This is a genomic window from Chryseobacterium sp. Tr-659 (genome assembly GCF_011752975.1).
Lineage (GTDB): Bacteria > Bacteroidota > Bacteroidia > Flavobacteriales > Weeksellaceae > Chryseobacterium.
In genome coordinates, this window is record NZ_VWWP01000001.1 from 230,686 (window position 1) to 957,175 (window position 726,490).

Annotated in this window: 636 protein-coding genes, 5 tRNA genes, 1 other RNA gene, 3 pseudogenes and 2 riboswitches (1 of these 647 cut by a window edge); of the genes and pseudogenes, 364 read left to right on the forward strand and 281 right to left on the reverse strand. The window is 36.2% G+C overall.

The features are described 5' to 3' along the window. From F3J23_RS01015 to ccoN, 3 genes are all read right to left on the reverse strand, one after another. Positions 1-381 carry the beginning of a translocation/assembly module TamB gene (locus F3J23_RS01015; protein ID WP_185156418.1) on the reverse strand. It extends 4,641 nt beyond the left edge of the window, so the window shows 381 of its 5,022 coding nt (coding positions 1-381); its start codon is at positions 379-381; its stop codon lies off the left edge, out of view. A 291-nt stretch (positions 382-672) separates the two neighbouring features. Beyond that, positions 673-1,560 carry a cbb3-type cytochrome c oxidase N-terminal domain-containing protein gene (locus F3J23_RS01020; RefSeq protein WP_167022755.1) on the reverse strand — a complete coding sequence of 296 codons (888 nt, stop codon included), beginning with the start codon at positions 1,558-1,560 and terminating at the stop codon, positions 673-675. A 19-nt stretch (positions 1,561-1,579) separates the two neighbouring features. Beyond that, complete coding sequence (ccoN, locus tag F3J23_RS01025) at positions 1,580-3,859, reverse strand: cytochrome-c oxidase, cbb3-type subunit I (protein WP_167022757.1); 2,280 nt, start codon at positions 3,857-3,859, stop codon at positions 1,580-1,582. Between the two features lie 184 nt (positions 3,860-4,043). On the opposite strand from ccoN, the gene F3J23_RS01030 reads away from it, so the two are divergent. The 16 genes from F3J23_RS01030 to F3J23_RS01105 all read left to right on the forward strand — a co-directional run bounded on the left by F3J23_RS01030 (position 4,044) and on the right by F3J23_RS01105 (position 28,094). Continuing rightward, positions 4,044-4,337 carry a helix-turn-helix domain-containing protein gene (locus tag F3J23_RS01030; RefSeq protein WP_167022761.1) on the forward strand — a complete coding sequence of 98 codons (294 nt, stop codon included), beginning with the start codon at positions 4,044-4,046 and terminating at the stop codon, positions 4,335-4,337. 1,092 nt (positions 4,338-5,429) lie between these two features. Then, on the forward strand, positions 5,430-6,260 hold the full coding sequence (locus F3J23_RS01035) for an ATP-binding protein (RefSeq protein WP_167022764.1): 831 nt from the start codon (positions 5,430-5,432) through the stop codon (positions 6,258-6,260). A 567-nt stretch (positions 6,261-6,827) separates the two neighbouring features. Continuing rightward, positions 6,828-9,716, forward strand: coding sequence for a sensor histidine kinase (locus F3J23_RS01040; RefSeq protein ID WP_167022767.1), 2,889 nt, complete (start codon positions 6,828-6,830; stop codon positions 9,714-9,716). Further along, positions 9,713-10,327 (forward strand): response regulator transcription factor, encoded by a 615-nt coding sequence (locus F3J23_RS01045; RefSeq protein ID WP_167022770.1) that lies wholly within the window; start codon positions 9,713-9,715, stop codon positions 10,325-10,327. Before F3J23_RS01040 ends, F3J23_RS01045 begins: the two co-directional genes overlap by 4 nt. A 170-nt stretch (positions 10,328-10,497) precedes the next feature. After that, entirely contained in the window at positions 10,498-11,442 is a 945-nt protein-coding gene (locus F3J23_RS01050; RefSeq protein ID WP_167022773.1) for a hypothetical protein, read from the forward strand. An 85-nt stretch (positions 11,443-11,527) separates the two neighbouring features. Then, positions 11,528-12,352: a hypothetical protein gene (locus tag F3J23_RS01055; RefSeq protein ID WP_167022776.1), complete on the forward strand. Its 825-nt coding sequence runs from the start codon at positions 11,528-11,530 to the stop codon at positions 12,350-12,352. A 151-nt stretch (positions 12,353-12,503) separates the two neighbouring features. Beyond that, positions 12,504-13,922: an amino acid permease gene (locus F3J23_RS01060; RefSeq protein ID WP_167022780.1), complete on the forward strand. Its 1,419-nt coding sequence runs from the start codon at positions 12,504-12,506 to the stop codon at positions 13,920-13,922. 160 nt (positions 13,923-14,082) lie between these two features. Beyond that, complete coding sequence (locus F3J23_RS01065; RefSeq protein WP_167022783.1) at positions 14,083-14,883, forward strand: GyrI-like domain-containing protein; 801 nt, start codon at positions 14,083-14,085, stop codon at positions 14,881-14,883. 102 nt (positions 14,884-14,985) lie between these two features. After that, on the forward strand, positions 14,986-15,597 hold the full coding sequence (locus F3J23_RS01070) for a hypothetical protein (protein ID WP_167022786.1): 612 nt from the start codon (positions 14,986-14,988) through the stop codon (positions 15,595-15,597). Positions 15,598-15,602: 5 nt separating this feature from the next. After that, positions 15,603-16,700, forward strand: coding sequence for an agmatine/peptidylarginine deiminase (locus F3J23_RS01075; protein ID WP_167022789.1), 1,098 nt, complete (start codon positions 15,603-15,605; stop codon positions 16,698-16,700). Positions 16,701-16,933: 233 nt separating this feature from the next. Further along, positions 16,934-17,566, forward strand: coding sequence for an HdeD family acid-resistance protein (locus F3J23_RS01080; protein ID WP_167022792.1), 633 nt, complete (start codon positions 16,934-16,936; stop codon positions 17,564-17,566). Positions 17,567-17,737: 171 nt separating this feature from the next. Further along, positions 17,738-19,345 (forward strand): T9SS type A sorting domain-containing protein, encoded by a 1,608-nt coding sequence (locus tag F3J23_RS01085; RefSeq protein ID WP_167022795.1) that lies wholly within the window; start codon positions 17,738-17,740, stop codon positions 19,343-19,345. A gap of 3 nt (positions 19,346-19,348) precedes the next feature. Beyond that, a complete protein-coding gene (locus F3J23_RS01090) occupies positions 19,349-22,936 on the forward strand; it encodes a hypothetical protein (protein WP_167022797.1) in 3,588 nt (1,195 codons plus the stop codon). A gap of 5 nt (positions 22,937-22,941) precedes the next feature. Then, on the forward strand, positions 22,942-26,517 hold the full coding sequence (locus F3J23_RS01095; RefSeq protein WP_167022800.1) for a DUF6443 domain-containing protein: 3,576 nt from the start codon (positions 22,942-22,944) through the stop codon (positions 26,515-26,517). Next, positions 26,514-27,044 carry a hypothetical protein gene (locus F3J23_RS01100; RefSeq protein WP_167022803.1) on the forward strand — a complete coding sequence of 177 codons (531 nt, stop codon included), beginning with the start codon at positions 26,514-26,516 and terminating at the stop codon, positions 27,042-27,044. The genes F3J23_RS01095 and F3J23_RS01100 overlap by 4 nt, the downstream gene beginning before the upstream one ends. 291 nt (positions 27,045-27,335) lie before the next feature. Next, positions 27,336-28,094: a GEVED domain-containing protein gene (locus F3J23_RS01105; RefSeq protein WP_167022806.1), complete on the forward strand. Its 759-nt coding sequence runs from the start codon at positions 27,336-27,338 to the stop codon at positions 28,092-28,094. A 92-nt stretch (positions 28,095-28,186) separates the two neighbouring features. Here F3J23_RS01105 and F3J23_RS01110 read toward each other — a convergent pair whose 3' ends face one another. Together F3J23_RS01110 and F3J23_RS01115 are read right to left on the reverse strand one after the other, a co-directional pair. Beyond that, positions 28,187-29,590: a hypothetical protein gene (locus F3J23_RS01110; RefSeq protein ID WP_167022809.1), complete on the reverse strand. Its 1,404-nt coding sequence runs from the start codon at positions 29,588-29,590 to the stop codon at positions 28,187-28,189. A gap of 182 nt (positions 29,591-29,772) precedes the next feature. Then, positions 29,773-29,843: transfer RNA gene (locus F3J23_RS01115), tRNA-Gln, on the reverse strand. 100 nt (positions 29,844-29,943) lie between these two features. Here F3J23_RS01115 and F3J23_RS01120 point away from each other — a divergent pair. The 5 genes from F3J23_RS01120 to F3J23_RS01140 all read left to right on the forward strand — a co-directional run bounded on the left by F3J23_RS01120 (position 29,944) and on the right by F3J23_RS01140 (position 34,041). Continuing rightward, positions 29,944-30,978: an AMP-binding protein gene (locus F3J23_RS01120; RefSeq protein ID WP_167022812.1), complete on the forward strand. Its 1,035-nt coding sequence runs from the start codon at positions 29,944-29,946 to the stop codon at positions 30,976-30,978. Between the two features lie 28 nt (positions 30,979-31,006). Beyond that, positions 31,007-31,399 carry an alternative ribosome rescue aminoacyl-tRNA hydrolase ArfB gene (gene arfB, locus F3J23_RS01125; RefSeq protein ID WP_167022815.1) on the forward strand — a complete coding sequence of 131 codons (393 nt, stop codon included), beginning with the start codon at positions 31,007-31,009 and terminating at the stop codon, positions 31,397-31,399. 47 nt (positions 31,400-31,446) lie between these two features. After that, complete coding sequence (locus F3J23_RS01130; RefSeq protein ID WP_167022818.1) at positions 31,447-32,091, forward strand: porin family protein; 645 nt, start codon at positions 31,447-31,449, stop codon at positions 32,089-32,091. A 293-nt stretch (positions 32,092-32,384) separates the two neighbouring features. Next, the gene (locus F3J23_RS01135; protein WP_167022821.1) at positions 32,385-32,765 is read left to right on the forward strand and encodes a GreA/GreB family elongation factor; all 381 of its coding nucleotides are present in this window, start codon (positions 32,385-32,387) and stop codon (positions 32,763-32,765) included. Between the two features lie 301 nt (positions 32,766-33,066). Then, entirely contained in the window at positions 33,067-34,041 is a 975-nt protein-coding gene (locus F3J23_RS01140; protein WP_040997240.1) for a deoxyhypusine synthase family protein, read from the forward strand. Between the two features lie 314 nt (positions 34,042-34,355). On the opposite strand, the gene F3J23_RS01145 is transcribed toward F3J23_RS01140, so the two are convergent. Beyond that, the gene (locus F3J23_RS01145; protein ID WP_167022824.1) at positions 34,356-34,502 is read right to left on the reverse strand and encodes a hypothetical protein; all 147 of its coding nucleotides are present in this window, start codon (positions 34,500-34,502) and stop codon (positions 34,356-34,358) included. An 86-nt stretch (positions 34,503-34,588) separates the two neighbouring features. Between F3J23_RS01145 and F3J23_RS01150 the strand changes: the two genes are divergently transcribed. Next, complete coding sequence (locus tag F3J23_RS01150) at positions 34,589-34,885, forward strand: MGMT family protein (protein ID WP_167022827.1); 297 nt, start codon at positions 34,589-34,591, stop codon at positions 34,883-34,885. A 186-nt stretch (positions 34,886-35,071) separates the two neighbouring features. Here the strand turns inward: F3J23_RS01150 and F3J23_RS01155 are convergent, their stop codons facing one another. Next, complete coding sequence (locus tag F3J23_RS01155; protein ID WP_167022830.1) at positions 35,072-35,464, reverse strand: helix-turn-helix domain-containing protein; 393 nt, start codon at positions 35,462-35,464, stop codon at positions 35,072-35,074. Positions 35,465-35,819: 355 nt separating this feature from the next. Continuing rightward, positions 35,820-37,712 (reverse strand): molecular chaperone HtpG, encoded by a 1,893-nt coding sequence (gene htpG / locus F3J23_RS01160; protein WP_167024545.1) that lies wholly within the window; start codon positions 37,710-37,712, stop codon positions 35,820-35,822. 153 nt (positions 37,713-37,865) lie between these two features. Between htpG and F3J23_RS01165 the strand changes: the two genes are divergently transcribed. Further along, complete coding sequence (locus tag F3J23_RS01165; protein ID WP_167022833.1) at positions 37,866-40,763, forward strand: prolyl oligopeptidase family serine peptidase; 2,898 nt, start codon at positions 37,866-37,868, stop codon at positions 40,761-40,763. A 132-nt stretch (positions 40,764-40,895) separates the two neighbouring features. Then, positions 40,896-42,347, forward strand: a complete 1,452-nt coding sequence (locus F3J23_RS01170; protein ID WP_167022836.1) for a hypothetical protein — start codon at positions 40,896-40,898, stop codon at positions 42,345-42,347. Between the two features lie 115 nt (positions 42,348-42,462). On the opposite strand, the gene recA is transcribed toward F3J23_RS01170, so the two are convergent. Then, the gene (gene recA / locus F3J23_RS01175) at positions 42,463-43,464 is read right to left on the reverse strand and encodes a recombinase RecA (RefSeq protein WP_167022839.1); all 1,002 of its coding nucleotides are present in this window, start codon (positions 43,462-43,464) and stop codon (positions 42,463-42,465) included. 341 nt (positions 43,465-43,805) lie between these two features. Between recA and F3J23_RS01180 the strand changes: the two genes are divergently transcribed. Continuing rightward, on the forward strand, positions 43,806-45,017 hold the full coding sequence (locus tag F3J23_RS01180) for a hypothetical protein (protein WP_167022842.1): 1,212 nt from the start codon (positions 43,806-43,808) through the stop codon (positions 45,015-45,017). Positions 45,018-45,100: 83 nt separating this feature from the next. On the opposite strand, the gene F3J23_RS01185 is transcribed toward F3J23_RS01180, so the two are convergent. The 4 genes from F3J23_RS01185 to F3J23_RS01200 form a co-directional block, all read right to left on the reverse strand. Continuing rightward, complete coding sequence (locus tag F3J23_RS01185; protein WP_167022845.1) at positions 45,101-46,285, reverse strand: oxygenase MpaB family protein; 1,185 nt, start codon at positions 46,283-46,285, stop codon at positions 45,101-45,103. Between the two features lie 270 nt (positions 46,286-46,555). After that, on the reverse strand, positions 46,556-47,560 hold the full coding sequence (gap, locus tag F3J23_RS01190) for a type I glyceraldehyde-3-phosphate dehydrogenase (RefSeq protein WP_167022848.1): 1,005 nt from the start codon (positions 47,558-47,560) through the stop codon (positions 46,556-46,558). A gap of 32 nt (positions 47,561-47,592) precedes the next feature. Then, complete coding sequence (gene pfkA / locus F3J23_RS01195; RefSeq protein ID WP_167022852.1) at positions 47,593-48,579, reverse strand: 6-phosphofructokinase; 987 nt, start codon at positions 48,577-48,579, stop codon at positions 47,593-47,595. Positions 48,580-48,662: 83 nt separating this feature from the next. After that, positions 48,663-49,541, reverse strand: a complete 879-nt coding sequence (locus F3J23_RS01200) for a DUF4846 domain-containing protein (RefSeq protein ID WP_167022855.1) — start codon at positions 49,539-49,541, stop codon at positions 48,663-48,665. A gap of 225 nt (positions 49,542-49,766) precedes the next feature. Here F3J23_RS01200 and F3J23_RS01205 point away from each other — a divergent pair, with 225 nt between their 5' ends. Beyond that, positions 49,767-51,002, forward strand: coding sequence for a T9SS type A sorting domain-containing protein (locus F3J23_RS01205; RefSeq protein WP_167022858.1), 1,236 nt, complete (start codon positions 49,767-49,769; stop codon positions 51,000-51,002). Positions 51,003-51,739: 737 nt separating this feature from the next. On the opposite strand, the gene F3J23_RS01210 is transcribed toward F3J23_RS01205, so the two are convergent. Next, a complete protein-coding gene (locus tag F3J23_RS01210) occupies positions 51,740-52,501 on the reverse strand; it encodes a TIGR03915 family putative DNA repair protein (protein WP_194303824.1) in 762 nt (253 codons plus the stop codon). Between the two features lie 80 nt (positions 52,502-52,581). Further along, on the reverse strand, positions 52,582-53,841 hold the full coding sequence (locus tag F3J23_RS01215) for a putative DNA modification/repair radical SAM protein (RefSeq protein ID WP_167022861.1): 1,260 nt from the start codon (positions 53,839-53,841) through the stop codon (positions 52,582-52,584). 156 nt (positions 53,842-53,997) lie between these two features. Between F3J23_RS01215 and F3J23_RS01220 the strand changes: the two genes are divergently transcribed. From F3J23_RS01220 to F3J23_RS01235, 4 genes are all read left to right on the forward strand, one after another. Then, positions 53,998-55,326: a hydroxymethylglutaryl-CoA reductase, degradative gene (locus F3J23_RS01220; protein ID WP_167022864.1), complete on the forward strand. Its 1,329-nt coding sequence runs from the start codon at positions 53,998-54,000 to the stop codon at positions 55,324-55,326. Between the two features lie 166 nt (positions 55,327-55,492). After that, positions 55,493-56,581, forward strand: a complete 1,089-nt coding sequence (locus F3J23_RS01225; RefSeq protein ID WP_167022867.1) for a hypothetical protein — start codon at positions 55,493-55,495, stop codon at positions 56,579-56,581. Between the two features lies 1 nt (position 56,582). Continuing rightward, a complete protein-coding gene (locus F3J23_RS01230) occupies positions 56,583-56,969 on the forward strand; it encodes a DUF423 domain-containing protein (protein WP_167022870.1) in 387 nt (128 codons plus the stop codon). A 265-nt stretch (positions 56,970-57,234) separates the two neighbouring features. Then, complete coding sequence (locus F3J23_RS01235) at positions 57,235-58,512, forward strand: chloride channel protein (RefSeq protein ID WP_167022873.1); 1,278 nt, start codon at positions 57,235-57,237, stop codon at positions 58,510-58,512. Positions 58,513-58,607: 95 nt separating this feature from the next. On the opposite strand, the gene F3J23_RS01240 is transcribed toward F3J23_RS01235, so the two are convergent. The 3 genes from F3J23_RS01240 to F3J23_RS01250 are packed head-to-tail and all read right to left on the reverse strand — an operon-like array spanning position 58,608 to position 62,983. Then, entirely contained in the window at positions 58,608-60,029 is a 1,422-nt protein-coding gene (locus F3J23_RS01240) for a TolC family protein (protein WP_167022876.1), read from the reverse strand. Continuing rightward, a complete protein-coding gene (locus F3J23_RS01245; protein ID WP_167022879.1) occupies positions 59,995-61,308 on the reverse strand; it encodes an HlyD family secretion protein in 1,314 nt (437 codons plus the stop codon). The genes F3J23_RS01240 and F3J23_RS01245 overlap by 35 nt, the downstream gene beginning before the upstream one ends. Positions 61,309-61,312: 4 nt before the next feature. Then, on the reverse strand, positions 61,313-62,983 hold the full coding sequence (locus tag F3J23_RS01250) for a peptidase domain-containing ABC transporter (protein ID WP_167022882.1): 1,671 nt from the start codon (positions 62,981-62,983) through the stop codon (positions 61,313-61,315). Between the two features lie 445 nt (positions 62,984-63,428). On the opposite strand from F3J23_RS01250, the gene sucC reads away from it, so the two are divergent. Together sucC and F3J23_RS01260 are read left to right on the forward strand one after the other, a co-directional pair. Beyond that, positions 63,429-64,619: an ADP-forming succinate--CoA ligase subunit beta gene (gene sucC, locus F3J23_RS01255; protein WP_167022884.1), complete on the forward strand. Its 1,191-nt coding sequence runs from the start codon at positions 63,429-63,431 to the stop codon at positions 64,617-64,619. 213 nt (positions 64,620-64,832) lie between these two features. Continuing rightward, positions 64,833-65,327: a hypothetical protein gene (locus tag F3J23_RS01260; RefSeq protein WP_167022887.1), complete on the forward strand. Its 495-nt coding sequence runs from the start codon at positions 64,833-64,835 to the stop codon at positions 65,325-65,327. A gap of 169 nt (positions 65,328-65,496) precedes the next feature. Here F3J23_RS01260 and F3J23_RS01265 read toward each other — a convergent pair whose 3' ends face one another. Next, positions 65,497-66,381: a mechanosensitive ion channel family protein gene (locus tag F3J23_RS01265; protein WP_167022890.1), complete on the reverse strand. Its 885-nt coding sequence runs from the start codon at positions 66,379-66,381 to the stop codon at positions 65,497-65,499. A 96-nt stretch (positions 66,382-66,477) separates the two neighbouring features. On the opposite strand from F3J23_RS01265, the gene F3J23_RS01270 reads away from it, so the two are divergent. Continuing rightward, the gene (locus tag F3J23_RS01270; RefSeq protein WP_167022893.1) at positions 66,478-67,113 is read left to right on the forward strand and encodes a peroxiredoxin; all 636 of its coding nucleotides are present in this window, start codon (positions 66,478-66,480) and stop codon (positions 67,111-67,113) included. Positions 67,114-67,222: 109 nt separating this feature from the next. On the opposite strand, the gene F3J23_RS01275 is transcribed toward F3J23_RS01270, so the two are convergent. After that, the gene (locus tag F3J23_RS01275) at positions 67,223-67,816 is read right to left on the reverse strand and encodes a porin family protein (protein ID WP_167022896.1); all 594 of its coding nucleotides are present in this window, start codon (positions 67,814-67,816) and stop codon (positions 67,223-67,225) included. Positions 67,817-68,096: 280 nt separating this feature from the next. Continuing rightward, positions 68,097-68,612, reverse strand: a complete 516-nt coding sequence (locus tag F3J23_RS01280; protein ID WP_167022899.1) for a hypothetical protein — start codon at positions 68,610-68,612, stop codon at positions 68,097-68,099. Positions 68,613-69,048: 436 nt separating this feature from the next. Between F3J23_RS01280 and F3J23_RS01285 the strand changes: the two genes are divergently transcribed. Further along, entirely contained in the window at positions 69,049-70,104 is a 1,056-nt protein-coding gene (locus F3J23_RS01285; protein WP_167022902.1) for a Gfo/Idh/MocA family oxidoreductase, read from the forward strand. 116 nt (positions 70,105-70,220) lie between these two features. Here F3J23_RS01285 and F3J23_RS01290 read toward each other — a convergent pair whose 3' ends face one another. Then, positions 70,221-72,116, reverse strand: a complete 1,896-nt coding sequence (locus tag F3J23_RS01290; protein ID WP_167022905.1) for an ABC-F family ATP-binding cassette domain-containing protein — start codon at positions 72,114-72,116, stop codon at positions 70,221-70,223. Between the two features lie 205 nt (positions 72,117-72,321). Between F3J23_RS01290 and F3J23_RS01295 the strand changes: the two genes are divergently transcribed. Both F3J23_RS01295 and F3J23_RS01300 read left to right on the forward strand, forming a co-directional pair. Further along, positions 72,322-72,834, forward strand: coding sequence for a 5' nucleotidase, NT5C type (locus tag F3J23_RS01295; RefSeq protein WP_167022908.1), 513 nt, complete (start codon positions 72,322-72,324; stop codon positions 72,832-72,834). 133 nt (positions 72,835-72,967) lie between these two features. Beyond that, complete coding sequence (locus F3J23_RS01300) at positions 72,968-74,623, forward strand: alpha/beta fold hydrolase (RefSeq protein WP_167022911.1); 1,656 nt, start codon at positions 72,968-72,970, stop codon at positions 74,621-74,623. Positions 74,624-74,710: 87 nt separating this feature from the next. On the opposite strand, the gene F3J23_RS01305 is transcribed toward F3J23_RS01300, so the two are convergent. Continuing rightward, positions 74,711-75,574 (reverse strand): glycoside hydrolase family 25 protein, encoded by an 864-nt coding sequence (locus tag F3J23_RS01305; protein WP_185156419.1) that lies wholly within the window; start codon positions 75,572-75,574, stop codon positions 74,711-74,713. Between the two features lie 66 nt (positions 75,575-75,640). Between F3J23_RS01305 and F3J23_RS01310 the strand changes: the two genes are divergently transcribed. The 5 genes from F3J23_RS01310 to deoC all read left to right on the forward strand — a co-directional run bounded on the left by F3J23_RS01310 (position 75,641) and on the right by deoC (position 80,138). Then, positions 75,641-76,903: an NAD(P)/FAD-dependent oxidoreductase gene (locus F3J23_RS01310; protein WP_167022914.1), complete on the forward strand. Its 1,263-nt coding sequence runs from the start codon at positions 75,641-75,643 to the stop codon at positions 76,901-76,903. Beyond that, positions 76,900-77,571: a tRNA (guanosine(37)-N1)-methyltransferase TrmD gene (trmD, locus tag F3J23_RS01315; RefSeq protein ID WP_167022917.1), complete on the forward strand. Its 672-nt coding sequence runs from the start codon at positions 76,900-76,902 to the stop codon at positions 77,569-77,571. Before F3J23_RS01310 ends, trmD begins: the two co-directional genes overlap by 4 nt. 382 nt (positions 77,572-77,953) lie before the next feature. Further along, complete coding sequence (locus F3J23_RS01320; protein WP_167022920.1) at positions 77,954-78,889, forward strand: endonuclease/exonuclease/phosphatase family protein; 936 nt, start codon at positions 77,954-77,956, stop codon at positions 78,887-78,889. Between the two features lie 28 nt (positions 78,890-78,917). Next, positions 78,918-79,388, forward strand: coding sequence for an Lrp/AsnC ligand binding domain-containing protein (locus F3J23_RS01325; RefSeq protein WP_002976659.1), 471 nt, complete (start codon positions 78,918-78,920; stop codon positions 79,386-79,388). Between the two features lie 3 nt (positions 79,389-79,391). Continuing rightward, entirely contained in the window at positions 79,392-80,138 is a 747-nt protein-coding gene (gene deoC, locus F3J23_RS01330; RefSeq protein WP_167024553.1) for a deoxyribose-phosphate aldolase, read from the forward strand. 54 nt (positions 80,139-80,192) lie between these two features. On the opposite strand, the gene dusB is transcribed toward deoC, so the two are convergent. After that, positions 80,193-81,188, reverse strand: coding sequence for a tRNA dihydrouridine synthase DusB (gene dusB / locus F3J23_RS01335; protein WP_167022923.1), 996 nt, complete (start codon positions 81,186-81,188; stop codon positions 80,193-80,195). Between the two features lie 198 nt (positions 81,189-81,386). Between dusB and F3J23_RS01340 the strand changes: the two genes are divergently transcribed. Further along, complete coding sequence (locus tag F3J23_RS01340; protein ID WP_167022926.1) at positions 81,387-83,357, forward strand: T9SS type A sorting domain-containing protein; 1,971 nt, start codon at positions 81,387-81,389, stop codon at positions 83,355-83,357. A gap of 75 nt (positions 83,358-83,432) precedes the next feature. Here F3J23_RS01340 and F3J23_RS01345 read toward each other — a convergent pair whose 3' ends face one another. Continuing rightward, entirely contained in the window at positions 83,433-86,633 is a 3,201-nt protein-coding gene (locus F3J23_RS01345) for a hypothetical protein (RefSeq protein WP_228455244.1), read from the reverse strand. A gap of 179 nt (positions 86,634-86,812) precedes the next feature. Here F3J23_RS01345 and F3J23_RS01350 point away from each other — a divergent pair, with 179 nt between their 5' ends. From F3J23_RS01350 to F3J23_RS01360, 3 genes are all read left to right on the forward strand, one after another. Next, the gene (locus F3J23_RS01350) at positions 86,813-87,580 is read left to right on the forward strand and encodes a T9SS type A sorting domain-containing protein (RefSeq protein ID WP_167022928.1); all 768 of its coding nucleotides are present in this window, start codon (positions 86,813-86,815) and stop codon (positions 87,578-87,580) included. Positions 87,581-87,673: 93 nt separating this feature from the next. After that, a complete protein-coding gene (locus F3J23_RS01355; protein WP_167022935.1) occupies positions 87,674-88,465 on the forward strand; it encodes a T9SS type A sorting domain-containing protein in 792 nt (263 codons plus the stop codon). Between the two features lie 127 nt (positions 88,466-88,592). Continuing rightward, positions 88,593-89,402, forward strand: a complete 810-nt coding sequence (locus F3J23_RS01360) for a T9SS type A sorting domain-containing protein (RefSeq protein ID WP_167022939.1) — start codon at positions 88,593-88,595, stop codon at positions 89,400-89,402. Between the two features lie 129 nt (positions 89,403-89,531). Here the strand turns inward: F3J23_RS01360 and F3J23_RS01365 are convergent, their stop codons facing one another. From F3J23_RS01365 to F3J23_RS01400, 8 genes are all read right to left on the reverse strand, one after another. Continuing rightward, entirely contained in the window at positions 89,532-92,354 is a 2,823-nt protein-coding gene (locus F3J23_RS01365) for an aminopeptidase (protein ID WP_228455245.1), read from the reverse strand. 54 nt (positions 92,355-92,408) lie between these two features. Beyond that, positions 92,409-93,788, reverse strand: a complete 1,380-nt coding sequence (gene pyrF / locus F3J23_RS01370) for an orotidine-5'-phosphate decarboxylase (RefSeq protein WP_167022942.1) — start codon at positions 93,786-93,788, stop codon at positions 92,409-92,411. A 123-nt stretch (positions 93,789-93,911) separates the two neighbouring features. Beyond that, on the reverse strand, positions 93,912-94,253 hold the full coding sequence (locus tag F3J23_RS01375) for a YkvA family protein (RefSeq protein WP_167022945.1): 342 nt from the start codon (positions 94,251-94,253) through the stop codon (positions 93,912-93,914). An 83-nt stretch (positions 94,254-94,336) separates the two neighbouring features. Further along, entirely contained in the window at positions 94,337-94,876 is a 540-nt protein-coding gene (locus tag F3J23_RS01380) for a TlpA family protein disulfide reductase (RefSeq protein WP_167022948.1), read from the reverse strand. A 7-nt stretch (positions 94,877-94,883) separates the two neighbouring features. Then, complete coding sequence (locus tag F3J23_RS01385; protein ID WP_167022951.1) at positions 94,884-95,447, reverse strand: thioredoxin family protein; 564 nt, start codon at positions 95,445-95,447, stop codon at positions 94,884-94,886. Positions 95,448-95,464: 17 nt separating this feature from the next. After that, positions 95,465-96,535 (reverse strand): chorismate synthase, encoded by a 1,071-nt coding sequence (gene aroC, locus F3J23_RS01390; protein ID WP_167022954.1) that lies wholly within the window; start codon positions 96,533-96,535, stop codon positions 95,465-95,467. Between the two features lie 50 nt (positions 96,536-96,585). Continuing rightward, positions 96,586-98,220, reverse strand: coding sequence for an LIC_10190 family membrane protein (locus F3J23_RS01395; protein WP_167022957.1), 1,635 nt, complete (start codon positions 98,218-98,220; stop codon positions 96,586-96,588). 52 nt (positions 98,221-98,272) lie between these two features. Then, positions 98,273-98,815, reverse strand: coding sequence for a YMGG-like glycine zipper-containing protein (locus F3J23_RS01400; protein ID WP_167022960.1), 543 nt, complete (start codon positions 98,813-98,815; stop codon positions 98,273-98,275). 351 nt (positions 98,816-99,166) lie between these two features. Here F3J23_RS01400 and F3J23_RS01405 point away from each other — a divergent pair, with 351 nt between their 5' ends. Then, positions 99,167-99,607: a hypothetical protein gene (locus F3J23_RS01405; RefSeq protein ID WP_167022963.1), complete on the forward strand. Its 441-nt coding sequence runs from the start codon at positions 99,167-99,169 to the stop codon at positions 99,605-99,607. Positions 99,608-99,887: 280 nt separating this feature from the next. On the opposite strand, the gene F3J23_RS01410 is transcribed toward F3J23_RS01405, so the two are convergent. The 7 genes from F3J23_RS01410 to thrA form a co-directional block, all read right to left on the reverse strand. Further along, positions 99,888-100,724, reverse strand: coding sequence for a glycosyltransferase family 2 protein (locus tag F3J23_RS01410; RefSeq protein ID WP_317167679.1), 837 nt, complete (start codon positions 100,722-100,724; stop codon positions 99,888-99,890). Positions 100,725-101,717: 993 nt separating this feature from the next. Then, positions 101,718-101,788: transfer RNA gene (locus F3J23_RS01415), tRNA-Cys, on the reverse strand. 225 nt (positions 101,789-102,013) lie between these two features. Then, entirely contained in the window at positions 102,014-103,378 is a 1,365-nt protein-coding gene (locus tag F3J23_RS01420) for a DUF4403 family protein (protein ID WP_167022966.1), read from the reverse strand. A 36-nt stretch (positions 103,379-103,414) separates the two neighbouring features. Next, entirely contained in the window at positions 103,415-103,783 is a 369-nt protein-coding gene (gene folB, locus F3J23_RS01425; protein ID WP_167022969.1) for a dihydroneopterin aldolase, read from the reverse strand. Between the two features lie 4 nt (positions 103,784-103,787). Continuing rightward, a complete protein-coding gene (gene thrC, locus F3J23_RS01430; protein WP_167022972.1) occupies positions 103,788-105,092 on the reverse strand; it encodes a threonine synthase in 1,305 nt (434 codons plus the stop codon). 26 nt (positions 105,093-105,118) lie between these two features. Next, positions 105,119-106,045 (reverse strand): homoserine kinase, encoded by a 927-nt coding sequence (locus F3J23_RS01435; RefSeq protein WP_167022975.1) that lies wholly within the window; start codon positions 106,043-106,045, stop codon positions 105,119-105,121. A gap of 11 nt (positions 106,046-106,056) precedes the next feature. Beyond that, on the reverse strand, positions 106,057-108,501 hold the full coding sequence (thrA, locus tag F3J23_RS01440; protein ID WP_167022978.1) for a bifunctional aspartate kinase/homoserine dehydrogenase I: 2,445 nt from the start codon (positions 108,499-108,501) through the stop codon (positions 106,057-106,059). 319 nt (positions 108,502-108,820) lie between these two features. Here thrA and F3J23_RS01445 point away from each other — a divergent pair, with 319 nt between their 5' ends. From F3J23_RS01445 to F3J23_RS21785, 4 genes are read left to right on the forward strand one after another with little or no spacing between them, the layout of a single operon-like run. After that, positions 108,821-109,048 (forward strand): hypothetical protein, encoded by a 228-nt coding sequence (locus F3J23_RS01445; protein ID WP_167022981.1) that lies wholly within the window; start codon positions 108,821-108,823, stop codon positions 109,046-109,048. A gap of 59 nt (positions 109,049-109,107) precedes the next feature. Next, positions 109,108-109,284 (forward strand): bacteriocin-like protein, encoded by a 177-nt coding sequence (locus F3J23_RS01450; protein ID WP_167022984.1) that lies wholly within the window; start codon positions 109,108-109,110, stop codon positions 109,282-109,284. 41 nt (positions 109,285-109,325) lie between these two features. Beyond that, entirely contained in the window at positions 109,326-109,529 is a 204-nt protein-coding gene (locus F3J23_RS01455; protein WP_167022987.1) for a bacteriocin-like protein, read from the forward strand. Between the two features lie 33 nt (positions 109,530-109,562). After that, the gene (locus F3J23_RS21785) at positions 109,563-109,772 is read left to right on the forward strand and encodes a bacteriocin-like protein (RefSeq protein ID WP_410497397.1); all 210 of its coding nucleotides are present in this window, start codon (positions 109,563-109,565) and stop codon (positions 109,770-109,772) included. Positions 109,773-109,812: 40 nt separating this feature from the next. Here F3J23_RS21785 and nadA read toward each other — a convergent pair whose 3' ends face one another. The 3 genes from nadA to F3J23_RS01470 form a co-directional block, all read right to left on the reverse strand. After that, the gene (nadA, locus tag F3J23_RS01460) at positions 109,813-110,832 is read right to left on the reverse strand and encodes a quinolinate synthase NadA (RefSeq protein WP_167022991.1); all 1,020 of its coding nucleotides are present in this window, start codon (positions 110,830-110,832) and stop codon (positions 109,813-109,815) included. 104 nt (positions 110,833-110,936) lie between these two features. Further along, positions 110,937-111,500 (reverse strand): guanylate kinase, encoded by a 564-nt coding sequence (gene gmk, locus F3J23_RS01465; protein WP_167022994.1) that lies wholly within the window; start codon positions 111,498-111,500, stop codon positions 110,937-110,939. 77 nt (positions 111,501-111,577) lie between these two features. Continuing rightward, positions 111,578-112,435, reverse strand: coding sequence for a YicC family protein (locus F3J23_RS01470; RefSeq protein ID WP_167022997.1), 858 nt, complete (start codon positions 112,433-112,435; stop codon positions 111,578-111,580). A gap of 43 nt (positions 112,436-112,478) precedes the next feature. Here F3J23_RS01470 and miaA point away from each other — a divergent pair, with 43 nt between their 5' ends. Further along, positions 112,479-113,393: a tRNA (adenosine(37)-N6)-dimethylallyltransferase MiaA gene (miaA, locus tag F3J23_RS01475; protein WP_167023018.1), complete on the forward strand. Its 915-nt coding sequence runs from the start codon at positions 112,479-112,481 to the stop codon at positions 113,391-113,393. Positions 113,394-113,639: 246 nt separating this feature from the next. On the opposite strand, the gene F3J23_RS01480 is transcribed toward miaA, so the two are convergent. From F3J23_RS01480 to F3J23_RS01495, 4 genes are all read right to left on the reverse strand, one after another. Next, positions 113,640-115,052: an efflux transporter outer membrane subunit gene (locus F3J23_RS01480; protein WP_167023021.1), complete on the reverse strand. Its 1,413-nt coding sequence runs from the start codon at positions 115,050-115,052 to the stop codon at positions 113,640-113,642. A gap of 120 nt (positions 115,053-115,172) precedes the next feature. After that, positions 115,173-118,355: an efflux RND transporter permease subunit gene (locus F3J23_RS01485; protein WP_167023024.1), complete on the reverse strand. Its 3,183-nt coding sequence runs from the start codon at positions 118,353-118,355 to the stop codon at positions 115,173-115,175. 115 nt (positions 118,356-118,470) lie between these two features. Then, a complete protein-coding gene (locus F3J23_RS01490) occupies positions 118,471-119,631 on the reverse strand; it encodes an efflux RND transporter periplasmic adaptor subunit (RefSeq protein WP_167023027.1) in 1,161 nt (386 codons plus the stop codon). Positions 119,632-119,999: 368 nt separating this feature from the next. Beyond that, the gene (locus F3J23_RS01495) at positions 120,000-120,596 is read right to left on the reverse strand and encodes a TetR/AcrR family transcriptional regulator (RefSeq protein WP_167023030.1); all 597 of its coding nucleotides are present in this window, start codon (positions 120,594-120,596) and stop codon (positions 120,000-120,002) included. Positions 120,597-120,909: 313 nt separating this feature from the next. On the opposite strand from F3J23_RS01495, the gene F3J23_RS01500 reads away from it, so the two are divergent. Further along, positions 120,910-121,464 (forward strand): thioredoxin family protein, encoded by a 555-nt coding sequence (locus F3J23_RS01500; protein ID WP_167023033.1) that lies wholly within the window; start codon positions 120,910-120,912, stop codon positions 121,462-121,464. Positions 121,465-121,769: 305 nt separating this feature from the next. Here the strand turns inward: F3J23_RS01500 and F3J23_RS01505 are convergent, their stop codons facing one another. Further along, positions 121,770-122,675: an AraC family transcriptional regulator gene (locus F3J23_RS01505; RefSeq protein ID WP_167023036.1), complete on the reverse strand. Its 906-nt coding sequence runs from the start codon at positions 122,673-122,675 to the stop codon at positions 121,770-121,772. 123 nt (positions 122,676-122,798) lie between these two features. Between F3J23_RS01505 and F3J23_RS01510 the strand changes: the two genes are divergently transcribed. Genes F3J23_RS01510 through F3J23_RS01520 form a run of 3 tightly spaced genes read left to right on the forward strand, consistent with a single transcriptional unit; the run spans position 122,799 to position 127,964 of the window. Further along, a complete protein-coding gene (locus F3J23_RS01510) occupies positions 122,799-124,028 on the forward strand; it encodes an MFS transporter (RefSeq protein ID WP_167023039.1) in 1,230 nt (409 codons plus the stop codon). Between the two features lie 2 nt (positions 124,029-124,030). Continuing rightward, positions 124,031-125,512, forward strand: coding sequence for a trehalase family glycosidase (locus F3J23_RS01515; protein WP_167023042.1), 1,482 nt, complete (start codon positions 124,031-124,033; stop codon positions 125,510-125,512). Between the two features lie 22 nt (positions 125,513-125,534). Then, the gene (locus F3J23_RS01520; RefSeq protein ID WP_167023045.1) at positions 125,535-127,964 is read left to right on the forward strand and encodes a TonB-dependent receptor; all 2,430 of its coding nucleotides are present in this window, start codon (positions 125,535-125,537) and stop codon (positions 127,962-127,964) included. A gap of 278 nt (positions 127,965-128,242) precedes the next feature. On the opposite strand, the gene F3J23_RS01525 is transcribed toward F3J23_RS01520, so the two are convergent. Continuing rightward, entirely contained in the window at positions 128,243-128,881 is a 639-nt protein-coding gene (locus F3J23_RS01525) for an MBL fold metallo-hydrolase (protein ID WP_167023048.1), read from the reverse strand. Between the two features lie 70 nt (positions 128,882-128,951). Here F3J23_RS01525 and F3J23_RS01530 point away from each other — a divergent pair, with 70 nt between their 5' ends. Together F3J23_RS01530 and F3J23_RS01535 are read left to right on the forward strand one after the other, a co-directional pair. Next, the gene (locus F3J23_RS01530; protein WP_167023052.1) at positions 128,952-130,172 is read left to right on the forward strand and encodes a type IX secretion system plug protein domain-containing protein; all 1,221 of its coding nucleotides are present in this window, start codon (positions 128,952-128,954) and stop codon (positions 130,170-130,172) included. 344 nt (positions 130,173-130,516) lie between these two features. Continuing rightward, positions 130,517-132,469 (forward strand): M4 family metallopeptidase, encoded by a 1,953-nt coding sequence (locus tag F3J23_RS01535; protein WP_167023055.1) that lies wholly within the window; start codon positions 130,517-130,519, stop codon positions 132,467-132,469. A 77-nt stretch (positions 132,470-132,546) separates the two neighbouring features. Here F3J23_RS01535 and hemH read toward each other — a convergent pair whose 3' ends face one another. From hemH to F3J23_RS01550, 3 genes are read right to left on the reverse strand one after another with little or no spacing between them, the layout of a single operon-like run. Next, positions 132,547-133,581: a ferrochelatase gene (hemH, locus tag F3J23_RS01540; protein ID WP_167023058.1), complete on the reverse strand. Its 1,035-nt coding sequence runs from the start codon at positions 133,579-133,581 to the stop codon at positions 132,547-132,549. 14 nt (positions 133,582-133,595) lie between these two features. Then, positions 133,596-134,123, reverse strand: coding sequence for an NADPH-dependent FMN reductase (locus tag F3J23_RS01545; RefSeq protein WP_167023061.1), 528 nt, complete (start codon positions 134,121-134,123; stop codon positions 133,596-133,598). Positions 134,124-134,135: 12 nt separating this feature from the next. Then, positions 134,136-135,014 (reverse strand): NifU family protein, encoded by an 879-nt coding sequence (locus F3J23_RS01550; protein ID WP_167023064.1) that lies wholly within the window; start codon positions 135,012-135,014, stop codon positions 134,136-134,138. 167 nt (positions 135,015-135,181) lie between these two features. Between F3J23_RS01550 and F3J23_RS01555 the strand changes: the two genes are divergently transcribed. Then, the gene (locus F3J23_RS01555) at positions 135,182-135,718 is read left to right on the forward strand and encodes a gamma carbonic anhydrase family protein (protein WP_167023067.1); all 537 of its coding nucleotides are present in this window, start codon (positions 135,182-135,184) and stop codon (positions 135,716-135,718) included. Between the two features lie 83 nt (positions 135,719-135,801). Here F3J23_RS01555 and F3J23_RS01560 read toward each other — a convergent pair whose 3' ends face one another. Then, the gene (locus F3J23_RS01560) at positions 135,802-136,254 is read right to left on the reverse strand and encodes a hypothetical protein (protein ID WP_167023070.1); all 453 of its coding nucleotides are present in this window, start codon (positions 136,252-136,254) and stop codon (positions 135,802-135,804) included. Between the two features lie 83 nt (positions 136,255-136,337). Here F3J23_RS01560 and F3J23_RS01565 point away from each other — a divergent pair, with 83 nt between their 5' ends. Then, positions 136,338-138,464, forward strand: a complete 2,127-nt coding sequence (locus F3J23_RS01565) for a helix-turn-helix domain-containing protein (RefSeq protein WP_167023073.1) — start codon at positions 136,338-136,340, stop codon at positions 138,462-138,464. Positions 138,465-138,494: 30 nt separating this feature from the next. On the opposite strand, the gene F3J23_RS01570 is transcribed toward F3J23_RS01565, so the two are convergent. Both F3J23_RS01570 and F3J23_RS01575 read right to left on the reverse strand, forming a co-directional pair. After that, entirely contained in the window at positions 138,495-139,328 is an 834-nt protein-coding gene (locus tag F3J23_RS01570) for a M12 family metallopeptidase (protein ID WP_167023076.1), read from the reverse strand. A gap of 254 nt (positions 139,329-139,582) precedes the next feature. Next, positions 139,583-140,320: a hypothetical protein gene (locus tag F3J23_RS01575; protein ID WP_167023079.1), complete on the reverse strand. Its 738-nt coding sequence runs from the start codon at positions 140,318-140,320 to the stop codon at positions 139,583-139,585. Between the two features lie 291 nt (positions 140,321-140,611). Here F3J23_RS01575 and F3J23_RS01580 point away from each other — a divergent pair, with 291 nt between their 5' ends. Together F3J23_RS01580 and ribB are read left to right on the forward strand one after the other, a co-directional pair. After that, complete coding sequence (locus F3J23_RS01580) at positions 140,612-141,616, forward strand: LLM class flavin-dependent oxidoreductase (RefSeq protein ID WP_167023082.1); 1,005 nt, start codon at positions 140,612-140,614, stop codon at positions 141,614-141,616. Between the two features lie 67 nt (positions 141,617-141,683). Next, the gene (gene ribB, locus F3J23_RS01585; protein ID WP_167023085.1) at positions 141,684-142,805 is read left to right on the forward strand and encodes a 3,4-dihydroxy-2-butanone-4-phosphate synthase; all 1,122 of its coding nucleotides are present in this window, start codon (positions 141,684-141,686) and stop codon (positions 142,803-142,805) included. Positions 142,806-142,900: 95 nt separating this feature from the next. Here ribB and fmt read toward each other — a convergent pair whose 3' ends face one another. The 6 genes from fmt to folK form a co-directional block, all read right to left on the reverse strand. After that, positions 142,901-143,851, reverse strand: a complete 951-nt coding sequence (fmt, locus tag F3J23_RS01590) for a methionyl-tRNA formyltransferase (RefSeq protein ID WP_167023089.1) — start codon at positions 143,849-143,851, stop codon at positions 142,901-142,903. 116 nt (positions 143,852-143,967) lie between these two features. Next, entirely contained in the window at positions 143,968-145,875 is a 1,908-nt protein-coding gene (locus tag F3J23_RS01595) for an ATP-dependent DNA helicase RecQ (protein ID WP_167023092.1), read from the reverse strand. Positions 145,876-145,952: 77 nt separating this feature from the next. Further along, positions 145,953-147,389, reverse strand: a complete 1,437-nt coding sequence (locus F3J23_RS01600; protein WP_167023095.1) for an OmpA family protein — start codon at positions 147,387-147,389, stop codon at positions 145,953-145,955. 211 nt (positions 147,390-147,600) lie between these two features. Next, the gene (locus F3J23_RS01605) at positions 147,601-149,127 is read right to left on the reverse strand and encodes an OmpA family protein (RefSeq protein WP_167023098.1); all 1,527 of its coding nucleotides are present in this window, start codon (positions 149,125-149,127) and stop codon (positions 147,601-147,603) included. 51 nt (positions 149,128-149,178) lie between these two features. Further along, positions 149,179-150,294, reverse strand: coding sequence for an OmpA family protein (locus F3J23_RS01610; RefSeq protein ID WP_167023101.1), 1,116 nt, complete (start codon positions 150,292-150,294; stop codon positions 149,179-149,181). Between the two features lie 17 nt (positions 150,295-150,311). Next, positions 150,312-150,728: a 2-amino-4-hydroxy-6-hydroxymethyldihydropteridine diphosphokinase gene (gene folK, locus F3J23_RS01615; protein ID WP_167023104.1), complete on the reverse strand. Its 417-nt coding sequence runs from the start codon at positions 150,726-150,728 to the stop codon at positions 150,312-150,314. A gap of 20 nt (positions 150,729-150,748) precedes the next feature. On the opposite strand from folK, the gene sppA reads away from it, so the two are divergent. Continuing rightward, entirely contained in the window at positions 150,749-152,506 is a 1,758-nt protein-coding gene (gene sppA, locus F3J23_RS01620; RefSeq protein ID WP_167023107.1) for a signal peptide peptidase SppA, read from the forward strand. A 74-nt stretch (positions 152,507-152,580) separates the two neighbouring features. Here sppA and F3J23_RS01625 read toward each other — a convergent pair whose 3' ends face one another. From F3J23_RS01625 to rpmB, 7 genes are all read right to left on the reverse strand, one after another. After that, positions 152,581-152,841, reverse strand: a complete 261-nt coding sequence (locus tag F3J23_RS01625) for a GlsB/YeaQ/YmgE family stress response membrane protein (RefSeq protein ID WP_167023110.1) — start codon at positions 152,839-152,841, stop codon at positions 152,581-152,583. Between the two features lie 73 nt (positions 152,842-152,914). Then, a complete protein-coding gene (gene ftsY / locus F3J23_RS01630) occupies positions 152,915-153,868 on the reverse strand; it encodes a signal recognition particle-docking protein FtsY (protein ID WP_167023113.1) in 954 nt (317 codons plus the stop codon). Positions 153,869-153,883: 15 nt separating this feature from the next. Continuing rightward, complete coding sequence (locus F3J23_RS01635; RefSeq protein WP_167023116.1) at positions 153,884-154,351, reverse strand: RidA family protein; 468 nt, start codon at positions 154,349-154,351, stop codon at positions 153,884-153,886. 150 nt (positions 154,352-154,501) lie between these two features. Beyond that, entirely contained in the window at positions 154,502-155,464 is a 963-nt protein-coding gene (locus F3J23_RS01640; RefSeq protein ID WP_167023119.1) for an MBL fold metallo-hydrolase, read from the reverse strand. An 82-nt stretch (positions 155,465-155,546) separates the two neighbouring features. After that, positions 155,547-155,699: a DUF4295 domain-containing protein gene (locus F3J23_RS01645; RefSeq protein ID WP_002976755.1), complete on the reverse strand. Its 153-nt coding sequence runs from the start codon at positions 155,697-155,699 to the stop codon at positions 155,547-155,549. Between the two features lie 19 nt (positions 155,700-155,718). Then, positions 155,719-155,901, reverse strand: a complete 183-nt coding sequence (rpmG, locus tag F3J23_RS01650) for a 50S ribosomal protein L33 (protein WP_027373683.1) — start codon at positions 155,899-155,901, stop codon at positions 155,719-155,721. A 6-nt stretch (positions 155,902-155,907) separates the two neighbouring features. Then, positions 155,908-156,150 carry a 50S ribosomal protein L28 gene (gene rpmB / locus F3J23_RS01655; protein WP_002976757.1) on the reverse strand — a complete coding sequence of 81 codons (243 nt, stop codon included), beginning with the start codon at positions 156,148-156,150 and terminating at the stop codon, positions 155,908-155,910. Between the two features lie 243 nt (positions 156,151-156,393). Between rpmB and F3J23_RS01660 the strand changes: the two genes are divergently transcribed. Continuing rightward, positions 156,394-158,106, forward strand: a complete 1,713-nt coding sequence (locus F3J23_RS01660; RefSeq protein ID WP_228455246.1) for a T9SS type A sorting domain-containing protein — start codon at positions 156,394-156,396, stop codon at positions 158,104-158,106. A gap of 181 nt (positions 158,107-158,287) precedes the next feature. Here the strand turns inward: F3J23_RS01660 and lnt are convergent, their stop codons facing one another. After that, complete coding sequence (gene lnt / locus F3J23_RS01665) at positions 158,288-159,922, reverse strand: apolipoprotein N-acyltransferase (RefSeq protein WP_167023122.1); 1,635 nt, start codon at positions 159,920-159,922, stop codon at positions 158,288-158,290. 55 nt (positions 159,923-159,977) lie between these two features. On the opposite strand from lnt, the gene F3J23_RS01670 reads away from it, so the two are divergent. Continuing rightward, positions 159,978-160,391 carry a VanZ family protein gene (locus F3J23_RS01670; RefSeq protein WP_167023125.1) on the forward strand — a complete coding sequence of 138 codons (414 nt, stop codon included), beginning with the start codon at positions 159,978-159,980 and terminating at the stop codon, positions 160,389-160,391. Here F3J23_RS01670 and proC read toward each other — a convergent pair. The 5 genes from proC to F3J23_RS01695 all read right to left on the reverse strand — a co-directional run bounded on the left by proC (position 160,381) and on the right by F3J23_RS01695 (position 164,490). Further along, positions 160,381-161,184: a pyrroline-5-carboxylate reductase gene (proC, locus tag F3J23_RS01675; protein ID WP_167023128.1), complete on the reverse strand. Its 804-nt coding sequence runs from the start codon at positions 161,182-161,184 to the stop codon at positions 160,381-160,383. The genes F3J23_RS01670 and proC overlap by 11 nt on opposite strands. Before the next feature lie 165 nt (positions 161,185-161,349). After that, positions 161,350-161,757 carry a hypothetical protein gene (locus F3J23_RS01680; protein WP_167023131.1) on the reverse strand — a complete coding sequence of 136 codons (408 nt, stop codon included), beginning with the start codon at positions 161,755-161,757 and terminating at the stop codon, positions 161,350-161,352. Between the two features lie 13 nt (positions 161,758-161,770). Further along, complete coding sequence (murB, locus tag F3J23_RS01685) at positions 161,771-162,784, reverse strand: UDP-N-acetylmuramate dehydrogenase (protein WP_167023134.1); 1,014 nt, start codon at positions 162,782-162,784, stop codon at positions 161,771-161,773. A gap of 3 nt (positions 162,785-162,787) precedes the next feature. Further along, positions 162,788-163,273: a hypothetical protein gene (locus F3J23_RS01690; protein ID WP_167023137.1), complete on the reverse strand. Its 486-nt coding sequence runs from the start codon at positions 163,271-163,273 to the stop codon at positions 162,788-162,790. 11 nt (positions 163,274-163,284) lie between these two features. Next, positions 163,285-164,490: a pyridoxal phosphate-dependent aminotransferase gene (locus F3J23_RS01695; protein WP_167023140.1), complete on the reverse strand. Its 1,206-nt coding sequence runs from the start codon at positions 164,488-164,490 to the stop codon at positions 163,285-163,287. Positions 164,491-164,713: 223 nt separating this feature from the next. Between F3J23_RS01695 and F3J23_RS01700 the strand changes: the two genes are divergently transcribed. The 4 genes from F3J23_RS01700 (at position 164,714) to F3J23_RS01715 (ending at position 170,430) form a co-directional block, all read left to right on the forward strand. Further along, the gene (locus tag F3J23_RS01700) at positions 164,714-167,188 is read left to right on the forward strand and encodes a GEVED domain-containing protein (protein ID WP_167023143.1); all 2,475 of its coding nucleotides are present in this window, start codon (positions 164,714-164,716) and stop codon (positions 167,186-167,188) included. A gap of 145 nt (positions 167,189-167,333) precedes the next feature. Then, positions 167,334-168,518 (forward strand): hypothetical protein, encoded by a 1,185-nt coding sequence (locus F3J23_RS01705; RefSeq protein WP_167023146.1) that lies wholly within the window; start codon positions 167,334-167,336, stop codon positions 168,516-168,518. A 10-nt stretch (positions 168,519-168,528) separates the two neighbouring features. Further along, positions 168,529-169,950 carry a hypothetical protein gene (locus F3J23_RS01710; RefSeq protein WP_167023149.1) on the forward strand — a complete coding sequence of 474 codons (1,422 nt, stop codon included), beginning with the start codon at positions 168,529-168,531 and terminating at the stop codon, positions 169,948-169,950. A gap of 24 nt (positions 169,951-169,974) precedes the next feature. Next, the gene (locus tag F3J23_RS01715; RefSeq protein WP_167023152.1) at positions 169,975-170,430 is read left to right on the forward strand and encodes a DUF1801 domain-containing protein; all 456 of its coding nucleotides are present in this window, start codon (positions 169,975-169,977) and stop codon (positions 170,428-170,430) included. 201 nt (positions 170,431-170,631) lie between these two features. On the opposite strand, the gene F3J23_RS01720 is transcribed toward F3J23_RS01715, so the two are convergent. The 5 genes from F3J23_RS01720 to F3J23_RS01740 form a co-directional block, all read right to left on the reverse strand. Further along, positions 170,632-171,915 (reverse strand): TolC family protein, encoded by a 1,284-nt coding sequence (locus F3J23_RS01720; RefSeq protein ID WP_167023155.1) that lies wholly within the window; start codon positions 171,913-171,915, stop codon positions 170,632-170,634. Continuing rightward, positions 171,890-175,000, reverse strand: coding sequence for an efflux RND transporter permease subunit (locus F3J23_RS01725; protein WP_167023158.1), 3,111 nt, complete (start codon positions 174,998-175,000; stop codon positions 171,890-171,892). Before F3J23_RS01725 ends, F3J23_RS01720 begins: the two co-directional genes overlap by 26 nt. An 89-nt stretch (positions 175,001-175,089) precedes the next feature. Further along, complete coding sequence (locus F3J23_RS01730; protein WP_167023160.1) at positions 175,090-176,193, reverse strand: efflux RND transporter periplasmic adaptor subunit; 1,104 nt, start codon at positions 176,191-176,193, stop codon at positions 175,090-175,092. Positions 176,194-176,385: 192 nt separating this feature from the next. Beyond that, positions 176,386-179,058: a magnesium-translocating P-type ATPase gene (gene mgtA / locus F3J23_RS01735; protein ID WP_167023163.1), complete on the reverse strand. Its 2,673-nt coding sequence runs from the start codon at positions 179,056-179,058 to the stop codon at positions 176,386-176,388. Between the two features lie 23 nt (positions 179,059-179,081). Then, entirely contained in the window at positions 179,082-179,780 is a 699-nt protein-coding gene (locus F3J23_RS01740) for an MgtC/SapB family protein (protein WP_167023165.1), read from the reverse strand. 380 nt (positions 179,781-180,160) lie between these two features. On the opposite strand from F3J23_RS01740, the gene F3J23_RS01745 reads away from it, so the two are divergent. Continuing rightward, positions 180,161-181,009 carry an EamA family transporter gene (locus F3J23_RS01745; protein WP_167023168.1) on the forward strand — a complete coding sequence of 283 codons (849 nt, stop codon included), beginning with the start codon at positions 180,161-180,163 and terminating at the stop codon, positions 181,007-181,009. 159 nt (positions 181,010-181,168) lie between these two features. On the opposite strand, the gene F3J23_RS01750 is transcribed toward F3J23_RS01745, so the two are convergent. Continuing rightward, on the reverse strand, positions 181,169-182,539 hold the full coding sequence (locus F3J23_RS01750) for an ATP-binding protein (RefSeq protein WP_167023171.1): 1,371 nt from the start codon (positions 182,537-182,539) through the stop codon (positions 181,169-181,171). A gap of 27 nt (positions 182,540-182,566) precedes the next feature. After that, positions 182,567-183,271: a response regulator transcription factor gene (locus F3J23_RS01755; RefSeq protein ID WP_167023174.1), complete on the reverse strand. Its 705-nt coding sequence runs from the start codon at positions 183,269-183,271 to the stop codon at positions 182,567-182,569. A 99-nt stretch (positions 183,272-183,370) separates the two neighbouring features. On the opposite strand from F3J23_RS01755, the gene F3J23_RS01760 reads away from it, so the two are divergent. Then, a complete protein-coding gene (locus F3J23_RS01760) occupies positions 183,371-184,030 on the forward strand; it encodes a YiiX/YebB-like N1pC/P60 family cysteine hydrolase (RefSeq protein WP_167023177.1) in 660 nt (219 codons plus the stop codon). Positions 184,031-184,191: 161 nt separating this feature from the next. Next, positions 184,192-184,503: an NIL domain-containing protein gene (locus F3J23_RS01765; RefSeq protein ID WP_167023180.1), complete on the forward strand. Its 312-nt coding sequence runs from the start codon at positions 184,192-184,194 to the stop codon at positions 184,501-184,503. 229 nt (positions 184,504-184,732) lie between these two features. On the opposite strand, the gene murA is transcribed toward F3J23_RS01765, so the two are convergent. Beyond that, on the reverse strand, positions 184,733-186,040 hold the full coding sequence (murA, locus tag F3J23_RS01770) for a UDP-N-acetylglucosamine 1-carboxyvinyltransferase (protein WP_167023183.1): 1,308 nt from the start codon (positions 186,038-186,040) through the stop codon (positions 184,733-184,735). Then, positions 186,040-186,705, reverse strand: a complete 666-nt coding sequence (locus tag F3J23_RS01775) for a DUF4290 domain-containing protein (protein WP_167023185.1) — start codon at positions 186,703-186,705, stop codon at positions 186,040-186,042. The genes murA and F3J23_RS01775 overlap by 1 nt, the downstream gene beginning before the upstream one ends. Before the next feature lie 187 nt (positions 186,706-186,892). Between F3J23_RS01775 and F3J23_RS01780 the strand changes: the two genes are divergently transcribed. Beyond that, positions 186,893-188,326, forward strand: a complete 1,434-nt coding sequence (locus F3J23_RS01780; protein WP_167023188.1) for an alpha-amylase — start codon at positions 186,893-186,895, stop codon at positions 188,324-188,326. A gap of 167 nt (positions 188,327-188,493) precedes the next feature. Here the strand turns inward: F3J23_RS01780 and F3J23_RS01785 are convergent, their stop codons facing one another. Continuing rightward, entirely contained in the window at positions 188,494-188,904 is a 411-nt protein-coding gene (locus F3J23_RS01785; RefSeq protein ID WP_167023190.1) for a thiol-disulfide oxidoreductase DCC family protein, read from the reverse strand. Between the two features lie 4 nt (positions 188,905-188,908). Further along, positions 188,909-189,376, reverse strand: a complete 468-nt coding sequence (locus tag F3J23_RS01790; RefSeq protein WP_167023193.1) for a heme-binding domain-containing protein — start codon at positions 189,374-189,376, stop codon at positions 188,909-188,911. A gap of 457 nt (positions 189,377-189,833) precedes the next feature. Here F3J23_RS01790 and katG point away from each other — a divergent pair, with 457 nt between their 5' ends. Continuing rightward, the gene (gene katG / locus F3J23_RS01795; RefSeq protein ID WP_167023195.1) at positions 189,834-192,113 is read left to right on the forward strand and encodes a catalase/peroxidase HPI; all 2,280 of its coding nucleotides are present in this window, start codon (positions 189,834-189,836) and stop codon (positions 192,111-192,113) included. Positions 192,114-192,230: 117 nt separating this feature from the next. Here the strand turns inward: katG and F3J23_RS01800 are convergent. Next, positions 192,231-192,304, reverse strand: a tRNA-Gln gene (locus F3J23_RS01800). Positions 192,305-192,669: 365 nt separating this feature from the next. Here F3J23_RS01800 and der point away from each other — a divergent pair. After that, positions 192,670-193,980: a ribosome biogenesis GTPase Der gene (gene der / locus F3J23_RS01805; RefSeq protein WP_167023198.1), complete on the forward strand. Its 1,311-nt coding sequence runs from the start codon at positions 192,670-192,672 to the stop codon at positions 193,978-193,980. A 110-nt stretch (positions 193,981-194,090) separates the two neighbouring features. Here the strand turns inward: der and F3J23_RS01810 are convergent, their stop codons facing one another. Together F3J23_RS01810 and F3J23_RS01815 are read right to left on the reverse strand one after the other, a co-directional pair. Beyond that, positions 194,091-194,573: a GNAT family N-acetyltransferase gene (locus F3J23_RS01810; RefSeq protein WP_167023201.1), complete on the reverse strand. Its 483-nt coding sequence runs from the start codon at positions 194,571-194,573 to the stop codon at positions 194,091-194,093. A gap of 18 nt (positions 194,574-194,591) precedes the next feature. Then, positions 194,592-198,512 carry a Pls/PosA family non-ribosomal peptide synthetase gene (locus F3J23_RS01815; protein ID WP_167023203.1) on the reverse strand — a complete coding sequence of 1,307 codons (3,921 nt, stop codon included), beginning with the start codon at positions 198,510-198,512 and terminating at the stop codon, positions 194,592-194,594. A 146-nt stretch (positions 198,513-198,658) separates the two neighbouring features. Here F3J23_RS01815 and upp point away from each other — a divergent pair, with 146 nt between their 5' ends. Further along, on the forward strand, positions 198,659-199,309 hold the full coding sequence (upp, locus tag F3J23_RS01820) for a uracil phosphoribosyltransferase (RefSeq protein ID WP_167023206.1): 651 nt from the start codon (positions 198,659-198,661) through the stop codon (positions 199,307-199,309). 1 nt (position 199,310) lies between these two features. On the opposite strand, the gene F3J23_RS01825 is transcribed toward upp, so the two are convergent. Further along, positions 199,311-199,997: an alpha/beta fold hydrolase gene (locus F3J23_RS01825; protein ID WP_167023209.1), complete on the reverse strand. Its 687-nt coding sequence runs from the start codon at positions 199,995-199,997 to the stop codon at positions 199,311-199,313. Between the two features lie 320 nt (positions 199,998-200,317). Here F3J23_RS01825 and F3J23_RS01830 point away from each other — a divergent pair, with 320 nt between their 5' ends. After that, the gene (locus F3J23_RS01830) at positions 200,318-201,751 is read left to right on the forward strand and encodes a cytochrome P460 family protein (protein ID WP_167023212.1); all 1,434 of its coding nucleotides are present in this window, start codon (positions 200,318-200,320) and stop codon (positions 201,749-201,751) included. Between the two features lie 52 nt (positions 201,752-201,803). Here the strand turns inward: F3J23_RS01830 and F3J23_RS01835 are convergent, their stop codons facing one another. Then, the gene (locus F3J23_RS01835) at positions 201,804-202,457 is read right to left on the reverse strand and encodes a ComF family protein (RefSeq protein ID WP_167023215.1); all 654 of its coding nucleotides are present in this window, start codon (positions 202,455-202,457) and stop codon (positions 201,804-201,806) included. 62 nt (positions 202,458-202,519) lie between these two features. Continuing rightward, positions 202,520-203,998: a helix-turn-helix domain-containing protein gene (locus F3J23_RS01840; RefSeq protein ID WP_167023218.1), complete on the reverse strand. Its 1,479-nt coding sequence runs from the start codon at positions 203,996-203,998 to the stop codon at positions 202,520-202,522. A 126-nt stretch (positions 203,999-204,124) separates the two neighbouring features. On the opposite strand from F3J23_RS01840, the gene aceB reads away from it, so the two are divergent. The 9 genes from aceB to F3J23_RS01885 all read left to right on the forward strand — a co-directional run bounded on the left by aceB (position 204,125) and on the right by F3J23_RS01885 (position 213,210). Next, a complete protein-coding gene (aceB, locus tag F3J23_RS01845; protein WP_167023221.1) occupies positions 204,125-205,699 on the forward strand; it encodes a malate synthase A in 1,575 nt (524 codons plus the stop codon). A gap of 79 nt (positions 205,700-205,778) precedes the next feature. Then, positions 205,779-207,062: an isocitrate lyase gene (aceA, locus tag F3J23_RS01850; protein ID WP_410497407.1), complete on the forward strand. Its 1,284-nt coding sequence runs from the start codon at positions 205,779-205,781 to the stop codon at positions 207,060-207,062. A gap of 183 nt (positions 207,063-207,245) precedes the next feature. Beyond that, positions 207,246-207,818: an OmpH family outer membrane protein gene (locus F3J23_RS01855; protein ID WP_167023227.1), complete on the forward strand. Its 573-nt coding sequence runs from the start codon at positions 207,246-207,248 to the stop codon at positions 207,816-207,818. 131 nt (positions 207,819-207,949) lie between these two features. After that, positions 207,950-208,336 carry an acyl-CoA thioesterase gene (locus F3J23_RS01860; protein WP_167023230.1) on the forward strand — a complete coding sequence of 129 codons (387 nt, stop codon included), beginning with the start codon at positions 207,950-207,952 and terminating at the stop codon, positions 208,334-208,336. Between the two features lie 243 nt (positions 208,337-208,579). Then, positions 208,580-210,019, forward strand: coding sequence for a serine hydrolase (locus F3J23_RS01865; RefSeq protein ID WP_167023233.1), 1,440 nt, complete (start codon positions 208,580-208,582; stop codon positions 210,017-210,019). A gap of 74 nt (positions 210,020-210,093) precedes the next feature. Next, positions 210,094-210,540 (forward strand): 6-pyruvoyl trahydropterin synthase family protein, encoded by a 447-nt coding sequence (locus tag F3J23_RS01870; RefSeq protein WP_047097353.1) that lies wholly within the window; start codon positions 210,094-210,096, stop codon positions 210,538-210,540. A gap of 24 nt (positions 210,541-210,564) precedes the next feature. Further along, positions 210,565-211,335 carry a UDP-2,3-diacylglucosamine diphosphatase gene (locus tag F3J23_RS01875; RefSeq protein ID WP_167023236.1) on the forward strand — a complete coding sequence of 257 codons (771 nt, stop codon included), beginning with the start codon at positions 210,565-210,567 and terminating at the stop codon, positions 211,333-211,335. A gap of 186 nt (positions 211,336-211,521) precedes the next feature. After that, positions 211,522-212,517 carry an acyl transferase gene (locus F3J23_RS01880; RefSeq protein WP_185156421.1) on the forward strand — a complete coding sequence of 332 codons (996 nt, stop codon included), beginning with the start codon at positions 211,522-211,524 and terminating at the stop codon, positions 212,515-212,517. Between the two features lie 147 nt (positions 212,518-212,664). Beyond that, positions 212,665-213,210: a hypothetical protein gene (locus tag F3J23_RS01885; RefSeq protein ID WP_167023239.1), complete on the forward strand. Its 546-nt coding sequence runs from the start codon at positions 212,665-212,667 to the stop codon at positions 213,208-213,210. Between the two features lie 99 nt (positions 213,211-213,309). Here the strand turns inward: F3J23_RS01885 and aqpZ are convergent, their stop codons facing one another. Continuing rightward, positions 213,310-214,026, reverse strand: a complete 717-nt coding sequence (gene aqpZ / locus F3J23_RS01890; protein ID WP_167024570.1) for an aquaporin Z — start codon at positions 214,024-214,026, stop codon at positions 213,310-213,312. Positions 214,027-214,246: 220 nt separating this feature from the next. Between aqpZ and F3J23_RS01895 the strand changes: the two genes are divergently transcribed. From F3J23_RS01895 to F3J23_RS01960, 14 genes are all read left to right on the forward strand, one after another. Next, a complete protein-coding gene (locus F3J23_RS01895) occupies positions 214,247-214,867 on the forward strand; it encodes a DUF5715 family protein (protein WP_167023242.1) in 621 nt (206 codons plus the stop codon). Between the two features lie 64 nt (positions 214,868-214,931). Next, positions 214,932-215,708, forward strand: coding sequence for a hypothetical protein (locus F3J23_RS01900; protein WP_228455247.1), 777 nt, complete (start codon positions 214,932-214,934; stop codon positions 215,706-215,708). 18 nt (positions 215,709-215,726) lie between these two features. Then, positions 215,727-216,350, forward strand: coding sequence for a hypothetical protein (locus F3J23_RS01905; RefSeq protein ID WP_167023248.1), 624 nt, complete (start codon positions 215,727-215,729; stop codon positions 216,348-216,350). 149 nt (positions 216,351-216,499) lie between these two features. Next, the gene (locus F3J23_RS01910) at positions 216,500-217,132 is read left to right on the forward strand and encodes a sensor histidine kinase (protein WP_317167681.1); all 633 of its coding nucleotides are present in this window, start codon (positions 216,500-216,502) and stop codon (positions 217,130-217,132) included. Further along, positions 217,101-217,778, forward strand: coding sequence for a response regulator transcription factor (locus F3J23_RS01915; protein ID WP_167023249.1), 678 nt, complete (start codon positions 217,101-217,103; stop codon positions 217,776-217,778). The genes F3J23_RS01910 and F3J23_RS01915 overlap by 32 nt, the downstream gene beginning before the upstream one ends. A gap of 146 nt (positions 217,779-217,924) precedes the next feature. Next, positions 217,925-219,277, forward strand: a complete 1,353-nt coding sequence (locus F3J23_RS01920) for a T6SS phospholipase effector Tle1-like catalytic domain-containing protein (protein ID WP_167023252.1) — start codon at positions 217,925-217,927, stop codon at positions 219,275-219,277. Positions 219,278-219,466: 189 nt separating this feature from the next. After that, entirely contained in the window at positions 219,467-221,395 is a 1,929-nt protein-coding gene (locus F3J23_RS01925) for an ABC-F family ATP-binding cassette domain-containing protein (protein ID WP_167023255.1), read from the forward strand. A 144-nt stretch (positions 221,396-221,539) separates the two neighbouring features. Continuing rightward, a complete protein-coding gene (locus F3J23_RS01930; RefSeq protein ID WP_167023258.1) occupies positions 221,540-221,896 on the forward strand; it encodes a hypothetical protein in 357 nt (118 codons plus the stop codon). Between the two features lie 238 nt (positions 221,897-222,134). Then, on the forward strand, positions 222,135-224,528 hold the full coding sequence (locus tag F3J23_RS01935; protein ID WP_167023261.1) for a TonB-dependent receptor: 2,394 nt from the start codon (positions 222,135-222,137) through the stop codon (positions 224,526-224,528). A 19-nt stretch (positions 224,529-224,547) separates the two neighbouring features. Next, positions 224,548-225,129 (forward strand): hypothetical protein, encoded by a 582-nt coding sequence (locus tag F3J23_RS01940; protein ID WP_167023264.1) that lies wholly within the window; start codon positions 224,548-224,550, stop codon positions 225,127-225,129. A gap of 141 nt (positions 225,130-225,270) precedes the next feature. After that, positions 225,271-226,605, forward strand: a complete 1,335-nt coding sequence (locus tag F3J23_RS01945) for a trigger factor (protein ID WP_167023267.1) — start codon at positions 225,271-225,273, stop codon at positions 226,603-226,605. A gap of 250 nt (positions 226,606-226,855) precedes the next feature. Then, positions 226,856-227,542 carry a hypothetical protein gene (locus F3J23_RS01950; RefSeq protein ID WP_167023270.1) on the forward strand — a complete coding sequence of 229 codons (687 nt, stop codon included), beginning with the start codon at positions 226,856-226,858 and terminating at the stop codon, positions 227,540-227,542. Between the two features lie 155 nt (positions 227,543-227,697). Continuing rightward, complete coding sequence (locus F3J23_RS01955; protein ID WP_167023273.1) at positions 227,698-230,556, forward strand: M16 family metallopeptidase; 2,859 nt, start codon at positions 227,698-227,700, stop codon at positions 230,554-230,556. 124 nt (positions 230,557-230,680) lie between these two features. Continuing rightward, a complete protein-coding gene (locus F3J23_RS01960) occupies positions 230,681-233,497 on the forward strand; it encodes a M16 family metallopeptidase (RefSeq protein WP_228455248.1) in 2,817 nt (938 codons plus the stop codon). Between the two features lie 111 nt (positions 233,498-233,608). Here F3J23_RS01960 and F3J23_RS01965 read toward each other — a convergent pair whose 3' ends face one another. From F3J23_RS01965 to F3J23_RS01975, 3 genes are all read right to left on the reverse strand, one after another. Next, on the reverse strand, positions 233,609-235,717 hold the full coding sequence (locus F3J23_RS01965) for a S8 family peptidase (RefSeq protein ID WP_167023276.1): 2,109 nt from the start codon (positions 235,715-235,717) through the stop codon (positions 233,609-233,611). A 267-nt stretch (positions 235,718-235,984) separates the two neighbouring features. After that, positions 235,985-236,569, reverse strand: coding sequence for a DUF3109 family protein (locus F3J23_RS01970; protein WP_167023279.1), 585 nt, complete (start codon positions 236,567-236,569; stop codon positions 235,985-235,987). Between the two features lie 6 nt (positions 236,570-236,575). After that, the gene (locus F3J23_RS01975) at positions 236,576-237,481 is read right to left on the reverse strand and encodes a DUF6427 family protein (RefSeq protein WP_167023282.1); all 906 of its coding nucleotides are present in this window, start codon (positions 237,479-237,481) and stop codon (positions 236,576-236,578) included. Between the two features lie 42 nt (positions 237,482-237,523). Here F3J23_RS01975 and F3J23_RS01980 point away from each other — a divergent pair, with 42 nt between their 5' ends. Next, on the forward strand, positions 237,524-237,757 hold the full coding sequence (locus F3J23_RS01980) for a DUF6341 family protein (RefSeq protein WP_167023285.1): 234 nt from the start codon (positions 237,524-237,526) through the stop codon (positions 237,755-237,757). An 84-nt stretch (positions 237,758-237,841) separates the two neighbouring features. Here the strand turns inward: F3J23_RS01980 and F3J23_RS01985 are convergent, their stop codons facing one another. The 5 genes from F3J23_RS01985 to F3J23_RS02005 form a co-directional block, all read right to left on the reverse strand. Continuing rightward, on the reverse strand, positions 237,842-238,279 hold the full coding sequence (locus F3J23_RS01985) for a universal stress protein (protein ID WP_167023288.1): 438 nt from the start codon (positions 238,277-238,279) through the stop codon (positions 237,842-237,844). Between the two features lie 59 nt (positions 238,280-238,338). After that, positions 238,339-238,944: a fumarylacetoacetate hydrolase family protein gene (locus F3J23_RS01990; RefSeq protein ID WP_167023291.1), complete on the reverse strand. Its 606-nt coding sequence runs from the start codon at positions 238,942-238,944 to the stop codon at positions 238,339-238,341. Positions 238,945-239,042: 98 nt separating this feature from the next. Beyond that, on the reverse strand, positions 239,043-239,441 hold the full coding sequence (locus tag F3J23_RS01995) for a DUF2007 domain-containing protein (RefSeq protein ID WP_167023294.1): 399 nt from the start codon (positions 239,439-239,441) through the stop codon (positions 239,043-239,045). A 2-nt stretch (positions 239,442-239,443) separates the two neighbouring features. Continuing rightward, a complete protein-coding gene (locus tag F3J23_RS02000) occupies positions 239,444-240,208 on the reverse strand; it encodes a 3'-5' exonuclease (protein ID WP_167023297.1) in 765 nt (254 codons plus the stop codon). Positions 240,209-240,250: 42 nt separating this feature from the next. Continuing rightward, on the reverse strand, positions 240,251-240,964 hold the full coding sequence (locus F3J23_RS02005) for a CDP-alcohol phosphatidyltransferase family protein (protein ID WP_167023300.1): 714 nt from the start codon (positions 240,962-240,964) through the stop codon (positions 240,251-240,253). A gap of 89 nt (positions 240,965-241,053) precedes the next feature. Between F3J23_RS02005 and F3J23_RS02010 the strand changes: the two genes are divergently transcribed. The 10 genes from F3J23_RS02010 (at position 241,054) to F3J23_RS02055 (ending at position 252,573) form a co-directional block, all read left to right on the forward strand. Next, positions 241,054-242,982, forward strand: a complete 1,929-nt coding sequence (locus F3J23_RS02010; RefSeq protein WP_167023303.1) for an LTA synthase family protein — start codon at positions 241,054-241,056, stop codon at positions 242,980-242,982. A 233-nt stretch (positions 242,983-243,215) separates the two neighbouring features. Continuing rightward, positions 243,216-243,635, forward strand: a complete 420-nt coding sequence (locus tag F3J23_RS02015) for a DUF2147 domain-containing protein (RefSeq protein ID WP_167023306.1) — start codon at positions 243,216-243,218, stop codon at positions 243,633-243,635. Between the two features lie 292 nt (positions 243,636-243,927). Further along, the gene (locus F3J23_RS02020) at positions 243,928-244,908 is read left to right on the forward strand and encodes a pyruvate dehydrogenase complex E1 component subunit beta (RefSeq protein WP_153395173.1); all 981 of its coding nucleotides are present in this window, start codon (positions 243,928-243,930) and stop codon (positions 244,906-244,908) included. Positions 244,909-245,022: 114 nt separating this feature from the next. After that, the gene (locus F3J23_RS02025; RefSeq protein WP_167023309.1) at positions 245,023-247,017 is read left to right on the forward strand and encodes a KUP/HAK/KT family potassium transporter; all 1,995 of its coding nucleotides are present in this window, start codon (positions 245,023-245,025) and stop codon (positions 247,015-247,017) included. A gap of 66 nt (positions 247,018-247,083) precedes the next feature. Then, on the forward strand, positions 247,084-247,557 hold the full coding sequence (locus tag F3J23_RS02030) for a Fur family transcriptional regulator (RefSeq protein WP_027374694.1): 474 nt from the start codon (positions 247,084-247,086) through the stop codon (positions 247,555-247,557). Positions 247,558-247,560: 3 nt separating this feature from the next. Continuing rightward, positions 247,561-249,300, forward strand: coding sequence for an OstA-like protein (locus F3J23_RS02035; RefSeq protein WP_167023312.1), 1,740 nt, complete (start codon positions 247,561-247,563; stop codon positions 249,298-249,300). Between the two features lie 9 nt (positions 249,301-249,309). Beyond that, positions 249,310-249,900: a hypothetical protein gene (locus tag F3J23_RS02040; RefSeq protein ID WP_167023315.1), complete on the forward strand. Its 591-nt coding sequence runs from the start codon at positions 249,310-249,312 to the stop codon at positions 249,898-249,900. 27 nt (positions 249,901-249,927) lie between these two features. Further along, entirely contained in the window at positions 249,928-251,103 is a 1,176-nt protein-coding gene (locus F3J23_RS02045; RefSeq protein ID WP_167023318.1) for an aspartate aminotransferase family protein, read from the forward strand. 189 nt (positions 251,104-251,292) lie between these two features. Then, entirely contained in the window at positions 251,293-251,679 is a 387-nt protein-coding gene (locus tag F3J23_RS02050; RefSeq protein WP_167023321.1) for an START-like domain-containing protein, read from the forward strand. A gap of 78 nt (positions 251,680-251,757) precedes the next feature. Continuing rightward, the gene (locus F3J23_RS02055) at positions 251,758-252,573 is read left to right on the forward strand and encodes an aminotransferase class IV (RefSeq protein WP_167023324.1); all 816 of its coding nucleotides are present in this window, start codon (positions 251,758-251,760) and stop codon (positions 252,571-252,573) included. An 84-nt stretch (positions 252,574-252,657) separates the two neighbouring features. Here the strand turns inward: F3J23_RS02055 and F3J23_RS02060 are convergent, their stop codons facing one another. Both F3J23_RS02060 and F3J23_RS02065 read right to left on the reverse strand, forming a co-directional pair. Continuing rightward, positions 252,658-253,242: an N-acetylmuramoyl-L-alanine amidase gene (locus tag F3J23_RS02060; protein WP_167023327.1), complete on the reverse strand. Its 585-nt coding sequence runs from the start codon at positions 253,240-253,242 to the stop codon at positions 252,658-252,660. A 103-nt stretch (positions 253,243-253,345) separates the two neighbouring features. Beyond that, the gene (locus F3J23_RS02065; protein ID WP_167023330.1) at positions 253,346-253,894 is read right to left on the reverse strand and encodes a YqgE/AlgH family protein; all 549 of its coding nucleotides are present in this window, start codon (positions 253,892-253,894) and stop codon (positions 253,346-253,348) included. Between the two features lie 24 nt (positions 253,895-253,918). Here F3J23_RS02065 and pdxH point away from each other — a divergent pair, with 24 nt between their 5' ends. Then, on the forward strand, positions 253,919-254,560 hold the full coding sequence (gene pdxH / locus F3J23_RS02070; protein WP_167023334.1) for a pyridoxamine 5'-phosphate oxidase: 642 nt from the start codon (positions 253,919-253,921) through the stop codon (positions 254,558-254,560). Positions 254,561-254,761: 201 nt separating this feature from the next. Here the strand turns inward: pdxH and F3J23_RS02075 are convergent, their stop codons facing one another. Further along, on the reverse strand, positions 254,762-255,052 hold the full coding sequence (locus tag F3J23_RS02075; RefSeq protein WP_167023337.1) for an HU family DNA-binding protein: 291 nt from the start codon (positions 255,050-255,052) through the stop codon (positions 254,762-254,764). Between the two features lie 399 nt (positions 255,053-255,451). Between F3J23_RS02075 and panD the strand changes: the two genes are divergently transcribed. From panD to F3J23_RS02115, 8 genes are all read left to right on the forward strand, one after another. Next, on the forward strand, positions 255,452-255,802 hold the full coding sequence (gene panD, locus F3J23_RS02080; RefSeq protein ID WP_167023340.1) for an aspartate 1-decarboxylase: 351 nt from the start codon (positions 255,452-255,454) through the stop codon (positions 255,800-255,802). A gap of 3 nt (positions 255,803-255,805) precedes the next feature. After that, positions 255,806-256,834: a lysylphosphatidylglycerol synthase transmembrane domain-containing protein gene (locus F3J23_RS02085; protein WP_167023342.1), complete on the forward strand. Its 1,029-nt coding sequence runs from the start codon at positions 255,806-255,808 to the stop codon at positions 256,832-256,834. Between the two features lie 479 nt (positions 256,835-257,313). Beyond that, the gene (locus F3J23_RS02090; RefSeq protein WP_167023345.1) at positions 257,314-257,889 is read left to right on the forward strand and encodes a TerD family protein; all 576 of its coding nucleotides are present in this window, start codon (positions 257,314-257,316) and stop codon (positions 257,887-257,889) included. Between the two features lie 27 nt (positions 257,890-257,916). Then, the gene (locus tag F3J23_RS02095; RefSeq protein WP_167023348.1) at positions 257,917-258,594 is read left to right on the forward strand and encodes a TerD family protein; all 678 of its coding nucleotides are present in this window, start codon (positions 257,917-257,919) and stop codon (positions 258,592-258,594) included. 87 nt (positions 258,595-258,681) lie between these two features. Beyond that, positions 258,682-259,320, forward strand: coding sequence for a vWA domain-containing protein (locus F3J23_RS02100; RefSeq protein WP_167023351.1), 639 nt, complete (start codon positions 258,682-258,684; stop codon positions 259,318-259,320). Positions 259,321-259,338: 18 nt separating this feature from the next. Further along, positions 259,339-260,382 (forward strand): TerY-C metal binding domain-containing protein, encoded by a 1,044-nt coding sequence (locus F3J23_RS02105; protein ID WP_167023354.1) that lies wholly within the window; start codon positions 259,339-259,341, stop codon positions 260,380-260,382. A gap of 50 nt (positions 260,383-260,432) precedes the next feature. After that, positions 260,433-261,659, forward strand: coding sequence for a PP2C family serine/threonine-protein phosphatase (locus F3J23_RS02110; RefSeq protein ID WP_167023359.1), 1,227 nt, complete (start codon positions 260,433-260,435; stop codon positions 261,657-261,659). 4 nt (positions 261,660-261,663) lie between these two features. Beyond that, on the forward strand, positions 261,664-263,175 hold the full coding sequence (locus F3J23_RS02115) for a helix-hairpin-helix domain-containing protein (protein WP_167023362.1): 1,512 nt from the start codon (positions 261,664-261,666) through the stop codon (positions 263,173-263,175). A gap of 456 nt (positions 263,176-263,631) precedes the next feature. Here the strand turns inward: F3J23_RS02115 and F3J23_RS02120 are convergent, their stop codons facing one another. From F3J23_RS02120 to F3J23_RS02140, 5 genes are all read right to left on the reverse strand, one after another. Continuing rightward, positions 263,632-264,063 (reverse strand): GNAT family N-acetyltransferase, encoded by a 432-nt coding sequence (locus tag F3J23_RS02120; protein ID WP_167023365.1) that lies wholly within the window; start codon positions 264,061-264,063, stop codon positions 263,632-263,634. Between the two features lie 5 nt (positions 264,064-264,068). Then, entirely contained in the window at positions 264,069-264,590 is a 522-nt protein-coding gene (locus tag F3J23_RS02125) for a 3'-5' exoribonuclease domain-containing protein (protein WP_167023368.1), read from the reverse strand. 134 nt (positions 264,591-264,724) lie between these two features. Beyond that, positions 264,725-265,924 (reverse strand): tyrosine--tRNA ligase, encoded by a 1,200-nt coding sequence (gene tyrS, locus F3J23_RS02130; protein WP_167023370.1) that lies wholly within the window; start codon positions 265,922-265,924, stop codon positions 264,725-264,727. Positions 265,925-266,303: 379 nt separating this feature from the next. Beyond that, positions 266,304-266,801, reverse strand: coding sequence for a GNAT family N-acetyltransferase (locus tag F3J23_RS02135; protein WP_167023374.1), 498 nt, complete (start codon positions 266,799-266,801; stop codon positions 266,304-266,306). Next, positions 266,779-267,402 (reverse strand): TetR/AcrR family transcriptional regulator, encoded by a 624-nt coding sequence (locus tag F3J23_RS02140; RefSeq protein WP_167023377.1) that lies wholly within the window; start codon positions 267,400-267,402, stop codon positions 266,779-266,781. The genes F3J23_RS02135 and F3J23_RS02140 overlap by 23 nt, the downstream gene beginning before the upstream one ends. A 95-nt stretch (positions 267,403-267,497) precedes the next feature. Between F3J23_RS02140 and F3J23_RS21700 the strand changes: the two genes are divergently transcribed. Next, the gene (locus tag F3J23_RS21700) at positions 267,498-267,632 is read left to right on the forward strand and encodes a hypothetical protein (RefSeq protein ID WP_262888143.1); all 135 of its coding nucleotides are present in this window, start codon (positions 267,498-267,500) and stop codon (positions 267,630-267,632) included. Further along, entirely contained in the window at positions 267,632-268,006 is a 375-nt protein-coding gene (locus tag F3J23_RS02145; protein WP_167023380.1) for a hypothetical protein, read from the forward strand. Before F3J23_RS21700 ends, F3J23_RS02145 begins: the two co-directional genes overlap by 1 nt. A gap of 65 nt (positions 268,007-268,071) precedes the next feature. Here F3J23_RS02145 and F3J23_RS02150 read toward each other — a convergent pair whose 3' ends face one another. Then, positions 268,072-270,444, reverse strand: coding sequence for an outer membrane beta-barrel family protein (locus F3J23_RS02150; RefSeq protein ID WP_167023383.1), 2,373 nt, complete (start codon positions 270,442-270,444; stop codon positions 268,072-268,074). Between the two features lie 132 nt (positions 270,445-270,576). Between F3J23_RS02150 and F3J23_RS02155 the strand changes: the two genes are divergently transcribed. Then, complete coding sequence (locus tag F3J23_RS02155; protein ID WP_167023386.1) at positions 270,577-271,149, forward strand: Crp/Fnr family transcriptional regulator; 573 nt, start codon at positions 270,577-270,579, stop codon at positions 271,147-271,149. A gap of 59 nt (positions 271,150-271,208) precedes the next feature. Beyond that, positions 271,209-272,222, forward strand: coding sequence for an NAD-dependent epimerase/dehydratase family protein (locus F3J23_RS02160; protein WP_167023389.1), 1,014 nt, complete (start codon positions 271,209-271,211; stop codon positions 272,220-272,222). An 18-nt stretch (positions 272,223-272,240) separates the two neighbouring features. Here the strand turns inward: F3J23_RS02160 and F3J23_RS02165 are convergent, their stop codons facing one another. Next, entirely contained in the window at positions 272,241-272,864 is a 624-nt protein-coding gene (locus F3J23_RS02165; RefSeq protein WP_167023392.1) for a hypothetical protein, read from the reverse strand. Positions 272,865-273,029: 165 nt separating this feature from the next. Beyond that, positions 273,030-273,410: a VOC family protein gene (locus F3J23_RS02170; RefSeq protein ID WP_167023395.1), complete on the reverse strand. Its 381-nt coding sequence runs from the start codon at positions 273,408-273,410 to the stop codon at positions 273,030-273,032. A 195-nt stretch (positions 273,411-273,605) separates the two neighbouring features. Between F3J23_RS02170 and F3J23_RS02175 the strand changes: the two genes are divergently transcribed. Beyond that, positions 273,606-274,169, forward strand: a complete 564-nt coding sequence (locus tag F3J23_RS02175; RefSeq protein ID WP_167023398.1) for a TetR/AcrR family transcriptional regulator — start codon at positions 273,606-273,608, stop codon at positions 274,167-274,169. 39 nt (positions 274,170-274,208) lie between these two features. Then, the gene (locus tag F3J23_RS02180) at positions 274,209-275,621 is read left to right on the forward strand and encodes an MFS transporter (RefSeq protein WP_167023402.1); all 1,413 of its coding nucleotides are present in this window, start codon (positions 274,209-274,211) and stop codon (positions 275,619-275,621) included. A 3-nt stretch (positions 275,622-275,624) separates the two neighbouring features. Here the strand turns inward: F3J23_RS02180 and F3J23_RS02185 are convergent, their stop codons facing one another. The 7 genes from F3J23_RS02185 to F3J23_RS02215 form a co-directional block, all read right to left on the reverse strand. Further along, complete coding sequence (locus F3J23_RS02185; protein WP_167023405.1) at positions 275,625-276,728, reverse strand: serine hydrolase domain-containing protein; 1,104 nt, start codon at positions 276,726-276,728, stop codon at positions 275,625-275,627. A gap of 115 nt (positions 276,729-276,843) precedes the next feature. After that, complete coding sequence (locus F3J23_RS02190; protein WP_167023408.1) at positions 276,844-277,692, reverse strand: class I SAM-dependent methyltransferase; 849 nt, start codon at positions 277,690-277,692, stop codon at positions 276,844-276,846. A 5-nt stretch (positions 277,693-277,697) separates the two neighbouring features. Beyond that, on the reverse strand, positions 277,698-278,429 hold the full coding sequence (locus tag F3J23_RS02195; protein WP_167023411.1) for a class I SAM-dependent methyltransferase: 732 nt from the start codon (positions 278,427-278,429) through the stop codon (positions 277,698-277,700). Positions 278,430-278,433: 4 nt separating this feature from the next. Then, positions 278,434-278,838 carry a hypothetical protein gene (locus F3J23_RS02200; protein WP_167023414.1) on the reverse strand — a complete coding sequence of 135 codons (405 nt, stop codon included), beginning with the start codon at positions 278,836-278,838 and terminating at the stop codon, positions 278,434-278,436. 163 nt (positions 278,839-279,001) lie between these two features. Continuing rightward, entirely contained in the window at positions 279,002-279,202 is a 201-nt protein-coding gene (locus F3J23_RS02205) for a YqaE/Pmp3 family membrane protein (protein WP_167023418.1), read from the reverse strand. A gap of 121 nt (positions 279,203-279,323) precedes the next feature. Further along, complete coding sequence (locus F3J23_RS02210) at positions 279,324-279,743, reverse strand: hypothetical protein (protein WP_167023421.1); 420 nt, start codon at positions 279,741-279,743, stop codon at positions 279,324-279,326. A 13-nt stretch (positions 279,744-279,756) separates the two neighbouring features. Continuing rightward, positions 279,757-281,793, reverse strand: a complete 2,037-nt coding sequence (locus tag F3J23_RS02215; RefSeq protein WP_167023424.1) for a M3 family metallopeptidase — start codon at positions 281,791-281,793, stop codon at positions 279,757-279,759. Between the two features lie 213 nt (positions 281,794-282,006). Between F3J23_RS02215 and F3J23_RS02220 the strand changes: the two genes are divergently transcribed. The 6 genes from F3J23_RS02220 to rimM all read left to right on the forward strand — a co-directional run bounded on the left by F3J23_RS02220 (position 282,007) and on the right by rimM (position 285,824). After that, positions 282,007-282,537: an SRPBCC family protein gene (locus tag F3J23_RS02220; RefSeq protein ID WP_167023427.1), complete on the forward strand. Its 531-nt coding sequence runs from the start codon at positions 282,007-282,009 to the stop codon at positions 282,535-282,537. A gap of 206 nt (positions 282,538-282,743) precedes the next feature. Continuing rightward, on the forward strand, positions 282,744-283,193 hold the full coding sequence (locus tag F3J23_RS02225) for a hypothetical protein (RefSeq protein ID WP_167023431.1): 450 nt from the start codon (positions 282,744-282,746) through the stop codon (positions 283,191-283,193). A 133-nt stretch (positions 283,194-283,326) separates the two neighbouring features. Next, complete coding sequence (locus F3J23_RS02230) at positions 283,327-283,962, forward strand: DoxX family membrane protein (protein WP_167023434.1); 636 nt, start codon at positions 283,327-283,329, stop codon at positions 283,960-283,962. 46 nt (positions 283,963-284,008) lie between these two features. Then, entirely contained in the window at positions 284,009-284,518 is a 510-nt protein-coding gene (locus F3J23_RS02235) for a nitroreductase (protein ID WP_167023437.1), read from the forward strand. Between the two features lie 185 nt (positions 284,519-284,703). Further along, positions 284,704-285,267: a 30S ribosomal protein S16 gene (locus F3J23_RS02240; protein ID WP_167023440.1), complete on the forward strand. Its 564-nt coding sequence runs from the start codon at positions 284,704-284,706 to the stop codon at positions 285,265-285,267. A gap of 14 nt (positions 285,268-285,281) precedes the next feature. Beyond that, positions 285,282-285,824, forward strand: coding sequence for a ribosome maturation factor RimM (gene rimM / locus F3J23_RS02245; protein ID WP_167023443.1), 543 nt, complete (start codon positions 285,282-285,284; stop codon positions 285,822-285,824). Between the two features lie 65 nt (positions 285,825-285,889). Here the strand turns inward: rimM and F3J23_RS02250 are convergent, their stop codons facing one another. The 3 genes from F3J23_RS02250 to F3J23_RS02260 form a co-directional block, all read right to left on the reverse strand. After that, a complete protein-coding gene (locus F3J23_RS02250; RefSeq protein WP_167023445.1) occupies positions 285,890-287,536 on the reverse strand; it encodes a serine hydrolase domain-containing protein in 1,647 nt (548 codons plus the stop codon). A gap of 95 nt (positions 287,537-287,631) precedes the next feature. Then, positions 287,632-288,435 carry a helix-turn-helix transcriptional regulator gene (locus F3J23_RS02255; protein WP_167023448.1) on the reverse strand — a complete coding sequence of 268 codons (804 nt, stop codon included), beginning with the start codon at positions 288,433-288,435 and terminating at the stop codon, positions 287,632-287,634. Beyond that, a complete protein-coding gene (locus tag F3J23_RS02260; protein ID WP_167023451.1) occupies positions 288,432-289,361 on the reverse strand; it encodes a helix-turn-helix domain-containing protein in 930 nt (309 codons plus the stop codon). The genes F3J23_RS02255 and F3J23_RS02260 overlap by 4 nt, the downstream gene beginning before the upstream one ends. Before the next feature lie 317 nt (positions 289,362-289,678). On the opposite strand from F3J23_RS02260, the gene F3J23_RS02265 reads away from it, so the two are divergent. The 5 genes from F3J23_RS02265 to rpoN all read left to right on the forward strand — a co-directional run bounded on the left by F3J23_RS02265 (position 289,679) and on the right by rpoN (position 296,686). Continuing rightward, positions 289,679-290,326 carry an LA_2272 family surface repeat-containing protein gene (locus tag F3J23_RS02265; RefSeq protein WP_167023454.1) on the forward strand — a complete coding sequence of 216 codons (648 nt, stop codon included), beginning with the start codon at positions 289,679-289,681 and terminating at the stop codon, positions 290,324-290,326. A gap of 36 nt (positions 290,327-290,362) precedes the next feature. Then, on the forward strand, positions 290,363-291,001 hold the full coding sequence (locus F3J23_RS02270; RefSeq protein WP_167023457.1) for a hypothetical protein: 639 nt from the start codon (positions 290,363-290,365) through the stop codon (positions 290,999-291,001). A gap of 153 nt (positions 291,002-291,154) precedes the next feature. After that, complete coding sequence (locus F3J23_RS02275; protein WP_167023460.1) at positions 291,155-292,882, forward strand: helix-turn-helix domain-containing protein; 1,728 nt, start codon at positions 291,155-291,157, stop codon at positions 292,880-292,882. Between the two features lie 731 nt (positions 292,883-293,613). After that, on the forward strand, positions 293,614-295,062 hold the full coding sequence (gene asnS, locus F3J23_RS02280; protein ID WP_167023463.1) for an asparagine--tRNA ligase: 1,449 nt from the start codon (positions 293,614-293,616) through the stop codon (positions 295,060-295,062). Between the two features lie 160 nt (positions 295,063-295,222). Then, complete coding sequence (gene rpoN / locus F3J23_RS02285; protein ID WP_167023466.1) at positions 295,223-296,686, forward strand: RNA polymerase factor sigma-54; 1,464 nt, start codon at positions 295,223-295,225, stop codon at positions 296,684-296,686. A 142-nt stretch (positions 296,687-296,828) separates the two neighbouring features. Here the strand turns inward: rpoN and F3J23_RS02290 are convergent, their stop codons facing one another. From F3J23_RS02290 to F3J23_RS02300, 3 genes are read right to left on the reverse strand one after another with little or no spacing between them, the layout of a single operon-like run. Then, positions 296,829-298,454: an AMP-binding protein gene (locus F3J23_RS02290; RefSeq protein WP_167023469.1), complete on the reverse strand. Its 1,626-nt coding sequence runs from the start codon at positions 298,452-298,454 to the stop codon at positions 296,829-296,831. A 58-nt stretch (positions 298,455-298,512) separates the two neighbouring features. Next, positions 298,513-299,187: a beta-carotene 15,15'-monooxygenase gene (locus F3J23_RS02295; protein ID WP_167023472.1), complete on the reverse strand. Its 675-nt coding sequence runs from the start codon at positions 299,185-299,187 to the stop codon at positions 298,513-298,515. Beyond that, the gene (locus F3J23_RS02300) at positions 299,180-299,671 is read right to left on the reverse strand and encodes an RNA polymerase sigma factor (RefSeq protein WP_002976998.1); all 492 of its coding nucleotides are present in this window, start codon (positions 299,669-299,671) and stop codon (positions 299,180-299,182) included. Before F3J23_RS02300 ends, F3J23_RS02295 begins: the two co-directional genes overlap by 8 nt. A 187-nt stretch (positions 299,672-299,858) precedes the next feature. Here F3J23_RS02300 and rnpB point away from each other — a divergent pair. Next, positions 299,859-300,182, forward strand: an RNA gene (gene rnpB, locus F3J23_RS02305) — RNase P RNA component class A. Positions 300,183-300,234: 52 nt separating this feature from the next. Here rnpB and F3J23_RS02310 read toward each other — a convergent pair. Together F3J23_RS02310 and F3J23_RS02315 are read right to left on the reverse strand one after the other, a co-directional pair. After that, positions 300,235-301,104, reverse strand: coding sequence for a polyphosphate kinase 2 family protein (locus tag F3J23_RS02310; protein ID WP_167023475.1), 870 nt, complete (start codon positions 301,102-301,104; stop codon positions 300,235-300,237). Between the two features lie 164 nt (positions 301,105-301,268). Then, positions 301,269-301,733, reverse strand: coding sequence for a DUF1573 domain-containing protein (locus F3J23_RS02315; RefSeq protein ID WP_167023478.1), 465 nt, complete (start codon positions 301,731-301,733; stop codon positions 301,269-301,271). A gap of 128 nt (positions 301,734-301,861) precedes the next feature. Between F3J23_RS02315 and F3J23_RS02320 the strand changes: the two genes are divergently transcribed. From F3J23_RS02320 to F3J23_RS02345, 6 genes are all read left to right on the forward strand, one after another. Next, on the forward strand, positions 301,862-304,477 hold the full coding sequence (locus tag F3J23_RS02320) for a valine--tRNA ligase (RefSeq protein WP_167023481.1): 2,616 nt from the start codon (positions 301,862-301,864) through the stop codon (positions 304,475-304,477). Between the two features lie 86 nt (positions 304,478-304,563). Beyond that, the gene (locus F3J23_RS02325; RefSeq protein ID WP_167023484.1) at positions 304,564-305,199 is read left to right on the forward strand and encodes a DUF4241 domain-containing protein; all 636 of its coding nucleotides are present in this window, start codon (positions 304,564-304,566) and stop codon (positions 305,197-305,199) included. Positions 305,200-305,262: 63 nt separating this feature from the next. After that, on the forward strand, positions 305,263-306,153 hold the full coding sequence (locus F3J23_RS02330) for a ribokinase (RefSeq protein WP_167023487.1): 891 nt from the start codon (positions 305,263-305,265) through the stop codon (positions 306,151-306,153). Positions 306,154-306,243: 90 nt separating this feature from the next. Next, complete coding sequence (locus F3J23_RS02335) at positions 306,244-307,089, forward strand: serine aminopeptidase domain-containing protein (RefSeq protein WP_167023490.1); 846 nt, start codon at positions 306,244-306,246, stop codon at positions 307,087-307,089. Beyond that, a complete protein-coding gene (locus F3J23_RS02340; RefSeq protein WP_167023493.1) occupies positions 307,086-307,730 on the forward strand; it encodes an HD domain-containing protein in 645 nt (214 codons plus the stop codon). The genes F3J23_RS02335 and F3J23_RS02340 overlap by 4 nt, the downstream gene beginning before the upstream one ends. A 38-nt stretch (positions 307,731-307,768) precedes the next feature. Next, positions 307,769-308,368 carry a hypothetical protein gene (locus F3J23_RS02345; protein WP_167023496.1) on the forward strand — a complete coding sequence of 200 codons (600 nt, stop codon included), beginning with the start codon at positions 307,769-307,771 and terminating at the stop codon, positions 308,366-308,368. 40 nt (positions 308,369-308,408) lie between these two features. Here the strand turns inward: F3J23_RS02345 and F3J23_RS02350 are convergent, their stop codons facing one another. Continuing rightward, positions 308,409-308,639 (reverse strand): hypothetical protein, encoded by a 231-nt coding sequence (locus tag F3J23_RS02350; RefSeq protein WP_167023499.1) that lies wholly within the window; start codon positions 308,637-308,639, stop codon positions 308,409-308,411. A gap of 180 nt (positions 308,640-308,819) precedes the next feature. After that, positions 308,820-309,710, reverse strand: coding sequence for a DUF72 domain-containing protein (locus F3J23_RS02355; RefSeq protein WP_167023502.1), 891 nt, complete (start codon positions 309,708-309,710; stop codon positions 308,820-308,822). Positions 309,711-310,052: 342 nt separating this feature from the next. Between F3J23_RS02355 and F3J23_RS02360 the strand changes: the two genes are divergently transcribed. Then, positions 310,053-313,238 (forward strand): TonB-dependent receptor, encoded by a 3,186-nt coding sequence (locus tag F3J23_RS02360; RefSeq protein ID WP_167023505.1) that lies wholly within the window; start codon positions 310,053-310,055, stop codon positions 313,236-313,238. A 255-nt stretch (positions 313,239-313,493) separates the two neighbouring features. Here F3J23_RS02360 and F3J23_RS02365 read toward each other — a convergent pair whose 3' ends face one another. From F3J23_RS02365 to F3J23_RS02375, 3 genes are all read right to left on the reverse strand, one after another. Beyond that, the gene (locus tag F3J23_RS02365) at positions 313,494-315,152 is read right to left on the reverse strand and encodes a ribonucleoside-diphosphate reductase subunit alpha (RefSeq protein WP_167023508.1); all 1,659 of its coding nucleotides are present in this window, start codon (positions 315,150-315,152) and stop codon (positions 313,494-313,496) included. Between the two features lie 58 nt (positions 315,153-315,210). Beyond that, on the reverse strand, positions 315,211-315,498 hold the full coding sequence (locus tag F3J23_RS02370) for a hypothetical protein (RefSeq protein ID WP_167023511.1): 288 nt from the start codon (positions 315,496-315,498) through the stop codon (positions 315,211-315,213). A 177-nt stretch (positions 315,499-315,675) separates the two neighbouring features. After that, positions 315,676-316,650: a ribonucleotide-diphosphate reductase subunit beta gene (locus F3J23_RS02375; RefSeq protein WP_041461620.1), complete on the reverse strand. Its 975-nt coding sequence runs from the start codon at positions 316,648-316,650 to the stop codon at positions 315,676-315,678. 424 nt (positions 316,651-317,074) lie between these two features. On the opposite strand from F3J23_RS02375, the gene F3J23_RS02380 reads away from it, so the two are divergent. The 37 genes from F3J23_RS02380 to F3J23_RS02560 all read left to right on the forward strand — a co-directional run bounded on the left by F3J23_RS02380 (position 317,075) and on the right by F3J23_RS02560 (position 356,736). Continuing rightward, the gene (locus F3J23_RS02380) at positions 317,075-317,764 is read left to right on the forward strand and encodes an ABC transporter ATP-binding protein (RefSeq protein WP_167023514.1); all 690 of its coding nucleotides are present in this window, start codon (positions 317,075-317,077) and stop codon (positions 317,762-317,764) included. An 89-nt stretch (positions 317,765-317,853) separates the two neighbouring features. Further along, the gene (locus tag F3J23_RS02385; protein WP_167023518.1) at positions 317,854-319,083 is read left to right on the forward strand and encodes an ABC transporter permease; all 1,230 of its coding nucleotides are present in this window, start codon (positions 317,854-317,856) and stop codon (positions 319,081-319,083) included. Positions 319,084-319,215: 132 nt separating this feature from the next. Continuing rightward, complete coding sequence (locus tag F3J23_RS02390; protein ID WP_167023521.1) at positions 319,216-320,487, forward strand: ABC transporter permease; 1,272 nt, start codon at positions 319,216-319,218, stop codon at positions 320,485-320,487. Positions 320,488-320,604: 117 nt separating this feature from the next. Continuing rightward, positions 320,605-321,816: an efflux RND transporter periplasmic adaptor subunit gene (locus tag F3J23_RS02395; RefSeq protein ID WP_185156422.1), complete on the forward strand. Its 1,212-nt coding sequence runs from the start codon at positions 320,605-320,607 to the stop codon at positions 321,814-321,816. Between the two features lie 152 nt (positions 321,817-321,968). Next, positions 321,969-322,544 carry a hypothetical protein gene (locus tag F3J23_RS02400; RefSeq protein WP_167023524.1) on the forward strand — a complete coding sequence of 192 codons (576 nt, stop codon included), beginning with the start codon at positions 321,969-321,971 and terminating at the stop codon, positions 322,542-322,544. Between the two features lie 50 nt (positions 322,545-322,594). Further along, positions 322,595-324,121: a glycosyltransferase family 39 protein gene (locus F3J23_RS02405; protein WP_167023527.1), complete on the forward strand. Its 1,527-nt coding sequence runs from the start codon at positions 322,595-322,597 to the stop codon at positions 324,119-324,121. Between the two features lie 131 nt (positions 324,122-324,252). Further along, positions 324,253-325,155 carry an NAD(P)/FAD-dependent oxidoreductase gene (locus F3J23_RS02410; protein ID WP_167023530.1) on the forward strand — a complete coding sequence of 301 codons (903 nt, stop codon included), beginning with the start codon at positions 324,253-324,255 and terminating at the stop codon, positions 325,153-325,155. A 152-nt stretch (positions 325,156-325,307) separates the two neighbouring features. Further along, entirely contained in the window at positions 325,308-326,573 is a 1,266-nt protein-coding gene (gene glyA, locus F3J23_RS02415) for a serine hydroxymethyltransferase (RefSeq protein WP_167023533.1), read from the forward strand. A 66-nt stretch (positions 326,574-326,639) separates the two neighbouring features. Further along, positions 326,640-327,098, forward strand: coding sequence for a regulatory protein RecX (locus F3J23_RS02420; RefSeq protein WP_167023536.1), 459 nt, complete (start codon positions 326,640-326,642; stop codon positions 327,096-327,098). 354 nt (positions 327,099-327,452) lie between these two features. Beyond that, positions 327,453-329,381 carry a polysaccharide biosynthesis protein gene (locus F3J23_RS02425; RefSeq protein WP_167023539.1) on the forward strand — a complete coding sequence of 643 codons (1,929 nt, stop codon included), beginning with the start codon at positions 327,453-327,455 and terminating at the stop codon, positions 329,379-329,381. Positions 329,382-329,420: 39 nt separating this feature from the next. After that, entirely contained in the window at positions 329,421-330,242 is an 822-nt protein-coding gene (locus tag F3J23_RS02430; protein ID WP_167023542.1) for a polysaccharide biosynthesis/export family protein, read from the forward strand. 7 nt (positions 330,243-330,249) lie between these two features. After that, positions 330,250-332,649, forward strand: a complete 2,400-nt coding sequence (locus F3J23_RS02435; RefSeq protein WP_167023545.1) for a GumC family protein — start codon at positions 330,250-330,252, stop codon at positions 332,647-332,649. A 2-nt stretch (positions 332,650-332,651) separates the two neighbouring features. Continuing rightward, positions 332,652-333,944: a nucleotide sugar dehydrogenase gene (locus tag F3J23_RS02440; protein WP_167023548.1), complete on the forward strand. Its 1,293-nt coding sequence runs from the start codon at positions 332,652-332,654 to the stop codon at positions 333,942-333,944. Between the two features lie 6 nt (positions 333,945-333,950). Beyond that, the gene (lhgO, locus tag F3J23_RS02445; RefSeq protein WP_167023551.1) at positions 333,951-335,141 is read left to right on the forward strand and encodes an L-2-hydroxyglutarate oxidase; all 1,191 of its coding nucleotides are present in this window, start codon (positions 333,951-333,953) and stop codon (positions 335,139-335,141) included. 39 nt (positions 335,142-335,180) lie between these two features. Beyond that, the gene (locus tag F3J23_RS02450; RefSeq protein WP_167023554.1) at positions 335,181-336,308 is read left to right on the forward strand and encodes a DegT/DnrJ/EryC1/StrS family aminotransferase; all 1,128 of its coding nucleotides are present in this window, start codon (positions 335,181-335,183) and stop codon (positions 336,306-336,308) included. 14 nt (positions 336,309-336,322) lie between these two features. Next, positions 336,323-336,895 (forward strand): acyltransferase, encoded by a 573-nt coding sequence (locus F3J23_RS02455; protein WP_167023557.1) that lies wholly within the window; start codon positions 336,323-336,325, stop codon positions 336,893-336,895. An 11-nt stretch (positions 336,896-336,906) separates the two neighbouring features. Next, complete coding sequence (locus tag F3J23_RS02460) at positions 336,907-337,920, forward strand: Gfo/Idh/MocA family protein (protein ID WP_167023559.1); 1,014 nt, start codon at positions 336,907-336,909, stop codon at positions 337,918-337,920. A gap of 2 nt (positions 337,921-337,922) precedes the next feature. After that, on the forward strand, positions 337,923-339,029 hold the full coding sequence (locus F3J23_RS02465; protein WP_167023562.1) for a DegT/DnrJ/EryC1/StrS family aminotransferase: 1,107 nt from the start codon (positions 337,923-337,925) through the stop codon (positions 339,027-339,029). A 24-nt stretch (positions 339,030-339,053) separates the two neighbouring features. After that, complete coding sequence (locus F3J23_RS02470; RefSeq protein ID WP_167023565.1) at positions 339,054-340,010, forward strand: NAD-dependent epimerase/dehydratase family protein; 957 nt, start codon at positions 339,054-339,056, stop codon at positions 340,008-340,010. Further along, positions 340,000-340,641 carry a DapH/DapD/GlmU-related protein gene (locus F3J23_RS02475; protein ID WP_167023570.1) on the forward strand — a complete coding sequence of 214 codons (642 nt, stop codon included), beginning with the start codon at positions 340,000-340,002 and terminating at the stop codon, positions 340,639-340,641. Before F3J23_RS02470 ends, F3J23_RS02475 begins: the two co-directional genes overlap by 11 nt. A gap of 11 nt (positions 340,642-340,652) precedes the next feature. Next, positions 340,653-341,897, forward strand: a complete 1,245-nt coding sequence (locus F3J23_RS02480) for a hypothetical protein (RefSeq protein ID WP_167023573.1) — start codon at positions 340,653-340,655, stop codon at positions 341,895-341,897. After that, a complete protein-coding gene (locus F3J23_RS02485; protein ID WP_167023576.1) occupies positions 341,890-343,005 on the forward strand; it encodes a glycosyltransferase in 1,116 nt (371 codons plus the stop codon). The genes F3J23_RS02480 and F3J23_RS02485 overlap by 8 nt, the downstream gene beginning before the upstream one ends. Positions 343,006-343,009: 4 nt before the next feature. After that, the gene (locus F3J23_RS02490) at positions 343,010-343,858 is read left to right on the forward strand and encodes a glycosyltransferase family 2 protein (protein WP_167023579.1); all 849 of its coding nucleotides are present in this window, start codon (positions 343,010-343,012) and stop codon (positions 343,856-343,858) included. After that, the gene (locus tag F3J23_RS02495; RefSeq protein ID WP_167023582.1) at positions 343,851-344,939 is read left to right on the forward strand and encodes an EpsG family protein; all 1,089 of its coding nucleotides are present in this window, start codon (positions 343,851-343,853) and stop codon (positions 344,937-344,939) included. The genes F3J23_RS02490 and F3J23_RS02495 overlap by 8 nt, the downstream gene beginning before the upstream one ends. A gap of 9 nt (positions 344,940-344,948) precedes the next feature. After that, entirely contained in the window at positions 344,949-345,992 is a 1,044-nt protein-coding gene (locus F3J23_RS02500; protein ID WP_167023585.1) for a right-handed parallel beta-helix repeat-containing protein, read from the forward strand. A gap of 70 nt (positions 345,993-346,062) precedes the next feature. Then, positions 346,063-347,211: a glycosyltransferase family 4 protein gene (locus F3J23_RS02505; RefSeq protein WP_167023588.1), complete on the forward strand. Its 1,149-nt coding sequence runs from the start codon at positions 346,063-346,065 to the stop codon at positions 347,209-347,211. Positions 347,212-347,274: 63 nt separating this feature from the next. Beyond that, positions 347,275-347,859: a sugar transferase gene (locus tag F3J23_RS02510; protein ID WP_167023591.1), complete on the forward strand. Its 585-nt coding sequence runs from the start codon at positions 347,275-347,277 to the stop codon at positions 347,857-347,859. Further along, complete coding sequence (locus F3J23_RS02515; protein WP_167023593.1) at positions 347,852-348,811, forward strand: methionyl-tRNA formyltransferase; 960 nt, start codon at positions 347,852-347,854, stop codon at positions 348,809-348,811. Before F3J23_RS02510 ends, F3J23_RS02515 begins: the two co-directional genes overlap by 8 nt. Continuing rightward, positions 348,808-349,482, forward strand: coding sequence for a PIG-L deacetylase family protein (locus F3J23_RS02520; RefSeq protein WP_167023596.1), 675 nt, complete (start codon positions 348,808-348,810; stop codon positions 349,480-349,482). Before F3J23_RS02515 ends, F3J23_RS02520 begins: the two co-directional genes overlap by 4 nt. A gap of 79 nt (positions 349,483-349,561) precedes the next feature. Beyond that, positions 349,562-350,203, forward strand: coding sequence for an acetyltransferase (locus F3J23_RS02525; protein WP_167023600.1), 642 nt, complete (start codon positions 349,562-349,564; stop codon positions 350,201-350,203). Position 350,204: 1 nt separating this feature from the next. Then, positions 350,205-351,341 carry a DegT/DnrJ/EryC1/StrS family aminotransferase gene (locus F3J23_RS02530; RefSeq protein WP_167023603.1) on the forward strand — a complete coding sequence of 379 codons (1,137 nt, stop codon included), beginning with the start codon at positions 350,205-350,207 and terminating at the stop codon, positions 351,339-351,341. A gap of 14 nt (positions 351,342-351,355) precedes the next feature. Next, entirely contained in the window at positions 351,356-351,925 is a 570-nt protein-coding gene (locus F3J23_RS02535; protein ID WP_167023606.1) for a sugar transferase, read from the forward strand. A 14-nt stretch (positions 351,926-351,939) separates the two neighbouring features. Continuing rightward, the gene (gene rfbC, locus F3J23_RS02540) at positions 351,940-352,485 is read left to right on the forward strand and encodes a dTDP-4-dehydrorhamnose 3,5-epimerase (protein WP_167023609.1); all 546 of its coding nucleotides are present in this window, start codon (positions 351,940-351,942) and stop codon (positions 352,483-352,485) included. Positions 352,486-352,580: 95 nt separating this feature from the next. Further along, positions 352,581-353,882, forward strand: a complete 1,302-nt coding sequence (rimO, locus tag F3J23_RS02545; protein ID WP_167023612.1) for a 30S ribosomal protein S12 methylthiotransferase RimO — start codon at positions 352,581-352,583, stop codon at positions 353,880-353,882. Positions 353,883-354,257: 375 nt separating this feature from the next. After that, positions 354,258-354,884, forward strand: coding sequence for a hypothetical protein (locus tag F3J23_RS02550; protein ID WP_167023615.1), 627 nt, complete (start codon positions 354,258-354,260; stop codon positions 354,882-354,884). A 14-nt stretch (positions 354,885-354,898) separates the two neighbouring features. Then, positions 354,899-355,621, forward strand: a complete 723-nt coding sequence (locus F3J23_RS02555; protein WP_167023618.1) for a hypothetical protein — start codon at positions 354,899-354,901, stop codon at positions 355,619-355,621. Between the two features lie 743 nt (positions 355,622-356,364). Further along, positions 356,365-356,736, forward strand: a complete 372-nt coding sequence (locus F3J23_RS02560; protein WP_105701019.1) for a septal ring lytic transglycosylase RlpA family protein — start codon at positions 356,365-356,367, stop codon at positions 356,734-356,736. Positions 356,737-356,806: 70 nt separating this feature from the next. Here F3J23_RS02560 and F3J23_RS02565 read toward each other — a convergent pair whose 3' ends face one another. The 4 genes from F3J23_RS02565 to F3J23_RS02580 all read right to left on the reverse strand — a co-directional run bounded on the left by F3J23_RS02565 (position 356,807) and on the right by F3J23_RS02580 (position 361,279). Continuing rightward, positions 356,807-357,571, reverse strand: coding sequence for an exodeoxyribonuclease III (locus F3J23_RS02565; RefSeq protein WP_167023621.1), 765 nt, complete (start codon positions 357,569-357,571; stop codon positions 356,807-356,809). Further along, positions 357,568-357,861 (reverse strand): YciI family protein, encoded by a 294-nt coding sequence (locus F3J23_RS02570; protein WP_167023624.1) that lies wholly within the window; start codon positions 357,859-357,861, stop codon positions 357,568-357,570. The genes F3J23_RS02565 and F3J23_RS02570 overlap by 4 nt, the downstream gene beginning before the upstream one ends. A 100-nt stretch (positions 357,862-357,961) precedes the next feature. Continuing rightward, entirely contained in the window at positions 357,962-359,506 is a 1,545-nt protein-coding gene (locus F3J23_RS02575; RefSeq protein WP_167023626.1) for a bifunctional response regulator/alkaline phosphatase family protein, read from the reverse strand. Between the two features lie 132 nt (positions 359,507-359,638). Beyond that, positions 359,639-361,279, reverse strand: coding sequence for a S41 family peptidase (locus tag F3J23_RS02580; protein WP_167023629.1), 1,641 nt, complete (start codon positions 361,277-361,279; stop codon positions 359,639-359,641). 196 nt (positions 361,280-361,475) lie between these two features. Between F3J23_RS02580 and F3J23_RS02585 the strand changes: the two genes are divergently transcribed. From F3J23_RS02585 to F3J23_RS02625, 9 genes are all read left to right on the forward strand, one after another. Further along, positions 361,476-362,702 (forward strand): HD domain-containing protein, encoded by a 1,227-nt coding sequence (locus F3J23_RS02585; RefSeq protein ID WP_167023632.1) that lies wholly within the window; start codon positions 361,476-361,478, stop codon positions 362,700-362,702. A gap of 71 nt (positions 362,703-362,773) precedes the next feature. Then, complete coding sequence (gene lpxD / locus F3J23_RS02590; RefSeq protein WP_167023635.1) at positions 362,774-363,805, forward strand: UDP-3-O-(3-hydroxymyristoyl)glucosamine N-acyltransferase; 1,032 nt, start codon at positions 362,774-362,776, stop codon at positions 363,803-363,805. Further along, positions 363,798-365,195 carry a bifunctional UDP-3-O-[3-hydroxymyristoyl] N-acetylglucosamine deacetylase/3-hydroxyacyl-ACP dehydratase gene (locus F3J23_RS02595; RefSeq protein ID WP_047378743.1) on the forward strand — a complete coding sequence of 466 codons (1,398 nt, stop codon included), beginning with the start codon at positions 363,798-363,800 and terminating at the stop codon, positions 365,193-365,195. Before lpxD ends, F3J23_RS02595 begins: the two co-directional genes overlap by 8 nt. Continuing rightward, on the forward strand, positions 365,196-365,990 hold the full coding sequence (gene lpxA / locus F3J23_RS02600; protein ID WP_047434491.1) for an acyl-ACP--UDP-N-acetylglucosamine O-acyltransferase: 795 nt from the start codon (positions 365,196-365,198) through the stop codon (positions 365,988-365,990). A gap of 23 nt (positions 365,991-366,013) precedes the next feature. Continuing rightward, positions 366,014-366,400, forward strand: a complete 387-nt coding sequence (locus F3J23_RS02605; protein WP_167023638.1) for a hypothetical protein — start codon at positions 366,014-366,016, stop codon at positions 366,398-366,400. A 16-nt stretch (positions 366,401-366,416) separates the two neighbouring features. Beyond that, a complete protein-coding gene (gene efp / locus F3J23_RS02610) occupies positions 366,417-366,983 on the forward strand; it encodes an elongation factor P (protein WP_076596574.1) in 567 nt (188 codons plus the stop codon). 67 nt (positions 366,984-367,050) lie between these two features. Continuing rightward, positions 367,051-367,953: an LpxD N-terminal domain-containing protein gene (locus tag F3J23_RS02615; RefSeq protein WP_167023641.1), complete on the forward strand. Its 903-nt coding sequence runs from the start codon at positions 367,051-367,053 to the stop codon at positions 367,951-367,953. Positions 367,954-368,043: 90 nt separating this feature from the next. Further along, entirely contained in the window at positions 368,044-368,916 is an 873-nt protein-coding gene (gene sucD, locus F3J23_RS02620; RefSeq protein WP_034735515.1) for a succinate--CoA ligase subunit alpha, read from the forward strand. A gap of 17 nt (positions 368,917-368,933) precedes the next feature. Then, entirely contained in the window at positions 368,934-369,605 is a 672-nt protein-coding gene (locus F3J23_RS02625; protein ID WP_167023644.1) for a porin family protein, read from the forward strand. A 254-nt stretch (positions 369,606-369,859) separates the two neighbouring features. Here F3J23_RS02625 and F3J23_RS02630 read toward each other — a convergent pair whose 3' ends face one another. The 3 genes from F3J23_RS02630 to F3J23_RS02640 all read right to left on the reverse strand — a co-directional run bounded on the left by F3J23_RS02630 (position 369,860) and on the right by F3J23_RS02640 (position 372,544). Further along, positions 369,860-371,170 carry an ABC transporter permease gene (locus F3J23_RS02630; RefSeq protein WP_167023647.1) on the reverse strand — a complete coding sequence of 437 codons (1,311 nt, stop codon included), beginning with the start codon at positions 371,168-371,170 and terminating at the stop codon, positions 369,860-369,862. Positions 371,171-371,175: 5 nt separating this feature from the next. Continuing rightward, the gene (locus F3J23_RS02635) at positions 371,176-372,087 is read right to left on the reverse strand and encodes an ABC transporter ATP-binding protein (protein WP_167023650.1); all 912 of its coding nucleotides are present in this window, start codon (positions 372,085-372,087) and stop codon (positions 371,176-371,178) included. Positions 372,088-372,193: 106 nt separating this feature from the next. Further along, a complete protein-coding gene (locus F3J23_RS02640; protein WP_167023653.1) occupies positions 372,194-372,544 on the reverse strand; it encodes a T9SS type A sorting domain-containing protein in 351 nt (116 codons plus the stop codon). A 118-nt stretch (positions 372,545-372,662) separates the two neighbouring features. Between F3J23_RS02640 and hemB the strand changes: the two genes are divergently transcribed. Together hemB and F3J23_RS02650 are read left to right on the forward strand one after the other, a co-directional pair. Then, positions 372,663-373,652: a porphobilinogen synthase gene (gene hemB / locus F3J23_RS02645; protein WP_167023656.1), complete on the forward strand. Its 990-nt coding sequence runs from the start codon at positions 372,663-372,665 to the stop codon at positions 373,650-373,652. A gap of 143 nt (positions 373,653-373,795) precedes the next feature. After that, a complete protein-coding gene (locus F3J23_RS02650; protein ID WP_167023659.1) occupies positions 373,796-373,939 on the forward strand; it encodes a bacteriocin-like protein in 144 nt (47 codons plus the stop codon). 74 nt (positions 373,940-374,013) lie between these two features. Here the strand turns inward: F3J23_RS02650 and F3J23_RS02655 are convergent, their stop codons facing one another. Continuing rightward, a complete protein-coding gene (locus F3J23_RS02655; protein ID WP_167023662.1) occupies positions 374,014-374,307 on the reverse strand; it encodes a TM2 domain-containing protein in 294 nt (97 codons plus the stop codon). A 184-nt stretch (positions 374,308-374,491) separates the two neighbouring features. Between F3J23_RS02655 and lptB the strand changes: the two are divergent. From lptB to F3J23_RS02680, 5 genes and pseudogenes are all read left to right on the forward strand, one after another. Then, positions 374,492-375,217: pseudogene (gene lptB / locus F3J23_RS02660) on the forward strand (LPS export ABC transporter ATP-binding protein); the annotation flags it as partial. Positions 375,218-375,719: 502 nt separating this feature from the next. Then, on the forward strand, positions 375,720-376,799 hold the full coding sequence (locus F3J23_RS02665; RefSeq protein WP_167023668.1) for a hypothetical protein: 1,080 nt from the start codon (positions 375,720-375,722) through the stop codon (positions 376,797-376,799). Between the two features lie 185 nt (positions 376,800-376,984). Further along, positions 376,985-378,712: an ABC transporter ATP-binding protein gene (locus F3J23_RS02670; RefSeq protein WP_167024582.1), complete on the forward strand. Its 1,728-nt coding sequence runs from the start codon at positions 376,985-376,987 to the stop codon at positions 378,710-378,712. Between the two features lie 34 nt (positions 378,713-378,746). Further along, entirely contained in the window at positions 378,747-379,700 is a 954-nt protein-coding gene (locus F3J23_RS02675) for a helix-turn-helix transcriptional regulator (RefSeq protein WP_167023671.1), read from the forward strand. A gap of 217 nt (positions 379,701-379,917) precedes the next feature. Then, positions 379,918-381,240, forward strand: coding sequence for an alpha/beta hydrolase family protein (locus tag F3J23_RS02680; protein WP_167023674.1), 1,323 nt, complete (start codon positions 379,918-379,920; stop codon positions 381,238-381,240). A 383-nt stretch (positions 381,241-381,623) separates the two neighbouring features. Here the strand turns inward: F3J23_RS02680 and F3J23_RS02685 are convergent, their stop codons facing one another. Beyond that, entirely contained in the window at positions 381,624-382,115 is a 492-nt protein-coding gene (locus F3J23_RS02685) for a DinB family protein (protein ID WP_167023676.1), read from the reverse strand. A 175-nt stretch (positions 382,116-382,290) separates the two neighbouring features. On the opposite strand from F3J23_RS02685, the gene F3J23_RS02690 reads away from it, so the two are divergent. The 6 genes from F3J23_RS02690 to F3J23_RS02715 all read left to right on the forward strand — a co-directional run bounded on the left by F3J23_RS02690 (position 382,291) and on the right by F3J23_RS02715 (position 389,475). Then, positions 382,291-382,875, forward strand: coding sequence for a hypothetical protein (locus F3J23_RS02690; protein WP_167023679.1), 585 nt, complete (start codon positions 382,291-382,293; stop codon positions 382,873-382,875). A 298-nt stretch (positions 382,876-383,173) separates the two neighbouring features. Next, a complete protein-coding gene (locus F3J23_RS02695) occupies positions 383,174-385,594 on the forward strand; it encodes a TonB-dependent receptor plug domain-containing protein (RefSeq protein ID WP_167023682.1) in 2,421 nt (806 codons plus the stop codon). A gap of 195 nt (positions 385,595-385,789) precedes the next feature. Next, the gene (locus tag F3J23_RS02700) at positions 385,790-386,359 is read left to right on the forward strand and encodes a cob(I)yrinic acid a,c-diamide adenosyltransferase (RefSeq protein WP_167023685.1); all 570 of its coding nucleotides are present in this window, start codon (positions 385,790-385,792) and stop codon (positions 386,357-386,359) included. Further along, positions 386,349-386,996 (forward strand): thiamine diphosphokinase, encoded by a 648-nt coding sequence (locus F3J23_RS02705; RefSeq protein ID WP_167023688.1) that lies wholly within the window; start codon positions 386,349-386,351, stop codon positions 386,994-386,996. Before F3J23_RS02700 ends, F3J23_RS02705 begins: the two co-directional genes overlap by 11 nt. A gap of 88 nt (positions 386,997-387,084) precedes the next feature. Further along, the gene (locus F3J23_RS02710; RefSeq protein ID WP_167023691.1) at positions 387,085-387,960 is read left to right on the forward strand and encodes a tyrosine-protein phosphatase; all 876 of its coding nucleotides are present in this window, start codon (positions 387,085-387,087) and stop codon (positions 387,958-387,960) included. Positions 387,961-388,080: 120 nt separating this feature from the next. Next, positions 388,081-389,475: an arginine decarboxylase gene (locus F3J23_RS02715; RefSeq protein WP_167023694.1), complete on the forward strand. Its 1,395-nt coding sequence runs from the start codon at positions 388,081-388,083 to the stop codon at positions 389,473-389,475. A gap of 108 nt (positions 389,476-389,583) precedes the next feature. On the opposite strand, the gene F3J23_RS02720 is transcribed toward F3J23_RS02715, so the two are convergent. Then, on the reverse strand, positions 389,584-390,243 hold the full coding sequence (locus F3J23_RS02720; protein WP_167023697.1) for an HAD family hydrolase: 660 nt from the start codon (positions 390,241-390,243) through the stop codon (positions 389,584-389,586). A 186-nt stretch (positions 390,244-390,429) separates the two neighbouring features. On the opposite strand from F3J23_RS02720, the gene speB reads away from it, so the two are divergent. The 3 genes from speB to F3J23_RS02735 all read left to right on the forward strand — a co-directional run bounded on the left by speB (position 390,430) and on the right by F3J23_RS02735 (position 393,168). After that, positions 390,430-391,287: an agmatinase gene (speB, locus tag F3J23_RS02725; RefSeq protein ID WP_167023700.1), complete on the forward strand. Its 858-nt coding sequence runs from the start codon at positions 390,430-390,432 to the stop codon at positions 391,285-391,287. A 70-nt stretch (positions 391,288-391,357) separates the two neighbouring features. After that, positions 391,358-392,200 carry a bifunctional helix-turn-helix domain-containing protein/methylated-DNA--[protein]-cysteine S-methyltransferase gene (locus F3J23_RS02730; RefSeq protein WP_167023703.1) on the forward strand — a complete coding sequence of 281 codons (843 nt, stop codon included), beginning with the start codon at positions 391,358-391,360 and terminating at the stop codon, positions 392,198-392,200. A gap of 359 nt (positions 392,201-392,559) precedes the next feature. Further along, complete coding sequence (locus F3J23_RS02735; protein WP_167024585.1) at positions 392,560-393,168, forward strand: alpha-ketoglutarate-dependent dioxygenase AlkB family protein; 609 nt, start codon at positions 392,560-392,562, stop codon at positions 393,166-393,168. A gap of 183 nt (positions 393,169-393,351) precedes the next feature. Here F3J23_RS02735 and F3J23_RS02740 read toward each other — a convergent pair whose 3' ends face one another. The 4 genes from F3J23_RS02740 to F3J23_RS02755 form a co-directional block, all read right to left on the reverse strand. After that, positions 393,352-395,211: a CocE/NonD family hydrolase gene (locus F3J23_RS02740; protein ID WP_167023706.1), complete on the reverse strand. Its 1,860-nt coding sequence runs from the start codon at positions 395,209-395,211 to the stop codon at positions 393,352-393,354. Between the two features lie 195 nt (positions 395,212-395,406). Beyond that, positions 395,407-398,172, reverse strand: a complete 2,766-nt coding sequence (locus F3J23_RS02745) for an outer membrane beta-barrel protein (RefSeq protein ID WP_167023709.1) — start codon at positions 398,170-398,172, stop codon at positions 395,407-395,409. Between the two features lie 96 nt (positions 398,173-398,268). Continuing rightward, the gene (locus F3J23_RS02750) at positions 398,269-398,688 is read right to left on the reverse strand and encodes an SH3 domain-containing protein (protein ID WP_167023712.1); all 420 of its coding nucleotides are present in this window, start codon (positions 398,686-398,688) and stop codon (positions 398,269-398,271) included. Between the two features lie 6 nt (positions 398,689-398,694). Beyond that, positions 398,695-399,186, reverse strand: a complete 492-nt coding sequence (locus tag F3J23_RS02755) for a BON domain-containing protein (protein WP_167023715.1) — start codon at positions 399,184-399,186, stop codon at positions 398,695-398,697. A gap of 219 nt (positions 399,187-399,405) precedes the next feature. Here F3J23_RS02755 and F3J23_RS02760 point away from each other — a divergent pair, with 219 nt between their 5' ends. Both F3J23_RS02760 and F3J23_RS02765 read left to right on the forward strand, forming a co-directional pair. After that, the gene (locus F3J23_RS02760; RefSeq protein ID WP_167023718.1) at positions 399,406-400,656 is read left to right on the forward strand and encodes a dicarboxylate/amino acid:cation symporter; all 1,251 of its coding nucleotides are present in this window, start codon (positions 399,406-399,408) and stop codon (positions 400,654-400,656) included. An 11-nt stretch (positions 400,657-400,667) separates the two neighbouring features. Then, on the forward strand, positions 400,668-401,390 hold the full coding sequence (locus tag F3J23_RS02765; RefSeq protein ID WP_167023721.1) for a phytanoyl-CoA dioxygenase family protein: 723 nt from the start codon (positions 400,668-400,670) through the stop codon (positions 401,388-401,390). 185 nt (positions 401,391-401,575) lie between these two features. On the opposite strand, the gene F3J23_RS02770 is transcribed toward F3J23_RS02765, so the two are convergent. Together F3J23_RS02770 and F3J23_RS02775 are read right to left on the reverse strand one after the other, a co-directional pair. After that, positions 401,576-404,377: a GH92 family glycosyl hydrolase gene (locus F3J23_RS02770; RefSeq protein WP_167023724.1), complete on the reverse strand. Its 2,802-nt coding sequence runs from the start codon at positions 404,375-404,377 to the stop codon at positions 401,576-401,578. Between the two features lie 162 nt (positions 404,378-404,539). After that, positions 404,540-404,995, reverse strand: coding sequence for a hypothetical protein (locus tag F3J23_RS02775; protein WP_167023727.1), 456 nt, complete (start codon positions 404,993-404,995; stop codon positions 404,540-404,542). A 150-nt stretch (positions 404,996-405,145) separates the two neighbouring features. Between F3J23_RS02775 and F3J23_RS02780 the strand changes: the two genes are divergently transcribed. Continuing rightward, on the forward strand, positions 405,146-406,252 hold the full coding sequence (locus F3J23_RS02780) for an Mrp/NBP35 family ATP-binding protein (RefSeq protein WP_167023730.1): 1,107 nt from the start codon (positions 405,146-405,148) through the stop codon (positions 406,250-406,252). A gap of 48 nt (positions 406,253-406,300) precedes the next feature. Continuing rightward, positions 406,301-406,549, forward strand: a complete 249-nt coding sequence (locus F3J23_RS02785) for a NifU family protein (protein ID WP_045500144.1) — start codon at positions 406,301-406,303, stop codon at positions 406,547-406,549. 179 nt (positions 406,550-406,728) lie between these two features. Here the strand turns inward: F3J23_RS02785 and F3J23_RS02790 are convergent, their stop codons facing one another. The 11 genes from F3J23_RS02790 to ppk1 all read right to left on the reverse strand — a co-directional run bounded on the left by F3J23_RS02790 (position 406,729) and on the right by ppk1 (position 421,284). Then, the gene (locus F3J23_RS02790) at positions 406,729-407,157 is read right to left on the reverse strand and encodes a hypothetical protein (RefSeq protein ID WP_167023733.1); all 429 of its coding nucleotides are present in this window, start codon (positions 407,155-407,157) and stop codon (positions 406,729-406,731) included. 8 nt (positions 407,158-407,165) lie between these two features. After that, positions 407,166-408,248 (reverse strand): efflux RND transporter periplasmic adaptor subunit, encoded by a 1,083-nt coding sequence (locus tag F3J23_RS02795; RefSeq protein ID WP_167023736.1) that lies wholly within the window; start codon positions 408,246-408,248, stop codon positions 407,166-407,168. Positions 408,249-408,259: 11 nt separating this feature from the next. Further along, complete coding sequence (locus F3J23_RS02800; RefSeq protein WP_167023739.1) at positions 408,260-411,412, reverse strand: efflux RND transporter permease subunit; 3,153 nt, start codon at positions 411,410-411,412, stop codon at positions 408,260-408,262. 14 nt (positions 411,413-411,426) lie between these two features. Then, a complete protein-coding gene (locus tag F3J23_RS02805) occupies positions 411,427-412,812 on the reverse strand; it encodes a TolC family protein (RefSeq protein ID WP_167023742.1) in 1,386 nt (461 codons plus the stop codon). Between the two features lie 70 nt (positions 412,813-412,882). After that, positions 412,883-413,320, reverse strand: coding sequence for an HYC_CC_PP family protein (locus F3J23_RS02810; protein WP_167023745.1), 438 nt, complete (start codon positions 413,318-413,320; stop codon positions 412,883-412,885). Positions 413,321-413,456: 136 nt separating this feature from the next. After that, positions 413,457-413,849 carry a DUF3060 domain-containing protein gene (locus tag F3J23_RS02815; protein WP_167023748.1) on the reverse strand — a complete coding sequence of 131 codons (393 nt, stop codon included), beginning with the start codon at positions 413,847-413,849 and terminating at the stop codon, positions 413,457-413,459. 195 nt (positions 413,850-414,044) lie between these two features. Then, a complete protein-coding gene (locus tag F3J23_RS02820) occupies positions 414,045-417,083 on the reverse strand; it encodes a choice-of-anchor I family protein (RefSeq protein WP_167023751.1) in 3,039 nt (1,012 codons plus the stop codon). A gap of 138 nt (positions 417,084-417,221) precedes the next feature. Beyond that, entirely contained in the window at positions 417,222-417,371 is a 150-nt protein-coding gene (locus F3J23_RS02825; RefSeq protein ID WP_167023754.1) for a hypothetical protein, read from the reverse strand. Beyond that, on the reverse strand, positions 417,368-418,021 hold the full coding sequence (locus F3J23_RS02830) for an NAD-dependent epimerase/dehydratase family protein (protein WP_167023757.1): 654 nt from the start codon (positions 418,019-418,021) through the stop codon (positions 417,368-417,370). Before F3J23_RS02830 ends, F3J23_RS02825 begins: the two co-directional genes overlap by 4 nt. A gap of 309 nt (positions 418,022-418,330) precedes the next feature. Beyond that, complete coding sequence (locus F3J23_RS02835) at positions 418,331-419,215, reverse strand: exopolyphosphatase (RefSeq protein WP_167023760.1); 885 nt, start codon at positions 419,213-419,215, stop codon at positions 418,331-418,333. Further along, the gene (ppk1, locus tag F3J23_RS02840; RefSeq protein ID WP_167023763.1) at positions 419,212-421,284 is read right to left on the reverse strand and encodes a polyphosphate kinase 1; all 2,073 of its coding nucleotides are present in this window, start codon (positions 421,282-421,284) and stop codon (positions 419,212-419,214) included. Before ppk1 ends, F3J23_RS02835 begins: the two co-directional genes overlap by 4 nt. A gap of 385 nt (positions 421,285-421,669) precedes the next feature. Here ppk1 and F3J23_RS02845 point away from each other — a divergent pair, with 385 nt between their 5' ends. The 7 genes from F3J23_RS02845 to F3J23_RS02875 all read left to right on the forward strand — a co-directional run bounded on the left by F3J23_RS02845 (position 421,670) and on the right by F3J23_RS02875 (position 432,872). After that, the gene (locus tag F3J23_RS02845; protein ID WP_167023766.1) at positions 421,670-422,905 is read left to right on the forward strand and encodes a M43 family zinc metalloprotease; all 1,236 of its coding nucleotides are present in this window, start codon (positions 421,670-421,672) and stop codon (positions 422,903-422,905) included. Positions 422,906-423,057: 152 nt separating this feature from the next. Beyond that, positions 423,058-424,959, forward strand: coding sequence for a molecular chaperone DnaK (dnaK, locus tag F3J23_RS02850; protein WP_167023769.1), 1,902 nt, complete (start codon positions 423,058-423,060; stop codon positions 424,957-424,959). Positions 424,960-425,115: 156 nt separating this feature from the next. Further along, entirely contained in the window at positions 425,116-425,664 is a 549-nt protein-coding gene (locus F3J23_RS02855; RefSeq protein WP_167023772.1) for a hypothetical protein, read from the forward strand. Positions 425,665-426,043: 379 nt separating this feature from the next. Beyond that, entirely contained in the window at positions 426,044-428,767 is a 2,724-nt protein-coding gene (locus tag F3J23_RS02860; protein ID WP_317167682.1) for a TonB-dependent receptor, read from the forward strand. 24 nt (positions 428,768-428,791) lie between these two features. Then, the gene (locus F3J23_RS02865) at positions 428,792-430,141 is read left to right on the forward strand and encodes a DUF4876 domain-containing protein (RefSeq protein WP_167023775.1); all 1,350 of its coding nucleotides are present in this window, start codon (positions 428,792-428,794) and stop codon (positions 430,139-430,141) included. After that, positions 430,131-431,723 (forward strand): DUF6850 family outer membrane beta-barrel protein, encoded by a 1,593-nt coding sequence (locus F3J23_RS02870; RefSeq protein WP_167023778.1) that lies wholly within the window; start codon positions 430,131-430,133, stop codon positions 431,721-431,723. The genes F3J23_RS02865 and F3J23_RS02870 overlap by 11 nt, the downstream gene beginning before the upstream one ends. Positions 431,724-431,729: 6 nt before the next feature. After that, entirely contained in the window at positions 431,730-432,872 is a 1,143-nt protein-coding gene (locus F3J23_RS02875) for a cytochrome-c peroxidase (protein WP_167023781.1), read from the forward strand. Between the two features lie 66 nt (positions 432,873-432,938). Here the strand turns inward: F3J23_RS02875 and F3J23_RS02880 are convergent, their stop codons facing one another. Together F3J23_RS02880 and F3J23_RS02885 are read right to left on the reverse strand one after the other, a co-directional pair. Continuing rightward, entirely contained in the window at positions 432,939-433,766 is an 828-nt protein-coding gene (locus F3J23_RS02880; RefSeq protein ID WP_167023785.1) for a C10 family peptidase, read from the reverse strand. A gap of 84 nt (positions 433,767-433,850) precedes the next feature. Continuing rightward, positions 433,851-435,032 carry a helix-turn-helix domain-containing protein gene (locus F3J23_RS02885; protein WP_167023788.1) on the reverse strand — a complete coding sequence of 394 codons (1,182 nt, stop codon included), beginning with the start codon at positions 435,030-435,032 and terminating at the stop codon, positions 433,851-433,853. A 240-nt stretch (positions 435,033-435,272) separates the two neighbouring features. On the opposite strand from F3J23_RS02885, the gene F3J23_RS02890 reads away from it, so the two are divergent. Beyond that, complete coding sequence (locus F3J23_RS02890) at positions 435,273-435,785, forward strand: thioredoxin family protein (RefSeq protein WP_167023791.1); 513 nt, start codon at positions 435,273-435,275, stop codon at positions 435,783-435,785. 66 nt (positions 435,786-435,851) lie between these two features. On the opposite strand, the gene F3J23_RS02895 is transcribed toward F3J23_RS02890, so the two are convergent. From F3J23_RS02895 to F3J23_RS02910, 5 genes are all read right to left on the reverse strand, one after another. After that, positions 435,852-436,448 carry a hypothetical protein gene (locus F3J23_RS02895; protein WP_167023794.1) on the reverse strand — a complete coding sequence of 199 codons (597 nt, stop codon included), beginning with the start codon at positions 436,446-436,448 and terminating at the stop codon, positions 435,852-435,854. Between the two features lie 247 nt (positions 436,449-436,695). Further along, positions 436,696-437,091 carry a hypothetical protein gene (locus F3J23_RS02900; RefSeq protein WP_167023797.1) on the reverse strand — a complete coding sequence of 132 codons (396 nt, stop codon included), beginning with the start codon at positions 437,089-437,091 and terminating at the stop codon, positions 436,696-436,698. Between the two features lie 50 nt (positions 437,092-437,141). Beyond that, positions 437,142-437,273, reverse strand: a complete 132-nt coding sequence (locus F3J23_RS21705) for a hypothetical protein (RefSeq protein ID WP_262888144.1) — start codon at positions 437,271-437,273, stop codon at positions 437,142-437,144. Between the two features lie 82 nt (positions 437,274-437,355). After that, positions 437,356-437,712: a hypothetical protein gene (locus F3J23_RS02905; RefSeq protein WP_167023800.1), complete on the reverse strand. Its 357-nt coding sequence runs from the start codon at positions 437,710-437,712 to the stop codon at positions 437,356-437,358. Positions 437,713-437,723: 11 nt separating this feature from the next. Beyond that, on the reverse strand, positions 437,724-437,882 hold the full coding sequence (locus F3J23_RS02910) for a hypothetical protein (RefSeq protein WP_167023803.1): 159 nt from the start codon (positions 437,880-437,882) through the stop codon (positions 437,724-437,726). A 281-nt stretch (positions 437,883-438,163) separates the two neighbouring features. Between F3J23_RS02910 and F3J23_RS02915 the strand changes: the two genes are divergently transcribed. The 3 genes from F3J23_RS02915 to F3J23_RS02925 all read left to right on the forward strand — a co-directional run bounded on the left by F3J23_RS02915 (position 438,164) and on the right by F3J23_RS02925 (position 441,152). Further along, positions 438,164-439,177 (forward strand): nucleoid-associated protein, encoded by a 1,014-nt coding sequence (locus F3J23_RS02915; RefSeq protein WP_167023806.1) that lies wholly within the window; start codon positions 438,164-438,166, stop codon positions 439,175-439,177. A gap of 61 nt (positions 439,178-439,238) precedes the next feature. After that, positions 439,239-440,225: a hypothetical protein gene (locus F3J23_RS02920; RefSeq protein ID WP_167023809.1), complete on the forward strand. Its 987-nt coding sequence runs from the start codon at positions 439,239-439,241 to the stop codon at positions 440,223-440,225. A 153-nt stretch (positions 440,226-440,378) separates the two neighbouring features. Then, complete coding sequence (locus F3J23_RS02925) at positions 440,379-441,152, forward strand: cyclase family protein (RefSeq protein ID WP_167023812.1); 774 nt, start codon at positions 440,379-440,381, stop codon at positions 441,150-441,152. 206 nt (positions 441,153-441,358) lie between these two features. On the opposite strand, the gene F3J23_RS02930 is transcribed toward F3J23_RS02925, so the two are convergent. The 6 genes from F3J23_RS02930 to F3J23_RS02955 form a co-directional block, all read right to left on the reverse strand. Next, positions 441,359-442,111 carry a succinate dehydrogenase/fumarate reductase iron-sulfur subunit gene (locus tag F3J23_RS02930; RefSeq protein WP_167023815.1) on the reverse strand — a complete coding sequence of 251 codons (753 nt, stop codon included), beginning with the start codon at positions 442,109-442,111 and terminating at the stop codon, positions 441,359-441,361. A 13-nt stretch (positions 442,112-442,124) separates the two neighbouring features. Next, a complete protein-coding gene (locus tag F3J23_RS02935; protein ID WP_167023818.1) occupies positions 442,125-444,041 on the reverse strand; it encodes a fumarate reductase/succinate dehydrogenase flavoprotein subunit in 1,917 nt (638 codons plus the stop codon). Between the two features lie 11 nt (positions 444,042-444,052). Beyond that, positions 444,053-444,709, reverse strand: a complete 657-nt coding sequence (locus tag F3J23_RS02940) for a succinate dehydrogenase cytochrome b subunit (protein ID WP_167023821.1) — start codon at positions 444,707-444,709, stop codon at positions 444,053-444,055. 16 nt (positions 444,710-444,725) lie between these two features. Beyond that, positions 444,726-446,156, reverse strand: a complete 1,431-nt coding sequence (locus tag F3J23_RS02945; protein WP_167023823.1) for an anion permease — start codon at positions 446,154-446,156, stop codon at positions 444,726-444,728. 19 nt (positions 446,157-446,175) lie between these two features. Further along, the gene (locus tag F3J23_RS02950) at positions 446,176-447,342 is read right to left on the reverse strand and encodes a porin (RefSeq protein WP_167023826.1); all 1,167 of its coding nucleotides are present in this window, start codon (positions 447,340-447,342) and stop codon (positions 446,176-446,178) included. A gap of 172 nt (positions 447,343-447,514) precedes the next feature. Further along, positions 447,515-448,564 (reverse strand): linear amide C-N hydrolase, encoded by a 1,050-nt coding sequence (locus F3J23_RS02955; protein ID WP_167023829.1) that lies wholly within the window; start codon positions 448,562-448,564, stop codon positions 447,515-447,517. Positions 448,565-448,947: 383 nt separating this feature from the next. Between F3J23_RS02955 and F3J23_RS02960 the strand changes: the two genes are divergently transcribed. The 3 genes from F3J23_RS02960 to F3J23_RS02970 all read left to right on the forward strand — a co-directional run bounded on the left by F3J23_RS02960 (position 448,948) and on the right by F3J23_RS02970 (position 452,762). Continuing rightward, positions 448,948-451,146: an ATP-binding protein gene (locus tag F3J23_RS02960; RefSeq protein WP_167023832.1), complete on the forward strand. Its 2,199-nt coding sequence runs from the start codon at positions 448,948-448,950 to the stop codon at positions 451,144-451,146. A 21-nt stretch (positions 451,147-451,167) separates the two neighbouring features. Then, positions 451,168-451,719 (forward strand): biliverdin-producing heme oxygenase, encoded by a 552-nt coding sequence (locus F3J23_RS02965; protein ID WP_167023836.1) that lies wholly within the window; start codon positions 451,168-451,170, stop codon positions 451,717-451,719. Between the two features lie 116 nt (positions 451,720-451,835). Further along, positions 451,836-452,762 (forward strand): malate dehydrogenase, encoded by a 927-nt coding sequence (locus F3J23_RS02970; protein WP_045500033.1) that lies wholly within the window; start codon positions 451,836-451,838, stop codon positions 452,760-452,762. Between the two features lie 176 nt (positions 452,763-452,938). On the opposite strand, the gene F3J23_RS02975 is transcribed toward F3J23_RS02970, so the two are convergent. From F3J23_RS02975 to F3J23_RS02995, 5 genes are all read right to left on the reverse strand, one after another. Beyond that, a complete protein-coding gene (locus F3J23_RS02975; protein WP_167023839.1) occupies positions 452,939-453,661 on the reverse strand; it encodes a DUF1963 domain-containing protein in 723 nt (240 codons plus the stop codon). 158 nt (positions 453,662-453,819) lie between these two features. Then, positions 453,820-454,875 (reverse strand): tetratricopeptide repeat protein, encoded by a 1,056-nt coding sequence (locus F3J23_RS02980; protein ID WP_167023842.1) that lies wholly within the window; start codon positions 454,873-454,875, stop codon positions 453,820-453,822. Between the two features lie 94 nt (positions 454,876-454,969). Next, a complete protein-coding gene (locus F3J23_RS02985) occupies positions 454,970-455,206 on the reverse strand; it encodes a hypothetical protein (RefSeq protein WP_167023845.1) in 237 nt (78 codons plus the stop codon). 93 nt (positions 455,207-455,299) lie between these two features. Continuing rightward, the gene (locus F3J23_RS02990; protein WP_167023848.1) at positions 455,300-455,836 is read right to left on the reverse strand and encodes a GNAT family N-acetyltransferase; all 537 of its coding nucleotides are present in this window, start codon (positions 455,834-455,836) and stop codon (positions 455,300-455,302) included. A gap of 28 nt (positions 455,837-455,864) precedes the next feature. Next, positions 455,865-456,653, reverse strand: a complete 789-nt coding sequence (locus tag F3J23_RS02995) for a hypothetical protein (RefSeq protein ID WP_167023851.1) — start codon at positions 456,651-456,653, stop codon at positions 455,865-455,867. 103 nt (positions 456,654-456,756) lie between these two features. On the opposite strand from F3J23_RS02995, the gene pafA reads away from it, so the two are divergent. From pafA to F3J23_RS03010, 3 genes are all read left to right on the forward strand, one after another. Then, positions 456,757-458,403, forward strand: a complete 1,647-nt coding sequence (pafA, locus tag F3J23_RS03000) for an alkaline phosphatase PafA (RefSeq protein ID WP_167023854.1) — start codon at positions 456,757-456,759, stop codon at positions 458,401-458,403. A 267-nt stretch (positions 458,404-458,670) separates the two neighbouring features. Continuing rightward, positions 458,671-458,848, forward strand: a riboswitch (cobalamin riboswitch). A gap of 32 nt (positions 458,849-458,880) precedes the next feature. Next, the gene (locus F3J23_RS03005) at positions 458,881-460,722 is read left to right on the forward strand and encodes a TonB-dependent receptor plug domain-containing protein (protein ID WP_167023857.1); all 1,842 of its coding nucleotides are present in this window, start codon (positions 458,881-458,883) and stop codon (positions 460,720-460,722) included. Between the two features lie 9 nt (positions 460,723-460,731). Beyond that, positions 460,732-461,775 (forward strand): DUF5074 domain-containing protein, encoded by a 1,044-nt coding sequence (locus F3J23_RS03010; RefSeq protein WP_167023860.1) that lies wholly within the window; start codon positions 460,732-460,734, stop codon positions 461,773-461,775. A gap of 159 nt (positions 461,776-461,934) precedes the next feature. On the opposite strand, the gene F3J23_RS03015 is transcribed toward F3J23_RS03010, so the two are convergent. The 12 genes from F3J23_RS03015 to F3J23_RS03070 all read right to left on the reverse strand — a co-directional run bounded on the left by F3J23_RS03015 (position 461,935) and on the right by F3J23_RS03070 (position 472,679). Continuing rightward, positions 461,935-463,353, reverse strand: coding sequence for a CCA tRNA nucleotidyltransferase (locus F3J23_RS03015; protein WP_167023863.1), 1,419 nt, complete (start codon positions 463,351-463,353; stop codon positions 461,935-461,937). A 37-nt stretch (positions 463,354-463,390) separates the two neighbouring features. Next, on the reverse strand, positions 463,391-463,735 hold the full coding sequence (locus F3J23_RS03020; protein ID WP_167023866.1) for a nuclear transport factor 2 family protein: 345 nt from the start codon (positions 463,733-463,735) through the stop codon (positions 463,391-463,393). Between the two features lie 107 nt (positions 463,736-463,842). After that, positions 463,843-464,391: an L-threonylcarbamoyladenylate synthase gene (locus F3J23_RS03025; RefSeq protein ID WP_167023869.1), complete on the reverse strand. Its 549-nt coding sequence runs from the start codon at positions 464,389-464,391 to the stop codon at positions 463,843-463,845. Between the two features lie 267 nt (positions 464,392-464,658). Then, entirely contained in the window at positions 464,659-465,255 is a 597-nt protein-coding gene (locus F3J23_RS03030) for a hypothetical protein (RefSeq protein WP_167023872.1), read from the reverse strand. A gap of 68 nt (positions 465,256-465,323) precedes the next feature. Continuing rightward, positions 465,324-465,836 (reverse strand): DinB family protein, encoded by a 513-nt coding sequence (locus tag F3J23_RS03035; RefSeq protein WP_167023875.1) that lies wholly within the window; start codon positions 465,834-465,836, stop codon positions 465,324-465,326. Positions 465,837-465,940: 104 nt separating this feature from the next. Continuing rightward, a complete protein-coding gene (locus F3J23_RS03040) occupies positions 465,941-466,393 on the reverse strand; it encodes a GNAT family N-acetyltransferase (protein WP_167023878.1) in 453 nt (150 codons plus the stop codon). Between the two features lie 5 nt (positions 466,394-466,398). Continuing rightward, positions 466,399-466,881: a DUF4440 domain-containing protein gene (locus F3J23_RS03045; RefSeq protein WP_167023881.1), complete on the reverse strand. Its 483-nt coding sequence runs from the start codon at positions 466,879-466,881 to the stop codon at positions 466,399-466,401. Positions 466,882-466,900: 19 nt separating this feature from the next. Beyond that, positions 466,901-468,040 carry a cystathionine gamma-synthase gene (locus F3J23_RS03050; protein ID WP_047492187.1) on the reverse strand — a complete coding sequence of 380 codons (1,140 nt, stop codon included), beginning with the start codon at positions 468,038-468,040 and terminating at the stop codon, positions 466,901-466,903. Between the two features lie 114 nt (positions 468,041-468,154). Next, a complete protein-coding gene (gene gldC, locus F3J23_RS03055) occupies positions 468,155-468,478 on the reverse strand; it encodes a gliding motility protein GldC (RefSeq protein WP_167023884.1) in 324 nt (107 codons plus the stop codon). A gap of 25 nt (positions 468,479-468,503) precedes the next feature. Continuing rightward, positions 468,504-470,705: a thioredoxin-like domain-containing protein gene (locus tag F3J23_RS03060; RefSeq protein WP_167023887.1), complete on the reverse strand. Its 2,202-nt coding sequence runs from the start codon at positions 470,703-470,705 to the stop codon at positions 468,504-468,506. Between the two features lie 7 nt (positions 470,706-470,712). Next, positions 470,713-471,615: an ABC transporter ATP-binding protein gene (locus tag F3J23_RS03065; RefSeq protein WP_167023891.1), complete on the reverse strand. Its 903-nt coding sequence runs from the start codon at positions 471,613-471,615 to the stop codon at positions 470,713-470,715. A 77-nt stretch (positions 471,616-471,692) separates the two neighbouring features. Further along, complete coding sequence (locus tag F3J23_RS03070; RefSeq protein ID WP_185156423.1) at positions 471,693-472,679, reverse strand: gliding motility protein GldB; 987 nt, start codon at positions 472,677-472,679, stop codon at positions 471,693-471,695. Between the two features lie 55 nt (positions 472,680-472,734). On the opposite strand from F3J23_RS03070, the gene F3J23_RS03075 reads away from it, so the two are divergent. The 7 genes from F3J23_RS03075 to F3J23_RS03105 all read left to right on the forward strand — a co-directional run bounded on the left by F3J23_RS03075 (position 472,735) and on the right by F3J23_RS03105 (position 476,858). Further along, positions 472,735-473,370 (forward strand): leucine-rich repeat domain-containing protein, encoded by a 636-nt coding sequence (locus tag F3J23_RS03075; RefSeq protein ID WP_167023894.1) that lies wholly within the window; start codon positions 472,735-472,737, stop codon positions 473,368-473,370. A 12-nt stretch (positions 473,371-473,382) separates the two neighbouring features. Continuing rightward, positions 473,383-473,922 (forward strand): GNAT family N-acetyltransferase, encoded by a 540-nt coding sequence (locus F3J23_RS03080; RefSeq protein ID WP_167023897.1) that lies wholly within the window; start codon positions 473,383-473,385, stop codon positions 473,920-473,922. Then, a complete protein-coding gene (locus tag F3J23_RS03085; RefSeq protein WP_167023900.1) occupies positions 473,912-474,442 on the forward strand; it encodes a GNAT family N-acetyltransferase in 531 nt (176 codons plus the stop codon). The genes F3J23_RS03080 and F3J23_RS03085 overlap by 11 nt, the downstream gene beginning before the upstream one ends. 13 nt (positions 474,443-474,455) lie before the next feature. After that, positions 474,456-475,247 (forward strand): NAD(+) synthase, encoded by a 792-nt coding sequence (gene nadE / locus F3J23_RS03090; protein ID WP_167023903.1) that lies wholly within the window; start codon positions 474,456-474,458, stop codon positions 475,245-475,247. A 78-nt stretch (positions 475,248-475,325) separates the two neighbouring features. Beyond that, entirely contained in the window at positions 475,326-475,844 is a 519-nt protein-coding gene (locus tag F3J23_RS03095; protein ID WP_228455250.1) for a ribonuclease domain-containing protein, read from the forward strand. A gap of 85 nt (positions 475,845-475,929) precedes the next feature. Beyond that, positions 475,930-476,550 carry a Zn-dependent protease gene (locus tag F3J23_RS03100; RefSeq protein WP_167023906.1) on the forward strand — a complete coding sequence of 207 codons (621 nt, stop codon included), beginning with the start codon at positions 475,930-475,932 and terminating at the stop codon, positions 476,548-476,550. After that, positions 476,547-476,858 carry a barstar family protein gene (locus F3J23_RS03105; RefSeq protein WP_167023909.1) on the forward strand — a complete coding sequence of 104 codons (312 nt, stop codon included), beginning with the start codon at positions 476,547-476,549 and terminating at the stop codon, positions 476,856-476,858. The genes F3J23_RS03100 and F3J23_RS03105 overlap by 4 nt, the downstream gene beginning before the upstream one ends. A 133-nt stretch (positions 476,859-476,991) precedes the next feature. On the opposite strand, the gene F3J23_RS03110 is transcribed toward F3J23_RS03105, so the two are convergent. Further along, positions 476,992-477,474 (reverse strand): cytidine deaminase, encoded by a 483-nt coding sequence (locus F3J23_RS03110; protein ID WP_167023912.1) that lies wholly within the window; start codon positions 477,472-477,474, stop codon positions 476,992-476,994. Positions 477,475-477,575: 101 nt separating this feature from the next. Here F3J23_RS03110 and namA point away from each other — a divergent pair, with 101 nt between their 5' ends. The 16 genes from namA (at position 477,576) to F3J23_RS03190 (ending at position 492,389) form a co-directional block, all read left to right on the forward strand. Beyond that, entirely contained in the window at positions 477,576-478,628 is a 1,053-nt protein-coding gene (gene namA, locus F3J23_RS03115; RefSeq protein WP_167023915.1) for an NADPH dehydrogenase NamA, read from the forward strand. Between the two features lie 27 nt (positions 478,629-478,655). Next, complete coding sequence (locus F3J23_RS03120) at positions 478,656-478,934, forward strand: DUF2752 domain-containing protein (protein ID WP_167023918.1); 279 nt, start codon at positions 478,656-478,658, stop codon at positions 478,932-478,934. 181 nt (positions 478,935-479,115) lie between these two features. Then, the gene (gene tssD, locus F3J23_RS03125; RefSeq protein WP_167023921.1) at positions 479,116-479,520 is read left to right on the forward strand and encodes a type VI secretion system tube protein TssD; all 405 of its coding nucleotides are present in this window, start codon (positions 479,116-479,118) and stop codon (positions 479,518-479,520) included. 142 nt (positions 479,521-479,662) lie between these two features. Then, the gene (locus tag F3J23_RS03130) at positions 479,663-481,594 is read left to right on the forward strand and encodes a type VI secretion system Vgr family protein (RefSeq protein ID WP_167023924.1); all 1,932 of its coding nucleotides are present in this window, start codon (positions 479,663-479,665) and stop codon (positions 481,592-481,594) included. A gap of 1 nt (position 481,595) precedes the next feature. Then, on the forward strand, positions 481,596-481,766 hold the full coding sequence (locus F3J23_RS03135) for a hypothetical protein (protein WP_167023927.1): 171 nt from the start codon (positions 481,596-481,598) through the stop codon (positions 481,764-481,766). 64 nt (positions 481,767-481,830) lie between these two features. Then, entirely contained in the window at positions 481,831-482,832 is a 1,002-nt protein-coding gene (locus F3J23_RS03140; protein ID WP_228455251.1) for a DUF2931 family protein, read from the forward strand. Positions 482,833-482,835: 3 nt separating this feature from the next. Continuing rightward, positions 482,836-484,203, forward strand: coding sequence for a phospholipase effector Tle1 domain-containing protein (locus tag F3J23_RS03145; RefSeq protein WP_167023933.1), 1,368 nt, complete (start codon positions 482,836-482,838; stop codon positions 484,201-484,203). 57 nt (positions 484,204-484,260) lie between these two features. Next, positions 484,261-485,304 carry a hypothetical protein gene (locus F3J23_RS03150; RefSeq protein WP_167023935.1) on the forward strand — a complete coding sequence of 348 codons (1,044 nt, stop codon included), beginning with the start codon at positions 484,261-484,263 and terminating at the stop codon, positions 485,302-485,304. A gap of 29 nt (positions 485,305-485,333) precedes the next feature. Beyond that, the gene (locus tag F3J23_RS03155; protein ID WP_167023938.1) at positions 485,334-485,822 is read left to right on the forward strand and encodes a DUF4280 domain-containing protein; all 489 of its coding nucleotides are present in this window, start codon (positions 485,334-485,336) and stop codon (positions 485,820-485,822) included. 10 nt (positions 485,823-485,832) lie between these two features. Then, on the forward strand, positions 485,833-488,664 hold the full coding sequence (locus tag F3J23_RS03160; RefSeq protein ID WP_167023941.1) for an OmpA family protein: 2,832 nt from the start codon (positions 485,833-485,835) through the stop codon (positions 488,662-488,664). 5 nt (positions 488,665-488,669) lie between these two features. Beyond that, positions 488,670-489,269: a hypothetical protein gene (locus F3J23_RS03165; RefSeq protein WP_167023944.1), complete on the forward strand. Its 600-nt coding sequence runs from the start codon at positions 488,670-488,672 to the stop codon at positions 489,267-489,269. A 14-nt stretch (positions 489,270-489,283) separates the two neighbouring features. Beyond that, entirely contained in the window at positions 489,284-489,934 is a 651-nt protein-coding gene (locus tag F3J23_RS03170; protein ID WP_167023947.1) for a hypothetical protein, read from the forward strand. Then, positions 489,934-490,494 carry a LemA family protein gene (locus tag F3J23_RS03175; RefSeq protein ID WP_167023950.1) on the forward strand — a complete coding sequence of 187 codons (561 nt, stop codon included), beginning with the start codon at positions 489,934-489,936 and terminating at the stop codon, positions 490,492-490,494. Before F3J23_RS03170 ends, F3J23_RS03175 begins: the two co-directional genes overlap by 1 nt. Next, the gene (locus tag F3J23_RS03180; protein ID WP_167023953.1) at positions 490,475-490,843 is read left to right on the forward strand and encodes a hypothetical protein; all 369 of its coding nucleotides are present in this window, start codon (positions 490,475-490,477) and stop codon (positions 490,841-490,843) included. Before F3J23_RS03175 ends, F3J23_RS03180 begins: the two co-directional genes overlap by 20 nt. A gap of 4 nt (positions 490,844-490,847) precedes the next feature. After that, positions 490,848-491,621 carry a hypothetical protein gene (locus tag F3J23_RS03185; RefSeq protein WP_167023956.1) on the forward strand — a complete coding sequence of 258 codons (774 nt, stop codon included), beginning with the start codon at positions 490,848-490,850 and terminating at the stop codon, positions 491,619-491,621. A 51-nt stretch (positions 491,622-491,672) separates the two neighbouring features. After that, a complete protein-coding gene (locus F3J23_RS03190; RefSeq protein WP_167023959.1) occupies positions 491,673-492,389 on the forward strand; it encodes a hypothetical protein in 717 nt (238 codons plus the stop codon). Positions 492,390-492,505: 116 nt separating this feature from the next. Here the strand turns inward: F3J23_RS03190 and F3J23_RS03195 are convergent, their stop codons facing one another. The 3 genes from F3J23_RS03195 to F3J23_RS03205 form a co-directional block, all read right to left on the reverse strand. Then, on the reverse strand, positions 492,506-494,296 hold the full coding sequence (locus F3J23_RS03195) for an endonuclease (RefSeq protein WP_167023962.1): 1,791 nt from the start codon (positions 494,294-494,296) through the stop codon (positions 492,506-492,508). Between the two features lie 288 nt (positions 494,297-494,584). After that, complete coding sequence (locus F3J23_RS03200) at positions 494,585-495,112, reverse strand: DUF4136 domain-containing protein (RefSeq protein WP_167023965.1); 528 nt, start codon at positions 495,110-495,112, stop codon at positions 494,585-494,587. Between the two features lies 1 nt (position 495,113). Next, positions 495,114-495,296, reverse strand: a complete 183-nt coding sequence (locus F3J23_RS03205) for a DUF5522 domain-containing protein (protein WP_047434227.1) — start codon at positions 495,294-495,296, stop codon at positions 495,114-495,116. Positions 495,297-495,336: 40 nt separating this feature from the next. Here F3J23_RS03205 and F3J23_RS03210 point away from each other — a divergent pair, with 40 nt between their 5' ends. The 7 genes from F3J23_RS03210 (at position 495,337) to F3J23_RS03240 (ending at position 503,240) form a co-directional block, all read left to right on the forward strand. Continuing rightward, complete coding sequence (locus F3J23_RS03210; protein WP_167023968.1) at positions 495,337-495,663, forward strand: hypothetical protein; 327 nt, start codon at positions 495,337-495,339, stop codon at positions 495,661-495,663. Between the two features lie 220 nt (positions 495,664-495,883). Further along, entirely contained in the window at positions 495,884-496,792 is a 909-nt protein-coding gene (locus F3J23_RS03215; protein WP_167023971.1) for a 1-aminocyclopropane-1-carboxylate deaminase/D-cysteine desulfhydrase, read from the forward strand. A 15-nt stretch (positions 496,793-496,807) separates the two neighbouring features. Further along, positions 496,808-497,866, forward strand: a complete 1,059-nt coding sequence (locus F3J23_RS03220; RefSeq protein WP_167023974.1) for a glucosaminidase domain-containing protein — start codon at positions 496,808-496,810, stop codon at positions 497,864-497,866. 83 nt (positions 497,867-497,949) lie between these two features. Then, a complete protein-coding gene (hemL, locus tag F3J23_RS03225; RefSeq protein ID WP_167023977.1) occupies positions 497,950-499,239 on the forward strand; it encodes a glutamate-1-semialdehyde 2,1-aminomutase in 1,290 nt (429 codons plus the stop codon). Between the two features lie 342 nt (positions 499,240-499,581). After that, complete coding sequence (locus F3J23_RS03230; protein WP_167023980.1) at positions 499,582-500,916, forward strand: amidohydrolase; 1,335 nt, start codon at positions 499,582-499,584, stop codon at positions 500,914-500,916. A 159-nt stretch (positions 500,917-501,075) separates the two neighbouring features. Beyond that, positions 501,076-501,921, forward strand: coding sequence for an AraC family transcriptional regulator (locus F3J23_RS03235; RefSeq protein ID WP_167023983.1), 846 nt, complete (start codon positions 501,076-501,078; stop codon positions 501,919-501,921). Between the two features lie 80 nt (positions 501,922-502,001). Continuing rightward, positions 502,002-503,240, forward strand: a complete 1,239-nt coding sequence (locus F3J23_RS03240; RefSeq protein ID WP_167023986.1) for an amidohydrolase — start codon at positions 502,002-502,004, stop codon at positions 503,238-503,240. Between the two features lie 351 nt (positions 503,241-503,591). Here F3J23_RS03240 and F3J23_RS03245 read toward each other — a convergent pair whose 3' ends face one another. Together F3J23_RS03245 and F3J23_RS03250 are read right to left on the reverse strand one after the other, a co-directional pair. After that, positions 503,592-505,001, reverse strand: a complete 1,410-nt coding sequence (locus F3J23_RS03245; protein WP_167023988.1) for a hypothetical protein — start codon at positions 504,999-505,001, stop codon at positions 503,592-503,594. 44 nt (positions 505,002-505,045) lie between these two features. Next, positions 505,046-507,835: a TonB-dependent receptor gene (locus F3J23_RS03250; protein ID WP_167023991.1), complete on the reverse strand. Its 2,790-nt coding sequence runs from the start codon at positions 507,833-507,835 to the stop codon at positions 505,046-505,048. Between the two features lie 325 nt (positions 507,836-508,160). Between F3J23_RS03250 and F3J23_RS03255 the strand changes: the two genes are divergently transcribed. The 16 genes from F3J23_RS03255 to F3J23_RS03330 all read left to right on the forward strand — a co-directional run bounded on the left by F3J23_RS03255 (position 508,161) and on the right by F3J23_RS03330 (position 536,251). After that, complete coding sequence (locus tag F3J23_RS03255) at positions 508,161-508,835, forward strand: response regulator (protein WP_002977493.1); 675 nt, start codon at positions 508,161-508,163, stop codon at positions 508,833-508,835. A 50-nt stretch (positions 508,836-508,885) separates the two neighbouring features. Continuing rightward, entirely contained in the window at positions 508,886-509,917 is a 1,032-nt protein-coding gene (locus F3J23_RS03260; protein WP_167023994.1) for a sensor histidine kinase, read from the forward strand. Positions 509,918-510,050: 133 nt separating this feature from the next. Continuing rightward, positions 510,051-510,647 (forward strand): plasmid pRiA4b ORF-3 family protein, encoded by a 597-nt coding sequence (locus F3J23_RS03265; RefSeq protein WP_167023997.1) that lies wholly within the window; start codon positions 510,051-510,053, stop codon positions 510,645-510,647. A gap of 265 nt (positions 510,648-510,912) precedes the next feature. Further along, positions 510,913-512,262 (forward strand): alpha-amylase family glycosyl hydrolase, encoded by a 1,350-nt coding sequence (locus tag F3J23_RS03270; protein ID WP_167023999.1) that lies wholly within the window; start codon positions 510,913-510,915, stop codon positions 512,260-512,262. A 155-nt stretch (positions 512,263-512,417) separates the two neighbouring features. Next, complete coding sequence (locus tag F3J23_RS03275; protein ID WP_167024003.1) at positions 512,418-512,858, forward strand: hypothetical protein; 441 nt, start codon at positions 512,418-512,420, stop codon at positions 512,856-512,858. 411 nt (positions 512,859-513,269) lie between these two features. Next, complete coding sequence (locus tag F3J23_RS03280; protein ID WP_167024006.1) at positions 513,270-516,038, forward strand: M4 family metallopeptidase; 2,769 nt, start codon at positions 513,270-513,272, stop codon at positions 516,036-516,038. 156 nt (positions 516,039-516,194) lie between these two features. Beyond that, the gene (locus F3J23_RS03285; RefSeq protein WP_167024009.1) at positions 516,195-516,989 is read left to right on the forward strand and encodes a thymidylate synthase; all 795 of its coding nucleotides are present in this window, start codon (positions 516,195-516,197) and stop codon (positions 516,987-516,989) included. Positions 516,990-517,258: 269 nt separating this feature from the next. Further along, entirely contained in the window at positions 517,259-517,477 is a 219-nt protein-coding gene (locus F3J23_RS03290) for a hypothetical protein (protein WP_167024011.1), read from the forward strand. Between the two features lie 26 nt (positions 517,478-517,503). Next, positions 517,504-520,014, forward strand: coding sequence for a M1 family metallopeptidase (locus tag F3J23_RS03295; RefSeq protein WP_167024014.1), 2,511 nt, complete (start codon positions 517,504-517,506; stop codon positions 520,012-520,014). A gap of 219 nt (positions 520,015-520,233) precedes the next feature. Next, positions 520,234-521,562, forward strand: a complete 1,329-nt coding sequence (locus F3J23_RS03300; protein WP_167024017.1) for a hydroxymethylglutaryl-CoA synthase family protein — start codon at positions 520,234-520,236, stop codon at positions 521,560-521,562. A gap of 418 nt (positions 521,563-521,980) precedes the next feature. Beyond that, positions 521,981-524,773, forward strand: a complete 2,793-nt coding sequence (locus tag F3J23_RS03305) for a SusC/RagA family TonB-linked outer membrane protein (protein WP_167024019.1) — start codon at positions 521,981-521,983, stop codon at positions 524,771-524,773. Between the two features lie 19 nt (positions 524,774-524,792). Further along, positions 524,793-526,256 (forward strand): RagB/SusD family nutrient uptake outer membrane protein, encoded by a 1,464-nt coding sequence (locus F3J23_RS03310; protein ID WP_167024022.1) that lies wholly within the window; start codon positions 524,793-524,795, stop codon positions 526,254-526,256. A 616-nt stretch (positions 526,257-526,872) separates the two neighbouring features. Next, a complete protein-coding gene (locus F3J23_RS03315; RefSeq protein WP_167024025.1) occupies positions 526,873-529,707 on the forward strand; it encodes a SusC/RagA family TonB-linked outer membrane protein in 2,835 nt (944 codons plus the stop codon). Between the two features lie 23 nt (positions 529,708-529,730). After that, the gene (locus F3J23_RS03320) at positions 529,731-531,278 is read left to right on the forward strand and encodes a RagB/SusD family nutrient uptake outer membrane protein (protein WP_167024028.1); all 1,548 of its coding nucleotides are present in this window, start codon (positions 529,731-529,733) and stop codon (positions 531,276-531,278) included. Positions 531,279-531,706: 428 nt separating this feature from the next. Further along, positions 531,707-534,559 (forward strand): SusC/RagA family TonB-linked outer membrane protein, encoded by a 2,853-nt coding sequence (locus tag F3J23_RS03325; RefSeq protein WP_167024031.1) that lies wholly within the window; start codon positions 531,707-531,709, stop codon positions 534,557-534,559. A 12-nt stretch (positions 534,560-534,571) separates the two neighbouring features. Beyond that, complete coding sequence (locus tag F3J23_RS03330) at positions 534,572-536,251, forward strand: RagB/SusD family nutrient uptake outer membrane protein (protein ID WP_167024034.1); 1,680 nt, start codon at positions 534,572-534,574, stop codon at positions 536,249-536,251. Between the two features lie 83 nt (positions 536,252-536,334). Here the strand turns inward: F3J23_RS03330 and F3J23_RS03335 are convergent, their stop codons facing one another. Further along, complete coding sequence (locus tag F3J23_RS03335; protein ID WP_167024037.1) at positions 536,335-537,258, reverse strand: helix-turn-helix domain-containing protein; 924 nt, start codon at positions 537,256-537,258, stop codon at positions 536,335-536,337. Between the two features lie 181 nt (positions 537,259-537,439). Between F3J23_RS03335 and F3J23_RS03340 the strand changes: the two genes are divergently transcribed. Both F3J23_RS03340 and F3J23_RS03345 read left to right on the forward strand, forming a co-directional pair. Next, a complete protein-coding gene (locus F3J23_RS03340) occupies positions 537,440-538,969 on the forward strand; it encodes an aldehyde dehydrogenase family protein (protein ID WP_167024040.1) in 1,530 nt (509 codons plus the stop codon). 417 nt (positions 538,970-539,386) lie between these two features. Further along, the gene (locus F3J23_RS03345; RefSeq protein ID WP_167024043.1) at positions 539,387-539,770 is read left to right on the forward strand and encodes a DUF779 domain-containing protein; all 384 of its coding nucleotides are present in this window, start codon (positions 539,387-539,389) and stop codon (positions 539,768-539,770) included. A gap of 24 nt (positions 539,771-539,794) precedes the next feature. On the opposite strand, the gene F3J23_RS03350 is transcribed toward F3J23_RS03345, so the two are convergent. Both F3J23_RS03350 and F3J23_RS03355 read right to left on the reverse strand, forming a co-directional pair. Next, positions 539,795-540,304: a hypothetical protein gene (locus tag F3J23_RS03350; RefSeq protein ID WP_167024046.1), complete on the reverse strand. Its 510-nt coding sequence runs from the start codon at positions 540,302-540,304 to the stop codon at positions 539,795-539,797. 27 nt (positions 540,305-540,331) lie between these two features. Next, positions 540,332-541,531, reverse strand: coding sequence for a dicarboxylate/amino acid:cation symporter (locus tag F3J23_RS03355; protein ID WP_167024049.1), 1,200 nt, complete (start codon positions 541,529-541,531; stop codon positions 540,332-540,334). A gap of 93 nt (positions 541,532-541,624) precedes the next feature. Between F3J23_RS03355 and F3J23_RS03360 the strand changes: the two genes are divergently transcribed. Genes F3J23_RS03360 through F3J23_RS03370 form a run of 3 tightly spaced genes read left to right on the forward strand, consistent with a single transcriptional unit; the run spans position 541,625 to position 543,409 of the window. Beyond that, positions 541,625-542,542 carry a DnaJ C-terminal domain-containing protein gene (locus tag F3J23_RS03360; protein WP_167024052.1) on the forward strand — a complete coding sequence of 306 codons (918 nt, stop codon included), beginning with the start codon at positions 541,625-541,627 and terminating at the stop codon, positions 542,540-542,542. Between the two features lie 3 nt (positions 542,543-542,545). Beyond that, positions 542,546-542,848, forward strand: a complete 303-nt coding sequence (locus F3J23_RS03365; RefSeq protein ID WP_167024055.1) for a chaperone modulator CbpM — start codon at positions 542,546-542,548, stop codon at positions 542,846-542,848. A 33-nt stretch (positions 542,849-542,881) separates the two neighbouring features. Further along, positions 542,882-543,409: a hypothetical protein gene (locus tag F3J23_RS03370; protein WP_228455252.1), complete on the forward strand. Its 528-nt coding sequence runs from the start codon at positions 542,882-542,884 to the stop codon at positions 543,407-543,409. 83 nt (positions 543,410-543,492) lie between these two features. Here F3J23_RS03370 and F3J23_RS03375 read toward each other — a convergent pair whose 3' ends face one another. Both F3J23_RS03375 and F3J23_RS03380 read right to left on the reverse strand, forming a co-directional pair. Beyond that, positions 543,493-544,491 (reverse strand): PLP-dependent cysteine synthase family protein, encoded by a 999-nt coding sequence (locus tag F3J23_RS03375; RefSeq protein WP_167024058.1) that lies wholly within the window; start codon positions 544,489-544,491, stop codon positions 543,493-543,495. A 130-nt stretch (positions 544,492-544,621) separates the two neighbouring features. Next, positions 544,622-545,851 carry an ABC transporter permease gene (locus F3J23_RS03380; protein WP_167024061.1) on the reverse strand — a complete coding sequence of 410 codons (1,230 nt, stop codon included), beginning with the start codon at positions 545,849-545,851 and terminating at the stop codon, positions 544,622-544,624. A 4-nt stretch (positions 545,852-545,855) separates the two neighbouring features. Between F3J23_RS03380 and F3J23_RS03385 the strand changes: the two genes are divergently transcribed. Beyond that, positions 545,856-547,052, forward strand: a complete 1,197-nt coding sequence (locus tag F3J23_RS03385; RefSeq protein WP_167024064.1) for an exo-beta-N-acetylmuramidase NamZ domain-containing protein — start codon at positions 545,856-545,858, stop codon at positions 547,050-547,052. On the opposite strand, the gene F3J23_RS03390 is transcribed toward F3J23_RS03385, so the two are convergent. Genes F3J23_RS03390 through F3J23_RS03400 form a run of 3 tightly spaced genes read right to left on the reverse strand, consistent with a single transcriptional unit; the run spans position 547,053 to position 549,074 of the window. Then, positions 547,053-547,259, reverse strand: a complete 207-nt coding sequence (locus tag F3J23_RS03390) for a hypothetical protein (RefSeq protein WP_167024067.1) — start codon at positions 547,257-547,259, stop codon at positions 547,053-547,055. Positions 547,260-547,263: 4 nt separating this feature from the next. Continuing rightward, the gene (locus F3J23_RS03395) at positions 547,264-547,890 is read right to left on the reverse strand and encodes a DUF3575 domain-containing protein (protein WP_167024070.1); all 627 of its coding nucleotides are present in this window, start codon (positions 547,888-547,890) and stop codon (positions 547,264-547,266) included. Positions 547,891-547,898: 8 nt separating this feature from the next. Beyond that, positions 547,899-549,074, reverse strand: a complete 1,176-nt coding sequence (locus F3J23_RS03400) for a thioredoxin family protein (RefSeq protein WP_167024073.1) — start codon at positions 549,072-549,074, stop codon at positions 547,899-547,901. A gap of 244 nt (positions 549,075-549,318) precedes the next feature. Between F3J23_RS03400 and F3J23_RS03405 the strand changes: the two genes are divergently transcribed. From F3J23_RS03405 to F3J23_RS03440, 8 genes are all read left to right on the forward strand, one after another. Then, positions 549,319-550,431 (forward strand): helix-turn-helix domain-containing protein, encoded by a 1,113-nt coding sequence (locus tag F3J23_RS03405; protein WP_167024076.1) that lies wholly within the window; start codon positions 549,319-549,321, stop codon positions 550,429-550,431. 160 nt (positions 550,432-550,591) lie between these two features. Continuing rightward, positions 550,592-551,611: an alpha/beta hydrolase gene (locus F3J23_RS03410; RefSeq protein ID WP_167024079.1), complete on the forward strand. Its 1,020-nt coding sequence runs from the start codon at positions 550,592-550,594 to the stop codon at positions 551,609-551,611. Between the two features lie 10 nt (positions 551,612-551,621). Next, the gene (locus F3J23_RS03415) at positions 551,622-552,284 is read left to right on the forward strand and encodes a hypothetical protein (RefSeq protein WP_167024082.1); all 663 of its coding nucleotides are present in this window, start codon (positions 551,622-551,624) and stop codon (positions 552,282-552,284) included. Between the two features lie 365 nt (positions 552,285-552,649). After that, positions 552,650-554,233, forward strand: a complete 1,584-nt coding sequence (locus tag F3J23_RS03420) for a histidine kinase (RefSeq protein WP_167024086.1) — start codon at positions 552,650-552,652, stop codon at positions 554,231-554,233. Positions 554,234-554,361: 128 nt separating this feature from the next. Beyond that, positions 554,362-556,929 carry a zinc-dependent metalloprotease gene (locus F3J23_RS03425; RefSeq protein ID WP_228455253.1) on the forward strand — a complete coding sequence of 856 codons (2,568 nt, stop codon included), beginning with the start codon at positions 554,362-554,364 and terminating at the stop codon, positions 556,927-556,929. 6 nt (positions 556,930-556,935) lie between these two features. Then, complete coding sequence (locus F3J23_RS03430; RefSeq protein WP_167024089.1) at positions 556,936-560,268, forward strand: SusC/RagA family TonB-linked outer membrane protein; 3,333 nt, start codon at positions 556,936-556,938, stop codon at positions 560,266-560,268. Positions 560,269-560,280: 12 nt separating this feature from the next. Continuing rightward, on the forward strand, positions 560,281-561,597 hold the full coding sequence (locus tag F3J23_RS03435) for a RagB/SusD family nutrient uptake outer membrane protein (protein WP_167024093.1): 1,317 nt from the start codon (positions 560,281-560,283) through the stop codon (positions 561,595-561,597). Positions 561,598-561,675: 78 nt separating this feature from the next. Then, positions 561,676-562,440, forward strand: a complete 765-nt coding sequence (locus F3J23_RS03440; protein ID WP_167024096.1) for a LytR/AlgR family response regulator transcription factor — start codon at positions 561,676-561,678, stop codon at positions 562,438-562,440. Between the two features lie 167 nt (positions 562,441-562,607). On the opposite strand, the gene F3J23_RS03445 is transcribed toward F3J23_RS03440, so the two are convergent. The 5 genes from F3J23_RS03445 to F3J23_RS03465 form a co-directional block, all read right to left on the reverse strand. Then, positions 562,608-562,680 (reverse strand) — tRNA-Phe (locus tag F3J23_RS03445). 273 nt (positions 562,681-562,953) lie between these two features. Next, positions 562,954-564,300, reverse strand: a complete 1,347-nt coding sequence (locus tag F3J23_RS03450) for a DUF3472 domain-containing protein (RefSeq protein WP_167024099.1) — start codon at positions 564,298-564,300, stop codon at positions 562,954-562,956. A gap of 225 nt (positions 564,301-564,525) precedes the next feature. After that, a tRNA-Phe gene (locus tag F3J23_RS03455) sits at positions 564,526-564,598 on the reverse strand. 109 nt (positions 564,599-564,707) lie between these two features. Beyond that, positions 564,708-566,549 (reverse strand): lysophospholipid acyltransferase family protein, encoded by a 1,842-nt coding sequence (locus tag F3J23_RS03460; RefSeq protein WP_167024102.1) that lies wholly within the window; start codon positions 566,547-566,549, stop codon positions 564,708-564,710. A 22-nt stretch (positions 566,550-566,571) separates the two neighbouring features. Then, positions 566,572-567,810 (reverse strand): aspartate kinase, encoded by a 1,239-nt coding sequence (locus tag F3J23_RS03465; RefSeq protein WP_167024105.1) that lies wholly within the window; start codon positions 567,808-567,810, stop codon positions 566,572-566,574. Positions 567,811-568,371: 561 nt separating this feature from the next. Between F3J23_RS03465 and fbp the strand changes: the two genes are divergently transcribed. Together fbp and F3J23_RS03475 are read left to right on the forward strand one after the other, a co-directional pair. Further along, positions 568,372-569,388, forward strand: coding sequence for a class 1 fructose-bisphosphatase (fbp, locus tag F3J23_RS03470; protein WP_167024108.1), 1,017 nt, complete (start codon positions 568,372-568,374; stop codon positions 569,386-569,388). Further along, positions 569,389-570,393, forward strand: coding sequence for an o-succinylbenzoate synthase (locus tag F3J23_RS03475; protein WP_167024111.1), 1,005 nt, complete (start codon positions 569,389-569,391; stop codon positions 570,391-570,393). A gap of 7 nt (positions 570,394-570,400) precedes the next feature. Here the strand turns inward: F3J23_RS03475 and F3J23_RS03480 are convergent, their stop codons facing one another. Both F3J23_RS03480 and F3J23_RS03485 read right to left on the reverse strand, forming a co-directional pair. After that, the gene (locus tag F3J23_RS03480) at positions 570,401-570,553 is read right to left on the reverse strand and encodes a bacteriocin-like protein (protein WP_167024114.1); all 153 of its coding nucleotides are present in this window, start codon (positions 570,551-570,553) and stop codon (positions 570,401-570,403) included. Positions 570,554-571,019: 466 nt separating this feature from the next. Beyond that, complete coding sequence (locus tag F3J23_RS03485) at positions 571,020-572,150, reverse strand: alpha/beta hydrolase (RefSeq protein ID WP_167024116.1); 1,131 nt, start codon at positions 572,148-572,150, stop codon at positions 571,020-571,022. Between the two features lie 153 nt (positions 572,151-572,303). On the opposite strand from F3J23_RS03485, the gene F3J23_RS03490 reads away from it, so the two are divergent. Beyond that, positions 572,304-573,977, forward strand: coding sequence for a glutamine--tRNA ligase/YqeY domain fusion protein (locus F3J23_RS03490; RefSeq protein WP_167024119.1), 1,674 nt, complete (start codon positions 572,304-572,306; stop codon positions 573,975-573,977). A 91-nt stretch (positions 573,978-574,068) separates the two neighbouring features. Here F3J23_RS03490 and F3J23_RS03495 read toward each other — a convergent pair whose 3' ends face one another. The 3 genes from F3J23_RS03495 to F3J23_RS03505 all read right to left on the reverse strand — a co-directional run bounded on the left by F3J23_RS03495 (position 574,069) and on the right by F3J23_RS03505 (position 577,916). Then, on the reverse strand, positions 574,069-574,965 hold the full coding sequence (locus tag F3J23_RS03495; protein ID WP_167024122.1) for a 3-hydroxyacyl-CoA dehydrogenase: 897 nt from the start codon (positions 574,963-574,965) through the stop codon (positions 574,069-574,071). 42 nt (positions 574,966-575,007) lie between these two features. Next, positions 575,008-576,948 carry an oleate hydratase gene (locus tag F3J23_RS03500; protein ID WP_167024124.1) on the reverse strand — a complete coding sequence of 647 codons (1,941 nt, stop codon included), beginning with the start codon at positions 576,946-576,948 and terminating at the stop codon, positions 575,008-575,010. 89 nt (positions 576,949-577,037) lie between these two features. Next, the gene (locus F3J23_RS03505; RefSeq protein ID WP_167024127.1) at positions 577,038-577,916 is read right to left on the reverse strand and encodes a helix-turn-helix domain-containing protein; all 879 of its coding nucleotides are present in this window, start codon (positions 577,914-577,916) and stop codon (positions 577,038-577,040) included. A gap of 287 nt (positions 577,917-578,203) precedes the next feature. Here F3J23_RS03505 and F3J23_RS03510 point away from each other — a divergent pair, with 287 nt between their 5' ends. Then, a complete protein-coding gene (locus F3J23_RS03510) occupies positions 578,204-579,385 on the forward strand; it encodes an MFS transporter (protein ID WP_167024602.1) in 1,182 nt (393 codons plus the stop codon). A gap of 84 nt (positions 579,386-579,469) precedes the next feature. On the opposite strand, the gene tssD (F3J23_RS03515) is transcribed toward F3J23_RS03510, so the two are convergent. Both tssD (F3J23_RS03515) and F3J23_RS03520 read right to left on the reverse strand, forming a co-directional pair. Continuing rightward, positions 579,470-579,874, reverse strand: a complete 405-nt coding sequence (gene tssD / locus F3J23_RS03515) for a type VI secretion system tube protein TssD (protein ID WP_167024130.1) — start codon at positions 579,872-579,874, stop codon at positions 579,470-579,472. 149 nt (positions 579,875-580,023) lie between these two features. After that, positions 580,024-581,007, reverse strand: coding sequence for a YpdA family putative bacillithiol disulfide reductase (locus F3J23_RS03520; RefSeq protein ID WP_167024133.1), 984 nt, complete (start codon positions 581,005-581,007; stop codon positions 580,024-580,026). Between the two features lie 178 nt (positions 581,008-581,185). Between F3J23_RS03520 and F3J23_RS03525 the strand changes: the two genes are divergently transcribed. Beyond that, on the forward strand, positions 581,186-581,830 hold the full coding sequence (locus tag F3J23_RS03525; RefSeq protein WP_167024136.1) for a hypothetical protein: 645 nt from the start codon (positions 581,186-581,188) through the stop codon (positions 581,828-581,830). A 95-nt stretch (positions 581,831-581,925) separates the two neighbouring features. Here F3J23_RS03525 and F3J23_RS03530 read toward each other — a convergent pair whose 3' ends face one another. From F3J23_RS03530 to F3J23_RS03570, 9 genes and pseudogenes are all read right to left on the reverse strand, one after another. Then, positions 581,926-583,227 carry a glycosyltransferase family 4 protein gene (locus F3J23_RS03530; protein ID WP_167024139.1) on the reverse strand — a complete coding sequence of 434 codons (1,302 nt, stop codon included), beginning with the start codon at positions 583,225-583,227 and terminating at the stop codon, positions 581,926-581,928. A 72-nt stretch (positions 583,228-583,299) separates the two neighbouring features. Continuing rightward, positions 583,300-585,840, reverse strand: a complete 2,541-nt coding sequence (locus tag F3J23_RS03535) for a YfhO family protein (RefSeq protein WP_167024142.1) — start codon at positions 585,838-585,840, stop codon at positions 583,300-583,302. Positions 585,841-585,871: 31 nt separating this feature from the next. After that, a complete protein-coding gene (locus F3J23_RS03540; protein ID WP_167024145.1) occupies positions 585,872-586,105 on the reverse strand; it encodes a hypothetical protein in 234 nt (77 codons plus the stop codon). Positions 586,106-586,171: 66 nt separating this feature from the next. Further along, positions 586,172-587,221, reverse strand: coding sequence for a DUF6263 family protein (locus F3J23_RS03545; protein ID WP_167024149.1), 1,050 nt, complete (start codon positions 587,219-587,221; stop codon positions 586,172-586,174). A 14-nt stretch (positions 587,222-587,235) separates the two neighbouring features. Continuing rightward, positions 587,236-588,357, reverse strand: coding sequence for a serine hydrolase domain-containing protein (locus F3J23_RS03550; protein ID WP_167024152.1), 1,122 nt, complete (start codon positions 588,355-588,357; stop codon positions 587,236-587,238). A gap of 3 nt (positions 588,358-588,360) precedes the next feature. Further along, the gene (gene rlmB / locus F3J23_RS03555; protein ID WP_167024155.1) at positions 588,361-589,119 is read right to left on the reverse strand and encodes a 23S rRNA (guanosine(2251)-2'-O)-methyltransferase RlmB; all 759 of its coding nucleotides are present in this window, start codon (positions 589,117-589,119) and stop codon (positions 588,361-588,363) included. A gap of 64 nt (positions 589,120-589,183) precedes the next feature. Beyond that, positions 589,184-589,577, reverse strand: a pseudogene (locus tag F3J23_RS03560) (four helix bundle protein). 30 nt (positions 589,578-589,607) lie between these two features. Next, positions 589,608-590,078 carry a DinB family protein gene (locus F3J23_RS03565; protein WP_047095244.1) on the reverse strand — a complete coding sequence of 157 codons (471 nt, stop codon included), beginning with the start codon at positions 590,076-590,078 and terminating at the stop codon, positions 589,608-589,610. 256 nt (positions 590,079-590,334) lie between these two features. Continuing rightward, a complete protein-coding gene (locus F3J23_RS03570; RefSeq protein ID WP_167024158.1) occupies positions 590,335-591,675 on the reverse strand; it encodes a peptide-N-glycosidase F-related protein in 1,341 nt (446 codons plus the stop codon). 236 nt (positions 591,676-591,911) lie between these two features. Between F3J23_RS03570 and F3J23_RS03575 the strand changes: the two genes are divergently transcribed. The 11 genes from F3J23_RS03575 to F3J23_RS03625 all read left to right on the forward strand — a co-directional run bounded on the left by F3J23_RS03575 (position 591,912) and on the right by F3J23_RS03625 (position 602,228). After that, positions 591,912-593,207: a hypothetical protein gene (locus F3J23_RS03575; RefSeq protein ID WP_167024161.1), complete on the forward strand. Its 1,296-nt coding sequence runs from the start codon at positions 591,912-591,914 to the stop codon at positions 593,205-593,207. Between the two features lie 203 nt (positions 593,208-593,410). Further along, complete coding sequence (locus F3J23_RS03580) at positions 593,411-594,415, forward strand: AAA family ATPase (protein ID WP_167024164.1); 1,005 nt, start codon at positions 593,411-593,413, stop codon at positions 594,413-594,415. Next, entirely contained in the window at positions 594,415-594,873 is a 459-nt protein-coding gene (locus F3J23_RS03585) for a GNAT family N-acetyltransferase (protein WP_167024167.1), read from the forward strand. The genes F3J23_RS03580 and F3J23_RS03585 overlap by 1 nt, the downstream gene beginning before the upstream one ends. A gap of 110 nt (positions 594,874-594,983) precedes the next feature. After that, entirely contained in the window at positions 594,984-595,847 is an 864-nt protein-coding gene (locus F3J23_RS03590) for a DUF58 domain-containing protein (protein ID WP_167024170.1), read from the forward strand. A gap of 51 nt (positions 595,848-595,898) precedes the next feature. Further along, complete coding sequence (locus F3J23_RS03595) at positions 595,899-596,795, forward strand: BatD family protein (RefSeq protein WP_167024173.1); 897 nt, start codon at positions 595,899-595,901, stop codon at positions 596,793-596,795. After that, entirely contained in the window at positions 596,788-597,780 is a 993-nt protein-coding gene (locus F3J23_RS03600) for a VWA domain-containing protein (protein ID WP_167024176.1), read from the forward strand. Before F3J23_RS03595 ends, F3J23_RS03600 begins: the two co-directional genes overlap by 8 nt. Continuing rightward, positions 597,780-598,787 (forward strand): vWA domain-containing protein, encoded by a 1,008-nt coding sequence (locus F3J23_RS03605; protein ID WP_167024179.1) that lies wholly within the window; start codon positions 597,780-597,782, stop codon positions 598,785-598,787. The genes F3J23_RS03600 and F3J23_RS03605 overlap by 1 nt, the downstream gene beginning before the upstream one ends. Before the next feature lie 99 nt (positions 598,788-598,886). Continuing rightward, positions 598,887-599,633, forward strand: coding sequence for a tetratricopeptide repeat protein (locus F3J23_RS03610; protein WP_167024182.1), 747 nt, complete (start codon positions 598,887-598,889; stop codon positions 599,631-599,633). Between the two features lie 11 nt (positions 599,634-599,644). Next, positions 599,645-601,375, forward strand: a complete 1,731-nt coding sequence (locus F3J23_RS03615; protein WP_228455254.1) for a BatD family protein — start codon at positions 599,645-599,647, stop codon at positions 601,373-601,375. Between the two features lie 44 nt (positions 601,376-601,419). Next, positions 601,420-602,022 carry a MarC family protein gene (locus F3J23_RS03620; protein WP_167024188.1) on the forward strand — a complete coding sequence of 201 codons (603 nt, stop codon included), beginning with the start codon at positions 601,420-601,422 and terminating at the stop codon, positions 602,020-602,022. A gap of 5 nt (positions 602,023-602,027) precedes the next feature. Then, positions 602,028-602,228, forward strand: coding sequence for a hypothetical protein (locus F3J23_RS03625; RefSeq protein ID WP_167024191.1), 201 nt, complete (start codon positions 602,028-602,030; stop codon positions 602,226-602,228). A gap of 72 nt (positions 602,229-602,300) precedes the next feature. Here the strand turns inward: F3J23_RS03625 and F3J23_RS03630 are convergent, their stop codons facing one another. The 7 genes from F3J23_RS03630 to F3J23_RS03660 form a co-directional block, all read right to left on the reverse strand. Beyond that, a complete protein-coding gene (locus tag F3J23_RS03630) occupies positions 602,301-602,822 on the reverse strand; it encodes a hypothetical protein (protein ID WP_167024194.1) in 522 nt (173 codons plus the stop codon). Between the two features lie 157 nt (positions 602,823-602,979). Beyond that, positions 602,980-603,951, reverse strand: a complete 972-nt coding sequence (locus tag F3J23_RS03635; RefSeq protein ID WP_167024198.1) for a chorismate-binding protein — start codon at positions 603,949-603,951, stop codon at positions 602,980-602,982. Positions 603,952-604,633: 682 nt separating this feature from the next. Further along, positions 604,634-605,062: a PaaI family thioesterase gene (locus F3J23_RS03640; protein WP_167024201.1), complete on the reverse strand. Its 429-nt coding sequence runs from the start codon at positions 605,060-605,062 to the stop codon at positions 604,634-604,636. 51 nt (positions 605,063-605,113) lie between these two features. Next, positions 605,114-605,698 (reverse strand): 1-acyl-sn-glycerol-3-phosphate acyltransferase, encoded by a 585-nt coding sequence (locus F3J23_RS03645; protein WP_167024204.1) that lies wholly within the window; start codon positions 605,696-605,698, stop codon positions 605,114-605,116. Positions 605,699-606,081: 383 nt separating this feature from the next. Next, positions 606,082-606,552 carry a TlpA family protein disulfide reductase gene (locus F3J23_RS03650; RefSeq protein ID WP_167024207.1) on the reverse strand — a complete coding sequence of 157 codons (471 nt, stop codon included), beginning with the start codon at positions 606,550-606,552 and terminating at the stop codon, positions 606,082-606,084. A 24-nt stretch (positions 606,553-606,576) separates the two neighbouring features. After that, complete coding sequence (locus F3J23_RS03655; RefSeq protein ID WP_167024210.1) at positions 606,577-608,289, reverse strand: PspC domain-containing protein; 1,713 nt, start codon at positions 608,287-608,289, stop codon at positions 606,577-606,579. A gap of 11 nt (positions 608,290-608,300) precedes the next feature. Next, positions 608,301-608,630, reverse strand: coding sequence for a PadR family transcriptional regulator (locus F3J23_RS03660; RefSeq protein ID WP_142723195.1), 330 nt, complete (start codon positions 608,628-608,630; stop codon positions 608,301-608,303). Positions 608,631-609,112: 482 nt separating this feature from the next. Between F3J23_RS03660 and F3J23_RS03665 the strand changes: the two genes are divergently transcribed. Both F3J23_RS03665 and F3J23_RS03670 read left to right on the forward strand, forming a co-directional pair. Next, a complete protein-coding gene (locus tag F3J23_RS03665; RefSeq protein WP_167024213.1) occupies positions 609,113-609,793 on the forward strand; it encodes an XAC2610-related protein in 681 nt (226 codons plus the stop codon). A gap of 8 nt (positions 609,794-609,801) precedes the next feature. Then, positions 609,802-610,392 carry an HD domain-containing protein gene (locus tag F3J23_RS03670; protein WP_167024216.1) on the forward strand — a complete coding sequence of 197 codons (591 nt, stop codon included), beginning with the start codon at positions 609,802-609,804 and terminating at the stop codon, positions 610,390-610,392. 68 nt (positions 610,393-610,460) lie between these two features. On the opposite strand, the gene F3J23_RS03675 is transcribed toward F3J23_RS03670, so the two are convergent. The 4 genes from F3J23_RS03675 to F3J23_RS03690 form a co-directional block, all read right to left on the reverse strand. Further along, entirely contained in the window at positions 610,461-611,834 is a 1,374-nt protein-coding gene (locus F3J23_RS03675; protein WP_167024220.1) for a DUF4932 domain-containing protein, read from the reverse strand. Positions 611,835-612,006: 172 nt separating this feature from the next. Continuing rightward, positions 612,007-612,390 (reverse strand): acyl-CoA thioesterase, encoded by a 384-nt coding sequence (locus F3J23_RS03680; protein WP_167024223.1) that lies wholly within the window; start codon positions 612,388-612,390, stop codon positions 612,007-612,009. Positions 612,391-612,505: 115 nt separating this feature from the next. Further along, positions 612,506-612,686: riboswitch (cobalamin riboswitch) on the reverse strand. A 33-nt stretch (positions 612,687-612,719) separates the two neighbouring features. Next, positions 612,720-613,517 carry a hypothetical protein gene (locus F3J23_RS03685; RefSeq protein WP_194303827.1) on the reverse strand — a complete coding sequence of 266 codons (798 nt, stop codon included), beginning with the start codon at positions 613,515-613,517 and terminating at the stop codon, positions 612,720-612,722. Between the two features lie 167 nt (positions 613,518-613,684). Continuing rightward, a complete protein-coding gene (locus F3J23_RS03690; protein ID WP_167024226.1) occupies positions 613,685-615,832 on the reverse strand; it encodes an endonuclease MutS2 in 2,148 nt (715 codons plus the stop codon). A gap of 219 nt (positions 615,833-616,051) precedes the next feature. Here F3J23_RS03690 and F3J23_RS03695 point away from each other — a divergent pair, with 219 nt between their 5' ends. From F3J23_RS03695 to F3J23_RS03705, 3 genes are all read left to right on the forward strand, one after another. Then, positions 616,052-616,381: a hypothetical protein gene (locus F3J23_RS03695; RefSeq protein ID WP_167024229.1), complete on the forward strand. Its 330-nt coding sequence runs from the start codon at positions 616,052-616,054 to the stop codon at positions 616,379-616,381. A 41-nt stretch (positions 616,382-616,422) separates the two neighbouring features. Then, complete coding sequence (locus F3J23_RS03700) at positions 616,423-616,929, forward strand: GNAT family N-acetyltransferase (protein WP_167024232.1); 507 nt, start codon at positions 616,423-616,425, stop codon at positions 616,927-616,929. Between the two features lie 79 nt (positions 616,930-617,008). Continuing rightward, positions 617,009-617,650, forward strand: coding sequence for a uracil-DNA glycosylase (locus F3J23_RS03705; RefSeq protein WP_167024235.1), 642 nt, complete (start codon positions 617,009-617,011; stop codon positions 617,648-617,650). Here F3J23_RS03705 and F3J23_RS03710 read toward each other — a convergent pair. The 3 genes from F3J23_RS03710 to F3J23_RS03720 form a co-directional block, all read right to left on the reverse strand. Then, positions 617,637-618,137, reverse strand: coding sequence for a hypothetical protein (locus F3J23_RS03710; RefSeq protein WP_167024238.1), 501 nt, complete (start codon positions 618,135-618,137; stop codon positions 617,637-617,639). The two genes, F3J23_RS03705 and F3J23_RS03710, sit on opposite strands and share 14 nt — an antisense overlap. A 16-nt stretch (positions 618,138-618,153) precedes the next feature. Continuing rightward, a complete protein-coding gene (locus tag F3J23_RS03715) occupies positions 618,154-618,645 on the reverse strand; it encodes a DUF456 domain-containing protein (RefSeq protein ID WP_167024241.1) in 492 nt (163 codons plus the stop codon). Between the two features lie 77 nt (positions 618,646-618,722). After that, on the reverse strand, positions 618,723-619,907 hold the full coding sequence (locus tag F3J23_RS03720; protein WP_228455255.1) for a carboxypeptidase-like regulatory domain-containing protein: 1,185 nt from the start codon (positions 619,905-619,907) through the stop codon (positions 618,723-618,725). 271 nt (positions 619,908-620,178) lie between these two features. Here F3J23_RS03720 and F3J23_RS03725 point away from each other — a divergent pair, with 271 nt between their 5' ends. The 12 genes from F3J23_RS03725 (at position 620,179) to F3J23_RS03780 (ending at position 631,349) form a co-directional block, all read left to right on the forward strand. Next, positions 620,179-621,447, forward strand: coding sequence for a mechanosensitive ion channel family protein (locus tag F3J23_RS03725; RefSeq protein ID WP_167024244.1), 1,269 nt, complete (start codon positions 620,179-620,181; stop codon positions 621,445-621,447). Between the two features lie 179 nt (positions 621,448-621,626). Beyond that, positions 621,627-622,346, forward strand: a complete 720-nt coding sequence (locus F3J23_RS03730) for a pyridoxine 5'-phosphate synthase (RefSeq protein ID WP_167024247.1) — start codon at positions 621,627-621,629, stop codon at positions 622,344-622,346. Positions 622,347-622,453: 107 nt separating this feature from the next. Beyond that, the gene (locus tag F3J23_RS03735) at positions 622,454-623,233 is read left to right on the forward strand and encodes an alpha/beta fold hydrolase (protein ID WP_167024250.1); all 780 of its coding nucleotides are present in this window, start codon (positions 622,454-622,456) and stop codon (positions 623,231-623,233) included. A gap of 116 nt (positions 623,234-623,349) precedes the next feature. Continuing rightward, positions 623,350-623,595 (forward strand): microviridin/marinostatin family tricyclic proteinase inhibitor, encoded by a 246-nt coding sequence (locus F3J23_RS03740; RefSeq protein ID WP_167024255.1) that lies wholly within the window; start codon positions 623,350-623,352, stop codon positions 623,593-623,595. A 43-nt stretch (positions 623,596-623,638) separates the two neighbouring features. Next, a complete protein-coding gene (locus tag F3J23_RS03745) occupies positions 623,639-623,863 on the forward strand; it encodes a microviridin/marinostatin family tricyclic proteinase inhibitor (protein WP_167024258.1) in 225 nt (74 codons plus the stop codon). Between the two features lie 77 nt (positions 623,864-623,940). Continuing rightward, on the forward strand, positions 623,941-624,897 hold the full coding sequence (locus F3J23_RS03750; protein WP_167024261.1) for an MvdC/MvdD family ATP grasp protein: 957 nt from the start codon (positions 623,941-623,943) through the stop codon (positions 624,895-624,897). Further along, positions 624,890-625,894 (forward strand): MvdD family ATP-grasp ribosomal peptide maturase, encoded by a 1,005-nt coding sequence (locus tag F3J23_RS03755; RefSeq protein ID WP_167024264.1) that lies wholly within the window; start codon positions 624,890-624,892, stop codon positions 625,892-625,894. Before F3J23_RS03750 ends, F3J23_RS03755 begins: the two co-directional genes overlap by 8 nt. 399 nt (positions 625,895-626,293) lie before the next feature. Next, positions 626,294-627,307 (forward strand): NAD-dependent epimerase/dehydratase family protein, encoded by a 1,014-nt coding sequence (locus tag F3J23_RS03760; protein ID WP_167024269.1) that lies wholly within the window; start codon positions 626,294-626,296, stop codon positions 627,305-627,307. Beyond that, positions 627,304-629,073, forward strand: coding sequence for an AMP-dependent synthetase/ligase (locus tag F3J23_RS03765; protein WP_167024272.1), 1,770 nt, complete (start codon positions 627,304-627,306; stop codon positions 629,071-629,073). Before F3J23_RS03760 ends, F3J23_RS03765 begins: the two co-directional genes overlap by 4 nt. Positions 629,074-629,205: 132 nt before the next feature. After that, complete coding sequence (locus tag F3J23_RS03770; protein ID WP_167024275.1) at positions 629,206-630,264, forward strand: diphosphomevalonate/mevalonate 3,5-bisphosphate decarboxylase family protein; 1,059 nt, start codon at positions 629,206-629,208, stop codon at positions 630,262-630,264. A gap of 232 nt (positions 630,265-630,496) precedes the next feature. Next, on the forward strand, positions 630,497-630,937 hold the full coding sequence (locus F3J23_RS03775; protein WP_167024278.1) for a nuclear transport factor 2 family protein: 441 nt from the start codon (positions 630,497-630,499) through the stop codon (positions 630,935-630,937). A 34-nt stretch (positions 630,938-630,971) separates the two neighbouring features. After that, positions 630,972-631,349 carry a VOC family protein gene (locus F3J23_RS03780; RefSeq protein ID WP_167024610.1) on the forward strand — a complete coding sequence of 126 codons (378 nt, stop codon included), beginning with the start codon at positions 630,972-630,974 and terminating at the stop codon, positions 631,347-631,349. 6 nt (positions 631,350-631,355) lie between these two features. Here F3J23_RS03780 and F3J23_RS03785 read toward each other — a convergent pair whose 3' ends face one another. Next, entirely contained in the window at positions 631,356-631,739 is a 384-nt protein-coding gene (locus tag F3J23_RS03785; protein WP_167024281.1) for a DUF1634 domain-containing protein, read from the reverse strand. Continuing rightward, complete coding sequence (locus F3J23_RS03790) at positions 631,739-632,569, reverse strand: sulfite exporter TauE/SafE family protein (RefSeq protein WP_167024284.1); 831 nt, start codon at positions 632,567-632,569, stop codon at positions 631,739-631,741. The genes F3J23_RS03785 and F3J23_RS03790 overlap by 1 nt, the downstream gene beginning before the upstream one ends. 97 nt (positions 632,570-632,666) lie before the next feature. Here F3J23_RS03790 and F3J23_RS03795 point away from each other — a divergent pair, with 97 nt between their 5' ends. Further along, a complete protein-coding gene (locus F3J23_RS03795) occupies positions 632,667-633,218 on the forward strand; it encodes a DUF1543 domain-containing protein (protein WP_167024288.1) in 552 nt (183 codons plus the stop codon). 24 nt (positions 633,219-633,242) lie between these two features. Beyond that, positions 633,243-634,355: a 5-(carboxyamino)imidazole ribonucleotide synthase gene (locus tag F3J23_RS03800; protein ID WP_167024291.1), complete on the forward strand. Its 1,113-nt coding sequence runs from the start codon at positions 633,243-633,245 to the stop codon at positions 634,353-634,355. Between the two features lie 194 nt (positions 634,356-634,549). Here the strand turns inward: F3J23_RS03800 and F3J23_RS03805 are convergent, their stop codons facing one another. Both F3J23_RS03805 and F3J23_RS03810 read right to left on the reverse strand, forming a co-directional pair. Further along, the gene (locus F3J23_RS03805; protein ID WP_167024295.1) at positions 634,550-636,673 is read right to left on the reverse strand and encodes a cation:proton antiporter; all 2,124 of its coding nucleotides are present in this window, start codon (positions 636,671-636,673) and stop codon (positions 634,550-634,552) included. A gap of 7 nt (positions 636,674-636,680) precedes the next feature. Beyond that, complete coding sequence (locus tag F3J23_RS03810) at positions 636,681-637,244, reverse strand: hypothetical protein (RefSeq protein WP_167024298.1); 564 nt, start codon at positions 637,242-637,244, stop codon at positions 636,681-636,683. A 153-nt stretch (positions 637,245-637,397) separates the two neighbouring features. On the opposite strand from F3J23_RS03810, the gene F3J23_RS03815 reads away from it, so the two are divergent. Next, the gene (locus F3J23_RS03815; protein WP_167024301.1) at positions 637,398-638,327 is read left to right on the forward strand and encodes an alpha/beta hydrolase; all 930 of its coding nucleotides are present in this window, start codon (positions 637,398-637,400) and stop codon (positions 638,325-638,327) included. A 39-nt stretch (positions 638,328-638,366) separates the two neighbouring features. Here the strand turns inward: F3J23_RS03815 and F3J23_RS03820 are convergent, their stop codons facing one another. Beyond that, positions 638,367-639,272, reverse strand: coding sequence for a DMT family transporter (locus F3J23_RS03820; RefSeq protein ID WP_167024304.1), 906 nt, complete (start codon positions 639,270-639,272; stop codon positions 638,367-638,369). Positions 639,273-639,477: 205 nt separating this feature from the next. Between F3J23_RS03820 and purE the strand changes: the two genes are divergently transcribed. Beyond that, positions 639,478-639,981 carry a 5-(carboxyamino)imidazole ribonucleotide mutase gene (gene purE, locus F3J23_RS03825; protein ID WP_167024308.1) on the forward strand — a complete coding sequence of 168 codons (504 nt, stop codon included), beginning with the start codon at positions 639,478-639,480 and terminating at the stop codon, positions 639,979-639,981. Positions 639,982-640,055: 74 nt separating this feature from the next. Here purE and F3J23_RS03830 read toward each other — a convergent pair whose 3' ends face one another. Next, complete coding sequence (locus tag F3J23_RS03830) at positions 640,056-640,454, reverse strand: hypothetical protein (RefSeq protein ID WP_167024311.1); 399 nt, start codon at positions 640,452-640,454, stop codon at positions 640,056-640,058. Positions 640,455-640,494: 40 nt separating this feature from the next. On the opposite strand from F3J23_RS03830, the gene F3J23_RS03835 reads away from it, so the two are divergent. Beyond that, complete coding sequence (locus F3J23_RS03835) at positions 640,495-640,692, forward strand: hypothetical protein (protein ID WP_167024314.1); 198 nt, start codon at positions 640,495-640,497, stop codon at positions 640,690-640,692. Positions 640,693-640,792: 100 nt separating this feature from the next. Here F3J23_RS03835 and yiaA read toward each other — a convergent pair whose 3' ends face one another. The 3 genes from yiaA to ahcY all read right to left on the reverse strand — a co-directional run bounded on the left by yiaA (position 640,793) and on the right by ahcY (position 643,569). Continuing rightward, positions 640,793-641,185 (reverse strand): inner membrane protein YiaA, encoded by a 393-nt coding sequence (yiaA, locus tag F3J23_RS03840; RefSeq protein ID WP_047098325.1) that lies wholly within the window; start codon positions 641,183-641,185, stop codon positions 640,793-640,795. Positions 641,186-641,355: 170 nt separating this feature from the next. Next, positions 641,356-642,156, reverse strand: a complete 801-nt coding sequence (locus tag F3J23_RS03845; protein WP_167024317.1) for a hypothetical protein — start codon at positions 642,154-642,156, stop codon at positions 641,356-641,358. A gap of 99 nt (positions 642,157-642,255) precedes the next feature. Further along, the gene (ahcY, locus tag F3J23_RS03850) at positions 642,256-643,569 is read right to left on the reverse strand and encodes an adenosylhomocysteinase (protein ID WP_167024320.1); all 1,314 of its coding nucleotides are present in this window, start codon (positions 643,567-643,569) and stop codon (positions 642,256-642,258) included. 166 nt (positions 643,570-643,735) lie between these two features. Between ahcY and F3J23_RS03855 the strand changes: the two genes are divergently transcribed. Continuing rightward, entirely contained in the window at positions 643,736-644,254 is a 519-nt protein-coding gene (locus tag F3J23_RS03855; RefSeq protein WP_167024322.1) for a pyridoxamine 5'-phosphate oxidase family protein, read from the forward strand. A 202-nt stretch (positions 644,255-644,456) separates the two neighbouring features. Further along, positions 644,457-645,071, forward strand: coding sequence for a 4'-phosphopantetheinyl transferase family protein (locus tag F3J23_RS03860; protein ID WP_167024324.1), 615 nt, complete (start codon positions 644,457-644,459; stop codon positions 645,069-645,071). Here the strand turns inward: F3J23_RS03860 and F3J23_RS03865 are convergent. Continuing rightward, complete coding sequence (locus F3J23_RS03865) at positions 645,052-647,316, reverse strand: FUSC family protein (RefSeq protein WP_167024326.1); 2,265 nt, start codon at positions 647,314-647,316, stop codon at positions 645,052-645,054. The two genes, F3J23_RS03860 and F3J23_RS03865, sit on opposite strands and share 20 nt — an antisense overlap. Before the next feature lie 188 nt (positions 647,317-647,504). Between F3J23_RS03865 and blaCHM the strand changes: the two are divergent. Beyond that, positions 647,505-648,264 (forward strand): annotated as a pseudogene (gene blaCHM / locus F3J23_RS03870) (CHM family subclass B1 metallo-beta-lactamase). Between the two features lie 147 nt (positions 648,265-648,411). Here blaCHM and porV read toward each other — a convergent pair. Further along, positions 648,412-649,575, reverse strand: coding sequence for a type IX secretion system outer membrane channel protein PorV (porV, locus tag F3J23_RS03875; protein ID WP_105680985.1), 1,164 nt, complete (start codon positions 649,573-649,575; stop codon positions 648,412-648,414). 59 nt (positions 649,576-649,634) lie between these two features. Continuing rightward, positions 649,635-653,534 carry a type IX secretion system sortase PorU gene (gene porU / locus F3J23_RS03880; protein WP_167024328.1) on the reverse strand — a complete coding sequence of 1,300 codons (3,900 nt, stop codon included), beginning with the start codon at positions 653,532-653,534 and terminating at the stop codon, positions 649,635-649,637. 165 nt (positions 653,535-653,699) lie between these two features. On the opposite strand from porU, the gene gldJ reads away from it, so the two are divergent. Together gldJ and F3J23_RS03890 are read left to right on the forward strand one after the other, a co-directional pair. After that, positions 653,700-655,301 carry a gliding motility lipoprotein GldJ gene (gene gldJ, locus F3J23_RS03885; RefSeq protein WP_167024330.1) on the forward strand — a complete coding sequence of 534 codons (1,602 nt, stop codon included), beginning with the start codon at positions 653,700-653,702 and terminating at the stop codon, positions 655,299-655,301. A 154-nt stretch (positions 655,302-655,455) separates the two neighbouring features. Further along, entirely contained in the window at positions 655,456-656,727 is a 1,272-nt protein-coding gene (locus F3J23_RS03890; RefSeq protein WP_167024332.1) for a UDP-N-acetylmuramoyl-tripeptide--D-alanyl-D-alanine ligase, read from the forward strand. 149 nt (positions 656,728-656,876) lie between these two features. On the opposite strand, the gene F3J23_RS03895 is transcribed toward F3J23_RS03890, so the two are convergent. Next, the gene (locus tag F3J23_RS03895; protein WP_167024334.1) at positions 656,877-657,485 is read right to left on the reverse strand and encodes an NUDIX hydrolase; all 609 of its coding nucleotides are present in this window, start codon (positions 657,483-657,485) and stop codon (positions 656,877-656,879) included. A gap of 36 nt (positions 657,486-657,521) precedes the next feature. Here F3J23_RS03895 and F3J23_RS03900 point away from each other — a divergent pair, with 36 nt between their 5' ends. Continuing rightward, the gene (locus F3J23_RS03900) at positions 657,522-657,911 is read left to right on the forward strand and encodes an SRPBCC family protein (protein ID WP_167024336.1); all 390 of its coding nucleotides are present in this window, start codon (positions 657,522-657,524) and stop codon (positions 657,909-657,911) included. A 206-nt stretch (positions 657,912-658,117) separates the two neighbouring features. Here the strand turns inward: F3J23_RS03900 and F3J23_RS03905 are convergent, their stop codons facing one another. From F3J23_RS03905 to F3J23_RS03930, 6 genes are all read right to left on the reverse strand, one after another. Next, positions 658,118-658,315 (reverse strand): hypothetical protein, encoded by a 198-nt coding sequence (locus F3J23_RS03905; protein WP_167024338.1) that lies wholly within the window; start codon positions 658,313-658,315, stop codon positions 658,118-658,120. A 43-nt stretch (positions 658,316-658,358) separates the two neighbouring features. Then, a complete protein-coding gene (locus F3J23_RS03910) occupies positions 658,359-659,414 on the reverse strand; it encodes a hypothetical protein (RefSeq protein ID WP_167024340.1) in 1,056 nt (351 codons plus the stop codon). A 68-nt stretch (positions 659,415-659,482) separates the two neighbouring features. After that, the gene (locus F3J23_RS03915) at positions 659,483-660,352 is read right to left on the reverse strand and encodes an AraC family transcriptional regulator (RefSeq protein WP_167024342.1); all 870 of its coding nucleotides are present in this window, start codon (positions 660,350-660,352) and stop codon (positions 659,483-659,485) included. A gap of 136 nt (positions 660,353-660,488) precedes the next feature. Then, a complete protein-coding gene (locus tag F3J23_RS03920; RefSeq protein WP_167024345.1) occupies positions 660,489-661,532 on the reverse strand; it encodes an anhydro-N-acetylmuramic acid kinase in 1,044 nt (347 codons plus the stop codon). A gap of 11 nt (positions 661,533-661,543) precedes the next feature. Beyond that, entirely contained in the window at positions 661,544-662,134 is a 591-nt protein-coding gene (gene lptC / locus F3J23_RS03925) for an LPS export ABC transporter periplasmic protein LptC (protein ID WP_167024347.1), read from the reverse strand. 1 nt (position 662,135) lies between these two features. After that, positions 662,136-663,449 carry a hypothetical protein gene (locus tag F3J23_RS03930; protein ID WP_167024349.1) on the reverse strand — a complete coding sequence of 438 codons (1,314 nt, stop codon included), beginning with the start codon at positions 663,447-663,449 and terminating at the stop codon, positions 662,136-662,138. Between the two features lie 275 nt (positions 663,450-663,724). Here F3J23_RS03930 and F3J23_RS03935 point away from each other — a divergent pair, with 275 nt between their 5' ends. Next, the gene (locus F3J23_RS03935; RefSeq protein WP_167024351.1) at positions 663,725-664,843 is read left to right on the forward strand and encodes an ATP-binding protein; all 1,119 of its coding nucleotides are present in this window, start codon (positions 663,725-663,727) and stop codon (positions 664,841-664,843) included. Positions 664,844-664,989: 146 nt separating this feature from the next. Here the strand turns inward: F3J23_RS03935 and F3J23_RS03940 are convergent, their stop codons facing one another. Next, positions 664,990-666,063, reverse strand: a complete 1,074-nt coding sequence (locus F3J23_RS03940; protein WP_167024353.1) for a hypothetical protein — start codon at positions 666,061-666,063, stop codon at positions 664,990-664,992. A 249-nt stretch (positions 666,064-666,312) separates the two neighbouring features. Here F3J23_RS03940 and F3J23_RS03945 point away from each other — a divergent pair, with 249 nt between their 5' ends. The 5 genes from F3J23_RS03945 to F3J23_RS03965 all read left to right on the forward strand — a co-directional run bounded on the left by F3J23_RS03945 (position 666,313) and on the right by F3J23_RS03965 (position 672,033). Further along, positions 666,313-666,939 carry a TetR/AcrR family transcriptional regulator gene (locus tag F3J23_RS03945; RefSeq protein WP_167024356.1) on the forward strand — a complete coding sequence of 209 codons (627 nt, stop codon included), beginning with the start codon at positions 666,313-666,315 and terminating at the stop codon, positions 666,937-666,939. Next, positions 666,923-668,239 carry a TolC family protein gene (locus F3J23_RS03950; RefSeq protein ID WP_167024359.1) on the forward strand — a complete coding sequence of 439 codons (1,317 nt, stop codon included), beginning with the start codon at positions 666,923-666,925 and terminating at the stop codon, positions 668,237-668,239. The genes F3J23_RS03945 and F3J23_RS03950 overlap by 17 nt, the downstream gene beginning before the upstream one ends. Before the next feature lie 16 nt (positions 668,240-668,255). Further along, positions 668,256-669,359 (forward strand): HlyD family secretion protein, encoded by a 1,104-nt coding sequence (locus F3J23_RS03955; RefSeq protein ID WP_167024362.1) that lies wholly within the window; start codon positions 668,256-668,258, stop codon positions 669,357-669,359. Positions 669,360-669,499: 140 nt separating this feature from the next. Then, positions 669,500-671,077 (forward strand): DHA2 family efflux MFS transporter permease subunit, encoded by a 1,578-nt coding sequence (locus F3J23_RS03960; protein WP_167024365.1) that lies wholly within the window; start codon positions 669,500-669,502, stop codon positions 671,075-671,077. Between the two features lie 359 nt (positions 671,078-671,436). Further along, positions 671,437-672,033, forward strand: coding sequence for a hypothetical protein (locus F3J23_RS03965; protein ID WP_167024368.1), 597 nt, complete (start codon positions 671,437-671,439; stop codon positions 672,031-672,033). A gap of 99 nt (positions 672,034-672,132) precedes the next feature. On the opposite strand, the gene F3J23_RS03970 is transcribed toward F3J23_RS03965, so the two are convergent. From F3J23_RS03970 to F3J23_RS03980, 3 genes are read right to left on the reverse strand one after another with little or no spacing between them, the layout of a single operon-like run. Next, positions 672,133-673,152, reverse strand: a complete 1,020-nt coding sequence (locus F3J23_RS03970; RefSeq protein ID WP_167024371.1) for a TQO small subunit DoxD — start codon at positions 673,150-673,152, stop codon at positions 672,133-672,135. Between the two features lie 53 nt (positions 673,153-673,205). Beyond that, entirely contained in the window at positions 673,206-673,580 is a 375-nt protein-coding gene (locus F3J23_RS03975) for a hypothetical protein (protein ID WP_167024374.1), read from the reverse strand. 17 nt (positions 673,581-673,597) lie between these two features. Continuing rightward, positions 673,598-674,512 (reverse strand): alpha/beta hydrolase, encoded by a 915-nt coding sequence (locus F3J23_RS03980; RefSeq protein WP_167024377.1) that lies wholly within the window; start codon positions 674,510-674,512, stop codon positions 673,598-673,600. Positions 674,513-674,677: 165 nt separating this feature from the next. Here F3J23_RS03980 and F3J23_RS03985 point away from each other — a divergent pair, with 165 nt between their 5' ends. Both F3J23_RS03985 and F3J23_RS03990 read left to right on the forward strand, forming a co-directional pair. After that, entirely contained in the window at positions 674,678-674,995 is a 318-nt protein-coding gene (locus F3J23_RS03985) for a MazG-like protein (protein WP_167024380.1), read from the forward strand. Beyond that, complete coding sequence (locus tag F3J23_RS03990) at positions 674,995-675,555, forward strand: DNA-3-methyladenine glycosylase I (RefSeq protein WP_167024382.1); 561 nt, start codon at positions 674,995-674,997, stop codon at positions 675,553-675,555. The genes F3J23_RS03985 and F3J23_RS03990 overlap by 1 nt, the downstream gene beginning before the upstream one ends. A 96-nt stretch (positions 675,556-675,651) precedes the next feature. Here F3J23_RS03990 and F3J23_RS03995 read toward each other — a convergent pair whose 3' ends face one another. Further along, on the reverse strand, positions 675,652-676,038 hold the full coding sequence (locus F3J23_RS03995; RefSeq protein WP_167024385.1) for a winged helix-turn-helix transcriptional regulator: 387 nt from the start codon (positions 676,036-676,038) through the stop codon (positions 675,652-675,654). A gap of 91 nt (positions 676,039-676,129) precedes the next feature. On the opposite strand from F3J23_RS03995, the gene F3J23_RS04000 reads away from it, so the two are divergent. Beyond that, the gene (locus F3J23_RS04000; RefSeq protein ID WP_167024388.1) at positions 676,130-676,660 is read left to right on the forward strand and encodes an NAD(P)H-dependent oxidoreductase; all 531 of its coding nucleotides are present in this window, start codon (positions 676,130-676,132) and stop codon (positions 676,658-676,660) included. A 588-nt stretch (positions 676,661-677,248) separates the two neighbouring features. Here F3J23_RS04000 and F3J23_RS04005 read toward each other — a convergent pair. The 3 genes from F3J23_RS04005 to F3J23_RS04015 are packed head-to-tail and all read right to left on the reverse strand — an operon-like array spanning position 677,249 to position 681,297. Then, positions 677,249-678,718, reverse strand: a complete 1,470-nt coding sequence (locus F3J23_RS04005; RefSeq protein ID WP_167024390.1) for an FAD-binding oxidoreductase — start codon at positions 678,716-678,718, stop codon at positions 677,249-677,251. 33 nt (positions 678,719-678,751) lie between these two features. Then, positions 678,752-680,338 (reverse strand): patatin-like phospholipase family protein, encoded by a 1,587-nt coding sequence (locus F3J23_RS04010; protein ID WP_167024393.1) that lies wholly within the window; start codon positions 680,336-680,338, stop codon positions 678,752-678,754. A gap of 59 nt (positions 680,339-680,397) precedes the next feature. Continuing rightward, entirely contained in the window at positions 680,398-681,297 is a 900-nt protein-coding gene (locus F3J23_RS04015) for a CorA family divalent cation transporter (RefSeq protein WP_167024396.1), read from the reverse strand. A gap of 73 nt (positions 681,298-681,370) precedes the next feature. On the opposite strand from F3J23_RS04015, the gene F3J23_RS04020 reads away from it, so the two are divergent. Both F3J23_RS04020 and F3J23_RS04025 read left to right on the forward strand, forming a co-directional pair. Further along, on the forward strand, positions 681,371-682,393 hold the full coding sequence (locus tag F3J23_RS04020) for a 3-oxoacyl-ACP synthase III family protein (protein ID WP_167024399.1): 1,023 nt from the start codon (positions 681,371-681,373) through the stop codon (positions 682,391-682,393). A gap of 330 nt (positions 682,394-682,723) precedes the next feature. After that, complete coding sequence (locus F3J23_RS04025) at positions 682,724-683,419, forward strand: hypothetical protein (protein WP_167024402.1); 696 nt, start codon at positions 682,724-682,726, stop codon at positions 683,417-683,419. 68 nt (positions 683,420-683,487) lie between these two features. Here F3J23_RS04025 and F3J23_RS04030 read toward each other — a convergent pair whose 3' ends face one another. After that, entirely contained in the window at positions 683,488-684,648 is a 1,161-nt protein-coding gene (locus F3J23_RS04030) for a thioredoxin family protein (RefSeq protein WP_167024405.1), read from the reverse strand. Positions 684,649-684,947: 299 nt separating this feature from the next. On the opposite strand from F3J23_RS04030, the gene F3J23_RS04035 reads away from it, so the two are divergent. Continuing rightward, a complete protein-coding gene (locus F3J23_RS04035) occupies positions 684,948-686,573 on the forward strand; it encodes an AraC family transcriptional regulator (RefSeq protein WP_167024408.1) in 1,626 nt (541 codons plus the stop codon). Positions 686,574-686,964: 391 nt separating this feature from the next. Here the strand turns inward: F3J23_RS04035 and F3J23_RS04040 are convergent, their stop codons facing one another. Then, a complete protein-coding gene (locus F3J23_RS04040) occupies positions 686,965-687,174 on the reverse strand; it encodes a hypothetical protein (RefSeq protein WP_167024411.1) in 210 nt (69 codons plus the stop codon). Between the two features lie 160 nt (positions 687,175-687,334). Between F3J23_RS04040 and F3J23_RS04045 the strand changes: the two genes are divergently transcribed. Further along, complete coding sequence (locus tag F3J23_RS04045) at positions 687,335-688,828, forward strand: serine hydrolase (protein ID WP_167024414.1); 1,494 nt, start codon at positions 687,335-687,337, stop codon at positions 688,826-688,828. Positions 688,829-688,890: 62 nt separating this feature from the next. Here F3J23_RS04045 and F3J23_RS04050 read toward each other — a convergent pair whose 3' ends face one another. Both F3J23_RS04050 and pruA read right to left on the reverse strand, forming a co-directional pair. Continuing rightward, the gene (locus tag F3J23_RS04050) at positions 688,891-689,112 is read right to left on the reverse strand and encodes a cytochrome C551 (RefSeq protein WP_167024417.1); all 222 of its coding nucleotides are present in this window, start codon (positions 689,110-689,112) and stop codon (positions 688,891-688,893) included. Positions 689,113-689,432: 320 nt separating this feature from the next. Further along, complete coding sequence (pruA, locus tag F3J23_RS04055; RefSeq protein WP_167024420.1) at positions 689,433-691,058, reverse strand: L-glutamate gamma-semialdehyde dehydrogenase; 1,626 nt, start codon at positions 691,056-691,058, stop codon at positions 689,433-689,435. A gap of 403 nt (positions 691,059-691,461) precedes the next feature. Here pruA and F3J23_RS04060 point away from each other — a divergent pair, with 403 nt between their 5' ends. The 13 genes from F3J23_RS04060 to F3J23_RS04120 all read left to right on the forward strand — a co-directional run bounded on the left by F3J23_RS04060 (position 691,462) and on the right by F3J23_RS04120 (position 703,206). Then, positions 691,462-691,827: a hypothetical protein gene (locus F3J23_RS04060; RefSeq protein WP_167024423.1), complete on the forward strand. Its 366-nt coding sequence runs from the start codon at positions 691,462-691,464 to the stop codon at positions 691,825-691,827. A 155-nt stretch (positions 691,828-691,982) separates the two neighbouring features. After that, positions 691,983-692,285 carry an urease subunit gamma gene (ureA, locus tag F3J23_RS04065; RefSeq protein WP_045499458.1) on the forward strand — a complete coding sequence of 101 codons (303 nt, stop codon included), beginning with the start codon at positions 691,983-691,985 and terminating at the stop codon, positions 692,283-692,285. A gap of 13 nt (positions 692,286-692,298) precedes the next feature. After that, positions 692,299-692,667: an urease subunit beta gene (ureB, locus tag F3J23_RS04070; RefSeq protein ID WP_047378418.1), complete on the forward strand. Its 369-nt coding sequence runs from the start codon at positions 692,299-692,301 to the stop codon at positions 692,665-692,667. 1 nt (position 692,668) lies between these two features. Then, positions 692,669-694,390, forward strand: coding sequence for an urease subunit alpha (gene ureC / locus F3J23_RS04075; protein WP_167024426.1), 1,722 nt, complete (start codon positions 692,669-692,671; stop codon positions 694,388-694,390). 99 nt (positions 694,391-694,489) lie between these two features. Further along, complete coding sequence (locus F3J23_RS04080) at positions 694,490-695,137, forward strand: hypothetical protein (protein WP_167024429.1); 648 nt, start codon at positions 694,490-694,492, stop codon at positions 695,135-695,137. Beyond that, on the forward strand, positions 695,127-695,636 hold the full coding sequence (gene ureE / locus F3J23_RS04085) for an urease accessory protein UreE (RefSeq protein WP_167024432.1): 510 nt from the start codon (positions 695,127-695,129) through the stop codon (positions 695,634-695,636). Before F3J23_RS04080 ends, ureE begins: the two co-directional genes overlap by 11 nt. A gap of 1 nt (position 695,637) precedes the next feature. Then, the gene (locus tag F3J23_RS04090) at positions 695,638-696,327 is read left to right on the forward strand and encodes an urease accessory protein UreF (RefSeq protein WP_167024435.1); all 690 of its coding nucleotides are present in this window, start codon (positions 695,638-695,640) and stop codon (positions 696,325-696,327) included. Between the two features lie 202 nt (positions 696,328-696,529). Beyond that, a complete protein-coding gene (gene ureG / locus F3J23_RS04095) occupies positions 696,530-697,168 on the forward strand; it encodes an urease accessory protein UreG (protein WP_167024438.1) in 639 nt (212 codons plus the stop codon). Next, entirely contained in the window at positions 697,169-697,957 is a 789-nt protein-coding gene (locus tag F3J23_RS04100) for an urease accessory protein UreD (protein ID WP_167024441.1), read from the forward strand. It abuts the gene before it with no gap. Between the two features lie 79 nt (positions 697,958-698,036). Continuing rightward, positions 698,037-698,738, forward strand: a complete 702-nt coding sequence (locus F3J23_RS04105; protein WP_167024443.1) for a hypothetical protein — start codon at positions 698,037-698,039, stop codon at positions 698,736-698,738. 178 nt (positions 698,739-698,916) lie between these two features. After that, positions 698,917-699,804 carry an urea transporter gene (locus tag F3J23_RS04110; RefSeq protein ID WP_167024447.1) on the forward strand — a complete coding sequence of 296 codons (888 nt, stop codon included), beginning with the start codon at positions 698,917-698,919 and terminating at the stop codon, positions 699,802-699,804. A 116-nt stretch (positions 699,805-699,920) separates the two neighbouring features. Further along, on the forward strand, positions 699,921-702,167 hold the full coding sequence (locus F3J23_RS04115) for a TonB-dependent receptor (RefSeq protein WP_167024450.1): 2,247 nt from the start codon (positions 699,921-699,923) through the stop codon (positions 702,165-702,167). A gap of 151 nt (positions 702,168-702,318) precedes the next feature. After that, positions 702,319-703,206: a helix-turn-helix domain-containing protein gene (locus F3J23_RS04120; protein WP_167024453.1), complete on the forward strand. Its 888-nt coding sequence runs from the start codon at positions 702,319-702,321 to the stop codon at positions 703,204-703,206. A 164-nt stretch (positions 703,207-703,370) separates the two neighbouring features. On the opposite strand, the gene F3J23_RS04125 is transcribed toward F3J23_RS04120, so the two are convergent. Further along, a complete protein-coding gene (locus F3J23_RS04125; RefSeq protein ID WP_167024456.1) occupies positions 703,371-704,477 on the reverse strand; it encodes a DNA topoisomerase IB in 1,107 nt (368 codons plus the stop codon). A 200-nt stretch (positions 704,478-704,677) separates the two neighbouring features. Continuing rightward, entirely contained in the window at positions 704,678-705,115 is a 438-nt protein-coding gene (locus F3J23_RS04130; protein WP_167024459.1) for a DUF6526 family protein, read from the reverse strand. A 1,639-nt stretch (positions 705,116-706,754) separates the two neighbouring features. On the opposite strand from F3J23_RS04130, the gene F3J23_RS04135 reads away from it, so the two are divergent. The 5 genes from F3J23_RS04135 to F3J23_RS04155 all read left to right on the forward strand — a co-directional run bounded on the left by F3J23_RS04135 (position 706,755) and on the right by F3J23_RS04155 (position 711,147). Then, on the forward strand, positions 706,755-708,524 hold the full coding sequence (locus F3J23_RS04135; RefSeq protein ID WP_167024462.1) for an aminopeptidase P family protein: 1,770 nt from the start codon (positions 706,755-706,757) through the stop codon (positions 708,522-708,524). Between the two features lie 99 nt (positions 708,525-708,623). Beyond that, positions 708,624-708,800 (forward strand): hypothetical protein, encoded by a 177-nt coding sequence (locus F3J23_RS04140; RefSeq protein WP_167024465.1) that lies wholly within the window; start codon positions 708,624-708,626, stop codon positions 708,798-708,800. Positions 708,801-708,925: 125 nt separating this feature from the next. Continuing rightward, positions 708,926-709,492 carry a Crp/Fnr family transcriptional regulator gene (locus tag F3J23_RS04145; protein ID WP_167024469.1) on the forward strand — a complete coding sequence of 189 codons (567 nt, stop codon included), beginning with the start codon at positions 708,926-708,928 and terminating at the stop codon, positions 709,490-709,492. Positions 709,493-709,546: 54 nt separating this feature from the next. Beyond that, positions 709,547-710,572 carry a saccharopine dehydrogenase gene (locus tag F3J23_RS04150; protein ID WP_167024472.1) on the forward strand — a complete coding sequence of 342 codons (1,026 nt, stop codon included), beginning with the start codon at positions 709,547-709,549 and terminating at the stop codon, positions 710,570-710,572. Next, a complete protein-coding gene (locus tag F3J23_RS04155; RefSeq protein WP_167024475.1) occupies positions 710,569-711,147 on the forward strand; it encodes an NAD(P)H-dependent oxidoreductase in 579 nt (192 codons plus the stop codon). Before F3J23_RS04150 ends, F3J23_RS04155 begins: the two co-directional genes overlap by 4 nt. 17 nt (positions 711,148-711,164) lie before the next feature. Here the strand turns inward: F3J23_RS04155 and F3J23_RS04160 are convergent, their stop codons facing one another. Next, positions 711,165-711,887 (reverse strand): iron transporter, encoded by a 723-nt coding sequence (locus tag F3J23_RS04160; protein WP_167024478.1) that lies wholly within the window; start codon positions 711,885-711,887, stop codon positions 711,165-711,167. Between the two features lie 81 nt (positions 711,888-711,968). Next, a complete protein-coding gene (locus F3J23_RS04165; RefSeq protein ID WP_167024481.1) occupies positions 711,969-712,841 on the reverse strand; it encodes a helix-turn-helix domain-containing protein in 873 nt (290 codons plus the stop codon). A 295-nt stretch (positions 712,842-713,136) separates the two neighbouring features. Between F3J23_RS04165 and F3J23_RS04170 the strand changes: the two genes are divergently transcribed. Next, positions 713,137-714,876, forward strand: a complete 1,740-nt coding sequence (locus F3J23_RS04170; protein WP_228455258.1) for an amidohydrolase — start codon at positions 713,137-713,139, stop codon at positions 714,874-714,876. Between the two features lie 91 nt (positions 714,877-714,967). Here the strand turns inward: F3J23_RS04170 and F3J23_RS04175 are convergent, their stop codons facing one another. Next, positions 714,968-715,603 (reverse strand): LysE family translocator, encoded by a 636-nt coding sequence (locus F3J23_RS04175; RefSeq protein ID WP_167024484.1) that lies wholly within the window; start codon positions 715,601-715,603, stop codon positions 714,968-714,970. 286 nt (positions 715,604-715,889) lie between these two features. Between F3J23_RS04175 and F3J23_RS04180 the strand changes: the two genes are divergently transcribed. Next, positions 715,890-716,318 (forward strand): DUF3592 domain-containing protein, encoded by a 429-nt coding sequence (locus F3J23_RS04180; protein WP_167024487.1) that lies wholly within the window; start codon positions 715,890-715,892, stop codon positions 716,316-716,318. Between the two features lie 16 nt (positions 716,319-716,334). Here the strand turns inward: F3J23_RS04180 and F3J23_RS04185 are convergent, their stop codons facing one another. The 8 genes from F3J23_RS04185 to F3J23_RS04220 all read right to left on the reverse strand — a co-directional run bounded on the left by F3J23_RS04185 (position 716,335) and on the right by F3J23_RS04220 (position 725,392). Continuing rightward, a complete protein-coding gene (locus F3J23_RS04185) occupies positions 716,335-716,880 on the reverse strand; it encodes a hypothetical protein (RefSeq protein ID WP_167024490.1) in 546 nt (181 codons plus the stop codon). A 75-nt stretch (positions 716,881-716,955) separates the two neighbouring features. Then, positions 716,956-718,143 carry an FAD-dependent oxidoreductase gene (locus F3J23_RS04190; protein ID WP_167024493.1) on the reverse strand — a complete coding sequence of 396 codons (1,188 nt, stop codon included), beginning with the start codon at positions 718,141-718,143 and terminating at the stop codon, positions 716,956-716,958. A gap of 108 nt (positions 718,144-718,251) precedes the next feature. Beyond that, the gene (locus F3J23_RS04195) at positions 718,252-719,079 is read right to left on the reverse strand and encodes a helix-turn-helix domain-containing protein (RefSeq protein ID WP_167024496.1); all 828 of its coding nucleotides are present in this window, start codon (positions 719,077-719,079) and stop codon (positions 718,252-718,254) included. A 132-nt stretch (positions 719,080-719,211) separates the two neighbouring features. Further along, positions 719,212-720,777 (reverse strand): ABC transporter permease/substrate-binding protein, encoded by a 1,566-nt coding sequence (locus F3J23_RS04200; RefSeq protein WP_228455259.1) that lies wholly within the window; start codon positions 720,775-720,777, stop codon positions 719,212-719,214. Next, positions 720,774-721,694: an ABC transporter ATP-binding protein gene (locus tag F3J23_RS04205; protein WP_167024499.1), complete on the reverse strand. Its 921-nt coding sequence runs from the start codon at positions 721,692-721,694 to the stop codon at positions 720,774-720,776. The genes F3J23_RS04200 and F3J23_RS04205 overlap by 4 nt, the downstream gene beginning before the upstream one ends. Positions 721,695-721,703: 9 nt before the next feature. Next, positions 721,704-722,873 carry an ergothioneine biosynthesis protein EgtB gene (egtB, locus tag F3J23_RS04210; protein ID WP_167024502.1) on the reverse strand — a complete coding sequence of 390 codons (1,170 nt, stop codon included), beginning with the start codon at positions 722,871-722,873 and terminating at the stop codon, positions 721,704-721,706. 68 nt (positions 722,874-722,941) lie between these two features. After that, complete coding sequence (gene egtD / locus F3J23_RS04215) at positions 722,942-723,913, reverse strand: L-histidine N(alpha)-methyltransferase (protein WP_167024505.1); 972 nt, start codon at positions 723,911-723,913, stop codon at positions 722,942-722,944. A 336-nt stretch (positions 723,914-724,249) separates the two neighbouring features. After that, positions 724,250-725,392 (reverse strand): 1-acyl-sn-glycerol-3-phosphate acyltransferase, encoded by a 1,143-nt coding sequence (locus F3J23_RS04220; RefSeq protein WP_167024508.1) that lies wholly within the window; start codon positions 725,390-725,392, stop codon positions 724,250-724,252. Between the last annotated feature and the right edge of the window lie 1,098 nt (positions 725,393-726,490).

A 726,490-nucleotide genomic window follows, 5' to 3' on the forward strand; every position in this document is an offset into this window, starting at 1 on the left:
GAATTTACCATCCGGTTTTCTAATCACATTAGCTCTCACACCTTCCATATCTACCGAAGTGATATCTGCTGTGGAGTTAATGAGCTTCAGCATGTGTAAACCAACATCTAGTTTTCTGACAGCCAAAAGAGTGTCTACATCTTGTCCTTTAAGATAGAGGTTTTCCATTACAAGACTGTTTGGGAAGCCGATATAGACCCTTTCAAGACTTACGGGAGTCTTTATTTTTTTCTCAAGATAAACAATGAGTCGGTCTTTGATGAAGTTTTGAACGGCAGGAAGTCTTAAGCTTAGGATCAACAGCGTAAGAAAAACCAATATCGAAATAAAGGTTATCGCAATACGCTTTAAGAGTTTTGTTGTGTTGATTTTCAGTTTCAAATTCGGTGTGGTTTCTAACAAAGATAATAATACTAAATTATTTTGACTTTGTTGTGGTACCCGTTACGAATACAAAAATCCTGCCTTGGCTTGTCTCTTTATGGAATTTTTAGTTGTAGTTGTCAAGTGAATAGTTGAGTAAGACGAGCCAAGGTGCGGATTTTATTCTTTAAAAAGCCCCCTTTATTATCATTTTTTAATGTTGAAAAGGTTAGTTAGCAAAAATGAAAATTCAAATGTTAGTGTAGTTCTAAAGGGGGCTTGGCATGGTTTATATGAAAAGATAATAATTTAGTTGTTTCCGTTTTCCCATTTCACCTCTTCTCCCTGCGGAGCGGCACCTCCTTGTGCTGCTGTAATAGGAGCGGTTTCCTGGTTGATATGATAAATATAGGCTGCAATTTTTTCAGCATCTCTTCCGGTAATGGTTCCTTCTTTAATGAAAGGTCTCATTGTTGGGTTATTGGGAGAACCGTTTTCAAGCATCCAGAAAACATTTTTAAATAAACTTTTTTCTTTGATGTTGATCCAGTGAGTATCGGTAAGATTGGGACCGATTCCTCCTTTTCCTCCATCTCCATGGCAGGTTACACAGTTGGTTTTGAAAAGCTCCTGGCCTTCTGCAATATGATCTGCGCTGTATTTTGCAGATTCAAGATTGATCTGAGGGGCACTTTTCTCATACTCTTCAATAGAAGCAAGCATTGTTTTCGCTTCTTTAGTGTATTCAACATCCGGATGGGCATAATCAGTAAAGGAAAAGGCTGTAAGATATACGGCACAGAAGATACATCCGAACCAGAACAGGCCTATCCACCATTTTGGAAGTGAATTGTCCAATTCAGTAATTCCGTCAAAACCATGATCGATAAGAATATCTTTCTCTTCCGTTACGGATTGTTTCTTGAAAGCAGAATTCCATAATTTCTGATAGTAAGGAATATTTTTCTCAGCCAGATACTGCTTTTTCTCTTCTTCCGGTAATCTGCTGAAATTTTCATTTTCTATCAGATCTCCAATGGAGTTCATAATCAGCAAAAGGATAATGGCGATCAGTATCAGTGCCCAGAAAAAGGGTGAAGAAAAATAGCCTGAATCACTGGCGAACATTTCAAAGGCCATGATCGTTAAACCTATCGTTGTCGCGATATATATTGAAATTGGGGTTCTCGTTTTCATTGCAATACAATTTTAATGTTTACTCTACACTTGCTGTCTGGATCTGTGTAGTTTTGATATCTGTTCCCAGTCTTTGCAGATAAGCAATCATGGCTACAATTTCTCTTTGCTCAAGAGGAACATAAGCAGCCCCTTTTGCTGTCTTTTCTTTAGCCATCTGATCTTTTACATCAGTAGCTTCTGAATAGATTCTCTGTACAATAGCTTTTGACTGGTTATCCGCCCATTGATTTGCTGAATCAATCTGAGCTTTTGTATACGGTACATCAAAAGAGTTTTTCATTAATCTCATTTTATCTACCATCTGGGTACGATCCAGTTTATTGGTGATTAACCATGGGAAACGCGGCATAATAGAACCAGCAGATGTAATTCTTGGGTTATACATATGTTTGAAGTGCCATGAATCCGGGTTTCTTCCTCCTTCTCTGTGAAGATCCGGTCCTGTTCTTTTAGATCCCCATAAGAAAGGTCTGTCGTAGATGAATTCTCCCGCCTTGGAATACTGTCCGTTTTTTCCTTCAAATCTTACTACCTCATCACGGAACGGTCTGATCATCTGAGAATGGCATGAATTACAGCCCTCACGGATATATAAATCTCTTCCTTCAAGCTCCAGCGGAGTATACGGTTTTACAGCAGTAATTGTAGGTACGCTCTGTTTAAGAGATAACGTAGGAACAATTTCCACAAGTCCACCAATTGCTATGGTAATGAAGGCCAATACAGAAAGGAGAGTAGGTGTTCTTTCCAGCCACAGGTGTACACCTTCACCTTCTTTTCTTGTACTGCCGATATTAGCCAGTGCAGGTGCTTCTGCCGGAACTTCTTTCTGAAATGAACCTGCTTTGATGGTTTTGATGACATTAATCACCATTAAAATAGCTCCTGATAAATAAAGGACACCACCTAAGAATCTCATCTTAAAGTAGGGAATGATTGCTGTTACAGTATCCAGCCAGTTTTTCCATAATAATGTTCCGTCCGGGTTAAACTGTTTCCACATCAATCCCTGGGTGAATCCTGAGATATACATCGGAACAGCATAGAAGATGATTCCTAATGTTCCCAGCCAGAAATGCCAGTTGGCTAATTTTTTAGACCAGAGTGAAGTTCTCCACATGATCGGAACCAGATAATATACGACTCCGAATGCCATGAAACCATTCCATCCAAGAGCGCCTAAGTGTACGTGGCCAATCACCCAGTCTGTATAGTGACCAATTTTATTTAATGATTTGGTTGCTAATAAAGGTCCTTCGAAAGTGGCCATACCATAACAGGTAACAGCTACTACAAAGAATTTAAGGATAGGATTTTCTCTTACTTTGTCCCAAGCTCCTCTCAAGGTAAGAAGACCATTTAGCATTCCTCCCCAGGATGGTGCGATAAGCATAATGGAAAACCCTGTGCCCACAGCCTGTGCCCATGCTGGTAATGCTGTATATTGCAGGTGGTGAGGGCCGGCCCAAAGATATACAAAGATCAACGACCAGAAGTGAATAATGGACAATTTGTATGAGAATACAGGTCGTTGAGCTGCTTTTGGCATAAAGTAATACATCAGACCTAATACAGGAGTGGTTAATACGAATGCTACCGCATTGTGGCCATACCACCATTGTACCAATGCATCTTTTACACCTGCATATACAGAATAAGATTTCCAGCTTGTGAAAGATAAAGGAACTTCAAGATTATTGAAGATGTGAAGCATGGCCACCGCAATCCATGTTGCCATATAGAACCAGATGGCTACATACAAATGTCTTACTCTTCTTTTCGCGATCGTTCCAAACATATTGATTCCGAAGATGATCCAAGAAAATGCAATTAAGATATCAATAGGCCATTCGTGTTCAGCATATTCTTTAGAAGTATTGATTCCCATAAGGAAAGTGATCACTACAGTAATGATCATAAACTGCCATGACCAGAAATGCAGCCATGATAGAGTATCACTATACATTCTTGTTTTCAGTAGCCTCTGCATACTGTAATAAGCACCACAAAAGAAGGAATTACATACGAAAGCAAAAATTACGGCACTCGTGTGAAGCATTCTGATTCTACCAAAGCCCATTGCTCCCTGAGTGTTGATCAATCCCTGAATATTTCCCGAAGCTAAGCTTTTAATAGTAGTATCATCTGTCCCGAATAAAAATTCCGGCAATTCCGGATAAAAAAGCATCAATGCAGCAGTAAGTCCCAGCAGAAATCCGATGAGCCCGAATACGATAGTAGCATAGAGGAATGCCCTGACAATATTATTGTCATAATTAAATTTTTGCGTCTCCATAAATTCCAATAGTGTTTACCGAAGTGATATTTTCTCTGAGAAAAGGCTTATTTCCAGCTTTTTTCTTTGTCGAAAATAAATATCATGTAACGTGTATAATGTTTTGCCAAAGGTATTTATTAACTTTGTTGAAGGCTAATAGATAATCTTCTAAAATATACCGAAAACTACTAAAACAAAAACGATGAAAGTATGTGGACAAAATATCAGGAAAATACGCAGGAGTAAAGATCTTACACAGGAATACATGGCTTTTGAAATGGGAATTTCCCAGAAAGCTTACTCCGATATTGAGAACTCTAAAGTGAAGATCAACCTGGAGATCCTTACTAAAATATCAGATATTTTAGACATCAAGCCATCTGACATTTGTAGTATTTCACATAAATGTGGAAACGATGAATATGAAGATAAATATCAGAACCTTTTAGAGTACATGAAAAAGAATAATATTTCGGTTCCGAAAGAATTTTTATAAACTGTAACCCTTTTATATTAAATTATAGACAATCTAAAACAATGATCTCTTATGATAGACAGGTTTAGGTTCTTAAATTTATTCTGATTCACACTTAAATAACTTTTGCTTTCTGAATACTATTGTACAGTCTTGATACATTCGTTCCTCTTTTAGATAGTGAATGTTGTGCATGCATGGTTGTATTGATTCAAAGTCAATGTGTTATATTTTTTTCTGTATTTGCATTAAACTGATTAAATAATCTGGAGTAAAAAAAATAGAATCATTAATTACATCTATTACAAAAATAGATGTAATTAATGATTCTATTGCATAATACGTGCTATATTAGCCAACATATTACTAAAGCTATTTGAAGGAGAGCGGTTAAATAACTTTTCTCTAAAGAATTATCCGGATAGGACATGCTTAAGTTCTACAAAACACAAATAATCTATAAAATAGAGATGATGAAAAAATTATTAAACTACCAATTTTTACATTTAGCTTCTTTACGGCGCAAGCTTATCAATATTAATGTTCTTCATTGTATATTATTGTAAATAAGTAATATACTAGACCTATTTCCAATAAAAATTCCATTTTTAAGAAAGATGAGATCAATTGACTATGTTATAACCCCATAGAAAAAATAGTCATAGTGTTTTACTATGATGTACAAATAGGGATTTGAATATATTGATGCTTTTTTTCATATCTGAATATTGCAGAAAGGTAATATATGATATAACACAGTTTAGAAATTTAAAATGAAATAGGTTCTAAAGCTAATTAGGAACTTTTCAGTTTGCTTTTTCTCTCATATTCATTTATTGCAACTAATCATAATTAAAAAGGGTTGTTGTCAAAGTTATATAGTAAACTGAAAAGTCATTAATCAAAACTGATAGCACGAATCTAACCGAAATATATCTATTCCAGAGGACTCTTGGTCTGGTAAATAAGTAAACTATTAAAATCAATTTAATATGTAGATCAGTGGTAGGAAGCTAAAGATAACACCAAAATATGAGAAAATATTATGTATTAATGTGAATCGGGGAAATTATGGCTTTGAATAATATAGTTTATAAATTAAAATTAAATAAAATGAAACGAATTATTTTTTTAGTCTTTGCTATAGCAATGGCTTGCAACTCTCAGGCACAAAATAAGCATGAATTGGTTAAACTCTGGCAAACTGATAGTGTAGTACCTATTCCGGAATCTGTTTTGATAAATTTTAAGAACAAAGTATTGTACGTGTCTGAGATAGGGTTGGGTGATGGTTCTGCATTTGATAAAAACGGTGCAGTTGGTAAAGTATCAATGGATGGAAAAATTGTCGATTTAAATTGGGTTACTGGTTTGCATTCACCAAAAGGTTTGGCTATGAGAGGAAACGAGCTTTATGCAGCAGATATAACAGAGCTTGTAGTGATAGATATTAAAAAGGCAAATATAATTAAAAAGTATCCTGTACCAGAACCAGGCATGCTGAACGATGTAACGGTTAGTGATAAAGGCGTGATTTATTTTTCAGATTCGAAGACGAAGAAAATTTACCAAATTATTGATCAGAAATTGAGTGTCTATATGGAAAATATTGCTGGGGTAAACGGTTTAAAAGCAATTGGCAATGAGCTGTATATTTTAGGTGGGAAAAGATTTTTCAAGGTTGATACTAATAAAAAGGAAACAGACATTGCCCAACTTTCACAAAACAGAGATGGAATTGAACCTATTGGTAATGGTGACTTTTTGATCACGAGTTGGGGTGGATATGTTTTTTATGTAAGCAAAGATGGTAAAGTAGAGACATTGTTAGATACCCACGAGCCTATGATAAATGCTGCTGATTTGGCTTATGATGCAACCAAAAAAATACTTTATATTCCCTCTTTTTACAGCAAGATGGTCACAGCTTATCAGCTTAAATAGTAATGTTACTGCTTACCTGTTTGTAATTTTTTTTAAGTATTAAGAAGATTTAAGATTTATCCGCATTCATATTATTAGTGGATAAGAGACTCTGGTAGATAATATTATATTAAATAATTTAAATAAAGTTATAAGAATCCTCAAAATAAGAAAGGAAGGATAATCTATAAACCTTACATTAATATGAACTCATTTTGCATCTAAGCAATTAAGGGGTTTTAAGTTAAATTATAGACAATCTAAAACAATGATCTCCTTGGACAGAAGGAGATCATATTTTTTGCAAACAAAAAAAGACTGTGTTTCTAGTAGCATGCCTGATGATAGCACTGATGGGGAACAAGTTTTTGATTTTTCAAATTTATCATAATCAATACGTTATTAATAAATAATTATGTAGAAAAAAATTCACATAATTGTGGATAAATGTTTACAATAGATTTAATTTTCTATAATATATTTGCCATAAATATAATGCGGGCCCACTGAATGAAGCTTTTCTACTTTATTTCAATTTTGTTTTTTCTGTGCATCCAAGGGCAAAGTTATACTACACAATGGTATAACATGGATAACGGCCTGCCTCAAAACAGTATCAAAGATATTGTGAAAGATAAGTACGGCTTCATCTGGATGTCTATGGAAGGAAGAATCTTGAGGTACGACGGAAATAACTTTGTACAATACAGAAATTTTAAGTTCAAAAACTTAAGCTTCGGAGATTTTTATGGGAGTATAGAACATGACAGTATCATCATTTTTAATGATTCTGAAAAGAATGCACTTCAGATCTCTCAGAGACATCCGGATATCGTTTCTTCCGATAAAATTTTCAAACCCGGAGGTTCAGTATACGATAAGATATATAAGAGACTGATAAAAAATAATACTACGGTAAGATTTATCCCTTATATTGATTCTTACTATATCCGGCTGAATACAGGTTCTTATTATTTTGAAAATAATGGAATCATTTATGTTGAGAAGAAAAGTAAAAAGAATATACCCATTGATCTGAAATTTTCTCGCAACAGGCTAAAGCGGTTATTTGTTCATGGAGATTATATTTTTATAGCTGATATTGAAAATAAAAAGATACTTCAGCTCCATCAGGGAAAATATTCTTATATAGATGCTCCGTCTGTTTATAGTGATCCGGAAACAAAGGTGTACTGGCAGCAGACCACAGGACAGGTTTTTATGATCAGCCATGGTAAAATATACCGAAGCCAATTCTCGGAAGGAAAGTTGAAACTTTCTTATATATTAGAATATAAAGATATTGATAAGGAGATTTCCGGAGCCATGTTCTATGACGAAGTAAATCGTAAACTATATATTGGGAGCTCTATTAACGGACTGAAAATTCTTAGTCTTTCAGATTTTTTCGTTTCCCGAAAGAATTTACCTTATCAGGATGAGGTTTGCTATGCTGCGGTTCCGTTTGGAGATCATTCCGTTCTTACACAGGAAGGACTCAGATATGATAATCATACTTCGGAAAGAATATTTCCGGCACCTCAGTCTTATGATAAACGATATATTTTAGAAGACAATGAGGGAAATCTTGTGTACAGGGAAAATAATTCCATTCATATCCGATATAAAAATTCGCAGTTCAAAAAATACGATTCCATTTACTTTAAAGGAAAAGAGATTGATGGAATATATAAAACGGGTGGACTCTATATGGCTTCTGTTTTACAGGGAAAATTATCATATCTCTATCTATTCGGTCATGATCTGAAGAAAGTAGAAAAAGTTATTTCCAGTAAAGAAAATATAGATGCCGTTTTCAGATATAGCAAAGATCTTCTTTATCTTGGAGGCAGCGGAGGAATATCTGTTTTCTCATTTGCTCAGAACAAAATTGTGAAACAAATAGGGAAAGACCTTCCGGTGAAGCAGATGAGCAGAATGAAAGATGGAAATATATGGTTTACGACATATAACCGCGGAATTTATCTTTTGAAAAATGATAAAGCCATTAAAATCCCAGACGATAAAAATGATATTCTGTCAGCAGCTCATTATATTCTTGAAGATAAAAATTCTAATTGGTGGATCTCTTCCAATAACGGCTTGTATAAAGTAAATAAGAACATTCTTTTGCAAAATCTTGAAACGAAGAAGGGAGTTGTTTCCTATTACCGCTACACAAAGAGCAATGGTTTTTTGAATAATGAGTTCAACGGGAGTGCGGAACCCTGCGCTCATGAACTAAAAGACGGACAATTCGTATTTCCCTCCATGGAAGGATTCGTATTCTTTAATCCTGAACAGGTAAAAACATATTATCCCACGTCTCAGGATATCTATCTGGAGCGGGCCAGAGTGAAAGGAAAAATGATCCGGTTGAAAGATCGTCTTTTTCTGGAATGCGGCTATAAAAGCGCACAGGTTTGTATTGATATCCCTTATTATTCTGATTTGGAGAATATCTATCTTCAGGCCAAACTTGTGGGGGGTGAAGACAGTCAGTGGACTGATCTTAAAAAGGATAAAATTTTTCATCTCGGCAGTATTGATCCCGGTAAATACAATTTACTGGTAAGATTTCTTTCTTCGGAAAATGGTACATTTATTTATAAAAGTTTACCCATAGAAGTTGAAGCGTACTTCTATCAGACCTTGATTTTTAAAATTCTGGTTATCGGTTTTTTTGTGTTAATTATTATTGTTATCATTCAGATCCGAACCAATTTTTTAAGATTGAAAAACAAAGTCCTGAAAAATAGTCTTGTTCATAAAGATAAAGAACTGCAGGAAACCAATAATAAGCTTAAAAATGAATCAGATTATCAGAAAAAATTGGTAGAAAGTATCAGCCATGATATTACTACACCTGTTAAATTTATCGCACTTCTTTCACAGGAGCTTACACAGTCTGAAGATATCAAATCACAAAAAAAATATTTTGACAGTATTTACAAAACGTCAGAACAGCTTTATAAATTTACATTAAGCCTTAAAGAATATACCGAGTTGTACAAGCAGGAAAGTATAACAGAAGAAGAATATTCGGTCTACGATCTGATTGAAAATAAGAGACTTTTGTTTGAAGAAATTGCAGCTCGTAAAAATACATTCATTTATAATTTTTGTGACCATCAGCTGAAGGTGAACATGAATAGAAATATCCTTCTGGCAATTTTTCACAATGTCATAGACAATGCTGTAAAAAATACTTCAAATGGTGAGATTATCATCACAACAGCTTCTACAGGATCTGGGATAGAAATCTGTATTGCCGATACAGGAAGCGGAATGTCCGAAGAACAAATAATATACTATTCCGGACTTTTCAATAAAAAAGAAAATGAAAACCTGATTTTTAAAAACTACGGATTAGGTTTACATATGGTTATTCAGCTGGTAATGAAGATCAATTCCGGAATGACTTTTCATAAAAATACTCCAAAAGGGACACTCATTAAAATCCATATTAAAATATGACAAAAAAAATACTGATTGCAGATGATCATCACGTGGTAAGAATTGGGACAGCTATGATTCTGGAAAAGAATTTTGATCATTTTGAAATTGATTTTGCAGAAACCTATAACGAGGTAAAACAAAAAGTTCAAGCAGAAAAATATGATCTCGTTATCCTGGATATTGAGCTTCCGGGAAGTATTCTCAAATCGATGGTGAAAGAGATTAAAAACTTTTCTGAAGATACTTTGGTTTTAATATTTACCTCCTATAAAGAAAATATTGCGGAGCAGTACTTCCAGGAGGGAGCCAATGGTTTTTTAAACAAACAAAGTGATCCGGAAGTTTTTGTAAAAGCGATTGAAACCATTTTTAAGGACGGTTACTTTTACACTCCGGAAGTTATGAATGAGCTGGTAAAGGGAATGCAAAAGAAAAGAACTGTAGAGCTTTTATCAGAAAGAGAACTGCAGGTCTTCAATCTTCTGGCTAAAGGAAACGGAAACCTTGAAATTGCCAATACTCTTAATATCGAAGAATCTACTGTTGGAACTTACAAAAGAAGAGTCTATCAGAAACTAAAGATTACCAATCTGATTGAACTGCTGGAAATTTACAATGAGATTCATTAGCAGAAGCTGATGTCATAATACCGGTACAGTTTTGTGGCAAAATGCGTACAGGATCTGTTCGTTAATTACTCATTTTTCGCAGTAGGTTAGTGCTGTGAAAAACTTCAGTTAAATAATTGAAGTTCATAGAGAATTATCAGACTCCCTTAGATTCTAAATACGTATTTGTTATGAAAAAAAAGATACTTTTCATTGCCTTGTTGGCAGGTTCAATTGATACTTCGGTAAGCGCCCAGGCAGGTAATGTGGGAATTAACACGTCAACTCCCGGTAGTACTCTTACAATTAACGGTTCATTTGCTGCAAGCTATAAAACAGTAACCGCAGGTGGAACTATAAATGCCGGTGATTACTATACAGCTTATAATGGAGCATTAGACGGTACTTTAACTTTACCTTCAGCGATTAGTGGTGCTGGTAATTTCTCAGGTCGTACCTACCATTTTAAGAATACAGGTACTGCAAAACTTATCGTAGCTTCCAACGGATCTGAGTTGATTGATAACCAAGCCGGAGCTGGTGTTTCTACTATTGAAGTACCTCCCGGTTATTATGCATATGTGGTAAGTAAAGGCACTACTACCGGTACAACCTGGGAGCTGGTATTGCTTTCAAGTTCCAATAGCTTACCCTCTGCAGAATCTACTTATCCTTTTTCAACAGTGGCAACTACCGAAAGACAGACCTGTGATGCTACCCCAAATCCCTCCGTTCCATGGATCAGAACGGCTATTGTTTATCCTCAGGGTACGGTTCTTAATAAAGGAAATGTACTTGATCCTTCTACAGGAGCATTTACAGCACCTACTAATGGATATTATATCATTCAGGGGTCTACTCAGTTTGATAACGGAGAAGTATCCGGAAATCCAAACTTTACATGGACTGTGCTGTATCTGATAAAAAACTATACTCCGGCTAACGGAGGAAATATATTAGTGCAGTCTTATCAGCAGCCTTATGCTACAACGGTTTTTGGCTCAAGTATTTCTTGTATGACTTATCTGATTGCAGGAGAAACAGTAAGCATGGCTTCCGTAGCCGGAGTAACCGGTACCGGTGGTAAATATCAGGTGGTAACAAGTACCATGTTCGGATATAAAATCGCTAATTAATCTGAATTTTTTAACGAGAATAAGCCTTGACAGATCGTTAAGGCTCTTTTTAATTCGAATATATTTTATTAAAATCTTTTACAATATGAAAAAACTAACCATAACACTGTTTATGATCTTTGCTAATTTTGCTGTGGCACAGGTTGGGGTAAATACTCCCAATCCAAAAGGAATGTTCCATCTGGACGGGAAAAAAAATAATGAAACTTCCGGAAATATAAGCCCTGCCAATCAGACAGACGATGTGGTGATGACAGCCGATGGTTTTGTAGGTATAGGCAATAATAATCCCGCTGCAAGTTTAGATATAAAAACAGCAGGAACCTCAGCCGCTCCTGTACCCGGAATAAAGATTACAGACGGGGCACAAAATGAAAATTATGTACTAACCTCCGATGCCAGCGGAAACGGTTTGTGGAAACCGGTAAGATTAACCGTAGTACGCGGAGCGAACGGGCCGGGAATTGATATTCCTTTTACTTTAACAACCACCTTCAGATATACAGGATCCTATATAGATTTACCTCCGGGCAGATGGCTTGTTACCGTTCAACAGCTTATTCATCCCACAGGAGGAGTTTTGACAAGTGATCAATGGATGTGGCTGAGGACAGGCTTTTCAGATGATCCTAATGTTGTAACAGGTGGTACGGCCACTCTTTCCCCTGATCTGAATGAACTGCCGACCCTGGTAAGTGGATTAATACAGGGGCCCACAACTTCAGGAATTACCAGATTCTCTATTATACAGGGGAGTTTGGTGATTAATAACTCTTCCGGCGCTGTGAAAAGATATAAATATATTGCGGGAGATAATGTTATTGGAGGTACTCCTGCCAATGCAACCTCTTTTCAGGGATTCGGAGGGAGCTGGAGTGAAAATATCATTTATGCAGTACCTACCAACTAATGATCCAGGCTTATCTCACCCGAAAAGTATTGTTTTATCAATTTTGATTTAAAACAGATCCGCCGTTAAGCACAGAATTGCCAATTTCCCCCATGGAATGAGAATTTCTGTGAAAAGTTTTTATATATTTAGCGCCTGAATAATTTATTCTATGAGCAACGAAAATAAAACAGGACAAAACGAGACTTTAGTTAGAGGATTAACAAACCGACACATACAATTAATTGCCCTTGGAGGTGCCATAGGAACCGGATTATTTCTGGGAATCGGACCGGCAGCAGTACTGGCCGGCCCATCGGTTATTTTAGGCTATGCACTAGCCGGTATTATTGCCTTTTTTATCATGCGCCAGCTGGGTGAAATGGTAGTTCAGGAACCGGTATCGGGAAGTTTTAGCTACTTTGCCTACAAATATTGGGGAAATTTTCCAGGGTTTGCTTCCGGATGGAACTACTGGATTCTCTATATTCTGGTGAGTATGGCTGAACTAACAGCAATCGGCCATTATATCCATTTCTGGTGGCCGGAAATTCCGCTATGGGTTTCCAGTTTATTCTTTTTTGTAGTAATCAATGCCCTGAATCTTGCCTCTGTAAAGGTTTACGGAGAAACAGAGTTCTGGTTTTCCATTATCAAAGTAGTTGCTATTATTGCCATGATTATCTTCGGGGTATATTTGCTCATAAGTGGAACAGGAGGAGAAAAAGCAACTATAACCAATTTATGGAATGACGGTGGTTTTTTCCCGAAAGGATTATTTAATAAAACAGAGAACGGATATTCAGGATTGTTTGCTGCAATGGCAATGATTATGTTCTCTTTCGGAGGATTAGAACTAATCGGGATCACAGCTGCTGAAGCTAAAAACCCTGAGAAAACTATTCCACAGGCCACCAATCAGGTGATCTACAGGATTCTGATTTTCTATGTGGGTGCTTTGGTAATCTTATTCTCGTTAAGCCCATGGAGAGATATTACAGAAGGATCAAGCCCTTTTGTGATGGTATTTCAAAATTTGAACGGTCTTGAATTCAGCCTTTTTGGAAAGGTAATCCAGTTCAATACATTGATCGCGAATGTTCTGAATTTAATTGTTCTCACGGCTGCTTTATCCGTTTACAATAGTAGTGTTTACAGTAACAGCAGAATGTTATTTGGGCTTGCCCAGCAGGGAAATGCTCCTAAGTTTTTAAAGAAATTGAATAAAAATTCAGTTCCTACCAATGCGATCATTGTTTCATCATGCTTTGCAGGAATCTGCATTATCATTAATAAACTGGTACCGGAAAAAGCCTTTGAATATTTAATGGCACTCGTGGTATCTACATTAATTATCAACTGGCTGATGATTTGTTATACCCATTTGAAGTTTAAAAAATCAATCAATCAATCCGGAATTCAGTCCAAATTTCCATCAATATTTTATCCCGTATCCAATTACATTTGTATTGCATTCCTGGTTCTGATCTTAGGATTAATGAGTATCACAGGAATGGAAATTCAGGTAATTCTGATTCCAATATGGATTGGCTTTTTATTTGTGATGTATAAACTATACAAACCAAGCTAAAATATAAAACAAACAGAAATTGTTTTTAAAGATGAAAATTAAATGATTTTCATCTTTTTTTATGTTTAAAATCCTGTAAATTAGTAATGATATGATCCCGTTAAAAAAATGGTATCAAAATAGATTCCTTTCATTGTTATTATTTTTAATATAAAAGAAAATGCAGTCGAGCTTTAGTGAGATCCAGAAAATAGTAGATCTTATTGAAACCCATTTTGACAGAGATATTACGGCTCATGAAATAGAGACGGTATCTCACTATTCTTATCGGAATTTCCAAAGAATATTTTTTAAGATTTTTAATGAAACGGTTTCCGGATTTCAAAAAAGGCTGCGACTTGAAAATGCCTATAAGAAACTGATATACACAGAAGATAAACTCTCTGAGATCGCATGGCAGGTTGGATATTTCAATATCCAGTCCTTTTCAAAAGCATTTAAAAAACAGTATTCCTTTTCCCCGGTGGAGGCGAGAAAACAAAAACAGGAAGTATTTAAAGAGTTTATCAAAAACAGCCATCCGGAGCTTACATTTGAGATTAGATTTAAAGATGCTGTTTCGGTGTATTGTAAGTTCATTAAAGCGAAAGACTATAATAATAAAGAAATCAATGCTTTGTGGAAGGAAATAGAGCCCGATAAGGAAATATTCGAAGCAGCTTACGGCATTATCCTTGATCAGCCTTTGATCACCAGCCGTTCACATTGCAGATATGGAGCCGCTGTAACTTCTGATGAGGTTCTTGAAGGATTTTTTAAAAGAGAAATCTTTGGTGGGAAATATGTCAGATTCATCCATTACGGATCGTATGAAAAAATTTTAGAAACTTACCGTTCCTTTTATCGTTTCTGGCTGGCAGACCAGTCTCTTTTATTAGATAATTCCGATGTGATAGAAGAATATTTACAATCAGAAACAGGAGAAGATATCACCTATATTTATTTTCCGCTTTATGAATAGAATGTCCTTTTAGGACAAGATTTGCTTTTCTGAAGATCTAATTTTGCCTCGGTAAATAACTCCAGGGAGATTTACTGATAGAACTTAAGAAAACAAAACAGAATGAAAAAAGTATTTCTCTTCGCCTTGTTAATTCCTTTTTACGGCAGATCTCAGATTTCAGTTCAAACCTATGCCGGAAATAAAGAATCGGAGATACTAGGTATTTATAACAGAGATTTTAAAAGTAAATGGAATTATTTCGCTTCAGGAACCATTGCTTACGATTATGAATCGAAAAAAGTAACTCCGGAAATTTATCAGAACCTTAACTATGGAATCGGAAAAAACTGGGGTATTTCTACAGGAATTCATATTTCAAATAAAGATATCATGCCTTCTGTAGGAGTGGCTTACGGAAAAGAAAATGACGTTTTTGGAATCAGTGTTTTCCCGGCAATTACTTATTCTACAAGTGCAAAAGAATTCGGAATCGGGGTATATACCTTATTAGAATATACTCCGAAAATCAATGAACAATTTAATTTTTACAGCATGCTGATCGTAGAGTCTGATTTTAATTTTAAAGAACATCAGGCAAGCAGCCAGGTGATCCGTTTAGGACTGGAGAATCAGAAAAAAATGCAATTCGGGATAGGAAGTAATATTTCCCAGACGGGAAGTAGCTTTGAGACCGATATTAATTTCGGAATATTTATAGGAAAGAAATTTTAAATTATATGAACAAATTATTCACACTCACTTTTATATTGAGTTTTATAGTAAATATGGCACAGACTGCTTATCATTTTCCCGAAGAATCTTCACGCCATGAAGGAACGTGGCTGCAATGGCCTCATCATTATCAACATGGTGTTACATACCGTAAAAGAGTGGAACAGACCTGGATTGATATGACAAAAGCCTTGCAGACAGGAGAAAAGGTACATATTATTGCATATAATACTGACGAAAAGAACAGGATTATCCGTATTCTGGAGGAAAATAAAATTCCGATGAAGAATATTGATTTCAAAGTTTATCCTACAGATGATGTCTGGATCAGGGACAATGGACCTATTTTCGTAAAAGATAATAAGGGAAATGTCTTGATTGAAGATTGGGGCTTCAACGGTTGGGGTGAGAAGTTCGATTTTGAAAATTGTGATGAAATTCCACAGCGGATAGGAGAAGACCTGGGAATGAAAGTAATTGATCTTAATGACGAAATGGTAAATGAAGGAGGTTCCGTAGAAACCGATGGGAATGGGGTTTTAATGGCTTGTAAAAGTTCCGTCATCAGTCAGAAAAAGGGTTCAACAAGAAACAAAGGAATCACGCAAAAAGAAGCAGAAGAAATGTTTGAAACCTATTACGGAGTTTCTAAAGTTATCTGGCTGGATGGTGTTACAGGCCTAGACGTTACCGACATGCACATTGATGGTTTTATGAAGTTTGTAGATCATCATACCATGATCACAATGAATGAGGATGACCTTCTTGAGCTTGGTCTTTCCGAAAAAGATGTCAATACCCTTTATTCGGCTACTAATGTTAATGGAAAAGAATATAAAAAAGTATATCTGCCGGCAACTAAAAATAAAGTGAAGACAGCTTATGGTAAACAACTGGATGAAAAAGGCTCTTATGTTAATTATTATGTTGCCAACACGGTAGTGCTGGTTCCCAATTATGGAGATCCTAATGATAAAGTTGCAAATAAGATTATTCAGGACCTGTACCCTGGCCGAAAAGTAATCGGGATTGATGTGAGAAATCTTTATGAAAATGGAGGTATGGTACATTGCGTTACCCAGCAGCAGCCAGCAGGAAATTAAATAGAAGCGGTAACTAAAAAATCATCAAAAGGGGAGAATGAATTTAACCTTGATTCTTCCCATTATGATGTTTTTCATAGAAAAATATTCATAGAATCTGGCCGTTCCTCATCTAATTTTCGTACATTAGTAAGAGGTTATATTTCAAATTCAGGTGAAAATAATCTGTTTGAAATTCCTGCGGATAAGCCGAAAACCGCTCCAAAAAGTAGGCAGGACCAAAAAAGACACCTATGGCCAATTTATTTCAAACTCTTACCAACGCGGTAAAACACTGGTATATCCCATTAATCTTCGGGATTCTGTTTCTAATCTGTGGTTTTTATGTATTCAGTGTACCGCTGGCAACATATGTAACACTTTCCATCTTTTTCAGCGTCTCATTCTTATTTTCCGGAATTACAGAGATATTCTTTTCTGTACAGAACAGTAAATCTTTGCAGGGCTGGGGCTGGTTTCTGGTAAGCGGATTACTAACTACTGCAATAGGGATCTATCTGATCGCTAATCCGCAGATTTCAATGGCTGTGCTTCCGTTTGTAGTGGGATTCACCTTATTGTTCCGTTCTTTTCAGTTATTAGGATTTGCTTTTGATCTGAAGAGTATGAAAATAAGGAGCTGGGGAAATGTAGCCCTTGCCAGTGCCGGAGGAATTATATTTTCTTTGCTATTGATATTTAACCCGATATTTACAGGGATTTCTTTAGTTACTCTTACAGGGGTTTCCTTTATTTTTATGGGAATTGCCTCTATTATGCTGGCTCTGGATTTAAGAAAAGTGAAAAAAATTCCTGGGAAAGTTAGCCAGGAGCTGCGGGATAAGATTAAATCTATTCAGGATGAAATTGATGAACTAAAAAAATAGATTAATACCATACAATAAAAAGCCTCACCAGAGGCTTTTTTTATTTTATTAAAACTTACTAAAATGATAAAAATCACCTTAAATCCACTTTGTTGTGAAGCGGTTTTGGTGTTAAAAAACGTTATTTTTGTGTAGAATTTAAACTAATACTAACTCAAATACAACGCGGGAATGAAAAAACTTTATCTCGGTGCATTTACTTTATGCACGGTTTTGGGCATTTCTGCCCAGGAAGTGGTCTGGCAAAAAGATATCAAATCCTCTACCCAGGATTTCCTTTCACAGGTCACCACAACCATCGATCAGCAGTATCTTATCACCGGAAGCGCCATACAATCAGGAAGAGGAAAGCAGGAGTCTGGAACTAAACCAAACAACGGTTACGATTTCCATTTAGTTAAACTCAACCAGCAGGGAGACCAGGCCTGGGAAAAATATTTCTCAGGATCTAACCATGATTACCTGTCAGCCACCGTTACCACTCAGGATGGGGGCTTTCTACTAGCCGGAACCTCTTACTCAGGAAAAGGATTAGATAAAAAAGAAGAATCCAAAGGCGGTTCCGATATCTGGCTGATCCGAATCAATGAATTCGGCGATGAATTATGGCAGAAAACATTAGGCACCCCTTCCGATGAAGAAGCCAGAGCTGTTATTCAAACCACAGACTTAGGGTTCTTTGTAGCCGGCAATGTACAAAACGCTTCAAAAGGCTATGGATCCAAAGATGTCTGGATCACAAGACTCGACAAAAACGGAAAAGAGCTGTCCCAATTAATTTTAGGCGGAAAAGGGTTGGATGAAGTCGAAAAGATGATTCCTACAAAAGATGGCGGAGCCTTAGTGGGAGTTTATTCCAGAAGCTCTGAGGTGAAGGCGGGAAGCGGAGAGCCGGATGCTGGAAGCAGTGCGAAGCTTGTCTCTCATTCCAAATCCAGCAGCAATTTCGGGGAAGGCGATTACTGGATCATCAAACTGGATAAAAACGGCAAAGTAGAATGGGAAAAGAACTTCGGAGGCAAAGGAGATGACCATCTAAGAACCTTGGCATTAACTTCAACCGGTTACATCATTGGAGGAGAATCCAGATCCGAAAGATCCGGCAATAAAACAGTAGGCATTGAAGAAGGCACAGACCTTTGGCTGATTTCTTTAAACGAAAGGGGAGAAGAACAGTGGCAGAAATCTTACAATTTCAAGAATCGAGACGTCCTGATGGGAATGAATGTGATCAGCGGGGAGCTGGAAGATGGAAGCCGGAGATCAAAAGGCATTCTGTTGGGAGGTTATACCCAGGCAGAAGGAAGAATAGAGAAAGATGATGAGACTTTCTGGATGCTGTATTTAGACCAAAACGGAAACGAACAGTGGAGAAAACACATCGCCGGAGAATCCAGAAAGAAAGAAGAGAGACTTTCCGATTTAAAGCTAAATAAAGACGGTTCCATCATTTTGGCAGGAACGAGTGCAGAAGAACTCGGCAAAGAAAACTGGAAGATTGTGAAGCTTGGAGACAAACAAGTAGATCAGTTGATTGAGAAATATGATATCAAGATCTACCCGAACCCGGTATCCGATTATGCATATGTAGAAATCGGCTTTGATTTCAAAGATGCAGATATTCTGCTGTATGATATGAGTGGAAGACAGATTCAGAACCTGAAAACAAAGAATAAAGTGACTAAGATCAATACCCAGTCGCTCATTCAGGGAGCTTATTTAATTACCATAAAAACTAATGATAACAAAACAGCGAATGCGAAACTGATCAAGAAGTAAACCATGAAGAAGATAGTTTTAACAATAATTCTGACACTTTTATATAGTATTGGATTTTCACAGATATTTAAAAATCCCAAAAATGTATTTCCCTACACTCCCGAAACGAGTAGTCTTTTAAAATATCAGGAAACCCCTGTTTCTAATTACACCGGGGTTCCCAATATCTCTATTCCCATATATACAGCAAAATCCGGGAGTGTGGAAGTTCCAATTACTTTGTCCTACCATGCCGGAGGAATTCTGGTTTCTGAAATGGCCAGTACTGTGGGATTAGGGTGGTCTATCAGTACTATTGCCCCTATTACCCGTAAAATTAACGGCTTAGTAGATGAAAATGGGATTATGCAGCCCAATGATAATATAGAAAGTTTCTTAAATAATAATATAGACAACCAGCAAAATTTATTAAATCAGATCAGGTACCCACAAAGTAATCAGCCGCTTTCAGATCTAATGCCGGATCAGTTTAGCTTATCGGTAGGTGACTTTTCAGGAAGCTTTTTATACAATCCAAAAAATAAAAAAATGGTGACATTTCCAATGTCCGATTTGAAAATTGATTATAATAAAAGTGGAATACAGTCTAAAATAATTGATACAATTAATGTCACTGCAACGAATGGAGTTAAATATACTTTCGGAGGTGAAGGAACCGAAACATTTTACAATTCCGCGGCACATTCGAGTTATTTTTATGGAGCCAATGCCTGGAAGATAAAAAAGATAAAAGGAGTGGATAACAATGTCATTGATTTTTCTTATTTATCTCATATTGTTATCAAAAGTATGCTTGCTCCACAGGCAAGAACAATCCCGTATACACTTTCTATAACAGCTCTTGGATGTTCACCTTCTGGCTCAGGTTCAGGTATCAATCCTGTTGAAACAGATACACAATTTGTATCCACAGAATCTCTTTTAGAAAAAATAGAAACGGCGGATGCTGTAGTCAGTTTTATTTATTCCAATAGATTAGATTTTAAAGATTTAAAGAAACTGGATAAAATAATTGTTAAAAATAAATCAGGAGTTGTCATTTCCGAAAAAAGATTCAATTACGGATATTTTGAAACGCTGGCAGAGCCTGCAGGGGTTTCAGATGCTACAGAAGACGTTACCAAAAGATTAAAATTGCTTTCTTATCAGGAGTGCGATAGAGACGGAAAATGTATAACTACTTCTTTCGATTACTATGAAGAAAATAAAATGACTCAGAGAAACTCTTACTCTACAGATCACTGGGGATATTTTAATGGTAAACTCTATAATTCCGGATATCCGAATGTACCTATCAAATATTATAAATCTATGGGGAATTCAATGGCAACTGTTGAAGGATTTACAAAAGACATTGAATCTTCTATGATCAGGATAGCCAATAAAGATGTTAATCCCGCATATACTCAAACTTTTTCCTTAAAATCTGTGACGTATCCTGAAGGTGGAAAGAACGAGTTTATCTATGAACCCAATACTGCCAGTTCTTTATTGTATAAACCCAGCGATGAACACTATTTTTTAAAGACAAAAAAAGTACTTGAAAAAGGAGATTTCTTTGTAATAAGCGGAACTGTAGACGGCTATAATATCAATTATTCTCAACCGCCCACAACAAGCAGCGGAAGTGTTACAACTTTCGTAAGAGAAATTGATCTGTCAAATTATGATAGGGATTTAAACCTGAGAATTACACGTGCTTCAACTTTCCGTGCTTCAACTTTTTCAAATTCTTTAGATAGTAATTATTTATATGCCCAGCTAAGTATTTATTATTTCGAGAATGGAGTTAAAAAATACTGGATTAATGAGGTTCCGCTAGATAATGAAACGGTATTGGAGTTTCATAAATTTAATAGCCAGAATGTTCCTACTCAAAAAGTATATGCAGAAATAAAACATACCTATTGGGGCGGTTTAAACCCTACAGGGAATATTTCCAACTATATGTATTTTTATTCCCAGGCCGGTTTTAGCTGGGAGGAAGCTGATCCTAATGCTGTAGAAGCTCCTATCATACTAGGCGGTGGGATACGTATTAAAGAAATTAAAAGATATGATAATGGTCTGTATAAATATTCCACAAAATATTCTTACACAAAGAATGGAAATGCTCAGCTTTCTAGTGGAATTTTGTTTGATATTCCAATGTATACGAAGAATAACAGAGTAGGAAGAATTACGAGTGGAAGCTGTTACGGACCAGGTGGTTATGTAGGTGTAGGGAAGACTGTGGAAGATGCCATTGAACTTTCCGTAAATCCCGTGATTACAGGAATGCGGACACAAGGGAAAACAATTGGATACACTAATGTAGAAGTAACAAAAACCGATGCCGGCAATAATATAAAAGGAAAAGAAATATTCCAATATTTTGTGGAACCTCCTTTGCAAACAGGAGATAATTTTCTAGCAACCAATGAAAGTACTTCTGCAAAATATGAATTTATGGAAAGCAGAGACTGGAGAAATGGTGAATTGATAAAATATACCGCTCTTAACAGCGCTAATGACACTGTTAAAACGGTGGATAGGAGCTTTTATACTTCAGGACCTCCCAATGCACCTGCAGATTATTTCATGCAGAGAAATGTAAAGATGATCCTTTATAATTTAATTTCACCGGTTGATTACGTTCCCGGTGCGATTACTATAAGAGATTACGGACCGCCAATGTCATTTGCAACTGATCTGTACGTTAACGGAGTTTTTCCTTCTTATATTGGGATGAATACGAACCTTAGCCCTGCTCCTTTCCCTATATTCGTTAAGCATAGTGATGCCTTTTTATTAAAACAGGAAATAACGACTGAGTATTTTAATGGTGGAAGAAAAAAGGCTAAAAAATCAGAATATTTCTATGATGAGCCCCTTTACCCAACTCAACTGACTTCAAAAAAAGAAACTTTTATAGGAGAGAATGTTGAATTGAATACTTCTTTCAAATATGCTTATAATAAAGGAAATCAAATCATGGTTAATAAAAATATGCTTGAAATTCCATTAGAAACAGAAACTAAGAAGACAGCTAATGGAACAACAAAAACATTATCCAAAACCGAAACGATTTATCCGGTTTCCTTACCAACAGCTCAGGCAGGAAACCTTATGCTTCCGGTATCCGTATTATCTTATGACCTGCAAAGTAATTCTGCATCTACGGAACTTACTTATGATAAATATGACGCTAAAGGAAACTTACTGCAATATACCACAAAAGACGGCCTTTCAACAGTTGTAATCTGGGGATATAACCAAACTCAGCCGATTGTTAAAATAGAAGGGGCAAAGTTATCAGATATTCAGCAGTCGTTAATTGATACGGTTGTGAATGCTTCTAATACGGACGCAGCAGCAGGAAATAATAATGATGAAACGAATCTGTTTACAGCATTTAAGAACTTTACAAACAATTTTCCTAATTATCAGGTTACCACTTACAGCTATGATCCGTTAGTTGGGGTAAGAAGTATCACTCCACCGTCGGGAATTCGCGAAAACTATCTTTATGATTCAGCTAACAGACTTGAAAAAATAGTTGACAATAATGGCAAGATACTGAAGGAAATGAAGTACAATTATAAAAACTAATAACGATGAAGAAAATAATAATTCCTATAAGTGTTTTACTTCTGGCAGGAAGTGTAAAGGCACAGCTTTCTAATACCGAAAACTATATTTATACAAAGACCTATCTTGATTATGATGGCGCTAATCAGGCGACTAAAATTTCAGAGACGGTTCAGTATTTTGACGGGCTTGGAAGGCCTAAACAGATAATAAATATCAAAGCTTCTCCTTTGGGAAGGGATGTGGTAACCCCTATAGAATATGATGCATTCGGAAGACAGGTTAAAGATTATCTCCCTGTTCCCCAGTCATCTACCCAGAACGGGGCCATTGTTTCCAATCCTTTAGCTAATGCAGTTCAGCCCGGAATCTATGGCTCGGAAAAGATTTATGCACAAAAGATTCTTGAAAACTCTCCATTAGACAGGATACAGCAGCAGATTCAGATAGGTAATGACTGGATGAACAAGCCTATGCAGTTCGGATATGAAGCCAACTCAGATGCAGATGCGGTGAGAAGATTTACAATAAGCACAATCTGGGAAAATGATGCTACGAAAAGTAATATTACCGCTTCCGATGTTTATCCGGCCAGCCAGCTATACAAAAATACTGTAACAGATGAGGATGGAAATAAAAGTGTAGAATTCAAAAACGGGCAAGGTCAGCTTATTTTGGTAAGGAAAATTCTTGGAACCGAAAATGCAGATACTTATTATGTTTACAATGACTATAATCAGTTGGCTCTGGTTATACCTCCATTGTTATCCAAAATTCAGAACTGGAATGCAAATGATCTGGAACATCTGGCCTATCAATACCGTTATGATGGGAGAAACCGTTTAGTAGAAAAGAAAATTCCAGGAAAAGGGTGGGAGTTGATGGTATATGACAAGCAGGATCGTGTAGTTCTTTTACAAGATGGAGCGTTAGGTACAACCAACAATAATTTTAATAAAAAAGGATGGCTTTTCACCAAATATGATAAGTTTGGAAGAATTGTGTATACGGGATTCTTTACCAATAGTGCCACTCGGAAAGTTATGCAGACTGCACTTAATAATATGGCAGCCAATCCCGGGAACAATGAAAGCAGAAGCAGTACACCATTCAATCTTAACGGAATGGATGTTTACTACACTAAGGATGCCTTTCCAACGGGAAGTATGATCATTTTGAATGTTAACTATTATGATACTTATCCACAACTGCCTTCAGGAGTGGCAATACCTTCCTATATTATCAACCCTAATCAGGTAGTTTTACAAGATGCAGTTAGTTCTGTGAGCACCAAAAGCCTGCCTGTGGCTTCCTATACCAAGAATATTGAAGATGATAACTGGACTCGTAACTACACGTGGTTTGATAACAAAGGAAGAACGATCGGAACTCACTCTATAAACCATCTTGGAGGCAGCAATCGTAGTGAGATTTTGCTTGATTTCAGCGGATTGATCAAAGAATCTCACACTTATCATAAACGTACTGCCAATGATACAGAAGTTCATATCAAAGAAACCTTTTTGTATGACCATCAGAACAGACTGCTGTCTCAAACCCATCAGGTCAATAACAAACCGGAGGAACCTATTGTCCTCAATAGCTATAATGAAATAGGACAGGTTATCAATAAAAAAATAGGAAAAGATGATGATAACAATCCCCTTCAGTCTATTAATTACACCTATAACATACGTGGCTGGCTGACTTCCATCAATGATCCCGCAAACCTTGGCCCTGACGATATCTTTGCTCTGAAGATCAAATACCAGAACCCCGAAGATATCAATTACGGAGTGGCACGCTATAATGGGAATATTTCAGAGATCGACTGGAAAACGGCTTTAGGAGACGGTATCTATCGCAGGTATGCCTATCAGTACGATGGAATGAACCGGCTAACCCAAGGGATTTATCTTACCCCGGGCCTAACATCCAATAATCAGAACCATTACTATGATGAGACGATGACCTATGATATTAACGGTAATATCAAGACTTTAAATCGTTTCAAAAATCCTCCATTTGGCCAGATTACACCTATGCAGATTGATGAACTGGTATATGAATATGACCTTGGAGGACATTCTAACCGATTGATAAAAGTTACCGATCAGAAGATGAATCTCTCCGGCTATCCGTTGGGAGGAAATCTTATCAGTTACGATGATAACGGCAACATGTCCAATCATATGGATAAAAATGTGAAGGCAATTAAATACAATTATCTTAACCTTCCTGTTACAATAAATGCAGTAGTGAGTGGTTTTACCCCTGCAATGAATGAAGGTACTCTGCATACATACAAATATAGAGCAGACGGCTCCAAATATGCTAAAAGAGTAGATAATATCAACCCTTACAGTACAGATTATTCTGAGACAGATTATCTTTATGGCTTCCAGTACGAGAGAACCTATTCCAAAATGAATACAGCTCAAAATAGCTATGATAGTGGTTATATTCTTAAATTTGTTCCTACTGCAGAAGGTTTTTATAATTTTGAAAAAGAAGAATATGTCTACAATCTTAAAGACCATTTGGGAAATGTAAGGTATAATATTGCCAGAGCAGATGGTGGCGGGCGTGTTTTAATGGAAGAAAGTAATTACTATCCTTTCGGATTGAAGCATGAAGGATATAACAATGACTCTTACCTTGCTCATTACGGAATGAAAAATACCTATAAGTACAACGGTAAAGAACTTCAGGAAACCGGAATGTATGATTATGGGGCTAGAAATTATATGCCGGATCTGGGAAGATGGGGAGCCATAGATCCATTGAGCGATAGTTATGCAGGATGGTCAATGTATAATATGGTACTGAACAACCCTGTAAGTAATATTGATCCGGATGGGATGAGAGTATTTACTGATTATAAATTATTGCAGAACGGCCAGGTGAAAAGAGTAGATGATAAAGATGGTTCAGAAAACAATAGCTCGGATACTTTATATGCAACTGATAAAAAAGGAAATGTAGATAAGAGTAAAGGAAGTGTTACGGTAAATAAAGCTAGCCCGGAATCAAGTAGTATAATTGGAGATCTGGCGGCAGGAGCAATACCCGATAACACAAGATATGGCTATCTTAGCGGAAGTGATGGGAAAAAAATGTTCCCACTGGGGGTAAACCGAGCCAGAACAACTAATGCCGCCGATGCAGGTAATGTGTTTTTATTTGCTGCAAATAATTCTAATGTTGAATGGGGATTAGCAGGTTATGAGACGGGTAAAAATATGACATATGCTATCTGGACAGGGCATAATGTGGAAAGGACGCCAACTAGTATTTTGTACCAGGGAATATCAAAGTTATCATTTGAAATCCATAGCCACCCGGGAACTACATTGATTCCTTCTCCTATAGATGGGAGCAGTAAAGGTGATTATAGCTCAGCAGGTTCCGTGAACAATGTATTTTATGAAAACGGAGCTACCTCATACCCTCGCCATTTTATGTATTCTAAACAAGGAAAACATTTATGGGAGTATAATTATACCTCTGCCGGTGATACAAAATATTATCCGGGTAGAAGAGGGGTTGATAAACCAATGCCGGTAGGAACCAGTATTAATTTAAATGCATTAAAGAAATGAGAAATATTATTTTTTTTACATTGGTGTTTCTTCTTTATTCTTGTAAAAAAGAAGTTAAAAATCCATATTTTACTTCTGATGAGATCTATAACAAAGTCTTGAAAAGTACTGATATTATTCATAAAGAAATATCAAAAACAGATGGATTATTTTATGTGTTAAACAGGTATGATACTTTGATTATTATTTCTAGTGAATATGAGAATGTAATTGATCCCACTTTTATGATTAAAAAAGAAGGAACTTTTTATACCGATTGTTGTAAAATAATAGTAACCAAGCCATTTCATCCAACTTATCAAATCATCCAACAACCTAATAAATTAAAACAGAATGATGTTTCAAAATATCTTGACTTCTATGATGGGAATGACTATCAGAAAGGAGTAATGTACAAGATAAAAGATTTGGATAATCTGGAATTAATTGCAAAAGGAGATTTAAGAAAATATTTTTATCCAATAAAAGAATATGAGCAGGTGCCACCGCCGCCGCCGAAAGAATATATGGGGAAACCATTTAAATAATCACTAGTTTTTTAATTTGAGTTATCCTAAACTCAGCTGAAAAAGAGATGATATTAAGTCCGAAGGAACAATTTGTTCCTTCGGACTTTTTTGTAAATCTTATCCACAATTCTTTGCTTGAGTATGATTTTCAAGTAGGTTATAATTTCCTAAACAAATCTTTCTATTTATTTAAAAGTTGATTTTTATTAATTTATTTAATATAAAACAAAATTTCGTTTGTTATTTTACTGGTATTCAGTTGGTTTTGAAAAATATTTTTATTATATTTCATTTCCAAACAATATTGATATGAAAAATAAATTACTTTTAGCTTTAATGCTCGGAACGGCTTTTTCTGCCAAAGCACAGTATTGTACAGTTAATATTAACTGCTCAGATTCAGATGTCATTACAAATGTTACATTTGCAGGAATCAATAATAATTCAGGCTGCAGCCCCAATGGATACGGAAGTTATATTGCTGCTGCTCCGGCACAGGTAATAGCGGGGCAGGCAAGTCCAATTTCAGTAACAGTGGGAAACGGTTGGTATGAGAGGGTCTCTGTATGGATTGATTATAACAATAACCAGACTTTTGAAGCCAGTGAATTTCTAGGAGAAATAGGGAATGGCGGAGAAGGGGTAACAGTTTCCGGCTCCATTACTGTACCCGTTACCGTACCTACCGGAAGCTACAGAATGAGAGTACTTTGTTTCGCTGCCGGACAAGACGAAGCTGCCTCTGAAGATCCGTGCATAAACGATGCCGATCAGTATGGAGAATATGAAGACTATATGGTAAGTGTCACCAATAATAATCTTGCAGTTAACGAAAGCTCCAAAACTAAAAATGTCCTGAGTGTCTACCCGAACCCTGCTACCAATACATTTGAAATTAAAACGTCAAATAAGCTTAAAAAGATTGTTCTTTTTGAAAGCGGAGGAAAACTGGTTAAAACGTTCAATACACCACAGGAAAAATATGATATCTCAGATCTGGCTCCGGGAGTATATATTCTTAAAATTGAAGGAGATGATTCCCAGACTGTAAAAATTGTGAAAAAATAATAAAATTGAAAAACCGGTTTTTCAATTTAAAAATAAAACTCCGGCAATTCATGAAAATGAATTGCCGGAGTTTTATGTAATGTTTTTATTCTCTATAGCTGCAGAATTGAGTTGACATTATTTCCGTTCCATATATAGATCAGATTGAAAGGATCTGCCAGATAATAAACATCATCTACAAGAAACTTATATTCATGCCTGCCTTTTGGAATTTCAACCTCTCCATACCAGTAGCCATCCTTCTTTTCAAGAGAGATCGGATTTTTTAACCATTCCGTAAAACTGCCGATGAGTTTCACATTCTGGGCACCTGTCCATGTATTGATTTTAAAAATAACTTTTCCCGGACTCGTTACCGAATATAAATTAGCCAGATAATTATCAGGATCTCTTTTTAACACAGCATTCAGGTATCTGGAAGTTTGTACAGAATTTCCTTTGTATTGATAGGCAATGGCAAGCCAGCTATTGATCAGTATATTCCTATGATCTTTATTTTTAAGATTCTCAATAAATGCAATGGCATCATCCTTTTTTTGAGCCCTTATAAGGTCCGTTCCGAAAAGAATAGCATCATTATTCCTGAAATTATAAATATCAGGTGAATTCTTTCGCAATGAATTGTAAAGATTGATTGTTGAAGCAATGCCTTCACGCTGATAACAAGAATTCAAGACAGTTCTTATATTCGTTGGAAAATATTCAGTAAGATCCGAAGAATGTTTCCCTTTACTTAATTCTTTAACTAAATTAATTTTGAAAGGAGTTGTATAATCACCTTTCATATAAAGAACCATTTCCTGTTTTTTAAGGTTAATGGACATCGAATAATTAGTAAGTACATCACCAGGCGCTCTTTGTGCAGCTTCTTCCAGAATATGAGTAATATTTTTCTCATTGAAAGAAGAATATTGAGATAACAGATTCATAGAAGTTTCCCTTCTCCAGCAGGCTTCCTGATGTCCGTTTGCAATACAGTAATTAGTAAGCGAAAAATTTTGGGTGGTTTTGGTAACCACATAATTTCCATGGATGGTGGCATAATCTCCGGAAGAATCGGCAATAAAGAGCTGCGCTCCTGAAAGCTTTGTAAGATTGTATGGAGCAATAAACTGCAAGGCCTCCTTTACGGTTTTACATTTTTTCAAAATATCATTCACTACTTCCTCTTCTCTATTGAGTTTTGACGATACATTAATTACGGGGATATCATCAATTGCAGTATAATCCAGAAAAAGTCCATATTCATTCATCCCTCCTTGAGGATATTTCCACATAACGTCATTGTATCCTTCATGTTTTTCAGACCATAGCATGTAACCCCATGATTTTTCTTCCCGGGGAATATACCAGAACCTGTATTTCATATCAGAACTTTCATCCTCATTATTACCAACCCATACATTTTTGCCATCATTGGCCAGGAAAATAGTACATGCATTGACAGGAATGATAGAATTTAGTATAAAAAATAAACTTATTATCCTTGTTTTCATGGTGTTAAAGATAAGTTTTTTGAGAGAAGGCTGATTGTTTTCTTTTAATTTGTTAAAAATACAGCTTATGATAAGAAAGCAAAAGTTATTTGTTCATCTTTTCACTTAAAAATCTCAAGGATGATACGGGTTTGAATAATCATATAAAAAACAAAAACCATCCTTAAAAAAAGGATGGTTTGTAGACCCACAGGGATTCGAACCCCAGATGACTGAACCAAAATCAGTAGTGTTACCGCTACACCATGGGTCTCTGTTTGTTTTAGTGGTGCAAATTTACAGCTTTTTTCTTTACTTACAAGAACTTTTTAAATTTTTTTTTAAATTTACTGTAGATTTTATTTACGGAAAACATGCTGATAGACTTCAATAATCTCAATATTAATCAATTATCCTTCCATACGGAATTTGAAAGAAAAATAGAAAATTTTCTCAAAGAATGGTTTTCTGAAAAAACAGGAGTCAATGTTCAGACTTCAGGTTCTACAGGAGTACCTAAAATTTTTGAGATCGAAAAAAATAAAATGATCAATTCCGCAGTAATGACCTGCAATTTTTTGGGATTAAAAGAAGGTGATACCGCATTATTGTGTCTTCCCGTAGAATATATTTCAGGCAAAATGATGATGGTGCGATCCATTAAAAGAAAACTGAAATTAATGATTACGGAACCTTCTTTAAAACCCGTTGAGAACTTAGACCGGGAAATAGATTTTTGTGCAATGACCCCGCTTCAGGTAGAAAACTCACTAGACAAGCTTTATTTGATTAAAAATCTGATTATTGGCGGTGCAGCAGTTTCGGAAAGTTTGAAAAATAAGATTCTTAAGATGAATCTTAATGCCTCAAATCATATCTTTGAAACTTACGGAATGTCGGAAACGCTTTCCCATATTGCCCTCAAACAACTGATGCCCGAACCGGAAGATTTTTTTACGGTTTTTGAAAATGTAACTATTTCTCTGGACGAACGAGGCTGCCTGAAGATCTTTGCCCCTGATGTGAATGCTGAAACACTGCAAACGAATGATTTAGTTGAAATTAAAAATGATAAGCAATTTAGATTCCTGGGAAGAATAGATAATGTAATCAATTCCGGCGGAGCAAAAATTTTTCCTGAAGAATTAGAAGCATTAGTCAAAAAAGAGATTCCGAACGAAGCTATATTTATAGGCCTTGAAGACGAACGTTTGGGACAAAAACTGATATTGGTTATAGAAGGAAATGAATCAGAAGAACTCTTGAATAAAATATCGGAAATATCATTTGAAAAAAATTATCATAAACCGAAAGAAATTATTTTCATTCATGAAATTCCGAGAACACCCAACGGAAAAGTAAACAGAATGGCACTGCATACGTTAATTAAAGAAAATTCCCAGACATAAGCAGGATTTTGAATTTTAAAAATAAACAATGAAAAATTTTTCAAAAGAGCTCAGCTTTAAAACCTCCAGAAGCAGTGGTGCAGGCGGACAGAACGTCAATAAAGTGGAAACATCCGTTACCGTACTTTGGAAAGTGGATGCTTCAGAATTTTTCAATGATGATGAAAAAATAATGATTCAGAATAAGTTGAAGAACAGAATCAATATAGATGGCTTTTTATTCCTTACCGTTTCTGAAAGCAGAACTCAGCTGATGAATAAGAATAAGGCCATTGAAAAAATAATGGAATTTGTAAATAAAGCTCTTATTGTTCCTAAAAAAAGAACGGCAACCAAGCCATCCAGAGCTCAGAAACAAAAAAGACTGGACAGTAAGAAAAAACTTTCCGACAAAAAAGAGAACAGACGTTTTAAATTTTAAGACTTTCTTTCGAAGAAAATCTTATTTTTGCCGGAAACTTTAAAACCATGATAAAAAAACTAATGCTATTAGGAGCTATTTCGAGTTCTTTAATTTCTTTTGCTCAGGAGAAAGTAACCATAATGCCTGCCGTAGGTTATTCCTGGAGAGTCGCCGAAACAGCTCCCGGTCTTTCAAGAGAAGAGAAAGAATACATCAAAGGATTAAAAAGCGGAGTTCATTTTGAAATTGCAGCTTATTACAATGTGAAAAATATCGGAATCGGAGCTAAATTTTCCAATTACAGTGCATCAAGCAGCGGTACATTAAGAGGGTATGATATGAACGGACAGACTGTTTTCGTTCCCGTAAGTACAAAAGATAATATTACATTCTTCGGACCATCTGTGATGTTCTCTAATTATACGAACGCTACAAGACACAAGCTTGTTGCCGATGTAGCAATGGGAGTCATTTCTTACTCTACCAAAACAGGAGCTGTAAAAGGTACCGGTTCCAATTTTGGAATGGAAGTAGGGGTAGGGTATCAATATGCTGTGTCCAAGAATTTTATGATTGGTCCTAAATTTGGCGTAACAGCGGGAACTTTAACTAAAATGAAGATTAACGGTCAAACATTTGATCTGGGACAGGATCAGAAAGAAGGGCTTACAAGAGTTTCTTTAAGTGCAGCCGCTACATTCCGTTTTTAAGTACTATCTTTGTAAGAAGTAAACATCTCACATAATGACAGCAACAATCTTTTTATCGGCAGAACGCAGACAATCAGGATTGTTGCTGTCATTACTTTATCTGCATACAGATTCTTTTCTGAAAAGTTCTAAGGACTTTATCAATTAAGCCCTGTCAGGATCCAAGACAGGGAATTCATTCCGGATTTTTACATATTTCTTTTGCGGTTTTCCTATGGAAAGGGTTTTATATACCCGGATTCTACATTGGATCATCAGAGAAAACTGCATCTTAATTTTTTAAAATTTTAAAAATGTCCGATTATATTATCGTAACCACAGGAATTTATGATGCCATAAAAGATACAATCAGAAGAAAAAGAGTAAGCATCGAAGAAGAGAAAAGGCTTACCGGAGAACTTAGAAAAGCAAAACAGGTGCTGAGAAGAGATCTGCCTTCTGATATTGTAACCGTTGACAGAAAAGTGACTTTAAAGGATCATACAAGAGGATTTGAACATGAATATATTTTTGTGCCTTCTACCAAAGAAAAGCTTAAAAAGAACAAACATTCCATCCTTTCAGATATAGCTCTTGCAGTAGTAGGATACAAAGTAGGAGATATTATCAGTTGGCCTTTCAGAGATGGAGAGAGAAAAATTGAGATCCTGAAAGTGGAAGCCTGGGAAGGATAAATTTTCATGAATATTATTAAAGTAAAGCGTAGCTCAGTTTGGGCTGCGCTCTCTTTTTTCATTGTTTTACGATATAAGTATTATTTATTGTTGCAAAACGCAAAGGCGTAAAGAGTTTCCATACATTGTTGATATTTTAAGGTACAAGAAGACCAAAGATCTTCAGCAATAACCTATATAAATTCTATGTTCCCTTCTCGCAAATTTAACAAATGATAAAAAACAACTCCTGTATGAGACTTTCTCCAAGTGGGTGGGCTGCATTCCGTTTTTAAATTTTATCTTTGCAAAAATTAAAAAAATGAGCAAACCGATAACTGAATTCATAGAAAAGTATTACCTGCACTTTAACGCAGCTGCATTGGTGGATGCTTCTAAAGGATATGTTGCCCACCTTAAAGATGGCGGAAAAATGATGATCACTTTGGCAGGAGCTATGTCTACTGCTGAATTGGGTAAGATTCTTGCAGAAATGATCCGTCAGGGAAAAGTAGATTTTATTTCTTGTACAGGAGCTAACCTTGAAGAAGATTTGATGAATCTTGTGGCTCACTCTCACTATGAAAGAGTTCCTCATTACAGAGATTTGACTGCTCAGGATGAGTGGGATCTTTTGGAAAGAGGCTTAAACAGAGTTACAGATACATGTATCCCTGAAGAAGAAGCTTTCAGAAGATTACAAAAACATATCGTGGAGATCTGGAAAGATGCTGAAGCTAAAGGAGAAAGATATTTCCCACACGAATTCATGTACAAAATGATCCTTTCAGGAGTATTGGAGCAGTATTATGAAATTCCTAGAGAAAATTCTTGGATGATTGCTGCTGCTGAAGCAAATTTACCAATCGTAGTTCCAGGATGGGAAGATTCTACAATGGGTAACATCTTTGCTTCTTACTGCATCAAAGGAGAGCTTAAAGCAACAACAATGAAATCCGGAATTGAGTATATGACTTACCTTGCTGACTGGTATACTAAAAACTCAGGTGGAAAAGGTGTTGGGTTCTTCCAGATTGGTGGAGGTATCGCAGGAGATTTCCCTATCTGTGTAGTACCAATGTTGTATCAGGATATGGAAATGCATGACATTCCTTTCTGGTCTTATTTCTGCCAGATTTCTGACTCTACAACATCTTACGGTTCATATTCAGGAGCAGTTCCGAATGAGAAAATCACTTGGGGTAAACTGGATATCACTACACCGAAGTTTATCGTTGAAAGTGATGCAACCATCTGTGCACCACTAATGTTCTCTTACATCCTTGAGAATTCTTAAGAATCAATATCTCAAACGAGATTAAAAAATAATGGCGTTTCAATTTATTTTGGAGCGCTTTTTTGTTTTAAACTTTTGATGTTTTATGGGTGTCAATCAAAATCTCTTGCAGATCACACAGATTTTCCACAAACATCTGCGTAATCAGCAAAATCAGCGAGAGAATATCTTATCTAAAGTCCTGCGGCATACAGTTTTATCGGAGATAAAATCTTTGCATTTTAAAGTTTATCAGAAAACCTTGCGCCTTTGTGATTTTCAAAAAATTTCCAAACAGCTATATTAATCTGGCTGAAAATAAAATTGTAAAAAAATCAATCCAAAGAATTCACCAGCACAAAATAACGATATGCCAGAATTCCCTTTTCAATCTTGGTCAAACGGTTGGGATCTTTCTTACTCAGCTTCGGAAGGATCTTCTTATTCACTGCATTCAGCAGCCGGAAAAATGATTTTTTCATATCTTTATCTTTTAATGAAACATCATTGAACGTAAGAGAATTCAAAAATGATGCAAAAAAACAGTCAATAAGAATAATTAATCAACATGGACGAAATTTTCAAACAACAGATCTACGAAGTGGCAAGGCTTATTCCTAAAGGAAGAGTGTCTACTTATGGTGCTATTGCAAAAGCGGTTGGTTATCCAAATCATTCCCGACATGTAGGAAAAGCGATGGGAGGCTGCCCTGAAGATGTTCCGGCTCATCGTGTCATTTCAAGTTCAGGAACATTATCCGTCCCGGAGTTTCAAAAAAGGCTGGAAGCAGAGGGTATTGTTGTGGAAAACCTTAGAATAAAAAATTTTAAAAAACTATTTTGGGATCCGCTGGCTGAATTATAGATGTTAATTTATTGTAATACAAAAATTGATCAGCAGCATTAAAACTTTTTGCCTTCTAAAATAAAGACTCCGGATCATTCATTCTTTACGTCGAAAAAGATTAGCATGAATGATCATCTGTTTCATAAAAAGTGTCACTACATAACTTACTATGAGTGACACCAATATTTTTAAGTTTAAAAAAGATTATTTCTTTAGTCTTGAAGGGGCTTGAGAGTTTTTTAATTCCTCTTTAAGTCTTTCATTTTCTTCCTTCAATAAAGCAATATACCCTTGCAGGCTCTCTATGATAGATCCCGGAAGGTTATTAAACTGATGAAAGCTTCCGCTTCCCGAAGAACTGTCATTAAATACCGGATGGTCATAATTAACAATTATTTTAGCTTCTTCTTCTTCATAAATCTCTTCGATCGGAACCTCTAAAAAACGGGCAATCTTTTCCCATTCATCAGGAATAATCCTTACATCACCGCTTTCTTTTCTGCTGTAATTAGATACATCCGTTGCGATAAAGTCGGCTACCTGCTGCTGAGTATAACCTTTTTGCTTTCTGATGAGACGTAATTTTTCTTTTTGCATATCCGACATTTTATACAAAAATGGCAAAAAAGCATAATCTATACAATAGGAAAAAGAAAAAATATAGGACAAAACAATGAAAGTAATTAGAAATACAGAAAAGCTTTATATTATGAATCTAATTTACATTAATTGATAATGATTTTTAGACTGTCTTTAAGGTATGAGAAAGCTCAAAATGTTCAACAAAATATAAAACATATTATTAGATTAATATTCTCGCAGACCAAACAGATGGTGCAGATACTAGTGAAGATCTGCATCATCTGTAAAATCAGCGTGAGATAAAATAAAATCTTTGCGTGTTCCAACCTCAAAAAAAAGACTGCTTCAAAATGAAACAGTCTCTGGTATATTATTTTTCAAGTTGCTTATAGCTTCTCTGTATAAAATCTGTCAGGTCTTTTCCTTTCAGTAAATTTTGTGAAAGCTTAGCCAGGTCTAAAGCATATTTGATCAGGTTTTCCTTTTCTTCTGCATTTTCAGTTTTCAGGATCTGACCGGAAAGTTCACTGTTGGAGTTTACCACAAGATTGTACATTTCCGGGAAACCTCCCATTCCGAACATTCCGCCTCCTCCGGTTGCCTGCATTTCCTTCATTCTTCGCATAAACTCCGGTTGAGTAATCGTGAACGGAGCATCAGTACTGTCAAGATCTTCAAGCTGTACCGTAAATTTTGAATCCTGAATAGCTTCTTCTACATTCTTTTTCAACGATTCTTTCTCCGTTTCATTTAACTTTGAAATAACGGGCTCGTCTTTTTTGATCAGATTATTGACATGATCAGCATCCACTCTTGCAAAAGAGATATTTTCTTTTGAAGTTTCCAGCTTTTGGATCACATGTGAGATAATAGGAGAATCTAATAAAAGAACTTCATATCCTTTATCCCTTGCAGACTGGATGTAGCTGTGCTGCTCATCAGCATTGGTAGCATATAAAATAACCAGCTTATTGTCTTTGTCCGTTTGTGCAGGTTTTATTTTTTCCACCAACTCATCCCAAAGGAAATATTTGCCGTCTGTGGTAGGATACAATGTAAATTTGTCAGCCTTTTCAGCAAATTTTTCTTCCGTAACAATCCCGTACTCGATAACTACTTTGATGTCATTCCACTTTTGTTCATAGTCTTCGCGGTTTTCGTTGATCAGGGATGCCATTTTATCTGCAACCTTTTTTGTGATGTAAGATGAAATTTTCTTTACAGCCCCATCTGCCTGAAGATAAGAACGAGACACGTTCAGCGGGATGTCCGGAGAATCAATTACCCCTCTCAGAAGCATCAGGAAGTCCGGAACGATACCTTTTACCTCATCCGTTACGAATACCTGGTTTTGATAAAGCTGAATTTTATCCTTATCAATATTTAAATTGTTGCTAAGTTTTGGAAAAAACAGAATTCCGGTAAGATTGAAGGGATAGTCAACATTCAGATGGATGTTGAATAAAGGTTCTTCAAACTGCATAGGATACAATTCATGATAGAACTTCATATAATCTTCATTGGTCAGCTCACTTGGAGCGATAGTCCATGCCGGAACCGGATTGTTGATGATATTATCTACTTCTTCAGTTTCTGCAACCGCATCTTCAGGAGCATCTTCCGGTAATGGAAGCGTATGTGTTTTTGTTCCGAATTTAATAGGAACAGGCATGAATTTGTTATATTTTAATAACAATTCACGAATCTTTCCTTCTTCCAGAAACTCTACTGAATCTTCGGCAATGTGAAGGATGATTTCCGTCCCTCTATCCGTTTTGTCAGTGGTTTCTTCAAGGGTGAATTCCGGGCTTCCGTCACAAATCCAACGTACAGCAGGTTCATCTTTATAAGATTTTGTAAGAATTTCTACCTTTTCAGCTACCATAAATGCAGAATAGAATCCAAGACCGAAATGTCCTATAATTCCTGAATCTTTTGCCGAATCTTTATATTTTTCCAGAAACTCTTCGGCTCCTGAGAAGGCAACCTGGTTGATATATTTTTCAACTTCTTCACCGGTCATACCAATACCTTGGTCAATGATACGTAAAGTTTTCTGGTCTTTATCAATTTTAACTTCAAGTTTCGGATTTCCATATTCTACTTTTGCTTCTCCGATACTTGTTAAATGCTTTAATTTAAGAGTAGCATCCGTAGCATTGGAAATCAGCTCTCTTAAGAATATTTCGTGGTCACTGTAAAGAAACTTTTTAATAAGCGGGAAAATATTTTCCACAGATACATTAATATTTCCTTTAGTCATCATATTTTATATTTTAGTTATTGAACATACTTCTCAAAAAAAATACCACCGGAAGGAATGTGACAGAATGACATTTTTTCTACTGTTAATGAAACAAATTCATGTGGATTTGTCAAAGAAATATCATACTTTTAAACTTTAAATTTTTTAAAAATGAAGTTGAAATGTACAATTTTTATTCTGCTCATTATGACCTGTTGGTTATATGGACAGAAGAAGCCATTAAACCATTCTGTCTACGACAGCTGGCAAAATATTGGTGCAAGAAAAATCTCAAATGACGGAAAATGGGTTGCCTATTCTGTAGATGTTCAGGAAGGGGATTCTAACCTTTTTTTATATTCCGTTAAAAATAAAACCTCAAAGAAGTTTGCACGGGCAACAAAAATGGATTTTACGAATGACTCCAGATTTGCTGTTTTTCAAATTCGTCCGCTGTATAAAGATATAAAAGCGGTAAAAGATAAAAAGCTTAAACAAAGTAAATTAACAAAAGACAGTCTTGCGATCGTTGACTTTTTAAGTGGCAACACTGAAAAAATTCCCAATGTAAAAACATTTAAGATTCCCGAAAAATCAGGTTCTTATGTTGCTTATCTGCTGGAAAATACAAAAGATAAATCTTCAGATGATGCTTCTGATAAAGAAGATGGAGATGATAACAAGGATGACGATAAGAATGCAAAACCATTACAATTGGTAGTTCGAAATCTTTTAGATGGAAAAAGTACAACGTACGATAATGTAATCCGTTATGAATTCAGTAAGAATGGAAAGCAGCTCGCTTTTGTAACTAAAAAGCCTGAAGAGAAACCCGATAAAGATAAAAAAGAGGGAAAAGATTCAGATGGCAAGCCCGGGAATAAAAAAGATACTGATAAATCAAAACCAAAGAAATATGCGCTTCAAACCGTACAGATCGTAGATCTGCAAAAAGGAGCTGTCACTACAATTTCAGAAATGGAAGGTGATTTTTCACAATTGTCTTTTGATGAAGACGGGGCCCAGTTGGCCTATGTAGGAACTTCTTCTGCACAGAACGATCTGGTGAAATTGTATCAGTTGTATTATTTTAATTTTAAAGGAAATAAAAAAGAAATTATAACCAATGAAAACTCACAAATGAGAAAAAATTGGGTGATTTCTGAAAACCGTTTACCTCTATTCAGTAAAAACGGAAAACAACTGTACTTTGGTGTTGCTCCAAAACCTGTTGCAAAAGATACCGCTATGATAGCAAACGATCATGCTGTTGTGGACATCTGGAATTATAGAGATGATTATCTCCAAACGGTACAATTAAAGGAATTAAAAAATGATCTGAAAAAATCCTATGCCGCAGTAATGCAAACGGAAAAACCTGATTTCTTTAGAAACATTGATAATGAAGATCTGGATACTTTACGAGTGGTAAATGAAGGAAATGCCGAATTTGCTTTAGGAATTACCAGTTTGAATAATAGAATTTCTTCACAATGGGAAGGGTCAACAAAGAAAACTTATTTTCTGATAGACAATAAAACAGGGGAAAGAACGGAGATCATTAAAAATCTGGACGGATCCGTTGCCGTATCTCCGCTTGGAAAATTTGTTGTGATTTTTGATAGTGAAAAAGGACAATGGGCGAGTTATAATGTTAAAACAAAAGAAACCCTGCCACTCACAAGCGGATTACCTGTTTCTTTCGTAGATGAAGAGTTTGATATGCCGGATTTCCCAACTCCTTATGGGATTGCATCATGGACAAATAATGATGAGTCTGTGATAATTCGGGACCGCTATGATCTTTGGGAATTTTTCCTGAATGGTTCAAAAAAGCCAAGAAACATCACTAATGGATATGGACGTAAAAATAAAATAACATTTGACACTTACAGTTTAGATAAAGATATTAAAAGTTTAAACCGAAAAGCGTCTATCTATTTATCTGCATTCGATAACACATCCAAAGCAAACGGAATTTTTAAGACAACAGTACAGTCAAATGCTGATCCTGTAAAAATCCAGATGGAAAATGCATGGGGATATAGAAGTATTCAGAAAGCGAAAAATTCGGAAGAATATATTTTAATTAAAGAATCATATACAGATTCTCCCAATATTTTTGCAACATCCGATTTTTCAGAGCAACAAAAACTGAGCAATACAAATCCGCAACAAAATTTTTATAACTGGGGAACCAGCGAATTGGTGCATTGGACAACACCAAAAGGAAATACATCTACAGGAGTGCTGTACAGACCGGAAGATTTCAATCCGAACAAAAAATATCCTATGATTGTCTATTTCTATGAAAAGCTTTCGGATAATCTGAACCGTTATGTAGCACCGTCTCCAACTCCTTCAAGATTAAATATTTCTTATTTTGTGAGCAACGGATATTTGGTTTTTACACCTGATATTTCTTACACAGACGGCTTGCCTGGGGAATCCGCAATGGAATACATTAATTCCGGAGTTGAAAAATTAAAACAAAATTCGTGGGTAGATGGGAGTAAAATCGGAATCCAGGGACAAAGCTGGGGCGGTTATCAGGTAGCTTACCTTATTGCTCATACCAATATGTATGCGGCAGCCTGGAGTGGTGCTCCGGTTGTTAACATGACCTCTGCCTATGGTGGAATCCGATGGAGTTCAGGAATGAACAGACAATTCCAGTATGAAAAATCACAAAGCAGACTAGGAAAAAATTTATGGGAAGCTCCGGAACTTTATATTAAAAATTCACCACTTTTTACAATTGATAAAGTAACAACTCCGGTAGTTATTATGAGTAACGATAAAGATGGAGCTGTTCCTTGGTATCAGGGAATTGAAATGTTTACCGCTTTACGCCGTCTCGGAAAACCAGCCTGGCTTCTGAATTATAATGGCGATGACCACAACCTTGTGAAACGCCAGAACAGAAAAGATATCCAAATCCGTGAACAGCAGTTTTTTGATTATTATCTTAAAGGTGCTAAAGCTCCGGTCTGGATGACGAAAGGGATTCCGGCAACCCAAAAAGGAAAAGATTGGGGGTTTGAATTAACGAATGATAAACCTGATTAATAAAAATCGGCGGAGCTGAAAGCTCCGCCGATTTATTTAATATTTCAAAGAATAAACTGACACAATGGCATTTTTTTATAATGAGTCTGTTAAGCACTTTTATTATATTTACCGCCAATTATAAATAACAGTATGGGAATCTTTGATTTTTTTAAGAAGAAAAACAGCAGACAGGAAAATGTCAGTACTTCGGTTGTAGAGAATACAATGCCGGAAGAAACAATAGTAGAGGACGTGATTGAGGAAGTGGTGGAAACAACACCGGAGATAGCACCCGAGGTTCCTTCACACCTAGAATTGGTAGAGGAACAGAAGGTAAATGATGAATACGAAAAGATCAAAGTATATAAAGATTATATCGTGTATTCTATTGCGCTTCAGCTAAGAGGTGAATATACCCCTATTTCTGCTTTTGAAAAAGAGAACGGTGAAATAGAAGGTTTTGTATACACTGTAACGGAAGATGCTTATGCCCTGCCTGTTGGTGAAGCGATTCAAAATATGGAAGAAAAGTTTGAAAAAGAACTTCAGGAAGGTAAAATAAAGTCTTACGTGGTTTTGTATCACTCTCAGTTTGATAATAACGCGAATCATAATCCGGCAACAAAAGAAGAGGAATTCAAGGCTATTACGCTTTCTTATCATTTTAAAGATGCTGATAAGGCGAAAACTGGGCTGCCTTATATTTTTGAAAACCAAAATATTACTTATAAAGGTTTTGCAGAGTTTTCTCATGAAGAAAATAATGAGATCATGAATACTCAGCTTATTGATGGCAAAGATTATTTTACCAATACCGAAGGGATTAAAGCTCCTGAAACAACCAATGAGGCAGGAATTATAGTAAGAAAATCTAATGTACACAACCTTGTCAATACCTGGAGTGGAATTTTTGGTCATGAAAACTTCCAGACTAAAGATTACGGACAGTATCTGACGAATGTTTTAATGCAGTCCACTGTTGCAGATCCATCCGGAGAAAGTAAAAGCAAAACGGAATTTGGAGATGTAAGATTTAAAACCATTTTTACAGAAGAATTGAGTACAATTATTCCGGAGGTAAAAACTGATTATACATTAGATTTCGAAACAAGATCAGTTCGTGAGTGGGAAAATGCACTTAATTTACAGGCAATTGTAGCAGGTCCGGCAAGAAATACTTTTGGAGTATGGTTTTTTGCAACCGATTATGCTGAAAACAGAAACATATATTTAACACAGCCACATTTAAATATAAATCTTAGCGGAATTGTTTTAATTCTGGATACCCATCAGGATTTTGATCTGCCTGACGGAACTAAAATGAGCGAAGATTTTACCACTTATTCTCCAAGCCAGGATCTTCCTAATTATGCATGTTTCGATTTCATTGCTAAGGTTGTCGACTTTAAAGAAATTGAATTACTTGAAGATAGCAGTATTAAAGGTTATATGGTGAAACTGAAACTCATCACAAATGAAGAAAATGAAGACTTCTTCACAGTTGATGCCTTTGTTAATAAAGAGAATATGAGGTTTGAAACGTTGACAAAAGGAATGAAAGTTACCGGAGCACTTCAATTGCAAGGTAAAATTGCTGAATAATTCAGAGAAAAATAAAACAAGATAGGCTGTCCGAAAAGATAGCCTATTTTTATTGTAGAATGTAAAAACAAAAAAAGGCAATCCTAAGACTGCCTTTCTATATTTTTCTAAAAAACTATTTGTTTTTCATTTCCTCTTTGATCTTGTTTTCCAATTCCTCAGCAAGCTCAGGATTGTCTTTTAACACATCTTTTACAGCATCACGTCCCTGACCTAATTTAGATTCTTCATAGCTGAACCAAGAACCGCTCTTCTTCACAATTCCCATATCTACTGCTGTATCAAGAATTTCTCCTACTTTGGAAACTCCTTCTCCATACATAATATCGAATTCTGCCTGTTTGAAAGGAGGAGCTACTTTGTTTTTCACAATTTTTACTTTCACTCGGCTACCGATGGCTTCGTCACCTTGTTTGATTGGTGCGCTTGCTTTTCTGATATCGATTCTTACGGAAGCGTAGAATTTAAGTGCATTACCTCCGGTTGTTGTTTCAGGGTTTCCGAACATAACACCGATCTTCTCTCTCAACTGGTTGATGAAGATTACAGTACATTTTGTTCTTGAAATGGTAGCAGTCAACTTTCTTAATGCCTGAGACATCAATCTTGCATGAAGTCCCATTTTAGAATCTCCCATTTCACCTTCAATTTCCGCCTTAGGAGTAAGAGCTGCCACAGAGTCTATTACTACAATATCAATAGCTCCTGAACGGATCAGGTTATCTGCAATTTCTAATGCCTGTTCTCCATTGTCCGGCTGAGAAATAATAAGGTTTTCTAAATCGATTCCTAATTTTGCCGCGTAAGTTCTGTCGAAAGCATGTTCCGCATCAATGAATGCTGCAATACCACCTGCTTTTTGAGCTTCAGCAATAGCATGAAGGGTTAATGTTGTTTTACCTGAAGATTCAGGACCATATATTTCAATGATTCTTCCTTTCGGATATCCTCCTACTCCCAGAGCGATATCTAATCCTAAAGAACCGGAAGGAATTACTTCTATGGTAGTGTCTACGGAATCATCCCCCAAAGTCATTACAGTTCCTTTTCCGTATGTTTTATCTAGTTTGTCAAGCACTAATGCGAGTGCTTTTTTCTTATCATCAATGTTACTCATCGCTATTAAAATAATTTCTCAAAAATACATAATTTAAATATCAAAAGCTAATATTATTTATCCCTGAAGCTGGTTTTTAGAGTTAAAAAATGATAAAATTTTATTGCTGATCTTATTCATAACGAGATAGATGTGGAACATAGAAGTGAGGAATGTTGAAAAAATAAATTTAAGATAGAATGTCAGGCAGGAAGCTGGGAGAGGGTAGCAGGAGGTAGGTGTTAAAGGGATGATTTCCGGTTGTTCTGCCCTTCACGGCTTATTTATGAATACAATCATGGCCCACTCCATCTAATATGAAAAAATGTCTATCTTAAAACATTGTTTTTTAAGATTATTCTATGGACAGAAAATTAAAACGATTCCTGATTAAATCCTTTGCTGTATTAGCGGTAATACACCTGGCTTACTTTATGTATGGATATATAAAATTTGAAGGTCTTCGAAAAATGAGTATTTATACAGAATTTTACAGGTTCAAATTTTATGATGATGTCTCCATTTCTCACTTTTTTATATCCGGTCTTTTTTTGTTTTTCTTTGTGATCATACTCCTTAGAAATCATACCAAAAAAAGAAATGAATTATCAAAAGTTTTGGGGATGGGCATTATACTTCTATTAGTGTCCTTCTTGTCTCTGACTTTTTTCGTAAGTTATAGTTTAGGGTTAAATGCAAAACTACGAACTGTATTGCCTGAAAAAGATCTTAATAAAGATAAAACGCTCTTGAATCTCTTACAACCTTTTTTATACAATTATACTTCCTACAGTTCGGAGAACCTGTTTAATCCTGAAAATATTTTATATCCCAAACCTTACCCTGTAATTAAACAGAACGATACAGTCTATTACGAGCCGGACAATAAAGGAGACTATTCAATAGAATCCAGGTATTACAGTATTGATACGCTAAAAATGTTGAGTAATGATCATAAAAAAATAAGCAATAAAGCAGGATCGGTGCTTGACTTTCTTGGGCTTGACTCCAATGAACTGGAAAAAAGAATTATTTCTAAAAAAAAGATAGGAGACAGTACCGAAATCGTATTTAAAGGAATAGAAGTACATCCTGAATATGATGATAAAATGTGTATTTTTCTTGAAAATAAGTTTTTGTTCTTTCCATTGAATAAAGTTCCTGAGCGGCAGCAGCAGTATCAAAATGCAGTCAAAAGGTATAATTTGCTTTACACGTATAGTCAGGATTCACTACTTTACTCGTTTCAGAGACTGGATGCCCTTTTAAAAAAATATGACATAGAAACGCAGATCGTTCCAAAAGAGCTGACTAAAGATGTCTTTTATTATCGGGATCATCAGGAGCCTCTGAATGGAATACGAAATACTTACGAAAGAAATAAATTAAAAGATAAATTCAGAACCCTTGACCGTTTGTTTTACAAGCCGAATTATTTTCATCCTTCCATTATGGGAATTTTCACCAGTGTTGTTATAGGTGTCTGGTTGTTTTTATTGTTATTGTATCTGATCTGGAATTCCAGTAGAAGAAAACTTTCTTCAGATCACGTTACAGGAAATAAACAAATGTAATATCGCATCTTTTTTTCAATTAAATTGAGAAGGCAGTTTTTTTGGATTAGCATAACATTCAGCTTCATTGAAAAGCAAAGTTTTCAATGGAAATTTGAATTTTTAGTGATATTCAGATAATCTTTCAGTACTTTCATCTGGTCTTTATTTCCTTTTTTTATCCTTGATTCCCGGCTAACGAGCGTATCGTAGATTTTGTTAAAAAGTATTTTCGATTTTGGAAATAGTTTTTTGTTAGGAACTTCCGGAATCTGTAATCTTTTACAAACTTCATCATCCAGAAGAAACCAGGTGCAGCAGACGTGCAAATATTTCAGATTTTTTCTCTGAAATTTATATTTTAAAATAGGATTTTCTAGTGATTCATCCAGAAGAGAATGTGCCAGAAGAACCGAATCTTTATCGGATGGTGGTTGAACCGAGGTCCATAAATAAAAATATTCCGTTGCCTGTTTTTTATCATCAGGAAGCAGTTGTTCCGGGATTCCCAAAAGATAACCCACATATTTCCAAAGATGGAAAATTCCCTGTTCTTCTTCAATAGAAAAAGTATTTCCGAGCTTTTTGAGGCTGTGAAGAAAGACAAGGCTGAAACCAATATAGGTTGCCATCATATCCCATGAATTGATGGGCTCACCCAAATTCTCAGTATCCCAGTCTTTATAATGCTTTTTGATGGAAAGTCTTGCATAGGAATGAATCAGACGGGTTTTTATGGCAAATTCATAGCCTTTTGCATGAAGTTCCAACGCATTGTAGCGGGTGGCATTTACCCAGAAATCCAAAGTTTCGGAAAGACGTTTTACAGCACCTTTTTTCAGAGCTTCCGTAACAATAAGCGGTTTGTTGAGATAGGCATAATCGTAGCCGCCGATCAGACAATAATCTCTCAGGGAGATTAAAGAGTCGAGGTTGCTTCTCATACAAAGCTCTGCACCCCTTTTTAACAGGTTATAATCGAGCCATTTCGGTACTTTCTGAGTTTGGGTGAAAAGCTTTCTTACACTTTCAGGAACGGCATCTGTTTCGGTAACTCCATTTCTTATATATTGTTCAATTTCCTTGGAAGCTTCATTGAATTTTTTTGTGAAATAGACATCTTTTACAACTTCATCACCGATTTCATCTACGTGGTAAAAGAAGGGAGAGAATTTTTCAAAGTCTTTAAAATTCACTTTCGCTCCGGAAAATTCAATCAGTTGTTTTCCGTTACCGTTTTCCCAAAAGTTTCTGAAATGTGGATAATCTTTAAACCGTGGCAGTATCATTGTTCATTCCTTTACCTATAAAAATACAAGTTTTGAACCGAACTTCCGGTGTGAGATTTATCAGACTTATTGTTAATATTTTACAGATGGCCCCATTCACAGGTCTTTTTTATAAGCTCAAAGCTTTTTTGCCGTAAGATTTTCAAATGTTTTCAATAAGAAATAAGAACTAAGATTAGAAAATAGGTAATGATAGAATAATTAATAAAAACAAAAAACCTTCCCATCGGAAAGGTTTTATATTACTCATTGCTGATTATTCATTACTTATTATAAAGAAGCAGCGTGTATAAGCATATCAACTAACTTGTTAGAGTAACCCATTTCGTTGTCATACCAAGAAACAAGTTTAACGAAGTTAGGAGAAAGCATGATACCAGCATCTTTATCGAAGATAGAAGTTCTCTTATCTCCAACGAAGTCCTGAGATACTACTGCATCTTCAGTATATCCTAGGATACCTTTCAATTCACCTTCAGAAGCAGCTTTGATGGCAGCACAGATCTCATCGTAAGAAGTAGCTTTTTCTAATCTTACAGTAAGGTCAACTACAGAAACGTCTACAGTAGGTACTCTGAAAGACATACCTGTTAATTTTCCATTTAATGAAGGAATTACTTTTCCTACCGCTTTAGCAGCACCTGTAGAAGAAGGGATGATGTTGTTTAGAGCAGCTCTACCACCTCTCCAGTCTTTCATTGAAGGACCGTCAACAGTTTTCTGAGTAGCTGTTGTAGCGTGTACAGTTGTCATTAAACCTTCTACAATTCCGAAGTTATCGTGGATTACTTTAGCTAAAGGAGCTAAACAGTTTGTAGTACAAGAAGCATTTGATAAGATTTTGATATCATCAGTAAGTTCTTTGTGGTTTACACCCATTACGAACATTGGAGTATCATCTTTAGAAGGAGCAGAAAGGATTACTTTCTTAGCACCTGCAGTAATGTGTTTTGCAGCGCTTTCTTTATCTAAGAATAAACCAGTAGATTCTACTACATAATCTGCACCAATTTCGTTCCACTTTAGGTTGCTTGGATCTTTTTCAGCAGTTACTCTGATTTTTTTTCCGTTTACTACAAGATCATTTCCTTCTACAGAAACTTCACCTGGGAAAATACCGTGTACAGAGTCATATTTTAACATGTAAGCCATGTATTCTGCGTTGATAAGGTCATTGATTCCTACAACTTCAATGTTGTCTCTTTCAGTCATTGCTCTGAAAACAAGACGTCCAATTCTACCAAAACCGTTGATACCTACTTTAATTGTTGACATAATAGTTTGTTTTTATTAGATTATAAAAATAATTAGATTGCTAAAATTTCTGAAATCAGCATTAGATCTTTGTTGATTTCATTATGTTTTTTAATGGCATCTTCAATTGGGGTATACACCACATCATTAGAACGCATTCCTGCCATTACATTGCTTTGTCCTTCCATTAATCCTACTACAGCACCATATCCAAGTCTGCTGGCCAGAACTCTGTCTGCACAACTTGGAGAACCTCCTCTCTGGATGTGTCCTAAAACCGTTACACGGATGTCATATTCAGGGAACTCTTCTTTTGTTTTATTGGCAAGATCATAGATGCTTCCCAGTTTTTCACCTTCTGCTACCACAACAATGCTGGATGCTTTTCCTGTCTTCTCAGCTTTTCTGAAGTTGGCAAAAAGATCATCCATGCTATCTTTTTTCTCAGGAATAAGAATATCAAGAGCACCGGTTGCCAATCCGCTGTTTAAGGCGATAAATCCCGCGTCACGTCCCATTACTTCTACAAAGAAAACTCTGTTGTGAGAAGTTGCCGTATCACGAATCTTATCAATCGCTTCCATAGCAGTATTCAAGGCAGTGTCATATCCGATCGTGTTATCCGTTCCGAAAATATCATTGTCGATAGTTCCGGGTACACCTACCACTCTGATCCCGAATTCTTCACTGAAGATTTTTGCACCGGTAAATGTTCCATCTCCTCCGATACATACCAAACCGTCAATTCCAAGCTTTACACAGTTCTCGTAAGCTTTCTGACGGCCTTCCTTAGTTCTGAATTCAGCAGATCTGGCAGACTTAAGAATGGTTCCGCCCTGGTTGATTATATTTTTTACGGAACGGGCTCCCATTTTCAGGAAATCATTGCTGATAAGGCCGTTGTAGCCTTCTCTCACCCCGTAACATTCGATATTATAATAGTTGGCGGTTCTTACTACCGCTCTTAATGCCGCATTCATACCCGGAGAGTCTCCTCCTGAAGTAAGAACTGCAATCTTTTTTACAGCACTCTCTTTCATCAAGTAAAAAATTTCGAACACAAATTTACAAAAACAAGTTCAGATTATAGCAGTAACTTTCTAATAGTTTTGAATATAAATAATTAAAAAGCTCTGAAATTTGTCGGTGTAAAAATATAACGGGCCGTTTTAGTTTCCGGAGCATTGATATCAAGCTCGTACCACGGCGAGGTATTTAGATTAAAAGGATTCGAAAGAACATGTATAGATTGTGCCGGAGTAAAACCTTCACCCAACAGAAACAATTTTTTACCCTCCTTATTTTTACATACGCCGGCAATAAAAACCACATGGCCGGGGCTTCCCGGGGTAATTAAAATATCACCGGTTGTTAAATCTGAGTTTTGGGTTACCGGTTGAGTCTCTTTATGTAATGAAATTGTTCCGGCATAATTGAAAATAAGATCAAGATAATTTCTGAAATTTTGATAAGAATCATCAAAATCAGCTGTTTTTCTGAAATTTACAGAGTTTCCACTCACAAAAGCTCTGATTCCGTTCTTATAATCATTCCAGGTGACCAAATCGCCGCTTGTAAAATGAAATTTAATCTCATCAAACTTTTTCATTTTGTATAAATATTCAGCCCTCATACGAATAATGGCATCAGCGCATTGCTGCAGGTCTTTATTTCCTGTATCTATATCAAAGATGGCCTCATGAAGATGTTGGGTGGAAATAGGAGTCCCATCATATTTCAAAATCTGACTTCCATAAGGTTTCAGTTTAAAATGTTCAATAAAGTATCCGAAAGATTCTGCTTTTTCTTCAACCCATTCATAACCGTCCGGGGCAGAGAATCTTTCCCGGATTGTATTTCTGTCTTTATTGATTTTTAAAGCATTTTGTGCAATTAGATATTCATTTTTATCAGGGTCTTCTACAAGCCTGTCTTCTGATTTTTCTTTAACACAGCTTACAGCGGATGCAAGAAAGAGAATGCTCAGTATAATTTTTTTCATAAGTGATTATCTGTGTCAAAAGATACTTAAATTCCAGGAATGTAATTAGGAATTGATGATGGATTTTATTGATTTTTTTAAGCTTAAATCGTTTTAAAATTAAATATTTAAACAATTGAAATTCAATTTAATAATAAAATTAAGTCAAATAAAAATAATTCATTTTATCTGTAAAAAAGATGAAAGTAATATGTATTTTCATGCCTTTATTTAAATGATTTATAGATGAAGAGATATTTACTTCTTATTTTATTAGGTTTCTATATGAATACCTTTTCACAAAACAATCCGGAGAAAATATTGTTTATCGGAAATAGTATGACGTATTTTAACAATATGCCGGAGATTTTTGCCGGTATTGCCCAATCAAAAGGGAAGACTGTAGAAACCGTTCAGCATACTCCCGGAGGTACGGGGTTTGTAGATCATGTGAACAACAATGATCTGTATATGATTATCCGGAACACTATTTTTGATAAGGTGGTGATGCAGCCGGGAACAGGAGAATCAGGAGGAGCCAGCTTTCCGGTAAGTATCACAGCACAAAGAGGGAATCGTATCAAAGATTCTATTAAGAAATACAGTCCCTGCGCTCAGATTTTTTTATATGAGATCAGTAATGGGATTGCAGCTTCCAATGCTTATCCAAATTATTTTCTCACACAGCAAAAGATCAGAGATTCCATTCATAAAATGTCCGGATTGATGCAAATTCCCATGGTTCCGGCAGGAGAAGCCGCCAAAAAACACTATCAGGTAGCTCAGGATCTTCGTCTGCATTCCAGTTATGGAGATGTTCATCCTAACCTGAATGGAAGTTATCTGATAGCTTCCGCCATATATGCTTCCATTTACCAGGAAAATGCATCCCAGAGTACTCATCTTGCAGGAATTCCTCAGGCAGATGCTGCCTATTTTCAGGGGATTGCTGATGATGTAGTTCTTAATCATATTAACGACTGGAATCTTTCCAGCTTTAATCTTTTTTCCAATTTCAGCTATAATATTGGTGGTTTAGATGTGAATTTTCAGAATCAGTCTGTCAACTTTTCGAATGTAGTTTGGGACTTTGGAGATGGTACATCTTCCGTATTGCAGAATCCGGCTCATCAATATTCTGCGCCCGGAACATACAACGTTAAACTTTCAGCTTTCAGTGGAAACTGTCAGATCACCAAAATAAAACAGATTGCCGTTTCTCAGTTAGCTGTAAATGAGCCTAATGATAAAAAGCTCAAGATATATCCGAATCCGGCAGCAGAATTCTTTACCATTGAGAGTAAAGAGCAGATTTTGGCTATGGAAATTTATACTGCTTCAGGAAATTTATTAATGAAAAAGAAAGATATCAGATCAAAATACTGTCAGGAAAACGTTTCCTCTTACCGTCCGGGTGTTTACTTCGTTAAAATTCTATTGGAGAATTCAGGTTGGATACATTATAAACTGATCAAAGATTGATCTTCTGAAGTGAATGGCTTCGCAAAAACACCCAATATATCAAGTCTGTTTAAACTTTTTTACAAAGCCACAAAAGGCACAAAAGTATTTTAAACACGTAAGCTATTTAAGTTATATGCTTTGTGTATAAGAAGTACACTAAAGTCTTGTTGAAAATCAAAGATTTTCATCTTATGTGAACTTAATTGTGTGGTATTTCTCTAAGCTTTCTAAAGTGAGCTAAAGTGTTTGAAAAATAAAAATTGTGACTAAGTTTAAACAGCTTTATCGTTAAAAATAGCTATTAAAAAGTAAAAGTTATCCACAAAGTTGAAATGTGGATTTGATTTTTTATCGCGTAGTTTTCAGATTTACATCGGTTTAAATAATATTTTCTCATCCTTTGCTGCCTTTGAGGATCCCTTAATTTGTTAGATTTTCACACAAAAAACAAGATTAGAATGTTTTCAATGTTAACTATATGTTAACGTAAAAAAGTTATCCACAATATGAGTTTCCGATTAATGTGAATTATATCTGCCATAAAATTAGCTGATTAGATATATTTCGCAAAAAAAGAAATTGAAATGATATCGTTTTTTATCAAAATAAAAAGTTATCCACAATATGGATTTACTGCGGAATTTTCTGGCATTTTAGACTAGTAAGATGAAAATAATAAGATTGTACTTGTTACTAAAAAGTAAGTGTTATCTGCTGAATCGGTGAGAGGCTATTTTAATTTTTCAGGATATGTTTTACCATTTCTCTGTCAAATACTTCCAATATCTTTTCGGAACATGCTGAACATGCAGTTTTAGATTTTTTCTCTCAACAATATTGGTTTTCGTGAAATACCGCTGCCAGAGTGCCTGATAATTTTTTTCCTCATCATGGAATTTCCGATGATATTGATGAAGATCTAATTTTTCATCCGGATAAAAGAAATCACAATTTTCCAGATCATAAAGAATTCCGTAATTTCTTCTAAGATCATAGATCATCCATTTCTGATCCTGATAACGGTCTTTAAAATGTTTTCTGATCAAAGGAAGAACATTGAAATCCGGATCAATTTTAGAGAAAAAAACATTATCCTGCATTTTCTCAAATCGGACAAAAGCAGTCATTCGGTGGCTTTCCCGGCCTACCGATTTACAGATCTTGGAGATCTTTAAAATATCATGATCTGCAAAGTTATCAAGAATATTTTCTCCCGGATGTTTAATGGATTGTTGCACCGCTGATAAAACTAAATTTTCAAGCTCCGGATCTTCTGATAAAAAAACTTTTAAAAGCTGATGAATTCCTTGTTTTCCGATATTTTTCTCTAACTTTTTTAAAACCCTGTCTGATTTATCAGTCTGAGTAACCACTTCATGAATCTCAGCAAAAATATTTTCCTGATAAAACTTTTCCCTGCTTATGATTTCAACATTTTTGTAGCGATATTCAAAAACTTCAAATACCGCAGTGAAAAGACCTTCAAAACTTCCGTCGTAGAGTAGGGTTGTTATCATTAATCTGAAAATTTAGTTGTACAGCCTGCCGCTTTTTCTTTGTTGGAATAGCGAAAATATTTGTATGATTTATGGTTAAATTAAAATAAACTCAGCTGCTGGGAAAATTGATTATGAAACTTGGAAGAACTTCCGCCAACCAGCAATTTTCTTAAATTTTTATCCGTTAAATACTTCAGATACGCATTTCCTGCATTAAAATCTATAAAATATTTTGCCCGGTTAACAGCTGCACCCAGCTTTTTCAAATGATCCATCGTTAAAACCTGAAAACGTCTTGCATTTACAATTTTCTGAGCCGTTTTTACACCAATTCCCGGAACTCTTAAAATCATCTGATAATCGGCAGTCTGAAGGTTGAGAGGAAATTGGTCTAAATGACGCAGTGCCCAGCTTAATTTCGGGTCAACTTCCAGATCAAGAAAAGGAATTTCCGGATCTAAAATTTCTTCTGCTTTAAAACCATAGAACCTCATCAGCCAATCAGACTGATACAAACGGTTTTCACGAAGCATAGGAACTTCAGTGGTTAAAGAGGGCAGTCTTTTGTCTTCCAAAACAGGAACATACCCTGAATAATATACCCTTTTCAGATTGAAGTTTTTATAAAAGTGATCAGCAACCCTGATGATTTGTAAATCATTTTCATTGGTTGCGCCTACGATCATTTGGGTAGATTGGCCTGCCGGAGCAAATTTGGGAACTTTCTTCAAAACTTTCTTCTCATCTTCATACTGGCTGATTCCATTTTGGATATACCGCATTGGGCTGATCATATCCTGCCTGTTTTTTTCAGGAGCCAGTAACTTTAAACCACTTTCTGTAGGGATTTCAAGATTTATAGATAAACGGTCTGCATACAAAGCTGCTTCCTGCATCAGATCATCGCTTGCTCCAGGAATTGATTTCAGGTGAATATATCCATTGAAATTTTCTTCCAGGCGCAGCTTTTTGGCCACTCTCACAAGACGTTCCATAGTGGTGTCTGCATTTTTGAAAATTCCGGAACTCAGAAATAAGCCTTCAATATAATTTCTGCGATAAAAATTAATGGTAAGATCTACTACTTCTTCAACGGTAAAAGCAGCTCTTTTGATATCATTTGAGCTTCTGGATACACAATACGCACAATCGTAAATACAATGGTTGGTCAGTAAAATTTTAAGAAGAGAAACACATCTTCCGTCTTCCGTATAGGTATGACAGATCCCGCTTACAGAACTGTCTCCTAAAGCTCCTTTTTTGTTCTTTCTTGTACCACCGCTGGACGAACAGGAAACATCATATTTTGCTGCATCTGCAAGGATTTCAAGCTTTTCTTTAAGGCGGTCAAAATTCATATTTTCACAGGATTGATATTATTTGTATCGTTATTGTGTTTTTATTGGGTTCAAATTTAGTTCCAAAATTGATAAATGTCAACCTTTTTTCCTAGAAGTTATCAACAAAAAAGAGTCTCAAAATCATTATATTTACGGCTCATTAAAGTTTATATTATGAATCATAAACCAATCGAAGGTTTTTCCAAGCTTCCAAAGCAGGGGAAAATCGAGTGGCTCGTAAACGAATATCTTGAAGGAAACCAGGAATATCAAAATATATTAAAACAATATTGGAACGATGATGCAGATCTTCAGAAACTTCACGAAGAATTTTCTGAAAATACCATCTCCAATTTTTATATGCCTTACGGAATTGCGCCGAACTTTTTAATTGACGGAAAGCTGCTGGCACTTCCAATGGCTGTTGAAGAAAGTTCAGTGGTAGCTGCCGCTTCTAAAGCTGCAAAATTCTGGATTGATAAAGGTGGTTTTAAGACAACCATCATCAATACTGAGAAATTAGGGCATACCCATTTCATATTTAATGTAGAGCCTCACAAATTATTGCATTTCTTTAATTTCAGTTTAAAGAAAAAATTATTTGAAGCTACCGAAGATATCACAGCCAATATGAGAAAACGTGGCGGCGGTATTTTAAATATCAGCCTGGTGGATAAAACTGCAGAAATGCCCAATTATTACCAGCTGAAAGCCAGCTTTGATACAGTAGACTCAATGGGAGCTAACTTTATCAACTCATGTCTTGAACAGTTTGGAAAAACATTGAGGCAGGAAGTAGCAACCAGTGAAGATTTTACTCAGGAAGAAAAGAACTCATTGCAGATTGTGATGAATATTCTTTCCAATTTTACGCCTGACTGTATTGTGAGGGCTGAGGTTTCCTGTAAAATGGAAGATTTAAAAGACGACAGCGGAATTTCTCCTGAAGAATTTGCTTCTAAATTCAAACAGGCAGTTACCATTGCTGAAATTGAACCTTACCGTGCTACTACTCATAATAAAGGGGTAATGAACGGAGTAGATGCGGTAGTTATTGCTACCGGGAATGATTTCAGAGCAACGGAAGCCTGTGCTCATGCTTATGCAGCAAGAGACGGACAATACAGATCTCTGACCCACTGTACAACAGATAACGGGGTTTTCAGATTCTGGATTGATCTTCCTATTTCTGTAGGTGTTGTAGGAGGTCTTACCAATCTTCACCCTTTGGTAAAATTCTCTTTGGCATTATTAGGAAAGCCTTCTGCCCAGGAATTGATGAGTATTTTAGCCGTTTCGGGACTTGCCCAGAATTTTGGTGCTTTACGTTCTTTAGTAACCACAGGAATTCAGAAAGGGCATATGAAAATGCACTTATTGAATATCCTGAACCAATTAGGTGCTACAGAAGAAGAAAAACAGCATTTTGTGACCTACTTTAAAGATAAGACCGTGAGCCATCACGAGGTGATCAATGAATTTAACAGAATGAGAGGGAACTAATGTTACAGATCATTTTACCAATTGTATTTCTTCTTTTTGGATTCTTTTTAAAGAAAACGAATAATGAAGGATTCAGAAGCTCCAAGAGATTTGCCAATATGTTTATCATACTTGGAATTTCTACTTTGGTTGCCAAATTCATTTTAATGTACCTAAAATCAAAATAGTGAAAAAGAGTATTGTATTCTTCTTGTTGATTTCCGGGTTAAGTTTTTCGCAGCAGAAAGATGTAAAAATTAATGACCTGCCGCCGAAATCTGAAAACTTTGTGTTCCCGATGGTTACCTACACCGGAAATCCGACGGTTGCCAACAAGATTAATACATTTTTACAGGTAAACGAACTGGAATTCGTTCCGAATTCAGGTGAAAATCCTTTTAAACTGGCTTTTACAGCAACAAACTCCTATTCCAACTATGTTTATTTCTATAATTGGGAGAAACTGGAAACGCCGAAAAATATTCTGACAATTGGTGTGCACGGTGAAGCTTCAGGGGCATATCCGGAAGAATTTGCAGATTGGAAGAACTTTGATCTGAGAACAGGAAATTTTATTAATGCCGAGGATTTATTTCAACCAAGCTCGGTTAAGACGGTAGAAGGTATCATTCAAAAAAAAATAAAGAAAAGAATTTCTGATTTTCTGATCAAGCTGAAAGCTGAAAAAAATCCTACAGAGGAAACCGAAGACCAGATCGCTATGTATGAAGATTGCTTTACAGAACATACTTTAGAAGATATCAGGTATTTCTTTGGAAAAGATAAACTGACCTTTGTAGCCGGAAGATGCTCTAACCATGCCATGAGAGCTTTGGATGAACTTGACAGCCATGAAATTGAAATTTCGTACAAAGATCTTGAAAAATATTGGAGCCCTTATGCAAAAGCTTTACTTTCCGGTTCTGATAAAATAATAAGAACAAGTTTTAGAAATAAGCTGTACAAAGGAAAAATAGATGGGAAATATCCTGTTACCGTTTTTATTACCCGTCTATATAAAGCTGAAAGTGATAAGGATTCAAGTTCATTTAATGCATTGTATTGGTATGATAAAAACAAAAAGCTAATCCAGTGGGATGGAAGAATAAAAGGAAATCATATTTCTATTACCGAAAATGATCATTATGATGAAGCTGCCGGAAAATGGATACCAAGAGCCTTTGTAGAAGCAGATATGAGCGGAAATAAAATTTCCGGGACATGGCAGGATGATAAAACAAAAAAATATTTAACCCTAGAATTAGAAGAGTTATAAAATGAAAACAATTACTTTAGTTTTTGGAGCAGTTTACGGAATGATATCCGTAATTCTGGGTGCATTCGGAGCACATGCTTTAAAGAAAATATTAGCTGTGGAAAGACTGGAAAGTTTTGAAACAGGTGTTAGATACCAGATGTATGCAGCTTTTTTCCTGCTGATCATCGGGTATATTTTAAAATTTGAAACTTCTGCAGAAAAATGGACTTCCATATTAATGATTGCAGGAACATTTTTATTCTCAGTAAGCATCTATTTTCTGAGTATGCAGGATTATCTGGGAATGAATCTTAAGTTTTTAGGCCCGATCACACCGCTTGGAGGTCTGATGATGATCTTAAGCTGGGGAATGCTTATTTTTTATTTTGCTAAAAATAGAATCTAAAATATAAAGTCTTCAACTCCGTTCAGAATGTTCATTAAATTCAGATGTATGATTGTATAATGCTGCATATGTCATTCTGAACGGAACTGAAGTATGCAAAAGCCCTTTGTTCAATAATTCTAACGCTAAAGTCCGCAGTTTTTGCGGTTATACTTTTTTCGTTTGCAAAGGCATTACACTCTGCAATAGCTTGAATATATTGGTGTATTGAGTGTGATTTTTAATATCAATAACAAAATGATCGTAATTTTAAACTTAAATTAGAATGAAAATCAACAGAAGAAGGCGATTAATACGAACTTTCAATCTTTTAGATCAGCCTATCAGATTCAATCCGTTTGTGTTCAGCCGTACTTTTTTTATGTGGGCTGTCACAGGCTTGATAGGAGGAATTATTGCAGGGGGATATTGGATTGTTCTGGAGCATTTTACCGAATTTTTGAGCCATTTCCAAGGCTGGCAGGTCATTCCTACGATGGCTGTCTGCGGATTGCTGGCCGGGTTGGTAATTCATTTTATCGGTGATCCGGGAGAAATTCATCTGATTGTTAATAACATCAGATTCAATAAAGGAAAACTGGAACCCAAAAATAATCCATCCATGATTCTTTCATCGCTTTTCTGCGTAGCATCGGGAGGAAGTTTAGGGCCTGAAGCACCTTTGGTACAGGTAACCGGATCCACGGGAACCTGGCTTGGAAAAATTTTCAGATTAAAAGGCGAAGAGCTGCGTTCTTTGAGCATTGCCGGTATGGCTTCAGGGTTTACTGCATTATTCGGAGCACCGCTTGGAGGAAGTCTTTTTTCATTGGAAATTTTACACCATAAACATGCTGTAGAATATTATAAAGCGATTATTCCTGCATTGGTAGCAAGCTGTTTCAGTTATTTGATGTTTGCTTTGATCATTCATTTGGGAATCGGGGCAACATGGGATTTGAAGGCATATCAGTATACGGGAGTTTATGACTTTGCTTATGCCACAGCGTTTGGAGTTGTTGGAACTTTATTTGGATGGATATTCATTTTTGTAGTAAAATTCTTCAAAATGATTTTCGAATACAGAAAATTCCCGATTTATATTAAAACCTTCGTTGGCGGAATTATCTTAGGAGTCATTGCCTATAATTTCCCAATTACAAGATACTTTGGGCATAATGAGATCAATCAGCTCATCGGTGGAAATTTTGGATTGAATTTTCTGATTCTTGTTCTGATCTTTAAAATACTGGCTATTGCCATTACGGTAACCTCAGGCTGGAGAGGTGGTTTTATCATTCCACTTTTCTTTGTAGGAACCACATTGGGGTTAATTATCCACAATTTATTTCCGGGTGTAGATACTACTTTGGCTATTGTAAGCTGTATGGCTGCAATTAATGCCTGCGTAACCAGAACCCCAATGAGTACAACCATTATTCTGGGAACACTTACCGGATTTACCTATTTTGTTCCCATATTATTTGCCAGTCTTACCGGATATTTTCTGGCTCCGAAGATTCCGTTTATCGGATCACAGTCTGAAAAGCTGGAAGAAGAATAAATTCTGTTTATTTCAACACTGAAATATAAATCTGTTGAAACTGCAAAATCTGCGAATATGAAAATGCCCGCTGATTTTGCAGTTTGATCAGTGGGTTACAAAGAAAAATTTTCTTTCATCCATTTGAGCTTATTGAAACTTTTGAGAAATTTAGTTCTGATACCGATTAGTTTTTCCTGGGCATCAATCACTTTATTTTCTCTTGAATTGATTAGGAAAAGTGAGCTTTCACCATTACTGTATCTGGTTTCTTCAGCAGACAGAAGTTTTTGATAATTGATGAGGTTGCTCCGGGAAAGGCCTATCTGAGTATGATAATTACCAATTTCATTTTTATAGGTTTCCATTTTGGTATGCAGTTCTCTTACTTTCAGTTTGGTATCAAGCTGATTTTGCTCTAATTTTATTTTAGCCATCTGATAATTGGCTCTGGCTTCTCTTTGGAAAACAGGAATTTCCAGTTTCAGACCATACTGGAAGTTGTTATCAAATAAAGGGAGATAATCTGCCCTATAATTTTCTTTATTGAAAAAGTTATAGGTGAAATCAAGTTTGGGAAGGAAGCTCTGCCATTTAAGTTTTCGTTCACTTTCCAGAATATTGGCTTTTTGAGTGTAATACAAAACAGACTGATGATTATTAATCTCTTTAGTTCGAAGCTCCTGAAGAAGAAATTCAAAATCCGAATAAGCAGTATGATCGGAAAGTCTGTCCGAAGGATAAATAACCTGTGAAATCTCGTACAGCTCCTGATGATCTTTCCATAGAAACAGCTGAAGCTGTTGAGTAGATTTTATAAATTTTAAATAGGCTTCTTTCTGCTGAAGTTCAAAGCTCTGCAGCTGTGACATGGCTTCTACTGTATCTATTGCTGCTCTTTCACCATATTCAAAGGCTTTTTTGATAAGCCGCAAACGCTCTTTGTTGATGGCTACGGTTTTTGTCTGTAAACTGTATAACTCATAATCCTGTACCCATTCCCAATAGGTATTTTCTGCATCAAGAAGGAGATCGTTGGTTAAAACAGTTTGTTCTGCTTCCGTCATTTTTAATGCAAACTTAGCCTGATCCAAGGTGGCTCTCCGTTTATCATACAACAGGTTTTTAGCCAGCGGCACAGTAATTCCCATTTGGTAGAGGCCGCCTTTAGTTTCACTGGAATTCAGTTTTTCACCATCAAGATGATGATAGCCGGCCGTAAGATCAATTCCGTACCAGGTAGGAATTCCAAGTTCAATATTTTTTTGTTGGTAATACGTAGTTCCGTCAATATTTTTTTCTCCGAGCTTTCCGGCTAAAACCGGATCAAAATTTCCCCTTGCTTTTGTAATTTCAGATTGAGCAATTTTATTTTGAAGCTGGTATTTCAAGGCCAGAGGATGATAGTTTTTTACAACAGATATAAATTCCCGAGCAGATAGTTTGAGTGAGTCTTGTGCCCATCCGGTTTGAAAGAGAACTAAAGCAATAATGAAAAGAAATTTATTTTGATTGCCCATATTTACTTTCTTTATCATTTTTTATTTCATAATAATCCGGTGGAAATCCATTGATATTTCTCCACAATTCATACCAGATCGGGACGTCATTAAGAATGGCAATCCCTTGTACCCCGGCACCCATTTTAATTTTCGGCGGCCATTTCTTCTCATTTTTATCCTCAATAACCAATGCTTTGAAAAGTCCGTTAGCACTGATATTGCTTTCTACGGCGATCACTTTTCCGGCAAATGTTCCATAACTTGAGTTGGGCCATCCTGAAAATACAATGGCTGGAAACCCGTCAAAAATGCACATCACACGCTGACCTTCTTTTACCAGGGGAAGATCTGCTGGTTTGATATAAATTTCTACGGCGTAATCTACAGCAGAAGGAACAATAGTTCCGATATTTTCTCCTTCTTTCAGGATTTCACCAATACCGGTTTTGTTGAGCTGTACCACCTGTCCGTCCTGAGACGCAATAATAAAATACAATCCCTGTCTGGCTTTATAGTTGGCAACCTGATTTTCCAGTTTAGCAATATCACCATCACTTCCTTCAATCTGGCCCATGCTCTGAAAACGTTCACCTTCTGTTTTATTGAGTTTTTCCGTATAATCCTGAATGACTGAATTTTGTTCAATTCCTGTATTTAAAATTTCCTGGCGGGTTTGCAATACTTTATTTTCAAGGGCCGTTTTTTTGGCAACGGTATTTTGATAAGAAATGCTTCGCTGCTGAAACTGGGTAAGAGAAACCAGGCCTTCATCATACATTTTCTTCTGTCTGGTAAATTGATCTTCAGATAGCTTTAATTCATTACTAATGGCACTTAATTCAGCTTCCTCACCGGTAAGTTTATTGTTGAGCTGGTCAATTTTGATTTTTAACTGATTCAGTTTTAAATCTCTTGCTGAATGAATTGCCTGAAGCTGGTTTTTGGTAGTTCCAACCTTAGCTTCGTAAAATTCCCTAACTCCTTTTTTGGCATTCACTTGTTCTTGTGTTCTCTGTACCAAAAGAGGATCCATATAATCTTCCTTTATTTCCGAAAGCTGAAGCAGAGTATCTCCCTTTTTTACATAATCTCCGTTTTTTACGTTCCATTTAATTATTTTTCCGGGGATAGGAGAGTGCAGCTGCTGAGGGCGCTGTTCCTGATATAAAGAGGTTACATTTCCTTTTACTTTGATGTTCTGGGTCCAAGGAAGGAATAAAGTGATAATTCCTCCGATGAAAATAAAGAAAAACCATCTTTTTACCCTCGACTTCTTATGGATATGATATATTTTGTCAAATGACTTTAATTCCATACGGTTAATTTTTATAAAAAGTTTTTAAAGTTCCTTCTTCCATATGAATATGCTGATCTGCATACTGGAGAAGGTCATAATCCTGAGATACGATAATAATTGTGGTTTTATGCTTTATTTGCTGCAGATATTGTATCATGGTATCCTGATATTCTTCACGCATTCCGGCGAAAGGATTTTCCAGAATGATGAGTCTTTTTTCTCCCAAAAGAGCACGAAGAAGAAGAATTTTTTTCTTTGAGCTGAAAGTAATTTCAGGATCTGTTTCACTTACTTCTGTAAAAAATCCACTGCTGAACATACTTGAAAAGTTTTGTATTCCCATGTTTTCGGAAAGTTCAAGGATATCTTCGGTATTATTGTGAGTGTTACCTAATAATATGTTGTCTTTTACAGTTCCCTGTATGATTTTCATATTTTCAAGATAAAGTCCGACGGAATTTCTAAGTTCTTGTTTATCGATATTTTTTAATGGAATCTTGTCAAACAATATCATTCCTGAACTGGGCTCAAAAAAGCCGGTAATCATATTGAGAAGCAGTGTTTTGCCCGCTCCCAGTTTTCCCGTTAGAATATTGATGGTATTTTCCTGTATTTTAAAATTCAGATCAGAAAGGATAGGGGAATGGTCATTAAATGAGAAGTTTACATTTTTAAATTCGATTTCTGTACCTTTTTCTTTCTGTGATAAAATGATTTCACCGTTTTGCTCTTCTTTGAGGTCTGTTATTTTCGAAAGTTTTGTAAAAGAAGCAATAAGATCATAATAGCTTTCAAGACTTACAATAAGTTTTTCCACTGCAGACATAATGCTTAGAACAACAATTTCAGTTGCAATAAAGGCTCCGATATTAAGCTTTTGATTGATGAGAAGATAGGTCCCGATGGCAAGCATGGCCAGGGTGATAATCACTTTAAAAGCAATAATTGTCTTATACTGAAAGACGAGAATTCTGAAATGTGAGGTTCTGTGGGTAAGATATTCCACTACCCGGTCATCTGTTCCTTTTAAATGAGATGCATCTTCAGAGTGCATCTTAAAAGTTTTCACAGATCCGGCAATATCTTCAATCCAGGCAGCAGTGTCATATTTTTTGTTGCTTTCCTCAATGCTGGATTTTATTCCGCTTTCCATGGTGTATCTGAAAATAATGATAACCGAGATAACCACCAGTCCTCCAAATGCTAAAAACCAAGGATGGTAAAAAGAAAGCAGAAGAATTCCAAAGACAATCTGTATAAGAGCTGTCGGAATTTCAAGTAAAATTTTTGATATTCCTTTCTGAAGATTCTGGATATCAAAGAATCTGTTGACCAGTTCCGGGAGGTAATATTTTCTGGTATAAGACAGGTCTACTTTTGGTATTTTATCCGCAATAGCCATTGAAAATTCTACAAATATCTTCTGTTGTATTTTTTCAATGATCTGGATAACTTTTAGTCTGAAATATCCGGCAAGCCAGGTTCCTGCCACTACAAAAAATATGAGAATATAGATAGAAGTAGTCATTGTAGCTCCCATTACGAAACTTACAATGGACTGTATCCCCAAAGGCACACTCAGAAGTACAAGACCATTAAGAATGGCATAAAAATAAATGTTGGTGACATCCTTTTTTTCTTTTGTGATATAACGGATGAGTCTTTTACCATGTTCATTCGCTGTTATTTCCATTTTCCTGCTGAATAAGATTGAATGTTTATTTTAATTTTGGTCAGAATACAAGATGAAGTATAAATGGTGAATATTTTTAAGAATAGTACTCTGTATTTTTCTTTTCCATCATTATACTGATACTGGTCTTTTCGGATGGCAATTTCAACTGAAAATTCATGTAATATGTATCTGCTTTTTTCGGGGTTCAAAGATAGCAGATGAGATATTGTTAATACGCTTATCTACATTAGAATGACATTAAAATGTGATTAGAATTTGGGTGATAGATTAAGTTTTTTTATGATCATTATCATATTATTCATAGATTCATGCCCCAGAATCTGATAAGTTCATACTTAAACTTGCGGAATGAGTTAAAAGTTCTACAAAATTCTTTTTAACCTTGTTCATTTTTAGTAAATTTGTCAACCTTTAAATATTTAAATAAAATAATAAAAATAATATGAATCTTCACGAGTATCAATCAAAAGAGATTTTATCAAAGTATGGAGTAGCTATCCAACGTGGTTTCGTAGCAAACAACGTAGATGAAGCTGTAGCAGCTGCAGAAAAATTGACTGCTGAAACCGGAGCACAGGCTTGGGTTGTAAAAGCACAGATTCACGCAGGTGGTCGTGGTAAAGGTGGAGGTGTTAAGTTCTCTCCAAACATGGATAAACTTAAAGAGAACGCTCAGAACATCATCGGAATGCAGTTAGTAACTCCACAAACTTCTGCTGAAGGTAAAAAAGTACACTCTGTTTTGATTGCAGAAGATGTTTATTATCCTGGAGAATCTGAAACTAAAGAATTTTATGTTTCTATTCTTTTAGACAGAGCTGAAGGGAAAAATACTATTGTATATTCTACTGAAGGAGGTATGGATATTGAGCACGTTGCTGAAGTAACTCCTCATTTGATCCACAACGAACTTATTGATCCTGCTATTGGTCTTCAAGGGTTCCAAGCTAGAAAAATTGCTTTCAACTTAGGTCTTGAAGGGAATGCTTTCAAAGAATTCACAAAATTCATCACATCTTTATATAATGCTTACACAGGAATTGATGCTTCTCTTTTCGAAATCAACCCTGTATTAAAGACTTCTGATAACAAAATTATCGCTGTAGATGCTAAAGTAACTTTAGATGACAACTCATTGTTCCGTCACAAAGACTTAGCTGAACTAAGAGATACAAGAGAAGAAGATCCAATGGATGTAGAGGCTGGTGAAGCTGGTCTTAACTTCGTAAAACTAGACGGTAACGTAGCTTGTATGGTAAACGGAGCAGGTCTTGCAATGGCAACAATGGATATCATCAAATTATCAGGTGGTAATCCTGCAAACTTCCTTGACGTAGGAGGTACTGCTGATGCTCAGAGAGTACAAACTGCTTTCGGAATTATCTTAAGAGATCCGAATGTAAAAGCTATTCTTATCAACATCTTCGGAGGTATCGTAAGATGTGACAGAGTTGCTCAGGGAGTTGTAGATGCTTACAAAGCTATGGGTAGCCTTCCGGTTCCATTGATCGTAAGATTACAAGGAACTAACGCTGTTGAAGCTAAAAAATTAATTGATGAGTCTGGTCTTCCGGTACACTCTGCAATTACTCTAGAAGAAGCTGCAAACAAAGTAAAAGAAGTTTTAGCGTAATCTGAAACTTTTAAATAAATTAAGAACCGTTCCATTTTTGGGACGGTTTTTTTGTATTCTTAAATTTTAGATTGCATAGATACAGAGGGGCTGCATAATCAGCGGGACATAAAATCAGTCTTAAGATTTTGGTGTAATCTGGAATTTTCAAATAGAATTAAAAATGGTTTCATTTTTGGAACGATTTTTTAATGCATGTAGAAAACATTATTCATGAAAAACTTATACATTCCTGAGCCATGCTCCGAAAACTGGGAAACCATGTCTCCGCAAGAAAAAGGCCGCTTTTGTTCTGTCTGCAATAAATGTGTTATTGATTTTACTCAAAAAAATCCTCAGGAAATTCGGCAGATTATGGATAATAGAGGAGATGTTAAGATTTGTGGCAGGTTTTATAATAACCAATTAGATATTTCTGATTCATCAGAAAAAATAGAATCCCGTTTTTTTAAATATATTCCTTCCGGCTTTCAGAATAACAGAATGCTGATAAGTATATTTTCTTTCCTTCTCTTTCTGACAGGCTGTTCAAAACCTAAGCCTGAAGTTTATGCTACCACTGGCGTGGTGATGGAAATAGAAGAAGATTCTTCCGCAGTCAATAATAGACACACTATGGGAGAAGCCCGTATTGTTGAGAGTGATAGTATTGCCAAAATTTCTCAAAAAGATCATGTTGAAGACAAGAAAAAATTGAAGAAGAAATAGAACTATTCCTTACCAGGAAAATATTGTAAATAAATAATTTTTAACAAGAATCTATTTTTTCAGCTTTATTCTATGTATCTATAGGGTTGTATTTTGCCACATAGATACATAGACTTTAAAGTTATCGGAAAACATTAGCGAAATTTGTGGTATCAGCGAGAAGTAAAAACTACTTATCCTGGTTTTCTGGCGTAGGAGGTTCCCCGTTGGTGATACTAATGCTTGTAGGCGTTACCAATTGAATTTTATCTACATCAAAACGTTCTTTAATCCCTAAATAAGCCTTACTTCTTATCTGAGCCAGATTAGAGCCTATCTTTATCCAGAATTTTACCTGAAGGTTGAATGATCCCTGCTTCAAATCTGTGAAAATGACTTCTACTGTATCGAGTTTGTCCACATTGTCAAGATTTTTAATCACATCCAGGATTCCTTTTTGAGCTTTACTTATATCTTCATCTGCCGGAATTTCAAAATTTAAAATAATCCTTCGCTGTGGCGATGCCGTAATATTATAGAAGGGAGCGTTGAAAACGACCTGATTAGGTATGTATGCTTTCTTACCATCATCGGTAAGAATTTTAGTAGTTAAAAAACCGATTTCCTGCACGGTTCCCGAGTGTGCTCCGATAGTAATATAATCACCCACTTTAAATGCTTTATCAATCCCGATAAGCATTCCGGAAAAGATGCTGGAGACAAGATCTTTTAAGGCTACACCGGCAATCACCCCGGCCACTCCCAAACTTCCTATGAATTTCCATAAAAAGCCACTGAAGCCCATAATCTCAAGAGAAATAAAGGTTCCCATCAGCATTATCAGGAATCTGAATACACTGATTAAAGTAACCAATGAGCTTTCTTTTTCGCTTTTCGGGAAAAATTTATGAAATAGCTTTACGGCAACCAGACTTAAATATTTACTGGTGATAAGGAAAAAAGTAAATACTAAAATTCCAACAATTAGCTTTGGGGTAAGTTCGGCAAATGTAACATACCAATTTTCCAATACCTTATAAACAAGGTCTACATACCTGAGGCCGGTCTTCTCCATGAATAAAAATTTTTATTTAAAGATATAAATTTTCATCAAAAAATTTGCCAGTTCCAAAAAGTCTACTAAATTTGTAGACTATAAAAACAAAATATTATGTCAATCAAACTAGGAGATACAGCACCCAATTTTCAGGCAGAGTCCTCTACAGGAGATATTAATTTTTACCAATACTTAGGAGATTCCTGGGGAATTTTATTTTCACATCCAGCCGATTACACACCGGTTTGTACTACTGAATTAGGATACACGGCAAAGCTGCATTCCGAATTTGATGCCAGAAATACAAAAGTAATTGCTTTAAGTGTGGATGGAGTAGAAGACCATCAAAATTGGGTGAAAGATATCAACGAAACCCAACACACAGAAGTGCACTTTCCCATTATTGCGGATAAGGACAGAAAGGTTTCAGAATTATATGATTTTATCCACCCGAATGCTTCGGCGACAGCAACAGTCCGTTCTTTACTGATTATTGATCCAGAGAAGACAGTAAGGCTGATTATCACCTATCCGGCTTCTACAGGAAGAAACTTTAATGAGATAGTAAGGGTACTGGATTCTTTGCAGCTGGTGGATAATTATAAGGTGGCAACGCCTGTTAACTGGAAAGAGGGTGAGGATGTTATTATACCTCCTGCAATCTCTACGGAAGAAGCGAGAAAGATCTTCCCTAAAGGTGTCACCGAGATAAAGCCGTATTTAAGATATACACCGCAACCCAATACATGATTTATTTGATTTTTTATAGTTTAGTTTTAATTTGTACGAAAATCGCCCCGAAATTTAATTTCGGGGCGATTTCAATTTATACTTATATGATGTATAGTAAAGCGATTAATTACTTTACTTCATTAATAACTTGCTTAGCTTTAGAAGTTGGCAAATAAATACTAAATCCTAGGTTAACCGTAATGTTAGATGTTAAACCTTGATTTCCGAAACCTGTAACACCAGCATATTTTACTAAACCTTCTAAACCAATATTTGGAGTGATAAAGTAAGAATAACCTGGTCCAGCACCAAAATCAAGACCTGTTGTAGAGTTACCTCCTTTGCTGATAGAATAACCACCAACACCTACGTTTCCTTCGAAGAACCATCTTCCGTGGTGTAATAAGTTGTCAACACCTTTTTCTCCAGGAGAAAGATAATAACGTCCTAAAGCTCCTACTCCATAATCAAATCTTGTATTTGAAGTATTAGAAGATTTGCCAATACCTAAATTTACATATCCCCCAACAGCTACGTTATCTTCGATGAAATAAGCACCCTTTGGTTGTAGGTTAATTTGGTATCCACCACCTGTATTTAAACCAAAATTACTTGTTGCTAAGCTACTTCCTACCATCCAATTACCTTTCTGAATCTGAGCGTTTGCAGTTGCTGTTAAACCTGCTACAGCTAATATCCCTGTTAAAATAAGTCTTTTCATAATTTATTATTTTAATAATTAAATGTTTATTATTCACGAATTATAGAAAAAACAATAAATGTGCCATACTCTTAATTTTAGATAATTTCTCTAAATTAATGTTAAGATTATGAGTAAGTTATATTTTAATATTTTAACATAATTACTGGTGATTCTGCAATCATAAAGTGTGAGAGACATAAAATGGTGAGTAATATTTTTGAAGTTTGAATGATTTGTTATTTCTATTTTTCTGCCGTGTGGTAGGTGAAAGATAACCGGTTTTTGAAACTTTTCTGTATTAAATAAACAAAAGAATGATAGAAATAATAAGACCGGCAATGGTAAATTTTATTCCTCGTTTGAATGCTCTTGTCTTAGGGTTAAACATCCAGAAACTTGAAATGACAAAGAAGAAAAGCGCAACCCCAAAAAATACACTTAGAGGTGCTATGGCATCTTTAGACTGTGATTTGTGAAGAGAAACCATTTTGTCCAGTACGAAAGGCAGTTCCATTTTTGAATACTTGGCAACTCCTGTTGCTGAGTCATAAGTTCCTTTTTTAAAATGAAGAACAGTTCCTTCTGTTTTCTCTACTTCAAGCCCTTTCATCTTGAGTTCCTTTTTGAGTTCTTTTTCAGAAAGGTTTACAGATAGTGTCTTTTCATACTTTTTTTCGCTTTTCAGAAAATCAGTGTCTCTGTAGACCAAAATAATCCCGCTTACTGCATACACAGCCATAATACCTGCCAGGAAATATCCCAGATAGCGGTGAATAATTCTCATGAAGCTTCTAGTGTCTTTAATCTTATCCATATCTTATTGTTTTGTTTTAAATTTCAAAAGTGGAAGCTGCAAAAAAGGCAATTTCCACTTTTAATAGAGAAGTATTTATATTTAATTCTAAAGTCTGTACGTAATGGTCTCGCCTGGTTAGGATTTCCTGTTTTATGAAGATTAATATCCTCAATATTCTGCGTTCTGATAGTATCTGCTTCAACGTTTTTAAGCTGTGCACTTACTGAAACTGCAGTAATTAGGAGTCCTCAAGAAAGTAGTTGTATTTTCATTTTATTTTTATGTAGAGCAGTTTTAAATAAGGCGCAAATGTAAGTATTTGTTTAGAATAGATAAAAATAATTTTGTGATATTTGTCATATTTTTTTAGGTTAAAAGATGGATTATCTCTATCCCTTTTTTAGATCGTGGAATCAGGAATTTTTTATGAATATATTTGTTGAAAAATTAGAGTATGCAATTGGTAAAAGCAGGGCTTTGTGCCTTCGGAATGAGTGGAAAAGTTTTTCACGCTCCCTTTTTAAAGGAACATCCGGGATTTTTTCTTTCTGCAATCGTAGAAAGAAGTAAAGAAGAATCTAAAGAAAAATATCCTGAAGCAACCATTTATCGTTCAGTGGAAGAAATGCTTCAAAATGCCGACATAGAACTGGTAATCATCAATACTCCGGTACAAACTCATTATGAGTATGCTAAAAAAGCTCTGGAAGCCGGAAAAAATATCATAGTGGAAAAACCATTTACCGTAAATGTTTCAGAAGCTGAAGAGTTGGTAAATCTTGCGGAAGAAAAAGGTTTATTTCTAAGTGTATATCAAAACAGAAGATTTGACCGCGATTTTTTACAGGTCCAAAAAATTTTGAATGAAGGAAAACTAGGAAACATCAAAGAAGTGGAAATCCGTTTTGACAGGTTCCGGACAACACCGAGTGGAAAACAGCATAAAGAAAACCCGGATCAGCTTGGTTCAGGATCACTTCACGATTTGGGGGCTCATCTTGTGGATCAGGCAGTACAGTATTTCGGATACCCTGAAAAGCTTTTTGCCGATGTGTTTTCTATGAAAGGAGAAGCTTTTGCAAATGATTATTTTGAAATCCTTTTATATTATAAGAATGATTTAAGAGTGAGACTAAAATCATCGGTTTTCAGTAAAGAGGCTCATAATGCATATACAATTCACGGAGACCGGGGAAGTTTTTTGCAGGAAAGGACAGATAATCAGGAAAATGAACTGGTAGCAGGAGCAATTCCTGAGTATGGTAAAGAATGGACAAAACCGTTAAACGGAACAGACGGGATCTTAAACTTTTTAGATGAAAATACCGGAACAGAAAGAATCCTTACTTCAAGCGAAGCCGGTAATTATATGGACTATTACCAGCAGATTTATGAACACATTGTTTTCGGATATGCATTGCCGTCTCCGGGAAAACAGGTCATTCAGAATATGAAAATTATTGATGCTTCATTGGAAAGTACAAAAGATCAAAAAGTGATTGAATTATAGATAATCATATGAGTTATGAATTAGTTCAAAGTTCAAAGTTCAAGGTTCAGGTTATAAGATCTGAAATTACTATTTTCTTACTCTCAAATTTTGAATTAATTCATAACTCCCATTTACTACAGGATTTCCTGTAATTCCAGCCATCTCATCTCGTGGTTTTCCAGTTTTTCGGAAACAGTTTCCAGTTCAGACGAGAGTTTAGCTATCTTTTCGTAATCTGTTTCATTGTTAAGTAAATCCAAGACTTTAGCGCGTTGCTCTTCCAGTTCCGGCATTTCTTTTTCAATGGTTTCAAGTTCTTTTTGTTCTTTAAAAGTCAGCTTTCTTTTCTTAGAATTTGAAGAATCGGAATTGTTCGTGGCAGCAACAGCTTCTTTAGCAGGCTCAGGTTTTACGGCAGCATTTTTTTCTAATGCTTCCTCACGGCTCCTGGCTTCCCTGTATTCAGAAAAGTTTCCGATGAAATCTCTAATTTTCCCATTACCCTCAAAAGCCAGAACATGATCTACAATCCTGTCCATAAAATACCTGTCGTGGGAAACAATGATCAAAGAGCCCTGGAATTGCTGAAGGAAGTTTTCAAGGACCGTTAAAGTGGGAAGGTCAAGATCATTCGTAGGTTCATCAAAAATTAAAAAATTCGGATTCTGATATAGAACATACATCAGATGAAGTCTTCTTTTTTCTCCTCCTGAAAGTTTTGAAATAGGAGAATATTGTGTCTGATCATCAAATAAAAATAATCTTAAGAACTGCGATGCAGAAAGGCTTCTGCCGTTAGCCAGTGGATAGAATTCAGCAATTTCCTTAATGAAATCAATAACGCGTTCATCTTCCTTATAAGTAAGGCCCTTTTGAGAAAAATATCCGAAAGAAATAGTTTCTCCCGTTTCAATCTCACCCTGATCAGCTTTTTCAAATCCTTGAATAATATTTAATAAAGTAGATTTTCCGGCTCCGTTTTTACCAATGATTCCTACTTTTTCACCACGCTGAAACTGATAGCTGAAGTCTTTTAAAAGAACTTTGTTTCCAAAGCTTTTATCAATATGTTTAAGTTCAAGAATTTTATTTCCCAAACGTTTCATTTCGAAATCCAGTTCCAATGCATCTTTTCGGGTATCGGTTTTAGCTACCTTTTCCGTTTCATAGAAGGCATCAATTCTGCTTTTTGATTTTGTAGTTCTTGCCTTCGGCTGTCTTCGCATCCATTCCAGTTCCTTTCTGTAAAGGTTATTGGCTTTATCAATGGTTGAATTGAGGTTTTCCTCACGGATCATTTTGTTCTCAAGGTAAGTGGCGTATGAACCATTATGAACATATAGATTCTTATCTTCCATTTCCCAGATAATATCACAAACACTATCAAGGAAATATCGGTCGTGAGTTACAAGCAGTAGTGTGATTTTTGCTTTGTTCAGGTAATTCTCAAGCCATTCCACCATGTCTACATCAAGGTGGTTGGTTGGCTCATCCATAATAAGCAGGGTATGCCTGTGCTCTGCTCTGGTTTCCGTTAAAAGTTTAGCAAGTGCCACACGTTTGATCTGCCCCCCGGAAAGCGTTCCCATTTTAGCATCCAGATCATTGATCTTAAGCTGAGACAGAATTTGTTTCATTTCATTTTCCAGATCCCATGCTTTATGAGCCTCCATATCAGCCAATGCTTTTTCGATGAAATCATGATCTGTAGAATGCAGAGATTGGTGATAATTCTTTAATGCAAGAATTGGTGCGGAATCTAAAGTCATCATAAATTCCTCAATGCTTAAATTGGGATCATAATCAATCTCCTGATCAAACAGAACAACCTGAATATCCTTATTGATAATAGCAGCTCCGCTGTCTGCAATTTCTTTACCCATTAATATTTTCAGAAGAGTAGATTTTCCACTTCCGTTTTTGGCAACAATGGCAATTTTGTCTCCCTCATTAATGTGAAAGGATATGTTTTCGAACAAAACTTTGATGCCGTAAGATTTGGTAAGATTTTCTGCAGAAACGTAATTCATTGGAAATTAATGCTTTGATTTTATTTTTGAATTGAACCGCAAAAATACGAAAATGTAACCATAAAACTTTCCCGCATCTCTTGCATACAAATGAATATTTATAATTTTTTAATAAACTGTGTCCACTGTCTCAGAAAACTAATCAGTACATTTGATAAAGCTCACTCAAAAGCTTTAATAAATAATACATATCAGATCTTAAATAATGAAAAAAGTAATTGTAGACATGGATGGGGTGATGGCAGACGTATACCATCAGCTTATAGAATTTGAAAAAAGAGACACAGGAAACGTAGTTGAGATCAGTACTTTGAGCGGTAAACCAGAAATAGAATCTTTTCCGAACGGTAAAAAACACGTTAATGAAATAGGTTTTTTCAGAACGTTGCCCGTTATGAAAGGGAGCCGCGAAGCAATGGAATATCTGAATAATAAATATGACCTTTATATTGTTTCTGCCGGAATGGAATTCCCAAACAGCTTAAGAGAAAAATATGATTGGCTGGCAGAACATTTTCCATTCATTTCCTGGGAGCAGATTGTACTTTGCGGAAGTAAAAAAGTGGTTGCCGGAGATGTGATGATTGATGATTACCCAAAGAATCTGGATCATTTTGAAGGAGAGAGACTGATCTTTACGCAGCCTCATAATGAATTCATTGAAAATGATACTTATAAAAGAGTACATTCATGGGAAGAAGTAATGGAGATCCTTTAATCGTGGAGGATTTAAATGTTTTTTGAAACACGGAAATATTTTAAAAGAACTTTAACTAAAATCGGATTAAATTTAATAAGGTATTATGAGAGTTGAGGATTGAAAATAAATAAGTTTGCGTCAAACTTTTAACATGAAAAAACTTAGCGTTTTATCCTTTATTCTTATGGCTTCGGTCTTCAATGCACAGGTAATTTCCGGAACTATTATTTCTAAAAATGAAAATCAGCCTGTTTCTTATGTAAAGATTGGAGTGGAAAAGAAAACTACCGGAACAATTTCCGATGGAAAAGGAAACTTTTCAATAGATCTTACCGGTCTGGATCCACAGCAAAAAATAAAAATAGAAGTACCAGGATATGAGCTGTATGAAGAAACAGTTCAGAATTTCAGAAAGAACAATCAGCAGAAAGTATTTTTGAATGAGAAAACGAAAACCATCAAGGAGGTTGCTATAAAGCCGAAAAAATTGGTGGATAAAAACTGGGGAGTTAATACAAAGACAAAAAGTGTTTTATATTTCGTAAATCCGGGAGGAGATAAAGCTGGTTTTCTAGGCGAAACAGCGCTGGAGTTTAATGCGAAGAAAAGATCCAAAATAAAAAATATTAATCTGAATATCGCCCGTTATGTTTCTACTGAACCCGTTCTGATGCGATACAGCATTTATAGTGAAAAGAGCGGATTTCCGGATAAGAATATTCTTGACGAAGAAATTACCGTTGAGCTTACAGAAGATATGATTAAAGACGGAACTTATACATTGGATGTTAATGACCGGAATATCTGGGTGCAGGGAAAGTTTTTTGTAGGTATTCATTTTTTAAAAGAATTTAACGGAAGCATTAAGATAAGTGCAGCATTATTCAGAACAGGATTCATAAGAGAGTTCTATGGTGACTGGAAAAAAATGACAATTGCAGCACCTGCCATAAATATTGACGTGAAAATGGATAAAAACGGAGACAATAATATCCCTGTTGAAAATGGGTATTCGGATGACAGTGCTGAAGCTCTTATACCCGATATATCTAAATATATAGAAGAGTCCGAGAAAACAAAATATGGTCGGAATAATGAAGCAGGAAATCATCTGAAGCTTCAGAATACAAATCTTTATTATGAAATCTATGGGGACGGCGAACCGTTGATGCTGCTTCATGGAAATTCCGGAAGTATAAAAGATTATTATCAGCAGATTCCTGTTCTGTCAAAACAGTATAAGGTAATTGCAATAGATACCAGAGGGCAGGGGAAAAGTACAGACACTTCCAAAAAAGATTTTACCTATACCATGTTTGCAGATGATGTAAAGGCACTTGCAGATGAACTGAAACTTAAAAAAGTGAATATTGTCGGGTGGAGCGACGGAGGAAATACAGGATTGGAATTTGCCATGAAATATCCAGAAAGACTTAATAAACTAATCACGGTAGGAGCCAATGCTTTTCCTGAGGGGGTAGATGACAGGCTTGCCGATCATTTCAAAAATAAAATGCATGTAATGAAAGCATTGAAAGATTCCGGAAAGTTTAATGAAGAAAGACTTCTGAAGATTATGCTTACAGAACCGCGTATGAGTGTGAAAGACTTAAATAAAATCAAGAATAAAGTATTGGTTATTGCAGGTGATAAAGATGTTATCAAACGGGAACATACTGAACTTATTGCAAATGAGATTTCAGGCGCAGAACTTAAGATCTATCAGGATGCCACCCATATGATTCCTTTTGAAAATGCCGATCAGCTTAATACTGATATCGTGAATTTTTTAGAGAAAAGTAATTAAGTTTAAGGATGGGAAGCGCGAAGATGGAGGCTGGAAGTTATATCATTCGGAATACTTCCATCTTCCTGCTTCTATCTTTCATTCTTATTAATCCAGTGTCAATCTTTTCAGGGACCAGGAGTTTCCATTATAAATGTCCAGATCTACTTTGGTGTTAATCCCGTGAACAATTCCGTTTTCTGTAAATTGCCAGAAATCCCATTGGTCATCCGGAGAAGGAGACGGAACATCATTATAATTAGCGAGCCATAAAGGATAACCTTCAAATTCACCTTTCAAAAAATCTTTATAATAATGATAATAGGTATAAATGATTGGTTTTTCACCATAGGCTTCCTCCACAATTTTACACCATACTTTTAAATCCTCAACCAGTTTTTTATTGGTTTTACGCTTAGGAATCTTTTCAATATCCAGGATAGGTGGAAGATCACCGCTTTCAAGCTTTACATTCGCCAGAAAATTATTGGCCTGAATAATCGGATCTTCATCAGCCCTATAGAAATGGTAGGCACCCCGGATGAGCTTATGTTCTTTTGCTTTCCCCCAGAACTCATCAAAATGATTATCAGCATTACGATTTCCCATAGTGGCTCTCATTACTACAAATTCTAACGGAATAGTTTTGTTTCCGATACTGAGACTGTCCCATTTGATATCTTCCCGGTTCTGATAATGAGAAACATCAAAGCCATAGGTCTTATCGAGATTGTCAGTTAATATCCTTTGAATTCTTAAAGCTTCTTTTTCACTGTTGTGGAGCTTTTTGTGCTTAAATTTATTAAAGTACAAGGCATAATAGTAGCTGACGGATTGTTTTAAATAAAAACCGGTTCCTATCAAAGCTATCACTAAAATCACCAATATTACCCTTCTTCGGAAAAAATAGTTCTTCCGTCTTGTGTTATGGACTCGTTTGGCAGTTTTTTTGGTGTACTTTTTTGGTGTCATAAAGTTTTGCAAAACTAACTTTTTTCACTACTAAATGCTAAAATAAAATCAGTAAATTTGTGTATTATGGAAACACGCGAAAAAATCATCATTATAGGAGGAGGATTTGCGGGGCTGCAACTTGCAAAAACATTGAATAACAAGAACAAAAAGGTTATTGTTCTGGATCGGATGAATCATCATATGTTTCAGCCGCTTTTTTATCAGGTGGCCTCAGGAAGGATAGAACCCTCCAACATTTCTTTCCCCTTCCGAAAGATTTTTCAGCAGTCCAGAAACACACAGTTCCGTATGACGGATGTGAGAGAAATTGACACCGCCAACAATAAAGTGATCACCGATGAGGCTGACTTTACTTATGATAAACTCATTATTGCAACAGGATGTAAAACTAATTTTTTCGGTAACAAAGAGCTCGAAGGAAAAGCTTTCGGAATGAAAAATACTCAGGAAGCCATCAGTATCAGAAATCATGTGCTGATGACCTTTGAAAAACTGATCATCGAAAAAAGCAGAAGTGATGACGGAAACTGGAATATCGTTATCGTAGGAAGCGGACCTACCGGAGTAGAACTGGCAGGTGCTTTTGCCGAAATGAAAAAAGATATCCTTCCAAGAGATTACCCGTATATGAATTTTGACCACCTGAAAATTATTTTGGTGAGTTCCACAGAAAAGCCGCTTGCCGTAATGAGCAGTGAAGCGCAGGATAAATCGGAAAAATATCTTAAAGATCTTGGAGTAACTTTTCTGAGCGGAGAAGTTGTAACGGATTATGATGGAGATAAAGTTCATCTTAAAAGTGGAAAAGAAATTCCTTCAAACAACGTGATCTGGGCGGCAGGCGTTACCGGAAACGTGGTAGGAGGCTTTCCTGAAGAAAAATTAGTACGAAACAGATATATTGTTGATCGGTACAATAAGATAAAAGGCTACGATAATATTTACGCCATCGGAGATATTGCTTATATGGAAACTCCAAAGTATCCACAGGGGCATCCACAGGTGGCTAATGTAGCAATTAATCAGGCAAAGAATTTAGGTAAAAACCTCTTAAAGAAAAGCCAGGGAGAATGGAATGAATATGAATACGATGATAAAGGCTCGCTGGCAACCATAGGAAAACACAGAGCAGTTGTAGATCTGCCGTTTATAAAATTTCAAGGATTTTTGGCGTGGTATTTCTGGATGTTTCTCCATTTAATGCTAATTTTGAGCGTTAGAAATAAGCTGGCCATATTCTTCAACTGGATGTGGAGCTACATCAATAAAGATTCTTCTTTAAGATTAATTATTATACCTACTAAGAAAAACGAAACATTACAATGAGAATTGATATCATAAGCGTACTTCCTGAACTGATGGAAAGCCCTTTTAAAACTTCTATCCTGAAAAGAGCAATGGATAAAGGACTGGCAGAAGTGCATTTTCATCATTTGAGAGACTGGGCTATTAATAAACACAGACAGATAGACGATGAACCTTATGGAGGGGGAGCGGGAATGGTAATGATGGTTGAGCCGCTGGATAAATGTATCTCAGAGCTCAAATCGCAGAGGAACTATGATGAAGTTATTTATCTTACACCAGACGGGGTTACCTTAAATCAGAAAATCGCCAATACACTTTCTATAAAAGAAAACCTGATCTTTTTGTGTGGGCATTATAAAGGAATAGACCAAAGAGTAAGAGATCTTCATATCACAAAAGAGATTTCAATAGGTGATTACGTTCTTACCGGAGGCGAACTGGCAGCATGCGTACTGGCAGATTCTGTTATAAGACTGCTTCCAGGTGTTCTAAATGATGAACAAAGTGCTCTTACAGATAGTTTTCAGGATGATCTTCTATCACCTCCTATCTATACGAGACCTGAAAGTTATAAAGGGCTTGAAGTTCCTAAGGTCTTATTAAGTGGAAATTTTGGTAAGATTGAAGAATGGAGACATGATGAAGCAGTAAGAATTACTAAAGAAAAACGTCCGGATTTACTTTAAAATATAATTCAACAAATCTTGCTAATCTTTACATATTTATTTAATTCCATTTGTTATATTGATGAATGGAATAATTTTTGTTATATTAAAATGATGTATTAAAAGTATTAATTCTTTTAATTTTTACATTGAAATTTATTTTAATTATTTTGAATTTTATATGCTATTCTAATTGCGTTTTGTGTGGTTAATTTGTAAAATAATTGAAAAATTAATTCACTATAGATAGTTTTATTGGGATTTTTATTTATATTTGAAATGTTTTTTATTACAAATTGATTTGAGATTATTATGCAAGAATCAGTGAGATTAAAAAAAAAATAATAAATTTACATTCAGAAAAAGAACATAAAAAATAAATAAAGTATAGAAATTAGTGTTGATGGAGCTGTTCTCTTTTTATAATGTTGAAAATTTATTTCTACCCGATCCGAAACCTGTCCACAAATTAGATCCTACCCGGTCAGGATTAAGGAATTGGGATGAAAAGAGATACAAGAACAAGATTTTTAAAATCTCACATGTATTTCAGCTGATGAAGGAGGATAATGGTGTATTGCCATTTATAATAGGTTTGTCCGAAGTTTCCGGAAGGAAAGTATTGGAAGATCTTGTGGAGATGGAACCTTTTAATTCAGAATATGGAATTGTACATTATAATTCTATGGATGAAAGAAAGGTAGATGTAGCAATGTTATATGATAAAAATAAAGTAGAGGTTATTGATTCTGAAACCATTACTTTCTTTTTTGAAATAGTAAATAAAAACACTGAAAATTACGACACAACAAGGGACGTACTTTTTTCAAAAATAAAATATAAAGGGGAAATTATTAATGTCTTTATCGCGCATCTTCCCTCTAAACGCGAAAAGGATATCAATAAACCTAAAAGAACTTTTATATTGAACGAGATCCGAGAAAGGATCATGAAAATTGTTGATGCAGATCAGGAACATGTAATATTGTGTGGTGATTTTAACGAAAACCCGGATGATGAAAATTTAGTACAGATTCTCTATGACAATGCCCATGAGAAGGCTTTATTAAACCCTTTTCAGGAATTGTTTTCTACAAGAAATTATTCTACTTTTCATTATAAATCTGGATTGCTGTATGATCAGATCATTATTTCGAGATCTCTTCTCGACAATAAGACGCTGGCTTTTCAGGATGCGCATGTATTCAATTCTGAGAAAATCCGCAGCAGAACCAGACATTTTGAAGGACGACCTTTCCGAACTTATGCCGGTACACGGTATCTGGGAGGATACAGTGATCACTTTCCGGTTTTCGTAAGATTTAAAGGGTTACAGTAAAAAAACATAAATAATAAAAAAGTAGAAAATGAAAAATTCGAGCAACACAAGCTATCATTTAGATTCTATTGACAAAGAAATCATCTATATGTTGATGGATAACGCTAAAACTTCTTTAGCCCACATTTCAAAAAATGTTGGTATTTCCACCACTGCGGTGCATCAAAGAATCAAAAAACTCGAACATGCAGGAGTAATTGAAAATTCAATTTCATTCCTTAATCCTAAAAAAATCGGATATAAGGTAATTTCCTACATTGGAGTATTTCTGGACCAGCCAAGTCATTATCCTGAAGTGGTAAAATCCTTACACGACATCAACGAAGTAGTGGAAGCACACTATACAACAGGAAATTATACCATATTCCTGAAGGTTCTTTGTAAAGACAATGATCACCTGATGCAAATCCTAAGCAAACTTCAGAAGCTGAAAGGAGTAACAAGAACAGAAACTTTTATATCTTTGGAACAAGGTATTTACAGACAATTGAAAGTATAACAAATTATGAACATAGCCCAATATTTGGATTCAACCTACCTGAAAACACCAGAACAATCAGGTATTTCTAACGAAGAAACACTTCAGAAAGATAAAGAACTTGCTCAGGAAGCTATTGATAATGGCATTTTTGCCGTAATGATCCGCCCGGATTATGTAGCCGAGATCAAGAAATATATTCAGGAAAGAAATTCAAATGTTGCAGTAGGAACCGTAATAGGTTTTCACGAAGGAACGTATTCAGTTGAAGAAAAGCTTGCAGAAGCTGCAAAAGCAATTGAAGACGGTGCAGATGAATTGGATTTTGTCATTAATTACAATGCTTACCTTCAGGGGAATACAGAATTGGTAAAAGAGGAATTTGTAAAATGTACCGGATTAGCTCTGGAACATCATAAAGTTGCTAAATGGATTATTGAAATTGCAGCCTTAACAGATATACAAATTGCAGATATTACCAAGCATATTTCCAGTTGGGCAGAAGAAAGCTTCTCTGAAAACGATTGGTCAAATATTTTTGTAAAATCTTCAACAGGATTCTATAAAACTACAGATGGAAAACCTAATGGTGCTACATTTGAAGGGGTAAAGATTATGCTTGACCATGCAGGAAAGCTCCCTGTAAAGGCAGCCGGTGGTGTAAGAACTCCGGAAGATGCAGAAAAAATGATCAGTATGGGAGTGAAGAGAATCGGAACTTCTTCAGCATTAGCTTTGATTAAAGATGAAGCTTCATCAGAAGGATATTAAAATAACTATCAATAAAAACAGAAAACCATCAATTCAATTGATGGTTTTTGTTTTTTATATCTGTGCCTGATATTCTTCGTAAAACTGTTGGGTTTCCTTTATTAGGCTGTCCATTTCTTCCAATGTGAATACTTCCAGGAATCTTTTTCTGAATTCTTTGAAATGAGGAATACCTCTGAAATAATTGCTGTAATGCTGCCTCATTTCAACTAATCCCAGTCTTTCTCCTTTCCATTCTGCGCTCCATTCCGCATGTTGGCGTACTGCCAATAATCGATCTGAAATAGTTGGCTCAGGTAAATGTTCTCCGGTTTTAAAGAAATGCTTGATCTCGTTAAAAATCCATGGATAGCCTATGGCTGCACGTCCAATCATAATTCCGTCACATGCATACTTTTGCTTATATTCTAAAGCTTTTTCAGGAGAATCAATATCACCATTTCCAAAAATCGGAATCTCAATATTAGGATTTTGTTTGATTCTTGAAATATGCTCCCAGTCTGCTTCACCTTTGTACATCTGTGCACGGGTTCTGGCATGTATGGTAAGAGCCTTGATTCCTGTTTCCTGTAAACGTTCTGCCACCTCATCAATATTAATGCTGGTGCTGTCCCATCCTAAACGGGTTTTAACGGTTACGGGAAGATGAGTAGAGCTTACAACAGCTTTCGTAAGACGAACCATAAGGTCTATGTCTTTTAAAACGCCTGCTCCTGCACCTTTGCAGACAACTTTTTTTACAGGGCAGCCGAAATTAATATCCACCAGGTCAGGATTTACCGTCTCAACAATTCTTGCAGACATCGCCATTGCCTCTTCATCGCCACCAAAGATCTGTATTCCTACAGGTCTCTCATAATCAAAGATGTCCAGCTTCTTACGGCTTTTGATAGCATCACGAATTAAACCTTCGGAAGAAATAAATTCCGAATACATAAGATCTGCACCATGCATTTTACATAAACGTCTGAACGGAGGATCACTTACGTCTTCCATCGGAGCCAGCAAAAGTGGAAATTCCGGCAGTTCTATGTTGCCTATTTTTATCATGGTGCAAATTTACGAAATTCTGAAAAAATAAAATTTTACAATGATCAGTATTATTGGGTGTTTTGTTTGTGTTTATTTATTTAAGGGATTTTATGAAATTATGTTTAATTTTTATTTAATTTATGTGATTGATTTTCAATTAATTTTAAATTTTATTGAAAATATTTTTTTATATTTAGTTAAATAAAAATTAATAATATGAGAAAAATTCTATTTTGTTTGATCGCAAGTATCGTTGCGTCAAATTTTTATTCACAAGTGAGCGTGTCCGCAACAGCCGGAACAACAACAGGAACTTATACTACATTAAAAGATGCATTTGATGCAGTTAATGCAGGTACACACCAAGGGGCAATTTCAATCAGTATCACAGGAAACACTACAGAGACAGCTACAGCCAGTCTGAATGCCAGTGGAGGAACTACAAGTTACACTTCGGTTGTTATTAAGCCGGCAACAGGAGTGAATGCAACGATCTCAGGAGAGGTTGCGAGCGCTCCTCTGATAAAGATATTAGGAAGTAATATTACGTTGGACGGAAGCAATGTAGCTGCAGGAACAACAAGAAACCTTACCCTTACCAATATTTCCGCAACAGCACCGCAGGTACTTACTTTCATTGCAACTTCTGCAGCGGCTGCCAATACCAATATTATGGTTAAAAACCTGAATATTGTCAATGGGATCAATACCTCTTCGGCCATGGTAATGTATGACGGGAATACTACACCAACCGGAGGTTTCTTTAATAATGTTACCATCCAGAATAATGCTATAAAGAAAGCCTATATGGGTATTTATTTATTTGCAGCTATCGCAGCAGGTAATGGAGCCAACACATTGGTAACCGGCAATGATATAAGTGCTACAGGTACAGATGTTAATCGTCTTGGTGGAGTATATGTACAAGGAGCAGACGGTGTTACTGTGAGCAATAATACAATTGGTAATTTTGAAACGACCAATGCCGAAATCAAAAGAGGAATATGGTTTGCAACAGGAACGGTTAATTCTTCAATTATCTCAAATACAATTACCAATCTGGGGTATACCGGTACATCAACCGGAGGTGCTTCAGGGATAACTGTAACGTCTGGTAATACAGGAGCATCTGCAGTTGCCAACGTTATGATAAGAGGGAATACAATTTCCAATTTTAACTCCGGCGGAACAGGAACTCTTTTTGCTGGAATCTATGCCGGAGGGACTTCAACATCAGGAATGATCATCGATAAAAATAAAATAAGCGGCGTGAAGAATACCAATGTTAACGGATATGGTGCACAAGGGATTTATCTGGCTTCTACAAGTAATACATCCAATATTTTGGTCTCTAACAATATTGTGAATGGAGTAGCTGGCTATGGATATTCTTCAGGTGGGGGAACAAATGATAATGGAAACGGAATTATTATAGCATCCGGAGGTGGATATAAATTATATTACAATACAGTGGTAATGGATGTCAACCAGACTGTTGCAGGAAGACCATCAGCATTTAATGTTACCAGTGCAGTAACTGCAGCTGCAGGAATTGATGTCAGAAACAATATTTTTGTTAATTCTCAAACCCAGACGGGTGATCGTTATACCATTTATTCAGGAGCAGCCAATACTGTATTTTCTACTATTAATTATAATGATTATTATACTTCCGGAACTAATCTCGGATATATCGGTGGAGCAGCAAAAGCTTTACTTTCTGATATTCAGACTGGATTTGGAGGAAATGCAAATTCTTTAAATATTCTGCCGGTATTCGTATCCGCTACAGATTTCCATTTATCTGCTACAGGGAACAATGCTCTTGATAACAAAGGTACTCCAGTGGCTGAAGTAACTTTAGATGCAGATGGAAATACAAGAAATGCAACAACTCCCGATCTTGGATCTTATGAATTTACAGCGGCAGTTATGGCTGTAAATGAAACAACAAAAAATAATAAAGTAAACTTCTATCCGAATCCGGTCTTAGATTACCTTTACATTAATAATGACAGCAGAATTAAAGATGTTGAGGTATATAATATTTCAGGACAAAGAGTTCTCAGCGAAGTTATCAATGCGGAAAAAGGTTCTGTAGATATGAGAAAAGCTCCTGCAGGAACTTATATTTTGAAAGTGAATACAGAAAAAGGCTCACAATCAATTAAGGTGATTAAAAGGTAAAAAAAGAGTTATATCCAATTTAATATAAAACCCCAATAGTTCATATTGGGGTTATTTTTTAGGATTGTTGTAAAATTAGAAACTTGCCTTTACCTGCATGCTTCCGATATGGATTGTTCTGTCTCCGGAATTTCTTCCTTCATAATTTAGATTCAACTGAATGAATGAGTTGATAGCCTGTTGAATGAATACACTCCATACCTGGTTTTTCCCCGGTTTTAGCCCGTCCAGCATCTGGTTTCCTACGATACTGAAATTATTTCCTGTGAAATTATTACTGATGAATGAGAAGTTTCCGCGGATAGATGTCTTTCTGCGCTCCCATTGAATAGTTCCTGTAATATCAAAAGCTTTAAGGAGTTCTTCGCCGTCCAATCTCTGTTTCTGACGGAAAGCAGAAGAAAGCTCGGCCTGGATGGCATCTGTAAATTTATAAGTGGCCTTAGGCTTTGTCTCAAAATTATTTAAACGGTAATCTCTGGTTGTAAACAGCTGAGAAGAATTTTTAATATCATGTACAGAATTCTCCCAGTCTACTCTGAATTCTTTATTGAACCAATATCCGATGTTCAGGAAATGAGAGGTCTGTTCCCGTTCTTCATTACTGAAATTAGCATTGATAAGGTTATCATTGGTAATGAATCTGTAGTTTCCGTTCCAGCCTGATTTGTCAGTCGGGTTAAATTGCACAGAGGCAAGAATATTCTGATTTTTGAGGATTTGATCACTGTTCTTTTCAAAAGGATTCAGAACAAGAACCTTGTCTTTTTTATAGAAAGAATTTTGAGAGTTTAATGAAATATTGAAATTCCAGCGTTTTAAAAATCCGTTTTCAGAGTTAAAAACAATTGCAGGATTAACAAATAAAGCCAGCTGTAACTTGTTTTTATTGGAAGGAATATATCGCACAGAATTGGTATAAACACGGATGTATTGTGCAAGATCAGAATATTCGGCAATTTCAAATTCATCCAATTGCTGAATCCCATCTCCGTTGTAATCCGTCCACTTATAAATCCCTTGTCCGTCTGTTACTTTAATATATTGAAATTCTCTTTGTGCTTCCTGTCCGTTTCCTAGTTCATAAAAAGCCTGAAGACGCATCCCGTTTCTGAAAAGCTGCTGATTATAAAGGATATTTCCAACCACAAAATCATTATTTCTCGTTACATCAGATTCCGCTCCGGAATAGAAGAATTTTCGGTAATGTAATAAGGCATTTAATGTTGTTCTTTCTGTTTTAATGATCTGGCTTTCGAGCATTACCCCCAAAATATTATTCATATTCTGGAGCCTGTTGTCACGCACCGAGTCATTATCTCTCATATATACTTTTGCCAATAATTTGGTTCTTGTACTATCCCCGATTTTCTTTTGTACGAAAAGTTCTTTCCAGCTGAAACTCGTAACATCCATCAACTGGGTATCATTGTATTTCTTTTCGTTGTGTTCCATGCTTCCTCCAATGGCCCAGCTTCCTTTTTTACCTGTAAATTCTGTGGAAACTCCACCACGGATGAATTTGGTGTCCTGAAGGGTAGCAGTCGTATTCAGGTAGGAAAAATTTCCTTTAGTAAAGAATTTTCCTGAGATCCAACCAAAATCCAGATCATTTTTAAGTCCTTTATAAGAATTCAGTTCATTTAAATAATTGACACGATAATTCAATGTAGATTTGTTATTCCATTTATTCAGGAAGCTGAAAATAAATCTGTTTTGAGTTTTCTGGTTAAATTCTTGGGTAAGGTTAAAATCTCTGGAGAATTCCACATCATTGATACGATCAAGAATATGAAACTGTCTGTCAATGTATTGGTATTCGAAACTTGGTGTTCCTTTCCATGAATTTTTTGTAAAGCTTTTATTTCCGAAAATACGCCATGCATATCCTATATTCTGATCAGAATCTTTGGAGGAAAATAAATTAACATCATAATTACTCAGGGAAATATCGGCTCCTATTTTTCCTTCATTGAGTAAATATTCAGAATTTAAAGAGTACACCTGAGATTTTTGAGGAGAAGGAAGTTTTCTTACTGCCCTGTAATCTCCGGCATTAGGACCTACATATTCAAAAACACGTCCGTTGTTGGTAGTTTGTGCAATTTTATAATCTCCCAGATTAGCCCCGAAATAGGTGAACGAAACCTGATAAAGCGTTAAACTGGAATCTGTAGAAAATTCATAGAAATTTCCTGCTGTATTTAATTTATATAAAATTTTATTAACATCATATTCAGTAACAACTCCGGATGGGGCATACATCAGATTAGGATCATTTCCTGCATTAGCCAGTATCTGTTCATCTTCTTTGGAAAGACTGAGAGCAAGTGGTGCATTTTTGTTGTCATTTTCCATGAACCAGTTTAATCCTACTTTAAACTTTTCTCTCTGGTGTTCAAGCTTTCCGGTAAATAAATATCTTGAATAATTCCTGTTGGCGTAGTTATAAGAAATCGTAATGAAATTCTGTTGGAAAATAGGCCGGAAGCTGGTAAAGGTAACCTCACCTGTATTGTAGTTGATAACATAATCCTGGTTTTCTCCACGTTTCATTAAAATCCCGTCAATGAAAACCTGTTCAGATCCGGAGATCAGAGTAATAAACTGTTCTCCGTTTTTACCCGTGAGACGATAAGGTCCCTGATTACCTTCAACACCCTGAAAACGAATTCTATGAAACTCACTTCGTGCCACCCCCGCAGAGATATCTACAAAAGTTTTATTTTCTTTCCCAAATTCCGTCTGGAACTGGATTCCCATACTTCTTCTTTGGTATTTGGCAAAATAGTTTTTAGCCTCTACAAGATCAAGGTGCCCGGCTCTAAGGATAGATTTATCCTTAATATTCAACTGCATGTAGATTTTGTCAAACTCTTCTAAAGTTTGTGTATAACCATCAGCCTGGATAGGGAGATTATGATCAGAAATACTAGCCAGAATTGTAACATCTTTTGATAATCTTCCGGAAATCTGAAGATCCATAGAACTTTGTACAGATTGTCCCTGATTATTACCAAAGGTGATTCCACGAATAATAGAACCTTTTGAATTAAGTTCTCCTAAAAATCTCTTTTTATCATTTTTTGCCAGTACAGCTTCGTCAATAATGATTTTATTATGTGTTCTTATAAAATCAAGGGTGTCCTTTGCAAAGATATCCTGCTCCAGTCTTGCAGCAAGGATACTGTCTCGTTTAATGCTGTCCTCCGGAACATTAGGATTTTTCCATGAAAATACCTGAGCATTTCCCGAAAATATGCCTAAAAAAAACAAAACGAATAGAATGATAAAATTCCGCAAGTCTTAAAAAAAATAATCCGTAAAAATAATTAAAAAATGTTAATACTAATAGATTTAGAATTATTAACAGAAATTTAATCCAAATATTGTGGGGTTTTGAAAATTCCCTGTAATTTTGCTACTGAAATTATTAATACTAAAATTTTTAAATCATGAAAAAACTTTATTCGTTTTTTGCTACAGTAATGTTAGCAAGTGGGATTTTTGCTCAAACAGTGTTTAGCGCTACATTTGATGATGTAACTGGAACTGGAGGAAATGATGGATCTTGGAGTGGATCTGCTGCAGGTAGTGGATTTTCAGATGGATCAACTTCTTACACAACTGGTGGTAACTGGACTTTTGCGAAAGTTTATAAAGGAAATGGATGTCTTAAGGCAGGTACAAGTAGTTTAAAAGGTTCAATTACAACTCCAACTATAAATTTAGTAGGATCTGCTACTTTAACATTTAGAGCAGGTGCATGGGATGGAAATAGTGAAAAAACTACTTTAAATATATCTGCAAATGGTGCTACCTTAAGCCAGGCGAACGTAACAATTGTAAAAGGAGCGTTTTCTAACTATACAGTAGATATTACAGGAGCTACAGGGGCTGTAACACTTACATTTGAAGGATCTACAGCTGCTAACAGCAGATTCTTCATTGATGATATTGTTGTTGCTAATAGTGGAACTCTGGCTGTTGCTGATACGAAAGCATCTGTGAAGAGCCTTATTAAAAATACTTCAGTAGACCATGAAATTACTTTCGGGGCTAAATCAGAAGTTAAAATTTTTAATGCAAACGGACAATTAGTTAAATCTGCTTCCGTAGCAGAAAACGAAGCATTAAATGTTTCAGAGCTTCAGAAAGGAATGTATTTTGTAACTGGAACTGTAAACGGTAAATTTGTTTCAGAGAAAGTGATTAAAAAATAACACTTTTAATTAACTTATTGTTAAATATATAACGTCATTTGATATAAATGACGTTTTTTTTGTAGTTTTATTCTGTAATGAAAAATCATTTTTATGAAAAAAATATTTACAGTTTTAACAGCGTTGGCTGCATTTACGTTTTCAAATGCTCAGAATTTGATCACTAATGGCGGCCTTGAGACATGGACGGATCCGTCTGTAAAGCCAGATGGATGGTTTAGTATGGCAGGAGGCTCTAAAGAGACTTCAATTGTACATAGTGGAAATAATTCAATTAAACTTTCTCCGGTTTCTGTGAGCACAAATGGGAATTTGGATTATGTTGATGTTGCTGTTTCAGAAAATACTGATTACACAATTTCTTACTGGATCCTTGACAATGATACAAATGCCAGAGGAAGACATTGGATTCAGTTCAGAACTGCAACTGCTAATATTTCCCCGGCTTCCGGAAATCCCTTCCAGCCTGCTGCTTACAGTACAGACAATGCAAACTGGGTGAATGTTACTGCTACTGCTACAACACTTCCCGGTACGACAATCTTAAGAGTAAGTTTAAGAGTATATGCCCAGAATAATGTGACTACAGGTGCTATCTATTTTGATGATATCGTTCTTGCACAAGCTGGTACTTTAGGAACTAAAAACCCTGATATCCTTAAAAACAGTGTTAAACTTTCCAATACACTTGTAAAAAATTCTTTTTATCTTTATTTAACAGGTAATGCTGAAGTAAAGCTTGTTTCTGCTGCAGGTCAGTTATTTGAAACTAAGAAAGTAAGAGATTTTGCTACGTTTGATGCATCAAAACTTCCTGTGGGAGTAAATTTTGTGCAGATTTACCAGAATGGAAATGTTATTGTTAAGAAGATTTTGAAACAATAATTATTATATCAGTAAACAAATCCGCTGTTTTAATAGAATAGCGGATTTTTTTTGTCCTTTATTTCTTAATTTGGTGGTATTATTTTTGATTATTTTTAATTACAAATCCATTTCTAAAACGATTACGATGAAAAAAATATTTACTATTGCCGGTTTGATATTAGTTACCACGTTTTCAAATGCTCAGATCGTTATCAATGAAATTTATGGCGGGAATACCAATTCAGGTGCCGTACTCAAAAACAATTATATTGTCCTTAGAAATATAGGACCTACATTGATTTCTTTAACGGGAGCAAGTATACAATACGCCCCGGCTATAGGTGCTTTTACAGAATATCATACGTTGCCGGATTTTACCCTTGGACCTGAAGAAACATACTTAATTCAGGAATCTGCAATTGAAGGCGGGGTTGAAAATCTGCCGACACCAGACTTTATTGCAACCACTATAATTAATTTTGACGGAACTCCTAATCAATCTTCCGGGTTGAAAATTTCAAGTGTATCCGGAAAAATTGCTTTAGCAGGAAATATAGTGCAGGTAACAGGGCCTTCAGCTTCCAATGTATTGGATTTTGTAGGTTATGGATCCAATGCCGATCAGTTTAAAGGGGATGGGCCGGCTCCTTCACCAACAGGAACAACAGGAATAAAAAGAATTTTATCTGATGGGAGTGATAATATGACTGATTTTTCTCTTGAAGGAAGCGCAAAATCAGGTTTTGTACAAAATCCTTTTATAAAAGACAGCAAGATTGTGTTTGGGACTGAAGTAAAAGATGTGAAAGTATATGACACATTCAGACAGGTCGTGAAAAAATCACCTACAAAGCTGGCATCAAGCCTTGATATTTCAGAACTTCCAAGAGGAACCTACATTGTGACGGGGACCATTAATAATGTTCCTATCTCTCAAAAGATTATAAAAGATTAGTTTTTTTAACAAAGAACAGCCTGGTTGTGTAATCAGGCTGTTCTTTTATTTTATAGAATTATAGGAGTGTATTTCAGCTGAGAATTTATTTTTGCCGGATTCACAATCCAATTTATAATTACCATTAAATTAATACCATCCTCTCCTCGCCGCATTAATAATAGATCCCAGATTAAGAATCAGTGTATATCTAATCCGTTTTCCGTAATCTTTGAATGAGGGTTCAAATCCTAGTGAAGATTGTACCGGGAAGTATACCTCAAGGAAATCAGGAATAATTCTTACTTTAATTCCACTGTCCCAAATGAATTTGGCTGGCTGGTCCTTATTTTTATAAACACCTGCGTCAGCATAAACGTGGAATATTTTCCAGATACTTGAATCTACATTTGCAGAAGTAATCCATTGATTAACGGTTCCCGGCAAAAAAGATTTAAAACCGCCGTCAGCTAAAATAAACTGTTGTGAAAGAAGTCCGCTGCTGGCACTTTCTCCCAATAACGTATAGGAAAATGAGTAGTTGGAAACTCTGGAAATTCCATAGTTGAACAAATCATTCCGGGTATTGTTTCTCAAAAAATATCCTGCGAATAGGCGTAAGCTCAGCTTTTGTTTAGGTGCAAATTCCCATCTGTAGAAACCTTCAGCCGTAATTTTGTTGAAATCTTCCATTCCCTGTGTACTCAGGCTGAAACTTTTCTCATGAATCATCTGGCTGTCGCTATAGCCGTATCCTACACTCCAGAGATTATATTTGCTGTAATCGTTGTCTGCAATCATTGCAGGGCTCAGATCTCTTTCAAAATAATTATAGGATGCTCCTATACTTCTGCTTACTGTGCTTCTCGGATTTTTTCTGAAGCTGAGTGTAGAAGCTATAGAGCCTTTTCTGTAAGCCAATCCGTAATCGTAATGAAAATAGGCTCCGGAAACTCCAAAAGTAAGGCTCCGGATAATACTTTCAGCGGGCATAATAGAGTAGGAGATTGCTCCCGAACCTGTAAGTTTTCCGGTTCCGGTACTGTAGGTAGGAGTTACTGAATATAAAAATTTTTGATCAAAGAAAGATTGATTTTTAAAGTTAGCTCCTAGAAGAAATTTATCATAGGTATTGTTAAAACGAACCCTAGGGCTGATATAAATTTCATTATACTCGGGATTAGGAATATCTTTTATTAATTTAAGCTTAATTTTTTTAGTATTCGAAAATAATCCTTTTGCATACAAAAAGTTATCTCTGTAATTAGATTCAGGGAAGATGTAACCATTATTTAAGGTTACTTTATAAATATGATCAGATGCAGGAAGAGATAAACTCGTGATTCTTTGATTTTCCTCCGTATCTATCCAGTAAGCCTTTTTTTCCCCTTCCTTAGTTTCTGTTTCCAGCTTTACAGGAATGGAAATATCCGTATTTTTGGCGATTCTGATCTGTAAAGAATCGTTTTCTTTTTTGATGTGTTTCAGCTTAAAATCAACCCTGTTTTTGTGTTTAAAAAAATCTGACAGGTAACGGGTAGACTTATTTTTTTCCGAGAGGCTCGTCAGAAACTCTTCGGGCTTGATTTTTTTTCCGGAATTCTGAGAAATATAGTTTTTGACAATGTCATTGAAGGGGTCATATCCCATCTTATCCGCTGAATAACTGAACAGGCTTCCTGTTTCAAAACTACTGATTGCCATATCATTAAAGTTGCTCAGAACAGCGAAATCCTCGTCAATTTTCTGATCCAGGTTTTGCAGCATAATATACTGATAGGCCAAGCCGTAACGATCCAGAAGTTTTACTTTGGAAGCATGAAATATTTTTAAAGGCTTTATCCCAAATAGTTTCAATTCAGGCAAGGTCCCTAAAAGTTGGGCCTCGGAATAGAATTTTTTCAGATATTGGATTTCAAGATATGATTTTAAACCATTTTTAAACCAATGATCCTTTTGTTTATCGGCTATAACGCTTTCGTCAAGAATTTTTTTAGCAATAATTCCAAAATAATCAAGATCTGTTTTTTCAGCATCGTTAAATAATTGGAATCTGAATTTCCAGAAAATAATATCATTATTTCCGAAAAAATCTTCCTTAGCCCTGAATTTATCAGAAATAAAAAGACTTTTTGGAAGAATCCCGGTTTTATCTTTCAGGAATTTTAATTGTAAAGGAAGATAAAATTCAAGGTTTTGTCGTTCTTCAGGTTTAAGATTGTAGCCAAATTTAATTTCCGTATCTGCTCCATCAATATTGACCTTTATGGAAGGATGTTCGCTTTGGGAAATCAAAAATTCAGGATCTGAATCCAGATAGCCTTTAAAGGAATTCATCTGTACCTGAGGAAGGTTGCTTTCAACAAAGCTGTTAACAGGAATGTCGAAATTGACAGTCCAGAAAGTATTGAAACTTACTGACTCTTCAATATCGTGATAGTTTCTTTTGGAAATATTGTCCGGATCAAAATGATCCGGAACAATAAAGAAATATTTTAAGGCAGTATTTTGAGCAGAGGTTCCGTATCCCGTAAATCTGGAATCAGGAAGCTGCATTTTGTACTGTAACTGTAACGTAATATTTTCACCCGGTTTTAATACTTCTTTAAGAGGAACAAAAAGGTTCTCGTCTGAAAGTGTATGTACTTGGATGGTTTCGTTATCGGAATTTTTAATGTTCAGCTCAAGAAGTTTTCCTAACTGATTGTTTTTTGCAAAATGCAAATCATTATTCCGGTCTTCCAGTTTTCTGTAGACTAATGAGGTTCCACGTTTATTATAGGCAGAAACCCAATTAAGAAGTTTTACAGTTTGAAGGTCTTTTTCAGAATTATTGTAATAAATAATTTCCTGATTAACCTCCAAGTTCTTTTTGTCAGGAGACAGTTTAGCTTCAATATAAATACTGTCTGTCTGTGCGGAGACCTGTATAACTCCCCAAAACAAAATAAGGCAAATGCTGATCTTTTTCAAATATCCGTGATAAAGCCCAAATATAAACTTATTTTGTATATAGTCTATAGGTTTTTATCCTTGAATTGCGTTTTTTTCCAAAGAATTAACATATGCATTCCAGCCTTCTGTTTTGTATATGATTGCAGCGGCTTCAGGATTGTCAGACTTATAAATTCCTCTTCCTACAATAATGAAATCAGTGTGCAATGTTTTGAACACATGTTCCGGGGTATTATACTGCTGTCCTTTACCATCTCCAGAATCCGCAAGATTGACTCCCGGGGTGAAAAGTAAAAGTTCTTCAGGAATCTTATTCTGAGAAACCCCGCCAATAACATTAGGATGTGAAGATGCAATTTTTAATGCTTCTTCACGATAGCTGGCAGTAGTTAAAGCTCCTTTGGAAGACATTCCAACAATGGCCACTACTCCTACATTTTGGAAGCAGTCCAGAGATTCAAAACCTCCGATAACCTGAGATGTTACGAAATCTGCCCAATCCGTAATTTTGAAAACCCCGCTTGTAAACTGAAGTTCCTGTGTATTTCCGATATCTGCAAATTTTCTGTCTTCCATCAATAAGAACTGGTGCTTTGCTGCAATCTGTTTTAAAGGAATAATTGTTTTTTCGTAATCAAAATCCGAAATAATATCGATATGTGTTTTTAAAGCAATCACATGTGGGCCTACTTTTTCAGCAAGATCCAATAACTCCTGAGTTGTGGTTACATCTGCCGATGCAATCAGATTTGATTTCTTTGCTAAAGCTTTTTCCAGCAATTTTTTTGAAACCGAGTGCTGTGCATTCTTAAGTTTTTGTTCATAAGAAGGTCTGATCTCTTCTTCAAATTGAATGTGATTCCCCTGAAGGAAATCCTGGATTCTTTTTACCTCTTCATCAGATAATTCTCCGTTTTCCTGAAGAATTCCGCATACTTCAGAAATATTGAAAAGGGTGTGTACTCTGTATCCTTTACTTTCCAGTAGCTGTTTCCCTCCTTGCTCTCTATCCAGTACCACAACAATATCCGAAACTTTAAGATCTTCCTGCTCTACTTCAGCAATGGTTTCTACCAAAGATTTCCCGGAAGTGATTACATCTTCTACTAAAAGACAGTTCTGCCCCTTCTGGTAAATTCCTTCAATCAGTTTTTTCGTACCGTAGCTTTTGGCTTCTTTTCTTTTAATAATTAATGGAATGTAGCTTTCCAGAGACATTGCAGTAGCCATAGGAAGTGCAGCATAAGGAACTCCACAGATTAAATCGAAATTATCCAACGGAAGCATTTCCAATAAATAATTAGCAAGATTTTTTAAAATTTTAGGATCCGAAGCCAAAGGTCTCAGGTCTACATAAAAAGGGCTTTCAATCCCACTTTTAAGAGTAAACCTTCCGAATTTGATGATTCCTAGCTTATAGCATTCTAAGAAGAATTCTTTTTTACTTTCCATTATTTTTTATTAGATATTGCAAATTTAAGGATTTGAAATAAGGCTTAAAAATTTATCGTTCATTTGATCAATAAAAAACCACTCCGGAAGCTTCCGGAGTGGCTTGAAAAATATAATAAACTATTATTTTAAGATTTCGGCATCAATAACCTGGGCACCTTTATATTTTTGTTCGGCTTCCCAAAGTAAGAATTTGTCTACTTCTTTAATGAGCTTAGGAATCGTTAATGACAATACAGCCAGATCATCCATCACTCCCAGTACAGGTATGGCAAATTCGGGAAGCAGGTCAATAGGAGAGATGACATACAGAATTCCTAGCAGAGGAAGAATAATGTCTATGGATTTCATAGGATAGACTCCTTTTCTCCACATTTTGACCATTCTAAAAATATCAGGGATCTTTTTTACAAAGCCCTTGTGACTGATAGCTTCTTTTGCAAGATTTAATTTTGAATATTTCATTTTGTGTTTGGTTTAAATAAATTTTTCAACGCAGTAAATTTCACAAATCTTGTACCAATAAATTATAAAATTTAGTTAAAAAATTATTTGATAATATTGTCAATGAACTGATGCACAGTTTCTGTGTCCCAGTCTTTTGTAGCATCTTCTTTAATAAGGATTCTGCCGTGTTTATCCAGAAGAAAAGTTGTGGGAAATACCTTGGGAAGAATTTTTTCAGAAATAGGACTTTGAGCTATATAAACAGGAACAGTATAATTATTTTCTTTCAAAAATTTTCTCACGTCTTCTTCCTTATCATTCATCGCAATCAGAACGAAATCTACGTGATCTTTTCTTGAATCATACAATTTCTGAATAGAAGGCCATTCTTTTCTGCATGGCGGGCACCAGGTTCCCCAGAAATTCAGAAAAACACCTTTGTCTTTGAAGTTTTTAAGATTGGTACTGGGCGCGTTGATTCCTTTAAGCTCTATATCGTAATCTTCTTCACTGATATGAACTGCATTTTCAATTGTTGCAACAGGGAAAAATGTATCCTTCAGAAAATTTCTTATTCCCGGAATAAAAGCAATGGCGCCAATAATGACAATCAGTAGTAGATAAATGACATTCTTTTTCATATCTTTTTTATAGCAGATCTAAAATTTCCTGAACAGCATCTTTACCTCTGTTTTTGGCATAATATATCTGCAGATCATTATAGAAGGTATCTTTTGGATATGCTTCAGGATCTGCTTTGTATTTCATCAATAGCTCATATCCGTATTTTGGACGTGGCCCCCAAGAATTTTTTACATTCAGGTCTTTATCGAGAATAAGTACTTTAGGAATAGATTCTGTACCATTGGTAAGAAACTGGTTGATCAGGCTTTTATCGCTGTCTCTCAGGAAAACCTTTACTTCATTATGCCCTTCAAAAAATCTGAATACTGCAGGCACTGTTGCACTGGCATCACCGCACCAGGCTTCAGAAATAATAAGGATCTTGCCGTCAAAATTTTTTGAAGCCAGTTCTTTAAGCTGATCTTCGTCCGGAACATATTTTTTTACTGTTCTGTCCATTCTCTGAAGACCAAGTTCGTAATATTGTTTGTAATCTGCTTCCTGTTCGTTGGCAGGATTCTCTAATCTTTGTTTTGCTATCTGAAGATATTCTTCAAATGAAATTCCTTTATCCCAGTAATTTTTCATTACTAAAAATATTTATGTTAAAAATTATTGATATTTCTTGTTTTATTTATTAAAAACAGGTCAGCAAGTACAAATGCAGCAAGGCTTTCCACTACAGGAACAGCTCTTGGAACCACACATGGGTCATGCCTTCCTTTTCCTTCTACTATAACAGGATTTCCATCTTTGTCAATACTGTCCTGAGGTCTCAGAATAGTGGCTACAGGTTTGAATGCTACGCGGAAATAAATATCCATTCCGTTGGAAATTCCTCCCTGGATTCCTCCTGAAAGATTGGACTTTGTGGTGAAATCTGTATTGAAAGCATCATTATGCTCTTTTCCGGTCATTTTAGCACCGCAGAAACCGCTTCCATATTCAAACCCTTTACATGCATTGATATTAAGCATTGCTTTAGCCAATTCAGCCTGGAGTTTTGAAAATATAGGTTCACCAATTCCCACGGGAACATTTTTGATCACGCAGGTAATAGTTCCTCCGATGGTATTGCCTTCTTTTTTGATCTCCTTAATTCTTGCGATCATTTTTTCAGCGGTCTCGGCATCAGGACAACGTACATCATTCGATTCGGTTTGAGAAAAATCCAAAGCCTGATAAGGTTTTTCACAGAAAATATCACCTACGGAAGATACGTAAGCATTGATCTCAATCTCCGGTAAAAGCTGCTTGGCCAAAGCTCCGGCAACCACCCAGTTCATAGTTTCTCTCGCGGAAGATTTTCCACCACCACGATGATCCCTGAAACCAAACTTTTGATCATATGTAAAATCAGCATGGCTAGGACGATAGGCCCCCGCAATGTGGTCATAATCCTTTGATTTCTGATTTTCGTTTTCTATTATAAAACCAATTGGCGTACCTGTTGTTTTTCCATCAAAGATTCCTGAAAGAAACTTTACCGTGTCACTTTCCTTTCTTTGAGTTACAATTGCTGACTGGCCGGGTTTTCTTCGGTTCAGTTCATATTGAACCTTATCGAGATCTACCGTTAAACCTGCCGGAAAATTATTGATGATACCGCCGTAAGCCACTCCGTGACTTTCTCCAAATGTTGTAAGACTAAGAAGATTACCTAATGTGTTGAACATGATACAAAATTACCTTTTTTTCTTCAGATAATAAAGTTTCTGGATTTGTTCTATTTATCAGTGTTTTTGATATTATTGATAATTTTCTCTGCTTCCGTTGCTTCTTCAGCATTCATTTTTTTCCAGATAAATCCTTTTTTAAGATCTTTTTTATCAATCGGCTGCGGAAAAATGCCGGCTTTTACATCGTCTAAAACGTAACCGGAACTCATGGCAGGAAGCGGGGTGTCAAAATTATAAGGGTAATTTTTAGAAACATTAAATTTTAAATTCCCAATGTTAAAAGTATTAAACTGATGATACTCGTAGACAGAAGGTTTGGATAGCTGTTCTTTTTCAAACCCGGCCATAAAGTTTCCCAGCCTGAAACTCGGGACTAATTTTTGAATAAGCCCGGGAAAAGATAATACAGAGAGAAAAATTAAGCTGAGCACCGAAAAGATCATAATCGATTTTTTCTTATTTAAATACTCGGAGAAAAATACAAAGAAGATAACAAAGAATATATCAATGAAAAATCTGTATTGAGCAGAAAAAGCCAGTACGAGGATACTTTTTATCAGTAGTGAAATGCATATCAAAGAAATAAGCCTTCTTTTTTTGAACCAGGTAAATACAGAAAAAATAATAAGACTTATGATGAACAGAATATTGATTTTGGATTTTATTCCTTTAAGTAAAAACCAGTTTTTAATGTGGTCTGCCATTGAAAACTTCTGAATTTCTTCATAAGAATACTGCATGTCATAGGTTTTTTGGATAGCGTATTGTGAGGAAGTTTCCAACACCTCGGGATTGGGTTTCCATGATATTCCCAGGTCTCCGATAGCCACAGGGAAAACAGGGTATCCAAATGTCCATATATTTTTAAAGAAAAACAGTAAAAGAATAAAGATCCCAAACAGGAGCTGTTTGAAACTGAATTTAAAAACGAATACAGAGCTGAGAAACATCATAATCGGAAGCCAGATCATAGTAGGTTTTATTGTAAATACAAAAATTGAAAAGGCAAAAAGAAGAGATATATTTTTATTTTCTGTTAAAATTTCGTTCAAAATAATCAGTGAAAAAATAATAACTGGAAGATCAGGGCTTGGGGATTGGGAAAACAAAAGGAGAACGGGGAGAAAGCAAAGCTGTATCCATGTTTTTTTCTCAATAATATAAATGCTGTAGATAACCAGTAATAGAGTATTGATTCTTAAGAAAGGATCTGAGAAATTTGAAAATCCGGCTTGAAAGATATGCCAAGCAGACATCTGTCCTAAAGTAAGATCTAAATTTGAAATTCCTTTTACCAATCCGTATTCTGTAAGCCATTTTAAAGTTGGAATATAATATCCGAAATGATCCAGTATAAAAGGGTAAAACGAACCTGCCAATACAATAATAAAGGTAATAATGATAATTAAACCGATATCTTTCTTTGTAAAGTAACAGAATTCCTGATATATTTTGTTTTTAAAAAAATACAAAAGCCCTAATATGATGGATGGGATTTCTATATAGAGATTTAACGGGACAAAGAAAGAGATTAAAGTCCATACAATAGTGATGCCCAAGATTCCGGAAAGAATTTTTCCTGAGAGTCCGTTGCATAATTTTCCGAATAAATTTTCCATTACTTTTCCCAAACCTGCGAGTACAGGAATGATGAAAATGGATGAAAACAGAATTGCCAGCATAAAAAAAGATTGCTTAAAAATAAGCAATCTTTAGATGTTATGTTGAAAAATATTATCTACGGGGTTGTACTCTTCCGTCTTTTCTATCCTGTGATCTTCCGATGGTATATCCTGTTGCACCACCTACAACACCACCAATTACGGCTCCCAGACCTCTGTTTTTCTTAGCGATAATAGCTCCGGCGGCAGCACCCCCTACAGCACCAATGATTGTTCCTTTCGCGGCTTTACTCATCCCTTTTTTCTGGGTAGTTCCCTGAGATGCACTGCTTCCGTTATTCGCGTAGCTTCCGTTGCTGCCTCCTGAATTTCGGTCTCTGTATATGGTTCTGGTTTCTCTGATAACCTGTGGTTTTGAATTATTTTCAGCAGTAGCTTTAGCTTTTTTGCTTTCAGAAATACTATCTGCTTTTTTCTGGGCTTCGTATACTATTTTTTCTTTTTCAATAGCCAGCTTTTGTTTTTCTATTTCAAGCTGTCTGGCCTGAAATTCAAGTTTTTGCTCTTCTAGTGACTTTTCAGCAGTTCTGTCATCCTTCTTGCAGGCCGTCATTAAAAAGACGGATAAAAAACCTGCTAATACTATCTTTTTCATAATTCAAATTTTAATAAGCTTAAGCCAAAACGGCTTTAGTTTTAGTTTTATTTTCAATTATGAAGCCAAATTTCAGTTAATGAATGTTAAAATTGGTAGAATGAAAAAGAATTGATTTTAAATTCTTATAAAATTTGTTGTATTGATGGGTGTTCTAAAAGAGTGGGTTTAGAGTTTGTTTCTCTATATTATAAGTAGTTTTTGGATGTAAAAAAAGAGCTTCTAAACAAGATTCATCATATTTCTCGTACATGTTCGGAGTAATTTTTTATTTATAAGTTTTAGTTCATGAATAGTTTTTATTGAATTCATATAAGTTGACTACTTTTGAAATACTAAATTACTTTTAATATGAAAAAATCAATTTTTACAGTGTCAGCATGCCTTGGTCTGCTGGCTGTTACTACTTCATTTTCTTCTGTAAGTGTACATGAAATCAACAAAAACACTTCAGGTATTTCTGATCAAACACCTAAAGCTCAGACTTATAAAATCCGTTATGGGCTTCTTTCAAAAAGTGGTACTAAAATTCTTTCAGGAAACTATGATGTTGGGAGTTTTCTTGCTGAAAATATGTCTACCGGAGAAGTGTATGATACTTATTATAGTGGAGGTTTTCAAACTGTTCCGCAATATTATGACGGGCTTCCGGCCGGCACTTATACCTTTTCTGCAATGCAGGGGCAGGGAGGCTGGGTTGGTTATGGAACAGTAGTTGCTACAGTTTCTGACGCACACGTGGATTCTGATGGGTATATCACAATATATATACCAATAATCTGGGAAGAATAAACCTTGTGAACTATAAAATATTTAGCTAAATTTACCGGCTCCGGAAATAAAAAGTTTTTGAATTACTTAGATTTTACGGATGTTCATTATTGAAAAAAGTTATTCTGTTTCATAATAACAGTGAATAATATTAAGATATTCTGTTTGGATTTTTCTAAATAGATTTTTTTCATCATTTGTGTTTTTTAGGCCTCCGTTTGGAGGCCGTTTCTATTTCTCTAAATTATGGTATCGCGGTATTTAAAAGAAAAAACTCCTCAACAAAATGAGAAGTTCTTATTTATATGCTATTGTTCAAAGTAACTTTTATTTTACTGATCAGCCGGTGCATTTTGTTAGTTTGATAATTGAGAAGCTCATAAATCTCCTGGGCATTGGTGAAGGTTTCCGGAACGGGTTGATTATTGATCTTTCTGATTCCTCTTCTCTTCATAGTTTCATGAATTACTTTGGCAAATGATTCTTTAGCGCTTTGTTTAGCACTTTGTTGAGAAATTCCATTGGAATGAAGCCTATAGAAATATAGAGGTTCTTTGATGTACTTTATTTCTCCCTGCTCCAGTATTTTTAAATAAAGATCCTGATCCACTGCACTTTTTAAGCTGGGATTAATTCCAGAAGTTCTTAAATAAATTTCTTTTTTAAAAACGAAAAAGTGAGCAAACTGTGTAGGACAGTTAAAGAAATATCGGTTATTATAAATAGGCTTGGTGCTGGCGTACACTTTTTCAGGAATAAGGTTTTCATTGCAAAGCATCATTTGAGAGTAAATGGCTACAAGGCTATCCTGTTCAACAAATTCATTGAATGTCTTTTCCAATGCTTCAGGATAAAGTGCATCATCCGGATCAAGATAGGCACATAGATTTCCTTCTGCATATTTCATACATTCTCTTTTGGTGAAACCACAGCCTTTATTAACTGGATTCTTATAAAGTTTAAAACGAGGATCATTTCCGATCAATGATTGTATTACTTCTACCGAATTATCTGTAGAGGCATCGTCAACAATAATGACCTGCCAATCTTCATAGGTTTGGTTAATTAATGAGTGGTAGCACTCTTTAAAATACTTTCCATTATTATAGTTGGCTATAAGTATAGAAAAATTTATCACGACTTTTTGAATTAAATTTCGGGTAAAATTATAAAATAATGCACATGAAAAATATAACCTCGATCATCGTGTGTGAAATATTTTTTTTGTATATTTTAGAGATTATGAGTATATATTAAACCTTAAATACTGTTTATCAATAATAAAGCTGTAAAATTAGTATGAGAATTTGCGTTTTTTTTAAAAAAAATATGAAACTATAAAAATATGATTATACTCATAAGATGAGAGCGGAGAGTGGTATATCTTTGGTAATAAATTAGGAGATAAAATAATTTTTATTTCTGATATAAAATTTTTTTTTCATCATTTGTGTTTTTTGAGGCCTCCAATATTGGAGGCTTTTTATGTAATTATCCCCAATAAGATTGGATCATCAGCTTATTTTGCAGCTGAATTCTGCTAAGAACAAATTATGCCAATTAGACTCAATATATTTTTATTTATATCGTTTAATAAGTATATAAATTTTTTTATTTTCAAATATTAATTTAATTTTACAGAATTATAAATTATTTTGTTCTTAATAATATGATTTTGACTTTGAATTTATTTTAAATTATTATAAATAATTATGATTCAAATTCTAAAGTTATAATAATTTTGAATTAAAATACTGAAATGATAAAATTGTGCCTTAAATGATTATTTAAATTTTTTTTTTCAAAATTGTAATACTTGGCACGATTTTTCAATATAGAAATGTAACTCATGTTTAATTTGAGTTTTCATGGTTATTAGTTTTTATCCTCGGAATTTCCGAGGATTTTTTTTTGCACTATATGATAGAACTTATGCCCCTGCTGATAAACCATTTTTTTTGATGTTTTATTCTAATTAAAATAGGTTGGGATGATATTATTGAAAATTGGGGAGAGAGTGGAGATTAAAGAAACCATTAAGAAAATATCGCTTATTTATAAATATTAATGATCTGGAATAATAGAATAAATAAAACAAAAAAACCTCTAAATTATTTAGAGGTTTTTTTTGAGGTACCTAGCGGATTCGAACCGCTGTAGATGGTGTTGCAGACCACTGCCTAGCCGCTCGGCCAAAGTACCATTTACCATTTTTGAGGTGTGCAAATATAGCCAAAATTCTTTATGAACAAAAGTTTTTAAGCAATTTCTTTATTTCCAAAGGCCTCTATTTCGCTTTTGGCCTGTATTTCAATGATATAATTTTTAGCATTTATAACCCTTGTTTTGCTCCGGCTGTCATGAATACCAACTATTACTGAATATTTTCTAATGGCTGGGCTGGGTATTAGTTTTTTGATTGAGGTTTTAAAATCCGTTAACCAGTAATTTTAATGAGGCGTTGGTATCAATAACAGCCGTAATTCCTGTATTACTAAGTAAAATCTTACTGGGTTTAAGATTAAAAACCCTTCCGTTCATCTTTAATCCTTTGTAATATTCTTTATTAAAGGCTTCCTCAATACTTTTTCTGGAGTTTTCTTCCAATTCCTGGGTTGGAATTCCATATTCTTCCTCTATCATTTTTACGATTTTTCCCTGAAACAAAAGAGATGCGGTTTTCTGAAGGATATTAGTCGTTTTTAGCTTAAACTTAGTTTCGGACAGAACAATTTTTCTTTTGTTCTCATCATACACCGGAATTCCGGAAATAATGGAAGTACCTTTTATATAGCCATCGGTTTGAGCTTCAATAACAACTCTGTTATCCACACCATACACCCTGATATCAGTTACTTTCACTTTAGAATCACGAATATCAAACTCTTTGTTGAGGAATGTTTTTCTGGCCATATTGCTGGCTTCTGTAAAAGGAATATTAGCTGTCGTCTGCAAAAGAAATTGATCCGCAACAGTAGGGGTGAAGTTAAAATTAGCAACAGAAGTGACAGGTGAAGATGCTGCTGGCTTGTTTCCTGTAAAAGTTTCAGAGTAAATATCAACACCAAGAGTAGCATTGATCTGGTTTCCGTAGAATTTTAATGGAGTAATGTTGACACCCACCGGGCTAACCTTTAGCCAGGTATTGTATTCTTCCGAAATATTAAAAGGCTGCAGAAAAGTATTCCATGCCATTAACGCATATTGCTGAAAATTCAGCTGTGTAGCCATTTGCTGGTCTATGGTTTTACAAAACTTTTCCTGCTGCTCTTTCAGGCTCTTTTCAACAATAGAAGTGATGGGAATCTGTATTTTTCCATAATCGAGTACAGGTTTGGTTACCCATCTGAAACCGTTAGGCTGTGTGTTGGTGGTAATTGTCCAGTTATTTTTAAAATTAACTGTTGCATTAAAAGACATTACTGTTTCAAAAGTTGTATTCTGATAAGTATACAGTCCCAATGTACCGATACCTTTTTCTGCCCAGATTTTCAGGGGAACCTCAATCAGGATATTCTGACTGGTTCCTCCCACCAGCCGGATAGGTCTTGTTTTCCAGACTTTTACTTTAAACTGGTCATTATTATTATCGGTGTAGGAATCATCCTGGTAAATCAGATCTTTTACAGAAGCATTGATCATATTGCTTAGCTCCGAAAGTGGAATAGTCACAGGCATGGTAATGCTTGATCTGATCTTTGGAAAGTTGTAAGCCGCCAATTGATTATCAACAGTGTTCTGACCAAAAGCATTAGCGCATACTACTAAAAATAATATTTTAACGAATTTCAATTTGTATGTTTTTTTGATGAACGAAAAATAGGAAATTTAATTTTCAGGTTTGAAACTTTTTTCAAGCTCAATGCTGGCACCTTTCATTTCTCCCTGCATGGGGGGAGCGGTTTTGGTGATTTTTAATTTAATATAATCGATCTGTGGAAAAGTGTTATGAATTTTTGTGATCATTCTTCCGGCTACATGCTCCAGAAGTTGAGATTTTATTTTCATTTCATGATGAAGAATATCGTTGATGTCTGCATAGCTGATGGTATCATGCAGGTCGTCAGATTCTGCAGCTTTCCACAGATCGGTATGAAGTTCTATGTTAATAATATAATAGGTTCCAATAATGTTTTCTTCAGGAAGAACACCATGATAGGCATATATTCTAACATCTTCAAGATATATTTTGCTCATTGTCTCATATTTTATGAAGCAAAAATCGTCTTAATTCTTCGAAATCTGAATTTATTTCTATAGTTTTTTTCTCCTTTTTCATTAAATCACTTAAGGCTTCCGGGATTTCAATTTTTTCCGGGATTGCTTTTTTCACAGCATCAGGAAATTTTACCGGATGCGCAGTGCCCAGGATAAATCCTTTTTTCTCCGGATTTTCGTGAAGATATTGTTCCATAGCAGCAAAAGCAACAGCACTGTGAGGTTCAAGAATATACCCATATTTTTTGTATACTTCTGTTATTGTATTTATAGTTGCTTCATCATCAATAGAATAAGCGGATATTTTATTTTTTAATGAATCAAACTGATGTCCGAAAAGTTCTAAAATCCGTACAAAATTACTTGGGTTACCTACGTCCATTGCATTAGATAGAGTAGATACAGATTTTTGCGGATTGAAATTTTGGGTTTTAAAATATTCCGGAACCACCTGATTTTTATTACATGCGGCAATAAAATGATCCGCAGGAAGCCCTCTGAAATAAGCAAGAAGTCCTGCGCAGATATTCCCGAAATTTCCACTCGGAACACAAATTACAGGTTGTTCTTTCTGGTTTTGTATCCACTGCTTCAACGCAATTAAATAATAGATCTGTTGTGGAAGCCATCGTGCTACATTGATAGAATTGGCTGACGTAAGGAATATTTTTTCATTGATTTCTTCATCTGAAAAAGCCTGTTTTACAAGGCTCTGACAGTCATCAAAACTGCCGCTTACCTCAAGGGCGAAAATATTTTCACCCAAAGCTGTCAATTGTTTTTCCTGAACCGGGCTTACTTTGTTTTTAGGATACAGGATGACCACATTGATTTCCGGGATTTTATAGAAGCCATGGGCAACAGCACCTCCCGTATCACCCGAAGTGGCTACAAGAACGGTTACTTTTTTCTGCTGATCTTTCAGAAAATAGGAAAGACATCGGCTCATAAATCTGGCTCCGATATCTTTAAAAGCAAGGGTAGGGCCATGGAAAAGTTCAAGGATAGATATCCGGTCATTAATTTTGATTAAAGGAATCTCAAAACTGACCGTTTCGGAGACGATCTGTTGTAATATTTCTGAAGGAATTTCGTCTCCCACAAAATCCGCCATGCATCTAAATGCAATTTCTTCGTTTGAGTACTGATCAAGATTCTGGATAAAATCCTGATCAAACTGAGGAATGTTTTCCGGAAAGAATAATCCTTTTTCTTTCCCCTGTCCTTTGATAGCCGCTTCTCTGAAATTAATTTTTTCCCGATGATCTTTTAAATTATAATATATCATTTCTGTAGTTTTGGTAATGTGAATAATTAAGCTTTTTCAACGATTTCGATTCCGGCTGGATTTATTTTAGAGACGTAAATGAAGTTTTCAATGCCGATTTCATCATAGGCCGATTTCATTAACCGGGCGATTTTTTCTGCTGTTTCTCTTTTCTCTGCCAGCATGAAAATGGAGGGCCCTGATCCGGAAATTCCACCTCCCAAAGCTCCAGCTTCCAAACTCTTTGTTTTGATTTCGTCAAACTTTGGAATCAGAATACTGCGGACAGGCTCAATAATAACGTCGTTAAGGCTTCTTCCAATCAAAGAGAAGTCATTTTGCTGAATACCTGTAACAAGTCCGGCAATATTTCCCCATTGCTCAACAGCGTTTTTCAGGGTAATATTTTTCTTTAGAATCTGTCTTGCATCCGAAGTTTTCACTTCAACCTGCGGGTGAACTGCTGCCACGAATAAATCAGGACTATTTAATGGAATGATATCAATCGGATTTGTTGATTTTACTAATGTGATCCCTCCATAAATACAAGGAGCTATATTATCTGCATGTCTTACTCCGGAGGCCAATTCTTCACCGAACATAGCAAAATGCACCATTTCTTCTCTTGAAAATATGTTTCCTAATAATGCATTGGCTCCAAAGGCGGCTCCGGCGGCACTTGCCGCGCTGGAGCCGAGCCCGCTGCCCGGTTTTATATGCTTATGGATAATCACTTCAAATCCTTTATTTGAGCCTAAATATTCCTGGATTTTTAGCAGTACGATGCCTGCAACATTCTTAGAAGGCTCTTCGGGAAGACCGAACGAATCTTTATGTTTTATAATAATTTCCGGAGTATCCAGCAGTTTAAACTCCATCTCATCATAGGGTTTGTGTACTGCCATTCCCAGAATGTCAAATCCACAGACCAGGTTGGCTACAGTAGCCGGTACTCTTAATCGTATTCTTTTCATATTTTTATGTTTTAAATGGAACGGATAATATCTGCAAAAACACCACTTGCCGTTACTTCCGCACCGGCACCTGCTCCTTTTACAACCAACGGCTGCTCTGAATATCTCAGGGTTTTAAAAATGACAATATTATCTTTACCATAAAGATGGAACAGATCGCTTTCCGGAGCAATGTGCTGTAAACCTACTTTTGCTTTTCCGTCTTTGAATTCTGCTGTGTATTTTAATATTTTGCCTTCATTTTTAGCTATTTTCAATAAATTTTTAAAATGATCTTCATATTCTGTAAGCTTTTCATAGAAGTCATTTACGCTTCCTTTCATACATTCTTCAGGAAGAAAGCCCAGGTTTTCAATTTCGTCAAACTGTAATGAATATCCCGATTCTCTGGCAAGGATTAAAATTTTTCTTGCCACATCAGTTCCTGATAAATCAAGTCTGGGATCAGGTTCAGTATAACCTTCCTGCTGAGCTTGAGCTACAACTTCAGAAAAAGTTCGGCTGCCGTCATAGTGATTAAAAACAAAGTTTAATGTTCCACTCAATACCGCCTGGATTGAAACAATTTTATCACCGCTTTTAATCAGATCATTAATTGTTCCTATTACCGGAAGCCCTGCACCTACATTGGTTTCAAAATAAAAACTGCAGTTGTGGTTTCTTGCCGTATTTTTCAGAAGTTTATAGGTTTCAAAATCTGAGGATGCTGCAATTTTATTACAAGCAACAATATCAATGCTTCTTTTTAATAAGCTTTCATAAACTACTGGTACTTCGGGGCTTGCTGTTACGTCAACGAAAATAGAGTTTCTGAGGTTCTGGCGGATAATCTCTTCTGCAAATTCTTTCACAGATGCTTTTTCTCCTTGTCTTTCCCAGGATAAATAATCCTCATATGGAATTCCTTTATCAGAAAACATCATATGGCGGCTGTTAGAAATTCCTGCAATTCTCAGATTGATTAGAAAATTTTCTCTTAAATAAGCATTCTGATCATAAATTTGCTGAATTAGCTTAGAACCTACATTTCCCGTTCCACAAATATAGAGATGGATTTGTTTGATCTCAGATTCAAAAAACTCCTCATGAAGTATATTCACTGCTTTTTTACTATCCTTTTCAGAGATCACAATACTGATATTTCTTTCTGACGAGCCTTGTGCAATAGCTCTGATATTGATTCCGTTATTTCCCAGACATCCGAACATTTTCGCGCTCACTCCACTTCTGCTTTTCATACTTTCACCAACCAAAGCGATAATGGAAAGTCCGGTCTCTATTTTTACGGCAAATACTCTTTTTAAATCAATATCATCTGCAAAAGAAGAATTGATCGCCTTTTCAGCAGATGAGGCATCTTTTTCATTAATAGCTACAGTAATAGAATGCTCTGATGAACCTTGGGTGATGAGAATTATATTTATTTTTTCATGACTTAAACATTGAAATAATTTTGCTGAAATACCGGGGATTCCAATCATTCCGCTGCCTTCCAGAGTAAGCAGAGCAATATTGTTCATATTTGAAATTCCTACAACAATCTGTTTTTCCTCTAAAGGTTTAATATTATGAGAGACCAAAGTTCCAGGTGCATCTGGGGCAAACGTATTTTTAATAATAAGATCAATATTTTTTATCATAACCGGCTGAATGGAAGGTGGGTAAAGCACTTTTGCTCCAAAATGAGAGAGTTCCATTGCTTCGTGATAGGATATTTCCGGAATCGGCTTGGCATTGGAAGCCAGGCGTGGGTCTGCAGTCATCATCCCGCTTACATCTGTCCAGATTTGAAGTTCTTCAGCCTGGATAGCTGCAGCAATAATGGAAGCTGTATAATCCGAACCGCCTCTTCCTAATGTTGTGGCATTGTTCTTTTCATCACTGGCAATAAATCCTGGGGCGATGACGATCTGGTTCTGATGCTCACTAATGAATTTTTTTATATTATTTTCAGTGCTGTTAAAGTCTACTTTTGCCTGGGTAAAATTGCTGTCAGTTTTGATCAGATTGGTAGAATCCATCCAAAGACAATCCAATCCCTGATGCTGAAGCCTGGCTGATATTATTTTTGAGGACAAAAATTCTCCATAGGAAGCAATTTTATCTTTGGTTTTGTCAGTAAGTTCACCAAGAGCGGAAATTCCATTATAAATGTCTTCCAGGTCATTGCAGTGTTTTTTTACAAAGCTTAGCCATGCGCTTTGATCCAGGATCGGGATGAGTTCTTTTACGAGACTGATATGTTTCTCTTCAAGGTTCTGAAGAATCTGAATATAATTATCATTTTTTACAGAAGCATGTTCGGCTCCTTTGATCAGTTGATCTGTAACACCATGAAGAGCTGATACAACGACAACCACTTTATTTTTTAAAGATTCTTTTTTTATAATATTTTCTACCAGCAGTATATTTTTGGAATGGGCGACTGATGTTCCGCCGAATTTTAAAATTTTCATCAATTATTTTTTTGAATTGGAATAAAACGAAATGTGTGACTCTTTGGAAAAAGAGTACAGGGTACCGAAAATAATATGTGAAAATTTACCCCGTTATGGGGTAATTGTTGTAGTTGTAATTGTAGAAACAGAAGATAGCCCTGAAATAGGCGATTTCAGGTCAGAAATATCTGATATGTTTCTTAATAAATTCATTATTACATGACAAATGTACAAATTATTTTGAAAGAGCCAAATGTTGATATTATAAATTTTATTTCCTTTTTTGGAGAAATAATTGCTCAAATTCTTGGTGTAACTAATTTAAAATGCTACATTTATGAACTTAACCATAATGAAATACAACATGAGAAATTTAAAAAGAGTAAAAAGACATCATCTAAAGTTAACCCATGGAGGCAGGGATATCAGTGATTGCTTTGAGTATTGCCCTGCCGGCCCTTATGGCCCTGACCAGCCAAAATCTTGTGCAGATTTTCATGCTTTACCGGAATGCTGTAAAGGCAGAGTTTTGGTGAGCTATGAGTGTTTTGATCCGCATCTGTAAATAAAAAAGATGTTATATCAAGTATTTTTTATATCTAATCTATAAAAATTAAAATAGTTATGAAAACAATTAAAAAATTATCAAGAGAAGAAAAGAAAAGTATCAATGGAGGATTCACAGATATTCAGATTGAGGCCTGTGGAGGTGGACAGTTTGTATGCTTCCTTGGAGGTGGAAGATGGGGCTGCTGGAGGAAACCTGGAGGAACCGGAACTTGTTATGCGCCAATGCTATAAATAAGACATATTTAAAAATCTTAACGAAGATTAAAATAACTATGAAAAATTTAAAGAAACTAAACCGAAAAGAACTTCAAACATTACAGGGAGCCGGCCCATCAAACTGTGCAGGGTGTCCTCAGCATACTACCTATGGAAACGGACCTGGTGATGCCCCTTGTGAGGCATATCAAATGCTTCCTATGCGTTGTAAAATGTGTGTTATTGTTGACATGTCGTGCATGGATGGAGGAGTATCCTAAAAATAAAATAAGTACCCAAGTATTAAAAGTAACATGAAAAATATAAAAAAACTGAACCGAAGAGATTTAGAAAAAGTGAAAGGGGCAGCTACTTACAATTGCGATGGTTGTCCTACTCATCTCGCTTTTGGGCCAGGTTCACCTAGTGACCCTTCGTGTGAGGCATATTGGAGGTTATCAGAAAATTGCAGAATGTGCGTTATGGTAAGCGTAGATTGTTTTGTTGCGATCACTCCAGACTGACCATAGAATAAAAAAGCACTGTGAAAACAGTGCTTTTTTATTATTTTATACTTTTTGAAAGATCAAGCATAGCTTCAATAGGCTTTAATGCTTTTAATCTTAATTCTTCGTCAATAAGAATTTCCGGAAGCTCATATTTCATACATAAATAGAGCTTTTCCATAGTATTTCGCTTCATATAAAAACATTCTGAGCAATTGCAGCTTTCGTCAAAAACCAATGCCGGAATTAATTCTTTATGAGGAGCGCGTTTTTTCATTTCGTGAAGAATTCCTTCTTCTGTTGCAATGATAAATTTCTGACAGTCGTCCTGTTCCACAAAATTCAACAGCGCTGAAGTAGAACCAATGAAGTGTGCCAGCTTCAGAACTGCTTCTTCACTTTCAGGGTGTGCAATGAGTTTGGCATCCGGATTGTCTGCCAGCTGTTGTGCGATTCTTTCCATTGAAAAGGCCTCGTGTACCACACAGCTTCCATCCCAAAGGATCATATCACGACCGGTTTTCTTAGATAAATATCTTCCTAAGTTTTTATCCGGAGCGAAGATGATAGGTCTGTCTTTTGGAAGGGCTTCAATTACTGTTTCAGCATTTGAGCTTGTTACAATGATATCACTTTCTGCTTTGGTTTCAGCATTACAGTTGATATAAGTTGCAATTAAAGCGTTCGGGTGCTGTTCACGCATTTTTCTCAATCCTTCTCCTGAACATCCGTCTGCAAGAGAGCATCCGGCCATGGTATCAGGAAGAACTACTTTTTTAGTTGGGTTCAGGATCTTGGCGGCTTCCGCCATAAAGTGTACTCCGCAGAATACAATCATGTCAGCATTTGTTTCTTTAGCCTGTCTTGCCAGCTGTAGAGAATCTCCAAGGAAGTCTGCGATATCCTGGATTTCTCCCGGTTGGTAATAATGGGCAAGAATTACGGCATTCTTTTCCTCTTTAAGTTTGAGGATGGCTTTCACCAATTCTTCTCCCTGAGGAATAGCTATATCTTTTATATCTAAAAATCCTCTTACGGGAATTGCAGATTTAGCTTTTTCTAATGTTTCGGTACTCATATCAACCTCAATTTTTTATTATCAGAAGGTAGAGGTTAGAAATTAGAAGTTAGATTTTGAGAGTATTTGATTACTTTCATCTTCTGGCTTCCGTCTTCCAGCCATTAATTACTGATAAAACTTTTTATTAAACTTTCTATTTCTTTTTTAGCAGCATCAAGATCGGAATTGATCACGATCCTGTCAAACTCGTCAGCATAGGACATTTCCTCTTCAGCCTTTGCCACACGGGTTTTTATGGTTTCTGCATCATCTGTGTTTCTGGAAATCAATCTTCGTTCCAATTCTTCAATGGAAGGCGGTTCTATAAAAATAGACAATGCTTTTTCTCCAAAATATTTTTTTAAAGAAATACCTCCTTTTACATCCACATCAAAAATAACAACTTTTCCCTGATTCCAGATCTTTTCTACTTCAGATTTTAAAGTACCGTAATATTTGTCAGTATAAACTTCTTCATATTCTACGAAAGCATTTTCAGAAATTTTCTGTCTGAATTCATCCGGAGTTAAGAAATGATAATCCACTGCATGAACTTCAGTTCCTCTCGGCTGTCTTGTTGTGCATGAAATTGAAAATTCAAGCTCCGGGAATGTTTCCAGCGAATGCCTTACCAATGTAGTTTTTCCGCTCCCTGATGGTGCTGAAAATATAATTACTTTATCCATGTTTTTGGGTTTCGAGTTTTGGGTTCCGGTGTTCACTTTTCATCAGAAATGAAAACCTGGCATCTTGTAACCCTTAACTACAATACGTTTAACGTTTGTTCTTTAATTTTCTCCAGATCATCCTTCATCATTACTACCAGTTTCTGGATTTCTGCATGATTGGCTTTAGAACCTAATGTATTGATCTCCCTCCCGATTTCCTGAGAAATGAATCCCAGTTTTTTTCCATTGAAAGATTCATTATCCATAACCTCTTTATAATATTTAAGGTGCTGGGTAAGTCTTACTTTTTCTTCAGAGATATCAAGCTTTTCCGTAAAGTAAGCCATCTCCTGATAGAATCGGGTTTCGTCTACATTTTCAAATTCTTTCAGGGACTTTTGATAACGTTCTTTAACGCTGACAATTCTTTCCTCTTCGAAAGGAATAACCTCAGCAAGATATTTATCAATATTCTGAATATTTCTGTTCAGTTCTTCATGCAAAATACTGCCTTCAGTTTTTCTGAACTCCTCGAATCTATCCACTGCTGCATTAACGATTTTCGCCAATGCCTCCCATTCACCTTCTGTAAGTTCATCAGGTCTTGAAGTGATTGCATCGGGAAGTCTTACTGCCATCTTTAGATATTCAAAATCGGGACCGTCCGCAGCTATATTCTTAAGCTCCTTGATATAAGAATCAATTAAATTTTTATTGATTTTCACATCATTAGATTCTTCAAGATTCTCTAAATTGACGTAGCAGTCTACTTTTCCACGGATAATTCTATCATTGAGAATTTTTCTGATTTCAAATTCTTTTTCTTTATAACGCAAAGGAATTTTGATATTTAAATCAAAGCTCTTGCTGTTCAATGATTTAATATCTATTGTTATTTTTTTTCCTTCAAAAACATCTTCGGCTCTACCGAAGCCAGTCATTGATAAAATCATAGTTTTTTATTGTTCTACAAAGATAAACATTTAAATTAGCAATGTGAAAAATTTGATTTCTGTAGTAGGACCCACCGGAATTGGTAAAACAAAATTGGCAATTGATCTGGCTCAACATTTCAATACGGAGATTATTTCCTGCGATTCCAGACAGTTTTTTAGAGATATGAAAATAGGAACTGCGGCACCTTCAGAAGAAGAGCTAGCCGCTGCACCCCATCATTTCATCGGAAATCTTTCAGTTGAAGAATATTATTCTATCGGGCAATATGAAGAAGATGCTCTTCAAAAACTCAATAAACTTTTTACGACACATGACACCGTAATTCTTGTCGGCGGAAGCATGATGTATGAAAAAGCTGTGATAGAAGGACTGCATGATTTGCCGGAAGCCAATGCTGAAAATCAGGAAAAACTTCAGGCTATTCTGGAGAAGGAGGGTATTGAGAAACTTCAGGAAATTTTAAAGGAACTTGATCCGGAATATTTCAATGTGGTGGATATTCACAATCATCGCAGGCTTTTAAGAGCTATTGATATTATCTGGCAGACGGATAAAAAATATTCTGAACATATTTCAGTTTCCCAGAATGGCAGAGATTTCAATGTAATCCGTATCGGAATTGAAGCACAGAGAGAAGAGCTGTATGACAGAATCAACCGCCGGGTGGATATCATGATGGAAAAAGGGCTGCTGGATGAGGTAAAAGGTCTTGAAAAGTTCAAAGGATTAACAGCTTTGAATACTGTTGGGTATTCGGAATTATTTAAATATCTGGATGGGGAATGGGATCTTGATTTCGCCGTTTCTGAAATTAAGAAAAACAGCCGAAGATATGCTAAACGCCAATTGACATGGTACAGAAAGGCGGATGATATTCATTATTTACAGCTTGGGTATTCTCAGAAAGACTATGAAGATCTGCTTCAATGGATTAGTGAGCAGTTTCAAAAATAACTACTTTTACATCATATAAGAAGCTTTAAAAATATAGATTCCTACAGAATGGCATAATGCATGGATACATTAAGCGTCCAGTTTGTCATTGTGAAGAAGGAGAATCTCATTGTTGTTTTGAAAGATTCTTCATTTCACTTTGTTCCATGCAGAATGACAGTAGAGATCATAATTAATTAGGGTATTTTAATATTGAAAAAATGCGGCCCATAAAGAACCGCATTCTAAACAATATAATTAAATTTACTACTTCCAACCGCCGCCAAGCGCTCTGTATAAGTCTACAATGCTGCTTAATCTCTGTCTTTTAATGGAAGCCAGATTCAGCTCTGCCTGAAGAGAATTTCCCTGTGCGGTAATTACTTCCAGATAATTGGCTGAACCTCCTTTGTAAAGAAGCTGTGCACTTTTAATTCCGTCTTTCAAGGTAGTTGACTGTTCGCTAGCTTTCTGTTCCTGCACTTTTAAGTTTTCATTAGAAACCAAAGCATCGGATACTTCACCTACTGCATTCAATACTGACTGACGGAATGCCAGAACATTTTTCTCTCTTTGAATTTTTGCTACTTCCAGATTCGTTTTTAATTGTCTCTTCTGGAAAATAGGCTGGGTAATTCCTCCTAAAACCGATCCGAATAACGATGCCGGAATCTGGAACCAGTTATCAAATTTGAAGGAATTGACTCCTCCGTTGGCTGTAATCTTTAATGCCGGATACATATTGGCCTGAGCAATTCCGACCATTGCATTAGACTCCAGCAAAACGAGTTCCTGCTGACGAACATCCGGTCTTCTGCTTACAAGAGCAGCAGGAAGTCCCGCCGAAATGTTTTGCGGTAAAGATGTGTCAGACATTTCAATCGTCCTGTTTACTTTATTTGGAAGTTCACCTACCAGAATACTCAATGCATTTTCCTGAATGGCAATATTCTGTTCCAGTTGTGCAATCAGAAGTTCTGTTGCCTGTTTCTGTGCGGAAGCCTGTTGTACACCTAATGATGTATTATCACCGCTTTCCCACATCTTTTGTGTAATCATCAGTGTATTGCTGCTCAGCTCCAGGTTTGATTTTGCAATTTCCAACTGTCGGTCAAGCATCAGAAGATTATAATATCCCTGAGCAATGGCAGCAACAACTTGTGTTTGCACTGCTTTTGAACCTTCGTAGGTCTGAAGATACTGCATTCTGGATACTTCCTGTTGATTTTTAATTTTCCCCCAGATATCCGCTTCCCATGAAAGATTGAAGGCTGCGTTATAATCTTCAACATGGCTTTGGCCTAAAAATAAATTTAAGCTTTCCCCATTCATGCTGTTTTTGGAAGGTTTTGAAATTTGTCCGCTTACTCCGAAACCAACATCGGGATATTGCATGTATTTTGCCTGTTTCAATTTCTCTTGTGAAGCAGCAACCTGTTTCAATGCAATCTGCAGATCATAGTTATTTTTAATTCCTTTTTCAATCAATCCTTGTAAAATAGGATCACTGAAAAACTGTTTCCATTCCAGGTTGGCAATGCTGGCTGTATCGGCAGTTGCTGTGTACTGGAATTTTTCCGGCAGCGGAAGGTCTGGTTCCGTGTATGCCAGTTTAGACACACACGAAACAGAGCCTATGGCTATCGCAAATGTTAGAATAATATTTTTTACTCTTTTCATAGTTTTTGTTGATAGACTTTAATTGAATACAAAATTTTGATTGAACCACAGATGAAAATTTATCATCATTTAAGTGCTATTTGTGGTTTTATAAATCTTTCTGTTTTGTTAATCATTTTATTAATGAGTTGTCGCTAAAAGCTCTTCCTCCATCTGTTTTTTAAGAAGTCTTTTCTTTTTTCGGCTTGGCATTTTTTCATGCAGATATTGGAAGACCACGTACATAACAGGAATAATAAAGATTCCTAATAATACTCCGGTAAGCATTCCTCCCACAGTGCTGTATCCGATAGAATGGTTTCCCTTTGAAGATGCACCTTGTGTCCATATCAAAGGAAGCATTCCCACGATAAAGGCAAAAGAGGTCATTAAAATTGGTCTCAGACGTAATCTTGAAGCCTGAAGAGCAGATTCTATCAATGATTTTCCTGCTTTTCTTCTCTGTACGGCAAATTCCACAATAAGGATTGCATTCTTAGCCAATAATCCAACAAGCATGATCAATCCTACCTGTACGTAAATATTGTTATCGATACCTGCCAGCCCTGTGAAGGCGAATACTCCGAAAATCCCTGTCGGAATAGTAAGAATAATTGCAAACGGCAGGATGTAGCTTTCATATTGTGCTGCAAGAAGGAAGTATACAAATAAGATACTCAGGAAGAAAATAAATGCAGTCTGTCCACTGGTTTTAATCTCTTCGCGGGTAATACCTGTCCATTCATATCCATATCCTCTTGGAAGTGACTGCTGGGCAACTTCTTCTACCGCTTTAATCGCATCTCCGGTACTGTATCCAGGTTTTGGAGTTCCGTTGATGGTTACCGCATTGAAAAGGTTATTTCTGGTTACCGTTTCAGGCCCGAAAGATCTTTTTAACGTTACCAATGTTTTAGCAGGAACCATTTCACCCGATTTATTTTTAACATAAATTCCTTCCAGAGAGTTTACATCCGTACGGTAAGGAATATCCGCCTGTGCCATTACTCTGTAATATTTTCCGAATCTGTTGAAATCTGATACAAAGCTACTCCCAAAATAGATCTGCATGGTCTGCATCAGTTCCGTTACAGAAACTCCTAGCTGATTAGCTTTATCGGTATCTACATCAATAGTATATTGTGGATTTCCTGCAGCATAAGTTGTAAATGCGAAAGCGATTTCCGGGCGTTTCATCAGTTCACCAATAAACTGTTGAGTAGTTGTTCCCAGTTGTTCAAAAGATCCGTTTGTTTTATCCTGAAGCATGAACTCAAATCCTGAAACGTTACCAAAACCTTGTATGGTAGGGAAGTTGAAGAAAAATGCATTGGCATCTTTTACCTGGCTTACTTTCCCGGTCAGGGTAGCCGCAATCTGATCCGGATCTTTCATCTCACCACGTTTGTCATAATCTTTAAGCTTAATAAACCCGGCAGAATATGGTGATGCATTGGCATTACTGATGAAGTTCATTCCGTCTGCCACCCAAAGATGATTGGTGGCTTTTTCACCATTAATGATCTTGTCAATCTGTTCAGTAGCTCTGTGAGTTCTCTCCAATGAACTTCCCGGAGGAGTGTTCACTGCATACAATACGAACCCCTGGTCTTCTGTCGGGATAAATCCGGAAGGAGCTTTTTTGATCAGGAATACACTTGCTGCTGTAATCAGTACAAGACCTCCTATAGCAACCCATTTATTCTTAATTAAAAACTTAACACTGTAAATATACTTTCTGGTCATACTATTGAAGCTGGCATTAAAGGCGTTGAAGAATCTTGCTCCAAATCCTTTTTTATGACCATGTTCACCGTGTTCTCCCTGAGGATCATTTAAGAACATTGCACATAAAGCCGGGCTTAATGTTAATGCATTCACTGCGGAAATAAGGATGGCAATTGCTAACGTGAAAGCAAACTGTCTGTAGAAAACCCCTGCAGGGCCCTGCATGAAACCAACCGGAATAAATACCGCACACATTACCAATGTAATGGAAATAATGGCACCTGAAATTTCACTCATTGAGTTCATCGTTGCATGCTCTACGGGCATTCCCGTCTGTTCCATTTTGGAGTGAACGGCTTCTACCACCACAATAGCATCATCCACTACAATACCAATGGCCAGAACCAATGCAAATAAAGTAAGCATATTGATACTGAAGCCAAATAACTGCAGGAAGAAGAAAGTACCAATAATGGCAACCGGAACTGCTATAGCCGGGATCAATGTAGATCTGAAATCCTGAAGGAAGATGAATACCACAATAAATACAAGAACGAATGCAATGACAAGCGTTTCCACAACCTGGTGAATAGAAGCATCCAAAAAGTCCTTGGAATTATACATGATAATCGGCTTTACACCTTTTGGAAGTGTAGTTTCCATTACTTTCACCTGCTTTTCAATTTCAGTCAGGATTTCATTAGCGTTGGATCCCGCTGTTTGTAGAATAGCAAATCCGGCAACAGGTTTTCCGTCTACTCTGTTTGTAGCAGTATAGGTATAAGAACCGAATTCCACTCTTGCCACATCTTTTAATCGTAAGAATGAACCGTCACTATTTGCTTTGATAGCGATATTCTCGTAATCTTCATTCTTATTCAGTTTTCCTTTGTATTTAAGGATATATTCGTAAGTTTCCTTGCTTCCCTGTCCCAAACGTCCCGGAGCAGCTTCAAGGTTATGATCTTTGATGGCACCAAGAACTTCCTGAGGAGAAAGGTTATTTGCTGCCAATCGATCAGGCTTCAGCCAGATTCGCATAGAATAGTCCCTTGTTCCGAATACCTGAGCCTGTGCAACTCCCGGGATACGTTGTATTTGTGGAATAACATTGATTTTCAGATAATTTTGAAGGAATAGCTCGTCATACTGTTTTTCATCTTCACTGGTTAGTCCCATGAACATGATCATACTATTCTGAACCTTCTGTGTTGAAATTCCGGCTTGTACAACTTCCTGAGGAAGCTGGCTCATTGCTTTGGATACACGGTTTTGTACGTTTACAGCAGCATTATCGGGATCAGATCCCTGCTTAAAATAAACGCTCAGCGTCATCGTACCGTCATTACTGGAATTGGAAGTCATATACGTCATATTCTCAACCCCGTTTACAGCTTCCTCTATGGGTGTTGCTACCGAACGTGCCACTACCTCAGCATTAGCACCCGGATAAAATGCCGTTACCTGAACACTTGGCGGAGCAATATCCGGGAAGAGGGCAATGGGTAAATTAAAGAGAGACAAAGCTCCCAATAATAAGAGTATTATGGAGATGACCGTTGAAAGTACCGGTCTTTCTATAAATTGTTTTAACATAAGAAGTTTATTTTTTAATGTTGTTTAAACCTTTTTAAAACACAGCAGCAAACCGGGCTTTAAAAATTAAAATGAAGTTTAAACTGTTCTTATTGATAGTTCATACGAGAAACTATTATAAAGGTTTCGCTTTCAATAAGCTGTCAGACGAAATATTCTTCGATCTGATGGAAGCTCCGTCCTTTAAGTTTCCGATTCCTGTGAATACGATTTTCTCTCCCGGAGAAAGTCCTTCAGAAATAAAGTAATAGCTATCCGTTTTTCCTGATATTTTGATAGGTTTTCCGGTTACTTTCTGGTCTTTACCCACAACATATACATACGTTTTATCCTGAATTTCGAAAGTAGATTCCTGAGGAATTACGACAGCATTCGAGATCAGTTGTGGCATACGAACTCTTCCTGTATTTCCGGTTCTTAGTGTTCCGCTGGCATTAGGAAAGACGGCACGTACGCTGATAGCTCCGGTAGTTTTGTCGAACTGTCCGTCTACGATGCTTAGTCTTCCTTTTTCAGGATAAGTACTGTTATCGGCAATTATCAGTTCCACCATTGGCATATTCTTTAGCTTTTCCTCCAAAGTGGCTCCCGGATATTTATTCTGAAAAGCAATAAAATCAAGTTCACTTAGAGAGAAATAAGCATAAATTTCGCTGATGTCTGATAATAAAGTCATTGGATTCGGATCTGTTCTGGAGATCAGACTTCCTTTCTTATAAGGGATTCTTCCGATATAACCGCTTACAGGAGCTGTAATGGTTGTAAATCCTACATTGATCTTTGCATTTCCTACCGAAGCTCTGGCCTGTGCAGCAGCGGCTACGGCAGCTTCATAATTAGCTTTTGCTGTTTTTAGCTGTACATCAGAAACTACTTTTGCAGCAACCAGCGGTTGAAGTCTGTCTACTTCCACTCTTGCTTTCTGTATATTAGCATTGGCTGCCTGAAGGTTGGCTTGTGCCATATTCATCTGCTCGCCATAACTTCTTGAGTCTATCTTAAATAAAGGCTGTCCGGCTCTTACATAAGCTCCTTCCTCTACATAGATTCTGTCCAGATAACCATCTACCTGAGATCTGATTTCCACATTGTTTTTTCCTTCCAAAGCAGTTGGAAATTCCTGATATGTAGTAGCGGGAGAAGAAATAACGGTATAAACCGGAAGTTCAGGAGCTGGAGGTGCGGCATTGGATCCTTCTGCAGCTTTAGTGCAGCTCTGTAAAAGAATTATACTTGCAATAAGTACAATAAACCTTGTTTTTCCAGGTATTTTCATTAGTTTAATTTTTTTTAATGAAGTGTTAGATTTAAGTAATTGTTTCTTTTAATAAATGCTGTTTTTTTTCCTAACAGTGTTAATGAAATGTTCAAAAAAAATTACAGAATTTTTAATGTGAGATCGAGTCAATAATTTCCATAGTTGAAAAATAATTTAATGTGAGTTGTATATAAAAAGATGAGGTGTAATGAATGTTAATTTTGCTAACGGTGTTAATTTATAAGGTAAAAATGCTTACCTTTAATTTTCGAATTTGTAGAAATTGTTACATAATTAGTTTTAGTTTTAATGAAGTTGATAGGAATTATTTAGATTAATTCAGTGTTAAATTTCCTAACGGTGTTAATTTTTAATTCAAAAAAATTTTATAAAGACTTAATAAAAGCCGAAACAGTTTCGTCTAAAGTCGTTTTATTCATTGTTGAAGGGATATCAGCAGTACGCATCATCATAATGGAGATCATACCGTGAACGGCAGAAAACAACGCGTGAGACATATGACAGGCATTATCCGGGTTGGATCCGTTTTTCTTGATAATCTCATAGGTAGATTCATAAATCATCTCCTGGAATGATGAAAATTCTTTTTTCATCTGCCCTTTTCCACAGCATTGCATTCCCAAGCCAAACATCAGCTGATAATATTCCTTATTTTTAAAAGCAAAGTTCCAGTATGCATCCACTATCGCAACAAGCTGCTCTTCCGGAGTGTCATGCTTTTGCTGAGCTTTTAATAACTCTATATGGAGTTTGTGGAAACCATCTAATGAAATTTCAAATAAAATGGCTTCTTTATTTTCAAAATAATCATAAACAACGGGTGCACTATACTCAATAGCATCTGCAATCTTACGCATCGACAGTGAAGCCCAGCCTTCAGTTTTGGCCAAAGTGAATGCAGCCTGCAAAATATTTGCACGAATGGATTCTTTTTCTCTTTGACGACGTTCATGTAGGCCCATGATATTTTTTTTACTAACAGCGTTAGCAAAACTACAAACTTTTTAATATAACTTCCAAAGGATATTATGAGTTTTATGAGTTTGCCGGCTTTTTAAAGAAAAATAAATCAAAGGCTGGAAGCTGGAAGAATGGGAGCTGGAAGTTATTTCAGAGGTAAATAAATTGAATAATAGAATTTGACTATAACTATTTTTGAGTGTCTAATATCTTCCTTCCTCCAGCTTCCAACTTCCTTATTCTATTAAAAATGGAAATGTCTTCTTCGTAATTAATAAAAGAAATATCTATCTTTGCCCGTAAAGAAAAAAGGATATGAATACTCCATCAAATATGCTGGCACTAGGAACAAAAGCTCCGTTTTTTGAGCTTCCTAACCCGTCAAAAACAAATGAACTTCAGTCTTTGGAAGAGCTGAAAGGAGAAAAAGGTACTTTGGTTATCTTTATGTGCAACCACTGTCCGTTTGTTCTTCATGTGATCGATAAGATCAATGAATTATACGAAGATTATAATGAACAAGGAATTGAGTTTATCGCCATCAATGCGAATGATATTGAAAAATATCCGGCTGATTCTCCTGAAAAGATGATTGAATTTCAAATTGAAAGAAGATTTGATTTCCCTTATTTGTTTGATGAAAGCCAGGCAGTAGCTAAAGCTTATGATGCAGCATGCACACCGGATTTTTATTTCTTTGATGATAAACTTGATCTTGTATACAGAGGTCAGATGGATGATTCAAGACCGGGAAATAATAAAGATGTAACTGGTGAGGACTTAATTATTGCTTTTGAAAATCTTTTAGCAGGAGAACCACAGGAAGAAATTCAGAGACCAAGTATGGGATGTAATATTAAATGGAAATAAGTAATTGCCAGTTACGGTTTTTACTCATTTATAAATAATAGGGAGCTGCTCTTTTCAGAGTGGCTTTTTTTATGATATTTAGTTTTGTATAGCTATGTCTGGATTGCCGTGGAATAGAGGATTGCAATAGTTTAAATTATCCACAGAGTTTGTCACTCCGCAGGAGTCTCCGCAAAGTATTGTAAAGGTTAGCAAAATTAACTTTCATAAATCTGGATTCCTACGGAATGACAAATACAAAAAATGGTCTATTTATACACTTCGTCACTCGGTAAAAGTCTAAGAAAAGAGGGTTCAACATACTTTTAAAAACTTGCCTTACTCTTAGACTCTTTCTCAACCTTCAAATCTACATTGACTTTATTATCAGAATAATCCTTAATAAATTCAGAAGGTGTTTTCCCCGTATATTTTTTAAACATCCTGTTAAAATAAGTCACATTATTAAACCCACAGCTATAACTGCATTCCGAAATGGTTTTATCCTGAGCCATCAAAAGACAGGCTTTATTGATGCGGTAACGGTTCACAAATTCTGTAAAAGTAATTTGTGTGGCTTTTTTAAAGAAGTTACAGAAAGCCGGAAGTGTAAGATTGGCAAGCTTGGCTACATCTTCAATATTGATTTCCTTATCATAATGATGCTCCACGTAAGTGAAAATATTTTCCAGCCGTGTTTTATTCTTTGAAATAATGGTGTAGGGCATGATTTCTTTGTTCAGAAGATCATAATCCTCACATTTCGATAATTCAAAAAGAATTTCGAGCAGTAGAAGATATCTTTTATAGCCTTCCGATTCCAGCATCAGCTTCAGTTTGGGAAGCATGACTTTTTTTACTTTATGATGAAAATGAATCCCATATTTTGAAAGCTCCAACAAATTTTTGATGGATCTGGCTTCAATTTCCTGCTGTGGAAACTGGAGAATCTCTTCTTTGAACTGAAGAACAATTTCCTCATGAGGATCAATGGAATTTAATCCAAATCCGGAGTGGGGAATATTAGATCCTATTAATACAAGGTCTCCATTTGTATAATTGCTTTTATGATAACCAACATGGCGCGTACCATTCCCGGAAATAACACATACCAACTCGATTTCCGGATGATAATGATATTCCCACTTGAATTCTGAAATAGGAGAGTTATTGTGAATCGTACGGAATGAGCTCTTTTCATTGGGAATTACCCGTTCAAAAGTGACTTTCATTTAATTAATCATATTTAATCACTAAAAATACTAAATATATTAATATAGTTCAAATATTGATTTACTGTGTTAAATTATCGTTAACACAAATGCTTATATCTTAGCCGACAAGAAATAACCTGAATGAAAAATATCAACATCAAGGCCGTTTTATTTTTAAACTATTTTGTCTTCGCCATCCTTCTGAATTCTGTGGGAACAGTTATCCTGCAGGTGCAGCAGAATTTTGGGATTTCAAAATCTTCGGCCAGTGTTTTGGAGGGCTTCAAAGATCTTCCGATTGCTATATGTTCTTTCATTCTTGCTTCATTTCTTCCCAGAATAGGAATCAAAAATTCAATGCTTACTGCTTTGTTTTTGGTGAGCTGTATGTGTTTTGTGATGCCGTTTGCCAATGATTTCTGGTTCTTTAAATTATTATTTGCGATTGTAGGCGTTTCTTTCGCATTGATCAAAATATCAGTTTTTACTTCAATTGGTCTGGTAACGGAAACGGATAAGGAACATTCCAGTTTCATGGGATTTTTGGAAGGTTTTTTCATGATCGGAGTTTTGGCAGGAAATCTTCTGTTCAGCTTGTATATTGATGATCATAATCCAAAATCTACACAGTGGTTGAATGTTTACTGGGTGCTGGGAGGGCTTTCAACATTGTCGTTTTTGTTTTTATTCTTTTCAAAATTGAACGAAAAAGGTGCGAAAAGTGAAAAGACAGATTTGTTGGGAGATTTGAAAAACAGTGCCAGCTTGTTCAGTTATAAAAAAGTATTATGCTTTTTATTGTGTGCTTTCCTTTTTGTATTGGTAGAACAGAGTTTCCAGACATGGACACCTACTTTTTATAAAGAGATTTTAAAAGTTCCAACGTCCATGAGTATTCAGGCAGGAGCTGTTTTAGCTGGAGCTTTTGCATTGGGAAGATTCCTGTCCGGATTTTTCTCTAAAAAATTCAGCTGGATCTATGTCGTTTCTTTCTGTGTGATCGGTTTTGCTATAAGTTTGCTTTTGGTTTTGCCGTTGACTCATAATATCCATATTGATGCGGGTACAAACTGGCTGAATGCACCGCTTGTTGTGTATGTATTCCCTTTGATGGGCGGTTTGCTGGCACCTATTTATCCAAGTATTAATTCGGTAATTCTGGCTTCAATACCGAAATATTTACATAGTGCCATGTCCGGGTTGATTGTTGTTTTCTCAGCAATCGGAGGAACAATAGGTTCTATAATTACGGGGTTTGTATTTCAGGAATTTAGTGGGCAGCAGGCATTCTACCTTTCCCTGATTCCACTTTCATTGCTGATCACGTCTGCCTTTTTCATGAATAAATTAAAAATTAATCCTAAAAAATAAAAATGAGTAACCAGCTTTATATCAACGAAATTCAAAGTCTTTTTGACGATGTACAGAGATCCAGAATTTTTGAAGATCAGAAAATGATGACAGATGCTGTTCCTTTATTTCCTATTTCTGAAATTAATGAGAAATATATGATTGAAAAGGAAAAGAGCGGGTTTGATCTGAAAGATTTTGTAATGGCCCATTTTAATTTTTTAGGGGCAAGAGTTTCCATCCGTAGAGAAGATCATCTTCCTATTGGAGAACATATTGAAAAGTTATGGGATGAATTGACACGTACTGCTTATGAAGAAAAAGGAACACTTTTAAAGCTGCCAAAGCCATATATTGTTCCGGGAGGACGTTTCAATGAATTTTTCTACTGGGACAGCTACTTTATTATGCTGGGATTAAAAGCTTCCGGCAGAGTAGAAATGATGGAAAATATTATTGAAAACTGTTCCTATCTGATCCAAAATGTAGGTTTTGTTCCGAATGCAAGCAGAACCCACTTTTTAAGCAGATCACAGCCTCCCTATTTTTCTTTGATGCTGGACCTGCTTTTTGAAACAACGGATAAGAAAGAAATTTATACAAAATATCACGACACGCTGGAAAGGGAATATGCCTTTTGGATGAATGGTGAAGAATGGCTTGAAAATAATTCAGGTGTTAAAAGAGTGATCAAAACAAAGGATGGAGATATCCTGAACCGTTATTATGATGCAGAAAATGCACCACGTCCTGAAAGCTATCTGATCGATATTGAAGATCATGAACATGCTCCAGGTGATGAATTTTACAGAAATATAAGAAGTGCCTGCGAATCAGGCTGGGATTTTTCCAGCAGATGGTTTGCAGACGGAGAACATATACAGACGATAGAAACGCTGAACCTTGCAGAAGTAGATCTGAACTGCCTTTTATGGCATTTGGAAATGACTTTGGCAAAGTCTTCAGCACTTCAGAATCTGACAGAAAAAGAAAATTATTTTACTGAAAGAGCAGCAAGCCGAAGACAGATGATCAATAAATACTTCTGGGATGAAGACACTAAGATTTACAAAGATTATCACACAAAAAAAAACACAAAAACACCGTCTGAACATATTGCTGCTCTTTACCCTTTATTCCTTGGAATTGCAGATCAGGAACAAGCCGAAGCAGTAGCTCAGGCTGTTGCAGAAAAGTTCTTATATCCGGGAGGTTTGGTAACCACTACTAAAAAAACAGGTCAGCAGTGGGATCTTCCCAATGCATGGGCTCCTTATCAGTGGCTAGGTTTTAAAGCAATGAAGAATTATGGATTTGATGAACTGGCGGAGAAAATAAAAACCAACTGGTGCTCCAATGTAGAAAGGGTATATAAAAACACAGGAAAATTGATGGAAAAATACAATGCATTAGACACAGAAACAATAGCAGGCGGCGGGGAATACCCTAATCAGGATGGATTCGGTTGGACGAATGGAGTGTATTTACAATTACAACAAAACTGAAACTAACAATAAAAATAAGGCTATGAAGAAAAAATCCATCTTTTTAATCGCCGCAACAGCTACGTTATATTTTAATAATGCTTATGCCCAAGAAACTCCGCAGGATTCTGCCAAAGTTTCTTCAATCGATCAGATTGTTATTACCGGAAATTCAAATCCAAAGAAAAAAATAGAATCCAGTACAGCAATTTCTACTTTTAGTGCCAAAGAAATTCAAAAACAGAATCCTATCAGTGCTGCTGCATTATTGCAAAGAGTTCCGGGCTTTGCTGTGGAAACATCCGGTGGGGAAGTAGGGAACAACCTTTTTGCAAGAGGAATTCCTTCTGCCGGAGCTTATGAATTTGTACAAGTACAGGAAGACGGTCTTCCTGTTTTTGAAGACGGAGCACTTCAGTTTGCCAATGCGGATAATTTTTTCCGTGTAGACAATACGGTAAACCGTCTGGAAGCACTCAGAGGAGGATCGGGTTCTATTTATGCGAATAACTCCCCTGGAGGTCTTATCAATTTCATTACGAAGGAAGGTTCCAATGATTTTAAAGGAACTGCAAAACTCGAAACAAGTACTTACGGGCTGATGCGCACCGATGTAAATGTGGGGGGAGCTTTGGTTCAGGATAAATTATTTTTCAATGTCGGAGGGTTCTACAGAACCGATGATGGAATCAGAAAAACAGGTTTTAAAGCCAATAACGGAGGACAGATCAGAATGAACCTGAAATATGTCTTTGATAAAGGCTATGTAAAAGTTTATTACAAAAAACTGGATGACAGAAATACATTCTTCCTTCCTATTCCTTTGGTGCAAAATGGAAATAAACTGAAGGGATTCCAGGGATTTGATCCTAACTATGGAACCTATAGCTACAGAACAATCAGCCAGCTGAATATTCCACAAGCGGGAGGAGGTTTCTTCAACAGAAATCTTGAAGATGGGATTCATCCGAAAGTAGATGTATTAGGTGCTGAATTTAAGTATGATCTTGGAAATAATATTACTGTATTGAATAAAACCAGATATACCAATATCAATATGAATTACACGGGTATTTTCCCGGCAGGCGGGCCGCAAACGGCAGCAGACTTCGCTAAAAGCAGCGGAATAAACGGCAGTAACTATCAATATTCATTAGTGAGCAATGGCACGGTAGTGAATCCTGCCTATGTACAAAAACTGGGATTCTGGGCAATTGACAAACAGATGAATAATTTTGTCAATGATTTACAGTTTAACTATAAATTCGATAAAGGAAATGTAACTGCAGGTTTTTATAAATCCAACTGGAAGTCTCATCAATACTGGAACTGGAGTAATATTTTGACCACAGCAACAGACAGACCTGAATTATTAAATTTGGTAGACTCTTCTCTTAGCCCTTCAGATAACGGATATTCCAAAACTTATAATGGAGTTGCCAATATGACATTTTTACAGAGAGATACTCAGACTCAGGGAAGTTTAAATGATCTTTATGTAAATTTAGATTATAATATTACCGATGCATTAAGTGTAAATGGAGGTCTTCGTTACAGCCATGATTATTATAAAGGGAATTTTGTCAATACAACAACTTCCAATTTAAATAACTCAACGTTAACAACTGATGGAACACATGGCTTTAATACAACAACAGCTGATGATAATATGAGTGTACTTGGAAATAAATATACCTACTGGAATTATAACATAGATAAGGTTTCTTTTACATTAGCAGCTAATTATAAAATCAATAGAGAAAATGCAGTATATGCTCGTTTTTCCAATGGTTTCAGATCTCCGAATGAAGAAGCATATTATAATTATTTTTCCAACCCTACACCTGATAAACCTTTAAAATCGGTAACAACTAATCAGTTAGAATTAGGATATAAATATTACTCGCGCACCTTTGATATCGCAGTGATTCCGTTCTATTCTACATTGAAGAACCTGTCATTTACAGATATTTTTTCTGATGGGAAATCCGAAAATACTTTTGCTAATACAGAAAATTATGGGGTTGAATTAGAAGGTTACGCTCGTTTATTTAATAATATTTTAGAAGTTGCATTCAATGGAACAATTCAAAGTCCGAAATACAAAAACCTTGAAGCCGGAAGTCTTCTTGAAGGAAATGTAGTAAGAAGAATGCCGAAGTTCTATTTCAATATTTCTCCGGCAGTCAATATCACTAAATCATGGAGAGCATATGTAAGCATGAATTATTATGGAAAACGTTTCCAGGATGAACTGAATGTTCAGACATTACCTTCTTTCACAGAATTTGGAGCAGGAATGTCTTATCAGTTAGGTAAAATACGTTTTGCTGTGGATGGAACGAATATTTTTAATACCATCGGTATTACTGAAGGTGATCCAAGAGCCGGTTCACCAACCGGAGATGGTATTATCATGGCAAGACCTATCATGGGCGCAGCAGCCAGAGCTTCCATCACTTTAGATTTCTAAAACTCTATTTCTTTATAAACAATAAAACCGCCGGAACTTAGTTCTGACGGTTTTTATTTTTTTATTTCCCTGAATATTTCTCTTTCGGAAATTCTTTATTTCCGGTTTTATTAGGAGTTAAAGCGATGTGCTTGATGTCTTCAATAGAGTTTAAATAACTGGGTTTAGATTTCTTTATTTTATTAGAGTAAGTCTTTACACAATATCGAATATCATTACTAGTCAGAAACACGCTCACCCTAATACACTCAAACTCTCTAACGTTGAACTCCAATTTTCTATTTCAAAAACGGATTATACTGTTTTTCAAAACCAATTGATGTAGGATTCCCATGCCCGGAGAAGACCTGAGTATCGTCATTCAAAATGAAAAGCTTCGTTTTAATACCATTGATCAGCTGATCATAATTTCCTTTGTATAAATCTGTTCTGCCGATACTGCCTTCAAAAAGAACATCACCGGAGATCATGAACTTCTGATTTTCATTGTGATAAACAACGCTTCCCGGAGAATGTCCCGGAACGTGGTAGATCTTAAATTTCTCTCCATCAAGATCAAGCTCATCTCCCTCTTTTATATACTCAACTTCAACTTTTACAGGATTTATCTGAATTCCGAATCTTATCCCGCTGGCCTGGAGCATATCCAATACTTCCTGATCTTCCTCATGCATGCTTACAGGAACTTTAAAAGTGTCAAAAGCCCACTGAAGCCCGAAAACATGATCAATATGAGCATGCGTCAGAAGGATCTTCTGAACTTTTAATTCCTTCTCAGTAATGAAATTTGAAATCGCCTGAGTTTCCTGAGCATTCATATTTCCCGGGTCAATCAGCCAGGCATTTTTATTTTCATTATAGATGATATAGGTGTTTTCGCTCGCAAAGTTGAATACGAAACCTTGAATCTGAAGCATATCTGAATATTTTTTATTCAAAAATACGATATTATTAAGAAAATGGCTATTTTTCGTTATCTTCGTCATAATGAAAACTTTGCGAATACTCTTACTTTTTTTGAGCGGAATGGTTTTTGGACAAAAGATCCAAAGTGTTCAGCTGTTCAATCCCCAGACGAATGATGAAACCCCTGTTATTAAGATGGGCGAACAATTGGTTTTAAGTTTTGATGATCTTACCAATGGCAGCCAGATCTACCGGTATACCATCAAGCATTATGACAGAAACTGGAATGATGATAATCTGTTTTTTACAGAATTTGCCAATGGCAGCATGAACGCGCTTCTTGATCAGTTTCAGTATTCCTTTAATACATTACAGGCATATACTCATTATAAGTTAGTATTTCCGAATGATAAAATACAGCCTAAGATCTCCGGTAATTATGAAATTATTGTCTATCTTGATTCTGCAGATAAACCTCTTTTCAAAAGAAGATTTTATCTGGTGGAAGATATGACCACTCTGGCTTTAAATATTTCAAGGTTTGCTGATGCAAGAAATCCTAATCTGAACCAAAGGGTAGAAGTGAATGCCTCTCCAAAAGGAGGAGATATTTCTTCCAATGTTAATTCTATGACGTTGAATGTGATGCAGAACAACAACCCGAATATGATGATTGCGAGCCAGAAACCAAGCACTGTTTTAGGAAATCAGCTGCTATTTCAACAGATGAATCTTGTATTTCCGGGAGATAATGAATTCTACTATTTTGATAATAAGAATATGAACATGGCTGCGGATATGGTTCGTGCCACAGAAATAAAAGATGATGTTAACCAAACCTATCTTCATCCCGTTTGGGCTTTTCCTTTAAATTACCAATATCAGCCTGATGTAAACGGAGCATGGTATTACAGAAGAAATGATCTGGGAAGAGAAAGAGACGCAGAAAGAGAAGGAGATTATTCATGGGTGCATTTCTACCTGGAATCAGATCCGGTGGATAAAGATATTTTTGTTTTGGGAGGATTTAATAATTTCCAGCCGAGTAAAGAAAATCAGATGCAGTATGATCCGGCGAGTAAACAATATGTTGCTAAAATATATCTTAAACAAGGTTTCTATAACTATGTTCTGGTAACAAGAGAAGGGGATGGGCCATTGAACTTCGGGGAAGTAAACGGAAATTTCTGGCAGACAGAGAACTTGTATCAGGCTTTTCTTTATTATGCTCCTTTCGGAAGAAACTATGACGGCTTAATGGGATATGGGGAGTTCAGAACCCCGATTGCAAATAAGCGCTGATAAATAGCTTAAATATAAAGCCATTTATCATAAAATAATGGCTCATACAATTGACTGTCTTTTTTAGATGGTCTTTTTTTATAAATATTATCCGGTTTTAATAATAATACAATATAATGCACTACATAGTGAAAAATATAATTCATAAAAAATCTGTTTTAATGAAAATATTTTAATATTAATTCATTATTTATATAAAATTATTTTTAAATTATTTTCTTTGTTTTAAAATCATTATTGTGTTTTATTTATTGATTTATAATATCAATTGAATTTTATTCATCTAATTGTGAATTTTATTGTTAAAAGTTTATAAATTCGTTTTCACAATCAAAAATATTATTATGAAAATGAAATTTATCTTAGCAGCAAGCTTAGCGACCTGCTCTTTTGCTTTTGGGCAAAACACACCATCAAAATTAGTTCCGGGTAAAAGCGGATTACACGCAGAATTTATGCGATTCGAAAAAAATGGTCCTGATTTTCAGGGCAGCCCGGTTCTGTTTGACGAGACTTCCCAGAGACTTTCAACCGGACAAGCCCGTAAATTGGGATTAGAAAAAGACAGACTGGGTTTTGAAACACACCGTTTCCAGCAAACCATCAATGATATTCCTGTAGAATATGGAATGATGGCTGTACAAACCAAGAATGGCAAAATTGTAGGTGAATCAGGAAAATGGATTCTTAATATTCCGCAAAAAGTCGGAAAAAAAGCCAATATTTCTGAGGGTATTGCATTGCAGAATGCTTTGTCATTCATCGGAGCAGATTCTTATAAATGGCAGAACAAAGAAGAAGAGGAATTTCTTAAAAAAGAATCCAATGATATTAATGCAAGCTTTGCTCCGAAAGGTGAGCTGGTATATTATTCTGATCCTGATGAGGAAAAGCTGAATGATCTGAAACTGGCTTATAAATTTGATATCTATGCAGAAAAGCCATTAAGCCGCCAATATGTTTTCGTAGATGCTAAAAATGGAAAAATTCTGGGAGTAGACGCCATCATCCATGAAGTGAATGCTCCGGGAACAGCTACAACAGGATACAGTGGAAACAGAAATATTGTGGCAGACTCTTATAACGGAAGCTATAGGCTTAGAGAAACAGGAAGAAATGGTGGTACTGCCGTAGAAACCTATAATCTGAGAAAAGGGACCAGCTACTCAACAGCGGTAGATTTCACAGATACGGATAATGTATGGAATAATGTAAATGCTAATAAAGATCAGTATGCTACAGATGCCCATTGGGGAGCAGAAATGACTCTGGATTATTACTACTCAAAATTCGGAAGAAAAAGTATTGACAATAATAATTTTGCTATAAAATCATATGTTCATTACTCTACCAATTATTTTAATGCATTCTGGGATGGTGCCAGAATGACCTACGGAGATGGAAGCTCTACTACAAACGGTGGAAAACCGCTTACAGCTCTTGATGTATGTGGACACGAAATTACCCACGGATTGACTTCGAAGACAGCAAATCTTGCCTATCAAAGAGAATCGGGAGCCTTAAACGAAGGTTTTTCGGATATTTTTGGAAACAGTATAGAACGCTGGGCAAGACCTACACAGGCAAGCTGGAAACTAGGAGAAGATTTCAGCTATCCTATCAGAGATATGTCAAATCCTAATGCTTACAGCCAGCCGGATACTTATTTGGGAACTTACTGGAAAGCTACTACTACATCCGGATGCGCTACGCCTAGCCAATCGAATGATTATTGCGGAGTTCACACCAATTCAGGAGTTCTTAATTTCTGGTATTATTTATTGGTAACAGGAGGATCAGGAACTAATGATAAAGGTTTTGCTTATAATGTTACCGGTATTGGTCTGGATAAAGCGGGAGCAATTGCGTACAGAACATTAACGTCTTACCTTACGTCCGGTTCTACTTATGCCAATGCCAGAACATATTCTCTCCAGGCAGCAGCAGACCTATACGGATCGGGTAGTAATGAAGTAACTCAGGTTATCAATGCATGGAATGCAGTGGGTGTTGGCGGAGGAACTTCTCCGGCAGGACTTATAGCAGGAGCCAATGCTTCTCCTTTTACAATCAGTCCGAATCCGGCCACAGACAAGTTTACGGTAAACTTTGAAGGAAAAGCAGGAAAAGGAACTGTAGAGTTGATAAGCTTAACAGGTAAGAGAGAAATTTCCGAAAAAGTAAATATGACAGACGGAATGAATAAGCTTGAGCTGCAGCTTCCGTCCAATATGCTTCCAGGAGTTTATATCGTAATGGTAAACGGAGAAAAAGCAGGAAACCTGATTAAAAAGTAAACCAAATCTTTGATATATTTTAACGAAAAGGCCACAAGAAAAATACTTGTGGCCTTTTATATTTTTTAATAAATGAATTACACGAGATAGAAGTCATTCAGTTTTTCTTCACAAAGAATTTTGACCACATCAATCCAACGGTCTTCATCATTCAGACATGGAATGTAGTGGAAATTTTCACCACCGCCGTGCATGAACTGTTCTTTCCCTTCTACGGAAATTTCTTCCAGAGTCTCAAGACAGTCTGAAACAAACGCAGGACATACGATGGCCAGGTTTTTTATTCCTTTTTTACCAATTGTTTCCAACGTTTCATCGGTATAAGGTTCAATCCATTTATCTTTTCCTAATCTTGACTGAAAAGAAACAATTGTCTTTTCCTTCGGAAGTCCCATTTTAGCAATAACTGCTTCTGTGGTTTTATAACACTGATGTCTGTAGCAGTAAGCATTGTGGGTATCCACTTGGCTGTTGATGCAGTTCGCATCATCAATTTTACAGGTATTTGAAGGATCTGTTTTATAAAGATGTCTTTCCGGAACACCATGATAAGAGAACTGAAGGGCGTCAAAGTTTTCAGGAAGTTTTTCCTTAATGCTTTCCGCAAGACAGTTGATGTAAATATCTCTGTTATAGAAAGGCTGGATATAATTGATTTTTACCTTAGGAAATTTCTTTTTTCTTACTTCTTCCGCCTTTTCGATAACCGTTTCAGTAGTACTCATTGCATACTGAGGATATAAAGGGAAAAGAACGATCTCGGAAATCCCCTGATCTACCAGTTTTTGAATCCCGGTCTCAATGCTCGGTTCAGCATATCTCATCCCGATTTCCACCGGAACATCCACCACTTTCTGAAGTTTTTTCTGAATCTTTTCAGTAATAACAATCAATGGAGAACCTTCATCTGTCCAAACGGTTTTATAGGCTTCTGCAGATTTAGCAGGTCTTGTTTTCAGAATAATTCCCTGAACAAGCAGTGAACGAAAGATCCAGCGGTAATCGATTACTCTTTCGTCCATCAAAAATTCATCAAGATATTCCTTTACATCGTTTACGGCTGTAGATCTCGGCGATCCAAGATTCACCAGTAAAATTCCTTTATTATTCAATATTTTAAATTTTATTATGAAACAGAAATTGCAAAATCTGTTACTAATTCTGATACTTTGGCAAAGGTATTACTTTCGGCTAAGCCATCATCATTAAACTTACCTTTTATGCCTTTTATTAATACCTGATGACGCTCTTCAGTTCTTGCTCCAAGCGTTTTCAAAAGCAATAATAATTCTTCGTGACCTTTTTCTCCACTGGCAGAAGCTGTAATCACAGCAACCGGCTTTTCAGAAAAAACCGTAGTGGAAACACACCATTCCAGCAGATTTTTTAACCTGCTTGGAATACTGAAAATGTATTCAGGAGTAGAAAAGACAATACCGGCTGACCGGCTGATCATTTCTCTGATTTTAAGTATTTCCTCAGGCGTGTCAGAGTCCGTTAATGAAGGGTCAAAATGCGGGAGGAGAGAAAGATCATCATACATCCGAAAATTAATAGCAGGATGGGCATCCAAAACCTGTTCTATTAATTTCTGATTACTGGAATGTCTTGAAGCACTTCCAATGATTACTAAAATTTTCTTTCCGTCACGCATCAGATCATCCGATTATCCGTTTACCGCTTCCACTTTCTCTACTAAATCCGGAACGAATTGTTTTAAAATATTTTCAATTCCGTTTTTCAATGTAGCTGTAGAACTTGGGCATCCCGAACACGCTCCTTGTAAAAGCATTTTTGCTGTTTTGTTTGCTTCATCATATTCCATTAAAGAAATCTTTCCGCCGTCATTTTCTACTGCAGGAGCAACATATTCATTCAAAATGTCAGAAATTCTTTGCTCATCTTCCGTATAATCTCTGTTGATGATTTTTTCAACAGGATTTTCATGTTTCTGAGGTTCAATTTTTGAAATTTCACCGCCATTCTGAAGATATTCTGCAATAAGAGCACGAACGGTCATCATTACCTGATGCCATTCTACAGAGTTGTCTCTTGTAACTGCTACAAAATTATCAGAGATGAAAACTTCGGTGGCAAAATCAAACTCCTTGAAAATTGCCTGTGCCAAAGGAATTTCCTCTGCTGCTTCTTTCGATTTTACTTCCACAAAACCATCCATCAGTAATTTATTCGAAACGAATTTCATTACATTCGGGTTCGGTGTCATTTCAGCATAAATCTGATACATTTCTTTTTTCTTCTGAAGATAAATTCTCGGATTAGCCAGTAATTCATCCTCAATTACGTTTTTCAGGCTCTCAGCAACATGTTCCCATTCAATGGTATCCTGCTTGGCCACAGCAACAAAATTAGCCGTAATGAAAATTCTTTCCACAAACGGATAATTGAAAAGTTCCTGTGCTAAAGGAATTTCTGAGATATCTGAATTTCTGTCCAGCTCCAAAGACCCCGGGATGAGATTGTAATCTGCAACAAATTTCATCACTTTTGGGTTTTCAGTTGGTTCTATAAGTACGGTACGCATTTTTTCGTTAAATTTGAGATACAAAAATACGCATTAGAAGTCAGAAGCTGAAAATTGGGAATTAGATTTTTGCTATCACTGTAATTTAGAAGTTAGATACCGGCAATTATAAGATAGTATTTTATGATTTTCAGATGGACTCATTTTCAAAATTTCAAATTAATATTATGGCACTTATAAAAAAACTTTTAGGAAAAGCACCACAAATCGGAGAGAATACGTTTTTGGCTGAAACAGCAACTATCATTGGAGATGTTACGATGGGAAAGGATTGCAGCGTTTGGTATAATGCTGTGATTAGAGGAGATGTACATTACATTAAAATGGGAGACAAAGTAAATGTTCAGGATAATGCGATGTTACATTGTACATATCAGAAACATCCTTTGAACATCGGAAATAATGTTTCAATAGGACATAATGCGATTGTTCACGGCTGTACAATCAAAGATAATGTACTGATCGGGATGGGAGCAATTGTTATGGATGACTGTCTGGTAGAAGAAAATTCAATTGTAGGTGCAGGTTCGGTAGTTACACAGGGCACTCATATTAAATCCGGCGAAGTCTGGGGAGGTGTTCCTGCAAAAAAAATTAAAGATATCAATGCCCAGTTATTGGAAGGTGAAGTGAACAGAATTGCAGATAATTATGTAAAATATTCTTCCTGGTACAAAGAGAATGTGAAAGATCATCAGTTGTAGCCTGTAATTGGTTCTGTAAATACAAAACGCTTCGTCCTGAGACGAAGCGTTTTTCGATTTGATATTGAACCTTTGCTTTATTTTTAATTATTATCCGGTGTGATCAGCCTGATCTTACCTTTGATACACTTTAATGAGGTAGGGGGCATAATCATCACACAGTTGGACATAATATTATATTTTTCGTTAAAAAGCCTTACTTTATCCGTGTATTCATTGACTCTTGCTAAAAAAGTAGTTTCAATTTTTTTAGGATAAGCAATGTATTGCTCAGGTCCACCACAGGATTTTACACCCATCGGGGCAAAAGCCCATTCACTTGCATCCGTGCATTTTTCTCCGGAGACTTCTGATTCAATAGATGCTTTTAATTTATCCAGCTGCGCCTGATCATATTTCTGACTCTCTTCATCAACAGGTCTGTTGGCGATATCAACAGGAAGATTAGTATTGAGATTTTTGGACGTATTACAAGAAACAAGAGTTAATGTAGTACAGAATACTATTACAGGGATGTGGAATAAAATTTTTTTCACAATAAACTTTTTTCTTTTTAAGAATTTTCAAAACTTATGCCAAGGTAAGAAATTCAAATTCATTTTCCGTATTTTTGACAGCGATGAACAATCATTTTTTTGACTTAATAGAGTACACCAACAGAAGCGTTTTTCTGACCGGGAAAGCCGGAACAGGAAAAACCACCTTTCTTAATGATTTTGTAAAACGGACAAAGAAAAAGCATATAGTAGTAGCTCCCACGGGAATTGCGGCTATTAATGCAGGTGGAGTTACCATCCATTCCATGTTCGGGTTACCACTGAGAACCTTTCTTCCTACTACAGAAAGGATAGATACCAGTTTGGCTAACAATATTGCTGATCTGATGCCTCATTTCAAATATCGGAAAGACAAACTTAAACTTTTGAGAGAAGTAGAAATCATTATCATAGATGAGGTTTCCATGCTGAGAGCCGATGTTCTGGATATGATGGATTTTTCATTAAGGTTTATCAGAAGGAATAATCAAAGATTTGGAGGTGTACAGATGCTGTTTATCGGAGATTTATATCAGCTTCCGCCTGTGGTGAGAGATGAGCACATTCTGAAAATGTATTATAATTCACCATTCTTTTTTGATAGTCATGCGATTAAGGAAATTCCGATTGTTACCATAGAACTTACAAAAGTTTACAGACAGTCTGACCAGAACTTTCTCGAAATTCTGAATGCCATCCGTGACGGGGATGTTGATAATATAGATTTTGACGTTCTGAATGAAAGGTATGACCCTGACTTTAATATGGGGAAAGAGTCCTATGTTTATCTGTGTTCCCATAATAAAATGGCAGATGAGATCAATCAGGAAAAACTGGCTGAGATTAAAATAGATGCTCAGACCTATGAAGCCAAACTTGTAGGAGATTTTAAAGAAAACCAGTTTCCAAATGAGCAGTTTTTAGAATTGAAAATTGGGGCTCAGATTATGTTTATCAGAAATGATGTTTCCGGAGAAAAAAAATACTTTAACGGAAAACTAGGAGAGATTATTGGGTTGGAAGAAAATGAAATCCGGGTTGTACTGGATGAAAGCGAGAGAGAAATTGTAGTTAAAAGGGAAACCTGGGAACAGAAAAAATATTTCCTTGATACAGATAAAACCATACAGGAAGAAGTTTTGGGAAGTTTTGAACAGTTCCCTATAAAACTGGCTTGGGCTGTTACCATCCATAAAAGTCAGGGATTGACGTTTGATAAAGTAATCATAGATGCCGGAAAAAGTTTCACTGCCGGTCAGGTGTATGTAGCTTTATCCCGTTGCAGAACATTGGAAGGAATTGTTTTAAAATCAAAGATCACCCCTGAAGTTATTTTTAAAGACAACAGGATTCTGCATTTTCATACGGATACTATTGCAAATGATCATGTAGAAGCGATCCTGAATCAGGAAAAATATGATTACAGCATCAGAAAAGTGCTTCGTACACTGGATTGCTTATGGTTTTTAAAAGAAGTTGAAGAATGGAATAACCTTTCCATTGTAACTAAAAATCTAGACCACGTTAAAGCCAAGCAGCTTTATCTTCAATTAAAACATGAGGCTGTGAATCTCGGTAAGATTTTTGAAAAACTGGAACGTGTAATTTTCCAGAAGGTTAATAATTTTATTGAGCAGAAAGAAGAATGGTCGGAGATTGAAAACAAATCAAAAGGAGCAGTCAATTTCTTCTTTACGGAAACCAGAAACAAAATTTTCGATCCTTTGAAAGAATTTTATGCAGAAATCAAAGGAGCAAAGGGTTTAAAACAATATAATGAAGAATTCAAAAGCTGGCTGGAAGATATAGAAGAATACCTGAACAGTCTGAGAGACATTCATCTTCTTGAAACTAAACTTTTAGATGAAAAAAATGATAAAGAGATCAATCTGAAAATTGCAAAAGTTCCATCACAGGTGCTGACCTTCCAATTGTTTGAACAAGGGAAAACCATTGGTGAAATTGCTTTGGAAAGAGGTTTGGTAAAAGAAACAGTAATCGGACATCTTGCCAAATTTGCAGAACAGGGCTTACTGGATATTTCAAGAGTTATTACATCAGATAAGATCAAAACTTTTGAAAATGAATTCTACAAAAATCCACACGAAACACTTACAGAATGGAAGAATGCGCTGCCAAGTAATTTTGAGTTTAATGAGATCAGAATTCTGCTCAACCATTATAATTACAAAAAGGAAAAGAACTCATAAGAATTCTTTTCCTGCTTATATTAGAATTAATTAAGGATACATTGCATTGATTGTATTAATATCCCCGGTGGTAAAGCCGGTTCTGTTATACGTAAAGCTTGTATTGTTAGCTCTTTTTATTGTAGGAAGTCCGTTTTTTGAATAAGATGTAGGCCAATACATCATTACAGAATTGATGTTGAAAGGACCTATATCTGTACCAGAGTTATAAATATTGAAGTTATATGCCTGCCCGCTCTGGATATTATCCCAAAGGATCATTACATACTGATCTCTGTCTTTACGCGTATGCTCATGATAAAGTCCTACGGTATGCCCCATTTCATGGATGACAGATCCCACTGAAATATATTGGTCCAGAGATACGGTTTGTTTGCCGCCCTGATAACCTATATGAGCCCAACCGTCTGAACCGGATGAACTTCCGAAGATAAATTCCACATAATTGGATTGGTTGGTACGAGGAATCCATTGTGTATTGGTTTTGGAATTGTACTCATTAACAGCCGTCGTAATTTTATTGGCATTAATAGAACCCATATTGCTGGCAACCGTATAGTAAATTTTACCTCCGGGCCATCTTGAGAAGCTTGCTCCTCCTTTCTCGGCCGTGTTACCCTCTGAAAGCTGTTTGTCTGAAAGTACAATATCCCCCTGGAAAAAATTCATTCCATTTTTTCTCTCATACATGATGGACTGGCCATTCAGTTCTCCTTTTTTTAGATTTTCAATTTGAGCCGACTCTTTTTGAGCTTCTCCTGAGATCTCTTCATTGTTTTTACTGCAAGAAGTCAATACAACAGCAACAATAAAGCTTGTAAAAATGGTTTTACCTGTTAAAAATTTCTGATTTTTTTTGTTCATAATAATATTTTTTGATGGTGTTAAAAATTATTTCAGTGAATTGGTGTTTATGATACGAATGTAATATTTATTTCCCATTTTAATGAATTATTAATGTTAAAATATGTAATTTTTTAAGAATAAATAAATTTCATTCTCTTCTCTGATAAGGTCAATAGGATGCTGAGCGGAGGGAAGATAAAAAAGGTTCTGACTATAAAAGAGTCAAAACCCATGTTTGTTGAAGAAAAAAAAATGTATTGAATTTTAATAGGTTAAAGTCTTGAATAATATTGATAGTGAAAATATTGAGCACACCGAAGATAATAAGAGCTTGTAATCAGCTGATCGATTTCATCAACAAGTGTATTCATTTTTTTTGTTCGATCAATTTTTGCCTGTCCAAGAGACTCGAAGTCAATTTTACTTTCATCTTCAATTATTTGTCTTAAACTTTGTATATAAAGAGCTTTTTGCTTTGAAATATCATAAGGATCTGCATTATCTTGATTTTCTTTATCTAGTGAATACAGATAAAGAAAATATTCAGCATATCCCGGAATTCTCATATCCTGATGACTAAAATAAGTGCCTCCATATGCAATATAGCCATATATTGAATTGATATTAGAGAAAATATTAATAAGTTTTTGCCGCTGTTCTGTATATTTTTCAATCCCATTTCGCTGCTTTAAAAAATAGGAGTACAACGTAAAATAGCGGTCCTGACCGACTTCGCTTCCAAATTCCGCATTGTTACCAAAACAAAAATAAAGCTCATCCGGGTTATCAGGAAGATCATTAAAAAATTCTGGATGTTTATCTATTAATGCATTGAAACCCTTTTTGGTGTATCTGATAGTATCATCTGTATTTGTAGTGATAATTATAGTATCCAATTGAGTGTAATATTTTGAATTAGCATTCTTTTCAGAAGCTTCCTGTTCAGTCTTTTTAGGATTGCAACATGCTAAACATCCTAGAGAAAGCAGAGTGATAAAGTTTTTTTTCATGGAATAGTTTATATCCAAATATATTAATGAAAAGTGAAAGTTTGATTATAAAATTGAGCTTAAAGAGAAATTTTTTATTGCTTCCGATGGTTCTGTAAATTTTTAATACTCGGCTACTGTAAAATTTAATGAATCAGATAATAATGCTATAAATTTTTCCTGGCATATTTCAATTGTTTTCCAATAGTTTTTCCCTGAAATGATCGATCGGTTTTATTAATTACAAAAAGTAACTAATGCAGTTTTTATGTGTTAAATTTGTTTGGTTTTTTAAGACCCAAATTTAGAATTATGAAAAATTTTGAAATTTCTGTTTTAGACCTTGCACCGGTAAAGCAGGGAAAAAGCATTCATGATACCTTTCAGGACAGTTTGTCTCTGGCCAATCATGCTGAGAATTTAGATTATAAAAGATTCTGGCTGGCCGAGCATCACAATATGGAAAGTATCGCAAGTTCTGCAACTTCGGTTCTGATTGGTTTCATTGCCAACGGAACAAAAAAAATAAGAGTAGGTTCAGGAGGTGTTATGCTTCCTAATCACAGTTCACTGATTATTGCTGAACAATTTGGAACCCTGGAATCTCTTTTTCCCGGAAGAATTGACCTTGGAGTGGGAAGAGCTCCGGGTACAGATGGACTGACAGCTCAGGCATTAGGAAGAAATCCAGCCATCATCAATGAACAGTTTCCAAGACAGATTCTGGAACTTCAAAGATATTTTTCCAAAGAAAATTCGGATGCGATGGTTCGTGCTATTCCCGGAGAAGGACTGGATATCCCATTATATATTCTCGGGTCAAGTACAGATAGTGCATGGCTGGCAGCAGAATTAGGCTTACCATATGCTTTTGCAGGACATTTTGCTCCTGAACAGATGGAAATGGCTTTTAAGATCTACAGAGAACATTTTGAACCTTCAAAATATTCAGATAAACCCTATATTATAGCTTGTGTGAACGGAGTTGCTGCAGAAACATCTGAAGAAGCACATAAAATCTCCACTACTTTATTTCAGGCATTCATTAATATTGTAAGAAATGACAGAAAGCCTTTTGCGCCGCCGGTAGACGATATGGACGAGATCTGGTCGCCTATGGAAAAATCAATGGTCCTTCAGAAATTAAGATATACTTTTATCGGTGATCAGTCCGAAATTCGGGAGAAACTTAAAGATTTTCAGGAAAGATTCAAGGTGGATGAGCTTATGATTAATTCCCATATTTATGATCATCAGAAAAGATTGAGATCTTATGAAATTTTCAGAGAGGCTGCCAACTCATTATCCAAAGCGTAATAAACCATTCATATTAATTGGCAGATGCTTATTTTTATGAGTATCTTTGCACAAATAAAAAGTAAAAATGTCCGATATTAAATTAAATACTATTCCTGAGGCTATTGAAGACCTTAAAAATGGTAAAATAATCATAGTAGTAGATGATGAAGACAGAGAGAATGAAGGAGATTTTCTTTGTGCGGCAGAACTGACAACGCCGGAAATTATCAATTTTATGGCACTTCACGGAAGAGGGCTGATCTGTATGCCGCTTCCTGAAAAAAGATGTGACGAGTTGGGGCTTGAAGTAATGGTAAGCAGAAGCAGCGACCCTAAAGAAACGGCTTTCACAGTTTCTGTTGACCTTTTAGGAAACGGAACTTCTACCGGAATTTCTGCAGGAGACAGAGCAAAAACAATTTTGGCACTGATGGATGAAAAATCCAAACCTACAGATTTCATGAGACCTGGTCATATTTTCCCGCTTCGTGCAAGAAAAGGAGGGGTTTTAAAAAGAGCCGGACATACTGAAGCTGCTATCGACCTAACTCATCTGGCAGGCCTGAAAGAAGGTGGAGTAATCTGTGAGATCATGAACGAAGACGGAACTATGTCTCGTCTTCCTGAGCTTCACGCATTCGCACAGAAACATGATATGAAGATTGTTTCTATTGAAGATCTGATTCACTATCAACTTAAAAAAGGAAACCTGGTTGAAAGACTTGAAGAGAAAAAAGTAAAAACGCACTACGGTGAGTTTGATTTTTATGCTTTCAGAGAGACTTCCAATGAGCAGATCCACTTTGCCATAACAAAAGGGACATGGACTGTTGATGAGCCTGTTCTGGTAAGAGTACAGTCTTCAGATTCTTATTTTGATGTATTAACAAGATTGAACAACGGTGAAAAGCCTTTATTGGAAAAAGTAACCAGCATGGTGAATGAAGCTGGAAAAGGAGCTATCATTTTTATCAATAACGTTTCCAATTCCGAAAATACATTGAGAAAACTCCAGCAGTTCCTGAACTATCAGGATGGCCAGGAGCAGCACCCTACTTTAGCGTACAACTACCGAGATTATGGTATCGGAACACAGATCTTAAAGAATTTAGGAATCAACAAGTTTAAAGTAATCACTCAAAATCCTAATATCAAACCTCAGGTTGGAGGATATGATGTAGAGGTAACGGAGATGGTTCAGTTATAAGATTGAAATGTTACAATAATTTTGTTTATTGTAATGTGATTAACAAAAAAGGTTTAGAATTTTCTAAACCTTTTTTATTTTTAAACCATATTGTATTAATCAAGTAAAGTAATCTCATCAAAATTTCTGAAACCATTCAGGAAATCCTTAACCATCATTCTTTTTTTTCCTTCTAACTGAAGTTCCAGCGGGTAATAAATTCCGTCTTCTGTATGGATCCTGAATTCATTCTTTGAAATTTCGAGCGTACCAGGAGTCTGTTCATGGTCTGCAAGTTCGAATTTTCCACTGAATATCTTTAATCCTTTTACTTCATCACCGATTTTTAAAGTAGTAAATGCTGCCGGATAAGGAGACATTCCAAGAATGAACTGATGAACGGTTTTTGAAGGTGAATTCCAATTGATTTTAGTATCTTCTTTAAAAATTTTATATGCATTTTTAGGATGCTCCACCTGTGGCTGAGGTTTTTCCTCGATCGCATTGTCAGCAAGTCCATCCAATGTTCTGACAACTAACTTTGAGCCCATTTTCATAAGTCTGTCATGAAGGCTTCCTGCATTTTCATCAGGTAAAATTTCTATTTCTTCCTGAAGAAGAATATTTCCTTCATCAATTTTTTCATTAATAAAGAAAGTAGTTGCACCGGTTTTTTCTTCTCCGTTAATTACTGCATAATTGATAGGGGCTGCACCTCTGTAATCCGGGAGTAAAGATGCATGAAGATTGAAGGTTCCCATTTCAGGCATTTCAAAAAGAACTTTAGGCATCATTCTGAATGCAACCACAACAAAAACATCAGCATCAAGCTTTTTGAGCTCTTCTAAAAATTCAGGATTTCTTAATTTTTCCGGTTGAAAAACCGGAATATTATTTTCTTCTGCATAAACTTTTACCGGTGATTGGTGGATCTTCTGCCCGCGTCCGCTTGCTTTATCAGCAACTGTAACAACACCTACAACATTGTGATGAGATTGATGAATAGCCTCCAGAGAAGTTTTTGCAAACTCAGGAGTTCCTAAAAAAACGACTTTCAATGATTTCATATTACAAAGATAAGTTTTTGATTTGAGAGTCAGAAGGTGTTAAGGAGCGTATCAGGGATTGAAAGATAGGTATTTCAAAGTGTTTTATAATCTCAGAACAGATACTTTACTGCTCATTACTCATGATTCAGTGCATAGGTTCTGAAATTAAGCATTCTTACTTTTCCGGAATCTAAAAGGAAAATCAGATTTTCTAAAATATTTTCTTTGGAATGATAGCTCAGCTGAATGGAAAGCTCTTCAATAGTTGCAGACTTTTTAGCCAGTAAATTGATGATCTGCTGGGAAATGTTTTTTCCAAAAATAGATTGTTTATTCTTTTCGCAGACTGAGCAATGGCCGCAGTTCTTTGATTTTTTTTCGCCAAAATAAGCAAGAATAAGTTTCATTTTACAGTAGTCATTATTTTCTACGTAAAATTTCATTTCTTCCCATTTCTGGATCTTATTTCTCTGAATATGTTCGAATAACTTCCAATAAGCATTCTGCACAGCTCTCTCATCGCGTGGTTTCAGAAATTTAATACTGGATAATGCTCCATCAATATATTCAAGATAATTTTTTTGCTGAAGTTCTTTCAAACGTTCTTTGATCAATGGTGCGCTGACGTTGATTTTATTGCTTACCTGCTGCTCGCTGAACATTACTTTATGAGTAGTAATTCCAGATATGCTGCGGAAAAGAAGTTCTATAAAATAAGCATCTTTTTGTGGAAGCTGATCGATCTCGTCAGATTTGATAAACAGTTCCAGTGAAGACAAGCTTTTATTGTCATTATAATAAATAATCTCCTGATTGTGCAGAAAATTGAGGACATTATTAATCTTTGCTTTCGATAGTCTTGTGAAATTTTGTATTCCGGCTGTATTGAGCTGGAATGTTTTTTCTGGCAGTTCAAATTCCGCTACCTGAAAAATAGAGTAGAGGTAACTGATAATCTTTAAAAATTCGCCCTTATTAGGAATCTGATTTTTTAAGATCTGATCAAAATTCAAAAGCTCCTGTTTGTTCCAAAGCATAAAAGCAAAACTGTCTTTTCCATCTCTTCCCGATCTTCCGATTTCCTGATAATAGTTTTCCAGAGATGCTGCCGGAGAATAGTGAAGAACAAAGCGTACATTGTCTTTGTCAATTCCCATTCCAAATGCATTGGTAGAGATAAGAACATGATTGTCACTATTGTTCCAGAGATTTTGTTTCGTGTTCTTTTCTTTGGTTGTTAAACCTGCGTGAAAATAATCTACATTTTTCAGCTGATTTTTTTTGAGGAATTCAGCAAGAAGCTCAGCTTCTTTTCTGGTTCTTACATAGACAATTCCAGAATCATTATTATATTTTAGAATATCAAAAACACGCTGAAATTTATCAGAAACTTCTTCTGTAAAGATTCTGATATTATCTCTTTTGAAACTTTTTTGGAAAACCGCCGGATTTCTGAGCTCCAGTTTATTTTTAATTTCCTCCAGAACTTTTGGAGTGGCTGTAGCGGTGAGTGCCAGACAAGGAATTTCAGGGTTATTGGTTCTGAATCCCTTGATATTCTGATAACTGGGACGGAAATCCTGCCCCCATTCTGAGATACAGTGTGCTTCGTCCACTGCAATAAAAGACAGCTCAATTTCTTCTATATTCTGAATGAATTGTGCATTGGTCAGTCTTTCAGGAGAAACATAAAGCAATTTGGTTAACCCTTCCTTACAGCGGCTGTAAATGTCTTCTGCATCATATTCATCAAGTTCTGAAGACAGGTATTCTGCTTCTATACCGCGGGCTTTAAGCTGATAGACCTGATCTTTCATTAATGCGAGCAAAGGAGAAACAACAAGACAGGTTCCCTCTTTCAGCAAAGCAGGGAGCTGATAACAAAGAGATTTTCCTGCTCCTGTAGGTAGCAGAACCAGTGTATCTTTTTCATTAATGACAGCATTAATGATTTCCTCCTGAGAATCTCTGAAATCTGTATAACCCCAGAAATACTTAAGAGTATCATATTTTAGCTTTTGAAAATCCTGCGGAGAAATCATGTTGTAAAAATAAGGAAAGTATCATGACAAAAAAAGTCACGCGGGGCGTGACTTTCATATAATACATAATAAGTTTATTATTTAGCTTCGAAGTAAACTCTTCTGTTCGCTCTGTTTTTCCATTCAGGGCATTTAGTTGCTGGTTCACACTCAGGGTATTTAAGGTCTTTTTCACCTTTACCGATTGCGTTTATTTTACCAGATTGAACACCGTTTTTGATCAGATAATTTTTAACGTTGTTCGCTCTTCTTTCAGAAAGTTTTTGGTTATAAGCGTCAGTACCTCTTGTATCAGTAGCTCCAATTACATTATAAGAACCATTTGAGGAGTTGATATAGTTTACTGCGTTATTTAAGATTGGTGTATTCGACGGTAAAATTCTGTCAGAATTTAAGTCAAATTCAATTCCTTCCAGTTTAGTTTCTGTTTCTACTACAGGCCCGGTAGGAGTTAGTGGGCATCCGTTGTTTTCAACAGGTCCCGGAACGGTTACACACTTATCGTAAAGATCAATTACACCATCCAGGTCAGTGTCAAGAGCAACTCCCGCACCATCTACTCTTGCTCCTGCAGGAGTATCAAGTTGTCTGTCCCAATCATCGCAAACCCCATCGTTATCAGCATCACCTTTTTTACATACTTCGATATCCTGGTTTTTATTAGCCAGTACATCCAGTTTGTAATAGATTTCCTGAAGAGGATCATGCCACATTAAGTGAGATTCATGTTTCCCTAACTTTAAAGAAAGACCTAAAGTTGCATTGAAGAAGTTATCAGAAACCTGCTCAGAACGTTTGTTGATTGCGCTGTAAGCATCACCGCCACCGTCAAACTCGTCATCACCAGTTACTACATACATCAATCTACCTTCAATATCGATTCTTCTGCTCACCTTGAATTTCAATCCGGCTCCTGCCTGCATGAACAGAGAACCCAATTGGAAAGGCTTAACCTCAGTCATTAACTGCTGGCCTTTGCTTGTCTTCTGGTAAGCTCTGTAAGCAATAGTACCAATACCGGCATATCCGTGAAGTGCCCATCTGTAAGGGGAGTGGTTATCTACTCTTCTCAACAGATTAGAGAAGTTGATATCTCCTAAAATAGAAAGAGCATCATACTGGGTTCTGCCTGCTACTGCGGTTGCATCCGGAGCGGCATCTTTGGTATTGAACCACCCTTGTCTTGTTTCACCTCTGTCATATTGTAAATTGATCCCAAAAGCATGGGTAATCGCTTTATCAATACTTACATAGGCTGAATATCCAAAAAGGTTTTTACCGTTACCGTTTTTAATAGAGGTTAAATCTGCAGATTGAAGAAGGGGAACACCTGCTCCTACTGAAATAGACCAATCGTTAAATCTTTTGGATTGATTGGTGAATGGGGAAACATTGGCAGACCCTGAAGAAAATGTATTAGGGTACTCTCCTTTTGAAACTGCCGTCGAGTCTTGTGCAAAGCTGGCAGTAGGAATCGCCAAAGCTAATACAGCAATTGCTAAACTTAATTTCATAGTGTTATTTTTTTAAGTTAAGTTATTTTAAATGATTTTTTACGTTAAAAAGTGATTTTTTATTATTTTTTTTCAGAACGAACTGGCTGATTTTTAGCCTGTTTTATACATGTAGCCCTGAAAATGATATAAAGGTATGTAAAAAAATTCGTAGTAGAAAAAAAATAAACCGAAAAGAGCTATTCTTTTCGGTTATAGGTATGATAAGAAATTATTTTTTCTTTTTCTTAGCCTGAATTTTTTTTACCGGTTTTTTTACCGGAGCATCTTCATAGTCTTTCTTTTTGATGGCATCCCATTGAGAACTTTCTATGAATCTTACTGTAACTTTTCTGTCTCTCATTCTTTCAGCATCAGATGCTGATGCAGCAACAGTTGCATCTTCAGAACCAACACCTCTTGATTTCAATACATTTTCATTAACTCCTCTGCTTTCAAGAGCGGCTACTACAGCTGCAGCTCTTTCTTTAGACAGTCTTAGATTATATGCAGCGCTTCCTTTAATATCGGTATGACCTGTTAGCAGATAATTACCTCCATTTTCTTTAATGATTGAAGCGGCAACATCAAGCTTACTGTTAGATTCAGGTCTGATGGTTGCTTTATTAAAGTTGAAATAAATGTCTTTTAATGTTTGTTCTACTTGAACAGCTGTTTTATTATTATCCTTTTTCTCGATTGGACATCCGTTATTTTCAACAGGTCCCGGAACGGTTACACACTTATCGTAAAGGTCTATTACACCGTCCAGATCAACATCAAGAGCAACTCCTGCGCCATCTACTCTTGCTCCTGCAGGAGTATCAAGCTGTCTGTCCCAATCATCGCAAACCCCATCGTTATCAGCATCACCTTTTTTACATACTTCAATATCCTGGTTTTTATTAGCCAGTACATCCAGTTTGTAATAGATTTCCTGAAGAGGATCATGCCACATTACGTGAGATTCATGTTTTCCTAATTTGAAAGAAAGACCTAAAGTTGCGTTGAAGAAGTTGTCGGAAATCTGCTCAGAACGTTTGTTGATTGCGCTGTAAGCATCACCACCACCATCAAACTCGTCATCACCAGTTACTACATACATCAATCTACCTTCAATATCAATTCTTCTGTTAACTTTGAATTTCAATCCGGCTCCTGCCTGCATGAACAGAGAACCTAATTGGAAAGGCTTAACCTCAGTCATTAACTGCTGGCCTTTGCTTGTCTTCTGGTAAGCTCTGTAAGCAATAGTACCAATACCGGCATATCCGTGAAGTGCCCATCTGTAAGGGGAGTGGTTATCTACTCTTCTCAACAGATTAGAGAAGTTGATATCTCCTAAGATAGAGATCGCATCATACTGGGTTCTGCCTGCTACTGCGGTTGCATCCGGAGCGGCATCTTTGGTATTGAACCACCCTTGTCTTGTTTCACCTCTGTCATATTGTAAATTGATCCCGAAAGCATGGGTAATCGCTTTATCAATACTTACATAAGCTGAATATCCGAAAAGGTTTTTACCGTTACCATTCTTAATCGAAGTCAGATCTGCAGATTGAAGAAGGGGAACACCTGCTCCTACTGAAATAGACCAATCGTTAAATCTTTTCGATTGATTGTTGAATGGGGAAACATTAGCAGATCCTGAAGAAAATGTGTTAGGATATTCTCCTTTGGAAGCTGCTGTAGAGTCTTGTGCATAGCTGGCCATGGGAACGGCCATAGCAAATGCAACAATTGCTAAACTTAATTTCATCGTGTATTATTATTTGATTTTTTTTTTGAAAAAAATAATCTTTCAATCTTATTATTTGATCGGGCATCCATTGTTTTCAACAGGTCCAGGAACCGTTACGCACTTATCATAAAGATCAATAACTCCGTCAAGGTCTATGTCCAAAGCAACTCCGGCACCATCTACTCTTGCTCCTGCAGGAGTATCAAGCTGTCTGTCCCAATCATCACACACTCCGTCATTATCTGCGTCTCCTTTTTCGCAAACAACAAGATCGGTAGATGCGTTTTCTAAAACGCTTGTTCTGTAATATGCTTCCTGAAGCGGATCATGCCAGGCCAGGTGAGACATTTGTTTACCCAGTTTGAAAGATACACCTAAACTTACAGTCCACGCATTATCTGATCTTCTAGGATTAAGCATGTTATATTTTGAACCTGGTGTGGAAGGATCATAAGCTCTTGCATCGCCCCAGCCGCCACCATCGAATTCATCATCACCACTGATGATGTACATGGTTCTCGCTTCAACGTCAATAAGTTTTGAAACATTATATTTCAATCCTATACCTCCCTGATAATAGATGGAACTGATACCAAGGTCTTGTTTAATAAACAAAGGTGTTCTTCTTGGATTAGTACTCCATCTGTTTTCATCATTGTCATGCAGCGAAGTTCTGAATCCCTGAAGTCCAAATCCCATGTATCCATGAAATGCCCATCTGTAAGGAGAATGGTTGTCTACTCTTCTGAATAGATTTGTGAAGTTAATGTCTCCTAATAAAGCGAGTTGGTCAAATTGCGTTGTTGCTGTAGCAACGCCAGCTGCTACACCAGCAGCTCCCGGAAGTTGTCCGGTCTGTTTCGTTTCTCCTCTTGTGTAGATCAGGCTTAATGCGAAAGTATGTGAGATTTGCTTATCTATACTTACATAGGCATTATACCCCCAATTGGTTTTATCCTTTCGGATGGATTTAAGATCAGAGTGAACCATAAATGCAGCACCTCCACCAACAGAAATAGACCAGTCTCTAAAGCGTCTGGCTTTGTTGTCAAAGGGTTGTACATTAGCGGAACCTGAGGAGAATGTATTAGGATACTCAGTAGATGAGTTTACTGTAGTGCCGCTGTTCTGTGCGAAAGCAGCAATCGGCAAGGTTGTAGCCAATAATAATAAACCTAATTTCATACAATATGTTTTATGTTTTATATAAAATCTCTTAATAATATTCTGGAAAAATCCCTTTCAAAAAGATGTTTTTTATGAGGGATTTCTAATCTTTCTGATTTAAAATTTAATTCATTATACGTAATGATATCTATATCAATTATCCTGTCGGTATAGCCTCCGGATAGTTTAGAATCATTAATTCTTCCCATTTCAACTTCGATATTCTTAATGCAATCAAGCAGTTGAATTGGTGAAAGATGTGTGAATATTATTGCTGCAATATTACAAAAAATATTGGAACTGGCAAATTCTACGGGATCAGACATTAAAAAATCGCTGGTTTGTGAAATCTGATTTCCAGCATCACTGATCTTCTTTAATGCCAGCTCTACATTTTTTTTTTGCTCTCCTAAGTTACTTCCTAGTAACAAAACGACCTTATGTTGCGACATATTGGAAAATTGATTGATTTATGAGAAGTTTCTTTAAAAATGTTTTGGCAAATATAGTAGCAATAATCATACTTTGCGCTTTATTTTTCATCTTTTTCATTATGATGCTTGTGTTCAGTTCTATGGGGAGTGATAAGTCGGTAGCTGTGAAAAAGAACTCGGTTCTTACGATTAATTTAAAAACAAATATCATCGACAGTCCAACTGAAGAGCAGATGGGATTTTTTGGGATAAACAACCAAAATAAGAGCATCCTTTTATATGATGCATTGGAAGCTATTAACAAGGCTAAGACCGATGATAATATTAAAGGAATAAGCATTGAAACTGATGAAGTGAATGCAGGCCTTACGCAAATTGATGACCTTAGAAATGCGATCGAAGATTTTAAGAAAAGCGGAAAATTTGTATATGCGTATGGAAACGGAGTTTCACAATCTGCTTATTATCTGGGATCTGTAGCAGATCAATATTATCTTCATCCTGCCGGCGGGATAGAGCTGAAGGGGCTGGCTACGGAAGTTACATTCTTTAAAGATTTTGCTAATAAGTATGGTATCGGTATTGAGGTGATCCGTCATGGTAAATTCAAATCAGCGGTAGAACCTTTCTTAAGAAATGATATTTCCCCTGAAAACAAAGAACAGCTGAGTACTTTGCTGAATGATCTTTGGAAAAATACTTCCTATAAAATGGCTGCTTCAAGAAAAATTGATACCGCCCAGTTCAAAACTATTGTGGACAGTTTATACGGTATGATTCCTGAGCAGGGATTAAAATACAAATTAGCAGATAAGCTTATTCAGAAATCGGAATATGAAGATATGATTAAATCAAAATTGAGCTTAAAAGACAAAGATAAGCTGAACAAGATTTCTTTAACCAACTATATCAATTCTTATGCTGGCGAAGATAGTTCAGGTGAGAAGGTAGCTATTCTTTATGCTTCTGGTTCCATCAATAATGGAGATAACTATAATGATATTCATTCTGAAAAATATGTGAAATACATTAAAAAACTACAAGATGACGATAAAGTAAAAGCAGTGGTGTTCAGAATCAATTCTCCTGGAGGTAGTGCTAATGCATCAGATGAAATCTTATTTGAATTACAGCAGTTGAAAAAGAAAAAGCCATTGGTAGTTTCTTTCGGAGACTATGCCGCTTCAGGAGGGTATTATGTTGCGATGGCAGCGGATAAAATATATTCAGAGCCTAACACACTTACAGGTTCCATAGGGGTTTTCGGTGTAATGCCTTATTATAAAGATATTGCCAATAAAAACGGGATCCGGGCAGATGTGGTTAGCACCAATGCAAATTCTATGTATTATTCAGGATTGAATGGTGTGACTCCTTACGGTGTGAATATGATGACAAGAAGTGTAGAAGGTACTTACAAGAGATTTGTACATTTTGTAACACAAAACAGAAAGAAAACTTTTGAACAGATTGATAACGTAGGCGGAGGCAGAGTGTGGAGCGGAGTTCGTGCCAAACAGATCGGTTTAGTGGATGAACTGGGAACACTGAATGATGCCGTAAAATTTGCGGCACAGAAAGCAGGGCTAAAATCTTACCAGGTTGATGCTTTTCCTAAGAAAATGTCACCATTTGAGCAATTCTTCAATGATCTGAATGAAGAGGATGTTTCTGCGAGAATTATCAAAAATAAGATAGGGAAGTCCAACTACGAGATCTTACAACAGATTACAGACAAAAAATTACAGTCTGAGGTAAAAATGGAAATGCCTTATCAGATCAGAATTAATAACTAACTAAATTTATATTGTACACAAAAATCCCGGATCTGAATTTCAGATCCGGGATTTTATTTTTTATCAGCTTTTTATCAGCTTTTCTTTGTTGCCATTCCATAAATCCAGAGGATAATTAAAGCTCCCCCGATGGCGAGAATCCAGCTTCTTGGATTCCAGAAGGAAGTAACGTCTCCCCAATGTAGAATGTAAACTCCTATAGCACCTCCTACAAATGCTCCTAAAATTCCAAGAATGATGGTAATAAGCCATCCTCCTCCCTGATTTCCGGGCATGATCATTTTAGCGATTGCACCTGCAATAAGTCCGAATAAGATCCATGTTATAATTCCCATAGTTGCAAATTTTTTAATTGTTAATATTTAAAAAATGATTTGTTTACTAATATAAGGGAAAACATGATATAAATCATCTTTTCTTGAAGAATGAGTCTACAAATTCCGTACCATTGAAAAGCTGCAGATCCTGCATTTTTTCACCTACACCAATGTATTTCACCGGAATCTGGAATTGATCGGAGATCCCGATTACAACACCTCCTTTTGCGGTTCCGTCCAGTTTTGTTACTGCTAAAGCATTTACTTCTGTAGCTGCTGTGAATTGTTTTGCCTGTTCAAATGCATTCTGTCCCGTAGAACCGTCAAGAACCAGTAAGATCTCATGAGGGGCATCAGGAATTACTTTCTGCATTACTCTTTTAATCTTGGAAAGCTCGTTCATCAGGTTGATTTTGTTATGGAGTCTTCCTGCTGTATCAATAATAACTACATCAGCATCTTGAGCTACGGCGCTTTGTACGGTGTCAAATGCAACAGAGGCAGGATCTGAACCCATTCCCTGTTTTACAATAGGTACATCAACCCTTTCACTCCAGATGGTAAGCTGGTCTACTGCAGCCGCTCTGAAGGTATCAGCCGCTCCTAAAACCACTTTTTTCCCTTCTGATTTGAACTGGTGTGCCAGTTTTCCGATAGTGGTTGTTTTTCCAACTCCATTTACTCCTACAACCATGATGACATATGGCTTTTTAGAAGCATCAATATTTCCTGTACTCGCATGTGGATTTTCAAGCAGTAATCCTGAAATCTCTTCACGAAGAATTTTATCAAGTTCGTTTACCCCTACATATTTGTCTCTGGCAACACGTTCTTCAATTCTTTCTATGATCTTTATGGTGGTAGATGCGCCTACGTCCGATGCAATCAGTATTTCTTCAAGATCATCAAGTACTTCATCATCTACTTTACTTTTACCGACTACGGCTTTCGTCATTTTTTCAAAGAATCCCTGGCTGGATTTTTCCAATCCCTTGTCTAAGGTTTCTTTTTCTTCCTTTTTAAAAATATTTTTAAACCAACTCATAGTTTTAGTTTATTCTTATTTGTTTTTAATCACTGCTGTGGCTTCTACTTCTATAAGTACATCATCTCTGAAAAGCTTGCTTACTTCTACAAGGCTGCTTACGGGAGGATTCTGGAGGTTAACATATTCGTCTCTCACTTTCCTGAAATCCGGAGTTTTGGAAATATCTGTAATGAATATTCCCAGCTTGATAATGTCTTTTCCCGTACCTCCGTACTCTTTCAAAATGCTTTCAATATTTCTGAAAACCTGATGAGCCTGCTCTTCTACATTATTCCCCACAAGACGGCCCTCCGAATCCAAAGGCACCTGTCCGGATAATAAAATCATTTTGGAATTTCCATAATCAATACTTACTGATTGTGATAGTCCTTTTATGTTGAAAACTTTTGGCGAACTTTTATATTCTATCGGATTCATTGTTTTCTGGCTGAATGAAAATAGAAAAGTTACGGTGCAAACCAGAACAAAAATCTTTTTCATATTTTGTTGATTAATAATCTGGTGGACAAAGATAGCAAAAAAACTACCCAAAAGATGAGTGTTTTTTTTAGATTATCTATAAAATGTGAGCTTGTCTTTCATACAAACACTTGTTGTGTAAGGATTGGTGACCTTATTTCTCAGATATCTTTACAGATCTACTTTATCTCCGAGTCTGGCGATATTAAATCCATTGGCCAAAACCTTTTTGCTTTGTTTGCTGTCAGGAATCAACAGTTTATTGGTATGGTTAAAATGAATAAAGTGAATTTTCTTTTTATCCTGAGGAGACAGATCTTTGAACAGTTCCATACTTTCTACAACGAAAGGGTGGGGAATTTCCGAAATATTTCTAAATCCTACTTCTTCTGCATCATAAAATGTAGCATCTAAAAATGCATAATCAACACTTTTGATAAGGGTGGCTATATTATATTTCCATGTACTCCATTTGTCAATATCAGGAATGAAGAGCGCTTTTTTATTAGGCCCCTTAATAATGTATCCTACCGTTTCTGAATATTCATCCCGGTGTGGAACCTGTATAGGGGTTACTTGCAGATGAGTACTGAGCTGTACAGGAACTTCATTCTGCATTTCCTGAATAGCGATATTATGAAGATTTACCAATTGTGACCAGGGGCCGTTATTTTCAAAATACTTTTTAAGTCTTGGCATTGCATAAACCGGGGTATTTTTGGAGTTCATGGCCTCTCTTCCTAAAAACATCAGTCCTGTATAATGACCAATATGAGCATGGGTAATGAAAATTCCGTCCGGTGCTGTTTTTTGTAAGGTAGCCGATTGTTCCTGTAACAATTGGACCTGCTGGGTGAAATCAGGACTTATATCAAAAAGATAGTTTTTCTGCAAATCATAATCTATGACTCCCAGTGAAGTTATTTTCCGATCTTGCTTCGGATGTTTCCAGAGATCTGCACAGCATTCTTTCTTACAGCCCGCTTGTGGTGAACCGGCATCCTGTACATTTCCTAGAACAATAAGACTTACGCCTTTATTTGTACTTTTTGCACTTTCATTATTTTTAATATTCTGATGAAGCGTCTGGCTCAATAATGGGATGGCTATGAGCAGAGTGAGTAATGATTTCATTTGAATGTTTTTTTGAATATAAAAATAACAAAAAAACTACCCAAAATATGAGTAGTTTTTTATATTGTAAATAAAGTATTGATTATTTTTTTAAATAACCATCTACTTCATCAGCATTCATTACTTTTTCTTCGAAAACGTAAGCTCCTGACTTAGAAGACTTAACCATTTTCACCACTTTAGTCATTTTTTTAGACTGACCGCTTTGTAGGGTTGCTACTACTTTCTTTGCCATTGTAAATTATATTTATAAATTACTTGATTTCTTTGTGAAGGGTAGATCTCTTAAGAACAGGATTGTATTTTTTCAATTCCAATCTCTCTGTAGTGTTCTTTTTATTTTTTGTAGAAATGTATCTAGACATTCCTGGCATACCACTTTCTTTGTGCTCTGTACATTCAAGGATTACTTGAACTCTGTTTCCTTTTTTTGCCATGATTTATTAATTCTTTTTAATCAATCCGTTTCTAGTAGCTCTTTCAATAGCTTCCTCGATTCCAATCTTGTTAATCACTCTCAATCCATGAGCTGATACTTTCAGTGTTACGTGCTTATCTTGCTCTGGAAGGTAAAACTTCTTCTCTAATAAGTTAATTTCAAAACGACGCTTCGTTTTGTTATTAGCGTGAGAAACGTTGTTACCAACCATTGCACGCTTTCCTGTTATTTGGCAAATTCTTGACATATCTCGATGTTCTTATTTGTATAATATTTGAGAGTGCAAAATAACGAAGAATTTTTTATATAGACAAATCTTTTGGAAAATATTTGTAAATAAGTAGCTGATTAATAATATTGAATTTTTAAAATAACAGAATCCTTGGGAGATAGCAGATAATCAGTGCTGATATATTTCATATACGGTTTTTTTTAAGCTCAGAATTTATTAATCTATCTTTGTTTTTAATTAATCTAAATAAAAACAAGTATGAAGAGGATTTATATTCTATTGTCTATGCTTCCGGTTGGGATCACGGCGCAAAGCTTTTCTGAAGTACAGACCAGCCTGAATAATTTTTATTATGCTGCAGCCGATATTGCAGATATGGATAATAACGGAACATTGGATATTGTTTTCAATGGTGCCATAGATTCAGACGGAGATGGAAATGTAGATAGTACCTATAATGAAGTATATCAAAATAACGGTACAACATTGTCTCCCTATGCAGGTCTTGGAGGTGATGTGACGCATCTTGGAGATATAAAATTCATGGATTATAATAATGACGGGCTGATGGATGTTATTTCTACCGGTTTAAGTTATATGGATGTTGTAAATTATAAACATTATCGTTTCAAAAATACGGGAGCGGGTTTTGTAAAAGAAGATGAACTTCCGGGAAAAATCTACGGATCATTAGAAGTTTTTGATTTCAATCATGATGGAAAACCGGATTATGCACTTAACGGAACCCAGTATTTTGATGGAGCAGGTTTTAGAAATACATTGGATTATTACCGCAACCTGGGAAATGGTTTTGCCATGACAGAAAACTGGATTGAAGGAACTCAGAACGGAAGCTTTAAAGTTGTAGACTTGAATAACGATCATCTTCTGGATCTTGTGATTATCGGATCTGATATCAATGGAAGCCCTGTATCCAAAGTATATATGAATCAGGCTGGTGTTTTGACTCCCACACAGGATCTTGAGCCGGTAGCAAGCGGGAAAATTGATGTTGCAGATTTTAATGCTGATGGCTTTCAGGATATGGTCGTAATCGGAAGAACTGAAAATGATGATCCGTACTTTGCTGTTTTAATGAACGATGGAACAGGAACTTTGTCTCCACAACATATCATAACAACAAACGATATTTCCGACATGTCTCTGAATATTGGAGACCTGAATAATGATGGATATTATGATTTTATCATTTCCGGAAATGAAAATTATAATGGTGTTGTAAAAACCTATATTTATAATCCTGCCAATCAGAATTTCACTGAAGGTCAATTAACTGGTTTAACTCTTCTGGGAGGTCCCGGACTTGTTCATTTATTTGATTTTAATAATGACCATCATCTGGATGTTCTGTTGGGAGGGTTTGACTGGGCTGCAGCTGATTTTCCTTCTTTAACGAAAGTATTCAAAAATAATTCAACAGCAGCCAACCTAAAACCAACACCACCCACCCAGCTGAATATGACTAAAAATGGAAGCCGTTTTAATTTTACATGGAGTGGTGCTTCGGATGATAAAACACCTGTAAATGCTTTGCGTTATGAAATTACAATAGGAACCACGCAAGGCGCTCAGGATATTGCTAAATATGTAGTCACTACACCTTCATGGTTTTTGGATTTAGATCCGGGAATCCAGAATGTATATTGGAGTGTAAAATCAATTGATGCTTCAAAAGTCTATTCTGAGGCTTCTGCAGAAAATATGTTGGGAACAGCGGAAGTTAAAGGAAAATCTCAACTTGTTATTTATCCGAATCCTGCCTCTGATAAAGTATATATTAAAGGAGAGAAAGTTTCGGAAGCAGAAATGTATTCAATGGATGGGAAAAAGCTGAATATTAGTTTACATGCAGACCAGTCTATTGAAGTTTCCCATCTGCCTAAAGGAGTGTATCTATTAAAACTGAAGATAAAAAACGAAATAACCACAAGAAAACTTACGATTAAATAATTGAATCATTCTATCTTCTATCATGAGAAAAGCCAGACGTCCAGCTGGCTTTTCTTTTTTTATATGGTCCTGTTCCAAAATCTGTATGATCAGCAAAATCAGCCTGTATTCATATTCTTATGGATTCAGCAGCCCACGCAAATTGTGTTTGTTTGTGTGAAATATTCGTGTTTAAAGGCAATTATGCTTTCTTTGTTTTATTCCTGAACCATTCGATCAGAAAATAGAATAATAAAAATCCTAAAGCAAATATTGAAAATCTCGAAAGAAGATCCCCGGCTCTGGTATAGAATGTCATAGTATCATATAAATTCACTTTAGCAAATAATGCTGTCTGATCTCCATAAAAAGTATCAGCAGTTACCTCTCCTCTGGCGTCAATATGAGCAGAAATACCACTATTAGCAGCACGTGCGATTTCCCTTCTGGTTTCAATAGCTCTTAATCTGGCGTAGGATAAAAGCTGCTTATGTCCTTCGGTAACACCCCACCAGGAATCATTGGTCATAATCCCTAAGAAATTAGCTCCTTTTTTTACATAATCGGTAACAAATTCGCCATAAATACTTTCATAGCAAATGATAGGTGCCAGTTTTCCTTTATTATAGGGATTTGAAAAGGCAACTCTTTCTTTATCAGTACCCAGGGAAGCAACCGTTCCGCCCAGATTAAGCATGGCATCCCCTAAAAGCGGTTTTAAAACATTCATGTAAGGGAATATTTCAACCCCCGGAACCAGTTTCCCTTTATGATAAGCCTGTACTTTCTGATTAGGAGCCAGTTGAATGGCTGTATTATAGCTTGTAATCCAGAGCCCCGTATTAATTTCGTAAGCTTCTTTCGGCATGGTAGCCGGATCAAAATAGAAACGATGAGAGGAAATACCGGTAGCAAACACAGATCCGGGATGCTTAGAGAGAAATCCTTTAATATTATTTAAAAGAAAACTTTTTTCAAAGCCTGTTTCAGAGATTGAACCTCTGCCTGGAAGTGCTGTTTCCGGAGCGATATAATAATCAATTTTTCCGGTTGAATTTTTTTCAGCAAGGGTAAGTAAATCCTGCTCTATGGTAAGGCTGTCCTTAGAATATTTTTCCGCATACGGGTCAAGGTCAGGCTGTAGCATCAGTACATTCACCTGCCCGGATGGTTTTTCATTAAAACTATTGTATTTAATTACCGAAATTATCATCGGAACGGCAATTAAAGCGGCTATAATAGAAGAATTTTTAATCAGATCTTTTCTTTTTCTTCCAGCCTCCCATGTTCTTACCGTATAGAAAATAAGAACATTGATCAGAAGGATCCAGAAGCTTCCTCCGGTTGCTCCCAGAGTATCATACCATTGGATCAGTTTCGGATATTCTGAAAATACATTTCCCAGATTCAGCCAGGGCCATGTGAGTTCCCATCCCAGATGAAATTTTTCAAAACTCATCCAGATAGCAATGAAAAATCCAAGTCCCCAATAAGTCCCCTGTGCATTTTTATACCAATGATAACATTGAAAAATGAAAGAATATAAAAGAGAGTTAACCAGTACGGGAAATAAAACGGCCATCAGAGAATGACTTCCGTCAGGGTTCTTAGAGCCATACAGCCATCCTGTAGTTACTATATTCCAGATGACGAAACAGAGGTAAGACAGCCAGAAGATGACGCGCCCCTTTCTTTTGTAGTCTGAAAATTTTGAGATCCCATGTTCCATCATCAGAAGAGGAACCAATGCAAAAAATATAAAAAAAGGAACTCCATAAGTAGGCCAGGAAACCGACAGCAGCATCGCTGAAATAAGTGTAAGCAGAACGTATTTCATTAAATTATTTTAATACACAAATTTAATGTTTTTGAAATGAATATATTAGCACCCGATGTTAAAGAAAATATATAAAATCATTATTGTACCCTATACTTTATTTTTGCTTTACCTGATGTTTCTGGGAATGGGCAGGTTTCAGTATGAGGATAACCTGATCAGGATAGAGCCTGTTTTTTCTACCGTACAGTTTGTGGAGAACAATATTGACTGGAAGTATAGTATGATGATTATTCTTGGAAATATCATCATGTTTATCCCTTTTGGCTTTTCGGGCTGGATATTTTCGAGACTGAAAGATCTTAAGACGCTGCTTTCCGCTTTTATATCAGCAATCGTTATTGTTGAAGCGCTTCAGTATTTTACAAGACTGGGCGTGTTTGAAATAGACGATATCATCCTGAATACTTTTGGGGTGTATTTAGGATGGAAAATGCGTTGTATTATAGAGAAAAAAATTAGTTGTTGAGTTCTTTAGCCCGTTTTTCAGCATTCAGAATTCCCAGTTTTAGAATTTCTTTGAAACTGTTTTCCTCGAATGTTTTTAAAGCGGCTTCGGTTGTTCCTCCTTTGGAAGCAACGTCTTTAATCAGTTCTTCAAGGCTTTTTTCAGAATTGTTGATTAAATGATAGGCTCCCAACATGGTTTGTTTTACAAAAAGCTGGGAAAGATTTTCTTCAATTCCCATTTCAATTCCTGCTTTAATCATTGCATCAATAATGTAGTAGAAATAAGCAGGCCCGCTTCCTGAAAGGGCAGTTACTCCATCCAGAAGTTCTTCATTTTCCAGATAAACTGATCTTCCGGTGCTGTTCAGAAGTCTTTCGATACTGATCAGCTGACTGAAAGAAATACCGTCTGCGGCCGTATATCCTGTAATTCCCATTCCCAGAAGAGTAGGAGAGTTTGGCATTGCTCTTACCACAAGAGGATGTTTCAGTGATTTCTGAATCTTCTCAATGTTAATTCCGGCCATGATGGATAATATCATCTGGCTTTCTTTTAAAGTAAATTGAATATTTTCGGTTACAGTCTGGAAATCCTGAGGTTTTACAGCAATAATAATCAGATCGGCATCAAGATCTCTGACTTCTTCAAAAGTAGAAATTTTTGATTTGGGGAAATCTTCGGCTATTTTGGAGATTTTAGACTGGCTTCTGATAATCAGGTGAAGGTTTTCCGGTTTGATTAATTCATACTTCAAAAATGATTTTGAAAATGAAAGTCCCATATTTCCGGCTCCAAGAATAGCTATTTTCATATTTGTGAGCTTATTAATTGTTTTTCTTCAGATATTTTTTGAAGACTTTGGTGTAGTTGTCGTTAAAGTTAATTACATCTATATTTTTAAAAAGAATTTTATGAGGAGCTGTGAATTTTCCTGCAGGGTCATAGTTCTTAATAATCACTGATTTTTCATTTACTTCTAAAATTTCACCAATTGAAAAAACATTTTTTTATTTTTTTTACTATCAATATTACAGTGAAAATCTTGTTTTTTGATTGATTTAAAAAGAGATTCTCCACTTTCTAAATCTGTTTTGTCAATAATATTCTTATTAAATCGTATAAGTTTTTCATCTAAATAAATAGCCTTAGAAATTTTGTCATATTTATTATGACGTATTCCCCTTACTTTGTTGTAAAGAACAATTTTAGTGCCCACTAAAGCAAAATCATTTGATTCTTCAATCATCAGAAAATGATCAGAAAATTTAACTATAAAACCAAAGATAGCAGAATCGTCATCAAGATATACTTTAACAAAATCAGTGTTCTTGATGTGTTTTTGAATCAGCTTCTTAAATTCTTTTTCATTTAAATCTTTTCCCATTTTTTAATTCTTTTTAGATAATATTCACCTCCCGTTCAAGCTCAATCCCGAATCTTTCTTTCACAGAGTTGATAATTTCAGTAGAAAAATCAAAAATTTCTTTTCCTGTAGCGCTCCCCGTGGCATTAATAATGACCAGCGATTGTAATTTGTGGGAAGCTGCATTTCCAATCTGTTTTCCTTTCCAGCCGCATTGTTCGATCAGCCATCCCGCCGGGACTTTTACCTGATTTCCGTTAGGGTATCCCTGGATGTTTTCAAACTTTTGCTTTAGAGCTTCAAATTGTGCTAAAGGAATGGTTGGATTCTTGAAGAAGCTTCCAGCATTCCCGATCTCTTTAGGATCAGGAAGTTTACTTTGTCTGATGTGAATTACAGCTTTGGAAATATCCTGGATGGTAGGGGTTTCAATTCCCATGTTTTTCAGTTCGGATTGGATAGCGCCGTATTCTGTTTTGATGTGGTGATCTTTTTGGGTAAGTTTGAAAATGACTTCCAAAATAACATATCTGCCCTTTCCTTCCTGTTTGAAAATAGAATCTCTATAACCAAATCTGCATTGTTCAAGATTGAAAGTTTTAAGTTCAAGATCTTGAAGGTCTAATACCTGGCAGCTCTCAAAAATATCTTTGATCTCCGTTCCGTAAGCCCCGATATTCTGCATAGGAGAAGTCCCTACATTTCCGGGAATTAAAGAAAGGTTCTCTAACCCACCGTAGTTTTTCTGTAAGCAGTACATCACGAGCTCATGCCAATTTTCACCTGCTTTTGCCGTGACCAGAACTTCATTTTCGTTGATGCTTTCTTCGGAAATTCCTTTTAAATTAAGCTTGATTGCTATCCCATCAAAATCCTTTGTCAGTAAAATATTACTTCCTCCTCCTAAAAAAAGAAGCGGAAGAGAGTGGTTTTTCGCAAAAAGGATGGCCTCTTTTAATTCTTCAAGGGTACTGACTTCGGCAAAATATTTTGCTTGGGCTTCAACGCCGAATGTGTTATAAGGCTTTAAGGAAAAATGTTCTTGCATGTTTTATCGGTATTCTTTTGGAAGAATGTTGTCTATTTGTTCTTTAAGTTGTTCTAGCTGCTTGTAATGCACAGTGTCTGCAAAGGCATTGACATAGATGTGCGACTTCTTTGGTGTGCGGATCTGAATGGTTTCATCTATACCGTCTACCGACTGCTGGCTCGGAGAGCTTTTAATGTGGTTAAGATCTTCAATTTTTACAGATGAGATAAGCTTTCTCCAGGTATCTGTAGTAATGCCTGATCTCCATTCTTTGTGGGTTTGGTTGGAAGTCATTCCTTTTTCTGCAAAAACGGAATCTTCCGTAATCTTGATAATGTTGTAATGACCGAGTGTTCCGCCAATGTGTGATAAACTGATAAAAGTGATCTCATGCGGATTTTTACGAGTAACTGTTTGTTCCGTTTTTTTGAAATCACAGGAAAAAAATGCCGACAGCAAAAGAATCGAAAACAGTATTTTCAGATGTATATTTTTTGTTGTCGGCATTGTGGTATAATTTATAGGCTAAATTCTTCTCTGTACTTCTTTAAAGCTTCTTTAAGAATTTCAGCACTTCTTTTTAAATCTTCTTCTTTCAGAACGTAAGCAATTCTTACCTGTTTTTTTCCTAATTCAGGATCGCTGTAGAAACCTCCTGCAGGTGCTACCATGATGGTTTCATTATTAAGAGAATATTTTTCAAGCAGCCACTGTGCAAATTTTTCCGTATCGTCTACAGGAAGTTCTGCAACACAGTAAAAAGCTCCTTTAGGTTTAGGACAGATTACTCCGGGAATAGCATTAAGAAGGTCTACCAATATATTTCTTCTGTGAGTATATTCTTCTCTTACAGCTCTGATGTAAGGACCATCATTCTGGTGGGCAGCAGTTGCTGCAATCTGACCCAAAAGGACAGGACTTAATCTTGCCTGAGCAAAAAGCATTGCTGCATTACGGATTTTGTTGGAGCGTGTAACCATACATCCGATTCTTACTCCACACATAGAATAACGCTTGGATTCGGAATCGATAATGATGCAGTTCTCGCTTAGTTCAGGGAAGTCAAGCATTGAGATCTGCTGTTTCCCGTCATATACATATTCTCTGTAAACTTCATCCGAAATGATTACAATATCATATTTCAAAGCGATTTCCGCAAGTTTCTGAAGTTCTTCACGCGTATATAAATATCCTGTAGGGTTACCAGGGTTACAAATGATGATCGCCCTTGTTTTTTCTGTGATTTTTTTCTCAAATTCCTCAACAGGAGGTAAAGCAAAACCGGTATCAATAGTAGAAGGAACCGCTACAACATTCACATCGAATGTGCTGGTGAAACCATTGTAATTAGCATAATAAGGTTCAGGAATGATCACTTCATCACCTTCATCGCATAAAGTAGAGATGGCAAAATTAAGGGCTTCAGAACCCCCATTGGTTACAATGAAATTATCAGGAGTAAGGTCTGAAAAACCTAAAGAATGATAATATTCTGTAAGGGCTTTTCTGTATTCTATATTACCTTCAGAAAGCGCGTATTCCAATACTTTCAGATCGATATTCTTTAAAGCATTTAAAGCTGTTTCCGGAGTTTCAATATCAGGCTGTCCGATATTAAGGTGATATACTTTTATTCCTTTCTGTTTTGCTTGTAATGCAAAGGGAACCAGTTTTCTTACCGGCGATGGCGGCATATGCAGTGCTCTGTTTGAAATATTCGGCATTGTTCAAAAATTTGTATGACAAAAATAAGATTTAATTTCTCAATAATAAAATTAAGGATCAATTAGAAACAGATCATTAGTTTATGAATAGGTTTTTTGAAAAAATAAAATTCATAATAAAAACGATGATATTGAGTATATTTTTAATTAATATTGATTTTTTATTAAAAATAATCTTTTTGTATTGAAATTTTTATTAATTTTCAAAACAAATGTGAATAAAATGACAATAAATTTATTTTCTAGAGCTTTACCTGCTATTGCTCTTTTTTCTGCCACGGCTATGATGGCTCAAAATTTTCAGACTTTACCCATTTCTTCAGGCTATACTGCCGATGTAATTGCTAACGGAATAGGTTCTTCATCTGTTTCTACCAGTAATGATGTAGATGGAGTTTCTTACGCTTTTGTTGCAAGAGATTTTCAGTTAACTTCTACAAGCACACCTATTACCTATGGTTTGCCATCGGATGGTATTATCAATTCTGTTGTTGCAGGAACTCCTGGGCTCAGCTATGTATTGGGAAATCTAAGCGGGAATAATTCATTAAGACTGGCAGCAGCCAATGATAGCGGAACTCTTACTTTTACCGCACCTAAGCGTGCATTTACCCTGTACATGCTTTCTACCAGCGGGAGCGGAACCTCTACAGTGAATGTAACAGTTAATTTTACGGATGGTTCCAGCCAGACATTTTCCGGAATCAGCCTTTCTGACTGGTATGGAGGGGTCAATTTTGCAATACAGGGAATAGGAAGAATTAAAAGAACTTCAGATGCGCTGGAATCCAGTACTACAGATCCAAGACTTTATCAGAATGCATTAACAATAGATACGGCAAACCAGACCAAACCCATACAGAGTGTAACCGTAACCAAAGCCAGCGGTTCAGGTATACCTAATATTTTTGCTTTTTCTGCAGATGTATATTCAGATTGTGCTCCTCCTGTTTTACAGGCCGTTTCAGGTATTACTGCCAACTCCGCTGCAGTTTCATGGAGCACTCCTACGAATGCTGTAAGCTACGATGTATATCACAGCACTTCTAGTACAATACCTGCCAATACAGTAACACCTACCTATCCGGGAGTGACAGGTACAGGGACTACGATAGGAAATCTTAATTCAAATACAACCTATTATTATTGGGTAAGAACGAACTGTAGTTCTGCAACGAGCCAAAGTGTATGGTCTTTTGGAGGCACATTTAAAACGGCTTGTTCTACTTTTACTACTCCTTATACGGAAAACTTTGACACTACAAGTGCGGGTTCTTCAACAAATACAAATGCTCCCAGCTGTTGGGCATATCTGGAAAGTGCATCATTTGCAGGCTACGGATATGTAATTGCATCAAATGGGTATTCAGCACCTAATTCTTATTATCTTAACAATTCAACGGCCACTACAGGCAGCCAGATGTTGGTTGCTCCTCCCACTATAAATCTTTCAGATGGAACTAAGCGCGTGAGATTTTATGCTAAAGGAGGATCAAGTAATTATACATTATTAGTGGGTACTTTATCGAATCCTGCAGATCCGGCTTCTTTTACACAGATCGGATCTCCTATTACCTTAACGACTAACCATGCACAATACACTGTGAATATCCCTGCGGGTACTGATCTTCAATTAGCATTTAAACATGGTTTGGGAGGTTCAAGCCGCTCTATTTATATTGATAATATTACCGTTCAGGATATTCCTTCCTGTCTTGAGCCTACTGCAGTTGTCTCATCAAATGTTACCATGAATGCTGCAACAATTGGTTGGACGGCACCTGCTTCTGTCCCTGCAAATGGGTATGAAGTATATTACAGCACAAACAGTACGGCTCCTGATGCATCTACTGTTTTAAACGCTGCAAATTCTGTAACTTCTTCTACAACTTCAGCACCTTTAAGCACTTTGTCTTCTGATTCAAATTACTATGTGTGGGTGAGATCTGTATGCAGCGCGTCAGATAAGAGTATCTGGAGTGAGCTTGCCACATTCAGAACAGGGTATTGTCTGCCTTCATCTACAGCCCAGAATTCATGGCTTTCTTCCTTCAGTTCCACGGGAGCGCTTATAGATATGGCATATACATCCGGTTCGAGCGTAACGGGAGGATATCAAAACTTAATAGCTACTAATAACAGGATAACAAATGCTCCGGGAGTTAACACTCCGATATCTTTCACAGCCGGAGGGCCTACATGTGGTATTGCGGTTTGGGTAGACTGGAATAATAATTTGACGTTTGAGGCTTCGGAAAGAATGTTTGCCACTTCAACTTATATAACAACTACTACAGGCTCTATTACAGCACCTGCAGGAACTCCTGTTGGAAATTATAGAATGAGGGTTGTGACTGATTATAACAGTACAGCACCGTCTAGCCCTTGTGGTGCTATTTCTCGAGGAGAATTTATTGATTTTATATTTGAAGTAGCCACGTCTTTATCAACTTCTGAGACAGAGGTGAAGAAAAAAGAGGTGAATGTATATCCTAATCCATTCAAAGATGTTCTGCATATTGCGGATACGAAAGATATAAAATCTGTAATCATTACTGATGTAGCAGGAAGAGTGGTGAAAGTTATTGATAGTCCTGCAAAAGAACTTCAGCTAAGTGAATTGAATGCCGGCCTGTATTTAGTGACAATGAATTTCAAAGATGGTTCAAAATCTACCGTAAAAGCAATTAAAAAATAAAAATTTTGAGTTAATAATTTCCTGAGGTGGCTATATTTTGTATAGCTGCCTTTTTTTATTCAAAACGATGAAAAATATCCGGGAAATCATTTTTCAAGATGTTCATAAAATTATTATACATTTGCGCCGAAAAACTATAAAACCTATGAATCAACTGAAATTATTTTTTATAATTCCCTTATTCTGTTCACAATTTTCTATTGCTCAGCGCATTGATAAGGAAATGATCAGCTTTCAGCTTTTAAAAGATCCGGTTTTTCCTACGGAACTTTCGAACAGAAATTATACAATTATTGTAAAATCTCCCTATAATATTACAAAAGATGATGTACTGAGACTATCTAAAGAGGATTATCAAAGAAGGGTTGATAATTACCAGTCAAATGTTGAAAATGCTAAATATGAACATGGAGAAAGGTTAAAGGATTATGATGCTGAGGTGAAAAAACTTCAGGAGAAATATAAACTGGAATCTGCTGAATACAATAAATTATCAGCTGTTGAAAAAATTGCAGCCACTAACGGAGCTCCGGTATTAAGATTACCTTCAAGGCCTATTCTTAATATTCCTCCTATGCCGGTTTATCAACAGCCGGACCTGAGAGATGCTCTGATTGTGGATAATAAAATCCTGGCTTCTCAAATGGATATTTTAGGCTTTACAAAAGGTGGAAATTATCTTGATGTTGTCATTGAAATGGAAAGAACGAATTTTCAGGATAATCAGGGAAAAACTTTTGCCAATCAACCCGCAAGAATCATAGCGAAACAAAACGGAGCGGTAAAACTGGATAAAACCTATTTTTCTGATTTTGCTGAAATAGCTAGTGTTCCTTCCAATGAAATTAATCTGAATGCCCAGGAAAAAAGATATCTTCAAAGAATCATGGATCGTACGAGAAATATTCTTAATGAAAACTTTGGATACCAGACGATCAATTCTACTGTAACACTGGCTACTGTAAAGAATAAGGGAGAATATGATGATCTTGAAAAAGCATACATCTATGTAACAACCAATCTGAAAAAGCTCCAGGCAAAATCGGATTATGCACCCAATAAAATTGCTATGGAAAACATGCAAAAAGGAATTGACATTTGGAAAAGCACTTTAACCAAAGTGAATTACAACGATAAAAAAGCGCTCTATAACCAGAAAATAGGAGAATACCTTTATTTTAATCTGATTAGATTGAACATTGCATTGGGCAATTATCAGGAAGCAGAAAAATATTTGAATGAACTGCAGGAGCATCTGGTAGATATTAAACTCTCTTACGATGCGAATCTTGAGCTGAAAAGACTGGAAGAAAAAATTTATAATAACTAAAGAAGATAATATGATTAAACAAATTATTGTTTCGGCATTAATTACTGCTTCGGTGTATTCCTTTGCACAAACAAAAGTAACGGAAGGTACTAAATTCACGGTGGATGCCAACATGGAAACGGATGATAAGCTGGTTCTGGCAGATGACTATAATTCTTATATGTTCAGTGTGATCAACATTGACGGGCTGATGAGAAATGTATATCCACACAAAAAATTACTGATGAGAAAACTGGATCAGAACGGAAGCCTTGTGGATACGTATGTAAAAGATTATGCCAATAAAACAAATGGTGTACTTCACAATTATCTGGGATCTCAGCAGATAGACAATGATAAACTGATCGCTTTCACTGAAGAATATTTCGGAAAAGAGAACAGAAAAGAAGTATTTCAGCATGTTTTCAGCAGAAAAGAGGGAACTTTTACCACCAAAAGCATCGCAAAATACAATATTGAGTCCACTAACAAATCGGGAACAACGTATGTGCTTTTCTCGGAAAACGGGAAATATGCTGCGGTGTTCAATGACAGATACTCGAATAAGAAAACAGATAACATCAATGATGTTCTGGTAATAGATCTGAGAACGCAGAGCCCGGTTTGGAACAAAGAGATCACATTGAGTAATGACTATGTTGAGAAATCTTTAACCTTAACAAATTCAGGGAAAATTGTTGTATTGCGTAAAGCAGCGGGCTGGAAAGAATCTTACAAACTGGAACTGCTTTCAAACACTGAAGATAGAGACCTTCCTTTCGATGATAAATATATTCCTGAAAAACTTTATGCCATCAGCAAAAATGATAATGATTATCTGGTTGCTTTCGGTAGAAAAAATGCTGCGGTTACCATGGGATCAAGTACATTTGGAACAGTGATGTTCTATGATATGAAGTCTGGAAAAGCCGTAATCAGCAATACCAATCTGGCAGGAAGCAAAGACATGAATGATGTGAAAGTGATCAAAACGATCGTAAAAGGAGATGAGGTTTTGATGGCAGTTCAGCAGGAAACGGTAACAAGACCGATGCCTACAGCGATGAATCGTTTCCCGGATCCTGTTTATTCATTGGATGCAGGGATGCTGATAAAATTTAATAAAGAAGGAGAGGTGAAACAATTTGTGGCGGCAGGAGCTTCTACGGGAAAAAGAATTCATATCGTTGAATCTGGAGAGAAGCTTTATATTTCTGCATTTTATCCTAAAGGAGCTTTTGGAAATACGGGATTCTCTATGAAGGTTTTTGATTTTGCTACCTTGAAACCTCAGGAAGTGAGCCTTGATTATAAAGGAAGAAATTTTTTCATGAATTATGGCTTTGCAGACGGCAATATGATCCAGTACATCCCGAATGTGAACAAAATGATGTTCCTTCAGAAAAGCTCAAAAGATGTGCAGATGTTCAGTGTATATAATTTTATAAAATAATTGTATTTTAGAAAAAATTAAAATATGCAGATTCAGTCAGTTTCTATAGAAGATTATATCTCAAAAATTCCTGAAGAAAGACGGGATGCATTTAAAAAATTGTTTGATGCGGTGAATGACAATCTTCCGAAAGGGTTTGTGGAAAGCACCAATTACGGTATGGTAGGATGGGTTGTACCTTTGTCAACTTATCCGGCAGGGTATCATTGTGCACCCGGTACACCATTGCCGTTCATTAATCTGGCTTCACAAAAGAATTTTATAGCATTGTATCATATGGGACTGTACTCGAGACCGGAACTCCTGGATTGGTTTGTAGCGGAATACCCTAAACATTCCAACAAGAAACTGGATATGGGAAAATCCTGTGTTCGGTTCAAAAAAGTGGAAGATATTCCTTTTGATCTGATTGCTGAACTCAGTACAAAAATGACAGCTGAAGACTGGATCGGGATTTATGAATCTCTGTATAAAAGATAATAAAAGCTCCGAAATCAATTTGATTTCGGAGCTTTTATATGTTGGAAGCCCGAGGTTTTGAAGCGGAAGTAATAGTTGTGTTTTTAGAATCTCTGATAATTATCCGATGATCATTGTTTTCAATTTTTTTAATGAATAAAAAGATTTTCATATATCCACCGCCTTCTTGAAACTTCCAGTTCCCATCTTCGAGTCTTCCATCTAAAAATTAATATCCCAGATCCCTGTTTTCCTTTCTAGTTCAATTAAAGCAGTCGCATTATCCGCAAGAGCCTGATAATAGTCTTTTCGGACATCGTTATAGGTTCTTTGTGCATTTAATACTTCCAGGATAGAACTTTCTCCTCTTTTATAGCTGTAGGTAATACCTTCCAATATGCTTTTAGCTTCTGTAAGCATTCCATTATGAAATTGTTTTACCTGTTTTTGAGTAGCGGTATACTGCTGATAGGCCTGTATTACCTCTGCTTTTATTCCCAATTCAATTTGTTTGTATTCAACTTCTGCTTGTGAATGAGCCATTTCGGCAATTTTCAATCCTGCATTTCTTCTATTGGAAAACTTCAAAGGAATACTTACCCCCAGTTTTACTGCATTTACAGTTGGGGAAGGAGCAATTTCATTGGTAGCTTCAGTGTGGCGTTCTGCACCGGCACTGATTCCCAAATCTATAATACGGTTAGCCTTTTCAAGATTGACCTGGCTCTGAGCTACCTGTGTATTTTGTTTTGCCGCAAGTAAATCGGCTCTTTCATTCAAGGCCTGGAGAATCAGGTCATCAATACTGAAATCCCTGTTGAAGGCATTGAAATCTCCGGCCACATCCTTTCCGGTTATTGGATTGTCGCTAAGAAATACGGATAGATTGGTTAATGCCTGTTGTCCGGCACTTTCAGCCTGGTATACATCATTGAGTAAAGAAGCAGCTTCCAATTTGCTCTGTTTTGAAGTCACCAGTGATATTGTTCCCAAGCGATACCGGATACTGTCTGATTTTGCGAGTTGCAGCATGTTTTGGTAAGAATCCTGCTGCACTTCAAGTAACGCTTTGGATTTTAAAGCCTCAATATAGCTTAAGCTGGCATCTGCACGGAGATTCCTGAAAAAATCCTGTAATTGTATTTTGCTCAGTTCAGATTGATTTTTAGCCAGATTTATTCTTGCTTTTCTTTTGCCGCCTAGTTCCAAAGTCCAGCCTATGGAAGTTCCATAGACATATCCCATGTTTTTATTCACCCCGTTATTGGTTGTTTCGAGATCCAATTGAGGATCCGGAAACATTCCTGCCGTCTGAATGGCCGCTTCAGCCATACTGACATTGTATTTCTGCGATGCATAGCCAAGGTTTTTCTTTCCGACAAGACTCAGATATTCATCAAAACTTAAAAGTTCTTTCTCCTGTGCCTTTACCATTCCTGTCAAGCTCAATGAGATAACAGCGATGATGATAAAATGAACTTTAATCTTTATATGTAAGTGCTTCATCTGATTCTAAATTTTGTTTTTCATTGCGGCGTTCAGCCATAAAATAAATGGCAGGCAAAACGAATAGCGTTAAAATAGTAGAGAACATCAATCCATAAACAATTACCGTAGCCAATGGTCTTTGTACATCCGAACCGATTCCTGTTGCCAGCGATGCCGGAAATAGCCCGATTACCGCAACAGTTGCTGTCATCAGTACCGGTCTGAAACGGTCTTTTGCTCCCTTAATTACAGCATATTTCAGATCATGTCCTTGTTTTCGCAGGTCATTGATGTGGGAGATCATGATGACTCCGTTCTGTATGGCAACTCCGAAAAGGGCAATAAAACCTACGGCAGAAGAGACGTTAAGAGACATTCCTCGTATATTGAGTGCCAGCATTCCGCCAAATAAAGCTAACGGAACAATAGACATCAGCACCAATGCCTGTTTAAAATCACCAAATGCACCATACAATAACAGGAACATGATTGCTAATGCTAAAGGAACAATAAATGCCAGTCTGGAATAAGCCCTGTTTTGATTTTCGAACTGACCGCCCCATTTGATCTGGTATTTCTCATGATCATATTTGATGTCTTTTTCAATTTTATCCTGAGCTTTTTTAAGGAACGAAGATAAATCGGTACCTCTCAGATTCAGTTTTACCGTGAGATGGCGCTTATTCATTTCTCTGGTGATGGTACTTTCGCCAGTACTTAGTTTTACTTCTGCCACCTGTGATAACGGAATTTTAGCTCCTGTAGCTGAAGTGAGCATCAGATTCCCTATTTTGTCAGGGGTATCCCGGCTGTCTTCCGTGTAGCGGCAGGATATATCATAAACTTTATTCCCGATAAAGATTTGGGAAATGGCTTTTCCTCCTAATGCGACTTCAATAAGATCTGCGACATCGGAAACATTTAATCCGTATTGGGCGATCTTATCTCTGTTGGCAATGATCTGGAGCTGAGGTAAAGGAGGTTCCTGGTCAATGGCAAGATCGGCAGAACCCGGAATTTTATTTAAAGTAGATAAAACATTTTCTGCAATCCTTCTGGTTTCTTTGAAATCATCTCCGTATACTTTTACCACCAGTTCACTGTGAGCTCCGGAGATCTTATCCATCACCCCGTCAATCATAGGCTGTGAGAAACCTACGGTGAATCCGGGCATATCCTTATAATCAGCGGCAAGTTCTTTAATCAGGTCTGCTTTGGTTTTTCCTGAAGGCCATTCGCTGTAAGGTTTTATTCCTACAGAAACTTCAAAGTGAGAAGCCGTCCAGGGGTCAGTTCCGTCATCATTCCGGCCGGCCTGAACCATCATATAAGTAATTTCAGAATGTTTTAATGTTCTGGCCCTTAATGTATCGCTCATCTCTTTTGCTTTGGCTAAAGAAATTCCGGGAGGGAGCTGTACCTGCAGCCAGATGGAACCTTCATCCAGTTCAGGGAGAAAATCTTTCCCTACCGTATAAGATAAAACTCCTGCAGATACTAAAACAATCGTTACCGGTATCATAACCTTTCTTGGAGCCTGCATTATTTTTTCAATTCTTTTTCCGTAGGCAGAACTTATTTTTTCCAGCCATTTATTGTGATATATTTTTTGCGGTTTGCGATAGATCACGTAGGCCAGACCCGGAATAAGAAGCAATGCTACTGCAAGCGCTCCCAGTAAAGCATAGCCTACTGTGAATGCCATAGGAGTAAACAGTTTTTTTTCTACACGTTCAAATGCAAATAATGGTAAATAAGCTGTGATAATGATGATTGTGGAAAAGAAAATAGGCTTGGCTACTTCAATCACTCTTTGGGTAACCGATTTTTCTTCCAATGCTTCTTCCGGATGATCCTCTCTTTTCTTCAGGATGGTTTCCAGCATTACAATAGATCCATCTACAATAATTCCGAAATCTATGGCTCCGAGAGAAAGCAGGTTAGCCGGGATATTGGTAAAATGCATGAGGATGAATGCCACCAATAAAGAAAGCGGAATAGTGATAGCCACCAATAAAGCACCTCTCCAGCTTCCAAGAAATACAATCAGAACAATAATAACCAAAACAATTCCCTCGGTAAGGGTGTGGGAAACCGTATGAAGAGTAGTACTCACAAGATCTGTTCTGTCCAGGAAAGGGTGAATTTTAACTCCCACAGGAAGTGTTTCGTTGTTCAGTTCATCAATGGCCTGGTGAACACCTTCCAGAACCTGTGAAGGGTTTTGTCCTCTTAATAAAAGAACAATTCCTTCCACGCTCTCGGAGTAGTTACGCTTTCTGTCGGTATAGCCCAGAATTCCTTTTCTTTCAAGATTTCCGTATTTTAATGTACCTACATCATTGAGAAAAACAGGAACCCCGTTTTCGGTTTTTACAACAATTTTTCCGAGGTCGTTTAAATCTTTTACCAAACCTATTCCACGAATCACATAGGCGAGGTTTCCACGGGGAAGCATACTTCCTCCGGCACTTACATTGTTTTTTGAAATGGTTTCAGTGACTTCAGATAATGAAAGTCCGTATTGTTCAAGTTTATGAGGGTCCAGTTCAATCTGAAACTGGGTGGTAATTCCTCCGAAATTGGTAACATCGGCAATTCCTGATACCTGTTTGATACGCGGGATAATCACGAATTTTTGTAAATCTGTCAGTTCACGAAGGCTGTGGTTATTGCTTTCTATAATATAACGGTAGACTTCGCCAATAGGAGAGGTAAGAGGATCTAGCCCTGGTTGTGCGCCATACGGAAGTGTCACATCAGACAGTCTTTCCTGAATACGCTGTCTTGCCCAGTAATCATCTACACCGTCATCAAAAACCATTGTGATAATGGAAAGTCCGAAGGTGCTTTTACTTCGCATAACATGCATTCCGGGAAGTCCGTTCAGAGAGCGTTCCAGCGGAATTGTGATTTGTTGTTCCACTTCTTCAGCGGCCAGTCCCGGAACCTGTGTTACGACTTGTGAGGTGACATCGGCAATATCGGGATAGGCTTCTACTGATAATTTGGTCCAGGAATAATATCCAAAGAAGCCCAGTAAAAGGAAGAGTGCCAGCATCAGCCATCTCTTCTGTATGGAGATTGTAAGTAGTTGCTTCATAGTTTTTTATTGAAGTAAAGTATAGAGTAGAAACATTGCATATGACACTACTTTATAGATTTTACATTGTACATTTTACGTCTTTCACCTTATTTTGCATCCAGCATATAAATTCCACCTTCGGTCATGATGGTTTCTCCCACTTTTAATCCTGAGACAATTGTTACCATTTTCTGGTCTGTTTCTCCGGTTGTTACGGAGCGTTTGGCAAATTGATTTTTACCAGTTTTTACCCAGACGTATTGCGAGCTGTCCTGCTGCATTAATGCAGTAACAGGAATCATAATTGTTCTTGTAGGTGTTGTGGAAAAGTTTACGGTGGCATACATCCCGGGTTTCAGTTTCCTGTCCGGATTGTCGCATTGGATAAGAACTTTTATACTGCGGGTGCTTTCATCCACAATTTCGTTGATGTGATATACTTTCCCGGTAATATTTCTGTCAGGATAAGCACTTACTTTTACAGAAACCCGATCTCCTGTATTAACAAATCTGATGTCTTTTTCTTTTACATCTCCGGAAATCCATACTTTAGACAATTCTGCGATAATTACAACAGGATCAGCATCTCCTTTCAGATATTGTCCGTTTACAATTTTGTTGGAAATAACTTCTCCATTGATAGGAGCTCTTACAATAAGTGGACTTCCTATTCCTCCTCCTTTGCTATTATATACTTTTAAAGCTGATGATGCATTGGAGAGTGACGTCTTTTTATTTTTATAGTCTGTTTCCGCTTCATCAAGTTCTTTCTGAATCCCCACACCATGTTTCACGAGATCCTGCTGGCGCTTATAGTTTTTTTCTGCAAGCTGTACATCATTCAGGGCATCTGTATAATCTTTCTGTACAGAAAAATAATCTGAGGAAAGGATTTCAAAAAGAGGGCTGCCTGCTGAAATATTTTGTCCCAACTGAATAAAAGATTTTGTGATTCTTCCCGAAAAAGGGCTTGCAATTTCTGCATAATGGTTTGGAATGGCCTGAATGGTTCCCGCCGAAATAATACCATCACTGTGTTCCTGTTCACCAACCACTTCAGTTTTGATTTTTTTGAAAACAGGATTGTTTTCCGGAACAATAACGTTATCTCCTTTTATCAGGAGATCCTGATCCTGCGGGCCTTCATTTTTGGGATTTTTACAGGAGGTAACCCATGCCAAAAGCACCATTGCTAATACTGTTTTTCTCATATAATATGTTTATAACCACTAATTTAATTTTAATTTTTGTTAATTTATTTCAAATTTTGGTGATATTATTACAGAATATCTACCAATATTTGTTTTTTTGACGGTGCAAAGTTATCCTCATCCTTTGTGATAGCCTGTTAGAAAGCCTTTAGAATACTATTAGAAAGCTATTAGAAAGGAGAGGATAAGATCTTAAAGCCACTGACCGAATTTCTTGATAAACCATTGCTTTACAAACTGAGTGAGAATACAATACCCTGTAAGAATACCGATCAGATAAGGAAAATAGCTTATCGGCAGCGGCTGCATTTTCAGGTATACGGCTATGGGGCTGAAAGGAATCAGGATTCCAATCAACATAATTAAGCTGGTTAATGCAACTACCGGAGCTGCTGCCCAGCTTTGAATAAACGGAATCTTTTTAGTTCTGATGATATGTACAATCAATGTTTGAGATAATAAACCTTCCACAAACCAGCCGGTCTGGAATAAACTTTGGTTTTCCGGAGTATTTGCTTTGAAAATAAAGAACATAACAGCAAAGGTCACATAATCAAAAATGGAGCTTAGCGGGCCAATAAACAGCATGAAGTTTTTAATACTGCCGGCCTCCCATTTTTTAGGTCTTTCCAGAAAATCCTTATCCATTGTATCCCATGGGATAGAAGATTGAGAGATGTCATAAAGTAAATTCTGAGTCAGAATCTGTAACGGAAGCATAGGTAAAAAAGGAAGTAAAGCACTGGCTCCAATCATGCTGAACATATTTCCAAAATTACTGCTGGCTGTCATTTTTATATATTTAACGATGTTTCCGAAGGTTCTTCTGCCGTAGATCACGCCACTTCGGAGCACCATTAAGTCTTTTTCGAGCAGAATAATATCTGCGCTTTCTTTAGCAATGTCTGCTCCTGTATCTACTGAAATTCCTACATCTGCTTCTTTAATGGCTGCAGCATCATTAATACCGTCTCCCATGAATCCTACGGTATGCCCTTTTGTTCTTAATATCTTTACAATACGTTGTTTTTGTAACGGGCTTACTTTCGCAAAAACAGAATACTGATCCATATCTTTGCTGAGTTCTTCATCACTTACATTATCCAGTTCATCGCCAAGCATGATTGTATTGACGGGAATTCCCACGTCATGACATATTTTTTTAGCGACAATATCATTGTCTCCCGTTACCACTTTTACCTCAACGCCCAATTTGTGTAATGCTTTTATACTAGGCTCTGCGGATGGTTTTGCGGGATCAAGAAATCCTATAAAGCCCGTAAGTGTAAGATGATTTTCATCTGCGACGGAATAATTGAGTGGGTGGTCTCCATCAAATTCTCTAATGGCAACTAGGAGTACTCGTAATCCTTCAGCATTGAGCTTTTCAGACATTTTTACGATTTGTTGTTTCATAAGATCATCCAAAGGAACAATATTGTCGTTTTCAATGTGAAGACTGTGATCTTCTCCTGGGTCCAGAGCATATTTGCATAAAGAAAGCATTTCTTCTACCGCTCCTTTGGAGATCATAAGATGCTTACCTCTGGAAGTATTCAAAATAACAGACATTCTCCTTCTTTCAAAATCGAAAGGGATTTCGTCTACTTTCAGATAGAGCTCATCAGCCTTCATAAGGTTATGAACTTCTGCATGATCTAATACTGCCTGGTCTAACAGATTTTTAAGGCCGGTTTGATGGAAACTGTTGAGGTAAGCCCATTTTAAAACTTCATCATCTTCAATACCCCGAACGTTGAGATGGGTTTCCAGTACAATTTTATCTAAAGTAAGAGTTCCTGTTTTGTCGGTACATAGAATATCCATTGCTCCGATATTCTGAATAGCATTTAACCTTTTAACAATCACTTTCTTTTTACTCATATTAACAGCTCCTTTTGCGAGGTTTGCGGTAACAATCATAGGCAGCATTTCAGGAGTAAGTCCTACGGCTACGGCAATAGCAAATAATAAAGCCTGCATCCAGTCTCCCTTTACCAGTCCGTTAATAAGAAAGATGACAGGAGCCATCACCAGCATAAACCGGATGAGTAAGAAACTTACTTTATTAACTCCGACATCAAATGAGGTTTCAGGTCGTTTGGAAACGAGACTTCTGCTGATACTACCGAAGTAGGTAAAAATACCGGTATTGGCAACAACAACTGTTGCAGAGCCACTTACGACATTGGTCCCCATAAAGCATATATTCTGTAAAGTCAAAGGATTCCTGTCCTTGGCATTTTTGATGGGTAAAGCACTTTTTTCTACCGGCAGCGCTTCTCCTGTAAGAATTGATTCACTGATAAAAAGATCTTTACTTTTAAGAATTCTGCAATCTGCAGGAACCATATCTCCGGCGGATAGGATAACCATATCACCGGGAACAATTTCAGTGATTTCTATTTCTTCGCTTTCCTTGAATTTTCTTTTGGTAAGACAGCTTGTTTTTACCATTTTCTTCAATGCTTCTGCTGCCTTATTACTTCTGAATTCCTGGATGAACCTTAAAATAGTACTGAATAAAAGCATAACCGAAATGATAATACTGGTACTCAGATCCTTTTCATTTGCCGGAGCGAGAATTACATCAATACATAAAGAAATGATAGCAATACAAGCCAAAATATAGTTGAAAGGATTGAAAAAAGAATGAGCAAACTGTTTCAGCCATGAAGGAGCTTTCTGAGTGGCAATTTCATTCTTTCCATACGTTTTTAAACGGTCTTTTACCGTATTTTCACTGAGACCTTCTTCTGAAGTTTCCAGCATGGCATAAACCATTTTTTCATTCTCTGATGCAGCTTCTTTTAACTTTACAAGCGCTGCTGAATTGAGATTTTTGTTGGAGGATTTTTTTAACATCGCTTCAATTGTTATTTCAAATGTTATAAATCGTTTTCTGTACCTATAATTTCCCAGCTTACCTTGATCACTTTATCTTCAATAGTAAGCCTGCTGGCTGTTTTTTCCATAAAACTGTCCTGTGGGGTAGAAGCATGAACTTCTGCCGTAATGATGGCATTTTCAGGAGAGCCGTTATCGTCGCTGGTAAGAGATTTCAATAATACCTTATCATTGCCGCTCAAAGACTGCATAAGCTGAACGCGAACATGGTTTTCTACTTCGCTTTTACATTTAATGGTGAGTAAATATTCAGTATAATGACTTCTGCTGCTGATGTTGTTGCCAAGCCGAACACCCAGCGGGCGGAGAATAACGTGAGTAAGAATAATAAACCCACTGGTAATAGCAGCTTCAAAAGGATATCCCATTGCACTAAGTGCCCCTACGGATGCAGAACACCAGATTGTAGCTGCAGTATTAAGGCCCCGAACAGTAAGCCCGTCTTTCATAATGACACCGCCGCCCAAAAAGCCGATCCCGCTTACAATATAGGACGCTATTCTGCCGGTAGCATCACCTCCAATCCTTATAGAGAGAAGTACAAATGCTGCGGAGCCAAGGCATACCAGTGTATTGGTTCGCAGACCTGCACTTTTCTGGCGCCATTGTCTTTCAAGTCCAATGCTGGCACCTAATGCGAATGCTGTGAAAAGCCGGAATGTAAATTCTAATGTGGTCATAACCTTTCTGTTTTATAGCATCAGCTGATATACAGAAAAGTATACTGCTGAATACTTAGTTGTTGTAATAATGTGATGAATCGGTATCCATAGTGATTTTTATCTACTGCAAAGGTATTCCTAGTATCAGAGATAAGCCGTTAGAAAAGCTTTAGAATATTATTAGAAAACTATTAGAAAGAAAGTAATTTTGTACAGTACCCATAAATTTGGAAAAATAAACCGCGATCTGTATCCATTATGGAAAACAAAATTTCAATACATTTGCGGGCAGACTATTATAAATTACCAATTTTTCAGCTGCAATTTATAGTATAAAGCTTGTGTGGATCAGGAAATTTCTTTCCAAAGATGGTTGATAACAAGATAATATTTTAGACATGAAAAATTCAAACATAGCGATACCTGCAACGCTTTTAGCCATTATGTGTGTTCAGGGAGGTGCTTCCATTGCTAAGCAGCTCTTTCCTCTGATAGGACCCATTGGAACGGTTACTTTGAGGATTGTATTATCAGCTATTTTGCTTACCTTGATTAACCGTCCGAAATTTTCACAGTTTACTGCCCAAAAATGGAAATACAGCGCCTTATATGGTATAGGTCTGGCAGCGATGAACCTTATTTTTTATATGGCAATTCAGAGGATTCCTTTGGGGTTGGCGGTTACCGTAGAGTTTGCAGGACCCTTATTTCTCGCATTGGCATTATCACGTAAATTATTGGATGTTATCTGGGCATTATTAGCCTGTGTGGGAATTCTGCTTATTGTTCCCTGGAAAAGTGATCATGTAGATTTGGTAGGGCTTGGGCTTGCTTTTCTTGCTGGTATGTTCTGGGCCGTTTATATTGTAATGGGCGGGAAAGTTGCAAAAATTATGGATGGTAAGGATGCCGTTACTACCGGAATGCTCTTTGCAAGCCTTGTAATCATTCCTTTTACGATTTGGGATGGCGCGGTTTTTAACATTACGCCAACTATTTTCATGAAAGGTCTAGGAGTAGCGATCTTGTCGAGTGCCTTACCATTCTCTTTGGAAATTATGGCATTGAAAAGACTTCCTGCGAAAACTTTCAGTATTCTGATGAGCCTGGAACCTGCTTTCGCCGCACTTTCGGGGCTGATATTCCTGTCGGAAGAATTATCTTTTCTACAATGGATTTCCATTATGTGTGTGATAGCCGCAAGTATTGGGACAACAATTTTCAGCAGAATTACTGATCATCAATAAAGATTTTAACCATTTAAATTAATAAGTAAAGTTAAGGTCCGGATCAACTTAAATAAAGCATGATTTTCTTTGAATACCTTAACCATCCAGCTTTCTTAATAGTTAAAAAAATAAAATCCGCTTATAATCTTTTTGGTTATAATTCCGATTATTAAAATTTTATATTAATCCGGAGTTATTGAATATCAGCGTAAAAACAGTTTCATTATTTTCTGAGGTTACTTTAACCGCCGCATGATGAAGATGAATGATTTTCTCGGTGAGGAAAAGTCCGATTCCATATCCTTTTTCCTTTTTTGAGGTTTCACTTCTGTAAAACGGTTCAAAAATATGTTCCAGATCTTCCTGTGAAATTGTTATTCCTCTATTTTTAAAACTGATTTGAAGTAATTCTGCGTTGGATTTGATATCTATGGAACACAAATGTTCCGGAGAATATTTGCAGGCATTATCAATAAGGTTATTAAAAGCAACCTGAAGAAGATATTCGTTCCCTTGAATGGTCAGCTGGTGCTCTTCAACAGCATCATCAATATTTAAAGACACTTTATATTCCTGGTTTTCTTTTATAGTTTTGGAATAAGATTCTAAAAGAACTTCGTCAAGACGGACTTCGGAAAAGCTGATTTCATTGGGATCGTAGCTTGCTTTGGCAAGATCCATCAGGCTGTTGGAAAGTTTGGCCATATTGCGGGCATCATCCAGTGCGTATTGAATGGTTTGTTGATAGTCTTCTTTAGACTGGTCTTTTTCAGAAGCCAATTCTAATTCAGTTATAATGGCCGATAAAGGCGTCCTGAGTTCGTGAGAGATATTGGATACAAAATGCTTTTGAGAGTCAAAAGAGTTTTCCAGGCGCTCCAGCATCCCATTGAAATTTTGAGCCAGTTCATTAAGCTCATCTTTCTCACTAGTTGTTTTGAGGCGCAGCTGTAATTTTCCGGCAGTAATTTTTTTGATCTGGTTCACCATTTCGCTTAACGGGCTTAATGCTTTTTTAGACAGAAATATTCCAGCCAGATAAATAAGGACCAGAATGCTGACAAAAGAAATAATACTGATAGTGAGAAGGTGGGTGAGGTACTCATAACCATATTTATCATAGGAAGCTGCTGTAACCGCATAGGTTTTTCCATTATAATGATACACCATTCCTATCACCTGTAGTTTTTTTAAAAAGAAACTTATTTTCTTTTTTTGGAATATCTGAGAAAGCATCTCTGGTGTTTCCTTTACATAATCTACTTTAGCATCATCATGATAAATAAGGCGATGATCAGAATCATAGATTGCTACCTGAACTTCATTAAGAGTCCTGTTGTTATTTTTGTACAGTTTGTGCATTTCCTGCTCTGGTAAAGAGCTTTGAAAGAAGAGGTCAGCTTTGGCAATAGCTTCGTTTTGCAGCTCGCTGTAAAAAGATTTTTCTCGTGCTTCTTTTGATGAATAATAAATAGAAAAGCTGTAAACGCTTAAAAGCATTGCAGTAATTAATGTAAAAAGCAGTGTAAGCCTGGTTCTTATTTTCATCGGTCTGTTTTTAGTTCACTTCGCTGGCTATTGCGTTATACCGGCTTCATAATCCTTCTTCAGAATGAAACCCATACCTGCCTTAGTATGAATAAGCTTGGTATCAAAATCCTTATCAATTTTCTTACGGAGATAATTGATATAGACATCAATAAAGTTGGTTCCCGTATCAAAATGAGTTTCCCATACTTTTTCAGCAATTTCACTTCGTGAGAGAACTTTTTCGGAGTTTTCCAGCATAAATTTAAGCAGGTTGAACTCTTTTGGGGTTAATTTAATAGGAATATGGTCCCGGCTGACTGTTTTTTGCTCAAGATTCATTTCAATACCTTCATATTTAAGAACAAAAACTTTTTGCTGTCTCTGCTGTGAAAAACGCTTCAGAAGAACTTTTATCCTTGCCGTAAGTTCACGCATTTCAAAAGGTTTGGTCATATAATCATCCGCTCCGGCATCAAATCCTTCCAGTTTATCATCTGTAGTCCCAAGTGCTGTAAGCATAACAACCGGAAGATTCGGTTTTAATATTTTTATCTCATTGCAAAATTCGAGACCACTTTTCTTTGGTAAGACAATGTCTGTCACTACGAGATCAAAATTGGACTGCAGAGCCAGTTTCAACCCTGTTGCTCCGTCATAAGCCGTTGTCACATCAAATTCAGATTCCTGGAGTCCTTTGGCTATAAGCTTAGAAAGCCTGTCATCGTCCTCAACTAATAAAATATGTGGCATAGAAATGTTAGGATGTTTGGTTGGTATGAAGAATAGCTCAATGTCTCTACAAATGTAATGAATTCTATTTTGTAATTTTGAACCTGAAATCTTAATTGAATGTCAGAACTTAAAATATTTTTAAAAAAAATAGCAGCTGTTACAGGGCTTTTTGTTTTATTAATACTGTTGGTACAGTGTAATTCTTCTCAAAAAACAGTACAGCTTCATAATGGTGATTTACTTTTTGTAACGGCGAAACAGACCGGTCTTTCCGGAGCCATTAATAATGTTACCCAAAAACAGAAAAAGGCCTCTTTTGATCATATCGGAATTTTAGAGAAAGACGGAAATAAAATTTATGTTCTGCATGCCGCTCCAAAAGGAGGTTCCCAGAAACAGGATTTCAAAGAATTTGTCAGAGAGCAGGAAGAAGATGGGCAAAAGATTATAGTTTACAGGCTGAAACCTGAATATCGGAAATTTATTCCGGCTGCCGTTAAAAAAGCAAATTCAATGCTTGGGAAACCTTACAACTTCAATTATATTCTGGATGAAAATTCCTATTACTGTTCAGACTTTGTGGAAAGGTCTTTCAGAGAAAACCATATCTTTACGTTGGAACCTATGACGTTTATTGATCCAAAGACCGGTAAAATAAATGCATTTTGGGAAGAGTTTTATAACAATAAAAATCTTAAAGTACCCGAAGGTGAACCTGGTTGTAACCCTAATGGATTAGCAGGTTCGGATAAACTGGAAAGAATAAAGGAACTCTAAAAAATAGAAAAAGAAGCTACACAGCTTCTTTTTTTATATGTTAAATTTTAAAAAATATTAGTCCACTAATTTGGTAGACTAATATTTTTTTATATTTTTGTCACAGATTTAATGCTGAGAGTAAAATGATCTGAGAGTGTTTAACCAAAAAATGTTTAGCGATGATTACACCTAATCCGAGCCTGCAGGTTTTGCAAAATAAAATAAACCTGCCTAAAAAAGAATTGTTATTAGAGATAGAATTAAATGGGAAAATGAAATTTGAACATTTGATGAATACCATCTATAATCAATTGGGCATCTGTCACAGGGTGTTGTCTGCTAATGTGGAATATGTAAACGGATACAGCTTTGGTTCGGTGCAATTGTATATTAATGTGAATTCAGAAGACTATCAGCAGCTTGAGGTCTATCTGAATAAAAATAAACTTTTGAGTACAACCGTGGAATATATCTGCAGAAAATACTCTTAAAAGGTTCATATAGTTTTAATTACCCGAAGTGTCTGTTTTTTATCAGGCGCTTTTTTGTTTTATCTAAATTGATGTAAAAAAAACTATCCTTTTAAATGGCGTACATTATTCGATGTGTGATGATTGTCCTCCTCATGGAGGGTAGCGGAAATTCAAAGAATTTTTGATGAGGGTGGTTAAAAAAAACGTTCAGACTACTCTGAACGTTTTCATATTAAATAAAATAATTTTAAATTCTTTCGATATCAGCACCAATAGCTTTCAATCTTCCGTCAATATTCTCATATCCTCTGTCAATCTGTTCGATGTTGTGGATAATAGATTTTCCTTCAGCAGACAGTGCAGCAATAAGAAGTGCATTTCCGGCTCTGATATCCGGAGAAACCATGGTAGTTCCTCTTAACGGAGTTTCCTGGTTCAATCCGATTACCGTTGCTCTGTGTGGATCACAAAGAATGATCTGCGCACCCATATCAATTAATTTGTCTACAAAGAATAATCTGGATTCAAACATCTTCTGATGAACCAGAATACTTCCTTTTGCCTGAGTGGCAACCACAAGAATAATTGATAACAGGTCCGGGGTAAATCCGGGCCATGGAGCATCCGAAATCGTAAGGATGGATCCGTCAATAAATTTCTGAATTTTATAATGTTCCTGAGCCGGAATATAAATATCATCACCACTTTGTTCAAGCTGAATTCCCAGTTTTCTGAAAGTGTTCGGGATAACGCCTAACTGATTCCAGTTCACATTTTTGATGGTAATTTCAGATTTTGTCATAGCGGCAAGGCCTATCCATGATCCGATCTCTACCATATCAGGAAGCATGGTGTGCTCAGTTCCTCTCAGGTAATCAACTCCTTCAATGGTAAGAAGGTTAGATCCGATTCCTGAGATATTGGCACCCATTCTATTCAGCATTTTACACAATTGCTGAAGATAAGGCTCACATGCAGCGTTGTAGATTCTTGTTTTTCCTTTGGCTAATGCAGCTGCCATTACGATATTGGCAGTTCCTGTTACGGAAGCTTCTTCCAGCAGAATGAATTTTCCTCTTAATTCCTTAGCCTTTAAAGAATAAAAATATTCTTCTTCATCATAGTTGAATTCAGCACCAAGTTCAACCAATCCCTGGAAGTGGGTATCCAATCGTCTTCTTCCGATCTTGTCTCCACCCGGAGTCGGCATATAAGCTTCTCCGTAACGGGCAAGCATTGGCCCCATCAGCATAATAGATCCGCGTAATTTCGCTCCGTCTTTTTTGAATTCGTTGGATTTTATATAATCGAAATTGACCTGATCTGCCTTGAAGGTATAGTCTCCCTGTCCGTTTTTAGTAACTTTTACACCAAAATCTCCCAAAATTTCAATCAGTCTGTTTACATCATGAATATCCGGGATATTTTTGATTCTTACCTCTTCATCAGTCAGAAGAACAGCACATAAAATCTGTAGAGCCTCATTTTTGGCTCCTTGTGGAGTTATTTCACCCTGCAGTCTTTTTCCTCCTCTTATTTGAAATGTTCCACTCATTATTTCCTGTTTTTATGATTGTTATTATGCCTTCTTTTGTTGGGCTGGTTTTTATTATTATTGCTGTTGTTATTTCTATTATTGTTACTGTTATTGTTTCGGTTATTATTATTACTGTAATAGATTTTACTTTTTTCAAGAGAATCAATTCCGGTAAGGTCTAACCTGTTTTCAGACAGTTCTTTCAGGTGTCGGAAAATTACATCATCCGTCACATGTTCTTTATTATAAACATTATAAGACTTCTTCATATTATTGGCAATTACTTCAATAAGAGCTTCCTTTTCGTCGCCTGTTTGCAGTTCAATTGCTTTTTCTATTAATTGAAGAATACTTTTTCCGTAAAATTTAAAATCACCTTGCAGTTTAGGGTATTCCATCTTTTTAGGCTTTTCTGCCAATTGTTCTCTGGTTGGAAACGGATAAGGAGATTCTACATCCAGATCGTAATTTGCCAGAATAAAAAGATGATCCCAAAGTTTATGTTTATAATTTTCTTCGTCGCGAAGTTGTGGGTTTCTCTGACCCATAAAATCGATGATTGCCATAGCCATTTCATTCCTTTCCTCTTTGGTAGGAAGTTCTTTGCAGCGCTCAACCAACTGTTGTATAATTCTGCCGTATTCCGGCATATGAAGCTGAGTTTTTTGGGTATTGTATTCCATAGTATGCAAATATATGGATTAAAAGAAAAATTGTTTCGAGAATATTAAAAATTTATGATTTTTTAATGAAAATTTCAAATCAGTTTCCTAATGATTTATTGTTGAAAATTAAAATATTTCCCGTTAAATTGAATTTGTTTTTAATAAAATTGTAACTTGGTTATTAGATTGATAATTAATTATTACGATGAAAAAAACATATTTTTTCCTTTCTTTACTGGCTTTAGCTGCAGCTAATTCATGTCAGAATAATGATGAATTAAATATGGAACCTTCCAAAAAGGAAGAAGTACATAACAAAACTGTAAATGTTACCCAACATGACGGCCGGCCTTTCAGTACAGGAAGCGGATCTGCACAAGGAAAATTTGTTGCCGGTCCTGGAGGTGGAGTCCTCATGCAGGGCTTTTACTGGGATGTCCCCGATGGTGGGAACTGGTGGAATACAGTAAAAGGTAAAGTAACCGACTGGTCAAACGCAGGAATTGGTGCCATATGGCTTCCACCGGCTTCAAAGGCACAGAACGGAGCCTATTCCATGGGGTATGATCCTACAGATTATTATGATTTTGGAGATTTCAACCAGAACGGAAGCGTAGAAACCCGTTTCGGATCAAGAGCAGAGCTGGAAGCATTAATAACAAAAGCTCATGCTGAAAACATGCAGGTATATGCAGATATTGTAATTAATCACAATAGTGGCGGACAGTCTGAAGCTAATCCTTACACAGGTACAAATACATGGACTAATTTTTCAGGTATAGCTTCCGGTAAATTTAAGAGAAGTTACAATGATTTTTATAAAAATGCATATGGAAATAATGATGAAGGTGCTTTTGGCGGATTTCCGGATCTTTGCCACGCTAATCCTTATGTACAGGACTGGCTTTGGGGAAGAGACGATTCTGTAGCAAAATACTATAAGAATGTGATGAAATTTGACGGCTGGAGATTTGATTATGTTAAAGGTTTCGGGCCATGGGTTGTCAATACATGGAATTCTAAAGTAGGAGGATTTTCCGTTGGTGAATTATGGGATTCTAATGTAAATACACTGGAATCGTGGGCGAATAATGCCAACAGTTCCGTATTTGATTTTGCTGCATACTATAAAATGGATGAAGCTTTCGATAACGGAAATCTGAATGCTTTGAATGATGATATGATGTGGAAAAGGAATCCGTACAAAGCCGTTACTTTTGTAGCTAATCATGATACGGATATCATCTATAACAAAATGCCCGCATATGCTTACATTTTAACACATGAAGGATATCCTACCATTTTTTACAGAGATTATGAAGAATGGCTGAATAAAGAAAGACTGAACAATCTGATATGGATCCATAATAATAAAGCGACTGGAAACACTTCTATTTTATATACCGATAATGACGAATATATTGCAAGACGTAATGGTTACAATGGAAATCCCGGGCTGGTTGTTTATATCAACACTTCATCAAACTGGCAGGAAAGATGGGTAGAAACCAACTGGAGCAGTCAGCAGATCAAAGATTTTACGGGTAATTCAACCTGGTATCCTACAACACAGGGAGACAAATGGGTGAAGATCCAGTGTCCTCCGAATTCTTATTCTGTGTGGTCGCTTAATTTATAAATAATAATGCCTGCATGAAAATTAGTCTTTAGTACTCATTTCAGCTTGCCTTATTTGTATACTCAGTTTATCGTTCCGTAGGAATTCTGTACAACCTATGATTCAATATCATGTTGCAAGGAATTCTTACGGAATGATATTTTATATGAATCTGTTTTAAAAAAAAATTACACCTGAATAAATTTTTTCTTCTGATGCTGGTCCGGTAAATAGCATTTCTGATTGGCCAGTTTCATTCTGTTTCTGGAAATAGTATCGTAAATTTTATCACTTAGAAATTTGGGCAGAATTTTTCCAACAACGGAAATTTTATAAAATCCACCTAATAAGTTGGCAATTTCCAGCACAGCCCTTGATTTGATCTGATAATACCGTCCGGGTTTCCAAAGGTACATCGTATTGAATTCTTTTGTTTCCAGTCCTCTTTCAGATAAAAACTGCTGTCCGAAGTCTGACTGAAGGGAAGCAAACATGAATTTGTCTTTTTTATCCCTTTCCAGAATCCATTGTACCCAGAAATTGCAGACTCCGCAATCCCCGTCAAAAAATACAATATGTTTATTTTTCCAGCTTTCCACAACTTTATTTATTAAACATGATCCCTCTTTCCGTGTCTTCTTTTATCTTTTTGAAGTATTGAACAAGTTCTGCACGCTGTTCATCAGATAGTTTTGCATCCTGATGCCCCAGGTAATAAGATTCTAAGGGCATTTCCTGTTTTTCAACCATTTCAATACTTTCTTTCAGCTTATGAATCTGTCTTTGAGGTTCATATACTGCAAAGGTAGAAAAATTCAAGTGTTTTCTTCCTTCATTAATATGATTTTTTACAAACCAAGAAGCCGGAGAAATATTGGCATACCAGGGATAAGTCGTTTCATTGGAGTGGCAGTCATAACAGGATGTTCTGATGATACGGCTTATTTTTTCCGGAGTATTTTTAATCTTCAGAAAGTCCATACCCGGAGTGGGAGGCGGGTTCGTTTTATCAATCGGAAAAAACTGAATGATGACGAATGCTACAAGAATGACAACAATTATTTTTTTCATAAGATTGAATATTCATGTTTGATGAAATATAAAGGTAGTTAATTTATTTTTAGTGAGATAAAGCCGGAAGCTGGGTGAAGGATGCTGGAAGTATTTTTCAGAAGTTCTGAAAATAATATTTTTTTAGTTTTTATTCATACTAATCAGATATTTTTCAGGGATCATAAAACTTCCGGCATCCAGTATCCAGCTTTCTTTCCCCTTAAACTCTTACGTTGAGTTATTCTAAATTGAGGTATATGTCATTGTTTTTAATTTATTTAAGATGAAAAATGACTAACTTAATACCACAATTATGTCCTAGCTTACAAACTGTCCGAAATATTTATTTATAGTTTTTAACTATCGTTGAAATAAAAATTAATAGATTGTATTTATTGAATAAACGTTGTAGGTTTGTCATATTCTTACAATAAAGAATTTAGAACTGTATTAATCAATAATAAAATAAACGACAATGGAAAAAGATTTGAATGACATCAGTAAATGCCCGTTTCATAACGGAACAATGAAGAAGAGTGTAGCAGGTGGAGGAACCCAGAATTCTGATTGGTGGCCGGATCAGCTCAGAGTAGATCTTCTGCGCCAGCATTCTTCCCTTTCTGATCCTATGGATAAGGATTTTGATTATGCCAAAGCATTTGAAAGCCTTGATCTGGAGGCTGTAAAAAACGACCTTCATGCATTAATGACTGATTCTCAGGATTGGTGGCCGGCAGATTTCGGGCATTATGGACCTTTGTTTATCCGTATGGCCTGGCACAGCGCCGGAACTTATCGTGTAGGAGACGGAAGAGGAGGAGCCGGAGCCGGGCAGCAGCGTTTTGCACCACTGAACAGCTGGCCGGATAACGTAAGTCTTGATAAAGCCAGAAGGCTATTATGGCCAATCAAGCAAAAATATGGTAGAAATATATCCTGGGCAGACCTTTTGATCCTTACAGGAAACATAGCGCTTGAATCCATGGGCTTTAAAACATTTGGATTTGCCGGAGGGCGTGCCGATGTTTGGGAACCGGATTCTGATGTATATTGGGGATCTGAAAAAACATGGCTCGGAGGTGATTTGCGCTATGCTCACGGTTCAGAAGGTGTTGTAGAAGGACATTCAGCAGTTCTTCCTACAGATGATAAGGCAGATGGTGATATTCATTCCAGAAATCTTGAGAATCCATTGGCAGCGGTACAGATGGGATTAATTTATGTGAATCCTGAAGGTCCGGACGGAAATCCTGATCCGATTGCTGCCGCTAAAGATATTCGTGATACTTTCGGGCGTATGGCGATGAATGATGAAGAAACGGTTGCTTTGATCGCCGGAGGACATACTTTCGGTAAAACACACGGAGCAGGTCCGGCAGACCATGTAGGTAAAGAACCTGAAGGAGCCGGAATTGAACAACAGGGACTTGGATGGGCAAGTACATATAAATCAGGAAGCGGAAGAGATGCTATTTCCAGTGGTCTGGAAGTAACCTGGACGGAAACCCCTACGCAATGGAGTAATTACTTCTTTAAAAATCTTTTTGAAAATGAATGGGAATTGACAAAAAGCCCTGCCGGAGCTCACCAATGGGTAGCAAAGGATGGAGCAGATATTATTCCTGACGCATTTGATTCTTCTAAAAAGCATAAACCAACAATGCTTACCACAGATCTTTCATTGAGACTGGATCCTGTCTACGAAAAAATTTCAAGACATTTTTATGAAAACCCTGATGCGTTTGCTGATGCATTCGCAAGAGCATGGTTTAAATTAACACACAGAGATATGGGACCGCGCGTCCGTTATTTAGGACCAGACGTGCCACAGGAAGAACTGATCTGGCAAGATCCTATCCCTGAAGTAAATCACGAACTGGTTGATAACAATGATGTGGAAACGTTGAAATCAAAAATTTTACATTCAGGATTGAGCAATTCTGAACTGATATCTACAGCATGGGCTTCTGCTTCTACGTTCAGAGGAAGTGATAAACGTGGAGGAGCCAACGGAGCCAGAATAAGACTGGAGCCTCAGAAAAACTGGGAAGTGAATAATCCTGGGCAGTTACAAAAGGTATTGAATGTGCTGGAAGGAATTCAACAGGAGTTCAATAGCTCTCAAAATGGAGGTAAAAAAATATCATTAGCCGATCTTATTGTTTTAGCAGGAAATGCCGCAGTGGAAGCTGCTGCAAAAAATGCAGGACATGAGGTGAAGATTTCTTTTGCCCCAGGAAGAATGGATGCTTCTCAGGAACAGACCGATGTAGAATCTATGGGATACCTTGAACCCATTGCAGATGGATTCCGTAACTATCTGAAAAGAAGATTTACAGTGTCTACTGAATCTTTATTGATTGACAAAGCTCAGTTGTTAACACTTACAGCCCCTGAATTAACCGTACTGATAGGAGGAATGCGTGCTTTGGATACTAACTTTGACGGTTCAAAACATGGTGTATTCACCAGTCGCCCGGGAGCACTTACCAATGATTTCTTTGTGAATCTTCTGGATATGGGAACACAGTGGAAAGCAATGTCGGATGACAGAGAATTATATATGGGAACAGACCGTTCAACAGGTCAGCCAAAATGGACCGCGACACGTGCTGATCTTGTTTTCGGATCTAATTCTGAATTGAGAGCAATTGCTGAGGTATATGGAAGCGCCGATGCACAAGGAAAATTTGTAAATGATTTTGTCGCAGCGTGGACGAAAGTGATGAACCTGGATAGGTTTGATCTGAATTAATAAATAAAATGAAAATAGAGAAGGCAGCATTTATGGCTGCCTTTTTTTATGCCTTGTCCTAAAATAAGTCGACTTTATGTGATGGGATAAAAAAAACCACCCTTAAAAAAGGATGGTTGGTAGACTCACAGGGATTCGAACCCCAGATGACTGAACCAAAATCAGTAGTGTTACCGCTACACCATGAGTCTGTTTTTGATGCTGCGAAATTATAGAATTTATTTTAAATATGAAAATATAAATTAAAGATTAGTTAACATAATAGGATGGTGAACGGCTTTACTTATTGATATCCAAATAATTATTTTTCAATAAAAATTTAAAAAAAAATCTGCTTCTACCCATAAACAGTAGATTTGTGGATATTATCTGTTCAATTTGAAAAGTAAGGTTTACGTTAATTTATCCGATGGATAATAACATACCGTCTCCTTCTCCCAGCTTTCATCTGTTAAATAATAAAACCTTATCTTTGCAAAAAAATTGGGCTCCAAAAGTTGGAGTAACCCATTAATAACATTTCCTGAGCATAGCAAAGGATTATTAAACATTTTTTATGTCAAATATTGTCGCAATCGTTGGACGTCCCAACGTAGGAAAATCCACGCTTTTTAATCGTTTATTAGAAAGAAGAGAAGCTATTGTAGATTCTACAGCTGGTGTTACCAGAGACCGTCATTACGGAAAATCTGACTGGAACGGGGTAGACTTTACGGTAATTGATACCGGAGGATATGATGTAGGTACAGATGATATCTTTGAAGAAGAAATCCGTAAACAGGTACAATTAGCAGTAGATGAGGCTACTTCTATCATCTTTATGATGAACGTAGAAGAAGGACTTACCGATACAGACTACGAAATTTACAGATTACTAAGAAGATCCAATAAACCAATTTACATCGTTGTCAATAAAGTAGATTCTGCAAAAGAAGAGCTTCCTGCAACGGAGTTCTATCAGTTAGGAATTGAAAAATACTACACTCTTTCTTCTGCAACAGGTTCCGGAACCGGTGATCTGTTAGATGATATCGTGAAAGATTTCCCTACTACAGAATATAAAGATCCATTTGAAGGGCTGCCTAAGATCACTATTGCAGGCCGTCCGAATGTAGGAAAGTCTACAATGACGAATGCTCTGTTGGATGTTGAAAGAAATATTGTAACTGATATTGCTGGAACTACAAGAGACAGTATTCAGACATTATATAACAAATTCGGACATGAATTTGTATTGGTAGATACCGCCGGGATGAGAAGAAAATCTAAGGTAAATGAAGACCTTGAATTTTATTCCGTAATGAGGTCTATCCGTTCTATTGAGTATTCTGATGTTGTGATCATCATGGTAGATGCTACACAAGGTTGGGAATCTCAGGATATGAATATTTTCGGACTGGCACAGAAAAACAGAAAAGGAATTGTAATTCTTGTCAACAAGTGGGATTTGATTGAAGATAAGCAGACCAACACAATGCGTGATTTCGAAAAATCCATTAAAGATAAAATTGGTCAGTTTCAGGATATTCCAATCTTATTTGTTTCCGCATTAACGAAACAGAGAATCTTAAAAGCTGTAGAAGTAGCAATGGAGGTTTATGAAGATCGTAAAAAGAAGATTAAAACTTCAAAACTGAATGAAGTAATGCTTCCGATCTTTGAAAATACACCACCGCCTGCGTTGAAAGGGAAATATATCAAGATCAAGTATTGTGTTCAGCTTCCTACACCATCACCACAGTTTGTATTTTTCTGCAACCTGCCGCAATACGTGAAGGAGCCATATAAGAGATTTACTGAAAACCAGCTGAGAAAAGAATTCGGGTTTACCGGAGTTCCGATCGAAGTATATTTCAGACAAAAATAGAAGAACAGTGTTCAAAGAAAATCCGGAAAGCTTGCTTTCCGGATTTTTAATTTAAATGCTATCAGTATCGATATTCAATACTGTCAAAAATTCTTGCATAGATAATTTAACTACATCCACTTCTCGTAAACAAGTCGCACAGGCTGGTATCCCTGTGAAGCTAACCAGCGCTGCATAATATCATTATTACAAAGCGTATAACGGTAGATCTTCCGTATCTTATAATCTGCATAAGATTCTTCAAATGCTTTGTTTAAAGCTGTATAAATGCCATGTTTTCTGTATTCCTTTTTAACATATCCTTCAGAAACGTAGAGGTCATCTTCATCTCCAAGTTCAAAATTACTGTCATCCTTTTCATCAATGTATCCGAATAAAAAACCTATGGCTTTTCCGTCAATTTCAGCAATAAGAAAACGCCCGTCATTTTCTTCTTCACACTCTGACATAAAACGAAGATAATTTTCTTTTATCTGGCTCCACTCGGCGGTTTTATCATTCATTTCTTTTTCCGAAACATGAAGCTCACCTACAAGCTCATCTACAATAGGGAGATGTTCAGTTATTTTTATTTTTCTGATGGAATAATTCATAATAATCTTTTTGTTTTATCATTTTCCTCTCAACGGACTTCCATACCATGATGTGTTGTCTGAAAGAACTTCTCCTTTCATAACCAGCGAAAGCGGATCAATATTAACATTGCTGCCAATTTCACTATCATATAAAATGATGGTTCTTGAATTGATGGTCGTCTGCTTTCCTATTTTTACACTCCCGATTTTCATAATTCGGTCTTCAAAAAGATGGGTTTGAGGGCCGCAGTCTTCATTCAGCATCGTTTCATCTCCAATTGAAACCATATCAAATTCTGTAATATCGGTGGTGTTAAGCCATACTTTTTTCCCGATTTTAACACCTAGAAATCTCATAAAAAACGGAAGCCAGAATGTTCCGCGAAGGAAATCAAGGAAAAACTGTACCGGAAGTGCCTCATAAATAGTGGTGATACCTTCGCTCAGCCATACTTTAATACTGTACATCGGCATTTCTGTTTTCTTATATTTTCCGACAAATGTCCACTTGAGCAGTACAGTAAAGAAAAAAGAAGGTAAAGCAACAATTCCCAGGTAATAAAACGGAGAAAGTAATAGGAGATAAAGAATGTTTCCCTCAAGATACGTGCTTGTGTAGGCTATAAATAATACACTGCATATAATGACCACAGTCTGTGGAAGAATAATTCTGATCCCTTCTACAATAGCTCTTGCCAGCTTAAGTTGGAATGGAGGATTGTATGTAAGATTATCCTGGAATACCTCAGATTTCTGTCTGGATGGAAGTCCGATTGGTGGAGATCCGAACCAGTCTTTTTCAGTGGAATTCTTCAGTTGTTCTTCAGTCGGAGCTTTACTCAATACGCCGATCAGCATATTGTTTCCTAATTCATATCCCTGCGGAATAAGTCCGCTGTTTCCTACAAAACTGTTATTTCCGATGGTGGTTTTGGATAAAATTAGTTTTTCGTTTCTTACATCATGCTCCCCGAGAATAACAGCATCGGCAATAAATGATCCTTCACCAATTTCTAAAAGATGATGTGAAACATCGCTGGCTGTCGATATTTCCGAGTTTTTTCCCACTTTTGCACCCATCATTCTGTAAAATTTACTGATATAAATAGAAGCAAAAAGAGGATGTACAATAATAAGTGATAAATTAAAAATCTGATCCTTTATCCATTTTTTATAATACATAAAACTATACACCGGATAAATGCCGGGCTTCATATTGTATTGCAGAATTCTGGTCAGTATGCTTACTACTCCTATAAATAATAAAATGTAAACCGTGGAAAGTATTGGCGCCTGCCACAGGTAGTAAAAATTATAATCCGCAGAACGGTCATCCAGATAATAGAGTGTATAAAGGGTAGGAGCTAAAGGTAGTACGATAAGCAATGGAAAGAAAAATAAGGAACATGCATACAATAATGCAAATCTGTTTCTTTTTCGTGCCGAAGCCAATTTGGGAGCTGTAACTTCTTCACCGGTTTTAGTTCTTACTTTTTCCGCAGGGCTGCCATTCCAGACTTCCCCGAACCCGATTTTCCCTCCTTCGTTAAGGCAGCTTAAATCCTGAAGCTCTCCGAATTCTTCAATCACCGTATCACCGCATACGATTACGGAAGATCCCAGATAAGCATGTGCTTTGATATGGACCTTTCTTATTCTTAAAATACCGTTTTCAACAGAAGCATTGTCAATACTGCATCCCGAACTAGTGTTTACATTTTCATCAATAGTAACAAGATCCTCAGCGGCAATGGGTAATAAACTCAGTTGAGCGCTTGGATGAACTTTTACACCAAGTAACTTTAAATATTTCGGATATAAAGGTGTTTCTACAATAAATTCAGAAGGCATTAGTCTTTTAATCGTTTTCCAGAGCCACCATCTGAAATAATACCAGCCCCAGAGCGGATAGTCACCTTCTTTTATTTTTCCGATCACCAGCCATTTCGTCAGAACAATGATGGTAGAATATACCGGCGGGATCAGAGTATAAAGTAAAAAGGCGCTTAATAATGCATAATGCAGTCCATACCCGTTAAGCTGAAAATAATAATAACTTAAATAAGGGAAAAATATCTGAATACTTAATAAAGCAAATACAACCAATAAGCTGATGGTCTGGGCAATATTGCAGGCAATATACTGTAATGTTGAAACCCGGTGAAAAGGTTCCTGGTGGGTTGTTGTCTGATTCTGCTTGTTTTTAAGGCACTCCAAATAAGCGGAAAGCGGACGGTTCTCATAAATTTCCTTTAATGATGCCGTTTGAATTCCTGCTTCTTTACGGAGGTGTGAAACCAGAGTAGCAGCCAATAAAGAATGTCCTCCAAGATCCGTAAAGAAATCCTGAGTCAGGTTGATTTCTTTTCCCGGAAATACCCATTTCAAAGTTTGAAGAAGTTTTTCTTCTACAGGAGCGTTGGGATCAATATTGATATCCTCATTTTTCTCATGAGTGGTGAAGTTTTCCGGGATTGGAAGACGTTTTCTGTCGATTTTGCCACTTGGCATCCTCGGCATTTCTTTCATTTGTATAATCGAAATCGGGACCATGTAGGGAGCTAGAAATTTAGCAAGTTCTTTGCGCATTTCATTTTCGTTGAATGAAGAATCATTGCTCATTACAACGTATCCTACAAGTTGCCCCTGCTCGTTGGAATCCTCTTTTACAGCTACTGCTGCTGAAGAAACATCATCAAGCTGGTTAAGGCGGGTTTCAATCTCGCCGAGCTCTATTCGGTAGCCGCGTAATTTAATCTGGTCATCAATTCTTCCCTGGAATTCGATGAATCCGTCCTCGCGGATGATAACGGCATCCCCGGTTTTGTAAATGGTGTCTCCGGGTAATTCAGGAAATGGATTAGGTAAAAACTTTTGCTCAGTAAGCTCAGGAAGATTAAAATATCCATTGCTTACTCCAGGCCCGGAAATAATCATTTCTCCCCGTTCTCCCCGCGGAAGAATATTCATGTTTTCATCAATTATGGCAACGTGATAATTCGGAAGAGGAGGTCCTATGGTAAGCTCCTGTTCATTATTCAGTATGGCCATATTGGAAGATACTGTTGTTTCCGTTGGCCCATAACTGTTAATAAATATTCTGTAAGGTTTTGCCCATTTTTCCTGTACCTGTTTAGTACATGCTTCACCACCGGTATTAATGAACCTGATGGTGGGAACTTCATCAATAATCGCCAGAATACTTGGGACGGCGTGAAGTACAGTAATTTTGTTTTTTGTTAAAACATCACTCAGCTCGTCTATTGCTTTTACAGTTGTAGCATCAGCAATCCACAAGGTAGCTCCTGCGAAAAGACTGATCCATACTTCTTCGCACCACATGTCAAAAGAAACCGAAAATCCCTGATAAACAGTGTCTGAATCTTTAATCCCGATAAAATCCTGTTCAGAGCGGATCAGGTGACAGATATTTCGGTGGGAAATAGGAATACCTTTTGGGTTTCCCGTGCTGCCGGAAGTGAATAATACATAGGCCCAGTTATCCGGAGTGTAATTTACTTCAGGAGCAGAAACTGTATGTTGTGGCTGGGGTGCAATTGCAATAGGTTTACAGTGGATGTCTGCATCCGTATCAGAAAAATATGTTTTGACATTGATGTCTGTAAAGACTTTTTTTATTCTGTCCTCCGGCATTTCACGATCTAACGGGATGTAGGCTGCACCAGCCTTCAGAATTCCGAGGATGGCGACTGGAAGTTCAAGACTTCTTGGGTACCATACACCTACGCGATCGCCGGGCTGTACACCCTGATCCTGCAGTTGCCGCGCAATAGTATTACTCCAGCTGTCTAATTCAGCATAGGTTATTTTTTTATCTTTAAATATAAAGGCTGTTTTGTCTTTATATTTCTCAAAGGTGGGAACCAATAATTCAGGCAGAGTTTCATCTCTGATAAACTCCGGACTGATCTTTCCTAAAATCAGGCTTTTCATCATTAAAAAATTACAATATAAGGTACGGGGAATATTTTCTTAAATATACTTTATTTCTGTACATCCCCAATCATGCAATTCGTTTTTTAGTTGTAATTTTGCAGGAATTAATATCAATTAACTGAAATTAAAAAAAATATAAAATTTTCATGCTTACTATTTTATCTCAAAACTTTTCCCTAGTCAATGAATGGATTAACGAACTCAGAAACGTTGAAGTTCAGCATGACCGGATGAGATTCCGAAGAAATATGGAAAGAATCGGAGAAATTGCAGCTTTTGAAATCAGTAAAGGTTTGGAGTACAGAGAGGTTGAAATCCAGACTCCTCTGGATACAATAAAAAGCAGGGAAATTGCTGTGCAGCCGGTTATTACAACAATTTTAAGAGCGGGAGTTCCATTATTTGAAGGAATCCTGAATTATCTGGACAGAGCAGACTGCGGTTTTGTTGCTGCCTACAGAAAACATGATGCCAACGATTATTTTTCGATCAAACAGGATTACCTTACCTGCCCGAGTATTGAAGGGAGACCTTTGATTGTAGCAGATCCGATGCTGGCAACGGGAGCTTCCCTGATTGAAGCAATCAAAGACTTGTTAACAAACGGAAACCCAACACAGCTTCATATTGTGGCAGCAATTGCTTCAAGACAGGGTGTTGAAACCGTTCAGAATGCATATCCTGATGCACATATCTGGGTAGGAGCTATTGATGAACATTTAACATCCAAAGGTTATATCACTCCCGGATTGGGAGATGCCGGAGATTTAAGCTACGGAGAAAAACTTCAGAGATAATTTAAGAAAGATTCCAGTAATCTTTAATTAAACTCAACAATAAACTTGGTCGTACCTTTTCCATTGGATGTTTTGTATCCGGAAGGACGGCCAATTTTGCATTAGGCAGGTTTCTGTGAACACGTATGCTTTCTTCAGTGGTCACCATGTTGTCCTTATCACCAACCATGATCTGAACGGGAGTATGAATGGAGTTCCAGTTGTTTTCCAACGGTGGATTTTTACCCAAACCAATCATTAAATCAGCAATAGCAGGCAGTAGTAATTTCCATTTTGTTCCGTGTTGGGATTCCAGAAGCTGGGCATATTGGGGAACTTTTTCCAGGATTACATCTGGATTAAGCATCTTACTTTCTTTTAAGGCCTGTTCTTCGGTCCAGTCAAATTTTGTTCCCAAAGTGATGATGGAATTGATATTTTCAGGAGTTTTCATTGCATAACACAGCGCCACGTAACCTCCCATACTATGCCCGAAAATGGATACATCTGTCAAATTATTTTCTTTACAGTAATCAGATAATTCCTGAGTGTATTTTTCAATACTGATGCCGTCTGCGGGAAGGCTTTGATCTCCATGTCCTGAAAATAAAGGGGTGTGGATGGTAAAGTGTTGAGATAATGTATGGAGGTAAGGTTTAAAAATATCACTGTGGCCTAAGGCTCCATGTAGTAAAATCAGATTGGACATAGCTGTTTAGTTTTCCGGAAAATTAGGGAAAAGAATTGGATGATAAAAATACAGATGAACTTCTTATGGGTGATTGAAGATTTTCTGTTGAAAATGAATAGGATATCAATATTCAAATTTAATGGTGAGTGAATATGATCTTTTGCCTTTTGCAATAAGTGTTTATTTCGTTTTTATTTGTATTTTGATTATTTTGTTGATTTATTTTTAATCATAATTTCAATTATTTATTATATTTTTTGTATATTTAATTTATTGTTATTGAATATTTTTATTCTTTGATGGTATGTTAAATAACTAATAACCGAAAAACAAATCACATGAAAACACTCTTTGTAAGCCTTTCTATAGGCTTGTTTATGCTTTTGTCGTGTAAAGATGAAAAGCAGCCGGAAATTCCAAACGAAATTGTAAAGAAACAGGCTTTTAAAAACCATTCCGATTCAATACCAAAAGATAGGAAAGATTTCTTTGTACTTAATGCTGATTATCCAAGAAAGCGGCCGGATGTAGGATTTAAATACATGCATGAATTTAATCAGGCTATTACCGTACAGAATGCAGGAAGTTATGTCTCTAAACTGAAAGAATACGCATCACCGCTTATAAATCGGTTTATCAATGAGAAAGATAAATTCAGTGCAAAAGAAGTCGGTTGGTTTCATGAACCGTGGATGGGCAGTAAAAGAGATCCTATCATGGGAACTTATACCGGGAACCCCAATGGAAAAGGTACTTTTAAACATGTAGATAAAGACCAGGAAGGGTTTGTTCTTGTTATGTACGATCCTTTGGCCGCCTTTACCGTTGGAGAAGTTTTTGATTCTAACGGAAATGTTCCTATGAAAATAGATCCTTCCTATTTCAAAGGTTCCAAACCTATTGATAGTCTTATAACTATTGATTTAAGTAAAGATAAAGGGCAGTTTAAAGAAGGAGCGGTCATTGTAAAATTTGCATTCTCAGCACTTAATGGTGATGAATGGGATGATATGAAAGATGCTCCTCTATTTACAATTTATAATAAATTAAACAAGCAGCCCAAGTATGGTTATCATAATGTAAGTTTATTCCAGATAGATGTGGTGGTTAAAGATTCCAAAAGCGCCCCGGATACGGGTTGGGTATTTACAACCTTTGTATATGATAAGAATATCAAATCTAATAATGTTTTAGATAAATTTGTTCCGCTGGGAGCTATATGGGGTAATGATCCGGATGTTGTAACCGATTTTACATCAGTAGAAGTACAAAATCCAAAATTAAAACAAACCTGGATTAATAATAATGCGCCTTATTACAGCAGAGAGACTTTGGGATGGGGAGGAAGGTTAAGCGGTCCGAATGATGGAGCTGTTGCGCTGCAAACCAGTGTTGTTGTAAAAGATAAAAATAAAAAGGATAGCGTAGTACAATATGCAAGATTGCCTATGACATCCTGTATGAGCTGCCACCTGCCATCACAGCAGAGGTTTTCTTCATTCTTACTTCCTTCTCCCAATGGAGGTCGTGCCTTTTTTAATTACAACACTCCTGCGTTCCTTCGTTATGACAGGAATTTAAAAGGTGAAAGTTTTGATAAAGGTCAGTATTCTTTTGATTATAATATGGCAATGAATTATAAAGCGATGAGGGCATACCTGGCCTTCCTGAATACATATTATAAAGGTAAAAATGAGAAAGTGTTGAAGTCGAATATGGTTGAACAAGAAGACGATTTCGAAGAGTACAGAATGAGAAAAATAGACCAATAAATTTTTTAGACCTCAATCTTAACGGTTGAGGTTTTTTTTTGAAATCATATTTCTATTCATCATTTGCTATTACAAGAATACTTATTTTGTTGTCTCCCGCTTTTATGATTTCCCAGGCAATAGAAGATATGGTGTTTCCGGTAGTGAAGACGTCGTCGATAAGAAGAATGTGTTTTCCGGTAATGGGTTGTGTTATAGAAAACGGATTGATGGTTTTCAGCCGGTGTTTTTTATCCTTCAAGGCCTGAGCTTTTGAATAATGATTTCTTTTGATAAGCCGATGATCAAACGGAATATTATAATGCTTTGCTAAAGTTTCAGTAAATAAGTGAAGCTGGTTGTAGCCTCTTTCTTTTAGTTTTTTCGGATGGAGTGGAACACTTACCAGAAGATCGGGTTTTTCATTTTTAAAATTCACTTGTTCTGCGGTCCAGTCTGCAAGAATCTTTCCTGTTCTTTCCCTGTTTTTGTATTTTAGTTCATGGATGATCTTTCGGCTTAGGTTTTCTTTCTCAAACTGCATTAAAGCAAATGTGTTCTCTACAGGAAAAAGTAATTTACATTTTTCTTTCACCGGGTTGTTCTCGAAATAATCAAAATGAGTGAAATGAATGTGGTGAAAGCATATCTCACATACAAGCAGATCAGGCTCAATGATTCTGTTGCAGTGAATGCACCGGTTGGGGAAAAGTAAATCCAATATCATTGTGTGTTTTTTACGAAAATAAGAAATAGTTTCCGGAAGTTGAAACTGGCAGCAGATAAGTTTTAACTTCCGAATTCTTTTCTGATCTTTTCGACTGAACTTTTCATACTCAGATTAAAATGTTCCTTTTCCAATCGTACAGGAGGAGCTTGTCTTACCTCGCAGTCTGCAATGCTGCAGGATTCACAGGTAACTCCTACGTTGATGGTTTTTAAAGATGGAGATTTTATAAAGCTGATCTTTCTGATTATTTGTGAATTCAATAAAATGCCAAGGCAGTAACTTCTATTGCTTCCGTCGGAAAAAGGGTTTTTTTGAGAGGTGGAAATCACAAGATAGCTTATCCCCTGGTCTTTGTAATGGGAAATCTGGGCATCGGTCAGCATTTCATTTTCCTTTAAATGATGAAGGTTTTTTACGGCAATCCACCTTCTGCAGTAATGCTCATTAGTAGCATTAGCATGTGGGGCCTGCTGATGATTAAGATGCAGCTCTTTTAAAATCTGGATCTTATCAGAATCTTTCTTTTTAACAAGACATAAATAAAACAAATCTTTTATTCCCATTTCCGCAGAAAGGATATTGGTAAGCCGGTAATAAAACGTTTCCGGAGAACGGGTAAAGCTGTTGATAAGGTTTTCAAAATTTTTTGGCTCCCATTTATTTTGCTGGAAAAACTCAGAAGTCTTTTCTATAACAGGTTCTTTGGAAATCAATAAAGCGCCGGCGAAGTAAGAGGCATAAAAGTTATTCAGAATCTCTTCAAAACTTCCGAAATCAAGCCATGAATAAGTGTTAGGGCGAATCTTTAATTCCAGAACATTAAATCCTATTTCTTTGGCCAGAATAAAGGTTTTTTGATCCTTCTCAAGTTTCTGGTTCAGAAGCAGCAGTCTTTTTTCAGGAATAAAAAGGGAGCGGAGATTATTCAGAGTTCCATATTTCTCAAAATCTTCGGATTGAATGGTGTAGCTGAATTTTTCCACAAGAATATTTTCCAGAATATCCGATTTTAAATTTTTTCCGGGCTTTATGCTGTTTTCCAGGATAAATTGATCTACCTTTTCCTCTACTTCAGGGAAATAATTATCATACAATTCCTGGAATGATCTTAAAACAGCAAAATAAAATCTTTCCTTTCCAAGATTGTAATTTTGTGAGATTTCAATCAGTGCATTAATAAAAGCGGTAACTTTTTTAGGCGCATCGCTGATGATGCTGATAAGATTATTTTTGTTGATTCCGAACAATTCCAAAGGTACCTCTTTAAAGAAATCAGACTGAAGAATTTCGTTAAAAGGTGCCAGGCTTTTATCAAGTTTTGTAGAAACCAGATCATCAAAAGTGCAGTTCAATGCTTCTGAAAGTTGAATGATCTTGTCATGTTTTGGATATTTCTTTCCATTTTCAATTTCATTAAGGTAAGATTTTGATAATCCGGTTTTTGTGGCAAGATCTTGCAGAGACCAGTTTTTTTTCTGTCTCAGCTGTTTCAGTTTCAGTCCGAAAACCGTTTTGATAAAGTCGCTTTCTGAATTCATTACTCAAATATAAATAATTAGATGCGATTATTCGCATAATATTTTTTAAATAAATTTAGCGAACGTTCGCTGTTTGTGAAAATTTTTATTTATGTTTGTAATGTCAAATCTCAAAATCAGTATGTTATGGAAACCAAGACTCAATTGAAAATAAAAGCACAGAAGCAGTTTGAAGATGTTTTTACCTCTGAACTGACGGATTTTCTTATCGCGCTTCATCAGAAATTCAATCATAAAAGAATTGAACTTTTAGAAAAAAGAAAAAAGGCTCAACTGGAATTTGATAAAGGCATCCTTCCCGGATTTTTAAAAGAAACGGAAGAGATCAGAGAGGGAAACTGGATATGTGCCTCATTGCCGGCGGATTTATTAGACAGGAGGGTAGAGATTACCGGACCTGTTGATCGAAAAATGATCATTAATGCTCTGAATTCAGGTGCTTTTACATTCATGGCAGACTTAGAAGACAGCAGTTCGCCCACATGGGACAACTGTATTCAAGGGCAAATTAATCTTTCTGATGCCATCAACAGAACCATCGATTTTGTAAACGAAAAAGGAAAATCTTATACGCTTAATGAAAAGACTGCTGTTTTACTGGTTCGTCCCCGTGGGCTGCATCTGCCGGAAAAGCATATTGAGATCAATGGAGAAAAAGCATCCGGATCTCTTATCGATTTTGGAATTTACTTTTTCAGAAATGTAAACAGCCTTTTGGAAAACGGAACGGGACCTTACTTCTACCTTCCAAAGCTAGAACATTACCAGGAAGCGCGCTGGTGGAACGAAGTTTTCGTTTTTGCTCAAAACTACCTGGGAATTCCGGAGGGAACAATTAAAGCCACTGTATTAGTAGAAACCATTACAGCCTCATTTCAGATTGATGAAATTTTATTTGAATTAAAAGAACACAGTGCAGGACTGAACTGTGGAAGATGGGACTATATTTTCTCCTTCATTAAAAAATTCAGGAATCTGCCGGAGTTTATCGTTCCGGATAGAGATCAGGTAACCATGGTATCACCCTTTATGAGTGCTTATTCTAAAAGAGTGATTGAAATTTGTCATAAAAGAAATGTCCATGCTATTGGAGGAATGGCGGCACAAATTCCTGTAAAAGATAACGAAGAAGCTAACAATACCGCTTTTGAAAAAGTAAGAAATGATAAGGAACGAGAAGTGAAAAACGGTCATGATGGAACCTGGGTGGCACATCCTGCATTAGTTGCTGTGGCAAAAGAAATTTTTGATCAGCATATGCCGTTAAAAAATCAGATTGATAAAAAATTTGAATATCATATACAGGAAGGTGATCTGCTGGAAATTCCCAAAGGTGACATTACAGAAAAAGGAGTCAGAAAAAATATCAATGTTGGAATCCTTTATCTTGAAAGCTGGCTGATGGGAACAGGAGCTGCCGCTATTTATAACTTAATGGAAGATGCGGCTACTGCGGAAATTTCAAGAACCCAAATATGGCAATGGCTAAAAAATGAAGCGGTTTTAAGTGATGACAGAACGTTAACCCGCCATATGATTCTGCAATGGGAAGTGGAAGAAATGGATAAAATTGAAAAATATGTAGGCGAAGAGCGTTTCAAAAATGGAAAATTTAACCTCGCTAAGGAACTTTTTAATGAATTGATTTTCTGTGAAAATTTTGAAGAATTCCTGACCTTAAAAGCGTACCCTTTTATTTAGTTTGAGAAAGCCTGAAGTGTTTGAAAACTTTCGGAAATCTCCTATTCAAACCCAATAATTCAACAAACAAAATCCAAATATTATGAAAACAAAACAAGAACAAATCCAGGCTATAGAGCAAGACTGGCTGGCAAACCCTCGTTGGGACGGTATTAAAAGACCTTATACCGCAGAAGAAGTCCTGAAACTTCGCGGTTCTTATACCATAGACTATACTATTGCAACGGAAATGTCTAAAAAATTCTGGGAGAAACTCAACACTCAGGATTATGTGGCAGGACTTGGTGCGCTTACTGGTAATCAAGCGGTACAGGAAGTGGATGCCGGGCTGGAAGCGATTTATCTTTCAGGTTGGCAGGTAGCTGCTGATGCCAACTTATCTGGAGAAATGTACCCGGATCAGTCATTGTATCCTGCTAATTCTGTACCTGCTGTAGTGAAGAAAATTAACAATGCTTTATTAAGAGCAGATCAGGTTCAGTCTGTGAACGGAACAGGTAATAAAGAATATCTTGTACCTATCATTGCAGATGCGGAAGCCGGCTTTGGCGGAAACCTGAATGCTTTCGAACTGATGAAGCAGATGATTGAAGCAGGTGCGGCAGGTGTACATTTTGAAGATCAGCTTTCTTCGGCAAAAAAATGCGGACACCTCGGCGGGAAGGTATTGGTTCCTACTCAGGAAGCTGTTAACAAATTGATCGCAGCGCGTTTAGCAGCGGATGTTCTTGGGGTTCCAAGTCTTATTATTGCAAGAACAGATGCGGATGCCGCAGACTTGCTTACTTCTGATATTGATGACAGAGATAAAAAATTCGTAACAGGAGAAAGAACTTCCGAAGGGTTTTATGTGGTAAAAAACGGTGTAGAGCAGGGAATAGACAGAGGGTTATCTTATGCACCATATGCGGATCTGATCTGGATGGAAACTTCAAATCCTGATCTGGAGCAGGCCAGAAGATTTGCAGAAGGAATTCATGCTAAATTTCCCGGAAAAATGCTTGCCTATAATTGTTCTCCATCATTCAACTGGGCGGCAAGATTAAGTGTTGAAGAAATGCTGACTTTCCGTGAAGAGCTTGCAAAAATGGGATATAAGTTCCAGTTTATCACACTGGCAGGATTCCATGCCCTGAATACAGCAATGTTTGAATTAGCTCTGGCATATAAAGAAAGAGGTATGGCAGGGTATTCAGAATTACAGGAGCGCGAATTTGCATTACAGCAGAAAGGATTCAGAGCAGTGAAGCATCAGTCTTTCGTAGGGACAGGATATTTTGATGAAATACAGAATATTGTCACAAACGGTTCATCAGCCACCGTAGCGATGAAAGATTCTACAGAAACAGCGCAGTTCCATTAGTCATTTTTTCCATATTTTTTGATGATAAACCTTCTTCTTATTTGGGGAAGGTTTTTCATTTATTTAAAGTGATTTTAGATGGTTTTTAATTCAATTGATATTTTCAGATAGAAAAGCTCGAATACCAGATGATGAATAATGAAAATTTAAATTATATTTGGGGACGAAAAAATATTATTAAAAATGAATTTAATTAAAGTACTTTTTATTACATTAGGATTAACACTTACTGCAAATGCAGCAAAAGCTCAACAGAAGATTGGGAACGTAAACACTGATGACATTTTTGCAAGTTTATCTGAAGTAAAAACGATAAGTGCAACAATTGATAACCTGACTAAAACCAAGCAGACTGAAATTGAAAAACTGATCACGGATTATCAGACTAAACTGAAAGCTGCACAGGATAAAGAAAAAACATTAAGTGAAGCTAATAAAGAAGCGGTAACTAAAGAGCTGATTGCTGCACAGACAGAATTACAGACTTTGGGTAAGAAAATTGAAGAATCAAGAGCGCAGGCGGCTAAAGATATTTCGGCAAAGCAAAATGAATTATTTACTCCGCTGCAGCAAAAAGTAAAAGCTGCTATTTCTGCAGTAGCTAAAGAAAGAAGCCTGAACTATGTATTTGATACCTCAGGACAGGATTCCAACAATCTTATCTATACAGACGGAAGTGAAGACATTACAGCTCAGGTGAAAACAAAGTTAGGAGCTACGGCAACTGCTGCTAAGCCTGCAGGAAAATCTAAATAAGAAATTCAATACACTGAATATAGTAACGGAATCAGATCTGCTGATTCCGTTTTTTTTTGTACAGAAAAGTATAAGATAGAATGAAGAAAGTTCTGTTTGAAAATGATAAATTTGAGTAAACTTTCAGGAGAATGAATTTAATGTACGAAAAACAGATAAGAGTAGCAGAAGAACATATTGATCAGAACAATCATGTGAATAATGTGCAGTATGTACATTGGGTGGAAGAAGTAGCAGCGGAACATTGGGATCTTTTGAAACATCAGACCGAATATGTAAATGATGCATGGATGCTTCTGGATCATCATATTCAATATAAAAAACAGGTTTATTTGAATGATATCGTCACGGTGAGAACATATCCCATGTCTCCTGAAGGAGCTAAGCAGCCCAGAAAAGTTGAATTTTATTGCAACAATGAACTGGTGGTAGATTCCAGTACACTTTGGATTCTGTTTGACCCCGAAACTAAAAAAATCAAGCGTCTGGAAAGTGATTGGCTGGAGAAATTTTTTTAAACGAAATTCAATAGATTATAAAGTTTTTTATTGTAACTTATTGTATTGATGGGTGTAACAGTCTTCGCTCTGGAAAGAAATCTTAAAAACAGGAAGTATAAAGTGAATAATAGGTTTGAACAGATAATGAGATAATTCTTGATTGGAGACATGTTGAAAGAAAAAAGGAAATAATTTTTTTCTGAATGTAATATAACAAAACCCGCAGCTGTTTTAATAAAGAAACATTAAACCAATATCACCATGAAATCTATTTTAACAATATTGTTTTCAGGTTTATCTCTTTTGAGTTACAGCCAGACGGCAGAACAGACAAAAGCAATCGATAACTATATAAAAAAGGTTATTCAGATCAATGAGATACCAGGAATGGCCGTTGGGATTGTAAAGGATAATAAAATAATTTTCCAGAAATATTATGGAACAGAGACTTTGGAAAGCCCTAAAAAGGTGAATCCGAGTTCCATGTTCAGAGTGTATTCAAATACGAAGCTGATGTCAAACATTGGTCTTTTTCAGCTTATCGAACAGGGAAAGGTATCTTTGGAGGATAAAATTTCAAAGTATATTGACGATTTACCGGCAGAATGGCAGAATATACAAGTGAAAAATCTTTTATCACATTCTTCCGGACTTCCGGACTGGATTAATTTCAATGATATTACAAATGATGAAACCAATTCGAAGGTTATTGAAAGATTGGCAAAAGAAAAGATAGAATTTGAACCAGGGAGTAATTATAGATACAATCAGACCAACTATATGCTGATCTCCATGATCATCGAAAAAATAACCGGAGAAGCATTTGAAGACTATATTGTAAAGAACCAGTTTTCAGATTCCGGAGATCAGGTGGTGTTTTCATCCAATTCCATTGAAAAAATTCCCAATAGAATCATAAAATATATTTACAATAACAATACCCGTCAATATGAAAAGTCTACATTTGTAGAAGGCAGAAGAGCACATTCGTCCAATGGTTTGGCTATTACATTGCCTGCATTTTTACAATGGAGCATTCATCTTACCAAGAATGATTTTCTAAAACCTGCCACACAGGAGCTGATGTGGAAACCGTTTGAATATAAAAATAAAAATATTCTCTTCACTAACGGATGGGATATGTCAACCTTTAATAATATAAAATCATACTCCTATTCCGGTGGAAATGTAAGTGCATACAGAGTTTTTCCGGCCAATAATATGGCTGTTGTAATGATGTCCAGCGGATATAAAGAATTTCCTGTGTATTTTACTGTGATCAATCAGATTGCGGGAATTATGGATAAACGATTACTGAATCCGTATATGCTGGCAGAAGAATATACAAAGTCTCAGCCTCTTGTTCATCCCAATCTTAAAAAAGAAACCTACGGATATCGCACAGAAAAAGATAACGTTATTTTTTCTTACCAGTTCCCTGAGAAGCAAAGTGTGGAATTTATTAAAAATGTTTCAGTTGCAGGCTCTTTTAATGATTGGAACCCTGATCATCAAGCGTACCGCATGAGCCTGAAAAAGAATAATATTTTTGAATTGGTCTTACCAAAATCTCAGTTTGAAAAAGGAAAAGTCCATCAGTTTAAATTTGTAATGAATAAAACCGGCTGGCTTTCTGTACCTTACAATGCTGTCAATGTTGAAGAGTCCAGGGATAACAATTTAACCTTGAAGATCGATTAAAGAGAATATTTTTAATATCACTGCAATAGAAACAGTCTTTTCTGTGTTACGCTGTTTTGTCATATCTTTGCAGTATGATACGTATTACAAAAATTTTTACATTCGAAACCGCTCACGTACTTTACAATTACGATGGGAAATGTAAAAATATGCATGGACATTCCTATAAACTGTTTGTAACAGTAAAAGGAAAACCGATTAATGATATTGAAAACCCTAAAAACGGGATGGTGGTAGATTTCGGAGATATCAAAAGTATCGTAAAATCTGAAATCGTAGACGTATGGGACCATGCGGTTCTTGTTAATGCCTTATCTCCACATAAAGAATTGGGCGATGACCTTGAACAGAAAGGACATAAAGTAATCTATTGCAGCTTCCAGCCAACCTGTGAAAACATGTTGTACGCCATTGCTGCCAAAATAAAATCAAGACTTCCAGAAGGAATTTCTTTAGCGTATCTTAAACTTCATGAGACCGAAAACTCTTATGGAGAATGGTTTGCAGAGGATAATCAATAATTTTTACCCAACAAAACTCAGAAGGTGTTAAAAACTACAATTAATTTAGAACCTGGAAAAAAAGTATATTTCGCTTCAGATCAGCATTTTGGTGCTCCTACTCCAAAAGAGAGCAAGGTACGTGAAGAGAAATTTTTACGCTGGATGGATGAGATCAAAGAAGATGCTCAGGTTTTGTTTTTAATGGGAGATCTTTTTGACTTCTGGCATGAATGGAAACATGTGGTTCCCAAAGGATATGTACGTGTACTGGGGAAAATTGCTGAACTTAAAGACAGGGGGATTCATATTTATTTCTTTGTCGGAAACCATGATCTATGGATGAAAGATTATCTGGAAGATGAAATCGGGTGTACCGTTTTTTATCAGAAACAATATTTTGAAATGGGAGGAAAGCAGTTTCTGCTGGCGCATGGAGATGGACTGGGTCCCGGAGATAAAGGATATAAACGAATGAAAAAACTATTCACAAATCCTGTGGCACAATGGTTTTTTAAATGGATTCATCCTGATATTGCAATGAAAATCGCATTATATCTTTCCCAAAAGAACAAAATGATTTCCGGAGAAGAAGACAAAGCCTTCCTGGGAGAAGATAAAGAATTCCTGATCATTTATTCCAAAGAAAAGCTGAAGACCCAGAAGATCGATTATTTTATCTATGGGCACAGACACCTTCCTATGGTGCTGGATTTAGATCAGAATGCAAAATATATCAACCTCGGAGACTGGATATCTTACTTTACCTACGGGGTTTTTGAAAAAGATTTTGAGCTGAAGACTTTTGAAAAATAAAAAAAGTTACCTCTAAAAGAGATAACTTTCGAACAGGCCGAAACCCATTCTTGTTTTTAATCCATATTCCAACTAGGTACTTGCAAGAAGTTTACCAAAATATGGTTTTGACATTAAAAAAATATTAAATAAAACTACTTTATCTTTATAATTGCTTTATACTGAGGTGATAAAAGTTTAAAAAATATGGAGCTGAAAAATATATTCAACATACAGACAGAACAGGATTTCCTGAATGCATCATTGAAAACATTTCGTTATCAGTATGAAAATGTTGAGATATACAGGAAGTTCGTAGATTTTTTAAATATTAATCCTGATGAGGTGGAAAGTCTCGAAAATATCCCTTTCCTGCCTATAGAAATGTTTAAAAATCATCAGATTCTGGATAAAAACGTAACAGCTGATCTTTTTTTTCAGAGTTCAGGAACCACACAGATGAACCTTTCAAAACACTTCATTGCAGACCCGGGACTTTATGAAGAAAGTATTTATAAAAGTTTTGAACAATTTATCGGAAAACCAGAAGAGTTTGTTTTTCTAGGCCTGCTTCCAAGCTATCTGGAAAGACAGAATTCATCATTAGTTTATATGGTTGATTACTTGATGAAAAAATCTGATAAACCAGAAAATGGATATTTCCTTTATAATCATTCTGATCTTTTGGACCTTCTCAATCAGCTGCATGATAAAAAAGTGATTCTTTTCGGAGTTTCCTTTGCCTTATTAGATTTTCTGGATTATTGTCATTCTGAACATAGCTCCAAAGAATCTTTGAATTTCCTTGAAAATTTAATGGTTATTGAAACAGGAGGAATGAAAGGTCGAAAAGAAGAAATGACCAAAGACGAACTGTTGAAAATTCTGCAGGACGGCTTTAAAACCGATAAGATTTACTCGGAATACTCTATGACGGAACTGCTTTCACAAGCATACTCCCTTGGAAATAATGAATATAAATGTCCAAACTGGATGAGGATCATGATCCGGAATGCAGAAGATCCCTTAGCGTACGAAAAAGAAGGAAGAACAGGGGCTATTAATATTATAGATTTAGCCAATACCCATTCATGCTCGTTTATTGCCACTCAGGATCTGGGAAAAATAGACGGTGATAAATTTCAGGTATTAGGAAGAATAGACCATTCTGATATCAGGGGATGCAGTTTGCTGGTAAGCTAAAAGCGGATAATTGTGAATAGCCAATTCGCTTCGCTTGTCAATTTTGTATAACGGATAATAATTGAATAGACTCTGCACCTTTTGCTGAGTGAAAAGCCTTTGCGAACATTACGTTTATAATATTTTTTACATTGTATCATTATAGTCATGATCAAAATTGAAGAACTCATACATGCTTACATCCATTCTCATTGTGATTTTGAAAAAGAGATCGTGATGACGAATTATTTTCAGGCGGATTGGGAAGCTGATATTTTGGTGATAGATTCAGAAGGGAGAAGCCATGAAATTGAGATCAAGCTTTCAAAAAGCGACTTTAAAAATGATTTCAAAAAATCATATATCAATAAAGATACTGGTGAAAAATTTCTGAAGCACGATAAAATTTCCTGTGGAGATTATGTCTGCAATGCATTTAGCTTTCTGCTTCCAATGGGAATGGTGGATGCATCACTGATTCCGGAACACTGTGGAATTATCGAATTCTATCATAACGTAGATACCTGGGAAACGGAATTCTATCTTATCCGGGAACCCAGAAAACTCCATGAAGATTCTTACTGGAAACTCAATGATAAGGATCTTTTTATACGGAAAATGGCACTCAGCTTATTGCAGCGTAAAATGGAAATCAAAGGTAAACATGAAGAATTAATCTTCAAAAATCCTTTTGATATCAAAAAACTTAAGTAATCATAGCCTATAAATATTTTTTTGGACAGGTTTTCTACATCTTAAATAAAAAAAATCCTGCCGGCTGACAGGATTTTATGGTTGATTGTTTTAAAAAAATTAATCTGCAATTTCAGCAGTATCCCTCTGAAGTAAGAACTTGTAGATCAATCCGCCTACAACTCCCCCTAAAATAGGAGCTACCCAGAATAACCAAAGCTGTGACATCGCAATTCCACCCATGAAAACTGCCTGTGAGAGGGATCTTGCAGGGTTTACAGAGGTGTTAGTGATCGGAATAGAAATCAAATGGATCAAGGTAAGAGCAAGCCCGATAGCAAGCCCGGCAAATTTACCGTTAGCCCACTTGTCAGTTGCTCCCATAATAACAATAAGGAAAAAGGCTGTTAATAAGAACTCAGCTAAGAAAGCCGCTCCCATACTGAATGCTTTTCCATTGTAAACGGCTTCGCCGTAGAAATTGGTAGCAAAATCTCCGGGTTTTGAGAAGTCTACGGCTCCGGCTCCGTTAAGAATTGTATACAGGCATCCTGCTGCAACAATAGCTCCCAGACACTGAGCTACAATGTAAGGAATAAGGTCTTTTGCAGGAAATCTTCCCCCTGCCAAAAGCCCGAAAGAAACTGCCGGATTAAAGTGTCCTCCTGAAATATGACCTACCGCATAAGCCATCGTAAGAACCGTAAGACCAAAAGCTAGAGCAACTCCTAAAAGTCCGATTCCTATATCAGGAACACCGGCTGCAAAAACAGCGCTTCCACATCCTCCGAAAACAAGCCAAAATGTGCCGAAAAATTCAGCAAAAAGTTTTTTTATCATGTTGTTTATTTTTTAAAGTATCTCAAATGTAGGGATTTATATCTTAAAGTGAAAAGTTAAATTTGAAAAAATATTTCAAATTTAAGTGAGTGAATATTATAAAATCAATAATTTGGTGTAATGTTTGTTTGGGATTTGTTGAGAGAGTATTACAGACTGTTTTAAAAGAGATAACATAAACGTTTTATTCTTCATAAGTAATTTAAAAGGATGGTTAATGAAAAAGTTTTTTTGTGTGGTCTTTGTACCTTTTCTTTATAGTTTAAATCATTCACAAACGGCAAAAAAGACTTTTCCGTGTTATGATCTTTCAACTGTCCTGAAAGTTGAACCTACGGCACTTTACAAACCCCATCTCGATGCCTCAAAAAGTTTTGGAGTACAATTACTGAAAGACTCTAAGACAGTACAGAAGTATATCAACAACGGAAAATTTCATAAAATAAAAAAATCAGGGAAAGGATACCAGGTTCAGAGACTTGATTACAGCAGAGCTTATATGGTATCCAAAGCAAAAAATACCCTTGAGAAAATAGGTTCCAAATTCAGTAAAGATACAAAAGGAGGAACTTTCACCGTTTCATCTATTACCCGCACTCTTGAAGATCAATGCAGGTTGAGAAGAGTAAACTCCAATGCATCATTGGGAATCAGTTCACACAATTACGGCAATTCTTTTGATATCTCTTATGTGAGATTTAATAATGTTCTAAAGTACAATCCGAAAATGGAAATAGCGTTGGAGAAAGTTTTAAAGCATTATGAGAATGCTGGTAGAATCTATTACATTAAAGAAAAACAACAAAGCTGTTATCATATTACAGTGAGAAATTATTAATTAAAATCTTACTTGCATAGCATGTTTAGTTTGTATATTTTTATAGAACTAAAATGCCATGCTTATGACAACATTGAACATTGTAGATTACATGCTGCCTCTAGAAGATTGCAGAGCTGCAGCAAATGAATGGAAATTAGCACTTTCCGATTATATCAGGCTTAAAAAGCTGATTCCTACCAACTTCGTTTTTAACATTTCCAGAGAACATCTTGAATGGATGAGAGCCTTCAAAGACTATGAAGACTTCTGTGCAGCTGTAGGAATATACAGAGATCAGGTGATTCTGGTTCTTTATCCTATGAATAACGACGGGGTAAAAATAGATGTAAAAGAGTACCCTTACACTTTTCTTACGGAACTGGATAAAGATCTGAAACTGCAGGAAATTCAGGAGTATACCATCGTTAAAAATGCTATACTTTCTAAAAATCTTGACAAAACAGAAAAAGATTCTGATATGGCTTTCCCTATCGCAAATACACCAATTCTTAATCAGGATATAGCGGTAGAAGCTATTGAACGTTGGAGAAATGAAGGTATGGACTGGTTCTACAAAGAGACCGGAGAAAATAAAGGAAACGGAATTTTTACAAAATTCTATGTTCCTACGGCTGACCTATGTCTTTCGGATGAAGGGCTGGCAGGCATTACATGTTCTTTTGGACTTAGGTACAATGATATTTACGGGAAAATGTTGGTAACCCTTGTCTTTATTTCTTTCCGTGCAGATCTTCAAAGTACAGAAAATGCACAAACTATTTCAAATACATATGACTGGGCAAAACCATGTCCTCCTATCTGCCGCCTTCCGGATGATGGAGTAGGATGTGAATTTTAAAAAATGATAAACTGAGGAATGGCTGATCTTTATAAGGCAATTTTATTCCTGAACTATGGACTGCTTCTATCTGTTATACTATTAGGAGCAGCCAGATACCGTATTTTAAATGATAAAGAAAAGCAATATTTTCATTGTATTGCTTTTCTCTTTTTTATTGAACTGGTGAATTTTGTGCTGCCTTATATTTTCAGGCTTAACGATACATCATTTCTTTATCCGTTATATATTGCCGGAGAGTTTTTCTTACTGACAGGTCTGTTTATCAGGAAACTTGACCTTCCAAAATATATTCTGGGATTTGTAGGCATATTGGCCGCCGGATTTATGATCTCAAAGTACAGCTTTGATTATCCCGCCAATGCCGATATTGCAAAAGTAGTTTCAAATATTATTATCATCTGTCTCTCGGGATTTACATTGATCAGAGAAATTAAAGATACCTCGGCTCATAACCGTTTTCTTTGGGTAGATGCCAGTATCTTTTTCTACTATTCTGTCTCAGTATTTATTTTTATCATTCAGCATCAGATTGCAAACCTTTCGGAAAACGATTATTATGTTCTTCTCAGTGCCAATAATATTCTTTCGAGTATTTTGTACTGTTCATTTTTATATACCTTTATCAGATTAAAGAAGTAACTTTAAATATCAACCTGCTGATCCTTATAATTGTTACCATAGCAATTATAGTATCCTTTATTTTACTGGCTTACAGAGCGTTTATTACCAGAATTATAAAAGAAAAAAACGTACAGCATGAGGCGGAAGTTCTTCATCAGAAAAAACTGGTGCTGGAGAATATCAAAGCTCAGGAAGAAGAAAGAAAACGTATTGCAGTAATGATTCATGATGATATTGGAAACAGGCTCAATATTCTTTCTTTATGGTTGAATAATCTTGATACACAGGGTGACGAGTTGATCAAAAAAAATATCTACAGCCAGATGTCTTCTTTGATTGATGCTGCCAGAAGTATCTCTCATTCACTATATCCCGTAAACCTGGAATCCGTAGGACTGGTTTTGTACGTGGAGGAATTAATAGCCAACCTTTCCCACAAAATCAATATTTCTCTGCAGGTAATGCCCGGTTATGAAAAGAAAGATCTTTTTGTAGAAGTACAGCTTTACAGAATCATTCAGGAGTTTACCACCAATGTAATCAAGCATTCTGATGCCACAGATCTTTGGATCTATATTAAAGATTATCCTGAAAATATGGCCGTTGTTATTTCAGATAACGGACAGGGATTTGAATATGAAGAGGTTAAAAAAGGAATGGGAATTAAGAATATTGAATCCCGTATCAAATCAATGAATGCCACCCACAAATGGAAAAAAACTTTTTTAAATAAAGGAAGTCGTTTAATTATTAAAATTCCAAAACATCATGAGTTCCCAAATCAAACTAGCACTGATTGATGATGAACAGCTGATCCTTGAAGGGGTAAAAATGCTGCTGTCCAATGAAGAGAACATCTCGGTCTGCCTTACATCAGACAACGGCCCCGATTTTATAGAATCATTGGGAAAACTTTCAGAAGATGAATTTCCTGATATTGCCCTGGTAGATGTTCAGATGAAACCTATGAACGGTTTTGAACTGGTAGAAATTCTAAAGGAGAAATATCCGGAGATTAAAATTATCATTCTGTCATCCCATTATAAAACCTCTATTCTTGGGTATATGGTTAAATTGGGAGTGTCTGCATTCCTTCCTAAGAATTCGAACAAAAAAACCTTTATTGATGCCATTACCATGGTAGATAAAAACGGAGTTTTTTTCACTGCTGAGGACCATCAGATGCTGTTTACCTATATGAACAGTACAGCCAAGAAAAACTCTCTCTTTGAAACAGAGGATGAACTATCTGAAAGAGAAAAAGACGTTGTAAAGCTGATCTGCCAGGAGTTTACCAATAATGAAATAGGAGAGAAGCTCTTTATCAGTCCGAGAACCGTAGAAAGTCACAGACAGCGTATTCTTGAGAAGATAGGAGCTAAAAATACAGTAGGAATAGTAATTTACGCCATTGTCAATAATATTTATGCTCTCGAAAAAATATAAATTGATTCCGTAGAAATACGGAATTTTTTATTTAGTACTTTCCACTCTAGTGAAGCTTATTTTTCTTATGTTATTTTGAAATATCTCTTTTAGAGATTTTAATAAAAACAAAACACATACAGGATCTGTAATAAAATAAACAAAACATGAATGGCAGTAGAGTGATTTCCGTCGGGATTTTCTTTGACGGTACAGGAAATAATGGGGTAAATGTTCTTTCACCGGATAAACCGTTGAATAATAATGAAAGCTACTATGGCGCCTTTACCAATATTTATAAATTATACAGTGTATTTAATGGGGATGAAAAAATATATATCGAAGGAATAGGAACCTTAACCGGTCAGGAAGATAATAATTTTGCGATGGCCACATGTGCTAATCCACCGTATGATAACGGATATTCATCCGATGATAAGCTTCAGAAAGCTGCGGATTTTGTAAAGCATATTATTCAAGACAGAACAGCGGAGTACCATTTTTATGTATATGGATTCGGAAGAGGAGGAATGCTGGCAAGAACCTTATGCAATCAGCTTCTTTCTTATCATGCGTTTGGAAATTGTAAAATTAAATTTTTAGGAGCTTTTGATACGGTGGAATCAAAGCCGTTCAATACCTATAATCTGGGAATATCTGTTCAGGTTGAGAATGCTTTGCATATTTGTGCAGTAAATGAATGCCGTTTCTTTTTTCCGCTTACCGGCTTTTTTGAAAATTCAAAAGCAATGCAGGATCAAAAAATGGAAAATCAAAATGCCATATGGAAGGAGATTTTTGTGCCGGGAGCTCATGCAGATATCGGAGGAGGATATCTTGAAGGTCCACAGTCTGTTTATATTTCCACAGATTTTGTAAATACCGCTGATTTGCAGGATTATATTTCGGATATAAAAAATGCAAAAACCAATGGGGAAGGAGATAAGATATGGGACGCTCTACTTTCTGAATATAAAATTGAGAAAGGAGATACTTTTTCACAGGCATATGTGTGTCGGGATAAAGTATATAATGATCTTTCAAAAGTCTATGGAAAACTGATGCTGGAAGAAACCAATACAATTTCAGATGTTTTTAATTTAGATCATGAAATCTTTTTTGGGATCGATAATAATAAACATCCTTTACTCAACCGGTTTGATACCAAGCTGAAAGAGTATGTAAAAGATTTTTCTATAAGCAGAAAACCCGTGTATGATTTCAGCATGTTTGCTGATTATACCCATATTTCTGCCAATTTCGGGTTGTACAGCAACAGTTTCGAAAGAAGAAACGAACAGGAGATCAATGCAGAATTGATCAACAACGGATTAAATGTTTCCAGCAGAACTACTGTGAATCAGGATAGCCATACAAGACTTTCTGTGGAACTTCATCTGCCTGAAGATAGTTTTGTAGCAGATTTTCTTTACGGAACCAATGTACCTAACAATGATATTTGGGTTCGTTCCATTCTGAAAACTCCTGCTGCAAGTAAATTAAATCAAATCAATAATTAGTGTCATTACTTCTCAGTTTTAAATTTAGGTTAGAGGGCATTCTGAGGGATGTCCTCTTTTTTTATCATTAAATTTTTTAATCCGAAGCAGTTATTCTCAGAACCCTTTTTTTTATTTCTGGGCTATTCATTTCTTTTTCCGTATTTTTGCCGGCGAAAATTCATTATTCATTACTAATTATTAATTAAAATGCTTTCGGTTCAAAGTTTAGGATTACATCATTCAGGAAATTATTTATTTCAAAATGTAAATTTCACCATTAAAAAGGATGATAAAGTAGGTCTGGTAGGTAAAAATGGAGCGGGGAAATCCACTTTATTGAAAATGCTTTCTGGAGAAATTAATTTCTATGAAGGAGAAGTGGTAACTGAAGGAAGTATTACCATCGGTTTCCTGAAGCAGGATCTTGATTTTGTAAAAGGAAGAACCGTTTGGGATGAAACAATGCAGGCTTTTGAGCAAATTAATGCTTGGAAAAATGAGCTTGAAGAAGTGAATCACCAAATGGCTACAAGAACCGATTACGAAAGTGATTCCTACACAGATCTGATTAATAAAATGACCGAGCTGAATGACCTTTTGATGAACCATGATGCCTACAATCTTGAAGGTGACATGGAAAAAGTTCTGTTCGGTTTGGGATTTAAAGCGGATGATTTCCAAAAAATTACCGACGAATTTTCAGGAGGATGGAGAATGAGAATTGAATTGGCAAAATTACTTCTTCAAAAGAATGACATTATGCTTCTCGATGAGCCTACCAACCACCTTGATATGGAATCTATCATCTGGCTGGAGAACTTCCTGAAAGATTATCCAGGAGCTATTGTTCTGGTAAGCCACGATAAACAGTTTATGACGGCTGTGTGTAACAGAACGTTCGATATTAACAATAGAAAAGTTGACGATTATAAAGCCAACTATTCCAAATATCTGATCATGAGAGAAGACCGCCGTGAAAAACTGATTCAGGCCAAAAAGAATCAGGACGCGGAGATCAAGCAGATGGAAGACAATATTAATAAGTTCCGTGCAAGTGCTACAAAAGCATCTTTTGCACAGTCGCTTATTAAAAAATTAGATAAAATAGAACGTATTGAAGTGGATAATGAAGACGTTTCAAAATTCAACATTCGTTTCGTACAATCTATGGTTCCGGGGAAAGTTATTTTTGAAGCGGTAAATCTTGGAAAAGCTTATGGTCAGAAACAAATTTTTGATGATGTAGATTTTATCGTTCAGAGAGGAGACAGAATTGCTCTTTTAGGACAGAACGGACAAGGAAAAACAACTCTGGCTAAAATTTTAGCAGGAGATATCAAAGATTATTCAGGAGCATGGAATCTTGGGCATAATGTGAACATCGGATATTTCGCTCAGAATCAGGAAGAAGTTTTAACTCCGAACAAAACGGTTCTTGAAGAAGCAGAAGATGCGGCTACAGAAGAGACAAGACCTAGAGTAAGAGACCTATTAGGATCTTTCTTATTCCAGGGAGATGCAGTGTCAAAGAAAACAAAAGTCCTTTCCGGAGGAGAAAGAAACCGTCTGGCTCTTTGTAAATTGTTGCTTCGTCCTTTCAATACGCTGATTATGGACGAACCTACCAACCACCTTGATATTCAGTCTAAGGAAATTATCAAGCTGGCATTACAGAACTTTGAAGGGACATTGATCGTAATTTCTCACGACAGAGAGTTCCTGCAGGGGCTTTGTGACAAGATCTACGAATTCCGTGACGGGAAAATGAAAGAATTCCTTGGAGATATCAACGAATATCTTGAATACAGACAAAAGGAAACCATCAGAGAAATCTCTGCGGAAAAAGCTAAACTTCATAATGAAGTAAAGGCAGAGCCTAAGAAAGCTGAAGAAAAACCTGTTGTCAGCAACAGTCAGACTTCTAATATTGTCAGCAAAGAACAAAAAAATATACAGAATAAGATCAAGAAAGTAGAGGAGAGAATTTCCGAGCTTGAGGCGAAAGTAGAAGAAATGGAAGCTTCATTTGCCAAAGAAAATCCTTCTGATGAAACTTTAGAGAAGTACAATCAGGCGAAGGAAGAACTGGATACTGCTTTACAGGAATGGGAATATCTTGGAACCCAGCTTGATTAAATCAAATAAGAATGCTTCATAACTGGAAATTATGAAGCATTTTTTGTAACAGAATCCTTTTCATCGCTACTTATTATCCGTAGTTGCAAAGTAATTTAATAAAAGTTTAAGGAAACAATTAAATTATTTTCATAATTTTGAACCATGATTTTTAAAGAAAGCAGAAATTTAAAGAGTTTTATCTCCAAGCTATTGTTTGGAGTGTACTTCCTCGCTCTGCTTTCTCAAAGTTTTCACCACCATGATTCTGTTGACTATTTTAAGGCATTTCATCTTAAAAAAACAGAAAATACGGTAACGAAAACTGTTGCTAAAGAGAAAGCTGGCGACTGTCTGGCCTGCCATTTTCTGGCTACCGGGCACACCTTAGCTCCTGAGGAGTTCAGTTTTACTTTTGATCATTATTCTCATGAAGTAAAACAGATCATTGCCATTCAGGAGAAAATCTGGTCTCAGACCAAATTCACCTTTCAACTTCGGGGACCGCCCGCAATTTCATAATTTCTCAGATTCTATAGGGTTTAAAGTGTAGTACTTTAAAGTTCAATGCTTAAAGTTTAAAGTTGTTGGAAAACAACTGATCGTCTGTAATTGATATTTAATTACCTGATGCTGATTTCGAACTTCGATTTCTCATTAAGACATGATTCTTTTACATTGTACGGTTAAGTATAAACCCTACCCACAAATTTTAACGAAAATGTACCTATTAAAAGGGTACGCAATCAATCTATTTACAATGAAATTGATATATTGCCTGCTGCTGATCTTTTGTGGATCAGTATTTACAAGTGCACAAAAAAATTATACTGTACAAGGAACCGTTCAGGATTTTCATGATAAAACAATGCTTGAAAATGCCGTTATTAAGATCGGAAAATTTACAGCTAAAACAGATAACAAAGGAACATTTTCCTTTGATAAAATCCCTGCAGGGAAGTATACACTCATTGCCCAACATCCTGATTGCAATGATTATACTGAAAATATAGGAGTTGATAAGGATTTGCATGTGTCGATTATACTGGAGCATCATGTGAAAGATATTGAGACTGTAACGATTCATGGAAGTCATAAGAATAATGGAAGCATGGTGGTGAAGACCATTGACAAATCAATGATTTCCCGAAATGTTACTGAAAACTTAGGGAATTTATTAACCAATGTCTCAGGTGTAAATGTTCTTAAAACAGGGAATAATATTACAAAACCTATTATCCATGGGCTTTACGGAAGTAGAGTGTCCATTCTTAATGATGGAGTAAAGCTGGCTGAACAGGAATGGGGGGTAGAGCATGCTCCGAATGTAGATGTTAACAATTTTGAACATATTGATGTTATAAAAGGAGCATCTGCGCTGAAGTATGGAAGCGGTGCCATAGGTGGCGTAGTCGTTTTACAGCCTCAGGTTTTACCTAAGAAAGATACCATTATGGGAAATGTTTCTCTTTCCGGAATTTCCAATGGAAGAGGTGCAGATCTTAATGTAAAACTGGCAAAAACCTGGGAAAACGGATGGGCAGTAAAAACCAATGGAAGTTATAAGAAACTTGGTGATCTTGAAGCTCCGGATTATGGCTTAATGAATACAGGGCTTGAAAGTTCAGGATTTAATTTCGGAGTTCAAAAGATGACCTTTGAAAAAGGATTTTCTTTTGACTATTATCTGACAAAAAGCAGCATAGGAATTCTTAGAAGCTCTCACGTAGGGAGTTCCGAGGATTTACTTGCAGCTCTTACAGCGCCGGAACCAATCTATCAGAGAGATTTTAGTTATAATATTGATAACCCAAAACAGGAAATTGAGCATCATATTGCTAAAGTTTCTGCCTATAAAAGGTTTGAAAATTTCGGAAAGGTCACAGCTACTTACAGTTTTCAGTACAATCATAGAAAAGAATATGATATCAGACGTACAGAAGAGCTGAGTAAAAAACCGGCACTGGATCTTGAACTGATCACCAACGATCTGAATATTAATCACCTGATAGAAAGAGGAAAGTGGAATCTTGAAACAGGAATTAATGCAGGTTATCAAAACAATTATTCCAATACTCAAACTGAAGCAAGACGTCTTGTTCCGAATTACGACAGATATTATGCAGGAATTTATTCTGTATTAAAATATAAAATTGCTCCCAAACTGGATATGGAATTGGGAGGAAGATATGATTATGACCATTATGATGTAACAAAATGGTATGATCTGAGCGACTGGAATAAAACCTATGCCGCAGATTATTCAAATTTTGTGGTAAGAATAAACCAGAACAGAATTCTTACAAAACCATCTTTAACTTACAATAATATTTCATTGAACGGAGGAATTGTTTACCATCCGTCTGAATATTTTGATCTGAAATTTAATTATGCCAGAGTTTCAAGATCTCCGAATATTGCAGAACTTTTTGCAGACGGGCTTCACCACTCGGCAGCAATTATTGAAAGAGGAAATATGAGAATGAAAAATGAAACAGGAAATCAGTTTAACTTAGTTGCTGATGTAAAAGCAAATGTTTTAAAAGGATTGAATATTTCAGTAAACCCTTACTTTTTTTATACTAAGAATTTCATCAATCAAATTCCTACAGGATATCAGAATACACAATGGGGTGGGGCTTTTGTAGAGTACAGTTATGAGCAGGTTGATGCAAAAATGTATGGAGTGGATCTAGATGTTCAGCTTAAAATTACAGATAACCTTGAGTATAAAGGAAGGGGATCATATGTATATGGACAAGATTTAACACATGATGTACCTCTTATTTTGATGATGCCTCCGAATTTTAATAATTCATTGGAATTCAGTAAAAAAGAATGGAAAAACTTTTATTTTACAGTAAGTAACAATACCTATTTAAAGCAAACAAGGTTTCCAGTTTATAACGTCCCGATCAGATTATTTGATTCAGACGGAAATCCATACAATCAGGAAGTGGATATTTCTACGCCTCCGAGCGGATATTCGCTTTGGAACCTTCAGACAGGGGTGAATCTGTCTAAAAATTTCGGAATTGATTTTTCAGTTCGAAATGTATTTAATACGTCTTACAGAGATTATCTGAACAGGCTTCGTTTCTTTTCCAACGAAACGGGAAGAAACTTTATTTTAACTCTTAAATATCAATTTTAATTACTTAAAATCAAAAAAAATGAAAAATATTTTTAAAAATACGACCCTTATCTTAGGACTTTTATTCTTAGCTGTTTCTTTAAGCTTAACTTCATGTAACAGAAGTGATGATGAGGCAGATGATCTTCCTCAGGAAGAACTTTCTGATGTTCTCTTAAGAGTAACCGATGCTGCTGGGGGAGCTGCGGTAGTTTATGATTATCAGGTGAATAGTACAACCAATCCGAATATTAAATTAATCAATGGCCATACCTATAATGTAGAGGTACTTTTCAAAAATGGTAATGACGATGCTACTGAGGAAATTAAAACTGCAAAAGATGCACATTTTCTGGTGTACAACTTTCCAAACTCAGATATTACTTTAACACGTACAGATGATTTCACAAGAGGAGATGGAAATCGTGTTGGTTTGAAAACAAAATGGGTGGTAAATACTGCTGTGAAAAATACTTCTGCACCTAGTCAGTTGGTTCTTACGTTATTCCATGAGTCGGTAACAGTTTCTGAAGCTTCTGCTGTGAGTGGAAACGGTGTTGTATACGGAACGCATACAGGAGGTGAAACAGATGCACAGGCAACCTATAATATTATTAATTAATATATCTTTTAGTCTTGTTAACAAAACCATCGGAATTTCCGGTGGTTTTTTATTTAACAATATTTGGCGTTATAAGTTGATTTTAAATGGGTGATTTTCATAAAAAATTCCTATTTTTGCAACCTAAAATTTTAATCAATAATGAAGGTTACCGCACAAAACCATGATGATGTAAGTGCATTGCTTACAGTAACATTGGAAAAATCTGACTACAAAGAAAAAGTAGAGAAGCAATTGATTAATTATGCTAAAAATGCGCAAGTTCCTGGATTCAGAAAAGGGAAAGTGCCTTTGAGTATGGTTAAAAAACAATATGAAGCAGGTATTGCATTTGAAGAAATCAACAGACAGGTTTCTGATGCTTTGAACAACTATGTTAATGAAAACAAATTAAGATTAGTTGGTCAGCCTATTCCACAGCCAGTAAACGAATTAGATTACAATGCTGATCAGTTAGAAGTTGCTTTCGAAGTAGGTTATGAGCCTGAATTCACTATAGATTTAGCTAAATATGAAGCACCTCACTATAAAGTAGAAGCTTCTGATAAAGAAATTAACAAGAGCATTGAAAACATGCAGAAGCGTTTCGCTGAGCAGGTTCCTCAAGATAAAATCACTAAAGATTCTTATATCGCTTTAGAAGTTTCTCAGGTTGTAGAAGAAGATGCTGAAGGAGAGCACCACCACCACCCAAAAAACCTTACCATTACTGCTGAAAACAAAGAAGCTTTCAAATTGGTAAAAGGGTTGAAAATGGACGGATCTGTAAAAGTAACGAAAGAAACTCTTGCTGGTGACGAAGAATTAGCTAAAGAATTAGGATTCGGTAAAGAAGAAGTTGAGCACTTACACCACAATGAAGTGGAAGTAAAAGTAAAAGACTTCTATTCTTTGAACTTAGCTGAACTTAACCAGGAGCTTTTCGACAAAGTTTACGGAGAAGGAAACATCAAGTCTGAAGACGAACTAAAAGACAAAGTAAAAACTGAATTAGATGAATATTTCCAGCAGAATGCTGACGTTCACTTTGTGAATAAAGTATTGGAGCAGGTAACAGATAAGGAAGAAGTGAAACTTCCTGAAAACTTCCTTGTGAAGTGGTTACTATTCTCTAACCAGAACATCCAGTCTGAAGATCAGGCTAAAGAAATTCTTGAAGCTGAGAAAAGCCAGTTGAGATACCAGATCATCGAAGGTAAATTGATGACTGATAACGAAATCAACCTAGACTATGCTGATGTATTAGCACAGGCTGAGCAGTTGGTGAAAAACCAATTGGCAATCTACGGAATCCACCACTTAGGTGATGAAGAAATCCAAAAATATGCTGTTGAGATGTTGAAAGATCAGGAACAGGTAAGACAGATCTCTTCTGAAGTAGCTATGGCTAAATTGAAAGATGTAATTCTTGAAAAAGCAAGCAAAAAAGAAACTAAAATTTCTCACGACGAATTTTTAGAAGAGCTTAAAAAATAATTATACTCAGATATAAATATTGGAAACCGTCAATTTTTTGACGGTTTTTTTGTTGAATACTACCAGATATAACCATTTGTATATAACACGGAATGAAATACTTTCGTGAACCGGAATATTCAATAGTGTTTTAAAAATTCTTTATTCAAGTTCATATCAGGTTATTCATCTATTGTTGATTAATTATTTCCCACGTATGATATATGTCCGTCAATATTCCTATATTTACCTTCTAAATTTTATAGTAAATATGAAAAAGATCATCATTCCGTTTTTCTGTGCTGTGCTTTTCTCAGTACCGGCAGCTGCCCAGAAAAAAGGGGCTGCATCTGCTAAAACAGAAGCTGTAGCTTCAAAACTGACGCCTAAAGAAGTTATTGATAATTATTTCAAGGCATTAGGTGGAAAAGATAAATTAGAAGCTATCAAATCAACCATTACTGATAACACGGTAAGTGTACAGGGTATGGAAATTAAAATGACCACTAAGAAATTAGGAAATAAGTTCAAATCTGTACAATCATTGATGGGGAAAGAAATGATCCAGCTTTTTGACGGCGAGAAAGGATATTTTGACCAGATGGGAACTAAAATTGACATTCCTGCAGATAAGATCGCAGAATTGAAAAAAGGAAAACCGGTAGATGCGCTGGCATTCGATTTTGCTAATTTCAAAGAAGTTTCCACAGAGAAGCTCGATGGGAAAGACTACAACGTACTAGCTTCTGATAAAGGAAAATTTTATTTTGATGCAGGAACCGGGCTTTTGTATAAAACTGCTGCACCAGAAGGAAGCGCAATGATGAAAAGTTATATGACAGTAGACGGACTACAATTTCCTGCTGATGTAGAAGCTGAAGGAGGTGGGCAAAAGATGAATATCAAAACCACTAAAATTGTTCTCAACTCAGGAGTTACGGATGCAGATTTTAAATAAAAATCGCTTTTTAAATATATTAGAACCGGGTATTTCCCGGTTTTTTAATATATGTTCAATAACTTTAACTCAAATTTAACTATGAAATGAATTTTAAACACTTCTTCAGTTTGTGAATAATTGGTAGTTTTAGCCCGTAAATAAAATCAAATACCATGAAAAAAGTTCTTTCTTCATTTGCGGTTATCTTTTTGATGTCTGCCAATGCTTTTGGACAGAATATCCCGGTGGATCCTTCTGTAAGAATCGGTACGCTTTCCAACGGAATGAAGTACTATATCAAAAAAAACACATTACCTGAGAAAAAAGTAGATTTCCGCCTGGCAATCAATGCCGGTTCCATTCTTGAAGATGAAAATCAAAGAGGATTAGCTCACTTTATGGAGCACATGAACTTCAATGGAACCAAAAACTTCCCAGATAATAAATTAGTAGACTTTCTTCAGTCCATCGGAGTGAAGTTCGGGCAGCACCTTAATGCCTATACCAGCTTTGATGAAACGGTGTACATGCTTCCTGTTCCGTTAGACAAACCGGGAAATCTTGATGCCGGCCTGAAAGTAATGGAGGACTGGGCATTCAATGCAACCTTGTCTGATGAACAAATAAATAAAGAAAGAGGAGTGGTACTGGAAGAATTGAGACTTGGTCTTGGTGCAGACAAAAGAATGCAGGATAAATATCTTCCTAAACTTTTATATAAATCCCAATATGCCGAGAGACTTCCGATTGGTAAGAAAGATGTACTGGAAAACTTCAAACCGGATGTGATCAGAAAATTCCACCAGGATTGGTACAGACCGGATCTGATGGCCATTGTTGTTGTAGGAGACATCAATGTAGATGAAGTAGAAAAGAAAATCAAAGACAATTTCAGTAAATATAAAAATCCTTCAAAACCGAGAGAAAGAAAATCTTTTGACCTTCCGAATCATAAAGAAACTCTGGTAGCTGTTGAAACAGATCCGGATGCTACCAATTCTATGGTGCAGTTCATTATGAAAGATGCAGATGCCTATAAGCCGGATGTAACTGTTGAGCAGTACAACCAAAGCCTTGTAGAAAATCTTTCAACCACTATGCTAAATAACAGATTAAGAGAATTAATTAATTCTACCAACCCGCCTTTTACTTTTGGATCTGTTTATCACGGAGGAACTTATGCAAGAAGTAAAGAAGCTTTCCAGGGGTTCGCAATGGTGAAAGAAGGAAATCAGCTTAATGCATTGAAAGTTTTGCTGGAAGAAGTTGAAAGAGCAAAAAGATTCGGATTTACACAATCTGAACTGGACAGAGCAAAATCTCAGGTTCTTTCCAATCTTGAAAGATCTTATAACAACAGAGACAAGACAGAAAGTGGAATGCTGGTAGATGAGTATGTAAGGAACTTTCTGGAGAAGGAACCAATGCCGGGAATTACCTGGGAATATGAAGATACTAAATCTTTCCTGCCATCCGTTACCCTTGCACAGACGAATGAGATAATCAAAAAAATGGTAAAGGATGACAGCAGGGTTATCGTTATAACAGGTCCTAAAAAAGACAATGTAACTATGCCGACGGAAGCCATGGTTCTGAACACTTTTGATGCCGTAAAAATGGCAGACCTTAAGCCGTACGAAGAAAAAGAGACTATCAAAAACTTGGTAAAGCCTTTCAAATCTGAAGGGAAAATTGCTAAAACGGAAACAGATGCCAAATTAGGTACTACAACATGGACATTGAGCAACGGAGCGAAAGTAACTTTCAAAAAAACTGACTTTAAAGATGATGAGATCGTGTTCACAGCAAGAAGCTTAGGGGGAAGCTCTCTAATTCCGGATGCAGATTACAATAAAACACAATTTGCGTTCTCTGCATTGTCTGAAGCAGGAGTAGGAGGTTTTTCCAAAGCTGATCTTACCAACTATCTTGCCGGGAAGCAGGTGGGAGTAAATCCTATGGTTACTTCTCTTTTTGAAGGTATTTCAGGAAGAACAACTCAAAAGGATTTAAGTACAGCTATGGAACTTATGTATGCATACTTTACAAGTCTTAATTACAATCCGGCTTCTTTTAATGCCTACAAAGAAAAGCAGTCAGCAATGCTAAATAACCTGCTGTCTAATCCGCAGGCGTATTTCTCCAATGAACATGCGAAATTCATGAACCAGAAGAATCCTAGATTTATCGGTGTATTCCCGATGGAAAAAGACTGGGCCAATACAGATTATAAAAAGGCGTATGATATCTATAAAGATAAATTTGCCAATGCCGGGAACTTTCAGTTTTATTTCGTAGGAAATATTGATGAAGCAAAGTTTAAAGATGAAGTGCTTCAATACATTGCAAGTCTTCCTTCATCAGGAAAAGCAACTTCATTTAAAGATACAGGATACAGAACCATTACAGGAGAATACACTAAAATCTACAAAAAAGGAAAAGATCCTAAGAGTATGGTGTCTATCTCCTACAGCGGAGAAGCTCCTTACAATGAAAAAGAAGCTCTAGCATTATCTGCTCTTGGAGAAGTTGCAACCATCAAGGTCATTGAAAAATTAAGAGAAGATGAAAGCGGTATCTATGGCGGTGGAGCAAGAGGAGGAATGAACAAAGTCCCTTACGGAACATACAGTTTTGGTATCAACTTCCCTTGTGGCCCTGAAAATGCTGAAAAACTTACAAGAAGTGCAATTGCTGAACTTCAGAAGCTGATCGACAAAGGTCCTGAACAAAAAGATCTGGATAAGTATAAAGAAGGAGAATACAATGATAATAAAACGGAGCTTAAAGACAATATGTTCTGGATGAATGCCATTGCTAAAAACCAATTGGATGGAAGTGATAAGTATGATATTCTTAATTACCAGGATAAAGTAAAAGCACTTACTGTAAAAGATCTTCAGGATGTTGCCAAGAAATATCTTACTAAAGGTCGTATAGTAGCTATGCTGATGCCGGAAGACGGCTGGGAAAGCGCCAAAAAGACTGATGCAAAAGCAGAGGTAGCAGGTGCTACGGTCGTAAAACAATAATCTTTTTACTATTTATAAACATAAAGCCGCAGATCAATCTGCGGCTTTCTTGTTGAAAAAAGTCATCTTAAAGCTTTTGTAAAATGAATATAATTAATTAATTTTGAGACACAAAACAAGTAAAATGATGAAAAAAAGATTGTTCTCATGGGCAGCCCTTATTCTGGCTGTTACTCATTTCTTTGGGCAAAGTCTGCCGGTAGATCCCGCTGTAAAAATTGGAACACTTTCCAATGGAATGAAATACTATATCAGGAAAAATACAACTCCGGAAAAGAAAGTGGATTTCCGCCTGGCAATCAATGTCGGATCTATTCTTGAAGATGAAAATCAGAAAGGATTAGCTCACTTTATGGAGCATATGAACTTCAATGGAACCAAGAATTTTCCGGATAATAAATTGATAGATTTTTTGCAGTCTATCGGGATAAAATTTGGTCAGCATATTAATGCAAGTACAGGTTTTGATAGAACTGTATATATGCTTCCCGTTCCTTTAAATAATCCGGAAAATCTGGATATAGGGCTTAAGGTAATGGAAGATTGGGCTTTTAATGCCACTCTTTCAGATGAGCAGATCAATAAAGAAAGAGGAGTTGTCTTAGAAGAAATAAGGAATAAGCTTGGTGCTGGAAAAAGAATGGAGGATAAATACCTTCCGAAACTATTGTATAATTCTCATTATTTGAAGAGAAATATAGGGGGAGGTAATGAATCAATCACAAATTTTAAACCGGAAGCACTGAGGAAATTTAAAGAAGAATGGTATAGACCTGATCTCATGGCACTCATTGTGGTAGGAGATATTAATGTAGACGAAGTGGAAAAGAAGATTAAAGATAATTTTAGTAAATATAAGAATCCTCCAAATCCAAGAGAAAGAAAAATTTTTAGCTTACCCAATCACAAAGAAACCTTGGTTGCAATAGAAACAGATCCCGATGCTACAAGCTCTACCGTACATTTTGTTATAAAAGATTCAGAACCTTATAAACCTGATGCAACTGTTGAGCAATATGATCAAAGTATTATAGAAAATCTTTCTATGATCATGCTGAACCATAGATTGAGTGAACTTATTAATTCTAATGATCCGCCATTTATCTCAGGATCTGTTTATTATGGAGATAATTATGTGAAAGATAAGAAGGCTTTTCAAGGAGGTGCTCAAACCAAAGATGGTAATCAGCTTGTGGCCCTGAAAGCTCTTTTGGAAGAAGTGGAACGAGCGAAGAGATTTGGGTTTACTCAACAGGAACTTGACGATGCAAAAGCCAATATGCTCTCTGGAGCAGAAATTACCTATAACAACCGTGATAAAATAGAAAGTGATGCATGGGTAGGAGAATATGTAAATAATTTCCTTGAACAAGAACCTATTCCGGGAATCATCTGGGGCTATGAAAATGTAAAATCATTTATACCTAAAATTACCCTTACGCAAACCAATGAGGTAATAGGAAAAATGATGAAAGATGAGAATAGAGTGATCATTCTGACAGGTCCGGAGAAAGCGAACACAAAAAAAATTACTGAATCTGAAGTTTTGGAAACAATAAATGCAGTGAAATTAGCCAACCTGAAACCTTATGAAAAAAACGGAGCGATTAAAAATCTGGTAAAACCATTTGTTTCAGAAGGAAAAATTGTAAAAACGGAAAATGATGTAAAGTTAGGAACTACGACTTGGACATTAAGCAATGGAGCAAAAGTAACATTTAAAAAAACAAACTTTAAGGATGATGAAATCGTATTTAATGCAGTTAGCTTAGGCGGAACGTCTCTGATATCGGATGAAGATTATTTAAAAACACAGTTTGCCTTTCCTGGATTATTACAGGCGGGACTGAACGGTTTGTCCATAAATGATCTTAACAATTATGGAGCAGGAAGAAATGCATCAGCCAGTTTTTATGTTAATGAGCTGTCAGAAGGAATTTCGGGAAATTCTTCAAAAAAAGACCTTGATCTCGCAATGGAATTCATTTATGCTATTTTTACAGGAATGAACTTTGATGAAAAAGCATTTAATGCCTATAAAGAAAAAGCAATAACAGCTTCTGCAAATTATGAATCAAATCCTCAATATTATTTTTTTAACGAACATCTTAAATTTTTAAATCAAAAAAATCCAAGATTTACCAATGCAAAAGCTTCTAAAAAAGATTGGGAGAATGTAGATTATAAAAAGTTGTATAGCATTTTTAAAGCTAAATTTGCCAATGCCGGAAACTTTCACTTTTATTTTGTAGGTAATATAGAAGAAAATGAATTGAGAAAAGAGGTGTTACAGTATATTGCAAGTTTGCCTTCCACGGGAAAAACAGCAACTTTTAAAGATGATGGCTACAGACAGGTTGTAGGAGATTATACTAAAGTTTATAAAAAGGGAAAAGATCCTAAAAGTTTGGTCACAATTACCTATACTACTTTAGCTCCTTATATAGAAAAAGATGTCCTGGCCTTAAGCGCATTAGGGGAAATAGCATCCATTAAAATGACTGAAAAACTGAGAGAAGATGAAAGTGGAATTTATTCAGGAGAAGCCAAAGGGTATGCAGGAAAAGTTCCTTTCTCTTATTATAAATTTTATTTTAACTTCCCTTGCGGACCGGAAAATGCAGAAAAGCTTACAAAAAGCGCTATTGCTGAGATCCAGAAACTAATAGATAACGGACCTGAGCAGAAGGATCTTGATAAATATAAAGAAGGAGAATATAATGATTATGATACAGGTCTTAAAAACAATTCAGTCTGGCTGAATGAACTTACCAGAAATCAGCTGGAGGGAAGTGATAAATATGATATTCTGAATTATCGGGACCAAGTAAAGGCTCTTACGGTGAAAGACCTCCAGGGTGTTGCTAAGAAATACCTTACAAAAGGACGTATTATAGCGATGCTGATGCCGGAAGACGGATGGGAAAAAGCAGGAAAGTAAATCCAAAGTAAATATTAGAATTACTGATAATAATAGAAATAGGCTGGTAGAATACCAGCCTATTTCATTTAGAAGAATAGTTTATATGAATGCAATACAGCAAATTTTGACTTACTCTGTTTTTATTATTTTTTTAGATATGGAACGATGATCTTTTGTTTTAACTTCAATAATGTAAATTCCTTTAGCATAATGAGACAGGTTTACTGCTGTTTCATCTCCGTTTATTACACCACTTTGCAATTTCTTTCCGGACATATCGTAAACACTGAATTCCGAATATTTGGAAGCTTTCAGTATTTGGGTAACATCCTTAGTAATAGTAGGAACAATGGTAACATCATTGTCTTTTGATACCACTTCTCCGGTTGCCAGTACCTGTCCGCTGAATCCTGTTGCCAGAATGGAGTAATTTTGTGAATTTATGGCACCTTTATTCCCTATTTCTATTCTGTAGCTTCTCCCGGGGATTGGTGCGTCAATTACTACCTGTTCTACATTATCCACAGTATTATCAGCTTTTACTGCAGGAGCGGTAGGGTTATTCAGAGTAAGTTTCCAAGGGTAATAAACTGTATTGGTAACCGTATCTATGATTCTTAAATCCAGATCATTTACCAATCGGGATAGGTGATTGTCAATAAAAGTGTCTGGTGAGTTGGTATCTACCTGATAAGCAGGATCAACCCAGGATATAGTTACTTTAAGAGGCTCAGCTCCGGAGGCTGTAACCATTTTGGTATTGGGAACGGCGTTGTTTAATGTTTCGCTATTGAACAGTACGTTATTATTAGATTTCCCTACCAATAATTCTGCGCCTTTTTTCGCATCAATAAATCCCCAGCCAAATAAAACATCCGGTCCGATATTTCCAGCTTCAGCTGCTGAATGAACGGTTAATGTTTTAGCTGAAGCGGCATCAAGTTCTGCTCCATTGAAAAGCTGCTTATTAATTTGTGTCCATAACCCGATAATACCTGCTGCGCCTGGGGAAGAAAAGGACGTACCACTGGCTTGTAGTGTTTCCTGGCTTCCTATAAGATCTTCTGCTGTGGTTGCAGCTCTTAAAGATGTTCCTACAGCTGTGATATCAGGCTTTATAGCTCCGTCATCTCTTGGGCCTGCACAGCTGTAAGAAGAATGTACAACATCTGCGCTTGCTGTATACCGTCCTCCGTTACCTGCAATGATATCGGTGGCTCCTACTACTATAATGTTTTTTGCCAGTGAGCCTGGAGAGATACAGTTAGCTCCCATAGCACAGTTTCGCTGAGGCAGTATACTTCCTGGACTAAATGCGATTGGATTTCCATTGTTATCCTCATAGTATGGCGGGTTAGGGTCATTAGCTGAAGGGCCGTTTCCAAATTCATTTCCTGCAGATTTTGTGATGATGTAGGAAGGATTGTTGTACACTATTTGATCGTAATATTGATCATTAATATAGTATGATCCTAATAGGCTTAGGGATTGCCCTGTTGCAGGATTATACATACCATTCCATACCCAGACAGACTGTCCATTCACATCTTTTTCCTGCCACCCGGCATCTAGACCATAAGAATGATTGGAAATTTTAGGTTGCGCAATTAATATTTTTTGGTATACATTGGTATTATTTGCATTTCCGGGAAGCGTTGTTGATCTGAAATCATAGGAATCAATAGTGGAATTTTGGGCAATACCTTTGAGGTTAGCATTGCTTGCTACTCCATTGACTATAATGGGTAGATTATGTTCTTTTCCCCCTATAATGCTGGAAACAGCAGTTGCGTGCGATCCATAGTCTAGTGTGTTCGATTCTTTATTTACAATTCTGTTGGCCAGATTATTAAAAAGAAAATGTCCCTCAAATACTCTGCCTTCATCAAAGACAGTATATTTTATATTTTCTCCATTGAAAGATCCTTGAAGGCCGGCTATGTTACCATTTTGAAGAAAATCACTATTAGAATTCTTGACCTGATTCTCATCATTAGTTTTAAGAAAATAAGGCCTGCCATCGAAGAAAAAAGAAAGGCTGTTTTTTTTTGCTTTTTCCTTTTCAATAAATGATTGATCCGCATTTCGGGAGTAGGAAAGTTTTTTGATGTACTCATCAAATTTTTCACTGTTTTCTTTTTTTTGTCTTTCAAATTTTTCGAAGAGTTCCTTATTACCAGTTTGGGCATGGAGGAATGAGAGGCTTAAAACCCCAATAATCAAATAATTTTTTTTCATAAATTCTATTTTAAATTATCGTGTATTTTTTAGGAATGCTGATGATGATTGTATTTAAAATCAGGCTGTCCTAAGTGGTAACAAATTTAAGATTGCTTTGGTAAGGAGTAGCTTTTTTTGCGGTTATCAAATATTATAGATACCGTTAATTTGTATTATAAATTGGGATACATTAAGAACATGTAGTTGAGAATTTTGAAGGAGTTATAGAAAATAAAAGCCGCAGATAAAAAATCTGCGGCTTTTATTATTTAATTCAAATTCTGGTTAAGAACCATATTCTTTTTTCCATTCGTCAGCAGCTTCGCTCAGAACAGTGTAGAATTCTTCTCCGTATTTTCTTATTAACGGAGTTTTTAAGAATTTATAAACAGGTACCTGAAGTTCTTTTCCTAGCGTACAGGCATCGCTGCATACATTCCATTCATGATAATTCAAAGCGGTGAATGCTGAATATTCAGTAATACGGATAGGGTAGAGATGGCATGAAATCGGTTTTTGCCAGTCCACGGCACCGTCTTCATATGCTTTTTCAATACCACATTTGGTAATTCCTTTTTCATCGAATGTCACATACGCACATTCGCGGTCCTCCACCATAGGAGTAACGTACATTCCGTCGTGTGGATCAGTAGTCCATGTTCCCTGTTCTTCAAGGGCTTTAATACCCTCCTGAGTAAGGTAAGGCTTAATTTTATCAAAAATACCGTCCAATATTTCCAGCTCGTCTTTATCCAACGGAGCACCTACATCTCCTTCCACACAACATGCACCTTTACATTTCGTAAGGTTGCAAACAAATTCTTCGGAAAAAATTTCCTCGGAAATCAATTTATCGTCTATCTGAATCATAATTTTCTAAAATAAATCAAAAACTGTACCCGCTTTAAAGGTCAGTAAACTAATAATGATAAGCCATAAGCTGGCCTCCCGCATCCAGTACTTAGGTAAGAATCTCAACATTCTGCTCAGAATAATACTCGACGGAAATGCTAATAGAAGCAGATACTCATAGCTTTTATTCATATACAGAATAATGGTGATGAGCTGAGCTACAGAAAAAACAAGTAGAAAAGTATATTTATATCTGCTTATCGGACTCTTCTTATTATAGTTTTTAAAATGATCATATACCGCATAAATAAGCATCAATACTACAGGAATCAACGGCAGTAATTCTGTGTAATCTGTTACCGGTTTCATTTTTCCAAACGGAAAATAGTCAATATTCCATGAAGTGAACTGAACAAAATACATTACAGAAAAATAACTGAATGTGATCAGAACAATCCCCAGCAAAAACCTGAAAAGATTCAATGCAATCTTGGCAGAAGTGGCAATCACGTGAATAATCACAAAAACAGCCATTGGCCAGGTAGTGGGAAGGAAGATAAAATTGAGGGCAACAATGGAACCTACCAGTACATAAGATTTTTTCCTGATATCCTCATCTGCGCTTGTGAGGAGTAAAATAAGGAATGAATTGGTAAGCAGTGAAACAGCAATTCCTATATCCAGATTCCCAGGATATAACCCGAAAATAAAAAAGGTATATAAAAACAAGGGAAGATGCGTCTGATAATTAAGGGCAATACTGTGAAAACAAAAATATCCCAAAGCAATTCCCAGAAAAGTTATTCCGGCAACAATAGCTTCGTAAGTGTTGAAATTCAGTATGTTAAATATTATGACTACTAAAAGAAGAAAACCAATATAAACAGGAATTGAAAAAATATTGCTTTCTTTTGAAAGTAATTTAAACATTTTTTATAAATTTGTACAAAGTTAATTTAAAAAAGGAAAATAATGACGTCTTTCTTTCTATTCTTAAGCAAAGTTTTCAAATGGTCTTTCGGTTTCTTTGATGCTTTCGGTAATGTTTTAAACTGGATTCTATTTATAGTTTGCTGTGTACTATTCACTTATTGGTGCTATGTACTAGTGGTTACACTAGGTGGTGATAAAGATAAAGATTATTATTCTCCAACGGAAGGTAAGAATCCTTACTATGATCCGAACATCTATAAAAAAGAAGGTTAATTAATTGGTTATATAGTAAAAAACCGATCAAACAATATGGTTTGATCGGTTTTTTTATTACTAACGATTAAAATTTTCTTTTACTTAGTCGTGGATTGGAAGTACAAGCACCGGAACACTTGAACTTTTTGTAATACCTTTTGTTAAACTTCCTACAAATACATCATAAATTCCACTTCTGCCGTGTGATCCCATCACAATATAATCTGCATTTTTTGCCTTTGCATGTTCCAGAATGATGTCTTTGGCCAGCCCTTGTTTTAAAAGGTGTTCACAATCGATATCATGACCAATGATTCTTTGCTCTATTTTATTGAGTTGTACCAGTTCTTCTCTGATCTCATTGGCTTCCACTTCCGGAAAATATTGAAATCCCATATCTCCAATCGCAAATCCTATATCTGATGGAGCTACGTGGATCAGGTAAATTCTGCCGTTAAGCTGTTTTGCAAATTTTATGGCACCGTCTACCAGCTGGTCTGTCTTGTCCCCAAAATCTACGGGCAATACAATATTTATCATAACCTTTCATTTTGTTACCTAAAGGTATGAAAAATTTGTCAGAGTAGATGTTAAATAACTTATAATATTCGGATATCAAGGACTTTTTCTTCCTGAAGATAAGCTTCCAGAATATCACCTTCATCTACTTTTCCAACCCCTTTTGGTGTTCCTGTGAAGATAAGATCACCTACTCTTAAAGTGAAATACTGAGAAGCAAAAGCAATAATATCATCAAAATGGAACAACATATCTTTTGTGTTTCCATCCTGAACTTTCTCTTTATTTTTTAATAATGAAAACTGAAGATTGTCCAGACTGAAATTTTCTTTTTTAAAGAAGCTGCTCACTACGGCAGAACCGTCAAAACCTTTGGCAAGTTCCCACGGGAGTCCCTTTGATTTCAATTCACTCTGAAGATCTCTGGCTGTGAAATCAATTCCCAGACCTATTTCTTCATAATGCTTATTAGCAGATTCTTTCTGAATATATTTTCCTCCCTTGGAAATTTTTAGCACGACTTCCAGTTCGTAATGAATGTCATTTGAAAATTCAGGAATGTAGAAGTCATTACCTTTTAAAACCGCGGTATCGGGCTTCATAAAGATCACAGGATTCTCAGGAATTTCGTTTCCTAATTCTTTTGCATGCTCACTGTAGTTTCTTCCTATGCAGATTATTTTCATAACTCTTTTATTTTATTTTTTGACTTTGCCACTGTGTGGGAATGAAGCCGTTTTTTATTATACTTTAAATGATGTGAAAATTGTTGATTTTAATTGACTCAATGAGTGAATTCATTCCCGCAATAATAACATTTGAACTTATGGCTCGTGAGAAATGAAATTCCAAAGAAGCTGGTGGCACTGTCGTCCCTGTAAATATGATTGGAGCCACATTTGGGGCAAACGAAATCAAACTCGGGATCTTCAATGGTATGTTCTACCTCGAGTGCGTATTGCTCATTATCTTTATAATCCTGCAAAGCCTGCTGGGCTTTTTCCACATCTTCTTGAAAAACCTGGAGTTGTATACCGCCTACCGCCTGTGACAAAAGCCAGTCAGACTGAATAAGCTGTTCATTGGCAATAAAACTGTTAATACCGCTTTCAGCCAATATCTGTTTGTCCCTGTTAGCTTCCAGGGCAGTTTCATAAAATTTAAAACGAACCAGTTCAGACATCCTTAAAATCTGCTTGAAAGTTGAATTTTTGTAAATACCTTCTTGGTATATAACGGAAAATCAGCATTCTGAAGCCATCCGAAATACCCTAAATCTTTTTGGAAAACTGCTTTTACACCTTGGCCTTTATATTTTCCAAAGTTGAAAACTTCTTCCATTTTTTCGTTATATCCGATAAATCCGGCAAGATCTGCATTTTTATTATGAAATGTGAATTCGCTTAACGGTCCTATTTCATTCGGAATATCGTCATATTTTCCTATCTGTGCATCCAGAACTTCAAAAGTGGCCATCACATCAGCTTCCGCAGAGTGCGCATTTTCCAATGTTTTTCCACAATAGAACTGATAAGCAGCTCCCAGGTTTCGGGGTTCCTTTTTATGGAAAATTGTCTGTGCATCCACCAGTCTGAATTTACTCAGATCAAAATCCATTCCCACTCTTAAAAGTTCTTCAGCCAAAAGCGGAACATCAAATCTGTTAGAATTAAATCCTCCCAAATCACTTCCGGAAAGCATTTCCATGATTTTTGGAGCAATATCCCTGAATGTAGGAGCATCTTTTACATCTTCATCATAAATCCCGTGAATTTCACTGCTTTCTTTAGGAATAAGCATCTCAGGGTTTACACGCCATGTTTTGCTTTCTCTGGAAGCATCCGGATTTACTTTTAAGATACAGATCTCAACAATTCGATCTTTTCCGATATTCGTTCCCGTAGTTTCCAGGTCAAAAATACAAAGTGGTTTATGGAGTTTTAAATTCATGTTGATCATTAATAATTTGAAATGTGTTTTGTTTAAATGATTTTATTTTAATTGTCGCTGAAAAATAAGAGACACTAATATATAATAAATTACAAGCATAGGAATTCCTACAAGCTGAAATATAGCAAGAATTGCAATACCACCTACCAATAATACCACTTTTGGATAGTTATCTTTCAGTTGTCTGGATTTGAATTTCATTGCCATCATCTTGATCGGGCTGATCAAAAGCCAAGAAGTAATAATACTAAGCAGAACCAACAGCAGTTCGTTTTCAAATAGAAAACTGAAGGTCCCTGTTTCCTTAAAAGCATAATATAAACCGAACAATAAAACGGTATTTGTAGGAGTATTAAGTCCTTTAAAATAATAACGCTGCTCTTCGTCCAGGTTAAAAATCGCAAGTCTTAAACATGAGAATAAAGTAACCAGTAATCCGAAATATTTGATCTCGAATGGTAAATGAATACCAAAAAGTTCAGTTCCGAAAGGCTCAAGTGCTTTGTACATGGTTAATCCCGGAATCAATCCGAAACTTACCATATCCGCAAGCGAGTCAAGCTGAAGCCCAAGATTGGAGTTTGATTTCATAGCTCTTGCTACAAAACCGTCAAAAAAATCGAAAACAGAAGAGAGGATAAGGCAGATTGCCGTAGTTTGATAGTCTCCTAAAATAAGGTGTATTGCCCCAATGCAGCCTGCAAATAAATTTGCCAGGGTTAAGGCATTAGCCAGATTATTCTTTATAAAATCCATAACCACAAAATTACAGTTTTTACAAATTCTAACTCAAAATAATCTGAACTAAAAAATGCATTGAAGTGATTTTGATGTAAATTTGCCGCATGAAGTTTTTAAAAGGATTGAGAAAACAGGAAATTCTGGCATTGCTTTACAGGATTTTTTTAGCCTATGTTTTTTATCAGATTGCAAGACTTTTGTTCTGGTATTTTAATAAAGATCTGATAAAAGTTGACTCTGTTTCAGAATATTTGAAGCTTGCCTATCATGGTACTGCTTTCGATACGACTGCAATTTTGTATGTCAATTCATTATTTATTTTGTTAAGCCTTCTGCCTTTGGTGATCAATACAAAAAAAGGATTTCAAAAAGTTCTTTTCTGGGTGTATTTTATTACCAACGGACTTGCCTATGCGATGAACTTCGGAGATTTTATTTATTATAAATTTTCTCAGGCAAGGCTTACTTCAGCAGTATTTCAGGTGGCAGAGCATGAATCTAATGTTTCTCAAACCCTGATGATCTCTATCGGCCAGCACCCTTTTGTATTGGTTTGGTATATCATATTAATGATTCTATGGGTTTTTCTGTATAAAAAAGTAAAAGTGGAAGAAACAAAACCTGCTAATCTGCTTACTTATTTCCTTACCTCAATATTGGCGCTTTGTATTACTGCCGTACTGGTTGTAGGCGGAATCAGAGGAGATTTTAAACACAGTACAAGGCCGATTAACATGGTGGATGCAACGCGTTTTGTGACGAATCCTCTGCAGGGAAATATGGTACTTAACAGTACATTTTCTTTTTTCAGAACTTTAAATACAAACAACTTTAAAGAAGTGCATTTTGTAGATGATAAATACATTGAACAGCATGTGCAGCCTTATAAAGTTTATGATAGAAAGGTAGAAAACCGCCCGAATATTGTCATTTTTATTGTAGAATCTTTCGGAAGAGAATATTCAGGAGCATTCAATAAAGATAAAAACATTAAAGATTATGTTTCCTATACTCCGTTTATGGATAGTCTGGCAACACAGAGTCTTATTTTTCCTAATACATTTGCAAACGGAAGGCAGTCAATTCATGGGATGAGCAGCGTATTGGCCGGAATTCCGAGTCTTGCAGATGCTTTTACAGGATCTCCGTATTCCAACCAAAAAATTCAGTCTATTGTTTCGGTATGCAATGAGTTGGGATATGACACCTCCTTTTATCATGGAGCACCTAACGGATCGATGGGGTTCCTGGGATTTGGAAATATTTTAGGCTTTAAACATTATTTCGGAAAAACAGAATATAATCATGATGAAGACTTTGACGGAATGTGGGCCATCTGGGATGAACCTTTCCTTCAGTATTTTGCTAAAAATGTAGGAAAGAAACAACCATTTATGACTACGGTATTTACTGCTTCATCGCACCATCCGTTTAAAATTCCTGAAAAATATAACGGGAAATTTAAAAAAGGAAAAATAGAAATGCATGAGCCGATCCAATACACGGATTACGCCATTAAAAAATATTTTGAAACAGCTAAAAAACAGCCTTGGTTCCATAATACGATTTTTGTTTTCACGGGAGATCATACCAACCAGATTTATTATCCTGAATATGAAAAAGCAATGAACCGCTTTGCTGTTCCGTTGATTTTCTATTCTCCAAATCCGGAATATCAACTGAAGGGAATAAATCCTGAAATAGCACAACAGGCAGATATTTATCCGACATTAACAGATCTGATAGGCTATAATAAACCTATAAGAAGCTGGGGAAGAAGTTTAGTAAGTGATAAAAAATATCCTTTCATTGTAGTGAATTCAGACGGAACAACTGAGCAGTTCATGATCGGGAACTATATCTATCGTTTTGATGGAAAAGAGATTACCGGAGTATATGATAAATCTGATCTGGGTCTGGAAAAAAATCTGATCAACGAGCTTAAAAGCCCGGAAGTAGAACAGGGGAAACTAACAGCTAAAGCCTGGTACCAGGATTATATGCATAGAGTGATTACTAGGAAACTGTATTAAGATGAAAAGCTAAAAGGTAAAACTATAAAAAAGTGAAAAATGAATGTGCGGAGGGTCATTGCCCTTTAGCCATTTCGCCATTTCGCTTTTTTGCCTATTTACCTTTTTGCAATTTTACTCCTTTTTACCTCTTTATGCTTTGTATAATAAAAGTTTTTGTTCGTTGAAAATTAATTTATATTTTTATCAATACGTAGTAAGAATATTATATTTAAATTAAAACTAAAAGAAATATGAAAAAATTAATGTTAACATTTGCGCTTTCTTTGTTCAGCGTACTGACGTTTGCACAGATAGAAGGCAAGTGGAAAACAATAGATGATGAGACAAAACAGGCTAAATCTATTGTAGAGATCTTTAAAAAATCCGACGGGAAATATTATGGAAAAGTTTCTCAGTTGTTGATCAAGCCTGCAGATCCTAATTGTACGGTTTGTAAAGATGACAGAAAAGGAAAACCAATTTTAGGCCTGGAAATCATCAGAGGATTATCTAAAGACGGGGATGAGTTTTCAGGAGGAACAATCACAGATCCAAAAACAGGAAAAACCTACAAATGTACCATTACAAGAAAAGGTGATAAACTTAATGTAAGAGGGTATTTAGGAGTATCCTTATTAGGAAGAACCCAGGTTTGGGAGAAAGCAAATTAACCTAAGTTTAAATAGAATTTCAAAACGGTATTTCAGCAATGAAGTGCCGTTTTTTTGAAAATAACTCTGAATAGGATACTGATGTAAGCCTAAAAAAATCAATCAAAGTATCTTTCAGTTCTTTTTTCAAACTTCAATAACTTCTTTCTTCCAGCCTCCAGCTCCCTTTCCATTAAAACATTCCTTCTTAAATTATCATTAATATTATCCCTTCCTCCTCAAATGAGATGCCTTTTTATTATGTGTATAATAAAAAAACACTATTTTTGTAGTCTAAATTTTTCAAGAAAATATGGCAGAATATACTTTTCGTGAGGTAATTGCACAGGCAATGAGCGAGGAAATGCGTAAAGACGAATCTATCTACCTGATGGGGGAGGAAGTTGCAGAATATAATGGTGCATATAAAGCTTCAAAAGGAATGCTGGATGAATTTGGTCCGAAAAGAGTAATCGATACACCGATTGCAGAACTTGGATTTACAGGAATCTCTGTGGGAGCTGCAATGAATGGGAACAGACCTATCGTAGAATTTATGACATTCAATTTCTCATTAGTAGGAATTGATCAGATTATCAATAATGCAGCGAAAATCCGTCAGATGAGCGGTGGACAGTGGAACTGCCCAATCGTTTTCCGTGGTCCTACTGCTTCTGCAGGACAGCTGGGAGCTACACACTCTCAGGCTTTTGAAGGTTGGTTTGCCAACTGCCCGGGGCTTAAAGTGGTAGTACCTTCAAATCCTTATGATGCAAAAGGGTTATTGAAAACCGCAATCCAGGATAATGATCCGGTTATTTTCATGGAATCTGAACAGATGTATGGAGATAAAATGGAAATTCCTGAAGAAGAATATTATTTACCAATAGGAAAAGCAGATATCAAGAGAGAAGGTACAGATGTTACTTTGGTTTCTTTCGGTAAGATTATGAAGCTGGCTTTACAGGCTGCTGAAGATATGGCTAAAGAAGGAATCTCTGTAGAAGTAATAGATCTTAGAACTGTTCGTCCTCTTGATTTTGATACGATTTTAGAATCTGTAAAGAAAACAAACAGATTAGTTATTTTAGAAGAAGCTTGGCCGTTTGGTTCAATATCTTCAGAAATTACATATATGGTACAGCAAAAAGCATTCGATTATTTAGATGCTCCTATCAAGAGAATTACGACTCCTGATGCACCAGCACCATACTCTGCGGCCCTATTTGCAGAATGGTTCCCTAAACTTGAAAAAGTGAAAGAGGAAATTAAAAAGGCGATGTACGTTAAATAGTAATAGAAAAAAACTTCCGAAAGGAAGTTTTTTCATTTATTATATTCATGAAGAAAAGTTCTTGAGGTCATAAATTTAGTATAAATTTGCGCGTTTAAAATAAAATAAGCTGACATGGCAGACGTTACAGAAGATGGTTATCACTTTGACATAAAAAAACTATCTTTCATTGGAGTTTTAGTTTCCCTGGGTATTGTTTTCGGAGATATCGGAACATCACCGCTTTACGTAATGAAAGCGATTGTAAATGCAAGGAATGAAGGGAGTACAATGCCTTTCAATGAGTACATAGAAGGAGCTCTCTCCTGTATTATCTGGACTCTTACCCTGCAAACCACGATAAAATATGTGATCATTGCACTTAGAGCAGATAACAAAGGAGAAGGAGGTATTTTAGCTCTATTCTCACTGGTTAGAAACCTTAAAAAAGGCTGGCTCTATCTTATTGCGATTATAGGAGCCGCTGCACTTATTGCAGACGGAGTGATTACACCATCGCTTACCGTAATGTCTGCAATTGAAGGTCTTGAAATTTACAATCCTCATACACCAGTTGTCCCTATCACCATTGGAATCCTGATTGCTATTTTTTTCGTACAGCAATTTGGTACAAGCTTTATCGGGAAGTTTTTCGGCCCTGTGATGGTTGTGTGGTTTTTAGTACTGGGAGGTCTGGGAGTAATGCATTTAAGTGAAAATTTTGAAATTCTGAGATCTTTCAATCCTTATTATGCTTATAAGCTTATAGTAAATTCTCCTAGTGCCATTGTTATTTTAGGTGCTGTATTCCTTTGTACAACCGGAGCGGAAGCCCTTTATTCAGACCTTGGGCACTGCGGAGCCAAAAATATAAGAGTAAGCTGGGCATTTGTTAAGATAATGCTTATCTTAAACTATTTGGGACAAGGTGCATGGCTTTTAACAAACCACGGAAAACCAGGGTTCTCGGTAGTAAACCCGTTCTTCGGAATTATGGAAGAGTGGATGATTATTCCAGGAGTAATTTTGGCTACTGCCGCTGCAATCATTGCCAGTCAGGCATTGATTACAGGTTCTTTCACCATTTTCTCTGAAGCAATGTCTCTTAATTTATGGCCTAATCAGAAAATTGATTACCCTTCCGGGGTTAAAGGGCAAATGTATATTCCAAGAATTAATTGGGGACTTTTGATCCTTTGTATTATTGTAGTACTTCACTTCAGAGAATCAGGAAAAATGGAAGCGGCATACGGACTTTCAATCACGGTAACGATGCTGATGACAACAGTCTTGCTGATCTTCTGGTTATTGAAACATAGAGTAAGCAAAGTATTGATACTAGTGTTTGCCTTTGTATATCTGGCCATTGAATTAGGTTTCTTCGGAGCTAATATCATCAAGTTTATGGAAGGAGGTTGGATCACAGTTGTGCTGGCCGGTTCTATCGGAGTTTCCATGTATGCTTGGTACAACGGAAGATTGATAAAGACAAGATTTATTCAGTTTGTAAAAATTGATAAATATGTGTCGATTCTTAAAGATATGAAACTGGACGAAACGATTCCAAAATATGCTACCAATCTTGCTTACCTGAGCAGAGCAAAAAGAAATGATGAAGTAGAATCAAAAATTATCTATTCCATCATTAAAAAACAGCCGAAAAGAGCGGATCATTATTTCATTCTGAGTATCGTCAACCAGGAAGATCCGTATACATTTAAATATACGGTGGATGAAATTCTTCCGGGAACCGTTTATAAGATCAATTTCCTTTTAGGATTTAAAGTTGACAGAAGAATCAATGATTATTTCAATATGGTGTTGAAGGATTTAATGGCTGATGGAACCATTCCTTCAAGAAGCAGCCACCCATCTTTAAGAGCACATGATATACCACCGGATCTGAAGTATGTAATCATAGATAACACCTATATCAACGATATCCTTTTAACTGTTAAACAGAAGATTACGCTTAATATTTACAACTTTGTGAAGTATATCGGAAGTGACGACTTTAAAGCCTGGGGAGTGTCTTCGCACAATGTTGAAGTGGAATCTGCACCTATTACCGAACTCACGGTATATGATAACAGAATTGAACAATCAGGGTACTTCCGCCACAACTCTTAAATCACAGACATTCAACCATACTATCTATTTAAATAAAATTCAATAAATTTGTAGATAATTTTTTTAATGGATACAGTACAAAAAGAAAAAAATATAGCTTTAATCAAGGATGTTCTGAGGAATTACCTTTTAGAAAAGGGATTCAGAAACACACCTGAAAGATATACGATATTAGAAGAGATTTATAATATGGATCATCACTTTAATGTGGATGATCTGTATCTTCTGATGATGCAGAAGAAATACCACGTTTCCAAAGCAACGATTTATAATACTATTGAGATTTTCCTTGATGCAGGATTGATCCGTAAGCATCAGTTCGGGGAAAAGACTTTAACTTCTTCATCCTACGAGAAGTCTTATTTTGACAAGCAGCATGACCACCTGGTGATCTACAAAAAAGACTCTGATAAAGAAATTGAAGAAATTATTGAATTCTGTGACCCAAGAATCCAGGGAATCAAAGAAGCCATTGAAGAAGCTTTTGGCGTAAAAATTGATTCTCATTCGCTGTATTTCTATGGCACTAAGAATGACTAATTAATGAGAATATTCCTTTTTCTGTTCATCTTTATTTCTGCACTAAGTTTTGCGCAGGATAAAACTCCTGTGAAGAGAGATCCTTACCTGCAGGCTCCTTCACCCACTCAGCCCAAGCAGGTGAGACCTGAAGATAAAGTAAAGATCATCCATGCGGACGAGATCAAGAAAAATCCTGAAAAATATGATGGAAATCAATATTTTACAGGACATGTTCAGATAGAACATCAAGGTTCCATTCTTACTGCTGATGAAGTGGTGTTGTATAACGAAGAAAACTTTGTAAAGGCTATTGGCAATACAAGACTTCAAAATACAGATGGTTCCGTAATTACGGCAGGAGAAATGGAATATGATGCCAATACCCAAAAAGGTGTTGCCAGAAAAAATGTTGTTCTTACAGATCCTAAACAAACCATAAAAACAGATATCCTGTACTACGACAGGCTGGCTAATCAGGCTTATTTTAATACAGGAGGAACCATCTCCGATGGTCAGAATGTAACCTACGCAAAAGTGGGAACCTATTTCCTGAACACAAGAATCGTAGACCTTACAGGAAATGTGAAAATTGAAACCCCTCAGTACATTATAGAAGGACCCAACATCAAGCAGAATCAAAATACAAAAATTGCTGATTTTCTAGGCCCTACAACCATTACCAGCAAAACCAATCCCAGAAACAGGATTTATACTGAAAAAGGAACTTATAAAATGGATAGCAAGGAGGCTTTTCTAACCAAAAACTCCAAAATCTTTTACAATGAGAAAATTCTTACCGGTGATGATATGTATTATAACCAGCTCACTGGATTTGGTACAGCTACTGGAAATGTAACACTGGATGATCCCAAAGAAAAAAGATATATCAAAGGGGGGTATGGAGAAATTTTTGAGAAAAAAGACTCTGCAATGATGACAAAGAATCCTTACGCTGTAAAAATAATGGAAAAAGATTCCGTTTATTTTGCCGCAGAAAAGATTATCTCTTACCAAAGACCAGATTCATTGGATATTAAGGTTAAGAAAAGTTATCTGAGAGCTTATAAAAAAGCCCGTATCTATAAATCCAATGCGCAGGGAAGAGCAGATTCTATCGCCTTCAATGAAACAGATGGTGTGATGCATATGTATACTAAACCGATTCTGTGGAGTGGTGAAAAACAGGTGACAGGAGATAAAGTAGAAGCTTATTTCAATACGAAAAGTGAAAATATAGATTCTTTGAAAGTAATCGGAAATGCATTTGCCATTAGTAAAGTTGATTCTTTGACTCTTAAAGATGAATTCAACCAGGTGAAAGGAAAATTCATGACGGTTTACTATGAGAAAAATGATATTAAGGAGGCAAGGGTGATAGGAAATGCCCAGTCTATAGTATATGTTGATGATACCGACCAGGAAACAAAAAAACCTGAAAGAATCGGGATTACCCTTTCTACCTGCGGAATTATAGGAGCATTATTTGAAGAAAGAGCATTGCAGATCATTTCATGCAGTATTGGGGCTAATTCAGATACCTATCCTATGAGCAAGATTGAACCTGCCAGAAGGAAATTTCCGGATTTTAACTGGAATACAAAAGACCGCATCAGAAAGTGGCAGGATATCCTTGTAGATACTCCAAATTACGAAGAAATACAGTATACAGCAGACAGTGAGCTCTTTGATAAAGCTCAGAAGGCTATAGATGACGAAAAAGCGAAAGAAGAGGCTAAAAAGCCTAAGAGAACAAGAAAATAAAAAAAGATGATGAAAAAAGTATTATTACTGCTATTACTTTTTCCTTTAATAGTTTTCTCACAAAGTTTGCAGTCAGACGAATTTTTATGGAGTAAGGAAAGGAAATTACAAAAAGAAGACTATAAATTAACCACTCATGATAGTAATTTTCAGATAAGATCATCCATTAACTTTTCGTATCATCTGAGAGGGTTTAATGTCTTTAATAATAATTTTAATAGAAATATTATAAACAAATTTTCCAGTAGTGCTTCAACTTTAGATACTGGTGCTGATAATATTCCTGCTATTTTAGATTACCAGCAGACGAATTTTGATCTGTCTGAAGTATACGCCCGAAAAATGCGTAAGGAACTTCTTATTCATAAAAATAAGCTGTGGAAAGGGTTTGACTATGCCAATGAGATTTTCAACAATCTGACCTCTGAATTTATGAAAACCCAGGCTCTAATGAATGAAGAAACAAACTATGGACTTAACGTTCAGAAACTTCAGCTCTGGAAGCAAAAGATTCATAATGACCTGGAAGAACTTTCGGAGTTCGACTACAATAATACATCCAAAATAAAGATAAAGAAAAGCTCTAAAGAAGAAGTTTGATTTAGACTTTTATAAAATATTTCTGAAATGCAAAAAGATTTTTTTCTATACCAGGCGCAGACTACACAATTTGCAGCAGGTTTTGAAGTTGAAAAAGCTGAAGGAAGCTACATTTATGGTACAGACGGAAAGAAATATCTTGACTTTGTAGCAGGTGTTTCTGCCAATACCCTTGGGCATTCCCATCCTAAAATTGTTGATGCCATTAAACAACAGGCAGACAAATACCTTCACGTAATGGTATACGGAGAATATGCTCAGGAAAAACCTGTCGCTTTATGTAAATTACTTGCAGAAGCTACTCCGGACCCTTTGGAAGTAACCTATCTCGTAAATAGTGGAGCAGAAGCTATTGACGGAAGTCTGAAACTGGCCAAAAGATATACGGGCAGAGAAGAAATTATTTCTTTTAAAAACTCTTACCACGGAAATACTCATGGAGCTTTAAGCGTTTCAGGAAATGAATACCATAAAAGAGAATTCCGTCCATTGTTGCCGATGGTTTCTTTCATTGAGTTTAATAACGAGAAAGATTTCGATAAGATTACAGAAAAAACGGCTTGTGTAATCATGGAAACTATTCAGGGGGCTGCAGGATTTCTGGTTCCGGATAATGATTATCTGATCAAGCTGAAAAAAAGATGTGAGGAAGTAGGAGCCCTTTTAATTCTTGATGAGATTCAGCCGGGATTTGGCAGAACAGGAAAATTATTCTCTTTCGAACACTTTGGAATCGTTCCGGATATCCTTGTGATGGGGAAAGGAATGGGAGGTGGTGTTCCTGTAGGAGCTTTCATGAGTTCCAGAAAAATTATAGAAACTTTATCCCATTCACCAAAACTTGGGCATATTACAACTTTTGGAGGAAATCCTTTGATCGCTGCAGCCAGTTATGCTACTTTGAAAGAAGTTCTGGACAGTGGCTTAATGAATGAAGTGGACGAAAAAGAAAAGCTGTTCAGAGAGCTTCTGGTTCACCCAAAAATTAAAAATATCAACGGAAAAGGGTTAATGCTTGCTGTTAATCTCGGAAGCCCGGAATACACACTGGAAGTGGCTAAAAAATGTATGGAGAAAGGACTTATTGTATTCTGGCAGTTGTACAGAAATGAATACCTGAGAATTTCTCCGCCGCTCACATTATCAATGGATGAAATCCGGGAAGGATGCCAGATTATTCTTGATATACTTAACGAAAATTAATAATAAAGATCTCTCCTGAACTGGGAGATTTTTTTATGCTCTGCATGGTACTTTCGAGGATGTATACTTAACATAATATATATTTGAGATCCGTGATAAATATCATGCATATTCTTTAAAAAAGTAATTGCTTTTTTGTGTAATAAAAAAATTAATTTATATATTGCGGGACGATAAAACAAAGATTATATGGCGAAACATAAAGTCCATTACGAATTTCCAATGCACTGTTTATCAGAGATTTTATATGAATATCTGGCCACTGCGGAGGGATTGTCAGAATGGTTTGCGGATGAGGTAACAGAGAAAGGCGATGATTTCTATTTTAGCTGGGGCGGAGGTCCTGCTGAGAAGGCCACTTTGATCAGATATAAGCCTGAAGGTTTCGTGCGTTTCAGATGGGAAGAAGATGAAGGAACTAAGAATTTCTTTGAAATGACTATCGTAATAGATGATATTACAGAAGACTTATCTCTGAATATTACAGATTTCTGTGAAGAAGGAGATGAAGAAGAAAACGCAATGTATTGGGAAAATCTTATTGAAAACCTCAGAATAAAATTAGGCGCGGCATAATGCCCGGCTGTATTAAAAGATAAAACTGATGAACGATTTATCGTTCATTATTTTTTTGTAAATAAATCACATCGAAAATTGGAAAATCAATATTTTACATCAGACGAATTAAATGTGAAGAACAGAGCTTTTCTTTGGGGTGACTCTGTGAAGGTTTCTTTCTTTATAAGAAATGGTGGATTGATCATGGATGAAGAATGCTATTTTTTCTTGATGGCCTCCATGAGAAAGATGAGAATGAACATCCCTTTAACCTATACCCTGGAATTCTTTCAGTCACTTTTTCACAAAGATATTATTGAAGGAAAAGGAATACAGAACGGAATTATCAATTTTCAGGTATTCAGGAATAATGATGGATTAACATTGGCTAAATCTTCAATTTCCTATTTCTATGAAGTTGATGAAATGGATGATGTTCTGGCAGTTCATCAAAGACCTCTGGAATTGGATATGATCAAGGAAATTAACGTGAATAATAATCTTCTGAGCAATATCAGAGTTCACTGCCCGGAAAATATTTATGGAGGGATTTACGCCCAGGAAAATGATCTGGATGATGTTATCCTTTTAAACCCAAATAAAAGAATTGCCCGTACTACTTCAGGAAATCTGTTGTTTTTAGAAGGTAATGTGATCAAGGTAGCAAAGCAGACTGAAGGAGCCTATATTTCTCCTTTGATGGAAAATTTCGTTACTTTTTTACATAAAAATAACCTTGCTGATATTCAGGAACACGAGATTATTGCTTTTGAATCACAGAAGGCAGAAGAAATTATAATGGTTTCGGATGAAAAAGGTATATTTTCTGTAGGTAAAATAAGAAATAAGACTTTTGAGACTTCCCGCTTCTTAGAATTGATAGAAAGCTGGAAAAAAAGTTTTAATCAATAAAATTGACAAACCCGGTAAACAACGAAGTTCCAGTAGTCCTTTACCGGGTTTTATTCTGAGTAAATCAGAAATTGTTTCTTGTATTTAATACTCGCTGATGATCTCAACGAATTTTTGTGCAATGTCTTTTTGCCCTTGTTCGCTAGTAATATAATTCCTGTCTCTGGAATTGTTGATAAATCCAAGTTCTACTAATACCGTAGGGGCTTTGGTCTCTCTTAGCATATGAAGATTATTACGTTCTTCAATTTTGCGGGCACTGAATTTTTTATAGATCTTTCCTGCAATTTCCTTTGAAGTATCAGAATTCTGAACATAAACTTCAAATCCGTTATTCAAGGTTTCTTTTTGAGGAGAACTGTTGACGTGAAGTGAAATCACAAGTTCAGGGTTCAGTTTATTAATTTGAGCCGTTCTTTCGGAAAGAGTTGGGAAACTGTCGGAATCTCTCGTTAAAATCACTTCATATTTATCCTGACTATTATTGAATTTTTGAATTTCCTTAGCAATGCTTAATGCAATATTCTTTTCTGAAATATCACCATGTTGAGCTCCAAAATCATTTCCGCCATGACCGGCATCTATGACAATATATTTTTTGCTTACTGGTGTAAATGATAAAAATGCTGTAGAAAAGATAGATAAAGCAAGTAATGTAATCCCTTTCATATCAGTGATTTTAGTTTTTCAAAGAACGGAAAAACTTTCTTTAAAATTGGTTAATGGAATCTTAAAATTTGTTAATTATCTCACTGATAAGAAAAACACACTTCTAGTTTAGTGAAATATCCCCTGGAGAATTAGCCCACAGAAGGAATTCACCTCCAAGATTCTGCATGATGGATTTCCAGAGTGTCTGGTCATTAGGAAGTGTATAATCGAGATTGTAAACGTCCACCACAGTCCACATTTTTCTTTGAACCTCAGTATCCAGCTGGTTGGGAGCCCATCCGGAATATCCTGAAAATATCTTTATATTCTGAATATCAAGTTCATTACTCAAAACAGCATTAATGATACGTTCAATATCTTCTGTAAGATAATATTCATCGGTAATGTCAGTATAGATTTCTGTTACTTTGCTGCCTTTTACAATAAAGAAGACTTTATCATTTTCCACAGGCCCTCCATCATATACCTCAATTTTAAAGTCAAAAAAATCTTTGAATTTACTACTCATCTGGCTGTTCTTTTTATTCAATATCAAACCAAATGCACCGCTTTCATTATGTTCAATAACCAATACAACAGATCTGGAAAAAATATCGCCGGAAATGTCAGGTGTCGAGATTAATATTTTACCTTTGTATGAGTGATTCATACTCAAATTTAATAAAAAATATCTATGGAAAACCTGCACGACAAAAGAAAAGTGTACGAGAAATCCCAACTTATTGAAAGTGAGATAAAACAAAATCCCATTGAGCAGTTCAGAGACTGGTTTTTGATGGCAAATGAGAGCCCTGAGGTCTCAGAAGCTAATGCTATGGCGGTTTCCACAGTAGAAGCAGACGGATGTCCAAGAACGAGAATGGTTCTTCTGAAGGCATATACCCATGAAGGATTCATTTTTTATACCAACTATGACAGCAGGAAGGGAAAAGCAATAGAAAGCAACCATAAGGCATGTCTGCACTTTTTCTGGCCCAGTCTGGAAAGACAGATTATTATCAAAGCAGATCTTGAAAAGGTAGCAGAAAACTTAAGTGATGGTTACTTTCATTCAAGACCTAAAGGAAGCCAGCTGGGAGCGGTGGTTTCTCCGCAGAGCCAGATAATTCCGAACAGAGAGTTTCTGGAGGATAAATTAAAAGAGCTTGAAAAAGAATACGAAAATACAGAAGTTCCAAGACCGTCCAATTGGGGCGGATACCTGGCAAAACCTTACGAAATTGAGTTCTGGCAGGGAAGGCCCAATCGCCTTCATGACAGGATCATTTATCAGCTTGATGATCTGGACTGGAAAGTTTCGAGATTGGCACCGTAATGTTTTTTTATATAAAAAAATAATTTAAGTAACAACAATATGAATAGGAGCGGGCTTTAGTCCGCTCTGTTTATTTTCCTGAAGGCTTTAGTTAAAGCCTAATCTATAATAGGGTTTCATTACATTTTTAATAGCCTGAATAAAAAGCATAAAAAAGGCTGTTTCGAAGAAACAGCCCTTGAATTTTTGTAATCTGAATGATTATTTTTTCTTAGCACCAGAAACTGCATTTGATAAATCAGCTCCTGCTTTGAATTTAGCAACTTTTTTAGCAGCGATTTTGATCGGTTTTTTAGTTGCAGGGTTGATCCCTTGTCTTGCTGCTCTCTCAGCTACTGAGAAAGTACCGAAACCTACTAAAGAAACTTTTCCGTCTTTTTTCTTTAATGTAGTAGTTACGTTAGAAATGAAAGATTCTAAAGCAGACTTTGCTGCAACTTTAGTGATACCTGCATCTTTTGCGATTGCGTCGATTAATTCAGACTTGTTCATAATTTTTAATATTAAAGTTAGTTCGTAATTATAGCAAATATAATACTATTTTCTAATTGTGCAATTTTTTTATTAAAACTTATACAATTTTTTTACTTTTCAGTGAAATCAGTTAAAATATGATAATTCCAATTTTCACGAAAAATCTACGTTACGCGTTACTAAAATCATGCCAAATGCTTATGTTTATTGACTTTAGCAAAAAGTTAATATTATTTCCTCTATTTATTAAATCCTAAATTTTGTGTAAACTATTAATTTTTTTAAGCATATGATTGTCAATTCTATAAGCAAAATTCAGAATTCTTGTGTTTTGTAAAATTAAACCCCTGTGTTTGTGGGAGTTTTTAAATCAAGACAAAGGCATGTTTTATTAATTTTTATTAATAAATTTGCATCATGTTAATAGAAGTTTTCAAGTCCAAGATCCACAGGGTGAGAGTTACAGCCTCTGACCTTAATTATATAGGGAGTATAACGATAGATGAAGATCTTATAGAAGCTGCTGGTTTGGTAGTAGGAGAAAGAGTCTATATCGTAAATGTGAATAACGGGGAGCGTTTCGATACTTACGTTATCAAGGGAAAAAGAAAATCTGGGGAAGTTTGTCTGAACGGGCCGGCTGCAAGAAAGGTACAGAAAGATGATATCATCATCATCATTGCTTATGCACAGATGACTCCTGAAGAAGCTAAAGAATTTCAGCCTAAGATCGTTTTCCCGGACGAAAAAACAAACCTTCTTACGTAATTCATGGAGAAAACATCAAAAAGTCCATTAAAATCAATTCTTACAATAGTAATATCGCTTGCTTTTGCAGGCTTTTTTTTATGGCTGGCTTTAAGAGGGCTGGATTTTAAAGTAATTCAGCAATCATTAGCAAAAGCGAATTATCTTTGGGTGTTGTTTGCTTCTGTATTTGGGCTTCTTGCCTATTGGTTCAGAGCAATCCGCTGGAATCTGATGCTGGAACCCATGGGACACAGAATTTCAAATTCCAATTCCTTGTGGTCGATATCATTTGGATATCTGATGAATCTTACTATCCCGAGAAGTGGAGAGCTGGCAAGAGCAACCGCGTTGTATGGAGTAGAAAAAGTACCTGTTGATAAATCCTTTGGAACAATTATTCTGGAAAGAGTAGTGGATCTGATTTGTATGCTGGGGTTTCTTGGGCTGACATTGCTGTTTAAATATGAAGCAATTTTGTCCTTCTATGAAAATTCTGGAGTAAATATTAATCCTAATAAGATTGCATTGGTCCTCCTCATTCTTATTTTAGGTACGGTTTTATTTTTTGTGTTTAAAAAGAAACTTTCAAGACTTCCGTTTCTTGGAAAAGTTGTTGGATTTATTGATGGCATTTTTCAAGGAATAACCTCTATCTTCAAATTAAAAGAAAAAGGAAAATTCATTCTCTATACATTGGGAATCTGGATCTGTTATTATTTTGCAGCCTATTTAGTGTGCTTTGCACTTCCGGAAACTTCAGGATTTACATTTGCTGACGGATTCTTCATTATTGTAGTAGGTACACTGGGAATGATTATTCCTGCCAGTGGAGGAATCGGGGCTTATAATCTTGCGATGAAATTCGGATTTATGGCACTTTTTATTTCAGTAGGGAAAAGTGCTGCTCTGGGAGGTGAAATGGGTCTTACTTATTCCTTTATTTCTTTACCACTGCAGATTGTTATCATGCTGGTAATGGGACTGATTTCCATTCCTATGCTGGCGAAAGCAAGAAATGCTGCTGTTTCGGATAAAGAATTTAAAGATTAATTCAAAACATTTTAATAATAAATATTTAAGGTCCAGTTTTTTAACTGGATCTTTTTTATATGAAAGCGGTTTAAACTTAACCACAAAGTCACAAAAGCTTTTTATTTTTCAAACACTTGTGTTCACTTTAAAAAGTTTAGAGAAATACTACCTATTTAAGTTTATATAAGACGGAAATCTGTGATTTTCAACAAGACTTTACTGTACTTCTTATACACAAAGCATATAACTTAAATAGCTTAAGTATTTAAAATGCTTTTGTGGCTTGGTAAAAAAGTTTAAACAGACTTATCATTTCCTTTTTGTCGATTTGTCTGAAATTTTTTTGTAATACTATTCTGAAGGTGTTGAAAAAATAAATAAATTTTAATGTAAAATAGTTTTAATTCCACTTTTGGGATTATTTTTAATAAATAAATTTGGTCAGTTCGTAAATCACATTTATCTTAATGCAAAAAATAATCATAATATAAAACACTATGGCAATTAATCTACAGAAAGGACAAAAGATCGAGATTGGATTAACTAAAATGACGATTGGCTTGGGCTGGGATCCCAATGAAGGAACAGGTTATGATTTCGATCTGGATGCTTCTGCAATCATGATTGATTCTGACAGAAAATTAGTAAGCGAAGAGTATTTTGTTTTTTACAATAATCTCCATTCTCCGGATGGAGCGTTAACTCATACAGGAGATGATCCTAATGGTAAAAACAGTGATGGAGATGATGATGAAGCCATTATTATAGATCTTGATAAAGTAGATTCGAGAGTGGAGGAAATCCTTTTTGTGGTGACTATAGAGGATTTTGAAAGAAGAAGACAAAATTTCGGACAGGTAAGAAATTCTTATATCAGAGTGGTAGATAACCATACTCACCAGGAAATTGCAAAATATGAACTGGATGAAGACTTCTCCATTGAAACAGGAGTAGAATTCGGAAGGCTGTACAAAAGAAACGGAAGCTGGAAATTTGAAGCTTCGGGAATAGGATACAGAGCTGATCTGGGGTTCTTTCTTGAGAAATACTATAAAGGGCAAATCATCAAATAAAAACATCAAATACATAAAACTATAGCTATGGCAATTAATTTACAGAAAGGACAAACAATTGATTTAAGAAAGAATGACCGCGGTGAAAGTGTTTATGATCTTTCAAAAGTAACTATCGGCTTAGGATGGGATGTGAGAAAGCAAGGAGGAGGTTTCTTTGGAAAGCTTTTCAGTAAGGAAGCTGAGTATGATCTTGATGCTGTTGCTTTTCTTTTAGATGGCAACGGAAAAGTAGCCAATCTCGGAAGAACGGTACAAACTAACGATGGAAGACAACTGGGACTTTACCAGGGTGACGTTATTTTCTTCAACTCTATGCAGCATCCAAGCGGAAATATATGGCTTACCGGAGACAACAGAACCGGAGCAGGAGATGGAGATGATGAGCAAATCATTGTGAAGCTGGATCAATTGGATCAGAGCTATCAGAAAATAGTATTTCTTGTTACCATTTATCAGGGCAGAAGCAACAATCAGCATTTTGGAATGATTGAAAATGCATTTATCCGTGCTGTGGATGCCAAAGGGAAAGAAATTACAAAATACAGCCTTTCCGGAGATTCGAGTATGAACGGAATGTGTGCAATGGTTTTTGCAGAAGCATACCGTCATAATGGGGACTGGAAATTCCGTGCTATCGGTGAACCTCATCATACAGATAATTTTATTGATATTCTGAGACAGCAGTACGCTTATTCTAATTAAACTTTATATTTCTATTAAACATCATATAAGCCGGCCTGGAAGTCTTCGACTTCCTCCGCCGGCTTCAGAATTAATATTTGTTTTACAATGACCAGAAGATTATTAGCCTACTTTTTATTGGATACTTCAGGTTCTATGAACGGAGAACCTATTCAGGCACTCAATAACGGATTCAACGGATTGATCAGTATGCTGCGCGCAGATCCGCAGGCAATGGACAGCCTTCATTTAAGTGTTATCACTTTCGACAGAGAAGTTAAAAATATTATTCCGTTGATTGATCTGGCAAGTTTTTATCCAATGGAAATTACCTGCCCGGACAGCGGCCCAACTCATACGGGGGCTGCACTGGAAATGGTTTCGGAGCTTGTTCAGAAAGAGATTGTAAAAGAATCTTCAGATACAAAAGGTGACTGGCAGCCGTTACTTTTTATATTTACAGACGGGAAGCCTTCGGATATTCAGAAATACCGACAGATGATTCCTGTGATCAGAGGACTTGAATTTGGTGCAATTGTTGGTTGTGCTGCAGGTCCTAAAGCCGATGAACAGTTTCTTAAAGAACTTACAGATCACGTAGTAAAATTAGATACTACAGATGCTATTACCCTTTCTTCCTTTTTCAAATGGGTAAGTTCTTCCATTACTCAGGGAGGGCACTCACAGAATACGGGAGAACATATCACATTGCCTCCGCCACCATCGGAGCTTACTATTATTATTTAAAAAATTGTCTTTACAGGTATGAGAAGATTACCTATTTATTTTTTAGTAGACATCTCCGAATCTATGGTAGGAGAACCTATTGAGCAGGTACAGGAAGGTATCGCCAATATCATCAGAGAACTTAAAAAAGATCCGTATTCATTAGAAACGGTTTATATATCCATTGTAGGTTTTGCAGGAGAAGCGGAAGTAATTACGCCGCTTCAGGACATTATCAGCTTTTATCCTCCTAAAATTCCGATTGGAAGCGGAACGTCATTGTCTCAGGGATTGATCAAAGTAATGGATTGTATAGACAAGGATGTTATTAAAACAACTTATGAACGGAAGGGAGACTGGAAACCTATTGTTTTCCTTTTCACCGATGGTGTTCCAACCGATGATGCTACCAAAGCCATTGAAAGATGGACGCAAAAATATAATGGAAAAGCCAATACCATTGCCGTATCGATAGGAGAAAATACGAACTATAAACTTCTCGGCTCCTTAGCTGATAATGTATTGTTGTTTAATAATTCCGATGAGCATTCTTATAAAGAGTTTTTCAAATGGGTAACAGATTCTATTAAAACAACCAGTCAGAGCGTTACTGAAGCAAAAAAAGAAGGGATAAACCTTTCTAAAATTGATTCTCTTATTCTGGAAAAAGTAGATACTGAAATGGAACAGAGATTTCCGGACAATAATTTTGTTGTTTTAAACGGAAAATGTCAGGAAACCGAAAAGCTGTATCTGATGAAATTCAGGAAAGCATTTACAGAATCGGGAATTCCGGGAATGTCTACGAGATATTACAGACTGGATGGAGCTTATAAAATTGATGAAAAAGCATATAACAGATTATCTTCTTCCCAAAAGAATACCCTTAAAATCAATATAGAAGAATTAGAAGGAGGTACTTCATGTCCTCATTGTGCCAATCCTATTGCATTGGCTACCTGCTCATGCGGAGGCATTCACTGCCTGAGAGGAGAAGGGTACAGCAAATGCCCGTGGTGCGGAACTTCGGATTATTACGGATATTCCGGGGGAGGATTTGATATTAACAGAACACTGGGATAATGATGGGAAAGTTTTTCCGGAAATCGGCTTCAGAATCTCAACCAAAAACCATGGAACAAGCTGTTATTTACAAAGAGAAAGAAGAGTTCAAAGACACCCATTGGATATTGAAGAATGCCAGTGCAAAGCAGTTTTATGAATTCAGTTTTGATATGGGCGATTTTCCGAATATTAAAATTCAGCATATCGGAAATCTTGAAGAAAGCGGACTGAGCTTTAATGATAATACTATTTCAGGAATTCCAGTCACCGGGAACATGTATCATTTGGATGTGTGGTTTTACCACATTCATGATGCAGATACTATTGAAACGAAAGAAATACAATTGTTCGTGAATGCTGATCCAAAAGACTTATGGAAGAATATTCCAAGTGATAAGAATGATATCTTTTATAAAGCTGAAGAAGCTTCGTTCAAAGGAAAATTTTCAGACAAAAAGATTGTTGCAGCTTCAAAAAGAGGCCGTTCTCATGCCCATGAAGGAAAATTCAGAGAAGATGATTTTGCGGTGAATGAACTTCCTTCAGAATGGAGTATTATTTCTGTTTCAGACGGCGCGGGTTCTGCCTTAGCAGCGAGAGAAGGCTCCAGACTGTCTACGGTTTCAGTGAATGCATTTTTCAATTCGAAAGAAATATTAGATGAAATTGAATATCATCTCAGTAAAATTTATACCACAGGATCTTCTAAAGAAGAACAATACGAAGCAGAACAAAATATTGTAAAGTATTTGTATGAAGGTGTTTTGTATGTGTATAACACATTAGAAAAAGCAGCGGAAGAAAACTCATTATCTGTTAGTGATTTTCATTCTACCCTTATTTTTACATTAGTGAAAAGATTTGAATTCGGATATGTGATTGTAAGCTTTGGGGTAGGAGACTGTCCTATTAATCTCATTAATACGGATTTTTCCCAAGTACAGCTTCTGAACAAAATGGATGTGGGAGAATTTGGCGGAGGTACCCGATTTATTACCATGAAAGAAATTTTCAATAATGAGATGACTTCACGTTTCGAAATAACCTGTGTAAAAGATTTTTCCCGTTTGGTGCTTATGACAGACGGAATTTATGATCCTAAATTTACCACAGAAAATAAACTGGAAAATACCGAAAGCTGGGGATCCTTTTTTAATGACCTTGCCGGAAATAACGATGACCAAGCACAAGTTGACTTCAATAACGATACTGAAATTGATCATCAGCTTTTAACATGGATTGATTTCTGGAGCAGAGGAAATCACGACGACCGTACATTGGCAATAATCTATTAATACCATGAAAAAGACCATTAAGGTTGTTTCTGTTCTGGACACAGCCAAATCCTATGAATATGTTGATGAAAGCCCCATCCAGGGTGGAGTGAAAGATGTCTATTTTTCTCCGGAGAAAGATTATGTGGTTGCTTTTTACCGGAATCCGCTGGATGAAGGACAGAAAGAAAGGATCATAAGAATTGTTTCTACCTATCTTCAAAGCCTGCAGAACGGAAATGCCTCTGAATATTTTCTGAATGAAATTTTCAGATGGCCTTACGATATCGTTGAAAAAAATAAACTGACGGGGATTATAGTTCCCGTTTATAATCAAAAATTCTATTTTGCCAAAGGATATATTGGTTCAGACAATATTCAGGGTGAAGATAAGGTGGGAAAATGGTTTACGGCCCCTATGTTTCGGAATCAGCAGTATCCATTGAGGCTTGATCAGTCTGAATTGGGCGACTGGCTGAGCTATTTTCAGATTGCAGTCAATATTAGCAGAGGGGTAAAGAAATTACATCAGATGGGACTGGCACATTCCGATCTTTCATACAATAATATTTTGGTTGATCCTGTCACAAAATCGGCCTGTATTATTGATATTGACGGGTTAGTCGTTCCGAAGTTATTTCCACCTGAAGTAATCGGGACTGCAGATTTTATAGCCCCTGAAGTTTTAAAAACGAAGCACCTTAGCCTTCAGGATCCCGGAAGATATCTGCCTAATCAAAAAACAGATCTGCATGCTCTTGGAGTTCTGATTTATATGTATCTGCTGAGAAGACACCCTTTACGTGGAGGGAAAATCTGGGATTTGGATTCCGAAAACGATGAGATATTATCCATGGGAGAAAAAGCCATGTTTGTGGAACATCCGGAAGACTCTTCCAATTATGTGAAAGCGGATCATCTCAGAAAATGGGACGCATTTTGGGGTGATCCTCAAAAAATACCTTATACCATAACAGGTCCTTATATTTCAGATCTATTCAGGAAAACATTTGTAGACGGATTGCATGATCCGATCAGACGGCCTACTGCGAATGAATGGGAAACCGCTTTATTAAAAACCGTAGATCTCATCCAGCCTTGTCATAATGCGAATTGTACCGAAAAATGGTATGTTTTTGATAACACAAGCAATCCAAAATGTCCGTTTTGCGGAACACCACATCAGGGAACATTGCCGGTCTTAGATTTGTATTTTAGATTCGATGATGATGTTTGGAAACCTGAAAACCACAGATTAATGGTCTATCACAATCAATATTTGTTCAAATGGCATGTTTCCAGAAAAATAATCAGAAATGAAAACTTGACGATGCAGGATAAGATGCCGGTGGGATACTTTACATTCCATCAGGAAAAATGGGTGCTCGTCAATCAAAGCTTACCCGGAATGAAAGACATCACAGAGCAAAAGGAAATTCCTCCCGGTTCTATGGTTGAACTGACTGATGGCAAAAAAATATTGCTATCCTCAGAAGAAGGCGGAAGACTGATCTATATAACAATGGCCAATCAATAATAATCATTGCGGAGACAGTTCATTAAGGAATCTTTTTAAATACAAATATCACAAATGAATTTCACCAATACCCACAGTTTTCAATTTTAAAACTGTTGATTGTAAGTGAGCAAAGAATAGAATCAACTTCGTTGATTAGTCGAAGCTTGGGTATAGGCATACCGCTTTATCAGTGACAAATTCGCATCATTTTGCTCCCTTAAAATAAAGGGTAATTATCCATAAACTTTGCATTAATAATTTTTAGCACACACTTAAGTTCACATAAGATGAAAATCTTTGATTTTCAACAAGACTTTAGTGTACTTCTTATACACAAAGCATATAGCTGAAATAGCTTAAGTTTTTAAAATGCTTTTGTGCCTTTTCTGGTTTAGTAAAAAAGTTTAAACAGACTTCAAATAAAAAATCCACTGACTTTAGTCAAAACCTATAAAAAACTTGGACATGCTTCATTTAAACTTCCATAAAGTAAGAATGCTCATCTTCACCTACAATTTTAAAACCCAGGCTCGTATAAAGATGTTGTGCTTTATTCGTTTTCAGAACATTTAAAGCAACCGTTTTACCTTCTGTTGAAGCTTCCTGTAAGATGTTTTTCAGAATCATTCCGCCAAGACCTTTTCCTTGTTGAGCAGGATCAATCTGAAGCTGCAGAACATCTGTTTTATGAGGCGATGTATTGATCTTTAATAACCCGATAGGTTGTGAATCAAGAAAAATAATATGAGCTTTTTCAAACTCAAAAAGGACCCGTTTAAGAGTTGTTTCTTTGTCTGTGGGAAGATTGGATTCTGCGTAGTGAGGATTCATGGTTTTCATTCTCAGGTCAAGAAGGAAATCAATATCGTTTTCTGTAGCTTTTTTATAGGTCAGATTCTGATTCATAACGTTTACTTTAATACAATTTTTAAGCCCATTTCTTTTTTAAGATAGAGTAAAACCTCAGCATTTCCTTTGGCATCATCTACAGGATTATGCGTGTGTTCGGTTTTACGAAGATGTTTCCATTGGGCAAAAGTATCTTTTTCCAATCCGCAGTAAAGATCAGAAAGTCTTCGGGAGGAATAACCAAAAGGATTCCGTCCGATAAAATGATGGAAATACCAGCAGATGAACATCCAGTCGAAACCATTATTATCACTGATGAAAATAGGTCTTCCTTTAGAATGGGTTTTGATCCATTCCTCAAAATTGAGCATTACTTTCTCAGGATCTTCAAAACTGAGGGTTTCCTCTCTAGTGAAGCCGGAGACAGCCAATGCATCAGGGTTGAATCGTTCAGAAATCGGTTTCAGTTTTCCGTAGAAAGTGGTGTCGAGTTCATCATTCACGAGAACGGCACCAAAACAGACCATCGAAAAATCACCGGGAATAGGGCCGTCCGATTCTATGTCGACCATGATATAGCTCATTGGTATTGGTTTTTATTGAACGAAGATATTGATTTCGGCTGAGGTATAAGTTTAAAATTTTATTATTTATCAGTCCAGAATAGAAGACTGGAAGTTATTTTCGTATTCAACTTTATAAACTTCCATCTCCCATTTTAAACGATCTCAAAAAAAGCCCTTCTCCCAATTTTAATCTTAGTTTTAGGGACTAGTTCCAATTCTTCATTCGGATTTGTTATTTTCAAATTATTGACCTGAATTCCTCCACTTTCTATTAATCTTCGGACGGCCGATTTGCTGAGGTCGTTTTTAAGCTGATGGCAAAGATCAAGAAGCGAAATTATATTTTCCTGATGTTTTAATTTACTTATTGCAATCTGCTCGTACACCTTCTCCTCAAAATTTTTATTCTGAAACTGATTGATGAAAAATTGTTCCGCATTTTCTGCTGAGGTTTTGTTATGATACTGACTGATGATATTTTTAGCGATAATCTTTTTGATATTCATAGGATTTTCTCCGTTTTCCATTTGGGATTTAAGGCTTGATTTTTCTTCCGGATTAAAACTGGTCGTCAGATCAATAAACTCAGTAATCAAAGCATCCGGAATAGACATTGTTTTCCCGAACATTTCATTGGGTTCATCTGTCAGTCCAATGATGTTGTTTAATGATTTGCTCATTTTCTCCTTTCCGTCAAGCCCTCTCAGAAGCGGCATACACATCACGATCTGGGCCGGCATCTGATGAACTTCCTGAAGCTGTCTTCCCATAGTGCAGTTGAAAAGCTGATCAGTACCGCCCATTTCGATATCACATTCAATCTTTACCGAATCAAAACCTTGAAGAATAGGGTATACAAGCTCGTGCATGGCAATAGGTGTATTTTCTGTAAATCTTTTGTTAAAATCATTACGGTGCATCAGCTGAGCCACAGTTACTTTTGACAACAGCTGGATCACCTCCGAAAAATCAAGAGTATCCAGCCATTCCGAATTAAAAACGATCTTTGTTTTATCAACATCAATAACTTTTGAAAGCTGATTAATATAGGTTTGTGCATTATGCTGTACTTCTTCGGCTGTTAAAGGCTTTCTGGCCTTGTTCTTTCCCGTAGGATCTCCAATCCTGGCCGTGAAGCTTCCCACCACAATGATGATCTGATGCCCCAAATCCTGAAATTGTTTCATTTTTTTGAGTACCACAGCATGTCCCAAATGAAGATCAGGGGCTGTAGGATCAAAGCCCAGCTTGATGGATAGCTTTCTGTTTTCTTTTTCTGCCTGTGTTAGTTTTTCTTCCAAGCCGTTTTCAGGTAGGATGATAGCCGTATTTTCTTTTAGTAGATGAATCATATTTAAATTTTTTAAATGAAAAAGCCCGGACATGGACTGTCCGGGCTCTATATAGAATGTTAAACTGTTTTATTGGATTACAATATAGAAAGTCTTCCCGAACGATAGTCCGGAGTGTAATATTCACTGAAGAAAGGAAGACGTAATATACTGTTCAAATGTTTCATTGTGTTGTAAATATAACGGATTTTTCCGTGATTCCAATATTTAAACCATTAAGATGTATTGTAAGGGTTATAACAAGATTTGTTTTTGAGAAAAAACTTAACCATTTACCAATCTTAATGGTTTAAAATAAAGGTTCAAAACAATTTTACTTGTCATTCCAGAAGCTAATTCCATGCCACAAATTAACTAAAACAGACTTATATGTTTTTTATCATGTGAACAGATTCTTTTCCATCTTATAGTTCGTAAGGTCAACTCCTTTTACATTCACGGTTTGCTCCGCTGTTACATGGAAACCTCGATTTTCAAAGAATAATTTTGCTGTTTTGCTGACATCCGCTGTCAGATGTTTTTTGTTCCCGTTTAAGGCTTCTTGTTCAATCAGAGTATACAGTTTGGATGCAATGCCTATGCGCTGGTAATCTTTGTGTACAAAAAGCAGATCAATATAAACTCCTTGATCAAGTGTACAGAATCCAACAATCTGATCTCCGGCTTCAGCAATGAGAACATATTGATCCTTTACAACATTTTTCCACCTTTCTTTATTTTCTGCTCCGGATTGCCAGGCTTCAAGCTGTTCCCGATTATAATCATCTTTACATACAGTACCAATGGTTGAAGTAAAAAGCCGAAGCATTTCCGGAATATCATGCTGAGTCCCTTTTCTGATAATCAAATCCTGATCAGCGGATATAGGTCTCTTCATAAAGCGTTTGCTGTTCTTTATTGAGGAAAGGATAAAACAGGTTCATCTGCAGTAAAGTATAATGGTGTACCGCTGTCTCTTTATCCAGCTTTAAAATTAATCTGTTATGAGTAAGCCAGTTATCCGCAACGATGAATATCTGCTGAATAAGGCTGTCCATGATAAAATCAGGAATATCTTTTCTAATGATATTATTTTTCTGAAAACCTGAAAATATGAGCAGGAACTCTTCTTTTCTACTGGAATGGATTCCTTCATACTGTAATTTTATTTCAGGAATTTTATGTACGATATCAACAAAGTTCACAAAGATAAACCGGAAAGAATAAAATATTTCAGAAGTGGATGCTGTGAAATGATAAAGGTCTTCAAGTGTTGCATGTTCAAGCTTTTTCATCTTGTTTAGCAGTTCATCCATTTTCAGCGTAAGTTCCCCAAAAAGAATCTTAATGATATCCTCAGAATGTTTGAAGTGATAATGGAGGTTCCCCGCACTGATATTAAGTTCTGCTGCAATATGTCTGGTTGTGATACTATTGTAGCCTTTTTCATTAAATAGTTCCAGTGCTTTTAGCAGAATTTTATCTTTTGTGTTCATCATTCAAATATAAGAATATAAGTGGGGAATAAATCATATTTTTAAAATTAGAACAATTGTTCTAATTTGGTATATTTGCACTACTAAATCTTATCACAATGGAAGGAAAGCAAAAATTTGATTACGAATCGGCAGAAAATAATAAGAAAGCAGAAGGGAAAGATGTTCAGGAGATTATTTCAAAGGTTTTACAAGTGATTCTGGGAGTCATTATGGCGGTATTGCACATGTGATGAAAAAAGGGATCTCATACTGGTTTTTATTGGGGCTGGCAGCCTGGGCAGTGATTATTTTCCTGAGAAAGAACGGAATTTATATTCCCTTCATCAATAATCATTTCACAGATTGTATTACAGTGCCTATGTACTGCTATCTGATTGAATATATCATGAACTCTCTGCTGGGATATCAGTGGAAGCCTGATCTGAAATTTGTACTGACTTCAATTCTATATCTGTCTTTCTTATTTGAGGTGCTTTGTCCTATGCTCTCGGAAAGGTTTACGGGAGATATTCTGGATGTACTTGCCTATGGGTTGGGAGGAATGATATATTATCTTTTCCGGATTAAATCTTTTTCAATACATAAAAAAGCCGACAGATCCTGATGATAACAGAATTCTGCCGGCAGAGTTATTGTTTTTATCCTTTTTAATTTAATTTGTGCTTCAGCTTAACTGCCGCCGCCCGCCCGGTTGGATTCTTCAAACTTTACCTGTTTGGTTGCTCCTTTCACATTATTGTTCCCGAATTTATAAGTAAGGGAAAGATGAACATTCCTTGTAATTCCTTTGTACTGATAATCTATATTGTAAGTCGGATAATATTCAATTCCTTTTTCACGGTTAGTATTCAGAATATCGTTCAAATAAAAATTCACCAGAAGTTTTTTCTCCATAAAAGCTAATTTTAGACCGGTGTAAAGGGAAGAATTGGCATAATAGTAAGTATTTCCGTTTCTGTTGGGCAGGCTTCCCCATAACCCGAGCATGAAGGTCACCGTTTTTTCTTTATTCAGAAAGATGCTGTTATCAATATTCAGATTGGCACTGTAACCGGCTGGTGCTGGGGTGATAGAAGAATCATAAGACTTGGATTTTGCATAAAATCCATTAAGGAAGATACTGGATTCAAGCCATTTTAATTTATTATAATTGTAGCTGATGTTAATACCGGCCTGATCTTCATTATAGAAATTTTTGGCAACCGTATATCTGTAATTTCCATCCACCATCTGAACCCTGTCCCAGCTGTCCTTGTTATAATTGTAGTATAATGTAAAATTAAGGCTGTTTTTCAAAACATATCCGAATTCAAAATTATCCGAGAAAGAAGGCAGGAGGTAAGGATTTCCGGTACTGTATTCATATTCTGACGTATAATATTTAAAAGGATTCAGGTTTCCAAAATACGGCCGTGAAATTCTACGGGAATAATTAAGTGAAAATGAATGATTTTCATTGGGTTTATAACTGATATAAGCTGTAGGAAAGAACTTTCCATACTTAATCTGTGCAGAAGTATTGTCATTCATTGAAATACCTTCCAGGGTTGTATATTCATATCGAAGCCCTGCTTTTGCATCCCATTTTTCGCTGATCTTAAAATTGGTGGAAAAATAAGCGGCATAATTTTGTTCGTTATAGAAAAATGTATTGGTTCTATCCGTATTAAGATTGTACTGTCCGTTTTCGATACTAAAGAAATTAAATTCGGAATCATTCTTGATCTTTGTATACTTCAATCCCGATTCTGTTTTTATTTTTCCAAAAGTTTTTTCAAGATCAGCCTGCCCGGAATAAATCCTGTATTTACTGATAGGGTTTGCCATAGTAGAAATGGTCTCTGATGTAATCGTGTTGGAAAAATTTCTTGCGTTGGAATTATTCAGCATCATATTCGCCGTAAGACTCAGCTTACCTCCTGCGCTGTCTATTTTAGCTTCGTAAAATGCCGTTGCATTATGAACATCTCTGCTGTTTCTGTTCCTGAAATTGGAATTGATATTCAGTAATCCCTGCTCATTGAATCTTTCAGATACACTTTCCCCGGTTTCCATAGGATTGCTGTGCGAATAATTATAGTTGATTCCGACAAGGTTTTTGTCGTTGATCTTATATTCAGCCTTTAAATTTCCACTTTTATACTTATAATTATTGAGGTTTTGGCTGTCCCTGTTCCAGTAGTTATTGTTGGTAGTTCCGGTCAGATAATTATAAGTGGTATAATACCAGTAGTTATCACCCGTAGATAAATTCGTACTTAAAGAAAGCTTTTCTCCCTGGTAATTGAATGTAGCACCGCTTCTTGCTGATACCGTTGGTCTTCCCCAGAAATAATTTCCGGATGTTTGTATAGAACCATTCCAACCCAGATTGGCATTTTTCTTGAGAATAATGTTGATCAGTCCGCTTTTTCCCTCAGCATCATATTTTGCAGGCGGGGTGGTTATCACTTCAATTTTAAGGATATCATCAGAACGAAGAGTCTTCAGGTAATTGATAAGTTCCTGTCCATTCAGATTCAGAAGCCGGTCATTGATCATCACGGCTACATTGCTTTTGCCGGCAATACTTATCGCATCATCACTTGTTTTTACCATCGGTGTTTTGGCAAGAGCTTCAATCGCATCAATTCCCTGAGATGCCACAGAATTTTCTACATTAAAGACCAGACGGTCTACCTTTCTCTCGAATAATTTTTTCTTTGCAGTTACGGTTACCCCTTCTATTTTCTGTTCTGTAACAGGAGCTTCTTTAAGCTGAATGTCTTTTCTGTGAGCTCCCTTTATCGTAATTTTTTCACTATTGGTTTTTACTCCATCTTTTATAATTTCAAACAGATAATCTCCGTTTTCTTTTAAAGGAATTTTAAACATTCCATTTTCATCTGTGATGGCAGAAAACTTTGTTTCATTTTTTGTAATCAGTACTTCAGTTTCCAACGCCGGTTTATTATCCTTATCGGTGATAATTCCTTCAACACTTTGTGCAAAAATAAAGGATGTGGAAATGAGACTTAAAAGAATAACAATCTTCTGATTCATATTTTGGGTTTATATACAAGACAATCTTTTTCGAGGTGTTATTACATCAGTCTGCGAAAAATATTTTAAATGCTAAGTATTATTGAGTTTTTCTTTTGGTATTTTTGTATAGACTTAAAAATATTCACAGCAATGCACAACAAGCTTATACAAATCTGTTCCGGTTATGATTTTACCCATGAGGAAATAGAAGCTGTAAAGCAAAGTTTTGAACCTGTGGGATTTCCGAAAAATACAGTGATAGAAAAATCCGGACGAGTTCCCGGTTATCTTTATTACATCGTTTCCGGATATTTGAGGCTTTTTTATACCGATCAGAACGGAAATGAAGTAACCACTCATATCAATTGTCCACCGGGCTTTTTCACTTCTTATTCTGATTTTATAAACAGTACAGTTTCTGAGAATAATGTGGAATGTATTACAGATTGTGAGCTCCTTCGGATTTCCAAAGAAAAACTGGATCATCTGATTGCTGAAAGTCAGGCCATGAAAAATTTCAGTATCTCTGTCTTTCAACAATCGATTGCCTATAATGAAAACCGCTCCAAAGAATTATCTGTTCTCAACGCAGAACAACGTTACCTTAAACTTATAAATGATTATCCGGGAATTATCCGGAATGTGCCCATTCAATATATCGCTTCATTTCTGGGAATGAAACCTGAAAGTCTGAGCAGGATCAGAAGAAAAATAATTAACTAACAAAAGTCAAGTGGTTCCGGCAGCAGGATGAAGAACTTTGTAGCATTAAAATCAATGCAATGACAAAGAACAATATGAGTCTCGTTTCAGGAGCTAACGGACATCTGGGAAATAATTTAGTGAGATTTTTACTGGACAAAGGAATCCCGGTGAGAGCTGCAGTAAGAAATGTTAACAACAAAAAACCTTTTGAAGGGCTTAACTGTGGATTGGTGCAGGCAGATATAACAGACAAGGCTTCCTTTGTAAAAGCACTTCAGGGTGTAGAAACATTTTATGCCGTAGGAGCAGCCTTTAAATTATGGGCTAAAGATCCCAAAAAAGAAATCTACGATATAAATATCCAGGGTACCCGGAATACGATTGAAGCAGCAGCAGAAGCAGGAGTAAAAAAAATAGTCTATGTAAGCTCCATTGCTGCTTTGAATTATACTCATCTTCCAGCCAAAGAGAGCAACGGTTACAATCCTGATCGCAGAGATATGTATTACAATTCCAAAAATGATGGAGAAAAAATAGCCTTTGAACTGGCCGCAAAATTAGGTATAGAGCTCGTTTCCGTAATGCCGTCAGCCATGATAGGAGGTGAAGCATTCTTACCTTTGAATGTTTCTTATGGAGTTTTAAAACTTATCCTGAACAAAAGAATTCCTGTTGATACAAAAATTACCCTGAATTGGGTAGATGTGAAAGACGTTGCCGAAGGATGTTATCTGGCTGCAGAAAGGGGATGTTCGGGGGAACGTTATATTCTAGCCAATGAAAAATGCATGACGATTACAGATACAACTATCTTAGCTAATAATCTTTTCCCTGAACTGAAGCTGAATATTCCACGTTCTGTTCCGAAAGGAATATTGTTTATGATTGCAGGAATCATGGAATTTACAGCAAGAATGAACGGAAAACCGCCGGTATTAACACGAAAAGATATCTCTATGTTTTCCGGATTGCAGCAGGATTTTGATATTTCCAAAGCAAGAAATGAACTTGGATTCAATCCCAAAAGTCCTGAAAAAGCAGTAAAAGCAGCCCTTGAATATCTGATGAAACATCCTGAAATCTTAAAATAAAGCCCTTAAAAAGGTAAGTTATTGATTTTCAAGCTTTATAATAGGGCCTTTGTAAAATTTGGTGAGATCATAAAGATCAGAAAAATAATGCTGTAAAGGAGGAATAATTTTCCCATCAAAATCATTTGAATTGAATTGATTCTCAGCAAGAAGGTACAGAGATGGGTGGTCCGGTTTCAAATAATCGGAAAGTATATTTTCGTGGCCTTGTTCCCTGCTGAGGATTTCGGTCAGAAATATTCCATAGATCAGAAATTGATTGAAGTTCTGCGCATCAACCATATAATTCATGTCCTGTTTTGATAATTTTTCATAGCTGGAAAGCAGCCGTAGAAAATTTTCAGCATGATCGGTAACCGGAATTTCATAAAAAAGATCTATACCATGAATAAACAGCTGTGTTTTAGCCTCTTCATGATCTGTTGGATACGCTTTGCAAAACCATTGAAAAATCTGTAAAAGTTCTTCACGCGTAAGTTCTTCCATAGAATCCTTTACCTTATCCTTAATCACCTCAAGATTGATTTTTGCATCTGGCTCCAGAGAACTCAGTATATTTTCTTCTTCACGGCTGAGTTTATTGTACAAATTAATTTTGGCAATATTAGGGTTGGTTTTGATAAAATAAAGTTCTTCCGCCATAGTAATCACCAGTAATTTATAAAAATGGTAATTAAAGATACAAAATATGCATTAACTTCATTAAAGAAAATAATATGCAGTGAATGGTACCCAGGCTGAATTATTTTTTTAATCAGGAGCTGAAATTTAATGATAAACTTTTTTAATACAATTTCTCCTTTCAACTTATCGGATGCTCTCATGCAGTGCAATGCGGTTTCCTTCAGAGTCTTCAAATTCGGCTATGGCAAATCCATATTTTTCATCAATTCTCTTAGGATAAAGAACGATTCCTCCGTTGTGAACAACTTTTTTCAAAGTTTCATCAATGCTTCCGGTTTTAAAATAAATAATGACTCCGTTTCTGGTAGGTTTGTAAACCTCTCCTTTAGCCAGAGCTCCTGTAATTCCGCTGTGTTTTTCTTCAAAAGGAAATAATGCCATTTCATAACTGTCAATAACCTCTTTTTCAAAACTAAAATTGAAAACAGCAGTATAGAATTTTTCAGCGCGTTTCAGGTCGTTAACAGGAATTTCAAAGTACACAACAGGATTAGATGCGTTCATGGTATTTGTTTTATCGGATGGGCTAGATGATGTACAAGATATCCCTATCAAAAGAAAGAACATCAAGACAAACTGGTATAATTTCATGGAGGAATAATTGTACTTTTTAGTTTATCTAAAATAAAATTTTCTCCTCAATTAAAAAAAATAGATAGATCTATCTATTTTTTATTTAGATTTGTAAAAATTTTCAGGATGAAAAAAGAAAAAGTGCGTGAAAGAATTATAAGGGTAGCTTCAGATCTGTTTTATAAGCAAGGCTACAATTCTACGGGAATCAACCAGATTATTGCAGAAGCGGATATTGCCATAGGCTCACTTTACAATCACTTTTCATCCAAAAATGATCTTCTTCAGGCATATCTTGCAAAAGAAGAGCTGGAGTGGTTTGAAGGTCTTGAAAAAAGTCTTTCCAAAGTTTCAGATCCAGCAGAAAAATTATTATCTCTGATTGATTACCGGAAAAAGCTTCAGCAAAGTTCAAAGTTTGCCGGATGTCATTTCATTAAAATAATTTCCGAAATGGGGGAGAGTAACCCTTCAGTTGCAGGTTTTGCTAAAATGCACAAAGCCAGACAGAAAGATCTGATCCGTACATGGGTAGAAGAATACAAAAGAAACCATCACGCGATTGAAACAAACTGGGTAACGAATCATATTTTTCTCCTGATAGAAGGAGCGGTAGTAACTTCTACGATTGACAGACAAAACGAATCTTTTGATGAGGTGAAAAAAATTGTTCACGGTTTATTATCCTAATTTTTTTTATTATTAAAAAATAGATATATCTATATAAAAATGAAACGTAAATATTTGATATTAAATATTATATTGGTTGGGCAATTACTCACCATTATGGATATTTTTATTATTAATGTATCCATTCCTTCCATACAACAAAGCCTGAATGCTTCGAACGGAGAAATGCAATTTATGATTGCTTCCTATCTCATAGGATTTGCTTCTTTTCTTATTACAGGAGGAAGAATGGGAGATTTATATGGCAGGAAAAAGATTTATCTGGCAGGTTTGGTTTTCTTTATGATTAGCTCTGTGGCTTGTGGTGTTTCATCAGGAGTCGGGCAGTTGATTATTTCAAGGTTTATACAAGGGATAAGTGCCGCAATGATGGCACCACAGGTTCTCTCTGTGATACTGATCTTATTTCCTGCCCATGAAGAACGCACGAAAGCGATGGGCTGGTATGGGATTACAATTGGTATAGGAACCATTATGGGACAATTTCTGGGGGGATATTTTTCATCATTAACAATGTTTGAAGATCCCTGGAGACTTATTTTTCTGATCAATATTCCCGTATGCGTGCCTGCTGTTTTCTTTAGTTTAAAATTCCTGAATGAGTCAAAAGCTCCGGTAAAGCAGCCTTTTGATCTTACCGGGGTTCTCACACTTTCTGCAGGTTTGTTTTCTGCAACCTATGCTTTGACCATGTCTGAGCATGAAGGATTTCAATTTAGAAATATTTCTATGATGATTATTTCAATGGCTATACTGATCTTTTTCGTCAAAAATCAAAGAAACAGAACAAAAAAAGGAAATTCTTATCTGATTGATTTTGAGCTTTTCAAATACAAGAATTTTAACCTGGGCATTGCGGCCGTTTCTTTCTTTTTTATTATGCTCGATTCATATTTCTATATTCTTTCATTGTTTTTTCAGGACGGATTAGAGATTAATCCATTGAATGCCGGAGAAATTATTGTTTTTCAAGGGTTAGGATTTATATTGGCGTCTGTTTTTTCAGTTCGGCTGATTTTAAGATACGGAAAGCGAGCTCTGATAGCTGGGCTTACTTTCATTATTGTTATTTTGGTTTTCCAAATACTATTATTTACAGGACATACAACCATTTACCTTTTTTATCTGCTGTTGTTTTTACATGGGGTAGGTGTAGGCTCAGTTATTCCCTCGCTTGCCAATATTGCACTGTCCGGGATGCCCGAAAAACTGGCAGGAAATGCTTCCGGTGTTTACAATACCTTTCAGCAGGTTGCAGCAATCATTGGGATTGTAGCTATAGGAAGTATTTTCTATTATTTTCTGGGAGAAAAACCATTAATACAAGACTATCAATATGCCTTTTCAATAGCTGTTATTATTAATATTTTTTGCCTGCTCCTTGTGATATTTTCAGTGCTCAAGGTTCCCGACTATATACTGCCGGTTTTAGTACAAAATACAGGAGATTAGCCTTTACCGTCTCTTTATTGGTACTTTTATTTCACTCAGCGTTGCTTTGGCAATATTTCTGGTGACTTCAGTAGGAGAATGGCAGTCGCAATTGCTGAAACCTATTACATAAATATCTTCATTGGGAATATAAACTCCCATACTTTTGAATCCGAAAACACTTCCTCCATGCTCACGATCCGGAGTGCCATTGAGATCCTTCAGATGCCATCCATATCCGTAAGTGAATTCTTCTCCGCTATTCAGTTTATATTTTTGAAAGGCCTTTTGAGTTTCCTCAGGGTTTAATAAAATATTCTGATTTAATGCCTGCTGCCATTTTAACATATCATCTACCGTAGACATGAGTGAGCCGGAAGAAAACGGAACACTGAAACTGATGATAGTTTTATTCACAAATCCCTGTTCCTTTTTATGGTAACCGTACGCCCTTTTGGGAATAATTTTTCTGTCAGAAGCATAATACGAATTTGTCATTCCTGCTTTATCAAAGATATTTGTCTTGATAAAATTCTCATAAGTATCTCCAGAAACCAGCTCAATGATAAATCCTAACATCACATAGCCGGAATTGTTGTAATCAAATTTTTCACCGGGAGCAAAATCTACAGGTTCATTTTTGAAAAAATCAACCATAGCTTCAGGTTTCATTTCTTTTTGGGCAATCGTAGAAAGGGATTTCATTTTAGTAAAATCTTTAATTCCTGAAGTATGTGTTAAAAGATGGTGAATGGTAATCTGATTTCCGTTCGGAAAATCTTTAATATATTTTGAAACCGGATCATTGACATTGAGTTTACCCCGCTGCTCAAGCATCAGAATGGCAACTGCTGTAAATTGTTTAGTCATAGAACCAATCTGGAAAACATTATCAGTAGTCATATTGACATCCAGCTCTAGATTTGCCTTACCGAAAGCTTTTTTATACAGGCTTTTCCCTTTTTGACTAATCAAAAATACACCACCGGGCTCGTTTTTATTCCCAAACTCAGTAAGAATCAGGCTGTCTATTTTCTTCTCATAACTTTTACTGCGGATCTGTGCATTCAATGGATTACAGAATAAAGGAAGCAGCACAAGTACGGTTGTCAGTTTTTTTAAAATCATATTTTTATACTTTGTTATGCAAAGATATGATTTATTTTTATTACTATGTTATACAATATAGTAATTTGTATTTTGAGATTTAATTGTTGATTTTCAGTTTTATATGAGGTAAGGTCTATACGGAAGCTACCAGGAAAATTTCACCACTTGCCGGTTCCAGATCATCAGTTCGGTCGGAAAAATAAAGATGCTTTATAATTTCTGTAGAAATGATCTCTGCCCTTTTAAGTCCGGCTTCCTGAGCGAGTGACAAAACTTCGGAAGGAGAGAAAAAGCTTACAAACGGAGTTCCGGATTCTCGGGCTCCTTTTTCAGCCATTTCCTGCATGGGGCGATCTTCTTTTTCGAGAAGTTCTATCGGAAGATAAAAAGACATGGCGACTTTTGAGCCTGGTGCAATCATTGAAATCTGTTGTAAAGTAGTAAGAATAGCTTCTTTTGTAAGGTATAAAGTAACTCCGGTACATACAATTACTGCCGGTTCATGATTTTTGAATCCGGCTTTCATAAGTTCATCCCACCATGAAGAAATTTCAAAATCAACGGGAACAAAATGTAAGTTTTCCGGAATTCCGAAACCTGTTTCCGACAAACGTTTCTGCTTCCATGCCAATGTGTCCGGCTGGTCTATTTCGAAAATCTGAAGCTGAGATGCAATCACTGTTCTTCGCTGAACAAAAGTATCGAGGCCTGCTCCGAGAATAATATATTGTTTGGTTCCTCTTTCACTTTCACGGATAATAAGATCTTCGATAAACCGGGAACGGGCTACAATGGAAGCTCTCAGTCTTTTCGTGTATTTCATATCAGGACGTTCCTGCCAGTGTTCTTCAGGGGCTATAAGCTGCAGCCCGATTTCGTCTTCTAAAATATGGGGTTCTGCATCTGTCTGAACATGCAAGGCGCGCCACAAAGCTGTTCTCACAGCAGTGTTATCCGGTTGAGGTAAAATCTCTTTTTCCATACACTTTATTTTTCCACGGAGATCAGTAGCATCATGGGGCGGCGGAGTTCTTCTTTCATTTCGGGGATTTCTTTCAGCATTTCAGGACTTGGCTGAGGTTCTGTAATTTCTTTTATTTTAAAACCATGTTGTAATAAAATGTTGAGATAAGAAGTTAAAGTTCTGTGATACTTGATTACATTTTCGCCTAAAAAAGTTGTATTCCTTTTTCCCTCTATAAAATATCGGTCAACGGGCCAGCATGTTTTCTGTCCCTCTTTATCATATACCCAATCCTGCCCTCCTTCAGCGGTGAAAACAGGATGTTCCACGGAGAATATGAAATATCCGCCGGAAGTCAGCCACTGGTAAATATTTTGGACGATTGTATCAAATGATTCCACATAATGCAGTGTTAACGAGCTTAAGATGATATTAAATTTTTCGGAAGGATAATCGAGGTCTTCCAATGCCTTTCTTTCATATTGAATCCCCTCAAGACTGTTAATTTCTCTTGCTTTATTAAGCATTTTCTCGGAAAGATCAATTCCGATGACGGACGTTGCACCGTTTTCTATTGCATATCGACAGTGCCACCCGAAACCACATCCGAGATCCAAAACGTTTTTTCCTTTAAAATCAGGCAGCATTTTTTTCAAGGCATGCCATTCTCCGGCCCCTTCCAGCCCAAGCTGGGAACGAAGCATTTTTTCATACTGTTCAAAAAATGACGGATTATCGTATTTATTTTCTTTCATAGAATTATAAAGGATCTGTTGGTTTTAATTTAGAAGTAAGCTCTTTTAAAAAGACCTCGAACCGGGGAAGATCTTTCGGATTAATCTGTGATTTGAGTACTTTTATCGTTTTGTCAGAGGAGGTAAAAGTATAATCACCAGCATAATAATTTACGGAAATAATATCGTCAATATTCATTTTCTTTTTAGGAAATACATTAATGCTGATTTGTTGATCCGTGATGGTTATATACTTATAGAAATATTCATAAGCCGCAAGGCTAAGGTAAAATACTCCTAATGTTATAATTACATAAGGCCTCCATAGAGAGGTTCCGGTTTCAAAAAAATAACTGGAACCCAAAATAATCCATACTATCCCAATGATCAGATTGAGAAGAATTCTTTTGTTTTTGTAAGCAATTTTCATATTTATTTTTGATAAAATTATCCGGTGTTTTACAGCCGGAAATACTTATTATAAAAATACGATAATTATCTGGAAACGAAATGGCATTGAAGCTGGCGATGATCAATATAAAAGCCGGAAACATTTCCGGCTTTGGTTTTGATATAGAGATTGTTTCTACGATTTACTGATTATTTTTACGCATTGCTCTAATCAGTTTATCATTTCGTTTATCTGCTCTTTCATTATTTAAAGAAAGGACTGCCCAAATTGCTGCGGGAAGCCATCCAATCAGAGTGATCTGTAAAATAAGGCAGATAATTCCGGTAAGGATTTTTCCACGGACAATGAATGATAAAAAAGGAAGTAGAATAGCTAATAACATGGTTTGAAATTTTATGGTTGAGTTTTCAGTTTAATAAATCAATTTACAAAGTAATACCAATCATTTGAATTGTGAATTGCTCAATGATAGTCATACATGGCTATTTGAAGATGATGGCTTACTATTTATCTATCAATTCTTTCATTGTTCTATCAGTTTCCATTAATTTCTCTTGGGGAATCTGATGGTTCAAATAAGTGAAAAGAAGATTGGTTACCCAATTATTTTCAATCAGATGAATGTAATAAGAGGAGATAAGCCCAAAATCATCAGAAATATAGGCGGCCAATTCCGAAGAACCGGTAATCCTGAATGTTGATATAAAGATTTCCTTCCGCATATCACTGATGTTGTCTTCCAATTCTTCCTCTGTCATTGTTTCTTCAACAGCATGATAAGCTTTCATCCATAGATCCGAAAATTCGGGAGAATCTCTATTATCTAAGATTTCATCTATCTTTTCAGTATCAATATGATGAAGAGCCGTTTTTAATGATTCATTAAAAACGGCTTCCAAATTTTTAAGTTCTTCCGTTCTCATTCAGACTTTAATTTTATCCGAATGCTCTTTTCAGTAAACTCTCCACTTTCGGTTCACTGCCTCTGAAGCTTTTATACAACTCCATAGGATCTTTGGTTCCTCCGGAAGAAAGAAGTACTTTATATTTAGCAGCAATTTCAGGATTGAAAATTCCGTTTTCTTTAAAATACTGGAAAGCATCAGCATCCAACACTTCAGCCCATTTGTATGAATAATATCCTGCGGAATATCCACCCTGGAAAATATGTGAGAAACTAGGGCTCATTGCTGTTTCAGAATGAGTAGGATAAAGCGCTGTGGCTTTTGTGTACTTATCTTCAAACTCCTTTACACTTTCATGTTCTAATTCTTCCACTTTTGTATGGTAATTCATATCCAGAAGCCCGAAGCCCAGCTGTCTTAACGTTTGGTATCCCTCCATGAAGTTTTTAGACTGCTCGATCTTTTCAATCTTTTCGTCAGGTAGAACCTCTCCGGTTTTATAATGTTTTGCGAAAGTTTTCAAAAATTCCGGTTCATAACAGAAGTTTTCCAGAAACTGAGAAGGAAGTTCCACAAAATCCCATTTTACAGAAGTTCCTGAAAGAGTAGGGTATTGGGTATTAGCCATCATTCCGTGGAGTGCGTGGCCAAACTCATGAAATAAAGTTGTCACTTCCTGAAATGTCAGTAAGCTTGGAGTATCTTTTGTAGGCTTACTGAAATTACAGACAATGGAAATATGGGGACGGGAGTTTTCACCGTTTTGCTTATATTGATTTTTGTAGCTGGTCATCCATGCACCGGCTCTTTTCCCCTTTCTTGGAAAATAGTCAACATATAAAAGCGCTTTGTAGCTGCTTTCCTGAGAAGAGGCTAACGTTTCTTTTACTTCATATACTTTTACTTCTTCATGATATTTAGGAATATCATTTCTTTCCTCAAAGGTCAATCCGAAAAGTTTACCCGCCAGCCCGAAAACGGCATCCTGCACCTGAGTCAAAGGAAAATAAGGTTTAAGTTCCTCATCATTAAGGTCAAATTTCTGCTTGCGAAGCTTTTCGGCATAAAATGCATGATCATAACTTTGCATTTCTTCAATTCCGTCAGCTTTTGCCAGAGATTTTAATTCTTCGATTTCTTTGTTGGCATAAGGTTTAGCCTTGGTCAGAAGTTCCTGTAAAAAATCAAAAACCTTTACCGGAGACTTGGCCATTCTTTCTTCAAGAACAAAATCTGCATAATCTTTATATCCTAGAAGTTCAGCTTTCTGTTGTTTCAATTGAAGCAGCTCCTTGATGAGGTTTTGGTTGTCAAATTCCCCTCCGTCAAATGATTTTTTGCCATTTGCTAAAGCTAGTTCTTTTCTCAGTTCACGATTTTCCGCATACGTCATGAATGGGATATAGCTTGGATATTGCAGCGTAACAACCCAGCCTTCAAGGTTTCTTTCTTTAGCTTCTTCAGCATATTGATCGATGATAGCCTCGGGAATTCCGGCCAGATCTTCTTTATGCGTAATATGTTTAAAATAAGCATTGGTGGAGGCCAGTACATTCTGTCCGAATTGTAAAGACTTCAGAGAAAGATCCATACTTATTTTCTTTAACTTCTCTTTGTCTTCCTCATTCAGTAAGGCACCGCTTCTTACAAAACCTTTGTAAGTTTCATTCAAAAGCATTTGCTGCTCTTCATTCAGATGATATGTATCCTTTTCATCATACACCTTTTTGATCTTATTGAAAAGGGCTTCGTTTTGAGAAATTTTTGAAGAATATTCTGTTAAGATCGGAGATACTTCCTGGGCCAGCTGTTGAAGTTCATCACTGGTTTCTGCAGAATTTAAGTTGAAAAAAATATTCGAAACCACATCCAGCTGCTCTCCTGAGTACGCTAATGCTTCTATGACATTTTCAAAAGTGGGCGCTTCAGGATTGTTTACAATGGCATCAATTTCTGCTTCAGACTGCTGGATTAATTCCTTAAAAGCAGGAAGATAATCTTCATTTTTAATAGTATTGAATGGCGCTGAATGATATGGAGTGTTAAATTTTTCTGTTAAAATATTCATTTTTCGATTTTTATATAAGGTAAATGTAATGATTCATCGCGGAATCACAGCTGAAGCGGTCAAAAATAATGCCTGAATATCAAGTTGTGACAAAAATACCTTACCTTTAAATAATCTTGTCATATGAAAAGTGGGAGTGAGGTGGGAATATTTAATTTTGAAAACAGATTGTAAGAATCATCATTGAAATCAAAAACCTTAAATAAATAGACTATGAAAACACTCTTTAAAATTATCGGAATCATCATTGTTTTGATTCTTGTTTATGCTGTTATCGCAATACTGGCTTTCAGTAAAGACTATCATTATGAAAAATCCATCGTCATTAATGCCCCAAAGGAAAAAGTATGGACTTATGTGGGTTCTTTGAAAGGATATAATATGTGGGATCCTTTTTCAAAAGCAGATAAGAACATTGTAATCACTTATTCAGGAGAAGGAGATAAAGTTGGAGATTCCTATCACTGGAAAGGAGATAAAAATGTAGGAGAAGGAGAACAGTCCATCACAGGAATTGTTCCAAACGAAAAAATGAGTACAAAGCTTCATTTTGTAGAGCCTTTTGAGGGAGATGCTAAAGCCGTTTTTACGCTTACTCCTGAAGGAAGCGGAACCAAAGTGACGTGGTCAATTGATAATGAATTAAATGCTATGGCCAAGATCATGAAGCCTTTGATGAACGGTAACATGGATAAAATGTTTGGGCAGGGATTAGGAGACTTGAAAAAACTATCTGAGAAATAGATATTCAAACAGAAAGATATTGAACCGGCTTTAGCAGGAACATACATAATGAGGTTGGCCCCAAAAGCCAACTTCTTTTGTATAATAAATCACCATTTTCTAGTGCTGTACCTGTAATAGTGATGTTCGCAATAGTGATTTGATAAGATTAAGGAAAATGTAAATTATTATTCTAAAAATATTATCTTTATATAAAGAATCGATTTATGGAGAAGATTGTATTTGAAAAAAGTGATATCAGGGACTTTGTGAAAACTACCATTGCAGAGAAAATTGAAAAATTAAAAAACTTTATCGAATTTACTCAGGAAGCAAGCCGTGACATCAAAAAAACTCCAAAATATGACAGCATGAGAGAAGAAATGCAGGAGGAAATTTACCAGATGCAGCGGCAGCTCGGGGCATTAAACGATCTTAAACGAAATATGGCAAAAGTACTGAACACTGCTACGCAAAGAGTTCAGCTGGGTTCTTTGGTGATCACCAATAAAGCCCGTTTCTATATTTCAGTATCATTGGGTGAGTTTTTCTTTGAAGGAGACCGGTTTTATGCAATCTCTCCGGAAAGCCCCATGGCCAAAAAGATGATGGGAATGAAACCCGGTGATGAGTTTACCCTGAATAAGATCCATCAGAAGATTATAGAGGTATTATAGGAAAGGGGCTGTCTTAGTTATTGATGAAGGGAAAGAAGGTATAAGAAGATTTGGGATTATAAGGAAAGATTGTATAATCTGTAACGATTAATCATCTGCAAGCAACTAATAATCTTAAACTTAAAACCTGCTTATGAACTTCGAAAAACTAAGAACCAGCAGAATTAATCAATGGATTATTATACATCTCCGCTATGTAGTGGGATTTGCTTTCTTTCCGTCAGGGCTCGTAAAACTGATGGGTGAGCGCTTCACAAGAATTTCTACCGATGATCCGATCGGTTATTTTTTTGAAGCATTATACCAATCAGGTTTTTATTGGAACTTCTTAGGTCTTGCACAGCTCATTGCCGGAATTTTATTAATGACACAACGTTTTGCAACACTAGGGGCCTTAATGTTTCTGGCTATACTGAGTAATATCTGGATCATCACCATCAGTCTTTCATTCACGGGAACATGGATAATAACATCTTTAATGATGATTGCTGTCCTTCTATTAGTAGTGTGGGACAATCATAAATGGCTTCCGCTTTTTAATTACAATAAAGCAAGTACGGTAAAGGAATATCCGGATCCTGCATCTGTCTGGATCATTGCCGGAGTTATATATGCCGTAAGTTTTATGATATTGTATATGCTTGACCCTGTAAAAGGGAATGTATATGAGAAATGGTTAACCGGAATATTGATCATCACCATTTTAGTGACTTTTGTTTTTAGTAATTTAAAAGCTTACAGGAATCATAAGTTAATGCTGAATACTTAATGTTTTTAAATGAAAAGATTGAATTTCATGTTGTAAATTTGCAGGTATGAATAAAGCGGACATTTTAAAAGAAATTATAGAGCAGAGAAGAAGCATCTTTCCAAAAGATTATACAGATGCGGAAATAACTCAGGAAGTCATTGATGAAATTTTACATTCAGCAACACTGGCTCCGAATCATAAACGTACAAAGCCTTGGCGTTTCAAGGTTTTTAAAGGTGAAGAAAAGGCAAAGCTGGCTTCAGAAATGCAGGCCATCTATAAAGCAACACAGCCTGAACAGCTTTTCCTGGAAAAAAAATATAATGACATAGGTTTTAAGATTAATAAAGCCAATGCGGTGGTATCCATTATTGTTAATTTTAGCGGTATGGTCCCGGAATGGGAAGAAATTGCAGCTACTTCAATGGCAGTTCAGAATATGTATCTTAGCTGTACCGCAAACAATATTGGCTGCTATTGGAGTTCTCCAAAGATTGTAGAGGATTTGAAAGACTCTCTTACTATTGAAGAAAACCAGAAATGTCTGGGGCTTTTCTATATGGGGAAAATTTAGACTAATATAACAATGTAAATAGTTTACCAATATACCAATGCAGCACTTCTAAAAAGGGAATGAAAATATTGTTATACTGTTAGATTGATAAATTGTTACATTATTGATTGCCCAATCAGATTTTTTATTTATCTTTGCACTCTTAAATATTTAACTGGGACGAGTTCCCGTAAAATTCAAACATTATGTCAGTAAAAATCAGATTACAAAGACACGGTAAAAAAGGAAAACCTTTTTTCCACATCGTGGTTGCAGATTCTAGAGCTAGAAGAGATGGTAGATTCATCGAAAAACTAGGAACTTACAACCCAATTACTAACCCGGCAACTATCGAATTGAACGTTGATTCTGCTGTACAGTGGTTAAACAACGGGGCTCAGCCTACTGATACTGCTAGAGCTATCCTTTCTTACAAAGGTGCCCTTTACAAAAAACACTTACAAGGTGGTGTAGCTAAAGGTGCTTTTGATGAAGCTGAAGCTGAGAAAAGATTCAACGCTTGGGTAGACGCTAAAGATGCAAAAGTACAAGGTAAAGTAGAAGGTTTAGCAACTGCTAAAGCTGATGCTAAGAAAGCTGCTTTAGACGCTGAAGTAAAAGTAAACGAAGCTAGAATCGCTGCTGCTGCACAAGCTGAAGCTGATGCTAAAGCTGCTGAAGAAGCTGCAAACGCACCTGCTGAAGAAGTTGCTGAAGCTACAGAAGGAGAAGCTCCTGCTGCTGAAACTGAAGAAAACACTGAAGCTTAAGAACAAACCCTGTTATGCGTAAAGAAGATTGCTATTTTTTAGGGAAAATCACACGCAGACATGGACTTGCGGGTAACGTCATCCTTAAATTGGATACCGACCAACCCGAGCTTTACAATAAATTGGAATCAATATTCGTTGAAATCAACGGATTATTGGTTCCATTTTTTATTGAAAAATCATCATGGAGCAAATTAGATGCTCTGAATATTGCTTTTAAAGGCTCTTCTGAAGCTATGGTAGATCAGGTGCTGGGTAAAAATGTTTACCTGCCGCTTGCCAGTTTACCTAAACTTTCAGGAAAACAATTCTACTATCACGAAATTATCGGGTATAATATCCTTGATGAAAATGATAATGACTGTGGAGTAATCCGTTCTGTAAACGATCAAACTGCACAAAATTATTTCATTTTAGGATTTGAAGGAAGAGAAATTGTTATTCCTTTAATCAAAGATTGGATTCTGGAAGTGAACAGAGAAGAGAGATTCATTAAAATGCAACTGCCTGAAGGCTTGATGGACGTATTCCTGGTTCCATCTAAAAAAGACGAATAGTTTTTGCAATAAGCAATAAGCTTTTTCCGTCTGCATTGTATCAATTATTATTCATTGCCAGTTACTTATTTACTCATTACTGCGGGTAAAAGGTATTCCTGCACTATTTTTTCTGCCTGTGCATGGGCGTAAGACTGATTATAAGCGGTTGCTGTAATCACGATGACAACAGGAATATTCTTAAAAATAATAATTTTATTTCCTCCATTTCCGCTGCATTGAAATGCTTCAAAAGTGGTATTCCCCGCTTTATAAACCTTTCTCCAGAATAAATAACCATAGCCTTCAAAGTCTTTATTATCCGCAAAATAATTGGTAAAAGATTTTTTGATCCAGGTTGTATCCAGAATTGTTTTCCCATTCCAGATGCCATTATTCTTATAAAGCTGTCCGAATTTGGCAAAATCCAGCACTTTCATCCTTAATCCTCCGGCCAAAGAAGGTTTTTTCTGAGGTGTGAATTGCCATTGATAATCCTTAATTCCAAGGGGTTGAAATAATTTCTGATCTGCATAATTTTCCAGACCTTTGGGAACAGCTTTATCCAGAATATCTCCGGTTACCACAACGCCGGCAGTGAAGTAGCTCCATGTTTTCCCCATTGTATTTTCTGTCATAGGCAGATCTAATGTAAATTGTACCCAGTTATCTGTAGGGTACATGTTTTCTTCATTTCCCGGAGATTCATAGTTATCATCATTTCCATCAAATCCTGAGCTCATTGTTAATAAGCTTTTTATAGTGACATTTTCTTTTTTGGAAGAATAATTTTTAAATTCATTAAGTGTATAAAATTCTTTCAGACTTTGGTTTTCACTTGTTAAGAAGCCTTCTTTTATTGCAATTCCTGTTAAAGCAGAAGAAAAAGACTTTCCAACAGAGCGTGTATCTTGTAAGGAATCTCTTCCGGAACCATTGAAATACTCTTCCAGAAGCAGTTTTCCGTTTTTAATAACAGCAATGCCGGTAATATTTCTGAATCTGTTTTCTGCTATTTTTTTATTTAAATTTCTGACTATTTCAACATTGAATTTTTCCTTAGAAATGATCCAGTCATTATTAGGCTGAACAGGCTGAACGGCAATCTGCTGTTCTGAAATGTTCTTTTGCGGAATACTAAGATTAATTTCTCCTTCCGTTATTATAGGTCCCGTTTTTACAGATGAAGTTTTCAGATAGGGACGGATTTCAATTTTTAAAATATGATTTCCGGGAGCCAATGCATCAATTCCGTCGTGGGCCAGATAAAAACGCTGCCATAGATATCTTCCCCAGGAATCTTCATTTTTGCTGCTGATGAGCGGGATTCTGAAAGTAGTTTTATACTTTTTATTTTCCGGTGTGCCTGCTCCGGTATTTAGATTTTCCTGGTAGATCAGCTTTTTGTCAACATAAAATGAGAATTGAAAATTTCCTTTTGTAAGCAATTCATCTGTATTTAAAGCCGGATCAATCTGATGCAGATAATTGATAAGAGAATTATCAAAAAATACATGAATATCCAGATCTTTATTTTCCTGAAATGTGGTAGAAGTGAGAATATCAGACTCTTTTAGGTTTTCTAAAGAAATCTTTTTGTTGAGAAAAACGATTTTACCTGAATATTTTTTTTGTATCAGGTTCTCTGTTTTTTCCGGAGTAAAGATATTCTTGTTTTGGGCCGGATAAAGATAGAATGTAAAAAGAATAATGAACAGTGCTATTCGTTTCATCTCAAATATTTTATGACAAAAATAAAAAGTGTCTTTCAGGTAAAATAGAACAATATTAACATTGATTCAATTTTATGACTTAATGTGTATAAGAATTATTGTTTTAAAAGACTTCGGTATTTCAGTGGTGTTATTCCTATATTTTCTTTAAAACAGCGGATAAAATGACTTTGATCTGCAAATCCGCATTCCAGAGCAATATCGGTCAATGGGTTCTGAAGAGCAAGAAGCTCCAGAGACTTATTCAGTTTTAATTTTCTGAGATATTCTCCCAGATTACAATGGAAATGTTTCTGAAATTCTCTGCTCAAATGAACGGGATGGATATCCGCGGCTCTTGAGAGATCAGTAAGGTTTAATTTTTCAGTGAAACTCTCGTGTAAAATTTCGTTGATATGATGTACCCATAAAGGTTTCTTCTCACTTTTTTCTTTCGGAGCATTTAATCTGCTGAAAAGGCTTAATAAAAGTTGACTGACCGCTGGCTCAAAAGAAAAGTCATTGAATTTGGTCTCTTTAAAAATTTTATATATCAATAATTTTAACCCGGGATCCTGTATATTAAAACTACCTTCCACATTGTCTTTTTGAAGGTCAAACTGTTCAAACCAGCTTTTTGAGATCTCGATATGAAAACCTCGTGTAAAAACATCCGGTTTAATATTGTAATGCGGATCTTCCCAATGATGATAGAGCAATGTTCCGGCAGAACATTCATATATTTCCTTTTTATTTCCTTCCTTCATATGCCCTTGAAGAAGGAATGTAAAGTAAGCATTTTCATGATAGTGCCAGTCTACGTAAGGGTGAGTATACTCCGTATCTGTAATGGTCAGCCCTTCAAAACTGATCTTTTCATTGGTGTTTCCAAAATATTCGCCGTTACGAAGAGTGTTCATGATAAATTTTGTTTTAACTTGTCAACTTGTTCATACATCCTATTAAAAAATATTTTTCTTTCTCTGTTCCCTGATTCATTTAATGATTTTGAATTTTTAATCTGATGCTCGAAATAGCTTAAAGAATCTTCACACGTCAGTTGGTCATTAGTCATCATATATCCGAACATGCTGAAAGGAACAAAAAAGGAACATTGCTGCTCATTTTTAAATAAAATACTATTGTTTAAAATTACTAAATCATTCACATATATCTGAAAATTAGTTTTTTCCAGAGTTTTATTTTCAAGTCCTTCCAGTAATTTCCTCAGATCATCCAGAATAAGATCAACATCATTCTTCTTTACCAGCCCCATTTCATAATAAAATGAGATCTGCCTTAAAGCGCTCATGATTGTGGTATCATTCCATATTTCTGTTACGTTTTGTTTGTCGTAAAGGTCTTTCAGCATTTCATTTTTTACAGAATGATATTCCATATTAAATTCATGAAACGGGCTTAGAAATTTGTCCTGATTCAATAAATTCATCCATACATAGAACTTGAAGCGAGAGAGTATTGAATCTGAAATCGTGTAAAAAAATGGAATATCCTTCGCGGAATAAAATACTTTAGAATTGTTGATATTCTGGAAAACATTCAGAATTTTCAGTGAACTTTCAAAATAGTTCAGAAGGTCTTCGGTTGTTTTTACGGGTTGTGTTCTTTTGACCACCAACTGGTTTTCCGTTCCCAGAAACTGATCCAGTGAGATCTGATAATACTTGGCAAGCTCCAGAGCTTCCTCAAAGCTGAACTTGGCTTTCAAAGAAGTTCTTCTGTGAGCTGCATCATAGCTGATATTAAGAATGTTGGCAATCTCATCATTTAAAGATTTTTCACCGATTTTTCTTCGGATTTCCTTCAATAGAGCTTCCTGGTGCATAGTTTTGTGATTTTCACAAATGTAATGATTTTTTTGTGGAAATAATTGTTGATTTTGTGTTTGAAAGGGTTTGAAGATGGGAGCTGGAAGCATAAATATTAATTCGCTATAATAATTTGATTTTATAATGAGTAGTCGTACTGATAACTGTCAGTAACTTCCATCTTCACTCTTCATGCTCCCAACCCTTCAAAACTTTACGCCTCCCTATACATTTTGTGATTTTCACAAAAAGGATATTTTTTTTAATTTTTTTTCACATTCGTAATGGTGGTCTCTGCTTATAATTTTGAAATGTAATTTTAAAATAATGAGTTATGAAAACACGAATTTTATTAATAGCAGTTCTTTTATTCAGCAGTTTGATGCATGCATCAGATACATTAAGAATAGATTCTTTGAAATCAAGATTTGTTGCAGCTTCCCCTTCAAAAAATGTAAGAAACGTCAACGGAATTTTATTCAAATATTATGACGAGGAAGAAAAATTTACCCCTAAAAGAGTGAACGGATTAGGAATGGGATTCAATTTCCTGGGCATTTTTCTTCCACCGTTGATGCTTTTCGGATTGCCGTCAATGGGAGATTGGAATCTTGATGATGATTATGTTATTGTTCCCAGAGAAAAGATGAATAAGATCAACGGGCTGCAATTGTCACTGATCAATATGGAACCTACGGTAACGAATGGATTGGAGATTAACGTTTCAAGTAATATCAGCACCTATGCTGTGACCAACGGAGTTTCTGTTTCACCTTTTTTTAATCTGCATCATGAAATAAAAGGCGTTTCTGCAGCACCATTGGCGAATGTCGGAATGAAGTGTAGAGGACTCCAGATTGGGTTGTATAATAAATGTGGAAATTTCATAGGTGTGCAAATTGGAATGTGGAACGAGAACGGAAAGAGAAAATTACCTCTTATCAACTGGAATTTTAAGAAGCAAAAGGTCAATAAAAAGTGATGAGAAAGTTAGTTTGGATATTAAAATAGTAAGGTGATGATCAATTATAAATTAATAATATTGATGGTAATGCTATCCGGGTATATCTTTTCCCAAAATACCATCATTGATACGTTGAATGTCAATAAAGAAGAACCTTTTGATTATAAAAAATATTATGATTGTACCAGCGGTGAAGGAAATGTTCTTATTGCTATCAAAAAAAGAAAAGTATTCACAAATCTTGAGGATGTAAGAAAGTCGGGGAACGGTTTTGCTATAAAGATGGAAGCGGTTTACAGTATGGAATTTGAAGATGGGAAAAGGTACGAGAGCAGTGTGGTAAAAAATATTACTCAAGACAGTATTTCGATCTCTAATTTTTTCAATGAAAATGCGGCAAAACTTGCAGGGAAATCGTTTTCGTTAATTACCTATTCTCTGTCCTCTCTGAAATATGTCCGTTTTATCAATGACAGGATGCTGTCGATGTATAATAAAAAGAATATTCAGAAAAATTATGATTTGATTGTGAGGAAAATGGAGCACGCAAAAATGTGTCCTGCTGTAATCAATTTTAAAGAAAAAGGAGAGATGAAGGTCTGTCATTTTTATCTGACAGATCAGGGATATGATCTTCTCTATGAAGACAAAGGAAGAGTGTATTATCTGGAAGGGAAAATAGAATGGAAGTGATTTTTACAGAGCGTACAGTCTTCAGATTGTACGCTTCTTATACCTTTATCAATATTGATTTTTATGCAAAGACCGATTAATACATAGAAAAAAGCAAAAGAGGTGATGTATGTAGTGAAGAAAAATAATATTTTTGTAATATAGCTAGGATGAATGATGAAAATAAAATATTTAATACTTTTATTTATTATAGGGAATGTATTTCATGCACAAACCCATAATATAGAAAAAAATATCCCGGAAAAAAGAACTTATCAGGAATTGGAAGAAGAATTCTACAATGACCTGACCGGAGATGCTCACAGTAAAAAAAGTATTGCCAATTATTACCTGAAAAAAGCGAAATCTGAAAAAAACACGACTCAGATTGCGGAAGCATATGTCATGCTCCATTTTAATGAAACATTGCCCAATGCATTAAAATATCTCGACAGCTTACAACACATCACCAAAAACTCCAAAGAAAATATTTATCCGGCAAGAATCTATCTTTTAAAAGGAAATCTGTATTTCAGAACAGATAATCTTCAATCTGCACTCAATAACTATATCTTAGGGCTGAAATACGCAAAAGAGAAGGGAAATAAACGGCAGATTGCTATGGCACATATCAGTATTGCTTATCTTAATAATTATATCGGGAAACATGCAGAAACGGCAAAAACATTAAGACATTACGCTTATAACGCCGATTATATGAATGAGTCGGAAAAAAATAGCCTTAAGTTGAATTTGGCAGATGCCTATATAGAAATCAGTAAAATGGATTCCGCTTATATTCTGATACAGGAAGGCTTAAGAGATTCAAAAAAGAACAGAGATATTTATCGTTATCATCAGAATCTTGGGCTTCTTGGATATTATAATGTACAAAAAAAGAACTATCAGAAAGCCATCGATAATCTTTTGGAATGTAAAAAATATTTTTCAACAAGCCAATATGCCACTCGTAGAAACGAAAATTATACCCTTTTAAATCTGGGAAGATCCTACGCCGGAGTTAAAGATAGAGAGAAAGCAATAGATTGTTTCAGAAAGATTGATTCTATGGTTCTTAAGACCAATTATGTCTATCCTGAGCTCAGAGATGTATATACTTATCTCATTGATTATTATAAAGAAAATAATGACAAGGAAAAACAATTGTATTATGTAGAACGGTTTTTAAAAGTTGATCAGGTTTTGGACTCCCAGTTCAGATATATTTCAAGAGAGCTTCCAAGAAGATATGACGCTCCCGAACTGCAGCAGGAAAAAGAAACCATTACGAATGAACTTAAAAAAAGAAAGAACCTCTTTTATATTGTCTTAAGTCTTCTAATGATATCACATCTATTATTTCTGAATTTTTACTTTAAATACAAAAGGACCGAAAAGAAATACAAAAAAATTGCTCAGGATTTGATTCAGTCTGTAAATGAAAAAAGAGTGAAGAAAGATGTCGAGATGAAAAATGAAATAGTGCCGGAACCTCTTCCGTTACAAGATACGGAGACAGAAGATAAAATTACCAAAACTATTTCAGAAGATATTGCACAGGCAATTCTTAAAGAGCTCGCAGCCTTTGAAAATAAAGAACAGTTCTTAAATAAAGGAATTACATTAGGAGCGCTCGCTAAAAAAATAAAAACCAACTCCAAATATTTGTCGGAAATTATCAATACTTACAAAGGGAAGAATTTTGCCACTTATCTGAATGACCTTCGTATAGATTATGCGATCAACAGATTGGCTAATGATAGAAAATTCAGGTCCTATAAAATCCCGTTTATTGCCGAAGAACTTGGTTACAATAATGAGCAGGCTTTCACAATGGCATTTAAAAAACGAACCGGAACGCCGCTTTCCATTTATCTCAAAGAGATTGAGAATATGAAATAAATTTTATTTTAACTTATTAGCTTTCAGTTAGTTAATATTTATAGATTCATAATTTTAGATATATAAATTTATGAATCTATAAACTATTGACTTGTATTATCATGTCACTTTGCAGGATATTTGCTTCAGGTAAAAACACACAACACTTGTATTTTGTATGTGCGCAGTACAAAATACAAATAGAGGATCGCTGATCAGAAAATTTCAGAGATTCTTAAAAAAGATTAATCGGAAGAACATTAAAAATAACCATTAAAATAAAACAAACAGAATGTGAATAATGATAAAAAGTTAGATATGTAAAGAGTGATGTTCATTTAAAAATCATGAAGCATAAGAGATCTGTTTTATTCATTCTTACTATTATTTATTAAGCGTGGGAATCAAAACAAAATATTAAGAATTGAATAAACAACAAGACTATCATTAAAAACTAATAACCTTTTTGATAAATTAAAAACTAATCCATGAAAACTTAGAATAAATTAAATTTATTCTTTATAGTGATAAGTTCTTGATCAATGCAGATTTTTATTGAAGTTCAGAATGTTTTTAAGGGAAATTGAAGATAAAGATGGAGAGAGCGTAACCTTAAAAAAAGACAGTTTTTCTGAACTGAAAGTTGAAATGCTTGTTAAATGATTTTTAAAGACAGCGCAATCATCAAGTTGCGCTGTTTTTTTGTAACTTTGCAGACATTAATTTTTATATAAAAAATTTATCATCAACAAATGAAAAAGCAAACGATCAAAGAAATCCTTAAGGATTACAAGAAAGTATTACATCATGACATTACAGTTTACGGATGGGTAAGAACATTCCGTGCTAATCGCTTTATTGCACTTAATGATGGTTCTACGATTAATAATTTGCAGGTAGTTGTTGATTTCGAAAATTTTGATGAAAATATCATCAAAAATATTAGTACAGCTTCTTCTCTTAAAGTAGTAGGTGAGGTAGTGGAAAGCCAGGGAGCAGGACAGTCTGTGGAAATTATTGCTAAAAAGATCATTGTTTTAGGAGATAACTTTACAGAAGAACTTCAGAGTACGATTCTTCAGCCTAAGAAACACAGTTTGGAGAAACTTCGTGAGCAGGCGCACTTAAGATTCAGAACGAACTTATTCGGAGCTGTTTTCAGAGTACGTCACGCAGTCAGTTTTGCTGTTCACTCATTCTTCAACCAAAACCAGTTTTTCTATATCAATACACCGGTAATTACGGGTGCAGATGCAGAAGGTGCAGGTGAAATGTTTGGAGTAACCAATTTTGATCTGAACAATATGCCAAAAACTGAAGATGGTGAAATTGATTTTGCACAGGATTTCTTCGGAAAAAAGACAAACCTTACCGTTTCAGGGCAGCTTGAAGGAGAAACTGCAGCAATGGGATTAGGTAGAATTTATACATTCGGACCTACTTTCCGTGCCGAAAACTCGAACACAACAAGACACCTTGCAGAGTTCTGGATGATTGAGCCGGAAGTTGCTTTCAACAACCTTGAAGACAATATCGACCTTGCTGAAGACTTCCTGAAATATGTAATTCAGTATGTATTGGATAACTGTAAAGATGATCTTGATTTCTTAGACAAACGTTTTGAAGAAGAACAAAAAACAAAACCTGAAAAAGAAAGAGCAAAAGAAGGTCTTATCGAGAAGCTTCAGAATGTAGTGGCTAAGCGTTTCAAGCGTGTGAGCTATACAGAAGCCATTGAAATCTTACTGAACTCAAAAGAAAACAAAAAAGGGAAATTTGCTTATCCTGTTGAAAAATGGGGAACCGACCTTCAGTCTGAGCATGAAAGATATCTTGTTGAAAAGCATTTTGAAAGCCCGGTTGTATTATTCGACTATCCGAAAGAGATCAAAGCTTTCTATATGAAACTGAATGATGATAACAAAACGGTTGCAGCAATGGATGTTCTTTTCCCAGGTATCGGTGAAATCATCGGTGGATCGGAAAGAGAAGCAAGATTAGATGTTTTAAAACAAAAAATGGAAGATATGCATGTAGATGAACACGAACTTTGGTGGTACCTTGATACCCGAAAATTCGGTTCTGTACCGCATGCGGGCTTTGGTTTAGGATTGGAAAGGCTGGTTCTTTTCGTGACAGGAATGACGAATATCAGAGATGTGATTCCTTTCCCGAGAACGCCGAAAAGCGCTGAATTCTAAAACAATAAAAAAAAGCCTTAATTGAAAGTTAAGGCTTTTTTTATTAATTAATAGTTTATTATATTAAGATGCATAATGCAAAAATCATGCTAAATTTGTTTTTTGTCAAATAAATTTATTAAATTCGTAGAATATGTTATGTTAAAACGCAAATAGGAATATGCTTAAACAACACTTACAACTCAAATTAGGACAGAAGCTGGCCCCTCAGCAGATCCAGTTGATGAAGCTTATCCAGCTTCATACTCTTGAATTTGAAGAGGAGTTGGAGAGAGAGTTAGAAGAAAACCCTGCTTTGGAAATTGCAAAGGAGGATTCTAAGGAAGATGAATATTCTTCCCTGGAAGACGCTTATCAGGATGAGGGTACAGAAAGCATTGAGACAGATTTCGACGTCAATGAATATATCTATGATGACGAACCAAGCTATAAAACTGCATCCAGCAACTACTCTCCGGATGATGAAGAATTTGACAACGAGAGCCTTTTAACAGAAGGACAGTCGCTATATGATTATCTGATGGAGCAGATCCATCTGGTGAATATCAGTGATGAAGATCTTAAGATTGCAGAATATCTTATCGGAAACTTAGATACGGACGGATACCTGAGAAGAGAGATTAAATCTATTGTAGATGATCTTGCTTTCTCACAGGGAATTTATACTACAAAAGAAAAGATAGAGGATATCCTTGAGAATTATGTACAAAAGCTGGATCCTTCTGGTGTAGGTGCACGGGGACTTCAGGAATGTTTACTGCTGCAGATTGAAAAGAAAGTAAGTTCTGATAAAGCGGTTTCTTTAGCAGCCAATATCTTAAGACATCAGTTTGATGCCCTTACGAATAAGCATTATAACAAGATCATTCAAAAATATGATATTGAAGAAGACGATCTGAAAGATGCTTTGGATGAGATCTCTAAATTATCCCCTAAAGTAGGAGGGAATTTTGATACACAGACCATTACGATCAATCAGGAAATTATTCCGGATTTTGTGATTCAGGTAAAAGACGGGCAGGTAATTCCGATGCTGAACAGTAAAAATGCCCCTACTTTAAGAGTTTCTGAAGAATACAAAGATATTCTGACAACCTATTCTCATGATAAAAATTCATCAGAACATAAGCAGGCTGCATTATTCATCAAACAGAAACTGGATGCTGCAAAATGGTATATTGATGCTATTAATCAGCGCCAGAATACATTATTACAGACGATTACTGCGATTGTAAAATTCCAGAAAGATTATTTTATTACAGGTGATGAAAAATCTCTGAAACCAATGATCTTAAAAGATGTCGCAGACATTACCGGATTTGATATCTCTACCATTTCAAGAGTAGTAAAAAGCAAATATGCCGATACTCCAAATGGGATCGTCTATCTTAAAGATCTGTTCTCGGACAGCTTAACGAATGATGATGGAGAAGAGGTTTCTACAAAAGAGATTAAAACCCATCTTCAGGAAGTAATCAGCAAAGAGAATAAGAGAAAGCCACTTACAGATGACGCTCTAGTGGTAATCCTAAAAGAACAGGGCTATAATATTGCCAGAAGAACGATTGCTAAATATCGTGAACAACTTAATATTCCTGTTGCAAGATTAAGAAAAGAACTTTAAAACATAAAAAAGCATTTCGATCCGAAATGCTTTTTGTTTTTATAATAGGTTAGCTTTACAACTTTCTAATTTTCTTCTTCACCTTCTAAACCTTCTTGGCTTCCTTTGTCTTTTTACCTTTTCACCATTCAGCCTTTTTGTATCAGTTCTGCTTTGCGTTTTCCATCCCCAATTCTTTCATTGAGATCTCCCGCATTTCAACCTTTCTTATTTTCCCCGAAATTGTCATCGGAAATTCATCTACAAATTTCCAGTATTTTGGGACTTTATAGTGGGCAATTCTTCCTTTACAATATTCCTGCAGTTCTTCTTCAGTGATCTTGAATCCCGGTCTTACTTTAATCCACGCCATTACTTCCTCTCCGAATTTTTCACTTGGAACTCCAATGATCTGAACATCCAGAATATGCGTGTAGGTATATAAAAAGTCTTCAATTTCTTTAGGAGAGATATTTTCTCCGCCACGGATAATCAGGTCTTTTATTCTACCTGAAATCGTGATGTATCCGTCTTTGTCCATTACAGCCATATCGCCGGTGTGCATCCAGCGGGCTTCATCCAGAACTTTTTTTGTGTTTTCGGGATCATTCCAGTATTTTAACATCACAGAGTATCCTCTTGTACAAAGTTCACCATGTTCACCACGTTTAAGAATCCTTCCGTTTTCATCAATGATCTTTATTTCAAGGTGATCCTGAACGGTTCCCACAGTGCTTACCTGTTTGGCCAATGGAGTTCCAATCAGCGTTTGAGTAGATACAGGAGAAGTTTCTGTCATTCCGTAACAGATACTCATTTCTTTAATATTCATCAGGCTTTCTACCTTTTTCATGATTTCCGGAGGGCAAACAGAACCTGCCATAACACCTGTTCTTAGGCTTGAAAAATCATAAGTATCAAAATCTTTTACAGCCAGTTCGGCAATAAACATGGTTGGTACACCATATAAAGAGGTGCATTTTTCGTCAGAAACAGCTTTTAAAGTAATCTCCGGATCAAAGCTGTCATTGGGTATAACCATACACGAACCATGAGCTGTGCAGCATATATTTCCGATAACCATACCAAAACAATGGTAAAACGGTACAGGAATACATACACGGTCCTTTTCCGTATACTTTAATCTGATACCGATAAAATAGCCATTATTCAAAATATTATGGTGAGAAAGAGTAACACCTTTTGGAAAGCCGGTGGTTCCTGAAGTGTATTGAATATTAACAGGATCATCGAATTGTACGTGCTCTTCAAAGCTGTGAAGCACTTCATCTGAAATATGCTGTCCGTTATTGACAAAATCTTCCCAGTTGTCATCAAAGAAAATTTCATGCTCAAGAGTAGGGCATACTTCTTTAGCATATTCTACCATTTCTTTATAATTACTGGTTTTGAAGTGTAATGCAGAAAAAATAAAACGAACTTCAGACTGATTAAGTACATACGTTAACTCATGGGTTCTATAGGCCGGATTGATATTCACTAAAATGGTTCCTATTCTCGCAGTGGCATACTGTAAAAGTACCCATTCATAGCGGTTGGAAGACCAGATCCCGATTCTGTCGCCGGCCTTTGCCCCTAAAAAGAGTAAAGCTTTTGCAACCGCAGTTGTCTGATTATAAAATTCCTGATAAGTAGCTCTGTAGTTCTGATGAACACAGACGAGTGCTTCCTGATGAGGGTGTTTTTCGACAGTACTTTTAAGATTTCCTCCGATAGTCTGTCCTAATAATGGAACCTCAGAAGTTCCACACACATAAGATAAGGGCATAGTTTAAGATTTGGTGGAATAAAATTAATCATTATATCCCGAACTATGCCTATGTATATTAATTTTCCTGAGAATCTATTTCTCTAAGCTGTTTCAGATTTTTATCAAGCTTTTTAATGATGGTCCCGTAAACAAGTCGGTAATAAACCCAGATCATAGATACGGCAAGTAAAGTGCTTACAGTAATCCCAACAATAATGATGGTAAGATTGGAATTGGTAGGCTGTATATTCTGAGAATCTAGAGTGTAAAATATAAAGGCAACCAGTACAAAAGTGAATACAACCAGCAATACAATACTGATCAGGATAAAAGCATTTACGGTTGTCTTGAACTTGATAATACGGGTAATAAGCCCTTTCAGATTCTCCTCAATCTTTATTTTTCGATAATTCTGATAGAATTTCAGGACAAAATAGGCAGTGACCAGTAAGCTTAAGACTTTAATGGCTAAATAGACATGACCGAAATTACTTTCCACTTCAGGAGCTTCCTGAGCGCCAAGCCTTTCAAGCATTTTACGGAAACTGTCGGATTCCTCTTCCGGGAAAAGGTAGAATAATCCTAACACGGAAAAGAACAGGAATTCAATGACACTGATCCAGAAAATATACTTTACATAATTGCGTGATTTTCTATTCAACATCTGGAGGATCTCACTGTTGTCGTATTTAGGCTGAACAGGCTGTTCCTGCCATGTTTTCTTAAAGCTGTCTAAATCAAATTCAGGCATATTTTTCCATCTGTTCTTTTAGGGTTTTCTTTAATCTGTTCATTTTCACACGTGCGTTGACTTCAGTGATACCGAGGTTTTCTGCAATATCCTTGTACGGCAGGTCGTCAAGGTACATCATGACAATGGCTCTTTCCACATTAGGAAGAGTCTTGATTACAGTATACAAAAGTGATACCTGTTGCTGTTTTTCATCATCATCTTCCACAAAATCCCTGTGGTTGATATCCAGCTCGTTGGTAGGAAGACTTTTGCTTTTTTTTCTAAAGAGGGTAATGGCTGTATTGAGCGCTACACGGTACATCCATGTGGAAATCTTGGAATTTCCTTTAAAAGAATCATAACTTCTCCAAAGCTGTAACACAATTTCCTGGAAAAGATCTTCTTCATCTTCCAGAGAATTGGTGTACAAGCGCGATACTTTAATAATCAGACCCTGATTATCTTTAATAAGCTGCGCAAATTCTTTTTCCCTGGAATCCATAGATATATAAAGACACGAAGATAATAATAAAGTGGTAATTAGTGAAAAATTATAATGCAAAATCTTTAAAAGGTAAAAAAGCGAAGAAAATATATTAGTAAATTAAGATCATTTGGACAAGGTTCAGCCATTCAGCCATTTCACTGTTTTGCCTTTTTAACACGAAATTTACGTATCTTTGCAACCGCGAGAAAATCGGCTTGTTGATTTCCTTTTATAAGGAGGTAGGAAAGTCCGGACACCAAAGAGCAGCAAAGCGGATAACATCCGTCACCCGCGAGGGTAGGACAAGTGCAACAGAAAGCAAGTACAGTTCGGCTGTAGTGAAACCAGGTAAACTCTTTGCGGTGCAATGGTAAGTATATCGGTTCTTTTCAGTAATGGAAATAGGGGCGGCTCGTCCTGAAAACCGAGGGGTAATCAGCTCAAGTCTTGCAGCAATGTAAGACGTAGATAAATAACAGGCACTTCTTCGGAAGTACAGAATCCGGCTTATAGATTTTCTCGTGATTTTTTAATGATATCCAATAAAATATCCCCAGTTTTACCTGAGGATTTCTTTTTTACTCGTTTTCAAGAGTATTCTTGGCATTTATGAGTTCTTGTTTGTCTTTATCAGAAAGTGTAGGATACTTGAGATTCATTTTTTCAAGAGTATCAATGATGATCTGAACAGCGGCAACCCTTGCAAACCACTTGTTATCAGCCGGAAGTACATACCATGGTGCATGTTCTTTCGCAGTTTCGTTGATTGCAGTCTCATAGCATTCCATATATTGATCAAATAATGCTCTTTCAGGAAGATCGCCTGCTGAGAATTTCCAGTTTTTTTCCTGCTCGTTGATCCTGTCTAACAGTCTCTTTTTCTGCTCGTCTTTCGAAACATGTAGAAATATCTTTATAATGGTTGTTCCGTTTTGAGCAAGATGTTTTTCAAAATTACGGATACTTTCGTATCTGTTTTCCCAGAATTTACCATCAAAGTCTTTTACAGAAGACCATGTTTTCTCATTTAAATTATATTCAGGATGTACTTTGCACACTAAAACATTTTCATAATGAGAACGGTTAAAAATTCCGATCATTCCTTTCTGAGGGAGTGCCAGATAATGTCTCCATAGAAAATCATGAGAATATTCTTTGGAACTTGGTGTTTTGAAGCTGGTTACATTACATCCCTGCGGATTTACACCTCCGAAAACATGCTCTATCATACTGTCTTTTCCTGCTGCATCCATCGCCTGAAGAACAACTAGCAGCGACTGGCTTCCGTCAGCATAAAGTTTTTCCTGTAGTTCGCGGAGCTTTTCTTTTTCCTGAATTAATAACTGAGCTCCTTCTTCTTTGGTGAGCTTTCCTTTATATGAAGTTGGCGTTTTTTTTATTGAAAATTTTCCGGTTATCTTGAAGTCGTCTGAGAAATTAGTGTCCATATGTTTTTTAAGATTAAAAGATTAAAAGATTAAAAGATTTTGGCTATCGTTACAAACTTAGACACAGGGTATCTCATATCTGGTTTCTAACCTCTATCCTAACATAAATGTAATAAAAAAACCGCCTCATTGGAGACGGTTCTTTTATTTTTTTTGAGTAGAGCTTAGTTTGCAGCAGCCTTTTTAGCAAGTTTTGCAGCTTTCTTCTCTGCTTTAGCAGCTTCTTTCTGCTCAGCAGGAGTCAATACTTTTGGTTCAGGAGCGTTAGCATCTACGTTACCTTTGATGTAGATTACACTTCTGTTGTTGGCAGGGTCATTAGAGAAAACCTCGATCATTTTGTTGAAAGGCCCAGGGATAGCAGTGTTGTATCCCACCTTGATCTTAGCAGATTTTCCCGGCATGATCGGATCCTGGCTGAATTCAGGAGTCGTACATCCACAAGAAGGCTTTACGTTTGAAAGGATCAAAGGCTTATCACCAGAGTTCGTTACCGTAAAGAATCTTGTACCATCGGCATTAGGCTTAATAGTACCGTAGTCAAAAGTAGTTTTATCAAACGTAATAGTTTGTGCAGATGCAAGAGCAAATGTTCCGAATAATGCAATTCCTGCGATTAATTTCTTCATATTCTTGAATGTTAATATGTTTGTTAGATAAATTTTGTGAAACAAAGTTAAAAATTATTTTAATTCATGCTTAAAAATTTTTTTCTTTAGACTATTTTTGCAAATTGCAAGCCAAAGAAATAGAATTTATGCAGATTTCAGAAAAGTACAATCCACAGGAGACAGAACAAAAATGGTACAATTACTGGTTGGAAAACAAATATTTCCACTCAGAACCTAATGACAAACCACCATATACCGTGGTCATCCCTCCGCCAAACGTGACGGGGATATTACACATGGGACATATGTTGAACAATACCATTCAAGATGTTCTGGTCCGCCGTGCAAGAATGCGCGGGTTTAATGCTTGTTGGGTTCCGGGAACAGATCATGCTTCCATTGCTACCGAAGCTAAAGTTGTTGCTAAATTGAAGTCTGAAGGAATCAATAAGTCAGATATTACCCGTGAACAATTCCTTGAACATGCATGGGAATGGACACATAAATATGGAGGAACAATCCTTGAGCAGCTGAAAAAATTAGGATGTTCATGTGATTGGGACAGAACCCGTTTCACCATGGAAGATAAGCTTTCAGAACAGGTTATCAAAACCTTTGTAGATCTATATAACAAAGGATTGATCTACAGAGGGTACAGAATGGTAAACTGGGATCCTGAAGCAAAGACTAATATTTCGGATGAAGAGGTAATATTTAAAGAGCAGAACGGAAAACTATATTTCCTTAAATATAAGATTGAAGGCTCGGAGGAGTTTCTTTCCGTTGCTACCACACGTCCTGAAACAATTTTCGGAGATACGGCCGTATGTATCAATCCTAATGATGAGAGATATGCTCATTTAAAAGGTAAAAATGTAATCGTACCTATCGTAAACAGAATAATCCCGATCATTGAAGATGAATATGTAGATATTGAGTTCGGGACAGGAGCATTGAAAATCACTCCGGCTCACGATACTAATGACTATGAGATCGGGCAGAAGCATCAGCTGAAAATGATTGATGCTCTGGATGATGACGGAAATCTTAATGAGCACGGACTTCATTATGCCGGAAAGAACAGGTTTGAAGTAAGAAAGCAGATCGCTAAAGAATTAGAAGAGAAAGATCTTTTGTTAAAAGCAGAAGACTATGTAAATAAAGTAGGAACATCTGAAAGAACAGGAGCGGTTATTGAACCGAAAATTTCTGTACAATGGTTCTTAAAAATGTCTGAAATTGCTAAACCAGCATTGGATGTAGTAATGGATGATGAGGTTAAATTCTATCCTGAAAAGTTTAAGAATACCTATAAACACTGGATGGAAAACATCCGTGACTGGAATATTTCCCGTCAGCTTTGGTGGGGGCAGCAGATTCCTGCTTTTTATTATGGAACAAATGATGAAGACTTTGTAGTTGCTGAAACAGCAGCGGAAGCTTTAGAATTGGCAAAACAGAAGACCGGAAACCAGGAACTTACTCTTGAAAGCTTAAGACAGGACCAGGATACATTAGATACATGGTTCTCTGCATGGTTATGGCCAATGTCTGTATTTGAAGGTCTTTTAGATCCTGAAAATAAAGATATCAGTTATTATTATCCTACATCTGATCTTGTAACGGCACCGGATATTATTTTCTTCTGGGTAGCAAGAATGATCATGTCCGGATTAGAATTCAGAAAAGAAGTTCCGTTCAAAAATGTTTATTTCACAGGAATTGTAAGAGATAAACAAAGAAGAAAGATGTCTAAATCTTTAGGAAATTCTCCGGATCCTATTGAACTAATGGAAAAGTATGGTGCAGATGGAGTACGCGTAGGAATTCTATTGAGTTCAGCCGCAGGAAATGATCTTCTTTTTGATGAAGATTTAATGCTTCAGGGAAGAAATTTCATGACTAAAATCTGGAGTGCATTCCGTTTGATCAATATGTGGAACCATGAAGATAAGCCGGCAATTGCTACAGATAATCAGGCTATCGAATGGTTTGAAAATAAATTGAACAAAACCATTGTTGAAATTAATGATCAGTTTGAGAAATTCAGAATTTCTGACGCGCTGCATTTGATCTATAAACTAATTTGGGACGATTTTTGCGGTTGGTATCTTGAAGCGATCAAGCCGAACTACGGAGAAGGAATTTCTAAAGAGGTATATGATAAAACAATATATTTCTTTGAAGAGTTGATGAAGTTACTTCATCCATTCATGCCGTTCCAGTCTGAAGAGATCTGGCAATTGATTTCAGAAAGAAGTATTGATGAAGCTCTTGTAATTGCTCAGCAGAAGAATGCAGATCACTTTAATGAAGAAGTCATTAAAAACTTTGAAATCACGGCAGAATTGATTTCGGGCGTTAGAAATTACCGTCAGACAAAAGGAATTTCGCCAAGAGAAGCTGTTGAGGTATATACCAATGCCTCAGAATTTGCCAATGAAGCAGTGGTAAGAAAACTGGCTAATGTTTCTGAAATCCATTTCGGACAGAAAACAGATAAGCCAAGCTTTACTTTCCTGGTGGGAGCAACTGAAGTTTCTATTCCTTTAAGTGAAAACCTGGATCTGGCAGAAGAAAAAGCCAAAACGGAAGAAGAATTGAAATATTTAAAAGGATTTTTGGTTTCAGTAGATAAAAAACTTTCCAATGAGAAGTTTGTTGCCAATGCAAAACCTGAAGTGGTAGAGGTAGAGCGTAAGAAACAAAAAGATGCTCAGGATAAGATTGCGATCCTTGAAGAGAAACTGAAAAGTTTGTAAAATATAGACAACAAAAGTTTGTCAGAATCTCAGGCTGGATACAGATGAAAATTGTATCCAGCCTGATGGTTTAAAGAATAAATACAATGACACATATAGAAAACATAAAAAAACTATTCTCGAAGGACTTTGTTGAAAGTCCGCTGCTCGAAAGTTTTGAAGTAGGGAAAATCTATCTTTCCAGTGGGAAACTGGTGGCCTGTGATCCTTTGATCACCAATGATATGCTGCCTTTCTCAACAGAATTTCCAAAAGGAGATTTTTCTGTAATGTTACACAAAGAAAGAGAAAGCAACTGTGTAGCTTATGCAGAGATTATATTTGGCAATTCAGAAATTAAAGAATGGAAACTGGCTACTACAGCCGGACAAAATGTAAAAGATCTTGCGGAAGAAGAAGTATTCGGGTATCCTGTGGAAAGCGGAATGGGCTGTTTTATGGATGTTGACACACAGAATAGCCTTAATGATCTTGAACAAAAATTATATCATAGCAAAGGAGTAGATTTCATGGGGATTTATGAAGAATTCTTTCATGACTATTTTTTTGATGAAAACGGAGCCATAGATCAATATGCCTTCCTGAAACCTGCAAAAGAACACCCCGGAACAATATTTGGTTTTGAAACCGGATATGGAGAAGGGTTTTATGCAAGCTACATCGCTTATGATAAAGATCAATTACCAGTGAAGATAATTACTGAATTTATAGAAATAAGTTAGTAAAAATTAGTTATTTTTGAATCACAATTTTGGCAGGTATAATTTAAAGCTAATTAAAACACAATGAATTTCTCATCAGAACAACCCCGTATTATTGTTGTAGGCAGCTCATCTATAGATTTGGTTCTTGAAACCGAAAAACTCCCTTTACCTAACGAGACTGTTTTAGCCGTTAATTCAGATAGCTATTTTGGAGGAAAAGGTGCCAATCAGGCCGTAGGTACAGCCAGATTGGGAGCAAGTGTTTATTTTATAGGTTGTGTAGGAATGGATCCTCTCGGACAGCAGATCATGAGAAATCTTGTGAGTGAAAATGTGAATGTAGGTTTTGTTTATGAAACGGATCAGGATGCAACAGGCACGGCTTATGTTACAACATCTCACGGAAATGCTGCCATTGTAGTAGTACCTGCAGCTAACAAATACCTTAGCAAGTCACATATAGATGAGGCAGAGAAGTACTTTCATACTGCAGATCTGGTACTGGTACAGCTTGAAGTATCTATGGAAGTAGTAGAGCATACCGTTAAAAAAGCTAAACAATATGGTAAAAAAGTAGGATTGTATGCTTCCCCTGCAATGAGAGTGAGTGAAGGAGTTCTGGAAAGTGTTGATTTTATTGTGGCCAAGAGCAGTGAATTATATACTATTTTTGGAGAAGAAAAGAGAGAAGAGGTACTAAAGAAATATTTCAATAAAGTTTTTGTACGAGATGATACAAATTCAACCATTTATTTCGATGGTACAGAAATGAAGTATTACAGAAATGATAAGGATGAAATGGTATATAAAATGGGAATGGGCGATGCATTTACTTCAGGATTTGCGATAGCACTCTGTCATGGTAATTCTATTGAGGATTGTGTGAAATTCGGAAATGAAGTATCATCTAGGGTCTCAGGAGGTAAAGGTTCCCAAACAGGATTGCCAAAGATCTCAGATTTCTCTTTTTAAAGTTATTTACGACATATCAAAAGTCTGAAACTTAACATGAAAATATAAGGAAAATGTCCACTTTTATAGTGGATTTTTTCTTTTTAACCTATGGAAAAACTAATACTTACCACAGAAGACCATGTTCCTATTACAGCTCATATTTTTATACCGGAAAAAAATAATGGGAAACTCTTGCTGGTTAATTCTGCTACAGGCGTAAAACAGCAGGTTTATTTTTCTTTTGCCAGTTATTTTGCAGAACAGGGATTTACAGTTATTACCTATGACTATAGAGGAATAGGACTTTCCAAACCAAAATACATGAAAGGCTTCCAGGGTTCTATGAGAATCTGGGGCTCCAGAGACTATAAAACGCTGACTCAATATATTAAAACAACCTTTCCGGGATACAGAAAATACTGCTTAGGCCATTCTGTAGGCGCATTGATTCTTGGAATGAATGAAGATTCCGGAATGTTCGAAGAATTTATTTTTGTAGGAACACAAAATGCCTTTGTAGGAAATCTTAAAGGAATGACAAAAATTGAAGCTTATTTAGGATTTGGAATTGCCCAGCCATTAACCACTTCATTATTAGGGTATTTTCCTGCGCATTGGTTCGGGCTTGGAGAAAGTCTGCCAAAAAATTGTGCATATGACTGGAGAACCTTAATTTTAAACAAGAAATCAACCAACAGGTTGTTGGAGAAAATTGATGATTATTCTAAAAATTTAACACAGAAAGTTTTTGTAATTCGGGCTGAAGATGATATATGGCTCACGGAAAGAGGAGTATTGAGCCTATTAAACGATACCTATTCTAATCTTAAACCGACTTACAGGCTTGTGAAAACTTCGGAATCCGATAAAAAAGAAATCGGGCATGTTAATTTCTTTAGAAGCTACAACAGTAAACTCTGGGATATTATTTTAAATGAACTGATAGATAAATGAAAAGTACAATCGAGAACACAATAGCATTTGTAAAGGAAAAATTGGCAGGAGCAGAAGCGGGACACGACTGGTTCCATATTGAAAGAGTATGGAAGCTGGCCGCTAAAATAGCAGAAACCGAAAACTGCGATAAAGAAGTGGTAGAATTATCCGCACTTCTTCATGATATTGCGGATCCAAAATTTCATAACGGAGACGAGACCATTGCCCCGAAGATATCCCGGGAATTTTTGGAAAAACAGAAAGTATCTGAAGAAACCATTCAAAAGGTTTTATTTGTGATTGAAAATATTTCATTCAAAAACAGAGATCAGGCTCCCGCAGATCCACCCATTGAACTTAAAATTGTTCAGGATGCTGACCGTATTGATGCTATTGGAGCTATCGGAATAGCAAGAACATTTAACTTCGGAGGTTTTAAGAATAATCTGATGTATCATCCTGATATAAAACCCAAATTGGGAATGTCTAAAGAAGAATATAAAAAATCTAACGGAACAACAATCAACCATTTTTACGAAAAATTATTGCTTCTGAAAGACCTGATGAATACCGAAGAAGGCAAGAAAATAGCCGAAGAAAGGCATAATTATATGCTGAATTTCCTCGACCAGTTTTATAAAGAATGGAATGTGGATTAACATTCCTTTGAAAATTCTTAAATCAGTATCTTTGCAATATGGTATTTTTCATTTTTGTTATCTTTTGGGCTTGTATAATCTCTCTGTTTTTTTCTAAAATAAAATCGGGAAGAATAGCCAAATGGGCAAAACTGTTCCGGATTCTGACGGTCGTGGTTTCAATTTCCATCTTTGCATACTGGTTCATCAAAAAGAGTGCGGTGGCATTTGTGGATAACTCTGTAGGTTTGCAGGTGGTTAATAAACTTCCGCAGACCTTGGATTTTTATCTGATCAATGTAAATAAAGCAGATAAAACAATAACTCTTGTTCCTAAACATATCGGAAAGATCCGTCCGGAATATTACAGAATAGAATATCTTAAAATGGATAAGTCTGATGAATACTGGATTGTAGGTTACCTTGGAAAGAAAAATCTGGTCTATTTTTCTCAACATTCTGTTCCGAATAAGAATATTGATCAGATTGTAGAAGTGCAGAATTACATCAACCAAAGTATGAAGCTTTCTGAAGCTGCTAAAAAACAGGTGGATGCTTATAATTATGAAAATACAAAACTGGGTATCTGGATCACACTGGATTTTCTCCTTTTATTCCTTAATCTTGTATTGCTGTTGAAGAAAAATAAAAACGGATAATAAGTAACAAAAGAAACTTAATATCCGTTATATATTGCAGCTAAGGGTAATCAAGGATCTGCATAATCTGCTCCTTAAATTCCTCAGGACAGCCTTTGATCAGCTTATCTTTATTCTGTTTACTGATATCTTTAGGCTCCAGCCATTCCACATTGTTAGAGTTCAGACTGTGATTATCGTAAATCCTTTTTATGGTATGATTGTCATAAAAAATATATTCGTCACCAAGCCAGCCATTTGAGATACTGATTTTACAAATTTCCTTTTCCATGTTATTTATTTTTAAAGTATATAGTGTTTAGTGAAATACACTATACTCTAATGTATGAATTTTTCTTTAATGAAAGGTGTTTTGTCAGTATTGAATGATAAATTAAAATTAGTATATTTAAATCTTTTTGTAATTGATTTATTACTTGTTTTTTGAATAAATTCAGTTTTTTATTATTAGTTAAAAAAGTGTTCCCGTACTTTCCGTTGCCATTTTCGGAATATGAAGATCCGTTTTCCATTCCTCGTTCAGTTTTTTTATGAAATAGGCGGATAAAAGAGGAGAAGCTTTTTCAATGTTCTGGTGTACAAAGAAGTAAAGATTCTGAAGACCTTCTTTCTTCCATTTCGTTAAATGCTTCAACCAGTCATCCAGTCTTTCATAATCACTTTCTGCGTTGGCCCCCACGTATCGGATAAATGCATTGGGAGTAGTAAGGCGCATATGCAGCATATCTCTTCTTCCGGCAGTGTCTACAATAATATTTGTGATATTATGGGCTTCAAAAAGATTGCATGTTGTATTAAGAATATCTTCATCTGTAAACCATTCTGTATTTCGTAATTCTATGGCTAAAGGAACTTCTTTCGGCCATTCTTTGACAAACTTTTCGAGCCTGTCATAATCTTTTGGTTTAAAATTATCATGCAGCTGAAGGAAAGCCATTCCCAGCTTTTCATCAAAATTCATAACTGCTGAAGCAAAATGAGTAACAGGTTCTGTTACATCAATCAATCTTTTGAAATGAGAAACTGTATTGGTGATTTTTGGGAAGAATTTAAAATTTTCAGGGGTTTTCTCTTTCCATGTCTGTACCTGGTCCGGAGTAGGCATTCCGTAGAACGTAGCATTCAGTTCTATGGAATTAAACTGTGTGGAATAATAGGTAAGCTCATCCTTTGTTCCCTTCGGATAAAAACCTTTAAGGTCAGTTTTATTCCATTTGGCACATCCGATGGAAATATTTTCCAGCCCCTTTTTATTAAGGCTCAGAATTTCTCGTGTTTTAGGATGATCTTTTGGAAGTGTAAAATCTATTTTTGAAGGGTCTTCTACTTGTCCGAATTTCATATCTGTAGTTTTATAGTATTAAATAATCAATACAAATATAACCCAAAAAAATCATAGGACCTTCCAGGATGTTGGGTGAAAATAATTGAACAGAAAAATGCTGTTCATTAAGAATATTTTCAGGAAAAGTTTCCCGGAATTTATCTTTTTTATGGACTGAAATGACTTGAATTGCCTTTCTACTGCTGTTTTTTATATGAAATTATTCAAGTATACCCTAATATCCGGATTAAGTTTTTTTTAAGGAAATGTTAAACATTCTGTTACGTAATGTTAATTTTATGTTACCATACTTCATGTTTACTAGATCTAATTTTACGGCAAGTTTTTAGCGATTAAAATATGAAGAAAAAAATCATCTGTGCTTTTGCTTTACTATCATTTGGGTTTGCATTTTCACAGGAAACCAGCTCTAAAATTTTTGGAAGATTAAAAGGAATCTCTTCCGAAGTTACAGTAAAGGTAGTACACATACCTACCAATAGTACCTTTGAAACTAAAAGTAACAGCAAAGGGCAGTTTAGTTTAGATAATCTTCAGCCGGGAGGGCCATATAAAATTGAGATTTCTGACGGATCGCAGATTATTTATGAAAATCCTAATTTGCAGCTTTCTTTAGGGAGTAATGATTTGCCCGTAGTAGAAGTTGGAAATAAAGAAAAAACCATTGATGAGGTAAAAATTACTTCTAAAAAGACCAGTGTAAAATACGGAGTGGGTATCAGCCAGGCTCAGATTTCCGGTCTTCCTAATATTAACCGCGGAATTCAGGATGTAACCAAACTTGTTCCTCAAAGTGCCAATAACTCTTTCAACGGAACCAATTTCCGTTATAATAACGTTACTATTGACGGATCTATCAATAATGATGCAATTGGTTTCAGCCCTTCACTGGGAGGTCAGACAGGTACCTCTGGGATGCCTGGAAGCAGCACACGTTCCAATTCTATAAGCTTAGATGCCATTCAGGATGTACAGGTGTATATTGCTCCCTATGATGTAAAACTGGGAAATTTCCTTGGAGGAAGCATCAATGCGGTAACCCGAAGTGGAAGTAATGATGTAACCGGATCTATCTATGCTTATGGAAGAAATGCAGCTATTACCGGTCGAAATAGAGTGGGAGATAATTCTAAAATGCCAAGTGCTTTCGAAGACTTTATCTACGGTGGAAGGGTCGGATTACCAGTAGTGAAAGATAAAGTATTCCTGTTTACCAATCTGGAATATACAAAAAGAACAGATCCTGTATTTTATAATGCCAATGATCCAAATGCTCTGGTAACGGAAGGTGTAGCACAACAGATTTCCGATTTTGTACGAAATAAATATGGATTCAATGTAGGAAGCTTTAATCAGTACAATAACTTCTCTGAAAGCTCCAAGCTATTCAATAAATTAGATTGGAAAATTAATGATAAGCATACGTTATCCATCAAAAACAATACTGTATTTTCCCATGCATCCAACCTTGAAAGGGATGGTGCCAACTTCAGATTTGCGAGCATGGACTTTATTCAGAAGAATACTGCTTCTACAACGACACTTGAGCTGAAAAGCCGTTTTAATGATAAATGGAGTAATAATTTAGTAGTTGGATATTCTTCCATCCATGATTACAGAGATCCTACTTCAGGAAACTCAATGTTCCCACAGGTAGAGATTACGTATAACGGAGGAACGATCTTATTGGGGAATGACAGGGAAGCAACTGTTTTCAACATGAAACAGAAAACATTTGAAATTACGGATAACCTTACCTATAAAACAGGAAATCATACCTTCTTGCTGGGAACCCATAATGAATTGTATAATATTGATTACGGTTTTGTGAATGCCCTGAACGGAAGAATTTCCTACAAAAGTCTGAATGATTTTTTCAACAGCAATCCAGCAAGGATCAGAGGAACATATCCTTTCAACGGAGAAAGCAGACAAGCTCTTTTTGATAATCCGTATGCTCAATATAAAGTGAATCTTTTTTCTGCGTATTTACAGGATGAGATCAATTGGGGAAGAGTGAGACTGACTCCGGGAGTTCGTGTGGATTATACTGATCTTCCGAACAAGCCGCAGCTAAGTCCGCTGGTTAATAACTCTCCTCAGGATCCTAATTATGGGAATACCTATACTTATACTCCGCTTAGCCAGCTTACCAATACTTACCTTAATAAGCCGACATTATCTCCACGACTTGGATTTACCATCGATGTTACGGAAGACAGATCCATGGTGTTGAGAGGAGGTTCGGGTATTTTTGTAGGAAGAATTCCATTTGCATGGCTGGGGTATGCTTATTATAATGACGGAGTTGGTTTTGGAAGCTATGATTATAACGCTCCTACTGCGGGACAGCTTGCTGCCAACGGAGATCCACTGGTAAGTTCGAATTTCCCTAAATGGCAGAACTCCTCAAAAGTACAGGTAGACCTTATCGATAATAACTTTAAAATGCCACGCGTATGGAGAAGTTCATTAGCTTTTGATTATACTCTTGCAGGATATAAACTGACTTTGGAAGGTATTTATACAAAAGTACTGTATGATCTGAAATTCCAACAGGTGAACAAAACGGATAATGTGACGTATTACAGCTATGATGTGAATCATGAAATGCCGATCTATACAACCAACATCAACAGTAATTTTTCCAATGCTTATCTTTTATCCAATACTAAAGAAGGATATCGTTACAATTTAACTGCACAGCTTTCAAAATCATATAATTTCGGATTCAACTTCTTTGTAGCGTATACCTATGGAGATGCTAAAGATATTACCAATGGAATCAGAAACTCTATGGAAAGTAACTGGCAGATGAACCAGTCTCTGACTCCTAATGACCCTAAACTGACAACATCCAATTTTGCCATTAAAAACAGAGTGGTAGCAAATCTTGGATATGCCTTTAATATTTCAGACTCCAACAAACTATTTACCAACGTATATTTCAATGCACAGTCCGGAAATCCTTTCTCATGGGGATTTGTGAACAGTACAATCGCCAATACGGGTCAGGCGGCAGGACTTGCTTATATCTTTAAAGATGCTGCCGAAGCTGCAAAATATATTGTTCCTATAAAAGACGGAGCAGGAAATGTTGTGGTAAGTGCCCAACAGCAGATTGCAGATTATGAAAACTTTATCAACAGCAACGACTATCTGAAGTCCAGAAGAGGGAAGTTTACGGAAAGAAACGGAGATGTAACTCCTTGGAATATTCAGGCAGATATCAAAATTATGGATGAAATCAGGCTAAATCCGAAATCTAAGAGCAATATCCAAATCTCTTTAAGCATCATCAACTTCACCAATCTGTTAAATAAAAACTGGGGTAAAGTGTATTTTGTACCTAATACTTTCAACTCTACTGCAAGTGTAGGACTTACAAAAGTCGGAAACGTGGCAACAGGCCAGCCTTCAGCCGGAGATCCTACTTATAACTTTAAAACACCGGGATTACCTTACACGATCGATCAGTTTGCGTCAAGATTCCAGGCGCAGCTGGGGGTTCGATATAATTTTTAATAACTATTATATTACTTCATACAATTCTTTTTCAAAGGTTCGGATTTTCTTTCCGAGCCTTTTTGTTGTATATAAATGCTGAATGCTAAGGGATAAAATATACAAGTTATAATTATTCAACAGAAACAGGTTAAAGCCCATTTTTACAAAAGAATTCATCTATCGGTTTTAGCCCAAACACTTATTAAAATCCAAAACGACAAAAGCACCCCTTTCGGCGTGCTTTTGTAAATATAGCGTGTTTATTACTTGATTTTATGCTTCACAGCTTGAACAAGAAACGAAGTTTACCATCATTTCTTTTGATACTGAAGAACTTCTTTGGTAATAAAGTGTTTTTACTCCTTTTTTCCAAGCTTCAATATAAAGATAATTAACATCTTTTACCGGCATTGTAGAAGGAATCTGAAGGTTCAGAGATTGAGCCTGATCAATGTACTGCTGTCTCTGTGCTGCCTGAGAAATAATTTCCATTGGAGAGATCTCTTTGAAAGTTTTGAATACTGCTTTTTCTTCAGCAGTAAGCTCATTCAGATGTTGTACAGAACCATGGTTCAACATGATTGTTCTCCATGTTTCTTCGTTATCCAATCCTTTTTCTTCCAGCAATTTTGCTAAATACTTGTTCTTACGCATAAAGTTTCCTTTAGCAAGACCTGCTTTATAGTAGTTGGATGAGAAAGGCTCAATTCCCGGAGAAGTCTGTCCTAAGATCGCAGAACTTGAAGTGGTAGGAGCAATAGCCATTGTTGTGGTATTTCTTAACCCGTATCCTTTCAATACTTCCGGTTCTCCGTATATGTTGGCAAGCTCTCTGGAAGCCTGCTCAGCCTGTTCTTTGATATGTCTGAATGCTCTTGCATTGAACTGAGTTGCTTCAAAGCTTTCAAACGGAATCATATTTTTCTGTAAATAAGAGTGGTATCCTAAAACCCCTAATCCAAGCGCTCTGTGACGCATAGCAAAGTTTCTCGCTCCCTGCAGATAGTAGTTGCCTTCAGTTTTATCGATGAACTCAGATAATACCGCATCAAGGAAGTATACGGCAAGTTTTACCGCATCAGTGTCTTTCCACTCATCATATAATTCAAGGTTCATAGAAGACAGACAGCAGATGAAAGATTCTTCCATTGTGGATGGAAGCATGATTTCAGAGCAAAGGTTACTTGCATTTACAGTCATTCCCAGGTCTTTATAAACCTGAGGCTTGTTTCTGTTTACATTGTCTGTAAAGAAAATATATGGAAGTCCTTTTTGTTGGCGGCTTTCCAATACTCTTGCCCAGACTTTACGTTTTTCCATATCACCGTCAATCATATCCTGCATCCAGTAATCCGGTACACAAACTCCTGTGAACAGGTTTTGGATTGGGCTGCCGATGTCTTTGATAGATAAGAATTCTTCAATATCTCCGTGGTCAATATCTAAGTAAGCCGCAAAAGCTCCTCTTCTTACGCCTCCCTGAGAAACAACATCCATTGCTGTATCAAAAAGCTTCATGAACGAAACGGCTCCTGAAGACTTTCCGTTGTCAGTTACTGCAGTTCCTCTGTTTCTCAATTCTCCAAAATATCCTGAAGTTCCACCTCCGATTTTGGTTTGCATGATCACCTCACCCATTTTGTGGGTAATTCCTTCAATGCTGTCCGGAATGTGAACGTTGAAACATGAAATAGGAAGACCTCTCTGTGTTCCCATATTTGCCCATACCGGAGATGAGAAACTGATCCATCCTTTTGTGATCATTTCTTTGAATGCCGGCTGAAGTTCCGGTTTGTATAACCTTTTTGCAGCAGCAGTCGTGATTCTGTCGATAGCTCCGTCTACCGTTTCACCTTTCAACAGATATCCTCTGTTCAACATCTGCTCAGACTCTTCGTTGAGCCACCATATATTTGAATTTTGCTCTTCCATAGATGTTATATTTTCGAATTCCGGAATGAGGGTATCACTCCGGAATTTTGTTTTTTTGTTATATTAATTGTAAAAGTTCTACTTTGTGGGATCCGTTTAGCCCGCTTTCATCTCTTAATTTTTGAAACTCTTTAAAAGACGGAACATTCAAAACTTCATGTTGAATTTCTTCATTGATATAGTTTGAATAATGTACAAAAGTAACGCCGTCTTCTTTTACAAAAACTTTATATTCAAATGCTGACTGATCTAAGTTTTTAAAATCATTCAAAAAAATTTGAATATTTTCTTTGTTGCGTGGAACGAACTCCGGATTTACGGTATAAGATACAATTACATTAATCATTTTTTGTGTTTGTGCTTATTTTTATTTAAAAAATTATCATTCTGAAAACAGGGAACCTATTATATTATATCAGATTCTTCATATTTGTGAACTCTGGTTTATTAGTTTTCAGCTTATATTCAGAATAGCAGAACGCTAATACGATCTGTTTTGACGCTCGCTTCGCTCGCGCTTCTATTAAAACAAATCGTTTGCTGTGATACTCTTATCGTGTTTAGTGTAGTCAACAGGTCTTTTCGCGAAGAAATCATCTAATGAATTGGCAAAAACTTCTTCCTCGAACCAAACCATGGGTCTGTATTGTTCAGGAGTAATGTTGTATCTTGTTTTCATGTTGATTTTCTTCAAGCTGTCATCCACACGGTATTTCATGAAGTTTAAAAGGTCTTCTTTGGAGACATTGTCGATTTCCCCCAATTCGAAGATCCAGCTAAGGATATCACCTTCTCTTGCGATGGATTCATCTACTAACGTGTAGATATCTTCAATATCGCTGTCTGTTAATAGATCAGGTTGTTCTTCACGAATTTTGTTAATCAGATAGATTCCTGCATTAGCGTGAATTTGTTCGTCTACGGAAGTCCATGCGATGATATTGGAAACATTTTTCATGAATCCTTTAAATCTTGTGAAAGAAAGGATGATGGCAAACTGAGAAAAAAGAGAAACGTTTTCCACCAAAATGCTGAAAAGTAATAATGCAGAAACATATTCTTTAGGAGTTGCGGAATTAGCATGCTTTAAGGCATTACCAAGAAACTCGATTCTTCCTTTTACGGCAGGAATCTCAATTACGTTAAGAAATTCGTCATTATATCCTAATACCTCTAATAAACGGGAATAAGCTTCAGAATGGCGGAATTCACATTCTGCAAAAGTAGATCCTAATCCATTGAATTCCGGTTTCGGAAGGTGGTTGTATAAATTTCCCCAGAATGTCTTTACAGACACCTCGATCTGTGCAATGGCTAGCAGCGCATTTTTCACAGCATGCTTCTCATGTGGTTCCAACTGCGAATGAAAATCCTGAACATCTGCAGTAAAGTCCACTTCCGAATGTACCCAGAACGATTTGTTGATCGCCTCTACGAATTGAAGAACCTCCGGGTATTCAAATGGCTTATAACTTACTCTTTTATCAAAAATTCCCATATTAAATATCTTTATAATTAAATAATTTAGATCTCTGTGGATAACGTTCAGGAAATACTTAACTTTTTGTTTATCTGGCAATTGTGGATTAAAGTTATTCACGCCTGCCAATTCATATTTCTTGTAAAGAACTAATGACAAAGTTCGAAAAAAAGAACTGATTTTAAAAGAGGTAAATACTAATCGACTGACTTTTAGCCGGAAAAGTTTTCCACATTTACATGAAAGGGGCTCGAATAATAGGCTAGACCACAATATTGAGGATAAATGTATGGAAATACGAAGTTACCGTTAAACAAAATTCTATAAAGTATTATAAATAAAGGATTAATTTGTTAAACAAAAAAATATTTGAATAAATTTTTATTATTGTAACAATTTGAAAATATCATCTACTTATTGGGTATAAAACATACATCACTTAATGTTAGTAATTCAGGATTTAAATAAGTCATACGATACAGGCAAAAGCAAGCTTCATGTTCTCAAAGGAATTAATCTGAATATTTCTGAAGGGGAGTTTGTTTCTATTATGGGAAGTTCCGGTTCCGGAAAGTCTACACTTCTTAATATTATTGGTATTCTGGACGAAAAAGATTCCGGAACCTATGAGCTGGATGGAGTTCCTATCGAACATTTATCAGAAGTAAAAGCTGCAGAATACAGAAGTAGATTTTTAGGATTTATTTTTCAGTCTTTTAATCTTATCAATTATAAAACGGCTTTGGAAAATGTAGCACTTCCTCTGTATTATCAGAATGTACCGAGAAAAGAGCGAAATCAGAAAGCAATGGAATATCTTGAAAAAGTGGGACTGGCACAATGGGCTAATCACCTTCCAAGTGAGCTTTCAGGAGGGCAGAAACAGAGAGTAGCCATCGCAAGAGCCCTGATTACAAATCCGAAAGTAGTATTGGCGGATGAGCCTACCGGAGCATTGGATTCCAAAACGACTCATGATATTATGAAACTACTTCAGGATATTAATAATGAAGGAAAGACCATCATTGTTGTAACCCATGAACCCGATGTTGCCGCCCAAACGAAAAGAAATGTAGTGCTGAAGGATGGGATTATTGAGAGTGATGAGTTTATTAAGCAGATTGTGCTGTAGATTAGTTAATTTGAAAATGAGATAATTTGAAAATTTAATGGATTTGTTTTTAATCTTTACATTTTTCAATCTTTAAATATCAATAAAAAATGTTTGACCTAGATCGTTGGCAGGAAATATTCAGTTCTATCCGGAGTAATGTACTTCGGACGGTACTTTCAGGGTTTACAGTAGCTTTGGGACTGTTTATTTTCATAGTACTTTTCGGAATTGGAAAAGGACTTCAGAATGCTTTCTCTGAAGGGTTTTCAGGTGATGCTAAAAACCTGATTTCCATTACTACAGGAAAAACTACATTGGCTTATAAAGGGTTACAGTCAGATCGAAATGTTACATTGAATAACAGTGATTATGATTTTCTTATTAACGCCGATAAGAAAAATGTAGGAGCTTCCAGTCCCCGATATAATGCCAGTTTAATGGTGAAGTATGGAAAAGAGAGTGGCGTTTATCAAGTACATGGAGCGGAACCTGGTGAACAGATCATTGAAAATCGAAAGATGATTGATGGAAGATATATCACTCCGCGAGATCTGGAAGGAAAACAAAATGTTGCCGTAATTGGTAGAATGGTTCAGAGAGACCTTATCAAGAATGGAAGCCCCGTTGGAAAAGAACTGGATATCAATGGAACGATGTTTAAAGTGGTGGGCGTATTTTCCGATGATGGAGGAGACTGGGATGAAAGACATATTACCGTTCCTATTACCACTTTACAGCAAATGAAAAAAGGTTCTGATACCGTAAGTATAGCCTACATCACGTACAGTGACAAACTGACACCTGATCAGGCTATCAAATACGGAGATGAACTGAAAGATAAATTAAAAGCAAGGAAAAGTGTTTCTCCTGACGATGAAAATGGAGTCCGTGTATGGAACAATGCTAAAAATATGAATGATACATTCACATTTATGGCGGTTCTTACAGCAATTGTTGGATTTATCGGACTAGGAACATTGCTGGCCGGGATCATTGGGATCAGTAATATCATGGTTTATATTGTAAAAGAGAGAACCAAGGAGATTGGAGTACGAAAAGCGATTGGCGCAAAACCAAGCGGAATTGTAGGTCTGATTGTTCAGGAAAGTGTCGTGATTACCGTGGTGTCCGGGCTTGTTGGAGTTGGAGTAGGTGTCCTTACATTAAACCTTATTGGGAACAGTCTTGAAGAATTCTTTATTAAAAGTCCAAGTGTGGGCTGGGGTGCCATTGTTATGGCATTTATTGCCCTGATTTTTTCGGGGTTGATTGCAGGATTTGTACCGGCATACAGAGCTTCAAGAATTAAACCGATTGAAGCACTGAGAACGGAATAGTGAAAAGGCTAAAAGGCAAAATTGCGAAATAGTAAAAAGGCTAAGGAAGCTGATAGGCTGAGATGGCTAAGAAATAAAAAGAATAAAAGGGGTATGTAAAGTACTCATGGTTTAAACTTATAACTCAGAAAGGTGAATATCATATTTAAAAAAGACACGTGGCAGGAGATCTATTATTCATTGAGGAATAATAAACTCCGAACATTTCTTACCATGATCGGCGTAGGATGGGGGATGTTTTTATATGTAAGCCTTCTGGGTGCGGCAAAAGGGATGGAGAATGGTTTTGATAAATTATTTTCCGGTTTTGCAACTAATTCAATTTTCCTGTGGGCACAGAAAACTTCTATTCCCTATGAAGGATTTCCTAAAGGAAGAGAAGTTCACCTGAACTTAACCGATATGGAAATGCTGAAAAGAAAAGTAACAGCCATAGATTATATATCGCCGCAAAATGCAAGAGGAAGCTTTACTGGAACTCCTGGAGAAGCAATGTCAAGAAACGGGAAAAATGGTACCTATTCGCTTACAGGAGATTATTCTGTGGGGAATAAAATTTCAGAAAAGAAACTCATCTTCGGGCGCTATATCAATGATGCAGATGTTTCAGGGAATAAAAATGTGGTGGTCATAGGAGAAGAGATTTATAAAAATTTCTTTGACTCTAAGAAAAAAGAAAACCCAATAGGAAAATCTATCAATATTAAAGGTTTATTCTTTAATGTAATTGGGGTTTTCCGTGTGAAAAAAGGGGGTGGATTTGAAAACGATCAAACGGCTTTTATCCCACTTTCCACTTATACAAAAATGTATAATGCAGGAGATCAGATTGATATGTTTGCCATTGTAAGTAAGCCTAATGCTAACGTTAATTCAGTGGAAGAAGATGTAAAACAGGTTTTAAAAACAAAGAATAAAGTATCTCCTGAAGATACCAATGCTTTCGGAAGCTTCAATCTTGGGAAAGAATTTAAAAAGCTGACAGGCTTTCTAACAGGAATGCAGCTGCTAACCATTATTGTGGGTACGCTTACTATTCTTGCAGGAGTTATTGCGATTTCGAATATCCTTTTGATCACGGTAAAAGAAAGAACCAAAGAAATCGGGATCCGAAGAGCATTGGGAGCAAAGCCGGCTGAGGTAAGAAATCAAATCTTGCTGGAAAGTGTTGTCATTACACTCTCTTCAGGATTAATAGGATTTATGTCCGGAATTTTTGTCTTGATGATTCTCAATGCTGTAACTCAGGGACAGGACTCGTTTCCATTTTATAATCCGAGCGTGAATTATGGAAACGTATTTGCCGCGATGGCTGTAATGGTGATTTTAGGACTGGTTATCGGGATGATACCAGCACAGAGAGCCGTGAAAATTAAACCTATTGAGGCATTAAGAACAGAATAATTAATTTGAAAATGAAATAATTTGGAAATTTGAAAATGAAGATGATCAGTCTAAAGTAAAGGATTAATCTTTTAGTTTTTAAATCTTTCAATCTTTAATAAAAAATAAACTATACATATGAAAAAGAAATTCACTTGGAAAAAAGCCATTTATATAGTGTTGGGGCTTTTATTTGCAGTGGCATTATTCTCAGGGCTTGGCTATTTTATAAAATCTAATTCTAAAGAAAGCGAAGCTTTCCTTACCCGTAAGCCTACCGTTCAGAATATGGATGATAAAGTAATGGCTACAGGGAAAATCGTACCCAAAGAAGAAATTGAAATTAAACCCAATATTGCGGGAATCATAGAAAAAATCTTAGTAAAAGAAGGAGATAAAGTAGAAGCAGGACAGTTAATTGCTACCGTAAAAATCGTTCCAAGCATCTCCGAAGTAAATGCTGCTCAGCAGGAAGTTCAGAATGCACAGATTCAGATCAGTAATGCACAGATGAATGTAGGGAATATGCAAAAGCAGTTTGAAATGCAGGATAGACTATACAAGCAGGGTGTAGCATCAAAACAGGAATTTCTTAATTCTCAACAACAATTATTTTCTCAGCAGCAGACTTTAAAAAATGCTCAGCAGCAATTAAATACAGCTCAAAAAAGATTGCAGATTGCAAAAACAGGAGCAACTCCTGAACTTAAAGGACAGGGGCTGGCTACTACCGAGATTCGTTCCAAAGCTTCAGGTACCGTACTTGAAGTTCCTGTAAAACCGGGAAGCCAGGTGATTGAAGCCAATAACTTCAACGCGGGAACTACCATCTGTTCTGTTGCAGACCTCAATGCATTGATCTTTAAAGGAGAAATTGATGAAGCACAGGCCGGGAAACTAAGCCAGGGGATGGATATGAACATCGTGATCGGAGCTCTTCAAAATAAAACTTTCCCTGGGAAATTGACAATGATTGCCCCTAAAGGAAAAGATAATGCAGGAACCATTAAATTTCCGGTAGAAGGAAATGTATCCAATCCTAATAATGAATACATCAGAGCAGGTTTCTCTGCCAACGGAGAAATTGTATTAAGCTCTCAGAAAAATGCATTGCTATTGGATGAGTCTTTAGTTCAGTACGAAAAGAAGCAAGGGAAAGATGTTCCATTCGTAGAAGTAAAACAAAAGGATGGGAAATTTAAGAAAGTATATCTGAAGCTTGGAGCAAGTGATGGTATCAATGTTCAGATTCTTCCGGGGTCAGAAATTACAAAAGACTCTGAAGTGAAAGTTTGGAATCCTTCTGATAAAGACAAAGAAGAATTGAAAGAAAAATCTAAGACAAAATAATAAACTTACACTATACACTTTAAACTGTAAATCCCGGAGGAATTGTTCTTCGGGATTTTTTTATTAAATTATTAGGTTAAATATATTAAATTGAAAGATGGTTTAAATAAATGTTGAATATTTGATTACATTTGATCATATTTTAATAAAAAATGTGCAGATACGCAGGGAAAACCTATAAATCACATTATGCCTGCTTTAAATGTAGAAAAGCATTTAAGCAGCCGGATGCAGACGATATTTTACGAAGGCTTAGAAAAGAAAAAGTATATCATGAACCTGATGGAAAATCAATTCGTAGGATAGGATATGTATTTACAAAAACAGAAACAGAAGAGCTGCAAAAAATTGTTTCAGAAATTGAAAATAGAACGATAAAATGTCCCGAATGCAGTAATATAATGGCTGATCTTGGGAAAGATTTCAAGGCTCCTAAAAAAACGGCAATCAAAGAATGGAAAATTATAGAAGGTCTTTTTAAAACAGGAAAATGCTTTCATACATGTGGTTGTGAGGGCATAGGCTATATCCCCAAAAGCCCTGGCGACTATAAAATTTATTTGAAAACCATGTTGCAGAGCTATCAGGAATCTTTGATCTCCTGTCAGAATAAACCTATAGAGACGTTTCCAGATAAAAATGAGGAGATCAATTATTGGTCAGACAAAATTCTCAAGATAAAAACAGAAATTATTGAGAATACATTCGAAAAAAGCATAACAATGTAATATAAATGAGATTTAAAGTGTCTTAATTTTAAAATTCAAACTATACCTCCATGAAAAAAGACTATTGGATTCTGTTTCTTTTTATCATTGCAAAGTTTGCTCTCCAATACTCACTGATTAGCCCGGAGTATGAACTTCACAGAGATGAATACCTGCATCTTGATCAGGCCAATCATCTTGCGTGGGGATATCTCTCAGTTCCTCCCGTCAATTCATGGCTGGCCTGGATGATTAAAATATTAGGAAATTCCATATTTTGGGTTAAATTTTTTCCAGCTTTATTCGGAGCTTTGACCATTGCACTGGCCTGGGAAATTGTTGAAGAACTCAAAGGAAGCTTATTTGCTAAAATACTTGCCGCTTCAGGTATTCTTTTTTCGGTACTCCTTCGGGTCAATATGCTGTTTCAGCCAACGTCTTTAGAAATCTTTCTATGGCTGTTTCTTTACTATAGTTTGATTAAATATTGTAATTCCCAAAAAGTAAAATGGATATACATAGGTGCAGTCATTTTTGGAATAGGGATACTAAATAAATACAATATTGCTTTTTCTTTATTAGGACTTATTCCCGCATTATTATTAACAAAGCAAAGAAAGATTTTTGTGCAGTCTCATGTGTATTGGGCCGCACTTTTAGCTTTAATTATTATTTTTCCTAATCTCCTCTGGCAGTATCAGAATCATTTTCCGGTTATTCATCATATGAAAGAGCTTTCAGAAAAACAGCTTGTTCATGTAGATAGGATGGATTTTATGAAATCTCAGATATTATTCTTTATTGGAACTGCCTTTGTAATTATTGCAGGCTGGGGTGCATTATTGTTGTATAAACCTTTTGAGAAATTCAGATTTTTCTTTTGGAGTTATCTCATTACGATCACTTTATTTTTGTTTTTTAAAGCAAAAGATTATTATGCAATAGGGCTCTATCCCGTGTATATTGCTTTTGGATCCGTTTTTCTTGGTAATCTATTTGAAAATGGGTGGAAGAGATTTTTGAAACCTGTCAGCATTCTCATTCCTATACTCTTATTTATTCCTTTGTATAGTGTAGCCTTTCCCAACAAAAGTCCCCAATATATTGAATCCCATCAGGATCAGTATAAGAAATTCGGACTGCTTCGCTGGGAAGATGGAAAAGATCATCCTTTGCCGCAGGATTTTGCTGATATGCAAGGCTGGAAAGAGTTGGCTCAGAAAGTTGATAAAGAATATTCCAAACTGTCCAAGTCTGGAAATACTATGGTGCTATGTGATAATTACGGACAGACCGGAGCTATTAATTATTATTCGAAAGCTGGAGTAACAGCAATGTCATTTCATGCAGACTATATTAATTGGATAGATTTAAGTAAAAAATATAAAAATGTTATCAGGGTAAAAGATGCGTCTGAAGCAGGAAAAGAACTTAAAGAATCCGGATCTTTCTTTGAAGTTTCAGAGTTAAAAGATTCCATTACCAACCCATATGCAAGAGAAAGAGGGACGGCAATTTTCAGCTTACAAGGAGCAAAAGTAGATATCAATAAAAGAATTCAGGATGAAATTGATGAGATTAAAAATGAATGGAAGTAGCAAGATAGAAAAACGATAATTGATTTAAAATATCAAGGAAATAGAAATTCGTTATTGCAATAATGTTGCGTTATTGGATTTTATGTTAACTTTGAACTATCAACTATCAACTATCAACTATCAACTGAACTATGGAAAACAAAAACTTTGATGTCATTATAATCGGAGGTAGCTACTCAGGATTATCTGCGGCAATGGCGTTAGGAAGATCATTAAGAAATGTCTTAATCATCGATAATGGAAAGCCCTGTAACAGGCAGACTCCTCATTCACACAATTTCATTACTCATGATGGAAGAACTCCGAAAGAAATTGCCAGCCTGGCAAAAAAAGACTTGGAAAAATATAATACGATTCGGTTTCACCAAGATAAGGCTGTAAAAGTATCACAACATAATGACGGGTTTGAAGTTGAAACAGAAGCCGGTGAAGTGTTCTCTGCTAAAAAGCTGATTGTGGCTACAGGGATAAAAGACATTATGCCGGATATTCCGGGGTTTGCAGAATGCTGGGGGATTTCCGTGCTGCATTGTCCTTACTGCCATGGTTATGAAGTGAAAAATGAAGCAACAGGTATTCTTTCTAACGGAGACATGGCTTACGAATTTTCAAAACTTATTTTTAACATGACAAAAGATCTTACCCTTTTTACTAATGGAAGAGCTAATCTTTCTGATGAGCAGAGAGAAAAATTGAAAGGAAATAAGATCAATATCAATGAAGATGAAATTGAAAGTATTGAACATGAAAATGGACATCTCCATAAAATGATCTTTAAAAATGGAAACTCTGTTGCATTGAAAGTTTTGTATGCGAAAATTCCTTTTGAACAAAATATCAACGTCGAAAATCTAGATTGTGAAATTACAGAGCAAGGGTTTATTAAAGTAGATGCTATGCAGAAAACTACAACACCGGGAGTTTTTGCCTGCGGAGATAATGTAACAATGATGAGGTCTGTAGCCAATGCCATTGCACAAGGAAATTTTGCCGGGGCAATGGTGAATAAAGAACTTTCGGATGAGGTATTTTAATGAATTATTTCAGCGAAATTTGAAGGCTGTAAAATAAAATTTACTTTTTTAATCATTTCATTGTTTGGTGTTTAAAAATCATTTTTCCAATACAGGAATCTCAGCGAAAATTCCGTACATTTGGGGAGAAAATTTCAAAAACTAAAAGTAAAATGGATATTATTTTCGACCTGATTGAAAAGGAAAGACAAAGACAAACCCATGGATTGGAGCTTATTGCATCAGAAAATTTCGTTTCTGAAAATGTAATGAAAGCAATGGGAAGTGTACTGACAAACAAATATGCTGAAGGATATCCCGGGAAGAGATATTACGGAGGATGTGAAGTAGTAGACGAGGTTGAAACTCTGGCTATCAACAGAGCAAAAGAACTTTTCGGAGTAGACTATGTGAATGTTCAGCCCCATTCCGGTTCTCAGGCGAATGCAGCCATTTATCTTGCAGTTTTAAAACCAGGTGATAAAATTATGGGGATGGACCTTTCAATGGGAGGACACCTTACTCACGGTTCTGCCGTGAATTTTTCTGGTATTCAGTATAACGTAGTTTCTTACGGAGTTCAACAGGAAACAGGTCTTATTGATTATGATCAAATGAGAGAGGTTGCTTTAAGAGAAAAACCAAAAATGCTGATCGCAGGTTTCTCTGCCTATTCAAGAGATCTTGACTATGCTAAGTTCAGAGAAGTTGCTGATGAGATCGGAGCAACACTTTGGGCAGATATCGCACACCCGGCTGGTTTAGTAGCAAAAGGATTATTAAATTCGCCATTTGAGCACTGTCATGTAGTAACTACCACTACTCATAAAACCCTGAGAGGACCAAGAGGAGGTATGATTATGATGGGGAAAGATTTCGAAAATACATATGGCCACAAAACGCCAAAAGGAGAAATCAAAATGATGAGCCAGGTGTTGGACGGAGCCGTATTCCCAGGTATTCAGGGAGGTCCGCTGGAGCATGTGATTGCCGGTAAAGCTGTGGCTTTCGGAGAAGCTTTGGATGGGCAGTTCGAAACTTACGCAAAACAAGTTAAAGCAAACGCTCAGGCATTATCAAAAGCAATGATCAACAGAGGTTTTGATATCGTAAGCGGTGGTACAGATAATCACCTGATGCTGGTTGACCTTAGGAATAAAGGAGTGAACGGAAAAGAAACAGAAAAAGCATTGGTACTTGCTGATATTACTTGTAACAAAAACATGGTTCCTTTCGATGATAAATCACCATTTACAACATCAGGTATCAGATTGGGAACAGCTGCTATTACTACAAGAGGACTTAAAGAAAATGATATGGATACTATTGCAGGTTTAATCTCTGAAGTAGTAGACAATATTAAAAATGAAGAGGTTCTTACATCAGTAAGAAAGAAAGTTAATGAATTAATGGAAGGTAAGGCTTTATTCAATTATTAATTAAGCATTACCATATAATATAAAGAATGGGCTCAAGCTCATTCTTTTTTTTTACAGATTGTACAGATGGAAAAGAAATCTTTTAGTTTCGAAGAAATTAAACAGAAACTGGTTAACTATTGTGTATATCAGGACCGCTGTCATGCAGAAGTAGAGCAGAAGATGAGAGAATTTCTGCTGATTGATGAAGCAAAAGAAGAAATTATCCTGTTTTTGCTGAAAGAAAACTTTTTGAACGAAGAAAGATTTACCCGAAGCTATATCCGAGGCAAGTTTTATATCAAACACTGGGGGAAGAATAAAATTAAAATGAATCTGAAACAGAAACAGATCTCTGAAAGGCTGATCAATTCATGCTTTGATGAAATTGATGATTCAGATTATGAGAAAACAATCAGAAAAATTTTTGAAGATTACTGCTCCAGGCTATCAGGAGTGAAGGAATATCAAAAAAAAAACAAGGCTATAAAATATTTAATGGGTAAAGGTTTTGAGTATGAGAAAATAAATGATACTTTTGACTGAAATATTAAAAAAACTTGAAAAATGGAAAACCAGATCACAATAAGAAACTGTCAGTTTGTTAAAAAGATTGATAAATAGATATTTAATACTTATTTTTAAAAATAAAGCAGCCGTAATAAAGGATTCTTACTAATAAATATCACCTTTTAAAGAGTTTTTATGGTATGGTTTTTGCCGGTAAGCTTTCCTGTATCAGATGAAATTGTTGGATTTCACAGATAACGCCATCAAATTTATTTTTGATTTCAATATATTGAGATAAATTTATTTATTTTTGCATGATTGTATCGGAGTTATCTTTGATCGGGTGATTAAATATTACATTTTAATTAAATATGGACACAAATACAGACAATGTACAATTCTCTTAGAAAAAAATTATTTGGAGGGGATAATGTTGTCAATCTCTCAGACGTAAGATATCTTCCTAGATGGATAATACTTATAATAGATATTATTATTCTGGTTATATCCCTGTTTCTTTCTACTTACATTATCGAGAAAATAACCAAGCAGGAGTTTATTTATCATGAAGATAAAAGCGTGATATTTGCCTTTATTATTCTGGTAAATACAGCTTTTATGTATGTCTTTAAGACTTATGCGGGAATTATTCGTCATTCTACATTTATAGATTTATTCAAACTTCTGATATCCTGCTTTTGTACCATGCTGGCGGTGGGAACAATCAATATGTTTTATTTCTGGACTACCGGAGGTAAGTTCATTCTGACTCCTTATCTGGTATTGTATTTTGTGATTTCATTTATGGGGCTATTCCTTTTCAGATTATATGTAAAAGAATTTTTCCATATTGTAAGAGAATACAGAAGGAGCGCACTGAAAAAAAGAATATTGGTTTTAGGAATTGATGAGCAGTCGATCGCCATAGCCAGAGCTATTCTTGATAATCCTAGTCTTCCGTATCAGGTAGTAGGGTTTCTTACCCAGCGAACAGACTCAAAAAGAGCCTCTTTATTGGGAAAACCTATCTATGAAAAGAAAAAAATAGAAGAACATACTAAAGAAGATCTTATTATTGATGGTGTTCTTATTGTAAAAGAAATGATGGCTAGAGATGAAGTAAATTCCTGGGTGAATTTGTTTCTGGAAAAAGATCTTCATGTTTTAAAAGCACCATCTGTACAAAAGCTAAGAGACAGTGATTTGGGAGGATCTATTAGGACACTTCAGATAGAAGACCTTTTGAATAGAAAGCCTATTAAAATCCAAAACGAAAAAGTAAAGAGCAGACACTATGATAAAACGGTGTTGGTAACTGGAGGTGCGGGATCTATTGGAAGTGAAATCGTGAGACAGGTTTCTAATTTTAATCCTTCTCTGATTGTGGTACTCGATCAGGCAGAAACACCACTTTACGAAATAGAACTTGAAATGAGAGAAAAATTTCCTCACATTGCTTTCAAGTTTGTTTTGGGGGATGTCTCCAATCAGCATAGAATGGAATCTTTGTTCCAGATGTATAACTTCTCAATGGTTTACCATGCGGCAGCCTATAAGCATGTCCCTTTGGTTGAAGAAAACCCACATGAAGCAATCTTTGTCAATATATTAGGATCGAAAATTGTTGCAAGATTATCCAGCAAGTATAAAGTAAACAGATTTGTAATGGTGTCTACAGATAAAGCTGTAAATCCTACCAATGTAATGGGAGCTTCAAAACGTGCTGCCGAACTCTTTGTACAGTCACTTCAGAATGTAGATGGAAATGTTACCAAGTTTATCACAACAAGATTTGGAAATGTTTTGGGGTCTAACGGCTCTGTGATTCCTCACTTTAAAAAACAGATTGAAGCAGGTGGTCCTGTAACGATTACCCATCCGGATATTGTAAGGTATTTCATGACAATTCCTGAAGCCTGTGAACTGGTTCTTCAGGCTGGAACCATGGGTGAAGGAGGGGAGATCTTTGTCTTTGATATGGGAGAACCGGTTAAAATTCTTGATCTGGCGAAAAGAATGATTAAATTATCAGGTTTTGAACCTAATATTGATATTAAGATAATCTATACAGGATTAAGACCCGGTGAGAAACTGTATGAAGAGCTTCTAAGTGATGATGCAAAAACACTTCCTACACATAATGAAAAAATCATGGTCTCTAAAGATCCGTCAATGGGATTTGAGGAAATAGACTCACTAACCAAACAAATCACTAAAGCATCTTTAAGAAGAGATAAAGTGGAAGTGGTAAGAATTTTGAAAACAATAGTTCCAGAATTCCGGAGTAATAATTCCATATATGAAGCTCTGGATAAATAGAAAAAATATAAATGTATATTTGTACAATTTTAAAATATAATGAGAGGTAAAATATTGACACTAGTACTGGCATCGTCTTTGGTTGTTTCCTGTAAAGTCAATCCCAATGCTAAGAACGATTTAAATTATATGCAGAATATAGAGCAAGTGGCCATCAGTGCTTCTGCTAAGAATTCTGTCAACACAATTCAAGTGGGGGACCAGCTTATCATCCTGATCACTGCGAAGGATATGGATGTTGTAAAACCTTTTAATCAGAATTATTCTTCATCAGAGCTTATCCAAACTAACGCTACAGCAGGAGGGAATACACCTAACCAAGGAGCCACTACATTGGCTGGACCTAGCTATATTGTAGATGCCAATGGAGATATAGATTTTCCTGTGTTGGGAAGACTGAGTACTTCAGGGAAAACTTTAGTAGAATTTAAAGACGAGTTGAGAACAAGAATGACAAAATATGTTATTAATCCAACAGTCAATGTTAAACTTGCTAATTTTAAAGTTACTGTATTAGGTGAAGTCAATAGACAGGGAGATTATACTGTAGTGAACGGGCAGGCTACGATTCTGAATGCTCTGGGGCTTGCTGGTGATTTGACGCAGTTCGGAAAAAGAGAAGATGTTTTGGTAATTAGAACTGAAAATGGAGAAGTTACCCATGGACGTGTAAACCTTCAGGATGCCAATTTAATCAACTCTCCTTACTATAATCTGAAACAAGGTGATGCCATAATTGTTTCTTCTAATAAAGTAAGAGATCTTACCTCTAAACAAAACCCAAATACAACTCTTTATCTTACAGCAGCATCTATTGCAGTAACGGCAATAGCAGTAGTAATAAGTTTATTTAAGAAATAAAAAATTAATGAGCAGCCAACAGTCTTCCCCATCTTTAGAAGTAGAAAATAATTCAAACAATATTGATATTAATGAAATAGTAAGGCCCTATTTACGGAAATGGCCATGGTTTATACTTAGTGGCCTGATAGCTTTGATTATAGGATATGTTTCATTAACATTTATGACTCCAATTTACAATGTACAAACTACAGTACTAGTAAAAGATGCGAAAAACTCATCATTGCCGATGAATAGCGAGATAGGAGTGCTTCCTGATTTTTCAGGTTTTGGAGGCCTAAAGACTAATAGTATAGCCAATGAAATTGAGATACTTAAGTCTAAAAAATTGATGCGAGATGTTATCATTAATAAAAATCTCCAGGTCGATATTTTTACAAAATCTAAGCTTAGAAAAATCGAATTGTATAAAGAAACTTCTCCAATTGAAGTTAAGGTTATCAATGAAAAACCAAGTAAAAAATCCCTTAATGTTGTTAAACTAAAAATAGAAGGGAATAAGGTTACAGTAAACCTGGGTAAGTCTCATAAAGAGATAGTTACCACATATGGTAAGACGATTGGACTTCCTTTTGCTAATATAATCATTACAAAAAATCCCAAGTATAATTCTACTGCGGTAAATGAAGGAGACATAAATAATTTAGAACTTTATATTTCAACTATAGAGAATAAAGTAAGTCTTTTGCAAAAGGTTCTTGGGGTAAACTTAATTAACAAAGAGGCAACTGTATTGAAACTAGAGATGAGTTATCCGCAGATTTCAAAAGCAGAAGACATTCTTAACACTTTAGTAATTGCTTATAATAATGATGCTATTTTGGATAAAAATTCTGAATCCAGAAAAACATTAGATTTTATTGAAGATAGAATTAAGAAACTTACAGGGGAATTAGGAGATGTAGAAAATGAGAAAGAGACCTTTAAATCAAAAAATAAACTTACGGATCTTGAGACAGAGGTTAAAATTGATTTACAAAGTTCAGCTTCTGCAAAAGCAAAACAATTAGATGTAGATGCACAACTTGAATTAACGAATTCATTAATTGGATTTGTGTCCAAACAAGGCCAATATCAGGCCTTGCCGTCTAACGTAGGACTTAATAATCCAGAAGCAACTTCAGGAATTTCAACCTATAATCAAATGATTTTGCAAAGGAATAGATTACTTGAATCTGCAACAACTGAAAATCCAGCTGTAGTAGATATTACAAAACAAATTAATGTAATGCGTAATTCTATTGTACAAAGTTTACAAAGAAATAGAGAAGGATTAGAACTTGCCAGAAATGAATATCTTGGAGAACAAAACAAAGTTTCCGGAAAGATTTCCAGGCTTCCATCTATTGAAAAAATATTCAGAGGTATTGAAAGACAACAGCAGATTAAAGAGAATCTTTATTTGCTATTGCTACAGAAAAGAGAAGAAACAGCTATTGCTCAGTCTATTAATGCTCCAAAGGCAAAGGTGATAGATGTAGCCTATGCTTCTCCTATTCCAGTAGCTCCAAAGAAGAATATAATCCTTATTATTGCATTATTATTAGGGCTTTTAATTCCCTTTATCATAATTTATTTATTACAGCTTTTCAATAATAAAGTTGTTTCTAAACATGATCTTGAGAAACTTATTCAAGTACCTGTAATTGCAGAATTACCAAGTCTTGAAAAAGGTGATTCTGAAATTGTAAAAGTAAATGATATTACTCCTATGGCAGAAGCCTTTAGAATTCTTATTACCAATATGAATTTCATGCTTCCAAAGGATAAAACTGGTGGAAAAGTGGTGTTTGTAACGTCAACGGTAAAAGGAGAGGGTAAAACATTTACATCCGTAAATTTAGCTTTGACATTGGCTAATCCTAAAAAGAAAGCGATCATTATCGGTTCTGATATCAGAAACCCGCAGTTGCAAAGATATAACCCTGCAAGAAAAGGCTTAATTGGTCTTACAGAATATCTTTATTCTGATGATACCAAAATGGAAGATATCATTCATGTTTCATCTTTCAACCCATATCTGGATGTAATTTATTCTGGAATGATTCCGCCAAACCCAACAGAACTATTGTCTAATGGGCGTTATGAAGCATTATTAGATGAACTTAAGTCCAAATATGACTACATCATTTTAGATACTGCACCATTGCTTCTTGTTACAGATACATTCCTTATCGCAGATTTATCTGATGTTACAATTTATGTCTCCAGATCTAAATATACAGAAAAGCCATTATTAGAGTTCGCAAGGACAAATATTGAACAAAAGAAGATCCGAAATGTTGGATTCGTACTTAATGATGTAAACAGAGAAAACTTAGGATACAGTAATAAATACGGTTACGGTTATAATAATCAGGTAGAACAAACACTATTTCAAAAAATAAAAAATAAACTTTTTAGTTAATAATGAAAACTTATAAAATAGCAGTTATTGGACAAGGATATGTAGGGCTTCCGCTATCACTGGAATTTGCATCTCATTACCCTGTATTAGGATTTGATATCAATGCACAGCGTGTTGAACAGCTTAATGACGGACATGATATTACTCTTGAAGCAGACCTTGATAAACTGAGCAGCGGCCTTGAAAGATTTAAAGAATCAAATGGAACTATTGGATATAGATCTACCAGCCAGCTTTCTGAAATTTCAGATGCAAATGTTTTTATTGTAACTGTTCCTACACCTATCGATAAATATAACGCACCGGATCTTAACCCTTTAATCTCTGCATCAAAAATGTTGGGAGAAATTATCAAGAAGGGAGATATCATTATTTATGAATCTACTGTTTTCCCAGGATGTACAGAAGAAGAATGTGTTCCGGTTCTGGAGAAATATTCCGGACTGAAATTCAATGAAGACTTTTTTGTAGGGTATTCCCCTGAAAGAATCAATCCGGGAGATAAAGTAAATACGCTTACCAGTGTAAAAAAAGTGACTTCAGGATCTACAGAAGAAATAGCAGAAGAAGTAGATCATCTTTATAAAAAAATTATTACAGCAGGTACGCACAAAGCACCTAGTATTAAAGTAGCAGAAGCTTCAAAAGCTATTGAAAATGCACAGAGAGACGTTAACATCTCTTTTGTTAACGAGCTTGCATTGATCTTCGATAGAGTGGGTATTGATACCAACGACGTATTGGAAGCTGCAGGAACAAAATATAACTTCCTTAAATATAAACCGGGATTAGTAGGGGGCCACTGTATTTCAGTAGATCCATATTATCTCGCACATAAAGCCGAACAGCTGGGATATCACCCGGACGTTATCTTGTCTGGAAGAAGAGTAAATGATTCAATTGCGAAATTTGTTGCCTCTAAAGTAGTGAAACTTCTTATTGCAAAAGGAGGAGTGATTAAAGATTCAGAAGCTCTGATTTTAGGAGTTACCTTTAAAGAGAACTGCCCAGATGTAAGAAATACAAAGGTGGTAGATATTTACAGAGAACTTTCAGATTATGGAGTTAATGTAGATATTTATGATCCTTGGGCAAGCAAAGAAGAAGTGAAGCATGAATATGATATTAATATTCTTGATGCACTTATCGAAGGAAAAAAATATGATTCACTGATCATTGCTGTTTCCCATAACGAATTCCTTGAAATGGATCTGAATACCCTGAAAAAAGATAATGCAGTGGTATTCGATACCAAAGCATGTTTAGACAGAAATTTGGTAGACGCAAGACTATAATAGAGAATGAATTATGATATTGTAATCGTTGGTGCAGGTTTAGTGGGATTGGCTACCGCTTATCAGGCTAAACTTAAAAATCCTGATTCTAAGATCCTTATTTTAGAAAAAGAAAAAGATGTTGCATTACATCAGTCTGGGCATAACAGTGGAGTAATTCATAGCGGAATATATTACAAGCCGGGAAGCCTTAAAGCTACAAACTGTATTGAAGGCTATCATTCGGTGATTGATTTTGCAGAAAAACACGGGATCAGATATGATTTATGTGGTAAGATTATTGTAGCTACTTCGCAGGAAGAACTTCCGCTGCTTGATAATATCTACAAAAGAGGAGTTGAAAACGGTCTTCAGGATCTGAAATATCTTTCCAGAGAAGAATTCCGTGAAATAGAACCTCACTGTGAAGGAATAAAAGCCATCAAAGTACCGCAGACCGGTATTATAGACTATCCGGGAGTTGCTAAAAAGATCAAAGAATTGTTTGAAGAACTTGGCGGAGAAGTGAAGTTTAATAACGAAGTAAAAAACATTATCAACAATAATTCTGAAGTGATTATAAAAACAGATCACTCGGAATTCAGAGCTAAGAAATTAATTTCCTGTGCCGGGCTTTACTCAGATAAAATCACAAAAATGACTAACGAAAAGAATGATGTGATCATCATTCCTTTCAGAGGAGAGTATTATAAAATAAAAGATGAAAAAAAGCATCTTGTAAAACATCTTATTTACCCTGTTCCCGATCCTAGCTTTCCATTTCTGGGAGTTCATTTTACCAGAATGATTGATGGAAATATTGAAGCAGGCCCTAATGCAGTCCTTGCTTTCAGAAAAGAAGGATATAAGTTTTTTGATTTTGATTTCAATGAAACAATGCAGACCCTTACATGGCCTGGTTTCAGAAAAATTGTTGCTAAGTATGGAAAAACAGGTATGGGAGAAGTTCACCGCTCTCTTTCCAAAGCTGCATTTACAAAAGCATTGCAAAAATTGATGCCTGAAATACAGGAAAGCGACCTTGTAACAGGCGGTTCAGGAGTAAGAGCACAGGCTTGTGACCGCAATGGAGCATTAATTGATGATTTCGATATCGTGAAAAACGGAAATATCATCCATGTCAGAAATGCACCATCTCCGGCAGCAACATCTTGTTTTGCTATCGGAAATAAGATAAGTGATCTTGTAGAAAAATAAAACTAGACTTTCTGTATGATATCCAAAACAGATATAAATATGAAAATTCAAATGGTTGACCTGAAAGGTCAATATCAGAAGATAAAAAATGAAATTGATGCCGGAATTCAGGAATGTATTGATAATACGGCATTTATTAATGGTCCTGCAGTAAAAGAATTTCAACAGGATTTTGAAAAATATCTAAACGTAAAACACGTTATTCCTTGTGCAAATGGTACTGATGCCTTGCAGATCGCAATGATGGCATTGGATCTGAAACCAGGTGACGAAGTGCTTTGTCCTGCATTCACTTATGTTGCTACAGCAGAAGTTATTGGCCTTTTAGGGCTGAAACCTGTTATGGTAGACGTTGATGAAAATACTTTTGACATTGAATTGAATGGGCTGGAAGCATATTTAACTCCCAATACAAAAGCAATTGTTCCGGTTCATTTATACGGGCAAAGCGCGAACATGGAGAAAATTGTTGAGTTTGCACAAAAACACAACCTTTTTATTATTGAGGATAATGCACAAGCTATTGGCTCAGATTACACTTTCTCAGACGGAAGTGTTAAAAAAACCGGAACCATCGGACATATAGGATGTACATCTTTCTTTCCTTCAAAAAATCTGGGATGTTATGGAGACGGTGGAGCATTGATGACCAATGATGACGATCTGGCACTAAAGATAAGAATGATCGCCAACCACGGCCAGCAAAAAAAATACCACCATAAAGTTTTGGGATGTAACTCAAGATTGGATACCATTCAGGCTGCTGTTCTTAAAGTGAAACTAAAAAAGCTTGACGAATATTCAGAAGCCAGAAATAAAATGGCTGCTTATTATGATGAAAACCTTACCGGTATCTCTGAAATTCAGATTCCGGAAAGAGCAAAACATTCCACTCATGTTTTTCACCAGTATACATTAAGAGTAAAAAATGGAAAAAGAGATGAATTGCAGCAATATCTTGGTGAAAAAAATATTCCAAGTATGATTTACTATCCGCTTCCGTTATATAAGCAAGAGGCTTTTCAGCAGTATGTAGCAGAAGGTTTTAGTCTTCCGGTTACAGAAATGCTTTGTTCAGAAGTTCTTTCACTTCCTGTACATACAGAATTTGATCAGGAATCTTCAGATTATATTATTGCGGAGATCAAAAACTTTTTTAACTCATAACAATCGATAAAATTATGTCGGATTTTTTTGCACACGAAACAGCAGTTATAGACGAAGGCTGTACAATAGGAGCCGGAACCAAGATCTGGCACTTTTCCCACATTATGCCGGATTGTGTTTTAGGAGAAAAATGTAATATTGGCCAGAATGTAGTAGTTTCACCTAAAGTAGTTTTGGGAAAGAATGTAAAAGTTCAGAATAATGTATCCATTTATGAGGGTGTTACCTGTGATGATGATGTTTTCCTGGGACCTTCTATGGTTTTTACAAATGTGATCAACCCAAGAAGTGCAGTTAACAGAAAAAATGAATACCTAAAAACTCACGTTGGAAAAGGTGCTTCCATTGGAGCCAATGCAACAATTGTTTGCGGACATGATATTGGGAAATATGCATTTATTGGAGCCGGAGCTGTGGTTACAAAAGAAGTTCCGGATTATGCTTTGGTCGTAGGAAACCCGGCAAGACAAATGGGCTGGATGAGTGAATTCGGACAGCGTCTTAATTTCAATGAAGAAGGTATTGCTGTATGTGAAGAAAGCGGAGAAGAATACAAATTAGAAAATAATAGAGTTTCGAAAATTTAAAAGAATTGCAGATGTCTGAAAAAATAAAATTTGCAGTAGTAGGCTGCGGGCATATCGGGAAAAGACATGCCGAAATGATCACCAGAAACGAAGAATGCGAGCTGGTAGCCCTGATAGATGTAAAAGATAAATCTGTTCTAGGAATTGAAAGTTATAATGTTCCTTTTTTTGCATCTTTAGATGAATTTCTAAAGTCGGGAATTGAAGCAGATGTAATCAATATCGCTTCTCCGAACGGTTTCCACTTTGAGCAGTCTTATAAGGCAATTGATGCCGGAAAACATATTGTAGTAGAAAAGCCTATGGCTTTAAACAAACAGGATGCTGAAAAACTTATTTTCCAGGCCCTACATAAGCACAAGCAGGTTTTTGCTGTAATGCAGAACCGTTATTCTCCACCTTCTGCATGGGTAAAAGAGATGGTAGAGAGCGGAAAGTTGGGAGAAATATATATGGTTCAGCTTAACTGCTACTGGAACCGTGATGACAGATATTACAAGCCAGAATCATGGCATGGAAAACTAAATCTGGATGGAGGAACTCTTTTCACCCAGTTTTCTCACTTCATAGATATCATGTACTGGTTATTCGGTGATATTACGAACGTCCAGGCAAAATTTGCAGACTTTAATCATGCCAATCTTACTGATTTCGAAGATTCAGGATTTGTTAGCTTTGACTTTGTAAATGGAGGAATGGGATCTTTAAATTATTCCACTTCTGTATGGAACCAGAACCTTGAAAGTTCTATGACTATCATTGCTGAAAATGGAGCTGTAAAAATCGGTGGGCAGTATATGGACAAAGTAGAAGTTTGCAACGTAAAAGATTACACGATGCCGGAATTGCCACCTACAAACCCAGGGAACGATTACGGAGCATACAAAGGTTCTGCAGCCAACCACCACTATATTATTGAAAACGTAGTGGATGTGTTGAAAGGCAGAAATACCATTACTACCAATGCCCTTGAAGGCCTGAAGGTAGTGGATATTATTGAAAGAATTTACCAATTAAAAAACTAATTATGTTGTCAAATTTTGTTCCGCTGGCAAGCCCGGATATTAATGAAACTGACATTAACCGTGTAGTTGATGTTTTAAAATCAGGAATGCTGGTACAGGGAGAGAATGTAGGTTTATTAGAAAACTTCTTCTCTAATTATTTGGGAGCAGCTCATGCTTCTGCTTTAAGTAACGGTACTTCTACTTTACATCTTGCCCTTGTTACTTTGGGAATAGGCCCTGGTGATGAAGTGATTATACCTGCATTCAGCTATGTAGCAACAGCAAATGTAGTAGAATTGGTAGGAGCAACATGTGTTTTTGTAGATATTGATGAAAATACATTCAATATTGATGTTACGAAAATAAAAGAAGCCATCACTCCAAACACAAAGGCTATCATTCCTGTTCACGAATTTGGGTTAGCTTGTGACATAGAAAGTGTGATGAGTATTGCCAAAGAGCATAATCTGTATGTTATCGAAGATGCAGCATGTGCTTTAGGAGCGGCTCAGAATAATAAAAAAGTAGGAACATTTGGTGATTTTGGATCATTCTCACTTCATCCGCGTAAAAGCATTACCAGTGGAGAAGGAGGAATTCTGACAACAAATAATGCTGATTATTCTGCTAAAATAAGAATCTTGAGAAATCATGGTATTGAAATGCAGGATGGTAGAATGGAGTTTGTAGAAGCAGGATATAACTACAGAATGACAGATTTTCAGGCTGCTCTTGCTCACAGTCAGATTCAGAGACTGGATAATATTCTTGAACTGAAGCAAAAATTAGCTGATATCTATTTTTCGGAAATTAAAAATTCAAAGATAATTTTACCGGTTGTACCTGAGGGGAGAAACCATACATGGCAGACTTTCCACATTTTGATTGACGACAGCCTACAGCAGAGTGAAGTGCTTGAATTTTTAAGAAATAATAAAATTGGGGCCAATTATGGGGCTCAGTGCATTCCTGCGATGAAATACTTTGCAGACAAATATAAATTAGACTATAAAGAAAAATTTCCGAATGCCTACAGAGCATACTCTAAAGGAATTGCAATACCATTATACGAAAAACTTACAGAAGATACTGTTTATAAGATCTCACAAATAGTAAATACAATATAACTAATCATAAATAAATTATTTCAAATGATAACTAACAAAACGATTTTTATTACTGGAGGAGCAGGATTCATTGCAAACACTCTGATTAAACATTACATAGAGAACAATAAAATTGTTGTTTATGATAACTTCCACAGAGATACCTTGAGTTCTAGTGGGGTGGCAAACCATGCTAATTTAACAATCATCAAAGGTGATGTTTTAGACTTACCATTTTTAACAGAAAGCATGAAAGGTGCTGATGTTGTTGTTCACGCAGCAGGTATTGCAGGTATTGATACGGTAATCAAAGATCCTGTAAGAACGATGAGTGTAAACATGATCGGAACTGCAAACGCTCTGGAAGCTGCAAAAATAAACGGAGTAACAGACAGATTCGTAGACTTCAGTACTTCTGAAATCTTCGGTAGCCATGCTTTCAAAAGTAGAGAAGAAGATACTGCTGTTGCAGGAAGCGTAGGAGAAGCAAGATGGGTATATGCAGTAAGTAAGCTTGCTGGAGAGCACTTAGCTCACGCATATTACAAACAGCATGCACTTCCGGTAGTTACTGTAAGACCTTTCAACGTATATGGTCCTGGACAAACTGGAGAAGGTGCTTTACAGATTTTCATCAAAAAAGCACTTAAAAATGAAGACATTTACATATACGGAGATGGTACGGCGATTAGAGCTTGGTGTTTCGTTGATGATTTTGTAGATTGTCTAATCAGATGTATCGAAGATCCTAAGGCAATTGGAGAAAGTTTCAACTTAGGAAACCAGAGAACAGTTATCACAACCCTTGGATTAGCTGAATCTGTATGCAGAGTATTGAAGAGCAGCAGCAAAATTATCTTCAAAGAGGCTTTAAGTGCTGATATTGAAATGAGAATTCCAAGTGTAACAAAAACTAAAGAAATTCTAGGTTTTGAAGCAAAAGTAGATCTTGAAGAAGGTATCTTAAGAACAGCAGAATACTTTAAGTCTATTGAAAACTAAAGAAGAAATATTAATATTTCCTTATAGCGGGACTGGCATTGAGGCATTAGACTGTCTATCTGCAGAACAGTGTTGTATAGGTTTTATTTCTGATGATCCTGCGGTTATCGGAACGGAACAGTATGGCATTACAATCTATAGCAGAGAAGCATTTCAGAAGTTTCCTGAAGCTAAAGTTTTGGCTGTCAATGGCAGTCCCGCTTCTTTCAAAAAAAGAAAACAGATTATTGATGGGCTTGAACTAGAGTTGAATAGATTTACGACTCTTATACATCCGAAAGCTGTTATAGGAAAGAATGTAAAAGTAGGGAAGAACGTACTTATCATGGCTGGAGTAGTGGCTACTGCCAATGCAGAGATCGGAAATCATATTTGTATTCTTCCTAATACTGTTGTTCATCATGATTCTAAAATTGGCGAATATACACTGGTTGCAGCCAATAATACTATTTGTGGTGATGTCATCATAGGGAAAAATTGTTATTTGGGAGCTTCTTCAAACTTCAGAAATGGAGTACAGGTAGGAGATGGCTGTCTTATTGGAATCGGAAGTAATGTAGTGGGTAATATTGGAAATAATGTGACTGCCATAGGTAACCCGGCAAAAGAATATTCTGGTAAAGCAGATTAAGTGGAAAATTTATGAAAAATAAAATTAAGGTTTTCAAAAATATTCTATTGATGTCAGCTCCGGAATATATCGCTGGATTTTCCGTTTTTGCCATTTTGATTTTTTTCTCGAAAAAAGCTTCATTGGCAGAGATAGGAGAACTTACCTATGCCAATACAGTAGGACAACTTATTGCCAGTATGTTGGCAGTAGCCCTTCTCACTACAATGAGGCGTGATTTCGCCTTAAAAGAATGGCTAAGAGATAAGCAAGTATTCTCATTGTATATTGTAAGAAGTGTTATCTTTCTGGCCATCCTTCTTATAGTTTTTTTTCTTTTTAAATTTGAATTGATCTCTCAGATCGTTTTTCTGATGATTGTTTCAAGAAATATAGATTCACTATCAGAGACTTATTATTATACATTATTATCTAAAAACAGTTATGTTAAGTTTTCGATTCTTAAAAGTTTTCATTATTTATCACTGATCGGTAGTGTATTGGTGGGAATAATGCAAAGTTTTAATATTCATCAAATTGTATATGTGTTTCTTTTAAATAGTGTACTGTGGTCGCTGATTAACTTTACTCTTCTTTTCTTTGAGAAAAATATTACAAAGAAGCTTTTTATTCTTAACAAATATCAGAAGAATCTTTTTAAGAGAGCTTTTCCATTGTTGCTAAGCAGTGTGATATATCTGCTCTCTACACGTTTAAATGTACTTATTGTTAAAAAAATATGTAATCCAGAAGACTTTGGGCTTTTTAGTATTATCATCACTTTACTTGGGATATTTTCTATTTTTACAAGTGCAATAAGTAACTTCTTTATCAATCAGCAGGTAGAATGGTACAAATCATCATCTAAACTATTGAAAAACAGGTTGATAAAACTTAGCGGTCTTTTCTTCCTGTTGGGAGTAGCTGGAGTAGTTGTTATTTACTTTGCTTCGGACTATGTCAATTATTTATTCAAAAATTTTGATATGGAGAGAGTGTGGCTCTTGAAGCTAGCAATGGTTTCCATTCTTGCCTATTTTCTTCAGATTCCTTATAATTATTTATTTACCATTTTGGATAAAAATAAACTGGCGTTATATTTTTCTATAGCAATGATTATCGTAGCATCTGTATTGTATTATTCATTTACTGTATTATATGGGTTGGAAGGAGCGGTTTGGGCGCTATTAATTTACAATATTTTGTGGTGTTCAGCTTTATTCTTAATCGCTATGAATGTCATTAATAAACAAATTTTAAAAGAAAGCAATGACTAATATATTAATTGTTACTAATTCTTTATGTTTCGGGGGGGCAGAAAGTTTCTCCATTCAATTATATGAAAAGCTAAAACAATCATATAATACCCATTATCTTATATTTTCAGATGATATGAAAATACTAGAACGGTTTCAGAATGTTAGACCCCAGGATATATTTTCTACCAATAAAGGAACAAGGGGGTTTTTGTCTATGCTATCTCAGACTTTTAAAGTATATAATTATATTAAAAAGAATAAAATAGATGTTGTTTATACTTCTATGCCACCTTCTGCTCTGGTTTTTTGGGTTATTAAATTATTTTATAAAAAAATTAAGATTATTTATATTACAATGCATGTTTATGAAAATGCAGGTAAAAATGAAATAACATTATGGAAAACAGGATTACCTAATAAGAGTACTGATATATTTGTGGGTTTAAGTGATTATTTGTCTGGGCAGTTAATTAATAAAAATAAGGTTAATAAAGAAAAAGTAGTAACAAATAGATTACCGGTAGATACACAAAAATTTTCTCCTAATGTAAAATTAAAAAGGAGTGACGTAAATTTACCAGAAGATAAAAAAATATTGGGTATATGTTGTAGATTACATCCTCAAAAGAGAGTACATCTTTTTGTAGAAACATTTAGGTTTCTGGAAAATGAAAATGTATTAGGTGTTATTTATGGAGAGGGAGAAGAACATAAAAAATTAGTTGAGTTAATTAATAAATATAATTTGAATCATAAAGTCTTGTTACGCCCTTTTATAGATAATATAAGTGAAATTATTCCTTTATTTGATTTGTATTTGCAAACAGTAAGTGGTCCTAATCTTGGGTTGGTGACTTTAGAGGCTTTCAGTTGTGGTGTTCCGGTGATAATGTTAGCTGATAATGATGAAGAAATATATATGATTGAAGATACTTATTGTGGACAAAATGTAGGAAGAGTATCTACAACGGATCCTAAAATTATAGCAGATACAGTGAAAGAGCTGTTGAATGATAATTTGGACGAGATAAAGTTAAATTGTAGAAAGCTTGCAGTTGAACAATATTCCTGGGAGCAGTTTATGAAGGTAAATGATAAGGTTTTGGAAAGTTTCAATTTAAATTAAAAGAATGTCACATATAAGTATAGGAATATCAGTTTATAATACTGAAAAATATATAAAATATGCAATACAATCAGTATTGATGCAAAGTTATAAGGATTTTGAATTAATTATTATAAATGATGGTTCTACGGATAATACTGCTGTAGAAGTAATGAAGTTTGATGATGAAAGAATTACATTTATTGATGATAAAGAAAATAAAGGCCTTATTTTTAGATTAAATCAACTGGTAAAATTATCTAAAAGCGAATTCTTCATCAGAATGGATGCTGATGATATTATGTTTCCGGATAGATTGGAAAAACAATTAGAAATTTTGAATAATACCAATGCTGATATTATTTATTCTGATGCCATAAGTATCAATAATAAGAATGAAGTACTTGGGTATAAGAAGTCTTTTCCTATTAATAGTAAAAAAGATATATTGGAAGGAAGAGCTCCGATTCATCCCTCTGTTGCAATAAAAAAAAATATTCTATTGGAAAACTCTTATCAAGATGGTTTTTTTCAAATGGAAGATATGGAATTGTGGTACAGACTTGCAGAAAATTATAAATTTTATAATATTAATGAACCACTATTATTTTATAGAGAAGAAAGTACAAAAATTTCGATTAAGCACAAGAAAATGAGAAAAGGATTGTATAATTTTACTCAAAAACATTTCCCTGGTAATTTTATTTTTAAAAATAAAATTATGATTGCTTCAAATTTAAAATTTTATATCTATTCTATTTTAGAGTTTTTTCATCTCGAAAGCTTGTTGCTTAAAAGAAGATATTCTAATCTGAATTCATCAGAGTGTATAGAATATCAGGGAGTTTTAAACAAAGTTTCTTTGGATGGATAATTTTAACAACACATATTATATTTTATACGGAAGCTTTGGACTGATAACTTTTTTGCTGGCTGCTTTGGTCGACAAAAATAATTTTCGGTCTAATTTTATAAAATTGGGTTTACTCTATATTGTACTATTTGCATTATTGTTTGGGTTTAGAGATTTAGATGTAGGTTCAGATACTGAAATGTATAGTTGGCAATATAATAATTCAGATCAAATTGAAAATTGGGGGACAGATTTTTTTATTAGAATTATCTTTCTAACTTTAAAATTTGTATTTAATGATGATCCCGTTAACTTTTTTATGTTGCTTGCTATTTTGTTTAATGGGACTATTTTTTTAACAAGTTATTATATTTCTAAAACTTATTCTGTCAATATTATATTTATATTATTTACCTTTTTTAGTTTGTTTTTTTACAAGACTTTAGGAATTAATATTATCAGGCAAGGAGTTTCTTTAGGCTTTCTTATTTTAGGAATTGTTTTGCTTTTTAATAATACTAAAAATAAAATACTTGTTATTTCAAGTTTTATCTTAAGTGTATTATTTCACTTTACAAGCATTATTCCTATTGCTTTGTTATTTACAATTAATTTTGTCTATAAAAAAATTCCGATCAAGTATTTTTATATCTTATATGTTATAAGCATTATATTATCTTTTTTTAATTTTGGATTTAATACCATTATAGATAGTAGTTTAATATCAAGTGTGGATGAAAGGAGAAGTGGTTATTTAGATGCAAGCACATCCGATGGTTTATATCTGGTTGGATTTAAACCTCAATTTGTAATTTTTAATTCATTTTTTTTACTAATTTTTATTTATATGAAAAATAGGATGGATAAAATTAATATTAAGAATTCAATGTATATGATAATTTTAGAAACATATATTGTTTTAAGTTGCATATTTTTTCTATTTTTCCATATTCCTTATTCTGATAGGTGGGGGGTGATGTCTTGGATTTTAATTCCATTTTTAATTATACCTTATTTTAATAAGAAATATAATAGTAAAATACCCTTCATTCTTATAATTATAGGATTAGTGGGGATATTTATATTTTTTAATAACATATAATAATACAATATGAAATATAAGTTTTTATTAATTATCTTGTTTAATAGTTTCTTTTCCTGTCAGAAATCAGATTTTTCATATTTATCTCCACCGAAAAGTGTTATCGATCAATATACAAAACTTTATTCTGAAAGTAAAGTAAACCTTAATCAATGGGATAAGTTGGCAACTATCTTTCCTTCCAACTATAATAGAAATACTCAAAAGGATTATACAGAGGACATACAAAAATTTTTTACAACACATAAAAATATATTGCTTCCTGATTATCCTGTTTATATTAGCATAGGCTTGAAATTAAATTCCAATACCAATGTTTTCTTTCAAAAAAATTCAAAAATTATTTATACAGGAGAAGTAAATGGAAGACATTATGATATTGTAAAAATAGAAGATGTAGAGAATGTAAATTTATATAATCCATATGTAGTTGGTAACAGAGATGCTCAAATGAAACATACAGGAGAATGGAATGCAGGATTATCTATACAAAACTCCAGAAATATTAAAATTTATAACGCTACAATAAAAAATACATGGGGAGATGGAATTTTTGTGGGTTCTGAAACAGGTAGTTTTAGCGAAGATGTAATAATAGATGGCGGCTGGATTGATAATGTGAGAAGAAATGGCATAACTATTACTTCTGGTAGGAATGTTAAAGTAGAAAATATTTTAATTTCAAATACTCATGGTACACTGCCTGAAATTGGATTGCATATAGAACCGTCATTATATGAAGAAATACTTGAGAATATAAATATCCAGAAAGTTTATACATATAATAATGGAGTTGCAGGTTTAGGGATTAATTTACATGCTTTTTCAAATAAATTAAAAGCACCTAAAAATGTCAGTATTTTGGTAGATGGATTCAAAAGTGACTTATCAAACTACTCCATGGGTTTCTCTATGGGTGATTTAAATAATTCTGGAACATATAATGGGAAAATTTTGATTAAAAACGGGGTGTTTACCAAGCCAAGACTTGATTATCTCTGGAAAAATAAAGATAAAATTGAAGTATCATACATGAATATAGTATACAAATAGTTTGATATGGGGAAACCGTAATATCAATTCTCTGTATATAAAAGAATAATTGACAAGTAGTAGAAAAATAATGACAAAGATCATAAGAGTTTCAACAGTTCCAGTATCATTAAATGTCTTATTGAAAGGCCAGTTAGCTTTTCTGAAGAAACATTTTGAAATTATTGCTGTTTCTGGTGGTGGCAGAGATTTGAATGAAGTAGAAAATCGTGAAGAAGTTAAAGTTATACCTGTTGAAATACAAAGACAAATTTCTTTGTTTAAAGATCTTATCTCTCTCATACAGCTTTATAAAACTTTTAAAAAAGAAAAACCTGATATTATCCATTCAATTACTCCAAAGGCTGGGCTTTTATCAATGATTGCCGGTAAAATGGCTGGTGTGCCTATCCGTATGCATACTTTTACCGGACTTATTTTCCCCACACGTACCGGTGTAATGCAAAAACTATTGATTAATATGGATAGGTTGCTTTGTATGGCAGCCACCCATGTATATCCGGAGGGAAGAGGAGTAGAAAGTGATCTGCTAAAATATAAAATTACAAACAAACCGTTGAAAATTATAGCAAACGGAAATGTTAATGGTATTGATCTGCAGTATTATAATCCTGAGCTTTTTTCAGCTGATTCTAAAGATAACCTGAGAAAAGAATTAAATATTGACTCTAAAGATTTTATCTTTGTTTTTGTAGGACGCTTAGTAGGAGATAAAGGGATAAATGAGCTTGTGCAAGCGTTTTCTGAATATAAAAAAGATAATGTTAAACTTCTTTTGGTAGGATCTTTTGAAGATGAACTGGATCCACTTAAGAAAGAAACGTATTTAGAAATAAAAAATAATTCTAATATCATCAGTGTTGGTTTTCAAAAGGATGTAAGACCTTATTTAGCAATTTCTAATACATTACTGTTTCCTAGCTATAGAGAAGGGTTTCCTAATGTAGTAATGCAGGCTGGTGCTATGGGGCTTCCGGCTATTGTTACTAATATCAACGGTTCTAATGAAATCATAGAAAATGAAAAAAATGGACTTATAATACCAGTTAAAGATGAAAAAGAAATTGCAATAGCTATGGAAAGAATTATTAATAATAAGAACTTTTACTTGAAATTAAAAGAAATGTCCAGAAAAATGATTGTAGACAGATATGATCAATCTTTTGTTTGGAATGAACTATTAAAAGAATATAATTCATTATTGATAATAAAGAATTAAAAACATTAAATTATAAAATAATTTAATTCTTCATTTTGAAAAACTTAATTAATAAAATTATAAATGTATAAAATATTTATAAAAAGGATTTTAGATATTATTATTGCTCTTGCCATTATTATACTTTTATTCCCCCTATTTCTGATAGTTTATATCTTAGTTAAAATAGATAGCCCCGGAAAATTCTTTTTCTTTCAAGAAAGATTAGGCTATAAAGGTAAAATATTTAAGATATTTAAAGTAAGGACAATGTATGATAAAGAGAGAGTTGCAGATAGGGAAATATTAAAAGGAGATACAGAAGTAACAAAAATAGGTTATTACTTAAGACGTTTTAAAATTGATGAACTACCACAGATTATCAATGTATTTAAAGGAGATATGTCCTTAGTAGGGCCGCGTCCATGCTTACCTAAACAACTTTTAGAATTTAATGAAGATGGGAAAAAACGGATTCAGGTAATTCCAGGACTGACAGGGTTAGCTCAAGTTAATGGAAACATTCATTTATCTTGGGAAGAAAGGTGGAAATATGATAGAGAATATGTCGAAAATCAAAGTTTTTTATTAGATACTCAAATCATACTTAAAACCTTTTTGATATTGTTTAATGGGGAAGATAAATATATAAAACATCCGGATGTATAGAATATTAGTAATAGGAGCTGTAAATTCTACAGCTAAGATTATTCAAAAACTAATTGAAAATGGGCTCGAAGTGGTTGGTGTCTTGGGACATGAACCTAAGGAGAAAGAAAAGGTTTCAGGCTGGGCAGATCTAAAATCATTATCTTTAAGTTTTAACATCGAATATAAAGGTTTTACAAAAATTAATAATGAGGATAACCTTAAATGGGCTTCCGATAAAGAACCAGATATTATTTTTGCAGTTGGATTTTCCCAATTATTGCATGATCAATGGTTTTCTATTGCTAAATTGGGATGCATAGGTTTTCACCCTACTAAACTTCCTGTAGGAAGAGGGAGAGCTCCTTTAGCCTGGGTAACATTAGAACAATCATATGGTTCAGCTACATTCTTTCTAATGGGAAAAGGAGCTGATGACGGACCTATTTTTTCACAATCCATTTTTAAAGTCCAAGATGAGGATAATGCTCAAACAGTTGAAACGAAGATACTTGAAAATATTGACTTAGCTTTAGATAAATGGTTGCCTGAATTGAAAGATGGACTTTGGCATCCAATTCCTCAATGTGAGCATATGGCTTCTTATTATGGAGTAAGAAAAGAAGAAGATGGACATATCAATTGGAATGATAGTGCAATATATATTAATAGATTGATTAAAGCTGCAACAAGACCACATCCTGGTGCTTATACTTATTGTAAAGATGAGAAGCTAATTATTTGGTCATGTAGATGTGAAAAAGAAATTCAGTTCAAAGGAGTAATTGGTAGGATCTTACTTAAAAATGAAAAACAAGAACTTCTGATTCAAACTGGCGAAGGATTAGTGTGGATTGAGGAGTATCAATTCAATGGAAACAGTGATATTTCCATTAACGTTGGAGATAAATTGGGTTATAATATAGAAGATGAAATATATAAAATAAAAAACCTTTTAAAAAATAATAAATGAATAGAGTAGTAATAGTAGCACCCCATGCTGACGATGAAATCATTGGATGCGGAGCAACGATTGCCAGACATATAAAAGCTGGAGATGAGGTAACTATAGTAATTGCAACAAATGCTTCGGCAGGAGCACCAGAGCTTTATTCAGCAGATCAGGTTCAAAGTACACGTACCGAAGCTATTGCGGCACATCAGTTTTTGGGAGTAAAAGAAACTTTTTTTTTAGAATTTCCTGCGCCTGCTCTGAATGCCTTTCCTGAATTTAAAATTTCTTTGGAAGTTTCTAAAATATTCCAAAAAATAAATCCCACTCATTTGTATCTTCCACACCCTGGAGATATTCATCAGGATCATAAAGCTATTTATCGTGCTTCTTTAGTAGCAGCAAGACCACAAGGAGAAAACAAAATCTTAAATATATATTGTTACGAAACACTATCTGAAACAGAGTGGACACCCATGCAGGAGAAAGCATTTGTCCCCAATCACTTTGTGGACGTTACTGATGTATTTTCAAAAAAAGCTGAAGCAATGAAGTTTTTCGACTCACAAATAAAGAAATTTCCTCATTCACGGTCATTAGAAGCCTTTGAAGCATTAGCTATGTATAGAGGAGCTACTATAGGAGTAGAGCGGGCAGAAGCATTCGTTGTTGAGAGACAGGTGGTTTTATAATAATAACAATGATTATAAGACAATTCCACATAAAGGTAAGTGAGTTTTAGGAAAGTCTTTTTTAAGAAATATTTAAAATATGAAAAAAATAGCAATTATTGGAGCAGGGGGATTTGGACGTGAGGTTAAAATGCTGATCGATCATATCAACCAAAAAGAAAAAGAATTTGAAGTCTTAGGTTTTTATGATGATAAACATTATGATCATGATATCAACGGAGTTCCTTATTTAGGAAAGATCGAAAAAATAAATGAGGTAACTGATCCTTTATGCATTGCAGTCGCAATAGGAGATCCGAAAACAAAGAAAAAAATCATACAAGGAATAAATAACACCAATATTGAATTTCCAACTTTAATTCACCCTTCAGTAATAATAGGACAAGATAATACAAAAATAGGGAAAGGAAATATTATTTGTGCAGGAGTTATTATTACGGTTGATATTAAAATTGAAGACTTTGTTATTCTTAATTTGTCTTGTACTGTAGGGCATGATACTGTAATAAAGAATTATAGCTCATTTATGCCGACAGTTAATATCTCCGGTGAGGTTATCATAAATGAAGCCGTATATGTTGGGACAGGCGCAAAAATTATAAATCTTCTTGAGATTGGTGAAAATACTATTGTTGGAGCAGGAGCCGTGGTTTATAAAAGCCTTCCTGCAAATTGTACCGCAGTGGGAATTCCAGCTAAACCTATAAAATTTCACGAATAATATGAATACTAAAATCTGGTTGTCATCACCCCACATGGGAGGCAATGAATTAAAATATATCAACGAAGCATTTGAAGAAAACTGGGTAGCTCCATTAGGACCTAACGTTAACGGGTTTGAAAGTGATCTGGAGCAGTTTTTAGGGGAAAATGCAAAAGTAGCAGCCCTTTCTGCCGGTACCGCAGCATTGCACCTTGCTCTTATCGAATGCGGAGTACAGCATGGAGATGAGGTGATTTGCCAATCCATGACGTTCTCTGCTTCAGCAAATCCTATTGCGTATTGTGGAGCAGCTCCTGTTTTTATAGATAGCGAGCCTGATACTTGGAACATGTGTCCGAAAGCTTTAAAAGAAGCGATAGAAGACAGAATACAAAAGGGAACCAAACCAAAAGCAATTATTGTCGTTCATCTGTACGGAATGCCGGCTAAGATGGATGAGATTATAGCTATTGCTGAAGAATTCCAGATTCCGATTATAGAAGATGCAGCAGAAGCTCTGGGTTCCACTTATAAAGGACAGGCATGCGGAACTTTCGGACGTTTTGGAATCTTAAGTTTTAACGGAAATAAAATTATTACTACTTCTGGTGGCGGAGCTTTGGTTTGCCACACACAGGAAGACAAAGATAAAACGGTATTTCTTTCAACACAGGCAAGAGATAATGCCCCTCACTACCAGCATTCACATATTGGATTCAATTACAGAATGAGCAATATTGTGGCGGGTATTGGAAGAGGGCAGATGGAAGTGCTTAAAGACAGGGTAGAAGCGCGCAGAGCAATGCAGAACTTCTATTTTGAAATTTTTAAAAATATTGAAGGGGTAACCGTATTTTCAGAACCAGGAGATGATTTTTATTCCAATCACTGGCTATCTGCGATCGTTATTGATCCGGAGATTACAGGAAAAAACAGAGAAGAATTAAGACTTGCATTTTTAGAAGATAATATCGAATCAAGACCGCTTTGGAAGCCAATGCATCTACAACCTGTATTTGAAAATGCGCCATATTATGGAGGAGAAGTGTCCGAGAAACTTTTTGATAACGGATTGTGCCTTCCGTCTGGATCTAACCTGTCAGATGAGGATAGAAAAAGGATCACAAAAATAATCCATAGCTTCTTCGGAATTTAATACTTTCGGATTTGATGAATCAGTATACATATTGGAAAATGGTCTTTGACTTTATCTTTGCGGTAATATTGACTATTTTCCTTATACCTTTACTGATCGTTTTATGGATAATTACCAGCCTGGATACATCGTCAAACGGAATCTTTTTCCAGACAAGAATTGGACAGCATGGGAGACCTTTTACTATTTTTAAATTCAAAACAATTCATCAACAGAAAAGGACATGTTCCCACACAGGGCGAATGCTCAGAAAATGTAAATTGGATGAACTTCCCCAGCTGTTTAATATTTTGAAAGGGGATATGAGTTTTGTAGGTCCTAGACCGGATATTGAAGGGTATTATGACAAACTTACAGGTACAGATCGTAAAGTCCTCAAACTGAAACCCGGACTGACTTGTGAAGCAAGTATAAAATACAGAAATGAAGAAAGCCTTCTGAAAGATCAAAAAGATCCTTTAATGTATAATGATGAAATATTATTTCCGAATAAAGTAAAAATGAATCTTGAGTATCTTGAAAGCATGTCTTTTACAAATGATACAAAAATTTTGTTTAAAACATTAATAACCATATTGAAATAGAGTTTTTCACAATTATGAAAATTAAAGAAACCCCGCTTAAAGATTGTTACATCGTAGAACCTACAGTCTTTGAAGATGAAAGAGGCTACTTCTATGAAAAGTTCAACGAGAAAAGATTCGAAGAGCTTACTGGAATGAACGGCCACTTTGTTCAGGATAATATCTCAAAATCTTCTTATGGAGTACTAAGAGGGCTGCATCTTCAAAAAGGAGAATATGCCCAGGCAAAATTAGTCTCCTGTCTGGAAGGAAGCGTATGGGATGTAGCAGTAGATCTTCGTGAAGATTCTCCTACATTTGGGCAGTGGTTCGGAATAGAACTTACCGCAGAAAATAAATTACAGCTCTATGTACCAAGAGGATTCGGACACGGATTTGCCGTACTGAGTACCCACGCTGTATTTGCCTATAAGTGCGATAATCTTTATAACAAAGAGTCGGAAGGCAGTGTAAAGTTCAATGATCCCGATCTTGGCATTGATTGGAAGATAGAGGAAAAAGATGCCATACTTTCGGAAAAAGATCAGAATGCCCCAGGATTCAAAGAAAAAAACTTTTAAAGTATACTTCTGAAAACCACTTTTTTAAAGTGGTTTTTATTTTTTAACCCTAACTCTTCAATATTTTGTATCTTTGCAGACTCAAAATCAAAACGATGCGTACAAAATCTGTAGGGAAGAAGAAAATCAATGTAGTCACTCTTGGATGTTCCAAGAATGTATATGATTCTGAAGTATTAATGAGCCAGCTGAAAGCCAATGGAAAAGAAGTGGTTCACGAAGACCGTGGGGACATTGTAGTAATCAATACCTGCGGATTTATTGATAACGCCAAAGAAGAATCCATCAACACCATTCTTGATTATGTAGAGGCAAAGAATAGAGGAGAAGTAGAAAAGGTGTTCGTAACTGGATGCTTATCAGAAAGATATAAGCCGGATTTGGTGAAAGAAATCCCAGATGTAGACCAATATTTCGGAACAAGAGATCTTCCGATGCTGCTAAAACATCTTGGAGCAGACTATAAACATGAATTGGTAGGAGAAAGGTTAACTACCACTCCAAAGCATTATGCATACCTTAAAATTTCAGAAGGCTGTGACAGACCTTGCTCTTTTTGTGCTATTCCACTGATGAGAGGAGGACACGTTTCCACTCCTATTGAAAAGTTAGTTTCTGAAGCTCAGAAGCTTGCTAAAAAAGGAACCAAAGAACTGGTTCTTATTGCACAGGATCTTACGTATTATGGATTGGATATTTACAAAAAAAGAGCACTTGGAGATCTGTTGAAGGAACTCGTAAAAGTGGAAGGAATAGAATGGATTCGTCTTCATTATGCTTTCCCAAGCGGTTTCCCGGAAGATGTTCTGGATATTATCCGTGAAGAACCTAAAGTATGTAATTATATAGATATCCCGCTTCAACACATCAACTCTGATTTGTTGAAATCCATGAAGAGAGGAACTACACACGAAAAAACAGATGCTTTATTAGGGAAATTCAGAGAGAAAGTTCCTGATATGGCTATAAGAACCACTCTTATCGTAGGATATCCGGGAGAAACAGAAGAAAGATTCCAGGAGCTTAAAGATTGGGTAAGAGAACAGAAATTCGATAGATTGGGATGCTTTACTTATTCTCATGAAGAAAATACAACAGCTTATGTACTGGAAGATGATATTCCGCAGGAAATAAAAGAAGCGAGAGTAGAAGAAATCATGGAGCTGCAGTCTCAGATTTCATGGGAGAAAAACCAAGAAAAAGTAGGGAAAATATTCAGATGTATTTTTGATCGTAAAGAAGGAAATTATTTTATCGGGAGAACAGAATTTGATTCTCCGGATGTAGATAATACAGTACTGGTTTCAGCAGAAGAGACTTATATATCCATAGGGGAATTTGCAGAGGTGAAAATTACTTCAGCGGAAGAGTTTGACTTATATGGAGAACTGGTATAGCTAAATAATTGTAAATCAGTTAGAATGATGATTGTTGATTCATTAAAATATTAATAAAATTTAACATTAAAATCTTTTTTTGAATCAAATTATATATTTGAAAATCAATTGATTATTATTTTGAGATATTAAGATTTTTTAATTTTCTTTGATAAAGCCATTGAATTAGAAAATTATATCTTAAATTTGCGCAATAAACAATATTTTTTAAATTGTATGCTTTCAGTAAGTTAATTATTAAAATTAAGCTAAAAAGACCTAATTTATAATATGTTTTGTCTTTTTTGGTTTTATAAGAGATAATCACAAGTTGGGATGTATACTCAATTTTGAAAATATTGATGAAAAAAATGTAATTAAAATCTTTAAAAACTTATGAAAAAATTTTTATTAACAGCGACTATGCTTGTGTGCTTTTCAGCACTTTCTCAGGCTCAGCAGGGGCGCGTGGGGATTAACACAACCACACCTGCCGCAACTTTAGATGTAGCAGCAACTACTACTGATAATGCTAGACCTGATGCCTTATTAGTCCCTCGTATGACGGCAGCAGAATTATCTTCTAAAGATGATACCAGTGGAACATATGGTGCGCCTCAGAATGGAGCATTAGTTTACATTACAGCAGGTACTGGAGCCGGAGCTAGAAAAGCTAAAATTACAGGACCAGGGTTCTATTATTTTGATAATACTGTCCCTGAATGGAAACCTTTCGTTGGAACTCCTGCCCCTGCCGGAATGACAGTAAGAGCACAAACAGCTGCTACAATCTCTGATGCTGATTTAAATAATGCAATTGTGGTAACATCAAATGTGACGTTTAATTTAGCTACATTAACAAAGACCAACGGTAAAACTATTACATTTATAGATGCAACCAATGGAGCTTTTTTTAGTGTAACAGGTGTACATAGTACAGCTTCAACTACACCTCTTCAATCAGGTGGAGCACTATCTTACATTTGTGACGGAACAAACTGGTTTAGTTATAACTCATTCTAATACAAGACACAATTATGAAAATATATTTAACATCCGCATTATTTGCCATTGTTGCAGTATCAACTACCGCTTTTGCTCAATTAAGATCAAATAATACTATAAGTGCTACAGTAGCTACTCAGTCTGTATTTTTGGATGCTTCAGCAAATGGATTTACAACTTCAGCCAATAATGGTAAAGGTTTAGCTTTTCCAAGAACAAACCTGACAACTTTTACATTTGTTACCCCGGTAACGAGTGCTCTTAATTTCCCGACTGCATATGACGGGATGATTGTATATAACTCTACGGCTGGTACTACTCCTGCTACAGGATCAGGTATCGGAGGACAAACGGTAGGTGTAGGTTTCTATTATTTTAGCAACCCAACTCCAACTCCTGCTTTTTCTTCTGCTTCTGGACAATGGTTACCATTAGGAGGTTCTCCTAGAGTTAATTATGTAAATAATACAGAAGTTGTTACCAATACAGCAGTAAATAATGCTCCAGTTTATGCATATAAAGGAACATTTACTGCTTCAGGTACTTCTACAGCGGTTGATATCCCTTCACCGACAGGTATGACAGGGCTATATGGTATTACTATTTATAAGTCTGGTTCAGGAACAGTATATTCCAGAGATTTATATTCTTATACGGTTGCAACCACTGCCGGAAACGCAATTACAGGTTCACCTAGCATGTCAGTTGTTTATCCTGCAGGAACATATGATTATGTAATAGAATATTTAAAATAAAGAATTTATTTCATCACATAAAAAAACCAATGAGAAATCATTGGTTTTTACTTTTTATAGAAGTTTTAAAATGCTTTAAAAGCAATGAGAATATGTTTAATGCTCTTTAAATATGATTCAGAGAATCCATTAAATATTTGTTAGCTTATATTATTGAAATAGATTCTAAGCCTGATTTTTCTTAAGATGGTCTTTTATCAGTAATCATCAAAACTCATTTTAGTTATGTGAATCAATCCTTACAGATATCTTTTATTTATTGCTTTCAGAAAGAAATTTTTGAGGGGGTTGACAGAAATGAATCATAAAAATGAAGTGGAATTTGTCTATGGTATAAATTTTGATCTTTCAAATCAACGTTAAAGTGATTTTTAAAACTTGATCTTTATATCTTTAAAGGTCTTCTGTCAGAAACTTTTTTCAAAGTTGAGTTCTTAAGACTTTTATATTTTTGAGGTTGATTTTTAGGACATAAACTAAAAATTTAAATTTCGTAACAATTTGATTTTCAGTAGTTTTTGAATTTTGAATTTTTTAATTATGCTTAAATTAGTTAATTATATTAACTTTTTACGTATTTTTTTAACACTTTTTAACACTACTCCGTAAAATCCCTATTCATAGGGTATTGCAAGGTTCTTTAACATAACTTTAAACTTTTATTAACGGTTTTTAACATATTGAATAGGGACTTATAAAGATTCCTGATACTTTTGCTCCGTCAAAACCAATAAAAGTTCAAAATGATGAAAAGATTCATTCTCGTAATCATAATGATGATTTCAACCTTAGGGATTTACTCTTTTACAAGTAATGCCTTAGATGCGAAAAAAACAAGTTATGCATCGTACTACCACGATAAATTTAACGGTAGAAAAACCGCTAGCGGTGAGATCTTTGATAACTCAAAGTTTACTGCAGCAAACAGAACGCTTCCATTTGGAACAAACGTTAAGGTAACAAACCTTAAAAATGGTAAAGAGGTAATAGTGAGAATTAATGACAGAGGGCCTTTCCATTCATCAAGATCTTTAGACATGTCTAAAGCAGCGTTCGATGAGATCGGAGATATCAATCATGGTACTATTCCGGTCGAATATGAAATTGTCGATTAATTTTATGATTTAAATTAAAAAAAAGCCAGCTGATTCAGCTGGCTTTTTGTATGGGCATACACTACCTTATTTATACATCCAGCTCCAATAAAGCAGGGCAATGATCAGAATGTACTGCCTCCTTTAAAATAGCAGCCCTGTTGAGCTTATCTTTTAAACTATAAGATGTGAAGTTATAATCCAGTCTCCAGCCTTTATTTCTGGCTCTTGAGTTTTGTCTGTAACTCCACCAGGTATAATTGTCAGGTTCATTGTTAAAGAACCTGAAACTGTCAATAAGTTCACATTCATTAATGAAATTAGTCATCCATTCTCTTTCCATAGGAAGAAACCCTGAAACATTCTTTAAGCCAACAGGGTTATGTATATCAATGGCCTCATGGCAGATATTAAAATCTCCGGAGATAATAAGGTTCGGAATTTCCTTTTTTAAATTCTTGATATATTCCAGAAAATCATGGCAGAACTGCATTTTAAAATCCAGTCTCTCAATATTAGAGGCAGAAGGGACATATACGGAAATAGCAGAAAATCCATCGAAATCCGCCCGGATGATTCTCCCTTCATTATCATAGCTTTCAATACCACAACCATACTCTACATGGTTGGGTTTGATTTTTGAGGCAATTCCGACCCCGCTATAGCCTTTTCTTACCGCCGAATGCCAATAACTGTGATAACCTAATTTTTCAAGACTTTCGATATCTATCTGATCGTTTCCAGCCTTACTCTCCTGGATTGATATGATATCCGGATCCGCAGCCTTAAGCCAGCCCAGAAAATCTTTGGTAAATGCTGCCCGGATTCCGTTAACGTTGTATGTAATTAATCTCATGAATCTTTTATAAAAGTTTTAAAATTTTCGTTGTATTTCGAAGGAATAAATTCAGTGACATCATAGTCCGCGATTTCATAAATATAAAAAGGGTCTTCAGAAATGATTTTTTCAATCTCATTCCTTGATGATGCATTGGCAATAATGATACCTCCCGTTCTGGGTTCTTTTCTTCCGGAAGCAATGAATAGCCCTGATTCATAATGCTTGTTAAGAAAAATATTATGCTGAGGAATAAGCCGCTCTATATCTTCAATAGAACTCTTATAGATAAGCGAAATAATAAACATGAATTTATTTTTTACGAAGATATGAACTATAAAAAAGAGGCGGAAAAAATCGAAAGATTTTTTCCGCCTTAAACCCAAAATTAAATAAACTATAAAAAAACTACTTGGGTTCTAAAATGCTGATAGGAATAATACACTCTTCCAGTGAAATTCCTCCATGTTGGTAGGTTTCTTTATAGTAATTTACAAAATGATTGTAATTCTTAGGGTAAGCCAGGAAAATATTATTTTTGGCAAAAATATATTTCGAGCTTAAGTTTCCTTTGGGAAGGAATAGTTTTTCCGGATTAGTGATGGCCCATACGTCACTATCATCATACGTTAAACTCTTACCGGTCTTATATCGAATATTGGTTGAGGTTTCTCTGTCTCCAACAACTTTGCTCGGTTTCTTTACATACACTGTTCCGTGGTCTGTGGTGATCACTAGTTTGTAACCATTTTCCGCTGCCGTTTTGACGATTTTCATTAGTGAAGAATTCTCAAACCAGTTGAAGGTAAGAGAACGGAAAGTTTTATCATCACGAATCAGCTGGTCCACAATATGATTATCTGTTTTAGCATGAGAAAGAATATCAATGAAATTGTATACAATCACCAACAGGTCATTATTTTTATGCTGATTAAAATCATCATAGATCTTTCTTTCAAAATCGGCGTTCAATACTTTAAGATATTTCATGGATTTGGAACCAAGACCAATTCTTTTCATCTGATCTTCAAGGAAGTCACGCTCAAATTCATTCTTATTCCCTTCCTCATTATCATTAAACCACTTATCCGGGAAACGTTTTTCAATTTCTGAAGGCATTAATCCTGCAAAAAAAGAATTTCTTGCATATTGCGTAGCCGTAGGAAGGATGCTATAGTAGTAATCTTCCGATATTTTGTTGTAATATTTTGTAAATAATGGCTCAATCACCTTCCATTGATCGTAACGAAGATTGTCCACCATAAGTAAAAGCACTTTTTCTTTTTCAACCTCTGGTTTTACTTTTTCCTTGAAAAGAGTGTGGCTCATCATAGGCTTATCAGAATCGGTAAGCCAGTCTTCATAATTCTTCTCAATGAACTTGGCAAACTGAATATTGGCTTCTTCCTTTTGTGACTGAAGAAGATCAGCAAACTCATTATCCGCTACCTTATCAAATTTAATTTCCCAGCTCAGGATCTTTTTATAATATTCAGCCCATTCCTGGTATGTTCTCAGATAAGAAAGCTCCATAGAAAGGTTTCTGAATTCCTGCTGGTACTGTAAAATCGTTTTTTGCTCCACCAGATTATCCTGCTGAAGATTTTTCTTTAAAGAAAGTAATATTTGGTTTGGGTTTACAGGCTTTAAAATATAATCGGCAATCTGAGAACCGATAGCCTCTTCCATGATGTGCTCTTCCTCACTTTTGGTCACCATTACAATCTTTAAGGAATTATCTTTTTCCTTAATCATAGGAATAGCTTCCAATCCGGAGATGCCAGGCATATTTTCATCAATTAACGTTAACGCAAATTTCTCTGAATCCATAAGCTCCAAAGCTTCATTCACGTTATTGACTGGGGTTACCTGATAGCCCTTCTTTTCTAAAAATACGATATGAGGTTTGAGTAAATCTATTTCATCATCGATCCATAATATCTTTTCTGACATAATTTATTTTTTACATGGTTATTGTATCAAAATGTTGACCAAATCCTTTTAAAATCTCACAAAATCGGAAGATTAAAAGTTAAATATTAGTTAAATGAAAATGCCACGCGGAATTTCATATTTTGGTTTTATTTAATTATTGTTCTTTATATGTTCTAAAGCTCTTTCCAGTACTTCATCCTTTCCGCTTTTAAGCCCTTCCAGACTAGGCTTTACCAAAATATCAGGAATAATCCCGATACGCTGTGTTTCTCTGCCGTCCGGATAATAAGCACCAAGACCGGAAAAGCGGGTACTAAGGCCTGCAATTTTAAAAGAGATAACATCACCGTTGGCTCCTGAGGTATTACTTCCGATTATTTTAGCTTTCGGATGCTGTTTGAACATCATAACGGTTGTCTCAGCTTGACTTTGTGTACTCTCATCTACTAAAACGATAACATTCCCTTTATAGTATTCCGTGTTTTTTCTGCCAATACTATTTTGCTTACTGTAAAACTTACCTGGATAATTGGTTTCAGGTAAAGTAAACTGATAGTAAACCGTAGTTTGTGGAAGAAAAAGCGTACTTAATGGTCTGATGGTTTGTCTGGGGTAATTCCTGAGATCAAAAATAATGGATTTTGCAGACTTTAAGTTTGAGTACATTTCATCTATATCATTTTTTTCTAAAACTCCCATATTGACATAACCCGTTTGCTTTGAATCATCAATGAATTTCCATTTTTCAGGAACAGGAGCTTTCTCTGAAATAATATCTTTTTTCAGATAAGTTTTGGTTGTGATCTCCATATTTTGTCCGTTCCTTTCAATTTTGATGGAAACAGAATCTTTATTACTCAAAAGAAAAGCATTTTTTACCTTAAATATTTTACCCCACGAGTTGGAAGCAGGAATGTATTTTCCAAAACCATTAACCATCTGAGAAATAGTTTTTCCTTCAATATCATAAATAATATCTCCAATATTCAACCGGATTTTCTCATTGAAACGGTTAGAATTGATTTTTGTGACCACAAGCTTTCCTTCCGCATAAGAATATTCTACAGGAACCTTTTTGCTGCCATACAGGAAATGGGAAATCAGTTTTGATGAAAGATAGGCATGTGAATCATCAGTTTTAGTGACCAGCTCAGCCAATGTCAGATGATAAGTTTCATCATCGGTGACAGCAAGAAATTTGGGAATCATCTCGGTCAGAACACTATTCCAGTTCTGATCGGTTTCATATTTATAAGGAAAAAAATATTCTACATAATTCCAGTATCTGAAGAGCTCCAGTAAAACAATCGATTGAGAAGTGAAATTTGAACTATATGATTTTTCATTCCTGAAAAATATTTTTCCTTCGTTTCTGCCAAAGTAATGACTGTCGCTAATATTTCGGTTGTTTTCAATGTAATGCAGCTTTTGCGAGATGTCTTCCGTAAAAATATCAGAGTTGTCTATCCAGCTCAGATCAAAATTTTTAAGAAAATAGATTTTCCCATGCTGTATTGAGCATTCTTTGCAGGGAGAGACCTTCCCCAAACCTTTGATCCAGACCGAATATAATTTATTTAATTCTGTTTTATTATGAACATTTTCAAGTTGATTGATTTTCTGGAAAAACTGCTGGTCCCAATCTGTATTTCCCTTTGCTACATAAGGATGATAGTATTTTAAAAATCCCCAAATTCTGCACAGAGATTCCAGTTTCTGATTTTCAGATAAATTCTGTGCGGAAAATGATAAACTTAAAAAGAATAGAAAAAGAAGAAAATATGTACGCATTAAAGGTTATCGTGTTTTCTCTCAAAGATAGATTTTTGACTCCATAGCTGCAATTGTTTTTCAAACAATATTTGATAACAGAGTTGGTTGCTGGAAGATAGAAGTTATTGTTAGTATTATCTTCCAGCTTAATACTAATTTAACAAAAGCCTAAAATATAAAATCCCTAACTTTGTTTACTAATATTGAAGTTTCAATGCAGAATAAGCTAAAAATCATCAACGATCCTGTTCACGGGTTTATCAAAATTCCACACGAAATTTTATTTGATGTCATTGAGCATCCCTATTTTCAAAGGTTAAGAAGAATCGGGCAGACCGGTCTTCTGAATCTGATATTTCCGGGGGCTACTCACACAAGATTCCATCATGCGCTGGGAGCAATGCATCTGATGTTTACAGCATTGGAAACACTGAAACAGAAAGGGGTGAAAATTTCTGAAGAAGAAGAAAAGGGAGCGATGCTGGCGATTCTGATGCATGATATTGGTCATGGTCCGTTCTCTCATGCGCTTGAAAGTATGCTGATGGATGACTGGCATCATGAAAATCTGTCCTTATTATTAATGAATAAACTGAACGAGGAGTTTGGCGGGCAGTTATCTATGGCTATTGAAATGTTTCAGGGGAAATATCACCGAAAATTCTTTAATCAGCTTATTTCATCACAGTTGGACGTTGATAGACTGGATTACCTTAAAAGAGACAGCTTTTTTACGGGAGTATCCGAAGGAAATATTAATACCCAGAGAATTATTTCCATGATGAATGTATGCGAAGAAGGAGAATTGGTAATTGATGCTAAAGGAATCTATTCCATTGAAAATTTTCTTACCGCCAGAATGTTTATGTATTGGCAGGTTTATTATCATAAAACGTCTGCGCTTGCTGAATTTCTTTTAGTTAAAATCCTGGAAAGAGCAAAATACCTGATCTCTCAGGGGGCTGATCTTCCGGCTACGGATAATTTAAAATACTTTTTGTATCGTGGGAAAACAGTGGCAACGGATGAAGATATAGAAAGATTTACAAAACTAGATGATAATGATGTGATTCAGGCTATGAAAGAATGGCAGAATTCGGACGACATCATCTTGTCATATTGGTGTCAATGTGTAATTCAGAGAAATCTGCCGAAAACAATTATCTCATCTCATCCGTTTGACCAGAAAATAATTGAAGAAAAAGTAAAAAATACTAATGAATTTTTCGGAATTGATAACGGGGAAGAATTGGTTCATGAAATAAAAAGAAAATTATTACCGTATCATGCCGAGAAACAGCCGATCTATTTATTGCAAAAAAACGGAAAAAGAACAAGGCTTCATGAGTCCGAAGATCAGCTTTTATCAGGGTTGATGGTGAATAAAACAACACGCTATATTCTTATGTTTCCAAGAGATATCTCCAAACTGGACTCTTAAAGAATATTAAAATTTACGATCTGAAACCAAAAAATGTTTGCAAATTATAGAATTTCTTATCTTTGCAGAATATGGAATTTACAGCTTCGCAAATTGCAAGTTTTATTGACGGAAAAATAATAGGTGACGAGAATGCACTTATTACAGGGGTTTCACCAATTGAAAATGGGGAATCAGGACACCTTTCTTTTATTGCACAGGATAGGTTTTCTCATTTTTTAGGGACCTCAAAATGTTCAGTTATCATCGTTTCGGAAAAACTTCTGGAAAAAAATCATTATAACCCTACCTTAATCGTTGTAAAAGATGCCTATCTTTCTTTTCAGATTCTGATGAACTTATATCAGGAAATGCAGGGAAGGAAAGAAGGTATTGAAGACGGTTCATCCATCCATGATACCGCAGTGATAGGAGATAAAGCATATATCGGGGCATTTACCTATGTTTCTGAGAAAGCTAAAATCGGGGAAGGTTCACAGATTTATCCGCATGTATATATAGGAAAAGGAGTAAAGATTGGTAAAAATTGTAAAATTGACAGTGGAGCCAGGATTTATGACTACTGTATTATTGGGGATAACTGTGTAATTCATTCCAATACAGTAGTAGGAGGTGACGGTTTTGGTTTCCAGCCAACCGCTGAAGGATTTAAAAAAATACCACAGCTTGGAAATGTGATTATTGAAGATGATGTGGAAATTGGTTCAAATTGTAGTATAGACAGAGCTACAATAGGCTCTACAATTATAGGAAAAGGAACAAAAATCGATAACCTGATTCAGATTGCTCACAATGTAAAAATAGGGCAGAACAATGTAATTGCAGCACAGGCAGGAATTGCAGGTTCTACTACCATCGGTGATTGGAATCAGATTGGAGGACAGGTTGGAATTGTTGGACATATCAAAATCGGAAATCAGGTGAAAATTCAGGCTCAGAGTGGCGTGAATTCAAGCGTTAACGATAAAGAGACATTGTACGGTTCACCAGCAATCAGCTATAATGACTATTTGAGAAGTTATGTTCATTTCAGGAACCTGCCCGGAATCGTAAACAGAATAAATAATCTTGAGAATAACTCAAAAGATAATACTAATGAGTGATATGCAAAAAACACTTCAGCAAGAGGTAACTCTTTCTGGAATTGGTCTTCACACGGGTAAAGAAGTAAAACTTACCATTAAACCTGCTAAAGAAAATACAGGTTTTGTATTCGTAAGAACAGACCTGGAGGGACACCCTCAGGTAGAGGCAGATGTAAATTATGTTGTAGCAACGGAAAGAGGAACAACATTAGAAAAATTAGGAGTAAAGATTACTACTTGTGAACACCTTCTAGCAGCCCTTGTTGGTTGTGATATTGATAACGCCGTTTTAGAAATGGATGCTTCCGAACCTCCTATTTTGGATGGATCTTCAAAATACTTTGTTGAGGCTATCGAAAGTGTTGGAGTTGCAGAACAGGGCGTAGCAAGAGAATATCTGGTAGTAAAAGAAGTTCTTACATATAGTGATCCGGCTACAGGTTCGGAAATCACAATCATCCCTTCAGATACATACGAAGTAACAACCATGGTAGATTTTGGGACTAAAGTTTTAGGGACTCAGAATGCTACTCTTAAAAATATTTCAGAATTTAAAGACGAAATCTCATCGGCAAGAACATTCAGCTTCCTGCATGAGCTGGAAATGCTTTTAGATCACGGTTTGATTAAAGGTGGTGATATCTCCAATGCAATTGTATATGTAGATAAAGATCTTACTCCTGAAACTACAGAAAAATTAAAGAAAGCCTTCGGAAAAGACAATGTGTCAATCAGACCGAACGGTATTCTTGATAATCTTAATTTAAATTACCCTAACGAAGCGGCGAGACACAAATTACTGGATGTAATTGGTGATCTGGCTTTAGCAGGAGTGAAAATAAAAGGTAAAGTGATTGCCAACAAACCAGGACATTTTGTAAATACACAATTTGCAAAAAAACTGAACCGCCAGTGGAAATTGCAAAAGAAGAAAAACGTTCCGGATTTTGATCTAACTAAAGAACCTGTATTCGATATCAACGGAATTATGAAGCTTATGCCTCACAGACCTCCGTTCTTATTAATTGATAAGGTTCTTGAACTTTCAGATTCACATGTGGTAGGATTAAAGAATGTTACCATGAATGAACCCTTCTTTGTTGGACATTTCCCCAAAGAGCCGGTAATGCCTGGAGTACTTCAGGTAGAAGCATTGGCTCAGACAGGAGGTATCCTTGTGTTGGCCAGCGTTCCTGATCCTGAAAACTATTCTACATATTTCATCAAAATTGATAAGGTGAAATTCAAGAGAAAAGTAATTCCGGGAGATACGCTTATCTTCAAAATTGAGTTGATAGAGCCTATCAGAAGAGGTATCGTTCACATGCAGGGGTACGGATATGTAGGAGACACAGTGGCAGTTGAAGCAGAGCTTATGGCTCAAGTTGCAAAAAATAAAGTTGATTAAATGATTCATCAATTAGCAGCCGTAGATAAACGTGCGAAAATCAGCAAAAATGTAATTGTAGAACCTTTTACTACAATTGCAGGAGACGTAGAAATTGGAGAAGGAACCTGGATTGGTCCAAACGTGACCATTATGGATGGAGCAAGGATAGGGAAAAATTGTAGAATTTTTCCCGGTACTGTAATCTCTGCCATTCCCCAGGATCTTAAATTTGATGGTGAAGATACCCAGGTAATCATCGGAGATGAAACTACAATCAGAGAGTGTGTTACCGTAAACAGAGGAACTAAAGCTCTCGGATATACCAAAATAGGAGCAAATTGCCTCATCATGGCAACTTCACATATTGCTCATGACTGCGTCATCGGAGATCACGTTATTATTGTAAACGGTTGTGGTATTGCAGGCCACGTTGAGATCGGGGATTATACCGTAATGGGAGGGTTATCGGCAGTTCACCAGTTTGGAAAAATCGGAAAACATGTGATGATTTCCGGAGGTACGCTGGTAAGAAAAGATATCCCGCCTTACGTAAAAGTAGCAAGAGAGCCGATGTCTTATGCAGGGATCAACTCTGTGGGATTAAGAAGAAGGGGATTTACTAATGAGAAAATCTTTGAAATTCAGAAAATCTACAGAGCGATCTTCCAGATGAAAATGAATGTCTCTCAGGCAATTTCCCATATTGAAAAGGAAATGCTTCCCACTGCTGAAAGAGACGAGATTCTACAATTTATCCAAAATTCCCCAAGAGGTATTGTGAAAGGTTACGGAACTGGTAAAGAAAGCAATTAACAATATAAAAAAACACACACATTATGAAAAATCTATTTTTAACATTAGCCTTTTTGTTCTCAGCTATTGTAACAGGACAAAAAACTAAAGATTCAAATGCAAAAACAGAATCTTCAAAGCCAATTATTGAAAGAAGCCGTACATCTGAACAAAATGACAGTATTGCCAAAAACAATGTAAACAGTGTAATGAAGAAGAGCCTGAACAATGAATCATACTTTAAGAAATATGAGGATAATTCACAAGTTCAGTATAATGTCAATCAGTTGAATCGTAGTAATACCATGTTTAACAATACGACCAATGGTTCACACATTTCACCTGCTGGTAAAGTGGTGAATCCACTACCGGGAGGACAGCAAGGACCAGGTACCATGCAGGTACAGGTTCCTATTTTTAAAACAAAATAAAGAATAATATATATTAATGGCAACAAGTAACGATATCAGAAAAGGTCTTTGCATCGAATATAGCAATGATATTTTTAAAGTAATCGAGTTCCTTCACGTAAAACCAGGAAAAGGACCTGCTTTCGTAAGAACAAAATTAAAGTCAGTAACCAATGGTAAAGTAATTGATAATACTTTCTCTGCGGGGCACAAAATTGATGAAGTAAAAGTAATCACCAGAAAGTTCCAGTATCTGTATGATGATGAGAACGGATTCCACTTCATGAACAATGATGACTTCTCTCAATTATATATCAATAAAGAAATGATCGAGAACTCCCAGTTTATGAAAGCTGGTGAAGAAGTAACCATCATTTTGAAAGAAGCTGACGAGACTCCGCTTTCTGCAGAACTTCCACAGTCAGTATATCTTGATGTTATCGAAGCTGATCCGGGAGTAAAAGGAAATACAGCTACAAACGCTCTTAAAAACGCAATCGTTGAAACAGGAGCAAGAGTAATGGTTCCTTTGTTCATTGAGCCGGGAGACAGAATTAAAGTAAGCACTGAAGACGGTAGCTACTTAGAAAGAGTAAAAGAATAAATAAAAATTACATTAATTCGGTTTGCATTAGCAGTCCGAATTTTGTTTTATAAGAAAATCTATTGTTATGAGATTCCATTCTCCGCAAAAGCTTAAAACAATTGCAGATTTAATAGGCTCAGCATTTGTAGGGCCGGAAGACTTTGAAGTATTGGGAACCAATGAAATTCATATGGTAAGGCCAGGTGATATTGTTTTTGTAAACCATCCCAAATACTATGATAAAGCATTAAATTCTGCAGCAACTATTATTTTAATTGATAAAGAAGTGGAATGCCCGGAAGGCAAAGCCCTTTTAGTTTCTGATGATCCTTTCAGAGACTTTAACAAGATCAATACTCATTTTACCAGAATATATAATTTTACAGAAGAGCTTCATGATGTTGAAATAGGGGAGGGAACAAAAATACACCCTTCCGCAGTGATCGGAAACAATGTGAAGATCGGAAAAAATACCCTTATTTTTCCTAATGTGGTCATTGGAGACAGAACGGAGATCGGAGATAATGTGATCATCCAGTCCAATACTGTTTTAGGAGGTGATGCTTTCTATTACAGGAAATTAAATGGAAACTTTGACCGTTTAATTTCTGTAGGAAATGTTGTTATTGAAAATAATGTGGAGATTGGAAATGGATGTACCATTGACAGAGGTGTTACAGATACTACGATCATTGGAGAGGGGTCTGTACTGGATAATCAGATTCAGATAGGACATGATACCGTTATCGGGAAAAAATGTCTGATTGCTTCTCAGGTGGGAATTGCAGGTTGCTGCATTATAGGAGATGAGGTTACATTATGGGGGCAGGTAGGAATCGCTTCAGGTAATAAAATTGAGGCCGGATCTGTACTTTTAGGAAAAACAGGAGTGAACAGAGACCTTGAAAAAGGAACTTATATCGGCATGTTTGCAGAAGATTTCAAAACTTACCTAAAAAAAGAGGTAAAACTGAGAAATCTCAAATAAACAATTCCAAAGGTTTTATCCAAAATCAAAGAAATTTAAGTAAATTTGTGAGCATTAATAAAATAATAAATAAATTAAAACAACAATAAAATGTCAATTTTAGTAAACAAAGATTCTAAAGTAATTGTACAAGGATTTACAGGGAACGAAGGAACTTTCCACGCTGGTCAGATGATTGAATACGGAACAAACGTTGTAGGTGGTGTTACTCCGGGAAAAGGAGGTAGCGAGCACTTAGGAAAGCCGGTATTCAACACAGTAGCTGACGCTGTTGAAAAAGCAGGAGCAAATGTAAGTATCATTTTCGTACCACCGGCATTCGCAGCAGACGCTATCATGGAAGCTGCTGAAGCAGGTATCAAAGTAATTGTATGTATTACTGAAGGTATTCCTGTAGCTGATATGGTAAAAGTAAAATCTTATATCGCTGACAGAGACTGCAGATTAATCGGACCAAACTGCCCTGGAATCATTACTTCTGAAGAAGCTAAAATTGGTATTATGCCAGGTTTCGTTTTCAAAAAAGGAAAAGTAGGTATCGTTTCAAAATCAGGTACTCTTACTTACGAAGCTGCTGACCAGGTTGTAAGAGCAGGTTACGGTATTTCTACAGCAATCGGAATCGGTGGTGACCCAATCATCGGAACAACTACAAGAGAAGCTTTGGAATTATTCATCAACGATCCGGAAACTGAAGCGGTTGTAATGATCGGTGAAATCGGTGGTGGATTAGAAGCTGAAGCTGCAAGATGGTACAAAGCTAGCGGATCTACTAAACCAGTTGTAGGGTTCATCGCAGGACAAACAGCTCCAAAAGGAAGAACAATGGGACATGCTGGTGCTATTGTAGGAGGTGCAGAAGATACAGCTCAGGCAAAAATGGAGATCATGAGAGAGAATGGTATCAACGTTGTTGATTCTCCAGCTGATATCGGTGCTACCGTAGCTAAAGTTCTAGGATAATATAAAACCCAAATCATATGAAAAAACTTTTATTAGCCTCAGCTTTGACTCTTTCTGCTTTATCCTTTGCCCAAGTGCAGTGGAAAAGTACAAGATTCGGTCTTACCGGAGGTTTAAACTACTCAAGAGTAGCCAATGCCCATAACCCTTCAGGCCCAAGATACACTTTTCAAGGTGGAGCTTTGGCATTAATCCCCGTAGGGAAGGCAAACCAATTCTTTATTCAACCGGAGGTTCTGTACTATGGTGCTGGAGAAACCGGAAAAGATAAAGATGCTAAAGGAAAAGATGGTTATAATGCAGTATATGCCAATAACTATCTGAGTGTGCCGCTTTATTTTAAAGGATACTTTTCAGAAGCTGAATCAGAGTTCTTTGGATTAATAGGTCCCAGATTTAATTTCTTGTTAAATCAAGATGTTAAAAATGCACCTGTTGGCAGACCTTATTATGATCCGGATGTTATTGATCCTACACAGGCACCTGGAGTGAACGGAAAAGCGAAAAGCTTTAACTGGGGCTTAGGACTGGGAGTTGGATATAGCTATAAGAGACAACTTGAAGTAGCTTTAAAATACGATCTGGGTCTTTCAGATACTTACCCTGGTCTTGCAAAAGAAAAAGGAGGTACTGATAAGAAAAAATCAGAACAGGTTCTTGCACTTACCTTAAGCTACATATTCAAATAAATCATTTATTCAGAATATATAAAATCCCGGAAATCAAATTTCCGGGATTTTTGTTTTTATAAAAAGTTACCTAGTTACTAGTAATTGGCGTTTGGCCACTCAATTTAAATTCAATAAGATAATGATTGAAAAATACATCATTAAATTTGAAAAATTTTAAAGGGCAAATCTGCTTATATGCAAATTTGCCCTTTTTATTCTTAGCTATCTCAATTGCCTTTGCCTTTTTCGCTCTTTCGCAATCAAGCTCTTAGTTACCCTTTAATCCATTTCCAAAGCTCCTTTAAGGTAGCCTTATTCCCATACATCAAAATACCCACACGATAGATTTTTCCGGCTAGGAAGATCATAAAAACAGTGGTTGCCAGCAATAATACAATAGATAATGCAATCTGCCATGCAGGAACACCAAACGGGATTCTTGCAATCATTGCTACGGGAGATGTAAACGGAATGATAGACAGCCAGAAGCCTAGCGGACCATCCGGATTGTTCATTAAAGTAAAACTCCCATACATTCCTAATGTTAATGGAAGAATCGCAAACAGGGTGAACTGCTGGGTCTCTGTTTCATTATCTACCGCAGAACCAATTGCGGCATAGATGGAACTGTAGAAAACGTATCCTAACAGGAAGAACACTATGAATACAAAGATGATTAGTGGGAAGTTCAGTTCCAGTAAACTGTGGGAAATCTGAGTGGCAAGCTGTCCCATATCCAGTTTACTTGCAATTTCTTCATTTCCGCCAGGAATTCCCTTTTGGAGAGGAGAGAATCCGGTATTAAGAACCAATGCACCGATTACGGACATCGTGATCCAGATAATAAACTGAGTAAGCGCAACCAAAGTTACTCCTAAAATCTTCCCCATCATGAGCTCAAAAGGTTTTACCGAAGAAATGATGATTTCTACAACCCGGTTGTTCTTTTCCTCAAGAACACTTCGCATTACTCTAACCCCATAAATAATGATGAACATAAAGGTAACATACATCAATATCATACTCAGACCCGATTTTACGCCAAACGCAAGATCAGAATCCTCTTTGTTATTATCCGTAACATTAATGGTTTTCAGGGTAAAGCCCTTGTCAAGATCATTTAACTGAATTTCCTGAATACCTAATTGCTTTATTTTTTCTTTCTTAACAACATTGCTGATATCAGAAACAATTTGCTGCTTGGTATCAAACCCTATTTTGTTGTTAATAACCAATCGGGTATCTTTTTCAAGTGCATCAAAATTCTGATTTTTGAGCTCCGGAAGAACCAAAATTCCGTCCAGGGATTCATTTCCTTTTAAATTATTGATCTTGGACTTTTCGTCAGCAGCAGAAACAAATACGTAATTTAACTTATCATTTGACTTGAGCTGATTGGTGAACAAGCCGCTTTTGTCAACAACTTCAATAATACTATGTGACTCATTTGCTTTGAACATTAATCCGATCACTGCACCAAAAGCAATGATCATAACAGGAGCAAGTAATGTCAGTATAATGAAAGATTTTTTCTTAACCTGGGTAAGAAACTCTCTCTTGGTAATTAAAAAAATATTATTCATAAAAATTAAGAATGGTTACTTACAGCATTAATAAACACTTCATTCATACTAGGGATCCTTTCATCAAACGATCTTACCTTGCCTACCTGTACAAGATCGAGAAGAATATTATTCTGCCCGGCCTCATTTTTCAGATCGAAAGACACAAGATTATTGTTATTTGAAAAATTGAAAATTTCATATTTGTTCTTAAAACTTTCAAATTGATCATTACTAACTTCAGAAAGGGTAACCCCGAAAATATTTTTCTTGAATTTTTCCCTTACGTCAAAAACTCTTCCGTCAATAATTTTCTTTGAATTGTTGATCAATGCAACATAATCACACATCTCCTCTACACTTTCCATTCTGTGAGTAGAAAGAATGATCGTAGTACCGTTATTTTTAAGATCAATAATCTGATCTTTTATTAAATTGGCATTCACGGGATCAAAGCCGGAAAAAGGTTCGTCGAGGATAAGAAGATGAGGTCTGTGAAGTACGGTTACCACAAACTGAATTTTCTGAGCCATTCCTTTAGAAAGTTCAGAAAGCTTTTTCTTCCACCATTGGTCGATGTTCAGTTTTTCAAACCATTTTTTTGCCTCGTTCAGGGCATCACTTTTACTCATTCCCTTCAGCTCGCCGAAATAAAGAATCTGATCGCCAACGCTCATGTTTTTGTACAATCCTCTTTCCTCAGGCATATAGCCGATATTTTTAATATGTTCAGGGTTCAGTTTTTCTCCATTGATATGAATTTCCCCTGAATCTGCCTGAGTGATCTGATTGATGATACGGATAAAAGAGGTCTTTCCAGCTCCGTTAGGTCCTAAAAGACCATAAATACTGCCTTTTGGAACATGGATGCTGAAATCATCCAATGCTACTTTTTTTCCGGCATTATAAGTCTTTTTAATATGTTCAGCTTTTAGCATTAAATTGTTTTTTTACAATTAGTATAAAAAAGTTCCGAAAGTTACGGAAATATTAAAACACAATTAATGTAAAAGAAAAAATCCTGATGATTATCAGGATTTTAATTTATTGTTTTACGATTTGAGTAACTTTTTGCGTGTTGTCACTTAAAATATACCTAATCATATATTTTCCCGGTTTCAGTTTTTCAATATTGATTTCCCCGGAGTTCATATTTACGGTATAATTAGCGACCTGCATACCCAAAATTGAATAAAAAGTCACGCTTTTGATTCTTAAAGAAGAATCTTTTGCCTTAATAATAAGGAAATCCTTTGCAGGATTTGGATAGGCAAGCAAAACACCATCATCTGCTCTTTGAGAGATGGAACCCGGCTCTCTTAGTTGAGCTTTTAAATTGTTGGAAAACCCAACAAAAGTGCCTGTAAATAGAATTAAAAGTAAAAGTTTTTTCATCAAATTTATAATTTCTCGAATATATGTAACAAATATAATAAATTCAATAATTTCATACAATAGTTTTTTGTAGAACTTATATTAAATTTGTAAAAACTTATTCAAAAAGTATTCCAAAATGATACATTCAAGAAATAGAAGACTTAGAGTTAATGAATCTATCAGAAGTTTGGTAAGAGAAAATGTGCTTACAACTGATGATTTTGTAATGCCGATCTTCGTAATGGAGGGCGAAAACATGCAGGAGGCAATCCCGTCTATGCCGGGAATTTTTAGGCGGAGTATAGATTTAACAGTGAAGGAATGTAAGGAATTATTTTCTTTAGGTGTAAAAGCTGTCAATTTGTACATGAAAGTGTCAGATCACCTGAAAGACAATACAGGAAAAGAAGCCTGGAACAAAGACGGATTAATGCAGAACACAATCAAGGCCATCAAAGATGCTGTTCCGGGAATGATGGTGATGCCGGATGTAGCTCTGGATCCTTATTCAATTTATGGACATGACGGAATCATTGAAAATGGAAAGATCTTAAATGATGCTACCAATGATGCACTGGCAAGAATGTCTGTTTCTCATGCTGAAGCAGGGGCAGATCTTGTGGCACCAAGCGATATGATGGATGGAAGAGTGCTGGTGATTCGTGAAGCATTGGAAGAAAGCGGATTTACAGATGTAGGAATTGTAAGCTATGCAGCCAAATATGCAAGCTCTTTCTACGGACCTTTCAGAAGTGCTCTGGACAGTGCTCCAAAAGATGATATGGAAATTCCTAAAGATAAAAAAACCTATCAGATGGACTTCCATAATACACGTGAAGCATTAAATGAAGTATTTAAGGATATTGATGAAGGCGCAGATGTGATCATGATCAAGCCGGGACTTCCTTATCTTGATATCGTTTCAAAAGTACGTGAAGCCATTGATCTTCCGATCGCAGTATACAACGTAAGTGGAGAATATGCAATGGTAAAAGCGGCAGCTCAAAACGGATGGCTGGATAATGACAAAACAATCATTGAAAGCCTGACATGCTTCAAAAGAGCAGGAGCAGATATGATTTTTACTTATTTTGCAAAAGAAGCTGCTATTTTGTTGAATAAATGAGATTTATAGAATCGTTGAAAAAATACAAACGTTAATGTTAAGTTAATGCTCTCCATCAAAGACTTTCACATAGATAAAACTGCTATTTTTGAATTAAACTAATTTCGAGAAACGAAATAATTAAAACATCAAAAAATTTATTTATGAGAAATCTTAAAAAGATTGAGAGAAATCAATTGAAAGAAATCAAAGGGGGAGAAGTGATTATTGATAATCCAAATTGCGGAACATGGTGCAAAGGCATCTGGTATCCATGTGTTATAGAGCATTTGGCTTGCCCTGATTAAGACATTCAATATAAAAAGATACAGGCTGTTCAATTAAGAACAGCCTGTTTTTTTTGAGTTATTATGATATTCATTTATAACCATCCTTTTCTTCCATAGACATAAGTGTCATCAAATTGTTTGTCGCTCATGAAAAGGTATAAAATTCCCTCAATAAAAGGAATAACAGAAGCAGCTCCCAACGTGACAATATTCAGAATCAGCTGAATAATACCTTCTTTAGTGTATCCCAGATAAAATTTATTTAAGGCCAGCCAGCCTACAAGAATTCCCAATAATGCGGCAGGAAGTTTTTTTTCCGAACGATAAGGAATATTACTCTGCTGGCTCTGGGTGTTTTCTGTTTTTGTGTAACCGTAATTTTCCATTTTAATGTTTGTAATTGATTGATATGTTTTATGATAAGTAGTTTAAGATGATGAAAAGTTACAAGAAGAAAAAAGATAAAACAATGAAAAGGTAAATTTGTTTATGATAATTTTATGATTTTGCCCTTTCTCTTTTTTACTTTTTCGCCTCTCAGCGAGTTTATATTTTTGATATATTTGTCCTATGATTTTACGAGGAGAAAACTTAATCAAGGAATACGGTCCTAAAAAAGTTGTAAAAGGCGTTTCTGTACAGGTTCAGCAGGGAGAAATTGTTGGTTTATTAGGTCCGAACGGAGCCGGAAAAACAACATCGTTTTATATGATCGTAGGGTTGGTTAAGCCCACTTCAGGGAAAATTTTCCTGGATAAACAAGAGATTACTACTGATGCAATGTATAGAAGAGCTCAAAAAGGAATCGGTTATCTGGCACAGGAAGCTTCGGTTTTCAGAAAGCTTTCAGTAGAAGAAAATATCATGGGAGTATTGCAGCTGACCAAGCTTTCAAAGCGTGAGCAACAGATCAAATGTGATGAACTCATCGAAGAGTTTTCTCTACAGCACGTTCGTAAAAACAGAGGAGATCTTCTTTCCGGAGGAGAAAGACGTAGAACGGAAATTGCCCGTTGTCTGGCTACAAGTCCGAATTTTATTCTTCTGGATGAACCTTTTGCCGGAGTAGACCCTATCGCCGTTGAAGATATCCAGAAAATTGTAAGAAGCCTTGTAGATAAAAATATCGGTATTCTGATTACAGACCACAACGTACAGCAGACATTGGCAATTACTAATAAAACCTATATTATGTTCGAAGGGAAGATCCTGAAAGAAGGACTTCCGGAAGATCTTGCCAATGATCCGCAGGTAAGAGAAGCATATCTTGGGGAAAACTTCGTTTATCAAAGTATTTTAGATAAGCCTAAAAAGAAAAAATATGCTTACAATATTTGGGCTGGTAATTTTGATTCTAAAGCCCATCTACAAGGATTTGTAGATGAAAATTTCAAACAGTTTGATGACCTGAGACTGATGTATGGCTTCGAAGATATTAGCTTTGCTTCATTAGCGAACTCTGAAATAGAACATATTTTCAATGATGTAGTAGATAAAAATGCAAACAATTCATTTGTATTCCAGAAAAAAGAAATCAATTCACAATATTCTCTTGAGCAGGCAGAAGCAGACTCAAAAGGAGCAAGCAAGACTGAGCTGCATTATCTGACGACTTATATGTTTGAGGGATAAACTTTATGACCTTTATTGCAGGTAAATTAGAATTTTCAAATTACTGACATATTTCATTTTTCTTAAGTAACACCTTTCCAATCTCCTCAAAGGTGTAATTTTTGTATTTACTAACATCAATGGTAAAAGCTGCCATTCAATTGATTAACACCAAAAATACAAGAGTATGTTACTAAAAGAAAAATTGCAAAAGCTGGCTAATGAACAAAATGAACCATGTGTAAGTATTTCACTTAATACCCATAGAACATTTCCTGAAAACCAGCAGGATGAAATTGTTCTTAAAAATCTTATAAAAGAAGCAGAAAACCGTGTGACTGAAGAATATGGCAAAAGACCTGCTACTGGCGTATTGGAAAAATTAGATACTATTGGGAGTAAAATAGATCATCAGTATAATCTTGATAGCTTACACATATTCCTGTCAAATGACACTGAGGAAATTATAAAATCAACATGGAAATCAAGGGGAAATGTTGTTGAGGTTGATGAGAAATTTGCAGTGAGACCCATCATTAAAGCAGCAGTTAGAGCTCAGGAATATCTTATTTTGGTTTTAACACAAAGTGGAACCCGGCTCTATGAAGCAGTAAATGACGCTATCATTAAAGAAATTCGGGAAGAAGGTTTTCCCTTTCCGCAAAACCCTTTCTATATTACCCATGCTGATGTAAGAAGTGATGCCAAACAGGTAGATAATCAGATCAAAGAATATTTTAACCGGGTTGATAAATCAGTAGTGGAGATTCACAAGAAACTGGATCTGAATGTTGTAGTAATCAGTACAGCTGATAATTTCAGTAAACTGATGGAAGTAGCAGATTTACCTCAGATCTATATAGGCCATGATCATAAAGATTATGAATCTGCGGAGGAACATCATATTGTTGAACAGGCCTACGAGATCATTAAAGCCCAACAAAAAGAAAAACGTACATCCGCCATCGGAGAAATTAAAGAATCAGTTTCAGAAGGAAAGGTTCTTACAGATCTGCAGGAAATTTATCAGGCAGCTCTGGATGGGCGGGGAGACCTGTTAATGATTCATAAGGATTATGAACAGCCTGTAAAAATGATTGATGAAAGAACATTTGAATATGCAGATGACTCCAAAGAGCCGGGAATTGTTGATGATATTGTTTCCATTATTGCCTGGGAAGTATTCTCTAAAAAAGGGAGAGTTCATTTTACACAACAGGATGAGCTTTTGGAATTGGGAGAAATAGTTTTGAAAACACGATATTAAAATTTTTCACATAAAAATAAGATCAGCCTGCATAACGCAGGCTTTTTCTATGAAGTGTCTTAAAAAAGGCTTATTTTTACTAAAGATCCAGATCCTGTATACTTATGGCAAAACCTTTCAACAGAACAGTTACTTTATTCGGAATTTATAAGCAGCTGGTCCCTTTTATAAGACCTTACCGCCCCATGATTTACGGAACATTGTTTCTTACTTTTCTGGGGGCTCTGGCAGCACAGGTGAACCCGATTGTTTTGAAATATACAGTAGATGAGGTGACGAAGTTAACCCATCTTCCCCATCCAATGTCAGAAGGAATTCATATCCTGATTATCATTTCCATTATTTTACTTGGAAAAGAACTCTTAAATATTTTTATCAACTTCGGGCAGAAGTTTTATGGAGAGAAGATCAGGATTAATGTGAGTTCTGTGTTGGCACAGTCTGCGATTGACAAAATTCTAACTTATAGAGTTGCCTACTTTAACGATGAAAATCACGAATCAGGAAAACTGCAGATTAGGATAGATCGTGGCATAGAAAGCCTTACAAGACTGGTTCAGAATTTTTTCATTGATATTCTGCCGCTTTTCTCCAATGCAATTATTGCACTGATTATTATGTATATGCAGAATATATATGTAGGATTGGTATCTACTATCATTGTGCCGATTTATTTTTATATCAGCTCTCTTCAGGCAAAAAAATTAGGTGGAGTTCGCCGCCAGCTCAGGAATCAGAGAGAAAAAAAGACTTCCGGGTTATTGAATCTGATTAATTCCATTATGGTGATCAAAAGTTTTGTAAGGGAAAAATTTGAAGGGAAAAAACAATATGACCTTCAGATGGAGTTGATGGAAAGTCAGATGATCACAAGAAGAACCAATTTTATTTATGATGGGTTGAAAACATTCATTGAACAGTTCGGAGTGGTTTTGATTATCCTTTTAACGGTTTATCTCGTTCTCGATCAACAGATGACAATAGGAGCTATTATGCTTCATATTATGCTTTTTAACAATGTTTCAGCACCTATCCGCCAGCTGCACAGAATTTATGATGATATGAATGATGCTATGATCTACGCCGAAGGATATTTTGATATTTTAAATGCAGAAAACGAAACAGAACCTAATGGAAATTTTGTAGAAAAAGAGATTAAAGGAAATTTTGAACTGAAAAATATTGATTTTACTTATCCCAACGGTACAAAAGCCTTGCATAATGTATCCATGAAAATTGAAAATGGAAAAACAACTGCTTTGGTGGGACTGAGCGGTGCAGGAAAATCAACAGTAATTAATCTCCTATGTAAATTTTATCTTCCTGATTCCGGAGAAATTCTGCTGGATGGTGTCAATCTGAATGATTATAACAATACTTTCCTCAGAAGTGATCTCGGTCTGGTGCTTCAGAAAAATCATATCTTCCAGGGGAGTATTGAAGACAATATTCGTTACGGAGATATGAATGCGAGTTTTGATGAAATTCAGGAAGCTGCTAAAAAAGCTTATCTGCATGATCAGATCATGGATTTGCCAGACCAATATCAACATGATGCTACGCAGCTTTCAGGAGGACAGCAGCAGAGAATTGCCATTGCAAGGTTGTTTCTTAAAAATCCTCCGATCATCTTTTTGGATGAACCTACTGCAAGCCTGGATGCCATTGCCACAGAACAGATAAAAAATTCTTTGGATGCCATAAAAGAAGGAAGAACTGTTATCATTATTTCCCATTCGTTGTCCCAGATTTTGGATTCGGATATCATTTATGTGATGAAAAAGGGAAGCGTGGTTGAAAACGGAACTCATGATGAACTTTACAATAAAGAAGGCACTTACAGGGAAATTTTTGATGCTTCTGCACGCAGCCTGAACCTTGATAAATTAGTGAATACTTATAAAGACAATTAAAGCCGTGAAAATTTATAATTTTGTCAATCAATAAATGAACGACCACTATCTTAAAAAACTCGATCGGGTAACTGCCATACTTACCCAGTTACAGTCAAAGCCTGTAGTACGCGCACAGGATCTGGCTGAAAAGTTTGATGTAAGTATCAGAACGATTTATCGTGATGTGAAAACCCTTGAAAATGCAGGAATTCCTATTGTGGGAGAAGCAGGAAACGGCTATTCCTTAATGGACGGGTACAAACTTCCTCCGATTATGTTTACCAAAGAAGAGGTTTTGAGTTTTATAACCGCAGAAAAACTGATGCAGAAATTTTCCCATCAAAGCTTAGGAAATCACTATCAGGCTGCGATGGAAAAAGTGCGGTCAGTGTTGAAGTATTCTGACAAAAATCTCATTAAAAATATTGAAAAACAGATTGATGTTTTCAGTTTTCATACAGATTCCGGAGATTCACTTAAAAATGTAATTCCCATTATTCTGGAGAGTATTGCAGAGAAAACCCAGTTAAACATAAAATATCAGACGGTAGATGGAAGGGTGAATAACAGAATAATAGAAACTGTTGGGATGTTTTTTGAGTTTAACTTTTGGTATATCATGGCATTCTGCACCCTGAGAAAAGATTTCAGACAGTTTCGTATAGACCGGATTTTAGAGATTTCGAAAACCCTGCAGCCTTTTCTACAGGAATACGGGCAGGTTAATGATTATCGTAAAAAGTTAAATGGAAATAAAGTCAGAGCTAAGCTTCTGGTAGACAAAAAGATCATGCCGCACCTTGTGAATTCTAAAAAATATTACGGAATGATAGAAGAAGTAGAAACCGAACAAGGAGTAGAGCTCACTTTTGAAACAGAATGGATAACAGATGGATTTCCCCGCTGGGTCATCACTTTTGCGGATCATGCCACCGTGCTGGAACCGGAATCTTTGAAAATGAAGATTAAAAATCTGGCTGCAGCTATTTCAAAAAGAATGGAATAATAGAAAGAGGAAAGCCGGATGAGGTAAGTTATTATTAACCTTGTACTCTCTATCAACGTAAATGAAATTGGATAAAATGTGAACTTTTCAAAGACAGAATACGAAAAATGAGTTGGTTACGGCTTTTATGTTTAAAATTTGAGTCAGAAAAAGGGTATGATATAATTTTAACCTTATTGTCTGGAAGAGTATAAGAAATTTTATATAAATTCATTTAATGAAATCAATTTATATAATTCTCTTTTTCTTAACAGGACAAATCTTTTATAGCCAGTTACCACAAGGGTATTATGAGGGAGCGATGACACGGGATGGATCTGTTCAGTTAATTTCAATTAATTTTAATATAGACAAAACGACATATGATATCCCTGAAATTGGTTATATGGATGTTCCCGTAGAAAAAATATCCCAGAGCAAAGACACTTTGAATATAAAAATATTCTATGGGGATTTTTATTGTTTTTTAGATTCAAAAACGGGAGATTTAACAGGTGTCAGTAAGGATAATAATCCTAAAATCCGAATTCACCTGAAAAAAGCAGTCTCAAAAGAAAAAAACTTTTCAGAAGAAGAAATTAAGTTTACAAATGCCGGTATTTCGCTTGCAGGAGTTTTGTTTAAACCAAAAAAATCAGAGAAACCTATTCCTTATGTAATTTTGGTACACCGGTCCGGATGGGAAGACAGAAATACCCCTTGGTATCACTCATTAGCTTATATTCTGGCAAGTAAAGGAATTGGCGTTTTACTTTATGACAAACGCGGAACCGGTAAATCAACCGGTAATTTTTCATCTGCAGATTTCAATGATCTGGCAGATGATGCTGTTTCTGCTTTTAACTATATAAAAGGAAGAAAAGATTTAAATTATGCCAAAATAGGCTTTCTTGGTGCAAGTCAGGGAGGATGGATTGTGCCGCTTGCTGCAAATAAAGTTTCAAACTGTGGTTTCGCAATTTTAATAGTAGGTCCGGCAGTTTCTCTTTATGAACAAGATATTAACCGTGTTCAATATACGTTAACTGATGAAGGATATTCGAAAGAATCCATTGATTCCGCGCTTCATTATTCAAGGCTTTTTTTCAAATATATTCAAAGTAATAATATAAAAGATTGGGAAGTGCTTAAAGCATATGCCTCAAAAATAAAAGATGAAAAATGGATAGATTATCTTGACATACCCCAATCACAGACCGGGGATGACATAGTATGGTGGAGAAGAAATAAGTATGACCCTAAAGAAGCTTTAAGTAAAATAAAATGCCCTGTTTTAAGTGTCTTTGGAGAAAAAGATGTATTGGTGCCGCCAGCAGAAAATAAAAACAAAATGGAAACTTACCTAAAGAATTCAGGCAAGGAGTATAAAATTGTTACCATAAAAGATTGCGGACACGATATGATAACAGAAGGGAAGCTGAATGGTACTGATTGGAATTGGCCATATACTTACTGGCAGTGGCAGAGACAACCTCAGGAATTTATCAATTCAATATCTGAATGGATATTAAACAATAAGACAAAAAATAATGAGAAATAAGCTCGAAGTGGGCTGCAATAAAACATTTCGTTATTTCCATACTCATAACTTGTTTACACTTCATTCCAACACTTTTATATGAGTGATTTTCTTCAAAGTTCATGGATGTAATTGATGAATTTTGAAGAAAACTACCCATTTTTACAAAGTCCTGTTCAAACTGAGGTTTTTAGGGGCTATAAAGCCACACCAGAAATTTGAACAGGATCTTATTTCATGAAAAAGTTTCTACTCCGGCTGGAATATAAAAATCTGAAACAGCAAAACCCGTGTCCATATAGAAAGTATGGATAATCTGAATACTTAGTTGGGTGATTTTGCCATTTCATCCTTTTGCCTGAACTGAATCATCATTTTCAGCCTGAGTAAAGACATTAATGGTTCTAAAATCTCTCCCAAAAAAAAGGCGGCTCCATTCCCAACGCTCTCAGATAAACATAGCCCTGCCCACGGTGGTGAATTTCGTTGTCAATAAAATAAAGAATATTTTCATATACCGGGAATTCATATTGCCCGAAAAGGTTGAAAACTTCCTGAAAACGTTCTTCCGAGATCTGATTGAAATAATGATTAATCACCTCAGTTTCTTCATCCCATTTTTTTAAAATTTCTTCTTTTGTTTTAGGGTTGAAGCCTTCTTCGTTATATCCTTCCATATTTCCTTCGATGATTCCTTTTAAAGCAGGACCTGCAATGCTGATCATTTCTACTGCCAGTTTAGCAAACGGTCTCATCCCTCCCACGGAAAACTCAAATAATTCTTTTTCAGGGAAAGCTTCAATAACTCTTCTTGTAAGCTTTCTGTGTCCCTGCCAGTCTTTTAGTAGCTGTTCTGTGGTCATAAATTGTTTTGTTGCAGTTGCTGTAGTTGTCATAATGTATTGTTTTTGTTTGTTGTTGATACAAAGATAAAAGAGGGTTATGACAACAGTTTGTCAGTAGGATTTTAGATGTTGAAAAAATATTTTTTTCTGTATTAAAATATTGATACCTACTTTTGCGTTAGAAGAAAAGTATATTAATAAAAAGAAATTAATTATTATTAAAATTATGAAGAAGTATATTTTGCCTGTTGTTACTGTTCTTTTATTAGTATCATGCAATAAGATTGAGGAAAAAATAGATCAGACCGTTCAAAAAACTACGGAAACCGTTCAGCAAAAGACACAGCAAGTGGTAGAAGAGACCGTTAAAAAAACAGTAAATGAATCTATCAATTCTTTAACCAGCTCCCAGGATGTAAGATTTAATGAAGTTTTCCCTGCCACAGGCAAATCTGTTGTTACCGAAGATAAAGGAAAGAAATTTAAATTCCCAAACGGTACAGAAGGATATATATTCAAATATAGGGCAGACATTGCAGTATTGCTTCCGTTTCTTGAAGGACAGCTGACTTCCGATGAACAGAAATCAGAAAAGAAAGCCCGAAAAATTGACGGACAGAGCATTGTTGACAAAATAAGCTTTATCTCCAAATTTCTTCCGGAAAATACTTTTGATACAAGCTTTCTGGAAGATATTAAAACAGATAAGAATATTGAATATTATAAACTGAAAAGATTCCCAAACAGCAGCACCATTATCTACAATCCTAAAAATCAGACCATCATACAATACGTAGAGGTAAATAAATAATTTGGATATGGCCGGTTTCTCCCGGCCATTTTTTGTACCCCGTCATTACGAGCTTTGCGAAGCTGTCTCAGCCTGTTGAAAATTACTTATCCAAAAGAATTAAATCATTTTTATTCCTAATGTTAGCTAATTTTTTTCATATTATTAATAAGCAACTTAATGTTTTGTAAATCAAATATTGATTTTTATGAAATAATATTATTTATATGTATTTTTAGTATTTATTATTAGTATATGTTTGATTTTTGTATTTAATATTTATATTTTCATTAGATTTGTTGAATTATTAACAAATGATATGAAAAGGAAATTATTTAATGAAAAAATCTGTGCATTAGTATTAAGCGGCGTAGGTACTATGGGATATGCACAGGAAAGCGTAAAAGAAAACAATATAGATGAAGTAGTGGTAACTACGGGGAGAACTAAGCCCAGAACCATAATTACCTCAGCAATTCCTATTGATAATATTTCGGCAGGACAATTAAAATCTACAGGACAAATTACTTTTGATAAAGCGCTGACTTATGCCGTACCATCTTTTAATTCATCACAGCAAACCGTTTCCGATGCAACAGCTCATTTTGATCCGGCAGATTTAAGAGGATTAGGCCCATCCAGAACATTAGTTTTGGTCAACAATAAAAGAAAAAATCAAAGTGCTTTAATTTATGTAAATGATACACCGGGAAAAGGTGAGGTTGGTACAGATCTGAAAAGTATTCCGTCTGCCGCTTTACAAAATGTGGAAGTATTGAGAGATGGTGCATCTGCACAGTATGGTTCTGATGCTATTGCGGGAGTTATTAATATTATCCTTAAAAACAGTGTTGGAAAAAGTGCTGTTAATCTTTTTTCAGGTATCACTTCAAAAGGAGACGGTTTTAATATCGGAGCAGATTTTAATACAGGAATCAGAGTTGCAAAAAATGGAAGCTTGAATCTTACATTGGGATATACTTCTCAAAATAAAACGAACCGTGCAGGTTCTGTTACAAAAGATGAACTTTTTGGTGTAGATAATGCTTGGACGCGGGCTAATCCAGGCTTAGGGATGATTATAGGGCAGCCGGAAACAAAAGTGGCTAATATGTTTGTGAATTTTGAATTGCCAACAAGTGAGACAGGTAAATTTTATGCTTTTGGTGGTACAACTTACAGAAATGGGACTAGTTATGCTTTGTATAGAACACCCTATTGGGTAACTTCAGATTTTGGTTTATTAACTCCAAAAGGACAACCTTACAATGGATTTCAGCCGGAATTTAAAACAGATGTTTATGATTATAATTTAACCTCAGGGTGGAAAGGAATGTTGGGGAAATGGAGTTTTGATGGTAGTGCAACCTTTGGCTCCAATGCCGTAAATTATGTTGTAGGAAACACCATTAATACATCTTTGGGGGTAAATTCACCCACCCGTTTTAAAGCAGGCGGCCATCAGTTCAGTAATATTATAGGAAACATAGATCTCAGCCGAAATTTTGGTACGTTTGTTTTAGGAGCCGGAGTTGAAGTACGCAATGAAAACTATCAGGCAAGGGCAGGAGAGGAAACATCTTATATAGGAAGTGGTGCAGAGTCATTTCCAGGGCTGCAGCCTCAAAACGAAGTCAATAAAAATCGGCAGAATATTGGAGCTTATATGAACGCTGAATGGGATATTACAAAAAATCTGTTACTCGGAGGAACTGTGAGATATGAAAACTTCAGTGATTTTGGAAATAATGTTTCCTGGAAAGGAAATGCAAGGTATAAATTGCTGGATGATAAATTGGTTTTCCGCGGTTCTGTTTCTACAGGATTTCGAGCCCCTTCATTACATCAAATTTATTATTCCAATGTTCAAACCAAAATTACAGGGAATACTGTAGCTAATCAGGGTACTTTTAATAATGACTCTCAAATTGTAAGATCTGATCTTGGTGTGCCCAAATTAAATGCCGAAAAAGCTTTTAACATTACTGGAGGGTTTGCCGTAAAGCCTTTTAAAAACCTGACTATTACAGCAGATTATTATAGAATAAAAATTAAAGATCGGGTACTTTTCTCAGGAGATATTGGTTATAAAACCGGCGCTCCGGGTAGTCCGGATATAACAAACCCTGTGGAAGTAATATTAAACAATAATAAAATAACCACTTTGAAATTTTTTACCAATGCTGTAAATACAGTTACTGAGGGCGTAGATTTCGTAGCTAATTATTATACTTCTGCGATAGGTAAAGGAAGATTGGGAATTATTGCGGCTTTCAATTATAACGAAACTAAGATAGTAGATAATATTGCCGTTCCACCTATTTTGGCTGAAAATGGTTACTCAGAAAACTTTTTTGATAGAAAGGAACAATCGAGAATTATCTCTGCAAGACCAAAAACAAAGACTATTCTCAGCCTTTCTTATGATATCTCAAAATTTAATTTTAACTTTAATAATACTTACTTTGGTTCCGTTACCTGGCAGCACGCAACTGATCCTGCCAAAGATCAGACATTTTCTGGTAAGGTAGTTACAGACTTAGTCGTAACATATAAAATCACAAAAGACCTTAAAGTTTCCGGAGTTGTAAATAATTTATTTAATATTTATCCGGATGTTATAGATAGCAAGGGAGATGTAGTAACAGATCTTGGAGGAAGATTCAAATATCCTTGGGAGGTAAATCAGTTTGGATTTAACGGAACAACTTTTCAGCTAAACGTTAATTATACTTTTTAATCTATAAATAAAGAAATTGACATTTGCATTGTCATGCCTAACAAAGGCGGAGTAATTTCAAAAGATATAAAACTCACATGTGTAAATATTACCTGACATTAATTCCTGATGTCAGGTAATTATTTTTCAGGCAGAATGGGAAGCTATTGTTATATTTTACTTTTTACATTGTACAAAAAACGGTATTTTAGTAGTATGAAAATTTATACGAAAACAGGAGATAAAGGTCAGACGGCACTTTATGGCGGTACGAGAGTTTCCAAAGCCAGTGCAAGAGTAGACGGCTACGGAAATATAGACGAACTGAATTCATTCATTGGAATTGCGAAAAGCCATATTGAAGATGAAGAAGTTTTAAGACAGTTGAAAAAAATACAGTTTGATCTGTTTACAGTAGGTTCAGAAGCGGCTACTCCGGCAGATAAACTGATGCTGGCTAATGGAAAATCGCGTCTTCCGATCATTATTTCAGAAACGGAAATTGAAGAGCTGGAACAGTGGATGGATGCTTTCGATGAAAAGCTTGAGCCCCTTCAGTATTTTATCCTTCCCGGAGGTGGAAAACCTGCAACATTTTTACATGCTGCCAGAACCATTTGCAGAAGAGCAGAACGTTCATTGGTGTTTTTAAATGAAGCCGAAGAAGTACGTCCGGAATTAATCAAATATTTAAACAGACTTTCAGATTATCTTTTTGTACTGGCAAGATATATTTCAAAACTGAACAACGAACCGGAAGAATACTGGAACCCGAATGAAAGATAAAGTATTGCTTTTCATCAACGGAGATGCTCCGAAATCGTTCCCGGATCTTGAAAATTATGGACTGATTGCCTGTACAGACGGTGCTTTCCATTATTTAAAAAAATTAGGTTTCCCTTTGGATAAACTGGATTTTATTTCCGGTGATTTTGATTCGCATTCCGGATCTGATGAAGATATGTATGAAGATAGATTTATCCTTACTTTAGATCAGGATAAAACAGATTTTCATAAAGCCATAGAAATCATTTTGGAAAGAGGCTTTGGAGAAATTAATGTTTTCGGAGGAAGCGGAGGGGAGCAAGATCATTTTTTAGGAAACCTTACCGTTGCTTACGGATTCAAAGATTGTATGAAAATTAAGTTTTATGATGAATTTTCCGAATATTATTTTATCCCCAATGATTTTAAATTGAAAGGGGTGAAAAACAGAATGATTTCTCTTTATCCTTTTCCATCGGTGAATAATATAACAACGAAAGGACTCAACTGGCCTTTGACAAATGGAAATTTAAGTATTACCTCAAGAATTGGAACCCGAAATTTTGCTATTGAAAATGAGATTTCTGTAGAATATGAATCAGGTGATGTATTGTTGTTTGTAGGAATCAATGAAATCGAATATCCGACAATCTATTAAAAGAATCTAATATATCAATAGAAACGGGCTTTAGCCCGTTTAAAATAAAAAATAATTTAATCAACTGGCTTTAGCCAAAACTTAATCATTGAACACATTCATCAAAATATCAGTTTTCACTATTTCATTATGCTGTATTTTTTCATGTAAAACGCAGCATTTTGAAACACCCGAATATGGCAAAAATGAAACTGAAAAGGTTATTGATATAAAAAAAGTTACCAATTTCCGGACTTTAGGAAATATTAAAAATACAGAAGGAAGAACGCTAAAAGAAGGAAAGTTTTACAGAAGCGCCCATCTTCACAAGCTGAAAAGAAAATCCTTTAATACTATTGAAAGACTGGGAATAAAAGAAATTATTGATCTCAGAAACTCTAAAGAAATAAATCAAAAACCGGATCAGATTCCTGCCGAAATTACATACAAAAAATACTCAGCGTTCGAAGATGAAGGGGATCAGCTTGCTCAGGCTAAAAAAATGGTATTGAAAGGAAAAGTGAACGCTTCCGATGCAGATAAAAGAATGATTGATTTCTATCGCGAATATGTGACAGAAAATCCAGGAACTATAAAAACTATTGTTTCAGAAATATTAGAATCCAACCAACCGGTTCTTTATCATTGTACAGCCGGAAAGGACAGAACAGGGATTATCACAGCTTTAATCCTGACAATTCTGAAGTTTGATAAAGAAACAATTTACAATGATTATCTTCTCTCCAACAATTACAGGAAAGATCTGGTTCAAAAAAGACTCAATCTGGCAAATAACTTACATTTTTTATATCCTAAAATGGATCTGAAAGTACTGGAAAAACTGAGCTGGGTAGAAAAAAGATATCTTGATGCTGCTTTTGATGAAATTAATAAAAAATATGGTTCTACTGATGTTTATATTCAACAGGTATTAGGAATCTCTGAAAATAAAAGAATGGAATACATTCAAAAGTTCACATATTGATTATCTGAAAGAGGTAGAGCGGGCGGAGCACAGAATTATTATTGAAAATTATAATAATTTTAACATCCAAAAATCAAACTTTTTTAGCAATTTTGCATTTCTTAATTCACTTGTTTAGAAATGAAAATAAAGTACTCGGAACTTATTGATCAGACATTATATTTTCCTACGGAGGAATTTAATGTTTCTGAGAACAATTTGTTGTTTCACGATGTTCCTTTAATGGATGTTGTTGAACAATTTGGCACCCCGCTAAAAATTAGCTACCTGCCGAGAATTTCTCAAAATATTCAGAAAGCTAAAAGCTGGTTTAAAGAAGCTTTTGAGAAAACCGAATATAAAAAGAATTATACCTACTGCTACTGTACAAAATCCAGTCATTTCAATTTTGTTCTGGAAGAAGCTTTGAAGAATGAAATTTCTATCGAAACCTCTTCTGCTTATGATATGGATATTGTAAAATCTCTTTATGAAAAAGGGAAAGTAGATAAAAATATAGAGGTAATCTGTAATGGGTTCAAAACAGATGATTATCTGACAAAGATTTCAGATATGATCAATAATGGTTTTGAAAATATTACTCCAATTCTGGATAACTACCGTGAACTGGATAAACTTACGGAAAGTATCGACACAACTTTTGATATCGGAATCAGAATCGCATCAGAGGAAGAACCGAAATTCGAATTTTATACGTCAAGATTAGGAATCGGATACAAGGATATTATTCCTTATTACAGCCAGAAGATTGCTGAACACCCGAATGCAAGACTGAAAATGCTTCACTTCTTCATCAATACGGGGATTAAAGATACTTCATACTACTGGAACGAATTGTACAAATGTCTTCGTGTATATGCACGTTTGAAAAAAATTGCTCCGGAAGTGGATTCTTTGAATATTGGTGGCGGATTCCCAATCAAAACTTCTCTGAATTTTGATTACGACTATCAGTACATGGTAGAAGAGATTGTTTCTCAGATCAAAAAATTCTGTGAAGAGGAAGGAGTTGAAGAACCAAATATTTATACTGAATTCGGAAGCTTTACAGTAGGAGAAAGCGGGGCTAACCTCTATAAAATTATTTCTCAGAAACGTCAGAATGACAGAGAAAAATGGAACATGATTGATTCTTCTTTCATGACCACACTTCCTGATACATGGGCTATTTCAAGACACTTTATTATGCTTCCGTTAAACCGTTGGGAAGATACTTATGAAAGAGTATTCTTAGGAGGATTAACATGTGATTCAGATGATTATTATAACTCTGAGCAGCATACCAACGCCATTTATTTACCTGTTTTCAGTGATACAAAACCTTTGTATATCGGTTTCTTCCACACTGGAGCTTATCAGGAAACCATCGGAGGATATGGAGGTGTACATCACTGTCTGATGCCGCAGCCGAGACACGTCCTCATTCAGAAAGATGAAAACGGTGATCTGCATTACGAAATTTTCCGTGAGAAACAGGAACCGGAAGATGTATTGAAACTCCTTGGTTACAAATAAGACCTTAATCTGTCAGTGCGAGGAACGAATGTGATGAAGCTATCTATTTCGGATTCGAATGACAAACATACAAAGCAAAAGCTCTCAGTTTTTCTGAGAGCTTTTTATTTAAAAATATTTTGAAATCTTATCAAGTTCAAGATCTTCATAATCAGAAATTACAGTATCTGCTAATGTATAATCCTGATTTTTTGAATGTGGACTTCTGTAAGCTGCGCAGAAAATTTCAGCTCTGTGTGCTGCAAGAATTCCGTTGGTAGAATCTTCAATAACCATACAGTTTTCTACCGGTTCGCCAGCCATTTCGGCCGCAAGTAAAAATACTTCGGGATGAGGTTTTGATTCTTTTAAATCAGCACCACTAATCTTTCCGCTGAAATATTTCTCAAGTCCGAATTTTTCAAAAACCATATTGATTGTTGTCATCGTTGCAGAAGAAGCCAATATCAGCTTTATTCCATTTTCATGATAATGTTCTATCAGTTTTCGGACTCCTGGAATCAGATCAAACTCATCATCATTGTAAAAATAATCTTTGAAATGAGATCTTTTGATTCCGGCAATAGCTTCGTGAGTATGGCTTAAATCAAATTGACCGATCAGAGTTTCACAAACTCTTTTGGTTGAAGCTCCCGTAAAAGAAGTGTACAGATCCTCGGAAACTGCAATTTCCAGTTCATCAAATGTTTTGAAATAAGCTTTTCTATGCAATGGCTCCGTATCTACAATTACACCATCCATATCAAAAAGAACTGCTTTTAAAGGCATATTGAAAGTTTTTACAAAAATAACCTTTAAAATTTAAACATTAAAAGATTTAAAAATTTAAAAATCAGAACGAAGGTTAAAAATTCATAACAAACTCAACACTACTTATAACTCAAGTACTATTTTGTATCTTTGTGGAATCATTTTAATCTTTCAATCATTTAATTTTTTAATTAATAATTATATATGAAAACATACGCAGGAATTCCCGAAGAAAACGCAACGTTAGAGAATTCGAAAGTAATGTTGGTAACTGTTCCTTATGATGGAACTTCAACATGGGGTAAAGGAGCTGACAAAGGCCCTGAATTATTCTTAAACGCTTCTGAAAATATGGAGCTTTATGATATTGAAACTCAAACTGAGCCTTTCCTTCAGGGAGTTTATCTGGCTGGAGAAGTTTCTGAAAATTCAAGTCCTGAAGCTATGACAGAAGCTGTTTATCAGAAAACAAAAGAGCTTTTGAACAATGAGGGGAAAGTATTTACACTTTTCGGGGGAGAACATTCCGTTTCTATCGGTTCTATCCGTGCGGTAGGTGAGAAATTCGAGAATTTAACGGTTCTTCAGTTAGATGCTCACACAGACTTACGTCCTGAATTCCATGGCTCAACTTCAAACCACGCTTGTGCTGTTTTTGAAGCGAATCAGAAACACAACTTAGTTCAGGTGGGAATCCGTTCTATGGATGCTGAAGAAGCACAATATTTACCAGAAGGAAGGGTATTCTTTGCCCACGAAATTGCAAATAACGAAAACTGGGTTAATGATGTTTTGGAGAAAGTATCAGGAAATGTATATATCACGATTGATTTAGATGCTTTCGATCCTTCTATTGCACCTTCTACAGGAACTCCTGAACCAGGTGGATTACAATGGTATCCAACATTGGAATTATTAAGAAAAGTATTTGAAAAATGTAACGTAGTAGCGTTTGATATTGTAGAATTGATGGATTCTCCAATGGCGAAGCCCACAGCTTTCCTTGCCGCTAAGTTATATTATAAAATGCTTGCTTATAACGATATTTATAACAACAACTAATATTCCGCAAGAATCGGATTTTTTCTGCCGTATATTCTTTGGAAATTTGTGAGGTAAAAACAATATAAAAATGTCCACACAAAGTCAAATAGATTATAACAGAATTGCCAAAGCGATAGAGTATATCCAGAGCAATTTCAGGCTTCAGCCAAGTTTGGATGAAGTGGCGGAAAATATTCACTTGAGTCCGGCTCATTTTCAGAAGATATTTACGGATTGGGCAGGAACAAGTCCGAAGAAATTTTTACAGTTCATTAGTCTTGAACATGCTAAAAATTTATTGAAGGAAGAAAAAGCAAGTTTATTCGATACTGCTTACGAGACAGGATTTTCCAGTACAAGCAGACTTCATGATTTGTTTGTGAAAATAGAAGGAATGTCTCCGGCAGAATATAAAAACGGCGGAAAAGGCCTTAATATTCATTACAGTTTTTCCGAAAGCCCTTTTGGAAATATACTGGTAGCGTCCACAGAAAAAGGAATCTGCTACATGGCTTTTGAAGACGATAAAGAAACAGCATTAGGGGAGCTGAAACTTAAGTTCCCCAATGCTTCTTTTCTCGAAAAACAGGATGCTCTTCAGAAAAATGCATTGTCCATATTCAATAAAGACTGGACAAAACTCAATACGATCAAATTACATTTAAAAGGAACCGATTTTCAGCTTAAAGTCTGGGAGAGTCTGCTCACAATTCCTATGGGAAAACTGTCCACTTATGGCAGCCTTGCAGAAAAAATAGGAAACCCAAAAGCATCAAGAGCAGTAGGAACGGCCATCGGAAGTAATCCGGTAGCTTTTCTTATCCCTTGCCATCGTGTGATCCAATCTACAGGTCATCTTGGAGGATACCGATGGGGAAGTGAAAGGAAGCAGCTGATTGTAGGCTGGGAAGGCTCACACATTTACTCATAACATATTTTTCACCACAAAATTCATAAAAGATTTGATAAAGGATGATCTTAAAATGATCCGTTATAAAGTTTACAAAATGAAAATTTAAGGCTTTCAAAAACTTGTGAGTGCTTTTATAAGTAGTAATTACTTCTTAAGCTACTTTTGCAGTTGAAAATATTAAATTTAAGCCTTGTGAAAGCCAGTGGATTATGGAACCATTTTTTAGTAAACGGACCAAAGTCCTTTCCCATTGACGGAAAAATTCGTGTCATTTGTGAAAAATATTAGTGTAATTTGGATTTGAATAAAAGTGATAAATACATTTTACACTGTACTTTTACAAAAATAAGACAGTTAATATTTAAAATAACGTTATGATGAGTCTCTTCGAAGAAATATCAGATTATCCGCTCAACATACTTCCAAATGACGGAACTGTTCATTATTATGGAAAAGTTTTTTCAAAGGAAAGATCTGATTTTTATTATAATTATTTACTCAGCCAGATGCCATGGGAAAATGACGAAGCGGTAATCTTTGGAAAACTGATCCTGACAAAAAGAAAGGTAGCATGGTTCGGAGAGAAACCCTTTGAATATACTTATTCAAAAAGAACGAAATATGCAAAGATTTGGACCCCGGAATTACTAGAGCTAAAAAAGAAGTGTGAAGAGGTCTCCGGAGAAACTTATAATTCATGTCTGCTCAACTTATACCACGATGGAAGTGAAGGAATGGCTTATCATAGTGATGGTGAAACAGATCTGAAAAAACACGGAGCTATTGCTTCTCTAACTTTCGGTGCAGAAAGAAAGTTTTTATTTAAGCACAAAACTACTAAAGAAAAAGTGGAAATATTCCTGGAAAACGGAAGCTTATTAATCATGAAAGGAACTACCCAGGACAACTGGCTGCACAGGCTGCCTCCAACTACTAAAGTAAAAACAGCAAGGGTTAACCTTACTTTCAGAACAATTGAAGAATAAAATAATACTTCCTGAGGTTAGAATGATTAAGAAGTTTAGCCGTTATCAATGGAAGTGGGCTTTAGTCAAAACCTTAGAATTAGCCTTGTCAAGGTTTTAAACCTTGACAAGGCTAATTATTTACTAAATCCGAGAGAGATAAAAAAATAAAAAAGCTGTTCAAACGAACAGCTTTTTTCAGTTTTATTTTAAAATTTCAGCTTCAATGGAACTGTCATTATATACTTTGATAAATGCCTTGGTATAATCTTCTTTTGTAGCAAAATTCGGGTTATCTAAGAATTTTTGCGGGTTGATTGCAAACAATGGGAACCATGTGCTGCTGATCTGTATCTGGATTTTATGTCCTTTTTTGAAGGTATGAACCACATCCTGAAGTCTGAAATTGACTGAGGTTTTTTGATTGGGAACCAAAGCTTCTCCCTTTTCTCTGGAATTTCTGAATCTGGCAGGCATGATCTCGCTTCTTACCATCTGATGATAATTTCCGTAAATAACACCGTCTTTCTTTTCTGCCGGTTTGAAATCTTCAGGATAAACATCAATCAGTTTTACAGCAAAATCAGCATCCGTAGAAGAGGAAGAGATATTCAGTTTAGCCATGATCTCTCCTGCAAAAGTAATATCTTCAGTAAGAGCATCTGTTGTGAAAGTTAAAACATCTGGTCTTCCTTCCGCGAATCTCTGGTCTTCAGACATATAATTTTTAGGAGTAAAGCCATTGAAATCTTTTAAATGATCTGAACTTAAAACCGGATTGTCAGGATCGCTGTAATATTCAGAATAACCCTGCTCTGAAGCTTTTTTCAAAGTTTTATCTGCAAGGTAGAAATTGACTTTCTGTGCATTTTTTGGAGGATAAGAAGCAAATTCTTTCCATACTTTAGCTCCGGTATCATACATCAATGCTTCAGGAAGTCCTGCATCTTCTTTAGTATTTCCTTTCAGATAATGGTTAAAGAATTTTGTCTCCACATTTTTCTGATAATATGTAGCAATGCTATCTCCGAAATAAGTTTCACTGTGGAAGTGTTTCCCTTGCTCCTGAGACCATCCTCCGTGTGAGAAAGGACCCATAACAATTGTATTTTTTGCTTTCGGGCTTGTTTTCTCAATCGTTTTATAGATATTTAAAGGTCCGGAAAGATCTTCAGCATCAAACCATCCACCAACAGTCATTACCGCATGATTGATATTCTTCAGATGAGGAAGTAGCCCTCTTTTCTGCCAGAATTCATCATAATTGGGATGCTCCATAATTTCTGTCATGAAGAAATTATTCTTGTAATATTTTTCATACCCATCTTTTAATGTCCCCATCTCTCTATAGAATTTCAAACCATCCTCAGAAGTTTGTTTGATAAAAGAATCCATGTACCAGGCCTGTTTCTCTGGTTTCGTTTTTTGAACTCCGAATACTGGAAATGTTCTGAAATATCCTAACATAAATCTTCCATTGTGAAGAAAGTCATCATTCCAGAAGTCTGAGATGGGTGCCTGAGGAGAAGAAGCTACCAAAGCCGGGTGCTGTGCCAGAGTTCCAACAGCAGTATAAAATCCGGGATAAGAAGTTCCGAATTGCCCTACTTTACCATTATTATCTTTAACATTTTTTAAAAGCCATTCAATTGTATCATAAGTATCGGTACTTTCGTCTACATCTTTTTTTGTTTTGTGTTCCACCTGAGGAGTCATGTTGGTGAAAGTTCCTTCGCTCATATATCTTCCGCGTACATCCTGATAAACAAAAATATATTTGTCTTTCATCAGATATGCGTTGGGACCTACTTTGGTCTTATACTCATTTTCTCCGTACGGAGCAACGCTATAGCAAGTCCTTTGCATCAGGAAAGGATATTTGTTTTTATTTGAAATATCTTTCGGAATATAAACAGAAGTAAAAAGTTTTACCCCGTCTCGCATCGGAATATAAAATTCTTTCTTAGTGAAATTGTCTTTGACGAAATTATCTTTCGGTTCCGTCTTTTGAGATTTTCCAAGAATGAAAAAAAGAATACATAAAACTGAAATATGGATCTTCATAAAAAAAATTTGGTGCTAATTTAAAAATAAAAACACTTTCATTGAAGAAACTTCTTTTAAAAAGGTTTTATTATTAGCTTTTATCAAAAAGAGCGTAGTAAGCCAGCCCTTCAACTATAATAGCGATGAAAATTTAATTTTTAAAACAAAATAGCCGGAGAAACTTCCGGCTATGGCAATAAAATGTCATATTGTTTACAATTTTTTACCTGCAAATTTATTCAGTTTCATGCTGATAGAAAACATAATGTAGCGTTTAAGAATCAGATCTTCACGATCTTCAAAATAAGAATCTGTAATTGTTCTTCTTACGCTTTGATTTTGGTTTAAAACATCGTAGACCTTTACTTTTGCTGTAAACTGCTTTTTATAGAATGAATATCCTAAACTGGTATTCCAGAAGTAGAAATCTCTTTTAAAACCGGGCGCAATATTGGAATTGGTATTGTATTCAAAATCATTTCCGAAAACAAAATTACCTTTGAACATATAATTGGTAAGTTCAAGTTTTAATGATTGATTGGCTGTATTAATCCTGTCTACGCTATAATTGGTATAATTTGAAAAGCTGTACCCAAGTCTGTAAGAAGGTTTTATGGTCATCTTATCTTTGATTTCGTACACAAGATTCAATCCCGGATTAAGGCTGTAGGAGTTGCTGGTGAACGATTGGCCGTTGATAAAACCGTTATTGTAAGCATAATTCATATTGAATCTCGGGTTGATGGTAAGTTTGTTGTTTTTCCATTTTAAATTCTTGCTGAAACCTGCTCCGGCGTTCATGTTTTTGTTTCCGCTTATATTATCGTAAGTAACGATTTGTTTTCCGGCATTATCATATGTTGAAAAGTTGATAATATCATTGTTTCTGTAAGTAAACCCGATATTGAAATAATAACTCAGGTCTTTTACTTTGTTATAATTGTTGAAATAGAGATAAAGATTATTAGTCCATGTATTTTTCAGATCCGGATTTCCTGTATAGGTAACCAACGGGTTGGATTCGTCTCTGTAAGGAGTAAGCTGTTCAGCAGTAGGGATCGTAAAATTAGCGTAATTGTAAAAACTTAAATTTTTTCCTTCAGAAAGACGATAATAAAGGTTCACGTTATATTCCGGTAAAACGAAATTTTTCTGCAGGTCATATTGCTGTCCGTTGTAGATGGAGCTTACCTTCATATCCGAAACATCAAGATTCATGGATGCCCAGAAATTCAGCTTATTTTTGCTGAGCTGATAAGTCAGTTCAGGAGAGATCTGATTGACTTTTTGGTTCATTCTGTTAGATAGAAGTTGGTTGTACTGGCTGTATTGCCCTGTAATATTATCAAAATCATTAACATCTCTGAGGTTTCTGGATGTTCTGTTTTCATATTTTATTTCAAAACTTACGGATGCGGAATCAGAAATCGGTTCCGTATATCCGGCATTAAAACTAAAGCTGTTGTTTTGGTTTTTATTTTTAGCTAGCTGATCCCTGTTATCCCTTGTGGTTCCGGTAGATTCATAGAAAATATTCTGCGATTGGTTCAGGTTATCTCTCTTAGACTCCGAGATAGAACTGTTCACGTTTGCCGAAATCACACGGCCTTTTTTTCTGAATTTTTTTGAAAAATAGATGTAAGGATTAAATGAATTGCTTTCCGATTCATTGCTTGAATAAGCATTGCTTTCATTCAGAAGGGTATTATCTCTTAATGTTGATGACCTTGAATTATTGAAATTAAAGCTGGAACTCTTGGTAAACCTTGGTGAAAGGTAGATGCTTGTTAAAGAATCGAGTTTGATTTTTGCAGAAGTGTCAAAGCTGTACTGTTTAGATTCATTTTCACCGTTATTTTCAGAATGGGTCTGAAGTGTATAATCAGGAAGAAGGGTAGACCTTGAAACCTTGGATCTGCTTTCCGTATTGGAATTGGAATGCATTAAGCTGAAAGAATCCAGATCAGCATCCTTTCCCAGTTTATCACTGTAGTTCAAACCAATGGTGGTAGAGCGCTGAATTCCTTTTGTGCCGCCTCCCTGGTTAAAATAAGTAACATTTCCTACTGTAGAGACAGTTCCTCCCTGCATCATCCAGGCATTTCTCCCATTCCCCATACTGTCAAAAACCTCATCCCGGGAAAATCCTTGTGAATTGATATTATTGGAGGATGCCAGAATACTTACTTTGGTATCTCCTTTAAAATAACTGGCCAGTCCGCTGGCTTCATAGCGTTTGTCTGAACCATATCCTACAGTAAGCCTTGTGAGCAGCCCTTTATTTTTCTTCTCATCAATATTGAAGTTGATGGTTGTATTTTGAGATTTAGCAGCTTTTCCGCTGAGTTCCTCCTCTTTGGTTTTGGTTGTGGTAAACTGAATATTTTTGATGATATCTGCCGGTAGATTCTGGAGTGCAATTTTGCCGTCCTTATCAAAGAAAGGTTTTCCGTTGATCATGATCTGATCCACATCTTTTCCGTTAACTGTTATTTTTCCTTCATTACTGATTTCTACTCCCGGAATCTGTTTCAGAAGTTCTTCAATTTTACTGTCCGGACGTACTTTGATGGATGATGCATTGAATTCTATTGTATCTTTTTTAATTTTTACAGGGGATACGGTGATCTTAACCTCATCAATATTATTGACAATACTTTTTTTCTCCAATCCGATATCTTCCAGGGTTAATGACTGATCAATTTTTTCATATTTCCTGGAATAGGAAGACAATTTATCGGCATCAATTCTCAGAATGGAAGGTTCTTTCAGATCATCTATTTTCAGGGAGAATTTACCCTCTTTATTCGTAGCGGTGTAATTGATAATAGAGGAATCTTTTTCCTTTAGAAGATATACCGTGGCATTTTCAACAGGTTTCTTTTCAGGATCGGATACTTTTCCGTTAATGTGTAGTTTTTGAGCGTGCAAAATAATGACTGTGAACATCAAAGTCAATAGCAATAGAGTTTTCTTCATTAGTTTTTCTTTCAGAGCGGTAAAAATATAAAAACATCCCAAAATTGGGATGTTTCTATGCTTTTTTTGTGAAAATTTATTAATTTTTAATAAAAATTAAGCTCTTAAATATCTTGAATAAGCATATCCTTCCTGGCCGTCAGCAGTTTTTACTTTCCACCAGTCATCAGAAGTCTGCTCGATAAGAGTTACTGAAGATCCTTTTGACGCTTTACCTACTACTGCAGCTTCAGTAGAAGGCTCCTGTCTGATATTCAGATTAGACTCTTCAGTAGCTACTGTTAAAGAAGCCCCTGAAGCAAGTCCTGCAACCTGTACATCAATATTGATATCTGAAGCAGAATAAGTAGAATCAATAGCTCCTAAAGCATTCCAGACAGCATCTTTAGCTGCGGTGTTGGATGCACTTCCGGAAACATAAAGAATTCCGTCCTGCTCCTGAACCTGAAGGTTTGAAATTCCTGCAGATTGTGCCGCAGAAACCACGCTTGAATATTTATCTTGTAATTCGCTCATTTTAAATTATTTTACAATTAGGTTGTTGTTATATTTTCCAATTTTCAAAGCATCTACAGATTCTTTGATTTTTCTTGCCTGCTGGCTGGAAACATTTCCTGTAAGAGTAAGCTGCCCATTAACAACTTCCACTTTTACAGAAGGGAAATCTTTTACCGCATCCTGTACTTTTTTCTGAACTGCAGGATCTACCGCAGAAGTAGTTTCAACAGCAGGTGGCGGTGGTGGAGCAACTTCTACTTTAGACATATCCATTACGTCTTTGATTCCGTTGATCGCTTTTAGTTTTGCAATCATTGCATCCTTAGACTGCTGATCTGCAAAAGTTCCGCTTAAGTGTGCTACACCTTCTTTTACTTCAACAGAAGCACTGGGATTAGAAGTTACTACAGTGGTAGCCTGAGTCTGAAGATCGGCATCAGAAACTTTCTTTTTACAAGAAACTGCCCCGAAAGATACAGCTACAGCTAATGCAGCCATTGCGATAGTTTTTTTCATATTGTATATTTATTAATGTTGTTATACAATCAAATGTAATAATAAAATTTGTACCAAAAGAATAAAAAGTCAATAAATGTTTCTTAATTTTTTTACAATATTTTCTGAATCAGACTTTTAATTTTCAGGGATTAAAAACTTAATATAAAATTATCCCTTTAGAAGAAAATCTTCTGCCAATTCAAAAACCATTATATTTGCGCAAATTGAACTATATATATGAAAGGACAAAATAAACTTTTTATAGCAATTATCATTGCACTTATCCTGGGAGTAGGAATTGGCGGGATTGTACATGTGAAATATCCGGAAAGTGCAGAACCTTTTTCTAAGAATATAAAACTGTTGGGAACTGTTTTTATCAGATTGGTACAGATGATTATTGCGCCTTTGGTTTTTACTACTCTTGTAGTGGGAATTGCCAAAATGAGTGATATCAAAATGATCGGAAGAGTAGGAACTAAAGCTATGCTTTGGTTTATTTCCGCGTCTCTGGTTTCACTTTTTATCGGGTTGATACTTGTAAACTGGCTGGAACCGGGCCATGTTACCAAACTCCCGATTCAGGACGTTGCTTCTGCAGACGAACTTCTGAAAAGCAGTAAAAGCTTCTCTATGGAAGACTTCGTAAAGCATATGATTCCTAAAAGTTTATTTGAAGCCTTCGCTACCAATGAAGTATTACAGATTGTTGTGTTTGCAGTGATGTTTGGAGTGGCACTTGCTAATTTAGGAGAAGAATATGCTAAGCCTGTAGTAAAGTTATTTGATATCATTGCCCACGCCATCCTTAAAATGGTAGGTTATATTATGTGGTTTGCTCCGTTTGGAGTATTGGGAGCCATTGCTGCGGTGGTTGCTACCAATGGATTTGAAATCTTCAAAGTGTACGCGATCTATTTAAGAGATTTCTTTTTTGCGATAGCAGTACTTTGGCTGGTACTTTTATTAGTGGGATATTTAATCTTAGGAAACCGTCTTTTTGACTTATTAAAAAGAATTAAAGAACCATTACTGATCGCCTTCTCTACAACAAGTTCGGAGGCTGTATTCCCTAAGTTGGTGGAAGAGCTTGAAAAATTCGGATGTAATAGCAGAGTAGTGTCGTTTATTTTACCTTTAGGATATTCTTTCAATCTGGACGGAAGTATGATGTATATGACATTTGCATCTATCTTTATTGCACAGATCTATGGTATTGAAATGACCTTAGGACAGCAGATCACAATGCTTTTGGTGTTAATGCTTACCTCAAAGGGAATTGCAGGTGTTCCGAGAGCTTCTCTGGTAATTATCGTAGCAACATGTTCTATGTTCGGAATTCCACCAGAAGGAATTGCTTTAATCCTTCCAATTGACCACTTCTGCGATATGGGAAGAAGTATGACCAACGTGTTGGGAAATACACTGGCAACCTCAGCAGTATCAAAATGGGAAGGACAGTTAACCGAACCTTTGGATAAAATTTAAAATATCTCTTAATGAGTTTAAAAAACTTAGAAAATTATAAAAGCCATATTCATGAATATGGCTTTGCTGTTATTAATGAAGTCTTTTCAGAGAATGAAATTGAAAAAATAAACCATGTACTTCAACATATAGATACTTCTAAAGAAAACTTCAGGAAATCTGAAGATCTGTTTGCGGTAAGACAATTTTTAAAAGAAGTTCCGGAAATTAAAGATCTGGTTTTCAATCATCATATTAAAAAGATCATTCAGGAGATTTTCGGTGAAAAATACTTTGTAGTGAAAAGCATTTATTTTGATAAACCCGAAACCTCAAACTGGTATGTAGCCTATCATCAGGATTTGACTATTTCGGTCGATAAAAAGGTGGAATTACCAGGTTTCGGACCCTGGACAACCAAACAGAATCAGTTTGCTGTTCAACCTCCTCTGAATGTACTGGAAAATATCTATACCATAAGGATTCACCTCGATTATACAGATGAACAAAATGGGGCATTAAAAGTGATTCCGAAGTCTCATTCCAAAGGAATCTACAGACCTGAAACTATCGACTGGAAGGTAGAAACTGAAGCCATCTGTAATGTGGAAAAAGGAGGTGTTATGATCATGAAACCTCTTACCCTTCATGGCTCCAACAGAACTACTAACGGAAAGAGAAGAAGAGTAATTCATGTTGAATTCTCAGATATGGAACTCCCTGAAGTTTTGCAATGGTCTGAAAGAATGACCTAAAAAAACGACGGCCTCCAAGTTTCTTGAAGGCCGTCGTTTTTTTAGAAGGAAGTTTGAAGTTCCTACAAGACTAAAGATTACTATAAATTTATTCTATTAATTTTTTAAAATCTAAAACTGCAATAAGTTGGCTTTAAAAAGTACTCCGGCAACTAGAAACCTCCCGCTTCACTCTTCCATCTTCCTTACTTTACAGCAATCTCATCAATAAAAATATAGGCATCTCCACCGGCTCCCTGATGCCATTCCGGAAGTTTTCCGAAATAGTAGGCTTTTACCTTGATATATCGGGCTTCGGTTGGAAGAAGATCAGCAGAGAAATCTTTGATCTGTACTTTTTCATCTTTAGGATCAATATCGTTGTCAATTGTTTTCAGGAGAATAAAATCTTTTCCGTTCATAGAGGCATAATATTCTACTTTTTTAGGCATCAGGATCCAGGCTTTGCTGTCCTGAAGATAAGTGGAAGATATTTTTGTGATTGGCTGAGGAGATTTAAAATCAATAACAGCCTCGAAATTCTGTCCCTGATAGCCGTGCCATTCCCCTTTTCTCCAGTTGATATCCCCTCTGATCCCATCGATAAGTGCCAGATTTCCGTTAGCAGCGTACTGTGGAGTCACTTTTGAAAGGATATTGATGTCCCAGTAATTGGGTCTTCTGTTGAATTTAGCTGACGTAACGGAGCTTTTTTCTCCCTTTCGTTCTGCATAGGCCATAACCTGTGTGGTTTTGTTAATGGAAAATGGACCCTTGTAGATTGTAAATTTCTTTTTAACATTGGCATCTCCGTCATCCATGATCATGAAATAAACTTTATCATTTGGATTCAACGGACTGATCTCAACCTTGGTAGAAAAATCAAATATTCTATCTGCTGCAATAACCGGAGAAGTTATCTGTTCAGGATATTTAAAATCTTTAGAAGGTTGTATTTTCTCAAATCCAAGCTTTTTAAGCTCAGCTTTTCCTGTACTTTTAGTAATGATTTTTGTGGTGCCATCCTCAAGGTGAATTTTAATTTCATCAAAATAAGGAGTTGTGGTTTGCCATTCGGGAAGTCCTGGTGTTACAGAATAAATTCCCATTGAACTTAAAACATACCATGCACTCATTTGGCCGCAGTCTTCATTTCCTATCAGCCCGTCTGGAGTATTTTTATAAAAATTATCAAGAATATACTTAATCTTGGCATCCGTCTTTTCCGGTTGATCTACAAAATTATACAGATAAGCGATATGGTGGCTTGGCTCATTTCCCTGAGCATATTGTCCCATCAATCCGGTGATATCTGCCTGTTCTCTGCCTGTTGTTTTATCTGGTGCCGTAAAAATAGCATCAATAAACTGTTCAAACTTTTCTTTTCCGCCATGGGCTGCAATCAATCCAGGAATGTCCTGCTGTACGGAATAAGAATAATGCCATGAATTTCCTTCCGTATAATTATTGTTTACTTCCCTTGGATCAAAAGGCTCATACCAGTTTCCATTCTTTCGGGGCTGCATGAAACCGTTTTTAGGATTATAAAGATTTTTCCAGTTTTGTGAACGTTTCATGAAATACTGATAATCCTCTTTTTTTCCTAAAATTTTGGCCATTTGGGCAATGCACCAGTCGTCATAGGCATATTCTACAGTTTTAGAAACACTTTCAGACTCATCATCCATGCTGATGTAGTTATTTTGTTTATAGGCATTCAATCCGAAAATATCCAGCATAGCGGAGTTTTTAGAGGCCTGATAAGCCTTTTCATAATCAAATCCCTGAATCCCTTTAGCCATGGCATCAGCAATTACAGATACGGAATGATAGCCGATCATACATTCTGTTTCATTGGAGGCCAGTTCCCAGACCGGGAGTTTTCCTCCCTGCTCATATTGCCTGATGAATGTATTGATGAAATCGGCTGTTCTTTTTCTGTCGATTAAAGTCATTAGCGGATGAGCACCTCTGAAAGTATCCCAAAGAGAGAATACAGTATAATAATCAAATCCTTTTGCTGTGTATAGTTTATTATCACGTCCTCTGTATCTTCCGTCTACGTCCATATAGATGTTCGGTTGGGTGAAAACATGATATAAGGCAGTATAGAAAATGGATAGTTTATTTTGATCATCAGACTTAACTTCAATTTTCGAAAGTTCTTTATCCCAATCAGTTTCAGCCTGCTTTTTTACAGTTTCAAAATCTTTCAATTCACCTTCTGCCAGCATATTTTTTCCGGCACCTTCATATCCGGTAGGGGAAAGAGATACTTTTACATTAATTTTTTCTCCTTTTTTAACATCCGCTGAAAATGCCAGCGCAAGTTTTGTTCCTGTAAAAAGATGATCCTCCTGTTTTCCGTTGACTTCCTTTTTAGAAATTTTCATAGGTTTAGAAAACTCAATTCTGGCGTATATATACTGGTTGGTTGCCCAGGCTTCACTTCTTCTGAAAACTTCGATAGTTTTATCATCAATCACTTTTACTTCCCCTTCCAGAAGTTTATCTCTGTGGTTGAGGTCCAAAATGATATTGGCATTTCCCGCATTATTAAAGGTATATTCATGATAACCTACTCTTTTTGTAGTGGTAAGGCGCACATTGATATTATTTTTATCTAATCTTACGGCGTAATATCCGGCACTTGCTTTTTCATTTTTATGCGAAAATTTTGACGAGTAATCTTTACTGTTAAGGCTTGGCTTGCCCGTAGTGGGCATCAGCATAATATCTCCGTAGTCCGAAACTCCGGTTCCGTTGAGATGGGTATGAGAAAAACCATAGATCACTGAGTCAGAGTAATGATATCCGCTGCATCCGTCCCAGCTTCCGTCAATTCTTGTATCAGGAGAAAGCTGCACCATTCCGAACGGAACGATAGCTCCGGGAAATGTATGCCCGTGACCTCCGGTTCCGATAAAAGGATTGACATATTGTGAATAATTCTGAGCAGAAATAATCTGGGTAATAAATAAAGAAAATGCAATCAGCCTTTTTTTCATATTCTAATTTTATACTGGCGAATATATCGAAAAACAGGCAAACAGATGTAATAAAAGAGGTTACGGTTTATCTTATAAGAAAAATATTTAAAATAAAACTGAACAAAAAACTTTCACTCATTGGATAAGAATAGTCTGAGATTTTCACTTTATGCCACCAGCCTAGACTTCTCCTTCAAAAATGTCATTCAGATAATTATTTTTATCATCTTCATCTTTTGTAGTTCCCAGGTATTTTTTCCACGCCCGGGATTCATGATAGACAATGCCCATTTCCCATACACAGTAAGTAGGGAGATGAGGCGGGATTCTGTCCCATATCTCAAACTTACCGGAGCCGTTATAGTATACACTTTCCCATAATTCATTTTCACTTCTCCATGTACAGACCAGAAGAAGGTAATGCTCTCCGCAACGATGCATAATGATAAATCCGAGATCATTGGTATCCTGAAAATTTTCATCAGCATTTTCAATACATATTTGAGCGTCATTGAGATCCTGTTTTGATATTTCTGAGAGATCCAGTGCGAGGTCATACCATTTGAATCTGGTTTTTCCTACTGTGAAAATTCCTTTAGGTGAAGCGTATTTGGATGGATAGGGCGTGGTGTTCATAATTGCAGCTTTTTTAATTAGAGATGATGGTAAAATAAAAAACAGAATATTAAAATTTTTAACGATCTGATTTATCACCTGATATTATAGATTTTATTGATTCTAAATTATCGAAAAAATCCGTAAATTTGTAAACAATTTATATTATATATGTTGACGAAAGAAAAGGTTCAGAATTTCCTTAAAGAGATAGAAGTAGATGATTTAGTGAATAATCTTCAGATTGTGGGTAATGATGTTTATATTGACATGACGGCCCATTCTCCTGCAATGCACGAAAAGAAAAAATTGGAGGCAGCAATGAAGCAGGCTTTTGCCAGTGAGTTTGGTGAAGATGTTCACCTGAAACTTAAGATCGTTTCTCCGGAACCTAGTGAGATTCAGCAAAGTCAGATCAAAGGAAAACAAATTCCAGGAATTCAAAATATTATCGCAATTGCTTCCGGAAAAGGAGGAGTAGGTAAATCTACGGTTTCTGCAAATATGGCAGTAACGTTAGCTAAAATGGGCTTTAAAGTAGGATTGCTGGATGCCGATATTTACGGTCCATCCGTACCAACCATGTTTGATACGGAAGGTGAAAAGCCGATTTCTGTAGAAGTAAACGGTAAAAGCATGATGAAACCTATTGAAAATTATGGTGTGAAAATGCTTTCAATAGGATATTTCTCAGGAGCTAATCAGGCTGTAGTCTGGAGAGGTCCTATGGCTTCAAAAGCATTGAATCAGATGATCAGAGATGCTGCATGGGGAGAATTGGATTTCTTATTGATAGATCTTCCTCCGGGAACAGGAGACATTCACTTGTCTATCATTCAGGAAGTACCTGTAACAGGTGCAGTTATTGTTAGTACACCTCAACATGTTGCATTGGCGGATGTTAGAAAAGGAATTGCAATGTTCCAGATGGAAAGCATTAACATTCCGGTTCTTGGATTAGTTGAAAATATGGCGTATTTTACACCAGAAGAACTTCCTGAGAATAAATATTATATCTTTGGAAACCAGGGAGCACAATATCTGGCTGAAGATCTGGGAATTCCTGTATTAGGAGAAATTCCATTGATCCAAAGCATCAGAGAAGCAGGAGATGTTGGTAGACCGGCTGCATTACAGGAGGGATCTAAAATTGCAGAGATTTATACAGAAACTGCCAGAAAAATGGTAGAAAGTCTGGTAGAAAGAAATAAAAATCTTCCTCCTACTGAAGCTGTAAAGATCTCAACGATGGCAGGATGCTCACCGAAGGCAAAATAATAGTAACATTCAATAGAATTTGAAAAAACCGAATTGAACTGAAAAAATATGGAAACAAATATAACGCACGAAGATACAGTAACAAGAGTAATGGAAGCTCTGGAAAGCATCAGACCGTTTTTGAATAAAGACGGCGGTGATATTGAGCTTATTGATGTGAAAGATAATCAGGTTTTTGTGAAACTTTTGGGTAACTGCTCCGGATGCTCGTTAAACTTTTCAACCTTAAAATTAGGAGTTGAAAATACTATCAAGCAGCATGCTCCGGAAATCGAAAAGGTAGTAAACGTAGAGTAAAAATTTATCTGAGATATTTTTGAGGACAGGCTTTTTTTTATAGAGCCTGTCTTTTTTGTTTGAAATAATATCATAAATAAACCTCATAGACTACAAAAGCCTATGAGGTTGAAGTAAAAAAGCAATATCAGATTGCTCCCGGAATTCCGGTCTTTAAAACAATATTAGAAAAAATATAACTATGAATTCTGTGCTAAAAACTTCTGATAGCTTTCTTCATTTTCAAAATAAGCCACTTCTCCTTCATCACTGATCATCACAATATAAGCATCAGCTTTATCAACGGTCTTTCCACTGAACGGATCAATAGCTTCTCTTGAACTTTTATCTTTAGGAATACGTTCCACACACATTTCACAGCAGCCGTAATACATTTTGCCATTATGCGGAACTTCTATCTGTTTTTTGCCCATATAGGCGTTGTTGACCATACAAACCATTTCATTAGGAACCTTTTCTCCTTTGGTATATTTTCCCGGCGATACCGGCTGTATCTTTTGAGTTTTTGCAGGTTCTGTATTTTTTGTTTCAGATTTTTCCTTAGTACATGCAGTTAAAACAGCAGCGCTAAAAATGATCATGAATGTGTTTCTGATTAATGTTGTCATTGTTGATATTATTTAATTAAACTTCCCTCTAGAATTTCTTCACTTCCTTTCTTCAAAATCTGATCTCCTTCCGACAAGTCGCCGAAAATTTCGATAGAATCATTCAGAACTCTTCCTTTTTTAACAGGGATAAATCTTGCTTTTCCATTTTCTTTTTTAATCACATAAATTCCCATATTACTTTCCACCAGGGATGATCTTGGAATGAAAAATGTTGCTTCACTATTTTGGAGCGGAATGCTGGACTCTGCAATCATAAAAGATTTTAATTCTCTGGAATGATTAATAAAATCAGCTTCTATTTTCTCCGAACGAAGCTTAAGGTCTAAAGAACCGGATTTTCTGGATATTCTGGCTTTAAAGTTCTTTCCGGGAATGGCATTGATTCTGAACGCGATGGTATCCCCTACATTCAGATAAGCTACATTAGCCTCAGGAACAGATAGACTTAAACGAAGTTTTGAAGTATTCTGAATAACCATCAGCGGAGTTCCGCCCATAGGCCCTACATAAGCTCCCGGATCTACATTTCTTTCCGTAATCACACCACTGAAAGGTGCACGAATTACCAGATACCGGTTGATATCCTGAAGCTCACGGTAAGCAGATCTGGCTGCATTAAGCTGTGCTTCATCAGATAATTTGCGTGCTGTCATCTGATCCAGGGCATCTCTTGCAATGGCTCCCCGGGTTTCATTTGCTCTGTACATTCTTTCGTAACTGGATTTTGTGGAGGCATAAATAGCTTCCTGTGCCTGCCATTTGGCTTTAGCACTGGCTGCCTGAGATTGTATTTCAGGAGCTTCAAGGATCATAAGAACCTGGCCTGCACTCACATGAGAACCAATATCTACATTGATTTTCTTGACGTAACTCTGCACTTTGGCAAATAAAGCCGTTTCCTGATCCGGAACCAGTTCTCCGGGAAGCTTCAGTTCTACTTTGGGATTGCTTTTTTTTATGGAAACAGTTTCCATATTGCTCATCATCATAGGCTTCATTTCCTTTTTAAGTTCCTCCTTTTCCTTTTTACAGGAAATTGGAATGATAAAAAGACCTAGAAGAGCGGCTGTATATAAAATGTTTTTCATTGACGTAAAATTTATAGGTTGGAATTTGAATAATAGATGCTTTCTTCATCTTCAGGATCTAATGAAGGAGAAATAGTGCCGGCGCTATTTTGTATCCATCCGAAAACTAAAGGAAGGATAACCAATACGGAGAATGTGGAAAAAATAAGCCCTCCGATCACGGCACGCCCCAACGGAGATACCTGATCACCGCCTTCTCCAAAACCGATAGCCATTGGAAGCATTCCCGCAGCCATAGCAAGGGTGGTCATGATAATAGGACGGATACGTAATCCGGCAGCTTCAATGGCCGCATGTAATGCATTACCTGTAGATTTTCTGATTGTTTCGGCATTACTGATCAATAAAACCGCATTGGCAATAGAAACACCAACCGACATGATGAGTCCCATATAAGACTGAAGATTCAAGGTTGAACCCGTTATTTTCAGTAAAGCTAATGAGCCTACAATCACAAACGGTACCGTTGTTAAAATAACCAGTGATACCCGGAAAGACTGAAATGTAGCAGCAAGCATCAGAAAAATTACAGCTGCCGCAATAAGCAGCCCTGAAGACAGGCTGTACATCGTTTCATCCAGAACCGGAGACATCCCGGAAATTTCAATATTAATCCCTTTAGGAAGCTCACCTAAAGATTCAATTGCTTTCTTTACATCTTTTGTGGCCTGTTCCAGATCCGTTTTGTGAATATTTGCCGTAACGGTAGTATATCCCATGGTCCCCAGATTATAACTCTCACCAAGTTCTTTTGAAGAAGTAATGGAAGCTACATCACCCAAAACAGGCCTGTCAGAATTTTTAGACAACGGAATACTTGCCAGCTCTTCCTTACTGTTCAGAATATTTTGAGGAGTTTGTACCTGTACATCATATGCAATCCCCATCATTCCGCCTACCCAGAAGTTTTTATTCGTATAACGCGTGGAAGCTGTAGCTGTCACTAGTGACTTGGCAATATCCTGTACATCCAGTCCCAGCTGTGCTGCTTTTACCCGGTCAATATTGATCTGTAAAGCAGGATAGCTCATAGATTGCGGAATTTGCTGATCACGCATGTATTCGATTTCTTTCAGCTTGGTTAAAAGCTTTTCTGCATACATACGGTTCATTTTTTTCATCATTCCTGAGATACGTATTTCAACAGGATTATTAGCTCCCTGACTCAGAATCTTTTCTGTAAGTTCTATGGGTTCAAAAGAGATCTGAAGATCAGGCATTTTTTCCTTGTAATAGGTTCGCAGCTCATCTTTCAATTCATCAGAATTACCTTTAAATTCTTTTAATGCAACCTGCATTAAAGCTTCATGCGGTCCAGCATTATATAAATAAATGGGGCTTACTGCAAATGTAGAAGGATGCTGGCCGATGAAGACTGAAGAAATAGCGATATTATCTTTTCCCACTTTATCTTTAAGATGCTCAAGAAATTTTTTAACCTTTATTTCTGTGACTTCAATACGGGTTCCTTCTGCTGCTTTAATACGAACCTGGAACTGGCGGGAATTCACAGAAGGAAGCACATCTTTCCCCGTGATTTGATAAAGCCCTGCTCCGATACACAGAACAGCTGCTAAACTCAAACTTACAACCGTTTTTTTTCTTTTCATCAATGATGATAAAAATGCAGTGAAACGGTCACGAAAGCGAGTAAACCAGTTTGGTTTATGGTTTTCACAGGTTTTCGGATCATGCTTCATCATCCAGTTAGCCATTACCGGAACGAAGGTCTGTGATAAGACAAATGAAACGATCATAGAAAATCCTATTGCCATAGCTAAAGGCATAAACAGAGATCCGGGAATACCGCTCATCATCAATGCCGGAGCAAATACAGCAAGAATACAAAGCATGATCAGTAGTTTTGGAAACGCAATTTCCTTACAGGCATCCCAGATCGCCTGAGCTTTTGTTTTTCCCATAGCGAAGTGCTGATGGATATTTTCAATGGTCACCGTACTTTCATCTACAAGAATTCCGATAGCCAGAGCTAATCCGGATAAAGACATAATATTAATGGACTGTCCGAATAATTTCAGAAACAAGACTCCGGAAATAATAGATATCGGAATGGTCATAATCACAATAAGAGCTGCCCGGCGGTCATTAAGGAAAAGCATTACCATAAGTCCGGTAAGCAAAGCTCCCAATATTCCTTCAACAGCCAGACTTTTTAATGCATTTGAAATATAAACGGATTGATCAAATTCATAAGAGATTTGTACATCATCTGGCATATTCCGTTGGATTTTCGGTATCGATTCTTTCAGCTTGTTTACGACTTTCAGTGTAGAAGCATTACTTGCTTTGGCAATATTGATATATACAGACCGTTTTCCGTCTATAAGAGCATAACCTGTGGTGATATCGGCGCCATCTTTTACCGTTGCTACATCCCGGATGTAAACATTATCAGCTGTTCCTTTGAAAAGCGGAATATCTCCAAGTTCCTCTACTTTCTTTACCGTATTGTTGGTGGGAGTAAGATAGTTGGTTTCCCCAATATAAACGTTTCCGGATGGAGAAGTGATATTGTTACGACTTATTGCTTCCACTATCTGCTCCGGAGATAGATGATGAGCACGGAGTTTAAGTGGATCTACATTAATTTCTATCGTACGCGGGCTTCCTCCGAAAGGGGGAGCTGTGGTGAGCCCCGGAATAGCGATCAGAAAAGGACGCGCATTGAAATTCGCAATATCCTGAAGTTCATTATTGGTTTTTGTATTGCTTCGGAAAACCAATTGTCCTACAGGCTGTGAAGAAGAGTCGAAGCGGATAATAAACGGAGGGGGTGCACCGGGTGGAAGAAATACCTGTGAACGGGTAGAAAGAGCATTGATCTGTGCAATAGCTTCTCCCATATTGGTTCCTTCATAAAAATTAACCTTCATCAGGGTAAGTCCCTGGGTATTTTTAGATTCAATACTTTTGATCCCATTGGTGAACAGAAGCATGTTTACGTACATTTTTGTAAAATATCCTTCCATTTGCTGTGGAGTATACCCGTTGAATGAATGGGCTACATAAACCACCGGAAGATTCATTTCCGGAAGAATATCTACTTTGACCTCTTTGGCTGCTTTGATTCCGAAAAACAACAGCCCCAATACCAATACCATTACAGATATCGGCCTGCGTAATGCAAACTTTATAAGATTCATGTTTAAATTTTTAGTTAATGGGCAACTGCTTTTGTAATCACGGAAATATCTCCTTTCGAGGCGGCGATAAGAACTACAGCCTGCCATGAATTATTTTGCGCGATTTCATAATTGATTTCGGCACGGTTTAAAGCATACAGAGCCTGGGTGAAATCTACAATGGTGGTTAATCCGTTTTCATACAGTGCTTTTTGTTGTTGAAAGGCTTCGGTGGCTGCTTCCATTTGAATTTTGGATTCTGTAACCTTGATTAGAGCATTTTTATATTTCAATTCAGAAAGACTTTGCTGATTATAAAGTTCCTGCTGAAGCTGTTGATAATCAAAATCCAGTGCCTTTGTCAGTAGCTTTTGTTCATTGACTCTGGAGTTGCTTCTATAAAAATCTGTTAAGTTCCAGCTAAGGTTAAATCCCATAATATAGTTCATTCTGTCTACACCAACTCCTTTTAAATAAGATGGTGAAAAAGCAGAATTGTCCTGAACATAATTCCATCCGAAACCAGATCCGCGTCCCTGAAATACTCCAAAAAGAGAAAGCGAAGGCAGTCCTGTTGTATGTAAATAAGCTTCCTGCTTTTTACTTTTATTAATTTTCTGAGCGATGAAAAGAGTACTGGGATGGTTCTCAAGAGTTGAGGTCTCCGAAATTAAAATGGGTATATTTTTACTGAAATAATGATCAGGCTCATAACGGGTAAAGTTCTCTGCCAAAAGATCAGACAGGTTTTTATTGTATTCCAGGACATGGTCATTAGCATTAATAATTGCGGTTTGTGCGCTGGACATTTCTGCTTTTGCCAGAGAAGCATCTACTTCGGGAATAAGCCCGCTGTTAGCTCTGGCCTGGGCAATGGTGTAAATGACTTTCGAACGTTTATGGTTTTCGTGTTGTACATTTTCAAGACGCTGGCTGACCAGAAGATTAAAATAAGCTGCCGCGGTTTTTATCTGATGCTGAAAGATTTCCTGGTTCAGATCTGCTTTCTGAATTTCCGTATCGGCAGTCTCTATGCTTTCTTTGGTTTTAAGTTTTCCGAAAGTATATACATTCCAGTTGATATTGGTTAAATATAGGCTCCCAAATGCAGCATTCCAGTTCTGTTCTGCCAAAGGCATGGAAGTAGAAGCTACGCCAAGTCCGCCCTGGCTGTACATAGGACCATTTTGGGCATTGATGGTTCCGAAACTTTGCTGAGCCATTATCGTAACTTCCGGAAGATAATAAGTTTTATGAAGCTTAAGCCTTTCGTTGGAAGCCTGTATATGGAGCTCTTTCTTTTTGATGGACTGATAATTTTTTTCTGCCCTGAGAAGTACGTCTTCTAAACCTGTATACTGGGCAAAAGACAGGGCAGGGCAGCTCAGCCATAAGATGAGCGCTCTGAATGATAAATTCATAGAAAAATATTTAGAATTAAAATTGAAAAATAGTCGTCCCTATTGGGATCAAAGTATGATTCAATGAATTCTAAATTCTATAAACGCAATGAAGAATGAAAAGGGAAGGGTAGTTGAGATGGTATTTTGAAGGATCAAAATAAAAAGTGTTTTTTTCAGGTTCGATAGCTGGTGCTGTATCAAATACAGTCCCTAAATTATAATAAGGAATAGAAGCTGAAAGGAACTTAACCGGAGAATTCTTGTAAGAATGAGGAAGATTATCCTCTTTGCAGATCTTTTTTACTTCCAGTTTACAGCAGCCGTTATGATTTTTTTGTTTATTCGCTTTACACTTTGGGCAGTCCAGCTCAGAGAGCTTTTTCAGACCTACATGAATTTCACTTGAATTTCCTTTACATATGTGTCTGCTGGTTGTAAACCCGGAGGAAACCACAATGTACAGAAGTATAAACAATATGTGAAAAACTCTTTTCATTTCGCGGGATAAAATTAGAACGAATATCATCCGCGATGTTATAGAATTATGGTAGAAGTTTATACTTTAAGGGAAAATTGGTGATTGGTGAAATTAATTTAATATCACAATGATTCTGTGTTGTTCAAAAATGTCAAGTGCTCTGCCGAATATATTTTTCAAAGCTTTATTGTTTAATTACTTTATTTTCAACTCCGGTCGCTGAGGTGTCTGGTTTTCCGGTTTTGGTTCCTGCAGTTTTATAGAAAACGGTGTTGTCTCCTCCTTCCAGAATGACTTTATCCACTTTGTCAATATATACTTTATTGCCGGTTCCGGAAATAGAAATCTGTTTTGCGCTTCCCTTGATCATTACTTTGTTATCCGCGCCGTTAACCTCAACAATTCCTCCATTAAGTGTATAATTGAGTTTATGCCCTACACCTTCTACTTTTACACTTTTATTGTTGTCTGATTGCTCTACTCCGTTGGCAGATTCAGTTTTTCTTGATTGGGAAAAAGCAGTTCCGGTTCCCATTAATAAAAGAATGAAAATTCCTGCAGTTTTAATATTTTTCATTTTAAATTTTGTTTTTTGGTGGAGATAAATATAAGTATAAAATGATACTTGTTGATGGTTTGAAAGTTAAATCATTCTTAAAACCTTTTCTGCTCAATGAAAGATTAATTTCACGATGAGAATTAAGAGCGTTACAGAATCAATAAACAAAAAGCCCCATTTGGGGCTTTAATAAGTAGTAAAATATAATCTTAATTACTTTACAATAACTCTCTTCAGATGGCCTTCCGAAGTTTTTACAAGATAAACTCCCGCAGATAAGTTAGAAGTGTTTATCGTTAAAGCATTCTTTTCTTTTCCAATTAATTTTCCGGACATATCGTACAATTCATAATCCTGCTTTCTGTTGAAGTATAATGTATTTCCTTTGCTGACAGGATTCGGGAATATATTGAAAGTTGTCTGTTCAGGCTTTATTTCACCGGTTCCCAGCGTAGGAGGCATAGCTACTTCGTACATTGATAAGGTTCCGCTGATCTCATTCGCGATAATCACATATCCTTTGTTGGTTGTTGTATTCTCAGGAGCGATGTAGATAATTCCTTCCGGACCGTTGTCTCCGCCATAGGCTGAGGTAGAACGTGAATGTTTATAATCCGTGAAGGTAGGATTGTTAGGATCGGAAATATTATATACCATAACCCCTCCGGTTCTTTCCAGAGTAATGAATGCATAAGTTTGCCCGTTGATATTTCCTAATGCTACTCCTTCCGGTTCAGGACCTTTTGCGCGGCTTCTGTTCTTAATAGCATTAGATTCATTATCAGCATTAAAAATTAGCGGATGATTAGCTGCGATATACCTTTCGAACTGATCACCACTATCATAAACAATTTGTTTGGTATCTGCATTGAAGATGGAGAATGAACGAGCTCCCAAAGCAGCCATTTCTTCAAATTCTGGATCTCCGTCCGTATTTCCGGTTGCAGAAGACACTCTGAATCTTCCCAGGTTGTATGATGCTTTTAATATCGATGAATGAGGGAAAATAGCAGGATCAAGAATATAATTACTGGCTCCTACAGTTGTTCTCTCGCTATATCCGGAAAGATCTTTCTCGTCACCTTCGTTGGCTGTTACAATATACTGAGTTCCGCCAACTTTATAGTTCTGTACGGCATCCGGAACATAATAGGCTTTTACCGGCCAATTGGCAATCAGCACTTCTCCGTTATTATCTGATGCATCAAAGCCGTTTCCAGGAAGACTCATGTCTTTTTTACCTAATCCCCAGATTCCTGTAATAGTTTTGGTGGTAAGATTCACCTCAGCAATTGCATTATTTTCCTGAAGAGTTACCCATGCTTTCTGGCTGTCAGCACTAATGGTCACATATTCAGGTTCCAGATCCTGAGAAAGAGTATTGTTGGTTCTTACTTTTCTTAATCCTGTTGCAGTTAATGTTGCAAGCTGAGAATCAAAATTATTGAAATTAAGAGTAGTTACATTGCTTTGCGCAAGATTTCCGATACCTCCCGAAATATCGATGATGCTGATTGTTCCTTCAGGATCTACCGTGTACGCATCATTCGGTTCACCTTCATTGGCTGTAACTACTTTTGTTCCGTCAGGGGTGAAGGTTATCATATCCGGTAAAGCTCCTACAGTTACCTGTTTCAGAAAATTACCATTGATGTCAAAGAATACTACGGAACCATTTAACTGAGGATTGGTATTCGGAGATGCTGCGGCGATGATTCCATTTTTAACAGCAATACTTGTGATGCCGCCGTAAGGAGCCATATCCACAGTTTTGATCACTGTTGGAGTAGTGGGATTACTGAAATTAATAATATCAAAAACATCCGTAATGGAGCTGATGGTAAATAAACGCTGTGTTGCGGGATCGTGCACTACGATTTCCGTAGAGCTGTTATTGTTTCCTGAAGGATCAAAGCTGCCGATATAATTTAACTGAATCTGGTTGGAAGGAACAGGAGCCGGTTTATCATTATCAACAATATAAACCGTCGCAGAATTATCTCCTGAAATAGTAGCTCCGCTTGGGTTTTCAAGGCTTACTACAAAATATTCAGCCTGTTGTTCCTCCAGAGTATCATCAATGATGGGAATATTAACTGTGTAACTTGTTGAAGAAGGCGTAATATTGATGGTCTGATTGGTTAGTGTAAAATCATTACTGTCTGCCGTACTGAACGGAGCTGGTTTTACCACCAGATTAACAGTTGCTGCAGAAGGATTGGAAACATTGATTTTGAAGGCAAGATTCCCTGCATTTTCATTCACTTTGATGAAATTTTTCTCCAGAGAAATAGTTGTTCCGGAAGTAGTGAAAGTGGTAGAAGTTACTGCTGTCACACCATTATCACTGAAATCTTCCACCATATTCGGTTTAAGGGCAACATAATAGGTTTGCCCCGGTGCTAAAGAAGCAGTAGGAATAACAGTAATAGTATTGTTACTGAAAGTAGTAGTAAAGGGAACCTGAGCACCTGTAGAATTTCCCAGACGGAATTCTATAAGATTTTGTGCATTAGAATCGTTGATCGCAGAATTATCTGTTAATCTTACATTTTCATTGAAAGAAACAGTAGGCTTTACTGTGGTTGAGGCATTGTTTGTATTATTTGCAGGAAGATAGGTAACAGTAGGAGGAGTGGTATCTACGTTGCCGGCAGGAGCAGCATCTACCGTAAAGTTATCGAAACGGTTATTTCCTCCGGTACCACCTCCGGCTGCAGAGAATTCAACTTTTAATTTAAAATTGGGATTATTGGAAGCTCCCTGAATGGCTGAAAAATCAAAGGTTACCAGCTGTGGATTAGCATCCTGAGGAGATACGGTCTGATACTGTATAAAGGTAGTTCCGTCCGTAGAATAAGACCAGGTCTGTGTTCCTGCTCCCTGTGCGGATCTTCTTGTGGTAAATTTAACGATGACATTATTGTAGCCTGTTGTGGGAAGATTAAACTGTAATGCACCTCCAATCGGATTGTTGAATCTCAGGTGAGTTCCGGATGGATCACCGTTTCTGGCATTTAGATTATCAACATTAAAGTTTTGTCCCGTACCGTTTGCAAAATCTATCACACTGGGACCGCCGGCGATGGCAGCAAGTGAGCCGTTCACCATAGTAGAAGAGGGAGTGGTGACAGAATTTGCGGAGGTATTATCGTTAAAATTCCAGTAATGAATGAGTGTCTGTCCGAAAAGTCCGCTCTGAAAAAAGAATGCGGCAATAACAGACCCTTTTAATAGGTAGTTGTTGATCATTTTGTACTTCAATTAGATAAATACAAAAATGAACTTTCTGTTTTGCAACTATTTTAATGGAATTTTAAGAAATGTTTAAAAAATAGGTTTATTTCTGATAAAAGATAGAATAATGTTCAAAAATAGATACAGAGGCCGTTATTTTGCAGACTTCCCTGAAAAATTTAAAATCGTTCCTGACTTATTTCCTTCCAGCGGATGTTTCTGCATATAGAAATATCCTGAAACTGCAGTCAGAAGCAAGAGTACAAAAATAACCAGAACAATTCTTTTTAACATGTCTCTCATATGGATAAATTTTTAATATCTCTGATTTCTAAAGTTGACGTAGGGTATCCTTTTTTTGTGACATTGATCATTGCTCTACCCACTTCATGTAAAGTTAGTGATTTTGACGGAAAAAACACAGGAAAAATCCAAATAATAGGTTGGAAGAACCATTTTACATTCAATTGACCGTCAACAGGTTTCATAAATCCCGGGCGGAAATTATAGGCCCCTTTGAAATTCATCTTCTTTAAAACATTTTCTGTTCTGCCTTTTACTCTTGCCCACATCAGCTTCCCACTTTCTGTACTGTCTGTACTTGCTCCTGAAACATAGTTGAAAACGATTTCCGGATTCTGGTTCAGAACGGCTTCTGCAAAATGAATAGTGGTATCGTAAGTGATTCTGGTGTAATCCTCTTCATTCATGCCAACACTGCTTATTCCGGCACAGAAAAAACAGGCATCGTAACCTTTTAGCTTTTCATCATTCAGATCAAGTGACAGAAAATCAGAGATGAGGTATTCTTTCAGTTTAGGATGGGTTTTGCCGGAAGGCTTTCTGCTTATGCTAAGGATCTCAGAAACATTCGGATTTTCAAGGCATTCCATTAAAACACCTTCTCCTACCATTCCTGTAGCTCCCGTAATAATTATTTTGATTGAGTCCATTGTTTTTGCTATTGATAGTAGTAAGACGGATGAGAGAAGAGAATTACTTTAAAAAAGATGGAAACTTTATGTGAAAAATTAAAAATAAATTCTAAACATAAACTGAATTTCGAATATGACTCAATTGAGATTGCATTGCTTTGTTCGCCTTTTTTAATACAAATGTCACTAATAAATTCACGAATGCCACAAATGATCTAAACAATGAATGAGTTCTGTAATGAGGAGATATCTATTTAAAGGGTGAAAGTATCAGGAAAGCTCAAAAAAAACCAACACAATGAATGGCTGGTTTTCAATATTATACTCTTACTTTCTATGCTGCAGCTGGCTGTAAATATTATGGATCAGTCCATCTGCAACTGAGATTTTAGGAACAAATATCCTGTTGATTTCAGACCAGGACATAACATTGTTGAAAATATTCAGGGCATGAACCAATACATCAGCGCGGTCTTCTCTAAGGTTATAATTGGTCATTCTTTCCTCTACGGAGAGCTCGTTGAACTCTTTATAAACCTTTTTCAGATGAGATAAAGACATGGGTTTTCCGTCTTTGGTCTTGCTCATGGAGAATACTTTATTGATATTTCCTCCCGAACCAATAGCTACAATTGGTTTTTTGCTTAAAATATTTTTTTTAACCTCATCTTTCATCTCTTTCCAGTTATCTGTAGAGACAAGATTGTTGAGAAGGCGGATGGTTCCTATGTTGAATGACCTTTCATAGATCATTTTTCCGTTTTCGTAAAAGGTAAGCTCAGTAGAACCTCCACCCACGTCAATGTATAAATAGGCAAATTCTTTGTCCAGGCCTTCTGCGACATGGTTTTCATAGATTAAAGTAGCCTCTTCATCACCGGAGATGATTTCGATATTGATGCCCGAAGTTTCCTTTACCTGGCTAATGATTTCGTTCCCGTTGGAAGCGTCACGCATAGCACTTGTAGCGCAGGCCCTGTAATGGTCTACTTTATATATTTTCATCAGGTCACTGAAGATTTTCATAGAATCGATGACCATTTTTTCTCTTTCTGGACCTATTTTTCCGATGGTGAAAACATCCATTCCCAACCTGAGGGGAATTCTCAATAGGTTGAGTTTGATGAATTCAGGTTTTCTGTTGTTTACTTTTACTTCATTGATAAGAAGGCGGGCTGCATTACTTCCTATGTCTATCGCTGCTATCTTCATTTTTTGCTTGTTTTAGCTTTTAAATATTTATAGGTTTCGATTTGTGAACGGCATTCTTTTTTATCATTTCTTACATATTCATTACTCAGTCTTTTATCCAGGATTCTTGCTTTTACATTGTCTCTAAGTTGAATGTCCAAGATATCTTTTAATTCTTTCTTAAGGTTTTTATCGGTTATTTTGGCGGCTGCTTCAATCCTGTAGTCAAGGTTTCTGGTCATCCAGTCGGCAGAAGAAATATACATATCTTCAGCGCCTTTATTGTAAAAATACATCACTCTGGCGTGCTCAAGATATTCATCTACAATACTTATTGCTTTTATTTTTTCTTTGAAATCTTTTTGATTTACAGCACAATAAATTCCTCTTACAATAAGTTTGATAATGACACCAATTTTAGCTGCTTCATAAAGTTTTTCGATCAGAAGTCTGTCGCTTAAAGAATTTACTTTTACGATGATTTCCGCTCTCCTTCCTGCTTTGGCTTCTTCAATTTCTTTATCGATGTGGTGAACAATCTTTTCACGCATGAATTGAGGGCAAACTAATAAATTTTTACAAGTTTTCAAAATCGGAATAAAATCGTCCTTTGGTTTTTTCAGAACATTGAAAACTTTATTGATATCTGCCATGACACCTCTGTCTGCGGTCAGTAGGAGATGGTCTCCATAAATTCTTGCCGTTTTCTCGTTGAAATTTCCTGTACTTACAAATCCGTACTGTATAGTTTTATTGTGTGCTCTCTTTTTAATAACACAAAGTTTGGCATGAACTTTTTTATTCGGAAGGCCTATAAGAACGTTTATTCCTTCCGGTTCCAGCATCTCTTTCCACTCAAGATTGGATTCTTCATCAAATCTGGCCTGAAGTTCCAGCATTACAGTTACCTCTTTTCCATTTCTTGCAGCATAGATTAGCGCATTAATGATTTTTGAGCTGCTTGCCAGACGATAAGCCGTGATCTGTATCGATTTTACATCCGGATCCATGGCTGCCTCGCGCAGAAGGTCAATTACCGGGTTGTATTTATGGTATGGAAAGGTTAATAATACATCTTCCTTTAAGATCACATCAGTTACTCTTTCCCCATGTTCAAAGGCTTGGTGGGTAAAAGAAGTTCTTTCCACGGGTCTTTCATACTTTTCAAAAACATCAGGGAAATCCATGAAATGTTTGAAATTATGGATCTTTCCTCCGGGGATGATACTGTCTTTCTTAGTTAGATTTAGTTTTCTGATAAGGAGTTCCAGCAGGGCTTTATCCATATCTTTATCAAAAACGAAACGGGTAGGTTTCCCCTTTCTTCTGTTCTTCAGACCTTTTTCTATCTTTTCTGCGAAATTTGTCCGGATATCGTTATCCAGATCAAGTTCCGCATCTTTTGTCACTTTAAAAGCATTGGCTGCGAATTCATCATACCCGAAGTAAGAAAATATATGCGGAAGGTTGAAGGTAATGATGTCTTCAAGAAGCATCACATTTTTTTCTTCCGGATCCTCTGTTGGCAGCAGCAAGAACCTTCCTACAAAACGGGATGGAATTTCAATAATGGCATAATTGCTGGAATATTGCCAATCTTTTTTCCTCATAGCCACTCCAAGATAAAGACTTTTGTCTCTCAGATAAGGCATGGGTGTGTTTTCATGGAGAAGAATAGGAATCACATTGGATTCCACTACTTCATCAAAATATTGTCTGACAAATTCTTTTTGTTTGACGGTCAGATTTTTGGAATTTTTAATGAAAACCTTATGGTCAGCCATTTCAGTCTGGATATTTTTCCAGGTTTTGTCGAAATTCAGTTGCTGCCTCATTACCACCTCATTAATTCTCTGGAGAATTTTGGTAGGCGGCTGGTAAAAAGATTCGGCAATCACTTTTTCTTTAAAATCCATGGCACGCTTTAATCCGGCAACACGTACTCTGAAAAATTCATCTAAATTGTTGGAGAAAATTCCAAGGAAACGTATTCTTAAATGTAAAGGAACTTTTTCGTCCATAGCTTCCTGTAAAACCCTTTCATTAAAGGCAAGCCATGTAATATCTCGTGGATTAAAGTGTACTGACATTCTAAATGTGTATATTTTATCAAAAATACTAATTCATACAGTTTCTGCCTTATTTCTTAGGTTAAAGTTTGATTAATTTTTAAAGATTGGTGAATTAATTTATTCTTTTATAAATGATGGTGTTGATAATCAGTGCTTTTTATATATTTAATGTAGTAGTGTCTATTCCTTTTGTGATGAACTATTTGGGTATACGTAGGGTACTGGCTTGATAATTACAGCAAAAAAAGCAGCTGATTTCTCTGTGTTATGATACATTTTCATTGTATGTGTTGAAAAAATAAACATTTGTATTTTATTTCATGTGTATTTTTATTGATTTTTCATTTTTTATACATATTATTTACAAGAATGTTTATATTTGCCGGCTATTTATAAATTTAAAATGAAAAAACTTTTACTATTGACGGCCAGCCTTCTGGTGGCTAACGCTTATGCCCAAAGAGAATGTGCAACGGATATGAAAATGAAAGAGTTCTTTGCAAGGAATCCTCAGGCTCTGGCAAAAAAACAAGACTTAAGAAATTATCTTACAGATAAAAATGCTGCCGGAACAGCAGCAAAAAATGGACAGACGGTGATTACGATCCCTGTTGTAGTCCATGTTTTATATGGAAGTTCAGCACAAAATATATCTGATGCTCAGATTGCATCACAAATTGCAGTACTTAATAATGACTTCAGAAAGCTTAATTCAAATTTTAATTCCGTAGTTCCAGAGGTGTTCAAACCTTACGCAGCAGATATGGAATTGGCATTTTGTATGGCAACAAAAACACCTACAGGTGCTGCGACCAATGGTATAGAAAGAAAATCTGTTTCTGCGGGGTTTGATTTTGCCAATCAATATTATATGGCTTCAGGGCTTACTGCCTGGGATCCTACCAAATATCTGAATATATGGGTTGGAAACATGCCTAGCCCTTATTTAGGATGGGCTTATCTGCCGGATGCTGCCGGATATCCTGAGGATGGGCTGGCAATCGGATATAAATATTTCGGAACTACGGGAGCTGCTGTTGCTCCTTATAACGGAGGAAGAACTGCTACCCATGAGATTGGACATTATTTCGGATTGCTGCACCCTTGGGGAGAAGACGGCAGTGCTTGTGGAACTCCGGATAATGATGATGGTTGTGCAGACACTCCTGCTACTAATGATGCTCATTACGGTGGAAATGTCTTTCCTGATAACTCTTTCATGTGTACACCTACAGCAAATGGTGCTATGTTCATGAATTTTATGGATTATGTTACAGATACGGAAATGGCATTCTTTACCAATGATCAGAAAACAATAAAGACGAATACAATGGCAGGCCCAAGAGCAAGTCTTCTTAACTCTAATGCGTGTTCATTCTTGTCTGTAAATGAAGTAGAGAAGGCAAATTCTATTAATCTTTTCCCGAATCCTACCACACAATATATTTCTATTGCATCTCCTTTGGCACCCATCAACGAAGTTGAAATCTTCAATGCAGAAGGAAGATTGGTGAAAAGAGCCTTTATTAAAAATGAAACAGATAAAATTGATGTGAAAGATTTTGCCAGCGGTATTTATTATGTAAGAACTTATAATGGCAAAGACTTCGTAAAATCAATGAAGTTTATTAAGAAATAATGAAAATATTTCCATATTGATTCATAAAAAACCTCGATTTTATCGGGGTTTTATTTTTGTTATGTCATTTTGTCACTATTTTTTGAATGGTACAGATGTTGTGAAATAGAGAATGTAAATTAAAATTAAAAATAGAAAAAATATAAAATATTATGAGTAAAATAATTGGAATTGACTTAGGAACAACCAACTCTTGTGTTGCTGTTATGGAGGGTAAAGACCCTGTTGTTATCCCGAATGCAGAAGGTAAAAGAACAACTCCTTCTATCGTAGCCTTTACAGAAGATGGTGAAAGAAAAGTAGGTGATCCTGCAAAAAGACAGGCTGTAACGAATCCAACGAAAACTGTATACTCTATCAAAAGATTTATTGGTACTCATTTTAAAGATGATGGAAGTGAGATTGCAAGAGTACCTTATAAAGTTGTAAAAGGACCCAACGATACCGTAAAGGTAAAAATCGACGACAGAGAATATACACCACAGGAAATTTCTGCAATGACTCTTCAAAAAATGAAGAAAACTGCTGAAGATTATCTTGGACAGGAAGTAACGAGAGCGGTAATTACTGTTCCTGCATACTTCAACGATGCTCAGAGACAAGCTACCAAAGAAGCTGGTGAAATTGCTGGTCTTAAAGTAGAAAGAATTATTAACGAACCTACAGCTGCAGCACTAGCTTACGGTCTTGATAAAAATCATAAAGATCAGAAGATCGCAGTATATGACCTTGGAGGTGGTACTTTTGATATCTCTATCCTTGATTTAGGAGACGGTGTATTTGAAGTATTATCTACAAACGGTGATACGCACTTAGGAGGTGATGACTTCGATGATGTGATCATCAACTGGATGGCTGATGAGTTCAAAGCTGAAGAAGGTGTAGATTTAAAAGCTGATGCAATTGCTCTTCAAAGATTGAAAGAAGCTGCTGAAAAAGCAAAAATTGAATTATCTTCTTCTCCTCAGACAGAGATTAATTTACCTTATATTACAGCTACAGCTACAGGTCCTAAACACTTAGTGAAGACTTTAACAAAAGCTAAATTCGAGCAATTATCCGCTGATCTTGTAAGAAGATCTATGGAGCCGGTTGCTAAAGCATTAAAAGATGCTGGTTTATCAACTTCTGATATTGACGAAGTAATCCTGGTAGGTGGTTCTACAAGAATCCCGATCATTCAGGAAGAAGTTGAAAAATTCTTCGGTAAAAAACCATCTAAAGGAGTTAACCCGGATGAGGTTGTTGCCATTGGTGCAGCTATTCAGGGAGGGGTATTAACAGGTGACGTAAAAGACGTATTACTTCTTGATGTTACTCCGCTTTCTTTAGGTATCGAAACAATGGGGTCAGTATTCACTAAACTAATTGATGCGAATACTACAATCCCAACAAAAAAATCTGAAGTATTCTCTACAGCTTCTGACAACCAGCCGGCTGTAAGCATCAGAGTTGGACAAGGAGAAAGACCAATGTTCAATGATAACAAGGAAATCGGTAGATTCGATCTTACAGATATCCCACCTGCACCAAGAGGAGTTCCTCAAATTGAAGTAACTTTCGACATTGATGCAAACGGTATCTTAAGTGTATCTGCTAAAGACAAAGGAACTGGTAAAGAGCAGTCTATTAAAATTCAGGCATCTTCAGGTCTTTCTGATGAAGAAATCGAAAGAATGAAAAAAGAAGCTCAGGAAAACTCTGCAGCGGATGCTAAGAGAAAAGAAGAAGTTGAGATTTTCAACAAAGCTGACGGATTGATCTTCCAGACTGAAAAACAACTGAAAGAATTCGGTGAGAAACTTTCTGCTGACAAAAAAGCAGCAATCGAAGCTGCTCACGGAGAATTGAAAACAGCTTTCGAAGCTAAAAATGCGGATGACGTAAAAGCTAAAACTGAAGCGTTAGATGCAGCTTGGATGGCAGCTTCTGAAGAGTTATACGCAGCAGGTCAACAGCCGGGTGCTGATGCAGGTGCAGGAGCTCAAAACCCTGGAGGTAACACTGCAGGAGGTGAAGATGTACAGGATGCAGACTTCGAAGAAGTGAAATAATTGATGTAAACACTAACATTTAATTATAAATCAAACCCGCGGTAAACAAAGTTTACCGCGGGTTTTTTATGAACTCTTTTACGTTAATTTTATTTAGAATAATTATATATAAATGTATTTTTCCTATATTTGTGATTTAAATATAAAATTATTACCATGAAGAAAATTTCACTTTTGTTGATTTCCATACTGGCATTGTACGGATGTAATTCAGATCTGGAATCAGTAGAAAAAAACGAAAATAAGGCAGCATTCATCTCGGCTGTGAATGTTAACAATGTTTTCAAAGTACAGGTTAAAAGAGGAAATGAGACCAAAATTTACGATACGCTTAAAGTGGGAAACGTTTACACTTATAACAATAATGGGATTTTATTTGTGACAGATATGAGTCCTGCAAAAGATCCGAATTCCAGATTTTCCCCTACTGCCTGGTATATTGATTGTGAACAATATATTGGAAGTGGATTTGAGGTTGCCCTTTGTGACAGAAGTAACCTTTCAAAATATGATCCGAGATTTGTAGGGAGTGATTTCATAGAAGAACATATACTTAATGACGATTTATACTTTTGGGTGCCGGTAGACCCACAGGCAGGTCTTTATAAAGGGCCCATGGTTTATCGAACCAATTCAATTGAATCACAGGAATATCTAAGCTGCTGGTATGAAATAACTCCTACCGGTGTCTGTGTGCCATATTAAGGCAAGATTAATACAAATAACAATATAAACTCTTCTAATCCATCAGAAGAGTTTATTATTTTATGATATTTTAAAATTCTGTAAATAAGATAGGTCTGATTTTAAAGAATTATATTTTTATGAATTAATATAACCATCTCCAGTTTATTGGAGGTGGTTTTTTATTAGTCCGGAAATAGAGGTATGCGGTTCTATTTTGTGAATTGGAAAGTTGCTAAAATAAGATAAGATCTTTAATTGTATTTATTATTTTATTCTTCATATAGGGAATTGTTTTGGTTGAATATTTTATTTTAAGAGAAAATAACTAAAATAATTTTATAAATCTTTCTTTTATTTAGAATAATTATAATTAATTTTGCGGTCTAAATATTCTAAGGTGAAAGTATCGTTACTAATTGGTGTTGCATTTCTGGCAACCGGAGGATTTATGTCTGCTCAAAAGGTGGAAATTTTCCATAATGGAAAGCTGAAAAAAGGAGAAATTGTCAATGGAGGCTTAAAAGCATGTAAAGAGCTTGTTAAGAAAGACAACACAATGGTTCTTAAAGGAAAATGCCAGATCACCTTTCTGAATACAGATAATAATAATGAAGAAACCATTATAATTAACGAAGGAGAGGAACTAAGGTTACAAATAGTTGGACCAAAAAGTTCTTCCCGTGAAAGATCAGAAATCAGAATAGAAGGCGTACAGCTTACTGCAAAGAAGAAACAGTTTTCGGAAATTTCAATTCAGCAGGAAGCCCTTCAAAACCTACAGTCATTTTCTATCGGTGATGTTTTACAACAATTACCGGGTCAATACGTACAACCTTTTGATAATACCCAATTTAAAAATATTGTATTCAGAACAGCAAGTGGATCACCTGTAACAGGATCTAGTAATATTCCCGGCGGAGATGATTTTGGAAACAGAGCGTTTGGTGTACAGCTGATGGTTAATGATATTGTATTGTCCAACAACGAGAATATGCAGAGCTATGATTCTGCAAACAGCAGCCCTTTTGCAGTTGATTTTAATGTCTCAGGCCGCGGTGGTAATTTAACACCAGGCCAGCCCAATTATGGGGTTGATTTAAGAGAAATTCCCACAGAAAATATAGAAAGCATTGAAGTTATACAAGGGATTCCTGATGCAAAATACGGGGATTTAACCTCAGGTCTTATTAAAGTCAATACCATAGCGAAAGTTTCTCCGCTCAGATTAGATGCTTCTTTAAGGGAAGGAACCTACCAGATAGGTCTTACAAAAGGTTTTGGAATCAATAAAAATAATGCGCTGAATGTCTCTGCAGATTATATGAACTCTCTTTCCGATCCCAGAACAAGCCTTGTGGGATATGATAGGACTAGTTTTAATCTCCTTTGGTCTTCAAAAGGAAAAAATGGTTTTACGAACAAACTTTCTGCATCATTCACTACCAACACAAGTAAAGGTAAAAAAGATCCGGATGATCTGAACGGAATGATCATCAATGTTGATAATAAAAGCTTCTCACTAGGAAATAACATCTCCTATAATTTTGCGCGTGACGGTAGAAAGCCCTTTTTCAGAACGGTAAGTGCAGATATTGGACTTAGTTATGCCACGCAGCTTACAGAACGCAGATATTGGCTGAACCAGGGTGCCCGCCCTTATGGAAATTCTTCAGTAGACGCCGTTTACTATGCACCTTATACACCACCCAGTTACGAAAATCAGGCTTTTGCAGATGGTAAACCGCTTAATATTTATACAAATTTCAGTGTAAGCGGAAATAGAGTAACTGCTTCTAAGTGGGTTCATGCATATAGTTTCGGAGCCAATTTCCGATATGGAGATAATTTTGGAAAAGGAAGATATGGAACGGCAGGACAATTTGCAACGATAAAAGGGACAGGACAGAGTACGAATGGTATGAGGGATTATAATTATCGTGATAATGTATTTTCAAGCAAACAATATGCTTTTTATGTTCAGGATAATATTACCAAAGCTTTTGCCAACAAACATATTTTAAGAGCTAACTTAGGATTGCGTTACGACCTCCAGAATTCTTATTCCACTTACTCGCCAAGGATCAATACTTCTTACCAGATGGGGAATCTGTCTGTAAGAGGAGGATTAGGACTTACTTCTAAGGCTCCTTCACTGAACCAATTGTATACTGCACCCAGGTATTTTGATTTTCTTTTGGGAGATTATCGTTTGCCAGGTTATTATTCGGCAGCAATTATGCAGACTGTTGTTACTCCTGGAGACAATGCAGATCTGAAGCCTTCACGCAGCTGGAAAACAGAAATAGGTATTGATTACAGATTTCCTTTCGGTACTTTTAACCTTACAGGATATTACAATACATTATATGACGGGTTTACTACCATGAGTGTGTTGAAAACCATGAATAAAGCTAAAGTAAATGTTAATATCGTGGGAACACAGGTTCCGACTTTTGAAATCGTAGGAACAGAATCATTCCATTATCTGCAGAACCGAATTGTCAACGGTTACCAATCAGTAGACAAAGGTCTTGAGCTTATGGCTAATTTCAAAAAAATAGAAGCCCTTAATCTTGTTATTGGTTTTAACGCAAGTTATGTAGAAACAGCAGGCCGAAAGGATGATGGTCTTTACAGCTTCAAAGCTCCTGAAATCACAGATAAAAATTTCGAATACGGTATTTATAATGATACCAGAAACAAAAGTACAATGGCCAGAGCGAGTTTCAGCTTTGATTACCACCTTGCCAAAGCCGGATTGATTATAGGACTTAGAACAGATCACTTTCTCTCAGATAGAAAATTGACAGGAGCTAATGATATTTATCCGGTAGGTTACCTTAAATATGGTGGTGAGATAGAAATGATCCCGGAAAATGACAGAACAAATCCTTTATATCAGAACCTGTTCCTGAAGCCTTCTGATGAAAAGCTTTCAGGTTTATATAACAAAACCTTGCATAACGTTCATTTAAGAGTGACAAAAGATTTCTTAAGCGGGTTCAGATTATCGGTATATGTAAGTAATGTTTTCAACTTAAGAGCATATGACGAAAAGGGATATCTGTATTCCAACTTTACTTCCACTTCGTTTGGAGCTAATATTTCCTATAAATTTTAATAATAATACTAAAAAATAACAACAATGAAACGATTAATAGTATTGCTGATTATACCAATCCTTGTCTTCGTAGGATGTAACAGAGATGATGATTTCGGCGGAAATAATGAAATTAAGCCTGTTCCGTTTACCGTAAATATCAAATATGATGCTTCAAAATATCCTTCTGTTGCAGACAAAGGAGTAGCGAATGTTACCATTACAATGTCTAATGCAGTTACCGGTGATAAGATTATAGGAAAAACAGATGCAAATGGTGACTTGAAATTAAATGCAGTACTGCCGGGAACTTACAGCGTTCAGGCCGAGCTGCAATTGAAAAAAAGTGAATATGAACAGCAGATTGGTGAAAACACCAGCTATGAAATCGTACATTTTGGAGGGTTTCAGGAGAAAATAACCGTTAATGCCAATATCTCTTCCGCATTGGTGAGAATTTCCAGCGGAAACCTGGGAGATCTTGTTATTAAACAATATTATTATGCAGGATCAGATACAAAACTGGGTGCCAATTTCAGAGATCAGTTTATTGAAATTCATAATAATTCTGATCAGACCATTTATGCCGACGGGTTATACCTTGTATTTCTGGAAGGAAATGTAAATAATAATGTAACTAATTTTACTTTGCCAAACGGACAGTATGACTGGAGTCTGACTGCCGGAGGAGGAACAGCAGCCAATACGGATTATGTATATTCTAATATATTCATCAAAGTTCCCGGAAATGGCAGCCAGTATCCAATTTTACCAGGAAAGAGTATTATTGTTGCCCAAACAGCAATTAACCATAAAGTACCTTTTACGGATACCAATGGTACAGGAGTACCAATACAGGAGCCCGCCAGAACAGTAGATCTGAGCCAGGCAGATTTTGAAACCTATATGGGAGATTATAACATAAGCAATGGCAAAAAGCCTTTTATGTGGGATATTCAGAATATTATGGTGCCGGATATGCTGATTAATTACTGGAGCATTGCGTCCAATGATTTAATCCTGAATGTTACCTCCATGTTAGGGGTTGGAATTCTTAGGGCTACAGATGCAGAGATTGCAAGCTGGAAAAAAATACCTGCTCCTAAAGCACCTACAGGAACATTATTTTTACAGATCCCCAAAAAGTATATCATTGATGGAATAGACATTACCGATAAAGAACAAAAAGCACCTAAAGATTTCCCGTCTGATATTGATGCTTCAAGAACTTTCATTGCGAATGGTGTCGGATTAGGGGAAGCTATGTTTACAGGGCTTTCGGTAATCCGTAGAACAAAGGAAATTATTAATGGCCGTGTAGTACTGCAGGATACCAATAATTCTGCCAATGATTTTGTAACCATTAAAGCAAACCCTAGAGGATATGCACAATAAAAAATATAAAACGATTAAAGCTTTTCAATACAGTATGTTGGGATTGGTTGTGCTGGGCAGCCAGTTTCTCCGTGCTCAGGCTACTCATTTAGACAGTATTAATATAAGTGCAATAGAAAAGAATATCAGGCTGAATGATCCTTATATTTCTTTTTTTCAACCGTTGGATTTTTCCCAGACAAGCTTTCAGTTTTCTACAGAAAAACAGAATTTTAAAAGAGTTCAGACAGCTGAAAAAACCGGCAGCTTTACCTTTCAGTCCGAAGGTGTTTATAAATTGAATAATAAGATTGCATTATCAGGAAGACTTTATGCTGATAAAACAACAGAAGATAATGTTCCTTATATTCTGAATGACGAGAGAACAACCAATTCTTCATTTATTTACAATCCTTCCTACTATTGGGTACCCCGTTCAGCAAGATGGCAGAAACAAAGCTATTTTATCAACGGACAGTTTGCTTATAATCCTGTAAAACCGATAATCCTTCAAATTGGAGGAGAAGGAAGATATGCTAAATCCTACAGACAAAATGCTGATCCCAGACCAAAAGTGGACAATTATAATTATAAGGCCTTTGCAAAATTGGGATTAAAATGGCGCCAGCACTCCGTTTTCGGAAAGCTAAGCTATGTACACCACTACAAAGAGAACAATATTATGTTTGTGAGTCTCGGTGCCAATGTACCTGCAAATGACAGTATTTACATCCGATATAACGAAGGGTATGGTAACCAGTATATCGGAAATACAGAATACAAAATATCCGAGTATAAAATGGGTGGTTATATCTGGGGTGGAGAATATGCTTTCAATACTGCCAATACTCACTTTTCTGCAGGATACGACTATACAAATGTCATAGAACGCTTTTATAAAATCTATGAATATCAGGATGCCAGTTATATTAATCATAAAGAGTATACAAAATACTCAGGACTAAAAACAGATCTTCACAGTTTTTATCTTAACTTTTTAGGAAGCTATAATGGTAAAAAATGGGCTTCTTCGGTAACTTACAAAGATCAGTTGGATACCAATTATAATTATCCTTTAGAGTATAGAACCTATAGACTGGAGCAAAAAGATCTTTCATGGAAAAACAGCCTGATATGGTTTAATCACAAAAATGAAGCGTTTAAAATACTTTTAGATGCCGGATATGGAAAAAATCATGTAAGAGATGCATCTGTGGTAATGGATAGAAAGCTTTCTTTCTTCCAATATCGTCTGGGACTAGAAAGAGAGTTCGCTTTAATGCCTTTCAATAAGCTGGCTGTAGGGATCACACAAAATCTTTACCTTCCATTGGAAAAAGAATTCAACTATGCACCTTATCAAAGCTCAAAAGAGAATATCTTTGTAACGAAAATCGCACAGCCTGATTTTGCTTATGATTCCACACCAAAAATAGGATTGAACTTCAATGCAAGCTATAGATTGGATAAAGATAAAATCAGGTATGAACTGTTTGGCAGCTTTACACAGATCTGGCTGGCAAACAGCAATTATAAAAATGCAGCAGATTATAATGGAAGAGCCAATCAGATTGCATCTGTAGGGCTGAATGTTTATTATTAAAAAGAAATGAAAGACAGATATCTCGCCTTTTTGGCGATTATTGGTGCCGTATGTTTATTGAGTTATACCTCCGGTGATCCTGATAAAGGTTACACCATAGAAGAGTTGCGTACATTATACAGCAGCGGGGACCAATCCAAATGGCCGGCTCCTCATTTATTCAACGAAGCTAAAGAAGGGTTTCAGGATATCGGGCCTTTGGCTAAAATGAAATTCCCTGAAGATAACCTTTATTCCGAAGATAAAATGGAACTCGGGAAAATGCTTTTTTTTGATCCGAGACTTTCTAAAAGCGGTCAGATTTCCTGTGCCAACTGCCATAATCCGGAAATCGGATGGTCAGACGGAAGCCGGGTTTCTTTTGGACATGACCGTCAGACCGGAACCAGGAATGCACCTACTTTGGTAAATATTGGTTATGCCAGAACATTTTTCTGGGATGGACGTGCTGCAACACTGGAAGAGCAGGTGAAAGCTCCCATAGAAAATCCTGTGGAAATGAATCTTCATATGTCACTAGCCGCAAAAAATATCAGAAAAATTAAATCCTATAAACCGTTTTTTGAAAAAGCTTTCGGAAAAGGAGAAGTTACGGAAGAGAATATTGCAAAAGCAATTGCTACATTCGAACGTTCCCTGATAAGTCCACCATCAAAGTTTGATAAATTTGTTTCCGGAAAAAAAGATGCATTAACGGATTCTGAATTAAACGGGCTTCATTTATTCCGTACCAAAGCAAATTGTATCAACTGTCATAATACACCTTATTTTTCAGATCAGAAATTCCACAATTTAGGACTTACTTATTACGGGAAAAAATATGAAGATTTGGGCAGATATGGGGTGACGAAAAAAAATGAAGATGTAGGAAAATTCAAAACACCTACTTTAAGAGAAGTTTCAGAAAATAAACCTTACATGCATAACGGACTTTTTCCTGAGTTGGCTAATATCGTAATGATGTATAATGCAGGAATGGGAAGAGAAACTCCCAAAGGAGAACAGGTAAATGATCCCAAATTCCCACATAAGTCTGAAATGATTGAGAAACTTAATCTGACAGATGATGAGGTTTTCGATATTGTCGCATTTTTAAAAACACTGAACAGCTATAAATACAAAATGCGTCCCCCGGAATTACCAAAATAATATATACTAAAAACTCTTCCAGCATAGGAAGAGTTTTTGTTTTCAGATATAAAATCCATGTTTCTACTATTGGGGTTCAATAGTTATAAAAGCCCGCAGCCGGATATCATCTTCCACATCAATAGGCTTAAATAAATCATACCAGCCCGTACGGAAACCTCCCGCGCCATAATTGATGTGTACATAAAAAACATCATTTTTTTCCACATAACCGTCTATGACTGTTGAATGTCCATAAGTGGTAAAATTACCCATGTGAAAATAGACAGGTCTTTTATACCTGATTTCATTCTTAATCAGCATAATAATACTGTCTTTATCAATAATATGCCGAATCTGTTCCTTTTCAGCAATCCCTTTCATCTGCTCCTGAGAAAAAGGAATTGCTCCCGTAAAGCTTCCATAAAAAGTAGCTTTACAGGCAAAATGTTTTTCAATCTGAGGGGCCGGGTTAATCATTTCCAAATACCTGGACGTTCCGAAATCTTTACGGATAGCCACAGCAGTAAGATAGGAATATCGTGCTACTGCGTCTATGGCTCTCAGGCTGCTTTTATCATGAATCGTAGATGTGAAATTTTTCCAGATAGGAGGATAATGGGACAACGTATCGCTAATGATATATCCTTTGGAACAACGGTAAGAAACAGAACCAGATGGCTTTAAACGATGATAATATAGAATTTGGGCAAGAGCCGTACTCCAACATCCCAATACCTGTTTTTCGGGAGTATATTTGGCATAAATCCCCCATTGGTCCCAATTTGTTTTCAATAAGAAATGAGTTTTTAAAACAACAGGCTTTTGTGAAGGAGTTTGGTTGGCACTAATCTGAGAATATCCTGTATGACAGATCATCAACAAGACGATGGATAATAATTGTATTGGTTTCATAAGTAGAATTTATTGAGCACAAATAAACAATATACCGAATCTTCATCCCACTCAGAATATATTTTGAGAGTTCTCTTACTACTCTTATTTCTTTAAATTCTGCAAATATGTTTTGGGAGAATATCCTGTCTGGTTCCTGAAAATACGATAAAAACTGGCTTCAGAATTAAAGCCGCAGTCAAAAGCAATTCCGGTAATGCTAAGATGTCTAAATGCCGGATCGTTCAGCCTTTTTTTTACTTCTTCTATACGATAGCTGTTTACCCAGCTTCGGAAGTTTACCCCGAATTTTGCATTAATTGCTGCGGAAACCTGTGCCGAAGGAAAATGAACTGCTGCCGCAACTTCTTTAATATTTAATTCAGGTTCCATGAAAAGCAGTTGTTTATCCATAACCTCTTTCAATGCAGATCCGATAGTAGAAAACAGCTCATCATTTCCCGTGGTTTTTATTTCCTGATCATCAGAATCTATCAGTTCAATTTGTGCAGAAGAAGATTCATGATCAGATAATCGTAAAACCTGTACTTCCGAAGTAAGCAGACTCTTATACCCCTGAAAGGAAAGAAAGTAAATCAGTAAAGTAAGATACACATAAAAGATTTCAAGATAAAGGAATGAATGTTGGAGCTGTAAAATATTAGCATATAAGGAAGATAGAAGAAGTACAATAACCAGTATTCCGGTTCCGATAAGCAGATTTCTGAGCCATGTCAGTTCAGAATATTGTGTTGCAGACTGGCTTGTAAACAGCCATTTACGATAAATTTGTATTCTCCGGAAACTGAAATACCAATAAATACCTGCAGAAAAAAGAGCAAAAACATCTTCTATCCATTTAATTGAATTATAATGAAAATAATTTTCAGCAATAAGATCTTTCGTTGGAAGACTTGGCTGTGATAGAGCCGCGGTATAAACTACCATTGCATGCAGCTGAAAGAGAATTGCAGGTATAAAATGCCGGAATTGTTTTCGGTTAAAAGAAAAATCTTTGTCAGTAAGAGAACAGACATATAAATAAAATAAAGGCTGGATAAGAGTATCAACAGCCAGTGGAAAATACCGGATATCAGGATTCTGCCATAGCTGTAATGTATGCAGTAATATCTTAAAGCTTAATAAAGCAAGAGTCACTAATATGGTAGATAAAAGTTTTTTGCCGGGTGTCCCTGAAGGATAAAAGTAGACAGCTATTGCTGCAGCTATACCTTGTAATATGCCAACAATAACAATTGTATCGAAAATATTAAAGTTCGCGCTCATCTATAGAAACTATAAGTAATTAATATACAGAATTCTGTACTAAAACCGCAGTAGAAGCTTGTACGACCATGGTTTTAAATATCCAGATAATGTCTGCTTTTAAATAATCTCCACTTCTTCCGGCATCACAAAAAGGATTATGTAGCCGCTATCGTTTAGTATTTATAAAACTTTTAAAATTAAATAAAATAATTGAAGGATTAAATACCTAAATTCGTGTAGATTTTTAAAAAAAACAGAATGAAGTACTCTAAAATTATTATCGTTATTACCCTGTTAATGTTTCAATTAGGAATGGCACAGGAAAAAGCTGATGTTGTATTAAATAAAGCTCTGAAAGAAGCTAAAGCAGAAAAGAAAAATGTTTTATTGGTATTCCATGCCTCATGGTGCAAATGGTGTAAGATGATGGAAAAAAATATGGACCTTCCTGAAACCAAACCTATTTTTAATAAAAGATTTGTTACTGCTTACCTGGATGTTCAGGAAAGAGGTGATAAAAAAAGTCTTGAAAACCCGGGAGGGCAGGAACTGATGAATAAATATAAAGGCGAAAATGCCGGGCTTCCTTTCTGGCTGGTTCTAAACCCCAAGGGAGAAGTGCTGGCAGATTCATTTGATGATAAAGGACAAAATCTTGGATCACCTGCAACACCCGAAGAAGTAACAGCTTTTATTGCTAAACTCGGAAAATCTTCAAAATTAAATAAAGAAGAAGCGCAGACCATCGAGAAAGTATTTATGAAGAAATAAAAATATAAAATAAAAATCCCCAAAACAGATTTATTTTGGGGATTTTTTATGCTATTAACCCGTTAATTACTCTTTTTTATAATAATACTCAACATTGCTCCATAATACCACATCTTCAGACTGTGTCATGTCTGTCGGGGAGTTGAAAATGATTCCAAACATGTTGGAATATTCAGTGGTTCCGAAAAAAAAACTTTTTGCAATTGTTAATCCGTAAGATTCATTACGTGGAACACGCTTCAGATATCTCAAGGTTCTTTTTAACGTAAAAGTAGAGTTGTTTGCGTTGAAATCACCTATATAATCAGGTTTACCGCTGTTATCATTAATTAAAACAGAATCATTAACGATTTTGATGCTGTACGTAAGATCAGCAGAAGTTCCGGAAATTAATTTCAGGGAACTGTTTTTCATATCAAGATAAATCTCCTTCCATACAGGTTCCTGGTATGAACTCCAATAATTACTCAGATAAGATTCTTCGGGATTTGATTTCTGTCCCCATGATCCTGTATACAAAACAGTTTCTCTTACTTTATAAGCGTGGAATTTAAACTGATAAGCCTGTTTATCTACCGGTCTCGCATCGTCAGTCCTGTTATCATTATTTTCACAGGAAGCAAGCGACATCAAGGCCAGTGCAGCATAGATAGAGTATTTCATCGGTACTTTTTTACAAAAATAGGGGTTTTGCAGGTATTAGTGAAATAGAACGGGAGGAAATTTATGGTAGGAGTATGGGGAACATAGTTGAAGCCTTTATGGGTAAAATATAATTTTGGATTGATAGACAATAATCAGGGTTTATAATAAAAAAAGGCGAATCTGCGTATTTGCAAATTCACCCTTTAACTTTATAATTTAATTTCTTCTTTGTTCTTTCAGTCCTCACAACTTTTCGTCTCAGAAATTATTTCCCGAAATACATCTGGTCCTGCTTCTGCTGCTCATTATAAATGATCTGAAAGCTTACAGGCATGTACTGATAGAGAAGTTTCCAATGCTGAATCTTTGCATGTTTTTTGAAACTTTCAAAAGATCTTACGAAAAGGTTTTCAATCATGGTTCTTACATAGGAATTTCCGTTCCTGTAAAGCCAGTCCATCAGCTTGATGTGGTGAGCAATGATATTGATCTTCGATTCCTGCAGCAGATTCTTGAGATAATTAACAGTAGCCTGCATGATCCCAGCGAAATTATCCTGTACAGATAATTGTATAATTTCATTGCGAAGTGGCGGATAGAAAAATTTTAAGTATTCAACAGCTATCTTTTGATTAATAGTTTGCATTTGTACTTTCATCATAGTTAAGATTTTTCAAACACTTTTTATTGCAGCGAAATGTATACCAAAATTTACAGACAGGCTGCAAAAATGAACACTCCGATGATCACTGCTATGTGAGTGAGTAAAATCTCTGCATTGTGTCTGTTAGTCGTGGTTTTCCAGGTTTTCCAGTCGGAAATTCTTCGGATTTTATTTTTCATAATCTATTGATTGTGAGTTATTTTAAATTTTGTTTAATTTAAACACTTTGTAATGAAACGGATAAAAAATGTAACAAAACCTTTATATGCCGTGTGTGTAAATTTGTCTTGAATACACCTTTTGCAGATTGGCAGAAATGTGACTAAAAATCACTTTTCTGTATTCTTCACTGCAGAAAGCGGTACAATTGTCCAGAGAATAAATAAAAGTGGTCTCAATTGCGTTCTTTAATACCGTATCTCCATCAGTGTAAATTTTGTCCATTTTCTGTAAACTTCTGAACAGCAGATTTCTGTCATTCTGGCTGATCATATTTTTAATTCTCTCTGTGAAGGTCCGGATAATGCTGTATGAGTTTTGAAGTTTAATCTCTTTCACTTCATTTTCAAAATCGGGAACCACGTCTGTGATTTCCTTTACGGCTTGTAAATAGTTCATCGTATTATATTTTAATTGTGTTCAAGCATTTTGATGAAAGCACCAAAGATGAAAATGGTTAAAAAGGCGATAAAGAGCATATGATAAGGTTTCAGCCAGCTTGGAGTTTTAGGACCTCTGCTTTTTAATCTTCTTAACTTGTCTATTCTGTTTAATGTTTTTAAGTCCATTTTTTCTATGTTTTGAAAGTACTGATGCCAATGATATTCCGTTTACAATATGTTTGATTTAATGTTTTGATATTTAGGTAGTTGGGTTTTTGTTTCTGATTTTTTTTAAAAGAAAATCATGTCAAAATGATAAGGGTTTTCTCAAATTGGAAAAGAATCTAAGAATAAACAGGTCATTTTATGGTTGAAAAAAATGCAGTTAATAAGAACAAAATCAATTATGGTTTTCAGTTTTTTGTAAAGGATAGAATGAATATCTTTGCAGTCCAAATATTCAGAAGATGTTTTCAAAAATAATAGTACATAGAGTAGGTAATAAGATCAATGGCGATTCCTTAACCCTTTCGCAGGAGGAATTGAAACTGGAAGAAGGAATGGCAGAAATGCTTGAAGATTACTTTTTAGGATCTTTCAAATCGGAAGAAACTTTCCATTTTTACAGTGATACTTACCTGGTGAATAACCCGGTTTATAGTGCGGTATCTGAAATTTTTGATGATAAATCCAAGTTCATTTGGGAATCTGAAAATATTGCAAAACACCTTTTTGAAGCTGCCGAAAACCCAAGAGTTCAGAGTGGGGAATTGTTTATTGTTCTTTTCGAAGACGAAAGTGACCGTCCTGATAAAGTAGACAAGATCGGGATCTTTAAAACGGAAAAGAGAGAATCTTTCCTGAAAATAAACCCTTCAGAAGAAAATTTCGATATTGAAAAAGATCAGGGAATCGGTTTATCTAAAATTGATAAAGCCGCGTTAATCTATAACAATAATAAAGATACAGGATATGTACTTTCCGTAGTGGATAATAACAAGAACGGAGATATGTATTACTGGTTTGAGGATTTCTTAAAAGTAAAACAGCGTGATGACGAATATTTCCACACACAGGAAGCATTGATGGTTTACAAAGACTATATCACTAAACAGCTTCCTCAGGAATTTGAAGTTTCTAAAGCTGATCAGGCTGATTTCCTTAATAAATCCATCAATTTCTTCAAGGAAAAAGAAGAATTTAAGCTGGATGAATTTGCTAGCGAAGTATTGGGAGACGAACATGTAATTGAAAGTTTCGTTAATTTTAAAACGGACTACGAACAGGATATGCAGGTGAATATTGCAGAAGAATTCCCAATCAGTGAAGCCGCTGTGAAAAAGACTCAGAGACACTTTAAGAGCATCATTAAACTTGATAAAAATTTCCATATCTATATCCATGGAGACAGACAAAAAATTGAAATGGGTGAGGATGATAAAGGAAAATATTACAGACTTTATTTCGAAAAAGAGGTGTAAAAAGAAATCTTAGGTTCCACAATAATATTATAACTTTATTGCTGATTACAAAATAGCAGCTATGAAATTTATGATCATTTTCTGGGGAGCTTTTCTCTTTTTTTTCTGCGTTCCTTTTCCGATTTTTATTTATATGATGAGTGAGGAACTCGCAACAGAACCGAGAAATTCATTGGCTGTGAGCTATGGATATCTCGGTTTTTCTTTGTTGCTATGGCTGTATGTGATTATCTTCTTTATAAATATACTTTTTATAAAAACCTTTAAGGAGAAGAGTACTATTCATTCCATTCTCAGAAACGGAATCCCAAGGGAGGCAGAAATCACAGGCTATAAACTCCTGAAATATATTCCAAAAACGAATATGAATGTTATTCAGATCGTTCTTTCATTTCCTAATCTTAGAAATACACGGATAGAGCATGAAATGATGTTTCACGATTCCAGGCCGCAGGAAAAAAGATTCGATGTCGGAAATAATGTGAAGATATTACTGAATCCGATAGTTTCACATGAACCTTATTTTATTTTAAGTGATCAGAAAGTAGGATTTAATACCTTAGGAATCATGCTGAGAGTTGTATTTATAGTGTTGCTGATGGCATATATCATAGGGTTGTACATTTATTTTTACAATCGGGAATCTTTTGATTTTGGCTGGAGATTTCTGACATTTATGCATCCGATTATTTTCAGCGCAGTAATGACAATTATCTATATACTGGTTTTCCAGCTAGTTGTTGGGAGATTTTTTAAAAATAAAAAAGAAGAACGCCTGTTATTTTCAGGAAGAAATGCTGAAGCCGCGATATTGAGTGTCACAGAGACTGGTCTTCTGGTAAATGACCAGCCACAGATCATGTTTCAGGTCAGTTTTAAGGATTTCAGAGGAAATGAACATATTGCCGTTTACAAGAAAGTGGTCAGCCTTCTGAATTTGTCTTCTGTACCCCGGGTTGGGACAATTGAGATTATGTACGATGAAAATGACCCGAAGAATATTATGATTCCCAAAGGCTTTTTAAGGCTGCAGGAGGCGAAAGAGTAAAATAGCAAAACAACCAGCAGATATTTCCATTTATTTGTCTTGCAGGTAGTACACCTCGATTAACGGCGAAAAATAGCAATTTTGCGCATTAAGTCTTTCTCTCTTTCACTTTTTCAATTCATTAACTATCTTTGTCTCCTTAGCCTAAATCATATGAAAACAACAATTGTCGATCTGACTAAACCTATACAGTATAATGCAGGAGATCCGTGGTTCATGCGGGTGAAAATTAAACATAAACCACATAAAAAATCACACTGGCTGATCAGATTAGCATTAAATCTTCCTTTCAGGCTTTTTCCAAAAAATTGGACAGGATGGGCAGATGATACCATTAAAAATATGGGACTTCACGCTACCACACATATTGACGCTCCCTGGCATTATGGCCCTATCGTAGAAGGAAAACCAGCAAAAACTATTGACCAGATTCCACTGGAATGGTGTTACGGTGATGGAATTGTTATCGACTGTACCCACAAAGAAGACTTTGTAGCCATTACCGTAGATGATCTGAAAAAAGATCTTGATAAAAACGGAATCTCCATACAACAAGGTAATATTGTACTGATCAGAACCGACCGTGACCGGTTGATGGGAACTCCGGATTTTGTAGAAAAAGGAACCGGAATGAGCCGTGAAGCGACAGAGTGGTTGATCGACCAGGGAGTGAAAGTAATGGGAATAGATCAATGGGGATGGGATCTTCCATTGAAATATATGGCTAAAAAAGCCAAAGAAATGAACGATCCGGAATACTTCTGGGAAGGCCACCGTGTAGGCATCGAAAAAGAATATCTGCATATTGAACAACTTACAAATCTTAGCGCTTTGCCTTCTTCAGGCTTCAAGATCTGTGTATTCCCACTTAAAATTGTGGGTGGTTCTGCAGCCCCGGCAAGGGTAGTCGCTATAATGAACGGATAGGGAAGAGGAGGAATGGCGAAGAGGCAAAGAGTGCCGAGATAGCTAAACATAATATAAAAGGACGGATTTGCTTATGTACAAATCCGTCCTTTTTATTTTTAGGAGAAAATGTTCAGGAGTTAAAAAATGAAGAAATTTAAGAAGACAAAGGAATTCTATATGCCTTCCTCTTCGCTTTCGTCGCCATTTTCCCTTTCACCCTTTTATCAATTCTTCTTCCTGAAAAACAAAGCTCTGCTATATTCAAAATTCATTCTGGCGATATTCAGTACAGAAATTCCTTGTGGGCATTCTACTTCACAGGCTTCTGTATTGGAACAGTGTCCGAATAATTCTGAATCCATCTGGCTAATCATATCGAGAATACGTTTGCTTCTTTCCTCTTTTCCTTGTGGAAGGAGCGCCATATGTGTGATCTTTGCCGAAGTAAATAAGGCTGCACTTCCGTTTTTACAGGTGGCAACACATGCACCGCATCCTATGCAGGCTGCAGAATCAAAAGCTTCCTCGGCAGTTTGATGGGTAACCGGAATAGCCGTAGCATCAGGAGCCTGACCGGTATTTACAGATACAAAACCTCCTGAAGAGATAATTCTGTCAAAAGCGGAACGATCTACTTTTAAATCTTTCTTCACCGGAAAAGCTTCTGCACGGAACGGCTCTATCAGAATAGTTTCACCGTCCTTGAATGATCTCAGGTGAAGCTGGCAGGTAGTTGTATTTTTTAAAGGACCATGAGCAATACCATTGATCATCATCCCGCATTGTCCGCAGATTCCTTCACGGCAGTCGTGATCGAATTCCACCGGTTCATCGCCTTCAGTGATAAGTCTTTCGTTTAAGGTATCCAGCATTTCTAAGAAAGACATGTGGGGATTCAATCCTTTCAGGTCGTAAGGGACTATTTTCCCCTCACTTTTTCTGTCTTTCTGTCTCCATATCTTAAGGTGTAAATCCATAATTTTTGTTTTTTTATTTGTAACTTCTTACCGTTGGCTGAATTTCTTCAAAGATTAAAGGTTCCCTGATGAGTTCAGGTTCGTTGTTTTCACCTGTCCATGCCCATGCAGAAATAAATTGATATTCCGCATCATTTCTCATAGCTTCTCCGTCCGGTGTCTGAAATTCTTCCCGGAAGTGGGCACCACAGGATTCATTACGGGTTAAGGCATCATAGCACATCAATTCTCCGATTTCAAAATAATCCGCAACACGGCCTGCTTTTTCAAGCTCGCTGTTCATTGTATCATTCTGCCCGGAAATTCTTACGTCTTTGTAAAATTCCTCTTTTAGTTTTCTGATTTCCTGAATGGCATATTTTAGACCTTCTTCATTTCTTGCCAGTCCACAATAGTCGTAAAGAAGTTTTCCCAGTGTTTTGTGGAAATAGTCAACGGTTTTAGTTCCTTTGATATTGATTAAATCATTAATCTGGTTTCTCACAGCGTTTTCTGCTTTTTCAAACTCAGGGGTATCCGGTGAAATCTTTCCGGTATGAATTTCATCTGCCAGATAATTGGCAATGGTGTGGGGCGCAATGAAATATCCATCCACAGAAGCCTGTAAAAGGGAGTTAGCACCCAGCCTGTTGGCTCCGTGATCTGCAAAATTGGCTTCCCCAAGTGCAAAAAGTCCCGGAACGGTAGTCATCAATTCATAATCTACCCAAAGTCCACCCATTGAGAAGTGTGCTGATGGTGAGATCATCATTGGTTCTTTATAGGCATCGTAACCCGTGATTTTAAGGTACATATCGAATAAGTTTCCGTACTTCTCCTGAATCTTTTCTTTTCCCTGTTCTTTAATAGCTTTGGAAAAATCAAGATAGACTGCATTTTTCAGAGGGCCAATTCCAAATCCTGCATCAATTCTTTCTTTTGCTGCTCGGGATGAGATATCTCTTGGAGCTAAATTTCCAAATGCGGGATATCTTCTCTCCAGGTAATAATCTCTTTCATTTTCCGGAATATCATGAGGAGCTCTTTTCTCGTCTTGTTGTAAAGGAACCCAGATTCGTCCGTCATTACGTAATGATTCAGACATTAAAGTAAGTTTGGATTGATAATCTCCGGACTGTGGAAGAGAAGTAGGATGCACCTGAATCCAGCTTGGCGAAGCCATTAAAGCACCCTTTTTGTGCGCCCTCCAAATAGCAGAACCATTACATCCCATTGCTAAAGTAGATAAGTAATAAATTTTTCCATAACCACCTGTAGCTAGTATCACAGCATGGGCTGCATGTCTTTCAATTTCTCCTGTGTCTAAATTTCTTACGATAATTCCTCTGGCTTTACCGTCAATTGTGACCAGATCAAGCATTTCATGTCTTGAAAATAACTGTACAGATCCTTTACCTACCTGTCTCATTAAAGCCTGATAGGCTCCGAGAAGAAGCTGTTGTCCCGTTTGTCCTCTGGCATAAAATGTCCGGCTTACCTGAACACCCCCGAATGAACGGTTGTTGAGATAGCCACCATATTCACGGCCAAATGGAACGCCTTGTGCTACAGCCTGATCGATGAGGTTTAAAGAACATTCGGCCATACGGTATACATTGGCTTCACGGGCTCTGAAGTCACCTCCTTTCAAGGTATCTACAAACATTCTGTAAACACTGTCACCATCATTTTTATAATTTTTTGCAGCATTCACACCTCCTTGTGCTGCAACAGAGTGGGCTCTTCTCGGGCTGTCCTGGAAACAGAATGCTTTTACATTATATCCCATTTCACCCAGAGAAGCTGCAATAGAACTCCCAGCAAGCCCTGTTCCTACAACAATCACATCAAGCTTTTTACGGTTGGCAGGATTCACGAGTTTGGCTTTCTTTTTATAATACTCCCATTTATGTTCCAATGGGCCTTGTGGTATTTTTGAATCTAAAATCATGATCGTTCTGTTTAATAATAAGTAAAGAATACATACACCGGCATTAAGGCAAAACCTAAGCAGATAATGATTGAATAGGCAGTTCCAATGGCCTTGAACCATTTCACGAACTTAGGATGATATAACCCAAGTGTTCTTACAGCGCTGTGTATCCCGTGGATTAAATGATAGCATAAAGCGATCATTGAGAATACATAAATAAGAACATACCACCATTCTTTGAAAATGGTTACAACAAGAATGTATAAATCTTTATTTCCATTCTCATCTAAAGGCGGGTTTCCGAATTTATAGATGTACCAGAAATTCTGGAAATGGATCACCAGAAAGATCAGGATTAATGTTCCGAGAATTCCCATATTTCTGGAAGCCCATTTACTGGCTCTTCCCCGGTTATCCGATTGATATCCGCCACCGGATTTCTTATTTTTTAACGTAATGACCAGCCCGTCTACTGCATGCAGGATGATACTGGCATACAAAACATAAGAAACTATTTTAATAATGATATTTCCGGATAGAAAATGTGAATAGGCATTGAACTGCAGATGAGCCTGCTCCTGTGGAAGAAAAAGCTGAAGATTTCCTAAGAAATGAATCAACAGGAAGAATCCCAGAAAGAGACCTGTAAGACACATCAGCATTTTTCTTGACAATGTTGATAACATATTTTTGATTTAATAATTAATAATATCCCAAAATTTTCATCCATAATCCTCCAACAGCCATATAGATGATCAGAAGAACGATTCCTATTTCAAGACCTCTCAGCCACCAGATTTTCAGATCAACATATCCGCTTCCGAAGAATACAGGTGCCGGACCGTGGCCGTAGTGGGTAAGTACACCATAAATTGAGCCCATAAAACCAAGCATCATTGCTAATAGCATAGGAGGAATTCCTAAAGAAACCCCTACACCTAGCAAGGCTGCATACATTGCAGCTACGTGGGCTGTAGCACTGGCAAAAATATAATGACTGAAGAAATAGACTACAATAATAACAGGGAAAGCTACCTGCCAGCTCAAACCTCCGATTTGTATTTTAATAAGGTTACTGAACCAGCCAATGAACCCCAATTCATTCAAAGAACTTGCCATCATTACAAGAACAGCAAACCAAACAATGGTATCCCATGCCCCTTTTTCACTTTTTACATCTTCCCAGGTTAATACGGAGGTCAGCAGCAATAAGGTTAAACCAATAAATGCAGTAGTTGTAGCATCAATAGAAAGTGCTCCGCCAAATATCCAAAGAGCCAAAAGAATGAAGAATGCCAATAACATTAACCATTCATTTCTGGAGATAGGGCCCATTTCTTTTAATTTCTGAGCTGCCATTTTAGGAGCATCACCGGTTTTTTTCAGTTCTGGTGGATATAATTTGTATAATACCAGAGGAACAACAAAGAATGCTACTAAGCCGGGAAGGAAACCTGCGGCGGCCCAGGACATCCAGGTGATATCTATCCCCAGATTGGCTGCAAATTTCTGACACATCGGGTTACTTGCAGTCCCTGTAAGGAACATAGAGGATGCAATGAGGTTCATATAGTAACTGTTCAACGTTAAAAATGATCCCAGTTTTCTGTGGGTTTCCGGTTTTTCCGGAACAGAGTCAAAACTTATGGCCATAGATTTCATAATAGGATAAATAATCCCACCCCCTCTCGCTGTATTACTTGGAATAGCGGGTGCCAGACAAACATCAGCAAGACCTAATCCATAAGCCAGTCCTAGTGAACTTTTACCGAAAACTCTGATGAATAAAAAGGCGATACGGTTTCCAAGACCGGTTTTAATAAATCCTCTGGCAATAAAGAAGGAAATCCCGATTAACCAGATCACTTTATCCCCAAAACCGGAAAGTGCTTTGGTAATGGATTTTCCGGCATCTCCAGGAGCTACTACCTGTGTAAGGGCTGTAAATCCAATCGCCATCATACACATCGTCCCCATGGGGGCGGCTTTCAAAATGATTCCTAAAATAGTTGCCGCAAAGATGGCAAAAAGATGCCAGGCATTCTCAGCAACACCTTCCGGAGCCGGAATGAACCATATGATCAACGCAACTGCAAATGTGATTGCAACGTTTTTAATATTAATTTCTTTCATGATATTAACTATTTAATCTTTAGAATCTACTTTGTACTTGTACAATAAATAGATTGTTATTGTATTGGTTGGTATTTTCTACCTGGTATTTGTAGCGGTCAAACTGTACACCCAGCTGAATTCTTGCACCATAGTTTTTCAGGAATTCAAGTCCTACCATTGGAGTGATGGTCTGTCTTGGATTAGAATCCATTCTGAAATTGGTATCAAGGTATTCATAACGACAGGATAATTCAAAAGCGCTGAGGTTTTTGTGGTTGATCTCATATCTTAAATTCGGAAGGAAATAGACCCCGCGAACCAAGTACTGATCAGGATTATCAGGACGTAATTCCGGAGCAATGGAATTATATAATATATGATTGGTTGCCTGTTTGGCTTCCAGCTGCATATCCAGACTCCATTTCGGATCGAATTTGACCAATGAGCTAAGGTCAACCCCGAGAGCATATACTTTTTTACTGAATACTTCCCCGATACCTCCATTCAGGCCAACATTGAAATTGTATTTTTTAGATAATCCGAAAACCAGACGGGTAGAATATTGTTTTCCATTGTCATTATCATTGATCTGGTTTTTACCGTTTCCGTTAACTACAGAAACCGCATATTGAAAAGGAATTTCTCCCAATTGAAGCTGTCCTGTTGCAGACATCCCGATCTGGAAGCTCGTCCAGCCCAGTTTTCCGAATTCTGTATATTGGTTGGACCAGTCTAAAGATTTAATGATATCAATCGGGTAAGTTTCTTCAATCCCGAACCAAGGCCTGAACTGCCCCACGGTAATGGCTAATTTGGGATTAAAAGTATATTTAAGATAAGCGTTTTCCAGAACTCTGCTTTTAGGATCATTTTTAAAGTCGGCAAGGTTGGCCAACACTACAACTTCTGTACGCTTACTGATCTGTGCCCGTATCTGAACCCTCATGTATTTAAGTAGGAAATTATTATCCGTTCCGGATCCATCGGTATGATGAACTCCGTTTACATCTACATCTTTGGACATTCCTACAAGATAACGTGCCTGAAAAAGGCCTTTGATCTGCAGCTGCGGATATTTTACATTGTCTTCTTCCTGTTGAGGAGGTTGGGTTTTGAGAGAATCCTGATTTTGTGCATGTGCTGATAGCCCAAAGGCTAACATGCAGAAGACCAGGCTTTTCTTTTTAATTGAAAAAAAGGCCATATCTTATTTTTTGTTTTTTTATTGAGAATATTATTTACCACCCCATATTCAAAAGATTTTAATCTTTGAATTCCTCGCTCCAGGAGAGGAGAATGGTTACTCTTTCAATTGTAGTTCAGCGTACTTAGTGCAAAGGTTTAAGCTTAAGTATTTCTGTTTTACTTTTGAATACCTAGTTTAATCCTAAGAACTTGAAGGGTGCGGATTCTTTAAAATCCGTGTTTGTTTTCCCGTTATATGTGCGGTTGTTGCTTAGATCCAGCTTCATTACTTTTCCTTTGGCACTCAGATCGAAATCTTTAAGATCTACCCAGAAGGTGTTCGGTGTGAAAACGGTTTCAAAATAGTACACTAAATTTTTCTGATCTGAAACAGAGCGCCATCTTGTGGATGAAATATTAGGCTCCGTTGCTGAAGTGATTCCGTAAGGTACAGAACAGTTTCTGATCACACTGAACACACTTGCCACGGCAGTACGTATATCAGCAGTCTGCGGAATCGCATTAATGTAGTAAGATGCTCTTACAAAGCGATCTGCGGCGCGGTTGGTTCCCGGAAGCATAATAGTTCCCGGAATTCCCTTCCAGTAGTTGTTAAGGGCCAGCTGTTCTTCAAAGATCGGGGAGTTGGTCATTACGGTATAAGAAGGATCATGATGAATCACGAGCTTTCCGTTGATGTATTCAAATACAGCATTATCTCCGGAAGCATCGGAAATAGAAAGGTGAACGGTTGTAAATCTTTCTGTTCCCGGAATATAATCACTTACTACCACGAAAGGTTCTTTTCTGGAGAACTCTACGGCTTCTTTTACGGTTGCAAAATTATCAAGGTAATATTGTGCCCATAAAGAGATAGCAAGTCCCTTTTTACTTCCTTTAGGATCGAATTTCGGATATTGGGATTCACCAAGCCATAGCAAATTGGCCACCAGTCCTTTTTCGTTTAATCCGTCAGCTGAAGCGATGTCCCATGAAGAACTGATGAGGCTTCCGTATTTAGAGGTCCATTTTGCGGATTTAGGTCCGGTTTGTCCGGTTCGGTCTATTCCTTTTGGAAACACCCAGAGATTGGCCGGGATCTCATCACGCCAGTCCATAGAACGTGCCGTAATAACGGTATTTTGTGGTCCTTTATAAACAACTCTTGTACAGGCTTCGGACGGATTCCATAATCCTATGGAGAGAATTAAAGAAAATAAAATTAAAGGGAACTTTTTCATAGTAGTATTATTTGAATTTAAATTTTATATTGAATTTATTGTGAATAATTCAAAGAATTTTTAATCATATTCATTATTTGGTGATATAAATTTAGCGAAATTTGTTTTAATAACACAATTATTAAGGTTAATAATATGTAAATCATGTTATGAATCATAGTCAAAGGATAGGAAACATCATTATTGGAAAATTTTTCGTATATTTTAGAAATATCATATTAAAAAGGGTTAAAAACGGAGAATTTTTTAATGTGCTTTGAGTTTCTATCTGGATGATGAAAGGTAATGCAATTGGATACAGGCAGAGCTTATGAAATTAGGTACCACAAAATCAAAAGCTGTTTAAAAAAACGCTATATTTGGTTGATAGACTGAAAAGATATATGAATTTTATAGAATGCCATGAAGAACCTATCCATATTCCGGGTTCTATACAAAGTTTTGGGTATATGATTGGCATTGATGCGGAGTCCCGTTCCATTACTTTTTTTAGCAGGAATATTTCGGATATATTTAAAATTGAGAGTTCAAATGAGCTGTTCGACAGAAAACTTACTGATTTTCCTGAAAGTTTTCAGAGTATTATAGATTCAGAGATTTATAATTCGTTGGATAAATTTACAAGAAGGGAAAACGAAACCTATTTTGATAAAATTTTTATCAGTGAAAAAGAGTATCACTTCTCTGTTTTCAGAAGCGGACAACATGTTTTTCTGGAATTTGAGCAAGTACTGATCAATCCTGATAAACGGATCTCCAACAAATATGATAATTTTTACGGCATAGACAATGAAAAGGAACTTTGGAACCATTTGCTTGAAACATTATCCAAAGTGGTAAATTATGACCGCATGATGGTCTATAAATTTATGATGGACGGTTCAGGGAAAGTGATTGCGGAAAGAAAAAATGAAGATATGGAAAGCTTCCTGGGACTTCATTATCCGGAATCTGATATTCCAAAGCAGGCACGCGAGCTTTATCTTAAGAAAAGGAAAAGAATTTTCAGTAATGTATACGCTGATATTGTCCCGATCTTAAGCAAAAAAATAGAGAATATTGATCTTACTTTTACCGGGTCCAGAGCCATGTCACCGGTTCATGGACAGTATCTCAAAAATTTTGGGGTTTCTTCCAGCTTCAGTGTTTCTATTATCATTGATGATCACTTGTGGGGATTGGTAACCTGCCAGAATATTAAGCCCAAACATATTGATCTGGGAGATCGTGTACAGGCGGGAATTTTTACCGCTCTGGCTGCCAATGCCTATTCATCTTTTAAATCGAAAAATGAATTGAATTACCGTCTGGAGTTGAATGATATATTATCTTCCATGAAAACGGAATTTTTAAAACATAATCATTTACTGGATTCTCTTATCGAATGTAAAAGCGAGATAAGAAATTTGCCGGAAGCAGACGGACTGGCGATTATTTCTGATGACACCATTGTGACAGATGGAAATACACCGGATTCTGAAACCATCGGCAGAATTATAGAATGGGGTCTGGAAAATACAGCAGATCGTATTTATATCAGCCGTAATTTTCTTAAGGACCATGGAAATGAACTGAAATTGTCTGAAAAAACAGCGGGTATCATCATCTACTTTATTGAAAGGGGTAAAAATGAAATGCTGATCTGGTTCAGAAAAGAATTTGATGAACATATTAATTGGGCTGGAAATCCGGAGAAAAAAGTGGGTGTATTTTCTCAAAACGGAGAAGAAAGACAGATGGTATCACCCAGAACTTCCTTCCGTATTTTTACAGAAAATATTAAAGGGCATTCCAAAAGATGGAATTCCAGAAATATAAGTGCCGTAAAAGCTGTAAGGGATCTGATTCTGGAAACCTCTCATAAAAATTATAACGCCATCAAAAGGCTTAATGATGAGCTTAAAAAAGTAAATGAAGAACTCGACAGTTTTTCTTATACGATATCTCACGATCTGGGAACTCCTTTAACCGTCATGAAACTGAATGCACAGATGCTTTTGGGAAATCTTGCCGGTGATTCTGAAAAGAGTAAAAATAAGATTAATACCATTATTGAAGAGATTGATAATATGGCTGAAATGATGCATGATGTGCTTCAGCTCAGCCGGGCAAAGCATAGTGAGATACAGCTTGAAAGTCTTAAAACGGCTCATACGATTGAAAAGATCTCCGAAAACGCCAAAATGACATATGGGAGTTCGAAAAGTGAAATCATTATTAAGGAATGTCCGGATGTATTGGCTGATAAAACCATGCTTCATCAGGTATTTCTTAATATCATCAATAATGCTGTAAAATATTCATCTCATAAAGACCGCCCAAAAGTGGAAATTGAAGGAACGGAAGACGGGCAGACTATTATTTACAGAATTTCTGATAATGGAATCGGTATTCCGGAAGAAGAAAAACATAAGATGTTTAAAATTTTCAACAGGATGGATAATGCGAAGACATTCAAAGGAAATGGAGTAGGATTATCCATTGTACACCGTATTATGAAAAGAATAGGCGGAAATGTAGATTATGAGAGTAATAAAGAGGGCACTTCTTTCATTTTAACGTTCAAAAAGCCTTACATTTGAGAAACTTTTAAAACGTTATTTATGGTATCAGAATATCTTAAACAAAATACTGCAGAATATCACGATGCAGCAGAGAAACTCTTTAATTCTGAGAAAATTTTTAATAAGACTTTCACCTTAGAAGATTATAAAAAGATCATCCACACCAATTATCTGATGCTTCTTCACAGTGAAAATAAAATATTCAGCAGCCTTTCCGGCAAGTATGCTGAGAAACTTCAGCTTGATGAGAGAAAAAAGCTTTCTCTTATTGAAAAAGATCTTAAAAGCCTTTCTCTGGATCATCAGACTCCTTCCCACGATCTTGAATTCGATAACGAGCATGAAGCGTTGGGAGCGATGTACGTGATTGAAGGTTCTACGTTAGGGGGAAATGTTATTGCAAAACAGCTGTCTAAAACGGAAGGCTTTGATGCCGTTACTTTCAACTTTTTCGGATGTTATCAGGAAAATACGGGACCCATGTGGAAAAACTTCAAAGAGGTTCTGGATACTGAGGTGGCCGAAGAAAACTACAATGAAGTGCTTTCCGGAGCGAAAAAGCTATATACGTTTTTACTGAACGTCAACTAATTTATTTTAATTCTAATTAAATTCCTGAAAAATTGCGCATTTTTTCAGGAATTATTAAATTTGGGGAGTTTCAAATTTAAACTTAACTAACAAAAAATAATTTAAAAAGTAACAATATGAAAGTAACTGTAGTAGGTGCAGGCGCTGTAGGAGCAAGCTGTGCGGAATACATCGCAATGAAGAACTTCTGTTCGGAAGTAGTTTTAGTAGACATTAAAGAAGGGTTTGCTGAAGGTAAGGCAATGGATTTGATGCAAACTGCGTCTCTTAACGGATTTGATACAAAAATTACGGGTACAACAGGAGATTACAGCAAAACTGCAGGTTCTCATGTAGCAGTAATCACTTCAGGGATTCCAAGAAAACCTGGGATGACAAGAGAAGAGCTGATCGGTATCAATGCCGGTATCGTGAAGGAGGTTACTGAAAACTTAGTAAAACATTCTCCGGAAGTAATCATCATCGTAGTTTCTAACCCAATGGATACTATGGCTTACCTGGTTCACAAAACTTCAGGTCTTCCTAAGCATAAAATCATTGGTATGGGTGGTGCATTAGATTCAGCGAGATTCAAATACAGATTGGCTGAAGCTTTAGAAGCTCCTATTTCTGATGTTGACGGTATGGTAATCGCTGCTCACAGTGATACAGGTATGCTTCCATTATTGAGCAAAGCTACAAGAAATGGGGTTCCTGTAACTGAGTTCTTAAGTGAAGATCAACAAAAATATGTAATTGAAGAAACTAAAGTTGGAGGTGCTACTCTTACTAAATTATTAGGAACTTCTGCTTGGTATGCTCCAGGTGCAGCAGTTTCTGTAATGGTTCAGGCAATTGCTTGTGACCAAAAGAAAATGATTCCTTGTTCTTTAATGCTTGAAGGAGAATACGGGCAAAACGATATCTGCTTAGGTGTTCCTGCTATTATTGGAGCAAACGGAGTAGAATCAATTGTAAATGTAACTTTGACTGCTGAAGAGCAATTGAAATTCGCTGAAGCTGCTAATGCAGTAAGAGAGGTGAATGGAGATCTTAAATTTTAATTATTGATCTGCTTTAGGCAGGAATTAAAATAAATAATAACAGGCTGTTTCATTGGAAACGGTCTGTTTTGTTTTTGATAATTTCATAATTATAAACTGTGAATACTAAATTACTTTGTTGTTTTCACAAACTGACTGACAGCTTCCACAAAGTTTTTATTTTTCTAATAATTCAATCAATAAAAATCATAGTACAAGCTCCATTCTTTGGTTTCACTATTTTTGGCAAACATAAAGCTTCCGCTGTCTACCACATTCAGCTGGGCTTTATTATCTGATGAAACCTGAAAAACATATTCAAAACCTTTTCCGAAGCCATCCTTGATTCCAATGCCCGGTTGGCAATAAGAAGGGTAACCACCTAATTTAGTACTATAACAATGTTCCATGATATCATAATAACTATTGATAATTCCTTCTTCTTCAAGCTCCAGAATTTTATCTTCCATTTCACCTTCCAGATCTTCGAGACCGCCGCCATCCCATATAGGAGCGTCTTTAGTAAATAACTTGGAGCTTAATGGGAATGGTTTTAAGTAAGAGGTTGAACTTTTCAGGTCTTTAATAACTATTTCTTCTAGATTTTCATATTCTCGGATTATCCAATGGTCTCCCATCTTTTCCAGTGCATCCGGAAAATCGTGTGATATAAAGACTGTTATTAACTTTTTGTCTTTGATTTGTTCAGGTACAAAAGGCTGGTTAGGAAGGTAGAGCTGTATGAGCGGCATCATCTGTTTTCCTTCTTTGTCTAATGGTATTTCTTCAGATTCAGCATAGGCAAAAACACGGCCGATCCATGATTCTTCCAATGTATTCTGAGGTCTGAATCCCCCGGTTAAAAATTCTGTTGCCGGTCTTTCTACATGATTTTTTATTTCCTGAATTTTGTTGTCCATTTTTAGAATTTTGAATTGGAAATTCTTCTCTTTCTTATATCTGTTCATTTTTTCTGTAAATTTTCTCTGAAAGTGCATGCTGAAGTATCGCTCAGCTTTCGGCTGAAAATGGAGTGAGAGAATGAATGTATTTGAGAAGGTTTTTCATTAATGAAATATTACTTTCTTATCTGATCGGATAGATACAGATTATTTTTGTCGATCTTAAGAATATTAGTGCTGGTAGTATACCATTCCACAAATTTATCATATTCTGATTTATTATTGGCCTGCCAGTTTTTAAAAGCTTCCTGATCTCCTATCTGAAAAATGTAATGATTATAAGCATTGAATATATTATTGTCTTCCATTGTTTTATGATAGCTTAGCAATACATTTGGGGCATTGTTATCTTTGAAATATCCGGCTATGAGTTTTCTCCTTATTGAAGATAGTGTGTCGAGATTAATCTCTTTTTGATCAAGGATTCCCAGCATAAAGTATTTACCAAAAATAATACAGAAGGGAATTTTTTTGACACTAATATCCATGATCGCTTCACAAAGATCTACTTTTACTGAATCTTGATTATTAAAAGTTACAGCTTTTTTGTAATTATCATATAAAAGCTTACTCATTTCCTGAGTTCGGGATGTAGTACGCTCCAGATTTAGAAATATTTCACCATACATAAGGCCATACAGAATATTGGGAGAATTCAAGTATAACTTGGAAATCTTGTAATAATTCGAAGGAAATGAAGGTTCTGCTTTGATTCCATCTTCATAACTCACAATGGCTTCTTTGAACTTTTCCTGAAGCTCCAGCACAACTCCTTTTTCAAGATGTAGCCTTCCGGAAGAAGGAAATTTTTTTAGACCTTCATTGTAAATTTTTATTGCCTGTTCAGGATTGTTTAAGTAATCATATGTATTACCAAGAAGTGCATAATAACGGTCATTAAGATTAGAATACCCTTTAATTTTTTCCAGTTGTAAAATAGCATTTTTATAATCTGCTTTTTTAGTATATGCTAGAGCAATTTCATAGGGATATGTATGATCCTTAGGGTCAACTTTTTCACATTGTTTCAATAAGGCAATGCTTTCATCATATTTTCCATCATCCATTAACTGGACAGCATCATAAATTTCTTTGCATTTAAAAGTCTTTTCTTGTGCATGTAATGGTGATAATAAAGCGATTGCTGGTATTAAATAAGCTTTTTTTAACATGAGTATCTGTATTAGTTCAGATGCAAATATGCATTTATTATATTGTAAATAAAAAAGAGCGGAAAAGCCGCCCTTAATTTATCTAACAATATATTTAAATATAAACACATCCACATCCTACTTCCCATTCCTGGCAAAGACGCTGCGGTTCATTGCAAGGTCCGCCACCTCCGGGGCCGCCGCCATTGCTTCTATAACAGGTACCGTTGCTGCAGTAATAGTTGCCTGCTGTAGGAGGACAATAGCCATTACTGTCGCATAACGCATATGCTGTGTCTCCACCGGCAATCAATACTAGTTGATTTCTCTTTAATTTCTTTAAATTTTTCATAGTAATTAATGTTTTTAATTTGTTGATTACTAATGTAGAAAAATTTTAACACACCGACAAGTGTTTTAATAATTAAGATCTGATGCTTGGAAACTACTCTAGATCTAAGGTCATAAAAAGAGCTGTTTCATCAGAATTTTCATATAATCTGGTATTGAGACCGGTGATATTAAAGCCTATTCTTCTGTAAAATTGTATGGCAGGGTAGTTGGTGTTTTGTGTTTCAAGTTCAATTACTCTGCAGCCTAGCTTTCGGGCTTCTTTAATAGCATTTTTGATCAGCATAATCCCGATTCCCTGTCTTCGGTGCTTTTCATCAATCAGGATATTTTCTATGTAAAAGCTGTTGTTCCATGTTCTTTGTTCGCATATGATCCATCCGGCTAATTCACCATTAATAAAAGCTCCGAAAGAACTGTTTTTTTCAATGATGTTGTTAAGCTCTTCAAATTCTTCAGAAGTTGTTTCCCATGTTTTGGTATAAGGCAAAGCTTTTTGTTTTAAGGTAAACTCAAAAGAACTTCCAAATTCAATAGATGAAACCACGTATCTTGTATCCGTTGTGTATCCGTTATGTCCCCAATTGAAACCTGGATCGTGAGTTAATTTTTGTAGTTTTTTTATTTCCATGAAACTGCTTTATAAAATTGAAGTGTTTTTATTTCTTATTTATAATATACTCTTCATCTGTGATGATATTTATGTGAGGGCCGTTTAACGGATAATGTTGAAGTCCTTCAAGATGTCCGAAGTGGAGGAGAGGGAACTTTTCGGTCAGATGTCGTACTTTACTTCCAAAAGAATTAATATGAACGTTTTGAATGGCATCTTTTTTTTGTCTGCCATTGGTAAAAAAGAGCATCAGGTTGCAATGATCCTTAAAATCGGAATCATTATAATAAAATACGTTGAGGTTTTCTTCATTACAGATATGAACCAGATCATTAATAAGGTCATTTTTGTCAGCTAAAGGAAGGTTGCAATCGATTCGGATGGAGAAGTTTTCAGCATTATTTTCCTTGAAATCAGAGCTGGCCATCTGAATAAACCGATGTTCTATATTTTCAAACTTTTCCTGTTCCGGGCGGTAATTTTTACTAGACAACACATCAATAGGTGCCTGTATATCCAATAAAACAGCATTTTCACGGGATAGCAATTTCTCAATCTCAATGGCAAACTGAAAATGATAATCAAAAAGCATAAAATCTCCAGTGGTAATTATCAGTTGGCTGCCACTTATTTTTAGATGTAAATACGTTTTGGGAAACTGTGTTTTCAGGTCTTCCAGTTTTTTTATAAAATCTTCAGGATTTTCTAATTGTACCTTTGTTTCGAGCTCGGCCGGGTTATTAGCATGGCCGCCATAGCCCCGAAAGAATTTGAAAAATTGAAAATCATATAAATTTTCAGGAAATTTATAATACCAGTATACGCCTAAAATCATAGTAGAATCTCTTGGAATTGAATGAAATTCAAATTTAAATAAAATTTCACACTCCAAAACTTTCAAAACCCTTAAATTTGTTGTCAATAAAAATTTTACTTGGATGCTTAGGAACATTTCAATTGCGGCAGCTACTTTATTGTCCGTAGTTACAATCAATGCACAGAAGAACAAAAATACCCAACTTGAAAGACCGAAATTAGTGGTAGGTCTGGTAGTAGACCAGATGCGTTGGGATTATCTGTACCGTTTTTACGGAAAATACGGAAATGAAGGCTTCAAAAGATTATTGAATACCGGATATTCTTTAAATAATGTTCATATTCCTTATGTTCCTACCATTACGGCTTTGGGGCATACTTGTATTTATACAGGATCTGTACCTGCTATTCACGGTATTGCCGGAAATGACTGGACGGATAAAGAAACTGGTAAAGGAGTATATTGTACTGCGGATGAAAGTGTTCAGCCGGTAGGAACAACCAATGCAAAAATAGGAAGCCACTCACCGAAAAACCTTTGGTCAACAACCGTTACCGATGAATTAAGACTGGCAACCAACTTCCAGGGGAAAGTAATCGGAGTTTCTCTGAAAGACCGTGCTTCTATTCTTCCTGCAGGCCATACGCCTAATGGAGCTTTCTGGTTTGATGACAGTACTGGGAATTTCATTACAAGTACATGGTATATGAATGATCTTCCTCAATGGGTAAAATCATTCAATTCACAGAATCTTCCTGAAAAATTAGTAGCGAATGGTTGGAATACCCTGCTTCCTATCAATCAGTATACGGAAAGTTCGCCAGACAATTCTTCATGGGAAGGTCTGTTAGGAAGTGCAAAAACACCTACTTTCCCTTACAGTAATTTAGCTCAGGATTATCAGAATAAAAAAGACAACATTCGTTATACACCTTTCGGAAATACACTGACCTTGAAGTTGGCTGAAGCTTCTGTAGAAGGAGAAAAACTGGGGGGAGACAATATTACTGACTTTTTAGCAATCAACCTTGCTTCTACAGATTATGCCGGACATAAATTTGGGCCTAATTCTATTGAAGTTGAAGATGTTTATATCAGATTAGATCAGGATCTTGCAGAATTCTTCAAATATCTGGATTCAAAAGTAGGAAAAGGAGAGTATACTGTTTTCTTATCTGCCGATCACGGTGGCGCTCACTCTGTAGGATTTCTTAAGGAGCATAAAATCCCGACTGGTTTCTTCGGTGAAGGAGCAGAGAAGAATCTTAATCAGAAACTTAAAGATAAATTCGGGGCTGATCAGCTGATTAACGCTATTGATAATTATCAGATCTATTTTGACAGAAAAGTATTGGCAGACAAAAAACTTGAACTGGATGATGTGAAAGATTTTACGGTGAAAGAACTGGAAAAAGATCCTACTGTTTTATATGCTGTTGATGTGGAGAAAGTTCAGGGATCTAGTATTCCGGAGCCAATCAAACAGAGAATCATTAACGGTATCAACAGACAGAGAAGTGGAGATATCCAGTTAATTTCTCATGATTCTATGCTTCCTCCGTATTCTAAAACCGGAACAACACATAGCGTATGGAATTCTTATGATTCACACATTCCATTAATTTTCATGGGATGGGGAGTACAGCATGGGGAAAGTAATAAAGCATATCATATGACGGATATTGCGCCTACCGTATCTTCTCTATTGAAAATTCAGTTCCCAAGCGGAAATGTAGGAAACCCGATTACTGAAGTTATCGGTAAATAGTATAACATATAACATATAAAAATATTAATAGGAACGGGCTTTAGCCCGTTTTTGCATTATATACCATTGTATTGGCTTTAGCCCAAACTTATATCCCGGATAATTTAGACTTATTTTTTGTAAAATTAAATTCAACAATTTTTATTGATTTGATAGCTAATAAATATCCAGTTTTAAATTCATATGTAATAATTAAACATTTAAATCCACCAAAAGACCGCGTATGTGCTCTCTGAGTTCACTTTTTGGGGAATACATATAAAAACCTATCTTTGCAAAAATTTTGGTTTCCAGTATATTGGAATGAAAAGGGAATCGGGTGAAACTCCCGGACTGTCCCCGCAACTGTAAATCGCAATACAATTTTCTGTAAAAAGCCACTGTATTTAACGGGAAGGCACAGGAAGCGAAAGTCAGGAGACCTGCCGGAATTATAATTTAAAAATCATATTGCTTTCGGAGGAAAAGTAAAAAAGTATGGATATAAAAAGATCTTTAGTACTGCTTTTTTCATCGTATGGCTGTTTTCTTTTTGGACAAGAGAAAGCCATTGATACTATTTATATCTTCGACAATCAGATGAGTAGAGTAAAACTCTTTCATCCTGTGACCACCATTTCGTCAGAAGATGTGGAAAAGAATTCAACTAACCTTTCTGATCTGTTGAGGTTTCAATCTCAGATTTACATTAAAGAAAACGGGCGTGGTGCTGTTTCTTCACCATCTTTCAGAGGAACTACTGCACAGCAGACTGCTTTTGTATGGAACGGAATTAATATCAACTCCAGTTTTTTGGGACAGGGAGACGTAAATAATATTCCTACATTCGGGTATGATCAGATTGGGGTGAAATCCGGCGGGGGAAGTGTGATCTATGGAAGCGGAGCAATCGGAGGAAGCATTCACCTAAATAATACACTCGATTTTAATAAAGGCTTTCATGGCTCATTATTTTCAGAAGCAGCATCATTCAATACCTATAATAATTTTGTTAAAGGTTCTTATAGTAATGATAAATTCAGTTTTAAAGTTTCCGGAAATTATGTGAGCAGCGAAAACAATTATGAAGTCCCTGAATTTGTTGTAGGAAGCACAGGTTTTACAAATATCAACGGCAGGTATTACAATACGTCAGTCAATATCGGAGCTTCTTATAAGATTGCAGCTCATCAGACTATTTCCTGGCAGAATCAGATGTTTGATGCTTCACAGCATTATCCGATTTTTGAAGCGAATGGAAATAAGACAAAATATAATGCACAGACGTTGAGAAGCCTTATTTCTTGGGATATTAATAAAACGAATCTGTCAAACAGCTTAAAAGCGGCTTATACCGAAGATAATTACCAGTATTTTTCAGATATTGCTTCAACGAAATCGAGCGGTGCAGCAGGGAAAAATTATATTTTTAAAAACGATTTTAATTATTTTATTACTCCTAAACTCAACATCAATGCGATTGGGGAATTTCAGGTTAATAAAGGAAAAGGTTATGATACAGGATTCGGATCAATCAGTAGAAATATAGGCTCTTTAGCCGGCTTGGTCAGATATTTTGCAACAAAAGATTTCAGTCTGGAAGCCGGAATCAAAAAAGATTTTGTAGAAGATATCTCATCTCCGGTTTTATATTCATTTTCAGGAAAATGGGATATAGTAAAATGGTATCATGTGGGGGCGAACTTTTCAAAGAATTTCAGATATCCTTCTTTTAATGATCTTTATTGGCAGCCGGGAGGAAATCTTAATCTACAGCCGGAAACCTCTTCTAATATCGATATGAACCATGAATTCAGATTCGGAAATCTTAAAGTGATGCTGAGTCCGTATTATATGGATATTAAAAATCTTATCAGCTGGATGCCTACTCCTGAAGGATATTGGGCACCTTTCAATACATCGAAAGCTGAATCTTACGGTCTGGAATCTCAGGTTACCTGGAACAGAAGTTTTGGAAAACATAGTCTGAAGCTGAATGGTAGCTATACCTATTCGAAATCAATTAATAAAGATACCCGGATGCAAATGATGTATGTTCCCCTTCATAAAGCGGTCGGAAACATAGATTATCGCTATGATTTCATTAAAGTGTACGTACAGGGGCTTTTTAATGGACTTACATATACCACATCCGACGAAAAAAGATCTTCAGCGATTGATCCGTATTTTATTGTCAATGCCGGAATTTCCGCAGATCTTTTCAAAAAGTACACTTTAGGATTTAAAGTGAACAATATTACCAATACTGTTTACCAGACGGTATCTTTTTATCCGATGCCTAAGAGAAATTACAGTATTTATGCAAGTATTAATTTTTAAAACGAAAATATGAAACGTAACAAATTTTTACACCTTCTTTTTGCTTTTACCCTTCTTTTGGGTGTGGCATCTTGTAGCACAGACAGTACTGTAGAAAATGAAGTATTCTACGGAAACGGATTCCTGATTGCCAATGAAGGTAAATATGGAACTCCAAGTGCAGAAGTAACTTTTGTAACTCCTGATCTTTCCCTTAAGCAGGATGATATTTTTTCACAGAATAATGGAGGAGCAAAATTAGGTGACGTATTACAAACGATTTCCGTGTATGGAGATAAAGTGTATTTATTGCTGAATAATTCTAATAAAATTCAGATTGTTAACCGTTCCAACTTCAAAGCAACAGGTCAAATAACAAACGGACTTGATAACCCTCGTTATATGGCTTTTGCCAACAACAATCTCTATGTGACGAATGATAAGTATCAGGGAGATAAATACGTGAGTATCTACAAGGCATCAGACCTTTCTTTTGTTAAAAAAATCACATTTACAGATCCTGTTGAAAGAGTGGTAGAAGCTCAGAATAATATCTTCGTACAGAATGCATCATTCGGTTTTGGAAACAAGATCACAATGATCAATACATCAACGAATGATATTCAGTCTACCATTACATTACCCAATGGAGATATCAGCAAAATTATTTCTAACAACCAGAATGTTTACGCGATTGCCGGAGGTACAACAGATTCTTATATCTATCAGATCTCAAGCGCTGGGAATATTACTAAAACAACTACTTTAACAGGAATTGCCAATGCTAAAAACATTGAAATTTCAAACGGAAAATATTACTTTACTTCAGGGAAAAACGTTTATACAATGGATATGAGTGCTACTACAGCTCCTACCTCCCCGTTATTTACGGTAGCCAACAGTGTTGATCAATATTCTGCTCTTTATGGATTCAGTGTGGTAAACGGTATGATCTTTACTTCCGATTCAAACGGATTTACTAAAGCAAGTACTATTGTAGTTTACAATACTTCAGGATCTATTATCAAGACATTCTCTGCAGGTATTGGCTCAAACGGAGTATATTGGAACTAAAAGATTAATACTTCGGTATTAATATTTTATTTTTTCATCATTTGTGTTTTTTTCCGGCCGGTTTCGAAGAAACCGGCCGGCTTTGTTTTCAGTAATAATCATATAAAAACCCGGCGGGATGGAACATCCCGCCGGGTTAATTTTTAAGAATAGATTATATTATATTTTTAATCCCAGCTTTTCAGCCTCGGCAATCACAAACTTTGCAGCTTCTTCCTTTTCATTAGGAATTTCACCTTCAAGAATTGCTTCTTTTACTTTTTCTTTGAGAATACCGATTTCACGACCCGGCTTAAGGTTAAACATTTCCATGATCTCCTCTCCAGTGATTGGCGGCTGAAAATTTCTTACCTGATCCTTTTCTTCCACCTCCTTGATTTTTACCGCTACATATTCAAAATTTCTTTTGAATTTTTCCTGCTTTTTAGAGTTTTTCGTGGTAATATCTGCTTTACAAAGCGTAAAAAGATCTTCAAGGTCCTCACCTGCATCAAATAAAAGCCTTCTCAGCGCTGAATCTGAAGCGTCATCTGTAATCAGAGCAATAGGACGGGACGAGAGTTTTACCATTTTCTGAACATACTTCATGTCGCTTCCTAATGGTAATTTTAGTCGCTGAAAAAGGGTTTTTACCATTTTTGATCCTAGAAATTCATGGCCATGGAAAGTCCAGCCTGTACCTTCTACAAATTTTTTAGTAGGTGCTTTTCCAATATCGTGAAGCAGAGCAGACCAACGAAGCCATAGGTTATCTGTATTCTCAGAAATATTATCTACTACTTCCAGCGTATGGTAAAAATTATCTTTGTGGGTTTGCCCTTCAACTTCTTCCACTCCTTTAAGTTCGAGCAATTCGGGGATCACCAGCTTTAAAAGTCCGGTTTGTTCCATTAATCTTAATCCCACGGAAGGTTTTACAGACGTCATGATCTTGTTGAATTCCACCATAATTCTTTCCATAGAAACAATTTTGATTCTTTCTGCTTCTTGTCTGATAGCTTCTAAAGAATTTTCTTCCACTTTAAAATTTAAAGTTGATGCAAATCTCACCGCTCTCATCATTCTCAACGGATCATCGGAGTACGTCTGGGCAGGCTCAAGAGGAGTTCTCAGAATTCCTTGTTCAAGATCTTCAACACCATTAAACGGGTCAATCAGCTCTCCAAAATTGTCTTTGTTTAAAGAAATAGCCATTGCATTAATGGTGAAATCTCTTCTTTTTTGGTCATCTTCAAGGCTTCCGCCTTCTACTTCCGGTTTTCGGCTGTTTTCTGTATAGCTTTCCTTCCTTGCGCCTACAAATTCAAGCTCAAGTTCTTTATATTTAATCATCGCGGTTCCATATGTTTTGAAAACAGAAACCTTTAATTTAGGATCAAGATCCTGTGCCACATTTTGGGCAAGTTCAATACCGCTTTGTTCCGTTACAAAGTCAATATCCGTAGAAGCTTTTCTTTTCATCAGAAGATCGCGAACATAACCGCCCACAATATATACGGACTGATTATTCCTTTCCGCTGCTTCAGAAATGGTTTTAAAAAGTTTTAAATTTTTATTTTGATTAAGATTAATTTTCATCGTTAATAATAGTGTCAATTTCTACCAATGTCACTCATTAATCATAATGGGCATACATTTTACTAATTTTTCCTTCGTCATTAAAAAACATGACTTCCACTGCATGTTTATCCATAATGGACTTATAAAATAGCGCTACAGAATCTACTCCCGCCGTTGAATGAATCAGATCAAAATGAAGATCCGGAAACTTATCCAACGCTTTTCTCCAATATTCACGAACTGCTTTTTTTCCCTGCAAAGAGCTCTCCTTACCTCCGGTAGCCATAGCAATCATGGGAGTGGTAATTTCAATATCATCCGAATAATGGGAGAGGATATCCTCCAGATCATGGGCATTCCATGCATTTACCCACATTTGGGCAAATTCCTGATGATTCATAGCAAATAATTTATGAGTTGAGTTTGCAAAGATAAAATTAAAAAAAAGAAATCCTGCCGATATGAATAGACAAGACTCTAAAAAATAAACAAATCGATACCGGATTTTTATTCTCTCAGAACTTTTATCCTGTTGTCACTCCATATTTTGATGACCGAAGAGCCCGAATATTTTGAAACTTTTTCTCTATCTTCTTCAACCGCATAATCTACAAGATCAATCATTTCCTGGGAGATATCAGAGAATTTTAACGGGCTTTTCTCACCACTGAAATTAGCTGATGTGGATACCAATGGTTTATTTAATTTGGAGATCAGTTTTTTACAGAAATCATTCTTTACCAATCGGATTCCGATAGTTCCGTCCTCAGCAAGAAGCTCCTTGGGAAGACCCCTCGGGTTTTCATAAACAATAGTGACCGGTTTTTCACTCAAATCAATAATTTCCCATGCCATTTCCGGAACATCCACAAGGTCCTGTAATCTTTTTTCAGACTCTACAAGAATAATCATGGACTTGTTTTTCTCACGTTTTTTGATGTCAAAAATCTTGTTGACAGCTTCTATGTTAGTCGCATCACAACCTATTCCCCAGATCGTATCGGTAGGGTAAAGAATTGTTCCGCCGGATTTTAATATTTCAATAATATTTTCCATAATTTTATTTGAATTCAAATAGTTGATAAAGGTAGAAAATATAAGAATTTTAGACAAAAAATCAAGATGTAAATATGGATTGATTTTTAAGTTTTGGCTAAAGCCAGAAGATGTGTATATAATGTGAAAACGGGCTAAATCCCGTTCCTATTGATGCTTTGATATGTTGAATGTAATAATTAATAAGTCTATATATATCTTATTCAATAGAAATGGGCTTTAACTCATTCAATTTAAAGTTGAAATTATTTTCAAAATTTATAAAGATTATAACCCGTGAAAAAAAGAATTAAAATAAGTTTCACGTTTTATAGGTTCACTATATTTTGGGTGTAGTATTTTTTTGAAGTCCCTTTTGGTTAAATGTTGAGAAATTAGTACTGTGAAATTTGATCTTGATCCTTCTTTAATTAAAGTATAAAAAATAGCATTATTTGTGAAAAACACAACGGTTGTCTGTTCATATTCTTTTCCAGGACTGTAGAGATCCGTGGCTTCGTTAAGGAAAATAAGATTGTTGGAAGTTTTTGAAACTCTATAGTGATGTTTTTTACCATACTCAATAATTCTGCTTTTTGCTTCTTCTTTAGAAATGACAAATGGAATTTCTTTTAAGCACTTCTCGGTGTATTTACAGTATAAGACATAGATGCTAAAAATGAACAAACATATGAGAATCAGATATTCTAAACTATTATTAAGGGAAGGTTTTATATCTTTGAGTAAAAAAATAGACATGCCAGCCAATACCAAAAAGCCAAAATAGGTTGTAATGGTATCAAACTTATCAAATGTACTTTCCTCAAAAATCAGTTTTTTAGATTGAATACTTTCAGTGATGCTTAATTTTTTTAATGACCTCATCGAAAATTAAGATGGTATTTTGTTTAAATCTTATGATTAAAGAAGCAGAACTTAGAGTTGCCTTTATCTTACATCCATCCCAACTTAGATAAATACCTTTCCTCGATGATATTCAGGTGATGATAATTATGACCTACAATAAGCTTTCCGATGGTTTCCACGCTTACTTCATTACCATTGGCGATTCCTGTTTTTTGCAGAGCGGAAGGCTGAAGAGTTTCAAGCAGGATCTCAGAGGATTTTCTAACCAGTTTATACTCTTCCAATAACGATTCTAAAGTTCTTGTATCAGCAAAAGACTGGTCTGCGTATTCGTTTTCGTCAAAGCCGGGTAGATTATTTTTATCACCTCTGGCAAAGGCCAGCATTCTGTACTGAAAAACTCTTTCCGTGTCTGATAGATGAAGTAAAAGTCCTTTTAGGGTCCATTTTCCTTCAGCGTAAGCAAAATTGGATTGCTCTTCTGTGAGATTAGAATAAATTCCTATTGTTTTATCCGCAGATATTTTTAATTCGTTCAGCCAGTTTTCTGATGGGATCTGATCTAAATATCTTTGAATGTATTTTTGAAAATCAGTCATATTTTTGTTTTTTGGTTATGGATTTGAATCATAAAAATAAGAATTAAGATTGCAGAATGAAATTAAATTCTATTCATTCATCATTTATTTTCTATTTTTAATGATTAGTTGTCTTTGTTCGTCCATTCGTAAAAATTCACAGAATCATAGAGTTCAAAACCGCAGGCAGGATATAATTGATTTCCTACATCGTTGCTTTTCCCTGTTTCCAGAAGTACTCCGCAGGCATTGGATGATCTGCAGAGGTTTTTAGCCTCTTCAATCAATGCTTTGGAATAACCTTTTCCCCTGTGAGATTCGTTGACATAAAGATCATTCAGCAGCCAGTAACGCTGCATTCTTGTAGACGAAAATATAGGATATAATTGAACAAAACCTGTCAGTTTACCTTCGTTTTCTGCCACAAAAATTTCAGAATCGTGGTTTTCTATTCGTTCTTTTAGAAAACTTTCGGCAGCAGGAATGTTGGATTCTTTGTGGTAAAAAATCCTGTATTGGTCAAATAATTCTGCTAATTGATTTAAATCTTTAATAGAAGCTTTTCTGGTGTTTTTCATATGAACTATAAATGATGATCGTAGCTTAATACCCTTTTCATTTTCCATTGTTTATCCTCCAAGACCCACAAAATAGTAAATTTTGCACGGCTTCCCTGAACCCATTTTCCATTGGAAAATTCAAAGAAATCATGTTCCCCTTCTTCTATAAAAGCATACAAAACATTATTATTGTACAAAGGGTACACTTTCATGCTGTTGGGAACGAGGTCCCGTCTTACTTTATTGGGCCCCCCGCAGATATTATTTTTGATGGAAGCTGTAAAGGCTTTTTCTCCGGAAGTAATCCCTCCTTTGTCGTGATAAAACTCGAGATCGTTACTAACGATAGAAGTATAATGAGAAAGATCACATTTATTGAATCCTATATCAAATATCAGACTGTCCAGCTTTTTGGCTGTCTTATATAGTTCATCGGTGGTTTTGACCTGAGAATATATAATCTGACTGAAAAGACTTACGATCAGAAAAAATTGAATCTTTCTCATTATAAATTATTTTAAAATGCTAAGAAAAGGCTTTTTCAAGATCAGCAATAAGATCTTCTGCATCTTCAATACCAACACTTAAACGTACAAGATCATCGGTAATTCCTAATTCAGCACGTTTTTCTGCCGGAATGGAAGCATGAGTCATCAAAGCAGGGTGGTTAGCCAAAGACTCTACACCTCCTAAAGATTCAGCCAATGTGAATACTCTTACTTTCTCTAAGAATTTGATGGCATCTTCTTTCTTTCCTGATTTGAAAGTGAATGAAACCATTCCTCCGGATTCCTTCATCTGAGATTTCGCCAGCTCATATTGAGGGTGAGATTCTAACCCTGGATAAATTACTTTATCTACAGCAGGATGAGTTTCAAGATATTTTGCCACAGCAAGGCCATTATCAGAATGTCTCTGCATTCTTAACGCTAAAGTTTTGATTCCTCTCAATACAAGATAAGAATCGTGAGGACCCAAAATACCGCCGCTTGCAAACTGGATAAAATGAAGTTTTTCTCCCAGTTCAGCATCTTTAGCAATAAGAGCTCCGGCAATAACATCAGAGTGGCCTCCTAAATATTTGGTGGCGGAATGCATTACAATATCAGCCCCAAGATCAATAGGTCTCTGGATATAAGGAGTAGCGAAAGTATTGTCTACTGCTACTAAAATATCTTTTCCTTTGGCAATTTCTACAACCGCTTTGATATCTACCAATTTCATCAATGGGTTCGTTGGAGTTTCTACCCAGATCAATTTTGTTTTATCAGTGATAACATCAGCAATTTTAGAAACATCATCAAAATTCACGAAAGTAAATTTCAGCTGATACTTTTCAAAAAGTCTTGTGAACATTCTGTAAGTACCACCATAAAGATCATCTACTGCAATTACTTCATCACCAGGATTTAATAATTTTAAAACACAGTCTATGGCTGCAAGACCGGAACCGAATGCCAAACCTCTCGCTCCGTTTTCAATACTGGCCAAAGAATCTTCCAGTGCCTGTCTTGTAGGGTTGGCAGCTCTTGAATATTCATATCCGGAATGTACCCCCGGGCTTTTCTGTGCAAATGTAGAGGTTAAAAATACAGGAACATTTACAGAACCCGTTGCAGACTCGTGATGCTGCCCTCCGTGAATTACTTTTGTATTAAAATTCATATTTATTATAATTTGATAATTTGAAAAGGAGACCATTTGAAAATAGAATTACTAGCTGGGTAACCATAACTCCTTCATTTTTCAAATTATCCCATTTTCAAATTGTTTTACATTTTATTTTATTGCGGATTTCACTGCAAATTCTTCAGCAATTTCTTCCATCCATTGTGCAACATCTTCCTCTCCGGTTGCTCTCTGATAGGTGCTTCCTAAAGATATTAAGATCTGGTGGATGAACATCTTCATTTGATCCACAGGCATTTCCTTTGTCCATAGGTCGATTCTTAGCGCTTCCTTAGTTTTATCATCCCAAACAGAGATCATTGTAGCTTTAGTTTCTTCCTTTTCAATACCTCCATCCTGAGCATTCCATGTAATATTTTCAGGAACATGGTTTTCATCAAGCTCTACATCTATCGTAATCTGAGTTTTTCTCATATCAATCTAAAATTTTTCAGCAAAGTTAATACTTCTTGAGCTTATCTAAAATTTCTACGAAATTATCTTCATCAGGAAATGGTGTATTGAAATTATAAATCTTTCCTTCCGGATCAATGATAATAAATCTTGGAATAGACTGAATTTTGTATTTATTCATGAATTGTTCTGCATTGACGAGCCAGAATTGTGGAATATTGGATGTTTTCGTTTTTAAATAATTCGTCCATTTAGATTGCTCCTCATCAAGGCTGATAGAAATAAACTGGATATTATCATAATGTCTGTATTGATAACTTCTCGACTCAAATACAGGGCGGATCTGCTTACAAGGGCCACACCAGGTAGCCCAAAAATCTATTACCACATATTTCCCCTTATATTTTGAAAGCTTTTGAGTAATCCCTTTATCGCTGAGAAGTGTAATATCCGGAAATACAGAACCCTTTTGAGATCTGTTGATCTCGTCTAGCTTTGAATAAAGAGCCTTTTTATAATCGACATTTGAAACCTTACCGATTTCATTGTTGAAAAGCTTATTTCTTGCAGTACTATCTGTTTGTAACTCTATGGATTTTGTTAAATGTTTTGACAGGAGTTGATCTTTAGAAAGCCCTTTTGGCATTTGATCAATCTTTACGAAAAGAATACTGTCCGGATTGGAAACCTGATCTTTATCAGACAATAACTGATCCAGTTTATATTGCAGATAATTATCATTCCTGCTTAAAAGTTCACCGGGTTTCTGAATATTTTCATTAAGTTCTTTTAAAAAAGGAGCAGGAGGAGCAAACCTGGAGTCGGTTAAAGAAGTCATTTTTCTATAATTATTGATCTCATTCAGGTACTCAATAGCCATCAGCTGCCTTCTGTACTGTTTATAATCCTCTGAAAGTGCATTATTTTCAGGATCGGCAAATACATTGAGAATTCTTTTGTTTTCTTTCCAATCAGACTCTGCCAGATCATAAAATTTTGTAGGATCATTGTTATAATTCTGCTTTTCCAATGCATACTGAAATTCATATCCAAAAGAATTTTCACTGTTCTTATATACCTGATCCGCTTTTCGGTTAGATTGTACATAAGATACCAGCTGAGTAGTATTCAGTTTAATATCGAAATTGAACCAGTCACCATTGGCCATGATGATATTTACTTTCTTATTTCCGATCTCCAGAAGATATTCATCTAAAGGAAGAGCTTGTGTGGTCACCCAGCTGAAGGTATTATTTTTAACCGCTGCGGCACCAATTTTTTTATGAAAATCTTTAGAATAGATTCGTACAGAGTCTATCTTAAGATCCGTTTCCAGTTTTCCCTTAATAACAACTCCTGTCCCGTCACTGTGATAAGGGTTGGGCTTTTGGAAAATATAAAGCAGCCCCGAACCAATGAAGAGTCCTGCCAATGAAATGAAAATCTGTTTTTTATTTTTCAGGAATGCATTTTTAAACCCTTTCTTGCTGTACCAGAAATAGCCAAGAATAAGAAAAATAACCATCCAGAAAAGACTCATGTATTCAGAATGGGAGATGAAACTGTTCAGATTCTTTATTTCAGGAGCATTCCAGAAAGTATACAGAGAGCTATAAGGGTTAAAAAAATAAGCCTGTTTCTGTACAAGAGAGGTAATATTCGAAGCCAGTCCGAGAGAACCAATAAGAAATGACCATATGAAACCTTGAAAAGCAACTGAAATACAAAGCTGAAGAGCTGCAATTCCTAAAATCGTTACGAGGATCCTGACAAAAGTTTCAATCATCCAGATGGTATCAAAAGATATGAGTTTGGCGGGATCAGGATGTATATAATAGTCTGCTAAAGCTAAAATGATATTAAATCCAAAATAAGAAATGATACATATAAAGCACAGAAATATTAAAATAACGTATTTTGATACATATAATTGAAGTCTGCTTACCGGCTGTGTTTCCATCAGTTGCCAGCCATTATTTTTGTGATCAGTCTGCGCTATTCTGTTAGCGGCGATAATCACAAATAACAGCAGAATAAAAAATGTAAAATACTTAATAGCAGTTCCGCTAATGGCATCTTCGAATATTGAATATTTGAGGGTTCCTTCTATAACAAGGCTTTTCTTGAAAAATCCGGGAATAAAAGCAAGAAGTGGTATTAAAGCCCCGAGAATAACAGCAATATAGGTTAATCCTAATCCTTTTGTTTTTAGCCATTCTGTTCCGATGGCTGTCATTAATTTTTTCATCTGTGTTTTAGTTTTTTGTGATTTCCATAAACCAGTCTTCAAGACCTGCATTGTTTTTGATTTCAAAAATCTCCGCATTATTCAAAACCAGTTTTTTGATAAGGTTTGCAATATTTTCTTTAGATTCTGCGGTAATTTCTATGGTATGATCATTAATGATTTTTGCAGAATAGCTTTCCGGGATTTCAGTTATGAACTGAGAAGCATTATTAATTCCTATTCTGATATGATTGTATCTGTAAAGTTCATTGAGATCATGTATACTTCCTGTAAAACGAATTTCGCCATGAGAAATAATTGCAAGATGAGTAATCATTTTTTCAATTTCCTGAAGTAGATGGCTTGAAATAAAAATAGTAACTCCTTCTTCCTGGTTGAGTTTGATTAATAGTTCCCGCATCTCGAGCATTCCGTTTGGGTCCAGTCCGTTTACAGGCTCATCAAGAATCAGAAGGTCAGGTTTTCCAAGCAAAGTCATGGCAATGGATAATCTTTGTTTCATTCCCAGGGAATATTTCTTCATTTTCATTTTTCTGCTTTCCCAAAGGCCTACCAGATGTAAAACCCGCTCGCACTCAGATTCCGGTAAATTCCGAAGTCTGGAAATAATGATAAGATTATCCCATCCCGAAAGATGATCATAGAATGCTGCAGTATCAATCAGACTCCCGATTTTATCAAACCCTTCAGGGTACAGATTCGATAGATCTTTGTCAAAAATCCGGATGGCATTGTGGTCGTCAGGAATACTGCCGATAAGCATTTTCATAGTAGTGGATTTTCCAGCTCCATTCGCTCCGAGGAAGCCAAAAATACTACCTTTCGGAACCGAAAGATCAATATTTTTCAGGATAAGCTTATCACTAGTAAATCCGTAATTTAAATTTCGAATACTAATTAAATTTTCCATATGCATTTTGATTTGTGTTGAAAATAAAAAAGACCCCTTGTTTATACAAAAGGTCTTATATAGGTATGAGATATGATCTATTTCGTTACAGTTGGCTTATAACCGGACTGATTAAATATGGCGGTCGCATCCATTTTCAGAAAATCAGTAAGCTTTGTTTCCGGTTTCTCCTTTAGGTATGCTTTACAGATCTGCCATCCTGTAAAAATCCCGATTTGAGGGGAAGATTCATTGTCTATTTCAGTATAAAATTTTGAGAACGGGCCAGGTGAAATAAAACGCTCTCCCAGTCTCGGATCATCTCCAAAGATCAGGTTACTTTCTACAAAATAATTCCAGATATTGGCTTCATTAGCAGTGGCCCACTGGTATTGTTTCTGCGTATAATTCATTTTCAGATAATCAGGGAAATCAGGAAGAAAAGCGTCCTGAAGAACCATCACTTTTCCATTCAGAATAATCTGATCAATAAATTTCTGGTGGTCGGGAGATTCCGTAACAATGTTTTCAGCAAAAAGCTGTGACACCTTAGGAACAATATTCTGAGGGTTCATCGATTTCTGGAAATACAGCTCCAGCCCTTTATAATGAGCATTTCCGTCTCCCAAGAATCCGGTAACATCAATGAACAGAAGATTTCCTTTCTGGTCGTAGAAAATCGGATCCTGAACCATTTGCAAGGCAGATGAAAACAAGTATACTTTAGGGCTTTTAAACTTTGGGAAATAATATTTGATATGCGAAAATAAGCTCTGAAGCTCATTCTGAAGCTTTGCCAGGTCTATTTTTCCAATCGCTTCTTTGTAGATTTTTATTTCTTCTGCATCCGCCCTTCTTTTTCCAAAATCTGCATCAGAAACGCTTCCCTGGAACCATGGGAATTTGGATTTAAATTGCTCCAGCGGAATATTCGGGTTGTAGAATTCTTTGGAAATGTCTGTTATTTCAATTTTTTCGGCAGGTTCTTTTACTTCTACCTTCCATTGATTTTCAGGTTCTTTTTTGCAGGAGCTCAATCCGGCAACCAAAATAGAAGAAAGCGCAATATATCTAAAAATCTTCATTATTTTTACATGGAATTTAAGTTCACAAAAATAAGGATTAAATGCACAACTCAGGATGAAAATTAAAATATTTACTGCCCTTTGCCTTATTACAGGATTTTCTGTTTTCTATGGCCAAAAGCTTGAATTTAAAGATAAAAACTTTGAAAAAGCAGTACTCGAAAATTTCGATGTGAATAAAAACGGGACAATGGAACCTTCGGAAGTGAGTATGGTTACAAATTTATTCCTGGTTCAGAAAGGAATTACCTCTACAGATGATCTGCATCTTTTCAAGAATGTAAAAATGATTGTACTGGATGATAATGCAATTTCCGGTATTTCAATAAGTAATCTTGATAATCTGGAGTTGTTTTCCTGCACAGGATGCAAGACGTCTTCATTCAAAGCGGAAAATCTGAAGAATCTGGCTTCGCTGTATCTTGATAATAATCTTTTGGAAGGGATTTCGTTGAACGGAACCCCGAAAATTAACCAATTAACATTATCTTTAAATCAATTAAAAACAATTGATCCCACACAGCTCAGAAACTTAAGAAAATTGAATGTGGAACAGAATCAACTCCGAAATATTGACATCTCTGGAAATCCGGTTTTGCAAACCCTGAATGTAACCGGAAATAAAATAAAAGAAAGAGATATTAAGAAAGGAACAAAAACAGAGGTAACGATTTTCGGTGCAGAAGAATAAAAACTCATCATTATGAAAATAGAAACAAAACGACTGATTTTAAGAAAACTTGAAGATACAGACTTTGAACGCATATTTCTTTTGGATTCCAATCCTGAGGTGATGAAATATATTGGAGTACCCGTTTTGACGGATATCCATCAGTCAAAAGATGTTATCAACATGATTCGGAAGCAGTATGAGGAAAATGGAGTAGGAAGGTTGGGCGTTGTGGAAAAAGAAAGCGGGCTTCTGATAGGATGGAGCGGATTAAAATTACTGACCCAAGAGATAAACGGTTACAAAAATGTGTTGGAATTAGGATATCGTTTTTTACCTGAATCTTGGGGGAAAGGATACGCTGTGGAGGCGGGAATAGCTTCGCTGGATTATGGTTTTAACGATCTGAATGCAAAGGTCATTTATGCTTGTGCCCATTCAGAGCATGAGGTTTCCAATCATATTTTAAGAAAATTAGGGTTTGAAAAAACCGGAGAGTTTGAGGAATCAGACGGAATATGTTTCTGGTATGAGTTAACAAGAGAAAAACATACAACAAAAGATGTTGATTAGAAAAGAAGAAGAAAAAGATCATCAAAAAGTCTTTCAACTTACAGAAGAGGCTTTTAGAGAAATAGAATACAGTGATCATCAGGAACAGTTTCTTGTTGAGAAATTGAGGCAGTCCGATGCTTTTATTCCTGAATTATCTTTGGTAGCAGAAACCGAGGACGGTGAAATTGCCGGGCATATTCTGTTTACAAAAATTACCATTGAAGGAGATGGAGAATCTTTCCCTTCGCTTGCACTGGCACCTGTTTCAGTAAAACCTGAGTTTCAAAGCCAGGGAATTGGCGGAAAGCTTATCCGGGAAGGACATCTTATTGCTAAAGATTTAGGATACGGGTCTGTGATTCTTATCGGACATGAAAATTATTATCCACGCTTTGGTTACGAAAAAACGAGTAATTTTGGAATTTCTTTTCCATTCGATATTCCTGAAGAAAACGGAATGGCGGTAGAATTGGTAAAAGACGGATTAAAAAACATAAAAGGAGTAGTAAAATACCCCAAAGAATTTGGAATAGACTAAAAAAATATAAAGAATGCAGACACAAAAAGTGATCGATCATATTGTTGAATGGTTAAAAGATTATGCAACAAAAGCCAGAGTGAACGGATATGTTATTGGTGTTTCCGGTGGTGTGGATTCCGGAGTGGTTTCTACATTGGCGGCAATGACCGGATTGAAAACATTGCTGATCGAAATGCCGATCCGCCAGAAAGCAGACCAGGTAGACCGTGCACAGGATCATATGAATGATCTTAAATCCAGATTTCCGAATGTAGAAACAATGTCTGTAGATCTGACACCTGCTTTTGAGGAACTTTATAAAACTTTTGATGTAAAAGATGATCTTTATCCTAACGAAAAACTGGCTTTTGCCAATACAAGATCACGCCTGAGAATGCTTACCCTGTATTATTACGGGCAGTTGAACGGTCTTTTGGTGTGCGGAACAGGAAACAAGGTAGAAGATTTCGGGATCGGATTTTATACAAAATATGGAGATGGAGGAGTAGATGTTTCTCCAATTGCTGATCTTTATAAAACTGAAGTCTATGCTTTGGCTAAAGGATTAAATCTCATCAAAAGTATTCAGGAAGCGATTCCAACAGACGGGCTTTGGGATGTAGACAGAACAGATGAGCAGCAAATCGGTGCCACTTACCCTGAACTGGAGGAAATTCAGAAAGAATATGGAACTAAAACGGCAGAAGACTATGAAGGAAGAGATAAAGAAGTTTTCCTGATCTTCGACAGAATGCATAAAGCAGCGAAACATAAAATGGATCCAATTCCGGTTTGTGATATTCCTGAAGAATGGAGGGCTTAAAATAATATAACAGTTTACCCCATGTCACTATGATGGGTAAACTGTTTACAGATACATTATTACATTAAATAATTTGCTATGAACAGTAAAATAAGAGCTGTATTTTTTATATGTCTCGGACTTCTTTTCGGGATGTCTGTAATGTACATTTATAATAACTTTATTGCAGATAAGAAAGACCACTCCAATGCCCAGAAAACAGAATCTGTAAATTATGGAAGCACTTCTACGGGAGATCAGTACAATGCTGGAAATTCCTCATCGCAGGTTTCTATTGATCAGCTTACCGAAGAAAAAACAGTAATCAGCTATGTGAAGCAAAATCACAGGCTGCCGGAGTATTATATCACCAAAAATGAAGCAAGAAAACAAGGTTGGAATCCTTCAAAAGGAAATCTTTGTGATGTACTTCCCGGAAAAGCCATTGGTGGAGATAAATTCGGAAACAGAGAAGGCAGACTGCCGGATGGAGAACAATATTTTGAAGCAGATGTAAACTATCACTGCGGTGGAAGAAACGCAGACCGGATTATTTATACTCAGAACGGAGATGTTTATCTTACCAAAAATCATTATAAGAGTTTTGATAAACAGTAGTGTTGTGAAATAGTCATTGCTTCGTCGCATAGCTCCTCGCAATGACTAAGTATAATTTGCTTTTAAACCACTATAAATAGTAATTTTGCACAAGAATAGGATTTACTTTTTATCATTAGCTTTTTTCTTTATTCTTTCATGTTCAGAAAAACAGAAAACAGAAGAAAAAGTACAGGAATCTCCGGTTATCATACGCATACAGCCATTTAAAGATATCGGAGCGGAAAGTGTACAAAAAGTAGCAGAAGGAATAAGAAATGTGTATCCAAATGTAGAAGTGCTGGACGCAATGGAATTCCCTGAGAATACCTATTATAAAGAGAGAAATCGCTACAGAGCAGATTCAATTATTAAGTTTTTGAATGCTGAAACTAAAGAAGGTTTTGTGACGATTGGTCTGACTTCAAAAGATATCAGTGCAACAAGAGGAAAAATAAAAGATTTTGGAATCATGGGACTAGGGTTTCGTCCCGGAAAAGCCTGTGTTGCTTCAAAATTCAGACTCAATAAAGAAAATCAGGATGAGCAATTGTATAAAATAGCCATTCATGAATTGGGACATACCCAGGGGCTGCCACATTGCCCTGAAAAAATGTGTTTCATGAGAAATGCGGAAGGCAAGAATCCCACTAATGAAGAAACGGATTTCTGTAAAAAATGCAAAGCTTTCCTGATCAATAAAAATTGGAAATTTAATTCAATATGAAGACAGTATATATAGATTTTACAGACATAGGCGACTATGAAGATTTTTACACCCAGTTAAAGGAAAAGATTAAGCTTCCTGAACATTTTGGTGATAATCTTGATGCCCTTTTTGATACCATTACAGGTGACTTTGAAATGCCGCTTCACCTTGAATTCGTTAATATGACCGTAGATCAGCTTGAAATTTTTGAAGATCTGCTGACTACCCTTGAGGATGCTGAAGAAGAAGTAGAAGATTTCACTTTCAGCTACTACCTGGAGCAATATGAAGATGATGAGGATGAAGAAGACGAAAGTGAAGATTAATCTGTAACAGAAAAAAAGAGGTTGTTTTAGAAATGGAACAACCTCTTTTACGTTTTAATTTTTTGCACAGCTTTCTTCGTAGATCGGCATGATCAGCTCAATCAGCTTAAGAAAATTTATAATTTTTTTGAGCTTATAAGAAGGTTGAATCAAAATAGAAAGGCAGCAGATCTTTCACAGCATGCACTTTTACAACTTCCTCATTCATACTTGAAAAATAAAGATCGATATTCTCTTTCTGTTTGATTTCGTATTCTATTAAACTCTGGCGGCAGGCTCCACAAGGCGGAACCGGAGGATTCTTCTCATGAAATTGCATAGGGCCTCCCACCACGAAGATCTTTTTTATTCTGACATCCGGAAAGTTGGCGGCTACCCAGAAAAGAATTGTTCTTTCGGCACAAAGTCCGGAAGGATAGGCTGCATTCTCCTGATTATTTCCAGAGTAAATTTCTCCGTTTTCCAATAGTACGGAACATCCTACCAGAAATTGGGAGTAAGGAGCATAGGCATTTTCTCGGGCTTCCTTTGCTCTTTCGAATAATTTTTTTTCTATATCACTCAGCTCGCTGCTGTTTTTAAAATATTCGTAACTGATCTGTATATCTTTTTTCATATATTGTACACTAAAAAAGGGGGGTAAAATTAGTTCTTTTTAATGAAGTGGGCAATATTTTATTCTTCCGTTGAAAAATTCAATTTTTTTAAAGAGAAAAAATGTTATACACACCAATAAAATTCAGGAATCTGGAGTTGAAAAACCGTTGGGTAATGTCTCCCATGTGTATGTATTCATGTGAAAACGGAATGGCCAATGATTTCCATTTCGTACATTACGGAAGCAGGGCACAAGGCGGAACAGGTTTAATTATTGTGGAAGCTACAGGAGTAGAACCGAAAGGAAGGATCACGAATCACTGTATGGGAATCTGGAATGATGAACAGGCAGAAAGGCTTCAGAAAATTGTAGAATTTGTTCATCAGAATTCGGAAACCAGAATCGGGATTCAGTTAGCACATGCAGGAAGAAAAGGATCTACATGGAACAATGTTCAGATTCCGCTTGAACAAGGCTGGGAAACCATTGCGCCAAGTTCTCTTCCATATCATCCGTCAGAAAGAATTCCGCATGCACTGACTACAGATGAGGTAAAAGAACAGGTGCAGAATTTTAAAAAAGCTGCGAGAAGAGCTGTAAAGGCGGGTTTTGATATCATAGAGATCCATGGAGCCCACGGCTATCTTATTCATCAGTTTCTTTCTCCACTTTCCAACATTCGTACAGACGAATATGGAGGAAGCTTTGAAAACAGAATCAGGTTTTTGATCGAAATTGTAGATGCTGTGAATGAAGAATTGAATGAAAATACCGCTCTCTTCGTAAGAATTTCCGGGACGGAGTATGCTGAAAACGGATGGGATATTCAGAGCAGCGTTGAGCTGGCCAAAATATTAAAAGAACATTCCGTTGACCTTGTGGATGTATCAAGCGGAGGAAATATCCATGGAGCTAAAATTTCGGTTTTCGATGGATATCAGGTACCTTTTTCATCCCAGGTGAGAAATGAGGCTTCTGTAAAAACAGGAGCAGTGGGTTTAATTACAAAGTTGGAACAAGCAGAAGAGATTCTCCAGAATGGTGATGCAGATCTGATTTTTGTGGCAAGAGAAATTCTGAGAAACCCTTATATTGCGGTTCAGGGATCTTTTGAAATGAAAGAAGACTGCTTTTTTCCGCATCAATATACAAGAGCTAAAATTTCATCATAATAAAAACAGATTTAATCAGAATACATCATGAATATCGATGATTTCATGCTGACATGTCCCAGTAAAAAATTTCTGGGAGTAGAATGCCTCGGATGTGGAGCTCAAAGAGCAATTGTACTGGTATTTGAAGGGAAGTTTTCAGAAGCTTTTCAGATGTATCCTGCCGTTTACACATTGTTGCTTTTCTTTATAACCCTTGGTTTAAGTTTTATAGACCGGAAAAGAAAATATGGTAGTGTGTTAATGGCTATGGTTATTGTTAATCTGATTATTATCATTGTTTCTTATATCTATAAACACTATTGATTAACCAGAAGTTTATGATTTAAAAATATCCCTTGAACAGAAATGAAAATAAAAAAGTCGTAGAACTACTACAATTTCTGAAACTGTTGCCTGAAAACTTTTTAAATTAGAACATGAAGTCTATCTTTGTTGTACAGATCCTATATACAGGAGATGTCGTTAATGATTAAAATGTAAGAATATGGCAGGAAATTCAAGAGGAATCTTAAAATTCAATGGAGGTGAAGGTCAAAAGTTATTAAAACTTAATTACAGCGTTTCGAGAGCTACTGATGTTTCAGGACGTGTAGCATCTGATCCGTCAAATGCACTGATTAAAGTAACTATTGAAGCAACAGAGAAATCTGATGTTTTGGAAAGTTTACTGAACAGCAAATATAAGCCGACAAGCGGAGAAATTAATTTCAACAAATCTCATGAAGAAGGAACACTGATCTCTTTGAAATGGGAAAATGGATACGTGATTCAGCACGAAGTAGATTTTGATGCAATTGACAGCAATAATATGCTGATCAGCTTTGTAATAAGCGCTGAAAGTATTACCTACGGAAATTCATCTTATGATGGACTTTGGCCTATGAGCTAAGTCTTCTTAAGTAAGAAATAAAAAGACTGTCCGCATAAGACGGTCTTTTTTTACCTAAAGTGATATTCTGAGGAATGTATTTTAAAAGATACTATCTGCTGAATAATCATTTAAAAACTAAAAACACTACAAAATACGCAATATGTCAAATACACCTGGAAACTCAAACGCGGCGTCTTTTCGTCCCACGCAGAATGCAGATGGTATTTCCGAAAACCATCATACAGGTATCAACCGTTTGGTGAAACTCTCTGTAGTTATAGAGGGGAAAATCATCAAATACTATAAACATTTCAAGCTTAAACAAAGCGCTCAGCGGCATCATGAATTTACCCTTACACTGGCACATGATACCCTGGGAGAAAGGCAGAATCATTCTTTGGAAGATGCCAATAAATTCCTTGGAAAAAGGCTTACGGTAATTATTTCCTATAAAGATATAGACAACAGTCCGGAAAGAAATTTTGTTGGTGTCATTACAGGAGTTGGATTCAGTCAGGAGAAAATGAGTCTGGGGAATATTGTTCTTACAGGGTATAGTCCTACGATTCTTCTTGACGGAGCTCCGCATATTCAGAGTTTCGGAGGTACTCAGCCGGTTAATGTCGGGATCATTGCAGAAGATATAATCAAACAGGGAATTGATAAAAGCCGTTTTGATATCAGAGTGGATGCCAATAATTATTCGCAGATCATTTACAGCAGCCAGTATGATGAAACTCATTATAACTATCTGGCAAGAATAGCTGAGGCATATGGAGAGCAATTCTATTATGATGGTGAAGTTTTACATTTCGGAAAGCTTCCGCCACAAAATAAAGCGATCACCCTTACTTACGGAAGCAGTGCGAACGATATTAAAGTTGAACTGAAAGCAGTTCATACCAAACCACAGTATTACGGCTATAACAGTAATAAAAATGAAAGACTGACATCAGGCTCCACACCCATAAAACACGTAGGAGATCTGGCAAAAACAGCATACAGCCATAACGATTCCATTTATAAGACACCTGCTTTACAGGTGGCACCGATAAAGGCAACTACACACCTTGATGTTGAGTATTCACAGAAAAGCGCTTCGGGAAGTGAGGCTGTAAATGTATTTTCTATTTCAGGAAATACTACCGTTCCATTTCTGCATCCGGGTTGTGTAGCAGATGTACAGATGCGTAAACAGGATTCTAATGAAACCTCTTATTTCACAAGAATTATGATTACAGAAGCAGAACATGAAATAGACACCATTGGCCATTATCACGGAAGTTTCGTAGGAATCGCAGCAGATACAGGATTTCTGCCAAAACCGGAATTCACAGTTCCAAAAGCAGAGCCACAGACCGCCACAGTAATTTCGAATACAGATCCGGAAGGACAGGGAAGAGTACAGGTAAGATTCGATTGGCAAACCAATGATACCACTCATTTTATCCGTATGATGAGCCCTGATGCCGGAGGTACAGATCAGATTACACAAAACAGAGGGTATGTGGCAATTCCTGAGGTTGGAGATCAGGTAATGGTTAATTTCGTTCACAGTCACCCGGACAGGCCTTTCGTAATGGGAGGAATGTTCCATGGAGGAATCGCTTTGGGAGGAGGAGTCAACAATCATCTGAAGTCGATACAGACCAGAAGCGGAATCAGAATTTTAATGAACGACGAAGAAGGAAGCGTAACGATTCTTGATCCAAGTGGCAATACTTATTTTATGGACGGACAAGGCAATATCAGCATGAAAGCACCTAAGAATTTCACCCTGGATGCGGGAGATAATATAAGTATCACAGCCGGGAAAGAAATTTCGATAGGAGCAGGAGCAAGCATTACCAGTACTGCGAATGAAGATATCGTATCAATAGCAGGCAAAGACATGAAGCTGACGGCTGCAGGAGACATCAGAGAAAATTCGGATACCAGAACAGAAATGGTGGAAAAAGAATTTAAAAGACAATCCGAAACGTCCAATGAGATAGCAGGAGAGATTTCCATGTTCAGCGAACTGGAAAATATGACTATGCAGAGCGGAAAGATCGTAGAATTTAACAGTGCTGAAAAATCAAAACTTTTCTAATATGGCGATTATCAAGACAGCAACCAATATACACATAATAGTAAAAGATTCTTATCACCTGAGTGTAGGAAAAAAGGTTGAAAAAATAGCAAAGAAGATCAATGTAGAAGCACAAAAAGAAAGCCTGGTTTTAGCAAGTAATAAGAAAATTATGTCTCATGGGAATAAGTAAATTAAAGATCCTCGCTTTTTTCATTATAGGAAGTTTCTCATTAGTAAGTTGTCAAAATAAAAAAATGGAAGAAAAATACAGTTGGCTGGGAACAGTGAGTGCTCCACAGGAATATCCTATGGAAGTGTATAGCGGAGGCATTATTGCTGATGACTTTACCTATGGTTTTGATGCAATATGGGGAACGCAGAATACCGGCTGGGGAAATACAGGAGCTACAATGAATGTTTCAACCCAGAAAATGGATATTCCCAATGCATTGGAATTTACGTGGTATTCTTTAGTGGAGAAAAAATTCTATACCGGTAAATGGCCTTTAGATAAAACAAAAATTGAAAAGCTTTTTAAAGAAGGTTTTACAGATAAAGATACCGGAAAAAAAGAAACCTATACAACCTTTAAAGTGGGATTAGCTCCCAAAGGAAAGATTGTATTATGGATTAATGCACCTGGAATTCAAAAGGAAATTGGCAATTTCCAGGCACACGACACCATTATTACGAAAGAAAAAGCTTACGAAAATGCCCAGTATATGCTGGAGGAAGGCTATGCCGATAACCGCTTGAAAAGTGATTTCCTTATGACACCGGAGATTAAAAACAGGATCAGTGCATCAGGTTATCCCGATCCCTCCATCTATGAAACGTATAGAAAGAAATACCTGTGGAAACCGGTTGTAGAATTACCGGAAGGTTATCAGGTAAAAAAGATATTCTTTATGGCCAGTAACGGGGAATATGATACGTATGACACAAATGTAAAAGACAGGGCTGTCCCTTATTATTTATCCATAATTATTACAGGGCCGGATCATAAAGAGTTAGGAGCGAATATTTTCTTCACAAAAGATGAAAATTATTACACACAAAATGTTTTAAAGGGAAATAATGTTCTTCCTGTAGATTTTGATCTGAATGATATCAATAAGGTATTTAGCAGTATTGATCAGAAAAAAGAAGCAGACTTTATCATTAAAGTTATCCCGGAAAGCAAAAAAATAAATGTAAGTGTAAAACAGGGCGATAAAACATATGAGCTAAAAGATTTCATCAGTAAAATTTATTAGAATATGTCTAACGTAGTATTTGGAAACTATTCACCAGCGTCAGCTCCGGAAAATGTAATCAGTGTAGCACTGGGAATATTTTTTGACGGAACCTTAAATAATAAGACCAATTCTGACGCGCGAAAAAACAAAACCGAGGCCTATGACGATCATGGAGGCAAACCGTCTGATAATAACAGTTATAATAATGACTGGAGCAATGTAGCCCGTCTTTGGGAAAACTATGATAAAAGGAATGCGATCTATGTAGAAGGTATTGGTACTACAGACAATAAAGGAGATGAAATGGATGGCTATGCCTATGGTTCTGAGAAAACAGGAATTAAAGCCAAAGTGCAGATCGGATGCGAAAAAATTGCAGAAAAAGTAAACCTGCTTAAAAAAGCTAATCCTTCAGCCAAAGTAGGAACCGTGATTCTGGATGTTTTCGGATTCAGCAGAGGAGCTGCTGCAGCCAGGTATTTTGTACATCAGGTCTCGCGAACAAAAGTGAAAACAGATCCTAAAAGTATAAAATTTGGTAATTTAGGAACTGAACTCCAAAAAGTAGGGATTAATATCGATGAAATAACCATTAATATACGTTTCCTGGGTATTTTTGACACCGTTTCATCCTATTCCGAAAATACATGGACAACTTCTCCTAATTTCAGCAATGATATTGAAGAACTTCAGCTGGATGATATTACCAAGGCAAGGAAAATAGTACATTTTATTGCTGAAAATGAACACAGAATCAACTTTGATCTTACCGATATCGTAGTAAAAGTAAAACAGAAAAATGTATATCTGGGAATTGAAAAATCATTTCCAGGAGTACATAGTGATATCGGAGGCGGCTATGAAACCGGTCCCGAAGCAAAAGACGAAATAATCAACGGAAGTACAAGTGTTCAGAAAAAGCGTAAAGAACAGCTTATGGCAGAAGGCTGGTTTAATGATGATCAGTTAATCATCCATGAATACAGACGCAAACTTTCCAGTGACAGGAAGCTGGTTAAAAAAACGTATAGCTTTATTCCCTTACAGTTTATGGGAGAATATGGGAAAAATGACGGATTAAAAATTGATACCGGCCAAATAAGTAACAAATACAGAATTACTAATGATCCATTGCTGGTAAGAGTAAAAGAAAGGCTGAACCCTTATGTCATGGGAAATGGAAAACCCTATACTTTTCGATGGTATCAAAGCATCCATGATCAATATAAAGGAGCGAAAATTCCCGAACAAAAATATGCAGATTATCAGAAAGAATTAAAAGATCAGGAGGATTTGAGAACATTGAGAAATCAATACCTGCATTGGTCTGCGGATTATGATTGGGTAGGTATGGACCCAAGGGAAGACGGAATCAGAGTAGTACACTAACGAAATAATAAAAATTGCAGGATCAGACTCGCAGGCGGAGTTATGAAGCCGTTTATTATGCAGAAATTCAATAAACATATCATCCTAAAAGGTGAAACTTTAAAAAGTATTGCAGCACTTTACAATTTGAATATTGACACTCTAAAGCTGTTTCACAATAATCAGTGCGAGGTAAAAGATATGATTCTCATTGAGCTTACCGGGCAGAAAGAACTTTTTGTTCCAAGAACGGCAGTGGAAGATAAGAATAAGCTGGTAAAATTCGGAAGAGGAAACAGCCTTGAATTGAAACCTGTCCATTCGCTGCTTAAATATGACGTTGTCATTACACTGGAAACCGGCGACCGTAAAAATGAACTGAAATATCATACTTCGGTACGTTGGATAAAAAGTGAGAACAAGCTGCATTTTTTTGAAATAGACAGGATATCCAATCTGTTTCTGAATCAGGAAGAAGTGAATGAAATTGCCGATACGCTGGCTTATAGAACTTCAAAAGTTTTATATCCCTTACAGATCAGTGTAGATGAGCGCGGAAAATTTAATGATGTGGAGAACCTTTCTGTATTTAAAGAAAGATGGGCTGAAGTTAAAGAAGAGGTTTATAAAGAGTTTGAAGGAGAAACAGTAGATCATTATTGCGAAAAGATTGAGCACATTATCAATGAGCCGGAAGCGATAAGTCTGTATCTTAAAAATGACTACTTCATTCGTGCCTTATTTTTTGGGATTTATCAGAGTTTCGGACAGAATTATGAAACGGAAATAACAGCATCTTTTCCTGTAACAGACAATGCTGTTGAACCCCGATATAAGATTAAACTAAAGACAGATCCCGTAAAAGGAGAAACAGATTTAATCACGATAGAAGGAGGAGGAAAGCTAAACGATGAAAGAACTATGGAAGATTTTATAAGAAAATCACCTTTTTCATTGATCATAGAAGATGAACCCGTGATGAATGAAGAAGGAACTTTCAGGATAATAAGCTACCTGAAAGAAGAAACTTCACTCCCGAATTCTCTTTATCTGGAATGCAGTATCATGCTGCAGGAAGAAAAAAAGATTTCGGTATCAGTTTCCAGGATTAATGAAAATTAAATTACCATTTCACTAAAGATAAAATTAATATGGCAGAAAAACATATTGTAGTACAGGGAGCCATGTGCAAATGCCAGTTCGGGCAAGCTCCGGACAAGCTCAAAGTACTTACGCATCAGAAAGAATATGCCAATGATAAGAATGCTTCCAAAAAGCTCATCGTTACCACGAAGGAAATAGGAGGTGCCACATTTGAAAAAAATACGTTCGGGAACTGTACCAAAATGGGAAGCCCGCCGCCACCCTGCAAGATTATGGTCACAGAATGGCAGAAGTTTTATGATAAAGTACAGCTCAGCAACGGAGGGTATATCATTGTAGAAGACAGCAAAGCCGTATGCGCTGTTGCCGGAACACCCTGTATTGAAATTATAGATCACGGTCAGAGAGCCGAAGCCAGCCAGCAGAATTTTAAAAATGCTGATAAAGATGTTCAGCAGCAGATCAATCCGCTGGTGGATTCCGAAGAAATGTATAATGAACAACCTTCCGGAGGAGGGCAGGACAGTGCAATCTAAATGATAAACAATGGCAAAAGGCGTAAAAAAAATAAAAATTACAAGTGGGCTTTACTATCCTAAAATGTCTGTTTTAGGACAAAGAGTTACCATAAAACCCGATCAATGGGTACAGTTTGGAGTTGACGAATGGCTGCCGGGAACTACTGATGCGGACAAAAAGAAAACCCTTACCTGGATGAGACAAAATACCGCCAGGAAAATTATTATCAATCAGGTGACCTCAGCCGGCGGATATAAGTTTTTAATAGACAAACAATACTGCGGAAGTTATCAGTTCTACATAGAAGCAAGCCTGTCGGGAGTGAGAGATCCTAAAAATAATACGGGTCTGTATGTAAAAGGGTGGTGCGAACCCAAGATCGTCAGCAGTAAATGGTCTACCCAAAAGAACAGCAAAAGCATAAAGAATAGCAAAAAAACCGAGTATATCTCTTACGGACATATCGTTCATCTTAATCTGATGACAGAAGGACTGAACGGAAATACCGTAATTATAGAACTATGGAATCAACAGTTTGCCAAAAAAGATAAGCTGGTACATGTATACACCAATGTGCAGGTAATAGATGGTGAAATAAACCTGAAAATAGAAAATACCTATGCATGGATGGCACATGTAGACAACATTCAGAATGTAGAAGAATTTTATGTCAAAGTAAAAGATACGGCATCTAAAGAATATATTAAAGATAAGCTTGGTGATGATCTTCATGCTATTTATCTGAATGTAAAAAATAAAGTAATTACTACCAATGCCAACGGGGCTCAGAATCAGACGCCTACCAAAGTATATAAGCCGGATGTAAGCCTGGTGAGAAATGAACCTTGTAAGTTTGAAGTAATCAAGATCACAGAAAGTGAAACCAAAGATGGGAAAGCCAATAATACTACCGTTAAAGTCTTTGAGAACGGACAGGGAGTAAAACAAATAAAGTCTTCTGCATTACAGGAGCATATTCAGAGAACCATCTTTTATAAATTTGATTCCACAGTAATTGATAAAGACGGAGAAGCTATCCTGAATAATGTCCTCAAATTCCTTCTGGAACATAAAGATGCCACGATGAATCTCAGCGGATATGCCTGTGTCATTGGAAAAGAAAATTACAACAAAGGACTTTCCCAAAGAAGAGCAGATGTGGTAAAAAAGTTCTTTGCAGACGGAGGTTTGGATCCAGGAAGAATCATTTCTGTAGGAAAAGGTGAAGTAGACCCCACTGATGACAAAATGGGGCGGGATAACATCAAATACAAAAACGAAAAAGACTATGAAAATAATCGTAGAGTAGACATCTCGTTTATATTCAATGCCCATGATGCCCAGACTATCAACTATGAAGTAACAGCGCCCAGCGTATCTACAAAAAAAGAACTGACCATAGATGTTACCGGCTTTGAAACAAACGAATGTTTCAGAGACAGTAAAGGGAAACATAAAAAACAGACGCTTATTGTAGATGTAGGGCAGGCAATAGACAAAGGAGATACAGTAAAAACTTTTACTGCGCCTTCATTTAATTATGGAGTGTATTCAGATTTATCAAGATTTGAAATGGTTCCGATAGATTATATATGGCCCATGTGGACAAATCCTAATCAGTTCCACCTTCACGTTCATACCTGCAGATATTTCAGTAATGAAAAAAGGACTACAGTGCTGATAAAGGCGTATACTGATATCAAATGGACTTTAACTTTTTTCATTAATCTTACCAATGAACTGAGTGTAAAATGGCAAAATCAGCCAGCTGCAAAACATAAAGAATTACAAAGCAAAGCAGGAAAAGCAGGAGCCGAAAGAAGATGGAAACAAAAAGACGCATCTTTTGGGTTTAGTCTTAAAGGTGAATGGGAAAAAAGCAAAAGCGGCAGTTATCAGAAAAATAAAGAGTTTAAAGGAGAATATGAATCGAAATTCAAAAAACTGTATGACCTTTTTGGTTCTCTTGGAGCTATGTCAGATGGGATTACAAACAAAACCAAAGGACAAGTCAGGAATATAGGGTTTAAGGGTCTTCCGGTAACCTTTGCAATTAAACCTCCTAATCTTAACCTCAAAGCTGAATGGTGCCTGGAAAGAGCAAAGTTAAAAGGTTCTGAAATAGAGAGACTGGGAACCAAATTAGATATCTCTTTCAATGCCGAACCGCTGATAGCACTGGAAGTAACAGTAGATCTTCTGTGTACAGCTGTTGGTTTAGTTGCAGGAGCTGTAAGTGGAGGAACTGCAGCACCCGGAGCCGTGAGACTTTACGGAATAATCAAAGATCAGATGAATACAGGTGTGGATTTTGGAAATGACGATTTTGGAGCTAAACTAAGTTCGGATGTCTACATTGACCTTGTTATATCAAATGAGATTAAAACCACCATAGGCTTTTCTTTTAATACGGTAAGTGACAAAAGTGATTCACAAGCTAAGCTAGAAACAAAAAATACACTTAAAATTGAGCTAAAAGCAGGAGTCTGGGCAAAAGCGGAAGCCAATCTTGTAATCGTGAAAATAGAAGGCTATTTCGAAATGAGTGGGAAAGGTTCTGCCTCTATTACATTCGGACATGGTGTAAAATTTGATGATAAAGGTTTAAATTATCGCCCGGAATTAGGCTTTGATGGATTGAATGCCGAATACGTGATCAAAGGAAAAGTAGGGATGTCAGCAAAAAAGAAGATCCCAAGAGGCGGAAATAAAAAACCGGGAGAGCTTAAAGGAAGTTCAGAAGACGAAGGAATTATCGCAGAAGGAAAATTTAACGAAATTGTACCTAAATTTGATGTCATCAAAAGTTTGGAAGAACTCTTTGGAATTAGTGCCGATATTCCGTTAATAAGAAATTAAATAATATGAGAAAAATAGTTTTAATAATTTTGTGTTTTATCATGTGTGTATCATGCCAGTCACAACAAAAAACCGATCTGGAGAAAGTTGATTTTAATAAAAGCTACAAAGAAGTTTTAAAGGATACCAAGTATCAGACAGAAGCGAGAGAAGTAGTAACCACCCTGCCAGTAGCGTATACCAAAGATGTAGCCGGATATAAATTCGGAAGCGTATCCTTTCCGGAGCATAAAGAAAATACAGTAAAGAGTTCAACGGTTGGCTTACTGATAAATAATAGTACAGAACGCCTTACAAAAGGAATAAAGATAGAGCTGGAAGATACTTCCGCAGGTAATGAGCTTTTAGCTTACCTGAAAGCACAATATAAAAGTCCCAAAGTACTTGCCGGAGTTCCATCTAAAAACAACGAAGGAAAAATATTGGGAAATGCAGCGTACTCATGGAATCTGAAAGATAAGACAATAGTTTTAGTACAGTATTATGAATATACCAATAACAAACCTAATACGTCTTCTGTGCTGTACATTATAGACAACCAGGTAATGACTGCGGACGGGCAGGAAACAGCCGCATCACATACCGTAAAAACATATACTCCGTAGCAGATTTCTTATTGATGGATAATTATGATTATTATGCAGAAAAAGTATTCACCTATTTACCATTGGTTATACTTTCTGTTATTGCAATTATTTTGCTATTGCCTAATTCAAGAAAAAGATTTTTAAGAATTCAGGCATCATTACCAACATCCAAAATAAAATCGGTAGCCATGGGGTTGGTGGAAATTCAAGGAAAACTTATTATGAAGGAACCCCTAATTTCACCCGTTGCAAGAGAAGAATGCATAGGATATTATTATACTATAGAAGATATTACAAAAGAAGAGAATGGAAAAAACTCTTATACCACAGTTCATAAAGAAACAAAGTGTAATGTTTTTCAAATGCAGGATGATTCCGGAACAATAGAAATACACCCGGAAGGTATAGAGTTTATATTTATACAAGAAACAAATGTAGATTACAGGGGGCAAAAAAGATATAAGGAAACCCTTCTTAAAAACGGTCAGGAAATGCTGTTGGTGGGTGCTGCAGACTCAAAGAACGGAGAAGCTTATATCAAAAAAGATACAGGCTATAAACTCTTGGGAATTACCTCTGCGTCAGGAATTTCGGTCTGGAATAAATATCAGCCCCTTCTCAGATCATTTCTGTTCACCTGTATCATTATACTTATACTCATGATTTTAATCTTATCACAATAATGAATCAAATTGTAGCAATAATTATCGCCATATTCCTTATTCTGTCGGTGTTGGCTTTTTTCATTAGTTTATACAATAAACTGATCATGTTGAAATTCAATGTAGAAAAAGCATATGGAAATATAGATGTGATTCTGAAACAGAGAGCAGATGAAATACCTAATCTTGTAAACGTTGCCAAACAGTTTATGGAACATGAAAAAGGTCTGCTTATCAGATTAACGGAGCTCAGAACCTTTTATAATAGTACAAATGATTCAGACAAAAAAACTGAATTGGCGAATGAAACATCAAAAGCATTGTCTTCATTCTTTGCTGTTTCAGAAAACTATCCAAATCTTCTTTCTAACAATAACTTTTTGGAACTGCAGAAAAGAGTTTCCGGGCTGGAAGATAAAATAGCAGACAGGAGAGAATTTTTCAATGACAGCGTAAGCCTTTATAATATAGGAATTCATGAATTTCCCAATGTTATATTAGCAAAAATGCTTGCCTATAAAGACAAGACTTTATTAGAAGTTTCAAATCAGGAAAAACATTATGAAGGAGTTCAGTTTTAATACCTTTTTCGGATTTGAAAATATACTTACAGAAAAGCCGGAAATTGTTTTGTTCGGAGCAATGCTTCTTCCCATAGGATTAATAATTGTGATGAGTATGATTGGCTGGATTTTCAGGAAATTGAAACTGAATATGTACCTGATTCATGCATTGCTTTATACTTTGGCTTTTACATTTTTTTTCGGAACCTTCGCAATGCTAATTCTTTTTTTTGTAACCGATAAAAATGGAGTAAAGCTCGCATACTGCTGGATGTCTATTTTTATAGGAATGCTTTTTTTCAGTATGATCAATACCAATACGATCAGTAAAATGTTTAAAGACTGGTCTGAAATTATTAAAAACTAAAATTATGATAAAACAGCCCTATTACATGATCGATTTCAGTGCTTCTGCCTGCTTATTCGAGATAAGAATCAATGATTATCCTGTTATTCATATGAATGTTGAAGGTCAGGTAGCTACGAATATCCCGATCAATTTTGCAATATTGAAAAGTGGTACTCAATCTATATCAGCAACTATTCTACCCAATATCGGTGATTGGCAGCTGCATCGTAAGTCAGAATTGAAATTCAATATTAAGCTTTTTGATGTGGCTGATGATTTTGTTTTTGATAAGCAATTTGGAGACTATCACTCTGAGGCCATAGAAGATAAAAAGAAAGAAGTTATTAAACATATCAGCTCCTTTGAAGCAGAAGTTCCTTATCAGCTGTCCGCATGGCAGGACGGAAGAAATCTGGAGGATATTAAAGACAGCAGAAAAAAATTGGAGAAGGCTTATGATGATATATCAAGATTGATCAGGGACAATAGGTTTGATGATTATAAAAAACTAATATCAAGAAGAGAAGAAAATATGGCTGCTTCTATGTATCTGTCGAAAGCAGAGTCTGAAGAACGCTTTACCGATCTTATAAAGGATTTTAAATCCGGATTTAAGATTCAGCCGGTTTCTAAAGATGCTGCAATGTTTATTTGTGGCAATAACAAAGTTGCTTTTTTGAAGAAAGTAAATGGTGAATCCGCCTTATATCTTGAAAACAGAGATACAGAAGAAGAATTGATGCTTGATATTTCTTTCTACATTCCGGAAGGAAAAGATGAATTTGAAATAATATAAAATAAAATCAGCTTTTTAACTGTTTTATTCTAATAACCGCACACTAAGAAAATGAAAAATTTGAAATATATACTCATCCCGATAATCTGGCTCGGATTGATGTCGTGTAATCAGCATGGAAAACAGAAAAATGATCCTTTGGCCGAAACCCAGGGCAGTATCCAGACAGAGCCCTTCAATCTGGCTTCTCTTAAAGTAGGGCAGAACATCAATGACGTTTTGAAATCAGCCGGCGTAACAGCTAAAGATGCCGTTCGTACTGATGAGGTTACCCTTATCGGGAATGAAAGACTGGCTTTTTCTTCAAACAGATTATTGCATTTCAACGGAATAGACCTGGAAGGGAAAAATAATAAAAATACCAATAAAGTACTTCTGCATTATGGGAGGGTAGATCAGGAAATCGGGCCGCTTGCCAATGAAAAAGAAGATGAACTTGGAATGTATCAGATTGATATTTATACGGAACAAGAAAGAAACGCACTTACAGATAATTTAAATAAAACACTTCAGAAACCAACGTTTGATACCATACGCGAAAGTTTTGAATCCGAAATGAAAGATGATGAAATCATTCAGACTTCCAATAAACAAAGACAGGAAGTTGCCATCTGGAAAAGCAAAGATCTGATATATTATTACTGCGAAACGAAAATAGACAACAAACCGGAAGAATACAGGTGTAATCTGTTTGTTTTTAAAAATAAAGAATGGAGAGATCTTCTGAAAGGCTCAGGATATCCTGATCTGGATAAGATTTCGCTATAACGTTTTTTTGCACCTTTTGTGGTGGAAATTGTCTGTTTCGCAAGAGATTTGAAGACATAAAAAAAGGCTGTTCTTTTAAAGAGCAGCCTTTTATATTGATAGGTGGGCAATTAAATTTATTTTACCAAAAACTGCATGGTAACCTGATCCAGCTTCAAAAGATAAACTCCCTGGCCAAGATTTCTGGTTTTGATCGAATTTCCGTTTTTGAACGGCTGGTTAATGGTTTGCAGAACCTTCCCCTGAAGATTGTAGATCTCTGCTTTTTTTACATTCTGAAGATCCCCTTGTACAAAAATTTCCTGATTGGTAACCGGGTTAGGAGAAATTTTAAAGCTTTTAGCTGTTGATTCCGGAGCAATATTCTGAGCCATTCTTGCCGAAGATCCCGAATAACAGGTCCATTTAAGATCATCAATAGCTACTCTGTTGCTGGTTGAATTATTCACAAGACTTACCACAACATTCCCTGAAACATTAATATTGCTGATGGTTGTAGTAGCCGCTGTTGCGCTATATGGAATAGTTCCTACCTTGGTTCCGTTTACCTTCACATCAAAAGTATCGTTACTTCCGGTAAATTTAAGCTGAGTAGTTACAGTTAAAGAACCGATACCGTTGGCAGAGCTGCCGGAAGTTAAAGAACCGCTTCTTACAGTAATTGCTTTATTGTTAATGGTTTGATCTGTTCTTGCATCGGTAGCTGTCCAGGAGATACCGCCATTAGTCCACGTTCTGTCTGAATAACTCGCGCTGGAGGCTGGGATTGTTTCAAAACTTTCATTTGCACAATTGGTAGATGATGAAGAGCTTCCTGCATTTGTAGTTCCGGAAACCGTAGAACTGTTAGATGAAGAATTTCCTGCGGCATCTTTGGCTACCACATAGAAACTGTAGTTCGTAGAAGGATTCAGCCCTGAAATAGTTGTTGAAGCCGTACTTACAGTTGTTTTCAGACTTCCGTTCATATAAACGTTATAAGCCGTTACTCCTACATTATCGGTAGAGGCGTTCCAGGTAAGGGAAATACTGCTGGAGGTTTTTCCGGAAATAGTTAAGTTGGTAGCAGCTGTGGGAGCCTGAGTATCACTTGCAGGCTGCTGAGAACCCCAGATAAGGTTCACGTAATTCGGATTATCAATAAACGGATTTCTGTTGCCCTGGTATGTATAAGAAGCATTATTTCTTTTGATCTCTGCCTGAGAAACGGGATCCTGATTATGCCATGCCAGAAGAACATTAAGCTCCCAGGTCTGCAACCCCGGGAATGTTGAGCTTCCCAGCATATCTCCCGAAGAAAAAGAAGAAAGCTTACTCTGATAACGGGTTACAAAATAAAAGATCATACGGGCTACATCACCCTTAAATTCATCAATCGGCTCAAAAACTGTTCCGGCATATCCCGAAGAAACAGAATTTCCAAGCTTAGAGCCATTCTTGGAGGTGAATGTAGCACTTCCCACCTTTCCGAAAGGATAATTGCTTCTCATTCCGTTTACCTTTCCATCCGTAGCTCTGATGAAATGAATATCAGCAACCATTGGTGATGCCTCATTAAAGAGGCTTTGAGGAATAATATGCTCTCTGTTATAGCAGCCTCCTTCAGCAGTATAAGTTCCGCATTGATTAGTTCCGGGAGTATATTTATAAGGATCAGCACCTGTGGGTTTTTCAGAATAGATATCAAGGATGGAACCGTCATTTTCGTAATCCTTATCAATATCTGTGGTTTTATAGGCAGTCCATAATCCATTATAACCTTTGTCCTGATGCCCGCTGGTAATGATGCTGCTTAATGCTGTTTTCAATGCTGCGCCGCTGAGTCCGTTGGCTGAGTTGTAGTATCCTGAAGGAGCCTGCGCATGGGCAAGTCCCGCGAATACAGAAAATAAGATGATTTTTTTCATTTCAATACAAGTTTCAGCAAGATTACTACATTTTTATGAATAAAAAATTACATTACCGTTAATTTTAAGTTCAATATATTAAAACGGAAACAGCACTGAAAACTTCACAAATAGTACAGGTAGTTTTGCTGTGATTATCCGCGAAAATCTGTTGAGAAAGTGTAATGAAAACTCAATAAAGGTGGGCTTTAGCCCACTTCAACAACCTATCCTGAAATGACAATATTCAAACAAAACAAAAATGCCGGCACATGAATGTACCGGCATATATAATGGATGACTTAAATTCTATTTTTTCTGTGGAGGATAATTTTTCATGATCTCTGCCATGATCTCCGGAATTTGTCTTTGTTTTGATTTTGGAGAATCTACAGAAATTCCGCTTCCGATTCCCTGCCAAACCAATTTATTGGTTTTTGCATCAATAAGATCTACAATCAGTGCTCCTTCATTGTAATTGCTTGTCCAGGTTCTGTTCATTCCAACACCCCATCCGAATGGTCCGCCCCATCCCCACATTCCGTAAGGAGAAGAAGTATTAACATCAGTGATTTTTTTATGATTCGCTTTTACGTTGATAATAAGATCAGGGTTCTCTCCGGATTGAAGTCCTTTACTCTGAAGCTGTCTCGACAACTCATTCAGAACTCTGTCTTTATCAATATCATTCAGTTTTAAATCATCAATTCTTATCTTGTAAGTTCTATAAGAATTGAAATTGGCGGTTTCAGCATAATCTGAACGTATCTGAAAAGGGCTACAAGAAGTTAAAGCTAATGTAGCAGATGCCAACAAAATAAAAATATATTTTTTCATTTTATTTATTTTTTTTATCACTTTTAATGAATGTATCAGTCTTTTTATCGTACCCGTAAGGACAGTGTCTGCAGCCGCTTTTACAGCAATATCCTCTTTTCAGATGAAATTTTTCTGTAAAAACTTTGTATCCCTGTTCATTATAGTAGAAGTCTTCACCCTCTTTGATGTCATAATGGGCCATAAGTTAAATGCAAGTCAAAAAACTTTTTATATTTGTTACTATGATAATTGTATGCCAAAAGCCTTTAAAAAAATTAAAAATCAACGGCATTGCTCTTTTTCCCTTTATCTTCATTAGGAAACCCGAAGATAAGGAAAATAATATACTTATCAATCACGAAAAAATCCATTTAAGACAACAATTGGAAATGCTCGTTATTTTTTTCTATATTTTCTATGTTATTGAATATTATTACTGGTTTTTCAAACTAAAAGACGGGTATCTGGCGTACAGAAGAATTTCATTTGAAAGAGAGGCTTATACCCATGAAAATAATCTGAACTATCTCAAAAAAAGAAAATTCTGGAACTTTAGAAAGTTTCTTTAGAAAATAAATGTGGATTATGATTCGATTAAATATCAATATCTGTTTTCAATTCAATAGAAGTGAGTTTTAAGCCTGCCAGTCAGATAAATTAAAGTCTATAAGTTTAATCAAAATTTGAAAAGTAACGATATAACAGCGGTCTTACTGCTGTTGAATTCCCGGAAGACTAAATCTTTTCCTACTTTTGTAAAGAATAAACCTTGAGTAGTCAAAAACTGAAATGCTATTAACACTTCCCACAGAACCTGTTCCTATTCAGGAAATTTCCATTGATAATAAGGTAAAACTCTACATAAAAAGAGAAGATCTTATTCATCCTCTAATCTCTGGCAATAAATATTGGAAGCTTTTTTATAACGTTAATCATTACCTTGGAAAAAATCCTGAAAATCCCTATATTATTACTTTTGGGGGAGCTTTTTCCAATCATATTGCTGCCGTTTCTGCCGTAGGAAATCTTGCAGGGATTCCAACATTAGGAATCATAAGAGGTGAAGAATTGGAGCATAAATGGAGAGACAATCCGACATTGCTTTTTGCTAAAAGAAACGGGATGAACCTGAAATTTGTCACCCGTGAAGAATACAGGCATAAAGAAAAGCTAACGGAATTCCTTCAACATGAGTTCCCTGAAGCATTAGTAGTACCTGAAGGCGGAACCAATGAAGACGCTGTAGAAGGAGTAAAAATGATGCTCAATGAACAAACAAAAGATTTTGACTATCTTTGCACCGCAGTCGGAACCGGAGGTACCGTTGCCGGAATTTCAAAATTTTGTGAAGATAATCAGAAAGTTATAGGATGTAAGGTTGTTGACGATGCTTCACTGGAAAATAAAATTTTTGAATTAACTTTGAAACAGAATGTCAATCTAATAGATTCATGTTTTGGAGGTTATGGTAAAATAAATGATGAGAACATCCGTTTTATCAATGAATTCAAAGAAAAATACGGAATTCCTTTAGAACCGATTTATACAGGAAAGATGATGCAGAAAGTTTTTGAACTGATTGATGAAGAGTATTTTCCTGAGAACAGCAGAATTTTGTGCTTTCATACAGGTGGATTGCAGGGAATTGAGGGAGCTAATCTGCTTTTAGAAAAACAGAATAGAAATTTAATTATATAAGTAAAATTGAAAAACATGAAAAGACTTTTCCTATCCATAAGCCTTTTAGTTTTATCAAAATTTTCTGCCCAGACTTGGGCAACCGAAGATCAGTACATTCAGAAATTTGCAAAGTATGCAGTAGAAGAAATGGAGAAATATAAAATTCCGGCTTCTATTACCCTTGCCCAGGGACTTTTGGAAACCGGGGGAGGACAAAGCAGACTGGCACTGGAAGGTAAAAACCACTTCGGTATAAAATGTAAAGAAGACTGGACCGGTAAAACAATGAAACATACGGATGATGCACCTAATGAATGCTTCCGTGTATATGAAGATCCAAGACAGTCTTACGAAGATCATTCCATATTTTTATCGACAAGAAAATATTACGCAAATCTTTTCAAACTGGATATGAAGGATTACAGAGCGTGGGCATATGGCTTAAAAAAAGCAGGGTATGCAACCAATCCGCGGTATGCTTCCATTCTGATCACCAAAATTGAAAAGTATAAATTATACGAATACGACAATACCAATTCTAATGAAGTATTGTATGCCGTTCTTAAAATGTATCCGGATCTGAAAGACGATAGAACTTTCATGGCCCAGCTTGAACCATCAAAAGCAGGAAGAAAAGCTAAAGAACCGGTTACCGTAGAAGTTCCGTACAAACAGACTTCTTACGCACAACAGCAAAAAAGAGTAGAAAGAATTAAGACAAAAGCTGAGATTCTGAACTCTATTCTTATCAAAAGCCACCCGAATGACGGTTTGAAATATATTGTAATTCCTGAAGATACCGATGTTCAGTTCATTGCGAATAAGTTCAAAGTAAGTGAAAGCAGATTGATGAAATGGAACGAACTGGAAAATGAAACATTAAAGAAAAATGATATCGTTTTCCTGGAGTCAAAAAATTCATCAGGAAATACTGCAACCTACAAAGCAGAATCAGGTGAAGATATGCATGATATTGCTCAGAAATTCGGAATCAAATTACATAAATTATATGCTAAAAACAGAATGGATGAAGGACAACAGCCATCTGCAGGGCAGCTGATTTATTTAATAGACAAGAAACCACGAAATTAATTATTGCCGGCTGATAGTGACCCGTTGACAGTGAATGCTGTTGATTAAGTGCTTTTAGCCATCAATTTCCACGATCAACTATAATGAGATACCAAAGAAGTTCGGCTTTATTTGATGAAGCCTACAAATACATTCCGGGAGGAGTAAATTCTCCGGTTCGAGCATTCAAATCAGTAGGAGGAGTTCCTGTTTTTATGAAATCGGCGAAAGGGGCTTACCTTACCGATGCAGATGATAATACCTACATCGATTATATTAATTCATGGGGCCCTGCCATCTTAGGACATACACATCCTGAAGTTTTGGAAGAGCTGAAGATACAGGCAGAGAAAGGATTTTCTTTCGGAGCACCTACAGAATTGGAAACAGAAATTGCAAAATTCATTATTGAAAACGTTCCGAATATCGATCAGATCAGAATGGTTTCTTCAGGAACGGAAGCTTGTATGAGCGCCATCAGACTGGCAAGAGGATACACAGGAAGAGACAAGATCGTAAAATTTGAAGGATGCTACCATGGACATTCAGATTCATTCCTGATTAAAGCGGGAAGTGGTGCTGCTACATTCGGAAATCCCAATTCTCCGGGCGTAACGGCAGGCACTGCTAAAGATACTTTATTGGCTCGTTATAATGATTTCGAACAGGTGGAAGAGCTTTTCCGTAATAATCAGGGAGAAATTGCAGCCGTAATCATTGAACCGGTTGCAGGAAACATGGGGTGTGTACTGCCGGAAAATAACTTTTTGCAAAATCTGAGAAAAATTTGTGATGAAAATGGTGCTTTATTAATCTTTGATGAAGTAATGACAGGTTTCAGATTAGCTTTTGGAGGAGCACAGGAACTTTTTAATGTAAAAGCAGACCTGGTGACTTACGGAAAAGTAATCGGCGGAGGACTTCCGGTAGGAGCTTTTGCAGGAAGAAATGAAATTATGGATCATCTTGCACCAAAAGGAGGTGTTTATCAGGCTGGAACTCTAAGTGGGAATCCTCTGGCAATGAGAGCCGGATTAAAAACCCTTCAGCTGATTAAAAACGATTCAGGATTCTTTAACAGACTAGATAAAACAACAGAGACACTGGACTTTGAAATCGGGAAAATTTTAAATGAAAAAGGAATTGCACATAAAATTAATAGAAAAGGTTCTATGATGTCTGTGTTTTTCCATATCAACAGCGTTTCTAACTTTGATGAAGCACAGGAAGCTAATCATTCTTTGTTCAATAACTTCTTCCATCAGATGCTTGAAAATGGAGTATATCTTCCACCAAGCGGCTATGAAACTTACTTCATCAGTGATGCGATTAAGGATAAAGAAATTGATATGACACTGGAAGCAGTAAGAAAATTTGAATATTCCAATAAATAATAATGAAACCGGATTTTATATCCGGTTTTTTTATGCAAAAAATGATCGGAATTCAGGCGCTTGCAACTAAATAAAAACTTTCCGAAAAACAGTACTCTACATAATATTTGTCCAAGGAGTCTCAATAATTCAAGTGAATAAATAGGTTAGATCCTTACAGAATGACAAAGATGCTGGCTATACTTTCTGTATAAATGATTATTACATTTAAAGAAATGTGCATAGAGTTTGTCACTTTGCAGGAGTCAAAATCTTACAAAATATAAATCATACAGATTTTGTGATAAACCATACACTGTATTCATTACCGTTCTTTTTAATTTTGTCATAAATAGATTGGAAATGAAGACTTCAGACAATACTTTATCCCGTAAAGATTTTATCAGACATTCTGCGCTGGCTGTAGCGGGATTAACTTTAATACCGAATATCATGACAGCATCTCCGTTTTTCGATGAGAAAAATATTTCAGTAAATGGAAAATTAAGTTTAAAGAATATTCGTCTGGAAACAGGGTTTGAATACCATGACGGAGAAGTATCTTCAACCAAAACCGATCTGTTTTATATAGAAGTTGAAAACGGAAAAATTACAAAAATTGCTCCGAACCAACCCAGTGCTAAAGCTATTGATGGCAAGGGGCTACTGATGCTTCCTGCATTTAAGGATATGCATATTCATCTGGATAAAACTTTTTATGGAGATCAATGGCAGGCTGTCAGAAAAAGAACAGGCGGCATAAAAGGAATGATTGAGCTGGAGCAGAAAATGCTTCCCGAAATGCTGAAAAAATCAACTTTTAAAGCAGAAAAACTAATTGAACTGCTTCAGTCGAAAGGAACTTCATTTGCCAGAAGCCATGTGAATATTGAACCTACCTCAAAACTTCAGTCATTAAAAAATCTACAGAAAGCTTTAGAAAACAAAAAGAAAAGTTTTGGTGCAGAATTGGTGGCATTTCCGCAGCATGGGGTGTTTTATACAGATTCGGTACCTTACCTGAAAGAAGCTGCAAAAATGGAGATTGACTTTATTGGCGGGGTAGATCCTTTCAATATTGACGGCAACATTGAAAAAGTAATGGATTTCACGGTTCAGCTTGCTCTTGATCACAAAAAAGGAATAGATATCCACCTGCATGAAACCGGAGATTCCGGGTTGAAAACAGTAGAATATCTTATTAACAAGGTTAATGAAAACCCTTCTTTAAAAGGAAAAACTTATTTAAGCCACTGTTTTATCCTGGCAAAACTGGAGCCCGCAAAACAGGAAGAAATTGCAGAGAAACTATCCGAGGCCAATATCGGAATTGTTTCCACGATTCCTTTTGGAAGAATGATTATGCCAATCCCAACTTTATACAAACATAACGTAACCGTTTTAACGGGAAATGACAGCATTGTAGACCACTGGAATACCTTTGGAACAGGAAGCGTACTTCAGAAAGCCAATTTAATGGCACAGCTGTACGGGTATTCAACAGAATTTTTATTATCGAGAAGTTTAAAACTGGCCACAGGAAATATCCTTCCTCTTGATGATAAAGGGATTCAGCAATGGCCTAAAACAGGAGATCATGCAGACTTTGTTTTGTTGAATGCGAGCTGTTCTGCAGAAGCCGTATCAAGAATTTCAGAAGTGGAATCTCTGGTACATCAGGGGAATATTGTTTTTTAATTTAAAAAACAGGAAACGATAAAGCATTCAGGTAAAAATAATTTTAAGAATATAATTTAGTTTGAGTGGTAACCACATAAGGAAGATAAGTATTTCTTTTGTGGTTATTTTAATTTTTCTCACGTAAATTTTATTAATTTTAGGAGAAAATCAGGTAGAGTGAGTTATCATACAGATCATTTTCCTATTTTAGGAATTCAGGAGTTTAGTGAAAACCAGCTGAAGGGCTGTAACCTTCTTTTTAATGAACTTTATGGAGCTCGTTCTATTGATGATCCACATAAACACGATTTTTTCATCATCAATCTTTTTGAACATGGTGTAGGCTCACATACCATTGATTTTACTGAATATGAAGTGAAAGACCATCAGATCCATCTTGTTTTTCCGGATCAGGTACATCAGTGGGTTATCGAAAAAGAAACCATAGGCTATCAGCTTATGATCAGCAGAGATTGGTTTGAGAGTTTTCTGCCTTCTTTAAGATTTTCTGCATCTTATTATCAGAATCATCCGGTTATTAATCTTTCTAAGGATATTTTTAGTGATTTTCTGTACGAGTTTCAGGCCATTCAGAAAGAACTTCATGAGGAAAAAATATTTTGGGAGCTTATTCAAAAACGGAGTGAGCTGATCGGTTTGCTGGTAAGTAAATCTGTGGAAGGTGCATTTAAAGACTTTGAGATATACAATTCAAATCCCATTATTTCTAAGTTCCTACATCTTATTAATGAATATTTTAAAACTGAAAGATCAGTCTCTTTTTACGCAGATAAACTGAATATTTCTGCCAATTATCTGAATATTGTCTGTAAAAAAAATCTCAATGCTTCAGCTTCGTCCCTTATTCAGGATCGTATTTTACTGGAAGCCAAGCGTCTTTTGAAGGTTTCAGAAATGTCTGTAAAAGATATTGTATATGATCTCGGATTCTATGATCATGCAAGCTTTTCAAAGTTTTTTAAGGCCCAAACCGGAATGACTCCATCTCAGTTCAAGGAATAATTTATACAAAACAAGACATGATTGATACACCGGTTTTACCCTGAAGCCGATGTAATTTTGTAATGTTAAAAATTTACAAGATGCAATTTCCATATCAATTAACTGCAAAAGGAAAATATTCCCTGAAAAATGTTCGTCTGGAAACAGGCTTTGAATACGAAAATGAAGAGGTGACAGGAACAAAAACAGGCCTTTTCAGTATTGATATTGAAAACGGAAAAATCCAGGCTGTAAAAGCAAATGATTCGGCTTCCGATGCTATTGATGCTGGAGGGTATCTGATGCTTCCTGCATTCAGGGATATGCATATCCATCTGGATAAAACATTATACGGACTCCCTTGGCAGGCACTTTCCCCGAAAAGAAGGACGGTGAGAGATATGATCGCTTATGAACAGGAAATCATTCCCGAATTATTAAAAACTTCCGTAGAAAGAGCAGAACAGTTAATCAACCTGCTGCAGCATTACGGAACTCATTTTGCGAGAACACACTTCAATATTGATCCTACTTCCGGATTGAAGTCTCTGGAACATCTGGAACAAGCCCTTGAAAATAAAAAAGATTCTTTTAAAGCTGAGCTGGTAGCCTTTCCACAACATGGAATATATTACACAGAATCTGCATCTTTAATGAAAGAAGCGGCAAAGTTAAAAAGTGTAGGCTTTATCGGCGGACTAGACCCTTTGAGTATTGACGGAAGCATTGAAAAAGTAATGGATTTTACAGTTCAGCTTGCTTTGGATCATCATAAAGGGATTGATATTCATTTGCACGAAGCAGGAGAATCCGGAATGAAAACGATCAATTATCTGATCGATAAAACGATTGAAAACCCTGAACTTCAAGGGAAAACTTTTGTAAGCCATGCTTTTGCACTGGCTCACCTTTCGCCAAAAGAAACAGAACAGATTGCAGAAAGACTAGCCCACGGAAAAGTTGGAATAGCTTCTTCTGTTCCTTTTAAAGGGACTGTGATGCCGATTCCGACTTTAAAGAAATATGGAGTCAATGTTTTAATAGGAAATGATAACGTGCAGGATTACTGGAGTACCTTCGGTTCCGGAAATATGCTGCAAAAAGCAAATTTGATTGCAGAACTATACGGTTATGCCACAGAGTATGCGTTATCCAGGGCATTGCAGTTTGCTACTCAAAGTATTCTTCCACTGGATGAAAAGGGAATACAGCAATGGCCTAAAGCGGGTGATGAAGCAGCTATCGTTCTGGCTGATGCCTCATGTTCGGCAGAAGCGGTTTCCAGAATGTCTAAAATAGAAGCCTTGATGAATGACGGGAATCTGTTTTGGAGAAATTAACTGAAAGTATATATATTTTTTATACACTTGTTTTTTGTGAATCAGCCATTGGAGTTTTTCCGGTGGCTTTTTTATGAGTAATAAGAATGAATGATATGAATTTTTATAAGTATTAGATTCAATGAAATTACATATTAAATAAGGTGTTTTCTAGTCAGGATTTGTCAATATTATAGTGTATTTCAGAATTCATACATTCTTAAAATTGATTATTTGATTTTTTTTAATGTTAACATCTCTTAACGCTTAGAAGTCCGGTTATTGATAATTTCGGATAATAAGGTTAAAAAAGCCTCCGGAAAATGTTCCGAAGGCTTTTAATTTGAAATGAAATCTAACTATTATATTGTTCTATAAGTTATAGTTGGTCCATCCTGCGTACCAAGTATCGTTAGCGTCTTTTACAGCACCTCTGTACGTTACCGGTGTAAACCAAGATGTTAATTTAGCATTTGTAAATACTCCTCCTGTTAATAGCGGAGAACCAGCTGCAGGTGAGAAGTTTGGAGTAGTTCCTGCCGGAGCCCATGCACCTGCAAGTTTTACGTCAGCTGTTGAAGCAAGAATTGAGTTCCCTTTAGCATTAAACCAATTGGTAAGATCAGCTAATGTATAATTTGTCGGAGTAGATGTAGAAGGTCCGAATTTTAAAGGAGTTGTGTTTCCTGCTAAAATATTGTTTTCAAAGAATAGTTTGTTACCCACAATATTGTTATCCGTTGGAGTACCTTTTGTAGCATCAATGAATAAACCAACAGGGAATCCTGTAAATACAGAGTTGAATACAGAGATAGAAGAGTTTCTTCTGATCTGTAAAGCATTTTGGAATAATGCGTTGATAGATCCTGGAGCCGAAGAATTGATTGGCCCAATGATCGTCATGTTAGAGAATGTAGCTGATGTCTGAGGATTTAAAGAAGATCCGTTGGCATCATTATCAGATTCAAATGCGTTAGAACCTGAAACGTCTGCTACCTGAGAATCTCTTACCCCAATACCAAACTGAATATTTCCTGAGAATCCGTTATCAGTATCAAAATCATCATCAAGACCTTTGTAAGAGATAAGGTGAGAACAATTTACCGTTCCTCCGAACCACTCAAAACTGTCGTCATTAGCATAAGCAACCTCTACATAATCTACTGTAGTTCCGTTTCCTACACCACCGAAAGTAAGTCCGTTGATCTCTTTATCTGGTAAGAATGCATATCCTGCATATTCTATTCTTACATATTTTAAGATACCACTGTTGTCAGCAGCATTGTTTCCACCGTAAAGTCCAAGACCTTCAGAGTTGTTGATTCCTCCTTCAATCTCTCCAACTCCGTTTGCTCCTCCAAAAGATGCATTGGTAGGTGCATTTCCTAAAATTACTACACCTGCCCAGTCTCCTCTTTTAGGACTTGGTTTTTCTGAAGTGAAGATGATAGGGTTAGCAGCAGTTCCTTCCGCCATGATTTTACTTCCTCTTGTAATGATCAAAGCTCCGTTTTTATCAGCTTCACCTACAATCTTTGTACCTGCTTCGATAGTTAAAGTAGCCCCGTTTGTTACATATACTAATCCTCTTAGCTTATAAATTTTATTAGATTTAAGCGTAAGATTGGAAGTGATTTTTCCTGAAAGAATAAGGTTTTCAGTTTCTCCGTTTCCGTTACCTCCATTTTGAATAATGGTAGGTCCATCTTCTTCTATATTTCTACAAGCGGTAGTTGATACTAGAGCGCCAAGCATTAAAGAATATAAAACGAACTTTTTCATGTTATAAAGAATTAAATTATTTATTAGATTATTTGTTGAGTGAATTAAAAATTATATCCCAGTGTTAAACTGATGTTAGTTCCTGTAAGTCTTTCGATAGCAAGAGCATCTTTGCTGTCATACTTACCGTTGTCGTTCAGATCATGATAGAATTTAGCACGCTGGTTCAGGATATCTGAAACATTCAGCTTAATCTCTCCTTTATTGTTCCATACTTTCTTTGCAAGCTGGAAGTCTAAAAGAGGTCTTGGTGCTTCCCAGATTGGTGGTACCTGATCATTTCCTACATAAAGAATTCTTCTTCCAATCATATTGAACAATACTGTAGAAGACCAACCTGATTTTTCAGTGTCATACTGAAGACTTACATTGACAGTATATGGAGACTGTCCCTGCATTGGTCTGTCAATTTTGGTAGTTTCGTCCGTTACCCTGTTCTTAATTAAAGCAACGTTTCCACCTAATGTAAAGTTTTTAAGAGCACTTACAAAATCCAGTTTTTTTCTGGCTTCCACCTCAATTCCATAAGCATCAGCTTTATCTACGTTAAGGTAATTGAATGTGTTACTGGTTCCTACCCCTGATTGGTTGAAGTATAATTCGATAGGCTTTTTGAAGTTTTTATAGAAACCTGCTACGGATATAATTTCTCCGTTTCTTGGGTAATACTCCCAACGAAGATCGGCACTCGTTATTTTCGTTCTTTCAATAGATTTGTTACCGATTACAGTAGCTCCCAGGTCAAAATCATAATACGCCAGAGGAGAAACCTCTCTGAATTCCGGTCTTACCACAGTTTGTGAACCGGCAAGACGGATATTCATTTTAGGATTTACTTTGAATGTCAGGTTTACAGCAGGTAAGAAATCCGTAACACGTGTGTTGACAAAACGGTCATCACTTTTTTTCGTGCTACCTACCAATTGATCAAAGTTTTCAATTCTTAATCCCCAAACTGCTCTTAACCACGGTGTAAAGTTATTGTCAAACTGTAAATATCCTGCGTTAAGGATTGTGTTGGCAATATATCTGTACTGATTTCCTGCAATCTCATCAAATGTAAATTTACCATTCGTTCCAAAATTTTCAGGATTGAAAATCGTTTCGAAAGGCTGAGAAAGTAATCCCTGATTGAAGTTTTCAAGTCTCACAGAGAATGGCCTTGAGTTGTATATTCTGTCTTTTACCTGGAATAAATACCCCCCTTTGATGGTTTGTTTTTGTCCAAACATTGTAAACGTCTTGGAGATATCCCCACCTGCGTTATATAAATAGTCGCTCAGAGTAGAGTAGAATACACTCCCTGATTTTTGAGAAAGACCATTAGAAATCAATGCTAAATAAGGACTTCCCGGAAGGTTTGTATATTGGTTATACTGCAAACGCTGTAGTAAAGGAATGTATTGATCCAGGATCCCGAAGCTTCCGTACCAGTTTACGGTAAATCCTCCCAGAGCATCAATTTTATGAGTACCGTTAAGGGTTGAGTTATAGAAAGTAGTCTCCTTAAAACCAATTTCCCTTGCTATGATATTGGTCCCGTTGATCGGATCAAATTCAAAATCCTTTCCTGTTCTGAAAGACATGTGGTTCACCGTATTATTGGTGATGATGTTCTTTAAGGAAATTTTATTGTTGTTGTTCAGCTTTAAAGAAAGGTTCAACATCCCTCCTAAAATAATATCATTGCTGTATTTTTCTGTAAAATAATCGAAGTTGGTATCAGCAAGCTGATTGTTGATGGTAAAGAAACGGTTGGTAGATTCGGTTCTTCTTTTGTTGTTACTGTAGTTCAAAACTGCAATTACCCCTAAGTCTTTTCCAAAAAGTTTTGTATTGAAACCTCCGTCAAGCTGTAAACTTAAATTTTCAGGATAACCGATACTGTTGTACCCTAAATTCTTTGTATATCCTTTACCGATTTCTGTTTTCTGAGCCTCATTTAAAATACTGAAAGCATTTTTTGCAGGCATATTGGTTGGAAGCTTTCTGTAACCGTCATCAATTCCTAAAAAGTCCCATTTTCCACCTTTCTGCATATGGAACTCCTGTCCCATAGTAGCTGTATTTCCTCCTACACCTACCTGAGCATTGAAGAAGTTTTTGTTAGGAATATCCTTTGTATTTACCTGGATCAAAGCACCTCCCCATTCACCTGTATATTCAGGAATGAAGGTTTTGTTGATCACAAGGGTTTCGATAACGTTAGCCGGGAAAAGATCAAAAGAAAAGGTTTTTCTGTCCGGCTCTGTACTGGATAACTGAATACCGTTCAGCATCGCCTGGTTATAACGATCGGATAAACCTCTTACTACAATATATTTTCCGTCGAACAAACTCACCCCGGAAACTCTTTTCAGAACTTCCCCTGTGTTTCTGTCCGGACTTCTTTTAATAGCTTCAACACCAATAACCTGAGAAACTACACCGGCATTTTTCTGTAATCCGATGGTAGAGGCTATGGTTTCTTTTCTTGCATTGGATTTGATTACAACTCCCTCGATTTCCTTTTCCTTGGTAGACGGCTTGTCTAAAACGATGTCAAGGTGGGTGTTCCCCTCAGTTTTTATAGTAACTTCACTGATTTCTTTTCTGTTGTATCCGTTGGAACTTACTGTTATAACGTAATTGGTGCCTGGGGAAAGATTGATAGAGTAGTATCCGGAAAGGTCTGTAGTAACCTCCTGGTTATTTACCTTTACCTTTACTCCTTCTATAGGAGTGTTGTCTTTCTCATCCAGTACCCTACCTTCCAGAATCTGACTTTGTGCAAAAGCATAGCCAGCAGAAAACAAGGCAAGTAGCACAATGCTCTTGTGGAGTTGTTTTTTCATTATTACTTCTTTTACTTCTTTTTCAAGGGCAAAATAAAGGCTAAGTTTTTAGGAAAAGTTTAGGAGAATCTTAATTAATTGTGAAGTTTATATTAATGGATGGGATTTGTTACCAGTTGTTGATGTTTGATTTTTATAATCGTATTTTTTTAGTTTATTTTCATTTATTGCTGAAATGTTTGGTTTATATTTATTTTTTGATTACTTTTATTGTTGATTTGTTAATCTATTCCTGTTTTAGTGTTTTTTAATAATTAGTTAACATTTGAGGGATAGATGAAATCAATGGAAATAATTAATTTTGTGGGAATTCTTAAACTAGAAGATGAGCAAAAAAATTCTTTTAATAGACGATGAACTGGACATTTTAGAGATTCTGTCTTACAATTTGGAAAAGGAAGGTTATGATATCTATACCGCTACCAACGGTAATGAAGGTATAGAAAAAGCAAAGGAAATTGTTCCGGACCTTATCCTTTTAGATGTAATGATGCCTGAAAAAGACGGCATTGAAACCTGTCAGGAACTTCGTAAAGTGAAAGAACTTCAAAAAACACTTATTGTTTTCCTTTCTGCAAGAAGCGAAGAGTTTTCTCAGCTGGCAGGCTTCCAGGCAGGGGCCAATGATTATATCGTAAAATTGATCAAACCAAAAATCCTGATCTCCAAAGTAAATGCATTATTACAGTTAACTTCTCAGGTTTCTGATAATGCTAAACTGATCGAAATCGGTGACCTTGTTATTGATAAAGACAATTTCAGAGTTTCCAAAAGCGGACAGCAGTTTCTTCTTCCCAAAAAAGAATTTGACCTGCTTTATCTTTTGGCTTCCAATACTGAAAAAGTTTTCAAAAGAGAAGAGATTTTGGAAAAAGTCTGGGGAAATGATGTGATTGTAGGAGAGAGAACCATCGATGTTCATATCAGAAGACTGAGAGAAAAATTAGGGATCAATACTATTCAGACCTTAAAAGGGATTGGATATAAGCTGATCGTTTAATGATTTAAAAAAATCTTACCTTTACATTTAATCTTTAAAACGTTGTAAAATTGAAATTTTACAGACTTACCCTCGTTGCCTCTTGTCTGCTGACATTGGTAATGCTTTTTCTGGTGGTCATTTTCGACTCCCTGAAAGATATCTATTATGATACCCCTATGTTCAAAACGGGGCTTCTGATTTGTATTGTTCTGATCTTTATTCTCAATTGTGTCGTTCTGGAACTTCTCTTTAATTATTATGGAAGGAAACAGGTGAAGGGGCTTTCCGGGATTCTTCCGCAGGAAATTGTTCATGATCATGATGAAAATATCACCATCAAAGAATTGGGAGAAAGATTTTCTGATCTCAATCAGCAGAAAGTAACGGAAATTGATATGATGAAGGAAATGGAAAGCTACCGTAAAGAATACATCGGAAATGTTTCCCACGAACTGAAAACGCCGTTATTTTCCATTCAGGGATATGTAGAAACTTTAAGAGATGGTGGAGTAGACAACCTGACCATCCGTGATAAATACCTTGAAAGAATTGACCAATCTGTTGAAAGACTTATTGCAATCGTTACAGATCTTGATATGATTAACAGATTAGAAGCAGGAGAAATCAATCTTACCGTTTCAAAATTTGATGTCAATCTTCTGATCAAGGAAATTTTTGATCTGCTCGATCTTGAAGCAGAAAAACGAAATACAACATTACAGATCCAGACACTGCATCCTCAGATTTTCGTGGAAGCGGATAAACAGAAGATTTCTCAGGTTTTTATTAACCTTATTTCCAATGCAATCCATTATGCCAACAGACAGGAAGCAAAAGTGATTGTAAAGACAAGTATCTTAAAAAATAAAGTGTTGATAGAGGTCATAGACAACGGAATGGGAATCAAATCTGAAATCCTTCCGAGAATTTTCGAAAGGTTCTACCGTGTGGAAACCAGCAGAAGCAGAAGAGAAGGCGGTTCCGGACTGGGATTAGCCATCGTAAAACATATCCTTGAAGCTCATAACGAAAACATTACCGTAGAAAGTGTTTATCTTGAAGGAACAAAGTTCAGTTTTATGCTTGAAAAAAGTAAATAATTCCGGCAAAATGTAAGAAAAAAAAATATTTTAAAAAATCCTGAAATATTTTTTTGTCACATGTCATTTATTATATATTTGCAACAGAGATTTATCATAATTATAAAGGCAAAAAGTAATTTAAGAAACTGATATGGTTTACAAAATCCGCGTAATATTAGATGCGAAAGAGGATATTTTCCGTGATATTGAAGTTAAGGGAAAACAAACGTTATGGAATTTACATTTAGGAATTAAAAGTGCATTCAGTCTGCAGGGAGATGAGCTTTCTACTTTTAATCTGTTGGAAGAGGACGGAACAATCGTAAAAAGTGTCCCATTGGAAGATATGAGCGATGATGGTGATGGCGAAATTATGTCAGATGTATACATTGATGAAGCTTTTGAAGGAAAAGGAGACAAAGCACAGTTCCAATATGGGCTTCTAGATCTTTGGGAATTCTTCTGTGAGCTTATTGAAGTAATTGATGAAACAAAAGGAGTTAATTATCCGATCACCGTATACAGATTTGGAAATGTTCCTTTAAAGGCTCCTAGCAAAAACGGAAATGCCGGAGGTTCTAAAAAGAAATCTGCAATGCCGTTGGTAGATGACGAATTTGGTTTCGATGACGATTTCGGAGCAGGAGGAAATTTCTCAGATGAAGACGATAACTTCGATGATGAGGAAGAAGAAGACTACAATGATGATGTCTTTGATGATGAGGATGACAATGATGATGAAAGATAGGCAATAAAATATATAGGCCCCGGGTTACAACCCAGGGCTTTTTTTTGCAAAAAGATAAAATGGCGAAAAGGCAAAGAAATGAATGGAGCCAATTTGTAAATAAGCTTCTTCTTCGCCTTTTCAGCTTTCTTCGCCATTTGAATATATCATATATCCATTTAGAAATTTACACTTTTACCTTTTCACTCTTTAACGATTTCACCTTTTTACTCTTCACTCCTTTTCCTCCCAAAAAACAATCCTTACTTTTGTTAAAAATAGATTAATGAAAAAATTAATTTTATTAGCTGTAATTGGTCTGGGAATTGTTTCCTGTACCACTCAAAAAAATACCCGGAAGATGACAGAACTGCCAAAAGAATGGAAACACACCACTAATATATATGAAGTAAATATCAGACAATACACTCAGGAGGGAACCTTCAAAGCATTTGCAAAAGAAATGCCCCGTCTGAAATCTATGGGGGTCAAAACCCTTTGGTTTATGCCTATTACGCCAATTGCCCAGCAGAATAAAAAAGGAAGTATGGGGAGCCCATATGCAGCGGCAGATTATACTTCTGTAAATCCTGAATTCGGAACTTTACAGGATTTTAAAGACCTGGTGACTGAAGCTCACAGATTAGGGTTCAAGGTGATTATCGACTGGGTAGCCAATCATACCGGCTGGGATCATGTCTGGACAAAGACACATCCTGAGTTTTACCTGAAAGATCCGGATGGTAAATTCCATATCGCTTCAGGAATGGATGATATTATCGAACTTGATTATAAGAATCAGGAGATGCGCAGGGCAATGATTGATGCCATGAAGTTCTGGGTAACGGAAGCTAATATTGATGGTTTCAGATGTGATCTTGCTTCATGGGTAGAAGTAGATTTTTGGGAGCAGGCACGTCCTGAAGTGGAAAAAATAAAACCTCTTTTCTGGCTGGGTGAATTTGACGAACTGGAAAGCCCTGAATACGGAAAAGTTTTTGATGCCAGCTATTCATGGAAATGGATGCACAAATCTGCCGATTACTACAAGAAAAATGAGCCTCTTCAGGAATTAAAAGATTTATTGGTGCAATATTCCAATATCGGAGATTCTTCAATGAGAGCGTGGTTTACTACGAATCATGATGAAAATTCATGGAACGGAACCGAATATGAAAAATATGGGGTAATCACAAAACCCATGGCTGTTTTTTCCGCAACATGGAACGGAGTTCCTTTATTATATTCAGGCCAGGAACTTCCAAATATGAAGAGACTTGAATTTTTTGAAAAAGATGTGATCAAATGGACCAATACCTATCAGGCCGCAGGTTTTTATAAGACATTACTGGATTTAAAATCTTCAAACCCTGCTTTAAGAGGCGGAGATCCCAATGTAACCACTTATCTGCTGAATACTTCGGCAAATGATAAAATTCTGGCTTATATAAGAAAAAATGGAAAAGATGAAGTACTGGTGGTTCTCAATATGTCAAAAGAACCTGTCAGCTTTACCATTGAAGATGAGAACCTGTCCGGAACTTTCAAAAATGTTTTTGATAAGACAAGAAGAGATTTCAACAGCGGAAAAGATTTCAATTTCAACGTTTCAGATTACGCTGTATTTGAAAAATGAGAACTGAAGCCACTGAAAAGCTGGCTCAGGCTGTAAAATCTTAACAATAATTTTTAAATGGAACTTAATTTCCCTTCGCCGGAGGGGCGTCGAAGTCTATGATTTTGACGGGGTGGTTTACACGGTTCCCGCTAAAATAATCCGAGAACTAAACAATGAACAAACAGGAAATAATCAATATCGTTAAAGCAAAAATAGCGGATAAAATCAGTTATTTTGAAAATCTCATTGCGGAAACGCGTGCTTCCAATAACGATACAAAAAGCTCTATGGGGGACAAATATGAAACCGGAAGAGAAATGCTTCAGCAGGAAATCAATAACCTGCAGAGACAGCTTAATGAAGCCTTAAATCAGCAGGCTGTTTTACAGAAAATATCCATAGAAACTTGTGATAAAGTGCAGACGGGAGCTTTAGTGAAAACAAATAAAGGCTTATTTTATATTGCGGTATCTGTAGGCGAAATTATTTCAGATCACCAAAAAATAATGACGGTTTCTGCGGAATCTCCACTGGTGAAAGCTATGTTAGGTAAAAAATCTGCAGAAGTATTTGTTGTAAATGATATTAACCAGAATATTGTAAATATCTGGTAATTTATTAGGATGAAAATAGCAGTTTGAAGTGAAAACTCATTATTTCGAACAAGGAAAAGAACTTTTGCTTCCTTTTACGGTTAATTATCGTTAAAAAAATAAGAAATTTTTTGAGATAATGTGATGAATTTTTGAGCTGGATTTATGGAAATAAGGTGAATTTAAAGAGTAATATTAATAAATTTTTATTGTTAAAAATTTAAATTAATCTAAGTGTTTTAACAGGCTTTTTTTTTGCTAATAAGAATTTTTTAATTTATTTTTTTTGTGTCAATTGTAGTATTTGATTGAATGTTTTTTAATTTTTTTATTTAAAAATTGAATATTTAATAAAATTTTCTGATTATTTTGTTAATTATGTTATTTTGATTGTTATATTTGGATTGATAACACACCAAAATAATATTGTTTATGAAAAACAAATTGACTCTCATGATTTTTGTTCCGCTTTTGGTAAGTGGAATTTCTCTTCAGGCCCAAAAATATGTTGGGCAAAGAATAAACAGTGAAGACGGAAGATCATCACTGATTATCTTCAATCCCGGAGCTGCCGCTAAAGATGTAGCCTTATCTGATAATGAAAGATTCTTTTCAGAGGTTTTAAACCTTCCTGCCGGATCAAAAATGGTGAAAACCGAATCTGCCAAACTTTTCAGCGACTTCTCTGATGAGAGGTACCAGCTTTATCACAACGGAATTAAGGTTGAATTTGCCAGATATACCCTGCATTACATAAAAGGCAGCCTGGTAAGTATGAATGGCGAAATGTACGATACTTCTGATGTCAATACCCAGGCCGATGTTTCCGAATCTGAAGCCCTTCAGAAAGCCATGAAATATATAGGAGCAAAAACGCTGATGACCAATACCGGGTATGGAAGAGAAATTGGATATCAGCCTAAAGGAGAATTGGTTTTAATTCCCGTCGAGGCTGCCAACGGAAAGTTCAGGCTTCTCTTATCCTATAAATTCGATATTTTTTCAGCAGAACCTTTTTTAAGATCCAATGTATATGTAGATGCAAAATCAGGGGCAGTGCTGCTTAACGATCCTATCATGAAGCATGCCAATGAGAATGCTCATGGAAATGAAGTACATAATCATTCTGTGATAGGTGCCGAAAATAAATCAAAAGAAGACTTTAGGTCTATTTTTGTTGCCGGAAGTGCCGAAACAAGGTACAGCGGAACAAAATCTATTGAAACCACCCTTCTCAACGGAAAATATGTTTTAAGAGACAATACAAGAGGAGGAGGTGTCAATACATATAACAACGGGAATAGAGCATATACCAACCTTGTAAATACAGATATTACAGACACTGATAACAACTGGACAGCGGCAGAGCATAATTCCAGCGGCAACGATGTAGGACTTGACGTGCATTGGGGAGTGGAAAAAACATATGATTATTTCAAAAATACATTCAACAGAAACAGTTATGATAACCAGGGAGCTGTTCTCAATAGCTATATCCATGTGTCAAGTTCCTGGGAAAATGCAGCCTGGATCGGAACTGCAATGGTGTATGGTGATGGTGCAACCACTTTTAAACCGCTCGTTGCCTTTGACGTTACAGCCCATGAGCTGGGGCATGCCGTGTGCGGATCTACAGCCCAGCTGGCCTATCAGAGAGAATCAGGTGCTATGAACGAAGGGTTTTCCGATATCTGGGGAGCGGTAGTTGAAAATGCATATGCCCCGGAAAAACAAAACTTTTTAATTGGAGAAGAGATTACAAAAGTATCACCGAACTATCTGAGATCCATGAGTAATCCAAACTCAGGTCTGTCCAAACAGCCGGATACTTATAAAGGTACCTACTGGAAAGACGTAAGTACTACAGGGTGTGTTACGCCTAGCCAGCAACAGAACGACTATTGCGGAGTTCATACCAACAGCGGCGTTCTAAACTTCTGGTTCTATCTTTTAGTAACCGGAGGTACCGGAACGAATGATATAGGAAATAATTATAATGTTACCGGGATAGGATTTGAAAAAGCAGCAAAAATAGCTTACAGATTAGAAACCTCCTATCTTACAGCCAATTCTAATTATACGAATGCCATGACCTATGGAATTCAAACGGCAAAAGATCTTTTTGGAGCAGATTCTGCGGAACATAAAGCTACTCAGAATGCATTTTATGCAGTAGGTTTAGGAACTGCCTATTCAGGAGGAACTCCGGTTACGGATACTCAGGCGCCTACAGCACCTCAATTGGCAGCGTCAGGGACAACCCAGAACTCCACGTCACTTTCATGGAGCGGATCTACTGATAATGTAGCGGTAACAGGCTATGACGTGTATAGAGGAACAAGCCTTCTCGGATCTACGACTTCCACAACTTATACGGCAACAGGACTTACTCCGGCAACTACATACAGCTTCACTGTTAAAGCGAAAGATGCGGCAGGAAATATTTCAGCAGCAAGTAATGAAGTGAGTGTAACGACCCAGCCGGGTACGGCTGCCACTTATTGCTCGGCTTCTGCAAACTCTACCGCGGATGAACGAATCAGTAATGTGAAATTTGCTGACATCAATAATGCCTCAACGGGTACCACAGGATATGAGAATTTCACCTCCGTTATTGGAAATGTCGTAAAAGGAACTTCTTACACAATGACCATAACACCATCATGGACTTCTACAAAATATAGTGAAGGATATGCTGTATACATTGATTATAACGGTGATGGCGACTTTACAGACAGTGGAGAACTGGCCTGGTCAAAAACGGCAAGTACAACTTCTCCTGTATCCGGTAGTATAACCATTCCAAGTACTGCTGTTACGGGAAATACAAGAATGAGAGTCATAATGAGATATAACACGGTACCTTCCTCATCATGCGGAACATTTGATTACGGACAGGTAGAAGATTATACATTAAAAATAGCTTCTGCAGGCACTATGAACTCAATATTTGCCGAATCTTCTGTAAATGGAAATAATGCAATCAGTGTGTATCCTAATCCGGTAAAAGATGTGATTAAGATTAAATCCGGTTCCGGGACAGAATTTAAATATCAGCTTACTGATGCCCGTGGAAGTGTAGTGCTTTCCGGAGAAACAAAATCTCAATCTATCAACGTTGAATCATTGCTTCAAGGAGTATATGTACTGTCATTGGACAATGGAAAAGAGAAAATGATTCAGAAAATTATTAAGAATTAATCATTGATTTTTATAGGATCCTACAGGATTCAATAAGAAAATAATAATAGTAAACAGCTGTGGAAATAATTTTCACAGCTGTTTTTTTATGATCTATGATAACTCAAAATCGGTTAGTTTTTTCTAAATTTGAACCATTAAAACCCGCTTTTAAAAATGCAGAACTACCTAGACCTTTTACAGCATATCCTAGACAATGGAACAGATAAAACCGACAGAACCGGAACCGGAACAAGAAGTGTATTCGGATATCAGTTGAGATATGATCTGTCAAAAGGATTTCCATTAGTGACTACTAAAAAAGTGCATTTGAAATCGATTATTTATGAACTGCTTTGGTTCCTGAAAGGAGAAACAAATATCAAATACCTTACGGATAACGGAGTAAGCATATGGGATGAATGGGCAGATGAAAACGGAGATTTAGGACCGGTATATGGCGCGCAGTGGAGAAGCTGGAATGGTGCTGATGGAAAAGTAGTGGACCAAATTACAGAAGTGATTGACCAGATTAAAAAAAATCCTGATTCCAGAAGATTAATTGTATCCGCATGGAACGTAGCAGAGATCCCGAATATGGCTTTGGCGCCTTGCCACGCATTGTTTCAGTTCTATGTGGCAGATGGTAAGTTATCTTTACAACTTTATCAGAGAAGCGCAGATGTTTTTCTTGGAGTTCCGTTCAATATTGCGAGCTATGCATTGTTACTGATGATGGTAGCACAGGTTTGTGATCTGGAAGTTGGAGATTATGTGCATAGTTTCGGAGATGTACATATTTATAATAACCATTTTGAACAGGTAAACAGACAGCTTTCAAGAGAGCCGAGACCACTTCCTACAATGAGACTGAACTCTGACGTTAAAAATATTTTCGATTTCAATTTTGATGATTTTACGTTGGAAAATTATGATCCGCATCCGGGAATTAAAGCTCCTGTGGCTATCTAACCCACTATATATTTTTTAGCGATTATTTAAATGAGACTGATCCCCGGAAAATTCATCTTTATGTATATTGAGGATAAGATTTCATCATAAAACCGGAAAAATGATCCTCACAAAATAGGTGTCAGGTAAAATTACTTTAGTACAAAAAACTTAAGTACTCTTTATTTATCAATTGTTTCTGAAATAAGTTATAAATTTGAAAGAAGAACCATTCCTGCTTAATGAGGTTTTGGGTGTCTTAAATTTTCAAATCTTATCACAACAAAATCATGAAGTATTTAAAAATAAATATTGAAGAAAATGCAGATATTGAAGTATTGAAAAATGCAGTGCTTCAGTTGAAAGGTGTAGCTTCAGCGGAAGTTATTGATGATGAAAACCCCGAAAGTGAGCTGAAAAAAGCTTTTGCCAAAACAAAAGAACAGCTGAAAAAAGGAGATTACGAAACCCTGGTTAATGATATTTTCGATATCATCATTAAGAAATAAATCTAAAAAAATATTAAAGCATAGAAATGAAAAAAGCCATTTTATCAATTGCTATACTTGGAATTTTATTTTCCGCAAACGTATCAGCACAAACCGAAACTTCAGGAAGAGAAAAAATATACAGGGCTGCTCATACCAAAGTGACGGAACTTAAACATACCAAGCTTAAAGTAAATTTTGATTATCAGAAAGAGCAGATGAATGGAGAAGAATGGCTTACCGCTTCACCTTACTTTTATCCGACAAACGAATTGACACTGGATGCAAAAGGAATGTTGGTTCACGAAGTCGCTCTTGATAACAATGGTAAAAGAACACCTTTAAAATACGACTATAAAAATGACATCCTGAAAATCAGCTTAGATAAAACCTATCAGAAAAATCAGGATTACACCATATATATCAAATATACATCCCGTCCGAACGAAGTAAAGCAACAGGGTAGTATGGCAATCAATGATGCTAAAGGACTGTACTTCATCAATGCGCAGGGAACAGATCCAGATATGCCTACACAGATTTGGACACAGGGAGAAACAGAATCATCTTCTGCATGGTTTCCAACCATTGATAAACCCAACCAAAAGACTACCCAGGAAATCTACATGACGGTTCCCGACAAATATGTGACGCTTTCAAACGGTATTCTGAAAGACTCTCAGAAAGAATCCAACGGTCTCAGAACCGATCACTGGGTAATGGATAAAAGACATTCCACTTATCTTTTCTTCATGGGAGTAGGAGAATATGCCATTGTAAAAGACAAATGGAAAAATATTCCGGTCGATTATTATATCGAAAAAGAATATGAGCCTTATGCAAAGCAGATCTATGGAAACACTCCGGAAATGATCGAATTTTTCTCCAAAAAGATGAACTATGATTATCCTTGGGCAAAATACGCTCAGATTTCAGGGAGAGATTATGTGAGCGGTGCTATGGAGAATACTACAGCAACACTCCATGGAAGTGATATCCTTCAGAAACCGGGACAGCTTATTGACGAAAATAAATGGGAAGACACCATTGCCCATGAGCTATTTCATCATTGGTTTGGAGATCTGGTTACGGCAGAAAGTTGGAGTAATCTGACGGTAAACGAATCTTTCGCTAATTATTCCGAATACCTTTGGAATGAATACAAATACAGTAAAGACCAGGCGGATTATCACCTGATGAGCGATGTGAATCTGTATATCCACAACCCGTCTGATTTTAAGAAAGATCTGGTGAGATTCGATTATAATTCCCGTGAAGATGTTTTCGATCTGGTAACATATCAGAAAGGCGGTGGAATTTTAAATATGCTGAGAAATTATCTCGGAGATGATGCGTTCTTTGCCGGAATGAATGATTATCTGAAAACGAATGAATATCAGAATGCAGAAGCGCATCAGCTGAGATTGTCATTCGAAAAAGTTTCGGGAAAAGACTTGAACTGGTTCTTCAATCAGTGGTATTTCGGAAGCGGAAACCCTAAGATCAATTATTCATTTACATTTGAACCTGTAAAAAAACAAGTGGTAGTAACCATTAATCAAACTCAGGATCTGCCATTTGAATTTCCTTTGGCGATTGATGTATATGATAATGGGAAACCTAAAAGATATAATGTCTGGGTAAATGCCGAAGGGAAAAATACTTTCAGTTTTGATGTTTCTAAGACACCTGATCTGGTAAATATCAATGCAGACGGAGTTTTACTGGCAGATATCACAGATACCAAAACTCCGGAACAGAATCTGATGCAGTTTACGAACTCAAAAGAATTCAAAAGCAGATATAATGCTTTAACAGGAATAAAAGATCAGACTGGGAAAAGCCCTGCAGTGACGAAATTATTAGCAGCCGCCTTGAAAGATCCGTTTTTCAGAGTAAGAATAAAAGCATTGGAATTAACAGATCTTACTAACCCTGAACAGATGAAAGCCTTAGGGGCAGATGTTGAGAAAATAGCTTCCAATGATCCTAAAACATTAACTCAGGCTGCAGCGATCTCTGCCTTAGCAAAAACAAAAGACAAAAAATACCTTCCTATTTTTGAAAAGGGAGTCAATGCTGTTTCTAATGCTGTTAAAGGGAGTTCTTTAAGTGCACTTCTTACTATTGATCCGTCAAGAGCTAACGCATTGGCAGATAAGATCGATTTAAAAGGGGCATCAGATGAATTACAGGCACAGTTACTTCCAATCATCGTAAAGAATAGAGTGGTCTCTCAAATGGAAAATATCACTCCTCTTGCAGCATTTTATCCGTTCATTAAATTCCAGAATCCGGAATTAGGAAAAGCAGCGGAAGAAGGTTTTAACTGGATTATGACCTCCGATAATATAAAAGCTACAGAAAGTCTTGCCAAGATAACAGGATATGCTAAAAATCAGATGGGAGATAATCCGCAGGCTAAAATGATGATGGTGCAGATGTTGAAAGATGGTCTTGCCAAGAAAATGGAACTCTTAAAACAAAATCCACAGAAAGCGGCAAGTATCAATAAACAGATTGATGCATTGAATAAAGCGATTGAAAATTATAAATAGAATTTTCTTACAGATAAATAAACCCCGGCATTGCCATTGGCAATGCCGGGGTTTTTGCTGATAGGGATTGAAACTTTTACTTCTTCTTAAGTATTCCGAAGATTTTTATTAAAACCCCGTTCAAATTCATACATGTTTTAATAATAGTGCAAAAATCAGTATTTTTTACCGCTGTTTTTTATATTATCTTTCATAAATTCGTTTAAAATTTGGAAAATTATGAGTTTTGGAATTGAGGCAGCGAGCTATTATGTGCCTTCTTTGTATTTGGAAATTAAAGAATTAGCAGAAAAAAGAGGCATAGAGCCCGCAAAACTGGAGAAGGGGTTAGGACTTCATAAAATGGGACTTCCCGATGTACATGAAGATGCTGCTACTTTTGCGGCGGAAGCATTATTAAGATTGATCAAAGATTATGGTATCAATCCTAAAGAAATTGCAAGAGTTTATCTGGGAACTGAGAGTGCCGTGGATGCAGCAAAACCTACAGCTTCTTATGCCATACAAATGGTTGAAAAAATCTTGGAAGGCGAATTTGGCGAAAGATGTTTTAAAAACTGTGACGTTCTGGACATGACCTTTGCATGCGTTGGAGCCGTAGATGCCTTGCATAATGCGTTGGATTTTGTAAGGGTGAATCCTGAAAAAAAAGCAGTAGTAATCGCCAGCGATTATGCTAAATATGAACTGGCTTCCTCTGGAGAATATACACAAGGTGGTGGTGCGGTTGCTCTGCTGGTTTCATCAAAACCGGATCTTCTTGAAATAGAAAATAACTGGGGAGTAGCAACAGAAAGTGTTTTTGATTTCTTTAAACCGAGAAGGTCTTATAAAAAAGAAGAGTTGAATGGAGCCCCTGAAACTTATCCTGAAAAGATTGAGATCTTTACAGACGAACCTGTTTTCGATGGCCAGTATTCCAATCAGTGTTATCAGGACAGAATCAAAGAGGCTTATCATCACTATAAAGAAGTAACAGGACAGGAGAAACCTTATGAAAAATGGAAGTATATTATTTTTCACCTTCCTTATGCATTTCACGGGAAAAGAGTTTTTACTGAAATTTACAGCCTGGAAAATCATCTTCCTTATGAAACTGCAGATGAACAAAAAGCTGTGGCGAAATCTGAAGATTATCTTAAGCTGATTAATGATAAAATAGAAAAGACACAAAGAGCTTCTTCAGAAATAGGTAATATGTATACAGCTTCCATTTTTATGGCATTTCTTTCCGCTTTGCAGACTTCTTTCAATGAGAATGAAGAGCTGACAGGTAAAGAAATAGGATTTGTGGGGTATGGAAGTGGATCAAAATCAAAGGTTTTTGCGGGGAAAGTTTCTCAAAACTGGAAAGATGTAGCTGAAAAATGGAATGTATTCGAAAATTTAAATAATAGAATGGCTGTAGACTTTGAAACGTATGAGAAACTCCACAGAAAACAACTGGAAAAGTCTGTAAACTCTGAATATAATGGATTTGGATTAATTTCAATAGAAACAGGAAATCCTGTTTTAAACGGAGCCAGATATTATAATTACCAGAAATAAATTTTAATATATAAAATTATAATAAAGCACCCCAAATATTGGGGTGCTTTATTTTTTTAATGTTTTTTGTAGTTAAAATTTGTTTATTTTTTATCATTTTGTTGATTTTAATATGAAATTGAACTATTTTATTTTGGATATTATTAATTTAAAATTTTTGTTTTGTTAATTTTTTTTGCTGTTTTTTTTAATAAAGTGAAACCATCTGAATTTTTTTTCACTTGTTAAAATTCTATTAAATTTTTATAGCGATTTAAATTTTAAATCGGTAAAAATAAATCACTTTTTAATGTGATGTTTATTGTAATGATTGGTGAAATAAATGTATTTTAAAGTGCTGTTTTACAATGTTTTGTGTGTTGATGCTGTTAAGAATTATTAACATATTTGTGATCAGGATATATTAAAATATGTTAATATGAATGTAAAATTATATGTATTGAGTGCAGGGGTTATGTTCTTTTTTGGGCAGACTGTCTTTGCACAGAAAGTAAAAAAGGATACTATTTCTAAAATTGATGAAGTAGTGGTTACAGGGTATCGTGATAAGAAAACCGATGAAATAAATCAAGCTCAATCCGTTATAAGCGGTGATGAGCTGAAGCAGCTATCTAATACATTATCATTAGTCAATATGATGCAGGGGAAAGCTCCGGGGGTTTTAGTGCAGACATTGAGTGGCCAGCCTGGAAGCTCAGGGGCTATTACCATCCGAGGATTTTCCAATTTTTCTAATACAGGGGCTTTAGTTGTTATAGATGGGCAATACTCATCCTTTGCACAATTAAATGCTTTAAATCCAAGCGATGTAGAATCTCAGGTAATACTTAAAGACGCTGCGGCAACTGCTCAGTATGGATCAAGAGCCGCTGCAGGAGTTATAGTAGTCACAACAAAGAGAGGAGCCAGAGGAAATACTAAGTATAGCTTTGCTTCAAGATTTGGTACTTCATGGAAGGTTTCAGATAAGGAAATGAATTTTGAAATGATGGATGCTGGTCAGAAATTAGCATGGGAAAACAAAATATCCCCTTTAGTTGGAAATCCATCAAGGTCTGATGAAGAAATCAGAAGACTCACGCTGCTCAATCATGATTGGGAAAAAGATATCTTGAAAAACTCTAGTGAAGAGACTTATTTTTTTACAGCAAGTGGCGGAACTGATAGAAGTTTATTTTATTATTCATTAGGATATGACAGTAATTCAGGAATTGTGCAATATTTGAATGCACTAAAAAGATATACGGCAAGGTTTAATTTTGAAAATCAATTAAACGATCATATCAAAATTGGTTTAAATGCTTCTTTACAATACCAAAAAACCCAAAATCAAAGAGATTTGAACAATGGACAAAATCCTTTTGGTTTTATGTATAGAGCTAATGCTTACGAACCTGTTTATTTGGCTAATGGATCATTTAACCCTACTAATGTAGGATTTCCTGTTCTGGAAGCTCTTCAAAGGAATACAGCAGCTAATAGTAATCTCAGGTTAAATGGAAATATTTTTGGGGAGTATAAGTTCACGAACTGGCTAAAGTTTAGGTCTTCTTTTTACAATACTTTTGCCCAGTTGAAAGGCAAAACAGTGATGCAGCCCGGTTCTTTTCTCGATGTTATTTTAGGATATAACGGACAAGTAAGTGAGAGTAATAGCGATTTATATTATTTTACAGCTAATCAGAGATTGGATTTTGACAGAAAATTTGGAAAGCATAAGATAAGCGCAACAGCATTTTATGAATACAGTAGTGAAAATACAAATTCTTTAAGTGCAATAGGACAAAATTACAGAACTCCGGGTCTTGATATTTTAAGTAATATGGTTACTCCAAATGCAGTAGCTGGTTCAAGGACTCAAACCAGAAGAACTGCCCTGGCTTTGTTAGCGGATTATAATTATGATTTGAGATATTTAGTAAGTGCATCTGTAAGGAGAGATGGTAGTTCAAGATTCGGATTAGATAATCAGTTTGGGATATTCTGGAGTGCCAGTGCTGCGTGGAATATAGCAAAAGAGCCTTTTATGAATATACCCAATTTGCAGGCATTGAAACTAAGAGCATCTTATGGTATTGCAGGAAATGATGCTCCGCTCCCTGATTATGTAAATCAGCCCTATGTAGGATTTGGCTTATATGGCCCAAGCGCCACAACTTTTGTACCTGCCACTATAGGGTATAAACAGTTAGAATGGGAAAAAGTAAAAATTACAAATCTTGGTCTTGATTTTAATTATGATAATAGATTTAGAGGATCAGTAGAATACTTTATTAACAAAAGAAGTGATTTTTTACAACTAATCCCTAACGCAACAGTACAAGGAGGTTATACGGTCTATAATAATGCGGGTGATATGGAAAATAAAGGGGTAGAGGTAGATCTTTCAGCAGATATTATCAGAAAAAAAGATTGGAGCTTCCAATTAAGAGGAAATATTTCCCAAGTTGAAAATAAAATTTTAGCATTAAGACCCGGAGAGACTTCCAGAAATATTGGAAATAATAATAAACTTGAAGTGGGAGAAATGCCTTTTTATTTTAGAATGGTAAGGTCAGCAGGAATAAACCCGGCTACAGGAGAAGCTTTATATTATACAACCCGTACCACCGCAAATCCTGGAGAGACATTTTATGATCTGCCTGGTGGAAGAGCTACCAACTTTTATTCTTCGCTTGATATTCAGGATATCAAAGATAAGTCTCCATTTCCAAAATATTTTGGAGGCTTTGGAGCCACCTTTACCTATAAAAGTTTTGATATAACAGCCGATTTCACGTATAAGTTTGGAGCATACTCTGTAAATAACGAAGCGCTGAATATGCTTGATCCTTCACAATATAATTACAATAAACGGGTTGATGCAGTAAATTACTGGCAAAATCCGGGTGATACAAATGTATTGCCTAAACCTAACCCAAATGGTATTTGGATGACAGATTACTTTTTGCAGAAAACGGATTATATAAGGTTTAGAAGTTTAAATGTCGGATATACTTTTGATAAAAATTTCCTGGGTGAGAAAATTCCATTAAGCTCAATAAGAGTGTACGCACAGGCCCAAAACTTATTTATATGGACTAAATATGAGGGAGATCCTGAAGTTGCGGTAGGATCAGGGGAAGGAAATACGGCTGTACCCGGTTCCTATACTTTATATACATATCCAACTCAAAAGAATGTCAGTGTAGGTATTGAATTACAATTTTAAATTTTAAATCAATTAGAAAATGAAAAATAAAGCAATAAAATTAAGCATATTAGGCCTTCTGTCATTAGGTGTTCTTTTCTCTTGTGAAAGAGAGCTGGAGCAGAAATCTTTTAGCCAGATACCGCTTGATGAGGCTATGACTTCTGAATCTAACTTTTCACAAGCAATTAATGGAGCGTATTCCGCTATAAAAGGATCTGGATACTTTTCGGTAGATACAGGAAATCAGCTTATAATCCCGGATTTAACTACAGATAATTTAATATATAATCCTGAAGGTAGAGGATCTAACTTTACAGCTTATAACTGGAGCTTTTCATCTAATAATTCTTCAGTAACGGGGTTGTTTATACAAGCTTATTTCGTTATATCCAGGGCCAATATGCCGTTAAAATATATTAATAACCTTCCTATGGGTAATTTTAGAAATAATATTGAAGCGCATGCCCGTGCTGTAAGAGCTGCTGCTCATTTTGATTTGGTACGGGCGTATTGTAAAATTCCTACACAATCAGCAGATGCAAATGCCTCTTTAGGGATTCCTTATATTACTGAGTTTAATCCTTTGGAGAATAATACGATAAGAAATTTAACCGTAGCTCAGGTATATGATAACATTATAAGTGATTTGAATTTTGCTGTTAACAATATTACCGACAGTTCAGACAAATCCAAATTTTCCAAGGCTGCCATTTATGGGTTGCTATCAAGGGTATATTTGTATAAAGGAGACTATAATAATGCCGTCTTAGCAGGAAATTCTAGTATTTCTTTATCATCGAGTGTAGGCTCAATAACCAATTTCCCCAATATCTGGTCCTCGAATAATACGGATGGAGTCCTTTTTAAAGTATTAAATTCTGCTCAGGAAGCTGTCACAGTTGGGGTTGCTTTTCAGCAAGGCGCATCTCCAACAGGTGGGAATATAAGATCCGAATATGTTGTTCCAAGATCATTGAATGATTTATATATTCCAACTGATATTAGAAAAGAGTCATATATAAGAACAAGTGCATATCAAGGGGTACAGAGAAATAATGTTATTAAATGGGCTTTTAATATTGCTGGAGCAACGCCTTTAAACGTGGTAGAGGTAAAGTACCTAAGAACAGCTGAAGTATATTTAAATGTTGCTGAAGCAGCTTATAAATTAGGTAATGAAGTTTTAGCCAATACATTATTGAATAATTTAAAAGCCCAAAGGTATTCTGCCTATCTGCCTTCAATTCTTACAGGAACCAATCTATGGAATGAAATTATGCTCCAAAGAAGGCTTGAATTGGCTTTTGAAAATGATAGATATTATACTTTTAAAAGACTAGGTCTTACAATGCAGAGAACAGGTGAAGGGGCTAATATAAATGGAACAGGAACTCCTTCGGTAATTCAGACAATTTTGCCAAATGACACGAGATGGCAGTGGCCGATTCCACAAGCCACAATTAATATCACACCAGCATTTCAACAAAATCCAGGATATTAATTATGATAATTATTTAGGTAATTATTACAAGAAAAATAGAGTTAGAACTTGGTTTTCAATATTATATTCAGAATTATAATGTATTAATAAAGTTTCCAGCATAATAACAAAAAGACGGTCTCCAAGACCGTCTTTTTGTTATTATACACTTCGTTTGTTATGTGAATTTTAAGAAAAACACACTTATTTTTCATTTTTTTTATCGAAATCAAGTATGTGTTTATTTTATATTTTTCATTGATTGATTTACATTAGTTTGTTTTTTATAGTCAAATTTTGTTTATTTTTTTATCATTTTGTTTGTTTTTTATGTAAAATTAAAATATTTTATTTTGGATATTATTAGTTAAAAAATTTCATTTTATTAATTTTTTTTACTGTTTTTTAAAAAAAAGTGAAACGATTTGATTTTTTTTTATTTATAAAATTTCTATAAAAATTTTTTTTTAATTGAATTTTTTAATTAAAAAGAATAAATCCCATTTTAGTCTAACATTCACTTTTGTAATTAGTGAAATATATATAGTTTAACGTGTTGTTTTATAGTGGTTTGTGGGTTGATTTTATTAAGGATTATTAACATATTTGTTGCTGGAATATATTAAAATTTGTTAATATGAATGTAAAATTATATGTATTGAGTGCCGGAGCTATGTTCTTTCTAGGACAGACGGCTTTTGCTCAGAAAGTGAAAAAGGATACGGCGGAAGTGAAGGGTATTGATGAGGTTGTAGTTCTTGGTTATAGAAATACAACTAAGAAAACAGCTTCTACGTCAGTGGCAACAATTGATAGTAAAACAATAGAAAACAGGCCTAATTCAAATGTTATGAATATTGTTCAAGGACAGTTGGCTGGAGTAAACGTTGCTGCAAGTACCGGGCAGCCTGGGGCTAAACCTACAGTTATCATTAGGGGGGTAGGTACATATAATGGTAATTCTGATCCATTGTATGTAATTGATGGATTTCCTTCCAATAGTGACAATTTTAGGTCAATTAACCCGAATGACATCGATACATTTTCTGTATTGAAAGATGCTGCAGCAATTGCTGAATTTGGATCAAGAGGGGCTAATGGAGTAATATTAATTACAACAAAATCAGGGAGATATAACCAGAAAATGCGCTTCCGGTATAGCAGTCAGTTTGGAGTTTCTTTTTTACAGGATCCCAAATACAATTTTTCAAATTCTAAAGAATTGTTGACCCTACAAAAGAATTATGGAGTAGGCCTGGGGGCTAAAATGACTGATGAACAAATTGCGAATTATACTATAAATACTGATTGGAGGAAAATTTTCTTCAGACCTGCAATTACTCAAAGTCATGATTTGTCAATAGAGTCTGGAGGGCAAAATATTAATTCATATACATCTGTAGGCTATCTTGATAATGAAGGAATTTTAAAAACAACAGGACTTAAAAGATTTACTGTAAGAAATAACATTAATGGCAAGAGTGAAAATAATCGTTTCAAATACGCATTGGTTAGTGGCGTGGGCTTTTCTAAAAATAATGAAGCAATTCTAGATGCTGGAGCGATTAACAGAAATTATATCTTAGGTGCCTACCAGTCTGCACCATATTTATCGCCTGATCTGTATCAGAATGGACAACAATTATTTGATTTATATTCCAAAGATGGTACATTGTTGTATACGCCTTTAATGTTAATGGATAAGTTAGTAAATTATAATAATCTGACAGAGGAGACAAGGTTGGATATGGCTGCTAATTTATCATATAAAATTACCGATGATTTTACAGCAAAAGTAAGAACCTCAGGGCAATATCTGGATACCAGATTTACTCAGGCAGAATATCCACTTTCTTTTAATGCGTTTTTATTTAAAGGAGCCCAGGAGTTTTCAGGTTTTGAAGATATGAATCAAAGAAGAGAGTTTTTATTTAATAATCTTTGGCAATTAGAGTATTCTAAAACCGTGGGTAAACATTCATTTACCCTTCAGGGAAATGCTGAATATAATTATTCGCAGCTCAATATTAATAATGTGAGACAGAGAGGATTAGATCCAAAAACATTTGTTCCTGGAACAGGAGCTGGATATGTTACGGATACTTCAAACAATGATTTTTATGTGCCAACAACTAGTGCTACAAAACTAAAATGGGCGATGATCTCATATTTTGGTTCATTAGACTATGATTTTAATAAGAAATATGGTATTACGGGAGTCTTGAGAAGAGATGGTACAAATAGATTCTTTGGTGAAAGGAGATGGGGAACTTTTTGGTCTGTTGGAGGAAGATGGAATCTAGATGAAGAAGAATTTATGGACAATGTAAAGTTTGTAGATGCATTTAAAATTAGAGCATCTTATGGTACACAAGGTAATCAGAGAATTGTTGATGGAACTATTTATGCAGGATTGAACCCTCCGGGTTTTACCAATATTTACACCGTAGCCAATAATACTTACAATGGCAATCAAGGGTATGCTATAAGTTTTGGGGATAGAAATTTACGATGGGAAACTACAAAACAATATAATATTGGATCCGATTTTGAATTCTTTAAAAGAAGATTGAGAGGATCATTTGATTACTATGTTAAAAGGACCTATGACTTATATCTGCCTGATCCAACAGCGCCCGTGTTAGGGGCATTGAGTGTTGTAAGAAATACAGATGTTGTTTTACAAAATAAGGGTTTTGAGTTAAATTTGGCTTATGATGTACTGAGAAATAAAGAAAATGATATCTCATTAACACTCAGGGTAAATGGGTCGATTAATAATCAAAAGATAAGTGGTATTCAATCAGGAGGAGGCAGGATAGCAGACGGATTATTAGTGACTGCTAATGGTGGGCTTCTTAGAGAATATTTTCTATACAAATATTTAGGAGTAAACCCGAATAATGGTAATTTATTGTTTGAGGATGCGAATGGTAACCCAACAGAAAGCCCAAAAGATTCCGATAGAAAGCTAATGGGAATAAATAGGTTGCCAAAGTATCAGGGAGGTTTTGGATTTGACTTTACCTACAAAAACTTCTTTGTTTCATCTACATTCACTTTTGTAGCAAAAGTAAAACGTTTTGATTATGATATGTCTGGATTATATAATCCTAATAATTTAGCAGCATTTAATGTGGATCGGGATCTTTTAAATGCCTGGACATCCACCAATACAAATACTGATGTTCCATCTCTTAAAGCTGCTAATCTTGGATTACAAGGGAATTCAGATAGATTCTTAAGAGATGCTTCTTATATTAGGCTTAGAAATGTTCAGGTAGGATATAGAATTCCCAAAAGGTATCTAAAAGGAACTTTTGTCAACGATATGTCAATTACGCTACAAGGAGAAAATTTACTCACATTTACAAAATGGAGAGGATATGATGCAGAGAGCCCTAACGGATCTGATCAACAAAGATATCCTTCTCCTAGAATTATAACGTTAGGTTTTGATGTTAAATTCTAATTTAATAAACTAAAATAATAGTAATGAAAAAAATATTTAAATATATAGTGATAATGTCAGGGGTATTACTCACTTCTTGCAGTGATGAACTTATAACCCCCTTTACTCCTGGCTCTTTGACAGAGGAAACTGCAATTACGCAATCTGCTGACTTGCAAAAGCTGATGAATTCAACATATAGTATATTCTCTAATAGATCAGAAGCCGTATTTAGCTCTGTTTTTACTGATGAGGTTGGGATTGGATATGCAAATGGAGGACAAGGGCTTTCTACAGAATATATCTTCTTGTTAATCCCTTCTTCAGTGCTTTCTGCCAATATATGGGTTGATACTTATACCGCTTTAGCAAGAGCTAATAGGGTTATTAAATATGCAGACAGTGTAGTGCCCGTGAATGCCGAAGATGCTGCATTGATTTCGAGACTGAAAGCGGAAGCATTAACCATGAGAGCTTATGGACACTTGAGGATATTAGCATATTATTCAACCAATCTCAAAGATGATAATGCACTGGCTGGTATATTGGCAAATAGAATATTTGAGTCAACAGAAAAAGAAAATCCAAGAGTTAAGAATGGTGATTTCTATACACAAATCCACAATGATTTGGATGCGGCGTTAGCAATTTATGGTGGTATTAATGGTTATGTTGCTAATAATAATTTTGCAAATAAAAACTTTACCAAAGGCTTGAAGGCTCGCGCTTATGCATATAAAGGAGATTACCCCAATGCAGAAAAATGGGCAGATGAAGTCATTAATACTTCAGGAGTTACATTGGCAAACCAAGCAGATTATAGAAAAGTATTTTTTACAGATAATGAGCCAGCAAATAAGGAAGTGATTTTCAGGTTAAAAAGAACGGCCCAGCAAAATTCACAGGCTACCAATTTACATAATGGATGGTGTTCTGTTGCTCCTAATTTAAATGGGTCTCCATTATTTGAAGTAAGTAGGGCTTTGTTTAATTTACTTGATCAAAGACCTACTGATGTAAGGCGAAATGTAATTGTGGCGCCATCTTCTATTATTGATCCCAATTATGCGACTTCTCCTGATTACAGAAACTCTGATAAATTGATTATTCAAAAGCATGGAGGAACTGAATCAGGAAGTGTTACGGCAGCAACAACTGCTACCAATGGATTCAATAATGATTTTAAGATAATGAGAATTTCAGAAATGTATTTCATTAAAGCAGAGGCAAGAGCAGAAGCTGGAGATTTAGCGGGGGTTGGGTTAGCTTTAAAGTCTGTTCTGGATGCTAGATTTGGAGCTGCACAAATAGTTCCTGTATATGTAAATGCAACAGCTGCTTGGGCTGATATTTTAAAAGAGAGAAGGTTAGAGTTAGCTTATGAGGGACATCGTTTTATAGATATAAAAAGATTAGCAACAAAAGCCAATGTTACCATTGATAGAGATCCGGCTGATTATTCTTCCAGTTCTTCGAACTATCCCGCTGCAAACCCGGCCAATCTGCCTAATAACAGCTATAAGTTTGCGTTACCAATTCCTCAGGATGAATTAAATGCAAATCCTGGTATAGTTCAGAACCCTGGATATTAGTTATTAATAAATTTTCAACATAATAATAAAAAGACGGTCTCCAAGACCGTCTTTTTATTATTATACACGTCGTTTGTTATGTGAATTTTAAGAAAAATACACTTATTTTTCACTTTTTCGCTCGAAATTAAGCATGTGTTTATTTTATATTTTTCATCGATTCAATTTATATTGGTTTATTTTTTTAATCCATATTTTTTATTTGATGTAAATTGATTTTAATTTTAATTTTTGTTAAAATTCCCTTAATGTTTAAATTGAGTGATTTTTCGTTAATTTTTTCTAAATAATAAAAAATATTCCTTATCATTTTTAAAGGATCAATGTGAATATACCCGCTCTGTAAGGCCTTTTTCAGAACTTAATGAATTGATGTTGTAGATATTTATTAACATATTTGTCCCTTCAATATATTAAAATTTGTTAATATGAATGTGAAATTGCGTGTTTTGACAGCTGGGGTCTTGTTTTTTACAGGCCAGGCTGTATTTGCTCAGGAAAAAGACTCTAAGAACGGTAAGGACAAGGAGACTAAACTTGAGGAAGTGGTTGTTTTAGGATATAGTAAAACAGCTACAAAAGCTAAAACTACAACCTCTTCGGTAACCGTTGGTTCTGAGACTTTAGAAAACAGACCTAATATCTCGGTTTTAAACTCTATTCAAGGTACGGCTCCGGGTATTGTAGTGAACTCGGCATCGGGTTCTCCAGGTTCTGGAAAATTCAATATTTTGATCAGAGGAGCTAGTTCCCTTAATGGTTCTACAGACCCTCTGTATGTGGTAGATGGGGTAATTACTTCAGGTTCTCAGTTCCGAAACCTGAACTCTTATGACATTGATACGTTCAGTATCCTGAAAGATGCTCAGGCAACTGCAATCTATGGTAACAGAGCTGCAAATGGAGTAGTTGTAATTACTACAAAAGGAGGAAAATTTAACTCTGGACTGAAAGTTTCTTATGATGCATTAACTTCGTTCAGTAAATTACCTACTTCTGACTACAATATGTCAGACGGCAGACAACTTTTACAGATTCAAAAGAATTTGCAAACAGGTAAAGGTAAAACTTTATCACAACAAGAAATTGACAACTGGGGTACTAATACAGACTGGAGTAAGCAATTTACCCGTATCGGTATTACCCAACAGCACAACCTTTCCATTACAGGTGGTGGGGAAAACATCAATAACTTTTTATCTCTAGGATATCTTGATAGTGAAGGAACTGTAAAGTCTACAGACTTCAAAAGATTTACAATGAGAAATAACCTTAATGGTAAGTCTAAAGACGGCAAGCTGACGTTCGGGGCTATTATGGGACTAGGATATTCCAGAAGGAATCAGCTGGATGATGAAACGAATACAGGTATTTCCAACAATACTCTTCAGAATCCTTTATTCGGAAGTGTTCTTTCGCTGCCATATGCAACACCTTCTCCATATGCAAACGGACAGGAGCTATATAATGCTATTAAAGGAGATGCTACTAACAACAGACATTGGATCCTTCAGGATAACATTAATGGAGGAATCAGAAACAGATTTACAGAACTTAGTATCTCTGCCAATGCTAACGTAAACTATAAAATTACAGATTATTTAAGCGTTGGAAACAGAACGGGTATTGAGTACAAACAATACGAAAGAAACTTCGCAAGATCACCACTGGGATACCTTGCAATCAGTGTAGCAAAAGGAGATGGATCTACATACGGAGGATTTGAGGATTTCTCAACAACAAGAGATCTGACTTTCAACAGTATTACGAATATCTCATTCAACAAGTCTTTTGGAGATCATACGATTAGTGCTGGTGCTTACTTAGATTATATCAAAGCTCACGTAAGTTCAACAACTCAAAGACAAAATGGACTGAACCCATTGCAATGGGAATTTGGTGCAGGAACAGGTTATATTCCTTTTAACCCAGATACACCAAATATCTACAGACCTTCTAACAGTGCTTCAAAAGTAACAGCGGGTACATTAGCTTATTTTGCAACAGCAGACTACGATTATAAAGACAAGTACGGAGTAAGTGGGGTTGTAAGAAGAGATGGTTCTTACCGTTTCCTTCCTACCAACAGATGGGAAACTTTCTGGTCAGTAGCAGCAAGATGGAATATTGACAAAGAAGAATTCATGGCTAATTCCGGATTCAGATTGCTTAAGTTAAGAGCTTCAATTGGTACCACAGGGAACCAGAACTTAGGAATTGCGGGTGATAATGCTAATCCATTGGCGCTTCTTCCAAATAACTTCCTTGATCTTTACAACGGATTCTCAGGATATCAGAATTTATTAGGATATAACTTTGTTAACTTATCAAACCCTTACTTAGAGTGGGAGCAGGTAAAACAAAGCAATATCGGATTGGATTTCAACTATAAAGGATTGATTGAAGGTAGTGTGGATTACTATCAGAAAAGAACATCAAGAATGTTCAATGACCTTCAAAAATCATCAGTTACAGGATACTACTCAATCAGAGGTAACGATGGGATTCTTGATAACAAAGGTATTGAAGGGATGATCAAGTACAACGTGATCAGAAACGAAAATACAAGATTCTCTATCTTCGTTAACGGAGCATACAACTCTAACAAGATTGTTTCTATGAACAGCGAAAACCTTGCAGGAGATGTGGTAAATGCTATCGGTGGACCTGCTGGGCAGTATCAGCTATATTCATATGTTGGGGTAAATCGTGATAATGGGAACTTACAGTTCCTTGACAAAAACGGAAACATTACTGAAGCTCCGACATCTGCAGACAGAGTATTGACTGGGAAATCAAGATATGCTAAGTTTACAGGAGGTTTCGGATTCAACTTACAACATAAAGGTTGGTTCCTTGATACGTTATTCTCTTTCCAACAAGGAGGTTGGATCTATGATAACTTACAATCTTGGATCATGGACCCAAGTGCAGCGGCTACAAGAAATCTTTCATCTGATTTATTGAATGCCTGGACTCCTGATAACAGAGATACTGATATACCTGCATTAAAAGCAAGCAATCTAAGCTTAGGTTCTTCAGACAGATTCTTACACAGATCAGACTTTATCAGACTTAAGAACATTTCTGTAGGATATAACTTTAGTAAAAGTCAGTTAGGTAAGCTGCCAGTTAAAGGAATTAAAGTATTCGTTCAGGCAGAAAACCTTTATACATGGACAGATTGGAAAGGATTTGATCCGGAACCGATTACTTCGTATTCATTAAATGTTTATCCTAACCCAAAAACCGTATCGGTAGGTTTAAATGTTGATTTTTAACAGAGAAGAATTATGAAAAGAATTATCAATACAATATTAGTAGTAGCAACCTTATCATCTGCAGCATTTACGCTGAACAGCTGTCAGGATGCTCTAGATATAAAGCAGGCAGGAGAATTACAGGAACAAGACCTGTATACCAGTGTTGCTAACCTTAATGAAGTTTTAAACGGATCTGTATATGCTCAGTTGGATCCAATTGATGAGATCTACTTCACAGCTGTTTTTACAGACGAAGTAAAACCAGGAGCTGGTAGTGGAGGACAGGAATATACGTTACACAGACATTTCCTTGATCCGTCTAGTGCTGTGGTTACAGGAGGTACAGTAGGTACTGTTGGTAGTGATGGAATCTGGTTAAACAATTATAGAGTAATCAACAGAGTTAACAGATTGCTGGAAGGGGCAAAGAGAATTACCCCTACATCTGCTGATGAGAAGAATACATACAATGCAATTCTTGCACAGGCAAGAGCTATCAGAGCATATTGTTATGTACAGCTTGAAGCTTATTTTTCTAGTGATATGAAAGATCCTAACGCTTTGGGGGTTATTCTTCTGAAAGATGTTCCTTCTACAGAAGCGCAATTGCCAAGAGCTAAAAATCAGGATGTATATGATTTCATTAATGCTGATTTAGATTATGCAAGAGGAATCTTAGGAAACTCTACAACTCCTAGAAGATATAAAGTAGATAAGAATTTTGTAAATGCTGTTGCTGCTCGTTTTAACCTTTACAGAGGTGAAATGGCACTAGCTAAGCAAAATGCAGAATTAGTAATCAACGGAGCTGGTCTTTCTCTTACTATTGCTACGCCAATGACTGGTACCAATGCCGCAGTTCCTGTTACAGAAGCTGATGGCTCTGTATTCCAATCCGGACCTTTCAATAACACACCTTCCGACAAATGGAATATTGCATTCTATGGAGGAATTGATGAGAAAACTGGAAATGGTATCGCAGGAGGTTCTTTCAACCCATATAGAAGAATGTGGGCTGATACTGAGAATGGTGAAGCTATTTTCTCTTTAAACAGACTTCCTTTAGGTGCAGGTGCAGCTATTGGTGGAAAATGGAATACAAACCAGTCTAACCTTACTGGATCGCCAATGTGGTTCTGGGGAAGAAACCTATATAACCTATTTAAAAATACTCCGGGAGATATCAGAAAATATGCTTATGTAGACCCTTCATCAAAACCAAATCCAGATTATGCTTCTGCAACTGCAGGAAATACAAGAACTGACGGATTGGTTATTGACAAGTATCCTGGTAAAACAAGTACAGCTACAAGAAATGATGTAAAAGTTTTCAGATTATCGGAAATGTACTTCATTATAGCAGAAGCAGAAGTAGCAGCAGGAAATCTTACTGCCGCTCACGATAGAATTCAGCAAGTGAGAGTAGCAAGAAACTTTGAAGGAACTGCTACAACTCCAGCTTATTCAAGTACACAATTTGCATATGCTGATATCTTAAAAGAGCGTAGAATAGAACTGGCTCTTGAAGGACACCGTTACCTTGACCTGAAGAGACTTGCGGTATTAGCTAATGTATCCATGGACAGAAACCCTACGGATGATATTATCGAAGTTAAAAACCTTCCAAATGGTGACTACAGATATACATTACCTATTCCAATCAGAGAAATTTCTGCCAACCCGAATGTTAAGCAGAACGATAAATATTAAGATTTAATATTTAATATATTTTTTAAGAAGAGCTCCATGTAATGGGGCTCTTTTTTATAGCATTACTGTCCAAACAATTAGAGTTATCTCACAAGCGTTCTGTTCTGGTAACTTTTAGGCGTAACCCCCACCAGCTGCTTAAAGACACGTGTAAAATAATTGGTATCTGAAAATCCTGTCTGAAAAGCTGTTTCTTTAATACTGATCTGACCGGCCAGCAGTTCTTTTGCTCTGTTAATTCGCTCCTGAAGAATAAAATCATTCGGGGAAGTGCCTAGCTCATCTTTGAACATTCTGAAGAAATTGGATTTACTTACATACGCTAGCTTGGCAATACTGTCAATAGACAGTTTCTGATGCAGGTTTCTCTTAATATAATCTACTACAAAGCCCATTCTGGATCTATTCCTTACAATATTTTTTTCCACCATGCTTCTGGCCTGCGTCTGCATCAGCCTAATCAGGAGTTCCTTTAATGCAAAATCAGCCATAATATCCTTTTGCGTATTATCCTCCATAGCAATTCTCATGATATTATTGGTGGCAGAAGCCAGTGATTGATTATTAAAAAGAAAATATTCATCCAGCTGAATGTTCCATTGAGAAGATTCATCTACTTTCGGAAGATGATAGTTTAAGTAATTAAGAGAGTCCTCTATAAAATCAGGATTAAGGCTTAAAGAAATACACTGAGTGGGAGTTTCATCCGCTTCAGGAAAATCAATAACCATTGTTTCTCCAGGCGCAACCAGAATACTTTCCCCCGGAAAATAATCAAAATAACCCGTCTTATTATCCAGTTTCATATGCTTTTTGCCTCTCAGCATTGCCGTAAAAGCAATATTTTCAAAATGAAGTTTAACTCCAAAAGATGACTTATGGGTTTCATAAATACTGAATTCACAATTGTTCAGATTGAATTTAGTCTGGTTTTCAACAAGACTCAATAGTTGGTTTTCATTACGTAATTCAGGAGTATTTAATAAAATCTTACTATTGCTATTCATTCCTAAAAGTTTTTATGAAGCAGGTAACTCAAATATAGAAAATTTGTGTGAACGTTGCTGTTAACAAAATTATAAAATTGAATATCTGCACTATTCTGCACTTTTTTTATACGATTGTGCTATAACTTTTAGAGCTTCTGCTTGTAATTTGGTCGTATCGAAAAATAAAAACAAGACTAATATGAGCACAATTACAGAACCAAGATCAACGACTCTTTTACAGCGTCCGGAGTTTAAAAGTAAATATGATAATTATATAGACGGGAAATTTACGCCACCCGTTAAAGGGCAATATTTTGATGTAGTTTCACCGGTTGATGGCAAAAACTTTACTCAGGTGGCCCATTCATCCAAAGAAGATCTGGAGTTGGCGGTAGATGCGGCAGAAAAAGCATTTCGTACCTGGAAAGATACCTCATCAACGGAAAGAAGCATAATCCTTAATAAAATAGCAGACAGAATAGAACAGAATCTGGAATATCTGGCTACAGTAGAAACCATTGATAACGGTAAGGCCGTAAGAGAAACACTAGCGGCAGATCTGCCTTTGGCTGTTGATCATTTCAGGTATTTCGCTTCTGTGGTCAGGGCAGAAGAAGGATCTCACAACGAATTAGATAAAGATACCGTATCCCTGATTGTGCACGAACCACTTGGAGTCATTGCACAAATCATTCCATGGAATTTTCCGATACTCATGGCAGTATGGAAGCTGGCTCCCGCATTGGCTGCAGGAAACTGTGTGGTCTTAAAACCGGCAGAAAGTACTCCCGTTTCCATCATGGTTTTGATGGAACTGATCGGTGACCTTTTACCCGCAGGAGTCATAAACATTGTCAATGGATTCGGAGCAGAGCTGGGCAGAGCTTTAGTAACCAATCCGAAAGTTGCAAAAGCGGCATTCACCGGTTCTACAGCTACCGGACGTTTGGTAATGCAGTATGCAACAGAAAATATTATTCCCGTAACATTGGAATTAGGCGGGAAATCACCCAATGTCTTCTTCAACTCCGTGATGGATGCAGATGACGAATTTTTAGATAAAGCCATAGAAGGGGCGGTCCTTTTTGCACTCAACCAAGGAGAAATTTGTACATGTCCTTCAAGATTACTCGTTCAGGAAGGTATTGCAGATGCTTTTATAGAAAAAGTGATTGAAAGGGTTAAAGCGATCAAAGTAGGAAACCCTTTAGATAAAACAGTAATGATGGGAGCTCAGGCTTCACAGATTCAGAAAGATAAAATACTTTCTTATATCCAATTAGGAAAAGATGAAGGAGCAGAGGTTCTGGTAGGAGGAGATGTTAACCATTTGGGAGAAGACCTTGAAGAAGGGTTCTATATTCAGCCTACCATTTTCAAAGGAAACAACAGAATGAGAATTTTCCAGGAAGAGATTTTCGGTCCTGTACTGGCATTTACAACCTTTAAAGATGAAGAAGAAGCCATAAAAATTGCCAATGATACAATTTATGGACTTGGAGCAGGAGTTTGGACAAGAGATGCCCACCAGCTCTATAATATTCCACGTCAGATTCAGGCGGGAAGAGTTTGGGTAAATCAATACCATTCATATCCTGCAGGTGCACCTTTCGGAGGGTACAAGCAGTCGGGGATCGGAAGAGAGAATCATAAAATGATGCTTGATCATTACCGTCAGACCAAAAATATGCTGATTTCTTATAACAAAAACAAGTTAGGTTTCTTTTAATATTAATTTAGGACGTGCCCGATTGCCTTGGCTGTTTCCAGGGCAACACGGTCGGGCTATGCAGGGCTTCACTTCGTTTCGGTGCTCCATTACATTTCGCACCGGCTCGTTCCTCGCCGCCCTTACTATCCCTCACGCGTGGAAGCACGAGTATTTGATATGGTCTGCCGGATTGATTTCCAAAAGAAAAACTCAAGGACATAAACCTATTTACTCAGACATAGTGATAAAAACTAATAACCTAAAATAACTCAATCAAAAATTAAGATATGATTCTTGATTGCAGAATAGTTTTAAATATTGCCGGCTCAAATTAAATGATGATGTGTTGCTGATCCCGGTTAGAATTTATTTTTACCGGGATCTTTATAAATATTCATAAATAATAGCAGCCTTTACAAAACATAAACAATAGAAATGGAAACAAAGATATCAAGACTTTCCGTTACGGAAAAAGCACTTGAAGTTATTCACAGGCTGGAAGAGCAGTATGGCCCGCTGATGTTTTATCAGGCAGGTGGATGCTGTGAAGGAACACAACCCCAATGCTTTGAAAAAGGAGGGTTTTTCCCCAGAATGAATGACGCAATGATCGGAACCATCAACGGACATGAATTCTGGATAGACCGCGATCTTTTCGAATACTGGAAATATTCACATTTTACACTGGATGTTACAGACGGATTCGGGCCCGGTGGGTTTTCATTGGAGACACCGCTAGGCAAAACCTTTAAAGTTCATTACAGGCTTTTTTCTCCCGAAGAATATGAAAATCTGGAACCTGTAAAACGAAGTGAATAAAAAAGTTCAGCTGGCAGGAAGCAGCTAAGGCTTTTGGGAAATATAAATCAGTTCCCTTTCAAATTCATATTTTCCTCTTGAAATTCCTCTTTTTAAAACAAAATACTGAGTTACGGCAATTACGGAAGCAATTACCAGGAACATAATGTCCTGCTGTTCTTCTATATTGATAAAAATTGCCAAAAAGCAAAAACATAAAATAATGATCCAGCTGAAAATCTGAATTCCTGAAGGATGAATTTCAACAGAAACAGAAGATTGGCCATTTTCATCTGAAATATACCCATCAAATACAGGATTATTCATATTGACATCAAATAAACGCATTCTTCTTTTGATGGTAAAACGGCTCTCTTCAATCATTCCTCTGTATTCAAACCTTGTAGGAATTGCGGTATCTCTTTCTAATGATATAAAAGTTTTATTGGTTTTATAGGTGATTTTCTGCAATTTCTGAATCAGTTCAGCGCTGCTGATATTGACTTCAATTCTGGAACTGTCACATAATCCGATTTTTTTATAAAATGAATTCATTCCACAAAAGATAATTAAAAATTAGAATCAGACTTTTACAAACCGGTTCACAAACATAGCAGCTACTATATCTCCTACAGCATTCAGAACCGTTGCCAAAGGATCCACAAGGGTTCCGATAATCATCACAGCCGGAATAGCTTCCTGTGGTAATTTGTAAACAGAGATCATCAGCATCTCTCCGATATATCCGCCATTTGGAATTCCCCCGGCTACAATACTTACAAAAACAGTAATTCCCAATGCTAAGAGCAGATTGGCGGGATCAAAAAAATCCTTTCCTATAATTAAAAATGCTACATAAATCTTAATGATAGAAGACATGGAAGAACCGTTTTTATGCAAAGTTGTACCAATAGGAATAACCAGATTTGCAATGGAATTGGGGATCCCGATTTTTGAAGCCGCCTGTAAATTGGCCGGCATAGTAGCAAAACTGCTGCAGGTACTGATGGCTGTAAGGGTAGGGTAGATGGCATTCGTCCAGAAACTTTTAACCCCGTTTTGTCCATTCGCCATAAATGCATAAAGAGAAAAGAATACCAGAAAATAAATAATTCCCGCTACATAATATAATCCCAATGGTTTAGCATAAAATCCAAAAAGCTGAGGCCCCAAAGTAGCAACCTGATAGGCGAAATAGGCCCCCAGACCAATCGGGGCCAGTTTCATCACCAATAAAAGAAGTTCTTTCATAACCTCATATCCTGAAGCAATAAAAACCCTGAACGGCTGCCCTTTCTCTCCTGTTTTTCTGGCTGCAAATCCAGTTAGGAAAGCAAATACAAGCAGTGCCAGCATATTTCTTCTTGAGAAAAGCTCTGTGAATTCCCCTACGGTAAAGAAACTTACGATCCTGTTGCCCCAGGAATCATTATTGGCAGCTTCCGTAATGATCTCAGAACTTCCGGAAACTCCTGAAACAGGGAAAAGATAAACCGCACATATTGTAAAAACAGCGGCTGTTAAAATAAAAAACAGGAATGTAAGAGCCATCACAAGAATAATCCTTCCGAATTTAGACTGCTGTTCTAAAGACGCGATAGAATTGGATACTGCAAAAAATACCAACGGAACAACACTTACAAAAAGAAGGTTAAGAAAAATGTCTCCTAAAGGTTTAATATATTCTACAAAACCCGGTGCAACAATCCCGATGATGCTTCCAATGGTAATTCCCAAAAGTAAAAATATGATTCCCGAGTAGTTTTTAAGGACCTCTTTCATGCGGCGGTTTTTATCAAAGATAGGTTTATTTTTAACACTCTGTTATACAATTTTCAGACCTAAATTTCATAAATTTGGGTAAACCTCATTTCTATGGCTTATATAGATTATTATAAAATTTTAGGCGTAGATAAAAGCGCAACACAGGACGATATCAAAAAGGCTTATCGAAAATTGGCTAGAAAATTACATCCTGACCTTAACCCTGATGATAAAGAAGCTGAAAGGAAGTTCAAAGAGCTGAACGAAGCCAATGAAGTTCTAAGCAACCCTGAAAACCGCTCCAAATATGATAAATATGGAGAACACTGGAAGCACGGCGAAGAATACGAAAAAGCCCAGCAGCAGCAAAGGCAATATCAACAGCAAAATTATGGAGGAGGAGGATTCTCCGGTGCTGATTTTGGAGAAGGTGAAGATTTTTCAGACTTCTTTCAAAGTATGTTCGGCGGAGAAACAGGAGGCGGATTTGGAAGAAGTTCAAGAGGAAGAGCTTCCGGGAAATTCAAAGGACAAGATATACAGGCCGAACTGCATTTAAAATTAAAAGATGCTGCAACTACCCATCCGCAAACCTTTGAAATCAATGGGAAAAAAGTCAGAATTACCATTCCGGCAGGAGTTTATGACGGTCAGCAGATTAAATTGAAAGGGCATGGGAATCCGGGAGTCAACGGAGGTCCTAACGGAGATTTATATATTACTTTCAATATCCCGGTTGATCCTGATTTTGAAAGAATCGGAGATGATCTGAAAACAAAGGTTGCTATTGATTTGTACACAGCTGTCTTAGGAGGAGAAGTAAAAGTGAATACCTTAGACGGAAGCGTAAATCTTAAAGTAAAACCTGAAACCCAGAACGGAATTACCGTACGACTTAAAGGAAAAGGTTTTCCAGTCTACAAAAAAGAAGGAGAACATGGAGATCTTTTCGTGACCTACGAAGTAAAACTGCCTGTAAACCTTACTGAAAAGCAGAAAGAACTTTTTGAACAACTAAAAAATTCCTAGGCTATGAGTGAAAGAATATCGCGGGAAGAACTCGTAAAAATTTACAATATAGAAATTACTTTTTTTGATGAACTTGTGGATTACGGATTACTGAATATTCAGATTGAAGACAATGTTCATTATCTGATGTATGAGGATCTTCCTGATCTGGAGAAATTCGCCAACTGGCACTATGATCTTGAGATCAACCTTCCCGGACTGGAAGTAATTTATAATATGTTGAAAAAGCTGGATGCCTTAAACCGCAGAAACAGAGAACTGATGAATAAACTTTCTGCAATAAGTAATCAATATGAAGATATTTAGTTTAGCTTTGTAGCTTTTTAAAGCCAACTTTATATGATGAATGAGGAAAAGGTGATCACACTGAAGCCGGAAAGAAAGATTTTTGAAGATATTTATTTTAGCGGTAATCAGGGGAGTCTGCTTTTCTCTCCTGCAACGAAGGCTAAAACCATCACTACAATAGTATCAGCAGTTATTTTATGTATTGTATTTCTATTGAAAGATATGCTGAATAAAGAAAGCGTAGGAATTTTATATTTCCTGAGCTTTATATTTCTGCTGTGTACTGTTTTTCTTTCGGTAAGTGTGAATAAAGTCTCAAGATGGAAAAAACAGGTAAATCAATATTTAAATGTGCTTGAAAAATGTAAAGTCTACGAAATCAGATTTGATCAGAATTTTTTCACAGTAAATATTGATGGTGAGAAAGAAACCAGTGAGTGGAAAGATTTCACATATTTTGACAGCAATAATGAATTCATTTCCATTGAAGGGAAATACAGTTATATGTTTCCTAGGAAATCCATGAGCGAGAAAGAATATAGTTTTCTCAAAAAAATATTGAAAGAAAATATCAATTGAGTCTATAAAAATAAAAACGGAGCAAAATTTTGCTCCGTTTTTTTATTATGTACAAATATTGACTTTTTTGCCAGTCTGTTTTCTTAACCTTCTTTGTTGTCTTCCAACCAGCCCATTTCTTTCATCCATTCATCGTTGTAGATCTTTCCTACATACCTTGAACCGTGGTCATGAAGTAAAACAACAATGACATCATCTTTAGTAAATTGATCTTTCATTTGGATCAAAGATGCAATTGCACTTCCCGCAGAGTATCCACAGAAAATACCTTCTTCTTTAGCCAGTTTTCTTGCATAAACAGCCCCGTCTTTATCGGTTACCTTTTCGAAATGGTCAATAACAGACATATCATAATTTTCAGGAATGATATCTTCTCCGATTCCTTCCGTAATATATGTGTAAGCATGATCGTAGTGTAATTCTCCGGTCTCGTGGAATTCTTTCAAAATAGAACCGTAAGTATCTACCCCGATTACTTTGATGTCCGGATTTTTTTCTTTGAAGAAAGTTCCGCACCCTGTGATAGTACCTCCTGTTCCGGCTCCTACAACAAAGTGAGTCAGCTTTCCTTCGGTCTGTTCCCAGATTTCAGGAGCGGTAGATTCATAGTGAGCAGCTCTGTTGGATAAATTATCATATTGATTTACATACCATCCGTTTTCCGTTTCTTTTGCCAGTCTTTTTGAAACTGAATAATAAGAACGAGGATCAGTAGGTTTTACGTCAGTAGGGCAAACTATTACTTCAGCTCCCACAGCACGAAGAATGTCACACTTTTCTTTTGATTGTTTGGAATTGGTTACAAAAATACATTTGTAGCCTTTGATGATTGCCGCAAGCGCCAATCCCATTCCTGTGTTTCCTGAAGTTCCTTCAATGATGGTTCCTCCCGGTTTTAATCTGCCGTCTTTTTCGGCATCTTCTATCATTTTAAGAGCCATTCTGTCCTTTACGGAGTTTCCCGGGTTGAATGTCTCTACTTTTGCCAATACTAATGCCGGAAAGTCTTCACCTAACACATTATTAAGTTTTACCAGCGGTGTGTTTCCTATCGTTTCAAGGATATTTTTTGCGTATTTCATAAATGTTTTATATGCGGTGCAAAGATAGAGTTTTTAAACTTATCTCTACTGTGGATAACATGTGGATAAGTTGTAGATAATTAAGCTGATAGAGCTGAATCATTCATAACTGCCAATATTAATTATCAGGTTAATTATACTTAATCGCTTTTACAGGAGAAATCTTACTGATCAGGTAACTTGGAATGATCAAAGCAAGGCCTGAAATAATCAGAATTCCTACGGAAATAGAAATAATAGCAATAGGATTAAGATCTACCGGAACAGTACTTACATAATAATTTTCCGGATTAAGCTTTATAACTCCAAAGAACTTTTGAATTAAAATTAGCCCCAATCCAATGGCATTTCCATACAGAAGTCCCGGAATCATAATGATCAGGGTATAATTGATGAAAGTTGCTCTTATCTGGGAGTTGCTTGCACCTAGTGTTTTAAGTAAACCTATAGAATTAGTTCTTTCAATAATAAGGATGAGAAGAACCATGATAATATTGATGACCACTACAATCAGCATAATGATGATGATCAGAGCGATATTTGTATCAAAAATACTGATCCAGTCTGTAATCTGAGGGAATTTTTCAGTGGCTTTTTCAGCATAATTTTTATAACCGATCAGCTTTTCAATTTCAGGAAAATCTTTGTCTATATCATTTACATTTTTCAGGAAAATGTCAATTCCGCCTATTTCATCAGGTTTCATATCCTGAATTTTTCTTGCATGATTAATTCCTCCGATAACAAACTGCTCATCAATCAGCTTAATATCTGTTCTATAGATACCAATGATTCGGAATTTACGATAGAGCGGCTTTTGATCTGCCTTTAAAAATACAGTAACAATACTGTCATTAACTTTAAGATGCAGATCATTGGCTATTTTTTGAGAAATCGCAACATCATTGTTGAAACCTTTTTCTGTAACTTTAGGAGTAGTACCGGCAATGAGAAATTTCTTGAACCTTAGACTGTCAAAATCTTTTCCGATTCCTTTGAATATGATTCCGGCGAAATTATGTTCGTTACGCATAATTCCCGTAACCATTACATATTTCTGGGTGCTTTCTACATCCGGAAGCTCTTTTATTTTAGCAATATTAAGCCCTTGATTGTCGAGTACGGAAGTATTGTAAGAGGAATTCGATCGTGTAGATCTCACCGTAATATGTCCGCTGAAATCGGCAAGTCTCTCTTTGATAGCTTTTTTAGAACCGAAACCGGTGGCTACGGTAATCAGGGAAACAATGATCCCTAATGCTACAGAAAGCCTGCCAATGAAGATGATAACCCTTGATAGGTTATTTTTGTTATCTTTGGAAAATGCTATTTTTCTAGAGAAATATAAAGGAAATTTCAAGCTTATGAATTTAGATTTCAAAATTAAAAATTTACTTCTGATTTGCCTAATTTTTTTAGGAGTATTCAATCAATATTATTCTCAGACTCAAGTTCAATCTGATTTTAAAACCGGGGCAGATCAGCCTGAAGTATACCTTCCATTATTAAAAGGTAAAACCATTGGTGTGGTCACTAATCAAACGGGATTAATGAGTGACAGAACCCATCTTGTAGATTTTCTTGTAAAAAACGGAATCAAAATCAAGTCTATTTTTGCTCCTGAACATGGTTTCAGAGGTGATGCTGATGCCGGAGCGAAAGTAAAAAACGGAATAGATGTAAAAACCGGAATTCCGATTGTTTCACTGTATGGTAATAATAAAAAGCCAAAACCGGAACAGCTTGAGGGCATTGATATTGTAGTTTTTGATATCCAGGATGTAGGAGTGAGGTTCTATACTTATATTTCCACTTTATCTTACCTGATGGAAGCCGGAGCTGAAAATAATGTTGAAGTTATGGTTCTGGATCGTCCTAATCCTCATGACGGTTATACTGACGGGCCTGTGTTGAAGAAGAAATGGACCAGTTTTGTAGGAATGCATGAAGTACCCGTAGTATATGGTCTTACAATAGGAGAATACGGAAAAATGGTTAATGGTGAAAAATGGTTAAAAGGTGGGGTTGAAGCTAAATATACGCTGATTCCTATGAAAAACTATCATAAAAAACAGCGTTATCCGATTTTGGATAAGCCTTCTCCTAATTTACCAAATGATAAAGCTATTAATTTATATCCCAGCCTATGCTTTTTTGAAGGTACTCAGGTTTCCGTGGGAAGAGGAACAGATCTTCCTTTTCAGATCTATGGTTCTCCGTGGATGGTAAATCTCCCATACCAGTTTACTCCTAAACCAAGTTACGGAGCTAAGGATCCTTTCCTGAACGGGAAATTATGCTATGGCGAAAACCTTTCCAATTATCCGAAAGATCTAAGAGAGTTAAACCTCGAATGGGTGATCAAAGCTTACCAAAACTATAAAAATCCTCAACAGGATTTTTTCCTGAAAAACCTTTGGTTTGATACGCTGTCCGGAACTGATGAATTCAGAAAACAGATCATTGCCGGAAAATCGATCCCGGAAATTAAGGCTTCATGGAGAAAAGATCTGGAAAGCTTTGAGAAAATCCGAACCAGATATGTGGTTTACGAAGATTAATTAATCAAAATTTTGGGGCGGATTTTTATCATTTCTGCCCTTATTCAAAATAAAAAGTCCGAGAGTTAATCCAACAACACCAGCAAAAGCCGTTAGTAAAGCTCTTTGTACTTTGTCGGGAAGATCATTCCCGATATAATTCATCAAAAAAAGAATCACAAAGGTGATCACTGAAATGATAATATGATGTTTTCCGAAAGGTTTCATTGTGTTATTTTAATTTATAAGAGATCATTACACCCCCTCTGTAAGGGATAATTTCTCCACTTTTATTAAATCCTTCAGCAGAATCGTAACGTTTCCCGGTTGTACGGTCATAACCTTTATAAAAACCCTGAGAAGTACCTACTGTTGCATAAATATCAAGATTTAAACGTTCTGAGAGCTGAAATTGATAACCTCCTGTAATTCCTAATGTATAAGAATATCCTTTTTGATATAGATTGGAATTCACAAGAAGCTCTCCATTCCAGTTTTCAGTTACAGTGTCTTTCCAGTAATTCCATTTTTGAAGATTGTAAGCGGAAACTCCTATATTAGCTCCTATATACCAGTGTTTAAAAGCTTCATTAAAATAATATCTGCCTTCTATGGAAAGGGAATAGATCTGTAATTCATGGCCTGCAAAAGATTTCCAGGGTGAAATGAAAACATCTCCCTGAAGAGTATATTTTGAGCTGAGCTGCTTTTCTACACCTACATTTATAATCCCTATAGGAGCAAATAAAGCATTTCCTTTGATGTATAAACTTTTATCCTGTCCTTGTTCCTGTTCCTGAGCATTCAGAGTTCCTGCTGCCAGGAAAGCTAAAACACCCGCTAATAATTTATATTTCATCTGTATGTTTATTGTATTTGCTTAAGCAGTTCATCTGCCAGATTTGAATCCTTGTTGCCCTGAATGGCCATATTTTTAGACATTTCAGCATAATTTTTTGCATTCTCCTTATTTCCTGTCAGGTAATAAAGTTTAGCAAGAATATAGGTGTTTTCAGAATTTTCACCTCTCATTACGGACTTTTCAGCCCATTCTGTTGCTTTCTTTAATGAAGAAGGCGTTTTCACATGTTCTGCAAATATCCATGCCGCTCTCAAAAGTTCATTCGGATCAAATGCATCTGAATTTTTGTAATAATCTAAAGCTGCTTTTTCGTATTCAGGAAAATTAGTGTTTTGCTCATAATAACTAAGTTTAGTTTGGTTGAGCTTTTTAACAGCGGCTTCTTTTCCTACCATTGGCTCTGCAGCTTTCAGGAAATAATCATCGTTTATTTTTTTATTCTTATCATCAATAGATTGCTCTACTATTTTAGCCAGTTTCAACTGTGCATCGAACTCGTTGTATGTTTCTTCCGGTAAAAATTTGATGATCTCTGCTTTTCTTGATGTAAAAGCTTTATAGTTATTGTCTTCAGATGATTTTATGAAATACAGCAGGAACCCTATTTCATCTTTCGTAAGTTCTTCAGTTTTCTTTTTATTTTCAAAATATCTTTCGGAAGCTTTTTTAGCAAAATCATAATCTGAGTTAGAATTAAGCTTCATAATATTGATCAGAAATTCAGGATCTTTTTCTCCACCCGCAAAACGTTCTTTCAATGATCCTTTTTTATTCCCTGGTGCATTGATATCCTGAGCCATTGCCACAAATAAGCTTTCTTCCATATAGCCGGTATTTCTCGAAACAAGCTCACCTTCGCCGTTCAAAAAAAGATAGGTAGGGTAGGATCTTACTCCAAATTTAGATGCGAGGTCTCTCCCTTCACCTTTTTCCATATCAAATCTTGCATTAATGAAGTTGGTATTATAATAATCCCTTACTGCTTTCTGAGTGAAAACGTTTTTCTCCATCATTTTGCATGGGCCACACCACGAAGCATAAGCATCAATAAAAACCAGTTTTTTTTCTTTTTTGGCTTTTGCAATAATATCTTTGAATGGTAGTTCCTGAAACTGGATTGTTTCCTGAGCAGCGATAATGATAGAACAAAAAATAGATATCCCGGAGATGATCTTCTTCATTTTCAAATAAGATTTGTAGGCGAAGATAATTAATTTTCAAAATATAAAGAGCTGAATCTGCTGTTTGTCCGGTGATATTAACTAATTTTAAGACTTAGCATCATTATTCTTCCCCTTCAGATCAGATGGGTATGTTCATCTTATAGTTCCGGAAATTTATTTATTCTCAGGTTTTTGTGTTAAAATTATATTTACTTTTGTCGTGAACAGTATGTATTTAAATTAACAAAATATTGAAGCTTTTATGCTTTATTTATCTGGTGTCTTTTTAGCTTTTTTCCTGGCTTTTCTTTTATTGACCAAAAGAAATAGAAATATTGCAGATCTAATCCTGACGGGATGGCTTGCTGCAATAGGATTAAATCTAGCGTGTCACTATATGTTTCTTACCCGTCAGTATACAGAATATCCTTCATTTACTTTTTTAGGATTTACACTACCGGTTGTTTACGGGCCTTTCTTATACATGTATGTGAGAAAGCAGACTTCACCCAGGCCTTTTTCGTGGAAGTATTTGCTGCATTTTATTCCTTTTCTGATGGTTAATCTTTTATTCCTGAAATTCTACCTTTCATCTTTTGATAAAAGAGTAGAGATTTTTAAACATCAGGGAAGCGGCTTTGAAACCGAAATGCTTTTCAGATTATACTTTATTTATCTGTCCGGGATAATCTATGTTATTCTATCTTTCTGGTTACTGTATCAGTTCAGGAAGAATATGGTTCAGCAGTTTTCAAATACTGAAAAGATCAATTTCAACTGGTTATTGTATCTTATTATCTGGATTGCACTGATCTGGGGATTGGTACTTTTTGTAAACGTTAATATCATTTACGGAGCCGTAGCTGTTTTTATTATATGGCTTGGATATTTCGGAATAAAACAGGTTCAGGTCTTTAGTCAGCCTACACTTGCGGTTGCAGGTTACAGGATAGAAGCTGAAACGAAGGTTGAAACTGAGAAAGAGGAAATTTCTCTTATTACGGATAAGAAATACCAGAAATCCGGTCTTACAAAAGAAAATATTGAAAATATCCATGCAAGACTTCAGAAAATTCTGAAGGAAGAAAAGCCCTTTATTAATCCTAATCTTACCTTGAACGAACTTGCTGCCATGCTGGATGTTCATCCTAATAATCTTTCTCAGGTAATCAATTCCAAAGAGAATAAAAATTTCTACGAACTTATCAATGAAAAAAGAATCGAAGAATTTTTAAACAAAATCTCAGAACCTGAAAGCAAACAATATACTTTACTTTCAATTGCATTTGAATGCGGTTTCAATTCCAAAACCTCTTTCAATAGAAATTTTAAAAAGTACACTGGTGTTACTCCCAGCGAGTATCAAAAAGTCTGATCTTACAGGGTTTCATCTTTCAGGGAATGGTGTCATTTTTCATATCTGTTTAGTAATCAGTTGATTGTGGTTTGTGTCTTTTGTGTTCCAACTTTCCTGATGGAGCGACTTGCTTTTGAAGATAATGAATCTTTGCATCATAACTTTTAAACCCAAAAGTATGATTGCTTTCAGAAAAAAGAATGTAGCGTTAGCTGCTTTTACTCTTCTCATTATGTTGTTTTCCTGCACTGACGGACGAACAATTGATGAACCCGGAAATCTGGTTCCTAAAACCGTAGACCAGGATTCTTCTCTTCCCTCTATCACTGTAAATGGTGCAATGCTTCACACTGAAGCTTTTGGACCTGAAGATGGAACAATTATTCTTCCGCTTCACGGAGGCCCGGGAGGAGACTATCGCTATCTTCTCAATTGTAAAAATCTTGTGGATAATGGATTACGGGTTGTATTCTACGATCAGAGAGGTTCGGGACTTTCACAGCGTTTTCCGAAAAATTCTTATCAGAAGTTGGGAGCGGGAGTTACAGATCTTATGTATGATGAACTTCATGCAGTGATTGCCCATTATCGAAAAAGACCTGAGCAAAAGGTAGTTCTTTTGGGGCATTCCTGGGGTGCGATGCTGGCTACGGGATATGCAGGAAAGTATCCGGATGATATACAGGGACTTATCTTGTGCGAGCCAGGCGGCCTTGTTTGGAATGATGTTACGGATTACGTAAAAAGATCCAGATCATTTAAAATATGGAGTGAAATACTCAATGATGCGGCCTATCTGGATCAGTTCATTTCCGGTAAAGAAGACCAGCACGAAATTTTAGATTATAAAATGTCTATGCTGGCTTCAAAAAACAGCATTACAGGAGAAGGAGATTTTGATCCTGGAATAAGCTGGCGGAGCGGAGCTGTAGTCATGGATGCCCTTTTCGATGCCGGAGATCAGTATAAGCTGGATTTTTCCAAAGGGATCCAGAATTATAAAGGCCCGGTTCTGTTCTTCTACAGTGAAAGAAATAAAGCCTATCCGGATTCATGGGCCCAGAAAATAACATCAAGCTATCATCATCTTACCAGAGTGAAAATATCGGGGGTGGGACATGACGGAATTATCACCAATATCAATGCCTGGAACAATCAGACAAAACCTGAGATCATTACTCTTATTGGAGACCTTTAAAATCAACACCATGAACAAAAATATAATATCAGTTTTAATTGTATTACTGACCGTTATTTCTATGAAAGCACAAACGGTAAACTGGGCAGCCTTGAATGAAGAAAAACATTTATTGAATGCCAATGTAGGAGCAGAATATGGAGCAATTATAGGACTTGGGTACGGATATAAATTCGGAGGAATGTTTCCCATGATCACAGGAGTAGAATTTTCCGTTCCGTTGGGAGATACTCTGCTGGATGATTTTAAAGTAAAAGCCGGTACTAATATCCGATGGGTAAAGATTAGCGATTTTCAACTTTCAACAAGAGTTCAGGGAGTTTTTCGCAGGTTTGAAAATGAGAATGCTGCTATTCTCAACTTTGGACTGGATATGGCAGGCGTAATCGGGTATTACAGACCTAAATGGTTTATTGGGGGAGAAGCTGGCTTTGATAAAGCGATTGTTACTCATTTCAAACATTCCGGGCACTATAAGGAAATCTATCCCGGAGTGAAAGACGGATGGTATGAGCCGGCTACCGGTGGGAATTTCTACTATGGATTACAAGGCGGATATTCCTTTACTCGTCAGGAAATATATTTAAAAGTCGGAAATATAATCTCCCAGGATTTTAAAACAAAACCACATCTGCCTTTTTTTGCTCAGATCGGGTATAATTATAAATTTTAAAACTCATGATGTAAGCAGGTTGTTTCAAAATCCAATCATAGGATCTTGTCATCTCGTATTGATGTAAGAATTTTTAACATCAAGAACTGAGATTATTCATTCCATCAAATCAATTTGGAATAGTATTTTGAGACAGCCTGTTTTTATTGTGCTGAAAAATAAATACATAAGTTTAAATTTTACTTAAAAATAGTTTTTAAATATCAGGGATTGTAAGATATTTTTAATTCACTTTTTGGTCCTGGAATCTTTGTTATATCTTTGCAAACGAATAATTTATCTCTAGAAGAAATCATTATAAAAGAAGCCTTACAGTAAAGTGTTGTCTGAATTTTCTTTTAAAGAAAATAAGAATGTAGAAGAAATTGAATATTAACTTTAAACGCGCCTTATCCCAAAAATCCATTTACATCGCTGCTTTTTCTGCCTGCTTGATTGCTGTGGCAGCATTTGCTGTTTTAAGTCTTTTGATTACGGAAGACAGTCGTAAAAATACAGATGATTTTGCTAAAAAAACCTTTTTCAGAAAATATGAATCGGTGGAACATGAGTTCAGAAATATTGAAGATTATCAGTACCTGCTTCGAGCACTGATCCAAAAAGACGGCTTAAACAATTATAAGAACTATTCTTCGGTTTTAAACGATTTAAACAAAAAAAGGAATTTACTGCCTTACAGCTGGTATTACTATGAGAACACCGGTTCCGGCAAGTCTGAAAGTAATAATCCCTTATCTGATATTTTCAAGAATAAAGAACATCGTGAAAAGTCTGTTGTTATCAGAAATAATGGTCCGGGGCATTTCAGAGATCTTCTGGTTACCCGTAAAGACAGTATGTACTGGGTGAGTTATGACTCGCTGGTGCTGCCAGATAAAAATAAGCTTTACTATGGTTCTACAGTTAGTCTTGATGATCTCCATCAGTATTTTATCAATGTAGATAAAAGTTCCAATACCTATGCCTATGTTTTTACAAAAGAAGGAATTTGTATTACCCATCCTGAAAAGAAATATATAGGGAAGAATATTTTTGACTTTACAGACATTAAGCCCGGAGATACTTTATCCGGTAAAACAGAAACAGGCTATACCAAAAGAACAGCCGTTTCTGAGTACCTTGGGGTGGAAGTAACCCGATTTATAAAACCGCTAAAGACTGATAACTTTGATGGTTACACGGTAGTCAATCATGTTAATTTCATTATTGATGAAAATAGCAACAAAATAAAAACGTATACCATCTATATCTTTCTGGCTGCTTTATTCCTTATTGTAACAGTTTTTATCCTGTTCCAGAGATCCACGAATATAGCTTATCGGGAAAAGGAAAAGATACAGTCTGAAAAGAATCTACTGCTTATAGAGAATGAAAAGATGCATAAAGCAGAAGTGATCAACCAGCTTCAGCAGCTTAAAAACAATATCAATCCGCATTTTCTGTTCAATTCGCTGAACTCTCTTTACATGCTGATCGGAATTAATAAAGAGAATGCGCAGAAATTTACCATTAATCTTTCCAAGATCTATCGGTATCTTATTGTACCTCCAAAAGAAAATATTGTTCCTGTTTCGCAGGAAATTAATTTCATACAGCAGTATATGGAGCTCTTAAAAAGCAGGTTTGATGAAGAAATGAAATTTGAAATGGTGATTAATGATCCCCAAAGCCTGGAGAAAAAGATTCCGTATTTATCCCTTCAGATTGTGACTGAAAATGCAATAAAACACAATATTGCTACCATAGATCAGCCTTTGGAAATCATCATTACCGTTGAAGAAAACGGGATTGTAGTGAAAAATACCTGGCAGCCCAAAACAGAGCCGGTACAGGGAGAGAAATTCGGAATTGAATATTTGAATCAGGTTTATGGGTATTTTAAGAATAATCTTCTTAATATTTCTGTTGATGGTGAATATTTCGTATGTTTTTTGCCTTTATTAAGGTAAAATAAAAATCCATTCACTCCCGAATAATCACCTTTCACTCCCTAACATTATTTATATAATTCACTTACCTATAGCTTTGCCAACTGAAACTAAGATATTTACTATTTGGAATGAATCGGACTATTTTAATGAAGAATTACAGACTGGCGCTGTATCTTGGCCTTGCTATGGCTTCACCAATGGCAATAGCACAGAAAAAAGATACAGTAAAAGTCAACAAAGAGAAAACTGATAAAACAGACACATCCTCATCAAAGAAGACCAAAAAAATTGAAGATCTGATCAAAAAAGGGACCTATAAAAAAGGGCTTTTTAATACGATCCAGGTAAAAACGGATATTTATTTTGAGATTCCGGACAGTTTGATGGGCCGTCAGTTTTTGGTGGTCAATAAACTATCCCAGGTACCTATGCAGGTGAATGAGGCTGGTTTGAACAAAGGAATGAATTATGAAAATAAGGTCATTTCTTTCCACCGTGATCCTGTAGCCAAAAAAGTTTGGGTAAAAACTGTGGTTCCCAAAGTATCATCACCTAAGAATGATGCAATTACAAAATCTGTGAAAGACAATTTTTCAGAATCTGTGATTGAGGTTTTTGATATTGAGGCACAGAACAGTGATTCTACGGCAGTAGCAATTAAAGTCAACAAAGTTTTTGACGGAAATCAGAAGAGCTTCAACGATGTTCTGGCTAATGTAGGCCTGGGAGGATCTGTGAAATCAAGCCTTTCTTATATAGAAGGAGTGAAGACGTTTCCTCAGAATTTAGTGGTTAAATCCCAATTGTCTACTTCCGTGAATGAAGGGGGAGTAGATCTTCCGGTAACGCTGGGGGTAACTACCAATCTCGTATTACTTTCTAAAATTCCGATGAAACCAAGAGTAGCTGACTCAAGAGTAGGGTTTTTCTCTGAGAAACACTGGTCGTTTAATGATAATCAGCAGAAAATGGACGAAAAGTATTTCATTACGAAATGGAATCTTGAGCCCAAAGACGAAGATAAAGAGAGGTATCTGAAAGGTGAATTGGTAGAACCTAAAAAGCCAATCATCTATTATATTGATCCTGCAACACCAAAACAATGGCGTGAAAAGATCATTGCAGGAGTTCATGACTGGCAGGCCGCTTTTGAGCAGGCTGGATTTAAAAATGCTGTGATTGCAAAAATGCCGGATGAAAAAGATGAAGACTTTGATATTGATGATGTAAGATATTCCGTAATTACATATGCTGCTTCTCCTAAATCAAATGCGATGGGACCTTCAGTGGTAGATCCGAGAAGTGGTGAAATTATTGAAGCGGATATTATCTGGTGGCACAATGTAATGACTTCTCTGCATGACTGGATGAGAATCCAAACCGGGCCTATTGATCCGAAAGCAAGAGGAAATAAGTTCAGTGATGAGCATATGGGTGAGGCGATCCGTTTTGTTTCTTCCCATGAAGTAGGGCATACCTTTGGGTTGAAGCACAATATGGGAGCTTCCTTTGCATTTCCTGTAGAATCACTTCGTTCAAAAGAGTTTACAGATAAAATGGGTGGTACGGCACCTTCCATTATGGATTATGCACGTTACAACTATGTAGCACAGCCTGAGGATGGCGTTACAGCAATCACTCCAAAGATTGGAATTTATGATAAATATGCCATTGAATGGGGCTATCGTTGGTATCCGGATGAATTTGTAGAGAAGAAGGCACTGAAAAACCTGATCGAAAAGCATGAAGATGATCCGATGTATTTCTATGGAGAGCAGCAAAGTTATCTGGAGACAATCGATCCACGCTCACAATCTGAAGATTTGGGAGATGATGCCATGAAAGCAAGTGAATATGGATTAAAAAACCTGAAAGTTGTTGTCAATAACCTTTTAAAATGGACCTACGATGACGGTAAAGATTATACCGATGCAGGAAAACTGTATCTGGGAGTTATCGGACAATGGGATCTGTATACAGGTCATGTAATGGCAAATGTAGGTGGGATTTATCTGAATAATACTGTTTTCGGAAATAAGAAAAAAGCCTATGAGGCAGTACCTGCCGATATTCAGAGAAAAGCGGTTGATTATCTTGTGAAAAATGCCATCAATCTTCCGGAATGGTTATTCTTTAATCCGATTACAGAGAAAACGTATCCGGTTAAAGATTCTCCGATGGGACCTTTTGAACAAACTCCTTATACACTGGCAAGAGGAATGCAGTATGCGAACATCTATTCTCTGTTTATGGATGACAGACTGTTGAGATTGCTTGAGAATGAGTTGAAACATCAGATTTCAGGTTCAAAAGAAGAGATCTATACGGTTGAGAATTTATTTGACCAGGTAAGAACTGCAGTTTTCAATAAAAAAGGAAGTCTTACAATCCTTGAAAAGATGGCTCAGAAGAATTATGTGGATGCACTGATTGTTTCGGTGAATAAATTATTTGAAAAGACAGCAGTGAAAGGTTTGAAAACGGAAAATACCCTGAACATTCCGATGATCTGTAATTTCCATGAAGAAGATCATGGTCTTAGAAATATCAATTATTCATCCATGAAGAGAGTATCTGAAGTAACCACTTACAAAAGAGCGGAACTTCAAAAGGTTCTGGACTTACTGAACAGAACGAGATACAGAGGAGATGACGCTTCCAGAGCGCACTACACAGATTTAATCATTCGTATTCAAGAGGCTTTAAACAAATAAACGGCAATGAAAAAAACTCTAATACTTTTACCTCTTTTGGCTGCTAATATTGCACTGGCCCAACAAAAGAAAACCATCACCGGGAAAATAGAAGATTCAAATACTTCTCAGATTATCACCGGTGCATCTATAAAAATTGAGACTCAGTCGGTCTCTACAAAAACGGAATTGGAAGGAATTATTGAAAGTGTATCAGTAGGTACAGTAACCGATAAGGACGGAAAATTCATATTGGAAATTCCTGAAGATACAAAATCGGTAATGGTAAGTTACCCGGGTTATGAGTCTCGCGTTATTCAGCTTAACGAAGGACAGACCCATTATACAATAAGACTAACTTCTGAGATTACAGATAAAAATAAGATTCAGGAAGTTATTATTACAGGATATCAAAAAATTGAAAAACGTAAACAGACTTCAGCCGTTTCTACAGTGAAAATGGACAACATCAGCCAGGCTGGTGTTGCCAGTGTAGACCAGATGTTATCCGGTCAGATTGCCGGTGTTGTAGTTACTCCTGAAACAGGATCTCCGGGAGGGCCTGCGAAGATCAGAATCAGAGGTACAGCTTCTCTTTCCGGTCCTCAGGATCCGCTATGGGTAATTGACGGTCTTCCATTGGAAGGTAATGATGTTCCAAACTTTACCGATAAAGATAATATTGATCAGCTTCAGAACTTCTCTATTGCAGGGTTGAACCCGAACGATATTGAAGATATTACCATTTTGAAAGATGCGGCTGCTACAGCAATTTATGGAGCGAGAGCAGCAAACGGAGTAATTTCCATTACCACGAAAAAAGGTAAAAAAGGAAGCATGAAACTGAACTTCTCAGCAGATACCTTCGTTACGGCACGTCCTGATTTTGGTAAGCTGAACCTTCTTAATGCATCAGAAAAAGTTGATCTTGAATTAATGCTTGCACAACGTGCAGATCTTACCTACCGCGCTGATAAAGGTGAAGTGATGAGAATTCTGACACAAAACCAACAGCTTGATGCTTTCAGAAACGGAGGATTTGGTGCACTGAATTCATTAACTCAGCAGCAAATCAACGGTTTAAGAAGCAATGATACCGATTGGGGTAAATTGTTATACAGAAACGCAATCAACAAGCAATACGGATTGAGTATCTCCGGAGGTGGTGACCGTTCAGATTATTACTTCTCTCTGGGATACTACGATGAAGAAGGAACAACTATTGGAACCGGTTTTAAGCGTTACAACCTGACTTTAAAGAACAATTATAAACTAAGTGATAAATTAAATGCAGGAATCTCTATTTTCGGAACACAGAGTGAGCGTGAATCATTTGTAACAGATGCAGATGCTTCCATCAGCCCTGTCAATTACTCAAGGAATGCCAATCCTTATATGAAGCCTTTTAATGCAGACGGAAGCTACAATTATGATAAGGATATTGACGGTTTTGATGATAGATATATTCCTTTTAACTTTCTGGAAGAAAGAGAAAATACAAGCTACACGCTGAAAAATAACTCGTTAAAAGCAATTTTAGATTTAGAGTATAAGGCGACAAAAAATTTAAGATTTACTTCCCAACTAGGTATTCAGTATGATGCTAATAAAACTGAAAAATATGCAGCTGAAAATACCTACTTCACTAGAAAAATGAAAGAAGGTACCCGTTATTATAAAGATGGAGGATACCATTATTTCTTACCTGCCGGTGCAGTAAAGCAGAACTGGGATAACGATTTCTTTCAGTATAACTGGAAATTACAGGGGACATACAGTACAAAAATCAATTCAAAACATGAAATTGATTTGATGGCCGGAACAGAAATCCGTAAAACAGAAGATAATACTACTGTGACAAGGGCATTCGGGTATGATCCCACAACAAGAAGAGCCACAGCAATGGTTTTCCCGAATTCAAGCTTTGCATCCGATAAGAGATATGAAACCTACCGTGAAATGGCTCCTATAGAGAATGCTTACGCTTCAATGTTTGCAACAGCTTCCTATACTTACGATCAGAAATATACTTTCTTCGGAAGTGTGAGATATGACGGAACCAACTTATTCGGTGTTAATAAAAAATACAAATACCTTCCGATCTGGGCTGTTTCAGGATCGTGGCTGGTAACAAAAGAAAATTTCATGAAGAATATTTCTGCTGTTTCTAACCTGAGATTGAGAGCTTCTTATGGTCTTCAAGGGAATATTGACCGTAATACATCACCATTCTTTATCGGAGAATACAGTGATACTACAATTCTTCCGGGAATAAAAGAAGGAATTATCAATGTGATCAGCCCGCCAAACGATAAACTTCGCTGGGAAAAGACAACCAATGTTAACTTCGGTCTTGATCTTGGATTGTTTAATAATCGAATCAGTCTTACCGCAGATGTTTACAACAGAAAAGGTACGGATATGATCAGTATGAAAGAAACTCCGCTTGAAACCGGCTTCGAATATACAATGATGAACTGGGGAAGTTTAACGAACAAAGGTTTTGAACTGGCATTATCCACAAGAAACATCAACAATGATAATTTCAAGTGGACAACCACCATCAACTTCGCGCACAATAAGAGCAGGGTATTAAGCGAGCAGCCTCGTGACAACTCTTTGCTTCCTTCAAGAGAAGGTCTTCCGGTGAATGCTGTTTTTGCATTAAAGACAGCAGGAATGGATGAACACGGAAACCCATTGTTCTGGAAAGGAAATGAAAAGATTTCTGCCGCTGAATTCTTTAAGCTATATGATGTATATGCAGACTTCTTCCCCGGGCAGCTTGTGGATACGAAGCTTTCAAACGCAGAATTGAGAAATATGTTCACTTATATTGGAGACAGAGATCCGAAATTTACCGGAGGTATCATCAATACATTTAAAGTGCGCAATTTCGACTTTACGGTTTCTGCAACGATCAATCTGAAGCAGACGGTAATGAGAACTCCTTCTTACCGTGGAATGGAGCTTGACAGAGGAAGAAACTACACAAGAGATATCTATGAAGCAGGAGGCTCACTTCCGGGGATTACTAGCCCTGATATGGATGCAAACCCAGACGGATGGATGGCCAATAAATGGTTTGCAGGAAATCGTTCAAGTGCATACAACCTGCTTGATGTTTGGGCAAAAGAGATCAGCTATGTGAGAATCAGCAGCATTCGTTTAGGATATACACTTCCGAAAGAATTCACAAATCCTATGGGAATCAGCAGCCTGAGATTAAGCATCGAAGGACGTAACCTTTTTGTATTCAGCAACGGATATAAAGGATACTTTGATCCTGAAACCTACGGTAATATTTATGCACAGCCTATAACCAAATCGGTAACAGTAGGATTTAATGTTTCTTTTTAAAATTTGAAAACAATGAGAAAAATTACAACATTCATAGCAATTGCAGCAATCAGCTTTATCAATATAGGATGTGACAGGTTTCTGGATATTCAGCCGGAAGGGAAGATTATCCCAACCACAGCTGAAGATTACCGTAAAGTGCTTACATCGGCTTATTCAAAATATCCGGTTCATAAATCTCTGACGGCACTTCGTACAGATGAGGTAAATATTGACGAAAACGGAATGGATTTTATTTCTTACCGTGAGATCGCAATGTGGAAAGATTCCAATAATGATCCGGCATCAACAGAGTTTCCATGGGTAAACTTTTACACAGTGAACTTTTATCTGAATCAGATCATTAATGAAGGTAGTAAAACAATGCAGGAGTCTTCTGAAAAAAGCCAGATTCTGGCTGAGGCATATGCGCTTCGTGCTTATTTATACTTTGATCTGGTGAATCTTTACGGTAAGCCGTACAACAGTGCAACAGCTTCTGTGGACAGGGGAGTGCCAATCAATCTGGATATTGATCTTGAGCAGGTTTTAAAGCCGTCTTCTGTACAGGAAGTTTATAACCAGGTTCATGCAGATATTAAAAAAGCGGAAGAACTGATGGTGGAGCAGACTCAGGCCACCGGGGTAAATTACAGGTTCTCTAAAACAGCATTGAAGGCTTTCCAGGCGAGAACAGCATTATATGAAGGAGACTGGAATAATGCGCTGAACTATGCCAACCAGGTATTGGCCGTAAAAAGTGATCTGAGTAATTTAAATACAACCAATACTCCTCCCAACCATTATGCTTCCACAGAATCTATCATGGCTTTGGATAATACATGGGATAACTCCATAAAAAATATGACTTTCGCATCTCAGGATATGATCTCTTCATATAACAGTACTGATAAAAGATTCGGGATCTATTTTGAAAAGAATGGCAGTAAATATAAAATTATCAAAGGAGGAAGCTCAGACTTCAGAGTGTCTTTCAGAACGGCAGAACAGTATTTTATAAAATCTGAAGCATTGGTAAAACTGAATAAGCTTGATGAGGCAAAAGAAACACTTCTTAAGGTCTTGAAGAACAGATATACCCCGGATGGTTATACTTCAGTACAAAGCACAGTATCCACAATGAACGCTGGAACATTCATGAACTTCATTATGGATGAGAGATACAGAGAGTTTGCCCTTGAAGGACAACGCTGGTTTGATCTGAGAAGAGCCAACCAGAAAAAAATAACCCATACCATCAATGGTAAAGAGTATATTCTTCAGCAGAATGATGTGAGATACACCATTGAATATCCTATGAGTGCAAAGAAGAATAATCCTAATTTATAAAACTTCATATCAATTCAATACAGGAGAAACCGCTTGAGCTTAATTGTTCTAGCGGTTTTTTTGTACTTTTGCAATGTTATGAAAATTGCCATTATAGAAGATGAGCTGCTCGCTGTTAATTATCTGAAAAATCTTTTGGATAAACAGGGGATAATTCCCGTAACAGAAACTGTTATTCTTCGCTCCAAAAAACAGGCAATAGATTTTTTCGAAAAAAACTCTGCAGATCTGATCTTTATGGATATTCATCTCGGAGACGGGATGAGCCTTGAAATTTTCGAACATGTGGAGCTTTTCACCCCGATTATTTTCATTACTGCCTTTGATGAGTATGCAATGAGGGTCTTCAGACATTTCACGATAGATTATCTTCTGAAGCCGTTTGAAGAAGAAGATCTGCATAAAGCACTACAGAAATTCATTACAATAAGAAATAATTTTGATCCCGAACTTGTTCTCAAGTCAATTTCTCTTCTTCAGCAGCCGGAAGATTCCGATGCTATGAAGCGATTTATGGTAAGAGAAGGAAATAAGCTTAAATCGATAGACGAGGATAATATCGCCTATTTTTTTGCTTCAGGGAAATATCTTTTTCTTACCACGGTAGATCATCAGACTTATATTTATGATGATACAATTAAGGACATCATTCAGAAACTGAATCCAAAGGTTTTCTTTAAAGTAAACCGCAAGTTTATCGTCAATAAAAAAGCAGTTATTGAAATCATTAAACATTCAAGCCAGAAAGTGGAGCTTATATTGTCTCCTGCTCCGGAAATAAATTCAGAAGTATTTATCAGTAAAACACAGATTACTGAATGTCTTGGCTGGTTGAACAGATAGTAAAACTATTATAAGCTTGCATGAAACGTATGTTTGGAACAATCAATGAAATTGATTTTCATCTTTACTCCCTTAAAATTTAGCTTTTAAATAGTAAGTTCTTTGTATTAATTTAATTTTTGAGTATAGCAACAAAAAAACCTCTAAACTGAATTAGAGGTTTTAAGTGGTTTCTCCAGGAATCGAACCAGGGACACATGGATTTTCAATCCATTGCTCTACCAACTGAGCTAAGAAACCATTTATGTTTTTGTTTATTACTTCGTTGTTTTAAAGTGATGCAAAAGTATAACATTTTATAATACCATGCAAGTCTTTTGATTTATTTTTTTGAAGAAATATATTACCAAAGCCTGTTTCGGACTTCAATGTATTGTTCATCAGTGATTTGGTGTGTTTTATTTTTTTTACATTTTTTTGCAGAATCATTACAGGAAACAGATATTGACCAAAAAAAAGCCAGTTCTTATTTTATGATCAAGTAACTGGCTGATTATTTCTTTTAGTTGTAGTTTAAGGAAGGGTTGAAAAATCTATGTTAGGGGCTTGTGTAGGGGCAGTGATAGAAAATTGCGAGCCGGGGGCAACTGTTGTGTTAAAGAAGCCTCCGTTTTGTAAAAAGAAAGCATTGCCGCTTGTTCCTCCCATTGCATCTATTCTTTGTTTTGCATTATAAGTATTATCTACGCTGAATTTTGCTCCTGAAATAGCGATCCAGCTGCCATTTGAAGTTCTTACCCATTGATTTTTGAATTCTGCTTTTCTACCCTGATATCCATTCTCTGGATTAAAATTTTCAACGAAACTATAGAAGCTTTTCAGATAAGTACTGGTTTGAGGTCTTTTCCAGCTGGCTATTAGTTTCCATGTTGTTGTATCCGGTGATAAAAACCACGCCGTAAAATCTGTTTTTCCTGTACCATCCGGTTCACCTTTTAATAAGAATTTATAAGTCTGCCCTGCAATCCAGTTGTATTTATAATAGCTTTGTCCGCCTGAACCTTCATTACCAAACTCTCCAACCGTTACTCCGCTGCCTGACCTGTTGAGAATGATTTTATGATCAGGAGGAATATTGTTAGGATCATCTGTCTCAAATGGGCTCCATACAGAGAATAGAATTCTTCTTTCCGTAGCAGAATTAACCTGCATACCAAAATAGCCCGCACTAAAGCCATTAGCCATGAAATAAGAGCCAATCTTATCTTCTCCCGCAGGAACTGTCACCTCGTTGTAATAATAGCTCACATTATTTGTTGTTGGAATTGTATAATTCAGATGACAGGAAGGCCCTCTGCGTGCCCAGTAATAATAAGAAGGATCATTACTGTAAATATTAGTTCCTGCAGAAGCTGCCCCACTGAAAGTAATATCCGTAACATCTGCAAAATATCCACCAGTTTTAGATACCCCCTGAAGGTCAACTTTTACATAACCTGGTGTGGAAACAGTAAAATCTCCAACCGTATACTCTGTAGAAGCAGTACCTGTTAAAGTAATATTTTTGGAGGTGCTGCCAACCGTTACTTTTACAACACTGGTGCCCGAAGGAACAGAAGCTTTTAACCCAATATTTAATGTTCCGGAGTTACCCACTCTGAAATAAGTGCTGATAATCGTATTAGAGCTGGTCCAGTTGCCTAACTTGGCAGAAGTGATGACCTCGTTGGCTCCTGAAGGTTTTACTGTCAAAAAAGAATTTCCCGCAACCGGAACACTGAATGATGATGCATTTTTTAAAGCTGAGATCTTTTCTTGCGCAGCAGTAGTATCCTCTGTGGCTGCTGTTGTTTCAGCGCATGATTGAAAAACAAGTAGAGCAATACCTATAAAAGTATTGGCTAATAATTTTATACTCATAATAGTAATTGTAATTTGGTTTACCCTACTAAATTAAGTTTTACCTGTCAAATAAAAAATTAATTCCCATATTTTTGATTAATTTTTATTCTAAATAGATTCAGTACATAGAAATGTATTATGTTTTAGTACACATTTTTCAATATGTTCGGATGGGGGCAGGTGTGAGAAAAGACTGAGTATAAAAAACAAAAAAACCTCTAAACTGAATTAGAGGTTTTCAAGTGGTTTCTCCAGGAATCGAACCAGGGACACATGGATTTTCAATCCATTGCTCTACCAACTGAGCTAAGAAACCATTGTATTTTTGTTTGACTTACTTCGTTGTTTTAAAGTGATGCAAAAGTAGTAAGTTTTGATATACAAAGCAAGTATTCATCGTACTTTTTTTGAATAAAACTAAAAACTTACTGATTATCAGCCGGATTATTTTCCTGCTCTTTTCTGATCTGTTCACTCATCTCTTCCAATACCGGTTTGATCGTGTTTTCCGGAAGATCACTGATTCGGATATACATCAATCCATCAATCGCATCATTGAAGTTAGGATCCACATTGAAAGCAATTACTTTAGCATTTTGTTTGATATATTTTTTGATCAAAACAGGAAGTCTTAATTCAGGCTCAAGATCATCGATGATTTTGTCCAGTTTATTAAGATCAGACTCCATTTCCTCAAAGAAAATATTTTTATCCCTGTCACGAAGCTTTACTTTATATTCATTTCTCGGAGTAATGTATTGTGCCACAGCAGAATCAAAATAATTCGAACGCATAAACTCAATCATCAACGATTTTGAGAACTCAGAGAACTTGTTGGAAATACTTACCCCGCCCATCAAAAATTTATGATCAGGATTTCTCAGACATACATGCACAATTCCTCTCCATAAAAGAAAGAGTGGAAGAGGCTTCTGCTGATATTCCTGGCAGATGTAGGCACGGCCCATTTCTATCACCTTTTTAAAGAAAGGATGAATGTCCTGCTCAAATTCAAATAATGAACTTGTATAGAAACCTTTGATGCCGTATTTCTTCATTACTTCTCTACCCAGCGCCATTCTGTAAGCACCGGCAAGCTTCTTCTCACCGTTATCCCAAAGGAAAAGGTGGTGGTAATGTTTGTCATACTCATCCAGGTCAAACGGAAGATTACTTCCTTCACCCACCGCGCGGAAAGTAAGCTCTCTCTGGCGTCCGATTTCCCTCATAATAGAAGGGATTTCTTCGTAAGTAGTAAAGTAAATCTCGTAATTTCCGTTACTGAACAGCATTTTATCAGTTCCTCTCAGTTTATTGACATCTTTAACGATATCTTCCAGAGGAGTTTCATCAATAATATTCTGAACAATATTTTCCTCTTTCAATAAAGGAAATTTGACAGATAAATTCTGAAGATTGATACTTTGAGCAAGGGATTTTCTCTTTTCATAGTAAGATTTCATCATATAAACCTTACGTTTCAGAAACTCTCCCAATTCCTCAATGGTTTCCATCTCATCCATCGCTTTCACCGTGATAGGTCTCCCGATTCTGATTCTGATAGGTTTTTCCCTGTCGTTCATCATTTCAGCAGGAAGCATCAACGTTTGTAAATTTGGATGAAGCTTGGCTACCTGATAGAAAAGGCGGCTGTTCTTTGCATGGAAATACATAGGAACCACCGGCACTTTAGCCATTCTGATCAGCTTAAGTGCCGTTTTTTCCCATTCTTTATCTAAAATTTCGCCGTAAGGATTGTTCTTGTTGGAAACTTCTCCCGCCGGAAAAATACCTACACAGCCTCCATTTTGTAAATGCTTGAGTGTTTCACGCATTCCTGAAGAGCTGCTGTAAGCTTCTTTTCTGTTTTCAAAAGGGTTTACAGCGATTACATACGGTTCCATTGGTTTGATTTTTTCCAAAAGGAAATTACCCATTACCTTGAAATCCGGACGAACCTCAGATAAGATCTTGCACATCAAAATTCCGTCAATAGCACCCAGCGGATGATTCGAAACCAGAATAAACGGCCCCGTTTTCGGAATTTTTGCCAGATCCTCTTCAAAAGCTACATAGCTTAGGTTTCTTTCTCTTACAAATGAGTCGAAAAAGTCTTTGCCTTCCTTGTCTTTTAGTTTATCGTATAGTCTATTTACTTCATTTATTTTAGCAATGCTCATCACAGCAGATGCTACCGGGTTCTTCAGGAACCCGATTTTACTTAAGCCGGAAGCTTTGATCAGATCGTTTTTCGAAATTAAACTCATGTGTGTTTAGTCGCAATTAATATTATTGTGTTACCATTTGAAGAGTATTTTTGGAAATTTGTTCCAATAATACATTTTTTTCATGGTAAAATTTGTCAATGTGATCCATCTTCGCATTTCTTACTGTGAATAAAGATACATTTTTAATTGCTTCGGTTTTAAAAATTTTTTGAAGCTCCTCATTGAGCTCATCAATATGATTAAATTTATCCTCAAGGCACAGTGCCAGGGAGATAGCAGAATTTTGCATCAGGGAAACCTTGATCTTATATTTGGATAAGTATCCGAAAATTAAGCTCATATGATCCTCCGCTATAAAAGAGAAATCTCTTGTAGATATTTTCAGAAGATCCTGATTTTCTTTTAAAATATAAGATTCTTCCTGTTGGTTTTTGTCAGAAGCACCTACTTTAGTTCCTTCTTTAGTAGGATCTACAAAAGATTTTACATAGAAAGGAATGTTTTTTTGCTGTAACGGCTGTAATGTTTTCGGGTGAATAACACTAGCACCGTAATAAGCCATTTCAATTGCTTCTTCATAAGAAATATTGGAAAGAAGACTCACATCACTGAATTTTCTTGGATCTCCGGTCATTACTCCGGGTACATCTTTCCAGATGGTCATTGCTTCAGCATTTAAACAGTAAGCAAAAATAGCCGCAGAATAGTCAGAACCTTCTCTTCCCAACGTTACCGTAAAATTATTTTCGTCAGAACCAATGAACCCCTGGGTTACATAACAGATCTCAGGATTAAGGTTGGAGATAAACTCTTCAGTTTTTGCCCAGTCTACCGACCCTTCTCGGTATGAATTATCCGTTTTTACATAATCTCTGGCATCCAGCCACTGATTGGTAAACTGGATTTCATTCAGGTATTCGCTCACGATTTTCGTAGAAATCATTTCCCCACAGCTTACCACCTGGTCATATACGAAGTTGTAGTTCGGAGATTTATTTCTTCTTAAAAAAGAATCAATATCATCAAAAAAGAGATTGATTTCAGCAAAAACCGCATGATTTTCAGGAAATAATCCTTCCGCAATCTCAATGTGTTTTCGTTTTATCTTTTCAATCTCAGTTTGATAGTTATCTTTTTTGGAATAAAGCTCTACAACTTTTTCCAACTCATTGGTCGTTTTGCCCATTGCTGAAATCACCAGCAAACATTTGGCAAATCCCTGGCTTTTTAGAACCATGGACACATTTTTCACACTCTCGGCATCTTTTACAGATGCTCCACCAAACTTGAAAATTTTCATTAAATTGTTAAAAATAAAATTGTTAGATAAAAAATTACATGAGTTTTTTACGGACGTCAAAATTATAAATTTACAACGAGATATGAAATAGCCTATCGGCCTGATAGAATTAAGATTTCCTTAAAATAGCCTGAATATGCAGTCAAAATACGGTGTGAAGCACTGAAAGATACCGTTATATGCAGGATTTAAGGCCTGTATTATTTTGTTAAGTAATACATATTATTACTCACTTACCCGGGGATTAATCTCAAAACATGGATAACTTATTATCCGAATAAATATTTTACGTTTGTATTTTAATTCATTGTAAATCAGTGTTTTGTTTTTTGAAAATATATCGTTTATCTGTATTGAATTAAAATAAATAATTCCTGCGGGAATTTAATTTTTCATCAGTTTAAGATAGCAAATCGGTGCATGAAATAGTATCCTCTTCTATGATATTATGTTGTTTTGTGTTTGTATTGTGTTGATAAACAGTTGGTAATCTCTTTTGGAATTAAATTTTCTTAATGCAATAAATTTTCCGAAATTTGGGGAAAACGTAAAAAGAAAAATATGTCAAATCAACCATTACAGACTTTAGGAGAATTTCTTATAGATAAACAGGACGATTTTCAGTATTCTACGGGTGAATTTTCTCGTCTTCTGAGTGCAATAAGATTGGCTTCGAAAGTGGTAAACAGAGAAGTAAATAAAGCCGGAATTGTAGATATAACAGGGGCTGCCGGAAACCAGAATATTCAGGGTGAAGAGCAGCAAAAACTTGATGTAATTGCGAATGAAATTTTTATTACGGCTTTGTCTCAAAGAGAGGTTGTTTGTGGGATTGCTTCTGAAGAAAATGATGATTTTATTGATATTAAATGTGGTGAAAACGGGCATTTAAGTAAATATGTAGTATTAATAGACCCTTTGGATGGATCTTCTAATATTGATGTGAATGTTTCCGTGGGAACTATTTTTTCTATTTACAGAAGAGTTACAGAACCCGGAACGCCTGTTCAATTGGAAGACTTTTTACAAAAAGGGATCAATCAGATTGCGGCAGGATACGTTATCTACGGTTCTTCTACTATGATTGTTTATACCACCGGAAACGGAGTCAACGGATTTACGCTAGATCCTTCTTTAGGAACTTATTATCTTTCTCATCCGAATATGACTTTTCCAAGAACAGGTAAAATTTATTCGATCAACGAAGGGAACTATATCAAATTTCCTCAGGGAGTAAAAAATTACCTTAAATACTGCCAGATGGAAGAAGGAGACCGTCCTTATACCTCCAGATATATCGGTTCTTTGGTTGCAGATTTCCATAGAAACATGCTGAAAGGCGGAATTTATATCTATCCTTCTTACTCACAGGCTCCGAATGGAAAATTGAGACTCTTATATGAATGCAATCCTATGGCGTTCCTGGCTGAACAGGCAGGAGGAAAAGCAACAGACGGATTCAGAAGAATTCTTGAAGTAGAACCTACAGAACTTCACCAGAGAATACCATTTTTCTGTGGAAGTGTTGACATGGTGGAGAAAGCGGAAGAGTTTATGCGTATCGACAGCGTAAAATAAATGGAAGCAAATTATTTTAAATATTTATTAGAATTCAAACGCCCGAGTGGAACATCTCGCGGCGTTTTGCTTGATAAAGAGACTTTTATCCTGGAAATTTCAGAAAATGGAAAAAAAGGAATAGGAGAGTGTGCAATATTCAGAGGATTAAGCTTTGATGACAGGCCTGATTATGAAGAAAAGCTGAAATGGCTTTGTGGAAATATAGATAAAAACATTTCTTATCTGAAGGAGGAACTGAAAGAATTTCCATCTATCTGGTTTGGGTATGAGCAGGCCATTCTGAATCTTAAGCATGGTGAGAATTTCTATTTTCCAAGTGAATTTACCGAAGGAAAGGCTGCCATAACAATCAATGGTTTGATTTGGATGGGAGATGTTGGATATATGGAAGAACAGATTCAGGATAAACTGGAAAAAGGATTTCATTGTATCAAGTTGAAAATTGGTGTAGACTGGAATTCAGAACATGTAATTCTTCAGAAATTAAGAGAAAAGTTTTCTAAAGATCAATTGGAACTTCGTGTGGATGCCAATGGAGGATTTAATAAAAATGAAGCAGAGGTAGTTCTGAATCAGCTTGCGGACTTGGGAATTCACTCTATTGAACAACCTATTAAAGCAGGAAATTGGAAAGATATGGCGGAACTATGTGCCAAAACACCTACTCCGATCGCTTTGGATGAAGAGCTGATTGGAATTATTGACTCTTCAGAAAAGAAAAAGCTTTTAGAAACCATACAGCCTCAATATATTATTCTGAAGCCAGCTTTGGTAGGTGGTTTTGCAGGTTCAGATGAATGGATTTCTCTTGCAGAACAATATCATATCGATTGGTGGATTACTTCTGCTTTAGAAAGTAATATAGGTTTGAATGCCATTGCCCAATATACATTTACAAAAAAAAATCCGATGCCTCAAGGATTGGGCACCGGAGCTTTATTTATCAATAATTTTGAATCCGATTTAGAACTCAGAAATGAGTTGCTGTGGTTCAAAACTTAAAAATGATTTAGATTTCAGGGCATACAGGATTATTCCAATGGTCTGCATCCCACTCTCTGCAGCATCTGCCTCTTGGATCCCAATTATTGCATCCGATAGGAACTATTCCGCCTTTAATAGTTTTTAATTCTCCTTTGTTTAATTTTTTTAAATTTTTCATAGTTGATATTTTTATTTGATTGATAAGTAAATATCGAAAACTTTTTTCAATTATACAATAGTTGGGGAATTATTTAGTGTAATTTAACAAATTTGATGAAAATAATGATTATTTGTGATAATGTCTGGATTGTTGTGGGAAGAACTAAAATAGGTATATGAAAATAAACCCCTGCATCATATTTGCAGGAACTCTGATTAGATTTCGGTCTTTGTTAAAGGATAAAGTAATTGTTGGCTCGGATATTTTACATCTTTTTATGGGTTGATATTCATTTAAATCACATCTTTTACGAAAATCGCTTTCTTGATATAGTTTAAGATATAAGAAAACCTTCTTTTAATATTTTCCATGATAAAAAAATTGTAATTCTCTAATGTATGAATTGGCAATCTTTATGCCATTCCCAAGGGTTGGAGTAACTTTAACATAAGCTTCATTTTGTAAGGCTTTTTTTAATTATTTGTTAAGAAATAATTGTGAAAATATTTTCGTTATCTTTTAATCGGTTGGTGATAAGGTTCCTGTCAATACCATATAAATTCTGAAAAATATCATTCTGTACCTGCGAGCTGGAAAGGTATCCCCAATGATTTCCTACCTCATATTTAAAACCGGTCAGAATATCATCTTTTACAAGTGTACAGTCAATAATCGAGACGATGTCTTTGTAAGAAGAAATGTCACTAGGCCCATTTTTTCCGAGTCTTGGGGTAAGAATGTTTTTCGTAAACTGGGATATTCCAAGAACAGCATCCTGCCTGTTTAAATAAATGGAAATTCTGTTGGCTAATAACGGGAGTTTATTAAATGAATCTTCAGCATCTTCAAATACTTTATAGCTTACGTCAGCATTCAGCAGTAAAACCTGATCAATGACCCGCAATATATTTTCTCTTTTAAGGCTGTACAGCATACTTTGGAGTACTCTGTTTCCCATGGAATGGGCCATGATGTGAATTCTTTGGTTGCAGGGCACAAGATCCCGGTTGGAAAAAATATCTTTTAAAAACTGAGTGTAAAAATAGAACAGCCTCATCAGTGATGCTCCGGAATTGATACTGGAAGCTTTATCGTCAAAATAACTTAACGGAATAATGCTGCTTGAAGCCGGCCAGCTCACAAATAAAATATGTTCTACAGGAGAGGCGGGATTATCAATGAATATTTTCTTAAGATCAAGAATAGCTTTTAATTCATCATCAAAGTCATACAAATAACCATGAATGAAGATCAATACATCGCTCCTGTCTTTAGTTGAAGACATATTTTTGTATAATTCATAAAAAAGCTTTTGGGTGCCACCAAGATTATTGGCGGTAAGAGGTGATTTTTTAATACCTTTTTCACTCAAAAGAACATCAAGAACATCCTCATAACCCTGCTTTTCAGGTTCAGAGAATAATTTATAATTTAGAATGTTTCTGTTGGTGTAATCTTTTTTCTTTTTGGCCTGCGCAGTAGGTTCTTTGTAATTATCAAAATCACATTTTGCAATCCTGAAATTAGGAATGGAGTATTCATCATTAGAAAAAGAATCTACTCTTTCACCTTTATGACGAATGATTTTCCGGTTGCTTAAGATATAAACGGCCATAAGTGATAATTGGTAAAATGGTTTTAGCTTTCTCTAAATTAATGAAAAATACTGAATTACAGTAAATAAGGCTTTTAAATTATCACTTTCAAAAACGCTTATTTTTCCTTAACTTTGTACAACTTTTTTTGCTAAAAAATAAAAGCTAATTTAATGGAAGAAGAAAAAAAATCACTCAATTTTATTGAGCAAATTATTGAAGATGATCTGGCAAATGGTCTGAAAAGAGATCAGATCCGTTTCCGTTTTCCCCCTGAACCGAATGGCTACCTGCACGTAGGGCATACAAAAGCTATTTGTATCAACTTCGGACTGGGTGAAAAATACAACGCTCCCGTAAACCTTCGTTTTGACGATACGAACCCTGAAAAAGAAGAACAGGAATTCGTAGATTCTATCAAAAAAGATGTTGAATGGCTAGGTTTTAAATGGGATAAAGAATTGTATGCATCAGACTACTTCCAGCAGCTTTATGAGTGGGCCGTACAATTGATCAGGGATGGAAAAGCGTATGTAGATGAGCAGCCATCTGAAGTGATTACAGAACAAAGGAAAAATCCTACAGAACCGGGAGTGGAATCTCCATATAGAAACCGTCCGATAGAAGAATCTCTGGATCTGTTCGAAAGAATGAAAAACGGAGAGTTCGAAGAAGGAACAATGTCTCTTCGTGCAAAGATCGATATGGTTTCACCCAATATGAACATGCGTGATCCTGTGATGTACAGAATTCTGAAAAGACCTCACCACAGAACCGGAACAGCATGGAAGATCTATCCTATGTACGACTGGGCTCATGGGGAATCTGATTATCTTGAGCAGGTTTCGCACTCATTATGTTCATTAGAGTTTGAAAACCACAGACCTCTTTACAACTGGTATCTGGATCAGGTATATGACGAATCCAAAGTAGCTCCTAAACAAAGAGAGTTCGCAAGGATGAATGTCTCCTATATGATCACTTCTAAAAGAAAGCTGCAGAGACTGGTAGCTGAGGGAGCGGTAACAGGATGGGACGATCCAAGAATGCCTACAATTTCAGGAATGAGAAGAAAAGGGTTTACTCCAACTGCTATAAGAAACTTTATTGAGAAAGTAGGAGTGGCGAAGAGAGAAAACCTGATTGAGATTCAATTGCTTGATTTCTGTGTACGTGAAGACCTGAACAAGGTTGCTAAACGTGTAATGGCAGTGGTAGATCCTGTAAAATTAGTGATAGAAAACTATCCTGAAGACAAGGAAGAATGGCTGGATACTGAGAATAATCCTGAGCAGGAGAATGCAGGAACCAGAGAAATTCCTTTCTCAAGAGAATTGTATATTGAACGTGAAGACTTCAAAGAAGAAGCCAACAATAAGTTCTTCAGATTAAAATTAGGTGGAGAAGTTCGTTTGAAATCTGCTTACATCATTAAAGCTGAAAGAGTAGAGAAGGACGAGAATGGTGAGATCACTACCATCTATGCTACTTACGATGAGAAGAGTAAATCCGGAAGCGGAACAGAAGAAAGTTTGAGAAAAGTAAAAGGAACTTTACACTGGGTATCTGCAAAACATGCAATCCCTGTGGAAGTGAGAATCTATAATCAACTGTTTACAGTAGAACAGCCTGATGCTGAAAAAGATGTAGATTTCCTTAATTTCATCAATCCTGAATCTGTAACTACAGTAAAAGGTTTTGCTGAACCGGCTCTGAAAGATGTAGCTGTTGGGGAACCACTTCAGTTCCAGAGAATCGGATATTTCACCAAAGATCAGGATTCTACAGAAGAGGCTTTGGTATTTAACCGTACGGTAACTTTAAAAGATTCTTATAAGCCTGAATAATTCTCAGGAATAAACAGATCAATAATAAAGAAAAGCAGGACTTAGCACAAGTCCTGCTTTTCTGTTTTTAATAGTTTAAAATACTGAAGTTTTATTTTAGAAAGTCTTTGTTCTGATATGCTGGATTAGGATATTTATAAAATCCTTCACCAGTCAGAACTCCTAATTTTCCTTTGTCTATATATTCTTCTTTCAATTTTTCAACAGCTTTGATCTTTAATGGATCCTGAGTTTCTTCAGCCTCCATTTTATTAATGTTATAAGCTGTAGTAATTCCTACAACATCAAGAATCCCAAACGGACCTACCGGAGCTCCTGTGGCAACCATCCATGTTTTATCAATTGTTTCTACGTCTGAAACCTCATCAATCCAAAGGTTAACCGCAGCTCCCAGTAAAGGAACAAGTAGTGAATTCACAATATATCCCGGTTGTTCTTTGTAGATAGGCAATGCCACCATTCCGATATCTTTTGCAAACTGAATAACAGCATCAAAAACTTGCTGAGAAGTTCCCGGATGACGCATAATCTCTCCGGTGTTGTGTTTCCAGATCTCATTGGCAAAATGAAGTGCTACAAACTTCTCCGGTCTTCCTGTTGCTTCTGCAAACTCACTGGGAAGAAGGGTAGAAGAGTTGGTTGCAAACACTGTTTTTTCCGGTGCGACCTGAGCAAGCTTATGATAGAATTCTGTTTTGATGGCCGGATCTTCCGGAACGGCTTCTATTAATAAATCGGCATCTTTTACTGCATCCGCAAGATCAGAGGAATAACTGATATTATTGAAAGTTGCATCAAGCTGTTTCTTTGTGGCCTTCAAATCCTGTTTGTAAGCTTCACTTAATGCTGTGAATTTATTTTTAGCTTTTTCCAAGACTTCGTCATTGATATCATAAACGGTAACCTTGAATCCATGATATGCAGTCTGAAAGGCAATCTGATATCCTAATACACCACTTCCTGCTATCGTTATATTTTTAAAATCCATGAGATTTATTTTAATTTTTAAAAAACTTTTTAAACTTATATTTTAGCCTTTCACTCCTTTGATCCAATCTTGGAATCTACCCACCTGTTCCATGATGAAAGATTCATGTTCCTCTTTCTCTTCCGGACGGTTTACCAGAATATGTTCAAAATAAGTTCCTTTTAATATTTTTCTTAAAATCCCTTCACCTAAGAATGGTTTATAGTCATTTAGAGCCTGAGTCGCTTTCAATAAATGTCTGATGTCATACTGCAGCGGATTGATATCCGGAACCTGCTTGTTGAGATTAAGAAGATTATAGACGGCTATTCTTGCTGTTCTCACAGAACTTTCCATGGTAAAAACAACGTCATTATTGGTTTCAACGAACTGGCCTACCAATCCTAAATTCTTACATCCTTCAGGAACTACTCTCGGACGGTCTCCCTGGGCACGCGGCATAAACATAGAGGTAATGTAAGGCATAAATGCGGTACGTACAATTGTGTTCTCTATAACATTGTCCAGCTGATCTGCTATTCCGAGATGATGGCATAATTCAGTAAGGATTTCGTTTCCTGTACATTCGGGCATTGTTTTTTTAACGTAATTTCCTTGTTTATCCATTAATAAAGCATATACCCAGACTACAAGAATGTCATCAGGCTGAGTAGGAAAGTGTGGTTGTCTGTTGCAGGTAAAACTCATTACCCAGTTAGAGTCTGTAATGGTAATAATTCCTCCTGTTGCTGTTCTTCCGGAATATGGATCATTAACACACAGTTCTTTCAGTTTCTCAGTGAAGGCGGAAGGACGGCACGTTAATGTTGCAGATTCCCATGAAGATTTTTCAATATGGCTGCAGAATTTTTCAGGTTTTCCGAATACTTCAGATTTCGCAGCCAGATTTTTCCATAGCTTCCATCCTGCGCTTTGTCCCGCACTGCTGTTGTCTATAGTAACTTCAGGAACAGTATTGTTGTCTCCGTAGAAAGTACTTTCCGTCATAGATCCGGTAGTCACAATAACATAATCATCTTTACCGATAGGTATTCTTACTTCTTCTCCGTTCTGTTCGGTGATGATGCCTTCCACGGTTTTCCCTTCCGTATCAATATGGATGTCAAGATCTTTTACTAAAGTATTAAACTGGATTTGTACTCCTTTTTCTACCAGGAAGTTTTTCAATGGTGTTACATAAGTGTCATACTGGTTATATTTAGGGAATACCAGACATGAAAAGTCTTTCATTCCGTCAATAGCATGAAGGAATCTGTGCATATACAGTTTCAGTTCCAGTAAGCTGTGCCAGTTTTCAAAGGCGAACATGGAACGCCAGAAGAACCAGAAATTACTGTTAAGAAATGATTCAGAAAAATAATCTTCAATACTAAGGTCATCCAGCTCTTCCTTTTTCTTCAGTAGAAGTTTAACAATAGCCAGCTGGTCTTTTTTTTCCAGTCCGAATTTGCTGAAGTCCTTGATCTGTCCTTGATTGTGGATCAATCTGGCTTTTGAATAATTCGGATCATTATCATTAACAAGACGGTATTCATCAAGCACGCTATAAGGTGCTGGAAGTTCTAAAGCAGGAATGTCCTGGAACATATCCCATAAATTTTCATAAGTCATGTCCATTTCCCTTCCTCCACGGATGATATAGCCGTCTTTTGCATTACCGGCTCCGTCCAAAGATCCGCCTTCAATAGTAAGCTGATCGAGGAAAATAATATTTTTCCCGGGAACATGGCCGTCACGGATGAAGTAGTAAGCAGCAGACATTCCTGCGATTCCGCTTCCTACAATATAGATTTTACTGTTTTCGTAAGACTGTAAAGGAATACCCTTGTTACGCTGGTAATTTCCGATCTGGTCGGAAAAAGGCATTGTTTTTTCAGGAGTGTTAATCTGAACTTCTTTACTTGAATCCGGTTCGTGGTTTACGTTCCCAAACTGGTCAGAGGCATTTAAAACGTTATCGAATTTTGAATTGATCGTACTCATTTTGTATTGTTTTTAATTAACATTATAAAGGTACCTCTATTCAGAAAGCGACATATATCCCCAATGTCAGAATTACTATCCCCAAATTCTTATGACTGGATATTTTCCTGTATCCTGTATTCGGAAGGGGAAAGTAAAGTCTGTTTTTTGAAAAAGCGGCCGAAGGCTGAAGCAGAGTTAAACTGAAGCTCAAAAGCAACTTCCGAAATGGTCATTTCAGGATTTCCAAGCATCACATATGCTTCTTTCAGAAGAGCTTCATTGATGACTTCATGAGGTGTTTTACCACTGGCTTTTTTAATGATCTCAATAAGATATTTATTCGAGACACAAAGCTGATCTGCATAATACTGAACCGTTCTTTGCTGTCTGATGTTTTCACGGATGAGCTTACCGAATTTCAGATAAAGATCTTTTTTTCCTTCTTCTTTTTCCGGATTGGCAGTATTATCTTTCTCCATGATCTCTGCAGCCTCCAGTAATAGATTAAAAATAATAGTACGGATAATTTCTTCTGTAAATTTCCCTTGTTTCCTGGATTTCTTTTTAAGATAATCAAGAAGGTTTTGCAACAATGAGGAGTTTTTGGGAGAAGTTTTTACAATGCTGTATGAGCCTTCGGAGAAAATGTTCATTTTTTCAATAATGAAAGGATTGGAAATATTTTTGATCAGAAAATTTTTGTCAAAGAATAACAGTTTCATCATAAAATCTTCACTGGTTTTCAGGAATTTTACAATAGTAGAAGGGGCAGCAATAAGAAAGCTATGGGTGGTTACTTTATATTTCTGACGATCTATTTCAATGCTGATCTCACCCGCTGTACAGATACATACAGCATAATAATCCATTCTGAAAGGTGTTTTTGGAAAATCAAAGATGGGTTTTCCCGAGGAAATATAATAGGATTGGCGGCAGTCAATACTGTAAAAGGATAGCGTATCATGTAAATTTTCGTAGGTTATCATGCTTACGTATTGGTTAAAATTTTATTTTTTTCAGAAATTACAGTCTGAAAGCCTTATTGTTACTGCAATTTACGATTTTTATAAAAGCTTTTGACCTTTATCTTATAAAAAACTTATTTTTCAGATACAATGACTACTCGTTTTTACGAATGTTAAAAAACGTTTTAAATAAAGGGGTTTGAGCTATTTTATCTAACTTTGCACTTTCAAATTTCCCCCAAAATATTATTGTGAGACTAATTAACGTATATACGAGTTCTTTTAAAGGACTCTCGCAGGAGAGTTGGATGCTGGCGTTGGTAATGCTCATCAACAGAGCCGGTTCTATGGTACTTCCGTTTCTGGGAGTTTATATGACGAATCATTTGCATTTTAGTATTGAAAATTCAGGAATTGTACTGAGCTTTTTTGGAATAGGTTCGGTCATCGGATCATGGTTTGGAGGTATGATCACCGATAAAATTGGAGAATACAGAGTACAGAGCCTAAGTTTGCTGCTTAGCGTTCCTTTATTCTGTCTGATTCCGCTTTTTACAACAGAAGCAGGATTGGCTGGAATTATTTTAGCCCAGAGTATTGTAAGTGAAACCTTCCGTCCCGCAAACTCGGTGGCAATTACAAAATATGCCAGACCTGAGAATATTACCCGGGCCTTTTCTCTGAATCGTATGGCGGTGAATCTTGGTTTTTCTATTGGACCTGCATTAGGAGGAATTTTATCTGCGATTTCCTATGAATTTCTGTTTTTCAGTAATGCGCTGGCTGCATTGTTAGCAGGATTGATGTATATCTGGTTCTTTAAAGACCGTGCAAGATTAGCCAAACTGAAAGCAAAGAAAGTAAAAGAAGTCATTGAGATAAAAAAAGAAAACTCGCCTTACCGCGACAGCAAATTTTTGATTTACTGTGGATTCTGCATGTTGTTTTCCATATGTTTCTTCCAGTTGTTCAGTACGCTGACCATCTTCTATAAGGATACTGCTCATATGAGCCAGCAAAATATAGGCTATATTTTAGGATACAGTGGTTTTCTGATTGTATTGCTTGAAATGGGGCTGGTGCAGATTGCAGAGAAATATTTTACATTAGCTTTTACCATGCTGATCGGAACTTTCCTCTGTGGAATTTCCTATGCAATGCTGGCTTTCGATTACAGTATGATTACTCTTGTACTGTCTATGACATTGCTTTGTGTGGGCGAAATATGGACTCTTCCTTTTATGTCAACGATTACAGCATTACGTTCGGGAGAAAACAATAAAGGAGCTTATATGGGATTGAATGGAATGTCATTCTCAATAGCATTTATTATCACTCCATATATAGGAACAATGATCGCAGAAAAATTAGGTTTCAATACCTTATGGATCGGAACGGGTGTATTGGCAACAGGTATTGCTATTGCCTTTTATTTCATTGTTCCGTGGATGCTTAAGGACAAAGATAAAAAGGAGAAAGAGCTTATATAAGAGATAAGCTTATTGATTTAAAATAAAAATAACCCAGTTGAAATACAGCTGGGTTATTTTTATAATATTGTTATTGATCTGAACTTAAGAAGGCCATCCTCCGTAATAAGAAGAGGTACCCATATCAATCTGCTCGGCACTTACCACAAAGCTGATGTACATACTGTTGCTGTCCACCGCATCAAATTCCACTTCATGCTGAATTACGTATCCGTTAGTCCATTTTATAGTGGTTAAAGTACCTTCTTCATGAGATTTGTTGAATGTTATTTCACCTACTGTCGGTTTGTATTTTCCGTTGAGTAAGCTTTCAAGAATATCTGCTTTATCGGTAGCTTCTACTGTAATTTTGATTAATGCATTGGAAGGATCAGATGCTACACGTCCGGATACGTCTATAGATCTGGATACCGTATAGTTAAGCTTTAACAGCTTTTGACCCTCACCGTTATTGAATTTTAAAATTCCTCTTGAATTTCTTTCTGCCATGGCTGGTAGTTTTAATAGTTAATACTTTGAGATTAGTTATTTTATATCAAAAATAGAAGTATTTGTAACACCAACAAAAAAATAATCAGAATTTTTAATCCGTTAGAGAGAAGGTTAGGTCTGAATTTTCTGTACAACAAGTAAACTTATTAAATATTTTCATTTCTTATCATTTTCGAAATCACATTACTGATAATCATTTCTGCATGGATCCTTGAGTTTTCAATAAACCAGAGATGCGTATCTTTCCCTCCGCACACGACTCCTGCAAGATAAAGATTGGAAATGTTGGTTTCCATAGTTTCAGAGTTGTAGAAAGGATTCAGACAATCTCCATTTAGTTCTATTCCTGATTTTTTCAGGAAATCAAAATCTGGGAGATAGCCGGTCATGGCCAGAACAAAATCATTTTCGATTTCATGAATCTGATGATTTTCATCTTTGAAAACAGCAGAATTCTCTTTAATCTCTATCATTTCGGAATTAAAATAAGCCTTGATGCTTCCCTCTGCTATTCTGTTTTCAATGTCAGGTTTTACCCAATATTTCACGCTTTTTGAAATTTCGGAATGACGAATAATCATGGTAACTTCAGCTCCTTTTCTGTAGGTTTCAAGAGCGGCATCCACTGCCGAATTACTTGATCCCACTACCACCACTTTCTGCCTGGCATAAGGATAAGGTTCGGTATAATAATGTTTTACTTTAGGAAGATCTTCGCCGGGAATATTCATGAGGTTGGGAATGTCATAAAAGCCGGTGGCAATCACTATATTTTTAGCCTGATAGCGGGATTTTGTAGTCTCAATTTCAAATATTTCATTGTTTTTTGAAACATTCATCACCTTTTCATAGAGATGAATATTAAGATTTTTTTGTCTGGCAATGCCCTGATAATATTCAAGCGCTTCCTGTCTTCCCGGCTTTGGAGCTGTAGAAATAAAAGGAATACCGTCAATTTCCAGTTTTTCAGCGGTAGAGAAGAATCTCATATATAAAGGATAATTGTATAGTGAGTTGACAATGGTTCCTTTTTCTATGATCAAATAACTAAGGTTGTTTTTTTGAGCCTCAATCGCACAGTTTAATCCGATAGGGCCGGCTCCGATAATGAGAATATCCAAAATTTCCATAGCCCAAAGGTACGATGTAAATTTTCAATTATGAATTATAAAATTTCGTTCCTTACAATTTTTACTCTTCATTCTTCACTTTCAATGGGTGATAGGAATTAACAAATCCATGATCCGCAATCTACTTCCCTACTTGGCATCAGTTTTGGTACTTTCTACCAATTACAAAATTGAAAATATGAAAAAACTGATTATTTCACTATTCGTTTTAAGTGCGGTTATAGCCTGTAAGAAAGAGGTGCAGAAACCCGTTCCTAATGTAATTGATTCAATGGCGCAGTCAAAAGAAAAGAATGCTGTTACAACAGCCCAGAATAAAGAAGCTAAAGAGACAACTTTAAAGCAAACCAATGATGAGGTTTTGCAGGCTTTGAAAAATAAAGATTATAAGACATTTATCTCACTGATCCATCCGGAAAAAGGAATTCGTTTTTCAATGTATGCTTATGTGGACCCGAAAGAAGATAAACATTTTTCCAAAGCTGATTTTGAAAAATATCAACCTACTAAAACATTGTTTACCTGGGGAGCGCATGACGGTTCAGGAGATCCTTATAAAGCAACGATCAATGATTATCTCAGCCAATGGGTGTTTTCTAAAGATTTTACAGCCTCGCAATATTCACTGAATAAATTCATCGGAGGAGGGAATTCTCTGAATAATTTACCAAAAGTTTATCCTAATAATGATTTCACGGAAAACTACATCAAAGGAACAGAAAAGTATGGAGGGATGGATTGGAAAACAGTTCGTTTTGTATTTGAAGAATTCCAGGGAAAATACTATTTAATAGCGGTAGTAAATGATCAGTGGACGATTTAATAAGAAATAGAACATTGAAAGCGGGAAGTTGGAAGCTAAAGCTTAAGAGTCTGTAAGGCAATTAAAACCAGTAATAATTCCAAGTTCCCGCTTTTTTATAAAATTTCGGTCAGTTGACGGGTAAGATTTCTTCTTGAGAATTGTTCAATATGCTGGGTATTTTCAACAAGAGAATCGCTTTTCCAGAGATTAAATTTTTCAAGGATGAATCCTTTCACAGCTTGAGTCTCATCATAGCTGAAATGCTTTCCTGCCTGTGTCTCCGTTAAGATTTTAGCTACATCAGCCTCATCCGGACCGAATGAAAGAATCTGTTTTCCGGAAGCCAGATATTCAAATATTTTTCCCGGAATAATTCCTTTTGATGATTCATTCGGAAAGTTGGTGATGAGAAGAAGTTGAGAATTCTGCATTTCTTCCACCGCTCTTCCATGAGAAAGATAACCAAGATTCAGGATATGATTCTTCAGACTTGAATTTTCTATTAATTGGAGAATCTTATCATCTATTCTTCCCACAAATTTTAAGCTGAAATGTTTTGAAAACTCTTTATTTTCTTTCACCAGCTCATCAAGTACTTTCCAAAGATTTTCAGGATTTCTGAGCTGCTCCAGAACTCCGATATAACTTAATGTAAATTGACCTTTATGCGTTAATTCATCTTTCTGTATTGCTGTTTTTTCACCTGCATCAGTCTCATCAAATCCATTAGTGATGCAAACAGCATTTGCTCCTGCTTTTCGGAAATTCTCCGCATCTGTATAGCTTGTAGCCAGGGTGATATCAGCCGTTTTGAATACTGCACTTTCCAGCTGTCTGTGTTTCTTATCAGAACTTTTTGTCAGCTTCAGATGTTTATAATACGAAATTTCCGTCCAGGGATCTCGGAAATCGGCAATCCATTTCAAATCCGGGAGTTTATCTTTCAGACCTAACCCTATCAGGTGAAGCGAGTGGGGCGGACCGGAAGTTACAATGGTATCTATTTTATTTTCTTTCAGATATTTTTCCAGAAACTGAATGGAAGGTTTTGCCCAAAATACCCTTGCATCAGGAATGAAGAAATTTCCCCGTACCCAGATAGAAAGTCTGGATTTCCAGCTTTGATTTTTGCCGACATCAAACTGCCCGGCCTTGAACTTTTTATTGCTTTTATTTAATTTTTCCGCCAGCTGATAAGGTTCCCATATTTTTGTTCGAACGATTTCAATGTTTTCGGGAACATCTTTCATTAGACTTTCATCTAATAACGGATAGCTGGGATTTTCCGGAGTATAGATGATGGGTTTCCAGCCGAAATCAGGCAGATATTTTGCAAACTTCAGCCATCTTTGAACACCAGGACCTCCCGCAGGAGGCCAGTAATAGGTGATAATCAGTATTTTCTTCTGTTCCATTTTTTAAGTTAATGGTCCTTGTCATTCTGAACGAAGCGGAGCGCAGTGAAGAATGACAAAGCGCAATATTATTTAAGCTTTTTGTTCAGCTAAAATTTCTTTTTTCTTGTTTTTATTCATCCAGAAAAGTCCAAATGCTGCCAGTATAATAAATAATCCGAAGCATAAAAGTGAGATCCATTTTCCTTTTTCAATCACTTCAGGTTCAAAAACCATTCTGATATGATGGCTTCCTGCAGGAACATGAACCGCTCTTAGTAAATAATCTGCTTTAATGTATGGAACTTCTTTTTCGTCAATCAGAACTTTCCACCCATGTGGATAATAAATTTCAGAAAATACGGCTAGCTGAGGTGTTTTCGATTGGGATTTGAATTCCAGCTCATTAGGCTGGTATTTTATAAGATTAATAAATGCTGCAGAATCTGCCTGAACAGGTTTGTTATCAAAATAAGATTTGTCAGAAGATGCTATAACAGCTGTTTTCTTGCTGTCAATTACACCAATAGATTTAATTTCTTCATTAGGAGTGTCTACAAACTTTAAATCACTTACAAACCATGCGTTTCCGTTAGCCTTTGGATTTGGAACGACTTGTGGTTGATCCGGGCCTCCGAAAATCATATACTTTGTGTTCAGTAAGTTTAATACTTTAGGTGTTTTTACACTATCTGCATTATTGATATATTCATTAAGAAGATCATCATATCTTCTCAATTTTACAGCATGGTAACCGCCAATTGAAGCTTTAAAATAGGAAGTGTTCGTTTCACTGGTTACTCCTAAAGTCTGATTGTAGATTCTATAATGGTTCTTATCTTTGTCAGCAATGGTCTCCAATGTTTTATTAATATTTACATTGGATATAATCGATTCTAAATTCGGATTTCCCTGAACTTTTTCTGCCAATAGATCTGAACTTTCCGTCTGGAACGGATTTTCAGCAAAAATTTTATCAACATAGTTTTCATCATTCAGATATCGTTTGTTTACGGTCCAAAGATCAAATAAACTAACAACTCCAATCACTACCAAAGCAATATTCTGGCTAAGTTTTTTCTTTAAAGTTAAGAATAAAGCAGCTGCAGTAATTGCAACATAAATGAATGCTTTTATCGCATCTATTCTGAATAATTTATATCTCTCGTCTACCAGATAATCAAGTAAGAAAGGAGGGAAGTAAGTTTTTTCTCCTTCCGTAGAAAATCCTAATAAAGATTTTCCGAATACCAAAAGGATCAGTAACAGACCTAATGTTCCTCCGGTTACATAAAGAAGGATCTTCTGTTTGTATTCTTCCGTCAACTTTTCATCGGTAAAGAATCTGTATAATCCTAAAATAGCAATTAAAGGGAATAATAACTCTACCACTACCAGGATAGATGAAGGCGCTCGGAATTTGCTGTAAAACGGAACGTAGTCTATAAAGAAATCAGATAACGGCATGAAATTGCTTCCCCAGGCCAGTAAAACGGTAAGAATGGAAGCTCCCAGAATCCAGTAACGGTATTTTTTTGAAGCAAAGAAAAATCCTAAAACAGCCAGGAAACATACAATAGCCCCCTGATAAGCAGGTCCTGAAGTTCCTGGTTGGTCTCCCCAATAGGTCATTCCGCTGAACCCTTTTGAAATTCTGTCCATTTCAGCCTGGGAACCTACATTTTCCTGAACAAGCTCCTGAACTCTGTTCATCATTTCCTTTCCTTCCGGCTCCTGGCTACCGCCTCCCATTAATCTTGGGATGAAAAGGTTTAATGTTTCAAGTTTTCCATAGCTCCACATTAGCATGCTTTCCTTATCCATTCCGGATTTTCCTGAAGTATGGCTGTCGTTCGCTAAGATCTGTTTTCCACGAACGGTTTCTTTTACATATTCGGAATTGGCCATGATTCTTTGAGAGTTCATTCCAACTCCAATGATACAAGATGCAGCAATAATTCCTGAAGAAATAAGGAAATGCTTCATCGGAGTCTTTTTCTGGATTGCTCTTACCAGTTCAGACAGGAATAAGAATCCTAATGCCAGAAACAGATAATAGGTCATCTGTGGGTGGTTGGCCGCAATTTGAAGTCCCATGAAAAGGGTGGTGACAATGAATCCCCAGATGTATTGTTTTCTGATATAAACCAGTAAAATTCCGGCTAAAAGCGGTGCAAAATATTCAATGGTATTTACTTTACCGTTATGTCCTGCCGCAATAATAATATAAAAATAAGTGGAAAGCCCGAAGAAAGTGGCGCCTAATAAGGCATATTTCCAGTTTCTTACCACTACCATTCCCAAAAGGAAAAAACCTGCAAAAAGCAGGAAGAGATAATTAACCGGCCTTGGCAGGAAATTCAGATTGCTGTCGATTTTTTTGATGATGTCTCCTTTGAACTGGCTTCCCATCTGATAAGTGGGCATTCCCCCGAACATGGAGTCACTCCAGTAGGTTTCACTGCCGGTATTGGCTCTATAGTCGAGCAGTTCTTTAGCTCCTCCTCTGTACTGAACGATATCATGCTGGAAAAGCTGTTTTCCCGTAAATACAGGGGTGGAATATAAAAATGCTAAAACTATAAATACTACTAATGAAACTGCAATATAAATTAAGTTTTTATTTTTTGCCATGCTGGTTATTATCTTTTATTTCTTGGAATTTTTACCTTTTGTCATTACTCTCTTTCACCTCTTCGTAGTCTACAGTTTCTGCATCCCAGTTGAGGTTCTGTTTGTTATTCTTATTCGAGTTGTGTAGATCCTGCTGCTTATTATTCTGGTTATCATTATTGTTAAAACGATAGCTGTAGAATGTCTTAAAGAAAATTCTTTTCAGAATATTCCAGACAAAGAATAAAATAATAGCAGTGAGTACTAACTCAAGAATGTACTTCATAATTTTTTAAATTTAAAGTTCAGGGTTTAATATTTTTAGTTTAAACCCTGAGTGCATTTACTTCAGTTATTTCGCAGAAGGATTTACCATTACGGAAGAATTGGAAACGCTTTTCATAGACTGAGACTGTTTTCCGTCTGAAATCGTTTCAATCTGTGTTGTTTTTACGTTGATATTCTGGTTGGTAATCCATCCTGTATTTTCGTCAAACTTAATGGTTCCGTTCTGAACCAATTCGCTGCTCAGACTGTGGGTAATAGGCCCCTGAGCTTTCTTTTCCGTTTTCTTAGGAATACCTCCGGTTACAGAGATCTCTGCAGTACCGTTTCCTAAGCTTTTCAGCACATAATTAGAGGTTACTTTCACGCTTCCGCTTGGATCTGCATTTTCGGAAGTAGACCATTTTTCACCTATTTTCACTCCTTTTTTAGGAATGATCATTAAATTCTTATGAAACTGATCTTTCAATACCTTTTCATTGAAAGATTCTTTAAGGCTTGCTACTACACTAGCTTTTTCATTTGCATCTTTAATAAGGGTTCCAACAGCATTCCCTACTTTTGTATAGACTGCATCAAATCCTGTAATAGAAATTACATTCCCTTTCATATCCATCTTCATCTGAAGCTTGTTTCCGGTAAGAGCTTTGTTTACATTCCAGATCATTTTAAGATCATCCTCCTTAGGCAAAGGAAGCTTTGTATCTACTACTACCGTTTTACCCTGGGCAGATTGAGAGTTTCTCTTGGCAACAAGGTTAAGTGTCATTTCATATACGTTTCCTTTAATATCATTAACGACGAAATTCATTTCATCTGTAGATTCACTGGTTGCTGTAATGGATTTACCCTGAGGATCTGTCATAGTTTTCACATCTCTCTGGTAAGTGGTAAGCGGATAGGTCTTTCCTTTTTCAAGCTTGAAAGTTTGGGTAATAACTCCCGCAGAATCCTTGATAGCAGGGTTTTCTGCAACTTTTGCCACAGAGTCTGCCGGAACTTCTACAGTAACCGTTTTTCCTGTTTTAGGATCTACTTTCGTGATTTTTGCTGTCTCTTTTTTACAAGATACTAAAGCTATTGATGATAGAAGCGCAAGCGCTGCAATGTTCTTCATTTGATTTTTTAATTTTATTTCTTACTACTGTTTCTTATTAAATTATCTGCTATATCATGCAGTTTTCCCTGAGACTCGCCGTCTGATTCATTAGACAAAACAACAACTCCCATATTTTTTGACGGATAAATCTGAAGCACACTTGAAAAACCAAATGTACCTCCCGTATGATAAACTGTTCGGGTTCCGTCTTCATAAGTGTGTATTCTCCAGTATAATCCGATCGCATCTCCTTCACTTTTCACAAAAGGAGTATGGGATGCCTTTACATAGGAATCCCTTTCATTCAGCTGATACTGCATGTATTTCACCAGATCTCCTGTTGTGGAAATAATTCCGCCTGCAGGAGCCATGATGGTGGTAAAGTTTCTGGGCATTACCTTTCCCTTTTCATTATAACAGGTCAATAGCTGTGCAGAATTCGTACCAACAATGGTCTGGCTCATTTTCAAAGGTCCGGTGATGTATTCCGAAAGCAGGTCTGTATAGCTTTTATGATATACTTTTTCCAGAATATCTCCGGCAATCTGTGTTCCTACATTGGAATATTTATACTCTGTTCCAGGAACAAAATTTAATTTAGCCTGATGGAGATCTTCATAAAACTTCTTTTTTGAATAGTTTTTATAAAAATCAGACAGAGCAATGGCAACAGAGTCCATTGGCTTTTTAAATGTCTCGGATTGGTCTGGCAAAAACTGTGGCAATCCTGATGAATGATTGGTAAGATTGCTAATGGTTATCGGATGTTTATCAAACTCAAGGTTGGGATAATTCCCATCTAAATATTTCCGGATATCATCATCCATTTTAATTCTTCCATCTACTAAAGCATGTGCCAGAAGTGTTCCGGTAAAGGTTTTAGTAATGGAAGCAATCTCATATAAACTTTGGGAAGTGGGAAGTTCAGATTTTCCTCTTTCCGTTGTTCCGTAATTGTAAAAATAACTTTTACCATCCTTGAAAACACCTATTGAAATTCCTACACGTGCAGGATCTTTCATATAAGCAAGAGCTTCCTTCTGGACCATCTTATCAAGTTCAGTGGTAAGACGGTTATCCGTAGGAATCTTTTTCATTTGTGCATCCAATAAAAAGGGTGCAAGAAATAATGGTAAAAGAATTTTTAATTCCATGGTTTAAGAATTAGGTATTACAGCCATCTTCTGTCTTACCGCTTCATACAAAATTGCTCCACATGCTACAGAAACATTAAGAGATTGGGTTTTTCCTTCAATAGGAAGTTTTATTTTTTCATCAGCATGATGCAGAACTTCTTTAGAAATTCCCGTTTCTTCATTTCCCATCACAATTGCACATGGCTCCGTGAAATTGGCATCGTAGATTAATTTCTGTGCTTTTTCGCTGGCCGCATATACGGAAATTCCACTTTGCTGAAGGAAGTCTACAGTATGTGCAAGGTTATTTTCCTTACATATTTTAATATTATAGATGGCTCCGGCTGAAGTTTTTATTGCATCAGAATTGATGGGTGCAGCTCCTTTTTCAGGAATAATTACAGCATCAATTCCTACACATTCTGCGGTTCTGCAGATGGCTCCGAAGTTTCTGACATCCGTAAGTCTGTCCAGAATCAAAAGGAAAGGCGTTTTTCCCTGCTCAAATAACTGAGGAACAATATCCTCCACTTTATGAAACGGAACATCCGAAATAAAAGCAACCACTCCCTGGTGGTTTTTTCTCGTGAAACGGTTCAGTTTTTCAACCGGAACGTAATTGGGACGGATTTTATTTTTCGCTAAAATGGCTTTCAGTTCAGCATAAATAGGACCCTGAAGTGCATTCTGCACAAAGATCTTGTCAATCGTTTTTCCCGCTTCAATTGCTTCAATCACGGGACGCAGCCCGAAAATAAAATCGTCTTTTTTATCTGTCATCTTATTATTTTATGTTTAAGGTTCAAAGTTTAAAGTTCAAAACTTACTGACTAAAGTTTGAAATTTATGTTTTGTACTTTGTTCCCTTTAAATCTGTTGTATTTAAATATTTTATAAAAGAGCTGATCTTCTTACTTAAAGTTTCCTGTCTGCTCAATTAATGTTTCAAATTTTTCCTGTGAAATAAAATTTCTGTCAGAAACCCTATACAGTTGCGATCTGGGTTCTCCACAAGAAGCTTTCGAAATAGAAAGAAATTGTATAAACTCTCCGTTTCCATTTCTTTCAAATCCTTCAGCAATATTATCCATTACAGATCGTGAAGAACCATCAATTTGATTGCTAAGTTTAAAATTATTCTTCAGGTTAGTAGATTCAATGATACTGTAAATTTCATTACATAACTGCCGGGACAATTTCCCAATCTCTAAATCCTCAAATCTATTAATTGTTCCCATAGCCTTAAACTTTAAGTTTTAAACCTTGAATTAATACTTCTCTCCTAAAATTGCTCTTTTCTGTGCCATCACATAACCGTAGTGAAGGCTTTCATGCATGTTGTTGAAGATAATGGCATCCTGGATGCTTTTCAGGTCCATTCCGAAACTTGTGGTATAAGGAGTGTAATCTGAAAAGAAATCACTGTCATAATCTTTCATTAAAATCTTTGAAGTTTCTGTAAGCAAGAACTCAAGATCTTCTACTTCGGATTTTTGAACATTTAAGTTGGGTAAAGTTCCTTTTTTGTAAGTTTCAATCCAATATTTATCAATACGGAAAGGATTTCCGCTAAGGTAATAATGCAGAAGCTGCTGTGTGGCAACTGTATGGGCGATATTCCAGTAGATATTGTTGTTGAAACCATCCGGAATCAGCAGAAGATCCTCATGGGAAGTATTCTGCAGGATGTCTAAAAGGTTCTTTCTTACCTGTCTGTGTGCTTGAAAATGATAATTCATTTTGCCGAAATTTTAATCACCAAAAATAGTTTAATAAACTGGAAATGACAATTTTTTTGGGTAAAGGATTCACGTTAAAATTTTTTAATGATTCCCAAAAAGAGTGAATTATGCTTCAGCTTATAATATTTTTAACTGAAATTCTAAATTTGAATTGAGTTTTATATCTATTTTTAATCCACAAAATAAAACCTCTCCTGAGTTTTTTCATGGAGAGGTTTTATCATTTTTCTGATTATACAGATCTGTACTTTTTTTATTTTTTAATGATTTTATGTTTAAAACTTATTCCGCCTTTTAATACAATATGTAAAAAGTAAACCCCGGAACTGTACTTTGAAAGATCCATTCCGTTTTCTCTGTAATTTTCAGCAAGTTTTCTTCCATCTATACTGAAAAGAGCTATCGAAGCCACATCATCTTTGGATTTTATATTGACGAAATCTGAGGTAGGATTGGGGTAAACGGAAACATCTATAGTCTTAATATCTTTTACCTCCAGAACGGTATTGCTTTTCCCCTGCATATATACGGATAGATAGACTTCTCCTTGCTGCTGATTGAAAACAGCGGTGGGTATCGTATGTTTTAAAGTATGATTTCCCGCAGTCATATTGGTTAGGGTAAATCCTCTTATAGGAACAGCATTGCCTGGGCACCAGTTATTCCAAGAGGTCCATCCTTCGAGCGTCTTTGGGGCGGCTCCGTATATTCCGTTGCCTTGTGTGTTGTAAACTCTGTAGGGTTCGCAGGAAATTCCTCCCGGGGTATAAGTGAGTACCTGTACATCATCTATATAAGTATAATTCTGTCTTCGTATATATTCTTCACCTCCGGTATTGGCACCATGAGGAGTGGATATAACTACGAAACGGGCATTGGAGACAGGATCAGGCAGGTTGAAACTGACGATTCTTACTGTTTCACCGGCAACGTCGGTATTATTATTATAGTTGTTGAGTCTGTTATAAGTTAAAATAGGCGTAATTGTATTGTAATCTGTGGGTGTGGCTCCTTCATTGGTAGAAAAGAAAGTCAGGGTTCCTGAAAAAACATCGTTTCTTCCGGAGCACCCCGCAACCTCAGTTTGTGCTGCATACGGCACACCGAAGACATCCAGTTCCATATACAGATCGTAGCTGCTGCGTAATCCCGTATCGTGAAATACGTTATAAAGGTTGCTGATATCATAAGTGTAAGGAACTTCTATAGGAGAGCGGTTTTTGTTCATAAACGGAGTAATGTATCTCGCGGCTTCAATTCTTTTTACATTGGGGTCATTTAATGTGTAAGTAGATTGGTTTTTGGGAACCATAGCCAGATAAACCTCTCCCAGACGATCATAGTTGTCACATAAAGCACCAATGGTAACTCTCATGGCGATTTTTGCTTTAAAAGAATCAAGTTCAGCATCAGTAAGTTTTCTTGCATATCTTGTATTTCCCAACCTGATTAAGCCTGGAGGAACAGGCGTTGATACTGTGGTTGCATAGCCATCATAATAAACAGCATCTGAAATCAGAGTCGTCATGGTGGTAGTTTGTGATTCGAACAGAGCTGCAGAAAAGAGACTTAAAAAAAATAGTCTTTTATACATATCATTGGTATTTATTGTAAATATATTAAATATGTATTTAAAATTGGTATTTATTATGTTTGTTTTTGGTATTTGTGATTTTTATTATTTTGTGTTTAAAAATTTTAAATGAAATGCTGTTTTTTAATTAATTATTGATTGGTATTTTGTATTTATTGTGAATGATATTCTTTTATTATAAAAATCGATATTTTATTATTAAATTAGCATTATATCCAAAGTTAATATTATTAATAATGAAAAGAATTTTACTTTTGTCTTTGTTGTTTGCAGGGGTATATCTGAATGCTCAGATTAATTTAAATACAGGAAGTCTGAATGTAGGAACTGCTCCGGTAAGCAGTTTCTTTTCATACTCTTACGTACAGCAGATATATCCTAAGCAGGAAATCAATGCTGATGCTGCTGGAAATATTACAGGTCTTACATTTTATCTGGATCCTTCCGCAACTATTACCGATTCTTCGGATTGGACGGTTTATCTTGGGCATACATCAAAATCATCTTTTGCATCAGGTACAGACTGGATTCCGGCCACACAACTATCTCAGGTGTTTACAGGAACCGTAACCAGAAATAGTAATAAGGTTGAGATTACTTTTACTACACCGTTTGCTTACAACAATACGGATAACCTTGTAATTGCTGCACGTGAGAATGCTCCAAGTATCGATATTAATAATTTTGATGAGGCCTTTCATGTGTATTCACACCTTCCTTATTCAACGCTTTACTATAAAGGGGACCGCGCAGTGATTGATCCTTCGGCTCCTCCGGGAGGTATAAGAGCAGATTATAAATCGTCAGTTACAATTTCCGGACTGCTTCCAAAGTCTGCACCCGCATGTCCTTTTACCATTTATCCTGTTAATAATGCCGTTAATGTTCCTTTATCTCCAGATATCAAATGGTTCCCTGTTTCAGGAGCGGATTCTTACAAAGTTTCCATAGGAACAAGTCCGGGAGGTACGGATGTTGTCAACCAACAGATTGTAACAAGTTCGAATTTTACACCTTCAACACCGCTTGCTGCAACTACTAGTCATTATATAAGAGTTGCTGCGGTATCATCCGGTATAGAATCTTCCGGCTGTATGGAATTTACTTTTAAAACCGCACCTCCTGTGCCGGTGAATGACGCATGTTCAGGAGCTTTACTAGCATCAGCTTTTCCATATACCTATACACAGGATGATGCCATATCTGCAACAAATAATTCGGGGTTTATCAATGTTTGTCCTGATGCGATGAATGATGGGACCTGGTTTAAATTTATAGGAGACGGAGGTCAGTTTACAATTAAAATCACAATGCCTTCAGGTAGTGGGTTTGATCCTCAGATGGGAATTTACAGTGGAACGTGTACTAATCTTGTATGCGTGAGTACGGTAGATAATGCCGGTGGAGGCGGAGCTGAAACGAAGACAATTACAACAACAGCAGGCACTGAATATTACATAAATATAGGATCTTACGAAGAAACTGTAGATGTTCCGGAAAATACATTTACGATTACGATTACAAAACTTTAAGATCTATAAGAGATTGTTCTTTCATTTATTTAGTATTTGAAAATGAATATGTTGTGCCGGTAAGGTGCAACATTTTTTATTTATTTTTAAGAATAGCGCATTAAACCCGGAATATTTAACAAACTTTAACTCAAAAATGGCATTCATTGTGTTGATTAATGCAAGTATTTATCAGAAATTTACCACTTATTTTAAATCAAGCTATGTCAGATACATATCAAGCAGAAGATCTCCGTCAATTGACGGAAAAAGTAAAAGAAAAAAACTACTTATTTTCTCTTCTGAGACAGGAAATCAACAAAGTTATCATTGGGCAGGAATACATGATAGACCGTCTTTTAATCGGGCTTTTGGGGAATGGCCACGTTCTTCTTGAAGGAGTGCCGGGGCTGGCTAAAACTCTTGCGATAAAAACGTTGGCAGATGCTGTTCATGGTGAGTTCTCAAGAATTCAGTTTACGCCGGATTTACTTCCTGCAGACGTAGTGGGAACAATGATCTACAATATTAAAGACAATGATTTCTCTATAAAAAAAGGACCTGTATTCGCTAATTTCGTACTTGCAGATGAGATCAACCGTGCACCGGCAAAAGTGCAGTCTGCTCTTCTTGAAGTAATGCAGGAAAAACAGGTAACCATAGGCGATGAAACCATGAAGCTTCCGAAACCGTTTCTGGTACTGGCAACACAGAACCCGATTGATCAGGAAGGTACTTATCTTTTACCAGAAGCACAGAGTGATCGTTTTATGCTGAAATGCACTATAGATTATCCTGCTTTTGAAGATGAAAGACAAGTAATGAGAATGGTTTCCACTTCACATCAGCCGACTGTGAAACCTGTGATCTCTCTTCAGGATATTGTAGATGCCAAAGAACTGATCAATCAGATTTATCTGGATGAGAAGATAGAAAAATATATCCTGGATATGGTTTTTGCAACCCGTTATCCTGAAAATTACGGATTATCCGATCTTAAAAATTATATCAGCTTCGGAGCTTCTCCAAGAGCTTCTATAAACCTGGCTATCGCCTCAAGAGCTTATGCGTTTTTAAAAGGAAGGGCTTTTGTAATTCCTGAAGATGTAAAAGCATTGGCCAAAGATGTGCTCAGACATAGAATGGGCTTAACCTTTGAGGCAGAAGCAGAAGAAATTTCAACAGAAGAAATTATTAACAGAATTTTAGCAAAAATCCAGGCACCATAATGAGTGATGTAATCATAAGAAAAGCAGTTCAGAAGGACTGTGCTTCCATGTTGGAGCTCATCAAAGAATTGGCAGAATACGAAAAAGCATTACACGAAGTTACTGTAACTCTTGAAGAATTTATTGAAGACGGATTCGGACCTTCTCCTGTATGGGGAGCTTTCGTAGCAGAATTTGAAGGAGAAATCGTTGGAATATCATTGTATTATGACCGATATTCAACATGGAAAGGAAGAAGGTTATATCTGGAAGACCTTGTTGTAACAGAAAGACTGAGGGGAAAACAGATCGGAAAAAAACTTTTTGATGCAACATTGGAATACGGTACATCAAATAATTATAACGGAATGGTATTTCAGGTATTGAACTGGAATGAACCCGCAATCAATTTCTATAAAAAATACAGTCCGAAATTTGATGATGAATGGTTGAATGTATCCATTGAGTTTAAGAATTAAGAAGGAGGTTAGAGTTAAAGATTGTAATGATGTACATATTCTAAATCTTAAAACTCACATTCCATAAAACCTTAAACCAAAAACATTGAACGTTAAACATAAAACCCTCTATGCAGATAAAAGATATTGTAAAAAAAGTAAAGCAGATTGAAATCCGTACCAGAAAGAAGACGGAAGCTGCTTTGATGGGGCAATATCACAGCGCCTTTAAAGGGCAGGGAATGACCTTTTCCGAAGTGCGCCCATACCAGTTCGGGGATGAAATCAGGAGAATCGACTGGAATAAGACAGCCCGTTTCCGTGAACCGTTTGTAAAGGTAATGGAAGAGGAAAGGGAGTTAACGATGATGCTTCTTGTAGATATTTCCGCGTCTATGGATTATGGTACCAAAGTTCAGCTGAAAAGAGAATATGTTGCCGAAATTGCAGCCAGCTTAGGATTTTCAGCCGCCGGAAATAATGACAAAGTAGGATTGATTCTTTTCGCCGATAAAGTATATAAAGTGATTCCTCCCCAGAAGGGAAGAAAGCATATCTTATCAATTATCAGCAATATTCTGACTGCGGATTATGTTCCGGGAGAATCTAAAATAGATAAAGCGATGGAATATATGATGGGAATCTTTAAAAGAAAATCACTGGTTTTTCTTTTTTCGGATTTTGAAGATGAATATGATTCCAAAATGCTGAGAGTAGCTTCAAAAAAACATCAATTGCTGGGAATGAGGATCTATGATGAAAAAGATAATGAAATTCCGGATGTAGGCTATGCTCTTTTATACGATTCTGAAACAGGAAATCAGATATGGGCTAATACTTCCAGTGCAAGATGGAGATATACTTTCGCAGAAGCACAGAAGCAGAAACTAAGGGCTTTGGAGGAAGATTTTGCCAACAGTTCTGCCAGTTTCATGAATATCAATACCGGTGCAGATTATTCAAAATTGTTGTATAATTATTTTCAGAAAAAATAAATTGGGGCTCAGCCCGTCATAAAAATCAGGCGCATGCCTTTATATTGAACATTGAGAAAAATACTTTTAATATTATCCTTTCTAATCTGTGCAAATGCTTTTTCGCAGATATTATCCTCTAATGTAGAAAAGAAAACCATTGCTCTCGGGGAAATCAATCATCTTGTAATCAAGATTGATAACCTTCATGAACAACAGGTAAATTCTGCTCCGAAAAACGAACTGCTTCCTTTCCATTTTGAAGAAACGAAAGACAGTATCGGACAGAATGCTAATTCTTATGAAAGGAAAATAGAATTTGCCGTTTTTGAAGAAGGAAAATTTACCATTCCGGAACTGGAATTCAAAGTGGGAGATAAGATTCTTAAAACCATTCCTTATGAGATAGATGTCATTAATACGGCCCAAAAAGCTGATCAGATTAATGATATCATGAAAAATAAAGAAGTTAAACTTGCCGCTAAAGATTATTGGGAACTGTATAAATTTTATATCCTTGCAGCATTAGCAGCGATTGCTCTGATCATAGCTATTATTATGTTTGTAAAATGGGGAAGAAAATCTAAAAGTTCTCCGGTGGTGGCTACCAACCACACTTTGAAAGAACTGGATTCCCTTAAAAAGAAAAAATATATCGAAGGAGGAAATTTCCGTTCGTTTTATGTTGAATTGATCGATATCTCCCGAAAATTTATCACCAAACAATATCAGCTTCCGGCAGATGTTCTTCTTACCGATGATCTTATTGATGTCATGAAAAAGAACAATACGATCTCCCAGGATAACGAAAAGATCATAGAAGACGTTTTCCTGAGAGGAGATTTGGTGAAATTCGCCAAAACATTCCCGGACCAGATAACAATGGAGAAAGATTTTGCAAACATCAGGGAGTTTGTGAAAAGGTCATCTAAAGATTTAGAATTCGAAAACTTAAGAAAGGATGTTTAATTTTGAGTTTTACAGCCCATGGTTTTTATTGCTTTTTCTGCTGTTTATCCCTCTTCTGATTAAAGATGCCGGGAGACGGAAAAGAAAAGGGATAAAAGTTCCTACCGTAAAGAATATGGGAAACAGCGGTGGAATTCAGGGTGTACTTTTTTTACTGAAAATTTCCAAGTACATCATTCTTTCTGCGCTAATCATTGCTATGGCAAGGCCGAGAACGTTTACCATCTCGCAGGACAGAGATGATACAAAAGGCATTGATATTATGTTGTCCATAGACGTTTCTTTAAGTATGCTGGCTAAGGATCTGAATCCTGACCGTATTACCGCATTAAAGGATATTGCCGTGAAATTTGTACAAAAACGCCCGAATGACAGAATAGGGGTGGTAGCGTATGCTGCAGAAGCTTTTACGAAAGTTCCTGTTACCTCAGATCATCAGGTCGTTATTGATGAAATTAAAAACCTGAACTCTGCAGGTCTTGAACCTGGTACAGCGATTGGTGAAGGGCTTTCTGTTGCGGTGAATCATTTGATTAAAAGCAAAGCAAAAAGTAAAGTGATCATTCTGATGACAGATGGAGTGAGCAATATTGAAAATGCTATCCCGCCGCAGGTTGCTGCTGAGCTGGCAAAAAATAATAATATAAAAGTATATTCAATCGGAATCGGGACTAATGGTTATGCATTAATGCCGACATCGCAGGATATTTTTGGTGACCTTATCTTTACAGAAACAGAGGTTACCATTGATGAAAATACATTGAGAGAAATTGCACAGACTACGGGAGGTAAATATTTCAGAGCCACTTCAAACAGCAGTCTTGAAGAAATATATGATGAGATCAACCAGCTGGAAAAATCGGATGTAAAAGTTTCCAAACTGTACAATTATGAAGAATATTTCAAGATATTCCTTTGGATTGCTCTAGGTATGCTGGTGCTGGATGCATTATTGAGATGGGTGTTTTATAAAATTTTAAGCTGATGAGTTGGTCTTTAGGAAATTATTGGTATTTATTTTTACTGGTGCTTCTGCCGCTGTTAGCATCCTTTCTGATCCGTTTTTTACAATGGAGAAACAAGAAAAGAGAAATTTTTGCAGGCAGTCAGTTTCATGATCAGTTGTTTGAAAAGAGATCAGGGTTTACTAAATTTTTTCCTGCATTATATTTGTTAGGAACATTATTCCTGATATTCTCTATTATCGATCTTTTGAACGGTTCAGAAGAAGTACGCAGCAATCAGAAACTGAATAATGTGATTTTCATGCTGGATGTTTCCAACTCAATGAATGCTGAAGATATTGATCCAAGCCGTCTTGCTGAAGCTAAAAATCTTATGCTTGGGACTATGCAGAAAATGAAGAATGATAAAGTGGGGATTGTGATTTTTGCAGGCCAGGCGATGTCTATCATGCCTCTCACAACAGATTATAATTCAGCAGAAACTTATATCAGCGGAATTGAAACCAGTTCCATGCAAATTCAGGGAACGGATTTTCTGAAAGGAATGCAGGCTGCTGCTGAGAAATTTAAAAATGTAAGCAAAGGATCAAGAAAAGTAATTTTATTGAGTGATGGAGAAGATAATGAAGGAAATGATAACGCAGCAATCAGACTTGCCAATAAAGAAGGAATAAGCATTACCTCCGTAGGAATTGGTACCGATGAAGGAGCTCCGGTTCCCGAATATGTCTTTGGGCAGCTAATGGGATATAAAACTGATGTGAACGGGGGGACCGTAATTTCAAAAAGGCAGACCGAAGCCCTAAAGAAAATGGCAGAATCCACAGAAGGAAATTATATTGACGGAAATAATGTGAATGAAGCTCCGGATAGGATTATAGATGCCATTAACAGGAAGTCTTCAGGAAGTGAAACACTGGTGAAATCACAAAATGCCAATCACTATTATCAGTATTTTCTGGCAGTATCTATTCTGTTTTTCTTTTTAATTTATATTTTTAATCCTAAAAAAGATTTTAATGTGTAGTTTTCCCTTTTATATAGAAGAAATTCTACATGCACTTTAACCCAATTTTAACAAATAAAACTCTGTTTCTTAACATATAAAGGAATAATTTTGCAAGTGATGAATACTAAAATCATTTTTTTATCGTTTATTGTTGCCTTCTCGTTCTCAAGCCTTTTGTTTGGGCAGGAAAATTATAGAACATTGGTTCATGAAGGCAATCAGAAATTTGACGGTAAAGACTATGATGGAGCCTCTTCAAAATACATGGAAGCCGTAAAATCTAATGATAAGGATTTTACTGCTCATTACAATATGGGAAATGCCCTGTATAAAAGTAAAAAATATGAAGAAGCAAAAGCAGAGTTTGAAAAAGCGGAGAAGCTTTCACAAACACTTCCCGATAAAACAGCAGCACTTCATAATCTGGGAAATACCTATATGCAGATGAATCAGCCGGAAAAGGCAGCAGATTATTATAAGAAGGCCCTTAAACAGGATCCTTACAGTGAAGCTACCAGAAAAAATTATGAAATAGCCAAACTGAAGGAAAAAGAAAAAGAACAACAAAAGAACCAACAGAATAACTCAGGAAAAGGAGGAGGCGGTAATGATCAGAACAAAGGAGATGATCAGAAAGGAGATAAAAATCAAAAGCAGAATCAGGGTAACGGCCCACAAAATGAAGGCAAAAGTGATCAGGGAAATAACAACTCCCAGCAGAATCAGAATAATGAAGGTAAAATGCCGAAGAACCTTGAAAATGCAATCCTAGATAAAATAAACGAAAAAGAAAAAGAAACCGCCAGAAGAATTTTAAACAAAAATTCTTATTCGATGCCTGAAAGCAACGAGAAAGATTGGTGATGCAGCACAAATTGATTTACATATTACTTACCCTTGCATCCGTAATTACTTACGGACAGGTAAATCTTTCCCTTGATGCTGATAAAGCTGAATACAGTGGAAAAGATATTGTAAATCTTACCATTATTTTAGAACTTAACGGAAGCGACCTTGTACAGCAGACAGGTTTTCAGCTTCCAGACCTTTCCAAATTTAATATTATAGGAAGCGGATCCGTTACCAATACAGTAATAGACCCTGCTACCAATACTTTAATTACTCAGAAAGTATCCAGAATTGCCCTTGAACCAAAGAAAAAAGGAAAAATAAAAATTGGTTCCGTACTGGTTACCGTTAACAATAAGATCTATAAGACAGAACCTTTTGATGTTAATATCAAGGAGATTATAGACAGAAGGTCTCTCGCAGCCAATAATACATCCAATGATGTATTTCTGAATATGGAGATTGAAGACAGAGATGTTTATCAGGACCAGCCTACCATTGCTGTTCTTAGGGTTTATTCCAGAAATATAGACAACCTGAGAAAGGTGAAAAATATTCATCTTCCTGAACAGGATAATATCAACGTACATCCTATAAATTTCAATAAATCTGAAATAGATCCGTCCGGTTATGGAAACATGCCTTCGCAGGTACTAGCTATGTTTATGGTGTTTCCGAATGAAGCAGGTTTTGTTGAAGTTCCGGCTGTTTCCGCTTCTGTAAGCTCATATGCCAATAAAAACAAGATTGTTTCCAATAAAGTAAAAATTAACGTTAGAAAACTTCCGGAAGGAGCCCCTGAATGTTTTAAAAATGCAGTGGGTAATTTTAATGTAAGTGTTTATAATACAACCAAGGAAAAGCCAGAGGCCAAGAGACCGTTGAATGTTGTTGTAAAAGTTTCAGGAGAAGGTAATTTGCCGGATATGGAGCTTCCTAAAATTGTGGCATCTCCGGATTATGAAGTTTTTGCACCAAAGATTACGGCTAAAGTTTCTCCTGGAACTGCTGGAATGAAGGGAGAAATCCTTGCTAATTATGTAGTGATCCCGAATAAATCCGGGGCAATATCTATCAAAACAGAACAATTTGCATTCTTTGATCCCGAAAGCAGAGAATATATAGATCTTGGGCAAAAAGCTCTTGAACTGAATGCTCTTTCTCATGACCAGATTATGGAAGCCCGTTCCACTGTGGAGAAAGTAAATGAATATACTAATAATCTTTTAGAAACGGTAAATACTCCGGTTCTAAAAACCACTTCATTCAAAGTAAAAGAAAAAAGCAAATTCCATTGGAATATTCTTTTTATTAATATCGGTATCCTTTTAGGGTTATTTATTGTTTATCTGTTATTTAAGACTTGGCAAAAAAAACGTACATTAGTTAGGGAAACCGTACCGTCAAAACCTTTAGGTTCTGTAGCGGAAACAGAAAAAGAGATCAGAGAATTGCTGAAAACAGATATCAATGATTATTTTGGTTATCTGGAAAATCTTAAAGATAACGGGGAATATGAAAAGTTTTTCATTACACTGGAAGAATTGGATCAGGAAGTAAGGAATCAGTATTTCCAGGGCTCTGTTGCAGAGTTTAAGACTTTTCTTGAAAATCACAAAGGTTCTTCAGTTGCAGAAGAATACAATAATCTGCAGCAGAAAGTTCAAATGGAAAAGTATGCTCCTGTGAAATCTGCTGAAGGTCTTGAAGAACTTTTGAAAACAATTGTTAATTTATATTCACAAATTAGCAAATAATCAGTTTATTTTCATATTTTTGCGAAATTTTTAATTACAAAGAGATGGAAGTTTTTGATGGTTTCTCTATTAAGGAGGTTATTACCAGTTTTATGGTACTTTTTGCCGTTATTGATATTGTTGGGTCTGTTCCTATTATTGTAGGCCTTCAACAAAAATTTGGAAAGATTGAAGCAGGCAGGGCTGCGATTACCGCGGGAGCTATTATGATTGTTTTTCTGTTTGTTGGAAATAAGATCCTTAAATTGATCGGAGTGGATGTAAATTCCTTCGCTATTGCCGGAGCTTTTGTGATTTTTGTCATAGCTTTGGAAATGATTTTAGGAATTGAGATCAATAAAACCACCGAAGCAAAGGCTGCATCTATTGTTCCCATCGCATTTCCGCTGGTTGCCGGTGCCGGAACATTAACAACAGCGTTATCCCTCAGAGCTGAATTTCATGACATTAATATTATCTGCGGAATTATTCTTAATACAATTTTCGTATATTTGGTGCTGAAATCAGCGAAATGGCTGGAGCGAAAAATAGGGGATGCTACATTGATGATCCTTCAGAAAGTTTTCGGGATTATCCTTTTGGCAATTTCAATTAAATTATTCACCGCAAATTTTGCTCAACTGGTGCAGAATTATATTAATTTTTAAGAGTCATGAAGAAGTTTTATAAAGTATTTTTAGTACTGTTCATTGTATTCATCGCCATCAATCTTTACGCTATCAACTGGCAGACCGCAGATATCTTAGGAGATGAAGATAACATTAAGTTTGTTTTCTCTGCTTCAGCAGCTGCAATTGGTCTTATCCTGCTTTTCGTAATGGATACCTGGAGCAGAATCGGTGTAAAGAAATAAATTGATTATTTCATTATAAATATAAACCTCTTTCATTTTGAAGGAGGTTTTTTGTTGGATCATCTGGTTTTGTTACTTTATATTATTTGCTTGATCGAAGGCTGCCAATGCTTTTTGAAGATTCTGACTTTTTGTATCTGCAATCTTGTGCAGTTCCACCTTCTTTTTGGTTATTTGAAGAATACTGTCGTTTGCTTTGTCTACTTTTTGAGCATCTTTGGTAAATGTTATTTTTTGCTGTTGGATAGATTCCCGATCCAGCAGAAACAGATCTTTTAACGTTGTATAATAGCCAATGGCTGCTGTCTTTACAAGAGCTCCTTCTTTAATCTGATCAACAGGTAATGCAGACAGATCTTTAATGACAGAATCAAACAACTTTTCCTCTTTATCAATGGATGTAAGAGCTCCGTCGAAATCACGCTTGATTAGGCTTTTTGATTTTTCCGTTTCATATCCGTGATCATCGATGAGTGCTTTAAACACCATCTGTTCTTTATCGGTAACCTTTTTTTTAAAGTCAGTTGCTTCTTTAGATGTACAGGCGGTTAACCCGGCAAGCAGTACTATACTGAAGATAATATTTAATTTCATAATGATGTTTTTAGAAATAGTGCTATGTAAAAGTAGTAAAAGTTTGAAGGAGTGTTACTTTTATAAGACACAAAATAAAAATATCATTATAATAGAGCAATGTTTTCCTTTTTGTAAAAAGCATTGTCCATAGAACAAAGGCCGTAAAAATTTAAAATTAATTTGATATCACCAGGTTTTTCAAAATGGCTTCAGATTTCAGCTCTGTTTCTATCCATTCTTTTTCCGGATTGCTGTGAGCCGTTATTCCACCCCCTACAAAAACATGCACGGAATCTTTATAAAGTCTTGCGCAGCGCAGATTGACAAAGTATAGAATGTTCTCCTCAGTTTCTACTTTAATATACCCGGCATAGAACTCACGGGGAAATTTTTCATACCTGCGGATATTCTCATTACAAAAGTCTTTCGGAATGCCGCATACAGCCGGAGTAGGGTGCAGATCCCGGATAATTTTATCAAGATCTTCAGGCCTTATGCTGGTTTTAAAATCAGTTCTTAAATGTTTGATATTTCCCGAAATATGATCATATGTTTCCGATTGCTCTACACGGTCGGAGTAGTTTTTAAGCACGTTCTGAATGTAACTGGAAACAGGTTTTTGTTCTTCAATTTCTTTTTGAGACCATTCTTCCGAGACAGGTAAAGTTCCGGCAAGCGCCATAGTTTCAAATTCATGAGTTGATTTATTGAATTTACCCAATACTTCGGAAAAAGCTCCCATCCAGGCATTTTGTCCGTCACTAACCAGGTACCTGAATGCATTAGGATAAGATTGGCATAAATTATTGAAACTCTTGTTGTAGTCGATTGTATTAAAGTCTGTAAATATTTTTCTTCTGGAGTAAACAAGTTTAGGCAGTGCATTATCCTTGATTACTTCAATAACCTTTTGTAATGTATCACAATACTCTTCCTGGGTTTCAGCAGTAAAACCTGTTGTATCATTAATGAATGATTGATTAGTAATAGAGATATTATTGAATTCAGACGACGCAGCTTCACAAATTTCTCCGTTGAAACTAATTTGATTTTGGCTGTCGTAGGAATAAAAACTGACAGCATTTTTTTTGTTAATCTCATGCACGGATTGCAGTCTTTCGTCGAAAGGAAGTTTGAAATAAATCATTAGCTATGAAGGAATTTTGAAAATCGGCAGCCGGAAATTATATAGAAAATTTCCAGAGTGATTTTCCTTTCTGCAAAGGTATTATTAGTCTTAAAAATGTCAAAATTAAAAGGCGTATTTTTTCTAAAATCATTAAAAAGATTAATTCTGTTTTAAGCTTTGATGTTTGTTATTTTTTAAACAGGTTCCAAGTGTATAAAAAGATTGAAATACAATTTAAACGATCTCTAAGATTGTACAAACAAACTGTTTTCCTAGCGCAAAGTTTTCAATTTTAAAACTGTTGATTGTAAGTGAGCAAAGAATAGAATCAACTTCGTTGATTAGTAAAAGCTTGGGTATAAGCATACCGCTTCATCAGCGACAAAGTCGCATCATTTTGCTCCCTTAAAATAAGGGGTAATTATCCATAAACTTTGCGTTAATAATTTTTAATACACACTTAAGTTCACATAAGATGAAAATCTTTGATTTTCAACAAGACTTTAGTGTAATTCTTATACACAAAGTATATGGCTTAAATAGCTTAAGTTTTTAAAATGCTTTTGTGCCTTTTCTGGTTTAGTAAAAAAGTTTAAACAGATTTTTTAATTAGAATGACTAAAGGAAAATACCTGAAGTTATTATATACAAAAAGCCCAAAAAATAAATTTGAGCCTTGTATTTTCTATGTTGGGTTGGTCTATTTGTGGATAATATTATTCGTCATCGTGGTATGATTGATGAGCGTTCCTTTTTCATCACGAATTTCTATTTCAGATACGTGCATGGTTTTTCCTTTTCTGATAAAACGGGCAGTAGCAGTTACAATTCCGTCTTTTTTGCTTCTCAGATGGTTTGAATTGATATTTGTTCCCACTCCGTAATACTTGTCACCATCAATGAAGATATTAGACAGGCTTGACCCTAAGGTTTCTGCCAGTACACAGCTTGCACCCCCGTGCATAATCCCAAAAGGCTGATGGGTTCTGGGAAGCACCGGCATAACAGCGGTAAGGGTTTCATTTTCTAAATCAATATCGATGAACTTTATTTCAAGGGTTTTTGCCAGGGTTTCGTCTCCCCAGTTATTGATGAATGCTAGAATTTCTTCTTTAGTCTGACCTTTCATTTTTATAATAGATAAATGATGATGAATAGTGATGGAGGAAGTAATTTTTCCTTATTCTCCGGATCCCATAATATTAGGATTCCAGTTTTCCGGAACTTTTGGGACAATATTGTTTTTTACATAATAGTCCTGAATTTCTTCCATAATCTCTGAAAAAGGTACCGAAGCTATCCTTTCATAAGGAATAGTATAACCCAGATATACAATTTTTCTTTTAAAATCACCTGCAGCCAGTACAATGGGTACCTTTGCTGCCAAAGCCATATGGTAGAATCCTTTTCTCCATTTCGGAACCCAGCTTCTTGTCCCTTCCGGGGTAATAACAAGGCTGAAGTCTTCCTTTGAAAACTGATTCGCAACGAAGTTAACAAGATCATTTTTCTGGCTTCTGTCAATACCAATTCCTCCAAGTCCTTTTACTGCACTTCCGTACCATGCTTTGGTGTGGGCATCTTTGATGATGATCTTTAAAGGTTTTTCTAATGACCAATAAGCGAAGTTACCTAAAATGTATTCCATATTATGAGTATGTGGTGCCACCACGAGGATGCACCTGTTCAGGTTGTTAACATCGCCCTGCAGAACGACTTTCCAGCCTAATAATTTTAACATCACTTTGCCTATCAGCTTTTTCATAGATTCTTAAATTATAAACAAAAAAGTATAACCAAACTTTGGTTATACTTTACAAATATATTGAAATATTATCGCTCTTAAAACAAACCGCTAATTAAATCTACGATTTTCATTACGAATTCCATTGCAAATTGTATCATGATGAGGCTGTGTTTTTGTTAATTGGTTATTAAATTTTAACTATACGAAATTAAGACAATTTTTCCACATAGCGAACTAAATGTTGCTCTTTTTTTGTTTTTTTGAGAGAAGAAGAGTGTGAATTTCAAACGGTTGCCTTTCATTCACACCTTCTGCCACTCTCTGAAGTTAATTATTTAGTTTATATGGAAATTGTTATATTTCTCTACGTTTGTTGTATTTGCTATCTCAATAGCAAAAGGTTATAGCTTTTCTATCATTTTTAGTATTCCTTCTTCGGTAATACTTCCTACAGTTTGAGCAACAAGTTCCCCTTTTTTATTGTATAGGACAGTTACCGGCCTTACAGAAAAATTCAGTTTATTTTTTGAAAGTAAATAGGGAAAAGTATAATTTTTTTTATTTTTAAAATTTTGTACTATACCTTTACTCTCATCTGAAATTAATACCAGGTTTACTTTGTCTTTTATTTTTGACTGTATATTTTCGAACACTGGCAACTCTTCTACACAAGGAGCGCACCATGTTGCCCAATAGTTAACCAATAATGGTTTTTGAAGTAATTCCTGCTGGCTTATCTTTTTACCGGAAAGGTCTTCTAACTGTAAGTTGGTTAAGGTAGTATCCGGATTCGTTATTTTATTAACAAAGAAGACTACTACTAAAGCTGCTGCAATGAGTAACCCACCGGATATAAATAAGATTTTTTTCATTTTTTCATTTTGTTTTTTTATTAATTATTTAGTTTGTATGGAAATTTCGTTTTTTCCATCTTTGATTTTGATGTCCACATCTTTGTTGATTTTTTTGATGTTGGAAGCTACAGAATCAATTACTTTCTTAGCCTGATTATTCGGAACTTTTTTACCATTAATAATAATGCTGTCTTTATCGTCAGAGTTGTATTCAATGCTGGAACCATTTACTGTGATCTTATTTTTTTCAATTTTGATTCCGTTATGATTTTCATCATGACCATTATCGTTAATACCATCACCGTCAAGGTCACCTTCCAGATTAATTCTGTCTTTGTTCAAGGAAATAATTTGTGTTTTCTGAGGCACTACAAGTTCGTAATCTACTCTATAATCTCTGAATCTGTGTTCATACGGATATTTTACGAAGTTCGGAAGCAATACCTTATTGTTTATTACATCTACCGGAACCGTAAGCTGAACAGGGAAGTTATAGCCGTTTCCTTCTTTTTTGATAATCAGATAAGGGGTTTTAATATCTGGTTTTCTCGTTACTTCTACAGATACATAATCTTCTTCGTAAACGAACCTCTTATCAGAATAAATATCATCATCATATGCTTTATAGTTCTGTGGAATACTTACCTGTTTCATGTCTATATAAACTGTATCAGAAGTTGTATTGATTGCTACGTTTTCAGTATCTTCCTTACTTCCTCTATAGATCATGTTTTTCTTGGCCATACTGATCCCGAAATAAGTTCCCAGTCCGATCAGAAGTAGAAATAATGCCCCGATTACCCATCCGATGTTTCTCAGTTTTGTTTTAGGAGAGAAAATTCTGATGCTTAACAAGCTGAATATGATAGCTGGAATTAAGCTTCCGATCACCATCATAGCTGCCAATACCTTATCAAGGCCCTGATCACCCATATAGAATCTGAGTTCGTTAGCACCAGGGAAGTCCGTATCCATTCCGAAAAGTCCAAATAATACAAATACTCCGATAATACTTCCCAGAGCCATTAATACAAAGAGCGACCCGATAATGTACTTGAATACATTCCATAATCCGCTTCCGGCATTATTGATGTAAGGTTTGTTTTCGTCATAGATTTCTCCGACTCTCTGTGTAGATTCATTGGCAAACTGAACCAGTTTGTTGGATTCACTTTTAAGATTATCGAAGTTCATAGGCTTTCCCTTCATTTTCAAAAAATCAGCTGCTGTTTCTGCTTTAGGAAGTACGATCCAAAGAAGAACATACAAAAGTCCGATCAATGTTGATGAGATGGCTGCCGTGAAGATTCCCAGTACGAAAATTCCTAACCAGATCGCTCTCATGCCGGTAATATCCATTCCTACATATTGAGCTAACCCAGCACATACTCCTGCGATCTTTTGTTTTTCAGGATCACGGAACAGTTGTTTTTTATCTGAATAATGGGTTCCTGAATTATTGCTTTTAGAGGTCTTTTCTGAAAAATAAGCTTCTTCTTGTTCTTCAATTTTTTCAGGGCTTCCGATCTGTGCGATTACCTTTTCTACATCGGTATCATTAATTACTTCACGTTTTCCCAGAGAATCTTTGAAAATCTCCACCATTCTTATTTCTATGTCATGCATTACCTCATCCGCTTCAGAAGCATCCAGTGAGCTTCTCAGTGCGTTCAGGTAATCGCTGAGCTTTATATATGCGTGTTCTTCTATCGTAAAAGAAAAACCTGCGAGTCCTATTGAGAGTGTCTTGTTCATAGCTTTGTTTTTTAATTTTGTTGGGTGATTTGGTTAACTGAAGCTGTCAGTTCATTCCATGTATTTTGAAGTTCATCCAGGAAAAGTTTGCCTTTTTCTGTGATCTGATAATATTTTCTGGGCGGTCCTCCAGTAGATTCTTCCCATCTGTAAGAGAGAAATTCTCCGTTTTTAAGTCTTGTGAGAAGAGGGTAGAGGGTACCTTCTACTACATCCAGTTTTCCTTTTTTCAGTTCATCTATTAAGTCGGAAACATACATTTCGCGATGATTGATGAGACTTAAAATACAGAATTCCAGAATTCCTTTTCGCATTTGCGCTTTGGTATTTTCAGTATTCATCTTTGATAAGTTTTGTTAATTAGTTATATTATTAGAAAATTGCCCCTAGCTAGTTGAGCCTATTCTAATTTTACATTACAAAGATATGTAAATAAAATGGTATTATGCAATACAAAGTAGTGAAATTTTTAAAATGAATGATTTAATTGTTTGAAAATCAGTAATATAAATTTTAATCAAGATTTTGATGAAAATGAAAATTCAGCAATTTTTTATATTTTGGAGCTAATTTTTGATGAAAAATGTTGGAATATTGCGAGATCATTTGTTATATGTGTTTATTTTCCATAATATCATATTGGTGAATTTTATTTGCGGCATTTGTGTTTTAGAAAATAAGTTTTGCTAAAGCTTATTCTTATTAGATAAAATGGTACTTACTGTTTTCATCAAGAATTTTGAGATCGGTGTTACGATTCGTATTTTTGTTAGAAATAAAAAACACTCAATCTATCTTTATTATTACTATGAAAATTTTAAACATGTACAAGGGTTTATCAGCTCTTGTTGTACTAGGTCCTTTATGTTTCGGACAATATCAATTTGAAGTAAAAGAGGCATCAAAGACTTATAATGCGATTATCCAGGTGGAAAATTGTTATAACGGACAATGCGGCGGAAAAGGAACCGTAGAATTATTTGATAACAGAAACAGTAAGGTGCAGACTTTTGTTTCCGATGATCTTGTTGTGAATTTAAAACAAGGACAGAAGCCGACTCCGGGGAAAATGATGCAGTTGAAGAATGAAGAAAGCCCTGTGATGATAAATGATTTTAATTTTGATGGTACGGAAGATGTAGCCATAAGAAATGGAAATATGGGAAACTATGGTGCGGCTTCATATGATGTATATGTATTCAATAGTACCAGAATGAGCTTTATGAAGAGTAAAGAGCTTACCGATCTTGCTTCCAGTTCCTTTGATCTTTTTGATGTTGATGCCAAACGTAAACGGTTGATCGCCAATGGAAAATCAGGTTGCTGCAGAATTTTCACTATGGAATATGCCGTAATTCCAAACAAAGGATTAGATATGGTATTTGAAAAAGAAGAAGACATGTCTAATGAAGATCAGGTAAAAATAATAACCAAAGAAAAGATCAACAATAAATGGATTACCAAAACCAAGGTGTATCCGGCAGATCAATATAATAGAAAATAAAAAGTAAGATGAAAATTCAGAAAGAGATTGATTTTATCTTAGCAGTGGATGCTTTGAAAAACGTACAGAGAAGAAATTATAATGCAGATGATTCCAGAAGGGAGAATACGGCAGAACATTCATGGCAGATTATCATTCTGGCACAGATCCTTTATCCATATGCAAAAAATCGTGCGGATATTGACTTGTTGAGAGTCATAAGAATGCTTTCTATCCATGATCTGGTAGAGATTGAGGCTGGAGATACTTTTCTTTTTGATGAGAAAGCGATGGTAGGAAAGTTTGAAAGAGAAAAAGTTTCTGCTCAGAAAATCTTCGGAATTCTGGATGAACCGTTGCGTACAGAGTTTTTTAATCTGTGGCTGGAGTTTGAGGAAGAGAAAACACCAGATGCTATTTTTGCCTGTGCTATAGACCGAATTATGCCTTTCATTTTAAATTCGCATACTTCAGGGAAAAGCTGGACAGAAGCAGGCGTTACCGAGAAACAAATCAGAAATATGCTTGAAAATGCAATTACCAGAGCATCTGATGAAATGGGAGAGGCCTTTGAATTATTGCTCAGCAGAAGTCTGGAAACAGAAAAAGTTTTGAAATAATCTCCAAAAAAATAAAAGACACTGTTCAATAGCTGAGCAGTGTCTTTTTTGTAGGTTATAATAGATCTTTATGATGCCAGTAGCAAGTAGTTGTCAGGATTTAATAAAATTCCCTGCTGCGAATAAAATCCAGCCATACTGTTCCATATATAAAATCTCATTTCAAAATTCTTATAAGCAGTTTCCAGTTTAAACTTTACCTGTTTCCCATCTTTAGACCATATCGGATTTTTCACAATAATAACTGTATTGCCAGCTTCCTTTCCGTCTATATATTCGAATAATTTCAGTTGAAGGGTTGTTGTCTTTTTCATAGGCTCTGTAAACTGTACCACCATATTGTTAAGATCAATTTTCTTAAATTCTTTATTGTTGGCATTAACAACAGATGGCTGAGAAATGTTTTTTCCTGCTTTTTTGGTCCATTGTAATAATGGAGTGTATAATTTGTCCAGACTTTTATTCTTTTTGTAAAGTTCTATAAGTTTTTCTGAAAATAAATTCTGTGCAATAAATCCTCGTCGGATATTTACTTTGTGATAGATTGCAGAAAGGCTGTCTGTTTTTTCATTTGGGAATTTTTCTTTGATGAATAAGTCGTATACAGCCCATGTCATATATTCGTTAAATGAATTGATACCCGGATATCCTGATTTTTTGTCCCAATTTTCCAAGTTGAAACTTTCAGCTATCTCCTTTGAATATCGATCTGAAATTGGATTTACATAGCCATGATCAATCTCCGAAAATACAGTATGGTTATCGAGGATTCTTCTTGCAAGATTACCCTTTAAATTTCCAAGAATAAGATCATCTCCGATGTTAGGAAAGTCAACAGTTAATGAGCTGTTAATATCTCTATGGCAATTTTGTCCGCCTACCAAAGGAGAAATGGCTATAACATAATTTTTGTTTCCTTCATTGCTAGGTCTTTGTGCTATTTTATCCAGAAAAGCGTAGGTGTCATTGATGTAATAATACTCTTTATAATTGGAGATTATGGTATTATAAAACTGCTGATGATTTTTATAAAAGTTTCTGTAATTCGATTTATTTACAAAGTCATTGATCAGTTCAAGATTTTCATCAACTTCTTTAGGACCGAAAGAATTGAAAGGGAAATCTCTTTTGAGTAATCCTTGTTCGTCAAATGAAAAAGCATAAAAATCAGTCCGGAAACCTAAAAATTTTTTCCAGTCTTTTCTCGAATAATTTACTTTTTTTAATAAGGGATGGTCTTTTACAGGCTCAAAATAATTGATGATCTCATTATAATAAGGAGGTGTTTTCTGAACATCATAAGGATCTGTTCTTCCGTATTCTGTGAGTGCTAAAATAATATTTCCCAATTCGTAACTTTCTGAAAGTTCGATTTTAATATTTTTTTGTGCTGCTCCTGTAATAGAAAGGATAAGTGTAATGATTAAAATAATCTTTTTCATGGAATACTGGTCTTCTATAGTTTTAGTGGTAAAAAATGAAATTAAATTCTATTATTTTTCTTTCCGGCTAAAATTAAATAAAAAAGACTATGAAATCCAACTAATCAAAGATGTTATACGATGTTTTTGATGGAAATGTTTCGGGCGGCCAAAGGCCGCCCGAAACTTATTATTATAGTATTTGGATTGGTTTCTTGAATTCATCAATTGCTACAAAAGTAAAATCACCTATAATGGCTTTTTCTCTTTCATAAGAGTACATTTGTTCGGTGTAGATCTCAACATTCACTTTCATACTGGTTTTCCCCACATAGGAAACTCTTCCGATCAATTCAACAATGGTTCCGGCAGGAATAGGTTTTTTAAAATCAATCTTGTCACTGCTTACAGTTACCACTCTTTTTCTTGCAAAACGTGTTGCTGTGATAAAAGCTACTTCGTCCATCAGCTGCATGGCCGTACCTCCAAAAAGGGTATCATAATGATTGGTTGTGTTAGGAAAAACCGCTTTAAAGATTCTGGTTTCGGATGCTTCAATTCTTTCTTCTGTAGTCATATTTCATTATTAATTAAAGCGAAATGAAATAGTATCAAAACAACAGAATAATAACAGGAATTCTGGAAATCCCTGAAACAATCCATCAGATCAATAAAACTTCAGATCGCGAAAGTTTTTTGTTTAAGAAAAAGGCAGGTCTCCTGACTTGTAACCTCTATTATCTCCTTCCCATGCCTCGCACAGTGGATCTTTGATAAAGATTTCAGTTACTTACAGTTGCGCGACAGTCCGTGATTCTCACACGGTTCCCTTTTAATCTGCAGTGATGCAGAACCAATTTCTGTGATGAATAAGCGTTAAACTTTTCGGGTGCAAAAATAATGAATTTATTCCGGATTATGGTAAATAATCTGGCTGATCACTCTTCCCTTCTTGATGGTCCATAGTGTAGTATATCTGTTTTCCCCGGAACCATTGATCATATAAAGGAAAATGTTATCATTGTCAAGAGAAGTTACTCCTACATTCTCAAAATCCATTGTAGGCTGGAACATATTTTTGATCGCTTCCCTTACAAATACAGAACCTCTTCCGGGCTGCTGGACTCTAATGGATTTAATTTCGGTCATCCCTTCAGGAAGATCATTCCCAATTCCCCATGGTTTTACTTTATCAATAGTAAGCAATTTTCCTTCCGCATCTTTTTCCTTTTTACGATAGCCGGCATTGGAAGGATAAATGTCAATAACTACTTTACTTCTTTGGGCAGTAGGAACTTTCGGATCAGAATTATCTGTGAAAATAAGCGATCTCCCGTTTTTGGATTTAGATGGAGTATAGGCAGGAAGCTGATCAATATAAGCAATACGTTCTTTATTTACCATTCCTTCCTTGTCAAGAGTTTCATAACGTACAAAAGGTTTATCTTCATCCTGTTTTTCCGGATATTTGATCCAGGTCCATTCCGTTTCCCCGGGAGCTGGCTTTACATAAACAAATACATCCCCTTTACGCATACGGATTTTATCTACAATCTTTCTGTAATTATCCTTATGAACCCGTACATTGGCATATCCTTCTTCTGCTTTTACAACACCAAAAGGAACTTTATTCTGACCTTTAACGAAGGCTAAAGAAAAAATACTGAAAGCAGACAGGTACAATGCTTTGTTTATGAAAGTCATTATGAAATTTTTTTAATTCCCAAATATATAAATTAAATACTTTTTGAATCAGTAAAATAGAAAAATTATGGAATTTACAAAAGAAAAGAGAGCATCCTTAGACACTCTCTTCCATTATTGTATTCGATTAATTTTCCGATTCTCAAAATTAATACATGACAATTTGATTAGATTCTCTCTAATTCATCCGCATCAATTGTTGTTTTGAAGGTTCCGTAATTAACAATCACTTTATTTCTGGAAATTTTCTCAATCGTTCCTACGCTGGTACTTCCGGTAATCCTTACACGCTGGCCTATTTTCATCCATACGGCGCGGTCGCTTTTACGTTTTTCTTCCAGTTTTTCATTGGTTTCAGCAATTTTCTCAATCACATCTTCCTTTTTAAGCTGTTGTGTGATTTTTCTCTTTACAACCTGAAGACGCTTGGACTCATCTTTGTCAGCACCCAGCTTTCTGAACTTTTCCTGTTCCAGAAGCTTCACAAAATCCTTCACTACATCTTTTCTGGATTTTCCCTTCGTATAGCTGTCAATGAAAGTCTCAATCTTATTCCCGAACTGAAGCTTACGGTGTTCCTCTTCATACAGCTTCTGGAAATTGAATAGCTTCTGCTGAAGCTGTTCATTCAGTTTCTGAAGATTATCCCGCTTATCTTCTACAGATTCTTTTCTTTCCGCAAGATCAGATTTCAGTTTTTCAACCTCAAATTTTTCCTGCTGAAGTTTTACAATCGTTTTATCAAGATTCACAATGTCATGTTCCACCTTTTTCTTGGCAGAATGAATGATAAACCTTGGAATTTTGTTCTTCTCAGCTACTTCAAATGTAAATGAACTTCCTGCCTGGCCTACTTCAAGCTTGTACATCGGTTCCAGCGTTTCTTCGTTGAAAAGCATGGCCGCGTTCTGAGCATTAGGAAGCTGTTCTATCACAAGCTTAATATTGGTATAGTGTGTGGTAATGATCGCAAAACTTTTCTTGTCATAGAAAAACTCCATAAAGCTTTCTGCAAGGGCACCGCCTAATTCCGGATCAGATCCCGTTCCAAACTCATCAATCAGTAAAAGCGTATCTGAATCTGCTTCACGGATAATTCCGGACATTTTTTTCAATCGTGATGAATAGGTCGAAAGGTGATTTTCAATGGATTGATTATCACCGATATCAGTCATAATCTTCTCAAAGAAAAACATTTCAGACTTAGGATGAACAGGAACCAGAATGCCGCTCTGAATCATGAGTTGCAGCAATCCTACAGTTTTTAGAGTAATCGATTTTCCACCGGCATTAGGTCCGGAGATGCAGATAATTCTGTTATGTTCCGTTAAAGTCAGAGTCTGTGGGTGAATCGTTTTGTTCTCTACCTTGTTTCTTAACCATAGCAAAGGGTGAAAGGCATCCTTTAATCTTAATGTCTTATGGTGGTTGATCTTAGGGAGCACACCATTGATGAGTTCTGCAAACTTAGCTTTAGCTCTTACCAGGTCAAGATCAAAAATATAGACCTGATACCTCCAAAGCTGAGGCTGAAATTCCGCAAGCTCTGCGGTAAGTTTTCTTAAGACCTTATCAATTTCTTTTTTCTCCTCTTCCTCATTTTCACGAAGCTTAAAGTAATGCTTTACAACACTGTCTGGCTGGATATAGGTGATAGAACCTGTTTTTGAAATTCCCAGGGTTCTTCCCGGAACTCTTTTCTTAAATCCTGATTTTACCGCCAAAACCCTTTGGTCGTCAATAATAGTTTCCCTTATATCATCCAAAAAATCACTTTGTCCATACGTAGTAAGAGCACGGTTGAAATTTTCCTGAATGGCTTTTTTAGCATGCTGAATTTCGGTTCTTATGCCTTTTAAAGCCGGAGATGCTTCACTTTTTACTTCACCAAATCTGTTGAAAACCTTATCTACCTTCTCAATGATTTCTTTCTTGAATTCCAGTACAGAAACCTCTTCTAGTAAAGTTGGAAATGTTTCCGGCATGGTAGGGAAGAACTTCTGTAACCTTCCGATCTGTTCCGTGAGGGTTTTTATTTTGATGAAAGCACTGTTTTCCAGACGATAATTTTCAATCAGCATCAGTTTCAGTTCACTCTCAATATCTTCATATTCATCAAACGGAATCGCATTTGAACTTTCAAAACTCGACAGATATTCTGAGGTTTTTTTTAAAGAAAGTTCCGCCTCGTCTATTTCCATCGGACGAAGTTGAAGAATTTTTTCTCTTGTTTTCGGAGAATACGCAAATGGGGAGATTTCCGCGAGTAATTGCGGAAACTCTAATTCGTCTAAATCTTCTTTATCTATATACACAGTGCAAATTTAGTGAGAATTTTGATTATTACGTATATCTGAGAGATTTACAGGATGAATTGGAGTATAAAATGTGGGGAAATGCTGCATCCAGATCCGGAAATAACAGTTTTTTCTACGTTTTGTATGCATGAAGTATGATTTTTTTTAAATGGGAGAATTTTTTTGGAGAAAAATAGAGGTTATAGCTTATATTTATTGCTTTATTTAAACGTAACCATGAAAAACTTCCTATTATTTCTTCTGTTTGTTTCAGGAGGAGCCTATGCCCAGGTTCAAAAAAGTGAAATTGAAAAAGCTTCAATGAAGTCCTATCCTGCGAGAAATAAAAAAACAAAGAATAAAAAGCATCATTATCATACAGGCAAAAAGAAAACGACAGGTGCTGATAATGCTGATAAAAACAGCCGCAGAAAAAATAATAATACAGATGAATCTATTGTAGTATATGAGAAAAACTACTATGTAAGATATGGTGTCTACTTATTCATGAATCATAAAATAAACGAAGATGAATATCCTGAAGCCTTGGCACTACGAGAGTTGTAGAAAAAAATAATAAAATCGGCTTGTCTAATAAGACCTATCAAATGAAACTAGAAACCCAACGGTTAATTTTACAGGAAATTAATGAAACCCACGCGGAAGATATACTTCGAATCCGTAGCAATGAAATGATTAATAAATATGTAAAAAGAAATTCTCCAAAAACGAATTATGATGCGCTGGAATTTATTTTGAACATAAAAAAGAGAACCCGGAATAAGGAGATTGTGTTCTGGGGTATTTCATACAAAAATCAAGTCCGTCTTATCGGGACAATTTGTTTGTGGAATTTTTCAGAAGATAGAAAAATAGCAGAAGTAGGTTATGAACTGCTGCCTGACTATCACCAACAGGGAATCATGTCTGAAGCTTTGAAATCTGTTTTAGATTATGGCATGAAAAGCTTACAACTGGAAGAAATTCTGGCATTTACAAGCAAACATAATAGTGCTTCTCAGGCCTTACTCACGAAAAATGCTTTTGTTTTAGAAGAAGGAAGAAAAGACGATGGGAATTCGGATAATATTATTTTTAGTTTAAAGAATCTTTAAAGGGATAGGTATTGTGAAGAAAATAAAGATATTTAAAGGATAATTTAGAGTCTTATTTTAATATTGTTATTTTTGCAGTATGACCTGGACAGAAATTTTAGCACCGATAAAAAGTACAGAATACTTTAAAACACTTTGGGATAAAGTAAAGAATGAATACGCAACAACAAAAGTTTTTCCTCCGAAAAATCAGATTTTCAGAGCATTGGAACTTACCGCTTTTGATGATGTGGAAGTTGTTATTATTGGTCAGGATCCTTATCATAATGATTATCAGGCAAACGGTTTATGCTTCTCGGTTTCTGAGCAGGTTGCCGCACCGCCTTCACTTAAGAATATTTTTATCGAACTGAAAGATGACCTTGGTATTGTAAGAACTTCCAAAGAGCTTGATGACTGGGGAAGGCAAGGTGTTTTGCTATTGAATGCTACATTAACGGTTCGTGCTCATTCACCCAATTCTCACAAAGATCTTGGCTGGGAGAAATTTACAAATTTTATTATTAAAGAAATTTCAGACAAAAAAGAAAATGTAGTATTTGTTTTATGGGGTGCTTTTGCACAAAAAAAAGCCGAACTTATTGATCCGGCTAAGCATTTTATTCTGAAATCTGCACACCCTTCACCATTTTCTGTTTACAGAGGTTTTTTTGGCAGCAAACCGTTTTCAAAAATTAATGAATATCTTATTTCTAAAGGGAAAAAGCCTATTTCGTGGTAGAGCCCGATGGGTTTGCCTTTTTAATAGTAATTCCTATTTTATATTTTCCAGCTAGGGCTTTGGCTCCGTCCTGAGATTTCGGATAGGGAGCAACATCTTGCAGCGTAATAGTATAGCCGTTAAAATCTGCAGACTGATGATAATTCCTTCCCGGATGATCCATAGTGGCAAGATTTAGAATAGTAGGTCTGCTGGTTGTTCCCATAACTTCAACCTGTGCAACGGCAACGCCGGCCCAGATACAATTGACTCCTTCAGGACAACGGCTGTCTTCAGAAACTCCTTTGAAGGTTATATTCATCTGGTATTCCTTCAGGAATTTATTTTCACCTTCATTGAAATATACGATTGGATCTTTCTGAGTATTTGAATTCATGGTATTAGCTGATCCTTCAGAGGTTTTTGTTGTGTTTTTAACCTTCTTTTGGGCATCGCATCCCGTTAATGCGAATATTCCAAGACTGAGTATGATGACTTTATGGAACATAGTTTTTACTTTTTAGTTAAATAATACTGAGCATATTAAGAAGTACTACCAAAAACATTGCCACACCTACAACAAAACTAAATCCGGTTCCATAAATAAATCCGATAAGAGCACCTTTGGTAGATTGCAGGGCTTTGTTCATGTCCTTACTGTCATGAAGCAGCTCACCGATAAATACACCGGCAAACATTCCTATCAGGAAGCCTAATGGAATAGGAATGAATATCCCAACAATCGTTCCAATAACAGAACCAATGCTTCCCCAGCGTGTACCTCCATATTTTCTGTTGGTTTTTGCCGGGATTACATAGCTTAAGATTACGGAAGCTAAAGTAAGAATCCCAAAAGCCCATATATAGATCATGGGCAAATCTGCATCCGTCCCGAATTTATAGATCAGAAGCCCGCAGATGCTCAGCAATAACCCGGGTAAAACAGGGAGAAATGTTCCCAATATACCCACAAACAGTAGAATAAGACAGAAAATATTAATAATTGTTGTATCCATTCTTTATAAATATAGATGCAATATAAAAAAAGTGGCCTTATAAAAGGCCACCTTCGGATTCAAGTTTAACAATTTTATTACAAGTTTAAGATTACATATTCAAGAATCGGCCCTGTTTTCCCGATATTTCCGCTTGCATGGTTATGGAATGTAGTGTAATAGATATTCCCGCTGCTGGTAGTTCCTGTACATGATCCTGCATAATCACCGTGTGCCTGGTGAGCATTCCACGCATTTTGATTAATTGTAATGGTGATGGTGTTACCATTTGCCGTATGATGGCAAATCGTCATATGGTTGTTGTTTAAGGATGTTCCTACAGGGATTTTAGGAGCGCTATTGTTCGTATACTTATTGGTTCTTATCATCAGAGCCTCATTACCCTTTTGTACCAATACCTCCCAGAATGAAGAATCGTAATATTGTATTTTTTCCCACAATGACTGATCATATTGAATATCTAATGTGCTAAATCCTATGGAAGCAGCCATCGCAGTATTGGAAACATTACAATTATTGTAGATGCCTGCATTTCCACCATTGTTAAAGCAAATCTTAGTGAAATCTATAAATCCTGTGGAAAGGCCGCACGATAGAACATTTTTATCTCCGCCTACCAGATATGCAGCAGCCCAGTCTGAGCTGTAAATGCTTCCGCCGTTCGTTATAAAAGTAGAAAGATTACTGAAAACACTGAGGTCATTCCCCGGAGTATTGGTTCCTGTTTGTGTGAAATTACGCGAACCACAATTCAGGAAGATAATATCATACTGAGAAATGGTGTTTAAATTTTTTAAATCGTGATAGGATATTTCTGTTGCTGTATAACCAAGATTAGTAATGATATCTTCTATTTCGTCGTAGCTTCCTTTTACATAGGCTATTTTTGCAATCTGATTCAGTTTTGAATCTTTACCGTCAACACTGGTTGTTTCATTCTTTTTAACGGTAACGGGAACTTCGGTTCTGAAATTAAGACCATTACCTGTTTGAATATGGAGGGTAGTATTCCCTTCAGGGGCAGTCAGACTGAAAGTACCATCGGCATCGGAGTAAGTATGATACACCTGATTTTTATTATCAATAGTAAATACAATGGCGCCACCAATGGGTTTGGTTCCGTTTTTAGCAAATACTTTGCCTTCTATTTTTCCGGTTGATACCGTTTTGGAGTCTTCAGGAGTGATAGAATCGTCACCTCCTTTACAGTTTACTAACAGCACAAGGGTGCATAACATGATAAACAAGTAATTTTGTCTCATATTTAATTGATTTTTATGGTTTTAGTTTTAACCAAATTTAATAATTATTTAATATAAAAATGAAAAAAGTGTAATTATTTTTAAAATAAATTATTTATTTGATTAATTTGTTTTTGATTTTTTATTTATTATTGAGGTTTATGAAAGATTTGTTGATGTATTATTTTTTAACAAAATATTTTTATGAGATATTTTTCTATAAATTCTTTTTGGGATGAAAATTGATTATGAATAGTAAAATCATGATTCTTAATTTCATAAATTTGCTGTAATGAATGACCAGTTACAAGAAACTAAAAACTTTATACAGGAGCTGAGTGAACAGCTCTATATTTATATTACCCGGATCTCACCAGCCGGCCTGGATTGGGTTTTTCATATCATTGTAAAGCTCAGTTTGCTTCTTGTGTTATTTCTGATTACAGATTTTGTTTTCAAATTTATTATTAACTCTGTTTTCAGGTTATTTCATAATGAAGAAAAATTTCCTATACTCAAATCTGTTTATCAATCCAGAATTACCAATTCTGTAGCTCATTTTGCAGCACTGATTGTTGTGGGCTCAATTCAAGGTTCCATATTTCCTGAAAATGCATTACCTAAAACAACAATATTTATTATCAGATGCGTGAATCTGGGATTGGTATTGATACTGGCTGGAATGCTGTACAGATCGCTGTCTGCTTTCAGAAATTATTTCAGCATAAAACAGGACTTCTATAAAATTATGGCTCTTAACGCCATTTCTGAAACCGTAAAAATTTTAGGACTCTTTGTATTCACAGTTGTAGGGATTTGTGTGATCTTCGGGATAAAAGGAACTACTATTGTTGGTAGCCTTGGGGCTATAACTGCGGTGTTGGTACTTGTTTTCAGAGATACGATTTTAGGGTTTGTGACAGGTCTTCACGTGGCTACTTCTAAAAATCTTAAAGTAGGAGACTGGGTGGGTATTCCTAAATACAGCATTGAAGGAAATATTACGGAGATCAATCTTTTAACAACAAAAATCACCAATTTCGATAAAACAGTTTCTACAATTCCTACATACGATCTGATGACGACGGAGATTAAAAATATGCAGGTCATGTCTGAATCCAATACCAGAAGGATTAAGAAATCGATCTATTTCAATATCAATTCGTTTAAATTTCTTACAGATGAGGATGTAGAACGTTTAAAGGATATTAATTTAATTTCTGAATACCTTGAAGAAAGAGTTTCTGAAATTAAAAAAGAGAAAGAAAGCCTTGAACATAACGATAAAATTGTGAACGGAAGGCAGCTTACCAATATCGGCGTTTTCAGATATTATGCACAGAAATATATTGAAAATGATCCGGATATTGATAAAAACGGAACAAGAATGGTACGCCAGCTGGATATAACGCCACAAGGGCTTCCGCTTGAAATTTACTGTTTTGCCAATGATTCCAATTGGGAACGTTTTGAACAGATTCAGGCAGATATTTTCGACCATCTACTCGTTGCTTCCAAGGAATTTGAACTTCAGGTAATGCAGGTAAGCGTTAAAGTATAGAAGCTAAAAACTAGATATTAGAAGTTAGAGGCTAAGCTTCCTTACAACTTATATCCAGATCATATAACATATAATAAGTATAAAATTTAATAGTGGTATAGAGAAGAGTACTGGTGAAATGATAATAGCAATTTTGTTATCTAATTCCTAACTTCTCATATCTAACATCTAAAATAAAAATGACAAAACTAAGCGTAAACATTAATAAAATTGCGACGTTAAGAAATGCAAGAGGAGGTGAAACACCCAGTGTTACAGAAGCCGCTGTAAAAATTCAGGAATTCGGAGGACAAGGGATTACGATCCATCCCAGACCGGATGAAAGACACATCACAAGAAAAGATGTCTATGATCTGAAGCCTTTGGTTACCACAGAGTTTAATATTGAAGGAAACCCTCATCAAAATTTTATTGATATGGTGTTGGAAGTAAAGCCTGAGCAGGTAACATTAGTACCGGATGCAGATGATGCTGTTACTTCAAACGCAGGATGGGATACTAAAAAACATCTGGATTATCTTACAGAAATTGTTGCAGAATTTAAAAATGCAGGAATCCGTACTTCAATTTTCCTTGATCCTATGCCTGAGCTGGTAGAATATGCTGCGAAAACAGGAACAGACAGAATTGAACTTTATACTGAAGCTTACGCAAAGAACTATCTGATCAATAAAGAACAGGCAATAAAGCCTTACTACGATACTGCCTTGGCTGCTACTGATTATGGATTAGGAATCAATGCCGGACACGATTTAAGCCTGGAAAATCTTAAATATTTCGCAGATACCATTCCCAACCTGTTGGAAGTATCCATAGGCCATGCTTTGATCTCTGAAGCGTTATATATGGGATTGGAAAATACAGTTCAGGCTTATTTGAAGAGATTGGCAAAATGGTAATCAATGAAGAGAAGTTAGAAGCTGAATGTCAGAAATGAGTAAAACTTTATTTCTGATCACTCATGGTATCTGACTTCTAATTTCTCACCTCTAACTTCTATAAAAAAATGGAAATTTTAAACTCAAAAATATTCGGCGAAAATTTAACAACAACGCCGCTTTTGGTATTTCACGGATTGTTCGGAATGCTTGATAACTGGGGAAGCTTCGGGAAAGATCTGGGAGAATATCTTCCTACTCATTTGATTGATCTTAGAAATCACGGAAGAAGCTTTCATTCAGACAGTATGTCTCATGATGATCTTGCAGACGATATTGCCCGCTATATGGATCATTACGGAATCCGGAAAGCACATGTTTTAGGACATTCTCTGGGTGGGAAAGCTGTGATGCAGTTTGCCATCAAATATCCTGAAAGAGTTGAAAAGCTGATTGTCGTGGATATTTCGCCAAAAGCATATCCGCCGCATCATCAGGGAATTATTAAAGCATTGGAAAGTGTTGATTTTAATACAGTAGCATCAAGAAATGAGGTGGAAGCTGTTTTGAATCAATATATTCCTGAAAAATCTACAATACAATTTTTAACGAAAAACCTGTATTGGGATGATAATAAGAAGCTCAACTGGAGGTTTAACCTTAAAACCTTGTCTGAAAAATATAATGAATTTGTCTCTAATGCCGTTAAATTTGGAATTTTTGAAGGAGATACTCTGTTTATTGCAGGGGAAAAATCCAATTATATTCTGCCACAGGATGAGTTTGGAATTAAGCAGCAGTTTCCTAAAGCCCATGTAGTAACGGTAAAAAATGCAGGCCACTGGGTTCAAGCTGAAAATCCGGTCGATTTTGCAAATGTTGTTAAGGGGTTTCTTGGATTAAATTAATTTTATTCTTTTATTTTTGATATTGTGTTAAAATTTTATTAAAGTTTATTGATATTTCTCTATGAGTTGAATTTTTTTGTACTTTGGTTTTTCGAAAAAAATAAAAATATTAACTTATGAAAAACAAAAATTCAAAGAAAAAGCCATTTTTCGCAACATTCTTAGAGAAACAAGTGAAAGATTTGGAAACAGTAAAAGGAGGTCGTGCAATTACTACTTCTCTTGCAGACCAGATTACCTCAGTAATCAAAGATCATATTACTACTACAGCTCTTGAAGATAGTGTTACTACGCCGGATAATGACAATGTAACAATGAAGTATCCTTCAGACGGAGATGAGGAAGTTTTAGAGGTAGAATAAGTATTATAAAACTTAAACTCAATCCAATCAAAAACCTAATATTATGAAAAGCAACAACTCAAAAAAGAAGCCATTTTTCGCTTCATTCTTAGAAAAGCAGGTAAAAGATCCTGAAACAGTAAAAGGAGGATCAGATATTACACTTCTTGAAAGAGATCTTATTACAAAACCAGCAATAGATGTTGTAACTTCTCCGAAAGATGATATGATGCATACGCTGAAATATCCGTCTGACGGTGATGATGATGTTATTACTATTCCATTATAATAAGATAGTACATTCATAAAAATAATAGTAGTGGGAAACTTAAACATTAAGTTTCCCTTTTTAATAAACACCGGCAAATGATTCTCTGCATCACCCACTCACAGGATTTTTATAATATCGATATATTTTTCGACTACCTTGCCTCCAAAAATATCCCTTATTTCAGATTGAATTCTGACCGTCTGAATCACCTTCAGAAGATAAGTATGAATGAAGATTCATTTGAATTAACCGATGAGTATGGAAATACGATTCGTTCTGAAAATATCAAAGGAATATGGCATAGAAAAGCCTGGAGAATAAGTGTCCCTGAAGAATTGGATGAAGATTATGAGAAGATCTTTCTGAAAGAATATGGAAGTCTCAGATATAATCTGCTGACCGCATTGGAAGATCTGCCATGGATCAATCCCTATGAAAATGAAAAAAAGATAGACGGGAATAAAATGCTCCAGCTTAAAATAGCACAAAGAAATAATTTAACGATTCCTAAAACTATTTTTTCAAACGACGAAGAGCAGGTAACCGCTTTTTTTCATCAATACTGCAAAGGAAAAGCTATTGCCAAGCTTCACGGCGTAACGGCAAAAACAATGAGTGGCGAAAATATGATCTCCACTACCATTATTGAAGAAGACTCTCTTGAACACCTTGCAGATATTGTGTATTGCCCGATGATTTTCCAGCCTTATATAGACAAAGAATATGAATTGAGAATTGTTTATATAGACGGCGAATTCTTTACAGGTAAGATCAATAACAGTGAAAATGCAGATTGGAGACTGGCCCGCGAAGGCTATTTCTGGTTGGCATATGAGCTGCCTGATCATATTAAAATAAGCCTTGCTTCCATGATGAAAGAAATGGGACTGTATATCGGAGCTATTGATATGATAAAAGGAAAAGACGGAGAATATTATTTCCTTGAAGTCAATCCGCAGGGAGAATGGGGAATGCTGCAGAAAGAACTTGGGTTTCCCATTGCAGAAAGAATTGCCGACAATCTTATCAAAAGAATCAATTTCCATGAATAAAATTTTAATTATAACTCACACCGCAGATAATTTTTCTATTGAAAAAGTAACCGGATACATTGAGAAAAATAACTGTGAGGTCATTCGTTTTAATGTTGACCAATACCCGCTGCATAACAAACTGTCCACTGTTTTCCAGGATGGAGAATGGATCAGTATTCTTGAAACTCCGGAAGCCAAACATCGCCTGGATGATATTTCTGCGATCTGGTACAGAAGAGCTTACAATATCGGAAAAGGCCTGAAAGAAGAAATGGATTCCAAGTTCTATGGAGCCGCAATGGGAGAAATCCGTAATACATTATTCGGCTTCTTTGAATCAGTAGATGCATATTCATTAGGAAAACCAAGTGTTTACAGGAGGCTCGACAGTAAGGAAGAACAGCTTAAAATAGCTGATAAATTAGGGCTGACGATTCCCGCAACATGTCTTACCAATAATCCCGAAGAGGCAAGGAAATTTATTGTAAAACACCAGAATGTAGTTGCTAAAATGCAGACCGGTTTTGCAATCTATGAAGATGGAGTGGAAAGCGTAGTGTTCACGAACGTTGTGAATGAAGATAAACTTGAAGAGCTGGATTCACTTCTGTATTGCCCGATGCAGTTTCAGCAGATGATCCAGAAGAAAAAAGAACTTCGGATTACCATTGTAGGAAGAGATGTATACGCATTTGAAATCGACTCTCAAAAATATGAAGATGCCAAAATAGACTGGAGAAAAGACGGTGTCAATCTGATCGATAAATGGAACAGGGTAGAGCTGCCGTCAGATGTAGAAGCAAAACTGCTTGAACTTCTGGATGTTTATCATGTAGATTATGGAGCTATAGATATGATTGTGTCTCCTGAAGATGAATACTACTTCATTGAGATTAATGCGGCAGGAGAATTCTTCTGGCTGGATAATCTTACGGAAGAAAATCTTATTTCCAAAAGTATCGCAGACGTTCTTTGTGATAAAGCACCAAGAAGAAATAATATGGTAATGGCTTAAAAAAGAGCTTTTTAATCATAGAGGTCCTGAAAGAATGTAAAGCTTTCAGGACTTTTAATTTTAGATGAGTAAGAGATGAACGATCCCGCTGGAGGAAGGAAATTCCATGTCTTCAATTGTAATTTTCTTCAAAATAGATGAGTTTTAAGGATTTAGGAGTCTTTTTCTTATATTAAATTCTGAAAATTGATTACCACTTAAGAAATGGATAACTTACAATTAAAATTTTCCATGTTTGTTCTTTTCTGAATGATAATATTGGTTAAATTCAGTGGAATTATGCTTTAAAAATCGCAAATTTGCAAAAGCAGTTTTTCAAGGAAACTTTTGCAGGAACCTGAAGAATTGCCGGATAGAAAATATTGTCATATTTTAGTCAGCAATCAAGTAAAATAATTAATGGTTTTTGTAACGGGTGCAACCGGAATTCTGGGAAGAATAATTGTGCTGGAGCTTCTTAAAAGAGGTAAAAGTGTACGTGCTTCCAAAAGACCGGGCAGCAATTTAAACGAAGTAAGGCATTCATACAGCTTTTATACGGATAATCCTGATGATTTTTTCAATAAAATTGAATGGGTAAACGTAGATTTTGATGATCTCGATTCTTTAAAAGATGCTCTGAAAGGAGTAGAGGAAGTGTATCACTGTGCCGCAAAAGTAAGTTTTCATCCCAAAGATGAAAAGGAAATGTACCGCACCAACATTAAAGGTACAGAAAATATATTATTTGCCTGTGAAGGATCTGATGTGAAAAAGTTTCTTCACGTAAGTTCGGTAGCTGTTCTTGATAATTTCAATGAAAAAGGAGAATTGGATGAAGGTTCTGATTTTAATCCTAAATTGGAACATTCCGCTTATGCCATTTCAAAGCATTTGTCTGAAATGGAAGCGTGGAGAGCTTCAGCCGAAGGACTGAATGTAGTTATCATCAATCCAGGAATGATTGTTGGAAGTGGAAACTGGACTCAAAGCAGCGGAGAGCTTTTCTCCACCTTTGAAGACAATAGTTTTACTTTTGCCGGTGGTTCTGCTTATGTAGATGTAAGAGATGTTGCGAAAACCGCCATCGAATTAATGGAAAATAATATTTTCGGAGAACGTTTTATTATTGTTGCTGAAAATAACCGATATGCCGACCTGGCAAAACAGGTGAGAACCCGCTTGGGGCTTAAAGAGGCCAGAATTCTTTCACAATCTATATTAAATATCGGAAGAATAGCCAATACTCTTTTAGGGTGGCTGATTCCGAAACTGAGAATGGTTACCAAATCAAATATTGAGGCCATATCCTCATTCAACACCATTTCCAATCACAAAGTCAAAGAAAAACTGAATTACCAGTTCATTCCTGTAAAAGAAAGTATAGACTTTCACCTGAATAATTATATTAACGACAAAAAGCTGAAGAAATGAATCTTGCAGAGGCAATTATCCTTAAAAATGTAGAAAAACATCCTTTAAAAGCGGCAATCGGTTTTAAAAAGAAAGATGCAGCCTGGAAAGAGCTGAGCTGGAAAAAATTCAGTGAAATTATTTTTAAAACAGCCAATGCGCTGAAAGAAGCAGGGGTTCAGGAAAATGACAGAGTGGCCATTTATTCGGATAATTCTTCCGAGTGGATGATCTTTGATCTGGCAGGGTTGTCAATCGGGGCTGTTACGGTTCCAATTTACTCAACAAATAATGCAGAACAGGCTGAATATATCATTAATGATTCCGGAGCAAAAGTTGTTTTGGCTGGAAATCAGGTACAATATGATGCTTGTCTTGAGCTTTTACATAAAGAAGAAAATAATCTTGAAACCATCATTGTTTCTAAAAAGGCAGTGTGGATCAAGAAAGAATTCAATAGTTTTTATCTTGAAGATTTTATTGCGAAAGCATCTCCAGAACTGGAAATCTCTAAGAAAGAAAACGAAGATACAGCAACGTTGATTTATACTTCCGGAACTACAGGAACACCAAAAGGAGTAATGCTTACCCACGGGAACTTTATCAAAGCTTTTGATTCTCATTTTGAATTTTTTAAGTTCAAAAATTTCGAAGAAGAGCTTTCATTGGCATTTTTACCATTAAGTCATGTTTTCGAAAGAAGCTGGAGTTTGCTTTGTTTATATGGAGGAGCAAGGGTGTATTTTCTTGAAGATCCAAAAAATGTTGCCAAAGCACTGGAAGAAGTAAAACCTACAGCCATGTGCGCGGTACCGAGGTTTTTCCAGAAAGTATATGCCGGAGTGCTGGAAAAGGCTGAAGAAGGTTCTTCCTTAAAGAAAAAGATATTCGACTGGGCCCTGAAAACAGGATGGGAAACTGCAGAATTGAGAAGAAATGAAAAGCAGGTTCCTTTTGGATTGAAGTTCAAAGAATCCATTGCAGATAGGCTGGTCTTTAGTAAGATTAAAGAAAAAATGGGAGGCCGACTTTGGTTTTTACCTTGTGGAGGAGCATCATTGTCACCGGAAGTCACCAGGTTCTTTGAGTCAGTAGGAATTCATGTGACTGTTGGCTACGGATTAACAGAAACCACGGCAACATTAACGCTTTTCCCTCTCACTCATTTTGAACACGGAACCAGCGGAAAACCTTTACCAGGCGTTGAAATGCGTATCGGGGAGAATGATGAAATCCAGGCCAGAGGAAACGGTATCATGAAAGGATATTACAATAAACCTGAAGAAACTCAAAAAGTATTTACAGAGGATGGATGGTTTAAAACCGGTGATGCAGGAAAATTCGATGACAAAGGTAATCTGATCATTACAGACCGCATCAAAGATCTGATGAAGACCTCCAATGGAAAATATATTGCCCCGCAGCAGATCGAAAATCTTTTGACCAATAACAATTTTATTCAACAGATTATGCTGATTGCGGAAGGAAGACAATTTGTTTCAGCACTGATTGTTCCTAATTTTGAATTTCTGCAGGATTATATCAAAAAGAATAATATCCCTTTTACCAATTGGGAAGAGATTGTTAAACATGAGAAGGTGATCAGCCTTTATAAAGAAAAGATCAAAGAATTGCAAAACCACCTTGCCGACTATGAGAAAGTGAAAAAATTCACACTGATGCCGGCTGAATTTGATATCAATACAGGAGAAATTACGCCTACACTGAAAGTGAAAAGAAATGTGGTGATCAAAAAATATGCAGATATTATAGAAAAGATGTACTAAGAGATCTTGATCCCCTGTTACCATTTTCACGAATATCACAATTGAAGACGTGGAATTCTCCCTTCGGAGGGTTGGTAAAAATTCAAAGAATTTTCCCGGGGTTGGTTAAGAATTTATCACTTAAATTAAACTATGACGACACAAGAATTTATAGGAAAAGAAAATTTTACGATTCATACACAAACAGTTTCAGAAAGCTGCCCGTCTAATATTGCCCTGATCAAATACTGGGGGAAATATGACAATCAGATTCCTGCTAACCCAAGTATCAGCTATACCTTAACCCATTGTAAAACCAATACATCAATGGAGTTTACAGCAGATGAACCATTTTCTGTACAGACATTCCTGTCAGGAAATGAGGAAGTGAAGTTTGCTGAGAAAATTGAAAAATATTTCAGAAATATAGAGCAGTACCTTCCATGGATTCTCAAAGGAAAATATATAATCAGAACAGAAAATACATTTCCGCACAGTTCGGGGATAGCCAGCTCAGCTTCTGGATTTGGAGCAATTGCTAAATGTCTGATGACATTAGATACTTCATTTACAGGGAAATCCTCATCTGAAGAGTCTTTAAGAAAAGCTTCTTTTTTAGCAAGATTAGGAAGCGGAAGCGCATGCAGAAGCCTTTACAATGGGCTTATAGTTTGGGGAGTAACTGATGAGGTTGATGGAAGTTCAGATATATTCGCGGTACAATATCCGGATACTGAAATTCATGATATTTTCAAGAATTTCAATGACTGGGTACTTTTGATCCATGAAGGGCAGAAAAGTGTTTCTTCAACAGTAGGACATGGCCTTATGAAGACCAATCCTTATGCAGAAAGAAGATTTCAGGAAGCAAGAGAAAACTTTGTTCCAATGAAAGAAATTCTGAAGAGTGGGGATATGGAAAGTTTTATCAAGCTGGTAGAACATGAAGCACTTACGCTCCATGCCATGATGATGATGAGCGATCCTGCTTTTATTCTGATGAAAACCGGAACATTGGAGGTGATTAATAAAATCTGGGACTTCAGAAAAGATACCGGATTACCGCTTTTCTTTACTTTAGATGCAGGAGCCAACGTTCACCTTTTATTTCCAAATAATGGTTCCGAGGACAAAATCAAAACCTTTATAGAAGCTGAATTATTGCAGCATACACAAAAGAACGGTGTAGTAAAGGATATAATGAGATTTTAAAAAATATTCAATAAGAGTGGGCTTTAGCCCACTTTTTTTAGTATAAAGAAGCAAAGACAAAGGAGTGTAGATTTCGATAACGTAATAATAATTATCCGTATCATTTTTGTTGTTGTTTGATGTAAGTGTTTTGTCATTCCGTAGCCATCTATATAAAGTTGTTATATGTTGAGTATGTTGGATTCATTTTTCCTATTTTTATTCATCAGAAATAACCTTATAAATCAATACTATGAATAAAATAACAATACTTATTCTTTTGTTCAGTACTTTCTGTTTCGGGCAGAAGAATCAGGAAATTGAAAAACCTATCCGAAACCTATTCTTGGGTATGAAAAATGCCGATCCTGAACTGGTAAAATCAGCTTTTGCTGAAAATGCCGTTCTTCAGACGATTACCAAAGATGGTTCCGTAAAAAGTGATAGTATCCAGGATTTCATTACCTCAGTTTCTAAATTTTCAAAGGGCGATCTGGATGAAAGAATAACAGTAGAAGCTATTCATACAGACGGAGATCTGGCAAGTGTTTTCACTCCCTATTCTTTTTATTTAAAGGGAAAACTTTCACATTGCGGAGCCAACAGCTTTCAGTTGGTAAAACAAAATAAGGAATGGAAAATCCAATATATCATCGATACCAGAAGAAAAGAAAATTGTAAAGAAGTGAAATAATAATGTAGATATACAACAATTTAAAGAAATGAAAATGAAGATCCATCATATTGCCATTATCTGCTCAGATTATAATGTTTCAAAGAAGTTTTATACAGAAGTTCTGGACCTGAAGATTATTCGGGAAGTATATCGTGAAGAAAGACAATCCTATAAGCTTGATCTCGCCATCGGAGATCACTATGTGATTGAACTTTTTTCTTTCCCCGAACCTCCAAAGAGACCTTCCCGGCCGGAAGCATGCGGTTTAAGGCATCTGGCGTTCTCTGTTGAAAATGTAACAGAAAAAAGAGCAGAACTTATCACAAAGGGTTTAGAATGCGAAGAAATACGGATAGATGAATTCACAGGAAAAGAATTTTTCTTTACCCAGGATCCTGATCAGCTTCCGCTGGAATTTTATGAAATGTAAAAAAAATTAGTGAGCGTAGCCTGCAAAAAAGCTTATCGCCATGATCGTTAAAACAATTGAGGAAATGACTACATATACGTAGTCTTTTTCTTTTAAATAGCCTATTAAAGCGAAAACAATTCTCATTAAAGGTGTGAAGATCAGCAAAAGAATTCCCAGTTGGATAATTGCAGAACCTTCTCCCTTACATAAAGAAGTCCAGAAATGTCCCCATACTTTTTCAGAAGATGTTCCCACATTAAGACTGCTGTACTTTTTAGGCATTTCAAAACCTTCAAGAAACAGTTTAACAAAACCGATCAGTGAAGTGGCCACAGAAAGAATAACACCTAATCTCAGCAGGTTTCCTACCGAACGGTTCAGATCAACATCTGTAAAATTCTTTTTCATTATCTGAAGCTTTTATTAATACCGTTATACATCATATAGACTGAAAGAATGGTAATTACAATGGCAAAAAATACTTTTAGCTTTTTTGTTTTTGAAACCATTAATGTCTTTGACCCAATGAAACTTCCTATAACCACACCTATCAGTACAGGAGCTACAATTACAGGAATAATTTCACCCCTCTGGAAGTAGATCAATGCACTGGCTACTGCTGTTACTCCGATCATGAAGTTACTGGTAGTAGTAGATACCTTGAAAGGAAGCTTCATCATATTATCCATTGCCAAAACTTTCAACGCACCAGAACCTATTCCAAGAAGCCCGGACATGGCACCGGCAAACATCATCATTAAAAATCCGGGAACGGTATTTCTTGCAGAATAACTTTTCAGTACTCCTTTATCAGGAAACGTTCCGTAAAGTTTTAATTTTTCTTCAAGACTGCCTTTGATCAACGGTTCCTGATGGTCAGGTTTCCCTTTAAGATTCAAAATAACAGTAAGAAGAAGAATACTTGCAAAAATAATTCCGATGGTATTCGGATTAAGCATTCCCGAAACAAGGGCTCCAATAATGGCCCCCGCCGTAGTGGCTATTTCAAGAAACATTCCGACTCTCATATTCGTAAAGCCTTCTTTTACGAAAGCTACGGCCGCACCGGAAGAGGTACCGATCACTGAAATAAGTGAAGCACCGATAGCATAATGCATTGGAACGCCGAAACCCAGCGTTAATAAAGGAATGATAATAACTCCTCCTCCTAAACCCGTAAGTGAACCTAAAAGACCGGCGGAAATTGCGCCAAGGAAGAGTATGATGATTTCTGACATACTACAATTAATGCTACAAATATAAAATTATTGTGGTAGTCTGCCAAACATTTGAAAAAGATAAATTTAACGTATTTTTGTATGCATGAAAAATGAAATGAAATTATTTTATGTAATCCTTGGGGCTACCCCTAAAGGAAGAAACATTGAGCAGCATGACGTTTTTTTCGGAATTGCTGAGAATCTTAAAGATCTTGTTCCGGATATGAAAGAATTCTGGAAGGAAGCAGAAGGAAAGATTCATTTAGATTGTTATCAGGAAGTAAAATTCGCTGACGGATATGAAGTGGAGATCGTAGAAAAAGGAGATAAATCATCAGGAAACCAACTGTTTTTCCTCAATTTAGGAGGCTACAAGCCTGGTTTCTTTGAAGAATTTCATGAACAGCACCTGATGGTAGGGGAGTCAATGGGAGAGATTGTAAAAAGAGCAAGAGCCACCGAGTTTTATCAGACAATGGGATTCGAAGGAGCGGTAAGCCATATTGATGATAAGCATGGAGTGGATATTGATGATATTTTCAATGTAAGTGATATCCTTCCCGAAAAAATGAAAGAAAAGTATTCTATTGTTCTTAAAAAATCTGATGCTGAACACCAGGAAAACCCGATGGGATTGGGATATTTAAAAATTGATAAAATCCAATAAGAATAAATCTAATAAAAATAAAAAATGAAAATAGGAATTCTGGGAGGCGGACAGCTGGGAAGAATGTTGATACAAAGTGCACTGAAGTATGATGATGAGTTTTATACTCTGGATCCCGCTTCTGATGCGCCATGTCATAATATCTCGTATTTTACACAGGGAAATTTTAATGATTATGATACCGTTTTAAATTTCGGAAAAGATAAAGAGGTTGTCACCATTGAAATAGAACATGTAAATGCTGATGCTTTGGCAGAACTTGAAAAACAGGGAGTAAGAGTAGTTCCCAATGCCAATATCATCAAAACGATTCAGCAGAAAATCCTTCAGAAAGAATTTTACAAAGCTCACGATATCCCCAGCCCCGAATTTCAGGTAGTATGGAACAGTGATGAGAAAATTATGATGCCGCTGCCTTTTGTTCAGAAAATGAATACCGGAGGTTATGACGGGAAAGGAGTACAGGTAATCAGAACAGAAGAAGATTATCAGCATTTATGGAAGGAAGCTTCTGTAATTGAAAGCCTGGTAGATATAGAAAAAGAGCTTTCCGTTATCGTGGCGAGGAATGAAAAAGGAGAAACCAATATCTTTCCGGTGACTGAAATGGTAGCTGATCCTAAGCTTAATCTGTTGGATTTTAATGTTTGTCCGGTTCTTTTAACAGAAGATGTTCAGCAGCAGATTGATTCCATTACTGAGAAATTTTTGAGCGCTGTTAATTCCCCGGGGCTATTTGCTATCGAATTATTTCTGGATAAAGAAGGAAAAGTATGGGTGAATGAAACCGCACCAAGGCTTCATAACTCAGGCCACCAAAGCCAGGAAGGAAATACCAATTCCCAGTTTGAACAGATGTACCGTGTGGTAAAAAACCTTCCTTTAGCAGATACTGATGCTATCACTTACAGCGGAATGCTGAATCTTGTAGGAGCAGAAGGATACGCGGGAAAAGTAGTATATGAAGGGATGGAAGAAGTGCTTAAATTGCCGGAAACCTACATCCACTTATACGGTAAAGCAGAAACCAAACCCGGAAGAAAAATGGGGCATATTAATGTTCTTGCAGACTCCAGAGAAGAGCTTATGGAGAAACTTGTCATGGTAAAAGGAATGGTAAGAGTAATTGCTGAGTAATCATATAAAATTAAAATAATATAAAAGGAGCTGTTTAAAAAAATAGCTCCTTTTATATTATGTGCCCCAATTAGCTAATAGGCTCTCCTAAAATTTATTCAGCTGTTCTTTAAATATCCCAGAAAAATTATTATTCACAGATAAAGAACTTTGAACACCCATTCTTCCATCTTCCGACTTCCAACAAAAAAACTCTATTTAAAAATCTTCTGAATTACATTTCCGATTTCTACAAAATCTCCGTGATTGCCTACGGAACGTATTTCCGGACTGTTTTTATCATATTCGGAGAAAGGAAATATCAGAAGGTAATTATTATCATTCAGATGCTTGTTCAATAGTTCAGGAATAAGTCTCATTCTCGGAATGTAGGATTTCATACCGCGTCTGGCCATCAGGATGATCAATGCTTCATCATCTTTCAGCTGAGCAGCAGTTCTCTCGCCATCCTGCCAGGTATTCATAATGATGAATTCAGCTTCAATATTGGCTTTTTTAATGATTTTCTGGAGAATCTCCAGAATATTTTCAGGTGCATAAAAAACAACTGTGGCACCAGAGTTTCTGGCAATATTCCATACCCGTAACAATGCATGAAAGAATCCTGCTTCCTGATGAGCGTTTTCAGGAATCATCACTGCATAAGTTTTAATGGTGGAAAGCGGCTGAGCAGAATGATATACCAGTACATTCACATCGTCATTCTGAAGATAGCCGTTATACAGATTATAAACAAAAGACGGAGAAAATCCTTTTTCATCCTCCAATCCTATGATAAGATCAGTAATTTTTTGCTCTTTGATCACATTGTTGACACCATTAATCACATCATTGTCATACCTCTTAAGAGCCTGCAATTTAACATCGGCTGCGGCCGCAGTATCAGCAGCCTGATGAAGAAGCTTTTCGGCATTCTTTACCGAAGATTCATTCTTATCCTCATTAATGACATTCAAAGCGAAAAGATCTTCTGTATTGGAATGAGCTTTTATCAGAATTCCGAGATTTACCATTCTTTCCACTGTCTCTTCATGATTGATGGCCAGAAGGATATTCTCTTCTTCATGACTGTTTCCTGAGACAGTATCTTCATTGTCGCTCTCAGCAATTTTCTGCGCGCTGGACATGGAGATGAAAGACGAAATCGTACACGAAATAAGGATCAGCAGGATACTCCCGTTCAGTACATGCTCATTCAGTAATCTGATGGGTTCTCCGGTTTCAGTTTCAGAAAGGATGATATTATAACCTACCATTACTGAAGCCAGGGTAGCCGCTGCCGAAGCAGAACTTAAACCGAAAATCAGTTTTCCCTCTTCTTTGGTCAGTCTGAATGTCTTTTGAGTGGCAACAGCAGAAATGTATTTTCCGCCAATAGATGCTACAAGCATAATGGCAGCAACTTCCAACGTTTCCCAGCTTTTGAAAAACACTTTGAAATCGATCAGCATTCCTACACTGATCAGAAAAAACGGAATGAAGATCGCGTTTCCTACAAATTCAACCCGGTTCATAAGGGAAGAAGTATGCGGAATAAGCCTGTTTAAAGCTAATCCGGCAAAGAATGCTCCGATAATGGCCTCCACTCCCGCAAGTTCAGCAAGCATCGCTGCCAGATAGATCATTACCAATACAAAAATATACTGTGAGATTTTATCATCCACTCTTTTGAAGAACCAACGCCCTATAATTGGAAATAAAATCAGTACAATCAGCGCAAAAACAACAAAAGAAACGGATAATTTAACCCAGAATTCTGTCCCTACATCGCCCTGAGACATTCCAACAATCACAGCCAGTACTAATAATGCCATAATATCGGTTATCATGGTGCCTCCAACTGTAATATTTACCGCTTTATTTTTTGCAATTCCTAGTTTGCTCACCAATGGATAGGCAATAAGCGTGTGAGAAGAAAAAAGACTGGCAAATAATATGGATGTTAACATAGAGAAGTGAAGCAGGTAATATCCTCCCAGATAGCCCAATACGAAGGGAACTGTGAACGTATAGATACCGAAAGTGAGGCTTTTCCATTTGTTCTTTTTAAAATCCCCCATGTCAATCTCAAGTCCGGCTAGGAACATAATGTATAGAAGCCCGGTGGTTCCTGTTACTACAATACTGCTGTCTCTGGATAATACATTGAATCCGTTCGGGCCAATGATAGCTCCCGCAATGATAAGGCCCAGTAAGTGCGGAACTTTTATTTTATTAAGAAGCAATGGTGCAGCAAGAATAATTATCAATACCAATAGGAACTTCAGTACCGGATCTTCTATAGGAAGACTCAGATTGTGTATACTCAGTAAGATCATAAGTGTTTTATTTTGTAGAACGTACTAACTCAACAGAGAACTTGGCAGTACAGCCGTCAGAAGTAACGGTTCTTGTTCCCTTGATTTTATTATCGGAAATGTCATTCAGAAGAACGCTCATCTCAACATTTTTTTTAGCCGTAGAATCTGTTTTGAAAGAAAGCCTGATCTCGTTATTTTCAAATTTTCCGGAATATAACCTAACCAGATTGTTATTATTAATGATTTTGGTAATAGGCTGGGTAGAATCATTATCAAATTCCCAGAGGTCTGTACGTTGATCTCCTACCACGTAATCACTGCAATTGGATTCCGTGCAGATCACTTTTCCGTTCCATGGGCCTGAGATTTCCGTTGGCCATGTTGCAATAACCACCGAATCTTTTTTGGAAAAAATACTGTCTCTCATTTTTAAGAGCGACTGGTATTCAGATTCTTTTTTAGCGAATAATTTTTCTTTCTCCAATAATTGTTTTTCTCTGTCTGTAAGGTTCTTTTCTTTCTCTTTGTAATCACAGCTTACCAAAAGAAATGAGACCGCCAGAAATAAAAAAAATGTGTTTTTAAGCATAAGTATGAGTTGAGTATACAATATAAGAAAAATGAAAGAAATATAAAATCTTTACAGAATATATGTGATTTTAATTATTTTTAATAAGTTAAAAAACAATTGTATAGATTAGGTAAGATTATTGCTGCTATTTTAGCACTAAAATTGAATGAAATGAAAAATATTTTTCTCTTTCTTTTATTTTTCTATAATCTGTTTTCTGCACAAAACGGATATTCAAACCAAGATCAATTGCCTTCCATTTATCTTTGGACTAAAATTCCTGATGGGCCAGGGCCAGGTGGTGAAACAATCACTTCCACCAAAGGTTCTCTTACGCATATCAGCACACCAAAACTTATTATTCATCAACCCAAAACTCCCAACGGAATAGCGATTCTAGTCATCAGCGGCGGCGGATACGCTCATATTGAATCCGGATCCGAAGGATATCCTGCAGGAGAATGGCTGAAATCTCTGGGAATTACGGCTTTTGAGCTTCAATACAGGCTTCCGGAAGAAAACTGGGCAACCAGATCAGTCCCTTTTCAGGATGCACAGCGCGCCTTACGAATTATCAGGAAAAATGCAGGAAAATATAAAATAAACCCCGATAAAATCGGAGTGCTCGGATTTTCGGCAGGCGGCCATCTTGCAGGCTATATTTCCTCTACATTTAATACCGTTTATTATCCACCTCAGGACGACATCGATTTGGTTTCTGCTCAACCTGATTTTACAGCAATGATCTATCCGGTAGTATCAATGCTGCCGCCTAATAATATAACTCATTCATTTAAATCCTTATTAGGAAAAAATTCTAATACACAAGATCAGACGAAACTTTCTGTTGAAAAGCAGGTAAATGCGCAAACTCCTGTCACTTTTCTTGCCCAATCAGAAGACGATCCGGTTTCTCCCGTAGAAAATAGTATATTGATGTATCAGGCATTGAAAAATAATAAGGTACCTGTTGAACTTCATTTATTTCAGTCAGGAGGACATGGCTGGGGGCTCGGAAAAAAAGGAACTAATACCGTTGAATGGACGGATCTCTTTCTAAAATGGTTAAAGGTCAACGGGATTTACAATAATGCAGACTAGGTTTTGAGGGGTAATCCTCTTTAAGAAAATCAGTGTACATTATTCTGCTTTTTGTCTTTTAAACATTTCCGGTCTGTAATTGATGATGAAAACGCCACAGATAATTAACGCTGCTGCGAGAATGAATTTAAAGGAAACCTGCTCATCCATAATCAGCCAGCCCAAAAATATGGCAATAATAGTGTTGATGTAAGCCAGAATAGAAACCTGTACAGGAGAAATTTTTGTTAAAGCATAATGGAAGGCAAAAAAAGCGGCCACAGAACCAAAAATGGAAAGATAAAGCATGGCCGAAATACTTTTTGCAGTCCAGTTTCCAAAATTATAATTTTCCGAAAACAGAAATGCCAAGAGGATTTGAACGATACCTGCAAACAAAAACTGATAAAACAGATTCAATGTTATATTTCCGCTTTGAATATTTAATTTTTTAGTGAAAATTGTTCCGGAAGCCCATCCTGCAATCGCACAGAATAAAAAGATCATTCCCATTCTGTACTTCGGATTAGCGAGATCTTCAAGTCCGTCCCAGAATATAAAAAGAACTCCACTGAAGCACATCAGAACACCGGCAAGGGCTTTTAGGCTGAATTTCTGCAATCCGACTGCCACACTTCCAAGGAAAACAAGAATAGGGGAGCAGGCACTGATCAGTGATGCAAGGCTGCTCGATACGGTTTCTTCTGCTACAGTAGTCATTCCGTTGGCGATTACCAGCATCAGAGAAGCAAAAATAATCTGATACCCTAAGCTTTTCCAGCCAATCCATTTGAATTCTTTTTTTGAAAGTAGAATAAAAAGCATAATAACAGAAGCCAGAAACTGGCGGATTCCTGCTACAAACCATGCGGGGATGGTTTCCACTGCCACACGGATGGCCAAAAAAGTAGTTCCCCAGACAATAGCTACCGTGAGAACTGCGAAAATAAGTTTATAATCTTTCAACGTAAATCAGAGTCTAACAACCAAATTTAGCTGTTTTGAAATGAATATAATGGGTACAGTTGGTTCTATTTTCGATGATACAGATAAGATAATGAATAATAAAAAAGGAAAGTTGAAATTCCTTTTTTTGTTATTGGGCTCTTCATCAAAGCCTCCGGCTTTACAATTTAATTCTTTATCTTTGAACATCTAATAAAAATTGAAGATGGTAGGAATTATTATGGGCAGTCAGAGTGATCTGCCGATCATGGAACAGGCTGCAAATTTTCTTAAAAGTCTGGATATCCCTTATGAATTAACCGTAGTTTCAGCACACAGAACACCGGAAAGAATGTTCGATTATGCAAAAACAGCTAAAGAAAGAGGATTGAAAGTTATTATTGCAGGAGCAGGAGGCGCGGCACATCTTCCGGGAATGGTGGCCAGCTGTACTACGCTTCCGGTGATCGGAGTTCCAATTTTATCAAGTAATTCTATCGACGGCTGGGATTCCGTATTGTCTATCCTTCAGATGCCGGGTGGTATTCCTGTAGCTACAGTAGCTTTGAACGGGGCTTTGAATGCTGGGATTTTAGCCGCAAAAATCTTAGGAAGTGCAGATACTATGGTGGCGGAAAATCTTCAGAAATACCAGGATTCTTTAAAAGATAAAGTATTGGGAACAGTGGATGACATCAAAGCACAACATCCCAATCATTTTGATCAATAAAATATTGCTAAGTATAAAAAAAAACGCTTTATCATATGATAGAGCGTTTTTTGTGTGTATCGGTTTATGAATTTTCATTCCATATTTTTATCTTTTGTTAACTCAGAAAGATGATACCGTTCCAATACTTCCGGATCTATCTTTAAATCCGGGCGGAAGTAGATAATACCTTTCACAAAATGGGCTAACAAAGCATTAGAATTGCGTATCAGAGATGTTGTTTTAAATTTTACAGGCATCGCTTTTACAATACCCGATTCGTTTTTTGTAAAAATATAAAGATCAAGATCTCCCTCAGAGTATCCTCGGTCTGTCCATAATACATCATAAAGTCCGCCTTCATTATTGGCAAAAAGTGATTCGTAGAGAAGAGATATAGGCTGGATATTTTCACCGGAATGATGCAGTCCTTTTTCATCGACCTGTATCTGGGTGTATTTCGGTTTCTTTGAGTGATATTCTGTTATAGCCATCCATATCAAAAAACAGAGAACAGGTATTGAAAAAACTAATATGATCAATTTAGTTTCAATGTCTTTTATCCAAAAAGAAAAAATAATCATGCCTGCCAGTGTACCCAATATCAATATGAAGAGACTCAGCAAAAAGATTCTTAAGATGATGGTAAGTCCTTTTGCAGTTACAGAAGATAATACAGGGAAATTTTTTTTAGACTTTAACATAATGTCTTGTAATGTATTCCATGATTGAAACAATAATAAACTATATTCTTATACCATGAATTTCGTTTTTTGATACAGCAGGAAGAAAGGATTATAGAATAAAACTCTCCGGATGGGAGAGTTTTGTTTTATTCCTGTAGCATATTATCTCTTGTATTTTTCTGAACAGCAATAGCCCCGAAGAGTGCCAGTAAAAATGCAAATGCATAAAAACCTTTTTCACTCGGGAGGATTGTTGCATTCCATAGCCCGATAGCCAATAATACGATGGATGATAGTGTTGCAAACCAGCAGATTCCATAATAAATATCTGTCACCTGGATGTTTTCCAATCTGTCACGAACAGCTTTTTGCAAAGAAACAACGGCAAATAAACCATAAAGAAGGATGGTGAAATAATATCCCTTCTCATTCAGCTGCATTTCTGCTCTTGCAAGACCTACAATAAAGCCAATCATTCCAGCTCCCAAGGCTACCCACGATGCAGCAACGAATGCATTCGATACTCTTTGTTTTTTCATGTATTTTCTGTTTTATTTAGGAAGGCTAAGATATTCATTTTTTATAAATGGAGCCGTAATGAAAGTAAAATATGGGAAAAATACTGAATAGACAGATGTAATGATTTCTAAAATTCATCATTTATTGGGAAAAATTCAAAAAAAACTCTCCAGAATTGGAGAGCTTGCTATTATTGAGTGATATATTCGTAATTATATTGAACGGAAAGGTTCCCGTCGCTTCCTTTACCCATAACCTGAACAGGCAGTCCGGAACTATTATATTGAATACTATATGTAGTAGTTTCTCCAGGGCTCCAGCTGCCATCACTATTTTTATGGCTTGATTTATCAATCAGATAATTATTTTTACTTAGAATATAAGCTCCTCCTATCATGATTCTCAAATATTTGTTCATACTGGTAAACGGACTGAGCTTATCATCATAGGAATAGTCACTTTTATAAGTAAAACTAAGCATTCCTCCTGTTGTTCTTGTTCCAGTTAATATATTATCTCCATTATAATTATAAGTCTCACTGCCAGGATTAGAACAATCAGGAGACTGGCAAAAGGTAGAAGATGTAAGCCTGCCATTTGAGTCATAGGTATAGGTAGAACTTCTGTTATAATCTGGGTTGGAGTAAACAGCTTTACAGCTTACCAGCTTATCCGCATTGTAATAGAAAACTGTTGAATATTCTAAAACTTGTTTGGTATTGTAATAGTTTACCTTCGAAGGTTTTCCATTGATGTACTCAAAAGTGGAAACTCTGTCCTCTGACTGCATTTTTATGAGTTCTCCCTGGTTATTATATTCCAGATTTTGTACAGAAGTTTCAGGTTTTGTAGGATTATCATAGTAAGTAGTTGTAATCTTACTTAATAATAATTTTTTTTGTGCAGGTTCATTTACAGTGTCATCATTGCTGCTACAGCTGTTAAAGAATAGAGTAGTTCCCATTAACCCCAGAAATAAGTAGTTTTTCATGTTTTTTTTGCCTGCAAAAAAAAGAATGCCAGGGTGTTTTTAAATAAAAAATCCCACTATTTCTAAATAGTGGGATAATATCATATTTTGAGTTGAATCTTAATATCTGTAGTATTCAGGCTTGAATGGCCCTTTTACATCTACTCCAATATACTCAGCCTGCTCCGGAGAAAGAGTTTCCAGCTCTACGCTTAATTTCTTAAGGTGTAAAGCAGCTACTTTTTCATCCAGGTGCTTAGGAAGCATATAGACTTCATTTTTATACGCAGCAGCGTTATTCCATAATTCGATCTGAGCTAACGTCTGGTTAGAGAAAGAGTTAGACATTACGAAACTTGGGTGTCCTGTAGCACAACCTAGGTTCACCAATCTTCCCTCTGCAAGGATGATCACTTCTTTTCCTTCAATCGTATAGATATCAACCTGAGGTTTTACTTCAGATTTAGTTTGTCCGTAATTTTGGTTTAGCCAAGCCATATCGATTTCATTATCGAAGTGACCGATATTACAAACGATAGCCTTATCTTTCATTTTAAGGAAGTGTTCTCCTCTTACGATGTTGAAGTTACCGGTTGTAGTAATGATAATATCTGCATTATCCACAACAGTATCTAATCTTTTTACTTCATAACCATCCATTGCAGCCTGAAGCGCACAGATTGGATCAATCTCAGTAACCGTAACAATAGAACCAGCTCCTCTGAATGAAGCAGCAGTACCTTTACCTACGTCTCCGTATCCGCAAACTACTACTCTTTTTCCTGCCAGCATTACGTCTGTAGCTCTTCTTACAGCATCTACTGCAGATTCTTTACATCCGTATTTGTTGTCGAATTTAGACTTAGTAACTGAATCGTTTACGTTGATTGCAGGCATTACTAAAGTTCCGTTTTTCATTCTTTCGTACAGTCTGTGTACTCCCGTAGTTGTTTCTTCGGAAAGCCCTTTGATATCTTTTGTGAACTCAGGATATTTATCAAAAACCATGTTTGTTAAATCTCCACCGTCATCAAGGATCATGTTCAATGGTTTTCTGTCTTCACCAAAGAATAAAGTCTGCTCAATACACCAGTCAAATTCCTCTTCGTTTAAACCTTTCCAGGCATAAACCGGAATTCCTGCAGCAGCAATAGCAGCGGCAGCATGGTCCTGAGTAGAGAAAATATTACAAGATGACCATGTAACTTCAGCTCCCAGTGCTACCAAAGTCTCGATAAGCACAGCAGTCTGGATCGTCATGTGAAGACATCCTGCGATTCTTGCTCCTTTAAGCGGCTGAGACGGTCCGTACTCTTCACGGATAGCCATCAAACCTGGCATTTCTGCTTCTGCAAGGGTAATTTCTTTTCTTCCCCATTCTGCAAGGGAGATATCCTTAACTTTATAAGGAACGTATTGTGTTGTAGTACTCATATGTAATGAATAGTTTTTAAATTCAATTGATAATGAAAGGCAAAATTACGATTTATAATTAAGATAAAAAAACCGGAAATCAAGTTCGGTTTTATGAGATTAAACATAAGTTAAAATTATTTAGTCTTAATCTAAATAATTACTTTTATCCGATAAATTATACATTATGAATCAAACCCATACAGAGAAGAAAGCCAAGCCGATTACTCCAAAAGTACATGAGCTGATTGCCAATACAAAAAGTGTAATTTTAGCGACTGCAGATGCGGAAGGAAATCCTAATTCCAGCTATGCTCCTTTTGTACAGATGGAGAATACGTTTTATATCCTGGTATCTTTTATGGCAAAACATACCAAAAATCTTGCAGATGGAAGAAAAACATCGGTGATGTTTATTGAAGATGAATCAGCCGCAAAGCAGATCTATGCCCGTGAACGTCTTACTCTTGAAACATCGGTCTCACAGATAGAGAGAGATTCCGAGACATGGAATAATGCCGTTACAAAGCTTAAAGAAACGCATGGTAAAGTTGTAGATGTTATTTCCGGAATGGGAGATTTTATTCTTATTGCTTTACAGCCTGTAAGAGGCTCTTATGTAAACGGATTCGGGAGTGCGTATTTTGTAGATGCGAATCTTGAAATTGTAGAACACAGAAACGATGTGAACCATCAGTCTAAATAATAAGCAGGAAGCTGGGAGCGGGAAGCTGGAGGTTCTACCTTTTAAGCTAAGAGAATAAGGACTTTTCATTAGGTTTTCTAACTACGTTGGGCTTTGTTTTTATTACCAAATATAAACTTCTCTCTTCGTGCTCCCGGCTTCCATTCTTTTCATCATTTTCACTTTCCGCTTCTTTTCACTATTTTTGTCCAATAAAAAAAGAATGCCCCTTTACAGAGATTTTTCCGATGATAATGCTACCATCCTTGTCTGGAAGTATGATGAAAGCGAAGAACTTGATATCAATGAACTTCTGGAACCGGAAAATGCAGAAAAGGTAAAAGATTATCATCCTAAGAAACTTCTGGAGGTGCTGATGGTTCGTAAACTTCTGAAAGGTTTAAAACCGCATTCTAAAATTTTATATAAAGAAAGGGAACCTTTTCTCTCTCCTCAGGATGCAGAAATTTCCATTACCCATTCTTTTCCTTTTGCAGCCATTGCGATTTCTAAAAATAAAATAGGAATTGACGTCGAAAAGTTCAATCCCAAAATCTTAAGAGTGATTGATAAGTTCACTTACGAAAACGAACGCGGATTTATTCCAGTAGATAAAGCAGATACATTTTACACTATTATATGGAGTGTAAAAGAAAGTATGTATAAAATTCACCACTCAAAATACTGGTCTTTAAAGAAAAATTATGAGGTGAAACCTTTCGAACTGAAACATCTTCACAAAATCAGCTGCAGGGTTTATGACGAACAATTTTCAGACGAATTTAAAGCCAGAGTAGAATTTTTTGATGATTACTGCTTTACGATTGTGGAGGAGTAGGATCTGTTTCATTTCGGTATTTTTCAATGACCTTTCTCTGTTCTTTGGTAACGTCATAGATCAGCTCCAGAATATCATGAATATTTTTAAGCTCCGTCAAATGCGAAATTTTGTCGGGATCTCTGCGGTCAACAATGTCATTTTCCTCAATCTCGGTTTTTCTTTTCAGCAGCATATCTTCAATAGATGAATCTTCCGGTTCAAGGCGGCTTTCCATTTTCAAGGTTTCATTAACGTCGTTTCCGTTAAGAAGAGTCGAAGTCTGCTGCATTTCTGCTTCAATTTTTCTGCTCCAGCTTTCAGCATCTATTTCAGGATACTGTTCATTATTTTTAGAATATTGAGACAATGATGCCGTATAGGCCGTGATCAGATGTGAGGTTGCTACAAACTGATGAACCACTTCCAGTTTTTTCTGCTGATTTTTAGGATCAGAAATCATTCTCTGGAAGTTATCGGAAAGGTTAGCAAGTGAAATGATGGCATTTTTCCGTTTTACCTTATAATCTTCAACATCAAAATTTCCCTGCAAGAATTTAGAAATAACACTCTGAAAATAGATAAGGTTATCCGCAGCGGATTTTTTCATCAGATCAAGATTCTGGGTATGTTCCCAAACAGGAAGTACAATATAAGAGACTGCAAAAGCAATAATTCCCGCAATAGCAGTATCGAGAATTCTGTCTTTAAAAATAATGTTGACTTTTCCGGGGTTTAAAAAATTAAAACTCAGGAAAATATAAATGGTCATAAATAATACTGCCCAGAAATACCTCCCTTTCAAAAAACTGAAACACATGATCATGCTGATCAGTAATATTGCGAAGAGAATTCCATTGATATGAATGAAGTGCAGGATGGTATAGGCTATTACTGCACCAGTAACTGTTCCGTAAAGACGGAGGAGATTCCTTTTCTTAGTGATAGAATAGGCCGGCTTTAAAATAGCAGTAATGGTAATTAATATCCAATACGTATGTCCCAGCCCGAGAAAATCAAACATGGAGAATAGATACCCCACCAGAAGAGCTGTTGTAATTCTTATTGCATGGCGGAAATGTGATGAAGATAATGAGATATTATTTCTTAAAACCTTGGAATTAAGTTTTGGCTCATTAGGCATGAATTTTCTCAGATCTAATCCCGTAGATAAACTTTTTGCCAGCTTTACATTTTGAGAAAAGACTTTGTAAATCTCATTGATCTCTTTGGTAATTTCATAAATACGCATCAGGATCTGACGCAAAACCATGAAGTTTTCCAGATTGTCCGGAGACAATTGTTTATTTCTAAGTTCGAAATAATTATAATTAAGGTTCTTTAGTTCAAGATCCAGATTAAACATCGGTTTTGCTCTGGTTCCGCTCTGAAGGGCAATCCCGATATTGGTGATTTCTTCAGCAAGCAGATTCAGATAATCGTGAATGTTCACCAGAATCATGCTGTCTTCAAAACTCTGCTGAAGTTTTTGATAATCACTCTCAGAAGTCATCAGTTTCTCATGAAGGTCCATGGAATTCAGAAACATCAGCATCAAAAGACGGCTGGTAGTGGTAGATTCGTTGACAATGGTTCTGGTTTTGAAAACCGTTTCACGGGTATCTTCCTGAAGGTTTTTTATTTCAATCTGTTTGGCAATAACCTGAGTGGTCAGCTTATCGAAATCAGGATTCTTTTGATAATAATTGGCCTTGATTTTTAGGAACTCGGCCAGCTGAAGATAATTTTCCCCGATCATTTGTCCTGCCAGTTTGTAAGGACGAATTGTTGTTACAATAAGGAATATCAGGAGAAACCAGATACAGCCGCAGGCAAAGATTAATAAACTTTTAAGAATATCGTTTCCTGTAAGATGTCCGTCAATAAAGATGGCAAGTACAACCAGAGATAAAGAACCTACAGCGGCTAATCTCTGTCCGTATACTCCAATCAGCGAGAAAAACATTCCGAAAACAATGATCTCAAGCAGTACCAGTATCTTGAAATCCATCACAAGACTTGCGATGAGAGCAACAAGAACAAAACAGCAAATGGCAAAAGTAAGTGCATTTCTTCTTCGGATGAAAGGACCTGGCTGATCTGTTAGAGCTACAAAGCTGGTTCCCAGTGGAAAGAGGAAATATTCTTTTAAAATCCCGAAGTGGGCAAGGACTAAACAAGGCAGAACAGTAGCTAATGTAATTCTGATGGCAGAATATACATACTGACTGGTTACAAATTTTTTTAGTTCTGCCGAATAGTTCATACTACAAAAATAGCTATTGAAATCAGAAAAATCGCCATAAAGAAGAGACTTTTGTGAACTTAAATATTATATTTTTTTAATAAAGGTCTATTTTCATTTGCAAAAGCATTTCAATTCTCTGCTAATTTTTTGCTTTACAATTCTTAATTTAGTTTTCTCTGAAAATCAATCATCAAAATATAGGATCAATGAAAATCACGGTTAAATTTATACTCATTATTTTATTTTCTTTTTCGGTTTTAAGCTGCAGTTCTCAAAAGAAAGAAGATTTTAAAGCCAGGGAAATCTACAAATCCAAAGACCTATTGATTACTCAGATATCAGAAAATTCTTTTATTCATACTTCTTTTAAACAGACCAACGATTTTGGGAATGTTCCTTGTAACGGGCTTATCGTAAAAAATAATAATGAAACTATTGTCTTTTGATACCCCTACCAATGACAAAAGCTCAGAAGAATTAATACAATGGATCAACGGAACTCTTCATTCAAAAATTAACGCTGTTATTGCGACTCATTTTCATGATGATAGTTTGGGTGGGCTGCAGGCTTTTCATATCCATAATATCCCGTCCTATTCTTATTCTAAAACTATTGAGCTGGCCAAGGAAAATCATTTTGTAGTCCCCGAAAGCGGTTTTAATGATTTTTTGACTTTGAACGTAGGAAATGAAAAGGTTATTGCAAAGTTCTTTGGGGAAGGACACACAAAAGATAATAGCGTAGTATATTTTCCAAAAGAAAAAATATTGTTTGGAGGATGTTTGTTAAAAGAACTTGAAGCCGGCAAAGGGTATTTAGGAGATGCCAATGTTCCCGCCTGGTCAGCAACCGTTGAAAAAGTGAAAAGAGAATATCCAGATGTAAAAATTGTTGTACCGGGACATGGTGAATATGGAGATAGAAGGCTTCTTGATTATACCATTAATTTATTTAAAAGTGAATAGCGAATAATCAATTTTTGCTTTGCAAAGTGAATAGTGAATTTCCAGAATTAAAATAAATTGACAAGTGAAGGGGATTGACGATTGACCATGGACCCAAAAAAGCCTCATTACTAAGTATGAGGCTTTTTTATATAGCTGTTGCTTTTTTTAACGGTCGTTGTTGGATGTTTCTTCTCCGATGTTCCAGGTAAGACCGAAACGAAGTGTATTATCCAATGCACTGTTGATTTTAGACATATTGATCAGGTAAGAAAGATCCAGTCCGAAAGAACGATATCTTAACCCGACACCCGCAGTTGCAAATTGTCTTGCTCCCTGCTCTTCACTTTCATGGAAGTAACCTCCTCTTACAGAAAAAGCGTTGTCATATGAATATTCCAAAGCACCACTGTACATGATACTGTTTTTATTTTTGAAAGATTTTCCGATACCGGCCATTGGACCTACATTCGGAATCTGATAAATAGGCTGTCTTGTATTAGGATCAATTCCTGCATATTCAGATCCCGGAACCAAAAGTTTTGAACCTTCCACAGAAATTCCTACTCTGTTCATATCATCCAGATACATGTCGTATCCAACCCCTAATCTTGCCATTGTCGGAAGATAAGATCTGGATTCTTCATTTCCTGTATAATCCAGTTTCGGACCTAAGTTTTGAATAGCGATACCGGCATTTACTTTACCGTCATATCCTCCAATACTTGAGAACCTTGGAGAGGTATAATATCCTGAAACGTCTACTGCGAAAGAGTTAGCTGCTTTAAGCGTAGTATCTGTGTTGAATCCGCCGGCTAAGTCTGAACGGATGAATCTACCGGTAACGGCACCGGAGAATGAATCAGAAAGTTTCAGAGCGTAGGCAACGTCAATAGAGAATTCGTTTGGTTTTGATGTACCCATTGAAGCAATTTCCGTACCTACCAGCTGAGTCAGGTCTACCTGTCCCATATTAAAATAATAGATACTTGCAGAGATGGTAGATCTTTCTTCCTGTCCCAAGAATTTATGGAACGAAGCATATAATAAGAATACATCATTGGTAAGTTTTCCCATGTAAGGTGTATAGTTAAGACCTACGGAAGAACTTGTTCTGCTAAAAGGATATTTAGCCGCATTCCAGAACTGTGAAAATGCATCCGGAGAGGTTACCACCCCTTGATCTCCCATACCTCCCGATCTTGCATCAGGTGCAATTCTTAGAAAAGGAGCTCCGGTAAGAACTGGGTTTACTTTACCTAAATCTTGCGAATAGCCTAAAAAACCAGCACTCAAACCAAATCCTAAAAGCAGTTTAGTAGTTAAATTCATATGTTGTCTTTTATATATTATCAGTTTTTTGTTAATATTATTGTCTATGTTTTATTTAATTATTTCAAAAGTACCATTTTTTCCACAGCTGTAGCACTTCCTTTGCATTTTTCTTGATTCTGACTTTTTGCAAATATCTTAAAAATATACGTACCTTTTGCAACAGTAGCTCCAAAATCATCTCTTCCGTCCCATTCTATTGCCTGACGAGGGGTTCTAAAGCCCTGTAGGAAGGGTTCTGCAACCACCGGCTGAGATAAAGTTCTTACCAATCTTCCGGTTATGGTGTAGATTTGTACATTCACATCCAGAATATCATCACAATTGTGTTCAAACTGGATATAGGTCTTATTAGTGAAAGGATTCGGCCAGTTCAGCGGACGGTTTATCATCAGGTGCTGGTCAGATTCATCTTTAACTTCAAAATTTAACGTAGCAGTTGTGGAATTATTGTTTATGTCCCAAACTTTAAATGTTAATTGATGCTGTCCGATTGCTAAATTTCTGAAAGGATAAGTCACATTTCCCTTCTGATAATCGGCGAGACTTGGGTTCAGACACCCGTTTCCTTCACCTGCTGCATAGAAATCATTTAGAACAACCGTATTGATGATCTGGCCATCCAGATATACTGTAATATCATGGCCAACTCCTGAACCTGTAGAATTAATTCCAGTATCATCTGTTAGACATGCAAGAAGCATTGGATTCTGATTGGTGATTCCGCCATCCGCAAAGTTGGTGTTGTTCATATACAGTTTTACTTTTGGAGGCTGGTTATCATTGATTCCGTTAGGATTGATGTCTCCCACCTGTACAGGCTGGTTATTGAAAACATCCATCGCTTTATTATCTGCATAGCCTAATATTCTTCCTTCTCCTACCGCATAGTTGATGTCTTTAGGTACATAGAATTCTACATTAAATACTCCGTTTACAGCAGTTCCCGAAGCTTTTACAATAGCACTTCCTTCTTCTGTATAGTTAAGTACCGGAGACAAAGAGCCGCTGTTATTTAAAGTAGTCTTATTTAATCTTTTATCAAAAATATTGATCGTAACTCTTCCATTGAACGTATTGTTTAATGTTCCGTTCGGACTATTAACATGCCCTTTTACTTTAACGAAATCCAGGCCTCTTACCAGTCCGGGAACAGGAGTATCAATCTGATCGATAACCAAAAGTCTTTTGGGTCTGCTCAGTTGCATAGCAGGATCACCCAGGAAGTTTACTTTGAGGTGGTTATTATTAGGTCCTTTCTGTTTTTTTGCAATTAAGTGAGCATTTCCTAATGAGTTAAAATCATCATTGGTTAATTTAAAAATATTTCGGGTAAACGTATTGGTGAAATCACGTCCATAATCTACACCAATCGCTCGGCTGGAAGTAATCATGGTAGAAGCACCTCCTTGTTTCAGTTTTATAAACTGTTCTCCCACAGAATTGGTTCCCGGCTCATCCCATAAAGTGAACTCACAGGTTATTGTGGATACAAAAGGAAATCTGCTGTATACATTGGAAAAATTGTTGGCATTTTGTACTTCAGTACTGGTAAGAACTCTTTCCTGTGCCCAGCCGTTGATTCCTCCGTGTCCGAAGTAGAAAAGGTATAAACTGTTTCCAATTGCATTGGATATAGCCTGGTTTACCTGAGGATATCTACGCCCGCCCGATGTGCTCTGAGCGGTGAAGGCATCCATATATAATTTTTTTACGTTATATTCCTTCAGTTCTTGCTGTCCTGGTTGTTCAAAAATGCTCACCAGACTTGAATTCATTACATTATGGAAAGGAGATCCTCCTTCATTATTATCATCAACTACAAAATCGAGTCTCATACGCCAGTCACCGAAAGGGCTGGATTGTCCCTGAAGCGAATTATAGTAAGCTAATGTTTTGTTGATCATATCTCCGGCTTCAGTTACATTGGCAGCAGGAATTCTTCCTACCGGCAGATCCGGAAGATTGTTTTCAATTAAAAGAGATGTCTGTGGTTTTGTCATTACAATATAATCATCTGTAACGAATGACGACACATAATCTGAAGATTGCTCACTCTGGTAGCTGGCAACAATATTGGTATTATTTGGAATTCTGTTCTTGTAATCAAATGAAGCATCTCCAAGAATAAAAACATACTGAAGTCTTCCGTTTGGAGTGTTCAGCTTAGTAATGAAATCTCTGACCGCAGTAAGATCTTTACTTCCGCTCCCGAATTCTTCATAGATTTTATTGACATCAACAATTTCTACTTTATAGTTATGATTGGTCTGATGATAACTGGCCATTCTCTGTGCCTGTCCCATCATTTCAGGAACAGTAAGAATAAGATAGTCCACATTTTGTATGGCAGAAAGGTTCTGATTGGCGATTCTTCCTACAAATTGAGGGCTGAAAGCCGCATCAGCACGGAAGGCTACGAATTCATTGTTGAAATTCTGATCGGATGCCGTATATGCAAAATTGAAAAACCCTCCTGCGGCTTTATTCACTCTTCGGTTTGCATTGGTAATATCCGTAACGTCCCATACCTGCTCTATATTAGCTGCGTTGGAAATACTGAACCCATAATTGGTATTACTTCCGCTTACAATAGAAAAATCTCTGAAGCTCATCTGAGAGCCGTTGAATGCAAGATTTTCTTTGTATTGTAATTCAAGATAGTCAAAATAGAAAGTTCCGTTCGGGTTTTTGGAAATATTCGGGTTATAAGTAAAGGTAACCTGGTTTCCTGTAATATTGGTAAGAGTACCGGAAAACGGAATAGGGTAGAAGTTATATTGATATGTTGGGGTATCCGTAGGTACCTCAATAGGAGCGGAAGGGATATTATTAAGCTTAAATTCAATAACATCCTGTTGGGCTTTATAACCTACTACCTGTGTTCTGTACTTTACCAGATCATTGGCCTGGATAGGTGAATTGGTAGTAAGTGTAATTGTTTTTTCATTGATGAAAGGAGGATCCTCCACCCAGGTTCTTCCTACCTTTAAAAGATTCTTCTGGTCATTATTGATCACCTGATAATTATCGTATCTGGTAATTAACTGGCCAGGGAGGTTTCCGTCAACAGTTGGAACTCTTTTACCTGCTCCTTTGTCAAAATTAATATAGTAGTAAGAGAAATCTTCATAAATATTTTTGACATTATTACTTTTTTCAGCGAATCTCGTATCTCTTCTTTTAAAACCGTTTCCGTTATTGGTATCGTAAAGATTATATCCATTGGGTCCCTGCGCATAGAAAAGAGCGTAATCATTGTCATTCCATACACCGTCATCTTCACCCACTACCTGAATGGCATTTTCCTGCAAAGCATCATATCTCGTATCCTGATTGAATTCAGGAAGCATGATTCCTCCGTTTCCGTAAATTCTGAAATTTTTAGGGTTTACAGAAGCCGGGTTAATTCCGTTATCTCTTAAAAACTGTGATGTGATTTTGAATACTCCGGACTTATCAACCTTTATTTTGTAAAAATTACCACTTGATAAAGGATTTCCTGTAGTTCCTACTTTTTTTACTCCGCCGGAATAATTTACAAAAGCAGAAGCCTCCGAAACATTAAATGAAGACAATCTCTGAACACGGCCTTTTACATTTTTAAACAGTGCAATACTGATGCTGGCATAGCTTTCTCCATCCAAAGTATAATATGAAACGTCTGCAACATCATAATCAGGAAGTCTGCCTTTATCCAGCTCATACAGATCCTGATTGGAAACGCCTTCCCAGACCAGGTCTGAAATTTTTAATTGCTTTTCTCCAATTTTTTGCTTGCTTACTATAAAAACATTATTTTGGCTGAAAGAAAAACCTTCATTTTTGAAATTTGGAAGATTCAATTTTGTTTCACCAAAATCCTGGATTTTAGAGCCATCCCATTCTATGGTGTTTCTCTGGGCGTAAAGTGTTGATGCAAAAGCGATTAAAGATAAAATCGTAATTTTTCGTTTCATGTTTACTATTGAAATTGCTAAATTACAAAATAAATGAAAATTTTAGAATTAAATTGTAATACAATAAAATTAATTTGTTATCGTTTTTCAAAAAAATCAAATCTTTATTTGATTTATTGAATAATTTATTTTTTCTTTGTACTCTTGAAAATATTTATATCGACTATGAAAAAACTAAAGTTGTTTTCATTAATAGCATTAAGTTCTACACTTGCATTAACCAGCTGTGGCGGATCAGGGACCAGCAAAGGTGGCGGTACCAAAAAATTTGTCAGTAAAACGGGTTGGAAACCAAACGAAAAACAGGGTTGGTTTTTTGCAGGAAAGCAACAGAAGCAGAAGGGTTGGCCGGGAATGGTATATGTAGAAGGTGGAACTTTTACAATGGGATTAGTGAAAGATGATGTTATGCACGATTGGAATAACACGCCGCGCAGAATGCAGGTGAGTTCATTCTTTATCGGAGAAACTGAGATTACTAACTATGAATACCGCGAATACCTTACATGGTTGAAGTATGTATTCCCACCAAGTGACCCAAGCTTTAAGGAAATCTATAACGGTGCTTTACCGGATACCTTATTATGGGACAACAAATTAGCTAGAAACGATTATAATGAAACGTATCTGCGTTCTCCGGAATTCGATTACTATCCGGTTGTAGGAGTTTCCTGGACTCAGGCAAACAGATACTGTGAATGGCTTTCAGACAGAGCAAACGAAAAAGCTTTGATGCAGGCAGGTATTATTGCTAAGGATTTGTACATCAACGAATCCAACAACCAGGGAGGTACCGCATTCAACATGGATAAATTCAAATCGAATGATCCTGAAATGCAAGGATATATCAACGAGAAAAGAATGCAGCAGAAAACAGGTATGAAAACTACCAACCAAAGATTACTGGCTGCAAACAGAGCTCCTAATGCTGCAATGGTTCAGAAGTTCAGACTTCCTACTGAAGTTGAATGGGAATATGCAGCTCTTGGTATGGCTAAGAACAGAGAATATAACCAATACTTAGGAAAAAAACCTGAAATTGAAAAATTAAGAGGTACCAAAGGAAGAGAAAGAGGAATGTTCCTTGAAAACTTCAAAATGGGTAAAGGTGACTATTCAGGTATCGCTGGATGGAAAAATGACGGTTCAGCACAAACTTCAGACGTAAGACAATATCCGTCTAATGATCTTGGAGTTTACGGTATGTACGGAAACGTTTCTGAATGGACAGCTGACGTTTACAGACCTATCATTGATGAAGATTACAACGATTTCAACTATTATAGAGGAAATATGCCTCAGGCGATCGTAAGAAACGGTGACGGAACTTATAAAATGATCGACGAGGGAACTATCAAATATGATACTTTGGCTGACGGAAGATTAGTTTACAGAGGACTTCCTGGACAATTCGAAAGAGAAACTATCGCTGACTATAGAAACTACAGAGATGGTGACAGACAATCTTCTTTAGAATATTACAGAGCATCAGATTCTGCTAAAGGATTCGATATGTATAACTCTCCTAAGAAAAGCTTCGTTGTAGATGCCAGCGGTAGAGTAAAATTACAGAAAGACGGTAAAGAAAGAACTTCAGGAATTTCTAACGATGTTAGAGTTGTAAAAGGAGGTTCTTGGCAAGATACTGCTTACTGGCTGGATCCGGGACAAAGAAGATATAAAAATCAAAACAAGGCTTATGGTTGGATTGGTTTCCGTGTTGCACAGGATGCCAGAACTAACGATAAGAGTAGAACTAGAAGATAATATTTATCAAAAAATACTTATAAAAAACCTTCCGGATTTCCGGAAGGTTTTTTTATTTTTGAACCATGAAATCGCTTGGGCCAAAAAAGTCCAAAATACACATAAGGATTTAGCGATTGCGTGTGACCTCTTTTAAAAATATATATAATTCTAAATGAATACAGAACAGTTTTATCCTTTGTTTCTGCAAGCCGGTAAAGTAACCATCGACAGCAGAAAAATAGCAGAAAATGATATTTTCTTTGCTTTTTCCGGTGAAAATTTCAATGCTGCAACGCTTGCCGAGAAGGCTATTGATGATGGTGCTTTAGCTGTGATTGTTGAACTGCCGGAATTCGAGAACAAGGATAAAAATATTTTCTATGTTCCGTCTACATTGGAATTTTTACAGCAACTGGCTATTTATCACAGAAGCAAGCTTACCATTCCTTTTATCGGGCTTACGGGAAGTAATGGAAAGACTACAACAAAAGAACTGATTCATGCTGTATTATCTGAGAAATTTAATGTGCAGTATACTTTTGGAAATCTAAATAACCATATTGGTGTTCCTTTAACCATTCTTTCGATTAAACCAGAACATGAAATGGCTGTGATCGAAATGGGAGCCAACCACCAGAAAGAGATTGAATTTCTTTGTACCATCTCAAAACCCGATTTTGGATATATTACCAACTTCGGAAAAGCACATCTGGAAGGATTCGGTGGTTTTGCAGGGGTGATCAAAGGAAAGTCTGAACTGTATGACTTTCTTAAAAATAATAACAAGACAATTGTTGTAAATGAAAATGATCCTATTCAGGTAGAAAAAACAGAAGGCTATTTACCCATTATTAGTTTTGGAAAAGAAGAGTCCGATTATAATTTCGAATCTTTTTCAGAAGATCATTTTGTAGGCCTTACTTATCAAGGGGCAAAAGCGGTTTCAAAGCTGACAGGAGAATATAATTTCACCAATCTATGTGCAGCAGCAAGCCTGGGGCTTCATTTCGGAATAAGCTTCGAGGATATAAAACATGCTTTTGAATTATATACTCCAACGAATATGCGTTCGCAAATAGTAAAAAAAGAAAACAAGACTTTGGTTCTTGATACTTATAATGCGAATCCAAGTTCAATGACAGCTTCTCTCAATAACTTTATTGGCTTTGAAGGAAGCAAAACCATTATTATCGGAGATATGCTTGAATTAGGTGACGAAAGCGAAAAAGAGCATCAGAATATCTTAAAACTGGCGCAAGATCTTAATTTTAATGAAATCATTACGGTAGGAAAACACTTTAAAGCGGTTAATCCTTCAATGCTTGCTTTTGAAAATACAGCAGAGTTGACGGAATATCTGCAACAGCATAAAATTCAATCTGACAATATCTTACTGAAAGGTTCAAGAGGAATAGCCCTTGAAAAAGTAATTGAATTTATTTAATACAGTAAGCTGGGAGAGGGAAGCTTCTGAGGTTAAGTGAAGAGTTGTTGCCTTTTACTTAACTTTTATAAATTTTCATTGTTAAAAGATGACCGAAAAAAGTGGATAGTAACTTCCGGCTTCACTCTTCCAACTTCCAGCTCTACGATTTATTTCTTCAACTCCCAGAATTCTTTTACAATCAGTTTAATATTTTTGAATGTGCTTGGAAAAACTTCGTTTTCAATTTGTGAAATATTTTTCCAGGCAACTTCAGTAATGCCTTCTTCAATTTGTGGTGTGGAAGTATCTTCACCGTTGAAGTTCATTTCGAACCAATGGGTACATTTCAATATTTTTTCACCGTTTCTTTCCACGTAAATATGGTATGTGGTATTGATGAATTTTACGAGTTCAACATCTCTTAGTCCGGTTTCTTCTTCAATTTCCCGTACTGCAGATTCTTCTCTGGATTCTCCCTTTTCCATCTTGCCCTTGGGCAGATCCCATTTTCCCAGTCTTTTGATGAAAAGAACATCCCCTTCCGGATTGTTCACAAGCCCTCCGGCAGCTTCTATAATTCTGAAAAGGTTTTGAAACTGCTGCCAGATTTCATCAATATTCTCACCATATACATTCAGTTCCTGCAGAGAAGTATTCTCCAGAAGATCTAAAGCGATCTCTAAAGTGGTATAATTTTCATATCCAAGCTTTTTTTCTAGTTCTTCAGGATGCTTAGATATTAATAATTTTTTTTCGTTGACAAAAACTTTATACATTTGTAAGAGTTAAGAATTTAAATACAAAAATAAAAAATGAATTTAGAAGGACGAAAGATTATTGTCAATAAATCATCTAAAGAGCTTACCGAGCTACTGAAATCTCCTGAAAATTATAAAGAATTTATGCCGGACGGGCTTCAGAAATTTGAAACAAGAGATAACGGATTTAAATTTGGATTACAGGGAATGCCGGAAATCGCATTGAAGATAGATGAGGTGGATGACCAAAAAGCTGTATTGAGATCAGCAAGTTCAAGCTTGGATTTCTCATTAACGGCTACTTTGAACCCGATCAATGACAACCAGACAGAAGTTCAGATGTTATTTGAAGGAAAATTCAATCCGTTCATTAAAATGATGGTAGAAAAACCATTGCAGAACTTTATCAATACGCTTACCGATAAGATCGAAGCTTATAAATAATACAAAAACCTTCAATTTTGAAGGTTTTTTTTATTTATTGCTGTAATTTGATTTTCCTGAGAAGTAAAATAGAAAAAGCGATATAATGCAGATGATTCCAGATAATATTGGTTTTTAAATCTTACTAACGATGTTTTTAGATTATCCGGCCATGCATTGGCTTTTCCTATTTTAAACCTTCTCAAATATATTTCATTTTCCCTGTTTTAATAGCCGCCAATCAATTCCACTTTTATTTCGGTAATTTCTTTGTGGTGAACAGGAATAAAATGAGGTGTGTCTTCTAAAGTATTTGTAACTGGGGAATGTTTCTCTTTACCAACTGTACAATTGAATAACACATTCCCGGCAATTATAGTTAACAACAATAGGTTGATCACTGTCAGAAATTCGGATTTTTTCATACCTCAAAATATTTTGTTTTACATATCCGGTTTTTTCATATTGTTATTGATTCTTTTTAAAAAGCCCTGCTTTTAAGTCTGAACCCATTGAACCTTCTGCTAATTGCAGATAATTACGTTTACTCTGGTCTTTTTCAATAATGATGGTTCCGGTAGTTTGCACGTTTTTCATTTCCAGAAAATCTGTTGATGTTGCATTACTGTCACTTAACGGGCCGCTTCCATATCCCGCGAGCTTGTTATAGCTGGTAAAAATGCAATCGGAAGCTTTATATCGGCGTGTACTTCCTTTTTCCCGGATCCATATTGTACTGGTATTGGCTATGATGTTATGGTGAAAATCGAAATCGTCTCCATTCGTACCTTGTGTAGTCCAGACACCACAGAAATAACCACCATACACCAAGGAATGCTGCATCGCACTACGACTACCGGCTTTTCCCTCATTTTTCCAAAAAACAACAGGAATTTTACAGTTGAAGAACACGCAATGATCAATGACAAGACCATAGCCATTGGCTATAACTCCCACATGCAATGGCAATACATCAACATTTCCGGCAAAAAGACATTGCGTTATAAGCAGATCATCCAGACTTTTTCCATCACGCCATATGGGATAAGAACGACGGAGATTAGTGCCATCCATATAGGAGTAATCCGGACTTCCGGTAAAACGGAGCCCTTCAATAGTTACGTGGCTTACTTCGGGTTGTATACCTCTCGCTTCCTGTCCGCCTACGCCCTGTTCAAGCGGGGCTGCTGTAACAATAATCGGCATTTTCTGGGGAGTCCAGTCTGCATCGTCTGGCATCACATCTGCACGAATAATAAGACGGTTTTTAAGAGTATACTTGTCATTGGTGAACATAACGGTTTGAGTTAGCAGATGTATCCCTTCTGAAAGAAAGATGGTGGTTGCTCCCGGCTCTTTGTTGGAATTGACACGTTTTGCAGCCTCTAGGATTGTCTTTAACGGCTCTGCCTTTGTTCCGGAGTTGGTATCCTTACCAGTCTGTGAATTAACGTATAATTGTTCTGCCTGCACAAAAAGTATACTCATCATGAATAACAGAAAACTAAATGTGTATTTTATCATGTTCCTTTTTTTTTGTAAAATTAGGAACAGTCTTAGTTTAGAAAAAGGTCATTTTATTTTTAAAATGGTCATTTTATATTCTTCCGGTACTGTTGGGGAGTATTACCCGTAATTTTTTTAAAAAAGCGGTTGAAATTGGATGGATCCGAAAAGCCAAACTCATAAGCAATTTCCTTTGCCGATTTGTTTTGATAAAGCTGCTTCTTTATTTCTGAAATCAATTTATAGTGGATCATTTGCTGGGCAGATAATCCGCTGAACTGTCGGCAGATTTTATTAAGAAATCCTGTGCTTATATTCAGCATTTTTGAATAGGCTTCAACACTCCGGTCATTTATAATTTCTTTTTCCAGTAAAGATCGGAATCTGTAAAAATCCGAATGAACATAGGTATCTCTCTGTACATTATGAATACCTGCATAATATCTGTTGAGAATAACCAATAGCTGATACAAAAGTGATCTGATCAGATGGCTGCTGTCGTTCTGAAGCTGCTCGAATTCTCCCTCTATTCCATATACAAGCTCCAGGCATTTCTCAAATGAAGACTCTGATATTTGCATTTCTGTAGGATGTGAATATTGATGGAAGTATTGAAACCGATGCAGGAATAACTCATCAGAGAAAAAAAGATGAAGAAAGTCTTTTTCAAATAATAAAACATAGCCCTTTATCTCTTTTTCAATTTCCCAGCGGCGAACCTGCCCGGGGCTTGTGAAAAAGATGGTTCGGGGAGCTATCAGCATCTTATTTTCGTCTAGCGTAAAAGTTCCTGCACCTTCTTCTATGAAAAGGATTTCGTAAAAGCTAAGCTGATGTAATGTATTGTCTAATACAAAGTGATTCAATCTTTCAATACGTCCGATATCCAATAACAGCTCCAGACCATATTTACGTGGGAGAAAATGATATGTTTTAACTTTTGCGACTGGTGCCATTTGTTTTAATAATTTCTTCTCGTTCTAATGATGAGTTAAAAATACAACTTTTCTTTTGGCTTTATTATGGGCAGTACGGTGAGCTAGCTGTTTCTTTATATGAATTAATAAGGATATAGAGTAGTGGAAATCTTATCTAAGCAATTACCCCGGAGGAATGATCTGCATTACTTCCCGTTGCAGAAGAAAGAACATTGACTTCATTGTTCATCCTTAAAACTCCCATAAAAGCAAATATCAGCGCCTCTTTATAATCAATGATTTGTTTTTCAGGAATAATGATCTCAGATCTTGTTTTTGTTTTTATTTTTTCAATTAAAAATGTGTTGTAGGCACCTCCTCCGGTAATCAGAATATCTGCTATATCATTTTGACTGATAACAGAAGCAATTTGCCGGGCTGCATGTTCGGTAAAGGTTGCCAGAGCATCCGGAGTATCCATATTTTCAAGTACCGGAAATATATGCTGATTGCACCATTCTACACCGAGTGATTTTGGATGAGATTGCTGATAGAAATCCAATGCATTGAGCTGGCAGAGTATATCTTCATGTATTCTTCCTTTTCTTGCAAGTTCTCCGTTTTCATCAAAACTTTTATTCAGTTTTTGGGCAAAATGATTCAGAATAATATTGACAGGAGCAATATCAAAGGCAATTCTTCTGCCATTCAATTGCAACGAAATATTGGAAAATCCGCCAAGGTTAAGGCATGCGCCATATTCGGAGAAAAGTAGAGCATCACCTATAGGAACCAAAGGGGCTCCATTTCCTTTCATCAATACATCCTGGCTTCTGAAATCAAAGATGACGGGTAAACCGGTTTCCAGCTTTATTGCTCTGCCATCACCGATTTGATGTGTAAATTTCCTTTGAGGCTGATGAAAAACCGTATGGCCGTGAGAGGCTATTAAATCAATGTTTTTTAGCTGATATTTATTGATAAATTCTCTGACTTTCTGTCCAAGATAGAAGCCGTAATCCGAATTCAGCTCCAGCAGGTCTTCTGCAGAAAGAGATATCGAATTTTTTAGTCTTTTTTCCCATTCGTCCGAATAGGGGAATGTCTCTGCCTTCAGGATCTGAAAAGTCCACTTGTCCTGTCTTTCAAATTCAGCAAGACAGATATCCAAACCATCCAGACTTGTTCCGGACATCAGCCCAATAGCCAGAGTTTTCATTATGATCAGATTTATTTTTTATTCTCGGAAATTCTTTTCGAACTGAAATCTCCTGAATTGTTATAAAAAGTATATTCGGAAAAATCATCTTTAGCGGTCATCCCATTGGCTCCTACCAGAGTAGAGCCGTCTTCCATGGTTACATACACGGTATCTTTGGTGTAGATTCTGTTCTTTCTCTGATCCCAATAAATACTTTGCATTGCAAATCTCTGCCCTTCATTCGTTCTGATTCTCACATCTCCTTTCGCTTCGTAGAATTTTTTATATTCGAAAATACGGGCGTATTTAGCAGTAATTCTTCCGGGAACTTTAGGCTTCTTTTTATCAAAAAATTCAATATCTATCCCTTTTCGGGCAACTACGTACGGGCTGTCAATCAGCTCATACTTTTCAATGATCGGGGCTTTGGCTTTTAAAGTTACAAAACCAGAGTCACGCTGAATGATATTAGCATTATTAATGATCTGTGAAGGGAAATTTTTGCTTTGATTACCGTTGGCTTTGGTAAGATCCTCTTCACAGGATGTCAATATAAAAAATATAGCACAACTAAAAAGGCATGCTATATTTTTATATGATATTTTATTTGAAAAATTCATTCTAGTTATAAAGAGTCTTTCTGAACCACTTATCAGCAAAATTGAAGCCGATTCTCAGATTGATGTAATTCTGGTTGATAAGGTTGTTTTGAAGAGTTCCTCTCTTACCGACTTCAACTCCTATTTCAAGACCACTCATCCTTGTGATACTGCTGTTTTTGAACGGAAGCATTACCCCTGCAGAAATACCGAATTTATTGATGCTGGTTCCTTCCAGATTAAGACTTCCTCTTTCATAGAAGGCCCCATATCTGTAGATTACCCTTGAGAAATAGTTTCTGAAGTTATTATAGTTCGGAAGGTACCAACCACCGGCAGAAATTCTGTAAGTATCCTGGAAGTTAAGTGTTTTACCAAAATAAGAAATATCTTCTCCTTTTTTGTAATCAAGCTGTCCGGAAACAAACCAGTGATTTTCACTTCCATATCCAACCCCTAAGGATGCCTGCAGCGGAAGAAGGTTTTTAGATTTTGTATCTTTTTGTTCTATAATGGTTTCTGATCCTACAACTTTAGTGGTTTCCTGAACATCAGAATATCTGTATGTACTGTTGGTATACTGCGTTGTCATGTTGCTGGTATTACCAAAAGTAGCCGTTGCACCTATTGTAAACTTCTTATCCGTACGTGTATTTAAAGTTTGATAACTTGTACCTAGGGTAAAGTTGAAGTTTCTGATTCTGTTTTTTGTTTCATAACCATTAACGTACTCTCCGGTATATGTACCAAGATCTCTGTTATAAGCACGGAATTCATTCAGGTCATTTAAATCTCCAAAATAAAGATTGGCTTTTGCACCTACTGAAAACTCCTGATTGATCTTATAAGAAACAGCAAGTTGAGCAATGTTCAGAGTACCGCTTCCTTTAAAGTTATTTTTGTAAAGAGGAGTTTTGTCTGCGTCAAGTTGTTCATTCACAATATCATAACTTTTAGAGCTGTATGGCTGATAGGATATCCCCATTTTTACTTTTGGAGATAAAGGAAATGCCAGTGCAATATTGGAAAGGTACGTAGAATGCTTTGTAGATTTCATATCGTTATAGTTCGATTTGAAATAATTGTTTTCGTTGGTAGCTTCCAGCCTGATGCTTGTAAGCTCGAAATTGGCATTGTTTGCCGGGTTGGCAAAATTAAAACTACTGGTGAAATCACTTATAAAAGCAGTTGATATACCTCCCATGGAAGCCGTTTCGATCGTATTATCATATTTCACATCTCCAATTCCATAAGCTGCATAAGGAGAGTTGCTTAGACTCTGTGCATTCAGAAAATATCCAGCTGATATGAATGATACTACAAAGATTTTTTTCATTCTTTATTTTTAAAACAATGCGCAAATATCTTAAATATTAATGAATTGTAAAAATTATATGTGGTTAAAGTTTGTTAAGGGCTTATATAATGGGAAATTTTGAATCTTTACAGATTATTTATTGTGAATTGCCATTCAGGGTGAATGGTGAATCGTTAATCCGCTTTGCTTGTGAATTTATTTTGAGTACGGCTATTATTCACTATTCACTTTGCAGCGCAAAAATTGGCGATTGACCCTTCCCAGATTTCCTCCTGATTTCTTATCTTTGAAACATGAATTGGGAGAATATCGCCGGACAAACGAATCTGAAAAAACTTCTTAGAGAAAGCATTGCCGAAAACAGAGTGAGCCATGCCCAACTTTTTGTAGGAAAAGAGGGATACGGAACGCTGCCTATGGTATTAGCCTACGCAAGAGAAATTTTAAGCCTGGAAAATGAACATGCTGCTGCAAAGGTAGAACACCTTAATCACCTGGATCTGCATTTCAGTTTTCCTGTTTTTACAGATAATAAAAATTCTTTAAGCAAAAATAAGTTTGATGATTTCAGGGAAATGATTCTGGCTTCACCTTATTCAAGCTACGATGACTGGACTGCTTTTTTAGAATCAGAAAATAAACAGCTTTTCATTTCTGCGGATGAAATTGATGATCAGAACCAAAAATTCTCATTAAAAAGTTATGAAGGAGGAACCAAAATCCTCATTGTATGGAGAGCTGATAAAATGAATGTGGCAGCTTCCAATAAATTCCTGAAGTTTTTGGAAGAACCTCCTGCAAAGACGATTATTCTTTTAACAGCAGAAAGTACAAACGATATCCTTCCCACAATCCTTTCCAGAACACAGATTGTGGAAATCCCGAGAATTAATGATGAGGATATTGAAAATCATCTTAAAAAGAATTTCTCTGTCTCAGAAGAGAAAGTGAGGGAAATTGTGCATGAAGCACAAGGAAATCTTAATGAGGCTGTTAAGCTCTTGAATTCGGGAGAGAAGTCCAATGAATTTGAAAAGCTTTTCGTGCAGTGGGTACGCGATGCATTTATGGTAAAAAAGAAACCTGAATATTTAAGAAGTATTATTTTGTGGGCAAGGGAAATTGCCGGATGGAACAGAGAAAAGCAGAAAAACTTCTTAAATTACTGTTCTGAAATTTTCAGATTGGCATTACTTCAGAATTACCAGTCTGAAAATCTGGTTTATAAAAAGATTAATGCGAACGGCTTCAACTGGGCGGGGTTTTCAAAATTCATCAGCGGAGCTAATATTGAAAGTATTTTAGAAGAAATTAATACGGCAGACCTGCACCTTACCCGAAATGGAAATCCTAAGATTGTATGGACCGATCTGGGGATAAAATTATCAAGATATATTCATAAAAGCGTATAAAATAAAAGACTCCGGTTATAGTACCGGAGTTTTGCTTTATAATAAGTAAAGCTTAAGCTTCTTTTACTTTTACAGTCGGGTTGTTTGAGTTGTAAATCACAGTCTTTATGATGAGCGTCAGCGCATGCTCTGATTTTCTTGCTCACCTATAAGCTTTTTAATGAAGTTTGAAATTCCTCAAGCTCTTTTTCCATAAAATCCGGTGCATTGAGCTGTCTTTGCATAGATCTAATATTACCAATGGTGCTTTCGAGGGCCATTTTGAACCATGGGAACTCCTGGCTTAAGGAAGTAAGTTTTGCTAAGGCTCTCAGAGCATTATCAGTTTGTGACAATTGTACTGCGTGTTCGTACCTGAAGACAGGGCAGTAGTAGTATTCTTCTGCCAGATAATCCCATGTATCATTGTCTGCCTCAGTATTCATCAGATACAGCATGGCAAAAATAGAGGAATCGGTGTAGCCTTCAGAGAACCTGAAACAATCGAACACAGACTCTGTATCATTCCGTTGTATCTTCTTTTCAAATACATCATGAAACAGCTGATGAGAAAGTTCCTTGTCTGAATGATTTCCCACGATATGAAGAACTGTAGCATACTCTACTTTTACGGAATCATCTTCAGGGTGATTTTGATAAGCGGTCTCAATGTATTCCCTGGCGGTGGCATTATCCAGTAAAACCCGGTGAAGTTTTGAAATTGAAACAAGTTCTTCTTTGGTGAAGTGCCTTTTGTCTGACATTTTTTCCTCAAAATAATGAAGAGCTTTTTTAGCATAACGATCCTTTACAAATCTTTCAATTACTTGCCAGTGTTCAAGTTTTTCAAATTGAGATTGATCCCAGAAACCATATAATAATGAAATACGGTCCCATTTTGAATGAATGCCTGACCATTCCATGAAAAGATCCTCATAAGCCTGATGAGCAGAAAGGATATTACCCTTGCCGTCCTTGATTTCAATGTTGATTTCAATACCCGGATCAGAATGAAATCTTTTAAAGGCTTCAATAAATTCAAGATCGAAGCGATTTCCGGCTTCACTTATTTCAGCAACTTTCTCTTTTGATGCGGTGTTTGTTTCTTCAGCCAATGTGGATGGTGTATCTTCAGGTAATGCTCCAGCTATTACTTCATCCGGAGAATCAGGTTTGAAATATATTTCATCTGTCTGATTTTTCTTCTTCTTTTTCTTAAAAAGGAAATCAAAAAAGCCCATAAAATTCGTTTTTTTGTAAATATAGTATCTTTTTAAACTTTTACTGGATTTTCGGATAAATCTTACATATAAACAGTTCTTTTATTAAGGTAGGGGCGCCTGAAGCCGGAAGAGCCAGGTTATTGTTTTGCTTGTTTATAGAGTCCATCTTTTAATAATAATACATTAAATCTATATTAAAAAATCAATCAATCGTTTGATTTGATTAAAAACTTATGTAAATTTGCGCCCTGAAAAAAGAACACTAACATGATTTCAAAAGAAGAAAATATACTGTTTGCAGCCGAAAAGCTCTTTGCAGAGAAGGGGTTCGAAGGAACTTCTACCCGGGAGATCGCCAAGGCAGCTAATGTAAACATCTCTATGATCTCGTATTATTTTGGTTCCAAAGAAAAACTTTATGAGAAGCTGGTTGAGTACAGGATGAATGAAGGCCAGTTTTTTTCAAAAGATCTTTTGGGAAGAACAGATATCAATGAATGGGAGAAGATTGAAAAGGTAATTGATCAGTTTTCAAACAAAATTCAGAATCAAAAATGTTTTTACAGGATCATGCAGAGAGAGCAGCTTCATACTAAAAACCCTCAGATTGTAGAGTTTTTAAAGCAGACAAAAATGGGATTCCTTTCCATGTATTCACAAATATTGGAAAGTGGTCTTAAGAATGGAATTTTCACCAAAAACCCACCTATCTATCTGCTTCATTCAACAGTAAGCGGAACTTTATTTTATGCATTCAATGCAAAAGAAATGTATAAAGAATTCCTTAATGATACGGAAGATGAGAGTGTTTTTGATGCAACATATTATACAGAACTTAATAAACATATAAAATATTTACTAAAAGACCTTTTAGGTTATGAAGAGAATAAATAACTCAGTGATTGCATTATCACTATTCGTAGGAATAGCAAATGCAAATGCTCAGGAGAAAAAAACACTTTCTCTTGACGAAGCTGTGCAGCTGGGAATCCAGAACAGCAAGAATCTCAAGATCGATGCAGCCAAGATCGAAGAGGCTACAGCTGATCTTTTGGAAGCTAAAAACAGACAGTTACCGGAACTGAAGGTCTCAGGTAGCTATATGTATCTTCCTATAAAACCGAATGTTGATATAAAACTTCCGGGAGTGTCAGGCGGAGCAGGAGGCCCTGAAGTACACCAGGTACTTTACGGTTCAGCCAATCTTAGTGTTCCTATCTACAGCGGAGGAAGAATCAAGTACGGAATTCAATCGGCAAAATATTTGGTAGAAGCCTCTAAATTGAGCACTGAAAATGATAAGGTAGCTATTGCCTATAATGTTGCTCAGGCTTATAATAACCTGTTTAAAGCTAATCAGTCTATCAAGGTGTTTGAAGAAAATCTTGCAGCTTCCCAAAAAAGAGATGAAACATTCCTTAAAATGGAAAACAACGGATTGATCGCCAGAAATGACAGATTAAAAGCCAATCTTCAAACTTCAAATATTGAACTTCAATTATTGGAAGCTAAGAATAACTACAATATTGCCAATATCAATATGGACTTGTTGTTAGGACTTCCTGAAACTACTGAACTTGAGGTGGATCAGAATTATATTGAAGAAGGAACAGAGGTAAAGCCGGTTGATTTCTATGTGAGCGAAGCTAAAGAAAACCGTAAAGATCTTCAGGCCCTGTCTAAACAAAGACAAGCTGCCGAATTGGGAACTAAGGCGGCAAAAGCGGAAAATCTTCCTTCAATTGCCTTTACAGGTGGTTATATAGCAGCTGATATTCCGAAGTTTCTTACCGTTTATAATGCCGTAAATGTAGGAATCGGAATTTCCTATAATTTATCCAATATCTGGAAAGAAAACTCTTCATTGAGACAATCAAAAGCAAGAGAAAAGCAGCTGGCTGCCACAGATGAGCTGTTAAATGATAATATTAAGCTTGATGTAAACAGAGAGTATCAGAATACGGACTATTCTAAAAAGAGAATTATCGTTTTCGAAAAATCTGCAGAACAGGCTAATGAAAACTACAGAATCACAAAAAATAAATATGACAACGGTCTCGCAACCATGACAGAATTGTTGGATGCAGACGCAGCTCAGATCGCAGCTAACGTTGGCGTTATTAATGCAAAGGCAGATGCTGCACTGGCATACAGAAAACTATTACAGACAACAGGAACTTTAACAATTAAATAATCAGATCGAAACCAAAATGGAAAATAATAATACACAGGCAGCTGAACCTAAAAAGAAAAAAAGTTTAGTTTTTCCTATCATTTTAGCAGCAGTAGTAATCGGAGGAGGAATCTACGGTTACAGAGCCTATAGTTACGGACAGTATCACGAAGAAACTGACGATGCTCAGATTGCTTCGAATATGTCTCCAGTAATTTCTAAGATCTCCGGATACGTAGCAGAAGTAAAAGTAAAAGATAACCAGTTCGTGAAGAAAGGAGATACTTTGGTGATTTTAGATAACAGAGATCAGAAAATGGCCCTTGAGCAATCACAGGCTGCGTTATCTACAGCCAAAAGTAATATTTCGAATGCAGAAGCTACTACAACAGCTACTTCAAAAAATATCGGGTCTTCAGAAGCAGCAGTAGTAACAGCAAATGCTCAGATAGAAGCAGCAAAAGTAAATGTTTGGAAAACTTCTCAGGATTTGAAAAGATATGCGAATCTTGTTAAAGATCACTCTATTACAGAGCAGCAATATGAGCAGGCTTTGGCTGCAAAACAATCTGCAGACAGACAGTTACAGGTCTTAATTGATCAAAGAAACCAAATTGCTCAGCAAACGCATATTGCTTCCTCTCAGACGGCTGCAAGCTCACAACAAATCAGTGTTGCAGGATCTGTGGCTAAGCAGAGAGAAGTAGACGTTGAAAATGCCAGATTAAATTTATCATACACGGTAATTCTTGCTCCTGAAGACGGGTATGTAGGAAAAGTACCTACACAGGCAGGTCAGTATCTGCAGGCGGGAGCACAATTATTCGCTTTGGTTAAAAATGACCAGAAATGGGTAGTGGCTAACTTTAAAGAAACGCAGGTAGATAAAATGGTAGAAGGTCAGAAAGTAAAAATTGAGATTGATGCTTTTCCTGATAAGGAATTTGAAGGGGTGGTAAGCTCTTTCTCTCCGGCTACAGGTGCAACCTTTTCTATTCTTCCTCCGGATAATGCAAGTGGTAACTTCGTAAAAGTAGTTCAGAGACTTCCTGTGAAAATCGATTTTGTAAATCTTGACAAGAATATTGCAAAAAGATTGAGAACAGGAATGAACGTTAAGGCAGAGGTTTCGTTGAAATAACACTTAAAATTGTTAAAAGTCAATTAACTTCGTTTTTAATAGTGGATCAGTCTTACTTTCAATTTAAAATGAACAGTTTAAAATTCATTATTCACTTGCGAAGCAAAATTCACCATTGATTTTTTACATCGAAAAAAAATATGCAAGATTCATTAGTAGAATATGGAGCGCGGAGAGTAATCATTACGATTACAGCTATCCTTTGTGCCCTTCTTGAGATTGTAGACTCCACGATTGTTAATGTTGCCTTGAATGAGATGAAGGGGAATCTTGGAGCTACACTTTCAGAAGTGGGCTGGGTAATTACAGCATATGCGATCGGGAACGTTATTATTGTTCCGATGACCAGCTGGCTGTCACAGCAATTTGGACGTAGAAATTATTTTGCGGCTTCCATCATTATATTTACCGTATTTTCATTTTTATGTGGAAATGCGACCAATATCTGGGAACTCGTTTTCTTCAGATTGATGCAGGGAATCGGTGGGGGAGCTTTATTGGTGACCTCGCAGACGATCATTACGGAATCTTATCCAATTGAAAAAAGAAGTATGGCCCAGGCTATTTATGGTCTTGGGGTAATTATTGGTCCAACTTTAGGGCCGCCTCTTGGAGGATATATCGTTGATAATTTCAGCTGGCCGTATATTTTTTATATTAATATCCCGATCGGGATTGCTGCCACGTTGATGACACTTCAGTTTGTAAGAAGCCCTAAATATGCAGAGAAACGTAAAGTTTCGGATGTTGACTGGATTGGAATTGCGTTGCTGGCCATAACAGTAGGTTCATTACAGTTCATTCTGGAAAGAGGACATGAAGAAGACTGGTTTGCCAGCGGAATGATTGTAGCATTTACAGTAGCAGCAGTGCTAGGATTTATATTATTCCTCTGGAGGGAGCTTACCTTTAAATATCCGATCGTTGAGCTCAGGGTACTTAAAAATAGTAATCTGAGGATCGGAACCATGATGTCATTCGTACTAGGATTTGGGCTTTATGGTTCAACATTCATCGTTCCGCTTTATACTCAGAGTATTTTAGGTTGGACAGCACTTCAGTCAGGAGCTTTGATGATTCCGGCTGCTTTAACGACCGCATTCATGATGCCTATCATCGGTAGATTGCTGGCAAAAGGTGCAAAACAGCAGATTTTGGTTTCCCTGGGATTATTCATCTTCTTTGTTTATAGCTTCTGGGGGTATAAAATTCTGACACCGGATACAAGTAAAGACGCATTTTTCTGGATGCTTATTGTAAGAGGAGCCGGTCTTGGATTATTGTTTATCCCGATCACGTCCCTTTCATTAAGTACATTGCAAGGACAGGAGATTGGTCAGGGAGCAGCATTTACCGGAATGATGAGACAGTTGGGCGGATCTTTTGGGATTGCCGCAATCACTACCTTTATCGCCAATGCCGGGCAGAAATACAGGAACAACTTAATCTCCCATCTTGACGAAAATAGTTTTGATGTCCAGCAAAGACTAAGTACACTTAAAGCAAGCTTTGTAGCAAAGGGAATGACACCTGATGCCGCAATGAATGCCGCGTATAAAATGCTGGATCTCTCAGTAACCAAGCAAGCAACGGTATTATCCTATATGGATGTATTTCTTTACCTCGGGATAATATTTTTAATATGTATTCCGTTCATCTTATTTATAAAAGAGAGAAAGAGTAAAGAAAAAATAGATTTGAGTGAAGCCATGCACTAAATTTAAATTAAAAACCTTCGGAATTTTTCGAAGGTTTTTTGTTTAAAGATCATAAGGAATTGACGGATATTTTTCTTTCTCAAAATCCAAAATTCAAATAAAATTAATATCACTTATTGGAGAATTTATTAATTTTTTCTAGCTTTACGCTATCAAATGAAAAAGATGAATAGATTCCTTCTCCCTCAAAATACCCCTTCAAAAGGCTCCGGTTGAGGCATGTCATCAGATTTTTATCTGAAATAAATGTCAACTTTTTGATGTCTTTATCAAAAACAGGAGACCGTATTTACAATTTTCCGGAAAGCCGACTTCGATACTAATATTTAAACTAACCATGATCTCAAAATATATTAACTATGAATCAAATTCAACTGCCGGAAACCTATGTGGCATTATCAGATTTCAGAAAACATGATATTTATCTTCCCGGAATGAATGAAGCTCAGATCATTTCTGAATTTTTTCCCGGAACTTTTACAGAGCTTACCCAGCGTCTTTCGGATATCACCGGAGCATTTTATGGAGGTTTGCTCAAACAGGCAGGGAAGCTTTATGGAGCAGAAGCTATTGAACAGCTTTCCACTACTTTCATGTATGATCTGGGTTCAAGAATGACATTGAAAAATATGGAAACAAAACCCAGTCTTCAGCCTGGAATCCCGGCGGCAGCAAAAATACTTATAGGAGCAATATTTACATCCAGTCCCGAATATAATTTTGAATTTAAAGAATTAAATGACCACAAAGCCGAACTGCTGATTAAAGGAGTAGACCGCTACCATAAAATAACACAAAGCCTGCAGATTGCAGGCTTATTGAAATGGCCGGTGATAAAACCTTTTATAAAGGGAGTTTGCGATACCATGGGACTGGATGTTTTACTGGAAATAAAAGTTCTGAAACTTGATCCGGACAGTTCATGTGTGTATGAGATAATAATATCAGATAAATAAGATAATCTCAATATAAAATAGCGTGGAGAATCATATATAAGCTTCAAATAAAGAAGTTTAAATTTTGTTTTCCCACTCCCTATTTTCAAATTTTAACTTTCAACTTTTATCTAATTTTGCTATCCACTCAATACCGCTGATATCAATCAGTTTTAATGAGTGGATTTTTTCCTTCTGTAAAATATCCCCGATACCGATCATCATATCAGCTTTTGCACCCAATGGAATAATAAGGCTATGTTTACCGGGTTTTACTTTAGCCACATAATGGTTTCGGATATGATCTTCAGGAAACATAGAAAGTTCCTTATGATTCAATTCTTTGAGAATATTTCCATCTTTATCCAGAATATGGACCCCTATCAGGAAAGAGCCGTAAACATCGGCTCCTTCCGTTCTGTAAACTTCAAATTTTAAAACTGAATGATCATGTGAGACATTGGAAATCTCTACTTTTGGTTTTACGGATTTATTATGCAATGTGCCCCAGACTCCGCCATGGAAATACTGATTGGTGTAAAGAGTAAGCACCAATATGGCCAGAGATCCGGTGAGTACAAAAACTTTAGGTTTTAAAACCGGAAGATCCCCGGATCCCAGCCATTGAAACCATTTTTTCTGAGTGAAAGTTTTATTTTTCTTTATTAAAAAATAATCCAGTGAATAAGGGCCGCTGCCTGTAAGGAACAGAACAAATCCGCCTGCAATCCCAAGAACTCCTATCTGCCATTCATCAACACAGGTAGTTCCCAGCCAGCCGGAACCCAGAAGAATTCCTAATGCAAGGCTGAAAATTCCGATACTCATCAGCCGCGTAAATAATCCTAGAATAATGAGTAATCCTACGATAGCTTCAATTATGGTAAAGATCATCATAGACCGCTGCAAGGCATCAGGATGAGTAACCAGATATTCTATAACAGGTTTAATACCTAAAGCATTAGGAAGAAAGTGATTGAATTTTTCCCCAATATATCCTTTTTCATCAGGAATAAGTTTGTTTTCAAGGACAAGTCTGCGCCAGAAGGCTGAAAAGTAGGTCCATCCGATAACCATGCGGAGGGATAAAGTATAGAGTCCAGCCAGATCAGAAGACCGGCTGTTGGTAGTATGTTTCATTGAAATAAATATTGTATTGTAAAAAACTGTTTTTTCCTTAGGTATAAAAGAATTTATGCCAGATTAAGTTTCAGTCTTTTAAACAAAATGTATTTCGGGGGACTGTTTCCGGTAGTATATCCGGAATAATGATTAAAAGTGAATCTTCCTTCCCGGATATTTTTTGGGTTGGAATTGAAATTCACTAACAAATCCTCGTGTTTGCGCTGTATTTTATTTTTTGAAACAGAACATCTGTTAGAAGTTGCTGCATCACAGCTGAAGGAAAGAGTAGAAGTGGTTTTTACTTTATTTAAACCACTGATATATTGAATATCAAAAATATCAAGCACATTTCTTTTCACAGAACATGGAGACAATGAAAACACCAGTATAAGCATCGTAATGATGGCTTTATAAGTCTTCATATGGATTCCTGTGTTTGACATGATTACAAAACTACACTTTATTTTAATGTAAGCTTCATAAATTTCAAGAATTCATCCTGCTGGTCTACAAATAAATAATGCGAACAGTTATCAATAAGCCTAAAATTCTTTTTCCCTACAATACTTTCAAGGTCATTCAGCTGCTTTTCAGAAAAAATTCCGTCATTCTTGCCATATATTGCAAAAACTGGAATCTTCTTTTTCATGATATCTTTTAAAACGGCTTTATTATCAAGGTTATTGAGCGGTTCGTTCTGATAGAATATAAGAGGAGAATTGGGGTTTCTGAAATTGGCTTTATAGAATTCACCGGATTCGTATTCTGTTCTTAATGCCTTACTTTCAGGGGTTGGATCTGGCATATCAAAGAAATCCATCTTTCCGGCAATTCCATAACATCTTTTTCTGTAGGCTGCTGAATTTTTATTCAGGCTTTCTATTTCTGCAACCTCTTTGAGTTGAGCCGGATCATTTCTGAAATGTTCCTTTGCCTGTTTCAGGATATGGTCATAAGTTTCCTGTTGGGAAAACAAAGCTCCGGCAAGTGTCAGTGAGCTTACTTTTTCCGGGAACTTATCCGTAAAAAGAGTTCCGATGATCCCTCCGAAACTATGGGCCAGAATATTTGCTTTTTTGATTTTATAAGTTTTATAAATACCTTTTAAATCATCAAAGCTTTCATTAAAAGTCATGGTTGCATTTTCATCTTTTGAGCGCCCTTCACCACGTCTGTCATATACGATTACATAAAATCCTTTATCTGCAAGTTTTTGTGCAGTAGTCCCTTCAAATAAGGTTGCATTTCCGCTCGGTCCGCCATGAATAAATATAACAGGTGTATTTTTCGGATTTCCGTACGCCCTGGAATATAAATGTTGGGCTTTAACTACGAAAGAACATATAATAAACAGGATAGAAAACGGTAATTTCATAATGATGATATTGAGTCTTCTAAACTACTAAATAATCCGTGAACCTAATGGGAGAAAATGATTTGAATTATTGCTAAATTTAAGAATTAAAAAAATACTACTGACGGACAGTTGTCACAATCCCGCTTTATATTTACACTCAGAAACTTTTAGAAACAATACAATATGAACACAAATAATTTTGATACCCTTATAAAACGTTCGTTAGACATCCGGGAAAAGTATCATCAGCTGGAAATAAAAGGTAACGGATCAGAATGGACACTGGAAGAAGATGCTCTGGCTTATCTTACCGATGCAGGCTTAGTTGGGAGAAATGTGATGTCTCATCAGAAAACCTGGCTGAAAAAGGATTCAGCAGAAGAATTAGAACATAAATTAGCAGAAAATATCTGGTGGCTGATTGTTCTTGCAGATCGTGTAGGAATTGATATTAAAGAAGCACTGGAAAAATTCTTAACTAAAACAGAAAATATATTGTAATGAGTTATTGTCTGGCAATAGAAGGCATGCAGCCACAAAGCAGAAAAGAACTGCATAAAAATTATCATGATAACTATTATGGATTCCCAATTCATGATGATAATGAACTGTTCGGAAGACTGATTCTTGAAATCAATCAGGCAGGATTAAGCTGGGAAACTGTTTTAAAAAAAGAAGAAAGCTTCAGAAAAGCGTATGATAATTTTGATATTCAGAAAATTGCCGCTTATACTGAGGAAGATCGTGAAAGGCTTTTGAATGATTCCGGAATCATCAGGAATAAACTGAAAGTGAATGCTGCTATCGAAAACGCTAAAACGATTATCGGACTACAGAACGAATTCGGTTCTTTTGAAAAATGGCTGGAGCATCATCATCCTAAAACATTAGCGGAATGGATGAAACTTTTCAAGAAAACGTTCAAGTTTACAGGAGGTGAAATTGTAAATGAATTTTTAATGAGTACAGGATATCTGAGAGGGGCCCATGCAGAAAGCTGTCCGATTCACTCAAAAGTACTTTCTCAAAAGCCTTTGTGGAAGGAAGTTGAAAGAAAATAGGAGGATTCTCAATTATAATACAATGAATTTAGATGGCTGTAAAATAACACTAGGGTGTGGAGTATCAAACACTTCTATTTATTATTTCGCAGCCATCTAGATTCTGTAGTCATTTTTTGATGATTCTTTCATCAATTCTTTATGTTCATTCCCCCATTTTTCAAACTCAAGAATAATAGGTTTCAGTTTATAGCCTATTTCTGTAAGCTCATATTCTACACGAGGCGGAACTTCCGCATATACTGTTCTGGTAATAATTTTGTCTTCCTCCAGTCTTCGCAGCTGAAGAGTGAGCATTCGTTCCGTAATGTTCTGCAGTTTTTTCTTTAATTCACCGAACCTTAATTTACCGTTGATGAGGTAACAACAGATGGCCAGTGCCCATTGTCCACCGATAATATTGGATGCATAGATCTCCGGGCATTCATCAGAGAGCGCCTTCTTATTGGCAAAATTGGTGGATGTTTCCTTTATTTTAGTCATTACTTACATTTTTTATAGTACCATACAATGGGTTGCTAATGTACGGAATGTAAGTGATGTATTGTAATTTTGCAGTAGAAATTTACAATCAATGAAGACCTTAATTATTATCACCCATCCTGACATTGAAAAATCTGTTATCAATAAAAAATGGATGGAAGAACTGAAAAAATATCCTGAAAAATATACCGTTCATCAACTGTATGATGTTTATCCTGATAGAAAAATAGACGTTGCAAAAGAGCAGAATTTAATGGAGTCTTATGATAAAATTGTATTCCAGTTTCCTTTTTACTGGTTCAGCAGTCCGCCGCTTTTGAAACAATGGCTGGATGAGGTGGTTCTGTATGGCTGGGCTTATGGAAGCAGCAGTGGTTTCAAATTGGCCGGAAAGAAAATGTCTCTGGCCGTTACTGCAGGAATTGATGAAGAAGGATACAGTGCATCCGGGGAATATAAATACACGATGAACGAACTTTTCAGACCTTATGAACTGACTTTTGATTATATAAAAGCAGATTATAAAGAGCCTTTCGTCTATTACGGAATTGAAAGAGATTCTTCAGAAGAGTGGATCAACAGAAGTGTTCCCATGTATCTGGAGTTTCTGGATAGCTTATAATAATCAATGGGAATCTATTTAGTAAGAAAATCTATAATCCGGTAAAAAGATATAGAACCTGTTTAAACTTTTATTTTCTAAATAAGTTTAAACAGGTTCCAAGTGTATAAAAAGATTGAAATACAATTTAAACGATCTCTAAGATTGTACAAACAAACTGTTTTCCTAACGCAAAGTTTTCAATTTTAAAACTGTTGATTGTAAGTGAGCAAAGAATAGAATCAACTTCGTTGATTAGTAAAAGCTTGGGTATAAGCATACCGCTTCATCAGCGACAAAGTCGCATCATTTTGCTCCCTTAAAATAAGGGGTAATTATCCATAAACTTTGCGTTAATAATTTTTAATACACACTTAAGTTCACATAAGATGAAAATCTTTGATTTTCAACAAGACTTTAGTGTAATTCTTATACACAAAGTATATGGCTTAAATAGCTTAAGTTTTTAAAATGCTTTTGTGCCTTTTCTGGTTTAGTAAAAAAGTTTAAACAGATTTATATTTATAAATTGATTTCTTATATTTTTTTTCTGCAAATGTTTTTGGGAAGAATACCAAAAACATTTGCAGATGTATTTTGTTATACTATTTATCTGTAATGTTGGTAAAATTTATTATCAAAAATCTCAAAAGGGTCATACTTTCTTTTTAACTCAAAAAAAGATTCTGCTTGCGGATAAACTTTCCTCATTTTCTCTTTGCCGATGTGAAGTCGATAAGGAAGATAGAAAGTTCCTTCATTTTTCAAAGCAATATCAACGAGATGATTGGTTAATATTCTCATAGCCTCTTCCTGGTTGTCTGTTTTTTTCTGATTGAATAAAAATACAAATCCAAATACATTTTCCCTGGCGTAGTTCATGTAGCTGTCTTCATCTTTATTCACTGCGCGGATGGTAATATTAAGCAGATCAAGCCCTGAATTTTTTAAAACCGGTTTTATTTCTTTGATAAACTGGCTGAAATTTCTCTCCGGAATAAAATATTCCTGTAGTAGATCTGTAGAATTGGGATCTTTATTTTCAATGAGTGAAACGTGATCATTTAACAGTTCATTTCTGGAATACACTGCATTTTTGGTTATTTTATTCATTCCGGTTTCCAGATCCCAGCGAAGTCTTTTTCCGTATTCACTGTTTACTGTGCTTCGGAATACCAGACGTTTGGTTTCCTCATTTTTAGCATTTTGAAGAGGCAGAGGTAAAGGATTTTCATTCACTTTTTCAAAATAATTAATGGTAGCTTCTTCAAGGAATCGTTTATCTGAAATTCTTAATCTTCCGAAAACCAAATTAACTTCAGGGTTTCCGGAAATGAATTTTTTATAATAATTCGGGTATTGATCAGCACTAAGCCGAATATATTTATACTGAAGAGCAACATTGTCGACTACTTTCAATCGTACATCAAGAATAATCCCAAACAATCCATATCCCCCGATTGCCAGCTTAAAAAGTTCAGGATTTTCTTCCCGGCTGCAATTGAGAATTTTCCCACTGTGGTCCATCAGTGAAAAAGAAACAACACTTGAGGATATAGGAGGAAGGTTTTTCTGCCATCCATGACCGTTGACACTCATTGAACCACCAACAGAAAAAGAACTGAAGGCTTGCATTACAGCAATAGATTTCCCATGTTTGTCCAGATATTTGATTGCATCTTCCCAAAGCGCTCCGGAACCAATTGTTAGAATACTATTCTTTTCATCCAGTTCCATATGCTTATAAGGAAGCATATTCAGTAGGATGCCGTTGGGGTAGATGGTGTGTCCTCCCATACTGTGCTGAGCCCCGGCAATAGAGATTTTTAAATTCTTTTTTTTAGCGTATTGCAGAATCTGGTGAAGCTGATTTTCAATTTCCGGTTTGGAAGTTGGTACTTTAATCAGTGTATCGATTTTCGTTAAATTCAACTGGCTGGCATCATTGGTGTACCCTTTTGGAATTTCATTTTTACCATCAGATTCGTTCCACTTGGTTTTAAGAATATGAATAACAGGAATGGAAATAAAAATAAGGACTATGATCGTCCCTAATATAAAAAAATGTCTCTTTTTCATGGAAATTTAAAAAGCTAAAATACTTAAAAATCCTTATCCCACCGTTGGTGTATCCTCTTCCTTCAATATTTTTTTCTCTTTCATAGAGAGCATCATTCTTTCATATTTGTATTTTTCCCAGTTAAACAGATTCAGGAAATCCAGAGCAGCCTGAAAACCTCTATTGAAAAGCTCTTCTTTTTCTTCTCTTTTCATAAAGAAATTCAACCAGCTGCTGGTTCCACAGTTGACGGTTTGTATACTATAGAGTTTATAGAAAGTATGTTTGGTAAGAAATGTCTTATCATTGAATCCTTTCAACGTATTAATGATATTTCCGGCATAGCTGAAAGGTGTTTTAAGGATTTCCTTACTTGTTTTCCCTTTTTCAGACAGCATATCAGAATCATTGGTCAGTTGTACCCCAAAAAGAGGCATTCTTGGGTAAAAAACTTCATCTGCATGAAAAAGATCAATAGGGAAATTGGAAATACTTCCGCCATCAATAAAAACCCCGGCAGGATTAATATCGTCGGGTTTAGTATTCATCCAGTATCGCCAGGCATATTTTACGGAGTCATCATTCTTGTTGATCTCTTTTCGAAAGGGTTCAAAAAAGAAAGGAACTGCCATAGAAGCTCTTACGAACTCCGCCGGGCTGATGTGTTTCAGTTCTTCTTCAGACCAATAGAGATTGGCCATGGTAGGAAGTTCCACCTTAATTTTTGCATTGATATCTGTAGTAATCACCACATATTCCGATCGGAGAAGATAAAACGGATTGTTTTTATAATAATCATTATTGGCGGCACTTTCGTAGAAAATCTTATATCTTGTTTCGTCAATATGTTCGCTGTTTTTCGCTTTGATCTTTTCGATACTTTGCAGGGCCGTTATATAATACTGCTGATCGTTTCCATAGCGGTAGTTGAGGTTGAGATCCTTTTCCTTTTGAATAAATTTTTCATTCAGTTGGGCTACTGTTTGTATTCCAAAATCTTCCAGAGCACGTTGCATGGTATTCTGGAAAGTATTTCCCGGATTTAGTCCGCTGTTCTCTTTTCTAAAGTTATTGTAGAGCTTTTTGATACAGAAAAAAAGGATAACAGCCGGAATCAAAGGAATTAAGAACATCAGTTTGGCATCTGTTATCGTTTCTGAAGGAGCAGCAAAAGGAATACTGACCAGAATAATAAACAAAATACCGGCAATAATAGCATTGATCTTAAAGAAATCCTTATTGTTCAGCATAGAATGCAAGGTGGTTTTTACATACGTTTTTCCATCCATAAAATCAGAAAAATCCCAGCTAAAGAGAATATTTTTGATAAGTTCACTTTTGGATTCTTCCTTCGTTCTGCAGGCTGCAATAAGCATGGTATTGATAGCACCGGCACTCGTTCCGGCAACTTTCAGAAAACGAACCCCGAATATTTCCAGTCCGTAAAGATATCCTACTAGTGCACTTCCCCAAACGCCGCCGCCTTCCTGTACAAATTCCACATACTGATTCCCATACTGATCCAGAAGATCAGAAAATTCTTTGGTTGAAATGTTCTCATGCAAAGCAATCAGTTTTTCCTTAGATGCCTGTGAAAGAGAAGGATCTTCCAGAATCTTATGTAGGTTTTCAGTTTTCATAGTATAGGTTTAAGTGTCATTACGAGCAGAAGCTGAAGTAATCTTAATCATTTAAAAAGCTACCATTGTCTTCGTCTCACATAAATAAACGTACTGATTACCACGGTTGCCATCACTCCCAAAGTAATAAAATATCCATGTTTATGGTGAAGTTCGGGCATATTTTCAAAATTCATCCCATACACTCCGGCAATAAATGTGATCGGTAAAAAATAAACCGAATAAATTGCCAGTACCTTCATGACCTGATTGGCCTTTTGATCCGAAAGTGCCAGGAACATGGAAATAAGGTTGGTAATCTGGATATTCAAATGATCAAAATCCGCAACTACATCTTTGTGCTTGTCTTTTAAATCCACAATTTCAGAGTCCTGAAGATCCAGTAATTTAAATTTGTCGATAGCATCTGTGGAAATGACCAACACCCTTGAATTAAGTCCAGATTTTCGTTTCAATTTATACAATCTCCGGATCTGGCTGGTGTGGTTGGTATTTTTAAGGAAAATCTCATTTTCAATATTGTCCATAGTTTCCAGTAAGCTGATGGATTCATCATCAAAACTTTTCATGATTAAAATGGCTATCATTAAAGCTATTTTTTGAGGGCTTACATCTTCCTGTGCTGCAGAGAGCTTTTTCTTTGTCTCAGAGATACTTCTGGTTTTCATCCTGTGGATGGTGATAATGGTCTTGCCCAGCAGGAAAATACCAATCTTGGTACTGATATCACTGATGGTATTAAGATTTTTCCTTTCAAGCTCTGTGCTTTCGCGAAGAAGGTAGAATTTTACACTTCCGTCTTCTTCATATTTCGGGAGGTGATTAGGATCTATGGTATCTTCCAGAAGGAGATTGTTGATTTCATATCTTTCATGAAGAAATTTAAGGTCTTCTGCAGTAGGAGCCTCCACATCTACCCATTCGCAGTGGGTGCTTCTGTATATCGTATCAATTGGCATAAAGTAAAAATACTAATATTTTGAAATACTATGTTTTAAATAAGTTTTATCTTTGCCAAAATTAAAAAACTATATGATTAAAAGTACAATAAAAGGTGTTGGATTTTATGTTCCAGATAACGTTGTTACCAATGATGATTTAGCCCAATTAATGACTACCAATGATGAATGGATTACGGAAAGAACGGGCATCAGGGAACGAAGACACAGAAAAAACAGGTACGACTCTCAGGAAACCAGCGCTTTTTTAGGCTTTAAAGCAGCAGAAAAAGCGATTCATAACGCTGGTCTTACATCAAAAGATATCGATTATATAATTTTTGCAACGCTTTCACCGGATTATTATTTTCCGGGATGTGGAGTATTGCTTCAGGATATGCTTGGTTGTGATACTATTGGTGCATTAGATGTTAGAAATCAGTGTTCAGGTTTCGTATATTCCATGAGTGTTGCCAATGCATTTATCAAGTCAGGAACTTATAAAAATATCCTGGTTGTAGGAGCTGAGGTTCATTCATTCGGATTGGATTTTTCTGATGAAGGAAGGGGAGTTTCTGTTATTTTCGGAGATGGGGCAGGAGCAATTGTTCTTTCCGCAACAGAAGATGAAAACGCCGGGGATGTTTTAGCCTTTAATATGCATTCTGAAGGGAAATATGCAGACGACCTGTGTACTCAGTTCCCGGGTTCTAAATTCGGATGGAGCGACAGAATGAGAAAAGATCCTGAAAATGTAACCAACAAAGAAGTATACCCGATTATGAATGGAAACTTCGTGTTTAAACATGCTGTTACAAGATTTCCTGAAACAATGATGGAAGCGTTGAACAAAGCCGGTAAAACTGTTGAAGATCTTGATATGTTCATTCCGCATCAGGCGAATCTTAGAATTGCACAGTTCGTTCAGGAAAAATTCGGATTACCGAACGAAAAAGTGTTCAATAATATCCAGAAATACGGAAATACAACCGCAGCTTCTATTCCGATTGCTTTAAGCGAAGCTATTGAACAAGGAAAAATAAAGAGAGGAGATTTAGTGCTTCTTTCAGCTTTCGGAAGCGGATTTACATGGGGAAGTGTTCTTTTTGAATATTAATATACAAAAGTGAGAAAGCGTAAATGGTGAAAATCCATTACGATTATCTCATAAAGTGTGGGCTCCAAATTTTAAAAAATATCACAAGTAAAAAGTTGAAGAACTCTATTTTTTAGAAACCGAAATCAAAGATTTGAAAGGATATTTATGAATATTTAATATACAAAAGCTGCAGATAATTTTCTGCAGCTTTTTTTTAATTGTTAATGTTATTATCTGATTGATAATTGTTTATTTTTATTTATTTTTCACTTTTATAGGATTTATTTGCTGTTTTGGTTTAATAACTATGTATATTTGTTATGAAAATAAAATAAAATTTATTACCAGATGAAAAACACATTTTCTACCTTATTTGCATTAGGATCAATACTCCTAAATGCTCAGGTTGGTATAAATACGCCAACACCTCAAAGAACGTTTCATATCAATGGCTCATTACAGGTTGTTAATGAATTAAACGTAGGCGGAAATGCCAATACAGCAGGATTAGCTGGCACTTCCGGGCAAATTTTAACATCAGGAGGAGCTGGGGCTGCTCCTTCATGGCAGACTTTGAATACGATATCCGGAACGATCAATAATGCCTATTATGTGCAGGGGACAACGGCTTCAACAGCTACTCAGGGGCAGACCATTGATGTTCCCGGGGTTACTATTACTTTAACGGTGCCTGCAGGAAGAACCCAAACTTTCCTATTTACTATTTTAGGATATGGAACATTAACAGACGGAAATTCCAGTCAGGGTGTTTTTGCCCTTTTACAAGATGGCGTGAAAATTTCATCAGCCTTTACTTCTAAAGCAGGAAACTTTCCGGGAGGAGCTACTTTACAAAGTATGCCTGTTCCTGTTACATTTTTGAAATCAGTAATTCTTACGGCAGGAACTTATACTTTTAAAGTTCAATACAGTGCCTGGAGTGGAAGTGCAACGGTAAATTTTATTCCGTCGGCCTATGCGGGATACAATGGGGATATGGAAGCCATGCTTACCAAGATGCAGGTTTTAGTATATAATAATTAGAATATAAACAAAAGAACAAAAAATCCGTAGAATGTTCTACGGATTTTTTTGTTTTATGCTCTACAAGTTTAAAGGCTTTTCAGTAATTTTTCAGTGTCAGACGAATCCTGTCCTGAACTTTTTGCAAGCTCAATAGACTTTTCAGCCCACATTTTTGCATTTTTTTTATCTCCAATCTTATTGTAAAGATTCGCTAAAGTATCTGTATTGGCAAAGTTCTGATCTTTTTTTACAGATTCCTGTGCCCATGCAATCGCTTTTTCCAAAGAAGCTTTATTGCTTACATTTTCATAGAAATTCCAGGCCAGTGAATTCAGTTCCTCAGAGCTTGCTGTAGAGTAGTCCTTGTAAAGATCGAGGATTAGTTTTTCATACTCAGGGATATTCTTGTTTTTCAAAGCTCTGTTGGCTTTCATTCTTTTTAAGACCTTCTCTGCTTCCTCTTTCGTAAGGAATTTTTGGGTCTCAGCCATGAAATAGCTGTCGTTCCACGTTTTTGTATCAGCGTTGTAAGCTTTTTTAGCTACCGTATTAAGCTTTATATTTTTATCAAACTTTATATATTTATCTTCAGGGAAAAATTTGATAATATCCGCTTTCTTATCCTGAAATATTTTGTACAAAGGGCTGTCTGTACTTTGAGTTCCGGAAAGAAGCATCTGAACATCTTCCTGATCAAGACTTGTTTTTTGTTCAAAATAACGGTTCAGAACTTTCCCTGCAAATTCAGCGTCGTTATACATAGTAAGCCCGGCAAGATTCTTTAAGAATTCAGGATTTTTCTCTCCTTTTTCAAACTGCTGTTTCAAAGAAGTAAGTCTTTTATTGGGATCTTCAGCATCTTTAGCAAACTGAATGAAGTCGTTTTCTTCAACATATCCTAAAGTTCTGTGTACAGCTTCCCCGCTTCCGTCAATAAATAAATAAGTAGGAAATGCTTTAACATTATATTTTTTTGCCAGTTCAATTCCTTCTCCTTTTTCCATATCAATTTTGGCATTAATGAAGTGCGAGTTATAATAATCTCCTACAGTCTGAAGCGGGAAAATATTTTTAACCATCAGTTTACAAGGCCCACACCAGGATGCATATGCATCTACAAAAATAAGTTTGTTTTCTTTTTTTGCTTTGGCAAGGATAGAGGCAAAATTGCCGTCTTCAAATTTAATCCCTTGCGCCCATGCCAGTGCGCCTATAAATAGAGAAGAAAGTATTGCTATTTTTTTCATAAGAACTTTTTATTCCGTACAAATGTAATAAATATGCTGACATTTGGGCCGTTCATATTGAAAATAATTATTAAGGAATCTTAGGGGTATTACAGATATAGCTTTAGATAAAAGAAAATCGTTTATTGTTTTAGTCTTATTATTAAAATTAATGTAAATAGGTATTTTGGTTAAATGATTAAATTTCAACAGAATATTTTAATAAAAAATAAAATATCACTAGTTTTGTAAAAAACAAAAAGACACCCGTGAAAATAATGATGAATTATTATAAAATAAAAGTAATAATTTGTTTTCGTATGTCTAAAGATCTCCTGAAATTTTTGTTTTTGCTGGCAACAGCAGTCCCCATATTCGGTCAGAAAAAAAATACCTTTGATCAGGTCTGTGAAAAGACCTCAGGCATTACTGCCTATAAAGACCTTCCAAAAGCGATTAAAACGGCAGATTCTCTTTATATGACTGCCCAAAAACCTGTTGATAAAGTAAAATGTTTGGTTCTTTCTTCTGAACTTTATCATCACGCAGGAGAACTCAAAAAAGCAATATGTTTTAGTGAAAATGCACATTCTGTAGTTAACCAGATCAATGATCCGGAATGGATGGCCCAGGTCAGCAGATTACTGGCCAGACAGTACAGACAGGTCGGGCTTTTTGAAAGAGCAAAAAAATATATAATAAAAGGCCTCGAGGCTTCAGTACAAATCCCGGATTTTCAAAAAAGCAATGAGGCGGCAGGATTGCTGAACCAGGAAATGGCATTCTATGAAATGGAACTTGGAAATTATTCTAAAGCCGTACAGTATGTAGAATTTTCTCTGAAATATTTTGAAAAGATCAGCAGTAAAAATGAAGATAGAACCGAGGCTGCCTCTTATCAGGTATTGGGAGATGTTTATTTTAAATTGAATGATTATTCCGCTTCTGAAAATTATTATAGAAAAGCGGAAGGGTTACTCAAACAAGGTAGCTGTACGCTGGGCTTAGTGTATAATGGTCTTGGAGGAATCCGTGTGAAGCAGAAGAACTGGAAAGATGCTGAATTTTATCTTAAAAAAGCAGAAAGAATAGCTGATACATCAAGAAGCCTTAAACTTAAAAAAGCGGTTTATTCAAATATTAACGATTATTACGAAGGTATGGGAGATACCTTCAAAGCTTCTTTATATGCTGTAAAATATGTTCGTACCTATGACAGTATTGCCGCACGTAATCAGGGATTTGGAATAAAAGGTCCTGAAATTTCAGCAGGTAAGATCAATAAAAAAAACGGGCGAATGAATGTTGCCAAAAATGCTGCCATTGTTATACTGTTTGTTTCACTGGTAGGGTTGCTTATATTTTTCAAGGCAAAACAGAAAAAACAACGTTCAAGACTGAGAAGTATTATAAGAACGCAGCTGAGCCTGATCAGCAGCCGCGGTTCTTCGTTAAAACATCCAAATAATTCAGAATTTTCAAATATATCCGTTGAGGAAATTGATGAAAAAGATTCCGAAGCAGACAAAAGAAGAAATGATTCCCTGATGACCTCTGAAACAGAATCAAAACTGCTTGAACTTCTCGAAGAGTTTGAAAAAGGAAATCTTTATAACAATAAAGGGATGTCTCTTTCCTTTCTGGCAGGTGAACTGAATACCAATACAAAGTATCTTTCTTACGTGATCAATCAGCATAAAAGTGCTGACTTCAAAACGTATATCAATCGTCTACGGATCAACTATATTGTAGACAAACTGATCAATGATGAGAAGTACAGACAGTATAAAATCAGTATTCTTGCTGATGAATGCGGATTCTCTTCACACAGTAAATTTGCAGCTGTCTTTAAAGCGGTCACAGACTATTCCCCTTCAGCATATATTAAATATATTGATGCTGAAAATCAGTCAGATAAAAATATCCATTTTCGGGAAAATGATTAAGAAAATATTGCTTTTTTTAATTCTGTCTTGTCATTTTCATGAAAATGGATAACCTATTGTTTTACGAAAACTCTTTGCTATCCTATCTTTGCGCCAGTTTTAAAGAGAAATGACTGCTGTCAGTAATAGTCTGTCTCATTTATTTTGAAGGAATATTATTTTCTGAAATAAACCCGATTTTAAGCTATAAACCAAGCCATGAAAATTTAGATATGGAACACGTGATATTTCATGATAGTGGAATAGCACGGTTCCAATTTTTATCTGTCAAAGAAGTATTCTGATCATAATGAATACAAATTCTATCATATAATCGGGGTTGATTGCCCGGTTTTTTTTCAGTCAAGTTTTTTTAAGTGCAAATCCACAGAACGTCTGTGGATTTGTGATTTTATTTACTTTTTGTAGTGCCTGGTTTTACTTTTGAAGTATCGGGAGCTGCAGGTGCCTGTTCAGAATTAGCAACCGCCGAGTCTCCCATTTTATTGAGTAAAGAATCTTTATTATGAGCTTCCTTGAATTCCTCTCTTTTCTCTTTATTCTGAGCACAGCTTCCAAGGAAAAGAAGTCCAAGAACTGCTCCTATCCATAATTTTTTCATAATATTTTTTGGCATTTATTAGTATCAAATATAGCAAATTATTAATATTTTTATTTATAACGGATTAGATATTCTAAAAAAAATGTTTATTGATGTAATAAATGAAAATATATTTCTACTTATTATACCATTACCAAATATTACAGTAAAATATAAAAATATGAAAAAAGCAATTTGTTTATTGAGCTTCTTGTTATTCGGGTTACTACTGAGCCAGGAATCAAAAGAAAATTTAAAAGGGCTTGATCAAGAAATCAATAAAATTATAAAGGATTATAAGGCGGTAGGGATAGCTGTTACAATTGTCAGGGATGATAAAATAATATATTCTAAAGGATATGGATACAGAGATTTTGAAAATAAACTTCCTGTAACTTCCAATACGCTTTTTGGGATTGGCAGTAATACTAAATCATTCACTTCCGCTTTAATAGGTATGTTAGAAGATGAGAAAAAATTATCTGTTCAGGATAAACCCTCTAAGTATATTCCTAATCTGACTTTTGCTACAGACAGAATGAATAATTTAATTAGGATTGAAGATTTATTGGAACACAGAAGCGGGCTGGGAAGTATAGATGGAACATATATTTTCTTCCCTGCGGCTAAAAGAATTGATCTGATGAAAAGACTTCCTTTCCTAAAAGAAAATGGAGAGCCTAAAAATAGCTGGAAATACAGCAATTTTGGATACCTTACATTAGGAACAATTGCTGAACAAATCAATGGTAAAAGTTGGGATGATCTTATCAGAGAGAAAATATTCATTCCTCTTAAAATGAATAACAGTAATACATCAATTGATGAAATGGTAAAGCAAAAAGACTTTTCCTACCCTTATGGATTATATCAGCAGACTATTGAAAAGGTACTTTTTCAGAAGCCAGATAATGACAAACCCGGAGCTGCTATTAATAGCTCGGCAGCAGATATGGGCACTTGGGTCAGACTTTGGCTAAACAATGGGAGCTTTGAAAATCGAACCCTTATTTCAAAAGAATATGTAAAAAATGCAATGAGCACCCAGACTATTATTGATGGAGCAGCACCGGTTAATCCTGACCAGAAAAACTTTTTGCTCGGCCATGGATATGGTTGGTTTACACAAATTTTCAAAGGACATTATAAAGTATGGCATGCAGGAGGAGTTTCCGGTTTTAGTTCTTTCATTTCATTATTCCCGGCAGAAAGATTAGGTATTGTTGTATTGAGTAATCAGCATAACTCAGATATTGCAGGAACAATTGGTAATATGATAGCTATCCGTATGCTGGGACTTGATAACAATACACCTTATACATATGAAAAGGGGGTGAATGATATCCTGAAACCTGAAAAAAATATAAATACTTCCATTAATGAAAAGAAGAAGCCGACTCATGATTTAAATGATTACTGTGGAACATATTCGAACCAGGGATATGGTACTTTTACTATTTCAAAAGAAAGAAATAATCTGTACATTACTTTCCCTACATTCAAATTTATATTGGTACATCGTCAATATGATTTGTTTTCATCAAAACTGACTGAAGAAGTAGCACAACAAATGAATCCCGATTTTGACTTTAATTTTACCCTTGATGATAAAGGAAATGTAAATGCAGTTATTATGGACATGCAAGGTGGTACAACATTTAAGAAAACACAATAAAAAAAATCTGCAGCGCTTTCATCTGCAGATTTTCCATTTTAAATTAAACGTATATTAAAATACTATTTGGCAGGAGACATTGTCATAGAATCTTTTTTGATCTTGATACTGTCAGGATGAGTCGTTTTTGTAGTCATGGTATCGGTTGTTGTAGACGATGCGGTTTTTCGTGCACTTTCTACCGCTGTCGAATCACGGCTACTTGTAGACATTGTCGATTCTTTGGTTCCACAGCTCACTGCAAATATTCCTATTCCGATAGCTGTTAGCAATAACTTTTTCATACTTTTTTATTTTGGGGGTGTGGGTATAAAAAATCAACAATTATTCCTAAAAGGGTATATAAAGTTGTAAAAAATCGGTAAAGTTTGTTAAAAGGTGTTAGGGATAGGGAGGGGAGAGTATGAGAGTATTAGAGTATTGCGCGCATAAAAAAAACTTTTCTGACTAACAATAACCTTAAACGTTAAACCTTGAATCTTAAACTTTAAACTTTGAATGTCGCCTTTAATTCCACGAAAAAGCCCCGAAACCGAAATTTCGAGGCTGTTGTATTGAAAGAACAGGCAAGCATTGCTTATTGCCCATTACTTATTCTTTATGATTATCCCAGGTATGGATATTTATAATTTTTTGGAGAAACAAATGTTTCTTTTACGCTTCTTACGGAAACCCATCTCAGAAGATTCATTTTAGAACCAGCTTTATCATTTGTTCCAGAAGCTCTACCACCACCGAAAGGCTGTTGTCCTACTACAGCACCCGTTGGTTTATCGTTGATGTAGAAGTTACCTGACGCATTTTCTAAAGCTTTATAAGCTTCAGCGATTGCATAACGATCTTGAGAGAATACAGAACCTGTTAATGAATAAGGAGAAGTAGAATCTACAAGCTTAAGAGTTTCTTTCCAGTCCTGATCTTCATATACGTAGATTGATAAGATTGGGCCGAAAATTTCTTCTACCATACTTTCATAGTGAGGGTTTGTAGTTTCAATTACAGTTGGATGTACGAACCATCCTTTAGAATCGTCATACTTTCCACCAATGGCTACAGTAGCTTCACCGGAAGCATTCGCTCTGTCGATATATCCTTTACATTTTTCGAAAGAATTTTTGTCGATTACAGCGTTTACGAAGTTGGAAGTATCTTCAGGAGAACCAATTTTGATGGTGCTCATCTGATTTTCCATTACTTTTTTCACATCAGCCCAAAGAGATTTAGGAACGTAGGCTCTTGAAGCAGCAGAACATTTCTGTCCTTGATATTCGAAAGCTCCTCTTACCAAAGCAGTAGCTACAGCTTCTACGTTAGCAGATGGATGAGCAATTACAAAATCTTTACCACCTGTTTCTCCAACAATTCTTGGATATGTTCTGTAGTTATGGATATTATCGCCGATCATTTTCCACATTCCCTGGAATACCTTTGTAGAACCTGTGAAGTGAAGACCTGCAAAATCACGATGTGCCAGTACTTTTTCAGCAGTTTCTTTTCCATCAGTAAAGATCATGTTGATAACCCCTGCAGGAAGACCCGCTTCAATTAATACATCCATGATTACTTTAGCAGAATATACCTGCTTGTCAGAAGGTTTCCAAACCACTACGTTTCCTAGCATAGCCATACACGTAGGAAGGTTTCCTGAGATCGCTGTAAAGTTGAACGGAGTAACCGCAAAGCAGAACCCTTCTAATGGTCTGTATTCAACACGGTTCCAGATTCCGTTATCAGAAACTGGCTGCTCAGCATACATTTCTGTCATGAACTCTACATTGAACCTTAAGAAGTCGATAAACTCACAAGCAGAATCAATTTCAGCCTGGTGTACGTTTTTAGACTGCCCGATCATTGTTGCAGCGTTGATTACATCTCTGTAAGGGCCAGCCAAAAGATCAGCTGCCTTTAAGAAAATTGCTGCACGTTGTTCCCAGCCTAGTTCATTCCATTCTTGTTTAGCTGCCAATGCCGCGTTGATAGCGTCATCCACATGCTGCATACCACCCTGGTAGTAGAATCCGAAGTCATGAGCATGATCCTGTGGAGACTGAAGCTGTACTTTAGTATCAGTTTTTACCTCTTTTCCGTTGATGATCATTGGGATTTCTACCTTTTCTGCCCACATTTTTTTATAAGTGTCGATAAGGCTTTTAACTTCCAGAGATCCCGGTTCATAAGAATTTACCGGTTCATTTACCGCTAATGGTACTTGCGAAATTGCTTTTGACATATTACGTTTTATTATTTTTATTAAAGTAAGTTGTATACAAATTTACGATAATTATAAGGAAAGAAAAAATACCATCTGTTTTTATGAAATAAACTTTATTCTTTTGCAATCATTGTATTATACTGTGTTTTTTAATATTGAATATTAAATATTTTTAATGTATTTATCCAATATTTTAAATAGGAGAAAAAAATCAATCAAACTTTTATAATTATAGGAATACGGACAATAAAATATTTGTCATAGTTCATAAAGTGTTATTAAGTCTTGTAAATAAAGGATTTAGGATTAAATGTTAAAATTATATAAAATTGTATTTGTTGCGATTTTGAACATTTTAAATAATTTTTTTGATAGCCTGTATTTTAAGATTGTTCTAATTTTACATCATTATTAATCAGATATGAAAAAAAGAGTCTTATTTTTCTCTTTTGTATTATTTTTCTCAGCTTTATGTGCAGGTCTTGTTGCACATAAAGGGAAAACTCAATCATATTCTGATCTCTTATCAAAGATTCACCTTCTTCAGCAAAAATCCGATCAGCAGACTCAGGCTGAAATGTACAGCTTTTCAGATGTTCAGGATGCTCAGGATTCTAATGACTGGGAGAAAGTAAAATTTGATTATTCAATACTTGCACAGCAGTGGCTGAGCTATTTCTTTGCAGGTTATTCTTATAACATACAGGTTGCTGCTATTCAAAACCGTATTTACATTGCGGCACCAAGATACATTCTGTATCATTCCCTGCAGATAGCGGGCTGCTAATCCTTTATTTTAAAATTTAATGATCCTTTTTGGTTTGTATTTATCAATGCAGATCCATGGGTATTATTCCTACATTTTAATTCTTTGAACACTTCTATTTGCCTTTACAGAAAGGTGAACCGGATACTGTTTGTCCAATTCTAAATAAAAATACTATGCACTTAACACCGAGAGAAACGGAGAAGCTTATGCTATTTCTGGCAGGCGAGCTAGCTCTAAAAAGAAAGGCAAGAGGCCTTAAATTAAACTATCCAGAATCTATTGCATTGATCAGTCACTTCTTGCTTGAAGGAGCAAGAGATGGAAAAAAAGTAGCTGAACTGATGCAGGAAGGCGCTAATCTTTTAACTAAAGATGACGTGATGCCCGGCGTGGCAGAAATGATCCACGATGTTCAGATTGAAGCTACATTCCCTGATGGAACCAAGCTGGTAACCGTACATAATCCAATCCGTTAATACCTATTTTATCATGATACCAGGAGAAATTTTTGTAAAAGAAGGTACAATTATCTGCAATGAAGGCAGAGAAACTGTAAAGATCAAAGTAACCAATACAGGAGACCGTCCTATTCAGGTAGGTTCACACTTCCATTTTTTTGAAGTCAATAAAGCCATGAGTTTTGACCGTGAAAAAGCTTTCGGAAAGAGACTGAATATTGTAGCAAGTACTGCCGTACGCTTCGAACCGGGGGAAGAAAAAGAAGTAGAACTGGTAGAAATAGGAGGAACCAAAAAAGCAATGGGCTTTAATAACCTTGTTGACGGACAGGTAGATTCCGAAGAGCAGAAAAAAGCAAGCCTTGCAAAAGTTGAAGAGTTAAACTTTAAAAATCATTAAGATGAGCTTAAACGTAGACAGAAAACAATACGCCAATATATTAGGTCCTACAGCCGGAGACAAAATCAGACTGGGAGATACTGAAATTATTATTGAAATCGAGAAAGATTTCACCCATTACGGAGACGAAGCTGTTTTCGGAGGTGGAAAAACCGTACGAGACGGTATGGGGCAGAATGTAACCGCCAAAAGGGATGAAGGCGTTCTTGACCTTTGTATTACAGGTGCAGTAATCATAGACCATTGGGGAATTGTAAAAGGAGATATCGGAATTAAAGACGGAAAGATCGTTGGAATCGGAAAGGCCGGTAACCCGGATACAATGGACGGGGTAACACCGAACATGATTATAGGGGCTTCCACGGAAGTTCATGGAGGAAAAGGGTATATTGTAACTGCCGGAGGTATTGATACTCACATTCACTATATCTGTCCGCAACAGATCGAAACATCTTTATACAGCGGAATTACAACAATGATTGGCGGAGGAACGGGACCTAATGACGGAACCAACGCTACAACGGTTACTCCGGGAAGATTCAACATGCAGAAAATGCTTGAAGCAGCAGAAGAATATCCGATGAACCTTGGTTTCTTCGGAAAAGGAAATTGTTCTGCAGAAGAACCGATTGAAGAACAGGTAGAAGCAGGAGCTTTAGGAGTAAAGATCCACGAAGACTGGGGAGCAACACCTGCAACCATTGATGCAGCATTGAAAGTTGCAGATAAATATGATGTTCAGGTAGCCATCCACACCGATACGCTGAATGAAGGAGGATTTCTGGAAGATACCATGAGAGCGATTAACGGAAGAGTTATTCACACATTCCACACCGAAGGAGCTGGCGGAGGTCATGCGCCGGACATCATCAAAGCAGCAATGTATCCAAACGTATTGCCGGCTTCAACCAACCCTACACGTCCCTACACAATCAATACAATTGATGAGCACTTGGATATGCTGATGGTTTGCCACCACCTGAGCAAGAACATTCCTGAAGATGTGGCATTCGCAGATTCGCGTATCCGTCCTGAAACCATTGCAGCAGAAGATATTCTCCACGATATGGGCGTTTTCAGTATCATGAGCTCGGATTCTCAGGCGATGGGAAGACCGGGGGAAGTGATCACAAGAACGTGGCAGACAGCAAGCAAAATGAAGGAGCAGAGAGGTGATCTGACTGAAGATAAAGACAGCGGAAATGATAACTACCGTGCTAAAAGATATGTGGCGAAGTATACAATTAACCCGGCTATTGCACACGGTATTTCAGAATATGTAGGATCTATTGAAGAAGGGAAATTAGCAGATTTAGTGATCTGGAAACCTGCGTTATTCGGAGTAAAGCCTGAAATGATTGTAAAGGGAGGATTTGTAATTGCCGCTAAAATGGGAGATCCTAATGCTTCTATTCCAACACCACAGCCAATTATCTACAGAAATATGTTTGGAGCTCACGGAAAAGCTAAGTTTGGGACTTGCGCGAATTTCGTTTCTCAGATCTCTATTGATAACGGAACTATTGCTTCTTACAAATTGGAGAAAATGATTCTTCCAGTGAAAAACTGTAGAAACATTTCCAAGAAAGACCTTATTCATAATGACAAGACTCCTTTAATTGAAGTGAATCCTGAAAACTATAAAGTAACGGTAGATGGTGAATACATCACTTGTGAACCGGCAGAAAAACTTCCTTTAACACAGTTGTATTACTTGTTCTAAGATATATCTCAAAACCTTATAGGTCTTTAAAACCTATAAGGTTTACCTAAAAGATTTATCCAATAGAATGTAAAAAATAATTATAGAACTAAGTTTAAAATGAAATACTTTAATAAAACAGTTTTTTCTCTTGCTCTTGCTGGCATGTCAGTACTTTCAGGAAATGTAAGCGCACAGTTTTTAGGAGGACACAGGCTTAAAAGTGATGAGGACGGGCCCAAAGGGCAATTCATGGTTTACGGCTCATTAGACTATTCTAAAGTAACTACACCGTCTACCAGCAGCAGTACAGTTTCCAGCGCGCCGCTTGGAGTAGGCTATTTTATCAATAATAATGACCTTATCGGGGTAAATTATGCATATTCACAAAACTCAGTGAATCATAATGTAGTCTACAAACAGAATGAAGCAGGGATCTGGTACAGCCCTTCATTAATGCTTGGGAAATATTTTGTACTGATCGGGCAGGTAGATGCTCACTATGTTTGGGGACAGCAGATGGCTGCAGCAGCGGATGGTATGCAAAACTTTAACGGGTTCCGTTTGCGTGCGTACCCTTTGATAGGGATATTACTAGGTGGTGGATGGGCTTTGAAATTCAAATTTGCAGAACTTTCAATGCTTCAAACCAAAACGAAAGAAGAAGGCTGGACCAAAAGCTATGTGGCAGGAATCAGCGGTTCAACATTTGGGGTAGGTATTTCCAAAAACTTTGACTTCAGAAAAAAATCCAAAAATGATAATTAATCAAATCATAGGCAATCTCTCCGAAAGTCCTACGGAAAAAACCATAGATTATCTTGATCTGGAATGGTTTGAAACCACTAAAAGAATTCAGCGTAAAAGAACCAGACAGGGAGTGGATGTTGCGATCAAATTCCTTAGAGAAGGGCAGCGTTTACGTGAAGGAGATATTCTTTTTGAGGACGCAGAAAAAATAATAGCTATCAATGTGCTGGAAACGGAAGCTATTGTCATGTCACCAGCTTCTCTGTTAGAAATGGGAACCGTGTGCTATGAAATCGGGAACAAACATATTCCGCTTTTCATTCAGGAGGATAAAGTATTGCTTCCATTTGAAATGCCTATGTTCAGATGGCTGGAAGCAAGCGGCTTTAAACCCGAAAAGCAATCCGTAAAACTGCTGAACCTTCTTAAATCTAATGTAGAACCTCATGGACATGGAAGTCTGGGATCCACAATTTTCACCAAAATCTTAAAAATGGCCGCTCCAAAAGATGAATAATATGAATATAAACTTTCTGTCGGGACTGCTTCATCTTGCAGATCCCACACTTCCCATCGGCGGTTATACCCATTCCAACGGACTAGAAACATATGTACAGGAAAGAATAGTACATAATGTAGAAACGGCAAAGGAGTTTGTGCAGAATATGCTGCAGTATAATCTTAAATTCAATGACGGAGCTTTTGTAAAACTGGCATATAGAGCTGCAGAGAAGGAAGATTTAGAATTGTTACTAAAGCTTGATAATGAATGTAATGCGATCAAATGTCCAAGAGAAATCCGTCAGGCAAGTCAGAAATTAGGGTTGAGATTAATAAAAATCTTTAAAAGAAGAGAAAGCTTTCCTTTTATGGACGCTTTTGAAAAAGCGGTTCGAAACCGTGAAGCGAATTCCCACTACTGTATTGTATTTGGAGTGTATGCTTACCTGATGAAAATTCCTCTATATGAAGCCCTTTTAGGATTCTATTATACTTCAGTTGCAGGAATGATTACCAATGCAGTAAAACTGGTTCCGCTAGGACAGCTTGATGGGCAGGATATCCTATTTTCATTATATCCTGTAATGGAAAAAACAATATGGGAAACCATGGAGCTGGATAGAGATATGGTAGGGCTTTGTAATACAGCTTTTGACATCAGGTGTATGCAGCATGAGAGATTGTATTCAAGACTTTATATGTCGTAGAAAGCGAAAGGGTAAAAGGCGGAATAGCAAATACAGCAATGAATGATTTGTCCTTTGCTGAGTGAGATGCCTTTTACATCCCTTAAAATTATCCTCAATTAATAAAAAGTCCATTGTGCTAAAAAATGAAGAGCAGGTGGCGAGTTTGCAGATTGGCCTTTTCGCCTTTTTGCAAAAATGTAATCAATTAAAATTTAAAAAAATGGAAAATAGAAAATACATAAAAGTAGGTGTTGCAGGACCCGTAGGTTCAGGAAAAACAGCATTATTGGAACGTTTAAGCAGAAAATTGTTCGGGATTTATGATCTTGGGGTGATTACCAATGATATCTATACCAAAGAAGATGCTGAATTTATGGCTAAAAATAGTCTTCTTCCTCATGACAGAATCATTGGAGTGGAAACAGGAGGATGTCCTCACACAGCAATCCGTGAAGATGCCAGTATGAACCTTGAAGCAGTAGATGAATTGGCTGCACGTTTTCCCGAAATTGAACTGGTTCTTATTGAAAGTGGAGGGGATAACCTTTCTGCAACTTTCAGCCCGGACCTTGCAGACGTTACCATCTTCATTATTGATGTGGCCGAAGGGGAGAAAATCCCGAGAAAAGGAGGACCTGGTATTACAAGATCAGACTTATTGATCATTAACAAAATTGACCTTGCACCACACGTAGGAGCAAGTCTTGAAGTAATGGAAAGAGATGCAAGAAGAATGAGAAATGGAAATCCTTTTGTATTTACTAATCTGAAAACAGATCACGGGTTAGACAGCGTTATCGGGTGGATTAAAAAATATGCACTTCTTGAAGAAATCGAAGAACCGAACTTAGTAAGATAAATGAATAGTCGTTTAAATATTATTGCAGGATTCAAGGGAGGAGAATCATATGTGAAAGATCTTTATGTCTCACTGCCATTCAGAGTAGTTTCTGTAGGGCAGAGAAAAAATGACAATAAGCTCTATCAGATGGTGATGAGCTCCTCGCCGGGGATTCTGGATGGAGACCATTATCAGTTGGAGGTTGCTCTTGAGAAAGGAGCCTCTCTTCAGCTGCAGTCACAGTCGTATCAGAGACTTTTCAATATGAAAGATAAGGCTGTTCAGGAACTGAATGTAACAATGCAGGACGAAACCTCTTTCGCGTACGTTCCACATCCTGTAGTTCCTCATGAAGATTCAAATTTTAAGAGTAAAGCGAATATTCACATCGGGAAAGACAGCCAGATCATCATCAGTGAGATCATTACCTGCGGAAGAAAACATTACGGAGAAGTTTTTAAGCTGAAACGTTTTCAAAACCTGATGGAAATTTATCACAATAATAAACTGGTTGTAAAAGACAATGTTCTGATTCAGCCGGATATGATCCCTATCAGCAGTATCGGAAATCTGGAACAGTATACGCACCAGGGAACCCTGATCTTCTACAGCACAAAAGAAAATGTAGATAAAACCGGACTGATTGAAGAGATTGTTGAAGCAGCAGCACAACACCGTGCAGAAATGGAAGTAGGAGTTTCAGCTATGGAAGATAACGGATTTGTTGTAAGAGCTCTGGGACATGGTGGAGAACTGATGTATAACTTCTTCCTGTATGTTCAGGAAATACTCTGGTCGCTGGAGTAAGAATCTGGTCTTGCGGGAGCCTTGTCAAGGTTCAAAACCTTGACAAGGCTCCCGGATAGATAAAAAAATTAAATAAAAAATGGATAGTACAGTTTGGGCGCTTCTTGTGAGTGCCATTTCAATAAGTTTTATACATACAGCTTCAGGACCGGATCATTACCTGCCGTTCATCGTAATTTCAAAATCCAAGGGATGGAGCGGAATGAAAACAGCAATACTTACTGTTGTTTGTGGATTGGGACATGTATTGAGCTCCCTGATTTTAGGCTTTATCGGTGTATTTCTAGGCTGGCAGCTAAATAAAATCTCATGGTTTCAGGATATCAGGGGAAATTTCTCTGGATGGGCATTGCTGATCTTTGGCGGCGTGTACCTGGTATACGGCCTGGTTCAGGCTATCAGAAACAAGCCACATAAGCATTTCGATGTAATGGGTGATGATGTGTATGTGTATGAACACAATCACAGTGAAGTGGTAATGCCTCAAAAAAGAATAAAAGTAACTCCGCTTGTCCTTTTCATGATCTTTGTAATGGGCCCCAGTGAACCTTTGATCCCTTTATTATTCTATTCCGGGGTAAAACATTCAGTATCGGAAATTGCAGTTTTGGTGACTTCATTCACCGCAACAACTGTTTTAACGATGCTGGGAATGGTTCTGCTGGGACGTTACGGCTACTCAACATTATTCAATACCGAAAAACTGGAAAGATATATGGGAGTGGTAAGCGGAGCAGTAGTAACCGTTTGTGGGGTAGGAATGGTCTTTTTGGGCTGGTAAACAGAGTGGTGAGGTTAGAGGATCGGAGAGTTTGATAGCGAAAGTGTTTAAAATTATCCTCTTTTTACTGATGGTTAAGGATTCTTACTTCACCATTCACTTGCGAAACAAAATTGGCTATTGACATATAAAATTAAAATGTCGCCTGTCAACTACTAATTATTAATACAAAAAAACTATGGACGAATTTTTCAAAAAAATCCCTTTTATTGATAATGTTTTAAAAGGAATTGGGCAGATTATGCTTCAGGAAAACAGATGGACTGGTCTTCTGTTTTTAATAGGAATCTTTATGGGAAGCTGGCAGTGTGGAGTAGCGGTATTAATTTCAACAGCTGCCGGAACTTTTACAGCCATGAAGCTTAAATATAATAAAGCTGAAATCAACGCCGGGTTATATGGCTTCAGTGCAGCGCTTGTAGGCGTGGCATTGGCTTTCCTGTTTGAAACAACGGTATTAATCTGGATTCTTATTATCCTGGGTGGAGCATTGGCAGCCGTTATTCAACATTTTTTTATTCAGAAAAAAATCCCGGTATTTACATTTCCTTTCATCATTATTACCTGGGTAGTAGTATTTGCATTACATCATTTTACACATATTCCGCCGTCTGCCATGTTGAGCAGTGAAGTGGTACCTACCAAATATGATGATTTTCTTACCTGTACCAACGGTTTTGGAGAGGTGATATTTCAGGGGGGAGTACTTTCGGGAATGATTTTCTTTATTGCCGTTTTCATCAGCTCACCAATTGCCGCTTTATACGGACTTGTGGCATCAATTCTGGGAGCAGGATTATCCCAGCTAAATGGTGAACCCATCAAAGAGATTCATATGGGATTATTTGGTTTTAATGCTGTATTATCTGCCATTGTGTTTTCAGGAGTAAAAAAGACGGACGGTTTATGGGTACTTATTGCCGTTCTGCTGACTATCGTGATTGATGATTTTCTGATTGATAATCATTGTCTGGATGCAGTAGGCGGAGTGTTCACCTTCCCGTTTGTAGCAGGTACCTGGATTACACTTTTAATTCAAAAGATATTTCTTAAAGTGAAAGGATAAATTATATAGAGTTAAAAATAAAAAACTGAAGAAACTAAAGTGAGGAAGTTGTTATCCTCATCTTTATCGTTAAAAATCAGAGAGGAAAATTTCTTCTAAAATTTAAAAAATAAAAAATGAAAGTAACAAAAATAGCAGCGGCATTTCTCGTAATGGCCTTTAGTGGAAAAATGATGGCACAGAAAACAGAAAAGCAACTGTCAATAAAAGATGCAGATGATAAATTCCCCATTGCGGATGCCTTGGTAAAATACGATCAGGGAAATAGCCATACTCATACAGGTACAGACGGTACCTTCTCCATTCCTGTAAAATCACTTCCCGATACTTTGGTGATCAGCCGTCCGGGATACGATGAGGTAAAATGGGTAGTAACAAATGATGATGATAAAAATAAAGTTATTTTTTTACAGCATAAGCCTTATCAGATTTCAGAAGTAGCAATTAATCACAGTTCATTCTTATCGGCAATTACAAAAGTGGATCTGAATAAATTCCCGGTGAATTCCGCACAAGATCTATTGAGAAAAGTTCCCGGATTATTTATTGCTCAACATGCAGGAGGAGGAAAGGCCGAACAACTTTTTTTAAGAGGATTTGATGCCGATCATGGTACAGATGTAAGTGTAAATGTAGACGGAATGCCGGTAAATATAGTTTCACATGCCCATGGACAAGGATATTCCGACCTTCACTTTGTAATTCCTGAAACGGTAAACAATATCGATTTCGGAAAAGGCGCATATTACATGGACCGCGGAGATTTTAATACAGCAGGATATGTTGATTTTCAAACCTACAACGGATTAAAAAACAGTATGGTAAAACTAGAAGGAGGTTCTTTTAACTCAAAAAGAGTGTTGGGAATGTTCAATATTCTTCATGATGATCTGGGCAGAAAAAATGCTTATATAGCTGCGGAATATAATTATACAGATGGCCCATTTGATGTAAAACAGAATTTTAACAGAGTCAATATCTTTGGAAAATATAACCAATGGCTGACTGATAAAGATTATTTCAACATCCAATTCTCTACCTTCAGTTCTTCATGGAATGCTTCAGGACAAATTCCGGAACGTGCAGTAGACGAAGGAATCATTGGAAGATGGGGAAGTATAGATCCTACAGAAGGCGGGAAAACTTCAAGAACGAACCTTCAGATGAATTTTAAGCATACCATTTCTCCTTCAGAACAAATTGATGCTATGGCTTTCTATTCAAAATATAATTTCAACCTGTACTCAGATTTTACTTTTTATTTAAAAGATAAGGATCATGGTGATGAAATTCAGCAGACTGACGGAAGAAATATTTACGGAACCGAAATAAAATATACAAAAACTTTCTCCCTTCCCAACAGTTCTCTGAACTGGACATCCGGAATAGGACTAAGAAATGATGATATCAATACATTACAGCTTAATCACGTTTATCACAGAGATCTTCTGCTTGACAGATTATCTGATGTAACGGGAACAGAAACCAATCTTCACGCCTATTCAGGAATTGTTTGGAAAACAGGAAAGTGGACCATTAACCCTGCCGTAAGAGTGGATCATTTTATTTTCAATATGCACAATCTGCTGGACCCTGAACAATTACCTTCAGGACAATCAAAAGAAGCAACAAGAGTAAGTCCAAAACTAAACTTCTCCTATGCTCAGAATGATAATGTAATGTGGTTCCTGAAAACAGGGATGGGATTCCATTCCAATGATATGAGGGTTGTGGTTACCAATCAGAATGAAAATACACTTCCTTACTCTATTGGTGCCGATTTCGGAGTGAGATTGCATCCGTTTAAATCATTAATTATTACACCAACAGTTTGGTATATGGATCTTCAGCAGGAATTTGTATATGTAGGAGACGATGCTGTGGTAGAACCTTCAGGAAAATCAAGACGTTTCGGAGCAGATCTTGGAATCCGCTTCCAGCCATTGGAAAACTTCTATTTGAATGCAGATATCAACTATTCCCATGCCAGATTTACCGAAGAAGAAAAAGGGCAGGACTACGTTCCGCTGGCACCTGTAGTAACGAGTACAGGATCTGTAAACTGGGATTTTCTTCACGGGTTTTCTTTGGGTGTTCAATACCGTTATCTTGGAGCCAGGCCTGCTGTAGAAGACAACAGCATCAGAACAAAAGCTTATTTTGTGAATGACCTTGTACTTTCCTATAACCGCCAGACGTGGGGTGCAAATATACAGGTGAACAACCTTTTCAATGTGAAATGGAATGAAGCGCAGTTTGCTACAGAAACACAGTTAAAAGGAGAAGCAGAACCTGTTACAGACCTTACTTATACACCGGGAAGCCCATTTGGAGTAAGAGTAGGAGTGTACTACAAGTTTTAGAATGGAGAGTGAGAGAATTTGAGAATCTTAGAGTTGGGATGAAAGACTCATAGAGTAAGCCATTTTCAAACTAACTCATTCTCAAATTTTCAAATTCTCAGGCTTCTACTTTATAAATTTTGTATAACTTTAAATAATCATTACATCGGATATGGAAGTATTATCCAATTTTCAGTATAAAAAACTTTTTCTGCCCAATATTACGGATAAGATATTAGCTAACAATGCTGATATACAGCTGTATCGGATAGAAAATTATCTTAAAGGAATTCTGATGCCGGTGATCCCGTACCGTACGACGTTTAATTTTATTATTTTCGTTACCAACGGACATATTAAACAGTATCTTGAAAATAAAGAATATCACGCTGAAAAAGGCGGTGTTATCTTCATCAAACAAGGAACAATCACAGCAACAGTTGAGCTATCAGATAACATAGAAGGATTCTTTCTTGCTTATGAAAATAATATACTTTCTGAGCAGGAACTGCCTAAACATAAGAGCAGCATCTTTTTCATGACTCCTTTTCTTAACCTGGACAGTCTTACTTACGGAACCATTACACAGCTTCTTCCAATTATGGAACAGGAGCTTTGGCTGAATAATCTGAATATAAATGACGTGGTGGTAACCATGCTTCACCTTATTTTGATCAAAATGCTGAGTACAGATTCTGATACCCATCATAAATCGGCAACACGTCCCATGGAGCTTTCTCTTCAGTTCCGGGATCTTTTATTTAAATATCATGTGACAGAAAAAAGGGTAGCTTTTTATGCTGATAAACTTTCCGTAACAGAAAGCTACCTCAATAAATGTGTAAAAGGAGTTACCCAGAAATCTCCGAAACAATGGATTAATGAGATTGATATCAATTACAGTAAAGCATTGCTTCATTCCAGTAAAGATATTGCAGAAATAGCCTATGAACTGAATTTTCATACCGCTTCCCATTTCACACAGCTGTTCAAAAAAATTGCAGGAATTACTCCGAAGGAATACAGGAGTCAGTTTTTGCAGAACAGGATTACCGGGTAGGCTGGAAGCAGGAAGCAGGATGCTGGAGATGCTATGAGACCACATTGTTAGGAAAGTCATTATAGATAAGTACTAAAATTTAATTCAGATAAAAAAGTCAAGAATTGATATTTCATACTTCAATAACTTCCATCTCCCAGCTTCCATCTTCCAACCCAAAAACTTTACAGTTTTTCCTTCTCCAAAATCTTAATCACCAGCTTCTCTTCCTTCGTGAGGTCTGCCTTTCCGTCATTTTCCTCAATTCCTTCAAGCTCATCGAGGTATTTTCTGATCGTATTGTTTTCGTAAAGGTTGATCACTAAAGGATGCACATAATATTTTCTGCAAACAGCATTGGTATTTCCCAGATGTTCCGCAACAATATCCAGTGCTTCTTTTACTTTCTTTTTGTATTCGGTATTATTTTCTGCATATCCGATTTCCTTAAAAGCGATGAGTGCACTCACGGTTCCGGACCAGGTTCTGAAATCTTTAGCTGTAAAATCCTCGCCGCTTATTTCTTTAATATAATCATTCACCATTCCGGAATCTATAGAATGACGGTTTCCTTCTTCATCCAGATATTGAAAAAGTTCTTTTCCCGGAATATCCTTACACTTTTGAACCAGTCTTGAAAGCCTTTTACTTTTGAGGTCTACATGATGCATAATCCCTTTTTTGCCTTTAAATGAGAAAGTGATCTTCTGGCCTTTTACTTCCACATGCTTATCCTTTAATGTAGTCAGTCCAAAAGAACCATAAAGCTTTTCATAGATATTATTTCCGATGCGGATATTGGTTCTTTGCATAAGGCTTACAATTAAGGCTAGTATTTTTCGTTTTTCGAAATTCCGTAAGGTAAGATCCTGTTCTATCTGCAGCCGGATGTTTGGCAAAGCATACCCGAATTGAAGCATTCGGTAGAACTTGGTATGATTTCTTAATGCACTCCATAAAGGATGATAACGATATTGTTTCCTTTTTTTAACATCAAATCCTGTTGCCTGAAGATGTCCGTTTTCCAGCGCGCAGATCCATACATTTTCCCAGGCTGGTGGAATGACCAGTTTATTGATTCTTGTAATTTCCTCTTTATTACTGATCTTTTTCCCGTCTTTATAATAAGAATATTTCTTTCCGGTTTTCTTGCGGGTTATTCCGGCGGTTTCTGCATCGGTGGTATATACAAGATGTACCGCCTTTGCAGAAGCTTCCGGGTCCTTCATGATTTTAACAATTCTTGAAGGCTTCAGGTGGGAGATCATCTCTAAATCCGTATTCTTCTCCATAAATCATGGTTAAGAGTTTTTACCCTTCGAAAAAATCAGTAAAAGAATCACTACTATTACACAGACTAAGAAGATTCCCCACCACATTCCTGCCTTAAAAATTGTTCCTATTGCCTCACAACTTGTTAATGTCAATAAACTCAATATCGTAATACTGTAAAAGCTCCACTTTTTCATAAGTATATATTTTGTTGGTATTTTTAAATTCTGAGAAGGTCTGGTTTCCAGTTTTTAATAGATTTTTTAATTTCATCTCCGGAAATGTTTTCATGAAGAGCCCTGTACAAAAGCTCTTTGAACTCGTCATCATAAGCAAATCTCAATGCTGCGATCTGATCGAATCGTAATTTCTCAACGGTCTCATCCGAACTCAAGTTGAAAATTTCAAAATAACGCTGGCGGAATTCAAGAATAACCATCCGGTTCTGAAGGCCCAAGGCATAATGCTGCCTTGTCATAAACGCCAGATAGAAGAGCAGAAAAATTACAATAGAAAATAGAATCCATATCAATTGATTTCCCGGATCATTCCAGATTTTATATATCCCGAACCCCTCCAAAAAGATTAATATAGGAAGGTAAATAAAATGATGCGGTGGATAAAATTTCCTGTGATTATTGTAATTCTGCTGTTTCATACCATAGAATGCAGCAATAATCTTTCCAAAAACCTATGATTTTAATAATAATTGCATGTTTGTGGTACCTTTATGATATTATTTTTAATTGTTTTATTTTATTAGTAGAATATTTAATTATCAATTTGTGTTATTGGTGAAAAAAATAATGCTGTTTGTGTTTTCCTTTTTCATATTCAAATAGTAGTATTTGTCATTCCGTAGAAATCCAGATAGCGCATTTAAGTTTAGGCTAAAGCCTGTTCTTTTTCTCGCTGATTTTGTTGATTACGAAGATTATTATTCCCAAAGTTTATCCATCCATTATTGTCATTCCGTAGGAATATAAGTAACATATTTAAGTCGCTTCCACTAAATTTCTGCTGCAAACTAAAATATAAAGGCTTCATCATGAAAGCTGAAGCATAGATTCCTACGGAATGACAAGATTAGCGTGTATGTGATGGGTATTGATTAATTACCTATAATACTATAGAATTCTTAGCTATCCGTATAGTTTGTCATTCCGTAGAAATCCAGATAGCGCATTTAAGTTTAGGCTAAAGCCTGTTCTTTTTCTCGCTGATTTTGTTGATTACGAAGATTATTATTCCCAAAGTTTATCCATCCATTATTGTCATTCCGTAGGAATATAAGTAACATATTTAAGTCGCTTCCACTAAATTTCTGCTGCAAACTAAAATATAAAGGCTTCATCATGAAAGCAGGAGCGTAGATCCCTACGGAATGACAAGATTAGCGTGTATGTGATGGGTATTGATTAATTACCTATAATACCGTTCAATCCTTAGTTATCCTCATAGTCTGTCATTCCGTAGGAATCCAGATAGCACATTTAACTTTAGGTTAAAGCCCGTTTCTATTGAATACTTTTTCTCGCTGATTTTACTGATTACACAGATTATTATTTCCAAAGTTTATCCGCCTATTATTGTCATTCCGGAGGAATCTAAATAATGTATTCAAGTTTAGGGAAGACCCGCTTCCACTAAATTTCTGCAGCACACCAAAATATAAACGCTTCATCATAAAAGCAGGAGCGTAGATTCCTACGGAATGACAAGGTTAACGTGTATGTGATGTGTATTGATTAATTACCTATAATACCGTTCAATCCTTAGCTATCCTCATAGTCTGTCATTCCGTAGGAATCCAGATAGCGCATTTAAGTTTAGGCTAAAGCCCGTTCTTTTCCTCGCTGATTTTGCTGATTACGCAGATTATTATTTCCAAAGTTTATCCATCCATTATTGTCATTCCGTAGGAATATAAGTAACATATTTAAGTCACTTCCACTAAATTTCTGCTGCAAACTAAAATATAAAGGCTTCATCATGAAAGCTGAAGCATAGATTCCTACGGAATGACAAGATTAGCGTGTATGTGATGGGTATTGATTAATTACCTATAATAGTATAGAATTCTTAGCTATCCATATAGTTTGTCATTCCGTAGAAATCCTAACTGTTTTTTATTACCAATTTGTGCTATTTATACAAAAATTCATGTTATTTGTGTTTACTACCGTATTTCGTCATACAAATGAAAAAAATAACCTTTTATTAAGTAAAATAGCCGGTTGATTTCATGTTGCAACTTCAATTTTTTCGTAACTTTCGGTGTTTAAAAAAAAGAAAGAATGACTTCAAAGGAAAAAGTTGCTGCACTTCGTGAAGAAATGCAGAAAAATAATGTTGATGCATTTATAGTATATTCTGCAGACCCGCATATGAGTGAGTACCTTCCTGAAGAATGGCAGGAGAGAGCCTGGTTATCAGGTTTCTTAGGTTCTGCTGGTTTTGTGGTGGTTACCAAAGATAAAGCAGGGCTTTGGACAGACGGAAGATACTTTACACAGGCCGCTATTGAACTGGAAGGTTCAGGAATCGACCTTTTCAAGGACGGAATGGAAGGAACTCCCAATTATATCGACTGGATCATTTCTGAAATTCCTGCAGGTGGAAAAGTAGCAGTCAATACCTTAGCAGCTTCAAATGCTAATTGGGAACTGCTTTCTCAGAAATTGAATTCAAAAAATATTAATCTGGCAGATGCTCCGCTATTAAAAGAGGTTTGGAAAGAAAGAGGAACACCGTCTGCCAATCCAATCTTTGTACATCCTGTAGAAAGAGCAGGTAAATCCGTATCAGATAAACTGTCTGCAATCCGTCAGAAAATGGAAGAGCAGGAAGCTACCGTACATATCATTTCAAGTTTGGATGATGTAGCATGGACCTTGAATCTGAGAGGAAGTGATGTAGAAAGCAACCCTGTGTTCTTAGGATATGTCGTAATTACTAAAAACGATGCAGTGCTGTTTACAGGACTGGAAAAAATGGAAGTAGGAGCCAGAAAACAAATGGACGACTCTTTCGTGAAAATGATGCCTTACGAAGAATTTTACAATTATCTGAAAACCTTCAAAAATGAAAAAGTACTGGTTTCTCCCAACAGCAACCAACAGATTTTTGAAACCTTAAAAACAGATAATCAGTTCATCAAATCTCCGGTTCCGGGTAATCTGATGAAAGCACAGAAAAATGACACTGAACTGGAAGGTTTCAGAAAAGTAATGGTGAGAGATGGTGTAGCTATGGTAAAATTCCTTTACTGGTTAACCCATAATGCAGGAAAAGAAGCCATGAATGAGTATTCTATCGGTCAGAAGCTTAGAGGCTTCCGTGCGGAAGGTGAAAATTTCGTGGGAGAAAGCTTTGGATCTATCGTAGGATATAAAGATAACGGTGCCATTATGCACTATTCTGCTAAGAAAGAAGGAAGTAAAGAAGTAACTAATGAAGATACGATCCTTGTAGACTCAGGAGGCCAATATCTTGAAGGAACTACCGATATTACCAGAACTTTTGCATTAGGAACACCTTCCGAAGAATTCAAAAGAAATTCAACATTAGTCTTACAGGGGTTGATCCGTTTATCAATGGTGAAATTCCCGAAAGGAACAAAAGGAGTACATCTTGATGCTATTGCAAGACTTCCGTTATGGATGGAAGGTAAAGACTTCAACCACGGAACAGGGCATGGTGTGGGAAGTTTCATGAACGTTCATGAAGGACCGCAGAATATCAGAAAAGATCTTAACCCTCAGGAGCTTCTTCCCGGAATGGTTTGTTCAAACGAACCTGGATATTATCTTGAAGGACATTATGGAATCCGTCACGAAAACCTGATTGCAGTAAAAGAAGCTGAAAAAACAATTCACGGAACTTTCTATGAATTTGAAACATTGACATTCTGCCCGTTCTTTAAAGATACGGTGGTAAAAGAAATCCTTTCAGAAAAAGAAATAGAATGGCTGAACGGTTATCATAAGACCTGTGAAGAAAAACTTGCACCTCATCTGGAAGGGGACGTAAAAGAATGGTTCTTACAATTGGTGAGCCCGCTTTAATAGAGACGAAATCACGTTGGAAAACAGATGTAAATCAAAGTTTTAAAGGGTGATATTTAAACATCAAACAAAAAGTTGTTAGATAAACTAAAGTCCTGTATGGTATTTCCTGCAGGGCTTTTTCTTTTGTACAACCGTATTTTTACGGATAAAATTTTAGGGATTCCACTGATGTACGTGAAGCATGGGCAGCCTATCTTTGCCTCAACAAACATCATTCATATCTTCATATATAACTTTAGTAAATTCAAAACGGTAGGAATCATCTCGTCCTGAGATGATTTTTTTTATTATTTACATTTTCCCTTTTAAATAAAGCTCAAATACAAAATTTGGGTAATCCGGTATGTGATTTTTTATTTATTTTCGTAGCTCATTAGATCCTCTCTAATTTTAAAATGATGGTACACGAATATTTCAGAAGCTTTAACTTGTTTTCAGAGCATGAAATAGAAGAGTTTTCAAAACTTTTTGAACTAAGAAAACTGAAGAAAAATGATTATTTCGTACAGGAAGGTGAGCGATGTAAAGAAGTAGGATTTATAAAATCCGGAATCTTTCGTTCTTTTTATATTTCTGATGAAGGAAAAGATATGACCTATTGTTTCAGATTCCCCAATACTATGATTGCTGCTTATTCATCATTTATTTCAGGATGTCCCAGTAAAGAAAGTATGCAGGCTATTCATGATGCAGAGTTATTGATCCTGAAAAAAGAAACAGTGGATACGCTGATTAAAAATGACTTTAATTGGACCCGGTTTTTAAAAGCAATTGCCGAACAGGAATATCTTGAGCTTGAAAGAAGATTTTTTCAGCTTCAAAGAGATACAGCAACTCAAAGATATATGGAGCTTCTTGAAAATTATCCCGATTATATCCAAAAAATCCCATTACAGTATTTAGCCTCATATCTCGGCATTACTCAAAGACATTTAAGCCGGATAAGAAAAGAGGTTTCTTTTTAGACATTTGTCCTGTTCATTGGAACCAGAGCTCTATACTTTTGTTAAAAAAAAGAAATGGAGCATAATATTCTCATTATTGGAGGAAATGGATTAGTTGGTAAAACAATAACAAGGATTTTACAGAAAAGAAACCCTCACATTAATATCTTTATCGGAGGAAGAAAAGGAGGAAAAACAGATAAAGAACTTAAGATAGACGTTACCAACCCCGCTTCCCTTCAGGTAATAGTTCATAAAAAGATAAACATGATCATTCTTTCCGTGAATGATAAGGCTGATCATGTTCTTCATTTTGCAATCAGAAACAAGATAGATTATCTAGATATTACAAAACCTACTCCTGATCTGATGAAAGCTTATTCTATTGCCCGAAAAGCTGAGATGAACAGCAGAATTGTGTTCAGTTCCGGATGGATGGGAGGTATTGTACCGGGATTGGTGAATACACTCTCGAAGGATACTGATGATATTCAGGAAACAAACCTTTTTGTTTATTATTCCGTAAAAGATCTTGCCGGGGAAAGCTCCGCTCATTTTATGGCAGAAAATGTTGCTGTTCCTTTCTATCGTTATAAAAATGATAAACCTGTCTCAATCAGACACTTTTTAGATGCTGAGACTTTTGATTTTTCATTTGGAATAGGAAAAAGAAGTGCCTATAACTTTGATGTTCCGGATCTGTATATTTTAAATCATATCGAAAGAATCCCGGATGTAACGGTAAAAATGACTTATAATTCTAAATTTATAACCTGGCTGCTGGGTACGTTTCAATACCTCAGAATTTTCAGTATCCTATCCCTGAAAGAAAGAAAAATGATCTTCGGATCTAGCGGAAACGGAGATTTGGCTGCCTTTGAAATTGTGGTAAAAGATAAAACAGGCGAGAAAAAGCTAAGTTTACAAAGTACAAAAGGACAGGCAGAGCTGACGGCTTTATCGGCCGTTCTCCATACAGAAGAACTTTTGAGAAATCCTCATGAAAACAATGTGTATTTCAGCCATCAGCTGCATGAACCTCTATCATTAATGGAACAACTTAATTCCTATGAAACCATTAATATCAATATAACACAATGAAAAAAATAGCAATTATCAACGGACATCCCAATAAAGCTTCTTTCAACTTCGGGCTGGCTGAAGCTTATAAAAAGGGAGCAGTACAAGCAGGAGCAGAAATCAAAGAAATCATCATCAGGGACTTGAATTTTAATTCTAATCTGCAGTCTGGCTACCAGAAAAGGATGGATCTGGAGCCGGATTTAATGAAAGCCTGGGAAATTATACAATGGGCAGATCATCTGATTTGGATACATCCTGTGTGGTGGGGTGGTTTGCCTGCATTGATGAAAGGCTTTATAGACCGGCTTTTTCTCCCTGGACTGGCTTATCAATACAAAGAAAACTCTTTATGGTGGGATAAGCTTTTAAAAGGAAAGACAGCACATATCATCACTACTTTAGATCAGCCGGGATGGTATTATCATCTCGTTTACGGAAGACCAAGCGTGAATCAGTTAAAAAGATCAACGCTGGAATTCTGTGGAATCAAACCGGTGAAGGTGACCTATGTGGGAATTATCAGGACTTCTGACGAAAAGCAGCGGAATAAATGGCTGGAAAAGGTAAGAAGGCTGGGAAATAAACTGAAGTAAGCAGCCTCTAACCCCTTTTAGAGTCCTTTTTTTCCTTCCATCCAGTATGCCTGAGATTTTATACATCTCGGAGAAACTCCTCTGGCTTTAAGAAACTTGCGAATCAGAGACATGCGGTCGCCATTTCCAGTAAGATAAAAGACAACATCATCTCGATAAATGGCTTCTTTTTCTTCATTCAGAAAATCATTAAAAGCCTCAATAATCTTCATGGTATTGTTCTTGGAACTGTGATAGCCATACAGATTCAGCTTTTCAAGCGCAGAGGTTTCTTCCAGTTCGTGAAGGCATATGAAGGTGCGGTTTAGATCTTCTGCGGCTTCTTTAATAGACAAGGAGCTTCCCAATGAAGTTTCATCTCCCATTGAAAAATGAATTTTTGCAGCAGGATCAAAAAATCGTTTTCCTCTTGGCATTAAAATTTTTATAGAGTCATCAACAGATAACCGGGTTACAAAGTGATTTCCGGCAGCTGAAATATCATGAAGATGAAACAGTACATCAAAAGTACCCGCCTCCTTATTGAAGTTGAAAGGAGAATAATTACGAAAATCCCTGTCATTGATTCTTATTCCGATTGCGTAAGCCGGTTCATAGGGAACATCCCACAAATCTGAAGAGAAGCGTATCCTGGTTAGATCACTTGTTATAGGTTCTATCTGAGTAATGATGCAGTCTTTGAATTTTGAGGACCAAACATTTTCTACGGTGTCATTGATCCATTTGGGTAAGCTTGGCATAAATAATTTTTATTGCAAAGGAAGCTTCAAAATTAAAACATAGCCATAGCTGTATCGTGGGAATAGTTGGACAATTCGTGGTTACCCTTTGTTTTTATTCTGATTCCGGAATTCAGATGGAGATTGATCTTCCAGCTTTGAAAATAAGCGGCTGAAATAAGCATGATCAGTATATCCGAGTTCATAAGCCACTTCTTTTACACTAAGATTTGTGAAAGCCAGTAATCTTTTTGACTCAGTTAAAATTTCCTGATGAATCCAATATTGAGCAGGCTTTCCAGTTGCTTCACGAATAATTTCTGTTAAATATCCTCTCGTAATATGTAAACGTTCTGCATATTCTGATGGACTTTTCATGGTTTTAAACTCTTTTCTTACCAGAATCCGGAATGCTCTTGACAGTTGCAGCGCACGGCTTTCACCGGATATTTCCGGTTTGTTTTCCTGTGTATAAATAAAAGCAAACATTCCCACAAAAGCATTAAGAAGAGATTGAATCACCAGGAATCCTTCTCTGGTAGAAAGCATTTCATCATTATAAGAAGCATGGAGTGCGTTGGCCGTTGTGCTTAATTTTTTTATTTGGTTTTTATCAATACTTATCGGTTGGATTTCTGCCAGAGATTCTTCAAAAACTGAACGTACAGTATCAGGAACAAGTTCCGCTTTTATCGCTACAAACCATCCTGAAACGTCTTTCATTAAAAGTCCCTGATGAACCTGCCCCGGCAATAAACAGAAGATTGTGGAACCCTGAGCTTCAAACGTTTTAAAGTCTACCATCATTTTTACATGCCCGTCTTCCAAACAGGTAAAAATATAATGACTGTCCCGGTGTATTCCTTTATCCAAAAGGAGGTCTTCAGCATGCTGGATGCTCTTATCCATCCTTTTTATGTGAAAACGATGGTCGGAAATGCCGGTAAGATCATAGGTAGGAATAGTCTGCTTCATTTTTTCAGTTCAATTTTTAAAGAAATCTTAATTTAAATTTTGATTATCAGTGTTGTAATAAGAGTAAATACCGAATGATAAAATTACGTATTTCCACGGATTTAGATTCAGAATATTAATCTGAAATTTGCCACAAGATCACAGCAAGTTCAATCAGCCCAAGTTTTTATATGAATATACATTAGAATTCGGAACAGTAATAAAATCTGTTTCGAATTTTTTTATGTATGAAAAATTCACTATATTTAGAATAATAACAAACTATTTTAGATTAAAAACCTTTAAACGAATAAGTATGTTTAAAATTTCACATTCAATCAAAAAAATAGGGCGGGTTTTTATGATGGCGGCAATGACTTCGCTGCTGGCAGCAGGATGTACAGCAAAAAAGGAAGCAGACGAGATTTTTTTCAATGGAGATATCCTGACTATGGCAGGAGATAAAGAGTCTTACGTAGAAGCCCTTGCAGTTGCTGACGGAAAAATCATCTTTGCAGGAACTAAAGCGGATGCAATGGCTCTTAAAGGTAAAAAGACCACCATTACAGATTTGCATGGGCGTACGCTGATGCCGGGGTTTATAGATGCTCATGGCCATGTTTCCCAATATGCAGCATTTTCACAGATGATCAACCTGCAGCCCAATCCTTATGGAGAGGTAATGTCTGTTCCGGAACTTCAAAAAGTCCTTCGTGATTATATTTCTAAACACAACATTCCTGCTGGGATGCCTGTTGTGGGGAACGGATATGATGATGCAATTATGATAGAACACCGCCATCCCACAGCAAAAGAACTGGATGATGTGTCTACGGTAAATCCCATTTATATTGTACATACTTCCGGACACATGGGAGTTGCCAATAATCGTCTGATGAGTGATATGGGAATCACTTACAATACCCCGAATCCACGGGGAGGAGTAATTGGCAGGGATAGTATTAATAAAACACTTACCGGAAAAATGCAGGAGAACGCCAATATAAACAGTTTGTTGTATGTTGTAGGAAAGATGCCTAAGCCTTCCGGAGATGAGGTTTATAAGCCTTTATTGGATGCAGAAAAAGCATGGTTTGCCAACGGACAGACAACCATTTGTGAAGGTCGTGCTGTTCCTCAGAATATAGACCTCATCATGAATGCCGATAAAAACAAGCTGTTGAAAGGAGACTATATCATCCTGCCGGATTACGATGCCAATGCAGATAAACTTAAACATTGGAAGAAGTATTACAATAAATACCATGGGCATGTGAAAATAGGAGGAATTAAAATGACTTTTGACGGATCTCCACAAGGAAAATCAGCGTGGCTTACAGAACCATATCTGATACCGCCGGATGGAGAAAAACCAGGATTCAAAGGACATCCTATTTACACCAGAGCAGATGCCTATAAAGGATTGAAAGCCATTTTTAAGGAGGGAATGCAGGCACATATCCACTGTAACGGAGATGCTGCAATTGATGAAGGCCTGGATCTGATGGACAGCCTTAAAAAAGAAGGATTATTAACGAAAGACATGCGTTGTGTACTTATTCACAGCCAGGTATGCCGTGCGGATCAGGTTCCGCGTTATAAAGAAATCGGAATTATGCCAAGCTGGTTTCCAACACATTGCTATCTTTGGGGAGACTGGCATTTGAACAATGTACTTGGGAAAGAAAGAGCTTTCAGAATCAGTCCGTTAAAAGAAGGGCTGGATCAGGGAATTCGCTTTACCATTCATCATGACGCTCCGGTAACCCCTCCTGATCTGATTACAGCTGTGTATTCTGCCGTAAACAGGAGAACTCGTTCCGGTATTATTCTGGGACCAGATCAACGAATCAGCCCGTACGAAGCACTTAAAGCAATTACAATTAATGCAGCATGGCAGTGGGGAGAAGAAAAAGAAAAAGGAAGTCTTGAAAAAGATAAAAGAGCAGATCTGGTTATTCTGGATAAAAATCCGGTTAAAGTAGATCCGCTGAGCATCAAAGATATCCGTGTGATGGAAACTTATAAAGACGGCATAAAAGTATATCAGAAATAGATTCAAAATTCAGAAATTCCATATTCCAAAAACAGCATCCTGTATAGTTACAGCATGCTGTTTTAGTATATTCTTATGCCGTTATTTTGCTTTATTTCGCCTTTGAAAATGCCATTTTTACCGCCAGATAAGTCAGTACACTCGCCATAAACCATTTTTGAACCTTTATCCAGGCAGGATTTTTGGAAAAGAATAAGGCCACCCTTGCAGCAGTTAGCACAATTAAAAAATTAACACTGAAGCTGATCAGTACCTGAACAACTCCCAGTTCAAGGCTTTGGGTAAATACGGAACCGTATTCAGGCTTAATAAACTGAGGAAAAAAAGACAGATAAAAAACAGCCACTTTTGGATTTAATACATTGGTAAGAAATCCAACGGTAAACAACTTTTTTGGACCATCATAGGCGCCGTTATGATCCACTTCAAAAATATTCTTGCTTCGTGGCTTGATAGCCTGATAGGCAAGGTACAAAAGATATAAGGTTCCTATTGTTTTAAGCACAGTATAAGCAAGCGGAACGGCCAATAAAACGGCCGTTAATCCGAAAGATACCATAATGATATGAAATAAGAAGCCACATACAACTCCGGCCAGCGAAATAAATCCGGATTTCCTTCCCTGGGTGATTGATTTGGAGATCAAATAGATCATATTAGGCCCGGGGCTGATCACTAAAACAAGTGCAGCTAGTATAAAGAACAAAAGCTCTTGGAATGGAATCATAGTTATAAGATATTAAATTAATACGAATACAAATTTCCCGTTAATGAAAATAACTGGCAATAGAGAATAGGACATTGGCTATAAATTATTTTCTTTTAAAAGTTTTCCGTTTGGGATGATGCGTGGATTTATTTTTAAAACACTGATCGTGCTGGCTATCATAGCTTTGTGAAATGAGCTAAAATGAATAAGCTCATTAATTATACTATAAATCTTTGTATATTCGATAACAGATATTTAAAACAAAATACATTTTGATAATACATATTCTGAAGGCGTATTGATCATGAATAACATTAAAAAGAAAATAATGTGGCAGTACTATATAATTCTTGGAGCGGGAGTAATTCTGCTTATTATGGGTATTTTTAGTTTAAGAGATACTCTTTTATTTTTGAAGAAATCAGAGAAGACAACAGCAACAGTAACCTCTTTAAGAATGATTGAATCTGATGGAGAGGCGTATTTGCCACTCTTTACTTACCGGGCAAAGGATAATGTTGAATATACCTATGGATTATCTGAAGGAAGCAATCCTCCAGCCTGGTCGATCGGAGACACAGAAACAATTATCTATGATCCGGCAGAGCCCTCTAATGCAAGATTGTATACTTATTTCAGGGTCTTTGCCTGGGCCATAGTATTCATTTCTATTGCGCTGCCGCTCCTGGTGATAGGCGGAGGGTATTTTATAGCCCAACAGTTTTTAAAATAAAACTTCGTTTAAATATTTATTTTACTTTTTCAAGAAGATATAATTTCGCTCCGGAAAATGCCAGTTTAGGCATCAGATTGCCTTCAAGAACCATTGTTTTACTATTCACATCAATCACTGATATATAATTATTGGAATTGTATTCTATATAATTTTCCTTCTCTTTGGTAATGGGGTTTTTCCCAAATTCTAAAGAATACTTTACCCAGTCTTCCTTATCAGAACTGCAGTGTACGGGCTTAAACTTAGATTTTTTAGCCTTGAAAATAATCTGATCAAAACTATCCGTGCAATCCGAAGTAAAAGAAGCTTCCGGATTCTGATCCTTTGAAAAATCTTCAAAAGAACCACGGTAAGCACCTACAACTTTCCAGGTGCCATCCAGGCGGTCTTCATCTATTTTTCCTTTGGCTTTGCTTACGGCCCAGCTGATTCCGTTTACGGTTCCTTTTACTGCCTTATAGCTTAAGTTTACTGCTCCCGATACTACTTTAGTAGCAGTTCTTACTACGCAGGAATTGAGAACAAGAATCGCCGAAGCCAGCAACATCATTTTTTTCATTTTGTCAAGCTTTTTAGACTGCGAAGATAATGCTTTTGAAAAAATTACCTGGCTGCCGGAATAGGAAAGTCTTTGTTAATCCTCTTTATCCTTAATGCCATGCAGGATTTCACCCCCTTGCAGAGAAATTTTTATAGCCTGATTACTATAAATTCTCATTTTATTTTCATAATCAGAAACAGCAATTGAAATACACATATTATTCACCAGATTTTCTGTTAAAAGTGCTGCATCCATAAATGCTGTGTTCGCTCCTACACCGCCTGCAGGACTCATGGTATGAACGGCATCTCCCAAAGCCGTAATATTTCCGGATTCCCATTTTTCTTTAGGCAGCGATGAGCGGATAGGATTGATAGATAATGAAGCTTTGTCAGCATAATCAAACAATGCCTTAAGCTGAGGATGCCATTCATGAGTAAGTTTACGCACGCACTCAAAGATTTCCTCTATTGAATAACTGTAAACATCAGATTCTGCCAGCCCGAAAGCTTGTGGATCACCAATAAATGCCCAATAGAAATAATTAGAAATAGGACTCAGCAGATTCCAGGAGTTGCCCTTTTTTGAAAAATCGAAAACCATAGAGTCCGTAATCAGAGAAAACCGGTCTCCAATAATAACAGACGTCCCTTTCTGTAACTCGCAGGAAATAGATCTCAACGCTTCAGGAGTATAAAAAGTTCTTCCATAAATGGTAATATTCCCGGTATTGATTTTGGTGTCTTTGCAGTATTCTTTCCCTATTTTAGAGTGAACACCATCGGCAGCCACCACAAGATCTGTGAGATGAGTTGTTCCGTCAGCAAATGAAAGTTCCCATTCACCACTTTCCAATTCTTGCCAGCTAATAAGTTCTTTTCCAAAGCAGATATGCTCTTCCAATCCCTGCAGTAAAATCTCACGTAAGGTTAACCGGTTAGGCTTCAGATCGGGCATTTCTTTTACACCGTCACTCCAGGATTCTACCAATTCGTTTTTTGAGATGTCAAGCTGTGGTGTCAAGACATTCATGCCGCTGTAACTTGCAGCACAGGTTTCAAGGAAAAGATGGTACAAATGATGGGGAAGACATTGTTGCAGTGCTTTTCTGCCTGGTTCATTTATTCTGATCCTATATCCTTGCGAACGGGTATTGATTGCCAGATCTTTTTCAAAGACTGTAAAATGTATCCCGTTTTTCTTTAATCCCTGAGCAAGGCAAAGACCTCCTAATCCTGCTCCTATAATAGTGATTCGTTTGTTTTTGTGCTGTTGTACCATAATTATTGATCATCAATCCTGTTATTTGTTTTTTATGATTGATGGGTACAAAGTTAGAGCGCAGAAGCGGGATTTAGAAGAGTTGTTTAATGGTGATGATGGGATAAATCATGGTTTGTTGGCTCTGAATTGGAGTGCTGTCATTCCTGTCCCTTTTTTAAAAAAGCGTGAAAAATAAACAGGATCATCGTAGCCCAGTTCAAAAGCGATCTGTTTCACATCCATGGAGGTATAAACCAAAAGCCGTCTGGCTTCCCATAAGACTTTCTGCTGAATCCAGAAGCTGGCAGGAAATCCTGTAACCTCTTTTACCGCTTCATTTAAATATAGCGGAGTAATGCTGAGAAGTTTCGCGTATTGCTGTACTTGTCTGGTTCTTTGGAAATGTTCTGAAATAAGTTGTTTAAACCGGCTGGTGATGGAATATTTTTGGCTGGTATGCTGAAGATGAGTTACCGGGGTTTCTGAAATTCTGGAAACTATTATTCCCACCGCGGATTCTGCTAAAGAGTGCTCAATAGAAAGATCTTTCAATGTTATATCATTTGCTGTTTTTTCAAGCAGAGGAGGAAGATCAAAGATGAAATCATTTTCAGAAACCGGAACAGACTGATGAAGCCACTGATGCAAATCAAGGATTTCCCGGTAAGACTCCCGAACAAATCCTGCTTCTACAAATAAAAACCATCCTTCATTGTCTTGCTGATAAATATACTGATGAATTTGTCCGGGACCTGCAAAGCATAAAGAAGGACCTTTCAGCTCAATGATTTTAAAGTCTATTTCCATAACAAATTTCCCTTTTTGCTGTAGAATAAACATATAATGATCATCTCTGTGAGCTTCTGTCTGTTTCTCATGAAAAACGGATAATGGCATTAGCCGGACAGCTGAATTTTCCAGTTGATTGTGGTGAGATGGGATTACCTTGTTCATTTCATAAGTTCTAGACTTTACGAAGATACATGATAAATGGTGATTTTAGCATCATCTATAAATTCATATCAGAACAGGCTTTTAGCCTTTTTATCAATAATACAGCCAAGTACAGATAGCGCTGATCATCTTTTAGTTCCCGTTAAAATATTGTTTAAGGTCAGAGATATTTTTTATATGCAGATCATCAGCCTGTTCTCTTCGCATCATTAGTGCATAGGCATTATTGAATCCTAAAGGTTTCAGCCATTGAATTCCATAGTGTTTTTGAAACTCTGAATTGACATATTGATAGGTTTGATCCGGACTTTGACTCACATTCTTAATGGTTTGCGGTGTAGGTTGTAATAAGACGAGAAGTCCGGTGCCTGTATATTCAGGATAAAAATCAATCGCATCATTCATTAAAGCGTCGAAACAGATTTTCGTTCCTCCCAGACCGGTTTTTGTTTCCACTTTATAATCGGTATAACCCTCAATGAGTATCTTATAAATCTCTGCAAGAATATACTGCTCACCAAAAATCTTTGAGCCGATTCGTAAGGTTCCTGAATTTCCTTTTCTGGGATTTTTAAACAGGTTATTTTTGATTAAAAAATCCTTTGCGATCTTTTCCGGGACCTGGTTGAGGTAATCAGATCTGTAATTCAGATCCGTCATAATAGAATCATTGAACTTTCCTGCTAATAGATTTAACGTTTTTTCCAGTTCCGGAAACTTTTCAAGTGTTTTGGTCTTAATGATGGGTGCCGCAAAATAGGGTGGGAATATTTTTTTATCATCCTTCAGCACATACAGATCAAAAGCTTTGATCCTTCCATCGGTGGAATATCCGCTAATGAGATCCAGCTCTTTTTCATAAGCTGCTTTATACATAATAGCATCATTTACCACCAGTGGGTTCACATTAAGCCTGTATACAGAGCGCAAACCGATATCACCATCCTGTCTTCCCATAAACTCAGGGGTAAAGCCTGCTTTGATGGTCTTATGTGAAAGAGAAGTTACTGCATAATATATTCCTGCCAGAATAATAAAGGCCGGAAATAGATAGATCAATTTTCGAAGCAGCCGGTATCCTGATTTTTGTATGACGGCTATTAGCTGATCCAGTACAATAGCAAGCAGCGCTGCCGGAATAGCTCCTGCCAGAATCATATTCGTATTATTGAGTGAAATACCCCCAAAAATAAATTCTCCTAAACCCCCTGCTGCAACAAATGAGGCCAAAGTAGCCACTCCTATATTAATAACTGCAGCTGTTCTTATACCGGCAATGATAACTGGCATGGCTAAAGGCAGCTTTACTTTAAAAAGAAGCTGGTTTCTGTTCATTCCCATTGCTGTGGCAGCCTCAATAACTGCCGGATCTACCCCTGTAATTCCGGTATACGTATTTCTGATAATGGGTAAAAGAGCATAGATCAGCAATGCTGCAATAGCAGGTTGGGGACCGATTCCAAAAGCAGGGATCATAAATCCCAGCAAAGCAATACTGGGGATAGTCTGTAAAATTCCTGCTGTACCCAATACCGGACCGGAAAGTTTCTTTTTCCCCGCTATGAGTATTCCTAAAGGAACTCCCACAATAATCGCCAGAAACAAAGAAAAAAGAGTAAGCCCAAGATGCTGAATGATCTGGGTAATTAACTTCTCATGCTGTTCTGTTATAAACTGCCAAAGACTTTGCGCCATCATATCATCTGTAGTTTTCTATACTCATTAAAGGCTCTGATCAGTTTTTCATCTGTTTCACTATTGTTCCGATTCAGGCTTAATCTCTGTAAAATATTCCATACACTGGAGTTTTTTGTATCAGCGAATTCATAATAATAACTTTCCGGAGTAAGAAATGGATGGATGTCCTGGAAGGTAGTGACTTTGTATTCCAGTAGAAGCCTGCTCTCGGCAAAAAAATCACGAACAAAATCATTCTTAGGGTGATAAAGCATTTCTTTGGGAGTGCCGGTCTGTATAATTTTTCCCTGATCCATCAGGCATATACGATGTCCCAATTCAAAAGCTTCCTGTACATCATGGGTAACCAGTATAATGGTTTTGTTTTGAAGTTCTTCTAAAGATTTAAATTCTGAATGAATATCTGCTTTAGTAATGTTATCAAGAGCACCAAAAGGTTCGTCCATCAGTAAAACAGGAGTGTCGGCAATCAAAGCTCTTGCAATGCCTACCCGTTGCTGTTGTCCGCCGCTTAATTCATGAGGATATCGTGAAAGGATATCTTCGGTAAGGTGAAGTTTATCCATAAGTTCATAAGTCCTTTTTTCTGTCTTTTTTCTGTTCCATTTTAGCAATTCGGGAACCACTGCAATATTTTGCTGAATGGTGTAATGAGGAAACAAACCGGAATGCTGCATTACAAAACCTATACCCATTCTCAGCTCTTCCACTTTCCGGTTACGGATGTTTTCTCCGTTGATGAAAATACTTCCGGAATCTGCTTCTACAAGACGGTTAATCATCTTAAGTGTTGTTGTTTTACCGCAGCCGCTAGTTCCTAAAAGCACAAAGATTTCCTGATCATTGGCCTGGAATGAAATATGATCTACTGCTTTTTTTCCGTTAAAGCTTTTGGAGACTGCTTTTACTGTAATCATAGGCAAAAATTATCGGGCAAGCCGGATTCCTGTAAACTGCCATTTTAAACCGGCCTGAAAGAAGTTACGGTAAGTATTTCTGCTGTGTCCCGGAGGAGTAGCTTCTGAAGCACCTCGTAAAACCATTTGATTAACCATAAATTTTCCATTGTACTCACCTACAGCACCTGCTTCTTTTTTAAAATGAGGGTAGGGGAGATAAGCGGAATTCGTCCATTCCCAGCGGGTTCCCCAATCAAAATAGAGGGAAGCTATTTCCCATTCTGCTTCTGTGGGGAGACGCATTCCTTTCCAGGAGGCAAAAGCAGATGCTTCATAGAAACTGATATGACATACGGGAGCATAAGGTTCTATTTCTTGCAACCCGTTTAAAGTATAATTCCACCATTTACCATCAATAGAATGCCAGTATAGCGGAGATTGTACATTATGTTGTTTTACCCAATCCCATCCTTCCGCATGCCAGTGTCTGAAATCTGTATATCCTCCGGAATCCATAAATTCTAAATATTCACGATTCGTTACAAGCTGGCTGGCAATTTCAAAGTCTGCAAGATATACTTTATGTCTTCCCAATTCATTATCAAAACAAAACCCTTCACCCTTAAAACCAATTTCATAAATTCCTTCAGAAAAACGGAGCATCTGAGCATCTCCGGATTCCTTTTGTTTGTTCTTTTCTTTTGAATAGGCTGGAAAAAGCGGATTATGCCCTAAAATATATTTGATATCGGTAATTAATAATTCCTGATGCTGCTGCTCATGATTAAGACCCAGTTCCAGAAGTGGTTCAACAGCTTCATTCATGAATTCGCTTTGAAGGAAATTTCTCATCTGTTCATCTACGTATTTTCTATAGAGGTAAATGTCCGAAACAGAAGGACGGCTGAGGTTTCCGCGGTCGGTACGGATCACGCGTGCGCCGATGGTTTCGTAGTAACTGTTAAAAACAAAATTGTACTGAGGATCAAAAACTTTATACCCGGGAAAATTAGGAATCAGAATAAATGTTTCAAAAAACCATGTGGTATGACCCAGATGCCATTTCGGCGGACTTACATCCACAATAGGCTGTACTACATAGTCCTCAATTTCCAGAGGAGCACAGATTTTTTCGGAATGACTTCGGATATCGATATATTTTTTCAGAATATTTTTTGTGAGCATTGATGGGGTCATGTCTTTTAGCTTTATGGAGTTATTGGATAATGAAAAGGATCATGATTTAATTTTCGATTATAAGATTTTTATTTCACCTTCCAGATGGAATCTACAAACCATTTTTTAGTATCTTTAATTTCTCCAGTGACTGTAAATCCGGATTTTTTACAGAGTTCTGCAATTTTTTCCATAGAGAATTTCTGCGAAACCTCCATATCGATACACTCATTTTCATCAAAGGAAATAGTTTCGCTACCAATGATTACGGATTGTTTTATTCTGCTTACCAGGAAACTTTTGCAAGCTCCGCTTATAGGATCGTAGTTCTGATAGTGCTGAAACTGGGAGATAGCAAAATTGGCGCCCAGCTCATTGTTAATGCGGGTCAGAAGATTGAGGTTAAAGGCCGCTGTAATCCCTTCTTTATCATTGTAGGCACTTAAAATGGTGTGTGGATTTTTTGTGAGATCAAAACCGATCAGTACACAATCTTCCGAAGACAGATTACTATTTAAAAGGAGACAGAAGTTTTCTGCTTCTTCCAAAGTCATATTTCCTATATTACTTCCTAAAAAGAGGACTACTTTTTTTCGGTTGGATAACAAAGCTGCTTTTTGGAGCATTTTAAAATAATCACCTTCCAGACAGGCAATTTTCATTTCCGGAAACTGACGGCTTAGCTTTTCATGGAGAATAGAAAGAATATTACCCGAAATATCAATGGGCATGTAGGTGAAATCAATCCCTTTTTCCGTTAAATGTTTAAGCAAATAAGTAGATTTCATAGCATCTCCGGCTCCTAATTCAATCAAATCAAAAGCTTCATTTTCTGCCATAAGCAGAGCTGCAAGCTCATCCGTTTTATTCTTAAAAATATCCAATTCACAGCGGGTCAGATAGTATTCAGGCATGGCCATGATTTTCTGGAAAAGATGATCTCCGGTTTTATCATAAAAGTATTTTGAAGGTAGCTTTTTAGGAGTACTTTGAAGTCCATTGATGATATCTGAACGGAAATGATCAACAGTATTTTTTTCAGTGTCTAACTGTAAATTCATACGTTTTATTTTGTGCGGTTTTTTAGATAGTAGGCAATGATTGTGTCTTTTACAACATGAAATTCCTATGCTTTTATCTAATTAAATATAAGCAATTTTACTTTCAACAGAATGATTTTTACAATTTTTTTACTAAATGTGGTATTTTTTAGTACATCAGAAATCCTCTTGGCTGATACAAAAAACGAGCATAGAAAAGAGTTATAGGTGGGTAGGTTATAGTTACATTAATTTTTATATCTATTGAACACCTTGAGCATCGTTCATTAGTTTATGTCCCGGATGTCAATAAAAAAACCACCGCTCTGCAGCAGTGGTTTTTTATTTTATTAGGAATTATTCTTTAAAATTTCCTTCAGATTTCAATTTATTTACCAAGGGGTTAGCATACATGGCTAAGAAATATTCTTTAGAAACTGGATCGGCGGGATCAATACGCATTTCAAGCCTGCGGACAAATAGCTGCTTTTCCTGTTCTGTGTATTGAGAGGAATAGGTGTCGGTATTATGAAGCAGGTCATAAGCTATAAACTTGGTAGGCCATAGCTTGTAATTACTGATAATAGAGTGATCAATAACCTGTGCGACAGCCTGCAGCTGTTTATTTTTGTTTTCAATAGTTGCTGCTATTTCATCCAGTTCTGTATCAATAACGTGTCCGGCATGCAGATGAATTCTTTTTTTCTGTCCCAATATTCCGCTGAGCATGGTGGTAAAGTCTTCATTTTTACCCTTAATATATTCCTCGTCTCTGTGTTGAGCCAGAAGCTGAGGCATTTTTAAAGAATCCGTAGGGTCATATTCATAAGAAATGGAGATAGGAACAATTTTCAAAGATTTAAAATAATCCGTCAGTGATTGGTCTCCGGCTGCCATCGCAAGCATTTTCAAAACACCTTGCTGGGTAGAATCATTACCGTCTTTTGTACGGCCTTCACGCTGAGCAATCCATACAGATCGGTTTTCCTGATGCAGCTGCTCTTCAATATATTCAGACATTATCTGTGAACTTTTAAGCTGATCACGAAGCGATAATCCTCTTTGTACTAAAAAATTACGGTTTAATTTGGCCAGTACGTTGAGGAAATTTCTGCGGACAAGATTATCACCAATGGCTGAAGCCGTCATAATATGGCCGCTTTCGAGCAGAACCAGATTAAGGAGTGAAGTATCCAGCACGATATCCCTGTGATTCGAAATGAAAAGATAGGATGTATTTTTATCCAATTGGTCAAAGCCGGAAGTGGTTAATCCCTCAGAACTTTTCGCAAGGATCTGACGAATGGTATATGCCACAAAATGATGCTGAAAATCACTAATGGAATGAACATTTTTAAACTTTTCCAGCCAAACTTGTTCATCCGTATCAGGAAAAGTGAAATTCATCAGTGCTTTCATCATGGGATCACGGGCAATACTTTCTAATTTTCCATTTACTTCGTGATCATAGAAATACCGGATTTCATCAAACTTCGACATGCGATTATTTAAAAAATTAAAACTTTTTGCAAAAGAACGAAAATTTATTTGGGGATAGGGTATAATAGATGTTAAAGTATTATGAAAGACGTAGGAGTTCGAGGTTGATGGAATTGTTATGCCTTAATCTGGTGCAGAATTTCAATAGAAATAGGTTTTTAACTAAGACCTATTTTACAACGCTATGTTCGCAAAGGCGTTATACTAAGCAAAGATATTAGAGAATCGAATAAATAATAAGGTATTAATAATCTGTGTAATCAGTAAAATCAGCGAGAAAAAGAACTGGCTTTAGCCTAAAGTTAAATGTGCTATCTGGATTCCTACGGAATGACAGACTATGAGGATAGCTAAGGATTGAACGGTATTATAGGCAATTAATCAATACACATCATATACACGTTAACCTTGTCATTCCGTAGGAATCTACGCTCCTGCTTTTATGATGAAGCGTTTATATTTTGGTGTACTGCAGAAATTTAGTGGAAGCGGGTCTTCCTTAAACTTGAATACATTATTTAGATTTCTCCGGAATGACAATAATAGGCGGATAAACTTTGGAAATAATAATCTGTGTAATCAGTAAAATCAGCGAGAAAAAGAACTGGCTTTAACCTAAAGTTAAATGTGCTATCTGGATTTCTACGGAATGACAGACTATGAGGATAGCTAAGGATTGAACGGTATTATAGGCAATTAATCAATACCCATCACATACACGTTAACCTTGTCATTCCGTAGGAATCTACGCTCCTGCTTTTATGATGAAGCGTTTATATTTTGGTGTACTGCAGAAATTTAGTGGAAGCGGGTCTTCCTTAAACTTGAATACATTATTTAGATTTCTCCGGAATGACAATAATAGGCGGATAAACTTTGGAAATAATAATCTGTGTAATCAGTAAAATCAGCGAGAAAAAGAACTGGCTTTAACCTAAAGTTAAATGTGCTATCTGGATTTCTACGGAATGACAGACTATGAGGATAGCTAAGGATTGAACGGTATTATAGGCAATTAATCAATACCCATCACATACACGTTAACCTTGTCATTCCGTAGGAATCTACGCTCCTGCTTTTATGATGAAGCGTTTATAT

Bases quoted from the DNA above. Each gene is read 5' to 3' on its own strand.
- F3J23_RS01020 (WP_167022755.1), bottom strand. From the start codon at position 1,560: ATGAAAACGAGAACCCCAATTTCAATATATATCGCGACAACGATAGGT.
- ccoN (WP_167022757.1), bottom strand. From the start codon at position 3,859: ATGGAGACGCAAAAATTTAATTATGACAATAATATTGTCAGGGCATTC.
- F3J23_RS01030 (WP_167022761.1), top strand. From the start codon at position 4,044: ATGAAAGTATGTGGACAAAATATCAGGAAAATACGCAGGAGTAAAGAT.
- F3J23_RS01035 (WP_167022764.1), top strand. From the start codon at position 5,430: ATGAAACGAATTATTTTTTTAGTCTTTGCTATAGCAATGGCTTGCAAC.
- F3J23_RS01040 (WP_167022767.1), top strand. From the start codon at position 6,828: ATGGATAACGGCCTGCCTCAAAACAGTATCAAAGATATTGTGAAAGAT.
- F3J23_RS01045 (WP_167022770.1), top strand. From the start codon at position 9,713: ATGACAAAAAAAATACTGATTGCAGATGATCATCACGTGGTAAGAATT.
- F3J23_RS01050 (WP_167022773.1), top strand. From the start codon at position 10,498: ATGAAAAAAAAGATACTTTTCATTGCCTTGTTGGCAGGTTCAATTGAT.
- F3J23_RS01055 (WP_167022776.1), top strand. From the start codon at position 11,528: ATGAAAAAACTAACCATAACACTGTTTATGATCTTTGCTAATTTTGCT.
- F3J23_RS01060 (WP_167022780.1), top strand. From the start codon at position 12,504: ATGAGCAACGAAAATAAAACAGGACAAAACGAGACTTTAGTTAGAGGA.
- F3J23_RS01065 (WP_167022783.1), top strand. From the start codon at position 14,083: ATGCAGTCGAGCTTTAGTGAGATCCAGAAAATAGTAGATCTTATTGAA.
- F3J23_RS01070 (WP_167022786.1), top strand. From the start codon at position 14,986: ATGAAAAAAGTATTTCTCTTCGCCTTGTTAATTCCTTTTTACGGCAGA.
- F3J23_RS01075 (WP_167022789.1), top strand. From the start codon at position 15,603: ATGAACAAATTATTCACACTCACTTTTATATTGAGTTTTATAGTAAAT.
- F3J23_RS01080 (WP_167022792.1), top strand. From the start codon at position 16,934: ATGGCCAATTTATTTCAAACTCTTACCAACGCGGTAAAACACTGGTAT.
- F3J23_RS01085 (WP_167022795.1), top strand. From the start codon at position 17,738: ATGAAAAAACTTTATCTCGGTGCATTTACTTTATGCACGGTTTTGGGC.
- F3J23_RS01090 (WP_167022797.1), top strand. From the start codon at position 19,349: ATGAAGAAGATAGTTTTAACAATAATTCTGACACTTTTATATAGTATT.
- F3J23_RS01095 (WP_167022800.1), top strand. From the start codon at position 22,942: ATGAAGAAAATAATAATTCCTATAAGTGTTTTACTTCTGGCAGGAAGT.
- F3J23_RS01100 (WP_167022803.1), top strand. From the start codon at position 26,514: ATGAGAAATATTATTTTTTTTACATTGGTGTTTCTTCTTTATTCTTGT.
- F3J23_RS01105 (WP_167022806.1), top strand. From the start codon at position 27,336: ATGAAAAATAAATTACTTTTAGCTTTAATGCTCGGAACGGCTTTTTCT.
- F3J23_RS01110 (WP_167022809.1), bottom strand. From the start codon at position 29,590: ATGAAAACAAGGATAATAAGTTTATTTTTTATACTAAATTCTATCATT.
- F3J23_RS01120 (WP_167022812.1), top strand. From the start codon at position 29,944: ATGCTGATAGACTTCAATAATCTCAATATTAATCAATTATCCTTCCAT.
- arfB (WP_167022815.1), top strand. From the start codon at position 31,007: ATGAAAAATTTTTCAAAAGAGCTCAGCTTTAAAACCTCCAGAAGCAGT.
- F3J23_RS01130 (WP_167022818.1), top strand. From the start codon at position 31,447: ATGATAAAAAAACTAATGCTATTAGGAGCTATTTCGAGTTCTTTAATT.
- F3J23_RS01135 (WP_167022821.1), top strand. From the start codon at position 32,385: ATGTCCGATTATATTATCGTAACCACAGGAATTTATGATGCCATAAAA.
- F3J23_RS01140 (WP_040997240.1), top strand. From the start codon at position 33,067: ATGAGCAAACCGATAACTGAATTCATAGAAAAGTATTACCTGCACTTT.
- F3J23_RS01145 (WP_167022824.1), bottom strand. From the start codon at position 34,502: ATGAAAAAATCATTTTTCCGGCTGCTGAATGCAGTGAATAAGAAGATC.
- F3J23_RS01150 (WP_167022827.1), top strand. From the start codon at position 34,589: ATGGACGAAATTTTCAAACAACAGATCTACGAAGTGGCAAGGCTTATT.
- F3J23_RS01155 (WP_167022830.1), bottom strand. From the start codon at position 35,464: ATGCAAAAAGAAAAATTACGTCTCATCAGAAAGCAAAAAGGTTATACT.
- htpG (WP_167024545.1), bottom strand. From the start codon at position 37,712: ATGACTAAAGGAAATATTAATGTATCTGTGGAAAATATTTTCCCGCTT.
- F3J23_RS01165 (WP_167022833.1), top strand. From the start codon at position 37,866: ATGAAGTTGAAATGTACAATTTTTATTCTGCTCATTATGACCTGTTGG.
- F3J23_RS01170 (WP_167022836.1), top strand. From the start codon at position 40,896: ATGGGAATCTTTGATTTTTTTAAGAAGAAAAACAGCAGACAGGAAAAT.
- recA (WP_167022839.1), bottom strand. From the start codon at position 43,464: ATGAGTAACATTGATGATAAGAAAAAAGCACTCGCATTAGTGCTTGAC.
- F3J23_RS01180 (WP_167022842.1), top strand. From the start codon at position 43,806: ATGGACAGAAAATTAAAACGATTCCTGATTAAATCCTTTGCTGTATTA.
- F3J23_RS01185 (WP_167022845.1), bottom strand. From the start codon at position 46,285: ATGATACTGCCACGGTTTAAAGATTATCCACATTTCAGAAACTTTTGG.
- gap (WP_167022848.1), bottom strand. From the start codon at position 47,560: ATGTCAACAATTAAAGTAGGTATCAACGGTTTTGGTAGAATTGGACGT.
- pfkA (WP_167022852.1), bottom strand. From the start codon at position 48,579: ATGAAAGAGAGTGCTGTAAAAAAGATTGCAGTTCTTACTTCAGGAGGA.
- F3J23_RS01200 (WP_167022855.1), bottom strand. From the start codon at position 49,541: ATGAAAAAAATTATACTGAGCATTCTCTTTCTTGCATCCGCTGTAAGC.
- F3J23_RS01205 (WP_167022858.1), top strand. From the start codon at position 49,767: ATGAAGAGATATTTACTTCTTATTTTATTAGGTTTCTATATGAATACC.
- F3J23_RS01210 (WP_194303824.1), bottom strand. From the start codon at position 52,501: ATGATAACAACCCTACTCTACGACGGAAGTTTTGAAGGTCTTTTCACT.
- F3J23_RS01215 (WP_167022861.1), bottom strand. From the start codon at position 53,841: ATGAATTTTGACCGCCTTAAAGAAAAGCTTGAAATCCTTGCAGATGCA.
- F3J23_RS01220 (WP_167022864.1), top strand. From the start codon at position 53,998: ATGAATCATAAACCAATCGAAGGTTTTTCCAAGCTTCCAAAGCAGGGG.
- F3J23_RS01230 (WP_167022870.1), top strand. From the start codon at position 56,583: ATGAAAACAATTACTTTAGTTTTTGGAGCAGTTTACGGAATGATATCC.
- F3J23_RS01235 (WP_167022873.1), top strand. From the start codon at position 57,235: ATGAAAATCAACAGAAGAAGGCGATTAATACGAACTTTCAATCTTTTA.
- F3J23_RS01240 (WP_167022876.1), bottom strand. From the start codon at position 60,029: ATGATAAAGAAAGTAAATATGGGCAATCAAAATAAATTTCTTTTCATT.
- F3J23_RS01245 (WP_167022879.1), bottom strand. From the start codon at position 61,308: ATGGAATTAAAGTCATTTGACAAAATATATCATATCCATAAGAAGTCG.
- F3J23_RS01250 (WP_167022882.1), bottom strand. From the start codon at position 62,983: ATGGAAATAACAGCGAATGAACATGGTAAAAGACTCATCCGTTATATC.
- sucC (WP_167022884.1), top strand. From the start codon at position 63,429: ATGAATCTTCACGAGTATCAATCAAAAGAGATTTTATCAAAGTATGGA.
- F3J23_RS01260 (WP_167022887.1), top strand. From the start codon at position 64,833: ATGAAAAACTTATACATTCCTGAGCCATGCTCCGAAAACTGGGAAACC.
- F3J23_RS01265 (WP_167022890.1), bottom strand. From the start codon at position 66,381: ATGGAGAAGACCGGCCTCAGGTATGTAGACCTTGTTTATAAGGTATTG.
- F3J23_RS01270 (WP_167022893.1), top strand. From the start codon at position 66,478: ATGTCAATCAAACTAGGAGATACAGCACCCAATTTTCAGGCAGAGTCC.
- F3J23_RS01275 (WP_167022896.1), bottom strand. From the start codon at position 67,816: ATGAAAAGACTTATTTTAACAGGGATATTAGCTGTAGCAGGTTTAACA.
- F3J23_RS01280 (WP_167022899.1), bottom strand. From the start codon at position 68,612: ATGGATAAGATTAAAGACACTAGAAGCTTCATGAGAATTATTCACCGC.
- F3J23_RS01285 (WP_167022902.1), top strand. From the start codon at position 69,049: ATGCAATTGGTAAAAGCAGGGCTTTGTGCCTTCGGAATGAGTGGAAAA.
- F3J23_RS01290 (WP_167022905.1), bottom strand. From the start codon at position 72,116: ATGAATTACGTTTCTGCAGAAAATCTTACCAAATCTTACGGCATCAAA.
- F3J23_RS01295 (WP_167022908.1), top strand. From the start codon at position 72,322: ATGAAAAAAGTAATTGTAGACATGGATGGGGTGATGGCAGACGTATAC.
- F3J23_RS01300 (WP_167022911.1), top strand. From the start codon at position 72,968: ATGAAAAAACTTAGCGTTTTATCCTTTATTCTTATGGCTTCGGTCTTC.
- F3J23_RS01305 (WP_185156419.1), bottom strand. From the start codon at position 75,574: ATGACACCAAAAAAGTACACCAAAAAAACTGCCAAACGAGTCCATAAC.
- F3J23_RS01310 (WP_167022914.1), top strand. From the start codon at position 75,641: ATGGAAACACGCGAAAAAATCATCATTATAGGAGGAGGATTTGCGGGG.
- trmD (WP_167022917.1), top strand. From the start codon at position 76,900: ATGAGAATTGATATCATAAGCGTACTTCCTGAACTGATGGAAAGCCCT.
- F3J23_RS01320 (WP_167022920.1), top strand. From the start codon at position 77,954: ATGGAGCTGTTCTCTTTTTATAATGTTGAAAATTTATTTCTACCCGAT.
- F3J23_RS01325 (WP_002976659.1), top strand. From the start codon at position 78,918: ATGAAAAATTCGAGCAACACAAGCTATCATTTAGATTCTATTGACAAA.
- dusB (WP_167022923.1), bottom strand. From the start codon at position 81,188: ATGATAAAAATAGGCAACATAGAACTGCCGGAATTTCCACTTTTGCTG.
- F3J23_RS01340 (WP_167022926.1), top strand. From the start codon at position 81,387: ATGAGAAAAATTCTATTTTGTTTGATCGCAAGTATCGTTGCGTCAAAT.
- F3J23_RS01350 (WP_167022928.1), top strand. From the start codon at position 86,813: ATGAAAAAACTTTATTCGTTTTTTGCTACAGTAATGTTAGCAAGTGGG.
- F3J23_RS01355 (WP_167022935.1), top strand. From the start codon at position 87,674: ATGAAAAAAATATTTACAGTTTTAACAGCGTTGGCTGCATTTACGTTT.
- F3J23_RS01360 (WP_167022939.1), top strand. From the start codon at position 88,593: ATGAAAAAAATATTTACTATTGCCGGTTTGATATTAGTTACCACGTTT.
- pyrF (WP_167022942.1), bottom strand. From the start codon at position 93,788: ATGGAAAGTAAAAAAGAATTCTTCTTAGAATGCTATAAGCTAGGAATC.
- F3J23_RS01375 (WP_167022945.1), bottom strand. From the start codon at position 94,253: ATGAAATATTCAAAATTAAATCTTGCAAAAGAAGCTATCAGTCACAAG.
- F3J23_RS01380 (WP_167022948.1), bottom strand. From the start codon at position 94,876: ATGAAAAAGAATGTCATTTATCTACTACTGATTGTCATTATTGGCGCC.
- F3J23_RS01385 (WP_167022951.1), bottom strand. From the start codon at position 95,447: ATGAAAAATTACTGGGATAAAGGAATTTCATTTGAAGAATATCTTCAG.
- aroC (WP_167022954.1), bottom strand. From the start codon at position 96,535: ATGTTCAACACATTAGGTAATCTTCTTAGTCTTACAACATTTGGAGAA.
- F3J23_RS01395 (WP_167022957.1), bottom strand. From the start codon at position 98,220: ATGCTGGCAATTCTGTTTTCATCCATTTTCATCATTCCTGTACTCGCA.
- F3J23_RS01400 (WP_167022960.1), bottom strand. From the start codon at position 98,815: ATGAAAAAGATAGTATTAGCAGGTTTTTTATCCGTCTTTTTAATGACG.
- F3J23_RS01405 (WP_167022963.1), top strand. From the start codon at position 99,167: ATGAAAAAATCAATTTTTACAGTGTCAGCATGCCTTGGTCTGCTGGCT.
- folB (WP_167022969.1), bottom strand. From the start codon at position 103,783: ATGAGCAAAATATATCTTGAAGATGTTAGAATATATGCCTATCATGGT.
- thrC (WP_167022972.1), bottom strand. From the start codon at position 105,092: ATGATATATTATAATTTAAAAGATCATCGGGAAAAAATTAATTTCAGA.
- F3J23_RS01435 (WP_167022975.1), bottom strand. From the start codon at position 106,045: ATGAAAAGAATACGATTAAGAGTACCGGCTACTGTAGCCAACCTGGTC.
- thrA (WP_167022978.1), bottom strand. From the start codon at position 108,501: ATGAAAATTTTAAAATTCGGCGGAACATCAGTCGCCCATTCCAAAAAT.
- F3J23_RS01445 (WP_167022981.1), top strand. From the start codon at position 108,821: ATGAACTTAACCATAATGAAATACAACATGAGAAATTTAAAAAGAGTA.
- F3J23_RS01450 (WP_167022984.1), top strand. From the start codon at position 109,108: ATGAAAACAATTAAAAAATTATCAAGAGAAGAAAAGAAAAGTATCAAT.
- F3J23_RS01455 (WP_167022987.1), top strand. From the start codon at position 109,326: ATGAAAAATTTAAAGAAACTAAACCGAAAAGAACTTCAAACATTACAG.
- F3J23_RS21785 (WP_410497397.1), top strand. From the start codon at position 109,563: ATGAAAAATATAAAAAAACTGAACCGAAGAGATTTAGAAAAAGTGAAA.
- nadA (WP_167022991.1), bottom strand. From the start codon at position 110,832: ATGAGTACCGAAACATTAGAAAAAGCTAAATCTGCAATTCCCGTAAGA.
- gmk (WP_167022994.1), bottom strand. From the start codon at position 111,500: ATGGATAAAGTAATTATATTTTCAGCACCATCAGGGAGCGGAAAAACT.
- F3J23_RS01470 (WP_167022997.1), bottom strand. From the start codon at position 112,435: ATGATTTTATCAATGACTGGCTTCGGTAGAGCCGAAGATGTTTTTGAA.
- F3J23_RS01480 (WP_167023021.1), bottom strand. From the start codon at position 115,052: ATGAAAAGAGTAAAAAATATTATTCTAACATTTGCGATAGCCATAGGC.
- F3J23_RS01485 (WP_167023024.1), bottom strand. From the start codon at position 118,355: ATGTTAAAACAATTTATAGAAAGACCGGTACTTTCAACGGTCATCTCC.
- F3J23_RS01490 (WP_167023027.1), bottom strand. From the start codon at position 119,631: ATGAAAATACCTGGAAAAACAAGGTTTATTGTACTTATTGCAAGTATA.
- F3J23_RS01495 (WP_167023030.1), bottom strand. From the start codon at position 120,596: ATGGGCCTACATGAACGTCGTCAAAGAGAAAAAGAATCCATTCGTGCA.
- F3J23_RS01500 (WP_167023033.1), top strand. From the start codon at position 120,910: ATGAATACTCCATCAAATATGCTGGCACTAGGAACAAAAGCTCCGTTT.
- F3J23_RS01505 (WP_167023036.1), bottom strand. From the start codon at position 122,675: ATGAAAGTCACTTTTGAACGGGTAATTCCCAATGAAAAGAGCTCATTC.
- F3J23_RS01510 (WP_167023039.1), top strand. From the start codon at position 122,799: ATGAAAAATATCAACATCAAGGCCGTTTTATTTTTAAACTATTTTGTC.
- F3J23_RS01515 (WP_167023042.1), top strand. From the start codon at position 124,031: ATGAGTAACCAGCTTTATATCAACGAAATTCAAAGTCTTTTTGACGAT.
- F3J23_RS01520 (WP_167023045.1), top strand. From the start codon at position 125,535: ATGAAGAAAAAATCCATCTTTTTAATCGCCGCAACAGCTACGTTATAT.
- F3J23_RS01525 (WP_167023048.1), bottom strand. From the start codon at position 128,881: ATGCTTCAGATTCAAGGTTTCGTATTCAACTTTGCGAGCGAAAACACC.
- F3J23_RS01530 (WP_167023052.1), top strand. From the start codon at position 128,952: ATGAAAACTTTGCGAATACTCTTACTTTTTTTGAGCGGAATGGTTTTT.
- F3J23_RS01535 (WP_167023055.1), top strand. From the start codon at position 130,517: ATGAAAATGAAATTTATCTTAGCAGCAAGCTTAGCGACCTGCTCTTTT.
- F3J23_RS01545 (WP_167023061.1), bottom strand. From the start codon at position 134,123: ATGCGTGACGGAAAGAAAATTTTAGTAATCATTGGAAGTGCTTCAAGA.
- F3J23_RS01550 (WP_167023064.1), bottom strand. From the start codon at position 135,014: ATGCGTACCGTACTTATAGAACCAACTGAAAACCCAAAAGTGATGAAA.
- F3J23_RS01555 (WP_167023067.1), top strand. From the start codon at position 135,182: ATGGCACTTATAAAAAAACTTTTAGGAAAAGCACCACAAATCGGAGAG.
- F3J23_RS01565 (WP_167023073.1), top strand. From the start codon at position 136,338: ATGAACAATCATTTTTTTGACTTAATAGAGTACACCAACAGAAGCGTT.
- F3J23_RS01570 (WP_167023076.1), bottom strand. From the start codon at position 139,328: ATGAACAAAAAAAATCAGAAATTTTTAACAGGTAAAACCATTTTTACA.
- F3J23_RS01575 (WP_167023079.1), bottom strand. From the start codon at position 140,320: ATGAAAAAAAACTTTATCACTCTGCTTTCTCTAGGATGTTTAGCATGT.
- F3J23_RS01580 (WP_167023082.1), top strand. From the start codon at position 140,612: ATGAAAAATTTTGAAATTTCTGTTTTAGACCTTGCACCGGTAAAGCAG.
- ribB (WP_167023085.1), top strand. From the start codon at position 141,684: ATGTCCGATATTAAATTAAATACTATTCCTGAGGCTATTGAAGACCTT.
- fmt (WP_167023089.1), bottom strand. From the start codon at position 143,851: ATGAAATCATTGAAAGTCGTTTTTTTAGGAACTCCTGAGTTTGCAAAA.
- F3J23_RS01595 (WP_167023092.1), bottom strand. From the start codon at position 145,875: ATGATTTCTCCGCAGGATTTTCAAAAGCTAAAATATGATACTCTTAAG.
- F3J23_RS01600 (WP_167023095.1), bottom strand. From the start codon at position 147,389: ATGAAATTAAGTTTAGCAATTGCTGTATTAGCTTTGGCGATTCCTACT.
- F3J23_RS01605 (WP_167023098.1), bottom strand. From the start codon at position 149,127: ATGAAATTAAGTTTAGCAATTGTTGCATTTGCTATGGCCGTTCCCATG.
- F3J23_RS01610 (WP_167023101.1), bottom strand. From the start codon at position 150,294: ATGAAATTAGGTTTATTATTATTGGCTACAACCTTGCCGATTGCTGCT.
- folK (WP_167023104.1), bottom strand. From the start codon at position 150,728: ATGTCGCAACATAAGGTCGTTTTGTTACTAGGAAGTAACTTAGGAGAG.
- sppA (WP_167023107.1), top strand. From the start codon at position 150,749: ATGAGAAGTTTCTTTAAAAATGTTTTGGCAAATATAGTAGCAATAATC.
- F3J23_RS01625 (WP_167023110.1), bottom strand. From the start codon at position 152,841: ATGGGAATTATAACATGGATCTTATTCGGACTTATTGCAGGTGCAATC.
- ftsY (WP_167023113.1), bottom strand. From the start codon at position 153,868: ATGAGTTGGTTTAAAAATATTTTTAAAAAGGAAGAAAAAGAAACCTTA.
- F3J23_RS01635 (WP_167023116.1), bottom strand. From the start codon at position 154,351: ATGAAAAAGATTTTTGTTCTGGTTTGCACCGTAACTTTTCTATTTTCA.
- F3J23_RS01640 (WP_167023119.1), bottom strand. From the start codon at position 155,464: ATGAAATCATTACTCACTCTGCTCATAGCCATCCCATTATTGAGCCAG.
- F3J23_RS01645 (WP_002976755.1), bottom strand. From the start codon at position 155,699: ATGGCAAAGAAAGTAGTAGCAACCCTACAAAGCGGTCAGTCTAAAAAA.
- rpmG (WP_027373683.1), bottom strand. From the start codon at position 155,901: ATGGCAAAAAAAGGAAACAGAGTTCAAGTAATCCTTGAATGTACAGAG.
- rpmB (WP_002976757.1), bottom strand. From the start codon at position 156,150: ATGTCAAGAATTTGCCAAATAACAGGAAAGCGTGCAATGGTTGGTAAC.
- F3J23_RS01660 (WP_228455246.1), top strand. From the start codon at position 156,394: ATGAAGAGGATTTATATTCTATTGTCTATGCTTCCGGTTGGGATCACG.
- lnt (WP_167023122.1), bottom strand. From the start codon at position 159,922: ATGAAATACGTTCTGCTTACACTTATTTCAGCGATGCTGCTGTCGGTT.
- F3J23_RS01670 (WP_167023125.1), top strand. From the start codon at position 159,978: ATGTTAAAGAAAATATATAAAATCATTATTGTACCCTATACTTTATTT.
- proC (WP_167023128.1), bottom strand. From the start codon at position 161,184: ATGAAAATAGCTATTCTTGGAGCCGGAAATATGGGACTTTCATTTTCA.
- F3J23_RS01680 (WP_167023131.1), bottom strand. From the start codon at position 161,757: ATGGGAAAAGATTTAAATGAAAAAGAATTTAAGAAGCTGATTCAAAAA.
- murB (WP_167023134.1), bottom strand. From the start codon at position 162,784: ATGCAAGAACATTTTTCCTTAAAGCCTTATAACACATTCGGCGTTGAA.
- F3J23_RS01690 (WP_167023137.1), bottom strand. From the start codon at position 163,273: ATGCCGACAACAAAAAATATACATCTGAAAATACTGTTTTCGATTCTT.
- F3J23_RS01695 (WP_167023140.1), bottom strand. From the start codon at position 164,490: ATGCCGAATATTTCAAACAGAGCACTGCATATGCCGCCATCGCCGGTA.
- F3J23_RS01700 (WP_167023143.1), top strand. From the start codon at position 164,714: ATGACAATAAATTTATTTTCTAGAGCTTTACCTGCTATTGCTCTTTTT.
- F3J23_RS01705 (WP_167023146.1), top strand. From the start codon at position 167,334: ATGAATCAACTGAAATTATTTTTTATAATTCCCTTATTCTGTTCACAA.
- F3J23_RS01710 (WP_167023149.1), top strand. From the start codon at position 168,529: ATGATTAAACAAATTATTGTTTCGGCATTAATTACTGCTTCGGTGTAT.
- F3J23_RS01715 (WP_167023152.1), top strand. From the start codon at position 169,975: ATGCAGATTCAGTCAGTTTCTATAGAAGATTATATCTCAAAAATTCCT.
- F3J23_RS01720 (WP_167023155.1), bottom strand. From the start codon at position 171,915: ATGAAGCACTTACATATAAAGATTAAAGTTCATTTTATCATCATCGCT.
- F3J23_RS01725 (WP_167023158.1), bottom strand. From the start codon at position 175,000: ATGAAGCAACTACTTACAATCTCCATACAGAAGAGATGGCTGATGCTG.
- F3J23_RS01730 (WP_167023160.1), bottom strand. From the start codon at position 176,193: ATGAGAAAAACAGTATTAGCAATGGTGCTTTTGGCATGGGTTACCTCC.
- mgtA (WP_167023163.1), bottom strand. From the start codon at position 179,058: ATGTTAAAAAAATCCTCCAACAAAAATCTCAATTCAGCAGCGCTTGTA.
- F3J23_RS01740 (WP_167023165.1), bottom strand. From the start codon at position 179,780: ATGACCACATTAGAATTTACATTCCGGCTTTTCACAGCATTCGCATTA.
- F3J23_RS01745 (WP_167023168.1), top strand. From the start codon at position 180,161: ATGAAAAATTCAAACATAGCGATACCTGCAACGCTTTTAGCCATTATG.
- F3J23_RS01750 (WP_167023171.1), bottom strand. From the start codon at position 182,539: ATGAAAATAAGAACCAGGCTTACACTGCTTTTTACATTAATTACTGCA.
- F3J23_RS01755 (WP_167023174.1), bottom strand. From the start codon at position 183,271: ATGCCACATATTTTATTAGTTGAGGACGATGACAGGCTTTCTAAGCTT.
- F3J23_RS01760 (WP_167023177.1), top strand. From the start codon at position 183,371: ATGTCAGAACTTAAAATATTTTTAAAAAAAATAGCAGCTGTTACAGGG.
- F3J23_RS01765 (WP_167023180.1), top strand. From the start codon at position 184,192: ATGATTACACCTAATCCGAGCCTGCAGGTTTTGCAAAATAAAATAAAC.
- murA (WP_167023183.1), bottom strand. From the start codon at position 186,040: ATGAGTGGAACATTTCAAATAAGAGGAGGAAAAAGACTGCAGGGTGAA.
- F3J23_RS01775 (WP_167023185.1), bottom strand. From the start codon at position 186,705: ATGGAATACAATACCCAAAAAACTCAGCTTCATATGCCGGAATACGGC.
- F3J23_RS01780 (WP_167023188.1), top strand. From the start codon at position 186,893: ATGAAAAAAACATATTTTTTCCTTTCTTTACTGGCTTTAGCTGCAGCT.
- F3J23_RS01790 (WP_167023193.1), bottom strand. From the start codon at position 189,376: ATGAAAAAAATAATTGTTGTCATTCTTGTAGCATTCGTCATCATTCAG.
- katG (WP_167023195.1), top strand. From the start codon at position 189,834: ATGGAAAAAGATTTGAATGACATCAGTAAATGCCCGTTTCATAACGGA.
- der (WP_167023198.1), top strand. From the start codon at position 192,670: ATGTCAAATATTGTCGCAATCGTTGGACGTCCCAACGTAGGAAAATCC.
- F3J23_RS01810 (WP_167023201.1), bottom strand. From the start codon at position 194,573: ATGAATTATTCCATCAGAAAAATAAAAATAACTGAACATCTCCCTATT.
- F3J23_RS01815 (WP_167023203.1), bottom strand. From the start codon at position 198,512: ATGATGAAAAGCCTGATTTTAGGAAAGATCAGTCCGGAGTTTATCAGA.
- upp (WP_167023206.1), top strand. From the start codon at position 198,659: ATGCTTACTATTTTATCTCAAAACTTTTCCCTAGTCAATGAATGGATT.
- F3J23_RS01825 (WP_167023209.1), bottom strand. From the start codon at position 199,997: ATGTCCAATCTGATTTTACTACATGGAGCCTTAGGCCACAGTGATATT.
- F3J23_RS01830 (WP_167023212.1), top strand. From the start codon at position 200,318: ATGAAAACACTCTTTGTAAGCCTTTCTATAGGCTTGTTTATGCTTTTG.
- F3J23_RS01835 (WP_167023215.1), bottom strand. From the start codon at position 202,457: ATGATATTGGATTTACTTTTCCCCAACCGGTGCATTCACTGCAACAGA.
- F3J23_RS01840 (WP_167023218.1), bottom strand. From the start codon at position 203,998: ATGAATTCAGAAAGCGACTTTATCAAAACGGTTTTCGGACTGAAACTG.
- aceB (WP_167023221.1), top strand. From the start codon at position 204,125: ATGGAAACCAAGACTCAATTGAAAATAAAAGCACAGAAGCAGTTTGAA.
- F3J23_RS01855 (WP_167023227.1), top strand. From the start codon at position 207,246: ATGAATTTAATTAAAGTACTTTTTATTACATTAGGATTAACACTTACT.
- F3J23_RS01860 (WP_167023230.1), top strand. From the start codon at position 207,950: ATGAATTTAATGTACGAAAAACAGATAAGAGTAGCAGAAGAACATATT.
- F3J23_RS01865 (WP_167023233.1), top strand. From the start codon at position 208,580: ATGAAATCTATTTTAACAATATTGTTTTCAGGTTTATCTCTTTTGAGT.
- F3J23_RS01870 (WP_047097353.1), top strand. From the start codon at position 210,094: ATGATACGTATTACAAAAATTTTTACATTCGAAACCGCTCACGTACTT.
- F3J23_RS01880 (WP_185156421.1), top strand. From the start codon at position 211,522: ATGGAGCTGAAAAATATATTCAACATACAGACAGAACAGGATTTCCTG.
- F3J23_RS01885 (WP_167023239.1), top strand. From the start codon at position 212,665: ATGATCAAAATTGAAGAACTCATACATGCTTACATCCATTCTCATTGT.
- F3J23_RS01895 (WP_167023242.1), top strand. From the start codon at position 214,247: ATGAAAAAGTTTTTTTGTGTGGTCTTTGTACCTTTTCTTTATAGTTTA.
- F3J23_RS01900 (WP_228455247.1), top strand. From the start codon at position 214,932: ATGACAACATTGAACATTGTAGATTACATGCTGCCTCTAGAAGATTGC.
- F3J23_RS01905 (WP_167023248.1), top strand. From the start codon at position 215,727: ATGGCTGATCTTTATAAGGCAATTTTATTCCTGAACTATGGACTGCTT.
- F3J23_RS01915 (WP_167023249.1), top strand. From the start codon at position 217,101: ATGAGTTCCCAAATCAAACTAGCACTGATTGATGATGAACAGCTGATC.
- F3J23_RS01920 (WP_167023252.1), top strand. From the start codon at position 217,925: ATGAATGGCAGTAGAGTGATTTCCGTCGGGATTTTCTTTGACGGTACA.
- F3J23_RS01925 (WP_167023255.1), top strand. From the start codon at position 219,467: ATGCTTTCGGTTCAAAGTTTAGGATTACATCATTCAGGAAATTATTTA.
- F3J23_RS01930 (WP_167023258.1), top strand. From the start codon at position 221,540: ATGATTTTTAAAGAAAGCAGAAATTTAAAGAGTTTTATCTCCAAGCTA.
- F3J23_RS01935 (WP_167023261.1), top strand. From the start codon at position 222,135: ATGAAATTGATATATTGCCTGCTGCTGATCTTTTGTGGATCAGTATTT.
- F3J23_RS01940 (WP_167023264.1), top strand. From the start codon at position 224,548: ATGAAAAATATTTTTAAAAATACGACCCTTATCTTAGGACTTTTATTC.
- F3J23_RS01945 (WP_167023267.1), top strand. From the start codon at position 225,271: ATGAAGGTTACCGCACAAAACCATGATGATGTAAGTGCATTGCTTACA.
- F3J23_RS01950 (WP_167023270.1), top strand. From the start codon at position 226,856: ATGAAAAAGATCATCATTCCGTTTTTCTGTGCTGTGCTTTTCTCAGTA.
- F3J23_RS01955 (WP_167023273.1), top strand. From the start codon at position 227,698: ATGAAAAAAGTTCTTTCTTCATTTGCGGTTATCTTTTTGATGTCTGCC.
- F3J23_RS01960 (WP_228455248.1), top strand. From the start codon at position 230,681: ATGATGAAAAAAAGATTGTTCTCATGGGCAGCCCTTATTCTGGCTGTT.
- F3J23_RS01965 (WP_167023276.1), bottom strand. From the start codon at position 235,717: ATGAAAAAAAATTATTTGATTATTGGGGTTTTAAGCCTCTCATTCCTC.
- F3J23_RS01970 (WP_167023279.1), bottom strand. From the start codon at position 236,569: ATGATTCAGATAGACGATAAATTGATTTCCGAGGAAATTTTTTCCGAA.
- F3J23_RS01975 (WP_167023282.1), bottom strand. From the start codon at position 237,481: ATGTTTAAATTACTTTCAAAAGAAAGCAATATTTTTTCAATTCCTGTT.
- F3J23_RS01980 (WP_167023285.1), top strand. From the start codon at position 237,524: ATGACGTCTTTCTTTCTATTCTTAAGCAAAGTTTTCAAATGGTCTTTC.
- F3J23_RS01985 (WP_167023288.1), bottom strand. From the start codon at position 238,279: ATGATAAATATTGTATTGCCCGTAGATTTTGGGGACAAGACAGACCAG.
- F3J23_RS01990 (WP_167023291.1), bottom strand. From the start codon at position 238,944: ATGAAAATAATCTGCATAGGAAGAAACTACAGTGAGCATGCAAAAGAA.
- F3J23_RS01995 (WP_167023294.1), bottom strand. From the start codon at position 239,441: ATGTCTGAACTGGTTCGTTTTAAATTTTATGAAACTGCCCTGGAAGCT.
- F3J23_RS02000 (WP_167023297.1), bottom strand. From the start codon at position 240,208: ATGAATTTAAAACTCCATAAACCACTTTGTATTTTTGACCTGGAAACT.
- F3J23_RS02005 (WP_167023300.1), bottom strand. From the start codon at position 240,964: ATGGATTTTATAAAGAATAATCTGGCTAATGCCTTAACCCTGGCAAAT.
- F3J23_RS02010 (WP_167023303.1), top strand. From the start codon at position 241,054: ATGAAGTTTTTAAAAGGATTGAGAAAACAGGAAATTCTGGCATTGCTT.
- F3J23_RS02015 (WP_167023306.1), top strand. From the start codon at position 243,216: ATGAAAAAATTAATGTTAACATTTGCGCTTTCTTTGTTCAGCGTACTG.
- F3J23_RS02020 (WP_153395173.1), top strand. From the start codon at position 243,928: ATGGCAGAATATACTTTTCGTGAGGTAATTGCACAGGCAATGAGCGAG.
- F3J23_RS02025 (WP_167023309.1), top strand. From the start codon at position 245,023: ATGGCAGACGTTACAGAAGATGGTTATCACTTTGACATAAAAAAACTA.
- F3J23_RS02030 (WP_027374694.1), top strand. From the start codon at position 247,084: ATGGATACAGTACAAAAAGAAAAAAATATAGCTTTAATCAAGGATGTT.
- F3J23_RS02035 (WP_167023312.1), top strand. From the start codon at position 247,561: ATGAGAATATTCCTTTTTCTGTTCATCTTTATTTCTGCACTAAGTTTT.
- F3J23_RS02040 (WP_167023315.1), top strand. From the start codon at position 249,310: ATGAAAAAAGTATTATTACTGCTATTACTTTTTCCTTTAATAGTTTTC.
- F3J23_RS02045 (WP_167023318.1), top strand. From the start codon at position 249,928: ATGCAAAAAGATTTTTTTCTATACCAGGCGCAGACTACACAATTTGCA.
- F3J23_RS02050 (WP_167023321.1), top strand. From the start codon at position 251,293: ATGGCGAAACATAAAGTCCATTACGAATTTCCAATGCACTGTTTATCA.
- F3J23_RS02060 (WP_167023327.1), bottom strand. From the start codon at position 253,242: ATGAAAGGGATTACATTACTTGCTTTATCTATCTTTTCTACAGCATTT.
- F3J23_RS02065 (WP_167023330.1), bottom strand. From the start codon at position 253,894: ATGAATCACTCATACAAAGGTAAAATATTAATCTCGACACCTGACATT.
- pdxH (WP_167023334.1), top strand. From the start codon at position 253,919: ATGGAAAACCTGCACGACAAAAGAAAAGTGTACGAGAAATCCCAACTT.
- F3J23_RS02075 (WP_167023337.1), bottom strand. From the start codon at position 255,052: ATGAACAAGTCTGAATTAATCGACGCAATCGCAAAAGATGCAGGTATC.
- panD (WP_167023340.1), top strand. From the start codon at position 255,452: ATGTTAATAGAAGTTTTCAAGTCCAAGATCCACAGGGTGAGAGTTACA.
- F3J23_RS02085 (WP_167023342.1), top strand. From the start codon at position 255,806: ATGGAGAAAACATCAAAAAGTCCATTAAAATCAATTCTTACAATAGTA.
- F3J23_RS02090 (WP_167023345.1), top strand. From the start codon at position 257,314: ATGGCAATTAATCTACAGAAAGGACAAAAGATCGAGATTGGATTAACT.
- F3J23_RS02095 (WP_167023348.1), top strand. From the start codon at position 257,917: ATGGCAATTAATTTACAGAAAGGACAAACAATTGATTTAAGAAAGAAT.
- F3J23_RS02100 (WP_167023351.1), top strand. From the start codon at position 258,682: ATGACCAGAAGATTATTAGCCTACTTTTTATTGGATACTTCAGGTTCT.
- F3J23_RS02105 (WP_167023354.1), top strand. From the start codon at position 259,339: ATGAGAAGATTACCTATTTATTTTTTAGTAGACATCTCCGAATCTATG.
- F3J23_RS02110 (WP_167023359.1), top strand. From the start codon at position 260,433: ATGGAACAAGCTGTTATTTACAAAGAGAAAGAAGAGTTCAAAGACACC.
- F3J23_RS02115 (WP_167023362.1), top strand. From the start codon at position 261,664: ATGAAAAAGACCATTAAGGTTGTTTCTGTTCTGGACACAGCCAAATCC.
- F3J23_RS02120 (WP_167023365.1), bottom strand. From the start codon at position 264,063: ATGAATCAGAATCTGACCTATAAAAAAGCTACAGAAAACGATATTGAT.
- F3J23_RS02125 (WP_167023368.1), bottom strand. From the start codon at position 264,590: ATGAGCTATATCATGGTCGACATAGAATCGGACGGCCCTATTCCCGGT.
- tyrS (WP_167023370.1), bottom strand. From the start codon at position 265,924: ATGATTCATCTACTAAAAGAAAATACGGCTATCATCCTACCTGAAAAC.
- F3J23_RS02135 (WP_167023374.1), bottom strand. From the start codon at position 266,801: ATGAAGAGACCTATATCCGCTGATCAGGATTTGATTATCAGAAAAGGG.
- F3J23_RS02140 (WP_167023377.1), bottom strand. From the start codon at position 267,402: ATGATGAACACAAAAGATAAAATTCTGCTAAAAGCACTGGAACTATTT.
- F3J23_RS21700 (WP_262888143.1), top strand. From the start codon at position 267,498: ATGGAAGGAAAGCAAAAATTTGATTACGAATCGGCAGAAAATAATAAG.
- F3J23_RS02145 (WP_167023380.1), top strand. From the start codon at position 267,632: ATGAAAAAAGGGATCTCATACTGGTTTTTATTGGGGCTGGCAGCCTGG.
- F3J23_RS02150 (WP_167023383.1), bottom strand. From the start codon at position 270,444: ATGAATCAGAAGATTGTTATTCTTTTAAGTCTCATTTCCACATCCTTT.
- F3J23_RS02155 (WP_167023386.1), top strand. From the start codon at position 270,577: ATGCACAACAAGCTTATACAAATCTGTTCCGGTTATGATTTTACCCAT.
- F3J23_RS02160 (WP_167023389.1), top strand. From the start codon at position 271,209: ATGACAAAGAACAATATGAGTCTCGTTTCAGGAGCTAACGGACATCTG.
- F3J23_RS02165 (WP_167023392.1), bottom strand. From the start codon at position 272,864: ATGGCGGAAGAACTTTATTTTATCAAAACCAACCCTAATATTGCCAAA.
- F3J23_RS02170 (WP_167023395.1), bottom strand. From the start codon at position 273,410: ATGAACGCATCTAATCCTGTTGTGTACTTTGAAATTCCTGTTAACGAC.
- F3J23_RS02175 (WP_167023398.1), top strand. From the start codon at position 273,606: ATGAAAAAAGAAAAAGTGCGTGAAAGAATTATAAGGGTAGCTTCAGAT.
- F3J23_RS02180 (WP_167023402.1), top strand. From the start codon at position 274,209: ATGAAACGTAAATATTTGATATTAAATATTATATTGGTTGGGCAATTA.
- F3J23_RS02185 (WP_167023405.1), bottom strand. From the start codon at position 276,728: ATGATTTTAAAAAAACTGACAACCGTACTTGTGCTGCTTCCTTTATTC.
- F3J23_RS02190 (WP_167023408.1), bottom strand. From the start codon at position 277,692: ATGGAAAAAGAGATTTTACCTCAACCGGATAACACTGCTGTGAGAACA.
- F3J23_RS02195 (WP_167023411.1), bottom strand. From the start codon at position 278,429: ATGAAAGAAAATAAATACGATAATCCGTCATTTTTTGAACAGTATGAA.
- F3J23_RS02200 (WP_167023414.1), bottom strand. From the start codon at position 278,838: ATGAAAATTGCTTACAAAAACAAAAGAATTCTTCTCAATCTGATCATT.
- F3J23_RS02205 (WP_167023418.1), bottom strand. From the start codon at position 279,202: ATGTTATTAGCTATTCTACTTCCTTTTTTATCATTCATTGTCCGTGGA.
- F3J23_RS02210 (WP_167023421.1), bottom strand. From the start codon at position 279,743: ATGAGAACGGAAGAACTTAAAAATTTGGAAGCCGTTTTTAATGAATCA.
- F3J23_RS02215 (WP_167023424.1), bottom strand. From the start codon at position 281,793: ATGAATATTTTAACAGAAAAATTTAACACTCCATATCATTCAGCGCCA.
- F3J23_RS02220 (WP_167023427.1), top strand. From the start codon at position 282,007: ATGAAAACACTCTTTAAAATTATCGGAATCATCATTGTTTTGATTCTT.
- F3J23_RS02225 (WP_167023431.1), top strand. From the start codon at position 282,744: ATGGAGAAGATTGTATTTGAAAAAAGTGATATCAGGGACTTTGTGAAA.
- F3J23_RS02230 (WP_167023434.1), top strand. From the start codon at position 283,327: ATGAACTTCGAAAAACTAAGAACCAGCAGAATTAATCAATGGATTATT.
- F3J23_RS02235 (WP_167023437.1), top strand. From the start codon at position 284,009: ATGAATAAAGCGGACATTTTAAAAGAAATTATAGAGCAGAGAAGAAGC.
- F3J23_RS02240 (WP_167023440.1), top strand. From the start codon at position 284,704: ATGTCAGTAAAAATCAGATTACAAAGACACGGTAAAAAAGGAAAACCT.
- rimM (WP_167023443.1), top strand. From the start codon at position 285,282: ATGCGTAAAGAAGATTGCTATTTTTTAGGGAAAATCACACGCAGACAT.
- F3J23_RS02250 (WP_167023445.1), bottom strand. From the start codon at position 287,536: ATGAAACGAATAGCACTGTTCATTATTCTTTTTACATTCTATCTTTAT.
- F3J23_RS02255 (WP_167023448.1), bottom strand. From the start codon at position 288,435: ATGAACACTCTTCGTAACGGCGAATATTTTGGAAACACCAATGAAAAG.
- F3J23_RS02260 (WP_167023451.1), bottom strand. From the start codon at position 289,361: ATGCACCAGGAAGCTCTATTGAAGGAAATCCGAAGAAAAATCGGTGAA.
- F3J23_RS02265 (WP_167023454.1), top strand. From the start codon at position 289,679: ATGAAAACACGAATTTTATTAATAGCAGTTCTTTTATTCAGCAGTTTG.
- F3J23_RS02270 (WP_167023457.1), top strand. From the start codon at position 290,363: ATGATCAATTATAAATTAATAATATTGATGGTAATGCTATCCGGGTAT.
- F3J23_RS02275 (WP_167023460.1), top strand. From the start codon at position 291,155: ATGATGAAAATAAAATATTTAATACTTTTATTTATTATAGGGAATGTA.
- asnS (WP_167023463.1), top strand. From the start codon at position 293,614: ATGAAAAAGCAAACGATCAAAGAAATCCTTAAGGATTACAAGAAAGTA.
- rpoN (WP_167023466.1), top strand. From the start codon at position 295,223: ATGCTTAAACAACACTTACAACTCAAATTAGGACAGAAGCTGGCCCCT.
- F3J23_RS02290 (WP_167023469.1), bottom strand. From the start codon at position 298,454: ATGCCCTTATCTTATGTGTGTGGAACTTCTGAGGTTCCATTATTAGGA.
- F3J23_RS02295 (WP_167023472.1), bottom strand. From the start codon at position 299,187: ATGCCTGAATTTGATTTAGACAGCTTTAAGAAAACATGGCAGGAACAG.
- F3J23_RS02300 (WP_002976998.1), bottom strand. From the start codon at position 299,671: ATGGATTCCAGGGAAAAAGAATTTGCGCAGCTTATTAAAGATAATCAG.
- F3J23_RS02310 (WP_167023475.1), bottom strand. From the start codon at position 301,104: ATGGACACTAATTTCTCAGACGACTTCAAGATAACCGGAAAATTTTCA.
- F3J23_RS02315 (WP_167023478.1), bottom strand. From the start codon at position 301,733: ATGAAGAAATTAATCGCAGGAATTGCATTATTCGGAACATTTGCTCTT.
- F3J23_RS02320 (WP_167023481.1), top strand. From the start codon at position 301,862: ATGCAGATTTCAGAAAAGTACAATCCACAGGAGACAGAACAAAAATGG.
- F3J23_RS02325 (WP_167023484.1), top strand. From the start codon at position 304,564: ATGACACATATAGAAAACATAAAAAAACTATTCTCGAAGGACTTTGTT.
- F3J23_RS02330 (WP_167023487.1), top strand. From the start codon at position 305,263: ATGAATTTCTCATCAGAACAACCCCGTATTATTGTTGTAGGCAGCTCA.
- F3J23_RS02335 (WP_167023490.1), top strand. From the start codon at position 306,244: ATGGAAAAACTAATACTTACCACAGAAGACCATGTTCCTATTACAGCT.
- F3J23_RS02340 (WP_167023493.1), top strand. From the start codon at position 307,086: ATGAAAAGTACAATCGAGAACACAATAGCATTTGTAAAGGAAAAATTG.
- F3J23_RS02345 (WP_167023496.1), top strand. From the start codon at position 307,769: ATGGTATTTTTCATTTTTGTTATCTTTTGGGCTTGTATAATCTCTCTG.
- F3J23_RS02350 (WP_167023499.1), bottom strand. From the start codon at position 308,639: ATGGAAAAGGAAATTTGTAAAATCAGTATCTCAAATGGCTGGCTTGGT.
- F3J23_RS02355 (WP_167023502.1), bottom strand. From the start codon at position 309,710: ATGAAATTCGGACAAGTAGAAGACCCTTCAAAAATAGATTTTACACTT.
- F3J23_RS02360 (WP_167023505.1), top strand. From the start codon at position 310,053: ATGAAGAAAAAAATCATCTGTGCTTTTGCTTTACTATCATTTGGGTTT.
- F3J23_RS02365 (WP_167023508.1), bottom strand. From the start codon at position 315,152: ATGGAAGAGCAAAATTCAAATATATGGTGGCTCAACGAAGAGTCTGAG.
- F3J23_RS02370 (WP_167023511.1), bottom strand. From the start codon at position 315,498: ATGATTAATGTAATTGTATCTTATACCGTAAATCCGGAGTTCGTTCCA.
- F3J23_RS02375 (WP_041461620.1), bottom strand. From the start codon at position 316,650: ATGGGAATTTTTGATAAAAGAGTAAGTTATAAGCCATTTGAATACCCG.
- F3J23_RS02380 (WP_167023514.1), top strand. From the start codon at position 317,075: ATGTTAGTAATTCAGGATTTAAATAAGTCATACGATACAGGCAAAAGC.
- F3J23_RS02385 (WP_167023518.1), top strand. From the start codon at position 317,854: ATGTTTGACCTAGATCGTTGGCAGGAAATATTCAGTTCTATCCGGAGT.
- F3J23_RS02395 (WP_185156422.1), top strand. From the start codon at position 320,605: ATGAAAAAGAAATTCACTTGGAAAAAAGCCATTTATATAGTGTTGGGG.
- F3J23_RS02400 (WP_167023524.1), top strand. From the start codon at position 321,969: ATGTGCAGATACGCAGGGAAAACCTATAAATCACATTATGCCTGCTTT.
- F3J23_RS02405 (WP_167023527.1), top strand. From the start codon at position 322,595: ATGAAAAAAGACTATTGGATTCTGTTTCTTTTTATCATTGCAAAGTTT.
- F3J23_RS02410 (WP_167023530.1), top strand. From the start codon at position 324,253: ATGGAAAACAAAAACTTTGATGTCATTATAATCGGAGGTAGCTACTCA.
- glyA (WP_167023533.1), top strand. From the start codon at position 325,308: ATGGATATTATTTTCGACCTGATTGAAAAGGAAAGACAAAGACAAACC.
- F3J23_RS02420 (WP_167023536.1), top strand. From the start codon at position 326,640: ATGGAAAAGAAATCTTTTAGTTTCGAAGAAATTAAACAGAAACTGGTT.
- F3J23_RS02425 (WP_167023539.1), top strand. From the start codon at position 327,453: ATGTACAATTCTCTTAGAAAAAAATTATTTGGAGGGGATAATGTTGTC.
- F3J23_RS02430 (WP_167023542.1), top strand. From the start codon at position 329,421: ATGAGAGGTAAAATATTGACACTAGTACTGGCATCGTCTTTGGTTGTT.
- F3J23_RS02435 (WP_167023545.1), top strand. From the start codon at position 330,250: ATGAGCAGCCAACAGTCTTCCCCATCTTTAGAAGTAGAAAATAATTCA.
- F3J23_RS02440 (WP_167023548.1), top strand. From the start codon at position 332,652: ATGAAAACTTATAAAATAGCAGTTATTGGACAAGGATATGTAGGGCTT.
- lhgO (WP_167023551.1), top strand. From the start codon at position 333,951: ATGAATTATGATATTGTAATCGTTGGTGCAGGTTTAGTGGGATTGGCT.
- F3J23_RS02450 (WP_167023554.1), top strand. From the start codon at position 335,181: ATGAAAATTCAAATGGTTGACCTGAAAGGTCAATATCAGAAGATAAAA.
- F3J23_RS02455 (WP_167023557.1), top strand. From the start codon at position 336,323: ATGTCGGATTTTTTTGCACACGAAACAGCAGTTATAGACGAAGGCTGT.
- F3J23_RS02460 (WP_167023559.1), top strand. From the start codon at position 336,907: ATGTCTGAAAAAATAAAATTTGCAGTAGTAGGCTGCGGGCATATCGGG.
- F3J23_RS02465 (WP_167023562.1), top strand. From the start codon at position 337,923: ATGTTGTCAAATTTTGTTCCGCTGGCAAGCCCGGATATTAATGAAACT.
- F3J23_RS02470 (WP_167023565.1), top strand. From the start codon at position 339,054: ATGATAACTAACAAAACGATTTTTATTACTGGAGGAGCAGGATTCATT.
- F3J23_RS02480 (WP_167023573.1), top strand. From the start codon at position 340,653: ATGAAAAATAAAATTAAGGTTTTCAAAAATATTCTATTGATGTCAGCT.
- F3J23_RS02485 (WP_167023576.1), top strand. From the start codon at position 341,890: ATGACTAATATATTAATTGTTACTAATTCTTTATGTTTCGGGGGGGCA.
- F3J23_RS02490 (WP_167023579.1), top strand. From the start codon at position 343,010: ATGTCACATATAAGTATAGGAATATCAGTTTATAATACTGAAAAATAT.
- F3J23_RS02495 (WP_167023582.1), top strand. From the start codon at position 343,851: ATGGATAATTTTAACAACACATATTATATTTTATACGGAAGCTTTGGA.
- F3J23_RS02500 (WP_167023585.1), top strand. From the start codon at position 344,949: ATGAAATATAAGTTTTTATTAATTATCTTGTTTAATAGTTTCTTTTCC.
- F3J23_RS02505 (WP_167023588.1), top strand. From the start codon at position 346,063: ATGACAAAGATCATAAGAGTTTCAACAGTTCCAGTATCATTAAATGTC.
- F3J23_RS02510 (WP_167023591.1), top strand. From the start codon at position 347,275: ATGTATAAAATATTTATAAAAAGGATTTTAGATATTATTATTGCTCTT.
- F3J23_RS02515 (WP_167023593.1), top strand. From the start codon at position 347,852: ATGTATAGAATATTAGTAATAGGAGCTGTAAATTCTACAGCTAAGATT.
- F3J23_RS02520 (WP_167023596.1), top strand. From the start codon at position 348,808: ATGAATAGAGTAGTAATAGTAGCACCCCATGCTGACGATGAAATCATT.
- F3J23_RS02525 (WP_167023600.1), top strand. From the start codon at position 349,562: ATGAAAAAAATAGCAATTATTGGAGCAGGGGGATTTGGACGTGAGGTT.
- F3J23_RS02530 (WP_167023603.1), top strand. From the start codon at position 350,205: ATGAATACTAAAATCTGGTTGTCATCACCCCACATGGGAGGCAATGAA.
- F3J23_RS02535 (WP_167023606.1), top strand. From the start codon at position 351,356: ATGAATCAGTATACATATTGGAAAATGGTCTTTGACTTTATCTTTGCG.
- rfbC (WP_167023609.1), top strand. From the start codon at position 351,940: ATGAAAATTAAAGAAACCCCGCTTAAAGATTGTTACATCGTAGAACCT.
- rimO (WP_167023612.1), top strand. From the start codon at position 352,581: ATGCGTACAAAATCTGTAGGGAAGAAGAAAATCAATGTAGTCACTCTT.
- F3J23_RS02550 (WP_167023615.1), top strand. From the start codon at position 354,258: ATGAAAAAATTTTTATTAACAGCGACTATGCTTGTGTGCTTTTCAGCA.
- F3J23_RS02555 (WP_167023618.1), top strand. From the start codon at position 354,899: ATGAAAATATATTTAACATCCGCATTATTTGCCATTGTTGCAGTATCA.
- F3J23_RS02560 (WP_105701019.1), top strand. From the start codon at position 356,365: ATGATGAAAAGATTCATTCTCGTAATCATAATGATGATTTCAACCTTA.
- F3J23_RS02565 (WP_167023621.1), bottom strand. From the start codon at position 357,571: ATGAGATTAATTACATACAACGTTAACGGAATCCGGGCAGCATTTACC.
- F3J23_RS02570 (WP_167023624.1), bottom strand. From the start codon at position 357,861: ATGTTTATTATTTCGCTTATCTATAAGAGTTCTATTGAAGATATAGAG.
- F3J23_RS02575 (WP_167023626.1), bottom strand. From the start codon at position 359,506: ATGTCAGAAAAGATATTATGGATCGATGATGAAATAGATTTACTCAAA.
- F3J23_RS02580 (WP_167023629.1), bottom strand. From the start codon at position 361,279: ATGCGTACATATTTTCTTCTTTTTCTATTCTTTTTAAGTTTATCATTT.
- F3J23_RS02585 (WP_167023632.1), top strand. From the start codon at position 361,476: ATGCAGAATAAGCTAAAAATCATCAACGATCCTGTTCACGGGTTTATC.
- lpxD (WP_167023635.1), top strand. From the start codon at position 362,774: ATGGAATTTACAGCTTCGCAAATTGCAAGTTTTATTGACGGAAAAATA.
- F3J23_RS02595 (WP_047378743.1), top strand. From the start codon at position 363,798: ATGAGTGATATGCAAAAAACACTTCAGCAAGAGGTAACTCTTTCTGGA.
- lpxA (WP_047434491.1), top strand. From the start codon at position 365,196: ATGATTCATCAATTAGCAGCCGTAGATAAACGTGCGAAAATCAGCAAA.
- F3J23_RS02605 (WP_167023638.1), top strand. From the start codon at position 366,014: ATGAAAAATCTATTTTTAACATTAGCCTTTTTGTTCTCAGCTATTGTA.
- efp (WP_076596574.1), top strand. From the start codon at position 366,417: ATGGCAACAAGTAACGATATCAGAAAAGGTCTTTGCATCGAATATAGC.
- F3J23_RS02615 (WP_167023641.1), top strand. From the start codon at position 367,051: ATGAGATTCCATTCTCCGCAAAAGCTTAAAACAATTGCAGATTTAATA.
- sucD (WP_034735515.1), top strand. From the start codon at position 368,044: ATGTCAATTTTAGTAAACAAAGATTCTAAAGTAATTGTACAAGGATTT.
- F3J23_RS02625 (WP_167023644.1), top strand. From the start codon at position 368,934: ATGAAAAAACTTTTATTAGCCTCAGCTTTGACTCTTTCTGCTTTATCC.
- F3J23_RS02630 (WP_167023647.1), bottom strand. From the start codon at position 371,170: ATGAATAATATTTTTTTAATTACCAAGAGAGAGTTTCTTACCCAGGTT.
- F3J23_RS02635 (WP_167023650.1), bottom strand. From the start codon at position 372,087: ATGCTAAAAGCTGAACATATTAAAAAGACTTATAATGCCGGAAAAAAA.
- F3J23_RS02640 (WP_167023653.1), bottom strand. From the start codon at position 372,544: ATGAAAAAACTTTTACTTTTAATTCTATTTACAGGCACTTTTGTTGGG.
- hemB (WP_167023656.1), top strand. From the start codon at position 372,663: ATGATACATTCAAGAAATAGAAGACTTAGAGTTAATGAATCTATCAGA.
- F3J23_RS02650 (WP_167023659.1), top strand. From the start codon at position 373,796: ATGAGAAATCTTAAAAAGATTGAGAGAAATCAATTGAAAGAAATCAAA.
- F3J23_RS02655 (WP_167023662.1), bottom strand. From the start codon at position 374,307: ATGGAAAATTACGGTTACACAAAAACAGAAAACACCCAGAGCCAGCAG.
- F3J23_RS02665 (WP_167023668.1), top strand. From the start codon at position 375,720: ATGTTACTAAAAGAAAAATTGCAAAAGCTGGCTAATGAACAAAATGAA.
- F3J23_RS02670 (WP_167024582.1), top strand. From the start codon at position 376,985: ATGATTTACGGAACATTGTTTCTTACTTTTCTGGGGGCTCTGGCAGCA.
- F3J23_RS02675 (WP_167023671.1), top strand. From the start codon at position 378,747: ATGAACGACCACTATCTTAAAAAACTCGATCGGGTAACTGCCATACTT.
- F3J23_RS02680 (WP_167023674.1), top strand. From the start codon at position 379,918: ATGAAATCAATTTATATAATTCTCTTTTTCTTAACAGGACAAATCTTT.
- F3J23_RS02685 (WP_167023676.1), bottom strand. From the start codon at position 382,115: ATGACAACTACAGCAACTGCAACAAAACAATTTATGACCACAGAACAG.
- F3J23_RS02690 (WP_167023679.1), top strand. From the start codon at position 382,291: ATGAAGAAGTATATTTTGCCTGTTGTTACTGTTCTTTTATTAGTATCA.
- F3J23_RS02695 (WP_167023682.1), top strand. From the start codon at position 383,174: ATGAAAAGGAAATTATTTAATGAAAAAATCTGTGCATTAGTATTAAGC.
- F3J23_RS02700 (WP_167023685.1), top strand. From the start codon at position 385,790: ATGAAAATTTATACGAAAACAGGAGATAAAGGTCAGACGGCACTTTAT.
- F3J23_RS02705 (WP_167023688.1), top strand. From the start codon at position 386,349: ATGAAAGATAAAGTATTGCTTTTCATCAACGGAGATGCTCCGAAATCG.
- F3J23_RS02715 (WP_167023694.1), top strand. From the start codon at position 388,081: ATGAAAATAAAGTACTCGGAACTTATTGATCAGACATTATATTTTCCT.
- F3J23_RS02720 (WP_167023697.1), bottom strand. From the start codon at position 390,243: ATGCCTTTAAAAGCAGTTCTTTTTGATATGGATGGTGTAATTGTAGAT.
- speB (WP_167023700.1), top strand. From the start codon at position 390,430: ATGAAAACATACGCAGGAATTCCCGAAGAAAACGCAACGTTAGAGAAT.
- F3J23_RS02730 (WP_167023703.1), top strand. From the start codon at position 391,358: ATGTCCACACAAAGTCAAATAGATTATAACAGAATTGCCAAAGCGATA.
- F3J23_RS02735 (WP_167024585.1), top strand. From the start codon at position 392,560: ATGAGTCTCTTCGAAGAAATATCAGATTATCCGCTCAACATACTTCCA.
- F3J23_RS02740 (WP_167023706.1), bottom strand. From the start codon at position 395,211: ATGAAGATCCATATTTCAGTTTTATGTATTCTTTTTTTCATTCTTGGA.
- F3J23_RS02745 (WP_167023709.1), bottom strand. From the start codon at position 398,172: ATGAAGAAAACTCTATTGCTATTGACTTTGATGTTCACAGTCATTATT.
- F3J23_RS02750 (WP_167023712.1), bottom strand. From the start codon at position 398,688: ATGAGCGAATTACAAGATAAATATTCAAGCGTGGTTTCTGCGGCACAA.
- F3J23_RS02755 (WP_167023715.1), bottom strand. From the start codon at position 399,186: ATGAAAAAAACTATCGCAATGGCTGCATTAGCTGTAGCTGTATCTTTC.
- F3J23_RS02760 (WP_167023718.1), top strand. From the start codon at position 399,406: ATGAAAGGACAAAATAAACTTTTTATAGCAATTATCATTGCACTTATC.
- F3J23_RS02765 (WP_167023721.1), top strand. From the start codon at position 400,668: ATGAGTTTAAAAAACTTAGAAAATTATAAAAGCCATATTCATGAATAT.
- F3J23_RS02770 (WP_167023724.1), bottom strand. From the start codon at position 404,377: ATGAAAAAAAGGCTGATTGCATTTTCTTTATTTATTACCCAGATTATT.
- F3J23_RS02775 (WP_167023727.1), bottom strand. From the start codon at position 404,995: ATGAACACCACGCCCTATCCATCCAAATACGCTTCACCTAAAGGAATT.
- F3J23_RS02780 (WP_167023730.1), top strand. From the start codon at position 405,146: ATGTTGACGAAAGAAAAGGTTCAGAATTTCCTTAAAGAGATAGAAGTA.
- F3J23_RS02785 (WP_045500144.1), top strand. From the start codon at position 406,301: ATGGAAACAAATATAACGCACGAAGATACAGTAACAAGAGTAATGGAA.
- F3J23_RS02790 (WP_167023733.1), bottom strand. From the start codon at position 407,157: ATGACAACATTAATCAGAAACACATTCATGATCATTTTTAGCGCTGCT.
- F3J23_RS02795 (WP_167023736.1), bottom strand. From the start codon at position 408,248: ATGAAAAACATTTTATATACAGCCGCTCTTCTAGGTCTTTTTATCATT.
- F3J23_RS02800 (WP_167023739.1), bottom strand. From the start codon at position 411,412: ATGAATCTTATAAAGTTTGCATTACGCAGGCCGATATCTGTAATGGTA.
- F3J23_RS02805 (WP_167023742.1), bottom strand. From the start codon at position 412,812: ATGAATTTATCATTCAGAGCGCTCATCTTATGGCTGAGCTGCCCTGCC.
- F3J23_RS02810 (WP_167023745.1), bottom strand. From the start codon at position 413,320: ATGATATTCGTTCTAATTTTATCCCGCGAAATGAAAAGAGTTTTTCAC.
- F3J23_RS02815 (WP_167023748.1), bottom strand. From the start codon at position 413,849: ATGAAAAATATTAAAACTGCAGGAATTTTCATTCTTTTATTAATGGGA.
- F3J23_RS02820 (WP_167023751.1), bottom strand. From the start codon at position 417,083: ATGATCAACAACTACCTATTAAAAGGGTCTGTTATTGCCGCATTCTTT.
- F3J23_RS02825 (WP_167023754.1), bottom strand. From the start codon at position 417,371: ATGAGAGACATGTTAAAAAGAATTGTTCTGGTTATTTTTGTACTCTTG.
- F3J23_RS02830 (WP_167023757.1), bottom strand. From the start codon at position 418,021: ATGGACTCAATCAAAATAATTATTACGGGAGCTACAGGAATGGTAGGA.
- F3J23_RS02835 (WP_167023760.1), bottom strand. From the start codon at position 419,215: ATGAAGATAGCAGCGATAGACATAGGAAGTAATGCAGCCCGCCTTCTT.
- ppk1 (WP_167023763.1), bottom strand. From the start codon at position 421,284: ATGTCAGTACACTTTAATCCACGAGATATTACATGGCTTGCCTTTAAT.
- F3J23_RS02845 (WP_167023766.1), top strand. From the start codon at position 421,670: ATGAAAAAACTTTTACTATTGACGGCCAGCCTTCTGGTGGCTAACGCT.
- dnaK (WP_167023769.1), top strand. From the start codon at position 423,058: ATGAGTAAAATAATTGGAATTGACTTAGGAACAACCAACTCTTGTGTT.
- F3J23_RS02855 (WP_167023772.1), top strand. From the start codon at position 425,116: ATGAAGAAAATTTCACTTTTGTTGATTTCCATACTGGCATTGTACGGA.
- F3J23_RS02865 (WP_167023775.1), top strand. From the start codon at position 428,792: ATGAAACGATTAATAGTATTGCTGATTATACCAATCCTTGTCTTCGTA.
- F3J23_RS02870 (WP_167023778.1), top strand. From the start codon at position 430,131: ATGCACAATAAAAAATATAAAACGATTAAAGCTTTTCAATACAGTATG.
- F3J23_RS02875 (WP_167023781.1), top strand. From the start codon at position 431,730: ATGAAAGACAGATATCTCGCCTTTTTGGCGATTATTGGTGCCGTATGT.
- F3J23_RS02880 (WP_167023785.1), bottom strand. From the start codon at position 433,766: ATGAAACCAATACAATTATTATCCATCGTCTTGTTGATGATCTGTCAT.
- F3J23_RS02885 (WP_167023788.1), bottom strand. From the start codon at position 435,032: ATGAGCGCGAACTTTAATATTTTCGATACAATTGTTATTGTTGGCATA.
- F3J23_RS02890 (WP_167023791.1), top strand. From the start codon at position 435,273: ATGAAGTACTCTAAAATTATTATCGTTATTACCCTGTTAATGTTTCAA.
- F3J23_RS02895 (WP_167023794.1), bottom strand. From the start codon at position 436,448: ATGAAATACTCTATCTATGCTGCACTGGCCTTGATGTCGCTTGCTTCC.
- F3J23_RS02900 (WP_167023797.1), bottom strand. From the start codon at position 437,091: ATGATGAAAGTACAAATGCAAACTATTAATCAAAAGATAGCTGTTGAA.
- F3J23_RS21705 (WP_262888144.1), bottom strand. From the start codon at position 437,273: ATGAAAAATAAAATCCGAAGAATTTCCGACTGGAAAACCTGGAAAACC.
- F3J23_RS02905 (WP_167023800.1), bottom strand. From the start codon at position 437,712: ATGAACTATTTACAAGCCGTAAAGGAAATCACAGACGTGGTTCCCGAT.
- F3J23_RS02910 (WP_167023803.1), bottom strand. From the start codon at position 437,882: ATGGACTTAAAAACATTAAACAGAATAGACAAGTTAAGAAGATTAAAA.
- F3J23_RS02915 (WP_167023806.1), top strand. From the start codon at position 438,164: ATGTTTTCAAAAATAATAGTACATAGAGTAGGTAATAAGATCAATGGC.
- F3J23_RS02920 (WP_167023809.1), top strand. From the start codon at position 439,239: ATGAAATTTATGATCATTTTCTGGGGAGCTTTTCTCTTTTTTTTCTGC.
- F3J23_RS02925 (WP_167023812.1), top strand. From the start codon at position 440,379: ATGAAAACAACAATTGTCGATCTGACTAAACCTATACAGTATAATGCA.
- F3J23_RS02930 (WP_167023815.1), bottom strand. From the start codon at position 442,111: ATGGATTTACACCTTAAGATATGGAGACAGAAAGACAGAAAAAGTGAG.
- F3J23_RS02935 (WP_167023818.1), bottom strand. From the start codon at position 444,041: ATGATTTTAGATTCAAAAATACCACAAGGCCCATTGGAACATAAATGG.
- F3J23_RS02940 (WP_167023821.1), bottom strand. From the start codon at position 444,709: ATGTTATCAACATTGTCAAGAAAAATGCTGATGTGTCTTACAGGTCTC.
- F3J23_RS02945 (WP_167023823.1), bottom strand. From the start codon at position 446,156: ATGAAAGAAATTAATATTAAAAACGTTGCAATCACATTTGCAGTTGCG.
- F3J23_RS02950 (WP_167023826.1), bottom strand. From the start codon at position 447,342: ATGGCCTTTTTTTCAATTAAAAAGAAAAGCCTGGTCTTCTGCATGTTA.
- F3J23_RS02955 (WP_167023829.1), bottom strand. From the start codon at position 448,564: ATGAAAAAGTTCCCTTTAATTTTATTTTCTTTAATTCTCTCCATAGGA.
- F3J23_RS02960 (WP_167023832.1), top strand. From the start codon at position 448,948: ATGAATTTTATAGAATGCCATGAAGAACCTATCCATATTCCGGGTTCT.
- F3J23_RS02965 (WP_167023836.1), top strand. From the start codon at position 451,168: ATGGTATCAGAATATCTTAAACAAAATACTGCAGAATATCACGATGCA.
- F3J23_RS02970 (WP_045500033.1), top strand. From the start codon at position 451,836: ATGAAAGTAACTGTAGTAGGTGCAGGCGCTGTAGGAGCAAGCTGTGCG.
- F3J23_RS02975 (WP_167023839.1), bottom strand. From the start codon at position 453,661: ATGGACAACAAAATTCAGGAAATAAAAAATCATGTAGAAAGACCGGCA.
- F3J23_RS02980 (WP_167023842.1), bottom strand. From the start codon at position 454,875: ATGTTAAAAAAAGCTTATTTAATACCAGCAATCGCTTTATTATCACCA.
- F3J23_RS02985 (WP_167023845.1), bottom strand. From the start codon at position 455,206: ATGAAAAATTTAAAGAAATTAAAGAGAAATCAACTAGTATTGATTGCC.
- F3J23_RS02990 (WP_167023848.1), bottom strand. From the start codon at position 455,836: ATGGAAATAAAAAAACTACAAAAATTAACTCACGATCCAGGTTTCAAT.
- F3J23_RS02995 (WP_167023851.1), bottom strand. From the start codon at position 456,653: ATGATTTTAGGCGTATACTGGTATTATAAATTTCCTGAAAATTTATAT.
- pafA (WP_167023854.1), top strand. From the start codon at position 456,757: ATGCTTAGGAACATTTCAATTGCGGCAGCTACTTTATTGTCCGTAGTT.
- F3J23_RS03005 (WP_167023857.1), top strand. From the start codon at position 458,881: ATGGATATAAAAAGATCTTTAGTACTGCTTTTTTCATCGTATGGCTGT.
- F3J23_RS03010 (WP_167023860.1), top strand. From the start codon at position 460,732: ATGAAACGTAACAAATTTTTACACCTTCTTTTTGCTTTTACCCTTCTT.
- F3J23_RS03015 (WP_167023863.1), bottom strand. From the start codon at position 463,353: ATGAAAATTAATCTTAATCAAAATAAAAATTTAAAACTTTTTAAAACC.
- F3J23_RS03020 (WP_167023866.1), bottom strand. From the start codon at position 463,735: ATGAATCATCAGGAATTTGCCCAAATGTGGGTAAATGCATGGAATGCC.
- F3J23_RS03025 (WP_167023869.1), bottom strand. From the start codon at position 464,391: ATGGAAAATATTATTGAAATATTAAAATCCGGCGGAACAATTCTTTAC.
- F3J23_RS03030 (WP_167023872.1), bottom strand. From the start codon at position 465,255: ATGAGGTCATTAAAAAAATTAAGCATCACTGAAAGTATTCAATCTAAA.
- F3J23_RS03035 (WP_167023875.1), bottom strand. From the start codon at position 465,836: ATGACTGATTTTCAAAAATACATTCAAAGATATTTAGATCAGATCCCA.
- F3J23_RS03040 (WP_167023878.1), bottom strand. From the start codon at position 466,393: ATGAAAAACACCAGAAAAGCTTCTATTAAAGATTTAAATCAATTAGCA.
- F3J23_RS03045 (WP_167023881.1), bottom strand. From the start codon at position 466,881: ATGAGAAAGATTCAATTTTTTCTGATCGTAAGTCTTTTCAGTCAGATT.
- F3J23_RS03050 (WP_047492187.1), bottom strand. From the start codon at position 468,040: ATGAATTTTAATACAAAAGTAATTCACGGAGGGCAGCATCACGAGTCT.
- gldC (WP_167023884.1), bottom strand. From the start codon at position 468,478: ATGAGAAAAACTCAGATTACGATAGATGTAGAGCTTGATGAAAACCAT.
- F3J23_RS03060 (WP_167023887.1), bottom strand. From the start codon at position 470,705: ATGAAAAAATTAATGACAGCCATCGGAACAGAATGGCTAAAAACAAAA.
- F3J23_RS03065 (WP_167023891.1), bottom strand. From the start codon at position 471,615: ATGGAAAATTTAATTAGTATTCGAAATTTAAATTACGGATTTACTAGT.
- F3J23_RS03070 (WP_185156423.1), bottom strand. From the start codon at position 472,679: ATGAAGATTTTTAGATATATTGCGCTTTCTTCTATTTTGGTTGCCGGA.
- F3J23_RS03075 (WP_167023894.1), top strand. From the start codon at position 472,735: ATGAAAATTAAAATATTTACTGCCCTTTGCCTTATTACAGGATTTTCT.
- F3J23_RS03080 (WP_167023897.1), top strand. From the start codon at position 473,383: ATGAAAATAGAAACAAAACGACTGATTTTAAGAAAACTTGAAGATACA.
- F3J23_RS03085 (WP_167023900.1), top strand. From the start codon at position 473,912: ATGTTGATTAGAAAAGAAGAAGAAAAAGATCATCAAAAAGTCTTTCAA.
- nadE (WP_167023903.1), top strand. From the start codon at position 474,456: ATGCAGACACAAAAAGTGATCGATCATATTGTTGAATGGTTAAAAGAT.
- F3J23_RS03095 (WP_228455250.1), top strand. From the start codon at position 475,326: ATGAACAGTAAAATAAGAGCTGTATTTTTTATATGTCTCGGACTTCTT.
- F3J23_RS03105 (WP_167023909.1), top strand. From the start codon at position 476,547: ATGAAGACAGTATATATAGATTTTACAGACATAGGCGACTATGAAGAT.
- F3J23_RS03110 (WP_167023912.1), bottom strand. From the start codon at position 477,474: ATGAAAAAAGATATACAGATCAGTTACGAATATTTTAAAAACAGCAGC.
- namA (WP_167023915.1), top strand. From the start codon at position 477,576: ATGTTATACACACCAATAAAATTCAGGAATCTGGAGTTGAAAAACCGT.
- F3J23_RS03120 (WP_167023918.1), top strand. From the start codon at position 478,656: ATGAATATCGATGATTTCATGCTGACATGTCCCAGTAAAAAATTTCTG.
- tssD (WP_167023921.1), top strand. From the start codon at position 479,116: ATGGCAGGAAATTCAAGAGGAATCTTAAAATTCAATGGAGGTGAAGGT.
- F3J23_RS03130 (WP_167023924.1), top strand. From the start codon at position 479,663: ATGTCAAATACACCTGGAAACTCAAACGCGGCGTCTTTTCGTCCCACG.
- F3J23_RS03135 (WP_167023927.1), top strand. From the start codon at position 481,596: ATGGCGATTATCAAGACAGCAACCAATATACACATAATAGTAAAAGAT.
- F3J23_RS03140 (WP_228455251.1), top strand. From the start codon at position 481,831: ATGGAAGAAAAATACAGTTGGCTGGGAACAGTGAGTGCTCCACAGGAA.
- F3J23_RS03145 (WP_167023933.1), top strand. From the start codon at position 482,836: ATGTCTAACGTAGTATTTGGAAACTATTCACCAGCGTCAGCTCCGGAA.
- F3J23_RS03150 (WP_167023935.1), top strand. From the start codon at position 484,261: ATGCAGAAATTCAATAAACATATCATCCTAAAAGGTGAAACTTTAAAA.
- F3J23_RS03155 (WP_167023938.1), top strand. From the start codon at position 485,334: ATGGCAGAAAAACATATTGTAGTACAGGGAGCCATGTGCAAATGCCAG.
- F3J23_RS03160 (WP_167023941.1), top strand. From the start codon at position 485,833: ATGGCAAAAGGCGTAAAAAAAATAAAAATTACAAGTGGGCTTTACTAT.
- F3J23_RS03165 (WP_167023944.1), top strand. From the start codon at position 488,670: ATGAGAAAAATAGTTTTAATAATTTTGTGTTTTATCATGTGTGTATCA.
- F3J23_RS03170 (WP_167023947.1), top strand. From the start codon at position 489,284: ATGGATAATTATGATTATTATGCAGAAAAAGTATTCACCTATTTACCA.
- F3J23_RS03175 (WP_167023950.1), top strand. From the start codon at position 489,934: ATGAATCAAATTGTAGCAATAATTATCGCCATATTCCTTATTCTGTCG.
- F3J23_RS03180 (WP_167023953.1), top strand. From the start codon at position 490,475: ATGAAGGAGTTCAGTTTTAATACCTTTTTCGGATTTGAAAATATACTT.
- F3J23_RS03185 (WP_167023956.1), top strand. From the start codon at position 490,848: ATGATAAAACAGCCCTATTACATGATCGATTTCAGTGCTTCTGCCTGC.
- F3J23_RS03190 (WP_167023959.1), top strand. From the start codon at position 491,673: ATGAAAAATTTGAAATATATACTCATCCCGATAATCTGGCTCGGATTG.
- F3J23_RS03195 (WP_167023962.1), bottom strand. From the start codon at position 494,296: ATGAAAAAAATCATCTTATTTTCTGTATTCGCGGGACTTGCCCATGCG.
- F3J23_RS03200 (WP_167023965.1), bottom strand. From the start codon at position 495,112: ATGAAAAAATATATTTTTATTTTGTTGGCATCTGCTACATTAGCTTTA.
- F3J23_RS03205 (WP_047434227.1), bottom strand. From the start codon at position 495,296: ATGGCCCATTATGACATCAAAGAGGGTGAAGACTTCTACTATAATGAA.
- F3J23_RS03210 (WP_167023968.1), top strand. From the start codon at position 495,337: ATGATAATTGTATGCCAAAAGCCTTTAAAAAAATTAAAAATCAACGGC.
- F3J23_RS03215 (WP_167023971.1), top strand. From the start codon at position 495,884: ATGCTATTAACACTTCCCACAGAACCTGTTCCTATTCAGGAAATTTCC.
- F3J23_RS03220 (WP_167023974.1), top strand. From the start codon at position 496,808: ATGAAAAGACTTTTCCTATCCATAAGCCTTTTAGTTTTATCAAAATTT.
- hemL (WP_167023977.1), top strand. From the start codon at position 497,950: ATGAGATACCAAAGAAGTTCGGCTTTATTTGATGAAGCCTACAAATAC.
- F3J23_RS03230 (WP_167023980.1), top strand. From the start codon at position 499,582: ATGAAGACTTCAGACAATACTTTATCCCGTAAAGATTTTATCAGACAT.
- F3J23_RS03240 (WP_167023986.1), top strand. From the start codon at position 502,002: ATGCAATTTCCATATCAATTAACTGCAAAAGGAAAATATTCCCTGAAA.
- F3J23_RS03245 (WP_167023988.1), bottom strand. From the start codon at position 505,001: ATGAAAAAGTTCGTTTTATATTCTTTAATGCTTGGCGCTCTAGTATCA.
- F3J23_RS03250 (WP_167023991.1), bottom strand. From the start codon at position 507,835: ATGAAAAAACAACTCCACAAGAGCATTGTGCTACTTGCCTTGTTTTCT.
- F3J23_RS03255 (WP_002977493.1), top strand. From the start codon at position 508,161: ATGAGCAAAAAAATTCTTTTAATAGACGATGAACTGGACATTTTAGAG.
- F3J23_RS03265 (WP_167023997.1), top strand. From the start codon at position 510,051: ATGGTTTACAAAATCCGCGTAATATTAGATGCGAAAGAGGATATTTTC.
- F3J23_RS03270 (WP_167023999.1), top strand. From the start codon at position 510,913: ATGAAAAAATTAATTTTATTAGCTGTAATTGGTCTGGGAATTGTTTCC.
- F3J23_RS03275 (WP_167024003.1), top strand. From the start codon at position 512,418: ATGAACAAACAGGAAATAATCAATATCGTTAAAGCAAAAATAGCGGAT.
- F3J23_RS03280 (WP_167024006.1), top strand. From the start codon at position 513,270: ATGAAAAACAAATTGACTCTCATGATTTTTGTTCCGCTTTTGGTAAGT.
- F3J23_RS03285 (WP_167024009.1), top strand. From the start codon at position 516,195: ATGCAGAACTACCTAGACCTTTTACAGCATATCCTAGACAATGGAACA.
- F3J23_RS03290 (WP_167024011.1), top strand. From the start codon at position 517,259: ATGAAGTATTTAAAAATAAATATTGAAGAAAATGCAGATATTGAAGTA.
- F3J23_RS03295 (WP_167024014.1), top strand. From the start codon at position 517,504: ATGAAAAAAGCCATTTTATCAATTGCTATACTTGGAATTTTATTTTCC.
- F3J23_RS03300 (WP_167024017.1), top strand. From the start codon at position 520,234: ATGAGTTTTGGAATTGAGGCAGCGAGCTATTATGTGCCTTCTTTGTAT.
- F3J23_RS03305 (WP_167024019.1), top strand. From the start codon at position 521,981: ATGAATGTAAAATTATATGTATTGAGTGCAGGGGTTATGTTCTTTTTT.
- F3J23_RS03310 (WP_167024022.1), top strand. From the start codon at position 524,793: ATGAAAAATAAAGCAATAAAATTAAGCATATTAGGCCTTCTGTCATTA.
- F3J23_RS03315 (WP_167024025.1), top strand. From the start codon at position 526,873: ATGAATGTAAAATTATATGTATTGAGTGCCGGAGCTATGTTCTTTCTA.
- F3J23_RS03320 (WP_167024028.1), top strand. From the start codon at position 529,731: ATGAAAAAAATATTTAAATATATAGTGATAATGTCAGGGGTATTACTC.
- F3J23_RS03325 (WP_167024031.1), top strand. From the start codon at position 531,707: ATGAATGTGAAATTGCGTGTTTTGACAGCTGGGGTCTTGTTTTTTACA.
- F3J23_RS03330 (WP_167024034.1), top strand. From the start codon at position 534,572: ATGAAAAGAATTATCAATACAATATTAGTAGTAGCAACCTTATCATCT.
- F3J23_RS03335 (WP_167024037.1), bottom strand. From the start codon at position 537,258: ATGAATAGCAATAGTAAGATTTTATTAAATACTCCTGAATTACGTAAT.
- F3J23_RS03340 (WP_167024040.1), top strand. From the start codon at position 537,440: ATGAGCACAATTACAGAACCAAGATCAACGACTCTTTTACAGCGTCCG.
- F3J23_RS03345 (WP_167024043.1), top strand. From the start codon at position 539,387: ATGGAAACAAAGATATCAAGACTTTCCGTTACGGAAAAAGCACTTGAA.
- F3J23_RS03350 (WP_167024046.1), bottom strand. From the start codon at position 540,304: ATGAATTCATTTTATAAAAAAATCGGATTATGTGACAGTTCCAGAATT.
- F3J23_RS03355 (WP_167024049.1), bottom strand. From the start codon at position 541,531: ATGAAAGAGGTCCTTAAAAACTACTCGGGAATCATATTTTTACTTTTG.
- F3J23_RS03360 (WP_167024052.1), top strand. From the start codon at position 541,625: ATGGCTTATATAGATTATTATAAAATTTTAGGCGTAGATAAAAGCGCA.
- F3J23_RS03365 (WP_167024055.1), top strand. From the start codon at position 542,546: ATGAGTGAAAGAATATCGCGGGAAGAACTCGTAAAAATTTACAATATA.
- F3J23_RS03370 (WP_228455252.1), top strand. From the start codon at position 542,882: ATGATGAATGAGGAAAAGGTGATCACACTGAAGCCGGAAAGAAAGATT.
- F3J23_RS03375 (WP_167024058.1), bottom strand. From the start codon at position 544,491: ATGAAATACGCAAAAAATATCCTTGAAACGATAGGAAACACACCGCTG.
- F3J23_RS03385 (WP_167024064.1), top strand. From the start codon at position 545,856: ATGAATTTAGATTTCAAAATTAAAAATTTACTTCTGATTTGCCTAATT.
- F3J23_RS03390 (WP_167024067.1), bottom strand. From the start codon at position 547,259: ATGAAACCTTTCGGAAAACATCATATTATCATTTCAGTGATCACCTTT.
- F3J23_RS03395 (WP_167024070.1), bottom strand. From the start codon at position 547,890: ATGAAATATAAATTATTAGCGGGTGTTTTAGCTTTCCTGGCAGCAGGA.
- F3J23_RS03400 (WP_167024073.1), bottom strand. From the start codon at position 549,074: ATGAAGAAGATCATCTCCGGGATATCTATTTTTTGTTCTATCATTATC.
- F3J23_RS03405 (WP_167024076.1), top strand. From the start codon at position 549,319: ATGCTTTATTTATCTGGTGTCTTTTTAGCTTTTTTCCTGGCTTTTCTT.
- F3J23_RS03410 (WP_167024079.1), top strand. From the start codon at position 550,592: ATGATTGCTTTCAGAAAAAAGAATGTAGCGTTAGCTGCTTTTACTCTT.
- F3J23_RS03415 (WP_167024082.1), top strand. From the start codon at position 551,622: ATGAACAAAAATATAATATCAGTTTTAATTGTATTACTGACCGTTATT.
- F3J23_RS03425 (WP_228455253.1), top strand. From the start codon at position 554,362: ATGAAGAATTACAGACTGGCGCTGTATCTTGGCCTTGCTATGGCTTCA.
- F3J23_RS03430 (WP_167024089.1), top strand. From the start codon at position 556,936: ATGAAAAAAACTCTAATACTTTTACCTCTTTTGGCTGCTAATATTGCA.
- F3J23_RS03435 (WP_167024093.1), top strand. From the start codon at position 560,281: ATGAGAAAAATTACAACATTCATAGCAATTGCAGCAATCAGCTTTATC.
- F3J23_RS03440 (WP_167024096.1), top strand. From the start codon at position 561,676: ATGAAAATTGCCATTATAGAAGATGAGCTGCTCGCTGTTAATTATCTG.
- F3J23_RS03450 (WP_167024099.1), bottom strand. From the start codon at position 564,300: ATGAGTATAAAATTATTAGCCAATACTTTTATAGGTATTGCTCTACTT.
- F3J23_RS03460 (WP_167024102.1), bottom strand. From the start codon at position 566,549: ATGAGTTTAATTTCGAAAAACGATCTGATCAAAGCTTCCGGCTTAAGT.
- F3J23_RS03465 (WP_167024105.1), bottom strand. From the start codon at position 567,810: ATGAAAATTTTCAAGTTTGGTGGAGCATCTGTAAAAGATGCCGAGAGT.
- fbp (WP_167024108.1), top strand. From the start codon at position 568,372: ATGTCAAATCAACCATTACAGACTTTAGGAGAATTTCTTATAGATAAA.
- F3J23_RS03475 (WP_167024111.1), top strand. From the start codon at position 569,389: ATGGAAGCAAATTATTTTAAATATTTATTAGAATTCAAACGCCCGAGT.
- F3J23_RS03480 (WP_167024114.1), bottom strand. From the start codon at position 570,553: ATGAAAAATTTAAAAAAATTAAACAAAGGAGAATTAAAAACTATTAAA.
- F3J23_RS03485 (WP_167024116.1), bottom strand. From the start codon at position 572,150: ATGGCCGTTTATATCTTAAGCAACCGGAAAATCATTCGTCATAAAGGT.
- F3J23_RS03490 (WP_167024119.1), top strand. From the start codon at position 572,304: ATGGAAGAAGAAAAAAAATCACTCAATTTTATTGAGCAAATTATTGAA.
- F3J23_RS03495 (WP_167024122.1), bottom strand. From the start codon at position 574,965: ATGGATTTTAAAAATATAACGATAGCAGGAAGTGGTGTATTAGGATAT.
- F3J23_RS03500 (WP_167024124.1), bottom strand. From the start codon at position 576,948: ATGAGTACGATCAATTCAAAATTCGATAACGTTTTAAATGCCTCTGAC.
- F3J23_RS03505 (WP_167024127.1), bottom strand. From the start codon at position 577,916: ATGATAACCTACGAAAATTTACATGATACGCTATCCTTTTACAGTATT.
- F3J23_RS03510 (WP_167024602.1), top strand. From the start codon at position 578,204: ATGCTGGCGTTGGTAATGCTCATCAACAGAGCCGGTTCTATGGTACTT.
- tssD (WP_167024130.1), bottom strand. From the start codon at position 579,874: ATGGCAGAAAGAAATTCAAGAGGAATTTTAAAATTCAATAACGGTGAG.
- F3J23_RS03520 (WP_167024133.1), bottom strand. From the start codon at position 581,007: ATGGAAATTTTGGATATTCTCATTATCGGAGCCGGCCCTATCGGATTA.
- F3J23_RS03525 (WP_167024136.1), top strand. From the start codon at position 581,186: ATGAAAAAACTGATTATTTCACTATTCGTTTTAAGTGCGGTTATAGCC.
- F3J23_RS03530 (WP_167024139.1), bottom strand. From the start codon at position 583,227: ATGGAACAGAAGAAAATACTGATTATCACCTATTACTGGCCTCCTGCG.
- F3J23_RS03535 (WP_167024142.1), bottom strand. From the start codon at position 585,840: ATGGCAAAAAATAAAAACTTAATTTATATTGCAGTTTCATTAGTAGTA.
- F3J23_RS03540 (WP_167024145.1), bottom strand. From the start codon at position 586,105: ATGAAGTACATTCTTGAGTTAGTACTCACTGCTATTATTTTATTCTTT.
- F3J23_RS03545 (WP_167024149.1), bottom strand. From the start codon at position 587,221: ATGAAGAACATTGCAGCGCTTGCGCTTCTATCATCAATAGCTTTAGTA.
- F3J23_RS03550 (WP_167024152.1), bottom strand. From the start codon at position 588,357: ATGGAATTAAAAATTCTTTTACCATTATTTCTTGCACCCTTTTTATTG.
- rlmB (WP_167024155.1), bottom strand. From the start codon at position 589,119: ATGACAGATAAAAAAGACGATTTTATTTTCGGGCTGCGTCCCGTGATT.
- F3J23_RS03565 (WP_047095244.1), bottom strand. From the start codon at position 590,078: ATGAATTATCATTTTCAAGCACACAGACAGGTAAGAAAGAACCTTTTA.
- F3J23_RS03570 (WP_167024158.1), bottom strand. From the start codon at position 591,675: ATGTATAAAAGACTATTTTTTTTAAGTCTCTTTTCTGCAGCTCTGTTC.
- F3J23_RS03575 (WP_167024161.1), top strand. From the start codon at position 591,912: ATGAAAAGAATTTTACTTTTGTCTTTGTTGTTTGCAGGGGTATATCTG.
- F3J23_RS03580 (WP_167024164.1), top strand. From the start codon at position 593,411: ATGTCAGATACATATCAAGCAGAAGATCTCCGTCAATTGACGGAAAAA.
- F3J23_RS03585 (WP_167024167.1), top strand. From the start codon at position 594,415: ATGAGTGATGTAATCATAAGAAAAGCAGTTCAGAAGGACTGTGCTTCC.
- F3J23_RS03590 (WP_167024170.1), top strand. From the start codon at position 594,984: ATGCAGATAAAAGATATTGTAAAAAAAGTAAAGCAGATTGAAATCCGT.
- F3J23_RS03600 (WP_167024176.1), top strand. From the start codon at position 596,788: ATGTTTAATTTTGAGTTTTACAGCCCATGGTTTTTATTGCTTTTTCTG.
- F3J23_RS03605 (WP_167024179.1), top strand. From the start codon at position 597,780: ATGAGTTGGTCTTTAGGAAATTATTGGTATTTATTTTTACTGGTGCTT.
- F3J23_RS03610 (WP_167024182.1), top strand. From the start codon at position 598,887: ATGAATACTAAAATCATTTTTTTATCGTTTATTGTTGCCTTCTCGTTC.
- F3J23_RS03620 (WP_167024188.1), top strand. From the start codon at position 601,420: ATGGAAGTTTTTGATGGTTTCTCTATTAAGGAGGTTATTACCAGTTTT.
- F3J23_RS03625 (WP_167024191.1), top strand. From the start codon at position 602,028: ATGAAGAAGTTTTATAAAGTATTTTTAGTACTGTTCATTGTATTCATC.
- F3J23_RS03630 (WP_167024194.1), bottom strand. From the start codon at position 602,822: ATGAAATTAAATATTATCTTCAGTATAGTACTGCTTGCCGGGTTAACC.
- F3J23_RS03635 (WP_167024198.1), bottom strand. From the start codon at position 603,951: ATGATTTATTTCAAACTTCCTTTCGACGAAAGACTGCAATCCGTGCAT.
- F3J23_RS03640 (WP_167024201.1), bottom strand. From the start codon at position 605,062: ATGAAAGGTCAGACTAAAGAAGAAATTCTAGCATTCATCAATAACTGG.
- F3J23_RS03645 (WP_167024204.1), bottom strand. From the start codon at position 605,698: ATGAAAAAGCTGATAGGCAAAGTGATGTTAAAATTATTAGGCTGGAAA.
- F3J23_RS03650 (WP_167024207.1), bottom strand. From the start codon at position 606,552: ATGAAAAAAATCTTATTTATATCCGGTGGGTTACTCATTGCAGCAGCT.
- F3J23_RS03655 (WP_167024210.1), bottom strand. From the start codon at position 608,289: ATGAACAAGACACTCTCAATAGGACTCGCAGGTTTTTCTTTTACGATA.
- F3J23_RS03660 (WP_142723195.1), bottom strand. From the start codon at position 608,630: ATGAATACTGAAAATACCAAAGCGCAAATGCGAAAAGGAATTCTGGAA.
- F3J23_RS03665 (WP_167024213.1), top strand. From the start codon at position 609,113: ATGTACAAGGGTTTATCAGCTCTTGTTGTACTAGGTCCTTTATGTTTC.
- F3J23_RS03670 (WP_167024216.1), top strand. From the start codon at position 609,802: ATGAAAATTCAGAAAGAGATTGATTTTATCTTAGCAGTGGATGCTTTG.
- F3J23_RS03675 (WP_167024220.1), bottom strand. From the start codon at position 611,834: ATGAAAAAGATTATTTTAATCATTACACTTATCCTTTCTATTACAGGA.
- F3J23_RS03680 (WP_167024223.1), bottom strand. From the start codon at position 612,390: ATGACTACAGAAGAAAGAATTGAAGCATCCGAAACCAGAATCTTTAAA.
- F3J23_RS03685 (WP_194303827.1), bottom strand. From the start codon at position 613,517: ATGACTTTCATAAACAAAGCATTGTACCTGTCTGCTTTCAGTATTTTT.
- F3J23_RS03695 (WP_167024229.1), top strand. From the start codon at position 616,052: ATGAAAAACTTCCTATTATTTCTTCTGTTTGTTTCAGGAGGAGCCTAT.
- F3J23_RS03700 (WP_167024232.1), top strand. From the start codon at position 616,423: ATGAAACTAGAAACCCAACGGTTAATTTTACAGGAAATTAATGAAACC.
- F3J23_RS03705 (WP_167024235.1), top strand. From the start codon at position 617,009: ATGACCTGGACAGAAATTTTAGCACCGATAAAAAGTACAGAATACTTT.
- F3J23_RS03710 (WP_167024238.1), bottom strand. From the start codon at position 618,137: ATGTTCCATAAAGTCATCATACTCAGTCTTGGAATATTCGCATTAACG.
- F3J23_RS03715 (WP_167024241.1), bottom strand. From the start codon at position 618,645: ATGGATACAACAATTATTAATATTTTCTGTCTTATTCTACTGTTTGTG.
- F3J23_RS03720 (WP_228455255.1), bottom strand. From the start codon at position 619,907: ATGAGACAAAATTACTTGTTTATCATGTTATGCACCCTTGTGCTGTTA.
- F3J23_RS03725 (WP_167024244.1), top strand. From the start codon at position 620,179: ATGAATGACCAGTTACAAGAAACTAAAAACTTTATACAGGAGCTGAGT.
- F3J23_RS03730 (WP_167024247.1), top strand. From the start codon at position 621,627: ATGACAAAACTAAGCGTAAACATTAATAAAATTGCGACGTTAAGAAAT.
- F3J23_RS03735 (WP_167024250.1), top strand. From the start codon at position 622,454: ATGGAAATTTTAAACTCAAAAATATTCGGCGAAAATTTAACAACAACG.
- F3J23_RS03740 (WP_167024255.1), top strand. From the start codon at position 623,350: ATGAAAAACAAAAATTCAAAGAAAAAGCCATTTTTCGCAACATTCTTA.
- F3J23_RS03745 (WP_167024258.1), top strand. From the start codon at position 623,639: ATGAAAAGCAACAACTCAAAAAAGAAGCCATTTTTCGCTTCATTCTTA.
- F3J23_RS03750 (WP_167024261.1), top strand. From the start codon at position 623,941: ATGATTCTCTGCATCACCCACTCACAGGATTTTTATAATATCGATATA.
- F3J23_RS03755 (WP_167024264.1), top strand. From the start codon at position 624,890: ATGAATAAAATTTTAATTATAACTCACACCGCAGATAATTTTTCTATT.
- F3J23_RS03760 (WP_167024269.1), top strand. From the start codon at position 626,294: ATGGTTTTTGTAACGGGTGCAACCGGAATTCTGGGAAGAATAATTGTG.
- F3J23_RS03765 (WP_167024272.1), top strand. From the start codon at position 627,304: ATGAATCTTGCAGAGGCAATTATCCTTAAAAATGTAGAAAAACATCCT.
- F3J23_RS03770 (WP_167024275.1), top strand. From the start codon at position 629,206: ATGACGACACAAGAATTTATAGGAAAAGAAAATTTTACGATTCATACA.
- F3J23_RS03775 (WP_167024278.1), top strand. From the start codon at position 630,497: ATGAATAAAATAACAATACTTATTCTTTTGTTCAGTACTTTCTGTTTC.
- F3J23_RS03780 (WP_167024610.1), top strand. From the start codon at position 630,972: ATGAAGATCCATCATATTGCCATTATCTGCTCAGATTATAATGTTTCA.
- F3J23_RS03785 (WP_167024281.1), bottom strand. From the start codon at position 631,739: ATGAAAAAGAATTTTACAGATGTTGATCTGAACCGTTCGGTAGGAAAC.
- F3J23_RS03790 (WP_167024284.1), bottom strand. From the start codon at position 632,569: ATGTCAGAAATCATCATACTCTTCCTTGGCGCAATTTCCGCCGGTCTT.
- F3J23_RS03795 (WP_167024288.1), top strand. From the start codon at position 632,667: ATGAAATTATTTTATGTAATCCTTGGGGCTACCCCTAAAGGAAGAAAC.
- F3J23_RS03800 (WP_167024291.1), top strand. From the start codon at position 633,243: ATGAAAATAGGAATTCTGGGAGGCGGACAGCTGGGAAGAATGTTGATA.
- F3J23_RS03805 (WP_167024295.1), bottom strand. From the start codon at position 636,673: ATGATCTTACTGAGTATACACAATCTGAGTCTTCCTATAGAAGATCCG.
- F3J23_RS03810 (WP_167024298.1), bottom strand. From the start codon at position 637,244: ATGCTTAAAAACACATTTTTTTTATTTCTGGCGGTCTCATTTCTTTTG.
- F3J23_RS03815 (WP_167024301.1), top strand. From the start codon at position 637,398: ATGAAAAATATTTTTCTCTTTCTTTTATTTTTCTATAATCTGTTTTCT.
- purE (WP_167024308.1), top strand. From the start codon at position 639,478: ATGGTAGGAATTATTATGGGCAGTCAGAGTGATCTGCCGATCATGGAA.
- F3J23_RS03830 (WP_167024311.1), bottom strand. From the start codon at position 640,454: ATGGCTATAACAGAATATCACTCAAAGAAACCGAAATACACCCAGATA.
- F3J23_RS03835 (WP_167024314.1), top strand. From the start codon at position 640,495: ATGATCAATTTAGTTTCAATGTCTTTTATCCAAAAAGAAAAAATAATC.
- yiaA (WP_047098325.1), bottom strand. From the start codon at position 641,185: ATGAAAAAACAAAGAGTATCGAATGCATTCGTTGCTGCATCGTGGGTA.
- F3J23_RS03845 (WP_167024317.1), bottom strand. From the start codon at position 642,156: ATGAAAAACTACTTATTTCTGGGGTTAATGGGAACTACTCTATTCTTT.
- ahcY (WP_167024320.1), bottom strand. From the start codon at position 643,569: ATGAGTACTACAACACAATACGTTCCTTATAAAGTTAAGGATATCTCC.
- F3J23_RS03855 (WP_167024322.1), top strand. From the start codon at position 643,736: ATGAATCAAACCCATACAGAGAAGAAAGCCAAGCCGATTACTCCAAAA.
- F3J23_RS03860 (WP_167024324.1), top strand. From the start codon at position 644,457: ATGCCCCTTTACAGAGATTTTTCCGATGATAATGCTACCATCCTTGTC.
- F3J23_RS03865 (WP_167024326.1), bottom strand. From the start codon at position 647,316: ATGAACTATTCGGCAGAACTAAAAAAATTTGTAACCAGTCAGTATGTA.
- porV (WP_105680985.1), bottom strand. From the start codon at position 649,575: ATGAATTTAACTACTAAACTGCTTTTAGGATTTGGTTTGAGTGCTGGT.
- porU (WP_167024328.1), bottom strand. From the start codon at position 653,534: ATGAAACGAAAAATTACGATTTTATCTTTAATCGCTTTTGCATCAACA.
- gldJ (WP_167024330.1), top strand. From the start codon at position 653,700: ATGAAAAAACTAAAGTTGTTTTCATTAATAGCATTAAGTTCTACACTT.
- F3J23_RS03890 (WP_167024332.1), top strand. From the start codon at position 655,456: ATGAATACAGAACAGTTTTATCCTTTGTTTCTGCAAGCCGGTAAAGTA.
- F3J23_RS03895 (WP_167024334.1), bottom strand. From the start codon at position 657,485: ATGTATAAAGTTTTTGTCAACGAAAAAAAATTATTAATATCTAAGCAT.
- F3J23_RS03900 (WP_167024336.1), top strand. From the start codon at position 657,522: ATGAATTTAGAAGGACGAAAGATTATTGTCAATAAATCATCTAAAGAG.
- F3J23_RS03905 (WP_167024338.1), bottom strand. From the start codon at position 658,315: ATGAAAAAATCCGAATTTCTGACAGTGATCAACCTATTGTTGTTAACT.
- F3J23_RS03910 (WP_167024340.1), bottom strand. From the start codon at position 659,414: ATGATAAAATACACATTTAGTTTTCTGTTATTCATGATGAGTATACTT.
- F3J23_RS03915 (WP_167024342.1), bottom strand. From the start codon at position 660,352: ATGGCACCAGTCGCAAAAGTTAAAACATATCATTTTCTCCCACGTAAA.
- F3J23_RS03920 (WP_167024345.1), bottom strand. From the start codon at position 661,532: ATGAAAACTCTGGCTATTGGGCTGATGTCCGGAACAAGTCTGGATGGT.
- lptC (WP_167024347.1), bottom strand. From the start codon at position 662,134: ATGAATTTTTCAAATAAAATATCATATAAAAATATAGCATGCCTTTTT.
- F3J23_RS03930 (WP_167024349.1), bottom strand. From the start codon at position 663,449: ATGAAAAAAATCTTTGTAGTATCATTCATATCAGCTGGATATTTTCTG.
- F3J23_RS03935 (WP_167024351.1), top strand. From the start codon at position 663,725: ATGAATTGGGAGAATATCGCCGGACAAACGAATCTGAAAAAACTTCTT.
- F3J23_RS03940 (WP_167024353.1), bottom strand. From the start codon at position 666,063: ATGGGCTTTTTTGATTTCCTTTTTAAGAAAAAGAAGAAGAAAAATCAG.
- F3J23_RS03945 (WP_167024356.1), top strand. From the start codon at position 666,313: ATGATTTCAAAAGAAGAAAATATACTGTTTGCAGCCGAAAAGCTCTTT.
- F3J23_RS03950 (WP_167024359.1), top strand. From the start codon at position 666,923: ATGAAGAGAATAAATAACTCAGTGATTGCATTATCACTATTCGTAGGA.
- F3J23_RS03955 (WP_167024362.1), top strand. From the start codon at position 668,256: ATGGAAAATAATAATACACAGGCAGCTGAACCTAAAAAGAAAAAAAGT.
- F3J23_RS03960 (WP_167024365.1), top strand. From the start codon at position 669,500: ATGCAAGATTCATTAGTAGAATATGGAGCGCGGAGAGTAATCATTACG.
- F3J23_RS03965 (WP_167024368.1), top strand. From the start codon at position 671,437: ATGAATCAAATTCAACTGCCGGAAACCTATGTGGCATTATCAGATTTC.
- F3J23_RS03970 (WP_167024371.1), bottom strand. From the start codon at position 673,152: ATGAAACATACTACCAACAGCCGGTCTTCTGATCTGGCTGGACTCTAT.
- F3J23_RS03975 (WP_167024374.1), bottom strand. From the start codon at position 673,580: ATGTCAAACACAGGAATCCATATGAAGACTTATAAAGCCATCATTACG.
- F3J23_RS03980 (WP_167024377.1), bottom strand. From the start codon at position 674,512: ATGAAATTACCGTTTTCTATCCTGTTTATTATATGTTCTTTCGTAGTT.
- F3J23_RS03985 (WP_167024380.1), top strand. From the start codon at position 674,678: ATGAACACAAATAATTTTGATACCCTTATAAAACGTTCGTTAGACATC.
- F3J23_RS03990 (WP_167024382.1), top strand. From the start codon at position 674,995: ATGAGTTATTGTCTGGCAATAGAAGGCATGCAGCCACAAAGCAGAAAA.
- F3J23_RS03995 (WP_167024385.1), bottom strand. From the start codon at position 676,038: ATGACTAAAATAAAGGAAACATCCACCAATTTTGCCAATAAGAAGGCG.
- F3J23_RS04000 (WP_167024388.1), top strand. From the start codon at position 676,130: ATGAAGACCTTAATTATTATCACCCATCCTGACATTGAAAAATCTGTT.
- F3J23_RS04005 (WP_167024390.1), bottom strand. From the start codon at position 678,718: ATGAAAAAGAGACATTTTTTTATATTAGGGACGATCATAGTCCTTATT.
- F3J23_RS04010 (WP_167024393.1), bottom strand. From the start codon at position 680,338: ATGAAAACTGAAAACCTACATAAGATTCTGGAAGATCCTTCTCTTTCA.
- F3J23_RS04015 (WP_167024396.1), bottom strand. From the start codon at position 681,297: ATGCCAATTGATACGATATACAGAAGCACCCACTGCGAATGGGTAGAT.
- F3J23_RS04020 (WP_167024399.1), top strand. From the start codon at position 681,371: ATGATTAAAAGTACAATAAAAGGTGTTGGATTTTATGTTCCAGATAAC.
- F3J23_RS04025 (WP_167024402.1), top strand. From the start codon at position 682,724: ATGAAAAACACATTTTCTACCTTATTTGCATTAGGATCAATACTCCTA.
- F3J23_RS04030 (WP_167024405.1), bottom strand. From the start codon at position 684,648: ATGAAAAAAATAGCAATACTTTCTTCTCTATTTATAGGCGCACTGGCA.
- F3J23_RS04035 (WP_167024408.1), top strand. From the start codon at position 684,948: ATGTCTAAAGATCTCCTGAAATTTTTGTTTTTGCTGGCAACAGCAGTC.
- F3J23_RS04040 (WP_167024411.1), bottom strand. From the start codon at position 687,174: ATGAAAAAATTATGGATAGGAGCAGTTCTTGGACTTCTTTTCCTTGGA.
- F3J23_RS04045 (WP_167024414.1), top strand. From the start codon at position 687,335: ATGAAAAAAGCAATTTGTTTATTGAGCTTCTTGTTATTCGGGTTACTA.
- F3J23_RS04050 (WP_167024417.1), bottom strand. From the start codon at position 689,112: ATGAAAAAGTTATTGCTAACAGCTATCGGAATAGGAATATTTGCAGTG.
- pruA (WP_167024420.1), bottom strand. From the start codon at position 691,058: ATGTCAAAAGCAATTTCGCAAGTACCATTAGCGGTAAATGAACCGGTA.
- F3J23_RS04060 (WP_167024423.1), top strand. From the start codon at position 691,462: ATGAAAAAAAGAGTCTTATTTTTCTCTTTTGTATTATTTTTCTCAGCT.
- ureA (WP_045499458.1), top strand. From the start codon at position 691,983: ATGCACTTAACACCGAGAGAAACGGAGAAGCTTATGCTATTTCTGGCA.
- ureB (WP_047378418.1), top strand. From the start codon at position 692,299: ATGATACCAGGAGAAATTTTTGTAAAAGAAGGTACAATTATCTGCAAT.
- ureC (WP_167024426.1), top strand. From the start codon at position 692,669: ATGAGCTTAAACGTAGACAGAAAACAATACGCCAATATATTAGGTCCT.
- F3J23_RS04080 (WP_167024429.1), top strand. From the start codon at position 694,490: ATGAAATACTTTAATAAAACAGTTTTTTCTCTTGCTCTTGCTGGCATG.
- ureE (WP_167024432.1), top strand. From the start codon at position 695,127: ATGATAATTAATCAAATCATAGGCAATCTCTCCGAAAGTCCTACGGAA.
- F3J23_RS04090 (WP_167024435.1), top strand. From the start codon at position 695,638: ATGAATATAAACTTTCTGTCGGGACTGCTTCATCTTGCAGATCCCACA.
- ureG (WP_167024438.1), top strand. From the start codon at position 696,530: ATGGAAAATAGAAAATACATAAAAGTAGGTGTTGCAGGACCCGTAGGT.
- F3J23_RS04100 (WP_167024441.1), top strand. From the start codon at position 697,169: ATGAATAGTCGTTTAAATATTATTGCAGGATTCAAGGGAGGAGAATCA.
- F3J23_RS04105 (WP_167024443.1), top strand. From the start codon at position 698,037: ATGGATAGTACAGTTTGGGCGCTTCTTGTGAGTGCCATTTCAATAAGT.
- F3J23_RS04110 (WP_167024447.1), top strand. From the start codon at position 698,917: ATGGACGAATTTTTCAAAAAAATCCCTTTTATTGATAATGTTTTAAAA.
- F3J23_RS04115 (WP_167024450.1), top strand. From the start codon at position 699,921: ATGAAAGTAACAAAAATAGCAGCGGCATTTCTCGTAATGGCCTTTAGT.
- F3J23_RS04120 (WP_167024453.1), top strand. From the start codon at position 702,319: ATGGAAGTATTATCCAATTTTCAGTATAAAAAACTTTTTCTGCCCAAT.
- F3J23_RS04125 (WP_167024456.1), bottom strand. From the start codon at position 704,477: ATGGAGAAGAATACGGATTTAGAGATGATCTCCCACCTGAAGCCTTCA.
- F3J23_RS04130 (WP_167024459.1), bottom strand. From the start codon at position 705,115: ATGAAACAGCAGAATTACAATAATCACAGGAAATTTTATCCACCGCAT.
- F3J23_RS04135 (WP_167024462.1), top strand. From the start codon at position 706,755: ATGACTTCAAAGGAAAAAGTTGCTGCACTTCGTGAAGAAATGCAGAAA.
- F3J23_RS04140 (WP_167024465.1), top strand. From the start codon at position 708,624: ATGGTATTTCCTGCAGGGCTTTTTCTTTTGTACAACCGTATTTTTACG.
- F3J23_RS04145 (WP_167024469.1), top strand. From the start codon at position 708,926: ATGGTACACGAATATTTCAGAAGCTTTAACTTGTTTTCAGAGCATGAA.
- F3J23_RS04150 (WP_167024472.1), top strand. From the start codon at position 709,547: ATGGAGCATAATATTCTCATTATTGGAGGAAATGGATTAGTTGGTAAA.
- F3J23_RS04155 (WP_167024475.1), top strand. From the start codon at position 710,569: ATGAAAAAAATAGCAATTATCAACGGACATCCCAATAAAGCTTCTTTC.
- F3J23_RS04160 (WP_167024478.1), bottom strand. From the start codon at position 711,887: ATGCCAAGCTTACCCAAATGGATCAATGACACCGTAGAAAATGTTTGG.
- F3J23_RS04165 (WP_167024481.1), bottom strand. From the start codon at position 712,841: ATGAAGCAGACTATTCCTACCTATGATCTTACCGGCATTTCCGACCAT.
- F3J23_RS04170 (WP_228455258.1), top strand. From the start codon at position 713,137: ATGTTTAAAATTTCACATTCAATCAAAAAAATAGGGCGGGTTTTTATG.
- F3J23_RS04175 (WP_167024484.1), bottom strand. From the start codon at position 715,603: ATGATTCCATTCCAAGAGCTTTTGTTCTTTATACTAGCTGCACTTGTT.
- F3J23_RS04180 (WP_167024487.1), top strand. From the start codon at position 715,890: ATGAATAACATTAAAAAGAAAATAATGTGGCAGTACTATATAATTCTT.
- F3J23_RS04185 (WP_167024490.1), bottom strand. From the start codon at position 716,880: ATGAAAAAAATGATGTTGCTGGCTTCGGCGATTCTTGTTCTCAATTCC.
- F3J23_RS04190 (WP_167024493.1), bottom strand. From the start codon at position 718,143: ATGGTACAACAGCACAAAAACAAACGAATCACTATTATAGGAGCAGGA.
- F3J23_RS04195 (WP_167024496.1), bottom strand. From the start codon at position 719,079: ATGAACAAGGTAATCCCATCTCACCACAATCAACTGGAAAATTCAGCT.
- F3J23_RS04200 (WP_228455259.1), bottom strand. From the start codon at position 720,777: ATGATGGCGCAAAGTCTTTGGCAGTTTATAACAGAACAGCATGAGAAG.
- F3J23_RS04205 (WP_167024499.1), bottom strand. From the start codon at position 721,694: ATGATTACAGTAAAAGCAGTCTCCAAAAGCTTTAACGGAAAAAAAGCA.
- egtB (WP_167024502.1), bottom strand. From the start codon at position 722,873: ATGACCCCATCAATGCTCACAAAAAATATTCTGAAAAAATATATCGAT.
- egtD (WP_167024505.1), bottom strand. From the start codon at position 723,913: ATGAATTTACAGTTAGACACTGAAAAAAATACTGTTGATCATTTCCGT.
- F3J23_RS04220 (WP_167024508.1), bottom strand. From the start codon at position 725,392: ATGTCGAAGTTTGATGAAATCCGGTATTTCTATGATCACGAAGTAAAT.